The 917,737-nt window shown below is 69.8% G+C and carries 757 protein-coding genes and 94 pseudogenes (1 of these 851 only partly in view); 439 read left to right on the forward strand and 412 right to left on the reverse strand.

All coding sequences use genetic code 11. The features are described 5' to 3' along the window. Positions 1 to 78: 78 nt before the first annotated feature. Positions 79 to 915, reverse strand: coding sequence for a helix-turn-helix transcriptional regulator (locus OG254_RS44795; protein ID WP_405593496.1), 837 nt, complete (start codon positions 913 to 915; stop codon positions 79 to 81). Positions 916 to 1,016: 101 nt separating this feature from the next. Between OG254_RS44795 and OG254_RS44800 the strand changes: the two genes are divergently transcribed. Continuing rightward, positions 1,017 to 1,724 (forward strand): SDR family NAD(P)-dependent oxidoreductase, encoded by a 708-nt coding sequence (locus OG254_RS44800; protein WP_405593497.1) that lies wholly within the window; start codon positions 1,017 to 1,019, stop codon positions 1,722 to 1,724. A 21-nt stretch (positions 1,725 to 1,745) separates the two neighbouring features. Here the strand turns inward: OG254_RS44800 and OG254_RS44805 are convergent, their stop codons facing one another. Beyond that, positions 1,746 to 2,939: a CaiB/BaiF CoA transferase family protein gene (locus tag OG254_RS44805; protein ID WP_405593498.1), complete on the reverse strand. Its 1,194-nt coding sequence runs from the start codon at positions 2,937 to 2,939 to the stop codon at positions 1,746 to 1,748. 213 nt (positions 2,940 to 3,152) lie between these two features. Between OG254_RS44805 and OG254_RS44810 the strand changes: the two genes are divergently transcribed. Beyond that, positions 3,153 to 4,112 carry a hypothetical protein gene (locus tag OG254_RS44810; protein ID WP_405593499.1) on the forward strand — a complete coding sequence of 320 codons (960 nt, stop codon included), beginning with the start codon at positions 3,153 to 3,155 and terminating at the stop codon, positions 4,110 to 4,112. A 28-nt stretch (positions 4,113 to 4,140) separates the two neighbouring features. On the opposite strand, the gene OG254_RS44815 is transcribed toward OG254_RS44810, so the two are convergent. Beyond that, a complete protein-coding gene (locus OG254_RS44815) occupies positions 4,141 to 5,205 on the reverse strand; it encodes an aldo/keto reductase (RefSeq protein WP_405593500.1) in 1,065 nt (354 codons plus the stop codon). A 117-nt stretch (positions 5,206 to 5,322) separates the two neighbouring features. Here OG254_RS44815 and OG254_RS44820 point away from each other — a divergent pair, with 117 nt between their 5' ends. Beyond that, positions 5,323 to 6,156, forward strand: coding sequence for a helix-turn-helix transcriptional regulator (locus OG254_RS44820; RefSeq protein WP_405593501.1), 834 nt, complete (start codon positions 5,323 to 5,325; stop codon positions 6,154 to 6,156). Between the two features lie 47 nt (positions 6,157 to 6,203). Then, positions 6,204 to 6,714 (forward strand): annotated as a pseudogene (locus OG254_RS44825) (transposase); the annotation flags it as partial. A 29-nt stretch (positions 6,715 to 6,743) separates the two neighbouring features. Here the strand turns inward: OG254_RS44825 and OG254_RS44830 are convergent. Next, positions 6,744 to 7,190, reverse strand: a complete 447-nt coding sequence (locus tag OG254_RS44830; protein ID WP_405593502.1) for a VOC family protein — start codon at positions 7,188 to 7,190, stop codon at positions 6,744 to 6,746. Between the two features lie 136 nt (positions 7,191 to 7,326). Beyond that, a complete protein-coding gene (locus tag OG254_RS44835) occupies positions 7,327 to 7,881 on the reverse strand; it encodes a hypothetical protein (protein ID WP_405593503.1) in 555 nt (184 codons plus the stop codon). A 153-nt stretch (positions 7,882 to 8,034) separates the two neighbouring features. Between OG254_RS44835 and OG254_RS44840 the strand changes: the two are divergent. The 4 genes and pseudogenes from OG254_RS44840 to OG254_RS44855 form a co-directional block, all read left to right on the forward strand. After that, positions 8,035 to 8,300 (forward strand): annotated as a pseudogene (locus tag OG254_RS44840) (transposase family protein); the annotation flags it as partial. Positions 8,301 to 8,503: 203 nt separating this feature from the next. Beyond that, positions 8,504 to 9,088, forward strand: a complete 585-nt coding sequence (locus tag OG254_RS44845) for a DinB family protein (RefSeq protein WP_405593504.1) — start codon at positions 8,504 to 8,506, stop codon at positions 9,086 to 9,088. 33 nt (positions 9,089 to 9,121) lie between these two features. Next, the gene (locus OG254_RS44850; RefSeq protein WP_405593505.1) at positions 9,122 to 9,439 is read left to right on the forward strand and encodes a transposase; all 318 of its coding nucleotides are present in this window, start codon (positions 9,122 to 9,124) and stop codon (positions 9,437 to 9,439) included. A 51-nt stretch (positions 9,440 to 9,490) separates the two neighbouring features. Continuing rightward, positions 9,491 to 9,682 (forward strand): transposase, encoded by a 192-nt coding sequence (locus OG254_RS44855; RefSeq protein WP_405595578.1) that lies wholly within the window; start codon positions 9,491 to 9,493, stop codon positions 9,680 to 9,682. Here OG254_RS44855 and OG254_RS44860 read toward each other — a convergent pair. The 5 genes and pseudogenes from OG254_RS44860 to OG254_RS44880 all read right to left on the reverse strand — a co-directional run. Then, positions 9,675 to 9,935, reverse strand: a pseudogene (locus tag OG254_RS44860) (IS5/IS1182 family transposase); the annotation flags it as partial. The gene OG254_RS44855 and the pseudogene OG254_RS44860 sit on opposite strands and share 8 nt — an antisense overlap. A gap of 47 nt (positions 9,936 to 9,982) precedes the next feature. Then, on the reverse strand, positions 9,983 to 11,269 hold the full coding sequence (locus OG254_RS44865; RefSeq protein ID WP_405593506.1) for an MFS transporter: 1,287 nt from the start codon (positions 11,267 to 11,269) through the stop codon (positions 9,983 to 9,985). Next, on the reverse strand, positions 11,266 to 11,805 hold the full coding sequence (locus OG254_RS44870; protein WP_405593508.1) for an ArsR/SmtB family transcription factor: 540 nt from the start codon (positions 11,803 to 11,805) through the stop codon (positions 11,266 to 11,268). The genes OG254_RS44865 and OG254_RS44870 overlap by 4 nt, the downstream gene beginning before the upstream one ends. Positions 11,806 to 12,013: 208 nt before the next feature. Next, positions 12,014 to 12,472: a MarR family winged helix-turn-helix transcriptional regulator gene (locus tag OG254_RS44875; protein ID WP_405593509.1), complete on the reverse strand. Its 459-nt coding sequence runs from the start codon at positions 12,470 to 12,472 to the stop codon at positions 12,014 to 12,016. A 446-nt stretch (positions 12,473 to 12,918) separates the two neighbouring features. After that, positions 12,919 to 13,911, reverse strand: a complete 993-nt coding sequence (locus tag OG254_RS44880) for a helix-turn-helix domain-containing protein (protein WP_405593510.1) — start codon at positions 13,909 to 13,911, stop codon at positions 12,919 to 12,921. A 219-nt stretch (positions 13,912 to 14,130) separates the two neighbouring features. On the opposite strand from OG254_RS44880, the gene OG254_RS44885 reads away from it, so the two are divergent. Further along, on the forward strand, positions 14,131 to 14,913 hold the full coding sequence (locus OG254_RS44885) for a DUF899 domain-containing protein (RefSeq protein ID WP_405593511.1): 783 nt from the start codon (positions 14,131 to 14,133) through the stop codon (positions 14,911 to 14,913). A gap of 217 nt (positions 14,914 to 15,130) precedes the next feature. Here the strand turns inward: OG254_RS44885 and OG254_RS44890 are convergent, their stop codons facing one another. Then, the gene (locus OG254_RS44890) at positions 15,131 to 16,105 is read right to left on the reverse strand and encodes an alpha/beta hydrolase (RefSeq protein WP_405593513.1); all 975 of its coding nucleotides are present in this window, start codon (positions 16,103 to 16,105) and stop codon (positions 15,131 to 15,133) included. 236 nt (positions 16,106 to 16,341) lie between these two features. On the opposite strand from OG254_RS44890, the gene OG254_RS44895 reads away from it, so the two are divergent. Then, a complete protein-coding gene (locus OG254_RS44895; RefSeq protein ID WP_405593514.1) occupies positions 16,342 to 17,310 on the forward strand; it encodes a TerC family protein in 969 nt (322 codons plus the stop codon). On the opposite strand, the gene OG254_RS44900 is transcribed toward OG254_RS44895, so the two are convergent. After that, entirely contained in the window at positions 17,222 to 18,490 is a 1,269-nt protein-coding gene (locus tag OG254_RS44900) for an MFS transporter (RefSeq protein WP_405593515.1), read from the reverse strand. The genes OG254_RS44895 and OG254_RS44900 overlap by 89 nt on opposite strands. Before the next feature lie 56 nt (positions 18,491 to 18,546). On the opposite strand from OG254_RS44900, the gene OG254_RS44905 reads away from it, so the two are divergent. Together OG254_RS44905 and OG254_RS44910 are read left to right on the forward strand one after the other, a co-directional pair. Beyond that, the gene (locus OG254_RS44905; RefSeq protein WP_405593516.1) at positions 18,547 to 19,527 is read left to right on the forward strand and encodes an ArsR/SmtB family transcription factor; all 981 of its coding nucleotides are present in this window, start codon (positions 18,547 to 18,549) and stop codon (positions 19,525 to 19,527) included. A 74-nt stretch (positions 19,528 to 19,601) separates the two neighbouring features. Then, a complete protein-coding gene (locus OG254_RS44910) occupies positions 19,602 to 20,483 on the forward strand; it encodes an LLM class F420-dependent oxidoreductase (protein ID WP_405593517.1) in 882 nt (293 codons plus the stop codon). A gap of 10 nt (positions 20,484 to 20,493) precedes the next feature. Here OG254_RS44910 and OG254_RS44915 read toward each other — a convergent pair whose 3' ends face one another. Then, positions 20,494 to 20,718, reverse strand: coding sequence for a hypothetical protein (locus tag OG254_RS44915; RefSeq protein WP_405593518.1), 225 nt, complete (start codon positions 20,716 to 20,718; stop codon positions 20,494 to 20,496). A 116-nt stretch (positions 20,719 to 20,834) separates the two neighbouring features. On the opposite strand from OG254_RS44915, the gene OG254_RS44920 reads away from it, so the two are divergent. Then, complete coding sequence (locus tag OG254_RS44920) at positions 20,835 to 21,740, forward strand: LysR family transcriptional regulator (RefSeq protein ID WP_405593520.1); 906 nt, start codon at positions 20,835 to 20,837, stop codon at positions 21,738 to 21,740. Between the two features lie 58 nt (positions 21,741 to 21,798). Here OG254_RS44920 and OG254_RS44925 read toward each other — a convergent pair whose 3' ends face one another. Continuing rightward, positions 21,799 to 22,362, reverse strand: coding sequence for an NADPH-dependent FMN reductase (locus tag OG254_RS44925; RefSeq protein WP_405593522.1), 564 nt, complete (start codon positions 22,360 to 22,362; stop codon positions 21,799 to 21,801). Positions 22,363 to 22,462: 100 nt separating this feature from the next. On the opposite strand from OG254_RS44925, the gene OG254_RS44930 reads away from it, so the two are divergent. The 4 genes from OG254_RS44930 to OG254_RS44945 all read left to right on the forward strand — a co-directional run bounded on the left by OG254_RS44930 (position 22,463) and on the right by OG254_RS44945 (position 26,967). Further along, the gene (locus tag OG254_RS44930) at positions 22,463 to 23,137 is read left to right on the forward strand and encodes a TetR/AcrR family transcriptional regulator (protein ID WP_351198535.1); all 675 of its coding nucleotides are present in this window, start codon (positions 22,463 to 22,465) and stop codon (positions 23,135 to 23,137) included. Positions 23,138 to 23,239: 102 nt separating this feature from the next. Next, the gene (locus OG254_RS44935) at positions 23,240 to 24,274 is read left to right on the forward strand and encodes a LacI family DNA-binding transcriptional regulator (RefSeq protein WP_147998517.1); all 1,035 of its coding nucleotides are present in this window, start codon (positions 23,240 to 23,242) and stop codon (positions 24,272 to 24,274) included. A 48-nt stretch (positions 24,275 to 24,322) separates the two neighbouring features. Continuing rightward, positions 24,323 to 25,501 (forward strand): 4-hydroxybenzoate 3-monooxygenase, encoded by a 1,179-nt coding sequence (locus OG254_RS44940; RefSeq protein ID WP_405593523.1) that lies wholly within the window; start codon positions 24,323 to 24,325, stop codon positions 25,499 to 25,501. 29 nt (positions 25,502 to 25,530) lie between these two features. After that, positions 25,531 to 26,967, forward strand: coding sequence for a benzaldehyde dehydrogenase (locus tag OG254_RS44945; protein ID WP_405593524.1), 1,437 nt, complete (start codon positions 25,531 to 25,533; stop codon positions 26,965 to 26,967). A gap of 47 nt (positions 26,968 to 27,014) precedes the next feature. On the opposite strand, the gene trxA is transcribed toward OG254_RS44945, so the two are convergent. Continuing rightward, on the reverse strand, positions 27,015 to 27,401 hold the full coding sequence (gene trxA, locus OG254_RS44950; RefSeq protein ID WP_405593525.1) for a thioredoxin: 387 nt from the start codon (positions 27,399 to 27,401) through the stop codon (positions 27,015 to 27,017). A 121-nt stretch (positions 27,402 to 27,522) separates the two neighbouring features. Here trxA and OG254_RS44955 point away from each other — a divergent pair, with 121 nt between their 5' ends. After that, a complete protein-coding gene (locus tag OG254_RS44955; RefSeq protein WP_405593526.1) occupies positions 27,523 to 28,950 on the forward strand; it encodes a dihydrolipoyl dehydrogenase family protein in 1,428 nt (475 codons plus the stop codon). 21 nt (positions 28,951 to 28,971) lie between these two features. Here OG254_RS44955 and OG254_RS44960 read toward each other — a convergent pair whose 3' ends face one another. Beyond that, positions 28,972 to 29,619: a peptide deformylase gene (locus OG254_RS44960; RefSeq protein ID WP_405593527.1), complete on the reverse strand. Its 648-nt coding sequence runs from the start codon at positions 29,617 to 29,619 to the stop codon at positions 28,972 to 28,974. 144 nt (positions 29,620 to 29,763) lie between these two features. Between OG254_RS44960 and OG254_RS44965 the strand changes: the two genes are divergently transcribed. Next, entirely contained in the window at positions 29,764 to 31,164 is a 1,401-nt protein-coding gene (locus tag OG254_RS44965) for a PepSY-associated TM helix domain-containing protein (protein ID WP_405593529.1), read from the forward strand. A 104-nt stretch (positions 31,165 to 31,268) separates the two neighbouring features. Here OG254_RS44965 and OG254_RS44970 read toward each other — a convergent pair whose 3' ends face one another. The 3 genes from OG254_RS44970 to OG254_RS44980 all read right to left on the reverse strand — a co-directional run bounded on the left by OG254_RS44970 (position 31,269) and on the right by OG254_RS44980 (position 32,622). Continuing rightward, positions 31,269 to 31,616: a tetratricopeptide repeat protein gene (locus OG254_RS44970; protein ID WP_405595580.1), complete on the reverse strand. Its 348-nt coding sequence runs from the start codon at positions 31,614 to 31,616 to the stop codon at positions 31,269 to 31,271. 62 nt (positions 31,617 to 31,678) lie between these two features. Next, complete coding sequence (locus tag OG254_RS44975; RefSeq protein WP_405593531.1) at positions 31,679 to 32,134, reverse strand: MarR family winged helix-turn-helix transcriptional regulator; 456 nt, start codon at positions 32,132 to 32,134, stop codon at positions 31,679 to 31,681. Next, positions 32,131 to 32,622, reverse strand: coding sequence for a MarR family winged helix-turn-helix transcriptional regulator (locus OG254_RS44980; RefSeq protein WP_405593532.1), 492 nt, complete (start codon positions 32,620 to 32,622; stop codon positions 32,131 to 32,133). Before OG254_RS44980 ends, OG254_RS44975 begins: the two co-directional genes overlap by 4 nt. A 113-nt stretch (positions 32,623 to 32,735) precedes the next feature. On the opposite strand from OG254_RS44980, the gene OG254_RS44985 reads away from it, so the two are divergent. Next, positions 32,736 to 33,701, forward strand: coding sequence for a pirin family protein (locus tag OG254_RS44985; RefSeq protein WP_405593533.1), 966 nt, complete (start codon positions 32,736 to 32,738; stop codon positions 33,699 to 33,701). Between the two features lie 945 nt (positions 33,702 to 34,646). Further along, a complete protein-coding gene (locus tag OG254_RS44990; protein ID WP_405580318.1) occupies positions 34,647 to 35,990 on the forward strand; it encodes an IS630 family transposase in 1,344 nt (447 codons plus the stop codon). Positions 35,991 to 36,403: 413 nt separating this feature from the next. Here the strand turns inward: OG254_RS44990 and OG254_RS44995 are convergent, their stop codons facing one another. Continuing rightward, positions 36,404 to 37,369: a restriction endonuclease gene (locus tag OG254_RS44995; RefSeq protein ID WP_405593534.1), complete on the reverse strand. Its 966-nt coding sequence runs from the start codon at positions 37,367 to 37,369 to the stop codon at positions 36,404 to 36,406. Between the two features lie 392 nt (positions 37,370 to 37,761). Here OG254_RS44995 and OG254_RS45000 point away from each other — a divergent pair, with 392 nt between their 5' ends. The 4 genes from OG254_RS45000 to OG254_RS45015 all read left to right on the forward strand — a co-directional run bounded on the left by OG254_RS45000 (position 37,762) and on the right by OG254_RS45015 (position 42,400). Further along, a complete protein-coding gene (locus OG254_RS45000) occupies positions 37,762 to 38,361 on the forward strand; it encodes a toll/interleukin-1 receptor domain-containing protein (protein WP_405593535.1) in 600 nt (199 codons plus the stop codon). A 237-nt stretch (positions 38,362 to 38,598) separates the two neighbouring features. Further along, positions 38,599 to 40,092, forward strand: coding sequence for an NB-ARC domain-containing protein (locus tag OG254_RS45005; protein WP_405593536.1), 1,494 nt, complete (start codon positions 38,599 to 38,601; stop codon positions 40,090 to 40,092). A gap of 12 nt (positions 40,093 to 40,104) precedes the next feature. Next, positions 40,105 to 42,033, forward strand: a complete 1,929-nt coding sequence (locus tag OG254_RS45010) for a tetratricopeptide repeat protein (RefSeq protein ID WP_405593538.1) — start codon at positions 40,105 to 40,107, stop codon at positions 42,031 to 42,033. A 121-nt stretch (positions 42,034 to 42,154) separates the two neighbouring features. Next, on the forward strand, positions 42,155 to 42,400 hold the full coding sequence (locus OG254_RS45015; RefSeq protein ID WP_405593539.1) for a transposase: 246 nt from the start codon (positions 42,155 to 42,157) through the stop codon (positions 42,398 to 42,400). Positions 42,401 to 42,580: 180 nt separating this feature from the next. On the opposite strand, the gene OG254_RS45020 is transcribed toward OG254_RS45015, so the two are convergent. From OG254_RS45020 to OG254_RS45030, 3 genes are all read right to left on the reverse strand, one after another. Continuing rightward, positions 42,581 to 43,582: a hypothetical protein gene (locus tag OG254_RS45020; protein ID WP_405591457.1), complete on the reverse strand. Its 1,002-nt coding sequence runs from the start codon at positions 43,580 to 43,582 to the stop codon at positions 42,581 to 42,583. A 92-nt stretch (positions 43,583 to 43,674) separates the two neighbouring features. After that, positions 43,675 to 43,803, reverse strand: coding sequence for a hypothetical protein (locus OG254_RS45025; protein ID WP_405593540.1), 129 nt, complete (start codon positions 43,801 to 43,803; stop codon positions 43,675 to 43,677). 372 nt (positions 43,804 to 44,175) lie between these two features. Beyond that, positions 44,176 to 45,795, reverse strand: coding sequence for an ISL3 family transposase (locus OG254_RS45030; RefSeq protein ID WP_405593541.1), 1,620 nt, complete (start codon positions 45,793 to 45,795; stop codon positions 44,176 to 44,178). Between the two features lie 371 nt (positions 45,796 to 46,166). Between OG254_RS45030 and OG254_RS45035 the strand changes: the two genes are divergently transcribed. The 3 genes from OG254_RS45035 to OG254_RS45045 all read left to right on the forward strand — a co-directional run bounded on the left by OG254_RS45035 (position 46,167) and on the right by OG254_RS45045 (position 49,320). After that, positions 46,167 to 46,436: a hypothetical protein gene (locus OG254_RS45035; protein ID WP_405595582.1), complete on the forward strand. Its 270-nt coding sequence runs from the start codon at positions 46,167 to 46,169 to the stop codon at positions 46,434 to 46,436. A 290-nt stretch (positions 46,437 to 46,726) separates the two neighbouring features. Then, positions 46,727 to 48,709: a CASTOR/POLLUX-related putative ion channel gene (locus OG254_RS45040; RefSeq protein ID WP_405593542.1), complete on the forward strand. Its 1,983-nt coding sequence runs from the start codon at positions 46,727 to 46,729 to the stop codon at positions 48,707 to 48,709. A gap of 218 nt (positions 48,710 to 48,927) precedes the next feature. Beyond that, complete coding sequence (locus tag OG254_RS45045; RefSeq protein ID WP_405593543.1) at positions 48,928 to 49,320, forward strand: hypothetical protein; 393 nt, start codon at positions 48,928 to 48,930, stop codon at positions 49,318 to 49,320. Here OG254_RS45045 and OG254_RS45050 read toward each other — a convergent pair. From OG254_RS45050 to OG254_RS45080, 7 genes and pseudogenes are all read right to left on the reverse strand, one after another. After that, positions 49,279 to 49,435 (reverse strand): annotated as a pseudogene (locus OG254_RS45050) (nitroreductase family deazaflavin-dependent oxidoreductase); the annotation flags it as partial. The gene OG254_RS45045 and the pseudogene OG254_RS45050 sit on opposite strands and share 42 nt — an antisense overlap. A gap of 3 nt (positions 49,436 to 49,438) precedes the next feature. Continuing rightward, the gene (locus tag OG254_RS45055; protein ID WP_405593544.1) at positions 49,439 to 50,314 is read right to left on the reverse strand and encodes an urease accessory protein UreD; all 876 of its coding nucleotides are present in this window, start codon (positions 50,312 to 50,314) and stop codon (positions 49,439 to 49,441) included. Then, positions 50,311 to 51,000, reverse strand: a complete 690-nt coding sequence (ureG, locus tag OG254_RS45060) for an urease accessory protein UreG (RefSeq protein WP_405593545.1) — start codon at positions 50,998 to 51,000, stop codon at positions 50,311 to 50,313. The genes OG254_RS45055 and ureG overlap by 4 nt, the downstream gene beginning before the upstream one ends. Positions 51,001 to 51,039: 39 nt before the next feature. Continuing rightward, the gene (locus OG254_RS45065; RefSeq protein ID WP_405593546.1) at positions 51,040 to 51,714 is read right to left on the reverse strand and encodes an urease accessory protein UreF; all 675 of its coding nucleotides are present in this window, start codon (positions 51,712 to 51,714) and stop codon (positions 51,040 to 51,042) included. A gap of 115 nt (positions 51,715 to 51,829) precedes the next feature. Next, positions 51,830 to 53,827 (reverse strand): urease subunit alpha, encoded by a 1,998-nt coding sequence (ureC, locus tag OG254_RS45070; protein WP_405593547.1) that lies wholly within the window; start codon positions 53,825 to 53,827, stop codon positions 51,830 to 51,832. After that, complete coding sequence (locus tag OG254_RS45075) at positions 53,824 to 54,327, reverse strand: urease subunit beta (RefSeq protein ID WP_405595588.1); 504 nt, start codon at positions 54,325 to 54,327, stop codon at positions 53,824 to 53,826. The genes ureC and OG254_RS45075 overlap by 4 nt, the downstream gene beginning before the upstream one ends. Continuing rightward, positions 54,304 to 54,600, reverse strand: a pseudogene (locus tag OG254_RS45080) (urease subunit gamma); the annotation flags it as partial. The pseudogene OG254_RS45080 and the gene OG254_RS45075, both read right to left, overlap by 24 nt. Positions 54,601 to 55,080: 480 nt before the next feature. Between OG254_RS45080 and OG254_RS45085 the strand changes: the two are divergent. Together OG254_RS45085 and OG254_RS45090 are read left to right on the forward strand one after the other, a co-directional pair. Further along, the gene (locus OG254_RS45085; protein WP_405593549.1) at positions 55,081 to 56,607 is read left to right on the forward strand and encodes a flavin-containing monooxygenase; all 1,527 of its coding nucleotides are present in this window, start codon (positions 55,081 to 55,083) and stop codon (positions 56,605 to 56,607) included. Continuing rightward, complete coding sequence (locus OG254_RS45090) at positions 56,604 to 57,683, forward strand: Rieske 2Fe-2S domain-containing protein (protein WP_405593550.1); 1,080 nt, start codon at positions 56,604 to 56,606, stop codon at positions 57,681 to 57,683. The genes OG254_RS45085 and OG254_RS45090 overlap by 4 nt, the downstream gene beginning before the upstream one ends. A 463-nt stretch (positions 57,684 to 58,146) precedes the next feature. On the opposite strand, the gene OG254_RS45095 is transcribed toward OG254_RS45090, so the two are convergent. The 3 genes from OG254_RS45095 to OG254_RS45105 all read right to left on the reverse strand — a co-directional run bounded on the left by OG254_RS45095 (position 58,147) and on the right by OG254_RS45105 (position 60,709). Continuing rightward, complete coding sequence (locus OG254_RS45095; protein WP_405593551.1) at positions 58,147 to 59,307, reverse strand: oxygenase MpaB family protein; 1,161 nt, start codon at positions 59,305 to 59,307, stop codon at positions 58,147 to 58,149. Positions 59,308 to 59,385: 78 nt separating this feature from the next. Beyond that, on the reverse strand, positions 59,386 to 60,438 hold the full coding sequence (locus tag OG254_RS45100) for a polyprenyl synthetase family protein (RefSeq protein ID WP_405593552.1): 1,053 nt from the start codon (positions 60,436 to 60,438) through the stop codon (positions 59,386 to 59,388). Next, positions 60,431 to 60,709 carry a polyprenyl synthetase gene (locus OG254_RS45105; RefSeq protein ID WP_405593553.1) on the reverse strand — a complete coding sequence of 93 codons (279 nt, stop codon included), beginning with the start codon at positions 60,707 to 60,709 and terminating at the stop codon, positions 60,431 to 60,433. The genes OG254_RS45100 and OG254_RS45105 overlap by 8 nt, the downstream gene beginning before the upstream one ends. A gap of 539 nt (positions 60,710 to 61,248) precedes the next feature. Here OG254_RS45105 and OG254_RS45110 point away from each other — a divergent pair. Next, a pseudogene (locus OG254_RS45110) lies at positions 61,249 to 61,965 on the forward strand (IS256 family transposase); the annotation flags it as partial. Between the two features lie 211 nt (positions 61,966 to 62,176). Here OG254_RS45110 and OG254_RS45115 read toward each other — a convergent pair. Together OG254_RS45115 and OG254_RS45120 are read right to left on the reverse strand one after the other, a co-directional pair. Then, on the reverse strand, positions 62,177 to 62,473 hold the full coding sequence (locus OG254_RS45115) for a hypothetical protein (RefSeq protein WP_405593554.1): 297 nt from the start codon (positions 62,471 to 62,473) through the stop codon (positions 62,177 to 62,179). A gap of 537 nt (positions 62,474 to 63,010) precedes the next feature. Beyond that, positions 63,011 to 64,138 (reverse strand): tyrosine-type recombinase/integrase, encoded by a 1,128-nt coding sequence (locus tag OG254_RS45120; protein ID WP_405593555.1) that lies wholly within the window; start codon positions 64,136 to 64,138, stop codon positions 63,011 to 63,013. 121 nt (positions 64,139 to 64,259) lie between these two features. On the opposite strand from OG254_RS45120, the pseudogene OG254_RS45125 reads away from it, so the two are divergent. From OG254_RS45125 to OG254_RS45160, 8 genes and pseudogenes are all read left to right on the forward strand, one after another. Beyond that, positions 64,260 to 64,424: pseudogene (locus OG254_RS45125) on the forward strand (pirin family protein); the annotation flags it as partial. 83 nt (positions 64,425 to 64,507) lie between these two features. Further along, the gene (locus OG254_RS45130) at positions 64,508 to 64,984 is read left to right on the forward strand and encodes a hypothetical protein (RefSeq protein ID WP_405593556.1); all 477 of its coding nucleotides are present in this window, start codon (positions 64,508 to 64,510) and stop codon (positions 64,982 to 64,984) included. A 40-nt stretch (positions 64,985 to 65,024) separates the two neighbouring features. Beyond that, positions 65,025 to 65,333, forward strand: a pseudogene (locus OG254_RS45135) (transposase); the annotation flags it as partial. Next, complete coding sequence (locus OG254_RS45140; RefSeq protein ID WP_405593557.1) at positions 65,330 to 65,476, forward strand: hypothetical protein; 147 nt, start codon at positions 65,330 to 65,332, stop codon at positions 65,474 to 65,476. The pseudogene OG254_RS45135 and the gene OG254_RS45140, both read left to right, overlap by 4 nt. 239 nt (positions 65,477 to 65,715) lie before the next feature. Further along, positions 65,716 to 66,084 (forward strand): hypothetical protein, encoded by a 369-nt coding sequence (locus tag OG254_RS45145; RefSeq protein ID WP_405593558.1) that lies wholly within the window; start codon positions 65,716 to 65,718, stop codon positions 66,082 to 66,084. Between the two features lie 126 nt (positions 66,085 to 66,210). Further along, the gene (locus tag OG254_RS45150; protein ID WP_405593559.1) at positions 66,211 to 66,816 is read left to right on the forward strand and encodes a (2Fe-2S)-binding protein; all 606 of its coding nucleotides are present in this window, start codon (positions 66,211 to 66,213) and stop codon (positions 66,814 to 66,816) included. 3 nt (positions 66,817 to 66,819) lie between these two features. After that, a complete protein-coding gene (locus tag OG254_RS45155; protein WP_405593560.1) occupies positions 66,820 to 67,794 on the forward strand; it encodes an FAD binding domain-containing protein in 975 nt (324 codons plus the stop codon). Then, positions 67,794 to 69,935 carry a xanthine dehydrogenase family protein molybdopterin-binding subunit gene (locus OG254_RS45160; protein ID WP_405593561.1) on the forward strand — a complete coding sequence of 714 codons (2,142 nt, stop codon included), beginning with the start codon at positions 67,794 to 67,796 and terminating at the stop codon, positions 69,933 to 69,935. The genes OG254_RS45155 and OG254_RS45160 overlap by 1 nt, the downstream gene beginning before the upstream one ends. A 383-nt stretch (positions 69,936 to 70,318) precedes the next feature. Here OG254_RS45160 and OG254_RS45165 read toward each other — a convergent pair. Beyond that, positions 70,319 to 70,788: pseudogene (locus tag OG254_RS45165) on the reverse strand (hydroxylase); the annotation flags it as partial. Here OG254_RS45165 and OG254_RS45170 point away from each other — a divergent pair. From OG254_RS45170 to OG254_RS45185, 4 genes are read left to right on the forward strand one after another with little or no spacing between them, the layout of a single operon-like run. Next, positions 70,784 to 71,131 (forward strand): hypothetical protein, encoded by a 348-nt coding sequence (locus OG254_RS45170; RefSeq protein ID WP_405595682.1) that lies wholly within the window; start codon positions 70,784 to 70,786, stop codon positions 71,129 to 71,131. The pseudogene OG254_RS45165 and the gene OG254_RS45170 sit on opposite strands and share 5 nt — an antisense overlap. Positions 71,132 to 71,168: 37 nt before the next feature. Then, complete coding sequence (locus OG254_RS45175) at positions 71,169 to 71,531, forward strand: metalloregulator ArsR/SmtB family transcription factor (RefSeq protein ID WP_351198512.1); 363 nt, start codon at positions 71,169 to 71,171, stop codon at positions 71,529 to 71,531. Next, the gene (locus OG254_RS45180) at positions 71,528 to 72,061 is read left to right on the forward strand and encodes an SRPBCC family protein (protein ID WP_405593562.1); all 534 of its coding nucleotides are present in this window, start codon (positions 71,528 to 71,530) and stop codon (positions 72,059 to 72,061) included. The genes OG254_RS45175 and OG254_RS45180 overlap by 4 nt, the downstream gene beginning before the upstream one ends. 2 nt (positions 72,062 to 72,063) lie before the next feature. Then, on the forward strand, positions 72,064 to 72,621 hold the full coding sequence (locus OG254_RS45185) for a TIGR03086 family metal-binding protein (RefSeq protein WP_405593563.1): 558 nt from the start codon (positions 72,064 to 72,066) through the stop codon (positions 72,619 to 72,621). A gap of 391 nt (positions 72,622 to 73,012) precedes the next feature. Here OG254_RS45185 and OG254_RS45190 read toward each other — a convergent pair whose 3' ends face one another. Further along, positions 73,013 to 73,918 carry an endonuclease/exonuclease/phosphatase family protein gene (locus OG254_RS45190; RefSeq protein WP_405593564.1) on the reverse strand — a complete coding sequence of 302 codons (906 nt, stop codon included), beginning with the start codon at positions 73,916 to 73,918 and terminating at the stop codon, positions 73,013 to 73,015. Positions 73,919 to 74,239: 321 nt separating this feature from the next. Between OG254_RS45190 and OG254_RS45195 the strand changes: the two are divergent. Next, a pseudogene (locus OG254_RS45195) lies at positions 74,240 to 74,608 on the forward strand (transposase); the annotation flags it as partial. A 315-nt stretch (positions 74,609 to 74,923) separates the two neighbouring features. Here the strand turns inward: OG254_RS45195 and OG254_RS45200 are convergent. From OG254_RS45200 to OG254_RS45210, 3 genes are all read right to left on the reverse strand, one after another. Continuing rightward, the gene (locus OG254_RS45200) at positions 74,924 to 75,859 is read right to left on the reverse strand and encodes a catalase family peroxidase (protein ID WP_405593565.1); all 936 of its coding nucleotides are present in this window, start codon (positions 75,857 to 75,859) and stop codon (positions 74,924 to 74,926) included. A 56-nt stretch (positions 75,860 to 75,915) separates the two neighbouring features. After that, positions 75,916 to 77,457 (reverse strand): GMC family oxidoreductase, encoded by a 1,542-nt coding sequence (locus OG254_RS45205; RefSeq protein WP_405593567.1) that lies wholly within the window; start codon positions 77,455 to 77,457, stop codon positions 75,916 to 75,918. A gap of 165 nt (positions 77,458 to 77,622) precedes the next feature. Then, on the reverse strand, positions 77,623 to 80,718 hold the full coding sequence (locus OG254_RS45210) for an AfsR/SARP family transcriptional regulator (RefSeq protein ID WP_405593568.1): 3,096 nt from the start codon (positions 80,716 to 80,718) through the stop codon (positions 77,623 to 77,625). A gap of 546 nt (positions 80,719 to 81,264) precedes the next feature. Here OG254_RS45210 and OG254_RS45215 point away from each other — a divergent pair. The 3 genes and pseudogenes from OG254_RS45215 (at position 81,265) to OG254_RS45225 (ending at position 83,513) form a co-directional block, all read left to right on the forward strand. After that, positions 81,265 to 81,801, forward strand: a complete 537-nt coding sequence (locus OG254_RS45215; protein WP_405593569.1) for a sigma-70 family RNA polymerase sigma factor — start codon at positions 81,265 to 81,267, stop codon at positions 81,799 to 81,801. A 39-nt stretch (positions 81,802 to 81,840) separates the two neighbouring features. Next, positions 81,841 to 82,294 (forward strand): annotated as a pseudogene (locus OG254_RS45220) (alpha/beta fold hydrolase); the annotation flags it as partial. Positions 82,295 to 82,649: 355 nt separating this feature from the next. After that, on the forward strand, positions 82,650 to 83,513 hold the full coding sequence (locus tag OG254_RS45225) for an SAM-dependent methyltransferase (RefSeq protein WP_405593570.1): 864 nt from the start codon (positions 82,650 to 82,652) through the stop codon (positions 83,511 to 83,513). 473 nt (positions 83,514 to 83,986) lie between these two features. On the opposite strand, the gene OG254_RS45230 is transcribed toward OG254_RS45225, so the two are convergent. After that, positions 83,987 to 84,721: a dienelactone hydrolase family protein gene (locus OG254_RS45230; protein ID WP_405593571.1), complete on the reverse strand. Its 735-nt coding sequence runs from the start codon at positions 84,719 to 84,721 to the stop codon at positions 83,987 to 83,989. A gap of 420 nt (positions 84,722 to 85,141) precedes the next feature. On the opposite strand from OG254_RS45230, the gene OG254_RS45235 reads away from it, so the two are divergent. Continuing rightward, on the forward strand, positions 85,142 to 85,330 hold the full coding sequence (locus OG254_RS45235) for a hypothetical protein (protein WP_405593572.1): 189 nt from the start codon (positions 85,142 to 85,144) through the stop codon (positions 85,328 to 85,330). A 12-nt stretch (positions 85,331 to 85,342) separates the two neighbouring features. Here OG254_RS45235 and OG254_RS45240 read toward each other — a convergent pair whose 3' ends face one another. Both OG254_RS45240 and OG254_RS45245 read right to left on the reverse strand, forming a co-directional pair. Further along, positions 85,343 to 85,588 (reverse strand): Atu4866 domain-containing protein, encoded by a 246-nt coding sequence (locus tag OG254_RS45240; RefSeq protein WP_405593574.1) that lies wholly within the window; start codon positions 85,586 to 85,588, stop codon positions 85,343 to 85,345. A 303-nt stretch (positions 85,589 to 85,891) separates the two neighbouring features. Beyond that, positions 85,892 to 86,638 carry an SDR family oxidoreductase gene (locus OG254_RS45245; RefSeq protein ID WP_405593575.1) on the reverse strand — a complete coding sequence of 249 codons (747 nt, stop codon included), beginning with the start codon at positions 86,636 to 86,638 and terminating at the stop codon, positions 85,892 to 85,894. Between the two features lie 94 nt (positions 86,639 to 86,732). Here OG254_RS45245 and OG254_RS45250 point away from each other — a divergent pair, with 94 nt between their 5' ends. Then, positions 86,733 to 87,341, forward strand: a complete 609-nt coding sequence (locus OG254_RS45250; RefSeq protein ID WP_405593577.1) for a TetR/AcrR family transcriptional regulator — start codon at positions 86,733 to 86,735, stop codon at positions 87,339 to 87,341. Between the two features lie 108 nt (positions 87,342 to 87,449). Here OG254_RS45250 and OG254_RS45255 read toward each other — a convergent pair whose 3' ends face one another. Together OG254_RS45255 and OG254_RS45260 are read right to left on the reverse strand one after the other, a co-directional pair. Next, positions 87,450 to 89,156: a CocE/NonD family hydrolase gene (locus tag OG254_RS45255; RefSeq protein WP_405593578.1), complete on the reverse strand. Its 1,707-nt coding sequence runs from the start codon at positions 89,154 to 89,156 to the stop codon at positions 87,450 to 87,452. Between the two features lie 99 nt (positions 89,157 to 89,255). Next, the gene (locus OG254_RS45260; protein ID WP_405593579.1) at positions 89,256 to 90,026 is read right to left on the reverse strand and encodes a DUF3159 domain-containing protein; all 771 of its coding nucleotides are present in this window, start codon (positions 90,024 to 90,026) and stop codon (positions 89,256 to 89,258) included. 312 nt (positions 90,027 to 90,338) lie between these two features. Here OG254_RS45260 and OG254_RS45265 point away from each other — a divergent pair, with 312 nt between their 5' ends. Further along, positions 90,339 to 91,118 (forward strand): MerR family transcriptional regulator, encoded by a 780-nt coding sequence (locus OG254_RS45265; RefSeq protein ID WP_405593581.1) that lies wholly within the window; start codon positions 90,339 to 90,341, stop codon positions 91,116 to 91,118. Positions 91,119 to 91,172: 54 nt separating this feature from the next. On the opposite strand, the gene OG254_RS45270 is transcribed toward OG254_RS45265, so the two are convergent. Next, positions 91,173 to 92,162: a helix-turn-helix transcriptional regulator gene (locus tag OG254_RS45270; RefSeq protein ID WP_405593583.1), complete on the reverse strand. Its 990-nt coding sequence runs from the start codon at positions 92,160 to 92,162 to the stop codon at positions 91,173 to 91,175. A 92-nt stretch (positions 92,163 to 92,254) separates the two neighbouring features. Here OG254_RS45270 and OG254_RS45275 point away from each other — a divergent pair, with 92 nt between their 5' ends. The 4 genes from OG254_RS45275 (at position 92,255) to OG254_RS45290 (ending at position 93,741) form a co-directional block, all read left to right on the forward strand. Further along, a complete protein-coding gene (locus OG254_RS45275; RefSeq protein WP_405593584.1) occupies positions 92,255 to 92,653 on the forward strand; it encodes a VOC family protein in 399 nt (132 codons plus the stop codon). A gap of 141 nt (positions 92,654 to 92,794) precedes the next feature. Continuing rightward, positions 92,795 to 93,163 (forward strand): helix-turn-helix domain-containing protein, encoded by a 369-nt coding sequence (locus OG254_RS45280; RefSeq protein WP_405593585.1) that lies wholly within the window; start codon positions 92,795 to 92,797, stop codon positions 93,161 to 93,163. A 148-nt stretch (positions 93,164 to 93,311) separates the two neighbouring features. Then, on the forward strand, positions 93,312 to 93,506 hold the full coding sequence (locus OG254_RS45285) for a DUF5708 family protein (protein ID WP_405593586.1): 195 nt from the start codon (positions 93,312 to 93,314) through the stop codon (positions 93,504 to 93,506). Between the two features lie 85 nt (positions 93,507 to 93,591). Next, positions 93,592 to 93,741, forward strand: coding sequence for a hypothetical protein (locus tag OG254_RS45290; protein ID WP_405593587.1), 150 nt, complete (start codon positions 93,592 to 93,594; stop codon positions 93,739 to 93,741). 146 nt (positions 93,742 to 93,887) lie between these two features. On the opposite strand, the gene OG254_RS45295 is transcribed toward OG254_RS45290, so the two are convergent. Next, the gene (locus tag OG254_RS45295) at positions 93,888 to 94,283 is read right to left on the reverse strand and encodes a DUF3592 domain-containing protein (protein WP_405593588.1); all 396 of its coding nucleotides are present in this window, start codon (positions 94,281 to 94,283) and stop codon (positions 93,888 to 93,890) included. 501 nt (positions 94,284 to 94,784) lie between these two features. On the opposite strand from OG254_RS45295, the gene OG254_RS45300 reads away from it, so the two are divergent. Next, entirely contained in the window at positions 94,785 to 95,651 is an 867-nt protein-coding gene (locus tag OG254_RS45300) for a GNAT family N-acetyltransferase (protein WP_405593589.1), read from the forward strand. 247 nt (positions 95,652 to 95,898) lie between these two features. Here OG254_RS45300 and OG254_RS45305 read toward each other — a convergent pair whose 3' ends face one another. Further along, positions 95,899 to 96,459 carry a TetR family transcriptional regulator gene (locus tag OG254_RS45305; protein WP_405593590.1) on the reverse strand — a complete coding sequence of 187 codons (561 nt, stop codon included), beginning with the start codon at positions 96,457 to 96,459 and terminating at the stop codon, positions 95,899 to 95,901. Positions 96,460 to 96,567: 108 nt separating this feature from the next. Between OG254_RS45305 and OG254_RS45310 the strand changes: the two genes are divergently transcribed. Both OG254_RS45310 and OG254_RS45315 read left to right on the forward strand, forming a co-directional pair. Further along, a complete protein-coding gene (locus OG254_RS45310) occupies positions 96,568 to 97,506 on the forward strand; it encodes an alpha/beta hydrolase (protein WP_405593591.1) in 939 nt (312 codons plus the stop codon). A 98-nt stretch (positions 97,507 to 97,604) separates the two neighbouring features. Continuing rightward, positions 97,605 to 98,954, forward strand: a complete 1,350-nt coding sequence (locus tag OG254_RS45315; RefSeq protein WP_405593592.1) for an oxidoreductase — start codon at positions 97,605 to 97,607, stop codon at positions 98,952 to 98,954. A gap of 22 nt (positions 98,955 to 98,976) precedes the next feature. Here OG254_RS45315 and OG254_RS45320 read toward each other — a convergent pair whose 3' ends face one another. Together OG254_RS45320 and OG254_RS45325 are read right to left on the reverse strand one after the other, a co-directional pair. Continuing rightward, the gene (locus OG254_RS45320; RefSeq protein WP_405593594.1) at positions 98,977 to 100,335 is read right to left on the reverse strand and encodes a glutamate decarboxylase; all 1,359 of its coding nucleotides are present in this window, start codon (positions 100,333 to 100,335) and stop codon (positions 98,977 to 98,979) included. 233 nt (positions 100,336 to 100,568) lie between these two features. Continuing rightward, positions 100,569 to 100,952, reverse strand: coding sequence for a peptidase inhibitor family I36 protein (locus OG254_RS45325; RefSeq protein WP_405593595.1), 384 nt, complete (start codon positions 100,950 to 100,952; stop codon positions 100,569 to 100,571). 167 nt (positions 100,953 to 101,119) lie between these two features. On the opposite strand from OG254_RS45325, the gene OG254_RS45330 reads away from it, so the two are divergent. From OG254_RS45330 to OG254_RS45340, 3 genes are all read left to right on the forward strand, one after another. After that, positions 101,120 to 101,548, forward strand: a complete 429-nt coding sequence (locus OG254_RS45330) for a hypothetical protein (RefSeq protein WP_405593596.1) — start codon at positions 101,120 to 101,122, stop codon at positions 101,546 to 101,548. A 121-nt stretch (positions 101,549 to 101,669) separates the two neighbouring features. Then, complete coding sequence (locus OG254_RS45335; RefSeq protein WP_405593597.1) at positions 101,670 to 102,803, forward strand: PLP-dependent cysteine synthase family protein; 1,134 nt, start codon at positions 101,670 to 101,672, stop codon at positions 102,801 to 102,803. Then, positions 102,800 to 104,056 (forward strand): MFS transporter, encoded by a 1,257-nt coding sequence (locus OG254_RS45340; RefSeq protein ID WP_405593598.1) that lies wholly within the window; start codon positions 102,800 to 102,802, stop codon positions 104,054 to 104,056. The genes OG254_RS45335 and OG254_RS45340 overlap by 4 nt, the downstream gene beginning before the upstream one ends. Positions 104,057 to 104,080: 24 nt before the next feature. On the opposite strand, the gene OG254_RS45345 is transcribed toward OG254_RS45340, so the two are convergent. The 3 genes from OG254_RS45345 to OG254_RS45355 all read right to left on the reverse strand — a co-directional run bounded on the left by OG254_RS45345 (position 104,081) and on the right by OG254_RS45355 (position 107,375). Then, a complete protein-coding gene (locus OG254_RS45345; RefSeq protein ID WP_405593600.1) occupies positions 104,081 to 104,782 on the reverse strand; it encodes a response regulator in 702 nt (233 codons plus the stop codon). Between the two features lie 246 nt (positions 104,783 to 105,028). Beyond that, positions 105,029 to 105,490, reverse strand: coding sequence for a cyclic nucleotide-binding domain-containing protein (locus OG254_RS45350; protein ID WP_405593601.1), 462 nt, complete (start codon positions 105,488 to 105,490; stop codon positions 105,029 to 105,031). 151 nt (positions 105,491 to 105,641) lie between these two features. Beyond that, positions 105,642 to 107,375: a SulP family inorganic anion transporter gene (locus OG254_RS45355; RefSeq protein WP_405593602.1), complete on the reverse strand. Its 1,734-nt coding sequence runs from the start codon at positions 107,373 to 107,375 to the stop codon at positions 105,642 to 105,644. A 250-nt stretch (positions 107,376 to 107,625) separates the two neighbouring features. Here OG254_RS45355 and OG254_RS45360 point away from each other — a divergent pair, with 250 nt between their 5' ends. After that, on the forward strand, positions 107,626 to 108,543 hold the full coding sequence (locus OG254_RS45360; RefSeq protein WP_405593603.1) for a universal stress protein: 918 nt from the start codon (positions 107,626 to 107,628) through the stop codon (positions 108,541 to 108,543). Between the two features lie 258 nt (positions 108,544 to 108,801). After that, positions 108,802 to 109,875, forward strand: coding sequence for a zinc-dependent alcohol dehydrogenase family protein (locus tag OG254_RS45365; RefSeq protein WP_405593604.1), 1,074 nt, complete (start codon positions 108,802 to 108,804; stop codon positions 109,873 to 109,875). Between the two features lie 23 nt (positions 109,876 to 109,898). Here OG254_RS45365 and OG254_RS45370 read toward each other — a convergent pair whose 3' ends face one another. Next, the gene (locus tag OG254_RS45370; protein ID WP_405593605.1) at positions 109,899 to 110,363 is read right to left on the reverse strand and encodes a pyridoxamine 5'-phosphate oxidase family protein; all 465 of its coding nucleotides are present in this window, start codon (positions 110,361 to 110,363) and stop codon (positions 109,899 to 109,901) included. 387 nt (positions 110,364 to 110,750) lie between these two features. On the opposite strand from OG254_RS45370, the gene OG254_RS45375 reads away from it, so the two are divergent. Then, positions 110,751 to 112,478, forward strand: a complete 1,728-nt coding sequence (locus OG254_RS45375; RefSeq protein WP_405593606.1) for a GAF domain-containing protein — start codon at positions 110,751 to 110,753, stop codon at positions 112,476 to 112,478. A gap of 31 nt (positions 112,479 to 112,509) precedes the next feature. Here the strand turns inward: OG254_RS45375 and OG254_RS45380 are convergent, their stop codons facing one another. The 6 genes from OG254_RS45380 to OG254_RS45405 are packed head-to-tail and all read right to left on the reverse strand — an operon-like array spanning position 112,510 to position 118,388. Continuing rightward, complete coding sequence (locus tag OG254_RS45380; protein WP_405593607.1) at positions 112,510 to 113,862, reverse strand: hypothetical protein; 1,353 nt, start codon at positions 113,860 to 113,862, stop codon at positions 112,510 to 112,512. Between the two features lie 52 nt (positions 113,863 to 113,914). After that, entirely contained in the window at positions 113,915 to 114,688 is a 774-nt protein-coding gene (locus tag OG254_RS45385) for a class I SAM-dependent methyltransferase (RefSeq protein ID WP_405593608.1), read from the reverse strand. A gap of 5 nt (positions 114,689 to 114,693) precedes the next feature. After that, complete coding sequence (locus OG254_RS45390; protein ID WP_405593609.1) at positions 114,694 to 115,815, reverse strand: glycosyltransferase family 2 protein; 1,122 nt, start codon at positions 115,813 to 115,815, stop codon at positions 114,694 to 114,696. A gap of 41 nt (positions 115,816 to 115,856) precedes the next feature. Further along, on the reverse strand, positions 115,857 to 116,624 hold the full coding sequence (locus OG254_RS45395; protein ID WP_405593610.1) for a cyclase family protein: 768 nt from the start codon (positions 116,622 to 116,624) through the stop codon (positions 115,857 to 115,859). After that, on the reverse strand, positions 116,615 to 117,583 hold the full coding sequence (locus OG254_RS45400) for an aromatase/cyclase (protein WP_405593611.1): 969 nt from the start codon (positions 117,581 to 117,583) through the stop codon (positions 116,615 to 116,617). The genes OG254_RS45395 and OG254_RS45400 overlap by 10 nt, the downstream gene beginning before the upstream one ends. Before the next feature lie 19 nt (positions 117,584 to 117,602). Beyond that, positions 117,603 to 118,388, reverse strand: a complete 786-nt coding sequence (locus OG254_RS45405) for an SDR family NAD(P)-dependent oxidoreductase (RefSeq protein ID WP_351194700.1) — start codon at positions 118,386 to 118,388, stop codon at positions 117,603 to 117,605. 182 nt (positions 118,389 to 118,570) lie between these two features. On the opposite strand from OG254_RS45405, the gene OG254_RS45410 reads away from it, so the two are divergent. Continuing rightward, positions 118,571 to 119,008 carry a nuclear transport factor 2 family protein gene (locus tag OG254_RS45410; RefSeq protein WP_405593612.1) on the forward strand — a complete coding sequence of 146 codons (438 nt, stop codon included), beginning with the start codon at positions 118,571 to 118,573 and terminating at the stop codon, positions 119,006 to 119,008. 76 nt (positions 119,009 to 119,084) lie between these two features. Beyond that, entirely contained in the window at positions 119,085 to 119,483 is a 399-nt protein-coding gene (locus tag OG254_RS45415; protein ID WP_405593613.1) for a GtrA family protein, read from the forward strand. A 110-nt stretch (positions 119,484 to 119,593) separates the two neighbouring features. On the opposite strand, the gene OG254_RS45420 is transcribed toward OG254_RS45415, so the two are convergent. Then, positions 119,594 to 120,328 (reverse strand): AfsR/SARP family transcriptional regulator, encoded by a 735-nt coding sequence (locus tag OG254_RS45420; RefSeq protein ID WP_351194703.1) that lies wholly within the window; start codon positions 120,326 to 120,328, stop codon positions 119,594 to 119,596. 400 nt (positions 120,329 to 120,728) lie between these two features. Here OG254_RS45420 and OG254_RS45425 point away from each other — a divergent pair, with 400 nt between their 5' ends. The 9 genes from OG254_RS45425 to OG254_RS45465 all read left to right on the forward strand — a co-directional run bounded on the left by OG254_RS45425 (position 120,729) and on the right by OG254_RS45465 (position 129,970). Beyond that, positions 120,729 to 121,997 carry a beta-ketoacyl-[acyl-carrier-protein] synthase family protein gene (locus tag OG254_RS45425; RefSeq protein WP_351194705.1) on the forward strand — a complete coding sequence of 423 codons (1,269 nt, stop codon included), beginning with the start codon at positions 120,729 to 120,731 and terminating at the stop codon, positions 121,995 to 121,997. Continuing rightward, complete coding sequence (locus tag OG254_RS45430; protein ID WP_405593615.1) at positions 121,994 to 123,220, forward strand: ketosynthase chain-length factor; 1,227 nt, start codon at positions 121,994 to 121,996, stop codon at positions 123,218 to 123,220. The genes OG254_RS45425 and OG254_RS45430 overlap by 4 nt, the downstream gene beginning before the upstream one ends. Positions 123,221 to 123,285: 65 nt before the next feature. Next, entirely contained in the window at positions 123,286 to 123,543 is a 258-nt protein-coding gene (locus OG254_RS45435; RefSeq protein ID WP_405593616.1) for an acyl carrier protein, read from the forward strand. Positions 123,544 to 123,612: 69 nt separating this feature from the next. Next, positions 123,613 to 124,761 (forward strand): nucleotide disphospho-sugar-binding domain-containing protein, encoded by a 1,149-nt coding sequence (locus tag OG254_RS45440; protein WP_405593617.1) that lies wholly within the window; start codon positions 123,613 to 123,615, stop codon positions 124,759 to 124,761. A gap of 165 nt (positions 124,762 to 124,926) precedes the next feature. Next, complete coding sequence (locus OG254_RS45445) at positions 124,927 to 125,985, forward strand: glucose-1-phosphate thymidylyltransferase (protein WP_405593618.1); 1,059 nt, start codon at positions 124,927 to 124,929, stop codon at positions 125,983 to 125,985. Continuing rightward, positions 125,982 to 126,914 (forward strand): NAD-dependent epimerase/dehydratase family protein, encoded by a 933-nt coding sequence (locus tag OG254_RS45450; protein ID WP_405593619.1) that lies wholly within the window; start codon positions 125,982 to 125,984, stop codon positions 126,912 to 126,914. The genes OG254_RS45445 and OG254_RS45450 overlap by 4 nt, the downstream gene beginning before the upstream one ends. Before the next feature lie 244 nt (positions 126,915 to 127,158). Next, positions 127,159 to 127,479 (forward strand): antibiotic biosynthesis monooxygenase family protein, encoded by a 321-nt coding sequence (locus OG254_RS45455; protein WP_405593620.1) that lies wholly within the window; start codon positions 127,159 to 127,161, stop codon positions 127,477 to 127,479. Between the two features lies 1 nt (position 127,480). Continuing rightward, the gene (gene rfbB / locus OG254_RS45460) at positions 127,481 to 128,479 is read left to right on the forward strand and encodes a dTDP-glucose 4,6-dehydratase (protein WP_405593621.1); all 999 of its coding nucleotides are present in this window, start codon (positions 127,481 to 127,483) and stop codon (positions 128,477 to 128,479) included. A 348-nt stretch (positions 128,480 to 128,827) separates the two neighbouring features. After that, positions 128,828 to 129,970: a hypothetical protein gene (locus tag OG254_RS45465; protein ID WP_405593622.1), complete on the forward strand. Its 1,143-nt coding sequence runs from the start codon at positions 128,828 to 128,830 to the stop codon at positions 129,968 to 129,970. A 107-nt stretch (positions 129,971 to 130,077) separates the two neighbouring features. Here the strand turns inward: OG254_RS45465 and OG254_RS45470 are convergent, their stop codons facing one another. Then, a complete protein-coding gene (locus OG254_RS45470) occupies positions 130,078 to 130,470 on the reverse strand; it encodes a VOC family protein (protein ID WP_405593623.1) in 393 nt (130 codons plus the stop codon). Between the two features lie 55 nt (positions 130,471 to 130,525). Further along, the gene (locus OG254_RS45475) at positions 130,526 to 130,975 is read right to left on the reverse strand and encodes an ester cyclase (protein ID WP_405593624.1); all 450 of its coding nucleotides are present in this window, start codon (positions 130,973 to 130,975) and stop codon (positions 130,526 to 130,528) included. 129 nt (positions 130,976 to 131,104) lie between these two features. Between OG254_RS45475 and OG254_RS45480 the strand changes: the two genes are divergently transcribed. Next, complete coding sequence (locus OG254_RS45480) at positions 131,105 to 131,938, forward strand: NAD(P)H-binding protein (RefSeq protein WP_405593625.1); 834 nt, start codon at positions 131,105 to 131,107, stop codon at positions 131,936 to 131,938. Positions 131,939 to 131,998: 60 nt separating this feature from the next. Here OG254_RS45480 and OG254_RS45485 read toward each other — a convergent pair whose 3' ends face one another. Both OG254_RS45485 and OG254_RS45490 read right to left on the reverse strand, forming a co-directional pair. Further along, entirely contained in the window at positions 131,999 to 132,442 is a 444-nt protein-coding gene (locus tag OG254_RS45485) for a SnoaL/DnrD family polyketide biosynthesis methyl ester cyclase (RefSeq protein WP_405593626.1), read from the reverse strand. Positions 132,443 to 132,515: 73 nt separating this feature from the next. Further along, on the reverse strand, positions 132,516 to 133,256 hold the full coding sequence (locus tag OG254_RS45490) for an SDR family NAD(P)-dependent oxidoreductase (RefSeq protein ID WP_405593627.1): 741 nt from the start codon (positions 133,254 to 133,256) through the stop codon (positions 132,516 to 132,518). Positions 133,257 to 133,413: 157 nt separating this feature from the next. On the opposite strand from OG254_RS45490, the gene fabG reads away from it, so the two are divergent. Together fabG and OG254_RS45500 are read left to right on the forward strand one after the other, a co-directional pair. After that, positions 133,414 to 134,199, forward strand: a complete 786-nt coding sequence (gene fabG, locus OG254_RS45495; protein ID WP_405593628.1) for a 3-oxoacyl-ACP reductase FabG — start codon at positions 133,414 to 133,416, stop codon at positions 134,197 to 134,199. Between the two features lie 75 nt (positions 134,200 to 134,274). Beyond that, the gene (locus tag OG254_RS45500) at positions 134,275 to 135,462 is read left to right on the forward strand and encodes an FAD-dependent oxidoreductase (RefSeq protein WP_405593630.1); all 1,188 of its coding nucleotides are present in this window, start codon (positions 134,275 to 134,277) and stop codon (positions 135,460 to 135,462) included. Positions 135,463 to 135,542: 80 nt separating this feature from the next. Here OG254_RS45500 and OG254_RS45505 read toward each other — a convergent pair whose 3' ends face one another. Beyond that, positions 135,543 to 136,403 (reverse strand): class I SAM-dependent methyltransferase, encoded by an 861-nt coding sequence (locus tag OG254_RS45505; RefSeq protein WP_405593631.1) that lies wholly within the window; start codon positions 136,401 to 136,403, stop codon positions 135,543 to 135,545. Between the two features lie 204 nt (positions 136,404 to 136,607). Between OG254_RS45505 and OG254_RS45510 the strand changes: the two genes are divergently transcribed. Both OG254_RS45510 and OG254_RS45515 read left to right on the forward strand, forming a co-directional pair. Continuing rightward, complete coding sequence (locus tag OG254_RS45510) at positions 136,608 to 137,024, forward strand: SnoaL/DnrD family polyketide biosynthesis methyl ester cyclase (protein ID WP_405593632.1); 417 nt, start codon at positions 136,608 to 136,610, stop codon at positions 137,022 to 137,024. A gap of 474 nt (positions 137,025 to 137,498) precedes the next feature. Then, positions 137,499 to 139,064 (forward strand): MFS transporter, encoded by a 1,566-nt coding sequence (locus tag OG254_RS45515; RefSeq protein ID WP_405593633.1) that lies wholly within the window; start codon positions 137,499 to 137,501, stop codon positions 139,062 to 139,064. A 63-nt stretch (positions 139,065 to 139,127) separates the two neighbouring features. Here OG254_RS45515 and OG254_RS45520 read toward each other — a convergent pair whose 3' ends face one another. From OG254_RS45520 to OG254_RS45535, 4 genes are all read right to left on the reverse strand, one after another. Then, positions 139,128 to 140,006, reverse strand: coding sequence for a hypothetical protein (locus OG254_RS45520; protein ID WP_405593634.1), 879 nt, complete (start codon positions 140,004 to 140,006; stop codon positions 139,128 to 139,130). A 57-nt stretch (positions 140,007 to 140,063) separates the two neighbouring features. Continuing rightward, the gene (locus OG254_RS45525; RefSeq protein ID WP_405593635.1) at positions 140,064 to 140,660 is read right to left on the reverse strand and encodes a thiamine pyrophosphate-dependent enzyme; all 597 of its coding nucleotides are present in this window, start codon (positions 140,658 to 140,660) and stop codon (positions 140,064 to 140,066) included. Further along, the gene (locus OG254_RS45530) at positions 140,660 to 141,208 is read right to left on the reverse strand and encodes a phosphonopyruvate decarboxylase (protein ID WP_405593636.1); all 549 of its coding nucleotides are present in this window, start codon (positions 141,206 to 141,208) and stop codon (positions 140,660 to 140,662) included. Before OG254_RS45530 ends, OG254_RS45525 begins: the two co-directional genes overlap by 1 nt. Before the next feature lie 75 nt (positions 141,209 to 141,283). Continuing rightward, on the reverse strand, positions 141,284 to 142,261 hold the full coding sequence (locus tag OG254_RS45535; protein ID WP_405593637.1) for a LysR family transcriptional regulator: 978 nt from the start codon (positions 142,259 to 142,261) through the stop codon (positions 141,284 to 141,286). A gap of 113 nt (positions 142,262 to 142,374) precedes the next feature. Here OG254_RS45535 and OG254_RS45540 point away from each other — a divergent pair, with 113 nt between their 5' ends. The 5 genes and pseudogenes from OG254_RS45540 (at position 142,375) to OG254_RS45560 (ending at position 147,352) form a co-directional block, all read left to right on the forward strand. Further along, on the forward strand, positions 142,375 to 143,541 hold the full coding sequence (locus tag OG254_RS45540; RefSeq protein WP_405593638.1) for an acyl-CoA dehydrogenase family protein: 1,167 nt from the start codon (positions 142,375 to 142,377) through the stop codon (positions 143,539 to 143,541). A 148-nt stretch (positions 143,542 to 143,689) separates the two neighbouring features. Continuing rightward, a complete protein-coding gene (locus OG254_RS45545) occupies positions 143,690 to 144,436 on the forward strand; it encodes an SOS response-associated peptidase (RefSeq protein WP_405593640.1) in 747 nt (248 codons plus the stop codon). Between the two features lie 163 nt (positions 144,437 to 144,599). After that, positions 144,600 to 144,863 (forward strand): annotated as a pseudogene (locus OG254_RS45550) (metal ABC transporter solute-binding protein, Zn/Mn family); the annotation flags it as partial. After that, a pseudogene (locus OG254_RS45555) lies at positions 144,863 to 145,339 on the forward strand (metal ABC transporter permease); the annotation flags it as partial. The pseudogenes OG254_RS45550 and OG254_RS45555, both read left to right, overlap by 1 nt. Before the next feature lie 33 nt (positions 145,340 to 145,372). Beyond that, complete coding sequence (locus tag OG254_RS45560; RefSeq protein ID WP_405593641.1) at positions 145,373 to 147,352, forward strand: heavy metal translocating P-type ATPase; 1,980 nt, start codon at positions 145,373 to 145,375, stop codon at positions 147,350 to 147,352. Positions 147,353 to 147,440: 88 nt separating this feature from the next. Here OG254_RS45560 and OG254_RS45565 read toward each other — a convergent pair whose 3' ends face one another. The 3 genes from OG254_RS45565 to OG254_RS45575 all read right to left on the reverse strand — a co-directional run bounded on the left by OG254_RS45565 (position 147,441) and on the right by OG254_RS45575 (position 151,754). Further along, positions 147,441 to 148,508 carry a LacI family DNA-binding transcriptional regulator gene (locus tag OG254_RS45565; protein ID WP_405593642.1) on the reverse strand — a complete coding sequence of 356 codons (1,068 nt, stop codon included), beginning with the start codon at positions 148,506 to 148,508 and terminating at the stop codon, positions 147,441 to 147,443. Positions 148,509 to 148,664: 156 nt separating this feature from the next. Then, positions 148,665 to 150,428, reverse strand: a complete 1,764-nt coding sequence (locus OG254_RS45570) for a beta-galactosidase (RefSeq protein ID WP_405593643.1) — start codon at positions 150,426 to 150,428, stop codon at positions 148,665 to 148,667. Positions 150,429 to 150,581: 153 nt separating this feature from the next. Then, entirely contained in the window at positions 150,582 to 151,754 is a 1,173-nt protein-coding gene (locus OG254_RS45575) for an MFS transporter (protein ID WP_405593645.1), read from the reverse strand. Between the two features lie 193 nt (positions 151,755 to 151,947). On the opposite strand from OG254_RS45575, the gene OG254_RS45580 reads away from it, so the two are divergent. The 3 genes from OG254_RS45580 (at position 151,948) to OG254_RS45590 (ending at position 154,252) form a co-directional block, all read left to right on the forward strand. Next, on the forward strand, positions 151,948 to 152,778 hold the full coding sequence (locus OG254_RS45580; protein WP_405593646.1) for a transcriptional regulator: 831 nt from the start codon (positions 151,948 to 151,950) through the stop codon (positions 152,776 to 152,778). Beyond that, the gene (locus tag OG254_RS45585; RefSeq protein WP_405593648.1) at positions 152,775 to 153,752 is read left to right on the forward strand and encodes a pyridoxal-phosphate dependent enzyme; all 978 of its coding nucleotides are present in this window, start codon (positions 152,775 to 152,777) and stop codon (positions 153,750 to 153,752) included. The genes OG254_RS45580 and OG254_RS45585 overlap by 4 nt, the downstream gene beginning before the upstream one ends. 140 nt (positions 153,753 to 153,892) lie before the next feature. After that, positions 153,893 to 154,252 (forward strand): cupin domain-containing protein, encoded by a 360-nt coding sequence (locus OG254_RS45590; protein ID WP_147998488.1) that lies wholly within the window; start codon positions 153,893 to 153,895, stop codon positions 154,250 to 154,252. 46 nt (positions 154,253 to 154,298) lie between these two features. On the opposite strand, the gene OG254_RS45595 is transcribed toward OG254_RS45590, so the two are convergent. Next, a complete protein-coding gene (locus OG254_RS45595) occupies positions 154,299 to 155,276 on the reverse strand; it encodes an NAD(P)-dependent alcohol dehydrogenase (protein WP_405593650.1) in 978 nt (325 codons plus the stop codon). A gap of 191 nt (positions 155,277 to 155,467) precedes the next feature. Here OG254_RS45595 and OG254_RS45600 point away from each other — a divergent pair, with 191 nt between their 5' ends. Then, entirely contained in the window at positions 155,468 to 156,169 is a 702-nt protein-coding gene (locus tag OG254_RS45600) for an SDR family oxidoreductase (RefSeq protein ID WP_405593652.1), read from the forward strand. Here OG254_RS45600 and OG254_RS45605 read toward each other — a convergent pair whose 3' ends face one another. Together OG254_RS45605 and OG254_RS45610 are read right to left on the reverse strand one after the other, a co-directional pair. Continuing rightward, the gene (locus OG254_RS45605; protein WP_405593653.1) at positions 156,170 to 157,528 is read right to left on the reverse strand and encodes a vWA domain-containing protein; all 1,359 of its coding nucleotides are present in this window, start codon (positions 157,526 to 157,528) and stop codon (positions 156,170 to 156,172) included. It abuts the gene before it with no gap. Further along, positions 157,525 to 158,382, reverse strand: coding sequence for a MoxR family ATPase (locus OG254_RS45610; protein ID WP_351194938.1), 858 nt, complete (start codon positions 158,380 to 158,382; stop codon positions 157,525 to 157,527). Before OG254_RS45610 ends, OG254_RS45605 begins: the two co-directional genes overlap by 4 nt. A 150-nt stretch (positions 158,383 to 158,532) precedes the next feature. Between OG254_RS45610 and OG254_RS45615 the strand changes: the two genes are divergently transcribed. Continuing rightward, on the forward strand, positions 158,533 to 159,102 hold the full coding sequence (locus OG254_RS45615; RefSeq protein WP_405593654.1) for a TetR/AcrR family transcriptional regulator: 570 nt from the start codon (positions 158,533 to 158,535) through the stop codon (positions 159,100 to 159,102). Between the two features lie 42 nt (positions 159,103 to 159,144). On the opposite strand, the gene OG254_RS45620 is transcribed toward OG254_RS45615, so the two are convergent. Both OG254_RS45620 and OG254_RS45625 read right to left on the reverse strand, forming a co-directional pair. Continuing rightward, positions 159,145 to 160,455 (reverse strand): FtsX-like permease family protein, encoded by a 1,311-nt coding sequence (locus tag OG254_RS45620; RefSeq protein WP_405593655.1) that lies wholly within the window; start codon positions 160,453 to 160,455, stop codon positions 159,145 to 159,147. 3 nt (positions 160,456 to 160,458) lie between these two features. After that, positions 160,459 to 161,250: an ABC transporter ATP-binding protein gene (locus OG254_RS45625; RefSeq protein ID WP_405593656.1), complete on the reverse strand. Its 792-nt coding sequence runs from the start codon at positions 161,248 to 161,250 to the stop codon at positions 160,459 to 160,461. Between the two features lie 170 nt (positions 161,251 to 161,420). Between OG254_RS45625 and OG254_RS45630 the strand changes: the two genes are divergently transcribed. The 3 genes and pseudogenes from OG254_RS45630 to OG254_RS45640 all read left to right on the forward strand — a co-directional run. Continuing rightward, positions 161,421 to 162,011 carry a hypothetical protein gene (locus tag OG254_RS45630; RefSeq protein ID WP_405593657.1) on the forward strand — a complete coding sequence of 197 codons (591 nt, stop codon included), beginning with the start codon at positions 161,421 to 161,423 and terminating at the stop codon, positions 162,009 to 162,011. Between the two features lie 95 nt (positions 162,012 to 162,106). Next, positions 162,107 to 163,036, forward strand: coding sequence for a hypothetical protein (locus OG254_RS45635; protein WP_405593658.1), 930 nt, complete (start codon positions 162,107 to 162,109; stop codon positions 163,034 to 163,036). A 177-nt stretch (positions 163,037 to 163,213) separates the two neighbouring features. Then, positions 163,214 to 166,333, forward strand: a pseudogene (locus OG254_RS45640) (family 78 glycoside hydrolase catalytic domain); the annotation flags it as partial. Here the strand turns inward: OG254_RS45640 and OG254_RS45645 are convergent. From OG254_RS45645 to rhaI, 6 genes are all read right to left on the reverse strand, one after another. Then, positions 166,309 to 167,013 (reverse strand): lactate utilization protein C, encoded by a 705-nt coding sequence (locus tag OG254_RS45645; protein ID WP_405595591.1) that lies wholly within the window; start codon positions 167,011 to 167,013, stop codon positions 166,309 to 166,311. The pseudogene OG254_RS45640 and the gene OG254_RS45645 overlap by 25 nt on opposite strands. Beyond that, positions 167,010 to 168,488 carry a LutB/LldF family L-lactate oxidation iron-sulfur protein gene (locus OG254_RS45650; protein ID WP_405593659.1) on the reverse strand — a complete coding sequence of 493 codons (1,479 nt, stop codon included), beginning with the start codon at positions 168,486 to 168,488 and terminating at the stop codon, positions 167,010 to 167,012. The genes OG254_RS45645 and OG254_RS45650 overlap by 4 nt, the downstream gene beginning before the upstream one ends. After that, positions 168,485 to 169,240, reverse strand: a complete 756-nt coding sequence (locus tag OG254_RS45655; RefSeq protein ID WP_405593660.1) for a (Fe-S)-binding protein — start codon at positions 169,238 to 169,240, stop codon at positions 168,485 to 168,487. The genes OG254_RS45650 and OG254_RS45655 overlap by 4 nt, the downstream gene beginning before the upstream one ends. A gap of 86 nt (positions 169,241 to 169,326) precedes the next feature. Continuing rightward, positions 169,327 to 170,763: a rhamnulokinase family protein gene (locus OG254_RS45660; RefSeq protein ID WP_405593661.1), complete on the reverse strand. Its 1,437-nt coding sequence runs from the start codon at positions 170,761 to 170,763 to the stop codon at positions 169,327 to 169,329. An 8-nt stretch (positions 170,764 to 170,771) separates the two neighbouring features. After that, positions 170,772 to 172,811: a bifunctional aldolase/short-chain dehydrogenase gene (locus tag OG254_RS45665; protein ID WP_405593662.1), complete on the reverse strand. Its 2,040-nt coding sequence runs from the start codon at positions 172,809 to 172,811 to the stop codon at positions 170,772 to 170,774. A gap of 180 nt (positions 172,812 to 172,991) precedes the next feature. Continuing rightward, positions 172,992 to 174,152: an L-rhamnose isomerase gene (gene rhaI / locus OG254_RS45670; RefSeq protein ID WP_405593663.1), complete on the reverse strand. Its 1,161-nt coding sequence runs from the start codon at positions 174,150 to 174,152 to the stop codon at positions 172,992 to 172,994. A gap of 285 nt (positions 174,153 to 174,437) precedes the next feature. Between rhaI and OG254_RS45675 the strand changes: the two genes are divergently transcribed. The 10 genes from OG254_RS45675 to sigJ (OG254_RS45720) all read left to right on the forward strand — a co-directional run bounded on the left by OG254_RS45675 (position 174,438) and on the right by sigJ (OG254_RS45720) (position 185,152). Then, a complete protein-coding gene (locus OG254_RS45675; protein WP_405593664.1) occupies positions 174,438 to 175,955 on the forward strand; it encodes a sugar ABC transporter ATP-binding protein in 1,518 nt (505 codons plus the stop codon). After that, entirely contained in the window at positions 175,952 to 176,992 is a 1,041-nt protein-coding gene (locus OG254_RS45680) for an ABC transporter permease (RefSeq protein WP_405593665.1), read from the forward strand. Before OG254_RS45675 ends, OG254_RS45680 begins: the two co-directional genes overlap by 4 nt. Continuing rightward, complete coding sequence (locus OG254_RS45685; protein WP_405593666.1) at positions 176,985 to 177,956, forward strand: ABC transporter permease; 972 nt, start codon at positions 176,985 to 176,987, stop codon at positions 177,954 to 177,956. The genes OG254_RS45680 and OG254_RS45685 overlap by 8 nt, the downstream gene beginning before the upstream one ends. Positions 177,957 to 178,031: 75 nt before the next feature. After that, the gene (gene rhaS, locus OG254_RS45690) at positions 178,032 to 179,111 is read left to right on the forward strand and encodes a rhamnose ABC transporter substrate-binding protein (RefSeq protein ID WP_405593667.1); all 1,080 of its coding nucleotides are present in this window, start codon (positions 178,032 to 178,034) and stop codon (positions 179,109 to 179,111) included. 33 nt (positions 179,112 to 179,144) lie between these two features. Beyond that, positions 179,145 to 179,465, forward strand: coding sequence for an L-rhamnose mutarotase (locus tag OG254_RS45695; protein WP_405593668.1), 321 nt, complete (start codon positions 179,145 to 179,147; stop codon positions 179,463 to 179,465). Between the two features lie 23 nt (positions 179,466 to 179,488). Beyond that, positions 179,489 to 180,919, forward strand: a complete 1,431-nt coding sequence (locus OG254_RS45700; protein ID WP_405593670.1) for a BNR repeat-containing protein — start codon at positions 179,489 to 179,491, stop codon at positions 180,917 to 180,919. Positions 180,920 to 181,003: 84 nt separating this feature from the next. Further along, entirely contained in the window at positions 181,004 to 182,029 is a 1,026-nt protein-coding gene (locus OG254_RS45705) for a LacI family DNA-binding transcriptional regulator (protein WP_405593671.1), read from the forward strand. Between the two features lie 132 nt (positions 182,030 to 182,161). Next, positions 182,162 to 183,463 carry an alpha/beta fold hydrolase gene (locus OG254_RS45710; protein ID WP_405593672.1) on the forward strand — a complete coding sequence of 434 codons (1,302 nt, stop codon included), beginning with the start codon at positions 182,162 to 182,164 and terminating at the stop codon, positions 183,461 to 183,463. Positions 183,464 to 183,491: 28 nt separating this feature from the next. After that, positions 183,492 to 184,235 (forward strand): PIG-L deacetylase family protein, encoded by a 744-nt coding sequence (locus OG254_RS45715; protein ID WP_405593673.1) that lies wholly within the window; start codon positions 183,492 to 183,494, stop codon positions 184,233 to 184,235. A gap of 20 nt (positions 184,236 to 184,255) precedes the next feature. Beyond that, positions 184,256 to 185,152 (forward strand): RNA polymerase sigma factor SigJ, encoded by an 897-nt coding sequence (gene sigJ / locus OG254_RS45720; protein WP_405593674.1) that lies wholly within the window; start codon positions 184,256 to 184,258, stop codon positions 185,150 to 185,152. A gap of 1 nt (position 185,153) precedes the next feature. On the opposite strand, the gene OG254_RS45725 is transcribed toward sigJ (OG254_RS45720), so the two are convergent. Further along, positions 185,154 to 185,354, reverse strand: a complete 201-nt coding sequence (locus OG254_RS45725; protein WP_405593675.1) for a DUF5999 family protein — start codon at positions 185,352 to 185,354, stop codon at positions 185,154 to 185,156. A gap of 158 nt (positions 185,355 to 185,512) precedes the next feature. Here OG254_RS45725 and OG254_RS45730 point away from each other — a divergent pair, with 158 nt between their 5' ends. Then, positions 185,513 to 186,343: a pentapeptide repeat-containing protein gene (locus OG254_RS45730; protein WP_405593676.1), complete on the forward strand. Its 831-nt coding sequence runs from the start codon at positions 185,513 to 185,515 to the stop codon at positions 186,341 to 186,343. On the opposite strand, the pseudogene OG254_RS45735 reads toward OG254_RS45730, so the two are convergent. After that, a pseudogene (locus OG254_RS45735) lies at positions 186,305 to 187,468 on the reverse strand (cytochrome P450); the annotation flags it as partial. The gene OG254_RS45730 and the pseudogene OG254_RS45735 sit on opposite strands and share 39 nt — an antisense overlap. On the opposite strand from OG254_RS45735, the gene OG254_RS45740 reads away from it, so the two are divergent. Together OG254_RS45740 and OG254_RS45745 are read left to right on the forward strand one after the other, a co-directional pair. After that, the gene (locus OG254_RS45740) at positions 187,412 to 187,981 is read left to right on the forward strand and encodes a TetR/AcrR family transcriptional regulator (RefSeq protein WP_405593677.1); all 570 of its coding nucleotides are present in this window, start codon (positions 187,412 to 187,414) and stop codon (positions 187,979 to 187,981) included. The pseudogene OG254_RS45735 and the gene OG254_RS45740 sit on opposite strands and share 57 nt — an antisense overlap. Before the next feature lie 104 nt (positions 187,982 to 188,085). Further along, positions 188,086 to 188,811 (forward strand): DUF2470 domain-containing protein, encoded by a 726-nt coding sequence (locus OG254_RS45745; protein WP_405593678.1) that lies wholly within the window; start codon positions 188,086 to 188,088, stop codon positions 188,809 to 188,811. Here the strand turns inward: OG254_RS45745 and OG254_RS45750 are convergent. The 3 genes from OG254_RS45750 to OG254_RS45760 form a co-directional block, all read right to left on the reverse strand. After that, positions 188,779 to 189,999 carry a lactonase family protein gene (locus OG254_RS45750; protein WP_405593679.1) on the reverse strand — a complete coding sequence of 407 codons (1,221 nt, stop codon included), beginning with the start codon at positions 189,997 to 189,999 and terminating at the stop codon, positions 188,779 to 188,781. The two genes, OG254_RS45745 and OG254_RS45750, sit on opposite strands and share 33 nt — an antisense overlap. A gap of 133 nt (positions 190,000 to 190,132) precedes the next feature. Beyond that, the gene (locus tag OG254_RS45755) at positions 190,133 to 191,185 is read right to left on the reverse strand and encodes a hypothetical protein (protein ID WP_405593681.1); all 1,053 of its coding nucleotides are present in this window, start codon (positions 191,183 to 191,185) and stop codon (positions 190,133 to 190,135) included. A 45-nt stretch (positions 191,186 to 191,230) separates the two neighbouring features. Further along, positions 191,231 to 192,484: an aromatic acid exporter family protein gene (locus OG254_RS45760; protein ID WP_405593682.1), complete on the reverse strand. Its 1,254-nt coding sequence runs from the start codon at positions 192,482 to 192,484 to the stop codon at positions 191,231 to 191,233. Positions 192,485 to 192,742: 258 nt separating this feature from the next. Between OG254_RS45760 and OG254_RS45765 the strand changes: the two genes are divergently transcribed. Further along, on the forward strand, positions 192,743 to 194,080 hold the full coding sequence (locus OG254_RS45765; protein ID WP_405593683.1) for an erythromycin esterase family protein: 1,338 nt from the start codon (positions 192,743 to 192,745) through the stop codon (positions 194,078 to 194,080). 7 nt (positions 194,081 to 194,087) lie between these two features. Here OG254_RS45765 and OG254_RS45770 read toward each other — a convergent pair whose 3' ends face one another. Beyond that, a complete protein-coding gene (locus tag OG254_RS45770) occupies positions 194,088 to 194,582 on the reverse strand; it encodes an FBP domain-containing protein (RefSeq protein ID WP_405593684.1) in 495 nt (164 codons plus the stop codon). A gap of 124 nt (positions 194,583 to 194,706) precedes the next feature. Between OG254_RS45770 and OG254_RS45775 the strand changes: the two are divergent. Then, positions 194,707 to 195,588: pseudogene (locus OG254_RS45775) on the forward strand (DUF3626 domain-containing protein). On the opposite strand, the gene OG254_RS45780 reads toward OG254_RS45775, so the two are convergent. After that, positions 195,519 to 196,166 (reverse strand): PAS domain S-box protein, encoded by a 648-nt coding sequence (locus tag OG254_RS45780; RefSeq protein ID WP_405593685.1) that lies wholly within the window; start codon positions 196,164 to 196,166, stop codon positions 195,519 to 195,521. The pseudogene OG254_RS45775 and the gene OG254_RS45780 overlap by 70 nt on opposite strands. A 141-nt stretch (positions 196,167 to 196,307) precedes the next feature. Here OG254_RS45780 and OG254_RS45785 point away from each other — a divergent pair, with 141 nt between their 5' ends. From OG254_RS45785 to OG254_RS45795, 3 genes are all read left to right on the forward strand, one after another. Continuing rightward, positions 196,308 to 199,466, forward strand: a complete 3,159-nt coding sequence (locus OG254_RS45785) for a cytochrome P450 (RefSeq protein ID WP_405593686.1) — start codon at positions 196,308 to 196,310, stop codon at positions 199,464 to 199,466. A 60-nt stretch (positions 199,467 to 199,526) separates the two neighbouring features. Beyond that, positions 199,527 to 200,804, forward strand: a complete 1,278-nt coding sequence (locus tag OG254_RS45790; RefSeq protein ID WP_405593687.1) for an ROK family protein — start codon at positions 199,527 to 199,529, stop codon at positions 200,802 to 200,804. Positions 200,805 to 200,867: 63 nt separating this feature from the next. Continuing rightward, positions 200,868 to 201,104 (forward strand): hypothetical protein, encoded by a 237-nt coding sequence (locus tag OG254_RS45795; protein WP_405593688.1) that lies wholly within the window; start codon positions 200,868 to 200,870, stop codon positions 201,102 to 201,104. A 25-nt stretch (positions 201,105 to 201,129) separates the two neighbouring features. Here the strand turns inward: OG254_RS45795 and OG254_RS45800 are convergent, their stop codons facing one another. After that, complete coding sequence (locus OG254_RS45800) at positions 201,130 to 202,092, reverse strand: SDR family NAD(P)-dependent oxidoreductase (protein WP_405593689.1); 963 nt, start codon at positions 202,090 to 202,092, stop codon at positions 201,130 to 201,132. 291 nt (positions 202,093 to 202,383) lie between these two features. Then, on the reverse strand, positions 202,384 to 203,409 hold the full coding sequence (locus OG254_RS45805; protein WP_405593690.1) for a PHP domain-containing protein: 1,026 nt from the start codon (positions 203,407 to 203,409) through the stop codon (positions 202,384 to 202,386). Positions 203,410 to 203,544: 135 nt separating this feature from the next. Between OG254_RS45805 and OG254_RS45810 the strand changes: the two genes are divergently transcribed. Beyond that, positions 203,545 to 203,781, forward strand: a complete 237-nt coding sequence (locus OG254_RS45810; protein WP_405593691.1) for a hypothetical protein — start codon at positions 203,545 to 203,547, stop codon at positions 203,779 to 203,781. Positions 203,782 to 203,797: 16 nt separating this feature from the next. Here OG254_RS45810 and OG254_RS45815 read toward each other — a convergent pair whose 3' ends face one another. Further along, the gene (locus OG254_RS45815) at positions 203,798 to 205,027 is read right to left on the reverse strand and encodes a ricin-type beta-trefoil lectin domain protein (protein WP_405593692.1); all 1,230 of its coding nucleotides are present in this window, start codon (positions 205,025 to 205,027) and stop codon (positions 203,798 to 203,800) included. Between the two features lie 253 nt (positions 205,028 to 205,280). Here OG254_RS45815 and OG254_RS45820 point away from each other — a divergent pair, with 253 nt between their 5' ends. Beyond that, the gene (locus tag OG254_RS45820) at positions 205,281 to 206,057 is read left to right on the forward strand and encodes a sulfite exporter TauE/SafE family protein (protein ID WP_405593694.1); all 777 of its coding nucleotides are present in this window, start codon (positions 205,281 to 205,283) and stop codon (positions 206,055 to 206,057) included. Here OG254_RS45820 and OG254_RS45825 read toward each other — a convergent pair. Together OG254_RS45825 and OG254_RS45830 are read right to left on the reverse strand one after the other, a co-directional pair. Beyond that, the gene (locus OG254_RS45825) at positions 206,054 to 206,725 is read right to left on the reverse strand and encodes a VanZ family protein (protein WP_405593695.1); all 672 of its coding nucleotides are present in this window, start codon (positions 206,723 to 206,725) and stop codon (positions 206,054 to 206,056) included. The genes OG254_RS45820 and OG254_RS45825 overlap by 4 nt on opposite strands. 126 nt (positions 206,726 to 206,851) lie before the next feature. Next, positions 206,852 to 207,514 carry a DUF4230 domain-containing protein gene (locus OG254_RS45830; protein WP_405593696.1) on the reverse strand — a complete coding sequence of 221 codons (663 nt, stop codon included), beginning with the start codon at positions 207,512 to 207,514 and terminating at the stop codon, positions 206,852 to 206,854. Positions 207,515 to 207,715: 201 nt separating this feature from the next. Here OG254_RS45830 and OG254_RS45835 point away from each other — a divergent pair, with 201 nt between their 5' ends. Beyond that, on the forward strand, positions 207,716 to 208,669 hold the full coding sequence (locus OG254_RS45835; protein WP_405593697.1) for a ribose-phosphate diphosphokinase: 954 nt from the start codon (positions 207,716 to 207,718) through the stop codon (positions 208,667 to 208,669). A gap of 35 nt (positions 208,670 to 208,704) precedes the next feature. On the opposite strand, the gene OG254_RS45840 is transcribed toward OG254_RS45835, so the two are convergent. Further along, the gene (locus OG254_RS45840; RefSeq protein ID WP_405593698.1) at positions 208,705 to 209,085 is read right to left on the reverse strand and encodes an anti-sigma factor antagonist; all 381 of its coding nucleotides are present in this window, start codon (positions 209,083 to 209,085) and stop codon (positions 208,705 to 208,707) included. A 153-nt stretch (positions 209,086 to 209,238) separates the two neighbouring features. After that, the gene (locus OG254_RS45845) at positions 209,239 to 209,676 is read right to left on the reverse strand and encodes a MarR family winged helix-turn-helix transcriptional regulator (protein ID WP_405593699.1); all 438 of its coding nucleotides are present in this window, start codon (positions 209,674 to 209,676) and stop codon (positions 209,239 to 209,241) included. 103 nt (positions 209,677 to 209,779) lie between these two features. Between OG254_RS45845 and OG254_RS45850 the strand changes: the two genes are divergently transcribed. Beyond that, the gene (locus OG254_RS45850) at positions 209,780 to 211,231 is read left to right on the forward strand and encodes an aldehyde dehydrogenase family protein (RefSeq protein WP_405593701.1); all 1,452 of its coding nucleotides are present in this window, start codon (positions 209,780 to 209,782) and stop codon (positions 211,229 to 211,231) included. 24 nt (positions 211,232 to 211,255) lie between these two features. Continuing rightward, entirely contained in the window at positions 211,256 to 212,356 is a 1,101-nt protein-coding gene (locus OG254_RS45855; protein WP_405593702.1) for an NAD(P)-dependent alcohol dehydrogenase, read from the forward strand. A gap of 1 nt (position 212,357) precedes the next feature. Here OG254_RS45855 and OG254_RS45860 read toward each other — a convergent pair whose 3' ends face one another. Further along, complete coding sequence (locus OG254_RS45860) at positions 212,358 to 213,308, reverse strand: NADP-dependent oxidoreductase (RefSeq protein WP_351194824.1); 951 nt, start codon at positions 213,306 to 213,308, stop codon at positions 212,358 to 212,360. A 71-nt stretch (positions 213,309 to 213,379) separates the two neighbouring features. On the opposite strand from OG254_RS45860, the gene OG254_RS45865 reads away from it, so the two are divergent. The 6 genes from OG254_RS45865 to OG254_RS45890 all read left to right on the forward strand — a co-directional run bounded on the left by OG254_RS45865 (position 213,380) and on the right by OG254_RS45890 (position 218,967). Next, on the forward strand, positions 213,380 to 214,342 hold the full coding sequence (locus OG254_RS45865) for a GlxA family transcriptional regulator (protein ID WP_405593703.1): 963 nt from the start codon (positions 213,380 to 213,382) through the stop codon (positions 214,340 to 214,342). Between the two features lie 266 nt (positions 214,343 to 214,608). Then, entirely contained in the window at positions 214,609 to 216,357 is a 1,749-nt protein-coding gene (locus OG254_RS45870; RefSeq protein ID WP_405593704.1) for an ATP-binding protein, read from the forward strand. 4 nt (positions 216,358 to 216,361) lie between these two features. After that, positions 216,362 to 216,772: a roadblock/LC7 domain-containing protein gene (locus tag OG254_RS45875; protein WP_147998438.1), complete on the forward strand. Its 411-nt coding sequence runs from the start codon at positions 216,362 to 216,364 to the stop codon at positions 216,770 to 216,772. Then, positions 216,769 to 217,140, forward strand: coding sequence for a DUF742 domain-containing protein (locus OG254_RS45880; RefSeq protein ID WP_351194830.1), 372 nt, complete (start codon positions 216,769 to 216,771; stop codon positions 217,138 to 217,140). The genes OG254_RS45875 and OG254_RS45880 overlap by 4 nt, the downstream gene beginning before the upstream one ends. Beyond that, positions 217,121 to 217,726: a GTP-binding protein gene (locus OG254_RS45885; protein WP_405593705.1), complete on the forward strand. Its 606-nt coding sequence runs from the start codon at positions 217,121 to 217,123 to the stop codon at positions 217,724 to 217,726. Before OG254_RS45880 ends, OG254_RS45885 begins: the two co-directional genes overlap by 20 nt. Beyond that, entirely contained in the window at positions 217,723 to 218,967 is a 1,245-nt protein-coding gene (locus OG254_RS45890; protein WP_405593706.1) for a cytochrome P450, read from the forward strand. The genes OG254_RS45885 and OG254_RS45890 overlap by 4 nt, the downstream gene beginning before the upstream one ends. 71 nt (positions 218,968 to 219,038) lie before the next feature. On the opposite strand, the gene OG254_RS45895 is transcribed toward OG254_RS45890, so the two are convergent. From OG254_RS45895 to OG254_RS45905, 3 genes are all read right to left on the reverse strand, one after another. Next, entirely contained in the window at positions 219,039 to 220,769 is a 1,731-nt protein-coding gene (locus tag OG254_RS45895; protein ID WP_405593707.1) for a hypothetical protein, read from the reverse strand. A 289-nt stretch (positions 220,770 to 221,058) separates the two neighbouring features. Further along, positions 221,059 to 222,693, reverse strand: a complete 1,635-nt coding sequence (locus tag OG254_RS45900) for an amidohydrolase (protein WP_405593708.1) — start codon at positions 222,691 to 222,693, stop codon at positions 221,059 to 221,061. A gap of 21 nt (positions 222,694 to 222,714) precedes the next feature. Next, entirely contained in the window at positions 222,715 to 224,223 is a 1,509-nt protein-coding gene (locus OG254_RS45905; protein WP_405593709.1) for an APC family permease, read from the reverse strand. A 126-nt stretch (positions 224,224 to 224,349) separates the two neighbouring features. On the opposite strand from OG254_RS45905, the gene OG254_RS45910 reads away from it, so the two are divergent. The 3 genes from OG254_RS45910 (at position 224,350) to OG254_RS45920 (ending at position 226,061) form a co-directional block, all read left to right on the forward strand. Next, positions 224,350 to 225,108, forward strand: a complete 759-nt coding sequence (locus OG254_RS45910) for a helix-turn-helix domain-containing protein (RefSeq protein WP_405593710.1) — start codon at positions 224,350 to 224,352, stop codon at positions 225,106 to 225,108. Positions 225,109 to 225,123: 15 nt separating this feature from the next. Further along, the gene (locus tag OG254_RS45915; RefSeq protein ID WP_405593711.1) at positions 225,124 to 225,588 is read left to right on the forward strand and encodes a pyridoxamine 5'-phosphate oxidase family protein; all 465 of its coding nucleotides are present in this window, start codon (positions 225,124 to 225,126) and stop codon (positions 225,586 to 225,588) included. Positions 225,589 to 225,668: 80 nt separating this feature from the next. Further along, on the forward strand, positions 225,669 to 226,061 hold the full coding sequence (locus OG254_RS45920) for a VOC family protein (RefSeq protein ID WP_405593712.1): 393 nt from the start codon (positions 225,669 to 225,671) through the stop codon (positions 226,059 to 226,061). A gap of 33 nt (positions 226,062 to 226,094) precedes the next feature. On the opposite strand, the gene OG254_RS45925 is transcribed toward OG254_RS45920, so the two are convergent. Together OG254_RS45925 and OG254_RS45930 are read right to left on the reverse strand one after the other, a co-directional pair. Next, a complete protein-coding gene (locus OG254_RS45925) occupies positions 226,095 to 226,403 on the reverse strand; it encodes a DUF4235 domain-containing protein (protein ID WP_405593713.1) in 309 nt (102 codons plus the stop codon). A gap of 64 nt (positions 226,404 to 226,467) precedes the next feature. Beyond that, positions 226,468 to 226,587: pseudogene (locus OG254_RS45930) on the reverse strand (glutathione S-transferase family protein); the annotation flags it as partial. A 160-nt stretch (positions 226,588 to 226,747) separates the two neighbouring features. On the opposite strand from OG254_RS45930, the pseudogene OG254_RS45935 reads away from it, so the two are divergent. Further along, positions 226,748 to 227,131: pseudogene (locus tag OG254_RS45935) on the forward strand (hypothetical protein); the annotation flags it as partial. A 64-nt stretch (positions 227,132 to 227,195) separates the two neighbouring features. Here OG254_RS45935 and OG254_RS45940 read toward each other — a convergent pair. Both OG254_RS45940 and OG254_RS45945 read right to left on the reverse strand, forming a co-directional pair. After that, on the reverse strand, positions 227,196 to 227,645 hold the full coding sequence (locus tag OG254_RS45940; protein ID WP_405593714.1) for a nitroreductase family deazaflavin-dependent oxidoreductase: 450 nt from the start codon (positions 227,643 to 227,645) through the stop codon (positions 227,196 to 227,198). Between the two features lie 81 nt (positions 227,646 to 227,726). Then, the gene (locus OG254_RS45945; RefSeq protein WP_405593715.1) at positions 227,727 to 228,356 is read right to left on the reverse strand and encodes a LysE family transporter; all 630 of its coding nucleotides are present in this window, start codon (positions 228,354 to 228,356) and stop codon (positions 227,727 to 227,729) included. A gap of 318 nt (positions 228,357 to 228,674) precedes the next feature. Here OG254_RS45945 and OG254_RS45950 point away from each other — a divergent pair, with 318 nt between their 5' ends. Then, positions 228,675 to 229,883, forward strand: coding sequence for a cytochrome P450 (locus OG254_RS45950; protein ID WP_405593716.1), 1,209 nt, complete (start codon positions 228,675 to 228,677; stop codon positions 229,881 to 229,883). Between the two features lie 42 nt (positions 229,884 to 229,925). Then, positions 229,926 to 230,126: a ferredoxin gene (locus tag OG254_RS45955; RefSeq protein ID WP_147998679.1), complete on the forward strand. Its 201-nt coding sequence runs from the start codon at positions 229,926 to 229,928 to the stop codon at positions 230,124 to 230,126. 442 nt (positions 230,127 to 230,568) lie between these two features. On the opposite strand, the gene OG254_RS45960 is transcribed toward OG254_RS45955, so the two are convergent. Next, on the reverse strand, positions 230,569 to 231,120 hold the full coding sequence (locus OG254_RS45960) for a TetR/AcrR family transcriptional regulator (protein WP_405593717.1): 552 nt from the start codon (positions 231,118 to 231,120) through the stop codon (positions 230,569 to 230,571). A gap of 118 nt (positions 231,121 to 231,238) precedes the next feature. On the opposite strand from OG254_RS45960, the gene OG254_RS45965 reads away from it, so the two are divergent. From OG254_RS45965 to OG254_RS45975, 3 genes are all read left to right on the forward strand, one after another. Beyond that, on the forward strand, positions 231,239 to 231,697 hold the full coding sequence (locus tag OG254_RS45965) for a DUF1348 family protein (protein ID WP_405593718.1): 459 nt from the start codon (positions 231,239 to 231,241) through the stop codon (positions 231,695 to 231,697). A 22-nt stretch (positions 231,698 to 231,719) separates the two neighbouring features. Further along, entirely contained in the window at positions 231,720 to 232,268 is a 549-nt protein-coding gene (locus OG254_RS45970) for a flavoprotein (protein ID WP_405593719.1), read from the forward strand. Between the two features lie 97 nt (positions 232,269 to 232,365). After that, positions 232,366 to 233,334 (forward strand): aldo/keto reductase, encoded by a 969-nt coding sequence (locus OG254_RS45975; protein WP_405593720.1) that lies wholly within the window; start codon positions 232,366 to 232,368, stop codon positions 233,332 to 233,334. Between the two features lie 28 nt (positions 233,335 to 233,362). Here OG254_RS45975 and OG254_RS45980 read toward each other — a convergent pair whose 3' ends face one another. Further along, complete coding sequence (locus tag OG254_RS45980) at positions 233,363 to 234,184, reverse strand: phytanoyl-CoA dioxygenase family protein (protein WP_405593721.1); 822 nt, start codon at positions 234,182 to 234,184, stop codon at positions 233,363 to 233,365. A 63-nt stretch (positions 234,185 to 234,247) separates the two neighbouring features. Here OG254_RS45980 and OG254_RS45985 point away from each other — a divergent pair, with 63 nt between their 5' ends. Together OG254_RS45985 and OG254_RS45990 are read left to right on the forward strand one after the other, a co-directional pair. Then, positions 234,248 to 235,189 (forward strand): helix-turn-helix domain-containing protein, encoded by a 942-nt coding sequence (locus OG254_RS45985; protein WP_405593722.1) that lies wholly within the window; start codon positions 234,248 to 234,250, stop codon positions 235,187 to 235,189. Positions 235,190 to 235,517: 328 nt separating this feature from the next. Continuing rightward, complete coding sequence (locus OG254_RS45990) at positions 235,518 to 237,767, forward strand: ricin-type beta-trefoil lectin domain protein (RefSeq protein WP_405593723.1); 2,250 nt, start codon at positions 235,518 to 235,520, stop codon at positions 237,765 to 237,767. A gap of 31 nt (positions 237,768 to 237,798) precedes the next feature. On the opposite strand, the gene OG254_RS45995 is transcribed toward OG254_RS45990, so the two are convergent. Next, positions 237,799 to 238,485 (reverse strand): DUF4232 domain-containing protein, encoded by a 687-nt coding sequence (locus OG254_RS45995; RefSeq protein ID WP_405593725.1) that lies wholly within the window; start codon positions 238,483 to 238,485, stop codon positions 237,799 to 237,801. A 47-nt stretch (positions 238,486 to 238,532) separates the two neighbouring features. Further along, on the reverse strand, positions 238,533 to 240,917 hold the full coding sequence (locus tag OG254_RS46000; RefSeq protein WP_405593726.1) for a SpoIIE family protein phosphatase: 2,385 nt from the start codon (positions 240,915 to 240,917) through the stop codon (positions 238,533 to 238,535). Between the two features lie 202 nt (positions 240,918 to 241,119). Here OG254_RS46000 and OG254_RS46005 point away from each other — a divergent pair, with 202 nt between their 5' ends. Next, positions 241,120 to 243,363 (forward strand): glycoside hydrolase family 9 protein, encoded by a 2,244-nt coding sequence (locus OG254_RS46005; RefSeq protein WP_405593727.1) that lies wholly within the window; start codon positions 241,120 to 241,122, stop codon positions 243,361 to 243,363. Positions 243,364 to 243,424: 61 nt separating this feature from the next. Here OG254_RS46005 and OG254_RS46010 read toward each other — a convergent pair whose 3' ends face one another. From OG254_RS46010 to sigJ (OG254_RS46020), 3 genes are all read right to left on the reverse strand, one after another. Then, entirely contained in the window at positions 243,425 to 244,207 is a 783-nt protein-coding gene (locus tag OG254_RS46010) for an acyl carrier protein (protein ID WP_405593728.1), read from the reverse strand. 162 nt (positions 244,208 to 244,369) lie between these two features. Beyond that, positions 244,370 to 245,836 carry a cytochrome bc complex cytochrome b subunit gene (locus OG254_RS46015; protein WP_405593729.1) on the reverse strand — a complete coding sequence of 489 codons (1,467 nt, stop codon included), beginning with the start codon at positions 245,834 to 245,836 and terminating at the stop codon, positions 244,370 to 244,372. Then, entirely contained in the window at positions 245,833 to 246,762 is a 930-nt protein-coding gene (sigJ, locus tag OG254_RS46020; RefSeq protein ID WP_405593730.1) for an RNA polymerase sigma factor SigJ, read from the reverse strand. The genes OG254_RS46015 and sigJ (OG254_RS46020) overlap by 4 nt, the downstream gene beginning before the upstream one ends. A gap of 210 nt (positions 246,763 to 246,972) precedes the next feature. On the opposite strand from sigJ (OG254_RS46020), the gene OG254_RS46025 reads away from it, so the two are divergent. From OG254_RS46025 to OG254_RS46035, 3 genes are all read left to right on the forward strand, one after another. Further along, positions 246,973 to 247,218: a hypothetical protein gene (locus tag OG254_RS46025; RefSeq protein WP_048578995.1), complete on the forward strand. Its 246-nt coding sequence runs from the start codon at positions 246,973 to 246,975 to the stop codon at positions 247,216 to 247,218. Between the two features lie 3 nt (positions 247,219 to 247,221). After that, entirely contained in the window at positions 247,222 to 247,599 is a 378-nt protein-coding gene (locus OG254_RS46030) for a toxin Doc (protein ID WP_351194866.1), read from the forward strand. Positions 247,600 to 248,086: 487 nt separating this feature from the next. After that, on the forward strand, positions 248,087 to 249,703 hold the full coding sequence (locus OG254_RS46035; RefSeq protein ID WP_405593731.1) for an RICIN domain-containing protein: 1,617 nt from the start codon (positions 248,087 to 248,089) through the stop codon (positions 249,701 to 249,703). Positions 249,704 to 249,836: 133 nt separating this feature from the next. Here OG254_RS46035 and OG254_RS46040 read toward each other — a convergent pair whose 3' ends face one another. Further along, a complete protein-coding gene (locus OG254_RS46040) occupies positions 249,837 to 250,262 on the reverse strand; it encodes a nuclear transport factor 2 family protein (protein ID WP_405593732.1) in 426 nt (141 codons plus the stop codon). 292 nt (positions 250,263 to 250,554) lie between these two features. Here OG254_RS46040 and OG254_RS46045 point away from each other — a divergent pair, with 292 nt between their 5' ends. Then, on the forward strand, positions 250,555 to 251,349 hold the full coding sequence (locus OG254_RS46045) for a hypothetical protein (protein ID WP_405593734.1): 795 nt from the start codon (positions 250,555 to 250,557) through the stop codon (positions 251,347 to 251,349). Between the two features lie 75 nt (positions 251,350 to 251,424). On the opposite strand, the gene OG254_RS46050 is transcribed toward OG254_RS46045, so the two are convergent. Beyond that, complete coding sequence (locus tag OG254_RS46050; protein WP_405593735.1) at positions 251,425 to 251,913, reverse strand: acyl-CoA thioesterase; 489 nt, start codon at positions 251,911 to 251,913, stop codon at positions 251,425 to 251,427. Positions 251,914 to 252,063: 150 nt separating this feature from the next. On the opposite strand from OG254_RS46050, the gene OG254_RS46055 reads away from it, so the two are divergent. After that, on the forward strand, positions 252,064 to 254,970 hold the full coding sequence (locus tag OG254_RS46055) for a helix-turn-helix transcriptional regulator (protein ID WP_405593736.1): 2,907 nt from the start codon (positions 252,064 to 252,066) through the stop codon (positions 254,968 to 254,970). A 17-nt stretch (positions 254,971 to 254,987) separates the two neighbouring features. On the opposite strand, the gene OG254_RS46060 is transcribed toward OG254_RS46055, so the two are convergent. The 5 genes from OG254_RS46060 to OG254_RS46080 all read right to left on the reverse strand — a co-directional run bounded on the left by OG254_RS46060 (position 254,988) and on the right by OG254_RS46080 (position 260,226). Then, a complete protein-coding gene (locus OG254_RS46060) occupies positions 254,988 to 255,971 on the reverse strand; it encodes a 2-hydroxyacid dehydrogenase (RefSeq protein WP_405593737.1) in 984 nt (327 codons plus the stop codon). Then, on the reverse strand, positions 255,968 to 257,137 hold the full coding sequence (locus tag OG254_RS46065; protein WP_405593739.1) for a lactate 2-monooxygenase: 1,170 nt from the start codon (positions 257,135 to 257,137) through the stop codon (positions 255,968 to 255,970). Before OG254_RS46065 ends, OG254_RS46060 begins: the two co-directional genes overlap by 4 nt. 73 nt (positions 257,138 to 257,210) lie before the next feature. Further along, complete coding sequence (locus tag OG254_RS46070) at positions 257,211 to 257,909, reverse strand: alpha/beta fold hydrolase (protein ID WP_405593740.1); 699 nt, start codon at positions 257,907 to 257,909, stop codon at positions 257,211 to 257,213. Continuing rightward, on the reverse strand, positions 257,906 to 259,480 hold the full coding sequence (locus OG254_RS46075; protein ID WP_405593741.1) for a purine-cytosine permease family protein: 1,575 nt from the start codon (positions 259,478 to 259,480) through the stop codon (positions 257,906 to 257,908). Before OG254_RS46075 ends, OG254_RS46070 begins: the two co-directional genes overlap by 4 nt. 194 nt (positions 259,481 to 259,674) lie before the next feature. Continuing rightward, complete coding sequence (locus tag OG254_RS46080) at positions 259,675 to 260,226, reverse strand: hypothetical protein (protein WP_405593742.1); 552 nt, start codon at positions 260,224 to 260,226, stop codon at positions 259,675 to 259,677. Between the two features lie 326 nt (positions 260,227 to 260,552). Here OG254_RS46080 and OG254_RS46085 point away from each other — a divergent pair, with 326 nt between their 5' ends. Then, the gene (locus tag OG254_RS46085) at positions 260,553 to 260,987 is read left to right on the forward strand and encodes a protease inhibitor (protein ID WP_405593744.1); all 435 of its coding nucleotides are present in this window, start codon (positions 260,553 to 260,555) and stop codon (positions 260,985 to 260,987) included. A gap of 148 nt (positions 260,988 to 261,135) precedes the next feature. Here the strand turns inward: OG254_RS46085 and OG254_RS46090 are convergent, their stop codons facing one another. Beyond that, the gene (locus OG254_RS46090; RefSeq protein ID WP_405593746.1) at positions 261,136 to 261,549 is read right to left on the reverse strand and encodes an STAS domain-containing protein; all 414 of its coding nucleotides are present in this window, start codon (positions 261,547 to 261,549) and stop codon (positions 261,136 to 261,138) included. Positions 261,550 to 261,765: 216 nt separating this feature from the next. Here OG254_RS46090 and OG254_RS46095 point away from each other — a divergent pair, with 216 nt between their 5' ends. Both OG254_RS46095 and OG254_RS46100 read left to right on the forward strand, forming a co-directional pair. Further along, positions 261,766 to 262,131 carry an ArsR/SmtB family transcription factor gene (locus tag OG254_RS46095; protein ID WP_405593747.1) on the forward strand — a complete coding sequence of 122 codons (366 nt, stop codon included), beginning with the start codon at positions 261,766 to 261,768 and terminating at the stop codon, positions 262,129 to 262,131. A gap of 6 nt (positions 262,132 to 262,137) precedes the next feature. Next, entirely contained in the window at positions 262,138 to 262,668 is a 531-nt protein-coding gene (locus OG254_RS46100) for an SRPBCC family protein (RefSeq protein ID WP_405593748.1), read from the forward strand. A 3-nt stretch (positions 262,669 to 262,671) separates the two neighbouring features. Here OG254_RS46100 and OG254_RS46105 read toward each other — a convergent pair whose 3' ends face one another. From OG254_RS46105 to OG254_RS46125, 5 genes are all read right to left on the reverse strand, one after another. Then, positions 262,672 to 265,488, reverse strand: coding sequence for an NHLP bacteriocin export ABC transporter permease/ATPase subunit (locus OG254_RS46105; protein WP_405593749.1), 2,817 nt, complete (start codon positions 265,486 to 265,488; stop codon positions 262,672 to 262,674). A 1-nt stretch (position 265,489) separates the two neighbouring features. Beyond that, positions 265,490 to 267,712: an NHLP family bacteriocin export ABC transporter peptidase/permease/ATPase subunit gene (locus OG254_RS46110; RefSeq protein WP_405593750.1), complete on the reverse strand. Its 2,223-nt coding sequence runs from the start codon at positions 267,710 to 267,712 to the stop codon at positions 265,490 to 265,492. Then, entirely contained in the window at positions 267,709 to 268,515 is an 807-nt protein-coding gene (locus tag OG254_RS46115) for an HlyD family efflux transporter periplasmic adaptor subunit (RefSeq protein WP_147998401.1), read from the reverse strand. Before OG254_RS46115 ends, OG254_RS46110 begins: the two co-directional genes overlap by 4 nt. A 145-nt stretch (positions 268,516 to 268,660) precedes the next feature. Beyond that, positions 268,661 to 268,876, reverse strand: coding sequence for a type A2 lantipeptide (locus OG254_RS46120; protein ID WP_405593751.1), 216 nt, complete (start codon positions 268,874 to 268,876; stop codon positions 268,661 to 268,663). A gap of 474 nt (positions 268,877 to 269,350) precedes the next feature. Further along, the gene (locus OG254_RS46125; RefSeq protein ID WP_351194887.1) at positions 269,351 to 269,764 is read right to left on the reverse strand and encodes a PaaI family thioesterase; all 414 of its coding nucleotides are present in this window, start codon (positions 269,762 to 269,764) and stop codon (positions 269,351 to 269,353) included. 189 nt (positions 269,765 to 269,953) lie between these two features. Here OG254_RS46125 and OG254_RS46130 point away from each other — a divergent pair, with 189 nt between their 5' ends. Further along, positions 269,954 to 271,282, forward strand: coding sequence for a S1 family peptidase (locus OG254_RS46130; protein ID WP_405593752.1), 1,329 nt, complete (start codon positions 269,954 to 269,956; stop codon positions 271,280 to 271,282). Positions 271,283 to 271,422: 140 nt separating this feature from the next. Here the strand turns inward: OG254_RS46130 and OG254_RS46135 are convergent, their stop codons facing one another. After that, positions 271,423 to 273,573 (reverse strand): SpoIIE family protein phosphatase, encoded by a 2,151-nt coding sequence (locus OG254_RS46135; RefSeq protein WP_405593753.1) that lies wholly within the window; start codon positions 273,571 to 273,573, stop codon positions 271,423 to 271,425. Positions 273,574 to 273,888: 315 nt separating this feature from the next. Here OG254_RS46135 and OG254_RS46140 point away from each other — a divergent pair. Continuing rightward, positions 273,889 to 274,395 (forward strand): annotated as a pseudogene (locus tag OG254_RS46140) (LuxR C-terminal-related transcriptional regulator); the annotation flags it as partial. Here OG254_RS46140 and OG254_RS46145 read toward each other — a convergent pair. The 4 genes from OG254_RS46145 to lanKC form a co-directional block, all read right to left on the reverse strand. Then, positions 274,318 to 276,408 (reverse strand): ATP-binding cassette domain-containing protein, encoded by a 2,091-nt coding sequence (locus tag OG254_RS46145; RefSeq protein WP_405593754.1) that lies wholly within the window; start codon positions 276,406 to 276,408, stop codon positions 274,318 to 274,320. The pseudogene OG254_RS46140 and the gene OG254_RS46145 sit on opposite strands and share 78 nt — an antisense overlap. Then, positions 276,405 to 278,138: an ABC transporter ATP-binding protein gene (locus OG254_RS46150; RefSeq protein ID WP_405593755.1), complete on the reverse strand. Its 1,734-nt coding sequence runs from the start codon at positions 278,136 to 278,138 to the stop codon at positions 276,405 to 276,407. Before OG254_RS46150 ends, OG254_RS46145 begins: the two co-directional genes overlap by 4 nt. A gap of 156 nt (positions 278,139 to 278,294) precedes the next feature. After that, entirely contained in the window at positions 278,295 to 278,405 is a 111-nt protein-coding gene (locus OG254_RS46155; protein ID WP_351194895.1) for a SapB/AmfS family lanthipeptide, read from the reverse strand. A gap of 43 nt (positions 278,406 to 278,448) precedes the next feature. Continuing rightward, positions 278,449 to 281,082, reverse strand: a complete 2,634-nt coding sequence (gene lanKC / locus OG254_RS46160) for a class III lanthionine synthetase LanKC (RefSeq protein ID WP_405593757.1) — start codon at positions 281,080 to 281,082, stop codon at positions 278,449 to 278,451. 188 nt (positions 281,083 to 281,270) lie between these two features. Between lanKC and OG254_RS46165 the strand changes: the two genes are divergently transcribed. From OG254_RS46165 to OG254_RS46185, 5 genes are all read left to right on the forward strand, one after another. Then, entirely contained in the window at positions 281,271 to 283,727 is a 2,457-nt protein-coding gene (locus tag OG254_RS46165) for a SpoIIE family protein phosphatase (protein WP_405593758.1), read from the forward strand. A gap of 94 nt (positions 283,728 to 283,821) precedes the next feature. Then, positions 283,822 to 284,889, forward strand: coding sequence for a glucose-1-phosphate thymidylyltransferase (locus tag OG254_RS46170; RefSeq protein ID WP_405593759.1), 1,068 nt, complete (start codon positions 283,822 to 283,824; stop codon positions 284,887 to 284,889). Continuing rightward, complete coding sequence (gene rfbB / locus OG254_RS46175; protein WP_405593760.1) at positions 284,886 to 285,875, forward strand: dTDP-glucose 4,6-dehydratase; 990 nt, start codon at positions 284,886 to 284,888, stop codon at positions 285,873 to 285,875. Before OG254_RS46170 ends, rfbB (OG254_RS46175) begins: the two co-directional genes overlap by 4 nt. Continuing rightward, the gene (gene rfbD, locus OG254_RS46180; protein WP_405593761.1) at positions 285,872 to 286,753 is read left to right on the forward strand and encodes a dTDP-4-dehydrorhamnose reductase; all 882 of its coding nucleotides are present in this window, start codon (positions 285,872 to 285,874) and stop codon (positions 286,751 to 286,753) included. The genes rfbB (OG254_RS46175) and rfbD overlap by 4 nt, the downstream gene beginning before the upstream one ends. Continuing rightward, positions 286,740 to 287,543, forward strand: coding sequence for a class I SAM-dependent methyltransferase (locus tag OG254_RS46185; RefSeq protein WP_405593762.1), 804 nt, complete (start codon positions 286,740 to 286,742; stop codon positions 287,541 to 287,543). The genes rfbD and OG254_RS46185 overlap by 14 nt, the downstream gene beginning before the upstream one ends. A gap of 41 nt (positions 287,544 to 287,584) precedes the next feature. Here the strand turns inward: OG254_RS46185 and rfbC (OG254_RS46190) are convergent, their stop codons facing one another. Both rfbC (OG254_RS46190) and OG254_RS46195 read right to left on the reverse strand, forming a co-directional pair. Next, positions 287,585 to 288,181: a dTDP-4-dehydrorhamnose 3,5-epimerase gene (gene rfbC, locus OG254_RS46190; RefSeq protein ID WP_405593763.1), complete on the reverse strand. Its 597-nt coding sequence runs from the start codon at positions 288,179 to 288,181 to the stop codon at positions 287,585 to 287,587. A gap of 4 nt (positions 288,182 to 288,185) precedes the next feature. Then, positions 288,186 to 290,120 carry a glycosyltransferase family 2 protein gene (locus OG254_RS46195; RefSeq protein ID WP_405593765.1) on the reverse strand — a complete coding sequence of 645 codons (1,935 nt, stop codon included), beginning with the start codon at positions 290,118 to 290,120 and terminating at the stop codon, positions 288,186 to 288,188. 145 nt (positions 290,121 to 290,265) lie between these two features. On the opposite strand from OG254_RS46195, the gene OG254_RS46200 reads away from it, so the two are divergent. Further along, positions 290,266 to 290,769 (forward strand): metallophosphoesterase family protein, encoded by a 504-nt coding sequence (locus tag OG254_RS46200; RefSeq protein ID WP_405593767.1) that lies wholly within the window; start codon positions 290,266 to 290,268, stop codon positions 290,767 to 290,769. Positions 290,770 to 290,936: 167 nt separating this feature from the next. On the opposite strand, the gene OG254_RS46205 is transcribed toward OG254_RS46200, so the two are convergent. From OG254_RS46205 to OG254_RS46215, 3 genes and pseudogenes are all read right to left on the reverse strand, one after another. Next, positions 290,937 to 291,545 (reverse strand): SRPBCC family protein, encoded by a 609-nt coding sequence (locus OG254_RS46205; protein WP_405593769.1) that lies wholly within the window; start codon positions 291,543 to 291,545, stop codon positions 290,937 to 290,939. A gap of 19 nt (positions 291,546 to 291,564) precedes the next feature. After that, positions 291,565 to 292,665, reverse strand: coding sequence for an XdhC family protein (locus OG254_RS46210; protein ID WP_405593771.1), 1,101 nt, complete (start codon positions 292,663 to 292,665; stop codon positions 291,565 to 291,567). Then, a pseudogene (locus tag OG254_RS46215) lies at positions 292,658 to 293,661 on the reverse strand (vWA domain-containing protein); the annotation flags it as partial. The pseudogene OG254_RS46215 and the gene OG254_RS46210, both read right to left, overlap by 8 nt. Before the next feature lie 210 nt (positions 293,662 to 293,871). On the opposite strand from OG254_RS46215, the gene OG254_RS46220 reads away from it, so the two are divergent. From OG254_RS46220 to OG254_RS46240, 5 genes are all read left to right on the forward strand, one after another. Further along, positions 293,872 to 295,932 (forward strand): GTP-binding protein, encoded by a 2,061-nt coding sequence (locus OG254_RS46220; protein ID WP_405593773.1) that lies wholly within the window; start codon positions 293,872 to 293,874, stop codon positions 295,930 to 295,932. A 43-nt stretch (positions 295,933 to 295,975) separates the two neighbouring features. Further along, positions 295,976 to 296,635 (forward strand): tetratricopeptide repeat protein, encoded by a 660-nt coding sequence (locus tag OG254_RS46225; RefSeq protein WP_405593775.1) that lies wholly within the window; start codon positions 295,976 to 295,978, stop codon positions 296,633 to 296,635. Positions 296,636 to 296,717: 82 nt separating this feature from the next. Further along, positions 296,718 to 298,577: a cellulase family glycosylhydrolase gene (locus tag OG254_RS46230; RefSeq protein WP_405593777.1), complete on the forward strand. Its 1,860-nt coding sequence runs from the start codon at positions 296,718 to 296,720 to the stop codon at positions 298,575 to 298,577. 64 nt (positions 298,578 to 298,641) lie between these two features. Next, positions 298,642 to 299,376 (forward strand): MerR family transcriptional regulator, encoded by a 735-nt coding sequence (locus tag OG254_RS46235; RefSeq protein ID WP_405593779.1) that lies wholly within the window; start codon positions 298,642 to 298,644, stop codon positions 299,374 to 299,376. A 50-nt stretch (positions 299,377 to 299,426) separates the two neighbouring features. Next, positions 299,427 to 300,626, forward strand: coding sequence for a glycosyltransferase (locus OG254_RS46240; protein WP_405593781.1), 1,200 nt, complete (start codon positions 299,427 to 299,429; stop codon positions 300,624 to 300,626). Here the strand turns inward: OG254_RS46240 and OG254_RS46245 are convergent, their stop codons facing one another. After that, positions 300,627 to 301,877 (reverse strand): YncE family protein, encoded by a 1,251-nt coding sequence (locus OG254_RS46245; protein WP_405593783.1) that lies wholly within the window; start codon positions 301,875 to 301,877, stop codon positions 300,627 to 300,629. It abuts the gene before it with no gap. 187 nt (positions 301,878 to 302,064) lie between these two features. On the opposite strand from OG254_RS46245, the gene OG254_RS46250 reads away from it, so the two are divergent. Continuing rightward, positions 302,065 to 302,727, forward strand: a complete 663-nt coding sequence (locus tag OG254_RS46250; RefSeq protein ID WP_405593785.1) for a TetR/AcrR family transcriptional regulator — start codon at positions 302,065 to 302,067, stop codon at positions 302,725 to 302,727. A gap of 38 nt (positions 302,728 to 302,765) precedes the next feature. Here OG254_RS46250 and OG254_RS46255 read toward each other — a convergent pair whose 3' ends face one another. Both OG254_RS46255 and OG254_RS46260 read right to left on the reverse strand, forming a co-directional pair. Then, positions 302,766 to 303,092: a hypothetical protein gene (locus OG254_RS46255; RefSeq protein WP_405593787.1), complete on the reverse strand. Its 327-nt coding sequence runs from the start codon at positions 303,090 to 303,092 to the stop codon at positions 302,766 to 302,768. A 112-nt stretch (positions 303,093 to 303,204) separates the two neighbouring features. Beyond that, positions 303,205 to 304,416, reverse strand: a complete 1,212-nt coding sequence (locus OG254_RS46260) for a glycosyltransferase (protein WP_405595595.1) — start codon at positions 304,414 to 304,416, stop codon at positions 303,205 to 303,207. Positions 304,417 to 304,631: 215 nt separating this feature from the next. Here OG254_RS46260 and OG254_RS46265 point away from each other — a divergent pair, with 215 nt between their 5' ends. Further along, a complete protein-coding gene (locus OG254_RS46265) occupies positions 304,632 to 306,596 on the forward strand; it encodes a ricin-type beta-trefoil lectin domain protein (protein WP_405593789.1) in 1,965 nt (654 codons plus the stop codon). 7 nt (positions 306,597 to 306,603) lie between these two features. Here the strand turns inward: OG254_RS46265 and OG254_RS46270 are convergent, their stop codons facing one another. Then, on the reverse strand, positions 306,604 to 306,927 hold the full coding sequence (locus tag OG254_RS46270) for a hypothetical protein (protein ID WP_405593791.1): 324 nt from the start codon (positions 306,925 to 306,927) through the stop codon (positions 306,604 to 306,606). Further along, entirely contained in the window at positions 306,924 to 308,543 is a 1,620-nt protein-coding gene (gene ctaD / locus OG254_RS46275; protein WP_405593793.1) for a cytochrome c oxidase subunit I, read from the reverse strand. The genes OG254_RS46270 and ctaD overlap by 4 nt, the downstream gene beginning before the upstream one ends. Positions 308,544 to 308,648: 105 nt before the next feature. Between ctaD and OG254_RS46280 the strand changes: the two genes are divergently transcribed. Then, positions 308,649 to 309,182 (forward strand): RNA polymerase sigma factor, encoded by a 534-nt coding sequence (locus OG254_RS46280; protein ID WP_405593796.1) that lies wholly within the window; start codon positions 308,649 to 308,651, stop codon positions 309,180 to 309,182. Next, the gene (locus OG254_RS46285) at positions 309,175 to 310,164 is read left to right on the forward strand and encodes a CU044_5270 family protein (protein ID WP_405593798.1); all 990 of its coding nucleotides are present in this window, start codon (positions 309,175 to 309,177) and stop codon (positions 310,162 to 310,164) included. The genes OG254_RS46280 and OG254_RS46285 overlap by 8 nt, the downstream gene beginning before the upstream one ends. A gap of 13 nt (positions 310,165 to 310,177) precedes the next feature. On the opposite strand, the gene OG254_RS46290 is transcribed toward OG254_RS46285, so the two are convergent. Next, positions 310,178 to 310,420 carry a hypothetical protein gene (locus OG254_RS46290; RefSeq protein ID WP_405593800.1) on the reverse strand — a complete coding sequence of 81 codons (243 nt, stop codon included), beginning with the start codon at positions 310,418 to 310,420 and terminating at the stop codon, positions 310,178 to 310,180. Next, complete coding sequence (locus OG254_RS46295) at positions 310,408 to 310,773, reverse strand: nuclear transport factor 2 family protein (RefSeq protein WP_147996459.1); 366 nt, start codon at positions 310,771 to 310,773, stop codon at positions 310,408 to 310,410. The genes OG254_RS46290 and OG254_RS46295 overlap by 13 nt, the downstream gene beginning before the upstream one ends. Positions 310,774 to 310,944: 171 nt before the next feature. Between OG254_RS46295 and OG254_RS46300 the strand changes: the two genes are divergently transcribed. Beyond that, complete coding sequence (locus OG254_RS46300) at positions 310,945 to 311,253, forward strand: hypothetical protein (protein WP_147996458.1); 309 nt, start codon at positions 310,945 to 310,947, stop codon at positions 311,251 to 311,253. A 77-nt stretch (positions 311,254 to 311,330) separates the two neighbouring features. Here the strand turns inward: OG254_RS46300 and OG254_RS46305 are convergent, their stop codons facing one another. From OG254_RS46305 to OG254_RS46345, 9 genes are all read right to left on the reverse strand, one after another. Next, a complete protein-coding gene (locus OG254_RS46305) occupies positions 311,331 to 312,530 on the reverse strand; it encodes a type III PLP-dependent enzyme (RefSeq protein WP_405593803.1) in 1,200 nt (399 codons plus the stop codon). Then, complete coding sequence (locus OG254_RS46310; RefSeq protein WP_405593805.1) at positions 312,527 to 314,272, reverse strand: IucA/IucC family protein; 1,746 nt, start codon at positions 314,270 to 314,272, stop codon at positions 312,527 to 312,529. Before OG254_RS46310 ends, OG254_RS46305 begins: the two co-directional genes overlap by 4 nt. Next, complete coding sequence (locus OG254_RS46315; RefSeq protein WP_405593807.1) at positions 314,272 to 315,462, reverse strand: MFS transporter; 1,191 nt, start codon at positions 315,460 to 315,462, stop codon at positions 314,272 to 314,274. The genes OG254_RS46310 and OG254_RS46315 overlap by 1 nt, the downstream gene beginning before the upstream one ends. Next, complete coding sequence (locus OG254_RS46320; protein WP_405593809.1) at positions 315,459 to 317,150, reverse strand: IucA/IucC family protein; 1,692 nt, start codon at positions 317,148 to 317,150, stop codon at positions 315,459 to 315,461. The genes OG254_RS46315 and OG254_RS46320 overlap by 4 nt, the downstream gene beginning before the upstream one ends. Beyond that, positions 317,147 to 318,322, reverse strand: coding sequence for an acetyl-CoA carboxylase biotin carboxylase subunit family protein (locus tag OG254_RS46325; protein ID WP_405593811.1), 1,176 nt, complete (start codon positions 318,320 to 318,322; stop codon positions 317,147 to 317,149). Before OG254_RS46325 ends, OG254_RS46320 begins: the two co-directional genes overlap by 4 nt. A 106-nt stretch (positions 318,323 to 318,428) precedes the next feature. Continuing rightward, entirely contained in the window at positions 318,429 to 319,448 is a 1,020-nt protein-coding gene (locus OG254_RS46330) for an ABC transporter substrate-binding protein (protein ID WP_405593813.1), read from the reverse strand. Between the two features lie 28 nt (positions 319,449 to 319,476). Next, positions 319,477 to 320,292, reverse strand: a complete 816-nt coding sequence (locus OG254_RS46335; protein WP_405593815.1) for an ABC transporter ATP-binding protein — start codon at positions 320,290 to 320,292, stop codon at positions 319,477 to 319,479. Between the two features lie 71 nt (positions 320,293 to 320,363). Continuing rightward, on the reverse strand, positions 320,364 to 321,416 hold the full coding sequence (locus OG254_RS46340; protein ID WP_405593817.1) for a FecCD family ABC transporter permease: 1,053 nt from the start codon (positions 321,414 to 321,416) through the stop codon (positions 320,364 to 320,366). After that, entirely contained in the window at positions 321,413 to 322,405 is a 993-nt protein-coding gene (locus OG254_RS46345; RefSeq protein ID WP_405595597.1) for a FecCD family ABC transporter permease, read from the reverse strand. The genes OG254_RS46340 and OG254_RS46345 overlap by 4 nt, the downstream gene beginning before the upstream one ends. Positions 322,406 to 322,611: 206 nt before the next feature. Here OG254_RS46345 and OG254_RS46350 point away from each other — a divergent pair, with 206 nt between their 5' ends. Further along, positions 322,612 to 323,445, forward strand: a complete 834-nt coding sequence (locus OG254_RS46350; RefSeq protein ID WP_405593819.1) for a (2Fe-2S)-binding protein — start codon at positions 322,612 to 322,614, stop codon at positions 323,443 to 323,445. 147 nt (positions 323,446 to 323,592) lie between these two features. Here the strand turns inward: OG254_RS46350 and OG254_RS46355 are convergent, their stop codons facing one another. Further along, complete coding sequence (locus OG254_RS46355; protein WP_405593822.1) at positions 323,593 to 325,344, reverse strand: ABC transporter ATP-binding protein; 1,752 nt, start codon at positions 325,342 to 325,344, stop codon at positions 323,593 to 323,595. Between the two features lie 102 nt (positions 325,345 to 325,446). Then, complete coding sequence (locus OG254_RS46360) at positions 325,447 to 326,025, reverse strand: rhodanese-like domain-containing protein (protein ID WP_405593824.1); 579 nt, start codon at positions 326,023 to 326,025, stop codon at positions 325,447 to 325,449. Positions 326,026 to 326,088: 63 nt separating this feature from the next. Between OG254_RS46360 and OG254_RS46365 the strand changes: the two genes are divergently transcribed. Further along, positions 326,089 to 326,376 carry a metal-sensitive transcriptional regulator gene (locus OG254_RS46365; protein WP_351200519.1) on the forward strand — a complete coding sequence of 96 codons (288 nt, stop codon included), beginning with the start codon at positions 326,089 to 326,091 and terminating at the stop codon, positions 326,374 to 326,376. A gap of 18 nt (positions 326,377 to 326,394) precedes the next feature. Here OG254_RS46365 and OG254_RS46370 read toward each other — a convergent pair whose 3' ends face one another. Together OG254_RS46370 and OG254_RS46375 are read right to left on the reverse strand one after the other, a co-directional pair. Continuing rightward, entirely contained in the window at positions 326,395 to 327,144 is a 750-nt protein-coding gene (locus OG254_RS46370; protein WP_405593827.1) for a sulfite exporter TauE/SafE family protein, read from the reverse strand. Between the two features lie 51 nt (positions 327,145 to 327,195). Then, entirely contained in the window at positions 327,196 to 328,893 is a 1,698-nt protein-coding gene (locus tag OG254_RS46375; protein WP_405593829.1) for a rhodanese-like domain-containing protein, read from the reverse strand. Positions 328,894 to 329,110: 217 nt separating this feature from the next. On the opposite strand from OG254_RS46375, the gene OG254_RS46380 reads away from it, so the two are divergent. From OG254_RS46380 to OG254_RS46390, 3 genes are all read left to right on the forward strand, one after another. Next, the gene (locus OG254_RS46380) at positions 329,111 to 330,199 is read left to right on the forward strand and encodes an S-(hydroxymethyl)mycothiol dehydrogenase (protein ID WP_405593831.1); all 1,089 of its coding nucleotides are present in this window, start codon (positions 329,111 to 329,113) and stop codon (positions 330,197 to 330,199) included. Beyond that, a complete protein-coding gene (locus OG254_RS46385; RefSeq protein WP_405593834.1) occupies positions 330,199 to 330,828 on the forward strand; it encodes an MBL fold metallo-hydrolase in 630 nt (209 codons plus the stop codon). Before OG254_RS46380 ends, OG254_RS46385 begins: the two co-directional genes overlap by 1 nt. 166 nt (positions 330,829 to 330,994) lie before the next feature. Next, a complete protein-coding gene (locus OG254_RS46390; protein WP_405593836.1) occupies positions 330,995 to 331,909 on the forward strand; it encodes an SDR family oxidoreductase in 915 nt (304 codons plus the stop codon). On the opposite strand, the gene OG254_RS46395 is transcribed toward OG254_RS46390, so the two are convergent. Beyond that, positions 331,900 to 332,448 carry a hypothetical protein gene (locus OG254_RS46395; protein ID WP_405593838.1) on the reverse strand — a complete coding sequence of 183 codons (549 nt, stop codon included), beginning with the start codon at positions 332,446 to 332,448 and terminating at the stop codon, positions 331,900 to 331,902. The genes OG254_RS46390 and OG254_RS46395 overlap by 10 nt on opposite strands. A 50-nt stretch (positions 332,449 to 332,498) precedes the next feature. On the opposite strand from OG254_RS46395, the gene OG254_RS46400 reads away from it, so the two are divergent. Continuing rightward, on the forward strand, positions 332,499 to 333,296 hold the full coding sequence (locus tag OG254_RS46400) for an SDR family NAD(P)-dependent oxidoreductase (RefSeq protein WP_405593840.1): 798 nt from the start codon (positions 332,499 to 332,501) through the stop codon (positions 333,294 to 333,296). A gap of 127 nt (positions 333,297 to 333,423) precedes the next feature. After that, positions 333,424 to 334,125, forward strand: a complete 702-nt coding sequence (locus tag OG254_RS46405; protein WP_351200534.1) for a L,D-transpeptidase — start codon at positions 333,424 to 333,426, stop codon at positions 334,123 to 334,125. A 43-nt stretch (positions 334,126 to 334,168) separates the two neighbouring features. Here the strand turns inward: OG254_RS46405 and OG254_RS46410 are convergent, their stop codons facing one another. The 4 genes from OG254_RS46410 to OG254_RS46425 are packed head-to-tail and all read right to left on the reverse strand — an operon-like array spanning position 334,169 to position 338,661. Then, positions 334,169 to 335,371: a Gfo/Idh/MocA family protein gene (locus tag OG254_RS46410; protein WP_405595599.1), complete on the reverse strand. Its 1,203-nt coding sequence runs from the start codon at positions 335,369 to 335,371 to the stop codon at positions 334,169 to 334,171. A 14-nt stretch (positions 335,372 to 335,385) separates the two neighbouring features. Beyond that, positions 335,386 to 336,735: an ABC transporter substrate-binding protein gene (locus tag OG254_RS46415; protein WP_405593844.1), complete on the reverse strand. Its 1,350-nt coding sequence runs from the start codon at positions 336,733 to 336,735 to the stop codon at positions 335,386 to 335,388. 10 nt (positions 336,736 to 336,745) lie between these two features. Further along, positions 336,746 to 337,678 (reverse strand): carbohydrate ABC transporter permease, encoded by a 933-nt coding sequence (locus tag OG254_RS46420; protein WP_351200538.1) that lies wholly within the window; start codon positions 337,676 to 337,678, stop codon positions 336,746 to 336,748. A gap of 17 nt (positions 337,679 to 337,695) precedes the next feature. Continuing rightward, positions 337,696 to 338,661, reverse strand: coding sequence for a carbohydrate ABC transporter permease (locus tag OG254_RS46425; RefSeq protein ID WP_405593847.1), 966 nt, complete (start codon positions 338,659 to 338,661; stop codon positions 337,696 to 337,698). A 164-nt stretch (positions 338,662 to 338,825) separates the two neighbouring features. On the opposite strand from OG254_RS46425, the gene OG254_RS46430 reads away from it, so the two are divergent. Both OG254_RS46430 and OG254_RS46435 read left to right on the forward strand, forming a co-directional pair. Continuing rightward, positions 338,826 to 339,986 carry an ROK family transcriptional regulator gene (locus OG254_RS46430; RefSeq protein ID WP_351200542.1) on the forward strand — a complete coding sequence of 387 codons (1,161 nt, stop codon included), beginning with the start codon at positions 338,826 to 338,828 and terminating at the stop codon, positions 339,984 to 339,986. A 100-nt stretch (positions 339,987 to 340,086) separates the two neighbouring features. Further along, positions 340,087 to 340,272 (forward strand): hypothetical protein, encoded by a 186-nt coding sequence (locus OG254_RS46435; protein ID WP_147998368.1) that lies wholly within the window; start codon positions 340,087 to 340,089, stop codon positions 340,270 to 340,272. A 162-nt stretch (positions 340,273 to 340,434) separates the two neighbouring features. On the opposite strand, the gene OG254_RS46440 is transcribed toward OG254_RS46435, so the two are convergent. Continuing rightward, the gene (locus OG254_RS46440) at positions 340,435 to 341,802 is read right to left on the reverse strand and encodes a S1 family peptidase (RefSeq protein WP_405593849.1); all 1,368 of its coding nucleotides are present in this window, start codon (positions 341,800 to 341,802) and stop codon (positions 340,435 to 340,437) included. 171 nt (positions 341,803 to 341,973) lie between these two features. Here OG254_RS46440 and OG254_RS46445 point away from each other — a divergent pair, with 171 nt between their 5' ends. Together OG254_RS46445 and OG254_RS46450 are read left to right on the forward strand one after the other, a co-directional pair. Continuing rightward, on the forward strand, positions 341,974 to 343,152 hold the full coding sequence (locus tag OG254_RS46445) for a MalY/PatB family protein (RefSeq protein WP_405593851.1): 1,179 nt from the start codon (positions 341,974 to 341,976) through the stop codon (positions 343,150 to 343,152). 53 nt (positions 343,153 to 343,205) lie between these two features. Beyond that, positions 343,206 to 343,592, forward strand: coding sequence for a PPOX class F420-dependent oxidoreductase (locus OG254_RS46450; RefSeq protein WP_147998365.1), 387 nt, complete (start codon positions 343,206 to 343,208; stop codon positions 343,590 to 343,592). A 28-nt stretch (positions 343,593 to 343,620) separates the two neighbouring features. Here the strand turns inward: OG254_RS46450 and OG254_RS46455 are convergent, their stop codons facing one another. Further along, entirely contained in the window at positions 343,621 to 346,395 is a 2,775-nt protein-coding gene (locus OG254_RS46455; RefSeq protein WP_405593853.1) for a hypothetical protein, read from the reverse strand. Between the two features lie 169 nt (positions 346,396 to 346,564). On the opposite strand from OG254_RS46455, the gene OG254_RS46460 reads away from it, so the two are divergent. Further along, entirely contained in the window at positions 346,565 to 347,959 is a 1,395-nt protein-coding gene (locus OG254_RS46460) for a Gfo/Idh/MocA family protein (protein WP_405593855.1), read from the forward strand. On the opposite strand, the gene OG254_RS46465 is transcribed toward OG254_RS46460, so the two are convergent. Together OG254_RS46465 and OG254_RS46470 are read right to left on the reverse strand one after the other, a co-directional pair. After that, the gene (locus OG254_RS46465) at positions 347,941 to 348,354 is read right to left on the reverse strand and encodes a Zn-ribbon domain-containing OB-fold protein (RefSeq protein WP_147998362.1); all 414 of its coding nucleotides are present in this window, start codon (positions 348,352 to 348,354) and stop codon (positions 347,941 to 347,943) included. The genes OG254_RS46460 and OG254_RS46465 overlap by 19 nt on opposite strands. A 167-nt stretch (positions 348,355 to 348,521) precedes the next feature. Further along, positions 348,522 to 349,196, reverse strand: coding sequence for a TetR family transcriptional regulator (locus OG254_RS46470; protein WP_351200573.1), 675 nt, complete (start codon positions 349,194 to 349,196; stop codon positions 348,522 to 348,524). A 178-nt stretch (positions 349,197 to 349,374) separates the two neighbouring features. Here OG254_RS46470 and OG254_RS46475 point away from each other — a divergent pair, with 178 nt between their 5' ends. Together OG254_RS46475 and OG254_RS46480 are read left to right on the forward strand one after the other, a co-directional pair. Then, positions 349,375 to 350,208 (forward strand): hypothetical protein, encoded by an 834-nt coding sequence (locus OG254_RS46475; RefSeq protein WP_405593858.1) that lies wholly within the window; start codon positions 349,375 to 349,377, stop codon positions 350,206 to 350,208. Between the two features lie 109 nt (positions 350,209 to 350,317). Further along, positions 350,318 to 351,100 carry a cellulose binding domain-containing protein gene (locus OG254_RS46480; protein ID WP_405593860.1) on the forward strand — a complete coding sequence of 261 codons (783 nt, stop codon included), beginning with the start codon at positions 350,318 to 350,320 and terminating at the stop codon, positions 351,098 to 351,100. Between the two features lie 29 nt (positions 351,101 to 351,129). Here OG254_RS46480 and OG254_RS46485 read toward each other — a convergent pair whose 3' ends face one another. The 5 genes from OG254_RS46485 to OG254_RS46505 form a co-directional block, all read right to left on the reverse strand. Further along, complete coding sequence (locus tag OG254_RS46485; protein WP_147995396.1) at positions 351,130 to 351,504, reverse strand: hypothetical protein; 375 nt, start codon at positions 351,502 to 351,504, stop codon at positions 351,130 to 351,132. Positions 351,505 to 351,896: 392 nt separating this feature from the next. Beyond that, complete coding sequence (locus OG254_RS46490) at positions 351,897 to 352,820, reverse strand: MurR/RpiR family transcriptional regulator (protein ID WP_351200561.1); 924 nt, start codon at positions 352,818 to 352,820, stop codon at positions 351,897 to 351,899. Between the two features lie 80 nt (positions 352,821 to 352,900). After that, complete coding sequence (locus OG254_RS46495) at positions 352,901 to 354,565, reverse strand: ArnT family glycosyltransferase (RefSeq protein ID WP_405595602.1); 1,665 nt, start codon at positions 354,563 to 354,565, stop codon at positions 352,901 to 352,903. A gap of 93 nt (positions 354,566 to 354,658) precedes the next feature. After that, positions 354,659 to 356,581, reverse strand: coding sequence for a phosphatase PAP2 family protein (locus tag OG254_RS46500; protein WP_405593863.1), 1,923 nt, complete (start codon positions 356,579 to 356,581; stop codon positions 354,659 to 354,661). Positions 356,582 to 356,914: 333 nt separating this feature from the next. Continuing rightward, on the reverse strand, positions 356,915 to 357,823 hold the full coding sequence (locus OG254_RS46505) for an N-acetylglucosamine kinase (RefSeq protein ID WP_405593865.1): 909 nt from the start codon (positions 357,821 to 357,823) through the stop codon (positions 356,915 to 356,917). 393 nt (positions 357,824 to 358,216) lie between these two features. Between OG254_RS46505 and OG254_RS46510 the strand changes: the two genes are divergently transcribed. The 5 genes from OG254_RS46510 to OG254_RS46530 all read left to right on the forward strand — a co-directional run bounded on the left by OG254_RS46510 (position 358,217) and on the right by OG254_RS46530 (position 364,718). Further along, positions 358,217 to 359,338, forward strand: coding sequence for an ROK family protein (locus tag OG254_RS46510; protein WP_405593868.1), 1,122 nt, complete (start codon positions 358,217 to 358,219; stop codon positions 359,336 to 359,338). Positions 359,339 to 359,607: 269 nt separating this feature from the next. After that, positions 359,608 to 360,939 carry an ABC transporter substrate-binding protein gene (locus OG254_RS46515; RefSeq protein WP_405593870.1) on the forward strand — a complete coding sequence of 444 codons (1,332 nt, stop codon included), beginning with the start codon at positions 359,608 to 359,610 and terminating at the stop codon, positions 360,937 to 360,939. Positions 360,940 to 360,986: 47 nt separating this feature from the next. After that, a complete protein-coding gene (locus tag OG254_RS46520) occupies positions 360,987 to 361,967 on the forward strand; it encodes a carbohydrate ABC transporter permease (protein ID WP_147995402.1) in 981 nt (326 codons plus the stop codon). 24 nt (positions 361,968 to 361,991) lie between these two features. Continuing rightward, positions 361,992 to 362,879 carry a carbohydrate ABC transporter permease gene (locus OG254_RS46525; RefSeq protein WP_351192712.1) on the forward strand — a complete coding sequence of 296 codons (888 nt, stop codon included), beginning with the start codon at positions 361,992 to 361,994 and terminating at the stop codon, positions 362,877 to 362,879. 6 nt (positions 362,880 to 362,885) lie between these two features. Then, positions 362,886 to 364,718 (forward strand): hypothetical protein, encoded by a 1,833-nt coding sequence (locus OG254_RS46530; protein ID WP_405593872.1) that lies wholly within the window; start codon positions 362,886 to 362,888, stop codon positions 364,716 to 364,718. Between the two features lie 6 nt (positions 364,719 to 364,724). On the opposite strand, the gene OG254_RS46535 is transcribed toward OG254_RS46530, so the two are convergent. Beyond that, entirely contained in the window at positions 364,725 to 365,405 is a 681-nt protein-coding gene (locus OG254_RS46535; RefSeq protein ID WP_405593875.1) for a nucleoside/nucleotide kinase family protein, read from the reverse strand. 127 nt (positions 365,406 to 365,532) lie between these two features. On the opposite strand from OG254_RS46535, the gene OG254_RS46540 reads away from it, so the two are divergent. Beyond that, positions 365,533 to 367,029, forward strand: coding sequence for a hypothetical protein (locus OG254_RS46540; RefSeq protein ID WP_405593877.1), 1,497 nt, complete (start codon positions 365,533 to 365,535; stop codon positions 367,027 to 367,029). Positions 367,030 to 367,668: 639 nt separating this feature from the next. After that, the gene (locus OG254_RS46545; RefSeq protein WP_405593879.1) at positions 367,669 to 368,805 is read left to right on the forward strand and encodes a HoxN/HupN/NixA family nickel/cobalt transporter; all 1,137 of its coding nucleotides are present in this window, start codon (positions 367,669 to 367,671) and stop codon (positions 368,803 to 368,805) included. Positions 368,806 to 368,829: 24 nt separating this feature from the next. On the opposite strand, the gene OG254_RS46550 is transcribed toward OG254_RS46545, so the two are convergent. From OG254_RS46550 to sthA, 3 genes are all read right to left on the reverse strand, one after another. After that, positions 368,830 to 369,789 (reverse strand): hypothetical protein, encoded by a 960-nt coding sequence (locus OG254_RS46550; protein ID WP_405593881.1) that lies wholly within the window; start codon positions 369,787 to 369,789, stop codon positions 368,830 to 368,832. A gap of 11 nt (positions 369,790 to 369,800) precedes the next feature. Further along, entirely contained in the window at positions 369,801 to 371,273 is a 1,473-nt protein-coding gene (locus OG254_RS46555) for an APC family permease (RefSeq protein ID WP_351192725.1), read from the reverse strand. A gap of 304 nt (positions 371,274 to 371,577) precedes the next feature. After that, positions 371,578 to 372,981 (reverse strand): Si-specific NAD(P)(+) transhydrogenase, encoded by a 1,404-nt coding sequence (gene sthA / locus OG254_RS46560; RefSeq protein WP_405593883.1) that lies wholly within the window; start codon positions 372,979 to 372,981, stop codon positions 371,578 to 371,580. Between the two features lie 168 nt (positions 372,982 to 373,149). On the opposite strand from sthA, the gene OG254_RS46565 reads away from it, so the two are divergent. Then, positions 373,150 to 374,289, forward strand: coding sequence for a sulfite oxidase (locus OG254_RS46565; RefSeq protein WP_405593885.1), 1,140 nt, complete (start codon positions 373,150 to 373,152; stop codon positions 374,287 to 374,289). A gap of 85 nt (positions 374,290 to 374,374) precedes the next feature. On the opposite strand, the gene OG254_RS46570 is transcribed toward OG254_RS46565, so the two are convergent. Further along, positions 374,375 to 374,581, reverse strand: a complete 207-nt coding sequence (locus OG254_RS46570) for a hypothetical protein (protein WP_147995523.1) — start codon at positions 374,579 to 374,581, stop codon at positions 374,375 to 374,377. 129 nt (positions 374,582 to 374,710) lie between these two features. Next, positions 374,711 to 375,919, reverse strand: coding sequence for a beta-1,3-glucanase family protein (locus OG254_RS46575; protein WP_405593888.1), 1,209 nt, complete (start codon positions 375,917 to 375,919; stop codon positions 374,711 to 374,713). Positions 375,920 to 376,428: 509 nt separating this feature from the next. Between OG254_RS46575 and OG254_RS46580 the strand changes: the two genes are divergently transcribed. Then, entirely contained in the window at positions 376,429 to 377,325 is an 897-nt protein-coding gene (locus tag OG254_RS46580) for a GNAT family N-acetyltransferase (protein ID WP_405593890.1), read from the forward strand. Positions 377,326 to 377,475: 150 nt separating this feature from the next. Beyond that, a complete protein-coding gene (locus tag OG254_RS46585) occupies positions 377,476 to 377,802 on the forward strand; it encodes a hypothetical protein (RefSeq protein ID WP_405593893.1) in 327 nt (108 codons plus the stop codon). 23 nt (positions 377,803 to 377,825) lie between these two features. Here the strand turns inward: OG254_RS46585 and OG254_RS46590 are convergent, their stop codons facing one another. Continuing rightward, positions 377,826 to 378,731 carry an AraC family transcriptional regulator N-terminal domain-containing protein gene (locus tag OG254_RS46590; protein WP_405593895.1) on the reverse strand — a complete coding sequence of 302 codons (906 nt, stop codon included), beginning with the start codon at positions 378,729 to 378,731 and terminating at the stop codon, positions 377,826 to 377,828. 146 nt (positions 378,732 to 378,877) lie between these two features. Between OG254_RS46590 and OG254_RS46595 the strand changes: the two genes are divergently transcribed. Further along, positions 378,878 to 379,639 (forward strand): SDR family NAD(P)-dependent oxidoreductase, encoded by a 762-nt coding sequence (locus tag OG254_RS46595; protein WP_405593897.1) that lies wholly within the window; start codon positions 378,878 to 378,880, stop codon positions 379,637 to 379,639. A 113-nt stretch (positions 379,640 to 379,752) separates the two neighbouring features. On the opposite strand, the gene OG254_RS46600 is transcribed toward OG254_RS46595, so the two are convergent. Then, positions 379,753 to 380,637: a Gfo/Idh/MocA family protein gene (locus tag OG254_RS46600; RefSeq protein ID WP_405593899.1), complete on the reverse strand. Its 885-nt coding sequence runs from the start codon at positions 380,635 to 380,637 to the stop codon at positions 379,753 to 379,755. A gap of 232 nt (positions 380,638 to 380,869) precedes the next feature. Between OG254_RS46600 and OG254_RS46605 the strand changes: the two genes are divergently transcribed. Together OG254_RS46605 and OG254_RS46610 are read left to right on the forward strand one after the other, a co-directional pair. Then, positions 380,870 to 381,727 carry an aldo/keto reductase gene (locus OG254_RS46605; protein WP_405593901.1) on the forward strand — a complete coding sequence of 286 codons (858 nt, stop codon included), beginning with the start codon at positions 380,870 to 380,872 and terminating at the stop codon, positions 381,725 to 381,727. Between the two features lie 94 nt (positions 381,728 to 381,821). Continuing rightward, entirely contained in the window at positions 381,822 to 383,588 is a 1,767-nt protein-coding gene (locus tag OG254_RS46610; protein ID WP_405593903.1) for an ABC transporter ATP-binding protein, read from the forward strand. Positions 383,589 to 383,613: 25 nt separating this feature from the next. On the opposite strand, the gene OG254_RS46615 is transcribed toward OG254_RS46610, so the two are convergent. Continuing rightward, a complete protein-coding gene (locus tag OG254_RS46615; RefSeq protein WP_405593905.1) occupies positions 383,614 to 386,076 on the reverse strand; it encodes a cellulosome protein in 2,463 nt (820 codons plus the stop codon). Between the two features lie 54 nt (positions 386,077 to 386,130). Further along, positions 386,131 to 387,168: a LacI family DNA-binding transcriptional regulator gene (locus OG254_RS46620; protein WP_405593907.1), complete on the reverse strand. Its 1,038-nt coding sequence runs from the start codon at positions 387,166 to 387,168 to the stop codon at positions 386,131 to 386,133. On the opposite strand from OG254_RS46620, the gene OG254_RS46625 reads away from it, so the two are divergent. The 4 genes from OG254_RS46625 to OG254_RS46640 all read left to right on the forward strand — a co-directional run bounded on the left by OG254_RS46625 (position 387,167) and on the right by OG254_RS46640 (position 392,354). Continuing rightward, on the forward strand, positions 387,167 to 389,326 hold the full coding sequence (locus OG254_RS46625; protein WP_405593909.1) for a glycoside hydrolase family 36 protein: 2,160 nt from the start codon (positions 387,167 to 387,169) through the stop codon (positions 389,324 to 389,326). The two genes, OG254_RS46620 and OG254_RS46625, sit on opposite strands and share 2 nt — an antisense overlap. 64 nt (positions 389,327 to 389,390) lie before the next feature. Beyond that, a complete protein-coding gene (locus tag OG254_RS46630; RefSeq protein WP_405593911.1) occupies positions 389,391 to 390,656 on the forward strand; it encodes a glycosyltransferase family 4 protein in 1,266 nt (421 codons plus the stop codon). Next, a complete protein-coding gene (locus tag OG254_RS46635) occupies positions 390,653 to 391,489 on the forward strand; it encodes a transferase (protein WP_405593913.1) in 837 nt (278 codons plus the stop codon). The genes OG254_RS46630 and OG254_RS46635 overlap by 4 nt, the downstream gene beginning before the upstream one ends. A gap of 25 nt (positions 391,490 to 391,514) precedes the next feature. Beyond that, entirely contained in the window at positions 391,515 to 392,354 is an 840-nt protein-coding gene (locus tag OG254_RS46640) for an SDR family oxidoreductase (protein WP_405593915.1), read from the forward strand. A 20-nt stretch (positions 392,355 to 392,374) separates the two neighbouring features. Here the strand turns inward: OG254_RS46640 and OG254_RS46645 are convergent, their stop codons facing one another. Beyond that, positions 392,375 to 393,001, reverse strand: coding sequence for a TetR/AcrR family transcriptional regulator (locus tag OG254_RS46645; RefSeq protein WP_405593918.1), 627 nt, complete (start codon positions 392,999 to 393,001; stop codon positions 392,375 to 392,377). A 129-nt stretch (positions 393,002 to 393,130) separates the two neighbouring features. Next, positions 393,131 to 393,781, reverse strand: coding sequence for a TetR/AcrR family transcriptional regulator (locus tag OG254_RS46650; protein ID WP_405593920.1), 651 nt, complete (start codon positions 393,779 to 393,781; stop codon positions 393,131 to 393,133). Between the two features lie 135 nt (positions 393,782 to 393,916). Here OG254_RS46650 and OG254_RS46655 point away from each other — a divergent pair, with 135 nt between their 5' ends. From OG254_RS46655 to OG254_RS46680, 6 genes are all read left to right on the forward strand, one after another. Next, positions 393,917 to 395,053 (forward strand): VOC family protein, encoded by a 1,137-nt coding sequence (locus tag OG254_RS46655; protein ID WP_405593922.1) that lies wholly within the window; start codon positions 393,917 to 393,919, stop codon positions 395,051 to 395,053. Then, a complete protein-coding gene (locus OG254_RS46660) occupies positions 395,050 to 396,045 on the forward strand; it encodes a fumarylacetoacetate hydrolase family protein (protein ID WP_405593924.1) in 996 nt (331 codons plus the stop codon). Before OG254_RS46655 ends, OG254_RS46660 begins: the two co-directional genes overlap by 4 nt. Continuing rightward, complete coding sequence (locus tag OG254_RS46665) at positions 396,042 to 397,943, forward strand: acyl-CoA synthetase (protein ID WP_405593926.1); 1,902 nt, start codon at positions 396,042 to 396,044, stop codon at positions 397,941 to 397,943. Before OG254_RS46660 ends, OG254_RS46665 begins: the two co-directional genes overlap by 4 nt. Before the next feature lie 347 nt (positions 397,944 to 398,290). Continuing rightward, entirely contained in the window at positions 398,291 to 399,607 is a 1,317-nt protein-coding gene (locus tag OG254_RS46670) for an MFS transporter (RefSeq protein ID WP_405593928.1), read from the forward strand. After that, positions 399,607 to 402,846, forward strand: coding sequence for a type I polyketide synthase (locus OG254_RS46675; protein WP_405593931.1), 3,240 nt, complete (start codon positions 399,607 to 399,609; stop codon positions 402,844 to 402,846). The genes OG254_RS46670 and OG254_RS46675 overlap by 1 nt, the downstream gene beginning before the upstream one ends. Positions 402,847 to 402,893: 47 nt before the next feature. After that, positions 402,894 to 410,135 (forward strand): MupA/Atu3671 family FMN-dependent luciferase-like monooxygenase, encoded by a 7,242-nt coding sequence (locus tag OG254_RS46680; RefSeq protein WP_405595604.1) that lies wholly within the window; start codon positions 402,894 to 402,896, stop codon positions 410,133 to 410,135. Between the two features lie 69 nt (positions 410,136 to 410,204). Here OG254_RS46680 and OG254_RS46685 read toward each other — a convergent pair whose 3' ends face one another. Then, positions 410,205 to 410,555, reverse strand: a complete 351-nt coding sequence (locus OG254_RS46685) for a hypothetical protein (protein WP_351192788.1) — start codon at positions 410,553 to 410,555, stop codon at positions 410,205 to 410,207. Positions 410,556 to 410,629: 74 nt separating this feature from the next. Beyond that, the gene (locus OG254_RS46690) at positions 410,630 to 411,640 is read right to left on the reverse strand and encodes a GlxA family transcriptional regulator (RefSeq protein WP_405593934.1); all 1,011 of its coding nucleotides are present in this window, start codon (positions 411,638 to 411,640) and stop codon (positions 410,630 to 410,632) included. Positions 411,641 to 411,868: 228 nt separating this feature from the next. Here OG254_RS46690 and OG254_RS46695 point away from each other — a divergent pair, with 228 nt between their 5' ends. Beyond that, complete coding sequence (locus OG254_RS46695) at positions 411,869 to 412,330, forward strand: DUF2269 family protein (protein ID WP_405593936.1); 462 nt, start codon at positions 411,869 to 411,871, stop codon at positions 412,328 to 412,330. A 169-nt stretch (positions 412,331 to 412,499) separates the two neighbouring features. After that, positions 412,500 to 412,715 carry a hypothetical protein gene (locus tag OG254_RS46700; RefSeq protein ID WP_351192797.1) on the forward strand — a complete coding sequence of 72 codons (216 nt, stop codon included), beginning with the start codon at positions 412,500 to 412,502 and terminating at the stop codon, positions 412,713 to 412,715. A gap of 6 nt (positions 412,716 to 412,721) precedes the next feature. On the opposite strand, the gene tgmB is transcribed toward OG254_RS46700, so the two are convergent. From tgmB to OG254_RS46750, 10 genes are all read right to left on the reverse strand, one after another. After that, complete coding sequence (gene tgmB, locus OG254_RS46705; protein WP_405593938.1) at positions 412,722 to 413,696, reverse strand: ATP-grasp ribosomal peptide maturase; 975 nt, start codon at positions 413,694 to 413,696, stop codon at positions 412,722 to 412,724. A gap of 16 nt (positions 413,697 to 413,712) precedes the next feature. Next, positions 413,713 to 413,904, reverse strand: coding sequence for a putative ATP-grasp-modified RiPP (tgmA, locus tag OG254_RS46710; protein ID WP_351192802.1), 192 nt, complete (start codon positions 413,902 to 413,904; stop codon positions 413,713 to 413,715). 117 nt (positions 413,905 to 414,021) lie between these two features. Continuing rightward, positions 414,022 to 414,318, reverse strand: coding sequence for a DUF1232 domain-containing protein (locus OG254_RS46715; RefSeq protein WP_405593941.1), 297 nt, complete (start codon positions 414,316 to 414,318; stop codon positions 414,022 to 414,024). A gap of 245 nt (positions 414,319 to 414,563) precedes the next feature. Next, a complete protein-coding gene (locus OG254_RS46720; protein ID WP_405593943.1) occupies positions 414,564 to 415,721 on the reverse strand; it encodes a hypothetical protein in 1,158 nt (385 codons plus the stop codon). Positions 415,722 to 415,939: 218 nt separating this feature from the next. Further along, complete coding sequence (locus OG254_RS46725) at positions 415,940 to 416,434, reverse strand: lamin tail domain-containing protein (RefSeq protein ID WP_405593945.1); 495 nt, start codon at positions 416,432 to 416,434, stop codon at positions 415,940 to 415,942. A 101-nt stretch (positions 416,435 to 416,535) separates the two neighbouring features. After that, the gene (locus tag OG254_RS46730; RefSeq protein ID WP_405593947.1) at positions 416,536 to 417,501 is read right to left on the reverse strand and encodes a DUF1152 domain-containing protein; all 966 of its coding nucleotides are present in this window, start codon (positions 417,499 to 417,501) and stop codon (positions 416,536 to 416,538) included. A gap of 99 nt (positions 417,502 to 417,600) precedes the next feature. Then, the gene (locus OG254_RS46735; RefSeq protein WP_405593949.1) at positions 417,601 to 418,965 is read right to left on the reverse strand and encodes an FAD-dependent oxidoreductase; all 1,365 of its coding nucleotides are present in this window, start codon (positions 418,963 to 418,965) and stop codon (positions 417,601 to 417,603) included. Between the two features lie 175 nt (positions 418,966 to 419,140). After that, a complete protein-coding gene (locus OG254_RS46740; RefSeq protein WP_405593951.1) occupies positions 419,141 to 419,959 on the reverse strand; it encodes a chitosanase in 819 nt (272 codons plus the stop codon). A gap of 133 nt (positions 419,960 to 420,092) precedes the next feature. Beyond that, positions 420,093 to 422,765, reverse strand: coding sequence for a SpoIIE family protein phosphatase (locus tag OG254_RS46745; protein WP_405593953.1), 2,673 nt, complete (start codon positions 422,763 to 422,765; stop codon positions 420,093 to 420,095). A gap of 270 nt (positions 422,766 to 423,035) precedes the next feature. Further along, entirely contained in the window at positions 423,036 to 425,561 is a 2,526-nt protein-coding gene (locus OG254_RS46750; RefSeq protein WP_405593955.1) for a SpoIIE family protein phosphatase, read from the reverse strand. A 353-nt stretch (positions 425,562 to 425,914) separates the two neighbouring features. Here OG254_RS46750 and OG254_RS46755 point away from each other — a divergent pair, with 353 nt between their 5' ends. Next, positions 425,915 to 427,597, forward strand: coding sequence for a tetratricopeptide repeat protein (locus OG254_RS46755; protein WP_405593958.1), 1,683 nt, complete (start codon positions 425,915 to 425,917; stop codon positions 427,595 to 427,597). 13 nt (positions 427,598 to 427,610) lie between these two features. Here the strand turns inward: OG254_RS46755 and OG254_RS46760 are convergent, their stop codons facing one another. From OG254_RS46760 to OG254_RS46770, 3 genes are all read right to left on the reverse strand, one after another. Then, positions 427,611 to 429,464 carry a SpoIIE family protein phosphatase gene (locus OG254_RS46760; RefSeq protein WP_405593960.1) on the reverse strand — a complete coding sequence of 618 codons (1,854 nt, stop codon included), beginning with the start codon at positions 429,462 to 429,464 and terminating at the stop codon, positions 427,611 to 427,613. Between the two features lie 66 nt (positions 429,465 to 429,530). After that, positions 429,531 to 430,211 (reverse strand): class I SAM-dependent DNA methyltransferase, encoded by a 681-nt coding sequence (locus tag OG254_RS46765; RefSeq protein WP_405593962.1) that lies wholly within the window; start codon positions 430,209 to 430,211, stop codon positions 429,531 to 429,533. A 285-nt stretch (positions 430,212 to 430,496) separates the two neighbouring features. Beyond that, positions 430,497 to 432,311 (reverse strand): ABC transporter ATP-binding protein, encoded by a 1,815-nt coding sequence (locus OG254_RS46770; protein WP_405593965.1) that lies wholly within the window; start codon positions 432,309 to 432,311, stop codon positions 430,497 to 430,499. Positions 432,312 to 432,606: 295 nt separating this feature from the next. Here OG254_RS46770 and OG254_RS46775 point away from each other — a divergent pair, with 295 nt between their 5' ends. Further along, the gene (locus OG254_RS46775; protein ID WP_405593968.1) at positions 432,607 to 432,780 is read left to right on the forward strand and encodes a hypothetical protein; all 174 of its coding nucleotides are present in this window, start codon (positions 432,607 to 432,609) and stop codon (positions 432,778 to 432,780) included. 108 nt (positions 432,781 to 432,888) lie between these two features. Further along, positions 432,889 to 433,323 (forward strand): hypothetical protein, encoded by a 435-nt coding sequence (locus tag OG254_RS46780; RefSeq protein ID WP_405595607.1) that lies wholly within the window; start codon positions 432,889 to 432,891, stop codon positions 433,321 to 433,323. A 25-nt stretch (positions 433,324 to 433,348) separates the two neighbouring features. Here the strand turns inward: OG254_RS46780 and OG254_RS46785 are convergent, their stop codons facing one another. The 3 genes from OG254_RS46785 to OG254_RS46795 form a co-directional block, all read right to left on the reverse strand. Beyond that, positions 433,349 to 434,275, reverse strand: a complete 927-nt coding sequence (locus tag OG254_RS46785) for a GNAT family N-acetyltransferase (protein ID WP_405593970.1) — start codon at positions 434,273 to 434,275, stop codon at positions 433,349 to 433,351. A gap of 82 nt (positions 434,276 to 434,357) precedes the next feature. After that, a complete protein-coding gene (locus OG254_RS46790) occupies positions 434,358 to 434,756 on the reverse strand; it encodes a peptidase M23 (protein ID WP_405593972.1) in 399 nt (132 codons plus the stop codon). A 34-nt stretch (positions 434,757 to 434,790) separates the two neighbouring features. Next, the gene (locus OG254_RS46795; RefSeq protein ID WP_405593974.1) at positions 434,791 to 435,165 is read right to left on the reverse strand and encodes an SH3 domain-containing protein; all 375 of its coding nucleotides are present in this window, start codon (positions 435,163 to 435,165) and stop codon (positions 434,791 to 434,793) included. Between the two features lie 212 nt (positions 435,166 to 435,377). Between OG254_RS46795 and OG254_RS46800 the strand changes: the two genes are divergently transcribed. Then, positions 435,378 to 435,827 (forward strand): hypothetical protein, encoded by a 450-nt coding sequence (locus OG254_RS46800; protein WP_405593976.1) that lies wholly within the window; start codon positions 435,378 to 435,380, stop codon positions 435,825 to 435,827. A gap of 66 nt (positions 435,828 to 435,893) precedes the next feature. Here OG254_RS46800 and OG254_RS46805 read toward each other — a convergent pair whose 3' ends face one another. Continuing rightward, positions 435,894 to 436,868, reverse strand: a complete 975-nt coding sequence (locus OG254_RS46805; RefSeq protein ID WP_405593979.1) for a helix-turn-helix transcriptional regulator — start codon at positions 436,866 to 436,868, stop codon at positions 435,894 to 435,896. 136 nt (positions 436,869 to 437,004) lie between these two features. Here OG254_RS46805 and OG254_RS46810 point away from each other — a divergent pair, with 136 nt between their 5' ends. After that, positions 437,005 to 437,400 (forward strand): RidA family protein, encoded by a 396-nt coding sequence (locus OG254_RS46810; RefSeq protein WP_147995526.1) that lies wholly within the window; start codon positions 437,005 to 437,007, stop codon positions 437,398 to 437,400. Between the two features lie 123 nt (positions 437,401 to 437,523). After that, the gene (locus OG254_RS46815) at positions 437,524 to 438,318 is read left to right on the forward strand and encodes a DUF817 domain-containing protein (RefSeq protein WP_405593981.1); all 795 of its coding nucleotides are present in this window, start codon (positions 437,524 to 437,526) and stop codon (positions 438,316 to 438,318) included. 52 nt (positions 438,319 to 438,370) lie between these two features. Here OG254_RS46815 and OG254_RS46820 read toward each other — a convergent pair whose 3' ends face one another. The 4 genes from OG254_RS46820 to OG254_RS46835 form a co-directional block, all read right to left on the reverse strand. Then, positions 438,371 to 438,697 carry an antibiotic biosynthesis monooxygenase family protein gene (locus tag OG254_RS46820; protein ID WP_405593983.1) on the reverse strand — a complete coding sequence of 109 codons (327 nt, stop codon included), beginning with the start codon at positions 438,695 to 438,697 and terminating at the stop codon, positions 438,371 to 438,373. A gap of 125 nt (positions 438,698 to 438,822) precedes the next feature. Further along, positions 438,823 to 439,983: a S1 family peptidase gene (locus OG254_RS46825; RefSeq protein ID WP_405593985.1), complete on the reverse strand. Its 1,161-nt coding sequence runs from the start codon at positions 439,981 to 439,983 to the stop codon at positions 438,823 to 438,825. 227 nt (positions 439,984 to 440,210) lie between these two features. Continuing rightward, entirely contained in the window at positions 440,211 to 441,254 is a 1,044-nt protein-coding gene (mgrA, locus tag OG254_RS46830; RefSeq protein ID WP_405593987.1) for an L-glyceraldehyde 3-phosphate reductase, read from the reverse strand. Between the two features lie 143 nt (positions 441,255 to 441,397). Next, on the reverse strand, positions 441,398 to 445,480 hold the full coding sequence (locus tag OG254_RS46835; RefSeq protein WP_405593989.1) for a discoidin domain-containing protein: 4,083 nt from the start codon (positions 445,478 to 445,480) through the stop codon (positions 441,398 to 441,400). Between the two features lie 284 nt (positions 445,481 to 445,764). Here OG254_RS46835 and OG254_RS46840 point away from each other — a divergent pair, with 284 nt between their 5' ends. The 18 genes and pseudogenes from OG254_RS46840 (at position 445,765) to OG254_RS46925 (ending at position 462,367) form a co-directional block, all read left to right on the forward strand. Then, entirely contained in the window at positions 445,765 to 447,873 is a 2,109-nt protein-coding gene (locus tag OG254_RS46840; protein WP_405593991.1) for a glycoside hydrolase family 27 protein, read from the forward strand. Between the two features lie 76 nt (positions 447,874 to 447,949). Further along, the gene (locus OG254_RS46845) at positions 447,950 to 449,236 is read left to right on the forward strand and encodes an ABC transporter substrate-binding protein (RefSeq protein ID WP_405593993.1); all 1,287 of its coding nucleotides are present in this window, start codon (positions 447,950 to 447,952) and stop codon (positions 449,234 to 449,236) included. 1 nt (position 449,237) lies between these two features. Then, positions 449,238 to 450,173 (forward strand): carbohydrate ABC transporter permease, encoded by a 936-nt coding sequence (locus OG254_RS46850; protein WP_405593995.1) that lies wholly within the window; start codon positions 449,238 to 449,240, stop codon positions 450,171 to 450,173. Beyond that, entirely contained in the window at positions 450,173 to 451,021 is an 849-nt protein-coding gene (locus OG254_RS46855) for a carbohydrate ABC transporter permease (RefSeq protein ID WP_405593997.1), read from the forward strand. The genes OG254_RS46850 and OG254_RS46855 overlap by 1 nt, the downstream gene beginning before the upstream one ends. Continuing rightward, positions 451,018 to 453,087 carry an alpha-galactosidase gene (locus tag OG254_RS46860; RefSeq protein ID WP_405593999.1) on the forward strand — a complete coding sequence of 690 codons (2,070 nt, stop codon included), beginning with the start codon at positions 451,018 to 451,020 and terminating at the stop codon, positions 453,085 to 453,087. The genes OG254_RS46855 and OG254_RS46860 overlap by 4 nt, the downstream gene beginning before the upstream one ends. 76 nt (positions 453,088 to 453,163) lie before the next feature. Next, positions 453,164 to 453,937 carry an SDR family NAD(P)-dependent oxidoreductase gene (locus OG254_RS46865; RefSeq protein WP_405594001.1) on the forward strand — a complete coding sequence of 258 codons (774 nt, stop codon included), beginning with the start codon at positions 453,164 to 453,166 and terminating at the stop codon, positions 453,935 to 453,937. A 43-nt stretch (positions 453,938 to 453,980) separates the two neighbouring features. Further along, a complete protein-coding gene (locus OG254_RS46870) occupies positions 453,981 to 454,736 on the forward strand; it encodes a FadR/GntR family transcriptional regulator (protein WP_405594004.1) in 756 nt (251 codons plus the stop codon). Further along, positions 454,733 to 455,878: a galactonate dehydratase gene (gene dgoD / locus OG254_RS46875; RefSeq protein ID WP_405594006.1), complete on the forward strand. Its 1,146-nt coding sequence runs from the start codon at positions 454,733 to 454,735 to the stop codon at positions 455,876 to 455,878. The genes OG254_RS46870 and dgoD overlap by 4 nt, the downstream gene beginning before the upstream one ends. Before the next feature lie 5 nt (positions 455,879 to 455,883). Continuing rightward, positions 455,884 to 456,729: a hypothetical protein gene (locus tag OG254_RS46880; protein ID WP_405594008.1), complete on the forward strand. Its 846-nt coding sequence runs from the start codon at positions 455,884 to 455,886 to the stop codon at positions 456,727 to 456,729. After that, positions 456,720 to 457,352 (forward strand): bifunctional 4-hydroxy-2-oxoglutarate aldolase/2-dehydro-3-deoxy-phosphogluconate aldolase, encoded by a 633-nt coding sequence (locus OG254_RS46885; RefSeq protein ID WP_405594010.1) that lies wholly within the window; start codon positions 456,720 to 456,722, stop codon positions 457,350 to 457,352. Before OG254_RS46880 ends, OG254_RS46885 begins: the two co-directional genes overlap by 10 nt. Further along, entirely contained in the window at positions 457,349 to 458,242 is an 894-nt protein-coding gene (locus OG254_RS46890) for an SMP-30/gluconolactonase/LRE family protein (RefSeq protein WP_405594012.1), read from the forward strand. Before OG254_RS46885 ends, OG254_RS46890 begins: the two co-directional genes overlap by 4 nt. Further along, positions 458,239 to 458,469: pseudogene (locus tag OG254_RS46895) on the forward strand (PfkB family carbohydrate kinase); the annotation flags it as partial. The gene OG254_RS46890 and the pseudogene OG254_RS46895, both read left to right, overlap by 4 nt. A gap of 38 nt (positions 458,470 to 458,507) precedes the next feature. Further along, positions 458,508 to 458,780, forward strand: coding sequence for a PfkB family carbohydrate kinase (locus OG254_RS46900; protein ID WP_405594014.1), 273 nt, complete (start codon positions 458,508 to 458,510; stop codon positions 458,778 to 458,780). After that, positions 458,777 to 459,772 carry a sugar kinase gene (locus OG254_RS46905; RefSeq protein ID WP_405594016.1) on the forward strand — a complete coding sequence of 332 codons (996 nt, stop codon included), beginning with the start codon at positions 458,777 to 458,779 and terminating at the stop codon, positions 459,770 to 459,772. Before OG254_RS46900 ends, OG254_RS46905 begins: the two co-directional genes overlap by 4 nt. Before the next feature lie 124 nt (positions 459,773 to 459,896). Then, positions 459,897 to 460,187: a hypothetical protein gene (locus OG254_RS46910; RefSeq protein WP_405594018.1), complete on the forward strand. Its 291-nt coding sequence runs from the start codon at positions 459,897 to 459,899 to the stop codon at positions 460,185 to 460,187. Between the two features lie 115 nt (positions 460,188 to 460,302). Next, positions 460,303 to 460,812 carry an SRPBCC family protein gene (locus OG254_RS46915; protein ID WP_405594020.1) on the forward strand — a complete coding sequence of 170 codons (510 nt, stop codon included), beginning with the start codon at positions 460,303 to 460,305 and terminating at the stop codon, positions 460,810 to 460,812. After that, entirely contained in the window at positions 460,809 to 461,867 is a 1,059-nt protein-coding gene (locus OG254_RS46920) for an LLM class flavin-dependent oxidoreductase (protein ID WP_405594022.1), read from the forward strand. Before OG254_RS46915 ends, OG254_RS46920 begins: the two co-directional genes overlap by 4 nt. Next, positions 461,864 to 462,367 carry a winged helix-turn-helix transcriptional regulator gene (locus OG254_RS46925; protein WP_405594024.1) on the forward strand — a complete coding sequence of 168 codons (504 nt, stop codon included), beginning with the start codon at positions 461,864 to 461,866 and terminating at the stop codon, positions 462,365 to 462,367. The genes OG254_RS46920 and OG254_RS46925 overlap by 4 nt, the downstream gene beginning before the upstream one ends. 15 nt (positions 462,368 to 462,382) lie before the next feature. Here OG254_RS46925 and OG254_RS46930 read toward each other — a convergent pair whose 3' ends face one another. After that, positions 462,383 to 463,783: a M1 family metallopeptidase gene (locus tag OG254_RS46930; RefSeq protein WP_405594026.1), complete on the reverse strand. Its 1,401-nt coding sequence runs from the start codon at positions 463,781 to 463,783 to the stop codon at positions 462,383 to 462,385. 49 nt (positions 463,784 to 463,832) lie between these two features. Here OG254_RS46930 and OG254_RS46935 point away from each other — a divergent pair, with 49 nt between their 5' ends. Next, entirely contained in the window at positions 463,833 to 464,387 is a 555-nt protein-coding gene (locus OG254_RS46935) for a YciI family protein (RefSeq protein ID WP_405595610.1), read from the forward strand. A 5-nt stretch (positions 464,388 to 464,392) separates the two neighbouring features. Here the strand turns inward: OG254_RS46935 and OG254_RS46940 are convergent, their stop codons facing one another. The 5 genes from OG254_RS46940 to OG254_RS46960 all read right to left on the reverse strand — a co-directional run bounded on the left by OG254_RS46940 (position 464,393) and on the right by OG254_RS46960 (position 470,153). Next, positions 464,393 to 465,724: a cytochrome P450 gene (locus OG254_RS46940; protein ID WP_405594028.1), complete on the reverse strand. Its 1,332-nt coding sequence runs from the start codon at positions 465,722 to 465,724 to the stop codon at positions 464,393 to 464,395. Between the two features lie 160 nt (positions 465,725 to 465,884). Then, complete coding sequence (locus OG254_RS46945; protein ID WP_405594030.1) at positions 465,885 to 466,847, reverse strand: immunity 49 family protein; 963 nt, start codon at positions 466,845 to 466,847, stop codon at positions 465,885 to 465,887. A 54-nt stretch (positions 466,848 to 466,901) separates the two neighbouring features. Further along, positions 466,902 to 469,061 carry a hypothetical protein gene (locus OG254_RS46950; protein ID WP_405594032.1) on the reverse strand — a complete coding sequence of 720 codons (2,160 nt, stop codon included), beginning with the start codon at positions 469,059 to 469,061 and terminating at the stop codon, positions 466,902 to 466,904. Positions 469,062 to 469,154: 93 nt separating this feature from the next. Then, complete coding sequence (locus OG254_RS46955) at positions 469,155 to 469,373, reverse strand: hypothetical protein (RefSeq protein WP_405594034.1); 219 nt, start codon at positions 469,371 to 469,373, stop codon at positions 469,155 to 469,157. A 183-nt stretch (positions 469,374 to 469,556) separates the two neighbouring features. After that, positions 469,557 to 470,153, reverse strand: a complete 597-nt coding sequence (locus OG254_RS46960) for a TetR/AcrR family transcriptional regulator (protein WP_405594036.1) — start codon at positions 470,151 to 470,153, stop codon at positions 469,557 to 469,559. 148 nt (positions 470,154 to 470,301) lie between these two features. Here OG254_RS46960 and OG254_RS46965 point away from each other — a divergent pair, with 148 nt between their 5' ends. Beyond that, positions 470,302 to 471,219 carry an NAD(P)-dependent oxidoreductase gene (locus tag OG254_RS46965; RefSeq protein WP_405594039.1) on the forward strand — a complete coding sequence of 306 codons (918 nt, stop codon included), beginning with the start codon at positions 470,302 to 470,304 and terminating at the stop codon, positions 471,217 to 471,219. A 3-nt stretch (positions 471,220 to 471,222) separates the two neighbouring features. Continuing rightward, a complete protein-coding gene (locus OG254_RS46970; protein WP_405594041.1) occupies positions 471,223 to 471,828 on the forward strand; it encodes an enoyl-CoA hydratase/isomerase family protein in 606 nt (201 codons plus the stop codon). A gap of 134 nt (positions 471,829 to 471,962) precedes the next feature. Here the strand turns inward: OG254_RS46970 and OG254_RS46975 are convergent, their stop codons facing one another. The 4 genes from OG254_RS46975 to OG254_RS46990 form a co-directional block, all read right to left on the reverse strand. After that, positions 471,963 to 472,139, reverse strand: a complete 177-nt coding sequence (locus OG254_RS46975; RefSeq protein ID WP_405594043.1) for a hypothetical protein — start codon at positions 472,137 to 472,139, stop codon at positions 471,963 to 471,965. A gap of 5 nt (positions 472,140 to 472,144) precedes the next feature. After that, positions 472,145 to 472,636, reverse strand: a complete 492-nt coding sequence (locus OG254_RS46980) for a VOC family protein (RefSeq protein ID WP_405594045.1) — start codon at positions 472,634 to 472,636, stop codon at positions 472,145 to 472,147. Between the two features lie 127 nt (positions 472,637 to 472,763). Continuing rightward, positions 472,764 to 473,405 carry a response regulator transcription factor gene (locus tag OG254_RS46985; protein WP_351192945.1) on the reverse strand — a complete coding sequence of 214 codons (642 nt, stop codon included), beginning with the start codon at positions 473,403 to 473,405 and terminating at the stop codon, positions 472,764 to 472,766. Next, positions 473,402 to 474,607: a sensor histidine kinase gene (locus tag OG254_RS46990; protein ID WP_405594048.1), complete on the reverse strand. Its 1,206-nt coding sequence runs from the start codon at positions 474,605 to 474,607 to the stop codon at positions 473,402 to 473,404. Before OG254_RS46990 ends, OG254_RS46985 begins: the two co-directional genes overlap by 4 nt. Positions 474,608 to 474,840: 233 nt before the next feature. Here OG254_RS46990 and OG254_RS46995 point away from each other — a divergent pair, with 233 nt between their 5' ends. Continuing rightward, positions 474,841 to 475,410, forward strand: coding sequence for a heme-binding protein (locus OG254_RS46995; RefSeq protein ID WP_351192950.1), 570 nt, complete (start codon positions 474,841 to 474,843; stop codon positions 475,408 to 475,410). A gap of 135 nt (positions 475,411 to 475,545) precedes the next feature. After that, entirely contained in the window at positions 475,546 to 477,318 is a 1,773-nt protein-coding gene (locus OG254_RS47000) for a protein kinase domain-containing protein (RefSeq protein ID WP_405594051.1), read from the forward strand. A gap of 4 nt (positions 477,319 to 477,322) precedes the next feature. Here OG254_RS47000 and OG254_RS47005 read toward each other — a convergent pair whose 3' ends face one another. From OG254_RS47005 to OG254_RS47020, 4 genes are all read right to left on the reverse strand, one after another. Beyond that, complete coding sequence (locus OG254_RS47005) at positions 477,323 to 478,387, reverse strand: methyltransferase (RefSeq protein WP_405594053.1); 1,065 nt, start codon at positions 478,385 to 478,387, stop codon at positions 477,323 to 477,325. Between the two features lie 63 nt (positions 478,388 to 478,450). After that, positions 478,451 to 478,909, reverse strand: a complete 459-nt coding sequence (locus tag OG254_RS47010) for a helix-turn-helix domain-containing protein (RefSeq protein ID WP_405594055.1) — start codon at positions 478,907 to 478,909, stop codon at positions 478,451 to 478,453. A gap of 457 nt (positions 478,910 to 479,366) precedes the next feature. Beyond that, positions 479,367 to 481,028, reverse strand: a complete 1,662-nt coding sequence (locus tag OG254_RS47015; RefSeq protein WP_405594057.1) for a purine-cytosine permease family protein — start codon at positions 481,026 to 481,028, stop codon at positions 479,367 to 479,369. Between the two features lie 206 nt (positions 481,029 to 481,234). Continuing rightward, complete coding sequence (locus tag OG254_RS47020; protein ID WP_405594059.1) at positions 481,235 to 482,074, reverse strand: class I SAM-dependent methyltransferase; 840 nt, start codon at positions 482,072 to 482,074, stop codon at positions 481,235 to 481,237. An 87-nt stretch (positions 482,075 to 482,161) separates the two neighbouring features. On the opposite strand from OG254_RS47020, the gene OG254_RS47025 reads away from it, so the two are divergent. Together OG254_RS47025 and OG254_RS47030 are read left to right on the forward strand one after the other, a co-directional pair. After that, complete coding sequence (locus OG254_RS47025) at positions 482,162 to 483,190, forward strand: hypothetical protein (RefSeq protein WP_405594060.1); 1,029 nt, start codon at positions 482,162 to 482,164, stop codon at positions 483,188 to 483,190. 178 nt (positions 483,191 to 483,368) lie between these two features. Beyond that, the gene (locus OG254_RS47030; RefSeq protein WP_147995500.1) at positions 483,369 to 483,806 is read left to right on the forward strand and encodes an ATP-binding protein; all 438 of its coding nucleotides are present in this window, start codon (positions 483,369 to 483,371) and stop codon (positions 483,804 to 483,806) included. 25 nt (positions 483,807 to 483,831) lie between these two features. Here OG254_RS47030 and OG254_RS47035 read toward each other — a convergent pair whose 3' ends face one another. From OG254_RS47035 to OG254_RS47045, 3 genes are all read right to left on the reverse strand, one after another. Further along, positions 483,832 to 484,272: an ATP-binding protein gene (locus OG254_RS47035; protein WP_405594063.1), complete on the reverse strand. Its 441-nt coding sequence runs from the start codon at positions 484,270 to 484,272 to the stop codon at positions 483,832 to 483,834. A gap of 124 nt (positions 484,273 to 484,396) precedes the next feature. Continuing rightward, complete coding sequence (locus OG254_RS47040; RefSeq protein ID WP_351192972.1) at positions 484,397 to 484,768, reverse strand: PRC-barrel domain containing protein; 372 nt, start codon at positions 484,766 to 484,768, stop codon at positions 484,397 to 484,399. Continuing rightward, positions 484,765 to 485,670 (reverse strand): SigB/SigF/SigG family RNA polymerase sigma factor, encoded by a 906-nt coding sequence (locus OG254_RS47045; protein ID WP_405594065.1) that lies wholly within the window; start codon positions 485,668 to 485,670, stop codon positions 484,765 to 484,767. Before OG254_RS47045 ends, OG254_RS47040 begins: the two co-directional genes overlap by 4 nt. Before the next feature lie 371 nt (positions 485,671 to 486,041). Here OG254_RS47045 and OG254_RS47050 point away from each other — a divergent pair, with 371 nt between their 5' ends. After that, positions 486,042 to 486,917 (forward strand): RNA polymerase sigma factor SigF, encoded by an 876-nt coding sequence (locus OG254_RS47050; RefSeq protein ID WP_405594068.1) that lies wholly within the window; start codon positions 486,042 to 486,044, stop codon positions 486,915 to 486,917. Between the two features lie 70 nt (positions 486,918 to 486,987). Here the strand turns inward: OG254_RS47050 and OG254_RS47055 are convergent, their stop codons facing one another. The 3 genes from OG254_RS47055 to OG254_RS47065 form a co-directional block, all read right to left on the reverse strand. After that, positions 486,988 to 487,458 carry an ATP-binding protein gene (locus OG254_RS47055; RefSeq protein WP_405594070.1) on the reverse strand — a complete coding sequence of 157 codons (471 nt, stop codon included), beginning with the start codon at positions 487,456 to 487,458 and terminating at the stop codon, positions 486,988 to 486,990. Positions 487,459 to 487,562: 104 nt separating this feature from the next. Then, positions 487,563 to 488,342 carry an aminotransferase class IV family protein gene (locus tag OG254_RS47060; protein ID WP_405594072.1) on the reverse strand — a complete coding sequence of 260 codons (780 nt, stop codon included), beginning with the start codon at positions 488,340 to 488,342 and terminating at the stop codon, positions 487,563 to 487,565. A 76-nt stretch (positions 488,343 to 488,418) separates the two neighbouring features. Continuing rightward, positions 488,419 to 489,438, reverse strand: coding sequence for a zinc-binding dehydrogenase (locus OG254_RS47065; RefSeq protein WP_405595612.1), 1,020 nt, complete (start codon positions 489,436 to 489,438; stop codon positions 488,419 to 488,421). Between the two features lie 205 nt (positions 489,439 to 489,643). Here OG254_RS47065 and OG254_RS47070 point away from each other — a divergent pair, with 205 nt between their 5' ends. The 3 genes from OG254_RS47070 to OG254_RS47080 all read left to right on the forward strand — a co-directional run bounded on the left by OG254_RS47070 (position 489,644) and on the right by OG254_RS47080 (position 492,504). Then, positions 489,644 to 491,359, forward strand: coding sequence for an IlvD/Edd family dehydratase (locus OG254_RS47070; protein ID WP_405594074.1), 1,716 nt, complete (start codon positions 489,644 to 489,646; stop codon positions 491,357 to 491,359). A gap of 118 nt (positions 491,360 to 491,477) precedes the next feature. Then, positions 491,478 to 491,939 carry a hypothetical protein gene (locus OG254_RS47075; protein WP_405594076.1) on the forward strand — a complete coding sequence of 154 codons (462 nt, stop codon included), beginning with the start codon at positions 491,478 to 491,480 and terminating at the stop codon, positions 491,937 to 491,939. A 94-nt stretch (positions 491,940 to 492,033) separates the two neighbouring features. Next, positions 492,034 to 492,504, forward strand: a complete 471-nt coding sequence (locus OG254_RS47080; protein ID WP_405594078.1) for an NUDIX domain-containing protein — start codon at positions 492,034 to 492,036, stop codon at positions 492,502 to 492,504. Positions 492,505 to 492,542: 38 nt separating this feature from the next. Here the strand turns inward: OG254_RS47080 and OG254_RS47085 are convergent, their stop codons facing one another. The 5 genes from OG254_RS47085 to OG254_RS47105 form a co-directional block, all read right to left on the reverse strand. Next, positions 492,543 to 493,511: a nitrilase-related carbon-nitrogen hydrolase gene (locus OG254_RS47085; protein ID WP_405594081.1), complete on the reverse strand. Its 969-nt coding sequence runs from the start codon at positions 493,509 to 493,511 to the stop codon at positions 492,543 to 492,545. A 44-nt stretch (positions 493,512 to 493,555) separates the two neighbouring features. After that, positions 493,556 to 494,173: an ATP-dependent endonuclease gene (locus tag OG254_RS47090; RefSeq protein WP_351192990.1), complete on the reverse strand. Its 618-nt coding sequence runs from the start codon at positions 494,171 to 494,173 to the stop codon at positions 493,556 to 493,558. A 28-nt stretch (positions 494,174 to 494,201) separates the two neighbouring features. Beyond that, positions 494,202 to 494,918, reverse strand: coding sequence for a DinB family protein (locus OG254_RS47095; protein WP_405594084.1), 717 nt, complete (start codon positions 494,916 to 494,918; stop codon positions 494,202 to 494,204). 151 nt (positions 494,919 to 495,069) lie between these two features. Beyond that, complete coding sequence (locus OG254_RS47100) at positions 495,070 to 496,236, reverse strand: glycoside hydrolase family 64 protein (protein ID WP_405594086.1); 1,167 nt, start codon at positions 496,234 to 496,236, stop codon at positions 495,070 to 495,072. A gap of 324 nt (positions 496,237 to 496,560) precedes the next feature. After that, positions 496,561 to 497,457, reverse strand: coding sequence for a DMT family transporter (locus OG254_RS47105; RefSeq protein WP_405594089.1), 897 nt, complete (start codon positions 497,455 to 497,457; stop codon positions 496,561 to 496,563). 133 nt (positions 497,458 to 497,590) lie between these two features. Between OG254_RS47105 and OG254_RS47110 the strand changes: the two genes are divergently transcribed. Genes OG254_RS47110 through OG254_RS47120 form a run of 3 tightly spaced genes read left to right on the forward strand, consistent with a single transcriptional unit; the run spans position 497,591 to position 501,551 of the window. Continuing rightward, the gene (locus tag OG254_RS47110) at positions 497,591 to 498,307 is read left to right on the forward strand and encodes a FadR/GntR family transcriptional regulator (protein ID WP_405594091.1); all 717 of its coding nucleotides are present in this window, start codon (positions 497,591 to 497,593) and stop codon (positions 498,305 to 498,307) included. After that, a complete protein-coding gene (locus OG254_RS47115; RefSeq protein WP_405594093.1) occupies positions 498,304 to 499,698 on the forward strand; it encodes a hypothetical protein in 1,395 nt (464 codons plus the stop codon). Before OG254_RS47110 ends, OG254_RS47115 begins: the two co-directional genes overlap by 4 nt. Continuing rightward, positions 499,695 to 501,551: a GMC family oxidoreductase N-terminal domain-containing protein gene (locus OG254_RS47120; protein WP_405594095.1), complete on the forward strand. Its 1,857-nt coding sequence runs from the start codon at positions 499,695 to 499,697 to the stop codon at positions 501,549 to 501,551. Before OG254_RS47115 ends, OG254_RS47120 begins: the two co-directional genes overlap by 4 nt. A 150-nt stretch (positions 501,552 to 501,701) precedes the next feature. On the opposite strand, the gene OG254_RS47125 is transcribed toward OG254_RS47120, so the two are convergent. After that, positions 501,702 to 502,256, reverse strand: coding sequence for a PaaI family thioesterase (locus tag OG254_RS47125; RefSeq protein WP_405594098.1), 555 nt, complete (start codon positions 502,254 to 502,256; stop codon positions 501,702 to 501,704). Between the two features lie 105 nt (positions 502,257 to 502,361). Continuing rightward, positions 502,362 to 502,661: a putative quinol monooxygenase gene (locus tag OG254_RS47130; RefSeq protein ID WP_147996128.1), complete on the reverse strand. Its 300-nt coding sequence runs from the start codon at positions 502,659 to 502,661 to the stop codon at positions 502,362 to 502,364. A 138-nt stretch (positions 502,662 to 502,799) separates the two neighbouring features. Between OG254_RS47130 and OG254_RS47135 the strand changes: the two genes are divergently transcribed. Then, on the forward strand, positions 502,800 to 503,759 hold the full coding sequence (locus OG254_RS47135) for a GlxA family transcriptional regulator (protein WP_405594100.1): 960 nt from the start codon (positions 502,800 to 502,802) through the stop codon (positions 503,757 to 503,759). Between the two features lie 28 nt (positions 503,760 to 503,787). Here the strand turns inward: OG254_RS47135 and OG254_RS47140 are convergent, their stop codons facing one another. Continuing rightward, the gene (locus tag OG254_RS47140) at positions 503,788 to 504,696 is read right to left on the reverse strand and encodes an SDR family oxidoreductase (RefSeq protein WP_405594102.1); all 909 of its coding nucleotides are present in this window, start codon (positions 504,694 to 504,696) and stop codon (positions 503,788 to 503,790) included. An 86-nt stretch (positions 504,697 to 504,782) separates the two neighbouring features. Here OG254_RS47140 and OG254_RS47145 point away from each other — a divergent pair, with 86 nt between their 5' ends. Next, entirely contained in the window at positions 504,783 to 505,349 is a 567-nt protein-coding gene (locus OG254_RS47145) for a TetR/AcrR family transcriptional regulator (RefSeq protein WP_405594104.1), read from the forward strand. 27 nt (positions 505,350 to 505,376) lie between these two features. Here OG254_RS47145 and OG254_RS47150 read toward each other — a convergent pair whose 3' ends face one another. Next, positions 505,377 to 506,270, reverse strand: a complete 894-nt coding sequence (locus OG254_RS47150) for a YhjD/YihY/BrkB family envelope integrity protein (protein ID WP_405594106.1) — start codon at positions 506,268 to 506,270, stop codon at positions 505,377 to 505,379. A gap of 251 nt (positions 506,271 to 506,521) precedes the next feature. Further along, the gene (locus tag OG254_RS47155; RefSeq protein WP_405594108.1) at positions 506,522 to 507,838 is read right to left on the reverse strand and encodes a chloride channel protein; all 1,317 of its coding nucleotides are present in this window, start codon (positions 507,836 to 507,838) and stop codon (positions 506,522 to 506,524) included. Positions 507,839 to 508,257: 419 nt separating this feature from the next. Between OG254_RS47155 and OG254_RS47160 the strand changes: the two genes are divergently transcribed. Next, the gene (locus OG254_RS47160; RefSeq protein ID WP_405594110.1) at positions 508,258 to 509,052 is read left to right on the forward strand and encodes an SDR family NAD(P)-dependent oxidoreductase; all 795 of its coding nucleotides are present in this window, start codon (positions 508,258 to 508,260) and stop codon (positions 509,050 to 509,052) included. A 3-nt stretch (positions 509,053 to 509,055) separates the two neighbouring features. Here OG254_RS47160 and OG254_RS47165 read toward each other — a convergent pair whose 3' ends face one another. The 3 genes from OG254_RS47165 to OG254_RS47175 all read right to left on the reverse strand — a co-directional run bounded on the left by OG254_RS47165 (position 509,056) and on the right by OG254_RS47175 (position 513,102). Beyond that, positions 509,056 to 509,865 carry an alpha/beta fold hydrolase gene (locus OG254_RS47165; protein ID WP_405594112.1) on the reverse strand — a complete coding sequence of 270 codons (810 nt, stop codon included), beginning with the start codon at positions 509,863 to 509,865 and terminating at the stop codon, positions 509,056 to 509,058. Positions 509,866 to 509,924: 59 nt separating this feature from the next. Further along, a complete protein-coding gene (locus tag OG254_RS47170; RefSeq protein ID WP_405594114.1) occupies positions 509,925 to 512,036 on the reverse strand; it encodes a SpoIIE family protein phosphatase in 2,112 nt (703 codons plus the stop codon). 178 nt (positions 512,037 to 512,214) lie between these two features. Continuing rightward, positions 512,215 to 513,102 carry an enoyl-CoA hydratase/isomerase family protein gene (locus OG254_RS47175; protein ID WP_405594116.1) on the reverse strand — a complete coding sequence of 296 codons (888 nt, stop codon included), beginning with the start codon at positions 513,100 to 513,102 and terminating at the stop codon, positions 512,215 to 512,217. A gap of 67 nt (positions 513,103 to 513,169) precedes the next feature. Here OG254_RS47175 and OG254_RS47180 point away from each other — a divergent pair, with 67 nt between their 5' ends. Continuing rightward, positions 513,170 to 513,535 carry a MerR family transcriptional regulator gene (locus OG254_RS47180; protein ID WP_147996138.1) on the forward strand — a complete coding sequence of 122 codons (366 nt, stop codon included), beginning with the start codon at positions 513,170 to 513,172 and terminating at the stop codon, positions 513,533 to 513,535. 34 nt (positions 513,536 to 513,569) lie between these two features. Here OG254_RS47180 and OG254_RS47185 read toward each other — a convergent pair whose 3' ends face one another. Further along, the gene (locus tag OG254_RS47185) at positions 513,570 to 514,373 is read right to left on the reverse strand and encodes an SDR family NAD(P)-dependent oxidoreductase (RefSeq protein WP_405594118.1); all 804 of its coding nucleotides are present in this window, start codon (positions 514,371 to 514,373) and stop codon (positions 513,570 to 513,572) included. 84 nt (positions 514,374 to 514,457) lie between these two features. Here OG254_RS47185 and OG254_RS47190 point away from each other — a divergent pair, with 84 nt between their 5' ends. The 3 genes from OG254_RS47190 to OG254_RS47200 all read left to right on the forward strand — a co-directional run bounded on the left by OG254_RS47190 (position 514,458) and on the right by OG254_RS47200 (position 516,620). Next, the gene (locus OG254_RS47190) at positions 514,458 to 515,042 is read left to right on the forward strand and encodes a TetR/AcrR family transcriptional regulator (protein ID WP_405594121.1); all 585 of its coding nucleotides are present in this window, start codon (positions 514,458 to 514,460) and stop codon (positions 515,040 to 515,042) included. Positions 515,043 to 515,280: 238 nt separating this feature from the next. Further along, complete coding sequence (locus OG254_RS47195) at positions 515,281 to 515,844, forward strand: nucleoside deaminase (RefSeq protein ID WP_405594123.1); 564 nt, start codon at positions 515,281 to 515,283, stop codon at positions 515,842 to 515,844. Positions 515,845 to 515,885: 41 nt separating this feature from the next. Then, on the forward strand, positions 515,886 to 516,620 hold the full coding sequence (locus OG254_RS47200; protein ID WP_405594125.1) for a DUF1275 family protein: 735 nt from the start codon (positions 515,886 to 515,888) through the stop codon (positions 516,618 to 516,620). Between the two features lie 120 nt (positions 516,621 to 516,740). Here the strand turns inward: OG254_RS47200 and OG254_RS47205 are convergent, their stop codons facing one another. From OG254_RS47205 to OG254_RS47275, 15 genes are all read right to left on the reverse strand, one after another. Beyond that, positions 516,741 to 517,340: an HD domain-containing protein gene (locus OG254_RS47205; RefSeq protein WP_405594127.1), complete on the reverse strand. Its 600-nt coding sequence runs from the start codon at positions 517,338 to 517,340 to the stop codon at positions 516,741 to 516,743. Further along, entirely contained in the window at positions 517,337 to 518,203 is an 867-nt protein-coding gene (locus OG254_RS47210) for an inositol monophosphatase family protein (RefSeq protein ID WP_405594129.1), read from the reverse strand. Before OG254_RS47210 ends, OG254_RS47205 begins: the two co-directional genes overlap by 4 nt. Further along, entirely contained in the window at positions 518,200 to 519,441 is a 1,242-nt protein-coding gene (locus OG254_RS47215) for an alpha-D-ribose 1-methylphosphonate 5-triphosphate diphosphatase (protein WP_405594131.1), read from the reverse strand. The genes OG254_RS47210 and OG254_RS47215 overlap by 4 nt, the downstream gene beginning before the upstream one ends. Further along, the gene (locus tag OG254_RS47220) at positions 519,438 to 520,199 is read right to left on the reverse strand and encodes a phosphonate C-P lyase system protein PhnL (RefSeq protein ID WP_405594133.1); all 762 of its coding nucleotides are present in this window, start codon (positions 520,197 to 520,199) and stop codon (positions 519,438 to 519,440) included. The genes OG254_RS47215 and OG254_RS47220 overlap by 4 nt, the downstream gene beginning before the upstream one ends. Positions 520,200 to 520,204: 5 nt before the next feature. Continuing rightward, the gene (locus tag OG254_RS47225) at positions 520,205 to 522,073 is read right to left on the reverse strand and encodes an alpha-D-ribose 1-methylphosphonate 5-phosphate C-P-lyase PhnJ (RefSeq protein WP_405594136.1); all 1,869 of its coding nucleotides are present in this window, start codon (positions 522,071 to 522,073) and stop codon (positions 520,205 to 520,207) included. Continuing rightward, complete coding sequence (locus OG254_RS47230; RefSeq protein WP_405594138.1) at positions 522,070 to 523,203, reverse strand: carbon-phosphorus lyase complex subunit PhnI; 1,134 nt, start codon at positions 523,201 to 523,203, stop codon at positions 522,070 to 522,072. The genes OG254_RS47225 and OG254_RS47230 overlap by 4 nt, the downstream gene beginning before the upstream one ends. Then, complete coding sequence (gene phnH, locus OG254_RS47235) at positions 523,203 to 523,871, reverse strand: phosphonate C-P lyase system protein PhnH (protein WP_405594141.1); 669 nt, start codon at positions 523,869 to 523,871, stop codon at positions 523,203 to 523,205. The genes OG254_RS47230 and phnH overlap by 1 nt, the downstream gene beginning before the upstream one ends. Continuing rightward, on the reverse strand, positions 523,868 to 524,302 hold the full coding sequence (locus tag OG254_RS47240) for a phosphonate C-P lyase system protein PhnG (protein ID WP_351193058.1): 435 nt from the start codon (positions 524,300 to 524,302) through the stop codon (positions 523,868 to 523,870). Before OG254_RS47240 ends, phnH begins: the two co-directional genes overlap by 4 nt. A gap of 2 nt (positions 524,303 to 524,304) precedes the next feature. Then, positions 524,305 to 525,093, reverse strand: a complete 789-nt coding sequence (locus tag OG254_RS47245) for a GntR family transcriptional regulator (RefSeq protein WP_405594145.1) — start codon at positions 525,091 to 525,093, stop codon at positions 524,305 to 524,307. Between the two features lie 523 nt (positions 525,094 to 525,616). Beyond that, positions 525,617 to 526,492: a hypothetical protein gene (locus OG254_RS47250; RefSeq protein WP_405594147.1), complete on the reverse strand. Its 876-nt coding sequence runs from the start codon at positions 526,490 to 526,492 to the stop codon at positions 525,617 to 525,619. Positions 526,493 to 526,585: 93 nt separating this feature from the next. Continuing rightward, positions 526,586 to 527,767 (reverse strand): DUF2306 domain-containing protein, encoded by a 1,182-nt coding sequence (locus OG254_RS47255; protein WP_405594149.1) that lies wholly within the window; start codon positions 527,765 to 527,767, stop codon positions 526,586 to 526,588. Between the two features lie 113 nt (positions 527,768 to 527,880). Continuing rightward, entirely contained in the window at positions 527,881 to 528,414 is a 534-nt protein-coding gene (locus OG254_RS47260; RefSeq protein ID WP_405594151.1) for a PadR family transcriptional regulator, read from the reverse strand. Between the two features lie 64 nt (positions 528,415 to 528,478). Continuing rightward, the gene (gene phnE, locus OG254_RS47265) at positions 528,479 to 530,263 is read right to left on the reverse strand and encodes a phosphonate ABC transporter, permease protein PhnE (RefSeq protein ID WP_405594153.1); all 1,785 of its coding nucleotides are present in this window, start codon (positions 530,261 to 530,263) and stop codon (positions 528,479 to 528,481) included. Between the two features lie 4 nt (positions 530,264 to 530,267). Then, positions 530,268 to 531,071: a phosphonate ABC transporter ATP-binding protein gene (gene phnC / locus OG254_RS47270; protein ID WP_405594155.1), complete on the reverse strand. Its 804-nt coding sequence runs from the start codon at positions 531,069 to 531,071 to the stop codon at positions 530,268 to 530,270. A 129-nt stretch (positions 531,072 to 531,200) separates the two neighbouring features. Then, a complete protein-coding gene (locus tag OG254_RS47275) occupies positions 531,201 to 532,160 on the reverse strand; it encodes a phosphate/phosphite/phosphonate ABC transporter substrate-binding protein (RefSeq protein WP_405594157.1) in 960 nt (319 codons plus the stop codon). A 384-nt stretch (positions 532,161 to 532,544) separates the two neighbouring features. Between OG254_RS47275 and OG254_RS47280 the strand changes: the two genes are divergently transcribed. Together OG254_RS47280 and OG254_RS47285 are read left to right on the forward strand one after the other, a co-directional pair. Continuing rightward, positions 532,545 to 532,949, forward strand: a complete 405-nt coding sequence (locus OG254_RS47280) for a VOC family protein (RefSeq protein ID WP_405594159.1) — start codon at positions 532,545 to 532,547, stop codon at positions 532,947 to 532,949. A 151-nt stretch (positions 532,950 to 533,100) separates the two neighbouring features. Beyond that, positions 533,101 to 533,484, forward strand: a complete 384-nt coding sequence (locus OG254_RS47285) for an AQJ64_40280 family protein (RefSeq protein ID WP_405594161.1) — start codon at positions 533,101 to 533,103, stop codon at positions 533,482 to 533,484. An 18-nt stretch (positions 533,485 to 533,502) separates the two neighbouring features. Here OG254_RS47285 and OG254_RS47290 read toward each other — a convergent pair whose 3' ends face one another. From OG254_RS47290 to OG254_RS47300, 3 genes are all read right to left on the reverse strand, one after another. Further along, positions 533,503 to 534,174, reverse strand: a complete 672-nt coding sequence (locus tag OG254_RS47290) for a hypothetical protein (RefSeq protein ID WP_405594163.1) — start codon at positions 534,172 to 534,174, stop codon at positions 533,503 to 533,505. Between the two features lie 177 nt (positions 534,175 to 534,351). Continuing rightward, positions 534,352 to 536,088: an FAD-dependent monooxygenase gene (locus tag OG254_RS47295; RefSeq protein WP_405594165.1), complete on the reverse strand. Its 1,737-nt coding sequence runs from the start codon at positions 536,086 to 536,088 to the stop codon at positions 534,352 to 534,354. Between the two features lie 157 nt (positions 536,089 to 536,245). Next, on the reverse strand, positions 536,246 to 537,139 hold the full coding sequence (locus tag OG254_RS47300) for a PfkB family carbohydrate kinase (protein WP_405594167.1): 894 nt from the start codon (positions 537,137 to 537,139) through the stop codon (positions 536,246 to 536,248). 205 nt (positions 537,140 to 537,344) lie between these two features. Between OG254_RS47300 and OG254_RS47305 the strand changes: the two genes are divergently transcribed. Then, positions 537,345 to 538,004 (forward strand): glyoxalase, encoded by a 660-nt coding sequence (locus OG254_RS47305; protein WP_405594169.1) that lies wholly within the window; start codon positions 537,345 to 537,347, stop codon positions 538,002 to 538,004. A 61-nt stretch (positions 538,005 to 538,065) separates the two neighbouring features. Here the strand turns inward: OG254_RS47305 and OG254_RS47310 are convergent, their stop codons facing one another. After that, positions 538,066 to 538,497, reverse strand: a complete 432-nt coding sequence (locus OG254_RS47310; RefSeq protein WP_405594171.1) for a hypothetical protein — start codon at positions 538,495 to 538,497, stop codon at positions 538,066 to 538,068. 339 nt (positions 538,498 to 538,836) lie between these two features. Continuing rightward, positions 538,837 to 539,559, reverse strand: coding sequence for a dienelactone hydrolase family protein (locus tag OG254_RS47315; protein WP_405594173.1), 723 nt, complete (start codon positions 539,557 to 539,559; stop codon positions 538,837 to 538,839). A 355-nt stretch (positions 539,560 to 539,914) separates the two neighbouring features. On the opposite strand from OG254_RS47315, the gene tap reads away from it, so the two are divergent. Both tap and tpg read left to right on the forward strand, forming a co-directional pair. Then, entirely contained in the window at positions 539,915 to 542,020 is a 2,106-nt protein-coding gene (gene tap / locus OG254_RS47320) for a telomere-associated protein Tap (RefSeq protein ID WP_405594175.1), read from the forward strand. Positions 542,021 to 542,023: 3 nt separating this feature from the next. After that, a complete protein-coding gene (gene tpg, locus OG254_RS47325) occupies positions 542,024 to 542,584 on the forward strand; it encodes a telomere-protecting terminal protein Tpg (RefSeq protein ID WP_405594177.1) in 561 nt (186 codons plus the stop codon). 75 nt (positions 542,585 to 542,659) lie between these two features. Here the strand turns inward: tpg and OG254_RS47330 are convergent, their stop codons facing one another. Next, the gene (locus OG254_RS47330) at positions 542,660 to 543,862 is read right to left on the reverse strand and encodes an erythromycin esterase family protein (RefSeq protein WP_405594179.1); all 1,203 of its coding nucleotides are present in this window, start codon (positions 543,860 to 543,862) and stop codon (positions 542,660 to 542,662) included. Positions 543,863 to 543,920: 58 nt separating this feature from the next. On the opposite strand from OG254_RS47330, the gene OG254_RS47335 reads away from it, so the two are divergent. After that, the gene (locus tag OG254_RS47335) at positions 543,921 to 544,655 is read left to right on the forward strand and encodes a TioE family transcriptional regulator (protein ID WP_405594181.1); all 735 of its coding nucleotides are present in this window, start codon (positions 543,921 to 543,923) and stop codon (positions 544,653 to 544,655) included. A 277-nt stretch (positions 544,656 to 544,932) separates the two neighbouring features. Here the strand turns inward: OG254_RS47335 and OG254_RS47340 are convergent, their stop codons facing one another. Beyond that, positions 544,933 to 545,805, reverse strand: a complete 873-nt coding sequence (locus OG254_RS47340; protein WP_351193102.1) for an aldo/keto reductase family oxidoreductase — start codon at positions 545,803 to 545,805, stop codon at positions 544,933 to 544,935. A gap of 142 nt (positions 545,806 to 545,947) precedes the next feature. Between OG254_RS47340 and OG254_RS47345 the strand changes: the two genes are divergently transcribed. After that, on the forward strand, positions 545,948 to 546,385 hold the full coding sequence (locus OG254_RS47345) for a winged helix-turn-helix transcriptional regulator (protein WP_405595614.1): 438 nt from the start codon (positions 545,948 to 545,950) through the stop codon (positions 546,383 to 546,385). A gap of 175 nt (positions 546,386 to 546,560) precedes the next feature. Here OG254_RS47345 and OG254_RS47350 read toward each other — a convergent pair. Continuing rightward, positions 546,561 to 547,536: pseudogene (locus OG254_RS47350) on the reverse strand (NADP-dependent oxidoreductase). A gap of 26 nt (positions 547,537 to 547,562) precedes the next feature. On the opposite strand from OG254_RS47350, the pseudogene OG254_RS47355 reads away from it, so the two are divergent. After that, positions 547,563 to 547,934, forward strand: a pseudogene (locus OG254_RS47355) (winged helix-turn-helix transcriptional regulator). Between the two features lie 216 nt (positions 547,935 to 548,150). Further along, complete coding sequence (locus OG254_RS47360; protein ID WP_405594183.1) at positions 548,151 to 549,053, forward strand: hypothetical protein; 903 nt, start codon at positions 548,151 to 548,153, stop codon at positions 549,051 to 549,053. 63 nt (positions 549,054 to 549,116) lie between these two features. Here OG254_RS47360 and pgm read toward each other — a convergent pair whose 3' ends face one another. Then, on the reverse strand, positions 549,117 to 550,757 hold the full coding sequence (gene pgm / locus OG254_RS47365; protein ID WP_405594185.1) for a phosphoglucomutase (alpha-D-glucose-1,6-bisphosphate-dependent): 1,641 nt from the start codon (positions 550,755 to 550,757) through the stop codon (positions 549,117 to 549,119). A 114-nt stretch (positions 550,758 to 550,871) separates the two neighbouring features. Here pgm and OG254_RS47370 point away from each other — a divergent pair, with 114 nt between their 5' ends. After that, complete coding sequence (locus OG254_RS47370) at positions 550,872 to 551,537, forward strand: class I SAM-dependent methyltransferase (RefSeq protein ID WP_405594187.1); 666 nt, start codon at positions 550,872 to 550,874, stop codon at positions 551,535 to 551,537. 43 nt (positions 551,538 to 551,580) lie between these two features. Here the strand turns inward: OG254_RS47370 and OG254_RS47375 are convergent, their stop codons facing one another. After that, positions 551,581 to 553,005 (reverse strand): Gfo/Idh/MocA family protein, encoded by a 1,425-nt coding sequence (locus OG254_RS47375; protein WP_405594189.1) that lies wholly within the window; start codon positions 553,003 to 553,005, stop codon positions 551,581 to 551,583. Between the two features lie 431 nt (positions 553,006 to 553,436). On the opposite strand from OG254_RS47375, the pseudogene OG254_RS47380 reads away from it, so the two are divergent. After that, positions 553,437 to 553,975 (forward strand): annotated as a pseudogene (locus OG254_RS47380) (GNAT family N-acetyltransferase). 22 nt (positions 553,976 to 553,997) lie between these two features. Here OG254_RS47380 and OG254_RS47385 read toward each other — a convergent pair. Next, positions 553,998 to 554,396, reverse strand: a pseudogene (locus tag OG254_RS47385) (hypothetical protein); the annotation flags it as partial. A 104-nt stretch (positions 554,397 to 554,500) separates the two neighbouring features. Beyond that, positions 554,501 to 554,674, reverse strand: a pseudogene (locus OG254_RS47390) (transposase); the annotation flags it as partial. A gap of 289 nt (positions 554,675 to 554,963) precedes the next feature. Between OG254_RS47390 and OG254_RS47395 the strand changes: the two are divergent. From OG254_RS47395 to OG254_RS47445, 11 genes are all read left to right on the forward strand, one after another. After that, entirely contained in the window at positions 554,964 to 556,247 is a 1,284-nt protein-coding gene (locus tag OG254_RS47395; protein ID WP_405594191.1) for a cation:proton antiporter, read from the forward strand. Between the two features lie 116 nt (positions 556,248 to 556,363). Then, positions 556,364 to 556,759 carry a formylglycine-generating enzyme family protein gene (locus tag OG254_RS47400; RefSeq protein ID WP_405594193.1) on the forward strand — a complete coding sequence of 132 codons (396 nt, stop codon included), beginning with the start codon at positions 556,364 to 556,366 and terminating at the stop codon, positions 556,757 to 556,759. After that, on the forward strand, positions 556,716 to 557,423 hold the full coding sequence (locus OG254_RS47405) for an SUMF1/EgtB/PvdO family nonheme iron enzyme (RefSeq protein WP_405594195.1): 708 nt from the start codon (positions 556,716 to 556,718) through the stop codon (positions 557,421 to 557,423). The genes OG254_RS47400 and OG254_RS47405 overlap by 44 nt, the downstream gene beginning before the upstream one ends. A gap of 548 nt (positions 557,424 to 557,971) precedes the next feature. Beyond that, complete coding sequence (locus OG254_RS47410) at positions 557,972 to 559,084, forward strand: ABC transporter substrate-binding protein (protein WP_405594197.1); 1,113 nt, start codon at positions 557,972 to 557,974, stop codon at positions 559,082 to 559,084. Positions 559,085 to 559,330: 246 nt separating this feature from the next. Then, entirely contained in the window at positions 559,331 to 560,164 is an 834-nt protein-coding gene (locus tag OG254_RS47415) for a class I SAM-dependent methyltransferase (protein ID WP_405594199.1), read from the forward strand. A gap of 160 nt (positions 560,165 to 560,324) precedes the next feature. After that, the gene (locus OG254_RS47420) at positions 560,325 to 561,923 is read left to right on the forward strand and encodes an amino acid permease (protein WP_405594202.1); all 1,599 of its coding nucleotides are present in this window, start codon (positions 560,325 to 560,327) and stop codon (positions 561,921 to 561,923) included. Positions 561,924 to 561,987: 64 nt separating this feature from the next. After that, positions 561,988 to 562,938 carry an urea amidolyase associated protein UAAP1 gene (locus OG254_RS47425; protein ID WP_405594204.1) on the forward strand — a complete coding sequence of 317 codons (951 nt, stop codon included), beginning with the start codon at positions 561,988 to 561,990 and terminating at the stop codon, positions 562,936 to 562,938. A gap of 1 nt (position 562,939) precedes the next feature. Beyond that, positions 562,940 to 563,806 carry an urea amidolyase associated protein UAAP2 gene (locus OG254_RS47430; protein ID WP_405594206.1) on the forward strand — a complete coding sequence of 289 codons (867 nt, stop codon included), beginning with the start codon at positions 562,940 to 562,942 and terminating at the stop codon, positions 563,804 to 563,806. After that, entirely contained in the window at positions 563,803 to 567,393 is a 3,591-nt protein-coding gene (uca, locus tag OG254_RS47435) for an urea carboxylase (protein ID WP_405594208.1), read from the forward strand. The genes OG254_RS47430 and uca overlap by 4 nt, the downstream gene beginning before the upstream one ends. A 5-nt stretch (positions 567,394 to 567,398) precedes the next feature. Beyond that, positions 567,399 to 569,090 carry an allophanate hydrolase gene (gene atzF, locus OG254_RS47440; protein ID WP_405595616.1) on the forward strand — a complete coding sequence of 564 codons (1,692 nt, stop codon included), beginning with the start codon at positions 567,399 to 567,401 and terminating at the stop codon, positions 569,088 to 569,090. A gap of 73 nt (positions 569,091 to 569,163) precedes the next feature. Further along, positions 569,164 to 569,847 (forward strand): helix-turn-helix domain-containing protein, encoded by a 684-nt coding sequence (locus OG254_RS47445; RefSeq protein ID WP_405594210.1) that lies wholly within the window; start codon positions 569,164 to 569,166, stop codon positions 569,845 to 569,847. Between the two features lie 55 nt (positions 569,848 to 569,902). Here OG254_RS47445 and OG254_RS47450 read toward each other — a convergent pair whose 3' ends face one another. After that, entirely contained in the window at positions 569,903 to 570,418 is a 516-nt protein-coding gene (locus tag OG254_RS47450; RefSeq protein WP_405595618.1) for a DUF4328 domain-containing protein, read from the reverse strand. Positions 570,419 to 570,421: 3 nt separating this feature from the next. Beyond that, complete coding sequence (locus OG254_RS47455; protein ID WP_405594212.1) at positions 570,422 to 570,616, reverse strand: hypothetical protein; 195 nt, start codon at positions 570,614 to 570,616, stop codon at positions 570,422 to 570,424. Positions 570,617 to 570,849: 233 nt separating this feature from the next. Here OG254_RS47455 and OG254_RS47460 point away from each other — a divergent pair, with 233 nt between their 5' ends. Further along, the gene (locus tag OG254_RS47460) at positions 570,850 to 571,260 is read left to right on the forward strand and encodes a cupin domain-containing protein (protein ID WP_405594214.1); all 411 of its coding nucleotides are present in this window, start codon (positions 570,850 to 570,852) and stop codon (positions 571,258 to 571,260) included. A 93-nt stretch (positions 571,261 to 571,353) separates the two neighbouring features. Here the strand turns inward: OG254_RS47460 and OG254_RS47465 are convergent, their stop codons facing one another. Together OG254_RS47465 and OG254_RS47470 are read right to left on the reverse strand one after the other, a co-directional pair. Then, complete coding sequence (locus tag OG254_RS47465; RefSeq protein ID WP_405594216.1) at positions 571,354 to 571,692, reverse strand: hypothetical protein; 339 nt, start codon at positions 571,690 to 571,692, stop codon at positions 571,354 to 571,356. Positions 571,693 to 571,910: 218 nt separating this feature from the next. Further along, complete coding sequence (locus OG254_RS47470; RefSeq protein WP_405594218.1) at positions 571,911 to 572,651, reverse strand: SDR family oxidoreductase; 741 nt, start codon at positions 572,649 to 572,651, stop codon at positions 571,911 to 571,913. A gap of 95 nt (positions 572,652 to 572,746) precedes the next feature. Here OG254_RS47470 and OG254_RS47475 point away from each other — a divergent pair, with 95 nt between their 5' ends. The 6 genes from OG254_RS47475 (at position 572,747) to OG254_RS47500 (ending at position 582,137) form a co-directional block, all read left to right on the forward strand. Continuing rightward, positions 572,747 to 573,307 carry a TetR/AcrR family transcriptional regulator gene (locus OG254_RS47475; protein WP_405594220.1) on the forward strand — a complete coding sequence of 187 codons (561 nt, stop codon included), beginning with the start codon at positions 572,747 to 572,749 and terminating at the stop codon, positions 573,305 to 573,307. A gap of 175 nt (positions 573,308 to 573,482) precedes the next feature. Beyond that, positions 573,483 to 575,444, forward strand: a complete 1,962-nt coding sequence (locus tag OG254_RS47480) for a SpoIIE family protein phosphatase (protein ID WP_405594222.1) — start codon at positions 573,483 to 573,485, stop codon at positions 575,442 to 575,444. Between the two features lie 174 nt (positions 575,445 to 575,618). Beyond that, positions 575,619 to 576,137 (forward strand): hypothetical protein, encoded by a 519-nt coding sequence (locus OG254_RS47485; RefSeq protein WP_405594224.1) that lies wholly within the window; start codon positions 575,619 to 575,621, stop codon positions 576,135 to 576,137. 185 nt (positions 576,138 to 576,322) lie between these two features. Continuing rightward, positions 576,323 to 577,309 (forward strand): hypothetical protein, encoded by a 987-nt coding sequence (locus OG254_RS47490; protein WP_405594227.1) that lies wholly within the window; start codon positions 576,323 to 576,325, stop codon positions 577,307 to 577,309. 65 nt (positions 577,310 to 577,374) lie between these two features. Then, on the forward strand, positions 577,375 to 579,222 hold the full coding sequence (locus OG254_RS47495; protein WP_405594229.1) for an HSP90 family protein: 1,848 nt from the start codon (positions 577,375 to 577,377) through the stop codon (positions 579,220 to 579,222). 2 nt (positions 579,223 to 579,224) lie between these two features. Further along, complete coding sequence (locus tag OG254_RS47500; RefSeq protein WP_405594231.1) at positions 579,225 to 582,137, forward strand: hypothetical protein; 2,913 nt, start codon at positions 579,225 to 579,227, stop codon at positions 582,135 to 582,137. Between the two features lie 35 nt (positions 582,138 to 582,172). Here the strand turns inward: OG254_RS47500 and OG254_RS47505 are convergent, their stop codons facing one another. Beyond that, the gene (locus OG254_RS47505; protein ID WP_405594233.1) at positions 582,173 to 583,057 is read right to left on the reverse strand and encodes a helix-turn-helix transcriptional regulator; all 885 of its coding nucleotides are present in this window, start codon (positions 583,055 to 583,057) and stop codon (positions 582,173 to 582,175) included. 204 nt (positions 583,058 to 583,261) lie between these two features. Between OG254_RS47505 and OG254_RS47510 the strand changes: the two genes are divergently transcribed. Beyond that, positions 583,262 to 584,095, forward strand: a complete 834-nt coding sequence (locus OG254_RS47510; RefSeq protein ID WP_405594235.1) for an SDR family NAD(P)-dependent oxidoreductase — start codon at positions 583,262 to 583,264, stop codon at positions 584,093 to 584,095. Between the two features lie 72 nt (positions 584,096 to 584,167). Here the strand turns inward: OG254_RS47510 and OG254_RS47515 are convergent, their stop codons facing one another. From OG254_RS47515 to OG254_RS47545, 7 genes are all read right to left on the reverse strand, one after another. After that, entirely contained in the window at positions 584,168 to 586,321 is a 2,154-nt protein-coding gene (locus OG254_RS47515; protein WP_405594237.1) for a bifunctional serine/threonine-protein kinase/ABC transporter substrate-binding protein, read from the reverse strand. Positions 586,322 to 586,363: 42 nt separating this feature from the next. Continuing rightward, positions 586,364 to 588,601 carry a bifunctional serine/threonine-protein kinase/ABC transporter substrate-binding protein gene (locus tag OG254_RS47520; RefSeq protein ID WP_405594240.1) on the reverse strand — a complete coding sequence of 746 codons (2,238 nt, stop codon included), beginning with the start codon at positions 588,599 to 588,601 and terminating at the stop codon, positions 586,364 to 586,366. Next, complete coding sequence (locus OG254_RS47525; protein ID WP_405594242.1) at positions 588,598 to 589,470, reverse strand: hypothetical protein; 873 nt, start codon at positions 589,468 to 589,470, stop codon at positions 588,598 to 588,600. Before OG254_RS47525 ends, OG254_RS47520 begins: the two co-directional genes overlap by 4 nt. Positions 589,471 to 589,721: 251 nt before the next feature. Next, positions 589,722 to 591,635 (reverse strand): multicopper oxidase family protein, encoded by a 1,914-nt coding sequence (locus OG254_RS47530; protein WP_405594244.1) that lies wholly within the window; start codon positions 591,633 to 591,635, stop codon positions 589,722 to 589,724. Then, positions 591,635 to 592,075 (reverse strand): SRPBCC family protein, encoded by a 441-nt coding sequence (locus tag OG254_RS47535; protein WP_405594246.1) that lies wholly within the window; start codon positions 592,073 to 592,075, stop codon positions 591,635 to 591,637. The genes OG254_RS47530 and OG254_RS47535 overlap by 1 nt, the downstream gene beginning before the upstream one ends. A gap of 167 nt (positions 592,076 to 592,242) precedes the next feature. Then, on the reverse strand, positions 592,243 to 593,586 hold the full coding sequence (locus OG254_RS47540) for a carotenoid oxygenase family protein (protein ID WP_405594248.1): 1,344 nt from the start codon (positions 593,584 to 593,586) through the stop codon (positions 592,243 to 592,245). Beyond that, the gene (locus tag OG254_RS47545) at positions 593,583 to 594,872 is read right to left on the reverse strand and encodes an MFS transporter (protein WP_405594250.1); all 1,290 of its coding nucleotides are present in this window, start codon (positions 594,870 to 594,872) and stop codon (positions 593,583 to 593,585) included. The genes OG254_RS47540 and OG254_RS47545 overlap by 4 nt, the downstream gene beginning before the upstream one ends. A gap of 262 nt (positions 594,873 to 595,134) precedes the next feature. Between OG254_RS47545 and OG254_RS47550 the strand changes: the two genes are divergently transcribed. Continuing rightward, a complete protein-coding gene (locus OG254_RS47550; protein WP_405594252.1) occupies positions 595,135 to 597,798 on the forward strand; it encodes an ATP-binding protein in 2,664 nt (887 codons plus the stop codon). Here OG254_RS47550 and OG254_RS47555 read toward each other — a convergent pair. Continuing rightward, on the reverse strand, positions 597,760 to 598,134 hold the full coding sequence (locus OG254_RS47555) for a DUF2255 family protein (RefSeq protein WP_405594254.1): 375 nt from the start codon (positions 598,132 to 598,134) through the stop codon (positions 597,760 to 597,762). The genes OG254_RS47550 and OG254_RS47555 overlap by 39 nt on opposite strands. 164 nt (positions 598,135 to 598,298) lie before the next feature. Here OG254_RS47555 and OG254_RS47560 point away from each other — a divergent pair, with 164 nt between their 5' ends. Next, the gene (locus OG254_RS47560; RefSeq protein WP_405594256.1) at positions 598,299 to 599,375 is read left to right on the forward strand and encodes a dihydrodipicolinate reductase; all 1,077 of its coding nucleotides are present in this window, start codon (positions 598,299 to 598,301) and stop codon (positions 599,373 to 599,375) included. Positions 599,376 to 599,377: 2 nt separating this feature from the next. After that, entirely contained in the window at positions 599,378 to 599,866 is a 489-nt protein-coding gene (locus OG254_RS47565; protein WP_351193184.1) for a carboxymuconolactone decarboxylase family protein, read from the forward strand. A gap of 70 nt (positions 599,867 to 599,936) precedes the next feature. Here OG254_RS47565 and OG254_RS47570 read toward each other — a convergent pair whose 3' ends face one another. Together OG254_RS47570 and OG254_RS47575 are read right to left on the reverse strand one after the other, a co-directional pair. Continuing rightward, positions 599,937 to 601,553 carry a GMC oxidoreductase gene (locus OG254_RS47570; RefSeq protein WP_405595620.1) on the reverse strand — a complete coding sequence of 539 codons (1,617 nt, stop codon included), beginning with the start codon at positions 601,551 to 601,553 and terminating at the stop codon, positions 599,937 to 599,939. 227 nt (positions 601,554 to 601,780) lie between these two features. Next, positions 601,781 to 602,158 (reverse strand): MerR family transcriptional regulator, encoded by a 378-nt coding sequence (locus OG254_RS47575; RefSeq protein ID WP_405594259.1) that lies wholly within the window; start codon positions 602,156 to 602,158, stop codon positions 601,781 to 601,783. A 131-nt stretch (positions 602,159 to 602,289) separates the two neighbouring features. On the opposite strand from OG254_RS47575, the gene OG254_RS47580 reads away from it, so the two are divergent. Then, positions 602,290 to 603,363 carry an alkene reductase gene (locus OG254_RS47580; RefSeq protein WP_405594261.1) on the forward strand — a complete coding sequence of 358 codons (1,074 nt, stop codon included), beginning with the start codon at positions 602,290 to 602,292 and terminating at the stop codon, positions 603,361 to 603,363. A gap of 72 nt (positions 603,364 to 603,435) precedes the next feature. Here the strand turns inward: OG254_RS47580 and OG254_RS47585 are convergent, their stop codons facing one another. Next, on the reverse strand, positions 603,436 to 604,332 hold the full coding sequence (locus OG254_RS47585; protein ID WP_405594263.1) for an alpha/beta hydrolase family protein: 897 nt from the start codon (positions 604,330 to 604,332) through the stop codon (positions 603,436 to 603,438). A gap of 189 nt (positions 604,333 to 604,521) precedes the next feature. Next, a complete protein-coding gene (locus tag OG254_RS47590) occupies positions 604,522 to 605,700 on the reverse strand; it encodes a PucR family transcriptional regulator (protein WP_405594265.1) in 1,179 nt (392 codons plus the stop codon). 163 nt (positions 605,701 to 605,863) lie between these two features. Between OG254_RS47590 and OG254_RS47595 the strand changes: the two genes are divergently transcribed. The 3 genes from OG254_RS47595 (at position 605,864) to OG254_RS47605 (ending at position 609,294) form a co-directional block, all read left to right on the forward strand. Beyond that, complete coding sequence (locus tag OG254_RS47595) at positions 605,864 to 607,312, forward strand: carboxylesterase/lipase family protein (RefSeq protein WP_405594267.1); 1,449 nt, start codon at positions 605,864 to 605,866, stop codon at positions 607,310 to 607,312. A gap of 131 nt (positions 607,313 to 607,443) precedes the next feature. After that, a complete protein-coding gene (locus OG254_RS47600) occupies positions 607,444 to 608,319 on the forward strand; it encodes a helix-turn-helix transcriptional regulator (protein ID WP_405594269.1) in 876 nt (291 codons plus the stop codon). A gap of 93 nt (positions 608,320 to 608,412) precedes the next feature. Then, positions 608,413 to 609,294, forward strand: coding sequence for a helix-turn-helix transcriptional regulator (locus OG254_RS47605; protein ID WP_405594271.1), 882 nt, complete (start codon positions 608,413 to 608,415; stop codon positions 609,292 to 609,294). Between the two features lie 72 nt (positions 609,295 to 609,366). Here the strand turns inward: OG254_RS47605 and OG254_RS47610 are convergent, their stop codons facing one another. Further along, entirely contained in the window at positions 609,367 to 609,651 is a 285-nt protein-coding gene (locus OG254_RS47610) for an Atu4866 domain-containing protein (protein WP_405594273.1), read from the reverse strand. A 208-nt stretch (positions 609,652 to 609,859) separates the two neighbouring features. Between OG254_RS47610 and OG254_RS47615 the strand changes: the two genes are divergently transcribed. Continuing rightward, positions 609,860 to 611,296 carry an amidohydrolase family protein gene (locus tag OG254_RS47615; RefSeq protein WP_405594275.1) on the forward strand — a complete coding sequence of 479 codons (1,437 nt, stop codon included), beginning with the start codon at positions 609,860 to 609,862 and terminating at the stop codon, positions 611,294 to 611,296. A 57-nt stretch (positions 611,297 to 611,353) separates the two neighbouring features. Beyond that, positions 611,354 to 612,247 carry a GNAT family N-acetyltransferase gene (locus OG254_RS47620; RefSeq protein WP_405594277.1) on the forward strand — a complete coding sequence of 298 codons (894 nt, stop codon included), beginning with the start codon at positions 611,354 to 611,356 and terminating at the stop codon, positions 612,245 to 612,247. Positions 612,248 to 612,339: 92 nt separating this feature from the next. Here OG254_RS47620 and OG254_RS47625 read toward each other — a convergent pair whose 3' ends face one another. The 5 genes from OG254_RS47625 to OG254_RS47645 form a co-directional block, all read right to left on the reverse strand. Continuing rightward, positions 612,340 to 614,757, reverse strand: a complete 2,418-nt coding sequence (locus OG254_RS47625) for a GH92 family glycosyl hydrolase (RefSeq protein WP_405594279.1) — start codon at positions 614,755 to 614,757, stop codon at positions 612,340 to 612,342. Between the two features lie 199 nt (positions 614,758 to 614,956). Next, positions 614,957 to 615,793 (reverse strand): carbohydrate ABC transporter permease, encoded by an 837-nt coding sequence (locus OG254_RS47630; protein ID WP_405594281.1) that lies wholly within the window; start codon positions 615,791 to 615,793, stop codon positions 614,957 to 614,959. Next, positions 615,790 to 616,770 carry a carbohydrate ABC transporter permease gene (locus OG254_RS47635; RefSeq protein ID WP_405594283.1) on the reverse strand — a complete coding sequence of 327 codons (981 nt, stop codon included), beginning with the start codon at positions 616,768 to 616,770 and terminating at the stop codon, positions 615,790 to 615,792. The genes OG254_RS47630 and OG254_RS47635 overlap by 4 nt, the downstream gene beginning before the upstream one ends. Before the next feature lie 2 nt (positions 616,771 to 616,772). After that, the gene (locus OG254_RS47640) at positions 616,773 to 618,074 is read right to left on the reverse strand and encodes an ABC transporter substrate-binding protein (RefSeq protein WP_405594286.1); all 1,302 of its coding nucleotides are present in this window, start codon (positions 618,072 to 618,074) and stop codon (positions 616,773 to 616,775) included. Continuing rightward, on the reverse strand, positions 618,071 to 619,312 hold the full coding sequence (locus OG254_RS47645; protein WP_405594288.1) for an aminotransferase class V-fold PLP-dependent enzyme: 1,242 nt from the start codon (positions 619,310 to 619,312) through the stop codon (positions 618,071 to 618,073). The genes OG254_RS47640 and OG254_RS47645 overlap by 4 nt, the downstream gene beginning before the upstream one ends. 228 nt (positions 619,313 to 619,540) lie before the next feature. On the opposite strand from OG254_RS47645, the gene OG254_RS47650 reads away from it, so the two are divergent. Then, positions 619,541 to 620,242 (forward strand): FadR/GntR family transcriptional regulator, encoded by a 702-nt coding sequence (locus tag OG254_RS47650; protein WP_405594290.1) that lies wholly within the window; start codon positions 619,541 to 619,543, stop codon positions 620,240 to 620,242. A gap of 137 nt (positions 620,243 to 620,379) precedes the next feature. Next, on the forward strand, positions 620,380 to 620,895 hold the full coding sequence (locus OG254_RS47655) for a hypothetical protein (RefSeq protein ID WP_405594292.1): 516 nt from the start codon (positions 620,380 to 620,382) through the stop codon (positions 620,893 to 620,895). Between the two features lie 72 nt (positions 620,896 to 620,967). On the opposite strand, the gene OG254_RS47660 is transcribed toward OG254_RS47655, so the two are convergent. Next, on the reverse strand, positions 620,968 to 622,818 hold the full coding sequence (locus OG254_RS47660) for a glycoside hydrolase family 76 protein (RefSeq protein WP_405594294.1): 1,851 nt from the start codon (positions 622,816 to 622,818) through the stop codon (positions 620,968 to 620,970). 73 nt (positions 622,819 to 622,891) lie between these two features. After that, on the reverse strand, positions 622,892 to 624,373 hold the full coding sequence (locus OG254_RS47665) for a glycoside hydrolase family 76 protein (RefSeq protein WP_405594296.1): 1,482 nt from the start codon (positions 624,371 to 624,373) through the stop codon (positions 622,892 to 622,894). Between the two features lie 263 nt (positions 624,374 to 624,636). Between OG254_RS47665 and OG254_RS47670 the strand changes: the two genes are divergently transcribed. After that, entirely contained in the window at positions 624,637 to 624,921 is a 285-nt protein-coding gene (locus OG254_RS47670; RefSeq protein WP_405594298.1) for a hypothetical protein, read from the forward strand. A gap of 78 nt (positions 624,922 to 624,999) precedes the next feature. On the opposite strand, the gene OG254_RS47675 is transcribed toward OG254_RS47670, so the two are convergent. After that, positions 625,000 to 625,752 (reverse strand): helix-turn-helix domain-containing protein, encoded by a 753-nt coding sequence (locus OG254_RS47675; RefSeq protein WP_405594300.1) that lies wholly within the window; start codon positions 625,750 to 625,752, stop codon positions 625,000 to 625,002. A 239-nt stretch (positions 625,753 to 625,991) separates the two neighbouring features. Here OG254_RS47675 and OG254_RS47680 point away from each other — a divergent pair, with 239 nt between their 5' ends. Then, entirely contained in the window at positions 625,992 to 626,657 is a 666-nt protein-coding gene (locus tag OG254_RS47680; protein WP_405594302.1) for a DUF4097 family beta strand repeat-containing protein, read from the forward strand. Positions 626,658 to 626,774: 117 nt separating this feature from the next. On the opposite strand, the pseudogene OG254_RS47685 reads toward OG254_RS47680, so the two are convergent. Next, positions 626,775 to 629,782 (reverse strand): annotated as a pseudogene (locus OG254_RS47685) (family 16 glycoside hydrolase). Between the two features lie 299 nt (positions 629,783 to 630,081). Here OG254_RS47685 and OG254_RS47690 point away from each other — a divergent pair. The 4 genes from OG254_RS47690 (at position 630,082) to OG254_RS47705 (ending at position 635,471) form a co-directional block, all read left to right on the forward strand. Next, the gene (locus tag OG254_RS47690; RefSeq protein ID WP_405594304.1) at positions 630,082 to 630,975 is read left to right on the forward strand and encodes a LysR family transcriptional regulator; all 894 of its coding nucleotides are present in this window, start codon (positions 630,082 to 630,084) and stop codon (positions 630,973 to 630,975) included. 208 nt (positions 630,976 to 631,183) lie between these two features. Then, positions 631,184 to 633,553 carry an arylsulfatase gene (locus OG254_RS47695; RefSeq protein WP_405594306.1) on the forward strand — a complete coding sequence of 790 codons (2,370 nt, stop codon included), beginning with the start codon at positions 631,184 to 631,186 and terminating at the stop codon, positions 633,551 to 633,553. A gap of 83 nt (positions 633,554 to 633,636) precedes the next feature. Beyond that, positions 633,637 to 634,440 carry a formylglycine-generating enzyme family protein gene (locus OG254_RS47700; RefSeq protein WP_405595622.1) on the forward strand — a complete coding sequence of 268 codons (804 nt, stop codon included), beginning with the start codon at positions 633,637 to 633,639 and terminating at the stop codon, positions 634,438 to 634,440. A 59-nt stretch (positions 634,441 to 634,499) separates the two neighbouring features. Then, positions 634,500 to 635,471, forward strand: a complete 972-nt coding sequence (locus tag OG254_RS47705; protein ID WP_405594308.1) for an ABC transporter substrate-binding protein — start codon at positions 634,500 to 634,502, stop codon at positions 635,469 to 635,471. Between the two features lie 172 nt (positions 635,472 to 635,643). Here the strand turns inward: OG254_RS47705 and OG254_RS47710 are convergent, their stop codons facing one another. Further along, positions 635,644 to 637,131 carry a long-chain-fatty-acid--CoA ligase gene (locus OG254_RS47710; protein ID WP_405594309.1) on the reverse strand — a complete coding sequence of 496 codons (1,488 nt, stop codon included), beginning with the start codon at positions 637,129 to 637,131 and terminating at the stop codon, positions 635,644 to 635,646. Between the two features lie 149 nt (positions 637,132 to 637,280). Between OG254_RS47710 and OG254_RS47715 the strand changes: the two genes are divergently transcribed. From OG254_RS47715 to OG254_RS47725, 3 genes are all read left to right on the forward strand, one after another. Then, positions 637,281 to 638,465, forward strand: coding sequence for a PucR family transcriptional regulator (locus OG254_RS47715; RefSeq protein ID WP_405594311.1), 1,185 nt, complete (start codon positions 637,281 to 637,283; stop codon positions 638,463 to 638,465). 238 nt (positions 638,466 to 638,703) lie between these two features. Beyond that, positions 638,704 to 639,279, forward strand: coding sequence for a dihydrofolate reductase family protein (locus tag OG254_RS47720; protein WP_405595624.1), 576 nt, complete (start codon positions 638,704 to 638,706; stop codon positions 639,277 to 639,279). A gap of 295 nt (positions 639,280 to 639,574) precedes the next feature. Then, positions 639,575 to 640,057: a MepB family protein gene (locus OG254_RS47725; protein WP_405594314.1), complete on the forward strand. Its 483-nt coding sequence runs from the start codon at positions 639,575 to 639,577 to the stop codon at positions 640,055 to 640,057. Positions 640,058 to 640,190: 133 nt separating this feature from the next. Here OG254_RS47725 and OG254_RS47730 read toward each other — a convergent pair whose 3' ends face one another. Beyond that, the gene (locus OG254_RS47730; RefSeq protein ID WP_405594316.1) at positions 640,191 to 641,264 is read right to left on the reverse strand and encodes an MBL fold metallo-hydrolase; all 1,074 of its coding nucleotides are present in this window, start codon (positions 641,262 to 641,264) and stop codon (positions 640,191 to 640,193) included. Positions 641,265 to 641,513: 249 nt separating this feature from the next. Between OG254_RS47730 and OG254_RS47735 the strand changes: the two genes are divergently transcribed. Then, complete coding sequence (locus OG254_RS47735) at positions 641,514 to 641,918, forward strand: winged helix-turn-helix transcriptional regulator (RefSeq protein ID WP_405594318.1); 405 nt, start codon at positions 641,514 to 641,516, stop codon at positions 641,916 to 641,918. Positions 641,919 to 641,951: 33 nt separating this feature from the next. Here the strand turns inward: OG254_RS47735 and OG254_RS47740 are convergent. Together OG254_RS47740 and OG254_RS47745 are read right to left on the reverse strand one after the other, a co-directional pair. Then, positions 641,952 to 642,314, reverse strand: a pseudogene (locus tag OG254_RS47740) (ATP-binding protein); the annotation flags it as partial. Between the two features lie 32 nt (positions 642,315 to 642,346). Next, positions 642,347 to 643,993 (reverse strand): IclR family transcriptional regulator C-terminal domain-containing protein, encoded by a 1,647-nt coding sequence (locus tag OG254_RS47745; protein ID WP_405594321.1) that lies wholly within the window; start codon positions 643,991 to 643,993, stop codon positions 642,347 to 642,349. A gap of 208 nt (positions 643,994 to 644,201) precedes the next feature. Between OG254_RS47745 and OG254_RS47750 the strand changes: the two genes are divergently transcribed. The 3 genes from OG254_RS47750 (at position 644,202) to OG254_RS47760 (ending at position 646,995) form a co-directional block, all read left to right on the forward strand. After that, the gene (locus tag OG254_RS47750; RefSeq protein WP_405594323.1) at positions 644,202 to 644,924 is read left to right on the forward strand and encodes an aquaporin; all 723 of its coding nucleotides are present in this window, start codon (positions 644,202 to 644,204) and stop codon (positions 644,922 to 644,924) included. Between the two features lie 46 nt (positions 644,925 to 644,970). Next, positions 644,971 to 646,443 carry an aldehyde dehydrogenase gene (locus OG254_RS47755; RefSeq protein WP_405594325.1) on the forward strand — a complete coding sequence of 491 codons (1,473 nt, stop codon included), beginning with the start codon at positions 644,971 to 644,973 and terminating at the stop codon, positions 646,441 to 646,443. Positions 646,444 to 646,521: 78 nt separating this feature from the next. Next, positions 646,522 to 646,995: a hypothetical protein gene (locus OG254_RS47760; protein WP_405594327.1), complete on the forward strand. Its 474-nt coding sequence runs from the start codon at positions 646,522 to 646,524 to the stop codon at positions 646,993 to 646,995. Positions 646,996 to 647,135: 140 nt separating this feature from the next. Here OG254_RS47760 and OG254_RS47765 read toward each other — a convergent pair whose 3' ends face one another. After that, the gene (locus OG254_RS47765) at positions 647,136 to 647,471 is read right to left on the reverse strand and encodes a hypothetical protein (RefSeq protein WP_405594329.1); all 336 of its coding nucleotides are present in this window, start codon (positions 647,469 to 647,471) and stop codon (positions 647,136 to 647,138) included. Further along, positions 647,464 to 647,874 carry a hypothetical protein gene (locus tag OG254_RS47770; RefSeq protein WP_405594331.1) on the reverse strand — a complete coding sequence of 137 codons (411 nt, stop codon included), beginning with the start codon at positions 647,872 to 647,874 and terminating at the stop codon, positions 647,464 to 647,466. Before OG254_RS47770 ends, OG254_RS47765 begins: the two co-directional genes overlap by 8 nt. A 157-nt stretch (positions 647,875 to 648,031) precedes the next feature. On the opposite strand from OG254_RS47770, the gene OG254_RS47775 reads away from it, so the two are divergent. Beyond that, complete coding sequence (locus tag OG254_RS47775; protein WP_405594333.1) at positions 648,032 to 648,274, forward strand: hypothetical protein; 243 nt, start codon at positions 648,032 to 648,034, stop codon at positions 648,272 to 648,274. Here OG254_RS47775 and OG254_RS47780 read toward each other — a convergent pair. Then, a pseudogene (locus tag OG254_RS47780) lies at positions 648,229 to 648,644 on the reverse strand (ATP-binding protein); the annotation flags it as partial. The gene OG254_RS47775 and the pseudogene OG254_RS47780 overlap by 46 nt on opposite strands. Positions 648,645 to 649,224: 580 nt before the next feature. Here OG254_RS47780 and OG254_RS47785 point away from each other — a divergent pair. Together OG254_RS47785 and OG254_RS47790 are read left to right on the forward strand one after the other, a co-directional pair. Next, on the forward strand, positions 649,225 to 650,409 hold the full coding sequence (locus OG254_RS47785; protein WP_405594335.1) for an IS701 family transposase: 1,185 nt from the start codon (positions 649,225 to 649,227) through the stop codon (positions 650,407 to 650,409). Between the two features lie 237 nt (positions 650,410 to 650,646). Then, positions 650,647 to 651,633, forward strand: a complete 987-nt coding sequence (locus OG254_RS47790; protein ID WP_405594337.1) for an IS5 family transposase — start codon at positions 650,647 to 650,649, stop codon at positions 651,631 to 651,633. 67 nt (positions 651,634 to 651,700) lie between these two features. Here OG254_RS47790 and OG254_RS47795 read toward each other — a convergent pair whose 3' ends face one another. Beyond that, positions 651,701 to 653,971 carry an MMPL family transporter gene (locus OG254_RS47795; protein WP_405594339.1) on the reverse strand — a complete coding sequence of 757 codons (2,271 nt, stop codon included), beginning with the start codon at positions 653,969 to 653,971 and terminating at the stop codon, positions 651,701 to 651,703. Between the two features lie 175 nt (positions 653,972 to 654,146). On the opposite strand from OG254_RS47795, the gene OG254_RS47800 reads away from it, so the two are divergent. Both OG254_RS47800 and OG254_RS47805 read left to right on the forward strand, forming a co-directional pair. Beyond that, on the forward strand, positions 654,147 to 655,319 hold the full coding sequence (locus OG254_RS47800; protein WP_405594341.1) for a sensor histidine kinase: 1,173 nt from the start codon (positions 654,147 to 654,149) through the stop codon (positions 655,317 to 655,319). Next, positions 655,294 to 655,956 carry a response regulator gene (locus OG254_RS47805; RefSeq protein ID WP_384523517.1) on the forward strand — a complete coding sequence of 221 codons (663 nt, stop codon included), beginning with the start codon at positions 655,294 to 655,296 and terminating at the stop codon, positions 655,954 to 655,956. Before OG254_RS47800 ends, OG254_RS47805 begins: the two co-directional genes overlap by 26 nt. A gap of 246 nt (positions 655,957 to 656,202) precedes the next feature. Here OG254_RS47805 and OG254_RS47810 read toward each other — a convergent pair whose 3' ends face one another. Then, entirely contained in the window at positions 656,203 to 657,291 is a 1,089-nt protein-coding gene (locus OG254_RS47810; protein WP_405594343.1) for a helix-turn-helix domain-containing protein, read from the reverse strand. On the opposite strand from OG254_RS47810, the gene OG254_RS47815 reads away from it, so the two are divergent. Continuing rightward, on the forward strand, positions 657,255 to 658,361 hold the full coding sequence (locus OG254_RS47815; protein WP_405594345.1) for a hypothetical protein: 1,107 nt from the start codon (positions 657,255 to 657,257) through the stop codon (positions 658,359 to 658,361). The genes OG254_RS47810 and OG254_RS47815 overlap by 37 nt on opposite strands. 82 nt (positions 658,362 to 658,443) lie before the next feature. Here the strand turns inward: OG254_RS47815 and OG254_RS47820 are convergent. The 3 genes and pseudogenes from OG254_RS47820 to OG254_RS47830 all read right to left on the reverse strand — a co-directional run bounded on the left by OG254_RS47820 (position 658,444) and on the right by OG254_RS47830 (position 660,925). Further along, a pseudogene (locus OG254_RS47820) lies at positions 658,444 to 659,213 on the reverse strand (SDR family oxidoreductase). A gap of 123 nt (positions 659,214 to 659,336) precedes the next feature. Continuing rightward, the gene (locus tag OG254_RS47825) at positions 659,337 to 660,191 is read right to left on the reverse strand and encodes an alpha/beta fold hydrolase (RefSeq protein ID WP_405594347.1); all 855 of its coding nucleotides are present in this window, start codon (positions 660,189 to 660,191) and stop codon (positions 659,337 to 659,339) included. Beyond that, a complete protein-coding gene (locus OG254_RS47830) occupies positions 660,188 to 660,925 on the reverse strand; it encodes an alpha/beta fold hydrolase (protein WP_405594349.1) in 738 nt (245 codons plus the stop codon). The genes OG254_RS47825 and OG254_RS47830 overlap by 4 nt, the downstream gene beginning before the upstream one ends. 196 nt (positions 660,926 to 661,121) lie before the next feature. Here OG254_RS47830 and OG254_RS47835 point away from each other — a divergent pair, with 196 nt between their 5' ends. The 16 genes and pseudogenes from OG254_RS47835 to OG254_RS47910 all read left to right on the forward strand — a co-directional run bounded on the left by OG254_RS47835 (position 661,122) and on the right by OG254_RS47910 (position 682,012). After that, positions 661,122 to 661,745, forward strand: a complete 624-nt coding sequence (locus tag OG254_RS47835) for a CGNR zinc finger domain-containing protein (RefSeq protein ID WP_405594351.1) — start codon at positions 661,122 to 661,124, stop codon at positions 661,743 to 661,745. A gap of 169 nt (positions 661,746 to 661,914) precedes the next feature. After that, positions 661,915 to 662,151 carry a hypothetical protein gene (locus tag OG254_RS47840; RefSeq protein WP_405594353.1) on the forward strand — a complete coding sequence of 79 codons (237 nt, stop codon included), beginning with the start codon at positions 661,915 to 661,917 and terminating at the stop codon, positions 662,149 to 662,151. A gap of 224 nt (positions 662,152 to 662,375) precedes the next feature. Then, positions 662,376 to 662,662 (forward strand): annotated as a pseudogene (locus tag OG254_RS47845) (response regulator); the annotation flags it as partial. 9 nt (positions 662,663 to 662,671) lie between these two features. Further along, positions 662,672 to 662,977, forward strand: a complete 306-nt coding sequence (locus tag OG254_RS47850) for a sensor histidine kinase (protein ID WP_405595626.1) — start codon at positions 662,672 to 662,674, stop codon at positions 662,975 to 662,977. A 660-nt stretch (positions 662,978 to 663,637) separates the two neighbouring features. Next, complete coding sequence (locus tag OG254_RS47855; protein ID WP_405594356.1) at positions 663,638 to 665,116, forward strand: sugar transferase; 1,479 nt, start codon at positions 663,638 to 663,640, stop codon at positions 665,114 to 665,116. A 73-nt stretch (positions 665,117 to 665,189) separates the two neighbouring features. Then, complete coding sequence (locus OG254_RS47860; protein WP_405594359.1) at positions 665,190 to 666,506, forward strand: nucleotide sugar dehydrogenase; 1,317 nt, start codon at positions 665,190 to 665,192, stop codon at positions 666,504 to 666,506. Then, positions 666,496 to 667,761, forward strand: a complete 1,266-nt coding sequence (locus OG254_RS47865; RefSeq protein ID WP_405594361.1) for a glycosyltransferase family 4 protein — start codon at positions 666,496 to 666,498, stop codon at positions 667,759 to 667,761. The genes OG254_RS47860 and OG254_RS47865 overlap by 11 nt, the downstream gene beginning before the upstream one ends. Further along, positions 667,758 to 669,110 carry a Wzz/FepE/Etk N-terminal domain-containing protein gene (locus tag OG254_RS47870; RefSeq protein WP_405594363.1) on the forward strand — a complete coding sequence of 451 codons (1,353 nt, stop codon included), beginning with the start codon at positions 667,758 to 667,760 and terminating at the stop codon, positions 669,108 to 669,110. The genes OG254_RS47865 and OG254_RS47870 overlap by 4 nt, the downstream gene beginning before the upstream one ends. After that, a complete protein-coding gene (locus OG254_RS47875) occupies positions 669,107 to 670,633 on the forward strand; it encodes a Wzz/FepE/Etk N-terminal domain-containing protein (protein ID WP_405594365.1) in 1,527 nt (508 codons plus the stop codon). The genes OG254_RS47870 and OG254_RS47875 overlap by 4 nt, the downstream gene beginning before the upstream one ends. A 3-nt stretch (positions 670,634 to 670,636) precedes the next feature. Next, on the forward strand, positions 670,637 to 672,571 hold the full coding sequence (asnB, locus tag OG254_RS47880) for an asparagine synthase (glutamine-hydrolyzing) (protein WP_405594367.1): 1,935 nt from the start codon (positions 670,637 to 670,639) through the stop codon (positions 672,569 to 672,571). A gap of 17 nt (positions 672,572 to 672,588) precedes the next feature. After that, complete coding sequence (locus tag OG254_RS47885; RefSeq protein ID WP_405594370.1) at positions 672,589 to 674,769, forward strand: bi-domain-containing oxidoreductase; 2,181 nt, start codon at positions 672,589 to 672,591, stop codon at positions 674,767 to 674,769. Next, positions 674,766 to 676,715, forward strand: coding sequence for an alginate lyase family protein (locus OG254_RS47890; protein ID WP_405594373.1), 1,950 nt, complete (start codon positions 674,766 to 674,768; stop codon positions 676,713 to 676,715). The genes OG254_RS47885 and OG254_RS47890 overlap by 4 nt, the downstream gene beginning before the upstream one ends. 8 nt (positions 676,716 to 676,723) lie before the next feature. Continuing rightward, positions 676,724 to 678,265, forward strand: a complete 1,542-nt coding sequence (locus OG254_RS47895) for a right-handed parallel beta-helix repeat-containing protein (protein ID WP_405594375.1) — start codon at positions 676,724 to 676,726, stop codon at positions 678,263 to 678,265. A gap of 1 nt (position 678,266) precedes the next feature. Next, a complete protein-coding gene (locus OG254_RS47900; protein WP_405594378.1) occupies positions 678,267 to 679,553 on the forward strand; it encodes an O-antigen ligase domain-containing protein in 1,287 nt (428 codons plus the stop codon). A 2-nt stretch (positions 679,554 to 679,555) separates the two neighbouring features. Beyond that, a complete protein-coding gene (locus OG254_RS47905; protein ID WP_405594380.1) occupies positions 679,556 to 680,776 on the forward strand; it encodes a glycosyltransferase in 1,221 nt (406 codons plus the stop codon). Further along, positions 680,777 to 682,012, forward strand: a complete 1,236-nt coding sequence (locus OG254_RS47910; protein WP_405594382.1) for a class I SAM-dependent methyltransferase — start codon at positions 680,777 to 680,779, stop codon at positions 682,010 to 682,012. Here OG254_RS47910 and OG254_RS47915 read toward each other — a convergent pair. After that, on the reverse strand, positions 682,002 to 683,234 hold the full coding sequence (locus tag OG254_RS47915) for an RNA-guided endonuclease InsQ/TnpB family protein (RefSeq protein ID WP_405594384.1): 1,233 nt from the start codon (positions 683,232 to 683,234) through the stop codon (positions 682,002 to 682,004). The genes OG254_RS47910 and OG254_RS47915 overlap by 11 nt on opposite strands. A gap of 158 nt (positions 683,235 to 683,392) precedes the next feature. Here OG254_RS47915 and OG254_RS47920 point away from each other — a divergent pair, with 158 nt between their 5' ends. The 9 genes from OG254_RS47920 to OG254_RS47960 are packed head-to-tail and all read left to right on the forward strand — an operon-like array spanning position 683,393 to position 692,582. Beyond that, complete coding sequence (locus tag OG254_RS47920; RefSeq protein WP_405594386.1) at positions 683,393 to 684,187, forward strand: glucose-1-phosphate cytidylyltransferase; 795 nt, start codon at positions 683,393 to 683,395, stop codon at positions 684,185 to 684,187. Next, positions 684,184 to 684,831: a PIG-L deacetylase family protein gene (locus tag OG254_RS47925; RefSeq protein ID WP_405594388.1), complete on the forward strand. Its 648-nt coding sequence runs from the start codon at positions 684,184 to 684,186 to the stop codon at positions 684,829 to 684,831. The genes OG254_RS47920 and OG254_RS47925 overlap by 4 nt, the downstream gene beginning before the upstream one ends. Before the next feature lie 3 nt (positions 684,832 to 684,834). Beyond that, entirely contained in the window at positions 684,835 to 685,860 is a 1,026-nt protein-coding gene (locus tag OG254_RS47930; protein ID WP_405594390.1) for an NAD-dependent epimerase/dehydratase family protein, read from the forward strand. A 41-nt stretch (positions 685,861 to 685,901) separates the two neighbouring features. Then, positions 685,902 to 687,155, forward strand: coding sequence for a DUF4910 domain-containing protein (locus OG254_RS47935; protein ID WP_405595628.1), 1,254 nt, complete (start codon positions 685,902 to 685,904; stop codon positions 687,153 to 687,155). Continuing rightward, a complete protein-coding gene (locus tag OG254_RS47940; protein WP_405594392.1) occupies positions 687,152 to 688,447 on the forward strand; it encodes a hypothetical protein in 1,296 nt (431 codons plus the stop codon). The genes OG254_RS47935 and OG254_RS47940 overlap by 4 nt, the downstream gene beginning before the upstream one ends. Beyond that, complete coding sequence (locus OG254_RS47945) at positions 688,444 to 689,445, forward strand: glycosyltransferase family 2 protein (protein ID WP_405594394.1); 1,002 nt, start codon at positions 688,444 to 688,446, stop codon at positions 689,443 to 689,445. Before OG254_RS47940 ends, OG254_RS47945 begins: the two co-directional genes overlap by 4 nt. Further along, positions 689,442 to 690,701: a polysaccharide pyruvyl transferase family protein gene (locus tag OG254_RS47950; RefSeq protein WP_405594397.1), complete on the forward strand. Its 1,260-nt coding sequence runs from the start codon at positions 689,442 to 689,444 to the stop codon at positions 690,699 to 690,701. Before OG254_RS47945 ends, OG254_RS47950 begins: the two co-directional genes overlap by 4 nt. Next, the gene (gene rfbC, locus OG254_RS47955; protein WP_405594400.1) at positions 690,698 to 691,249 is read left to right on the forward strand and encodes a dTDP-4-dehydrorhamnose 3,5-epimerase; all 552 of its coding nucleotides are present in this window, start codon (positions 690,698 to 690,700) and stop codon (positions 691,247 to 691,249) included. Before OG254_RS47950 ends, rfbC (OG254_RS47955) begins: the two co-directional genes overlap by 4 nt. Positions 691,250 to 691,256: 7 nt before the next feature. Then, on the forward strand, positions 691,257 to 692,582 hold the full coding sequence (locus tag OG254_RS47960) for a glutamate-1-semialdehyde 2,1-aminomutase (RefSeq protein ID WP_405594402.1): 1,326 nt from the start codon (positions 691,257 to 691,259) through the stop codon (positions 692,580 to 692,582). Positions 692,583 to 692,589: 7 nt separating this feature from the next. Here the strand turns inward: OG254_RS47960 and OG254_RS47965 are convergent, their stop codons facing one another. Then, complete coding sequence (locus OG254_RS47965; protein WP_405594404.1) at positions 692,590 to 693,273, reverse strand: phosphatase PAP2 family protein; 684 nt, start codon at positions 693,271 to 693,273, stop codon at positions 692,590 to 692,592. Positions 693,274 to 693,379: 106 nt separating this feature from the next. Here OG254_RS47965 and OG254_RS47970 point away from each other — a divergent pair, with 106 nt between their 5' ends. Further along, complete coding sequence (locus OG254_RS47970) at positions 693,380 to 693,517, forward strand: hypothetical protein (RefSeq protein WP_405594406.1); 138 nt, start codon at positions 693,380 to 693,382, stop codon at positions 693,515 to 693,517. 52 nt (positions 693,518 to 693,569) lie between these two features. Here OG254_RS47970 and OG254_RS47975 read toward each other — a convergent pair whose 3' ends face one another. Beyond that, positions 693,570 to 694,388: an SAM-dependent methyltransferase gene (locus tag OG254_RS47975; protein WP_405594409.1), complete on the reverse strand. Its 819-nt coding sequence runs from the start codon at positions 694,386 to 694,388 to the stop codon at positions 693,570 to 693,572. Positions 694,389 to 694,565: 177 nt separating this feature from the next. On the opposite strand from OG254_RS47975, the gene OG254_RS47980 reads away from it, so the two are divergent. Then, on the forward strand, positions 694,566 to 695,045 hold the full coding sequence (locus OG254_RS47980) for a hypothetical protein (protein WP_405594412.1): 480 nt from the start codon (positions 694,566 to 694,568) through the stop codon (positions 695,043 to 695,045). 226 nt (positions 695,046 to 695,271) lie between these two features. Continuing rightward, entirely contained in the window at positions 695,272 to 696,612 is a 1,341-nt protein-coding gene (locus OG254_RS47985) for a ferric reductase-like transmembrane domain-containing protein (RefSeq protein ID WP_405594414.1), read from the forward strand. A 170-nt stretch (positions 696,613 to 696,782) separates the two neighbouring features. On the opposite strand, the gene OG254_RS47990 is transcribed toward OG254_RS47985, so the two are convergent. Together OG254_RS47990 and OG254_RS47995 are read right to left on the reverse strand one after the other, a co-directional pair. After that, positions 696,783 to 697,256, reverse strand: a complete 474-nt coding sequence (locus OG254_RS47990; protein WP_405594417.1) for a hypothetical protein — start codon at positions 697,254 to 697,256, stop codon at positions 696,783 to 696,785. Positions 697,257 to 697,493: 237 nt separating this feature from the next. After that, on the reverse strand, positions 697,494 to 698,387 hold the full coding sequence (locus OG254_RS47995) for a LysR family transcriptional regulator (RefSeq protein ID WP_405594419.1): 894 nt from the start codon (positions 698,385 to 698,387) through the stop codon (positions 697,494 to 697,496). A gap of 272 nt (positions 698,388 to 698,659) precedes the next feature. Here OG254_RS47995 and OG254_RS48000 point away from each other — a divergent pair, with 272 nt between their 5' ends. The 4 genes from OG254_RS48000 (at position 698,660) to OG254_RS48015 (ending at position 701,634) form a co-directional block, all read left to right on the forward strand. Next, complete coding sequence (locus OG254_RS48000; RefSeq protein WP_405594422.1) at positions 698,660 to 699,316, forward strand: CatB-related O-acetyltransferase; 657 nt, start codon at positions 698,660 to 698,662, stop codon at positions 699,314 to 699,316. Then, positions 699,316 to 700,239 carry a virginiamycin B lyase gene (locus OG254_RS48005; RefSeq protein WP_405594424.1) on the forward strand — a complete coding sequence of 308 codons (924 nt, stop codon included), beginning with the start codon at positions 699,316 to 699,318 and terminating at the stop codon, positions 700,237 to 700,239. The genes OG254_RS48000 and OG254_RS48005 overlap by 1 nt, the downstream gene beginning before the upstream one ends. Beyond that, positions 700,236 to 700,583, forward strand: a complete 348-nt coding sequence (locus OG254_RS48010) for a YciI family protein (RefSeq protein ID WP_405594426.1) — start codon at positions 700,236 to 700,238, stop codon at positions 700,581 to 700,583. Before OG254_RS48005 ends, OG254_RS48010 begins: the two co-directional genes overlap by 4 nt. Positions 700,584 to 700,698: 115 nt before the next feature. Next, positions 700,699 to 701,634 carry a GNAT family N-acetyltransferase gene (locus OG254_RS48015; protein ID WP_405595630.1) on the forward strand — a complete coding sequence of 312 codons (936 nt, stop codon included), beginning with the start codon at positions 700,699 to 700,701 and terminating at the stop codon, positions 701,632 to 701,634. Positions 701,635 to 701,835: 201 nt separating this feature from the next. On the opposite strand, the gene OG254_RS48020 is transcribed toward OG254_RS48015, so the two are convergent. Then, a complete protein-coding gene (locus OG254_RS48020) occupies positions 701,836 to 702,009 on the reverse strand; it encodes a DUF6207 family protein (RefSeq protein WP_405594428.1) in 174 nt (57 codons plus the stop codon). A gap of 82 nt (positions 702,010 to 702,091) precedes the next feature. Between OG254_RS48020 and OG254_RS48025 the strand changes: the two genes are divergently transcribed. The 3 genes and pseudogenes from OG254_RS48025 to OG254_RS48035 form a co-directional block, all read left to right on the forward strand. Beyond that, positions 702,092 to 702,940 (forward strand): endonuclease/exonuclease/phosphatase family protein, encoded by an 849-nt coding sequence (locus OG254_RS48025; RefSeq protein WP_405595632.1) that lies wholly within the window; start codon positions 702,092 to 702,094, stop codon positions 702,938 to 702,940. A 678-nt stretch (positions 702,941 to 703,618) separates the two neighbouring features. Beyond that, positions 703,619 to 704,107 (forward strand): carboxymuconolactone decarboxylase family protein, encoded by a 489-nt coding sequence (locus OG254_RS48030; RefSeq protein ID WP_405594430.1) that lies wholly within the window; start codon positions 703,619 to 703,621, stop codon positions 704,105 to 704,107. 311 nt (positions 704,108 to 704,418) lie between these two features. Then, positions 704,419 to 704,640 (forward strand): annotated as a pseudogene (locus OG254_RS48035) (IS5/IS1182 family transposase); the annotation flags it as partial. A gap of 78 nt (positions 704,641 to 704,718) precedes the next feature. On the opposite strand, the gene OG254_RS48040 reads toward OG254_RS48035, so the two are convergent. From OG254_RS48040 to OG254_RS48065, 6 genes are all read right to left on the reverse strand, one after another. Further along, positions 704,719 to 705,291: a hypothetical protein gene (locus tag OG254_RS48040; protein WP_405595634.1), complete on the reverse strand. Its 573-nt coding sequence runs from the start codon at positions 705,289 to 705,291 to the stop codon at positions 704,719 to 704,721. Between the two features lie 5 nt (positions 705,292 to 705,296). Beyond that, the gene (locus OG254_RS48045) at positions 705,297 to 706,634 is read right to left on the reverse strand and encodes a DUF58 domain-containing protein (protein ID WP_405594432.1); all 1,338 of its coding nucleotides are present in this window, start codon (positions 706,632 to 706,634) and stop codon (positions 705,297 to 705,299) included. Next, positions 706,631 to 707,629: an AAA family ATPase gene (locus OG254_RS48050; RefSeq protein ID WP_405594434.1), complete on the reverse strand. Its 999-nt coding sequence runs from the start codon at positions 707,627 to 707,629 to the stop codon at positions 706,631 to 706,633. The genes OG254_RS48045 and OG254_RS48050 overlap by 4 nt, the downstream gene beginning before the upstream one ends. Continuing rightward, entirely contained in the window at positions 707,626 to 708,204 is a 579-nt protein-coding gene (locus OG254_RS48055; protein WP_405594436.1) for a hypothetical protein, read from the reverse strand. The genes OG254_RS48050 and OG254_RS48055 overlap by 4 nt, the downstream gene beginning before the upstream one ends. Then, complete coding sequence (locus OG254_RS48060; protein WP_405594438.1) at positions 708,201 to 709,094, reverse strand: DUF4129 domain-containing protein; 894 nt, start codon at positions 709,092 to 709,094, stop codon at positions 708,201 to 708,203. Before OG254_RS48060 ends, OG254_RS48055 begins: the two co-directional genes overlap by 4 nt. A 377-nt stretch (positions 709,095 to 709,471) precedes the next feature. Then, complete coding sequence (locus OG254_RS48065) at positions 709,472 to 710,218, reverse strand: DUF4394 domain-containing protein (protein WP_405594440.1); 747 nt, start codon at positions 710,216 to 710,218, stop codon at positions 709,472 to 709,474. 279 nt (positions 710,219 to 710,497) lie between these two features. On the opposite strand from OG254_RS48065, the gene OG254_RS48070 reads away from it, so the two are divergent. The 6 genes from OG254_RS48070 to OG254_RS48095 all read left to right on the forward strand — a co-directional run bounded on the left by OG254_RS48070 (position 710,498) and on the right by OG254_RS48095 (position 716,302). Further along, entirely contained in the window at positions 710,498 to 711,703 is a 1,206-nt protein-coding gene (locus OG254_RS48070; protein ID WP_405594441.1) for a PucR family transcriptional regulator, read from the forward strand. A gap of 701 nt (positions 711,704 to 712,404) precedes the next feature. Further along, positions 712,405 to 712,683 carry a hypothetical protein gene (locus OG254_RS48075; RefSeq protein ID WP_405594443.1) on the forward strand — a complete coding sequence of 93 codons (279 nt, stop codon included), beginning with the start codon at positions 712,405 to 712,407 and terminating at the stop codon, positions 712,681 to 712,683. Continuing rightward, positions 712,683 to 713,990 carry a hypothetical protein gene (locus tag OG254_RS48080; protein ID WP_405594445.1) on the forward strand — a complete coding sequence of 436 codons (1,308 nt, stop codon included), beginning with the start codon at positions 712,683 to 712,685 and terminating at the stop codon, positions 713,988 to 713,990. The genes OG254_RS48075 and OG254_RS48080 overlap by 1 nt, the downstream gene beginning before the upstream one ends. Positions 713,991 to 714,031: 41 nt before the next feature. Next, a complete protein-coding gene (locus OG254_RS48085; RefSeq protein WP_405594447.1) occupies positions 714,032 to 714,460 on the forward strand; it encodes a hypothetical protein in 429 nt (142 codons plus the stop codon). A gap of 340 nt (positions 714,461 to 714,800) precedes the next feature. Next, entirely contained in the window at positions 714,801 to 715,739 is a 939-nt protein-coding gene (locus OG254_RS48090; RefSeq protein ID WP_405594449.1) for an oxidoreductase, read from the forward strand. Beyond that, positions 715,739 to 716,302 (forward strand): helix-turn-helix domain-containing protein, encoded by a 564-nt coding sequence (locus OG254_RS48095; RefSeq protein ID WP_351197351.1) that lies wholly within the window; start codon positions 715,739 to 715,741, stop codon positions 716,300 to 716,302. The genes OG254_RS48090 and OG254_RS48095 overlap by 1 nt, the downstream gene beginning before the upstream one ends. 159 nt (positions 716,303 to 716,461) lie before the next feature. Here OG254_RS48095 and OG254_RS48100 read toward each other — a convergent pair. Continuing rightward, positions 716,462 to 717,105: pseudogene (locus OG254_RS48100) on the reverse strand (transposase); the annotation flags it as partial. Positions 717,106 to 717,331: 226 nt separating this feature from the next. Here OG254_RS48100 and OG254_RS48105 point away from each other — a divergent pair. Continuing rightward, positions 717,332 to 718,273: a GNAT family N-acetyltransferase gene (locus OG254_RS48105; RefSeq protein WP_405594451.1), complete on the forward strand. Its 942-nt coding sequence runs from the start codon at positions 717,332 to 717,334 to the stop codon at positions 718,271 to 718,273. 307 nt (positions 718,274 to 718,580) lie between these two features. On the opposite strand, the gene OG254_RS48110 is transcribed toward OG254_RS48105, so the two are convergent. The 3 genes and pseudogenes from OG254_RS48110 to OG254_RS48120 all read right to left on the reverse strand — a co-directional run. Continuing rightward, on the reverse strand, positions 718,581 to 718,715 hold the full coding sequence (locus OG254_RS48110; RefSeq protein WP_405594453.1) for a hypothetical protein: 135 nt from the start codon (positions 718,713 to 718,715) through the stop codon (positions 718,581 to 718,583). Further along, positions 718,712 to 718,948, reverse strand: a complete 237-nt coding sequence (locus tag OG254_RS48115) for a hypothetical protein (protein WP_405594456.1) — start codon at positions 718,946 to 718,948, stop codon at positions 718,712 to 718,714. Before OG254_RS48115 ends, OG254_RS48110 begins: the two co-directional genes overlap by 4 nt. A gap of 421 nt (positions 718,949 to 719,369) precedes the next feature. Continuing rightward, a pseudogene (locus OG254_RS48120) lies at positions 719,370 to 719,708 on the reverse strand (transposase); the annotation flags it as partial. 222 nt (positions 719,709 to 719,930) lie between these two features. Between OG254_RS48120 and OG254_RS48125 the strand changes: the two are divergent. The 9 genes and pseudogenes from OG254_RS48125 (at position 719,931) to OG254_RS48165 (ending at position 731,198) form a co-directional block, all read left to right on the forward strand. Next, positions 719,931 to 720,566, forward strand: coding sequence for a hypothetical protein (locus tag OG254_RS48125; protein WP_405594458.1), 636 nt, complete (start codon positions 719,931 to 719,933; stop codon positions 720,564 to 720,566). A gap of 199 nt (positions 720,567 to 720,765) precedes the next feature. After that, complete coding sequence (locus OG254_RS48130; protein ID WP_405594460.1) at positions 720,766 to 721,722, forward strand: universal stress protein; 957 nt, start codon at positions 720,766 to 720,768, stop codon at positions 721,720 to 721,722. A 25-nt stretch (positions 721,723 to 721,747) separates the two neighbouring features. Next, positions 721,748 to 722,770, forward strand: a complete 1,023-nt coding sequence (locus OG254_RS48135) for a zinc-dependent alcohol dehydrogenase (protein WP_405594462.1) — start codon at positions 721,748 to 721,750, stop codon at positions 722,768 to 722,770. A gap of 5 nt (positions 722,771 to 722,775) precedes the next feature. Continuing rightward, positions 722,776 to 723,651 (forward strand): universal stress protein, encoded by an 876-nt coding sequence (locus OG254_RS48140; RefSeq protein WP_405594464.1) that lies wholly within the window; start codon positions 722,776 to 722,778, stop codon positions 723,649 to 723,651. Between the two features lie 72 nt (positions 723,652 to 723,723). Continuing rightward, positions 723,724 to 726,105, forward strand: a complete 2,382-nt coding sequence (locus OG254_RS48145; RefSeq protein ID WP_405594466.1) for a phosphoketolase — start codon at positions 723,724 to 723,726, stop codon at positions 726,103 to 726,105. 69 nt (positions 726,106 to 726,174) lie between these two features. After that, positions 726,175 to 726,426: pseudogene (locus tag OG254_RS48150) on the forward strand (type I glyceraldehyde-3-phosphate dehydrogenase); the annotation flags it as partial. Positions 726,427 to 726,639: 213 nt separating this feature from the next. Next, a pseudogene (locus tag OG254_RS48155) lies at positions 726,640 to 729,340 on the forward strand (GNAT family N-acetyltransferase). A 12-nt stretch (positions 729,341 to 729,352) separates the two neighbouring features. Next, positions 729,353 to 729,856 (forward strand): annotated as a pseudogene (locus tag OG254_RS48160) (CBS domain-containing protein); the annotation flags it as partial. Between the two features lie 169 nt (positions 729,857 to 730,025). Continuing rightward, on the forward strand, positions 730,026 to 731,198 hold the full coding sequence (locus tag OG254_RS48165; protein WP_405594468.1) for a N(5)-(carboxyethyl)ornithine synthase: 1,173 nt from the start codon (positions 730,026 to 730,028) through the stop codon (positions 731,196 to 731,198). Between the two features lie 204 nt (positions 731,199 to 731,402). Here the strand turns inward: OG254_RS48165 and OG254_RS48170 are convergent, their stop codons facing one another. Continuing rightward, a complete protein-coding gene (locus tag OG254_RS48170; RefSeq protein WP_405594470.1) occupies positions 731,403 to 732,377 on the reverse strand; it encodes a GNAT family N-acetyltransferase in 975 nt (324 codons plus the stop codon). 458 nt (positions 732,378 to 732,835) lie between these two features. Between OG254_RS48170 and OG254_RS48175 the strand changes: the two genes are divergently transcribed. Next, complete coding sequence (locus OG254_RS48175) at positions 732,836 to 733,024, forward strand: BBE domain-containing protein (RefSeq protein ID WP_405594472.1); 189 nt, start codon at positions 732,836 to 732,838, stop codon at positions 733,022 to 733,024. A gap of 134 nt (positions 733,025 to 733,158) precedes the next feature. On the opposite strand, the gene OG254_RS48180 is transcribed toward OG254_RS48175, so the two are convergent. Together OG254_RS48180 and OG254_RS48185 are read right to left on the reverse strand one after the other, a co-directional pair. After that, positions 733,159 to 733,455: a hypothetical protein gene (locus OG254_RS48180; protein WP_405594474.1), complete on the reverse strand. Its 297-nt coding sequence runs from the start codon at positions 733,453 to 733,455 to the stop codon at positions 733,159 to 733,161. Next, entirely contained in the window at positions 733,452 to 733,856 is a 405-nt protein-coding gene (locus OG254_RS48185) for a hypothetical protein (RefSeq protein WP_405594476.1), read from the reverse strand. Before OG254_RS48185 ends, OG254_RS48180 begins: the two co-directional genes overlap by 4 nt. A 218-nt stretch (positions 733,857 to 734,074) precedes the next feature. Here OG254_RS48185 and OG254_RS48190 point away from each other — a divergent pair, with 218 nt between their 5' ends. Beyond that, positions 734,075 to 734,581, forward strand: coding sequence for a hypothetical protein (locus OG254_RS48190; protein ID WP_405594479.1), 507 nt, complete (start codon positions 734,075 to 734,077; stop codon positions 734,579 to 734,581). Positions 734,582 to 734,609: 28 nt separating this feature from the next. On the opposite strand, the gene OG254_RS48195 is transcribed toward OG254_RS48190, so the two are convergent. From OG254_RS48195 to OG254_RS48205, 3 genes are all read right to left on the reverse strand, one after another. Further along, positions 734,610 to 734,984 (reverse strand): hypothetical protein, encoded by a 375-nt coding sequence (locus OG254_RS48195; protein ID WP_405594481.1) that lies wholly within the window; start codon positions 734,982 to 734,984, stop codon positions 734,610 to 734,612. 647 nt (positions 734,985 to 735,631) lie between these two features. After that, the gene (locus tag OG254_RS48200; RefSeq protein ID WP_405594483.1) at positions 735,632 to 737,851 is read right to left on the reverse strand and encodes an RICIN domain-containing protein; all 2,220 of its coding nucleotides are present in this window, start codon (positions 737,849 to 737,851) and stop codon (positions 735,632 to 735,634) included. 126 nt (positions 737,852 to 737,977) lie between these two features. Next, a complete protein-coding gene (locus tag OG254_RS48205; RefSeq protein WP_405594485.1) occupies positions 737,978 to 738,484 on the reverse strand; it encodes a ricin-type beta-trefoil lectin domain protein in 507 nt (168 codons plus the stop codon). 386 nt (positions 738,485 to 738,870) lie between these two features. Between OG254_RS48205 and OG254_RS48210 the strand changes: the two genes are divergently transcribed. Next, the gene (locus OG254_RS48210) at positions 738,871 to 739,374 is read left to right on the forward strand and encodes a hypothetical protein (protein ID WP_405594487.1); all 504 of its coding nucleotides are present in this window, start codon (positions 738,871 to 738,873) and stop codon (positions 739,372 to 739,374) included. A 37-nt stretch (positions 739,375 to 739,411) separates the two neighbouring features. On the opposite strand, the gene OG254_RS48215 is transcribed toward OG254_RS48210, so the two are convergent. Next, positions 739,412 to 739,711 carry an SseB family protein gene (locus OG254_RS48215; RefSeq protein WP_405594489.1) on the reverse strand — a complete coding sequence of 100 codons (300 nt, stop codon included), beginning with the start codon at positions 739,709 to 739,711 and terminating at the stop codon, positions 739,412 to 739,414. Positions 739,712 to 739,829: 118 nt separating this feature from the next. Between OG254_RS48215 and OG254_RS48220 the strand changes: the two are divergent. Both OG254_RS48220 and OG254_RS48225 read left to right on the forward strand, forming a co-directional pair. Continuing rightward, positions 739,830 to 739,981, forward strand: a pseudogene (locus OG254_RS48220) (IS5/IS1182 family transposase); the annotation flags it as partial. A gap of 101 nt (positions 739,982 to 740,082) precedes the next feature. Next, positions 740,083 to 740,991, forward strand: a pseudogene (locus OG254_RS48225) (transposase); the annotation flags it as partial. Between the two features lie 183 nt (positions 740,992 to 741,174). Here OG254_RS48225 and OG254_RS48230 read toward each other — a convergent pair. Then, positions 741,175 to 741,654, reverse strand: a complete 480-nt coding sequence (locus tag OG254_RS48230; RefSeq protein ID WP_405594491.1) for a transposase family protein — start codon at positions 741,652 to 741,654, stop codon at positions 741,175 to 741,177. Between the two features lie 556 nt (positions 741,655 to 742,210). Here OG254_RS48230 and OG254_RS48235 point away from each other — a divergent pair. Further along, entirely contained in the window at positions 742,211 to 743,599 is a 1,389-nt protein-coding gene (locus OG254_RS48235; protein WP_405594493.1) for an alpha/beta fold hydrolase, read from the forward strand. Positions 743,600 to 743,764: 165 nt separating this feature from the next. On the opposite strand, the pseudogene OG254_RS48240 reads toward OG254_RS48235, so the two are convergent. Together OG254_RS48240 and OG254_RS48245 are read right to left on the reverse strand one after the other, a co-directional pair. Continuing rightward, a pseudogene (locus tag OG254_RS48240) lies at positions 743,765 to 744,213 on the reverse strand (FTR1 family protein); the annotation flags it as partial. Positions 744,214 to 744,274: 61 nt separating this feature from the next. Continuing rightward, a complete protein-coding gene (locus OG254_RS48245) occupies positions 744,275 to 744,862 on the reverse strand; it encodes a hypothetical protein (RefSeq protein WP_405594496.1) in 588 nt (195 codons plus the stop codon). 820 nt (positions 744,863 to 745,682) lie between these two features. Here OG254_RS48245 and OG254_RS48250 point away from each other — a divergent pair. Together OG254_RS48250 and OG254_RS48255 are read left to right on the forward strand one after the other, a co-directional pair. Next, positions 745,683 to 746,057 carry a hypothetical protein gene (locus tag OG254_RS48250; protein WP_405594498.1) on the forward strand — a complete coding sequence of 125 codons (375 nt, stop codon included), beginning with the start codon at positions 745,683 to 745,685 and terminating at the stop codon, positions 746,055 to 746,057. Between the two features lie 209 nt (positions 746,058 to 746,266). Next, positions 746,267 to 746,623, forward strand: coding sequence for an ArsR/SmtB family transcription factor (locus tag OG254_RS48255; RefSeq protein WP_405594502.1), 357 nt, complete (start codon positions 746,267 to 746,269; stop codon positions 746,621 to 746,623). 138 nt (positions 746,624 to 746,761) lie between these two features. Here OG254_RS48255 and OG254_RS48260 read toward each other — a convergent pair whose 3' ends face one another. After that, entirely contained in the window at positions 746,762 to 747,325 is a 564-nt protein-coding gene (locus OG254_RS48260) for an SET domain-containing protein-lysine N-methyltransferase (protein WP_405594504.1), read from the reverse strand. A gap of 643 nt (positions 747,326 to 747,968) precedes the next feature. On the opposite strand from OG254_RS48260, the gene OG254_RS48265 reads away from it, so the two are divergent. Then, positions 747,969 to 748,793, forward strand: coding sequence for a lipase family protein (locus OG254_RS48265; RefSeq protein WP_405594506.1), 825 nt, complete (start codon positions 747,969 to 747,971; stop codon positions 748,791 to 748,793). Positions 748,794 to 749,520: 727 nt separating this feature from the next. On the opposite strand, the gene OG254_RS48270 is transcribed toward OG254_RS48265, so the two are convergent. From OG254_RS48270 to OG254_RS48290, 5 genes and pseudogenes are all read right to left on the reverse strand, one after another. Beyond that, positions 749,521 to 749,943 (reverse strand): hypothetical protein, encoded by a 423-nt coding sequence (locus OG254_RS48270; protein WP_405578305.1) that lies wholly within the window; start codon positions 749,941 to 749,943, stop codon positions 749,521 to 749,523. A gap of 442 nt (positions 749,944 to 750,385) precedes the next feature. Then, complete coding sequence (locus tag OG254_RS48275; RefSeq protein WP_405594508.1) at positions 750,386 to 751,003, reverse strand: VOC family protein; 618 nt, start codon at positions 751,001 to 751,003, stop codon at positions 750,386 to 750,388. 321 nt (positions 751,004 to 751,324) lie between these two features. Next, positions 751,325 to 751,504 (reverse strand): hypothetical protein, encoded by a 180-nt coding sequence (locus OG254_RS48280; RefSeq protein ID WP_405594510.1) that lies wholly within the window; start codon positions 751,502 to 751,504, stop codon positions 751,325 to 751,327. A gap of 139 nt (positions 751,505 to 751,643) precedes the next feature. Continuing rightward, positions 751,644 to 751,931, reverse strand: a pseudogene (locus tag OG254_RS48285) (HNH endonuclease); the annotation flags it as partial. Between the two features lie 146 nt (positions 751,932 to 752,077). Then, entirely contained in the window at positions 752,078 to 754,456 is a 2,379-nt protein-coding gene (locus OG254_RS48290) for a transketolase-like TK C-terminal-containing protein (RefSeq protein ID WP_405594512.1), read from the reverse strand. Between the two features lie 125 nt (positions 754,457 to 754,581). Here OG254_RS48290 and OG254_RS48295 point away from each other — a divergent pair, with 125 nt between their 5' ends. The 3 genes and pseudogenes from OG254_RS48295 to OG254_RS48305 all read left to right on the forward strand — a co-directional run bounded on the left by OG254_RS48295 (position 754,582) and on the right by OG254_RS48305 (position 757,738). Continuing rightward, positions 754,582 to 755,061 (forward strand): Lrp/AsnC family transcriptional regulator, encoded by a 480-nt coding sequence (locus tag OG254_RS48295; RefSeq protein WP_405594514.1) that lies wholly within the window; start codon positions 754,582 to 754,584, stop codon positions 755,059 to 755,061. 238 nt (positions 755,062 to 755,299) lie between these two features. Further along, a pseudogene (locus tag OG254_RS48300) lies at positions 755,300 to 756,195 on the forward strand (LysR family transcriptional regulator); the annotation flags it as partial. A 1,009-nt stretch (positions 756,196 to 757,204) separates the two neighbouring features. Continuing rightward, complete coding sequence (locus tag OG254_RS48305) at positions 757,205 to 757,738, forward strand: hypothetical protein (RefSeq protein WP_405594516.1); 534 nt, start codon at positions 757,205 to 757,207, stop codon at positions 757,736 to 757,738. A gap of 401 nt (positions 757,739 to 758,139) precedes the next feature. On the opposite strand, the pseudogene OG254_RS48310 reads toward OG254_RS48305, so the two are convergent. Both OG254_RS48310 and OG254_RS48315 read right to left on the reverse strand, forming a co-directional pair. Beyond that, a pseudogene (locus OG254_RS48310) lies at positions 758,140 to 758,430 on the reverse strand (transposase family protein); the annotation flags it as partial. Between the two features lie 7 nt (positions 758,431 to 758,437). Next, positions 758,438 to 759,094, reverse strand: a complete 657-nt coding sequence (locus OG254_RS48315) for an HAD-IA family hydrolase (RefSeq protein ID WP_405595636.1) — start codon at positions 759,092 to 759,094, stop codon at positions 758,438 to 758,440. A 197-nt stretch (positions 759,095 to 759,291) separates the two neighbouring features. Between OG254_RS48315 and OG254_RS48320 the strand changes: the two genes are divergently transcribed. Further along, entirely contained in the window at positions 759,292 to 759,690 is a 399-nt protein-coding gene (locus OG254_RS48320; protein ID WP_405594518.1) for a hypothetical protein, read from the forward strand. 489 nt (positions 759,691 to 760,179) lie between these two features. Here the strand turns inward: OG254_RS48320 and OG254_RS48325 are convergent, their stop codons facing one another. The 3 genes from OG254_RS48325 to OG254_RS48335 all read right to left on the reverse strand — a co-directional run bounded on the left by OG254_RS48325 (position 760,180) and on the right by OG254_RS48335 (position 763,284). Beyond that, positions 760,180 to 761,448 carry an MFS transporter gene (locus OG254_RS48325; protein ID WP_405594521.1) on the reverse strand — a complete coding sequence of 423 codons (1,269 nt, stop codon included), beginning with the start codon at positions 761,446 to 761,448 and terminating at the stop codon, positions 760,180 to 760,182. 757 nt (positions 761,449 to 762,205) lie between these two features. Then, the gene (locus tag OG254_RS48330) at positions 762,206 to 762,799 is read right to left on the reverse strand and encodes an IS630 family transposase (RefSeq protein WP_405594770.1); all 594 of its coding nucleotides are present in this window, start codon (positions 762,797 to 762,799) and stop codon (positions 762,206 to 762,208) included. Next, complete coding sequence (locus tag OG254_RS48335; protein ID WP_405576380.1) at positions 762,730 to 763,284, reverse strand: helix-turn-helix domain-containing protein; 555 nt, start codon at positions 763,282 to 763,284, stop codon at positions 762,730 to 762,732. The genes OG254_RS48330 and OG254_RS48335 overlap by 70 nt, the downstream gene beginning before the upstream one ends. 180 nt (positions 763,285 to 763,464) lie before the next feature. On the opposite strand from OG254_RS48335, the gene OG254_RS48340 reads away from it, so the two are divergent. The 3 genes from OG254_RS48340 to OG254_RS48350 all read left to right on the forward strand — a co-directional run bounded on the left by OG254_RS48340 (position 763,465) and on the right by OG254_RS48350 (position 766,015). Continuing rightward, positions 763,465 to 764,649: an IS701 family transposase gene (locus OG254_RS48340; protein ID WP_405594523.1), complete on the forward strand. Its 1,185-nt coding sequence runs from the start codon at positions 763,465 to 763,467 to the stop codon at positions 764,647 to 764,649. Positions 764,650 to 764,936: 287 nt separating this feature from the next. Beyond that, positions 764,937 to 765,491, forward strand: coding sequence for a helix-turn-helix domain-containing protein (locus tag OG254_RS48345; protein ID WP_405576380.1), 555 nt, complete (start codon positions 764,937 to 764,939; stop codon positions 765,489 to 765,491). Then, the gene (locus OG254_RS48350; RefSeq protein WP_405594773.1) at positions 765,425 to 766,015 is read left to right on the forward strand and encodes an IS630 family transposase; all 591 of its coding nucleotides are present in this window, start codon (positions 765,425 to 765,427) and stop codon (positions 766,013 to 766,015) included. Before OG254_RS48345 ends, OG254_RS48350 begins: the two co-directional genes overlap by 67 nt. Positions 766,016 to 766,045: 30 nt before the next feature. Here OG254_RS48350 and OG254_RS48355 read toward each other — a convergent pair. From OG254_RS48355 to OG254_RS48365, 3 genes and pseudogenes are all read right to left on the reverse strand, one after another. Further along, positions 766,046 to 766,977: pseudogene (locus tag OG254_RS48355) on the reverse strand (IS5 family transposase). Between the two features lie 330 nt (positions 766,978 to 767,307). Further along, positions 767,308 to 768,660: an ABC transporter ATP-binding protein gene (locus OG254_RS48360; protein ID WP_405594525.1), complete on the reverse strand. Its 1,353-nt coding sequence runs from the start codon at positions 768,658 to 768,660 to the stop codon at positions 767,308 to 767,310. A gap of 178 nt (positions 768,661 to 768,838) precedes the next feature. Then, a pseudogene (locus OG254_RS48365) lies at positions 768,839 to 769,406 on the reverse strand (secretion protein EccC); the annotation flags it as partial. Positions 769,407 to 769,989: 583 nt separating this feature from the next. Here OG254_RS48365 and OG254_RS48370 point away from each other — a divergent pair. Then, a pseudogene (locus OG254_RS48370) lies at positions 769,990 to 770,734 on the forward strand (transposase family protein). Positions 770,735 to 770,846: 112 nt separating this feature from the next. On the opposite strand, the gene OG254_RS48375 reads toward OG254_RS48370, so the two are convergent. The 3 genes from OG254_RS48375 to glsA form a co-directional block, all read right to left on the reverse strand. Next, positions 770,847 to 772,112, reverse strand: a complete 1,266-nt coding sequence (locus OG254_RS48375) for an ammonium transporter (RefSeq protein WP_405594527.1) — start codon at positions 772,110 to 772,112, stop codon at positions 770,847 to 770,849. A gap of 177 nt (positions 772,113 to 772,289) precedes the next feature. After that, entirely contained in the window at positions 772,290 to 773,309 is a 1,020-nt protein-coding gene (gene glnII / locus OG254_RS48380; RefSeq protein ID WP_405594529.1) for a glutamine synthetase, read from the reverse strand. Between the two features lie 52 nt (positions 773,310 to 773,361). Then, complete coding sequence (glsA, locus tag OG254_RS48385) at positions 773,362 to 775,041, reverse strand: glutaminase A (protein ID WP_405594531.1); 1,680 nt, start codon at positions 775,039 to 775,041, stop codon at positions 773,362 to 773,364. 1,173 nt (positions 775,042 to 776,214) lie between these two features. Here glsA and OG254_RS48390 point away from each other — a divergent pair. After that, positions 776,215 to 776,630: pseudogene (locus tag OG254_RS48390) on the forward strand (IS21 family transposase); the annotation flags it as partial. Beyond that, entirely contained in the window at positions 776,607 to 776,999 is a 393-nt protein-coding gene (locus OG254_RS48395) for a transposase (RefSeq protein ID WP_405595638.1), read from the forward strand. The pseudogene OG254_RS48390 and the gene OG254_RS48395, both read left to right, overlap by 24 nt. 46 nt (positions 777,000 to 777,045) lie before the next feature. Here the strand turns inward: OG254_RS48395 and OG254_RS48400 are convergent, their stop codons facing one another. Then, positions 777,046 to 778,071, reverse strand: a complete 1,026-nt coding sequence (locus OG254_RS48400; protein ID WP_405594533.1) for a 6-phosphofructokinase — start codon at positions 778,069 to 778,071, stop codon at positions 777,046 to 777,048. 1,500 nt (positions 778,072 to 779,571) lie between these two features. Between OG254_RS48400 and OG254_RS48405 the strand changes: the two are divergent. Beyond that, a pseudogene (locus OG254_RS48405) lies at positions 779,572 to 779,739 on the forward strand (replication-relaxation family protein); the annotation flags it as partial. Positions 779,740 to 780,096: 357 nt separating this feature from the next. On the opposite strand, the pseudogene OG254_RS48410 reads toward OG254_RS48405, so the two are convergent. Continuing rightward, positions 780,097 to 780,720 (reverse strand): annotated as a pseudogene (locus tag OG254_RS48410) (IS701 family transposase); the annotation flags it as partial. A gap of 2 nt (positions 780,721 to 780,722) precedes the next feature. Between OG254_RS48410 and OG254_RS48415 the strand changes: the two are divergent. Beyond that, positions 780,723 to 781,820 carry an IS630 family transposase gene (locus OG254_RS48415; protein ID WP_405595640.1) on the forward strand — a complete coding sequence of 366 codons (1,098 nt, stop codon included), beginning with the start codon at positions 780,723 to 780,725 and terminating at the stop codon, positions 781,818 to 781,820. Positions 781,821 to 782,472: 652 nt separating this feature from the next. On the opposite strand, the gene OG254_RS48420 is transcribed toward OG254_RS48415, so the two are convergent. The 3 genes and pseudogenes from OG254_RS48420 to OG254_RS48430 form a co-directional block, all read right to left on the reverse strand. After that, on the reverse strand, positions 782,473 to 783,639 hold the full coding sequence (locus OG254_RS48420; RefSeq protein WP_405594535.1) for an alginate lyase family protein: 1,167 nt from the start codon (positions 783,637 to 783,639) through the stop codon (positions 782,473 to 782,475). 158 nt (positions 783,640 to 783,797) lie between these two features. Further along, positions 783,798 to 784,033: pseudogene (locus tag OG254_RS48425) on the reverse strand (DUF3710 domain-containing protein); the annotation flags it as partial. Positions 784,034 to 784,668: 635 nt separating this feature from the next. Then, positions 784,669 to 784,854: pseudogene (locus OG254_RS48430) on the reverse strand (transposase); the annotation flags it as partial. 355 nt (positions 784,855 to 785,209) lie between these two features. Between OG254_RS48430 and OG254_RS48435 the strand changes: the two are divergent. Both OG254_RS48435 and OG254_RS48440 read left to right on the forward strand, forming a co-directional pair. Beyond that, positions 785,210 to 785,854, forward strand: a pseudogene (locus tag OG254_RS48435) (transposase family protein); the annotation flags it as partial. 1,044 nt (positions 785,855 to 786,898) lie between these two features. Continuing rightward, the gene (locus OG254_RS48440; protein ID WP_405594537.1) at positions 786,899 to 787,153 is read left to right on the forward strand and encodes a hypothetical protein; all 255 of its coding nucleotides are present in this window, start codon (positions 786,899 to 786,901) and stop codon (positions 787,151 to 787,153) included. Here the strand turns inward: OG254_RS48440 and OG254_RS48445 are convergent. After that, positions 787,141 to 787,947, reverse strand: coding sequence for a transposase family protein (locus OG254_RS48445; protein WP_405594539.1), 807 nt, complete (start codon positions 787,945 to 787,947; stop codon positions 787,141 to 787,143). The genes OG254_RS48440 and OG254_RS48445 overlap by 13 nt on opposite strands. Before the next feature lie 630 nt (positions 787,948 to 788,577). On the opposite strand from OG254_RS48445, the gene OG254_RS48450 reads away from it, so the two are divergent. Beyond that, positions 788,578 to 788,958 (forward strand): transposase, encoded by a 381-nt coding sequence (locus OG254_RS48450; RefSeq protein ID WP_405594542.1) that lies wholly within the window; start codon positions 788,578 to 788,580, stop codon positions 788,956 to 788,958. 10 nt (positions 788,959 to 788,968) lie between these two features. Here the strand turns inward: OG254_RS48450 and OG254_RS48455 are convergent. Then, positions 788,969 to 789,158, reverse strand: a pseudogene (locus OG254_RS48455) (hypothetical protein); the annotation flags it as partial. Positions 789,159 to 789,232: 74 nt separating this feature from the next. Further along, entirely contained in the window at positions 789,233 to 790,852 is a 1,620-nt protein-coding gene (locus tag OG254_RS48460; protein ID WP_405576420.1) for an ISL3 family transposase, read from the reverse strand. A gap of 101 nt (positions 790,853 to 790,953) precedes the next feature. On the opposite strand from OG254_RS48460, the pseudogene OG254_RS48465 reads away from it, so the two are divergent. Beyond that, a pseudogene (locus OG254_RS48465) lies at positions 790,954 to 791,214 on the forward strand (IS110 family transposase); the annotation flags it as partial. Between the two features lie 1,041 nt (positions 791,215 to 792,255). Next, positions 792,256 to 793,071: an alpha/beta fold hydrolase gene (locus OG254_RS48470; protein ID WP_405594544.1), complete on the forward strand. Its 816-nt coding sequence runs from the start codon at positions 792,256 to 792,258 to the stop codon at positions 793,069 to 793,071. Here the strand turns inward: OG254_RS48470 and OG254_RS48475 are convergent. After that, positions 792,989 to 793,720, reverse strand: coding sequence for an aldehyde dehydrogenase family protein (locus OG254_RS48475; protein WP_405594546.1), 732 nt, complete (start codon positions 793,718 to 793,720; stop codon positions 792,989 to 792,991). The genes OG254_RS48470 and OG254_RS48475 overlap by 83 nt on opposite strands. Before the next feature lie 195 nt (positions 793,721 to 793,915). Next, entirely contained in the window at positions 793,916 to 794,305 is a 390-nt protein-coding gene (locus tag OG254_RS48480; protein ID WP_405594548.1) for an ATP-binding protein, read from the reverse strand. Between the two features lie 646 nt (positions 794,306 to 794,951). On the opposite strand from OG254_RS48480, the pseudogene OG254_RS48485 reads away from it, so the two are divergent. Then, positions 794,952 to 795,213, forward strand: a pseudogene (locus OG254_RS48485) (sigma factor); the annotation flags it as partial. Positions 795,214 to 795,420: 207 nt separating this feature from the next. Here the strand turns inward: OG254_RS48485 and OG254_RS48490 are convergent. From OG254_RS48490 to OG254_RS48505, 4 genes and pseudogenes are all read right to left on the reverse strand, one after another. Next, positions 795,421 to 795,879, reverse strand: a complete 459-nt coding sequence (locus tag OG254_RS48490) for a DDE-type integrase/transposase/recombinase (RefSeq protein ID WP_405595642.1) — start codon at positions 795,877 to 795,879, stop codon at positions 795,421 to 795,423. After that, the gene (locus tag OG254_RS48495; protein WP_405595644.1) at positions 795,854 to 796,207 is read right to left on the reverse strand and encodes an IS3 family transposase; all 354 of its coding nucleotides are present in this window, start codon (positions 796,205 to 796,207) and stop codon (positions 795,854 to 795,856) included. Before OG254_RS48495 ends, OG254_RS48490 begins: the two co-directional genes overlap by 26 nt. A gap of 849 nt (positions 796,208 to 797,056) precedes the next feature. Then, positions 797,057 to 798,041 (reverse strand): annotated as a pseudogene (locus OG254_RS48500) (IS630 family transposase). Positions 798,042 to 798,718: 677 nt separating this feature from the next. Continuing rightward, positions 798,719 to 799,473, reverse strand: a pseudogene (locus tag OG254_RS48505) (transposase family protein). A 251-nt stretch (positions 799,474 to 799,724) separates the two neighbouring features. Here OG254_RS48505 and OG254_RS48510 point away from each other — a divergent pair. After that, positions 799,725 to 800,430: pseudogene (locus OG254_RS48510) on the forward strand (transposase family protein); the annotation flags it as partial. Positions 800,431 to 800,509: 79 nt separating this feature from the next. Here OG254_RS48510 and OG254_RS48515 read toward each other — a convergent pair. The 3 genes and pseudogenes from OG254_RS48515 to OG254_RS48525 all read right to left on the reverse strand — a co-directional run bounded on the left by OG254_RS48515 (position 800,510) and on the right by OG254_RS48525 (position 804,075). Beyond that, positions 800,510 to 801,349, reverse strand: a pseudogene (locus OG254_RS48515) (transposase family protein). Between the two features lie 812 nt (positions 801,350 to 802,161). After that, the gene (locus OG254_RS48520; protein ID WP_405594550.1) at positions 802,162 to 803,886 is read right to left on the reverse strand and encodes an aldehyde dehydrogenase family protein; all 1,725 of its coding nucleotides are present in this window, start codon (positions 803,884 to 803,886) and stop codon (positions 802,162 to 802,164) included. Positions 803,887 to 803,919: 33 nt separating this feature from the next. Continuing rightward, a complete protein-coding gene (locus OG254_RS48525) occupies positions 803,920 to 804,075 on the reverse strand; it encodes an FAD-dependent oxidoreductase (protein ID WP_405594552.1) in 156 nt (51 codons plus the stop codon). Between the two features lie 73 nt (positions 804,076 to 804,148). Here OG254_RS48525 and OG254_RS48530 point away from each other — a divergent pair. The 7 genes and pseudogenes from OG254_RS48530 to OG254_RS48560 all read left to right on the forward strand — a co-directional run. Further along, positions 804,149 to 804,574, forward strand: a pseudogene (locus tag OG254_RS48530) (transposase); the annotation flags it as partial. Positions 804,575 to 804,880: 306 nt separating this feature from the next. Beyond that, positions 804,881 to 806,065 carry a type III polyketide synthase gene (locus OG254_RS48535; RefSeq protein ID WP_405594554.1) on the forward strand — a complete coding sequence of 395 codons (1,185 nt, stop codon included), beginning with the start codon at positions 804,881 to 804,883 and terminating at the stop codon, positions 806,063 to 806,065. Then, positions 806,062 to 806,991: an aldo/keto reductase gene (locus OG254_RS48540; protein WP_405594557.1), complete on the forward strand. Its 930-nt coding sequence runs from the start codon at positions 806,062 to 806,064 to the stop codon at positions 806,989 to 806,991. The genes OG254_RS48535 and OG254_RS48540 overlap by 4 nt, the downstream gene beginning before the upstream one ends. Positions 806,992 to 807,005: 14 nt before the next feature. Continuing rightward, positions 807,006 to 807,575 carry a nuclear transport factor 2 family protein gene (locus tag OG254_RS48545; protein ID WP_405594559.1) on the forward strand — a complete coding sequence of 190 codons (570 nt, stop codon included), beginning with the start codon at positions 807,006 to 807,008 and terminating at the stop codon, positions 807,573 to 807,575. 1,291 nt (positions 807,576 to 808,866) lie between these two features. Next, entirely contained in the window at positions 808,867 to 809,931 is a 1,065-nt protein-coding gene (locus OG254_RS48550; RefSeq protein ID WP_405594561.1) for an NADAR family protein, read from the forward strand. 320 nt (positions 809,932 to 810,251) lie between these two features. Further along, a complete protein-coding gene (locus OG254_RS48555) occupies positions 810,252 to 810,878 on the forward strand; it encodes a hypothetical protein (RefSeq protein ID WP_405594563.1) in 627 nt (208 codons plus the stop codon). A gap of 80 nt (positions 810,879 to 810,958) precedes the next feature. Continuing rightward, positions 810,959 to 811,695 (forward strand): annotated as a pseudogene (locus OG254_RS48560) (transposase family protein); the annotation flags it as partial. A gap of 686 nt (positions 811,696 to 812,381) precedes the next feature. Here OG254_RS48560 and OG254_RS48565 read toward each other — a convergent pair. Then, a complete protein-coding gene (locus OG254_RS48565; protein ID WP_405594565.1) occupies positions 812,382 to 812,645 on the reverse strand; it encodes a helix-turn-helix transcriptional regulator in 264 nt (87 codons plus the stop codon). Between the two features lie 204 nt (positions 812,646 to 812,849). Between OG254_RS48565 and OG254_RS48570 the strand changes: the two genes are divergently transcribed. The 4 genes from OG254_RS48570 to OG254_RS48585 all read left to right on the forward strand — a co-directional run bounded on the left by OG254_RS48570 (position 812,850) and on the right by OG254_RS48585 (position 816,357). Continuing rightward, the gene (locus tag OG254_RS48570; protein ID WP_405594567.1) at positions 812,850 to 813,899 is read left to right on the forward strand and encodes a hypothetical protein; all 1,050 of its coding nucleotides are present in this window, start codon (positions 812,850 to 812,852) and stop codon (positions 813,897 to 813,899) included. 204 nt (positions 813,900 to 814,103) lie between these two features. Further along, a complete protein-coding gene (locus OG254_RS48575) occupies positions 814,104 to 814,730 on the forward strand; it encodes a hypothetical protein (protein WP_405594569.1) in 627 nt (208 codons plus the stop codon). Positions 814,731 to 815,315: 585 nt separating this feature from the next. Further along, a complete protein-coding gene (locus tag OG254_RS48580) occupies positions 815,316 to 815,921 on the forward strand; it encodes a hypothetical protein (protein WP_405594571.1) in 606 nt (201 codons plus the stop codon). A 127-nt stretch (positions 815,922 to 816,048) separates the two neighbouring features. Next, positions 816,049 to 816,357: a NucA/NucB deoxyribonuclease domain-containing protein gene (locus OG254_RS48585; protein WP_405595646.1), complete on the forward strand. Its 309-nt coding sequence runs from the start codon at positions 816,049 to 816,051 to the stop codon at positions 816,355 to 816,357. Positions 816,358 to 816,419: 62 nt separating this feature from the next. Here OG254_RS48585 and OG254_RS48590 read toward each other — a convergent pair whose 3' ends face one another. From OG254_RS48590 to OG254_RS48625, 8 genes are all read right to left on the reverse strand, one after another. Further along, a complete protein-coding gene (locus tag OG254_RS48590) occupies positions 816,420 to 816,887 on the reverse strand; it encodes a hypothetical protein (RefSeq protein ID WP_405594573.1) in 468 nt (155 codons plus the stop codon). 301 nt (positions 816,888 to 817,188) lie between these two features. After that, a complete protein-coding gene (locus OG254_RS48595; RefSeq protein WP_405594575.1) occupies positions 817,189 to 817,968 on the reverse strand; it encodes a hypothetical protein in 780 nt (259 codons plus the stop codon). Between the two features lie 23 nt (positions 817,969 to 817,991). Continuing rightward, positions 817,992 to 818,627 (reverse strand): TetR/AcrR family transcriptional regulator, encoded by a 636-nt coding sequence (locus OG254_RS48600; protein WP_405594577.1) that lies wholly within the window; start codon positions 818,625 to 818,627, stop codon positions 817,992 to 817,994. 25 nt (positions 818,628 to 818,652) lie between these two features. After that, positions 818,653 to 819,990 (reverse strand): phenylacetate--CoA ligase PaaK, encoded by a 1,338-nt coding sequence (paaK, locus tag OG254_RS48605; protein ID WP_405594579.1) that lies wholly within the window; start codon positions 819,988 to 819,990, stop codon positions 818,653 to 818,655. Further along, complete coding sequence (locus tag OG254_RS48610; protein ID WP_405594581.1) at positions 819,990 to 820,193, reverse strand: hypothetical protein; 204 nt, start codon at positions 820,191 to 820,193, stop codon at positions 819,990 to 819,992. The genes paaK and OG254_RS48610 overlap by 1 nt, the downstream gene beginning before the upstream one ends. A 421-nt stretch (positions 820,194 to 820,614) precedes the next feature. Beyond that, the gene (locus tag OG254_RS48615) at positions 820,615 to 821,469 is read right to left on the reverse strand and encodes a prephenate dehydratase (protein WP_405594583.1); all 855 of its coding nucleotides are present in this window, start codon (positions 821,467 to 821,469) and stop codon (positions 820,615 to 820,617) included. Between the two features lie 320 nt (positions 821,470 to 821,789). Next, positions 821,790 to 822,944: a 3-deoxy-7-phosphoheptulonate synthase gene (locus tag OG254_RS48620; protein WP_405594585.1), complete on the reverse strand. Its 1,155-nt coding sequence runs from the start codon at positions 822,942 to 822,944 to the stop codon at positions 821,790 to 821,792. 13 nt (positions 822,945 to 822,957) lie between these two features. Next, positions 822,958 to 824,238 (reverse strand): hypothetical protein, encoded by a 1,281-nt coding sequence (locus OG254_RS48625; protein WP_405594587.1) that lies wholly within the window; start codon positions 824,236 to 824,238, stop codon positions 822,958 to 822,960. Positions 824,239 to 824,500: 262 nt separating this feature from the next. Here OG254_RS48625 and OG254_RS48630 point away from each other — a divergent pair. The 7 genes and pseudogenes from OG254_RS48630 to OG254_RS48660 all read left to right on the forward strand — a co-directional run. Then, positions 824,501 to 824,614: pseudogene (locus OG254_RS48630) on the forward strand (IS5/IS1182 family transposase); the annotation flags it as partial. 490 nt (positions 824,615 to 825,104) lie between these two features. Then, complete coding sequence (locus OG254_RS48635; RefSeq protein WP_405594589.1) at positions 825,105 to 825,617, forward strand: winged helix-turn-helix domain-containing protein; 513 nt, start codon at positions 825,105 to 825,107, stop codon at positions 825,615 to 825,617. A gap of 314 nt (positions 825,618 to 825,931) precedes the next feature. After that, complete coding sequence (locus OG254_RS48640) at positions 825,932 to 826,309, forward strand: ATP-binding protein (RefSeq protein WP_405594591.1); 378 nt, start codon at positions 825,932 to 825,934, stop codon at positions 826,307 to 826,309. Between the two features lie 123 nt (positions 826,310 to 826,432). Then, on the forward strand, positions 826,433 to 826,987 hold the full coding sequence (locus tag OG254_RS48645) for a helix-turn-helix domain-containing protein (RefSeq protein WP_405576380.1): 555 nt from the start codon (positions 826,433 to 826,435) through the stop codon (positions 826,985 to 826,987). Continuing rightward, complete coding sequence (locus OG254_RS48650; protein ID WP_405594773.1) at positions 826,921 to 827,511, forward strand: IS630 family transposase; 591 nt, start codon at positions 826,921 to 826,923, stop codon at positions 827,509 to 827,511. Before OG254_RS48645 ends, OG254_RS48650 begins: the two co-directional genes overlap by 67 nt. 1,001 nt (positions 827,512 to 828,512) lie before the next feature. Then, positions 828,513 to 829,351: pseudogene (locus OG254_RS48655) on the forward strand (transposase family protein). Positions 829,352 to 829,696: 345 nt separating this feature from the next. Continuing rightward, positions 829,697 to 831,832 carry an ATP-binding protein gene (locus tag OG254_RS48660; protein WP_405594594.1) on the forward strand — a complete coding sequence of 712 codons (2,136 nt, stop codon included), beginning with the start codon at positions 829,697 to 829,699 and terminating at the stop codon, positions 831,830 to 831,832. Between the two features lie 563 nt (positions 831,833 to 832,395). Here the strand turns inward: OG254_RS48660 and OG254_RS48665 are convergent. Together OG254_RS48665 and OG254_RS48670 are read right to left on the reverse strand one after the other, a co-directional pair. Continuing rightward, positions 832,396 to 832,863: a DUF6924 domain-containing protein gene (locus OG254_RS48665; RefSeq protein ID WP_405594595.1), complete on the reverse strand. Its 468-nt coding sequence runs from the start codon at positions 832,861 to 832,863 to the stop codon at positions 832,396 to 832,398. 262 nt (positions 832,864 to 833,125) lie between these two features. Then, positions 833,126 to 833,413: a hypothetical protein gene (locus OG254_RS48670; protein ID WP_405594598.1), complete on the reverse strand. Its 288-nt coding sequence runs from the start codon at positions 833,411 to 833,413 to the stop codon at positions 833,126 to 833,128. A 226-nt stretch (positions 833,414 to 833,639) separates the two neighbouring features. Between OG254_RS48670 and OG254_RS48675 the strand changes: the two genes are divergently transcribed. Beyond that, a complete protein-coding gene (locus tag OG254_RS48675; protein WP_405595648.1) occupies positions 833,640 to 834,797 on the forward strand; it encodes an ISL3 family transposase in 1,158 nt (385 codons plus the stop codon). A 472-nt stretch (positions 834,798 to 835,269) separates the two neighbouring features. Here OG254_RS48675 and OG254_RS48680 read toward each other — a convergent pair whose 3' ends face one another. Both OG254_RS48680 and OG254_RS48685 read right to left on the reverse strand, forming a co-directional pair. Further along, positions 835,270 to 835,851 carry a hypothetical protein gene (locus OG254_RS48680; protein WP_405594601.1) on the reverse strand — a complete coding sequence of 194 codons (582 nt, stop codon included), beginning with the start codon at positions 835,849 to 835,851 and terminating at the stop codon, positions 835,270 to 835,272. Between the two features lie 661 nt (positions 835,852 to 836,512). Next, positions 836,513 to 836,734, reverse strand: coding sequence for a hypothetical protein (locus OG254_RS48685; RefSeq protein ID WP_405594603.1), 222 nt, complete (start codon positions 836,732 to 836,734; stop codon positions 836,513 to 836,515). A gap of 2,544 nt (positions 836,735 to 839,278) precedes the next feature. Between OG254_RS48685 and OG254_RS48690 the strand changes: the two genes are divergently transcribed. Further along, complete coding sequence (locus tag OG254_RS48690) at positions 839,279 to 856,210, forward strand: protein-glutamine glutaminase family protein (protein ID WP_405594605.1); 16,932 nt, start codon at positions 839,279 to 839,281, stop codon at positions 856,208 to 856,210. 54 nt (positions 856,211 to 856,264) lie between these two features. On the opposite strand, the gene OG254_RS48695 is transcribed toward OG254_RS48690, so the two are convergent. From OG254_RS48695 to OG254_RS48705, 3 genes and pseudogenes are all read right to left on the reverse strand, one after another. Beyond that, entirely contained in the window at positions 856,265 to 856,858 is a 594-nt protein-coding gene (locus OG254_RS48695) for an IS630 family transposase (RefSeq protein WP_405594770.1), read from the reverse strand. Beyond that, on the reverse strand, positions 856,789 to 857,343 hold the full coding sequence (locus tag OG254_RS48700; protein WP_405576380.1) for a helix-turn-helix domain-containing protein: 555 nt from the start codon (positions 857,341 to 857,343) through the stop codon (positions 856,789 to 856,791). The genes OG254_RS48695 and OG254_RS48700 overlap by 70 nt, the downstream gene beginning before the upstream one ends. 238 nt (positions 857,344 to 857,581) lie before the next feature. Further along, a pseudogene (locus OG254_RS48705) lies at positions 857,582 to 858,784 on the reverse strand (IS701 family transposase). Positions 858,785 to 859,046: 262 nt separating this feature from the next. Between OG254_RS48705 and OG254_RS48710 the strand changes: the two are divergent. Both OG254_RS48710 and OG254_RS48715 read left to right on the forward strand, forming a co-directional pair. After that, a pseudogene (locus tag OG254_RS48710) lies at positions 859,047 to 859,167 on the forward strand (hypothetical protein); the annotation flags it as partial. Continuing rightward, positions 859,165 to 859,479, forward strand: coding sequence for a DUF6283 family protein (locus OG254_RS48715; protein WP_405594607.1), 315 nt, complete (start codon positions 859,165 to 859,167; stop codon positions 859,477 to 859,479). The pseudogene OG254_RS48710 and the gene OG254_RS48715, both read left to right, overlap by 3 nt. A gap of 16 nt (positions 859,480 to 859,495) precedes the next feature. On the opposite strand, the gene OG254_RS48720 is transcribed toward OG254_RS48715, so the two are convergent. The 7 genes and pseudogenes from OG254_RS48720 to OG254_RS48750 all read right to left on the reverse strand — a co-directional run bounded on the left by OG254_RS48720 (position 859,496) and on the right by OG254_RS48750 (position 865,040). After that, a complete protein-coding gene (locus OG254_RS48720) occupies positions 859,496 to 859,609 on the reverse strand; it encodes an ATP-binding protein (RefSeq protein WP_405594610.1) in 114 nt (37 codons plus the stop codon). A gap of 106 nt (positions 859,610 to 859,715) precedes the next feature. Further along, a pseudogene (locus OG254_RS48725) lies at positions 859,716 to 859,841 on the reverse strand (ATP-binding protein); the annotation flags it as partial. After that, complete coding sequence (locus OG254_RS48730) at positions 859,810 to 860,298, reverse strand: ATP-binding protein (RefSeq protein ID WP_405594612.1); 489 nt, start codon at positions 860,296 to 860,298, stop codon at positions 859,810 to 859,812. The pseudogene OG254_RS48725 and the gene OG254_RS48730, both read right to left, overlap by 32 nt. Before the next feature lie 3 nt (positions 860,299 to 860,301). Further along, positions 860,302 to 860,747, reverse strand: a pseudogene (locus tag OG254_RS48735) (Mu transposase domain-containing protein); the annotation flags it as partial. 219 nt (positions 860,748 to 860,966) lie between these two features. Further along, positions 860,967 to 861,539 carry a hypothetical protein gene (locus OG254_RS48740; RefSeq protein ID WP_405594614.1) on the reverse strand — a complete coding sequence of 191 codons (573 nt, stop codon included), beginning with the start codon at positions 861,537 to 861,539 and terminating at the stop codon, positions 860,967 to 860,969. After that, on the reverse strand, positions 861,539 to 864,055 hold the full coding sequence (locus OG254_RS48745; protein WP_405594616.1) for a DnaB-like helicase C-terminal domain-containing protein: 2,517 nt from the start codon (positions 864,053 to 864,055) through the stop codon (positions 861,539 to 861,541). The genes OG254_RS48740 and OG254_RS48745 overlap by 1 nt, the downstream gene beginning before the upstream one ends. Before the next feature lie 117 nt (positions 864,056 to 864,172). Continuing rightward, positions 864,173 to 865,040: pseudogene (locus OG254_RS48750) on the reverse strand (IS5 family transposase). 452 nt (positions 865,041 to 865,492) lie between these two features. On the opposite strand from OG254_RS48750, the pseudogene OG254_RS48755 reads away from it, so the two are divergent. The 5 genes and pseudogenes from OG254_RS48755 to OG254_RS48775 all read left to right on the forward strand — a co-directional run bounded on the left by OG254_RS48755 (position 865,493) and on the right by OG254_RS48775 (position 872,270). Next, a pseudogene (locus tag OG254_RS48755) lies at positions 865,493 to 866,332 on the forward strand (IS5 family transposase). Between the two features lie 265 nt (positions 866,333 to 866,597). Beyond that, positions 866,598 to 866,735, forward strand: a pseudogene (locus OG254_RS48760) (IS5/IS1182 family transposase); the annotation flags it as partial. Between the two features lie 1,017 nt (positions 866,736 to 867,752). Further along, the gene (locus tag OG254_RS48765; RefSeq protein ID WP_405595650.1) at positions 867,753 to 868,385 is read left to right on the forward strand and encodes a type VII secretion system-associated protein; all 633 of its coding nucleotides are present in this window, start codon (positions 867,753 to 867,755) and stop codon (positions 868,383 to 868,385) included. Positions 868,386 to 869,616: 1,231 nt separating this feature from the next. After that, the gene (locus tag OG254_RS48770; RefSeq protein WP_405594618.1) at positions 869,617 to 871,875 is read left to right on the forward strand and encodes a Helicase associated domain protein; all 2,259 of its coding nucleotides are present in this window, start codon (positions 869,617 to 869,619) and stop codon (positions 871,873 to 871,875) included. A 239-nt stretch (positions 871,876 to 872,114) separates the two neighbouring features. Beyond that, on the forward strand, positions 872,115 to 872,270 hold the full coding sequence (locus tag OG254_RS48775; RefSeq protein ID WP_405594620.1) for a hypothetical protein: 156 nt from the start codon (positions 872,115 to 872,117) through the stop codon (positions 872,268 to 872,270). A gap of 124 nt (positions 872,271 to 872,394) precedes the next feature. Here OG254_RS48775 and OG254_RS48780 read toward each other — a convergent pair. Then, a pseudogene (locus OG254_RS48780) lies at positions 872,395 to 872,535 on the reverse strand (ATP-binding protein); the annotation flags it as partial. A 195-nt stretch (positions 872,536 to 872,730) separates the two neighbouring features. On the opposite strand from OG254_RS48780, the gene OG254_RS48785 reads away from it, so the two are divergent. Further along, positions 872,731 to 873,045, forward strand: a complete 315-nt coding sequence (locus OG254_RS48785) for a hypothetical protein (protein WP_405594622.1) — start codon at positions 872,731 to 872,733, stop codon at positions 873,043 to 873,045. 87 nt (positions 873,046 to 873,132) lie between these two features. Here OG254_RS48785 and OG254_RS48790 read toward each other — a convergent pair. Further along, positions 873,133 to 873,993 (reverse strand): annotated as a pseudogene (locus tag OG254_RS48790) (IS701 family transposase); the annotation flags it as partial. Positions 873,994 to 874,133: 140 nt separating this feature from the next. Next, on the reverse strand, positions 874,134 to 874,310 hold the full coding sequence (locus tag OG254_RS48795; RefSeq protein WP_405594624.1) for a hypothetical protein: 177 nt from the start codon (positions 874,308 to 874,310) through the stop codon (positions 874,134 to 874,136). A gap of 312 nt (positions 874,311 to 874,622) precedes the next feature. Here OG254_RS48795 and OG254_RS48800 point away from each other — a divergent pair, with 312 nt between their 5' ends. Then, entirely contained in the window at positions 874,623 to 874,829 is a 207-nt protein-coding gene (locus OG254_RS48800) for a hypothetical protein (protein WP_405594626.1), read from the forward strand. A gap of 455 nt (positions 874,830 to 875,284) precedes the next feature. Here OG254_RS48800 and OG254_RS48805 read toward each other — a convergent pair. Further along, a pseudogene (locus tag OG254_RS48805) lies at positions 875,285 to 876,407 on the reverse strand (ISL3 family transposase); the annotation flags it as partial. A 127-nt stretch (positions 876,408 to 876,534) separates the two neighbouring features. Between OG254_RS48805 and OG254_RS48810 the strand changes: the two are divergent. Beyond that, positions 876,535 to 877,815, forward strand: coding sequence for an ISL3 family transposase (locus tag OG254_RS48810; RefSeq protein ID WP_405594628.1), 1,281 nt, complete (start codon positions 876,535 to 876,537; stop codon positions 877,813 to 877,815). Beyond that, entirely contained in the window at positions 877,787 to 878,098 is a 312-nt protein-coding gene (locus tag OG254_RS48815; RefSeq protein ID WP_405594631.1) for a transposase, read from the forward strand. Before OG254_RS48810 ends, OG254_RS48815 begins: the two co-directional genes overlap by 29 nt. A 106-nt stretch (positions 878,099 to 878,204) precedes the next feature. On the opposite strand, the pseudogene OG254_RS48820 reads toward OG254_RS48815, so the two are convergent. The 5 pseudogenes from OG254_RS48820 to OG254_RS48840 form a co-directional block, all read right to left on the reverse strand. Beyond that, positions 878,205 to 878,585, reverse strand: a pseudogene (locus OG254_RS48820) (transposase family protein); the annotation flags it as partial. A gap of 71 nt (positions 878,586 to 878,656) precedes the next feature. Next, a pseudogene (locus OG254_RS48825) lies at positions 878,657 to 878,951 on the reverse strand (transposase family protein); the annotation flags it as partial. A 125-nt stretch (positions 878,952 to 879,076) separates the two neighbouring features. Further along, positions 879,077 to 879,887 (reverse strand): annotated as a pseudogene (locus tag OG254_RS48830) (IS5 family transposase). 794 nt (positions 879,888 to 880,681) lie between these two features. Then, positions 880,682 to 880,962: pseudogene (locus OG254_RS48835) on the reverse strand (MMPL family transporter); the annotation flags it as partial. A gap of 173 nt (positions 880,963 to 881,135) precedes the next feature. After that, positions 881,136 to 882,574, reverse strand: a pseudogene (locus tag OG254_RS48840) (IS1380 family transposase). 425 nt (positions 882,575 to 882,999) lie between these two features. Between OG254_RS48840 and OG254_RS48845 the strand changes: the two are divergent. Further along, on the forward strand, positions 883,000 to 883,389 hold the full coding sequence (locus tag OG254_RS48845; RefSeq protein ID WP_405594548.1) for an ATP-binding protein: 390 nt from the start codon (positions 883,000 to 883,002) through the stop codon (positions 883,387 to 883,389). Here OG254_RS48845 and OG254_RS48850 read toward each other — a convergent pair. After that, positions 883,319 to 884,218, reverse strand: a complete 900-nt coding sequence (locus OG254_RS48850; protein WP_405595652.1) for a transposase — start codon at positions 884,216 to 884,218, stop codon at positions 883,319 to 883,321. The two genes, OG254_RS48845 and OG254_RS48850, sit on opposite strands and share 71 nt — an antisense overlap. Here OG254_RS48850 and OG254_RS48855 point away from each other — a divergent pair. Continuing rightward, entirely contained in the window at positions 884,147 to 884,410 is a 264-nt protein-coding gene (locus tag OG254_RS48855; protein WP_405595684.1) for a hypothetical protein, read from the forward strand. The genes OG254_RS48850 and OG254_RS48855 overlap by 72 nt on opposite strands. Before the next feature lie 12 nt (positions 884,411 to 884,422). On the opposite strand, the pseudogene OG254_RS48860 reads toward OG254_RS48855, so the two are convergent. From OG254_RS48860 to OG254_RS48870, 3 pseudogenes are all read right to left on the reverse strand, one after another. Then, positions 884,423 to 884,824: pseudogene (locus tag OG254_RS48860) on the reverse strand (hypothetical protein); the annotation flags it as partial. Positions 884,825 to 885,034: 210 nt separating this feature from the next. Next, positions 885,035 to 886,002: pseudogene (locus OG254_RS48865) on the reverse strand (IS481 family transposase). Positions 886,003 to 886,673: 671 nt separating this feature from the next. Continuing rightward, positions 886,674 to 887,437: pseudogene (locus OG254_RS48870) on the reverse strand (transposase family protein). A 1,083-nt stretch (positions 887,438 to 888,520) separates the two neighbouring features. Between OG254_RS48870 and OG254_RS48875 the strand changes: the two are divergent. The 9 genes and pseudogenes from OG254_RS48875 (at position 888,521) to OG254_RS48915 (ending at position 897,551) form a co-directional block, all read left to right on the forward strand. Further along, a complete protein-coding gene (locus OG254_RS48875) occupies positions 888,521 to 889,186 on the forward strand; it encodes a LuxR C-terminal-related transcriptional regulator (RefSeq protein WP_405594633.1) in 666 nt (221 codons plus the stop codon). Between the two features lie 1,325 nt (positions 889,187 to 890,511). After that, entirely contained in the window at positions 890,512 to 890,835 is a 324-nt protein-coding gene (locus tag OG254_RS48880) for a cytochrome P450 (RefSeq protein ID WP_405594635.1), read from the forward strand. A 143-nt stretch (positions 890,836 to 890,978) separates the two neighbouring features. Then, positions 890,979 to 892,916, forward strand: coding sequence for a 1-deoxy-D-xylulose-5-phosphate synthase (locus tag OG254_RS48885; protein WP_405594637.1), 1,938 nt, complete (start codon positions 890,979 to 890,981; stop codon positions 892,914 to 892,916). Further along, entirely contained in the window at positions 892,913 to 894,112 is a 1,200-nt protein-coding gene (ispG, locus tag OG254_RS48890; protein ID WP_405594639.1) for a flavodoxin-dependent (E)-4-hydroxy-3-methylbut-2-enyl-diphosphate synthase, read from the forward strand. Before OG254_RS48885 ends, ispG begins: the two co-directional genes overlap by 4 nt. Before the next feature lie 629 nt (positions 894,113 to 894,741). Then, positions 894,742 to 895,656 carry a transposase family protein gene (locus tag OG254_RS48895; RefSeq protein WP_405595654.1) on the forward strand — a complete coding sequence of 305 codons (915 nt, stop codon included), beginning with the start codon at positions 894,742 to 894,744 and terminating at the stop codon, positions 895,654 to 895,656. A gap of 142 nt (positions 895,657 to 895,798) precedes the next feature. Beyond that, positions 895,799 to 896,086, forward strand: a complete 288-nt coding sequence (locus OG254_RS48900) for a transposase family protein (protein ID WP_405594641.1) — start codon at positions 895,799 to 895,801, stop codon at positions 896,084 to 896,086. A 102-nt stretch (positions 896,087 to 896,188) separates the two neighbouring features. Beyond that, positions 896,189 to 896,377 (forward strand): annotated as a pseudogene (locus OG254_RS48905) (transposase family protein); the annotation flags it as partial. A 34-nt stretch (positions 896,378 to 896,411) separates the two neighbouring features. Then, positions 896,412 to 896,705 (forward strand): transposase family protein, encoded by a 294-nt coding sequence (locus OG254_RS48910; RefSeq protein WP_405594643.1) that lies wholly within the window; start codon positions 896,412 to 896,414, stop codon positions 896,703 to 896,705. 97 nt (positions 896,706 to 896,802) lie between these two features. Then, positions 896,803 to 897,551: pseudogene (locus OG254_RS48915) on the forward strand (transposase family protein). 435 nt (positions 897,552 to 897,986) lie between these two features. Here the strand turns inward: OG254_RS48915 and OG254_RS48920 are convergent. Continuing rightward, positions 897,987 to 898,121, reverse strand: a complete 135-nt coding sequence (locus tag OG254_RS48920; RefSeq protein ID WP_405594645.1) for a hypothetical protein — start codon at positions 898,119 to 898,121, stop codon at positions 897,987 to 897,989. Positions 898,122 to 898,461: 340 nt separating this feature from the next. On the opposite strand from OG254_RS48920, the gene OG254_RS48925 reads away from it, so the two are divergent. Then, the gene (locus OG254_RS48925; RefSeq protein WP_405594648.1) at positions 898,462 to 899,547 is read left to right on the forward strand and encodes a transglycosylase family protein; all 1,086 of its coding nucleotides are present in this window, start codon (positions 898,462 to 898,464) and stop codon (positions 899,545 to 899,547) included. A 217-nt stretch (positions 899,548 to 899,764) separates the two neighbouring features. On the opposite strand, the pseudogene OG254_RS48930 reads toward OG254_RS48925, so the two are convergent. After that, positions 899,765 to 899,917 (reverse strand): annotated as a pseudogene (locus tag OG254_RS48930) (NUDIX hydrolase); the annotation flags it as partial. A gap of 52 nt (positions 899,918 to 899,969) precedes the next feature. Beyond that, positions 899,970 to 900,053: pseudogene (locus tag OG254_RS48935) on the reverse strand (hypothetical protein); the annotation flags it as partial. 144 nt (positions 900,054 to 900,197) lie between these two features. On the opposite strand from OG254_RS48935, the pseudogene OG254_RS48940 reads away from it, so the two are divergent. The 7 genes and pseudogenes from OG254_RS48940 to OG254_RS48970 form a co-directional block, all read left to right on the forward strand. Next, a pseudogene (locus OG254_RS48940) lies at positions 900,198 to 900,887 on the forward strand (ISAzo13 family transposase); the annotation flags it as partial. Positions 900,888 to 900,967: 80 nt separating this feature from the next. Continuing rightward, positions 900,968 to 901,306, forward strand: coding sequence for a hypothetical protein (locus OG254_RS48945; RefSeq protein ID WP_405594650.1), 339 nt, complete (start codon positions 900,968 to 900,970; stop codon positions 901,304 to 901,306). Next, positions 901,303 to 901,845: an NUDIX domain-containing protein gene (locus OG254_RS48950; protein ID WP_405594652.1), complete on the forward strand. Its 543-nt coding sequence runs from the start codon at positions 901,303 to 901,305 to the stop codon at positions 901,843 to 901,845. Before OG254_RS48945 ends, OG254_RS48950 begins: the two co-directional genes overlap by 4 nt. A gap of 139 nt (positions 901,846 to 901,984) precedes the next feature. Next, positions 901,985 to 902,173 carry a hypothetical protein gene (locus OG254_RS48955; RefSeq protein ID WP_405594654.1) on the forward strand — a complete coding sequence of 63 codons (189 nt, stop codon included), beginning with the start codon at positions 901,985 to 901,987 and terminating at the stop codon, positions 902,171 to 902,173. A gap of 77 nt (positions 902,174 to 902,250) precedes the next feature. Then, entirely contained in the window at positions 902,251 to 903,033 is a 783-nt protein-coding gene (gene dapF / locus OG254_RS48960) for a diaminopimelate epimerase (protein WP_405594656.1), read from the forward strand. After that, positions 903,030 to 903,224 (forward strand): hypothetical protein, encoded by a 195-nt coding sequence (locus OG254_RS48965; protein ID WP_405594658.1) that lies wholly within the window; start codon positions 903,030 to 903,032, stop codon positions 903,222 to 903,224. Before dapF ends, OG254_RS48965 begins: the two co-directional genes overlap by 4 nt. Before the next feature lie 50 nt (positions 903,225 to 903,274). Next, positions 903,275 to 903,331 (forward strand): annotated as a pseudogene (locus tag OG254_RS48970) (hypothetical protein); the annotation flags it as partial. A gap of 149 nt (positions 903,332 to 903,480) precedes the next feature. Here the strand turns inward: OG254_RS48970 and OG254_RS48975 are convergent. The 3 genes and pseudogenes from OG254_RS48975 to OG254_RS48985 all read right to left on the reverse strand — a co-directional run. After that, positions 903,481 to 903,702, reverse strand: a pseudogene (locus tag OG254_RS48975) (transposase); the annotation flags it as partial. Beyond that, positions 903,612 to 903,971, reverse strand: coding sequence for an IS3 family transposase (locus OG254_RS48980; RefSeq protein ID WP_405594660.1), 360 nt, complete (start codon positions 903,969 to 903,971; stop codon positions 903,612 to 903,614). The pseudogene OG254_RS48975 and the gene OG254_RS48980, both read right to left, overlap by 91 nt. A 26-nt stretch (positions 903,972 to 903,997) precedes the next feature. Beyond that, positions 903,998 to 904,159: a hypothetical protein gene (locus tag OG254_RS48985; protein ID WP_405594662.1), complete on the reverse strand. Its 162-nt coding sequence runs from the start codon at positions 904,157 to 904,159 to the stop codon at positions 903,998 to 904,000. A gap of 193 nt (positions 904,160 to 904,352) precedes the next feature. Between OG254_RS48985 and OG254_RS48990 the strand changes: the two are divergent. From OG254_RS48990 to OG254_RS49005, 4 genes and pseudogenes are all read left to right on the forward strand, one after another. Next, a pseudogene (locus OG254_RS48990) lies at positions 904,353 to 904,532 on the forward strand (transposase family protein); the annotation flags it as partial. Positions 904,533 to 904,896: 364 nt separating this feature from the next. Next, a complete protein-coding gene (locus OG254_RS48995) occupies positions 904,897 to 905,628 on the forward strand; it encodes a prepilin peptidase (RefSeq protein ID WP_405594664.1) in 732 nt (243 codons plus the stop codon). A 607-nt stretch (positions 905,629 to 906,235) separates the two neighbouring features. Next, a pseudogene (locus tag OG254_RS49000) lies at positions 906,236 to 906,938 on the forward strand (DUF2637 domain-containing protein); the annotation flags it as partial. Positions 906,939 to 908,136: 1,198 nt separating this feature from the next. Beyond that, positions 908,137 to 908,267 (forward strand): annotated as a pseudogene (locus OG254_RS49005) (IS256 family transposase); the annotation flags it as partial. A gap of 56 nt (positions 908,268 to 908,323) precedes the next feature. On the opposite strand, the gene OG254_RS49010 reads toward OG254_RS49005, so the two are convergent. From OG254_RS49010 to OG254_RS49030, 5 genes and pseudogenes are all read right to left on the reverse strand, one after another. Continuing rightward, entirely contained in the window at positions 908,324 to 908,683 is a 360-nt protein-coding gene (locus OG254_RS49010; protein ID WP_405594666.1) for a hypothetical protein, read from the reverse strand. Then, a complete protein-coding gene (locus OG254_RS49015; protein WP_405594668.1) occupies positions 908,680 to 910,281 on the reverse strand; it encodes an ATP-binding cassette domain-containing protein in 1,602 nt (533 codons plus the stop codon). The genes OG254_RS49010 and OG254_RS49015 overlap by 4 nt, the downstream gene beginning before the upstream one ends. Then, complete coding sequence (locus OG254_RS49020; RefSeq protein ID WP_405594670.1) at positions 910,262 to 912,358, reverse strand: ABC transporter permease subunit; 2,097 nt, start codon at positions 912,356 to 912,358, stop codon at positions 910,262 to 910,264. Before OG254_RS49020 ends, OG254_RS49015 begins: the two co-directional genes overlap by 20 nt. Before the next feature lie 109 nt (positions 912,359 to 912,467). Beyond that, positions 912,468 to 913,610, reverse strand: a complete 1,143-nt coding sequence (locus tag OG254_RS49025) for an ABC transporter substrate-binding protein (RefSeq protein ID WP_405594672.1) — start codon at positions 913,608 to 913,610, stop codon at positions 912,468 to 912,470. A gap of 428 nt (positions 913,611 to 914,038) precedes the next feature. Then, positions 914,039 to 915,240 (reverse strand): annotated as a pseudogene (locus OG254_RS49030) (IS110 family transposase). A 205-nt stretch (positions 915,241 to 915,445) separates the two neighbouring features. Between OG254_RS49030 and OG254_RS49035 the strand changes: the two are divergent. From OG254_RS49035 to OG254_RS49045, 3 genes and pseudogenes are all read left to right on the forward strand, one after another. Then, positions 915,446 to 916,137, forward strand: a pseudogene (locus tag OG254_RS49035) (transposase family protein). 93 nt (positions 916,138 to 916,230) lie between these two features. Next, positions 916,231 to 917,033, forward strand: a pseudogene (locus tag OG254_RS49040) (transposase family protein). 213 nt (positions 917,034 to 917,246) lie between these two features. Further along, positions 917,247 to 917,737, forward strand: partial view of an SNF2-related protein gene (locus OG254_RS49045; RefSeq protein ID WP_405594674.1) — the 5' end (the start) only. 631 nt of this gene lie beyond the right edge of the window; the window shows 491 of its 1,122 coding nt (coding positions 1-491); its start codon is at positions 917,247 to 917,249; its stop codon lies beyond the right edge, outside the window.

A 917,737-nucleotide genomic window follows, 5' to 3' on the forward strand; every position in this document is an offset into this window, starting at 1 on the left:
TGGACGGCGACGAGCCGGTCGGGACGGCGTCGGCGCGCCGCCCGACACTGTGACGCACGAAGCACGCGCCGGGTTCGGTCAGACCAGTGACTGCGTGCCGAGCACGGCGAGCAGCGCGAGGCGCTCGGCGTCCTCGGTGCCCGGTGCGGCCGTGTAGACCATCAGGCGCAGGTCGCTGCCCGCGACGGCGAGGATGTCGCAGTCCAGGGTGAGGGGACCGACCTGCGGATGGTCGATGATCTTGTGCCCGGCCTCGTGGCGACCGACCGTGCCCGTCTCCCACAGTTCGGCGAAGCGCGGGCTGTGAGCGCTCAACTCCGCAATCAGGCGGCGCAGTTGAGGGTCCGAGGGATACCGGCTCGCGGTGGCGCGCAGGTCGGCGACGATCCCCGCCTCGAACGCCCGCCGCTCCTGCGGGGTCTGCCGCGCCCGGCTGCGGGGGCCGAGGAAGGCCCGCCACACACCGTTGCGTTCGAAGCCGTGCCATCCGGAGGGGTCGCCCATGAGCGCGCTGTAGTGGGGATTGGCCGTGAGCAGGGTCCAGGCCGCGTCGTAGACCCCGACGGGTGTGCCGTTCAGCCGGTCCAGCAGGCGCTGCACACTCGGGGTGATGTAGGCCGGGACCGTGTCCGGGCCGGGCGGTGCCAGGCCGGCCAGCCGGAACAGGTGCGCCCGCTCGTCCCCCGAGAGCCGCACCGCCCGGGCCAGGGCCTCGACGATCTGCCCGGACGGACTGCTCGCCCGGCCCTGTTCGAGGCGCGTGACGTAGTCGACCGAGATCCCGGCCAGCAGCGCGAGCTCCTCGCGCCGCAGCCCGGCCGCACGCCGATGCCCTCCCGCGGGCAGACCCGCCGACTCGGGTGCGACCCGGTCCCGCCAGCGGCGCAGGGCCTGTCCCAGTTCCGTCGCCGTCATGCCCCCAGTGAACACCGTGGGGCACCTGTGTGCCTGGTACCCGCAGTCCCAGGAAGACGGGACGGCTGGCTGACTCCCGCGCCGCGCAGGACGCTCGAGGCATGACGACCACACTCATCACCGGAGCGAACAAGGGACTCGGCTTCGAGACCGCCCGGCGGCTCACCGAAGCGGGTCACACCGTCTACATCGGCGCCCGGGACGCCGAGCGCGGCCGGCGCGCCGCCGAACAGCTCGGCGCCCGGTTCGTCCAGCTCGACGTCACCGACGATGCCTCCGTCCAGGCAGCCGCGAAGGCCGTCGAGGCCGAGGGCGGGCTCGACGTACTGATCAACAACGCCGGAATCGAGGTGCGGGGCGAGAACAACGGCATCCCGGCCGCCGCGGACACCACGGCCGACGAGATGCGCACGGTCTTCGAGACGAACGTCTTCGGTGTCGTCCGCGTCATCCACGCCTTCCTGCCGCTACTCCAGCGGTCCGAGGCCCCCGTCGTGGTGAACGTCAGCAGTGGCCTTGCCTCGCTGGCCACGCTGTCCGACCCGGACTCGCCGGCCCACTTCTACCAAGCCATCGCGTACCCGACCTCGAAGACCGCGGTCAACATGATCACCGTGCAGTACGCGAAGGCGTTCCCGCAGATGCGGATCAACGCCGTCGAACCCGGCTTCACCGCCACCGACCTCAACGGACGCACGGGCACCCAGACCGTCGCGGAAGGCGCCGAGATCATCGTCCGGATGGCACAGGTCGGCCCCGGCGGCCCGACCGGCGGCTATGTCGACGTGAACGGGGCACTGCCCTGGTGACGCCGATCCCGGAGGGGCCCCTCAGATGACGGCGTCGGCGCGCAGGGCCTCGATCTCCTCGCCGCTGCGGCCGAGTTCGGTGAGGATCGCCTCGGTGTGTTCGCCCACCGCGGGCACCGGGTCCATGCGCGCGGGCACTCCCGCGAGGTTGGCCGGCGGCAGCAGGGCCTGCACCGTCGCGCCACCGGGCACCGCCACGTCGCGCCAGCGGTCACGGCCGGCCAGCACCGGGTGGTCGAGGAACGCGGCGACGTCGTTGACGCCGGCGCAGGCGATGCCGATGGACTCCAGATCCTTGAGGACCTCCTCGGCGTCGGCGCGGGCGCAGCGCTCGGCGACGACCGCGTTGAGCTCGTCGCGATGGGCGACCCGGGCCGAGCCGGTGGCGAAACGCGGATCGTCGGTCAGGTCGGCCCGGCCGAGGAACTGCGCGCACAGCACGGCCCACTCCCGCTCGTTCTGGATGGAGAACAGCACCTCCTTGCCGTCGGCGGCCGTGAAGGCGCCGTACGGAGCGATGGTCGGGTGCTGGGTGCCCAGGCGCGGGGGCTGAACGCCGCCATGGCGGGCGTAGTAGGCGGGCTGGCCCATCCACTCGGCCAGCGCCTCGAACAGGGACACCTCCACCGGGTGGGCCGTGCCCGTGGTGGCCCGCGTGTACAGAGCGGTGAGGATGCCGCTGTAGGCGTACATCCCGGCGGCGATGTCGGCGACGGAGATGCCGACGCGCGCGGTCTCCTCGGGGGTCCCCGTCAGCGACACCAGCCCGGTCTGGCACTGCACCAGCAGGTCGTACGACTTCCGCTCGGCCCACGGCCCGGACGTGCCGTACCCGGAGATCGTGCACGGGATCAGCCGCGGCCACCGCTCACCGAGCGCCTCGACACCCAGGCCGAGACGGTCGGCGGCGCCCGGCGCCAGGTTCTGCACGAACACGTCGGCGGTGTCGAGGAGGCCGTGCAGGATCTCCTGGCCCCGCGGCGCCTTCAGATTCAGCGTGAGGGATTCCTTCGACCGGTTGAGCCAGACGAAATAGCTGGACTGCCCGTGCACGGTCGTGTCGTACCGGCGGGCGAAGTCCCCGTCCCCCGGCCGCTCCACCTTGATCACCCGCGCCCCGAGATCGGCGAGCTGCCTGGTGGCATACGGGGCGGCCACGGCCTGCTCGATGCTGACGACGGTGATGCCGGACAGGGGAAGACGGGACGCGTTCATGGGCCATTCGTACGGCCCGAAGAGAGATCGCGTCAACGGCGCCCAAGGGAAGTGATGGCCGAGCGGCCCGGATGGAACCGGATGGAACCGGATGGAAGAGGCAGAGGTTGATCAGGCGGACACACCGGGGGTGTCCCCGGCAGCACGGGGTTTGCGGTCGGGAACCGTGGCCGGTCGGGTCGCGTCTCTTTCCGGGACCATGGAAGGAGCCCCATGACCATCGACCCGCCCCGCCCGTCCGGGCCACCGCCCGCGACCGGCGGGCCGCGGCCAGCGGGCGACCCGCCGCGGCCGTACGCGCCGCTGTGGCGACGGCTGCGTGAGGACGAATGGCCGCCGCTGGGTGAGGTGTTGCGGGGACGGCGGGAGGGGGTGTCCCCCTGGGTGTTGCTGGTGCTGGTCCTCCCATGCCTGTGGTGGCTGACCGTGCCGCTGATGGTCGGCTACCAACTGGCCCGTACGGCCCGCCGTCTGGCGCGCCGGGTCTTCCCCGTACGCTCGGCAGGGCAGGTCGAGGATCCCGCGGTGTTCCGGGTGCAGCGGGTGCGGGCCTGGACGGCCCTCGTCATGACGGGGGTGCTGCTGGCCGCATACGGAGGCTGGCAGGAATTGCCGTCAGAGCTCATGCAGCAGCTGCTGTTCGCGCCCTGGCTGGCGTTGCTGATCGCGGCGGTGATGGTGGGGCTGCTCTTCTTGGTGGCCAGGAACGGGACGCGGCGGGCCATGCGGACGCAGCTGTGGCCGGCCGGCCGGTCGGCCCTGTTGTACTTCGGCGCGTGGATGCTGGTGCCGGTGCTGTTCATTGCAGGGGGCGAGGGGATGGACCTGCTGCCCAGCGGCGCGAACGGGCTGTTTCTCTGGGCGTCCGTGATGTTCCTGTGCTGGGCGCCGTTCTGGTGGGTGATCTTCTTCCTCTGCTTCGCCTCCGGTCCGGCACTGCGTTACGCCTTCAACCTGTCCGCCCTGCACCCGGCGCTGCCCGCGCTCGTCACCACTGTCCTGGTCTGGGTGCTCGCCTTCGTCAGCCTGTCGTCGGGCGGCATGCCACCGGGCCCGGTGCCGCTCGCCGTCTGCGCGTTCCTCGGCGGCCCGGTGTCGGTGACGGCATTGGCCTGGTGGGAGATCCACCGGCTGCGGCTGCGGCGGCTGCACGGGATGCGGTGGCGGGGTTAGGGCTGTTGCGAGAGGCTGCGATCAACCATCAGCGGCGGGTTTCGATCCTCAGGTCACCTGCGGTCACCTTGCGGATGTGGTCACTGGCGAGCATGTCGTGCGGGAAGCCGAGTTCAATCGCACTGATCTCGTCGAGGTGGGCCAGTTGGGCGGCGGTGAAGTCGACATCCAAGGCGCCCAGATTGTCCTCCAGCTGCGCGGGGGTGCGGGCGCCGATGATCGGTGCCGTCACGCTCGGCTGCCGCAGGGTCCAGGCCAGCCCCACCTGGGCGGGTGTGCGGCCCAGCTCCGTGGCGACCTCCTTCACGACATCGGCAATGGCAAGGTTACGTTCGGTAAGCGTGCCCAAGGCGACGTTGAAGCTCTTGCGGGTGCCGTCGTCGGATGCGACGTCCGGCGCGGTCAGGTCGTCGCGGCTGTACTTGCCGGTGAGCACCCCGCCGGCCAGCGGTGAATACGGGATCACACCCATCCCCATCTCGCGTGCCATGGGGATCAGGTCACGTTCCCCGGAACGCTCGATCAGGTTGTATCCGATCTGCAGCGCGACCAGCGGCGACCAGCCGCGCAGGTCGGCGATCGCCTGCATCCGCGACACCTGCCAGGCCGGGGCGTTGCAGATCGCCACGTACAAGATCTTGCCCTGCCGCACCAGATCGTCCATGCCGCGCAGGATCTCCTCTACCGGTGTCGTGAAATCCCACACGTGCAGGTAGAGCAGATCGATGTAGTCCGTATTGAGCTGTCGCAGACTCGCCTCCACCGAAGCGAACAGGCTCTTGCGGTGACTGCCGCCGGAGTTCGGGTCGCCGGGTCGGCGCAGCGTCGTGTATTTCGTTGCCAGCACCAGGCTTTCGCGGTTGTCGCGGGTGAATTCGCCCAGCAGCCGCTCAGAGCTGCCATTGGTGTAGGTGTTGGCGGTGTCGATGAAGTTGCCGCCTCGCTCGACGTAGAGGTCGAACAGCTTGCGTGCCTCGTCCTGCTCGGCGCCCCAGCCCCAATCGGTGCCGAAGGTCGCCGCGCCCAGCGCCAGTGGTGAGACCCGCAGTCCGGAGCGGCCCAGCAGCCGGTAGGTGTCGAGGGTGAGCGACATCGTTTTCTCCTGTGCTCGTGATCCGTTGTCGAGAACAAGGCTGTGACCGCCGCGAGCCGGGGGTAAGGGAAAGGGGTTCCTGGGAACGCCGGTCCTACCCTGGCTGTTGGAACGGACATGACGACCCACACCGTGGACACAACACAGGAGCTGGCCGCGTTCCTGCGGACCCGGCGCGAACGGCTGGACCCGCGCGATCTCGGTCTGCCGTCGCGTCGGCAGGCCCGGCGCACCCCGGGACTGCGCCGCGAAGAGGTCGCTGAACTGGCCGGGGTGAGCGTCGACTACATCGTGCGGCTGGAACAGGGGCGCGGGCTGCGGCCCTCAGCGGACGTGGTGGAGGCGCTGGCCCGTGCGCTGCGCCTGGCCCCCGTCGAACGCGCCTACCTCTTCAACCTGGCCCAGCAGCGCCCCCGCAATGCCGACAAGCCGGCCACCGCTGCAGCACCGCCGCTGGCCCGGCTGGTCGCCGATCTGTCGCCGCTGCCGGCCATGGTGGTGAACCACCGCTACGACATCCTGGCCTGGAACCGCGAAATGGCGAGGCTGCTTCTGGATTTCGACACCCTTCCTCCGTCACAGCGCAATGCGATGTGGCTGTGCCTGATGCATCCGGAGATGCGCGATTTCTATGTCGACCGGGAACGCGTCGTGCGGGAGGGGATCGCCCACCTGCGCGCTGCGTGGGCGGCGCATCCGGAGGATCGGGCGTTGACCGACCTCATTGCCGAATTCATCACTCGTGACGAGGAATTTGGGCGATTGTGGGCCGAGCGGGACATCAAGGTCAACGGCCGCGGGCACAAGGTAATGCGGCATCCCGAAGTCGGTGTGATCGCAGTGCATTTCGAAGTGCTTGTGCCGCTTCAAGATCCGAATCAGCGGTTGCTGATTTTCCGTGCCGCGGACGATGAGAGTCAGTCGGCATTGGACCGGTTGTGGGCACGATGAAGTCGAACCGTCCATTCGTGGACTGAGCCGAAGTGTGATTCTTGGGTTCGTCCACCCGGCTCTACAGGAAGGCGACCGCGCAGGCGTGGGATCGGCTGCACTCCGCGGCTGACCCGCCGGGCGGCCTGGACCGACTACAAGGGACCGCTGCCCGTCATCGAGGGCACCGTCATCCGCCTGACCGTTGAGAAACTGCCCTCCGGTGGAGTCAACAAGCCGGTCTGGCTGTGGTGGTCGTGGCTGGTGATTGCTGCTCACACCCAACTGCGGCTTGCCTGGCCTCTGGCGGTCGACCTTCGCCAGCCATGGGAGAAGAAGGCCGAGCCGCGCAGACTCACCCCAGCCCGGGTCCGCCGGGGGTTCCGAAACCTCCACGCGAAGAGCCCTTCACCAGCGAGTGCTCCGAAACCCTCCCGGCCAGGCCCGGGACGCCCGGCAGGCTCGTAGAACCGTCACTCAGCGGCACGCCACGACGTTGGACGCGTCCTGGCCACGGGGGAGGCTTACGCACGCCCCTCACACCACAGGCAGGGCACCCAACCACGACGCGCGGGGTGAACAACACAGCGAGGCCGAGGACCCTGCCGTCAACTCTCCTCAATCACGGGCATTGGGCCGCCATCCCCGTGCCAGTTCTGGAGGAAGCTCGGCTGCCGTGTCACATCCACCAGCTCGACGCGGCCGCCAATGCTGTCCAAGTGGTGGTACGCGAAGGGCCGGCCATAGGGGCAGCCAGAGAAGTCAACGGTGAAACCATCGTCCTCCAGCCGCTGAGAACCCTGCTGGACAGAGCTGGTCCAGTAGCCCAGATGGTCGAACCGGGCTCCTTGCGACGAGTCCCAGGGACTCCCTGCCGGCCCCTCGATCAGCTCGATGAACGGTGGCCCGCCGCGGGTGAAGGCGATGCGCAAGTCCCACTCGCCAAGCCGATCAGCTACAGGAGCACCCCACTCAGTTCCCACGGACCTCTCAAGGTCCTGCATAGCCCTCTCGATGTCCGGCACGACGAAGCACACATGGTAGAACGCAGTCATCAGCTCATGATCGACCAGATGCCGAAGCTATGTCTGCTGGTTTTCCGGGGCGGACGTTAAACGACAGGCCTATGAAGGTTGTCCCGCAACGATCGCGGAACCGAGCACGGAGCTGTCTGAAGGACTGGCGACGTGCTCAGCCGGTGGCTCGTGGAGTTTCCAGAGATCGGGCGAAGTCGGCGAGGGTGCGGAAGTCGTCCTCGCGCAGGCCGATTCGCGGGTTGACGTGGTGCAGAAGCCCAGGCCCGCGGTGGTGGGCGGTCACGTATGCCTGGTCCAGATCGCTCTGTTCGTCGTCCACCCAGGCGAAGGGACGGCCGTTGGCGTAGTCCACCAGGGGACTGGTCTTCCAGTGGACCCCGTCGGGGCGTTCATGAAACAAGGCGTCGCCGAAGTCGACGAAGGGGAGTTCGGGAAGGCCGAGTACCGGGGCGATCCACCGGTTGGCTTCGTCCATCCATGTGGTGGCCCAGCACGGCTCGTAGCCGAGTTGGAGCAGGTGCTGCCCGTGCTCTGGGTTGAGCCAGACCCGCAGGGGTCGCCGCCGGGCCGAGAGTCCTCTGCGTTCGTCTGGAGTTCCGCTGTCCTGGGGCACTCTGAGTGTGGTGTAGCCGTCAGGGCGCTTCTCCGGCTTGGCCGCATAGGGGTTGAGTGGCCCGTCCACGTCGAGGAACAGCAGTGGTCGGTTCACGATTCCCCCCGGTCCTGCTCAACACCGATTGCGCTGTGGAAGCGTAGCTGCAGCGATCGTCTCGGCGTCGGGCTGGTCTGATGTGATGCTCCCGGCGTGGTGGGCAAATTGGTCACCACGCTGCGGCGCGACGGAGCATGCGCGATCCGCCCGGGCCGGCCGTGGAGCCTGTCACTGGAAGACCGGGTGGAATCCGTGGCCAAGGCCGCCGTCGGCAACACCACGACGATCGCCGACGGCGTCTATCCGGGCCCCGGCCTGCTATGCCCCACTGGCGCCGTAAAGGCGAAGAACTCTCCGTCTGGAAGCAGGAACACAACAAGTTGCACAAACGGGTCCGTGCCCGCGTCGAGCATGTCTTCGCCCGCATGAAGTCCTGGAAGATCCTGCGCGACTGCCGTCTGCTGGATGAACGAGTGGGGCCGGACACGCCAGACCGTGTCTGCACCGACTCGAAGATCCGTTACGGGAGAAGCCTTAGAGGGTGTCTCACGTGGCAAGTTTCGCGAGCGTCTTGTAGCAGGTCAGGGCGCGACCATGGCCAGGCCTCGGCTCTGCCAGTCGTTGCGGACCACGTACGGGATCTTGAGACCACGAGCAGCCCGTGGCAGGCTCGTGCCGCATGATCGATGAATTCGCGAAGGACAACCTGCACCGGAGACTGCGGCGGGACCGCGAGGCGCTGCTCTGGAAACTCGACGGCTTGTCCGAATACGACGCCCGCCGGCCTCTGACAGCGACCGGGACCAACCTCCTCGGCCTGGTCAAGCACGTGGCCACCGTCGAGGCCAGGTACTTCGGCGAGGTCTTCGACCGCCCTTCCCCGGAACCGCTGTGCCGGTGGCAGGACTACGACGGCAACGACCAGTGGGCGACCGAGGAGGAGACCCGCGATCAGATCATCGGGTTCTACCGGCGCACGTGGGAACACTCGGACGCGACGATCAACGAGCTTCCCCTCGACGCCCCCGGCCACGTGCCGTGGTGGCCGGAGCCTTATCCCAACACGAACCTGTTCGCCGTCATGGTCCATGTCCTCGGCGAGTCCAACCGGCATACCGGGCACGCCGATATCCTGCGCGAGGGCCTCGACGGCCGGACCGGGGTGCGCGCCGAACACGAGCAGCAGATCGACGAGGAAGCCCGTGCGGCCTACTGCGCGAAGATCGAGCAGGCCGCCAGGTCGGCCGCACCCATTAAGGCTTAGAGGGTGTCTCACGTGACTTGATGTTCGTGCGGCATGCTGCCGGTCGTGGGTGCTGATCTATCGAAGCGTCTGGTTCCTGATGAACTCTGGGAGCCGGCCGCCCCGTTGCTGCCGGCGTTCGCTGCTCGTCCGCAAGGTGGTGGGACCGCTCCGTGTGACGAGCGGGCCGTGTTCACGGCAGTGGTGTACGCGCTGACCAGCGGCTGTTCCTGGCGGCATCTGCCCCCGACGTTCGGCACGTCGCCCGCCACCGCGCATCGCCGCTTCACGGTATGGACCGAGGCCGGCCTGTGGCGTCGGCTGCACCTGGCGGTGCTGGACGAACTCGGGGCCCGCGGCGAGGTGGACTGAACCTCGGCGATCGTCGACACGGCCTCCATTCGCGCCAAAAAGGGGGGATCGCTGACCGGGCCGAACTCGGTCGATCGCGGCAAGAAGGGCAGCAAGCTGAACGTGCTGTCCGATGCCCAGGGCATCCCGCTCGCCGTCGACGTGTCCGGCGCGAACATGCACGACAGCCTCGCCCTCAAGCCGCTCGTCCGCGGCATCCCCGCCGTCCGGTCCCGCCGGGGACCACGGCGGTGCCGTCGATGACGACTTGGTGATTGGTGGAGTACCGATAGTTCTTCGACTGCTCCGCGACGGTGTGATCGCGGGTGGGCACCAGGGTGCCGTCCACGATCAGTGCGGTGTCCTTCGCGAACCGCTTGCGGGGCTGGAGGGCGAACATCGGCCCGAGTCCGCCCCCTCTCGCCGTAAACCGTCACCAGCTTCGCGAACTGCCGCGGGCTCAGCCCGTGAACAGGGCTATCCAGTACGGCTCCGAAGTCGTGATCACACCAGCCACGCGAAGATCGCCCCAGGTGCCCACTGGCTCAACGACCTCGTGAAGCCCTAAACGGCACGCTCCTGAACGGGATCCGTGGACTCCGGGTGACCTGGACCGCTGGCCGCGGCAGCGCCACGTAGTGCCGCCTCGACTCGGCGGTTGCTGGTCATCGTCGCCGTGACGGCGGTCATGGTGAGGAGGAGGCCGGCGGCGGCGTAGAGCGGGGTGCGTACGTCGTACGTGGTGGCCAGCCAGCCGCCGAGGAAGGCGCCGAACGGGGCGGCGCACATGGCGAGCATGCGGGAGGTGGAGGCGACCCGGCCCATCAGGTGGGCCGGGACGATCGCCTGGCGCAGGGAGGGCCCGAGCACCATCGTGGCGCCCATGCCCGCCCCGCAAACGGCGAGCGCGAGCCCGGCCACGTACGGATTCGGGGCCGCGGCAAGGCTCAGGATGGCGAGCCCCTCGACCGCGGCCGTGCAGGTCAGCGCGGTGCCGGTGCCGAGTCGTCGGCCGAGGAAGGAGGCGATGCCCGCGCCGAGCAGGCCGCCGGTGGCCTCCGCCGTGAGGAGCAGGCCGTAACCGAAGGTGTCGATGCCGAGACGGTCGTGCGCGAAGAGGGCGAGTACGGTCTCCACGGCGAGGAAGGCGACGTTCCCGACCGCCGGACGGAGCGCGAGCCCGAGCAGCAACCGATCCCGGAAGACGTACGAGGCCCCGGCCCGCGCCTGCCGAAGCAGCGACTCGCGGGCCTCCGGCATGGGCTGGGGCGCGGCGGGCAACGACCGTACGAGCAGTGCGGAGAGCGCGAACGACACCGCGTCGGCGAGCAGCGGAACCGCCCGCCCGAGCGCGAGCAGGGCACTGCCCGCGGGCGGCCCCGCGAAGCCGGACATGGCGGTCTGGGCGCCGCGCAGGCGGGAGTTGGCGCGTTCCAGGAGTGCGGGGTCGCGGCCGAGCAGATCCGGCAGATAGGCCGTAGCGGCCGTGTCGAAGAAGAGTCCGCCGAGGCCGAGCAGGAAGGCGACGGCCGCGAGCAGCGGAATGCTCAGCACGTCGAGCGCGGCCGCTGCCGCCGGTATCGCGAGCAGCACCGCACGCGCCACGTCCGCGACCCACATCGTGCGCCGGCGGTCCCAGCGGTCCACCAGCGCACCGCCGAGCACCCCGAAGAGCAGCCACGGCAGCGTCCCAGCGGCCGTGACGACGGCGAGCGCCATCGGATCCCGTGTCAACGTCAACGCGAGCAGCGGCAGCGCGGCATGCATCACCCCGTCACCGAGCGAGGACACCGTCTGCGCGGTCCACAGCCGGCCGAACCCGGCCGACAACTTCCTTACACCCGAGGTCACTTGGCGTCCCCCTCGGCCTGCTCGCGCGGCGCCGGGTGGAACAGCGCGAAGACGAGCGACGCGTCCGGCAGCGACGGATCGGACAGCTCCCGGTACTCGTCCGCCAGTGCCTGCAGCCGCGCCCCGAGCTCCGCGAACTGCTCGTCGGTGAGCCGAAGATGCGCCATCCGTACGTGCCGCTCGCCATCCACCGGCGCCGCTTCCAGGTCCGCCACCGCATGCCGCATCAGCACATCCGGCCCTCCCGCGCCCGGATCCGGCAGCACGATCGCCCGCGCGGCCATCGCGTAGTACCGCTCGGTGACCCCCCGCACCTTCCGCGTCCGGACCACCTTCACCAGGCCGGCCCGCTCCAGCAGCCGCACGTGGTAGCTGGAACTCCCCTTCGCGAGGCCCACCCGCTCGGCGATCTGCGTAATCGTCGCGGGCTCGAAGCGGAGCACAGCCATGATCCGGTGACGCGTGAGATTGGAGACGGCGCGTAGCTGCTCGTCAGTGGTGACGTGGAACGTCTCGGGAAGATCATCGGTAGGCATGCGCCCAATGGTCAACGTTTCTTGACCATTGGGCAAGGGAGTTTTGCATGGGCTTCCGGAATCGGCTGTTCAGCCCATGAGTTTCTGAAGATCGCCGGGCAGGGGGCAGGGGGCAGGGGGCAGGGGGCAGGGGGCCGGGTGGCACAGGGCCTTCAGGAAACCCTTCAAAAACCTGGGAGGTTCAAGAACTCCGGACAGGTGGGCGGCGTCAGACGGGGACGCGCAGTGTCTCGACGGCCCGGACCAGCGGGGCCAGTTCGGGATTCTCCGCGGCCTCGTCCAGGGCCTCGCGCAGCGCCGACTCATTCGTGGGGCGGGCCTCGGCGAGGAGTTTGAGGCCGGCTTCGGTGACGTCGGTGTAGATGCCGCGGCGGTCGGTGGGGCAGAGGTAGCGCGAGAGCAGGCCGCGGTCCTCCAGCCGCGTCACGAGGCGGGTGGTGGCGCTCTGGCTGAGGACGACGGCGTCCGCGACCTGCTTCATCTGCAGGTGGCCGCCTTCGCCGTTGTGCTGGCGGCTGAGCACGTCGAGCAGGGAGTACTCGCGCACGCTGAGGTCGTGCTTGGCCTGCAGGGCGCGCTCGATGTGCGTCTCGATCCTGCCGTGCAGCAGGGAGAGGGCGCACCAGCCCTGCGCGAGGGCGGTGAGCGCGGGGTCCGTCGCGGTCATGGCGCCGGTGTCCTCCGTCCGATGTGCATGACACTCAGGATAGGGCATCTACGAAATTTCCAGCGATGGCGTGTAGAGCGCGCTTGCAAGGACTTGAAGGACTTGGCGGACTGCGTGGCCGTCGCGTCGGCGGCCATGAGTCGGAGTTCCTGAGCCGGTACCCCGTCCGCCAGGCGGGCGGCGAGACCATGCCCGAACTGTGGGTGCCCGCCGAGGAAGCCGACGAACTCAACCGGCCGACCGTCCCGCCGCTAGGGCGCCTGTCCGGCGGATCATGCCGGCGTTGCGGGGCCTGGCACGCCCTCCCCCAGAGGGGGTACCCCCCAGCCGCGTTGTCGCCACTCGCCGCCGCCCTCCTCCGCCTTGCAGGTGGACGCACCAGGCCCCGCTCAACTGCGCTGATGAGATGCCGTTCCTTGCAGCCGGCCTGATCCGCCGGACAGGCCCTAGCCTCGCGCCAGGTGCCGCATCGCCAGTGCCAGGCCCAGCCTGAACCTTCCCTGTGGCGTGCGCAGCGGCCAGCCCAGGAGGTGCTCGGCCTGCGCCAGCCGCTCCTGGAGGGTGGAGTGGTGCAGGTTGATCTCGGCAGCCGCCGCCCGCAGGCTCACCGTCGAGGAGACCGCGTGCAGCGTGCCGAGCAGCCAGGGAGCGGCCGCCGCGGCCGTCTCCAGGGCCTGTACGTCCGGCGGCTGCTCGGCGCCGGGTACGACGATGTCGGCGAGGAGCGCGATGCCGCCCAGCTCGTCGGCGTGGACGACGCCCGGACCGGGGTCCTGCGCGGTGCCCTCGGCCGTGAAGCGCAGCGCGACGCGGGCCTCGGACCAGGAGCGCGGCAGGTCGAGCACCGGCACGGCGGGCCCCACGCCGACGCGGCCGGCGGGCGGCGCGACGTCCGGGTGTGCCGGAACGACCAGGGGCCGGCCGTCCAGCGGGGCCAGAACGCGGGCCGGCACAGCGGGATCGAGGCCGAGACGCCGGGCCGCGTGCAACCGTGCGGCCTCCGGGGCGGCACCGTCGAGGAGCGTCTCGACCAGCGCCGGGTCATCGGCGGGCGCCCGCCCTCGCGTCCGGTCGAGAACCAGCCGTATGACACCCGCGGCCCGCTCCAGGATCACCGCGTCCACGACACTCGGCTCCGCCTGCTCGGCCCGCTCCAGCCACAGCGCCGTCGCGCCGCCCGGCGTCAGCGCGGCGGACGGCCAGGCGGGGTCGGGCGGCAGATCGCTCTCCCTGCGCGCCCCGTCGGCCTCGACCCGGACATGCACACGCCGCTGCGCGTCAACGAGCCGTGCCGGCACCCCGGCGAGGACGGCGGCCCCGCGCACGAGCGTCTCCAGACCGGCCCGGGACTCGGCGAGCCGATCGAAGTAGGCGATGACCCGGACGGCGGCCCCGGCATCCGGATCGAGCGCGGTCAGACGCCCGGCCAGCTCTTTCATAGGCCCCATGGTGCGGTATGCGGTGGGGAAGTGGGGAGGCCGTGCCACGGCTCCATCGGCATTCAAGGCACCGGTCCCGGCGGCCGACCTCAAGGGATGCGGGATACCGCACGGCGGAGGTGCCTCGCGATGAGTTCCGGTCGGATCACGAGTCTGTACGCGTGACCGGCGTAGAACGCCGTACGACGCCGCCCGGCACGAGACATCTCGGAGGACACCATGACGACCACGCCCAACGACCCGACCACCGCGCGGCCCGGCCGCCCGCCCGTGGTCGACCTGGCCACCTGGCAGGCCGCCCGTGACGAGCTCCTGGTCCGCGAAAAGGCCTACACCCGCGAGGGCGACGCCCTCGCCGCGGCCCGGCGCCGGCTGCCGATGGTGGAGTTCGACGGGACGGTCGAGGTCGTCGGACCTGAAGGCCCGGTCCCGTTCCTGGACCTGTTCCAGGGCCGCGACGAGCTCGTGGTCTACAAGCACATGTGGTACGACGGCGCGCCGCACCAGGGCCAGTGCGAGGGCTGCACCACCACGGCCTGGCATGTGAAGGACGCGGTCTACCTCAACGCCCGCGGTGTCTCGTACGCCGTCCTGACCACGGGCCCTTGGGACGAGGTGGCCGCCTACGTCGAGTTCATGGGCTACACCGAGCCCTGGTACTCGGTGCGCGATGTCGACGCGCCGGTCGGCGGCGAGATGGGCTACCTCACCTGCTTCCTGCGCGACGGCGACCGCGTGTTCCTCACCTACTCCACGACCGGCCGCGGCAACGAGCGGGTCAACGGCTCCCTCGGCCTCCTGGACATGACGCCCTACGGCCGCGGTGAGACATGGGAGGACAACCCCGAGGGCTGGCCCAAGGGGGACAGCCCCTGCTGGTCCTGGCGCTCGGACGCGGCCGGAAACCCCACCTGGGGCCCGACCAGCCGCCCCATCCCCCAGTGGACCCGCCCCGAAGCGACCCCCGTACAAACCCTCGGCCGCCAATCCCACCACCACTGACGCACTTTCCCCGACGGCACCGGCCCAAAAAGCACCACTCCCGGCACCCGACCTCCCGCACGCGGATCGGCCCCAGCTCGGCACGCCGGCCCCGCCCTCCGACCTCCAGGGGCGCGGGGAACTGCGCGACCAGCCACACACAACCCCGCACCCGCACACCCACAGAACCCGGCAGACGAATAGGCGCCCCGCCCCCGCCCCCGCGCCCACCCCACCGTCACCGGCTCAACAGCCGCCTCAACCAAGCCAGATGCGCCGCCCGGCACGCCTGTGACACCACCGCCTGCGGAGCAAAGCCGTCGAAGCCGTGGAAGCCCCCGGGCCACACATGCAGTTCGGCCACGCCGCCCGCCTGCCAGATCCGCGAGGCGTAGTCGACGACCTCGTCGCGGAAGGTCTCCGCCGAGCCCACGTCCAGGAAGGCCGGCGGCAGCCCGGAGAGGTCCTCGGCGCGGGCCGGCGCCGCGTAGGCGGACACGTCGGGGCCACCCCTCCGCTCGCCGAGCAGCGCCGTCCAGCCGGTCTCGTTCGCCGTACGGTCCCAGACACCGAGGCCCGCCATCTGATGGACGGACGGGCTGTCGTTGCGGTCGTCCAGCATCGGGCACATCAGCATCTGACCGATCAACTCCGGACCCTTACGGTCCCGGGCGAGCAGCGCCAGCGCCGCGGACAGCCCGCCACCCGCGCTGGCACCGGCGACGACGACCCGCCGCGGATCACCACCGAACTCCGCCGCGTGCCCCGCCGTCCACTCCAGACCGGCGTACACGTCCTCGATCGGCGCCGGGTGCGGATGCTCGGGCGCCAGCCGGTACTCCACCGACACCACAACCGCGTCCAACTCCTTCGCCCAGGCCAGCGGAGCGTCGACGCCGACACGGTTGGTGCCGATGATCATTCCGCCGCCGTGGACGTGGTAGATCACGGGCCGCGGGCCCGCGTCGGCCGGAGCGGCGGGCCGGCAGATCAGCAGCGAAATCTCCGGCGCACCCTCGGGGCCCGGCACCGCGCGGTCCTCGACCTCGAAGTACCCGTCCAGGGTCAGGTCCAGGTCGGCCAGCATCTGTATCCCCGCACCCTGACGGACCTCGGCTATGTCGTCCATCGTGAGGCCGGGTGAGATCACGTCCTTGATGAGCTCCAGCGCGGCGGCGAGCTCGGGATCGAACGGGGGCGGGACCTGGGTCATGGCAACTCCTCACACAGGGGGCACACATGTGCCTCGCGGCTCTGCGGTCAGCATCCGCGCACCGGCCCCGGACACGGGGCCGCCGGACGGCGGAAGCTGCCCGCCGTCCGGCGGGTGGCACACCCGTGACCTGGACCTTGCCAGGAGATGACCCGCTGTTCACCGGCTCTGGGTGGAAGCAGTCGCCGGGCGGCAACAACGCTGTCAAGGCCCCACCTGCACCAGGAGTAGCACCTGTGAACGTTTCCCCCACCCTCTGGCTGCTGACCGTCGTCGCCCTGTGCGCGCTGGTCGCCGTGGACTTCTTCATCGGTCGCAAACCCCACGACGTTTCCATCCGGGAAGCCGGCACATGGACGATCGTGTGGATCGTACTGGCCTGTCTGTTCGGCCTCGGGCTGTTCGCGTACGGCGGTGCCCGGCCCACCGGCGAGTTCTTCGCCGGGTACATCACCGAGAAGTCGCTCAGCGTCGACAACCTCTTCGTGTTCGTCCTGATCATGGCCAAGTTCGCGGTGCCGTCCCAGTACCAGCAGCGCGTCCTGATAGTCGGCGTGATCGTGGCGCTCGTGCTGCGCGCCGGCTTCATCGCGGCCGGCGCGGCGATCATCTCCGCGTTCTCGTGGGTGTTCTACCTCTTCGGTGCCTTCCTGATCTGGACCGCCTGGAAGCTGATCCAGGACGCCCGCAAGGAGGAGCACGAGGAGGAGTACCGGGAGAACAAGCTGCTGAGGATGGTGGAGAACCGCTTCGGCGTGGCCGACCGCTACCACGGCACCAGGCTGTGGATCGAGCAGAACGGCAAGCGGGTCATGACCCCGATGCTGGTCGTGATGCTCGCGATCGGTTCCACCGACGTCCTGTTCGCGCTCGACTCCATCCCCGCCATCTACGGGCTGACGCAGGACCCGTACATCGTGTTCACGGCCAACGCGTTCGCGCTGATGGGCCTCAGGCAGCTGTACTTCCTCATCGGCGGACTGCTGAAGAAGCTGGTCCACCTCAGCTACGGCCTGTCGATCATCCTCGGCTTCATCGGCGTGAAGCTGGTGCTGCACGCCCTGCACGAGTCCGGCGTCCACGTCCCCGAGATCGGCATCCCCTTCTCGCTCGGCTTCATCGTGCTCGTCCTGGCGGTGACGACGCTGACCAGCCTGCGTGCTTCGAGGCAGCAGCAGGAACGGGCACCTGCCGAATCCGTGTGAGCCGATGCCGATGCCGTAGATGGCGTCCGAGCGCCACCGCGGTCAGCCCCGCGACCAGCGCGCACACGCCGGTCCACCCGTAGCGGCCGTAGGCGCGGGCGCCCAGCCAGGAGCCCACGGTGCCGCCGAGGTAGGCGCACGTCATGTAGGCGGTGTTGAGCCGGCTGCGCGCGTCGGCGCCGAGGCCGTAGATCCGCACCTGGTTGGCCACCATGCCGGACTGCATCCCGACGTCGAGCAGCAGCGTGCCGACGACCAGCGCGGTCAGCCCGGGCACGCCGCCCAGGGCGCCGAAGGCAAGGACCGGTGCCGACGCGCCGACCACGAGAAAGCACACGAGGTTGACGCGGTCCGGGCCACGGCTGTCCACCAGCCGCCCCGCGACCGGCGTGCACAGCATCGTCGCCGCGTTGACCAGGGCCAGCAGCCCGGCCGCCGTCGCGTCCAGGCCGTACACCGGGCCCGTGAGCAGCAGCGCCACGCCGGTCCAAACCGCCGAGAAACCGGCGAACACCGTGGCCTGGTACAGACACGAGCGGCGCAGCTCGGGCTCGGTGCACAGCAGACGCAGGGGCGCGGCGAGCAGCGCCGGGTAGGACGCCGCGGTGGACGCAGGCAGCGCCGGCAGCATGCGGGCCAGCAGGGCGGCGACCGCGAGGGAGAGCGCGGCGGCGGCGACGTACGGCGCCCGCCAGCCCAGCCAGTCGCCGAGCGCGCCGCCGAGCGCGCGGGACACCAGCATGCCGGCGAGGGCGCCGCTCAGCAGGGTGCCGCCGACCACGCCCCGCCGCTCGGCGGGCACCAGGCTGGCCGCCAGCGGGCCGGCGAGCGGGGCGATCACCGTAGCCGTGCCGACGAGGACGCTCGCGGCGACGAGCGGCAACAGCGTCTGGGCGGTGCTCGCGGCGAGCAGGCCCAGGCCGGTCAGGGTGAGCAGGGTGACGAACAGCGGGCGGGGCCGCAGCCGGTCGCCGAGCGGGACGAGCAGGAAGATGCCGGCCGCGTAGCCGAACTGGGTCGCGGTCACCACCGTGGCGGCCGCGTCGGGGGAGACGCCGAGGCCGGAAGCCACCAACGGGCCGATCGCCTGCGGGAAGTAGACATTGCCCACGGCGACTGAGCACGCGAAGGCGAGCAGCGCGATCGCGGAGGTAGTCTGCCGGTGGTTGTGATCCGTCATGTGCCGAAGTCCACGCCGGTGACGGTCGGTTGCCAAAGGATGTAGCCCGGGGCTTAATGATCAGCTTCCTGCTCGACGTCGACGACCTCGCGGACACCCGGTTCGCGATCTCGCCGCTGCGCGAGGTCATGGGCAGCCTGCGGGCCCTGCGCGCCCCCGCTCTCTTCCCCCTGCACTCCTCGTGGCGCCGTGCCGTGCTCGACCGCCTCGAACCCGCAGACGCCCGGCTGCTGCGGGCCCTGGTCGGGCAGACCCTGGTCCTGCCCGACTTCCTCACCCCCCGCCCGACGACCTTCGCGCCCGCGCTGCAGGACCAGCTCGCCGTCGTACGGGCGACGCCACCCGAACTCGTACGCCGCGACCTGCTCGCCACCCACGCCCCGCACCCCCTCCCGGGCGCCCTGCGGCAGATCACCGCACCCGGCGACGGGCCGGTGGCAGAGCTGCTGGAGGAGTTGTCCGAACTGCTGCTGCGTTACTGGGAGTTGGCCATACGGCCGGACTGGGCGCGGATGCGGCTCGTGCTGGAGGCCGACATCACCCACCGCGCCCGGCAGCTGGCCATGGGCGGCGCCCAGCTCCTCTTCGCCGACCTGCACCGCAACGTGCGCTGGCGCGACGGTGTCCTGCGCGTCGAGCAGATGATCGGCCGGCACGAGGTGGACGGATCCGGGCGCGGACTGCGCCTGCTGCCGTCCCTGTTCGCCCACAAACCCGCGCCCCCGGTCAGCGCCGACGAACCCCCGATGCTCGTCTATCCCGGCCGGGGCGCCGCGACCCTGTGGGAACCGCCGCCCGAGCCCGACACCTCCGCGCTCACCGCGCTGCTCGGCGCCCCCCGCACCACGGTCCTTCGGCTGCTCGCCGAGCCGCTGCCCACGGTCGAGTTGGCCCGCCGCCTCGGTGTGACGCCGAGCGCGGTCTCCCAGCACCTGAAGGTGCTGCACGCGACGGGACTGGTCACCCGGACCCGCGACGGACGGCACGTGCTCTACCGGCGCACCGGACTCGGTGACCAGTTGGCCGACCGGGCGTGACTTCGAGAGCGCTCGAAGTTCTAGCGTCGTCAGGGACGGGGCACGGTCAGGGTCAGGGCGAACGGAGGCAGGACATGCGGGTCGGCGTGCACATCAACCGGTTCGACCATCCCGGAGGGGGTCCCGCGCTCGGCGCCGAACTCGCCGCCGTGGGTGCCGCCGCCGAGGCCGCGGGCGTGAGCTGGCTGTCGGTGATGGACCACTACTTCCAGATGGAATTCAACGACCGCGCCGAGGACCCCATGCTGGAGGTCTACACGACCCTCGGCTTCCTCGCGGGTCACACCTCGACGGTCCGCCTCGGCGCCCTGGTGACCGGCGTGACCTATCGCCACCCCGGTCTGCTCGCCAAGGTCGCCACCACGCTCGACGTGCTGTCCGGCGGCCGGGCCACCCTCGGGATCGGCGCCGCCTGGTACGACCGGGAGCACGCGGGGCTCGGCGTGCCGTTCCCGCCGGTCGCCGAGCGCTTCGAGCGGCTGGAGGAGACCTTGCGGATCTGCCTCCAGATGTGGGACCCGGACACGAACGGCCCGTTCGAGGGCACGCACTACCGCCTCGCCGAGACCCTCGGCGTCCCGGCGCCGGTCAGCGCCCCGCACCCCGAGATCATGATCGGCGGAGGCGGCGAGAAGAAGACGCTGCGGCTGGTGGCCCGGTACGGCGACGCGTGCAACCTGTTCATCACCTCGCCGGAGGAGGTCAGGCACAAGCTCGACGTGCTGCGCGGCCACTGCGACACCGAGGGGCGCGACTACGGCGAGATCCGCAAGACCGTCGTCTACTCCGGCGAGGCCGCCAGGACGGGCGACGTCGACGCCTTCACCCGCGAGATCACTGGCTACACCAAACTCGGCATCGACACGGTGATCCTCGGTCCCCGTACGGGGGAGCCGGCGGCGTTCATCGAGAACTTCGCGGCTCCCGCCGTACAGCGGCTGGCCGGGCTCGACTGAGCGCCGGCGGCTATCGGCACGGTGTGCTCGACCGGGTGCCGGTGTCGGCGGGGCGGCTGCGGGAGACGATCCGCATCCCGCGGGCGTCGACGACCCGGACCTGCAACGAACCGCAGCCGCACCGCGTCCACACCGTGCTGCCCGCCCCCGTGGCGTGCCGGGAGACGACTTGGAAGGGCTCGGCGCCGTCGGGCCACCCGCAGTGCGGGCAGACGGTGCCGGTCGTGCTGGTCATGGTGACTCCTCGCTCCTCGTGTGGCTGATCGACCGTCGCGACACCATCAAGGGTGCGATGAGCCTTCGTACACGTCCAGGTTGACTTTGTGGACCTCACCTTGAAGCGTGGGCTTCATGATTGACCTGCGCCGACTGCACGTACTGAGGGCCGTTGCGCACTACGGCACGGTCACCGCGGCCGCCCGCGCCCTGCACTTCACGCCGTCCGCCGCCTCCCAGCAGATCCGGCAACTGGCCCGCGATCTGGGCGTCGACCTGCTGGAGCCGCAGGGCCGCGGGGTACGCCTCACCTCGGCGGCCGAGAGTCTGCTCGCGCACGCGGACGCCATCCAGGCCCGCTGGGAACTGGCCGAGCTCGATCTGCGGGCCGACCAGGGCGCGCCGGCGGGGCTGCTCCGCGCGAGCGGTTTCCCGGTGGCCGTGTCGGTGCTGCTCGCGCCCATGGCGTCCCGGCTGCGCGTGCGGCACCCACGGCTCAGCGTCCGGATCCGCGAAGCGGAGGCGCCGACCGGCTTCGACCTGCTCTTCGAAGGGGAGGTCGATCTGGCCGTCGTCGAGGCGACCATCTACAACCCGCCCCTCAGCGACGACCGCTTCGACCAGCAGCCGCTTCTGGACGACCCGTTCGACCTGGTCGTCCCCGAGGATCATCCGCTCGCCGGGCGGGACCGCGTCGATCTCGCGGAGGCGGCGCGCGAGGACTGGATCGCGCCGGTGCCGGAGAGTCCCTGCCGCCCGCATGTGCTGTCGGCGTGCGGCGCGGCCGGCTTCACCCCGGACATCGTCCATCACGCGAGGGACTGGAACGCCATGGCCCACCTCATCGCCCACGGGCTCGGCGTCGCTCTCATCCCGCGCCTCGCCCAGCTCACCCCCCACCTGCCGATCACCCGGGTCCGCTGCACGGGCAACCCGCACCGCAAGCTCCTGACCTGCACACGGGGCGGCGGCCACGAACGGCCTGCGGTCGCGGCCGCACTGGCGGAACTGCGCGAACTGGCACCCAAGGCGGTGGCCTGAGACGCGAGAAGGGGCCGGAGCACCAGGCTCCGGCCCCTCGGGGTGACCCGTGGTGGGGTCAGGCGGCGACCGCCTCGCCCGCGTGCCCGTGGACGCGCGCGATGACCTCGGTCAGCTGGGCGGCGACCTCGGCGTCGTCGACCGGGTGGGTCTCGGCAAAGCGGGTCACGGACCCGGGGATGGACAGCTTGACGTCCTCCAGCACCTTGCCGCCGGCGATGCCCACGGCCTTGCGGGCCTCGTCCTGCGCCCACACGCCGCCGTACTGGCCGAAGGCGGTGCCGACCACGGCGACCGGCTTGCCGCCGAAGGCGCCGGAGCCGTACGGACGCGACAGCCAGTCGATGGCGTTCTTCAGTACGGCCGGGATCGTGCCGTTGTACTCGGGGGAGAAGAACAGGAACGCGTCGGAGGCCTGCGCGGCCTCACGCAGCGTGGCGGCGGCGGCCGGCACGCTGCCCTCCACGTCGATGTCCTCGTTGTAGAAGGGGATGTCGGCCAGGCCCTCGAAGAGCACGACCTCGGCGCCCTCGGGAGCGAGCTTGACGGCCGCCTCGGCCAGCTGACGGTTGTGCGAACCGGCACGAAGGCTGCCGACGAGCGCGAGGATGCGAACAGACATGCGAACTCCAAGGATGCTGAAACATTGCCGTTACGATCCGGACCGGGGTCCGTTTACGTTTCTAGCACCCTAAGCGGACCGCGGTCCAGTTTCATTCCCGATGCTTTACGCTGTCTTCATGTCCGCCGCCCTGCCGCCGTTTGCGAAGCCTGAGGAGCCCTTCGGCACGCCCGAGTTGCTGGAGGTCGGCTCCGCCCCCGACGAGCCCTGCCTGCGCGCCGACGCGGCCCGCAACCGTGCCCGGCTGCTGGAGGCCGCCTCCGAGCTGATCGCCGAGCACGGCGCGGCCGGGGTCACCATGGAGGCGGTGGCCGCGGCGGCCGGGGTGGGCAAGGGGACGGTCTTCCGGCGCTTCGGCGACCGCACCGGCCTGCTGACGGCGCTCCTGGACCACTCCGCGAGGAAGCTCCAGGCCGACTTCCTGAGCGGGCCGGCGCCGCTGGGCCCCGGGTCGCCCCCGGTCGACCGGCTGCGCGCGTTCGGCGTGGCGGTGCTCTACCGCTCGGCCGAGCAGCTGGACCTGCAGCTGGCGGCCCAGCCGGAGCCGACCCGCCGCTTCAGCCACCCCTCGCTCAAGGCGCTGCACACCCACGTCATGGTGCTGCTGCGGCAGATCCAGCCGGACGCCGACTGCGACCTCCTCGCCCAGACCCTCATGGCGTACCTCGACCCCGCCCTGGTCCACCATCTGACCAGGCAGTGCGGTATGCCCATGGAGCGGCTGGAGGCGGGGTGGATCGACCTGGTGGCCCGGGTGACACGCACACAGGTGTGAACGTTCCGGGGTGCCCCGGAGCACGTTGACCGAGCGGCGGGGGACCGGCTGCGGACCCTAAACGGAAGTCCGCACACAGGTTCTGCAAAGATGCCGTACGTCATGGTGCAGATACCGAAAACGCCCGCGCCCGCTTCCCCCGCACAGCGCTCGGTACCCACGAGCGCCGATGTGGCCCGCCTGGCCGGCGTCTCGCGCGCGACCGTCTCCTACGTCCTCAACAACACCAGTGCCGTCCGTATCAGTGAGCCCACCCGTCGCCGCGTCCACGAGGCCGCGAAGGAACTCGGCTACGTCCCGCACGCCGCTGCCCGCAGCCTGCGCGCCGGGCACAGCCGCATGGTCCTGATGCCCGCGCCCAGCTTCCCCATCGGCTCCCTGTACGGCCGGTTCCTCAGCGAGCTCCAGCTGGCCCTCGGGCGCCTCGACTACACCGTCGTCCAGCACGGCAGCGTCGGCCTGCACAGCGACGAGGCCGCCCGCGCCTGGGCCGAACTGCGCCCCGTCGCCGTGCTGGTGTCGGGCTCCGGCCTCGGCCCGAAGGGCGTGACGGTGCTCAAGCGCTCCGGCGCCCGGGCCGTCGTCACCCTCGGCCCCGAGTCCGTCGACGGAGCGCACGCCCTGCTGATGGACTACGAAGCCGTGGGCCACTGCGCGGGCAGCCACCTGTACGAGCGCGGCAGGCGCCGGATCGGCGTCGTCGTGCCCGAGGAGGACGGCCTGGAGTCCTTCTCGGCGCCCCGCCTGGAAGGCGTACGCCGCGCCCTGCACGGCACGGACGCCACCCTCACCGAGCTGCCCCTCGCCTACGACGAGGAGTCCGCGGCCCGCCTCGCCGCCCGCTGGCGCGACCTCGGCCTCGACGCCGTGTTCGCCTACAACGACGAGTACGCGATGCTGCTGACCCGCGCCCTCAAGGACGAGGGCATCCGCGTCCCCGCCGAAACGTCCGTCATCGGAGCCGACGACCTGATGCTCGGACGGCTGCTGCGGCCTAGGCTGAGCACGGTCCATATCGAGCTGCCGTCCGGCCGGGACCTCGCGGAACTGGTCGACCGCGCGGTGCGCAGCCCGGGCGCCGCGCCCGAGACGCACAAGGTGCTGGGGGCCACGGTGGTCCACCGCGAGTCCAGCTGAGGCCTCGCGAGCCCGGCCGACGTACCGTCGAAGCCAGGGAGGCGTGGAATGCGCACGACGGTCGGCATCATCGGCGGCGGTCCCGCCGGACTGCTCCTCGCCCGGCTGCTGCACCGCGCGGGCGTCGACTGCGTGGTCCTGGAGGCCAGGACGCGGGAGTACGTCGAGCAGCGCCAGCGTGCCGGAATGCTGGAGCAGGGCACGGTCGACGCGCTGCGCGAGGCCGGCGCCGCCGAGCGGCTGGTGGCCGAGGGTCTGGTCCACCAGGGCATCGAGCTGCGCTTCGACCGGGAACGCCACCACATCGACTTCCCGGCCCTCACCGGTGGCCGTACGGTGACGATCTACGCGCAGACCGAGATCGTGAAGGACCTCGTCGCGCTGCAACTCGCCGACGGGCCACCGCTGTTGTTCGAGGCGGCGGCGCTCGCCGTCGAGAACCCGCAGAGCGCCACGCCCGTCGTACGGTTCCGGCACGAGGGCCGCGAGCGGACGCTGACCTGCGACTGGATCGCCGGCTGCGACGGCTTCCACGGCATCTCCCGCGATGTCTTCCCGGCCGGGACCGGCCGCTCGTACGCGCACGAGTACCCGTACTCCTGGCTCGGGATCCTGGCCGAAGTCCCGCCGTCCTGCGACGAGTTGATCTACGCGCGCGGTGAGCGCGGCTTCGCCCTGCACAGCATGCGCTCACCGTCCGTCTCCCGGCTCTACCTCCAGGTCTCCAACGGCACCGACGCCGACGACTGGCCCGACGACCGCATCTGGGACGAACTCGCCGCCCGCTTCGCGATCGACGGCGACTGGACCCTCGAACGCGGCCCCATCTCCGCCAAGTCGGTGACGACGATGCGCAGTTACGTCCATGAACCGATGCGCCACGGCCGCCTGCTGCTCGCCGGGGACGCCGCCCACATCGTCCCGCCGACGGGCGCCAAGGGCCTCAACCTGGCGGTGGCGGACGTCAGGGTGCTGGCCCGCGCCTTCATCGAGCTGCATCGCACAGGGAACACACAACTCCTCGACAGGTACTCGGAGTTGTGCCTGCGGCGGGTGTGGCAGGCCACCCGGTTCTCGGACGACATGACTAGGATGTTGCACGCTCAACCAAACGGGGATGCGTTCGACGACCGGATGCAGCTCGCACGTCTGCGCCGGATCACCGCATCCCGCCACGCCGCCGCCGAACTGGCCGTGAACTACTCGGGACTTCCGCTCCCGCTGTGAGTCCCGCCGGTGACCGAACGGAGAGTCGCATGCCGTTGCTCGACCCCAGCACCTGGCAGTCCCCGTCCCTGTCGGGAGAAGAGCACCTCGTCACCGAGCCCGCCACGGGCGACACGCTCGGCACCGTCACCCTGGCCACCGCCGAGGACATCGGCAGGGCCGCCGAGGCCGCCCACGCCGCCCAGCGCGAGTGGGCCCGCGTCCCGCACTTCGTACGCGCCGCCGTGCTGCGCAAGGCCGGCGACCTGTTCACCGAGCACGCCGACGAACTGCGCGAATGGCTCGTCCGCGAGTCCGGCTCCATCCCGGGCAAGGCCGACTTCGAGCTGCATGTCGCCGCTCAGGAGTGCTACGAGGCCGCCGCCCTCGCCTCCCGCCCGGCCGGCCAGGTCCTGCCCAGCGAGGCGCCCCGGCTGTCGTACACGCGCCGGGTGCCCGTGGGCGTCGTCGGCGTGATCCCGCCCTTCAACGCCCCGCTGATCCTCTCGATCCGCTCGGTGGCCCCGGCCCTCGCGCTCGGCAACGCCGTCGTGCTGAAGCCGGACCCGCGCACGGCGGTCTGCGGCGGCCTGTCCCTCGCCGCCGTCTTCGCCGAGGCCGGTCTGCCCGAGGGGCTGCTGCACGTCCTGCCGGGCGGCGCGGAGGCGGGCCAGGCGCTGGTCGCCGACCCGCGCGTGCCGGTCATCTCCTTCACCGGGTCCACGGCCGCAGGCCGGGCCGTCGGCGAGGCCGCCGGACGCCATCTCAAGCGCGCGCATCTGGAGCTGGGCGGCAACTCCGCCCTGATCGTGCTGGAGGACGCCGACATCGACGCGGTGATCTCCACGGCCGCCTGGGGTTCCTTCTTCCACCAGGGCCAGATCTGCATGACGACCGGCCGCCACCTCGTCCACCAGTCGCTCTACGAGGAGTACGTCGAGCGCCTCGCCGCCAAGGCCGACTCCCTCGCGGTCGGCGACCCGCACCGTGCCGAGGTCCACCTCGGCCCGCTCATCGACGCAGGTCAGCTGGGCAAGGTGCACGCACTGGTGGAGGCGAGCACCTCCCAGGGCGCCAAGCTGGCCGCGGGCGGCACCCACGAGGAGCTCTTCTACCGGCCGACCGTGCTCGCCGGCGTCGACGACGAGACCCCCGCGTACGCCGAGGAGGTCTTCGGACCGGTCGCTCCGGTACGCCCCTTCGCCACGGCCGACGAGGCCGCCGCCCTCGCCGCGGCGAGCTCCTACGGCCTCTCCCTGGGCATCGTCACCAGGGACACCGCCCGCGGGCTCGACCTGGCCGAGCGGATCCCGACCGGGATCGTGCACATCAACGACCAGACCGTGAACGACGAGGCCGTCGCCCCCTTCGGAGGCCTCGCCGCCTCCGGCACCGGAGCCCGGTTCGGCGGCGAGGCCAACCTGGAGGCGTTCACCGAGATCCGCTGGACGACAGTGCGCGGGGATGTGGCGGCGTACCCCTTCTAGACCCCGTTCTAGATCCGGCCTTCGGGGCCGGATCCGGAATCCGGCCCTTACTGGCCGTCCTGCTCGGCCTGCGCCTGCTGGGTCGCCACGGCCTTGCGGACCTCTTCCATGTCGAGCCCCCGGGCCTGCCCGATGACGTCCGTCAGGGCGGCCTCGGGCAGGGCACCCGGCTGGGCGAACACGGCGACGCGGTCACGGACGATCATCAGCGTCGGGATCGACTGGATGCCGAAGGCGGCGGCCAGCTCCGGCTGCGCCTCGGTGTCGACCTTGCCGAACACCAGGTCCGGGTTCTCCTCCGCGGCCTTCTCGTAGACCGGGGCGAACTGACGGCACGGCCCGCACCAGGACGCCCAGAAGTCGATCAGGACGAAGTCGTTGTCCGTGACCGTCTGGTCGAAGTTCTCCTTGGTGAGCTCCACGGTGCTGCTCATGGCGTAATTCCCTCTTCCTGGTGTCGGGGCGAAGCCGTCGGCGACAACACGACCGTACGGTCACGTATTCCGCGCGCGTACCCGTGTGGCCACGCCGCACACCACCCGCAAGACTGACCCCATGACGGAAACGGATTCCATCGCTTACGACGTCGTTGTGCTCGGAGCCGGGCCGGTGGGGGAGAACGTCGCCGACCGCACCCGTGCGGCCGGCCTCTCCACCGCGGTCGTGGAGAGCGAGCTGGTCGGCGGCGAATGCTCGTACTGGGCGTGCATGCCCAGCAAGGCCCTGCTGCGCCCGGTCCTCGCCCAGGCCGACGCCCGCCGGCTGCCCGGCCTCAGCCAGGCGGTCCAGGGCCCCCTGGACACGCCCGCTGTCCTCGCCCGGCGCAACGCTTTCACCTCGAACTGGCAGGACGACGGCCAGATCCAGTGGCTCAACGGCATCGATGTCGACTTCTACCGCGGCCACGGCCGCCTCGCCGGACCCCGCACGGTGGAGGTGACCGGTCCCGACGGCGAACGGAAGGTCCTGACGGCTCGGCACGCCGTCGCCGCGTGCACCGGCACCCGGGCCGTCCTGCCCGATCTGCCCGGACTCGCCGAGGTCAAGCCCTGGACCAGCCGCGAGGCCACCAGCGCGCAGGCCGCGCCCGGCCGGCTGGTCGTGGTCGGCGGGGGAGTGGTCGCCACCGAGATGGCGACGGCCTGGCAGGGCCTCGGCTCGCAGGTCACGCTCCTCGTCCGCGGCAAGGGCCTGCTGAACCGCATGGAGCCGTTCGCCGGGGAAATGATCGCCGAGGCGCTCACCGAAGCCGGCGCCGATGTCCGTACCGGCACCTCGGTCGAGTCGGTGACCAGGGAGAACGGCACGGTCGTGGTCATCACCGACCGAGGCGAGCGGATCGAGGCCGACGAGATCCTCTTCGCCACCGGGCGCGCCCCGCGCACCGACGACATCGGCCTGGACACGGTCGGCCTGGAACCGGGCTCCTGGCTGCCCGTCGAGGACACCCTGCGCGTCACCGGCAGCGAATGGCTGTACGCGGTCGGCGACATCAACCACCGGGCCCTCCTCACTCACCAGGGCAAGTACCAGGCCCGCATCGCGGGCGCGGCGATCGCGGCACGTGCTGCCGGTGAGCCGCTGCTGGACGCCGAGTGGGGTGCCCACGTGGCCACCGCCGACCACGGCGCCGTCCCCCAGGTCGTCTTCGCCGACCCCGAGGCGGCCGCCGTGGGCCTGTCCCTCGCGGAGGCGGAACAGGCCGGCCACCGGGTCCGCGCCGTCGACCACAACCTCGTGGTCGCGGGCTCGTCCCTGTACGGCGACAACTACCGCGGCCGCGCCCGCATGGTCGTCGACCTGGAGCGCGAGATCCTCCTCGGCGTCACCTTCGTCGGCCCCGGCGTCGGCGAGCTCATCCACTCGGCGACGATCGCGGTCGCAGGCCAGGTGCCGATCAGCAGGCTCTGGCACGCGGTGCCGTCGTACCCGACGATCAGCGAGGTGTGGCTGCGGCTGCTGGAGACCTACCGGGACAACTGACGCACGGCGCCGACCGGCCGCTCACTCGGGCAGTGGGAAGCCGAGGGCCCTGGCCGCCCCGTCCGGGGTCGGCTGGGCCCAGTACTCGGCCATCGCCTGGTTGGACGACAGTGAGCGCAGCTCGGCCCGGTCCAGGTAGAGCACGCCGTCGAGGTGGTCCGTCTCGTGCTGCACGATGCGGGCGGGCCACCCCGAGAACACCTCGTCGACGGCCCGCCCGTGCTCGTCCTCCCCGGTCAGCCGCACCTCGGTGTGCCGGGCCACCACCGCCTGGTAGCCCGGGACGCTCAGACAGCCCTCGAAGAACGCGGCACGCCCGCCGCCCACGCCTTCGTACGACGGGTTCACCAGCACCCGGAACGGCTGCGGCACCCGTCCGCGCACCAGCCGGACCTCCTCCGGCACCGGTGCCGGATCCTCGATCACCGCGATCCGCAGCGATACGCCCACCTGCGGCGCGGCGACGCCGACGCCGGGCGCCGCGCGCATGGTGATCCGCAGGGCTTCCACGAAGCGGGCCAGCAGCGCGGGGTCCAGCTGGCCGTCGAAGTGCTCGGTGGGACGCCGTAGCACCGGGTCGCCGGCCGCCACGATGGGCAACGGGCCCTCGGTGGCCAGGAGTTGCTCGACCTGCTCGGCCAGCGGTGCGCGATGGTTCGGAAGTGCCATCGCGCCAGGATGCCACGGTGCCCGCGCGACGTGCGGACTCCCTTGTGGCGTACGTCACTTGAGATGGCGGGAACTCGACGGCTCGCTTCCCCGACTACTGGACCGCCACAGCACGACACGTCCCCACCCCCGGAGAAGCCGCCGATGTCCACCGCTCCCTCAACCACCACGGCGGAGGCGACACCCCCCGACGCCCCGGCGTCGTCGCCCCGCAGATGGGCACCGCTGCGCCCGCTGATCCTGCGTCTGCACTTCTACGCCGGCGTCCTCGTCGCGCCGTTCCTGCTCGTCGCCGCGGCCACCGGCTTCCTGTACGCCGGGGCGTTCCAGGCCGAGAAGATCGTGTACGGGCACGAGATGTACGTCCCGGTCGGTGACGCGAAGCTGCCGATATCCGAGCAGGTCGCCGCCGCGCGCAAGGCCCACCCCGAGGGCACCGTCTCGGCGGTACGGCCCTCCCCTGCCGAAGACGAGTCCACCCGGGTGATGCTGTCGGGGGTCGAGGGTGTCGACGCCGACCACGCGCTGGCCGTGTTCGTCGACCCGTACACCGCCGAGGTGCGCGGCGCCCTCGAACAGTACGGCTCGTCCGGCGCGCTGCCGCTGCGCACCTGGATCGACCAGTTCCACCGCGATCTGCACCTCGGCGAGTCCGGCCGCCTCTACAGCGAACTCGCCGCCAGCTGGCTGTGGGTGATCGCGGCCGGCGGACTGGTGCTGTGGTTCTCCCGCCGCCGTGCGCTGCGCAAGGTGCGGGGCACCAGCGGACGCCGCCGTACGCTCGGCCTGCACGGCACCGTCGGTGCCTGGGCCGCCGTAGGCTTCCTGTTCCTCTCGGCGACGGGCCTGACCTGGTCGACGTACGCCGGAGCCAACATCGACGAACTGCGCACCTCGCTGCGCCAGGCGACCCCGTCCATCTCGGCCTCGACGGGCGGTGAGCACGGTGGCCATGGCGGCGCCGCCGGTGCGGGCGGCAGCGGCGAGCACGGCGTCGGCCTCGACAAGGTCCTGGCCGCGGCGCGCGCGGAGGGCCTCGGTGATCCCGTGGAGATCGTGCCGCCCGCCGACGCGTCCTCCGCGTATGTCGTGAAGCAGGTGCAGCGCAGCTGGCCGACCAAGGGGGACTCGGTCGCGATCGACCCGACGACCGGCGAGGTCACCGACGTGCTGCGGTTCGCCGACTACCCGGTGCTCGCCAAGCTGACCCGCTGGGGCATCGACGCGCACACCGGTGTCCTGTTCGGCCTGGTCAACCAGATCGCCCTGATGGCGCTCACACTCGGCCTGATCCTGCTGATCGTGTGGGGTTACCGCATGTGGTGGCAGCGCGGCCGCGGCTCCGCCTTCGGCCGGCCCATCCCGCGCGGCGCCTGGCAGCAGGTGCCGCCGCAGATCCTGGTCCCGCTGGTGGCGGTGGTCGCCGTGATCGGCTACTTCGTGCCGCTGCTAGGCATCTCGCTGGCGGCCTTCATCGTGGTGGACGTGGTGCTCGGCGAGATGTCCCATCGGCGGGGGAAGCGCACACCGGCCGACGCGAGCTAGGACGAACGCATGCCAAGGGGCCCGGTTCCGGGGGGAATCGGGCCCCTTGGCATTTCCTCTGTCCCTCTGTTCTTCTGTTCCTCAGTTCTCTGATGCTCTGCTGATCAGGGTTGCTCGAAGTCACCCGTCAGCGCGGAGGCGAGGCGGATGTGCGGCTCCGCCTCCGCGTCCCGCCCCTGGCGCTGCAGGGTGCGGCCGAGCATCAGCCGGGCGTACTGCTCGACGGGGTCGCGCTCGACGATGACGCGCAACTCGGTCTCCGCACGACGCAGTTGGGCCGAGTGGTAGTAGGCGCGCGCCAGCAGCAGCCGCGGACCCGTCTGCTCCGGCACCTCCTCGACCAGCTTGCCGAGGACGCGCGCGGCGCCCGCGTAGTCCTTGGCGTCGAAGAACAGCTGCGCGCGCTCCCAGCGCTCGGCCGGTGTTCCGTGGTCGTAGTACATCGTCTCCACCATGACCTCCTTCGTCGCGCTCAACGAAGGCAGGTGGTTCAATATTCCACTACTTGATTCCACTACCTGTTCGTGCTGGTCATGGCCGCGAACTCGGCGTTGGCGCGCTCGGTGATGAGGGTCAGCACCCGTCCGGCGACGGCCAGGTCCTCCTTCGGGATACCGGCGTAGACACGGGCGGTGATGGGGGCGGTCGCGGCGGATGTGCTGCCGTACAGCTCACGTCCGGCGTCCGTGATCCGTACCGCGGACGGCTCCTGAGGGGTCAGCAGCTCCGCCGCGATCAGCTCGTCGACCGTGGAGTGGGCCAGTGCCGGGTCGATCTTCAGTGCGTCGACGACACCGCCGACCAGGGCGTCCCGGTCGACCGGTCCGTCGGCGACGGCGACGAGGCGGAGGGTGACGGACCACTGGAACGTGGCGCCGTGGCGGGCCAGCACGTTCTCCAGCAGCGCGCGGCTCGCGTAGTGGGCCAGGGCTATGACACGGGGGTCGAGCAGGGGAGTGGTGGTGGTCATGACTGCTCCTTCTCGGGCTCACTGTCCATGGCGAACGGGTCAAGAGGTGCGTCGAGCAGGGTTGCCAGGTCGCGCGTGAACTCCCGCGTACGCGCGCTGTCCAGCCCGCCGAGCGGCGCCAGCAGCTGTTGCAGAAGCCCTTGGACGACCTCGATCGCCTGCCGGGTCCGCTCCCGGCCCTGCTCGGTCAGCGCCAGCTGCACCGCGCGCGGGTCGCGGGGATCCCGGGTGCGTTCGAGGAGTCCGGCGGCCTCCAGGGAGCGCGCCAGCTTGGACACGTACAGCGGTTCAAGCCCGGTGTGGTCGGCGAGGCGCCGCTGGCTGGGGCGCTCGCCGCGGCGCTGCATGCCGTACAGCGAGGCCACCAGGGCGTACTGCGCGTGGGTGAGCCCCAATGGAGTGACGGCCCGGTCGACCGCGACCCGCCATTTCGTGGACAGGCGCCACACCAGGAACCCGGGGGAGGCGTTCTCGGAACCCTTGCTCATGCTGCATACAGTACATGGCTACTATATCCATGGCTACTATTTTCTCGAACGCATCGAGCCAGCCCGGGGTTACGGACTGACGAGGCGGCCCCGGCAGGGCTAGGTTGGGCGTCATGAGCAACCTTGATCGCGAGGCGGTGCCCGCCGTCTGCGGCGGCCGCGGCTTCGTCGTGGCGGAGCCCGTACGCGAACTTCTCAGCCCTCGCCGCGTCAAGCTCGGCGAATCCACCGAGGTCCGCCGCCTGCTGCCCAATCTGGGCCGTCGTATGGTCGGCGCTTGGTGCTTCGTCGATCACTACGGTCCCGACGACATCGCCGACGAGTCCGGCATGCAGGTGCCGCCGCACCCGCACATGGGCCTGCAGACGGTGAGCTGGCTGCACGAGGGCGAGGTGCTGCACCGGGACTCGACGGGCAGCCTCCAGACGATCCGCCCGCGCGAGCTGGGCCTGATGACCTCCGGCCGGGCGATCAGCCACTCCGAGGAGAGCCCGAAGCCGCACGCCCGCTTTCTGCACGGCGCACAGCTGTGGGTCGCCCTCCCCGACAGCCACCGCCACACGGACCCGCACTTCGAACACCACGGCGAGCTGCCGATCGTCACGGCACCGGGTGTGCGGGCCACGCTGATCCTGGGCGGCCTCGACGGCGCGACCTCGCCCGGCACGACCTACACCCCGATCGTCGGCGCCGACCTGACCCTGACGCGCGGCGCCGACGTACGCCTCCCGCTGGAACCGGACTTCGAGTACGCCGTCCTGTCCATGTCCGGCGAGGCCCACGTGGACGGTGTGCCGGTGCTGCCCGGCTCCATGCTCTACCTCGGCTGCGGCCGCACCGAACTCCCGCTGCGCGCGGAGTCGGACGCCGGCCTGATGCTCCTCGGCGGCGAGCCGTTCGAGGAGGAGTTGATCATGTTCTGGAACTGGATCGGGCGATCTGAGGAAGAGATCGTACAGGCCCGTCAGGACTGGATGGAAGGCTCCCGGTTCGGGGAGGTGAAGGGGTACGACGGGGCTCCACTGCCCGCACCGGAACTGCCGCCGGTGCCGTTGAAGCCACGGGGGAGAGTGCGCTGACCTGCGGAAACGCGTCAGCGTTGGTGGTCGCAGGGCGGAAGGCGGTCGGTAATTCTCACTGTCTTCCACCTGCTTGCCGGAAGGCGTCCAAGCGGCCGGCTGGCTCAGGCCGGTGCGGTTGGCGATTCCACGGTGTGGCTGTCTGTGGGCGGCTGTGGCAGGACTCTTGCTGACCTAATGCTGACTTTGCTGACGCCTCGTCAGGCTCGGGTGAGCGGCTCTTTTCCCAGCTTCCGGGCTTGCGGAGGCGTTTGCAGGTTCGGTGGTGTCCGGACCGATGCTGACCTGGCTGGCGGTCGAGTCAGGCGTTACGGAGGGACGGCGTCGCTCACACTGCGGTCTTGTTGCGATTCCACAAGATTCCGATGTCACCGCTGTCTGTCGGCAGCGCCGCTTCCGTCCGATCCGAAAGGTGCTGCGCCGGAGAGTGACTTGCAGGTTCTTGGTCTGCTGGTGGTACGCCCCTCGTAGGGCCCTGACCAGAGCGAATGCGAGGTTCGAAGGGAAGCTGGTGGATTCTGGCCCGCCTATGGTCCGGATCTTGGTCGTGAACCGGGCGAGGCCCGGGTCGGGCATGGCTGGCGGGCCACGCTTCGGGAATCCGGAGACGAGGAGATCTTCTTGAAGTTGTCTACGGGGTGGCGCTGACCTGCGTCAATGCGGCCCTCAACGTCTCTGACCAGCACTGATGCTTCTTTCGGGGTCTTTCAGGATGGTATGGCGTTACGCAGTCGATTCTCCCCACGCGCTCCCCAGCAGCCTTCTTACTCCCCAGATTCTCCCCAGAGATGGCCCGTGCTACGGGTCCGCGGCGAGGCGAGGCCAGTCGATTGATGCGTGGCCATAGGCACGCTGAGTGACTGTCGCAGGTAGGACAGAAGCATGCCAGCAGGTTCCTAGTGTGATGCGCCAGAAATCCTGAGGTTAAGTCGCTAGCCTGATTTCATGTCGCCGGGTCCTCCAGCTGTTGAAGTCACTCTGTCCGCTCAGGAGCGGGCGGAGTTGTCCCGTTGGGTAAGTGGGGTGGTGGCGCCGCGTTTTGTGGAGCGGGCGCGCATTGTGCTGGCGTGCGCGGACGGTGCGCCGAATGCTCGTGTGGCGGCAGAGGTCGGCGTGACGGTGGCGACGGTGAGGAAGTGGCGCGGGAAGTTCGCCGCTGAGCGGCTGGCCGGGCTTGAGGATGCCGCTCGTATCGGTCGGCCGAAGGCTGACCTGGTCCTGAGTAGGGCTGAGCGGGATCAGCTCACCCGGTGGGCGAGGCGGGCGAAGACCGCCCAGTATCTGGCGTTGCGCGCAAAGATCGTGCTGCGCTGCGCGGAGGGCGGGACCAACAGGCAGGCCGCGATCGACCTCGGTGTTGACGAGTCGACGGTGGAACGCTGGCGGGCCAGGTTCGTCGCGAAACGCCTCGACGGCTTGTCCGACGAACCCCGGGTGGGAAGGCCGCCCTCGATCCTGCTCGAACAGGTCGAGGACGTCATCGTGGCGACATTGGAGTCCAGTCCGGGCAAGGACACGCACTGGTCGCGGGCCTCGATGGCCGAGCGGACCGGCCTGTCGAAATCGACGATCGGGCGGATCTGGAAGCGGTTTGACCTCAAGCCACACCTTCAGGATTCCTTCAAGCTCTCCACCGATCCGCAGTTCGTCGCCAAGGTCGTCGATGTCGTCGGCCTGTATCACCACCCGCCTGAGAAGGCGGTGGTGTTGTGCGTGGACGAGAAGTCCCAGATTCAGGCTCTGGACCGGTCACAGCTGGTGCTGCCCATAATGCCCGGCATGCCCGAGCGGCGTACCCACGACTACTACCGGCACGGCATCACCAGCCTGTTCGCGGCCTTCAACATCGCCGACGGCACGGTCATATCGGCACTGCACCGCCGCCACCGGGCCATCGAGTTCAAGAAGTTCCTGGTCACGATCGACAAAGCGGTGCCGGCCGAACTCGACGTCCATCTGGTCTGTGACAACTACGCCACCCACAACACCGCCGAGATCAAGACGTGGCTGGGCAAGCACCCCCGCTTCCACGTCCACTTCACCCCGACCGGCTCCTCCTGGATGAACCAAGTCGAGCGGTGGTTCGGCCTGTTGACCGACAAGCTCATCCGACGGGGCGTCCACACATCGGTCAAGGCCCTGGAGGACGACATCACCGCGTGGATCGACACCTGGAACGAGAACCCACGGCCCTTCACCTGGACCAAGACCGCCGACGAAATCCTCCACTCCCTCGCCGACTACCTCACCAAGGTCGGAACCGGCAGCCAGAAAACAGAGCATAACTAACCCTCAGGATTTCTGGCGCATCACACTAGTCTGGTGTGGTACACGCCTGACCTCGCTCCTGACCTGCGACAAAGAGTGGAGACGTCGAGTGCCAGGCTCATTCGGTCCGCGCCTGGTCCGGATCTTGATGAGTGGTACGTGGTGCTAGCGAGTGGGGCGCGGTACCACATGGCACATGTCGTAGAAGCCGTCTCTGGGCGTCCAGCTGGTCCAGGGCGGGCGCGTAAGTCCAGGTCGGAGCCCTGCGACACGCAAGCGTCCATGGGGCTCGTGACACGGACGTGACAGAAGATGCGCAGCGGATCCCCTGTGTGCAGCGACGGTATTGGGGGAGCACCCTTGCCATCGGTAGGGGGCGAACGACTGCCCGGCTGACGCTGTGCCCTTGAGTGTTCTGATGGTGCGTAGGGTGCTCAGAAATCGGAGCCCAGCAGGGCGAGAGGACGACGTTCGAGCTGCGCGAAGCGGACCTTTTCGCGCAGCCAAGCCGCAACATCACCTTGCCGTTCGAGCAGGAGAACGAGTTCCCGGAGTTCGCCCAGGACGATCACTCGCTGGTTCAGTGCGCGTTCGCTCTCTTCGATGGCCGGCCCGGTGAAGCCAGATGCAGAGATGAATAGGGCGCGGACTTCCGAGCGCCCGTACACCCGTACCAGGTGGCGGCTCATCGCGTTGATCTCGACAGGGTCACCCCGCCACTTGATCTCTACGAGGTACGCGGATCCGTCGACTTCGAGGGCGCCGTCGATCTGTTCAACGGGATGCCCCTCCTCGCTGCGCAGCGTGAAGGATTCCCTGATCAGGATGCCTTCGGTCGCGAACAGGTCGTTGAGCACGCCTTCCAGAGCGGTGCCTCGCTTCCTTGGGTCGTCTTCGTTGAACAGATCGTTGAGTCGCTCTCGGAGTGCTTGAAACCTTGCTTTCCGTCGAGCAAGGCGCTCAAGCTCGCTTGTGCGTGCTTTGATGCGAGCTGCTCGCTCTTCATCATGCGCCTGGCTCATCCGCGTGAATGAGTCCTTGACGTTGACGAGTCGTCGCAGGCTCGCTTGTAGCCCCTGGGCCGGGAGACGGTCGTCCGGCCACAGTGTGGAAAAGTCCTCGAATTCGATCGTTCGTTTGAGGATCTCCCTGCGAACGCCCAAACCTGCGTCGCCCTGTTCATTGATCCGGCTGAGCACGGCGCGAACGATCTTGTACTTGCTGACTGCTGACTTGTCCGCGGCGAGCTGGTGTCGATGGGGCGCGAGCATGTCTTCGCTGACGCCGGCGCCCCGCAAGAATCCAAGGACCCCTTCTTTGCTCCGGTTGAGTCGGGGCACCAGTTCGATCAGCAGGTCCAAAAGCTCAGGCGGCCAGTGGTAGGCGTCGTTGTGGGCCACTCGTCATCTACACCTTCCGCGCGGGAGCCGCTCTCCGGGGCGCTTCGATCTGGACGATGTCCGAACGGCGCAACCCTATGAACCTGATTGTGCAGCGGCTGCCGCTGGTTGAGGCCGGGTTTCGCGGGATGCGCGGCATGAGGCTGGTGCGGAGATCTCTGATGGCGCCTCTCGGTGCGCTGGAAGACTTCTTGGCCCCACTGGCAGCTTCAGACTGGCCGAGCGGGGGGCTGGCCCTACTGCAGCGGTTGGCCTTCCGGGTGGTGTCCAGCTCGCGTTCCTTCACGTCCCGGACGGTGAGGTCGACTGCGCGGGCGACGAGCCAGACGCGCGATCTCGTCAGTTTGACGATTTTCCCTATCTGGTGGAGCTCCCGATGGGAGGCTGTGTTCATGCACGCCTTCATCTCTCACAACCACCGCGACAAGCCCCAAGTGACGCCACTTGCCGCCCGCTTGCGGCTGCTCGGCGTGGACGTCTGGCTTGATTCATGGAAGATTCGGCCCGGGGATCGGATCCCCGGCAAGATCAACGAGGCGCTGGGGCTCGTAGACACCGTCATGGTCTTCTGGTCCGCCAACTCTTCGAAGTCCCCTTGGGTGAACACAGAGTGGGAGGCCGCCCTCACACGGCGACTGCGGGATGACTCTGTCCGCGTTATCCCGGTTGTCCTCGACGACACCCCGCTTCCGCCGCTCCTTGAGCCGATCATGTGGGTTTCCATGGTTGACGGTGATGTCGATCGAGCTGCTCGGGAACTCGTAGGTGTGGACTCCCAAGCAGAACTCGTGAAGACGATGCAGCGGACGGTTGAGGAGTCCGGACTGGAGTACAGGTACTTCCATGGGTTCGGCGTCATCGTTGGCTGTCCCCGGTGCGGAGCTCCAAGTTCGAAGTTGGATGGCTGGAGCGCCGTTGATCACGCCCGAGACGACATGTACGCGGGAGTTCGTTGTACTGAATGTGGGTGGGACGAGGGCGGCGAAGTCTGACTACACCGCGCGCACCGCACAGAGTTTCGTCGGGGTCAACGCGCCGTGGCGTTGGCCCTCGTCATAGGGGCAGTGCGATCTCGGCTAGCGCCCGGACAAGTCTCGGCTGATGGGGCGTCGCCCTGGGAACGGTGTGCCTGGGTCGATACGATGAGTGGTGGGGGCGGGTTTTGGGGTTAAAGCCAGCTTGCTGCGGAGTCTGACGAGATATGGCCGTCCGACCGATTCGGGGGAATCGTGGTTGAAGCTCTGGTCACTTTGTTCGCCGGCCGTCTCGCCACCGCCATGCTGGGGCCGCTGGGTTCCCTGCTCAAGAAGCGGGTGCTGGGCACCGCGGATCAGCGCGCTTTGCGGCGTGCCACTAAGGAAGCAACACGTCGGCTGGCCATCTCGCTGCCCGACGATCTCGATCAGAGCACGTACATCGTGGACTGGCTGACCGATCCTGACGTGGCAGCGACCCTGGTCGACGCGGCCTTTGCCGATACGGAGCCTGATCGCGGAGCGCTGGGGGATCGACTGGATGAGCTGGGATACGATGCGGGCACTTCGCCTATCGATCTTGTTGCTGAAGCGGCGAACCTGAGTGAGCTGATCCGCGACCAAATACGCCAGGAGGCGGAGGGCAGTGGCGCGGCGCTGTTCAACCGGTTGGTCCTCAACAAACTCGACCGCCTAGGCGAGGTCGGCGAGCCGCAGACGGTGGATGATTCGAGGCTTCCGCCCCATCCCGAGCTCTTCGTCGGACGCGAGGCGGACATCGTTGAGTTGCGGACACGCTTGTGCCCGGCCGAGCCGGAACGTGAGCAAGGCCGGATGCGGGTGATGGTGGTGCGCGGCTGGCCCGGGGTGGGCAAGTCCACCCTGGCTGCGGCCTTCGCGCACCGAGCGCTGAGTAATGGCTGGTTTTCCGATGGGGTGCTGTGGGCGGCGCTTTCGGAGGCCCGCGATGTCCGCGGGCAGTTGGACCTGTGGTGTCGGCAACTGGGTCTGCCTCCGCTGCGCCCGACTGACAGCGAGGAAGACGTTTCGCGGCTGCTGGCAGGGCGTCTTCGTGACTCCAGCACGCTTCTCGTCATTGATGACGCCTGGCATGCCGAAGACGCAAGTGCCTTCCTCGTCGGCGGTGAACGCTGCTCGGCACTGGTGACCACGCGGGTAACGGAGGTGGCGCAGCACCTTGACCCCCGGCACTATCCGCTTCCGGTCCTCAGCGATGATGCCGCCCTCGAACTCATGGATCGGCTGGCGCCGCATGTAGTGAAAGGGCATCGCGAGGAGATGCTTGTGCTGGTCCGTGAACTCGAGGGGCTTCCTTTGGCTTTGCGCGTGGCAGCCCGACTGCTGGCGAGCGAGCAGCGCAACGGCTGGGGCATCACGGAACTGATCCACGAACTGCGGGAAGGCGCCGCGCTGCTTGCCGCACAGGCTCCTGCGGACCGAGCGGATCTGGCAAATGGCACGACGCCGACCATTGAGGCACTGTTCGCGAGGAGCACGGACCTGTTACCGCCCCCAGCGCGGATGCGCTTCGCCGCTCTGGGTGCATTCGCGCAGCGGCCGGCGACGTTCGACCTGAGTGCCGTCGCGGCGGTCTGGGATGTGCCGGATGCCCGCCCGGACGTGCGGCTGCTCATTTCCCGCGGATTGCTGGAACCGGTCGCGAACCTCCGCTTCCAGCTTCACGGGTTGCTGGCCGTACATGCCCGCACACTCCTGTCGACAGGCTGATCCGTGAGCCCAGTGACCGAGAAAGAGCGGCGCCTGCACAATCACGCCAAACACTTTGCCAAGCGGCTGGCCTACATGAGCGCGGACGACGTCAGCGGGCGGCACGAAGCCGCAATGGCGGCCTTCGACCAGGAGTGGTTACAGCTTCTGCAGGCCCATAACGCCGTTCTTGCGCACAAGTTCGACGATGGGCTTCTGGCCTACGAATTCTTCCTCCTGGGGACCGAACTGCGCCGGCGGCGGCGCCCGGCCAACGAGCAGGACCACGGAGCTGGCGCCGCCCTGCAATACGCCAAGAGACAGGGTGTCATCCCGCACACACACGTTCTCCTGATCCTCGCGGACATCGCTCAGAGCAGCGCACGGCCTTCAAGAGCGGAGGCACACATTCGAGCGGCGGTACGGCTCCTTCAACGCTCCCGTGACAAGCGGATCCAGTCTGAGGTTAACGCAGCGCTGGTTCTGTCCCGCTGCGTGTTGGGCGGCGTGCTGATCGATCTCGGTCAGACAGAGGAGGCCAGTCGTACTTGCCGCGAAGCATTGGCTGGGGCCGAGCGACTGGTCAGTATGCCGCTGCAGCAGCTGGCCCTTTCGAACCTCGGCGTGGCGTTAGTCAAACTGGGGGATCTTGAGGGAGCTCTGGAAACCTACCGGAGCGCGGCCGCAATCGCGCGTGCGCTCGAAGACCGGCTCAACCTTCAACGATGCCTGGCCAACCAAGTTGATGTGCTCCGCCTCCTGAAGCGGTACGACGAGGCACGGGGGGCGGCAACGGAGAGCGCTGCTCTGGCGAAGGAACTGGGAGATCTGTGGGAAGAGGGGCGCCTGCAGGCCAGGATGGCGGTCCTCGCTGCGGACAGCAACGATCCCGAAGTGGCCCTGGAACACCAGGAGGCGGCCTACCACAAGGCACGGCAAGTCGGCGACCTCATCGGCCAGGCAGACGCACTCGACATCCGGGCCACCATCGACGACACGCTGGACCCGACCGAGCACCCTGGCGAGAGCGCCCAACATGCAGCGGACATCCTTGAAACCATCGGGCGTTCAGAAGATGCTGACCGCATCCGGCATGACGCACGAGAGCGCACTGCTGCCAAAGAGAGCCAAGCACGTCTCTACGACACGGTGAGCCGGATCAGCGCCGCTCAGCGCACAGCTCGGCGCAGGAACGTGTCCGACGCCCTGGCCATGATGGACACCCTGGTGGCCGAACTGCGTGAATTGGGCGACACAGCACTGCTGAGCCTTGTGCTGGGTGAGGTCGCCGGCCTCCTGGAGTCCGCCGATCGCTTTGCAGAGGCAGCTCAGCTTTACGACGAGGCCCTCCGTATCGACCAGGTACCACCTGTGTACGGAATGCACCTGCTGGGTCGTGCCCGGGTAGCAGACGCCAGCGGAAACATTGCCGGCGCGCTTATCAGCTACCACGCGGCACTCGATCACTTCCGTCGGGACACAACTGCACGAAAAGAGATGGGAATCGCCTTGGCCTCGCTCGGCGGCATCGCACGACGCATGCGCTCCTACAACAGCGCACGCCTGTGTTTGACCGAGGCCATCGACGTCCTGCGAAGTACTCAAAGCGAGCTGCTGCAGACCGCCATCGCAGACCTTGAGGCTCTCGATGCTGAAGCAAGCGAAGTCGATCACTCCCACCCGCGACCAGACACGGTTCTACCCAATGCCAAGGTCATGGCCATACTCGCGATCATCGCGGACACAACCACCCAACATCCGCAGATGCAGGTCCGCGCGCAGCGGACAGACGGCTCCGTTGTGACCGGACCAGTGGCACAGCTGCTGATTGGAGCGGTGCCTCTCCTCGCGCTCCGCCAGGGAAACGAACAGCTGGTGCTTCCGCTGGAATGGTTGACGGAACTTGCCGTAGTCCTGCCCTCCGGTCGTGGAGATACTGCTCCGGTTCTGTGGGGGCAGTGAGCCTGTAGGGGCCCTCCGTTGCAGCGGCTGCACAAGACGTCGTCAGCGGACAGGTCCAGTCCGAGCGTGTCGGCAACCATGCGGAAGGACGGGCCGACCAGCGTTGTGCGGGGTCAGCCCTGTGGAGCGTTCCTCGGGCAGTCGGCAATACCGGCGTCTCAATCGTGGCGGCGACCGGCAGGCCAACGCGGCCCTGCACCGGATCGTGCAGACTCGCCTGCGCGTCGACCCGCGCACCCAGGACTACTACGAACGCCGCATCAAGGAGGTCAAGACCCGTCGCGAAATCGTCCGATGCGTCAAACGCTACGAGGCCCGGGAGGTTTTCCACCTGGTCGGGCGCACACAGGCACAACCCCCGTCATAGGGGCTGTGTGACTGACATGGACCCCCGTGGGTTGTATCGACGGTGGTCTTCGTTGTGGGGCCGAGATGACGTGAGCCTTAGCGCCAACGATCGACGAGCGGCAGGATCTGGCACGGTTCGACATCCGCCATCACCTGGCACGCGCTGACGTACGTTGCTCAGTCAGCCGTTTGCAGTCGATCACGCCTCATTCTTCCTACGGCACGAGAAGTGCTCGGGCAGTCCTTCTGGTCCTGGAAGGCTTGCGGGTTGGCCACAGCCGAAGCGGCAGAGCGGGATCACTTGACCCATCGCGTCGACCGGAACCCTGACGGCCTCGGATTCCCGGGGGCGGGACTCGAGGACGATCGAGCGGCTGCCACGTCTCTGCTTCGGTTCAGCCCGCGCTTCCGAAGATGGCCGGTCCTCGGTGCACCTGTTGCGACGGTCTCCCTGTCGTATGGATGGCTGGCGCTCCTTGTCGTCCAGGGCAGGTCCGTTCGCCTCGATGTACTGCTGCCACTGCTGTGCAGGGAGCCAACCGTGGTGCCCGCTCCGCTGGAACGGGATCCGCTCACCGGCCGCTGCTTCCACGATGAACCGGGTGAGGGTCAGACCGCCTTCCCCAGTGAAGGCGCTCGACTGATGGGCGGGCACGAGGACGCGATGCCAGCCCCCGCAGTAACCGGTATCGGTGGGGTTCTCCGGGTCGTAGGGCTTCTCAGGACACCGGGTCAGCGCGCCGTTTTGGCTGCACTGGCCTTCCTCCAGGACGAAGTTGCCGTCCTGGACCGCGATGGGGTTCTTCTGCACGCGGATGACGGAGGCCGGCAGGTTGGGTGTGCGGACGTAGGGGACGGTGCCGATGCCGGCGTGGTCAGGGTCGGCGAAATCCCAGACCGATTGAATCCCGGCGCGGCGCCGGAACCCCTCCCGCGCACGCATCCCGCGGGCCGTCTGGATGCTCAGCTGAGGCTCGTAGCCCAGGACGATGCCGTTGGCGCCATCGATGCGTACGTCGAGGCGTGCGTGTCCGTCGGCGGTCTGCGACTCGATATCGGCGTGGAAACCATGATCTTCGGAATCTTTCGCAACGCGTTCCTTGCGCGCGAGGTGCTCGTCGGACTCGTGGCTGATGGGCTTGTCTCCGGGCTTCCGGTAGTGGGAGGCGAGCCATACGCCGTCACGCTGGACGAGGTACATGGGGACACGTCGGCCGCGAATGTCCCGGCAGTCGGGGCAGATGAGTCCGCGCTTTTCGACGGGGACACGTCCCCGCATGCGCAGGAGCACGTTCAGGAGGTCCTCGCCTTGCGGGACACCGAGGTCGGGGCGGTCCAAGTCAAGGTTGCGGCCAGCGGTTCGTAGTAGACGGGGTTGCGGAAGAGGTCTTCGTCGCTGTCGACTTGAAGGTCGTCGTCCATCAGTGCTCCCCGCAGCCGTCACGAGTAGGACTTACAACGCTACGGGGAGGTTCTGACAATCGGGACGGAGCTGAGGAGAGGGCAATGTTGAGAGACGCAAGGGGAGTGGGTCAACAGGAGTTCAGGCTCGCAGGGTGTACGGGCAGCCGACGGAGTGGTCTGCCGAAGGGGTGTCAGCATGGACAGGCGGGCATGCCGGGGTGCGCGCGGGGCGCGTGGAAATGCGCTGCCGCACCCTCTGCGGCGCGTGGTGGTGTGGCGGGGTAGAAGCGTCGGGTCGTCGGGAAGCATGAGGCTGCTGTCGGCGACGGCTGAAAAGTGGTTCTGGATCACTTTCAGTGCCGAAGCAACGGAGGGTCACCACAAGCGCGATCATGAACGGCCTCGCGCCGCGAGAAGGACCCGTTTGCGGAGCAGATCGAAGTTGGCCCGGCCGAACATCTGCCGCTTCAGCATCTTGATCTTGTTGTTGTGGCCCTCGACGGCGCCGGAGCTGTAGCTAAGGCTGAGCCCGGCGACGACGGCGTCGAAGTCCTGGCCCAGGCCGTTGACGAAGCCGTGCAGGGCAGGCAGGCCGTCGGCCTGGACATGCTCGATCCACTGGTCGAGGTGCTGGCCTTGGCGGTTGTTCATCAACTCGGCGAAGGCGCGGACGTGTTCGGCGGCCTGGTTGAGTTCGGGGCAGCGGGCAAGGATCTCCTTGAGCTGCTGGGCCTGATCGTCATTGAGCCGGTCTGGGCGGCGGGTGATCCAGCCGGTGACGTCCCGCACGGACGGCGCTTTGCGGGGCGGATCGTCGTGCGGGAAGGCTTTCCGGAGCCGCTGCACGTACTTCTTCACCACGCTCTCGCCGCCGGGGTAGCCGCGCTCGCGGAGTTCCTCGAACAGACGGCGAGCGACGGTGCAGCCCTCCGCCCACCGCTGATGCAGATAGGGCTTGTAGGGATCGAGGACACTGGGGCGCCCGGTCCACCGCCCGACGAGGAGTTCGTCCGCATTGGTCGCGTGTGCGAGCCGGCGGACGGTGTTGCGGGCCAGCTCGAGCTGACGGGCGATCGCCCGCAGCCCGAGTCCCTCGTCCAGCAAGGCGTGAACGGCCGAGTGGTGCTCGCGCACCCGATCCGACAGGCGGCCGGACTGTCGCGGCTCGGATGGAGACTCCGCCGCAAGTCCGGCGGTCGCCGGCGGGAGGGCCGTGCGGACCGGGGCGATGTCCTCCGGTTTGCGGAGCAAGGCCCGATGCTGGACGACAGTCTTCTCGACCGCCTCGGCGAGGTTTTTCCAGATGTGCCAGCGGTCTGCGACATGGATCGCGTCCGGGGCGCCGAGCCGTCCGGCCTCTGCATAGGCGACGGAACGGTCCCGGCAGATCACTTCGACACCGGGATGGTCGGCCAGCCACCGGGCGACCGTCGCCGTGGTCCGGTCGGGAAGCAGATCGACCGGACGACGCGTGTCGATGTCGACCAGGACGGTGCCGTAGTTGTGGCCCTTGCGCAGCGCGAACTCATCCACCCCGAGCAGCCTGGGGACATGCGTTGCGGGATCCGGCAGACGGCGTATCAGCCGCAGGAGCGTCGACCGGCTGGCCTGGACCGCGAGCGTATGCGCCAGACGGGCGCCAGCACGGCCGGCCAGCATCACCGCCAGCCGCTCAAGCACCGCTTGTAGACCGGCACTTCGCCTACCGTGCCGGAACGTCAGCCCGTCGACCTGCTCGGCGAACGTCGCCTGCGGACAGGCGCCCTGGCAGCAACGGAACCGACGGACCTGTAACTCGATCACCACAGGGCGCCCGCCGACCGCACTGTCGGCGAGGCGGCGTACGTACCGGCTGTGCACCCGGGCCGACACCGTTCCACATGCAGGACAGCCGGCGCGCTCCGCTGACGCGCGTGCCCGCACGACCACCAACTCACCGTCAGGTTCGACGTCTTCGATCAGAACACCTTCGACCTGGTGGAACCACAGGTCCTGGAGAAGCGCATCCACGGCCGTTCATGATCGCGCTTGTGGTGACCCTCCGTTGCTTCGGCACTGAAAGTGATCCAGAACCACGATTCGCGCGTCGCCGACAGAGCATGTCGCGGTTTTCGGCTACATCTCCCCGGCACGCAGCGAGCGGGCACATCGGGTGCACGGCATAACTCTGATCGGCCCGGTCGTCGCCGACAACAACAGCCAGCGCCAGTTCGAGCTTCGACAAGGCAGCCTCCACCATCGACTGGGGCAACGAGCAGGTGGCCTGCCCACGCGGGGCCACGAGTGTGTCCGGGACCGAGCTGAGGATCGACGCACACGCTGCACGTCCTCCGCGACCCGGCTCCGCTCAGTAACGATGCGGCCCCCGGCCGCGCCGTGAGATCCAGACGCGAAACCGGCTCGTCCAGCAGACCAAGGAATGGCAGCGCAGTTGCGCGATCCGCGCTGGCATCGAGGCCGCCATCTCGCAGAACTTCCGGAGCCACGGGCTGCGACTTTCCCGCAGCCTCGCCCTGGCCCGCACCCACGTCCAGCAGGTCCTCACCGCGATGGCCTGCTACGTCGCCCGCGTCGCCGACTGGATCGACACCGTACCCCAAACACGGTGCCGGGCGCCGTACCTCCGCGCTCTGTGCTCAGCCACGCCATGACCTACCCAACATCACCAGCGGAGTCATGCCGTTGAGTTAGGCGTTGGTTCTGGGCGCTTGAGCCGGGATGACCTGCAGTGTTCGGCACCAAACCAGGCCGCACCGGATAAGCGCCAAGACAAGGGGTGGTGGCAGCGGGGAGCCGTTCGGCTCATCCTCTGCTGTGTGCATCTCTGCGCCCCCTCTGTCCCCTGCACCCCCTGTGTCCCCGCGATTAGATGATCGTGTCGTCGGTAGGAATGACGGTGCTCAGCGGAGGGCCACCGGCGGCGGAGGGAAGGTCTTCGGCAGTGTGCGTGAGACTGCGGGAGCGGTTGCGTTACTGGTTCGACGGGACGATGGACCGGGGGACGCAAGCCTTGATCGGCTGGCTGGGCCTGGCCTCCGTCGTGTGGATCGTCCTGGTGACGTCTCTGGTGGTTGCGTTCACCGACGAGGACACCGAGAAGAACGGCGGCTGGCTGGGCGTTGCCTGGATGAGCCTGCTGCGTGCGCTCGATCCCGCCACGATGGGCGGGGATACGGGAGGTCCGCTGTTCCTCGGCCTCATGCTGGCCGCGACCGTCGGCGGGATCTTCATCGTGAGCGCCCTCATCAGTGTGCTGACCGCCGGCCTGGAGGCTCGTATCCACGAACTGCGACCGGGCAAGTCCCGGCTGATCGAGTGCGGGCACACCGTCGTGATCGGCTGGTCGGAACAAGTCTTCACGGTGATCGCGGAGTTGGTCGAAGCCAACCAGAGTGAGCGGCGTTCATGTGTCGTGATCCTCACCGAGCGCGACAAGGCCGAGATGGAGGACGAGATCCGCAGAAGGATCCCGGACACCGGACACACGCGGGTGATCTGCCGCTGCGGCAGCCCACTTCAGCGGGCGGATCTGGAACTGGTGAGCCTGGACGCAGCCAAGTCCATCATGGTGCTGCCGCCCGTCGCGGACGGAGGGGACACCGATGTCATCAAGACTCTGCTGCTCCTGAACAACCGGTCGTGGACGGGCCCGCGCCCGAACATCCTTGCGGCCGTGCGCAGGTCACCCAATCTGGCGGCGGCCCGCCTCGCGGCCGGCGAGGACGCCCTGGTGATCGACGTCGACGACATCGCCGTGCGCCTCATCGTGCAGTCGCACCGGCAGATGGGCCTGTCCACCGTCTTCAACGAAATGCTCAGCTTCGTCGGCAACGAGTTGTATCCCTACCCCGTAACCGGGCTGGCAGGCGCCACATACGGGGAGGCGCTCAACAGATTCGACCTCGGCATCCCGGTCGGCCTGCGAAAGAAGGACGGTGAGTCCCTGGTCAACCCGCCGATGAACACGGTCATCGCCCGCGATGACGAGGTGCTCGTCCTGGCCGAGGACCACCTGCTCATCCGGCCGGCAGCCGCCCGGCCCACGATTGTCGGCTCGGCGATCACCTCCGCCCCTGGCCAGCCTCCGACACCCGACCACACGCTCATGATCGGCTGGAACTCCCGCTCGGCAAAGATCATCACGTTGCTGGACTCCCTGGTCGAGCCCGGATCGCTGATCGACATCGCGGCCACTCAATGCCCCGAGAACGACCTCCAGGAGCACTTGGAGAACCTCACAGTGGGCTACAAACCCTGCGAACCCACCCTCCGGCCATCGCTGGAGTCCCTGGCACTGGACGGCTACCGCAACATCATCGTCCTGACCGATGACGACATCGACCCCGAATCTGCCGATGCTCACACCTTGGTGACGCTGCTTCACCTCCGCGACATCGCCATCCGGTACGGCAGCCCGTACTCGATCGTCACCGAGATGAACAACGACGCCAACCGCGAGATCGCCCAGGTCACCAAGGCGGACGACTTCATTGTCAGCACCAAGATAATCAGCCTCCTGCTGACCCAACTCGTCGAGGACCGCCACCTCCACGCCGTGTTCACCGATCTCTTTGATCCGGTGGGATCGGAGATCTACCTCAAGCCGGCCACCAATTACCTCCTCCCGGAAACGCCGGCGAACTTCGCAACAGTCATCGAGGCGGCCCGGCAACAGGGAGAGACAGCCATCGGCTACCGGATCGCGCGGCACAGCGATGAACCTCCGACCTACGGCATCTTCCTCAATCCCGCCAAGACCGCGCCGCTGTCCCTGAGCGAGGACGATGCCATCGTGGTACTCGCGGAGAACGGCCGCCCGGCCGTCAACGTGCCCGCGGCCCGAGCCGGACACGGCACGGGCGGCGCGGAGGCAGTACCGCCGTTCAGCTCCGGCCGCGGGCCGTCCGTACTGGATCCTTCTTGAACGCACAGGGCATCTCAGGGGGGAAGCCCCCATAGGACCGTCAGCATGGGCAGGATCAAAGCGCGCACCATTGTGGCGCAGGCTACCGATGAGTCGAAATGGGCCTCGAACCAGGCCGTTCACCTGGGCGTTCGCCGGACGCTGGGGCGGCCTACGTCTAATCATGCGCTCTGACCAAGGTGCACCGTTCAAGACGCAGGCGATGGTGCTGTCCCCGGTTGGCGATCACCCGGGAGACGATGACGGACATCCTGTCCGGCGACTGGACGGTCGCGGAGCCCAGGCCCGGGCCGGAGCCGGAGGCCGGCGGACCGGTGGAGGCGTCGGGGCCGGGAGCGGGGGAATCGGGTCCTTCGGGCAGGAGTCGCCGGTTGGGGTTGCGGCTGTTGCCGCCTCGGACGCCCGAGCTGGCCGTGGGGGGGTGGCTGTCACGTTCGTACCGGAACATCCTCGAGGCGCTCGCGGACGCGGTGCATCCGATGCGGGCGCAGCACATCTGTGCCGCGCTGGGCCTGTCGACGGACATGAGCAAGGTGGACGGCTGCCGGTCGAAGCTGAAGCGGCTACTCGCGCAGGTTCTGATACCAGTCGGCCTTCGGCCCGAACCCTGAGGCGACGGTCCAGCTCGCTTCGGCCGGTCGTAGGACACCACTTCGAGCACCACCTGCGGTCGAGGCCGCTCACGCGGCCGATGTGGTGCAGCAGGAGCAGCCGTTTCCCGAACAGCGGTCATGCCGCGGAACATCCACGCTGCTTTCCGAGGGCTTGTGCGTGTGCTTCGTCGAGGAGTTCGCGCAGCACAGAGGAGGTCGGGGCCACGGCTGTGGCGAGCAGTGCCGGCCCACCGGCCAGCGGAGTGAGGACGGCGCACCCGTCTTTGGAACCCTCCTGGAGCAGGACAGGGTCGTGCCGGGCGTCCATCCCTGGACCCACGAGCAGAAGTTGGCCGACGGCCCGGTGCCCGTTCAGGACGGCCGGGCCGTCCCAGCCTGGTTCTGGGGCCCCGTACGCCGTGTGCTGGTCGAGCAGCGTGCGCCCGCCACGGTGGACCAGGATCCGGGTGACGAGGTGGCCGGGTTCCTCGTCGGCCCGGCCCAGGAGTTGCTCTTCTCGCAGTACGAGCCGTGCGGTGGCGGCGAGTTCGACGGTGTAGCTCTGGCGCAGGTTACTGCCGGCGGCGCTGATCAGGGGCTGTGGCAGCCAGCGCAGGCTGGCGTGCTCCGCGACGGTGAGCCGCACGTCGTAGGTGGCCGCGTCGGTGGTGGGGCCGCGTAGGGCGAGTGCGGCGGCGGCTGTGGTGACTTCCAGCTCGGCCCGGTCCTCGGCGGTGATGTCCAGGGTGAGCCGGTCGCCACCGAGCGGGGCGCTCATCGCGCCGATGATCCCCACCCTGGCGGCGTTGCCGTGGGTGCGCATGCGCCGCAGGTGGAAGGGGCCGTCGCTGCGCAGTTGCGGGAGGGTGGTGACGCGTCCGTTGTGCGCGGCGCGGATGCGGGCGGTGGCTCGCACGCCGTCCGAGTGTCCGGCGGGCTCCTGGTCAGCGGCTGGGGGAATGTCGGGGTCGGACGTGGTTCGGGTGGCGGCGAGTGGGGAGGAGGGGCTCATACGGTTGCCTCGGCGCGCCACTGGGTGAGGTGGCCGGTGACCCAGTCGGCGACTTTGCGGATGCCGTCGTCGGAGGTGAGGTTGGTGAAGATGACGGGGAGGTCGCCGCGCTGTCGTTTGGCGTCGATGGCCATGGTGTCCAGGTCGGCGCCGACGTGCGGGGCGAGGTCGGTCTTGTTGACGATGAGGAGGTCGGCGGTGGTGATGCCGGGGCCGCCCTTGCGGGGGATGTCGTCGCCGCTGGCGACGTCGATGACGAAGATCTGCACGTCGACGAGGCCCTTGGAGAAGGTGGCGGTCAGGTTGTCACCACCGGACTCGACGAGCACGAGGTCGAGGGGGTGGAGGGTTGCTTCCAGGTGTTCGACGGCTTCCAGGTTCGCGGAGATGTCGTCGCGGATCGCGGTGTGCGGGCAGGCGCCGGTCTCGACGGCGGTGATGCGCTCGGGCGGCAGGACGGCTTCGCGCAGCAGGTACTCGGCGTCCTCGCGGGTGTAGATGTCGTTGGTGACAGCGGCGATGCACCAGCGGTCGCGCAGCGTGCGGCAGAGCGCGGCGACGGTCGCGGTCTTGCCGGAGCCGACGGGGCCGCCCAGGCCGAGGCGCAGGGCGCGGCGGCTGCCGTCGGGCCGGGTCGCCGCAGCGCTGGACGCGTGCTGGTGAGGCAGAGAGTGGTCGAGGTGCATGGCAACTCCGTTGGAGAATCGGGATGTTCAGAGGACGGGTCAGGAGGAGAAGAGCCGGACTGACCAGGCGGCGTGCTGCTCCCCGGTGATGTCCAGCAGGGGTGAGGAGGCCGACGGCAGGGCATCGAGGCCCTCGGTCATGGCGCGGGTCGCGGCGTCGGCCGCGGTTTGTGCGACGTCGTCGGTCTCGGGGCCGAGACGGGCCAGCAGCCCGGAGGCGTCGAGCGGGTCAAGGCTCAGCAGGCGCACCGCCGCGGTGGCCGGGCCGCTGATGTTCTCGTACGCGGCGGCATAGGCGGCGTCCAGCGGGGTGAGCCCGGCGGCGCGGGCGGCGAGGCCCAGGACGATGGGCTGGTGGGCGCCCTGGGGGCGCGCGGCGGCCAGGTGTTCGAGTTCGGTGGACGGAAAGGTGGCGCGGGCCGCGCGCATCATCTGCCGGCCGAGCCTGCGGGCGACGGCACGTAGTGCGGGGGCGGGGGTGCGCGCGTCGGCAGCGTCGTCGAGCAACAGCGGGTCGTATCCGCCGGCGGCTGCTGCGGCCAGCCCGGCCGTCGTCAGACCGTTGGTGTGCAGGCGCCCGCGGCAGAACGCCTCCAGGCTGTGGGTGTCGTGTACGGCTTTGTGGGCGACGGCGGCCTCGACGCCGCCGGAGTGGGCGTGCCCGCCGGCGGGGAAGCGGCCGTCGGCCAGCAGGAGCAGGGCTGCGCGGCTCATGGGTGAGCGGCTGCCTTTCGCAGGGTCGGAAGTTGCGCCGAGCGCGGGCGGGCATGGGATAACCGCCCGGGGGCCCGGCCGCGTGCTGTTGCTCCAGCGGTCGGGCAGTGGCGGTTCAGAAGAGGAAGTACCGCTGTGCCAGGGGTACTTCGTTGACATAAGAGCGTGGAACGGTCGCACCATTGAGTTCGGTGCGGGCGTCGGCCGTTGTCGCACCGCCGATGGTGACCTCGAAGCTGTTGTGGTCGACTTCGAGGCTTTCAGGCACCGTGTCGTTCAGCTTCATGTCGGCCTTTGTGACGTGTCGGGTGCTTGTGATGTCCACGAAGTCCTTGTCGAGACCGAGACCCGGATTGCTGCTGGTGCCGTCTCCGTTCAGTTTGCCGGCCACGCCTGGAGCCACGAAGTTGACCGAGTTGCGTCCCGGGGAGCGGCCGGTGGAGCCCCAGACCGGGCGCGGCAGGTAGGGCTGCGGCGTTGTGATCGACGCGTTGGCGTCGCCGACCTGGGCGTAGGCGAGCTGGCCGCCCTTGAGGAGCATGTGCGGTTTGACGCCGAAGAACTTCGGCTCCCACAGCACCAGGTCGGCGAGCTTCCCGGTCTGCACGGAGCCGACGTGGCCATCGATGCCGTGTGTGATCGCCGGGTTGACCGTGTACTTGGCGACGTATCGGCGCGCGCGGAAGTTGTCGTTCGGCTGCAGCTGCTGGTCGTTGAAGGAGTGGTTTGTGTCGTTGGTGATCGTGCGGACGTTCGCGGCTTCGAGGTCCTCCTTCAGTGCCCCGTAGCGGCACTTCATGACGTGCGCGGTCTGCCAGGTGCGCATGATCATCTCGCCGATGCGGCCCATTGCCTGGGCGTCGGAGGACATCATGGAGATGGCGCCCATGTCGTGAAGGAGGTCCTCCGCGGCCATGGTGGACGGCCGGATCCGGGAGTCGGCGAAGGCCATGTCTGCCGGAATCTCCGGGTTGAGGTGGTGGCACACGATCATCATGTCGACGTGCTCCTTGACGGTGTTGACCGTCAGGGGACGCGTCGGGTTGGTCGAGGCCGGGAGGACGTTCGGTTCCTTGACCAGCTCGATCATGTCCGGCGCGTGACCGCCGCCGGCACCCTCGACATGGAAGATGTGGAGGGAGCGTGCCTTCTTCTTCGTGAACTTCCCCCCTGCGTCCCTGCCGTCGCCTGTGAAGGCTGCCCGTGTGCTCTCCAGGAACCCCGACTCGTTCAGTGAGTCGGCGTGCAGGGCAAGCTGGACACCACGCTCTTCACAGATGTCCAGAGCCCGGTCGATCACCGCGGGCGTGGCGCCCCAGTCCTCGTGAATCTTGAAGCCACAGACACCGGCGTCCACCTGCGCGTTGAGCTCGTGCTTGTTCATCGTGCTGCCCTTGCCGAGCAGGCCGATGTTGACCGGGAACTCATCCAGCGCCTCGAAGACCCGGGTGATGTGCCACGCGCCCGGGGTCACGGTGGTCGCCGTGCTGCCCTCGGCGGGGCCGGTGCCGCCGCCGATGAGAGTGGTCACGCCCGAGGCCAGGGCCTCGTGGATCTCTTCGGGGCAGATGAAGTGAACGTGGGTGTCCACACCGCCCGCGGTGAGGATCCGGCCGTTGCCGGAGATGACCTCGGTGCTCGGCCCGATCACGAAGTTTGTTGGCGTCACCGGCGGGGCTTCCTTCGTGGGCCCACGATCCGGCATCTCGAAGCTCGAGATCTTGTCCATCGTCTCGGGGTTGTACGCCTTGCCGATGGCATGAACTTTGCCGTCCCTGATGCCGACGTCGGCCTTGACCACACCCCACCAGTCGAGGATCAGCGCCCCCGTGATGACGGTGTCCACAGGGAGGCGAAGCTCGTCGCCGCCCCCGTCCCTCGGGATGTGGGACATGCCCATCGACTCCCGGATCACCTTCCCGCCACCGAAGATCATTTCGTTGCCGCTGTGCTGCGGTCCGCCGCTCCAGTCGGCTTCGATCTCGATGGTGAGATCGGTGTCGGCGAGGCGGACGCGGTCCTTGGTGGTGGGCCCGTACAGAGCGGTGTAGTCCGCCCGCTTCAGCATGTTGCTCGGCCGCTGCGAGCCCGTCTGCCCCGGCTGGCTGCTCATCGGACGATCCCCTCGCGCAGTCCCTGGATCTTGCTGGTGTCGGTCTTGGCGTCGCCCTCGATCTGAACCAGCTCAACGCAGCACACATCTCCTGGTTCGAACCGTACGGATGTGCCCGCGGCGATGTTGAGCCGTCGCCCCTTCGCCTCGGCGCAGTCCATGAGCTGGTCATCGCTCACGGACGTGCCGACGGGGTTCTCGATCACTTTGAGGCCGGGGTTGACCTCGGCGAAGTGGTAGTGGGAGCCGACCTGGATGGGGCGGTCGGAGGCGTTCCTGACCTTGATCGTCTTTTTGTCGCCCTGCAGGTGCTTGTTGAACGCGATCGCCTCGTGCCAGGACGCGGCGTCCTCGCCCGCATCGCAACAGGCGGATGAGCCGGCGTCGTCGCAGTCGACCGGGCACTGCGGCCTGCCCGCCGGCTGAGGGTGTTCGACCTTGCCCGGGTAGACCTCGGGTTCCTCCGTGGCCTCCGGGATGGGGTCGTGGATCGTGACCAGCTTGGTGCCGTCCGGGAAGGTCGCCTCCACCTGGACGTTCTTGATCATCTCTGGGACGCCGTCCATCACGTCGTCACGGGTGAGCACCCGTCGGCCCGAGTCCATGATGTCGCTGACCGTCTTACCGTCGCGCGCCCCCTCGAAGACGTGAACGGTCAGCAGAGCCATCGTCTCGGGATAGTTGAGAAGCAGCCCCCGGTCATGGCGCCTTCGTGCCACGTCGGCCGCGACGTGGATCAGCAAGCGCTCCTGCTCATGCGGAGTCAAATGCACGATGACTCGTCTCTGTTGGTCGGATGGTGCGTGCGGCCGGGCATGCCAACGGCGCAGACACCGTTCCCCCCGGAAGGCGACGGCCGCTCTACGAGCATCAGCGGGGAAGAACGGCGAGACGACCGAACGGCGGTTGATCTACACCATCTGGTGAATCCGCGGAGTACTCCGTTTTCACCCCGCCGGACAGGAGAAGTCCGGTCTCGAAATCGCGGACGAATTCTGTGCGTTGGGCGGCTACCTGGGACTGGCATTTTGAGCGTGTCCTGGGCCGGAGCGTTTCCTTTCCGCCCGCCCTCCGGGGCGCTCACCACTTCGCTCGTGCGCCGGTTTCACGCCCTGACGGCGTCCTTCCGGTTTCCCCCACACTGGGCCTGCCGCCGGTCCCGGGGAGGGCCTCGCGGTTCTCGACACCATGGGGGAACTGTGTCGTTTCTGCCTGAGCCCGCACGTGATGCCCGGCCGCGAGGGGGCGGGGATGTGCAGGTGGTGGTGGTCGGCGCCGGGTTCTCCGGCATCGGTGCCGCGATCCGGCTGCGCCAGGAGGGCTGGCGTGACCTTGTGGTGCTGGAGAAGGCGTCGCAGCTCGGGGGAACCTGGCGGGAGAACACCTACCCGGGGTGCGCCTGCGATGTCCCGTCCTCGCTGTACTCCTACTCCTTCACCCCCGACGCGCGGTGGAGCAGGATCTTCGCCGGGCAGCGGGAGATCCATGACTACCTGCGAACGACCGCGGACCGTTACGGAGTCGGTGAGGTGCTGCGGTGCGGCGTCCGTGTCGTTAAGGCCCGGTGGGACCAGAACACGGGGCGCTGGCTGGTGCAGACCACCGACGGCGAGTACCGCGCCAGGGTTCTGGTCCTGGCCACCGGACCGTGGCATGAACCACGGCGGCTCGACGTGCCGGGGCTGGACGAGTTCCCCGGGCCGGTGTTCCACACCGCTGAATGGGACCACTCCGTAGATCTCACGGGCCGACGCGTGGCCGTCGTCGGCAGTGGCGCCTCCGCTGTCCAGCTCGTCCCGGCCATCGAGGACCGGGCGGCGGCCGTACACCTCTTCCAGCGCACTGCACAGTGGCTGCTGCCCAAGCCCGACCTGGGGGTTCCCGAGGCCGTCAACCGGGGTTTGGACCGCATTCCCGGCGTCCGGCACACCCTGCGGGCCGGCCAGTACGGCCTGCAAGAGGGCCTCGGCTTGGTTCTCCGCCACCCACGGCTGGCAGGCCCTCTCCAGGCCGCGGCCAAGGCTCATCTGCGGCTCACGTTCCGTGACCCGGAGCTGCGCCGGGCGCTGACGCCCGACTACCGCCTGGGCTGCAAGCGTCTGCTGACGTCGAGCACGTTCTACCCTGCCCTGGTCCAGCCCCACGTCCACCTCCACTCCACCGCTGTGTCCTCCGTACGCGGTCGGCACCTCATCGGTGCCGACGGCACCGCGATCGAGGCCGACGTGGTGATCACCGCCACCGGCTTCCGCGTCGGCGAGTTGCCGCTGGCCCGCAGCGTGCACGGCACGGACGGCCGGACGCTGGACGAGACCTGGTCCGGGGATGGTCCTCAGGCATACCTCGGCACCAGCGTCAGCGGGTTCCCCAACCTCTTTCTCCTCCTGGGCCCCAACCTCCTTTCCGGCTCCACCTCCGCCATCAGCGTCCTCGAAGCCCAACTCGCCTACCTGGCTGCCGCACTCAGGCACCTGCGCCGCGAAGGCCACGCCTCCATGGACGTCAGACCAGCCGTCCAGGCCGTCTACAACACCGCGGTCCAGGAAGCACTGCGGACCACCGTGTACAACGCGGGCGGATGCTCCAGCTACTACTTCCACCCCAGCGGCCGGAACACCTTCTGCTGGCCCTGGACCACCGGCCGCCTCATCCGCTCGCTGAATCGCTTCGACGCCGCCGCCTACACCTGCCGCACACCCTCCACCCCTGCTCCCGTGCCCGCACCCAGGGCGGCGGCGGAAGGCAGCTTCCCGGCGGATGAGGAAGGAATCACCGCATGACCAGGCGGCGCCCCAGGCCACAGCCGTACGACCGGGAACTTGACCATCTTCTTCTCTTCGGGGGCGGTGGCGAGCAGGACCCCTGTCCCACGGGCTGGTACTTCGCCCGGTTCAGCCGGCATCTTCGCCCCGGCCAGGTGGTTCCCGTCACCTACATGGCCCGGCGGTACGCGCTGTTCCGCACACGCGGCGGGCAGGTCGGGATGATCGACAGCCAGTGCTGTCACATGGGCGCCGACCTCAGCCGGTGCGGCCGGGTACGCGAGGAGAGGCTGGTTTGCGGCTTCCACGCCTGGGAGTTCGATACGGAGGGAGCGTGCCGGAAGATCCCCGGCGCTGACCGTATCCCCTCCCGGGCCGTGCAGCACAGCGTCCCCGTGACCGAGCAGGGAGGCATCATCTGGTTCTGGCACGGGTCACCGACCCCGGAGCCCATGAGCCAGCTGAGCTTCGCCGAGGACCGCCGTCGCCACCTCTGCCTGGCCGGTGAGGTGCTCGTCTGCCACGCGGATCTCCTCCCGATCGGTGAACACGTGACCGACGTCTCGCACTGGCCCTACACACACAGCCCGGGGCGAAAGATGACCGCCGTCCAACTGCGCGACGAAGGACGCCACTTCTCCTTCCGGATCCAGCCCGCCGAGGAGGACGGCACCCGTATCCACCACTTCCGCCCGTACGTCCTGGTCGAGATGGCGAGCCCGACCACCGCGGTGGCCACTCCGCAGCCGGGCCCGTACCCGGACGACAAGCCACCCCGGATGGCCTTCGTCGCCGCCGTGAGCCCCGTACGTCCCGGCGTCACGATCGCGACATGGAGCCTGATCGTCCGCAAACTCGGACCCGACTGGCTGCTCTGGCCGGCCAACCGCCTCTGGGCGGCCTTCCTATGGCGCCTGGTCAGGCGCAACCACCATGCCGACTTCGAGATCCTGCGCTGGATGCGCCCGGTGGCCAAGGACCTGTGGTCGGTCGCGGACGGGCCCACTCTCCGTGCTTATCGGCGTTTCTACCGGCGCAATCTTCCCCCGGCCACGGAGGGATCCACGGAGGAAGTCACCTCCGGAAACACCTGACGACTGGGCAGCCCACGAGCATCAGCCAGGACCCACCGCCTGGCCCCCGCCCCGCTACTGCTCTCGCGAGCGCATCCGGGCAAGCTGGAGTTTCACCCGGAGGACGTGGAGTTCAACGAGGGCCAGGAGCCTGTGGGCATGCTCGTGAGCACCCCTCGGACCGTCCGGTCCAGACCGGATCGCACCGTCACTTCGCCCTCAAGCCCGTCCTGGTCCCGCCGTACGGACCGACGCCAATCGGCCGGGCGGTGTCACCATCGCCTGATGGCCTGTTCCAGAGCCCTGTTCAAGGGCCCTGTCGCAGTGTTCGGCTGCGGCCGGGTGGGCACCACGCCCGCCCGGCCTTGTCGCCCCCGTTGAATACCACCATGACCGGCGTGGACCTGATGGCGCACCCTTTCACGGCCTCGGGGCAGATGTCGACGTTGGTCGCGGCTGCAGGCGAGTTCCGTGCGATGCCGCGTCAGAGGGTGGTGGGGGCGGGCGGGATCCAGCGGTGGTTTCGGGACACCGTTCGGGAGACGCCGTAGTCCTTCTTGAGTTGCTCGGGGATGGCGTAGTGCATGACGCGGCCACGGGTGAGGGAGGACAGCTCGAAGACGGTGGCGAGGTGGCCGACGCGGTCCAGGGCCCACGCACCGAGTGGAGAGCGGTCCTCGACGGTCTCCAGGACGCCGAGGAGGTGCGGGACGGCCTTGACGACGGTGTCCCAGGAGGTGCGGGGGACCTGGAGCCAGTCGCCACAGGTGTCGCCGATGAGGTAGCGGATGAGAGCGGAGACGATCGGGTCGAAGAACGTGCCGGGCACGACCTCCTCGTACAGGTCGATCAGCTGCCGCATCAGGTGCGCGCCCTCCTCGGAGGGCCCCATGTGCCGGATCATGTACAGGTCCAGGAACTGGCGGGCCTGCTGGAGGTCCTGGGGGACGGCGTCCTGGTCGACGCCCAGCATCGCCCCGACGACCCGCCAGGCGTAGAAGTACGCCTGGGCCCCTTCGGTACTCATGTGGATGCCGAGGCGGTGCAGGGAGTCCAGGACGAGCAGGGAGAAGAACATCTGCCCGCCGATCATGTCCTCCTGGCAGATCGGCACCCCCAGCGCCTCGGTGTCCCAGCGGTTCTCGCGCCCCAGATGGTGGCGGATGGAGGCGTGCAGGAGACGGACCTTCTGCGCGGCGGGGATGAAGCGGCTACCCGCTTCGAAGGCGCCGGGCTGCATGAGATAGACGGTGAACTGCCCGGTCTCCGCCATGCGTTTGGAGGGGTACTTCAGCGAGTGCGTGGCCGACAGGAGTCTGGCCACGTGCGGGACGACGTAGCAGGCGGGCATCGAGGCGAAGGACAGCGCGGTGGAGATGTGCACGTTGTTGTCGATGAAGAACAGCCTCGCCTTCTCCATCTCCCCCCATTCGACCCACGACGGCGGCGCGCTCGTGGCCTCCAGGTACTCCCGCGCCACCTCCGGCAGCCCGTCCGGCAGCGGCGCACCGGCGGTGGAGACATACCGCATCAGGGCGTTGAACTTCCCCACCTCCCCGCGCTCGAACAGCGTGGCCACGGTGGCATCGGCGAGTTCGTCACCCTCCGGCCGCAGCGCGTCCATCGACACCTCGGTGTAGGTCATGTGCGGGGCTCCTAGTCCTTTCGCGGTAAGCGGGAGGGGGCAGGGACGAGGCACTGTGTTGAGGTGCTCTCCGAGGCGTCAGTGACGCCGGGCCGCTGCGGAGTGTGCGAGGTCAGTCAGGGCCGCGGCAGCAGGTGCGGGCAGGTCCAGATCGTCGAGCGCGTCGAGAGCATCCCTGACCCGCACCGTGATCATTTCTTCGATCCGGTCGGGAGCCTTCAGCCGGCGCATCACCTCGCGCACCGCCTCCAGGCCGTCCGTGTCCAGGTCGCGCCGCCCCAGGAGGGCGCGCAGGTGTTTGCGGTCGGTGTCACCGGCCATCCGCCAGGTCTCGGCCAGCAGGGCGGTGGGCCGGTGTGCGCGCAGATCGTCCAGGTTCGCCTTGCCGGTGCGGTCCGGGTCACCGAAGAGGCCCAGCAGGTCATCCCGTAGCTGGAATGCCTCACCAAGCGCCAGCCCGTAGCGGGAGTAACCCTCGCGCAGCCGTTCGCCGGCGCCGGCCAAGGCACCGCCGATCAGCAGGGGCTGCTCGACGGTGTACTTGGCGGTCTTGTACCGGATCACCTGCAAGGAAGCGGAGGTGTCCGGGGTGGCCCCGGTGCGCAGGATCTCCAGGCACTCACCCGCGATCAGTTCCCTGGCCAGTGCCGCCCACAACGGGCGGGCCCGCGCCAAGTAGGCGGCCGGTAGACCACTTGCGGCGAACAGCTGCCCGGCCATTGCCATCAGCAGATCCCCGACCAGCATCGCCAGTGACCGGGCGGCGGTCGCCGCCCGCGGGCGGCGACGCACAGCGCTACGCAGGGCGACGTGCGCGGTGGGACGACCGTGGCGCAGCGGACTGTCATCGATGAGATCGTCATGCACCACCGCCGCGGCGTGCACCAGCTCCATGGAGGCCGCAGCGCGCACCATGGCGTCACTGTCCGGTTGCCCGACCGCCCGCCAGCCCCAGTAGCAGAACGCAGCCCGCAGCCGCTTGCCCCCGGCTACCGCCACCTCGACCTGATCGGCCACCGGCCCCAGATCCGCATCCACCGCGACGAGCTGCTCGGCCTCCTGCGCCACGAAGCCGCGCACCACCTCGTCGATACGCGCTTTGAACGCGGCCGGCTCGTACGGGTCAGGCACCGCCACGGGCCTGCCGCGCCACCACGTGCCGGGCGAGAACCTCAAGACGGGCCGGCGGCACGGCCGCGTACCGGTCCAGCACCAAGCGTCCGCGCGCCATCAGATCCTGCTCCGCATCCGCCGCCAGCTGCGCCGCGTCCGAGCGGCGCAGCAGCCCCCGCACCGTCCCCACGGCCGACCCCACCGTGCTAACCGCCAGATCGGCAAACCCAGCCGCCAGTAACACAGCCTGCTCGTGCGGGCCCCCGCGGCGCCCGCCTTCTCCCGTCATGCCATCTCCCCCACAGGACCTCCGGACGGCTCAGGTCGCCCTCCATCCTGCACAGGCTCGCGCCGCACCGGGCCAGAGAAAGGGGGAACTCACCAACGAGTGATCACACCGCACGCATGTGCGCGTACCTGTGACAGGGGCCATTTCTTCGGACGGCGGACGTCCGGTCCCCTCTTTTCTCATAACCGCGAGGTGCAAGTGAGCACGGACTGCTGCCTGCAGTGAGCGGACGAGCCGTGAATGGCGGAAGGAGAAGCCGAAGCCCTCCTGTCATCCTGAGCTGCGGGCTCTGCATGGCTCGTTGCGCACCCGGCAAGTGGCGCAGAGTCCAGCCGGGGCCGAGGGCCCCGAGGGACTGGGAAGTCAGGTTTGAGCAGGAGCCATTGGGTGTGTGCTGGAAGACGGGGGTTGCGTCCAGGGAAGTGGTGTATGGGTTCGACACGATCCGGGGGTTTGCTCCGGCGTTGGGATGAGGCCCGCATAGATGAACGGCCACCGGCTGATCTTCGAGGTGTCGAAGCTTGAAGGAGATCAGCACGATGACCGCACCAGACAGTGTGCCCCTGCGCGCCCTCGCCGAGGACAACCTCGCCGCGGCGAGTCCCGATCTGCTGCGCGCGATGGTCAAGACGTTCGCCGATGCGCTGAAGTCCGCGGAGGCCGATGGCCTCTGCAACGACGACTACGGCCAGGTCAGCGACGAGCGAGTCAACCACCGCAACGGATACCGTCCGCGCGAGTGGGACACCCGGGCGGGCACCGTCGAGCTCGCCATCCCCAAGCTACGCAGCGGGAGCTACTTTCCACAATGGCTGCTGGAACGCAGGCGGCGTGCCGAGCAGGCCCTCATCAGCGTGGTCGCCACCGCCTACCTGTTGGGTGTCTCCACCCGCCGAGTGGAAAAGCTCGCCGAGTCCCTGGGCGTCACCCAGATGTCGAAGCTCCAGGTCAGCGCGATGGCCAAGCACCTGAACGAGCAGGTCGCCGCGTTTCGTAACCGCCCCTTGGACGCCGGCCCCTACGCATTCGTCTGGGTCGATGCCCGGACCCAGAACGTCCGCGAGAGCGGCCGCATCATCGACGGCCACGTGCTCATCGCGGTCGGCGTCAACGCCGACGGCCACCGCGAGATCCTCGGCCTGGACGTGGCCACCGCCTAGGGCGGCGCCGGCTGGCTGGCCTTCCTGCGCTCCCTGATCGCCCGCGGCCTGTCCGGCGTCCAACTGGTCACCTCCGACGCGTACATGGGCCGGGTCAACGGGCGCCGAGGGCTCGAGGTGGAGCTGTTCGATCGCCTCGATCACGAACCAGGCGAGGTGGTCCTCGGGCAGCCAGTCGCGCAGGTCAGGGGGCTGCAGGGGTGCAGCAGCGCGTGGTCTCGATCGCATGTGAGGATGTTCTGTGGCATGCCCCGATGGTCCAAAACGGCCTGGACAGCAAAGGTTTGTGCGACAGCCTCCTTGAGAATCAGGTGCCAGAGTTGTCGACGAACCCCACGATATCGAGATATTCGATTTTGGGCGGGACGCCATAAATCCCCGTCACCTTGTCGACGAGCTCCTCCGTGAAGAAGGCGCGGCCTTTCTCCTCGTCATCCCACACGTAGAAGTTCCTTGCCTGAACGCCGTCTTCGTCGAGCATGAAGCTCTTGAAGCGAAGGCCGGCCATGCCTTCGAAAGGTCCTCGGAGTTCGCCGGCAATCTTTGCGATAGTTGAACGATCGAACTTGTCGGTCTGCGTGAAAGTCACGAGCACGCCGATCATCGGGCCTCCTATCGATCGAGTGATGCTAGCGGCGGATCCTAGTACACGCGGCCGGAAATTCTGGTCGTCAGGCCGCGAGTCGGAGGTGCGGCTCGCGGTCGGTGATGCGGGCCAGGAGCGCGTCGATCTTGGGCTCGGTCTGCGGAGCGTCCTTGCCCGGCATGTGCTCTTCCATTGGAACCGTAGGGGCTTCAACGCTTGGCAGCAGGCCATCTGGTCACGCGCCGCGCGGGAGGCGGCACTTGGCCGGTGACCGCTTTGAAGGCGTCGGGCGCAAGGCAGCGGGTCCGGCCTCTGGGGGAGGGGGGAGACCGGGCCCGCTGATGGGGGGATGGGCAGCGGTCTGTGGGACGGCGGTCAGGCCGCCGGGGCGTGCTCGGTGTTCTCCTCGATGCCGAGGACGCGACGGAGGTCGGCGGTCGCAACGCGGTAGGTGCGGCCGGTGGTCGGCCTGGGCGTCGCTGTAGTTGAGGCAGCGTCGGTGCCTACGCGCTTGGCGATGTCTGAACCGCTCCTCCTGCTACGCGAAGCGTGCCTTCATGCGGCGAGGCCGAGGTTGAGGATCTTGGCGGCTTTGCTGATGGAGCCGGGCATGAGATGCCGGTAGATCTTGAAGGTGATCTCGATGGTCTTGTGGCCCATCCACTCGGCGACGTCGGTGATGGGAATGCCGTGCGTGAGGCAGTTGGAGGCGAAGAAGTGCCGCATGCCGTAGACGACCACCCCATCAGGGATGTCGACCTGACCGGCCTTCTTGATCCGCTGCCACTGGTTGGCGATGTGGTAGTGCGGGAACGTGCGGGACGGGTCGCTCGGGTGGCGCAGCAGGTAGCCGTCGACGGTGCCGTGCTTGGCGGCGTACCACTCGATGGTCTGCCTCACCCGCGCGGGCAGGGGCACGTCCCGGTACTCGCCCACCTTGCGGTGCTTGAGCCGCTCGTACTGGCAGGTGGTCCGGTTGACCTGCTCGGTGATGCGGTAGACGTCGTCGGCGACGATGTTGTCGAGGTTGACCGCGAACGCCTCACCGTTGCGCATGCCGCACCCGCTCATCAGATCGGCGACCAGCAGGAAGCTGTCGTCGCCCGCGGTGCGTATCTGCCGCAACTGCTCCGGTGAGGGGATCACCACTCGCTTGGGGTCGTACTGCGGCGGCTTCACCCCGGCCACCGGGTTGTCGTCGAACAGCCCGAGCCGGTTCGCGTCCAGCAGGATCGCCTTGAGCTTGTCGAAGGCGTTCGCCTGGGCGGCCAGGCCGATGCCGTTACGTTCCATGGTCTGCAGAAAGCCCTCGACCACCTTGTGGTCGAAGGAGTTCATCCGCCGGCTGCCCAGCAGCGGCAGCAGATGGATGTTCAGCAGCGAATCCAGGTGCACCACAGACGCCGGCCCCAGATCCCGCTGCCCGGCCTTCCACTCGCCGGCGTACTCCTCAAACCGCATCGCGCCGTACCGGGCGATCCGCTCCGCCTTCGCCTGGCCCCGAGGGGCCGCCTTCTTCGCCTTGTAGATTTCCGTCAAACGCTCGATGGCCGCATCCTGGGTCGCGAACCCGGACTCCTCCAACTGCCGCCCCGCCGCCGACCGGTACCGGACCTTGTAAGGGTGAGGGCACTTCGACCACCGCGACCGCGGATGCTCACACTCCTTGAACAACGAACCCATCCCACGAACCAGAACAGCGGAACCCATGGTTGCTGACTCCTCCACGACCGATGCTGGCAGCTTGCTGACCCTCACCGGCTCGGAACAGCGCTGACCTGCACTGATGCGCGCAGGATCCGCTATGTTCTGGAACTGGATCGGACGGTCGCAGGAGGAGATCGTGCAGGCGCGTCAGGACTGGATGGAAGGCTCGCGGTTCGGGGAGGTGAAGGGGTACGACGGGGACCCGCTGCCTGCCCCTGAGCTGCCGGCGGTGGCGTTGAAGCCGCGGGGAAGAGTGCGCTGACCTGGGGGAACGCGCCAGCTTCGGTGGCCGCTGGGCGGAAGGCGGTCGGGTAATTCCTACTGCCTTCCACCTGTCTCGCGGCGATGGAGCACGTCCTGACCCAGACCAAGAGCGCCTGGCGCCGACTAGCGGAAGATCCCGGCCTCGACGACCTCGGCGTCCTGTACCAAGGGATCATCCACCAGGTCATGTTCTCGGCAGCGCACCCCGAGTTGGTGCGCAACATGACCCGCGAGGGAGCCATCGACGGCCCTCGCATGCGTTACATCTTCGAGTACCTCATCGGCCCGCTACGCCTGCCGCTCGAACGCCGCCTGAACCGGCTCATCGCCGACGGCCGAATCCGCCCCGTGCCCTACGCCACCCTCCACTACCTGGTGGTTCAGGGCAGCGGCGCCCTCAACGCCAGCCCCGTCGAATCCGCACTCCTCGGCGCTCCCCAGCCTCCGGGAGCAGAGGACATCCGGCGCCACGCCGAAGCGGTGGCCGCCATCATCGTCGCCGGCCTTTCCACGACCGCGCGCGGCACTGAGCCGACCTGGCCGTTCACCCACGGGTGACGGCGCACCGGAGCCGGCGATCACCGTGGCCCAAGCGGCTGCCGTCAAGAAGATCACCGACGACGAGACCGAGCTGCCGGCGTTCTTCAACTTCCCGGCCGAGCACTGGATCCACGTGCGGACCACGAATCCGATCGAGTCGACGTTCTCCACCGTCCGGCTACGGATCAAGGTCACCCGAGGGGCCAGCTCCCGCGCTGCCGCCCTGGCCATGGTCTTCAAGCTCGTCGAGTCCGCCCAGCAGCGGTGGCGGGCCGTGGATGCGCCGTACCTAGTCGCCCTCGTCCGAGCCGGGGCTCGTTTCGAGCGCGGCGTCCTCATCGAGCGTGCGGGGGCCAGTGCAGCATGACCGATCAGGTAAAAAGCCCGCTGCGGTTCGTCGAAGTCGACGGGCCGCTTTTTCCGTGCGGCCAGGACCCGCAGCGCAAGTTTCTCGCCCACCTGCACGGCCAACTGCGCCAACAGGCCCAGGCGCCATCACCGTGCATCTGATGACATCGAGTGTCATCACTAGGATGAGTGACATGGGTCGATGGATGCCGGACGCAGCGGGCTGACTGTCGCGGGCCGCGCTTGAGCTGTACGAGGAGCGCGGCTTCGAGGACACCACGGTCGCCGAGATCGCCGAGCGGGCCGGTCTGACGAAGCGGACGTTCTTCCGTCACTTCCCCGACAAGCGCGAGGTGCTGTTCCCGCTCTCGGCCCGGATTCACCAGGTGATCGTCGACGCAATGACCGCCGCACCGGCCGACCTCTCGCCGCTCGCCGTCGTCCTGGAGGGGTACGGCGCCGCTGTGGACATGGTGAACACGGCGCATGCGCACGCCCGGCGTCGCCGAGCCGTCATCGTGGCCAACCCGGAGCTCCGGGAACGAGAGCTGACCAAGTTCGCCGCGACCAGTGCGGCCGTGACCGAGGCGTTGTGCGAGCGCGGTGTCGCGCCGCGGACCGCCTTCCTGACCGCCGCGGCGGGTGCCGCCGCATGGAGAGCCGCGCGCGAATGCTGGATCGAGGGTCCGGAGACACAGGACCTGCACGCCCTGCTGCGTGAATCCGTGCAGGAACTCAGGGCCGCGGTCGCGGCCCCGCTCGCGCCGTAAGCCACACGTACGGCCACAGGTACAGCCACAGCCACGCCTCTCCCTGTCGCTCTACGTCGCTCTCGATACCCATGACACCTGGTGTCATCACATGCCGCGTGTTTCGACCGGGAGGGTGCATCACGCATGTCGGAAACGTTCGACGAGGCAACCACGCTCAAACGACGAACCTTCGTCGCGGCGTCGGCAGCGGCGGCCGGTCTACCCCTGCTGACTCCAGATCGCCTGCCCACATCCACATCCACATCCACACCCGCGCCGGCCGACCGGCTCTCCACCGTCCGTCTGACAGTCAACGGCGAGCAGCGCACCGCCCAGGTCGACAACCGCACCTCACTCCTCGACCTCCTCCGCGAGCACCTGGACCTCCCCGGCGCGAAGAAGGGCTGCGACCAGGGCGCCTGCGGAGCCTGCACGGTGCTCGTGGACGACCGGAGGGTGAACGCCTGTCTCACCCTCGCCGTGATGCACCAGGACGCGCGCGTCACCACGATCGAGGGGCTCGCCCGGGGCGAGCAACTGCACCCGCTGCAACAGGCGTTCATCGACCACGACGGCCTTCAGTGCGGCTACTGCACGCCGGGGCAGGTCATGTCGGGCGTCGCCTGTATCGCCGAGGGCCACACCGGCTCCCGAGCCGAGATCCGCGAGTGGATAAGCGGCAACCTCTGCCGGTGCGGGGCGTACACGAACATCGTCTCCGCCATCGAGCAGACGGCCAAGGAGGCATGACGCGTGCATCCCTTCGCCTTCAGCCGAGTCTCCACCGTCACCGCCGCGCTCAACGCCGGTGCGGGCAACGGCCGTTACATCGCCGGCGGGACCACACTGGTCGACCTCATGCGGGAGACCGTCGAGCGCCCCGCGCACCTGGTCGACATCAACGGGCTGCCGTACAAGGACATCACCGTCACCCGACAAGGGCTGCACGTCGGTTCCCTGGTCCGGATGAGCGAGCTCGCCGCGCATCCGGAGGTGCGCGCCACATACCCCCTCCTGTCGCAGGCCCTCGAACTCGGCGCCTCGGCTCAGCTGCGCAACATGGCCTCCATCGGAGGCAACATCATGCAGCGGCCCCGCTGTCCGTACTTCCGGGACGTCCACTCCGCGTGCAACCGCCGTGACCCGGGCTCGGGTTGCGATGCGCGGCACGGTGACAACCGTATGCAGGCGATCCTGGGGACGAGCACCCACTGCGTGGCAACTCACCCCTCCGACCTGGCAGTTGCCCTCGTGGCACTGGACGCCGTGATCCACGTACGGAGCCTGGACGGCACCCGCTCCATCCCGGTCCAGGACTTCTTCCTCCGCCCCCAGGACACGCCCCAGAACGAGCACTCGCTGCGGCCGGGCGAACTCATCACCTCCCTGACCGTCCCCACGGGAGCGCACACGCGCCGCTCGGGTTATCTGAAGGTCCGCGACAGACAGTCGTACGAGTTCGCCCTCGCGTCCGCGGCGGTGGCGCTGGACATCAGGGACGGCGTGGTGCGGGGCGCCAGGGTGGCCGTCGGCGGTGTGGCGACCGTGCCGTGGCGGCTGCCCAAGGTGGAGGAGGCGCTCGTCGGCAAGCGGCCGGGGCGCCGGACGTGGACGGATGCCGCGGCCCTCGCGGCCGAGGGCGCCGTACCGCTGTCCGAGAACGCCTTCAAGGTGCGGCTGGTCGAACGGACCGTGCGCCGCCAGCTCATGACGATCGGAGGACAGTGATGGCGACGACCGTCGTCGGGCAGCCGCTCTCCCGCGTGGACGCCCGCCGCAAGGTGACCGGGACGGCCACCTACTCGGCCGAGCACCGCGTCGAAGGCCTGTTGTACGGCGTGATCGTCAACGGCACGGTGGCCCGCGGCACGGTGAGCCGGATCTCGGTGGACGCGGCGCTCGGCCACCCGGGCGTCCTGCACGTCCTGACCGACTTCGCCAGCCTGCGACTTGCCCACCCCGTCGATCGAATCGCCTTCTACGGCCAGCCCATCGCCGTCGTCGTCGCGCAGACGCTGGAGGCGGCGACCCATGGCGCCTCGCTGGTCGAGGCGACGTACGAACGTCAGGACGCGGTAACCGACTTCGACGCCCCTGACATCCCCTCGCAGACACCCGACGACGAGCCCGACTACAGCCGGGGCGACCCGGCGGGCGCGCTGGCTTCGGCGCAGGTGAAGGTGGACCTGGAACTCACCAGCGCCCGGGAGAACCACAACCCCATCGAACTGCCCTCGACCATCGCCCGGTGGCAGGACAGACGGCTGACGCTCTGGGACAAGTCCCAGTGGTCACAGGGCGCCGCGCGCACGGTGGCCGGCGCGCTCGGCATCGCCGTCGGCGACGTACGCGTGCACAACGAGTTCGTGGGCGGCGGGTTCGGCAGCGGAATCCAGACCTACGACCATGTCGTCCTGGCCGCGTTCGCCGCGCGCGAGGTCGACAGGCCCGTCAAGGTGGTGCTGACCAGGCGGCAGTTCTATTACGGCACCGGGTTCCGGCCGGCCAGCCGGCACCGGATCGCCCTCGGCAGCAGTACGGCCGGGCGCGTCAGCGCGCTCGTCTACGAGGTCCGTATCGAGAACGCGCGCTACCGGACCTACACGGACGGCCTGACCGACCTGCCGAAGTTCCTCTACGGGGTCCCCAACACCAGTACCGCCTACCGGGTCACGCCCGTCGACGTCCACTCTCCGGCCTCCATGCGAGGCCCGGGCGTGGTGCTCGGCAACTTCGCCCTGGAAACCGCGATGGACCAGCTCGCGCATGAACTGGCGGTGGATCCGGTCGAGTTGCGGCTGCGGAACGAGCCGACCCGGGATGATGTCTCCCAACTCCACTTCTCCACACGGAAGTTGCGCGAGTGCTACGAGACCGGGTCGCGCCGCTTCGGCTGGTCGCGTAGGCGTGCCAAGCCGGGCTCGCGCACGGACGGCGATCTGCTCATCGGCATGGGGATGGCCACCGCGAGCTATCACAACAACCGACGCGACTCCAGTGCACGGGCCCGGATCAACGCCGACGGCACCGCCGAAGTCTTCGCGGCCACCGCGGACATGGGCCCCGGCACCACCACCTCGGTCATGCAGGTCGCCGCGGACGCCCTGGGGCTGCCCGCCTCGGCGGTCACCTTCAGGCTGGGCGACTCCAGCTACCCCACCGCGCCGCTGCACGCGGCGGCCTGCACCATGGCGAGCGTGGGCTCGGCTGCGCACACCACGTGCAATGCGCTGAAGGCGGAGTTCATCCGCAGGGCGGTGGCGGACCCCGACTCGCCTCTCCACGGCGTCAATCCGGCGGATGTGCAGGTGCGCGACGGCCGGTTGGAGACATCCGGCGCCCGGGACAGCTACCGGGACATCCTGCGCCGCGCCGGTCTGCCCAGCCTCGAAATCACCGGTAACTGGGGCCCGGGCGACGCAGATTCAAGGATCTCCACCTACGGCTACGGAGCCGTCTTCGCTGAAGTCTCCGTCGATCCCCTGCTGGGCCTCGTCCGCGTACGGCGGATCTTCGCGGCGTACGACGTAGGGCGGGTGATCAGCCCCAAACTCGCCCACAGCCAGGCCATCGGCGGCATGGTCGGCGGCATCGGAATGGCCCTCCTCGAAGGCACCGTCACCGACCACCGCGACGGCCGCATCGTCAACGCGAGCCTCGCCGACTATCTCGTGCCGGTGAACGCGGACGTCCCCGACCTCGACGCCGCCTTCATCAACACCGAGGACCCGCAGGCCGATCCGATCGGCGTGAAGGGACTCGGTGAGATCACCATCGTCGGGGTGGCGCCCGCCATCGGCAATGCGGTGTTCAACGCGACGGGCAAACGCCTGACGGACCTGCCTATCCGTCCTGAGGCACTACTTTGACCTACCACTACTTAGACCTGCATGGATGACCTCGCGACGCTGTGGCGCGAGCGGCACCCGGAAGGGCCGCCCCTCGCGCACAAGTTCCGCAGTGCATAAGCGGATCGTCGGTGCTTTTCCACTGTCTCCCCGAGCCGAAGCGCTACCGGGCGACGAGTACGCGATAGCCCGATGGCATCCGCTGGTGGACGGAGTCCGAACCGAACGACGTCGACCCCGAGTTGGACACCCACACCCGCCTCAACGCCGACCGGCGCCCCTGGCGGCGCGGCTGCGGCGACGAGTTGCTGCGGGCCGTCACCGTCGAGACGATCGTCGAGGTGTTCCTCGCGGTCACGGAACTCCGCCGTAGCCATCATCATCCACGGAATTTGACAATTGCTCCGGCCGGTGAGCCTCTCGACGGTGTCGACGACTGTACGGCCCACCTCCGGGGTGTTCCCGTATGCATCGAGCAGGAAGCCGATCACGTCCTCCGGGTGGCCCGTCGCCCGCCACTGCGCCACAGCCTGCTCCTCAGTGAGCTCGACCACGGCGATCTCCCGGCCACGGGCAGCGGCGATCGTCGCTGCCTTGTCGCCGACGGCCAGCAGCGGCTCGCGGACCTCACCTGAGGGCCACGATCATGTCCGCCCACTCCAGGGCGTTGGCCATGAACTCGACCGGCATGAGCACGGTCCAGTCCACACCCTCGTCGGCACGCACGGCGTCCTCCTGCAGGGACGGTCCGCCGCCGTGAAGCACGATGACCCGGCGTACGCCGGCGCCGCGGGCCAAGCGCCAGGATCCGCGGGCCGGTCTCCAGCGGGGCGAAGTAGGGCCCGCCGAAGGTGCTCAGATGGAGGCCGGTGACAAGAATCTTCTGCGTCTGTGTCATGGGCGCGACCGTCAACGACGGCGTCGAGCATGCCCTCGACCAGGCCCGCGAGCCCGCCGCCGAACGCGACGTCCGCATCGCCGGCGGCGGCGCGACGATCCTGGAGCACCTGGAGGCCTGCCTGGTCGACGAGTTCTCGATCGCGCTGGAGCCGGTCCGTTCGGAGCCGTCGTCGCGGGTGACGTACCTGACCTACGCCGTGCACCCACGGCGAATCAGCGGCCGCCACGGCCAACTGCGAAGCGGGCGCCTCACGCCGCGCGCGGACGGCACGTCGCTATTCAACCGATTGGTTGACAAGCTGGGACTCCGGGCGTAGGGTATTTAACCAATCGGTTGAATATGAGAGGTGCGAGGTGGCCGACGACCGGCTGTCGCTGGTGTTCTCCGCACTGGCCGACCCCACGCGGCGCGACATCGTGGCCCGGCTCGCTGCCGGGGACGCCACGGTCAACGAACTGGCCGAGCCGTACGACGTCACGGTGCAGGCCGTGTCCAAGCACATCAAGGTCCTTCAGGACGCCGGTCTGGTCAGTCGCAGCAGAGACGCCCAGCGGCGGCCCTGCCACCTCGAGGCAGAGGTCTTCGACCTGATGACGAAGTGGATCGAGCGATATCGGCGCGAGGCGGAGGACCGTTTCCGCCGTCTCGATGCCCTCCTTGAACAGATGGGCGAGCAGCCGACGACGGCCACCCCGACGAAAGAGGCGGCATCATGAGCACCACCGACCCGCACCACCGCAACGAGACGCAGATCCTGGCCGACCCCGATCTGCCCACCATTCTGATCATCCGAGAGTTCGACGCTCCGCCGGAGCGCGTGTTCCGGGCGTACACCGACCCCGATCTGGTCGTCCAGTGGCTCGGCCCGCGTCGGCTCACGATGCGGATCGACCGCTACGACGCGCGCAGCGGTGGCTCCTATCGCTATGTGCATCGCGACGACGACGGCACCGAGTACGGCTTCCACGGTGTGTTCCACGAGGTGCGCCCCGACGAGCGCATCGTGCAGACCTTCACCTACGAAGGCTTTCCGGACGGCGTCAGCCTGGAGACGGCCGTCTTCGAGGACCTCGGTGGTCGCACCCGGGTCACCGGCAAGTCGCTCATGGACTCCATCGAAGCCCGCGATTCGATGCTCAAGAGCGGCATGGAGTACGGCGTCCGCGAAGGTTACGAGCGCCTTGACGAGCTGCTCGGCGGCCAACAGGGCGACAGCGCCGACCGGCACACCGAATCGGGATCCTGATCATGGCGAGAACGGCAGCCGATGAGCACCGCATCGTGGCACGCGTATTCACCGACCGCGTGCGCGGTACGGATCCAGAAGCATGGGACAACCCGGCGCCGTGCGAGGGGTGGGTCGCCCGGGACGTCGTCCGTCACCTCGTCGAGTGGTTCCCCGCCTTCCTGAAAGCCGGCGCCGGAGTCGAACTGCCGAAAGGACCCTCGGTGGACGACGACCCGGTGGCCGCCTGGACTGTGCACCGCGACGGGGTGCAGGCACTCCTCGACGATCCGGCCAGCGCACACAAGCTGCTGTCGAACCCACACATCGGAGAGATCCCACTGGACCAGGCGGTCGACCGGTTCTATACCGCCGATGTCTTCATGCACACCTGGGACCTGGCACGGGCCACCGGCCAGGACGAACACCTCGATCCCGCCAAATGCGCCCAGTTGCTCGACGGGATGCTGCCGCTCGACGACGTGCTCCGTGCGAGCGGGCAGTATGGACCGCGGGTCGAGGTGCCGGAGAGCGCCGACGTCCAGACTCGCTTGCTCGCCTTCATCGGCCGCAAGCCCTGACGAGCCGGAAGGCATCCTCCGCGGGGCCGGCGCAGGAGCGCGGTGCAGGTACGCCCTCTCGGCGTAGCTGTCGGTGTGTTTCGCCGCCTCCGTCGTGCGGCCGAGGCGGCGGAGCAGGCCGAACGCGGGCGGCGTGGAAGACGTGGTGGCCGTCTGGTGCTGGATTCCTCTTTGGCAGGGCAGATGCTGTGCGGGGCGTGTTGATTCGGGCTACTCGGGGGCGAGTTGCTGTACCGAGGTTGCTGTCGGCCCGTCCGGCTTCGGGCGCGGCGGAGGAGGTGACCGTCACCAACGTCACCGACATCCTCTAATCGCCTCCCTCCCCGGGCGGGGTGCCGCCCGCGCACGGCAGTTGTCACATGCGCAGGCTTGTTGCCCGGAGAAGATTCCCTCAGCCCAGTGTGATCCACGCGATGACCGGGAGATGGTCGCTGCCGGTGGAGGGCAGGGCACGGATGGGACCGACGGTCGCCGAGCGAGCCATGATCTGGTCGATCCGGGCCAGCGGGAAGGCGGCGGGGAAGCTGAAGGCGAAACCCCGTGCCGGCACATTCATCTGTGAGGTCAACGGGTTCAGCCCACGGTCGTCGGCCGTGCTGTTGAAGTCGCCGAGGAGTATCACTGTCTGCGATTTGTCGGTGGCGATGGCCTTGCCCAGCAGGCCGGCGCTTTCGTCGCGCCAGGACGAGGCGAGGCCGGACGCGTGGACGCGGACTGAGGGCAGGTGCGCGACGTACACCGCGACCTCACGGTGCTGGGTGTGGATGACGGCCCGTAGCCCGCGGCTCCAGGGCTCTGTGACCGCAGCGGGTTTGATGTCCAGCTTCTGGACGTCGGTGAGGGGGTGTTTGGACCAGAGTCCGACGGTGCCCACCACCGCGTGGTACCGGTAGCGCGGGGCGAGGGTTCTTTCGTAGACCGGCAGCGCCGCGGGCACCAGCTCCTCCAGGCCGATGAGGTCGGGCTCGGCATCGGCCAGGGCGCGGACCGTGCCCGCGGGATCGGTGTTCTCGTCGCTGACGTTGTGCTGTACCACCACCAGGTCGTGCGCCCCGGGCTTCGCCCCGGGCAGCAGCAGCCCTCCGAAAAGGTACGTCCAGGCCGCCACCGGCAGGGTGAGGGCCACCAGCGCGAGCGCCGAGCGGCGCATGAGCGCCAGGCCGAGCAGCACTGCGATCATCAGGCCGGACCAGGGCAGGAATGATTCCAGCAGACTGCCCAGATGTCCCGGGGAGTTCGGCACCAGCCGATGGAACGCCAGCAGCAGTGCTGTCAGCGCCGCCAGCGCGGCGAGCACTCGTCCCCGCGTCCAGGGCGACCGGTCCTTCGCGTTCCCGCCCGCGGACCACCACCCTGTCCTGCGGGATGTTGTCGTCCTCACCGCACGCGTCGCACCGCTGCCCCGCTCACCCATGGCTTCCCATCCGCCCACCCTTTGCCCTTGCTCTTGCCCTGCAGGACGAGCCACCTGGTGAATCAGGTTCTGTTTGCGCAGGTGTGACGGCACACATCCGTGAGGCCCGGGAGATCAGAATGGAGCCACAGCTGGTGACACCGTGGTGCTGCCGGAGCCGATGGCGAGCGGGAGACAGGTGCGGCCACCGGTGATCATCGGACACGCCACCCCGACGGCCTGCAGCACCTGCTGGCGCGAGCCAAGTGGGACGCTGACGCAGTCCGTGACGACGCACGCGGATACGTGGTGGAACACCTCGGCGACACCCACGCCGTTCTGGTCGTCGACGAGACCGGCGACCTGAAGAAGGGCACGGCCACGGTGGGCGTGCAACGCCAGTACACCGGCGCCGCGGGCAGGATCGAGAACTCCCAGGTCGCCGTCTATCTCGTCTACGCCACCCTCGCCGGACACGCAGCGATCGACCGGGAGTTGTACGTCCCCCGTTCATGGACCGAAGATGTGGACCGCTGCCGGGCGGCCGGGATACCCGGCGAGGTAACCTTCGCCGCCAAACCCGCCCAGGCCCGACGACACGCGGCCGGTTCGGCCGGGAACCATCGGTGCTGACTGCGTTCACGCCGACGCTCATGGGCGGGACTGTGGGCGCACCTGCGCGGGATTCCAACGCGGCGGAAGCCACGTTCCGGCTGGTCAACGAATTCCGTCGGTTGCCCTGCTGGGCAGCCGCCCGATCGACGAGCACACGATGCTCGCCCGCTTCGACCACGAGGAGCGCGCTACGCCGACCTAGCCGCCAACCTACGGCTTCAGGAGGACGCCACCGTGCGCACCACACCCGCGCTGCACCAAGGTTCTGGGCTCTGCTCCGACACCTGCTCGAACTCAGCCGTGCCGGGAGCGTCGGCGGAAGGACTCGGCGTAGGCGTGGGCCCGGAAGGCGAGAACGGGGTCGTCGGACAGCTCGATCCCTGAGGTGATCCGTGTGGGATCGAAGCGTTGCTCGGACCAGTGGCTCTGGTCCACGACGGGAGCGGTGAGCTCGAGATGTCCGACGGTCAGTTCCTTGCGTGTGTCCGGCCAGGCGACCGTGGGGTCGTGTGTGGGGTCGCCGACCTCGCTCAACTGCACCTGCAGGGCGAACGCGACCGGGCCGTCCTGCAGGCGCTGGTGGAACTCCTGCGTCAGGTAGTCGGGTGCACGGGAGGCAGCGTCCTGGGCGGACAGACTCGCGCGGCCCGCTGCCGGTTCCCAGCGGTAGCGGACCGGCTGACGCCGGCCCGCATCGTTCACCCAGACAAAGGCGTGGATGGCCCAGTAGGCCGCGCGGCCGTAGCCGACCGGTATGGGGGGCTGCTGGGCGACTGCGGAGGCGAGATGGGGATGCTCGGCGACGAAGGCACGCACCTCAGCGGGGTCGGGGTGCCCGGTTCCGGGGTTCGGCCGCAGGGCCTGGGTCAGCGCGAGGAACTCTGGTGGCGTCGAGGCCACGAAGAGGGGCACGGTGATGCCGAGCAGATCCGTCTCGGCGCCGTCCGGGAGGTGGAACCGGACGGCCATGCCTCGGGTGACCGGAGCGCCGTCGGGAACATGCGGGTTGCCGTCGGAATTCGAGAACCGCACGGTCACTGGAACCGGCTGGTGCTGGAGGTGGGCGGCTGTGGTCAGCGGTGCCGCGTCCCCGGTCGGGGTGAACGTACCCGTGCAGCAGAGGCCCCTTGCACTGGAGCGGCGCTGCCCCTCATACGGCCCCGCGCTCATCTGTTCCATGCTGTCGACGACCTTGGTGGCGTCCGGCATTGGCGTCTGTGTGGATGTCATGTCGTTCCTTCGAGAGAGCGCACTGGTGGATGTCGGCAGACCGCCGTCGGGGGCCGTCAACGGTCGGCGAGGATGGATGCGGCGCGTTCGGCGATGGCGAGCACGGTGGCGTTGGTGTTGGCGGCGACGATCGAGGGCATCACGGAGGCGTCGGCGACCCGTAGCCCCGCAAGGCCGTGAACCCGCAGTGTCGGATCCACGACGGCACGATCACCGGTGCCGATCGCACACGTGCCCACCAGGTGGCTCAGGGAGCTCGTGGCCAGCTTGACGTACTCCCGCAGCTCGTCGTCGCCGTTGACCTCCGCGCCGGGGGTCGACTCACTGGTGCGCCAGGGTGCGAGCGCGTCGGCGGCGCCCATCGTCCGGGCCCGGCGCAGGGCGCTCACCATCAGGTCGAGGTCCCGCGGATCGGCGTAGTAGCCGAGATCGATCAACGGGGCGGCTGCGGGATCGGCGCCGGCCAGGGTGAGGCTGCCGCGGCTGTGCGGCCGTTGCAGCGAGAAGAGGACCGAGTAGCCGTCCATCCGCTCCGGCTGCCAGGCCGAACTGCCCCACGGCTCCGCCAAGGCGCCGGACTTGCGATGGGGGAGCGGGAAGTGCACGAACACGAACTGCAGGTCTGGGTCCGCGGCGGGGCTGCTGCGCAGGACCACATGGGGGGTGTCGGGCAGGCCGCCTGCCTCGACCGGCTCCCTCGTCGAGAACGTGACCTGCGCAAACGGATGGTCCTGCAGGTTCTCTCCGACGCCCGGCAGGTCGTGCACCACCGCGATGCCCAGGCGCCGCAGTTGCTCGGCGGGGCCGACGCCCGAGACAAGGAGCAACTGAGGTGAGCCGACCGCGCCCGCTGCGAGCACGACGTCGCGGGCGGCCCGCGCCGACTCCTGCTGTCCGTGGCGGAGGTACTCCACACCGGTGCACCGACGCCCGTCGAAAACCAGACGCTGGACGAGCGCATCGGTGGCGATGGTGAGGTTCGGGCGACGGCGTGCCGGGAGGAGGTAGGCGTCGGCGGCGCTCTGCCGGCTGAAGTCCACCAGGTTCAGTTCGGTGGGTGCGACGCCCTCGACCTGCTCGCCGTTCCCGTCGGAGGTGGCCGGTGCACCGGTCTCCACGGCGGCCTCGTAGCAGGCCCGGTAGAACGACCCGGGTTCGGCCGGCGGAGCCGGGGTGACCAGCATGGGTCCGCCCGTGCCCCGCCACCGGGCGTCCATCCCCGGTGCCTGTTCGGGCCGCTTGAGATACGGCAGCATCGCGTCGAAGTTCCAGCCGACAGCTCCGGCCCGCTCCCACGCGTCATAGCTGGACCGGTGGGCCCGAACATGTGCCATCGAGTTGATCGCACTGCTGCCACCGATCACGCGGCCGCGCGGCACCGGAACCACAACGTCGTCCAGCCCCGCCTGCGGGGTGCTGCGGAACGCCCAGTCGAAGGGGGAGTCCCACATGGCGACGTAGTCCAACGGGTTGTCAGGAACCTCGTCGGCACCGGCCTCCAGCAGCAGGACCCGGACAGTCGGGTCCTCGGAGAGCCGGGCCGCGAGCACGCAGCCCGCGGTTCCGCCACCCACCACGATGAAGTCGTACTCGTCCACTGTTGTTGCTCCCGTCACCGAAGATCCGCTGCAAGGGCAGAGCCCGCTGCTCCGTGCGATGGGGAGCCCGAGGTGCCGAAGGACTCTACGGACGCGGTGTCAGGTCGGATCACCCCGACCGCGAGCGATCACGGTCGCCGTCGGCGGTCGGGGCCACGGCGCCTGTCAGCAGAAGGCGGCGAGCACGGACTGGCCGCCGTGCAGCCAGTCGTCCATCCGGAGCGCGCGACCGCGCATGCCCGGGGCCGGCCTGTGGGCTTCCTGCGTGGCGAGGAGGACGCCCACGGCGCGCCGGGCCTGCGGTTCCAGCAGCCGGTCATGGATCTCGCGCGCCTGGTCGAGATAACTGCAGGACTCGTCCTGACTGCGGGCTCCGTGGGCTGCGTGTTGGACCGCGGCAAGTCCGACACCCGCGACCGCGCGGCGATCGAGCGGCGCGACGGGGTTCGCCCAGGTGCGGACGAACTCGGTCTCCGCCTCGGCGAGCCGCCCGTTCTCGAGCATCAGCACCGCGCGCAGGTTACCCACCGCCGCATGCAGGTCCTCGGCGCTCAGCTCGTCGGCCAGCCGCTGGACGTCGATCAGGCGTTGCTCGGCCGCGGCGTGGCTGCCGTCGGCGAGATCGAGGAACCCGATGCGCAGGACGGCGTAGGCCCAGCGCAACCGTGCGCCCACCGATTCGAAGCCGGTCGCGGCCTCGGTCCAGCGCCGCCGGGCGCTGCCGCGGAGGCCGCCGTACTCCTCCGCGTCGCCGCACAGAGTGAGCGACCACGCCGTGGCGAACGCGTCATCCCCCGCGCGGGCGACCTCGACGGCGGTCAGGGCGTGGTGACGGGCGCCGTCGGCGTCCCCGTTCCGCAGGCTGTACATCGACCATTTGGTCTGCAGTACCACCCGCTCCCAGTGCAGAGCGGTGCCCGCCACGGCCGCGTCCGCCGTCGCGAACCGCTGTTCGAGGTCCTCCCGGCCGTCCAGCATCGCGTGGAGCGGGTCGTAGCAGTGGCCCAGCACCGCAAGGAGCGGATTCCTGGCGCAGCGCCAGACCTCCGCGTGCCGTCGGGCGAGAGCGCCGGCTTCGGCGTGGCGGCCGGACATGTAGTTCAACCAGACCAGCCAGGCGAGGGCGTAGAACAAAGCCCACTCCTCGTCCATCCCAGGCGGCTCCGACAGTTCTGCCCGCGCGGCGTCGTAGGCATCGAGGCTGCGCCGCAGCGGTTCGATGCCCTCCTCCTCCCTGCCGCTGACGAACCAGTAGTAGCCCAGGCGTGCCTCCAACAGGAGCGACTGCTCGGGCCTGGACCTGGCCGACATGAGCTCGGAGGCCGCGCGGAGATTGGGGTACTCCTCGGTGAGCCGAAGGGACCACCACCTCTGATCACCGGCGGCGACGCCCTTGACCGCCTCGCCCGCGAAGTTCGTGGCCCAGGACATGAAGCGCTCCTCTGCCTCCCGTGCGCGGCCCGATTCGCGAAGCCGCATCAGCGCGTACTCGCGAACGGTCTCCAGCATCCGCAGGCGACTGCCCCGGTCTGTGGCGGTGGGCACCAGGAGGGAGTGGTCGACCAGCCGGGTGAGGACGGGGAGCCCAGCCATCTCCTCCGCGAGGTCGAGGGAGCAACCGCCGACGTAGAGGGCCATCTGGGTCAACAGCAGTTGTTCGTCCGGATCCAGGAGCGCAAAGCTCCAGTCCAGCACCGCGCGAAGGGTGCGGTGTCTGTCAGGCGCGGTACGCTCGCCCTTCGCCAGCAGGGCGAAGCGGTCGTCCAAGCGGGCCTCGATCTCGCGTACCGAGAGCAACCGGACGTGGGCGGCAGCCAGTTCCACCGCCAGTGGCAGGCCGTCGAGACGGCGGCAGAGCGAGCGGATGTCGCGCATCGCCCTCTCGTCCGCGGCAAACGCCGGATCGGCCAGGCCGGCGCGTGCGACGAAGAGACGGGCAGCCTCCGTGTCGGCGAGCGGGGGCAGCGGGTAGAGCGCTTCGCCGGACACCCCCAGCGGTGCCCGACTGGTAGCGATGACGGTCAACGAGGGGCAGTTGCCCAGAAGCGTGATGGCGGCCGTCGCCACGGCGTCGAGCAGGTGCTCACAGTTGTCCAGTGCCAGCAGCGTCCGCTTTCCGGCCAGGAACGAGGTGAGCCGGTGCAGGTAGTCGTGGGGCCGCTGGTCGGGACGGACCGAGGTGTCCGACAGTCCGAGCGCACCCGCGATCGCCGCCGGCACGGAGGCGGCGTCCGCCGGGGCCAGATCCACCCACCAGACCGCGTCGTGGTCCCGGGCCAGTTGCAGGCACACCTCGCGTGCCAGCCGGGTCTTTCCCACGCCCCCTGGACCCAGGACGGTCACCAGCCGCTCCCGCCCGGCCATGACACGGACGGCCTCGGCTTCGTCACCGCGCCCGACGAACACCCCGAGCGGCCGGACCAGGTTGCCCTCGGCCTGTCGCGGGTGGCCCGCAGCGGAGGACAGGTCGATCCGACCCGCCTCGGGCCCTGAGCCCGGGCCCACCGGCAGGCGGGCCGGTTCCTCGTCGCGCACGATCGCGGCATGCAGGTCACGCAGTTCCGACGACGGGTCGACGCCCAGTTCCGCACGCAGGAGTCGACGACCGGCTTCGTACACCCCCAGTGCCTCCGCGGGACGCCCGCAGCGGTACAGGACGAGCATGAGCCGCGCCCGGGCGCGCTCGCGCAACGGGGCCTCGGCGACCAGGGCCCGCAGTTCGGTGACCAGTTCGTCGGCGCGCCCGAGCTCCACGGCCGCAAGCGCGAAGTCCTCCAGCGCACTGGCGCGCAGGTCTTCGAGTCGGGTCCGTTCGCGGAGGAAGAACCGGCCCGTCAGGTCCTCCAGTGCCGGACCGCGCCACCGGGACAAGCCCTGTCGGAGCAACTGTGCGACCTGTGGGTACGCGCCGGCGGACAACCTTCTGCGGCTCTCGCGGACGTCGGCCTCGAACCGCGTCATGTCGAAATCGTCGTCCGGGCCCAGAACGAGCTGGTAGCCCCCGTGGCGGAACAGCAGTCGGTTGTCCTCGCCGACGGCTGCGAAGGCAGCGCGGAGCTTGGTGACCTGGACCTGCAGGGCGTTGACCGGATTCTTGGTCTCCCGCCCCTCCCAGACCGCGTCGACCAGGGCGTCACGCTGCACCACGTCACCGGCGGCGAGCAACAGCCGGCCGACGATCGCGCGCGGGACCGCCCCGGAGACGGCCACCGCACCGCTCTCGCCGACCAGTTCGAGGCGGCCGAGGATTCCCAAGCGCATCCAGGCATTCTGCCTTGTGCCCCTCCGGTTCGGGATGCCGAGTGCACGGTCGTGAACCAGTCCGGCAGCGTGCTCGTAACGCCCTCAGCAGGGATGGCATCCAGGCCCGGGAGGCACCGTGACATGTCGGCAGGAACCACCCGAACTCTTGCTCCACATACTGGATACGGCGCAGTCCGCCCGGTCCGCAGCCGTCGCCGACCACCTTCGAGGCTGCCCGGTCTGTACGGGTGAGGCAGCACAGCTCCACAGCCTGTTGGCTCTCCTGCGGTCGGTTCCGCGCGAGGCGATCGTCGGGGACTGGGAAGAACTGCTGCCTGCGCTGCGGGAAGCGGCAGTTCGGGCGGTCGTCGGGCCGCACTGAACCCGGCGTCCTGCGCTTGGACCGCAGTCTCCGCAGCCGCAATAGCAGCCGCGATATTCGCATCGGCTCATCCGGTAAGCGCTCGGAAAGCGCGAGGAAAGCGGCCTCCGCGAGGGTCGTCCCGTTCACATTGGACGAGAGGGCTCCCGCCACGACCGCGTGCGGGCCGAAGGGGTTCCGCCGTGGGACACGACACGATGCATCCGAACGAGGTCCGGGCAGAGGAGTTCGTCCGCGCTGTCTACGACCTGCACGGTGCCTATCTGCTCAGAGTGGCCACCGGCCTGCTCACCGGAGACCGGTATCACGCCCAGGACGTGGTCCAGGAGACGGTTCTTCGGGCCTGGCGGCACGCGGACTCGCTCGACCCGCAGGCCCTGGGCATCCGCTCCTGGCTCGCGCACGTTCTGCGCAATCTGGTCATCGACGGCCAACGGGCCAGGCAATGCCGTCCCGCGGAGACGACCGACGAAGCCCTCGGTGAACTACCGGGCCTGGAGCACACCGAAACCGTCCACACCCGGAAGGCCGTCCGTGAGGCCCTGACGGACCTGTCCCTGCAGCACCGCGAGGTCCTCGTGCACGTGCTGTACCTCGACCAGTCCGTGGCCCAGACGGCGAGCGTGCTCGGTATACCTCCAGGAACCGTAAAATCCCGTACCCGTCTGGCGCTCAAAGCGCTACGGAAGTCGCTGGTCGAACGCGGCCACGTCCCCTGATCCGGAGGTCCGATCCGACTCCTCTTCGAGAGAACAACCGTGGACGTCCTGCTCATCGCCGGCCGGTGGCTCGACGGATCCGCATGGGACGACGTCGTGCCCGAACTCACCTCACTCGGCCACCGTCCCGTGCCGCTCACCCTCCCTGGCCAGGGCGATGGCACTGCGTCCGCGACGCTCGAGGACCAGCCGGCAACCGTGGTCGCCGCCGTTGATGCGGCGTCCGGGAAGCCCCTGGTGGTGGGGCACTCCGCCGCGTCGAGTCCGGCCTGGCCGGCCGCCGACGCACGATCGGACACGATCGGAGAAGGTGGCCAAGGCCGTACTGATCGACGGCTTCCCCGCCGCCGACGGGCAGGCTTACGCCGATCACTTCGCGATTGAGGGCGGCGTCATCCCCTTCCCGGGCTGGGGCCCCTTCGAGGGAGCGGACTCCGCCGACCTGGACCAGGAGACCAGGGACCGCATCGCGTCCGCCGCTGTTCCTGTCCCAGCGGGAGGCTTCCCGGTTCGATGAGCCGCCACTCTCGCACCTCGGGGTGTGTGAGAACTTGTCGGCTCGTCCGGCTTCGGACGCGGAGGAGGAGAGTAAGGTCCGCAGGCTTGCTGGGGTGAGGCATGCGCCGGCCGACTGGATCCCGCGGGCGAGGATCATCGCGCTGAGCTGGGACGGGCTGCACGTTCCGGCGATCGCGCTCCGGCCCGTCCGGCCCCGCCCCCACCGTCATGCGCGGCCGGTCACCGCTCCAGTTGGCTGACTTGTCACTGTTGATCGCCTCCCGTGGCAGCGCCCACGCTTGGGGAGCCACCATTGCGGCGGCAGGGTGAGGAGTGAGGGGACGGCGCGTATGAGCAAGGACAAGACCGCACTGGGCAGCAACGAGGACGCGACCCGCAGCTACTACGAGTCCAGCGACGTGGACGGCTTCTACGACGCCGTGTGGGGCGGCGAGGACATCCACACCGGCATCTACGCCCACGACACGGAGCCGGTCGCCGCCGCCTCCCGCCGCACCGTCGAGCGCCTCGCCGACCGACTCGCGGACACCCTCGGCCCCGACCGCACCGTCCTGGACCTCGGTTCCGGCTACGGCGGCACCGCCCGCTACCTGGCCGAGCGCTTCGGCTGCCGAGTCGTCGCCCTCAACCTCAGCGCCGCCCAGAACGACCGCCACCGCGCGGCCAACGCCAAGCGCGGCCTCGACGGCCTGATCGAGGTCGTCACGGGCTCCTTCCACGAAGTTCCGTACGACGACGGCCACTTCGACGCCGTCTGCTCCCTGGAAGCGTTCTGCCACAGCGGCGACCGGTCCCGCGTCCTGGGCGAGGCCGCGCGCGTCCTCAAGCCCGGCGGCGCGCTCGCCTTCACCGACATCATGGCCGACGAGGACACGCCGCCCGAGGCGCTGCATCAGGTCATCTCCCGCCTCGGCGTGGACGCCCTGGCAACCCCGTCCTTCTACCTCCGCCAGCTCGCCGACCTAGGCCTGAGCCCGGCCAACTTCGACGACCAAAGCGCCCAACTCACCACCCAATACACCCGGTTGACCGCCGAGACCCGCGCCCACGAGGCCGAGCTCCGCGCCACCATCAGCCCCGCCTACGTCGACGGCCTGCTCGCCAACCTCCCCCTCTGGGTCGACGCCACCCGCGCCGGACTCCTGCGCTGGGGCATCTTCAGCGCCCGGCACAACGGGTCCGCAAGGAGATAGGGCAGGTTCCAGAACCCGAGAGACGGCTCCGGGACACCGTAGCCAGGTTGAGGAGGACCGTCGCTGACCAGCGGGCCGTTCCCCGCGGGTGGTCAGCCGCACGGCCAAGCCTGGAGGGGTGGCCAAGCGGGGGCGTCATCTGCGTTGGCGGCGCTGTGCAGTGTGGGCTCAGGTGCGTCTGGAAGAGGCAGCCGGCCGTCACTACCACCCAGGCAGCTCCAGCGTCGCCGCCCGCGACAGGACCTCCGTCAACATGTCGTTATGGGACAGCACCACGCGAAGGGACTCAAGCCGTTGGTCGAGAGGGAGTCGGCTGATCACCAGCCCTGCCTGCCACAGCTCGCCCGTCGGACGAACCAGCTCTGCCTCAAGGACCCCTCGGTGAGGGCGCGCGTCGCCCGCCCTCACCGACTCCGAAACATCGCCAAGACTCCGAAGACGTGTACTTCGGGCTTGATTTCCGGGCCGGAGCCTCAGCTCTTGGTAAGGGTGCGGCCGAGAAGAGGCATCAGGCGGTCCCAGTGAAGCTGCAGTGCGACGGGGTTGAAGGCATCGGTGTCGGACATGGTGAAGCCGTGGATGGTGCCGGGGTAGATCTCGGAGGTGTAGCTGACACCCGCCGCGTCCAGGGCCAGGTTGAGCTCGCCGAGGGCCTCGGGCGTCAAGTCGCTCTCGGCGTGGCCGAAGTGGACCTCGGCGGTGAGCTTGGAGAGGCTGTCGGGCCCGTCGACTCCCACCGGGCCGTGGAATGCGGCGAGGGCAGCTACCTGACCGGGGTGGGCCGCGGCGGTGCGCGTCGCGAGGAGGCCGCCGATGCAGTAGCCGGTCACCGCGACCGGTCCGGCGCTGGCCTCGGGCTGAGCGGTGAGGAACCTGAGATAGGCGTCGGCGTCGCTCAGGACACGTTCTATGGTGTGCGCCTCGATCAAAGGCATCAACTGGGCGAAGACCGTGGGCCGGACCGCTTCTCCGATGTGCTCGGGAAGTTCGATCACCGGTGCCGGGCCGTGCCGGTAGAAGAGGTTGGGGACGAGCACGTAGTACCCGTGCCCGGCCAGTTCGCGGGCCATCTCCCGCAGCACGGGCCGGATCCCGAAGCCGTCCGGGTACATCAGCACCCCTGGGTGCCGCCCACCACCGTCGGGGGAGGCGGCGAACGCGTCGGCCTGTCCGTCCGCGGTGGGAATCTGCAGCATCTTGGTGGGCATGAATTCTCCTGTCGTGGTTGATGTGTCGAGCCTGTGATCAACACGACGGAGGCGGAGCCCGCGCAGCAGCGCAAGATCCTCGATCCAACAGCGGGCCAGCACCGGCCCGTACGGCGCTCAGAAGAGCACCGGGTCACCAATCCGTGTGTGGCGCAATGCCGTCCCGGTAGTCATGGCTGCACAACGTAGCCCACCGGATGAAGCCGATGCCAGACCAACCACCAGGCCACAGTGCTGTTCGCGAGAATGATCTCGGTCGACACCTTGGGATCCTGAACTCGGTGGATGCACTGCAGCACTTCCAGTATCCGACTCCACCGTTAGTCGTCTGCCCCGCGGGGGGCGCAGGGTGCGGCGGCGGGTGATGCCTGCCTGCGCTGCTCCCTCCTCCGCCCAGACTCGGGGCAGCGCGGCCGGCTGGTGGAGATTCGCGACAACCTCCTGGACCGGATCCGCGAGGCCGAACGGGAGGGCCGGCTCGGCGAGATCGAAGGGCTCCGCGTCAGCCTCGCCGGCGCCGAGGCCAAGATCGGTCAGATCGACTCCGCGGCAGCCGGCGGGCCCATCCTGCTGAGGCTGCCCACGACGGGGCCTGTTCGGCAAGGGTGATCGGGGCCTTGGTCACCGTTGAGGTGCCTGCTGGGTGTGCTCGTCGCCCTCGCGGTAGAGCACCGGGTGCTCGTGGAAGAGGACGCCGTCGCGGACGTCGCCGGTGGCGGTGAATCCGGTTTCGTCGACATGGTCGATGTGGTTGCCGGTGACGGTATAGCTGCCGGTGTAGGCGCTCTGGCGGTTGCCGCGGGCTTCGTCGTAACGGCCGTCGGGCAGGAGTTCCTGGCGAATGTGTCCGTCCGCGGTCACCCACATACCGACGTAGGGGGCGGGGCGCGGGGTGTGTTGTTTCTGGTCATGGCCCGCTTTTGGACCGCCGGCGGGAGCGCGGCAAAGTGGGTGCCGGGAGGGCTCGGCCTGGCGGGCGCACGCCGCGGCCTGCCGAGCAGGATGCTGAGCCGTGCTGATCCCGGCCGTGCCGATCACCCGGACTTGTTCGGTGCGCTGACGTGCTGCCCGGCCGAGCCTGACCTCTGGCGACCCGTCGGCCGGCTCGGGGCCCCCTTGGCTCGTTCGCTGGAACCAGCTCGGCCCGGCCGGGCAGCGCCGTCTTCGAGCTCAGATCTGGTTCAGGCCGCCGTCGACGTACAAGCTCGAACCGGTGATGAAGCTGCTCTGCTCGGAGGCGAGGAAGGCCACGGCGGCGGCGATCTCCTCCGGGCGCCCGAGTCGACCCAACGGGACTTGCGCCGCCAGGTGCTGCCGCAGGCCGGCGGCCTGCTCCGAATCGGGAGCGAGTCCCGACAGGCCTGGGGTGTCGGTCGGACCGGGCGTGACGGCGTTGACCCGGATCCCGCGGCCCTTGAGTTCATTGGCCCAGGTCCGGGCGAAGGACCGGGTGGCGGCCTTGGAGGCCGCGTACACGCCGAACGCCTCCGCACCGACGTCCACGTTGGTGGAGCCGTTGAGGATCACCGAGGCGCCGTCGTTGAGTAGAGGCAGCGCCTTCTGGACGGTGAACAGTGTGCCCCGGACGTTGATCCCGAAGAGCGTGTCGAAGTGCTCCTCCGTTATCTGCTCCAACGGGACGAACTCAGCAACGGAGGCGTTCGCGAACAGAACGTCCAGACCCTGCCCACGCTCCCGGACCGCCTCGTAGAGCCGGTCCAGATCGGCCAGGTCCGCGATGTCGCCGATCACAGCGGTCGCGGAACCGATCGTTTCGACGGCCGCGTCGAGTTCCGTCTTGCGCCGGCCGCTGATGAACACATGCGCCCCCTCGGCCGCCAGCCGCACAGCGCTGGCCAGGCCGATACCAGTGCTGCCCCCGGTGACGAGAGCGGTCTTTCCTTCCAACAGTCCCACGGCGATTACCTCCCCAATATTCCGCATCGATCGATGCGGAACTCGAACGTAGCACTTCTGTATCGATCGATGCGGAAGAGGTAGCCTGTGAAGGGTGGGCACCAAACAGAGGCGCTCCGTGGGCCGACCGCGGGGATTCGACACCGACGAAGCACTTGAGCGCGCCATGCTGGCCTTCTGGGAGCACGGCTACGAGGGCGCCAGCCTGGCCACCCTCACAGAAGCGATGGGTATCTCCACCACCAGCATGTACACGGCTTTCGGCAACAAGGAGGAACTCTTCCGCCAAGCCCTGGAGCGCTACACCGAAGGCCCGAGCGCGTACCTGGACCGCGCCCTCAAGGAACCGACCGCCCTGGGTACCGCCACCGCGATCCTGAACGGCACCATCCGGACCACCACGAGCCCGGCCCACCCCCAAGGCTGCATGGGCGTCCAGAGCGCCCTGGTCGCCAGCGACTCCGGGCAGGCGGTCCGTGACCTCCTCGCCGCCTGGCGAAACAACGGCTGCTCCCGCCTACGGCAGCGGTTCGAGCAAGCCGTCGACGACGGCGACCTGCCTCCGCCGGCCGATCCAGCTCTCCTGGCCCGCTACGTCACCACCCTGGCCTTCGGCATCGCCGTGCAAGCCGCGAGCGGCGTCAGCCGCACAGAACTCCAGGCGATGGCTGACGCCGCTCTACGTAACTGGCCGCTCCGCTGAGAGCCGCCAGGCATCGGAGCCGGAACATCTCCAGAGCCATGAACGGCCGTCGTCTGCACTGGCCGTGTAGCAGGCTTGCCCCTCAGGCGGAGCCCCGGCTGCCGAGTCTCACGCGCGAGGCGAAGGCACCGTGAACGACGGGGACTTCGGGGTGAGCTGCTTCGTGTAGGCCGTCAGATAGGTGTCGAGAAATGGCGAGCGCTTGCCCTCGGTCGGCACGTCGTCGGACGGGTCGTCGACGGCGAGGTTCAGCCGGGCGTCCGTCACCCTGATCCGCTCGTGGGCCGGGGTGTCGATCCAGCCGCCGTCCTGGACGGTGCCGATCTCCACGGCCAGCGAGTGCCCGGAGTCCAGCGTCCAGTCTGACGACTTGAGATCCACCGCCACCTGACCGGAGGCGTCCACGAGTGACACCTGCTCGTTGAACATGACGGCCTTGCCGTCGGGCGCCACGTCGTACAGCTTGACCATGACGTTGCCGCGGCCCTCGGTCGTCATCTTGATGCTGGGCGTCGCGGTGATACGGACGTCCTGCTCGACAGGGTGGGACCAGGTGAAGAAGCCGGCCGACGCGCCGGGCTCGCCCTTGTCCACGTAGGAGCCGTCGCGCAGGACGACCTCGGCGGACCGGGCCGGGAGCGGCCAGGTGTCCTGGGAACGCCAGGCCCCGTTGCTGTCCTCGATGGCGTAGGCCGGGTAGTCGGTCCTGGGGTCGATGCCCTTCAGGTACTGGTCGTAGAACGACATGACCTCCTTGAACCAGCCCGCACGCCCCATCGCAAGGCGCCCGTCCGCCGTGCTTTCGTTGCCGCGCACGTGATCCCACGGGCCGAGCCAGCCGCGCTCGGGGCCCTGGTGGTTCGCGAGGTACTCCTGCATCGCCTCGGGCTTGGTGATCGGCTCGGTGAAGCCCTGGGTGAAGAACAGCGGGGTGTCGCTGCCCTTGGCCTGCCCGGCCAGGTCGCGCTCCTGCCAGTACTGCGAATTCGGGTCGGCCTGCAGGTTGTTGCTCGTGTTGTACGCGGTGCACTCGGCGTGCTGCTTCTCGTACCCGGCGTTCTTCCGGTAACGCTTCTGGTCGTCGGGCAGCTGCTCCAGCAGGGCGATCTGGTTGTACGTGTTGGTGGCGAGCGCGCCGCTCAGCATCGGCACCCGGTTGGAGCGGATGGTGCGGTACATGTCCCAGAGGGGTTCTTGGGCGACTACGGCCCCCAGCGCATCCTGGTCCAGGTTGTTGCCGATCAGGGCGGTCGCCGCGTCGTAGGACTTGCCGTACATGCCGACCTTGCCGGTGGACCAGGGCTGCTTCGCCGCCCAGTCGATCGCCGCCTTGACGTCGGCCTGCTCGCCCTTGCCCAGGCTGTCGAGGCAGCCGCTGGATCCGCCGAAGCCGCGCAGGTCCACCTGGACCAGGGCGTAACCCCGGTCCAACAGGTCGCCTTCCTCGACGAGGTCGGTGAAGCGGTCGGACGGGCCGGTGTGCGACCACTTCTCGTCCTTCTGCTCTCCGGAGTGTCCGAAGTAGGCGCCCACGGAGAGGATCACCGGCACGCGCTTGCCCTCGGGCAGCTTCTCGGGCAGCAGGACGTCGGCGTGCAGCTCGGTGTCGGAGCCGTCCGAGGACGGGAAGTAGTGCTGTGTCCACGCCGCGCCCTCGGGGACACGGTCGTTGTCCTTGTGCGTCACCGGGTTCTCGGCGTCGGCCACTGCCGCGGCGTCCGACTGCGTCGCGCCGGCCGAGCCGACGAGCGCACCGGTCAAGGTCAGGGCGGCGACCGCTGCGGTGGCTGCGGCGGTCATGGGGATCTTCTTCATGGGCTCCTCCGGGAGTGGCATACGGCCGGTCCTGCGGACGTGCCGGTCGGCTCAGTAGTCGGTCGGCTCGGCACTCGGTTGTCTCAGTGGTCGGCTGTCTCAGTGGTCGGTCGGCTGGACGAGTCGCTTGGTCGCGCGGCGGAACGCCCAGAAGACGACCAGCAGCGCCAGCGCGAGCAGCGGCGTGCCCATGCCGACCTTGGCGAGGGCCAGCCAGCCCGTGGAGTCGTTCTCGTAGAGCCACTGCTGGACGACGAAACGAGCCCCGAAGAGGGCGGTCAGGGTGGTGGTGGCGATGTCGTGGGCCAGCAGGCTGGGGCGGTCGCTTCGCCATGGGTGGCGGTTGCCGTGCAGCGCGTTCCACACCAGGCCGGTGACCGGCCTGCGGGCCAGCAGCGAGGCCAGGAAGAGCACCGCGCCCGCGAAACTGGCCCAGATTCCGATCAGGAAGAAGCCGCCCGCCGAGCCGGTCCACGCCGCGATGCCGCCGGCGGCCACGACGCCGAAGAGACCGCCGGATGCCGCGATGTACGGTTCCTGCCGCGCCATCCGCCACACGGTGAGCGCCAAGGCCACCGCGAGGGCGATGCCGATCGCGAGGGGCAGTCCGAGGGCGGCGTTGGCCGCGACGAACGCCGTGATCGGGATCGCCGTGTACACCATCCCCTTGGTACCGCCGAGTTGGGCGAACAGCTTGTCGTGCGCCTGGCCGGCGGACGGCTCGGCCTCGTGCGCCCGGCTGGTGAACGGTTTCCCGTCCGCCTGGCTCTGTGCCCCGGGCTCGACCGACGTCTGCTCGGCGCGGTCGTTCTCGGTCATGGTGTCTTCCCGGCTGTCGTGGGTACGGGTGAGATGGTCTGTCGTCGTCATGGCGTCCTCCCAGGTGGCGTACGAGAGTGCGGGGGGCGGCGATTGGCGGTCAGCGGCGGGCGGAACCTGGTCGTAGATCCGTGCCGTCGGTGCGCTGAAGACCATGAGAAACCGTGCCGCCGCGGCACACTCAAGCCGCTGGAATGCGACGCAGGTCGCTGCCCGCCGGGGTGGGCGGGGGGGCGCGCTTGGCGAGAGCCGGTCGCGCTTGACCATGCCGCGACGGCATGGTTTCGGATGACGTGAGTCGGGGCGGCCGGCCGATGCCCGAGCAGTCGCCGACACCCGAGCAGTCGGAACGGAGTGCGGGCCATGGCATGGAGCACGCGTGAGGTCGCCGAGCTGGCGGGCACGAGCCTGCGAGCGGTGCGGCATTACCACGAGGTCGGCCTGCTCGACGAGCCGGTGCGCCGCGCCAACGGCTACAAGCAGTACGGCGTCGCCCATCTCGTCCGGCTGCTGCGCATCAAGCGCCTGGTCGACCTGGGGTTCTCGCTGTCCCAGATCGCCGAGATGGGCGCCGCCGACGAACATCCGGAGGAAGCATTGCGTGCGCTCGACGCCGAACTCGCGGCCACCATCGAACGGTTGCAGCGGGCCAGGATGGAACTCGGCTTCATCCTGAAGAAGTCGGTTCCGACCGACCTGCCGCCGGAGTTCGCCACGGCCGCGGTCGACACACCCATGTCCGAGGCGGAACGCTCGTTCGTCACCGTGATGAGCAGGGTGCTCGGCCCGAAGGGCACCGCGGCCTACGCCGACCTCATGCGAAACCCCGTCGAGGATCCCGCCGGCGACGCCTTCGCACAGCTGCCCGCCGACGCCGACGAGCAGACCCGCGCCGAGGTGGCCGAGGACCTGGTCGCCTACGTGCTGGAGCTGTGGCGGCAGAACCCGGGGCTGAGCACACTGTCCGCCGACGCCCCGCTCGGCGAGAAGTACGCGAAGAAGACCGTCAACAGCGCCTTCCAGGAGATCTACAACGAAGCCCAGGCGGATGTCCTGCGCCGGCTTGGCATCCTCCTGGCCGAAGCGCGACGGACTCCGGCCTCGCGACCGGCGGACCCGAGCGAGAAATCGGCGAGTCGGTAGCTGTGCCGTAGCTGTGCCCTAGCTGCGCCATCTCATGGCATTGGTTCCTCGCTGTCAGGCTTGGCGGGCGTAGGACGCGAGGCGATCGGCGAGCTCGACGACGAGTTCGCGCAGTTCGCCGGGGCGCTCGATGACGAACGGCCGGTCGAGCGAGGCGAGTACCGGAGGCAACCAGTCGAGCCGCTCCGCCCGCAGCTCAACGCGCAGCCAGCGCTCGGTCGTCCGGTCCTCGCATGCCGCGGGCTCGTGCTCCTCCAGGCTCGCGACGCTGGCGGGAAGGTGGGCGCGGATCTGCTCGACGGTCCCGTGGATCCGCAAGGTCACCTCATGCCGGTAATTGGCCGTGGCGAACCCTGACAACACGCGCTGTGCCGGATCGGGACCCGCCGGCGCTTCGAATGAGCCGGGCAGGGTCCGGGCGTCTGCGATGCGGTCGAGCCGGAAGGTTCGGTCCTCGCCGATCTCGGGGTCCGTGCCCGTGACGTACCACCGGCCCGAATGGGTGACGATCCCGTACGCGTGCAGTGTGCGTTCGCTGCGCCGGCCGTCGCGGTCGGTGTAGCGGATCGAGACCGGTCGGCGGTGGCGCACCGCATCGGCGAGGGTGAGCAGGACCTCGGCGCCCGGGGTGTGGAACTCTCCGGGCTGTTCCGTGAAGGCGAGGGATTCCAGGAATGCGTCGAGCCGGCGGGCGATGTGCTTGGGCAGCACCCGCCGGATCTTGGCTGATGCCGTCTCGTTCGCCGTGTGCTGCGTCGTCGTCAGCCCTGCCCGGCGGCCGGCGACCAGGCCGAGCAGCACGGCCAGCGCCTCGTCGTCGCTGAGCATGAGCGGAGGCAAGCGGTACCCGGGGGCGAGCCGGTACCCGCCGTAGCGGCCGCGCACCGATTCCACGGGCACGTCGAGGTCGATCAGCTGGTCCACGTACCGCCGCACGGTGCGCCCTTGGACGCCGAGCCGGTCGGCGAGTTCGGCCACGGTCCGGGTGCCGCCCGACTGCAGCAGCTCCAGGAGTGTCAGCACGCGGCCAGTGGGGCGAGGCATGTTCGCAGCCTAACGCGAATAGAGGACCGATTCTGTCCACTATTCCTCCTAGCCTGCGACGTGCACGCCTTCACACAGCCAAGGAGATTCCCATGGACTTCGTCTCGATCCGCATCATCACCAGCGATGTAGCGCGTCTCGTCGAGTTCTACGAGCGAGCCACAGGAGTGCGGGCGATGTGGGCCACCGAGGACTTCGCCGAACTCAAGACCCCGAGCGCCACCCTCGCGATCGCTGGCACCCGCACCGTCCCCCTGTTCGCCCCAGGCTCTGCCCGCCCGGCGGACAACCACAGCGTGATCACCGAGTTCCTCGTCGACGACGTGGACCGCGTTCACCGGAACCTGACCGGCTTCGTCACCGACTTCGTCAACGAGCCCACCACGATGCCCTGGGGCAACCGATCGCTGCTGTTCCGCGACCCCGACGGCAACCTCGTCAACTTCTTCACCCCCGTCACCCCGGCGGCCATCGAAAAGTTCGCACGCTGACGCCTCGCACAGCCGCTCACAGCCGCTCACACGGGAGCCCTGAGATCCCAGGGGCTCCGGGTGAACGCGGCCGCCGAGTCCAGGAGCGCCACCAGCCGGGGGCAGGGGAACGCACCGCTGCCCTCAGAAGGACGTCTTCGCTTGTGCCTGCGGATCGACGCCGGACGTCCGATCGCCCACGTCGCTGCGGAAGCCGGGATCTCCCGCAGCTGTCCGGCCAAGTGGTACGCCCGCCGGCGAGCACACGGCGAGAACGGACTGCTCGACCACTCCTCCCGCCCGCCACGCACCGGTCCCGGCACCGGCAAGGTCGGATACACGTACCTGCATTCGGCGCTCGACGACCACTCCCGGCTCGCCTGCACCGAGGCCCTGGATGATGAGAAGGCCGTGACCGCGGTCGCCTTCCGGCACCGGGCCGTTGCCTTCTTCGTCCCCACGGGATCACACCGAGTCGGTCGGATCCTTACGGGCCTCCCCACGATTGATCTTGGGGCGGCCGTGACATGACGAAGACCGCGACTTCCGATCCATCGAAGTGTGTAGTGGGCATCTCATCCGGCGGGTCGAGGTTGTGCCCCGCGTGCCCACCTAGAGTTGTGGGCGAGCAACAGCCCTGGGCGCCAGGGACGAAGCGACCTCAAGGAGATCAGCTACCGTGGCTCCCGCCTCAAAGAACATAGTCGAGGGCGCAGTCTGCGCCGTCATCGGAATTGCGCTGGGCTTGTTCACCGAGGATGTCCACATTCCCGTCTTTACGCTCACGAAGGTGGGCGTGGTGCTGATCGCTATCGGTGGCATACAACTGCTTTACGGCGTGTACCAGGCGTTCAGCGCGCGGAGTGTGGAGTAACCGGAAGGCCGGGCAGCGGCATTCCGCTTGGACCGCGCTGCCTTGACGGGTTGCCGCGCGATTGATCTTGGTCACAGGTGGGGACATGGCGAAGGCCGGGCGAGTTGTCTGGGGTGTGATGCTCAGTCAGGCCCGCGCGGCCATGTCCCAGCTGGTCTCCGACCGCGCCGCCCGCAGGGCCACCCGGCACAAGCCAAGCCCCGAACTCCCGCCCGTCCGCCCGGCGGCCTCCTGAATCACGCATCAGCCGAACCGCCAGGCCAATACACCCCAACATCAATCGCGGGGCAGCTCGTTAGGGAGCACTTCAGGGCTAAGGCTCGTTCGAGCCCCCGGATGCGCAACCTGTGCGGCGCGAACGGACTGCTCCTGTGTGTCGGCTCAGCGGCGGACGAGCTCCCAGAGCGCGAGGCCCGCGAACAGACAGCCGAAAGCGAGGCTCGGCACGATTGTCCACAACCTTCTCCAGGGCATGTCGATCCGCGCGGCCCCCGGGGCGCTGGGAAGGTAGATCACCGGGGCCGGACCCCCCACGCGCAGGTCCGAGCGCGCCGTTTCCCGGTCCCGAAACTCGTGCATGTAGCCCTCGTCGTCGACGAATGTGACCACCGCGCGTGTGCTGTGGCCACTTCCTGCGGTGCCGGAACTCGACTCGTAGCGGGCCACCAAGCCCCTGGTGCGGATCCCGTGGCGCCGCAAGCGGTAGAGGAGTACGGCCTCATAGACGCCGTACCCCAAGGCGGCCAGACCGATCACCAGGAACACCACCAAATCCATCAGCGTCTCTCCTTCAGAGCCTCGCCGTGCGCTTCGTCCCGCTCATGCCCAGGAATGAGACGCTCCGCTGATCAGCGGCGGTTCCTGGTGCAAAGGAGCAGGCAGGGTGGCGCACAGGTCCAGAAGCCGGAAAGCCGCAGCGCCAACTCGGGGGCGAACGCGTCGAGATCAACGTCCGACCGCACGGGATGCGTGGTGGTGGACAAGTTCGTGGCGCGGTTCAGCCCGTGGGCGCCGCGACGACCCTGCCGCTCGGTTCCGTCGCGTTTACCGGCTTGCCGAAACAGCCTCGCGAACCTCGCCGGCGCTGCCCTCGACCGACTCGCCGCGCTCGTGCGCAAGCGACTCAACCGATTCAAGGGCCTCCGGTACCGCCCCGACGCCCCCGACGGCTTCCTCGCCGGGACCGGACTCGCCATCGGCCTCCCGCCACCAACACCTTGAAGCGCCTGGTCAGTTAATCGGTTGCCCGCCACCGAGACGGGGTGTCTGATCCCGGCTATGACGATTGTGCTGAGGACGCCGACGGTCGACGGAGTGCGCGAGGCCAGTGCGGCGCTGCGGGAGTGGCAGCACGACGGAACGCCGATGCAGCTGCATCCCGGGGACATCGGCTGGAACTACCGGTTCGGAACGGCCGAGACGGCCGCGGCGGTACGGACCTGGAGCCGGAACGGACGGATCCTCGCCGTCGGGATGCTGGATTCGCCGACGCTCGTGCGGATGACGGTCGCTTCCGACGCTTTCCAGGACGAGGACTTGGCGCGGCGGCTCGTCGAGGACTTCTCGCTGCCCGAGCGCGGCGTGCTGCCGGAAGGACCGGTGTCCATCGAGGCGCCGCAGGGCCTGCTGCTCCACGACCTGTTGACCAAGGAGGGCTGGGGCGTCGACGACCCGTGGACGCCGCTCTTCCGCGACCTCGCCGAAGCGGTGGAGGACCCCGGCGTGCGGATCAAGGAGATCGGCCTGGAGCAGGCGCAGGACTTCGCCGACGTCCTGCGGTCCGCGTTCAACACCACGAAGCCCACGCGCGAGTACCGGCACAAGATGTCCGCGGCACCGTTCTACGCCGACGCCCGCTGCCTGGGTGCTTACGACGACCAGGGCAACGCCGCGGCGGTGGTGACGGTCTGGTCGGCCGGCCCGGGGAGACCAGGACTGGTCGAGCCGATGGGCGTCCACACGGACCACCGCGGCCGCGGCTATGGCCGGGCGATCACCGTCGCGGGGGCGGCCGCACTGCGGGAGATGGGCTCGTCAAGCGTGCGCGTGTGCACGCCGAGCTCCAACGTCGGCGGCGTCGCCACGTACATGGCGGCCGGGTTCGCGGCGAGGCCGGAGATCGCCGACCGGATCCGGAAGGTCTGACGTCGGGTCTGCGGACCTTCTGACCATGCCGCAGCACCTCGTACGGCGGCCATGCGAGCGCCAGAGCCTCGTGCGGCAGCCGCACGAGGCTCTGCGTAAATGACCATCAGTCGGCCGTACAAACCAGCCAACACCTCCAAGCGCCGAAGTCAGTAGTCCCTGGAATCCCCGGAATCCCTGGAATCCCCGGAATCCCCGGAATCCCCGGAATCCCCGGAACCCCTGGAATCCCTGGAATCCCTAGGTGTCACTGGCCGAGCAGGCGGCCCACGGCGTCGGCGACGTGCCGGGCGCGGTCGGCGTCGGCGACCTCCACCGCCGTGGAGAACTCGGGAGTGGCGGTGGCCCACACCGAGGCGACGTGGAGGACGAGGGTCAGCAGGACGCCTGCCGGGTAGTGGTCCGGCAGCACGCCGTCGGCCTGTGCCCGGGCGATCTCGTCGATCTTGTGGCGGACGCTGTCCACCGACATCTTGACCGGTTCGTCGTCCGGGCGCTCCAGGCGCTGCCAGCTCGCCATGCGCATGATGGCCGGGTGTGCGTCGTAGAGCTCGGCGAGGCGGGCCGCGTAGCCGGGCAGGTCGTGGACATCCAGAGGGGTGCTGCTCACCACGGTGGTGACGATGGACTCGAAGGCCGCGTCGAAGAGCTGATCCTTGCTGCCGAAGTAGTGGTAGATCTGCGCCTTGTTCGACCCGGCCGCCGTGGCGATCCGGTCGACCCGCGCCCCGGCGAGGCCGTAGGCGGAGAACTCGGTGAGAGCGGCGTCAAGGAGGCGGGCCCGGGTGGCTTCGGCGTCGTAGCGCATGGGGCGAGCTTAGTTTTCTAACTGGTTGGTTGACAAATCGGGGGAGTCGGATCTACGTTTTCAACTAACCGGTTAGAAAAAATCCGGCCCGATGAGAAGGAGATCCTCATGCTCGGCAGCGACCCGGTGATCGACCTCCGCTCGACCCTTTCGGCCCGTGCCCTTCAGCTCGTGTTCCGGCCGATGTTCCGGTACCAGTCGGCGGGCAGCCGGGTGCAGTTCGCGACGAAGCCCATCGCGAAGCCCGAGCGCATCACCGTCCCGACCCGGCACGGCAACGTCAGGACGCTGCTGTACTCACCCACCGCCGAGTCCGTCGCCGCGTGGCACGCGGCAGGCCGGCGGCCTCCGGTGCATCTGATCGTGCACGGCGGAGGGTTCATCGTCCGGGTGCCGATGCAGGAGGACAACGTCGCCCGCTACCTGGCCTCCGAGGTCGGCGCATACGTCCTCATCCCGGACTACGACACCGCCCCCAAGGTCCGCTTCCCGGTCTCCGAGGAGCAGTCCTACGACGTCTTCCGCTGGATCCAGGCCAATGCGCAGTCCCAGGGCTGGGACGGCGACCGTGTCTCGGTGGGTGGCCCGAGCGCCGGCGGCAAGCACGCCCTGAGCGTCGTCACCATGGCGATCGACGACGGCGGTCGCCTGCCGGTCGCCGTCACTGCCGAGTACGCCGCTGCCGACATGGCGCTCGCGCCCTCCGCGCGCACCTCGGCCAAGCGGAATCCGGTCGTGCCGCCGCAGCTGGTGGATCTGATCCAGCGCACCTACTTCAAGGGCGTCGACCTGACATCGCTGCTGGCGTCCCCCAACCGCTACTCCCGGCTCGCCGAGTTCCCGCCGACGCTGGTCCTGACCGCCGAATACGACACCCTCCGGGACGAGATGAACGCCCTGGCCGCCGATCTGGCCGAGCGGGGCGTGCAGGTGACACACCGTCAATTCGACGGCGTCGATCACGGATTCACCCACTTCCCGCCGGTCGAGGTGGCGCGAGAGGCCATCGCGATGATCGGCGAGCACCTCCGGAAGGCGTACGCCTGACCGGACGACGCCCCGTGTCCGGACCACCCACGCCCACGCCCACCATCACGCCCCCTGTTCCAGGGGCCGACAGCCGTAGCCGGAAGGAAGTACCGAAAATGACCACCGACACGACCGAGGCAATGACCACCGACACGACCGAGACGATGACCACTGACAAGCCCAGGACGTGGCTCGTGACCGGAAGTTCCCGCGGCCTGGGCCGTGAGATCGTCCTCGCGGCGCTGAGGCAGGGCAACCGCGTGGTGGCGACGGCCCGGCGCGCCGAGCAACTCGACGACCTGGCCGCCGACTTTCCCGGCCGACTGCTCGCCGTCCGCCTCGACGTGACCGACTCCGACGCCGCCGTCGCCGCGGTGCAGACCGCGGTGACCGAGTTCGGCAGCCTCGACGTCCTGGTCAACAACGCCGGCTACGCCGACCTGGCCTCGGTGGAGGACAGCACCCTCGACGCCTTCCGCGCGCAGATCGACACGAACCTGTTCGGGGTCGTCAATGTCACCAAGGCCGCGCTGCCGGTCCTGCGTGAGCAGGGCCGCGGACACATCATCACGGTGTCCTCGGTCGGCGGCCGGGTGGCCACTCCCGGCCTGTCCGCCTACCAGTCCGCCAAGTGGGCGGTGAACGGCTTCACCGAGGTCCTCGCCTCCGAGGTCGCACCGCTGGGCATCAAGGTCACCACGATCGAGCCGGGCGGGATGCGGACCGACTGGGCCGGCTCGTCGATGACGGTCCCCGCCACGTCCGAGCCGTACGCCGGAACCGTCGGCCTCGTCGCTGCCGCCATGGCCGGCGCCGGCGAGAACGCTCTTGGTGACCCGGCGAAGGTCGCCCAGGTCGTCACCCGGCTCGTGGACCTGCCCGAGCCGCCGCCGCGGCTGGTGCTCGGCTCCGAGGCGCTGGCCTACGCCCGCGCCGCGGCCAGGACCCTGGCCGACCGCGACGCCGCCTGGGCGGAGCTCAGCCGATCCACCGACCGCGACGACGCCACCGACCAGCAGCGAGACCCCCTGGGACAGTTGGCCAACGACCCCGAGACAGCCGTACGTCGCTTCCTGGACGAGGTCGTCAACGGCGGCGACCTGTCGAAGGTCGACGAGCTGTGGGCCGAGGACCTGCGGTGGCACGGCGGCAGTCTGGGAGACGTCCGCGGTCTCGCCGCGTTCAAGACCATGATGGCGACGTCCGCCGCCGACGCCTTCACCGGTATGCGCCTCGACGTCCAGGACGTCATCACGTCCGGCGACAAGGTCGTCGTCCGGTTCACCAACAGCGGCACCCACACGGGACCGTTCATGGGTACGCCCGCCACCGGACGTCATGCCGAATGGCTCGGCATCGGCATCTACGCCGTCGCCGGCGGCAGGATCGCGGAAGCCTGGTTCGGAGAGGACATCCTCGGCATGCTCCTCCAGCTCGAAGCCGTCACCCTGCCGACGCCCGCGTGAACGAGCGCACCGCGCGCAGGGATCACGTGGTGTGGAGTTGCCTGGTGACCTCGGTCAGGTCGGCGATGAACATGCCGGCGAGCTCGGCGGTGAATCCGGTGCGAACCACCAGCCGCAGCACGGAGACGTCCTGGCAGGGAGCGGGGAAGGCATACGCCGGCAGATGCCAGCCTCGGGCCCGCATCGCCTGGGAGACCTCGAAGACCGTGAAGCCCTGCGTGCCGGGTGCCAGGCGGAAGGCGAAGGCCGGGAGTTCCGAGCCGTCCGTGACCAGCTCGTAGGGGGAGATGGCCTCGATACGGGTGGCGAGTACGCGGGCCGTCGTCCGGTTCTGGGCGGCCAGGTTCCGTAGCCCCTCGAAGCCGTACCTCAGGAAGCTGTAGTACTGAGCGACCACGTGCGCGCCCGGGCGGGAGAAGTTGAGGGTGAAGCTCGGATAGCGGCCGCCGAGGTAGTCGACCTCGAAGACCAGGTCGTCGGGGAGGGCCTCGGAATTGCGCCACAGGGCCCAGCCGAGGCCGGGGAAGACATGCCCGAACTTGTGTCCCGAGGTGTTGATGGAGGCGACGCGTTCGAGCTGGAAGTCCCACATGAGACCCGGGTCGAGGAAAGGGGCCACCATGGCGCCGGACGCACCGTCGACGTGGACGGGGATGTCGGTGCCGGTGGCGGACTGGTACCCGTCCAGGGCCATGCAGATGTCGGCGACGGGTTCGTAGGAGCCGTCGAAGGTGGACCCCAGGACCGTCACGACGCCGACCGTGTTGTCGTCGCAGTGGGCGGTGAGGGTGTCGGGGGTGAGGTGGTAACGGCCCGGTTCCATCGGGACGAACCGGGGCTCCACCTCGAAGTAGTTGGCGAACTTCTTCCAGCAGACCTGGACATTCGCGCCCATGACGATGTTCGGGCGGGCGGTGTCCTTGCCCTGGCTGAGGCGGCGGTCCTGCCAGCGGCGTTTGAGCGCGAGTCCGCCGAGCATGGCCGCCTCGCTCGAACCGGTGGTGGAGCAGCCGAGGACCTGCTCCGGGTACGGGGCGTGCCAGAGCCGGGCCAGCATGCGCACACAGCGCTCCTCCATCGCTGTGATCTGCGGATACTCCGCGCGGTCCGCGAGGTTCTTCTCCGCGGTCTCCGCCATCAACTGCTGGGCCTGTGGCTCCATCCATGTCGTCACGAACGTGGCGAGGTTGAGCCGGGCATTGCCGTCGAGCATCAGCTCGTCCCGCACGCGGCGGCTGACGAGTTCCGGCGACGACGCCGACTCGGGCAGCTCGTCGACCGGCAGCACGGGGGCGTCGGTGGGTTGGAGGTCGGGGCGGGGCGAAGAGGTGAGAAGGTCGGACTCGGTAGCGGGCATGGCGTCGGCTTGCGGGATGGACATGAGTGCGTGGATGCCTTTCTGGCCTGTGTGACCCCGTGCACTCCGACGCTAGATCCACGGGCGGCCCGGCATCCGTGCCGATTACACCGATCCAGTGATCGATTTGCGGACTGATGAACTGGATTTCCCTTGTCCATACTGGCTGTCGCCGCGACGGGTGGGGCGATGCCGATTGCCGATGCCGTGCCTGCGGGGCGGCGTCACTGCCGCCCCGCGGGTGATGTGCCATCAGGTCAGCATTCGCCGCCCCACACGGCGGAGTTCAGGGTCACGTTGCCGTACAGGCTGAACGAGTTGCCGGCGTCCGGCGGGTAGTGCAGGCAGCCGGACGAGGTCTGACCGGTGGACCAGGTGGCCCGCCACCAGATGTGGTCGGCGCCCGGGTACCGTACGCCGTTGTTGAAGATCGACAGGCCGCCTGCCGAGTGCAGGTTGTACAGGTTGCCCGTCGACCTCCAGGTCGGGGGACCGGAGAAGCTGGTGTTGTTCCAGACGCACACGTTCTCTCGGGGGCAGTCGCTCTTGGCGGCGGATGCCGATGGTGCCATGGCCACGCCGGTGGCCGTCATGGCCAGGGTGGCGAAAGCGATGGCCGTGAGCTTTCTGGGCATCTTCATGGCCCGGGATGCTGTCAGTGGAATCCCGGGCTCGGCAGGAAGCTTTGAGTCAGCCGGGGTCCGCAGTGCGGATTCGGACAAGGGTGTGATGGCGTCACGCGACGCGCGGGCATTCTCATCGCCACTGAAGCGAACGTTATGTGCGTGATCGATTACGGTGTGTGTTCATGGCTGTGTCAGCCCCGCGACACCCCCGCTCCGCGTCACGTGCCGGAGCGGTGCTCGTGTTGTTGCTGGTCGCACTCGTGCATGTGCTGGCCTGCGCCCACGGCCCGACACTGACCGGCCAGGGCCGGGCGGACACGCCGCTCGTCGCTTCCGTCGCCTGCGGGCAGACGCCGCACGACCAGCACCGGGCGGACACCGGACCGTCGTCCCCGCCCCACCACGGCGGAGCGCACTGCTGGGGCGGCGACGAGCCGACGGTGCAGCCTCCTCGTGACGTCACTCTGGCCTTCCCCGTGGTCCATGACGTCCTGTCCGTGGGCCATGCCATCGCGCCGGCGCTCTCCACACGACCCGGCACCACGCCTCCTGCGCCCAGCGGCTCCTCCGCCGGGCACGCGCGAGCCCTCTTCGGCGTGTGGCGGACCTGATCGGCCCCGCTGCCCAGCCCCGCCCCTGACATGGGCGAACGGCAGCCGATCAGCCCCCGCCCTCTTCCCCGAACACTCGGCCGACGGCCGTTCACGGCACCGGCCGCAGGAGAAGCACGTCATGAACCAGCCCATCCCCACCTCCCTCGCTCCGGCCCAGGTGCCGGCCGAAGCCAGACGCCCGATGTACACACCCGCCGGACTGGTGGGCGACACCCCCGTGCTGTGGATCGGCGAGCCCTTCACCGCCGCCGGGCGCGGCTTCTGGGTCAAGCTCGAAGGTCACAACCCCGGCGGTATCAAGGACCGCGCCGCCCTGTACATGGTCCGCGCGGCCCGCGAGCGCGGCGGGTTGCTGCCCGGTGCCCGGATCGTGGAGTCCACCTCGGGCACCCTCGGCCTCGGCCTGGCCCTCGCCGGGGCGACCTTCGGCCATCCCGTCACCGTCGTCACCGACCCGGGCATGGAACCGCTGATGACCGGGCTGCTCACCGCCTACGGCGCCGAGGTCGACCTTGTCGACACGCCCCATGCCACCGGCGGCTGGCAAGAGGCCCGACGGCACCGCGTCCAGGAGCTCGTCGCCGTCCACGCCGACTCCTGGTGCCCCGACCAGTACAACAACCCCGACAACGTCGCCGCCTACGCCCCGCTCGCCCACGAGATCGTCGCCCAACTCGGCCGCGTCGACACCCTCGTCGTCTCCGTGGGCACCGGCGGCCACTCCGCCGGCATCGCCTCCGTCCTGCGCGGCCTCTTCCCCCACCTGCGGGTCGTCGGGGTGGACACCACCGGCTCGACGATCTTCGGGCAGCCCGCCGCACCCCGCCTGATGCGCGGACTCGGCTCCAGCATCCACCCCCGCAACGTCGCCTACGACCTCTTCGACGAGGTCCACTGGGTCGCCGCCCCGGAGGCGGTGTGGGCCGCGCGCCGCCTGGCCCGTGACCACTACGCCACCGGCGGCTGGAGCGTCGGCGCCGTCGCGCTCGTCGCCCGCTGGCTGACCCGCACCCTGCCCCCGGAGGACAGGATCGTCGCCGTCTTCCCGGACGGCCCGCAACGGTACGTAGGGACCGTCTTCGACGACGTCTATTGCCGCGGGCACGGGCTCCTCGGACACCTTCCGGCCGACGACCCGGACCGGATCGCTCACCCCGGTGAACGGATCGTCACCCGCTGGACCCGCTGCACCCACGTGACCGACCCCCTCGCGACGGCCCACGCCTACGGGCCGACGGGAGCCGCCCGATGAGGGACCTGTGGCGGCAGACCCGCTCCTTCCCGCCGGCCGTACGGCTGCTGATGGCCAACCAGTTCGCCATCAACCTCGCCTTCTACATGCTCATGCCCTACCTGGCCGCCCACCTGTCCGACGGAGTCGGCCTCGCGGCCTGGGCCGTGGGACTCGTGCTGGGCGTGCGCAACTTCTCCCAGCAGGGCATGTTCCTCATCGGCGGCACCCTCGCCGACCGCCTCGGCCACAAGACCCCGATCCTGGCGGGCTGCCTGCTGCGCACCGTGGGCTTCGCGCTGCTCGGCTGGGTCGACAACCTCCCCGCCCTGATCGTGGCGTCCGCCGCCACCGGATTCGCCGGCGCCCTGTTCAATCCGGCAGTCCGCGCCTACCTCGCCGCCGAGGCCGGCGAACGGCGCGTGGACGCGTTCGCCGCCTTCAACGTCCACTACCAGGCCGGCATGCTCCTCGGGCCGCTCGTCGGGCTTGCCCTGCTCGCCGTCGACTTCCGCCTCGTGTGCACGAGCGCCGCCGTCATCTTCGCCGGACTCACCGCTCTCCAGTGGCGACGCCTTCCGGCCCGTCACGACCACACCGCGCACGCCACCCGGCGGGAGGGTGTGCTGACGCAGTGGCGCACGGTCGCGGCCAACCGGCCCTTCCTGCTCTTCGCCGCCGCGATGATCGGCTCGTACGTGCTGACCTTCCAGGTCTACCTGGCTCTCCCGCTGGCGGCCGCCGACGCCCTCGGCACGAACGCCACGGCGGCCACCAGCGGGCTGTTCGTCGCCTCGGCCGCGGTCGCCGTGCTCGGCCAGTTGCGCCTGACCGGCTGGGCGAGGAAACGCTGGCCACAGGACCTGGCGCTGGTGAGGGGGCTGGCCGCGATGGGGCTGGCCTTCCTGCCGCTCGCCCTCGTCCCGCGCGGCTCCTCAGCGGCGATGCTGGGCTCTCTGATCGCCGCGGTGGTCCTGCTCGCGGCGGGGTCGGCCGTGGTCTACCCGTTCGAGATGGACACCATCGTCGCCCTGTCCGGCAACCGCCTGGTGGCCACGCACTACGGCCTCTACAACACCATCTCCGGCTTGGGCATCACGCTGGGCAACCTCGTCACCGGCGCGCTGTGGGACGTCGCCCACCGGCATCACGCCCTCTGGCTGACCTGGACGGCCCTGACCGCCATCGGACTCGCCTGCGCCGCCTCGGTCGCCGCGCTCGCACACACCGGCCGGCTCACCGCCGCGCGAGCGCGTGAGCCGGCCCCCGCCTGACGGGCAGGGCGGCCCGGCCGCTGCTCACCGCGTGGGGTGGTCCCCGGTGTCCGGCTGCTCCAGGTGGGAGGCCAGTACCGCGGCCTGGACGCGGCGCTGGACGCCGAGCTTGGCCAGCAGCCGGGAGATGTGGTTCTTGACGGTCTTCTCCGAGAGGTAGAGCTTCTTGCCGATCTCGCGGTTGGTGAGACCGTCGCCGATCAGGGCGAGGATGTCCCGCTCACGGGGGGACAGGCTCGCCAGTTCGGGCGCGACGGTCGGTGCCTCGGCGGGGTCGGCGCGCAGTGAGCGCATCAGGCGGGCGGTGGTCGCGGGGTCCAGCATGGACTGGCCCGAGGCGACCGTGCGGACCGCCGAGACCAGGTCGGAGCCCCTGATCTGCTTGAGGACGTAGCCCGAGGCGCCGGCCATGATGGCGTCGAGCAGGGCGTCCTCGTCGTCGAACGAGGTCAGCATCAGGCAGGCCAGCTCGGGCATCTGGCTGCGCAGCTCGCGGCAGACGGTGATGCCGTCGCCGTCGGGGAGGCGTACGTCGAGGACGGCGACGTGCGGGCGCAGCGCCGGGCCGCGGACGAGGGCGTGCTCGACGGTGTCCGCGTCGCCGACCACCGAGATGTCCGGTTCGGAGTCGAGGAGGTCGGTGATGCCTCGTCGTACGACTTCATGGTCGTCCAGCAGGAACACGCGGATGGGATCCTGCTCGCTGAAGGTGCGTGCCTCGGCCATGACGACCCCTTTGTTCCCCGTGTTCCTGTTCCCCGACGGCTCACGGTCCGCGGCCCCGCGGGCCCCGTCCGGCGGACGACGGATCGCAGACCACGAACTGCTTCTGTCTGCTGCTACGGACTGCTTCTGATGACGATCATCGCTCGCCCGGCCCGGACGCACTAGGGCCGACCGGCCCCACTCGGCCGCGAGAGGTACCCTCACCGGCCCCATGACGGACCTCGCGGTGGCAGGCGGCTGGGCGGATCAACGACACCCGGCGCCGTACGGGGCGTACAGGTCCAGCAGTCGGGTCCGGGCGGAGCGCAGGCGATGGGCGAGCACGTCGCCGGCCCATTGGGCCACGGTGTGCCCCATGGCCGGGTCCTCCCGGCACATCGTGCGGACGGCCGTCGCGTCGAACTCGTACGCCCGCACGGGGGTCGTCGCCTCGGCGCCCAGGTGCCAGACGTGCGGGGTGAACAGCCAGGACCAGCCGACGAGTTCGTTGTGCCGGAGGATCTCGATGACGGCAGGCCGGCGGCCCGGCACGCGCATGTCGAGCTCGATGGTGCCTGTGCGGATGATCCAGAACCGGTCGGCGCGGCCGCCCTCCTCGAACAGGCGCGTCCCCTCCGGGAAGGACACCTCCCGGGCCGTGCTCATGAGCCGTTGCCGGTGTTCGGCCGGCAGGGCGCGCAACATGCTGGGCGTGGGTGCGGTGATCATGGCGTGCCTCCCGAAGGGGTACAGGGCTTCCACCGCCAGCGTGTGCCCACCGCCCACGGCGGACCAAGGGCCACCCGGCCCCTCGCGACGGGCCACCCGGCCCCGGCGACCGGGCCGGTGCCGGTTCGGCGCCGGTTCGGCGCCGCCCTGCCTAGTGACTGCTGGACCACTCCCGGTACGCGGCCAGGGCGGTCGGCAGGGTCGGAAAGATCAGGTCGGCTCCCACCGAGTCCGCGAGGCCGTACGCCCGGAGGTCGTTGAGGAGGTCCTGTTTGACGCGGGCGAGGGCGAACACGACGCCGCGCTCGGCGAGTTCGCGGCGCAGCTCGTCGACGGCGTCCAGCGCGGTGATGTCGACCTCCACGTTGGCCTCGGCGTTGAGGACGAACCAGCGGACGGGAGCGGTCTGTTCGTCGACAGCGGCCAGGGCGCGACGGTGGAAGTCCTCGGCGTTGGCGAAGAAGAGCGGGGAGTCGTAGCGGTAGACCAGCAGGCCGGGGATGGTGCGGGCGGTCGGGTAGTCGTCGATGTCGTGCATGCCGGCGATACCGGGCACCAGGCCCTGGACCGCGTCGTGCGGACGGGCGACCCGGGTCAGCAGCTCGGTCACGGACAGACCGACGGCGACGAGGACGCCGTACAGGATGTCCAGGGTGAGCACGCCGACCAGGCAGCCGAGGGCGAGCAGGAGTTCGCGGCGGCGGAAGGACGCCAGTCGGCGGAAGCCCGCGAGGTCGATCATGCGGATCGCGGCGTAGACGACGAGCGCGCCGAGGACGGCGGACGGTGTGCGGCTGAGCAGGGGGCTGAGGAAGAGCAGGACCGCGAGGACCACGAACCCGGCGACCAGCGAGTACGCCTGACTGCGGGCGCCTGCCGAGGAGGCGAGCGCGGTGCGGCTGGCGCTGCTGCTGACGGGGAAGCCGTGCAGGGCTCCGGCGCCGAGGTTGGCCGCGCCCAGCGCCAGGAACTCCTGGTTGGCGTCGAGCCCGGGGCCTTCCTCGCCTTCCTCGTCGTCCGCGTGGCCGGAGAACGCCCGCGCGGTCAGGATGAAGTCCGTGTACGCGACGAGGACTACGCCCAGGGCGGGCAGGACGAGACCCGGCACCTCGGTCCAGTCCGGCCTGGCGAGGCCGGGCAGGCCCGAGGGGATGTCGCCGATCACCTTGATGCCGTACCGGTCGTCGAGGTCGAAGACCACCACGGCGATCGTGCCGAGGACCACGGCGAGCAGCGGACCGGGCACGGCCGGGACGTACTTCGCCATGAGGAGGAGCAGGAGGAGGGCGGCGGCGGAGAGGACGACGGTGGCCGTGTCGGCGTCCGGCACGTTGCCCGCGAACGACCACAGTTGGGGGAAGAACTTGGTCTCCGCCGTCCCGACTCCGGTCAGCTTGGGCAACTGGTCCGCCATCATGATCAACGCCACGCCCGCCAGGTAGCCGATCAGCACCGGGCGGGAGAGCAGGTCCGCGAGGAAGCCGAGCCGTACCGCCCGCGCGACCAGGCACAACATGCCGACCGTGACCGCGAGGGTGACCGCCAAGGTGGCGTACCGGTCGGGGTCGCCGGCGGCGAGCGGGCCGACCACCGTGGCCGTCATCAGCGCGGTCGTGGACTCCGGGCCGACCGAGAGCAGGCGCGAGGACCCGAACAGCGCGTAGAGGGCGAGCGCGGGCAGGATCGCCCAGAGTCCGGCGACCGGCGGCAGCCCGGCCACGCCCGCGTACGCCATGACCTGGGGGACGAGATACGCCGCCACGGTGACGCCGGCCAGGATGTCGCCCCTCAGCCAGGAGCGCCGGTAGCCGAGGAGGGCGACGGCTCCCGGCACCAGGCGACGCCACTGCGGAACGTGAACGTGCCCGCCCTTGCCCTGCTCCATCAGCCACCCTTCTCCGTCGGGCCTCAGGATCCACCGGCGTGCCCACGGCCGCGAGAGGTGAACCGATTCCGCCCGAGCATGCACCCCAACGGGCCCTTCCGGCACGCCGTTCGGCCCACGGTGTCCGTCCGCCGCGCCTTGGGAAAACGGCCCAGGGCCGGTCGGCCCCTGGCAGGGAACTGTGGCCCCTGCCGGGCGCGGCATCCGAAGTACGACGCTCGGATCGGACCTCGTATCAGGAGGTGGAGTCATGACCCGCACTGTCACTCTCAGCGTCACCGCTGGTCTCGACGGCTCGCGCGAGAGCCGTGCGGCGGCCGAGTGGGCGGCCCGCGAAGCCCAGTTGCTCGGGCTGCCGCTGAAGCTGGTCCATGTCCGGGAGCCCGGACCGGCGCCGATGGCCCAGGCACCGCTCCTCGGCGCCGAGACCCGGCAGCACTGGACCGAGCACATTCCGCGTGACGTGGGCGAAGGCATCCGGGCACGTCACCCCGGCCTGGACGTGATCACCGAGCAGCTGTCCGGCTGGCCCGCCGAGACGCTGGTCGACGTGGCGAAGGACGCCGAACTGCTGGTCCTCGGCTCCCGCGGGATGAGCGGCATCGGCGGCCTCCTGGTCGGCTCGGTCGGACTCTCGGTCGTGGGCCGGGTGGAGCGGCCGGTCGTCCTGGTCCGCGCCGACGAACAGGCCGCCGACGAGCACGAGACCGATCCCGTCGGCATCCCGTCCGCCGCGACCGCGTACCGGCCCGTCGTCCTCGGCCTCGACCTCGCGAGCCCGGACCGGGAGCTGATCGAGTTCGCGTTCGCCGCCGCCTCCCGCCGAGACACCTCCCTGCGGGTCGTGCACGGCTGGAACCCGCCCCCGTACTACGCGTACGGCCTGTCCGCAGACCTCGAACTCCATGGATCCCTGGCCCTGCGCGAGGCCACGGCCCTGGCCGAGGTCATGCACCCGTGGCGCAGGAAGTTCCCGGACGTCGAGGTCACCGAGGAGTCCCACTACGGCACCCCCGGCAGCCACCTCGTCGACGCCTCCCGCGAAGCCTCGCTGGTCGTCGTCGGCCGCCGGGTCCGCCACCGCCCGTTCGTCGCCCACATCGGCCCCGTCACGCACGCCGTGCTGCACGACGCCGTGGTGCCGGTCGCGGTCGTACCGCACAACTGACGGGAGAATGGGAGGAGTTGAACCATGCCGGCGGCGGAGCCGCTGGAGGAGTACGCGCAGCGCACCGCTCCGATGAACCCGGATACCTGACCAGTTCTACGAGGCATGCCCCGTCCGGCCCAAGCAGCCCGCACACATCCGCGTCAAGCTGGACTTGCGGGGCAATTCCGCCACAGGGGTCCCGCCGGGCGTGTGCCGATTGTGCGACCTCGCCGTCGGACCCGGGCCCCGCGCACGTCGAGTGGGGTGAGGAGCGTCATGAAGGGCTATGTGTTCCACGGTCCCGGGCAGTCCGCCTGGGAAGAGGTTCCGGATCCGGCCATCAAGGAGCCCACCGACGCCATCGTGCGCGTCGGGGTCGTCACCATTTGCGGCACGGACCTGCACATTCTCAAGGGCGACGTGCCCGAGGTGCAGCCCGGCACCGTGCTGGGGCACGAGGCGGTCGGTGAGGTCGTCGAGGTCGGCAGCGACGTGCGGACCGTGCGGCCGGGGGATCGGGTCCTGGTCTCCTGCATCACCGCGTGCGGGCGCTGCGCCTACTGCCGTCAGGGCACGTACGGCCAGTGCCGGGGCGGGGGCGGCTGGATTCTCGGCCATCTGATCGACGGGACACAGGCCGAGTACGTCCGGGTGCCGTACGCGGACCTGTCCGTGCACCCGCTGCCGGGGGCCATGGACAGCAAGGACGCCGTTCTGCTGGCCGACATTCTGCCGACCTCCTACGAGGTGGGCGTGCTCAACGGGCACGTCCGGCCCGGTGACAGCGTCGTCGTGGTCGGTGCCGGCCCGATCGGACTGGCGGCCATCGCCACCGCCGGGCTCTTCTCGCCCGAACGGATCGTCGCCGTGGACCTGGCTCCCGCCCGACTGGAGGCCGCCCGGCAGCTGGGCGCCGACGCGGTGGCCGACGCCCGCGAGGGGCCGGAGCAACTGGTCGCCGACCTCACCGACGGGCTCGGCGCGGACGTCGTCATCGAGGCAGTGGGCATACCGGAGACCTTCGAACTGTGCACCCGCATGGTCCGGCCCGGCGGGCACGTCGCCAACATCGGCGTGCACGGCGCCCCGGCGACCCTGCACCTCGAAGACCTGTGGATCAAGAACATCACGATCACCACCGGCCTGGTCGACACCTACTCCACGCCGGCTCTTCTGCGCATGACGGCCGCCGGACGGCTGCCCACCTCGCAGCTGGTCACCCATACCTTCCCGCTGGACCTGATGGAGGAGGCGTACGACGTCTTCGGGGGTGCCGCCGACACCGGCGCCCTGAAGGTCGTACTGGGCGAGGAGCGGCACCAGGAGGTCGTCGCCGTGAGCGCGGTCTGACGAGGGGACGCGGCGCACGTGGGTCAGGCCACGCCCGAGCGGTCGTCCCTGGTGAGCAGGATGCCCGTGACCAGGTCCGGCCGAATGCGGACCGCCTGGTCCATCGCCTGGTCCACCCATGGCTGCACCAGCGTCCGGCAGCGGGCGAGGTCGTCGGGGTCGGTCACCAGCCGGGCATAACCGGTGACCACCACACTCCAGCCGAGATGCGTCCGCGGGTCGATGGCATCCGCCTCGTAGGCGACGACGACACCCGGATGGCCTCCCCGCTGAGCGTGTGAGGTCAGGGCGGCGCCCTCGTGGGTGCGGATGACGATGTCCCCGCCGTCCAGGACATGGTTGACCGGGCGCACGGTCGGCAGGGCGTGCCGGGTGAAGACAATCCTCCCGAGGGACACGCTGCCCAGTAGCCGCAGCGCCTCGGCGCCGTCGAGCTCGATGCGGTGGCGCGGTCCTGCGGGGGCCGGCCTGCTGTCGTCGTGGACCATGGCGGGCTTCCGTCGGGGTGCTTGTTCGGTGACCGGGTCTGCAAAGGCACGGAGCGACACCGCGGGGGATCGGTGCCGCTCCTGCCTCCACCATCTCTCGGGTCACCGCCGGGCGGAAGGGCCGATGGTCCCCGATGACGGGCCGGACGGCCCAGCCGTGAGATATCGGCCAGGTTCGCAACCTCGTCGTCCAGCGGCTCGGCCGTGCTGCGCCGGCGTGCGTGAGGCGCCACATCTACAGCGGCAAGCCGCGACCGCCAAGCGCAACCGTCGGACCGTGGCCCCGCCGGGGCCGATTTCCGTACCGTCGCGTGCCGCGGGCCGGTAGCGTGATCAGTGTCCTCAGCGGCCGGTGCCCGGTCGCCCACGGGACCGGAGGAGACGCAGGTGGGAAGCCCCGAGGAACCCCGGGAGGCCCGCAAACGGCTGCCGCAGCTGAGGCTGGACGAACTGCTGGAGGAGCTCCAGGCGCGGCTGGACGCGGCCCGTGGCACACGCGACCGGGTGCACAGCCTGCTGGAGGCGGTGCTCTCCGTCGGCCGGGAGCTGGACCTGGAGCAGGCCCTGCACAGCATCGTCGAGGCCGCCGCGGTGCTGGTCGACGCCGAGTACGCCGCCCTCGGGGTGATCGGACCCGACGGCAGGCGGCTGTCCGGCTTCCACACCGTCGGGGTCGCCGAGGACCAGATCGCCAGGATCGGACACTATCCGGAGGGCCACGGCATCCTCGGCGAGCTCATCCACCACCCCGAGCCGCTGCGCCTGGCCAAGATCTCCGAGCATCCGGCCTCGTACGGCTTCCCGCCGAACCATCCGCCGATGAACACCTTCCTCGGCGTCCCCATCCGGGTGCGCGACCAGGTCTTCGGCAATCTGTACCTCACCGAGAAGCGGGGCGGGGCGCAGTTCGACGAGGAGGACGTCGCGGTGACGTCGACCCTCGCGGTGGCGGCCGGCGTCGCCATCGACAACGCCCGTCTCTACGAGGAGTCCCGGCTGCGGGAGCGCTGGTTGCGGGCGACCGCCGAGATCACCCACAGCCTGATGTCCGGCGCCGAGCGCGGTGAGGTCCTCGGACTGATCGCCGACCGCGCCCGGGAGATCACGGGCGCGGCCCTGGCCATGGTCGCGATGCCGATGGAGGACACCGACTCGCTCGCTGTGGAACTCGCCATCGGGCCGGAGGGGGAATCACTGCGCGGGCTGGTGCTGCCCGTGGACCGCGGCCTGATCGGCGAGGCGTTCTCGACGGCAGCTCCGGTCACCAGCCCGGACGTCTCCCATGTCGACCGGGTGTCAGCAGGACCCCCGCGTTTCACCGGCCTCGGCCCCGCAGTCGCCGTTCCCGTCGGCACGGGCGAGGGCGGCGTACGCGGCGTCGTCCTGCTGGTCCGGGGGGCGGGGGAGACGGTGTTCACCGGCAAGGAGATCGAGCCGCTCCAGGGCTTCGCGGCGCAGGCCGCCGTCGCCATGGAACTCGCGGAGCGTCGCCAGGACGCCGCGGAGGTCGCCGTCCTCAAGGACCGCGACCGCATCGCCCGCGATCTGCACGATCTGGCGATCCAGCGGCTGTTCGCCACCGGGATGACCCTGCAGAGCGCGGGCCGTTTCATCGAGCACCCCGAGGCCTCCGAGCGCGTCGTGCGTGCGGTCGACGACCTCGACGAGACGATCAAGATCATCAGGTCGACGATCTTCGGCCTGCGCTCGCGCGAGGGCGCCACCGGGGCGGGGCTGCGGGCCCGCGTGGTGCGGATCGCCGGTGAGGCGGCGCCGGTGCTGGGGTTCGCGCCCAGCGTGCGGATGGAGGGCCTGGTGGACACGCAGGTGCCGCGCGAGATCGCCGACCACGTGATCGCCGTACTGTCCGAGGCCCTCACCAACATCGCCCGTCACGCCCACGCCGACCGTGCCGACGTCGCCCTCACCGCCGACTCCGGCCAGGTCCGCCTCACCGTCAGCGACAACGGCGTCGGCATCCCGGCCGGCGGTCGTCGCAGCGGGCTGCGCAACATGGCCGAGAGGGCGCGGCACTTGGGCGGCGAACTGGAGCTGAGCAGTCCCGACGGCGGCGGTAGCACCTTGGCGTGGCGGGTGCCGGTGCCGGTCGAGTAGACCTCGTCGGACGGCGTGAACGACTGACGCGTCAGCCGTGTGGCGCATCCTGGCGGACCCGGAACTCCCGGGCGGCCACCGCGATCGTTCCGAGCAACGCGATCAGTACCGCCGTGGCGAGCACCTGATAGCTGATCACGGGTTCGAAGAGCTTGCCCAGCACTTCCCGCGGGCTGGGGCCGAGGCGTAGCGCCGACGCCAGCCAGCCGGGCCCCGGCGCGGGAACGGCGAAGCCGGATCCGTCCACGACATCCGGATTCCCGGTGAGGTCACGGAGCCGGTACGGCAGCAACAGGAACGGGATGTAGGCGAACAGGGAGGCGAACTGGGTCAGGACCGGCGCGAACCAGAGCTTGCGGGGCAGCCAGAACGCGGCGATCACCGTCAGCACGTCGGCGAGGTAGAAGTACCGCTCGTGCATGTTCGGCAGCAGGAACGGCACCAGCAGCGCCGACACCGCGGCCGCCAGGACCAGCTGGAGGTGAGTCAGGTCGGGGCGCCGCACCGCAGCCGCGCCGGCCAGGCCGAGCACCGACACCCCCGTGAGCACGACCCCCAGGGTCTGAAGGCCCTGGCTCGTCGTGGTGAGGTACTGGAAGGCGTTGGGCGCTGTCGCGATGAACTCCCCGTGCAGCAGCGACGCCTGATCGAGGTAGACGGAGAGCAGCGGTCCCGGAGCGGCGCCCAGCAGCAGCGCCGGGACGTCGAGCAGCAGGTACATGCCCGGAACGGCGAGCAGGCAGGGCCAGGCGAGCCGGCCGCGCAGCACCATCAGCAGCAGGACCGGGAACAGGAAGACGGCCTGGAGCTTGAAGGCGAACGCGGCACCGAACAGGGCGCACGCCGTCCACGACCTGCCCCGCATGAGGTGGTACAGCCCGCCGATCGCCAGGGCGGCATAACCGGAGTCGCATTGCCCCCACATCGAGCTGTTCAGCACGACCGTCGGGAGCAGCACGACCACGAGCGCCGCGGCGAGCGGGATCCGGCCCGTGGGGTACCGGAGCCTGGTGATCCGGTACGCGTACCAGCCGAGCAGGACGTCGAAGGCGATCGGAATCAGCTTGACCGCGACCAGCGGCGGGATCTTCAGCCACACGGTCGTCGCGAGCAGATAGAGGTAGGGGACGTTGTAGTTGGAGAACTGGTGCCGGAGTGCGCCGTAGCCGCCGTTGTTCTCGATGAACAGGTACCAGCGCCGGTAGAAGTCCGCGTAGTCCTCGGACTTGTGGTCCAGGAAGGCGAACCGGGCGATCAGGGCGACGACGGCGATCGTGGCGACGGCGAGGATCGAGGACCGGTGTCGCGCCCACCAGCCCGCGACGGACGACGGCGCCTTCACCGCCTCGTCCGTAGGCGTTGCGATTTCCTGACTGGACGTCATGTATTGACTCGATTCGGGGAGGGGACGGCAGGGGCCGGCGCGCCGGGGCCGCTCAGCAGGCGCGGCACAACGCGACGAGCGAGACGCCGAACGGCGGATCGACGTGCGACAGCAGGTGTGCCTCGGAGGAGAAGACACCGAGCAGGAACCGGTTCACCAGCGGTGCGGGGACGGCGAGATGGGGATCGACCTGCTCGGCCACGGGGGGTGCCACACGTCGTCGCCAGCGGCCCGCAGTCCTGGCCGCGAGCGCCGGCAGGAACAGCAGCGAGTTGAAGTGGGCGAGGCGTTCCACCTGGAAGCCGCCGGCCCGGTGCACCAGGTCACTCAGCCGGGCGCGGCTGTAGCGCCTGAAGTGCCCGGCGTAGACATCGTGATGGCTCCACAGCATCTGGTGGGCGGGGACGGTGAGCGCCATCCGGCCACCCGTGGGCAGTACTTGGCGGAACGCGCGCAGCGCCCCGAGGTCGTCTTCGAGGTGCTCGACCACGTCGAAGGCGGTGACCAGATCGAACGTCTCGTCTCGCGGCAGATCCTCGGGGATGCTGCCGTGACGGGCCGAAACGCCCTCGGGCAGCCGCTGTCGCAGGTAGTCGATGGCGTGCGGCGAGCTGTCGAGCGCAGTGACGGTCCCGAACTCGCGGAGCATCTCCACCATTTCGCCCGTCCCCGACCCGACGTCGAGGATGTTCAGGCCACCGGGCCTCGCGGGGCGACGGTCGTCCAGGTGGTCGCGCAGCAGCCCGGCGACGATCCGCCTGCGCCCCTGGAACCACCAGTGCCGGCTCTCCACAGCGGCGAATGCGTGGTACATCGAGGTGTCCATGGCCGTCACCCCAGCCGTTCCATGACGATGTACAAGGGGCGCTTCTTGACCTCGTGGTAGATCCGCGCGATGTAGGCGCCGACCATGCCGATGGTGGTCAGCTGGGCTCCGCCGACCAGGAGGATCACGGAGATGGTGGAGGTCCAGCCCACGGGCAGCGACAGCGCGCTGAGCCGGGCCAGCAGCACCAGGGTCACCATCACCGCTCCGGCCGCGGCGGTGGCGAGGCCCACGGAGGAGACCAGCCGCAGCGGGACGCTGGAGAACCCGAGCAGCCCGTCCGCGGCGAGTTTGGCCAGCCGGCGCAGGGTGTACTGGGACTCGCCGGACGGCCGAGCGGCGCGGTCGTACTCGACGGCAGCCTGCCGGAACCCCGACCAACTGCGCAGGCCGCGCAGGAACCTGCTGCGCTCCGGCATCGAGCGCAGCACGGCCACGACCTTGCGGTCGAGCAGCGCGAAGTCCCCGCTGGCCAGGGGAACTTCGATGTCCGCGAGGTACCGGAAGACCCGGTAGAAGACCGCGTAGGACAGACGCTTGAGGGGACCTTCCTTGCGGGTCCTGCGGACCATGTAGACGACCTCGTGGCCGGCCCGCCAGCGTTCGACGAGGTCGCCGATCAGCTCGGGCGGGTCCTGGAGATCGGCGTCCAGCATGACGACCGCCGTACCGCGGGCGACGTCCAGTCCGGCGCTCAGGGCCGCCTGCTGGCCGAAGTTCCGCGACAGCCGGAGCAGCCGGACCGACGGGTCCTCGCGGTGGAGTTCGCCGATGATGTCGGCCGACCCGTCGCTGCTTCCGTCGTCGACGAACAGGATCTCGAAGGTGCCGATCGGGGTGAGCGCCCCGCGCAGCCGACGGTGGAGCTCGCGCAGGGTGGTGGCGTTGTTGAAGACCGGGACGACCACCGACAGCAGCGGCACCTGCGGTCCGGGTAGGTCGGATGCCTCGTCCGGCGGGACGTCGACGCGTGAGCGCACCAGGCGCAGAATCTCGTCCGCCGGGAAGCCGGTGGCGCGGGCCGCGATGTGCAGGGGGGTCCGGCCCAGCACGTAGTCACCCAGGGCGAGCGCGCGATACAGGTCGGGTGTGTCGTGTGCTTGGTGCGGTTCGGCGTCGGTGCGCATGCCGCTCCTCTCCCGCGCCGTCGTCGAGTACTCGGGCGGGCTCAATCGAGGACCGCGACGGCGCGTGCCCAGCCCGCTCCGGCGCGAGCGACCCGCACCGGGAAACAGACCACCGTGAAGCCGGAGGAGGGCAGGTCGCCGAGGTTCGCCAGGCGCTCGATCTGGCAGTACTCCCGCTCCCGGCCCGCGAAGTGCGCCGGCCACAGCAGACTGCGGTCCCGGGTCTCGGCGTAGCGCTCCATGATGTGCGTGAACGGGGCGTCCAGGCTGAACGCGTCCGTGCCGATGACCCTGACCCCCAGGTCGAGCAGGTAGTGCACGGCCGACCCGTCCAGCCCGGTGAAGTGGGTGAAGTAGCGCTGGGTTCCGCTCCATTCCTCGGCGCCCGTGCGCAGCAGCACGATGTCGTACGGCTGCACTTCGTGGCCGACTCGGTCGAGTTCGCCGGCGATGAAGCCGGCGTCCACGCTGCCCACGCCCGCCGCCGTGAGGTCCAGCACCACGCCCGGACGGTAGAACCACTCCAGCGGGACCTGGTCGATGGTCTTCGGCTGCCCGTACGCCGCCGTCGAGCCGTAGTGGGTCGGGGCGTCGACATGTGTACCGACGTGAGTGGTCAGGGTCAGGGTGTCGTTGTTGAGGAACTCCCCGTCCGGCAGTTCGTCGGGGTCCAGGGACAGTCCGAAGTGCTCCTGCATCTCCGCGACCAGGTGCTGTGCGCCCTGAGCCGGGGTCATGATCGAGTGCTCGATCGGGTCCGGCTCCCACGACGTGGCGTCGACCGGGGAGGAGAGGTCGATCAGGCGCATGAGCCCTCCCCCGTACCGGCTGCGAGAGCCTCGGCGTACGCCTTGGCGTGCTCCAGCGTCACCGTGCTGTTGCGGCCGAGGGCCTTGCGGACGAAGTCCCGCGCGGTGGCGAGGGTGGCGTCCGGGCCGAGCACCTCGCCCACGCGGTCCGGGGCGAGCAGCACGGTGTGGCGGGACGTGGCCAGCGTGCCCTTCCCTCGCGCCGTGACCCGCCAGGAACCGGTGTGGGCGGTCATCAGGGCGGGGGTGACGACCTGCTTGTAGACGATCCGGTCGGGGGGCAGGCAGATCCGCACCGAGGTCGTCGTGTGCACCGAGCCGTCGGCGGTGCGGGTGTCCATGTCCATGTGCTGCACGTCGGCCTGCTCGGTCAGCTCCAGCCGGTCGACGTGCGGGATGCGCCGGGGCCATTCGCCCGCGCTGCGCAGAAAGCCGTAGACCGCGGGTGGCGGCGCGGCGATCTCGACCGAGTCCTCGAAGGAGAGCAGGAGTTCATCGGTAAGGCCGGCCAGTTCGGCGGCTTGCCCGAGCCTGGCGAGTTCCTCGGCGCTGTTGGTGTCGACGGCCCGGTCGATCCACCGCAGAGATTGCGGCTCGTCGTCGACGGCGCCGTATTCGTGCAGGAGCGTCACTCGTGTGGTCTGCGTGTCGAGGGGCGTCATCCGCCATTCGCCGCTCATGAAGGCCACCGGGGGCGCCGAGACCTCCTGACGGAAACGCACGCTCAGCGCGGCGGAGTCGAGGACGCGGTGGGACGTCCAGCACTTCACCTCGCCGTTGGCGGTGGCCCAGATACGGAGGCGTTCCTCGCCGCCGCCGGATTCCAGGATCTCCACATGCAGGGTCGGCGTGAAGTGGTGTGGCCAGTCGGCGGCGTGGGCCACGATGTCGTACACCTGCCGGGCCGGAGCCGCGACGGTGATGGAGTGCTCGGTGGAACGCATGGTCGGTGCCGTCATGGTGTCGTCCCCTTCCGGATCAGTAGTTGCCGAGCCCGCCGCACACATTGACGGCCTGCGCCGTGATGGGCGCGGCGGATTCCGTCACCAGGTATCCGACGATTCCTGCGACCTCGTCCGGTGTCGTGTAGCGGCCCAGGGGAATGCGGCTTTCGAATCGTTCGAGGACCTCCGCCTCCGTGGTTTCCCACGCTGCCGCGTATCCCTGCCGTACGCGCTCGGCCATCGGTGTCTCGACATAACCGGGGCACACCGCGTTCACGGTCACCCCGGTCTTGGCGAGTTCCAGACCCAGGGCCTTCGTGAATCCCACGACGCCGTGTTTGGAGGCGGAATAGGGGGCGCCCAGCACCACGCCCTGCTTTCCGCCGGTGGAGGCGATGCTGATGACGCGGCCCCAGCCCCGTTCCAGCATTCCGCCGTTGACCAGGACCTCGCGGGTCAGCCGGAACACGCTGGTGAGGTTCGTCTCGATCACGTCGGACCACAGCTCGTCACTGATCCGGGCCGTGACCCCGCCGCCACTGCGGCCGGCGTTGTTCACCAGCACGTCGACCCCGCCGAACGCCGCAACGGCCCTGCTCACCAGGGTCTCGATCGCCTCGCGGTCGCGCACGTCGGCCTGGGCGCCGTCGGCCTGCGACCCCAGGTTCCGCAGTTCCTTGACCGTTCGGGCGACGTCGTCGGCGTTCCGGGAGCAGATGAAGACACGCATCCCCTTGGCCGCCAGAGTGCGTGCGACCGACAGTCCGATTCCACTGGTGGCGCCGGTTATCAGCGCGGTACGCGAGGCGTCCTCGGTCATCTGCCATCCTCCTGTGCCCGCGGGCGGGTTGTGTTCGGGTGCGTCGCACTTTTTCAACAGGGCCTTGAGGAAAGGTCGAAACGGGGCGGAGAGGCGTTCCACCCGTCGTCTAGGCGTGTTCAAGGAGGAATGGGAATGCTGCGAGACGAAAGCCAGCCGTCCGCAGACGAGGAGAGGGCCGAATGACCGAGACCGTGGTGCCGGGAACCATCAGCGAACTGCGCGCCCGAGTGGAGCAGTTCTACGCCACGCAGATGCGGCTTCTCGATTCGGGGGAGGCCGATGCATGGGCGGACACGTTCACCGAGGACGCCGTCTTCTCGGCCAACGGCCGCAGTGAGCCCGCGCGAGGGCGTACGGCCATCGCCGGCGCCGCGCGTCGGACGTCCGCCGAGCTGAGCGCGGCCGGCCGTGTCCGTCGGCACTGGATCGGCATGTCCGCGGTGGAGCCGGGAGAGGACGGCACGGTGCTGGTGGCCAGCTACGCGTTGATCATCGAAACGGAGGTCGGCGGCTCGCCGAAGGTGCTCATGTCGACCACCTGCGACGATGTCCTGGTGGACGAAGGTGGCCTGCGCGTGCGGCACCGCGTGGTTGCGCGCGATGACATCGCCGCCTGACGGCGCAGCCGTACAGAGGCCGCCGGCAGGCCGACGGAATACGCTGCTCGTCGGAGAACTCGCCCGTTTCGGAGTGATGGGGATCATCAACTCCACCGTGGCCATTGCCGGCACCAGCGTTCTCCATGTCGGACTGCGGGTGGGGCCGCTCGCCTCGAACGCGATCGCCACCCTGCTCGCGACGACCCTTTCCTTCGCCGGTAACCGCTGGTGGACCTTCAGGCACCGCAGACGGAGCAACCTGGTCCAGGAGTACGCCGTGTTCTTCGTCCTGAACGGCGCCGGCCTGCTGATCCAGCTCCTCGCCATCGGCTTCGCCGTCCATGTGCTGGCCCGGGACGATGCGGTGACGTACCACGTGGCCTTGCTCATCGGCGTCGCCGTGGCCTCGCTGGTCCGGTTCCTCAGCTACAAGAAGTGGGTGTTCCTGCCACGGGATCGGCCCGCCGTCACGGGTGCCCGTAGGCGTGAGTGACGGCGGGCCGCGGCCCGCGCGCCTGCCGGAACCGTGCAGGGCGTTGATGTACTTGCGGGGGCCGGGCGGTCGGGGGATCTCCCGCGAACGCCCGGCCCCCGCAGCGGTGGTCAGGCCGCGTTGTCCAGCCTCGGGTCGGAGGCGAGGACGGACTGGTGCAGACGCTGCAGCCGGGGCGAGGGGTCGATACCGAGCTCGTCCACGAGCGACGAGCGCAGGCGCTGGTAGACGTTGAGCGCCTGGTGCCGCCGGCCGGACCGGTGCAATGCCACCATCAACTTCTCGTGCAGCCCCTCGTGAAAGGGGTGCTGGGCGACCAACGAGGTGAGCTCGCCCAGCAGTTGGTGGTGCCGCCCGAGTCGTAGGTCGGCGGTGATCCGGTCCTCCAGGATGCCGAGCCGGTCCTCCTCCAGACGAATGACCTCCGCCTCCAGCAACGGGCCGATGGGCACGTCGGCCAGCGGGGGACCGCTCCACAGCGCCAGAGCCTCGTCGAAGCAGGCGGCCCCACGTTCGATCTGACCTTCCTCCAGTGCCCGCCGGCCGTCGGCCACCAGCCTGTTGTAGACATGCAGGTCGACGGTCCCCGGCGAGATGCTGAGCATGTAGCCGTTGGTGTGTGTGGTGAGCACGTTCTTGGCTATGTCAGGCAGATCGATTTCCCATAGGGCGCCAAGTGCCTTGCGCAGATGCAGGACATAGGTCTGCAAGGTCGTCGTCGCGCTCTTGGGTGGCGTCTCGCCCCAGAGCTCCGTCATCAGTGAGGCAGTCGATACGATCTTGTTCGCGTTGAGCAACAGCAGAGCCAGAATCTTGCGTGGCTTCGGGGCGAGTCGGGAGCTCACCGTCCCGATCGGTTCGATGGATACGGGGCCGAGTATTCGTATCTCCAAGCTGACTCCAAGTACACGGTGCGGAAAATAGTCTCTCCGCCGGTATTCTTACGCCGCGGTCCGGTGTTTTTAAATACGCGGACCCGGTCAGGATGGTCAACTTCGTCAGGAAGGTGTTCGGCTCCGGTCAGCGGCCTCCTGATCAGTGCAGAGGGCAACTTTCACGCTTGAGTCCTGGTTTCCCCGCGATTCGGCCGATCGGTCAAGGCCCCTTCGAGTCCCTTTCGAGCAGCTGCTGTGCATGCTCGGACCGCATGATTCGAATGATCGGGATGGCGTGCGGCTGAGCTGCGAGTGTGTCGCAGTCCGCCCTTTTTCAATGGGCCGCACTTGTCGGCTCGAGAGGATTTCCATGGACTACTGTGTGGCGATAACCGGAATCGGAGTCCGGGCGCCAGGGGGAATCGGCACCAATGCGTTCTGGGAACTCCTGACGTCCGGTCGTACCGCAACGCGCACCATTTCCTTCTTCGACCCCTCCCCGTTTCGGTCCCGCGTCGCGGCCGAGTGCGATTTCGACCCGCGCGCCGAGGGCTTCACGCCCAAGGAGCTGAGGAGGATGGACCGGGCCGCGCAACTGGGTGTCGCGGCCGCCCGGGAGGCCCTCGCCGACAGCGGGCTGGGCGGCGGCGGGCTCGACCCCGCGGACGTGGCCGTCACGGTGGGCAGCGCCGTCGGCTGCACCATGGGCCTGGAACAGGAGTACTCGACGGTCAGCGACGGCGGCCGCGAGTGGCTGGTCGACCACACCTACGCCGTCCCGCACCTGTACGGCTACTTCGTCCCGAGCTCGCTGGCCGCCGAAGTGGCCTGGGCGGTCGAGGCGGAGGGCCCGGTGTCGGTCGTCTCCACGGGATGCACCTCCGGGCTCGACGCGGTGGGCCATGCGTGCGGGCTGCTCCGGGAGGGAGCCGCGAAGGTCGCCGTGGCCGGCGCCACCGACGCGCCGATCTCCCCGATCACCGTCGCCTGCTTCGACGCCATCAAGGCCACCACAGCCCGCAACGACGACCCGGAACACGCCTCCCGGCCGTTCGACCGCAGCCGCGACGGCTTCGTACTCGGCGAGGGGAGCGCGTTCTTCGTCCTGGAGCCGCTGGAGGCCGCGCTGCGCCGAGGGGCCCATGTGTACGCGACGATCCGTGGCTTCGCGTCGCGGTCGAACGCCTACCACATGACCGGTCTGCGACCGGACGGCAGGGAGATGGCGGAGGCGATCACCGCGGCGCTCGGACAGGCGCGGCTGCGCCCCGACGACATCGACTACGTCAACGCGCACGGCTCCGGCACCCGGCAGAACGACCGCCACGAGACAGCGGCGGTCAAGCGCAGCTTCGGAGCGCACGCCTTCCAAGTCCCCGTCAGCTCCATCAAGTCGATGATCGGCCACTCGCTGGGCGCCATCGGAGCCCTGGAGATCGCCGCGTGCGCGCTGGCCATCAAGCACGACGTCATACCGCCCACGGCCAACCTCGAGGAACCGGATCCGGACTGCGACCTGGACTACGTGCCCAAGACCGCGCGTGAGCAGCGGACCGACGCCGTGCTGACCGTGGGAAGCGGCTTCGGCGGATTCCAGAGCGCGATGGTGCTCGCCGGCCCGGAAGCGGCCGCCCGATGAGCACCTCGGTCGTGGTCACCGGGCTCGGCGTGGCCGCACCCAACGGGCTCGGCACACGCGCCTACTGGGACGCGACGCTGCGCGGCCGCAGCGGGATCGCCCCGCTGATGCGGTTCGAGGCACAGGGCTACCCCGCCCGGCTCGCCGGTGAGGTCCCCGGCTTCGAGGCGGCCGAGCACCTGCCGAGCCGTCTGCTGCCGCAGACGGACCACATGACCAGGATGGCGCTCGTGGCGGCCGACTGGGCGCTGGCGGACGCACAGGCCGAACCGGACCGGCTGGCGGAGTTCTCCATGGGAGTGGTCACGGCCAGCTCCTCCGGAGGCTTCGAGTTCGGACAGCGGGAGCTGGAGAAGCTGTGGAGCAAGGGCAGCAGGTACGTCAGCTCCTACCAGTCCTTCGCCTGGTTCTACGCCGTCAACACCGGCCAGATCTCCATCCGCAACGGCATGCGCGGCCCGAGCGGCGTCCTGGTGAGCGACCAGGCCGGCGGGCTGGACGCCGTCGCCCAGGCGCGCCGGCTGGTGCGCGACGGGCTCGCACTGGTCGTCTCCGGCGGAGTGGACGGCAGCCTGTGCCCCTGGGGCTGGGTCGCGCAGCTCAGCACCGGTCGGCTGAGCACCAGCGACGACCCGCGGTCCGCATATGTGCCCTTCAGCGCAGCGGCGCACGGCTTCGTCCCCGGGGAGGGCGGCGCGATCCTTGTCCTGGAGGAGGCGAGTGCCGCCGCGCGACGCCGCCCGACCGCACCGTACGGCGAGATCGCGGGATACGGCGCGACGTTCGACCCCCGCCCGGGCAGCGGGCGAGCGCCCCGGCTCAGGGACGCCATCGAGATCGCGCTCGCCGACGCCGGGCTCGGCCCGTCCGACGTCGACGTCCTCTTCGCCGACGCCGCCGGACTGCCGGACCTGGACCGGGCGGAGGCCGAGGCGATCAACGCCGTCTTCGGGCCGGGCGGAGTCCCGGTCACCGCCCCCAAGACGATGACCGGACGGCTCTACTCGGGCGGCGCCGCCCTGGACCTGGCCGCCGCGCTGCTGTCGCTGGGCGAGGGCGTCATCCCGCCCACCGTCAACGTGGGGCGGCCAGCCCCCGAGTACACGATCGACCTGGTCGTCGAGCCGAGGCCCGCACCGCTGCGGGTCGCGCTGGTGCTGGCCCGCGGACACGGCGGCTTCAACGCCGCGATGGTCGTCCGGGCTCCCCATGTCCCCGGCTGACCTCGCGGACGGCACCGGCGCACCTTCCGGAACACCCCACAACCGAACCGCGAGGTGATCAACGCATGAGTGAACTGACCCTGGACGAACTCCGGACGATCATGACGGAGTGCGCGGGCGCGGCGGACGGCGTCGAGCCCGACGAGGACATCCGCGACATCGAGTTCGGGCTCCTCGGATACGACTCGATCGCGCTGCTGGAGACCGCCGCCCGGCTGGAGCGCGACTACGGCATCAGCTTCGAGGACGAGGCGATCGGGCAGGCCCGGACGCCCCGGGCGCTGCTGGACATGGTCAACAACGCCCTCGCGGACGCCGCCTGACGAAGCGGGACCAACCCCGGCAGCCGGGCCGGGGCCGGTCGACCGCACCCGACCCCCATGGAGAGACGCATGCGCATCCTGGTCACGACCGCCCCGAGCGCGGGGCATTTCTTCCCGCTCGTCCCCTTCGCCTGGGCGCTGCGTGCCCGAGGGCACCAGGTCCTGGTCACCATGCCCGAGCAGTTCATCGCCGAGGCGGGCCGATCCGGTCTGGCCGCGGTGGCCTCGACCCCGCCCATCGACCTGCGCGCGGCGATGGCCTCCGGGGAGGGGCCGCACCCCTCGCAGCGCGAAGGGGCCCGGGACGCCTCGGCCGAGCACATCGGCCGCGGCTTCGGCCGGCTGGCGGAGCAGACGGTCGAGGGCACCGTAGCCGTCGCCGAACGCTGGGCGCCCGACCTCGTCGTGTCGGAGCCCACCGAGCACTCCGGCGCGGTGGCCGCCGCGCAGCGCGGCGTTCCGCTGCTGCGGCACAACTGGGGGCTCGAACTGCCCCCGGAGACCGAGGAGATCGCCGCGGACCAGCTCGCCCCCACCCTCACCCGCCTCGGTCTGCCCGCGCCCGCCAAGGCCGAACTCCGGATCGACATCTGCCCGCAGAGCCTTCAGTTGCCGCAGGCCCGGTCGGCGCAGCGGATGCGCTTCGTCCCGTACAGCGGAGCCGGCGTCACGCCGCCCTGGCTGCTGGAGGAACCCGAGCGCCCCCGGGTCTGCGTGACGCTCGGCAGCGTCGTACCGATGATCCACGGGGTGACGGTCCTCAAGGAGCTGGGGGAGGAACTCTCCGGCGACGACCTGGAGACCGTCATCGCCGTCCCGGACCGCTTCGTCGACGAACTCGGCGTGCTTCCCCCGGGGGTGCGCGCGGCGGCCTGGCTGCCGCTCAGCCTTCTGCTCACCCGCTGCGCGGCGGTCGTGCACCACGGCGGCATCGGCACCGCGCTGACCGCCCTGACGCACGGACTGCCCCAGGTGGCCCTGCCCCACATGGGCGACCAGCACGCCACCGCGGACCGGCTGGCAGAGGCGGGCGCGGCGGCTGTCGTACGCCGCGAGGACATCAGCCCCTCCGCCGTGGCCGAGGCCCTGCGCAAGGTGCGCACCGAGCCCGCGTACGCCGAGGGGGCCCGCGCGCTACGGACGGAGAACGCCGCCGCGCCCGGGCTCGACGAAGTCGCCGGCATCGCCGAGCAGTTGGCCGAGGGACACCGGAACTGACCCGACCCGACCGTGCCGGGCATTTCCCTGCGAAGGGGAATGCCCGGCACTTCTTCGACCCGTGTCCGAGACAGGTTCAAGTGGCCCCGATGAGTATGAGGTGCGTGAACCGAATAGCACGGAAAACGCATATCACGCTACCCGACAGTCGATAAGGGGCAAGCTGTGAAGGCATTGGTTCTCGCCGGGGGAATGGGAATCCGGCTGCGCCCGTTGAGCCACACCACCGCGAAACAACTGATACCGGTGGCCGGCGAACCCGTGGTCCGCTACAGCCTCGACGTCATTCGCGAGGCCGGGATCACCGAGGTCGGAATCGTGGTGGGAGACCGCGCCGACCAGTTCCGGAGAATTCTGGGTGACGGCCGCGACTTTGGTCTGAGGATCACCTACATCGAACAGGAGCGGCCGGACGGCCTGGCGCACTGTGTGCTGATCGCCCGGGAATTCCTCGGATCCGACGACTTTCTGATGTGCCTGGGTGACAACGTCGTACTGGAAGGTGTCGGGCAACTCGTCTCGGAGTTCCGGTCGAACCGGGCCGACGCGATGCTTCTGCTGGGCAAGGTCGACGACCCGTCGGAGTACGGCGTGGCCGTGGTCGACGACGCCGGGCGCATCCAGCGACTGGTGGAGAAGCCCGAGACATATGTCGGCGATCTCGCTGTCGTCGGCGCGTACGTGTTCTCGCCGGCGATCCATCGCGCGGTGCGGGCGATCGAGCCCAGCGCCCGGGGCGAGTTGGAGATCACCGAAGCCATCCAGTGGCTCGTCGACACCGGCCGGCGTGTCGTCGGGCACGAGTGCCCGGGCTACTGGAAGGACGCCGGGCGCCTCGCCGATCTCCTCGCCTGCAACCGTGTCCTGCTGGAACGGCTGACCACCGACATCACCGGCCATGTGGACGAGGACTCCACCATCCGCGGTCCGGTGGTCGTCGCGGAGAACGCGACCGTCAGCGGATCCGAGCTCGTGGGCCCCGTGTTCGTGGCGGCCGGCGCGGTGGTGCGGGACAGCAAGCTCGGTCCGCACACCGCCGTCGGCCCCGGCTGCCGGATCACGCAGGCCGAGATAGCCGACTCGATCCTGCTGGAGGACGCCACCGTCCACGGCGTGAACGGGCTGTCGGGCTCGGTCGTGGGCCGCGCGGCCAGCGTGCGCGGCGGGGGCACCGGGGCCGAGGTGTTCCTCGGCGACGACAGCAGCGTCGTGATCGGCTCATGAGCGGGCCGCGAAACAGGGCGGCCCGGACCGCTCCCGCACGGCGGCCCGCCCTGGTGGTCGGCGCGGGCGGGCTCATCGGCCGGGCGCTGTGCGAGCGGATGCGGGCCGCGGGGACGGAGTTCGTCGCGGCGACGCGTGACACGCCCCCGCTGGTCCGGCCCGACGGAACGCCCGCCGCGGCACTGAGTGCGGCGGGCGTCGTCCACTACCTCGCGACGAGCGTGACCCCGGGGCTGGCCGAGACCCGCCCCGAGCGCGTGGCGGCCGACCACGAGACGTTCGTACGGATGCTGGACGCGCTCTCGACCGTCGAGAACCCGCCGCTGGTGGTACTGACCAGCACGGGCCTGACGGTCAGCGAGTCCGGGGACGGCCTGCCCTGCACCGAGGACGCGCAGGCCCTGCCCAAGTCGGCCTACGCGAGGGCCAAACTCGCCCTGGAGCGGGAGCTGCTGTCCCGCGCACCGCTGGTGCCGGGGATGGTGCTGCGGATGACCAACGTCTACGGCCCGGGGCACGCGCTGCGCGGCGGGTACGGCGTCGTGGCCCACTGGCTGGCCGCCGCCGCCGAGGGACGCCCGCTCGAACTGTGGGGCGACCCGGACACCACCCGCGACTACCTCTACGTCGACGACGCGGCGGCCGCACTGGCCGGGCTCGGCCCTGAAGCGGCGGACCTGCCGTTCGACGTGGTCAACATCGCGTCCGGCGAGGCCACCACGCTCGGCCGGCTGCTCGGCGTCATCCGCGAGGTGACCGACCGGGAGCTGACCGTCCGGCTGCGCCCCGGCAGGGGGTTCGACCAGCCCGCCAACCTCCTCGACGTCACCCGGGCACACAGGTTTCTCGGCTGGCGGGCACGCACGCCACTCGCCTTGGGCCTGGAACGCACCTGGCGCGCGCTGACCGGAGCGGGGGCGGCCCGATGACCGGCCACCGGCGTCAGGCCGTGGACGGGCCGTGGCCGCAAGCGCCGGAACCGCCGGCGGGCCGCCACGACAGGGCACCCGCGCCGGACCGCCTCGACTTCCCGCCCGCCCCCACGCCCCCCGACGAGCTGACCAGCCTGGCCGGACTCGTGCGCGAGATCCTCACGCGACCGCTGTGCCGCACGCCCGGCGCACGACACACAGGCCGACGAGAACACACCGATCCGACAGAAGGCCATCGACCATGACAGAGAAACCGATGCTCGTCTTCATCAACCGGTTCACCGTCCCCGGCGACCCGCTCGAGTTCGAGCGCGCCTTCGCCGAGACCGCGGACCACCTCGCGCGACAGCCGGGGTTCATCCGCTACCGCCTCGTTCGCTCGACGGACGACCCCCGCTCCTACGCCAACGTGGCCGAATGGGAGACGGCAGAAGCCCTGCGCGACGCCCTGCGCGGGCCGGAGTTCGACGAGCACGCCCGCAGGCTGCGCGAACTGGCGCGCAGCGAGCCGCGGTTCTACGACGTGGTGAGCGAGTGCGACGCGAGCCGATTGCGGAGTTGAGATGACCCGCATGCTCGTGACCGGCGGAGCCGGCTTCATCGGATCGAATTTCGTGCACCACACCGTGACAAGGCGACCCGAGTTCGAGGTCTGCGTGCTGGACGCGCTGACCTACGCCGGCCATCGCGACAACCTCAAGGCGGTGGCCGGCGACATCCGCTTCGTCGAGGGTGACATCTGCGACGCGGCACTCGTCGACCGGCTCGTCGCCGAAGCCGACGTGGTCGTCCACCTGGCCGCCGAATCCCACGTGGACAACTCGCTGCGCGACCCCGAGCCCTTCGTCCGCAGCAACATCACGGGGACCTACGTTCTGCTGGAGGCCGTGCGCCGGCACGAACGGCGGCTCCACCACATCTCCACCGACGAGGTCTTCGGCGACCTCCCGCTCGACACGGACGAGAAGTTCACCGAGGCGAGCCCCTACAACCCCTCCAGCCCCTACTCGGCGACCAAGGCGAGCTCCGACCTGCTCGTGCGGGCGTGGGTGCGGTCCTTCGGAGTGGCGGCGACGCTCTCGAACTGCGCCAACAATTACGGGCCCTATCAGCACGCGGAGAAATTCATCCCGCGTCAGGTCACCAACGTGCTCACCGGCCGGCCGCCGAAGCTGTACGGCACGGGCCGCAACGTCCGGGAATGGACGCATGTAGAGGACCACAATGAGGCGGTCCATCTCATCCTGGAAAAGGGCGGAATCGGCGAGACCTATCTGATCGGGTCCGGTTGCGAGGTGAGCAACAAGGCAATCGTGGAAATGATCCTCGAACTGATGGGGAAACCGGTGGACCGGTATGAGAAGGTCCTGGACAGGCCGGGCCACGACCTTCGTTATGCCAACGACTCGACGAAGCTGCGGACCCGGCTCGGCTGGGAGCCGCGCCATCGCGGTTTCCGCTCCGGACTCGCCGCGACCATCGATTGGTATCGCGAGAACACCTGGTGGTGGGGCCCGCGCAAGGACGGCATCGAGAAGGCGTACGACGCACGGGGCGGGTAACGGTCACTCTCCCTCTTCGGGCCCGGGTCTTTAGCACGTCCTGGACGCGCGGACCCGGCCCGGGGCGGTCGGTCGTTTCGGGTCGAACTGTTCAAGTCAGTGTTCCCGATCATGGGTTGATGCAGAGCGCGGCTGGAAACACTGGCCAGAGATCATTTGTGTCACTAGGGGGAAACGATGACCGTCCATGAGACGTCTTCATTGCTCGCCTCGTGCTTGACCAGACTTCGTTGGTCTCCGGAACAGTTGGCCCTGGAGATCAACAAGAAGTGCGGAGCGGGAACAATCAGCAAAAAGGCCCCTTATAATTGGTTGAAAGGGGCACGACCTCGCCGGCATTTACCGCACGTGGTCGCCGAGATCCTCGCCGACCGACTGGGCGAGCCGATCACCGTCGAGGCACTGTGGCCCGGGGCACCGCCGCCTGGCCCCGTTCTGGGCCGGGCCGCCCGCATCCAGACCGTGTCCTCCGTTCCGAGCCTGCCCGTGGCGATGGCCGACCTGACCAACGTAGCCGTCGCCTGGCTGGTGGAGGACGAGCCGGCGCCTCCCGTCCGGCTGTACGGGGACGAGGTCCCCGAGGTGGCCCTTCAGATGCTGTCCGCGCGCCTTCAGCAACTGCGCAAGGTGGACGAGATCTCCAGCACCAGGCTCGCGATGGAATGGGCCCTGCAGGATCTCCAGCTGGCGCGCAGAATGGCCGCGGACCACGCCTACGACGAGCCGACCGGTGTGCAACTGCACCGTCTCATCGCCGAACTGGCCCAGCTGGCCGGATGGCTCGCCGCCGAGCTGGGGCTGCTGCGGCTCGCCCGGTCCTGCCTGCTGACCGGGCTCGCCTCGGCCCGTGTCGCCCGCGACCGCGCGCTCGCCGCCTACATCCTGTCCGGCATGAGCTACCGGTCGATCTGGGAAGGCGAGCCGGAGGCCGGGCTGCGGCTGATCCGCATCGCACGCAAGGGAACGGACCGGGAGGACCGGGGCATCCACCAGGCGCTGCTGGCGACGCGCGAGGCACGGGTCCGCGCGGCCCTCGGCGACCGAGCGGGCTGCGAACACGCCATCGCCGAGGCGGCCGAGCTGAGCGTCGACGCCGCGCCGGCCTCGACGAAGCCCTGGGTCCAGTGGGTGAACCGGGCCGTCATCCTCGCCGATGCCGGACGGTCCTGGCTGGAACTGGGGTGCTTTCGACGGGCCGAGAGCTATCTGGCGCACGGACTCGCGCTGTTCGGTGACTGCCAGCCGCGCAACCGGATGCTGCACGCCGCCTCGCTCGCCGAGGCCCGGCTCGGCCGCGACGAGATCGACGGAGCCGCCGAGGCCGCCGAGGAGGCGCTCTCGCTGGCCGGGGTGATGGCCTCCCAGCGCGCCCGCGTGCGGCTGTCGGGACTGCGCCGGCAGTTCCTGCGCAACGACCACGCGATCGCGCGGGATACCTCCCGAAGCATTGCCGAGTTCCTGGCGAGGGACCGATTACTCCAGGACGACTGACCGACGCGATGGCGAACGGGGCCGTCACCCGAAGCCTGCCCTCGGGTGACGGCCCCGTGGAATGCGCCGGCGACAACAGCTGCACACGCGCCGCAGGCGGGAGATGCCTAAGCCCCGCCGCTGCCGTACGGCCGGGTCATGATCTCCATGTTGTGGCCGCTCGGATCCTCGAAGTAGACCCCGCGCCCGCCGTCCCGGTCGTTGATCCTTCCGGGTTCGCGGTGGTATTGGTCCGCCCAGTGGTCGATGCCGCGCTCGCGGATCCGGCCGAAGATCTGGTCGAACTCGTCGTCGGTGATGAGGAATGCGCAGTGTCCCGGAACTATGTCGCCCTCGCCCCGGAAGTCCATGAAGTCGATCGACACGTCGTTGGCGAGCTGCAGGACCGCGAACGGGCCCATCTCCTTCGGCTTCGGCAGGCCGAGAAGATCGGCCATGAATGTTGCCGAGGCGTCCTTGTCCTTCACCAGGACGATGGTGTGGTTCAGTTCCACGGCCATGAATTACTTCCCCTCTGTTCGGGAGACTGACGGCGACAGGGCTCGCCGTTCCGGGCTACTGGGACGCTTTCTGCTCGGCCGTCCCCCAACCGCGCACGTCCGATCCGACCATGTTCAACTCCCGCAACATGGGCATGTAGTTGATGACATCCCAGTGTTCGACGACCTTGCCGTCGACGAAGCGGAACTCCTCCGCGGTGTGCCACGTCACCTTCCGATGGGTCGCGGCGATGTCCATGAAAGGGCCCTTGTGCGTGGCGGTGACGCTGATCCACATACTGACCCGATCGCCCTCGGCGATCACACTCCTGACGTCCAGCCGCACATCGGGGAACGCCTTGAGGCCGGACTCCATACGAAGGACCATTTCCTCGTTCGGCACGATCGTGTCCTCGGAGTGATGGACGACGTCCGAGGCCCAGTGCGCCGTCACCGCGCCCAGCTCCCCGCGATTCCAGGCAGCGACCATTTCAAGGCAGCGCTTCTTGTTGTCGGCAGCTGTCAACTCTCGTTTCCTCCTTCGGTTCTGTGGCCGGCTCCAAAGTCTTCCGACCGCTCCTTGAGAACACATCAAGGAGCGGTCGCAATACTCACGCCGAGGACATGGCCCATGGGTGGAAGGAGGTCGGGCGTCATGACGTATCTGGTGACCGGGGCGTCGGGACACGTCGGCAGAGAGGTGACACGGCAGTTGGTGGCGGCGGGGCACGAGGTGCGGGCGATGACCCGGACACCGGGGCGGACCCCCGTCCCGCACGGCGCGCCGGTGGTCGCCGGGGACCTGGACCGTCCCGACAGCCTGGACGACGCGCTGCGCGGGATCGAGCGGATGTTCCTGTTCCCGGTGCCTCGGACCGCGGTCGAGGTGGTCGAGCGGGCGGTGCGGGCCGGCGTGCGGCGCATCGTGGTGCTGTCGTCCAGCTCGGTGCACGACGAGAGCACGCACAGCGGAGCCCACCATCGCACCGTGGAACGCGCGGTCGAGGACAGCGGTGCCGAGTGGACCTTCGTACGTCCCGATGAGTTCGCCAACAACCTGCTGTGGAAGTGGGGGCACTCGATCCGCACCGAACGCGTCGTCCGGGCCCCGTATCCCGAGGCACGGCGCGCGCTGATCCATGAGACCGACGTCGCGGCGGTGGCGGCCACGGCCCTGATGACGGACGGCCACGCCGGCGCCTGCTACGAGCTGACCGGTCCCGAACTGCTGGACCAGCCGGAACAGGTCGCCCGGATCGCCGCGGTCACGGGCACCGACATCCGCTTCGAGGAAGTGACCCCGCGCACCGCACGGGAGGAGATGGTCCGGTTCATGCCCGAGCCGGTGGTGGACATGGTCCTCGACTACCTGGTCGAGTCGGTCACCAACCCACCCGCGCCGCAGCCCACGGTGGAGAAGGTCACCGGACGCCCGGCGACCCCGTTCGACCAGTGGGTGCGCGACCATGTGGCCCAACTCACCGGCTGAGCACACACGTTCGCGGCCCCGGAGCGATCAGCTCCGGGGCCGCGGAACGCGCACGCGCGGTCAGTCCCGCCAGCCCGCCGCGGTCGGCCACGGCTCGTCGAGCTGGCGGTAGGTGCCGAGATAGTCGGGCCAGTCACGATGGTCGCGGATCTTGCCGTCTACCAGCTTGATGAGATGGATCTGTTCCCCGGAGAAGCGGCGGCCTGTCGGCGCCATCCCCACCAGGTCGCCGATGTGGCGGCCGTACAGGGCCAGATAGGCGCGCACCCAGTCACCGCGTTCCTCGTACCGGATCTCCTCCAGGCGCACCTCCTCGGAGAAGGTCGCCCTGAGCCATGACACCGCCATCGCGAACACGGCCGGTCCACGCCAGTTCTTGTCCTCCATGTGCTCCAGCGAGGCCGGATTCAGATAGTCGGGGTGGATGAACTGGTCCACATCGCTGGTGTCGCCGGTGTTGTAGGCGCGCACCATCCTCCTGACGACATCGACATTGCTGTTCACGGCCGTTCCTTTCACAAGAGCGCCTCGGGGCACGGGCGGGGACGGAGGGCGGTCGCGGGGGTGCGCGGCGGTCTCACGTGACCGACAGCGCGCCGTCCACCGGGATCACCGCGCCGTTGAGATAGCCCCCGTCGGCCGAGGCCAGCGTGACGATCCACCAGGCGATGTCCTCGGGAGCCCCGACCCGGCCGAGCGGGATCTCTGCTCGCATCCGCTCCATGAACGCCTCGTACTGTTCCTGGGACACCCCGGCCCGCAGGGCCACACCGGTGTCGGTCACGCCCGGCGCGACGCCGACGACCCGGACGCCGCGCGGGGCCAGCTCGACGGACCAGGTGCGGGTGAGCACGTCGAGGCCGGCCTTCGTGGCGCAGTAGACCGAGTTGTCCGGGATGGTGCGGAGCCCGATCGACCCGGCCGAACTGATGTTGACGACCAGACCGCCCGTCTCCTCCAGTGCTTCCAGGGCCTGCTGGGTGAGCAGGATCGGCGCGATCAGGTTCGTCCTGACCTGGGCTTCGACCGACGCCCGCGCCAAGGAGCCGAGACCGGCGAAGCTCGCGATCCCGGCGTTGTTGACGAGCACGTCGATCCGCCCGAGCTGCCGTCGCGCGGTGTCGACGATGGTGGCGGCCGCGTCCGGCTCGGTCACGTCGAGGGGGAGGGTGTGGATACCGTCCCGCCCCTTCGCGGTCTCGGCGAGCGTGTCCGCCGACCGCCCGACGATCAGGACCGCGTCTCCGGCGTCGGCGAACGCGTGGGCGGTGGCACGGCCGATGCCCGTGCCACCGCCGGTGATGACGATTCCTCGCATGCTGCTGTGTCTCCTCTTTCTCGCGGACGGGGGATCTCAAGGTGCCGCGAGCGCCTAGAAATCGACTTGAAGCAGCCTCATGCCATTGGCTCGCGACTCATTCGCATTTCCATTCCGCTTCGAGTACGCCGCTAGGTGCGGCTGCGAACTTGAGCCCATGACTGACACTATTGAGCGGACGGCCATTGTCACGGGCGCGAGCAACGGAATCGGCCAGGCGATCGCCGCCACCCTGGCGGCAGACGGCGTACGCGTCCATATCTGCGGACGAGACCCCCGAACCGTCGAGAAGACGGTGGCCGAATTGCGCGCGGACGGCGGTGAGGTCAGCGGGCAGGCGTGCGACGTCACCAAGCCCGACCAGGTGACCGAGCTGGTGAGCGACTGCGTCGCCCGGTATGGGCCGGTGGACATCCTGGTGAACAACGCCGGCCAGCCGGGCGGGGGAATCACCGCGAACATCGACACCGAATTGTGGTACGCCACCATCGACACCAATCTCAACGGTGTTTTCCTGATGACCAAGGCCGCACTGAACGAAGGGCGCATGACGGAGCGCCAGAACGGCCGGGTCATCAACATCGCCTCGGTGTGGGGCAAACAGGGAACGGTCGGCGGCGCGCCCTATGCGGCGGCCAAACACGGCGTGGTGGGATTCACCCGCTGCCTCGCGCTGGAACTCGCGAAGACCGGAATCACCGTCAACGCGGTGTGCCCCGGCTATGTGGAGACTCCGATGTCGGTCAACGTACGCGCCTGCCAGGCGGGCATCTGGCAGGTGGACGAGGACGAGGCACTGCGCCGCCTGGCGTCCGACATCCCCATCGGCCGCTACAGCGAGCCGGAGGAGGTCGCCTGGATGGTGTCCTACCTCGCCTCGCCCAAGGCCGCGTCGGTCACCGGCCAGGCGATGAACGTGTGCGGCGGTTTCGGTGTCCACTGATCCGCGCCCACCCGGCACATGCCCCCAGCCCCAGCGCGACGGCCGTGCCGCCGACCGGTGGGAAGGCGGTGGGTGATGGCGAACGTCGCGATAATCGGCGCGGGCACGGGCGGACTCTGCCTGGCCCAGGCCCTGCACGCCGCCGGAATCGAGGTGACCGTCTACGAACGGCACCACACCCCCACCGATCCGCTGCACGGCTACCGGGTCCGTATCAACCCGACCGGGGCCCGAGCGCTGCGCCGCTGCCTGCCGGCCCCGGTGTGGGAGACGTTCCTGTCGCGGGCCGGACGGATCGGGCAGGAATTCGGATTCCTCACCGAGCACCTGCGGGAACTGGCCGTCCTGGACGGCGGACCTGACGCCGAACCGCACTACTCCGCCGAGCGCGGCATGCTGCGGGAGATCCTGCTGACGGGACTGGACGACGTGGTGCGCTTCGGCGCCTGCTTCGAGGAGTACGAACGCACCCCGGACGGCAGGTTCGAGTGCCGCTTCACCGACGGCACCAGCGCCACGGCCGACCTCGTCGTCGGCGCGGACGGGGCCAACTCCCGGGTCCGCGCCCAGTACCTGCCGCACGCGCGCCGCGTCGACATCGGGATGGTCTCGGTCGTCGGCCGCCTCGCCCTGCCCGCCGCCGAGCGGTTGCTCCCCGAGTGCCTGTACTCACGCCCCAACTCGGTCGTCGCGCCGGGAGGCACCGGAATGTTCGTCGCACGACACGAGCCCGGCGCCGACGAGGGCTACCTCATGTGGGCCTACGGCGCCGGCGCGCACCGCTATCCCGCGGACGTCGAGGCCCTGCCCGGCGTACGACTGGCCGAACTGGTCGCCGGGTTGACCCGGTCCTGGCACCCCGCACTGCGCGCGATGGTCCGCGAGACCGACCCGGGCACGGTCAACGCGGTGACCATCCGTACGTCGGTTCCCCCTGCCCCCTGGCCGGCGACGCGCGTGACCCTGCTCGGCGACGCCATCCACAGCATGACGCCACTGCGCGGTGTGGGCGCGAACATGGCGCTCAACGACGCCGCGCTCCTCGCTCGTGAACTCACCGGCAGCGCGGATCCACGGCCGGCCGTGGCCCGGTACGAGGAGGCGATGCGGCGAGAGGGCTTCCAAGCGGTCTCCGAGTCGCTGTGGGCCGCCCGGATGTTCGTGTCCGAAAGCGCGACGCAGCGCCTGATGTTCAAGTCGATACTCCGGACCGCTGCCGCCGTTCCCCCGCTCCGCAAGGTGCTGTTCGCCAGGCTCGGGTGATCGGCGCTCGGAACCCATGCGACAGCGGGCGCGATCATGGCGCCCGCTGTCGAGCTGTGGGGGACTTGCAGCGCGCCCCGTCAGGAGCCGACGCGAGCCGTCACGAAGCGCACCGGAGTCTCGATCACCAACGAGCCGTCGTCGCCGCTCAGTTCGGTCAGTCCGGCGATCAGCGAGCCGCGCAGCTCCTCGGCGACCGGCGCCGGGAGCCGCTCCCACAGCAGCCGCATGCCCTGCGTGTGCGACCAGTCGACCCAGGCGGCGGGCGACTCGGCGGTCATCGGCACGGGCTGGTCCAGCACGGTCACGTCGGTGAACCCGGCCTCGCCGAGCGTCGACCGGAGCAACTCGACGTCGGACAGCCAACCGTTGTAGCGGCGGCGCAGTTCGCCCGGCTGCCAGTCGGCGGGCAGCGCGGCGAGCACCGACGCCGGGATCATCGGGGTGAACACCGGTGGCAGGAACGGGAAGCAGTCCGCTTCGAAGACGGGGCAGGTGAAAGCGAGCCTGCCCTCGGCCGTCATGATGCGCGGGTAACGGGCCAGCGCGGCAGGCGCGTCGGGCAGGAACAGGATGCTGTAGCTGCCGAGCACCAGATCGAAGGAGCGGCGCGCGAACTGCGGTCGCTCGGCGTCCATGACGAACAGATCGACGTTGTCGGCGCCGGTCCGGGCGGCCTCGGCCCGGGCGGCCTCGATCATGGTGTCGGCGATGTCGATGCCGACGGCCCGTCCCGTGGGCCCGACGGCCCGCGCGGCCGGGAACAGCGCGGCGCCCCGGCCGCATCCGACGTCGAGCACCCGCTCACCCGTCTGCGGCGCGGCGAGTTCGACCAGGCGGCGGCCCATGGGCGTGAAGAAGCCGACCCCGCCCCGGTCGTAGGAGTCGGCTGCGTTCTTGAAAGCGTTCGTCACTCCGGACTTGTAGGCGGTCGAATCCATTCTTTCCTCCGTATCGTCGGCTCTTCCAGAGAGATAAGCGGTCGACGGTGGAGCACCGCATGAGCACGGGTCGAGAACTTCTCGAACCCGCTACGGGGAGGTCTTGTGGCGTGTGTGGCGCGGGGCCAGGATGGCCAGGACGAAACGCACGCCACGAAACGCAAAGAGCGAAACTCGAAGCGCGACACAGAAAGGGAGTCGGACATGAGTGATGCGAAAGACCTGGTGCGTCGTATGTTCCACGCATTCGCCACCGGGAAGACGGATGACGCGGCCGAGTACATTCACAAGGAATATCTCAACCCGGCGACACTGGAACGCTCCGACAAGCGCGGCCCGGAAAGCTTCACGGATTCCGTTGACTGGCTGCGCAACGCGTTCTCCGAATTACATTTTGAGGAGATCGAGTACCGGGAGGGCGGCGGATTCGTCACGGCGCACCTCGTGATGAGCGGGCGGCACACCGGCGATCTCGTCGGCCTGCCACCCACCGGTCGCCGGTTCGCGGCCGAGCAACTCCACCTGTGCCAGGTCGTGGACGGCCGCATCCGGCACCACCGCGAATGGCGCGACGACCTGGGCTGCTTCCGGCAACTGGGGCTGCCGGTACTGCCGGACTGACCGCTCCCGCGGCGAGATCGACCTCGTTGCGAGGGCCTCGCTGCCCTTGCTAGAGTCCGATTCGGCTTCTCACCGTTGGGCTCATGCCTCGCCAACCAGCTTCTTCGGGTCCCGATGACCGTGGAGAAGGTGGGAGTCACACCACACAAAGGGTTTCTCCGTATGGGTGGTGGCAGTTCGGCCAACGGGGCCGTTCTTTCGTCGGGGCAGTGGTTCATTGTCCGGCGCCGGTTCTTCGGTGCCGTTTTCCCGACGTGCCTCCGCCACGCAGAGTGCCCTTCGGCCACGGTCTTCGAGCTCCGCGACGCGTGAAATCAGCGCTCCGCTCATGCTCGTCGAGTGCGGACGTCCGGTGCTGAGCCACGTCCTCGAAGCCATGGCCGGTGCTCCGAGTTCATGGAGGTCATCGGAGTGACGGAAGTCAAAACGGCCGAAGCCCCAGTCACGCAACGGCCATGGCTGGTCCTGGCCATTATGTGCATCGGCTTTTTCATGGCGCTGCTGGACGGAAGCATCGTCAACATCGCCATCCCGACGTTGATCCACGGCCTGGACGCCTCGTACGACCAGGTGTTGTGGATCATCGACGGATACATGCTGGTCTTCTCGGTGCTGCTGATCACCACCGGGCGCCTCGGCGACATCTACGGGTACCGGCGGCTGTTCCTGGTCGGCATCACCCTCTTCACCGTGGCCTCGGCCCTGTGCGGGCTCGCCGACACCCCCGACTGGCTGCTCGCCGCGCGCGTGCTCCAAGGACTGGGCGGGGCACTGCTGTTCCCCCAGGTGATCTCGACGATTCTGACGATCTTCCCGCCCCAGCTGCGCGGCCGAGCGTTCGGGCTCTTCGGCGCGATCGTCGGCTTCGCCCCCATCGTCGGCCCGGTCGTCGGCGGTTTCCTCCTCGCCCACCTCAGCTGGCGCTGGATCTTCTTCATCAACGTGCCGATCGGCATCGTCACCGCCCTGCTGGCCGTGCGGTACGTCCCCGTCATGCGGCCCGGCCGCAGCAGCAGCCTCGATCTGACCGGTGTCGCCCTGGCCACCGCCGGCCTCACCGGCATCGTCTTCGGCCTCATCGAGGGCGAGCGCTACGACTGGGGAACCATCAGCGGGCCGATCAGCATCAGCTCGGTCATCATCGCCGGCGTCGTGCTGCTGGTGCTGTTCGTCCTGTGGCAACACCGCCGCAAGACCGACTCCCTGATGCCGCTGGCCCTGTTCAACGCCCGCAACTTCTCCGTCGGCAACGGCGTCGGATTCATCTTCCAGCTCGGGATGATCGCCATCGCCTTCGTCCTCGTGCTGTATCTCCAGACGGCCCGCGGCTACAGCGCGCTGGAAACCGCCGCGGTCATGCTGCCCAACGCCATCCTGACCGCGGTCGGTTCCACCTACGCCGGCCGGCTGTCCGACAAGTTCGGCGGCAAGTACGTCCTCATGGCCGGGCTCGCGCTGCTCACGGTCGGCCTGCTCGTCCTGGTCGCCTCCACCGACGCCGACAGCAATGCCTGGAGCCTGCTTCCTGGTCTGATCATCATCGGCATCGCCAGTGGCGCCACGTTCGCGCCGCTGCAACAGGCCACCATGGACGGCGTGAACCCCCAGTTGGCCGGCGCCGCCTCCGGCGTCTCCAACACGACCCGCCAGATGGGCGGCGTCCTCGGCACCGCCGTACTCGGCGCGCTCTTGTCCGCCCGGATCAACGCCGGTCTCCCGAACGCGGCCCAGGAGCAAGCCACTCAGCTGCCCTCCGAGCTGCGCGACAAGTTCCTGGCCGCCGCCGACAGCGCCGGGAACTTCAGCCCGCCCAGCCCTCCTTCGGGCCTCAGCGTCAGTGAGACCGCCCTCTTCCAGCGCCTGGGCGACGAAGCCTTCGCGACGAGTTTCACCAACGCGATGCACACCACCTTCCTGGTCTCGGCCGGCGTCCTCGTCGCGGCGACCGTCCTGTGCGGCCTGTTCACGACACCGCCCAGGCCGGACGCGGCCCAGGAAGCCAACCCCGAGGAGGAAGCCCGGACTGCTTCAGAGGGCTGACCCGACCCCGTCGGCCGAGCAGAGCGGGCGCATCACGCGCCCGCTCTGCTCGGCCCGGGCCGCTCAGGCGAAGGACACCTCGGCGGTGGCGTGCCGGGCCTCGCGGTGGGTGGCGATGTGGAGCCGGGCGTGGCCGTCGGCGGGCACGCCGTCGGCGAGGAGGTGCTCGCCGAGGAACGCCGGGTGGTGCAGCCGGTAGGTGAGGGAACGGATCGGTCGCTCCGGCGCGCTCCTGCGGACCAGTTCCAGCATGAGCAGGGCCAGCAGCGGGCCGTGGACGACGAGCCCCGGATAGTTCTCCACCTCGCGCACATAGGGGGTGTCGTAGTGGATGCGATGGGCGTTCGCCGTCAGTGCGCTGAATCGGAAGAGCAAGGTCTCGTCCGGCCGGAGGCGCAGCCGCCACGAGCCTTCTGGCCGCGCCACGACCGTGTCGTCGAGCGTGGCAGGGTGCTGGTGCCGCGCGGCGGCGCCGTCGCCCGAGCGGTACACGATGTCCTGCTCCTCGACCAGACAGATACGTCCGCGCTGACGGAACTCCTGCCGCTCGGTGACGAACAGCAGCTCCCCGCTGCGCCCCTGCTTGGGCGTGACCGCGGCCAGACTGCTGACCCGCTCGGCGGGCTCGCCCAGCCGCAGGGGCTCGGAGATCTCGCAGCGGCCGCCGGCGAACATCCGTCGCCGTTCGGGGATCGGCGGCAGGAAGCGGCCGTCGCGCAGATGTCCGTCGGGGCCGAGGGCGCGCTGGGCCGGCCAGTGCAGGAAGTACAGCCACTGCCACAGCGGCGGCAGCGGATCACCGGACTCCCCGGCCGCGGAGGGCAGGTCCAGCAGCGCCGACAGGGCGGCCACCGGACCGGGCGGCAGGGCGTCCTCGTCGGCGACCGGCTGCGGATTCCAGGACTCCACGTAGGAGGCGAGAGGGGCGAGGGGGGCGGACATGGGCTGGCTGCCTCCTGAGTGAGGGAGCGGTCGGGCCGGGGGAGTGCCCGCCGTACGTCAGAACGTGCTCAGGCCGAGTGCGGCGCGGAAGGCGTTCTTGTTCGCGACGCCGTCCCGGGGCGGCAAGGCGCGCGGTGGCTCGTCGGTGGCGATGAGGACTTGGGCGTACGTCGTGCCCGCGCGAGCCGTGATCCGGGCCGCGAGCTCCTCGGTCCGGGCCGGGTCGGTGATCCGGACGGTGTCACGGATGCCGAAGCCCCGGGCGACGGCGACCAGGTCGGTGCCGAGGCCGGTGTGGCTGGGCTGCATCCCGGTCTCGCCGAAGTGGGCGTTGTCGAGCACGACGAGCGTGAGGTTGGGTGGGAGTTGGGCGCCGACCGTGGCCAACGCGCCGATGCCCATGAGGTGTTCGCCGTCGCCGGTGACGGCCACGACGGGGTGCTCCGGCCGGGCGAGGGCGAGACCCAGGGCGATCGGGGCCGCGGCGCCCATCGCGCCCCACAGGTAGAAGTTCGTCGGCCGGTCGCCGGCGGCGAAGACGTCGTAACTGGGCGAACCGAGCCCGGACACGATCAGGGTGTCCTCGGGCAGGTGGCCGATCAGGTCGGCGACGAAGCGGCGCCGGTCCAGTCGTACGTCAGCGGTGGTGGGCATCAGTCGCGCTCCCACTTCTTGCGGCCGATCAGCTTCTGCCCGAGGAGCACGGCGACCCGTTCGCCCGCCCCGAACGCCGAGTCCAGGGCGGCCTCGACGGTCTCCCCGACCTCGTCGGGGCTGTCGGCGCGCAGGACGGTGATGCCCATCAGTTCCAGTGCCTGCCGGGTCGTACGGCCCATGGGCCCCTGCCACGGGTTGAACTCGGCGTACTCGCCCCGCATGGTCACCAGCGTCAGGAACGGGAACCTGCACGCCTCCAGCAGCGAGAACATGTTGACGCAGTTACCGACCCCGCTGCTCTGCATCAGCAGCACCGCCCGCTGCCCGCCGAGCCAGGCCCCGCTGACGACACCCACGCCTTCTTCCTCGGTAGTCAGGACGACGTCCTGGATGTCGGGGTCCCTTTGGGCCTCACGGATCACGTAGGAGTGCCCGGCGTCGGGCACGTAGGCGATCTGCCGGACGTCGCGCTTCTTGAGGGCGACGAGGATGTCCTGCTGCCAGGTGGGTGGTGCGGGTGTGGGTGCTGGGGGTGTGACGGTCATGCCACTCATCATGGGCACTGATGGATGGCGTTGAGAAATAGAAATGCGTGATGCCGGTATGCGCCGCCCGTATGGCTACGCGTCCGGCTGTGGCTGTGGCTGTGGCTGTGGCTGTGGTTGTGGTTGTGGCTGCGGCTCCGCAGAAGGCCATCTGCCCTCACCCACCGCCGTGTTGATCTGCCGTACGAGTTCGCGGGCGACCACCTCCACGGCGGGCGGCGTCCGGCCGGAGCGTGGTGTGGCGAGCACGATCGAGCGCCACACGTCGGGATCGCACAGCGGCGCCGCGCTCAGCGTGCCGTTCACGACGTCCTCGGCGATGCCGATGCCCGGCAGGATCGTCCAGCCGTGCCCGGCCAGGACGAGCTGCTTCTGCACTCGCATGGAGTTGGTCTGCACGACAATGTCCATGGCGGCCCCCGCCCGCGCCGCGGCGGCGTCGATCAGTGCGCGCAGGGCATGGCCCGGCGCCGGCATGACGAGCGGATGAGCCGCCGCCTCGACGAAGGGGACCGGACGATCGGCCCGCAGACCGGCCTCGCCCGGAGCGACCGCCCACAACTGCTCCCGTACCAGCGGACGGGCGTTCAGCGACGGCGTGCTGTCCAGGTTGTACAGCAGCGTCAGATCCAGGTCGCCGTCGTCCAGCCACTGCTGGAGATGCCCGGAGTAGGCGGTCATCAGGCGCAGTTCGATGCCGGGGTGGTTCTGCGCGACGGCCGAGACGAGGGGCGCGGCCAGCAGGTCGACCTTGCTCTCCAGCAGACCGACGGTGACGATGCCGGTGACGGCCCCCGGCGTGGGCTGCACCTCGGCGCGGGCCCGCTCCAGCTCGTTGAGGGCGCGCCTCGCCCGGTCCACCATGATCGTCCCGGCCTCGGTGGGCCGCATGCCTTGCCGGGTGCGTTCGAAGAGCGGGACGCCGAGTTCCTGCTCCAGGGTGCGGATCTGCCGGGTCACGGCCGGCTGTACGAGGTGCAGCAACTCCGCGGCCCGGGTGACGCTGCCGACCTCGGCCACCGTGACGAGCGCCTTGAGTTGTCTGACGTCCATGCCTGTTCCACCGCCATCCGCACCGGGCATGCTGGCATCAGCGTTTGTTATTTCACGCATGATGTCATGAGCGACCATGATGAAGATCCGGCGGGTACACCCCAAGGAGAACCATGAGCACCCTCGACATCCTGTCCGAGGACGAGCAGTTCGTCGTCAGGACGGTGCGCGACTTCGTGGACAAGGACGTCAGGCCCGTCGTCCAGGAGTTGGAGCACGCCAACACCTACCCCGAGGCCCTCATCGAGCGGATGAAGGAACTCGGCGTCTTCGGCCTCGCCGTCCCGCAGGAGTACGGCGGCACGCCCGTCTCCACGCCCTGCTATGTGCTGGTCACCGAGGAGCTGGCCCGGGGCTGGATGAGCCTGGCCGGTGCGATGGGCGGGCACACCGTCGTCGCCAAGCTGCTCCTGCACTTCGGTACCGAGGAGCAGAGGCGGCGCCATCTGCCTCGGATGGCCACCGGCGAGGTCCGGGCGACGTTGGCGCTGACCGAGCCGGGCGGCGGATCCGACCTCCAGGCGATGCGTACCGTCGCGCGTAGGGAAGCCGACGGCTATCTCGTGAACGGTGCGAAGACGTGGATCACCAACTCCCGCCGCTCCCGGCTCATCGCCCTGCTGTGCAAGACCGACCCGGACGCCAGCCCGCCGCACAGCGGCATGTCCGTTCTCCTGGTCGAACACGGGCCGGGCCTGACGGTCTCCCGCGACCTGCCCAAGCTCGGCTACAGGGGCGTGGAGAGCTGCGAGCTGTCCTTCGAGGACCACCGTGCGCCGGCGGACGCACTGCTCGGGGCAGTGGAGGGGCAAGGGTTCGCCCAGATGATGAAGGGTCTGGAGACCGGCCGCCTCCAAGTCGCCGCCCGCGCCCTCGGCGTGGGCCGGGCCGCCCTGGAGGACTCGCTCGCCTACGCCCAGCAACGCGAGTCGTTCGGCAAGCCGATCTGGCAGCACCAGTCCATCGGCAACTACCTGGCCGACATGGCGACTTCCCTCACCGCGGCCCGCCAGCTCACCCTGTACGCGGCCCGTGAGGCGGACGCCGGACGCCGGGTGGACATGGAGGCCGGGATGGCGAAGCTCTTCGCCTCCGAGACGGCCATGCAGATCGCCCTCAACGCCGTCCGCATCCACGGCGGCTACGGCTACTCGACCGAGTTCGACGTCGAGCGCTACTTCCGGGACGCGCCCCTGATGATCGTCGGAGAGGGCACCAATGAGATCCAGCGCAACGTCATCGCGAGCCAGCTGGTGAAGCGCGGAGGGCTCGACGCCTAGGCCGGCCGCGCCGCCGTGTCAGACACCCGGGCCACGGTCACACGCCCACCCCGTCACACGTCCATCCCGTCACACGCCCAGCCCACCCGCCACCCCACCCCGCCCAACTCGTCAGGCCCCCCACCCCACACCGTGGCAAAGTGGCCCTATGTGTGGCCGCTATGCCTCCACCCGCAGCCCCGAGGACCTGACCCAGCTGTTCGAGGTCTCCGAGTGGCACCCCGAGGAGACCCTGGCGCCGAGCTGGAACGTGGCCCCGACCGACAACGTATGGGCGGTCCTGGAGCGCGCCCCGCGCGGCGCCGACGAGGACGCCCCGGCCCGGCGCCGGCTCCGGCCGTTGCGCTGGGGCCTGGTGCCCTCGTGGGCGAAGGACGTGAAGATCGGGGCGAGGCTGATCAACGCGCGCGTGGAGACCGTGCACGAGAAGCCCGCCTTCCGCCGCGCGTTCGTCAAGCGCCGCTGCCTGCTGCCGGCCGACGGCTTCTACGAGTGGGACCAGGTCAAGGACGCCACGTCGGGCAAGGTCCGTAAGCAGCCGTACTTCATCCACCCCGGGGACGGGCAGGTCCTGGCCCTCGCCGGTCTGTACGAGTTCTGGCGCGACCCGGCGGTCAAGGACGGCGACGACCCCGCCGCCTGGCTGCTGACCTGCACCATCATCACGACCGATGCCACGGACGCCGCGGGCCGCATCCACCCCCGCATGCCGCTCGCGCTCACCCCCGACCACTACGACGCCTGGCTCGACCCCCACCACCAGTCGACCGACGATCTGCGCGCCCTGCTCACCATGCCGGCGGACGGCCGCCTCGACGCCCGACCCGTCTCACCCGCCGTCAACAGCGTCAGCAACAACGGGCCCCAGCTCCTGGACGAGGTCCCCGCCCCCTGACCACCGCAAAGGTGAGTGCTCGGTAAGGGTTGGCCCAGAGGTCTGCCGAGGGCGCGTTTTTGACATCCGTTTTCATCTAGCGTGGAGCCGAAGCCGGGACGGATCGAGCTCGGCGGACCATTCGCCCTGCTCGGAGGCACCCATGCCCGCGCCCTCGCCGTGACTGCTCGCACCCCTGATAACCGGCACCTGTCTGTTCCTCCTCGCGGGCTGCGGCGCTTCGTCGGACACCGGCGCGCCGAGCCCCGCCGCGGCCGCCGCCATCCCGGTCGTCGCCTCGACCGACGTCTACGGGGACATGGCCGAGCGCATAGGTGGCGGCAAGGTCCAGGTCACCTCGATCATCAGCGACCCCGACCAGGACCCGCACTCCTACGAGGCCAACACCCGCAATCAGCTGGCCCTGTCCAAGGCGAGGGTCGTCATTTCGGCCTGCTGACCGGGCAGATCGTCGCCGTCGACACCCCACAGATGTCCTGGCTGCTCGGCACGTCGGCCGTGGTGCTGGTCGCGCTCGCGGTCATGTGGCGACCGCTCGTCTTCGCGAGTGCCGACCCGGAGGTGGCCGAGGCGCGGGGCGTGCCGGTGCGGGGACTGTCGTTCGCCTTCATGGTCGTGCTGGGGCTCGCGGTCGCGCTGTCCGTCCAGATCGTCGGCGCGCTGCTGGTCCTCACCCTCGTCGTCACACCCGCGGCGGCCGCGGCCCGGGTCACGGCCTCACCGGTGCTGCTGCCCGTCCTGAGCGTGGTGTTCGCCGTGGCTTCCATCGAGGGCGGCATTCTGCCGGCCCTGGGTAGCAGCATCCCCATCAGCCCGTACGTCACCACGATCTCGTTCGGGATCTACCTCGTGTGCAGACGGGTCGGCGGGTATCGGACCCGCGTCGCTGACATGAAGACATGAACGGGTCTTCATTTGTTCCTCTATGGTGGGGGCATGACTGCCACGTTCACCCCGCCCTCGGCCGACCGCGCCGCGTCCGCGCCCGCCGCAGCCGTGCCCCGGCGGCGCACCCGGTTGCTGTCGCTGCCGGAGGTCCGCTGGGCCGGCGCCGCCACCGCGCTGTTCCTGCTCGCGCTGCCCCTCCAGCTGACCGGAGTGCCCGCCTGGATCTGGGGTCCGCTGTACGCGCTGGCGTACGCCACCGGCGGCTGGGAGCCGGGCTGGGAGGGGCTCAAGGCGCTGAAGGACAGGACCCTCGACGTCGATCTGCTGATGGTCGTCGCCGCGCTCGGCGCCGCCTCCATCGGGCAGGTGATGGACGGCGCCCTGCTGATCGTCATCTTCGCCACCTCGGGTGCCCTGGAGGCGCTCGCCACCGCCCGCACAGCCGACTCGGTGCGCGGCCTGCTCGACCTGGCCCCCGCCACGGCCACCCGCATCGCCCCCGACGGCACCGAACAGCCCCTCTCCGTGGCGGAGTTGGCGGTCGGCGACACCATCCTCGTACGGCCCGGCGAGCGCCTCGGAGCCGACGGGCGGGTGCTGGACGGCGCCAGTGAGGTGGACCAGGCGAGCATCACCGGCGAACCCATGCCTGCGGCGAAGGAGCCGGGCGACGAGGTCTTCGCGGGCACCCTCAACGGCACCGGCGCCCTGCGCGTGCGGGTAGAGCGCGACGCCTCCGACTCCGTGATCGCCCGCATCGTACGCATGGTGGAGGAGGCGTCCGCGACCAAGGCGCCCACGCAGCTGTTCATCGAGAAGGTCGAACAGCGCTACTCGCTGGGCATGGTGGCCGCGACGCTCGCCGTGTTCGGGGTGCCGCTCGCGTTCGGCGCGGAGTTCTCCGATGCGCTGCTGCGCGCCATGACCTTCATGATCGTGGCCTCGCCGTGCGCGGTGGTCCTGGCCACCATGCCGCCGCTGCTGTCGGCCATGGCCAACGCGGGCCGGCACGGCGTGCTGGTGAAGTCGGCGGTGGTGATGGAACGCCTCGGCCAGATCGACACCGTCGCGCTCGACAAGACGGGCACCCTCACCGAGGGCACACCGCGGCTCGTCGACGTACGGCCGCTGCCCGAATGCGCCCTGGGGGAGGACGAGTTGCTGACCCTCGCCGCGGCGGCCGAGCACCCCAGTGAACATCCGCTGGCCCGCGCGGTGGTGGCCGCCGCGAGCGAGCGGCGCCTCGACCTGCCGGCCGCCCGGGACTTCACGTCCGCGCCCGGGGTCGGTGTCCGAGCCGTCGTCCGGGGCCGTACGGTCCAGGTGGGCGCCCCGTCCCGGCTGCTCGCCGACCCCGAGGCCGCGGGCGCGGTGCTGGCCGGGGAACTGGAGGAGTCCGGCCGTACCGCCGTCCTCGTGGTCGTCGACGGCAGTCCCGCCGGAGTGCTCGGCATCGCGGACCGGCTCCGCCCCGACGCGGCCGCCACCGTCTCCGCCCTGACCGTCCTCACCGGCACCGCACCGACCCTCCTCACCGGCGACAACCCCCGGGCCGCCGCCCACTTGGCCGCCGAGGCCGGCATCGAGGGCGTGCGCGCCGGGCTGCTGCCGCAGGACAAGCTGGGCGCTGTGCGGGAGCTGGAGGACTCGGGCCGCAAGGTGATGGTCGTCGGAGACGGCGTCAACGACGCGCCCGCCCTGGCCGCCGCCCACATCGGCGTCGCCATGGGCCGGGCCGGTTCCGACCTCGCCCTGGAGACCGCGGACGCGGTGATCGTCCGCGACGAACTCGCCGCCGTCCCCGCCACCGTCGCCCTCTCCCGCCGCGCCCGGAAGCTCGTCGTGCAGAACCTCGTCATCGCCGGGGTGTGCATCGCCGGCCTCGTCGTCTGGGACCTGGCCGGCACCCTGCCGCTGCCGCTGGGCGTCGCGGGCCACGAGGGCTCCACGGTCCTCGTCGGACTGAACGGCCTGCGCCTGCTGCGGGAGGCGGCCTGGGAACGGGCGGTGGGAGAGGGGAGCGGGTGACGGGGGAGCGGTCGTCGGTCCGCCCGGTGACATGGCGGTCGGGCGATCGCGCCCACAGGTGACGTCCGGCCGTAGTCCGGCGAGTTCGTTACGGGCCGGGCGCCGGGCCGCTGCTGCGGCGGACGACCAGGTCGACCGGGACCAGCGAGTCGGCCCGGGAGGGCTCGTCGGAGCCGTCGAGCCGGTCCAGCAGCAGCCGCAGCGAACGCGTGCCGATCTCGGCGAAGTCCGTGCGCACGGTGGTCAACGGAGGAAGGAAGTGCGCCGCCTCGGGGATGTCGTCGTAGCCCACGACGCTGACGTCGCCGGGGACGGAGCGGCCGGCTTCGTGCAGGGCGTGCAGCAGGCCGAGGGCCATCTGGTCGTTGGAGGCGAACACGGCCGTGACGTCCGGGCGCCGGGCCAGCTGTCGGCCCAGCTCATAGCCCGAGTCGGCGCTCCAGTCGCCGATCAGCGGAGCCGGCACTTCGGCGCCCGCCGCCTCCAGACAGGCCTGCCAGCTGCCCAGCCGCTGATCGGCCGAGGTCCAGCCGGTCGGGCCCGCGAGGTGCCACACCGTACGGTGGCCCTGGCCCAGCAGATGCTCGACGGCCTTGCGGGCCCCGGCCCGGGAGTCGCCGGTGACCTGCTGGGTGTCGGCGTCGAGGCCGTTCTCCAGTACGACCAGCGGGGTGTCGAGCCGGGTGTCCGCCAGGGCCTTGCCCACCCACAGCTGCGGGGCGATGGCGATCACTCCGTCCGCGCCCTCGGCGGACAGCCGGTTCACCGCCTCGACCACCGTGCCGGGCTCGGCCGTGTCCAGCGCGATCGAGCTCAGCAGGTAACCGGCTTTCTGGGCAGCGGTGTTGATCGCGGTCAGGATCGCGGCGGGCCCGTAGCGGGCGGCGTCGAAGGAGATCACGCCGACCATCCGGGTCCGCCCGCTGGCCAGCGAACGGGCGCTGCGGCTCGGCCGGTAGCCCAGCTCCCGCATGGCGCCCAGCACCGTCTCGCGGGTCTCCGCCCGCACCGACGGCTGGTCGTTGAGGACACGGGACACGGTCTGCTTGGAGACCCCCGCCAGCTTGGCCACGTCGTCCATCACGGGGCGCGAGCCCGCGAAGTTCCGTCTGCTGCGCCCCCTGGGAGCGGAGTCGTCGGCGGAGCTTCGGGTCATGATCGCTGTTCCCTCGACATCGTCATCGTCATCGTCACGGCGGCGGCATCCGCCCCGGCAGATCCCCCAGCATAGGCAGGCCGGCGGGGCGGAATCCCTCATCGGCGTCCCCTCAGCCCGCCCTGACGGCCAGGGGCGACCGCGGACCCACGGTCATCAGTCGATCTCCGGGCCGAGGTCGGCGGTGTCGGTGAGCCGGGCGCGGGTGCCGGTGGTGGCGTGCAGTTCCAGGAGGACGAGGTCGTTGGCGCCGGGGCGCAGGATCGGGGCGGGGACGTAGAGGGTGCGTTGTGGCCCGCGGTTCCAGTAGCGGCCCAGGTGGAAGCCGTTGATCCAGGCCTGGCCCTTGGTCCAGCCGGGCAGGGCGAGGAAGGTGTCCGCCGGGGTGCCGACGTCGAACGTGCCGTGGTGGAAGGCGGGCTCGACGGCCGTGGGCTTCTCGGCGGGGGTGAAGGACAACGCGCTCAGGTCGTCCAGGGGCAGAGGGTGGCAGTCCCAGTCGTGCAGGGGGCGGCCGTTGAAGGTGACGGGGCCGAGCAGGCCCTTGGGGGCGCCGATGCGGGGGCCGTAGTTGACGCCGCCCATGTTCTCGACGAGGACCTCCAGTGAAGCGCCGGGGTGCGGGACGCGCACGGGCAGGTTCTCGTCGTGCCGTTCGCGTTCCAGTACGCCGACCGGGGCGCCGTCGACGAAGACCTGGGCGCGGTCGCCGACACCGCCGGCGAAGTGCAGCAGGCCGTCGCCGGCCGTGTCGAAGGTCGTGCGGTAGAGCGCGTAACCGGTGTCCAGGCCCAGTTCGTTCATCGTCGCCGGGTTCTCGGTGCGGACGGGCTCGGCGAGACCCTTCACGTGCGTCAGCAGTGGTGCCCGGCGGTCCAACTCGACCGTGGTGGGCGGGAGTTTGGGTGCGGGTGCCGGTGCGGGCTCGTCGGGGGCGGGGGCGTGGCGGGCGATGACCTCGCGGAAGGCGTGGTACTTGGGGCCGGGGTCGCCGCACTCGGTGAGCGCCGCGTCGTAGTCGTAGGACGTGACGGTGGGCTCATAGGCGTGCTTGTGGTTGGCGCCGTTGGTGAAGGCGAAGTTGGTGCCGCCGTGGAACATGTAGATGTTGACCGAGGCACCGGCCGACAGCAGACGGTCCAGGTCCGCGGCGGCGTCGGCCGCGTCCCGCACATGATGCGGACCGCCCCAGTGGTCGAACCAGCCGATCCAGAACTCCGCGCACATCAGGGGACCTTCGGGCTGGTGCCCGCGTAGCTCCGCGAGGTTCCGCTCGACCCGGATGCCGAAAGTGGCGGTCGCCAGGACGCCGGGGAGGGTTCCGGCGGCCAGGTGCGCTGGGTCGGCCTGGTCGCAGGTGAAGAGCAGCTCCTCAACACCCCGGGCCCGGAAGGCCCCTTCGAGCTGCCTCATGTACGCGGTGTCGTCGCCGTAGGCGCCGTACTCGTTCTCCACCTGCACCGCGATCACCGGGCCGCCCGCCGCGGCCATGTGCGGCAGCAGCGGGGGCAGCAGTGCGTCGAGGTAGCGGTCGAACGCCCCGGTGAAGCGCGGATCGCCCGAGCGTAGCCGGATGTCCGGGTCCGCGATCAGCCACGCGGGCAGACCGCCGTTGTCCCACTCGGCACAGATGAACGGCCCCGGACGCAGCAGGACGTGCAGGCCCTCGGCGTGGGCGAGGCTCAGATAGCGGGGCAGGTCGAGGAAGCCGTCGAGGACGAGGGGGCCCTCGGGATCGGGCTGGTGCAGGTTCCACGGCACATACGTCTCGACCGAGTTGAGCCCCATCAGCCGGGCCTTACGCAGCCGGTCGGCCCACTGGTCGGGGTGGATCCGGAAGTAGTGCATGGCGCCGGAGATGATCCGGAACGGCTCACCGTGGAGCAGGAAACCGTCGGAGGACACTGTCAGAGCGGGCATGCGGAGACTTCCCTTCGGTTCGGAGGAGCGGGGCGCGGGGCGCGGGGCCTGATGATGCGGGTCGGTGGGGCGCCGGTTCAGTGAGTCAGCGGGTCCCCGTCGTGCCGGTCAGCGGGTCAGCGGTCAGCGGGTCAGCGAGTCCGTTGGTCAAGGTCAGCGCGTTCGGGTGGTGCGGATCAGCCAGAGGGTCGAGGCCAGGCAGAGCGCCGAGACCACCGCCAGGAGCAGAGGGACGCTTCGGGTGCCGGACCACTCGATGGCCTTGCCGAGTGCCGGGCCCGCCACCACGCCGCCGACCATGGAGGCGGCGATGACGAGGGCGCCGGACCGGCGGGCCCGCGGGGCGGCGCGCTGCAGCCAGGGCAGTCCGGTGGGGAAGATCGGCGCGATGAACAGGCCGACACCGGCGTAGGCGTACGGGGCCAGCCCCGGCACCGCGGCCAGCAACAGACAGACCGTCATGCCCGCGCACGAGACCGCGATGATGGCCTGCGCCGAGAAACGTAGCGCGATGGGCGCGACCAGGAAGCGGCCCACGGTCATCATCAGCCAGTACACGGACGTGGCGGTGGCGGCGACCCCGGCCGAGTAGCCGACCGTCTGAAGATGGGTCGGCTCCCAGCCGCCGACGCCGGCCTCGATGCCGACGTGCAGGACGTACAGGGCGACGAACACCGCGAGCACGGAGCCGAGACTGCGGGCGAGGACCTGGCCGCCGTGCGACTCGGTGGCCGCCTCGGACGGCTGCGTCGCCCGGCCGCGCACGCCTCGCAGGCACAGCAGCAGCGGCAGGTTGACCAGCGCGAAGCCGAGGAAGACCGCGGGGTAGTGCGTGGCGCCCACGGTTCCGATCAGGGCCGGGCCGAGGATCGCGCCGATGCCGAAATGGGCGTTGAGGATGTTGAGCATGGCCGTGGAGCGGTGGCCGAATCCGACGGCGAAGAGTTGGTTGAGGCCGTAGTCGACACCGCCGAAGCCGAGTCCGGCCAGCAGGGCCATGGCCAGGGCGGCCGGCCAGTTGGGCGCGAGCGCGAAGCCGGCCGCGCCGACGGCCATGAGCAGATAGGTGGCGCCGAGAATCCGCCGGTTGTCGACGCGGCCGTAGAGCCGGTCGAAGAGCAGCACCCCGGCCACTCCGCCGACGAAGTGCGCGCTCAGCCCGAGCCCCGCGGCCGACGGAGACAGGCCGAACTCCTCGCGGAATGCCGGAATCGCAGGGCCGTAGAAGGCCTGGAGGGCGCCGATGAGCACGAACCCCACGCACGAGGCGACCACGGCGGCGGGGCTGAAGACCCGTTGGTGCGAACGTGCCGACGTCAGCGTCATGACGATGAATGTTACCGGTAACATTGCGGCGCCCGTCAAGATTTGTGCCGTGCTCCACCGTGGGCTGCGGGTCGCTCTAGGGCATGGATCGCCGTTGGGCTGAATTGGACTGGTAGTACAGATGCTGGACGAGTAGTCTAGAGAGCGGCTCGGTGAACGTCGTGTCGAGCGCGGACGGGCAGAGGAGTGGGCGATGGCGGCCGATGAGGCCCTGGAGGCGGAGCGGGATGCGATCGTCGCGGCGCTGAGGCCGGTCGCCGACGGGCTCGTGGCGACGTTCGGGCCGATGTGCGAGGTCGTCCTGCATGACTACCGGCGGCCCGAGGAGTCCGTGGTCGCCGTGGCCGGTTCGGTGACCGGGCGTGCCGTGGGCGGGGCGATGAGCGAGATCGGCATGCGGATCGTCGCGCGCGGCGACGGGGCGGGCGACGAGCTGAACTACGTCACCCGGACCCGAGGCGGCAAGCTGGTCAAGGCGTCCACGATGGTGCTGCGGGACTCGACGGACACCGTGTTCGGCGCCCTCTGCGTCAACCTCGACGTCACCGCCGTGAACGACGCCCACGCCCTGCTCGGCGCCCTCGCCGGCCTCGGCGCCACCCCGGCCGACGTGCCGGTCACCACCTTCGGCAATGACATCGACTCCGTCGTCGACGCCATCCTCGACGCCCACCAGCTCCGGCAGAACGGGAGCTGGGCCGGTCTCGACCGCGTCCAGCGCCTGGAGCTGTTCCGTGGCCTCGACGAGCGGGGCGTGTTCGCCGTGCGGCGCGCGATCGAGCAGGTCGCGGCCCGGCTGGGCATCTCCCGCGCCTCCGCCTACAGCTATCTGTCCCAGGCGAGGGCGGAGGTCGCGGGGGCGGGGGCGGATCGAGCCGTAACGGACAAGGCGGCGACGGACCGAGCCGCCTCGGCAAGCACTGCTGTCACGGATCGGTCCGCGACAGACCGATCCACGACAGCAGACGGGTCCGCGACAGACCCTGCCGCCACCGACAAGACATCCCCTGGAGGACACGCGTGACGACCACCACCCCGCCGGTCACCTTCGACGACGTCCGTGATGCCGCGGCGCGGCTCAAGGGCGTCGCCCACCGCACCCCGGTGCTGCGCTCGCGCACGCTCGACGAGCTCGTCGGCGCCGAGGTCTTCCTCAAGTGCGAGAACTTCCAGCGAGTCGGCGCCTTCAAGTTCCGCGGTGCCTACAACGCGGCCTCCCGTCTGTCCCCGGAGCAGCTCGCGCGCGGCATCGCCGCCTACTCGTCCGGCAACCACGCCCAGGCCGTCGCCCTCGCTGCCCGGGAGCTCGGCACCACCGCGGTCATCGTCATGCCCGAGGACGCCCCGCCGTCGAAGCGGGCGGCGACCGAGGGATACGGCGCCGAGATCGTCACGTACGACCGCTACACCGGCGACCGTGTCGCGATCGCCGAGGCGCTGGCCGCCGAGCGGGGCCTCGCCGTGATCCCGCCCTACGAGCACCCGCACGTCATGGCCGGACAGGGCACCGCTGCCCTGGAACTGCTCGAAGAGGTGGGGGAGTTGGGCGCGCTGCTGACGCCGGTCGGCGGTGGCGGGCTCATGGCCGGCAGTGCCACCGTGGCCAAGGGGCTGTACCCGGACATCCGGATGATCGGCGTGGAACCGGAGGCCGGGGACGACACCAAGCGCTCCCTGGAAGCGGGGCGGCGCATCAGCATCCCCGTGCCGCACACCATCGCCGACGGGCAGGCCCTGCACACCCCCGGCGAGCTGACCTTCTCCGTGAACCGGCGGCTTGTCGACGCGATCGCGCTGGTCGGCGACGACGAGATCCGGGACGCGATGCGGTTCGCCTTCGAGCGTCTGAAGATCGTCGTCGAGCCGAGCGGCGCCACCCCGCTCGCCGCGCTGCTCACCGGCCGGGCGGGCGTGCTGCCGGCCCGGGTCGGCGTGATCATCTCCGGCGGCAACATAGATGCCGGGCGCTTCGCCGAGCTCTGTGGGAACCGGGCCTGAGCGGGCGGTCCCCGGTTGGCGGCCCCGGCTGGACAGGCGGACGATTGAGGGGTAGAAGGCCGGCCGCCGACGGCGGTGTCCAGGGCCGCCGGGGAGACCGGCTCCGGCCGTGGTGAGACACGGCCGGAAGGGAGTGCGTCATGTTGGAAGTGAAGACGCTCGACAAGCCCGACGAGCGGCGTGATTTCCCCCGCGGCCACCTCGAAGCGGTCCACATGCCGGAGCTCGACTTCGCCGTGGCGACCTTCGAGCCCGGTTGGCGCTGGTCGGAGTCCGTGGCCCCGCTCGCGGGCACCAAGACCTGCCAGATGCACCACAACGGCTACGTCCTCCAGGGCCACCTCCACATCCGCATGGACGACGGCAATGAGACCGACATCGGCCCCGGCGACGTCTATGTGTGCACGCCAGGTCACGACGCCTGGGTCGTGGGCGACGAGCAGGTCGTGGCCTACGACTTCCAGGGGCAGACGGCGAGGGAGTTCGGCAAGAAGAAGTAGCCGCCGACCCGCAGCGCAACCGACCGCCGGCCCCCGCGTCGGCACGTCACACGGTGACGACGATCTTGGCGCGCGCGTGCTCCACCTCCAGGTACCGGATGGCCTCGGCCGCCTCGCTCAGCGGATACGTCCGCTCGACGACCGGGGTGATCTTCCCGGACTCTGCCAGCTCCCGCAGCGCCGCGAGGTTCGCCCTGCTCTGCCGTGCGGAGATCTCCAGCAGCTGGTGGGGCCGTGCGAACGGCGCCACCAGCCGGCGCTTGAGGAACAGCCCCATCGGTCCGACGACGCTGCCGCCCTCGTACACCCCGCCGCCGGACAGGACGAGCGTCCCGGCGGGGGTCAGCACGCGTCGGAACTCCCCGAGCGAGTGGTTGCCCACCAGGTCCAGCACCACGTCGTACCGCGTGTCGCCGCGGGTGAAGTCCTCCTGGGTGTAGTCGATGACCCGGTCCGCGCCGAGTGACCGCACCATGTCGATGTTCCGTGTGCTGCACACGGCCGTCACCTCGGCGCCGTACGCCTTGCCGAGCTGCACGGCGAACGTGCCCACGCCGCCCGAAGCGCCGTTCACCAGGACCGTCTGCCCCGGCCGCACCCGGGCGACGTCGCGCAGGCCGATGAGGGCGGTGTTGCCCGCCAGAGGTATCGCCGCCGCCTGCTCGAAGGTCAGGTTGGCCGGCTTCGGGCCCACCTCGCTGTCCCGCGCGCACACGTACTCCGCGAACGCGCCGTCGGCCTCCCCGTACACCTCGTCACCGGGCTTGAGGTCGGTGACCGCGGGCCCCACCGCTTCCACCAGCCCGGCGAAGTCCCGGCCCCGCACCGGCGCCTTGGGCCTGCGCCACCCCATCATGGAGCGGCCGATCACCGGGTCGCCGTGCATGAGGTGCCAGTCGTACGCGTTGACCGAGGCCGCCTGCACCCGCACCAGCACCTCGTGGGCGCCCGGCACCGGCCTGTCGATGTCCCTGAACTCGAGCGCGTCCGCCGAGCCGTACCTGTCCTGAATCACTGCCTTCATGGGATCCCCCTCCGCTCCTGCCGAGCGTATGAAAGCCCGCGGGTGCGGACCATCGGGGGCGGACCCTGATTTTTCTCCGGGATCCGGCCCTCCCCTTGCCCTGAGGAAACCGATCGGTTTACGCTTCTGGTGATCGGAAACCGATCGGTTTCCGATCTGGATGATCGCTGAGCATTGCGAGGGAGACCCCCATGACCACCATCGAAGGTTCCGTGGCCCTGGTCACCGGCGGCAGCCGCGGCATCGGCCGCGCCCTGGTCGCGGCCCTGTACGAGCGGGGCGCGAAGAAGGTGTACGCCACCGCCCGCGACCCGCACACCGTCACGCACCCCGACGCCGTGCCGCTCGCGCTGGAGGTGACCGACCCCGCGTCCGTCGCGGCGGCCGCCGAGCAGGCGCAGGACGTCACCCTGCTGATCAACAACGCGGGTGCCGCGGTGAACGCGAACTTCCTCGACTCGCCGGTCGACGACGTCCGCCGCGAATTCGAGACCAACTTCTACGGACCGCTCCTGGTCACCCGGGCCTTCGTCCCCGTCATCGAGCGCAACGGCGGCGGCCACATCCTCAACGTCCACTCCGTGCTGTCGTGGGTCGGCCTCGCCGGCTCCTACAGCGCGTCCAAGGCCGCCTTCTGGTCGCAGACCAACTCGCTGCGCCTCGACCTGAAGCCACGCGGCATCGAGGTCACCGGCCTGCACGTCGGCTACGTCGACACCGACTTGGCGGCCGCCATCGACGCGCCCAAGTCCACGGCCGAGAGCGTCGCGGCGCAGGCCCTCGACGGGATCGCGTCGGGTGCCTACGAGGTCCTGGCCGACGACATCTCGCGGCAGGTGAAGGCGGGCCTGTCGGCCGATCCGGTCGCCCTCTACCCGCAGCTCGCCGCCTGACTAGACCGGCAGCAGCCTCGCCACCAGTGCGCTGAGCTGCCGGGCGGTGCGGCACTCGTGCATCTCGACCAGCTCGGCGTAGGCGGGTGCCGCCGAGTCGCCGGTGCCCCAGCGGGAGCGCTGCTCGGGGTTCAGCCAGTAGACGCGACGCGCCTGTCCGGCGATCCGCCGTACGGCCGGCAGGTTCGGGTCGCTCATGTTGGTACGGGCGTCGCCGAGGACGAACACCGTCGAGCGCGGACCGACCGCGTCCCCGTACCGCTCGGCGAACTCGCCCAGTGCCATGCCGTAGTCGCTGCTGCCGTGATAGCAGGTGAGCTGGGCCTCCGCCTCGATCCGGGTGCTGAGCCCCTCCGGATCGGCGGTGCCGCGCTGCAGCAGCCCGGTCACCTCGTCGATCCGGTTGACGAAGGCGAACACGCGCACCTTGCTGAACTGGTCGTGCAGCGCCTGCACCAACAGCATCGTGAAGTCCGAGAAACCGGACACCGACCCCGACACATCGCACAGCAGCACCAGTTCGGGGCGGGCCGGACGCCGTCTGCGCAAGACCGGCCGCATCGGCACCCCGCCGGTCGACAGCGACCCGCGCAGGGTCCGTCGTAGGTCGATCGTGCCGCGTGCGGCACGGCGGCGGCGTGCCGCGAGCCGGGTCGCCAGCTTGCGGGCGAGCGGCTGGACGGCCCTGCGCAGCTCGGCCAGTTGGGCCTTGCCCGCGAACAGGAAGTCGACCCGGTCGGCGGTCGGGGCCACCGCCCGCCGGGCGATCTCGTCCCGACCGCGCCGCTCGGCCACCCGCCGGCGCGCCTCCGAGGCCACCAGCGTGCGGAAGTTCTCGATCCGCCGCCGGATCTCGTCCTCCAGCAGCCGGTCCGCGAACCCCGAACTCCCGCCCTGCCCACGGACGTTGTCACGCACCCGGGCCAGCAGGGTCTGCGGGCGCAGCCGCTCCAGGGTTTGGTACGACGACCAGCCGTCCGACTCCGGAGAGGAGCCGTAGCCGCCGAAACCGTCGACCGCCTCGGCCGCCAGCCGGCCCATCATCGCCTGATCGTCGGCTGCCAGGGCCGCTGCCAGCCGGTCCCGCAGGTCGTCCCGTCCCGCGGCCTTCTGCTCCGGGCCGCCGACGCCGCGCGGGAAGTACAGGTCGAAGACCGGGTCGAACACCTGCCGCTGCCCGGTGCCGTGCAGCAGCGTCGCCGCCAGCCCCTCGCGCAGCAGCTCCCGGTTGGCGAGGCCGAGCGCCTCCATCGCCTGCGCCGCGTCCACCGTCTCGCCGGTGCCGATCCGGACGCCGTGCGCGCGCAGCGCCCCGACCAGGGAGGTCAGCCGCTCCGCGACGCCCGCGGGCGTGGTCACAGGGCGTCCAGGTCGAGCTTGGCGGTCGCCTTGAGGACGTCGTCCTGATGCTTGAGCAGCACACCGAGGGTGGCCCGTACGACCGTCTCGTCCAGCGAGTCGGCGCCCAGCGCGAGCAGGGTGTGCGCCCAGTCGATGGTCTCGGCGACCGACGGCAGCTTGCGCAGGTCCATCGCCCGCAGTGCGCCCACGACCCGCACGACCGAGCGGGCCAGCGCCTCGTCGAGCCCCGGCACCTTCAGTCGTACGATCCGGCGCTCCAACTCTTCCTCGGGAAACCCGATGTGCAGGAAGAGGCAGCGACGGCGCAGCGCCTCGGACAGCTCCCGGCTCGCGTTGGAGGTGAGGACGACGAAGGGGCGGCGCGTCGCGGAGATGGTGCCCAGCTCGGGGACCGTGACCTGGAAGTCGCTGAGCACCTCCAGCAGCAGGCCCTCCACCTCGACGTCGGCCTTGTCGGTCTCGTCGATCAGCAGCACCTTGGGGTCGTCGCCCCGGATGGCCGTCAGCAGCGGCCGGGTGAGCAGGAACTCCTCGCTGAAGATGTCGGTGCGGGTCTCGTCCCACGTCTCGTCGCGGCCCGCGCTGATGCGCAGCAGCTGCTTGGCGTGGTTCCACTCGTACAGCGCCCGGGACTCGTCGACCCCCTCGTAGCACTGCAGGCGCACCAGCCGCGCCCCCGCCACCTCGGCGACGGCCTTGGCGAGCTCCGTCTTGCCGACCCCGGCCGGGCCCTCCACCAGGAGCGGCTTGCCGAGCCGGTCGGCGAGGAAGACGGTCGTGGCGACCGCGGGCGAGGCGAGATAACCGGTCTCGGCCAGGCGCGCCGAGACGTCGTCGACGGATGTGAACAACGGGGCCTCCAGGTCGGCGGCGACAGTCAGCACAGGACAGGGCACCTATCTAAGCGCTTGTTCAGCGATGATGCCACGGGGATTCAGCGCACCGGAAGGTGGTATACCGATCGGTTTCCTCTTGCCTCTCGGCGAGGTAACCTCGCCGGTATGGCCACAACAGACAAGGCGTCCACCAGGGACCGACTCCTCGACGCGGCGTCCGAGCTGTTCTACCGCGAGGGCGTCTCCATCGGCGTCGAGGCGCTGTGCCGGACGGCCGGTGTCTCGAAGCGGTCCATGTACCAGCTCTTCGCGAGCAAGGACGAGGTCCTCGCGGCCAGCCTGGCCCGACAGCTGCCGGAGTACGAGACCCAGCTGGCGCCGGACTCCCAGGGTGCCGGCACCCCGCGCGAGCGGATCCTGCACGTCTTCGAGCGGCTGGAGAAGGCGTCCTCCGAGCCCGCCTACCAGGGCTGCCCCTATCTCGCCGCGCTGGTCGAGCTCAAGAATCCGCAGCACCCGGCGAGCACGGTCGCCCGCGGGGCGAAGGACTGGATGAAGGGCTACTTCCGTACCCAGGCCGAGGACGGCGGGGCCCGGGACGCGGAGCTGCTCGCCCGTCAGCTGATGCTGATCTTCGACGGGGCCAGCGCACGGTCCGGGGCCCGGGTCGAGACCCTGGACGGGCTGACCGTCGCGACGGTGACCACGCTGCTGGACGCGGCCGGCGTGACATGACGAGGCGGCCGCCGAAGCGGCCGCCCCTCGCACCCACCCGTCTCACGACGCCACCGCGACCGCCCCGACAGCCGCAGTGCGCAGCATCCGCCGGGCCGTGAGGAGGCCGGTCCCCAGTGTCACCGCCGCCGCGACGGCGACCACCGCGAGCCCGATGCCGTAGACCTCACCCGGCAGCATCTCGTCGGAGCGGACCACGGTGAACGGGATGATCCCCGCCAGCGCGGCCAGCGCGCCGAAGAAGACACCGGTGACCGTCAGGATCAGCCCCTCGACGCCCACCGTCCCGAGCACCTGTCCCGGCGTCGCCCCCGCGAGCCGCTGCTGCCCGAACTCCCGGGAGCGGTAACTCGTCGCCGCGTACAGCGAGTTGACCAGCATCACGCAGACGAAGACCACGATGATGCCGACGACCGTGAAGTTCAGCGTCTCCAGGGTCTTGTCGTCGATCGACTTGGTGATGCCCAGGGCCTCGACCGTGTCGCTCTCCACCGCCTGCATGGTGAGCGTGGCCGTCGCCACCGCCGTGAACAGGATCAGCGACATCAGGATCCCGGCCAGATGACCGGCCCGCTCCCGCAGATTCCGTACCGCCAGCCAGCCGCTCGCCCCGCTCAGCGGCAGCCGGTCCAGGACGGCCTCCAGCAGTCGCGGCGCCATCAGCGCGAAGCCCACCGACAGCAGGATCGCCCCGTAGGCGGGCGGCGCCATCAGGGCCGCGTCCGACGCCGAGAACGCGAAGGTGGAGGAGACCGACGCCGCCCCGGCGAGCAGCGCCGCGTAGGCGAGGAACTTCCGCGCCCCGCCCCGCTTCTCGTGCCCGCGCGTCGCCCGCCGTACGGCGAGGAAGGCGGCGCCGGCCGACGCGAGCAGCGTGATGTCGATGCCGGAGAGGAGCGCGATCGGGCCGAAGGAGTGCTCGACGGACCCGGCGACCTGACCGCTGTCCTGGAACAGCTCCAGCAGCGCCCGGCCGCCCAGCATCGCCGGACCGATCGCGAGCGCCGCGCCCACCAGGGCCACGACCACCGCCTCGCCCACGACCATCCGCTTCAGCTGCGCCGGAGTCGCCCCCGAACAGCGCAGCAGCTCCAACTCGGCCGCCCGCTGGCGGACGTTGACCGTCAGGGTCGAGGCGACCGCGAAGAAGACCAGCAGCGTGCCGTAGCCGCCGACGACGCCCGCCGCGGTGGACAGCGTCTCCGCGCTGGTCGGGTCGACGCCGTCCTGCGCCGCCGTGTCGTGCATCGAGTTGAACGTCATGATGATCGCCGCGCCCAGGAACGCGGACAGCAGCGTCGCGAGGAACCGCCCGGGGCGGTGCCGGATCGAGCGCAGGGCCAGCATGAACATCGCTCACACCCCCAGTGCCACGTCGTCGCCCAGGTGCGCGAGGCGCTCGGCCACCGCGTCCGGGGTCGGCGCGTCCATCCGTCCGGCCAGCCGGCCGTCCGCCAGGAACAGCACCGCGTCCGCGTAGGAGGCGGCGACCGGGTCATGGGTCACCATCACGACGGTCCGACCGTGCACCCGCACCGCCTGCTGGAGCAGCCGCAGCACATCGCGTGCGCTGCGCGTGTCCAGCGCCCCCGTCGGCTCGTCCGCGAAGATCACCCGGGGCTCGGTCACCAGCGCGCGGGCGATGGCCACACGCTGCCGCTGACCGCCTGACAGCTGGTCGGGGCGGTGCCCGAGCCGGTCACCGAGTCCGACGGAGGTCAGGATCTCCCTGGCCCGCCCACGGTCGACGCGCTGCCCGGCGAGCTTGAGCGGCAGGACCGTGTTCTGCGCGACCGTCAGCGTCTCCAGCAGGTTGTACTGCTGGAACACGAACCCGATCCGGCCCCGCCGGAACTTCGTCAGCTCCGCCTCTCCGCCCCCGGTCAGCTCGGTGCCGTCCACCCGCACGATGCCGCTGTCGGGCCGGTCGAGCCCGGCCGCGCAGTGCAGCAGCGTGCTCTTGCCGGAACCCGACGGCCCCATCACCGCCGTGAAGGTGCCGCGCCCCAGACCGAGCGTGATCCCGTCCAAGGCCGTCACTGCGTTGTCCTGCGAGCCGTAGGTCTTGGTGACCTTGACCAGCCGCAGCGCCTCGGCGGCGGGTCCCTTGTCGTGCGTGCGCCGCGAACCTGCGCGAAACATCGTCATCACTCTCCGTCCGGCACTCCCTGTGCCCTGCCGACGAAGCTACGGACGCGGCGACCGGACCACATTGGGCGCAGAACCCGTCTTCCCGGGTGTACTCAGCGACACCCCCGACGGGGGGCCGGCACCGGCGAGCGGCCGCGATGTCAGTGGTGGGCGGTACCTTCCGACGCATGGGGATCTATCTGGTGAGCGTGGGCGCACAGGAGTGGTTCGGCGAGGAGGAGGACGGCCGGGGGGACGTCGCCGCGGCGCTGAACGAGGAGTTGGGGCGGCGCGGGCTCGCGCCGTACACGAGCGTGCCCGAGGAGACGGAGTTCGCCCGGGGTTCCGGGACGGCCTTCGAGGAGAAACTCGTCCCGCCCATGGACGGCTTCGTGGCGCTGTGCCGGGCGCACCTGTCGAGGGCGGAGGAGGAGCTCCTCCTGGGCTGGACGGTGCTGGTGCCGGTGTCGCTCGACGAGGAGATCGAGCTGCCCGTCGAGTCCGCCTACGACCTGACGACCACCGTCGCCGGAGCCCCGCAGGTCCTCGCCCTCGCGCAGCGGCTGGCGGCGGCCGTGGAGCTGCCGTCCGACGAGATACCGGCGACGTCCCACAACCTGGAGCTGACCGGCTGGTTCCTGGACGGTCGGGCGAAGGGCACCGCGGCGGCCCGGCCGGGACGGTGGGGCGACGACCTCGACGCCGCCTTCTACGTGGCCGTGTATCTGCGCGCCGCCCAGCACTCGATACGACGCGGCTGCCCGATCGTCTACTCCTGACGGCGGGCGGAGGTCGCGGCTCCGTGAAATCGGTGACAGGACTGGTGCCTTGGGAGACTTCCCCGCAGGGGCCCGATGCCGGTACAGGTGTGACCATGACGGAAAACGGGGGCCGCCGCCAGGCGTGGTGGCGGGGAATGCGGGAGTCGGTCCAGGGGGCGGACACCGAGCTGTGGCCCGAGGGGCTGACGGAGGTCGTGCCGGACGGCCTCGACCGTGAGTACGGGCAGTTCGGCGATCTGTATCCGGAACAGCAGCTCCAGTTACAGCTGCTCTACGGCGCCTCGCAGCGCGCTTTCGAGCGCAGGACGCGCGTCTCGGCACGGATCACCGTGGTGCGGGTGCTCGGCAACGCCCTGAGCGACCAACGGCTGCGTGAGGCCAAGCCGAACGAGCATCTGACCGAGTATCTCGACCAGGAGATCGCCGACTTGCGGGGCCGGCTCGCGCAGGACAGCGCGACCGCCGTCAGCCGGGGTCTCAACTTCGGACTCGCCATGGGCTCGGCCGCCAGTCTGACACTCCTCCTCATGCCGCTGCTCTGGGGCGTCGACCTGCTCGGCGCCCTGGGCGTGACACTGAACTGCACCAACCGCTGGAGCCTGCTCGGCGCCTTCGTGTGCGGCGGCGTCGGCGCGTTCGGGGCCGTGCTCAGTGTGCTCGTACGGCTGCGGGGGAGCGCCGACCAGCTGGCGCGCCGGCAGACCAACGGCCGCGAGGGCATCGTGGTCCCCGGCCAGATGGCCCGCAGCATGCGCCATGAGGGCGTGTACCGGGTGTTCGTCGGCTGGATCCTCGCCCTCGCCGTCTACTTCCTGCTCAGCGGCGGCATCGTGACCGTCTTCGAACCGCCCGCCACCACGACCGAGATCTGCCCGGCGCCGGGTAACCCGGGATCGGCCGCCGCCGGCACCGAGTTCTGGGGCTTCTGGTGTGCCATCGGCTTCGTGGCGGGCTTCAACGAGCGGTGGGCCTTCGGCATCCTGAGTCGCGACTCCACCAGGCGGCCGGGCAAGAACTCCTGATTCCGATTTTGAACGGTTTCAATATCTGGCCCCAGTGGTTGGGGGCTTCTGTTGGAATCTGCACAGTTCTTGTCCTGATCGTGGCATGGACACTGACCACTTCTGCCACTAGCTTCAACCGTCGTTCGAGCTGAATCGTTCCAACTCCGAACCGAACCCAGCCGAAGGGACAACGGCATGAACGACGGAGTCGACAGCACGAAGGGCAAAGGGGTGCGCCGGCGGACCGTGCTCACCACGGCACTCGGCGCCGCGCCGCTCGCGGTGGCGGGCGGCATCATCACCGGCGGCCCCGCAGCGGCCGCCGCACCGACCTCGCCGCGCACCGCAGTCGAGGGCCTGACGGTCGAGCACCGTACGAACCCCCTCGGCGTGGACGCCGAACACCCCAGATTCGGCTGGCGCATGGCGTCCACGGTGCGCGGCCGCCGACAGTCGGCGTACCGGATCCTGGTGGCCACGGCGCCCGACCGCCTGACCCCCTCCCGCGCGGACGTCTGGGACAGCGGCCGTGTCACCTCACCGACTTCGATCGCCGTACGCTACGGCGGCCCCGCCCTGCGCCCGTCCACCCGCTACCACTGGACGGTCACGGTCTGGGACGAGACCGGCCGCGCCGCCCCCGCCGCCCCGACCGCACGCTTCGAGACCGGCCTGCTCGCCGCCGACGGCGTCACCGGCTGGGACGGCGCCCGGTGGATCACCATGGCGGGCAAGCGGCCCCACACCCCCGGCGCCCCGCTCCTGCGCCGACAGGCCCGACTGACGGGACGTCAAGTAAGCGCCGCCAGGCTCTACATCACCGCCCTCGGCCTGTACGAGGCGCACATCAACGGCCATCGGGTCGCCGTACCGCAGGGCGACGGCACCACCCACGAGCTCCTGACCCCTGGCTGGACCAACTACGACAGCACCGTCAACTACTTCACCTACGACGTCACGGACCTGGTCGCGGGCAAGGCGCACCAAGGCCAGGTCACCCTCGCCGCCGTGCTCGGCAACGGCTGGTACAACGGCCGTGTCTCCGAGAACAGCGCCTACTACTCGACCGACGGCAACCCGCTGGCCCTCAAGGCCAAGCTCCTGATCCGGTACACGGACGGATCCGAGCAGAGCATCGTCACCGCGCCCGGCGACGACTGGAAGGCCACCGACACCGGCCCCTACCGTGCCGACGACATCTACGACGGCCAGACCTACGACGCCCGCGAGGAACTCCCGGGCTGGACGGCCAACGGCTTCGACGCCTCCGGCTGGGCGGGCGTGACCGAGCACGACCACGCCACCAGGTTCCCCGACGCGAAGCTGGTCGCCTACCCCGGTGAGAGCGCCCGTCTGATGCCCCCATGGGATCGCCGGCCGCACTCCATCACCTTCTACACGGGCGTGTCCGGCCAGGGCGACAGCCCCAACGGCAAGGGCCGCATCGTCGTCGACCCCGCCCGTACCGTCACCGACCCGGCCACCGCCGCCGGTGCGGCCGTGACCCTGCGTCCCGGCGACACCGCCGTGATCGACCTCGGCCAGAACATGGTCGGCGTGCCCCGCTACACCCTGCGCGGCCCGGCGGGCGCACAAGTCACCCTCAAACCCGGCGAGATGCTCAACGACGACAGCGAGGGCGCCGACGGCCCCGTCGGCTCGGTCTACCGCGCCAACCTCCGCTCCGCCAAGGCGACCAGCACGTACATCCTCAAGGGCGACCCCGACGGCGAGACCCACGAGGACTCGCTGACCTTCTACGGCTTCCGTCATGTCTCCGTCACCGCGACGGACACGGTCACCCTCACCCGCTTCACGGGTCGGGTCGCGACCTCCGCCCTCCGAGAGATCGGCACGATCACGACCGACGACACCGACGTCAACCAGCTGATCAGCAACGTCCGTTGGGGCCAGCGCGGCAACTATCTCTGGGTGCCCACCGACTGCCCCCAGCGCGACGAACGCCTCGGCTGGACCGGCGACACCCAGCTCTTCTCCCACACCGGCCTCTACAACGCCGACGCGGTCAACTTCCTCAGCCACTTCGAGGACATCCTGATCGACTCGCAGCGCACCTACGGCCTGGACGGCGCCCAGTTCACCGCGGTCGCGCCCGGCAACCGCTACAACGCGGCCGCCCCCGCCAGCGGCTGGGCGGACTGCGGGGTCGTCGTCCCGTGGACGGTGTGGCAGATGTCCGGCGACACCACGGTGGTCGACCGCAGCTGGACGGCCATGACGAGGTACATGGACTGGATCCGGGCGCGCACCGGCGACACCTATGCCGGACAGGGCGCGATCTTCGGCGACTGGCTGGCCTTCCAGGACACCAGCACCCAGCTCATCAGCGACATCTACTACGGCTACAGCGCCCGGCTGATGGCCGACATGGCCCGCGCCACCGGCCGCACCGCCGAGACCCGCGCCTACGACGACCTCTTCGCCCACATCAAGCGGGCGTTCATCACCAAGTACCTGACCACCGACTCGGCCGGCCGGGTGACGGTCCGCTCCAGCCTCGGTGACGCACCGCCGACGGGCGGCAGGACGGAGGACAACAGCCAGACCGCCCTGCTGTGGGTCCTCAAACTCGGGTTCCACGACACCGAGGCCCAGCGACGCGGGCTGGTCGCGCTCCTCGCCGACAACATCGGCAACGACGAGGCCTACAAGGAGGCCCACCCCGACAGCACCCGCGTGAAGTACGCCGAGAACACCCTCTCCGTCGGCTTCCTCGGCGTGAACGTCCTCGCGCCGGTGCTCACCGACGAGGGCCGCGTCGACCTGGCGTACCGGCTGCTGCACCAGGACTCCATGCCGTCCTGGCTGTACTCGGTGCGGAACGGCGCCACCACCATCTGGGAGCGCTGGAACTCGTACTCGAAGGAGGACGGCTTCGGCCCGGTCGACATGAACTCGTTCAACCACTACTCCTACGGCGCGATCATGGAGTGGATGTACGAGAGCATGGCCGGCATCGCCAAGGACCCGGCCCACCCGGGCTTCCGGCACTTCTTCCTACGGCCCCATCTCGACCCGACCGGCAAGGTCACACGGGTCACCGGCGCCCACCTCTCGCCCTACGGCGAGATCGTCAGCGAGTGGCACAAGGACGACCGGTCGCTGACCTACCGGGCCGAGGTACCCGCGAACAGCACCGCGACGCTGCGCATCCCCACCACCGACCCGTCCACCGTCCGCGAGGGCCGCACCCCCCTGGCCGAGGCCGACGGCGTCGAGTACCTGGGCTTCGCGGACGGCGTCGCCTCCTACCGGCTGCCGTCCGGCCGCTACGCGCTGACGTCCGCGCTCGCCCGACCCTCGCCCACCAGCACCACCTCCAGGGTGCGCGGACCGTGCACCCCTTCGACCCGGTCCAGCTCGATGTCGCTGGTCGCCGAAGGACCGGAGATCCACGTCATCGGGCGGACCGGGTCGAGGCGTTCGAGGGCCTGCGGGACGGACGACACGACCTGCTCGGGAACCCGTACGACACAGATGTGGTGGTCGGGGACGAGCGTGATGCGGCGCCGGCCCTGGTCGGGGGAGCCGTCCAGGACGATGGTGCCGGTCTCGGCGACGGCCACGGCGCACGCCGTGACCACGCTCTCGACTTTGTCGAGTTCGTGCGGCGTGCTGACGGCGCGATCGTGGACGCGGGTGGGATCGGCGGCCGACATCCACTCCGGCGGGAGCCCCGGGGGCACGAGCACGTATTGGGATCCGCGCGCGGCGAGCAACCGCATGATGAGATACGGCAGTTCCCCGGGGTCGGTACGGTGCACGATCGCCCGATAGTCCGCCAGGTTCTCGGCCAGCAGATCGACGGTCTCGGCGACACTCCGCTCCCCGTGCTCCCGCAGATAGTCGCGCGCAACCGCCTGCTCGTACTGGGGGTCCCTCCCAGGCCTTTCAGGCACTGGGGGAGTGTCGTCCTGGGTCACGTCGGTCAGTGCGCGCCGCACCCGGCCCAGGATCCGTTCCTTGCTGCTCACTTGGCGCCGTCCTTCCCGCCGTTGGTCCGCTGCCACCAGTCCCGGAACGGCTCCGCAGGCACCGCCGGAAGATCCCGCGTCCCGCTCCACGCCTTGCCCGGTCCGGGCAGTGAGCGCGGATGCAGACGGCGGGTGCGCGAGGCGAGCCGCTGGCCCGTCCGCAGGGCGCCCGGGTGGCTGAACGCCCAGCGCGCCGCCCGCATCGCGGCCCGCTCGGCGGCATGCCCCTTGGCCGGCTTCAGCACCACCTTGTTGCCCTTCGCCGTCACCTCACCGCCCTCGACGACCCGCTCCCGCAGATGCACCAGCACCTCGGGGATGTCGATGGCGACCGGACACACCTCGTAGCAGGCGCCGCACAGCGACGACGCATACGGCAGCGAGGCGTCGATCTCGCTTCCCACACCCCGCAGTTGAGGACTGAGGATGGCGCCGATCGGACCCGGATAGACCGAGCCGTAGGCGTGCCCGCCCGCCCGCTCGTACACGGGGCACACATTCAGACACGCCGAGCAGCGGATGCAGCGCAGGGCCTGGCGGCCGACCTCGTCGGCGAGCGTGTCGGTGCGGCCGTTGTCGAGGAGGACCAGATGGAAGTCGCGCGGTCCGTCACCGTCGGTCGTACCGGTCCACATGGTCGTGTACGGGTTCATGCGCTCGGCGGTGGAGGAGCGGGGGAGGGTCTGCAGGAACACCTCCAGGTCCCGCCAGGTCGGCAGGATCTTCTCGATGCCGACGACCGAGATCAGCGTCTCGGGCAGCGTCAGGCACATCCGCCCGTTGCCCTCGGACTCCACGACGACCAGCGTGCCGGTCTCGGCGACCATGAAGTTGGCGCCGGAGATGCCGACCTTGGCGCGCAGGAACTTCTCGCGCAGGTGGAGGCGCGCCGCCTCGGCGAGTTCGGCAGGGGTGTCGGTCAGGCCCTCGGGAGCCGGACGGCCCCACTCGCTCATCTCCTTGCGGAAGATGTCCCGGATCTCACCCCGGTTGCGGTGGATCGCCGGGACGAGGATGTGGGACGGCCGGTCCTTGCCCAACTGCACGATCAGCTCGGCGAGATCGGTCTCGTAGGCACGGATGCCCTCCGCCTCCAGAGCCTCGTTCAGCTCGATCTCCTGCGTGGCCATCGACTTGACCTTGACGACCTCCGACTCACCGGTCGCCTTGACCAGATCGGCCACGATCCGGTTCGCCTCGTCGGCGTCGGCGGCCCAGTGAACCGTGCCGCCCGCCGCCGTCACCGACTCCTCCAACTGCACGAGATACCGGTCGAGATGGCGCAGCGTGTGGTCCTTGATCCGCTTGCCCGCCTCGCGCAGCGCCGCCCAGTCGGAGACCTCCGCGACGGCCTTCGCCCGCTTGGCGCGGATGGTGTGCGTGGCGTGGCGCAGATTGCCGCGCAGGGTCGCGTCGTGCACGGCCTCGTGCGCGGCCTTCGGAAAGGCCGGCATCCCCAGATACGTCCCGCTCATACGGCCGGCTCCTCCTCCGTGCTCGCCAGGATCTCCGCGATGTGCACCGGCCGCATGCCCGTCCGCAGCCGGGCCATGGTCCCGCCGATGTGCATGAGACAGGAGTTGTCGGCCGCGCACAGCACCTGCGCGCCCGTCGACTCGGCGTTGCGCACCTTGTCGGCGCCCATCGCCGCCGAGACATCGGCGTTCTTCAGCGCGAACGTGCCGCCGAAGCCGCAACACTCGTCCGCCCCCGGCAACTCGGCCAGCTCCAGCCCCTTGACGGCCTGAAGAAGCCGCCGGGGCCGGTCGGCCAGCCCCAGCCCGCGCAGCCCGTGACAAGTCGGGTGGTACGTCACCCGGTGCGGGTAGTAGGCGCCCACGTCCGTCACCCCCAGCACGTCCACCAGGAACTCCGTCAGCTCGTACGTCTTCGGCACCACCGGCGCCAGCGTCGCCGCGAGCGTGTCTCCGCGCCCCTCGGCCCGGGCCCGCTCGCCCATCCGCGGATACAGCTCCCGCACCATCGCCCCGCACGACCCGGACGGCGTGACGATCGCCTCGTACTCCCCGAAGACATCGGAGAAATGCCGGGCCAGCGGCTCGGCCTCATGTCGGTATCCGGTGTTGTAGTGCGCCTGCCCGCAGCAGGTCTGCGCCATCGGGAAGTCGACGTCGACGCCCAGCCTGGTCAGCAGTTTCACCACGGCGCGCCCGGTGTCCGGATAGAGCGTGTCGTTGACACAGGTCAGGAACAGGGCGACACGCATCGCGGCTCCTTGTGATCGATCATCCGATGAGTGCAGGGTAATGCGGCAGCGCGGCCTGGGGGAGACCTCTTCACCGTCGGGCGAGTTCACCGTCGGGCGAGCCGGGCCTCCGCCTCGCGCCAGCGCGCCCCGTCCCCGGACGGCTCGTACCGGACCAAGGGCTGCGTACGGGAGAGCAGGCGCCGCCCGTCGGTGAGGTCGCCGACCAGACCGTGGGCCCGCGCCTGGACGAGGACGTTCCCGAGGGCCGCGGCCTCGGCCGGACCGGCCACCACCGGCAGCCCGCAGGCGTCGGCGGTGAGCTGACACAGCAGGGCGTTGCGCGTGCCGCCGCCGACGACGTGCACGACGTCCACGGGGTGGTCGGCGAGCCGCTGCGCCTCGGTGACCGCCCGGCGATGGGCGAGGGCGAGCGAGTCGAGGATGCACCGCGTGATCTCGGCGGGCGAGACGGGCACCGGCTGCCCCGACGCCCGGCACGCCTCGGCGATCCGCTCCGGCATCCGCCCGGGCGACAGGAACGCGGCGTCCCCCGCGTCCACGACCGACCGCAGCGCCGGCACCTTGCCTGCCGCCGGCAGCAGCGCGCCCAACTCCGGCTCGCCCCAGGCCCGTAGGCACTCCTGGAGCAGCCACAGCCCCATGATGTTCCGCAGATACCGGACCGTGCCGTCCAGCCCCAACTCATTGGTGAAGTTGGCGGCCCGGCTCTCCTCGGTGAGCACAGGGGCGCCCAGCTCCAGCCCCGCCAACGACCAGGTGCCCGTGCAGATGTACGCGAACCGCTCGCCCTCGGCCGGAACGGCGGCCACGGCGGAGGCGGTGTCGTGCGACCCGACCGCCGTCACCGGCACCGGCCCGGTGAGCCCGGTCTCCTCCAGCACCTCGTCACGCAACAGCCCCGCAGGATCGCCGGGTTGCCTGAGCGGCGCGAACAGGCCCAGGTCGATACCCAGCCGCGAGGCGATGTCGTACGACCAGTCGCGCGTGCCGGGATCGACGAGCTGGGTGGTGGAGGCGTTGGTGAGCTCGGTGCCCTGCTCGCCGGTGAGCCAGTACGTCAGCAGGTCCGGGATGAGCAAGAGGCGTTTGGCATAGGCCAGTTGGGAGGACTCACGGGCCGCGGCCAACTGGTACAAGGTGTTGAAGGGCGCGTACTGCAACCCGGTCGCGGCATACAGCTCCCGCGCCGGAACACTCGCCCACACCTTCTCCGCGACCCCCTCCGTCCGCGAGTCCCGGTAGTGCACGGGATTGCCCAGCAGCGCCCCGTCCGCGTCCAGCAGCCCGTAGTCCACGGCCCAGCTGTCGATCCCGACGGAGTCGACCTGCCCGGCCGCCCGCAGCCCGTCCAGCACCCCGGCGTAGAGACCGAGGACATCCCAGCGCAGCCCCTCGGGGACCCGCACGGGCCGGTTCGGGAACCGGTGTGCCTCGGCCAGTTCCAGGCTGTTGGGGCCGACGCGGCCGACCATGACACGTCCGCTGGACGCGCCGAGGTCGACCGCGGCATACGACTTCACGCCCGCGCTCACCGCAGGAAGGCGGCCGCGACGCCGGCGTCGACCGGGATGTGCAGCCCGGTGGTGTGCGTCAGGTCCCCGCCGGTCAGGGCGAAGACGGCGTTCGCGACATGCTCGGGCAGCACCTCCCGCTTGAGGATGGTCCGCCGGGCGTAGAACTCGCCGAGCTTCGCCTCCTCGACCCCGTACACGGCGGCGCGCTGGGCACCCCACCCACCGGCGAAGATGCCCGACCCGCGCACGACACCGTCCGGGTTGATCCCGTTGACACGGATGCCGTGCTCGCCCAGCTCGGCGGCCAGCAGCCGTACCTGATGGGCCTGGTCCGCCTTCGTGGCGCCGTACGCGATGTTGTTGGGCCCGGCGAACACGCCGTTCTTGGAGGCGATGTACACGATGTCACCGCCCACCCCCTGAGCGATCATCACCCGCGCCGCCTCCCTCGACACGAGGAAGGAACCGCGCGCCATGATGTCGTGCTGGAGGTCCCAGTCCCGGGCCGAAGTCTCCAGCAGCGGCTTGGAGATGGAGATGCCGGCGTTGTTGACGACGAGATCGACCCCGCCGAAGGCCAGCACGGCGGCCTTGAAAGCGTCGGCGATCTGCTCCTCGGACGTGACGTCCACCGTCACCGCGACGGCCTTGTCGGACCCGCCCAACTCCTCGGCGACGGCCCGGGCGTTCTCGGCGTTGAGGTCCGCGACCACGACGCACGCCCCCTCGACGACGAGCCGCTGCGCGATGGCCTTCCCGATCCCGCTGCCCGCGCCGGTCACCAGCGCGACCCGCGTCGCCAGCGGCCTGGGCAGCGGCATCCGCTGAAGCTTGGCCTCCTCAAGGGCCCAGTACTCGATGCGGAACTTCTCGGACTCCTCGATGGGCGCATAGGTCGATACGGCTTCGGCCCCGCGCATCACATTGATGGCGTTCACATAGAACTCACCGGCCACCCGGGCGGTCTGCTTGTCCTTGCCGAAGCTGAACATGCCGACACCCGGGACGAGCACGATCGCCGGGTCGGCGCCGCGCATCGCGGGGGAGTCGGGCAGGGCGTGCCGCTGGTAGTAGGCGGCGTACTCCTCGCGGTACTCGGCGTGCAGTTCCCCAAGCCGCGCGACGGCCTCCTCCAGCGGAGCGGTCGGCGGAAGATCCAGCACCAGCGGCCGCACCTTGGTCCGCACGAAGTGATCGGGACAGGAGGTACCGAGCGCGGCGAGCCGCGGATGCCCGGCCCGGGCCAGGAACTCCAGCACTACGTCGCAGTCGGTGAAATGTCCCACCTGAGCCTTGTCCTGCGAGGCGACGGCACGCGCATACGGCGCCAGCGCCGCGGCCCGCTCCCGCCGCTCGGCCTCGGGCAGTGCCTCGTACCCCTCGATGACGGGCCCGAAGGGCTCGGCCGTCCCCTTCTCCGCCAGGAACTTCTCGGCGGTCCGGATGATGTGCAGCGAGTTCCGCTCGCACTCCTCGGAGGTGGCGCCCCAGGCGGTGATCCCATGCCCACCGAGCACGCACCCGACGGCCTGCGGGTTGGCCTCCTTGACGGCCGCGATGTCGAGCCCGAGCTGGAACCCGGGCCGCCGCCACGGCACCCACACCACGGTGTCCCCGAAACACTCGGCGGTCAGCTTCTCGCCGTCAGCGGCGCAAGCGAGCGCGATGCCGGAGTCGGGATGCAGATGATCGACATGGGCGGCCTGCACGAGCCCGTGCATGGCGGTGTCGATGGACGGAGCGGCCCCGCCCTTGCCGTGCAGGCAGTAGTCGAAGGCGGCGACCATCTCGTCCTCACGATCGACGCCCGGGTACACATCGACGAGCGCCCGCATCCGATCCAGCCGCAGCACCGCCAGCCCGCCCTCGGTGAGCGTGCCGAGGTCGCCTCCGGACCCCTTGACCCACATCAGCTCGACATCACCGCCGGTGACGGGATCGGTGCCAATGCCCTTGGCGGAGGCGTTGCCCCCGGCGTAGTTGGTGTTCCGAGGATCAGCGCCGAGCCGATGGGACCGGGCGAGGAGGGCGGCGGCTTCGGAATGGGTTGCCATGAACTTCAGTCCTTATTGGATGAGGGTGAGGGCAGCGCCCCGATAGGGGCGCGGGGCTGTATCAATTTGCGGCTCCGCCGCGATGGGGGTCCCCCCTGTTCGAGCGAAGTCGAGAAACTTGGGGGAGCGACGAGCCACAACGGACCCGCAGACCGAGACGAAAGACAACCCGGCAGACGCCTACGCCCCCCACCCGGCCTGCTGCCCACCCACCCGCTCGGCCACGATCCTCTCGGCCCACCCGGAACGGCCATACGCACCCATGGGATCCGCATCGAGCCCCATCTCTTCCCGAACCTCGGCCAGCAACGGCCGCACATCCGTGTTGTAGGCATCCATGAGCACGGCATTGGCGCCCAGCACGTCGCCGCCGGCCTGCGCCGCAGCCAACGCCTCCCGGTCGACCAGCAGCGCTTTCCCCGTGGCCTCCTGCACATTCATCACCGACCGGATGATCGCCGGAATCTTCGCCTCGATGTTGTGGCACTGATCGAGCATGAACGCCACGTCGGACGTGAACCCACCCCCGCGCACGACCTCGTACATGATCCGGAACAGCTGGAAGGGATCGGCGGCCCCCACCATGAGGTCGTCGTCCGCGTAGAACCGCGAGTTGAAGTCGAACCCGCCGAGCTTCCCCTCCCGCAGCAGCGTCGCGACGATGAACTCGATGTTGGTCCCGGGCGCGTGATGCCCGGTGTCGACCACGACCTGCGCCTTGGGTCCGAGCTTCAGACAGTGCGCATACGCCGTGCCCCAGTCCGGCACATCGGTGGTGTAGAAGGCCGGCTCGAAGAACTTGTACTCCAGCAGCATCCGCTGCCCGTCCCCGAGCCGCTCGTACACCTCGGCCAGCCCCTCGGCCAGCCTGTCCTGCCGAGCCCTGATGTCGTCCTGCCCGGGGTAATTGGTCCCGTCCGCGAACCACAGCTTCAGATCGGTGGAGCCGGTCGCGTCCATGATGTCGACGCACTCCAGCAGATGATCAAGAGCCTTCCGCCGCACCACAGCGTCCGGATGGCAGATGCTGCCCAGCTTGTAGTCGTCGTCCTGGAAGGTGTTGGAGTTGATCGCCCCCAGCTTCACGCCACGCTCCTCGGCGTGTTTCGCCAGCGCCCCGTAGTCGTCGACCTTGTCCCACGGGATGTGCAGCGCGACGGTCGGGGCCACGCCGGTGAACGCGTGCACCTGAGCGGCATCGTCCAACTTCTCCCGCGGCGTACGCGGAACACCCTGTTGCGCGAACACCTTGAACCGCGTCCCCGAGTTCCCGTACGCCCACGACGGCGTTTCGACGGCCTGGGTCTTGAGTGCGGCCTTCACCGCGGCGATCTCGGTCACTTCAGGGCTCCTGTGACGTCGGGACGGACGTGTTGGACGGTGGACCTCTGAAACGCTTCACTGTGAAACGATTCAAGACGGGAACGTATGGGCCCCCCGAAGGGGTGTCAAGCCCCGTGACCAAGGCTGTTTCATGTGGCTCGGCCGCGACCTCAGTTCATCGAAACTTTTTCGACACGGACCCATTGACGCGACATGCGCTCCGTGTCTAACGTCCCGGCAACCAAGTTGAAACCTTTCACGACGCCGGGAGGCCCGGCCCGCCGGCGTCGTCGAGGAGCCCTCATGACCCACCCGTCCACCACGGGTCCGGCCCCGGTTCTGGCGCTCAGGGACGTCTCCAAGTCCTTCGGAGCCGTCCGCGCCCTGCGGGACGTCTCCCTGGAGTTGTTCCCCGGGGAGGTGCACGCCCTCGCCGGGGAGAACGGCGCGGGCAAGTCGACCCTCATCAAGGCGCTCGCCGGAGTGCACCGGCCCGACGCGGGCCAGGTGCTGCTCGACGGCGCACCCGTCGTCTTCCACGGCCCCGGCGACGCCCGCGACGCCGGTATCGCCGTGATCTACCAGGAGCCGACCCTCTTCCCCGACCTGTCGATCGCCGAGAACATCTTCATGGGCCGCCGGCCGCGCCGCGCCCTCGGCCGCATCGACCACAAGGCCACGCACACCGCGACCCTGGCCCTGATGACGCGGCTCGGCGTGGAGTTGGACCCCGACCGCCCCGCGCGCGGCCTGTCCATCGCCGACCAGCAGATCGTCGAGATCGCCAAGGCACTCTCCTTCGACGCCCGCGTCCTGATCATGGACGAGCCGACCGCCGCCCTCACCGGCAGCGAGGTCGCCCGCCTCTTCGGCGTCGTGCGCACCCTGCGCGAACAGGGCGCCGCCGTCCTGTTCATCTCCCACCGGCTGGAGGAGATCTTCCAGATCTGCGAGCGGGTGACGACCCTGCGGGACGGCGCGTGGATCGCCAGCGAGCCACTGGACGGGATGACCGAGGACGACCTCGTACGCCGCATGGTCGGCCGCGACCTCGACGACCTGTACCCCAAGCAGGACGTCAAGCCGGGCGAAGTCGCCCTGAGCGTGCGCCGGTTGACCCGCGAGGGCGTCTTCACCGACGTCTCCTTCGACGTGCGGCGCGGAGAGATCGTCGGGCTGGCGGGGCTGGTCGGTGCGGGCCGCACGGAGGTCGCCCGAGCCGTGTTCGGCATCGACCGCTGGGACGCCGGTGAGGTCCGCGTCGACGGCAAGTCCCTGACCAACGGTGCCCCCTCCACCGCCATGGCCTCCGGCCTCGCCCTCGTCCCCGAGGACCGGCGCGCGCAGGGCCTGGTGATGGACATGTCCATCGAGCGCAACATCGGCCTCACCGGACTGCGTACGACCGTCAGGGCGGGGTTCATGGACCGCGCCGCCGAACGCAGCCGCTCCCTCGACTGGGCCGTCAAGCTCCAGGTCAAGTACGCCCGCATCGCCGACACGGTCAACACCCTGTCCGGCGGCAACCAGCAGAAGGTGGTCCTCGCCAAGTGGCTGGCCACCGGCCCCAAGGTGCTGATCGTCGACGAGCCCACCCGGGGCATCGACGTCGGCACCAAGGCCGAAGTGCACCGGCTGCTCAGCGAGTTGGCCGCCGACGGGGTGGCCGTCCTGATGATCTCCTCCGACCTGCCCGAGATCCTCGGCATGGCCGACCGCGTGCTCGTGATGCACGAGGGCCGCCTCACCGCCGAGATCCCGCGCTCCGAAGCCACCGAGGAAACCGTGATGGCCGCAGCCACCGGGAGGGCCGCCGCATGACGGTGATCACTCCCAAAGAGGCTCCCGTGACCGACGTACCCAAGTCCAGCGGCACCCGCCTCGTCGACCGCGTCTTCAAGATGCGCGAACTCGCCATCCTGGCCGTCTTCGTGGTGATGATCGTCGTCACCCAGCTGGGCAACAGCGAGTTCCTCACCGAGCAGGGCATCAAGGACCTGCTGCTGAACGCGACGATCCTCGTCCTGGTCGCCACGGGCCAGTCCCTGGTGGTGATCACGAGGAACGTCGACCTGTCGGTCGGCTCCACGCTCGGCATCAGCGCCTTCGCCGCCGGCACGTTCCTCCAGGGCGGCGGAAACCCGGTCCTGGCCGTGCTCCTGGCGGTCCTGATGGGTATCGGCTTCGGTCTGCTGAACGGCCTGCTCGTCAGCCTCGGCCAGGTGCCGGCGCTCGTCGTCACCCTCGGCACGCTCTACATCATCCGCGGCATCGACTCCATCTGGGTCGGCTCCCGCCAGATCACGGCCGCCGACCTTCCGGACGGCTTCGTCGACTTCGGCTCCAGCGGCATCTCCGCCGTGCCGTGGCTGGCGCTGATCGCCCTCGCCGTGCTGGTCGCCACCGCGTACTACCTGAAGCACTTCGGCAGCGGCCGCGAGCTGTACGCCCTCGGCTCCAACCCGGAGGCCGCCCGCCTCGCCGGCATCCCGGTCCGCAAGCGGATCCTCGCCGCGTACACCTTCTGCGGCGCCCTCGCCGGTCTCGCGGGCGCGCTGTACCTGGCCCGGTTCGGCAACGTCGACTCCGGCACCGGCAACGGCTACGAACTCACCGTCGTCAGCGCGGTCGTGGTCGGCGGCGTCGTCTTCACCGGCGGCTCCGGCAGCGTCTACGGAGCCGCCCTCGGCGCGCTGCTGCTGACCTCCATCAACAGCGTGCTGCCCGCCCTCGGCGTCAGCTCCGTCTGGGTGCTCGCCATCAACGGCATCCTGCTCATCCTCGCCATCGCCGTGGACCGTGTGGTCGCGCTGCGGGTGGGCTCCGCCCTCAAGAAGAGGAACGCCCGTCATGCCTGACTCGCTGATTCGTGCGGTCCGCTGGGACACAGTTGTCGGCGCCCTCCTCATCGTCGTACTGCTGCTGTCCTTCGGCTTCGTCGACGGCTTCGGCAACGCCCTCAATCTGTCCTTCCTGATCGGCAACACGCTGCCCATCGCGCTGATCGCCCTGCCGATGACCCTGCTGGTCGTCTCGGGGGAGATCGACCTGTCGGTCGCGTCCACGGCCGGGCTGTCGGGGGCCGTGATGGGCGCGCTGTGGAACCAGGGGATGACGATCGAGACGATCATTCCGCTGTGCCTGCTGCTCGGGGCTGTGTGCGGGCTCATCAACGGGTTGCTCGTCACGCGGCTGGGGTTGCCGTCCCTCGCCGTCACCATCGGCACGCTTGCCGCGTACCGGGGGATCGCTCAGATCGTGCTCGGGTCGGATGCGGTGACCGACTTTCCGACGCTGTACCTGGACTTCGCGGCCGGGCGGATCGGCGACACGTTCATTCCGTACGCGTTCCTTCCCTTCCTCGTGCTGCTCTCCATCGCGGTGGTCGTCCTGCACGCGATGCCGTTCGGGCGGTCGGTCTTCGCTACCGGGGCGAGCGAGGAGGCCGCGCGGTTTGCCGGGATCCGGGTCAAGCGGCAGAAGTTGATTCTGTTCACGGTGACGGGGCTGATGGCTTCGCTCACCGGGATCTTCTGGGCTCTGCATTACGCGAGCGCTCGCTATGACAACGCCACCGGGCTCGAACTCTCCGTTGTCGCTGCCGTGTTGCTCGGCGGGATCGACTTCGACGGGGGGAAGGGGACGTTGGGTGGCGCGGTTGCGGGTGTCTTCCTGCTCGGTGCGCTGCAGAACGTGATGAGCCTCCAGGACGTTTCTGCCCAGTCGCAGATCGTTGTCACGGGTGTTTTGCTCGTGCTTTCTGTCCTCGGGCCGAGGGTGGCGCGGCAAATCGCCGTTGTGCGGGCTCAATCGTCCGGCTAAAGGCCGTAGGTGGTTGATCGCGCAGTTCCCCGCGCCCCTAACAGCATCCACTCACCTCCGTCAGAAGGAACCGTCATGCGTAAGTCATCCCTCCGGCGTGTCTCTGTGACCCTCGCCGCCGTCACCTCCCTCGCTCTCGCGGCCACCGCCTGCGGCGGTACCACCAAGGAGGACGTCAAGAACGACGACGCCTCCGCCGCCACCGCCGGCAAGGCCGACCCGAACGCCGAGTTGAAGAAGGGCCTGACCGTCGGGTTCCTGCCCAAGCAGGTCAACAACCCCTACTTCACCTCCGCCGACAAGGGCGGCGAGACGGCGCTGAAGGAGCTGGGCTCCAGCTACAAGGAGGTCGGGCCGAGCAGCGCCACCGACACCGCCGGGCAGGTCAGCTACGTCAACACGCTGACTCAGCAGCAGGTCGACGCGATGGCCGTGTCCGCGCAGGACCCGGGCGCCCTGTGCACCGCGCTCAAGCAGGCCATGAAGAACGACATCAAGGTCGTCACCTACGACTCCGACACCACCGCCGACTGCCGCAACGCCTTCGTCTCACAGGCCTCCGCCGAGGACCTCGGCCGCACCGAGGTGCAGCTGCTCGCCGAACAGATCGGCTACAAGGGCGAGATCGCGATCCTGTCCGCCGCGCAGACCGCGACGAACCAGAACACCTGGATCGACTTCATGAAGGACGAGCTCAAGGACCCCAAGTACAAGGGCATGAAGCTCGTCAAGATCGCCTACGGCAACGACGACGCCCAGGCGTCCTTCCAGCAGACCCAGGGCCTGCTCCAGGAGTACCCGAACCTGAAGGGGATCATCTCCCCGACCACCGTCGGCATCAAGGCCGCCGCCCAGTACCTGTCCGGCTCCAAGTACAAGGGCAAGGTCAAGCTGACCGGCCTCGGCACCCCCAACGACATGCGCAAGTACGTCAAGAACGGCACCGTCGAGGCGTTCGAGCTGTGGGACCCGGCGAAGCTCGGTGACCTCGCCGCGCGTACCGCCGTCGCGCTGGTCTCCGGCCAGATCACCGGCAAGGAGGGCGAGACCTTCAAGGCCGGCGAGACCACGTACACCATCGGCAAGGACGGCGTGATCAGCCTCGGCAAGCCGACCGTGTTCGACGCCAAGAACATCGACCAGTTCAACTTCTAGGCCGTTCGACTTCCAGGATCAGGAGGGCTGTTGATGCAGCGGATGTGCTTCCTGCTGAAGGTCAGGGCGGACCGACTGGACGAGTACCGCGAGCGGCACGCGGCCGTGTGGCCGGAGATGCTCGCGGCGCTTTCCGCCACCGGCTGGCACAACTACTCGCTCTTCCTGCGGGAGGACGGCCTCCTGGTCGGCTACCTGGAGACCGAGGACTTCGCCGCCGCCGTGGCCGGGATGGAAGCCACCGATGTCAACGCCCGCTGGCAGGCGGAGATGGCGCCGTTCTTCGAGTCGCTGGACGGCGCCCGCCCCGACGAGGCCATGAAACCGCTCACCGAAGTGTTCCACCTCGCCTGACCACCCCCTCAGGAGCCGCATCGATGAAAAGACGTACGCTGCTGGGCGCCGCCCTCTCCGGAGCCGTCATGACCCCCGCCCTCGCCTCCGGCACGGCCCGCGCCGCAGACCCCGGCCCGTCCCTCACGCTGACCGGCACGACCACCCTCGACACGCAGGCCATCTTCTTCGTGTCGTACGACGGACTGGTCAACAACAACGCCTTCCAGAAGAACGGCCTGCTGACCTACAAGGGCTACCAGTACGCCGCCTGGTACACCGCTGACCGCAGTGCCGTCGTCGGCCGTCGCGCCCTGGGCGCCGGCACCTGGTCCACCGTCAAGGTCGGCCACACCCTGCGCTACGACGACTCCCACAACGTCATCTCCATGGGGGTCTCGAAGGTCGACGGCCGGCTCCACCTCAACATGGACTCGCACAGCGACGGCTTCACCTACGTCAAGTCGGTCGCCGGGCTGATGGACAACCCCGCCGCACTGAGCTGGACCGCGGGCCGCTTCGGTGCACCTCAGTCGACGATGGACGGTCTCGCGCTCACCTCGCAGTTCACGTACCCGCAGTTCATCTCCACCCCCGAGGGCAGGCTCCAGCTCAGCTACCGGGTCGCCGTCTCCGGCAACGGCCGCAACGCCCTCGCGGAGTACGACGGTTCGGCCTGGACCGACCTGGGGGAGTGGAGCAGCTCCACCGGCACCTACACCAGCGAGCACGGCTCCTCGACCGCCCGCAACATGTACCTGCACGGCATCGACTACGACCGGGGCGGGCGGCTGCACTCCTTCTTCACCTGGCGCGAGCAGAACGGCTCCGTGATGTGCTCCGGCGGCGGCATCACCAATCACGACACCGGCTACGTCTACTCCGACGACCGCGGCCGCACCTGGCGCAACAACGCCGGCACCGTCGTCGGCACGACCGGCGGCTCCGACAAGGTCGCCGTCACCGACAGCGGCCTGGTGATCGACGCACTCAACCCGGACCACTCCCTGATGAACCAGGAGAGCCAGTTCACCGACTCCGCCGGCCTGCCGCACGCGATCATCAGCTACGTCCCCGGCCGGTTCGGTCAGTGCACCACGAACTACGTTGCCGACCGCACCGCGAACGGCCGCGCCTTCCACGTCCGCAAGAACTCCTCGGGCACCTGGCAGAAGACCGAGCTCCCGGTCCCGCTGAACTCCAGCCAGCGCACCAAGCTGATCCTGGACAAGTACGACAACGCGTACGCGATCTTCCCCTTCTGCCGTATAGCCGGAGCCTCCAAGGCTTCCGGGTACTCGGACTGGGCGGTCCTCTACGACGGCGTCACGGCCGGGCTGAACGCCTTCGGCGAGGTCGTGATCGACGAGACCCGCGTGGGACAGGACAACTTCCTGTCGATCATGTACCAGGAGAAGTCCAGCGGTACGACGCCCTCGGCGCTGCGTAACCTCAACTTCCGCCTGCCTGCCTGATCGCAGCCGTTGTGGGCGGCTTGACGGTAATGTTCCTTCGCGCCGCTCCCACGCTTCACGAGTCTTTCTGGAGGTCCCTGCCCGATGGCCCAGTCGGTGGGTATCAAGGACGTCGCCCGAGCCGCCGGAGTCTCCGTCGGTACGGTCTCGAACGTCATCAACCGTCCGGACACGGTCGCGACCGAGACCCGGGCGCGGGTGCAGTCCGCGATAGACCGGCTGGGCTATGTCCGCAGCGAGTCCGCGCGCCAGCTGCGCGCGGGCCGCAGCCGGATCATGGGCCTGCTCGTCCTCGACATGGGCAACCCCTTCTTCGTCGACGTGGCCCGCGGCGCCGAGCGGACCGCGCGTGACGCCGGGCTCGGCGTGATGGTCTGCAACAGCGCACAGAGCGCGAGCGAGGAGGCCGACTACCTCTCCCTGTTCGCCGAGCAGCGGGTGCGCGGCGTCCTGCTGACGCCCGCCGACGCCACCGGCCGCAACATCGAGACGTTCCGCCGGCACGGCATCCCCTTCGTCCTCGTCGACCGGGTCGCCGAAGGCACCACCGAGTGCTCGGTCTCCGTCGACGACGTCGCGGGCGGCGCCCTCGCCGTACGCCATCTCGTCGACGCCGGGCACCGCTCCATCGCCTACGTCAGTGGCCCGCCCGGCCTCAACCAGGTCCGCGACCGCCGTACCGGCGCCCTGAACGCGCTGGAGGAGGCCGGCCTCGGCCCCGAGAACCTGCGCGAGCTGCCCACCGAGCGGCTCGACGTCGCCGCCGGCCGGGACGCCGGCGCCCGCCTGCTCGGCCTCGCCGAGCGCCCCACCGCCGTCTTCTGCGCCAACGACCTGCTCGCCCTGGGCGTGCTCCAGGCCATGTATGCCGCAGGCGTCGGCGTCCCCGACGACCTCGCGATCGTCGGCTACGACGACATCGAGTTCGCCGCCGCCGCGGCCGTCCCGCTGACCTCCGTACGGCAGCCCGCCGTCACCATGGGCACCCTCGCGGCCGAGATGCTGCTTGAGGAGACGGAGGCCGAGACCGGGGTGATAGAGCACGAGCACCGGCGTGTCGTCCTCCAGCCGGAGCTGGTGGTGCGGCGCTCGAGCCTCGCGGCGCGCTGAACCGGAGACGGTCCGGACCCGCGCCCGCTGATCGGCCGTTCAGTACGATTTCATGATCCCGGGGCTCGGTCGGCGCAGGAACATGTGCTGAACTGGGACGCGGCCCGAAAACCATTCGTCCCGGGAGCCCTGTTGACCGTCAGTTACCGCCAGCCCGGCGTCGTCCTCACCGACCGCCGCTTCACCGTGCCCCTCGACCACGACGACCCGACGGGGGAGACGATCGAGCTCTACGCCCGTGAGGTGGTCGCCAGCGACAAGGCGCACCAGGAACAGCCGTGGCTGGTCTACCTCCAGGGCGGCCCCGGCTTCGGGGCGAACCGCTTCGTCGGCAAGGGCGCCTGGCTCGGCCGCGCGCTGAAGGAGTTCCGCGTCCTGCTGCTGGACCAGCGCGGCACCGGGCACTCCACGCCCGCCAACCGCCAGACGCTCCCGCTGCGCGGCGGCCCCGCAGAACAGGCCGACTACCTCACGCACTTCCGCGCCGACTCGATCGTCCGCGACTGCGAGGCGATCCGCCGGGACGTGACGGGAGGCGCCCCCTGGACCGTCCTCGGCCAGAGCTTCGGCGGCTTCTGCACGGTCAACTACCTCTCCACCGCGCCCGAGGGCCTGACCGCCGCCCTCATCACCGGCGGCCTGCCCTCCCTCGACGCCCACGCCGACGACGTCTACCGCGCGGCCTACCCCCGCATCGAGCGCAAGGTCGCCGCGCACTACGCCCGCTACCCGCACGACATCGAGCGCGCCCGCCGTATCGCCGACCACCTCCTCGCCGGCGACGTGGTCCTGCCGAACGGCTACCGCCTCACCGCCGAGGCCTTCCAGTCCCTCGGCATCCTCCTGGGCGGCAGCGAGGGCAGCCACCGCCTGCACTACCTGCTGGAACACGCCTTCGTGCGCACGCCGCAGGGCCAGGCACTCTCGGACGTCTTCCAGGAGGAGGTGCAGGGCCTGCTGTCGTACGCGAGCCACCCGCTGTACGCCCTCGTCCACGAGGCGATCTACGGACAGGACGCACGCCCCACCGCCTGGTCCGCCGAGCGCGTGCGCGCCGAGTTCCCGCAGTTCGACGCGGCGAAGACGCTCGCCGGGGACGGCCCGCTGCTGTTCACCGGCGAGACGATCCACCCCTGGATGTTCGACTGCGACCCGGCGCTGCGCCCACTGCGCGAGACCGCCGACCTCCTCGCCGCCCGCACCGACTGGACGCCGCTGTACGACTCGGCGCGCCTGGCCGCCAACGAGGTGCCGGTCGCGGCGGCCGTCTACCACGACGACATGTACGTCGACACCGCCCACTCCCTGGCCACCGCCCGCGCCATCCGTGGGCTGCGGACCTGGGTCACCGACGAGTTCGAGCACGACGGCGTACGGGCCGGCGGCCCCCGCGTCCTGGACCGGCTACTCGCCCTCACTCGTGACGAAGCGTGATGTCGGTGTGACGCGTTAGGGTGCGGGCATGACCGAGCCGACGATCACTCAGCTCCAGCCCATGCCCGACGACTGGCAGCGCGCGCTCGCCGTCGTCGCGCATCCGGACGACCTCGAGTACGGCTGCTCGGCCGCGATCGCCGCCTGGACCGACGCAGGCCGCGAGGTCGCCTATGTCCTGGCGACCCGCGGCGAAGCCGGCATCGACACCCTCGACCCCGAGCGGTGCGGCCCGCTCCGCGAGCGCGAGCAGCGGGCCGGCGCCGCGGTCGTGGGTGTGTCGGCGGTGGAGTTCCTCGACCACAAGGACGGCGTGATCGAATACGGCACCGCCCTGCGCCGGGACATCGCCGCCGCGATCCGCCGCCACCGGCCCGAGCTCGTGATCACGCTCAACCACCGCGACACCTGGGGCGGCGTCGCCTGGAACACGCCGGACCATGTGGCCGTCGGCCGCGCGACGCTGGACGCCGCCGGGGACGCGGGCAACCGCTGGATCTTCCCGGAGCTCATCGAGCAGGGCCTGGAGCCGTGGAGCGGCGTCCGCTGGGTCGCGGTGGCCGGCTCCAGCACGCCCACGCACGCGGTCGACGCGACGCCGGGCCTGGAGCGCGCGGTGCACTCGCTGCTCGAACACCGCACCTACATCGAGGTGTTGACGGACGAGGACCCTGAAAGCTACGTCCGCGGCTTCCTCACGGCGAACGCCGAGACGACGGGGGAGCGGTTCGGCGGGAAGCCGGCCGTGGCGTTCGAGCTGTTCAGTAGGTAGGACGGTAGGGAGACGGGGGAATGGTGAAGGACACGGATCTGCTGGCGGACCGCTTCGAGGAGCACCGAGGCCACCTCAAGGCGGTCGCCTACCGCATGCTCGGCTCGCTGGCCGAGGCGGAGGACGCCGTCCAGGAGGCCTGGCTGAAGCTGAGCCGCACGGACGCGGACGGCATCGACAACCTCGGCGGCTGGCTGACCACCGTGGTCGGCCGGGTCTGCCTGGACATGCTCCGCTCCCGTACGCGCCGCCACGAGGAGCCCCTGGACGACACCTTCGTACCGGACCCCGTGATCCGTCCCCTGACGCAGATCGATCCGGAACAGGAGGTGCTCCAGGCCGACTCGGTGGGCCTGGCCCTCCTGGTGGTGCTGGAGGCGCTGGAGCCGGCGGAGCGGATCGCGTTCGTGCTGCACGACATGTTCGCAGTGCCGTTCGACGACATCGCGCCGATCGTCGAGCGCTCCTCGGCCGCCACCCGGCAGCTCGCCAGCCGCGCCCGGCGCCGGGTGAAGGGCGCCACCCCGTCGAGCGAGCCCGACCTCGGCCGGCAGCGGCAGGTGCTCGATGCCTTCATGGCCGCCGCCCGCGCGGGAGACTTCGACGCGCTGCTCGCTGTCCTCGACCCCGAGGTGGTGCTGCGGGCCGACTCCGGGCCGCTGGTGCGGGGTGCGGCGGCGTCCAAGCTGGTGCGCGGCGCGAAGCCGGTGGCCGAACAGGCGCTGCTGTTCGCCCAGTTCGCACAGTACGCGCAGTTCGTGCTGGTCAATGGAGAGGTCGGGGTCCTGCACGCGCCCGAGGGGCAGCCGCAGTCGGTCATGGGCGTCACCATCGTCGACGGCCGGATCACGCACATGTACATCCTGGCCGACCCCGAGCGGCTCGACGGACTCGATCTGTCGGACCTCGGCGGCTGACTCAGGCGGCCACGGCGAGCGCGCCGACCGTGCGGTGCGGGCCGACCACCCGCCCGTCCGGGAGTACCTCGCCGGTGTCGTCGAAGGCGATGGTGCCGTTGCACAGCAGGTACCAGCCCTGCTCGGGATGGGCCGACACGATCACGGCGGCCTGACGGTCCGGGCTGTCGACGGTGGGGCACGGGGGCTGGTGGCTGCACATGACGTCTCCTCGGTTTCCTCGATGCGGTGCTGCTCCTGCTTTCGTCGGCTCGTACATCCGTGGTACCCGAGCTTGTTTTCCGTTGGATGAGGGGACCCCCACAGCACCGGAAACTCATCGGTGAGTTTTCGCCCCGAGCGGGAGATTAGGCTGGTGACATGCAAGATCACCCCGGCGACCTCATCGACCTGCGCGGAGACTGCGCGAACTGTTTCGGGCTGTGCTGTGTCGCGCTGCCCTTCACGGCCTCGGCGGACTTCGCGCTCGACAAGGCCGCCGGGACGCCCTGCCGCAACCTCCAGGACGACCACCGCTGCGGCATCCACGCCCGGCTCCGGCAGAGCGGCTTCACCGGCTGCACGGTCTACGACTGCTTCGGCGCCGGTCAGAAGGTCTCGCAGGTCACCTTCGCCGGACAGGACTGGCGGGCGGGCTCGCGAGCGGACGCCCGGCGGATGTTCGACGTCTTCCCGGTCGTCCGTCAGCTCCACGAACTGCTCTGGTACCTGACCGAGGCGCTCAGCCTGCCGGCCGCCCGCCCCCTCCAGACCGAGCTGCGTGAACTCCTGGACGCGACGGAGGAGCTCACGCGTCGCCCCTCGGAGGAACTCGCGTCCCTGGACGTGGCTGCGCACCGGCAGAAGGTCAACGTCCTGTTGCTGAGGACCAGCGAGCTGGCGCGGGCGGGTGTGCGCGGCCGCAAGAAGGAGCGCCGCGGCGCGGACCTGATGGGTGCCCGGCTGGTGGGCGCGGACCTGCGGGGCGCGAACCTGCGCGGCGCCTACCTCATAGCCGCCGACCTGACCGGCGCCGACCTGCGCGGGGCGGACCTCATAGGCGCCGACCTGCGCGACACCGACCTCACGGACGCCGATCTGACCGGCGCCTTCTTCCTGACCCAGCCCCAGCTGAACGCGGCCCGGGGCAGCGCGGGCACCCGGCTGCCCGAGTCAGTCGGCCGCCCCGCGCACTGGACAGCGCAGCGCTGAGGGCGTGTCTTCCTCTGCGGGGGACGGGGCGGGTTCCCTCGGCGCGGGGATGGCAGCCCGCCGCTCCAGGTTCAGCCGCAGGCCCTCCGGCATCAGCGTCAGCCGCTCCGTCACCCGCAGCCGGTACGCCGGGTCGTCCCTGAACTCGTAGCGGCGCAGCAGCAGGCCCAGCACCAGTGTGGCCTCGTGCAGCGCGAACTGGCGCCCGATGCAGGCCCGCGCCCCCGTCCCGAACGGCTTGAAGGTGTGCGGCGCCCGCGTCCGTACCGCCTTCGGGGCGAACCGGTCCGGGTCGAACCCTTCGGCGTCCGCGCCCCAGACCTCCGGATCGCGGTGCAGCATCGCCGTGAGCACCAGTGCCCAGGCGCCCCGCCGCATCGGATGGGCCCCGCCTAGCACGGTGTCCTCGCGGGCCTCCCGGGCGAAGGCGGGCGCCGTCGGCCACAGCCGCAGCGCCTCGTCGAGCACCCGGCGCACATAGCGCAGCCGCGCCACCTGGTCGTAGCCGGGCGTCGCCGTGGCGCCCCAGACGCGGTCCACCTCGGCGCGGGCGCGGGCCGCGACGTCGGGGTGCCGGGAGAGGTAGTGCAGGGCGAAGGAGAGCGCGCCCGAAGTCGTCTCGTGGCCGGCCACCAGGAAGGTGATCACCTGTCGGCGGACGTTCTCCGCGGAGAGCCGTTCGCCGGTCTGCGGGTGCGAGGTCTCCAGCATGCGGTCCAGCAGGTCGCCGTCCCCGGGCCCGTTCGCGATGCGGGCGCGCACCAAGTCGTCGACGGTGTCGTTGAGATGGGCGATGTCGGCCTCGTTGCGGCGCGCTGCCCTGCGCAGCAGGAACGGCCACGGCACGGTGTTCAGCCGCTGCGCGTAGGTCAGGGTGCCGACCATCGCGGTCACGAAGGGGTGCGGGCGGGCCCGTTCGAAGGAGCCGAAGTCGTGCCCGAACCCGGTGCGCGCGATGGTCTCCAGGGTCAGCTTGGTCATGTCACCGGGCACGTCCACCGCCCGGCCCGCGGTCAGCGCGCGGTCCCAGTGGTCCATGAGCCGGTCGGCCACGGCCAGCATCATCGGGTGGTAGCCGGCCATCGCCTCCCGGCTGAACCCAGGTGCCAGGACCTGTTCTCGGAGAGTCCGTACGACGAGGTCTGGATCGAGCAGGTCGCCGAGATGGCCGGTGTCTCGCGGGGGCTGCTCTATCACTACTTCCCGACCAAGCGGGACTTCTTCGCGGCCGTCGTGGAGCGCGAGAGCGAGCGCATGCTGCGGATGACGGCCGCCGTGCCGGGGGTTGCTGTGCGCGAGCAGCTTGCCGCGGGCCTCGACACCTTCCTGGAGTACGTCGAGGCCCACGCCCACGGCTACCGCGCCTTCCATCGCGCCGACGCGGCCGGCGACCAAGCCGTGCGCAAGGTGTATCAACGGGCCCTGGCCGCACAGGAGAAGCAGATCCTCGCGGCGATGGCGGCGGACCCTGAGTTCGGCTCGCTCTGCGCGGAGCGGCCTGAGGTCCCGGTCGCGGTGCGGGGTTGGCTGGCGTTCACGACCGCCGTCTGTCTTGAGTGGCTGCGGGGCTCGGACCTCTCCCGGGACCAGGTGCGCGACCTGTGCGCCCGTGCCCTGCTGGGCGTCGTCGCACCCTGAGCACCCCTCGCTCCCGCAAAGAGATCGCACAGGATCGGTGGGGCTGGTTGGCCTGCGGCTCGATCTTCGATAGGTTAGGCAAGGCTTACCTAAGGAGGATTGGGATGGGTGACAGCCAAGCCTGGACGGCGGCTCCTTCCGCGGCGGAACGTGCCCGGTCGGTGCTCGCCGGCGCGTGGTCCTGCGGGGTGACCGCGGAGAGCTGCCGTGAGGAGCTCGTCGGCGCGCACACCGTGACCGAGGACGGTCGTGTCCTGCTGGAGGTGCCGGAGGACAGTGTGCTCGTCACGGCCGCGATCTGCGCGCCCCGCGGAGAGCCGTCGGCCGTCCTGGAGTTCGCCGACGTCGCCCCCGTGCCCGTCCGCAAGCGGATCCGCACCCGGCTCTGGCTCTCCGGCTGGTTCACCCCCGATGAGGGCAAACTCGCGTTCAACGCGACCCGCGTGGTGCTGCGCCTGCCGTCCGGTGCCGTGGTCGTGGACCTCGACGAGTTCGCCGGCGCCGCGCCCGACCCGCTGGCCACCGCCGAGGCCCGGCTGCTCACCCATCTGGCCGACTGCCACCCGGACGCCGTCGAGCGGCTCACCCGCCTCGTCGACTCCGACAGCCTGCATGGCGTCGTCCGCGTCCAGCCCCTCGCCGTAGACCGGCACGGACTCACGCTGCGCATCGAACGCGCCAGTTCCCACGGCGACGTACGGCTGCCGTTCCACCGGCCCGCCGACGACGTAGCGCAGCTCACCGAGCGTATGCACATCCTGCTCTCGCAGGCCAGCGCCGCTTCCTGCCCGCGCGCCCTACAGCGGCAGCGCACAGACGGCGACGGGTGACCCGAACGGCTCGCCCGCGAGCCGCAGTTCACCGCTCGCCTCGTCGACATGGAAGACGCTGACGGTGCTCGACCGCTGGTTCGCCGCGAACAGCAGCGCGCCGTCCGGTGAGAGGGCGATCTGCCGCGGGAAGTCCCCGGACACCGGCACCGTGTCGAGCAGCCGGAGCCGGGCGCCCTTCGCCTCCACCGCATAGCGCGCGAGGCTGTTGTGGCCCCGGTTGGCGAGATAGGCGTATCGGCCGTTCGGCGTCACCACCAGCTGCGCCGGATAGCTCGTGCCCGAGCCGGTGCCCGTGTCCTGCTCCTCGCCGATGGTCAGCCGGCCCGTGCCGGGGTCGTACGCGCAGACGGCGACGTTGTTGTCGACCTCGTTGGCCAGGTAGGCGTACCGGCCGCCCGGGTGGAAGGTGAGATGACGCGGGCCCGCACCCGGCTTGGCCTGCGCTCGCGCCACCTCGCCGAGCGTGCCCGCCTTCTGGTCGAGACGGTAGGTGTACACGGTGTCCGTGCCCAGGTCGACGGCGAGCACATGGCGGCCGTCGGGGCTCGTGACGAACTGGTGGGCGTGCGGGCCGTCCTGGCCGGGGCCGGGTGCCGGACTGGAGTGCGTGACCAGCTCGGTGCGCTCGCCCAGCGCGCCCGAGGCGTCGATCGGGTGCACGGCCACGCTGCCCGTGCCGTAGTTGGCGCTCAGCAGCCAGCGTCCGCTCGGATGCACCGACAGATGGCAGGGCGCCGCCCCGCCGGTGCTCCGGCTCCCCAGAACCTTGCGGTCGGCCAGGCGTACGGCGGTCACGGCGCCGTCCTCGCGCTCGTTCACCGCGTACAGCGTCCGGCCGTCGGGGTGCAGCGCCAGATACGACGGGTCGGCGACGCCGGGAATCGTCCCGGTGCCGGTGACGGCGCCCGTGGCCGGGTCGTACGTGGCGAGGCCGATGCCCTGGCCGCCGCCCTGCACGGAGGTGTAGGTGCCGAGGTAGAGGGGGCGCGGGCCGGACGGCTCGCGGCTCTCGGTCTGGGCGCTCGGGCGCGCTGCGGGACCGGTCGCCTCGGACGTCGCCGCGTCGGCCGTGTCCGCAGGGGCGGGCGCGTCGTCGCACGCCGTGGCCGCCGGGAGTGTCACACCGGCGGCCGATCCCGCGAGGGTCCCGACGAATCGGCGCCTGCTCAGCCCACCACTGCCCATGTCCACACCTCAGGTCGTCGGTCGTCGTGGTCGCGACAGCAACCTTGGCGTGGATCTCCTGTCGAGCGCAAGAAGAGCAACGGCAGTTGCATCCTGTGCAATGACGCGGTGGTGGTGGGCCGCCTCGTACCGTCTACCAGTCGCCGTCCTCCACCGGCTTGCCCTGCGCGTCCTTCAATGGCACCACCTGGCCCGGCGTAGGCGCCTGCCAGGGCTCGTGGTCGTCGCCGAGCCAGTCGCCGACCGGCTGGACCGCGCCCAGCGTGTCGGTGGGGGCGAGATCGCCGGCGTCCTCGTCGTAGTAGTCGAACCAGGGCAGCCCCGCGCGCGTGTACGCCGCCCGGTCGACCGGCGACGGCGGGGGAGCCTCGCCGGTGATCCGGCGCCACTCCGGCGGCGTCACCAGATGGACGAAGACCCGGCCGCCGGGCGTCTCGGCCCAGTCCGACAGCGGGCGGTCGTCCTCGTAGACCTCCTGGCGCATGGAACCGCCGACGCCGAGGCCCATCGCCGCGGCGGCCCGGGGCGCCCCGCCCCCGGGAGTCGGCGCTGAACCCGGGGTTGGCGGTGCGGCCATGGGCATGGCGGCGCCGTAACCGCCGAACTGCGGCATCGGGGGCACCTGCACAGGCCGGCGCAGCTCCGCCTCACGCTCACGCCACGCCGCCAGCTGCGGCTCCTTCAGCGCGAACGACTGAAGCTGGACGCCGCCCCAGACCTCCTCGCCGGTGACCTGGCCCTCGACGGTCGCGCCCAGCCCCAGCGGTACCGCCACGAACTGGCGGACCGTGCCCTTGCCGGAGTTGATGCCGTCCAGCCACGGCTGGCGGGGCAGCACGACGTAGTTCTGCGGCTTGCGGGCGAGCCGGTCGCTCCAGGGCTTCCCCGAGACGGCGCACACCTTGCCCACCCCGACCTGCAGGGCCGCCGGCTCCGCCGTGCCCCCGAAACTCAGCCACATCGCCTCGCGCAGATACACCGGGAGCATCACCCCGCCACGCGCCCGCCATGCCTCGGGAACGGTGTCCGGGAAGTCCGCCACCCGCCGGACCGGGAACTCGCCGAGCCCCGGCGGCAGCGGATGGGTGCCCGACTCGGGCAGCCGCAACGTGCGAACGAACCGCACCGCCACACCGCCCGGCAACCGCAGGGTGTTTCCGTCGACCCGCACAGTGGTGTCCGTCATCGGCCCGCTCCCTCACATCCGGCGCCGGTCCGTCCCGGCGTTCCCCTACCGAGAACGCGTGTCCATCCCGGTCCGGTTCCGCCACAGCTGCTCCTGGACGCCCATGCGTTCGCGCAGCCGGGTCAGCCGCGGCAGCCGTACCCGCTGCTCCTGCGACACGCGGTCCAGCTCCTCCAGCAGCCGACGCGAGCGGTGCTCGGTGTCGAGCTCGTCGATCATGCGGTTCACCTCGGTCAGCACGGCGCCGAGCAGCTGCCAGCGGTCCGTCTCGCGCTCCGCCTCCTCGCGCAGCAGCAGGGCGAGCTTGTCGCGGGTGCCCGCCGCAGTGCGCAACTCCGCCGACAGCCGGGACTCCGCCGCGTCGGCGTTGGTGCTGACGTGCGTGGTGACCAGCACCGAGAAGCTGACCACCGCGTCGGCGATCTCGGAGAGCAACTGCTCCACGACGCTGCCCGTGTCCTTCGCGAACAGCGGCTCGGGCTCGCGTTCCTTCGCGAGGTCGGTGAGGGTGCGCGCGAGGACCCGCAGGACGACCGTGCAGATCTCCAGCGTGTCCAGCCCCGTGCGCAGCACCACGCGGTGCAGCAGGCTGTCACGCACGCGTGGATTGAGCCGCAGGCTGTCCTCGGCCTGTCTGAGCGCGGCGTCCACCTCGACGATGTCGTGGTCGAGCCGGCGCGCCTCGTGCAGCCGGGCCGCGGCCTGCTCGACCGGCAGCCGGCCGGAGGCCTCCTCGCCGATGCGCAGCATCAACTGCCGCAGCCGACGGGCCAGTCCCTCCATGGACTCACCGGCCTCGTCCACCCACACCGGCGGCGCGAGCAGCAGATTGAAGCCGAGCCCGACCACCGCGCCGATCAGCGTCTCCAGGATCCGAGCCCACGCCGTGTCCCCGACGGTCGTGACCCCGAGGACCAGCATCGCGCTGATCGCCACCTCGGGCACGTACTCGTCGACCCGCACCAGATGCCCGACCGCCAGCGAGGCCACGATCAGCAGCGCGAGGCTCCACCAGGTCAGGCCGACCAGGAGGCTGAAGGCGATGGCCACCAGGACGCCCGCCACCACCGAGTTCACCCGGCGGATGCCGTTGGTGAGCGTGGCGTACAGGGTGACCTGGACGACCAGCAGCGCCGTCAGGGGCGCGGTCAGCGGCGCGGCCTCCGGGCTCAGGCGCAGCGCGATGACATACGCGATCGTCGCCGCGGCCGCCGACCGCAGCGTCTGGACGACCACGGGGTCCCGGCGCAGCCTGGCCAGCCGCTCCAGGTACGGCGTCTCCTCACGTGCCACTCGCATCCTCGGGCTGTTCCCTTTCCGCCGATGCATCCCACACACCGCTTGCGGAACGTAACGGTCCGCAAGGAACCCCAGATTGATCGCAATGGGCGCGCTACGGCAAGAGGCGGGGCCGGTGATCGTCGACACCCGCGCGAGCCGGGCGGCCGACCGGGTCCGGAACGGGGGAAATCCCCCGCCGTCCCCCCGGGTTGTCCGCAGTCGAGAACGGAGGACCGCCGGATGGTCCCCCGCCGGCCGGAGCGCAAGCCTTGGATCATGAGACGGCATCGGACCGGATTAGTACTGACCCTGTTCATCATCCTCGCCGCCCTGACGACCGGCATCCCGGCCACGGCGGCGCCGACCCCCACCACCACGGTCGTCGCGGCACTCGATCGCGCGGCACATCCGCTGCGCACCGTCGAACCGGGCGGCGACAGGAGCGATCTGCGCGCCCTGGACCGGATGATCGGCGACGCCCGGGTCGTGGGCCTCGGCGAGGCCACACACAGCTCGCACGACTTCTTCGCCCTCAAGGACCGCGTCTTCCGTCATCTCGTCGGGACGAAGGGCCTGCGCACCTTCGCCCTGGAGACCCCCTGGAGCACCGGACAGCGCCTCAACGACTACGTCCTGTACGGCAAGGGCGATCCCCGGCGCGTCATGCGCGAGGAGTTCCAGCGGGACTACCTGTGGTGGAACAACACCGACTATCTGCGGCTGGTCGAGTGGATGCGCGCCTACAACGTCGGCCACCCCGGCGATCCCGTCCGCTTCATGGGCGACGACATCGCCTGGACGGGACCCGAGTTGTACGACGCCGTCGAGGACTACGCGGCCGGCGCCCACCCCGAGCTGAGCGCCCGGCTCGCCGAGCTCTACCAAGGGCTGCGGCCCACGGTGCAGACCGGCGCGTACATCGAGGGGTATCTCAAGCTGCCGTACGCCGAACGGAAGGAGCGTGCGAACCGCACGGGCGAGGCGCTTCGGCTGCTTCAGCGGCAGGCTCCGGCCGCCGACCGCGACGCGTACGACCGGGCCGTCCAGGACGCGACGGTGATCGACCAGACCGCCCGGCAGTACGCCTTCGACTTCACCGACCCGGCCCAGATCGCCGAAGCCATGCGCTACCGCGACGGGGCGATGGCGGCCAACGTGGTGTGGTGGCAGAAGCACACCGGCACCAAGGTGCTGCTGTCCGCGCACAACAACCACGTCGGCTATGTGCCGGAGAAGCCGGCCGAGAACCCGAAGGTGCAGGGCGCGTTCCTGCGCGAGAGCCTCGGCGCGGGCTATGTCAGCGTCGGCCTGACCTTCGGCCACGGTTCGTTCAACGCCACCGGTCAGGACGACGAGGTCATCCGCCGCTGGACGCTGGGACCGGCGGACCCGGGCAGCAACGAGCGGACCCTGGACCGGGTGCGGTACCGCGACTACCTGCTCGACATGCGGTCCGTCGCGGCGCCGGCCGGCGCCTGGTTGCGGCAGGCGCGGCCGACGCGGAGTATCGGCACGGCCTACCCGGACGGCCCGCACGACATCGCGCTCGCCCGCAGCCATGACGTCCTGATCCATCTCCACCGGGTGGAGGCGGCGCGGCTGCGGGACCGGTAGGGGCCCGTCAGAAGTACACCTTGTCGAGGAAGGAGGACAGATTGCCCGTCGTCCGGGCGATCTGTTCCTCCAGTGTCAGGCTCTCCTCGAAGCGGCCCCCCGACTGCGGGACCTTCTTCCCGCGCAGGTAGAGGGAGCACGCCAGGTCGGTGCACATGTACAGGCCCACCGAATTGCCCTCGCGCCCTGCCGCACCCGCCTTGCGGGCCGTCATCAGCGAGACGCCGCCGCCCGGATGGGTCGTCAGACACAGGGAGCACATGCTGCGATGCAGGAACCCGCGCTGCGAGGACGGAAAGCGCAGGGTGATGCCCACGGGGCTGCCCTCCCGCTCGGTCACCAGATAGCTGCGGTCGGGTGCCCCCGGATCCCGCCAGCCGAGGAAGTCGAGGTCGTCCCAGGGGCGTTCGTCGAGATCGCGGGGCAGGGACACCCGCTTGGCCTCCCCTTTCGAGCAGTTGATAAATGAGTTGCGGATGTCCTGCTCGGCGAGTGGCCTCATGGGGAGCCTCCTGGGAGTCGGTCCGAAACCTAGAGGGTCTAGGTTTACGCCTAGGTTAGGCAGGCTGGACGAAAGGGAGCCAGTGAATTTCAGCGATCCCGGGTCACCTCGGTCCCGGGCGGCCCTGCGGCATGTCGCGGACTCCTCCACGGGGCCGGCCCTCGACCCCGATGTGCGTGTCACCCTCAACTTCCATCCGGACCGGCTCGTACGGACGGTACCGATCCTGCGTGCGCTGGCCGAGGACGGCACGTACCACTCGCAGTTCGTCACCGGTACCAGCAACGGCGGGCTCACTGCCCACCCCGGCGGTGACCGATGGCGCTGGGAGAGTCGCATCTTCGGCGGGGTGTACGACGACGCCAGCGCGCCCGAGCGGCCCGTGTACGGCGCGCTGAACTTCCGGCGGCAAGTCGTCGGCGCCGCCCCGCGGTTCGGCTCGGCGTACTTCCGGCTGACGGGCTCGACACTCGCCCGTGCCACCTTCTGCTACCCCGACAGCGCGGCCGAACCGACCGACTTCGGGGTCGCCGCGGGCATGCACCTGGTCGCCCTCGCCGAGACCGACGACCGGGACGCCCTCGACGACTACATCGAGGCGCAGATCCACGGCGCGGTGGTCCTCGCACGTGACGTGGAGGCCGTCGTCCTGGACGCCTGCTACCGCGGCACCCCGGTCGAGACCGGGGCCCGCCTCCTGCCCTGCCCCGTCGAATAGCACCCCGGCTACCGCCTCACCGTGCCCGAGCTGCGCCGTCACGCGGACTATCGCGGCCAGGAGTACGTCGATCTCGGCGCCCGGATCGCCGAGGACGGCCGTGTCGACCCGCGCGTCATCGGGGACGCCGCGCGCACCGGACGGTACGAGCTCCAGGACCTGAAGAAGGTCTGGCACACCCTCGCCCGCTTCGGTGCCCCCAAGGGCGCGGGCACGGCCTACTCCGACCCGGCCGAGGCGGTGGGCGCCGGCGGCCACACCCCCGGGGCGAGCACGCCCAGCGCATAAGCGCGGGCGACCAGTTCCGTACGGTTGGCCGCGCTCCACCGTGCCGACAGGCGCCGCAGGTGGTAGTTCACGCCGTCCACCGTCAGGTCGGTCTCCCGGGCGGCCCGCGCAGTGGTGGCGCCCCCGGCTAGCAGCGCCAGGATGCGCGCCTCCATCGGCGTGACTCGCGTGGGCGGCGTCCCGGGAGACGGCTCGCGCTCACCCAGGACACGGAGCATCACCAGCAGCGCCGGCGTCTCCTCCACGGTGTCGCTCACCGGGTCGGCCGTGAGCTCCCCGTAGCGCTCCTCACCGTCGGGAGCCCGCCAGCGCACCGACACCTGATAGCGCGACCGGTGTCGCAGCCGCAGCGCCTCGGCGATCCGCTCGACCTGCGTCGCCTCCTGCGGCCGGAACAGCTCCAGCACATCCCGGCCGCGCAGCCGCCCCGGGGTCGTACCGCACTCCGCCGCCATCGCGGGATTGGCCAGCTGGACCGCGCCGTACACATCACAGACCGCGACCGGTACGGCGACGCGGTCGAAGACCATCAGGGCGCGGTTGCGCCACACGACGGCCTCCGGGTGGGTCCAGTCCATCAGCACCTCCGGAGACCCGCTGCAAGAGCGACTCATTGCTGTGCACTACATAATCATGTAGTTGCGGCGCTCCGGCGGGCGGGACCCGTCGACCAACCTGGATCGCAGTACTCCCGTACCGCGAAAGGCAGTTGTCGCGCCATGCCCCCCACCGCGCTCGACCCGCAGACCGCACACCCCCTCCCCGGCGTCCCCGTCGCCGACATCTCCGCCACCGGACCCGGCGGCACACCCGTCCAGCAGGCCATGGAGCTGATGCGCGAGCACGGGCCCGTGTTCGTGCGGCGGCTGTACGGGCGGGACGCTCTGTTCGTGGGCGACCTGGACCTGGTGGCCGAGCTCGCCGACGAGCGGCGGTTCGCCAAGCACATCGGGCCCGGTCTGGAGAACGTCCGCGAGTTCGCCGCGGACGGCCTGTTCACCGCGTACAACGACGAGCCCAACTGGGCCAAGGCGCACGACATCCTCATGCCCGCCTTCGCGCTCGGCTCGATGCGCACCTACCACCCGGTCATGCTGAAGGTGGCCCGCCGGCTCATCGACTCCTGGGACCGTGACGCCCGCGCCGGACGGCCGGTGAACATCCCCGACGACATGACCCGCATGACCCTGGACACCATCGGGCTCGCCGGGTTCGGCTACGACTTCGGCTCCTTCGAGCGCCCCGAGCCGCACCCCTTCGTCGAGTCGATGGTCCGCTGCCTGGAGTGGAGCATGACCCGGCTCGCCCGGGCCCCCGGCCAGGACCACTCCGCGGCCGACGCGGCCTTCCGGGACGACGCCGGCTACCTCGCCCAGGTCGTCGACGACGTCATCGCCGCCCGCACCGGAACCGACCAGAGCGCCGCCGAGGACCTCCTCGGCCTGATGCTCACCGCCGCGCACCCGGCCGACGGCACCACCCTCGACGCCGCCAACATCCGCAACCAGGTCATCACCTTCCTGATCGCCGGCCACGAGACCACTTCCGGCGCGATGTCCTTCGCCCTGTACTACCTCGCCAAGCATCCGACGGCGCTGGAACTCGTACGGCGTGAGGTGGACGCGCTGTGGGGCGACCAGGCCGACCCGGAGCCGGCGTACGACGAGATCGGCCGGCTGACGTACACCCGGCAGGTCCTGAACGAGGCGCTGCGGCTGTGGCCGACGGCCGCCGTGTTCTCCCGGCAGGCCCGCGAGGACACGCTGCTCGGCGGACGCATCCCGCTGCGCGCCGGACAGGCCGCCCTCGTGCTCACCCCGATGCTCCACCGGCAGCCGGTCTGGGGCGACAACCCCGAGCTGTTCGACCCCGCACGCTTCACGCCCGAGGCCGAGGAGGCCCGGCCCGTGCACGCCTTCAAGCCGTTCGGCACCGGTGAACGTGCCTGCATCGGGAGGCAGTTCGCGCTGCACGAGGCCACCATGCTGCTGGCGATGCTCGTCCACCGCTACCGGCTGCGCGACCACGCCGACTACCGCCTCACCGTCAAGGAGACCCTCACCCTCAAGCCCGAGGGCTTCACCCTGACCCTGACTCCGCGCACCACCGCCGAACGCAGCCACGCGCCGCTCCCGGGAAGCGCGCACGCCGAGGCACCGGCGGACACCGAGAGCGCCGCGTTGCCCGCCCGCGTCCGCCCCGGCACCCGTGCGCTCTTCCTGCACGGCAGCAACTACGGCACCTGCCGCGAGTTCGCCGCGTCCCTCGCCGACGAGGCCGCCGCCGTCGGCTGCGAGACCGAGGTCGCGCCGCTGGACGCCTACGCGGGCGGCCTGCCCACCGACCGGCCCGTCGTGATCACCGCCGCCTCCTACAACGGCCGCCCCACCGACGACGCCACCGCCTTCACCGCTCGGCTGGAGGAGCCCGGCGACGCCGCGGACGTCACCTACGCCGTCCTCGGCGTCGGCGACCGCAACTGGGCCGCCACCTACCAGCAGGTGCCCACCCGCATCGACGACCGCCTCGCCGACCTCGGCGCCACCCGCCTCCTCGACCGCGCCGCCGCGGACGCCTCGGGTGACCTGACCGGCGCCGTCCGCGACTTCACGACCCGCCTGCGGACGGCCCTGCTGGAGCGGTACGGCGACCCCGACGCGGCCGCCACCGCCGAGGAACCCACAGCGGCCTACGAGGTCCGTGCCCTGACCGGCGGCCCGCTGGACGCCCTCGCCGAACGGCACGGACTCGTCCCCATGACGGTCACCGAGGCGTACGACCTCACCGCCCCCGACCACCCGCGTCGCAAGCGCTTCGTCCGCCTCGCCCTCCCCGAAGGCGTCACCTACCGCACCGCCGACCACCTCACCGTCCTGCCCGCCAACTCCCCGGCCCTGGTGGAGCGATGCGCCGCCGCGCTCGGCGTCGACCTCGACACCGTCCTGGACATCCGCGCCACCCGCCCCCGGCGCGACGGCCTGGCGGTCGACCGGCCGCTGACCGTACGCCAACTCCTCACCCGCCACGTCGAGTTGCAGGAGCGCCCCAGCACCGCCCAGCTGTCCGCGCTGGCCGCCGCCAACCCCTGCCCGCCGGAGCGCGTCGCGCTGACGGAGCTGCGCGACGATCCGCGCACCCTGGTCGAGCTGATCGAGGACTTCCCCGCCCTGCGCGGCGCCCTGGACTGGCCGACGCTCCTCGACCTGCTCACCCCGCTGCGCCCCCGCCATTACTCGATCTCGTCCTCGCCCGCCGTCGACCCTGGCCACGCGGACCTGATGATCTCCCTGCTTCAGGCCCCCGCGCGCTCGGGCAGGGGCGTCCACCGAGGTACGGGATCCGGCCACCTCACCGACGTCCGGCCCGGCGACACGGTGTACGCCCGCGTCCAGCCGTGCCGGGAGGCCTTCCGGATCGACGCCGGAACGCCGGTCGTCATGGTCGCCGCCGGCACCGGCCTCGCCCCGTTCCGCGGCGCCGTCGCCGACCGTACGGCGGCCCTCGCGGCCGGCGACGAACTCGCCCCGGCCCTGTGCTACTTCGGCTGTGACGCCCCCGACGCCGACTTCCTGCACGCCGAGGAGCTGTACGCCGCCGACTCGGCCGGAGCCGTCTCGCTGCGCCCGGCCTTCAGCACCGCCGGTACATTCGTCCAGCACCGCATCGCGGCCGAGGCCGACGACGTCTGGAAGCTGCTCGGCGCCGGCGCCCGGGTGTATGTCTGCGGCGACGGCTCCCGCATGGCACCGGGCGTGCGGGAGGCCTTCCGTACGCTGTACCGGGAGCGCACGCCGGGCGCCGACGACGCGGCGGCCGAGCGATGGCTGGAGGCGTTGATCGCCGACGGCCGGTACGTGGAGGACGTCTACGCGGCGTAGGTCACAATGGGAGGCGGTCCGAACACGGTGGGGGACCAGGGCTGATCCGGAGGGAGCCGCATGGCGGGGCGTAATGGGCGCACGGTACGGGACCTCAGGCGGGGCAACCGTACCGCCGTACTTCAGCGCCTGTACTTCGACGGCCCCCTGAGCCGCTTCGAGCTCGGCCCGGCGACCGGGCTCAGCTCCGGCTCCGTCAGCAACGTCGTCGCCGAGCTGATCGCCGACGGCCTCGTCGAGGAGGCCGGGAGCGTCGACTCCGACGGCGGCCGGCCCCGCATCCTGCTGCGCGTCGCCCCCGGCAGCGGCCACATGATCGGCGTCGACGTGGGCGAGACCCGGGTGCGGATCGGCCTGTTCGACCTGACCCTCACCGAACTCGCCCGCGCGGAACGGCCGTTGGTGCGAGAGCGGTACGAGGTCGAGGGCATCGTCGGCCATGTGCGCGACGGCATCGCCGAGGTCCTCGCGGAGGCCGGTATCGGGCCCGAGCGACTGCTCGGCGTCGGCATCGGCGTCCCCGGCATCGTCGAGGACACCGGGGAGCTCGGGGCCGTGGTGCACGGGCAGACGATCGGCTGGGACGCCGTACCGCTGGAGAAACTCCTGCGCGACGGCTCCCAGCTCCCGGACGGCGTCCCGTACTTCATCGACAACGGCGCCCGGACCCTCGGCCAGGCCGAGATGTGGTTCGGCGGCGGGCGCGGCGCCCGCAATGCCGTCGTCGTGCTCTTCGGCTCCGGCGTCGGCGCCTGCCTGGTCACCCCCGAGGTGGAGCACGGGCGGGCCGTCGAGTGGGGTCATCTGACGGTACGGGTCAGGGGGCGCCGCTGCCGGTGCGGTGCCCTCGGCTGCCTGGAGGCCTACGCGGGCGCCGAGTCGCTCATCGACCGCTGGCGCGAGCAGGGTGGGAGCGTGCCCAAGGACGCCGACGAGGAGACCGCGCTGACGGCGATGCTGGCCGGCGCGTATCCGGCCGAGGGCCGGGAGGCCGACCCGGTGGCCGTCGGCGTGCTGGAGGAGACCGCCGAGTACGTGGGCGCGGGCCTGTCCGACCTGATCAACCTCTTCCAGCCCGAGCGCATCCTCATCGGCGGCTGGGCCGGACTCCAGCTCGGCGCCCGCTTCCTGCCCGACGTACGCCGGCACGCGGCCTCGTACGCCCTGCGGCATCCCGCCCACAAGGTCACCATCGACCTCGGCAGGCTCGGCCCGGACGCGGTCACCGTCGGCGCCGCGATCCTGCCGCTCGCCGACTTCTTCGCCCACGGCGGCAGGCGCGCCGAGCCCGCGCCGCACCCTCGGCCAAGCGAGCTTGCGGAGCGAGTGCCGACCTGAGGTTTCGCCGCCGGCGGGGACGGTACTCGCGGGGCCCTTGGACGACGCGAGGGAGGTGCAGCCATGGACGACCATCGTCATGAGGCGCCGGGCGGGTCCGCGGATCCGGTACCCAGGGACCCGCCGGACCAGCAGGCGGACGCGGGGGAGGACCCCTGGGAGGTGCCCGTGAAGCGCACGGACGAAGCGGTAGCGGACGACGTCCCGGACACGGACGAGGCGGGCACGGGCCGCCGGGGTGCGCCGCGGTCCGGCACGGTCCACCCTGAACATCCGACGCCTCAGGAGCCGCCTGCCTGAGTCCGCTCGAACGCGCCCTCCCGCACTACCCGGCGAACGCGTCGACGCCCGTCAGCTCCGCGGACAGCTCCCACAGCCGCGCCGCCTGCGCCGGGTCGACCGCCCAGTCCTTGACGCCGCTGCGCGGCCCGCCTTCGACGGCGGGTTCGGCGATGTCGCAGTCCTCCAGGTAGACGCCGCCCATGCCGGCCAGCTGGGGCGACGTCGCCGCCCACACCTGGGTGGCCGCGCCCTGCTCCGGTGTCTTGAAGGCCTCGGGGTGGAGCAGGTTGCCCTGCTCGTCGATCCAGCCGCGCTCGACCATCTCCTCCTTGGGGAGGTGGCGCTGCAGTGGGGTGAGGATGCCGCCCGGGTGGAGGGCGAAGGCCCGTACGCCGCGGTCGGCGGCGAGCTTGTCGAGGTGGACCGCGAACAGGACGTTCGCGGTCTTGGCCTGCCCGTACGCCTCCCACTTGTCGTAGCCGTGCCGCCAGTGGACGTCGTCCCAGCGCATCCCGGACTGGTGGTGGCCCGTCGAGGACACGGACACCACGCGGGCGCCGCCCGGCTCGATCGCCGGCCACAGGCGGTTGACCAGGGCGAAGTGGCCGAGGTGGTTGGTGGCGAACTGCGCCTCCCAGCCGGGCCCGACCCGGGTCTCCGGGCAGGCCATGATCCCGGCGTTGTCGATCACGAAGTCGACCGTGCGGCCGGACGCGAGGAACCGCTCGGCGAAGCCGCGCACACTCTCCAGGTCACCGAGGTCCAGCTCGTCCACCTCGACCCCGTCCAGACCCTGCAGGGCCTCCCGCGCGGTGTCCGGACGACGGGCGGGCACGACGACCCGGGCGCCGGCCTTCGTGAGGGCACGCGTGGTCTCCAGACCCAGCCCCGAGTAGCCGCCGGTGACGATGGCGAGCTTGCCGGACAGGTCGATGCCACTGAGGACGTCGTCGGCGGTGCTGCGGGCGCCGAAGCCCGAACCGATCTTGTGCTGTGCAGTGCTCATGTCCGGAACGCTACGAATTAGAGTGCTCTCGAAGTCAAGCCGACCCGGAGGAAGTGCCTCCGCACAGAGGAAAGCCCCGGCCGGACGGGGGATTCCGGACGGGGCGGTCAGAGGTGGGTGCGGATGGCGGTCGCCTCTCGGCGAAAGGCTCCACAGGGCTTCAGCCGAACGATCTTCCCTGTGGGCGAAAGGTGAGGCCCGGGGACACTGTTCCATCCACACCCACGGCTGGTTCAACGGGAAACTACCGGCGGGTGTTCCTGGGTTTGCCGCTGTGGGCGGTGATCTGTGTCACGCAGTCGGACGCGGTCCCTTCTCGCGCGTCCACGCCAGCAGCTCGTCCGCCGTCCAGGTGGTGAGGACCCGCTCGGCGGGCACCCCGCACTCCTCGGCGCGGGCACAGCCGTAGCGCTGCCAGTCCAGCTGCCCGGGTGCGTGCGCGTCGGTGTCGACGGAGAACAGCACGCCCGCCCCGACGGCCCGGCGCAGCAGCCGCCGCGGCGGGTCCAGTCGCTCGGGCCGGCTGTTGATCTCCACCGCCGTACCGGATGCGGCGCAGGCCGCGAACACCTCGTCCGCGTCGAACTCCGACTCCGGCCGGCCCCGCCCCGTGATCAGCCGTCCGGTGCAGTGGCCGAGGATGTCCGCGTGCGGATCGCGTACGGCGGTGACCATGCGGCGGGTCATCGCGCGGGCGTCCATGCGCAGCTTGGAGTGCACGGACACCACCACGACGTCGAGCCGCTCCAGCAGCTCGGGCTCCTGGTCCAGGGAGCCGTCGTCCAGGATGTCGCACTCGATGCCGGTGAGCAGCCGGAAGGGCGCCCAGGTCGCGTTCAGCCGCGCCACCACGTCCAGCTGCTCGCGCAGCCGGTCGGCCGACAGTCCCCGGGCGACGGTGAGCCGGGGTGAGTGGTCGGTCAGCACCGCCCACTCGTGTCCGAGCTCGGCCGCCGTACGGCCCATTTCCTCGATCGGGCTGCCGCCGTCCGACCAGTCGGAGTGCAGATGGCAGTCCCCGCGCAGCAGCTCCCACAGCCGCCCGCCGTCGGGCGGCTCGGCCGCGGGCCGTTCCTCCAGGTCCGACAGGTACCCCGGCACCTGACCGGCCAGCGCCTCGCGCACCACCTGCGCCGTCTTCGGGCCGACACCCCGCAGCGACTCCAGCGTCCCGGCCTGCGCGCGCGCCCGAACCTCGTCCTCGGGCAGCTCCGCCAGGACCCGCGCCGCCGTACGGAAGGCGCGTACGCGATACGTCGGCTCCAGGGACCGCTCCAGCAGGAAGGCGATCCGGTTCAGCGCCTGCACGGGGTCCATCGCCACCTCCACCTCCAGGGTTCCCCGGCCCCGCCGCGCCCGCACGGCGGCGGGGGCAGGGCTCGGGTCCCCGATTCGAGATGTCCGGATGGTCTGAAGGATCCCTTGACGCGGGTAGCGCTCTACGCTCTATTCATGACCGAAAGCGCGAGCCCGCACATCTCACAGCCGCGGATCTTGGTGCTCGGGGTTCAGCCGGGCACGCCTCCGTTCCGGATCATGGAGATCGACGGTGTGGTCGTCGGCATGCCGAGGACCATCACCGACGTCCTGGAGACTGCCGCCTACCACGGCATCAGGGTCCACGACCTGGACGACCCGGACGTGATCCGCTGGGTCGGCGGCGACAAGTTCACCTGGCGTCACCACTAGGGCCTGTCCGGCCGGGTCACCCGACCGTCCACTTCTGGTTGGCGCCGCCGGAGCAGGTCCAGATCTGCAGCCGGGTTCCGTTGGCCGAGTTGTTGCCGGTGACATCGAGGCACTTGTCGGCCTGCGGATTGACGATGTCGCGTGCCGCTGTGACGGTCCATCTCTGATTGGGGCCGCCCGAGCAGTCCCACAGCTGGACGGTCGTGCCGTCGGCCGTGCCGTTGCCGGTGGCGTCCAGGCACTTTCCGAGCGCGCGGAGCGTGCCGTCCGAGCCGGCGGTCCACTGCTGGGCGCCGCTGCCGTTGCAGTCGTAGAGCTGTACGGGCGTGCCGTTGGCGGAGCTCGCCCCGGCCACGTCGACGCACTTGCCGCCGAGCCCCCTGATCGCGCCGCCGTTTGCGCTGTCACCGGTCGTCACCGAGACGTGGTCCACCACGAGCTGCTGCGGGAACACCGTGGAGCCGTCCGGGTCGCCGGGCCAGTAGCCGCCCACCGCGAGGTTCAGGATCAGGAAGTACGGCTTGTTGAAGACCCACTGCTTTCCGCCCAGGTCGGCGGGCGTGCGCCGCTGGTAGACGTTGCCGTCCACGGACCAGGTGATCGAGTCGGGCGCCCAGTCGATGGCGAAGGTGTGGAAGGCGTCGGCGAAGGCCTGGCCGTTCGGCAGGGAGTAGCCGGCGCCTATGCCGCCCGACCCGGAGTAGCCGGGGCCGTGGATGGTGCCGTGCACGGTCGAGGGCTCGAAGCCGACGTTCTCCATGATGTCGATCTCGCCCGAGTCCGGCCAGTTCACCGGTGTGCCGAGCATCCAGAACGCGGGCCACATGCCCTGTCCCCGCGGGACCTTCATGCGCGCCTCGACGTGCCCGTACTGGGCGGTGAACTTCCCGGAGGTGTTCAGCCGGGCCGAGGTGTACTGGCAAGTGCCGTACCAGCACTGGTAGTTGGCGGGATTCTCGCGCCGGGCCGTGATGACCAGGTGGCCCTGGCCGTCCAGTGCCGCGTTCTTGTTGCCCGACGTGTAGTACTGCCGCTCGTGGTTGTTGACGTTGTCGCCGGTCTCGATCTGCCACTTCGACGAGTCGACGGCGGAGCCCGCGGGCCCGTCGAAGGAGTCGGAGAACGTCACCGCCGCAGCCGAGACGTCCGGTGGTTCGGCCTGCGCGGGGCCGATCGCGGCGGAGGCGACCAGAACGGCCGACAGCGCCGCGAGGAGACACGTGCGGAGCAGGCGTGGGGAGGCCATCGTGCTCCCTTCCGTACGGCGACCCGATGGACGGGATGCGCCGACCGAGGTGGGGGGTGAAGGTGTCGCCACTTGATTTAAGGAGTGAGATAAGAGGGCGTCAATACTTTGGTACGGACCAGTGGTTGAAGAGGCCGGCAAACGTCGCCATCGGGCCGGTCCGCGCGGGCCGTACGGCGTGTGGCCCCACCACAGGTGTGCGGCGTCCACCCTTCGTCCGGCGCCGAACCGTTGAATTCCTAGGCTTCTCGTCATGAACGCCGCACACATCGGTGAGCTGCTCGCTGTCCTGGGCGCCGGCACAGCAGCCGGCGCCGTCAACGCCGTCGTCGGGTCGGGCACGCTGATCACGTTCCCGGTGCTCCTCGCGACCGGCCTGCCGCCCGTCACCGCCACGGTCTCCAACGCGCTCGGCCTGATCCCCGGCTCGATCAGCGGCGCCATCGGGTACCGGCGCGAACTGCGCGGCCAGCGTCGGCGCATTCTGAAGTGGGGCGCCGGCGCCCTGCTCGGCGGGCTCACCGGCGCGACGCTGCTGCTGGCCCTGCCCGCCTCGGCGTTCGAACGGATCGTGCCGGTCCTGGTCGGGCTCGCCCTCGTGCTGGTCGTCCTCCAGCCGCTGATCAGCAGAAGGCTGCGCGACCGCAGGGCCCGCACGGGCAGGTCCGCACGCCCCGACGGCGGCCCGCTGCTGCTGGTCGGACTGACCCTGGCCAGCGTCTACGGCGGCTACTTCGCGGCCGCCCAGGGCATCATCTACGTCGCCCTGATGGGCATGCTCCTCGACGACAGCCTGCAACGGCTCACCGCGGTCAAGAACGTGCTCGTCGCCGTGGTCAACTCCGTCGCCGCGCTGTTCTTCCTGGTCGTCGCCGACTTCGACTGGACGGCCGTGGCCCTTCTCGCGGTCGGGTCCGCGGCCGGCGGCCACTTCGGAGCCACCGTGGGCCGCCGGCTGCGTCCCGCCGTACTGCGCGCGTTCATCGTGGTGGTCGGCACGGTCGCGATCGTCCAGCTGGTGCTGCGTTAGGAGGAGCGGGGCGCGCGGGCGTGCACCACGCGGCTCAGCCGCCGTCCCAGCAGGAGGTAGCCGACCAGGGCTCCGGTCGTGTTGAGGATGACGTCGTCGATGTCGAAGGCGCGCCCCGTCACCAGTGCTCCCTGGGCGAACTCGACGAGCAGCATCACGGTCGCCGTCAGCAGCAGGACCCGCAGGACGCCGCGCGTACTCGGCGCGACGACGGGGACCAGGACGCCGAACGGGATGCCCAGCAGCACATTGCCGCCGATCTGTCGGACGGCGTCACGCAGTTCGGGCTGGTCGAGGTAGGCCCGCAGCGTGCTACCCGGGCGCAGGTTGGTGTGCGTCAGTGCCTCCGACGCAGGCGAGGGTTGCAGGGTGAGCTTCGCCAGTACGACGGCGAAGGCGACCATGAACGTGAAGGCGCACAGCATCGCCAGCAGTCGGGCCACGAAGCGCAGCGGACTCCGTCCGGAACGCGGTGTGCGCCGGGGCTTGGTGGAGCGTTCGGTCTTCTTCGCGGTGCCCTTCGACTTGGCCGAGCCTTTCGGCTTCGCGGAGCCTTTCGACGCGGCGGAACCTTTCGATGGGGAGGCGCCCTTCGACTTGGCGGTGCCGGCGGACTTGGGAGTGCCGGGGTGCAACGCGGCACGCGAACGTGGGGTTCCACGGGCCATGCGATCCTCCAGTCTTCAACTTCCCTGAGTAGTAACGGGGTTACCCCGGTTCCGCGATGCGATGCCGCCGACCCGCCGACCGGCCGGCGGTCATCACCCGCCATGCCGAGTTTGTCGGCATGGACGTCAGGCCCCGTACGTCACCTTCACCTCCTTGAAGCCCAGGGAGTGCAGCAGCCCTTCGAGCATGTCGGACGTGTTGGTCTCGGCACGCGCGGTGAGCGCGCTCTCCTTCGCGGCGTCGCCGATGTGCCGCACCGCCAGCTTCTGCACGGCCTGTTCGCTGTTCGGGTTGTCCGAGAAGAGGTCGCCGAGGCGGTCGAGCAGACCACGCTCCTTGGAGACGGCGTAGGAGCGGTCGGGGTCGAGGGACGGTTCGCCGAGGGCGGCGTGCGGCAGACGGAGCGTGGCGGACGTACGGTCGTCGTTGACCGTGACGTCGTCCTCGCCGACCTTGCCGAGGTCGACATAGGCGTCCACGGTGCCCGCGCCGACGTACAGCGTGCGGGTGCCGCGGATCGCGTCGGGCAGGAACTTGGCGTCCTTCTCCAGATCCACGACGATCTGGAAATTGCCGGAGGCGGCGTCGTAACGGCTCATGTCCTGGATGGACTGGAGCAGCGCCGGACCGGAGCGGTCGTTGGTCTCGGTGCCGAAGAGGTCCTTGAGACCGGGGAGTACGCTCAGCCGGATCCCGGCGAAGAAGACCACGAGCACCAGGACCAGGGCGCTCACCGCCTTCGCCCAGCCGGGCATGCGCTTGTTGACGCGCTTGATGGAAGTCGTCATGTCGACGTTCCTCCTTCCCTATGTTCGGGGTACCCCCAAATCCCTTTCCAGACCTGTCCGTTGGCCGATTGGTGCCCGTGACCGGAGCGGGGCGGCGCCGACCCGGCGTGCCCGCGAAGCGCGCAAAGGCGGGCAGCAACGTTTCTGCTGAGGTAAGTAGCATGAGTCCGCCACCCGGAGTGATCATGCGAGGAGCGGTTCGTGCGAGAGATCGCCGTGTTCAGTGGTAGTGCCCACCCCGAACTGGCGGCGGAGGTCTGCGCGCATCTGGGGGTGCCGCTGAGCCCCACCCGGGTCAGCCGGTTCGCCAACGACTGTCTGGAGGTACAGCTTCAGGCCAACTGCCGGGAGCGGGACGTCTTCCTGATCCAGCCGCTGGTCCGGCCCGTCCAGGAGCATCTCGTCGAGCTGCTGCTGATGTGCGACGCCGCACGCGGGGCGTCCGCACGCCGGATCACCGTGGTCATGCCGCACTACTCCTACGCCCGCTCCGACAAGAAGGACGCGCCCCGCATCTCGCTGGGCGGCCGGCTCGTCGCCGACCTGATGGTGTCGGCCGGCGCGAGCCGTGTCCTCGCCATGACCCTGCACTCGCCCCAGGTGCACGGCTTCTTCACGGTGCCGGTCGACCACCTGCACGCGCTGCGTGAACTCGCCGCACACTTCCGGCGCCACGACCTGACCCGTACGACCGTGGTCTCGCCGGACCTCGGCAACGCCAAGGAGGCCGCCGCGTTCGCGCGGCTGATCGGCGCCCAGGTCGCCGCCGGCGCCAAGCAGCGGTTCGCCGACGACCGGGTCACCATCAGCTCCGTCATAGGCGACGTGACCGGGCGCGACGTCATCATCCTGGACGATGAGATCGCCAAGGGCAGCACCGTCCTGGAACTCCTCGACCGACTGCGGGAGTTGGGCCCGCGCTCGATCCGCGTGGCCTGTACGCACGGCCTGTTCGCGTCCGGCGCGCTGAAGCGGATCGGCGAGCAGCCGGACGTACTGGAGATCGTGTGCACCAACACCGTGCCGATTCTGGAGGAGGAGCGCACCGAGAAGCTGCAGGTCCTGTCGATCGCCCCCGCGCTCGCCGAGGCGGTGCGCCGCATTCACAACGGGGAGTCCGTCAGCGCCCTGTTCGACGCGCCGGTAACCGAATAGAGGGGGAGTCAGCGGAGCGACGCTCTATATCCATCTCATAACGAGCCGGACGTGGCCTCGGGCTGGCCCAGGGCCGCGTCCGGTGTCGGATGCGGGGGCAGCAGGCGGGACAGGCCGGTGATCCTGAGCATGCGCAGGGTCAGCGGGTGGGTGCAGACCAGGTGCACCTGGCCGCCGTGGTCCAGGGCCCGGCTGCGGGCCCGGTACAGCAGACGCAGTCCGGAGCAGTCGAAGAACTCGATGTTCCTGAGGTCGATCACGATGCGTGCGTCGGGGTGTGCTGTCACGCGGTCCAGGTAAGGGGCGATCTCCACGGCGGCCGCGATGTCGATCTCACCGCGGAACTCCAGCACCGTGTGGTCCCGGTGCCGGTGGACACGCAGATGCCGGCTGAACGGCGCAGGATCCTGCTGCATGACGACATCGCCTCCAACCTGGCCCCCTGCGGCGGGCTGCTCAAATCCTGTCCCCGCACTGCAAGTTACCCTCGATTGAGCGAATCTGAGCATGTTCGATTGACATATGTCTTTGAATTGCGACAGATGCTTCGCGTGATGTGCGGGACGTGGCTATGACAGCGCGTGCCAGGCTCTGGAGAGTGCCTGGCGGAACTGCTCGGTCTGATGAGCCGTGAGGTCTCGCACCATCCGCTCCTCCAGTTCCCGCACGGGCCCCTCGTGTCGGGCCAGCAGTTCGCGGGCGGGTTCGGTGAGCAGGATCAGCAGCTCGCGGCGGTTGTGCGGATTGCGCTCCCGGCGGACGAGCCCGCGGGTCTCCAGACTCCGGACCAGGTCGGCGATCGACTGTGCCGTCACGAACGAGTCGCGGGCCAGCTGGGCGGCCGACAGCCCGTCGTGCCGCTGGAGCACGGTGAGCGCCGTGTACTGAAGCGCGGTGATCCCGGACGGTTTGACCAGCTCGTCCAGGTGTGAGCGCACCACGAGCTCCACCTGTTTCACCATGTAGAGCAGCGACGGCGGTGCCTTGGTCTCCTGGGCGTCGAGCATGGGTTCAGCCTAGAGCATTGACAGGAATCCTGTCTGTAAAGAGACTGCGGACAAACAGGAATCCTGTTGGTTGAAATCTTGGCGATGAGGCTGAGGAGTGGCGATGACCACCTTCGAGATCGAACCCGGTCGGCTGTTCATCGGGGGCCGGTGGCACGAGGCCGCCGACGGAGCGCGCACCGAGGTGGTCGACCCGTCCCGCGGCACGGTCGTCACGACCGTCGCGGATGCCGGCGGCGCCGACGTGGACGCGGCCGTGCGCGCCGCGCGGGACGCCTTCGACGACGGCGCCTGGTCCGGGCTGAGCGGCCGTGAACGCGGCCGGGTCCTGCACCGGGTCGCCGAGCTGATCCGGGAGAACGCCGACCGGATAGCCGAGTTGGAGAGCCGTGACGTCGGCAAGCCGATCACGCTCGCCCACGCTGTCGACGTCACCAACGCGGCCAATGACTACGAGCACTTCGCCGCCCTCGCCCACTGCCTGGACGGCTCTGTCCGCGACACCCCCATGAACGCCCTCGCCTACGTCCGGCGCCGGCCGATCGGCGTGGTCGCGGCGATCACGCCGTACAACTTCCCCCTGATCCTGGCAGGTTCGAAGATCGCCCCGGCGCTGGCGGCCGGCAACACGGTGGTGCACAAACCGGCCGAGGAGACGCCGCTGAGCGCCCTGTACATGGCCGAACTCTTCAAGGAGGCCGGTGTCCCCGACGGTGTGGTCAACGTCGTCACCGGCGGACCCGCGGCCGGCGAGGCGCTGCTGCGGCACTCCGGCGTCGACAAGGTCGCCTTCACCGGGTCGACCGCCGTCGGCCGGAAGGTCGCGGCCATCGCCGGCGAGGCGCTCAAGCCGGTCACCATGGAGCTCGGCGGCAACGCGGCCCACGTCGTGTTCGAGGACGCCGACCTGGAGAAGGCCGTCGGCGCGGTCATCAAGGGCTTCGTCTTCAACACCGGGCAGTTCTGCATGGGCGGGCCCCGGCTGCTGGTGGCGCGGCAGGTCTACAGCACGCTGCTCGGCATTCTTGCCGACGCCGTGCCCGGCGTGCCGCTGGGAGACCCGCGGGGGCCCGAGACCGTGATCGGCCCGATGGCGGGGGAGCGGCATCTGCACAAGGTCGAGGAGTACGTCGAACTGGCCCGCAAGGAGGGCGGCAGCATCGTCTGCGGCGGTGAGCGGCTCGACCTCGACGGCGGCTACTACTACAAGCCCACCGTCATCGCCGACCTGCCGAACGACTCCCGGGTGGTCCAGGAGGAGATCTTCGGCCCCGTCCTCACCGTCCAGCCCTTCGACTCCGAGGACGAGGCCGTCGAGCTCGCCAACTCCACGCCGTACGGCCTGGCCTCGGGCGTGCAGACCCGGAACCTGGCCCGCGCCCATCGCGTGGCCGACCGGCTGGCCGCCGGCATCGTCTGGGTCAACGACTGGGCGATGCTCGACCCGGCCGTCCCCTTCGGCGGCGTCAAGGACTCCGGCTTCGGCCGCGAGTACGGGCCCGAGGCGCTGGACGCCTACACCACCACCAAGTCCGTCGTCGTCTCGCTCGACTGAGCGCACCGCCAAGGAGATTCCCGGATGCCCATCCGCACACGCGCCGCCGTCGTCGAGTCCGGCGGAGCCCCCTTCACCCTGTCCGACGTGGAGCTCGACGCACCCGGGCCGCACGAGGCCGTCGTCCGCATGGTGGCGACCGGCCTGTGTCACACCGACCTCGGTGTGGCGAGCGGAGCACTGCCCTTCCCGCTGCCCGGGGTCCTCGGCCACGAGGGTGCGGGCGTCGTCGAGGCCGTCGGCCCGGCCGTCACCGGCGTCGCGCCGGGCGACCATGTCGTGCTGTCCTTCACCTCCTGCGGCGGCTGCCGCAACTGCCGGGGCGGCCACCCGGCGTATTGCGCGACCTGGCTGCCGCTCAACCTCATCGGCGGCCGCCGGGCCGACGGCACCGGCACCATCAGCCGGGGCGGCGAGGAACTGGGCGGCCACTTCTTCGGCCAGTCCTCCTTCGCCGAGCGGGCGTTGGTGGACGAGCGCAGCCTCGTGAAGGTCGACCCGGAGGTGCCGCTCGCGTCGATCGCCCCGCTGGGCTGCGGGGTGCAGACCGGGGTCGGCGCCGTCTGGAACGTACTCAAGCCGGTCACCGGCAGCACGGTCGTCGTCCTCGGCGCCGGAGCGGTCGGCCTGTCCGCCGTCATGGCCGCCGCCCTGACTCCCGCGACCAACATCGTCGCCGTCGACCGGTTCGGCGAACGCCTTTCACTGGCAAGGGAGTTGGGCGCCACCCACACCGTCGACGCGGCCGACCTCGCCGAAGCGCTCGCCGACATCACCGGCGGCCTGGGCGCTGACGGCGTCGTGGAGACCACGGGCAACGTCGGCGTCCTGCGCCAGGGGGTCGACGCGCTCGGCGCCCGCGGCACCCTCGTCGTCGTGGGCGCACCGCCGTTCGGCACCGAAGTCGCCCTGGACGTCAACGGACTGCTCGGCGGCAAGCGGATCGTCGGCCTCACCCTCGGCGACGCCGAGACGCAAGAATTCATCCCGGCGCTGGTCCGGCTGGTGAAGGAAGGCCGGCTCCCGCTGCACCGCCTGATCAGCACCTATCCGTTCACGGACATCGACCAGGCGGTACGGGACATGAGCGCGGGCAAGGCGATCAAGCCCGTGCTCACGTTCTGACTCAGTCGACGGTCAGGACCAGCTTCCCCGTCGTCCGGCCGGTGTCGCCCAGCGCGTGCGCCTCGGCGGCATCGGCCAGCGGGAAGGTCCCGGCGATCTCGGGGCGCAGCTTGCCCTGCTCGACCAGGTCCACGATCGCCCGCATGCCGGCACGGTCGGCGTCCACGAGCATCCGCACGGCCCGCACACCCAGCCGCTCGGCCTCCTCACCGAACTCGTCCGACCCGATCGGCAGGATCGAGACGACGACACCGCCCGGGCGCAGCACGCGCAGCGAACTCACGGACGTCTCACCGCCCAGGGTGTCCAGGACGACATCCACGTCCTTGACGGCCTCGGTGAAGTCCGTCTCCCGGTAGTCGATCAGCTCGTCCGCGCCCAGGCCGCGCAGGAAGTCGTGCTTGCCCGCGCTCGCCGTGCCGATCACATACGCGCCCCGCGCCTTGGCGATCTGCACGGCCACGTGCCCGACCCCGCCGGCCGCGGCGTGGATCAGCACTCGCTGCCCCGGCCGGACGTCGGCGTGCTCGGTCAGGGCCTGCCATGCGGTGAGGGACACCAGCGGGAGCGCCGCCGCCCGGGTGTGGTCGAGCACGGACGGCTTGTGGGTGAGGGCGCGCACCGGCGCGATGACGTACTCGGCGTGCGAGCCGTGGCCGTAGGGGTACGGCAGCATGCCGAAGACCTCGTCGCCGGGCCGGAAGGCGGCGACGCCGATGCCGACCGCCTCGACCGCACCGGAGACGTCCCAGCCCAGGACGAACGGCGGCTCGCCCAGGAAGCCGCCGTTCGCGCGGTGCTTCCAGTCGGTGGGGTTCAGGCCGGCCGCCCGCACCCGGACCAGTACCTCGTTCGGGCCCGGCTCGGGGCGCTCCAGCTCGACTACCTTCAAGGCCTCGGGACCGCCGAGGACGTCCTGGCTGATGGCTCGCATCGTGTTCACAGTGCTCATGGTGAAACAGCCTGCCGGGGTCCGCCGCACCAGAAAATGGCATGATGGCCAACCTTCGATAGAATCGTGCCATGCGTGGTGAACGACAGGTGGAACGGGTCGTGGTGCTGGCCCTGGACGGCGTCTATCCCTTCGAGCTGGGCATCCCCAGCCGGATCTTCGGCGCCGCCGACGGCCGGTACGAGGTCCTGACGTGCAGCGTCGACGGTCGGCCGGTCCGCAGTAACGCCGACTTCACGATCGGCGTCGAGCACGGGCCGGAGATCCTCGCCACCGCCGACACCGTGGTGGTCGCCTCGGTCGGCGTGCCGTACATCCCCGCGGAGCTGTCTCCCGAGGCCGTCGACGCGCTCGCGCGGATCCGCCCGGACGCGCGCATCGTGTCGATCTGCACCGCCGCGTTCGTCCTCGCGGCGGCGGGCCTGCTGGACGGCCGACGCGCCACCACGCACTGGCATGTGACCGACCTGTTCCGGCGCCGCTACCCGCACGTCGACCTGGACCCGGACGTCCTCTTCGTCCAGGACGGCCGCGTCCTCACCTCAGCCGGCGCCGCCTCCGGCATCGATGTGTGCCTGCACATCGTCCGCACCGACCACGGCAGCGAACTGGCCAACTCGGTCGCCCGGCGCTGTGTCGTGCCCCCCTTCCGGGACGGTGGCCAGGCCCAGTACATCGAGCAGCCCGTCCCGGAGAGCGGAGCCGCCAGTACGGCCGCCACCCGCGCCTGGGCCCTGGAGCACCTCGACGAGCCGCTCACCCTGGCCGACCTCGCCGCCCACGCCCGGATGAGCCTGCGCACCTTCGCCCGCCGCTTCAGCGACGAGGTGGGTCTCAGCCCCGGCCGCTGGCTGATCCAGCAGCGCGTCGTCCGCGCCCGCCACCTGCTGGAGTCCAGCGACCTCCCGGTGGACCGGATCGCCGGCGAGGTCGGCTTCGCCACCGGCGCTTCGCTGCGCCAGCATCTGCACGCCGCGATCGGGGTGTCACCGCAGGCGTACCGCCGCACGTTCCAGACGACGGCTGTCCGCTAGCCCCGAAGCCCCCCGCGGAGGCGTTGGCCGATCGGTCAACTTGTGGGTAGGTAAGGGCATTTATCGAATTTCGTTCCCTGGCGGAGAGTGACGGAATCCTCACGTCCGTCAACCGTCGAGGTTGATCCTTTTGTGTCCAAACCCGATAAGCTCCCGTTCAGCACTGCGGGTTGACTCAGTCGTGATCGGTCACTTCGCGGTGCGTACTCATGAGTGCGATCGCCAGCACACCCCCCATTGTTCGATCGTCGCCTCGAAGGATGCAGATGGAACTCGCCACACCGCCGTCGGCGGCGCGGCCCCCTGTCGCCTGGTACAGCTGGTGGCTGATGCCACTGGCTTTGGGAGGAGGGACCGTTGCCGCCACGTTCATGAGCTCGGAGCGAATATCCACCGCCGTCGCCGGCGTCGCGGCGACCACCGCCGGCACCGTGTGCGTACGTCTGTTGCTGCGCACCCGGGCGCAGTTGCGTCGGACGGAGAGCGAGTTCCGCACCTCGCAGGCCGAGCACTCCCAGCAGTGGCAGCAGCACGTGACGGGCCTGGAGCGGAAGTTCAGCGCCGACCGCTCCGCCCTTGAGGGCCGCCTCGCCGAGCAGTCCGGTGCCTACGAGGCCCAACTGGCCGAGCAGGCCCGCGCCTACGAGGGCCGACTGGCCGAGACGAGCGGCTCCTACGAGGAGCGGCTGGCCCACGAGAGCACTTCCTACGAGGAGCGGATCGCCGCCCAGGCCCGGTCCTACGAGGCCCAGCTCGCCGACCAGGCAGAGATCTGGCAGGAGCAGTTGGCCCATCAGCTGTCCGCCGTCGCCCGCCTTGCCGACGAGCAACTGCCCGACGGGCTGCGCCGGTTGCGCGAGGGCGAGGCCATCGACGACGTCCTGCCGTCGGTCAACCAGTGCGCCAAGGTCAGCGCCGAACTTCAGGCCAATCTGCGCAAGGTCCTGCGGACCTCGCTCATCGGCGTCGAGGAGGAGTTCGACCGCTCCACCTCCGCCGAGCAGGCCGTGGTCGGCATCGGTAACCGCATCCACGTCCTGACCAGCAAGCTCCGCGGCCGGCTCCACGAACTCCAGGGTGAGCACGGACGGCTGCCCGCCGTCGCCCGGGGCCTGATGGAGCTCGACCAGGCGATCGGCCCCGCCGACTGTCTCGCCGCCAGCATCGGCGTCCTCGGCGGCTCCGACCGGCCCGGCCGCCAGTGGCAGGAGCCGCAGCGCCTGCTGAGCGTGGTCCGCGGCGGCATCGGCCGGATCAAGGACTTCCAGCGGATCGACGTACGCCACCTGCCCGAACTCGGCGTCGACGGCGGCCTGGTGGACCACCTGACGCTGGTCTTCGCCCACCTCCTGGACAACGCCGCGCGCTACTCACCGCCCACCGAGCCGGTCATCGTCTCCGGCAAGGAGGTCCCGAACGGCGTCGGCATCGAGATCCAGGACTCCGGCAAGGGCCTGAGCGAGGAGAAGAAGCGCGAGGCCGATCACGCCCTGTCGGGCACCGCGCCCGGCGCCGGTCTCGGCGGAGTGTCCGAGGACGCCAACATCGGTCTGCGCGTCGTCGGTATCCTCGCCCGCCGGTACGGCATCCGCGTCACCTTCGCGGACTCACCGTGGCTCGGCACCTCGGTGGTCGTCGTGGTCCCGCACAAGTACTTCAGCCCGCTGCCCGCCTCCGCCTCCCCGGCACCGGCCACCACCCCGGCGGCACCGGCCCGCGAGCCGGCCGTCGTCGCCGAGACGGCAGACCCGGCCGACCTCGCCGAGGCCGAGGCCATGGACACCACGCCCGGCGGCCTGCCCCGGCGCCGCAGCAGGCGCCACGAGGAGCCGCGCCACGAGCCGGCGGTGCGCCCGGAGGGGATGGACCGGACGACCAGTGTCGCCGCCGTTCCGCCCGACGCGTCCTTCGCCGGGCTGGCCGCCTTCGCCACCGCGGGCCGTGAGGTCGGCGAGGAAGGCGCGACGGCCGACGGCCGCGAGTCCACCGAGCACCGCACCGAAGAGAGCGACTAGTCCCATGACGCAGCAGGGAACCGACGTGAGCTGGGCGCTCCGCGACCTGGTGGAGAGCATCCAGGAGATCAACTTCGCCCTGGTGGCCTCCAGCGACGGCAAGGCCATCACCTCCTACGGCGCCGAGGACCCCGACGACGTGGACCGCTTCGCGGCCGTCGTGGCGGGCCTGCAGGCGCTGGCGCAGCCGGTCGCCGAGCAGTTCCCCAAGTACGCGGGACAGCTCAGGCTGGCGATGATCGAGGTCGACGGCGGCCACCTCTTCGTCGTACGGGCCGGTGTGGAGACCTATCTCGGCGTCCTCGCCCGGGAGGGCCTCGACCAGGGCCTGCTCGGCCACCAGATGAGGGACCTGGCGCGCAGGATGGGCGAGTTGCTCGGCACCACCGCGCGCCTGGAGGAGCACTCTGGATGAGTGCTCCCCGCCGGCCCTCGAACCCCTCCGGTCTGGAGCGCTACTACGTCCTCACCCAGGGACGCAGCGGACCGGGCGGTTCGGCGTCGAGTCTCGACGTGGCGACCCTCGTCGTCTCCCGCACCGCCCCCGCAGCGGGGATGCAGCATGAGCACGAGGAGATCCTCCGGCGCTGCCGCGATCCGCTGTCGGTGGCCGAACTCGGCGCCCACCTCGGACTGCCCTTCAACATTCTTGCGGTGCTGCTGACGGATCTGCTGGAGGCAGGCCATGTCGAAGCCCGTGATCCCATCCCGGCGCAATCCGCCGGTCGCGGGCCCGACCTCGCGCTCCTTGAGGAGGTACTCAGTGGACTTCAAAGGCTTTGACGGGCCCGGCGGGCCCGGTGCCGGTGACACCCGCTCGGTGAAGGTGATGATCGCCGGCGGCTTCGGCACCGGGAAGACCACGATGGTCCGCTCGGTGAGCGACATCAAGCCGCTCACCACCGAGGAGACGCTCACCCAGGCCACAGCCGACGTCGACCGTCTCATCGGCGTCGCCGACAAGACGCAGACCACCGTCAGCCTGGACTTCGGCAAGATCAGCCTCAACGACAGCCTGATGCTGTACCTGTTCGGCACCCCCGGGCAGGAACGCTTCTGGTTCCTGTGGAACGGCCTGTTCAAGGGAGCCCTGGGCGCGGTCGTCCTGGTGGACACCCGCCGGCTCGCCTCCAGCTTCCGGGCGATCGAGGAGATGGAGCGCCAGCACGTCCCGTTCGTCGTCGGGCTGAACGTCTTCCCCGACTCCAAGGAGTACCCGGTCGAGGAGATCAGGGACGCCCTCGACATCTCCCCGCACACCCCGGTCGTTGCCTGCGACGCCCGCGACCGGGCCTCCAGCCGTGACGTCCTCGTCGCCCTGATACGTCACTTGAAGGAACGCTCCGCCGTCGCACTGGAGTCCCGATGAACGCCCAGCCCTTAAACGATCCCGATACGCCCCGCGGTTGCCCCTTCGGCCATGGGACCGACCTCACCAGGCTGTTCGGGCCGGAGGCGGCGACCGACCCGGTCGGCATCTACGAGCGGCTGCGCAAGGAGCACGGCTCCGTCGCGCCGGTGCTGCTGGAGGGCGACATCCCCGCCTGGCTGGTACTGGGCTACCGGGACAGCCGGCGAGTGCTCGACAATCCCCTCCAGTTCCCCCGGGACGCGCGGATCTGGCGGGACTGGCGGGAGGGCCGGGTCGCGGAGAACTCTCCGCTGGTTCCGATGCTGGCCTGGCGCCCCGACTGTGTGTCCCAGGACGGCGAGGCTCACCGCCGACTGCGCGGTGCCGTCAGCGACGGGCTGCAGTCCGCCGCCGACCGCGGTGTCCGGCGCCATGCCACGCACTTCGCCAACAAGCTGATCGACGCGTTCGCGGACTCCGGCCGCGCCGATCTGGTGGCGGACTACGCCGACTATCTGCCGATGCTCGTGACCGCCCGCATTCTGGGGCTTGCCGAGGCGGAGGGGCGTCGCCTCGTCGAGTCCTGCGCCCAGGTGATGAAGGGCGGCGAGGACGCCGTCACGCACGACGGCGTGATCAGGGAGATCTTCGGTGAACTCGCCGAGCGCAGGCGGTCCGAACCAGGCTCCGACCTCGCCACCCGCCTGCTGGAGCATCACGCGGCGCTCGACCACGACGAGGTCGTGGCCCACCTGCGTACGGTGCTGATCGCCGCGCATGTCACGACCAACCTGCTGGCCCGTGTGCTGGAGCTGGTCCTGACCGACGCCTCCCGGCTCGCCGGGCTGGTCAGCGGTCAGCTGAACATCTCGGCGGTGGTGGAGGAGGCCATGTGGAACTCTCCGCCGCTGGCCGTCCTGCCGGGGCGCTTCGCCGCCAGCGATGTGGAACTGGGCGGGCACCGCATCGAGGAGGGCGACCTGCTCGTTCTCGGTCTCGCCCCGGGCAACCTCGACCCCGAGGTCCGGCCCGACCCGGGTGTCTCGGTGCAGGGTAACCAGGCGCACCTGGCGTTCGGCGCGGGCCCGCACGAGTGCCCCGGGCAGAACATCGGGATGTCCATCATCGAGATCGCGGTGGACGTCCTTCTGCACCGTCTGCCGGGCCTGCGCCTGGCCGTGCCGCCGGAGGAGCTCACCTCGACCGCGTCCACATGGATGTCCCTGCTGGACAGCCTGGCGGTCGAGTTCGACGTATAGGCCATGAGACGCCCTGAGACGCCGCTGCCCGGCCGGGCAGCGGCGTGGGTTTCTGGAACAGGATTGAGGCGTCAGCCGTCGAGCCAGTCGCCTGCCAGGTCCGTGGGACGGTATCCCGTGGCGTTCCAGAGGAAATGCGGGTGGGCGCAGCCGAACATGTAGGCGAGCAGTGCGGCGTCCTCCCTCCCGGTCTGAGGGTCGTGCAGGGTGTGGAAGAACTCGGATCCGACTGCGCCGGAGTCTTGTTGGACATCACGAGCGCGGGCCGTGGACGGTGTGGCGCTGGATGCCTCCACGGCGGCGATGTACGTGCGGCGCAGGATCTCCCATGTGCTGTCGGTGTTGCCGTGCCAGGGGCCGTGCAGTGCTTCGAAGGCGTGGAGCTCGGCGTCGAAGAGGGGCCATGTCTCGGGGTATTGGGCTCGGCAGCGTGCGGAAAGCTCGGCGGTCCGGGCGCTCAGAGCTGGTGCGGTGGGCCGCGGGGCGATGGTGAGGGTGGTGCCGTGGGTGAGGATGCCGGTGCATGCGTTGGGCTGAAGGTCGCACAGCGGGCAGTCCGGGGCCGGGGGGAGGCCCTCGGTGATGCCGTCGAACCACAAGCCGTGGCGGCCCGTGAGCCCCAACCAGACGATGGTGCTGGGCATCAGCCAGGTGTTCCACATCGGGGGATGCGCCTCGGGCATGCAGCCGTACTTGACGCTGGCGATGGCGCAGGCAGCGTAGAGGGCCTTGGTGTGGGTGGGCATGTCGGCGAGCCAGAAGTTGCTGATCTCGCCGGTGAGGGCGTCGGCCCGTACGTCGACCATGTCGTCGATGACGCGGCACAGCAGCAGGGAGGCGAGGTGTTCTTCCTGCCAGAGTTCGGTGTCGGGTGAGACATGCCAGAACAGGCAGTCCATCATCTGCAGGAGTGAGTAGGTGCTCTGGCTGAGCGGGTTGGTCTGGGGGAGTACGACGCTGCCCGCGTGGTGCTGCTGGAGCCAGGACTCGTCCACGGATCGCTTATGGGCTGCGTAGAGTCCGCAGACCAGGGCCCGTGCGGTGTTGGTGCTGAAACTCTCGGCCAGGCGGCCTTCGATGAGTTGGGTGAGGTGCGTGGTGTCTATGGTGTCGATCACGCGTTTGTATTCATGGAAGAGCAGGATGTCGTCCTCGAAGCGGTGGCGGTAGCCAAGGTCTCGTTCAAGGTCGTTCATCTGCCGGGCCAAGGACCATCCACCGGTCAGGACGCTGTCGAGTTCCCGGTGGTACGGCCAGGTCTTGACGGTGAGGGGACGACCGGCGCTCTGCCGCCAACCGTAGTCGGCCAGCGTGCGTGCGGGAGGCGTGGGCAGCCGACGGCACAGAGAGCAGGCGCAGACGGCTGACTGCTCCTCCTCGCGCGGCGGGCTGAGTGCCCGGCTCCTCCATGCCCCTTCCAGCATCGTGCAAGTCAGTCGGCAGACCTCAATATCAGTGCTGACCTGGGGGAAGGCTGCTTCGATCACGCGCAGGCCGGCGTCGAGTCGCCTCAACCTGGCGTAGCCCTCCTCGTCGGGCGGGACGAACGCGCGCGGCGCCAGATTGAGGGCTCCCTTTACATGCAGCGTGCTGCCGGCGCGGGGGGATCCGAAGGCGTCCAGCCGCTGCTGAGCGGCGTTCTGGCAATCTCGGTACTCGTCCGTGCACCCATTGATGTGTTGCGCCAAGAGGTGGGCCAGGGCGTTCCCCGCCTCCGTCGGCTGGAGCCGGACGCTTGGCTGCGCCGGGAGCACGCTGTCGGTGGATATCTCCGGACCACCGCCTACGACACGAGATTTCACACCGGTATCCCTTCAAGCTGTGGTCCTGGCAGCGGAACGACCGGCCGTGGGTGTTGGCCGGTCGTGTCCGAGAAGCTTCCGTACATGCCGCGACGGCTCGCCGAACAGCGGGACTCACGCGACCGGATCCGGCTCATGCTGCGGGATGAGCACCTGCGGCGGGCGGCGGTACGACCGCCCGCTCATTCGAACTCACCTTCCCGATGCGCAAGTTGAACCGAAAACCGGTACCAGCCTTCCCGGGGTGTAAATGATCTACGCGTAAGCGGACCGTGATCTCCGTTACTGCTCAAGCCTCCTGAGCTGCGTATACTCGCTCGCCCCCGACGTAAGTGACAGCTACACGCGTCTCCGCGATCTCCCCGACGGGCCCGTCGAACGGATCGCGGTCCAGGACCACGAGATCGGCCAGCGCCCCCACCCGCACCTCGCCCGTTTCGTCGAGATGGTTCGCATACGCCGAGCCCGCCGTGTAGGCGGTCAACGCGTCGGCGAGTCCGATCCGCTCGCCGGGCAGGAACACCGGCGCCTCGGCGCTCTCCGGCGCCACCCGGTTCACCGCGACATGGATGCCGTGCAGCGGATCGGGGCTGCTCACCGGCCAGTCGCTGCCCGCCGCGAGCCGGGCACCCGAGCGCAGCAGAGCGCCGAACGGGTACTGCCACGCGGCCCGTTCGGGGCCCAGGAAGGGAATCGTCAGCTCGTCCATCTGCGGTTCGTGCGCGGCCCACAGCGGCTGGATGTTCGCGATCGCCCCGAGCCGGGCGAAGCGCGGCACGTCTGCGGGCTGGACGACCTGGAGATGTGCCAGGTGGGGCCGCGTGTCGCTCGGCCCGTTGGCGGCCCGCGCGGCCTCGATCGCGTCCAGCGCGTCGCGTACGGCCCGGTCGCCCAGGGCGTGGAAGTGGCACTGGAACCCCAGCGCGTCCAACTCGGTGACGTACTTGGGCAGTTGCTCCGGGGCGATGAAGCTGGTGCCGCGGTTGGCGGTGGCGCAGCCGCACCGGTCGAGATAGGGGTCCACCAGGGCCGCGGTGCCGGTCTCGGCGACACCGTCCAGCATCAGCTTGACGCTGGTCGCGCGGAACCTGCCGTGACTCAACGCCTCCCGGCGCTCGACCAGTTCGGGAATCTGCTCGGCGCCGCGCTCACGGTCCCACCACAGCGCGCCGACGACACGCGCGGTGAGCGAGCCGTCCCGCGCGGCCGCCGCATACGCCTGCGCCGGATCGTCCATGCCGAGGAAGTCCCCGACGAGCGCGTCCTGCCAGGCGGTGATGCCGAGCGCGTGCAGCCGGCGCTGGGCATGCAGCAGGGCCGCCACCCGGTCGGCCTGCGTGGCGGGCGGGGTGAGCCGCCCCACCAGCTGCATCGCGCCCTCCTGGAGGGACCCGCTCGGCTCGCCGGAGGGATCCCGGTCGATCCGCCCGTCGGCCGGGTCGGGCGTGTCGCGCGTGATGCCGGCGAGCGCCAGGGCGCGGCTGTTCACCCAGGCGCCATGATGGTCGCGGTTGGGCAGGTATACCGGCCGGTCGGGCACCACCGCGTCCAGCAGCTCCTTCGTCGGCGTACCGCCCTCGAAGGCCTCCATCGACCAGCCTCCGCCGGTGATCCACTCCCGCTCGGGGTGCGCGTCGGCGTAGGCGCGCACCACGGCGAGGGTCTCGTCCGCCGTCCTGGTCGCCGTCAGATCGCACTGGGTGAGTTCCAGGCCGGCCGGCACCGGATGCACATGCGCGTCCTGGAACCCGGGCAGCAGCAGCCGCCCGGCGAGGTCCACCACCTCGGTCCGCGGTCCGGCGAGATCGTGCACCTCCTGACGCCCTACGGCCGTGATGCGGTCGCCGGTGACGGCCACGGCGGTCGCGGTGCGGCCCTCGGGGGTGAGGACGGGGCCGCCGGTGAAGAGGAGATCCGCGTACATGTTCCTTTTCCTGGTAGGGGGTTATCGGGACGTGGCGAGCAGCTGCGGCGCGTCGGCGTCGGTGCCCTTGCCGGTGTGGAAGTACGGCGACCTGCGCACCCACCTGGCCCACGCGGCGGCCACGAAGCCGGACGCGATCATCGCCAGGGGAGTGGACAGCAGGAACCACCCGTTGTCCGCGCTGACTTCGAAGTGGTCGGCGGAGGAGTAGAACGACCAGCCGAGGTAACCGCCGAGGCCCAGCAGCGCGAGCGCGCTCAGCGTCGGCAGGACCACCGCGCGCACCCCCTGCCGCCAGTCCTCACGGAGCAGCGAGCGGAAGCGGACGGCGGCCGCGAGAGCGGTGAGGGCGTACGACAGGGCGACCACGATGCCCACGGCGGTCACTGTCGCCATGATCATGTCGGCGAGCCGCGGGATGACCAGTGCCAGTCCCGCGACCACCGCCGCCAGGGCGCCGATCAGTATCGTGCCGGCGGCCGGAGTCCCGTACCGGGGACTGACCTTGGACCACACCGGCCCGAGCGTACGGTCCCGGCTCATCGCGAACATCCCACGAGCCGTCGGGATCACCCCGGCCTGCAGCGAGGCGACCGCCGAGAACATCAGGGCGACCAGGGGAAGCGCGGCCCACGGCTGGGACGCCAACCGCTCGCCGAAGAACGCGAGCCCCTCGGGGCCGTGGCCGACCAACTCCTCCTCGGACAGCACGCGTTGGAAGGCGACCGAGCCGAGCAGGAACAGCGCCAGCATGGTGAACAGGGTGATGATCCCGGCCCGGGACGCGTCGCGCGGGTCGCGCACCTCCTCGTTGACGGTGAACGCCGACTCGAAACCCCAGTAGCAGAACACCGACAGCAGCATCCCCTGCGCGAGCGCGGTCGCCGACGGGATCGCGAACGGGTCGAACCAGCTCAGGCTGAAGTCGTGCGGGCCGGTGACGATGCCGTATCCGCAAAAGCCCAGCAGGACGACGTACTCGAAGACCAGCAGTCCGGCCTGGAGGCGTGCGGCGGTGCGGACACCGGTGACCGCGGTCAGCGTGACCGCGACCAGGACCAGGATGCCGACCGCCGTCGTCTGCGCGGTCGACCCCGGGTCCAGCGCGAGGCCGCCCACCCGGTGCAGCCCGGCGTCCCCGGCCAGCTGGAGCAGGGCCGAGCCGGTGACGGCCGTGGTGTACGCGAGGAACGCCACCACGGCCACGATGGTCACCCAGCCCACCATGAAGCCGAGCCACGGGGTGAGCGAACGGCCCACCCACACATAGCCGTTGCCCGCGTTCGGCTCGACCTTGTTGAGCCGGGAGTAGGCACCCGCGATGCCGAGGACGGGCAGGAACGCCAGCAGCATGATCGCCGGCAGATGCAGGCCGACCACGCCCGCGGTGACCCCGAGGCCGATACCGATGCTGGTGGTCGCGGCCGTGCTGGACGCGGCGATGGCGATGCCGTCCAGGACGCCGAGGGACTTGCGCAGCTCGGGCCGCGCTGGAGGGTCGACGACGCTGGAGGGCTGCTGATCGGACATGGCCGGATCTCCGCTCGCATCGGGGGCCCGGGCGGCCCCGATGAGCGGACATGAAACTGAACGAGGGCTTAACAGGTCAACGGTGTTGTCGTAAGGTGCGGGGCACCGGCCCGAGGGAGGCAGTCCATGAGCGAGCGCGTCGTCCCGCCCGCCGCGCGCCGGCGCAGGCGGCCCACCAAGCAGGGCGTCGTCCTGTCCGAGGCCCTGATCGTCGAGACGGCCCTGCGGCTGATCGAGGAGCACGGCGCCGACGCCCTGTCGGTGCGCCGCCTCGGCCGCGCCCTCGGCGCCGACCCCAGTTCGCTGTACCGGTACTTCCGGCACACCGACGACCTGATGCTCGCCATCGCCGACGAACTCATCGGCCGTACGCTGCGCACCTGGCGCCCCACCGGCAACTGGTGCGCCGACCTGCGGGACCTGGGCCTGCGCATGCACGCGGGCGCCCTCGCACACCCCCGGGCGGCGGTGCTCAGCTCGTACCGGGTGACCGGGCGGGCGTACGAGATCCAGGCCGTCGAGACCATGCTCGGCGTGCTGCGCCGGGCCGGTTTCCCCGACGCCGAGGCGGTGCGGATCTACCACGCCTTCGTCGACCAGGCCCTCGCCTACGGCGCCCTCGACTCGGCGAGCGTGGCGATGCCGAAGGCCGCGCGGGACGCGGAGGTGGCCGTCTGGCGGGGGACGTACGCGCGGCTGCCCGCCGAGACCCACCCGCACATCGCCGCCACGGCCCGGCATCTCGTGGCGGACATGCCGCGCAGCTCCTACCCGGCGGCTCTCGACCTGCTGCTCAGCGCTGCCGCGGCCCGGCTGACGGAAATCCGTTCCCGGGCCGGACGTCCGACGGCCACACTGGACACGTCCGTCAACGCAGCCCCGTGAGGAGACCGTTCGCCGATGACCCAGCCACCCGCACGTTCCGCCGAGCAGCGCAAGCGGGACACCCTGCACCGTCTGGAGCACGACGAGGACGTGTGGGTCGCCACCGCCGACGCCGATGGGGGAATGCCGTATCTCGTGCCGCTCTCCTTCCTCTGGGACGGCTCGACCCTGCTCCTGGCGACTCCGGCCGCGAGCCCGACGGGCCGCAACCTGAGGGCGACCGGCAGGACGCGCCTCGGTATCGGTCCGACCCGTGACGTCGTGATGATCGAGGGCACGGTCGAGACGATCACGCGGGCCGAGCTGTCCGGGGAGGAAGGCGACCGCTTCGCGGCCAGGACGGGTTTCGACCCGCGTCAACTCCGCACGCCCTACCTGTACTTCCGTGTCCTGCCCAGCCGGGTGCAGGCCTGGCGGGAGGCCGATGAACTGGACGGGCGGGATCTGATGAGGGACGGGAAGTGGCTGGTGGCGGACTGAAACGGCCCGACCGGGAGACCCGTGGGGGAGAGGGCGGCGGGACACGACCGTCCCGCGCCCAGGACCCCTGCGGAGGAAGCATGCCACTGGTGAAAGCGGGCTTCGTGGTGCTCGACTGCGCCGAGCCCGAGAAGCTCGCCGTGTTCTATACCGAACTGCTGCAAGGCGAGCAGACGGACGTGACCGCCAACCGCGTCGAGATCAGGGGCGCCGACGGCACCCGGCTCGCGTTCCGCCGCGACACGAACGCGATCCCGCCGAGCTGGCCACGCCCCGAGAACTCCCTCCAGGCCCACCTGGACTTCGTGGTGGAGGACCTGGACGAGGCGGAGCGCCGGATCGTCGGACTCGGCGGCCGCCCCATCGAGGCGAAGGACGCACGGGGCGCACACGAGGAGCGCGGCTACGCCGACCCGTCCGGCCACTCCTTCACCCTGCGCCGCGTGGCGGCTACGGCACCTAAGCAGCGGTGAGCCAGTAGCCGGTAGGGCGGGTCGGGGTGGGTCTCAGTCCCGCCCGCCGTCGGTGACCGGCCACACTCCCGTCGAGCGTTCGATCGCCTTCGCTCCCGTGCGGTCCGCCACGCTTCGGGCCACCGCGAAGAGGGCGCCCTGGACCGCGGCGGCGAGCAGGATCTCGCCCCAGCCGCGCTCGCGGTCCAGCGCGTCGGGGGCGTCCTCCTCGTGCCGGAGCGCCATCCAGGTTTTGCGGAAGGCGATCCCGGCCAGCGCCCCGCTCGCCCAGCCGAGGGCGAACCCCATGGGCTTGTAGGCGAGGGGGAGTTTCAGCTTCCTCTGCTTGTTCTTCTTCGCCATGCGCGCCTGCGCCTCCTTCGTCCGTCCGGGCCGCCCGCGCGGCGGAGCCCGCTCACCCACCATGGTCGCGGTCGCCGGGGTCCACCGTGAAGCGCCGGCTGCGGTCGTCCTGGAGGGGGTCGGCGATCGCCGGCGACAGGGCGTCCTCCAGCCCGAGCAGCCGCCGGGCCACCAGCGTCCGGTTCCCCGAGTCCCCCGATTTCCGTCGACGGCACCGTGTGAAGCCGATCCATCTGGGGAGTCGGCGAGAGATGAGCAGGACGACCGAGGCACCGAAGACGGACCGCAGGACCCGTGTCACCGTCCTGGGTGGCTCTCGCCGCGAACCTCGTCATCGCCGTGGCGCGGTGATCGGCGTGACCCTCGCCTTCATGGGCATGGCCCTGCATGATCACCGGGCAGGTCGTGTGGGAGGCGTCCGCCTCGCTCGCGATCGGCGCGCTGCTCGGCTACGTCGCCCACCGGCTGGGCCGCGACGCCCGCGACCGGCTGATCGGGGAGGCCGCCGACCCCGAGGCCGACGCCCGGATCCGTGCGCTGCCGGCGGCCCGCGTCGACCTGGTGCCCGGCCTCGACAGCGAACAGGTCGAGGAGGTGGCCGTGCGCATCAAACGGTCGATCGGCCTCGCGGTGGCCGAGGCGGACCAGGTCTTCCTCGACGTGCCGAACGCTCGGCCCACGAGGCGCAGGGAAGCCCCGCCGCGACGGGGGAGCGCGGCGGGGCCTGACGCACGTGTGCCCGGCCGATGCCGGTTCATGCGTACCGGTGGGAAAATTCTTTCGGAGCCCGGATCAGCCCTCGTCGAGGGGTTCCAGCACGAACACCGGGATCATCCGGTCCGTCTTCGTCTGGTAGTCCGCGTACGGCGGATACGCCTCGACGGCCCGCTCCCACCACTCGTCCTTCTCCGCGCCGGTGACCTCGCGGGCCCTCATGTCCCGCAGGTCCGGCCCGTCCCTGAGCTCCACATGGGGATCGGCCTTGACGTTGTGGTACCAGACCGGGTGCTTGGGCGCCCCGCCCAGCGAAGCCACGACGGCGTAGCGGCCCCCGTGCTCCACGCGCATCAAGGGCGTCTTGCGGATCTTGCCGCTCTGGGCACCCCGTGTGGTGAGCAGGATCACGGGCATCCCCGTGTCCATCAGGGTCGTGCCCTGGGTGCCGCCGGAGCTCTCGTACAACTCGACCTGCTTGCGCACCCAATCGGTCGGGCTGGGCTCGTACTCGCCCTCAAGAGGCATGACATCGGTCCCATCGTCGTGTCCTGGTGCTGACTGCAACATTCCTCAACACCGGCCGGTGCGGGATTCATCCTGCCGGTGCTACACCAGCATTCTCACGGCCAGCGCCAGGATCACGCCGCTCGACACCAGCGCCGTCACCAACCGTCCCCGAAACCCCGTCAGCACCCGCCCCAGCAGCGTTCCACCCCCGGCGAGCAGCAGCTGCCAGCTCGCCGACGCGGCGAATGCGGCGAGGACGAACACGCCCTGTTCCAGGGGCGATACGGCTTGCGTGGTGCGGGTGCCGAGGACCAGGGCCGCGAAGTAGATGACGGTGGCCGGGTTGAGGAGGGTGATGCCGAGCAGCGCCAGGTAGGCGCGCGTCGGGCTCGGGGGAGGGGGTGGGGGAGCGGAGCGGGTGGTGAGGCGGTGGCCGCGGTAGTGCCGGACGGCGGTCACAGCGCCCCGTACCGCGAGGACCGTCAGCACCAGGGCGCAGGCCCAGCGCAACGGCCCCAGCACCGGACGCAGCGCCGCGGCCAGGGCGGAGCCGCCGAGGGTGGCCGCGAGGGCGTAGAGCCCGTCGGCCGTCGCGACGCCGAGCGCGGCACAGACCCCGGTCCGCAGGGACGTACGGGCGGTGAGGGAGACGAGATACGTCGCGACCGCGCCTACGGGGACGGCGATGCCGTAGCCCGCGAGCAGCCCCGCGACGAGCGCGGCCGTCATGACGTGGGAAGCGAGGGCCTCCGGGGTCGGCCGGGCTGCTGCTGGAACCGCACCGGACGAGCGGCGACGGTCGGCGGCAGGAAGGCGAGGGTCGTAGGCATGGCCGGATTCTGCGGGTGGCGAGGGCTCCCCGACAAGCGAGTTTCGCGGCAGGGCCGCGGATCACCGGTCGGGCGTCGGCCCCGCCGAAGCTCTGTGCGACGATCCCCGGCCAGATTGCCCGCGCGCCTGATCTGGCCGAACTTGGCGTCGTCAGCTAGATGCCCCAGGCATCTAATGAAGATCGGCACGACGCACTCTTCGGCTGCGAGGTCTTCCATGACGGACATGACGGAACCGCACACCGTCGCCTTCCCCCAGAACCGCACCTGCCCCTACCACCCGCCCACGGCCTACGACCCGCTGCGCGACACGCGCCCACTGACCCGCATCATCCTCTACGACGGACGCCCGGCCTGGCTGGTCACCGGACACGCCCTCGCCCGCACGCTGCTCGCCGACTCGCGGCTGTCCTCCGATCGCATGCGGCCCGGCTTCCCCGCGCCCACGGAGCGGTTCGCGGCGGTCCGCGACCGCAAGTCCGCGCTGCTGGGTGTCGACGACCCCGAACACCGGGTCCAGCGACGGATGATGGTCCCGAGCTTCACGCTCCGGCGCGCCGTCGAGCTGCGCCCGGAGATCCAGCGGATCGTGGACGAACGACTCGACGCGAAGATCGCCCAGGGAGCACCCGCCGACCTGGTGAGCGCCTTCGCGCTGCCTGTGCCCTCGATGGTCATCTGCGCTCTGCTGGGCGTGCCCTACGCCGACCACGACTTCTTCGAGGGGCAGTCACGACGCCTGCTGCGCGGCCCTACGGCCGCCGAGACCAGGGACGCCCGTGACCGGCTGGAGGCGTACTTCGCCGAGCTGATCGAGCGGAAGCAGAAACAGCGGGAGCCCGGTGACGGTGTGCTGGACGAACTCGTCCACCAGCAGCTGCGCGACGGCGACCTGGACCACGAGGAGCTCATCGCCCTCGCGACCATCCTGCTGGTCGCCGGCCACGAGACGACCGCCAACATGATCTCCCTGGGCACCTTCGCGCTGCTCCAACACCCCGAGCGGCTGGCCGAGCTGCGCGCCGACCCCGGGCTGCTGCCCACCGCGGTCGAGGAGCTCATGCGGATGCTGTCGATCGCCGACGGGCTGCTGCGGGTCGCCGCCGAGGACATCGAGGCGGGCGGCGAGACGATTCGGACGGGTGACGGCGTGGTCTTCTCGACGTCGGTCATCAACCGCGACGAGTCCGTCTACCCCGACCCCGATGCCATGGACTGGCACCGCCCGGCCCGCCACCACGTCGCCTTCGGGTTCGGCATCCACCAGTGCCTCGGCCAGAACCTGGCCCGCGCCGAGATGGAGATCGCCCTGCGCACCCTCTTCGACCGCCTGCCGACCCTGCGGCTGGCCGTCCCGGCGGAGGAAATCCCCTTCAAACCCGGCGACACGATCCAGGGGATGCTGGAACTCCCCGTGACCTGGTAAGAGGCTCCGGTCATGCACAACGAAACGCACGAATCAGGCCATATCCACATCGACATCGACCACGACCTCTGTATCGGCGCCGGCCAGTGCGCCCTGGCCGCCCCGTCCGTCTTCACCCAGGACGACGACGGCTTCAGCGCCCTGCTGCCCGGCCGGGAGGACGGCGGCGGCGACCCGATGGTGCGGGAGGCCGCCCGGGCTTGCCCGGTCAGCGCCATCACCGTGTCGGACGAGGGGAGCTGACGGCCACCACCTCGCACGTCACCAGTGGCAGTGAGCGGGCCCGCACCCGATGCGGGCCCGCCACCCGCGGCACGGATACCGCCTGAGGGGCAGATGCCGGCCGTCGCGCAGCCCCGCCCGCGGAGCAGCGACCGCCGTCTCAGCGTGCCGCCAGCAGTGCCCGTGCCGCCTCCCGTGCCTTGGCCGCCGGGCCTTCACCCCTATGCGGGCCCGCTGCCCGCGGTGCAGAGACGGCGCTTGGCGCAGACCCGCCCGTGGAGCAGAGACCGCGCTGTCTCGGCGTGCCGCCAGCCGCACCCGCGCCGTCTCCCGAGCCTCGGCGGCCAGGGCCGCACCTCGTTGCGGGCCCGCCGCCCGTGGCGCCCCCGCAGTGCAGAGACCGCCCGCGGCACAGATGCCGGCCATCGCCCAGGCCCGCCCGCGGAGCAGCACCCGCGCCGTTTCAGCGTGCCGCCAGCAGTGCCCGTGCCGCCTCCCGTGCCTCGGTCGCCGGTCGCGTGTCGCCCGTTATCCCCGCCGTGACCATGGCGCCCTCGGCCAGCAGGTACAGCGGTCCGGTCAGGGCCTCGGGGAGCCCGGCCTCGGTCACCAGCGAGGCGAGGTAGGCGCGGAACGCCCGCTTGTGCGTCCGGACCTGGTCCGCCACCCGCTGCGACCGCGCGCCCAGCTCGCCGTAGGAGTTGATCCAGGCGCAGCCCCGGAAGTCGTCCTCGGCGAACCACTCCTCCAGCCAGTCGAAGACGGCGATGATCCGCTCCTCGGGGTCGCTCCGCCGTTCCACGTATGCGGCGAGCCCACCGCGCCAGCGCACGTCGCGCCGTTCCAGATACGCCTCGACCAGCTGCTCCTTCGCCGGGAAGAGCTGGTAGAGCCGCTTGAGCGAGACCCCGGACGCGCCCCGGATGTCGTCCATGCCGACGGACTGGATACCGCGTCCGTAGAACAGCATCTCCGCGGCGTCCAGTGCCTGCTCCCGGGCGGTTGCGGTGTCCATGGGCGACCTCTCCTTGACGTGAGAACGTGCGTTCTCCTACGGTAGCAGTCATGTGGAGAACGACCGTTCTCCCATCGTTTTCCGACCGCTCTCGCCGCCGATACGCCCGGAGGATCACATGTCCGACCGACCGCCCCTGCCCCCGTTCACCCGAGAGACCGCCGCGCAGAAGGTGCAGGCCGCCGAGGACGCCTGGAACACCCGCGACCCGCACAAGGTGTCGCTCGCCTACTCCGAGGACTCGGTGTGGCGCAACCGCGACACCTTCGTCACCGGGCGCGCCGAGATCGTCGAGCTCCTCACCGCGAAGTGGGCGCGCGAGCGGGAGTACGCGCTGCGCAAGGACCTGTGGGCCTTCGACGGCAACCGCATCGCCGTCCGCTTCCAGTACGAGTGCCAGGACGCCGCCGGCCGGTGGTGGCGGTCGTACGGCAACGAGCTGTGGGACTTCGACGAGCACGGGCTGATGACCCGTCGGGAGGCGAGCATCAACGACGTGCCGATCGAGGAGAAAGACCGCCGCCTCTTCGGTCCGCGACCGGAGAACGAGCGCGGGCTGACCTTCCCGGTGCGCTAGGCCCGTTGAGTAGGGTTCCCGGGTGACCGAACAGGCCCGGAAACCCTTCCTCTACGTCGTCGTCTGCGCCGCCGGGATCGCCGTGGACGTCAGCAAACTGATCGGCGCCGCGCAGGAGCGGGACTGGGAGGTCGGGGTCATCGCGACCCCGGTCGCCATGAACGGCTTCTTCGACACCGCCGCCGTGGAGGCCCTGACGGGCCGCCCGATCCGCTCGGCGTGGCGTACTCCCGCCGATCCCCGGCCCTTCCCGCCGCCGGACGCCGTCGTCGTCGCACCGGCCACCTTCAACACCATCAACAAGTGGGCCGCCGGTATCTCCGACACCCTCGCCCTGGGCACCCTGTGCGAGGCATACGGCCTCGGTGTCCCGATCGCCGTCCTGCCCTGCGTGGCTGACGCCCTCGCCGCCCATCCCGCCTACGGCGCCAGCCTGATACGGCTGCGCGGGATGGGCGTGCGCTTCGGCGAGCCGTACACCGGCGAGGTGGGGGAGGACGGCCGGCGGCCGGAGTTCAGGTGGGACAGGGCGCTGGACCTGCTGGAGCGCGGCCGAGGTCCCGTCGGATGACGAGAACCGGTGCTGCGCCGTGGACGGGACCGGCCCGGAGTGCACACGACCACGTACGCTCCCCAGGAACCCCACCCGGAAGGCAGGAGCAGCAACGATGCAGTACGTGAAGCTCGGTTCGACGGGCCTGGACGTGTCGCGGATCTGTCTGGGTTGCATGACCTACGGGCTCCCCGACCGCGGCGCGCACGAGTGGACCCTCGACGAGGAGGCGTCACGGCCGTTGATCCGGCAGGCGCTGGACGCCGGGATCAACTTCTTCGACACCGCCAACGTGTACTCCGACGGCACCAGCGAGGAGATCGTCGGCAAGGCGCTGCGCGACTTCGCGAGCCGCGACGAGATCGTGCTGGCGACCAAGTTGAACGGCCGGATGCGGCCCGGCCCCAACGGCGCCGGTCTCTCCCGCAAGGCCATCATGACGGAGATCGACCACAGCCTCACCCGCCTCGGCACCGACTACGTCGACCTGTACCAGATCCACCGCTTCGACCCGAACACGCCGGTCGAGGAGACGATGGAGGCCCTGCACGACCTGGTGAAGGCGGGCAAGGTGCGCTACATCGGGGCGAGTTCGATGTACGCGTGGCAGTTCTCCAAGATGCAGTACACGGCCGAGCGGCACGGCTGGACCAAGTTCGTCTCGATGCAGAACCACTACAACCTCGTCTACCGCGAGGAAGAGCGCGAGATGCTGCCGCTGTGCGCGGACCAGGGCGTCGGCGTGCTGCCCTGGAGCCCGCTGGCCCGCGGCCGGCTCACCAGGGACTGGGGCACCGTCACCGAGCGCAGCGCCAACGACAACTTCGGCAGCCGCCTCTACGTCGACAGCGACCGGGTCGTCGTCGAGGCCGTCACCCGCGTCGCGAACGAACGAGGAGTCCCGCGCGCCCAGGTCGCCCTCGCCTGGCTGCTGCAGCAGGCTCCCGTGACGGCCCCGATCATCGGCGCGGCCAAGCCGCAGCACATCGAGGACGCGGCGGCAGCGGTCGAACTGGAGCTGAGCGAGAAGGAGTTGGACGAGCTCCAGCAGCCCTACGCACCGCATCCGGTCATCGGCCACTGAAGCACCCCGAGAACGGGCGCGGGGCGCACTAGTGGGGTCCGTGCGGCGCGAACTCGGTGCCGCACGGACCCGCCCCCTCGCTCTCGGCCAACGGCATACCCTCACCGCTCATCGACACCGTCCGGTAGTACGCGCCGATCCGCTCGGCCGAACGCCCCACGTAGTGACCGATGAACGACCGCCGGAAGCGATCCTCCGTACGGTTCGGCTGCGACCCGTGCACCAGACTTCCGTTGAAGAACAGGACGTCCCCCGGCTCCATGTCGACCGGGACGGCCGCCAGGCCGGCCGGCGGCGCCACGTACTCCCGCGCGAAGGACACCTCTGCGTCCGCCGTTTCCGGACAGAACAGGTCCATGGCATGCGTGCCGGGGACGACTTCGAGACCGCCGTTGTCCCGGTCGATCACCTCGCAGGCGATCCACGCCGCCACACACGTGCCCGGCTCGACCCGCAGATAGAAGTTGTCCTGGTGCAGCGCCTGCCCCCGGGCCCCCGGCGGCTTGAAGTAGAACATGCTCTGCGCCGCCAGCACCTCCTCCCCGAGCAGCACCTCCAGCACACCGCGCAGCCGGGGATCGAGCAGCACCCGCAGCGCCCCTTCGTCGATCTCGTGCGGTTGCATCACCCGCGGATACACGCTCAGCGGATCATTGCCGGCCGGCCGGGGCTCGAAGTGCCCGGGCACCGGCCCGCCCGCGTGCAGCGCCGCGAACCGCTCGCACAACCGGTCGATCTCGTCGTACCCGAACAGGCCGCGTACGACGATGAAACCCTCCTCCCGGAACCGGCGCAGCCCGGCCTCGGGCAGGATGGGGGCGCCTGCGGCGCCGATGTCCGTGGCTGTCATGCGTCCACTCCTCGATGAGGTGTCCTCGGCCTGCCACGCTAGGCCGACACACGCTTCAGGAGGATGACCGTGAGCGCTGACGGATTGCCCGAGACTGCTGCCACGCCCGGTGCTCCCTCCCCGCCGCCCGGCCTGGTGGTGGTCGGGCACTTCGACCAGCCGCCCGGGTACGCGGTCGACCGGCCGCGCGGCGCGGACAGCTGGCTGTTCACCTGGACGACCGGGGGCCGGGGCCGACTGCGGCACGGCCGCGCCGAGGCACGGGCCCGGACGGGGGACCTGGTGGTGCTCGCGCCGGGCGCGGCGCACGGCTACGGCGTCGAACCGGGCGCGCCCCACTGGGAGTTCTGGTGGGCGCACTGCCAGGCCCGCCCGACCTGGCGGTCCTGGCTGCGCCCGTACGACGCCGGTGAGGGTCTGTACGTCGTCACGCCGACGCCGGACACGGTCCGCGGCCGGGTCGAGGCGGCGTTCCGCAGGATGCTCGCCGACGCCCGCTGGACGGGCACGGAGGCGCCGCCCGCCCCCGCGGCGGGGGAGGAGCCGGTCGCCGTCGCCCACGGCGCCGCGGCCCGCGAACTCGCCCTGTGCTCACTGGAGGAGGTCGTCCTGCTCACCGCAGGCACCGCGCGGACGGCGCCGCCCCGCCCCGGAGTCGACGCCCGGGTGCGGCGGGCGCAGGCGCTGATCGACGCCGACCCGGCCGCCCCGCACACGGTCCGCTCACTCGCGGAGCACGTCGCGCTCTCGCCCTCCCGGTTCGCCCACCTCTTCACCGGGCAACTCGGCCAGTCGCCGATGGGCGTGTTGCGCGAGGCACGTCTGCGACACGCCGCCCGGCTGCTGGAGAGCACCGGCCTGTCCGTGGAGCGCGTGGCGGCCGCCTCGGGATTCGCCAGTCCCCCTCACTTCAACCGGGTGTTCCGGGAGCGGTACGGGCGGCCGCCGGGTACGTACCGGTCGGGTGGTCCAATGGTTGGCGCCCGACTTGTGAAGACGCGGTGAAGGCACGCTCGTACGTATGACCAGGCAGGAAAGTTGAAGAGCGGTCGTTCAATGGTTTGCGCGCGGGCCCGGGGGACGGTGGGTGATTACCATTTCCAAATTGCTCCGCCGCGCATTTTGTAATGATCGAGGCACGCTATTGACCACTCGTCAAATAGTGAGCGTCGCGCACGCCGTGCACAAAGACCGGAATCGCTTGTTCTCTGCCCCTGACCTGTGCAAAGGTGTGCCTCGCTCCCTTAAGCCCCACGCTTCACAAGGGCCGTGCCCGGAGCCTATCCCTTGGTATGGACCTTTTATGCCGCATGCCCTCCGGAGGAATGCCGCCGTGCATGACGCAGGCCTGTCGAATTCCCCGACCGACGCCCGCATCTTTGAAGTCACGGACGCTCAGCTGAGCGCCGAACTCAAGAAGTGGACGGGGGTGTCACCGGCGCTGCACCCGGTCGGTGAACTTCTCGACCGGCACTGGGAAGCGGGCTTCGCCTACGCGCGGCTGTGCACCGCGGACGCCCGCTCGGCGGGCATGCTCACCACGGCGGCGTTCACCCGGCTCTTCGGCGAGACTCTGCGGCAGACCGGCCCGACGGCCGCCTGGCGCCCCCAACTCCTCGTCACCGTGCGCCGTATCGCGGCGGAGTGGGACACCGACCGCAGACGGGAGCTGCTCCACCCCGAGCTGCGGTCCGAGGCGCAGGGCGCGGAGCGCGTCGCCGCACGGTTGCTGCCGCCGGCGAACCGCAGGCTGCTGTCCGGGGCCTTCCAGCGGCTTCCCCAGTCGGCGCGCTGCCTGCTGTGGCACACCGAGGTAGAGGCCGAACCGCTGTCCGTGCCCGCCGGACTCCTGGGCCTCGACGAGGAGTCCGGCCGCCTCGAACTCGACCGCGCCTGCGAGCGGTTGCGCGACGAGTGCCTCCAGGTCCACAGCGAGCTCGCCCCCGAGCACGAATGCCGCCAGTACCTGCGGATGCTGGACGTGACCTACCGGCGTGGCGGCGTCGACATCGACCCCGACCTGCGCGGCCACTTGAACCGCTGCGCGCACTGCGGCGACACCGCCGACCAGCTGACCTTCTTCAACGACGGGCTCGGCGTCGCGCTGGCCGAGGCGGTGCTCGGCTGGGGCGCGAGAGAGTACCTGGTGGCGAGAGCGAGCTTGGCCGACGGCACGGCCGACGCCGAGTCGCTGGCACAGCCCGCTCCGAAACCGGCAGCGGCCGCGGCGACGGCGATCGCGGGCGAGTCCTTCTTCGCCGACGTCGCCGCCCCCGCTCCGCCGCGCCACGCCCCTGCTCCGCCGCGCCCCGCCCCCGCGGCCGAGGCCTTCGGTCAGACGGCCGAGAACTTCGGCCAAGCGGGAGAGTCCTTCGCCCGCCCGGCGGAGTCCTTCGCCCCCGGTGCCGAGGTGTTCGCTCCCGTGGGAGAGGCGTCCGCCCCCACGAACCAACCCTTCGCCGCCTTTGCGAGCCAGTCCTTCCCCGCTTCCGCGAGCCGGCCCTTCTCCACCGCCGCGAGCCGGCCTTCCGTCGCCGCCGACACTCCCGCCTCGCCCGCGGAGTCAGGCACCCGAAGGTCACGCCGTGCAGCCCGCCGAACCGAGGCCGGCACACCGACCGGAACGGATACCGGCGCCGCCCGCACCTGCACCGGCCGCGTGGCCCTCAAGGTCGCCCGCCGCGCCGCCCGGCGCCGCAACCTCACCGCCGCCGTCGCGACCGTGAGCGCCCTCGTCGTCCTGCCGCTGGTCATCTGGTCCGTCGGCGGATCCGGCGAGGACTCCGCCCCCACGGCCGGTGACCGCCCCTCCGAGGTGCCCGACGTCGGCACGGGCTCCGCCACCAGGAACCCGTCCTGGGCGGGCGCCGCCGAGGCGGCGAAGGGCGATCTGCGGGGCCAGCTGCACAACATCGACTCGGGGCTGTGCGTCGGCATCGTCGACGGGAAGGCCGTCGAGGGGGCGGAGACCGAGCTCACCAAGTGCGCCTCGGAGCCGGGGCAGCAGTGGGCGTACGAGACCGACGGAATGATCCGCAGCGGCGCCGACCCGGGCCTCTGCCTCGACTCCCACCTCGGCTACTCGGTGCGGCTCGCCCCGTGCACGGGCATCCCCGAGTCCGACACCAACAACATCCGCTACGACTTCACCCTCCAGGGCACCCTGGTGCCGCGCTTCGACCAGGACCTGGCCCTCAGCCCCGCCGCCACCGACGGCTCGGGCGCCCTGGTCCTCAAGACCCGCGAGGACGAGGGCGACGCCCAGCACTGGGTCGTCGACACGTCGACGGCGGAGCTCCAACTCGCGGTGGTCAACTGGGACTCGACGGCCGACACGCCGAAGACGGCCAGGCCGGCCCCGACTCCGACGCCCACTCCGCAGACGTCGAGGAAGCCGACGACCACACCGACGCCGACCGCGACCCCGTCGCCCTCGCAGCCGGCGTCCACCGGCCCGTCCGCGTCCGACGACTGCTACGACAACCCGTACGACTGCTCGTGGGACGGCGACGACGGCTGGTCCGGCGGCGGGTACGGGGGAGGCTACGGCGGTGGTTACGGGCACGGCGGCGGACGTCACTGAGCCGACGACGGGCCGCCGAAGCCCTGCCGCATCAGCCCCCGGTGCCCGGCTGGACCACCGTCAGGAACACCGACGACGCGTTCCCTGCCACGGGCACCTCACCGGCCGTCCACGCCACCTTCAGCGGATCCCGCTCGTCGGGCGGCGTCACGAGCAGGGCCTGCGGCAGGGCCGTACGGGCACCGCTGATCTCGGGGCTGGCGAAGGTCAGCCCCGCCCATGCGCTCCGGCCCGGCGTCAGCGTGACGGTCGTGGGTGTGTCGGGGGAGCGCTTGGGGTCCGGGCCGAGCTGTTTGCCGGAGGCGTCCACGAAGGCGGCACCGGGGTAGCCGCGCACGGTGCAGGTGCGGTCGCCGGCATTGGTCAGCACGATCGGGAAGTTCCGCTGCCCGGCGCCGGGACTGGGACGGCCGATCGACGCGCGCAGCTCGGAGGTGTGGCAGCGCGTGCCGGGATCGCCCGACTGCGTCGCGGGGTCGGTGGTGTCGGCAGAGGGCGGTCCGGTCGTGCCCGGCTTGTCGGAGGCCGGCCCGGTCGGCGGGCTCCCGGTGCCGGTCGTGGCCGGTGCCGACGTACTGGCGCCGGTGCCGGCCGGGGTCTGTGCCGCGCCCGCGGAGTCACCGCCGCTGCCGCACGCCATGAGCAGGCCCAGCAGTGCGACGGCGCTCACGAGGGGAGTCGCTCGGTGTAACGAGGGCAATACCCGTGCACGTCCCATGAATCACGACTCCCCGTTCTGGCGCCGACTACTCGCCCACTGGTCGCCTACTCCTCGTCGAGGAGCCCGATCTCCGCCCAGATGGTCTTGCCGTCCGCCGTGTGCCGGCTGCCCCAGCGCTGCGTCAGCTGGGCCACCAGCAGCAGCCCGCGGCCGCCCTCGTCGAAGGTCTTGGCGCGGCGCAGGTGCGGTGCCGTGTGGCTGGTGTCGGACACCTCGCAGATCAGCGTCGCCGCGTCGTGGATCAGCCGGAGCCGGATGGGTTGGGCGCCGTAGCGGATGGCGTTCGTCACCAGCTCGCTCACCACCAGCTCGGCGGTGAACGACGCCTGGCTCAGGCTCCAGACCGCCAGCTGCTCCACGACCTGCTTGCGGATGGGCGCGACGAGCGCCGGGTCCGCCGGGATGTCCCAGGTCGCCACGCGCGAGGCGGGCAGCCCCTGGGTGCGGGCCAGCAGCAGGGCCACGTCGTCCGCGACGCCGCCCGGCGGGAGCAGGGCGTGCAGGACACCGTCGCAGGTCTCGTCCAGCGAGTCCGACCGGGCCGACAGCGCGTCGCGCAACAGCGCGTGGCCGGCGTCGACGTCGCGGTCCCGGGTCTCGATCAGGCCGTCGGTGTACAGGGCGAGCACGGTGCCCTCGCGCAGTTCGATCTCGGCGGACTCGAACGGCAGCCCGCCCAGGCCCAGCGGCGGCCCGGCCGGCAGCTCGATCTCCCGTGCCTCGCCGCCGGGCGGGACCATGACGGGCGAGGGGTGTCCGGCCCGGGCCAGGGTGCAGCGCCGGGAGACCGGGTCGTACACCGCGTACAGACAGGTGGCGCCGACCTCGCCGGGCCCGGCCTCGATGCCCGCCTCCTCGGACAGCCGCACCACCAGGTCGTCGAGGTGCGTGAGCAGTTCGTCGGGCGCGAGGTCGATGTCGGCCAGCGTGCGCACGGCGGTGCGCAGCCGCCCCATGGTGGCCGACGCCTGGATGCCGTGCCCGACGACGTCCCCGACGACCATCGCCACCCGCATCCCGGACAGCGGGATCACGTCGAACCAGTCGCCGCCCACCCCGGAGCGCGCCGCCGGGAGGTAGCGGGAGGCCGCTTGGAGCGCGGCGGTGCGCGGCAGGGACCGGGGCAGCAGGCTGCGCTGAAGGGCGAGGGCGGTCTCGCGCTCGCGCGAGTAGCGGCGGGCGTTGTCGATACAGACGGCCGCGCGGGCCGTGACCTCCTCGGCCAGCAGCGCGTCGTCGGGCGTGAACGCCCGGCGGTTCCTGAACCGGGTGAGCACGGCGACGCCGAGGGTGGTGCCCCGGGCCTGGATCGGCACGGACATGGTGGTGTGGATGCCGTAGGTGTTGATCCGCTCGGCGCGCTTGGGGTCCCAGGAGAGCCACTGTTCGAGATCGCCGGTCGACGTCGAGGCGACGATGGTGTGGCCCGCCAGCAGCGCGTCGGCCTGGGGCGACGGGACGGGATACATGTCCAGGTGTCCGGGCTTGACCACGGCCTCGGGGCTGCCCGGGTTGACGGAGCTGTGGGCCGCCCGGCGCAGGCCGATCGGCGCGGACAGCGTGCCGGCGGGCGGTTCGCCCCCGTGCTCCGGAGGGTCCAGCAGGTCGACGCTGACGAAGTCGGCCAGGGCGGGGACACAGATGTCCGCCAGTTCCTGCGCCGTGCGGGTGACGTCCAGGGTGGTACCGATGCGGACGCTGGCCTCGTTCACCAGCTGGAGCCGCTCCTGGGCCAGGTACTGCTCGGTGAAGTCGTGCGCGGCGACGGAGACGCCGCGCACCCGCCCCTTGGCGTCGGTGATCGGCGCCATCCGGGCCAGCCAGGCATGGGTTCTGTCCCCGCCGACCGGGACGTACGTCCGTACGTCGGTGCCCCGGCCCGTGGTGAGCACGCGAAGGAGCTGGCGCTCGATGTCCTGGCTCTGGCGCCTGCCGGTCAGCTCGGGCGCCCGCAGCCCGCGCACGTTCTCCTCGGAGAGGCTGAGGACCTCGGCCATGACGGAGTTGATCCTGCACAGCCGGAGCCGCTCGTCGTAGATCGCCATGGCGCACGGGGACGCCAGTAGGCTGACCTCCCCCAGCGGATCGCCGGGCGGACGCGGGCCGTCACCCTCGATCGGCGTGACCACGAGCCAGTGTTCGGGCCCCTCGTCCTGGGGTCGCACGCGGTGGGCGAGCAGCCACACGGACACCGTGCCGCCGTCGCGATGGCGCAGCGTGAGGACGCCGTCCCAGCGGTCGCCGTCCGGGGTGAGGGACCCGCCGTCGGCCTCGCCGACCAGCAGACTGGCGGCCGGGCGGCCCACGACCTCGGCCGCCGGATGCCCCAGCAGCCGCTCGGCGCCGGCGTTCCACTCGACGAGCACGCCGCTGTCGTCGATGACCGCCCGGGCCGTCGCGGCCTCGTCGAACGGGTAATCCGGGCTCATGCTCGCCACTCCAACGCGCACACTCACGGTGAACAAGCGTGACATTTGCGCCCCAGCCTAGTGCTTCGGCGGCGTCCGCGAGCGAAACCCCCCGTCCGGACCGTTGACGGAGTGTCATGTTGCCGACAAGCATGGCTGCGTCCGCATCTGGGAGCGCTCCCATCGCGAGCGTCACCCGCACCTCTCTCCGAGGAGCCCAGACGTGAAACGACGCAGAACCGCCCTGCTGTCCCTGACGGCCCTGCTGGCGGCCGCACTCACCGCGGTCCCGGCCGCACCGGCCGGCGCCGAGGAGGTCGAACAGCTCAAGAACGGCGCCTTCGACACCACTACCGAGCCGTGGTGGACGACCAGCAACGTCACCGCGGGCCTGTCCGGCGGGCAGCTCTGCGCCGATGTGCCCGGCGGCACGGCCAACCGCTGGGACGCCGCCGTCGGCCAGAACGAGATCACGCTGGTGAAGGGGGAGTCGTACCGCTTCTCCTTCACCGCGAACGGCTCGCCCGAGGGGCACGTCGTGCGGGCCATTGTCGGCCTGTCGGCGGCGCCGTACGACACCTACTTCGAGGTGACCCCGGAGCTCAGCGTCTCCGGGAACTCCTACGCGTACACCTTCACCTCGCCCGTCGACACCCCGCAGGGCCAGGTCGCCTTCCAGCTCGGCGGCAGCGCGGACGCGTGGCGCTTCTGCATGGACGACGCCTCTCTGCTGGGCGGCGTCCCGCCGGAGGTCTACGAGCCCGACACCGGGCCGCGGGTGCGGGTGAACCAGGTCGCCTATCTGCCCGCCGGGCCGAAGAACGCCACGCTGGTCACGAACGCCACCGGGAAACTGCCCTGGCAGCTGAAGAACGCCTCCGGGGCCGTGGTCGCCCACGGCTGGACCGTGCCCCGCGGCACCGACGCCTCCTCCGCGCAGAACGTCCACTCCATCGACTTCGGCGCCCACCGCAAGCCGGGCAAGGACTTCACGCTGGTCGCCGACGGGGAGACGAGCCGCCCCTTCGACATCGCAGCGGCCGCCTACGAGCGGCTGCGCCTGGACGCCGTGAAGTACTACTACACGCAGCGCAGCGGCATCGCGATCCGCGACGATCTGCGCCCCGGCTACGCCCGCCCCGCCGGTCACGTCGATGTCGCTCCCAACCAGGGCGACGGCGCGGTGCCCTGTCAGCCGGGCGTGTGCGACTACACGCTCGATGTGACCGGTGGCTGGTACGACGCGGGCGACCATGGCAAGTACGTCGTCAACGGCGGTATTTCCGTGTGGGAGCTGCTGAGCACCTACGAGCGCGAACTGCTCGCCCGTACCGGGGAGTCCGAGAAGCTGCGCGACGGCACGCTCGCCATCCCGGAGAGCGGCAACAAGGTGCCGGACATCCTGGACGAGGTCCGCTGGGAGCTGGAGTTCCTGCTGAAGATGCAGGTGCCCGCCGGGCAGCCGCTGGCCGGCATGGCGCATCACAAGATCCATGACGAGCAGTGGACGGGCCTGCCGCTGCTGCCGAGCGACGACCCGCAAAAGCGTGAACTGCACCCGACGTCCACCGCGGCGACCCTGAACCTGGCGGCGACGGCCGCGCAGGCGGCGCGCCTGTACAAGCCGTACGACAGGCAGTTCGCGGCGAGGACACTGGCCGCCGCCCGCACGGCGTGGTCGGCCGCGCTCGCCCATCCCGACCGGTACGCCTCCGAGAGTGACGGCATCGGCGGCGGCACCTACGCCGACAACAACGTCACCGACGAGTTCTACTGGGCCGCCGCCGAGCTGTATCTCACCACGGGGGAGCGAGAGTTCGCGGATCGCGTCCTCGGCTCGCCCGTGCACACGGCGGACATCTTCGGCTCCCTCGGCTACGACTGGGCGAGGACGGCCGCGGCGGCCCGGCTGGACCTGGCGACCGTGCCGAGCGGGCTGCCCGGCAGGGACCAGGTGCGCCGGTCCGTGGTCGAGGGGGCGGACCGCTACCTGGCCACGCTGAAGTCGCAGCCGTACGGGATGCCGTACGCCCCCGAGGGCAACCTCTACGACTGGGGCTCCAACCACCAGATCCTGCACAACGCCGTCGTCATCGCCACCGCCTACGACATCACCGGGGCCTCGAAGTACCGTGACGGCGCGGTGCAGAGCATGGACTACCTCTTCGGGCGCAACGCGCTCAACCTCTCGTACGTGACCGGCTACGGCGAGGTCAACTCCCATAACCAGCACGCCCGTTGGTACGCCCACCAGCTCGACCCGAACCAGCCGAACCCGCCGGCCGGCACGCTCGCGGGCGGCCCGAACTCGGGCATCCAGGATCCCTACGCACAGAGCAAACTCCGGGGCTGTGTCGGTCAGTTCTGCTACATCGACGACATCCAGTCCTGGTCGACCAACGAGCACACGATCAACTGGAACTCCGCCCTGACCCGGATGGCCTCCTTCGTCGCCGACCAAGGGTGACAGTCGGGAAGCCCGCTGCCGACGGGTGCGGCAGCGGGCTTCCCTCACGACGAGCACCCGGCTAGGGGGTGACGTTCTTGACCGGGAGGTCCTTGCTCGCGCCCGCTATGTAGTAGTCCTTGGGTGCGGAGAAGACCACGAACTCGTTGTCGTAGTCCCGGATCTTCGCGCGGACGGTGAAGTTGCCGCGCGCGTCGGTGGTGGTCTGCGCGTTGTAGGCGCTCTCGAAGTACGTCCGCAGGAACACCCGGGTGCCCGCGATCGGGCCGTGCCCGGCCGGCCAGGCGACCCGGCCCTTCACGACGAGCGTGTCGCCCTCGCGCACCGTGGTCTTGTTGACCCGGTAGCTGATGGCGCTGGTCAGGGGCTTCACCTTGACCGTGGTGTCCGCGAACGCCATGTGGAAGTCGGTGGGGTCGGTGTCGTAGATCGCCCGGAACATCACCTGGTGGCGGGGGAACAGGTAGGGGCTGGGAGTGTTCTCGACACGGTCCGCGGGCACGTCCTCAAAGGTGAAGTGCCCCTCGGCGTCGGTGCGGACGGTGCCCGCACTGCGGGTCTCCCACTCGGTGGGATCGATGGGGTCGCCCCACGGGTTCCAGGTGTCGAACAGAACCGATTCCTCGAGCTGGACCGGTGCGTCGGCGACCGGCGTGCCGTCGGTGCGGGTCAGGGTGCCGGTCAGATCGACCGTGCGGTTCTTGTAGTCCGTCGTGGCGGTGCTGCTGGTGAAAGTCACCCGGTAGTCGTCGCCGTCCGCAGCGTGTACGGGCGGCACGACCACCGCGGTGGCGGCAAGGGCGAGAGCCGCGACGGTGGCCGATCGGGCGGCAGTTGAGCGCATGAACACGTGAACTCCGTTGGTGATGTGAGGGGTTGTCGTACCGGAACACCACAGGTGTCGGTATGGGGTGTGACAGCGGGACATCACCGGGGGTTGTAGGGATCGTCGGGAGCGGACCGTCCTAGTACATTCCGTTTGCCCTTTTGTTGCCTGTCCGTATCCCTACTGTTCGTGTTCCACGAGCTCGCCGGGCCGTTCGTGAGCGGTCAGGGTGTGGAGTTGTGCCTGGTCCAGCGGCTCGTGCACCTCGACGTACTCGCCGTGCGGAAGCCGCTTGATCACACCCGTCTCCCGGCCGTGCAACACCCTTTCCCTGTCCCGTAGTTGGAGACCGAGGCAGATCCGCCGCGTCACGACGAACACGGCCACCGGGACGACCAGCGCCGCGATACGGACCGCCCAGGTCACCGTGTTGATCGACAGATGGAGCCGGGTCGCCACGATGTCGTTGCCGCCGCCCGCCAGCAGGATCAGGTAGAGGCTGATCCAGGCCGCGCCGATCCCGGTGCGGACCGGGCGGCCTCGAGGGCGGTCGAGGAGGTGGTGCTCGCGCCGGTCGCCCGTGACCCGGGCCTCCAGGAACGGGTACACGCCGATGAAGACCAGCAGGAGCGGGAAGACCACGACCGGGATCAGCACCCCGAGGACGAGCGTGTGGCCCCAGAGGGTGATCTCCCAGCCCGGCATGATCCGGACCAGCCCCTCGGCGAAGCCCAGGTACCAGTCGGGCTGGGCGCCGGTGGAGACCTGGTCGGCACGGTAGGGGCCGTAGGACCAGACCGGGTTGATCATCGCGACGGCCGCCATCAGGGCGAGGGCGCCGAAGACCAGGAAGAAGAAGCCGCCCGCCTTCGCCATGTACACCGGCATGAACGGGGCGCCGACGACATTGCGTTCGGTGCGTCCGGGCCCCGCGAACTGCGTGTGCTTGTGGTACACGACCAGCAGGATGTGCGCCACCACCAGCGCCGCCATGATGCCCGGGATCACCAGGATGTGCAGCGAGTAGAAGCGGGCCACGATGTCGTCGCCCGGGTACTCGCCGCCGAACAGGAACATCGACAGATACGTCCCGACGATCGGGACGGACAGCAGCGCCCCGTTCACGAACCGCAGACCCGTCCCCGACAGCAGGTCGTCCGGCAGCGAGTAGCCGAACAGGCCCTCGAACAGGCCGAGGAACAGCAGGGTCCAGCCGAACAGCCAGTTGATCTCGCGCGGCCTGCGGAACGACCCCGTGAAGAAGTGCCGCATCATGTGCGTGAGCATCCCGGCGACGAAGACCAGCGCCGCCCAGTGGTGCACCTGCCGCATCAGCAGACCGCCGCGCACGTCGAAGCTGATGTCCAGCGTGGACGCGTACGCCTCCGACATGCGAACGCCGCCCAGCGGCACATAACTGCCCTGGTACGTCACCTCGTTCATCGACGGATGGAAGAACAAGGTCAGGTACACGCCCGTCAGGATCAGCACCACGAAGCTGTACAGACAGATCTCGCCGAGCAGGAAGGACCAGTGGTCCGGGAAGACCTTGCGCAGGTACTTCCGGCCGAGGGTGTGGATGCCGAGCCGGCCGTCGAACCAGTCCGCGACCCGCTCGCCCCTGCCGGGCGACTCCCGGGTGCTCATGCCTCCCCCCGGTGCACATGCGTGAGCTTCTCGGGATTGCTCACCACGTAGACGCCGCACACCTGCTCGCCGTCCGGCGTGAGGTCCAGGACCAGGACGGCGTACGGCTCCTCGCCTTGGAACAGCACGGCCGCGTCGTCGCCGTTGACCCGGCGGTAACGCAGGTCCAGCAGGCCCGCGCCGCCGCCCCGGCGCGCGTACGAGCCGAGCAGCCGGACCGCCTTGTCCCGGCCGTGCACCGGACGCAGCCCGGCGCCCCGGCGCTTGCCACCGCCGTCCGCCCACACCGTCACGTCCGGCGCGAGGATCTCCAGCAGCGCGGCGATGTCGCCGCCCACCGCGGCCCGCACGAACCGCTCGGTCGCCTCCCGCCGCACCCGAGGATGCGCCTCGTACAGCGGCCGCCGCGCGTGCACGTGCTCGCGGGCCCGATGCGCCAACTGTCGTACGGCAGCCGGTCTGCGGTCGATGATCTCCGCGATCTCCGTGTGCGGGTAGCCGAACACCTCGTGCAGCACGAACACCGCGCGCTCCAGCGGAGTCAGCGACTCCAGGACCACCAGCATCGCGAGCGACACGGACTCGGCGCGCAGCGCCGGGTCCTCGGGCGCCTCGTCCTCGCCCTGCGCGACCAGTGGCTCCGGCAGCCATGGGCCGACGTATGTCTCGCGGCGGCGGCTGATCACGGCCCGTCGCGTCAGGGCATGGTTGACGGCGATCCGCACCAGATACGCCCGCGGGTTCTCGACCCCGTCGAGCGGCGCGCCGCCGCCCCGCGCCGTCCATGACAGCCAGGTCTCCTGAAGGACGTCCTCGGTGTCGGCGACAGTGCCGAGCATGTTGTAGACGACGCCGAACATCAGCTCACGGTGCTCGACGAAGACGGCGGTCGCGTCGTCGGTGACGGTTTCGGGGATGTCGGACATACGTGGGGCCTCCCGGTGCGCGCTCACTACTGCGAGGCCCGGCGCGGGTCGGAATGTGACATCCCACGGCTGAATGTGACCTACGCCTCGGTGGCATCGGCGCGCGGTCGCCGGCCCGCAAGCCCGGTCCGGCGCCCCCTGGTACCGGTGTACATCACACTTGACCTGCTCGTATTTACGCGTGAGTACCCGAGCGGTACCGTGAGGAGCATGCCAGCTCTCAACGTGGAGTTCAGCGACCGCGAGCTAGAGGACCTCCGGCAGATCGCCAAGGAACGCGGTACGTCGATGAAGGCGCTCGTAAGAGAGGCCGCCGCGGCCGACATAGCCCGGCACCGGGCCCTGCAGGAGGGCGCCGAGGCGTTCCGCCGGTTCTTCGCGTCGCACGCCGACGAATTCGCGGCCGCCTTCCCCGACGACGAACCGTCCGCCAAGGGCGAGGGGCGGGCTGCCTGACCGATGGCACCTGTCATCCACATCGACGTGCCCTGGCTGCTCCAGCGGCACGAAGAGGTCCTGCCGGACCAGCCCACGATCAACGACTTCTCCGCGTTGGTCGCCGCCGTCGCCCGCCATCGCGTGGATCCGCCCCGTCTCGGCGTCGACTCCGACCCGGCCTGGCGGGCCGCCGCTCTGCTGCACACCCTCGCTCTGCTCAAGCCGCTGCCCTCGGCCAACGCCCGCTTCGCCTGCTCCGCCGCGGTGGCCTACATGTTCGTCAGCGGCGTCGGCATCGACCCGCCCTACGGCGCCCTGGTCGACCTCGCCCGTGACCTGATCTCCGGCAAGATCGACGTGTACGGCGCGGCCGACCGGCTGCGCGCCTGGCAGATCTGACCCCGCCCGCCCCTGCGGCGATCCCCGTTCCCTCCACCCCGGGGCCGCCGACCGAGGGCGGGAGGAACGGGGTCGGCGGCCCTCATCCTCCACAGGGCCTTCCGAAGGGGCCGCTTCCAGTGGACTACGTGGACGCGTACGCCGGGGAGCGTGCGTGGTGCTCCGGCGCGTGCGTGGGTTTCACACGGGGCGCATGGAATGCCGAAAGGTGGCGAGGGTGCGGCGAGTTGCCGCCGTATCTGACTTTCTTTCAATGGGGCTGATGTTGCCCAAGTGCCTTGTTGGTCATCAGTGTGCTGTGCAAGGGTGAACTACCCGTGGGGGGTTGGAAAAGACCGGAGCACATTCGTTCCGTGGGGAACCGGTGCGGATGGGCGTTGGTGAATTCGCGCTCCCCGCGCTCATGTCGAAGAGGTACACACCAAGCCACCGGTCCTTTTCGGCGATCAGAACTTCTGTGTCTTGCGCGTGGGAAGGAATCCGTTCAGTGCCCACCCCCCACCCCCCTCGCCCGCCTTACCCGCCGCCCGGCGGGGTTCCCGAAGAATCCGACGAAGGCCTCGCCGCCAGACTCCGTGGCCGGCCGGACGGCGAGGCCGCTCCGTCCGTCGCCCTGCTCATGGCGCGGCACTGGCAGCCGGCCCGCGAATACGCGGTGATCTGTCTCGCTTCCCCGGCCGATGTCGTGGACCTGGTCACCGCAGCCGCATTCCATCAGGTCCTCGACCGGCTGGCGCTGGGCGAACCGGCCCTCGCACTGCGCCCCCGGCTCCTCGTCGCCGTCCGGGACACCGTCCGGCAGTGGTCCTCCGACGACCGAATAGCGGGCGTTCTGCCGGAGCTGGGGAAACCCGCCGGCGGTCGCGGTATGCGTACCGCGAAGTCCATGACGCCCGAAAATCGGAAGCTTGCCGATCGGTCATTCCAGGCACTTCCCGGACTTGCCCGATCTCTGCTCTGGCACACCGAGGTCGAAGCCGAGCCGCTAACCGTCCCCGCCGGTCTGCTGGGCATGGATACCGTTACCGCCTCGGCGGCGCTCGAACAAGCGCGTGATAAATTCCGCGAAGGTTGTGTACATGCCCATCGGGAACTCGCGCCGACGAAGGATTGCCGGTTCTACAACCGCCTCCTCGACGTCCCCATTCGCCGCGGTGGGGCCCTGCTGCCGGATGTCCAGCAGCATCTGACTCAGTGCCGCTACTGCCGCAACGCCGCCGAACAACTGAGTCATTTCGAGGGCGGGTTGGGCGTGCTCATCGCCGAGGCGGTGCTCGGCTGGGGCGCACGCCGCTATCTGGACACCCGACCGGGCCGAGTCCAGGGCGGTGCGACCCGAGCCCGCGGCGCTGCCCGGCACGGCGCCGGCCGGCGCGGTCTGCTGGCGCGGATCCCCGCGCAGATCCGCAGACCCGCCGGGGGGCCGCGCTCCTCGCGCGCCCTGCTGACGGGGGTGGGCGTGGCCTCGGCCGGGCTGATCGCGATCATGCTCGCCGCCGGGTTGCTGTCGGACGACGACGGCGTCGACCCGGCCGCCTCGGCCACCGGCGGTGGCACGGCACCCCAGGTGCCGCCCGCCGTGTCCTCCTCGCCGCCCGGCACGGCCCAACTCCCCAACGCACCGCGGCAGACCAGGCTGCGCAACGCCGAGGCCGACCTGTGCCTCGACGTCCGGGGCGCGGCCAAGGCCGGGGCCGGAACCGAGCTGGCCGAGTGCTCGGACGACGACACCCAGCAGTGGTCGTACGAGAAGGACGGGCTGCTGCGCAGCGTGGCGGAGCCCGATCTGTGCCTGGACTCGCACGCGGACGCCGGTGTGGTGATCCTCGGCGCCTGCGTCGACGAAGACTCCGGGCGGGCCGGCGACGTGCGCTACGACCTCACCGTCCAGGGCGAGTTGCTGCCCCGCTGGGACGAGCAGCTCGCCCTGGCGCCCACCACGGCTGCCGCGGACGTTGACATCGTCGTCAAGGTCCGCGACGGCTCCGACGCACAGCGCTGGCTGACCGATCCGGCGACGTCGGCGAGCCCCGGCTCACTGTCCAGCGCGGAGGTGGAGACGCCGGGGGCGCGGGCCGTGCGGGTGGGGGAGGAGAACGCGTAGTCCTCTTCAGGGAGCGGCAGGGTCGGCCCCCCCCGGACCTGCCCGGTCCCGGCGTCGGCGTAGGTGAAGGCGCCCCCTGCGCGCCTTCACCTGTGCCGAGGTGCGGCCCTCGGAACGATGCGAGATCGACGGTTCATCGCATGGCGTCGACCATCGTCCGGGTGTCGGCGACGGTTTCGAAGGCGACCGGGACCCCCTCCTCCAAGCGCCACAGGTGGACGAAGCGGGACTCCATGCTCATGCCCGTTGCACGTCCGCGGCCCCGGTAGTGGCCGAGCGCGATCACCAGGTCCCCCACGGCGATGATCTCCGCCGGGAGCACGGCGAGCTCCTGCCACGCGTCGTTGATCCGGGCGAACGCGTCGGCCACCCCCTCACGACCGCGGTACCTCCCCCCGTACGGCAGTCCGGCCGCGACGACCCAGTCCATCCGGTCGCTCAGCGCGTTCACGAGCGACGCGACGTCACCGCGCCGCAGATCCTCGTACAGCGAGGTCACCACTTGATGGTTCTTCTGCGCCCGGTCGCTCTGCCGACCGATGGTCTCTTCGGTTTGCATCTCTCAGCACTCCCATGTCCTACCGGTTTCGTTGTCCTGCGGATACACAGTCATCGACCGGGGCGTGGCCGGCATCGGTCAACCGACCTATCGCTCACGAGCGCCAAATCCGTGGGGCCTTCGGCTCATGACTCAGGGGTGTGCCAAGCGTCCGCGAACGGTAACAGCGCCGTCGTGGGCCGAAGATCGCTCTTCCGTGCGCATCGTCGCCCCACGCATCGTGATGGGGCATCAGACGACCACGGGGGGCGGATTCCGCCGCGCCCCGGTTCCATGAAACGGGGACACGACCATGGCCGACTCCTGCAACACCAGGACCCTTCTCGCCACCGCCGCGCTCCTGGCCGGGGCCGCGCTCCTGACCGCCTGCAACGGCGACGACGTCACCGGTTCCAGCTCGCCGACCCCCGCGGGCACGTCCGCGGCGGCGGAGGCGAAGACGGCCGGCGCGAAGGGAGTGAGCGGGACCTTCGCCGGCGGCCTGGTGGAATACCTGGCGCCGGGCAAGCACATCGTCAGCGCCGACGGCAAGGAGCAGCAGTTCTTCCTCGCCGACGACACCGAGGTCTACGGCGCGGGTGCCATCTGCGGGGAGTACAACCCCGCCGCCGACACCGCCTGCACGATCGACGACCTGGAGAAGGTGCTCAAGAGCGGCTCGGTGGCCGCGGACGTGGTCATGAAGAACGGTGTGGCCACCACCGTCACCGAGCGGCCGGCACCGGACGAAGGCGCTGCCGTGGACGACAGCGAGCCCGGCACCGGCGCCGAGGAGGGCCAGGGGACCATAGAGGGCATCGACAAGGGCAAGGGCGTCAACGGCACCTGGTTCGGCAACGTCACCTACCTGGCGCCGGGCAAGTACACCGTCTCCGAACCCGGCGGCAAGGAGCAGCAGTTCTTCGTCGCGGAGGACACCGAGATCTGGGGCTACGGCGACATCTGCGGCGACGAGAACACGGGCGAGGGCGGCCAGGGCGGCACCGAGTGCACCGAGGCCGAGCTGGAGGCGGCCGCGAAGGGCGGCTTCAGCGCCGAGGTCGTCGTGGCCAACGGCATCGCCACCACCGTCAGGGACGATCACTGACGGCTCGGGCCCAGTCGGACACAACTGCGCGGCGCGGCCGGTATGGCCGCGCCGCGCACATGGGTACCGGCGAGGCTACGCCGGGCGCGAGGCGGGCGCGGTCCGCGAAGTGTCCGCGGCGGGCGGCCCGAACAACCTGAGCGCCGTCTCCCGGGTCTCGCCCGCCCAGGGCGCCGACCCCAGCGAGGACATGTCCACATTGACCTCGGTGCGGGTGCCCTCGGCGTGGACCGTCCCCCCGTCGTCGGAGACCACGCGGAAGGCATAGACCATGCTGCTCTTGCCGAGCCGCTCCATCCGGAAGGCCACGTTGACACGCCCGACCGTGCGGACCGGGCTGCGATACCGGACGGTCTGCTCGATCACGACGTGCACCACATCGGGGTGGGTCGGCACGCCGTCGACGAACGAGTACCCGGCCCGCGCCCAGATCCGTACCAGCGCACGCTCGACCAGCATCGGATACCGGCCGTTGTGCAGATTCCCCATGAAGTCGAGGTCGTCCAAGCTGACGTCGGCCGGTTCGACGCACTCCACTTCGACTGCTTCTGACGCGTACACCATTGCTCTCCTTCGACCGTCGCGGCATCGCCGCTCGACGTTGACTCGGCCCACCCTCACGAACGGATCGCACGGCGGCATCGGTCAACCGGCCTATCAGCGGGACGGCTCGGTGATCCGACCCCGATATCCTGGGAGCAGGGGGAGACACAGATGAGACCAGACCGCGCACCGGCACCCGCCGCCCGCCCCACCGGCATCCGGGGCCGGGCACGCGAGGCCGAGACGGTCGGACGGCTCGTCGCGGCGGCGCGCGAGGGAGAGGGCGGCGCGCTGGTCGTGTCCGGCGAGGCCGGCATCGGCAAGACCACCCTGCTCGCACACGCGTCGGACACCGCGACCGGCTTCGAGCCGCTGCGGGCGGTCGGCGTCGAGTTCGAGATGGACCTGCCGTTCGCAGCCGTGCACCAGCTCTGCGAGCCGCTGCTGCCCCGGATCGGGCACCTTCCCGGCGCCCAACGGGAGGCACTGGAGACGGCGTTCGGGCTGCGCAGCGACGGGACGGCCGACCCGTTCCGCGTCGGACTCGCCGTTCTCGGCCTGCTCACCGAGGCCGCCGGGGAACGGCCGGCGCTGTGCGTGGTGGACGACGCCCAGTGGCTGGACAGCGCCTCGGCGCGAGTCCTCGCGTTCGTCGCCCGCCGGGTCGGCGCACTGCGTGTCGCCTTCGCCTTCGGGCTGCGCGAGGTTCCGGGCACCGCCGTCGGACCAGGCGGTCAAGGTGCGCAGGCCGCCGAAGTGCTGCGCGGGCTGCCCACGCTCACCCTGTCCGGTCTGCCCGAGGGCGAGGCTCGCGCGCTGCTGACCGCGAAGGTCCTGGCACCTCTCGACGCCGCGGTTCGCGAACGGATCATCGCCGAAGCACGCGGGAATCCCCTCGCCCTGCTGGAACTGGCGCGCGGCGCCGGGCCGGCGGCCATCGCGGGCGGCTTCGCGGTCCCGGACACCGACACCGTCGCCGGACGCATCGAACGCAGCTTCCACAGCCGCGTCGCGGCCCTGCCCGACCCCACCCGCCGCCTGCTGCTGATCGCCGCGGCAGAGCCGGTCGGCGATCCCGCACTGCTGCAGCGCGCATGCACCGCCCTCGGTACGGGACTCGATGCGGCGGCCCCCGCGGAGACGGCCGGGCTGCTGGAGCTCGGCGCCCGGGTCAGGTTCGCCCACCCCCTCGTACGCTCGGCCGTGTACCGGACCGCGCCGGCCGCCGAGCGCCGGGCCGCGCACGCGGTGCTGGCGAGGGCGACCGACCGGGGCACGGAACCCGACCGGCGCGCCTGGCACCGGGCGCTGGCGACCACGGGCGTCGACGAGGACGTCGCGGCCGAGCTGGAGCGGTCCGCGCAGCGGGCACAGGCCAGGGGCGGGATGGCCGCCGCGGCGGCGTTCCTGGAAAAGGCGGCCGTGCTGACGCCGGATCCGCCGCGCCGCAACGCCCGTCTGCTGTCGGCCGCGCAGGCCAAGCACGACGCCGGCGCTCCGGACCAGGCGCTCAGTCTGATCGCGGCGCTGGACACGGGTCTGCTCGACGAACTCCAGCACGCCCGGTCGGTACGGCTGCGCGGCCGGGTCTCGTTCGCGGTGCAGCGGGGCAGCGAGGCTCCACCGCTGCTGCTCGAAGCGGCGCGACTGCTCAGCCCGCTCGACGCGTCACTCGCCCGGGAGACCCTCCTCGAAGTGCTGTGGGCGGCGGCCTGGGCGGGACGCTTCGGGCAGGCCGAAACGGTCGTCCGAGCCGCCGAGGAGGTGCTCGCCCGCACGCCGCGCCCGTCTTCGCCGGCCGCCTCGGACCTGCTGCTGGACGGCCTGGTGAAGCTCTTCACCCAGGGACTTCCGGCTGCCGTACCGGACATCCGGGCAGCCCTCGGCGCCTACCGCGGCTCCGATGACATACGGGCCCTGCCGCTCGCCTGCCGCGCTGCCTGGGCCGTATGGGACGACGAGGCCCTGGAGACGCTCAGCGTGCGGCTGACCGCGACCGCCCGGGACTCGGGGGCGCTGGCCGTGCTGCCGGTCGGGCTGAACTTCGAGGCGTGGCTGCGCCTGCACCAGGGCCGCTTCGAGGAGTCCGCCGCCCTCATCCGGGAGGCCGACGCTGTGGCGGAGGCGACGGGTGCGCCCCGCACGACGTACGGCACCGCATTCCTCGCCGGATGGCGTGGCGACCCGCACCGCGACGGGCAACTCCTGGAGCACGGCGCGCGGGAGGCCGCCACACGGGGCGAGGCAACGGCGGTCACGATCACCGAGCTGGCCGCCGCGGTGCTGCACAACGGCGGCGGGCGGTACGGAGCCGCGCTCACCGCGGCGCTCAAGGCCGCGCGGCAGATCCGTATCTCGGCGTTCGGGGTGATGGCCCTGCCCGAGGTCGTCGAAGCCGCGGTCCGTCTGGGGCGGCGGGAGGAGGCGGCCGCCGCGGTCGACGAACTGGCGGCTCGCACCCTGCCCTGCGGCTCCGACTGGGCGCTCGGCATCACGGCCGCGACGCGGGCCCTGATCGCCGACGACGCTGCGGCGGAGGACCTGCACCGCGAGGCGATCGAGCGCCTCGGCCGGACCCGGATGCGCACCTACCTGGCCCGGGCCCACCTCGTGTACGGCGAGTGGCTGCGCCGGCAGCGGCGCCGGGTCGACGCCCGCGCCCAGCTGCTGACGGCGTATGAGCTGCTGTCCGCGATGGGCGCCGCGGCGTTCGCGGCGCGGGCGGAGAGCGAACTGAGGGCAACGGGCGGATTCCGCGGCCCGGTTGAGCGCCCGTATTCGGGGCACGGTGCGGCGGTGGCGGTCCTGGAACCGCTCACCGCCCGGGAGGCTCAGGCCGTCCGGCCCGCCGTACACCGACCGGAGGAGCCCGCGGAGCCGCCCGCCGGCCTTTCCCAACGTGAGGTGCAGGTGCTGCGCCTGGCGGCCCAGGGACTGAGCAACCGGGAGATCGGCATACAGCTGTCGATCTCGGCCCGGACGGTGGGGCACCATCTCGCCCACATCTACGACAAGACCGGCCGGCGGACCCGGACCGGCGTGACACGGTTCGCGATGGAGCACGGCCTGCTGCCCTGACACCCCGCCCGATCGGGTCAGGCCTGGTTCACGACATCCTGCGGCGCCCCGCCCGCGAGGAAGTCCGTCACGTTCTGCACGGCGGCGAGGGCGATTCGGACCAGGGTCTCGCGGGTGACGCCGCCGACGTGCGGGGAGAGCACCACGTTCGGGGCGCGCAGCAGGCGCAGGGCCGGGGTGGGCGGTTCGGGGTCGAAGACGTCGATGCCCGCCCCGGCCAGGGCGCCCTTCTCCAGTGCGTCGGCGAGGGCGTCCTGGTCGATGAGGGCGCCCCGCGCGGTGTTGATCACGAACGCCGTCGGCTTGAGCAGAGCCAGCCGCTCGGTGTTCAGCAGGTGCCGGGTCTCGTCGGTGAGCGGGGTGTGCAGCGAGACGTAGTCGGCGGTGCTCAGGAGTTCGTCGAGCGGGACGTGACGGGCATCGCCGAACTCGGCCTCCGTCTCCGGTGGCAGGCGGCGGCGGCCCGCGTAGACGACGTTCATGTCGAACGCGACCGCACGCCGGGCGACTTCCCGTCCGATCTGGCCCAGGCCCACGATGCCGAGCGTCTTGCCGCACAGTTCCGTCAGCGAGTTCTGGAGCCGGGGGAGTGCCCAGTCGGCGTCGGCGAGCGCGGTGTGGGCGGGGATCAGCTGCTTGGCGAGCGCGAGCATCAGGGCGAAGGTCTGCTCGGCCACGTTCTGCGCCTCGGCGCCGCTGGAGCCGATGTTGCACACGCTCACCGCACGCTCGCGTGCCGCGTCCACGTCGACGTAGTCGAAGCCGTGGCTCGCGCACTGCACCATCCGCAACTGAGGTGCGCAGGCGAGGTGTTCGGCGGTCACCGGGGAGAGTGCGGTGATGATGACGTGCGCGGAGCCGAGCGCGGCCCGGTCCTCGTCGGCCGCCTCCACGACGGTGACGTTGGCGTCCTCGGGGAAGAGCGTGGCGAGGCCGGCGCCGATGGCACGGCCGCCCACGTGGGGCGAGATGACGGCGAGGACGTTCTTCGGGGCGGTCATGCGGATTCCTCGATGAGGTCGGCGGGGCCGATCGTGGCGGGTCCCGCGTGCCCGGACAGGGCGAGGGTGAGGTCGAGTTCGGCGAGCAGACAGCGGATGACGTGCTCGACGCCCGCCTGTCCGTCGAGGCCGAGCCCGTAGGCGTACGGCCGTCCGACGAGCACCGCCTTCGCGCCGAGGGCGAGCGCCTTGAAGATGTCGTCGCCGGTGCGGATGCCGCTGTCGAACAGCACCGTCAGCCGGTCGCCGACCGCCTCCACGACCCGGGGCAGGGCGTCTGCCGCGCCGACGGAGCCGGCGACCTGGCGGCCGCCGTGGTTGGAGACGACCACACCGTCCATCCCGGCGTCAGCGGCAGCACGCGCGTCGTCCGGGTGCAGGATGCCCTTCAGGACGATCGGGCCGTCCCAGTTCTCCCGCAGGAACGCCAGGTCCGGCCAGGTCTTGGCGGGGTCGGAGAACATGCCGACGAAGTGCATGACGGCCGCGTTCGGATCCTCGTGCACCGGCTTGGCCAGGCCGGCTTGGAAGGCGGGGTCGGAGAAGTAGTTGGCGGTGCCGACGCCGTGCAGGAACGGCAGGTACGCCTGGTCGAGGTCGCGCGGGCGCCAGGCCAGCATCGGCGTGTCCAGCGTGACGACGAGCGCGCTGAACCCGGCCGCCTTCGCCCGGCTCAGGAAGCTCCGGGCCACCTCGGGGTCCTTCGGCCAGTACAGCTGGAACCAGCGCTCGGCGTCCCCCATGGCCTCAGCGACCTGTTCCATGGGGGTGCTGGACGCCGAGGACAGGGTGAACGGCACGCCCTGCGCGGCGGCGGCCCGGGCTGCCGCGCACTCCGCGTCCGGGTGCATGATCGACAGCACGCCTATCGGCGCCAGAGCGATCGGCGCGGGCAGGGCGCGGGCCAGCACCTCGACGGACAGATCCCGCTCGTGCACGTCCCGCAGCATGCGCGGCACGATCCTGCGTCGCCCGAGGGCCGTGCGGTTGGCGCGTGCGGTGCTGCCGTTGCCCGCGCTACCCGCCACATAGCCGACCGGGCCGGGGCCGAGGCGCCGCTCGGTCAGCTCCTCCAGCCGCGTCAGATCGGTGGGCAGCCGGGGTACGGCTCCCGACATCCCGTTCAGATAGATCTCGTACTGGAAGTCCGCCCAGTGCTTGCCCATGCGTACGCCCCGCCTCTCGTCACTGAGAACGCGCTGTACGCAGACCATACCGACCGGTAGGGGTGCGAGAGGATCAGGGGGCGGTCGCCGACTCGTGCAGGATGCGGGCCAGATCGTGCGGCCGGGAGAACATCGGCCAGTGGCCGGTGTCCATGTTCACCAACTCCCAGCGGTCGCTCTTGAGGAGTTCGGCTGCGGCGCCCCAGGGTTCCTCGCCGTCGAGGAGGCACTTGACGTAGGTGCCCGGGACCTCGCTCAACGGGCGGGGCATGACCGCCGGTTCGGTCAGCGTGGCGCCCGGGTGCGGGGTCGAGCCGTCGATGAAACGGGCGATCTGCTCGTCCGTCAGTCCCTGGCCCGCGCAGTCGGCCGCGGTGAGCGGCGGCCACGAGCCGCCGTTCTTCACGATCGCCGCCCGCACCTCGTCGCTCGGCCAGCCCGAGAGGAACGAGTCCCCGTCCACGGCGACATTGGCGTCCACCAGCACGACACGCCGCAGCCGGTCCCCGATCCGGACGGTGGCCTGCCCGACCGGCACACCGGAGTAACTGTGCCCGACCAGGACGACATCCCGCAGATCGAGGCGCTCGACCTCGTCGACGATGTCCTGGACGTGTGTCTGCTGTCCGGGTGCCGGCACTCCCTGCTTTTCGGCGAGGCCGGACAGGGTGAGGGGATGGACGCCGTGTCCGGCAACTCGCAGATCGGCCGCCACCTCGTCCCATGCCCACGCCCCGAGCCAAGCACCTGCCACCAGTACGAAGTTGGTCATGCCCGCAACGTAGCCGACGGCACTGACAATGGCTCCCGCTCGGTGATCGGCGGCACCGGCACCTCGACGGTCCGGGCCAGCCGCGCTCCCTCGGGCCCGTACACGGCCCTCGGCTCGGGGAACGCCCGCAGTAGCCCCAGGAACAGTACGGCCGCGACGACCAGCGACAGCGGCAGGCCGATGTCCACCCCGTTCGCCAGATCGCCCAGCGGGCCGACGAACTGGCCGGGGATGTTGGTGAACAGCACGCCGACCACCGCGGCCACCCACCAGGCGGTCATGCCCCGCCAGTTCCAGCCGTGCGCGAACCAGTAACGGCCGCCGCGCTGGCGTCGGTTGAAGACCTGGAGGGCGTCGGGGTCGTACCAGCCGCGCCGGGTCCAGTAGCCGAGCATCATCACGACCATCCACGGTGTGGTGCAGGTGATGATCATGGTGGCGAACGTCGAGATCGACTGCACCAGGTCGAGCGCGAAGCGCCCGACGAAGATGAACGCGACCGACAGCGCGCCGACCATGAGGGTCGCCTGCACCCGCGTGAGCCGCGGGAAGACCGACGAGAAGTCGAGGCCGGTGCCGTACAGCGCGGTCGTGCCCGTCGCCATGCCGCCGATCAGCGCCAGCAGACACACCGGCAGGAAGTACCAGCCCGGTGAGATCGCCAACAGCCCGCCGACGAAGTCGGGCGCCGCCGGATCGACGTACTCGGGGACCTTCGTGGCGATGATGCTCGCGGTCGCGAGCCCGAAGACGAACGGCAGCAGCGTCGCGATCTGCGACAGGAACGCGGCACCGATCACCTTGCGGCGCGGGGCGGACGCCGGGATGTAGCGCGACCAGTCGCCGAGGAACGCCCCGAACGAGACGGGGTTGGACAGCACGATCAGCGCCGCGCCGATGAACGACGGCCAGAACAGCGACTGCGTCGCCGCGTCCGCGGAGTCCGTGAACACGCCCGCGTACGACGGGTCGAAGTCCCCGGCGAAGGCGATCACGCCGATCAGGAACAGCACGCTCGCCGAGGGCACGGCGACCTTGTTGACGAACAGCATGAAGCGAAAGCCGTACACGCACACCGCGAGGACCAGTCCCGCGAACAGGGCGTACGCGACGACGTACGACAGGTTGCCCCGATCCAGGCCGAACAGCCGGTGCGCGCCGCCGACCAGGGCGTCGCCGGAGCTCCACACCGAGATCGAGAAGAACGCGACGGCCGTCAGCAGCGACAGGAACGAGCCGACGACACGGCCGTGCACGCCGAGGTGCGCGGAGGAGGAGACGGCGTTGTTGGTGCCGTTGACCGGTCCGAACACGGCCATCGGACACAGGATCAGAGCGCCCGCCACGACTCCGAGCAGCGTGGCCGCGAGGCCCTGCCAGAAGGAGAGGCCGAACAGGATCGGGAAGGCCCCGAGGACACAGGTGGAGAAGGTGTTGGCGCCGCCGAAGGCGAGACGGAACAGATCCAGCGGGGTCGCGGTGCGCTCGGCGTCGGGGATGCGGTCGACGCCGTGGGACTCGACCTCCGTCAAGGAGGGAGCGGGGGAGGGCAGTTCGGGCTGAGGGGACACGGGGGCTCCAGCGGGGGCGGGGCGGTGGAGCGCGTTGTGGCGCGGCGGGGGCGAAGGCCGGTGCCTGCCGCTGGGGTGTGCGGGCAGCGCGGATGCCGTCCTCTCGGGGATCAGCAGACGGTAAGGCCGTGTGCAAGATCCGCACCAGAGGACGGTTCATCCATCTTCGGTGCCGTGAGTGGACGAAACCTCCATCACTCGGTGTCCGCGGTACCGTCCTCCGGCTCGGCGTCCGGGCCCTGGGCTCGCACCCGATGGACGTTCTCCAGGGACTCGCGCAGTTCGGTCAGCCAGTCGTCCGTGTGCCGCTGGACCAGCCGTACGCACCAGGCGAGGGCCTCGCTGCGGCTGCGGGCGACGCCGGCGGCGATCAGGGTGTCGAGGACCGCGCGCTCGGGCTGCCGCAGCCGGGTCATCACGGGCGCGGCGACATGGGTGAACAGGGCGCGCTCGTCGCCGCACTCCACACCCCAGGACACCTTCCTGCCGAACCGGCGCTCCGCCTCCCGCGCCACCTCGATCCGGGCTTCGCGCGTTCGCTCCCGGAACTCCTGGATCCGGCCCTCCACGGCCGCCTCCCGCTCCGTGGCCGAGGCGCCCTTGGCCAGCTGGGGTGCGGGGATGCGACCGATCACCGTGATCTCCTCGCGGTCGACCGTGACCTCGATCAGCTCATCGAAGAGGTCGTCGGGCAGGCGGCCGGCGAACCAGCCGCGCAGCTTCTCTCGTTGCTCGGTGGTAATCATGTAATCACCATTACTCCGCCGATTCGCAAACGCAAGGGCGTCGAGGGCGTGTCAGCCGAGGGCAGAACCGGAATGTTTCAGGCCTATTAATCAGCAGGTGAAAACCAGCCATTTGGCCACTTGGAACGATCAAGAGGCGCCAAGTTTCGGCGTTGGAACGTTCGAACTCCGTTACTTCACGCCACTGATTCAATACGCAAGGTTACTGAAACCGGTGGTGTCGATGTGAGTTTCGGAGCAGGACTCGGCAGACTCCCGCTCGTCGCTCCGGCACCGATCGCGCCGGAGCCGACACACCCTCAATTTCGAGCGGAAGGATGCACACAATGCGGAACACCGCGCGCTGGGCAGCGACCCTCGGCCTCACGGCCACCGCCGTCTGCGGACCCCTCACCGGATCCGCCCTCGCCACCCCGGACGCCGCCCCCGCCTCTCTCTACGCCCCCTCGGCCCTGGTGCTCACCGTGGGCTACGGCGACAGCGCCACCCTGTCCTCGCCGGCCCGCGCGGTCACCCTGAGCTGCGCCCCGACGGCCTCGGGCACGCACCCCGCGTCCGGCTCGGCCTGCGCCGAACTGCGCGGGGTGAACGGGGACTTCGACGCCTTGAGAGCCAGAGAGGGCGCGCTGTGTACCAAGCAGTACGACCCGGTGGTCGTCACGGTCGACGGGGTCTGGCAGGGCAAGCGCGTCTCCTATGAGCGCACCTTTGCGAACGAGTGCGTGAAGAGCTCCTACGGGGCGAGCCTCTTCGCGTTCTAGGGACCGGGATCGCATGGTCCCCGTGCAGTTCGGCGCAGGCTCGCGGATGGGGAGTGTGAGCTGTGCCGAGGGGGCCCCTGCGATCTCGTATCGGGGGTCGGCCGGGCGGAGTGGGGCCGCCCGGTCGACACCTCGTGACACTGCCTCGTCACATGTCCTCCCCGGGGATCCCGGGGAGGAGAGGGAAGCGGCCCAGCAGACCCGCGCCGCGCAACAGTCGCAGTATCCGCGGCGCGTCCGAGACGACGCGCAGGCGACCACCGTGTTCCCTGGTCCGAGTCTCGGCCCGGCACAGCACGCGCAGCCCCGAGCAGTCGAAGAAGGCCACCCGCCGCAGGTCGACCAGCACGTCCGCCCCCGGCCCGGTGGCCGCTGCGTTCAGATGCTCGGCGAGGAGCGCCTCCGTCGCCAGATCGATCTCGCCCATGACCTCGACCACCGTGAACGGACCGCATATGCGGGTGCGGGCATGGGGATTCGCCGGGGGCGGCTTGGAGCCCATGGGGTCCACGGCCAGGTCCTCGGTCGGATACGGGGCGCGGTCGTCGGCGTCCGGCGTCATGTCCGCTCCACCTCGGCAGGGGCGCATTCGATCCGGGTTGTTACCCGGGGGCGGGGCTGAGCATCCCTGCGGCGCCCTGCGCAAGATCTAGTTCACTCGACCTGGTGAATTTCGCCCTCCAAGGCTTGACGCCTCGACGCCTCAACGCCTCCCCGGTCAACGCCTCCGACCTCGTATTCCTTGACGAGAATATAACCGTCGAGGCATATTGGACTCATGTCCGACGACGCCTCCCTCTGGAGCGCCCTCTCCGATCCCCACCGACGGGCCATCGTCGCGCTGCTCCTCGAGCGGCCGCGGTCCGTCGGGGAGATCGTGGAGGCATGCGGGCTGAGCCAGCCGAGCACCTCGAAGCATCTGAAAGTGCTGCGGGAGGCCGGCCTGGTGCGGGTGCGGCAGGACGCGCAGCGCCGTGTCTACGCCCTCGATCCCGCCCCGATCGCCGCACTCGACGCATGGCTGGCCCCATACCGAACGCTCTGGAACCGCAGCCTGGACGCCCTGGGCCGCCGTCTCGACGAGACACGGCAGACGCCGGACGACACCTCGTACGACCCCGAGGGACCCACCACGAAGGACTGATCCACCATGACCGCCGACCTCACCGGCACCTATCTGACCCTCGACGACGGCCGCCCGGCCGTCCGTTTCAGCCGCACCTACGACCATCCCGTCGAGCGCGTCTGGCGGTTCGTGACCGACGTCGACGAACTGGCCCACTGGTTCCCGTCGCGCGCCGAGATCGAACTGCGCCCCGGCGGCACGATCACGTTCGGCGGCGACCCGAACATGGAGGACTCCACGGGCCGCGTCATCGCCGTCGACGAGCCCCGCCGCCTGTCCTTCGAGTGGGGCGGCGACGAGCTGCACTTCGACCTGGAGGCGTTGGACGAGGGGCGCACCCGCTTCACGCTCACCAACGTCCTCGTCGCCGAGAACACCGCCGCGCGCAACGGCGCCGGCTGGGAGGTGTGCCTGACCGCCCTCGACGCGTACGCGCGCGGGGAGCGCTTCGAGGTGCCGCACGCCGGAGCCGAGGCGCCCTGGAAGGGGCTCTACGACGGTTATGTCGCCGCCGGATTCCCCTCCGGTGCCGCCATCCCGGGCGTGGACGCGTGACGGTCAGGCCATCTGGCGTCGCACCAGCTCGTGCAGTCGCCCGCTCGTGTCCGCGAGCAGCTGCGCGGGCGGGCCCTGCTGGGCGACCTTGCCGTCCTCCATCACGATGACGCGGTCGGCGTCCAGCACCGTGGACAGGCGGTGCGCGATGACGATGCGGGTGGCGTTGAGGGCCTTCGTGGACTCGATGACCGTGCGCTGCGTCTCGTTGTCGAGGGCGCTGGTCGCCTCGTCGAAGAAGAGGATGCGCGGCCGGCGGATCAGCGCCTGGGCGATCATCAGGCGCTGGCGCTGCCCGCCGGAGATCGCGCCGCTGCCCGACACGATGGTGTGCAACCCCATCGGCATCCGCTTGATGTCCTCGGCGAGCCCCGCCATCTCGGCCGCCGCCATCGCCTCTTCCGGCGTGTACGGCTCGGTGCCGCAGATGACGTCCAGGATGGATCCGGTGAACGGCTGGGCGTGCTGGAGCACCACCCCGCACTGACGGCGCACGGCCGACTGGTCGAGCGCCGCCAGGTCCTGCCCGTCGTAGAGCACACTGCCCGAGACCGGCTTGTCGAAGCCGATCAGCAGCCTCAGCAGCGTCGACTTGCCGCAGCCGCTGGGGCCGACGATCGCCACGAACTCGCCCGGCCGGATGTCGAAGGACACGTCGTCCAGGACCAGGGGACCGTCGTCGGAGTACCGGAAGGACAGGCGGCGCGCCTCGATCGAACCGGTCAGCGGGCCCGGCCGGGTGCTCGCCGTACGCACCTCCGGCGTGGCATCCAGCACCGGCTTGATCTCCTCGAACAGCGGCAGCGCGGCGACCGCCGACACGAACGCGCCGGTCAGCTGGGTGACCGAGGTCAGCAGCATCGTCACCGAGGTGCTGAAGGTGAGGAACGCGGCCGCTGACATCGACCCGCGCGCCGGTCCCGCGAGCAGCATGAACATCAGCAGCGTGCACAGCGGGAGATACACCGCGCCCATCACCGTGGTGAGGTTCTTGATCCGCCCCACCTTCTGCTGGAGCTCACGGCTGTGCGCGAACTGCGACGCCCAGGCCGCGTAGGCGTAGTTCTCGGCGGCCGCGACCCGCAGCTTCGGCAGGCCCCGCAGCGTCTGGAACGCCTGGTTGTTGAGCTTGTTGTTCAGCACCACCAGCCGCCGCTGCCAGCGCACCTGCCACAGCCCCAGGCCCAGGAACACGGCGGCGATCACGACCAGCATGCCGATCGCCGCCAGCGCCATCGGCACGCTGTACCAGAACAGCAGCGCCAGATTCATCCCGCCCACCGTCAGGGACGAGGCGACGACAGGGCCGACTCCGGCCATCAGCCGGCGGATCGCGCTGATGCCCATGGCCTGGCTGGCCAGCTCACCCGTCGAGCGCTGGGTGAAGAATTTCGTGGGCAGCCTGAGCAGCCGGTCCCACAGGGCCGGTTGCAGCGTCGCCTCGATACGGCCCTCCAGGCGCAGGATCGTCAGGTTCTGCAGCAGCATGAACGCCGCGGCCACGACACTGCTGATCATCACGGCCAGACAGAACTGCACGATCAGCCCGGTCTGCGCCTTCGGCACGAACTCGCCGAGCACCTTGCCGGTCGCGATCGGCACCAGAGCACCGATCGCCACCGTCACCAGGCCGCTGATCAGGAGGTTCGTGAGGTCACCGCCCGTGCCCTGCATGCTGAACCGCAGCAACCTCACAGGGCTCAACGAGCGGTCGGGCAGCGGGCGGTAGAACATCACCGCGCGCGGCTCGAACTCCTCCGCGTTGGCTTTCTCGATCGGCGTCTCCCGGCCGGTCGCCGGATGGACGGCGACATAGCCGCCGCGCCGCCACAGCAGCGCCACCGGCGCGCCCGACAGCGCCCGGTGGCCCACCAGCGGTCCCACGTTGTCCCGCCACCACCGTCCGTCCAGCCGTACGGCCCGGGTGCGTACCCGCGAGGCGATGGCGACGCGCTCGACCGGGTCGAGCCGGTCGCTCTCCGTGCCGCTCTGCGCCGGCTCGGACAAGGTGATCCCGGCCGCCTGGGCGACCAGCTTGCAGGCGGCGTAGCTGGCGTCCGCGTCGGCGGCCGTCGTCCGCTTGTCGCTGCGTTTGCCGATGGACGCCAGCAGGGTCCGGTCGGCCTGAGCGCGTACCGCCTCGCCGGCCTTGATGCCCTCCGCGGTGCGCGTCTCGTGGGTGCGCTCCAGCTGCTCGATCCAGCGGTCCAGGGTGGTCAGCAGGCGGTACTGCTGGTCGACCATGGACTGCCAGACCGCCGGGTCCATCAGCAGGTCGGCGGCCGCCTCCGCGCCGTACAGCGAGCCGTACTGCACGCTGCCCGGCGGCACCTGCATCCAGAAGACGTCGTCGTCGGTGACCTCGGCGGCCCGTTCGGTGGCCATGGGTGCCTGGAAGAGGATGGTGAGGCTGCGGCCGACGCCGAGCGCGAGGGCGTACTCCAGCGGGCTCGTCTGCGGTGGGACGTACTGCGGGTTGCCGTACTCGTCGTACGACCAGGTCTGGGTGTTGGCGGGCTGGTACAGCTCGCGCAGCCCGATGCGGTGCACGACGCAGTCCCTGAGCGGGCGGGCCACCAGCGTGTGCTGCGGTCCCGGGACCGGGCCGAGCAGCAGCGAGCCCGCCTCCAGGCGGCCGAGGTGGTGCCAGTGCCCCTGCTGGCCGGCGTCGACCGCGAACAGGTCGACCGCGCCGGACGCGACCAGCCACAGCACCTGGGGGCCTTCGAGGTCGATGCGGTTGAACCCGGCGTAGTCGAGGCGCGTGCCCATCTGGCCGAGCGCGTCGAGGACGAGGTCACCCTCGTGGACGGCAGTCATCTCACCGCTCCTTGACCAGTGCCGCGTACGCGCCGCCGCGCCCCACCAGCTCCTCGTGCCGCCCGCGTTCGACGATCGTGCCGTGCTGGAGTACGACGATCTCGTCGCTGTCGCGCACGGTGCTGAGCCGGTGCGCGATCACCACGCAGGCACAGCCGCGCTTGCGCAGGTTGTCCATCACGACCTGCTCGGTCTCGGCGTCCAGCGCGCTCGTCACCTCGTCCAGGACCAGGATGCTGGGGCGACGCACCAGCGCGCGTGCGATCTCCAGGCGCTGGCGCTGCCCGCCGGAGAAGTTGCGGCCGTCCTGCTCGACCTTGCTGTTGATGCCGCCCGGGCGGCGCATGACCATGTCGTACAGGGCCGCGTCGCGCAGCGCGTCCACCACCGCGTCGTCCGGGATCGAAGGGTCCCACAGCGCCACGTTGTCGCGGACGGTGCCCTCGAAGAGGAACACCTCCTGGTCGACGAAGGAGACGGAGGCCGCGAGCGCGCCGCGCGGGATGTCCTCGATGCGCTGGTCGTCGATGCGGATGACGCCCTCCCACGGGGTGTAAAGGCCCGATATGAGGCGGGAGACCGTGGACTTGCCGCTGCCGGAGCCGCCGACCAGGGCGACCTGTTGGCCCGGGCCGACCGTGAGGTCGAAGCCGGTGAGCAGGGGCTTGTCGAGGGGGCTGTAGCCGAAGGTGATGTTCTGCAGTTCGACGTGGCCCTGCAGCCGGCGCGTCGACTCGCCGGTGCCGGGACGGCCGTACAGCGGGTCCGCCTCGAAGTTCTCCACGTCCTTGAGGCGGGCCACGTCGGCGGCGAAGTCCTGGATGCGGCCCGCGACGCCGTTCAGGCGGGTGATCGGGGCGGTGAAGCGGGTGACCAGGGCCTGGAAGGCGACCAGCAGGCCGACGGATATGCCCCCTTCGACCGCGCGCATGCCGCCGATCCAGAGGATCAGCGCGCTGTTCAGCGAGGCGAGCGTCGGGGCGACCACGCCCAGCCAGGCGCTCGGCACGCCGAGCCGCTGCTGTTCCTCCAGCGTGGTGGCGTGCTGGCCGGCCCACTTGCGGAAGTAGCCGTCCTCACCGCCCGTCGCCTTCATCGTCTCGATCAGTTGAAGGCCGGTGTAGGCGGTGTTGGTGAGCCGGGCGTTGTCCGCGCGCAGCTTCGCGGTGCGCGTCGCGCGCAGGCGGATGACGACGCGCATCGCGACGACGTTCAGCAGGGCGACGCCGATGCCGACGAACGTGAGCTGCGGGTCGTAGGTGTAGAGGAGGAGCGCGTACAGGACGACGACCACCGCGTCCACGCCCGCCGCCGCGAGGTCGCGGGCCAGCGTCTCGGCGACGGCGTCGTTCGACTGGAGGCGCTGCACCAGGTCGGCCGGGCTGCGCTGGGAGAAGAACGTCACCGGCAGCCGCAGCAGATGGCGCAGGAAGCGGGCGCTGGACAGGGTGGAGGAGATGATGCGGCCGCGCAGCAGGTTCGCCTGCTGCAGCCAGGTCAGCACCACGGTGAGCGCGACGCAGGTCCCCATCGACGCGAACAGCACGCCCAGCAGGGAGGTCTGGCCGCCGATGAGGAACATGTCGATGTAGGTGCGGCTCAGCGCGGGCACCGCGGCGCCGACCACCACCAGCAGCAGGCTCGCCAGGACGGCGGCGGGCATTGTGCCGGCGGTGCCGCGCAGGCGGGCGGGCATCGCGCCGAGCACGCCCGGCTTGCGCCCGCCCTTGGCGAAGTCGTCGCCGGGCTCCATGACCAGGACGACGCCGGTGAAGCTGCCGTCGAAGTCCTCCATGGGCACGAAACGGCGGCCCTTGGCGGGGTCGTTGATGTAGACGCCCCGGCGGCCGAAGCGGCGGCCCATGCCGTCGTAGACGACGTAGTGGTTGAACTCCCAGAACAGGACGGCCGGCGTCTTCACCTCGGCGAGGGCCGCCGTGTCCATCTGTATGCCCTTGGCCGTCAGGCCGTAGCTGCGCGCCGCCTTCAGCAGGTTGCTGGCGCGTGAGCCGTCGCGGGAGACACCGCACGCGATGCGCAGCTCCTCCAGCGGGACATGGCGGCCGTAGTGGCCGAGCACCATCGCGAGGGAGGCGGCGCCGCACTCCACGGCCTCCATCTGCAGGACGGTGGGCGTGCGGACGGTCTTCGCCCGGCCCTTGGGCACGGGGCGCTTCGGCGGGGCGGCGCGGCGCCTGCTGCGCGTCTGCTCCGCGGCGCTCACGGCAGCAGCCAATCGACGGGTCGCTCGTCGGCCAGCCGGATCGAGGCGTCGGCCACGGTCATGGAGGTGAGCGAGAACGGCGGTCCGTCCGCGGACGACCACTTGTAGCCGCTCTTGGTGCTCGCCCTGCGGTCCAGCTTCACCAGCACCGCGACCGGCCTGCCGTCCTTGGTGAACTGCTCACCCAGCTGGCTGTCGCCGAGGAACGCCGCGATCTGCTGCGCCGACTGCGCGGAGCGGTCCACCGACTTCACATGGCCGCGCAGCACGCCGTACTCCTGCGTGGGCACGGAGGAGACGGTGAGGTCCACGGCGGCCTTGTCGGGGATGGACGCGGCGTTCTCGGCGGGGACGTACACCGTCGCGTACAGGGGGTCCTTGGTGTGGGCGACCTTCTCCACGGCGGCGACATTCGCGCCGGTGGAGATGATCTGCCCGATGGTGGCGGCGAGCCCGGTGACCCGGCCCGCGGCGACCGTGCGCACGACCGACTCGCCCTCGGCGGTACGGACCTTCAACACGGGGGAGTTGGCCGGCAGCTGCTGGCCCTGCTTGGCCAGGACCGCGGTGACCTGCCCGGCGACCGGGCTCTGCAGGATGTAGCTGCCCTGGCCGTGGGTGAGGATGGCGGGCGCGCCGACCGTGGAGGTCACCGAACCGGTCACCGCCCACACGGACGCGGCGGCCATGACGACCACCGTCACGGAGAGGACCAGCCAGCCCTGGGGGCGGGCGAAGCGCACCGGAAGGTCGAGCTCCTCCGGTGACTGGAGCTTGGCGAGGGCCTGTTGGCGGAACTGCACGGAACTTTCCCTCACCTGATGATGAGCGGAGACCGGCGCACGTGGGCCGGTCGTGGTGCGTGGCGGTGCCTGCTTGTTCTGCGGCACCCGAAGAGCCCCGGAACCGGGGAACGGCTCCGGGACTCAGCGGTTGTAAAAGGTGCGATCAGAGACCGGCGACCAGGCCCGTGACCGGGGCGGTGCTCAGGCCGGTAACACCCTCCACGGTGCCGACGACCGTGTCGACCAGGCCGGAAACCGGGGCGATGCCGTTGACGGCGTCGAGGGCACCGTTCACGGCGTTGACCTGCAGGCCGCCGGAGACGTTGTCGAGCTCGGCGTCGGAGATCTCGACGGTCGCAACCTGGGGGGTGGAGTTCATGATGGAACTTCCCTTCCTAATGGGTATTTCACAAGGGGGAGCGGCCCCTCTGGGGACAGATGACGGCCGCGACCGCTGGCGCCCGGCGCCCGTTTCCGGGAACCGTTCGTGGCTCCTGCGGTGCGATGGATCAAAGCACGCTGCGGGTGCGGCCTTCCAATCAAACGTAGGCCTCACCAGGGCACTTGAGTCCCACAGGCCTCGATCCGTGCAGACGAGGGCACGCCTTGTCGGCGACTTCTTCACATGCGTCACAGCATCGGCTCGGACGGGCTGTTGCCACCGCTTGGAAAGCGCATGCCGATGCGGTGGCGAATCCGACACTCCCGCCGCAAGGGGGTGACCGGCGGTAGCCCCCTTGTGCAGAACCTCGGCGCCCGGTGACTTGGTTGAGTATTGAATGTGCAGATTCCCTGAAGCCAAGATTCCGCTCGGGATTCTCAACCAACCGTTACTGATCGGTGGCAGATCGTGTCAGCCCAGAAGGGCATACACCGTGCTCGCACGGGCCGCGATCTCCCCCGAACTCTCGTCCGTCATCGAGATGTCGGCGAACGCCATCCGGCGGCCCAGCTTGGTGACGACCGCCTCGATCAGGACATCCGAACCGATCACCGCGCGCTGGAACGACGTCGACTGCTGCACCGTCGTCATCGGCCCGTAGGCCCCGCGCGCCGCCGACACGGCGATCACGGTCGCGGTGTCGGCGGCGGCCATCAGCGCCTGCCCCGACAGTGCGCCGCCCTCCCGGGCCAGCCCTTCCGACCAGGGCATTCGCAGGATCGCGCGGTCGTCCTGCACCGTCTCGACCCGCAGCCCGAGCTGGAGTACCCAGGGGGCGAAGTTGGCGGAGAGGATCTTGTCGGCTTCGGCGGTGGTCATCGTCATATGGGGGATTGTTCCCGCCGCCGGCCCCGTGGACGCGTTGCCTGGCCGGATAGGTGGCCCGAGTCGGTTGCCCGCAAACGGAATTGAACGCCCCACCCGGCCCGTGCGTACCCATTGCCAACCAGGCGCCCCGAACAGCTGCCGCGAAGACGGCGGCACAGACCCCGTCCCCCCAGGAGGTCGAGAAGTTTGAGTCACAAGCGAATCCCGAAGCGCAAGGCCGCGATAGCCGCGGGCAGCGTGGTGGCGCTCGGAGCGGCCGCGATCCTGCTGCCGAACGCCAACGCTTCGCAGGACGGCGCGTCGGACGACGCCGCCGCCCCCAAGACCCTGAAGTCCGCGGACGCCTCGGATCTCGCCTCGCAGCTCGCGGGAATGCTCGGCGACGCCTTCGCCGGTTCGTACTACGACGCCGAGAGCCAGCAGCTCGTCGTCAACGTCATCCCCGGCGACAACAACAACGTGGTCGTCCAGGCGAAGAAGGCCGGCGCGAAGGTCCGTGAGGTCGAGAACAGCCTGTCCGAGCTCGCGTCCGGCGCGCAGACCCTGAAGTCCGAGGCGACCATCCCGGGCACGGCCTGGGCGGTCGACCCCAGAACGAACAAGATCCTCGTCACCGCCGACAGCACCGTCACCGGCGACAAGTGGGACACGCTGGAGTCGACCGTCGACAGCCTCGGCTCGGGGATGGCGACCATCAAGAAGTCGGCCGGCACCTTCAAGACGTTCCTCTCCGGCGGCGACGCCATCTTCGCCGGCGGCTCGCGCTGCTCCGCGGGCTTCAACGTCACCGCGGGCGACGGCACCCCCGCCTTCCTGACCGCCGGTCACTGCGGAGTCGCGGCCGAGCAGTGGTCGGACGCCGAGGGCGGCCAGCCGATCGCCACCGTCGACCAGGCCACCTTCCCCGGCGACGGCGACTTCGCCCTCGTGAAGTACGACGACCCGGCGACCGAGGCCCCGAGCGAGGTCAACCTCGGCGACCAGACCGTCGCGATCAGCCAGGCCGCGGATGCCGAGGTCGGTCTCCAGGTGCTCCGGATGGGCAGCACCACCGGGCTGAACGACGGTCAGGTCCTCGGACTCGACGCCACCGTGAACTACCCGGAGGGCACGGTCACCGGGCTCATCCAGACCGACGTCTGCGCCGAGCCCGGCGACAGCGGCGGCTCCCTGTTCACCCAGGACGGGCTGGCGATCGGCCTGACCTCCGGTGGCAGCGGCGACTGCACGGCCGGCGGCGAGACCTTCTTCCAGCCGGTGACCACGGCCCTGGCGGCGGTGGGCGCGACCCTCGGCGGCGACGCCGCGGGCGGCGCGGGCGCCGGTGACGAGGCCGGTGCGGGCGACGAAGCGGGCGCCGGTGAAGAGGCCGGTGCCGGCGAGGAGGCCGGTGCGGGTGAAGAGGCCGGAGCCGGTGAGGAAGCCGGAGCCGGTGAAGAGGTCGGCAACGGGAACGCCGACGGCACGGGCAACGGCCTCGGCGAGATCGTCGGCAACGGCGTCGGCAACAACTGACGCCCTGACACCGACGCACGGATCCACATGATCCGGGCACACTCAGAGTGACGCGGACGAACGTGGTCCGGCCCTCCGGCGGGAGGGCCGGACCGCTTCGTTCTCCGGGGCCGGCCGTCCGGTCACGCCCGCACCGCCCGTCAGCCCCGCGCCCGCAACAACAGCAGCGCCACGTCGTCGGCCCGCTCATGCACCGACTCGCTGTGCCGCACGAGCAGATCGGCCAGCTCGTCCAGCGGACGGTCCCCGGCCTGCGCCAGCACATGGCCGAGCGCGGCGAGTGCGTCCTCGATGTCGACGCCGGGAGACTCGATCAGGCCGTCCGTGTAGAGGACGAGCACACACCCTGGTGTGAGGTCGACCTCCGCCGTCGGATAGACGGGTGAGCCGTCGATGCCCAGCAGCGGGCCACCGGCGAGGTCGAGCACCCGCACCCGCCCGTCCGCCCGCCTCAGCAACGGCGGCGGATGCCCGGCGCGGGCCATCACCGCCCGCCCCCGCTGCGGATCGAGGCGCAGATACAGACAGCTCGCGAACAGGTCGGAGCCGAGGTCGATCAGCAGCCGGTTGGTGCTGCGCATGACCTCCTCGGGAGCCTGCCCCACGGTCGTGTACGCCCGTACGGCGGTGCGGATCTGCCCCATCAGCCCGGCCGCCGTGACGTTGTGGCCCTGCACGTCCCCGATCACCGCCGCCGCCAGACCCTGCTCCGTCGGCACCAGGTCGTAGAAGTCGCCGCCGATCTCCATACCGCGCGTGGCGGGCAGATAGCGCGCCGCCGCCTCGATGCCGGGCAGCGACGGCAGCGAGTGGGGGAGCAGCGCGGCCTGCAGACCGTGTGCCAGCTGGTGCGTCGTGTCGTAGAGCTGGGCCCGCTCCAGCGCCTGCGCGATGAGCCCGCCCAGACTGGTCAGGACCGCGCGCTCGTCCGCGGGGAAGGGGTGCGGTTCGGCGTAGGCGAGCACACAGGTGCCGACCGGCCGGCCGGAGGCGATGAGCGGCAGATACGCCCAGGCCCCGAAGCCGTCGGGGACCGAGTGCTGCGTCGGATACAGCCGCTCCAGGTGGTGCTGGGACTCGAAGAACGCGGGCACGCCGGTACCCAGGGCCTGAGCTCCCGGGGTCGGCTCGGCCAGCGGCAGTCCGTCGAACCGCTCCACGATCTGCGGATCCGGATAACCCCGGTGACCGAGCACGTGCAGCCGCCCCGCCCGTGACCCGAGGACGACCAGAGCCCGGCTGCCGACGGCCGGCGCGATCTCGTCCGCGACCAGCTGCACCACGTCCTGCACGCTCGCCGCCTCGGTCAGCGCGCCGGCCAGGCTCAGCACCTGGGAGATGGTCACCAGCCGGGACGGGGCGTCCCCGGGTTGCGGCCCACTGCGGGCCATCTCCGCCACCGCCCGTGCCCGGCTGATGCGCACGCTCAGACCGGTCGTGCTCGGATACATCCGGAAGGACAGCCAGTCGCCGGGCGGGCGCAGCGCCAGGAACGACGTGGTCTGCTGGCTGAGCAGCGCGGCCCGGTAGCGGTCCTCGTAGACGGGGTCATTGAGCCACGGCACGGCCGCCCACAGCTGGTTGCCGAGCAGCCGGCTTATGGGGACGCCGATCAGCTCGGCCGCCGCCGGGTTGGCGAAGCCGATCCGGCCGTGCAGATCGAGAGAGCACAGCCCGTACGGGAGCCGCGACGCCATGCGCGCCGCCTCCACCGTGCCGAACCGGCCGGGCGCGCCGGCGAGCGGCGACCCGGCGACCAGATCGGGTTCTGGCAGGGGCGGGCGGCTCGCCTCGATGGCACGCTCCAGCCGCACCGCGAGCCGCCGGCAGCCGGCCGTCAGATGGTCCCGGTCGCGCTCCGACAGCTCCGGGGGATGCGAACCGGGCCAGGTCACGAAGATCGCGCCGTAGGCACGGGTCTCGGTGGCCACGGGCAGCGCGGCCAGCGCGAACGGATACGGCAGCACGACCGCGATCCGCGGAAAGCGGGCCGCCATGTCCTCCTCGCCCGGGACCCACACGAGCCGCCGCTCGCGCACCGCCTCGGCGACCGGGATCGGCGCGCTCAGCCCGACCCGCTCCCACGGCGCCGCGAACGCCCTGGGCAGCCCGGCCATCACCGCCATCTCCAGTACGGGTTCGTCGGCCGACAACAGATACACGGCGCCGGAGTGCCCGTGCACCTCGTCCATCATCGAGGCCAGCGCGAGGGACAGCAGCGGCCGGCCGACCCGCGTCCTCGCGGCCGCCGGCGCCTGAGTGGACGTCTGCCCGTCGGACACGCCGACCACCTCCTCCGCGGAGCCGCGCGACGGGTCCCAGGGCTCAAATCTCCCCCCTGACGGCGCGCCGCGCACGGCGAGCGGCATCCCGCGCCCCCCTCGGGAGACCCGCGCGTACCCCTTGCCCGTGCGCCCATGCCCCCACAGTCGATGCGCGGCACGGCGTGCGGGCGCCGTACGTGCGCCCCCGCGCACCCTGATGGCCGGTTCTTCGCGCCCGCAGACGGTCGCAAACGCCAACAATGGGGCACGCGCTCAACACCATGAAGCGACGAATGCGGCGAACGGCGAGCTGGAGGGGCGGCAGTGATCCGGGTCCTTGTGGTGCACGACGCGTGTCTGGTGCGATCGGTGCTGGCCGAGTGGCTGCGCGGAGAACCTGGCCTGGGGGTCTACGACGCCCCCTGGCGCAGCGCCTTGGCACGTGTGCGATCGGTGCGCCCGGACGTGTGCGCGGCGGACCTGGAGTACTCGGACACGTACGGCATCCCGCCACTCGGTGAGCTGCGCGCACGGGAACCCGGCCGGACACCACCGCACCTTCTCGTGCTCGCCAGTGCGAAGCGGCCGGGGCTGCTCAGGCGCGCGCTGGAGGCGGGGGCGATCGGCTACGTCGACAAGGAGGGCTCGCCGGACAACCTGGTGCGCGCCATACGCCGGGTCGCCGAGGGGGAACGTTTCGTCGACGACTCGCTCGGCTTCGGGTTCCTCAAGGCCGCCGAGATGCCGCTGACCCGACGGGAGCTCAGCGTGTTATCCCTCGCCGCCGAGGGCGCGTCCGTCGCGGAGATCGCGGGGAGCCTGCACCTGTCCAACGGGACCGTGCGCAACTACATGGCGGCCATCACCCGCAAGACCGGGGCCCGCAACCGCATCGACGCCATCCGGATCTCGCAGGGCGAGGGATGGCTCTGACCGCTCGCGCGGTACGGGGGTCCAGGCGCCGACGAGCTCGCGGTAGCGCGCCGAGCACCGGACGAGCTCGTCATGCGTGCCGTACGCCGTCTCGCGGCCGTCCATCATCAGGACCCGGTCGGCCCGGCTCGCCGAGGTGATGCGGTGGGCGACGACGACCAGGGCGGCGCCGGGGCGGGCCGCGAAGGCGCGTTCCGCGCGTTCCTCGGCCGCCGGATCGAGATGACAGGTCGCCTCGTCGAGCAGCGCCAGCCGGGCGTGCGACAAGTAGGCCCGGGTCAGCGCGATCAACTGCCGCTGGCCGGCGGACAGGGCCGCGGGATCCACGTGGCCCTCGGGGCCGCCCAGCGCGTCGAGCAGCTCCAGGAGGCCGACCGCCTCGGCTGCCGCGAGCAGCTCCGCCTGTGGGACGGGGTCCGGCCGAAGGTGGGTGAGGTTCTCCGAGAGGCTGCCGGTGAACACGTACGCCTCCTGCGGAATGAGCACCCGCCGCGCCACCGAGCCCGGCCCCACCGCGGCGCGTCCACCCACCCGGATCGTCCCGCACCGCGGCTCCAGCAGCCCGGCGACCAACGCGGTCAGCGTCGACTTCCCGATGCCGCTCGGCCCGACGACGGCCAGGTGGGAGCCGGGCGGGAGAGTCAGGTCGAGATCGTCGATCACGGGGACCGCGGTGGGGCTGTAGGCGAAGGTGACGCGGGAGAGGGCGAGGGCTGGGGGTGCGGTGGCGCGCGGGCGATGCGTGGGTGGCCCCGGCGAGTGGGGGTGCTGGGGCAGTGGTTCGGGGGCCCCGGCCGCCAACGGGTCGGCGCCGCGGTCGCAGGGCGGGTCGGATCGGGGTCGGCTCCGGTCGCCGACCGGACCGGGCGCCTGCTGTGGGTCCGGGGCGTACCGTCCCCGCCCCTGGCGGTCGTGTTGCGTGGCTCCCGCGCGCGGCCGGCGTCGCCGGGGCGTCATGCCGGACACGCGGCGCCCGCCACGACGCCCCGCCACACTGTCGGCGACGCCCTCCGGCGCCAGCCGCCGCAGCACCACCGCCAGGCGTGAGCCGCTCGTGCCCAGGCCGTGGACCAGGTTGTGCAGGGCCGGGAGGAGGGACTGGGTGACGTACGAGAGGGCGCCGACCAGGGCGCCCGTCGTCACGCCCCGGTGGAGGAGCCAGGGGGCGGCGGCGAGCAGCAGCACGATCGGGAGCTGTCCGCCGAGGGCGAGGGCGGCCACCCGTACGACGCCGAACCGGGCGAGGGAGCGGGCGGCACGCCGCTCGGCCTCCACCAGGAGCCCCACGTCCACAGCGGTCCGTTCCTCCGCACCGGAGGCCCTGATGTCCCGCAGCCCCGGGCAGACGGCGCCGAGGCGGTCCGCCAGGGCCTCGTCGGCGGCGAGGAACGTCTCCTGCCGGCGGGACAGCGGGCGCAGCGTCGCCGCGAACAGGCCGACCCCCGCGGCGAGCGGCGGCAGGACGACGAGCAGCAGCAACGGGGCGAGCGAGAACAGGCCCGCAAGCGCGCCGACGGCACTGAACACGAACGACCGCGAGACCATCACCAGCCCCGCGAAGGTGTCCCGCGCGATCTCCACCTGCTGGGTGAGCCCGGACAGCGCTCCCCGGTCCGCCTCACGCACCCCGCGCTCCACGACCCGCCGCACGAGCCGGTCCCTGAGCGGCTCGACCAGCGCCGCGACGGCCGCGTACACCCGAGCCGTCCCGTACGCGCCGACCACGACCCCGACCCCGGCGACCCCGAGCCACCCGAGCCCGGCCGCAGTGCGCCCCTGGAGGAACCCGTCGTCCAGGGCGCGGGCCGGGGCGTACCCGATGAGGAAGCTCTGCCCCGTCTCCAGGACCGACCACAGCCCGAGCCGCACGAGAACCCGCCACCGGGCCCGCAGATGGCGCAGCCCACGGGAGAAGAGCCGGCCGGTCATCGGTGCGCCTCATCCGCCGCCGCGGAGGCATCCCCCGGCGTTCCCGCCAGCGTCTCCCGGTACGCCGCGTTCCCCCACAGCTCCTCGTGCCGCCCCACCGCTCGCACCCGTCCGCCGTCCAACCACGCCACCGTGTCGGCTCGGGCGGCCGTGGCCGCCCGGTGGGCGATCAGGAGGCGGGTGGCGGGCGAGCCGCCGTCGGCCAGGGCTTCGGTGATGCGGGCCTCCGTCACCGTGTCCAGGCTGGACAGCGCGTCGTCGAGGATCAGCAGACGGCCACCGTGGGCGAACGCCCGCGCGAGACCGAGGCGTTGGGACTCGCCGCCGGAGCGGGGGGCGTCGGCCAGGGCGGTGGCGTATCCGTGTGGCAGGCGGCTGACGAAGTCGTCCGCGTGGGCGGTGTGGGCGGCCTGCCGGATGCGCGCGGGAGAGGGGGCCGTGAGGGAGAGGCCGATCGCGTCCTCGACGGTGCCGCCCAGCAGGACGGGGCGTTCGAAGGCGTAGGCGACGGCGCCCCGCAGTTCGTCGTGGGTCAGCTCGCTCAGGGGCACGCCGTCGAGCAGGATCTCGCCGCCGTCCGGATCGGCCAGTCGCCCGGCGAGAGCGGCGAGCACCGACTTGCCCGCACCTGAGCGGCCGACCACGGCGAGGGTGGTCCCGCCGGGGACGACCAGGTCGACGCCGTTCAGCACGGCGGTGCCGCCGCGCCGGGCGATCACCCCGCGCAGCTCCAGCCGACCGGGCCCGGGAGGCAGTCGGCGCCTGCCGTGGGCGGAAGCGGGCTCGGCGACGACCTCGCCGAGGCGAACGGCCGCCGCCCGGGCCCGGGCCACGCCCGCGAGCTGTGCGACCAGCATGCCGACGCCGGTCGCCAGGACCGCGTAGCGGGAGGCGGCGAGCACCTCGCCGACGGACAGCCGGTGGCGGGCGAGGAGTACGCCGGCGACGGCGACGACGCCGAGTTGCAGCAGCGGGGCGACGGTGACCGCCTGCGCGGCGGCCCGTCCCTGTACCTGCCACATGCGGTGCCCCGCACGGGAGAGTTCGGGCAGCGGACGCAGGATCCGAGCCGTCTCCCGGTCCGCCGTGCCCGCGGCCGCGATGGTGCGGTGACCGTCGACGGCCTCGGCGAGCGCGGCCGCGATCCTGCCCTGTTCGCGCTGGTACCGGGCCACGCACCGGGAGGTGTCACGGGCGAAGGTGCGCAGCAGTACGGCCAGTACCGGTGCCCCGGCGAGGAACGCTGCGGCGAGCCAGGGGTCGATCAGGGCGAGGGCGACGATGCCCCCGACCGGGCCGGTGAGCGCGGCGAGCAGCACGGCACGGGCGGCCGGAGCGGTGCCGGCCTGCGCGGCGTTGCCGACGAGCCGCGCGACCAGGTCGCCGGCTCCGAAGCGGTCGGTGGCCCGCGGGCCCACGGCCAGGACGTGCCCGGTCAGCCGGCCCCGCAGCCAGGCCGTGGTGCGGGCGTCCACGGTGCCGACGAGAAGGCTCTGGCAGGCGTCGAGCAGGGCGAGCGTCAGCACGAGTGCGGCGCAGCACAGCACCCAGCCCGTGGCCGGGGCCCCCGCGAGCAGCAGGTCCAGTGCACGGCCGAGTGCTGCGGGGAGGAGCAGCCCGGCTCCGGTCGCGGCGGTGCTCACCAGGCACAGGGCCGCGATGCGGGCACTGCTGTGCCGGGTGGCCGAGCGCGGCAGCGCCCGGCACGGGTCATCGGCAGCGGTCGTCATACGGCTGCGGCCTCGCTCCCTGCTCCGGGAAATGAGCCCCTGGCCCCGGGAAATGAGCCCCTGGCCCCGGAAATGAGCGCTGGGCTCCGGAAAATGAGCCCCGGGCGGCCCCTCCACGCAGGAGGGGAACCGCCCGGAGCCGCGACTGCACGAGGGTCAGAGACAGAGGCTGATGCTGGCCTGGCTGGCGCACAGCAACAGGCTGAGCATGCTGCCGCCGCCGGTGTGCTCCTCGGTCTCCATCGTCTGCAGGTCGAGCAGTGCCATGTCGTTCTCCTTCTCATGGGGACGGGGTTGTGCCACGGCTCCGTCAGTTCGCGGAGCCGCGTTCCGGGTGCCGCGGTGGCGGCGGGAGGAAGGGCAGGTGGGCCGGGGCCGCGCCCGCCGCGTCGCTGCCGAGGGCGGCACGCAGGGCGAGCAGACAGCCGGCCGTTCCGGTGCCCAGATCCATGGAGAGCCGCATCATCTGGTGCCCCGGGAAGGCCAGTTGGCCCTGGTAGGACATCGCGTACCAGCCGAGCCCGGCGATCTGCGCGGCCAGCCGGTCGGCGCCTGCTCCCGGTGTGGTCGTACGGCTGAGGTGGAGGATCATCCCGGCACGTCCCTGGAACAGGCCGGGCTGTGCGTAGAAGCGTGAGGTGGCGGCGGTGAGGATGCCCGCGCGGGCGCGCTCGAAGGTGCCGGTGTCGTCGTCGGCGTGGGTGAGGTAGTCGTCGAGGACCATCCCCACGCCCACGCTGCCGTCGCCCAGATACGGCATGGTCCGCCAGCCTTCGTCGACCTCCAGGGAGCCGCCCTTCTGCTCGACGCAGGCCGCCAGGTCCCGGCGCAGTGCCTCGCCTGCCGCGTCCAGCAGCCGGCGCTCACCGGTCCGCTCGTACCGCCGCAGCAGGAACAGCGCGGGACCGCTGGCCCCCCGCAGCAGTCCGGCGCGAGGCCGGTGCCCCTCCGGGGACGGTTCGGCGAGACGTCGTACGAGGATGTCCGCGGCCTCGGCCGCCCGCGCGCCCAGTTCCGGCTCGCCGGTGGTGTGCGCCAGCTCGTCGAGGACCAGGCCCAGGCCGGCCAGCCCGCCGCGCAGGTCCGAGGAGAGGCGCTGCCACCGCTCGCGCAGGATCGTGTCGATCAGGTCCAGGGCCCGCTGCCGGTGGCCGAGCAGGTCGAGGACGTGGGTCACGCCCGCGAGGCCGTCGTACAGGCCCAGCGGCGTGCCGGTCGGCGGCGGGTCCGTGTGGTCCAGGAGCCAGCGCTCGCCCTCGTCGTAGCGCTCGGCGCCCGACGCGGCCAGGGCGTACAGCACACCGGCCGCGCCATGGGCCAGGCCGAGTCCGCCGCCGTCGGAGAACTGGCCGATGTCGCCGGGAAAGAGCCGGTCGTCGCGTTCCGGGGTGGCCGACGCGAGCAGCGCCTTGACCATCGAGTCGCGGCTGTAGGGCCAGTCGCCGGGCTCCACGAACGACACGGGGACCGAGCCCGACCGAGGCGGCTGCGGCGCCCCGGCCACGTCCCGGGTGATCTCGGCGACCGCTTCGTCCAGGAACCGCCCCGGCACGTCCGGGAACCGGTCCGCGATCACCTCCGCCAGGTGCGCGGCCTTGTCGCGGTCCACCACGAACAGCGTGGTGACGGGCAGGAACAGTGCCAGCCGCAGGCAGGCCAGCGCATAGCGGTCGACGTCCACGCCCCTGCGGTCCGGCGGGGCCAGGAAGCCGGGGTGGGCGACGACCTGGCGGCCGTTCTCGCCGACCGGCGCGGCCGCCTCGAAGTCGAGCAGGGACACCGACTCCTCGTCGGGGGCGACCATGATGTTGAAGACGTGCAGGTCGTTGAAGACGATCCCGCGCGCGTGCACCGCCTCCACCGCCCGCTCGACCGCCCGGTGGATCCGCAGCCCCCAGGCCGTGTAGTCGGCCACGGCACGCGGATCGGGATCCGGGCCGATCAGCGGGTGGCGCTCGGCGAAGAAGGAGTTGAGGGTGCGCCCCTCGACGAAGTCCATGACCAGGAAGCGGTGGTCGCCGAGCAGGAACCAGTCCCGTACCTCGGGCACCACCCCGGTGCCCGCCAACTGCTCCAGGGCGTACTTCTCCCGCTCCAGCCGGGCCACGGCGTCCGCACCGTCGGCGGCGAGGCCCGCGTGCGGCCGGCCCTCCTTCAGTACGACCTTGCGTCCGTCGCGCGTGTCCGTGCCCACGTACACCCCGCCGCCGTTGGAGAAGTGCAGCGCCTTCTCGATGCGGTACGGCAGTTCGCCCACCGTCGTGGTGTTGCGGGCCGCCAGATGCGGCTCCAGGAACGCGGGCAGCGTCACCCACTGCGGCACCTGGAAGGACGGCGCCCGCCGGTCGGGCACCAGCGTGCCCGCGCCGTCCCGCACCGCCGGCACCAGCGCACCATGCTCGTCGACGACGAACAGACGCGCGAAGGCGCCGTACCGGACGTACAGCGGACCCTCGCCCCAGCGCAGGTCGGTCAGGATGTACGGCCCCTCGAAGCCCTCCAGCAGCCGGCCCAGCTCGCACAGCACCGTGTGCAGCTGCTCCTCGTCGGCCGGGTAGACGGTGACGAACTTGCCGCTGGAGTCCCGGCCCGCGTACTTGGCGTTGCGCAGGTGCAGCAGGTGCGGGCCCGGCACGAACTTGAACGGCACGGCCCGCGGCACGCAGTAGTCCCGGACGATCCGCGCGATCCGCTCGGCGTTCGCGAGGGTCGCCGAGACATGGATCTTCCAGCCCTGGGCCCGGTCCGGGAGCGGGCTGCCGTCCGCACCGAGCGGCGCCAGCGTCAGCCAGTCGCCGATCCGCGCCGACGTCCACCCCTCGGGGACCTCGCGCCGCGCCGTCTCGTACAGCGGCGCGGTTCGCTGCCCATCGGTGGACAGCCGGTCCGGCGTCTCGTAGAAGTGCCTGTCCGCCAGCGCGTACACCTCGTAGCGCTTGTCCATACGTCCCCCTCCGCAGGCCCGGCACCGAGCCTTCCAGCGGGCCGGCGGCCACGGACAGTCACGCCTGTCACGAGAACACCGTGCGGAACGCATGCGTAAAGACATGTTCGGCGCCTTTCGAGCGCCGCGGCGTTCAACGGGTCCAAGAACGTTCACAAGGGCTGCGCAGGGGGCTCATAAGCGCTGTAATGGCGGACGTGGTCACTGAGGGCACCGCGGGACGCAGGACCAGGAGTCTGCGCGCCGAGCGGGCCCTGAAGGCGCTTACTGTCGATCAGGACTCGCCCGAGCGGCTGCGGCGGGTCCTGGAGCAGGCGCTCGTCTTCGCCGGAGCGGCCTTCGTCGCCGTGTACACACCGAGTGAGGACGGCGAGCTGCTCTGCCTCGTCGAGTCCGTCGGCGTGCCCCGCACCCTGTACGGACTGCGCGACGGGTACGCGCTCGCCGGGCGCTCCCCGCTCGCCGACGCCCGGCGCACCGGCCGTGCCCTGTGGCTCGGCCCCGAGCAGCTCGCCCACCGCGCGGAGTCACGGCGGACGCCGTCCGGTGACTTCTCGCTGGCCGTCCTGCCCGCCGAGGGCGACGAGGGCGGCGGATGCCTCCTCGCCGTGAGCGAGAGACCGGGAGGCTTCGACGCCGAGGACCGCGGGTGCCTGGAGCTGATCGCCGGGGCCGTCGCCTACCCCGCCGCGCCCGCCGCCGCCGAAGCGGGTGAGCTGCCGGTCAACGCCTTCAGCCTCGCCATGGACACCGGCCGCGTCGAGGTCGGCGACGACATCCTGCGGCTGTTCGGCCTCGGCCCGCAGGCCTTCGACGGCAAGGTCGAGACCCTGCTGGGCCTGACCGTCCCCGAGGACCTGCCGTCGCTGATGTCGGTCGTCGAGGCCGACCACATGTCCATCGGCGAGCGCGAGCTGGAGTTCCGCGTCCTGCAGCCCACCGGCCCGCCCAAGTGGCTCAGGCTGCGCGGCCGCCTGGTGCCGGGCGGCGAGGGCAACCCCGCCCGCCTCGTCGGCACCGTCGCCGACGCCTCCACCCTGCGCGCCGAGGTCACCGACGTGGCCCGCGTCCAGCGCCTCGCCGCCGCCCTCGCCACCGCCGGCACCGTCCGCGACGTCAGCCACGCCGTGGTCACCGCGCTGCGCAAGCCGCTGCGCGCCGACCGCATCGCGCTCGCCGAGCTGGAGCACGACCGCCTCGTCGTCACCGTCCTCGACCCGCCCGAACCCGAGTCCTGGCCCGCGCTGTGGCGCCTGGAGTGGCGTACCGAATGGCCGGACGCGCCCGTGCGCGCCATGCCCACCCTCGCCGCCGCCCTGCGCGAGGGCCGCGCCCGGATCTGGCCCGCAGGCAGCCCGCTGGAGCCCGCCCTGGCCGAGGTCGGACCCGGTGGGCTGGCCGTCCTGCCGCTGCCCGCCGGGGGCCGGATGGCCGGTGCCTGCCTCATCGGCTGGGACACCCCGCACGAGTTCGGCCCCGACGAGCGCGCCCTGCTCACCGCCTCCGCGGGCCTCGCCGGGCAGGCCCTGATGCGCGCCCACGCCTTCGACGCCGAGCACGAGCTCGTCGGCATGCTCCAGCGCCAGCTGCTGCCGCGCCGCCTGCCCCGGCTGCCCGGCGCCGTGGCCGTCGCCCGCTATCTGCCGACCACGGCCGGGCTGGAGGTCGGCGGCGACTGGTACGACGTGATCCCGCTGTCCGACAACCACGTCGCCCTGGTCATCGGAGACGTCCAGGGCCACAGCGCTGCCGCCGCCACCCTCATGGGGCAGATGCGCACCGCGCTGCGCGCCTACGCCGCCGAAGGACACCCCCCGGACGTCGTCGTCCACCATGCCAACCGCCTCCTGATGGACCTGGAGACCGACCTCTTCGCCACCTGCTGCTATGTCGACGTCGACCTGGAGGAGGGCTCCGCCTGGTGCGTGCGCGCCGGACACCTCCCGCCGGTCCTGCGCCGGCCGGACGGCGGGACGGAGATCGCCGAGGCGGAGGGCGGCCCGCCGCTCGGCGTGATGCGGCAGGCCGACTTCCCGATGAGCCCGCTCCGGCTGGCGCCCGGCACCGTCATCGCCCTGACCACCGACGGCCTCGTCGAGTCCGCCGAGGACGACATCGACATCGGCATGGACCGTCTCGCCCGTGAGCTCGCCCGCGCCGACCCCGCCCACCTCGGCCTCGTCGCCGACGCCCTGCTGATCGGCGCGCGCCGCAACGACGACATCGCCCTGCTCCTGATGCGCTACGACGGCATGGCCGTACGCCCCCTGCGCGAGAGCTGGACGGTCTGGCGCGTCCCGCAGGCCGTCGGGCACGCCCGCCGCTTCACCCGCCGCACCCTGCGCGAATGGGGCGTGCCGCCGCCGGACAGGGACGCCGTACTGCTCGTGGTCTCCGAGCTCGTCACCAACGCCCTCGTGCACACGGACGGCCGTGTCCGCCTCGATCTGACCCTCGTCAACCACCGGCTGCGCGTCGCGGTCGCCGACGCCTCGCCGCGCTCACCCGTCAAACCGACGAGCTTGAGCTGGGAGGCCACCGGCGGCCGCGGGATCCTCCTGGTCGAGGCCATGTCGGTGACGTGGGGAACGGTGCCGGTCAGTGGCGGAAAACAGGTGTGGAGCGAGATCGCCCTGAGCAACTGAAGCCCGGATTCCGGTGAACAACCGACAGCTCGGGGGTGACGTGCAAGCCAACCGAGACCGTCAAAATGGCGGAATCGGGGCTAAGGTGAAGCAGATGAAGGCTCTCGTGCTGTCCGGTGGCGCCGGTACGCGCCTGAGGCCGATCACGCACACTTCGGCCAAACAGCTCGTGCCGGTGGCGAACAAGCCCGTGCTCTTCTACGGGCTGGAATCCATCGCCGCGGCCGGCATCACCGACGTCGGAGTGATCGTCGGTGACACCGCCGCGGAGATCCAGGACGCCGTGGGTGACGGGTCGAAGTTCGGCCTGGAGATCACCTACATCCCCCAGGAACGCCCGCTGGGGCTGGCGCACGCCGTGCTCATCGCCCGGGACTACCTCGGTGACGACGACTTCGTGATGTACCTCGGCGACAACTTCATCGTCGGCGGAATCGCCGACCTCGTCGAGGAGTTCCGCGGCAACCGCCCCGACGCCCAGATCCTGCTGACCCAGGTGCAGGACCCGCGCTCCTTCGGCGTGGCCGAACTCGACGACGCCGGCCAGGTCGTCGGCCTGGAGGAGAAACCCGAACGGCCCAAGAGCGACCTCGCGCTGGTCGGCGTCTATCTGTTCACGCCGGTCATCCATGACGCGGTCCGCTCCATCACCCCGTCCTGGCGCGGCGAGCTGGAGATCACCCACGCCATCCAGCACCTGATCGACTCCCGCGCCGACGTGCGCTGCACCGTCATCAAGGGCTACTGGAAGGACACCGGGAACGTCGCCGACATGCTGGAGGTGAACCGCACCGTCCTGGAGGGCCTCACCCGCCGCATCGACGGCGAGATCGACGAGGCGTCGGAGGCCGTCGGACGCGTCGTCGTCGAGGAGGGGGCGCGCATCGTCAACTCGCGCATCGTCGGCCCCGCCGTGGTCGGCGCCGGCACCGTCGTCGAGGACGCCTACATCGGCCCCTTCACCTCCGTCGCGGAGAACTGCCGTGTCACCGACAGCGAGCTGGAATTCTCCATCGTGCTGCGGGACTCCACGATCCACGGGGTGGGCCGCATCGAGTCCTCGCTGATCGGCCGGCACGCGGAGGTCACCCCCGCGCCGAGCCTGCCCAGCGCCCACCACCTCGTCCTCGGCGACCACAGCAAGGTGCAGATCCACTCATGAACCTTCTCGTCACCGGCGCCGCCGGCTTCATCGGCTCGACCTACGTCCGCACCCTGCTCGCCCACGACGCACCGGACGCGCCCGACGCGCCACGGATCACCGTGCTGGACAAGCTCACCTACGCCGGCACCCTCGACAACCTCGAACTCGGCCACCCCCGGCTGGAGTTCGTGCGCGGGGACATCCGGGACGCCGAACTGGTCGACAAGCTGATGGCCGAGGCCGACCAGGTGGTGCACTTCGCCGCGGAATCCCATGTGGACCGTTCGATCGCGGGCGCCGGCGACTTCGTCCTCACCAACGTCGTCGGCACCCAGACCCTGCTGGACGCGGCCCTGCGCTACCGCGTCGAACCCTTCGTGCACATCTCCACGGACGAGGTCTACGGCTCCGTCGAGACGGGCTCGTCCACCGAGGAGGACATCCTGCGGCCCAGCTCGCCGTACTCCGCCTCCAAGGCCTCCTCCGACCTGCTCGCGCTCTCCTACCACCGCACCCACGGCCTCGACGTGCGGGTCACCCGCTGCTCCAACAACTACGGCCCGCACCAGTTCCCCGAGAAGGTCGTCCCGCTGTTCATCACCAACCTCCTCGACGGCGAGCGCGTCCCCCTCTACGGCGAGGGCCTCAACGTCCGCGACTGGCTGCACGTCGACGACCACTGCCACGGCGTCGAACTCGTGCGCACCAAGGGCCGCCCCGGCGAGATCTACAACATCGGCGGCGGCACCGAACTGAGCAACAAGGACCTCACCGCCCTGCTGCTGCAGGCCTGCGGCTCAGACTGGGACCGAGTGCGGCACGTCGAGGACCGCAAGGGCCACGACCTGCGCTACTCCGTCGACTGGACCAAGGCCCGCACCGAACTCGGCTACCGGCCCCGCCACGACTTCGCCGCGGGCCTCGCCGCCACCGTCGCCTGGTACCGCGACCACCGCGCCTGGTGGGAGCCCCTCAAGCGGCGCGCCGGTGAGGAGCACGGATGAGGTGGCTGGTCACCGGCGCGGGCGGCATGCTCGGCCACGACCTGGTCGGCGAACTGCGCGCCCGCGGCGAGCAGGTGACCGCCCTCGACCATGCCGCCCTCGACATCACCGCCCCCGCATCCATCGAGCGCGCCTTCGCCGCCCACCACCCCGACCTGCTCGTCAACTGCGCCGCCTACACGGCCGTCGACGACGCCGAACAGGACGAGGCACGCGCACTGCGCGTCAACGGCGACGGCCCACGCCGCCTCGCCAGGGCCTGCGCCGCCCACGGGGCCCGCCTCATCCACCTCTCCACCGACTACGTCTTCGCCGGGGACGCCCGCACCCCTTACGCCGAGGACGCGCCACCAGCCCCCCGCACCGCCTACGGCCGTACCAAACTGGCGGGGGAGCGCGGTGTGCTGGAGGAACTCCCGGCCGCCGGCGCGGTGGTGCGCACGGCCTGGCTGTACGGCGTCCACGGCCACAGCTTCGTCCGCACGATGATCGAGCTGGAGGGCCGCCTCGACACCGTCGACGTCGTGAACGACCAGCGCGGGCAGCCCACTTGGAGCGCGGACGTCGCCGCGTTCCTCGCCGAACTCGGCCCCCGCGTCGGCCGCGACGCGACCGGCGTCCTGCACGCCGTCAACTCCGGCGAGGCCACCTGGTACGACCTGGCCCGCGAGGTGTTCCGGCTCCTCGACGCCGACCCGGACCGAGTGCGCCCCGTCACCGGTGCGGCCTTCCCCCGGCCCGCGCCACGCCCCGCGTACAGCGTCCTCGGGCACGGTCGCAGGCGGCGGCTCGGCCTGGCTCCGGCCCGTGACTGGCGCACCGCCCTGCACGAAGCACTGCCCCGGATCCGCAAGGAGACCCTTCGTGAAACGCCATGAGTTCCTGAGGGAACTGCACAAGGTCAGCGGCAACCGCAACTACTTGGAGATCGGTGTCAACGACGGCCGCAGCCTCCGGCTCTCCCGCGTCCCCACCATCGCCGTCGACCCCGCCTTCAAGGTCGTCACGGAGATCCGCTGCGACGTCCACCTGGTCAAGGCCACCAGCGACGACTTCTTCGCCCGCGACAAACCGCTCATCCACCTCAAGGGCGGCCGCCATCCGCTGCGCAACCTGCGCCGGGGGCGCGGCCCGTTCGCGTACTGGCGCCGTACCGTCGTCGACCTGTCCTTCATCGACGGGATGCACCTGTTCGAGTACGCGCTGCGGGACTTCATGAACATCGAGCGGCACTCGGACTGGACGAGTGTGATCGTCTTCGACGACATGCTGCCGCGCAACGTCGACGAGGCGGCCCGGGACCGGCACACCGGTGCGTGGACCGGTGACGTGTACAAGATCGCCGAGATTCTCGGCCGTCATCGCCCTGATCTGGTCACCGTGCTCGTCGACACGCAGCCCACCGGGCAGCTCGTCGTCTTCGGGGCCGATCGTCGCAATACGGTGCTGCGTGACCGGTACGACGAGATCGTCGCCGAGTACGACGTGCCCGATCCGCAGAAGGTGCCCGAGACGATCCTCGACCGGGCGGGGGCGGTGGCGCCGGAGGCGTTGCTAGGGGCGAAGTTCTGGAAGCCGCTTGCGAGGGCGCGATCTCTGAGGGTGGGGCGCTCACGCGGCTGGGAGCCCTTGCGCACGGCGGTCGAGCGGGTCGCCGACGGCAGCTGAGCGCTCTGGTGGTGCCGCGTTGTGTCGTCGTGCCCCGCCCCCTAAGGGGCGCGCAGCCGGTCGTAGTGCGCCGTGCAGGTCTCGTACGTCGGCAACAGCCCCGCCCGCTCCGCCTGCGCCAGCGACGGTGCCTGCGCGTCCTTCTGTGAGAGCACCGGTGCGATGTGCTCCGGCCAGGCGATGCCCAGCTCGGGGTCCAGCGGGTCCACCCCGTGTTCGTGCTCCGGGGCGTACCCGGTCGAGCACAGGTAGACCACTGTGGCGTCGTCCGTCAGGGCCATGAAGGCGTGGCCGAGCCCCTCCGCGAGGAACAGGGCGTGGTGGCCGTCGTCGTCGAGGCGCAGCGCCTCCCAGCGGCCGAAGGTGGGTGAGCCGACGCGGAGGTCGACCGCCACGTCGAGGACGGCGCCGCGCAGACAGGTCACGTACTTGGCCTGTCCCGGCGGCACGTCGGAGAAGTGCACACCGCGCAGGACGCCCCGGCGGGAGACCGAGCAGTTGGCCTGGGCCAGGGCCAGGTCGTAGCCGGTGGCCTCGCGGAACTCCGTGCTCCGGTACCACTCGTGGAAGCTGCCCCGCTCGTCCGGGAACACCTTGGGCTCCAGAGCCCATGCGCCTTCGATGCCGAGAGAGCGCATGCCGTCACCTCCTGCCGGCCCGGGCCCGCAGCCGGGTCGCCGTCCGGCCCACCACCGTGCCGAGCCCGCGACGGGCCCTGCGGACCAGTCGCCGTAGCGCACTGGGGCCGGGGGCCCGCACGGCATGCACCCCACCGACGCCGGCGCGCAGCGCGAACGGCAGTGCGAGGAAGCGCGGACCCGGCACGCCGAGCGCCACCCGCCAGGTCGCCCCTCTGAGGTCACCGAGCGGCAGCTCCGCCTCCAGCAGCGCGCCGGACACCTGTGGGGTGAGCCCGGCAGGCACCTCGTGGGTGCCGTGGGAGGAGGTGAGGCGCAGGGAGACCTCGGTGCCGTCGCGGGGGACGTGGAGCGGGAGCGGCAACCGGAGCCGGCCGCCTGCCGTCGTCACGTCGTCCGGGGTGAGGGTGCCCAGTCCGAGGCGGCCGGTCGTACGGTCGACGTCCAGGGCGAGATGCGCGTGCGGTGAGGTCCAGTACGGCAGGACGACGTGATCGCCGGCCAGGGCGGCGGACGGGTGGGGGCGGGCACTTCGCGGGGCCGGGCCGAGCCGGCACTCCTTGGTCCAGCCGCCCAGCCTGACGCGGACGAGCGCGTCCCACACGCCGGCGCGGGTGAGGGTGGCGGGGTCGACGGCGGCGGTCGCGCGCAGCACCAGCCGGACCCGGCCGTCGTCCCCGGCCGGCACCTCCTGGCGGGTGAACTCCACCGGCTGGAAGTACTGGGCGGCACTGGCCCGCTCGCGCACCAGCAGATCCGCGGTGGCCCGGTCGAACCGGGCGGCGGTGTCGGCGCCCACCCAGGCGATGGCGGCGGCCAGGTCCTCGGGCGGGCCGTCGAGCGGCGCGGGCGCCGCGCCGGCGGCGAAGGTCATCGGCTCGGCGGCGGACGTGTACTCCGCGCTGAAGGCGACCCGCAGCGTGCCGTTCTCCCAGGCCACACCCTCGGGTACGGCCGTGAGGGCGATACCGGCCTCCCACTCGGCGAACGCCTCGACATCGTCGTACCAGCCGGCGGCGATCAGCGCGGCGACGACCTGCTGCGTCGGCTGCAGCCCGGCCGCGACACCGGGCCCGAAACGCTCCACGACGACCTGGTGCATCTCCTCGAACAGCTCCCGGCGATAGTCCGCCGGAAGCGCGAGCAGCCGCCGCGCGCGCATCCGCTCGACCATCTCCACCCGCAGCCAGCGCCGGAAGAGCCGGTCACGCAGGGGCCCCGGCTCGGTGTACCGCTCGACGACGTCCAGGGCCTCCCGGAGGTTCTTGAAGTAGCCGCCCGGGTCGAAGCGCTGGAATCCGGCGTTCGAGGCGTCGTCGCGCCGGACGTGGTAGTAGCAGACGTAGTCGCCGAGCACCGAGACATTGGCGGCGCGCAGATACGCCTCCGTGACGAAGACGTGGTCCTCCAGGCGCCGCCGGCCCTCGGGGAAGCGCAGCCCGATGTCGTCGAGGAAGGCGCGCCGGAACATCTTGTGCGGGGTGAGGCTGTCGATCAGTGGCGCGTTCTCGACGGTGGCCCGCGGGTGGTTGCGCCGGAACAGCTCCACCGGAACCCCGCGGCCCTTGCCGGCCATCTTGCCGACCACGACATCGGCGCCGTTGGCCACGCCGTAGTCGTACATCCGCTTCAGGGCCTCGTCGCCGAGGTAGTCGTCGTTGTCGACGAACATCACGTACTCGCCCCGGGCGGCGGCGATACCGACGTTGCGCGGCCTGCCCGACCAGCCCGAGTTCTCCTGGTGCACCACGGTCACCCGGGGCTCCGCGGCGGCGACCGCGTCGAGCCGGGCCGGCGTGTCGTCGGTGGAGCCGTCGTCGACGAAGATCACTTCGTAGGCGTCGGGCGGCAGCGACTGTGCGAGCAGCGAGGTGATGCAGTCCTCGATGTAGACCCCCGGGTTGTACACGGGGACGACGACGCTGACCTTGACCGGCATCCGGGTCCGAGCCCCCTAGGGGTCGCTGTGCGTTTACGTCAGATTACGGTGCTCGTGGCCAGATCCTAACTGTGTCACCGGTTTTGTCCACCGCTCAACCACGGCGGTCCCGCACGGTGATCTTGTCCCTGGGTAGCCTGACGGGGTGCGCCTGCTGCTGATGTCCGACACCCACCTGCCCAAGCGCGCCAAGGCCCTCCCCGAGGCGCTGCTCGCCGAACTCCCGCGCGCCGACGTCGTGTTCCACGCGGGGGACTGGGTCGACACGGCCACACTCGACCTGCTGGAGAGCCGCTGCGCCCGCCTCGTCGGGGTCTACGGCAACAACGACGGCCCGGCCCTGCGCGCCCGGCTCCCCGAGGTGGCGTACGCCGAACTCGGCGGCCTGCTTTTCGGCGTCGTCCATGAGACCGGGTCCGCCCAGGGGCGCGAGACGCGCTGCGCGGCCCGCTTTCCCGACCTGGACGTCCTGGTCTTCGGGCACAGCCACATCCCCTGGGACACGACCGCCCCGTCAGGTCTGCGCCTGCTCAATCCCGGCTCCCCGACGGACCGCCGCCGACAGCCCCACTGCACGTACATGACCGCGACCGTGGAGGAGGGCTCGCTGGGGGAGGTGGCGCTGCACCGGCTGCCTCAGCGGCACTGAGGGCGGCGCACAAGACCGGGCCGCTCCGCGCGTGGGAAGCGGCCCGGGCGCTGCTTATGCGCTGTCATGGACCTCCTTCCCGCTCAGAGGCTATTTCCCGGAGACAAGTAAGTCTCCGTTGTGGCGCGACTACCCGCTCTCGCCCGTTCTACACACTCTGATGGCGGTCACTTCCGTCCGGCCCGCCACCGCCGCAGCCGTGCCACCACCAGCACCCCCAGCACCACCGCCACCAGGGCCCCCGCACGCTTCACCACCGGCACTCCGGCCGTGCGGAGCAGGTCGAGCGGCTCCTGCGGCTCGTCCTCACCCACCGCCGCCGCACCGACCGCGGGCTCGGCCAGCCGCTCCGACAGGCACGCGGCGAACTGCCCGACCAGCCGGTCGCCCACCTCGGCCATCACCCCGCGCCCGAACTGCGCCGGACGTCCGGTCACCGTCAGATCGGTGCGCACCGACACGGCCGTACCGTCGTCGTGCTCGCTGAGCGTGCCGGTCATCGTGGCCCGTGCGGTGCCCTGGCCGTGCGTCTCCCGGCCACTCGCGACGAGCACCATGCGGTGCGCCGTCTCGTCCTGGTCCTCGAAGACGGCGGTGCCCTTGTACGTCACGGTGATCGGACCCACCTTGACCTTCACCGCACCGGTGACGGTCTTGCCGTCGTACTCCTCGACGCTCGCCCCGGGCATGCAGGGCGCGACACGCTCGATGTCGAGGAGCGTGCGCCAGGCCTCGTCGACCGGGACGGGGACGGTGAACTCGTGGTGCGGCTCCATGACTTCCTCCAACCGGCTGCTACGACGATGGATGGATGGCGCCCGCCGTGGCCGTGAGCGGCGCGCCGGTGCCGCCCCACCGCAGGGCGACGATCTCGGCGGCGACGGACACGGCGACCTCCTCGGGCGTACGGGCCCCGAGATCGAGCCCGACCGGGGAGCGCAGCCGGGCCAACTCGCCCTCGTCGAGCCCGGCTTCGGCCAGCCGCTTCATCCGGTCGTCGTGCGTACGGCGGCTGCCCATCGCCCCGATGTACGCCGCCGGACGCCGCAGCGCCTCCTCCAGCAGGGGGACGTCGAACTTCGGGTCGTGGGTGAGCACGCAGATCACCGTGCGCTCGTCGGTGTCCGTGCCGCTCAGATAGCGGTGCGGCCAGTCCACGATCACCTCGACGCCCGCCGGGAAGCGCTTCGGCGTGGCGAAGACCGGGCGGGCGTCGCACACCGTGACCCGGTAGCCGAGGAAGTCGCCGATGCGGGCGACCGAGGCCGCGTAGTCGATCGCGCCGAAGACCAGCATGCGCGGCGGCGGTGCGAAGGAGTGCAGGAAGACGCTGACCGCGTCCTCGCGGCGCTCCCCGTGCGGTCCGTAGTGCCGGAGCCCCGTGGCGCCCAGGGCGAGTTCGCCGCGTGCGTCGGCGGTGACCGCCACGTCCAGGCCGGGCGTGCCGAGCGTGCCGGCGACCCGGTCCTGCCACACCGCCAGCGTCGCTCCGCGCGGCGCCGGTCCGTCGGTCACCGTCGCCACGGTCACCGGGCGGCCCGCCGCGACCGACTCGGCGACCTCGCCGAAGGACGGATCCGAGGCGGGCGTCACGGGACGTACCAGCAAGGTGATCTCACCGCCGCAGGTGAGCCCCACCGCGAACGCGTCCTCGTCGCTGTACCCGAAGGTCTCCAGCCGCGCCTCACCGCTCGCCACGACCTCCTGCGCGAGCTCGAAGACGGCTCCCTCGACACAGCCGCCGGACACACTGCCCACGACCTCGTCGTCCGGGCCCACCGCCATCGCGGCCCCGGGGTCGCGCGGGGCGCTGCGGCTGGTGGCGACCACGGTGGCGAGTCCGAACGGCACCCGGGCCGCGTACCAGGGGCTGATCACCGGGAGAATCTCACGCATCGTCCGCTCCTCTCACCACCGCCGCCAGCCGCTCCAGGGCGGCCAGGCTGTGCCCTTCGACGAAGGCGTCCACGCTCGGCAGGGCCGCCGCCATCCCGGCCGCCAGGGGCGCGTAGCCCGGGCGGGCCTTGCGCGGATTGGCCCAGATCACCCGTGCGCCAGCCGGTGCAGGCGGCGCATCTGGTCCGCGAGCAGTTCCGGATCACCACGCTCCCAGCCGTCGGACAGCAAGACCACGATCGCACCGCGCGCCATGCCGCGCTGCCCCCAGCGGTCCAGGAACGCCCGCAGCAGCTCCCCCAGCCGGGTACCCCCGCGCCAGTCGGGCACCGCCGCCGCGACCGCGGCCATCGCCAGGTCCGGGTCCCGGTGCCCCAGCTCACGGGTCACCCGGGTCAGCCGGGTGCCGATCGTGAACACCTCCGTACGGCTGCCTCGGGCGGCCGCGTGCGCGAAGCGCAGGAGCGCCTCCGAGTACGGCGACATGGAGCCGCTCACATCCACGAGCAGCACGACCCGGCGGGGCCGCTCGGACCGTGCGTGCCGGCGCAGGCGCGCGGGCTCCCCGCCGCGCCGCAGCAGCTCCCGCACCGTCCGGCGCGGATCGACCTCGCCGCGCCCGGCCGGAGTCCGGCGCGCGGAGCGCCGTGCCTGGCCGCGCAGCGCGAACGCCGCCAGCAGCCGGCGCACCTGCTCCCGCTCGGCGGCGTCCAGGCCGGCGACATCACGGTGGCGCAGGACCTCCGCAGCGCCGGCGAGGGAGGCCACCGGCGGCGCCTTCTGCTCGCGCTCGGCACGGGTGGCGGAGCCGGCGCCGCCGCTGACGACCAGCCGCAGCCGAGGCGGGGGAGGAGCGGACACCGGCCGACCGGGGCGCGAACCGTCACCGAAGTACGCGGCGAACACCCGCTCGTAGCGCTCCAGGTCGTCCCGGTCCCCGCACAGCGTCAGGCGCCCCGCCCAGTACACGTCCGCCCGTATCCCCGGCCGCAGGACGTCCACCGCCGACAGGATCACCCAGGCCTGCCGCAGTGAGGCGGCGAGTCATACGGCAGCGTTCGTTGAGCATTAATCCATTGCCTGCGCGGGGCGGGCCCTGCTGCACTGCACGGGTCCCTTCGTCACGCTCAGAGGAGCCCCGATGCGCACTGCGTTCATGTCCCCCCCAGGAAGGAATCACCCCCTCATCGAAGGACATGACGCTTCGTGCATTTGCTCAACCTCGGGATCCTCGCCCATGTCGACGCCGGTAAGACCAGCCTGACCGAGCGCCTGCTGCACTCGGCCGGTGTGATCGACGAGATCGGCAGCGTCGACGCCGGGAACACCCAGACCGACTCGCTCGCGCTGGAGCGCCGGCGCGGCATCACCATCAAGTCCGCCGTCGTCTCCTTCGCGCTGGACGACGTGACGGTCAACCTCATCGACACTCCCGGCCACCCGGACTTCATCGCCGAGGTGGAGCGGGTGCTCGGCGTCCTCGACGGCGCCGTGCTGGTCGTCTCGGCCGTCGAGGGCGTCCAGCCGCAGACGCGGGTGCTGATGCGCACGCTGCAACGGCTGCGCATCCCGACCCTCGTCTTCGTCAACAAGATCGACCGACGCGGGGCGCGCTACGACGCCGTCCTGCGAGCCGTGTCCGAACGGCTGACGGCGGCAGTCGTGCCGATGGGCACGGCCGACGCCCTCGGCACCCGCGACGCCCGCTTCGTCCCCGGCCTCGCACCGTCGGCACTCGACGTCCTCGCCGACCACGACGACGAGCTGCTGACGGCGTACATCGAGGACACGGTCTCCCGCGGCGCCCTGCGCGCCGCCCTGGCCGACCAGTCGCGGCAGGCGCTGGTCCACCCCGTGTACTTCGGCTCCGCCGTCACCGGCGCGGGCGTCGAGGCGCTGATCGACGGCATCAAGGAACTGCTGCCCGCCGCGGACGGCGACGCCGAGGAGCCGGTGTCGGGGACCGTCTTCAAGGTGGAGCGGGGCCCGGCGGGGGAGAAGGTCGCCTACGCGCGGATGTTCTCGGGGACGCTGCGCACCCGCGACCGGATCCGCTTCGGCGCCGCCGGGGAGATGGGCGGCGCCGGCGAGCTCGGCGACTCCCGCGCCCAGGGCGAGTTCGGGGACTCCCGTGCCCAGGGCGATCCCGGGGACTCCCGCGCCGAGGGCCGTATCACCGCGATCAGCGTCTTCGAGCAGGGGACGGATATGCGGGGCGATGCCGTCGCCGCCGGCCGCATCGCCAAGTTGTGGGGCCTGGCCGACATCAGGATCGGCGACACGATCGGCGAACCCCGCAAGTCGTACGGGCACTTCTTCGCCCCGCCGACCCTGGAGACGATCGTCGCCCCGTCCGACGGCGTGGACCGCAGGGCCCTGCACCGCGCCCTCACCCGCCTGGCCGAGCAGGACCCGCTGATCGACCTGCGCCACGACGAGGTACGCCAGGAGACCTTCGTGTCCCTCTACGGCGAGGTGCAGAAGGAGGTCATCCAGGCCACCCTCGCCGACGACTTCGGCCTCGACGTCACCTTCCGCGAGACGACACCGCTGTGCATCGAGCGGCCGGTCGGCTCGGGCGGGGCGGTCGAGTTCAACAAGAAGGACGGCAACCCGTTCCTCGCGACGGTCGGACTGCGCGTCGAGCCGGCGCCGGCCGGGTCCGGCGTGGAGTTCCGCCTGGAGGTGGAGCTGGGCTCCATGCCGTACGCCTTCTTCAAGGCCGTCGAGGACACCGTTCGCGAGACCCTCGGCCAGGGCCTGCACGGCTGGCAGGTCCCCGACTGCAGGGTCACCATGACCCACTCCGGCTACTCGCCCCGCCAGAGCCATGCCCACCAGGGCTTCGACAAGAGCATGTCCAGCACCGGCTACGACTTCCGGGGCGTGACCCCGCTGGTCCTGATCGAGGCGCTGCGCCGGGCGGGCACGCAGGTGTACGAGCCCCTGCACCGCTTCCGCATCGAGGCCCCGACCGACACCCTGGCGGCCCTGCTGCCGGTGTTCGCCAGGCTGCGCGCGGTGCCGCAGACCACGGAGACACGCGGCGCCTCCTGCGTTCTGGAGGGATCGGTGCCCGCGGCTCACGTGCACGAGCTGGAGCAGCAGCTGCCCGGCCTGACCCGCGGCGAGGGCGAGCTGGAGGGCGCCTTCGACCACTACGCACCCGCCCCGCGCGGCACGCGCCCGCAACGCCGGCGCACCGACCTCAACCCGCTGAACCGGAAGGAGTACCTGTTGAACCTGACCCGCAGGGTCGGCGCCTGAAAAGTCGGTGGGACGGCGCGGGCGAGGTTCGTACGATCGCCGCATGACTGCGGACACACGGATCGAGCAGGCCCAACTCCTCTACGAACGCGCGGTGTTCGGCGGTGACAGTGACGCACTGGCGACGGCCGACCGAGAGCTGGACACGCTCGAGGCGGATCTCGCCCTGGCCCGAGGCAGGATCGTCCACGCCCGGTTCCTGGTGGAGCGGGCCGAGGACGCGCGGGAGCTGGAGCTCTTCGAGCGGGCCGCGCGGCTGTACGGGGAACTCGGTGACGTGCGCGGTGAGGGAGAGGCGCTGTTCTGGGTCGGCGCCTTCCATCAGGTGGTCCGCGACGACACCGAGAGCGCCCTGCCCGCCTTCGCCCGCTCCCTCGACCTCGCCACCCGCGCCGACGACCGGCTGACCATGTCCTACGCCCTTCGCCACCTCGGCATCGCGGACCACATGGCCGGACGGCTCGACGCGGCACGCGACCGACTGGAGGAGTCCACCCGGCTGCGCCGCGAGCTCGGTTTCCTGCCCGGGGTGGCCGCCAATCTCATCGGGCTCGCCCATCTCGCGGCCCAGACGGACCGACGCGAGGAGGCCGCGGAACTGCTCCGGGAGGCGGCGGACGCGGCCGGGAAGGCCGGTGCGGAAGGCGTCCTGCGGTGGGTGGCCGAGGCGCGTGAGCACCTGGGGCTGTCCGACGGCGGATGAGACCGGGGTGCAGGCCGAGTCTCAACTTACTCCAGGGTCAGGAGTATTGACGGTGTCCTGATATCGCCGGACTGTAGTGGACATGCCGAACATACGAGCGCGTCTGCTGGTTGTTCTGGTCGTCCTCTTAGGATCCCTCGCGGTGGCGGGCCCCTCTCCCGCCACCGCCGCCACCCTTCCCGACTCCCTCTGGTTCGACGAAACGCCCTTGACCGTGCAGAACGGCCGCTTCACCGACGGCCACGGCCGCGAGGTCGTCCTGCGCGGCTACAACGTCTCCGGCGAGACCAAGCTGGCGGAGAACGGCGGTCTGCCCTTCGCCTCGGTCGCCGACGCGAAGAAGTCCGCGACCGCGCTGCGCGCCCTCGGCGGCGGCAACTCGATCCGCTTCCTTCTCTCCTGGGCCTCCGCGGAGCCCGTGCGCGGACAGCTGGACACCACGTATCTGGCCGCCGCCACCGCCCAGATGCGCGCGTTCCTCGACGCCGGCATCCGCGTCTACCCCGACTTCCACCAGGACCTCTACTCCCGGTACCTGTTCGACCCCGACAGCTGGTACTCGGGTGACGGCGCCCCCAAGTGGGCCGTGGACGCGGGGGACTACCCGGACGAGTCCTGTGGGATCTGCCTCTTCTGGGGCCAGAACATCACCCAGAACGAGGCCGTGAAGCAGGCGTCGCACGACTTCTGGCACAACGAGTACGGCCTTCAGGACGCGTTCCTGACGACCGCCCAGAAGACGATGGCGTACGTCAGACAGAACGTCTCCGCCGCCGAGTTCGTGGGCGTCGTCGGCTTCGACCCGTACAACGAGCCGCACGCCGGCAGCTACGACTCCGGCCAGACCAGCCGCACCTGGGAACGGGACGTCCTGTGGCCGTTCTACGAGAAGTTCCGCTCCCGCATGGACGCGGCCGGCTGGCAGGACAAGCCCCTCTTCGCCGAGCCGAACCTCTTCTGGAACGCCAACCTCGACTTCCAGAAGCAGGAGGGCGGCCTGCTCGACGCGGGCACGCTCGGCCCGCGCTACGTCTTCAACACCCACTTCTACGACCAGAAGGCCATCTCCGGCATCTTCATGTGGGGCAAGGCGGCCGACGGCCAGTACGCCGGCGACTTCGGCACGGTCCGCGACCGTGCCTCGGCCACCGGGACGCCCGCGATCGTCAGCGAGTTCGGGCACCCGCTGTCGGGCTCGGTCTCCGACAAGGCGCCGACCGTGCTCAAGGCGATGTACCAGGCCCTCGACTCCCGCGTCCCGGGCGCGAGTTGGTGGTCGAACCCGACCGGATCCGGCCCGGTGCTGTCCGGTACGCAGTGGCAGTGGGACATCTACAACGGACGCCACCACGAGCTGATGAACGACAACCCCGACAAGGTCCTCACCACCGGGGACGCCTGGAACGACGAGGATCTGTCGGCCGTACGGCTCGACGACTCGGGCAAGGCGGTGCTGCGGCAGGACGCCAGGCTGCTCGACCGGATCTACCCCGGCGCCACCTCCGGGACGACACTCGCCTTCACCTACGAGGACCGCTCCCGCGACGGCGACACCACGCTGACCTGGAACCCGGTACCGAGCTCCATGCCGAACGTGGCGCAGCTCGTCGGATCGGGACAGTACGGGCTGCAGCTCTGGCGCTCGAACAGCGGCACGGCACCGACCGAACTGCACCTCCCGGCGTCCTTCCCGACCGGGTCCACCACGGTGGTCTCCGACCTGGGCACGGCCTACGCCCCGCCGTCGTACACCTCGGCCACCCCGGTCGGCGTGGCCGCGGAACCGGGCGGCACGGGCAGCCGCCGTCTGCTGCTCACCGACACCGACTCCGGGGTCCTGCACTACGCGCTCGTGACGAACGGGGCGAGCGCCCCCTCGGCCGCGCTGCTGAACGCCGCACGGTCCGAACTCTCCGCCTGGGCCGCGCGGAACGCCGGATAGGAACCGCCGTTTGACCCTGCCCTTACGTCAGGCTGCACGCTGTACCCGACGAAAGGGCGGGTGAATGAGCTACTCCGTGGGGCAGGTCTCGGCCTTCGCCGGGGTGACCGTGCGCACGCTGCACCACTACGACCGGGCGGGACTCCTCTCGCCCAGTGGCCGTAGCGGCGCCGGTTACCGGCTGTACGACGACACCGACCTGGCCAGGCTCCAGCAGATCCTCTTCTACCGCGAACTCGGCTTCTCCCTCGACGAGATCGCCGAGATCCTCAAGGACCCGCAGGCCAACGCCCGGGAGTATCTCCGGGCCCGGGTACGGCAGTTGACCGAGGAGATCGGCAGGCTCCGGCGACTGGCCGAGGTGGCCGAGCAGGCGATCGAGGTCCAGCAGACGGGCGTGCAACTGGATCCGGCCGAGCGCTTCGAGGTCTTCGGAGAGATCGACTTCGACCTCAGCTACGCCACCCAGGCACAGCTCAAGTGGCAGGACTCGCCGGGGCAGAAGGAGTCGATGGCACGCGCTGCCTCCCACACCAAGGAGGACTGGCGTCAGCTTATGGGTGAGGCCGCCGTCTGGCGTGGGGAGTTGCTGGCCGCCTTCGACGACGGGGAGCCCGCCGACGGCGAACGGGTCATGGACCTCGCCGAGGAGCACCGGCTGCACATCGCCCGCTGGTTCACCACCTGCCCGCCCGACATGCACCGGCGTATCGCGGACGACTTCGCCGCCGATCCGCGCGCCTTCGCGCTCGTCGTACCGCCGTCGCAGCAGCGGCCGGGCCTCGCCACCTATCTGTGAAAGGCCGTCCACGCGAACGCGTCCCGCCGGGCGGACCATGAGGAGGACGGATGAGGATCCTGATCGCCGCCGCCGGATCACGCGGCGACGTCGCACCGTACACCGGGCTCGGGGCGGGCCTGCGCGAGGCCGGACACGACGTCACCCTCGCCACGACCGACGCCTTCGCGCCGCTGGTCCGGGAGGCCGGCCTGGAGTTCCGGAGCCTGCCCAGCCGCCCGCAGGCTCGCCACGAGGCCGACGGGCGACGCGCGCTGATGCGCACCGCCACCGCGTTCGTCACCGAGCTCGGGCAGGGCTTCGCCGACGCGGTGGACGCACGCACGGACCTGCTCCTGCTGTCGACCACCACGGCACCGCTCGGCCGGCAGGTGGCCGAGGCCATGGGCATCCCGGCGATCGGCGCCCACCTCCAACCCACCGCCCCGACCGGCGACTTCCCGCCGGTGGTCATGGGAACCCGCTCGCTGGGCCGCCTCGGCAACCGCGCCGCCGGCCGCTTCGCCCTGCGCATGGCCGACCGCGTCTACGCGGATGCCGTCACCGCGCTGCGCCGACGCCTCGACCTGCCGCCGCTGTCACCCTCCGAGCTGCGCCGACGCCACGAGCGGGCGCACCAGCCCGTCCTGCACGGCTTCAGTACGGCGCTGGTGCCGCGTCCGTCCGACTGGCGTACGGGACTCGACGTCGTCGGCACCTGGTGGCCGTACGTCGCCCCGGAACGCCGGCTCCCCGCCGAGGTGGAGGACTTCCTCGCGGCCGCAGCGCGCCCGGTGTTCGTCGGGTTCGGCAGCATGGCGGCCGGTCACGGCGAGCGGCTGAGCGAGCTCACCGCCCAGGCGCTGCGGCGTGCCGGGCTGCGGGGCATCGTCCAGGCGGGCAGCGCCGGACTCGCGGTCGCCGGCGACGACGTCCTCACCATCGGCGACGTACCGCATGCCCTGCTGTTCCCCAGGGTGGCCGCGGTGGTGCAGCACGCCGGGGCGGGTACCGCGGCGGCCGCGCTGCGCGCCGGAGTGCCCACGGTCGCGGTGCCGGTGACGGCGGACCAGCCGTTCTGGGCGGGGCGGCTCGCCGCGATCGGCGCCGCCACCGACCCGATCCCCTTCGCCTCGCTCACCGCCGAACGGCTCGCGGACGCACTGGGCCGGGCCGTGCGGCAGCAGGCGTACACCCGCGCCGCCTCGGTCGCCGCGCGGCACATGGCGACCGAGGACGGTGTGGGCGCGGTGCTCAAGGCCCTGGGCTGATCAGCCTCCCGTGGGGCTCGCCCAGCCGGGCTGCACATGGCCAAGGCGGACGCGCTGCGGATGGTCGCCGACCGGGACGGACAGCTGCTTCCGGCCGGTGGCGAAGTCGATGGCCGTGACCTGGTCGGTGCCGCTCTCGGAGACCACGCAGGACTTGCCGTCGCCGCTGACCGTGGCCCAGTAGGGCTTGGAGGCGGTGACGAGCGGGCCCTCCTGCAACGTGGTGCGGTTCACGACGGTCGCGTAGTCGTCCATCGTGCCCGCGACGCAGAGCTTGCTGCCGTCGGGGCTCATCGAGATGCCGTGGTGGCGTGAGTCGTTGACGAAGGTGGTGCGGTCGTCGCTGGTCGCCGGGTTCTTCGGCAGGGTCTTGGTGCGGGCGATCCGGTCGGTGGCCAGGTCGTACTCGAAGAAGCCGTTGAAGAACGACACCTGGAAGTACAGCTTCGACTCGTCCGGCGAGAACACCGCGGGCCGCACCGCGTCGGAGTAGTCCGTCAGGCCGATCGCGTCCAGCTTCGGGCGCATGTCGATGACCTTGACCTGCTGGTACGTGCTCGCGTCGACGACCGTGATGCGCCGGTCGCCCTTCGTCCAGTCCAGCCAGGGGGCGTCGGTCTGCGTGTTCACGTCGCCGATCGCCATGTTGTAGATGTACTTGCCGTCCTGCGTGAAGATGTTCTCGTGCGGTTTGTCGCCGGTGGCGAACTTGCCCAGTTCCCTGCCGCTCTCGATGTCCAGCACGTGCACGGTGTTCGAGGTCGAGGCCGACACGGCCACCCGCTTGCCGTCGGGGGAGACCGCCATGTGGTCGGCGCGGTAACCGGACACGGGGAAGCGCCAGTTGACCGCACCCGTGGCCAGGTCGAGGGAGACCACGTCGGCGAAGCTCGGGCGCGAGACGACCACGGAATTCCCGTCCGGCGTCGAGTACATGTCGTCGACGAACTGGTCGTGGCCCTCACCGACGCTGTTGCGGATCGCCATGAAGTAGATCCACTTGATCGGGTTCGCGTTGATCTCCGCCATCCGCTCGTCCTTGTCGGGGATGACGTTGACACGGCCGATCTTCGCGAAGTCACCGGAGGACTTGATGACATCGGCGGTGCCGTCCCAGTTGTTGCCGACGAACAGCACCTCGCGCAGGGCGGCGGAGGAGTCGGCCGCGCTCGCGGCGGTCGCGGAGGCGGAGACGGTCAGGGCGAGGGCGGCGGCTACGGAGCACAGGTGCCTGGGTCTGATGGCAGGCATGACTGCTCTCTCTTCCTCTGAAGGGGGTGGGCGTCATGAGTGGGGCATGCCAAAGCGGGGCGCCGAATCTGAACACCGGTGCTTTCAGAGTCAACTTACTGAAAAGTAAGGAGGGGGTGCCCTTCTCCACAAGACTGCGTACACGACAAAATTGATCGTCGGGTCGGCGAGGCGGCGGGAGGACAGTGTGGCGGGCAGGCTCAAGGCGCCCACCGGTCGCTACGGCGGCAGGTCGGCAGAGGAGCGACAGGCCGAGCGGCGGCGGCGCTTCCTCGACGCGGCGCTGCGGTTGTTCGGAGACGGCCCCGGATTCCGGGGGACGACCGTCGCGGCCCTCAGCGAGGCCGCCGGGCTGTCGACGCGTCAGTTCTACGAGGAGTTCCGCACCCTGGAGGACGTGCTGGCCGCGCTCCACCTCCAGGTCAACGGGTGGGCGCAGGAGGCCGTCCTGGCCGCGGCGGCCGAGGCCGAGGGCCTGCCGCTGGCCGAACGCGCCACCGTGATCTTCCGCGCGTACGCCGGGAACGTCACCGCGGATCCGCGCCGCATCCGCATCACCTTCGTCGAGATCATCGGCGTCAGCCCGCGCCTGGAGGAGCAGCGCCTCGCACGTCGCGCCCGCTGGATCGACCTCGTCTGTGCCGAGGTGGCGGGCGCCGTCGCGCGCGGGGAGGCGGCGCCGCGCGACTACCGCCTCGCCGTGACGGCGTTCATCGGCAGCGTCAACGGGCTGCTGCACGACTGGAGCGCGGGGTGGGTGGACGCGACCCTCGACGAGGTCGTCGACGAGCTCGTCCGCATCCTCCTCGGCATCCTCCAGCCGGTGGGACCTCGGCTCGCCGGGCCCTGACGCAGATGCCGTGACGTCAGGGCCCGGCGCGGCCGGGGTCAGTCCTTGTCGTTCGTCTCGTTCTCGCTGTCCGCCACCGTGCTGAGGACCTTGAAGTCCTTGTCGAGATGGACGTCGGTCCGCTTGCCGTCGTCGAGGGTGACCTCGACCTCGTAGTAGCCCTCCTCGTCGCCGACCTCGGTGTCCGTGACCTTGCCGCCACCGGTGTGCGCCACCGCGGCGGCGCTCGCCCTGTCGAACGCGCTGCCCGTGATGGGCTTCTCGGAGTCGTCCCCGCCGGCGGTGGCCAGGGCGATGCCGGTGCCGCCGCCGATGAGGGCGGCCGAGGCCACGCCTGCGACGATCCACTTGCCCTTGCGCTTCATGTCCGCTCCCTGTGCCGCGCGGTGCCGTGCCCGCCGTGTCGTGCGGCCCGACCCGCGGTACCAGCATGCGACGAGGTCGCTGAACAGCCGCTGAACGGAGCTGAAGGGGGATTCAGCCGCCGAGCCGGTTCACCGCGTCCAGCACGGGAGCCATGCCGTCCTCGGCGCGCAGCCCGTCGGCCAGGTCGCGGGCGCGTCGGCCGTAGGACGGGTCGCCGGTCGCCTGCCGCAGGGCTGCTGCCAGGGCGTCGGCCGTGAACCTGCGGAGCGGTACGGCGCGGGGCGCGACGCCGAGGGAGACCAGGCGGGCAGCCCAGAAGCCCTCGTCGAACTGGACCGGCACCGGCACCGCCGGCACCCCGGCACGCAGCCCTGCGGCGGTCGTGCCCGCACCGCAGTGATGGACGACGGCGGCCATCCGCGGGAACAGCGCGGAGTGCGGCACCTCGCCGACGGTCAGCACGTCGTCCCCCTCGGCCTCCAGCCCGCCCCAGCCCCGCTGGATCACCGCCCGCAGCCCGGCCCCGCGCACGGCACGCACGACCTCGGAGCTCAGCCGCGCCGGATCGGGGACGGTCGCGCTGCCCAGGCCCACGAAGACCGGAGGCGCGCCCGCGTCGAGGAAGTCCTGGAGCTCGGGCGGGAGTTGAGGTTCACCGTCGTACGGCCACCAGTACCCCGTCACGCTCAGGTGCGGGCCCCAGTCGTGCGGCCGGGGCACCACCAGCGGGCTGAAGCCGCACAGCACGGTGCCGGTCGGCTCGCCGCGGGTCTTGTTGCGGGGCAGGCCGAGTCTTGCGCGGGCGTCGGGGACGGCCGCTGAGAAGACCCGCTCGATGGCCAGGTTCACTCCATGTCCGGCGACCCGGTTGCCGAGGCCGCCCCAGGAGCCGCTGCCGAGCATCGGGGGTGCGAACTCGCGGGTGGGGGCGAGCGGTTGGAGCGGGAGTTCGATGCTGGGCAGGGACAGGCCCTCGGCGATGGCGTGCCCCAGTGGTGCGGTGGAGGCCGCCAGGAGCAGGACGTCGCTCGACCGGGCGGCGGCCAGCATGTCGTCCGTCATGGTCCCGGCCAGGCTCCGCGCCATCCCCATGACGCGCACGAGCTTGCCCACGCCGGACCCGCTGCGGTGCAGAGCGCGCCCGCGCGCGGACTCCAGCTCGGCCCGCGGATCCAGCGGCAGGGGGTGGAACCGTACGCCCGACTCCGCGACCAGCCGCTCGAAGCAGCCGTGCGTCACCAGGGTCACCTCGTGTCCCGCCCGGGACAGGGCGTGCCCCAGTCCGGTGTAGGGGGCCACATCGCCCCGCGAGCCCGCCGTCATGATCGCTACGCGCACCCCGCCAGTATGGCGGCGCCGCCCGAATCGAGCGCCAGCCATCCGCGCCAACCATCCGCGCCGAGGGGCTACTTCAGGTCTGTCCCATCCGTTGACTTCCCCCTCTCCTGGCTCTACTTTCGGCGCCACGCGTTCGGTTATACGAATTACATTCGAAATCTCGAACATCCTGAGCCGCGTTCCCCGCATGAAGGAGCCGCATGAACCCCCCGCCTCGCGTCAGCCTCGTCCGCCGCTGCAGAACCCTCGTCACCCGCGCCCTCGTCCTGGTACTCGCAGCGACGGCCGCCCTGCTGTTCGCGGCACCCGCACCGGCCCAGGCGGCGACGACCGCCCGGCAGATACCGGTTCCCGCCGCCCCCATGGGCTGGGCCTCCTGGAACGCGTTCGCCGCGAAGGTCGACTTCAACGTCATCAAGAAGCAGGTCGACGCGTTCGTGGCGGCGGGCATGCCGGAGGCCGGCTACGAGTACATCAACATCGACGAGGGCTGGTGGCAGGGCACCCGTGACAGCGCGGGCAACATCACCGTCGACGAGGCGGAGTGGCCCGGCGGCATGAAGGCCATCGCCGACTACATCCACAGCAAGGGCCTCAAGGCAGGCATCTACACCGACGCGGGCAAGGACGGCTGCGGCTACTACTTCCCGACCGGCCGCCCGGCCGCGCCCGGCTCGGGCAGCGAGGGACACTACGAGCAGGACATGCTCCAGTTCTCGCGCTGGGGCTTCGACTTCGTGAAGGTCGACTGGTGCGGCGGCGACGCCGAGGGCCTCGACCCCGAGGCGACCTACCAGTCGATCAGCGACGCTGTGGCCACGGCGACCGCCACCACTGGCCGCCCGCTCGCCCTGTCCCTGTGCAACTGGGGCTACGACAACCCCTGGAACTGGGCCCCGGGCATGGGCCCGATGTGGCGGACCAACACGGACATCTTCTTCCACGGCGGCACCCCGTCGTACAGCAACGTCCTGACCGCCTTCGACCGCAACATCCACCCCACCGCCCAGCACACCGGCTCCTACAACGACCCCGACATGATGGTCGTCGGCATGACGGGCCTCACCGCCGCCCAGAACCGCTCCCACATGAACCTCTGGGCGATCTCCGGCGCCCCGATGCTCGCCGGCCTCGACCTCACCACTCTCACCAGCGAGACGACGAGCATCCTCACCAACCCCGAGGTCATCGCCGTCGACCAGGACCCGCGCGGCCTCCAGGGCGTCGAGGTCGCCGAGGACACCACCGGTCTCCAGGTGTACGGCAAGGTCCTGACCGGCAGCGGCAACCGTGCCGTCGTCCTGCTCAACCGCACGTCGACCACGCAGAACATGACCGTCCGCTGGTCCGACCTCGGCCTGACGAACGCCTCCGCGACCGTCCGCGACCTGTGGGCCCGGCAGAACGTCGCCACCACCGGCACGAGCTACACCGCCGGCGTCCCCGCGGGCGGTTCCGTGATGCTCACCGTCACCGGCGGCACCGAGCAGTCCGCGAGCACCTACAACGGCACGGCGAGCTTCTCCGGCGTGGTCGCCGGGAGCGCCGGCCTGAAGACGGTCGAGGTCTCCTACACCAACACCGCGTCCACGGCCCGCACGGCCACGCTCACCGTCAACGGGCAGACCCCGACGAAGGTCTCCTTCCCGCCGACCGGATCCGGCGCCGGCAACATCTCCGTCAACGTCTCCCTCGCCAAGGGCAACGCCAACACGATCGCCTTCTCCGGCGCCCCGACCCTCGAAGGCATCGTCGTGCGGCCGCTGCCCGGCAGGAACGGCACCCTGATCACCGGCACCGGTTCCGGCCGCTGTGCGGACATCGACGACAACACCATCGCGAACGGCACCGACGCCCAGCTGTGGGACTGCAACGGCGGCCAGAACCAGGTGTGGCAGTACCACAGCACCCGCAAGGAGCTGGTGGTCTACGGCAACAAGTGCCTCGACGCCTACAACCTCGGCACCACCAACGGCACCCGTGTCGTCATCTGGGACTGCAACGGCCAGAACAACCAGAAGTGGAACCTGGGCAGCGACGGCACCCTCACCAACGTCAACGCCGGGCTCTGCCTGGACGCGTACGGCGCGGCCACGGCCGGCGGCACGAAGCTGGTGCTCTGGACCTGCAACGGCCAGGACAACCAGAAGTGGACGGTGAGCTAGCGCGGGCCTAGACGAGGCACACGACCAGGACCCCGAAAGCCAGGGCGCAGGTCAGCAGCCAGCCGGCCAGCAGCCGGCGCCGCAGATCGCGGTAGGTCGCCTCGTACTCGTCCCGCAGTCTCCCGGCACGCTCCGCCGTGTGCCGCCAGGAGACCCGGGCGAGTGCGAGGTACTCCGCCTCGAACCGCCGCTCCACCTCGCCCCGCTGGGCATCCGTCAGCCAGTGCAGCGGCGCGCTGAAACGAGCGGCGGCCGTACGCCCTTCCTCGCGGGTCGCGGCCAGCAGCAGATGCCCCTCGATGTCGTTGAGGAATTCGTCGGTGACGCTCACAGAGTGGTCAACTCCTTCTCCCGCGCCGGCGCGTGATGCAGATCGAACGCGGGGGATTCGGAACGGATCCGCGGCAGAGTGAGGAAGTTGTGGCGCGGCGGCGGGCAGGAAGTCGCCCACTCCAGCGAGCGGCCGTAGCCCCACGGGTCGTCGGACTCCACCTTCTTTCCGTATTTCGCGGTCTTCCAGATGTTGTAGAAGAACGGCAGGAGCGACGCGCCGAGCACGAACGAGAAGACGGTCGACAGGCTGTTCAGCACCGTCAGCCCTTCCACTGCCAGATAGTCGGGAATGCGGCGCTGCATTCCGTTCACGCCCAGCCAGTGCTGGACCAGGAAGGTGCCGTGGAAGCCGATGAACAGCGTCCAGAAGGTCATCTTGCCGAGCCGCTCGTCGAGCATCTTGCCGGTGAACTTCGGCCACCAGAAGTGGAAGCCGGCGAACATCGCGAAGACGACGGTGCCGAACACGACGTAGTGGAAGTGCGCCACCACGAAGTACGAGTCGGACACGTGGAAGTCCATCGGCGGCGAAGCCAGGATGACGCCCGTCAGACCACCGAAGACGAAGGTGATCAGGAACCCGACCGCCCAGAGCATCGGTGTCTCGAAGGACAACGAGCCCTTCCACATCGTTCCGATCCAGTTGAAGAACTTCACGCCCGTGGGGACGGCGATGAGGAACGTCATAAAGGCGAAGAACGGCAGCAGCACACCGCCGGTGACGTACATGTGGTGCGCCCACACCGTCACGGACAGACCCGCGATGGCGATGGTCGCCGCGATCAGACCCATGTAGCCGAACATCGGCTTGCGGGAGAAGACCGGGATGACCTCACTGATGATGCCGAAGAACGGCAGGGCGATGATGTACACCTCTGGATGCCCGAAGAACCAGAACAAGTGCTGCCACAGCAACGCTCCACCGTTCGCCGCGTCGAAGATGTGCGAGCCGAACTTGCGGTCCGCCTCCAGCGCGAACAGCGCCGCCGCGAGGACGGGGAAGGCGAGCAGGACCAGGACGGCCGTCAGCAGCACGTTCCACACGAAGATCGGCATGCGGAACATGGTCATGCCGGGGGCGCGCATGCAGATGATCGTGGTGATGAAGTTGACCGAGCCGAGGATGGTGCCGAAGCCGGAGAAGGCCAGACCCATGATCCACATGTCGGCGCCGATGCCCGGGCTGCGGACCGCGTCCGACAGCGGGCTGTACGCGAACCAGCCGAAGTCGGCCGCGCCGTCCGGGGTGAGGAAGCCGCCCACCGCGATGAGCGAGCCGAACAGGTACAGCCAGTAGGCGAACATGTTCAGCCGCGGGAACGCCACGTCCGGCGCGCCGATCTGCAGCGGCATGATCCAGTTCGCGAAACCGGCGAACAGCGGCGTCGCGAACATCAGCAGCATGATCGTGCCGTGCATCGTGAACGCCTGATTGAACTGCTCGTTCGACATGATCTGCAGACCCGGACGAGCCAGCTCGGCGCGCATCAACAGCGCCATCAGACCGCCGATGCAGAAAAACGCGAACGACGTGACCAAGTAGAGCGTGCCGATGGTCTTGTGATCCGTGGTGGTCAGCCACTGGACGGCCTTGAAGTCTCTGATCCTCTTCACGCCCCGCCTGTGTCCGCACCCCACCCGCACGTCACACTCGACGGACGCGACGAGCATCACGGAAGAGGGTGTGACGATCCGGCCGGTGCCGGACACGAACGGAACATGAGCAACGACGAGATCTTCGCCGCTGCCTATCGCGAGCACTACTGGGCGGTCAGCCGCTATGTCGCGCGGCGACTGGACGGGCGTACGAGTGAGGTCGAGGAAGTGGTGGCGGAGGTGTTCACCGTGGCGTGGCGCCGCCGGACCGACCTCCCGGCGACGCCACTGCCCTGGCTGTACGGCGTGGCACGCAACTGCCTGGCGAACGCGGTACGCGGCTACGGGCGCCGGCGGCGGTTGGTGGACCGGATGGGCAACGACGACGCCGCGCACGGCCGGCACATCGTGGACAGCCCCGACGCGGAAACGCCCGGCGCCTGGGTGCACGAGGCGCTGGCCCGGCTGTCCCCGGCCGACCAGGAGGTGCTGCGCCTGAGGGCGTGGGAGGAGCTGGGCGTCGAGGAACTCGCCGTGGCCCTCGGCTGCGGCACTCGGGCCGCGTCGATGCGGCTGCACCGCGCCCGCCGCCGGCTCAGAGCCGAGATCGACCGTACGTGCCCAGCGACCGAGTCCAAGGAACGAAGCCATGGCTGACGAACTCGAACTGCTGCGCCGAGCCAACCCGGTACCGGTCGACGGCCCGCACTACGGCGACGGCCCGCTGGACCACACCGCCGAACGCCACCTCGACCGGCTGCTGCACGAACGGCCCGCCGCGCCGCGCCGCCGCACCCGGCTGGCATGGGGCCTCGCGGCCACGGCCGTGGTGACCGCGCTGGTGTCGGCACTGCTGCTCACCGGCCAGACCACCGCCCCCGCGGTCGCCGCACCCCGCCCGCTGGTGGTGCAGGCCGACTCCACGCCCGTGCCCATGGCGCGGCTGGCCGAGCGCGCCGAGCAGGCTTCGCCGGCAGGCTCGCCGGCGCTGCGCAAAGGTACGCACGTGCAGTCGTGGAGCCTGGCCATGAGCGACCAGGACCCGCCGATCACGCTCCCGCAGGAGACGATCGTGCGCTGGAACGACGACGACAGCCACACGGAGCTCGTCGTGGCGACCGACCCGCGCCACCCCGGCCGCCCGGTCCTCACCGACGAGGGCGCCGAGCCACGCCTGGTCGACGACGGCCACGTCCTCAGCAGGCGGACCTACCCTCCGAGTTGGAGCGACGCCCCGCCCGAGTCCCCGCCGCCGCACGACGCCCGGGGGCTGCACGACTACCTGGAGGAAGCTGAGCGCGCCTTCCTGGCGGACCACTCGCAGCCGCTTTCCACCGCCGAACTCCTCGACGCCACCAGGACCCTGCTCGACCACTGGACCCTCGGCCCCCGCGAGTCAGCCGCGCTGGCCCGTCTGCTGGCCGATGCCGAGGGACTGCGGCCCGTCGGTCAGATCACGGACCGGCTGGGCCGGCGCGGTCAGGCGTACCTGTATGACGGTGAGGACAGCCGGCGCATGCTGATCATGGACCCCGCCGACGGTGCCGTCCTGGGGCTGGAGCAGACCTTCACGCGGGACGACCCCCGGTTCGGCGTGAAGGCCGGAGACGTGATGATGTACAGCGCCTGGATGCGCTGACCGGCCCGGGGGCTCACCTGTGCCGGGCGCGTCGGACGTGCAGCGCGCGGTGTGCCGGAGGCAGCCGGCGAGGCGGCCGTGCCCGCAGCGCCCTGCGCGCGAGCACGGCCGACACCAGCCGGCCCGCCGCGGCGACCGGCAGCGACCTGCGAGGCCGGACCGGATGCGTCCGGCCCGCCGTCGCGCCTGCCCGGAAGGTCCAGGTCAGCCTGGCCGAGACCTGGACCTTCGGCCACGTCCTGCCTACTCGTCCCATGCTTCGATGATGATCTGCTGGGAGATCTTTCCGTCGCGCAGCGTGATCATCGACTCGGACATCACGCGGACACCGTCCGCGTACTCGCAGGACTCGCTGTAGGCCGCGCGGTCGCCCTGGATCACACATCCCTCGAGCTTGTGCGTCATGTCGCGGCTGTACACGTCGGTGAGCATGGCTTCGATCTGATTGCGGCCGCTGAGCACCTGCGGGTGGCTCGGCTGCGCGTTGCGGTTCACGACGCGGATCTCCGCGTCGTCGGTGTAGAGCGAAAGAAGCGTGGCAGGGCTCTGTCCTTCCACGGCCTGGCGCAGTGTGTCGGTGTCGAACGCGGGGGTTGCGGCGGTGCCCATGGTGAACCTCCTCCGAGACCCGCGGCATGACGAGGGGCGGCCGCGAGGGCCTCACCTCTGAGAGTCCTCCGCACCGCCGGGCTCGGCAAGCGCTGCCGGTGCGCTGGGCCTGACGGGTGAGGGGCGCGGTCCGGCCGTGTCCGGGAGTGGGCCGTCGGCGTTGCGCTGGGCATGATCTCAACACGACGCATCGCCACCGCCGTTGGTCTCGCAGCCGGCCTCACCGGCCTCGCCGCTCCGCTGGCGAACGCGGCGCCGGTGGACCCCCCGAAAGCCGGCATGCTCAACCCCGTGACCACGCTCGACTCCCTCGCCGCGACCGGCGTGCCCGCGGACAAGAGGGCGAAGATGCCCCGGCCCTCCGAGCAGCTGGCCCGGCTCGACCAGCTCAAGGAGCTGAGCCGGGCGCAGCGGCCGCAGCAGGCCAAGGCTCTCGACACCCCGGTCACCAGGATGCTCCCCGGCGCCCTCGAGGTCTGAGGCCCCGCCCGCCCGCACACACAAGGGCCGCCCGCTGTCCGGGCGGCCCTTGGCATGTGCCGAGAGTGACACGCCCTCTACCCAGCGCTGTCCAGGAAGTGGAAGCCGGGCCTCGGGTGCATCAGGAAATCGTGGTGGGAGATGTTCCACGCATACGCCCCCGCCAGCGCGAACGCCACCCGGTCCCCGGCCCGCAGCCCGGCCGCCGGCACCGCGCGCGCCAGCACGTCCTTCGGAGTGCACAGCTGTCCCGCCAGGGTGACCCGCTCACTCTCGGCGGCCGGGCGTGGCCACGGGTGCGCCCAGGTGTCGACGGGCAGGACGGAACACGGCTGGTCGTGCCCCTTGGTCGCCGGGGTCCGCAGATGGTGCGTGCCGCCGCGGACGACGGCGAACTCCTCGCCGTGGCTCGGCTTCACGTCCAGCACCTCGGTGGCGTACCAGCCGCAGTACGCCGTGAGCGCGCGGCCCGGCTCGATGCGCAGGGTCAGCTCCGGGTGCGGCTCGGTCAGCCGGGCGAGCCCGTTGCCGTAGGCAGCCCAGTCGAAGCGCCGCTCCGGGTCGCCGTAGTCGACGTGCATGCCGCCGCCGACGTTCACCTCGCCGAGCGGGACCCCGAGCCCGGTCGCCCACGAGACGACGGACTCGGCCACCGCGAGCTGGTCCGCGGCCTCCAGCCCGCTCGCCAGGTGGGCGTGGACGCCCCGCAGTTCGAGCTGCGGGTAGGTGCCGTAGGCCAGCTGCCGGATCACCGGCTCGGCCCGCGCGGGGTCCATGCCGAACGGGGTCGGCCGGCCGCCCATCGCGAGCGAGCTGCCCGCCAGCGACCCGTCGGCCACCGGCAGGTTGACGCGCGGCAGGACCGCCACCCGCCGCCCCGGCGCCACCCGCCGCGCCAGCTCGGCCAGCATCCGCAGCTCGTACTCGCTCTCCACGTGAAAGCGCTCGACCCCTTCCTCCAGCGCCGCGATCAGCTCGTCCGGTGTCTTGCCCGGACCGCCCAAGGCGAGCGGACGTCCCGGTACGGCCCTGGCGACATGGGCGAGTTCGCCGCCCGAGGACACCTCGTAGCCGTCCACGCACGGGCCGAGCGCGGTGAGGATCTCCGGCTCCGGGTTGGCCTTGGCGGCGTAGTACAGCTCGACCCGCTCGGGGAGGGCGCCGCGCACGGTGGCGGCGTGGTCGCGCAGGGCGCCCAAGTCGTAGACATAGGCGGGGAGTTCGGCCGAGGGAAGCGACTGGATGCGGTCGTGGACCGCGGGCGTGGGGTGTGTCATCGGGTGCCGCTCCCGGTCGTGTCGCGCAGGATGTCCTCGGCCAGTGGGGACGGGAGCCGGACGTAGCCCGCCTCCCGGTCGGCCTTGCGTTCCCAGCGGGTGAGGAGGTTGGCCTTGGCGGGCAGCGGCACCCCGGCGAGCAGGGCGGCCAGCCGGGGCGGGCAGCCGTGGTCGCCGGCGTACACCCGGAGCGTGTCGCGAACCCGGGCCCACAGTGCCCCTTCAGCCTGCGGGTGCAGGTCGGCCAGGGCGGCGAGCAGCTCGGCGACGTGGTTGACCAGCAGGCAGTAGACGACGCGGTCCCAGCCGCGCTGGGCGTCGTACGTCATGGGCCCCGCCACCTCCGGCGGCAGCGCGCCGAGGGTGTCCTCGTGGTGGTCCGGGACCAGCTTGGTGCCCTCCAGGTCGCGGAAGAGGACCTGGGCGGGCCGGCCGTCGCCGTCGACGCAGATCAGCACGTTCTGCAGGTGCGGCTCCAGGACCAGGCCGTGGTCGAAGTAGGCGGACAGGACCGGCGGGAGGAGGAGGCCGAGGTACGTCGACCACCAGTCGAGGGCCGTGCGCTCGTCCGCTCCGGCGAGGAGACGGGAGATGTGCGCGGCACCCGTCGGGTACTCGTCGGCGACGGCGGCCGCGAGCAGGGCGGTCGTGCCCGGGGCGAGCCGGTTCGCCAAGCCCTCGCGCACGATCACGCCGAAGCCCTCCAGCAGCGCGCGGTCCGGTGTGCCGTCGGGGCCGGGCAGGGCCAGCGTGCGGTAGGCGGGCTCGCGGAGCATGTCGCTGCCGGGGAAGCGCTCGGCCAGGTCGGCGAACGACGGGGCCAGGGCGCGGGTGAGCGCGACCGCGCCGGACAGCTCGTAACTGCTGTTCTTGCGCAGGCAGTTGGTGATCCGCACGTTCAGGCTGAACTTCAGGAACGTCTCCCCGTCGTACAGCGTGCGCACGGACGCGGTGGCGGCGAACGGCCGTCCGCCGGGGCCCAGGTCGAGGACGTCGCCGCGCTCCAGGGCGGCGCGCAGCAACGGGTGCTCGCGGAGCGTCTCGAACTGCCAGGGGTGGGCGGGCAGCAGCCGGTAGCCGTCCGGGACGTCCGCGCGCTGTGCGTCGAGCGGGGCGACGGCCGACGGTTCGCACGTCTCCTCGGCGATCAGACGCGTGCGCACGGCGAGGTGCCGCAGCGGGAAGGAAGCACCGACCTCGGGGGCGTAGGCGGACCAGGCCCGCGGGTCGCCGGTGCGGGCCTTCGGGGTGGGGTGGAAGCGGTGGCCGAAGAGGAGGGACTGTTCGGAGGCGAGGTAGGCGCGGGGTCCGTCGTCCGTGACGGGGGCCGGGCGCGGGTCGGCGAGTGCCGATTCGACGGCCCGGTGGCTGGAGACGATCTGTTCCAGGAACTCCTCGTTGCGCACACCCGTCCGCAACCACAGCTCGTCATGGGTGTACTCGGCCAGGCGGCGCCAGTCCACCTCGGTCCATGCGCCGTCCTGCTGCTCGCTCACCGGGCCGCTGAACCGGTGCGCGCCGAGCAGCGACGTACGGCGCAGGGCGACGCGCAGCAGGACGCCCCGGCGGGGCAGCCGCAGCAGCAGACGGCCGTCGGTCACGACGCTCTGGCGCTCGGGGCCGGAGACCTCGCGCAGCAGGCAGTTGAGAAGGGTGTGGGCCACGACCACGTCGGCGGCGGGCAGGCCGGCGGCGACGGGGGCAGCGCCCTGCCCGGGGAGCGTGTCGGTCAGGGAGGGCATCAGCGGCTCCAGCGGGTGCGCAGGTGCAGAGTGGGGAGGAGAACGGCCGTGACGGAGGCGGCGGCGCCGCCGATCAGCACGGGTGCGGCCGGTCCGAAGCGGGCACTGCCCGCCGCCGCGGCCACGCCGGCGGCGACCGCGCCGGCCTTGGAGAAGAACTCCAGCGAACCGAACAGTCCGCCGGGCGCCCTGCCCCTGGCGCAGTCGGCGGCCAGCACCGACAGACACACCAGCCCGAGCGTGAGCCCCGCACCCAGCAGCAGCCGTACGGCGATCAGCGCGGCCAGGGAGCCGGCGACGCCGTGTCCGGCGAGCCCGAGCGCGACGCAGCCGAAGCCGAGCGCGAGCCCGCTCCTCGGGCGGTGCCGGAACACGGAGTGCACGGGCAGCGCCGCGATCAGGTAGCACAGGTGGGGCAGGGCGAACAGGACGCCGGACAGCGCCGGGGAGGTCCCCGGGAGCCGGTCGTCGACGAGGGCGATCAGATAGGGAAAGGAGATGACGGTGGAGAACACGAAGGCGAACTCCAGGACGTAGAGAGTCTTCAGGGAGACGATCGGGGGCGCGGCGTCGACCGCCTCGGGTATTCGCGCAGGCTCCTGGACGTGCTCCGGTTCGGGCAGCGCCGCCAGCAGCAGCGCCGCCGTCAGCGGCAGCACGGCGAGCAGGGCGTACTGCCGGTGCGGGGACAGCCAGCCCGACAGCGAGCCGACCACGATCGGCGCGGCGACCAGCGCGGCCCGCGCGCTGCCCTGCATCAACGTGAGCGCCTTCGACAGGGCCGCACCCTGAAGGGCCGCGCCCAGATAGCCGTTGGACGCGGCGAAGGTGCCGCCCAGGATGCCCTGGAGGACCAGGGCCACCGTGAAGGTCGCCAGCGAGTCCGCCCAGCCCGCGAGCAGGAAGGACACCGCGAGCCCCAACTGGGCGCGCAGCAGCAGCCGTTTGCGGCCGAAGCGGTCGGCGAGCCGGCCCCACAGCGGGGCGCCGAGCGCGCCGAACACCGTCGGCACGACATAGAGCACGCCTGCCCAGCGGGCGCCGCGGTCGCCCAGCTCCGGCAGGATCTCGGTGAAGTACGGCGGCAGCCCCAGCGCGGCGAACGACGCCACGAAGTAGCAGCCGGCCACCGCCTGCAGCTGCCCCCGCCCGAACGCCGGCCGCGGCATCCGCAGGGCTCCGGCGCTCATGCCGAACCCCCGGACGGCAGAAGGTAGTTGGGCCCGCTGGTGTAGTGCTTGTTGATGTCCGCCGCGCCCGAGCGCTCCTTCGACAGCAGGGTCCCGGCCGTCACCATGGCCTTCACGGGAAGTTCCGGCGCGCCCAGGACCCGAGCGCGCAGGACGTCGGCCGCGTCGCCGCCGAGCCGGTCGACGGCTTCCGTGAGCCGGTCCCGTACGAGACCGAGCAGCGCACGGCGATGCCGGGGCAGGCCGAACGCGTAAGCTCCCGCGCACAGATGCACGGTGATCGTGGTGAACAGGTCGGCGACCGGCCCGTCGTCCGTACCGAGGATCCGCGGGTCGTCGAAGTCCCACGGCCCCGGCAGTACGCCGTCCAGGCGCGTGGTGTTGATGCGCGGGCCGTCGTTGTCCTTGAACAGCAGTCGCAGACTGCCCCGCCGCAGCACCAGGGAGACGTTCTGCTGGTGCGACTCCAGGGCGATGCCGTGGCCGAACAGCGCGGTCTGCCAGTCGAACAGCAGGGTGAGGGCCGCGTCCAGGAGGGCCAGTGGGTCGCCGCCGTAGAAGCGGTCGGCGAGCCCGTCGATCACCAGCCGTCCGTCGGGGGCCCGCGCGAGGAGCGCCGCCATCGGCACCACCACTGCATCGTCCAGGCCGGCCGGGTAGCGGCGGCACAGCACGGCGAGCAACTCGTGCCCGGCGTGGGCGTAGGTCGTCTCGTCGGCGTGCAGGATCACGTCCCGGAAGCGTGGCGCGCGGTCGATCACCGCCTCCACCAGCCGCTGCCCGACCGCACCGTCGACGAGCGTGCCCGGCTTGACGGTCCGCTTGTTGCGCAGGCCCAACGTGGCGGTGGCGAGGGGGAGTTTGAGATGCACCGACGGATCGCCGACCGTCGCCACGGTCCGCATGGACAGCGTCGGCACGACGTCCAGGTGAGCGCGCTCGGCGAGCACGGCGCCGTCCGGGAGATCGGCGGCGCGCAGGGCGTCGACGGTCAGCGGATGCACGGGCAGCATCACCAGGGTGCCGTGCGGGTCCGGCACCCCGAGACTCCCGGGCGTCGGCCAGAACTCCGGCAACGTGCCCGACGAGGTGACGGCGTCCTGGGGTACGGCGATCCAGCGCAGGGCGAAGCGCGGCTGGAACTCCGGGGCGAAGGCCCGCAGTTGCTCCTCGCCGAGTCCCGAGCGGCCGCGTGCCGTCGGATAGACGGGATGGTCGAGCCGGGCGGCGAGCGTGTCGTACGCCAGGCCGCCGCCGAGGCCCGTCCCGGTGCGCAGCCGCTCCATGACCTCGGCCCGCGTAGCGGCGTGCAGTCGCATCGTCGCCAGCGTCTGACGGCACTCCTCGGCGAAGGCGTCGAAGCCGCCCCGGTCCTCGGGCTCGGCGAGCGCACGCAGCGCGGCGAGCACGGAGTCGCACGACGACAGTTCGGCACCGTCCGACTCGCGCACGAGAAGCGGCAGGCGGGCGGCGTACGCGCACTGGTAGCCGTCCTCGGTGACGGGCAGCAGCAGGGCGTCGTCCCGCGCGGGGAGCCGCAGCCAGCGCCCGCCGCGCCGTTCCACCGGCGTGCTGAGGCTGCGGAGCCCGACCACGTCCTCGCGCAGGAGAGCGCTGAGCACGCGCGCGAGCAGCTCCGCCTCGCAGGTGTCCGTCGAGGTGATGGCCGCGTTGGTCGTCGCGGTCACGGCTGGATCTCCCAGCGACGCCCGGCCAGGAAGTCCGCCACCGCCCGGTCCACCGCCGGCTGGTCGGTGCCGGTGGCGCGCAGCACGCCGAGATAGTCGCGGTTGGTGCGGTACAGCTCGTGCCGCTCGCCGATCGTGCGCAGCGGACGGTACGTCAGATGCGCGCCGTAGACGTCCAGTTCGGTGGCGGCGGGCGCTTCGACGAGGGTGCCCGCGCGGTCGGCGCACGGGTATTCCAGGCGGGCGGCGCCGTCCCGGCGGGCGCCGAGGTCGGCCGGCAGAGGCTCGCCGAGGTGGGTGCGCAGGATGTGCTCGAAGAGCGGGATCCTCAGCAGCCCGGCCAGCAGCAGGTCGCACTGGTCGCCGATGGCACGGTAGTTGACCTCGATGATCCGCGCCCGCCCCGCGTGCACCACGAACTCGGTGTGGCAGGCTCCGAACCCGACGCCCAGCGCGTCCAGTTGCTCCAGGACCTGTGCGACGACCGGCTCGGGGTGGGCGGGCACGAAGGTGAGGCGTTCCTCGATGAAGTACGGCGGCGTCGACAGCTCGGTGTGGAAGCCGCCCAGGACATGACGGACGTGCCCGTCGCCGAGGGTCTCCAGGGTGAACAGGTCGCCGGGAAGGTACTCCTCGACGACCAGGACCGCGCCCGGACGGCGGTCCAGGATCTCCTTCGCGTGCGCCTGAAGTTCCTCCGGGCCGTCGACGAGGACGACGTCCTCGCTGGCCACGCCCTCGCGGGGCTTGAGCACACACGGGTACGGCGCGTCGCCGGGCGCGACCGGTTCGGTCAGCTCGGCCGACCAGACGGTGTCCACGCCGGCCGCGGCGAGCCGGCGGCGCATCTCGGCCTTGTCCTTGCAGCGCAGGGTGGCCCGCCAGTCCTTGCCGGGAAGGCCGAAGTAGGCGGCGGCCAGGGCGGCCTGAGTCTGGAGGTGGTCGCTGTTGGTGGAGACGGAGGCAGGCTCCTGATGGGTCGAGATACGGGTGATCACGGCCCGGAAATCACGGACGTCGCAGTCCAGGACCTCGATGTCCGGGTAGGTGCGGCGGTGTGCGTCGGGCTGGTCGGTGAGGACGGTGACGTCCAGGCCGAGCTGGGCCGCGGCGGGCAGGAAGCCCTCGGTGACGGCGTCGGTCGGGTTGAGGGCGAGCAGATACAGGCGCATGGCGAGGAACGACTTCCGCTAGCAGGTGGGGGGTTGGGGGCGGGCCGGGCAATGAGCCGGCTGCCGGGCCGGTAAGGCACGGCCCGCCCCGAAAGGTCAGCGGCGGTTACTTCGCGGGGAGCTTCACGCCGGTGGCCTTGGCCACGTCCTTGAGCATCTCCTCGGCGGCCTGGACGCCGATGCCGGACATCCACGTCTCGTCCGGGACTTCGAAGACATGGCCGTCCTTCACGGCCGGGAGGTCCTTCCAGACGGGGTTGGACACGACCTGCTGCTTCTGGGTCTTGTCCTCGGCGTCGGCCGCGGTGACGAAGATCAGGTCGGCGTCGGCCTGGTCGATCTGCTCCGGGCTGACGTCCTTCATCGTGACCTCCGGGTCGCTGGAGATCTGCGACTTCGGGCGCTGGAGGCCGATGTCGTTCAGGACGACACCGCTGTAGGAGTTGGACTGGTAGAGGCGGGTCGGACCTGCGATGAAGCGGACCACGGACACGGTCGGCAGAGTGCCGCCATCCTTCTTCCCGATGGCCGCCCCGAGCGCCTCGGCCTGCGTCTCGTACTCCTTGAGCTTGGCCGTGGCCTCCTTCTCCAGGCCCAGCGCCTCGGCGTGGACCTTGAGGTTCTCCTTCCAGACACCGCCGGTGGTCTCGGTGAACACGGTCGGGGCGATCGCGCTGAGCTTGTCGTAGACCTTCTCGTGCCGGACCTTGGAGGACAGGATCAGATCGGGCTTCAGGGACGCGATCTTCTCCAGGTTCGGCTCCAGGAGCGGGCCGACGTCGACGGTGTCCTTCAATTCGCCGTCCAGGTAGGCCGGGAAGCCTCCGGAGGTCTTGAAGTGCGGGGCGACCGCGCCGACCGGGTCGATGCCGAGCAGGGTGACGTCGTCCAGCTCACCGGTGTCGAGCACGACGACCCGCTCCGGCCGCGAGGGGATCTTGACGTCGCCCATCACAGTCTTCAGGGTGCGGGGGAAGGCGGAGCTGTCGCCGGCGGCCTTCGCCGTGTCGGTCTCCTTGGCGGAGTCCTCGTTGCCGCAGGCGGCCAGCACGGCCGTACCGAGTACGACGGCGAGCGGCACGGCGATCAGCCGGCCGATTCCGCGCAGGGGGGATCGCTTGAACATGGGGGGTCCTTCTGTGAGTGGGGAGTGCTCAGGCGGTCGCGGCCGGATGCCGCACCGCGCTGCCTTTGGGGACGACCAGCGGGGTGCCGGTCTCCGGGTCGGGGATCACCCGGCAGTCCACGTCGAACACGGACTTGACGAGCTCCGCGTCGAGTACGTCGGCCGGGGCGCCGGCCGCGGCCAGGCGCCCTTCCTTGAGGACCACCATGTGGTCCGCGTAGCGGGCGGCCTGTCCGAGGTCGTGCAGCACCATCACCACGGTGCGGCCCGCCTCGGCGTGCAGGGCGGCCACCAGGTCGAGGACGTCGAGCTGGTGCCGCAGATCGAGGAAGGTGGTGGGCTCGTCGAGCAGGAGCAGCTCGGTGTCCTGGGCCAACGCCAGCGCGATCCAGGCGCGTTGCCGCTGACCGCCGGACAGCTGGTCGACCGGGTGGTCGCGCAGCGATGCGGTGCCGGTGCGCTCCAGGGCCTCGTCCACCGCCTTCTGGTCGGCGGCCGACCAGGGGCTCAGCAGCCGCTGGTGCGGATACCGGCCGAGCCGCACCAGGGCCTCGACGGTGATCGCCTCCGGAGTGACCGGCTGTTGCGGCAGCAGACCCATGCGCAGGGCCAGTGCCCGCGCGGACATGCGGTGGATGTCGGCGCCGTCGAGCGTGACCGTCCCGGCGGCCGGGGCGAGCAGTCGGCTCAGGCCCCGCAACAGGGTCGACTTGCCGCAGGCGTTGGGGCCGACGATCGCGGTGACCGCGCCGCCGGGCAGCGTCAGATCGAGACCGCCGACCACGGTCCGGTCGCCGTAGCGCAGGTCGAGGCCCTGGGTGGAGAGCTGGTTGGCGGTGGTCATGTGCGACTCCTGCGGACCGGTGGGGGGTTCGGTGGGTGCGCCGGAAATCCGGGGTTGCTCGCGTACGCCGGTCATCCGCGGCTCCTCTGCACAGGCGAGCTCTGACGGAGCATCAGCACCAGCAGCCAGGGCGCGCCGAGCGTGGCCGTGACCGCGCCGACGGGCAGTCCCTCGATCGGCAGCAGGTGCTGTACCACCAGGTCGGAGGCGAGCAGCAGCACCGCCCCCGTGAGCCCGGCCAGCGCCAGGGAGGCGGCGGTCGGCGGTCCGGTCACGAACCGGACGATGTGCGGCACGGCGAGTGCCACGAACGTCACGGGCCCGGCGAGAGCCGCCGCCAGGGAGGCCAATGCGACGGCGACCACGAGCAGTTGAAGTCGTGCCGAGGAGGTCCGCAGGCCGAGTGCGCCCGCCGAGTCGTCGCCCAGGTCGAGCACGGCCAGCCGCCGGTGCATGACCAGTGCGGCGGCGAGGGCGAGCAGCATGGCTCCGCCCGCTCCCCACACCTCGGTCCACGTCCGCCCGTACACCGAGCCGGTGGTCCACTGGAGCGCCGATCCGGCGAGCTCGGCCGGGAAGCGCACGATCATCAGGTTCACGGCGGCGGCGAGGCCCGCCTGCACGGCGAGCCCGGTGAGCACCAGCCGGGTGACCGCGAGCCCGGAGCCCCAGGCGAACACGCCCAGCAGCAGGGCCGCGAGCAGCCCGCCGCCCAGCGCCCCGAGGGGGATCAGCGTCTGCGAGGCCCCGGCCGCGATCAGGGCGACCGCGCCCAGCGAGGCCCCGCCGGTCACGCCCATGACGTCGGGGGACGCCAGCGGATTGCGGAACAGCCGCTGCAGGACACAGCCCGCCGCGCCGAGCCCCGCACCGGCGACGATCGCCGCGACCGACCGCGGCGCCCGGAACTGCTGCACCACCAGCACATCCCCCGGATCGCCGAGCCCGACCAGCGCCCGCAGCGCCGTGCCGGCGGGCATCGGCATCTCACCCGTCGTCAGGGACACGGTGAGCAGCATGAAGAGCGCAGCCGCACCGGTCGTGGCGAACAGCAGGACGCGGCGCCGGACCCGGGCACGGGACGCGGACTTCGTCCGCACGTCGGAGACGACCGCGGCGCTCATCGGGCCACCCTCCGCGCGAGCAGCGCCAGCAGGGGTGCGCCCAGGAACGCGGTCACGATGCCGACCTCCAGCTCCGAGGGGCGGATCACCAACCGGCCGAGCACATCGGCCGCGAGCAGCAGCAAGGGGCCGGCGATCAGACAGCCGGGGACCAGCAGCCGGTGGTCGCCGCCGAGCAGGGGCCGTACGAGATGGGGTGCGGCGAGCCCGATGAAGGCGATCGGGCCGGCCACCGCGACCGCCGACCCGGCGAGCAGGACGACCGCGATGCCGCCCGCGAGCCTGATCCGGGCCACCGGAACACCGAGCGCCTGGGCCGAATCGTCGCCCAGGGCAAGGGCGTTGAGGGCGGGGGAGACGGCCAGCGCGACGACCAGGCCGAGCAGCAGGGTCGGCAGGACCGGCCACAGGACGTCGAGGGTGCGTCCGGAGAGGGAACCCGCGAGCCAGAAGCGGGCCTCGTCCAGGGTGCGCTGGTTCATCAGCATCACGGCCGACGTCCAGGACAGCAGCACGAGTTGGAGCACGGTGCCGCCAAGTGCCAGCCGTACGGCGTCGATGTCCCCGGCGCGGCGGGCCAGTGTCTGGGCGAAGAGGGCGGCGCCGGCAGCGCCGGCGAACGCGAACCACACGTACTGGGCGGGGCTGTTGAGCCCCAGCGCGAAGATGGCGACGACGACCGCGAAACCCGCGCCCGCGTTGATGCCGAGCGTCGTCGGCGAGGCGAGCGGATTGCGGGTGATGCCCTGGGCGACGGCCCCGGCGACCCCGAGTGCGGCGCCGACGGCGAGCCCGATGACGGTTCTCGGCAGGCGCAGCCCGGTCACCACCAGGGCTTCGCGTCCGTGAGCGTTGCCGAACAGCGCGTCGGCCACCGTGCCCAGCGGCACGGAGCGGGCTCCGAGTGCGAGGCTCAGCGCGGCGCACAGGGCGAGGGCGGCGAGGCCGGTGAGGAAGAGCGGAATGTGCCTGAGGGCACGGAAGGGCACACCGATGGGTGCGCCCCGTTGGGTCGCGGTCACAAGCCGTGAGCTTAGGTTAGGCTTGCTTTAGTTTTCAACTGCTGTGTGATCACTGTGATCTGCGTGACGGTCACTCACCCGCACCTGCCCCACCTGGCGTTCCCTGCTTGATCGCAAGTGTAAGGTAAGCCTTACCTATCCGGCTTTCGTTTGAAACTCGCAGGGGAGCAACGATGTCCGTGGCCCCGACGACACCGTCGACCGGCGCCGTCGCGCACACGCTCGGTGACGTCTACACGCGGCTCACCGGCCTGTGTGAGGTGCTGTCCGTGCGGGTCGCCGAGGATGCGCGGGCGGGGGTGTCCGCGGCGGAACTGGTGAAGGACGAGGCCGTCCTCGACGCCTTCGTGGCCGCGGAGGCGGCTCGAATTCACGATCGCTACGGGGTCGTTCCGCGTCACCACGTCGCCGCCTCGCGTGTCCTGCACGACTACGCCTGGTCGGTCTCGCTGCTGATGAGCGGGCCCTGGTACCTCGAACGCCGGGTGCCGCGGATCCGGCCCGAGGACCTGCGACTGGACCTGGCCACGGCCGAGTTCACGGTGATGCCCGGAAGCGACCTGGCGTGCTTGGCCGACGACCCGGCCGCCACCCTGCCCGGCGTGCTGACGGTCCCTCATGAAGAGGCGCTGCGTGCGGAGTTGCGTACCGCGGTTGCCGATCACATGGGTCCACTGCTGGACGCGATCGGGCCCGTCGCGCGGCGCGGCTCACGCGCTCTGTGGGGCATGGTCGCCGACGACCTGGTCTCCGGCATCTGGTACCTCGGCCGCATGCTGGGCCGGGAGGAGGACGCCGTGGAGGCGGCCGGTGCACTGCTGCCGAAGAGCCTGACCCCCTACCCGGGCGGCGCCGATTTCCGGTACCTGACGACCGACGACGGGCACCGGCATCCGACACGCACCCGCAGGGGCTGCTGCATGTACTACACGATCCGCCCCGACGAGGCATGCGCCACCTGCCCCCGCACCTGCGACGCGGAACGACTTCGCCGCCTTCAGAGTTGAAGGCGACCCATCGGCAGCGCCCCGCCAGGGGCGCGGGGCGTTATCCATGTCCGGCTGCCCCCGCGTGGGCGTGACCACGACCTGGCCGCAGACGACTGACGACCCGTCTGCGGCACTTCCCTGGTCGCGGCCCAACCGGCGGAGCGCTCAGGCCGTCGCCAGGAACTGCGTCGCCGCCAGCTCCGCGTACAGCGGATCGCCCGCCACGAGTTCGCGATGCGTACCCACCGCCCGCACCCGCCCCGCGTCCATCACCACGATCCGGTCCGCCATCGTCACCGTCGACAGCCGATGCGCGACGACCAGCACCGTCGTCGTGCGGGCGACATCGGCGACGGTGTCCCGCAGCGCCGCCTCGTTCACCGCGTCCAGCTGCGACGTGGCCTCGTCGAGGAGCAGCAGCCGCGGACGGCGCAGCAGGGCGCGGGCGATGGCGACACGCTGGCGCTCACCGCCGGACAGCTTGGTGCCGCGATGCCCGACGAGCGTCTCCAGACCGTCGGGCAGCTTCGCGACCAGGCCGTCGAGCCGGGTCGTCTTCAGCACGCGCGTCAGGGCGTCCTCGTCCGCGTCCGGGTTGCCGAGCAGCAGGTTGGTGCGCAGGGAGCCCGACAGCACCGGGGCGTCCTGCTCCACGTACCCGATCGCGGAACGCAGGTGCACCAGCTCCCAGTCCGCCACGTCCCGCCCGTCGAGCGTGATGGTCCCCGCCTCGGGGTCGTAGAACCGCTCGATGAGCGAGAACACCGTGGTCTTGCCCGCGCCCGACGGGCCCACGAAGGCCGTCATGCCCTGCGCGGGCACGGCGAAGGTCACCCCGTGGTGGACGTACGGCAGATCCTCGGCGTACCGGAAGCGCACGTCCTCGAAGGCCAGCGTGGCGGGCTCCGCCCCGGTGGCCGGCAACGGCGCGGGCAGGGCGGCCGGTTCGGCGGGCAGCCGCAGCGCCTCCTGGATCCTCGCGAGCGCCGCGGAACCCGTCTGGTACTGGGTGATCGCGCCGACGACCTCCTGGATCGGCGACATCAGATAGAAGACGTACAGCAGGAACGCGACCAGCGTGCCGATGTCGATGGCCCCGGTGGCCACCCGTGCCCCGCCGACCGCGAGCACCGTGATGAAGGCGATCTGCATCGCGAGCCCGGCCGTGTTGCCCGCCGCCGCCGACCACTTGGCGGCCCGTACGCTCTGCCGCCAGGACTCCTCGGCGGCCTCGTGCAGCGTCTGCTCCTCCCGGTGCTCGGCGCCGGACGCCTTCACCGTGCGCAGCGCGCCGAGGATCCGCTCCAGGGAGGCCCCCATCACGCCGACCGCATCCTGCGCCTGCCGGCTGGCCTTGTTGATGCGCGGCACGATCACGCCGAGGATCGTGCCGGCGCCCAGGATCACCGCGAGCGTGACCGCGAGGAGCACCGGATCCACCAGGCCCATCATCACCACCGTCGCCACGAGGGTGAGCCCGCCCGTGCCGAAACCCACGAGCGAGTCGGTCGTCACCTCGCGCAGCAGCGTGGTGTCCGAGGTGACACGGGCCATGAGATCGCCCGGCTCGCTGCGGTCCACGGCGGTGATGCGCAGCCGCAGCAGATACGACGACAGGGCGCGCCGCGCGCCGAGCACCACCGACTCCGCCGTGCGCCGCAGCACGTACGAACCGAGCGCGCCCAGCGCCGCGTTGGCCACGACCAGCGCCGACATGATCAGCAGTGCGCCGGTTATGGCGCGGTCGTGGGACAGGTCGTCGATCAGCTCCCGTGCGACGAGCGGCAGGAGCAGCCCCGTCGCGCCCGTGACCAGGGAGAGCACGGCGCCCGCGAGCAGGGCCCACCGATGCGGGCGTACATAGCCCAGGAGCAGCCGCCAAGTGGGCGGGGTGGCTTGGGTCTCGGCGATGCTCACGGGGCTCCTCCGGATTCGTACGGAGCCTTCAGGCTACGTCGGCTCCCTCCCGCCGGGCCTGCCGGTTTCCCGCTACGGCACGCCTCGCCACGGCATGTGCGCCTACGCGTGCCGAGCCAGGGCGGCCAGGGTCGCGTCGAGGTCGGCGGGGCGCGGACGGTTGTGCGGCAGCTTCGAGAGCACCGCGGCCATGCCGCAGGTGTTGGTCAGCGCCGAGAAGACCAGGCCGCCCGCGATGCCGGCGGAGAGCAACTGCCAGGCCGGATGCAGCAGTCCGAGTGCCAGGCCGACCAGGACGATCGAGCCCGCCGTGAACCGCACCTGGCGCTCCATGGACCAGGTGCGGCGCGCACCGGACGCGGGACGGTCGAGTTCGTGCCCGCGCTCCGCCCAGCCCTGCGTGCCGCCGGTCAGGGTCGAGGCCGGGATGCCGTGCTCGGCGAGGCGCCGGCAGGCGTTCTCGGAGCGGGCCCCGGAGGCGCAGACGACCAGCAGCTCGCCGGAGCGCCGGGCGAGCGTGGGCAGGGCTCGGCCGAGCTGGTCCAGGGGGATGTTGAGGGCGCCGGGCAGATGTCCGGCGGCGTACTCACCGGGGGTGCGGACGTCGATGACCGTCAGGCCGGGCAGGCGGGTGCGGGCCTCGTCGATGCCGAGGGTGCGCGGGTCGAGGGGCGAGGTCATGCGGAATGAGATCCTTTCGGGGGAGGGGGTAAAATACCCCCAAGGGTATGTAGAGGAGTGATCGTGGAGCTTCAGTTCGAGGGCGATGACCTCAAGTCGGTGCTCAACCGGCTGCGCCGGGCGCAGGGGCAGATCTCCGGCGTGATCAGGATGATCGAGGAAGGCCGCGACTGCGAGGACGTGGTCACCCAGCTCGCCGCGGCCTCGCGCGCCCTGGACCGGGCCGGCTTCGCGATCATCGCTACCGGACTGCAGCAGTGCCTCACCGATGCCGAGGCGGGGCGCGCCAATGGCGAGACGACGGAGCAGATGAAGGCCCGGCTGGAGAAGCTCTTCCTGTCGCTGGCGTAGCCGGCGGCCGTGCGTGGGTCACAGGACGGCGTCCACCAGCATGAGCGCGGCCACCGCCAGCAGGGCGCAGGCGAAGATCTGCCGCAGCCTGTCGCCGGAGACCTTTGCGGCGAGGCGCTTGCCGTCCCACGCGCCGAGCACGGCGGCCGCCGCGAACGGGGCCACGGCGGTCCAGTCGATCCCTGCCTCCGTGCCGGTCCTCGCCACCAGGGCGACAGTCGAGTTGACGGTGATGACCAGCAGGCTGGTCCCCACGGCGGCCCGCATGCGCAGCCCGACGACGTTCACCAGCGCCGGTACGGCGAGAAAGCCTCCGCCCACCCCCAACACGCCGGTCACCGCGCCGAGTCCGGCGCCTGCCCGGACCACCTGCCAGGACCGCACGGGCACGTCCTCGTCCCGAACGGTCGCCGACGGCCGCAGCATGCGCAGGGCGGCCAGCGCGGCGATCACCGCGAACGCCCCGGTGAGCAGCCCGGGTGGCAGCCACCCGGACACGACGCCGCCTGCCGCCGCCGGCACCAGCCCCGCCACCGCGAACAGCGCCCCGCCCCGCCAGCTGACGGTGCCCGCTCGGGCGTGCGCACCGAGCGCGGTGGCGGACGTGACACCGACCACGACCAGGCTCGCGGTGGCCGCGGCGGCCGGGCTGAAACCGAGCAGATAGATCAGCGCCGGCACCGCCAGCACACTGCCGCCCCCACCCAACGCCCCGAGCGCGACCCCGGTGGCGCCACCGGCGAGGAGACCGAGGACCAGGGTGGTCACGAGGGGGCTCCGGTGGTGGGGGAGGGGGTGTGTGATCCTTCGATCGGGACGTCACTCCTCACCGGACGCCCCCGACTCCGTCACCGCAGGGAGCCCCGACTCGGTCACCACCGCAAACCCCGCCTCCGCCCAGGCCCGCATCCCCCCGACCACGTCCACGACCTCGGCGCCGCGTGCCGAGAGCAGGGTCGCCGCCTCGCGGGACCGCTTGCCGGAGCGGCAGATGGCGATGACCGGGCGGGACCGCGCGGACTCGGGGAGGGGCTCGCCGGCGGACAGGGCGGAGAGAGGGGCGAGGACGGCGCCGGGGGCGTGGCCCTCGGCCCACTCCTGTGCCTCGCGGACGTCCACGAGGACCGCGCCCGCGCCCGCCCGCTCCCGCGCCTCGGCCGGCGTGACGCGGGCCATCGGCAGCCCTGCCGCGCGGGCCGAGTCGAAGGAGTCGTCGACGGCGACGACATCGCGTCCCGCCGCGTCGAGAAGCGAGGCGGCGATGGCGGCGCGCATGCCTCCGGCGCAGTGCACCCACACGGTGCCGTCGGGTATCTCGGAGAGCTGGCCGCGCAGTTCGTGCAGCGGGATGTGCACCGCCCCCTTGATGTGTCCGGCGTGGCGCTCGGAGTCGCGCCGTACGTCCAGGGTGACCACGTCGTCCTGTGCGGCGAGGTCGGTGAAGGTGGCCCGGGGGAAGGAGCGCGGGCGCTCGCCCGGTCGTACCCAGTCCGCCGGGGAACCGGTGGCCGCCGCGGCCGGCCGGTCGATGCCGACGCGGACCAGTTCCCGCTGGGCGTCGGCGAGTTGGGCGGGCGTCTCGGCGAGCAGGGTCACCGGCTTGCCCCAGGGCAGCAGCCAGGCCAGGTAGGTGGCCGGCTGCCCGTCCGCCTCGAAGTTGACCGCCCCGGCGACATGGCCCTCGGCGAACGCCACCCGATGGCGCAGGTCCACCACCCACTCCCCGGCGGCCAGCCGCGCCGCGATCTCCTCGGCGTCGGCCCGGCGGGGCGGCGTCAGGTCCACCGGAGCGGGGCCCCGCGCGTTCGCGGGCCCCATGTGCGCGTAGTACGCGGGCACGTCGTCCAGCCCGGCGAGCAGCTCCGCGACGAAGGTGTCGACGTCCTTGACGAGGGCGTCGTTGACCTGCCGCTCATGCCCGATGGTGGTCGCCGCCCCAGCGTCCGCGTGACCGGCCGAACAGAAACTGCCGAAGCCGTGCGTGGGCAGCACCCGCGTCTCGTCCGGCAGCTCGTCCGCCAGCCGGTGCGCCGAGTCGTACTGCGCCCGCGCCAGCCCCCCGGTGAGCCCGGGCTCGACCAGGTCGGGCCGGCCCACGGTGCCGATCAGCAGGGAGCCGCCGGTGAAGACGGCAACCGCGCGTCCCGCCTCCTCCAGCACGTACGACGTGTGGTGCGGGGTGTGCCCGGGAGTGGCCAGGGCGCGCAGCACCAGGTCGTCCTCGATCCGCGTACGGTCCCCGTCGGCGACCGGCACCCGGTCGTAGGCGACCCGCGCCGCGGCCGGCACGAGATAGGCGGCGCCGGTGAGCCTGGCCAGCTCCAGGCCGCCGGTCACGTAGTCGTTGTGGATGTGGGTCTCCACCACATGGGTGATGCGCACACCCAGCCGCGCGGCGGCCGTGATCACCCGGTCGATGTCCCGCGGCGGATCGACCACCACGGCGCTGTGCGCACCGCCCGCCAGATAGCCGCGGTTGCCCAGTCCCGGTACGTCGATGGTGTCGACGAAGTACACGGCAGCACTCCTCTCGTGTCCTGGTGAAGCCCGTGTTCGCCCCGGTGATCGTAATTACCCCCGGGGGTATATGGACCACCGTAGCAAAGTACCCCCGGGGGTATTCGAGGGGAGTGGCCGGAAGGGGATGTGAAGGCCTCCACTCCGTGCCTTTACCGATCAGTCGCGTCTAGGGTCGGGACTGGACGAAGATCCGCCGAGGGAAGGGCTGAGCACCATGGCGCAGGAAGTGCGGGGCGTGATCGCACCGGGCAAGGACGAGGCCGTGCGCGTGGAGACGATCGTCGTGCCGGATCCGGGGCCGGGAGAAGCCGTCGTACGGGTCCAGGCCTGCGGCGTCTGCCACACCGACCTGCACTACAAGCAGGGCGGCATCAGCGACGACTTCCCGTTCCTGCTCGGTCATGAGGCGGCCGGAGTGGTGGAGTCCGTCGGCGACGGTGTCACGGACGTCGAACCCGGCGACTTCGTGATCCTCAACTGGCGTGCCGTGTGCGGGAACTGCCGGGCCTGTCTGCGCGGCCGGCCCTGGTACTGCTTCGCCACCCACAACGCAGGCCAGAAGATGACCCTCGCGGCCACCGGCCAGGAGCTCTCCCCGGCGCTCGGCATCGGCGCCTTCGCGGAGAAGACGCTGGTGGCGGCCGGGCAGTGCACCAAGGTCGACCCGGCCGTGTCCCCGGCCGTCGCCGGGCTGCTGGGCTGCGGGGTGATGGCCGGCATCGGCGCGGCGATCAACACGGGCAACGTGGGCCGCGGCGACAGCGTGGCGGTCATCGGCTGCGGCGGGGTCGGCGACGCGGCCATCGCGGGTTCGAACCTGGCCGGGGCCGCGAAGATCATCGCCGTGGACATCGACGACCGTAAACTGGAGAAGGCCCGCTCGATGGGCGCCACGCACACGATCAACTCCCGCGAGACCGATCCGGTCGAGGCGATCCGTGAGCTGACCGGCGGTTTCGGCGCCGACGTCGTCATCGAGGCGGTCGGCCGCCCGGAGACGTACAAGCAGGCCTTCTACGCCCGCGACCTCGCCGGCACCGTCGTCCTGGTCGGTGTGCCGACCCCGGAGATGAAGCTGGAGCTGCCGCTCCTGGACGTCTTCGGCCGCGGCGGGGCGCTGAAGTCCTCCTGGTACGGCGACTGCCTGCCCTCCCGGGACTTCCCGATGCTGATCGACCTGCATCTGCAAGGCCGACTGGACCTGGGCGCGTTCGTCACCGAGACGATCGCGCTGGACGAGGTGGAGAAGGCGTTCGAGCGGATGCACCAGGGCGACGTCCTGCGCTCGGTGGTGGTGTTCTGATGGCCGCCCGCATCGAACGCCTCGTCACCTCCGGGCAGTTCAGCCTCGACGGCGGCAGCTGGGACGTCGAAAACAACGTGTGGATCGTCGGCGACGACCACGAGGTCATCGTCATCGACGCCGCCCACGACGCCGACGCCATCGCCGAGGCCGTCGGCGACCGGCACCTGACGGCGATCGTGTGCACCCACGCCCACAACGACCACATCGACGCCGCGCCCGCCCTGGCCGACCGCACCGGCGCCACGATCTGGCTGCACCCCGACGACCTGCCGCTGTGGAAGCTGACCCACCCGGACCGCGCCCCCGACGCGCATCTCCTGGACGGCCAGGTCATCGAGGCCGCGGGCGCCGACCTGACCGTCCTGCATACCCCGGGGCACGCGCCGGGCGCGGTGTGCCTGCACGACCCGGGTCTCGGCGTCGTCTTCACCGGCGACACCCTGTTCCAGGGCGGCCCCGGCGCCACCGGCCGCTCCTACTCCCACTTCCCGACGATCGTCGGCTCCATCCGCGACCGGCTGCTCACCCTCCCGCCCGAGACCAAGGTCCTCACCGGCCACGGTGACGCGACCACCATCGGCGCGGAGGCGCCACACCTCCAGGAATGGATCGACCGGGGTCACTGAGGTCGGAACCGGCCGGACCGGTAGGCGACTTGGACGCGCGCCTGCGCCCGGCCGGGTGACCCTCGTGCAAAAGGCCGCGCCCTCCCCGTAAAAGACGACAGAAGATGTCCGGCTTACCCGGCACCCTCGATGGCGACACCACACATCAGGGCACGGGAGGCCGGACATGTCACAGCCGCTCAAGGACAAGGTCGCACTGGTCGCCGGGGCGACACGAGGCGCCGGACGCGGCATCGCCGTGGAGCTCGGGGCGGCCGGCGCCACCGTCTACGTCACCGGACGCAGCACGCGCGCCCGGCGCTCGGAGTACGACCGCCCGGAGACGATCGAGGACACCGCCGACCTGGTCACCGAGGCGGGTGGCCAGGGCATCGCCGTACCCACCGACCACCTCGACCCCGCGCAGGTCCGCACCCTCGTGGACCGGATCGCCGACGAACAGGGCCGCCTCGACGTCCTCGTCAACGACGTATGGGGCGGCGAGAAGCTCTTCGCCTGGGACAGCCCCGTCTGGGAGCACGATCTCGACAACGGCCTCAGGCTGCTACGGCTCGGGGTCGAGACGCACGCGATCACCAGCCACCATGCCCTGCCGCTGCTCCTGCGGAACCCGGGCGGACTGGTGGTCGAGATGACCGACGGCACGGCGGACTACAACAGCGTCAACTACCGCGTCTCCTTCTTCTACGACCTCGTCAAGACGTCCGTGGTGCGCATGGCCTTCTCCCTCGGCCACGAGCTCGGGTCACGCGGCGCCACCGCCGTCGCGCTGACCCCGGGCTGGCTGCGCTCGGAGATGATGCTGGACGCCTTCGAGGTGCGCGAGGACAACTGGCGCGACGCTCTCGCACGCGTCCCGCACTTCGCGATCTCCGAGACACCGCGCTACGTCGGCCGGGCCGTCGCCGCCCTTGCCGCCGACCCCGACGTGTCCCGTTGGAACGGCGAGTCCCTCTCCAGCGGGCAGCTCGCCCAGGCTTACGGCTTCACCGACCTCGACGGCAGCCGGCCCGACGCCTGGCGGTACATGGTCGAGGTGCAGGACGTGGGGAAGGCGGCGGACACGACGGGTTACCGCTGAGGCGGGACCGGGTCGGCCGCCCTGATGGCCCAGCGTGCCGAGTGGCCCGGCGGGAGGCCGAGGTCCTCCCGCACCGCCCGGTAGTAGCCCTCGCGCCCGGTGCGTTGCTGCTCCAGCAGCGCCTTCCACGCCTGCGGATCCTGCCTGCCCTCGCGAACGAACCGCTCCATCTCCAACGCCGTCATGACCCACGTCCGTGCCCTGTCCACCACGGTGGGGCTGCCCAGCATGATCAGCGCCTCACCCGAGGGATCCCTGCGGGTGGTGGCGTCGGCCAGCAGCGGCTTCGCCTCGCCGAGGGGCAGGGGATCCGGGTGCGGGTCGATGCCGAGCGCGGCGGCGACCCGGTAGCTCACGGTGACCGTCTTCTTCACCGACTGCGCGTAGTCGGCGTACACCGCGAGGCGTCGCTCCTCCCACCGCGCCGCCTGCTCCCGCCGAAACCTCGCCTGATCGCCCCGCACGACCACGACATACGAACCGAGAGCGCCGACCACGACGCCCAGCAGCGCGGGGAGTTGCTGAATGAACACCGACATGGACGCACGCTATCTGTCCGGATGATCGTCCCGGCACTACGGTTCGCTCCATGACGGACACGACGCGCTTCGCAGGCCACGGAGTCCTGGTCACCGGCGCCGCCCGCGGCATCGGCGCCGCTGCCGCACGGCGGTTCGCCGAGGAGGGCGCGAGTGTCCTGCTGACCGACCGGGACGGGCCCGAGGCCGAGAGGACGGCGGCGGCGCTGCGCGGACGCGGGCTCGCGGCCGAGGCGCTGGCGTGCGACGTCGCCGACCGCGCGTCCGTCGAGGCGGCCGTCGCCCGCGCCGTCGGGGCCTTCGGCTCGCTCGACGTCCTGGTCAACAGTGCGGCCTCCTGCACCCCCGACACCGAGCTCTTCGAGGACGGCCCGGACGACGCGTGGGCCCTCGACCTCGACGTCACCCTGACCGGCACCTACCGCTGCTGCCGCGCCGCCCTCCCGCACCTGGCCGCCACCGGTCGCGGCGCCATCGTCAGCATCGGCTCCGTCAACGCCCTCCAGGACTTCGGCAACCACGCCTACAGCGCCGCCAAGGCCGGCCTCGGCTCCCTCACCCGTACCCTCGCCGGCCACGCCGCCGCGCGCGGCGTCCGCGTCAACCTGGTGACGCCGGGCACGGTGCGCACCTCGGCCTGGGAGGGGCGGGAGGCGGAACTCGACGCGATCCGCCCGCTGTATCCCCTGGGCCGGGTCGGCGAGCCCGAGGACATCGCCGCCGCGGTCGCCTTCCTCGCGTCCCGCGACGCGGCCTGGATCACCGGCACCACGCTCACCGTCGACGGCGGCCTGACCGCGGTCAACAGCGGATTCCTGGCGGCCGTCCAGCGCCGGGCCGAGGCCTGAGCCAGGCCCTGCAGGTTGGCGAAATTTCACCGTTCGGTCACAGCCCGGCCGGGAGCACAACCGAACCCCCCGCACACCGGTCTACCTGGCAGAAGTCCACACGAACGCATAAGGGAAGGGCTCGGCCATGGGGGACATACGCAGACGGCGCGCCGTCGCACTCGGCATCACCGGCGGACTGGTCGCACCGCTCACGCTCACGCTCGCCGCCAGTCCGGCACAGGCCGCGCCGAGCTGCACGACCCAGGCCGGCCCGTATCAGAAGCAGGTGGAGAAGTTCCTCGGCCGCCCGGTCGACGGCAGGCAGTCCAGCGCCGACTGCAGGGCCACCCAGGCCTTCCAGACCAAGCACGGCATCACCCCCAACATCGGGTACGCGGGACCCGTCACCTGGGGCGTGATGAACCTGATGAACAAGCAGAAGGCCGTCGGGAACAACCCCAACAGGGACGGCAAGTGCCCCGTCAACAAGGGCCGCATCGCCTGCGTGAACCTCACGCTCCAGCTGAGCTGGATCCAGGACGGCAGCAGGCTCGTGTACGGCCCGGTCCCGGTCCGCACCGGTCGCAACGGCTACGAGACCCGCACCGGCCTCAAGAAGATCTACTGGCGCAATATCGACCACGTGTCGACCATCTACAACGTGCCCATGCCCTACGCCCAGTTCTTCGACGGCGGCCAGGCCTTCCACTCGGTCGGCGTCAGCATGTGGAACCCGCCCGGCTCGCACGGCTGCGTCAACATGACCAAGACCACCGCGAAGAAGTACTGGTCGCTGCTGAAGAACGGCGACGACGTCTTCGTGTACGGCCGCAAGCCGGGCACCTGAGTCAGGACAGGCACCCGGCTCGCGGGTCGATGCCGGGGAAACGTCACGCCACGGGCGCGTCCCCGAAGTCCGGGATCTCCAGCCTGGCCCCGCCCTGCCGCGCGGATTCGTGCGCGACGATGCCCGGCAGGGTGTAGCGGGCAGCGACCCACGCGTTCACGGACGGCAGGGTCCGGGTGTTGACGGCGGTCACGAAGTCGTCCACCAGGAAGTGGTGGCTGCCCTCGTGCCCGTTGTGCAGGTTGTCGAACGCCCGCGGCAGCCGCGCGCGGTCGTGCACCGGCGCCGACCCGGAGGTGAAGGCTGCCCGCAGCTCCGGCGCGATGTGCTGGAGTGAGGGGTCGTCGGGGGACATGGTGGGCTTGGGCTCCAGCAACTCGCTGATGTCCTTGACGCCCTTCTTGTCCTGCCAGAAGGCCACCGTGGCGAGCTGCTCCATGCTCGCCTCGGTGCCGAAGAACCGGAACCGTGACTCCCTGATGTGCGAGGGATAGCCGACCCGACGGAACTCGTTCGTACGGAACGAGCCACCGCCCGCGACCTCGAACAGCGCGGTCGCGTTCGACACGTCGTTGCCGAACTGGCTGACCCCCTTGTCGAAGACACCGTCGCCGCGGTCGTCCACGACGCCGATCGCCGAGACGCTGACGGCGTGCGTCTGCCAGGCGCCCAGCACGCCGCCCACCGCATGCGTCGGGTACAGCAGCGGCGGATAGGAGGCGGTCGACTTCCAGTTCTCGCCGCCGCTGTACTGGTACGCCTCGTAGAACCCCAGATCCATGTCGTGGACGTAGTCGCCCTCGGCGTAGAAGAGCCGCCCGAAGGCGCCCTCGGCGATCTGGTTGCGGGCGTGTACGGTCGCCGGGTTGTACTGGCTGGTCTCGCCCATCATGTACGTCAGGCCGGTCGCCCTGACCGCGTCGATGATCGCCGCGATCTCCTCCGTGGTGATCGCCATGGGGACCGCGGAGTAGACGTGCTTGCCGGCGTTCAGGCCCTGGAGCACCAGCGGGCCGTGGGTCCAGCGCTGGGTGAAGATGGCGACCGCGTCGACGGCCTTCGACTCCAGCATGGCCTCGTACGTCGGGAACGTACCGGCCAGTCCCTGTGCGTCGGCGAGCTGCCCGGCCCGCTCGGGCAGCAGATCGGTGACGTACACGTCGCTGACACCGGGGTGGGCCTGGAACAGCGTGGCGAACTGGCCGGAGAACTGGCCGGCGCCGACGATGCCGAGGGAGAACGTCATGAAGTGTGTGCCTTTCACTGGCCGAGGATGAGGTTGATCTGGTCGTTGGTCCTGGTCAGACCGCTCACCGGGGCGTCGTTGGCGTAGACGTCCTGCATCGCGGGGCGTATCAGTGAGTACACGTCCGCCGCGTAGTCGGTGATCGGGAAGGAGAAGGTCGTGGAGGTCTTCTTGTCGGTGACCGGTTCGGTGAACGCGGACACGTCGATGCCCTTCTTCTCGTACGCGGCCACCGCCGCGTCCGTGCCGTCAGGGGTGGCGGGGAAGACGATGCCGTAGCCGCCGACGGTCTTCTGGCACTCGTCGGAGGCCAGGTACCGCACCCATTTCTTCGCGCCCTCCTTGTTGCGGGCGTTCTTGGTGACGGAGTCGGCGAGGCCGTTCATCATGGTGGCCCGCTTTCCGGTCGGGCCGACCGGCGTCGGGGCGGTGCCCACTTCGAGGCCCTTGGTGCCGTAGTACGTGGAGATCATCCAGGCGCCGTCGAAGGAGGTGGCCGCCTTGCCGGAGGCGACCTGCGCGTTGGCCGGGTTGGCGCCGTCGGTGTAGTCGGTGAAGGGCGCCAGGTAGCCCTTCTTCGCCAGGCCGAAGTACCAGTCGACGACCGAGTGGAAGGTCTCGCTGTCGTACTGGTACTTGGTGCCCCAGCGCGCCTTGTCCGTGTAGTGCCAGCCCGCCGAGGCGGCCAACGGGCTCCAGGTGGTCTGGCCGTCGGCGTCGCCCGCGCCGCCCGTCGCCATCCCGTACACCTTGACGTTGTTCTTGTCGAAGCCCTCCTCGTCACCGCGCTTGCCGTTGTTGTCCACGGTCAGATGCGCGATGGCCTTCTCGAAGGTGCCGCCGTCCTTCGTGTTCCAGGAGAGGGTGTCGAGCTCCTCCGCCGTCAGCCCGGCCTCCTTGACCATCTTCTGGTTGTAGAAGAGGGCCACGGTGTCCCAGTCCTTGGGCGCGCCGTAGCGATGGCCGTCCTGGCCCTTCCAGTTGGCGGCCAGCCCCGCCTGGTAGGCGGAGTCGTCGATGCCGAGGTCGTCGAGCGGTTCGAGCACGTTCAGGTCGGCGAACTGCCCGAACTTCTGGATGTGGTCGGTGAAGACATCCGGCTCGGTGCCCGCGATGAAGCTCGCGGTGAGCTTGGTCCAGTAGTCGGCCCAGCCCAACTGGGTGATCTTCACCTTCAACCCCGGGTTCTGCTTCTCGAACCCCTTCGCACAGGCCTGGTAGGCGGGCAGCTGGTTGGCGTCCCACAGCCAGTACGTCACCGTGTTCCCGCCCGACCCGGCCGCGCCGCCCTGGGCGCAGCCGGTGGCCAGGGACAGCGCCAGCGCTCCGGTCAGCGCCAGGATCGTCCTGCTTCGAACTCGCATCCCTGTCCCCTTACTTGATCCCGGTGAAGCTGATGGAGCTCACGATGCGGCGGGCGAAGAAGCCGAACAGCACGAGCATCGGAAGGGCGGCGATGAGCGTGGCCGCCATCAGGCCGGACCAGTCGTAGCCGCTCTGCGGGGTCTGTGCCCGGAAGATGGCCAGGGCCACGGTGAGCACGCGCGAACTGTCGGTGTAGGACACCATCAACGGCCAGAAGTAGTCGTTCCAGGCGGTGATGTACGTCAGCAGTCCCAGCGTGAGGATCGGAGTGGAGGCCATCGGCAGCATGACCCGGAAGAAGATCCGGATCTTGCCGGCCCCGTCCAGCAGGGCCGCCTCCTCCACCTCCCGCGGCACGTTCATGAAGAACTGCCGCAGGAAGAACACCGCGAACGGCGTCATGAACATCGTCGGCAGCGCCACGCCCAACAGGGAGTCCACCAGGCCGAGTTGCTTGATGAGTACGAAGTTCGGCAGCAGGGTGAAGATCGCCGGCACCATCAGTCCGGCGAGGAACAGCCCGAACACCTTGTCCCGCCCGCGCCAGCGCAGCCGGGCGAAGGCGTACGCGGCCATGGCGGAGAAGAAGATCTGGCAGACGGTGATCAGTGTCGAGACGACCACCGAGTTGATCAGATAGCGCCAGAACTTGAGCCCGCCGCCCGAGCCGCCCTGGGCGATCGCCTCCTCGGTCGACTGCAGGCCGAGAGCCCGCTCGAAGCCCCCGGTCGTCGCATCGACCGGCAGCACGTCGCCGGGGTGGGCGGCGAGCGCCGTGTTCGAGGACAGCGCGGTGCGCAGGATCCAGTAGAACGGCAGCAGGGTGATGAGCACGATGGCGGCCATCACCGTCCAGGCCACGATCCGGCCGGGGGAGAGCCTGGGGCGCTGCGTGCGCCGTACGTTCGCCACCTTCGTCGGTGCAGCTGTCACGGCAGCCATGTCGGTCGCTCCCTTCCTCAGCCGAGGTCGCTGTGGCCGGCCCGGGTGAGCCGGTACTGCAGGACGGTGATCGCGCTCAGGACGACGAGCAGCGCGACGGACATCGCCGAGGCGTAGCCGAACTGGAAGCGGCCGAACGCTGCGCCGTAGATGTAGTACTGCAGGACGTTCGTGGCGTTCGCCGGTCCGCCCGCGGTCGTCACCGCGACCGTGTCGAACACCTGGAACGAACCGATCACCGTCATGATCAGCACGACCGCCAGGACGGGCCTGAGCAGCGGCATGGTGATCCGCCAGAACATCCGCCACTCGCTCGCGCCGTCCACCTTCGCGGCCTCGTACATGTCGTTCGGGATCGCCATGAGGCCCGCGAACAGCAGCAGCGCGGTGTAGCCGACGTGCCGCCACACGTTGATCAGGGCGATCGTCGGTATCGCCCAGGTCTCGTCCGCGAGGAAGGGGATGCGGTCGGCGCCGAGCCCGGCGATGATCTCGTTGCCGATGCCGAGCTGGGTGTCGAGGATCCAGAGCCAGACGATGCCGGCGACGACGTTGGACATCAGATACGGCGTGAGCACGATCCCGCGCAGCACCGCCGACTGCGTCAGCCGTTGCAGCAGGACGGCGATGGCGAGCGCCGAGACGGTCTGCACGCCGATGTTGATGGCCACGTACTCGACGGTCACCACCATCGAGTCCCAGAAGATCGGGTCGTGGACCATCCGGACGTAGTTGTCCAGGCCCACCCACTCGGGCGGCGTGAGCAGGTTGAAGCGGGTGAAGCTGAGATAGATGCCCCGCAGCGTGGGCCACAGCAGGAAGGCGGCGAAGCCCAGCAGCGCCGGCGCGATGAACACCGCGGCGAGCCGCCCGTCCCCCTGGTTCTCGCGGGTCCGCGCCCGCCGTGTCCGTTGCTTCGTCCCTGCCCCCTCGGCGCCGCCCAGCGGCAGACGCGACGGAGGGCTGCTGGAGGCGATGGTCATCGGGAGACTCCCTCGTCTGCGGCTCGTCCTCGGTCACTTACTTTTGTGGCGGAAGAATCCAGCCGTCAAGAGGCGTGCGGACATCTTCTTCAGGCCGCATGGATGGCTCTAGACTGGCCTTGTTGGTTTTGGGGAGAAAAAAATCATGTGGGAGCCTGACGACCATGACCGCAGTAGCCGCCAGCTGGCTTCCTCTCAGCCCCGGTGAACGCTCGGTGGCGATCGAGGTGCTCCTCGCCGGCCCCCTGTCGCGCACCGAACTCGCCCGGCGCCTCGACCTGTCCGCGGGCAGCCTCACCCGGCTCACCAAGCCGCTGATCGAGTCGGGCCTCCTCATCGAGGTCCCCGAAGCGGGCGGTCCGGTGGAGGTGCGTCAGGGGCGCCCGTCCCAGCCGCTGGACGTCGTGGCCGAATCAAGGTCCTTCGTCGGCTACAAGATCACCGAGGACATGGTCTACGGCGTCGTGACCACCCTCAGGAGCGAGATCGTCGCCCGCCACGACCGCCCGCTGACCACCCATGAACCGGCCGGAGTCGTGGCCCTGCTGGGGGAGATGACCGCCGAGCTCGCCGCGAGCCACCCCCGTCTCGCCGGCATCGGCATCGGAGTCGGCGGCCTCGTCGAGGACCGTGCCGTGGTCGGGGAGTCCCCGTTCCTGCAGTGGCGTGACGTGCCGCTCGCCGAGCTGGTCGAGGAGCGCACGGGACTGCCGGTGGTCGTGGAGAACGACGTCGCCGCGCTCGTCGAGGCCGAGACCTGGTTCGGTGCCGGACGCGGCCTCGACCGGTTCGTCGTCCTCACCATCGGCGCCGGCATCGGCTACGGGCTGGTCCTGGGCGGCAAGCGGGTGCCCTACGCCGAGGAGGACCGCGGTTTCGGCCGGCACTGGATCCTCAATCCCAACGGCCCGCTGACCCCCGAGGGGGCGCGGGGCAGTGCCGTCTCCCTCCTGACCATCCCCAACATCCGCTACCAGGTGCGGGCCGCCACCGGCCGTGACCGGAGCTACGAGGAGATCCTGGAGCTCGCCGCGGCCGGGGAGCCGATGCCCGCCCGCGTCATCGAGGAGGCGGCCGCCGCACTGGGTGTCCTGGTCGCGCAGATCGCCAATTTCGTGCTGCCGCAGAAGATCCTTCTCGCCGGCGAGGGGGTGGGGCTGATGGATGTCGCCGGTGCGACTGTGGCGGACACCATGCGCGCCCACCGGCACCCGCTCGCCGCGCCGATCGACGTGGAGACCAAGGTGTCCGACTTTCACGACTGGGCCCGTGGCGCCGCCGTCCTCGCCATCCAGGTGCTCGTTCTGGGGGCGATGGACGCCTGAACTCGACGGCGGTTGTTGAGAGATGGACGTGATCAGCAACACGGTCCGATATGTCCGCATTGAGTGTGCTTACTCACAGCGCCTTCACGCCACGAGCCGTATGCTTCACAGCATGTCCACCACTGTTGAAATCGCCTCCGATCGATCGGCTGACGAGGTCAACGAGGAGATCCGGGCGCTGTGGCGCCGGTCGGGCGGGACACTGAGCGTCGAGCAGCGCGAGGAATACCAGCGCCTCGTCCTGGAGTGGGCCGCAGCGGCCCCGCAGACGGCGAAGGCGGCCTGACCGCTCGCCTCGGCGAAGGCCCGGGACTCTCTCCTCGACCCGCCTCGCCCCTCCCCGGAACACCCTCCCGAGGCGCCCCTGACCAAGGGGTGCCTCTCTCACACTGACCTTGACCCTTGACCAGGGCCGACCCCCGTCGGCCCCGCCACGGGACGGGACCCGTCACCCCCACGTCGCCGAGTAGTACCGCCGGTATGCCTTGCGGTCCTGTTCCGCGCGGATGAAGCGGGTCGCCACCAGGGCGACCAGGCTGCCCGCGATGACCAGCAGACCGGGGCCCACGTTCTTCGGGTCCGCGAGCCGGGACAGCAGCGTCTCGACCGCCTCGCCGGCTACCGGGGCCGACGAACCGGGAGAGGCGTCACCGGGTGCGATGGCACTCTGCGTCGCCGACGGCGCCGGCGCGGCGCCCTGCTGCCCCGAGCCGTTCGGCGCCGCCACGATCAGCTTCATGTTCAGCGCGGCCAGCGCCTTGGTCACCGGCTGGAAGAACGTCGTGCCACCCGAGGCACAGTCACCGCTGCCGCCCGACGTCACACCCAGCGCGATCCCCTCGGAGAACATCGGGCCACCACTGTCCCCGGGTTCGGCGCACACATTCGTCTCGATGAGCCCGGTCACCGTCCCCTCGGGGTAGTTGACGGTGGCGTTGAGCGCCGTCACCTCACCGTCGCGCAGCCCGCTCGTACTTCCGCTGCGGAACACCCGCTGCCCGACCGCCGGATCGGCCGCGCCGGTGATCCGCACGCCCTTGCCGGCACCGATGGACACCACCTCGGACCCGGCGCCCGCCTCTCCGCTCGCGTACTGCACCAGCGAGAAGTCACCGCCGGGGAAGCTCTGCTGGACGGTCTGCCCGATCTGCTGGGTGCCCCGGTTGTCGGCGAACCACACCGAACCCTCGGGCCCGCAGTGCCCGGCCGTGAGAATGAAGTCGCGCTGCCCGTCGGTGACGTTGAAACCGGCCGAACAGCGCCCGGCCGTCGACAGCAGCGGCAGCGCGCCGTTCAGCCGTGTCGTGAACGTGCCCTCGGCGCGCTCCATACGGACGAAGCCGCCCATGCCGTCCGCGAGCTGCGTCATCCGCGACCAGTCGGCGGCCGAGACGGTGCTGTCGCCCTTCACGACGATCTCGTTGGACCGGTAGTCCATCACCCACGCCGTACCGGCCACCCGGGGCGCGGAACGCAAGCTCGACGCCGCCGACTTCAGGTCGTCCATGCTGTGGTCGACCATCTTCGCCTCGGCGCCGGCCTTACGGACCTCGGCGGCCGCCTCCTCATCGGTGACGGCGACGACCGGCTTCCCGGCGGCGCTGATCCAGCTGCCCGCCGTACGGGACGTGCCCAGCCTGGAGGCCAGGTCGCTGCCGGTGTCGGCGGCGGAGGCGGCGTAGGTGCGCGGGACGGCGGCGGGGTCGCCGGGTTCGCTCGCCACGGCGCGTGTGACCATCGTTCCCCCGAGGAGGATTCCGCCGACGGCCGCCAGCCGTGTCACCCGCCGGACGAGACGTCGTCGTGCGTGCCTCATGCATGGCTCCCGAACCAAGTACAGCGCGGCAGCAACGCCGCGGGGCCCTCCCGGAGTTGAGCACCCTCACTCCATACGGACCCCGGCCCGCCCGCGTTCACCGCACAGGTGATCTTTCTCGCGCGTCCCCGCCCGTTCCGGCCGCCGTACGGCCCGCCTATCTTGTGCCCCATGACGAGGATCCCGCACGAAACGTCCGGTGAACCGAATCCCTTGCACGCCCTCACCCTCGACCGTCTCCGATGTCGCACGAGCATGAAGTGGCGCGCCTACCCGGACGACGTCCTGCCGCTGTGGGTGGCCGAGATGGACGTCATGCCGGCCGAACCCGTCGTCCGCGCCCTCACCGAGGCCCTCGCGCTCGGCGACACCGGCTACCCCGCGGGCACCGGCTACGCCGAGGCGCTCGCCGGTTTCGCGGAGAAGCGGTGGGGCTGGGACGGACTGGCCGTGGAGCGGACGGCGATCGTGCCCGACGTGATGCTGGGCGTGGTCGAGATGCTCAAACTGGTCACCGGACCGGGCGATCCGGTCGTGGTGAACTCACCCGTCTATCCGCCGTTCTACCAGTTCGTCGGACACATGGACCGGCAGGTGATCGAGGCCCCGCTCGGCGCCGACCTGCGCATCGACCTCGACACGCTGGAGGAGACCTTCCGGCGGGTCACGGAGGGCAATCGCCGCGCCGCCTTCCTGCTGTGCAGCCCCCACAACCCGACCGGCACCGTGCACACCGCCGACGAACTGGCCGCCGTCGCCGCCCTCGCCGAGCGTTACGGCATACGCGTGGTCGTCGACGAGATACACGCACCGCTCACCGCGGGCGGGGTCGCGTTCGTCCCCTATCTCAGCGTCAGGGGCGGCGGATACGGACTGTCGCTGATGTCGGCGTCGAAGGCCTGGAACCTGGCCGGTCTCAAGGCGGCCCTCGCCATCGCCGGCCCCGAGTCCGCGGCCGACCTGGCCCGGATGCCCGAAGAGGTCAGCCACGGGCCGAGCCACCTCGGGATCATCGCCCACAGCGCCGCCCTGCGCGACGGCACCGACTGGCTCGACGCCCTGCTGGCCGGCCTCGACGACAACCGGCGTCTGCTCGCCGGCCTCCTCGCCGAGCACCTGCCGGCCATCGCCCACCGCCCCGCCGAGGCCACCTACCTCGCCTGGCTCGACTGCCGCGCGCTCGGCCTCGGCGACGACCCGGCGGAGATCTTCCTGCACCGCGGCCGGGTCGCCCTCAACTCCGGGATCCGCTTCGGGACGGGCGGTGCGGGGCACGTACGGCTGAACCTGGCGACGTCGCCCGAGCTGATCACGGAGGGCGTCCGGCGGATGGCGGCGGCGCTCGACTGAGACGGCCGGGGGGCGAGGTTTGGTGTCCCACACCGCGGCCTACACTTCCCGCCATGGACGACACGTCGCTGGACCAGCTCGGCGCAGGCAAGTACCTGCTCGTCACCAGTTACCGCAAGAACGGCACGGGCGTCCCCACCCCGGTCTGGGTGGTCCGGGACGGGGACGCGCTGGGCGTGTGGACGGTCGCCGACTCCTGGAAGGTCAAGCGCATCCGGGCCCGCGGCGACGTCCTCGTCGGTCCTTGTGACCTGCGCGGCAATCCGACGGGGGACCAGGTCCCGGCGACCGCCGAGATCTGCGACGAGGCGACCAGCGCCCGCTACCGCGGGCTCATCGCCCGCAAGTACGGGATCACCGGCCGCCTCACGCTGTTCGGCAGCCGACTGCGCCGCGGAGCGAACGGCACAGTCGGCGTACGGATCACACTGACGCCCTGACCGAGGTCACGGGCGTCAGTGCGAGGGGTCACGAGGCGTCGAGCACCGTGCCCGTGATCACCGGGGCCCCGGGCTGCGGCTCACCGGAGTCGTCGATCGCCTGGAAGCGCACCGACTCGGCCGGCTCGGCCACCTGGTCCTTGACCGTCGGCACCCGGATCTCCGCGGTCGTCCGCCCGGGCTCGAAGTCCACCCACAGGTAGATGCCGTTCTTGGACAACGGCCGTTCCGGATCCGGGGACGCGCCGCTCATCTCCTCGTACCAGCGGGGGTCGACGTCCTTCGTCGACAGTTCCCGGCCGTCGGTGACCGGCAGCAGGGCGTACGAGGCACTCACGTTCGCGTCGGCCACCGCGGACAGCGACACCCGCCACTTCAGCGGCTTCCCCTCGGTGACACGGTCGGCGACCGGTGTCAGGGAGAGTGTCGGCATCGGGTCGTCGTTCTGGGCGGTCACCCCGCCCAGGTGGGCGCCGACCACCGCGGTGCGGACCGCCTTCACGAACACGTCCCGGCCGGTGTCATAGCCGTAGCGCGTGTTGCCCTCGACCTTCACCGATACGTCGATGGTGTTCGTGCCGGGCCGGACCGTCACCAGCCGGTTGGTGACGGTGTTCGTGGCCGGGTCCGTGGCGAACACCCGTACCTGCCCGCTGCCCTGCCCGGAGACGTTGACCGGCACGCGGTAGGTCCGTACGCCCGAATCCCCTTCCTTGACGGTCAGTCGGCCGATGTCGACGCGGGGCAGCGGGGCCTCCCGTACCTCGGGCGTGCCCGGCTGCCAGGCCCAGGCGTCCATGAGCCAGGCCCGCCCCGAGCGGGTGCGCGGGGTCAGCTCCAGGGACTTGACGTGCCGCAGGTCCAGCGCGGCCGCGTCGTCCGCCCCGATCGGCACGCGTACCTCGCGCGCCCAGTACGAGGCGGTCCGGTCCGAGCCCGGCAGACCGTCGACCTTGACGCGGCCGAGGGTGCGGTGCCGTCCGGCGGTGTCGGTGACGGAGACGTCCAGCTGCGTTCCGCTGGTGTTCGGCGGGACGATGACGCGCAGCGCCAGCGCCTTCGAACCGGAGAGGGACAGCGGCCGGTCGGGGCTGATCCGCGCGGCGGACCCGGCCGCGGACCAGCGCAGCGCGACCGCGCGGCGGCCGGGCTCACGGTCGGTCTCCCACTGCGCGAAGTGCGGTGAGGCACCCGCTGTCTCCGCCGACAGACAGGCCTTGGCCGCGGAGGGGTCCACCGCCGAGCACAGCTTGGCTCCGTTCACGGTGACCTTGCCGTCCGGCAGGAAGCCGGCGCCGCGGCGCGCGCCCACCGCGTGGGTGAGGACGGTCGCCGGATCGGCCGAGGGCGCGCGGCGGGCCGAGCCGTCGAGCAGCGGACGCACGCGGTCGTCCTTGGCGACGAACAGCCGTGCCGCCGCCGCGATGTAGGTCGCGCCGGCCTTGTGCTGCTGGTCGGCGGTCAGCCGGGTCCTGGTGCCGGGCGAGCAGACCGGGTCGCGCCGCTCCTCGTCGTTCCAGAAGTCGTCGTCGGCGGGCGCCTCGGCCTGCCCCGGCGTCCACTCGCTGTTGAAGAAGTTGTGGTTGGCGCCCACCACGTACACCGCGCTGTGCAGGGCGGCACCGCGGCTGACCTGGCGGGTGCCGTCGACGTACACCTCGCCCTGGAGGTCGGAGACGTCGCCGTCACAGCCCGGCAGGATCGTCATCGACGGCACGTCCGCGACCGGGTTCTGGCCGAAGATCGTCGGGCCGATGAGCACGGTGCCGCGGATGCGCCAGCGCACCGGGCCGGGAGCGCCGTCCTGCGCCGGCGGCGGCGCGTAAAGGCTGTCCATCGCCGCCCGGTTGACGCCCTCGCCGCCGCGCGAGTGCCCCACGAGCAGCACCTTGGACAGATCGGCCCGGGGCCCCTGCCGTACGGCCGCCGGGGCCGTGTCCGGGTGGGCGGACCAGTCGGCCCAGCGGGCCAGATGCCGGCGCACCAGCGACGAGCGGGCCTGCGCGCCGCCGTCCTCGGCCTGCCAGTCCTGGCCGTTGATGCCGTTGGCGGAGATCGACACCGTCACATAGCCCTGGGAGGCCAGCAGGCGCTGGTCGCGCAGATAGCCGCGGTGGCTCGGCACCGGCTTGGCTCCGGCGGCGCAGGGCCAGTCGCCGGTGATGTCGCCCTGCGGGGTGTAGCAGGTGGAGTGGCGCCCGTGCAGGAACAGGGCGAGCGGACGGCGGCCCTCGGCACCCTTGGGCGTCACGACCACGGCCCGCATCTCCACCGGCTCGGGGAATCCGGGCAGCCGCACCGGGTCGAGGTCGTACTCGCCCGTGACGGTCCGGTACGTGCCCGGCCTGCCGGGGTCGACCGCGTTAGCCGGCGGCCGGGGCGGGACGGTCACGCCCGCGCGCGGGCCGGAGGAAGAGCCGGGGGCGGCGTCGGGCGCGTCCAACCGGCGTCCCGCGGCCCGCACTTGCAGGTCCTGCACGGAGTCCAGCCGGACCCCGTCGAGGCCGAGGCGGAACGTCCGCCCGTCCTTGGCCGGCGCCGGATGGCCGAGCAGCCGGTCACCGGCGTAGAACTCGACTCGGGCGTCCCCCATGGGCACCCGTGCGTCCGACCGCCAGACCAGTTTGCGCGCCGATCCCTCACCGGTGACGCTCCAGTCCGGCGGCAGCCCCTCGCCGCTGTCGGCCGACTCCGCGGGCGGTCTTGTCCCGGTCGCCGGTTGAGCCTGGGCCCATCCTGGCGACGACCCCACGATCGCGAGCACCGCCGCGGCGGTGACCCATATTCGCCGGGCACGATTCACGTGCCCCTCCTTCCGTTCGCTCCGGGACGGACGGTCCCGGGCTCTCACTTCGGGAGGACGGAAGGAGTTGGTCGTGCGTTGCCTGTGAAGAGAGAGAAAGGCGACCGGCGACCGGCCCACCGGCACGCGGACAGGACTGGGCGGGCGCCCGACGGGAAAGGCCACCCCAATGAGCCCAACTCCCCGACGCCGCACCGCCGTTGTCGGCACCGGCCACCGCGCCCAGACCTTCACCCGGGCCCTGGCGGCACGTCCCCGCCATCTCCTTGCCGCCCTGTGCGACCCGAGCCCCACCCGCATGGCCTTCCACAACCGGCTGCTGGCCGACGCGGGCGAGCCCACCGCCACCCAGTGGGAACCCGACCGCTTCGCCGACATGCTCGCCAAGGAGGACATCGACGAGGTGGTCGTCACCACCGTCGACGCCGAGCACGACCGCTACATCGTCCCCGCCCTCAAGGCGGGCTGCCGCGTGGTCACCGAGAAACCGATGACCGTCGACGCGGACCGCTGCGCCCGCATCCTCGACACCGTCCGGGAAACCGGCAACTCCCTCACCGTCGCCTTCAACTACCGCTTCAACCCCGTGCACGAGAAGGTCCGCGAGCTGCTCGCCGAGGGTGCGATCGGCGAGATCCTCTCCGTCCACTTCGAGTGGCTGCTCGACGTACGCCACGGCGCTGACTACTTCCGCCGCTGGCACCGGGAGAAGGACCGCAGCGGCGGCCTGATGGTGCACAAGTCCGGTCACCACTTCGACCTGGTCAACTGGTGGCTGGCGGACGAACCCAGGGACGTCTTCGGCTACGGTCGGCTCGGCTTCTACGGCCCTGCGGCGGGCGAACGGCACGGGCTGCGCCGGGACTACGACCGCGCCCACGGCGCCGACCAGGCAGCCGACGATCCCTTCGCCCTGGACCTGGCGGCCAACGACACCCTGCGCGCGCTCTACCTCGACGCCGAGCGCGACGACGGGTACGTACGCGACCGCAACGTCTTCGGCGGGCCCGTCACCATCGAGGACGACATGGCCGTCCTGGTGCGCTACGCCGGGGGCGCCACGATGACGTACCACCTCACCGCGTACTCCCCGTGGGAGGGCTACCGCGTGATGTTCAACGGCAGCGCCGGCCGGCTGGAACTGGAGGTGGAGGAGAGCCGCTGGCAGCCGCCCACGGCCCGGATCGGCTCCGACAGCGGCGCGCTGCACGGCGACACGGCCGCCGAGCACGCGGGCGGGGCACGGCTCACGCTGCGTCCGCTGTGGCGGGCCCCGGTGGACATCCCCCTCGTGACCGCCCACGAGGCGCACGGCGGGGGAGACCCACGGATGCTCGACGCCCTGTTCGGCCCCGTCGATCCCGGGGGGTCGGCGCACGCGCGTAGGGTGCCGGGCGCGGTGGCGCATCCCACGGCCACCGAACGTGACGGCGCGCTGGCCCTGGCCGTCGGGCTCGCCGCGAACCAGTGCTTCGAGACGGGACAGCCCGTCGCCGTACGGGAGTTGGTGCCCGGACTCCGGGTGGACTCAGACGGGCAGCGGGATCAGGTCCAGGCCCGGTAGGGCTCGTCGACCAGCTGGAACACCGGCTCGCCGCGGACCGGGTCCTTCGCCGTGGACAGCCGGACCCGGTCCCCGCTGTGAATGCCGATGACCGGGCCCATGACCCGGCCGCGCACGACGAACCCCTCGGCCATCTCGATGAGCGACACATTGCGGGCGGCGGGGGTGTTGCGATGGACCACCGTGGAGTGCCGGACCGTCCCCACGCCCTCGCTGCGCTCCGTGCGCAGCTCGCTGCCCTGGCAGACCGGGCACAGCAGGCGGTGGTACATGGAGGTGCCGCACCAGGTACAGCGCTGGAAGACGATGGTCTCCGTGTCGGGCGCCGCACGGTCGAGTACACCCGCCGCGAAGCCGACGGTCTGACTGGCAACGCTTCCTGAGTGGTGGTACACGCTGGTCAACTCCCTGCGCTCGGCCGGAATCCCACGTGCGCGGGTCGCCCGTGCACGCACGTGCCCGGTTCACCGTGCCACCGTGCACGCCTGCAGCGTATGGCACTCAGTGCCACACGTAAAGGCACTCCGTTCCCCTAATCTGGCGAGGTGCGACCGGGTGCCGATCAGCCGCGTTCGAGCGTGGCCTCGATCTCCTGGACCACCCGCCACAGCGGGGCGCCGCGCCGGGACACGACCACCACCACGTCCTCCGGCGTCTCGGCACGGAAGGGCGGCGGGGGAGGGGCCGCGCCGAAGGCGGACTGCACATATCCGAGGGCGTGGTCCACCGCGGCGCCCGAGTCGTCCTGGCCGTCCGAGCGCAGCCAGGAGCGCAGCGCGTTGTTGTGCGCCGCGACCACGGCGGCGGCGATCACGTCGGCCTGCAGCGTGCCGTCGCGCCGGCCCGCGAAGCGCTCGCGCAGATACTCGGCCAGGGCCCGCTCGTAGCGCCAGACGACCGACAGCTCGTACGCGCGCAGCCCGGGCACCTGCTTGGTGAGCCGGTAGCGCTGCACCGAGAAGGTCGGGTTCTCCGCGTACATGCGCAGCACCAGCCGGGCCGCGTCGCACACCCGGCGCACCGGCTCGTGTTCCGCGCCGCTCGCGGCGAGGAACGCCGTCATGTCGGCCAGGCAGCGCTCGTGGTCCGGGAAGACCACGTCCTCCTTGGACGGAAAGTAGCGGAAGAAGGACCGCCGTCCGACGCCGGCCAGCGCCACGATGTCGTCGACGGTGGTCTGCTCGTAGCCCCGCTCCAGGAACAGCCGGAAGGCCGCCGCGACCAGGGCGTCCCGCATGGGGGGCTTCGTGCTGCTGGAGCTCATGGACGGAACGTAGCACCCGGAACTGCATCAATGGCACTCAGTGCAGTCACGGGAGGGAACTGAGTGCTTCAGTCCTCCGGCCGGTCCGACGTTTGTTCGGCGGCCCTCCGTCTGCCTACGATCGCCTGCCGCCGCAGCCGAGGAGCCCCGCATGCCGCCCGCCCGCCCCCGCCTTCTGTACGTCACCGACCTGGCCTACCCGGCCCGCGGGCGCCGCTACTGCGACGAGGACATCTTCCTCACCTCCCGCCTGCGCGACGACTTCGACCTCGCCCTGTGCCACCCCCGGGACGCGGCCGCCCTCATGGGCGCCTTCGACGCGGTGGTCGTCCGCAACAGCGGTCCCGTCCTGACCTACCAGGACGCGTACGACGCCTTCCGCCGGCGCGCGAGCGCCGACGGGACGCGGGTCTACAACCCGCTCTCCGGCAAGGCGGACATGGCCGGCAAGCAGTACCTGCTCGACCTGACCACCGCCGGGTACCCGGTCATCCCCACCGTCGACCGCGCCGAGGACCTGCACCGGCTGCCCGAGGCCGACCGCTATGTCGTCAAGCCCAAGCTCGGCGCCGACTCGATGGGGCTGCGGATCGTGCCGGCGCAGGAGGTGCGCGAGTCGGCCGCCGGGGACGTCCTCGTCCAGCCCTGCGTCGACTTCGCCTACGAGGTCTCCTTCTACTTCGTCGACCACGACTTCCAGTACGCCCTGTACGCGCCCCACACCGACCGGCGCTGGCAGCTGGAGCCGTACGAACCCACCGACGGCGACCTGGAGTTCGCCCGGCGCTTCATCGAGTGGAACGGGCTCGGCCACGGCATTCAGCGGGTGGACGCCTGCCGTGGGCCGGGCGGGGAGCTCCTGCTGGTCGAGTTGGAGGACCTCAACCCCTACCTGTCCCTCGACGCCCTGGACGACGCACGCCGGGACGCCTTCGTCGCGGCGATGAAGACGTCCCTGCACCGCTTCCTCACCGCGCCCGCCTGACCGCGGCCACGCGCTCACCGCTGCGGGCTGAACCGGCGGGACGCGGGCCCCGTATCAATCCCCGGGGATTGGCGGAGCCCCGTGCAGACGGGGACGGAAGGAGAGCGGTGTGTCCACACGGCCCGACCCCGCGGAGCCGGACGAGAGCTCGGTCCTGGAACCGATACGCGTCCTGCGCCCACGCCGCACCGACGCCCTCGCGGAACTGTTCCGGGAGTGGGAGGAGGACCAGGCCGGCTACGAGACCGTGGCCGTGCCCGCGTCCCTGCCCGGCGCCGAGGACGCGACACAGGAACTGCCCGCCGTCGCCGGGGACATCGGGAGCGCACGGCGCCGCGGCGCTCGCTCCCGTCCGGCCGCGTCGGGCCCCGGATTTCGCCGCACCGCCATCGCGGTCGCCGTGACGGCGGCGGCGGTCGTCGGCTTCGGCGGCGCTCTCCTGCTCCCGGCCATGAAGAACGACACGCAGGCCCGCGATCCGGCTCCGGACACCACCGCGACGGCCGAGCCGGCGCCGTCCGACCCCACCGCGTCAGGCGCACCCGGCGCCGGTGAGCCGGGTGCAACTCCCGCCTGCAAGGCGTCCTTCCGCACCGTCAACAGCTGGCAGGGCGGCTTCCAGGGCGAGGTGACGGTGACCAACGCGCCCGCGTCCGCGGCCTCCGGCTGGACCACGACGCTCGTACCGCCCGACGGCGCGCGCGTCACCCAGGTCTGGGACGGCACCCTCGCCACGGGCCCCCACGGCAGGACGACGGTCTCCAACGCGTCATGGAACGGCTCCCTGGCACCCGGCGCGAGCGTCACCTTCGGGTTCCTCGCCGCGACCTCGGGCTCGGCCGGACAGCCGTCGGCGACGGTCACCTGTGCGGCGAGCGCCGACGCCTCCTGACGGCGAGGTGAGCGGGTGCGGGCGACGGATCAGCGCCCGTGGTCGACCAGCGCCTGGGACACCGCGCGCACGCTGCGGGCGATGTGCTGCAACTGCATGACCTCCGCCGCATACAGCTTGATGGTGTGCTCGATGACCGACTCGGGCATCCCCAGCGCCGGCAGGTCGGCCCGTGCGGTCTGCAGTGCCGTGCGCGCGACACGGATCTCGTTCTGGACCTGGATCTGCGCGTGCCGGGCGAGCAGGACGGGGTGACGGATCAGCGCCGGGTAGCTGGCGTAGCGGGCCGGGACCAGCTCGCGGAGCCACTTGGCGGCGGAGCGTTCCCAGTCGTAGGAACCGGGGTTCTTGACCTGGCACGGCCAGTCAGGGGTGATGCGCGTGGTCGTCAGTGGCATGGTCATCGCTTCCGGGTGTGCGGTGTCGTCCGGGGTATCCGACGGGTCGGCGCGGCCCCGGTCTAGGGGATGACCGGGGCCGCCGCCACGGGCGCTCGCGCAGGCGAGGCCCGACCGAACAGCCCGAACGCCGACGCGGGTAGGAGACGGCGGCCACGGCTGTTCGCTTTGGAGCCCGGAAGGCAGACGGCTGTCGCACGACGGATGGGGTGACGTGCGCATGAGCGGACCGGCTGCTTTCGGCGGGCGGATGGTGCGGTGTGCAGTATTTATATATGCCGTCTGGTTTGCAAGACGTATGAAAACATTCATGCGTGATTTGATGCGGATGATTCCCCTGTGAACCGGTATCCACCGGAGTGAGTGGGGGTGCCCGTGCGGACGGGCCATGCGAAGGGTCAGTCGCGCAGGAAGAACTGGTGCTGGTCGGAGATGTGCTCGTAGTCCTCGAGCCGCGCCTGCGTCCGCTCCGGGTCGGCGTCGGTCATGGCCTGCAGCAGCGCGGCGGCCATCACGCCCGGCGCGGCGTAGGAGTCGAAGACCAGCCGCGATCCGGTTCCGGTGGCGAACACGACGTCGGCCGTGTCGGCGATCGGCCCGAGTGCCAGGTCGGTGATCAGGGCGACCTTCAGCCCCGCGCTGCGCGCGACCCGCACCGCGGTGAGCGTCTCCTGTGCGTGCCGCGGCATGGAGAACGCCAGCACCCAGGTGCCGCCCGCCTCGCGCGACTGGAGCAGCGCGTCGTAGGCGACGCTTCCGCCCCGCGTCACCAGGCGGACGTCGGGGTGGATACGGCGTGCGGCGTAGGCGAAATACTCGGCGAGGGAAGCCGAGATGCGCAGCCCGAGGAGGGTCAGCGGGGTCGACTCCGACAGCTTGCGGCCGATGTCGATCACCTGGTCGGGGTCGGCGAAGTCGCGCCGCAGGTTCTCCAGGTTCTCGATCTCGGCGTCCACGGCCGACTGGAGTTCGTTGGCGCCGTTCTCCTCGGCCGCCACCGGGCCGCCGGCGAGGGCCCCCAGGGCGATCGACTGGAGCTTCTCCCGTAGCGCCGGGTAACCACTGAAACCCACCGCGCCCGCGAACCGGGTCACGGACGGCTGGCTGACACCGACCCGCTCGGCGAGATCGGTGATCGAAAGGAACGCGGCCTCGGTGATGTGCTCGATCAGGTACTGGGCGATGCGCCGCTGCCCGGGGGAGAGCCGAGGCTGGTCGAAGAGCGCCCTGAGCTGGGACGTCGGGGACACCCCGGCCTCCGGGACCGACTTTCCAGAGGTGATGGCGGATGCCTGTGCGCGTGCCTGCTGGGGCGATGGCACCGGTGCGCCTCTTTTGTCTCCCACAGTGCCTCAACATAGCTCACACACCGTGTCGATCCGGGCTGCTCATGCGCCCGTACTCAGCGGCGATAGATCGTGATCGAATGACCGACCGTGTCGATCGGCCGACTGCCGTCGATCAGTTCGGCCAGCCGCCCGGTCGCCTTGGCCACCGACGAGTCCGACACCACCAGCAGTCCGCGCACCTCACGGGCGGGCACCTTGCGGGGATCGGCGGCGCGGATGCCGTAGTACGACGGCACCCCGCTGCCCTTGTACACCAGCCAGATCCGCTCGCCCCGGTACCGCTCCCGCAGCCGGTCGGCCAGCCGGCCCAGGTCCTGGCCCCAGTCGACGTTCGAGTCGTGCAGCCGCAGATGGGTCTTCGCCGGACCGCCGAACGCCTCGTTGGAGTACGGCAGATAGTAGGGGAACGTCCGCAGCGAGCTGACCGCGACGAACAGCACCAACGTGCCGACCGCGACCGGCATCCACCGCCGTCGCACCGCGAGCACACAACCCGCCGCCACCGCCAGGAACATCGGCACGAAGACGGCGTACCGCGTGCCGAAGTCCCGCGACCCGAGCATGGCCGCGCCGAGCAGCACGGCGGTCGGCGCCAGCAGATACGGCGCCACCGGCCGCAGCCGTCGTACGGCCACCAGGGTGACGGCGCCGGCCGCCCACAGGGCGAGCATGCCCAGCGGCGTCTTCACCAGCAGCGCGGCCGGCAGGTAGTACCAGAGCGAGCCCGTGTAGAGCCTGCCGAAGAGGAAGCCCTGCCACGGGTAGTCCTCGAAGTCGAACTGCACGCGCATGCCGTCCCGGTACGCCTCCGGGAACGGCAACAGGTCCACGACCAGCCCCCGCAGGCCCCGCACCGCGGGCACGGGCTGCTCCGGCGCCCAGCGCAGCCGCGGATCGACCACCAGATACGACGCCCATACGACCGCGATCGCGACCAGCGCCAGGACACCGGCGCCCACGGCAGCCCGCCCGAGCGTCCGTCGGCGGGACTGCGAAGGCGTCCGCGCGCACCACACCGACAGCGCCGCGAGCGCCATCAGCACCGGGACCGCCGCGAGCATGCTCATCTTCGTCGCCAGGGCCGCCCCGAGCGCCACTCCGGCAAGCGGCACATGGAGCCGGGGCCGGCGCCGGGCCCGCCACAGCAGCCAGACCGACGTCAGCACGAACCCGGCCGCCGGCACGTCCAGCGTGGCGAGCGAGCCGTGAGCGATGAGGTCGGGGGAGAAGGCGTACAGGCCGAGCGCCGTCAAACCGCCCGCCGCACCGGCGAGTTCACGGGCGAAGGCGAACACGACCAGCCCGAACGCGAGCGTCAGGGCGATCACCGGCAGCCTGGCGAACAGCATCAGACGCCACGGGTCGTTCCCGGACTCGTACAGCAGATGCCGCCCCAGCCGGCCCTGATCGCCGGTGAAGGAGGGATCGACCCGCGGATCGGCGAGCGCCACCCCGACGCCGATGACCAGCTTGCCGAGCGGCGGATGCTCCGGGTTGTGGACCACGCGGTGCTCGTGCAGATACTCGGCCGCCGTGCCCACGTACACGGGCTCGTCGATCGTCGGCGTCTGCCGCACGGCCGTCGTCACCATCGCGACGGCCATCTGGCCCAGCAGCAGGACCACGAGGAGCGGGACGAGCAGGCGCCTGACGGGCCGCGCGTCGGAGGGCGTCTCCGGGACGGTGGCCGGGGCGGTTTGCTGTTCGAGCGCCATCATCCGCTCCGCGGCACCGTCGACCCCGCGGTGGCGGAAGCTGATTCGGAGGCGGCTCATGGGCCTACTCTGCATCAGCTCCCGCCGGGGACGCCGTCACCGCCTCTGGAGTCGTACCGACAGACCTTCCGTCGTGTAGACGGGTACGGCTCGCAGCGTGTCCGAGTTCAGCTCCACCCGGTCGAACCGGCCGCGCAGGCGCTGCGCCTCGATGACGGCCAGCGTGGTCCCCGCGGCCGGCGGGCGCTCGGCGTCCAGGCGCAGCGACAGCACACCGCCCCGGCTCAGCACGACGCGGCCGGACACCTCCAGCGCCGGACCGTGGTTCTTGCGCAGCAGCAGCTCCAGGCGCGTGTCACCCTCCTGGACGTACGAACCGCGCACCCGCAGTACCTTGTCGGCGCGCAGCGTGCCGCCCGTCACCCGCACGTCGCCCTGCCCGAGCGCATGGGCGGACCCGGCGACCAGCACGCCGGCCTCGACGACCGTGCCGCCGTGGTACCGGTTGTGCCCCGTCAGGGTGAGCGTGCCGGTGCCGCGCTTGGTCAGACCGCCCTCGCCGCGGATGTCACCCCGCCAGCTGTCCGCCGCGCCGAAGCCGCCGGCCGCCGCGTCGAGCGTGACGGTCACGTCGGAGTCGAAGGCACCGTAACCGTCCGCCGCGGTGAACAGGTCGAGCCGTCCCCACTGCTCGAAGCCGTCCAGCAGGACGTACCCGGCGGGCAGCGCGGTCGTGCGCAGCACCTCACGGCGCTGGGCCGCGGTCAGATACGGCTGGCGCGTCTCCAGCAGCACCTCGGCGCCCTTCGGCACGGTCAGCGGCACGTCGCGGCCCTGCCGGGTCAGGACGTACGTCAGCTTGGGCCCGACCGTACGGGCGTTGGCCTCCCGGTCGGCGTACGGGTCGGTGTCGGTGCCGGCGGAGTGGGCGTAGGAGTACAGCGTGTCGGCCGTGGTGCCGGTGCGCTCCTCGAAGTACGCCAGGGCCTGGGCGCGGGCGGCCGCCTTCAGTTCGGCGTTGGCCGGGTCGGTGAGGGCGGCGGCGGCCAGGGCCGTGGCCATCACGCGGCCACCGAGGACGTCGACCGGGGAGTGCATGCCCGCCACGATGCGGGTGTGGCTGAGCTCGAAGGCCCGGGTCACCAGCTCCTGGAAGCGCTCGGGCACGGCGTAGGCGTACGCCAGGGCCGCCAGGTGCAGGGCGTTGGTGTGCCCGCTGGGGAAGCCGCCGTCCTCGGCCGGGGTCTCGCCGCGCTGGCGCAGCAGCTGCGGGGCGACGACCACCTCGGACTCGTAGACGGGGAAGCCGAAGGCGTCCTTCCTGCCGGTGTCGACGACCTCGCTGTCCTCGTTCATCCGCCACGGACGCGGGTACTGGAAGGCGAACTTGGCCGGGTTGCCGGAGGCGAACGGGCCGCGCACGGTGTCGACCAGCCTGGCCACCTTGCCGAGGTCCGAGTCGTAGGACCCCGCGCCGATCGCGGAACCTGCCGGGGCGTCGGCGGGCAGCGCGTCGCTGATCTTCCCGGCGGGGGTGCCGTCGGGAGCGCTGGTGATCGACGTGACCGCCTTGGCGCCCGACCTGTACAGCCCGGCCAGCGGACCGAGCCCGGCGATCACCGAGTAGCTCTGGTGCTGGCGGTCGATGATGAACGATTCCTTCGCCTGGGCGTCCGTGCGCGCGGCGGTGATCCGGGCGCAGTAGCGCATGTTGGCCCGCAGCACCTCGGGCCTGAGCGGCGCGCCCGTGTTCCAGGCGCCGCCGGTCTTCCACACCTGCGCGAAGCCGCCGAGGATCCGGACCACCGCGTTGGTCTCGGGCGTCTGGTTCGCGACGACGTTGGTCTTGTAGTCGTCGACGAACGCGGCCGCCCGCACGGCGGTCTTGGCGTCCGCTGTGGGAAGCCAGCCGGCGAAGGCGGGCACGGCCACCAGCGCCGCACCGCCTCCGACGGAGGTCAGCAGAAAGCGCCTTCTGCTCAGGGAAGGGGTGGCGGGGCCCCCGGAGGGTGACGGCATGAGTGCCTCTCTCGGATTCTTCGGCCGTACGGCCGCGAAGAGATCGAAACGATCGGCTCGACCGGCAGGCACGCAACAGACACGCGTGCGGCGCACGAGGCGCCGGGGATCGAGTCCTACGAGCGAAGATCTACGGGCGAGTTGTGTCGGACTCGGGATGGCCCGGCGTCCGGCGGATGTCACACGAGTGAACGCGCGAGTGCTATGGCGCCCTGGGCCGGGGGCACTTCCAGTGCCTGTGGCCGGGCCGGGTGCGCTGTCTGCGAGCGCGGTGGTGAGGGCGTCGTAGGGGGCGGCCTGGTCGGGGGCGCGGTGGCCGGCGTCCGGCGGATGTCACACGAGTGAACGCGCGAGTGCCACGGCGCCCTCGACCGGCGGCACTTCCAGCGGCCGAGGCCGGGCCCCCGGCACGCAGTCGCAGAGCGCGGCGGCGAAGGACTCGTACAGCACGGGCTGGGCGAGAATCGTGCTGCCGGCGACCACCACGTCGTCCACGGGCACTCCGCGCGCGGCGAGTCGCTCGACCAGCGCGGCCAGCGACCGGCCGCCCTCGTCGATCACCGCCCGGGCGAGCGGCGAACCGGCTTCGGCGGCGGCGAACACCACCGGCGCGTGCCGGCCCCAGTCCGCCGAGGGGTTCCTGGCGCTCTCCAACGCCGCGCCGAGCGCGGGCACTTCGGCGATCCCGAGTGCGTCGACGAGCCCGCGCGCCAGTGCGTCGGGCTCGTCACCGAGATCGTGCGCCGCCCACACGGCCCGTGCGGCCTCGCGGACGAGACCGGCCGAGCCGCCCTCGTCGCCGAGGACCGCGCCCCAGCCGCCGACCTGGACCGGACTGCCGTCGGCGAGCCGGCCGACCGCGACGGAACCGGTGCCGGCGACCAGGCCGACGCCCTTGTCCAACCCGGCGGCGGGGACGATCAGTTCGGCGTCGCCGACCACCGACGCGGGCGCGTCGAAGTGGAGTTGGAGCGCGGTGCGCAGCTGGGCGCACTGGCGGGGCGTCTCACAGGCGTGCCCGCCCACCGCGAGGGCGGACGGACGCACCCCCCTCGGCAGGCAGTCGGCGACCAGTGAGGCCAGCCATCCTGCGGCGGCCACCGGGTCGTGCGGCCGCCAGCCGCTGCTCGTGCGGACGTGATCGGCGACCAGGGCGTCCCCCGCGTGGGCGCGAAGGTGCGTCTTGGTGCCGCCCACGTCGATGCCGACCACGAGGGGGGACGAGTGGGGGGTGTCCTGCACGGATCCTCTTTCGTCGGTACGCCGAGACTGCGACGGCGGGCGAACCGTGCGGGGCGCTTCGCGGGATGTGCCGCGATGTGCCGCGATGTGCCGTTGGTCATCCGCGAGTCCGTTGTGGCTGGTCGCTCCCCCAAGCTCTCGGCTCGCTCGAGCAGGGGGGACCCCCATCGCGGCGGAGCCGCATATCGATACAGCCCCGCGCCCCTTTGGGCGCGAGGCCGACGTCGTCGGGAAGCCCCGGGACGGGCTTCGGGATGGGTGCGGTAGGCGAGCACCGCCTTAGTTCGTTAGGAAGTTAACTAACGAAGTAGGGTGCGTCAAGAGGCTCGGAATTCCCGCTGCCGATCGATCATTGCGGCGCGTATCGTCGCCGCAGCACGACCTGGGGAGACCATGGACCTGAGCGAGAGCGCGCGTGCCGTGTTCGCGGTGCTGGCCGCGGCGGGCACCGCCACCCGCCCCCAGCTGGCGGCCGGTGCGGGCCTGTCCAAGCCGACCGTCTCCGCCGCCGTGGCCGAGCTGGAGACCGCCGCCCTCGCCGCCCACTCCGGCACCGCCTCCGGCGCCACCGGACGGTCCGCCGCCGTCTACCGGCTCGGTCCCGCCTCCGGCGCCGTACTCGCCGTCGATCTCGGCCCCGCCCAGACGCAGGTGCGCGGCTGCTCCCTGGACGGCACGCTGCTCGCCGCGGGCACCGGCACCCGCGCCGAGGCCGCCGACACCGTGCGCAAGGTGCTCGACGCGCTGCCGGTGAACGCCCCGCTGCGCGCCGTCGTCGTGGCGGTCGGTGACGTCACCACCCGGGACCGGGACGGCTCCGGGATGCGGCCCGCGACCGCCAAGGCGGGCCCGGTCTTCGACGCCATGGCCGTCGCCCTGCCGCCGGGCGTCCCCGTCCACCTGGAGAACAACGTCAACTGCGCCGCCCTCGCCGAGCTGCACGAGGGCGCGGCCCGCGGCCGTCAGACATTCGGCTATCTGCGGATCGGCGTGGGCATCGGCCTCGGCATCGTCGTCGGCGGCCAGGTGCTGCGCGGGGCGAACGGCGCGGCCGGTGAGGTGGCCCGGCTGCCGTATCCGTGGGACGAGAACCGCGAACCGCGCCACGAGGCCCTGGAGGAGCACATCGGCGTACGTTCCCTGCTGCACCGGACGGCCGAGGTGTGGCAGGACGCCGACGGGCCGTGCCCCGACACCGCCGAGCGGCTCTTCGCACTCGCCGGACAGGGCCATGCCGCGGCCGGTGCCCTGGTCGGCCGGCACGCCGCCGACATCGGCCGGCTGGCCGCGGCGGTGGCCGCCGTGCTGGATCCCGGACTGATCGTGCTGGGCGGCGCCGTCGGCTCGAACCCGCAGCTCGTGCCCGGAGTCCGGGCCGAACTCGCCCGGCTGAGCTGGCCCACCGAGGTGGTCAGCGCCGCGCTCGCCGACAGCGGCACCGTCGTGGGAGCGGCCCGGCTGGCCGTGGCCCGTGGAATCCAAACCGTGACCGGTGCTCTCCAAGCGAAGCATTGACGGACTCCATCCGCTTCTGCCAATGTCCGGACAAGCGCTTTCTGAGCCGGCGGGACCCGGCTCGGGACGAGGTACTCCGCCGTACGACGCGTACGGCGAGCCGTGCGAGGGCGTGCTCGCACGGTCACGGCCCGGACGACGGCCGTGGACCCCCGTCCGACACGGCGGTGCGACCGGGCGAGGTCGCGGGCCGGGAAACGCCATCCACACAAGGATCCGAGTCGCCGCAGAGGCCGGGCGATTCGTCACGCACATCCAGGGAGGACCCGGTGGGTCACCAGATCTCGCGCAGAACCCTCTTCCGCACCGCGAGCGGACTGGCCGTCGCCGGCGCGCTCGGCAGCTCGCTCAGCGCCTGCGCCGGCGGCACCGGCGCCGGCAGCACCAGCAGCGACCTGACCATGACCTGGTGGGGCAGCGACGACCGGCACAACGCCTACAAGAAGTCGCTGACGTACTTCCAGGAGAAGAACCCGAAGACAAAGATCCGCGAGACCTACCAGGGCTACGACGGGTACTTCGACAAGTTCAACACCAACATCGCCGGAGGCAGCGCCCCCGACCTGCTCCAGATGGACACCGCGCTGGTTGCGCAGTACGCGCGCAAGGGCGTCCTCGCCCCGATCGACTCCTACGTCGGCAAGACCCTGGACCTCACCGGCTTCTCCAAGACGCTCCTCGCCGCCGGCACCGTCGACGGCAAGCTTTACGGCGTGCCGTCCGGCATCGGCGTCAACCAGCTCACCGTCAACCGCAGCGGCCTGGAGAAGCTCGGCCTGAAGCTGCCGGACCGCGAGTGGACCTGGGCCGACCTGAAGAAGATCGCCCAGGACGTCTACAAGAAGAGCGGCGGCAAGACCTACGGCGTCGACGACGGCGGCGGCTCCACCCTCCAGTGCTTCGAGATCTTCGCCCGCGAGAAGGGCCAGCAGTTCTTCTCCGACGACGGCAAGAAGCTCGGCTTCACCTCCGACACCCTCCAGGAGTGGTGGGAGTACTGGGCCGAGATGCGTAAGACGAACGCCTCCCCGCCGCCGGCCGTCACCTCCGCCGCGCACAACGACCTCACCAAGAACGCGGTTGTCATCGGCAAGGCGCTGTTCACCTTCGACTCCGGCGTCTACGGCGCGGGCGGCTCCATCACCGACGCGCAGCTGGACTTCCTGCCGACCCCGCAGGGCGACTTCTCCGGGGCCCGCGAGGGCAACTTCGTCAACGGCGGTGTGCTGCTGTGCGCCACCAAGGCCAGCAAGAAGGTCGCCGACTCGGTGAAGATCATGAACTTCTTCGCCCAGGACGACACCGCGATCAAGGACATGCAGCTGTTCCGTGGCATCCCGCCGACCGAGAAGGCCCGCAACCTGATCGCCTCGGGGCTGACCGAGACGGACAAGCTGAACATGGCGAACGCGGACTACATCTCACAGCGGGTCTCCAAGGCGACCAATGCGCTGCCGGCGCCGGTGCCGCCGCCGCAGGGCGCCGACCAGATCTGGGATCTGCTGTTCGAGTCGAACCTTGCGGTGGCCTTCGGCAAGAAGTCGATCAAGGCGCAGCTGGGTGAGTTCTTCGACCAGGCGGCGGGGATCCTCGGCGGCTAGCCACGCTGACGTCGTCGAAACACCGGGAGAGGGCCAGGAAGATGAGTATGACCACCGCGCAGACCGACGCGGTCGTGAAGGAGGCGTCGGCCTCCGCGACCCCGTCCGATCAGCGGGAGCGCGACCGGATGCGGCGCCGCCTCGCCAGACGGCGGGGCGGGGGCTGGTGGCCGTATCTCTTCCTGGCTCCCTGGTTCGTCGGCCTGTTCGGGCTGACGATCTACCCGATGCTCGACTCGCTGTATCTGTCCTTCACCAACTTCGACCTGCTGACGCCCGCGCAGTGGGTCGGCATGGACAACTACGACCGGATGTTCACCGACGACCCGGTCTTCTGGGACTCGGTGCACGCCACCCTCGTGTACGTCGTGGTCTCCGTGCCCCTGAAGCTGGCCCTGGCCCTCGCCGTGGCGATGCTGCTCAACCGGGATCTGAAGGGCATCGGCCTGTACCGGGCCGCCTTCTATCTGCCGTCGCTGCTCGGCGGTGCGGTGGCCATCGCCATCGTGTGGCGGCAGGTCTTCGGCGGGGACGGCCTGTTCAACGACTTCCTCGGCTGGTTCGGCCTCAACACGGGACAGGACTGGATCTCCAGCCCCGACACCGCGCTCTACACGCTCGTCCTGCTGGCCGTCTGGCAGTTCGGCACCCCGATGGTCATCTTCCTCGCCGGTCTCAAGCAGCTGCCGAAGGACGTGTTCGAGGCGGCCGCGATCGACGGCGCCGGACCCGTCACCCGCTTCTTCAAGATCACGCTGCCGCTGCTCACACCGATCGTCTTCTTCAACGTGGTGCTGCAGATCATCGACGCGTTCAAGACCTTCACCCCCGCGTTCGTGATCAGCAACGGCTCCGGCGGGCCGCTCAACTCGACCATGCTGTACTCCCTGTACCTGTACAAGAAGGGCTTCACGGACCTTCAGATGGGGTACGCCTCGGCGCTGGCCTGGGTGCTGTTCCTGGTCATCGCGCTGTTCACGGCGGTCAACTTCATCGCCAGCCGCTACTGGGTCCACTACGACGACTGACGTCCGAGCGAGGAGTCCTTCACCATGTCCGCCATCACCTCGGCCCAGCCGTCGAAGTCACCGCTGCACAAGCTCCGCTCGCTGACCGGCCCGCGCCGCATCTTCGCGCACACGCTGCTCATCGGCGTCGCCGTCGTCATGCTCTATCCGCTGATGTGGATGCTGAGCAGCTCCTTCAAGCCCGACACCGAGATCTTCACCCAACCCGGGCTCATCCCGAACCAGGTGCGCCCCGAGAACTACTCCGAGGGCTGGAGTGGCTCCGGCAACTCCTTCTCCCTGTACATCACCAACTCGCTGATCGTCACGATCGGCGCGGTGATCGGCAACGTCATCTCCTGCTCGCTGGCCGCCTACGCCTTCGCGCGCTTCGAGTTCCGCGGCAAGAAGATCTGGTTCGGCCTGATGCTCGGCACGCTGATGCTGCCCACGCAGGCGGTGCTGATCCCGCAGTACACGATCTTCTACAACCTGACCTGGATCAACACGTTCCTGCCGCTGATCGTGCCGAAGTTCCTCGCGGTGGACGCCTTCTTCATCTTCCTGATGGTCCAGTTCATCCGCTCCATCCCGCGCGAGCTGGACCAGGCGGCCATGGTGGACGGCGCCAACCCGTGGAAGATCTACTGGAAGATCATCCTTCCGCTGATGAAGCCGGCGCTCATCACCACCACGATCTTCACCTTCATCTGGACCTACGACGACTTCCTCCACCAGCTCGTCTACCTTCAGCAGAACGACAAGTTCACCGTCCCGCTCGGCCTCACCCTGTTCCTCGACCAGACCAGCGGCTCCTCCTACGGCGCGATGTTCGCCATGTCGACGCTCGCGCTCCTGCCCACGCTCATCTGCTTCCTGATCTTCCAGAAGAGGCTGGTGGAAGGCATGGCCACCTCCGGCATGAAGGGCTGACCACCCGTGCATCTCCCTCGCCAGCTCGGCGCCCTGCACGACCTCCCCGACACCCCGGAGGCACACGACGCCGTCCTCGCCGGTGTCGTCGAACAGGCCCTGGCCCGGCTCACGCCGGAGGGCAACCTGGAACACCCGGACGGCGGCAACGACATCGGCGACACCTCGCTCGGCGTCACCTCGCTCCTCGCCCTCGCCTGGCAGCGCGGCAAGGACCCACGGCTGCCGGAGGCGGTGCGCCGCAGCCTCGCGTTCCATCTGCGCGAGCGGGTGTACACCGAGGACAACCCCGGATACCCGAACCTGAAGGTGCGCGACCGCGGTCTGCCGTACGCCCGCTACACCCTGGCTGCGGGCGCGCACCCCATCGGGGACTGGCCCAGCACGGTGTGGGCGCTGCTCCAGGCCGTCAACCTGCTGGATCTGGCGGACGGACTCGTCGAGGACGAGCGGCGCGCCGAACTCGTCCAGGTGGCGCACGGCTACTGGCGCTGGCTGACCGAGGCGACCTTCTTCAACCCGCAGGAGGCGGGCAACCAGGCCATCGGCTGCGTGGTCGGCGGCCTGATGCTGGCCCGCCACCTTTCCGCCCCGGACGGCCGCGCCGTGCGCGAGCGCGCCCTGCGCCTGTACGAGGAGGAGATCCGCGCCCACCGGGTGCGTGACCGGGGCGCTCTGCTGCCGCCCGAGCACGGCGGCGCGTACGACAACAACTACGGCCCGATCTCCCTGTCCTTCCTCGCCCAGGCCCACCGGATCAGCGGCGCGGAGATCTTCGCCGAGGACGGCGACGCGCTCGCCCGCTACCTCGACGCCCGGCTGCCCGGCGGCGGCTTCGACAACGGCGGCCCGCGCTACAGCGAGCAGCACAGCGGCTTCGAGTCGGTCCTGGGCCTGCGCTACTTCAGCGCCCGGATCGGCTCCGACCTCGGCCGCTACCGGGGCGACACCCGCTGGGGCCGGCACGCGGTCAAGCCGGACGGCGGCATCGACGGGCACTTCGCCTGGATGCTGGTCTGGCAGATCCAGGACACCACGCCCTGGCACCGCACCCCGTCCACCACCCCGGCCCGCCACCAACTCCGCGCGGGCACCGTCTCGGTGGCCTTCGACGACCGTATGACCCCGTCGCTGGTCGAGGCGGCCGGCACTTACTACCTCCCCGCCGCGGTGAACCGGCAGCACGGCTTCGGCCCGGTGACGGACGGCTTCCTGTACTGCCGCCCGATGGGCGAGGTCCGCGTCCGGGACGTCGACGCCGACGGCCTCACGGCCAAGCTGGTCACCAAGCCGGTCGTCGGCCGCGAGCACGTCCTGCGGCATGTGCGGTCCCTGTACGTCACCGACGGCGCAAGCCTGTGGATGACGGTCGCGGTGGAACGGCTCCCCGGCACGCCGTACCTGCTGGCCGGCCTGCCGTACGCCACCGACGACGGCGACCGGGTGCGCCGTACCGCGGACGGCGAGGTCACGGCGGCCGGGGAACTGCGGCTGACCCACCCGGAGTCGAACGGCGTGGACCATTTCGACGCCCGTGCGGAGCGGACCCAGGAGGAGGCCGCCTTCGCCCTGGCCGCCGATCCGCGTGGCTACGGCAACCCCGACCTGGGCTGGAGCCATCTGGTCGGCTCGACGGCCCTGGAGGCCGAACCGGCGCCCGGCGCCCCGGACGACCTGCACGTCTTCGCCGTGCGCTACGGGCCTGCGGGTCCGTTCGCGCCCGCCTTCGCAGCCGACGGTGCAGAGCTGACGGTCCGTACCGAGGTCTTCACCGCGGTGATCGGCGAGCCTGCGGGCGACGCACACGGAGACCCGGAGCTGACGCTGAGGGCTGTTTAGACCCGGTCACGTCACCGCACGGGCCGTCGGCGGCTCGTGCGGGGTGGGCAGGGCCGTGACCGGCACGACCAGGTCGGCCCGGTCCCGGGTCGTGGCGACCAGCTCCGCGTTGCGCTGGTCCGAACGCTGCACCCAGGCCACCGCCTCGTCGTGCGGCTTGCCGAACTCCTCGTGCCGGGCGATGAGCCGCCGGAGCCGCTCCGGCTCATCCAGCTCGCAGAACCACACCTCGTCCAGCTGCGCCCGGACCCGGCCCCATGCGCCCGTGCCCAGCAGCAGGTAGTTGCCCTCGGTCACGACCAGCCGGGCCGTCGGCTCCACCGGAACGGCCCCCGCGATCGGCTGCTCCAGCACCCGTTCGAAGCCGGGCGCGTACACGGTCTCGCCGTCGGTGTCCTCGTGCAGGCGACGCAGCAGCGCCGCGTACCCCGCCGCGTCGAACGTGTCGGGCGCGCCCTTGCGGTCCCGGCGCCCGAGCCGCTCCAACTCGACATCGGCGAGATGGAAGCCGTCCATGGGCACATGCGCGACCCATGGCTCCGCGGCGCCGTTCAGCTCCCGCACCAGGCGTTCGGCGAGCGTCGTCTTGCCCGAGCCGGGGCTGCCCGCGATGCCGAGGACGGCGCGTCGGCCGCCCCGGGGGAGTGACCGGGCGCGGGCGAGGAGGTCGTCGAAGGTCAGGGCCACACAGCTGAGTGTGGCACCTCCGTGTCATTCGCCTGGCGGAATCGCGCGCTACACGCCCTTGCCCGGCGGGGTAGTTAGTCCGTGTTTTGGCCGTTATCGGTGTTCTCGTATGGGTGAGGGGTGGACGATGGCTCAGGGCACGAAGCAGATGCCCGTCGGTGCGGGGCGGCGCGACGAGGCGCTCGTGTCCGGCAGGCCCTGGCGGTCCCGAGGCCACGGCCTGCTCGCTGCGGTGGCCGTCGCCTTCACCCTCGCCCAACTCCTCCTCGTGCGGCCCTCGATGGGCCTCGGCTGGGACGAAGTGGTGTACGTCAGCCAGGTCGCCGGCGACGCGCCGGCCGCGTTCTTCAGCGCACCCCGCGCCCGTGGCGTCCCGCTGCTGGTGTGGCCCATCGCCTCCTGGTCGTCCTCCACGACCCTGCTGCGTGTCTACCTCGCCGTCCTGTCCGGACTCGCCCTGTACCTGGCCCTGCGCGCCTGGCGTCACCTGTGCCCGGCCCGCGTCCTGGCCGGCGCCGGCGCCTTCTTCGCCACCCTGTGGGTGACCCTCTTCTACGGCCCCCAGGCGATGCCCAACCTCTGGGTCGCGTTCGGCGCCCTGCTCTGCGTCGGCTGCTTCCTGCGGGCCCGCGCCGACCGTCTCGACGAGTGGGCCCTGCGGGGCGTCCTGGTCGGCGCCGTGCTGATGGCGTGGATGCGGCCCACCGACGCCGTCTGGGTCACGCTGCCGCTGCTCGTCCTCGCGGCGGTGGCACGGCACTGGCGGCTCGGGGCCGCCCTCGCGGCCGGGCTCGTGGCAGGCGGCGTCCAGTGGGTGATCGAGGCGTACATCAGCTACGGCGGCCTGCGCGAGCGGCTCAACGAGGCCTCCCGCATCCAGGGCGACCTCGGCTGGAACCTCGCCGTCGACGACCAGCTGCGCAGCCTGGTCGGCATCGCCCTGTGCCGGCCCTGCGACGTGGCGACGCCTCACCCGGCCGTGTTCGCCTGGTGGTTCGTGCTCCCGCTGCTCGCCGCCTACGCAGCGGCGGTCGCGGTCCGCGCCGGACGCACCACCCGCACCCTGGTCCCGCTGGCCTGCGCCACGACGGCCGCCTTCCCGTACCTGTTCCTGATCGGGTACGCGGCGCCCCGCTTCCTCCTGCCCGCCTACGCACTTCTCGCCATCCCGGTCGCGGACGCGCTGTGGAACCTGGTCACCGCGCCGGACGGTCGGTGGCGCCCGGCGGTCGCGACCGTGGTCGGGCTCGGACTGGCCGGACATCTGGCCGTGCAGTACGTCGTCCTGGACCGCACCGTCGAGCGCACGACCGCCTCCCGCCTCGCCTGGGCCCGCTCCGCCGCCGAACTGCACACCCTCGGCATGCGCCCGCCCTGCCTGCTCACCGGGCACGAGGCCATCCCCGTCGCCTACTACGCCGGCTGCGGCTCCGGCGCGATGCACGGCCACAACGTCAACACCACCAGGGCCGAACTCCTGCGGACCGCCCGCCGTCTCCCGGTCGGCGCCCTCACCGTGCCCGGCCGCAAACCGCCCCGCCACGCCCGTGACTGGGAGCTTCACCGCCTCGACGGCCTGGACGTCCGCATCGCCCCGGCGCCGGTCGCCGACGGCCCGCCATGACGCCGCAGGAGACCCTCCCCACTGCCCGGCGCACCCGGGTCCCCTGACACACGGCGCTCGCGCTCGCCGTCCTGGTGGCCGAGGCCTGCCGGCCCGGCGCCACCAGGCCGGTGTTGGAGACGGGCGAGGTCCGGCTCGCCCTCGCCGGCCAAGGCTGGCTGCTGGTGCCGCCGTAGTCACCCTGCTGACCTGGCCGCGCTCGGCGCGGGCGCGGTGAACCTACGCTTCCTCATACGCTGCGGCATACTCATCGGCGACGCCGCGGGATCGTGCGGGGCGCCCTGATCGCCGTACTCTTCGCGGCCCCCTCGGGTGTGCCGCACCTCCCGCACGTCAACGGCGGGCTCATGGCCGTCGCAGCCGCGCTCGCGGTCCTGATGCCGGTACTGGCCGGGCCTCTGCGGTCCCGGTGCCGGTGGGCCCTGGTGGCGGTGCGGGCGTACCTCGCGGCCGTCCATGCGCGACCGGTGCGAGCGGTGACCCTCGGCAGCGCCGTGCTTTTGGTGCGCATGGTCAGAAGCTGTGGCTTCCATGGCGAAGAACTGCCACGGGCTTTACTGCACATGGTTTGCAAGTGCTGGAGGATGGCCGCAGGCTGTACAACGCAGCCGCCGCCACAAGAAAGACACTCCCTCCCCGATGACGGCTGCCCCTGACTCCACTCCGACCCTCCCCGCCACCGCCACCGCGTGGCACCGCGTCCGCACCTCCATGACGCGGCAGGAGTGGAGCAGGGTCGGCGGCATGGCCGCGTTCGTGCTGGCTCTGCACCTCGCCGGCTGGGGCACCCTCGTCGCGGTCGTCGCCCCCGAGCACTACAGCGTCGGCACGCAGTCCTTCGGGATCGGTATCGGCGTCACCGCGTACACGCTCGGGATGCGCCACGCCTTCGACGCCGACCACATCGCGGCGATCGACAACACCACCCGCAAGCTGATGGGGGAGGGGCAGCGGCCGCTGTCGGTCGGCTTCTGGTTCTCGCTCGGCCACTCCAGCGTCGTGTTCGCGCTGGCACTGCTGCTCTCCTTCGGCGTGAAGACGCTGGCCGGACCGGTCCGCGACGACGGCTCCCGCCTGCACGACATCACCGGCTTGATCGGTACGACGGTCTCCGGTGCCTTCCTCTACCTGATCGCGGCGATCAACCTGGTCGTCCTCGCAGGCATCTGGAAGGTGTTCCGCCGGATGCGCTCGGGCCACTACGACGAGGCGGCCCTCGAACAGCAGCTGAACAACCGCGGCTTCATGAACCGCATCCTCGGCCGCGCCACGAGGTCGATCACCAAGCCCTGGCACATGTACCCGCTCGGCCTGCTCTTCGGCCTCGGCTTCGACACCGCGACCGAGGTCGCCCTGCTCGTCCTGGCCGGCTCCGGCGCCGCCTCCGGGCTGCCCTGGTACGCGATCCTGTGCCTGCCCGTCCTCTTCGCCGCAGGCATGTCCCTGCTGGACACCATCGACGGTACGTTCATGAACTTCGCCTACGGCTGGGCCTTCTCGCAGCCGGTCCGCAAGGTCTACTACAACCTCACCGTCACCGGCCTGTCCGTGGCGGTCGCCCTCCTGATCGGCACCATCGAACTCCTCACCCTCCTCGCCGACCGCCTGTCCCTGCACGGCCCCTTCTGGAACTGGATCACCGGCCTCGACCTCAACACCGCGGGCTTCGCTGTGGTGGGCCTGTTCGCCGTGACCTGGGCCGTGGCTCTCGCGGTGTGGAGGATCGGTCGGATCGAGGAGAGGTGGACGACGGACCCGCGGTCCGAGGAGCGCTGAGACCGAGCCGCCCCGGGGCCGGGGTCAGGTCTGCACCCCCACCTCCCTGTGCCACTTGACGAGCTGCTTCTCGGGGTCGCCGGTGTACGCCCACGGTGCGCGGGTCGCCCGGTGGCCCAGCATGCGGAACAGGGCCGCGGCGATGTCATGGACGCCCGCTTGACAGGCCGCGTGCGCCAGATAGTTGACGTCGCGCAGCTCGCCGGGGGCCACCTCCTGGTCGACGCGGCCCATGATCCAGCGCTCCCAGGTCCGGCGTACGTCGCTGACGGCGCCGTCGTTGTTCCAGTGCTGGCCGAGCCCCATGGAGGCGTGCTGTCCCTTGGCCGCGTCCAGCGCGTAGCGGAACTCCTCGACCCGGGCGTACTGCACGAGCACCGGCAGCGGGCAGCCGGACGGAGCCACGCCGGCGGCGTCGCGGGCGAAGTCGTACATCAGGCCGTGGGTGCCGTGCCAGCGCGAGGAGTAGTAGTGCAGCACCTGCAGATGCCCCTCCACGCTGTACGGGTCGCGCCCGTGCAACTCGTCCCACCAGCGCCCCAGTTCCTGGCGCCGTACACCCTTCGGATACAGCCGTGCCACGGAGATCAGCGAGATCCAGGGCGTCGGATCGTCCGGGTAGGAGTCGGCGGCCCTGAGGCACGACAGCACCGCGGTGTCGACGCGCCGTGTGTCGATCGGCACGCCCCGGCCCGCGGCGATGGCCAGGTTGAACGCCCGGGCCGTCTCCGTGGCCGCCCGCAGCACCAGCGCGTTGCCGCTGTGCGGCTCGGCTGCCAGCCACGACTCCGCCGTGGAACTGCTCGCGCAGGCCTGGGCGAGCAGCCGCACCCGGTGGCCCCGCACCAGCCAGTTCGGGCCGGTGGCGCGCAGCAGTTCCCGCAACCCCTGCCAGCGGCCGATGACGATGTCCTGGCGGGCAGACGTCAGGGCCGCGTCCCCGCAGTCGGGGTCGAAGTCCGAAGTGAAGTTGCCTCGCGCCATCGGGGTCTCCCTCAGAAGTCGGTCGGAAGACCCTCGTGGACGAGGGAGTCGTTACCGTCGCCGCCGGCGGGCACATACTCCGCCTCGACGGTCCTCGTGGCGTCCAGTTTCGCCGGCCGGTAGTAGTCGCTGCCCTGCCGCCAGTACCAGAGCATCGGGACCAGACCGGCCGCGATACCGCCGAGGCCGATCACGATCGCCGAACCGCTCAGCTCGCCCAGCGACTCGAAGAAGATCCAGAACATGAACAGGGCGCCGAACAGCGGCCACAGACCGCCGAGCACGAAGTCGCCCACCGACGTCAGCAGCATCTTGCGGTAGGCGACGACCGCCGCGAGACCCGCCAGCCCGTAGTACACGGCGATCTGCAACCCGATCGCCGAGATCGCGTCGGAGAGGATGTCGCCCACCGTGCCCAGGGAGTTGGCGGCGACGAACATCGCCAGCGCCACCACGCCGACCACCGCGACCGCCACCCACGGCGTGTTCCAGCGGCGGTGCACACGCCCCAGTGCGGACGGCATCGTATGGTCCCGGCCCATGGCGAACAGCGAGCGCGTGACCTGGATGAGCGTGGTCTCCAGGGTGGCGATGGTGGACAGCATCACCGCCACGATCAGCAACTTGCCGCCCCAGCCCGGCCACACCTCCTCGCCGAGCACCGCCAGCACGTTGGCGTCGTTCTCCTGGATCTGCCGCGAGGAGAGGATGACGTTCACCGCGATCGTGAAGACCTCGAACAGCAGGAAGACGACACCCACTCCGATGAGTCCCGCGAGCCCTGTCGTACGGCGGCTGTTGCGGGTCTCCTCACTGAGGTTGCTGGTCACGTCCCAGCCCCAGTAGTAGAACGCGGCGATCAGCGCCCCCGACGCGAATCCCGCCGCGCCGTCGAAGTGCCCGAAGCCGAGCCAGGACCAGTCGAACGCGCGGGCACCTCCGGAGTGGAAGAGGGCGAGTACCGCGAAGAGGGCCAGTATCGCCAACTCGACGCCGGACATCACGATCTGCGCCCGGACGGTGAGCCGTGCCCCGCCCAGCACCACCAGCAGCATGACCAGGAACCAGCAGGCCCCGACCAGCGTCGACAGCGCGGTGTTCTCCGCGAGTTCCTCGTCGAACAGGGCCAGGGTCATCGAGCCGGCGGGCAGCGAACCCGCCACCATGAAGATGGTCGTCGAGACCACCAACGCCCATCCGCTCAGGAAGCCGAGAAAGGGGTGCAGTGTCCGCCCGACCCAGGAGTAACTGGCGCCCGCGTTCACATCGATCCGGCCGAGACGGCTGAAGGCCAGTGCGATGCCCAGCATCGGTATCGCGCAGTACAGCAGCGCGGCCGGGCTGGCCAGACCCACCGCGCCGACGAGAACCGCCGTGGTCGCGGCAATCGAGTACGCAGGGGCGCTGCCCGCGACCGCCATCACGACCGTGTCGAACGTACCGAGGGCATTGGCTTGCAGCCCTCTGCCCCTGTTGTTGCTCATGCGCGCTGCTTTCCGTCTTGCACACCACCGAGCCGAACCGGCCCCGACGGCGTAGAGGGGGGTGTGATGGAACAACGCCACGAACCGGTGAGGGATGACCTCGGGTCAGGGGCGGCAAAAATGGGGTGGCGGAAACTGTACGCCGTTGCGTCGCGACGCAGTCACGCCGTGTGTGCGAGTGATGATAGCCACACTCTTTGAGGCTTCAAGAGCCAAGAGATCTCCCGTCGATACGTCCGTCGAACAGCACGACGACGGGACCCCCGGGCGAACGGCTCGCCCGGGGGTCCCTGATCTCGGTGGCTCAGTCTCCGATGTGGTCGATCTGGCGGAGCCGGTTCGTGGCGTCCAGGGCGGCGACCTTGTAGGACTCCGCGAGGGTGGGGTAGTTGAAGACCGCGTCGACGAGATAGTCGACCGTTCCGCCGCAGCCCATCACCGACTGCCCGATGTGGATGAGCTCCGTCGCCCCCGTACCGAAGCAGTGCACACCGAGCAGCGTGCGGTCCTCGGGGGAGACCAGCAGCTTCAGCATGCCGTGCGAGTCGCCGATGATCTGCCCGCGGGCCAGCTCGCGGTAGCGGGAGATGCCCACCTCGAACGGCACCCGGTCCTCGGTGAGCTGGTCCTCGGTCCGGCCCACGAAACTGATCTCCGGGATGGTGTAGATCCCGATCGGCTGGAGGTTGTGCATCCGGCCGACGGGCTCCCCACAGGCGTGGTACGCCGCCGAACGCCCCTGCTCCATCGACGTCGCGGCCAGCGCCGGGAAACCGATGACATCGCCGACGGCGTATATGTGCGGCACCTCGGTGCGGTAGTGCTCGTCGACGGTGATCCGGCCGCGCGGGTCCGCGCTCAGCCCGGCCTTGTCCAGGTCCAGCTCGTCGGTGAGCCCCTGCCGGCCCGCCGAGTACATCACCGCGTCGGCGGGGATCTTCTTGCCGCTCTCCAGGATGGTCAACGTCCCGCGGGCATGCCGCTCGACCGCGGCGACCGTCTCCCCGAAGCGGAACGTCACGGCGAGGTCCCGCAGGTGGTACTTGAGCGACTCGAGCACCTCGACGTCGCACATGTCGAGCATCCCGGCACGCTTCTCCACCACGGTGATCTTGCTGCCGAGCGCGGCGAACATCGAGGCGTACTCCATGCCGATCACCCCGGCGCCCACGATCACCATGGAGCGCGGCACCCGCTCCAGTGCGAGGACGTTGTCCGAGTCCATGATCGTCCGGCCGTCGAACTCGACGCTGCCCGGCCGCGCGGGCCGGGTGCCGGTCGCGATGACGATGTGCTCGGCGGTCAGCAGCCGCTCCTGGCCGGTGACCTCGCGCAGGGCGATGGTGTGCGGGTCGACGAAGCGCCCGGTCCCGGCGTACAGGGCGACATGGTTGCGGGACAGCTGGCTGCGGATGACGTCCACCTCACGGCCGACCACGTGCTGGGTGCGCGCGGTGAGGTCGGAGACGGTGATGTCGTCCTTGAGCCGGTAGCTCTGGCCGTACAGATCGCGCTGGGTGAGACCGGTCAGATACAGCACCGCCTCGCGCAGGGTCTTGGAAGGGATGGTCCCGGTGTGGATGGAGACACCGCCGACCATGTCGGGGCGGTCGACCACGGCGACGCGGCGACCCAGCTTGGCCGCGGCGATGGCGGCCTTCTGGCCACCGGGGCCGGATCCGATGACGAGCATGTCGAAGTCGGGCACCCTCCGGAGTCTGTCAGCCGCGAGACCCCTTTCGAAAGGGTGAGCCGTGAACCATTGCCCGGGTGAAGTGCCGGGCACGGAACGGAGGTTGCGTCCGCGCCCCGCACGCGGCCCGGGCCAGCCCGCTTCACCGGCGCGATGACGCGCGTGCGGGTCGATAATGCGGGTATGGGTCACCGACTCGCCGACGTGAGCACGCCGGCCCGGCTGGCCGCCCCGCAGGAGGGCATCGGCCGGGACGAACTGGCGCTCGCGACCCGCAACCACGGCCTGCCCCTCGAAGCCCTGCGCTACGACATCTCCCCGCCGGGCCTGCACTACGTCCTGACCCACTACGACATCCCGTACGTCCCCGACGGCACCCCCTGGCCCCTGACCCTGGACGGCCGCGTCCGCCGCCCCCTGCGCCTCGACCTGACCGACCTGCGGAGGTTCCCACAGGTCACCACCCGCGTCACGCTGGAGTGCGCCGGGAACGGCCGCGCCCTGCTGACCCCGCGGCCGGTGAGCCAGCCCTGGCTCGTCGAGGCGGTCGGCACCGCCGACTGGACCGGCGTACCGCTGCGTCTGCTGCTCGCCGAGGCCGGGGTCCGCCCGGACGCGGTCGACGTGGTCTTCACCGGCGCCGACCACGGCGTCGAACGGGGCGTCGAACAGGACTACCGGCGTGCCCTGACCGTCGAGGTGGCCACGGGCAGCGATCCCGAGGTGCTGGTGGCGTACGCGATGAACGGCGCACCGCTGCCGCCGCAGCACGGCCGCCCGCTGCGGCTGATCGTGCCCGGCTGGTACGGCATGGCGCACGTGAAGTGGCTGTGCGGGATCACCGTCGTCGACGAGCCGTTCACGGGGTTCCAGCAGGCCGTGGCCTACCGGCTGCGCCGGGACCCCGGTGACGTGGGGGAGCCGGTCACGCGTATCGCCCCGCGCGCCCTGCTCGTCCCACCCGGCTTCCCGGACTTCATGTCCCGGGCTCGCGTGGTCCGGCCCGGTCCGGTGGCGCTGGAGGGGCGGGCCTGGTCCGGGCGTGCGCCGGTGACGCGCGTCGAGGTCAGCACGGACGCGGGACGCACCTGGCAGGACGCCGAGGCGGCGCCGGACGACGGGCAGCGGTGGGCATGGCGGGGCTGGCGGCACACCTGGACGGCCACCCCGGGGGAGCATGTGCTGAGCGCACGGGCCACCGACGCCGAGGGCCACAGCCAGCCCCTGGACCAGCCCTGGAACCGCGGGGGCTTCGCCAACAACCTCGTCCAGCGGGTGCCGGTGCTGTGTCTGGACGAGGGCGAGAAGGCGGACGAGGGCTAGACCGGCGTCGTGGTGGGCACGCGAGGCCGCCCCGGGGTGCCGACCCGCACCCCGGGGCGACCCGCGCGCATCGTGGCGGGTACGGCTACGGCAGCAGCTTGTCGAGGGCGGACGGCCCCTCGGCCGCCAGCTTGCGCTTGGCCCATTCCAGGTTGCGGGGGGTGATGTCCTTGCCTGAGGCAAGGACAATGTCCTCGGGGGACACTTCGGTGCCGGTGCGGGCGTGGAGCAGGTCGTCCGGGGTGACGCGCTCCCCGGACGGCCCGGACGCTTCGGGCTGGGACGTCGGCATCATCTCTGCTCCTCGGATCCGGGTGACTTCTTCGGGCCCGGTGCGGTCATCGGGTCTGTTAACACCATTCAACGCCCGAGCAAACCCTGCATCCGGAGCCGCCGGCAGCCCGCCGCGCCCGGGCCCGCGTCAGCCCTCGAAGGGCGTGAGCGTCAGCGTGATCCCCGTCGGTGCCGTGTCCTGGATGTACGAGGCGAAGTCGGCCACGTCGTCGAAGGCGAAGCCGTACGCCTTGCCGTCCTCGGCCGCGGCGTGCATCGCCCCGGCGTAGTGGTTCGTGAGGTCGGTGCGGTAGAAGGTGGCGGGGTCGGTCGTCGGCTGCGCGGGGTGGCTGAGCAGCGTCGAGCGGTTGAAGCCGGCGCCGAGGACGGCGGCGACCGGGCCGGTAGTGCCGTCGTTGGGGGCGGCGAGGTTGCCGTCGCAGAACAGCACGTCCCGGGTCGACGGCTTGCCGAAGGACACCTGGGCGGGCCCGTCGAAGGTGAACCGGTCACCGCGTACCCGCCCGGTGAACGTCCCCGCGTTGGTGGTGACGGTCAGGTCCTGTCCGGTGTACGTGCTCCACACCTCGTCGATGTACGGGGCGAAGTAGTCCTTGGCGAACAGCCCGGCGTCCAAACCGTGGCCCGGGGCGATGACACGGGTGTCGTCCACGACCAGCCGCGCGAACGCCTCGGCCTCGCGCACCGCGGCGAACGCCGCCGCACGCCCGCCGGCGCGCAGCCTGCCCGCGGTCTGGTCCTTGGCGCCGGTCAGCCGGATGCTCATCGGCACGCTGAACATGTCGACCATGGTGGTGTTGCAGAACATCCCCGACGCGTTGTACGTGAACTCGGCGCAGTCGTGCAGCACCGGGTAGTTGGGGTCCGACGTGACCCAGCCGGCCGGGTACTGGAGCGCGGCGTTGCCGTTGCCGTCCGCGACGGCCTTGAACTTGAGCTTCTCGCCGAGCGACACATAGATACGGCCGGACATGTAGGGGAGGGAGAGCCGGGTCTCGCCGCCGCCGGCCAGGGGGATGGCGTAGTCGGTGAAGCCGTCGGGGCCGTTGTCCGACAGCGCGATCGGCGCGAGGGTGCCGTCGGGCGTGACCCGGACCTGCCTGCCGTCCTGGTTGCCGACGATGTAGAGGTGGACGCTCGCGTTGCCGAAGGAACCGCTGTCATTGGCGATCGTCAACGGCAGCGGGCCCGCGGCGGCAGGCGCGTCACCGCCCGCGGGCGTGTCCGCGAGTGCGTACGGGGCCACGGTGGCGGCGACGGGGACGGCCACCGCCGCGCCGCCGAGGGCGAACAGGAGCCTGCGACGACCGAGGGGGCGCTGATGACGGGAAGTCATGTGGGGGATCTCCCGGGGTGCTTGTGGGGGTACGTGAGCCGTGGCGGCGAACCGTCGAGACCGGTTGAGAGCGCTCTCGAAACGCGCCCGGACCAACCCTGCCCGCCACCGATGAGCCCCGATGCTACGCATGACCCCCGCCTCGGCCAATGGGTCCGCAGCCCGTCCAAATGCCTCTGAACTGCGGAAACTTGAAAGGCCACGGAATGACCACAACCGCTTAATCCTCACCTAAGGCCGCCTTAAGTCTCGAGGAGCCTTTGAGAGCGCTCCCGGACCGCGACGGAGGTCTGCTCCAAGAACGGAGGTCTGCTCCAAGAGGCGGGAGAAAACCCATGGACGGCCCTGCCGAAGATCACGTACTGTGTGGCTCCACGCCCTGAGACGGACGGAAGGAGGCGAGTGCCGTGCAGTTCACATCTTCCCAGCGCTCCCTTTTCCGCTGCCCCGGCGTGCGTGTCGCGATCTGACCGGGAGCGCTCCAAGCAGCCTTATCCCGGAGGAATTCCGTGACCGATCTGGTCATTCGTACGCTCTCCACGAGCGACGCCCATCTTTTCGACGCACACCCCGACCCCCTGGGTGCCCGTGAGGGGCACCTGCGCACCACCTTCCGCCCCGAGTGGAAGCGGGTGGCTCTGCGCGACGGCACGGTCGTCGCCCGTGGCGCATGGTGGGGCGGCCCCGACGACTCGGAGCCCATCAACATCAACTGGTTCGACGTGGCCGAGGGCGAGGAGGAGGCCGGCGCCGAACTCTTGCGCTCCGCCCCCTGGCAGGTCGAGCTCGAAATCAACCTGCCCGGCGGCTGGCGGGACGATCCCGCCCTGAAGGCCGCGGCCGAAGCCCGCTTCAACGCCGCGCGTGCGGCCGGTCACGAGCTTCTCGTGGAGCGCTTCCTGTACCGCTGGACGCCGGAGCTCGGCCTGCCCGAGCGGCCCGGACGGCTGCGGTTCAGCGCCGAGCCCGATGACGCGGTCTTCTTCGACGCGCTGCGGCGCATCCATTCCGTCACCCTGGACGCGCACGCCCTGCGGGACATCGAGGAGGGCGGGATCGACAAGGCCGCCCAGGCGGAGCTCGACTTCTTCCACTGGTGCCCGTCCCCACGGGAGTGGTGGCAGGTCGCGCACACGCCGGAGGGCGACCTGGCCGGCATCCACATCCCGGCCCACAACCCGTCCGGTCCGACCATCGGCTTCATCGGGGTCGTCCCGGAACAGCGGGGCCACGGCTACGCCTACGACCTCCTCACGGAGTGCACCCACGTCCTCGTCGAGCAGGGCGCGGAGTTCGTCACCGGCGCGACGGACCAGGGCAACTTCCCCATGGCCGCGAACTTCGCCAAGGCGGGCTACCCGGTCGTCAAGGAGCGGATCAACTTCGCAGCGAAAGCCTCGGCATAGCGGGTCAAGGGGCCGGCACAGCTGAGGAGTAGCGCCAAGGCCCGATAGAGGGCGGACGGCCCGGACCCCGACCGCGGGTCCGGGCCGTCTGTCAGTGCCGGGTGGCATGCTGGCCGACGGTGTGATCGACGGCGGGCGACGGAGGCGGGCATGGGCTTCGACGGCGGGGTGTGGCGGGTGAGCGGTGGCGACGAGCCGGTGGGGGAGATCCAGATCGACGAGGCCGACTTCCCCTGGCTGTCGGGCCGTTTCACGCCCGGCCCGGGGTACGACGCGGTACGCGACCTGTTCGCCCGTGAACTCGCCCTGGTGGAGCGGGACGACGACGAGGCCCTCGCGGTGTGGGAGGCGGCCTACGAGGAGATCCGAAGCCGTGTCTCGCTGTCCTCGCCGGACGGCCCCGTCGCCGAGTTCCTGCTGCACATCGAGGGGGACAGGGCGTGGTTCCGATGGAGCGAGGAGCCCTTCGACGAGTAGCCCGCAGCCGCGCCCGGGCCCGCTCAGGTCAGGACACCCGCAGGGCTGCGCGCGGCGTCCCGCAGGCGGGCGGCGTCCTTGCTGGGAGGCGCGCCGAACTGGCGGCGGTACTCCCGGCTGAACTGTGACGGGTTGTCATAGCCCACGCGTTGGCCCACTCCCGTGACGTCGCCCGGGTGGGTGGCGAGCAGCAGACGCGCCTCCTGGAGCCGGATCTGCTTCTGGAACTGGATGGGGCTCATCGCGGTCACCGCCTGGAAGTTGCGGTAGAAGGCGGAGACACTCATGCCGGACATCCGGGCGACGTCCTCGACCCGGAAGGGATCCGCGTAGTTCTCGCGGATCCAGCGCACGGCCCGGGACACATGGCTGAGACCGCTGTCGGCCAGGCCGAGCTGACGTACCGTCGCCCCCTGCTCCCCGGTGATCACCCGCCACAGGATCTCCCGCTTGACCAGCGGCGCGAGCACGGCCCGGTCGCGGGGCTCGTCGATCAGGCGCAGCAGCCGCACCACGGCGTCGAGCAACGCGTCCGGGGCGTCGCTCACGGCGATCCCCGACGGCGGGCCGCCGCCGACGCGGGGAGTGACCCCCGGGCCGGCCTGGAGCAGCAGCTCGGCCACGGCGGCCGGGTCCAGCGTGAGCCCGAAGCCCAGGGCGGGGTGCTCGGGATCGGCCCCGGTGAACTGGCCGGTGACCGGCAGATCGACCGAAGCCACCAGATACTGCCCGGCGCCGTACTCGAAGACTCGGTCGCCCAGCGCGAGGCGTTTGGCGCCCTGGGCGATGACCGCCAGAACAGTGCCGGACATCGAGGGCGCAGGCGGATCCGACCGGTCGACCTTTGAGATGAGGACACCGTCGATGGGGGTGGTCCAGTCGGGACGCGCGTGCCGGGCCAGCAGCACGCGGAGCTCTTCCAGAGGCATACGGCCATTGCAGCACGGTTGCGCCGGACGGCTCTCGAACGCGAGAGGATCGTGCAAGTGCGGGCGAGCATCGTTCTAACGTTTCCGCAGGTCAGAAGGGTTGAATGGAATCAGTTCACCGGTTCCGTCCACTCAGAGGAGAGACCATGAAGATCGCCATCGTCACCGGCGCCAGCTCCGGCATCGGGCAGAGTGCCGCCATCGAGATCGCCAAGCGCGGGGTCGGGGTGATCCTGACCTACGGCAAAAATGCGCGCGGCGGTAGGGAGACGGTCGCTGCCATCGAGGAGGCGGGCGGCACCGCCGTGGCGTTGCCGCTGGACGTCGGTGCGAGCGACACCTTCGACGCCTTCCGCGACACGGTGGCCGGCGTGCTCAAGGAGACGTGGGGGCGCGACACGTTCGACCACCTGGTCAACAACGCGGGGATCGCGCAGACGGCGTTGATCGAGGACATGACGGAGGACATGTTCGATCGGCTCACGCGGGTCCTGCTCAAGGGGCCGTACTTCCTGACGCAGAAGCTGCTGCCGCTGATGGCGGACGGCGGCGCCGTCGTCAACACCAGCAGCAACTCGGCGGGCACCACCACCGGCCTGGAGCCCGGCTACTCGGCCTACGCCACGATGAAGGGCGGCCTGGACGTACTGACCCGCTACATGGCCAAGGAGTTCAGTGGCCGCGGCATCCGGGTCAACGCCGTCTCGCCGGGGGCGACCCGCACCCGCCTCGGCGACGACGCCTTCACCCGGTTCCCCGAGGTGGTCCCGGCCATCGCCGCGAAGTCCGCCTTCGGCCGGGTCGGCGAACCCGACGACATCGGCGCGATGATCGCCACGCTGGTCTCCGAAGAGAGCCGCTGGGTCACCGCCCAGAACATCGAGGTCTCCGGCGGCTACAACCTCTAGGGCCTGTCCGGCGGACCAGGTCGGCTTCAAGTAACGGCGTCTCATCAGCGCAGATGGGCGTGCCAGGCCCCGCGACGCCGGAATGATCCGCCGGACAGGCCCTATAGGGCCGGTCAGCCGCCGTTCAGCAGTGCCTCGGCCTCGGCCAGAATCTCGCTGACCCGCAGCCCGAACCCCGCGTCGCACGCGTGCGCCTGCCCGGTGCGGGCCGCGGTCAGCAGGGCGTCCCCGGCACGGCCGAAGGCGGACACCGCGTTCTCGGAGCTCTCCGGCAGCAGTGTCACCCCGGCCGTGCCCCGCAGTTCCACAGCGGCCCCCGCGGCGGCCGGCGGAGCCGTGAGGCTCAGGGCCAGTGTGCTGGACGCGTCACTGACGTGGTCGAGGACGAGGTGGACGGTGTCGCCGGGGCCGGGCGCGGCCGCGGTCACCCGCCTCGCGTCGCCCAGGACGGGCAGCAGCACGGACAGCGCGTGCGGGCCCACGTCCCACAGTGCGCCCTTCTCGCGCCGCCACGGCGAGTCCGCGAACGGGCTGTCGTCACCGCTGAACACCGCCCCGAGCCACTGCGCCCGCCCGGTGAACCAGCCTTCCACAGCGGCCTGTTCGGTGACCCACGCCTCGGTCTCCGGCTGGAAACGGGTGGTGAAGAAGACGACCGAGGCCACACCGGCCGCCTCGACGGCCTCGACGACCGCCTGCGCCTGCTTCACCGTCGGCGCGAGCGGCTTGTCGAGCAGTAGATGGCAGCCCGCCCGCGCGGCCCGTACCGCGAGGTCCGCCTGGATCGCCGGGGGCAGGGCGACGGCCACCGCGTCCACGTCGGCGAGCAGCGCGTCGACCTCGTCATAGGCCCGCACGCCGTGGCTGTCGGCCAGTTCCTTCGTGGGTGCCGTACGCCGGCCCCACACCCCCACGAAGTCCAGTTCCCCGTGCCCGCTGAGTGCGGGGGCATGGGCCATCCGGGCCCACGGGCCGGTGCCGAGCAGTCCTATGCGCATGCCGCCGCCTCTCAACTGTGCCGAAATCGGCTCGTCAATCGAGGGTGAGCGTGTCACAACGACCGGGAGACCTCGCAAGGGGAGGGGGGGACCGGGCGGCCGATCCCGGCGCCAAGGATTCAGTGGCGTCGTCGCTGAATGCGTTCTCTTTCTTCTATTGGACCTCTCGCGTCCGGACGTCCACGCTGGACGACAACGTTGCCGAGCGACAGCCGAAAGAGGTCACGAGCCCATGCACACCCGCCGCATCGGGGATGTCCAGGTCAGCGCGATCGGCCTGGGCGGGATGCCCATGTCCATCGAGGGCCGCCCGGACGAGGCGCGTTCCTTCGCCACGATCCACGCCGCGCTCGACGCCGGCGTGACCCTCATCGACACCGCCGACTCCTATCACCGCGACGCCCACGAGGTCGGTCACAACGAGACCCTGATCGCCAAGGCCCTCGCCTCCCACGACCTCGGCAAGGACGTCCTCGTCGCCACGAAGGGCGGCCATCTGCGCCCCGGCGACGGAAGCTGGACGCTCGACGGCAGCCCCCGCCACCTCAAGGAGGCGTGCGAGGCGTCCCTGCGCCGGCTCGGCGTGGAGGCCATCGGGCTCTACCAGTTCCACCGCCCCGACCCGAGGGTGCCGTACGCCGAGTCGGTCGGCGCGATCCGCGACCTGCTCGACGAGGGCAAGATCCGCATGGCCGGCATCTCCAACGCGAACCCCGAACGCATCAGGCAGGCGAACGACATCCTCGGCGGCCGGCTGGTCTCCGTACAGAACCAGTTCTCCCCGGCGTTCCGCTCCAGCGAGCCCGAGTTGCGTCTGTGCGACGAGCTCGGCATCGCGTTCCTGCCGTGGAGCCCGCTCGGCGGTATCTCGCGGGCCGGTGAACTGGGCTCCGCCTACGCCCCGTTCGCGCGGGTCGCCGAGGCGCACGGGGTGAGCCCGCAGCGGGTGTGCCTGGCCTGGATGCTGGCCCAGTCACCGGTCGTCGTCCCGATCCCGGGGTCGAGCCGGCCGGAGACGATCCTGGACTCGCTCGGCGCGAGCGACCTCGTGCTCACCGCCGAGGAGATCGCGGAGTTGGACGCCGTCTGAGGAATCGCGTGTACATCCTGCCGGTACGGGATGGGTAAGCGCTTGCTGTCCACTGGCTCGCTCTTCATCCGGCACCTTGGGGAGGACAACGCCGATGGCGTCGTCACACGAGAGACCGCTCGACCACCGCTACCGGGACGAACACCCGGTCCGCACGCTCGCCTATCTGTTCCGCGCCGACCGTCACCGCCTCGCGGCGGCGGTCGGCGTCTTCACGGTCAAGCACAGTCCGGTCTGGCTGCTGCCGCTGATCACCGCGTCCATCATCGACACCGTCGTCCAGCACCAGTCGATCAGCAGGCTCTGGCTGAGCACCGGCGTGATCATGTTCATCCTGCTGGTCAACTACCCCCTGCACGTGCTCTACGTACGCCTGCTCTACGGCAGCGTGCGCCGTATGGGCACCAGCCTGCGCTCCGCGCTGTGCACCCGCATGCAGCAACTCTCCATCGGCTACCACTCGCGGGTCAGCGCCGGTGTGCTCCAGGCCAAGGTCGTGCGGGACGTCGAGGCCGTCGAGCAGATGGTGCAGCAGACCGCGGAGACGGGACTCGGCGCGATCACCGTCCTCATCGGCGGCCTGGCCATCATCGCCGTACGCACACCGGAGTTCGTGCCGGTCTTCCTCGTCGTCGTGCCCGCCGCCGCACTGGTCGTCGCCCGCCTCCGCGCGCGGCTGCGCACCCACAACGAGAGCTTCCGCCACGAGGTCGAGACCCTGTCGTCCCGCGTCACGGAGATGACCCGCCTCATACCGGTCACCCGCGCCCACGGGCTGGAGGGCAAGGCACTGCGGCGCATGGACGGCACCCTGCACCGGCTGCTGACCTCCGGCATGCGCCTCGACCTCGTCAACGGCCGCTTCGGCTCGCTCGCCTGGGTCGTGCTGAACGTGGTCGGCGTACTGGTCCTCGCCGGAGCGGCGCTGATCTCCTACTACGGCGTGTGGGGCGTCACCGCCGGCGACGTCGTCATGCTGAGCGCGTTCCTGACGACCCTCACCAACTCCACGACCACGCTGGCCGGTCTGGCCCCGGTCATCACCAAGGGCCTGGAGTCCGTCCGTTCCGTGGGCGAGGTGCTCCAGGCCCCCGAGCTGGAGGACAACGAGGGCAAGGCCGAACTCGCCGCGCTGCGCGGCGCCGTGACCTTCGAGGGGGTCGGCTACGCCTATGACAGCGGTCGCCCCGCGGTGCGTGACTTCACCCTCTCCGTGTCGCCGGGGGAGACGGTCGCCCTCGTCGGCGCGTCCGGTGCGGGCAAGTCCACCGTGCTGAATCTCGTCATCGGCTTCATCCGCCCGACCTCCGGCCGACTGCTGCTCGACGGCACGGACATGAACACCCTCGACCTGCGCACGTACCGCCGCTTCCTGTCGGTCGTGCCGCAGGAGTCGATCCTGTTCGACGGCACGATCCGGGAGAACGTCGCCTACGGCATGGACGACGCCGACGAGGAGACGGTGCGCGCCGCGCTGCGCGACGCCAACGCGCTGGAGTTCGTCGACCGGCTGCCGCAGGGGCCGGACACCCTGGTCGGCGAGCGCGGGGCGCGGCTGTCCGGCGGGCAGCGACAGCGCCTGGCCATCGCCCGGGCTCTGATCCGGGACCCCAGAGTGCTGGTCCTGGACGAGGCGACCTCGGCCCTGGACACCCGGTCGGAGGCGCTCGTCCAGCAGGCCCTGGCCCGGCTCCTGCGCGGCCGTACCACCTTCGTGGTGGCCCACCGCCTGTCCACGGTGCGCGGCGCGGACCGGATCGTGGTGCTGGGGGACGGCCGCATCGAGGAGATCGGCACCCATGAGGAACTCCTGCGCCGGGGCGGGGCGTACGCGGCACTGCACAGCGGTCAGGTCGCCTGACGCGTGTGCGACTGCCGGGCGGCGACTACGGCCGGTCGACGACTCGGCCCAGCTCGATCCGATCGATGTCCGGCGCCCACGCGGTCGCGTTGGCGAACGTCACCTTGTTGGGGCCCTGACTCAGCTCGACCGGGACGCTCACCGTCCAGTAGTCGTCCCGGCTCCAGGTGTTCTTGAAGGTGACCCGCACCGGCGCGGCGTCGCCCACTGTGATGTCCGCCGTTCGGGAGGTGATGTCCGTGTTGTAGGCGTGGCCGTTGTCGCGCCGGTCGTTGTGCGCGTAGTGGACGACCAGCAGATGGCGGCCGGAGCTGGGCGCCTCGACCGTGAACTCGGCCGTGCTGGAAGGGCTGTTGCCGAGCCGGCCGATGCGGGAGCCGGTGGAGGCGAACGCCGAGTCGACGAGTTCGGCCCCGCCCGCGAGGACGGCCGAGGCAGCCTCGTGGCAGAGCGTGCCGGCGGTCGAGCCGTCGCCCGAGACGTCGAGGGAACGGAGCGCGCAGTGCTGCGCGGTGACCGTGACGCGGTTGTTGCCCGCCGCCAGGTAGAGGCGCAGCGGAGCTCCGGGCGCCGCCGTGACCGTTTCTCCGTGCAGGGCGAGCTCCACCGTCGCCGAAGCCCGCGGCACGACCGTGTAATAGGCGTCGCGCGGGGCGTAGACGTCGAAGACGGCCCTGTCGCCCGGCCCCAGGACCAGCGCGCCCGTGCCGACTCCGCCTGACGAGGAGTAGTCGTACGACGGGCTGCCGTCGATGTCCGCCAGGGTGGCCTCGTACGAGGCGGAGGGTTCGCCGGTGCGGGCGGTCAGGTCGATGCGGTCGAGGGTGACCTCGGCGGAGCCCTTGGCGAGCGTCAGTAGGTGGCTGCCGGCCGACAGGTGGATCGGAAGCTCCTTCCTGGCGCGGTAGGTCCAGTTCTCGGTGGACGGGTAGGTGACGGTGACCGGGTCGCCACCGTCCACCGAGAGCCGCTGGGTGGCGGGGCCGCCGGACTGGTTGCCGTAGAGGACCGCCAGGTCGTACGTCCCGACGCGCGGCACCGTCACCGTGAAGTCGACCTTGCTGGTGGGCCGGTCGAGGGCGCCGACATCCTGAGTCCCGGAGGCGGCGTAGCCGCCTGCGTTCTCGACCGTGCCCTGGGTACGGACCTCGCCGTCGGTGACGGCCGCCGCCTCCGCCTCGTACGACGCCGTCCAGGGCACCGACGGCGTGGACGGGGTGCCGCGGCCGCCCGGGATGAGGACGATCCGGTAGGCGGACATCCTGTGCATGCCGCGCAGCGGCACGGTCACCGAACCGTCCTCGGCCACCGGCACCTTCGTCCGCGCCAGGACAAGGGGCGACGCGTGCTGGCCTTCGTAGCCGGACCAGGCCGCCTCGGCGACGGTCACGCCGACCGTACGGCCGAAGACGGACCCGGGGACGTCGCGGACCACGACGTCGCAGTCGCCCTCGCCCCCGCCGAGCAGCACCTGGGCCTGGCGGCGGGTGGTGTCGAGGGAGGCGAGGCCCTGGAGGGTGTCGACGGCGTCGGCCTGCGGCGGGCTCACCTTGACGGTGTCGCCGGTCAGCCCCGCGTACCAGCGGAAGAACCACCAACCGCCGTTGGGGATGCCGGTGCGGACCACATGGCCGTTGAGGCTGCCCGCCGCGTCCCAGTAGGCCGTGTTGGCGTAGACCTTGTTCCTCTCGAACATCGAGACCCACTGCACGAGTTGCCCGGGCACGGACAGGTCCCGCCGGTTGCCGTACTCGTCGATGTTGATCCTCAGCGGCGCAATTCCCGCCTCGCACTCCAGCGAGCGGTAGTCGTCGTGGTGCGCCTGGAAGTCCCGCAGCGAGTCGGAGCTCAGCTCGTGCCAGGTGATGACCTGGGGCAGGACGTTCTCGCGTCGGGCGAAGGCGAGGAAGTCCCGCATCAGGCGGGGGTGGTAGCCGGCCTCGTTGGGGCCTGCGATCCGCGCGTCCGGGTCGATCGCGCGGATGCGTCGGTACACCGTCCTCCAGTCCCGGAGGAACCGGTCGCGGTTGGCCTCGTACTGTGCCTGGTCGGCGACTTCGAGCTGATACCAGATCTGGTCGGGCTCGTTGAACGGGATGTAGACGAAGCGGTCACTGTCGGGGTGCGCCGCCACCTCCTTGACGACCTTGTCGACCTTGGTGAGGTAGTCGTCGATGCCGAGGTCCTCGTACGGCCACTCGGCGTGGACGTCCTGCATCATCACCAGGATCTCGCCGCCGCCGTTGCGGAAGAACGACCTGGAGACGGTCAGCGCGTCGCCGCCCGGATGCTGGGCCCCGCCCTCGGGCTTCTGCGTGACGCTGGTGATCTTCAGCGGCTCCAGCACGGCGTCGCCGGGCACCCCGTCGTCACTGAGCCCGTACAGCGCCCCGTTGGCACCGAGCAGCACCGGGCCCTCGGAGGCGGCGAGATCGACGGTGAGGCGCTGCGGGGTGGGCGCCGGGACAGCGAGAGCTCTCGTCTTCATCACGTGCCTTTCGAGAACGGGTGGTTCAGGAAGCGGGACTCGGAACAGCGGCGCTCAAACGGCGACCGGCGGCGGCCCCGAACTCTCCCGGACCACCAGCTCCGGCACCGAGACCGGATGCGGCGCGATCTGCGCGGCCTCCTCCAGAACCCCGTGCAGCAGCGCGAACGCGGCCCTTCCCAGCCCGGTGAAGTCCAGACGTACGGTGGTCAGCGACGGGGTCAGATAGGCGGAGTGCGGGGCGTCGTCGAACCCGGCCACGCTGACCTCGCCGGGGACGCGGCGACCGCACTCGTGCAGCGCGCGCAGCACGCCGAGCGCGAGGTCGTCGTTGCCGCACAGGATCGCGGTGACGGCGGGGTCCCGGGCCAGCTCCAGGCCTGCCGCGTGACCGCCCGCGGGGCCCCAACTGCCCTGTACGGGGCGGGGTTCGGGTGCGCCCGCCTCCTTCAGCGCCCGTCGCCATCCGCTGGTGCGGGCGCTCGTGCGGCGGGTGCCGGACGGGATGGTGACGTAGTGCACCGTCTCGTGGCCCAGGGCGAGCAGATGGCGGGTCGCCTCGTAGGCGGCCTCGCGGTCGTCGGTCCACACCCAGGGGCGGTCGCCGCGCGGCGGGCTCGCCGGGGTCTCGACCACGCCGACGACCGGGAGTTCGGCGGGGACGGCACCGAGGGCCCGCACTCCCGCAGGGTCGTAGGCGATCACGACGATCCCGCCGCCCGCGTCCGCCGCCCGCTGCACCTGGGCGGCGACGGCCGCCTCCTGCGCCGATTCCAGAACGCCGATCCCGACCGCGTACGACGCCGCGCGGGCCGCCTCCTCGACGCCCTGGAGGATGGAGGCGTAGCCGTGGTGGGTGGTGTTCGCGGTGAGCACGGTCACGGCCCTGTTGCGGCCGCTGGCCAGGGCGAGCGCGGTGGCGTTGCGGCGGAAGCCCAGCTCGTCGATGGCGGCGAGCACGCGGTCCCGGGTGGCGGGCTTGACGCTGGGGTGGCTGTTGATCACCCGGGAGACGGTCTGGTACGAGACGCCGGCGGCGGTCGCGACGTCCCGGATGCTCGCAGGGCGCCTTGTGTGACCGGTCACATTCATGCCAGGATTGTTACCGGTCACATGGGGGTCGTCAAGAGGGGGCACCTTGTCCGGTACGGGTATCAGTGCGTGTGACAGGTTCAGTTGGGGCCATGCGGCATTGCGGGCCGAGTTCGCCGTCGCCGCTGACGGAACTCCGCGACTCGTGGGTCTCGACCGTCCGGGCGGACCGCGTCCCGTCGAGCCCGAATCCGCCCTCCCGCTCGTCGAGTTGACCGCACTCGGGCACGGCAGCGGCTGGTCCGGCCCGCGCTTCACCGGTACGGCCCTCGGGGCGCGGCTGAGGTACCGGGACCACCGCACCGGCAGGCGCGGCGACTGGAGGTGGCTGCATGTCGAACTCCACGACCCGGCCACAGGGCTGACCGCGTTCGCCGAGCTGACGTCCCCCGACGGACTCCCGGTGCTCCGCTCCCGTGTCCGGCTCCGCAACGACGGCGCGGAGCCCCTCGTCGTCCAGTCCGTCAGCAGCCTGCTGTTCGGCGGGCTGCCCGCACCGGACGCCCTCGACGTGCTGCGGGCCCGCAACGACTGGCTCGCGGAGTGCCGTTGGTACACCGAGCCACTGCGCGACACCGTCGTCGACATCGACCTCGACGTCCATCAGCACGACAGCCGCGCCGCCCTCGTCCTGGCCGGGCGCGGCAGCTGGCCCACCGACGGTCATCTGCCCATGGGGGCGCTGACCGAGCGGAGGAGCGGGCGGACCTGGCTGTGGCAGGTCGAGTCCCCGGCCGGCTGGCGCTGGGACCTGGGCGAGAGCGCGCGCGGCACGTACCTCGCGCTGAACGGGCCCACCGACGCGGAGCACCAGTGGCGTATCCGGCTCGACGCGGGCGAGGAGTTCACCACGGTGCCGGGTGTACTGGCGCTCGGCTCCGGGCTCGACGAGGCCATGGGCGCGCTCACCTCGTACCGCCGGGCCGTGCGCCGCCCGCACCCCGACCACTCCGCGCTCCCCGTCGTCTTCAACGACTACATGAACACGCTCATGGGCGACCCCACCACCGAGAAGCTGCTGCCCCTGATCGACGCGGCGGCGCACGCGGGCGCGGAGTACTTCTGCATCGACGCCGGCTGGTACGACGACACCGCGGACGGCGGCTGGTGGGACGGCGTCGGCGAGTGGCTGCCCTCGAAGCGCCGCTTCCCCGACGGCGGGATCCGACCGGTCCTGGACCGGATCCGTGAGCGCGGCATGGTGCCCGGGCTGTGGCTGGAGCCCGAGGCCGTCGGCGTACGCAGCCCGCTCGCCGCCGCCCTGCCGCCGGACGCCTTCTTCCAGCGTGACGGGATACGCCTCACCGAACAGGGCCGCCACCAGCTCGACCTGCGCCATCCCGCCGCCCGTGCGCACCTCGACGGCACGATCGACCGGATCGTCGGCGAGTGTGGCGTGGGCTATCTCAAGCTGGACTACAACATCGTGATCGACCCCGGAACCGTCGCCCCCGGGGACCTCGCGCCCGGCGCCGGACTGCTCGGTCACGCCCGCGCCTACCTGGACTGGCTCTCCGAAGTGCTGGACCGGTATCCGCAGCTGGTGATCGAGAACTGTGCCTCGGGCGGCATGCGCATGGACGGAGCCACGCTGACCGTCACCCAACTCCAGTCCACCAGCGACCAGCAGAACCCGCTGCGCTACCCGCCGATCGCCGCCGGCGCACCGAGCGCCGTACCGCCCGAACAGGGCGCCGTCTGGGCCTACCCGCAGCCCGACTTCGACGACGGCCTGATCGCCTTCACCCTGGGCGGAGCCCTGCTGGGCCGGATCCACCTCTCGGGACACCTGGACCGTATGACACCACGTCAACTCGGCCTCGTACGCGACGCGCTGACGACGTACCGGACGATCCGCCGGGACCTGGCCCGTGCCGTGCCGTTCTGGCCGCTGGGACTGCCCGGGTGGACGGACGAGTGGCTGGCGCTCGGCATGCGGTCGCCGGACGACCGGACGACGTACGTGTCGGTCTGGCGCCGGGGCGGCACGCCCGAACTGCGGCTGCCCATCGACCACTTGGCGCACCTGGACGTCCGCACGGAGATCCTCCACCCTGCCTCCGCGTCGGCCGGTTCGGCGCTCTGGGACGGCGACGCACTGCGGGTGACGCTGCCTCGCACGCCCGGTGTGCTGCTGGTCCGTCTGTCGAGTGCATGACCTGCAAGGCAACGGAGGGGTAACAGGAGGCAACTCAAAGAGGTCCAGCGGGGTCTAGTCCGCCATGAAGATCTCTTTCCTGCTGCACAACGCCTACGGGATCGGAGGCACGATCACCACCACGTTCAACCTGGCCCAGGCATTCGCCGAGCGGCACGAGGTGGAGATCGTCTCCGCCCTTCGGCACCGGGAACACCCGAACTTCGCCCTGGACCCGAGAGTCTCCCTGAGGCCACTGGTGGACCTGCGGCACGAGAAGGAACATCCCCTGCATCTCAGACCGGCGCGGGTGTTTCCCGCCGCCGAGTACCGCTACGGGCAGTACAGCGAACTGACCGACCGGCGGATCGGCGAGTGCCTGGCGGCGACCGACGCCGACGTCGTCATCGGCACCCGGCCGGGCCTCAACGTGCACCTCGCGCGCCAGGCCCCGCAGCGCGTCGTCCGCATCGGGCAGGAGCATCTCACCCTCGACAACCACTCGCCCCGGCTGCGCACCGCACTGCGCCGGGCCTACCGCCGGCTCGACGCGCTCACCACCGTCACGGAGGCGGACGCCGCCGTCTACCGGCGCAAGATGCGACTGCCCGGGGTCCGGGTGGCGGCCCTCCCGAACAGCGTCCCCGATCCGATGCTGCCCGCGGCGGACGGCACCGCGAAGGTGGTGGTCGCGGCCGGCCGACTGGTCCCGGTGAAGCGCTACGACCTCCTCATCGAGGCCTTCGCCCCGGTCGCCGCCGCCCACCCGGACTGGCAACTGCGCATCTACGGCAAGGGCGAGGAACACGCGCGGCTACGGCAGCTCATCCACGACCTCGGCCTGAGCGACCACGCCTTCCTGATGGGTGCGGCCGCCCCGATGGAGGCGGAGTGGGTCAAGGGCTCGATCGGCGCGACCGCGGCCAACTTCGAGCCGTTCGGCATGACCATCGTGGAGGCGATGCGCTGCGGACTGCCGGTCGTCAGCACCGACTGCCCGTACGGGCCCGGTGAGATCATCGACGACGGCACCGACGGCCGGCTCGTGCCCGTCGGCGACCGCGAGGCGATGAGCGCCGCCCTGCTGGAACTCGTCCGCGACGACGAACGGCGCCGGCGGATGGGACGCACGGCCTTGGAGAACGCGCGACGCTTCGCCCCCGTCCCTGTCGTGGAACAGGCCGAGCACCTGATCGACGAGGTGCTGGCCGCGCGCAGGACCGGGCGACGGACCGCCGCAGAACCCGGACGAATACAACGCGCCCTGGTCAGCCAGGGCTTCGCCGCCCGCGACGCCGCGCACACCGTGGCCTCCGGCGCGCTGCGCACGGTACGGAGGGGACACCGATGACCACCGATCCCGCCGCCGCGAGCGCGGCCGACCTGCGCACCGACTGCACGGCCGACGCGGACGGCCGTATCACCTTCGCCCTCCGGGCGCCGTCGGCAACGGGGCGTCTGCTCCTGCGACTTCGCCCCAAGAAGGGGCAGCCCGAGAAGATCCTCCACGTGCTCGATCCGGAACAGGGCGAGGACGGCCGTCCCTGTGCCGTCCTCGCGCCCCAGCCCCTACTCGCCGAGGGCCGGTGGGACGTCTACCTTCTCCCCGAACCGGACGCACCACGCCGGCGCCTGCGCCCCGGCCTGCGCGACCTTCGGGCCCTCCTCGGCGGGCACCTGCGTGACTGGCAGTCGCCGGTCGCCGTGCGGGTCCCGTATGTCACCAAAGACGGTTACCTCGCGGTGCGGGCGTGGCTGCGCACGGCCCATGCGGAGGTCGACGGCATCGATGTCACGGACCGGTCGATGACGGTCGGAGCGCGGCTCCACGGCGCCACGCTCGCCGGGGGAGCCGCGGTCCGGCTGCGCCTGCGGGGCGGTGGCGGCACCGAACGGACCGTCGTGCCGCGGGCGAAGGACGACGGGCGGGGCTTCTCCTTCACCGTGGACTACGGCGAACTGGTCGGCGCCGACGACACCGGGGACCGTGTGTGGGACCTGTTCGTCCGGGCCGTACCCGCAGCGACCGGGGAGGAGACGTCCATCCGGATCGGCCGTCTCTTCGACGACATCGCGGACCGCAAGGAGATCTTCGTCCTTCCGGCGGCCGTGATCGGCGGCGCGGTCGTGCGCCCCTACTACACGGTCGACAACGACCTCTCGGTACTTGCGGACAGAACCTGACCGCAAGTCTTTCTACGGTGGTTCCATGACGCAGACGCAGAAGATTCTTGTCACCGGGGCCACCGGAACCGTCGGCCGCCAGGTCGTCGCCGAACTGCTCGCCCGCGGTCACGCGGTCCGCGCACTCACCCGGGACGCGGCCAAGGCCGACCTCCCGGCCGGGGTCGAGGTGGTCCAGGGCGACCTGACCGACCCGGACAGCCTGATCCCGGCCCTGGAGGGCGTCACCGGCGTCCACCTGATCACCTTCGGCGGGGCCTACTTCGCCCCGCTGGAGACCGGCCCGCGCATCCTGGAACTGGCCCGGGCGTCCGGCGTGCGCCGGGTCACCGTGCTGCACGGTGGTGAGGCGACGCCGCTGGAGGAGGCGGTGCGGGCGGACGACGGTGTCGACTGGACGGTGCTCATGCCGGTCGAGTTCATGGGCAACGCCCTGGAGTGGGCGGACGGCATCGTGGCCTCGGGTGAGGTGCGCGAGCCGTTCGTCTCCCGGCTGAGTGCCATGGTCCACGAGGGCGACATCGGCGCGGTCGCGGCGGTCGCTCTCACCGAGGAGGGGCACGGAGGCCAGGAGTACGTGATCACCGGACCCGAACTGCTCACCGTGGGCGACAAGGTGGCGCACGTCGCCGCCGCCCGCGGCCGGGAGATCGACCTGGTCGAGCTGACCGAGGAGCAAGCCGTCGCGCAGTGGCGGGCGGCCGGTCACTCGCAGGACGTGATCGGCTTCCTGCTGGAGGCGTACGGCAATACGCCGGAGGTCGGCCGTACGGTGCTCGACACCGTCGAGAAGGTCACCGGGCAGCCGGCCCGCACCTTCGGCCAGTGGGCCACGGAGCACGCGGACGCCTTCAGGGCGGGCTGACCCGGTCGCCGTGGATACCTCTACCGCTCCTGCGCCAACCGTGTCGCCGCGTCGTGGACGACCCGTGCGTGCAGCTCGAACAGCGCCACCAGGTCGACGGCATCGCCCTTGACCTCGCGCTGTACGAACAGGCCGTCGGCGCCGGCGATGGCGTAGGTGGTGAGGGTGTCCACGGCCGCCTCGTCCAGGTCCGGGAACAGGGCGGCGGCCACCTCGGCGATCTTGTGGTGGGTGATGCCGCGGACCTGCAGGAACACCGTGCGGCCCCGGGGTTCGGTGGGCCGCCGCTCCAGGGCGAGCATGAGACCCAGGCGCAGGAAGTCGGGGGCGTCGACGAGCGACTTCGCCACGTTCGCGGCCATGACGGTGACCCGCTCCAGGGGCGTACCGGTCTCCTCGCCGGGCAGCTCGACGGCCGTGAGCCAGGCCTCGAAGCTGCGCTCGATGACCGCGGCGATCAGGTCGTCCTTGTCCTTGAAGTGCCAGTAGATGGAGCTGGCGGGCAGCCCGCACTTGGCGCTGACGGCCGCGATCGAGGTGCCGTCGTAGCCGCGCTCACCGGCGATCTCCACGGTGGCGTCGAGGATGCGCTGGCGTGACTCCACCCCGTTCGCGCGCTTCTTGCGCGTGGTCTGCGCACTGGTCATGGGGTGCCTCCCCGGCCGGCAGGGTCGTCGTACCGGGCCGTCGATCTCTGGTGAACGATCACAGTCTGAAGCGTCCACTCTAATTGGAGCACCCCCTACAGCAGGGGCGGCGTACCGCCCTGACGGCGCTCAGCCGACGAGGGTGTCGACCAGGTCGAGGTCCGGCAGGTCGAGCGAGCAGATCCGCGCGGCCTCGTCGGCCGGGAGGCCGAACTGCCGCAGCAGACTGCGGGCGACCAGGTCCGCGGACTGTGCGTCGTCACGGTCGGGCTGGGCGTGCAACAGCGAGCCCAGCGCCAGCACGGCCGCCGCCGTCATCACGAGGGCGAGGTCCAGGTCCTCCACCTCGAACCGCCCCGCGTCCACCGCCGTGCGGATGTCATGGAACGCCCGGGGCGCCAGGCCGCTTTCGGAGCGGGTCAGTTCCAGGCCCTGGCCGAGCAGGACGCGGCTCAGCTCGGGGTGGCGGCGGTGCAGCCGGCCGGTCATGCGGAAGCTCTGCGCGAAGGCGACCGCCGGGTCGTCGATGTCGGCGGTGAGGCGGTCCATCAGCGAGCCCCACCACTCCAGCGCTTCCTCCACCGCGACGCGGAAGAGCTCTTCCTTGCTGTCGAAGTGGTTGTAGAACGAGCCGACGCCGATGTCGGCGCGCTCGGTGATCTCCAGGATGGGTACGTCCGTCCGCCCCTCGGCCAGCAGGCGCTGGGCCGCGTCCACCAGGGCGGTGCGCGTGCGCGCCTTTCGCCGGTCGACTCGCCCGGGTGCGGTCCGCTCGGCCATCACGCAATCCTCCATCCCGCCCGTACGGGCTCCACCCGGCACTTTAGCTGCCTCGACGTGTTTCCTGAAGATTTCTTCAGTTCTCTTGACTGACGTCGGATTCGGAAGTGAATATTTCTTCAGGAGGTGGTGACCGTGGGTGGCACGCACAATGACCTGCACTCCGAGCAGGGCTCACTCCCCGGAGAGCATCCGGGCCGGGCGGCGAACCCGGTGATCAAGGTCCACGACATCGCGTGGCTGGAATTCTGCAAGCCCGATCTGGACCGGGCCGAGGCCTTCGCCCAGGCCTTCGGCTTCGTCACGTCGTACCGCGACAGCAGCGAGCTGCACCTGCGGGGAACGCGGGCCGGCGCGCCGTGCGTGATCATCCGCAAGGGGCGGAGGTCGCGGTTCCTGGGCCCCGCCTTCCGCGCCGGGGACACCCGCGACCTGCTCCGGCTGGCCGAGGCCGCCGACACCCGGGTGCATCCGCTGCCGCGGCACCTGGGCGGGTCGGTGGTGGAGCTGCTCGACCCGAGCGGACTTCGGGTGCGCGTCGTCGCCGAGACCGACGAGCTGCCCGCACTGGCCGCGCAGGGCGCGCAGGGCGCGCAGACGTTCAACTTCGGAGGCGGTCTGGCCCGGGCCAACGCCACCCAACGGCCGCCACGGGAACCGGCGGGGGTGCGGCGCCTCGGGCATGTCGTCCTCCAGACGACCACCTACCTGCGCACGTTGAACTGGTATCTGGAGCAACTCGGCCTGATCGTCAGCGACTTCCTCTACTACGAGGGCCAGCGCGAGCGAGGCCCCACGATGTGCTTCATCCGCTGCGACCGAGGCGGGTCCCTCACCGACCACCACACCCTGGCCCTGACCCTCGGCCCCTCCAACCGGTATGTGCACTCGGCGTACGAGGTCACCGACCTCGACGCGCTGGCCGCCGGCGGCCAGCACCTGCTTCAGGAGGGCTACCGGCGGTCCTGGGGGATCGGCCGGCACATCCAGGGCAGCCAGATCTTCGACTACTGGCGCGACCCCGACGGCTTCCTGGTCGAGCACTTCACCGACAGCGACATGTTCGACTCCACCCTGGAACCCGGCTGGGCGCCGATGACGGCCTCCGGCCTGGCGCAGTGGGGCCCGCCGGCCACCAAGGACTTCCTGGGCATCGCCCCCGGACGCGAGTCGCTGGCCGAGCTGCGCTCGATCATCACGGCCCTTCGATCCGACGACAACGAGTTCGACCTGGAACGCCTGCGCGGCCTGCTGAAAGTGGCTACCTCATGACCCTCTCCGTCCTCCGTACCTCCGACGCATGGTGGGTCGCGCTCGACGAGCTCCCCCACTCTCGGCTTCGCTCGAGCGGGGGGACCCCCATGGCCGTGCCGGTCGATACGTCGGCCACGACGACCGCCGAGCTTCTCGACGACGTCGTCACGGTCCACATGGCCCTGGCCGAGGCCCGCGCGGGCACCTCTTCGGCGCAGCCCCGCCGCATCGCCGAACTCCCGCTCGTCTCCCCGGTCACCGCGCCGTGCCGGGTGGTCGCGCAGATGACCAACTACGTCTCCCACGTGCGCGACTCGGGCATGAACCCCGAGACCGTCCCGCTGACGTTCTTCCGCAAGACCTCGGGCTCCATCGGCGGCCCCTTCGACGAGATAGTGAAGCCGCCCCACGTCCGCTTCCTCGACTACGAGATCGAACTCGGCCTGGTCGTCGGGCGCCCGCTCGACGTCGGCACCGCGGTGACCGCCGCCAACTGGAGGGACCACATCGCCGGCCTGGTCGTCACCAACGACGTCTCGGCACGGGACGTACAGCTACCGAAGACACAGTTCTACGAGGCCAAGTCCTACCCGACCTTCACTCCCGTCGGCCCCGCCCTGGTCCTGCTGGACGCCGACGAGCTGGACCGCCTTTCCGAACTCAGGCTCGTCCTCAAGGTCAACGGCGAGATCCGCCAGAACAGCGACCTCACCGACATGATCTACAGCCCGCTCCAGGCCCTCCAGGAACTCTCCCGCTTCCAGGCCCTCGCACCCGGCGACCTGATCCTCACCGGCACGCCCGGCGGTACGGCCCTCAAGGCGCCGCCCAAACCGGTGGAGATCATCGGCGCGCTCCTGCCGCCGTCCCTGAAGTGGAAGGCGTTCTTCAACTCCCAGGCGAAGAACGACAAGTACCTCCATGACGGCGATGTGCTGGAGCTGTCCATCCGCACCCCCGACGGCGCCATCGACCTCGGCACCCAGCAGAACAAGGTGAGGTACGCGTGACCACCGAGACCCCCATGGCGTGGCCGCGCTACGACCACCCCGACGACCTGGCCGCCATCGAGGCCACCCCGCTCGCCGCACGCGGACTGCCCGGCACCTCGTACGACCTGTTGCGCCGGGCGGCAGCTCAATGGCCCGAGCGGACCGCGCTCACCGTCCTGCCCGATGCCGCCTCGTGGCGCACGCCCAGGAACCGCACCCACGCCGATCTCCTCGCCGACGTCCACCGCGCGGCCAACGCCCTGCACCGCCTCGGCGTCCGCCGCCACGACAGCGTCGCCCTGCTCTCCCCGAACTGCGACGAACTCATCACCGCACTCCTCGCCGCCCAGCTCGCCGGCATCGTCACCCCCGTCAACCCGGCGCTCGCCCGTGACCATGTCGCCGAGCTGGTCCGCCGCGCGGGCGCCCGCGTGATCATCACCGCCTCCCCGGAACTGGACCCCGAGGCGTTCGCCACCGGCGCCGAACTGGCCCGGCAGGGCCTGGTCGACCACGTGCTCGTGCTGAGCCCCACCACCGGCGGGACCACGACCTTGCCATCGGTCCCGAACGCCACCGTCGCCCACCTCGCCGACGCGGCCGCCGACTGCCCGCACGACCGCTTCCTCGGCGAGCCGCCCACGAGCGGCGACCTCGCCGCGTTCTTCCACACGGGCGGCACGACCGGAGCCCCGAAACTCGCCGCCCACACGCACGCCAACGAGATCTCCGACGCGTGGATGATCGCGGCCAACTCCGTACTCGACGACGACTCGGTCGTGTTCGCCGCGCTGCCGCTGTTCCACGTGAACGCGCTCGTCGTGACACTGCTCGCACCGCTGTTCCGAGGCCAACGCGTCGTGTGGGCGGGGCCGTTGGGCTACCGAGACGGGGTGCTGTACGCGGAGTTCTGGCGCATCGTCGAGCACTACCGGATCGCCGCGATGAGCGCCGTCCCCACGGTGTACGCCGTCCTGGCCGCGTGTCCGGTCGACGGGAGGGACATCGGCTCGATGCGGTGCGCGATGGTCGGCGCCTCCGCGCTGCCCGACGGGGTGCGCACCACTTTCGAGACGGCGACCGGGATTCCGCTCCTGGAGGGGTACGGCCTGACCGAGGCGACCTGTGCCAGCGTCCGCGGCTTCCTGGACGTCCGCCGACCAGGATCGGTGGGGCAGCGGCTGCCGTACCAGAACATCAGGATCGTCGACGCGGACACCGGCGCCGAGCGGCCGGCAGGGCAGGCCGGCACCATCCTCATCAGCGGTCCGACCGTCTTCCCCGGCTACGTCCAGGGCCCCGCCGCGGACGGCCATCTGATCAGCGCTCAGGGCAAGGTGACCGACGGCTGGCTGGACACCGGCGACCTCGGCTACCTCGACGGCGACGGCTTCCTCCACCTCACCGGACGCGCGAAGGACCTCATCATCCGCGGCGGCCACAACATCGACCCCCGGACCATCGAGGACGCCCTGCTCTCGCACCCCGCGGTCACCGGGGCCCAGGCCGTCGGGCAGCCGGACGAGCGGGCGGGCGAGGTGCCGGTGGCGTACGTGACGCTCGCCGACGGCACGGTCGGCGAGGACGACCTGCGGGCCTGGGCCGCCGCGCACGTCAGCGAGGCGGCCGCCGCACCGAAGGCCGTCCGCGTCCTCGACGCACTCCCCGTCACCGCGGTCGGCAAGCCGTACAAGCTCGCACTGCGCGCCGACGCCGCCCGCCGTGTCCTGAGTGACGTCCTCGGCGACATCGACCACGTGCAGGGGATCTCCGCCGACGCCGACTCCGGGTCGGTGACGGTGACCGTGACACTGGGAGCCTTGGCGCCGGCCGCTGCGAGGGGCGAAGTGGAGCGCCGGGTCGGCAACTTCGCCGTGGCGTGCCGCGTCGTCGCACCGCACCGAGGAGATGACTGAGGTACTCCCACAGCAAGCATCGGTGCCGGTGACCGGCACAGGTCCGTGGAGCGTGCCGAAAATCGCCAAATCCGGACCGGAAGTCGTCTAGACCTCCCTGGAGTCTTGAACCCGCCTGTCCGGGTCTGCTTGTGTGATGGATCAATGGCCACCGTCCGGTGGCGCATAGGGGGAATGGTTTCTGTGCTGGGCCGGCAAGGGGGACACGAACACGCCGTGCGACAGCGGTGGGCGACGCCGTATCGGCGCCTGCCGTCCGCCTGGACTCCGACTCGCGACTGAGCGGGCGGGCACGGCATTCCGGCCACACATCATTCACACCCTTCATGCAGACCAGGGGAAGGTGCATGAGGTACTTCCGTCTGCTCGTCCTGGGCAACGGCATCTCGGCGTACGGCAGTTACCTGAACATGGTGGCGCTGAACGTCTTCGTCTACGACGCCACCGGCAGCGCGCTGGCCGCCGGACTCTTCATGGCCGTCCGCCTGGCGACGAGCGTCGTGTCGGGCTGGGTGAGCGGCCGGCTCGTGACGGCCCACGACCGCAAGCGGCTGATGGTCGGCGCCGACCTGTGCCAGGCCGTGGCGCTGCTGACGCTGCTGTTCGCCCCGGACGGCACGCGCGTGGGACTGCTCTACGCCCTCGCCGTGGTCACCGGCGGCTGCTCGACGCTGTCCCAGGTCGCCCTGCGCAGCAGCATCCCTGAGATCGTCGGGGCCGAGCACCGGGTGCGGGCCAACGGGCTGCTGGTGACGGGGCGCTCGCTCGCCATGATCGCCGGGTTCGCCTCGTCGGGCCTGGTCGTGGCGGAATTCGGGTACTCCGCCGCCTTCGCCCTGGACGCCGCGACCTTCCTGGTCTCCGCGACGGTGCTGTACCTGCTGCCCGTGCGGACCAAGGCACCCGCGGCCGGCGCCGGCTCCGCGGAGTCCTCGGACGCCGCGCGCTGGACCGCCCGCATGCTCCTCGGTACGGCGCCGGTGCTGATGGCGATGATCGCCATCCGGGCGGTGGACGGGCTCGGCTCCTCGTCCCACAACGTCGCCCTGCCCATCTACTCCAGCGCTCTGGATCCCGACCATCCGGCCACGTTCATCAGCCAGTTCTGGGCCACCTGGGCGATCGGCAACATCGTCGCCCAGCAGGTCATCGGCCGGGTCACGAAGAAGAGCGGGCGGACACCGGGGGAGCGGGCCTTCGCGCTCGGCGCCTGTGTGATGTCGGCCGGGTTCATCGTGGTGTTCTGCGGCCTGCCGACCGTGCCCGCCGTCATCGCCGCGCTCGTCGCGGGGGCCGCCGACGGATTCACCGAGATCGTCTACGTGTCGAGGCTCCAGACCGCCCCCGACGAGCAGCGCGGCCGCCTCTTCGGGCTCTCCGCCTCGGCCGAGAACACCGGCTTCGGCCTCGGCATGCTCGTGAGCGGCGCGCTGCTGGAGAGGTTCTCGCCGCTGCAGGTGGTGGCCGCTTTCCAGGGCCTCGCGATCGCGCTGTGCGTGGCACTGCTGCTGGTGCTCGTCAGACGGGGCGGCGAGCGCGATCCCGGCGACGAGGGGAAGACGTCCGCCGATGACACGGGCGACCGTGACGCGGGCGACCGTGACGCTGTTGCCGACGACAAGGGCGGCCGTGACGCGTCGACCGTGACGGAGGGACGCGGCTGATGGCGACGGACGATCCCGACCCCCGGATGGCCGTCATCGGCATGGCCTTCCGGCTGCCCGGCGCCGACACGCCCGACGAACTCTGGCGCGTCGTCCACGACGGCACGGACCGCATCACCCGGTTCACGGAAGGGGAACTGGCCGCCGCCGGTGTCCCCGAAGAGGAGTACCGGGCACCGGACTTCGTCGGCGCCTCCGGCGTGCTGGACGACATCGCCGGCTTCGACGCCCAGCACTTCGGGATGAGCGCCCGCGAGGCCCGGATCACCGACCCCCAGCACCGCATGTTCCTGGAGTGCGCCCAGCACGCCCTGGAGGACGCCGGGTACCCGGACGAACGCGACGGCACCCGCGTCGGCGTGTACGCCAGCACCGGCTACCACCTGTACACGCTCCAGAACTACCTCCTCAACAACGTCCTGCCCAGCGAGTCCGCCACCGACTGGATGGCGGGCATGCAGATCACGGTCGGCAACTACGCCGACTTCACGGCCACCCGCGTCGCCTACCGGCTGGGCCTGACCGGGCCGGCCGTCAACGTCCAGACCGGCTGCTCCAGTTCGCTGGTCGGCGTGCAGTGCGCCGCCCAGTCCCTGCTCTTGGGCGACTGCGACATCGCCCTCGTCGGCGCCACCGCCGTCCATGTGCCGCGGGTCCTCGGCTACCGGTACGTCAAGGGCTCGATCCTCTCCAAGTCGGGCCGCCTGAGGGCGTTCGACGCGGGCGCCGACGGCACCGTCGGAGGGACCGGCGTCCTGGCCGTCGTACTGAAGCGGCTGGCCCGGGCCGTCGACGACGGCGACACGATCCACGGCGTCATCCGCGGCTGGGGCATCAGCAACGACGGCGCCGGCAAGACGGCGTTCACCGCCCCCAGCGCACAGGGACAGCGCCTCGCCATCCGGCAGGCCCTGCGGCGGGCCGGCGTCGGCGCGGACAGCATCGGCTACCTGGAGACCCACGGCACCGGCACCCTCAAGGGCGACCCGATCGAGTTCGACGGGGCCGCCGGCGCCTATCGTGAGGACACCGACCGCACCGGCTACTGCGCCCTCGGCTCGACCAAGGCCAACATCGGCCATCTCGACGCGGCCTCGGGCCTGGCCGGGCTCGTCAAGACCCTGCTGGTGCTGAAGCACGGCGTCATCCCGCCGATGGCGAACTTCGACGAGCCCAACCCCGCCATCGACCTCGACCGCAGCCCCTTCTACATCCCCCGCACCGCCCGGCCCTGGCCCAGCAGCGACGTGCCCCGCCGCGCGGGCCTCACCTCACTGGGCGTCGGCGGCACCAACGTCCACCTGATCCTGGAACAGGCCCCGCAGCCCACGCCCCGGACCGACGCCGCCGAACCCCCGGACGTCCTCCTGGTCTCCGCGAGCTGCGAGGACGCCCTCGCGGACAACGCCCGCGCCCTGAGCGAGCGGTTACGGCAGCCGCCCGCACCGCAGTTGGCGGACCTCGTCACCACCTCCGCACTCGGCCGCGCCCACGGCCGCCACCGGCTCGCGGTCCGCGGCGCCACGCCGGCCGCGCTCGCCGACGCCCTCGACGGCTGGCTCGCCGGGAACGCGGGAGCGGCGGTGCACACGGGGAGGGCGCCGCACGAAGGGCACGCGCGCGTGGCCTTCCAGTTCACCGGGCAGGGCAGCCGGTACCCGGGGATGGCCCGCGCCCTCCACGAGCGCTTCCCCGTCGTACGCGAAGTGCTCGACGCCTGCGAGGACCACCACCGCGACCTCACCGGGGACCCACTGCTCACCGACGAGGCAGCGGGGGAGGAGACACTCCAGGACACCGACACCGCGCAACCCGCGCTGTTCGCCCTGCAGTGCGCCCTCGTCCGGCTGTGGCGCGCCACCGGCATCGCACCGCACTCCGTCACCGGCCACAGCGTCGGCGAGTACGCCGCCCTGTACGCGGCCGGAGCCCTCTCCCTCGACGACGGTCTGCGCCTCACCGTCGAGCGCGGCCGGCTGATGCAGCAGCGCTGCGACCCCGGCGCGATGGTGGCCGCGCCGCTCGACCGGGAGGCCGCCCTCGCGCTGGCCGCCGAGGTGCCCGGACTGGAAGTGGCCGTGACCAACGGGGACCGCGCCCAGGTGCTCGCGGGGACGGTGGCGGCCGTGGACCGGGCGTGCGCCCTGCTGGAGCGTCGCGGCACACCGGGGCAACGGCTTCCGGTGACCCGCGCCTTCCACACGGCCCTGATGGAACCGATGCTGGAGGAGTTCCGGAAGGTCCTCGCCGACGTGGCCCTGCGACCGGTGGACATCCCGTTCGTCAGCGCGCTGGACGGGGTGACCCACCCGCCCGGCTGGATCCCGGACGCCGACCATCTCGTCCGGCACACGCGTGAGCCCGTCCGCTTCGACCTGGCGTTGCGCGGCATCGGGGCACAACAGCCCGACGTACTGCTGGAGATCGGACCGCACACCACCCTCAGCGGACTGGCCCGCAGAGCACTGCCCGCCGTTGCGTCCGTGCCGTCCCTGCGCCGCGGTACAGGGCTCGGCGCCCTCTGGGGTGCGGCCGCGGGGCTGCACTGCGCGGGCGCGGACGTCGACTGGCGGGTGCTCCTGGCCGGCAGCGGGGGCCGACGCGTCCCCCTGCCCGGATACCGGTTCCAGCACAAAGACCACTGGACGGGGCCGAGGTTGACGGCCCTGAGCACGAGAACAACAGCGAGACAGGGAGCCGAAGTGGTTCAGCAAGACGCAGCGGTCGCGCGCGTACTCCAGAGCATCGTCCGGACGACCGCGCGGCACCTCGGCGAAGAGCCGTCGGCGATCGTCGGTGACGCGTCCTTCTTCGACCTCGGCGCCGACTCGCTCCAGATGATCAGCGTGCTGCGGGAACTGGAGCAGGAACACCGGGTCAAGGTGACGATGCGGCAGCTGTTCGAGGAGACGGGCTCGCCGCGGCGGCTCGCGGAGTTCATGGTCGCGCGGATGCCGGCGCCGGCGCCTCAGGAGCGACCTGAGCCACCGGCCGCAGCCGAGCCGGCGCCTGTTTCGGTGCCCGCGCCCGCGCCCGTACCCGTACTCCCTCCCGAGCCCACCCGCGCCGTTTCCGCGCCCACTCCCGAGTACGCCACCCGCGAGGAACTGGAGGACCTCGCCCACAAGATCCAGCAGATGTCGCAGATACAGCTCCAGATGATGTCCCAGCTCTCCCAACTGCTGGCTCTCCAGACCGCCTCCGTGTCCGACCGGCTCAACGGCACGGTGGCCAAGTGACCGGGCTGAACGGCATATCCGCCGCACTCGACCGCGATCTGGCGGCGATGACGGAACTCTCACAGCGCATCGCCCAGCAGATGGGCGCAGCCCCCGCCGCACCGGAGCAGACGTCCCCCGAGCCGCCGCGCGCGCACGGCCCCCGGGTCACCGTCGCACGGAGCGCCGGCATGGTGCGGGACACCTCCCCGCAGACCCAGCAGGAGCACCTCGCCGACCTCGTACGCCGCTACACGGCGAGGACCCCGACCTCCAAGGCGATCGCCCAGCGCCATCGCCGCGTCCTGGCCGACAGCCGCGCGGTGGTCGGATTCCGCAGTGGCACGAAGGAGATGCTGTACCCCATCGCGGGCCGCCGGGCGAGCAGGGCACGGCTGGAGGATGTCGACGGCAACGAGTACGTCGACATCACGATGGGCTTCGGCGTCCTCCTCTTCGGCCATGAGCCGCACTTCGTGACGGAGGCTGTCCGCGAGCACCTGTCCCGCGGCATCCAGCTCGGCCCGCGGGGCGTCGAGACCGGCGAGGCCGCGGAACTCCTCGCCGAACTGACCGGCCTGGAGCGCGTCGCCTTCGCCAACTCCGGTACGGAGGCCAACTCGGCGGCCATCCGGCTGGCCCGCGCCGCCACCGGCCGCGACAAGATCGTCACCTTCCTGGGCGCGTACCACGGCCACGCCGACAACGTCCTCGGCCGCCCCTCCGGCAGCGGCACCGACCAGCTCACCGTGCCGGTCTCCCGGGGCATCCCGCAGTCCGCCGTCGCCGATCTGCTGGTCCTCGCCTACGGCAGCGACACCGCCCTGGAGACCATCGAACGGCACGCCGGCGACATCGCCGCGGTCGTCGTCGAGCCGGTGCAGAGCAGACACCCCGCGCTCCAGCCCGTCGAGTTCGTGCGCAGGCTGCGGGAGGTGACCCGCCGACACGGCATCGTCCTGCTCTTCGACGAGATGCTGACGGGCTTCCGCCCGGCCGCGCGCGGCGCACAGGAGCTGTACGGCGTCACACCGGACCTCGCCACCTACGGCAAGCTGCTCGGCGGCGGCTTCCCCATCGGCGCGATTGCCGGCCGCGCGGACATCATGGACGGCGTCGACGGCGGCCACTGGTCCTACGGCGACGACAGCTACCCGCCCGCCGACACCACCTTCTTCGGCGGTACGTACATCCAGCACCCGGTCTCCATGGTCGCCGCGCGCGCCGTGCTCACCCACCTCAAGGAGCACAGCCCGAGCCTCCAGGAGCGGCTCAACGCGCGCACCGCCGAACTGGCCGCGACGCTCAACGGCTTCTTCGAGGCCGAGGAGTACCCGCTGCGCATGACCCACTTCGGCTCCCAGTTCCGCTTCGAGCACCGAGCCGACCTGGAACTCCTCTACCACCACCTGATGCTGCGCGGCGTGCACGTCTGGGAGTGGCGCAACTTCTTCCTGTCCACCGCCCACTCCGACGGCGACATCGAGTTCGTGGCGGACGCCGTACGGGATTCGCTGCGCGAGCTGCGGTCGGCGGGATTCTTCCCGGGCGGTCCGCTCGTGGCGCCGAAGGTCACGCCGCCACCGGCTCCGGTAGCGCTCGCGCCCGCCCCGGTGGCCTCCATGGCCTGGAACACCGCGGCCGTCACCGGATCCCGATCCCGTACGACACCCGTGACAGAAGAGGCCTCCCGCACCGCCGACTTCAGCGTCTATTTCTTCGGCGACTACCCGCAGGACGCCTCCGAACCCCGGCACGGCCAGTACGAACTCCTCATGGACGTGGCCCGGTTCGCCGACCGGCACGACTTCCACGCGCTGTGGATGCCCGAGCGCCACTTCCACTCCTTCGGCGGCCTCTTCCCCAACCCGGCCGTGCTCGCCGCCGCGCTGTCCCGCGAGACCGAGCGGATCCGGCTCAACGCGGGCTCCGTCGTCCTGCCGCTCCACGACCCCATCCGGGTCGCCGAGGAGTGGTCGATGGTCGACAACCTCTCCGGCGGGCGCGTCGGCATCGGTGTCGCCAGCGGCTGGAGCGCCAACGACTTCGTCTTCTTCCCCGACCGCTTCGGCCGGCACAAGGAGCAGATGTACGAACAGCTCGAAGAGGTACGGAAGTTCTGGCGCGGCGACGCCCTGCGCCGCACCGGCGGGGACGGCGAGGTCGAGGTCCGGCTCTTCCCACGGCCGGTGCAGGACACCCCGCCCCTGTACACCGCGGTGGTCGGCAACCCCGCCTCGTTCGAACTCGCCGCCCGCCACGACCTGGGCGTCGTCACCAACCTGATGACGCAGAGCGTGGAGCAGCTGCGCGAGAACATCGCCCTCTACCGGCGCACTCGCGCCCGGCACGGCCTGGACCCGGACGCGGGTCGCGTGGCCGTGCTGCTGCACACCTACCTCGGAGACGACCACGACACCGCGAGGACCGAGGCGTACGAACCGCTGTCCCGCTACATGCGCGCGTCCCTGTCCGTCTTCAGCGGCGTCACCAACAGCCTCGGTCACAGCATCGACCTGGCCGAACTGAGCGAGGACGACCTGGACGCGGTGTTCCGCCGCGCCTACGGCCGCTACTGCGACCAGCGGGCCTTGATCGGCACGGTGGACAGCGTCCGGCCGGTCGTGGACGCGGTGACCTCGGCGGGCGCCGACGAGATCGTGGCCCTCGTCGACTTCGGAGTCGTACAGGACGCGCTGCGCGGGGGCCTGCCGCACCTGGACGCCCTGCGGCGCCACTACCGCGGACCGGACGCGGCCGACCCGCCACCGGCCGCCGTCGCCGAGCCCGCCGCCGTCGCCGAACAAGCTGCCGTCGTCGCCGAAGTCGCCCCCGCCGAAGCGCCCTTGTCACCCGGTCAGGAACGGATCTGGTTCCTGGAGCGCCTGCTCCCGGGCCGTACCGCCTACAACGAGATCAAAGCGATCCGCCTCGACGGCCCGCTCGACGTACCCGCCCTGCACGCTGCACTGCGCGGCCTCGTCGCCCGCCACGAGGGCCTGCGCACCGTCTTCCGGGAGATCGGAGGTGAGCCGCGCCAGGTCGTACGGCCGTCCGCCGACCCGGACTTCGAGGTCGTCGGCGGGACCGCAAGCACCACGGTCCAGGACGTTCTCGCGGCCGAGAGCGCCCGCCGCTTCGACCTGGCCGACGGCCCGCTGTTCGTCACCCGGCTGGTCAGGCTCGCCGCGGCCGAGCACGTCCTCGTGCTGTCCCTGCACCACATCGTGGTCGACGCGGCCTCCGCCACCGTCCTCGCCCGCGACCTCTCGGCCCTCTACCGAGCCGCACGCGACGCGGCCGCCCCCGATCTCCCCACGCTGAACTGGTCCTACGCCGACCACGCCAGGGAACTGGCCGCCTCCGCGCACGGCTCCGAGGCCGACGAGGACCTGGCCTACTGGCGCCACACCCTCGGCGGAGAGCTGCCCGTCCTCGCCCTGCCCGCCGACCGGCCGCGCCCGGCGACGATGACGTCCAACGGCCGTGCCGTCTTCCACACCCTCGACCCCGAACTCTCCCGACAGCTGCGCGAGTTGAGCCGCACCCGCCGGGGCACCCTGTTCATGACCCTGCTCGCCGGTTACGCGGCGATGCTGCACCGGGTCACCGGGCAGACGGACCTCGTCGTGGGCACCCCGATCTCGGACCGGCCCGAGCGGGCCGAGCATGTGCTGGGGTTCTTCGTGAACACCCTGGCGCTGCGCCTCGACCTGTCCGGCGACCCCTCGTTCGGCACCCTGCTCGACCGTGTGCGGACGGTCGCGCTCGACGCGTACGACCACGCCCGCGTCCCCTTCGAAAGGGTGGTGCGCGAGCTCGCCCCGCCCAGGGCGGTCGACCGGACGCCGGTGTTCCAGGCGTTCGCCGAGTTCCAGCGTGCCGAACCGTTCCGCTTCGAACTGCCCGGCATCGACGCCACACCCCTGGACGCCGGACCGGACAAGTCCCTGACGGATCTGACGGTCTACTTCACCGACCAGCCGCAGGGCGTTCGCTGCCATCTGGAGTACAACACCGACCTGTTCGACGCGGACACCGTCGACCGGTTCTTCGGCACCTTCCGCGACCTCCTCGCGGCCGCGGTCGAGAACCCCGAGACGCCGCTGTCCCGGCTCGCAACGGCAGCCGTCGACGGCGCCCCCGTGCCGCTCGCCTGGCAGCGCGGCCCGTCCCGACCGGTCCCGGACACGACCGTCCACGCACTCGTCGCCCGGCAGGCGGCCGAGACGCCGAGCGCCACGGCCGTGATCAGCGGCGACACGCGACTGACGTATCGTCAACTCGACGAGCGGGCGGAGCAGCTGGCGGGCGCCCTGCAGGAACGGCACCCCGACGGCGGCGCCGAGGTCGCCCTGTGGCTGCCACGCTGCGCCGACCTCGTCGTCGCCATGCTCGCCGTGCTCAAGGCGGGCTGCGCCTACGTGCCGCTCGACCCGTCCCTCGGGCGGGCGCGTGCCCAGCAGGTCATCGCCGAGTGCGGGGCCCGCGTCGTGGTGTCGACGCGTGAGCAGGCCGCCGCCCTCGAACTGCCGGCGGGCGTGAGCGTCGTAGCGCCCGACGCGACCGCGCAACACCCGCCACGCGCCACGTCCGCCCATGACGACCAGGTGTCGTGCTGTGTCCTCTACACCTCGGGCAGCACCGGCACCCCCAAGGGTGTCGTCGTGGCCCACCGCGGCGTCGTCGACCTGTGCCGGTGGCAGCACCGGCGCTTCGCCTTCACCTCGGCCGACCGCAGCGCGGTTGTGTGCAGCCAGAGTTTCGACGCCACGCTCCTGGAGATCTGGCCGGCGCTGACCGCGGGAGCATCGGTCACGATCGCCGACGACGAGGTTCGCAGGGACCCGCTCGCCCTGGCCCGGTGGTACGCCGAACAGGGCGTCACCTTCTCCATCCTGCCCACCGCACTGGGCGAGCAGCTGCTGAGGCTGCCCGCGCGCGACCAGCCGCCGCTGCGTCATCTGCTGCTGGGCGGCGACGTACTGCGCACCCGGCCGCGCCCCGAGGCGCCGTACGAGGCCGTCAACGTGTACGGGCCCACCGAGACCACCGTCCTGTGCACCGTGGAGACCGTCGCCCCGCACAGCCAGGACTCCGCCGCACCGATCGCGATCGGGCGTCCCGTCGACAACGTCCGGCTGAGCGTGCTGGACGAGTCGGGCAGCCCGGCCCCCGTGGGCACGGTGGGGGAGTTGTACGTCGGCGGCCCCGGCGTGGCCGCCGGCTATCTGCACCGACCCGAGCTGGGCGCGCAGCGGTTCCTGCCGGACCCGGAAGCCGGTGAGCACGCCCGCAGATACCGCACCGGCGATCTGGTCCGCTGGACCGGCGACGGGAAACTGGAGTTCTGCGGCCGGGCCGACGACCAGGTCAAGGTCCGGGGCTTCCGGGTCGAACCGGAGGAGGTCTCCCGCGTACTCAACGCCCTCGCCGGCGTGCGCGAGGCGGCGGTACTGGCCCGGCGCAACGACCGCGGCGAGGCGTACCTCGCCGCCTATGCCGTCCCCGCCGACCCGATCGGCGCGTCGGCCGACGACCGGCAGGCCCGCGCCGACGTCCTGACCGAGGAGTTGGCGGTCCGGCTGCCGGAGTACCTCGTGCCGCGCGCCTGGCGCATCCTGCCCGCCCTGCCCGTGTCGGGCACCGGCAAACTCGACCGGACCGCGCTGCCGGCACCCGACCTCGTCTCCACGGCACCCAGCCGCAGGCCGAGCGGCGGCGGAGCGGAGGCCGGTCACCGGACCGGCATCGAGCGACGGGTCCGGGAGCTGTGGGCGGAGGAGTTCGGCGTCGACGCCGACGGCATCGCGGGGGACGCCTCGTTCTTCGACCTGGGAGGGCACTCGATCACCGCGATGCGGCTGGTGAACCGGGTCCGTGAGGAGTTCGGCACCGAGTACCCGATGCTGACCTTCTATCAGGACCCCACGCCGAGGGCCATGACGGCCCAGCTGGCGGGCGGTGCCGAGCCGAATCGGCCGACCGAGGCCGATGACGGACCGGGCAGCGTGGAACGCCGCGCGCCCGCCACCGCACAGCAGTCCCGCTTCGCCACGGTCCACGCCGACCACCTCCTGCCGCAGGTCTTCAACGTCGCCCTGCGGATCACCCTCTCCGGTGACCTGGACGTGGCGGCACTGCGGGCCGCCCTGACCCGGCTGGTCGAACGGCACGAGGGCCTGCGGACCCGCCTGGCCCGCAGCGGCGACGGCTGGGAGCAGCAGGTACTGCGGCCCGGCGCGGTGCGGCTGCCGGTCGAGGACCTCACCGCGCGGCCCGAGGAGGAGCGGCACGCCGCCGTGGAACGGGTCAGCGCCGAGGTCGCCGAGACGCCCCTCGATCCCACCGAGGGCACGCCGATGGCGCTGCGCCTCCTGCGGACCGGCGAGAGCACCTGGGTCCTGCTCCTCGTCCTGCACCACTCCGCGTGCGACGGCTGGTCCGTCAGCCTCCTGCTGAAGGAACTGGCCGCGCTCTACGGGTCCGCCGCGCAGGGCGAACCCGACACGCTCCCGCCGGTGGGGTGCCAGCCCGTGGCCTACGCCCGGTGGCAGCTGGAGCAGGCCGACGAGGCCGCCGACGAGCGGAAGCTGGAGTTCTGGCTGCGCGAACTCGACGGGGTCCCGTTCACCGTCGGCCTGCCGCTGGACCGGCCCCGGCCCGAGAGTCCGAGCGGACGCGGCGGGGCCGTGGTGTTCGGCGTGCCGGCTGAAGTGAGGTCCGGCATCGAGCGGTTGGCGAGACAGCGGGCGACGACGCCCTTCGTGGTCACGGCCGCGGCCCTCGGCCGGATGCTCGCGCAGAAGTCCGGACAGCCCGACGTGGTGTTCAACGTCTCCTACGCCAACCGGGAACGACGCGCGTTCGAGTCCTTGCTGGCCTGCACGATCACCGGCTTCGCGCTGCCGGTGCGGGGCAGCGCCACCGGTTCCTTCGCCGCTCTGACCGACCAGGTCGCCCGGACCGCGGTGGAGTGCATGGAACGGGTCATGCCGGTGCGCCGGATCGCGCCGGCGCTGCGGGAGCGCAGCGGCGTCGACGTACCGGACCGGCTGGACGTCGGCTTCGCCTACCAGAGTTCGCTGGAGGCCGAGGTCGAACTGCCGGGGCTGACCACGGCCATCGAGGACCTGGCGCCCGCCGCTGCCCGGGCCGAGCTCACCTTCGGACTGATCCCGGCCGGGGACGAACTGCGGGGCTTCGTGGAGTACTCGTCCGACCTGTGGGACCAGGCCACGATCGAGGGCTGGACCCGCGACTACGTCGCCGTGCTGCGTGAGGAGGTCGAACGGGCGTCGCGGAGTTGAACCCCGTCCGCGACGCCGCCTTGAGGCGCGCCGATGCCGGCGCGTCGCGCGGGACGGCGTCGCGGACGCTCACGCCGCGCTGCTGCTGCGCGGCATCCAGTGTCGGCACGTCAGCTCGTGCTCGGTGCCGAGGCTCGTCCACCAGCGCTCGCAGCAGGCGGAGTCGAGCTCCGCCCGCACGATCGCGTCGGCGGCGTCGCCGCTGCCGCGTGAGGCCCGTGCGATCAAGTCCAGCAGAATCTGCCGCTGTTCGCCGATCACCGTCTCCCGTACGACGGCGATGACCGGCACGAGACTGGCGGCCGCGAACAGACAGGCGGCCCAGACCGGGCCGTAGCGGACTTCGAGGATCGAGGTCCAGGCGAGCCCCGCGCTCGTGGCGACGTAGAGGACACACAGCAGGCGGCTGGAGCAGTTCATGGGCGTACACCGTCCTTTGGGGCGGATCGAATCGCCCTGTCCAACTACTCACCGCCCTCGGGGATTCGGGTGAATTATCCCACCGTGACTGACTGGAGGCGGTCCGCCGCCGACGAAGGGGCGGCGTCGGCCTTGGCCTTCCCCTGGAACGCGGACCGATAGGAGTGCGGCGTCGTGCCCACCACCCGGCGGAAGCGCTCACGGAACGCCGTCGGCGAACCGAACCCCGACTGGCGTGCGATGCGCTCGATCGGATGGTCGCTGTTCTCCAGCAGATACTGGGCTCGTCGCACCCTTGCCCGCAGCAGCCACTGCAACGGAGTCGTGCCGGTCTGCTCACGGAACCGGCGGCTGAAGGTCCGCTCACTCATCCCGGACCGCTCCGCCATCGCCCCCAGGGTGACCTCGCCGGCGAGGTTGTCCTCGATCCACTCCAGCAGGGGTTCCAGCGCCGAGCCGCGTGGCACGGGCGGGTGCTCGTGCACGATGAACTGCGCCTGCCCGCCCTCCCGTTCCAGCGGTACGACCGACACGCGGGCGGTGTGCGCTGCCACGGCCGAGCCGAGGTCGCGCCGGATCATGTGCAGGCACATGTCCAGTCCCGCGGCGGCTCCGGCGGAGGTGAGGATCTGCCCGTTGTCGACGTACAGCACGTCCGGCTCCACGTGGACGTCGGGGAAGCGCCGGGCCAGTTCGTCGGCCGCCATCCAGTGGGTGGTGGCGCGCAGCCCGTCCAGTAGTCCGGCCTCGGCCAGGACGAACGCGCCGACGCACACGGACGCGATCCGTGTGCCGGACTGTGCGGCCTCACGCAGGGCCGTCGCCACGCGGGCGGAGGGCGGTCCGGTCTCGTCGCAGCCCGGCACGATGATCGTGTCCGCGTCCGCCAGCCCGTCGAGCCCCCGGTCGATGCGCAGGGCGAAGCCCTCCGTGCGCACCTCGGGAGTCTCGGCGCACAGCCGGACCCGGTAGGGCCGGCGGCCGTCCGGCAGCCGCGTCCACCCGAACATCTGGAAGGGCGTCGCCATGTCGAACGGCACCACGTTGTCGAGAACCAGGATCGCCACGGTGTGCATGAGTGCCACCTTAGGCGGGTTCCCGCCATCATCAGAAGCCCAGGTCGTGGGAGTGGGCCTTGGCATGGGGCCGGACAGGGACGGTGGCGGGAATCCGTTGGATCCTGTCGTTTCAGCCCCTGTGCGATCGGCCGGAAGATCCCTAACGTGGGCGGAGCCGCCGCCCCGCACGAGCCGCCCCGCACGAGCCGGGCCGCGGCCCCGATGCCACGCCGACCCGGAGACCGACACCCCCCGATGACCAAGATCCTGCTCATCCTTCACGTCCTTGCCGCCATCGTCGCCGTCGGCCCCGTCACCGTCGCGGCCAGCATGTTCCCGCCGGCCGCGCGCCGCGTCCCGGCGACGGACGGCGCCGTCGCCGTGGGCACCGTCCGGCTTCTGCACCGCATCTGCCGCCTCTACGCGGCCATCGGGGTGTCGGTCCCCGTACTCGGTCTGGCCACCGCCCTGGCGATGGGGGTCCTGGGCAGCGGATGGCTCATCACGTCCATCGCCCTGACCGCCGCGGCCGCCGGCATGCTGATCGCGTTCGTCCTGCCCCGCCAGGAGGAACTCCTGGAGCAACTGAGCGCCGAACAGCCCGTGGAGCGCGCCGCCACCGTGCAACTCGCCATGGCCACCGGCATCTTCAACCTGCTGTGGGCGACCGTCACCATCCTGATGATCGTCCGGCCCGGTTCGACGACCGGAGCCTGAAGGCGGGCAGGTCGGCGGCCCGCGACCACCCTTCGGGGCCGTCATAGCACCCGTTCGTCGCCCGCGAAGCGCTCTGGCAGAATTCGTACTTCAGTGTGCGTCGGCGCCTAGACTCGACAGCCGTGCCCATATGCACACAGGGGCCACGACATGAAAGGCGCGTTGACGGGTGTTTCAGGATTCCCCCATTTACGACCGGCTGATCGCGGAACGCGGCGACATCCCCACTCAAGTGCGCAGGGAGGCCGAACGCGTCAGCCGGGACCTGGAGTTCGTGATGCAGCCGGGGCCGCCCCTCGGCCACGCACCGGCTCCGGTACGTCCGACGCCTCCCGCTCCGACCTGGCAGCGCAGCGCTCTGCCGCCCGGTCCGCACGCCGGCTGAGCACGGTCAGACCACCCTCGCGCTCGCGCCGTTGACGTGGGACTCCAGCCCGGCGACGGGCTGGGCCAGCCATTCGGCGATGGTGCGGGCTATCGGCTGGCCCGTGTCCACCTCGACGAAGCCGAACTGGCCCGACTGGTTGCACTCCAGGAACCACCACGTGCCGTCGGCGTCCTCGACGAAGTCGAAGGCGCCGTAGGACAGTTCGGCGTCCCGCAGGTACGCGCGGACGGCCTCTGCGACGCGGGGCGCGACGTCGACGGGCTCCCACAGCGCGTCGGACGTCGCGAAGCGGACGTCCACCTCGACCTCCGTACCGGTCGCCTTGCGAGCGGCCAGCAACCGGTCGCCGACCGCGGTGAGACGGATGTCGGCCCGCTTGGCGACGCGCCGTTGCAACAGGGTGGGTCCGTACGCGACGGCGGAGAAGTCCGTGTCCGGGGCGACCCTGCTGGTCGGCACCGCGCGCGGCGGGTCCTGGGGATGCGCGCCGGACACCGGTTTGACCACCAGATCCGGGTAGCGCTCGGCGAACTCGCGGGCGGCCTGCGGGAAAGTCGTGATCAACGTGGCCGGGACGGGCAGTCCGCAGCGCTGGGCCAGCCGCAGCTGCCAGGGCTTGTGCCGGGCCCGGCGGGCGGCGTCGGGGTGGTTCATCCAGCGGGCCTCGCTGCCGCGCAGCATGCCGTACAGCGCCTGCCCGGCCTCTTCCGTCAACCAGGTGGAGGGGCTGGCCGCCCGCTCGGCCGCGGTTCCCGGCCTGCGCAGCCAGACCGAGCGCAGCCCGGCGATGCTCACCAGGCGTCCCGCGGACGACAGATGGCCGCGGAACGCTCCGTGCACATATTCGCCCGACAGGGACACCCCGTCGGTCAGGTCGGCGGGGTCGAGTCGGAACACCGGAACGCCGGACGCGTTCAGGTGCACCACCACCATGTCCGCCGTCACGTCTTCTTCGCTCGTCAGAATCAAGACGGTCATTGTCGGCCGCCTGCGTTCAGTCGTCGAAGTGAGTCTTGGAGCCCGCTGTGGACGTCGTGGTGCCCAACTCCCGCATCAACGCGTGATCACAGGCGGCTATGCGGCCGTCACGGAGCACGTTCAACTGCATACCGGAGTCGTAGATGTACGGAGCGGTGAACTCCAACTCCGCTGCCGGCCGTGCATAGTTGAGCGCGAACGGTTGCATCGTCTCTCCCTTACAGGTGCAGCTCCGATCGAGCCTGGCAACCCGGCGGCGGCCCTCGGTCACCGACGCCCTTTGGTTTCCACTTACTTAAACGAATCGAACGAGTGATTGGTTTCGTTACTTTCCGTAATCAACGGCGTCCGGCGGTCCCGCCTCGGGAGAGCGGCGCAGGGTACGCAGTGCCAGCAAGAGCACGCCGATGTCGTCCAGATACACCGGATCGGGCAGCAGATCGGTCGGCAGCACGAAGTACAGGACGGCACCCCAGAACACCCATCGCGGCCCCGTCGGCAGCCCGGAGCGGCGCAGCAGCCGCCGTGTCCGCACGAGGCGCACCAGCACGCCGACGGCCACGGCGAGCACGACGGCCGCGAGGGCCACGACGGCGATGATCACGGTGGTGGTGGACTCCACTGACCCTCCTCCTGCCGGTGTCGCGTGACACACGCACTGTTAGTCGGATGCCCGCTCCGGTCGTGCATGTTGCATGACGACGGTCACCCGGCGGCATCACATCACCCGTCAGGACGGAAGACGCACAAACGGCCCGGTCACCTGCTCGCCCCGGCCTACCGGCGCGCCGAACGGCACCCGCCCGACGCAGTAGTCCGCCCCCACGAAACCACCGCATCCGCAGTACGCGCCCCGCCGCGCCGGCGCTACCGGTCCGACGTCTCCCGCCGGGCCTCCACAGCCTCGGGCGGCTGCTCGTCACCGGTGTCGGGCGAGGCCTTACGGGGCCGGCTCTTCAGGCGTTCGAAGGTGCGGGTCAGGTGTTGGAGGGGGGACGGCGGCGCGGTGGTGGCCGGCTGGGGCTGCCGCTCGGGTTCGGCGCCGGCGGACTCCCGGTAGGCGGCCAGGGCCGCGTGTGCCTGTTCGGCGGCCTCGCGGTACAGGTCGCGGGACTTGGTCATCGCCTCCAGGGCGTCCGCGTACATCGCCACGAGCTTGCGCTCGCGTGCGAGCTCCTCCCCCAGGGTCAGCAGCCGCCAGTCCTCCCGCAGGGCGGTCAGTGCCTCCCCGCCGCCCTCCGGCACCGGCCGCGGCAGAGCGGCGAAGCGCGTCACGGCGTGGATGAGTTCGGCCGGCTCCGAGCCGTCGAGAAAGACACTGCGTACGGCGAAGCCGTCGGCGTCGTAGTCGGCCGGCGCCGGAGCGCCGGGCAGCACCACGGCGCCGCCGCGCGGCACCTGCACGCCGACGTCCCGCAGGGCCCAGTTCACGACGCGCAGTTGGCTGGGCGCGGCGCGATGCTCGACGACCCGGTGCCGCAGGCTCGGCGGCAGCATCCCGGCGAGCGGGACGCGCCCGCGCTGGTCGGTGGTCATGGCCTCGTGGACGACGACATGGATGCTCCAGCCGTCCCGTGCGGAGTCCCGCAGCACGCGCCGTACGGCCTTGTCGTCCGAGGGGAGGGGGTTGATGTCCCGCAGTCGCAGCCCTGTGACCGCGTCATGGTCCCAGGTCGACTCCGGCTCCTGCGGCCAGAACATCGCGGCAGGCGACGGCCACCGGGGATCCCACGGAGCCTCCGCCTCCGCGACCAGCACCCACTCCTGGCCGCTGTCGGAGCCGCGCTCGACGGTCAGCCGGGCGCGTACGGTCACCGACCCGGCGACCCGCCAGCGGGCCTCGAAGATCCACTCCTGGGCGGCCTCGTCCTCGGGCACTTCCAGGAAGTCGTCGATGGTCAGGCTGTCCTTGAGCCGTCGCAGGCCGGTCCGGACCGCGTCCTGCGCAGCCGGACCTGGGTGGCGGCCGCGGGCCGACCACACTGTCGGAGGAGTGGTGGGGCGAGTGCTGGAGGAGCTGGGCATGGGTCCATCTGTGGGCGGGGGCACGTGCTCGTACAAGTATCGTCGCCGCACATGGATGCCCACGGACCGGGGTCCGCACACGGGGTGTGCTCGATCCGCACCGGACGATGGCCCCTCACCCGTGGCCCGCGCCCTGTCGCGTCATGACAATGACTCGGTGAGCAGGACCCGTCCACCATCCGCATTGGGGCGGGTCCTGCTCACCACGGGGCGTCCGCTCAGTTGTGGTACCCGATGTAGCCGTTGCCGTCCCGGTCGTTCTGGGTCTTGGTGTAGGCGTGCGAGTCCGCCCCCGCGCCCGAGGGCTTGTAGAAGTAGATCGTGTCCTTGTCGTTGTTCCACATGAAGTTGCAGTTGTCGCGGTAGACGACGTTGCCCCGGTCGGAGTCGGTGCCGTTGCCGCCGCGCAGCTTCACGTAGTCGCCGGGCTCGAGGTTGTGGTTGGCGGTGAAGGTGAACCGGTTGCCGGCCTTGTCCTTCACGACGTAGCCCTTGAGGTTGACCGTCGTACCGGACGAGTAGTTCTTGATCGTCAGGTATTCCTCGTCGGTGTTGCCGGTGCGGCAGTTGTTGGAGTCGCGGCCCGGCGCGTCGTACTGGATGCCGCGGATCTTCAGCGCGGACGAGTACTCGGTGGCCTGGGCGGGCGCGGCGGCGAGCGCGCCGAGCGTGCCGGCCGCGACGGTGATTGTGGCGAGAATGCGTATGCGCATGGAGAAACATCCCCCTGTGTGGTGCTTCTGTGAAGATCAGGAGTGTATCCGTGCGGAACGGCCGCTGTGCCGACTTCACCGAAATGCGAGACGTGGGTGCGTCAGTGCGGGTAGGCCCGAGGTGGGCGTCGACGGGTGAGCTCTTCGCGGAAGTCCGAGATGACCGAGCTGATCTGACGCATGAGGGCGGTGTTCTCGAGCCGTTCGAGATAGAGGTTGTGCCGGGCGAGGGCGGGTGCGTCGACGCAGAAGTAGAGCGCCATGAGCGGGTTGACGAACAGTTCACCGCCCTTGGTCCGCTCGGTGAACCTGACGTCGCCGAAGTCGCCGCGCACGGCGGCGGCGACGGAACCCTGCACGATGCTCGGACGGTCCGGCGTGCAGGACTGCGCGTGCGCCACCGCGTCGAGATAGAGGCGTCCCTCGCGGCTGTCGCGCGGCAGCGAGAACGCGCCCAGGTAGCCGCCCTCGCGATCGAGTGCGGCGAGATTCTCCAGCACCAGGGAGTGGTTGACGCCGTGATACGCGTCCACCCCGAACCCGAGGCACGCCACCAGTCGCACGGCGACCTCGTCCAGCCCGGCCACGGCGCCCAGGCTGGCCATGTCCTCCTCCGGCGTGCCCAGCCCGTCCTCGTCCCCGCGCATCAGGATGTCGGTCCCGCCGTCCACCAGCACGACCGCGTCCACGCCGCCCAGATGCGTCAGGAGCGCACGGTAGGCGGCCCTGAGCGGCTGCACGCCCGTGCGGGCGAACGCGTACACCGTGTCGGGCAGGTCCTGCTCGGCGAGCCACCGCGCGAGGGTGCGCTCGGGGAAGTAGTCACCGCGCGCCGCGGTGTCCGGGCGTATCGCCGCTATGTCGTGGTCCACCCACACGTCGAGGTCCAGCCCGTACAGGTCCGAGAACGACAGGTTCGCCAGGTGGACCTCCTTTCCGGCCGCCCGCAGCGCGAGCGCGAGCGGTAGTCCGGCGTACACGTCGAAACCGCCGCCCGCGCCGGCGACGAGGACCCGCCGCGCGTCGCGCAGCCGGGTGAGGAAAGGGGGCTCAAGGAGTGAGAACACCGGGGGACGCTAACAGGCCGCGATCACCGGGGAGAGCGAATAAACCCGGAGGGCCGGGGAATGAACCCCCGGCCCTCCAGGTCGGCGTCGGTCGGCGGGTTACGCGCCGCTCTCGCGGAGCATGTCCTCGCGCTCGACGATCTTCACGCGCTCACGGCCCTGCGGCTCGCCCAGCGCCTTCTCGGCGGCGTCGAGCTTGTACCAGCCGTCCCACGTGGTGAACCGGACGCCCCGCTCGGCGAGGAAGTCGTCCACGGCCTCCGGCTCGGGCGAGGCAGGCGTCTGCAGACGGTCGTTCGCGAAGTCGTCCAGCAGGTTCGCCACCGTCTCGTTGGCGTCGCCCTTGGTGTGGCCGATCAGACCCACCGGACCACGCCGGATCCAGCCGGTGACGTACGTCGACTGGAGGTGCTCGCCGGACTCCTGGACGACCCGGCCGCCCTCGTCCGGGACCGTGCCCGAGTCGATGTCCCAGGGCAGCTTGGGGAGTTTGTCGGACAGGTAGCCGACGGCGCGGTAGATCGCGGTGACGTCCCAGTCCTTGAACTCGCCGGTGCCCTCGACGTTGCCGGTGCCGTCGAGGGCGGTGCGCTCGGTGCGCAGGCCGACGACCTTGCCGTCCTCGCCGAGAACCTCGGCGGGCGACTCGAAGAAGTGCAGGAACAGCTTGTGCGGCCGGTCGCCGACGTCGCGGATCGCCCAGTTCTCCAGGGTCTTGGCGACCATGTCGGCCTGCTTGTTGCCGCGCCGGGTCTCGATCGAGCCCTCGTCGTAGTCGATGTCCTCGGGGTCGACGATGACCTCGATGTTGGGGGAGTGGTCCAGCTCCCGCAGCTCCATCGGGGAGAACTTCGCCTGCGCCGGGCCACGGCGGCCGAACACGTGTATCTCCAGCGCCTTGTTGGCCTTCAGGCCCTCGTGGACGTTCGGCGGGATCTCCGTCGGCAGCAGCTCGTCCGCCGTCTTGGCCAGGATGCGGGCCACGTCCAGCGCGACATTGCCGACACCGAGCACGGCGACCTTCTCCGCCTCCAGCGGCCAGGTGCGCGGCACGTCCGGGTGGCCGTCGTACCAGGAGACGAAGTCCGCCGCGCCGTACGACCCGTCGAGGTCGATGCCCGGGATCGACAGCGCACGGTCGGCCGTCGCGCCCGTCGAGAAGATCACGGCGTCGTAGAACGCGCGCAGGTCGTCCAGGCTGAGGTCGGACGGGTAGTCGACGTTCCCGAAGAGACGGATCTGCGGCTTGTCGAGCACCTGGTGGAGGGCGGTGATGATGCCCTTGATGCGGGGGTGGTCGGGGGCGACGCCGTAACGGATCAGCCCGAAGGGCGCGGGCATGCGCTCGAACAGGTCGATGGACACGCCGGGCTCGGCGGCCACCTTGGACTTGAGCAACGCGTCGGCGGCGTAGATCCCGGCGGGGCCGGCTCCGACGATGGCTACCCGCAGGGGGCGGGGCATGATCAGGTTCCCTTCGAGAGGCGATAGATCGACTCGAACGGGAAGCCTAAACTAAGGCAAGCCTAAGTCGGTACGCGGGTCCAACCTATGAGCTCATAAATCAATTCTATGGGCTGGAGGAGGGAATCGAGGCCGCCGTCCCGCGCGGGCGCGAGGCGGCGACCCCGGTTCTGTGTCAGTCGATGTGGAAGCTGTCCCCGTACACCTTCCAGTCGAGCGGCGTGTTCAGGTCGAGGTTGCCGTTGCGCAGGAACACCCGCTGGGCCGTGTCGACCCGGCTGGTGTCGCTGTGGGCCTCCTCCTGCTTCATGGCCCACACCCGCGCGTCCAGGAAGGCGTCGAGGTACGTGACCTCGTCACCGCCCTGCGCCGGCGGCCGGGCCCGGTCCAGGGCGCGCCCCCGGATGTTGCGGAAGCTGGTGGGGTCCGAGCCGTCGCCGTGCATGACGATGGCGTCGTAGTAGGCGAACTGGCCGAGGACGCGCAGCCCGTCGGTCTTGCCCTGTTGCACGGCCGGGTTGAAGTACACCCGGTCGCGCTCGTCGTTCTGCGCCTGCTTGAACGCCTGGTCCTGTGCGGCCCGGGCCCAGTCGCCGGGGTAGTTCGGGTCGAGTCCGTCGTGCGAGTCGGTGCCGTCCACCCGGCGCAGCGCCGGCAGGTACGGGGCGAGGACGTTGCCGGGGCTGCGGTCGGCGTACAGCTCGACCAGGTCGAGCATGTCGCCCGTGCCGGAGCAGAAGCCGATGATGCCGGCGGTGTAGCCGCGGCCGTCGCCGATGTCCTCGATGTACTTGTACTGGGCCTTCCAGTCGAGCGAGGAGTTCTCCGCGCTCGACACCAGCTTCATGGCGATCTCCTTCTTCGCCGGGTCGTCGAGCCCCAACGCGGCGCAGAGTGCGGCGGCGTGCGGGGAGTTGAGGAGGGGGGCCGATACCACCGACGCGCCGATCAGGGCGAGAAGGGTGCGGCGTGAGGTGTGCGAGGGGTGCTTCACGGCGGCTCCAAGTGGAGGTGGGGGGTGGGGAGTTGGCCGTACGCGACACTGATAGGAAGGTTTCCTATCAGATGCTGCGTATGAGAGGCACCCGTCGCGTCAAAGGTTCGTACCTACCTACAAGCCGCCGCGGCTACGGCAGCGGCTGCTCCGCCCAGATCACCTTGCCCGCCGGGAGATACCGCGTGCCCCAGCGCTCGGCCAGCTGCGCGACCAGGAACAGACCGCGCCCGCCCTCGTCCGTCATGGCGGCGTAGCGCAGATGCGGCGAGGTGCTGCTGGCGTCGAAGACCTCGCAGATCAGACTCCGGTCGCGCAGCATGCGCACGCGGATCGGGTCACCGCCGTACCGGATGGCGTTGGTGACCAGCTCGCTCAGTATCAGCTCCGTGGCGAACGACAGCTCGTCCAGCCCCCATGACTCGAGTGTCCGCGTCACCGCGGAACGCACCTCGGCCACGGCGGCCGGGTCGGACGGCACATCCCATTCGGCCACGTGATCGGCATCGAGCGCCCGCGTCCGCGCCACGAGCAGCGCGATGTCGTCGCTCGGCCGGGCCGGCAGCCGTGCCTCGAGGACGGCCTGGCAGGTCTCCTCCGGCGAGCGGTCCGCCCCGGTCAGCGCCTCGCGCAGCTGCTCCAGGCCCTCGTCGATGTCGTGGTCCCGGTCCTCCACCAGCCCGTCCGTGTACAGCACGAGCCGGCTGTCCTGCGCGAGCTCCAGCTCGGCCGTCTCGAACGGCAGCCCGCCCAGGCCCAGCGGGGGACCGGCGGGCACGTCGGGAAACTCGACGGTGCCGTCCGGCCGGACCAGGGCCGGCGGCGGATGGCCGGCGCGGGAGACCGTGCACAGCCGGGAGACCGGGTCGTAGACCGCGTACAGACAGGTCGCGCCGGTCACCGGGGCGCTGTCGCCCTCCTGGGCCTCGTCCTGGTCGATCCGGGCCACCAGCTCGTCCAGCAGCCCGAGCAGCTCGTCGGGCGGCAGGTCCAGGGCGGAGAAGTTGTGCACGGCCGTACGCAGCCGCCCCATCGTGGCCGCCGCGTGCAGCCCGTGGCCCACGACGTCCCCCACCACCAGCGCGACCCGGGCACCGGACAGCGGCAGCACGTCGAACCAGTCACCGCCCACCCCTGCCTGCGCCGGCAGATACCGGTAGGCGATGTCGAGGGCGTTCTGCTCGGGGAGGCTGCGCGGCAGCAGGCTGCGCTGGAGCGTGACCGCCATGCTGTGCTCGCGCGTGTACCGGCGGGCGTTGTCGATGGACACCGCCGCCCGGGCGACCAGCTCCTCGGCGAGCGCCACCTCGTCGGCGTCGAACGGCACGCCCTTCTGCGACCGCCAGAAACTCACCACGCCCAGCAGCAGCGACCCCGCCCTCAGCGGCACCGCGATCAGCGAGTGGATGCCGAAGTCCACCACCTGCGCCGAGCGCTCCCGATCCTGCGCCCGCCAGCCCGGCGCCTCCTGGAGCCGCGGCTCGATGACGGCATGCCCGTCGCTCAGCGCCCGGCCCTGCGGCGAGGAGTCGACGAACCGGATGTGCTCGCCCACCGGATACAGCGGCGCGTCCTTGCGTATCCCGCTGAACGCCGTACGCCGCAGCCGGGTCGCCGCCTCCGGCTGCCCGCCGCCCAGCACGGCGTCGAAGAGGTCGACGGTGGCGAAGTCCGCGAAGCGGGGCACCGCCAGCTCCGCCAGTTCCTCGGCGGTGCGGGTGACGTCCAGGCTGGTGCCGATGCCCACCCCGGCGTCGTACAGCATGTTGAGGCGCTCGCGGGCCTCCTCGGCGCGGCCGGACAGGGCCCGCAGCTCGGTCGAGTCGCGCAGGGTGGCGACGCTGCCGGAGGGGCGGCCCCTGAGATGCGTGGGGCGCTGGTTGACGGCGAGGAGCCGGTCCTTGACCAGGTGCACCTCGTCGGTGGCCATCCGGCCGGAGTCCAGCAGCTCGGCGGTGTCGGCGGCGAGGCCGAGCTGGAGCACCTTGCGTCCCTCGGCGTCCTCCGGCAGGTCGAGCAGGCGGTGTGCCTCGTCGTTGGCGAGGAGCAGCCTGCCCTCGTCGCCGACGATGATGACGCCCTCCCGCACGGCGTGCAGGACGGCGTCGTGGTGCTCGTACATCCTGGTCATCTCGTCCGGCCCGAGGCCGTGCGTCTGGCGCAGCAGCCGTCTGCTGACCAGTGCGGTGCCGCCCGTGGACAGGGCGAGCGCGACGGCGGCGGCGGTCAGGACGAGCGGCAGCTGCCGGTCCGCGGTGCCGCCCACGGTGTCCGTCGTGATCCCGGCCGACACCAGGCCGACGACCTTCCCGTCCGGATCCTCGATCGGGACGACGGCCTGCACGAGCGGGCCGATGGTTCCCGTGATCTGCTCGGTCACCACCTTGCCCTCGAGCGCGGGCTCCAGGTTCCCGACGAAGTGCTTGCCGATGCGGTCGGGCTTGGGGTGGGTGTAGCGGATGCCGTCGGTGTTCATGATGACGATGAAGTCCACGCCGGTGGCCTCGCGCGCCGCCTCGGCCCGCGGCTGGAGCACAGCGGTCGGATCCGGGCTCTTGAGCGCCTCCCGGGTGCCCGGCGCGTTCGCGAACGACTCGGCCACCGCGACCGAGCGGTTGCGCGCCTCCTGCGTGCTGTCGTACCGCACCTGAAGCACCAGCGCGACCACCGCGGCGACGACCAGCAGCAGCACGATCACGACCTGGAGCAGGAACACCTGACCGGCGACGCTGCGCCCGCCGACGGTCGCCCGCAGCCAGCCGATCGGCCCCTTGCGCGACCCCTCGTCGCCAGGATCGAACGGCATTCCCCGCTCGGGCACCACGGTGCCGCGGTCGGGCGCACGCCAGGTGCGCGGACCGCTGGGACGACGTGCCGACCGGGCCCCGGATCGACCCGATAGTCGGACCATGTGCCCATGTCTACACTGCTGCGCCGCCGGAGGCGAGGGACGTCACGGACCGTGACAGGAGCTGTTTCCTGATCCGCACGACGATCACGCCGTGATCCACCGAAACTGGGCAACTCCCGTCCCCGCCACGGCAGTACGACACCGAAGGCGCCGGGCGCCGGCCCCTCACTTCCGGCGCAGCGGTGTGGCGCGCAGGGTGGCGAGCAGCAGCGCGATGTCGTCGGGACGGTCCGCCATGTGCCGGGCCGTCGCGGTCAGCCGGTCCGCGAGGCTCGCCAGCGAGCGGCCGCCCGGGCGGGCACCGGGTCCACCGGCCCTCGCGAGCGCCACCCGCAGCGCGCTGATGCCGTCGTCGATGTCCACACCGGGCCGCTCGACCAGCCCGTCCGTGTACAGCGCCAGCACGGCACCGGGCTCCATCCGCAGCTCCTCCACCGGGTACTGCGCCTGCGGGTCCACTCCGAGCACCACCCCGCCCGGCAGGTCCACGAGTTGCGTACGGCCGTCCGGGCGGCGCAGCAGCGGGCGCGGGTGCCCGGCCACGACCGCCTGCGCGACGCCGGTCGCGGGGTCCAGCCGGATGTAGCAGCAGCTCGCGAACAGACCGGGGTCAAGGTCGATGAGCAGGTGGTTGGTGCCGCTCATGACCTCGTCCGGCGGCCGGTCGCCGAGGGCGAAGGCACGGACGGCGCTGCGCAGCTGGCCCATGGTGGCCGCCGCCTGCACGCCGTGCCCCTGCACATCGCCGATGACCAGCGCGAGAGCGTCCCCGGCGGGCACGACGTCGTACCAGTCGCCGCCCACCTCCATGCCCTGGGTGCCCGGCAGGTAGCGCCCCGCGGTCTCCAGCAGTGGGTGCTCCGACAGCCGCCGGGGGAGCAGCGCCTGCTGGAGCCCGCGGGCGAGCGCGGCCTCGCTCTCGTAGCGCTGCGCCTTCTCCAGGGCGTGTGCGATCAGTCCGGCCATGGCGGTGAGCACCGCGCGTTCCTCGCCGCTGAAGCTGCGCGGCCGGTCGAAGCCGAGGATGCAGGAACCGACGGGGCGGCCGGAGGCGATCAGCGGCAGGAAGGCGCGGGCGCCCTCCGTCGCGTCCAGCGCGATGCCCGGGTAGGCGTCGGCGAGCTGCTGCATCGAGTCGAAGAACAGCGGGCGCCCGGTGGTGAGCGTCTCCACGCCCGGCAGCCCCTCGTCGAGTCCCACACCGTCGAACGGGGCGAGGAACCCCTTGGGGAAGCCCGTCTCCCAGGCCAGGAACAAATGCCGCTCCTGGAGCAGATAGATGGCCAGCCGGCGGCCGCCGAACACCGGCAGCAGCTCCCGCATCACCACGGCGGACACCTGCCGGGGCGTGACCGCCTCCGTCAGCGCGATGGCGAGGACTATGGGGCGGTACAGGGGAGCGAGCGACTGCGCTCCGCCGGGCTCCGGCGTGCCAGGCGCCTCCGGGAGATCGGCGGGGGTGTCAGTCACCCCGTGCCCCGGGCGGATCGTGATGGTGAGCAGGTCGGGGCCGGGATACGCGGACAGGGAGAGCAACTCGTCCCCGAACGTGCGGGTGGCGGATTCGTGCTGGTCGTCGGAGGGTCTGCGGACGTGGAAGTGCACCGGCTCCGGGGACAGCAGGGCCACCCGCAGATGGTCCTCGACGGAGGGCTGGTTCAGCCAGGGCACGCTCTCCCACAGGGTCCGGCCCAGCAGCTCGCCGCGCGGCACGCGCAGCAGCTGCGCCGCGTGCGGATTCGCGTAGACGACCGCCCCCAGCCGGTCCAGGCAGAACACCCCGTCCGGCAGCAGGTCCGCCGCGACCTCCGCCACCGCGCCCGCCCCCGGGTCGAGCACGACACCGCGTACGGGCGCCGCACCGAAGGGAGCAGAGTCGTCGTACCGCCCCCAGACCTCGACCAGTCGCGGCGCGCCGTTGGCCGCGCGCACATACAGCGGCAGGGCCGGTGGCCGCCCGCCGGCCGCCTCCCGCAGCGCGGCCAGAATCCGGTCCGTGTCACCCGGGGCGACGGCCCGCACGAACTCGTCCACGGTGGCGTGAGCCTCGCCGGGGACGGCACCCAGGACGACGTTCAGCCGCTCCTCGGCGGTCACGACGTTCGTCGCCGGGTCCCAGGCGAACCGGCCCAGGTAGCCGGAGGGGCGACGCCTGGCCGGCGGCCGTACGCACAGCGGCCCGCCGTCCCAGGTCACCGCCGATGCGCCCTCGTCCTCCAGGGGCCGCAGCGCCGACCCCAGTTCCTTCGCCAGCTGGGCCATCCGCTCGCGCACGGGCAGCAGTTCCGTGGCGTCCTGCGCCGACGGCCGCAGCACGGTCAGCACACCGAAGATCGACGATCCGCCGGTCACGGGGACGTACAGGGATCCGAACTGGAACGGCAGACCGGCGGCGAACTGCGGGTAGCGGCGCATCGTGTCCGTCGCGTTCGGCAGCACCACCTCGACGCCCAGCCGGTAGGCGTCCGCGACGGGGAACGGCCGGTCCACATGCAACCGCCACCACGGCCGGAACAACGGCCCGGGCAGCCCCTCCAGCACCGCCAGACGGAGCAGTCCGGGCGTGCTGGAGCGCAGGTAGACCCCTCCCGCGTGGCCGCCGGCTGCGCTGATCGCCTCTGCCGAGGCATCGATCAGCAGCGCCGCCAGCCTGCCGGGCGTCCGCTCTGCGCCCTCGGCGCTCCCAGTCATCGGCCCTACCTCGTCCGTACGCCGTCACGCGCGCGACACAGCAAGAATGCGCCACGACGCACCTCGCCCGCACCTGGGCGGCGAAAGTCCGACGGCGCGCAGGGTGCCTCCGAGCCGCCGGAGCCCGCTAATCACGGGGGAGAAGCCCGGTGGATCCCGGGCATCCCCCCACTGCGGCCCGGCATGCAGCACAGGCGAAAACCGGACGTCGTGGCCATGGCGAACCGCGTTCGCCGTTCCACCAAGCCTCGTCCCCCCGCGAGTACCCGCAACCGGCCCGTCCCCTCCCCGTTGTCCCTGCGGAACACTCGGAAGCAACCCGGCCCGTCCGGCACAGGCAGGAGAGCAGTCGCATGGAGTACTACGACCTCGGCACCCACACCCGCTCCGTCACCACATCCTGCGCACAGGCCCAGCTCTGGTTCGACCGTGGCCTGGTGTGGACGTACGCCTTCCACCACGAGGAGGCCGTCGCCTGCTTCGAGGCCGCCGCCGCGGCCGATCCCGACTGCGCCATGGCCCACTGGGGCGTCGCCTACGCGCTCGGGCCGAACTACAACAAACCCTGGGAGTTCTTCGACGACCAGGACCTCGCCCGCACCGTCGACCGCACCCACGCCGCCGTGGAGCTGGCGCACGAGAAGGCGGCGCACGCCACGCCCGTCGAGCAGGCCCTGATCGCCGCACTGCGCGCCCGCTACCCGCAGGCCAAGGCGGTGGAGGACTGCTCGGTCTGGAACGCCCCGTACGCCGAAGGAATGCGCGCGGTCTACGAGCTCGCCCCCGACGACCTCGACGTCGCCACCCTGTACGCGGACGCCCTGATGAACCTCACGCCCTGGCAGCTGTGGGACCTCAGGACCGGCGAACCGGCCGAGGGCGCCCGCACCCTGGAGGCCAAGGCCGTCCTCGACCGGGCCCTCGCCCGCCGCGCCGGGCGCGACCACCCGGGGGTGGTCCACCTGTACATCCACCTGATGGAGATGTCCCCGACGCCGGAGGCGGCCCTGTCCGTCGCCGACCGGCTGCGCGGACTGGTGCCGGACGCCGGGCACCTCAACCACATGCCCTCGCACCTGGAGGTGCTGTGCGGCGACTACCGGCGGGTGGTGTCCGACAACACGGCGGCGATCGTGGCCGACGAGAAGTACCACGCCCGGGCCGGGGCGATGAACTTCTACACCCTGTACCGCTCGCACAACTACCACTTCAGGATCTACGGCGCGATGTTCCTCGGCCGCTCCGACGTCGCCCTGGAGACCGCGGCGCAGCTGGAGGCGTCCATCCCCGAGGACCTGCTGCGTGTGCCGAGCCCGCCCATGGCCGACTGGCTGGAGGGCTTCCTCGCCATGCGCGTCCACGTGCTGATCCGCTTCGGCCGCTGGGACGACATCCTGGACCTGCCGCTGCCCGCCGACCCGGAGCTGTACTGCGTGACGACGGCGATGCTGCACTACGCCCGCGGCGTCGTCCTCTCCGCGACCCACCGCGTCCCGGAGGCGGAGGCGGAACGCCGGCTCTTCCGCGCGGCCGTCGCCCGGGTCCCCGAGACCCGCATGCTCTTCAACAACACCTGCGCCGACATCCTCGCCATCGCCTCGGCGATGCTCGACGGCGAACTGGAGTACCGCAAGGGCGACCACACCGCCGCCTTCGCCGCACTGGAACGCTCCATCGACCTGGACGACAACCTTCCCTACGACGAACCGTGGGGCTGGATGCAGCCCACCCGGCACGCCTACGGAGCCCTCCTCCTCGAACAGGGGTGCGTCGAGGAGGCCGAGGCCGTCTACCGCGCCGACCTCGGCCTGGACGGCAGCCTCCCGCGCGCCCTGCAGCACCCCGGAAACGTCTGGTCCCTGCACGGCCTCCATGAGTGCCTGATGCGTCTGGGCCGGACCGGGGAGGCGCAGATGGTGGCCCAGCAGCTGCGTCTCGCCGCCGCGCTGGCGGACGTACCGATCGAGGCCTCGTGCTTCTGCCGGCTCGACACGACCGCCCAGGGGGCCGCTGAGGGCGGCTGCTGCGCCGAGTGAGCGGTGCGTCCGGTCAGCGGTCGCCGGGTGTGCCGGGCAGGGGCTGCTCGAACCAGACCACCTTGCCCGTGCTCACCCTCGTCGCGCCCCAGCGCTCAGCGAGCTGGTCGACCAGGAACAGTCCTCGGCCGCCCTCGTCGCTCAGCTGGGCGTGCCGCATCCTCGGGACCACCGGCGAGTCGTCGCCCACCTCGCAGCGCAGCACGTCCGTGTGGAGCAGCCGCAGGGTGATCGGCCGGGAGGCGAAGCGCACCGCATTCGCCACGACCTCACTGACCAGCAGCTCGGTGGTCTCCACCAGGGCGTCGAGCCCCCACTCGCCGAGGGTCCTGCGGGTCAGCCGACGGGCCTGTCCCGCGGTCTGCGGACGCGGCGCCATGTACCAGTACGCGACGGTCTCCGGAAGGATGCCCTCGAACCGGGCGGCCAGCAGCGCGATGTCGTCGTCGCGCCCACCCGACCCCAGTGTGCCGAGGGCCGCGTCGCACAGTTCCTCCAGCGACGGGGGAGCGGATCCGCGGGCGGCCGCACGCAGCCGTGCGCACAGCCGCTCCACCCCGTCCAGGACGTCCGAGTCGCGGGACTCGACCAGGCCGTCGGTGTACAGCAGCAGCGTCGCCCCGGCGGGCGCGTGCGTCTCGACGGACTCGAAGCCGCCGTTGCCGACACCGATCGGCGCTCCGGGCGGGACGTCGAGGACCTCCACGCCGCCGTCCGGACGCAGCAGCACCGGCGGCAGATGGCCGGCGTTGGACACCAGCAGCCGGTGCAGCACGGGGTCGTACATGGCGTACAGGCAGGTCGCCGTGTGCTCACTGCCCAGCCGGCCCGCCTGGTCGTCGAGGTGGTGCAGCACCTCGTCCGGAGGCAGATCGAGCCCGGCGAGGGTCTGCACGCTGGTGCGCAGCTGGCCCATGATCGCGGCCGAGGTCATGGAGTGGCCCATGACGTCGCCGATGACCAGGGCGACACGGTTGCCGGGCAGCGGGATCGCGTCGTACCAGTCGCCGCCGACCTGTGCGGTGCGCGAGGACGGCAGATAGCGGCTGGCCATCCGGACGCCGGGCGTCTCCGGGAGCGACGGCGGGAGCATCGTGCGTTGCAGGGCGTCCGCGATGGAGGCCTCACGCTCGTACAGACTCGCCTTCTCCAGCCCGAGCGCGGTGTGGGTGGCGAGCTGGGAGGCCACGATCAGGTCGTCGGCGGTGAAGTCCGCCCGGCCTGGTTCACGGACGACCACGACGCTGCCCAGGACGTGGCGGCGACCGTGCAGCGGGGCGATGATCAGCCGCCGCCCGGGACGCTGCTGCGGCGTCCCGAGCAGCTCGGCCGCGGCGGCGGCGACGCGCCGGGTGTCGCCGAGCACCGGCCGCCCCTCCTGGAGCAGAGCGGCGAGCGGGCTGCCGGGGGCCGGGCGCAGGACCTCCGCGGCCGCGGCGGGCGCGTCCGTCGAGGGCGGTTCGGTGGCCGGGGCGGCACCGGGGGCCCGACGTACGGAGCGGTCCGAGCAGTGCAGCCGCAGGACACCCGGGTCGGCGACGGTCTCGTCGCCGACCGGCAGCGGGGCGTAGAGGTGGACGAACGCCCGGTCGGCGAACGCCGGGACGGCCGCTCGGCACAGTTCCCACAGGGTCTCGTCGAGGTTCATGCCGCGGGCGATGCGGCGGGTCGCGGCGTCGAGGTAGCGGAGCCGGTCGGTGAGCGGCTCGGCGAGGTCCGGTCCGTCGCCGGGCGGGGCCGCGGGAGGAGCCGGTGCGGACGGGGGAGACGGGTCGGGGTGCTGCCGGCGTTGCGCCAGGGCAGCACGCTCACGCATGCCGGGTGTCTGCTCCCGGATGCCGTCACCACCTCCGAGCTGTTCGGCCATGCCCGTCCTTGTGCCTGCCTTTCCGGCTGTGCGGCCCGCGTCGGAGCGCGCGGATCTTCAAGTCGCTCAGGTCCGCCGTCCGCACCGCAGGAAGATCTGCACCTCGGGCTGGATGTCGGCGGCCGCCGGCGCGTAGGTGTACGAGGACTCCCCGACGATCTCGAAGCCCGCTTTGTCGACGACCTCGCGCAGCTCGTCCCCCAGATAGCCGGAGACGCGGATGGTCCTTCCGATGAACGGGATCGCGAAGTCGTCCACATCTGCCTCCACCATCGACAGCGCGAACAGGCCCCCAGGAACCAGCAGGTGGCGGACGGTCCGCAGGGCGAGGGGGATCTCGGCGCGCGGCAGCATGAGCAGTGAGAAGAAGGCGGTCACCGCGTCGAAGCGGCCGAGGTCCAGGGGGCCCGCGGGTCGCAGATCCGCGATGTCCGCCTGATGGAACACCGCGCCCGGCACATGGCCGCGGGCCAGCTCGATCATGCGGTCCGACAGATCCACACCGACGACCTCGAAGCCCGCCCGGGCCAGCTGGCGCGCGGTCGGCAGCCCGGTGCCGCAGCCCAGGTCCATGACCCGGGCTCCGGCCGGCAGGGATCCGATGAGCCACTCGGCGGCCGCGACCTGGCCCTCCTTGTGCGGGAAGGCCTCGTCGTAGCGGTCGCCGATCGCGTCGAAGGCCGCGGCCTGACCTGTGCGGTCGAGCCGTAGGGCTCCGTAGTCGAGCTCGTCGGCGGGGTTGCTCACAAGGATTCTCCTCGGAGGCATTATGGTCTATTTCTTGGAATTCCTATAGACGTGACCCTGTCCATACGGACATGACCATAATGCCGGACCTTGCCCCCGGTCCGCCGCCGGGATCCCATGGATCCCGGCGGGACCGTCGCCTACGGGGCCACGTCCTCCAACTGCCGTCCGGTCGTCTCCTCCGCGGCCACCGCCGCCGTGACCGCCCCGAGCAGGGCGACCGCGGCGAGGGTCACGAAGACCGTGCCGAGCGCGCCGCGCGGTCCTCCCAGGGTCGTGCCGAGTTCAGGGCAGCTCGGCCCGGGCCGGGCTGTCGTCGAGGAAGCCGCCCGACTGGTGCTGCCACAGCTTCGCGTAGGCGCCGTCCGACGCCAGGAGCTCGTCGTGGCTACCCTGCTCGACGATGTGGCCGCGGTCGAGCACGACGAGCCGGTCCATGGTGGCGACCGTGCTCAGCCGGTGCGCCACCACGAGCGCCGTCCGCCCCTCCATGAGCCGCCACAGCGCTTCCTGGACGAGGATCTCGCTCTCCGAGTCCAGGGCGCTGGTCGCCTCGTCGAGCAGCAGGATCGGCGCGTCGCGCAGGATCGCCCGGGCGAGGGCGACCCGCTGGCGCTGACCGCCGGACAGTTTGATGCCGCGCTCGCCCACCATGGTGTCGAAGCCGAGCGGCAGCGCGTCGGCGAACTCCGTGACATGCGCCGCCTCGGCCGCGCGGCGGACCTCGGCGTCGTCCGCGTCCGGTCGGCCGAACGCGATGTTGTCCCGCAGCGAGCGGTGGAACATCGCCGGGTCCTGCGGCACGTAGGCCATCAAGCCGCGCAGGTCGACCTGGCGCAGCCGGCTGATGTCCTGACCGCCGATCAGGATCCGTCCGGCGTCGATGTCGGTCATCCGCAGCAGCAGCCGGGTGAGCGTGGTCTTGCCGCCGCCGGACCGGCCCACCAGGCCGATCCTCGCCCCGGCGGGCACCTCCAGGTCGAGCCCGTCGAACAGGGGCCGGCCACCGGCGTGGGCGAAGGTCACCTTCTCGAAGCGGACGTCGCGGGCCCCGGGCAGCAGCGGTTCCGGTGACGGCGGGTCGAGCACGGTCGGCGGGTTCAGCAGCAGCTCGGTGAACTGCGCGGCCTCCGTCATCGAGCTCTCCAGCCGACGGTAGATCTGGTTGAACTCGAACAGGATCCGCGTCGCGTTGCTGTAGTAGGTGAAGGCGACCACTATCGCCTCCACACCGAGCTTGCCGCCGCCGAGCGTGACCGCGAGCAGCAGGCCCATCGCGTTGGTCAGCACCGACATCGGTGCGACCAGGGTGTCGATGCGCAGATTGCCGTAGTCCCACGACCGCAGCGTGAGCCGCCGGGACGTGGCGACACGGGAACGGTGCTCGGCGGCCTCGCGCCCCTCGGCGGCGAACGCCCGCACCGTGTCCATGTTCATCAGGCTGTCGGCGACATGCCCCGACACCCGGGCGATCGCCTCCTCGCGCTGGTCGACCAGCGCCTGCCGGCGCCGGATGAGCGGCACCACGCACACCGCCGTCACCGTGATCATCGCCAGGAGCCCGACGACCAGCAGCGGTTCGTAGCGCCACAGCACCACCGCTCCGAAGGCCAGCGGCACGAACATGCCCACGATCTGGAACGTCAGCGTGTCCACGAACTGCTCGAAGCGGGCGGCGAAGCTGAGGACGCGTTTGGTGAGCGACCCGGCGAAGTTGTCGTGGAAGAACGAGGCGTCCTTGGCGAACAACTCGTCCATTCCGACCACGTACAGATGCTCGATGCCCAGCGCGTCCAGGCGGTTCAGGCAGTGCAGCGCGACGCGCCACAGTGCCTCCGACAGCAGGAGCACTCCGACGAAACCGAGGACGTACGGCAGCGCCGAGGTGACGGTGACGCCCGAGTCGTCGGCGATGTCGCCGACGAGCTTGGCGACGATCAGCGGCGCGACGTAGTTGATTCCGATGTTGCCCATGGCCGACAGCAGCATCGCCGGCACCGCCAGCCGGCGCAGACGGGCCAACTCCCGTCCGTAGTGGCGAAGTGCGAGAAGCACCGACCGTTTGCCCGGCAGAACCCTGCGTGCTTCTGGCGTTCCCATCCCACCCCTGTGATGTTCTGCGGCTGCCCGCTACGCGCTCCTGCGGGCAGGGGGCAACGCCGCAATGATTACGTGGAGTCTCGATTCGGATACGCAGTGTCCCGCGAGGGCGGCGGCGCAGTCCAAGCGTTTTCCGGGCCGATGGGAGCGCATGGGGGGCGTACTGCTCACCCGGAGCCGCGACTTCCCTGTACCACAAGTAACATGATCCACTTTTCTCTCAGGTGCACTTCCCGGTCACCTCGGCGCCCGCTCAGCCGCGCCCTCTTCTTGCCGACCACTTTCGAGGACTTCCATGTCGTCTCAAGGCGATGCCCTTCAGCAGGCACACACCGACTACGAACAGCACATGCGGACCTGCCGGCAGTGCCATGCCGACAACGCGCACTGCCCGGTCGCGAAGCACCTGCTGCGCCTGTACAACAACGCCCGAAGAAGCGGCGCCCGACAAGGCGTCCGTGACCGCTGACGGTCGGCTCACGGCCATGCCCCGGTGCGCCGCGCACCGGGGCCGCACGGTATGCAGGGGGTACCCGAGACTCAACTCCCCTGGCCCGTGGAGGACTTCGTGCCACTCATGCCCCGCTCACCGTCCGGCTGGACCATGGCCGTCTTCGGCGTCCTCGCCGCCGGACTGGGCGTGGTGGGGCTCATCGCCCCGGACGCCCTGCTCACGCTCATGGGCTTCACGCCCGTCACGGACTCCCGGCGTGCCGAGGGGGATTACACGACGGTGTTTGTGACGGCGTCTTCCATGGCGGCGCTCAACATGGGCGTCTACTACGTGCTGGCCGCGCTCTCCGACTGGAAGGCCTTCTTCCGCTGGACGGTCCCCTTCCGCCTGCTCACCTGCGCGGTCTTCACGCTCGCGGTGATCGGCGGCCGGGCCCCGTCCGGCTTCCTCGGCGTGGGACTGTGGGAGGGCCTCGGCGCGTTCGTCACGGGAGCCGCGCTCCGCCACGAGCAACGGGGCGCACGCGCCCAGGGCGCGGAGGCGGACCCGGTCACCTAGGGCCCGGGGACCGGGGACCGGCCCGTCACTTCAGGACCGTCTCCCAGGTGTCCACGGCAAAGTGCACGGACATCCCGTGCCGGGCGTACAGCGCGGGCGCCCCCGTGGCGTTGGAGGTGTCCACGCCGAGCCCCACCGTGTCCCGCCCGCGCCCGGCGAAGGCGGCGAACGCGTGCCTCAGCAGCAGGCCGCCGAGACCGGAGCCCCGGGCTTCACGCAGCACGCCTATGCTCCGGATCCACCCCATGGCCTCACGGTCGTCGCGCGACATGAGGAACCCGGCGTCGCCCAGGTCGTCGGTGCCGGCGATCCACACCATGGACCAGTCGAGGGCGTCCCCGTCGACGTCGTGCAGCCACTGGTCGTACGTGCGCGGCTGGAAGTCGAAGTGCTCGGCGAAACTCGACTGGTACAACGCGTGGACGCGAGCTCGGTCCTCCTCGTCGGCGCATGCCCGCAGCCGTACGCCGGAGGGAAGTTGCGGCACGAGGTCCTCGGCGGCGTCCAGTGGCCGTTGCAGCACGTGATAGCGCCGTACGGCAGACCAGCCGCGGCCCGTGATCAGGTCCGTGTCGAGGGTCGGCTCCGTGTTGAGGTGCAGATGCACCACCGCCCTGGCGGCACCGTTCTCACGGGCCTTCTCCAGGGCTCGGGCCTCCATCGTGTCCAGGATCAGCTCACCGGCGCGCTGGTGGTCGGGGAGCACATAGTGGTCGACGTCGACGCGCTCGCCCCCCGAGTCGTCCCACAACAGGCCGTACGCCACCAGCTGTTCGCCGTCGAAGGCCAGCCACGAGTCGCGTTCCAGGGCGATGTCGGGCCGCTTCAGATCGGCCTCGACGGTGTGCAGGTCGGTCTCGGGCCGGCCGATCTCGATCCGGTCGACTTCGTTGAGGAGTTCGGTGACGGCGGCCGCGTCGGCGAGGCCGGCCGGACGAAGGGCGTAAGGCATGGCCACAGGGTCCGGGGGAGTGCGCGGCGGCCGCAACGGATTTTCGACGGCAGCCCCGCCCTCCCCCCGGACCTTCCTGCCGTCAGCAGTCGGGCACGCCCTCGACCTTCTCGCCGCCCCGGATGTAGAGGTTGTTCACCCACGCGATGTCGCTGCCGGCGAACTCCTGCACGGCCGTCCACCAGCTGTTGCCGCCGACGGCGGGGTCGTACACGTACTGCCCCTGTGTCTGGCACACGGCGTCCAGCCAGTACTGCGAACGGACCGCGAGCCGCGGCGAGTCCTTGGACGGCTGACTGCGCAGATTGACGTCGGTCGCCCAGATGTAGACGTCGGTCAGGGTCGGGTCGCCGTTGTTCGCGGCCGCGACGGCGGAGGTGTCGGCCCCGGGCGCGGCCTCGGCGGCCGTGGCGGCGAGGGTGCCGACGGAGAGTGCGGCCACCGCCAGGACGGTGGCGCAGCGACGCAGCTGTGTCTTCATGTGTGTCCCCCGTGCTCGTGAAAGGTGATGGTGGTCAGCAGGTCGCGGAAGCGGGCAGGTCGCCGTACTTGTTGCCCTTGAGGTAGACGGCGCTCACATAGCCCTCGACGAGCTTGACCCACACGTCGTTGGTGTAGCCGTGGTCCCTGATGGTCTCGCCGTGCACCCAGCAGTACGCGCCGCGCGGCTGGTTCGCCGCGACGCTGCCGACCTTGTCGAAGGAGCGCGCCGGGCCGGAGCGGACGTTGACCGTCTCGTACGGCACGACCGCGTACGGCGCGGCCATGATGCGGGCGCCGCCCTGGTCCGCGCCGGAGGCGGCGACGGCGGTCGCCGCGGTGAGCGGACCGAGCAGCGCGAGCGCGCCGGCGCCGACGAGCGCGGCCCGGGCGAAAGTGCGAGTGGGCATGAGCTTCCCCCTGTTGTGAACGGGTCACTTGTGCGGCACGGGGCCGACACTCGCAACCCTAGGGAGGCGCCAGGTCAAAGGGACCCTGACTCTTCACAGGTACCGCAGGCCCGCGGCGGCCCGTACGGTCCTGGCGACAAGTGCTGCCGAACCGGATGACGGCAGGCAGCACAGCTCGACGGGGACACCACCGAACCACGAAAGAGGACCACATGCGCCGCCGATCGCTCCAGACCCTGCTGGCCACATCGGGCGCCGCCGTGATGCTGGCGCTCACCCCGGTCACCGCCGACGCCGAGCCGTTCTCGGGCGGCAACTACGGGGCCTACGGATTCGAGGGCCAGTATCCGACCGTCGGCGGCTGCACCGGCAGCTTCAGGCAGGTCGGGCCGACCAAGACCGCCTCGGGCATGTCCCTGAAGTACTTCTACTCCGACAGGTGCGGTTCCTACGCCCGCATCGACAACTCCCGCACCAACTGCGCCGCCGTCATCGAGCGCTCGAACTCCGGGGCGGGGCGCGCCGACGGCTGGGTCTCGGAGACCGTCGACGCGGGCATCAACTACGCCTACACGAAGATCGGCAACAACCTCAGCGGCCGCGTCTCACGCGCCCTGCTGACCTGCGACGGCCACGTCCTGACGAACACGAACTGGTACTGACCGCCAGGCCCTGCCGCGGCCGGGCACCCGCGCCCCGACCGGCCCGCGCCGGGACGCCCTCCACGGTCAGGACGCGTCCCCGTAGCGGGCGGCGATCGCGGCGGCGCGGTTGCGCAGGGAGGTGCGCAGCGACTGCGGGGCCAGGGCTTCCGCGTCCATGCCGATCTGCCAGAGCGCCCATTCAGCGTGTCGTGAATCCTGGAAGGTCACCTCCAGCCGCAGCCAGCCGTCCGCGTCGGGTTCCTCCGCGCGGACGGCCAGCGCGGTGTCCAGCAGTTCCTCCCGCCGCACCGGGTTCACCCGTACCAGCACGGCGATGTGGTCGCCGCCGGAGAGGAACTGCGCGGAGCGCTCCTGCCAGATCCGGTCCAGGTCGACCCGGTCCGGCCGCTGTGCCGGTTCGGGGAGTTCCTCGGCGGCCAGCACCCGCGACAGCCGGTAGGTGCGGTCCGAGCCGGATCTCGTGGCCAGCAAGTAGCCCCGGTCGCGCACCGTGACCAGGCCGATCGGGTCCACCGTGCGCCACTGCGCCGTCTGGCCCGTGGCCGCGTAGTGGATGCGCAGCTTGTGTCCGGCGAGCACCGCACGCCGGACCTCGATCATGGTGGTGTCGGGCACCTCATCGGCGACCAGCCGGCGTGAGAGCAGGTCGGTCTGCGGGTCGACGAGGAATCGCTGGGCCGCGTCGCTCGCGGTGGCCCGGTGGCCTTCGGGCAGCGCGTCGACGACCTTCCGCATGGCCGAGGCGAGCGCCGAGCCGAGACCGAACACCTGCTCCCCGCGCCCCGATCCGGCGGTCAGCAGGGCGAGGGCCTCGTCGTGGTTCAGGCCGGTGAGCTCGGTCCGGAAACCGGGCAGCAACGCGAAACCGCCGTGCCGGCCGCGCTCGGCGTAGACCGGCACGCCGGCCGCCGCCAGCGCCTCGATGTCGCGCAGCACGGTGCGGGTGGACACCTCCAGCTCGCGGGCGAGCGTGTCCGCGGTCAGCCGACCGCGCTGGCGCAGCAGGAGCACCAGCGAGACCAACCGGTCGGCGCGCATGCAAGAACTCTAACGAAATACATGACTAAGGATGTCGTGATTCTTTGGAAGGCTCACTGACACGACGTCGACGTCGGCGGCTGGCGAGCCGACGGACGTACGTACTCCCAATGAATCGAATGGAGTAGGCGTGGCAGTGGAACGAACGGCGGTCAACCCGGTGCCGTGGTCGGTCGAGATGGGGTTCAACCAGGGTGAGGTCGTCTCCGGACACACCCGGACCCTGTACATCTCGGGGCAGACCGCGATGAACGCGGACGGCAAGCCCCAGCACGAGGAGGACATGGCGGGGCAGTTGACGCTGAGCATCGACAACCTGGAGGCCGTGCTCAGCGAGGGCGGCATGTCGCTCGCGAACCTCGTCCGGCTCAACGTCTACACGACCGACGTCGACCTTCTCTTCCAGCACTACGGCGTGCTGGCGGCGCGGTTGGGTGCCGCCGGAGTGTCGCCGACCACCACGATGCTCGGGGTGACGCGCCTGGCGATCCCCGGCCAGATGGTCGAGCTCGAGGGAACCGCCGTCGCGTAAGGCGGCTTGGCCGCCCCTGCTGCTCGTGCCGGTTCGACCGGCACGAGCAGCAGGGTGTGTGTGATTTCCGCCCGGGATGATCTGTGCCTGAACTGCTCACGCCCGGAGCTCGTCCTAAGAGTCATGTTCACCGCAAGCAACACCGGCCCCTTGGGCGCGTCGCTGCGCCAGCTCTTCGAGTTCGCGTGGATACAGACCCGGTCCTGCGCCTTCGCCATCGCCCTGATGTCCGGCGTGGCAGCGTCCACGCTGGTCCCCGGCCTGCCCGTGGCCCGTTACGACCTGCTGGTCGTCTACGGGGTGCTGCTGACGCTGCTGTTCTGGCTGCGCGGCTGGGAGCACGGGCGGGACGTCGCCGTGATCGCCGTCTGCCATGTGATCGGCCTGGCGTTCGAGCTGGTGAAGGTGTCCCTGGGCTCGTGGAGCTATCCCGAGCCGGCCGTGCTGAAGTTCGCGGGCGTCCCGCTGTACGGAGGATTCCTGTACGCCGCTGTCGGCAGCTACGTCTGCCGTGCCTGGCAGCTGTTCGACCTGGAGCTGGTGCGCTACCGCCCCCGTTCGACGGCCCTGGTCGCCGCGGCCATCTACGTGAACTTCTTCAGCCACCACTGGCTGCCCGACGCCCGCTGGCTCCTGGCCGCGACTCTGGTGGCCGTCACCGCCGGCACCTCCGTGCGCTACACCGTGCGCGGCGTACGACGCCGGATGCCGCTCGCGCTGTCGTTCGTCCTGATCGGCTTCTTCCTGTGGGTCGCGGAGAACCTCGCCACCTACGTCGGCGCCTGGCGCTACCCCTACCAGCTCGACGGCTGGCAGCCCGTGGGAGTGGAGAAGATCGGCGCCTGGTCCCTGCTGATCAGCGTCACCTTCGTACTGGCCGCCGTCGCCCGGTCGCGCCGGGCGCCCGGGAAGGAGTGACGGCGGGGGCAGGGCCCGGCCGGACCCTGCCCCCACCGCCGATCGCTCTGTGCTACTCGCTCTTCGGTCCCGCCGACTGCACGACCTCGAAGGACCACAGCGTGGACCCGCTCGCCGCCGGCTTGGGCCGCTCGCTCTCCTTGGCGCCGCCCTGGTGGGCCGCCTTCATGGGCCCCTCCATCCAGGCCTGGAAGGACTCCTCGTCCCGCCAGCGCGTGTACACGAGGTAGGTGTCGGTGCCCTCGACCGGCCGCAGGAGTTCGAACCACTCGAACCCGTCGGAGTTCTCCACGGCGTGGGCACGGGAGGCGAAGCGCTTCTCCAGCGTCTCGCGCTGCTCGTCCGGGACGGTCAGTACGTTGATCTTGACTACGCTCATGGTGCTCATCCTGCCGCACGGCCGTCGGCCGACGCGCGGCGGCTCGTGCGGCACGGCACCGGTCACCCGGCAGGGAGGAACGGTCGGGCCGGGGATCGCCGCGAACCGCCCCTCCCCGCTGCGGATCAGGCCGTGTGCAGGGTCAGGCCGTAGCGGCCGAGGATCTCGTTGACGGGCTGGAACCAGGTCTCCCCGCCGCCGGAGCAGTTGCCCCAGCCGCCCGAGGTGACCCCTTGCGCCTGGTCGCCGCTGATGAAGGAGCCGCCGGAGTCACCGGGCTCGGCGCAGACGCTGGTCTTCGTCATCTGGTGCACCGCGCCCTGGCTGTAGTTGACGGTCTCGTTCCTGGCCAGGACGGCGCCGCAGTGCCAGTGCGTCGTGGAGCCGGACCGGCAGATGGACGTGCCGACGGGGGCCTCCGCCGAGCCCCGCACGAGCCGGTCCGGGATCGTGCCCCAGCCCAGCACGACCGGTACGGTCCACCAGCCGCTGCCGACGTTCACCCAGGCGTAGTCGTTGTCCGGGAACGAGGAGCCCTGGAAGTTCCCTATGTAGCTGCCGTCCCAGCCCCGGACGCCGGCGCCCGCCTGCCCGCAATGCCCCGCGGTGATGAAGCCGCCGTGCACCGAGAAGCCTATGGAGCAGCGGACGTTGCCGGTGTAGTAGGGGTCGCCGCCGACCGTGCCCGCGGCGAAGGTGCGCGGGGCGGCGGGGACCGTCTCGACGGTGACGGGGCCGGTCGCGCGAGCACGGGAGACGAAGCCACGGACATCGTTGTCAGCACGCTTGCCGTCAACGATGTTCACGACGACGGTGTTCGCGACCGGGTCGACATGCCAGCCGCTGACACCCGAAGGCGCGGAGAGACGGTCGATGCGTGCCTTGGCCGCGTCGAGTTCCCGCGCGCTGTGTGTGACGGTGCGCACGGTCGCTCCGGTGGCCCGGACGTCCCGTACGGTCGCGGCGGGGGCGTCCGACGTCACGGCCACCGTGAGCCGCTCGCTCTTCGCGTCGAACCACGAGCCGCCGTAGGCGGATCCGGCCGCCTTGCGTGCCCTCGGCGTGAGGTCCATGGCGGTGCGCTCCGCCGCGAGGCGTGTCTCGGCCTGCTCCTTCGACAGGCCGAAGTCGCGCTGCATGGCCTGGAGCAGTCCGGCGGAGGCCGGTGCGGCGTCGGCCGCCGTGGGGGAGTCGTCCGCCGCGGCCTGCCCGGTGCCGCCCGCGGTCAAGCCGCCGAACAGCAGGAGCGCGGCCAGGCCGGCGTACTTGAGTCTGCTGCGTCTCAAGGGAGTTGCCCTTCGTCGTTCCAACAAGGTGGGGTGGAACAACCGCAAGCTGAGAGCGCTCTCAATCGGGGTCGGCCAGAGCATAGCCAGGGTCGCGTGTCAGGTCCATACCAAAATTCCGTCGGATATTCCCGCGGACATTTCGGCCGAACGGCCCGCCGAGGCGCAGCGCACCCCGGATGCCGTCGGGCGTCCGGGGTGCGCGAAGGAACTGTGCCGCTCGGGCCTCAGCCGAGCTGGCCCGTCCGGGCCTCCCGCCACAGGTCGACGCCGCCGTCGGTGGCGTACTTGTCGATCTCGGCGAGTTCCTCGTCGCTGAAGTCGGCGTTCTCCAGAGCGGCCACGTTCTGTTCGAGCTGCTCGGTGCGGGAGGCGCCCATCACCAGCGAGGTCACCCGCCGGTCGCGCAGGGCCCAGGCCAGCGCCATCTGGGCGAGGCTCTGCCCGCGCCGGGCCGCGATGTCGTTGAGCGCGCGCAGCCTGCCCAGCATGTCGTCCGTCAGCCAGGTCTCGTCGAACGACTTGCCCTGCGTGGCCCGGGAACCGGCCGGCACCCCGTCGAGGTAGCGCCCGGTCAGCAGCCCCTGGGCGAGCGCGGTGAACCCGATGACCCCGAAGCCCTCCTGCTCGGCGACGTCCAGCAGACCGTCGGTCTCGATCCAGCGGTTGAGCATGCTGTACGACGGCTGGTGGATGAGCAGCGGCGTCCCCAGCTCGCGCAGGATGGCGGCCGCCTGCCGGGAGCGCTCGGCGTCGTAGGAGGAGATGCCGACGTACAGGGCCTTGCCCTGGCGGACGGCCGTGTCGAGCGCACCCATCGTCTCCTCCAGCGGGGTGCTCGCGTCGAGCCGGTGGGAGTAGAAGATGTCGACGTAGTCCAGCCCCGTCCGGCGCAGTGACTGGTCGAGCGAGGCGAGCACGTACTTGCGGGAGCCGCCGCCCTGGCCGTAGGGGCCGGGCCACATGTCCCAGCCGGCCTTGGTGGAGACCACCAGCTCGTCCCGGTAGGGCGCGAGGTCCTGCTTCATGAGGCGGCCGAAGTTGATCTCGGCGGCGCCGTAGGGCGGGCCATAGTTGTTGGCCAGGTCGTGGTGGGTGATGCCGAGGTCGAAGGCGCGCAGGGCGATCTCGCGCTGGGACTCGAAGGGCTTGTCGTCACCGAAGTTGTGCCAGTACCCCAGGGACAGCACGGGCAGGTCGAGTCCTGAGCGACCGGTGCGCCGGTACCGCATGGTGCCGTTGTAGCGCTCGGGATCAGCGACGTGGTTCATCGAGTGTTCTCCGCAAGGTGCAGTCGGGGTGGTTCGGTCCGGGTGAGGACCTGCTCACTGTGCTCCGGCCTGATTCTGACGTCCAACGCATCCTTTTCATCGGATTCAGCGACGCCGTTTCTGAATGCCGGTGCCGCTCCTCCTCAGGACCGGCCGACCGTCGCGGTGGGCACGTTGTGGCCCTCCACCCGCAGGGCCGGCCTGCCGGACGCGAGGGAAGCGGCAGGCCAGGACAGCGTGAGGGTCCGTGACTCGCCGGGCAGCAGCCACAGGTAGTTGTCGCTGTACAGCGTGGGCAGCACCCGGTGACCCTTCTCACCGTCCAGGAGCGAGACGCGCACCATGGCCGCGACGGTCGTGCCACGGTTGCGCAGCCGCGCCGTGAGTCCATGGCGGGCACCCGAGCGGTCCGTGTCGGTGATCTCCACCGACACCCTGGTCCGCGCGGCCTCGTTCAGGGCACGCATGTGGCCGGCCTCCCGGTACCGCCAGTAGGTGTTCTCGGTCAGCAGCTCGCCGCGCGCGTCCACCAGCCGCAGTCGCAACAGATGGAAGTCGGGCAGATCGTCCGTCCAGCCCGCGGTGAAGGCCGGCGTGGTCGACGACGCGGCGATGTCCACCCGCGCGCGCTGCCCGGATCCGAGCCGGCGCCCGGAGAGGTCGTAACGGTGCGCGGTGAGCGTGGCGCCCAAGACGCGCCGGGGCGTGTGGTTGACCGCGATGACCTGCCCGCTCACGGGATCGGCCTGCACATGGACGGGCTCGCTCGCCTTGCGGGAGCCGTAGTAGGCGCCGTTGACGTCGAAGTCGTAGTCGTACGTCTGCCACACGGTGCTGTACCAGGCGGGGTGGGACATCCACAGCAGCAGCCCGCTCGCGTCGTCCCACAGACGGGCGTTCCACGCCTCGAACATGGCCCGGAAGTTCTCGTAGTTGACGAACTGCGCCTTGCGGCAGAAGTCGTCGAGGTCCTTCGCCTCGCCGAGCCTCGCCTCGATCGCCGCCCGGTAGTTCTGCGGTGCCTGGTTCCCGCGCGTGCTCCAGTCGTGGTAGTACCAGGCGCCCTTGACGGGCCACTCGGGCTCGTCGCCGACGAGCCGGCGCATGGTCTGCGCCGTCGGCAGCACCGGCATGCCGATCTCGGTGTGGAAGCCGAAGCTGCCGCTGCCGTAGGTGCTCGCGGAGGAGTAGCGCTGCGGTTCGATCCAGCCGTACGGGCCGCCGCCGGAGACGATGCCGCCCGCGGAGTTGTTCTGGTACAGCAGATCGGGCGCCTGAGCCCGGACCGCCGCGCGCATGCCGTCGTCGACCGGGCCGGGAGGGTTGCCCTCGTTGGCGCCGCACCACACGACGATGCTGGGGTGGCTGCGGTAGCGGCGCACGGTGTCCTCGGCCAGGCTCAGGAACGCCTCGTGGTTCGGCGGGTCCATGGCCCACGCGTTGGGGAAGTCGTTCCAGACCAGCAGCCCGTGCTCGTCACAACTGGCGTAGAACTCCTCGCGGTTGCTGCTCCCCAGCCAGTTCCGGATCATGGTGAAGTTCATGTCGCGGTGCATCCGCACGGCCGCGTCCAGCCGCTCGGCGGGCATGCGCCGCAGCAGTTCGTCCCAGCCCCAGTTCCCGCCCCGGCAGAACACGCGGACACCGTTGACGCTGATCTTCAGCGGCACGGTGGAGTTGTCGACGGACTTCACGTCCGTCCACTCCTCGCCGTCGTCGGAGACCTGGATGGTGTACGTCTTCGCGTACGCCTGTTCCCACAGGATGACCACGCGGTCGAACGTCACCCGGTCGCCCAGGTCGACCTCGATCGACTGCTCGTCCTCGTACGCCGAGGACCAGCGGGTGCCCGGATCACCGTCCACGGCGCCCGCGGCCTTGCTCCCCGAGCCCTCCTCCGAGGACGCGGTGGCCGTCCTGCGCAGGGCCAGATCGGTGCCGGGGGAGGAGCTGTCCACGACCGACAGGCTCCACATCGACGCACCCCAGCTCGTCGCACGGCTGTGGCAGAGCACCCGGAGGTGGCGCGCCGTACGCGCCTCGAACTCCACGTTCTGAAGAGCCGCCGCACCCGAGGTACGGAAGGGCAGCGGAGCCGCCGAGTTGTCGACCGAGGCGGCCTCACGCCAGTCGGTGCCGTCGTCGGAGACCTGGATGGCGTACGTCGTCGCGTACGCCTGCTCCCAGGTGACCACCACACGGTCGAAGGACACCTCGGCGCCGAGGTCGACCTGGATCCACTGCTCGTCCTCGAACGCCGAGGACCAGCGGGTCTTCAGATCGCCGTCCGTGGCGTTGCCGGGCCGGTGGGCGGGGTCGTCGACGGACGACGACGTGGCGTCCCTGCCCAGCGCCAGGTCGGTGCCGGCCGAGGAGCTCTCGACCACCGACAGACCCCACATCGAAGAGCCCCATTCCGTGGCCCGGGTGCGGCACAGGACCCGTATGTGACGGGCCTTCTGCCGGGCGAAGCCGACGGTCTGCGCGTAGGCGTCGCTGCCCGACTGGAAGGTGAGCGGGACGTCGTACTCGTAGCCGAACTGACGGATGCCGAACCGGGTCGTGCGCCGGTCGCTCTCCTCGCCCGCGACCGAAGCGGTGAGCGTCAGCCGGTGCAGCGCGGGGTCTCCGTAGCCGTTCGGCCACCACAACTTCGGGTTGCGGAGCCGCAGTTGCGGATGATCGGCCGGGGTGAAGGTGACGTCGGCCGTCTCGCCACCGGGCACTGTGACCGTCCGGGTCAGCCGTACGCCGTCGAAGGCGGCGGAGACGGTGACGCTTCGGCTCACGGAGTCGGCGTTGCGCACCGGGACTACGACGGTCAGCTCGGCCGTGCCGGTGTCGGGCAGGTCGGGCAGCCGGGTGTCCACGCGGGGATCGCCGAGGACGGCCGCGCCCGTGGAGCGGAGCCGGACGTGGTTCCAGATGCCGGCCGCCCGGTCGCGCACCGCCGGCATCCAGTCCCAGCCCGAAGCGGCCAGATACGTCGGCGAGTTGCGGTTCATCATGTTCGCCCCGGCATCCACGAACGCCAGGCCGGCCGGGCCCTTGTCGCCGGGGCTGCCCGGGTACGGCATCGGGGTGATCCGCACCGCAAGGGCCTGATCGCCCGCGCCGGAAAGGAGCTTCGTCACGTCGAAGGCGGCACGGGCGAAGGGGAAGGTGAGCGTGCCGACCCGGCTGCCGTTGAGCCAGACCTCCGCCTCATGGTTGACGCCGTCGAACTCCAGCCAGACGCGGCGCCCGGCCCCGGTGCGCAGGCCCTTGGGCACACTGAACCGGCGTCTGTACCACCAGGAGTGGCGGGAGAGGGCCTCCGGCACGTGCAGGTTGTTGAAGCCGGCGACCGGGTCGGGCAGGTGCCCCTGGTCCACCAGGGAGGTGAGCACGGTGCCGGGCACGGTGGCCGGGAGCCAGCGGCTGGTGTCCAGCGACGGCTCGGACAGCTCGGCACCCTCCCCGCCGGCCCAGTCGTCCATCGTCAGGTCCCAGCCGGACTCCAGCGGCACGGTGCCGTCCGCGGCGACCTTCAGCGCCGGGGGAGTGCGGTGCCGCACGCCCCAGTCCGTCCAGCCGGTGACGGCCGGGCGGCCGGCGGCACAAGTGCCGTACACCTGAAGGCCGTTGATGCCCAGCGGGTTGGCGTTGGAACGCTTGTGGACGCTCATGCGGACCCAGCGCGCCGTGACGGGCCGCGGCAGCGCGATCTCGACCACCCCGCCCCGGCCGGAGTCCGTGCGGTACACGGACGTCCATGACTTCCGGTCGCGGGAGGTCTCGATCACGAAGCCGACCGCGCAACTGGACAGAATCTCCTGCCCCGTGGTGTTGTCCCGCGGATTGCCGCCGGGAGCGTCGACGTAGGGCGGGTCGTCCACGGTCGCCTCGAAGGTGAGCCGCAGCGACTCCACCTCGCACAGCGCCTGCAGGTCGACGCTGATCCACTGCGGGTCGCCGGCGGCGGCACGCCAGCCCGTCCCGCGTACGCCCACGGTGTCGAGGCCGTCCACCGCGAACTCGGCCGGTGTCGGGGCGTAGTCGGTGGAGGAGACGGTGACCGGCCGGTAGGCGGCGAGTTCGCCACGGGTGGGAGCCTGGCGCGGGTGGCCGATTCCGGCCGCGGCGGCGCCGGGCGGCAGGCTCATGCCGATCCCGAAGCCCGCGAGGAGAGTGGACCCGGCGGCGAGTACGGTGCGGCGGGACGGCACAGAAGGCTGATCCGGCATGGGACAACGGCTCCGATCAGGGATGTCCGGTGAACGAGGCGACCTGGGACCAACAGCTGACAACGTTGCCGAGCATGGCCTCTGACAACGTTGCCAAACCCTGCATCGCCGGCGTGAGCCCGTCAAGACCTCCGGCATCCCCGGCCTCTTGTTTCTGTAAATTAGTAATTAATATTGACAGGGTTCCGGCCGCGCGCCACAGTCTTCGCCGTGACGCCGAAGGCCCCGGCCCCGCGCGGCCCGCGTCACACCTCCTCCTGCTTCCCAACCTCCGGGAGAGGCACGTGACTTCACTCGCCCTCACGACCGCGATCTCCGTCGTCCTGACCGCGTCCGCCGTACCCGCCGCCCAGGCGGACACCGCCGTGGACCAGGGCGCGCCCGCCTACTACGACAGCGGTCTCGCGCCGACGCCGTACATGGGCTGGAACACCTACTACGGGCTCGGCGCGCCCACCGAGAAGGAGGTCCGCGCGGTCGCCGACAAGCTCGTCAGCAGCGGCCTGCGCGACAGCGGCTACGACATCGTGTGGCTGGACGGCGGCTGGCAGGCCGACAACCCCCGTGACGCGCAGGGGCGACTGGCGGCCCACCCCGACCGCTTCCCCTCCGGCATCCCGGACCTGGTCTCCTACCTGCACCGACGCGGACTGAAGGCCGGCATCTACACCGACGCCGGCGCCTACGACGGCGGCAAGACCTGCGGGCTCGGCAGCCGCGGCCACTACACCGAGGACGCCCGGCAGTTCGCCGACTGGAAGGTCGACGCCATCAAGGTCGACTTCCTGTGCGGCATCGGCGCGAAGCTCGATCCGGGGCCCGCGTTCAAGGAGTTCAGCGACGCCGTGGCCAAGTCCGGGCGCAGGATGCTGCTCAACCTCTGCAACCCGCTCACCGACGACTGGGGCCTGCCGCACACGCCCGAACAGGACGCGCACAACACGTACGCCTACGCCCCCACGATCGCCGACTCCTGGCGCACCGGGACCGACATCGCCTGGGGCACGCCGAGCCCCGGCCAGTGGCCCAACGTGCTGCGCAACATGGACGCCAACGCCTGGCACCCCGAGGCGCAGGGGCCCGGCCACTACAACGACCCGGACTACCTCATCCCCACGCGTCGCATGGCCGACGGCTCTTTGGAGCTGACCGAGGAGGAGTCCACCACGCAGTTCGTGATGTGGGCCGAGATGGCCTCGCCGCTGGTCCTCGGCTCCGATCCCCGTACCTTGTCCGCGTCCATGATCAAGGTGCTGCGCAACCCGGAGATCATCGCCGTGAACCAGGACCCGCTCGCCGTCCAGGGCGTCCGGGTGGCCAACGACTCCGTCGGTGACGTCTACAGCAAGGTCCTAGAAGGGCACGGGCGGCGCGCGGTCGTCCTGCTCAACCGCTCCGACAAGCCGGACCGGCGCACGGTGAACTTCGCCGACGCCGCGCTCGGCGGGGCCGTCAAGGTGCGCGACTTGCGGGCCCGCGCCGACCGCGGCACGCACACCGGGTCGTACACGGTCGAGGTCCCCGCCCACGGCACCGCCTTGCTGAAGCTCACCGGCGAGGACGCCCTGCCTGGCGCGAGCCTGGGCGAGAAGGCCACCGCGAGCCCGGCCGTGGTGCGCGACGGCGACTCGCTCAGCACGTTCTTCCGCGGGCCGCGCGGGAACCTCGTCCAGCACACGGCGGCCCCGGAGGGCGACGGCACGCCGCGTACGAGGGACCTCGGAGGGCCGGCGGGCGGCAGGATCCTCGGCCAGCCGGCCGCCTACGCCTCCTCCGGCGGCCGGATCGACGTCTTCGTGCGCGGCACCGACTCCCGTGTGTACCGCCGGGTGTTCGCCGGTGGCCGCTGGGGTGCCTGGGAGAACCTGGGCGGGCGGGTCACCGATGCACCGTCGGTGGCGTTCACCGACCCGGCGCACTGGACCCTCGTCGCGCGCGGAGCGGACGGTTCGGTCGTGCAGCGCGGCCCGGAGTCCGACTGGTCGTCGCTGGGCGCGCCGGGAGACCGGCCGGTCTACGGCAGGCCGTCCGCCGTCGTCGATGCGCAGGGGCGTGTCCATGTCGCCGTGCGCACCTCGGCCGACGACGTGTGGACGCGGTCACGGGACGCCTCGGGGGAGTGGTCGGGGTGGACCTCGCTCGGCGGGACCGTGAGCGGCAGCCCGACCCTCGTGACCGTGGGGGACGCGGTGGTGCTGTACGCGCGAGCCGGTGACTACACGCTCTGGCAGCAGCGCTACGAAGGCGGCGCCTGGCAGGGCTGGACGAAGCGGCAGGAGTTCCCCAGTGCCGCCTTCGACGGTGCGCTCGGGGCGGTCGCGGGGCCGGGCGGCGTGGTCGACGCCGTGTTCCGCGGGGTCGACGGGGCCGTCCACCGGACCCAGTTCAAATAAATTAGTAATTAATCTTGACGTGGTGGAAGCGCCACGCGAACCTGGATCCGCCGCGCGGATCCACAGGGAGCCCTCCATGACGAACCCTCACCCAAGCCGTCGGCGCTTCCTCGCCGGAGCCGGCGCCGCCGGGACGGCCGCGCTGCTCAGCGGCTGCGTCACCTCGACCTCGTCCGCGAAGTCCTCCTCCGAAGGCGCGGTCACCCTCCAGTCCAACCTGTCCGCGCCGCAGGCCAAGGCGGCGATGGAGGACCTGGTCGCCGCCTACGGCAAGAAGGACGCCGGCGACGTCAGCCTCAACACGGTCGCCGCGGAGACGTTCCGCACCCAGCTGCCGACGTACCTGACCTCCGCCAACCCGCCGGACGTCTACACCTGGTACCCCGGCTCGGTGGCGGACGCCTACGCCAAGAAGGACCTGCTGCTCGGCCTCGACGACCTCTGGGGCTCCGCCGACCTCAAGCGCTACTCCAAGGCGCTGAACTTGCTGTGCACGTCGAGCTCCGGCAAGAAGGTCTTCGTCCCGGCCACCTACTACTGGTGGGGCATGTTCTACCGGAAGTCCAACTTCGCCAAGTGGGGCGTGAGGGAGCCGAAGAGCTGGGACGACTTCCTCGACCTGTGCGACAAGCTCAAGAGCAAGGGCGTCGCCCCGATCGGCCTGGGCGCCGGCGGCAACACCGCCTGGGTGGCGTCGGCCTGGTTCGACTACCTCGACATCCGCATCAACGGCGCCGGGTACCACCGTGAACTGCTGGCCGGCAAGCACCGCTTCGACGACCCCGAGGTGCGCAAGGTCTTCGACCGGTGGCAGGAAGTGCTGCCGTACTTCGACCCGAACGGCACCGCGGGCGCCTTCCAGGACGCCACGACCGCGCTGCTCAACGGCCGCAGCGGCACGATGCTGATCGGGACGTTCTTCGCCGACGCGGCCCCCAAGGACGCCCTCGACGACATCGACTTCTTCCGCTTCCCGGTCATCGACCCGAAGGTCCCGCTCGCCGAAGAGGCCCCCACCGACGGCTACTTCGCCAGCGCCCGCACCGGACGCAAGGAAGGAGTGCTCGACCTTCTCGGCTACCTCGCCACCGCCGAGGCCCAGGAGATCTACATCAAGGGCTCCTCCGGCACCGTCCTGCCCTGCCACCCCGACGCCAAGGACGCCGGCACCCCGCTGGTGAAGAAGGGCCGCGCGCACATCGAGGAGGCGGCCGAGATCACCCAGTTCTTCAACCGCGACTCCAGCGACGCCCTCCAGCCCACCGCCGACACCGCCCTGACCAAGTTCCTCGCCAGGCCCAAGGAGATCGGCAGCATACTCACCGACTGGCAGCGCGAGGCCGAGAAGATCTGGAAGGCCTGACATGGCCGTCCTGACCGCCCCTCACCGCAAGGTCCCGGTCCCGGCGCCGTCCCGTGGCGGCCGGGGCCGGGGACCCCGGCGCACACCGCCGCTGGTGCTCGCCTTCGTCCTCGTCCCGCTGCTCGTCGAGGCCGTGTGGGTGTTCTGGCCGGCGCTCCAGGGCTTCTACCTCGCCCTGACCAGCTGGGACGGGGTGTCGGCGCCGAAGTTCGTCGGCCTGGACAACTTCCGCGAGATGGCGGGCGACGACACCTTCCGCGGCGCCGTCGGCCACACCGTCCTGTGGCTGGTCCTGTTCGGCGGCCTGTCCGCCCTGCTCGGCCTCGCCGCGGCACTGCTGCTCCAGCAGGAGCGGCGCGGCGTAGGCCTCTACCGTGCCGCCCTCTTCCTGCCCGTCGTGTTCTCGCTGGTCGCCACCGCCCTGGTCTGGCAGGCCATCTACCAGCCGGACGGCGTCCTCAACCAGCTCCTGGAGTCCGTCGGCCTCGGCAGCCTGCGGCACGCCTGGCTGGCCGACCAGGACACCGCGCTTTACGCGGTCATCGTGCCCGCGCTGTGGCGGCAGATCGGCTATGTGATGGTCCTGTACCTCGCCGGCCTCAAGGGCATCGACCCGGCCCTGTACGAGGCGGCGAAGGTCGACGGCGCGAGCGCCTGGCAGCGCCTGCGCCACATCACCCTGCCCCAACTGCGCAGCGTCAACGCGGTCGTTGTGTCCGTCATCATCATCGACTCGCTGCGCTCCTTCGACGTCGTGTGGTCGCTGACCCGCGGCGGCCCCTACCACTCGTCCGAACTGCTGAGCACCTACATGTACTCGACCGCCTTCCAGTCCCTGCGGCTCGGCTACGGCTCCGCCCTGGCCGTCGTCATCTTCCTGCTGGCGTTCGGCGTCATCGCCTCCTACCTGGCGCGCGCCTTCCGGGAGGCCGACTGATGTTCGCCAACTCCACGGCGGTGCGCCGGGGGCGGGCCGCGACCGCCGGATTCCATCTGAGCGCCGGCGCTCTGGCCGTCCTGTGGCTGCTGCCCATCGCCCTGGTCATCGTCACCAGCCTGCGCTCCTTCGACGACATCGCCGCGAACGGGCTGGGCAGCCTGCCGCACTCCTTCACCCTGGACAACTTCCGGCAGGCATGGGTCGACGGCGGCCAGCAGCGCGCCCTGATCAACAGCCTGATCGTCACCGTCCCCAGCGTCCTGGTGACCCTGGCCCTCGCGGCCATGGCCGCCTTCGCCCTCAGCCGCTACGAACTGCCCCTGCGCCGCTCCCTGTTGCTGCTCATGCTCGGCGGCAACCTGCTCCCGCCGCAGATCCTGCTCATCCCCGTCTCCAAGCTGAGCGAGCTGATGGGCGTCTACGACACCCTGCCCGCGCTGATCGGCGTGCAGATCGGCTTCGGCGTCGGGTTCTACGTCTTCGTCCTGCACGGGTTCATGCGGGCCATCCCCGCCGAGATCCAGCAGGCGGCCGTCGTCGACGGCGCCGGACCCTGGCAGATCTTCTGGCGGATCATCCTGCCGCTGACCCGGCCCGCCCTCGCCGCGCTCAGCGCCCTGTCGTTCACCTGGATCTTCAACGACCTGCTGTGGGCGATCACCGTGCTGCGCAGCGACACCAAGATGCCGATCACCGCGGCCCTCATCGGCCTCCAGGGCCAGTACGTGTCCATGTGGAACGTGATCGCCGCCGGCTCCGTCATCGCCGCCGCCCCCACCGTGGCCGTCTTCCTGCGCTTCCAGCGCCACTTCGTGGCCGGACTGAACCTCGGAGCAGTCAAGTGACGCCGTACCAGCGCTGGACCCTGCGCACCGAGCACACCAGCTACACCGTCCGCCTGTCCCCGGACGGAGCATGGGCCGAACTGGACGCCTGGGGACCGCACGGCGTCGAGACCGGACCGTCGGCGCTCGACCGGTCCCACCGCACCCACTTCATCACGCCCGCCGACGCCGCCCCCGCCGAGTATCTGCCGTACGGGCTGCGGCCGTTCACCGGCGCCGAACTCGTGGCCGCGCGTCCGGGCGGCGAGCGGGGCGTGTGGTGGGACTTCGAGGGGGCCGAGGCGGCCGAGGGCAGTCTGCGGCTCGCGTTCACGGACGACGTCCTGGGCCTGCGTACGGTCCTGTGCTACGAGACCGTGCCGGGCACCGATGTGATCCTGCGCTGGACCGAGCACACCGCGTCGCGGGAACTGCGCCTGGAACGCCTTGACTCGGCGGCCGTGAACGTGCCCGTCACCAACGAGGCCCGTCTGACCTACCTCACCGGCCAGTGGTCCCAGGAGTTCCAGCGTACCCAACTCGACCTGACCAGAGGCACGTTCACCATGGGCAGCACCCAGGGCGTGCCCGGCCACGCCTACGCGCCCTGGCTCGCGGTGCAGGACGCGACGACGGACGACGCCCCCGCCTACGGTGTGGCCCTGGAGTGGCCCGGCAACTGGCACATCACCGCCGAGGCAGAGCCCGGCGGCGCGATCCGGGTGCGGGCCGGACGGGTCCCGCACGAGGGAGCCGTGGCCCTGGCCCCCGGTGCCACCCTGACCACGCCCCGCCTCGCCTGCGCGTTCAGCCCCGACGGACTCGACGGCCTGTCCCGCGTCTGGCACCGCTACGACCGCCACCTCACCGGCGAGCGCCTCCGCCGCACCCGCAAGGTCCTCTACAACTCCTGGGAGGCCACCGGCTTCGACGTCGACGCCGCCGGCCAGCTCGAACTGGCCAAGGCGGCCGCGGACATCGGCGCCGAGCTGTTCGTCGTGGACGACGGCTGGTTCACCGGCCGCGAGGACGACACCGGGGGACTCGGCGACTGGTATCCGGACCCGGCGGCCTTCCCGCAGGGCTTCGACCGGTTCGTCGACGAAGTGCGCGGCCTCGGCCTCGACTTCGGCCTGTGGGTCGAGCCCGAGGCCGTCAGCCCCGGCAGCCGACTCCACGCCGAACACCCCGACTGGGTCTACCGTATCGACGACCGGCCCGCCCGGCTGGTGCGCAACCAGCTCCTGCTCGACCTCGGCCGCACCGACGTCCAGGACTTCGTGATCGGGACCCTGGACCGGCTCCTGGGCACCTACGACATCGGCTACCTCAAGTGGGACATGAACCGGCCGCCCACCGAGCGCGGCCGCCCCGGCGCCGGGCACGCCGACCTGGACGCCGAGCACGTCGCCGGGTACCTGCGCGTCCTGGACCACCTGCGCTCCGCCCACCCCGACGTCACCGTCGAGGGCTGCGCGGGCGGCGGCGCTCGCATCGACCATGCGACGCTGGCCCGCACCGACGTCGTCTGGCCCAGCGACAACACCGCCCCGCTGGACCGGCTCAGGGTCCAGTACGGCTTCCTGCACGCCCACGCGCCGCACGTCATGAGCTCCTGGGTCACCGACGCGCCCGGCGTCTTCGACCCACGCCCGCGCACCCTCGCGTTCCGCTTTGTCAACGCCATGTGCGGAGTGCTGGGAATCGGCGCCGACCTGCGCGCCTGGAGCGCGGAGCAGCGGACCGAGGCCGCGCGGTGGATCGCCCGCTACAAAGACGTGCGAGAGGTCCTGCACCACGGGGACGTCCGGCTGCTGGGCTCCCCGGCGGACAGCACCTGCGGTGTGCAGTTCGACTTCGGCGACCGCACGGTCGTCGCCGCGCTGAGCACCGGACGCCTCGACGGTGCCCCGCTCGTGCCCGGACGCCCCGACCGGCTGCGGCTGCGGGCACTGGAGCCGGCGGCGCACTATCGGGACACGGCGACCGGGACGACGTACGGCGGAGCCCATCTGCTGCACTACGGGCTGCCTTTCACCTGGAGCCGCGATCACGACGCCGACCTGGTGGTACTGACACGCCAGTGAGCCGCATAGGTTTCCCGGACGGCCCGACCCGCTCACCCAGCGCACGACGGACGCTCACGAAGGAGTCGACCCCACGATGGACCAGTCCCCACGCCGGCCCGGTGACCGCTTCACCGGCCGCACGGCCGTGGTCACCGGCGCGGCCTCCGGCATCGGCGCCGCCACCGCCGTCCGCCTGGCCGAGGAGGGCGCCGCGGTGGTGCTCGCCGACGTGGCGCAGGAGCGCGGCACGGCGCTCGCCGAGCGGATCGCCAAGGACGGTGGCCGGGCCCGGTTCGTGCGGGCCGACGTGGCGGCCGAGGACGACTGGCGCCGGATCGTGGCCGCCGCCCACGACTTCGGGCCCGTGGACGTCCTCGTCAGCAACGCCTACACCGTCGACGTGGCCCCCGTCCACGAGTTGACCCTGGAGTCGTGGCAGCGGCAGCTCTCCGTCAACCTCACCGCGAGCTTTCTCGGCTTCCGGGCGGTCCTGCCCGACCTGCGGGAGCGGCGCGGCGCGACCGTGCTGACCTCGTCCGTCCACGCCCGCGTCGGCATCCCCGGACACCCCGCCTACGCCGCCTCCAAGGGCGCCCTGCTGTCCCTGTGCGGCCAGCTCGCCGCCGAGTACGGGCCCGAGGTCCGCGTCAACGCCGTGCTGCCCGGGCCGATCCTGACCGCCGCCTGGGACCGGGTGCCGCCCGAGGAGCGGGAGCGCAGCGTCGCCGAGACGGCGGCCCGCCGCTTCGGCACCCCCGAGGAGGTGGCCGCGGCCATCGCCTTCCTGAGCGCCGACGAAGCCTCCTTCATCACCGGCACGAGCCTCGTCGTGGACGGAGGCTGGAGCGTCGTGAAGGCCTCGGCATGACCAGCACCCCCGTCCGCACCCTTCAGCAGAAAGGCTGTACGACATGACGCCCTACGCCCGCCGCGGCGTGCACGGCCAGACCGTGGAGGCCCTCGCCCGCCGCATCCTGGGCGGTCGGATCCCCGAGGGAGCCACGCTCGACCTGGTGGCGCTGCAGAGCGAGTTGGACGTCAGTCTCACCGCCCTGCGCGAGTCCCTGAAGGTGCTCGCCGCCAAGGGCATGGTCGACGCCCGACAGAAACGCGGCACGTTCGTCCGGGCCCGCGCCGACTGGAACCTCCTCGATGCCGACGTGCTGCGCTGGCAGTTCGAGGGCGCCGACGAGGCCACCGACGCCGACCGGACACTGCTGCGCAACCTCGCCGAGGTGCGCGCCATCGTCGAACCGGCCGCCGTGCGCCTGGCCGCCGAACGCCGCACCGACGCCGACCTCGCGGCCCTGGAAGGGGCGCTGGAGGCGATGGGGACGCAGGGCACCGACCCCGGGCAGGCCGTGGACGCCGACCTCGCCTTCCACCGCGCCCTGCTGACCGCCACGCACAACGAACTTCTGCAGCGCATGGAGATGGTCATCGAGCCGGGTCTCGCCCACCGCGACCGCATCGTGCACAGCCACCCCCACAGCGAGGACCCCGTACCGGCCCACCGTGCCGTCCTGGACGCCGTACGCGACCAGGACGCGCAGGCCGCCGAGACGGCGATGCGGGCCCTGCTCGCCCAGGCCGGACGCGACCTGGACCGGATCGACGGCCCCGACGACGGGGGCCCCGACGACACGAAAGGCACCGGCGGCAAGTGAAGATCACGCGCATAGAAACCTTCCTGGTCCCGCCGCGGTGGCTGTTCTGCCGCATCGAGACCGACGACGGCGTGGTCGGCTGGGGCGAACCCGTCGTCGAGGGCAGGGCCGAAGTCGTCCGCGCAGCCGTGGACGTCCTCGCCGAGTACCTCGTCGGCCAGGATCCGCTGCGTATCCAGGACCACTGGCAGGTGCTCAGCAAGGGCGGCTTCTACCGCGGCGGCCCCGTCCTCTCCAGCGCCGTCGCCGGCCTCGACCAGGCCCTGTGGGACATCGCGGGCAAGACCTACGGCGCCCCCGTGCACGCCCTGCTGGGCGGACCCGTGCGCGAACGTGTCCGCGTCTACGCCTGGGTCGGCGGCGACGAACCCGCCGAGCTCACCGACCAGATATCCGCCCAGGTCGAGGCCGGTTTCACCGCGGTCAAGATGAACGCGGCCGGCGCGACCTCGCCGATCACCACCCCGGCCGAGACGGCCGCGGTCGTCGCCCGCGTCGCCGCCGCCCGCGACGTCCTCGGCCCGGACCGCGATGTCGCCGTCGACTTCCACGGCCGCTTCACCGCCGCGAGCGCCCGCCGCGTACTGGCCGAACTCGCCCCGCTGCACCCGCTGTTCGTCGAGGAACCCGTCGTCCCCGAACACGGCCACCTGCTGCCCGGCCTGGTCGCCTCGACGTCGATCCCCCTCGCCACCGGCGAACGCCTCTACTCGCGCGGTGAGTTCCTGCCCGCCCTCACCGCCGGCATCGCCGTCGCCCAGCCCGACCTGTCCCACGCCGGCGGCATCTCCGAGGTCCACCGCATCGCCTCCCTCGCGGACACCTACGGCGCCCAGCTCGCCCCGCACTGTCCGCTCGGCCCGATCGCGCTGGCCGCCAGCCTCCAAGTGGCGTTCGCGACCCCGAACTTCCTGATCCAGGAGCAGAGCCGCGGCATCCACTACAACAAGGACGCCGACCTGCTGTCCTACCTCGCCGACCCCGCCCCCTTCCGGTTCGTGGACGGCCACGCGCCCCGCAACGACGCCCCCGGCCTGGGCATCACCATCGACGACGCGGCCGTACGCGCGGCCGACCGCGCCGGACACGCCTGGCGCAATCCGGTCTGGCGGCACTCCGACGACTCGTTCGCCGAGTGGTGACGTAGGTGCTGACGATCACCACTGACGCCGAGCACGGCGGGCGCTGGACGTCCCTGCGCTCACCCTCGCGCGAATGGCTCTGGCACCGCCCGGCACCGGAACGGGACAAGGCCGCACCCGGCGACGTGTTCGTGGACGCGGGCGGGCTGGAGGAGTGCATCCCCACCGTCCGCGGCCTCCCCGACCACGGAGATGCCTGGTCGCGCCCCTGGACCCGGACCGGCGACACCGAACGGGTACAGGGGGACTCCTTCACCCTCGCCCGGACCATCCGCCCCACCGCCGACGGCGTCCGGGCCGACTACGTCCTCACCGCTCAGCCCGGCTTCCGCTTCGTCTGGGCGGCCCACGCCCTGCTGGACCTGTCCGGGAACGCGATCGCGCACATGCCCGACGGCGCCACCACCCGCCTGTTCCCCGAGGCCGCCCCACTCCTCGTTGAGCCCTGGCCCACCGGAGCACCCTGGATCACCGGTCGCTGGCCCGCACCCCACGGGCTGCCGCTCCATCGACTCGGCCCCGACGACGGCACCGCGGTCGGGGCCGTCGTCGACACGCCGCTGTGCTGCGTCCACGACGACCACGACCGGCTCGCCCTGGAAGTACAGGCGGACGGACAGCCCGTGTCGATCGCCCTGTGGCGCAACCTCGCCGGCTACCCCCAGCCGCACCCCTACCGGAGCATCGGCGTGGAGCCCATGCTCGGCCGCGTCTTCGACCTCGCCGACGCCGGCCCCGACGACGCCGCGTGCGTCCCGCCGTCGGGCGAGGTCCGCTGGCGACTCACGATCACCGGGGCCTGCCGCTGCCCCGCGACCCCCGCACCGAAGGAGCACCGTCCGTGGACCTGACAGCCGCGCTGGCCACCCACCGCCTGGTCGCGATCGTGCGCGGCGACGACGCCGACGCCGCGCTGCGCACCGTGCGGGCCCTGGCCGAGGAGGGCGTCGAACTGATCGAGGTCTCGCTGTCCGGCAAGGACGCCCTCACCGTCATCGAACGCGCCCGCCACGCCCTCGGCCCGGAGCGCCCCCTCGGCGCCGGCACCGTCCTGACCGCCGAGGACGCCCGCGCCGCCCACCGCGCCGGAGCCGACTTCGCGGTCACCCCGGGACTGGGCGACGGCGTCGTCACGGCACAGGAGTTGGGCATGCCGGTCCTCGCCGGTGTGCTGACCCCGACCGAGATCATCGCCGCCCGCGCCCTGCGCGTGGCCGCGCTGAAGATCTTCCCCGCAGCCCAGTCCGGGGGAGCGGCCTATCTCAAGGCCCTGCGCGGCCCGTTCCCCGACACGCCGTTCGTCCCCGTCGGCGGCATCGACGAGGCGGCCGCCCGCGCCTGCCTCGCGGCCGGTGCCCTCGCGGTCGGGGTCGGCTCACCCCTGGTCGGCGACGCCGCCGACGGCGGCAGCATCACCGCCCTCAGGGAGCGCGCCCGCCTGTTCCGCACGATCGTGGCGGAGGCGACGCCATGACGGCGGACCTGCGCGCCGCGCGCCCCGACCGCCTCGAACTGGGCGAGGGCATCCGCTGGACCGGCACGGACGTCGTCCTCGTCGACATCCTCGCCGGGCGGCTGCTGTCCGCTCCGCACGAGCCGACGGCACCCCTGCGCACACTGGCCCAACTCCCCGTCCCCTTGGGCGCCGTGGCCCCGGTCGCCGGACACTCCGGCACCTGGATCGCCGCCGCCGGCACCGGCATCTGCCTGCTGCACGCAGACGGCACCCTCGACTGGCTGGCCCGGCCGGAGGACGACGCCCCGACCCGCATGCGCATGAACGACGCCGTCGCCGACCCGTTCGGCCGGTTCTGGGCCGGCAGCATGGCCTACGACGCCGACGAGGGCGCCGGTTCGCTGTACCGCCTCGACCGGGACGGCACGGTCGTGCGGGTCCTGGACGGCGTCACCGTGCCCAACGGGCCCGCGTTCACGCCCGACGGCGGCCTCATGTACCTGGCCGACAGCGCCCGGGGCGTGGTCCGGCGCCACGCGGTGGACCCGGTGACGGGCGACCTGGGCGCACCCGAGGAGTTCGTGACGATCCGCGACGGCAGCCCCGACGGCATGGCGGTCGACGTCGAAGGCGCCGTGTGGATCGCCGTATGGGGCACCGGCACCGTACGCCGCCACCTGCCGGACGGCACGCTCGACCGCACACTGCGGCTGCCCGCACGGCAACCGGCCGGCGTGTGCCTCGCCCACGACGTCCTGCACATCACGACCGCCCGCGTGGGCCTGGGCGTACCCGGCGACGAGGACGGTGCCCTGTTCACCGCACGCGTGGACGTGCCCGGCACACCGACGCCCGCCTGCCGGCTCGACAGCGTCCGCCACCCCTCGGCCCTCGGGGATCCGGCATGACCGCTCCCTGGCGCCCCGCTTCCGGCCCGGTCGTCTGCGTCGGTGAGACGATGGCGGCCCTGGCTCCCGACCCGCCTGGCCCCCTGCTGACCGCGCCCCGGCTGCGGCTGTCGGTGGCGGGAGCCGAGTCGAACGTCGCCATGTACCTGGCCGACCACGGCATCCCGGTCGCCTGGCTGTCGGCCCTCGGCGACGACCCCTTGGGCCAGCGCGTCCGCGCCACGGTCGACAGCCTCCGCAACCCCTCGGCCCTCCGGGATCCGGCATGACCGCTCCCTGGCGCCCCGCTTCCGGCCCGGTCGTCTGCGTCGGTGAGACGATGGCGGCCCTGGCTCCCGACCCGCCTGGCCCCCTGCTGACTGCGCCCCGGCTGCGGCTGTCGGTGGCGGGAGCCGAGTCGAACGTCGCCATGTACCTGGCCGACCACGGCATCCCGGTCGCCTGGCTGTCGGCCCTCGGCGACGACCCCTTGGGCCAGCGCGTCCGCGCCACGGTCGACAGCCTCCGGCACCCCTCGGCCCTCCGGGATCCGGCATGACCGCTCCCTGGCGCCCCGCTCCCGGCCCGGTCGTCTGCGTCGGTGAGACGATGGCGGCCCTGGCTCCCGACCCGCCTGGCCCCCTGCTGACTGCGCCCCGGCTGCGGCTGTCGGTGGCGGGAGCCGAGTCGAACGTCGCCATGTACCTGGCCGACCACGGCATCCCGGTCGCCTGGCTGTCGGCCCTCGGCGACGACCCCTTGGGCCAGCGCGTCCGCGCCACGGTCGCCGCGCCCGGCGTCGACGTCTCGTACGTGCGCACCGACCCCCACCGCCCGACCGGCCTGCTGGTCAAGGACCCCGGCCCCGCCGGGACGCGCGTGCACTACTACCGCCGCGGCTCGGCCGCCTCCGCACTCGGCCCCGATCTGCTGGACAGCCCGCCCGTGCGTGAGGCAGCGCTGCTGCACCTGACCGGCATCACTCCGGCGCTGTCCGCGTCCTGCCGGGACCTGGTGGCCCGGGCGCTGACCGACGAGCCCGGCACCCGCCCGTACGCGGTGAGCTTCGACGTCAACCACCGTGCCGCCCTCTGGCCGGACGGCGTGGCTCCGGCGGTGCTGCGCGACCTGGCCGACCGGGCCGACATCGCCTTCGTCGGCCTGGACGAGGCGCAGGCGCTGTGGGGCGAGCACCTGACCGCGCGGGCCGTACGGGAGCGGCTCCCGCATCCGCGCGTCCTCGTCGTCAAGGACGGGGCGAACGCCGCGACCGCGTTCACCGGCGAGGGCGCCGTCACCGTGCCGACGCCGCGCACGACGGTGGTGGAGGCCGTGGGCGCCGGCGACGCCTTCGCGGCCGGTTTCCTCACGGGCCTTCTGCGGGGCGCGACCATGACCGACGCCCTGCGACTGGGCCACATCACCGCCGCTTCCGCCCTCCAAGTGACGGGAGACCACGGCCCGTTGCCCGGCCCGCGGGAGACGCAGGCACTGCTCGCCCTGTCGACGCGGGAGTGGGCGCGGCGGGCGGTCGTGCAGCCGTCGGCCTGAGCCTCACCGGTGCTCGACCTGTCGACGCGGGAGTGGGCGCGGCGGGCGGTCGTGCAGCCGTCGGCCTGAGCCTCACCGGCGCTCGACGCGCGGCAGAGTATTTGCCCGCCTATGCTCCATTTGTGTGACGACTCTCTTCCAAGAACTGGTGGCGAAGGAGCGCGCGGCCGAGCAGGCACACGGCCGCGTGGAGAAGCTGCGCGGCATGTACGGACCGCCGACGCAGCACGGCGGCTGGAGCCCGCGGCAGACCGAGACGTACAACACCGCCCTGCGGGCCTGGCGGGACCTGGCCCGGGAGGTGCAGTTCGCGCTGGCCGAGTACGCCAGGTCACGGGGCGAGACGCGCAGCGACGTCGAGGAACAGGTGCGCAAGGCCGTCTGGCCCACGGAGGGCGGCGGTACCGGGGCATAGCGGCACCGGGGCATGGGACAGTCGGCCCCCGGTGTCGGCGTTTCTCTTGACGCGTCGGTCTCGTTACGCAACTCTGAAGGTCAATGGCCTTCATCGCGGAAGGGGTTGGTGCGGGGTGGAGTGGACGGGCGCACGCTACGCGGACACACCCACGGTCGAGGTGAGGGCGTGGATCGACGCTCCTCCGGACCGGGTGTGGCAGATCGTCTCCGACGTGACGCTGATGCCGGGCATGAGCGACGAGCTCCAGTCGGTCCACTGGCTCGACGGCGCGTCCCGCCCCGCCGTGGGCGCGCGCTTCGTCGGCCGGAGCAGGCACGAGGCCCTCGGGGAGTGGGAGACCACCTCGCACGTCATCGAGTGCGCGTCCCCGCGCGTCCTCGCCTGGGCCGTAGACGACCCGTCCCGGCCCTCCGCCGTCTGGCGCTTCCGGCTCGACGGCAGGGACGGCGGAACCGAGCTGTCGGAGTGGATGCAGATGGGACCCGGCCGGTCCGGTCTGTCCTTCGCCATCGACGAGATGCCGGACAAGGAGCAGAAGATCGTGTTCGTGCGGATGCGTGAGTTCGAACGCAACATGACCGTCACCCTCGGGCACATCAAGAAGCTGGCGGAGGAGCGATGAGGACCGCGACGACGATCGAGGCGTCCGGTCTCGGTACCTGGCGCAAGCAGGCGGACTTCGTCGTCGAGGCGGAGAAGCTCGGCCTGGACATCTGCTGGGTGGCCGAGGCCTGGGGCTCCGACGCGCCCTCCGCGCTCGGCTACTACGCCGCCCGCACCGACCGCATGCTGCTGGGGTCCGGCGTCATGCAGGTCGGCACACGCACGCCGGTGGCGCTCGCGCAGACGGCGATCACCCTCTCCAACCTGTCCCAAGGGCGCTTCCTGCTGGGCCTCGGCCCCTCGGGCCCCCAGGTGATGGAGGGGCTGCACGGCGTCCCGTTCGCCCGCCCCCTGGCGCGCGTCCGCGAGACGGTGGAGATCGTGCGACAGGCCATCGGCGGCGACAAGATCGACTACTCCGGCGACGAGTACCGCATCCCGCTGCCCGGCGGGGACGCCGTCCCCATGAGGCTGTCGATGCGGGCCGAACACCCCGTGCCGATCTACCTGGCCGCCCTGTCACCGGCCATGCTCCGACTGACCGGCGAGGTCGCCGACGGCTGGCTCGGCACCAGCTTCGTGCCCGAGGGAGCGGCCGACGCCTACTTCGCCCCGATCGACGAGGGCCTGGCGCGCGGCGGACGCGCCCGCACCGACCTGGACATCTGCCAGGGCGCGGAGGTCGCCTTCGCCCCCGACGAGGAAGCGCTGGGCGCCATGGTGGCCGACCGCAAGAAGGAACTCGCCTTCAGCCTCGGCGGCATGGGCTCGGCGTCCACCAACTTCTACAACCGCGCCTACAGCCGGCAGGGCTGGGCCGAGGTCGCCGCGGAGGTACGGCAGCGCTGGCAGGCCGGGGACCGGGACGGAGCCGCCGCGCTGGTCAGCGACGAGATGGTGCTCGCGACGACGCTGATCGGCACCGAGAGCATGGTCCGGGCACGGCTGGGCGTCTGGCGCGACGCCGGCGTGGACACCGTCCGCCTGTATCCGGCGGGTGCGGACCTGGCCGCCCGCCTCGACACCCTGGGCCGCGCGATCGAGTTGGTCCACGAGGTCGGAGGACGGGCGTGAGCGCGCGTACGTCCTTCGCGAACTGGCCGTGCTCCATCGCGCGGACCCTGGACATCGTCGGCGACGCCTGGACCCCCCTGGTCCTCAGAGAGGCGTTCTACGGCAGCCGCCGCTTCGACGAGTTCCAGGGCGAGTTGAGGATCGCGCGCAACACCCTCACCGACCGGCTGCGACGCCTGGTCGAGGCGGGACTGCTGGAGAGACGGCTCTACGAGAGCGAGCCGCCGCGCCACGAGTATCTGCTGACGGAGCAGGGCAGGGACCTCTTCCCGGTCCTGGCCGCGATGGCCCACTGGGGCGACCGGTGGCTCGCCGGCCCCGAGGGACCGCCGATCACCCTGCACCACGAGGCATGCGGCCACGACGGACACGCCGAGGTGGTCTGCTCCGCATGCGGCGAACCGCTGCACGCCGACGACACGGTCGCCCGGATGGGCCCCGGCTATCCGGAACGGCTCAAGTCCCGGCCCGACGTGCGGCGCCGCTTCTCGCCGGAGTGAGGCAGCGGCCCGCGTTCACCGGATGCGGTGCCGCTTCCAGAAGGCGCCGAGGTCCTTGGTCGTCACGGACTGCGCGGCCTTCTTGAAGTCGGCGGTGGTCGAGACGCCGTACCAGTGGTCGTGGGCGTACCGCTTGAGGAGGCGGGCCATGGTGCCGGCGCCGAGCGTGCGCTCCAGGTCCGCAAGCGCGCAGGAGCCGGCCGTGTAGATCAGGTGGTACTCGCCCCGGTGCGCGGCCCAGTACGCCATCGAGTTGGTCAGCGCCGTACGCTCCCTCGGCCAGTCGACCTCCGACCAGCAGTCGCGGGTGTCCCAGCCGTAGAAGCGCGCGTTGGCATACTGGGCGAAGCTCTCGTCCAGCCAGGGCGCGCCGTACTCGTCGTTGCCGACGATGCCGTACCACCACTGGTGGGCCACCTCGTGGACGACGGCACTGCCCTCGTCGGTGGTGCCGAGGAGGACCAGTCCCGGGTACTCCATGCCGCCACCGAACTCGCTGGTCATCACCAGGTCGATCTCGCCGTACGGGTAGCGGCCGAACTCCTTGCCGAACCGGTCCACGGCGGCGGCGCCGTCCGCACGCGTGAGGCGCACCCCCGTCGCGGACGTCTGCGGCGCCCAGTACGACTTCACCCGCACGCCCCCGGGCGTGGTCGCGACGGCGGAACGGAACGGGCCCGCGGCCCAGGCGAAGTCCCGGACCCGCTGCGCGACGCTGACGGTGACGCTGCGACCGGGCGCGCCGGGGAGGGTCCGAGTGCGGCCGGTCGCGGGGATCTTGAGGTTCGAGGGGTGGTCGAGCGCCACGCGGAAGTCGCTCGCCAGGGTGTAGAAGCTCTCACCCGTCGACACATACGGATCGAGGTGCCAGCCCTTCGCGTCGTGCACGGCGAGCACGGGCAGCGCGTTGCCGAGGAAGCGGAAGGCGCCCTCGCGGCCGAATCGGTCGTTGCGTTCGGGGACGGTGATGGACACGTCGAAGGAGACCGCGGCGCGGTCGCCGCGCGCGAGCGGCCTCGGCAGGGCGATCCGCAGTGCCGTGCAGTTCACGCTGGGCCGAGCCGCGGTGCCGCCGCGCACCTTGGACACTTCGACGGCGGGCGGTGTGTCGGTGGTGCCGCACTTGTCGACGCCGTTGCCCCACAGGCGGACGTACACCTCGCTCAGCGGACGAGCGGAGGAGTTGCGGAAGGACACCCGCTGCCGGCCGGTCCAGCGGGAGCCGTCCGCGTTGCCGCGCAGCGTCACGTCGTAGCGAGGCCGATCGGGGGTCGCCGCCTCGGTGTCGGCGACGGTCCGGGGCCTGGGCGCCGGGAGGGCCGCGGACCCGGCGCCGCCCTGCGCCACGAGCAGCGCGAGCAGGACAACGAGCAGACGGGCAACGGTCCTTGGCGTCCAGCCGGTAGACGAGGGCATGACAGCGGATCATGCCACAGAGCGTGAGGTAATGGCCCAGAATGGGGGAATGGAGTTCTTCTGCTACCACCGTGACCGGCCCGGCTCCCTGGCACTGCGCGAGCAGTTGCAGGAGGAGCACTGGTCGTACATGGACCTGTTCGCCGAGCAGTTGATCGCGCGCGGCCCGACGTTCGCGGCGGACGGCGAGACGCCGACCGGCAGCGTGCACATCGTCGACCTGCCCGACCCCGCCGCCGCCCGCGCGTTCGCCTTCGACGAGCCCAACTACCAGGCCGGCGCCTACCGGGACGTGCTGCTGCGCCGGTGGCGCAACATGCTGGGACGCACCATGTGGGACTTCCCCGGAGGTGCTGACGAGGGCAACCGGTACATGGTGCTCGGCCTCGGCCTCGGCCCAGACCGGACCGCCGCCCCGGCCGAGCCGCCCGAGAACGACGAACTCATCGCATACGGACCGCTGCTGTCCGACGACGGCACAGCCTGGCTGGGTACGGCCGCACTGGTGCGGGCGCCGGACGCGGCGACGGCGCGCACCGTGCTGGAGTCCGCCGTGTACGCCGACGTCGAGGTCCACGACTGGGAGTTCGGCGGGCGGCGCTGAGGGCTTCAGACCGCCGGCGGTAGCAGCGTCGCGGGCGTGGGGCCGTCAGGGCGGACCGTGAAGCCGTACTTCGCCTTCGCGGGGGTGGCGGAGAACGCCACGACGTGGGCCGGCATCAGATGTTCGAGCAGGACGGTCGACTCGCGGAGCGCGAACTGAATGCCCAGGCAGGCACGGGGGCCGATGCCGAAGGGGAAGTAGGCGCCGGTGTCCGTGGGGCGGCCGCCGGGGGAGAGGAAGCGCCGAGGGTCGAAGTGCTCCGGATCCGGCCACAGTTCGGGATCGCGGTGGGTGAGATACGGGCAGACCAGGAGATCGGTGCCCGCCTCGACCCGGTAGCCGTCGAGGGTGTCGTCCTCGGCGGCGTGGCGGGGCATGAGCCACGCGGACGGGTACAGGCGGAGCGTCTCGTGGACCAGTGCCTGGATGGCCTGGCGGCGTTCCTCTGAGTTTTCGTCCCCGGCGGCGAGCGCTTGCTCGCGAGCGGCGGGGTGCTGATCGAGAAGCAGATACAGCCAGGTCAGGGTGCTGGCCGTGGTCTCGTGCCCCGCGGCGAGCAGCGTCACCAGCTCGTCGCGGATCAGCCGGTCGGTGTACTCGGGCCGCTCGGCGCCGGCTTCCGTGAGTACGTGAAGCAGTCCCGGCCCGTCGGGGCCGACCTCTCCGGCGCGGGCGGCCTCGATCGCGTGCCGGGCCACCGCGTCGATCCGGGCGAGATCGGCGGCGACGGCCGCCCGGGCGTCCTTCGTGTCGGCGGGCAGCGTCGGCAGAGTTGCCCCCACGGCCTCGATGGCCTCCAGCTCGCGCTGGGTCTCGTCGTCGAGAGGGTGGCCGGTGAGGGAGCGCCAGATGGCGTCCAGGGCGAAGCGATGCATCTCCCGCCCTACATCCAAGGTCTTGCCGGTACGGGCGTACTCGGCCCAGCGCTCGGCGGTCGTCCGGGCCGCCTCGGTGATCCGCCGGTCGTAGCGGCGCATCCCGGTTCCGGTGAACTGGGACTGGAGCAGACGGCGTTGCCGTTTCCACGCCTCGCCCTCGGCGGACAGGACACCGTCGCCGACCAGCAGCCGGGCGCGGTGGGAGCGCTTGACGTACTGCTCCGGGTGGCGGGCGAGCACGTGCTGGACGGCCCGCGGCTCCGTGACGAGAACGGTGCGGGCGGGCCCGATGCGGAACGCCGCGACACCGCCGACGCGCTCGCGCACCTGAGCCAGCAGCTCGACCAGTTCGCCGCTCTGCGAACGCCACCGCTCCACGAGCTCCGGTTCGGCTTCGGGCACCGGCCGTGCCGTGCCGGGCGGGTGCGGGAGGGAGCCGGGGCCGGCTTCGGTGTCCATGTTCCATCTCCTGGGTGAGCCGCTGGAGTCGGCCGCGACGGCGCGTGCCGACGCCACGGACTGTACGGGAGCGGACACACTTGGTGGAGGTACGTCCGGGGGCGGTCGGGAGCGCGGGTAACGCCCCCGCACCACCACCCGGAACGCCAGAACGATCCGCCTACTTGGCGCCCCAGAGACCCAGATTGTTCCCTTCGCCCGCAGCCGCCCGCCGCAACGCGTCCGGGGAACCCAGCAGGCCGAGCGGCAGATAGCCGGACCGTACGGCCGGCTCCCACCCGTGCACCTGGACCGCGAGGGCGGCAAGAGCCAGGGCGTCGAGCGGCAGCAGGGTCCTGGGAGCGGGATCGGGTTCCGCCGACGACACGCTCTGCCGGTGCTCGACCAGCCGGGCGGCGAGGGCCTGTTCGAAGGCCGACGGATCGTCGTCGAGGAGGACGCGGAGGAGCCGTTGGTCCGGTGACAGCGAACCGACCGCGTCCAGTCGCCGCGCCGCCTCGGCCCGCTCGCCTGCGTCCGGCTTTCGCAGGGTCACGGTCGGCCAGTCGCGGGGCAGGTGCCCGCGCTCCTCGGTCAGATAGCCGCACAGCGCATCCATGGCGGCCAGGTCCGCCGGTGCCGAGGCGGAGGTCAGCTTCGAGTACGGCACCCCGTCGCGGATGGCGGGCGCGTAGTCCCCGCGCAGCAGCAGACCGATCACCCGCTTCCACTCCCACACCGCGCCGCTGACCACGCACAGCGCGAAAGCGTCGAGCCAAGTCCGAGCCGTGGGAGCCTCCTCCACGGCGTCCGCGAACGACACTTCGTCGGTGCTCAGCGTCTCGCCGATGAGCGGGAAGGGGATCTCCTGATCGCCGTCGGGAAAGCACCCGGCGCTCAACACCCCCAGGGAACACTCCGCTGCCGTTCGCAGTACGGCTTGTGACGACTCGTCGAGCGCGGGGTCCTCGCCGGCACGGGCGGCGACATGGTCGAGGAGTTCGTCGCGCATCCTTCGCAACTGCCCCAGGGACGGGCCGTCGTAGCGCATCGAGTGCCAACGCCCTCTGGCCCGCCCTCCGATGCCGTCCAGGGCCTGAGCCGTCCGCTCTTCGCCGACCTCGTGGCACGCCACTTCCCGCACGCTGCCGTCCTCTCGTGATCTTCACACTCGGACTCGGCATGGTATGCGGCCCCGTCAGCCGCCACTCGCCGGTGCACCTTGCGCAGGCTCCTCCGGGGGAGGCCAGCGGATGTCGCCCTCGATCATGCGGCGGGCGAAGTCCCTGGCCTCGTCGATCAACTCGGCGTGACGCGTGGCTCGTCCGGTGCGGAAGTCGTGATCGGCGAGGTCGCGGTCCTCGTCCATGCCGCCGTCGTCCTCGTCGTCCTCGAAGGCCTCGGTGTCGAGGTGGGTGAGAAAGGCGACCAGCTCAGGCCGTGTGCCGGGCGCTGACGCGATCTCCTCGCGGACGCGGGCCGGGAAGCCGCAGGAGTAGCGACTGCCGTGGTACTCGTCGACCATGCCGAGGAAGATCGCGTCGAGGCTGGGGAACGACGCCGGGGCGACGACCTCGGCCGGCAGTGGCGTTCTGTCGTCCCGGCCCTTGTGGTTCCAGCAGTCCTGTTCCAGGTCGAGTTCGAGCAGGCGTCGAGCCGCACGGGACGCGGCCAGGTCGGTGAGGCCGCCGTCCCCGATGATGTTGTCGTGCAGGTCCAGTTCCCACAGCTGCGGCAGCACGGCCCAGGCCGCGAGGGCCCGCGCGCCTTGCGATCCGACGCTGTTGTAGGCCAGCGAGACGCTGTGGAGGCGGGGAGCCGAGGCGGTCGAGGCGAGGGCTTGGACGTCGGCGTCGCCGAGTCCGCAGTCCGCGAGCTTCAGGGAACGCAAGGTGCGCCAGACGGGGGCGTCCTGGAGTGCCGTCGGCCAACTGCCCACGGGATTGCACGACACGTCGAGGGTGCCGAGCACCGGCAGCCCCTCGGACCTCATCAGCGCACCGAGCCCGTCCGAGGAGAGTCCGGTGGCCGCCATGCCCAGATGCGTCAGATTGGTGGCGTTGTCCGAGGAGGCCCATGCCTCGGCGGCGGCGTCGCCGACGGGTTGGATGTCGGGGCGGGCGTAATAGGGCGAGCCGCTCTCGCGACCGCTGAGGTCGAGGTGCTCGAGCGCGGGCAGACGGACCCCGGCCGCCAACTGCCGTGCCCCCTCGGCACCGAGGCGATTGCGGCTCAGATCCAGGTGGCGAAGGCGCGGGAAGGTGCCGGTGGCGGCGAGTGCCGTGGCCGTCCTGTCCGTGGCGACGAGGTCCGTGAGCGTCAGCTTCTCGATGCGCTCGGGGTCGACGCTTGCGAGTACGCGCGCGATGGCAGCGTCGCCGACCGGCAGCAGTTCGAGGGTCAGCTCGGTCAGCTGGTGCAGCACGCCACCGGCGACGATGGCGTCGACACCGCGCTCACCGAGCCCTTCCCGGCCGAGACCCATCGGCGTGCCGCGCACCACGAGCGTGCGCAGCCCCGTGAGGTCCGCCCGCGCGAAGAACGCCTCGGACGCGTCGTCGTCCTCGTCGATGACATTGCCGAAGTACGGCTTCCACAGCGGCTGACGACCGTTCTTGCCGCAGCGGAACCCGATCGCGAGGCGGTCGAGCCGGGCGAGTTCCGGGCGGGCGGCGAGGTCGAGTGCTTCCTGCGCGCTGCACACGAGAACGTCGACGGAGCGCAGGTTCGGCACATGGCCCGAGCGCAGGAGGTGCACGAGGTCGGGGGCCCGAAGACCCACGTGGCGCAGCTGCCAGGTCCGGCCCTCCGGCGGGCTGAACGACGGCTTCTTGAAGTGCCACATGTCTTCGTCGACGCCCACGAGACCGAGCGATTCCAACCGGGTGAGGGCATCGTGCCCGGCGATCCGCGCGAGCAACTCGCCGTCCGAATCGGTGAGACCGGCGATCCGGACCGAGCGCAGGTTCTCCCAGTGGTCCAGCGTCGCGGCCAGTGCCTCAAGTTGCTCGCTCGCGTACCAGCCGAGGTCGAGACGGGTCACCCCGCGCACTTCCGCGCAGGAGCGAGGGTCCGGCAGGGTGGGGTCGACCGTGCCGTTGCGCGCGGACTGGGGGGCCAGGGACCGCACGAGCCGCCAGGTGGGCTTCGAGTGACCGGCCTTCAGCGCGGCGAGCCAGGACCACGGCGCCGCACGCACCTCATCGGGCCAGGAAGCGAGCCGCTCCTCGCAGCGCGACACGAGATGCTCGGGACAGCCGGCACGCAGGAGAGCGGCAGACAGTGCACGAAACGCGAGTCTGTTCGGTGGGCCGTCCAGGATCTGCTCGATCTCTGCATCAAAATCAAAGTCGATCACGGGCGTAACTTACTGCCAAGCCTTGCCCAGCGCTCCAGCCGCTCCAGCGCTCCAGGACGAGAACTTCTCAGCCCCCGCAGTCTTCACACCCGGCTAGGCATCCGCCTCATGCGACCCGGGGATTCGACCTGAAGCCGTTCGCTGATCCGAGCGTTTCGCGTACGTCCCCTCCGGCTCCGTCGCCTCCTTCGGCGTCACCGCGTGCCCACCCGGATGGCGAATCGCGCACAGGAATCCGACGCCGAGGGCGATGGCCATACCGTAGAACACCCACTGGTTGGCCTCGGCGAAGTCCATGCGGATCGCGTTCATCGCGTTGCGCGTCGCCGTGGCGGCGGGCCCCGTCCCCGTGTTCGCATCACCAGCGGTGCGCGGACGTCGCGGCGACGAGTGGCGCCCGTCCGCCGTACGCCGGTGGTGACGCGGCGCGGACAGACGTACCGTCACTTCCGTGCGGTGGGCCCTCCATTGGCGGCGTGCCGCCGCCGAAGGTCGTCAATCCGCCCTGGTCACTGCCGCGTCGAGCATGGGGCCGAGTTCCCGGGCCACGGTCGTCAACGCCCGTACGTTCCGCTCCGCCCGTGCCATCAGGATCGCGCCCTCCAGCGCGCTGATCATCAGCGTGGCGAGCCCCCCGGCCCGCTCCCGCGGCACCCCCATGTCCACGAGGGCGCGGGTCACCGGCCCGGTCCAGGCGGCGAACGCGTCGGACGCCGCCTCCCGCGTGGACTGCGTGGACTGCGCGCAGTCCACCGTGGCCGCCGCGACCGGGCAGCCGCCCGCGAACCCGACGGCCTCGTACTCGTCGGTCCACTGGCGCACCATCTGCGCGAACAGCCCACCAGGCGTCGGCTCGTCCAGCGCGGCGAGGAACCGGGCCACCCGGTTGCCGGCGTACCGGCCCGCCCAGCCCACCGCCTCGTTGACCAACTGCTCCTTGCCGCCGGGGAAGTAGTGCTGGAGCGAGCCGCGCGGCGCCGACGCGTGCGCGGCGACCTCGCGCATCCCCGTGGCGGCGACCCCGTCCCGCCGGATGAGCTGGGCCGCGCTGAAGACCATCCGCTCGCGCGGCCCTCGTTCGGACACCGCCATCCCAACCTCCATCCCCGTTCCCGCAAGCCGTGCAGCCCCATCCTATGACCGCCGTCATAGAGTGCGGGTACTATGACCGCTGTCATAGCGGCCGGCGGCGACGGCCCGATCCTGGCGCGCGAGCGTGGATGAGAAGCGGCGGTGCATCGTGTACGTGGGTTTCATCGGCCTCGGCGTCATGGGACAGCCCATGGCGCTCAACCTGGCTCGCGCGGGAACGCCCCTCGTCGTGTGGAACCGCAGCCGCGACCGCAGTGAACCCCTGCGCGCCGCCGGAGCCGAGATCGCCCGGAGCCCCGCCGAAGTCTTCGAGCGGGCGCGGACCGTGATCCTCATGCTGGCCGACGAGGCCGCCCTCGACACGGTCCTCGGGCGCGGCACCCCGGACTTCGCCGCGCACGTCGCGGGCCGCACCCTCGTCCACATGGGCACGACCGCGCCGGAGTACTCGGCCGCGCTCCAGGACGCCGTACGGGCAGTGGGCGGTCGCTACGTCGAGGCCCCGGTCTCCGGCTCCCGCGTCCCCGCCGAACAGGGCGAACTCGTGGCGATGCTCGCGGGCGACGACGATGCCGTCGCGGCCGTACGCCCACTCCTGGCCCCCATGTGCCGCGAGACGTTCGACTGCGGTGACGTACCGGGCGCCCTGCTGATGAAGTTCTCGGTCAACCTGTTCCTGATCACCCTGGTCACCGGACTGACCGAGGCGTTCCACTTCGCCGGCCGCCACGGCCTCGACCAGCGTCTGCTCCGGGACGTCCTCGACGCCGGCCCCATGGCCAGCGCGGTCTCCCGGGGGAAGGCGCCCAAACTGCTGGGCCGGGACTTCGCCGTGCAGGCGGCGGCCGCCGACGTCCTGAAGAACAACCGGCTGATCGCCGAAGCAGCCCGCAAGGCCGACCTGGCGTCCCCGCTGCTCGACGTCTGTCACGCGCTGTTCGGCGAGACCGTCGACCAGGGACACGGCGGCGAGGACATGGTGGCCGTACTCCATGCTCTGGAGGCCCGGACAGCGGGCCACGTGCCACTAACCGTCCCGAACTCCCCGGAAATCAGCGGAGGTTGAGGAATGAGGTGGACGATCGAGCGACGCGGCCGGGTCGCCGTGGTGACCATGACGACCAATCCGGTGAACGCGCAGGGGCGGGCGTTCTTCGCCGACCTGCATGACGCGTTCGACCGGCTGGAGCGCGACCACGCCGAGTCGCCCGTGGTGCTGACCGGCACGGGCGGCCGGTTCTCCGCGGGCCTGGACCTGGGCGAGCACTTCCCACTCTTGGCGGGTGACCAGGCAGCCGTGGGGGAGTGGTTCGCGGACTACCGGGCCACCAACGTGCGGCTGTTCACGTACCCGCGTCCGACCGTGGCGGCGGTGAACGGGCACGCGTTCGCCGGGGGCCTGATCACGGCGGCGGTGTGCGACCACCGGGTCGCGGTGGCGGAAGGGGCCAGGTTCGGGCTGAACGAGGTGCCGATCGGGATTCCGATGCCGGCGGTGTACGTGCGCATGCTCGCGTACGCGTGGGGTGAGCCGGTGGCTGCCCGCACCTGCCTGCGCGGCGAGATCTTCGGCCCGGAGCAGGCGCATGCGCTGGGGATGGTGCACGAACTGGCGTCGGCCGAGGAGGTGGTGAACCGTGCCGTCGAGGTCGCCGGGGCCACGCCGGAGGACTGAATCGAGCAGTACGCCTTCACCAAGCGGGCCTGCCAGGCCGCGGTGCTGCGCGACATCGCCGAACTGGCCGATCCGCTCGACGGGGAACTGCCCGCCGGGATGACGAGCGACCGGGCCCGGCATGCCCATCGACGCTACTGGCAGCAGCTCAAGGGCAGCCCCGCCCCCTGGTGAGCCATCGGCGGCCAGGAGGCCGCGCGTTCCTGGAGCAGGGTGCGTTCGGCCGGGTCGGTCGTCAGGTCGAGTGCCGGCCGGTCCGCGGTACGGGCCTCGTCTGGGCGGTCCAGGGCGCGCAGCAGAAACAGCGGCACGTACGTCAGGCGTCGCCTCCCTGCCCCAGCACGGCGGCCATCCGTCGCTCCAGCTCCTCGGGTGCCACGTCCTCCACATGCGTGGCCACGGTCCACCAGTGCCCGTACGGGTCCACGACGGACCCGTCCCGGTCCCCGTACAGCTGGTCCTGCGGTGCCCGCTTGAGCGTCGCGCCCAGCTCCACGGCACGGGCGACGACCGCGTCCACGTCCTCGACGTAGACGAACAGGAACGTCGGACTGCCGGGCAGACCGCCGGCGGGCGGCGCCTCGGTGCCCATCAGGCGCGTGGCGTCCTCGACGATCACGACCGAGTCCCCGATCTCGATCTCGGAGTGCAGGATGGTCCCTCCCGGACCCGGGACCCGCGTCCGCTCGGTGGCTGCGAACACCTCGCGGTAGAACTCGAGCGCCTCGGCAGCGCCCTGGACGACCAGGCACGGGGTGACCCGGCGGTAGGTGTCGGGAATCGGATTCGGCGTGGCTGTCGGTGACATGGGTTCGCCTCCTTGTGCGGCTCCTGCGCGGAGCGGAATGCCCTGTCACCAAGGAGACGATCGGCGGCCCGGCGGCTACGACAGGCGCACCGACGTATTTCGGGGCCCCGCCGACGGGAGCCGTCCGTCAGGGCAACAGCCGCCGTTCCTTCGCGACGGCCACCGCGCCCGCGCGGGTGTCGACACCGAGTTTGTCGTAGATGCGGCGCAGATGTGTCTTCACCGTGGCCTCGCTGATGAACAGGGCGCGGGCGATGTCGCGGTTGCCGATGCCTCGGGCGAGCTGGGCGAGGATGTCGCGTTCGCGGTCCGTGAGCGTGGGGCGGGGCCGGCGCAGGCTCGCCATGACGCGGCCCGCGACCGGGGCGGACAGGGCGGTCCGACCCTGGGCGGCGGCGTGGATCGCGGCGAACAGCTCGTCGGGGCGCTCGGCCTTGAGCAGATAGCCCGTCGCCCCCGCCTCGATGGCACGGGTGATGTCGGCGTCCGTGTCGTAGGTGGTCAGCACCAGGACGTGGGAGCGGGCGCCGGGGGAGGACGTGAGACGGCGGGTCGTCTCCACGCCGTCGATGCCCTCGCCCAGCTGCAGGTCCATCAGCACCACGTCCGGGGCGAGCTTCGCGGCCAGCGCGAGCGCCTCCTCACCGGTGCCGGCCTCACCGACGACGTCGATGTCCGGGGCGCTGTCGAGCAGGGCGAGCAGCCCGGCCCGTACGACGGCATGGTCGTCGCAGACCAGGATGCGCACGGGAGCGCGGTCAGGGGTCATCGGGGCGCCTCCAGGGGGACGGCCGCGGACAGGACTGTGCCCTCGCCGGGCGTGGACTCGACGGTCAGCGTGCCGCCGAGCGCGCGCAGCCGGGCCCGCATGGCGGGCAGTCCGTGGCCGCGTCCGTTGCCGGGGGAGTCGGGCTGGGCGGCGGGGTCGAAGCCGTGGCCGTCGTCGGAGACGTCCAGGACGGCCGTGTCGTCGAGGACGGTGAGGGTGAGGGCGGCGTTGCCGGCGGCGGCGTGCTCGCGGACGTTGGCCAGGGCGCCCTGGGCGATCCGCAGCAGGGCCGACCGGACCCGGTCGGGCAGCTCGGGGAGACGGCCGTCGTCGTCGATGTGGACCCGTACGGTGAACTGCGCGCCGGACTCCCGGGCGGCCAGGGCACGCAGCGCCTCGTCGAGGCCCTCTCCGCGGGCGAGGTCGGCGGGCGCCAGGTCGTGCACGAAGCGCCGGGCCTCGGCGAGGTTGTGCTCGGCGACGGACGCGGCGGTGCGCACATGGGCGCGGGCCTTGTCCGGTTCGGTGTCCCACACCCGGTCCGCCGCCTGGAGCAGCATCCGCTGGCTGGACAGGCCCTGGGCGAGCGTGTCGTGGATCTCCATGGAGAGCCGCTGGCGTTCGGCGAGGGTACCCTCGCGGCGTTCCGAGGCGGCGAGCTCGTGGCGGGTGCGGATCAGGTCGTCGATCAGGACGCGCTGGCGTGCGGTGTGCCGTTCCATCTGGAGGAAGACGGCGGTGGCGAGAGCGGCGACGGCCGGCGGCGCGAGGACCAGGTTCGGGTCGAACCGGCCCGAGAGCTCCACCTGCGCGGCGACCACGAACACGGTCAGGACCGCCACGAGAGCGAGGGCCGCACGCGGTGGCAGCGTGCGCAGGCCCGTGTAGAACAGCGGCACGGCGCACCACGCGAAGCTGGGCGCGAGCACGACCAGGACCATCCACACCACGACGGTCAGCGCCAGCCACACCGCGTGCCGCCGGGTGGGCCGCGGACCCGCGTCGCCGGCCTTGGGACCCAGCAGGTGCAGCACCGTCAGCACGACGCACAGCGCGATGATCCACGGTGTACGCGGTTCGCCGGGATGACGCAGCAGGAAACGGGCGAGCGCCCCGCCGAGCAGCAGGAAGAACGCCGCGTGCATCACGGCGCCGAGCCACCTGGTGTCCACGGTGCTCGGTTCGTACGACCGGTTCCCCATCCGGGGCCGCCTCCTTCCCTGCCTGTGGGCGCTGAACTGGGCAAACACCTCCATTGTGGCCCGGTGTGGCCACGGGTGGGTCAACCGATCGGATGACCCCCGTGTCGTCCGTCCCGTGGCCCCGGGGCAGCCGGAACGTCGACGGTCCGGGGCCGTTCGCGGGCCCAGGGTGGAGAGCGGATGAAGCGGGGCGGCAACCGGGCCGCCCGCCCACCGAAGGAGTCGACCGACCCATGAACCCCGTGCACAAGAAGTTCTCCCGCCGTGCCCGCGTCGCCACCGGCGGTGCCGTGCTCGCCGTCGTCGCCCTGGCGGGCTTCGGCGCGGTGTCCGCGAACGCCTCGTCGCCCGCCACGACGCCTTCGGCCGCCACCTCGGCCACGGCCCCGGCCCGGGCCACCACGACCTCCACCCACCTGACGATCGATGCCGCCACCGAGGCCGCGCAGGCCGCGCTCGACGCCGCCGAGAAGGAGAACCAGCGCGTCACGGTCGCCGTCGTCGACCGCAACGGCAACACCGTCGTCACCCTGCGCGGCGATGGCGCCGGCCCGCAGTCCTACGAGTCCGCCGAGCGCAAGGCGTTCACCGCGGTCTCCTGGAACGCCCCCACGTCCCAGCTGACCGAGCGCCTCCAGCAGACCCCGAACCTGAAGGACATCCCCGGCACCCTGTTCCTCGCGGGCGGCGTCCCCGTCACCGCCGGCAACGCCCCGATCGCCGGCATCGGCGTCGCGGGCGCCCCGTCCGGCGCGCTGGACGAGAAGTTCGCGCAGGCGGGCGTGACGGCCCTGGGCCGCTGACCTCCGGGCTCGGTCACCTCCCGACCAGTGCGCGGGGGCGGAACACCGCCCGGTGCCCGCCCCCGTCACCCCGCGCCAAGTGCCCCGGTCCGGGGCCGGTGAACGGTGTCGGTGGCGGCAACTAAGCTCCCGCCCATGAGTGAGGCAGACAGAGGTCCCGGCAGACGCGTGGTCGACGGGCGCTTCGAGTTGGAGACCCGTCTCGGCGGCGGCGGGATGGGGACGGTCTGGCGGGCCAGGGACCTGGTGCTGCACAGGCTGGTGGCGGTCAAAGAGGTCCGTCCGCCCGACCGGGACCTGGCCGAATACGACCCCGAGGGCGCGCGGATGCTGCGCGAGCGTGTCCTGCGCGAGGCCAGGGCGCTGGCCCGGATCGACCATCCGAACGTCGTCACCATCCACCACATAGTCGACGGCGGCGACGGCACCTACCCATGGATCGTCATGGAGTTGGTCAGCGGTGGCTCGCTGGCCGACCGGCTGGCGCAGGGGCCGATGCCGCCCGCCGAGGCCGCGCGGATCGGCCGGGGGGTGCTGGCCGCGCTGGCCGCCGCGCACGACACCGGTATCCAGCACCGGGACGTCAAACCCGCCAACGTCCTGCTGCGACCCGACGGCCGTCCCGTCCTCACCGACTTCGGCATCGCCGCTATCCGCGAGACGACGACCAACCTCACCGCCACCGGCTCCATCATCGGTACGCCCGACTTCATGGCCCCCGAGCGCATCTCGGGGCACGAGGGCGGCGCCGCCTCCGACCTGTGGTCGCTGGCGATGATGCTGTACACCGCGGTGGAGGGGAACCATCCGCTGCGCCGGGGCAGCACCCTGGCCACCCTCGCCGCGGTCCTCAGCGATCCCGTGCCGCCACCGGTACGGGCCGGCGCCCTGGGCGATGCCCTGATGAGCGTGCTCGTGCGGGACCCGGCGGCCCGGCCGCCCGCCGCCGAACTGGACCGCCGGCTGGCCGACATCGAGTCGGGGCCGACCGGTCCGGTGGGCGCGTGGGCGGAGCCCACGTCCTATCCGCTGAACCCGCCGCCCCTCTCCTCCACCACCATCTCGCCCTCCTACCCGGGGACTTCCGCCTCGTCGACCACGTCCGTCCCCTTCGGCACCCCCGCGCCGGCGGCCGCCCCGACCGGATTCGGGCCGCCGGTCCACCCCAGCGCCCTGTACGGCACGCCCCAGCCGGTCACCTCGCCGGTGCGCCCGGCACGCCGTCGTACCCCCAACCTGCCCGTCCTGCTGAGCGTCACGGGGACCTCCCTGGCCGGCGCGCTCGTGCTGGTGTGGTGGCTGGTGCCCTACGGAGGCGGCTCGGGCGATTCGGGCGGGCGCACCCCGTCGACTACCTCGGCCCCGGACTCGACCCGGTCGTCCACCGCTTCGTCGGGCCCGTCGTCGACAGCCGAGGCCCCGGCCGCGCAGCGCTCTCCCGACGCGCAGACCGCCGGCCTGCTCACCCCGGACGGCATCCGTACCGCCATCAAGGCCCTGGAGGAGGAGACCGGCCGGGACAGGTTCGGCGACTTCACCGTCTACGAGGACTACGTGTCGGCCGACGTGATGGTCGACGGCAGCGACACCAAGTACGACTCCTACACCTACCGCCCCGGACGAGGCGTGGAGCAGGGCATCATCAAGAGCTCCCTGGCCGGCGGCGATCGGCCCGTCACCCTCGACGGCTTCAACTGGGACGCCGTCCCCGCGCTGCTCGCCGAGGCGGACAAGAAGCTCAACGTCGAGAACCCGGACGCCCGTTACCTCATGGTGAGACAGCCCAACGACACCTTCGACACCCCGGCCGGCCTCGCCGTCTACCTCACGGACGAGTACGGGCAGGCCGGCTACCTGGAGGCGGACACCAAGGGCAAGGTGAAGGACGTGCGGCCCGCAGGGGACTGACCCGTCAGGCCGCCTCGGTCTCGATGACGGAGAACGGCGCGGCCTCGGCGAGCGGGGTCACGGAGCGGACGGACAGGCCGGCGCGGCGGCACACGTCCTCGAAGTCCTGCCGGGTGCGCTCCCGGCCTCCCACGTTGACCAGCATGTTGAGGTCACTGAGGTAGGTGATCCCGCCGTCGCTGACAGCGGCCCGGGCGCTCGTGTCGACGACTTCGGGAAGCACCGGTTCCACGATCAGCACGATGCCGCCGGGCGGCAGCACCTCGCGGCAGTGGGTCAGGATCGTGACCGCCTGCTCGTCCGTCCAGTCGTGCAGGACGCTCTTCATCAGGTACAGGTCCGAACCCCCGGGCACGGAGCGGAAGAAGTCCCCGGCGAGCAGGGAACAACGCTCGCCGAGCCCGTGCTGTTCGAGCGTCTTCGGTGCCTCGGCCAGGCCCTGTGCCGTGTCGAAGACGGCGCCGGTGAGCTCCGGATGCGCGTCGAGCACGGCGGCCAGGAGCGTTCCGTCGCCGCCACCGACGTCGGTGACCCGGGTGAACCGCCCGAAGTCGTAGGCGTACGGCAGCACGGCGGCGGTCTCGGCGACGGCCTGGCTCATCGCCGCGTTGAACGCCGCCGACAACTCGGGGTGGTTAGCGAGGTGGCTGAAGAAGTCCGTGCCGAAGACGGTGTCGAACGCGATCTCGCCGGTACGGACACTGCCGTCCAGGTGCTCCCAGGCGCGCACGATCGCCGGCTCGGTGAACATCCGCACGAACGAGGTGAGGGAGTCCGGGTGGCCGGAGTCCAGGAGCGCGCCGGCGGGCGTCACCGAGAAGGAACCGGGTGCGTGCTCCTTGAGCAGCCCGAGGCCGGTCAGGGCGCGCAACAGCCGTGTCATGGGCTGGGGTTCGGTCCCGGCGTCCGCGGCCACGGCGGTGGCCGTGCGCGGGGTGTAGCCGACCAGCTCCACCACCCTCAGCCGGACCGCCGCGCGCAGGGTCTGCGCGGCCATGCTCCCGAACGCGAGCCGGACGATGAGATCGCGGTCGGCCATGGCCGTCGCTCGGACATCGGTGTTCGTCACAGGTGCTGTCCTTCCTGCGTAGGGAGGCAATTCCAGGGCGACACGCCACGCTCCGGGCGTGGGTCAGCCGGCGGACGTGGCCACCTCGGCCAGGGCGCCCGGCGTGAACCCGGCGAGCGCCAGTGCGTCGCGATGAAGATGGGACTGGTCGGCGTATCCGCACGCCAGGGCCACGTCGCCGACGCTCTGACCCGCGCACAGCGCCCGGGCAGCGTGATCGAACCGCACCAGCATGGTGGCCCGCTTGGGCGTGAGGCCGATCTGCGCACCGAACCGCGACCACAGCCGCTTGCGGCTCCATCCGCAGGACCTTGCGAGGTCGGTGACCCGCACCCGCCCGCGACGGGCCACGATGGTGTCCCAGGCGACGGCGACCTCGGGCGACATGGCCGGTGCCGCGGCCGCCCGCCCGGCGAGGAACTCGTCGGTCAGAGCGAGGCGTTCGGACCAGGTCCCGGCGTCGGTCAGCTGTTCGCCGAGGCGTCGCGCCTGCGGCCCCCAGAGGTCGTCGAGGCTCGTCACGGCCCCGTGCGTCGTGCGGGGCCACGCCCAGTACCGCGTGCGCGGCCCGGGGTGACAGGCGGACCTCGACGCACTCGACCCGTTCGCCACGGATGCGGGCCGGACCGGGCAGCATCGAGGCGACGAGGCCGGTCAGGGGCCGGTGCCCGGCGGGAGCGTCCACCTCCAGCGAGGTGCCCCCGAGCCCGATGACGACGATCACGGCAGGCTGGGGGAGCACCCGCATGTCCAGCCCGGCGGCCATGCGGTCCCGGAAGCCCGCCATCCGGACGCCTTCGAGGGCCGTGCCGCCGACGGGGTGGGCGACCTCCCAGCCGTTGTCGGCATCGCGACCCGTGCGGGCCGGGCCCACTTGGTGTGTGCGCATGCCTCAACGGTCGCCGACTTCGGGCGTCCTGTCTTGGACGAAAGTTCCGGCGGCCCGCCCGAGGGAGGGGGCCGCCGGAGGAACCGGGCGTCAGGCCGTGGCGGCCGGCAGCACGTGATCGCCCACCTTGTCCGTGCTCAGGCACAGCGAACAGACCACAGCGTCATGAGTGGCGCAGGCGGCGAGGTCGGGGCGCTCGTACGTCTGGTGGCAGACGTGGCAGTCCAGGGTGAGCGCGCTGGGGTTGCCGTCGGCGTCCAGGAGGGGCTCGGCGATGCCGTCGTCGGCGCGGCGGAGGTAGTACCTGCCCTTGGTCACGACGGCGATGAGCGGCGTGAGGACGAAGGCGATCACCGCGGCGGCGACGGGGGAGTAGGGCTGGAGCGAGTCGCCGAGAAGGTGGAAGTACATCGCGATGGACAGGCCGGAGGCGGCGGCGAACGACACGACGCCGACCGGGTTGACGGCGTGGAGCATGCCGCGGCGGAACTCCGGCTGGAGCGGGGACAGCTTCAGCACGTACTTGTTGACCCCGATGTCGGTGGCGACGGTGACGACCCAGGCGATGGCGCAGTTCGAGTAGAAGCCGAGGATGCTGTTGAGGAAGCTGAACATGTCGGCTTCCATCAGGACCAGTGCGAAAGCCAGGTTGACCAGGACGAAGATCATGCGGCCGGGGTAGTGCCCGGTGACGCGGGTGAAGGAGTTCGTCCACGCCAGCGAACCGGAGTACGCGTTCGTCACGTTGATCTTGATCTGGCTGATGACCACCAGGGCCACCGCGAGCGGGACGACCATCCAGGACGGCATCATCGCGTCGAAGGCGCTGCGGAACTGCTGGATCGGCTCGGGCGCGGCGGCCGGTCCGACCTCGGCGAGGATGTAGACGGCGAGGAAGACGCCGATGGCCTGCTTCAGCGCCCCGAGCACAACCCAGCCGGGCCCGGCCATCACGACGGCCGTCCACCAACTGCGCTTGTTCTGCTCGGTCTTGGGCGGCATGAAGCGCAGGTAGTCGATCTGCTCGCCGATCTGCGCGATGAGGGAGAGACACACGCCCGCGCCGAGGAGCACGGACGCCGTGTTGACGCCGCCTTCGCCGTCGGTACCGGCGTAGGAGAGGAAGCGGTCGACGGTGCCGGGGTCGTTGGCGATCAGGTAGACCAGCGGGGCGACCATCAGGATCAGCCAGACCGGCGTGGTCCACACCTGGAGCTTGCTGAGCGCCTTCATGCCGTAGATGACCAGCGGGATGACCATGAGCGTGGAGACCAGATAGCCCAGCCACAGCGGGAGCCCGAGGCCGATCTTGAGGCCCTGGGCCATGATCGAGCCTTCGAGAGCGAAGAAGATGAAGGTGAAGCTGGCGAAGATGACGCTGGTCAGGACGGAGCCGTAGTAGCCGAAGCCGGAGCCGCGGGTGATCAGGTCGAGGTCGATGTTGTAGCGGGCGCCGTAGTAGGCCAGCGGGAAGCCGGTGACGAAGATGACGACGGCGGCGACGGCGATCGCGACGAGCGCGTTGCCGGTGCCGTGTGCCAGGCCGATGCCGGCGCCGATGGAGAAGTCGGCCATGTAGGCGATCCCGCCGAGGGCGGTGGTGGCCACGACCATGGGGCTCCAGCGGCGGTAACTGCGGGGCGCGAAACGGAGGGTGTAGTCCTCCAGCGTCTCCTTGACCGCCTGGTCGGCCGCGGTCTTCGCCGGGTCGGCCGGTTCTGACGTCGTCAGTCGTGACTCGGTCGTGCTCATCACGCCTCCCGGTGGGGCTGGGTGCGGGTGCTGCGGTGAAGTGGGCGGCCCCGCATGGCGTCATCGGCAGGACGGGGGAGTCGACGGACCGTCATGTGGGGGTACGGCGGCCTGTATACGACGGTGATCCCACAGCCGGTCACGTTAGAAAGGTGTTGTTACCACCGAGTTTCCCTTGTCGTGAACACGATATTTCGGGGGCACCGTCACCGCCGACGGGACACCGCCGGCTCGATCAGGTAGCGCTTGGTGATCCGCCCGCCGTACCTCCCGTCGATCAGCCCCGCGACGCACCCCAGCAGCCCGGCCCTGGCCTCGTCCGCAAGCGCCCGATGGCCGGAGTACGTCCGCAGCACCTCCAGGTACTCGGACGTCGTGTACGTGAGATCCCGCTCGTGGCGGCGGAAGACCGTAGGACCGAACCGTCCGCTGCGCGCCACCTCCTCCGCATGGTCCGAGCCGACGATGTCGACGGCCGCGGGAAGCCGCAGTCCGGGTGTGGTCGCCGGATCGAACCGCTCGTAGCAGCGTTGCACCTCGACGAAGAACTCCTCGGTGCCGCCGTGCACATGCTGGGTACGCACCACGGCGAGTGCCCCACCGGGACGCAGCGCGTCGGCGGCCTTCACCATCCGCACGGCCGGGTCGATCCAGTGGAACGCCGTCGCCGACACGACCGCGTCGTACGGCTCCCGCGGCAGCGGCCAGTCCTCGAACCGGGCCGTCACCACGTCCGCCGCCGGGTACCCGGCCAGATTGCGGCGGGCGACCGCGGCCATCCGCGCCCCCGCCTCGACGGCCGTGATGCGACAGCCCCGCCCGGCCAGGGGCACCGTCGCCTGGCCGGTCCCGCAGCCCACCTCCAGCACGCGACTGCCGGGGCCGACGCCGGCGAGTTCCGCGAGGTCGTCGTACAGCTCGGGCGGATATCCGGGCCTGGCCCGGTCGTACAGCTCCGCGTCCTCGTCGAACGTCCGGCTCAGTCGCGCCCGCCGGGCCTCCTCGGGCCGGTCGTCGCGCTGTGCGGGCGGTGGGGTGTCGGGCATGTGGAGCAGGTTAGCGAGGTGCGGTGCATGTGGAGCGGGGGCCGAGGACATGCTTGGGGAAGGGAATCGTGCAGGGGAGGACACGGCATGAATGCGACAGCCCGCCTCGTGACCAGGCATTCCAGGCCGCCCGGAATCGACACCCTGAGATACACCCCGCGCAGCGGCGTTGAGGTCATCCCGGACCCGCTCCACCGGGGAATGGTCGCAACAGTCCTGGAGTCCGGTTCGGTCGACAAATTGATCGCCTTCACGGAATCCTTCGATCCGCCTGTCGACCTCGCCCAGGCCCGCAGGGACGCCGATCTGCTCACGGCGGAGTTCGCGGCATTCGGCGTCCCGGTTCCCGCCGCCACCACCCGCCACATCACGCTGATGAGGGCCCTGATGGCGCCGATCGACGACGACGCACTCGCTCTCGCACTCGATCGCGTCTGGGTGTTCACGACGTACACCGACGACGTGTGCTGCCACGACAGTGCCGAGGCCGAAGCGATCCTCCGGTCCGGCCTGCGCACCTCCCCGTCCGGATCAAGTCCGCACACCCGGTACATCGAGTTCATGTTCCAGGAGATCGCGCGGTTCAGTGATCCGACATTCCTCGCCGTCTTCAAGAACTTCTTCCACGATGCGATCACAGGCGTTCTCATGGAGGCGGAATTCACGCCGGAGGCATCGGACGGGATCGACAGCGACTACGTCCGCGGTTTCAACGGCTTCTCCCAATTCTGGTTCACCTCACTTCAGTTCAGCGACTCCTCTCTGAGCGCACGCTCGCACCGGGCTTTCTGGTCGGCGGTGCTGAGCTCGTGCGTCGCATTCCTGAACGACATGAATGACGTGCTCTCCTTCTACAAGGAGGCGGTGCACGGCGGAGATTTCGTCGCCGGCCGCATCTATCGCCGCTCGGTCCAGGCCGGCCTGCCCTACCTCACCGTCTACCGCGAGATCCTCGACAGCGGCATGGCGTCCTACCGCCGCATTCTCGACCTGGCCACCGAGGAACAGCGCCCGCATCTCGACCGCTACATGACCGCCTTCATCCACTGGCACTTCCGCAGCAGCCGCTACCGCTGGCAGCGCATCTACCCGGACCTCGCACCGATCGACATCTGAGCCGGGACAACACCCCCGGCACGCGGTCACGCCGGCACCGGTCGCCCCACTCTTCCGTCTCGTCCCGCCGGATCGCATCGGTTCCGGACGCGTAGGTGTGCTCTGCCTGGGAACCAGCAGCGGTGGGGGAAGCAACGAGTCACCGCGGCCGGAGCGCAGACAGGCCGAAGAGGGTGTGATGGCGACCGAATCGCGTGGCGGCGGCGAACCGTCGCCCGAGGAGACGCAGAACTGGCAGGTCACGTTCGACGGGGGAGTCGGCGACGTGACGAGAGCCCGCCTGAGCGCGGAGCGGTTCCTGACAGGGCTGGAACGGTCCTCACCACCGGCCACACCCGAGTACCGGGACGACATCGTGCTCGTCGTCACCGAGCTCGCCGCCAACGCCGTCCAGTACGCCCCGGGGCCGATCGGACTGACCCTGCGCCGGGCGTTCGACGGAGTCCACGTAACGCTCAGCGACACGAGTACGACCGCACCGGCGCCGCGCCCCTTCCACTCCGGCACCGGCCGTGGCGGCGGCATCGGCTGGTACCTCGTCCAGACGCTGTGCGACGAGGTCAGCGTAGTGGTGCGTGCGGACGGCAAGGACGTGCACGCGTTCCTGCCCTGGTGAGCCGACGGCCCGACGAACGGACCGCTCACATGAGCGGCACGAACACGGTGACGGTCTTGCCGCCCTCCCGGCGGCGCTCGATGTGGATCTCACGGGACAGGCGGATGATCAGCGGCCACCCGTATCCGCTGCCCTCGTGCGTGGGCGGAAGGGTCCCGGGGCCGTAGGCGGCCGAGGGGACGGCGTCGCTGTAGTCGTGCACGCTCAGCCGCACCCCCTCGGAAAGGAGGGTCACCTCGAAGCCCGCCAGGCCGCCGCCGTGCCGGATCGCGTTGGCGACCAGCTCCGACACGACCAGCAGGAGATCCATGACGGCCGTCTCCCCGGCCCGGTTCGTCGCAGGGCGCCACGCCTCGCCGACGACCGACCGTACGTAACTGCGCGCTGCCGCCGCGCTGGTGATCGGGACGGACCGGGTGCCCGCCGTACCGGTGTCCCGGTGCGGACGGCGCTCCGCCGGCTTCACGGCCGCTCGTGCGCCGCCCGCGGGACGCCCGTGAGCTGCCGGGCATCGCGGGCGCGCACCAGGTTGACTGCGGTTCCCGTCACTTCACCTCTCCTCGCTCTGCATGGCTGCCCTCGGGGCTCGGTTACCCGGGCGCGTCCGAATCATGGGGCAGCGTGGCGTAATAGGCACCAACGGCGGACAGGTACTCGGGATCGCGGGTCTCGCGGTCGGTGCCGAAACGGGGAGCCTCCTTGGCCTCCGCGCGGGTGCAGCGCACGGTGACCACCCGGGCCTCTGTGTCGATGCCGGTGACCAGGCCGGCCGGGATCAGCAGACTCCTGCCGAACACCCATGCGCCCGTGTCCACGATCAGGTGTTGCAGGGGGGTGTCGTCGGCCTGGCGGTCCACATGGCCGATGGTCCCGTCGGCCGCCTCGACGGTGTACCCCGTGAGCGTCCGACCCTCCTGATGACCGCTGGCGGGACGGTACGACCAGATTCTGTCCGTGCTCACATCGCCTCCTTCTCGGTGTCGTTGCTACTTCCCGCTGTGCCGGGCCGGTCGGGCCACTCCTCCTGGAACTGATCGTCGTTCCTGCCGCCGAGCGCGTCGTCGCGCACCTGCGCGCAGCACCGGCTGATGAGGCGGGAGACATGCATCTGGGAGATGCCGAGGTGGTCGGCGATGCGACTTTGCGTCATGTCCTCGAAGAACCGCAGGTACAGGATCGTGCGCTCGCGCTCGGGCAGGCGCCGCAGCCCCTCCTTCGCCGCCTCGCGGTCGACGACGACGTCGTACGCCTCGTCGCACGCGCCGATGGTGTCGGCGAGGCTGAAGCCGTCGTCGCCCGACGGCATCTCGGCGTCCAGGGACAGCGTGCTGAAGCTGTCCAGCGCCTCCAGCCCGGTGTTGACCTCGTCCTCGGTGAGCCCAGCGTGGGCGGCGATCCGAGCGACCGACGCAGGGGAGCCGCCCGCGGCGTCGCCCAGGTCGCGGCGTGCGACACGGACCTTGTTGCGCAGGTCCTGGACGCGGCGGGGGACCCTGAGGGCCCACATCCGGTCGCGGAAGTGCCGTTTGATCTCACCCGTGATGGTGGGCACGGCGTAGCTTTCGAAGGCCCCTCGTCCGGGCTCGTAGCGGTCTATCGCCTTGACCAGTCCCAGGGCCGCGACCTGGCGCAGGTCCTCCAGGGACTCGCCGCGGTTGCGGAAGCGGCCGGCGATGCGGTGGGCCATGGGCAGCCAGGCCTCGGCCAGTTGGTCGCGCAGCGCCTCTCGCTCGGGCCCGTGGGGCACAGCGGCCAGGCGGGCGAAGTCGGAACCGGTGTCGGGGGCGTCGTCGTGGACGCGTTCGCCCGACACGCGGGGGCGGGCGGGGAGGTCGGAACCATGTGCGGACGTCTCAACCAACATGAGGGAACAGCTCCTGAAATGACGGTCTCAGGGAATCTCCGTGGGAAACGGTGCACGGGGCGCGAGGCCCCGGAGCTTTCACAGCTGTCGGGCCGGTGCGCCTCCGGTCCGATGCACGAACTCCCGCATGCCCCGCGACCGACGACGCAAACAGGGTGCGGCGGACGACCACGCTGACTGTGAGGCGTCAAGGGACCCGGCCTCCGCGGAGGGGCATTCGCATGCGATGTGTCCGGATCGACCGTGCCGATGAGCGATTTCAGGCCAGAACTCATGACCGTTTCGTGATCCCGGCCACGAAAGGGGAGTGAGCCGCGCGAGCCCGGGCACGCGGGCAATTGACAACTGGTTCCGGCTCTCGGGAGGACGGCATGGCAGCCGTGACGGTGGCGCAGGCAACGGCCACGGCACACGCGACGGTCACGACGGGCGAGGCGGCACTGCCGCTGATCGAGGATCCGTCGACGGTGAGCCCCAAGGACGCACGCGAGCTGTCGCGTCGGTTCTTCGACCGACTGGTCATACTGGAAGAGGGCACGCATGACTTCCAGTACGTGCGCAACACCCTCATCGAGATGAACCTGTCACTCGTGCGGTACGCGGCCTCGCGGTTCCACACCCGCGGGGACTCGCTGGAGGACGTCGTCCAGGTGGGGACCATCGGCCTCATCAAAGCCATCGACCGCTTCGAGGTGTCCAGGGAGGTCGAGTTCACCACCTTCGCGGTCCCGTACATCGTCGGTGAGATCAAGCGGTTCTTCCGCGACACCAGTTGGGCGGTCCATGTGCCGCGCCGGTTGCAGGAGGCGCGCTCGGAGCTGGCCAGGGCGACGGAGGAACTGAGCTCCCGCCTCGGCCGTACGCCGACCACCCGCGAGCTTTCGCAGCTGATGTCGCTGACGGAGGAAGAGGTCATCGAGGCCCGCAAGGCATCCAACTGCTACCAGTCCGCCTCCCTCGACGCGGCCGTCACCGCCGACGCCGAGAACGGCGAGTCCGCCCTGGCCGACCTGCTCGGCGAGGAGGACCCGTCCCTGGAACTCGTCGAGGACTTCCACTCGTTGGCCCCGCTGATCGCCGGACTGGACGAGCGTGAGCGCCGGATCATCCATCTGCGCTTCGTCGAGGAGCTCACTCAGGCGCAGATCGCCGAGCGGATCGGCGTCTCCCAGATGCATGTCTCACGGCTCATCAGCCGCATCCTCAAGCAACTGCGCGCCGGCCTGCTGGAGCCGGGAGTCGCCTGAGCCCCAGCCTTCGCGGCGTCGTTGCGAGGTGGGCCACGGCCGAGTGCCGTCGGCCCACCGGCCGTTCGGGTCAGACGCTGTCCCCGTCGCCCTGCTGCCGGCACCGCCCCGCCAGGGGGATCACCGCGGTGACGCGTTTGCCGCCGGTCGGCAGATCCGACACGAGCACGGTGCGGGACAACCGGCACACGATCGGCCAGCCGCGGCCTCCGCACCGGTGCCGCCCCTGCCGGTCGACCGGGTCCAAGGCCACCGGGCGTCGCTGTTCGCGGTCACTCACGGACAGATACAGGTTCTCGCCGACGACCTCGACGTCGAAGCCGGTGATACCGCCGCCGTGCAGCATCGCGTTGGTCGTCAGTTCCGACGCCACCAGCAACGCGTCCGTGAGGGTGTCGGCCGGGGTGCCCAACCGCTCGGACAGGACCCGTCGTACGACTCCGCGCGCCTCGGCCGGAGTGGCGGGACGCTGCGGGTGATGACGCCCACGGCCCGCGTCCTTCGACCTCTTGATGAAGCCGGTCCGGTACTTCTCACTCATCTCTTCGCTCCCTGCAAAAGACGGGGAGACTCTCTCTTTCCGCGTGACCAGTTCGCGAGCCGCCAAACCGCCCCGAGCGCCCTGGTAGTGCGACGGTCGGTGCCCTACGGCCTCTCGCCGGGGACGGACAGGTAGATCTCGCGCAGCCGGTCCAGCACGGGGTGCTCGGTGGGCAGTTCGGTGTCGTCGATCGCGGCGACGGCCCGCACGCCGATGCCTGCGTTCGTCGCGAACGCGGCTGCCATGCCCTTGGCCTGTTCCAGCGTGACAGGGGCGATCCGGTGTTCGGCGCGCTGCTGGAGCAGCGCCATGGTGACTCCGGGCAGGACCGGAGCCTGTGGCCACACGACCGTGCCGTTCCGGTCGACGAACCCGACGTTCCAGGTGCTGCCTTCGCTGACGAACCCCTCGCGTCCGATGAACAGGACGTCGTCGAATCCGGCCAGCTGGGCGCTGCGCCGGGTGTGCAGGGCCCCGAAGAGGCCGACGTGCTTGACCTCGGGCAGGTCTCGCTCGTACGGCATGCTCCTGGCACGCAGCGGAGCGGGGGGCATCGCGCCGGCACCGCGCACGGTGACCAGGACCTGCGGTTCCGCGGCGTCCGCGAGGTGTCCCATGTCGACCTCGGGGTCGTAGACGGTCACGCGGACGACGCACGGCTGCGTGTGTCCGTCCAGGGCCTGGCGGACGAAGTCGCGAACCCGTTCGGTGTCCAGGTCGGCACCCCACACGGCTTTGCAGTCCTTCGTGAGGCGTTCCATGTGCAGCGGCAGGCCGCGAATGCCGCCGTCATCCACCCGCATGGTCGTGAAGTGGCCGACGTTGACCAGGGCCAGGGGCAGCAGTTCATCGGGGGAGACGGGCCTTCCGTTGAGTGTCGCCATGCCGCCCAGGATGTCAGGACTGCCGTTGCCGATGGCGCCGGAATGTTGGTTACGGGTGTCGGTGCGCGGGATCGGGTCAGCGGTCGGGACGGGGGTCCACGTGGATCTTGGGTCCCGGCCCGGCGCCCTCGGGTCGCCCGCCCGCAAGGACTTGGCCCACCTCGTCGAGGCTCACGGTGGCCGCGACGAGCGGCCGGGGATCGACCGCTCCGGATGCGTAGGCCCTGATGGTGGCGTCCAGGCCGGGGGAGGCTGACAGGACGCCCACCGCGGTCACGTCCTTGAGCACGAGTGTGCGGGTGTCGATCCGGCTCGGGTCGCTGGCCAGCCCGATGTAGACGACACGGCCGCCCGGCTCGACCAACTCCAGTGCCCGCTCCGGCAGATGAGCGGCGTTCGAGGCGTCCACGACCGCGTCGAAGGGCAGGTCCGGCAGGGAGCGCTCGTCCCATACGTGCTCGAAGCCCAAGGCATGGGCGAATGCGGGGGAGTTGCCGGCACGGTCCAGCAGGTGCACCTGCGCGCCCGCCGCCCGCAGGAACATCGCCGTCAGCAGGCCGATCGTCCCCGGTCCCAGGACGAGAACACGGTCCCCGGCGTGGGCCGCCGTCGCCTGCGCGGCGCGCAGGGCGTTGCCGCCCGGCTCCACGAGCGTGCCGAGGACGGCATCGACCGAGTCGGGAAGGACGTGCAACGAGGACGCCGGTACGGCGAGTCGCTCCGCCAGTGCACCGTCCCGCGCTCCGCGAATACCCACCTCCTGGCGCTTCTCGCACACATGCTGACGGCCCCGGAGACAGCGACGGCAGCTGCCGCAGCCGAGCATCGTGTCCCCCATGACGCGTCGGCCTACCCACCCCTGTTCGACACCGTCGCCGACCGCCGCCACGCGCCCGGCCCACTCGTGCCCCGGCCGCATCGGATAGCCGGAGTACCCCTGGTGGAGGTAGGCCATGGCCCCGGTGAAGAACTCGACGTCGGTCCCGCACACCCCGACCCGCTCGACGTCGACGACGACCTCACCGGGCGCGGCCACCGGTGCCGGGAGGTCCTGGACCTCGTACGCGCCCGGGCCGGTCAGGACGAACGCGCGCATCAGGTGGGCCAAGGTGCTCTCCGGGAGGGGCGGATGCGGGGCCGAGGGCGTCGGGGTGTGTGGTCCACTTCCGAGCCCTCAAGACGGTTGCCGTCGGCGGCAGTTGGTCCGGCCTCGCCGAGGCCTGTCGGTCCGTCGTACGTCTGCGTATGCTCCATGGCGTTCCGGACTGTAGACCTCCGTACCGACTGCCGGAAGAGGTCCCATGGCGAGGCTGCGCAGCGCACAGTGGTACGAGGGGCAGGACCGCAACGCCTACATCCACCGGGCGTGGATGCGCAGGGGCGTGCCCGGTGACGCCTTCGCCGGCCGGCCGCAGATCGCCATCGCCAACACGGCCTCGGATCTGACGCCTTGCAACGCGCATCTCGACGAGGTCGCGTCCTCGGTGCGCGACGGCGTGTACGAGGCGGGCGGCATCCCGCTGGACCTGCCCGTGGTGTCCCTCGGCGAGACGAACGTGCGCCCCACCGCCATGCTCTGGCGCAACATGGCGGCGATGGCCACGGAGGAGATGCTGCGGGCCAACCCCATCGACGGCGTCGTCCTGCTCGGCGGCTGCGACAAGACCATCCCTTCGCTGCTCATGGCAGCCGCCTCGGTGGACCTGCCCGCCGTCGTCGTGCCCGGCGGGCCGATGCTGACCGGGACGTTCCGCGGGACGCCGCTCGGCTGCGGCACCGATGTGTGGCGCCTGTCGGAGGAGGTCCGCGCGGGCACGCTGTCGCAGGAGCAGTTCACCCGCTCGGAGTCGGCGATGATCCGCAGCCGCGGCCACTGCAACACCATGGGAACCGCCTCGACGATGGCCCTGGTCGCCGAGGCCCTGGGCACGGTCGTCCCCGGTGTGGCCGGAACGCCCGCCCCCGACAGCCGGCTTCTGGAGGCCGCGCACCACACCGGCCGGCTCGCGGTGGACATGGTGGCCGCCGACCGGAGGCCGGGCACGATCCTCACCAAGGCCTCCTTCCACAACGCCATCGTCGCGCTCGCCGCCATCGGCGGCTCCACCAACGCGGTCGTCCACCTCCTCGCCATCGCGGGCCGCCTCGGCGTCGACCTCACCCTGGACGACTTCGACCGCGTCGGCTCCCATGTCCCGGTCCTGGTGGACCTCCAGCCCGCGGGCCGCTTCCTCATGGAGGACTTCCACCGCGCCGGAGGCCTGCTCGCCGTCCTGCGCGAGGTGCGCGACCTGCTTGCCCCCGACGCCCTCACCGTGACCGGCAAGCCGCTGGTCGACGCGCTCGACGACGCCCCGATCCGGGACGGCGAGGTCATCCGCACCCGCGCCGAACCCCTGGTCGCCGAGGGCGGCATCGCCGTCCTGCGCGGCAACCTCGCACCCGACGGCGCCGTCATCAAACCGGCGGCAGCCTCCCCGCACCTCCTGCGCCACCGCGGCCGGGCCGTCGTCTTCGACTCCATCGAGGACTTCCACGCCCGCGTCGACGACCCCGAACTCGACGTCGACGCGGACTCGGTGCTCGTGCTGCGCGGTTGCGGCCCCAAGGGCTACCCGGGCATGCCCGAGGTGTCGAACATGCCACTGCCGAAGAAGCTCCTGGCAGTGGGCGTGCGCGACATGGTGCGCGTCTGCGACGGCCGGATGAGCGGCACGGCGTACGGCACGGTCGTCCTGCACGTAGCCCCCGAGGCCGCGGCGGGCGGCCCCCTCGCCCTCGTGCGGACCGGCGACTTCATCAGCCTCGACGTCGAGGCCCGCCGCATCGACATCGACGTACCAGCCGACGAGCTCGCCCGCAGAACCCCGAGCGAGCCCACCGTCAACGCCTACGCCAATCCACGGCGCGGCTGGGAACGGCTCTACGTCGACCACGTCCTCCAGGCCGACACGGGCGCCGATCTCGACTTCCTCGTGGGGTCCAGCGGTTCGGACGTGACCCGCGAATCGCACTGACGACGCCGCACTCCATGTCGGCGTACAACCCTGAAGCCGGGTGACTGGTCTCTACCACCGTACGAACCAATCAGACCCAATCAGACCTTCGGTACAACTCGGTTCAACGGGGGAACACATGAGTCTGTCCAGCACGTTCCGGCGCAACCGCACCGCCCGCGCCGCCACGGCCGCCGTCACGCTCCTCATGGCGGGCCTGCTCGGGGCCGCGGGGGCCGGTACGTCCAACGCCGGTACAGCGGCCCCGCAGACACGGCAGATCGCGTCGTCCGTCCTCGGGAGCGACTACAAGATCACGCTGACCGCACTGCGCTCGCCCGAGGACGAGTTCGCCGCCTCCGTGCGGCTGCAGGTCTTCACCCAGAGCGGTGGCGCCTGGAAGGAGTCCGACCGCGTCACCGTCGGCGACGTCGACGGCTGGTTCTGGTACCCGCTCACGGGCAAGGGTGCCGTCTGCGACTTCGCGACCGCGAGCACGGAGCCCGCACCGCTGACCGTGAGCCTGCTGGTCACGCCCTCCATCGGCTGCTCCGACCCGGTGCACTTCCTGGTGAAGGAAGGCCGGGTGTACGCCGGCTGACCGACGGACACACCGTGGTGCCCGTACCGCCCTCGCGCCGGCCGTGCGGGCACCATTGCCTCGACACAGCCCGACCGGTGGAGGGCCGACTGCCTTGGCGCGTACGGACTCCTACGACGATCCCGCGGCCCCGGAGCCGAACGCCCTGGTCGTTGCGGCCTCCGCGGTCGTCGTCGACGACCGGGGGCGCATCCTTCTCCAGCGGCGCTCCGACAGCGGGTTGTGGTCTCTCCCCGGCGGTGGGATGGAGATGACCGACAGCCTGCCCGGATGTGCGGTGCGGGAGGTCAAGGAGGAGACCGGCTACGACGTTCGGATCACGGGACTGGTCGGGACGTACACGGACCCGAGGCACGTGATCGCCTACAGCGACGGCGAGGTGCGACGGCAGTTCAACATCTGCTTTCGGGCTCGGGTCGTCGGAGGCGAATTGGCCGTCTCCGACGAGTCGACCGACGTGCGGTTCGTCCACCCGTCCGAGCTGGACGCCCTGCCCATGCACCACACCCAGCGGCTCAGGCTGCGACACGCTTTGGAGCACCGGGACGCACCGTACCTGGGATGAGACCTGGGATGAGCGATCCGTGCCCGGGCCGCCTCCGGTCAGTTGCCGGTGACCGTGGTGCGCGCGGACTCGTCGATGTGGAGGGTGAAGACGTCGGGGCGCGCGTAGTGGCCGGTCGGGTCGAAGTCGAAGCGGGCGCGTGCGAGGTCGTCGAGGTCGAGCTCGGCGGTCAGGATGCCCTCGCCGTCGCGCAGCGGGCCGGCGAGGACCTCGCCGAGCGGGGAGACGATGACGGAGCCGCCGCCGATGAGGACGGTGTCGGGCACGTCGCCCTGGACGGGGTGGAGGTCGGCGGGGACGGCGTCACGCCGCAGGTACTGACTGGCGCTGAGGACGAAGCAGCGGCCCTCCAGGGCGATGTGCCGCATCGTGGCCTGCCAGGCGTCGCGGTCGTCCACGGTCGGCGCACACCACAGGTCGACGCCCTTGGCGTACATCGCCGTACGGAACAACGGCATGTAGTTCTCCCAGCAGATGCCCGCCCCGAGACGGGCGGTGCCGGTGTCGACGACCTGGAGGGTGGAGCCGTCGCCCTGGCCCCACAGGAAGCGTTCGGCGGCGGTCGGCATGAGCTTGCGGTGCAGGCCCAGGTAGCCGTCGGGGCCGAGGAAGAGCGCCACGCAGTACAGGGTGCCGCCCTGCCGCTCGACCGCGCCGACGACGGCGTGACAGCCCAGCTCCCGGGTGAGCGCGGCCAGCGTCTCGACCTCGGGGCCGGGGACCTCGATGGCGGCGGCGTGATAGCGGCGGAACAGCTCGCGGCCGGCCGGGGTGCGGCTCCCGACGGTGATGCCGAAGTCCAACCCCTTCGGGTATCCGCCGAGGAAGGCTTCCGGCAGAACGACGACGTCCGCTCCGCGTGCGCTGACGGCCTCCCGGATGAGCTCCTCGGCGCGGCTGAGCGCGGCCTGAGTGTCGAACAGCGGGGCTGCCGCCTGCACGACGGCAGCGGTCACGACGGGCCGGGATGCGCCGACGGCGGCGGGGGTGGGGTTCGGGGCGGTCATGGCATCGAACCTAGCCTCGATCTTTCCACGGTTGCGACCGGTGCTCAGAGGCTCGCCAGCAGGCCGTCGAGCGGCGCCGGAACGCGGTCCGGATCGAGGGCCTCGACGAGGACACGGCCGTAGTGAATCTTGCGTCCCTTCTTCGTGCCGAGGAAGCGCCGCAACTGCTGCTGTGCCGTACGACCCTGCTGCGCGGGCTGGGACAGGAAGGTCCGCAGGGCCCGCAGATCGCCCTGCGCCCGCACGAGCTCCTCCACCCGGCCCACCCCCAGCGCGCGGATGAGTTCGTCCTCCAGGTCCGCCGCGCAGACGAAGAAGGTCGGCCGTGTGGCACCGGCCCCCTCCAGGCCACGGATGTAGTAGGGACGCTCTCGCTCGTCGCACAGCCCCGTGAGGCGAAGACCCAGGCCGGTCGGACCGAGGAGACGGGCGTAGCGGCCGATGCTCATCGCGCCGCCCATCGCCAGGACGCAGATTCCCTCGGCCTCAAGGTCCCGGCCGCGTCTTTCGGCCAGGGCATTGACCGCCGCCACGTCGCTCGGCCCTTCGAGCAGGACGGCCGCCCGCACCGGCAGCCGCGTGGCCAGTTCGCGTGCGGGGCCGTCTGGGCCACCCGCCGCCCACGCTGTGACCGCCTCCCGGAACGCCCCCATGTCAGCCATGAGACGAGTCTCCGCCCCTTTCCGACCCTCACGCCAGGGGATTTCGTGCCCGCCACAGGTCGCGCAGGAGGGCGATCTCCGCCATGTGGTGGATGAACTCGAGGTTCGCCCCCCACAGCACGTCGTGGTAGGGCTCGCCGGCGTCGGAGCCGTACGGGTACTGGGAGAATCCGACGGTGTCGAGCTGCTCGTCGGTCACCGTGCCGACGCTCTCGCGCCAGCGGTCGATCAGCGCCCAGAACCGGTCGAGCGCCAGGGCCGCGCCGGGGGTGAAGTCGACCAGCAGTTTCGGCTCCTGCCGCCGTTCACCGAAGGTCCACTCCCATTCGCCCGCGAAGCAGTAGTGCAGGTGTCCCAGCCGCCACGCGATCGTCGTGACCGGCGTGATCTCGGGCTCCGGCGGGCCGGTGTGATGGAGGATCTCCTCGACCCGCTCGACGCTCACGCTCCAGTCCTCGGCGATCTTGGCCACGGACATGCCGTCGGCCGCCTGCCGCGCGACCTCGGCGTACTCGCCGGCCGGGATGTACGGGGCGCCCTGGTCGAGCACCCAGTCACCCGGTCCGAACGCCCTGGGGGTCACCGCCTCGTCCCGCCGCCGGATCGACCAGCAATCAGTCACCGGCTCCCACAGGTACTCCTCGTCGCTGAGCCCCGTCAGCCGCACCTGGGCTCTCTCCCTGGCGCAGTCGAACTGCTCCAGCAGCAGACCCAGACGGCCGGTCCGCACACGCTCGGTCCCCATGCCCGGCTCCCCTCGCGGTCACCCACATCGCCCCGCTCAGCCGGAGGCTAGCGGTCAACTCCCGCCGGGCACCACAGATTTAGGCGGGGGACGGCCCCCACGCGGCCCCACGCGGCACGCCTGCGAACCGCCCCCGCCTGCCCTTGAGCCCTCAGTTGAGGGGATCCAGCGTCAGATACGCCTGCTGCGGATTGCCGTCGTGGACGAGTGACTCGTGGTTGCCCACGTCGTCGAAGGCGAAGGCGTAAGCCTTGCCGTCCTGCATCTGCGCGTGGATCAGGCGCGCGTAGTGGTTGGTCACCGCGTCCTTGTAGAAGTTCGCCGCGGAGGTGTCGGGCTGGTTGGCGTTCGCCAGCAGGGTCGAACGGTTCAGGCCCGCGCACAGCGTGCGGGAAATCGGGCCGCGGACCGCGTCGTTGGGGGCGTCGAGCAGCTTGTGACAACCGAAGATGCTGTCCGCGTCGGGCTTCTGGAAGCTTGTGACGACCGCGCCGGCGCTGTTGGTGAAGTTCATGACGCCGCCCGAGACCCGGCCGAAGTACTTGGTGTTCGGCTGGTCGGCGAACGGCGTGACCGTCAGGGGCGTGGTGGCGTACTTCTGCCAGACCCTGTTGACGTAGTCGTCCATCACGGAGGCGGGCAGGGCGCCCGTCTCCAGTCCATGACCGGGGGACAGGGCCCGCAGCACGGTGCCGTCGGACCGCGTCTGGATCAGACCGGCCCACCCGCCCGGCTGGGCCCGCAGCGCGTTGAGGACCGCGTTGTAGCCACCGGCCTTCAGGTGACCGGTGTTGACGGTGCTGCCGTCGGCGCGCTGCACGCCGACCGCGTACGGCGCCGAGAACATGTCGACCTGGGTGCTGTTGAGCCACAGCCCGGCGTCGTTGAGCGTGTACTCGGACCAGTTGAAGAGGATGTCGCGGTTGGGGTCGCTCGGGTTCTGCACGGCCGGTTGCACCAGACCGCCGGTCGTGAGGCGGAAGTCGAGCTTGCGGCCGTAGGAGAAGTAGATCCGCCCCGAGAACTTCGGAATCCGGATCGTCGACGACTGCCCGGCGGCCGGTCCCGCAATCGACGCGTCCGGCGCGGGAGTCGGCGGGTTGCCGCCGGCCGGCCAGGCGTGGAAGGTGCCGCTCGCGTCGGCCCAGCCCTGCCGGCCGGTCGAGAGCTGGGTGCCGAGGTTGTAGACGTAGACCGGCTCATTGCGGCCGGAACTGTTCGTGATCTTCAGCGGGATGGTGTCGGGCACGGCTGCCCGAGCCGGAGTGGGCGCGGCGAGATTGAGCAGCCCGCCCATCAGAGCGGATGCCGCGGCCATTGCGACGAGGGGCTTCTTGAGTCTCCGTAACACTCTGACCTCCGTGTCAGTGGGGGGACGGAGCTTGGCTTGCGGTGTCTTGAGAGCGCTCTCAGAGTCGCGCCGCGTCCGGGACATGTCAATGAAGCGGGAGGGGTTGGATGAAATGCGTACGGTCGGATGGGGGCGTATGGCGGTTGGGGCGGGCGTCCTGCCTGGGGCGGGCGTCGTCCGCTCGGACTGCGGTGGCGCCCCGACGCCGGGTCGTCGTACCTCGGACGGCCCCGAGAGTGACCGGCGGCTGCCGCCCGGGTACCGTCAGTCCCCCCGCACCGCTGAGCCCCGTCACGGCGTCCGGTTCTCCTCCTCCGGCGCCACCAGTGACCGGGTGAGCGGAATCCGCGACAAGGCGAAGACGCCCGTGGCGATCAGTGCGACGCCGACGAGTTGGGGGAGCAGCCACCAGCCGGAGCGGATCTCCTCCTCGTACAGCGTGATGCCGAGGGCGAGGCTCACCAGCGCGTCGCCAAGGGTGAGCGCGGGCTGCGAGGCGACCAGGGGGCCGGCCTGCATCGCGTGCTCCAGCAGGAACAGGGCACATACGCCGGTCACGGCGAATCCGTACGTCTGCCAGGCGGCGAAGAAGCCCACGAGCCCTTCCTCGTCGAGGGTGTGCATGGACGTCTTCATCAGTGCCGCGGTCACCGCGTAACTGATCGCCGTCGCGGCACCCAGACACGCCGCCCGGGCGCGGCCCTCCGGACGCCGGAAAGCGGCGAGGGCGAGGGCGACGACGATCCCCGCGCACACGGCGAGCGCGGGGATCCAGCGGTCCAGCGCCACATGGGTGCGATTGCCGGTGGGGGAGGCGGCGGCGAGCGCGACCCCGAGCCCCGCCACCACCACCGTCACGGCCAGCCAGCCGCTGCCCGCCAGATGCCGGTGCATCAGCAGCGAGGCGACGATGAGGGTGAGCGGCAACTCCAGGACGAACAGCGGCTGCACGATCGTCAGCGGTCCGGTCACCAGAGCCAGTGCCTGGCAGACCGCGGCGGCGATCACCGCGAGGATGCCGGCCAGCCAGACGGGCCGCCGCAACAGATCGAGCATCAGGCCGGCCCGGAACCCTTGGGAGCGCGGCACGGTGAGCGCCGCCTTGCGCTGCAGCACCGTCGCGACGGCGTTGCCGAACGCCGCGCAGAGCGCGAACACGACGGAGAGCGTGGTGTTCAGCGTGGTCACCTCTGGGATCGGCGGACGTGTGACACCGGCCGAGCATGCCGCGAACGTCTGGCGAGGCCCGGCTTATTGACGCGATGTCACTCCAGTGGTTCAGTGGCTCAGTCACTGAACCACTCACAGGCCGGGGGCCGGGATGGAAGCACTGCCGCGCGAGACGACCGTCGATGTCCTGGAGAAGCGGCTGCGCGAGGACATTCTCGCCGGGCGTCATCCGGCCGGGAGCATGCTGCCACCCGAACGTGAACTGGCCGACAGGTTCGGGGTCAACCGCACCACCCTGAAGCACGCCTTCGGCCGGCTGGTGCACTCCGGACTGCTGGAGACGCGACACGGGGTGGGAACCCGCGTACGGGACTTCCTGCGGCTGGGCGGGGCCGATCTGCTGCCGATGCTGGTGCGGCACAGCCCCGACTGGATCGGCGAGATCTTCGAAGTGCGTCGCAGCATCGGCGCGTTGATCGCGGAACGCGCCGCCGCCCGCGCCACGCCGGACCAGATCGCCGAACTGCGTGCGCTGATGGCGGCCGTCGGGGATGCGGACGCCGGTGAGGACGTGCAGCTCGCGGACGCAGAAGTACACCGGGCGCTCGCCCGCGCCACGGGCAACCGGGTCTACGTCCTGCTGACCAACACCCTGTTCAACGCCTACCTGCCGGTGCGCGCGGCGCTGGTCGAACCCTTCGTCGACGCCGGGGCCGCACACGACCGCCTGGCACCGGTCGTCGAGGCCGTCGCCGCAGGCGACGAGGAAGCGGCACGCGTCGCCGCGGGCGCCTACCTGTCGGCGACGGAACGCATCATGCTCGAAGGACTGGCAGCCTCCCGCGACCGCCGGGACGGTGCCCAGTGACCTCCCGCGGGACGGTGTTCCAGGAGACGATGCTGGGCCGCGCGCGGCTGAGCGACGAGGAGCGCGAGCGCGCCGTACGCCTGGACCTCGTGGTCCGCGCCGACGCCGTGCTGCTGCCGCACCGCACGACGCAGGCGCGCCTGACGGGCCGGGTGCGGATAGCCGGGCGGGCGGACGACGCCGAAGCCGTGGGGGAGATGGAGATCTCGCCCCTGGCCCGCCGCAGGATCCGGTACCGCATCACCTTCGCCATGGAGGGCCGGCGACTGGTGCTGGACGGCTGGAAGTCCATCTCGCCCGCGCGACCGCTCGCTTCGATGACCATACTGCCGTACACCCTGTACGAGGACGGAGAACGCGTGGGCGAGGGCACCCTGCGCTTCCCCCTTGCCACCGGCCTGTTGCCCTTCCTCGCGAGCTTCCGCTTCCCACGCGCTGCCGAGTCCACCGCCGATCGGCACCTCGCGCCGCGCTGGGACGGGAACCCCGGGCGCACCGAGGTCTGGTACACCACCCTGACCGACCCCGCGACCGGCAGCGGAGTCTGGCTGCACCACGAAGTCGTCGCCCCCACCGACGGTTCCGACGCCTACGCACACGGCTGGGTCGCCGTCTTCCCCAAGGACGGCCCCGCCGAGCACGCACGCTTCGGCCCCGTACCGTGGACGCAGGATCCACAGGGGTACGCCACCGAAGGCGTCCACGCCCGGCCCGGCCGGCTCGCCGGCTCCGCGGGACCGTTCACCTGGTCGCTCACCGAGACGCCCCGAAGCGGCACCGTCCACACCTTCCCCCGCTGGTCCTGGCGCCGCCCCTGGCTCCCGGCCAGCCATATGCTGCCCGCCGCCCGCTGCGACTACAGCGGCACCGTCCGGTACGGCGACGACGAACTGCGGCTGGACGGCGCTGTCGGCGCCAGCGCCCGCATCTACGGCCACGGCAACGCCCGACGCTGGGCCTGGCTCCACGCCGACCTGGGCGGCGGTGACGTCCTGGAGATCGTGGCCGCCGTGTCCATGCGACGCGGACTGGACCGACTGCCACCCCTGGTGTTCCTGCGACTGCTGCGGGGCGGTCGCACCTGGCCGCGCCGCGCGGAGCGCACCGCCGTGGGCTGGGCGGGACTCGGCCGGTTCCGGGCGGACATCGGCCTGCCCGAGTGGCGCGTGACCGGCCGCGCGGGCAGGCGCCGCATACGCGTGACGGTGACGCAGCCGCCAGAGCGGACGCTGGCACTCGGCTACACCGACCCCGACGGCTCACCCGCGGTCTGCCGCAACAGCGAGACCGCGGACGCCGAGGTCAGCCTGGAGCGCTGGTGGGGCACCTGGCGCCAGGAGGCCGCGTGGCGGCTGTCCGGCACTGCCCACGCGGAGGTCGGCGACCGATGAGCCCCTCGACTTCCCCCGGCCTTACGGCACTTGCCGCGGCGCTCCTCGCGGACGACGGTTCGGCCGAGTGGACCCGGACCGTGCCACGGCGGGTCGAGACACTGCTGGACGCCATGCCGGCCCACACACGCACGGCGATCCGCGGCGCGACCGCGGCGATCAACGTCTATGCCGTGGCCCGCACCGGCCGGCGACTGCCCGCGCTCGGCGCCGCGGAACGGGAGCACGTCATGGCGTCGCTCGCCTCCCACCGTGCCCTGCTGCCCCTCCTGGACGCGGTCAAGGTACCGGTGCTGCTGGCGGCCGGCACCGCACGCACCGCGCAGACCGGCCCCGCGAACCCGGCACCCGCCCCCGACGATCCACCGCTCGACTGCACCCCCTCCCGCGACTGGCCCACGCGCTCCACCGCCGACGCGGTCGTCGTCGGATCGGGCGCGGGGGGCGCCATGGCCGCCCGGACACTCGCCCGGGCCGGGATGCGTGTCCTCGTGCTGGAGGAGGGAGAGCACCACACGACCGCGTCGTTCGCGCGCAGGGCCCCGTTGGACCGCTTCTCCGACCTCTACCGGGACGGCGGAGCCACGATCGCCCTCGGCAACCCTCCGCTGGTCCTGCCCGTCGGCCGCGCGGTCGGCGGCACCACAGTCGTCAACTCCGGAACCTGCTACCGCACCCCGGACCACGTCGTCACCCGCTGGCTGGACCGCCACGGATTCGACGTCGCCGACGGCTTCGACACCCACCTCGACGAGGTGGAACGCACCCTGCGCGTGGCACGGCAGCCGATGGACGTCCTCGGCAACAACGGCCTCCTCGCACTGACCGGTGCGAAGGAACTCGGCTGGGCCGCCGCGCCCCTGCGCCGCAACGCCCCGGGCTGCAAGGGCTCCTGCCAGTGTGTCGTCGGCTGCCCCACCGGCGCCAAACAGAGCGTCCAGCTGTCCGTGCTCCCCGAAGCCTGCGCGTCCGGCGCGACGATCGTGACGGGAGCGCGCGTCCGGCGCATCCTGACCGACCGCGACCGGCCGGGCGGTCCACGGGCCGCCGGGGTCGTGGTGAGCCGCCCCGACGGCAGCGAACTGGAGATCCTCAGCCCGCTGGTCGTCGTCGCCGCCGGCGCCCTGCAGACCCCGCAGTTGCTGCGCCGTTCGGGCCTCGGTGGACACCCCGGGATCGGCCGGAACCTCAGCGTGCACCCCGCCATCAGCGTCGCGGGCCGCTTCAGCCGTCCCGTCACCGGCTGGAAAGGGGTCCTGCAGAGCGTCGGAGTGGAGGAACTGCACGCCGACGGCATCCTGATCGAAGCCACCTCGGCGCCCCCGGGGATGAGTTCGTTCGTCCTGCCCGGCGTAGGCCGCGAACTGCGCCGCGAAGTCGACGGGACGGACCACCTGGCCACCCTCGGCGCGATGGTCGCCGACCTGCCCTCGGGCCGGGTCCTCGGCCGCGACCGCACCCTGCTCCGCTACGACCTGGCGCCACGCGATGCCGGCCGCCTGCTGCGAGCCCAACGAGCCATGGGCCGCCTGTTGTTCGCGGCCGGCGCCGAGGAGGTGCTGACCGGAGTCCCGCAGGCCCCGCGTGCCCGATCCGAGGGCGAACTGGAGGCCCTGCTCGACACGGTGACGATCCGTCAGCTGCACGTGTCTGCGTTTCACCCCACGGGCACGGCAGCCGCGGGCGCCGACCCCGAGCACGCGCCGGCCGACTCGGCGGGACGCCTGCGCGGTGTCCACGGCGTGCTGATCGCCGACGGGTCCGTACTGCCGAGCTGCCCGGAGGTGAATCCGCAGCTGAGCATCATGGCCGCCGCACTGGGGGTGGCTCAGCGCTGCGTGGCGGACGCGTGAGGGACGGCGCACGGACCGAACCCGCTCCCGGCCTTCCCGCTACGGCGTGAGGGAGTCGGCCAGTTCGGGACGGCTCAGCAGATGGGCGCGGTACTTTCGAGCACCGCCGCCCGGGTGCCGTCCCGGCGGTTCACGCCGTTCAGGGTGCCCTCAGCCCGCGCCGGGCAGAGCGAGCACCGCGCAGGTGGCCGTTCCGTGCGCGTACAGCCTGCCGTCCACCGCTCCGACGAGCCGGGCCTCAGCCGTCGCGGTCGTGCGGCCGACGTGCACGGCCTTGCCCTCGCAGCGCAGCGTGGGCGTGGTGTCGAGCACCGGACGGACCAGGTGCACACCGAGCTGGACGGTGGTGTAGGCGCGGCCGGCCGGCAGGGCGGTGAGTACGGCCGTGCCGAGCGCGGAGTCGAGAAGGGTCGCCATGTAACCCCCGTGGACCGTGCCCATGGGGTTGTAGAGGTGTTCCCCCGGCTCGCCCTCGAAGACGGCCTGCCCCTCCTCGGCCGACACCAGGCGGAAGCCGAGGGTCCCGCAGATCGGAGCTTCGGGCAGACGTCCGTCCAGACCCATGCGGACCAGCTCGATGCCCGTATGGGCACCGGCGTCCGCGTAGCTCGTCGGAGGCTGCCAGGTGTGGGTACGTGAGCGGGATCCGGCGGGGTGTGTCTCGTCGCCGGTCGCGCGGCGGTCCTGTGTTGCGGGCTGTGTCATGGTCTGTCTTTCTTTCTTCGGCAGGCCCGTGCGGGGCCGTGGTCGAAGGGGGGAGGGGCGCCGGGCGGCAGCGCAGGTCACCCGCGCTGCCGCCCGGCGGTCGGATCAGGGAAGCTTGACCGCCAGGAGGTCGACCGGCCGGATGTCCGGTGCCTCACTGAGCATGGTCTCGGCGGCCTCCATCAGCGCCGCCGCGATCCTGCCCTGGAGGTGGCCCTGACGCCCCTGCTCGTCCTCGAAGGTGTCGAAGACCCCGAAGGTGGTGTCGCCCTGTCGGAACGCGAACCAGGTGACGGTGTGGTCCTCCTGCCGCGCCAGTTGCACGGCGTCCCGCAGCAGGGCCTCCACCTTCTCCGCGTACTCCGGCTTGGCCTCGATCCGGGCCAGCAGTCCCAGCTTCGTCATGGCGCACTCCTTGCTGTGGTCATCGGTGAACGTGCGGTGCCGGCCTTGCACCGGTTGGCGTTCGGACACCTCAGAACCTAGGTCGCCCCACCGACCTCGCCCAGTGTCGGAAACGACGCGTCTGATATCGTTTCCGTCATGCATGTGGCCGTACTGGCATACGACGGTGTCTTCGACTCCGGGCTCTCCGCCCTGCTCGACGTGCTCGAGGGGGCGAACGCCATGCGCGAGGAACTCCCCCAGCCCCCGCCCGCCTGGCAGGTGTCCACGATCGGCTTCCGCCGGCGGGTCCGTACGGGAGCGGGGCATGTGGTCGAGACCCTCCCCGTCGGCACGGCGAAGGACGCGGACCTGCTGCTGGTGCCCGCGCTGGCCGAACGGCGGCCCGACGCCCTCATCGCGCATGTCTCGGGCCCGGACGCCGCACCCGTACGGCGCCTGGTGGCCGCGACACGCGATCGCCGCACCCCCGTCGCGTCCGCCTGCACCGGCACGTTCCTGCTCGCCGAGTCGGGAGTCCTCGACGGGCGCCGGGCCACCACGAGTTGGTGGCTCGCACCGTACTTCCGCAAGCGCTACCCGGCGGTCACGGTCGACGAGAGCCGCATGGTCACCAGCTCCGAGGGCGTGACCACGGCCGGAGCGGCGTTCGGGCATGTCGACCTCGCGCTCGCGATCGTACGGATGAGCAGCCCGGCCCTCGCGGACCTGGTCGCGCGCTACCTCGTCGTCGACGAGCGCCCGTCGCAGGCGGCGTACACGATCTCCTCGGCCCTCGCGCAGAGCGACCCCACCCTGGCGGCCTTCGAGCGCTGGGCCCGGGTGCATCTGGACCAGTCGATCTCGATCGCCGACGCGGCACGGGCCATCGGCGTCAGCGAGCGCACCCTCCAGCGCGCCGTGCGCCGCACGCTCGGCACCTCACCCGTGCGCTTCGTCCAGGACCTGCGCGTCGAGCAGGCCTCCCACCTGCTGCGGACCACGGACCTGCCGGTGGAGGTCATCGCCCGCAAGGTCGGCTACGAGCACGCCAACACCCTCCGCGTCCTGCTCCGCGAGCGCACCGGTGAGACGGTGAGTTCGCTGCGGGGGCGATGACCTCGTCCGCCACGTCATCGGCGGCGGCCTAGCCGTTGAAGTAGTGCCCCTTTGCCAGGTCTTCGAGCAGGCCGGGCCGGGTCGGCCGCCAGTCCAGCATCTCCCGTGTCAGGGCGCTCGACGCCGGCGCGTCGACTCCGAGGAACGTGCTCAGCCAGGTGAAGTGCCCGGCAGCGGCCTCCTGGGACACGGAGGTCACCGGTACATCGAGGTGACGGCCGATCACTTCGGCGACGTCGTGGAGCGCGATGCCTTCCTCATCGACGCCGTGCAGCACGGATCCCGCGGGCGCCTTCTCGACCGCCAGGCGGAACAGCAGTGCGGCGTCGAGGCGGTGGACGGCCGCCCAGCGGTTGGTGCCGTCGCCGAGATAGCCCGAGACCCCCTGGGCCCGGGCGATGCCGACCAGGGTCGCCATGAACCCGATGTCCCCTTCGCCGTGGCAGGTCGGAGCCAGTCGCACCACCGACGAGCGCACGCCACGTGAGGCGAGCGCCAGAGCCGCCGCGGCGGTGGCCGCGCGGACGGACGTCGGTGACCCGTCGATCGTGGGCAGGTCCCGCTCGGTCGACACCTGCCCCGGCTTCAGCCCGACCAGGCCGGAGGCGAGGACGAAGGGGCGGTCCGTGCCGGCCAGCGCGTCGCCGAAGGTGTCGACGGCACGGCGGTCGGCCTCCGCGGCGCCCTGGTAGTCGCCGGTGAAGGCGAGGTCGTGCTTGAAGGCGAGGTGCACCACCCCGTCCGAAGCGGCGGCGGTCGCGCCGAGGACGTCGAGGTCGTCCACGGTGCCGCGGACCACCTCGGCCCCGGCGGCGTTGAGGGCATCGGCGGAGGCGGCCGAGCGGGCCAGCCCCACCACCTGGTGCCCCGCGTCGATGAGTTCGGGCACGAGGGCGGAGCCGATCCAGCCGGACGCGCCGGTCACGAAGATACGCATGGGAGAGTCCCCCAACTGTTGATGTCAGTGACTGTCATCGACGCTAACACCTGATGGCAGTCACTGTCATCACGTAGGATCTGCGCATGGGTAGATGGGAGCCGAACGCACGCGAACGCCTGGCGACAGCGGCGTTGGAGCTCTACAGCGAGCGGGGCTACGAACAGACCACCGTGGCGGAGATCGCCAAGCGGGCGGGTCTCACCGAGCGCACCTACTTCCGGCACTACGCCGACAAGCGCGAAGTGCTGTTCGACGGCACCGGCGGGCTCCAGGACCTGTTCGTGAACGCCGTCGCCGAGGCTCCCGCGTCCGCGGCGCCGATCGACGCGGTGGCGGCCGGGCTCGACGCCGTGGCCACGGTGTTCGTCGACCGCGGCGAACACTCCCGAAAGCGCCAGGCCGTCATCGTGGCGAACGCGGAACTCCAGGAGCGCGAACTCATCAAGCTCGCCTCACTGTCGGCCGCGCTCGCCGACGCCCTGCGCCGGCGCGGCGTGCAGGAGCCGGCCGCGAGCCTGACCGCCGAAGCCGGGATCGCCGTCTTCAAGATCGGCTTCGAGCGATGGGTCGCGGCGACCGGGGAAGGCACCCTGGCGGAGGCGATGCGGGAATCCCTGAAGCAGCTCAAAGCCCTGACGGCGGGCGGCTAGCCGGCGGCCGGCCGGACGACGGCACGGTCAGGACTCGACGTGATCGGCGTCGCCGGGAGGTGACGTCGCGGTGCCGAGGCGGTGCCTGAGGAACGGCTCCTGGGACAGTACGGCGCCCATGCTGAGGCCGACGGTGACGGCGACGCACACCACGATCAGCCAGGACAGCAGGACGAACACCGAACCGGCGGAACCGTAGTCGCCCAGTGCCCGGTTGAGCGCGCGCGGCATGTAGAAGTGCGCGGTCACGGACAGGGCGCTGACCGCGAACGCCGTGATGACGGCGCCCGGCAGAAGGGGCGACCAGCGGATGACGCCGCCCAGCAGCAGATGCTGGGTCCACCACCACATGGCCACCTGGATGACGAAGATGACCGGAGTGCCGAACTCCGTTCCCCATCCGAACCCGTTGTGCAGCAGTCCTTGCAGGACCAGCGCGCCGAGCCACAGGATGATCCACGCCAGCCAGCGCCACGGGGCGACCTTCGCCTCCGTCCGGGGCACCTGCCAGGCCCGTTTGCACAGCCGCTGCACCGCGCGGCTCACCGCGGTGGCCGACAGCAGCACCATCAGCGCGCCCACCAGGCCGGTCGCCTGGCGCAGATCGTCGGTCGGCGGCTGAAACGCGTGCTCCAACTGGGCCTTCGACTCCCCCGTCAGCCCGAAAACGGTGGTGACCGAGGTGATGACCTGGTCCTGCACCGCCTCCGGTGCGTACGCGCCGAGCACGAACAGCAGGGGAACGGCGGTCAGGAAGCACTGCGCCGCGATGCGGGTGGCGGAGTCGAAGACGTTCACGGACACCAGTCGGTCGACGAGTCCCGTGATCACCGGAAAGCGGGTCTCCAGGCGGGCGTGGAGGGCATGCAGCCACGCCGTCAGTCGCTGGGTACGGTCACGCCACCACGACGCGCGCAGCACGGACCGGATCCGTGGACGGGTGTGGGCTTCGCGTGCAGCTCGGTCGGGTCTGCCCGACGGCGCACCTGAGCCGGACTCCTCGCCCGCACCCCCGCGGTTCATCAGAGGCGGGTGCGCGCGGCCCCGGGGCAGAGTGCCGGGACCCCCGCCGCCGACGGCACCCCTGCCGAACTCTCCATCGAGCCGCTCCTTCCCACCTCAAGAGTGCGCGAGGAACCCGACCATGGCACTCCCGGCCGGGAGGGGAGGGGTCAGGCGTGCTCGGAGTCCCGGTCGGGCGGCGGCTGGGCCGGCTTGCCCGGCACGGGTACGGCACGGCCGGGCGGCAGCAGCTGGACCGTCACGAAAGCCACCACGGCCGACAGGATCACCACGGGAGTCATCGCGGCGCTCCCCATGACCAGGACGACCAGCAACGCACTGCTCACGGGCAGCCGCAGCGCGGCGGCTGCAGCGGCCGCCATGCCCGCCGCCATGCCGGGCACGACCCCCAACCCGGGCAACGGCGCGAGCAGCACGCCCGCCGCGGCCCCGAGGAAGAGCGAGGGGAAGATGGGGCCACCGCGCAGACTGCCCAGACACAGCGCGTACGCCGTCGCCTTGAACAGCAGTACGGCGATCAGCGCACCGACGCCCCAGGAGTGGGGGTTCTGGGCCAACTGGCCCAGCGTGGCCTGCCCGGACGACGCCACGTCCGCCGGCGACCGGTCGGTGACCAGCGTGTACACCGCCGCGCACGCCCCGGCGGCCAGCGCGCAGGCCGTCGTACGCGCGATCGTCCGCTTCGAGACGAACAGCGCGGTCAGGCGCCCGGTGTTCATGATCACGTGCAGCGCGAACCCGATCGCGACGGCCATCAGAACGGACCAGAGCACGTCCCCGGCGTCCAGCCGGGGCGTCGGCACACCCAACTTCACCGACAGACTGCCCGTCGAGAGGCCGGTCCAGCGGCCGAACCCGGTGAACACGAGCGAGCCGATCCCGCTGGCCAGCAGCGCCGGCAGCATGACGGCGAACAACTGCGGGCCGCCCACTCCGGCCACCTCGATGAGGATCACCGCTCCGACCAGCGGATTGCCGAAGATCACGGGAAGCGCCGAAGCGGCACCGGCCGCCGCGAGGAGCGGGGTGCTCCGCGGCGTCACCGGGGCGCGCACCAGATGGGCGAAGAGCAGGGCCAGGCCGCTGCCGAGCGCGATCAACGGGGCTTCGGGGCCGAGCGTGGCCCCGAGCGGCAGACTGGCGAAGGCCGCGAGAAGGACACCCGGCAGGGCGGACGCGCCCTGCCCCGGAGCGTGCAGACCAACGGCCGGAATATGGCCGCCGGCTCCCGGCAGGTGCTTGACCACGAGAGCGACGGCGATGCCGGCGACCGCCAGCAGCGGCAGCGGCCACCACCAGGGAGGGGTGTCCCACCCCAGCTCCGAGGGCAGGTCGGACCACAGGGCGTGCTCGAGTTCGTGGATCGCGGCCAGGAACCAGAACGCGAGCAGGGCGACCGGGACACCGATCAGCGCGGAGAATAGGAGCGCCTTCTGGTAGGCCGGGGTGCGGAGCAGTTCACGCAACCGGTCGGCCTCTTCCGGCTGCGTATGGGTAGCCGGCGCAGCCGCAGACCCCGCATCAGGCACGAGCCCGTTCCTCCCGTGTCCGTCGCCGTCCCGAGGAGGCTCTCCATGGGCCCCACGCCCCCGTCTCCTGGTGCATGGCCACTCCTCAAGGGCGGTGTCGGGCCCGGTCGTTTACCTGGCCGGGCGTCGATCGCCCGTGGCGCTGCCGGAGGCACAGCGTCCTCGGACATTGCAGCACTGGGCCCGGCCCCTTGCATGTTCGCGAAGTGCGTTCGGACCCGGACAGCAGCGCTCGCCAGTTGAGCGCGTGCGGTTGATTACGGCGTCTGCATGTAGCACGCGTATGCATCTGGTCTCCCGGGTACCCAAGAAGCACATCCACCCGCGCCATCAGCACGCGAAAGGGGCTGCGAGGCATGCAGATCGACCTGAAGGGGCGCACCGCGCTGGTCACCGGATCCACCCAGGGCATCGGCGCGGCGATCGCCGTCGGCCTTGCCCGCGCGGGTGCCCGCGTGGGGGTGAACGGCCGGAGTCCCGAGCGTGTGGAGCAGAGTGTCGCGGCACTGGCCAAGGAGGTGCCGGGCGTCGAGTGGGTGCCCGTGGCGGCGGACGTGACCACACAGGAAGGCGCGGACCAGGTAGCCGAGATGCTCCCAAACGTGGACATCCTCGTTAACAACCTCGGCATCTTCGGCGCCGCCGACCCCTTGGAGATCAGCGACGAGGAGTGGCGCCGCTACTTCGAGGTGAACGTGCTGTCGGCCGTACGGCTGACGCGGCTGTTCCTTCCGGGCATGACCGAGCGGGGCTGGGGCCGGGTGCAGTACATCGCGAGCGACTCGGCGATCGTCACCCCGGCCGAGATGATCCATTACGGCATGTCCAAGACGGCGATCCTGGCGGTCAGCCGGGGCTTCGCCAAGCAGGCCGCCGGCACGGGCGTCACGGTGAACTCGGTCATCGCCGGGCCCACCCACACGGGCGGGGTGGAGGACTTCGTCTACGAACTGGTGGACCGCAGCCTGCCCTGGGACGAGGCCCAGCGCGCCTTCATGCGTCGGCACCGGCCGCAGAGCCTGCTGCAACGGCTGATCGAACCGGAGGAGATCGCGCACATGGTGGTCTACCTCAGCTCCGACCAGGCCTCCGCCACCACCGGCGGAGCGCTGCGCGTCGACGGCGGATACGTCGACTCGATCCTGCCGTGACGGTCAGGCCGGGGTGCCGCTCTCGGGGGCCGCACCCTGGTAGCGCCGTATGGGAAACATCGTGGGGATCGGTTCATTGGCGAGGAAGTCGAGGATGATCCGGTTGACGTCCGCGGGCTTCTCCATCAGCAGCGCGTGAGACGTTCCGGGTACGACGGCCAGCTCGGATCCGGGGATCGCGCGGTACAGGGCAATCGTGTGCTCGAGCGTGATCAGGTCGTCGTCCCCGACCAGGACCAGCGTCGGCGTGCTGATGCGGCCCAGATCCTCCAACGGGATGACCGGCTCGGTGCGGAACATCTCGACCATCTTGCCCACGACGACCGGCCAGTGGGCCGCACCGTCGGGTGACACCGCTTCGTACATCTCCCGGAACACAGCCATGTCGGGAGCGTCCGGCGTCAGCTGTTCGAGCATCTCGGGCGCCGCACCGCTCTGCGGGTTCGGGAGGAAGTTGGCGCCCATGGCCACGACCTTCCTGACCAGGTCGGGACGGGCGACGGCGACGAGCAGGGCGACGACACCGCCGTCGCTCCATCCGACGAGATGAGCGGGACCGTCCACGACCGACTCGATGAAGGCGACGGTGTCGTCGGCCATGTCCCGGTACGACAGCGGTCCGTCGACGTCGGGCGTACGCCCGTGCCCGCGACGCTCGGGAAGCAGCACACGCAAGCGCGCCGCGAACTCGGCGCGTTGAGCCCCCCACGTCTCGTTCGTGCAGAAGCCGCCGTGGAGGAGCAGCAACGGGTCACCGGCACCGTCCGTCTCGTACCACGTCCTGACGCCGGGGAGCTCCACGTAGTCACCCATCGTTCCCGACCTTTCAGAGGGGCCGCCCTCCGGTACCGGTCTCCGCCCTCGGCGCTCGCTCAGGGCTCGGCGAGACGGTTGGGCTGGAGCAGGAGCAGGGCGATGTCGTCGGTGTGCTGGTTGGTGCGCCGGCTGTGGTGCACGAGGCTGTCCGCGAGTTGGTGCAGGGGCAGGTCGCCCGACTCGCCGAGGTGGTGTGCGAGGTCGGCGATGGTCCGGGTGATGTCGGTGCCGGGGTCCTCGACGAGTCCGTCGGTGTAGAGGGCGAGGAGCGTCTCCGGCGGCAGGGGCAGGGTCGTGAGGGGATAGGAGGGAGTGCCGAAGCCTAGGCCGAGTGGCGGGCCCGGATGGATGTCGACGGTATGGGCGCGGTTGTCGGGGTGCCTCAGAAGTGGGGGCGGGTGCCCGGCGCTGGCCAGGGACACCTGGTGGCGGGCGAGGTCGAGGTGGGCGTAGAGGCAGGAGACGAAACGGCCGGCGTTCAGGTCGGCGAGGTCACGGTCGGTACGCGCGAGGACCTGGTCGGGAGTTGCTCCGGCCGTGGCGTGGGAGTGCACGGCCATACGGACCTGACCCATGAGGGCGGCCGCCACCATGTCGTGGCCCTGCACGTCTCCGATGACCGCTGCGGCAGTGGTGCTGTCGAGGCGGATCAGGTCGTAGAAGTCGCCGCCGATGTTCATGCCCTGGCCGGCCGGGAGGTAGCGGGCGGCGACCTCGAGTCCGGTGACGGTGGGCAGAGCGTGCGGCAGGAGGGTCTGCTGGAGGGCGAGCGCGAGGCCGTGTTTGGCGTCATAGAGACGTGCCCGGTCCAGCGCCTGGGCGATGAGACCGGCCAGGGGCGTGAGGATGGAGCGCTCGGCGACCGTGAACGTGTGGGGGTGGTTGTAGGCGAGCAGGAGACAGCCGATGGGGCGTCCGGAGCTGAGCAGCGGCAGGAACGCCCACGCCTGCTTGTCGCTGAGCTGCGGCGCCCGGGGGTAAAGGCGGGCCAGTTCGCTGCGGTCGGCGAAGAACGAGGACGTGCCGTTGGCCAGGACGCGGCCCGCCGGCGTCAGGTCGGCGTCCGCGGACAGGCCGTCGAACTGGTCGATGATGGCGGGCTCGTAGCCGCGGTACCCGATGATCCGGATACGGCCCGCGTCGGCGGTGGACATGATCATGCCGTGGGCGCCGAAGACGGGCAGGATCTGGTCGGCGACCAGATCGACGACGTCCTGGACACCGACGGTTTCGGTCAGTGCGGCGGCCAGACCCATCAGGAGATGGATACGGCTGTCCGGCGGAGCGCCGGTGGAGGCCGACGGCATACCGATGGGCTTGGCCGAGTGGTCCGGGGTGACGAGGATGCTGGTCCCGCTGTCGTCCGTGTGGATACGCAGGTCGAGCCACTGGTCCGGTGGGCGCAGCACGGTCAGCGCGAGAGGCTCACGGCTGCTCATCGCGACGCGGTACGCGTCCATGTACGCGATGTTGTCCAGCCAGGGCAGCGACTGCCACGGCTGGGTTCCCAGCAGTTTCTCCAGGGGGCTGCCCAGCAGACTCGCGGCGGCGGTGTTGACGTAGGTGATACGCCCCGCGAGATCGAGGGCGAGGGTGCCGACGGGCAGGCGTTCCACCAGTTTGGCCGCCGAGTCCGCGGACTGTGGGCTCGGCTGCGTGTGGCGGGGCGCGACGAAGCGGGGACGTTCCGGAATGACGGGAGGGAAGGCCGCGGCGTTGAGCACTCGGGTGATCCGCCGGGCGCTGGAGGCCATGCGTCCGCGTTCACGCGTGCTGAGGCGGGGGGAGCGGTCGGGGGCCCACAGCAGCAGGAGCGTGCCCCGGCAGTGGCGGACCCCTCTGAGCGGGACGAGTGCGAACGCGAGTTCATAGGGGATGCTCGCCGCGACGCGCGGGTAGTTGCGGGACAGCTCTTCCAGGGAGCTCACCCAGACGATGCGGCCGCCCCGCACCGAGTCCTGCGCGGGACCGTGGGCCGCATAGGCGGTTCGCCACCATGGTGCGAAGACGTCGATCGGTATCCCGCACAGCGCGACCAGACCCAGGACCGCTTCGGTCGGGTCCAGTACGTAGACGCCCCCGTACCTGGCACCGGTGCGGTGCACCGCCGCAGCCAACGCCTCACTGAGCGGATCAGCTGCGCCTGGCGTCTCACCGGCCCCGGTCATGTGGCGCAACACCTAACGCCCATATCAAGAACGCTAAGCCCGAGCGGGGGCGAAAGCATGTGGATCAGGCGCCGCGCGGGTCTTCCGGCGGGAGCGTCTCCGCCCGGCGCGACGGGGCGCGACCGACCCGGCCGCATCCTTGCTTGAGCGGCCGGGTGCTGGTGCTGGGCGGCAGGGCTCAGGCCAGGCGGTCCAGTGACACCTCCAGGTCGAGTTCGCCCTCGCGGGTTTGGGCGCCGGCCGCCACCGCGGCCCGCATGCGCTCGATGACGGCATCCGGCGCCGGGTAGACCCCGCCGAGGGCCTTGCTCTCCTCGCCGAGCCCCTCCAGCAGGCCCCCGCCGACGACCGCGGCCCCGACCGCCGCCTTCGCCGCGGCGATCTGTTCCGGACGCAGCGCCGCGATGCGCAGGGCGAGGGCGTCGACGAAGGCGTCGAGCTCCTCCGCCGGGAGGGCGCGGTTGATCCAGCCGTAGCGCTCGGCTGTCTCGGCGTCGAAGAGGTTTCCGCCGAGGATCACCTCCAGCGCCCTGGCACGGCCCACCAGCGGGGGCAGCAGCTGGGTGCCGCCGCCTCCGGGGATGATGCCCATCCGGGTCTCGGGCTGGGCGAGCCAGGTCCGCCCCCTGGCCCCGAAACGCATGTCCAGTGCCATCGCCAGCTCGTTGCCGCCGCCCCGAAGGCGCCCCGCGAGCTTGGCGATCGTGACCTGCGGCAGCGCGCGCAGGCGCAGCATCAGCTTCTGCATCGGGTTGATCAGGGACTCGTCGCCGCCGGTCCCGGCGTCCGGGTTGGCCAGGTCCGCGAAGGTCTCGGGCTGGAGCATGAAGCCCAGATCGACATGGGCGACGAAGAAGTCCGGGTCGGCGCTCTGCACCACGATCACCCGCACGCCCTCGTCGTCGCGGACGGCCCCGACGAAGTCGTGGAGCTCGTTGATGAGCGTCGTGTCGAGCATGTTGACCGGCGGATTGTCGAGCGTCACATGAGCCACGCCCGCGTCGACTGCCACCCGCAGTGCCTTGTAGTCGGCGTACGGCATTTCGTCCTTCTCTCGATGAAGCATCTGGCCACAGGCCTGTTCATCCGTCACGCTAAAAGCTGACGTTGACGTGAGAGGCAAGGGAAATGTGATGCGCATCGGTGAGCTCGCCGTCAGGACGGGTGTGAGCGTGCGAGCGCTGCGCTACTACGAGGAGCAGCACCTGCTCGCCTCCGAACGCAGCGCCGGCGGGCAGCGCCACTACGCGGTCGGCGCGGTCGACCGCGTCCTGCTGATCCAGCAGTTGTACGCGGCGGGACTGCCGAGCAGGTCGATCGTGGAACTGCTGCCGTGCGTCGTGACCGGCGAGGTGACGCCGGAACTCCTCGAACGGCTGTCGGCGGAGCGGGACCGTATCAACGACCGGATCGGCTCCCTGGTGGACACCCGGGACAGGCTGGACACCCTCATCACGACGGCCACCAAGACGTTCAGTACGGGCCGGCCCTGCCCCTGACGAGCGTGCGATCACGCCGCCGTTCCCGCGCACCTCACGCCCCCTCGGCGGTGAGCCGGCCGATGGCCCGGATGACCTGCCGTCGGGTGGCCAGCCGACGGGCGAGGAACGCCATGATCCGGTTCAGACGTCCCGCGATGACGCTGGGCGGCGGGTTCCTGCGGTCCAGGGCGGCCAGCGCGGTGCGGACGACGTCGACGGGTGAGGCGAGCTTGGTCCCTCCGGCGGCCTGCGTGGTGCCCGCGACGTCGAAGAACTCGGTCCGGGTGGCGCCGGGGGAGAGGGCCAGCACCCGCAGACCGGAGCCGCGCGACTCCTCCCACAGTGCCTCGGTGAGGCTGAGCACGAACGCCTTGGTCGCCCCGTAGAGAGCCATGCGCGGGTTGGGCTGGTACGCGGCCATGCTCGCCACGTTGACCAGCACCCCGCGCCCCGCCGCGCGCAGTTGCTCGATGAAGGCGCGGCTGATGTCGGCCACCGCGGTCACGTCGACGGCGATCTCTCGGCGCAGCCGTTCCGGATCGGCCTGGTGGAAGGAGCCGAAGGTGGCGAATCCGGCATTGTTGATCACGCTCGTGACGTGCAGTCCGAGCCCTGCCACCCGCGCGGCCAGCGCCTGCCCGGGGTTGTCCGTGGCCAGGTCCATCTCCACCACGTGGACCTCGATCTTGTGGTGGTCGCGCAGTTCGGCGGCCAGTTCCTCCAGGCGGTCCCTGCGGCGGGCGACCAGCACGAGGTCGGAACCGCGGGTGGCGAGCTGGCGCGCGAACTCGGCGCCGAGGCCGGCGCTGGCGCCGGTGATGAGAGTGGTCTGACCGTGGTAGTCGACGGCTGACATGGCATGCCCTTCTTTCAGTCGATGCCTAGCTGGCAGTTAATGCCAAGTAGGCGGTCGCTGTCCAGTGGGGGTAGCCTGACGCCCATGACGACGTTGTGGGACCGCTCGCGGCAGGTGGCGGTCGAGGCGATCCTGGACACCGCGGTCCGCCTGTTCACCGAGCAGGGCTACGAGCGGACGACGATCGCGCAGATCGCGCGCGAGGCGGGGATCTCGCAGCGCTCCCTGTTCCGCTACTTCGGCACCAAGGAGGACCTGGTCTGTGGCGACCAGGAGGCGCTGGGCGAGCTGCTGAGGCGGACCGTCGAACAGCAGCCGGCCGAGGTCTCCGCCTGGGACGCCCTGCGCGCGGGATTCGAGGTCGCCCTGACGGCCAGTCACACCCCCGAGCGGGTCCTGGAGCTGTCCCGCCTCATTTTCGACACCCCCTCGCTGCGCGCCCGCTACATCGAGAAGCGACTGCGCTGGCAGGCCGAACTCGTCCCGGTCGTCCAGGCCCGGCTGGATCCCGGCCATGGCGACGCCTCCGACCCGCGGGCCAGGGCGATCGTCGCGACGGTCTTCGCCTGCGTCGACACGGCGACCGAGCTCTGGGCCCGCCATGACGGACAACTCGACCTGGCGGACCTCTACGACCAGTGCCTCGCGGCGGTGCGGGGCACCGACTGAGGCGCGCACCGCCAAGCAGGCCCTCGGAACCGTCCGTCGCGCATTCCCTGGCCATGGGGTGCATTGGCGGGAAGCTCACTGGACACCATCAGTGATGATCCGGCTACCTTACGGAGCCGCGGTGTCAGTTTCGGTGTCAGGTGAGGAGAAACGCATGGACTCGGGCAGGCGTCAGTTCCTTGGCAGGTGCGGAGCGGTGCTGACGGGAGTCGCGGCGCCACTCGCACTCCCTCAGGACTTGCTCCAGGAGAGTCACGCCCGCCCGGACCTCGCCGCCGAGGCGAGCGCCGCGACGGACCCGGGGACGGGCGCTTCGCACGAGCGGTTCATGTGGCTGGCCATCGAGCAGGCCCGCAGGAACCCCGAGTGGCCGTTCGGCGCGGTGATCGTCGACACCCGCACCGGCGAGGTCCTGGGGAGCGGGGTCAACACCGGGGATGACAGCCCGCTGCTGCACGGCGAGGTGGTCGCCATGAACGACTACGTACGTCGACAGGGCAACCAGGGCTGGGCCGACACCACCCTCTATACGACCGGTGAGCCCTGCTCGATGTGCATGAGCGCCATGGCGTGGGCGAATCTGCGGCGCGTCGTCTGGGCCAGCTCGATCGACGACATCCGCCGCACCGGGGTCATCCAGATCGACCTGACCGCGCGTCAGGTGGCCGCCTCCGCACGGTCCTTCTACACGCCGGTGCTGCTCCTCGGCGGAGTGCTGGCGGACCACACGAACCACCTCTTCCGAGAGGCCCAACGACTGCGCGAGAGTCTCCCGGACGCGTCCGGCGTCCAGTACAGGTAGACGCAACCGGCGCCCCACACGGAAAGTTATGCTCGGGCACTGTGAGTGATCAGCTGGGCGGACAAGCCAGAGAGCACCCGGTGCCACCGCCCACGGAACCGGTGACGGCCCTGCATCTCGCCGTCGTCCTCCTGGTGGCGGCGTCCGGAGCCGTGGAAACCATCTCCTTCATCGCGTTGGACCATGTCTTCGCCGGAGTCATGACCAGCAACCTGGCCCTGCTCGGGATGGCGATCGGCCGGGGGCAGGCAACGGGCGTGACGGCCACGGTGCTGGCGTTGACCGGCTTCGCTCTGGGCGCGGCCGTGACCGCCCGGCTCACCCGTCGGCGCGAGGACATGCTCACACGCTGGGCGCCGCCGGTGATGTTCTGCCTGGCCGGAGAGGCCGTCGTGCTGGCCGTGGGCGCCGGGACCTGGGCCGCCATGGGCGGAGCGCCGGGGCGAACGGCGCGGGACGCCCTGCAGTTCGGTGCCGCGGCGGCGATGGGCATCCAGTCGGCGGCCATGGTGGCGGCAGGCCGGGCGGCGTCACCGACCACCTATCTGACCGGCACGCTGGCCACGTACATCGTGAAGGGTGTGGGAGGGGGCCGCCGGGATCGCTGGGTGCCTGTTCAGCTGGCGGCCCTGATGGCGGGAGCGGGGGCGTCCATGGCGGTGCTGCGGGCGGCCCCGCGCTGGACAGGCGTGCTTCCGGTGGTGCTGGTGGTGTGCGCCATCCTGGCCGCCGGCATGCCGGTGATCCGGATGCGGCGCAGCTCGGCAGGCCGTTGACGGCCGGCCGCGCCAGCCGAGGGGGCATGCTGCGGTGGACCTTGTGCACGGGCACGCGGCATTGCGCCCGATGATCGCGGAGCGGGCCGGCCGAGTGTCCGGCCCGCTCCGCGCCACCCGTCAGACCTCCCGCGCGGCGAAGCAGCGGGCGTGGGCCGCGAGCAGTGCCGGCATCGGCAGCTGCGGACCGTCCGGGTCCTTCGCGGCGTCGTCCCAGCGGCGCAGCGCCACCGCGTCCGAGGCCAGCGGATGGGCCGCGAACTCGGCCACCTCCCGCTCGTCCATCGGACCGCCCTGGACCTTCAGCGACGCGATGGACACCCGGCTGAGCAGGGCGTGGTAGGCCGGGTCGGTCGCCACGAGATAGCGCTTGGCCGGTACGTGCTGGGCGATGACCCACGCGGCCCGTTCGCTCAGCCGACGCCGGGCGAACTCCGCGCCCGCCAACTCGTGCGGCAGACCCGGGTGTTCGGCCCGCACCGGCCGGGCGCGGCCGATGTCGTGCAGCGCCGCGGCGACGACCAGCTCGTCGTCCGCACCGGCCTGAGTCGCCAGCCACGCCGTCTGCAGCGCGTGCGTCCGCTGGTCGACGGCCTCGCCGTCGTACGGCAGACCCGCGAGGCCGTCGACCAGCGCGGCCAGTTCCTCGCCGGTGAGCTGGTCTTGAGCGGCGCCCTGGTCGCGAGGGCCGCGAGAGTCGTCAGGGATGCGGGATGTCACTGTTCCTCCGTTCCGCGGATGGTCTCCGCGAGTTCCTCGGCGAGCTGTGGCGTCGCCGCGACCACGCCCGACCAGCGCCGGGTGAGGTCGGGATCGATCTCCAGCGGGCGGCCGTGCACATCGATCACCGCGCCGCCCGCCGCGGGTACGGTCACCATCGCGGCCGCCAGGTCCACGATCCGGTGCGTGTCGGAACCGGCGTCGGCGAACGCGTCCGTCGACCCCTCGGCCACCAGCACCGCTTCCAGGCAACTCGTCGACAGGATGCGGATCCTGGCGGCCCGCGTCGCCACCCGCCACCACGCGTCGGCGATGTGCTGCTGCGGCCGCAGCAGACTGACCGCCGCACCGTCCAGTTCCGTACGGCCGTTCGTGCGGTACGGCGACGGCTGCCCCGCCACCGTGTGCCAGCAGCGACCCGTGTCCAGCCAACACGTCAGCGCCTCCGTCGGCACCCCGTCCACCGCGATGACGCCCGCGAAGGCCGACAGCGGCACACCGGACGCGGCGTTCGCCGTACCGTCCACCGGGTCGGTGACGAGCGTGACGGCGGAACCGTTGTCGATGTGCCCCAGTTCCTCGCTGAGCAGGTTGATCCGATGGGCGTTCACCACCACGGCGATCGCGGTGTCCACCAGGATGTCCAGCCGCATCGTCGGTGTGCCGTCCGCGCCCTCCTGGACCTTCTCGGCGAGCTGGGCCCGGTTGTAGGTCTCACGCGCGGCACGGAAGGCGGTCACGGCGGCCCGGGTCGCCGCGGCCAGCGCCGGGTGGACACCGGAGGGCAGGTGCGGCTCCGGCACGGGCCACGCGATCCGGCCGCTCGGGGAGGCCGGGTCGTTCATCGGGATCGAGCCGCTCACGCCGCCCCACCCCCCGATGCCGCGCGCAGCACCGCCGCCACGACGGGCCACGGGCGTCCCGGCTCGGCCAGCACCAGGTCGGCCCGCAGACCCTCCTCCAGCCGGCCACGGTCCCGGAGGCCGGCGACGTCCGCGGCACCGCCGGTGACCAGGCCGACCGTCTCGGGCAGCGGCGCCAACCCCTCCTCGGCGAGCAGCAGCGCGGCCCCGAGAAGCCCCGACGGCAGGTAGTCCGAGGCGAGCGCGGTGACCAGCCCGCGGGCGACCAGCTCGCGGCCGGAGGCGTTGCCGTTGTGCGAGTGCCCGCGCAGGACGTTGGGTGCGCCCATCACGACCGGCATACCGTGCTCGCGGGCGGCCTTCGCGGCCTCTGCCGTGGTGGGGAACTCCGCGACCGCGCCGCCGCGTTCGCACAGTTCCTCGATCTCCCGCGCCGAGCTGGGGTCGTGGCCGAGCAGCCGGACCCGGCCCGCGCGAGCCTGCTCGCCGAGCCAGTCCAGCGCCTCCTCGCGGACGTCCAGTCGGCCGTCGCGGTCCACGATCAGCCGGTCGACGTAGGCACGGGCCTCGTCCTGGGTGACCCCACGGGTGCCGACGAGGTAGCGCTCGTAGTAGGCGCGGTCCGCGTACTGGCCCTGGCCCGGGGTGTGGTCCTCGTGCGACACAAGGACCGGTCCGCCGTCCCCGTCCCCGATCTCCGCCAGCCGCTGCCGCAGTCCGGCCAGACCCTCCGGGCAGCGAACGTCCAGGCGGTGCAGGATCCGGTGGTCCACCAGTCCTTCGCCGCCCCGGCCCGCCACCGCCGCGCAGATCCGACGCGCGTTCTCCAGGGTCCGGCGCATCCCGCGCCCGCCGCTCTCCTCGAAGGCCGCGCCGTGGAACGCCGTCGTGACTCCGGCCGCGCGCAGCTTGCCTTCGAAGGACAACAGCGCGAACTCCAGGGGCAGTTCGGCGCCCGGCCGGGGCAGCTGCTCCTTCTCCAGGCCGTCGCTGTGCACGTCCACCAGGCCGGGCAGACAGAGCATGCCCTGGCCGTCGACGTCGGCCTCAAGCCCGGCCTGGTGCGGTTCGACGGCGGCGATCCTGCCGTCGCGCACGGCGACAAGGGCGTCGTCCAGTACCCGGTCGGGCAGCACCGCCCGGACGTGCCCGAGCACGTAGTCCGCGGGCGGGCCGCCCAGCGTCCAGCCCTGGGCCGGCGCCTCGGCCGGCCCTCTGCTCACCAGTCCGGTGCTCATGCCGCCTCCTGAAGCATCTGCGCCGGCGCGCCCTGCCGCGCGATCCGGCCGTCCCTGACGAACACCACCCGCGACGCCAACTGCCGTATGGCGTCCATGTCGTGGAAGACGGCGAGGACCGCGACGCCCTGCCCCGCCAGTGAGTCGATCAGCTCCAGCGCGGCCTCCCGGTTGGCCGGATCCAGCGCGGAGACCGGCTCGTCGAGGAGCAGCAGCCGGGGCGGCTGCACCGTGCCCGCGGCGAGGTTCACGCGCTGGCGCTCACCGCCGGACAGGACACTGCAGTCGACGTCCCAGAGCGTCTCGTCGAGGTTCAGCCGGCGCAGCGCGTCCGCCGCGGCCTCCCGCGCCTCGCCCCGGTCGAGCCCGCGCCGCCGGGCGATCGCGGCGACCACCTCCAGCGGGCCGGTGCGCGGCGGGGCCGCGAGGAACTGCGAGACGTAGCCGAACTCCCGGCCGCGCAGCCGGGCCATCTCCCGGTCGCCCAGCGTGGTCAGCTCGATGGGCCCGGCCGCCGTCCGCAGCCGTACGGAACCGGAGTCCGGCAGGTACGTGCGGTACACGCAGCGCAGCAGTGAGGACTTGCCGGCGCCGCTGGGGCCCGCGAGGGCGACGTGCTCGCCGGTGTTCACGTCGAGGTCGACGCCGTGCAGCGAGGGCACGGTCCGGCCGTCGATGCTGTGGAGGGTGAAGGACTTGTACAGCGCGCGGACCGTGAGTACGGGGTCCTCTGCGGATTCGGTGTCGGTGGTGTTCACCGGGCTCACCTCCGGGCGGCGGCGACGAGCCGCTGGGTGTAGGGGTGGTGGGGGTCGTGGAAGAGCTGGTCGGTCAGGCCCTGTTCGACGACCCGGCCCGTCTGCATGACCAGCGTGCGGTCGGTCAGAGCCTCGATCACGGAGAAGTCGTGGCTGACGACCACCGCGGCCACGTCCCGCTCCGAGAGCAGGCTGCGCAGCAGGTCGAGCACCCCGGCGGCGACGGAGGCGTCGAGGCCGGTGGTGGGCTCGTCGAGCAGCAGCACGGGCGGTTCGGTGGCCAGCGCCTTGGCGATCTGCACGCGCTGGCGCATGCCGCCGGAGAAGGTGTGCACGGGGTCGTCCATGCGGGACAGCGGCACCTCGACCCGGTCCAGCAGCTCGGCCGCGCGGCGCCGGATGGCGTGGTAGCCGCGCCAGCCCGCCGCGGTCAGCCGCTCGGCGATGTTGCCGCCGGCGGAGACGCGCAGGTCGAGTCCGGCGGCCGGGTCCTGGTAGACCACGGCCATCGAGTCGATCCGCAGCCGCCGCCGTACGGCCGGGGGCAGCGCGAGCACCTCGGACGCGCCGCCGTCGACCGTGGCGAGGTGGACCCGGCCGGCGGTGGCGGGCTCGTCGCCGACGACGCAGCGCAGCACGGTGGACTTGCCGGAGCCCGACTCGCCGATGAGACCCAGGGCTTCACCCGGCGCCACGTCGAAGGAGACGTCCCAGGCGGCCACCACGGCGCCGGTGGACGGGCTGATCGCGGTGCCGTGCTCGGGACCCGTGCCGGGCACGGCCGATGCGCCGCCCGCGCCGTGCACCTTGCCGATGCCGTCGACGCGCAGAGCCCATTCGGGGCCGTCGGACGACGCCCTGCGCACGGGCGCCGGCACGTCCTGCACAGTCTCCGTACCGGTCACGGGCGCACTACGACGTCCCGCGCGGGCCCGCGGATCGGGCAGCAGGGCCAGCGGTGCGCGTTCCCGGTGGGCGGCGGTGTCGGCGTCCCCCGCCTGGACCCGGGCGCACCACTCGGTGTCGCTGCACGCGAAGGCACCCTCGGTACCGGCGTTGACGAGGTAGACGTCGTCGCTGCCGCAGAACTTGCAGCGCCCGCCCGGCTCGTGCTCGACCTCGAACGGCACGTCGTCGAAGGTCAGGGGCCGGACCTCGGTGTGCGGCGGCACCGCGTAGATCCGCTTCTCGCGGCCGGCGCCGAAGAGGTTCAGGTGCTCGGCCTCGTGCAGGCGCGGCACGTCCCAGCGCGGGATAGGGCTGGTCGCCATCACATAGCGGCCGCCGACCAGCACGGGGTAGCCGGTGCTCGCGGTGATCATGCCGTTGCGGACGATGTCCTCGTACAGGCTGACCCACATCGCGGAGTAGTCGCCCTCGGCGTGCATCCGCGCGCACTCGGCCATCGACTTCTGCACACCGCGCAGCGGTTCGGGCACCGGCACCTGGTAGACCACCACGTGCCGCTCGCCCAATGCCTCCTCCGGGATCCGGTGCCGGGTCTGCACGACCGTGGCCTCGCGTGTGTCGGCCGACTCCTCGCACCCGGTGGTCTGCGCGATCATCCTGCGCAGGTTGGTGGCGTTGACGCCGGCGTCGTCGCCCTGGTCGATCACCTTCACCGTGTCGTCGGCGCCGATCACCCCCAGGGTGACCTGGAGTCCGCCCGAGCCCCAGCCGCGGGCGACCGGCATCTCCCGGGATCCGAAGGGGACTTGGTAGCCGGGCACGCAGACCGCGGCGAGTGAGGCGCGGCGGATCTCCCGCTTCGCGTCCTCGTCGAGGATCCCGGCGGGCGGGCTGCCGGCGTCCGCCTCGGCGACCAGCGCGCCGATCCGGGACGACTGCACGGTGTCGTACGGCGTCGTGGTCATCGGCATTCCTTTCCTGCGGGCTCGGCGGCCCTGGCCGGCAGGTCCTCGCCCGCCTCGGCGGCGGCCTGCATGGCTTGCTTGCGCTCGACCATCGAGCGGAAGGTGACGTAGTGGGGGAGCTTCAGGTGCTCCAGGAACCCGCCCGAGTCGAGGCCGTCGAGGGTGAGCAGCAGCAACTGCTCCAGCGGCCCGCTGCGCCCGAACCGGCGGCCCGCGATGTCCAGGTTGGCCATGGCGATCGCCTTGCGCTCGTTGTGGCCGAAGCACAGGCCGTAGCCGATGTCGAAGCGGGTACGGTCCTCGTCCGCACCGTCCAGGTCCTCGATGGCCTCGGCCTCGGTGACCCGGAACTCGCCGACGGCCACGGGGTTTCCGGTGTGCGGGTGGCGCACCCGCAGCGGCAGCCGGCCGTGCCGCAGCTCACCCAGGGTGATCTCGTGCACATCGCCGTCCGGCCCCAGGACGGAGCGGTACCAGAGGGCGATCAGCGCCCCGGACTCGGCGCGGGCCATGGCGGCCAGCACGGCGGACCGGTCGGCGGGCGGCCGGGCCGGCTTGCGGGTGATGTCGTGCGGCTCTGGGTCGTCACCGGTACGGCCCTCGGCGACCAGCTCCCACTTGCGCAGCAGGTCGAGGAACCGGCGCGGGCTGCGCTGCTCGTCGGTGCGCTCGGAGATGTCGACGGTGCCCCGGCCCTCGGGCTGCCCGGGCTGCTCGGGCTCCGGCCGGGCCGCGGGCCGCTCCAGCAGCCGGCCCGTGTAGTCGGAGGTACGGCCGAGGAGTTGCGGCCCGTCGGGCTCGCGGAACGCCGGCACGATACGGCGCAGTACGGTCATCTCGCCCGGGTCGACCGGTTCGCTGACCGCGAGGCGCGGCAGGGTGGACCGCTGGGCGCGCAGCAGGTGCGAGGCCTCCAGGGAGTCGCCCTCGGCCTGCCGGAAGGCGTCGGCCGCGGTCGGCTCGTCGTACAGCCCGGCTTCACCCATCACCCGGTCCACGGCCAGCCGGAAACGGGCGGTGATCTGCTCGGTCGACGCCCACGGGGCGGGCGCGTGGTCGCGCTTGCGGCGGACGAGGTCCTCGGCGGCGAGGATCGCCTCCAGTCCTCCGCGTGCTCCCGAGTACCCCATCAGCTCTCCTCCTCGGACACGGCATCGGTCATGGCGGTCATGGCGGTGACGGTGGTGCTGCGCGGCAGGCCCATCAGGCGGCCGTCGGGTGCGGCCAGCAGTAGGTCGACCCCGGCGGGGAAGCCGCCGACGGCCTCCGCGCGCGCCTCGAAGAACCCGTCCGGCAGGCCTTGCGGAGCCACGTCCCGCTCACCCGGAACACCGGGTCCGGACAGCCGCCAGACGCGCGACGCGCCCTCCAGCGCGGTCACGGGCAGGCACAGCACGGCGCCGTCCTCCGGCGCGTCGGCCGCGCCCCGGGTCAGCCGCAGAATCTCCTCCGGGGTCACGGTCCTCACGGCCGCGACGAGCCGGGCCTTCTCCAGTGGCACCGCAGGGGCGTTGGTGGCCACGCTCACCACGTCCGACCAGCGCCGGGCACCGTCCTCCTCCAGGACACAGATGCCGGTGCCGAGGTCGGCGAGGGCGAGGACCGGCAGCAGCGCGGGCGGCACCTCGGCCGCCACGTCCGCGGGGAAGCGGGTCACCGTGCCCGGCCGCGCGAGGGCGTCCAGCACGGCCCGGAAGACGCCCTGGGCCTGGGCGGGGCGCAGCTTGGCCGCGCTCACCAGCTCCGCGGTCCCCGTGGCGTCGGCGGCGGGCCTCGGCATGGTCTCGACGGCGGTCACGTCAGCTCCTCGAACTCGACGACGGTCGGGGCGAGTTCCGCCCACTCCTGGCTCTCGCGCCGCTCCCGGCGGCTCGCGACCCGCTCGCAGAGCAGGTCGATGTCGGCGGCCCCGGGGCGGCCGGCCTCGACCTCGGCGTCGAGCACCGCGGCGGCCAGCACGGCCGCGCGATCGTCACCGAGGCGCATGGCCCAGCCGCGATGCCCGGCGACCTCGACCTCAGCCCGGCAGGCCAGGACGTCACCGAGCAGGAACCGCTGCTCCAGGACCGGTTCGCGCACCTGCGCGGTCACACAGCCGACCTCGGGGGCCACCAGGACCCGCACCTGAGCGCCGTCGGCGATGCATGCGTCGGCCAGCTCGATCAGTTCGGCCCTGTCGGCCTCGGCCAGCAGGGCACAGCGCTGCTCCCTGCTCAACTCTTGAGTCACCACTACTCCCAGTTCATTGCGGTGATCGCTTTCTGTGGCGCCGGAGCGCTCCGCGGTGCGACGCCCTCGTCGCCGACCGCCCGTTCGTCGAGCTCGACCACCACGCGGACGGCGTCCGCGCGGGTCCAGGTGCGGCTGCACATCAGGACGTTGCCGGCCGCCTCGTCGCGGCTGACGCTCTCCACCAGCCACGCGGGCAGGCTGCTCTCCACGCGCAGGGCGCGCAGGACCTCCGCCGGCGGGACGTCGATACTGACCCGGCACCAGGCCCGCGTCGGCCGCACCCGCACCATCTGGCGCAGGACCATGTCGACGGAGTCGACGGCGTGCAGTGCCAGGTCCAGGTCGGGAACCTCCTCCACCGGGATCCACTCATGGACCCAGGAGGCGAGAAGGTCGTCGATGTAGAACTCGCGCTCCACCTCGTGCACGGCCGTGCCGGCGGGCCGCTCGAACCGGTCCGCCAGGTCGGCGGGCAGGGGGATCCTGCGCACCGACTTGACCAGGGCACGAGGTGTGGCGCCGGCGGCCGAGATCGTTGTGGACCACGACGGCGGGACGCTGCGCGAGATGACGTAGTCGATGCGCCGGTTGACGTACGTGCCCGACCCCTGGGTCCGGCGGACGACGAACCGGCGTTCCAACTCCTGCACGGCCGCCCGCGCGGCGGCCCGGCCCACGCCGAACCGCCGGGCGATCTCTGCCTCACTGGCGACCCGGGTGCCCCTCGGGCACTCGGCCAGCTCGGCGGACAACTGCTCCGCGATGTCCAGATACCTGGTCGCACTCACATGAGGAACGATCGTCGGCCAAGTCGTCCGGACAACTTGCTTCCGACCAACGCGTCCGACCGGGAGTGTGAACAGCCGTGTCAGTTGTTTTTCGGTTCGAAACGGCCTTCTGCCTTGGATTCCATGGCGGAGGGCGCGTTTCCGGGGCGGTCGAGGCCCGCGCGGTCCTGTCGGGCGCGGACGCGGGTGCCGTCGACGCCGAGGCGATCCCCGCGGTCGTCGCCACCGCAGCGGTCGCCGCGAGGAGGGTGACGGCACGGTGGGGCAGCTTGAAACCGGACGTGCTGGGCATTGTCGGCATCGTGGGCATGGTGAACTCCCCATCGGGTCGTGGAACCGAAGCCGCGGAGTGAAGGCACCTCCGCTTCGCCACGACCGATCCTGCTCAACACCCGCCCCGCACACGTCAGTCACCAGTCGTGACCCCTTCCGCCGTGCGGATGAGCCCGTCGACGAAGCGATACCACTCACGATGTACGCCACGACGAACCGCGGCGACGTCGAGTCCTCTCGCCGCGCCGAGTCAGCTGCGGGAAGCAGCGGACCGCGTCAGCAGGACGTGTCCGCTCGCACCCGCGCACAGCAGGCCCGCCACCATGCAGACAAGGCTGAGGGCAGGGCCGGAGCTCCACTCGATGTGTGCGGCGCGGGCGGCCAGGACGACGGCCATGGCGGCCGCGGTGCCGGGCAGGGCGATCAGGGCCGGGCGGGTGCGGGTCAGGTCGTCCTCAGCGAGGGCACCCAGGACGCCGACTCCGAGAGCGAGAGCCCATACGCCGAGCGCCTGTGCGTCGAGGCGGTTGGTGTGCCAAGGGACGAAGTCGGCCCAGAAACCGGGCCGGATCAGCAGGCCGGTGCCGATGCCCAACCATGCCGAGCCCAGTACGGCCAAGGCCGGTTTGGACCAGCCCGGCAGCGGGGCGGCGGGCGTGCCGCCCGGCCGGTCGGGGACGCGGTGTTGCAGGGCCAGTGCGATCACGGCCCACACGCACAGCAGGCCCAGGACGAATATCCAGCCCAGGCTGAACAGTACGGACAGGACGGGGCCGCCCTCGGCGATGTAGAGCCGGTCGGCATTGAGCAGGGTCACCGTGCACAGGCCGACCAGGACGACGGCCAACGGGTGGAGCAGGGAGCGCGCTTCCTCCCAGTGCTGTGCCCGGCTCACGGCGAACAGGCCCGGCGCGGTGCCCAGCATGGCGGCGCCGATCAGGCCCGGGTTCAGAGACTCGGGAGAGGGCCAGGCGCCGAAGACCTGGCCGGTGAGACTGACGGCCGCCAGGAGTCCGCCGACGAGAAGGCTGGTCACCGCCACCGCGGTGGCCAGCATGGCCACTCCAGCGGTCAGCGGGCGTCCGCCGGAGGCTGCGCGGGCGGGGGTGTCGGATGCCTGTGTCATGAGGTTTCCGTTTCCGGGCAGGGGGCCTGGCGGGCGTGCGGCGGACCGGCGACGACCGTGTAGCGCGGCGGACGGCCACCGGACAGCTGTCGGCTATAGGACCGGGGAGGAGACGCGGGAGACCGACGCGGCAGCCGGGGTCGCGGTCGATCGCTTGAGCAGCTCGCGGGCGTACATCACACGCAGGCTCACCACCGCCGTCGCCGCGGTCGCGAGGACGCCGCAGCCGATGGAGAGGCCGGCGGCCAGTGCCGTGTGGTGGTCGAGACCCAGAGTGCGCTCGAAGACCGGGGTCGCACCGGCCGACAGCACGGGGGCCAGACACAACGCCGTCAGGTGCAGCCGCCACTCCTCCCGGGCCCAGGCGCGCCCCTGCCGCGCGGCGCGCCGGGCGCCGACGGCCATGACGGCGTAGGTGACGGCGTACGGCAGCAGGTAGCCCGCCAGCAGGCGGTGACCCGCCGCTCCGAAGTCCAGGTAGGAGTACACGATCCAGGCCAGAGCGGCGGCGCCGGCCACGTGGGCCGCGGCCAGCACCGGCAGCGGGGCCCACGACCCGGACACCCCGGCGACGGACTTGCGCCGGTCGAGCGAGCGCGAGGCGAGGAGCGCGCCGAACGCGACCACCGACCCCAGATGCATGATGGCCACCTGATTGATCTCAGCCATCGACAGGCCCGGCAACAGCAACGGCAGACCGCCCCACTCCAGGCGCAGCAGCGGAGCGGTCAGCAGAAAGCCGTAGCAGAGCAGCATCCAGCGCTGGTGCAGATCCGGGAAACCGCCGACGGCGGCCAGGATGCCGAAGGTCACGCTCATCACGGTGCCCACCAGGAGGGTGGCGAGCACGATCCAGAACGCCGCCCCGCTGAAGGCGTCCTCGGGAGCGGTGCGCGCCAGGTACAGTCCGGCGCCCGCCATCGAGGCGTACACCGTCACCGCGAACACGACGCCGAGCACGCGGTGCAGACGCATACGCCGCCGGGCCGCCGTCAGGAGCTGCGCGGGCCCCAGGAGCATGAGCAGGCCGCCGAGCACCGAGTGCACGATCAACGGCACCAGGCTGTGCCGGTACGGCTCGATGCGCGTCGCCAGCGCATCCGCGACGTAGCTCGGGGAGACGAGGCGGGACATCAGCCACTCGCCGAACGCGGGCGCGCCGGGGCTTGCGTACGGCCACAGTTCGGTCATCGCGACCGGCGCATAAGCGACACACATGACGGTCACCGCGATCGTGGCGCCGCGGCGCCAGGTGCTGCTGGTCGGACGGTCCACGGCGACCTCCTGCTCATGGCCGCTGCACGGCCGAACCGATAGTCCAAATTGGACTATCGAGAAGGTAGAGGGGACCAATGCCGAGGTCAACGGTCCGTGGCGGTCGGGAATCGTCAGGAATCCGTGGACGTGCGGTCCTCCCGCTGCCGCACCCACGTCCAGAAGTCGACCATCATCCGCTCGTAACGGATCCCGAACTCCAGCGCCTCGCGCTGACCGGGGGTCAGCAACTCCCCGACCTCGTCCGCGAGTTCCTCGTACGACCCCAGGGTGCGCCGGTGCTCGTCCACCTGCACCGGGGCAAGCAGGTCCGGCTGTCCCCCGAACCACAGCTTGAGGATGCCGCGCTCCCGCGCCTCCACGGGCACGAACTCCGGATCCCCGAGCCACTCCTGAAGCGCGGCGCGCCCCCGGTCCGTCAGCGCCAGCACCCTGCGGCCCCGTCCGCTCTCCTGCCGCACCTGCGACAACAGCCCCGCCTCCAGCAGTCGGTCGCACTGCGCGTACACCTGCGCGTGCGGCACCGACCAGAAGGGCGCCACCGTCCGGGCCGCCTCCCCCTTCACGTCGTATGCACTCGCCTCGCCCAGCTTGTCGATGATCCCGAGCACCAGGTAGGAGGGGGTCGTCAACCGCACGTCAGCCATGAGGTGACCGTATCGCCACAGGCGGCGGCAGAAGGGCACACCTTCTGCCGGCCCCTCGTATCCGTCAGCGCACGACCCGGCGCAGCCACACCGCCAGCAGTTCCACGGCGAGCACGGTGGCGAACACCAGCAGCAGTACGGTCGTGACGACCCCGAAGTCCAGCACCCGCGCGGCGTTGAGCAGGTCGAAGCCGATGCCGCCCGCGCCGACGATGCCCAGCAGGGTGGCCGAGCGGATGTTGACGTCGAGCTGGTAGAGGACGTGTCCGACGAACGCGGGCGCGGCCTGCGGAAGTGTCGCCGAGCAGAAGACCTGCCAGCGCCCGGCACCCGTGGCACGTACCGCGGCCTCCACCCCTGGGTCCACCTCTTCCAGGGAGTCGGCCACGAGCTTGCCGAGCAGCCCCACCGCGCCGACGCCCAGGGCCAGCGCGCCGGCCACCGCGCCCAGGCCGGTGATCACCACGAAGACGATGGCGAGGACGAGCTCCGGAACTCCGCGGACCAGCACCACCACGACCCGGAACACGGCAGCCGTGGCGGGGGCTGGCGCGACATTGCGGGCGGCCAGTGTGCCGATGGGCAGGGCCAGCACCACCCCGATCAGCGTCGCGGCGAAGGCGATCTTGATCGTGTCGAAGAGGTCGGACAGCAGGTCCGGCAGGATGCCGCCGGTCTCCGGCGGCCAGAACAGCCCGAGCGTCTGGCCGATGTTGCCGAGCGCCCCGAAGAACTGGTCCGGTGCCAGATCCGCGCCCCACAGGGAGGCGGCCAGCGCGAGGACGGTGACGGCCGCGTAGGCGGTGCGGCGGATGCGGCGGGCGGTCCACGGCGGGCTGATGCGGGGTGCCGCGGAGGGCCGGACCGGCTGCGTCGGGGTGCGCGTATCGGGCAGGGCCTTCGCGTCCACCGGCGGCACCGCGGTGAGAACGGGCCCGCGGGCGGCGGCAGTCCGGGGCGCGGCGCCCTTGCCCCGCGTCCGCCCGCCCCTGTCGGCGCTCCGCAGCAGCGCCCGGCGAATGGCGCCGGACAGCAGCTCCACCAGGATGCACAGCACCAGCACCACCAGCGCGAGCGCCATGCCCCGCCGGTAGTCCAGGGCGTTCAGGGCCTCGGCGATCTCGAAGCCGAGGCCGTTCACGCCGACGAAGCCGAGGACCACGGAGATCCGGAGGTTGATGTCCAGCCGGTGCAGGGCGTTGGCCACCAGGGAGGGCAGAACCTGCGGCAGCACACCGGAGACGAGCTGTTGGAGGCGCCCTGCGCCGGAGGCGCGTACGGCGGTGCGCGGTCCCTCGTCGATCTGCTCGATCGCGTCGGCATACATCTTGCCGACCATGCCGACGGAGTGCAGGCCCATGGCCAGCACGCCGGTCAGTGCGCCGAGTCCGAAGACCCGGAAGAAGATGATCGCCAGCACCACGTCCGGCACGGCCCTGGCCAGCACGATGACACCGCGCGCGGCGAACCGGGCGCTCGGGTGAGGGGTGGTGTTGCCGGCGGCCAGCACCGCCACCGGGACGCTGAGCAGCACCGACAGCAGCGTCGCGCACACCACGACGGCCATCGTCTGCCCGCACAGCCGCAGCAGTTCGGCGGCGGGCGGGAAGTCGAGCGGGACCATCCGTCCGGCGAAGTCCGCCGCGTTCGAGGCACTGTCCACGAGCGTGGCGGCGTTGATCCGCAGATCGGCGAAGGCCCAGCAGGCGAAGCCGGCCAGCGCGGTCATGACGAGCAGCGCGGCGATGCCACCGGCGCGGGGCCCGGGCACCGTCCGGGGCGCGTCGGCGGGCGGCTTCGGCGAGGTGGGGGAGGGCGGGGTCGGGGCGGTCGCGGTCGAAACGGTCACGGGCTCAGCCCGCCGTCGCCGCGAGAACCGCCGGGGTCGCGACACCCAGACGCGCGTACACGGACATCACTTCGTCCCGCGTCAGCCCGGACACCGGGCTGTCCATCAGGACCCGGCCGCCACGCAGGCCGATGATCCGGTGGGCCCAGGAGAGCGCCAGGTCGACCTGGTGCAGGCTGCACAGCACCGTGAGTCGCTCCTCCTCGCCGATCTCCTTGATGAGCCGCATGATCTGCGCCGAGGACTCCGGGTCGAGGGAGGCCACGGGCTCGTCGGCGAGCAGGATCTCGGGCCGCTGCATCAGGGCCCGGGCGACGGCGACGCGCTGCTGCTGGCCGCCCGAGAGGGTGTCGGCCCGCTGGAAGGCCTGCTCCAGCAGGCCCACGCGCTCAAGGTGCCGCAGTGCCTCGCGCCGCACGGCCCGCGGGTAGGTAAGGAGCCCGAGACGCGGGCCGCGCAGCCTGCCGAGCGCGCCGGTGCACACGTTCTCCAGCACCGTCAGGCTGCCCACGAGGTGGAACTGCTGGAAGACGAAGCCGATACGACGGCGTAGCCGGCGCAGTTCCGCCGCGCCGGCGCGCCCCACATCGGTGCCGAGCACGCTCACCGTGCCGCTGGTCGCCTGCTGGAGCCCGTCGACATGGCGCAGCAGCGTCGACTTGCCGGATCCGGACAGCCCGAGCAGCACGACCATCTCCCCGGCCCGTACGCTCAGCGACACGTCGTCGAGTGCGCGCACATCCGAATCGAATTGTTTGCTGACGCCCTCGAATCGCACGACGGGCTCGGGGAGATGGTCCGTGGTCATGGGTGGCTCCGACTCTCTCGGTGAACTGAACTGCCATAGGGAAAACCGGGATTGCGGAGCCGAGTGACCACCGCAATCCCGGTTTATCTCGTTATGCGTGATCCGATTCGCGGGAACCGGAACCGCGGATCAGGACTCCACGCACTGCTTGTCCTTGGTGACCTCGCAGACCTTGCGGACACCGTCGTAGGTGGCGTCGTCCACCGTCGCGTAACCCCAGTCGCCGGCGTCGTCGACCTCGCACTTGGCGCTGCCGCCGCAGTAGCCGTGGGCCTTGAGATAGTCGACGTTGGCCATGGTCCTGAAAGCGTTCGTGATCTTCTGCTTCAGGTCGGCGTCGAGATCGTCACTGATCGCCACCGGGGAGCCGGGAATGAGGTCGGACTTCCACACCGTGGTGATCTCGTCCTTCTTGAGCTGACCCTTCTCGATCAGCTGCTTGTCGACCATGGTGTCGTAGGCGAACCCGGCCTCGCACTGGCCGCTCTTGACGGCGAGCACGGACGCGTCGTGCCCCCCGGACATCACCGCGGTGATGCCCTTCTCCACATCCACTCCGGCGTCCAGCAGCCCGGAGCGCGGGTAGAGGTAGCCGGAGGTCGAGTTGGGGTCGACGAAGCAGACCTTCTTGCCCGCGAAACCCTTGAGATCCTTGATCGCAGAGCCGGTCTTGACGATGCCGTAGGACCGGTATCCGGGCTTGTCGCCCTTCTTCTCCACACCGGCGGCGATCGGCGTGGCCTTCACACCGGAACTCTTCGCCTGCACATAGGAGAAGGGGCCGTACGCGGCAATCTGGATCTTTCCTGAACGCTGCCCCTCGATGACGGCGGCGTAGTTCGTGGCCTTCTGGAATTCGATCTTCCGGCCGGTCTCCTTCTCCAGCATCTTGATCACGGTCGCGTAGGACGCCTTGAGGTCGGTGGAGTTCTCGGCCGGGACGGCGGCCATCACCAGGGTGTCGCCGCCCTTTGCGCCCGACGACGTGTCGGATTCGGACACCGCGCTCTCACCGCAGCCGGCCAGGACGAGAACGGAGCTGGCACCGAGGGCGAGTACGCCGAGATTGCGCCGGATCACAGGAAACATCGTTCGACTTCTCCTCAAACGGCCGCAATGGTGCCGCCGGAACGGGTTTTGAACGGGACCCAGGCTGAATCCAGGCCATGCCGTGGCAGAGAAGCGATGGTTACGACCGGTCGAACGGGGCCGGTCTCTTGTGGCCGGCGGACCGGACGACTCGGGCCGCGGGTGGGGTGTCTGCGGGGGCCTCGGGCACCCGGATCAGTGCCCTGACCTGCACCGCACCGGCGAATGAGCCGCTGAGCGCGAGGAGCGCTCGATCATCGCTTCGTGCGGGTGAACGGCGACCGACCATCCGGACGCCCCTCGCGTGGCGGGCGTCGGGCCGTGGCGCGATTGTTGCCCTGAGACGTCAGGACGGCTCACCCACCCGTGAAGGAGACACACGGCATGCTCGGACAGTCACAGGCCTTCAGTGGCTTCGCGGTCGGCGACCTCGACGAGGCCCGTCGGTTCTACGGCGAGACCCTCGGCCTCCAGGTCGAGGAGACCGGTCAGGGGGACATGCGCATGCTGACCCTACGGCTCGCCGGTGGCACGCAGGTCTTCGTCTACCCCAAGGAGGCGCACACCCCGGCGACGTTCACGATTCTCAACTTCCCGGTGGACGACATCGAGGCCGCCGTCGACGAATTGCAGCGGCGCGGCGTGACTCTGGAGCGCTACCCCGGATTCGACCACGACGAGAAGGGCATCGTCCGCGTCGGCGAAGGCGAGGGCGACGACGCCCCAGCGGCGATCGCCTGGTTCACCGACCCCGCCGGGAACGTCCTCGCCATCCTCCAGGAACACTGACCGGCCGGACCGGGCGCCGACGCCGCCGCGGTCATGACCGACCCGAGAGCCCGGTCCGCGGCGAACCCTCGAGCAACCCTCGCGCGCGCCGTGCGGTCTTGCCGGATGCGACTTGCCGAGCGCCTGAGCGAGGGTGGGACCGAGGGTGGAGATGACGAATCTGAACACTGTGGTGACGTGGGTCGACGCACGCGAGAGGCTGCCCCGGAGCGGAATGCCGGTGGCAGCGGCGATCACGGGCCGGTATCCGGCCGACACCTCCGCCGAGCCCGACAAGGGGTCGGGGGAGGAATTCTGGCTGGTGAGGCCGATGGTCTTCACGACCCTGCACTGGAGCGAGGACGGGACGGAGCACCGGGACTGCTTCGTCGACTCCGACGGGGTCGTCCGCCTGCCCCACGGCCTTGGCAGCGACGAGACCGTGACGCACTGGGCCGAGCTCCCCACCCTGCCCGGCGGCACGACGTACGTCGTGCTCGGGGAAGAGGTGCAGTCCGCTCTCCAGAACGCGTGGGGCGCTCCTCCCCGCACCTGACGCACGGGCGCGCTTGTCCTAGCGATCCGCCGGCTGCGGAACCCCGGCTGCCGCCGTACGACGGACGCCGCTTCGGTAGGTCGAGATGCCCAGGGCGAGCAGCCAGTAGCTGAGGATCGCGCCCATCAGCGCGGTGGTGCCCCAGCCGTTCGCCGCGTAGAAGTCCGCGGGATTGTTGCCGAAGAACAGGGACGGCACGAAGAGCAGATTGACACCGGCCAGGACATAGGCGGAGCGGCCGGTCCAGCGCGGCAGCAGGTTCGTACGGGAGATGGCGTACCCCACCGCGGCCAGGAACAGGGCCAGTAGCAGTCGGCCGATCGACCCGTAGAGGATGTAGGTGCCGCTGACCGTGATCGTCGGATCGATGGAACGGTCCGCGGCGATGACCGCACCGGCTTCCAGCCCGCTGGAGACCAGGGTGACCGCCGCGTAGACCAGCCCGGTGGCGAAGGCCATCGTGCCCACCCACTCGTAGGCCGGGTTCACCCGCTTGACCAGCTCACGGAAGGCCGTCACGAACACGATCAGGAACGCCAGCGCGACGATCGCGATCAGCAGCCTGGCCAGGACGTTCGAGTCCGGCGGCGGACCGGAGTAGATGAAGTACAGCGGTACCTCGATGATCAGGGCGGCCGCGGTGGCGATGCCGGCAAGGCCCGTCAGACGCCTGGCGAAGGTCTCGTTCATGGGGGTCCCCCGAAGTGGATGGTGGATTCATTTCGTCGGTTCGATTCCGACGACTTGAATCCTGCCGCCCCCGACCGGGCCAGTCCCTGGGCCTGGACACCCGATGCATGGGTGGCGCTACCGACACCCCCCACCACCCAGCTGATCCCGGGAAGCAACCCTCAAGCGGCCGCCCCACTACCCCAGTTGGAAGACCCGCCCCAGAGCCTCGGACAACGCGGACGCCGTCCCCGGAGCGGTCAGCGGTGACAGCCGGGCGCCCAGATATCCGTCCGGGCGGATGAGAAAGGCCGTCGGGCCCTCGGCGTCGTACAACCGCTCGAACTCCCCGGCGCCGTCCCGGAATACGGGCAGGTGTCGGCCGTCCGCGTCGGTCTGCCCGGACACGGTTTCCGCAGCGGCCTGGTGCCGGCTGACGACGAACGCGGTCACCTTGCCGCCGATCAGGCGATGGACGGTGGCGGCGGTCTCCCGGCACGCGCTGAGCGCGGCGGCCGAGTCGGCGTACAGCACCAGGACATGCCCGCGGTCGCGCAGCAGGTCGTACAGGCGCAGAGGCGTCGCGGCCACGCCGGCGGTGAGACCGGGACAGTCGGGAGCACGCTCACCGGGCTGCGGGGCGGGTGACCCCGAGTCGCCGCTGCCGGGCCCTGCGCCGGCGGCTGCCACCAAGGGACTGCTCGGGTAGGCGACGAGCAGTTGGGCCTCGCGCAGCATCACGGTCGTCATGTCGTCCGGAGCCGCCCGGATGCCCTCGGTGGCGTGCTTGACCGTGCGTCCCACCACCTCCTCGCCGACGGGGCGCCGCTCGGCGTCGTAGCTGTCGAGCAGCCGGGGATGGGCACCGCCCTCCAACGTGAGGGCCAGCTTCCAGGCGAGGTTGTAGGCGTCCTGGATGCCGGTGTTCATGCCCTGGGCACCGGTCGGCGGATGGATGTGCGCGGCGTCCCCGGCGACGAAGACCCGGCCGACGGAGTACCGGTCGACGAGGCGATGGCTGATGCGGAAGACCGACGACCAGCGCATGACGGACGCGGTAGTGGGCTGCGGGGAGAGCCGGTCGAGGACCGCCTGGATGTGCTCGACCCGGGGCGCGCGCCCGCCCTCCAGCCCGTGGGCGACCGAGTCCCGCGCATCCCGTGCGGGTTCCTCGCCGTTCGTGGAGAGCTCGGGGGGCACCAGCATCGACATGCGGTACCGGCGATCCCCGGGCAACGGGATGCAGACCAGGAGATCGTCGACACGGCCGTCCCCGTCATGGTGCGTGGCCCGCACGCCGTAGCCCTGGGGGAGGCTCCAGTCCACCTGCACATCGGCGAGCATGTACTCCTCCGGAAACGCACCCCCCTCGAAGGACAGCCCGAGCCCCTTGCGGACGGTGCTGTGCGCCCCGTCGCAGCCGACCAGGAAACGCGACCGCAGCTCCTGCTGGGCACCCGATGCCGTGACGATCCGGCTGACGACCCCGTCCTCGTACTGCGTGAACCCGACCAGCTCGGTGCCCCGCTCGATCCCGGTGCCGAAACGGGCGAGATGCTCCTCGATGATCCGCTCCGTCTCGTACTGGGGCAGGGCAGCGAAGACGTACGGGACCTCCGGCGGCAGCCGTAGCTCGAAACGCCCCTGCTCGACCCCGTCGACGTACATCACCTGCCCACGCATCGGCACGGCGACCTCCAGCGCGGCCCGCACCATGCCCATCCGGTCCCAGATCTCCAGCGTCCGCGGCTGGACACCGACGGCCTTGGCGTACGGCAACCGCGCCGGAAGCCTGTCGATGACGCGGCAGGCGACCGACTGCCGCCGCAGCTCGGCCGCCGCGGTCAACCCGACCGGCCCCGCACCCACGATCAGTACGTCCGTGTCCACCACCGGCGTCTCCCGCCAGAAGCCCCCCTTCTGGCCTGCCTCCATCGTCCATCGCGGGGCATGGGACAGCGACCCAACGGGTGGGGTCCCTGGTCAGGGGGGGCGACAGGGGTGTCCCGGGCAAGGGGGCGACGGGGGGTGCTCCCTGGTCAGGGAGCGGAAGCGGGCGGTACGGCGCGCAGGGTGCCGGCCGGTTCTGTCGTCAGCGCATCCAGGCTCGGGTGCCGAACGAGGCGCACGCCCGCGAGGCCACCAGCGCGGCAGCGTGCAGCGCCTGGACGAAGCCCTGCGCGGTCAGCTGCCGCTGGGCGGCAAGGTGATGGGTGAGGGCCCCGTGCAGGATGTCCCCGGCGCCGAGTGTGTCCGCCACCACCGGCACGGTGGGCACCTCGACCGTCCCGCCGCTGTCGGGACCTGCCCACACGATGGGCCGCTCTCCCCGGGTGACCGCCGTCCAGGCGACCCCGTGCTGCTGGAGAAAGCGCAGGGTGTCGGTGGGGGAGCGGGTGCCGGGCGGGCGGAAGTCGGCGGAGCAGACCGCTACGTCGATCCATGGCAGCAGGTTCTGTGTGCCGGGCTTCCAGCTTCCGGCGTCCAGGACGGTGTGTCGGCCGGCCGCACGCGCGGCCCGGGCGGTTGCGGTGGCCAGTTCCATGTGGTGTCCGTCGAGTTGGACGATGTCGCAGGCCGCCACCAGCGCGTCGAGATTGCGGGGCGGGGCGAGCCGATGTCCTGTGGCGTTGGTCGAGGCGACGGCGCGCTGCCCGCTGGACGCGGTGACCATGATGGAGGAGACGGCGGGCGGGTCGGTCGAACGGGACGCCAGGTCCGAGACGGTCACCCCCGCTCGATCCAGGTCGGCCGTGATCGCGAGTGCCAGCGGGTGGGCGCCGATGGCGGTGAGCAGTCCGGCGGCGCCGCCCAGGTGGGCGAAGGTCACGGCCGCGTTCGCCGCCGGGCCACCGGCGGCCACGGTCTGTTCGCGAGCAGTGAGCTTCTCGTCAGGGGCCGGTACGTGCTCGACGAGCTGGATGACATCCAGGGTGCACAGCCCCACGAACAGCCCTTCGGGCTGTCTGCTCGTACCCGCCTCCACCAGCCGAACCTCCTCCAGACCCGACGCCCGGGGATGGCGGCGCCGATGTGCCGGCCCGCCCCGAGACCACCGTGACCGGTCCCTTCACCCGTGCCCCGGGCCGCCGTGGATCACTCACCGGGGAGCGTGGGTGTGCCCGTCGACGCGGGCGCCGGACAACGGTCAGGAATCGAGAAGCCCCGCCCCCCGGGCAGCCCATAGCGTGATGGCCATGGAAACCACAGCATCCACCAGGTCCCTTGCTTCCGTCACCCTCGAGGTCGCCGACCCCGAGGCCGCCCACCGCTTCTACACCTCTTTCGGGGTGGAAGCGCACATCCGCCTGCGGGCGTCCGAAGCACACTCCACCGGATTCCGCGGGTTCGCCATGGCGCTCACGGTGTCCGGGCCGGCCACCGTCGACAGCTTCCTGGGTTCCGCCGTGGACGCCGGCGCCACGGTGGTGAAGCCGGCCGCCAAGTCTCTCTGGGGCTACGGCGGCGTCGTCCAGGCACCGGACGGGACGATCTGGAAGGTCGCCACCTCGGCGAAGAAGGACACCGGTCCGGCCACCCGGAAGATCGACGAGGTCGTTCTGCTGCTGGGCGTCGAGGACGTGAAGGCCACCAAGCAGTTCTACGTCGGCCAGGGCATGACCGTGGGCAGGAGCTTCGGCGGCAAGTACGTCGAGTTCGCCTCCACCGAGGCCGGCTCCGTCAAGCTGGCGCTGTACAAGCACCGCGGCCTGGCCAAGGACCTCGGCGTCCCCACCGACGGCACCGGTTCGCACAGCATCGTCCTGGGCAGCACCGGCGGCGAATTCACGGACCCGGACGGGTTCGCCTGGGAGGCCGGCACGTCGCACACTGAGGCACCGTCCAGCTAGTCGGCACTGCCCTGAGGTCGTCCTTCTCGCTGCAGCTACCAGCTACCCATGCCGCTGCCGCTCAGAAGTCCGTGGGCAGCCCACTCACCTCCGCGATGCCGCGCAGCTCTTCCGTCTGCTGGTGCCGCTCCCTGATGTAGTCGGCGATCTCGCCGAGGCGGACCGGGTCGGAGGCAGTGGTCGCGTCCGTGACGATCCTGACCGGGCCGGTTTCGTCGACGTCGATCTCGACCACCTCGTTGTCCAGACGGCCGGTGACAGCGGTGGCGATGACAAGCGCGGCCTCGTCCCTGACCTGCGGGGGCAAGTCGTCGCCGGACGAGTCGAGCGCGAAGTCGAGGCTGGAGAGGCGCTCCTCCTCGAGGGCCTTGAGGACCGGTTCCACCACGCGCAGCAACAGGCGGTAGTCCTCCGTGTCCATCCGGATGCGCAGGAGATCGAGGTACACCTTCACGGGCTGACCGTCGCCTTGCGGAATCTCGGAATCGCTCATCTTCTTCGTGTTCCCCGCAGGACGCGAATCAGACGTGATTTGGAACATCCGTGAAACCACGCGGTTGAATTGATAGCCGCAAGCGTCGGCCGCACAATACTCGTCCCACAGCAAGAGCCACATCTTCAATGAACCACCAGAATTCCGGGAACATATCCCGGAAAACTGTCGTCGTTGGTGCGGCGCCCGCCCCGTGCGGTGGACGTCGACCACAAGCTCCGACGCCGCAAGCCGACCCCGGGCGGGGAACCCGGGGTCGGCCGCCTAGAACAGGACGGCTCGATGGGCGGCACCTCGCCGGCACCGCCTACTGCCTGCTGCCGGCCTGACGGCCCGGCGTCACTTCAGGTGTCGGCCGAGGAAGCGGCCCCCGTCCTCGAGCTCGAACCACGGGGTGCCGGTGTGTCCGCCCAGGTTGGCGTGCAGTGTCTTCTCCTTGGTGCCGAAGGCGTCGAACAGGTCCAGGGCGCGCTGCCGGGGGTTCCCTTCGTCGTCCCACTGCAGCAGGAACAGCAGTGGAATGGTGACCTGCCGGGCCTCCTCGCGCTGGGCGCGGGGTACGTAACCTCCGGCGAAGAAGCCGGCGGCCGCGATGCGTGGCTCGGCCACCGCCAGCCGAATGCCGAGGGCGGTCCACCCCGAGTAACCGACCGGACCGTCGATCTCGGGCAGCGCAAGGAGGGCGTCCAGGGTGGTCCGCCATTCGGGGGCCGCCTTTTCGACCAGCGGGCCGATGAAGGACTCGAAGATCTCGTCGACCGGCTCGCCGGCCTGCATCGCCCGCCGGAGGTCGGCACGGGCCTGCTCATCGGCGGCGGAACGGGGACGGGCACCGCACCCGGCGGCGTCGATGGTGGCCACCGCGTAGCCGCGCGCCGCGGTGTACCGGGCCCGCGCCACCAGCCGGGAGTCCGCCTTGGGCAGGCCGTTGTTGTGGGCCATCAGGACCAGCGGGGTCGGTGCGGCGGATTCAGGCGTCCACAGGGTGCCGGGGATCTCGCCGAGGGTGAATTCGCGCTCGAAGACGCCGTCGTCGAGGCGCAGTTCGGAAGTGAATTGCATGGTCGTGCCTTTCGGGAGTGCTCAGAGACGGCGCTCCCGGACGACCTAACGCCCGACCGTGACCCCGGAGGGGAGCACCCATGTCGATACTGCGTTCACGGGTACCACCTCCTCGTTCTCTCGCACGGCCTCCGGAAAAGTAGCAGCGGTCGCCATGGTCCGCAAAGGGGTTTTGGCTGTACCTAGGTACCCAGGTTCCTCACGGCCGTACCTGGCTCAAAGTTCGGTGGCGTCGGCCAAATGACATCAGCCTCCCCTCGACCGCCGCCCACCCGGCACAACATCCGTTCGGGTTAAAGGGGTGGGTTAAATGGCGGGCTAAGGCTTGCTAGGTTTGGGGCGGAGGTGGAGCCGCATGGCATCTGAGGAAGAGCTGTTCGCGAGTGTGGACGCTCTGTTGGAGGAGGAGCCGCAGCTTCCGCCCCCGGCGGAGCGTGCTCGGCTTCGTGAGGCAGCCGGTGTCACCCAGGCCCGCCTGGCGCAGGTCCTGAAGACCACGACACAGTCCGTGAAGAACTGGGAGAACGGGCGCAGCGAGCCCAAGTCGCCGCGCCTGGAGGCGTATCAGCGGCTGCTGAAGGGCTGGGCCGCGAAGTACCGTGCGCCCGACCTCGAACCGGCCGCAGCTTTGCCGACCGGGCCCCAGGACACCGTCCACCCCGACGACTTCGCCGCCGCGCCCACAGGTCCAGCCGCGCTCGCAGCGCCTCCCGCGCCTGCCACCCCCGCACCCCGAAGGCCCGCACCCAGTCAGCCATCGTCCCCGCCCCGCCCGGTCGCACGGCAGACCAACGAACCCGCCGCCGACCCGCGCTTCCCTCACGGCCCCCTCGCCGTCCTGGACGGTCACGGCAGCGCGTACGGCGTGGACGGCATCGTGCTGGACTGCCCGGCGACCACGATCCCGGGGCTGGTGGAGTGGACCCTGACCGAGTCCGGGCTCGGTGGGCAGCGTCTGCACCGCTACGGCAAGGACAGCGACCCGCTGATCGTGCTCACTGCGGCTGCCGCCGTGAAGTTCGGGCTGCCCGAGCGTCTGGAAGACCGCCGCGGGCTTCGTCTGAGCGCCGACCACCCGGTCGTCGCGCAGGTCACGAAGGCGAAGTGGCAGCTCACGCAGCGCGGGTTCGGCCCATGGGCCAGGATCTACCGCAAGGCGCAAGGCACTCAACGCCAGTGCGTGCAGCTCGCGATCCTGCCCTGGGAGGCCCTGGACGAGCGGTCCTGGCCCGGCGTCGCGGACATGGAGCCGGCCGACATCGCCCGTGTCCTCGGCGTGTACGCCCAGCGGGTCATCACCCCGCGCGGCAGCACCGCGGTGTCGGGCCTGGAGTTGATGACGGCGCTGCGCCCGGCGACGAAGGCGGTGCGGGACCCGGCGACGGGGAACTGGGTGTCCGGCCACAACGCCGGCAGCCTCGGGTCGCAGCCGATGGATCCGGCGCCGCCGGAGGCCACGCAGGAGCACCCCGTGGTCGTCAACTCCGGCTGGAAGGGCGGTTTCCTGAACGAGGAGGCGTACCAATGGGTCCGCCCGGTGGACCTCCTCACCGCCGAGGAGTGCACGCTGCCGTACGCGGTCGGCCTCGACCTGAACACGGCGTTCCTCGCCGCGGCGGCCCGCCTCGTCGTGGGTCTGTCCGCCCCGGACCACTTCCACGCCCCGGCGTTCAACCCGAAGATCCCCGGCTCCTGGCTGGTCGACCTCTCCCACGTGGACCTGGACCCGCGCCTGCCGAGCCCGTTCACGCCGACGGGGGAGCGGCCGTCGGGCCCGGCCTGGTACCAGACGCACACCGTCGCCTACGCGCAGGAACTCGGCTACAACGTCACCCCCGTCGAGGCATACCTGCGGCGCGAGACCGGCGCGTACCTGGACCCGTGGCACGACCGCCTCAAGAACGCCTACGTCGACACCCTGGCCGACCTCGGCGTCACGCGGGAGCTGGACGACGCCGAATTCCTGGCCGCGATGGAGCAGCACAAGCAGGTCGACCTGGCCATGGCCGCCGTGCTGGCCGCCATCAAGGCCACGGTCAAGGGCGGCGTGGGCAAGCTGCGCGAGCGCCCGCAAGGCCGCCAGTACAAGGAAGGGGATCGGTGGCCGGCCCTGGAGCGCCCGACCTGGCGCCCCGACATCCGGGCCGCCGTCATCAGCAAGGCCCGGGTCAACATGCATCGCAAGCTGCTCAACATGGCCCGGATGACGGGCCTGTACCCGCTGGCCGTGCTGTCCGACTGCGTCGTCTACCCGAGCCCCGGCGAGAGCCCGCTGGCCTTCCTGCCCTACAGTGCCTCCGGCAAGCCCCAGCCCGGCGGATTCCGCCTCGGGTCGACGCCGGGCCTGGCCAAACTGGAGGGCGTCCAGTCGATGGCCTGGGCCGTCGACCTGATGGAGCAGGGCTACAACCCGGCCCGCCACATCAAGGGCGGCGACGCCGTCCTGGACGAAGGGGAGTAGGCCGTGGCGGGAGAGATCGACGACGCCATCGAACGGGCCGACCGGGAGGCGTTCACGCGGGAACCGCCGAAGACGCTGAAGGGCCGGATCGGCTTCCTGATGAAGCAGCTCAAGACGACCCGGGCCGTCGCGGTGGAACTCGGCGTCAGCCAGCGGTCGGTCGAGCGCTACCGCAAGGGAGAGCGCAAGCACCCGCCCGAGGACATCCAGCAGAGGATCGACGCGGCCGTACGGTCCCGGTGGCAGCCGAGGGTCCGGGGCCGCCGCCGGAAGCAGGCCGCGGCCACGGGCGGAGTCACGGTGGAGACCCGTGCCCGGTTCGGATACACCGCCCCGGTCGGCAGCACCGACGACGGCCGCTTCCGCCGCCTCACCGTGCACCTTCCTCCGGCGTACGCACAACGCCTGTTCGCCGCCCGCGAGGCGGGCGCCGGCGACCAGGAGATGCGGCAGATCGTCGCCGACGGGCTCAGAGAGATCTACTTCCAGGACGGCGGCGCCCGCGCTCTCGGCCTCTCGGACGTCGCCATCAACGACATCGACTACATCGACCTGGACTTCTGAAAAGGGCACCGACCGCACCTGACTCGGGCCACGTCCATCACGCGCGCTCGCAGTTCGGCACCCACGCTCCCGGCGCTAGCTCTGCGGCACGTCCTTCACGAACACGACCCCGTCGCAGTCCGCCACGTGGGTCGGGTCGAGCGGGGCGTAGCCGAACCAAGGGGATTCGCGGCGTGCGTGCGGAGTGTCTCCGAGTGCCTCGGCCAGCCGTGTTGCGTCGATGAGGCAGGGGTCCTCCGGGAGCGCGTACAGGAGTCCTTCGACGGTGTCCGGTGGCGGTGTGTCCACTCCGTGGTGCCGGATCGTGCCGAGGGCCGTGGCCACGAAGGCGTACTCCTCGCCGAGTTGGGCGCTCACCAGGGCACCTGCGCCCCACCACTCCACGGACCCCTCCCACATCCGCATCGTGCTCTGCCTGCGCTGGAGATGGGAGTTGTGGGCGTGGATGAGTGCCGGGCCCCGAGCGGCGAGGGCAAGGAGGTTGTGGGCCATCATCCGGTCCCGCGCGCTCACCAGCCGGGTCATGCGGGCCGGTGATGTGTCGGCCATCCAGTGGTGGTAGCGGAGCAGGCCGGTGGCGGTACGTCCGTACAGGCGGGCCCGGTCCACATCGTCCCGCGAGGTCTCCGCCGACAGGTGCGGCGCCTGCTCGTCGAGTAGCGCCACCAACTCATCGGCCAGCAGCCGCAGTTCCATAGCCTCGGCCGACCGTCCCACGGATTGGGCCGGGTCCATCATCGCTGCTGGGTTGGTCCACCGGTCGTCCGTGCCGAGCAGGCGGTCGAGTGTGTCCGTGGTGCAGGGGAGCAGGGCCGCGTCCACGTGGGCCGAGAGGTAGCCGTGGAGTGCGGTGAGGGCCTGTCGGGGGCTCGCGGCGCCGGTGATCTCCAGCGGACCGTCGAAACCGGCGAAGCGGAGCCGCTCGGACGCGGGCCGGCCGGCGTTGTGGGCGCGCATCCAGCGCACCAGTTCGCGGTTGCCTGCGAAGGCTCCCCACTCGTGGCTGAATCCGTGCTCCATGACCTCGTCGAGGGTGCCCGTGCCCGAGGTGATGTGGTCGTCCACGACCAGGCCCATCAGGCAGTCGCTCTCGATCGCGATCGTCCGGTAGTCCTCCTGCTCGACCAACTGCCGGAAGAGCTCGTTGCGCAGCTCCAGCAGAGCTTCCTCGCCATGGGTGGGCTCGCCCAGGCCGAGCAGGCGGGGCCTGGTCGGGAGCAGCCTCATGAGGGAGGCGGCGTCGACGGCATGGGTGGATTCCTTGATGTCGGTAGCCATGCCTTCAACGGTATCGTTGAACCTTCGATTGAAACTTTTTCGCGATATCGTCAGTCTCATGGGGCGAAACCTTCAAACCGGGGAGCGGCTCAGGCCGGTTGATCTGGCGCGCGGGCATGGCTTGTCGACGCAGGCGGTCAGGAACTACGAGGAGGCCGGCATCCTTCCGGCCGCCGACCGCACACCCCACGGCTACCGCACCTATACCGCGCTGCACGCGGCGGCCCTGCGTGCGTTTCTCGCCCTGGTCCCCGGCCACGGCCACAGCACGGCGACCTCGATCATGCGGGCTGTGAACCAGGGCTCGGTCGACGAGGCGTTCCACCTCATCGACGAGAGCCACGCCCAGCTCCTCGACGACCGCCGAACCCTCCAGGCCGTGGAGAGCGCCCTCCGCGACCTGGAGCGCAGCGGTGTGGGCTCGGAGGCGTCCGTAGTGTCCGGGCCCGGCGACACCTTCATCGGGCCGCTGGCAGAACAGCTCGGGATCCGGCCCGCGACACTGCGCAAATGGGAGCGCGCCGGACTGGTGAGTCCACGCCGCGACCTGCAGACCGGTTACCGCGTCTACGACGAGGCGGACGTACGCGACGCCCGGCTCGCCCACCAACTCAGGCGGGGCGGCTACCTGTTGGAGCAGATTGCCCCGCTCATCGCCCAGGTGCGGGCAGCCGGCGGACTGGAGCCGCTGGAGGCGGCACTGCGCGACTGGCACGGTCGCCTGTCCACCCGCGGACGGGCGATGCTGACCGGTGCCGCGGAGCTGGAGGCGTACCTGCGCGAGCGCGGATGAGATGCAGGTAGTCGCACCGGCGCGCCAAAGTCCTCCGCCGCACCGGTCAACATGTACCGGGACAGGGATGGCGCAAGCCCTGCTGACTGTCAGGTCCATCGACGCGGGGTGAGCTGCCACCGCCGGTGTGACACAGGTTCCTGACGGTTGATGATCTGAAGTCATCCAAGTGAGGGCGAATCACCCTGCCTTGGCCCCGGTCGCGCGAAGGTGACCGGGGCCGGAACTTGAACGGGGGCTTCGGTCGTGGCTCGTGAGCCGTTCAGCTCTGGGGCGTTCAGCGGCCGATGTCGTCCAGCTCGGTCAAGTCCTCACGAGACAGGGAGAGTCCCGCGCCGGCGATGTTCTCGCGCAGGTGTGCCGTCGATGACGTGCCGGGGATGAGCAGGATGTTCGGTGATCGCTGCAGCAGCCAGGCCAGTGCGACGGACATCGGTGTCGCGTCCAATCCAGCGGCGACCGCCGAGAGCGCCGAGGACTGAAGCGGGGTGAAGCCCCCGAGGGGGAAGAAGGGCACGTACGCGACGCCGTCGGGGGCGAGCCGGTCGATGAGCTTGTCGTCGTGGCGGTGGGCGAGGTTGTACATGTTCTGCACGCACACGATCGGCGCGATGCTCTGCGCCTCGGTGACCTGCTCCTCGGTGGCGTTACTGACCCCGAGGTGGCGGATCAGGCCCTGCTGCTGGAGTTCGACGAGCGTCTCGAACGCCTCGGCGAGCGAGCCGGGCTGGGGACCTTCGGCGTTGCCGAGTCGGAGGTTGACCAGGTCGAGTACGTCGAGCCGGAGGGACTTGAGGTTGCCGTGGACCTGACGGCGCAGATCTTCGGGTCGCCGGGCCGTAGGCCAGCCACCCTGTTCGTCGCGGGTCGCGCCCACCTTGGTCACGATGTGCAGCGACTCGGGATAGGGGTGCAGCGCCTCGCGGATCAACTCGTTGGTGACGCGCGGCCCGTAGGCGTCGCTGGTGTCGATGTGGGTGATACCGACGTCGACCGCTTCACGCAGAACGGCCAGGGCACCCTCGCGATCGGCGGGCGGCCCCATGACCCATGGGCCGGCCAGCTGCATGGCGCCGTAGCCGAACCGGCTGACGGTCAGGTCACCCAGAGTCCAGGTGCCGCCGGGAAGAGAGAGGGAGGGTGTGCTCATCTTGTTGCCTTTCGTCGTGCACTTGGGGGGGTGGCGCGTGCTGCCTCCCTGCATCAGCATTGGAGAGAAACTTCCTGTCGGGAAGTAGGCACTCTGGAGTGCGTAACCCACCCGTTGGCGAGAGGCGCGATCAGTGACGACGATGAAGGCGGCCCAGAAGAGGGCTCAGGCCAAGGTGGAGTACAACGCGTTCCTGGCAGGGTGCCCCAGCCGGCAGATGCTCGACCGAATCTCGGACAAGTGGGTCGTCCTGATCCTGTGTGCGCTGGGCGGCGACAACAGCGCCGGCCAGCCCGGTGCAGCACACGCAGACGCCCCGAAGGCGATGCGTTACTCCGAGATCTCTCGTCTTCTGGCCGGGGTCAGCCAGAAGATGCTGACCCAGACGCTGCGATCGCTGGAGCACGATGGTCTGCTCACCCGTACCGTGACGCCAACCGTCCCTGTCACCGTCTCATACGAGCTGACCGACCTCGGCCTCTCACTCCACCACATGACGCGCGGGCTCAGAAACTGGGCGCAGACGCACATGGCCGAGGTCCTCGCAAACCGCGAGAACTACGACTCTCGCAACTCCTGAGGACTCACATCCAGGTCGTTTGAGAAGGCGGAGGCCCTGGGTTCTCGAACGACCTGGCATGCGCGGAAGTCGCGTTCGCGATGGCGGCAGATGTACCCCTTGCCGGGTCGTCACAGGCGCGAGTTGCCGGCCGTTCACCAGTGGGGCCTCGTTAACGCGAGGCCCCACGACGGGATCAGACGGTGAGCACGAGCTTGCCCTGGAGGTGACCGCCGTCGAGTAGCCGGTGCGCGTCGGCGACGCGTTCGAACGGGAACGCTTCCTGCACGTGGACCCGGAGCCTGCTCTGTTCGACGAGTTCGACGAGACCTCGCAGGGCGACCGGATCGGGGTCGACCGCGATGCCGCTGAAGCGCATGCCGGCCGCCTCGTACTTGGCGGCGAGCTCCGCATCCTCCTCGGCGACCGCCGTCACCAGGTGACCGCCTGGGCGGAGCACTTCGAGCGACCGCACGACGGTGTCGCCGCCGATCGTGTCGAGCACGACGTCGATGTCGCGGGCCGCCTCGGTGAAGTCGACCGCCGTGTAGTCGATCACCTCGTCGGCGCCGAACCCCTCGACGAACTTCCGCTTGCCCCCGCCGGCGGTCGCGACCACGTGCGCGCCGAGCGCTTTCGCGATCTGGATCGCGACGTGACCGACCCCGCCGCCTCCGCCGTGGACCAGGACGCGGTCGCCCTCGGTCACGCCGCCGAGGTCGACGAGGCCCTGCCACGCCGTCAGCCCGACGACCGGCAGCGCTGACGCCTCGACGTGCGAGAGCGGCGCCGGCTTGCGTGCCAGGTGCAACGCCGGCGCCGACACGACCTCGGCGTACGCGCTCGCCGCCCGGGGGAACAGCGGCATCCCGAACACCTCGTCGCCGGGCCTGAACCGCCACGTCCCCGGCGCTTCCTCGACCACGCCGCTGATGTCCCGGCCGAGGATGAACGGCGGCCGGCCGATCAGCGGGAACTCGCCGGCGCAGGCGCGCCTCCAGCGGGTTCAGCCCGATCGCCTTGACGCGGACGAGAACCTCGGTCGGGAGGGGCTGGGGCTCGGGCGCGTCCACGATGGTGAGCACCTCGGGACCGCCGAGCGTCTGCTGGGTGATGATTCGCCATGACTCTCCTGGCTTGGGAGGGGAGAGAACCCAGGCTAGGTTTCCGATAGGAACCAGCAGGTACCGTTGGCGCCATGAGCGGTTTCGGTCGCGGTGATTCCTTTCTCGCCGACTGTCCGGCGCGACTGACGGTCGAGCTGATCGCCGACAAGTGGACGGCGGTCGTGCTCTACGGCCTCAGCAAGGGCCCGGTGCGCCATGGCGAGCTGATCGGCGGCATCTCCCGCAAGATGCTCACCCACACGCTCTCACGGCTCGAGGCGCACGGACTCATCCGCCGCCACGCCTAAGCCGAGGTGCCGCCCCGCGTCGAGTACGAGCTCACCCCGCTCGGGGCGACGCTGATCGATCCGATCCACATGCTGACCGAGTGGGCGAGGGCGAACGGCGACGCAGTGCTCGATACGCTCGACGCCGATCCCGAGCCGGTCACCCCTAGCGACTGAGGCCCCCGCCAGGGCACTGAGCATCCTGCGGTGCACGAGGTCAAGCGCGTGTTCCACGACGCCCTCAACTGCGAAGAGCGCCTTTGCCGCGGTACCGTAGTCCTGTGCATTGCGGTGATCCGTGCGCGCACAATGCGTCGCGGGCGTGCTTCAAAAGGGCCCAGTCCTCGAATTCATGAGGTTCTCGTACGATGCCGACCCGATCGAGATGTCGCCGTGACTGACACGGCTGCTCGCGCACAGCGGCGGGTGGAGCTTGTGCGGGACAACACGGCTGAACGCCTCGCGCTGGCGCAGGATTTCTATCACGCCGACCCTGGTCGCTTCCGTCGATACGGTCATGCCGAGTTGAGCTTCATGCGCTGGTCGGCCGCTCGCGGAGTGCTCGAACCGGAGTCCTCTGATCCGGTCGGCAGCGCATGGTGGCGCAGCGTCAATGAGATGCTGCTGAGGGACAAGGTGGAGGCCGGTCTCCTGGCCACTGACACATCGGGGAATGCCAGCAACCGCAATGTGCAGTACTGGCTGGAGTTCATTCGGCAGCCGTCGCCGACCCGTTGGTACCGGGCGCACAACGCCAGCATTGTCGCGGGATATCTGACGTACGAAGGTCTGGCCGCTCAGGAAATCAAAGTAGAGCGCTTCATGATGAACGTCGCGCTGATTCGAGTGCTCTATACCCATGCGATGCTGGCGAATCCGCGACTCGCGCTGGGGCCACTGGCCTTCCTCGGCCCCCGACTGGTGGACCCGCGCCACCGAAGCGTCAAGTCGTTCCTCGACCTCGGCCGGTCCTTTCCGAGGGAGTACCCGGTGCCAGGTCCCGTCGAGGAAGTCGTCCTCGCCGAGCATGCCCTCGCCCGCATGCTCGACTACGGCCTGATCGCCCCGCGTCTTCCCCTGCTGTACGAGTTCGCGGCCACGGCACTCGAAGAGCCGCGGCTGACATCCCTCCTCGATGCCGGCGTTCCGGCCTACGTATGGCGACACGCGGACCGCGCGGTGTGGTTCGTCGGAAACACAGGACCACACCTGCGCGCGATCGCCCGGATGACCGGGGTACGTCTGCTCTGGGAGCCCTCTCCGTTCCGACGGCCCTACCCGAAGGCGCGAGGGTAGGGCTCTGCATCTTCCGGCCACCGCTCCGACAGGCTGAGCGCCGACACCCCGGTCTCGTCCGTGTCAGCTGCCCAGTGCCGTGAGCACCACTGCCCTGGCCTCCTCCTGGACCCGGCGCAGATGGTCCGCGCCGAGGAAGGACTCCCCGTAGATCTTGTACACGTCCTCGGTGCCCGAAGGACGTGCCGCGAACCAGGCGTTGTCGGTCGCGACCTTGATGCCGCCGAGGGCGGCGCCGTTGCCGGGAGCCTCGGTGAGCACCGTGGTGACCGGCTCGCCCGCGAGAGTGTCGGCGGTGACCTGGCGCGGGGACAACTTGGCGAGCAGCGCCTTCTCCTCGCGGGACGCGGGGGCGTCGACGCGCGCGTAAGCGGGGGCACCGAAGCGGTCGGTGAGCTGCGCGTAGTGCTGCGACGGGGTCTTGCCCGTGACCGCCGTGATCTCGGAGGCGAGCAGGGCCAGGATGATGCCGTCCTTGTCGGTGGTCCACACCGAGCCGTCACGGCGCAGGAAGGACGCGCCCGCAGACTCCTCGCCCCCGAAGCCGAGTGATCCGTCGGACAGACCGTCCACGAACCACTTGAATCCGACGGGGACCTCGACCAGCGGCCGGCCCACGTCCGCCGCCACCCGGTCGATCATGCTGGAGGACACCAGCGTCTTGCCGATCCCGGCGCCCGCGGGCCACTGCTCCCGGTGCGCGAAGAGGTACGAAATCGCCACGGCCAGATAGTGGTTGGGGTTCATCAGGCCACCGTCCGGCGTGACGATGCCGTGCCGGTCGGCGTCGGCGTCGTTGCCGGTGGCGATGTCGAACCGGTCGCGCTGCTCGATGAGCGAGGCCATGGCGTAGGGGGAGGAGCAGTCCATGCGGATCTTGCCGTCCCAGTCCAGCGTCATGAAGCGCCAGGTCGGGTCGGTGAGCGGATTGACCACGGTCAGGTCGAGCCCGTGCTGTTCGCCGATACGGCCCCAGTACGCGACCGAGGCGCCGCCCAGCGGATCGGCGCCGATGCGCACGCCGGCGGTGCGGATCGCGTCCAGGTCCAGGACGTTCGGGAGGTCGGCGACGTAGGTGCTGAGGAAGTCATAGCGGCCGGTGCCGGGGGCGGCCAGCGCGCGGGTATAGGGGATGCGCCGTACGTCCTTCAGGCCGCCGGTGATGATCTCGTTGGCGCGGTCCTGGATCCACGACGTCGCTTCGGAGCCGGCGGGGCCGCCGCTCGGCGGGTTGTACTTGAAGCCGCCGTCGGCGGGCGGGTTGTGCGAGGGGGTGACCACCACGCCGTCGGCGAGGCCGGACGTGCGGTTCCGGTTGCGGGTGAGGATGGCGTGCGAGACCGCCGGGGTGGGCGTGTAGCCGTCGGCCTGGTCGATGAGGACGGTCACGTCGTTGGCGGCGAACACCTCCAGCGCCGTGACGCGGGCGGGCTCGGACAGGGCGTGGGTGTCGGCGCCGAGGAAGAGGGGGCCGTCGGTGCCCCGGGCGGCGCGGTACTCGCAGATGGCCTGGCTGGTGGCCGCGATGTGGTCCTCGTTGAACGCCGTCTTGAAGGCGGAACCGCGGTGTCCCGAGGTGCCGAACGCCACCTGCTGCCCCGGCTCGGCCGGATCGGGGTGCAACGCGTAGTACGCCGTGACCAGGCGGGCCACATCGATGAGGTCCTCGGGCCCGGCGACCTGCCCCGCTCGCGCGTCCTGCATCTCCCGGCTCCTCCACAAGCTTCGACGGTCGGTTACGGTCCTCATTCTCCCCTGCTCGACCCACGGGGACGCGCACTGGGACGACGTTGTGGCACGTGTCCGCCGGGTGCGACGATGCGAGCCGACGAGCGAAGGGACACCGCCGTGCCGCCCGAGGACCAACTCCCGCCCGCCGCCCTGCTGTTCGACGCGCTGGGCGCCGACTACGAGAAGGCGTTCGCCCACGCCCCCGCGCATCTGGCCGCACTGGAGTGGCTGCTGGAGCGGCTGCCGCCCGCCGCCCGGACGCTGGACGTGGGCAGCGGCACCGGGCGGCCCACCGCGGCCGCGCTCACCGCGGCGGGACACTCCGTGCTGGGCGTCGACGTGTCGCCCGTCATGGTGGAACTCGCCGCCCGCCAGGTCCCCGAGGCCGAGTTCCGCCACGCCGACATCCGCGAACTCCCGCTGGAGGAAGGTGTGTTGGACGGCGTGTGCGTGTTCTTCTCGCTGCTGCAGATGACCCGCGCGGAGCAGTCCGCGTTGCTGCGGCGGCTGACCCGGGCCCTGAAACCCGGTGGCCACCTGGTGCTGGCCACCGTGCCCGCGGACGTGGAGGACGTCGAGGTGGTCTTCATGGGCCGACCGGTGCGCGCCACGAGCTTCGGCGAGGAGGACCTCACCGGCGTGCTGGAGACGGCGGGGCTCACGGTGCTGTCCAGCAACAGCACCCTCTTCACCCCGGACCACCCCGGCGCCGGGCCCGAGCCCCACCTCTTCCTGCACTGCCGCCGCCGTTGAGCCGGCCGCTGCCGCGCCGACCGAAGGCTTCGGTCGGGGCGGATCAGCCGATGGGCGGCATGTCCGTGGGACTGGAGTCGAGGCCGGGCCGTTTGCCGGCCCAGTCGCCGCGGGTGAAGTCCGGGATCTCGACCGGGCGGCCGTTGCTCGCCAGGGACGCGGCGCTCAGCGGGACCGCCGAGCACCAGGCAGCCGAGTCGTACACGTCGATGTCGGGCACCAGCCCCGCGCGCATCAGCTGGACGGTGCGCCACTGCAGGACGTAGTCCATGCCGCCGTGACCGCCGTTGTTCGCGGCGTCGTCACCGACCTTCTGCCACAGCCAGTGGTCGAACTCCTTGCGGTAGTCCGCGAAGTCACGCCAGGTGTGGCCGCCGTGGTCCGGTTCGAGATAGACACGCGCGCCGGTCGGGCCGGGCCCGGCGTAGTCCTCGACGATCCCGCGGCTGCCGGCGAGGGTGTTGATCCTGCTGTACGGCCGCGGTGAACTGACGTCGTGCTCGGCCCGGATGATCCTGCCCTTGTCGGTCTCGATGAGGCAGGTGACCAGGTCACCGTTGATGTACGTCTCTCTCCAGGACGGGTGGTCCCGGGGGATGAAGCGCTCGCGGTAGTCGGCCAGTCCCTTGGGGGCCGTCGCCGTGGCGGTGAGGGTGGCCATCCGGTCGCCGCGGTTGATGTCCATGGCCGCCGCGATCGGGGCCAGCCCGTGCATGGGGTAGAGGGACGCGGTGCTGCGGGTGTGCCACAGCCGCCGCCAGGAGTCGGTGTAGTACGTGTCGGAGAAGAGGAGTTCACGCAGGTCGTGGAGGTAGCCGCCATGGCCGTTCGTGACGTCGCCGAACAGGCCGGCGTGCGCCATCCTCAACATCGCCAGTTCGTTACGGCCGTAGCTGCAGTTCTCGGCGAGGAGCAGGTGCTTGCGGGTCCGCTCGGAGGTGTCGACCAGGTCCCACAGCTGGCGCAGCTCCGTCGCGACAGGGAGCTCCACCACGGCGTGCCTGCCGCTCAGCAGCGAGGCTCTGCCGTGCTCGTAGTGGAACTCCCACGGCGTGGCGACGTACACCAGGTCGATGTCGTCGCGCCGGAGCATCTGGGCGTAGGAGTCGGCTGATCCGCCGTACTCGGCGGGGCGGGGCTCGCCCTTGCTCACCAGCCGGTCGGCGGTGCGGCGCGCGCGGTCGGCGCGGATGTCGCAGACGGCGGTCACGGTGCAGCCGGGTACGGCCGCCCAGCTCATGACCATGCCGCCGCCGCGGTTGCCCAGGCCGATGACACCGACGCGGACGGTTCCGTGGACCTCGAACGGCACGCCGATCATCGACTTCTGTCCGGGACGGCGGCGGGGCGCTGGTCCGGTCGCGGCGGAGGCGGCCGGGGCCGCACCGCCCATCCCGGCCGCGAGCGCGCCGGTGGCGACGGCTCCGCCCAGGAGGAGCCGGCGTGAGACAGCGGGCATTTCGGACATGACGGCAACACTCCTCGGTGGGGTGGCTTGCATCACTGCCGGGGGCACTGTCGGAACTTTCGAGGCATGACTCTGCGGGCTTCGACGGTTGCATGTCAATACGTGCTCGATAGGGAGCAGTTCCGAGCAGGATCAAGCATCGGTGGATGGCTGACAGGTCATCAGCCCAGTCGGTAGAGGTGGCTGCAGGGCCGGCGCCGGTAGCGAGGAGTGCGGTCAACGGCGGGTCGACGAGGGCGGGTTCGAGCGCAACACAGAGAGGAACCGAGCGACCTGGCCCCTCAGCTGAACGTCAACGTCTTCGATGCCCCGGAGAAGCCGATGGTGGGAGAGCGGACCGGGCCCTTCGGCGCACCGTCGATCGACCCAGTGCTCTGACCGGGAAGGTAAATGGATTGCCCTGGGGGCGGCGCTCTCGTTGGCTGGGCAGCATGGCTGAACTGCATACCGATCGCCTCGTGCTCCGTCGATGGCAAGATTCCGACCTTGAACCGTGGGCGGCGATGAATGCTGATCCCGAGGTCCGGGAGCACTTGGGCGACTTGCTCACCCGTGAACAGAGCGATGCCTCCGTGGCGCAGTTCCAGGCCGAGTTCGACCAGCGAGGCTACGGATGGTGGGCAGTTCAATTGCAGGCCACGGGCGAGTTCATCGGCTTCGCGGGCTTGGACCAGGTGGATGACGGCATGCCGTTCACGGGGGTGGAGATCGGTTGGAGGCTCGCTCGTTCGGCCTGGGGCCAGGGCTAGGCCACCGAGGCTGCCCTGGCTGGCCTTGCCTTCGGCTTCGAAAAGCTTGAACTCCCCGAGATCCTTGCAGTGACGACTGCTACCAACCTCCGTTCCCAAGCAGTGATGTGCCGGATCGGCATGACCCGAGACACGGCTGACGATTTCGACGACCCACCGCGCCGGAAGGGCCACTGCGTCCGAACGTGCTGTACCGAATCGCGCGTGGAGTGAGGGTCTGACGCTCTCGGCTCGGTCGCTTGGTCAGATCGCGGCGGGGAGCGGGGCGCGTTCGCGACGCTGCGCCGCGAGGACGTCGGGGCGGCGGGCGTTGGCGTTGCGCCGGCGCAGGTAGGCGTACAGGGCTCGGGTCTGCGCGCTGTGGTTTCGGTGGTTGGAGTTGGCGATCGTGAACTGCCGCAGTGGCCCGAAATGGGCTTCGATCGGGTCGGCCCAGGAGACGTGGGTCGGGGTGAAGCACCGCTCGACGCGGTTCTTCTTCGCCGTGGAGCACCGCACCCCGTGGGTGCGGTGGTAGGCCGCGGGATGACGCTCGGGGTGACCGGCCGGAGCCCAGCCAGCTCCGGCGGTGGGGCGGATGCCGAGCGCCCTGTCGGCTCGCACAGGTCCGGCCTCTTGCGCGGCCTGCCAAGCCCGATCCGGGGAACCCGGATCGCCTCCAGTGCCGCTTCGAACAGCTGGGTGAGGATCCCCGCCCAGGTTCCGTCCCGCTGCCGGCGTCGGAGCAGGTCGTAGACCCGGTCCCAGGGCCCATATCGTTCGGGCACATCACGCCAAGGGGCGCCGGTCCGGGTCCGCCACCGTATGCCGTCTGTCAGCTGCCGCCGAGTCCACACCTGCGGACGGCCCGGCTCGATGCCCCGCGGCAGCTGCGGCTCAAGCCGGGCCCGCCGGCCGTTCGTCAGATCACCACGTCCCACGAGCGGTAGGGCGGCGAGGGCTGCTCTACAGCCCAGGGCCCGTCAAATCCCCCCGGTCCCCGTGGGTCCCCGCTCGACCCGGCACGGATATGTCATGGCCTTTGGCTGTTCAGTCGTTTGTCAGATCCCCGGGGTCTGCCCGACCGGCTCGGTCCGGCCTTCCACGTGGCACTGTCCGGCGTGTCCTTGTCGACATCGCCAGACCTGGGGTGCGTCGACCTGTAGAAGGGGCGCGGGCGATCATCCGGAGGTCTGGAACATGAGCAGTGGTGCTTGGACAGGCGCCGCGGTGGCTACTGTCACCGCCGCGTACGCGCTGGGCTCGCGTCGGCTGTCCACGACCCCGATCTCGTCGGCGATGGTGTTCGTCGGCGCCGGCATCCTCATCGGGCCTGCGGTGCTGGACATCGTCGACCTGGCGCACGACACCGCGCCGATCGTCGCCCTCCTCGAAGTCACCCTGGCGCTAGTGCTCTTCAGCGACGCCATGACGGTGCGCAGACAAGATCTCCGGACCGGCGGCTTTCTCCCAGAGCGTCTGCTCGGCATCGGGCTTCCGCTGAGCATCGGGGCCGGCTGGCTGCTCGCCTGGCCCCTGCTGCCGGGGCTGACGATGTGGGAGCTCGCTCTCGTCGGCGCCATCCTCGCCCCGACCGACGCCGCCCTCGGAAAGACCGCCATCACCCATCCCCGGGTCCCGGCGCTCGTACGGCACGGGCTGAATGTCGAAAGCGGCCTGAATGACGGCATGGTGCTGCCCTGCTTCCTTCTGTTCCTGGCAGCCATCCCGGGCACCCACTACGCGGAGGAGGGCGTGGTCGGGATCTTCTGGCGGGCCCTGGTGCTGAGCACCGCACTGGGCCTGCTGGTCGGGTGGATCGGTGGCCGGCTTCTACAGTGGTCCCGGGCCAAGGGGTGGATCACGCCAGAGTGGCGGCACGTCTACCTGCCGGCCGTCGCGGCCGGGGCCTACGAACTCGCCGTCGTGACGGAAGGCAGCGGTTTCATCGCCGCATGGGTCGCCGGGTTCGCCTGCGGTTTCGCCCTGCGCCGTCACAGGATCGGCAGCGAGAAGGGACAGCCGGACCACACGTCCGAGTTCACCGAGAACCTCGGGGGACTCCTCGCTGCGATCAGCCTTCTTATCTTCGGTGCGGTACTGCTCGGCCCCGCGCTGGAGCACGTGAGCTGGCGGATCATCCTGTACGCCATCCTCAGCCTCACCGTGGTCAGGATGCTGCCCGTGGCCCTCTCGCTCGCCGGGAGCGGGCTGCGGCTGCCCACAGTGGCGTACATCGGCTGGTTCGGGCCGCGCGGTCTCGCCTCCGTCGTCCTGGCGCTGCTCGTGGTGGAGGAACACGTCCCGGGGGTGGAACTGCTCGGGCAGGTGGTCGCGATCACCGTCGGTCTCAGCGTCCTCCTGCACGGCGTCTCGGCCGTATCCCTCGCCGAGCGGTACGGCCGCTGGCACGAGAAGGCCTCGGCCACCTCCCGCGATCTACGCGAGGGCACCCCCGTACCCCACACCCCCGCACGCGGCAGGCTCGGCGGGTCGGACCGGACGGAGACGTGAGACGTGAGACGTGAGACGTGAGACAGCGTCATCCGCCTGTCACCGGGCGCCACGCGCTCTGACTTTCACGGCGAAGGGGCGGGCCGGTGTCACCATGGGAAAGGAGGTGGCAGCCCATGGCCCGGTCCGATCGCTCATCCCCGGCTGCGCGGGAGACGATCCCCGAGGCAAAGGGGCACCGGGGAGCGTCTGGGCGGTCGCCCAAGAACATGGTGTGGATCCCGGCCGGCCACTTCCTGATGGGCAGCGAGGACTTCTACCCCGAGGAGGGCCCTGTCCATCGCCGCGCCGTCCAAGGCCTGTGGGTGGACCACCACCCGGTCACCAACGCCGAGTTCCGCCGCTTCGTCAAGGACACCGGCCACGTCACCACGGCCGAGACGGCGCCGGACGCCGCCGAGTACCCCGGCGCCTCGGACGACCAGCTGGTGCCCGGCTCGCTGGTGTTCACCCCCGCCCAATGGTCCGGTGCCGCTGCACGACTACCGGCTGTGGTGGTCGTGGGTCCCTAGCGCCCAGTGGCGCCACCCGGAAGGACCCGGCTCCACCGTGCACGGCCGGGACCGGCACCCCGTGGTCCACGTCACTCACGCCGACGCCGCGGCGTACGCGGCATGGGCCGGCAAGGACCTGCCGACCGAGGCGGAGTGGGAGTACGCCGCCCGCGGCGGCCTCGACGGCGCCACCTATGCCTGGGGGGACTCGGTCACGGTCCGAGGGCGGATCATGGCCAACACGTGGCACGGCAGGTTCCCGTACGAGAACCTGCGCCCCGACGGGCAGAGGCGCACCTCACCGGTCGGGGTGTTCCCTCCCAACGGGCACGGTCTGGTCGACGTGTGCGGCAACGTCTGGGAGTGGACCACCAGCGGCTTCACCCCCGATCACAGCCCGGGGAGGCGGTCCGCCCGGGAGCCGGCCCGAAAGCCGTGCTGCGGCCCGTCAGTCGCCGCACGGCCCTCAGAGGTGCGGCTGGTGATCAAGGGAGGCTCGCACCTGTGCGCCCCGAACTACTGCCTGCGCTACCGACCCGCCGCCCGGCAGGCGCAGACCTCGGACTCCTCCACCAGCCATCTTGGGTTCCGCTGCGTCCTGCGCGGCGGCCGGCTAGACCACCTTGACCGTGACCCGCCGAAGGATGCCGGTGAAGGCGAACGGCGGCTTCTAGGTCGGTGATACCGGTGTGCCCCAGTCTTCGCCCACGTCGAAGGTGTCGTCGGAGGAGAAGTAGACCGGCACCGTTCTGTCGATCCGGCCCTCTCCGACTGCCTTGCCGTTGATCGTGAGAGTGCCGGTGCCGCCCTTGCCCGGGCCGCCTCCGTCGTGGACGAAGTGATCATGGGGAGCTGCACGTCGTGACGGTGTCATCCCGGTTGGGCGGCCCGTTGCGCAGCCGAGCCCCGATGGGAGACGTGGCCCCGTCGTCCGGCCTCCAGCACCCACCGCAACCCACCGCTCGCCCCCACTTCCATCCCGTGCCGCCGACCCACACCCCGTGGAGCGGGCCCGGTGCCGCGTCTGCTCGGCTTGTCCTGGGTCGATGGCAGACGGGATAGGGGATCATCAACGAACAAGATCCACTTTCGGTCTGTCCTGATCAGCCAGGCCGCGTCGAAGGTTTCTTGAAGCCTCGCAGTGCAGGGAACGAGTAATCGGTTGCCTGTTGGCGCTAGTGCTGGATGCAATGTCCGGCAACCGACTCGTCACAGGGGAGACGTCCACGCATGAGTACGCCACAATCGCCGCCCGGAGCGAAGCGGGCTGAGGGATCATCCGTCCGGATCGGCGCACTCGTTCCGCTGACTCGGCCTGGCTGGGTCGAGGCAGGCCGGCACCTGCTGGCCGGCCTGGAGCTGGCCGTTGGCGAAGTCAATGACGCGGGCGGTATCGGCGGAAGACCACTTGAGCTGGTCGTCCGGGACACTGCGGCTGATCCCGAGAGGGCCGCTGCGGCCGTGGATGAGTTGGCGCGCCTGGGTGTGGCCGCCCTGGCGGGGGAGTACCACAGCGTCGTCGCTCGCGCCGCGGCCGCCAGGGCCGACGCCCTCGGTCTGCCGTTCCTCTGCTCGTCAGCGGTCATCGACGCGCTCACCGGACAGCCGACGGATTGGGTCGCGCGTCTCGCCCCGGCGCAGTCCCACGGCTGGCAGATCTACGCGGACTTCCTCCTCGGCGCGGGCCACAACCGAATCGCCGTAGCAGCCCAGCCGAGTGTCTACTGGGCATCGGGGACCCGCATTCTCCGGGACTACCTCGCTCCACTCGGCGGCACCGTCATCGAACTCGACATGAGCGCGCTCACCCCCACGGACCTGTGCGACGAACTCGTCGACCATCGCGCGACAGCCCTCCTCCTGCTGGTCGGCCACCCCGAACCGGCCGTGCCGATCGTCAAGTCCGTCCGCAGCGACCAGCGCCTCGCCGAGATCATGATCGGTGCTCCGGCCGGGCAACCGGAGTTCGCCGAATGGGCGACGTCGCTCGGCGACGACGGCGCCGCGATCCCGTTCTTGCGCTACCTTCCGCAGCGCCTGAGTCCACTCGGCGCACGAGTCGAGAAAGCCCTCCGTGCGGGGCTTGGCGAAGCGCCCTCCTTCGTCGCCTTCGAGGGCTACGACACGGTCGCCGTCCTCGCCGATGTGCTGCGTTCCAGCGGCGCGGACCGGATGGGCATCGCAGAAGCCTGGGCGCGCGTTGCAGTCGAAGGCACTCGCGGGCAGATCCAGTTCTCGCGTACGCCGGGCATCAGCGTGTGGCAATGGGCTTGGACGCCGGTCCAGGTCGTTGATCGAGATCCGGCGGAACCCGATCGTTTTCGGATCCTTCACGCGGGCTGAGCGGACCGACGTCCACCAAGGCCGTCGCAGATCAAGCCACCCTCGGGGCCGATTGGCTCAGCGTCGGCGCGCCTCGGTCGTGCGGACGGTCGCCGATGCAGGATCGGTGGGGCGGCTGCCACGGGACGGAGCCGCCCGGCACCGCCCCACGGCGTGAAGAGGTCCGGCCATGAAACTCCTCGACGACCCGCTGCATCAGTTCCCAGGGCTCGACGACACCCTCGGCGTCACGCCGGCAGCCACGTGATGGCCGTATCGCCTGGCGACGCGCCGGGCGACGGCCGCTACGGCGAGGCCGTCTTCCGTCCCGAACAGGCAGGCGAGGGCGAGAGGATCGACTACGGCGCCCTTGCCTACGACGACATGACCATCGCGAGGTTGCGGGCGCTCGGCGTCGGCCCGGGGTGGCGTTGCCTCGATGTGGGCGCCGGCACGGGAGCGGTCTCCCGCCGGCTGCTGGACGAGGCAGGGGTGGAGAGCGTCCTCGCCGTGGACCGCGACGTACGTTTCCTCACCGGGCGGCCCGGGCTCGACGTGCTGGAGGCCGACATCACCGCCCCGGACTTCGTCCGCGGCCGGTTCCGGCTCGTCCACGCGCGCTTCGTGCTGATGCACCTGCCCGAGCGGGACCGCCTGATCGCGGCGCTGGCCGAACTCGTCGCGCCCGGCGGTGTGCTGGTGCTAAGCGACGCCGTCGATCTGACCAGCGACAGGACGCCCGGCACGCCGTACACCACGGTCATGCGGGCGATGTGGCAGGGGCTGCGGGACACCATCGGCACCGATGTCACCTGGGTGCCGTCCTACCCACACCTGTTGCGCGGGGTGGGGCTCGTGTCCGTCGCCGCCGAGATTCATGTGCCGCCGCTGCTGCCGGGCAGTCCCATCAGCCGCTTCTGGGCGGACACATGGGAACGGAGCCGAGCGGCGATGATCGCCACCGGCCTGGTCGACGGCGCGGCTGTCGATGCGGCGATCCGCTACCTGAACTCCGACGAGTGCGCCGCACTGTCCGCCGGCATGCTCACCGCCTGGGGCTGGAAACCCCACGCGGAAACCGACACGGAAGCCCCGCGCTGACTCCGTCCTGAGGCAGCAGTCCCGAGTCCCGCATGAGAAGTCCCGCATGAGCGGCACCAGTTACACGACATTAACGCCCGTGACCCAGCCGTGAGACCCTTCGACCGCACCATCGCAATACCTGTCAGCTGACAGGTAACCCCCGCTCGGAGGTGCGGTGATGAACCCATCAGAGCTCACCCCTGCGTCACGTCCCGCTGACGGCGTCACGACCAGCCCCGCTCCCGTCGGTTACCACCAGGAACTGCGCCGCGGAATGGGCAACTTCGCGTCATTTGCCGCGGGATTCTCCTTCGTATCGATCCTCACCACCGTCTTCCAGCTCTTCGGCCTCGGTTTCGGCCTCGGCGGGGCGGCCTTCTTCTGGACCTGGCCGTTGGTCTTCGTGGGCCAGCTGCTCGTCGCGCTCTGCTTCGCCGAACTGGCGGCGCGCTGGCCCATCTCCGGGGCGATCTACCAGTGGTCCAGCCGGCTGGCCGGCACCACCGTCGGCTGGTTCACCGGCTGGATCATGATCATCGGGCAGATCCTCACCGTCGCGGCAGCGGCGATCGCCGCGCAGGCGGTGCTGCCGGGCATCTGGACCGGCTTCCAGATCGTCGGCGGACCCGACGCCGATCCGACGGTCGCCTCCTCGACGGGTGCCCAGAACGCGGTCCTCCTGGGCTGCGTCCTGCTGGTGATTACCACGGTGGTGAACATCCTCGGCATCCGCCAGATGGCCGCCGCCACCAGCGTCGGCGTCATGATCGAGATCGTCGGTGTGATCGTGCTGGTGCTGCTGCTCTTCTTCCTGCCCGAGCGCGGCCCGCAGGTGGTGGTCCACAACACCGGCTGGGCCGGCGACGGCGGCTACTTGGGGGCCTTCCTCGCGTCTTCGCTGATGGCGGCGTACGTCATGGTCGGCTTCGACTCGGCGGGCGAGCTGGCGGAGGAGACGCACAGCCCACGCCGGACCACTCCCCGGACCATCCTGCGCGCGCTGATCATCTCCGGCGTCGGTGGCGCACTGCTGATCCTCTCGGGGTTGTTGGCCGCGAGAAGCCTGACCGACGGCAAACTGGCCGCCGGCGGTCTGTCCTGGGTGCTGACCGACCGGCTCGGAGACACTCTGGGGCGGCTGCTGCTGTGCTGCGTCGCGGTCGCCGTGTTCGCCTGCACCCTCGCCGTGCAGACATCCGGCGCGCGAATGATCTACTCCATGGCGCGTGAGGGCGCCCTGCCATTCCACCGGCACCTCGCGAGGGTCTCGGCCCGCACCGGTACGCCGATCATCACGTCGATCGTGGTGGGCGTGGGCGCCGCGATCGCGCTGCTGGTGAACGTTCGTCAGTCGGCGATCTTCACCGCGCTCTCCAGCCTCTGCATCGCCATGCTCTATCTGGCCTACCTGGGCGTGACGCTGCCGTTGCTGGTCGCCCGGATCCGGCACCGGGGCACAGACCGGCTCCCGGAGGGCGTCGACGAGACGGGCCGGCCCCTGTTCTCGCTGGGTCGTTGGGGAATCGTCGTCAACACGCTCGCCGTGCTCTTCCAGGTCGGCATGACGGTCAACCTGCTCTGGCCCCGCGCGGAGATCTACGACCTCACCGAGGGCACCTGGTGGCTGCAGTGGAGCGCTCTGCTCTTCGTCGGGGTCAGCCTCGCCATCGGCACCGGCTACTTCGTCGCCCGCCGACTGCACCGCCTGATCGAGCTGAGGCACGTACCCCACACGCACATCGAGCCGCCCGCCGAGGCGGTTGCCGAGCCCGCCTGACGGCCCCGGCCACGCATGACCCGACGCCTTGAGGGACGCATGACGAAGGGACGACGGCACACCCATGACCACGACCGAAGGTCCGACGGCCGGCACGCCGCACGGCCGGCACCCCGACGCAACGACCGGCGAACAGCAGCCCACGGCACAGTCCACCCGACAGAGCCCCGCCTGCGTCCGTGATCTGCACCTGACCGACAGCGTCCGCAGCGCCCAGGACGACGCCCGCGCCCAGGGCGGACAGGCAGGCGCATGGATGCCGTACCTTCCGGCGTCCAGCAGCCCGCACTGCCCGCCGGGAGTCGACACGACCGCCTTGCTGTGGGCGGAGACGGTCGCGCCCGGCGGTTACACCCACAAGGCCCTCGCGCGCGGCACCCGGCTGCGTTTCGACGATCCGACCGGTGACGCCTGCGCCCACCTGTTGCTCTTCAACGCCCTGGAGCCGGTCGAGCGGCTCAACGTCGCCGACACCCAGAAGATCCCCTGGCAGGCCTACCTGGGCGTGAACCACCCGCTGTTGTCCGGCGAGGGCCGGGTCATGGCCGTCGTCACGGGCGACTCCTCCGGTCGGCACGACGCCTTCTGCGGCACCACCACGGACGCCTGGAACGAACGCAAGTACGGTGACGCCCGACCCGAAGGGCCGTCCCCGTCAGGCCGCGGGCTCTTCGTCAAAGCGGCCGCCAAGCACGGTCTGAGCCGGCGTGACCTACCGCCCAGCGTGTCCTTCTTCCAGGGCGTCCGCGTCGAGCCGGACGGCGCCCTCGACTGGCGGGGCAGCGCCGGGCCGGGAGCGCATGTCGAACTCGTCGCGGAAATGCCCCTCTTGGTGCTGGTCGCCAACGTCGCCCATCCACTGGACCCGCGCCCCGACTACGCCGTCGGGCCGCTGCGCGTGCACGCCTGGCGCGGCACCCCGACCGGTCCCGACGAGCCGCGGTTCACCGCAACGCCGGAGCTGCACCGGGCGTACCTCAACACCGTCGACTACTGCGAAGCGCGAGGGCTGTGACATGGCGACCAGAGGGACCGAGAGCTCCGTGACCGCCGACAACACAGCCAACGCCGAGACCGCCCTGACCAGCTACCCCACCGTGTCGGGCGGCACCGTCCTCTCCACCGTCCCCGTCGGCGCCGTGTATGCCCAGGGCTCCGCCCTGGACTGGGGAGCGAGCCTGGTCGGGGGCGCGGTCGTCCTGGACGAGAACGTGGCACCCAACGCGCCCTGGTCGGCGGTGGTGACCAAGGGGCACGTCCTGACGATCGTCGACGTCGGCGGCAACCAGTCGGCCGACTGCCTGCTCTACAACGCCGACGACCCCGAGGAGCGCTACAGCGTCCCCGACACCCTGGCCTGGCAGGGCAACGCCTATGTCCGCACCGGCACAGTCCTGCACAGCAACGAGGGGCGCCCGCTGATGACCGTCGTCGCGAACGAGATCGACCGCCAGGACACCATCGGCGGCGCCTGCGGCAAGGAGTCCAACACCCTGCGCTACGGCCACCATGTGATGTTCCATCACGGCTGCCGCGAGAACTTCCTCGCCGAGGCCTCGCGGCGCGGCCTGGGGGTGCGGGACCTCGTCTCCAACCTCAACTGGTTCATGAACGTGCCCGTCGAGGCGGACGGCGCGCTGGGCATCGTGGACGGCATGTCGGCGCCCGGCCGCCGGGTCGCTGTGCGCGCCGAGACGGACGTCCTGGTGATGGTGTCCAACTGCCCGCAGATGAACAACCCGTGCAACGACTTCAATCCGACCCCGCTGCGAATGATCGTCGTGGACCCACGCAGCCAGGCGAGCCCCGCGGACTCCGAGCGCCCCGACGACGCGAGCCCGCGGTCCGGGCAGGACACGGGCACCTCGGAGGACGCCGCGTGACCCGCCCCGCCACGGTTCTCGTCGCCAACCGCGGTGAGATAGCACGCCGTGTCATCCGCACGGCCCACCGGATGGGCCTGGTCACCGTCGCCGTCTTCTCCGACGCCGACCGGGCCGCCCCGCACGTCCGCGAGGCCGACCACGCGGTCCGCCTCGGTCCGGCGCCCGCCCGCGACTCGTACCTGCGCGGCGAGGCCATCATCGAGGCCGCGCTCGCCCACGGCGCCGAGATCATCCACCCGGGCTACGGATTCCTCTCCGAGAACGCCGCCTTCGCCCGCGCCGTCGAGGAGGCCGGCCTGAGTTTCGCCGGCCCGACCGCCGACCAGATCACCGCCTTCGGCGAGAAGCACACCGCCCGCGCCCTGGCGAAGGCAGCCGGGGTACCGCTGCTGGCCGGGACGGAACTGCTCGCGAGCGCCGAGGAAGCAGTCACCGCGGCCGCCTCGATCGGGCTGCCCGTGATGGTCAAGGCCACCGGCGGTGGCGGCGGCATCGGCATGCAGGCATGCGCCACCGCCGACGAGGTCCGCGAGGCCTTCACGCGCGTGGCCGCGCTCGCCGAGTCCCACTTCGGGTCGGCCGGAGTGTTCCTGGAGCGCCTGGTCCGCCCGGCCCGTCATGTCGAGGTTCAGGTCTTCGGCGACGGCACCGGCCGGATCGCCGTCATCGGCGACCGCGACTGCTCGCTTCAGCGCCGCAACCAGAAGGTGATCGAGGAGGCCCCGGCCCCGGCACTGCCCGACCGTGTCCGCGCAACTCTGCACGACTCCTCGCGCCGGCTGCTCGCATCGGTCGGCTACCGCGGGGCCGGGACCGTGGAGTTCGTATACGACCCGGTGCGCGAGGAGGCCGCTTTTCTGGAGGTCAACACCAGGCTCCAGGTCGAGCACCCGGTGACCGAGGAGGCGTACGGCGTCGACCTCGTCGAGCTCATGCTCGCCCTGGCCCTCGACGGCCGGGTCGACGACGCGGTGTTCGCGCGGGAGTGGACGCCCACCGGACATGCCGTGCAGGCCCGGGTGTACGCCGAGGACCCCGGCAAGGACTCGGTACCGTCCTCGGGCCTCATCACCCGGGCGGTGTTTCCCGGCCAGGGCACCGGCGAGATGCACGGTGTCCGGATCGACGGTTTCGCCGAGACCGGCCAGGAGATCTCGCCGTACTACGACCCCATGCTTGCCAAGGTGATCGCGCATGGGGCCACCCGCGACACGGCCTTCGACCTGCTCGGCGAGGCCCTGGCCGCGAGCCGGGTCGACGGCATCGTCACCAACCTGAGTCTGCTGCGCTCGCTGACCGTGCGGGGCGAGGTGCGCGACGCCGCGCACAGCACCAGCACCCTCGCCACGACCACCGACCCCGAGCCGCGCATCGACGTCCTGGTGCCGGGAGCGATGACCACCGTCCAGGACCTGCCCGGCCGGCTCGGCTACTGGCATGTGGGCGTGCCGCCGAGCGGCCCCTTCGACCCCGTCTCCTTCGCCGAGGCGAACCTGGCCGTCGGCAACCAGGCCGAGGCGCCCGCACTGGAGGTCACCATGGGCGGCCTGACCCTGCGCTTCTCCGCCGCGGCCGTGGTCGCCGTCACCGGTGCCCCCGTCCCGGTCACCGTGGACGGCAGGGCGGCGGACCTGTGGGAGCCCGTACCGGTCCCGGCCGGCGCCACCCTGGTCCTCGGCGCCGCACCGGGGCCCGGCCTGCGCAGCTACGTGGCCGTGCGCGGCGGCATCGACGTGCCCGAATACCTGGGCAGCGCCTCGACGTTCACCCTGGGAGGCTTCGGCGGGCACGGCGGCCGGGCGCTGCTTGCCGGAGATGTGCTGCGGCTCGCGGCCTCCCATGCCACGACCGGTGGGCCGACCTCGCCCGAGCGCCGTCCCGCGATCACCTCGCACTGGCGGATCGGCGTCACCGAAGGGCCGCACGCGGCGCCGGAGTTCTTCACCCGTGAGGACATCGACACCCTCTACGCCACCGACTACAAGGTGCACCACAACTCGGCCCGCACCGGCATCCGCCTCATCGGCCCCAAGCCGCGCTGGGCCCGACAGGACGGCGGCGAGGCCGGACTGCACCCCTCCAACATCCACGACACGCCGTACGCGGTGGGCGCCCTGGACTTCACCGGGGACACCCCGATCATCCTGGGCCCCGACGGGCCGTCCCTCGGCGGGTTCGTGTGTCCCGCGGTGGTCGCCAGCGGCGACCTGTGGAAGCTCGGCCAGCTCCGCCCCGGCGACACCGTACGGTTCGTGCCGGTCAAGGAGGCCGAGGCGGCCGCCCTCGACGCCCGCCGCGCCTCACCCGCGCTCATCAGCACCGGCGGAGACGGCGACGACGGCGTACTGGGCCGCCTGGAGGCCACCGGGGAGCGCCCCGGCGTCACCTACCGTCGGGACGGCGACGACAACGTCCTTGTCGAGTACGGCCCCATGGCGCTCGACCTCGGCCTGCGGATGCGGGTGCACGCCCTGCAGGAGACCCTGGCCGCGCACGCGCCCGACGGCATCGTCGACGTTACCCCGGGCATCCGGTCACTGCAGATCCACACCGACGCCCGCCGGCTGAAGGCCCGTGACCTCACCACCTTGCTGCGCGAACTGGAGGACGAGGTCCCGCCCACCAACGAACTGGTGGTTCCGTCCCGCACGGTGCGGCTGCCGCTCAGCTGGGACGATCCGGCGACCCGCCTCGCCATCGAGCGGTACATGGCCGGGGTGCGCGACGACGCCCCGTGGTGCCCGTGGAACATCGAGTTCATTCGCCGCGTCAACGGCCTGGAGACCGCGGACGACGTCTACCGCACGGTGTTCGACGCCTCCTACCTCGTACTCGGCCTCGGTGACGTCTACCTCGGTGCCCCCGTGGCCACCCCGCTCGACCCGCGGCACCGCCTGGTGACCACCAAGTACAACCCCGCCCGCACCTGGACCGCGGAGAACTCCGTCGGCATCGGCGGTGCCTACCTGTGCATCTACGGCATGGAAGGCCCCGGCGGCTACCAGTTCGTCGGCCGTACCGTGCAGATCTGGAACCGTTTCCGCAGGGGCGGCCTGTTCCAGGACTCCCCGTGGGCCCTGCGCTTCTTCGACCGCATCGAGTGGTACCCCGTCACTGCCGAGGAACTCCTGGAACTGCGCGCCGAGACCGACGCCGGCCGAGGCCCCTTCGACACTCAGGAGGGCACCTTCTCGATCGCCGAGTACAACGCCTTCCTGACCGCCGACGCCGACTCGATCGCCGCCTTCCGCAAGCAGCAGAGCGCCGCGTTCGAGGCCGAGAAGGAACGCTGGCGGGCCGCCGGCGAGTTCGACCGGGACGACGACCCCGAACCCCCGGCCGCCGACGCCGTCACCGTCCCGGACGGCGCGGTCCCGGTCACCGCGCCGTTCACCGCCACCGTCTGGCAGACCGTGGCGCAGCCCGGTACCACTGTCGCCGAGGGCGACCCGATCCTCTCGCTGGAGGCGATGAAAATGGAGTCCAAAGTGAGCGCCCCCGTCGCCGGGACACTTCTGGAGATCTACGTCCAGCCCGGTGAACAGGTCGCCCCCGGCCAGGTCCTCGCGGCGGTGCGGGCATGAGCGCCATGACACCGGCCGAGCGCGTCGAGGCCGCCTACGACCGTATCGAGTCCGCCGATCGGACCGAGATCTGGATCCATCTCAGGCCCCGCCACGAGGTGCTCGCCGAGGCGGCCGGGATCGATCCGAAGCTGCCGCTGGCCGGCCTGGTCGCAGCCGTCAAGGACAACATCGACGTGGCCGGCCTGCCCACGACCGCCGGCGCGCCGTCCTACGCCTACCGGCCGGACGCCGACGCACCCGCGGTGGCACGGCTGCGCGCGGCCGGCGCGGTGGTGCTCGGGAAGACCAACCTGGACCAGTTCGCCACGGGCCTGGTCGGCACCCGCAGCCCCTACGGTGCGGTCCGCAACGCCTGGGCCCCGACCCGCATTTCCGGCGGGTCGTCCGCCGGCTCCGCCGTCGCGGTCGCGCTGGGCATCGCCGACATCGCGCTGGGCACCGACACGGCCGGCTCCGGGCGGGTGCCCGCCGCCCTCAACGGCATCGTCGGCGTCAAGCCCACCAAGGGCCTGGTGCCCGTGACCGGGGTGGTCCCCGCCTGCTACACCCTCGACTGCGTGACCGTCTTCGCCCGCGACCTGCGGCTCGCCCGCACAGCCGCGGAGATCGTCGAGGGCCCCGACCCGTCCGACCCGCTCTCCCGCACCGGCACCCAGCTCCCGCCGCCGGCCGCGCGTCCCAGGGTCGCCGTCCCCACCGACGAGAACCTGGAGGGCATGGCCGACGGCTGGCGTACGGCCTTCGGCGCCGCGGTCGCCCGCCTGGCGAGCACCGGGGTGGAGATCGTCGAGGCCGACGTCACCCCGCTGCTGGAGGCCGCGCAACTGCTGTACGGCGGCGCGTTCGTGGCCGAGCGGTACACCGCCGTGGGCGAGCACATCGAGAAGCACCGCGACCTGATCGGCACGGACCTCGACCCCACCGTCGCGTCCATCGTGCTGGCCGGCCGGACCAAGACGGCCGCCGACTGGGCCGCCGACACCGCCCGGCTCGCCGTCCTCGGCGCCGCCGCGCGCACGGCCCTCGAAGGTTGCGAGGCGCTCCTCACCCCGACCACCACCTGGCACCCCACTCTCGACGAGGTGGCGGCAGACCCGGTCGGTGCCAACGCCCGGATGGGCCGCTTCACCAACTTCGCCAACCTCCTGGACTACGCCTCGCTCGCCGTTCCCGCCGGCTTCGTGGACGGCCTGCCCTTCGGCGTGATGCTCACCGGCCCCGCCTTCTCCGACCGCGCCTTGGCCGCCTTGGCCGAGCGCTTCAGCAATCATGGGCTCGACCTGTTCGTGGTCGGCGCCCACCTCACCGGACAGCCGCTCAACGCGCAACTGGTCCAGGCGGGCGGCACGTTGGTGGGCCCGGCGCGCACCGCCGCCCGCTACCGGCTGCATGCGTTGGCCACCGAGCCGCCCAAGCCGGGCTTGGTCCGGGATGCCGGGGATGGCACGGGAGTGGGCACACGTGGTGGCGCGGGGGCAGAGGGCCGCTCGGGCATCGAGGGCGAGATCTGGCGACTGCCGGCCGCGGGGTTCGGGGCGCTGATCGCCGCCGTTCCCGCGCCGATGACCATCGGCACCGTCGAACTGGCCGACGGACGGCAGATCAGCGGCTTCCTGGTGGAGCCGTACGCCGTCGAGGACGCGCCCGACATCACGCGGTTCGGCGGCTGGCGGGCCTATCTGGCGTCCGCGTGACCGGGGCGGCATCGGCGGGCAGCCGGTGCCGGCCACGGCCGGGAGCCCGCCGCCGAACCGGCAGGATGGGAGCATGACGACGACGCGGCCCCGCCAAGGCAGACCCCGCCACACGGCGGCCTCCGATCCCCACACCTCTGCCCGCGATCAGATCCTCGACGCCGCCGGGGCGCTCTTCGTGGAACACGGGATCGCCGCCACCAGCACCCGCATGATCGCCGAGCGGGTGGGCATCAGGCAGGCCTCGCTGTACTACCACTTCACCACCAAGGACGAGATTCTCGCCGAGCTGCTGGCCACCTCGGTCCGGCCGAGCCTGGAGATGGTGGAGCGGATCCAGGCATGGGTGCCCGAGCGCGTGAGTGCGGCCGCGGCACTGTACGCGGTGGCCGCGACCGACGTCCGCACCCTGTCCCGCACCCCCTACAACATCGGCACGCTCTACCTCCTGCCGGAAGTACTGGCCGAGCGATTCGACGCCTTCCGCGCCGACCGAGCCCAACTGCAGGAGAGCTACGGGTCTCTCGGCGCTGCGGCGGCGACCGAGGGCGTCGCCCGCAGCCTGCCGCCCGAGCGCATCGGGGAACTGCTGATCCAGCTGGTGGAGGTCGTCATCCAGATACGGCGTTCCCGTGAGCCGGAAGCGGCCGACACGGATGCCATCGCGTCGTCGTGCCTACGGCTGTGCGGGCTCGACGAGCCGGTGGTGACCGCCGCCAGGGACGAGGCACGGATCCTGCTGAGCCGCCTGGCATGACCGACGGCTCGGCAGGGGTGCGGTCTTCAGCGTCGTTGCCGTGGCAGGTGTGCGGTCATGCCGGAGCTGTTGTCCGATAGGGCCCCCAGGACGCTTTGAGCCGCTGCATGGCCGTCAGGCGGAAGGCGAAGTAGATCGCGGCGGCTGCGGCAACGGCGCTCAGGAGGTCGGCCGCCAGGTACTGCACGACGGCACTGCGGATCTGCGCGAGCGTTTCGGCGTTGTCGTAACGCGAGGCGGCGTATCGGCCGAACAGGTTGCTGGAGACGAACAGCGCCCACCACAGGTTCACCGGCCAGATCGACGTCCGCGACGGCACACCGTCATCCGGCAGTGGTGTGCTCGCCGTCCACATGTCGACGGCGATGCGGTACGGCATCCAGAGGTTCGCCAGCGGGATCAACCAGGCCCCGATGGCCCAGCCGGGCCTGTTGCGGAACCGGTCGGGTGCGAGCAGCCCTGTGGTGCGACGCATCTGGAAGAACCAGACGACGAAGAGGACGGCGCAGGCCAGGTACGTCGTGACCTGGAGGGTCCCGGCCTTTTCGTACAGCGAGTAGGCCCCGGCCAGTTCCTACTGGGGTGCGGCGGCAAGGGCGTCGTCCGAGCCGGTCAGCATGTGGATGCGGACTCCGGCGAACACGGCGAACAGATCGCTCAGGGCGACGGTGGCGAGCAGCGCTGAAACGGCGGCCACAAGGCCGCGCGAGGCGAGTGGCACCCTGCCGGGCAGGGAGGGTCTCGGGCGAAGATCACTGGATGCGGACATGACGGTGGCCCCCCACGGGCGGAGAAACGGGAAACGGCCCGCGGAAGAACGCGTGCTGAGGCACCGTAAGCCAAGCCCGGTCGTCCCGTCCATGACATTCCGCCGGCAGGTCCAGAGGCTGACCTGCAGGAAGTGGCCGACGAGGACTCCCACCACGAAGTCCACCGCAGCGCTGTCACAAACGGGCCGGTCGTCTGGTCCTTGCTGTGGACAGTCCCTGTTTGGAGGAAACGATGAGCGCTGAGCACGCACACCTGCCCCCGGGCGTCGAGGTGATCACGACCCTGTCGGACGCGGTGGCCCGGATCCCGGCCGGCGCCGAGGCCAGGACCATCCGGGTCACCCTGGCACCCGGTGACCCCGGCGCGCCGCCGCACCGGCATCCCGGGCCGCTCTTCGGCTATGTGACCCAGGGCGAGATCCTCTTCGAACTCGAGGGGCAACTGCCCAGGGTGCTCAAGGCAGGTGACGCCCTGTTCGAGCCCGGCGGTGACGTGATCCACTACCAGGGAGCCAACAACCTCCCGGACGCGCAGTCACAGCTGGTGGTGACCATGTTCGCGCCACCCGGTACCCCGGTTCTGACCGTGGTCGGCGCGCAGGAGCTGGCCGAACGGCGACACCTGCGCGCCACTCAGCCGTGACGGCAACCAGGATTCCGGATCACTCGGGTCCTGATTTCTAGGTGTGCCTGCCCGGTGCGGGGTCCTCGACAACGGTCCCCGCTGCCGGGGTGTCTAGCCGAACGTCACGCTGTGGGGGAGCGGTTCGAAGTAGCCGCGGGCGTCCCCGGGGAAGAGCGTGTCGGCGGGTTCCTCGCAGCCACGGTCGTAGTACACCGTTGCCACGGCGTCGGTGCGGTTCTCGACACTGTCTGCGCCCTGGAGCAGGAGGTAGCACTCCCCGTTGTCCGGATCGCCGATCTCCAGGTCCCCGGACTCGGCCGAGTGGTAGAAGAATGTGCCGGAGGCGGCGGACGCGCTGCCGGCGGGCAGCGCGGTGAAGACGGCGAGGGCGGCAGCGGCCGCCAGGGCGGTACGACCCAGGCGCGACGAAGCAATGCGTGTGGTTGCCATGGGGCAACGCTGCCCGGGACGCGGCGGCTTCCACCGGGAATAGCCCCTGGAACAGGGGGACTTGGAGCAGACAGGCAGCCCGCGCGCCCCCGGTTCGCGTCGGGCTCAGCTCACGCGCGCGGGCGCTCCGGCGACGACAGTGGCGAAGCCGGAGCGAGCACCGCGCCCAGCACCAACCAGCTGATGGCCCCCCCCGCGACAGTGGCTGGCGGCCATGGTCACGCCTGGACGGTGGGGCGGACGTTGATCTCGCCGATCTCGACGTCGTCGGGCTGTTCGATCGCGAAGGCCACGGCGCGGGCGACCGCCGCCGGATCGATACCCACCGCGTCCATGTTCTCGCGGATCCGCTGACGGATGTGCGGGTCCGGCATCGAGTCGGCGAGGTCGGTGCGGACGTATCCCGGCGAGATGGCCGTCGTGCGCACCACCCCGTCGGTGGACTCCGTGCGCAGCCCCTCGTGGACCGTGCGGACCGCGTTCTTGGTCGCGGCGTAGACGGCCATCGAGGGGGAGACGGACAGCCCGGCCACGGAGACGATGCTCACCAGGTGGCCGGACCCCTGCTCGCGGAAGACGGGCAGCGTGGCGGCGACGCCGTTGAGCATGCCGCGAAGGTTGACGTCGATCATGGCCGACCAACCTGCGGTGTCGAGGTCGGACAGCGGGCTGATCGGGGCGATGCCGGCGTTGTTCACCAGTACGTCGACACGGCCGTACTGCTCGATCGTGGTGGAGACCAGGCGCCGCAGGTCCTCTGCCTTGGTGACGTCGACGACGCACGTGGCAGCACGGCCTCCCTCCTTCTGGATGTCCTGCGCTATGGCGTCGATGCGTTCGCTGCGGCGCGCCGCGAGGACGACGGCCGCGCCGCGCCGAGCGAGCAGACGGGCCGTGGCTTCGCCGATGCCGCCACTCGCTCCGGTGATGGCGACGATCTTGCCGTGAAGAGAGAGCATGGCTGCCTCCAAGTAAAGTGGACACGTGTCCGCGTACTCGTTCCAGCTTACCGGACACGTGTCCACTTGTCGGGGCGGAACATCAGGAGAGGCCTATGAGCACGTCGGCACGCCGTCAGGACGCGAGGGAGAACCGGACCCGCATCGTGGAGGCCGCCCGGGCAGCCCTGGCCGAGTCCCACCACGTCCATCTCAACGAGATCGCCAAGCGCGCGGGTGTAGGCCAGGGCACGCTGTACCGGAACTTCCCGGGCCGCGAAGCGCTCCTCGCCGAGGTGTACCGGCGCGACGTCGACGAACTCGTGACCGCCGCCTCCACACTGCTCGCGGAACACGAGCCCGTGGCAGCCCTGCGTCACTGGCTCGACCGGCTGATCGACTACGCCGAGATCAAGCGCGGCGTCCTGGCGGCGCTGGAGCCCGCGGCATGGCAGGACCTTGTCGCCCACAGCCACAACCCCATCGAAGGCGCTCTCGGTGAGTTGCTGGACGCCGGGCAGGCGGATGGTTCCCTCCGCACGGACGTGGACGCCCATGGGGTCCTCATGCTCGTCGCGTACCTCAGCCGCCTGGACCGGGACGAGTGGCAGTCAACGGCCCGGCCTTTGATGAACGTCATTCTCGACGGCCTCCACCGACAGGAAGCGGACCGGTGAGAGCGGGGGACCGGGTCACTCCTCCGAGTGGCGCTCGTGGCCTCTCCCGGAAGAATCGGAGGTGGGACCCCTAGCTTGACGGGGGTGCCCGGACGGGCCAGGGGAGCGGGACTTCGGCGCGTGAGGGGAGCATGCCGTGCCGGGAGGACGGCGGCACACGGTAGGTGATGACGGCTTGGCCGTCGCGCTCGTCGACCCGGCGGGCCGTATCGGACTGTGGAGTTCCGAAGCGCAAACGCTGACCGGGCACCCGGCCTCCGAGGTCGTCGGTCGCGACCTGTCCGTACTTGCCGACCGCCCCACCAGCCATGGACGGGCGCTCGTCGCCGAGTTGGTCCGGGCCGGCGGTGGAGTCCGCACGGACTGGCTGCGCTGCTTCGACGGCAGCAGCCGCAGCATCCGGTGGCGTGTCGTACCCGTACCGCTCGCAGCCGGTACAGGTCTGCTCGCCGTGGCCGGCCGCGGCGACCAGCAGATCGACTGGTGCGATCCCGCGGCGGCCGACCTTCTCCTGCATTCCTCGCCGATCGGCCTGGCCGTCCTGGACAAGGACCTGCGTTACCGCTTCATCAACGACGCCCTCGCGCGTCTCAACGGCCTGCCCGTCGCCGCACACCTGGGCCGCCGCATCCTGGACGTCCTCGACCTCCCCGACCCGCGGGCGTACGAAGCGATGCTGCGACGTGTCACCGACGGTGGCGAGACGATCGACAATCTGCACGTGGCCGCGATCAGGCCCGATGGCACACCGTACGCGGCGGTGGGAACCCTTTTCCCCCTGCGGGATGCCGATGGCCGCATCGTGGGGCAGGCCGGCGTCGTGCACGACCTGGGTGGCACGAGGGCGGAGTTGCTGGACACCGCGCGCAACCAGCGGCGGCTGGAGCTGCTCACCCGGATCAGTGCCGGCCTCAGCCAGGGGCTGGACGTGGCGAGCGTGGCGTCGAGGCTCTCAGCGGTCTGTACCCCGGCGTTCGCCTCGACCGTCACCGTCGACCTCCTGGAAGGCGCAGTGCAGAGCACTGCGGCGGGGGTGCGCGGCACCGGCTGTCCTGACGGGTCTCCCAGAGCGCGGGTCTACCCGCTGAGCGCCGCCGTGGGCAGCGGCCCTGCTGCTCCGGAAGGGGATTTGCCGCAGGCCCGTGAGGCGTCGATCCCGGTCAGCGAGTGCATCCGCTCGGCCGACGTGGTGGCCTTCCTCGTGGACGAAGCGCGCGAGCAGCATCACGGCATTGCTCTGCCGTTGCTTGCCGGCGGACAAGTTCTGGGAGCGATCACCTTCTCCCGACCCGGCGGCTTCGATGCCGACGACGTGCTCACCACGCGCGACATCGCCGCTCGCGCCGCCATGGCGATCGACAACGCCCTGCTCTACCGGCGGGAAAGACTGGCCACACTGGCCCTCCAGCGCCATCTGCTGCCCGCACGCCTGCCGGACATCCCCTGGGCCAAGTCGGCATACCGCTACCTCCCCGCCCAGGACGGGACCCTGGCCGGCGGTGACTGGTACGACGTCGTGCGCCTGCCCGGCGGGCGTATCGGACTGACCGTCGGTGACGTCATGGGGCACGGACTGGGCGCGGCTGCGGCCATGGGCCGATACCGCTCTTCCGCTCGCGCCCTGCTGGCCGTGGGTCTGGAACCCGGTCAGCTCCTCACCCGCCTGGACGGGTTGAAGGACGACGCCGACAACGATCTGCCGGCCACCTGCGTCTGTGTCGTCTATGACGGGGCCGGCGGAGACCTCCGGGTCGCGCTTGCCGGCCACCCACCGCCCCTGCTGGTCCGGCCGGACGGGTCGGCGGACATACTGGCGGCCGACCCCGGGCCGCCCGTGGGCATGGGGCTTGATCACGTGTACGAGAGCGCCCACTGCGTCGTCCCGTCGGGCAGCTTGCTCGTCCTCTACACCGACGGGATGATCGAGGACCGCAGCACGTTTCTGGACCTCGACCAGGGGATCGCCATGCTCCGCCGCGCGGTTCACCACACCGAGACACCCCTGGACGAGGTCTGCGACGCCCTCGTCGCCGTACGCCCCGCCAACTCGGCGGACGACGCCACCGTGGTCGTCACCCGGCTGACCCGCCTCCAGCCCATGCCGGTGGCCGACCACGATGCTCAAATCACCGGCTAGCGTGCGAAGTCACAGGGGACGCCGGCCTGGAAACGCGGGGTGACCTCGACTGCCGTGGCTTGATCCACATGCCGGGACGGTCCCTGCGGCGTTACTTTGGAAGCAGGCCCCTCGCAGACACTCCCGCACCGGATCGCGAGCTCAGTGGAGCGCCGCGAAGAGTCAGAGGGGTGAATGATGCCCACACGTTTCGGCTGGACCGGGTGCCACAACTGTCTCTCGCTGTTCTACAGCGGCTGGCCGCCCACGAACAATCCGCCTCCGTACGACCCGGTACCCAACGGGTCCTGCACCGCCGACCCCATCCCGGGGACGCCACCCGAGTTCATCGGCCGTCACATCCCGAACAGCGACTGGGCGTTCGAGATGACCGAGGATCCCTCGACCAGGGGCGACGGCGCCGTTGTCAGCGGCTGGACGGAAGGCTTCAACCACTGCACCAAGTGCGAGGTCATGTTCACCGCGGACGCCGGCGGCAACCACTGCATGGCTTCCGGTCAGCATGCCGCCGGTACCGCGTACCAACTGCCCACCAGCTGGGGCCCGTTCGAGCACTTCAGGGCCGGCTGGAAGGTCTGCGGCAAGTGCGGCGTCCTGTTCTTCGCCGGAGAGGGCGAGTTCGACGGCGACTGTCCGGCAGACACCACCCACCACGCGGTCAGCGTGGAGTTCGGGGTCGAGTTCTGGCTGTAGGTCGGGCGTGCGCGGTGGTCGGGCGTGCGCGCTGGTTCGGGCCGGTGTGCCCGGTGAGGGGGGGGAGAGAGAGCGGGACAGGGGCCGGGCTCGTGAAGCGCTGGTGAAAACCCTGTGGAAGCGGTGTCGGTGGGGCCGTTTATGCTGCCCTCGATGATCACGCGGGACCCAGGGGAGGGCGCGGCATGTTGGGCAGGCTGTTCGGCAGGGGTGGGGAGAGACCGGCGGAGGATCCGAACGTCCTTCCCGTCCCGCGCAGGCAGAGGAACGGGACGTACACGCTGCGCGCGCTCGGAGACGCGCGCGTGCTCGCGCTGGTGGAGGCGGCCGACGCGGGTGACTGGGAGGCGGTCAAGGCGGCGCTGGCCCCCTTCGATCTCGGCCACGACCACGCGGTCCTGGCCGAGCTGGCCGATCTGGATGGCGTGCAGGACTGGATCGGCCGGGCCGTCGAGGAGGACAAGGAGCACAGGGCCACCGCCCTGCTGATATCCGGGACGCGCCACGTCAGCTGGGGCTGGGAGGCCCGCACCGCCGAGCGTGCCGTGAACGTCACCCAGGAGCAGTGGCGGGTCTTCCACGAGCGGCTCCACATCGCCGAGGAGCAGCTGCTCGAAGCCGCCGAGTTGCAGCCCGAATGGGTCACGCCGTGGCGCCGCCTCCTCACCTCCGGCCGCGGCATGTCGCTGGGCGCCGCCGTGAACGAGACCCGGCTCGACGCTGCCCTGCGCCGCGACCCGCTCGACCTGGAGACCCACGTCGAGTGGGTGTCGCAGTTGCAGCCCCGCTGGGGCGGCGAGCCCGGCCAGGCCATGGCGTTCGCCCGCGACGCGCTCTCCCGCACCCCGCAGGGGCACCGCCTCGGCTGCGTGATCGCCATGGCGCACATCGAGGACTGGGTCGAGTCGGACCGCGCTGACTGCCTCGAAACACCCGCGATCCAGGCCGAGTTGAGGGCCGCTGCCGACCACAGCATCCTCCACCCCGCCTACGCGTGGCGCCCGGGCTGGCAGCAGGACTTCAACATGTTCGCGATGGCCCTGTCGCTGGCCGGCGAGCGCCACACGGTCCGACGCGTCTTCCAGACACTCGACGGCGCCTACACCAAGTGGCCCTGGGCCTACTTCGCCGAACCCGAGAAGCAGTTCGCCCGCCACCACCGCCGCGCCTGAGCCCCCCCCTGCGGCCCAGTGCCGTCCGCCCGCCATCCGTCACCCCTCCCACCCCGGACTGCCCGATGACTCTGCCCGACACTGCCGTCAACCCGCCCGGCGCCGACCGCACCTTCCAGGTGGACCTGCGCGGCCTCGTCGACCTCCTCTCCCATCACCTCTACTCCAGCCCCCGCGTCTACCTGCGCGAGCTGATGCAGAACGCGGTGGACGCGCTGACCGCCCGGCGCGGCCACGAACCGGCCGCACCCGCCGACGCCTTCGGCATCCGCCTGTACGCCGACGGTTCGGTCGTACGCGTCGAGGACGACGGCGTCGGTCTCACCGAGGCCGACGTGCACACCTTCCTCGCCACGATCGGCCGTAGCAGCAAACGGGCAGAGCGGATCGCCGAGCAACGCGGCGACTTCATCGGCCAGTTCGGCATCGGTCTGCTCTCCTGCTTCCTGGTCGCCGACGAGATCCACGTCCTGAGCCGCTCCGCCCGCACGCCCGATGCCCCAGCCGTCGAGTGGCGGGGACGCGGCGACGGCAGCTACACCGTCCGCACCCTGCCCGCCTCCGCCCGCCCCCGGCCCGGCACCACCGTCACGCTGACGCCGCGCGCCGACGCGGGCGAGTGGACCCGCCCGGAGCAGGTGCACGCACTGGCCCGGCACTTCGGCTCCCTGCTGCGCCACCCGGTGACGTTCGACGACGGCTCGGGCGGGCCGGGCGCGTCCGTCAACCCCGAACCCGCGCCCTGGGCGCGCACCCACCCCACGCCGGGAGCCCGGTCCCGTGCGCTGGCCGCGTACGGCGAAGAAGTCCTCGGATTCACGCCGCTGGACACCATCGAGCTGGACCTGCCGGCCGTGGGCCTGAAGGGCATCGCGTGCGTGCTGCCCGAGGCCGTGCCCGCCGGACGCCGTCACGGCCACCGCGTGCACGTCAAGGGCATGCTGCTGTCCGAGCAGGCCGAGGAGATCCTGCCCGAGTGGGCGTTCTTCGTCCGCTGTGTCGTCGACGCCGAGAGCCTGCGCCCGACGGCGTCCCGCGAGTCCCTGTACGAGGACGACACCCTCGCCGCCGTCCGCGACGCCCTCGCCGAGCGGCTGCGCGCCTGGATCGCCCGGGCCGCCGCGAGCGACCCGGACCTGCTCGCCCGCTTCCTCCAGGCCCACCACCTGGCCGTGAAGTCGCTGGCGGTGCACGACGACGAGATCCTGCGGATGCTGCTGCCCTGGCTGCCGTTCGAGACCACCGACGGGCACAGCACCCTCGACGAGTTCGCGCGCACCCACCGCACCGTGCTCGTGACGTCCAGCGTGGAGGAGTTCCGGCAGGTCGCCGCGATCGCCTCGGCCGCCGGGCTCGGCGTCGTCAACGGCGGCTACACCTACGACCGTGAGCTGGTCCACCGACTGCCCGAGATCAGGCCCGAGGTCAGCGTCGCCGACCTCGACCCGGCGACCCTCACCGCCCACCTCGACCCCGTCGACCGGGAGACGGAACTGGCCGCCGCGGCCTACCTCGCCCAGGCCCGCGACGCCCTCGCCGTCTTCGACTGCGACGTAGCGCTGCGCACCTTCCAGCCCGCCTCCGCCCCCGCTCTCCTCGTCGACAGCCGGGAGGCCCGGCACGAGCGCACCCGCTCCCAGCTCGCCCGTGAGCAGGAGGGCGGCCTGTGGGGCGACATCCTCGGCGCCCTGCGGCAGGAGGCACCACGCGCCCAGCTGATCCTCAACCAGCTCAACCCGCTGGTCCGCACCGCCGTCGCCATCGACGAGCCCGAGCTGGCCCGCACCAGCGCCGAAGCCCTCTACGGGCAGGCCGCGATGCTGTCCCGGCGCCCGCTCAGGCCATCCGAGTCGAGCCTGATCAACCGCTCCTTCCTCGACCTTCTCGCCCACGCCCTTCGCAAGGACAGCTGACGATGCCGACCGCACCCCAGACAACCGACGAGCTGTACCAGGCGCTCCAGGAGAACGACGCTCGCCCCTACGGCCGCACCCGCACCGTCACCGCCGAGGAACTCGTCGACGCCGCCGAACAGTTCGCGGAGCCGCTCCCGCTCGTCCACGCGCTCCTCGAACTGCAGGAGGCGTACACCTACGGCTCCGAACCACGGAAGTCGCCTGTCGTCTTCGCCCGCCTGCTCACCCTCTTCGACGAGCAGCCCGACGTCTTCGACGACCGCCTGCGCCACCTGCTGTTCTGGCGTTTCAAGTGGGTGGGCCACGCCCTGCGCCAGCTGCCCGAGATACCGCTGGCCAGCCTGCGGCAATGGCTGACGGAGATGCGTGACCGGTACGAGAAGGCCGACCTCGGCCTCCAGCCCTACTACGGACAGGCGTACCAGCTCGCCGCCCACGTCGGGCAGGACACCACCCCCGCCTACGAGCTGTGGGCGGGCCGTACCCGCACCCGGCTCAGCGACTGCGAGGCCTGCGAGATCTGCGAGCGGGCCCTGTACCACCTCGCGGCGGGCGACGACGAGCGGGCACTGGGCACGTGGGAGCCCGTCCTGGCCGGGAAGGAGTCCTGCCAGGAGGAGCCGGCCCGCTCCGTCTCGTACGCGCTGCTGCCCCTGCTGCGCACCGGCCGCACCGACCGGGCCCGCGAACTGCACCTCGCCGGCTACCGCAGCTGCCGCCGCAACCCCTCGATGTCCCAGGAGGTCGCCCGGCACCTGGAGTTCTGCGCGCTGACCGGCAACGAGGCACGCGGCCTGGAACTGCTCGCCGAGAACCGGATCCTGTTCGACGAGGTCGACTCGCCGCTGGACCAGCTCGGCTTCCTCACCGGAGTGGAGGTCCTCCTCCAGCGCGTCGAGTCCCTCGGCCACGGCGAACTGCCCGCCGCCGGGTACGCCGGCCGCACCTGGACGGTGGCCGGCCTGCGCGCTGAGGTGCGCGGCCGCGCCGACGACCTCGCCGCCCGCTTCGACGCCCGCAACGGAACCACGGCCCACACCGACCGCCGCCGGGCCCGCCTGGAGCGTGCCCCGCTCCTGGACGCACTGGAACTGACCCTGCGCACCCGCGCCCTCGACGACGTGGCCCCGGTTGCCGCACCCGTCGCCCGCACGGCCGACGCCGCCCCCGAGTCGCTGCCCGAACTCATCGTCCACGCAAGGAACCTGGACGAGCAGGGGCACCCGGACGCACAGGCCTGCTGGGCGCGGCTGCGCACGCTGGTCACCGCCCGCGACTACACCCACCCCGACGACCCGGCCGTGGGCCCGCTCGTACGGCTGCGCGCGGACCTGCTGGCCGACGAGGCGAGCCGGGCGGGCGAGAAGGACGAGTTCGCCGTCGCCGCCGAACTTCACGAGGAGGCCGCGGGCCTGTACGACGACGCCGGCGAGCCGGGTCACGCGGCGCTCTCCCGCGCCTGCGCACTGCTGGCCGGCGCGGAGGGTGCCGACGGAGCCGAGGCGAAGGCCGCCGCGCTGACCGCCGCCCACACGTCCATGGTCGGCCTGCACGAGGGGACGCCCGACCTCGCCCCGTTCCAGGAGGCCCGCCTGCTGCGGCTGCGGGCGACGGTGCTCGGCCTGCGGCTGCAGGCGTCGAGAAGCGACGAGCACGTCGCGCCGGTCTTCGCCGAGGTGGACCAGCTGCTCGCGTTCACCACGCGGCACGACCTCGCCGGGCAGATCTCCGGCGCCCTGCTGCTGCGGACCAGCACGTACGCCCTCTCCGGCGACCTGCCCGCCGCGGTCACCGAGATCGACGCCCTCCTCGACCGGCTCAAGGCCCAGGGCCCCGCCTGGCACCTGCCCCGCACGCTCGGACTGCGCGGCCGGCTCCAGCTCGTCGGCCAGGACGCGCAGGCCGCTCACGCGGACCTGACCGAGGCGCTGCGACTGGCCGCCGACTGGCCCGCCGACGCGGTCGACACCGCCCGCCTGCACGGTGACCTGGCCGAGGCCTGCATGCACCTGGGCCGCCCCGACGAGGCCCTGCGGCACCTGACCCGCTCCGCGGAACTGGAGCTTCGCCGCGGCAGCCGGACGGACGCCTTCTGCACCTACAGCAACGCGGCCAACCTCACCCTCGACCTGGGCCGCGTCGAGGACTGCATCGCCCTGCTCGACTCCCTGCTGGCCGAACCGGACGTCGCCGCCGGAGAGTTGGACGACCGGCTCCTCGCTCAGCTGCGCCTGACCCGCGCCCGCGCGCTGCACACGGGGGAGGACCTCAAGGCGGCAACGGCCGAGTTCGTCGCCCTCGCCGCCGAGTCGGCCGGCTGGGACGACGACCCGGGAAGCCACGTCATGATCGCTGCGGAGACGGCCGTACTCCTCGGTGAGTCCGGCGAGTTCGGCCGGGCGCGCGAGGCCGCGGGCCAGGCACTCGCTGCCCACGCGCGAGCCCCGCGTTACGAGCAGCTCAGCAACTGCCTGCGTGAACTGGCCCGCCTCCAGGCCCAGCAGCAAGGCCAGGACGGGCTGGCCGACGCCCTCTCCTTCCTCGCCGACGCCGGCCGGATCGCCGACGAGGCCCGCGCCGCCGACTACGAGACCCACGGCCGTTCCCTGGACAGCGCCCTGGCCTACGAGCACGGACGCGTCAACGCCTACGCCGGCGAGTACGAGGACGCGCTGGCCGCCCTGGAGAAGGCCCTCACTCTGCTCGGCGAGCCGGCAGGCGACGACGACCACGCCGGCGAGTGGGCCGAGTGCGTCCGCCTCGCGGGTGCCGTGGAGGGCCTCTACCTCGAACGCCCCGCCCCCGCCCTCACCCGCCTCGACGCGGCGGTCTCCCGCCTGACCGCCCTCGGCCACACCGAGGAGATCGAGCCGCTCGCCTCCTTGGCGGCCCGGCTGCGCGACGAGGAGTGACGCGACGGCGCCCCTGGCCCCCGCCGGAGGTCGCTTCACTGGTGCGGGTCGGCCGGGGTGATTTTCGAGCGGGTGGATCGCAGGTGCTGGGCGGCCGACGTGGACAGCATGGTCAGCGCCTCGTCGGTGGGTGATCCAGGGTCGGCGAGGAAGGCGTACAGGGTCTGGTCCGGGTCGCCGGGGAAGGTCAGCGCTTCGGTGTGCAGCGTGAGGTCGCCGACGATCGGATGGTGCAGGGCCTTCGTGCCGTGGCCGTGGACGACGACTTTCTGCGCGGCCCACCAGCGGCGGAAATGCTCGCTCTTCATGGACAGCTCGCCGATGAGCTCGGCGGTGGCCGCGTCGTCGGGATGGCGGGCCGCGTCCATGCGCAGGGTGCCCACGAACTCGGAGGCGATGCGCTGCCAGCCGTCTGCGAAGAGTGAGCGCGCGGCCTCGTCGAGTATCAGCCAGCGGGTGGCGTTGCGGTCTCGGACGGGCATCGCGTCGAAGTCGGTGAGCAGTGCGCGGGCCATGCGGTTGCTTGCCAGGATCTGGGTGCGGCGTCCCAGGACGAAGGCCGGCGTGTCCCCGAGGCGGGCCAGCAGTGTGTGCACGCCGGGACGCACCTTCTGCACGGCACGGGGTGTGCGGCGGCCCCCGCCCGGCTGACGGGCCACCGCGTGCAGGTAGCTGCGTTCGGCCGGGTCCAGCTGAAGAGCGTTCGCCAGGGCGTCGAGGACGGACTGCGAGGGAGTGATGGGCCTGCCCTGTTCCAGGCGTGTGTAGTAGTCGACGCTGACGCCGGCCAGCGCGGCCAGTTCCTCCCTGCGCAGTCCCGGGACGCGGCGGGGTGCGGGGTCGTGGATGCCGAGGTGGTGCGGGTCCATCGCTGCGCGCCGGGCGCGCAGGAAGTCGCCGAGCTCTTCGTTGCGCTCCATGGGTCCATGGTCGCGCGCACGGGTCCGTGGCGCCGTGCTGAAGGTGGTCCTGCGGATCCCAGGAACGGGCGGGCCGGTTGCGCTGCTGTCGCGGACTTACCCCCGGTGTTCGCTTGAGAGCGCAGACACCGCCCAGGTGTTTCGCTCTCACCGATGTCGCCGTGCGCCGTGGCGTGCGGCCCGTCCTTCCGGGGAGTTCTTGACATGTCTTCCATTTGGCTTGTGACCGGCGCGACCTCCGGCTTCGGCCGTCTCGTGGCCGAGCGTGCGCTGACCGCCGGTGCCCATGTGATCGCCGTGGGCCGACGTGGCGACCGGCTCGCCGAGCTGGCAGAGCGGGCCGGGCGCGGGCAGGTCACCGCCGTACCGCTGGACATCACCGCGCCGGACGCGGAGGAGGTCCTGGCCGCCACGGTGCGATCCGTCGGACGGCTCGATGTGCTGGTGAACAACGCGGGCTACGGACTGTTCGGATCGGTCGAGCAGGTAGGGGCCGCCGAGGCCCGAGCGATCTTCGACACCAATGTGCTGGCCAACCTCGCCGTCCTGCGCGCCGCTCTGCCGGCGCTGCGGGCCGCGCGCGGCAGGATCGTGCAACTGTCCTCGCTCATCGGCCAGTTCGCCTGGCCCTCTTCGGGTCTGTACTCGGCGTCCAAGGGCGCCGTGGAGCTGTTCAGCGAGGCCCTCGCCCACGAACTGGCCCCCACGGGCGCCAAGGTCACCATCATCGAGCCCGGCACCTTTGCGACCGAATTCGCCGCCAGCCTCCACGTGGTCGCCCCCAGTGACGTCTACGCGCCGACCGTGGGGAAGTTCCTTGCCGACTTCGCGGCACTGCCGCCCGAGGCATTCGGCGATCCCGAGACCGTCGCGGACGCGATCATGACGGTGACGGCGATGGAGGAGCCGCCCCTGCGCCTTGCAGTCGGCGCCGATGCGGTCGAGGGCATCCGGGCCTCCCTGCGCTCGCGCCTGGCCGAACTCGACCGCTGGGAGGCCTTCGCGCGCGTGCGGGTCGACGAGGGTGCGCACCCCTGAGCACCGCATGACCCGGGCCATCTCGCCCGGCGTGCCCCGGCGGCGGCCGGCCTGGCCGCATCGGCCGGTCAGTCACTTCGCCGGCCTGCCGATGTCGTCAGCCCGGCCCACGAAGCGCAAGGTCCGGTCCGTCACCCGGTAGAGGAACGCGCCCGAGTCCTCCAGAGCGTGGAAGAACTCGGAGTCGGCGTCGTAGCTGACCCTGCGGGTGATGCCCTGCCAGGGACTCCGCAGGAGTTCGGAGCGCAGGACGGAGCGAGGGGCGTCGCCGGTCGCGGTAAGGCCGTGGGCGGCGAAGCGGACGGTGTCGTAGGCCTCGGCCGCCCAAGGTGCGGGCGCGGTGCCGAACCGGGCGCGGTGGGCCGCGGTGAACGCCTTGGTACGAGGGTCGGCGGCGGCGTCCGTGTACCCCGTGCCGATCAGCCAGCCGTTCGCCTCGGCGAGGAAACGGGCGCCGAGCACGTGCTCGTCCGCCACACACGGGCCGCCGTACCCCGCTTCGCGCACGGCGCGGGCGAAGGAGGCGGCCCGGTCGGGGTGGACGTCCGCGAAGAGGACGGCGTCGTCGCCGCGGGCGGCGATCCGCCGGGCCGCGGCGCCGAAGTCGCGGCCCGCGGCGACCTCCTCGACTGTGGCGTCGCCGTCGAGCTTCTTGTGCACGGTGATCGTGCGGACGGTCTGGAGGCTGTCGGCCGCGTCGGTGAGGTCGTGGACGACCGTGGTGTGCGCGGGCTTCACCACCCGGTTCAGATGGCGCAGGATCGCCGGCGGTCCCGCGGTTGTCGTCGGACGCATCAGCAGCGTGGTGGTGCGGACGACGCCGTCGAGTTCGTTCGTGTCGGCCCGCGTGACCAGTTGAGCCACCCGGGCCCGGGCGCAGACCTCCACCGCTGCCGGTGCCGTGGAGTTGGTGCCGGTGCCGATCACGAGGGAGACCTCCGGGTCGGCGGCGAGCCGGGCGGCCGCCGCGGCGGTCCCTTTCACCATGCCGCCGTCGTCCGCGGTGCGCAGAACGAGATCGAAGGCGCGTCCCGCGGTGCCGTTGTGCTCGCTCACGGCCAGCTGGGCACCGCGCTCGTGAGCGGTGAACACGGCGTCGGACCGGTCGCCGAGGAGCCCGATCACCCGCCGAGGCAAGACCCCGGCCCCGGTCCCGGTCCCGCCGGTCGAACCCGAGCGGCCCCAACGCCACCAACTGCCCACACCGACCCCGCCCACCCCCAGGACCGCTCCGCCGGCGGCCAGGACCCGGCGCCGGGACGCGGGTGCTCCCACCGCCTGCTCGGCGGTCTGCGTCACCACGTCCGCCGTCCCGTCCACCGGCGATCCGTCGGTGACCGTGCCCTGCGGTACCGGAAGCTCCAGCACCCGCGCCGCGCGGGCCGCCACCAGAGCGGGCAGCCCCTCCGGCAGCCAGCCCTGCTCGTCGAACCGGCCGAAAAGGTCGCGGAGTTCGCCGACCGTCGGTCGCTCTTCCGGATCCTTGGCCAGACATCGCCGTACGATCCCGGCGAGCGCGTCGGGTACCGCGTCCAGGTCGGGTTCCTCGTGCACGGTCCGGTACAGCACACCCGCCGCGCCGCCGACCCCGAACACGGGGCGGCCCGTGGCCGTGTAGGCGAGGACGCAGCCCAGCGAGAAGACATCGGTCGGCGGACCCACCGTGCGGCCCCGAGCCTGCTCGGGCGAGAGATAGCCGGGGGAGCCGACGACCGACCCGTCGGCGGTGAGCGCGGTCACCCCGAGCGCCCGGGCGATGCCGAAGTCGATCAGGCGCGGCCCGTCGGCAGCGAGCAGGATGTTGGCGGGCTTCACGTCCCGGTGGACGAGCCCGCACGCGTGGACTCCTTCCAGCGCCTCGGACAGCGCGGCCCCCAGACACAGCGACTGCGCCGTCGGCCAGGGGCCGTGCCCGGCGACGGCATCGGCGAGGGAGAGGCCCGGCACATAGGCGGTGGCCAGCCACGGGGAGCGGGCCTCGGCGTCGGCCGCGAGGACGGGCACGGTCCAGCGGGCCCTGAGCCGGGTCGCCAGTTCCGTCTCGCGCCGGAAGCGGGCGCGAAACCCGGCATCGTCGGCGTGCTCGGAGCGGATCGACTTCAGGGCGCACCAAGTGCCGTGCGGGGAGCGTGCCAGGTAGACCACGCCCATCCCGCCCGCGCCGAGCCGCGCCGCCAACCGGTAGCCGCCGATCACCGACGGGTCGGACGGCAGCAGCCGATCCATGGCACGGACCCCCCTTCCGTCAACCACGCGGCGACGCGCCCCTCAGCTCTGGGCATTCCCCGCACCCTGAAGATCCGCGAGAGACCCCAGCTGGCGGAACCGCCCGTCGCGCACCTCGTGCACATACGTACTGCGCATCCACCCCTGCCCGCTGCTGTCGAACTGGTGATAGTCGCCGAAGGCGTACGTCCGGTCCATGCCCTGGTACTTGGCCTTCGCCAGCCGCTCACCGAGTGCGGCCCGCTCCGGCCGGGCGCCGGTCCGCGCGGGCACTGTCCGGGCGAACTCGCCGAGCAGCATGCGCACCGAGTCGTACGCCTCCGCGGCGTACGGTTCCGGAGCGGCTCCGTAGCGCCCCCGCCACGCGGCGGTGAAGTCCCGCGCCGCCTTGGTGGTCAGGGCGGACGGATCGGCCGCGGAGTCGACCACGTACCAGCCCTGGCCCGCGGCTCCGGCGCGGCGCGGGAAGTCCGTGCCGTACAGCAGATGCTGCATCCAGCGCGGGCCGTCGAAACCGGCCGAGGCCAGCTGGCCGGCGGCGGCGACCGTGGCGTCCAGCGGGCCGAGGTAGGCGAAGGCGGTCACCCCGGTGGCGAGCAGCGCACGTACCGCCTCCGGGCCGTCGCCGGTCTCCTCGGCCACGACCTGCGGCACCACCTGGGCACCGAGCACGTCCCGCCACTGCTGCACCAGCAGGCTTGCCTGGTCCTGGATGGTCGTGCCGCCGGAGCGGTCCAGGACCACGCCGATGCGTCCCAGCCGGTTGGTGACCATGGCATGCAGGGCGATCCAGCCACCGAGCGCGGTGTGCGCCATCCCGGTCTGGAACGACGTACTGGGCGAGGTCACGAAGTAGTCCTGCTGGCCGGTGGTGCTCGACACATGGGTCAGTCCGGCCTGGCCGTAGACCTTCGCGGCCGACCGCATCGGGGTTTCGGTGACCGGCCCGAGAACGGCGACCACGTCCCGGTCCGCGGTGAAGCGGCCGGCCACGTCCTGGGCGCCGGCCGCGTCGCCCCGGTCCCGCAGGACCTTGACCGTCAGGTCGTACGCGCGGTCCGGGGCGGCGTTGTGCTGGGCGACGGCGAGCCGGGCGGCGCGTTCGCTGACCCGGCTGATGAGCGCCGCCGACTCCGTGGCATGGACGCCCAGCACATAGACGGGACGGGTCTTGCCGGGCGGCGCTTTGTCGTCGTCGCGGTTCGCGAGCAGCGCGGCGGCGCTCGCACCTCCCGCGGCGAGCAGCAGCGCCCCGCCGGCGAGCAGGAGTCGCCGCCGGGTCGGGCGCCGATCCGCCGTGTCCTGGGGTTCGCCCTCGGCGGGGGCGGGTGCCGCGGCGGACTCGTCCAGCTCGGTCGGCTCGATCTCGGGCAGCGCGAGGCCCTCGGCGGAGCGGGCGGCGATCATGCGTGCGACCGCGTCGGGGAGGTGAGTGGTGCCATCCGGCTGAGGGAGTCGAGCGGCGCCGTCCGGGTCGTCGTCCTCGGTGAGAAGTCGGCGCAGTTCCTCGGCGGTGGGCCGGTCTCCCGGCTCCTTGGAGAGGCACCGGGCCACGAGGGCCCGGGAGTCGTCCTCGATTCCGTCGAGCGTGGGTTCGTCGTGGACGGTGCGGTACAGCAGGGCTTCCGGTGCGCCGCTGCCGAAGGGCGGGCGGCCGGTCAGCGCGTAGGCCAGGACGCCGCCGAGCGAGAAGACGTCGCTCGCCGCGGTGGCCGGTTCGCCGCGGGCCTGTTCGGGGGAGAGGAATCCGGGGCTGCCGACGACCATGCCGGAGGCCGTCAGCGCCGTGTCGTCGTCGGCCCGTGCCACACCGAAGTCGATCAGCCGGGGGCCGTCCAGGGCGAGGAGCACGTTGCCGGGCTTGACGTCCCGGTGGACGAGTCCGGCCGCGTGCACGTCCGCGAGGGCGTCGGCCAGCAGCCGGCCGAGAGAGCGTGCGGTGGCGGTGGGGAGCGGGCCGTGCGCGGCGACGGCCTCGACGAGCGAGGGACCGGGAACGAACACGGTCGCCAGCCATGGCTCGGCCGCCTGCGCGTCCGCGCCGAGCACGGGCACCACCCAACGGCTCGTCACCCGCCGGGCCAGCTCGACCTCGCGGGCGAACCGCGCCCGGAACGCGGGGTCGTCGGCGCTCTCGCCCCGGATCACCTTGACCGCCGCGAGGGTGCCGTCGTCCTCGCGACCCAGGTAGACCACGCCCATGCCGCCCGCGCCGAGCCGCCGCAGCAGCCGGAAGCCGGCGATGCGGGAGGGGTCCGTGGGCCTCAGAGGTTCACTCATCGCGAGCCCTCCGCATCGTCGTCGCCATCGGCAGTGCCCTTGCCCTCCGCGTCGGCGTCGTCCCGTGCCGCGTTGCCTCCGAGGCTGTCGATCTCGGCGGCCGTGTAGGCCACGCCCTGCGCCACCTGCGAGGCGATCCGCGTCGCCTCCTTGTCGTCATGGCCCGCTCCGATACGGTCCGTCGCGGCCACCGTGACCGGACCGAGCCGGTACTTGAACCAGTCGAAGGGCAGCGCGCCCTTCGTGCCGTCCACGACGTACTCCCCGCTCTCGATGAGGTCGTCGTCGGTGATCCCGTTACGCGCCTCGGAGAACGGATCGGCCCGTGAGTAGAGTCCGCGCACCCGCTCGGTGGCGTTCAACCGCTGGTTCGGACAGCGCAACGCCTCCTCCAGGGACACGGCCATGTCCCGGCGCGCGGCCGTGATGTCCTTGTGGACGGAGACCGTCAAGGACACGTGCACCGCGCCCTTGCCGCCGCCGGCCGGGAGCACGAATCTGCGGGTGAGACTGGCCAGTGTCTTGCTGGGCAGCGGCCTTCGCTGCCACACACAGTCCTCATCGAGTACGGCCCACTCGCTCGGATCACTCTCGTACGGTTGCGCCTTACGGAAACCGGGACCGAAGTTGTCGGCCCGCGGGGCGAGCCCTCGCACGAACGCGACCGCTTCGGACCTGGTCTGCGGTGCCCGCTCTTCGGACATGGTGTACGGCTCGTCCTCGGCCACGGGGGTCGCCGAGGCCGACGGGCCGGCGGCGTCCGCCCCGCTCGTGCTCCGCGCCGCATCGGCCGTGCCTTCGGTTGCGGAATCCCCGTCCGTCCCACTGGTACACCCGGCCAGCAGCAGTGTCCCCGCCACTGCTGCCATCACCGGTCTCCACTCGGACATCCCCAGCCCCCCACCCGTATGGATGTGCTACCGCCTCCGCGGCGGTACGTATGGAAGGCAGTGTGGCGCACGGTGGCTTTCTCGAACACCAACTCCTCTTGTCCGAGCCGGACTTGACGCATGAACACGGTTCGGTTGTGGGGATGTCGCCAAGCGGTGACGGACAGGTGCCGACGGGGCGCGACACCTGGACAGCCGGTCGGGTCAGGGCCTTCTACCCCGCGTCTCTCTCAGTGCGCCGGGCCGTGGTACGGAGTGGTGACATCGTCGTAGGCCAGGTGCATGATCATGCCGCTTTCGGCGTGTTCGAAGTTGTGGCAGTGGTCCATCCACACCCCGGGGTTGTCGGCGGTGAAGTCGATCTCATAGCTCTCACCGGGGGCCACATTGAGGGTGTCGGTCCACCAGGTGCTGCCGGTGACCGCCTCGCCGTTGCGTGAGATCACCCGGATCCGGTGGCCGTGCAGGTGCATGGGGTGGTCGATGATCCCCCGCGCGGTGATGCGCATCCGCACCCGGTCGCCCTCGCGGACCATCAGGGTCGGTACGGCCGGGGAGAGGCGGCCGTTGATCGTGTCCGTGAAGGTGAACGAACCTCCGCTGAAGCCGAAGCCGTTGTCCAGCACGAGGTCGAAGTCGCGGTCGTATCCCTGGCCGCCTTCCGGCTTCGGACCGGTTCGCTCGCCGTACGACAGGCGGTCGAAGAGATCGCCCCGCTTCAGCGCGGCGGGTTCGGCGCGCCCGTCGGGGCTGAAGGCGAGGCCTGCTCTGTTGGGGATCTCGGAGGTGTCCAGCCGTAGCGTCACCACGTCGTCCGGCATGGTGAAGGCCACGTCGTAGCGGCCGCCTGCGGCGAGGAACAGGTCCGTGCCGGGCTTGAGTTCGCCCGGTTCGTCGATCGGGTTGCCGTCGTGGGCGGTGACCCGGAACGGGGTGCCGCCGAGCAGGATCCGGTGCGGCTCCTTGGAGCTGTTGATCAGCCGTAGCACCACCGGTCGGCCGGCCTGGACCGCGCGGCGTTCGGCGCTGTCGGCTGTGCCGAACGCCCCGATCTGGTCGTCCGCGCCCGGCCACAGGTGGGTGAACACGTTCTGCTGCACGCCTTGTTGGCCGTCCTCCACGATCAGCGCACCGAACAGACCGCGCTCCACGGACCGTTCGGAGTCCCGGTGCGTGTGATACCAGTACGTGCCGGTGCGGTCGGGTACGAAGCGGTAGACGTGCCTGTCGCCGGGGCGGACCGGGTTCTGGGTGACGCCCGGAACCCCGTCCTCCGCGTTGGGCACGTCCACGCCGTGCCAGTGCAGGGTGACGCCCTCGGTCACGTCCTTGTTGAGCAGAGTTACCTCGACCAACTGGCCTGTTTCGACGCGCAGTTCGGGGCCCGGGCTGGTTCCGTTGAAGGTGAGTGCGTCGATCCTCCTGCCCGAGGACAGCCGTACGGTGCCGTGCGCGGCGGTCAGGGTGTAGCGGGCGTCGGGGATGCCGTCGCGCGGGCCGGTCAGCTCGTCCACGGAGCGCATGGGCGGGTCCCCGGCGTCGTGACCGTGGCCCATGGCGTGCACGGAGTGCCCGGCGCGCTCCGGGCCGCCGCCCCAGTCTGTCGTCGCGGACTCGCTGACCAGGAACAGGCTTCCCAGAGCCGTGGCGGTGACCGCCGCGGCGATCCCGGCGAGCCAGGGCAGCCGGGCCACGCGGCCGCCGCGGGAGCGCCGGTCGCCGAGCAGCAGGGAGGCCCCGGTCGTCGTGGCCAGAAGGAACGCGGACGCTCCGGCCGCGACCGGCAGATCCTGCGGACCGGGCGGGACGTACAGGAGATAGAAGGACAGCCAGGCACCCATCGCCGTGGTGTGCGCGGCGACGGCACTGGGCCGCACCAGCGCCCACACCAGCGGCAGCACCACGACCGGCAGACCGAGCAGGAGGCGATGGGTGACCAACGGCCAACCGCTGGTCGCCAGGAGCAGTACCGCGACCGCCAGCCGGGCGGCGACGATCACGGCGGTGACGTACAGGACGAGCGGACGTCGCCGTATCTCGCCCTGCTGTGCCTGGCGGCGGCCGGCCCGGCGGCCCAGCAGGCCGCCGGTGATCGCCAGCAGGAACGCCAGCACCAGATCGGTGAGGAAGAGAGGCTCGGCCACTACTCCGCCGCCTTCTTGAGGGCGTCGAGCCAGGTGATGAGCGAGTCGTCCAGCGCGGCGGCGAGATTGTCCCGGTCGGCGTCGACCGGTGCGCCCGCCCAGGACTCCCGGGTGCGGACCACGACGCTGTCGCCGTCCTCGGTGAAGGTCCACTCGTGCACGCCGGTGATGCCGTGCGCGGGACCGCCCCACAGGATGCGGTGCGGGGCGTCGACCGCGTAGATGGTGGAGTCTATGGACAGGCCCGCGGTCAGCCAGTGGAAGGTGGTGCCGGGGGCGACGGGGCCGTCGAGCCGTGCCTCGGTGATGGCGCCCTGCCAGCTGGGCCAGGAGTCGATCCGGGTGTGCAGCTGCCAGACCTGTTCGAGGGGAGCGGCGATCCGGAGGGTGTGGTCGGCGATGACGGGGGCGTTCTCGTCGATGGTCGTGGGGTGGGGCATGGCGGTTCCTCGGTGTCCGGGCCCGGGCCGCCGTGGGGGAGTGGCGGCGGCCCGGGCGGCTTGGGAAGGTCGGGCGGGCAGATCGGAGTCGGAGTCGGGATTCAGTGGCCTTGGACGCCCGACGGGTTCGGGGCGGGCCGCATCGGCGAGGCAGCGGCCGGGGCGGGTCAGGCGGGCAGTTCGGAGTCGGGGATCCAGTGGCCGTGGATGCCGGCGGGCACCCGGCGGGGGAGTTCGACGGCCGCCACGGTGCTCAGGTCGCTCGCGTCCAGGACGAGCAGTTCCGAGGCGTCGGCGGTGAGGTCGCTGACGATGGTGAGCAGGTAGCCGTCGTCCTCGGCGGTGGCGCCCTCGGCGGGTGCGAAGACGGCCTCGCCGGGCATCCGGCCCTCGCCGTGCGCGAGCAGCTTCTCCTGGCCGGTCAGGGTGTCGAACTTGACGGTGTGGTAGCCCGACAGGCCCGCGCCGGGGAACGCGATGGCGTAGCTGTAGCGGTTGGCCGAACCGGTGCGGTCGTCGTTGATCGACGGGAACTCGGTGGCCAGGTCGTTGAGGGGCTGGGTGGTGACCTTGCCCGTGGCCGGGTCGATGATCCACCGGTGGAAGGTCGAGCCGGCGTCGGGGCTCGTGCCGTAGCCGGGGGCGCCGACCCACCACTTCCACGAGTTCTCCCAGGCGGAACGGTCGAAGCGCGGCGCTTCGAGGACGATCCGGCCCTGCGCGTCGGTGTAGGCGTTGGCGACGTGCAACAGCGCCGCCTGGTCGGCGACCTCGAACCAGGTCGCCTTGCCCCCGGCGCGCGGCATCACGCCGATGCGCAGCGGGACGTCGTCGTGCCAGCGGTAGGGGATGCCGGAGTGCTCGGCGTGGTCGAAGACCACCGGCGAGTTGATGAAGACGACGTGCTCGCGGGTGATGGCGAAGTCGTGCATGAGCGACGGGCCACAGCCGTCGACGACCTGGGAGGTGACGATGTCGCCGGAGGCGTCGGCCACGTAGTAGGTCAGATACGGCGGGAAGGGGCTGTAGCTGAAGAAGTGCAGCTCGCCGGTCCCGGGGTCCTCCTTGGGGTGGGCGGTCATCGCGCTGGTGAGCTTGCCGCCGAAGTCGTGGACGCCGATCGTGTCGAGGTCGGCGCTGACCTCCCAGGGCAGGTTGGCCTCCTGCAGGGCCAGGTAGCGGCCCCCGTGGAAGATGATGTTGGTGGCGGCGGCGCTGACCTCGAGCTCGGTTCCGGTGAACGGCACGCCGTCCAGGAACGGGGTGCGCACCCAGCGATTGCGGTACCACTCGGCCCGGCCGCCCGTGAGGCGGACGCCGTGGATCATGCCCTCGCCGCGGAACCAGTGGGTGGGGGTGACGCCCGGCTTGGGGTTGTGACCGTTGCGGAAGTAGCGGCCGTTCAGCTCGGGCGGGAGGGTGCCGCGCACCTTCAGCTCGTGGCCGGTGATCTCGTCGGTGACGGGGGTGAAGTGGCCGCTGATGTACGGCTTGTCGAGGGTCATGATCATGCCTTTCGCGTCGAGAGCGTGGCGAGAGCCGAGATGAGCAGGGTCAGGACGGCGCAGGCCACGAAGGCCGCGCCGAAGGAGGGGAGCGGGGTCATCAAGGACAGGCCGATGGCTCCGCCGATCTGCCGGGTGGCGTTGACCAGCCCGCCTGCCAGGCCGTTGTCGGCGGCCGCAACGCCCGTGGAGGACATCGCGGTGAGCCGGACGAAGGCCACCCCCAGCCCGCTGCCGATGAGGAGCGTCGGGCCGAGCAGGTCCACAAGGAACGTGCCGTCGGCCGGAGTTCGGGACAGCCAGGCCAGTCCTGCCGTGAGGACCAGCAGACCGACGGGGAGCACATGGCGGCCGGAGACCTTGCCGGTGACCCACGAGGAGAGGGTGACCGTGAGGGCGAGGGGAAGTTGGGTCAGCCCGGCTTCCAACGGCGAGTAGCCGAGGGTGCGTTGCTGGTAGAGGGGCAGGAAGTAGAACAGGCCGAGCCAGACCGCGCCCAGCAGGGCCATCAGCACGTTGGGCACCGCCACCACGCTCATGCGCGCCGGCAACAGCGGTTCGGCGGCGCGGCGCTGGAGCACCACGAACACACCGAGCAGCGCCAGACCGATCACGGCGAGCGGCCAGGGACCCGACACGCCGTAGGTGAGCGCGACCAACCCCGCCGTCACCGTCACCGCGCCCGGCGCGTCCAGGCTTCCGCCGCGCGGCCGATCTGCCCCGACCCGCACCCAGGTGGCCACCAGGACGGCCAGGGCCAGGGGCACCATCACCACGAACACCGCACGCCAGCCGTACAGGTCGGTGAGTAGCCCGCTCAGCAGCACACCCGCCGCCCCGCCGGCACCGGAGACCGCGCCCCAGACTCCAAGCGCGGTGCCACGCCGCTTACCGTCGGGATACAGCGTCAGCACGAGGGCCAGCGCGGTGGGCGCCAGCAGCGCGGCGCCGACGCCCTGCACTGCCCTGCAGACGATCAGCACGATCGCCGTGGGCGCCAGCGCCGCGCCGAGGGAGGAGAAGGCGAACACGCCGATGCCGAGCAGGAACACGCGACGAAGGCCGTACACGTCGCCCGCGCGCCCGCCCGGCAGCAGCAGCGCGCCGAAGACCAGCACGTAGGCGTTGACCGTCCAGGCCTGGCTCGTGTCCGACAGTTCGAGCCCGGCCCGGATCTGGGGCAGGGCGACGTTCACGATCGACGTGCTCAGCACGACCAGGAACTGGGCCGTGGCCAAAACCGCCAGTGGTATCCAGCCGGTGGTGGTCCGTTGCGGTGCGGTGCGGGTCATGGCTCGACACTCGCAGCGGGCGTCCGCCGCTCGCGTCGGTAGTCATCGCCTATACGACTCCCTGCGCATACTGCTCAGCGAGGGGGAGCGCCTGTATGACTCGCAGCGCAGACTCCTCGGCGAGGGGGGCGCCCGTGCGACTCGCAGCGCAGACTCCTCGGCGAGGGGGGGGAGCGCCCGTACGACTCGCAGCGCGAGACCAGGGGCGACTGGGGGAATTCCCTGATTCTTCTGCGGCGCACGACCGCATAGGTTGTCGGTCATGCCCGAGACATACGCGGATGTGCTGATCGGTCGGCAGGACGAGATACGCCGGCTGGACACCCTGCTCCAGGCGGCACGGAAGGGCCGGGGCGGTGCCCTGGTCCTGCGTGGTGAGCCGGGCATCGGCAAGAGCGCGCTGCTGCGTTACGTGGACGAGGCCGCGACCGGATTCCTCGTCATGCGGGCGTCCGGCGCGGAGTTCGAGATGGAGCTGCCGTTCGCCACGCTGCACCAGTTGCTCGCGCCCGTCACCGGCCGGCTGACGGCGCTGCCCGCGCCGCACCGCACGGCGCTGGAGATCGCTTTCGGCCTCGACACCGGCACACCGGATCCGTTCCTGGTCGGCGTCGCGTCGCTGGGCCTGCTGGTGGAAACCGTGCAAGAACGCCCGCTGCTGTGCGTCGTCGACGATGCACAGTGGCTGGACCAGGCGTCGGCCAAGGCGCTTGCTTTCCTGGCCCGCCGGATCTCGGCCGAGTCGATCGCCCTGGTGTTCGCGGCGCGCGAGCCGAGCCGCCTTCCCGAACTGGACGAGCTGCCCGGTCATTCGCTTCGGTGTCTTGGCGAATCGGATGCCCGCGCGCTGCTGACCGCGGCGATCCGTGCCCCGTTGGACGAGCGGGTGCGTGACCGCATCCTGGCCGAGGCGCGCGGCAACCCCCTCGCGCTGGTGGAGCTTCCCCGGACCGCCGGACTCGCCGGGATGGCAGGCGGATTCGCCCAGCCCGACTCGGTACCCGGCGTGATCGAGCAGAGCTTCCGGTCCCGGCTGGAGCTCCTGCCGCCGGCCGCCCGGCTGCTGGTGACCGTCGCCGCCGCCGACCCGATCGGCGACCCCGGCCTGCTGTGGCATGCGGCCGAACTCCTGGGCATCGATGCGGCCGCCGCCGCACACTCCGTCCCGCTGGTCGAGTTCGGCACCCGGATCCGGTTCAGCCACCCCCTCGCCCGCTCGGCCGCCTACCGTGCAGCGGCGCCCGAGGAGCGGCGCAGGGCGCACGAGGCGCTGGCCGCCGTGACCGACCCGGTCGCCGACCCCGACCGGCGGGCCTGGCATCGCGCCCAGGCCTGTGCCGGCCCGGACGAGCAGGTCGCCGCCGAACTCGAGGCCTCCGCCACCCGTGCCCAGGAACGCGGCGGCCTCGCCGCGGCGGCAGCCTTCCTCGAACGCTCGGCCGCGCTCACCACGAGCCCGGTCCAACGCGCCGAACGGGTTCTCGCCGCGGTCCAGGCCAAGCTCTCCGTGGGCGACTTCGACACGGCGGCCGACCTGCTCACCGCCGTCCCCACCGACGATCCGCGCCAAGCCGCCAGGGCCGACCTGCTCCGCGGAAGGCTCTCCTTCGTCCGCCGTCGAGGGGACGAGGGCCCCACGGCCTACCTCCTGCGTGCCGCCGCCCGGCTGGCGGCCACCGACCCCGCCTGGTCACGGGAGTGCTATCTGGACGCCATCGAGATGGGCCTCCTGCTCGGCGGTCTCGACGACGTGGTGGAAGCCGCCAGGAAGGCCCCGCCGTCGGGCGAGCCGGCATCCGGCGCGACGGCGGTCCTGACCGGCCTCATCAGCCTGGTCGGCGACGGGCATCCGGCGGCGGGGGAGATCCTCAGGCCGATCGTCGGCGACGCCGACGACGAGGTGTGGTCCACGCGACCGTCACTGGGCTTCATGCTGGCCTGCGAGCTGTGGAACTTCGACGCCCTGCATGGTATCGCCACCCGCGCCGTCACGGCCGGCCGCGAGTCCGGCTCCTTCCACGCGCTGCCCATCGCACTGGCCATGCAGGCCACCGCGACCGTGCACGCGGGCGACTTCGGTGCCGCGATGGAGCTGATCTCCGAGGAGGAGGCGATCGCGGATGCCACCGGCGCGGCTCCGCTCGTCTACCCGCGCCTTCACCTGGCCGCGCTGCGCGGGCGGCGCAGGGAGGCCGTGGAACTGTTCGCGTCGGTGGATCACCGCATGAGCCTCAGCGTGCAGTGGGCGACGGCCGTGCTCAGCAACGGCCTGGCGGACTATCCGGCCGCGCTGAAAGCGGCGCAGCAGGCGGTCGAGTACGGCGCCGTCGGCACCGCGGGCCTTGCCCTGCCCGAGCTCGTCGAGGCCGCCATGCGATGCGGCGAGAGCAAGGTCGCCGCCGCGGCCCTCACGTCCCTTCAGGAGCGTACGCAGGCGGGCCGGCACGCGTGGGGTCTCGGCGTCGAGGCGTATGCGCGGGCTCTGGTGACCGAGGACGAGTCCTCCTACCAGGAGGCGATCGGCCTGCTCGACGACAGCAGACTGGTCGTCTACCGCGCCCGGGCGCATCTGCTGTACGGGGAGTGGCTGCGCCGTCAGGGCCGACGGCGTGATGCCCGGTCCGTGCTGCGATCGGCTCACGAGTCGCTGTCCGACCTCGGGTTGGAGGGGTTCGCCGAGCGCGCCGCCGGGGAGTTGCGGGCGACGGGGGAGCAGGCCCGCAGCCGTACGTCGAAGGCGTCGGACCAGCTGACGATGCAGGAGGTGCACATCGCACGCCTGGTCGCCGACGGCGCCACCTCCAAGGAGGTGGCGGCGAAGCTGTTCCTCAGCCCGCGGACGGTCGACGCGCACCTGCGCAACATCTTCCGCAAGCTCCAACTCACCTCACGCAGGCAGCTGCGGGACCTGCCCGACATTCGTTAGCCGCATGGTGGTGGCGGCGGCCTCGTGCCCGCTCAACGACTCCACGGGACCGGGCCACCGCAGTCCGTACTTGGCCCGGTAGGCGCCGGAGACGCGCCTGACGAGCTCGGGGTCGTCCACCGGCTGGAGAGTGACGGGCACCCGGACTCCGGCCACCTCCACCTGCGTGTGCGCGTGCCGCAGGACCCGGCGATACCACGCACTGCGCCGTCCGAAAGCCGAGCGGACGTAGGCCTCCCCATCGAGCACCACCACCCAGACCGTCCTGGCCGACCACCGGCCGTCCGCATGCCGTACCCAAAGAACGATCTCCGCGCGATCCATCACAGTGTTCATGGGCCAACCTTCACCGTGGCTCCACTACATACGCGTCGGTGGTCATCACCTAGACAGGGCGGGCTTCGCCGACGCGAGGCCGGGTGCCGGCTTCCTCCGGCCCGGGGTTCGATTCCTCATGCACGGCTATGGGAAGTTTTGGGGGGCATCGTTACCCTCCGCCCATGATTCCCACGGTGGTTTGGGGCACAGGCAACGTCGGGCGCGCGGCCATCAGAGCTGTTGCGGCGCACCCGATGCTCAGCCTTGTGGCCGTGCTGGTGTCGAGTCCCGCCAAGGTCGGCAAGGACGCGGGCGAACTCAGCGGACTCGGCCGGCGCCTCGGGGTGGCGGCGACGGACGATGTGGACGGCGTTCTCTCCGGCGGCCCCCGCGCGGTCGTGTACGCGGCGTCCGGCGACGTTCGCATGGACGGCGCGATCGAGGACATCAGTCGCGCGCTGCGTGCCGGCGCGGTGGTCGTCACACCGTCCGTGTACGGCATGTACGACTGCACGAACGCGCCGGACGAGATCCGCGACGTGCTGCGCGAGGCCGTCGAGGCCGGCGGCGGCTCCCTCTTCGTGTCGGGTGTGGACCCGGGTTGGGCCAACGACGTGCTCCCGCTGCTGGTCAGCGGACTGGGGTCCGACATCGACGTCGTCCGCTGCCAGGAGATCTTCGACTACTCGACGTACGACCAGGAGGAAGCGGTTCGCCACCTGATCGGCATGGGACATCGCCTGGACTATCAGCCGTTGATGCTCGCCGAGGGCATTCCGACGATGATCTGGGGCGGCCAGCTGCGGATGATGGCACGAGCCTTGGGCGTCGAACTCGACGGTATCGAGGAGACCTTGGAGCGTCGCCCACTCGAAACGTCCGTCGTCACCGACACGATGGGGGAGTTCCCGGCCGGTACCCAGGGAGCGGTGCGCCTTGAGGTACAGGGCGTGGTGGAGGGCGAGCCACGCATCGTCGTCGAGCACGTCACCCGCATTCACGCCACCTGTGCCCCGGACTGGCCGGCAGCGCCGGACGGCGGAGCGGGCGCACACCGCGTGATCATCGAAGGCCGCCCCCGCATAGAGGTCACGGTCGAGGCCACGGACGAGGGGGAGAACAGAGCAGCCGGCGGCAACGCGACGGCGGCCGGCCGTCTGGTGAACGCCATCGACTGGCTCGCCGAGTCCGAACCCGGTCTCTACGACGCACTCGACGTCCCGCTGCGCCCCGCGGTGGGCAGACTGGGAAAGAAGTGATCATGCAGATCGACATCCCCGAGGGCGCCGAGCCCATCCCGTACGTCTGGGGCGAACTGGTGCCCAAGATCGGTCAGGCAGCCAGCACCTTCTCCCTGTCCGTCTATGAGTACACGACCCTCGGACTGCGCGAGTTCGAGGCCGCCCGGCTGCGCATCGCGCAGATCAACGGATGCCTGTTCTGCCTGGACTGGCGGACCGAACGCGACGGCGAGAAGGTCGAGGAGGGGTTCCTCGACGCGGTCACGCAGTGGCGTACGACGGACACCTTCGACGAACGGACCCGGCTCGCCGCCGAGTACGCGGAGCGCTACGCAGTCGACCACCACAACCTGGACGGTGAGTTCTGGGACCGGATGAAGGCGCACTACAGCCAGGCGGAGATCGTGGAGTTGAGCATGAGCATCGGCTCATGGCTGGCGTTCGGCCGTCTCAACCATGTGCTGGGACTCGACAGCGTCTGTGTGCTGCAGTCGGACAAGGGGTCCTGAAGCACTTCGGGGTGTGGGCCGGGGCGCACCGGCCACGGCCCACAACTGTCCGGCAGAGGTCGTCTGTCCGTCAGAAGTCCTCGGCGATGATCTTCTCGATGTTGCGCTCGGCGAGCGCGGTGATGGTGACGAAGGGATTGACGCTGACGTTGCCGGGAATCAGCGCCCCGTCCATCACATACAGGCCCGGATGGCCGTGCAGGCGACCGTAGTTGTCAGTGGCCTTGTTGAGGACGGCTCCACCGAGCGGGTGGTACGTGAGATGGTCGCCCCAGATCTTGTAGACGCCGAAGAGGTCCGTGCGGTAGATGGTCCCCTCGGTGGCGTTGATCTTGTCGAAGATCGTCTTCGCCATGTCGATCGACGGCTGCTTCCACGCGGTCTGCCAGTTCAGCTCCACCTTCCCCGTCGACGCGTTCCAGGTGAACCGGCCGCGGTGCGGATTCTTGGTGATCGACAGATAGAAGGACGCCCAGGTCTCGATGCCGGTCGGCAGCGGCGCCACCTCGGCGAACGCGCCGCCCGCGGCCCAGTTGTCGATGCCCGCCGTCGGGATCGACGACTGGAGCGCTCCGGTCGGGTCCCACAGGTGGTTGGCCCGGCCGCACATGACGTTGCCGTTCTCTCCCCACCCGTTGCCGATCTCGTTGTTGAGGCCGGGCAGCGCGCCCGTCGCCTTCAGACGGACCAACAGCTTGCTGGTGCCGACGCTGCCCGCGGCGAAGAACACCCGCCCAGCCCGTACGGTCTTGGTGGTGGTGACGGCTCCGCTCGTGTCGAGTTGCTCCATGGTCACGGAGTAGCCGCCGGTGGTGGGCGTCACCCCGGTGACCCTGTGCAGGGGTGAGATGGCGACCCGGCCGGTCGCGCGAGCCTGCGCGAGATAGGTCTTCGGCAGGGACTTCTTGCCGTGGTTGTTGCCGTACAGGATCTCGGCTGCCAGGGCCGACTTGGTGGCCGCCCCCGCGGCCTCCTGCTTCATGTAGTCCCAGTCGTAGACGTTGGGGACGAACATGAACCGGAATCCGGACCGCCCGGCGTGTTTGCGGCCTACGCGCGCGTACTGGTAGCACTCCGTCGAGTCGAACCAGGCCGGGTCGATCGTGTTGACGCCGAGCGTGCTGTTCGCCCGCGGGTAGTACACGTCGTACATCTCGTCGGCGTCGACCGACGGAAGCACTCCGGGGAAGCGGCTCCGCTCCGGGGTCACCGCCATACCGCCGTTGACGAGGGAGCCGCCTCCGACTCCCCGTCCCTGGTACACGACGATGCCGCCCATTTCCTCGGCGTCCAGGATGCCCGTGTAACGCGGCACGTCCTTGTCGAGCGGGAAGCCGAGGAAGTTGCTGATGGGCTGCTTGGTCCGTGTGCGCAGCCAGTAGGACCGGTAGTCGGGGGTGGTGGTGTTGGCGAAGATCTTGCCGTCCGTTCCCGGGGTGTCCCAGGCCATGCCCATTTCCACCATGTGGACGTCCACGCCGGCCTGAGCGAGACGGAGCGCGGTGACGGACCCGCCGTACCCGGTGCCTATCACGAGTGCGGCGACCTCTGCGCCGGGTTCGATCAGCTCGACCTCTCGGGGGAGTGCCGCGGCGGTCGGCAGATCGAATGCACCCAGAGCGGCGGCACCTAAAATAGAACCTGTTCTACCAAGGAAGCGACGGCGGGAATGGCCTCTTCCTTCCAGTGCAACGCGTGTGCTTGAGTCCACGTAGATCCCCTTTCTCTCGCATAATAGAAACGGGTTCTACTAAGAAGTGTGAAACAAGTCACGAGAAACCTACGGGTAACTTGACTACTGTTCTCGTTTTCCCGCATCAGGAATTAACCGATATCGCACGTGCCTCTCTGGCATCGATTCAAACCCCCGAATCATGCCCTACGGAACTGATGGAACTGATCCCTTTCCGAGGCTCAGCCTGTCGCGGTCCACTTCAATCGCGCGCGGTGTGCCCGGTTCGTGGCCATCAGCGCGTCGAGCGCCTCCCGTGTGCGGATGAGGTCCTCGATGTGCTCGGAGAGTCGATCCCGCTCCTCTGCCATCCGCTCCAGCGCGGCGTCCGACGTGGCCTCGCTGGGCGAGTCGACGCACGGCAGCAGTTCGGTGATGGTCCGGCTGGACAGGCCCGCGGCGTACATCCGCTGGAGGAATGTGACCCGCTCGATGTGGACGTCCGTGTAGTGCCGCTGCCCGCTCGCACTGCGCGTGCTGGTGAGCAGGCCCTGTTCCTCGTAGTAGCGCAGGGACCGGACGCTGACTCCGGCCCGTGCCGCGAGCTCGCCGATACGCATGCCGCCCTCCCCTTCGTGATCCGATCCTTTGTGATCCGGAGCACAAACCTTGCCTCTGACGTCAGTGTCAGGTTTTAGCGTAACCGTCGTGCCCGGGTCCCGGGCACGACGGATCACGAAGGAGACATGACGTGACGACCCTCTTCTCCGGCTACCGGCTCGGCGAACTGGCGCTGCCCAACCGCGTGGTGATGGCGCCGATGACGCGCGTACGGGCCGCCGCGGGCGGTCTGGCGACGCCGTCGATGGCGCGCTACTACGCCCAGCGGGCCACGGCCGGCCTGATCGTCACCGAGGGCGTGCAGCCGAGTCTGATCGGCCAGTCCAACCCCGGCACTCCGGGGCTGTACACCGACGAGCAGGTGGCCGCATGGCGCCCGGTGACCGATGCGGTGCACACCAACGGCGGCCGGATCTTCGCCCAGATCATGCACGGCGGACGCGTCTCGCACCCCGACACCACGGGGCTGCAGCCCGTCGGTCCCTCGGCCGTCCCGGCCGTCGGCGAGGTGTTCACCCCCAACGGCCCGCAGCCCGCGCCGACTCCGCGCGCCCTGGACACCGCCGAAGTGCCCGAGCACGCCCAGTCCTACGCGGACGCCGCGCGCCGGGCCGTGGACGCCGGGTTCGACGGGGTGGAACTGCACGGCGCCAACGGCTACCTGATCTCGCAGTTCCTCTCCTCCAACGCCAACCTGCGCACGGACGGCTACGGAGGCTCGGTGACCAACCGGATCCGCTTCGCCGTCGAAGCGGCCACCGCGACCGCCGAGGCCATCGGGGCTGAGCGGACCGGGATCCGGCTCTCTCCTGGTGGCCCCTTCTGGGGCATCGAGGAAACCGACGTGGCCGAGCTCTACACCGCGCTCCTGACCGAACTGTCCCGGCTCGGCCTGGCCTACGTCCACCTGGAGGCCACCACCGACGAAGAGACGCTCCTGGGTCTACGCCGGACCTGGCCCGGCACGCTCGTCATGAACCCGGTGCTGCCGATGGGCCCCAAGCAGACCGGCCCCGCCGACGCGGACCACTGGCTCGGCCTGGGCGCCGACCTCATCAGCTTCGGCCGCGCCTTCATCGCCAACCCCGACCTGGTGGAGCGTCTGCGCACCGGTCTCCCGATCGCTCCGGTCGACGACAGCGTGTACTTCGAGGGCGGCGACAAGGGCTATCTCACGTACTCGGCGTACCAGTACTCGGCGTGACGCCGTGGAGCGGCGCCGGGCCGGCTGCCGTGCGTGGCCCGGCGCTGCCGGTGGTTCGTCGCGAGGGGCAGGTCAGCCGACGGGCCCCGGCACCTGCTCGGCCCTGGCATTGCGCTTCCAGTCCGACCACAGGGACCTGTTGACGCAGTAGCCGCAGCCGGGACCGAAGAACAGGCCGCGGGCGTTCTCGTCGCCCATCAGCCAGTAGCGGAGCCACGCGGTGACGGGGGCGCGGAACGCCCCGCCGTCGGCGATGGAACTGAGGTGTCCGGCGCCGCGAACCTCACCGTAGACGGCGGGGACATGGTCGGAGTCGTTGTAGAACGCCTTGACCAGGATCGGCCAGACGATCAGGTCGTCCTCGCCCGCGAGGTAGAAGACGGGCTCGTCCATGTTGTCGGCGTCGGCGAGCGGTCCGGGCTGGATGGGGACCGCGGTGTCCACCCGAGGATCGGTGGCGGCGTTGAGGGCCGCTGCGCCGCCTTGGGAGTGCCCCGCGGAACCTATGTGCTCCAGATCGACCTTCTGGTGGAAGACGCTGCGGCTGTCGGCGTTGCGCCGCTCCAGGACGTCGATTCCGGCGCGCATGCTGATCGCGAAGTTGGACGTGGGGGTGTTGGCCGCGGCAACTATGAAGCCGTGGCCGGCGAGGTGGCGCAGCAGACCGCTGTAGATGCCGGGCACGGCACCCGTTCCGTTCCCCCAGATGATCACCGGGTGCCGTTCGCCCGACTGCCCCATGTTCCTGGGGTAGTAGAAGGTGTGCACGACCTCGATGTCGACGGTGACGTCGTACGGGCCGCTCGCGCCGAAGTCCGTACCGACGGAGGGAAGGGAACCGGCCGTCTGCGCGGCGGCGATCGCCGGTGCGGCGCCGGCCGGAGCGGTGGGGGCGGCGAGCGCTGTCAGGCCGGTGAGAAGCCCCGTGACCACGAGGCCCCGGAGCGTGCGGCGGGTTCTGCCGGGCATCGAATCTCCTTGTGTCCCCGTCACGTTGCGGCTCGTTCTGAACGTGACTGAGCGCCCATGGTGAGGTGCCGCGCTCGCACTGTCTGCTGGCAGGTGCCCAGGCTTGAGCGCGCCCGCTTGGGCGCTCGCACACCGGCACCAGGTGGGAAACCCGCGGTGTGGTCGGCCGATCGGCCGCCTGGCACGGCGCTAGCGAGGCACCTGTGCGGCGCGCAGTGCCAAGGCCCACCCGAGGCGTGCCTCGCCTGATTCCACCGGCCAGCCGGTGAGTTGGGCGATCCGGGCCATGCGGTTCAAGATCGTGTTGCGATGGCAGTACATCTGCTGGGCCGTGTCGGCTGCCGAACAGCCGCTCTCCAGCCAGATACGCAGTGTCTCCAGGAGGACCGGGCCGTCGGATCCGCTGTCCGCCATGCCGTTCAGGTAGCGGGTGACCAGGCGGTCGGCGATCTCCGGGTCGCTGCTGAGCACCGCCTCCACCAGCCGGTCGTCCAGTTCCGCCACGCCTTTGCTGCCCGGCGGCAGCGTGCGCAGCGAGCGCTCTGCCAGGCGCAGTGCGGTGTTCGCGTCCGCGAGTTCCGAGAAGGGCGGCGATATGCCGGCGGTTCCGACCCGCCCGTTGCGCAACACCGCTGCCAGCTCTGCCGGTTCGGTCGCTGCCAGGCGTACGATCCCGGCGTTGCGCTCGCCACGGGGACGCCAGAAGGACCACATTCCCGCCGCCTGCAGGGCGGGCTCGGGGTCGGTGGGTGCGAGCGGATCCTGGTCGACCGCGACCACCGCATAGCGGTCCCGCAGGGGGATACCCAGAGCGGCGGCAGCCGCCGCGGCCACGGTGGGGTCGCTGCCGCGGCCATCCAGAAGGGCCTCGAACAGTGCGCCGCGCCGGGAGCCCTGCCGGTGGTGCAGTTCCAGCTGGGTCAGGCGGTAGGCGTCCGCCATCAGGGTCGAGAAGCGGTCGATGGTCTCCCACAGCGCACCGGCGACCTCCAGGACCAGGTCTTGCTCGGGTGCCTGCCGACCGCGCAATGGCGTCGTCATCGCCTGCCACAGCACTCGGCCTCCACGGCGGTAGGCCATCAGTACGGTGTCCAGCGGCATCCCCTGCTTGGCCCGCCGCCGGCCCGTCTCGAGGGCGGCGGCGGCGAAGTCGTCTCCGCTCGCGGGCAGCCCACCGAAGTCCTCCAGGGCGAGAACCAAGTTGTTCCGGCAGATCGCGCGCAGGTCGGAAAGGGCGACCGGACGCCCGGAAGCGTAGGCGGGGCTGTGCGCGCAGATGTCCGCCACGACCCGTCCAGTGATCGCGTCGATGTCGCTCAGCAGCGTCTGCGCCAGGTGGCGCTGCAGCTCCTTCTCGCCTTCGGCCATGCCGCGCAGACTAGGCGCCTGCACTGAATGGGGCCAGCTCCTGGATGGCTCCTGCCCACGTCGCGGCAGCGGACGCTGGGCAACTGCACATGGCCCGGGGCGGTCGGATGCTGGAAGCTGAGGCGGCCCCGATCCTCGAGCGTGAACTCCAAGAGGTGTGCGCGTGACCCTCATAAGCACCACGCACGGCACGCTGCGCGGCACCACCGAGGCCGGTGTGGCCATCTTCCGCGGCATCCCCTACGCCGCCGCACCGACAGGCCCGCTCCGCTTCCGCCCGCCGGCACCCGTCACCCCCTGGGACGGCGTCCGCGACGCCACCGCCTTCGGACCCACCGCACCGAAGAACCCGTACCCCGCGCCCCTGGACGAGCTGCTGCCCGACCCGGACATCCCGGGGGAGGCCTGCCTCAACCTCAACATCTGGACCCCCGCACCCGCACCAGGCAGAACACGGCTCCCCGTCATGGTGTGGATCCACGGCGGATCCCTGCGCAACGGCTCATCCGCCCTGCCCACCTACGACGGGACCAACTTCGCCCGCGACGGCGTCGTCCTCGTCTCGATCAACTACCGCCTCGGTGTGGAGGGATTCGGCGTCTTTCCCGACGCCCCGGCCAACCTGGGGCTGCGCGACCAACTGGCCGCACTTCATTGGGTGCGGGAGAACATGGACGCCTTCGGCGGCGACCCGGAGAACGTCACCGTCTTCGGCGAATCCGCCGGTGCCATCAGCATCGCCGCGCTGCTGGCGAGTCCCTGTGCCGAGGGCCTCTTCCACCGAGCCGTACTGCAAAGCGGTGCGCCGACAGCGATCCCGGCGGCGCGGGCACGAGCCACCACCGAAGCAATGGCCCGCCACCTCGGAATCGCGCCCACAGCCGAGGCCTTTGCGCGGCTGGACCGGGCCGAACTCCTTGCGGCTCAGGCGGTCGTCACCCGCGGCGGCAACCCGCTCACCGGCGGGACGGGCTTCCACATCGTCATCGACGGCGACGTGGTGCCCGAAGATCCGGCCACCGCGCCGGCCCAGGGCGCCGGAGACGGGATCGACCTGATGGTGGGCACCAACACCGACGAATACCGACTGTGGTTCGTCCCCGGCGGACTCATGGACCGCATCAGCCGTGTGACGCTGCGGGCAGCCGTGCTGAAGCACCGAGCACCGTGGCGGTCCCCACGGGTCTACCGAGCCGCACGCCCCGCCGCCTCACCGGGGGAGATTCTGGGGGCCATCGCCACCGACAAGCTGCTGCGCATCCCGCTCAACCGCCTCACCGACGCGCGCGTCGGCCGGCCCGGCCGCACCTTCTTCTACGAATTCGCCTGGCCGTCCCCGGTACGTGAACTCGGCGCCTGCCACGCCCTGGAGATCGGATTCGTCTTCGACACCCTCGACTCACCCGACACCCGCGCCCTCACGGGGGACGCGGCTCCACGCGCCCTGGCCGGCACCATGCACGCCGCGTGGATCTCCTTTGCGGCCAAGGGAGACCCCGGATGGGACGAATGGAACGAGGAGCGACCGGTGATGACCTTCGGCACGGACGGCTCAGGAGGCTCGGAACTGGTGCGGGCCCCCCGGGACGAGGAACGCCGCCTATGGGGGTGAGCGGCTCCCGGCAGAGTCGGCCGTAGTGAACGGCGTCCTCGGCGGGCGACACCCGGGGTGCGCATTTCCTGGGTGCAGCGCGCCCCCTCTCGCCGCCACACCAACGCGCAGCGGCGTCCTAGCCTCGACACATGGACACGGACGAGGGACTGGCCCCCGAGAACGCGCTGGGAGATTTCCTGCGCGCTCGGCGCTCCCAGCTGCGCCCCGAGGACACGGGTCTGCCCGCCTCCGGCCGGCGCAGGGTGCCCGGACTGCGCCGCGAAGAGGTCGCCACGCTCGCAGGTGTGAGCACCGACTACTACACGCGCCTGGAACAGGGCCGCGAACGGCGCCCCTCCCAGCAGATACTCGAAGCCGTCGCACGAGCTCTGCACCTGGACGACGAAGCGGTGGCCCACCTGTTCTGCGTGGCCACCCCGTCCACCCGCCGGACGCGCCGCGCGCCCCGCCGCGAACGCGTCTCCCCGCACCTGCGGCGACTCCTCCAGACCTGGAGCGACACGCCCGCTTTCGTCCTGGGCCATGCCCTGGACGTCCTGGCCCACAACCGGCTCGCAGGCGCCCTGTACGCGGACTTCGCCCACTGCGACAACCTGCTGCGCATGACGTTCCTGGATCCGGCCGCGCACGGCTTCCACCGCGACTGGGACAGGGCTGCCGCATCGTGCGTGGCCGCACTGCGGCAGTCAGCCGGCATCGACCCCGATGACCCGCGACTGCGGGAAATCGTCGGCGAACTGTCCTTGAAGAGCGCCGACTTCCGCGTCCTTTGGGCCCGCCACGACGTGCGCGGCAAGACGCGCGAGGCCAAGCTCTTCCACCACGCCCAGGTCGGCGACCTGGAACTGCACTACGAGGCCTTCACCGTCAACAGCGCCCCCACGCAGCAACTCGTCGTCTACCAGGCCCAGCCCACCAGCACTTCCGCCGACGCCCTCGCCCTCCTCGGCTCGCTCAGCGCCGGCCCCGTGCCCGCACCGGACCCCGCGATGGACACCGAGTGACGGTGCGACGCCGAGGAGCGTCGGCGGCGCACCGTCGCGCTGCTGGTGCCCCGCCCGCAGGCCGCCCGGACACTCCTCTACTAGGTTGGGGGCATGAGCGACAGCACTCCCTTGGGAGAGTTCCTCAGGGCCCGGCGTGAATCCCTCAAGCCGCAGGATGTGGGCCTGCCGGAGCACGGCCGCAGGCGGGTGCCGGGGCTGCGCCGCGAGGAGGTCGCCATGCTCGCGGGCGTGAGCTCCGACTACTACATGCGCCTGGAACAGGGCCGCGAGAGCAGCCCGTCGCCCCAGATGATCGACGCGGTCGCCGCCGCCCTCCAGCTCGACGCCGAGGCACTCGACCACCTGCGCAGACTGACCCGGGCATCTCATGAGCGCCGCAGCATTCCCGCAGCCGCAGGTCACGACCGGATCAGCCGCCAGCTCCTCCAGCTGCTCGACAGCTGGCCCGACACCCCCGCCTTCGTCCTGGGACCTGCCCTGGACGTCCTGGCGCACAACGCGGTCGCCGCGGCCCTGCACAGCGGATTCCAGCGGTTCGACAATCTGGCCCGCATGGTCTTCCTCGACCCGGCCGGACGCCACTTCTACCGGGACTGGGAGAAGGCCGCGAGCTCCTGTGTCGCCGAACTCCGTTCCGCCTACGGATACGACCCCGGCTCCCCGCGCCTCACCGAGGTCGTCGACACGCTCGGTGCGAAGAGCCCGGAATTCGCCGAGCTGTGGGCGCGGCACGAGGTGAAGGGCAAGACTCAGCAGGCGAAGAACCTTCAGCACCCTGAGGTCGGCGCTCTGGAGATCCAGTTCTCTGCCTTCACGGTCAACGATGCCCCGCATCAGCAGCTGGTCGTCTACCAGGCCGAGCCGGCCGGCGCCACCGCGGCGGCCTTCGTGGAACTTCGTTCCCGGGCCGATCGCGGTACATCCGAGCGGACGGACCAGGGCGAGCCCGGACGCGCTGTCAGCGACACCTGACTTCTGCCGGACACGCCGTCGATGCAGTGACGGTCATAAGCAGGCAGGCACAGCAAGCAGGCATGGACATGGTCAGGATCCCTCCCGGGCACGCTCGTCCCCCTCGCGGTAGAGCACCAGATGCTCGTGGAAGAGAACGCCGTCGTGGATGTCGCCAGTGGCCGTGAAGCCGGTGTCGTCGACGTAGTCGAGGTGGTCGCCGGTGACGGTGTAGCGGCCGGTGTAAGCGCTCCGGCGGTCGCCGCGGGCCTCGTCGTAGCGGCCGTTCGGCAGCAGTTCCTGGCGGATGTAGCCGTCCGCGGTCACCCACATCCCGATGTAGGGGTGCGGGTCGCGGGGCGTGTCGTTGCTGGTCATGGCTCCAGAGTCGGCTCGGCCGCCGACAGCAACCAGGCCGCCGTCTCCCCAGGTGAGCGTTTCCTGGGTGCCACGCACCTGGGGAGACGGCGGCCTGGTTCCGAACCGGGCGCACAGCAAACCTGGAGTGCAGGCACTGGATCGACGGCGACCGCATCGGCTTCTGGACCGACGAAGCCTCTGTCCGCCGTACCAAAGGAAGGCCAGCATGAACATCAACGACACCGCCGACACAGCCGGCACCGCCGACACAGCCGGCACCGCCGACACAGCCGGCACCGCCGTGCTCGACCAACTCCGCCGCCGCCCCGCCGGCGAACGGCGCATCCTGTTCACCGGCGCGACCATCGTCACCATGGACCCCGGACTCGGCGTCATCGACCGCGGCGACCTCCTCGTCGAGGGAGACACGATCACCGCCGTCGGGCCCGGCCTCAGTCCCGGCGACGCCGTGGTCGTCGACGCCACCGGCACGATCCTCACCCCCGGCTTCGTCGACACCCACCGGCACGCATGGCAGGCCCAGCTGCGCCGGATCATGCCGGACGTCGACGACCTCGGCGGCTACGTCATGGCCACCCTGGCCGGCCACGCCACGGTCTACCGGCCCGAGGACATGTACATCGGCACCAGGCTGGCCGCCCTGACAGCGATCGACAGCGGCATCACGACGATGCTCGATTTCTCCCACAACTCCCGCACCCCGGAGCACTCCGACGCCGCCGTCGAAGCCCTCCGCGACACCGGCATCCGCGGCGTGCACGCCTCCATGGGCCCGCACTTCGGTGACTGGGACCAGCAGTGGCCCGGCGACCTGGCCCGCATCAAGGACCGGTACTTCAGCAGCGACGACCAGCCGCTCACCCTGCGCCTCGCGACCCTGGCCACCGACCAGATCGCCGGACCGGCGCTCGCCTACGGTCCTGAACTCGCCCGTGTGGCAGCCGACTTGGGCATCGGCGTCAGCGTGGACGCCGTCTTCGGCACCTCCTCCTCCGAGGCCGTGCTGCGCTGGGCCAAGGACGGCATTCTCGGCCCCGACGTCACCCTCATCCACTCCACCGGACTGACCTCCGAGGCATGGAAGGCCATGGGGGAGACCGGCACCACCGTGGCGCTCGCCCCCACCTCCGAGGCACAGATCGGCCTGGAGACCGCGATCCCCGCCGTCGACGAGGCGCTGTCCGTCGGTATCCGTCCCGGACTGAGCATCGACGTCGAAGTCGCCCTGGCCAGCGACATGTTCACGCAGATGCGGGCCCTGCACGCCATCCAGCGGATGCGCGCGGTCAACGCCGCGTACGGCGCCGATCAGCAGCCCTCCCGCATCACCACCCAGGACGTCCTGGACTTCGCCACCCTTCAAGGCGCCCGCACCAACGCCTTGGCCGCCGTCACCGGCTCCCTCACCCCGGGCAAGAAGGCCGACCTGTTGGTCATCCAGGCCGAGGACCTCAACAACATGCCCCTCAACGACCCGATCGGGACGGTCGTGCTGGGCTCTGACGCCCGCAACATCAGCGCCGTCCTCATCAACGGCGAGCCCCGCAAGTGGAACGGCCACGTCCTCGACGTCGACCTGTCCGCCCTGCGCACCGCGGTCCAGGCTTCACGCGACCACGTACTCACCGCCTCGGCCGCGTGAGAATTGCCTCTCTGAGCAAGTCGGCCCCCGAGTCGCGTCCATCCGGGATCATGAAGCATGCTCCCGGATGACTGGCAACTCACCGAAGACGTCGACGACTTCCTCGCCCGAGCCGGAGACTTCCTGCGTTCGCGCCCCGCCCTGCACAACACGCCGCTGACGGACATCGAGAAGCTGCGAGCACGCGGAGCAGACGTACCCGGTGCCGAAGCCACCGTCTTCGGCCGACTGGAGTCAGGAGGCGAGGTCCGCGCCCTCTTCTATCGCACACCGCACGGCCGCCTGGGCCTCACCCCCCTCTCCGCCGAGCATGCCGGCAGCCTCGCCGCCCGCCTGGCCGGCTTCGGCCGCTCCCCGTCCAACGTCATCGCGGACCACGACACCGCCACCGCTTTCGCCGAGGCATGGCAGCGGCGCACGGGCGCGGCGCCGGTACCGTTCTGGCGGACTCACCTTTACCGTCTCGGCACGCTCACCCCGCCGCAGCCGCACCCACAGGGCCGGGGCCGCCTCGCGGGCGAGAAGGACGATGAGCAAGTCGTGCGCTGGTGCCGTGAGTTCTGCGTCGATGTCGCGGAGACCGTTTCCATGGACGCCATTGACGCCGGCTCCTGGGCCGACACGCGTTTTGCGGACAAGCACTTCACCTTCTGGGAGACCCCGGACGGCATTCCCGTCTCCATGGCGGGCTCGACGCCGATGGTCGGCGGCATGGTCCGGGTGGACCCCGTCTACACCCCGGCCCACGTCCGGGGGCGCGGCTACGCGGGCGCCGTGACGGTCGAGGTGAGCAGGGCGGCGCTGACCGCGGGCGCGACGGACGTGGTCCTGTTCGCGGACCCGGCCAACCCCACCAGCAACGCCCTTTACCAGCGCATCGGTTACGTCCACGTCGCCGACTTCACCGGGTACAGGTTCTCCTACGTGGCACCGGAAGCAGGCAAGGAATAGGACCTCGCGATCACGGCCCGGAATCCGGTGTGGGATCGGTGGCCGAGGTCCAGGGGCGTGGGGCCCGGCCTGCCGGGCCCCACACCCCCGTGTCACTTCGGCAGACCGGCCGAATCGGTTGCCCACTGGGTGTTGGGCTGTGCGGCGAGGCGGAAGGTGAGGGACCCGCCCGTTCGGAGGAGACCGGCACCGACCCAGGACTTCTGATGGGGCCGTCCGTTGAGACGTACGGCGTCCACGTAGACGTGGGTGGCGTCGGCGTCGGCGGCGTTGATCGTGATGTCCCGGTGGCCGGGTCGGTCCAGCACCGCGGTGGGGAAGACAGGTGTGCCCAGGAGGAGAGACCCGCTGCCCGGCGTCTGCGGATACAGGCCCAGGGCGGAGAAGACGTACCAGGCGGACATGGTGCCCAGGTCGTCGTTGCCCGGCAGGCCGGCCGGGCCGGTGCCGTACACCGTGTCGACGATCTGACGCACTGTTGCCTGAGTCTTCCAGGGCTGTCCCAGGGCGTTGAAGAGCCAAGGGGCATGGATGCCCGGCTCGTTGGTGGGGTCGTAGCGCAGCGGGTCGCCCCCGCGGACCGACCAGGAGCCGTCCGGCTTGTGGAAGAAGCCGTCCAGGCGGGCAGCGGCCACCTCCCGGCCGCCCATCGCCTCCGCGAGACCCTGCACGTCCTGCGGCACCATCCAGGTGTAGGTGGCGCTGGTGCCCTGCGCGAAGCCGAGGTCGCTCGCCGGGGTGAAGGGAGTCACCCAGGAACCGTCCGACCTGCGGGCCTGGATGTAGCCGGTGTCGGGGTTGAAGACGTTGCGCCAGTACGCGCCGCGCTCGGTGAAGACCTCGGCCTCGGTGTCCCGGCCCAGCAGTTTCGCCCACTTGGCGAGCGCGGAGTCGGCGACGGCGTCCTCCAGGGTCTCGGCGGCACCGCCCCAGCAGTGGCACACGTCCTGAGCGGCGTAGTGCGAACGCAAGTACTGGGCCAGGTTGGGGCGTTGACCCACGCACTGGCCCGGGCAGCCGGCATCCGACTGCCCGTCGGGGTGGGGCACCGTGGCCTGGCGGACGAGCGAGTCGAAGGCGCCCTCGTAGTCGAAGTTGCGCACCCCCATGGCGTAGAACGTGGCCAGCGTTGCCGCGGACGGGTCGCCGGTCATGACGTGGGTGGCGCCGCTGATGTGCACCCAGCGGTCCCACACGCCGCCGTTCTGCTCGGCGAAGTTGTAGAGGGACTGCGCGAAGTCACCGGCCACGGCGGGCTTCAGCAACGCCAGCAGCTGGATCTGCGCCCGGTACTGGTCCCAGCCGGAGAAGTTGCTGTACTGCGCCCGCTGTCCGCGCGCCAGTCGGTGCACGGCTTGGTCCATGCCCCAGTAGCGGCCGTCGGTGTCGCTGATCAGGTTCGGCTGCATGAGGGAGTGGTAGAGCGCGGTGTAGAAGGTCCGGCGGCGCGCTTCACTGCCGCCCTCGATCCGGACGGTGCTCAGCTCCCGGTCCCAGGCCCGCGCTCCGGCCGCGGCCACGTCGGCCACCCGCGCGTGCGGCGCTATCTCCTCGCGGAGGTTGGCCTCGGCGCCGTCGAGGCTGACGTACGAGATGCCGAGCCGCATCCGGACATCGTTGTCGGAGCTCGTGTCGAAGCCGACCCAGCCGCCGGAGCCGCGACCCGCGCGGTCCGCTCCCGTCGCATATCCCTCACCGCCGGAAGCGGTTGTCGAGCCGGGAGAGAGGGTGCCGTCCTTCCAGGTGCCGACCGACGAGAAGGCGCGGTCGAAGGAGGCGCTGAAGTAGAGCTTGTAGTAGCTCTTGCGGTTGTTGACCCCGCCGTTGGCACGACGGCCGCAGAACGCGCCGGTGAGCACCCATCCGGTCACCTTGCGGTGGGCGGCATCGATGTCGACGTGTGAATCCGCGCTGCCGTTGAGGGAGTTGGAGACGCGGAAGAGGAGGTTGGCCGCCCGGTCGCTCGGGAACGTGAAGTCGGCGATGCCCGCACGCTCACTGACAGCGAGGTCGGCCTTGGCGCCGGTCTTCAGACCGAGGGTGTACCGGCCGGGGGTGGCCCGCTCGTCGGCGTGGCTGAAGTCGGCGGCGTAGACGGCGTCCTTGGTGTCCGCCGAGGGGGAGGAGGTGACGTCCCCGACGAACGGCATGATCGGTACGTCACCGGCCGCACCGGGGTTGCAGCCGGCGCCGTTGACGTGCGTCAGGCTCAGGCCGCGGATGCGGGTCGCGTCGTACTGGTAGCCGTTGGCCGCCCCGGTGCTGGTCTGGTCGCCCGTCGTGCTCGTCGGGGACCAGGCGATCATCCCGTACGGGAGGGTGGCACCGGGATAGGTGTTGCCGCCGTTCGCGGAGCCGATCAGCGGGTCCACCAGAGCGGAGGGGTGCTCGGCGGGCAGGTCTGCCGCCGAGGCCGGGAAGGGTGCGGCCACGGCGAGTGCGGTGGCCAGCAGAGCGGTCACGGTTCTGGTGCCGAAGCGTCTTGCCGTGCACGGCCGTTGAGGACGCATGGGAGCAGTCGCCTTTCGCAGAGGGGCACATGAAGGACAGGAGAACGGGGCCTGCCGTGAACATCCGGCACAGCACGACTACTGACCGCGCCCAACGCTAGGAGAAGGCCCGGAGGGAGGAGAGTGGCTCGTGCGTTGTGGCGGTGAAGGCGGGGTGAACGGTGCGGATGCTTTGCCGTACACATCAAGCGCCCGTCCCTCAGCCCTTCACCGCCCCCGAAGTGAGGCCTTGGACGATGTGGCGGCTGGCGAAGGCGAACAGGAGCATGGTGGGCGCGATGGTGAGCACGGCCGCCGCGGACATCGAGCCCCAGTCGATGTTGAAGCTGGAGATGAAGCCGTTCAGGGCCGTGGGGACGGTCTTGTTGCTGTCGCTGTTCATGAGCGTCACCGACAGGAAGAGCTCGTTCCAGCAGTTGACGAAGTTGAAGATGAACGCGGCGACGATGCCGGGGCGCATCACCGGCAACAGGACCCGGAACAGCGCCGCGAACCGCGACAGGCCGTCGATCATGGCGGCCTCCTCCAGCGCGTCCGGGATGTTCTCGAAGAAGCCGCGCAGCATCACCGTGCAGAACGGGATGCACACCGCGATGTAGACGAGGATCAGGCCGAGCCGGTTGTCGACCAGTTGCAGGTCGGTCATCAGCAGGTACAGCGGTCCCAGCGCGATGAACGACGGGATCATCTGGGTGACCAGCGCGGCCATCAGCAGAGCGGACTTGGTGCGGAACTCGAAGCGGGCCAGCACGTACGCCGAGAGCATCGAGATCGCCGTGGCCGTCGCACCGGCGACGGTGGAGACGATGAGGCTGTTGGTGAGATAGGTCCCGAAGTCGGCCGTGCCGAACAGGCCGCTGTAGTTCTCCAGGGAGAACCGCTCGGGCCAGTAGGCGAGCGGGAAGTGGAAGATGTCGCCCGGTGCCTTGAGCGAGGTGACGGTGATCCAGTAGAGGGGGAAGACGGTGAACAGCAGCCACACGCCGAGGAAGGTGAACTTGACGGCCCGGCCGGCCCTGGACTCCTTGCTGATCACGGCCTCACTCCCTTCTTCTCGCGCGTGGCCATGAGGAAGAACACCGCGAACACCAGCAGCGCGGCCACCACGAGGAGGCCGAGCGCGGAGGCTCTGCCGTAGTCGCCCTGCTGAGTGATCTTGATCATCCAGGTGGTCACGATGTGCGTCTCGTTGTTCGGCCCGCCGCCGGTCATGCCGAAGATCAGGTCGGGGAAGTTGAAGATCCAGATCACCCGCAGCAGCACGGTCAGTGCCAGCGTGGTGCGGATGTACGGGATGGTGATCTGGAAGAGCGTGCGTGCCTTGCCGGCGCCGTCCAGTGCCGCCGCCTCGTAGAGCTCGTCGGGGATCGACTGGAGCGCGGCCAGGATCATGATCGTGAAGAAGGTGACGCCGTACCAGATGTTGGCGATGAGCACCGCCACCATCGCCGTCTTCGGGTCCGCCAGCCAGGCGATCGGCTCGTCGATCAGACCGGCCTTCTGCAGCAGGTCGTTGACGACGCCGAACTCGCTGTTGAACAGCCAGCGGAAGAGGATGCCGATGAGGAATCCGGAGATCGCCCAGGGGAAGAAGATCAGCGCCTGGTAGAGGCCGCGGAAGCGGAAGCGGCGGCGCAGCCACAGGGCGAGGGCGAAACCGATCACCAGCTGAGGGACGATCGAACCGACCACCCAGACAGCGGTGTTGCCCAGTACGGTGCCCCAGGCGGGGTCGGCGAAGACGTCGCTGAAGTTCTTCAACCCGACCCAGGAGGTGTCGGTCAGGTCGGTCAACTTCCAGTTACGGAAGGCCATTTGGCCGCCCGCGATCATGGGGTAGTAGGTGAACACCGCCACGAAGACCGCGGCCGGCGCCATGAAGGCGGCGATCTGCAGACCGCGGCGGGTGGTGAACTCCCGTCGGCGGCCCCCGTGGGGGAGACCTCGCTTGCCGGAGGCCTCCCCACTGCCCGGTGCCGTCGTCTTCGTCGCCGTTGTGGACGTGACGGACATGTCTACTGCTCCTGCTGCCACTTCTCGGTCCAGTACGCGTCCCAGCCCGCGACCAGCTTCTTGGGCGTCGTCTTGCCGAGGATCAGCTTCTGCACGTCGGCGTCGGCCTTCTGCTGCCACTCGGCCCACCAGGTGACACCGCGCGGCTGGGTGACGACCAGGTACTTGTCCGGTTGCTCGGTCATGGTGACGTAGCTCGCCCAGGGCCCGGACTTGTAGAAGGGGTCGCTGGTCGCCGACTTGAGGATGGGCACCAGGCTGTTCTTCTTGGTGAACGTCGTCGACGCCTCGCCCTGGGAGAGGAACTCGACCAGCTTGACGGCCTCGGCCTTCTGCTTGCTGCCCTGGGCGACACCCCACCCGGCGGTGGCCAGCGGCTGCACGGTCTTGCCGCCGGGCCCGGCCACGAGCGGCGCGGTGCCCCACTGGCCCTTCGAGATGGACTTCGACTCCGAGACGGTGGCGATCACTTCGGGGTCCTGGAGCAGGAACGCCGTGGAGCCGTTCGAGAACGCCTCGACCATCTCCGGGTAGCCCCAGGCGACGGACGACTTGGGGGACGCCTGCTTGAAGAGCTTGAGGTAGTTCTCCATGGCGTCCACTGCCTCGGGGGCGGAGAAGATCGTACGGCCGCTCTTGAGCTTGAAGCCGTTCGCCGGATCGACCTGGTCGGCGAGGTAGGCCTCGATCGCGGCGGTGGCGTTGCTGTTGGAGTTGGCGCCGCCGCGGAAGGCGTAGCCGTAGCGGCGTTGGGACGGGTCGTGGATGGCGGCGGCCTGCTCCAGCAGCTCCTGCCACGTGGCCGGCGGCTTGCTGAAGCCCGCCTTCTTGATCAGGTCGGTGCGGTAGAAGAGGCTCAGGCCGTAGAAGCCGTACGGGACGAAGTACGTCCTGCCCTTGGCGTCCTGCGAGGCCTTGACGGCGTTCTCCGTCATCGCCTCCCAGCCCTTCCAGCCGCCCAGGTCCTTCTTCATGTCGTAGAGCCAGCCGTTGTTCGACCAGGGCCCGACGGTGATGTCGCGGACCTCCAGGACGTCCACCCCGCTGCCGGACTGAAGCATCTGCTGGAGCTTCTGGTCGGCCTGCTCGGTGGGCGGGGAGACCAGGTTGACCTTGATCTTGGGGTTCTGCTGCTCGAAGTCGGCTATGAGGTCCTTGAGCAGGTCGGTGCGGGTCGGGTTCGTCAGGCTCTCGACCATGTTGAGGGTGACTGTTCCGCTCGCGCCGGGGCTCATGGTGGAACAGCCGGTCAGGACCATCGCGGCGGCGGTGCCGAGCGCGAGAGCTGCCGTCCTTCTTCTCATTGTGCTGACCTCTTCCCTGAGTTTTCTCGGGCCCAGTTGCCGAGGACGGGGACGCATTCCTCGGCGAAGTACTCGTAGTCGGCGGCGGTGTTGTAGACGTGGGCGGACAGACGCAGGTAGCCGATGCCGTCGAAGCTGGTGAAGGCCGCCTCCACGCCCAGTTCGAGGGCCACCCGGTCGCGCAGTGCGTCCGCCTCGATGCGGTCGGCGGCGAGTCCGTCCGGGAGGCGCACCAGGCGCATGCCGGGAACGGGCATGCCGACGTCGACCGCGCTGTCCGCGCCGGTCGGTTCGGCGAGTGCGGTGCCGATGACATGGGCGCCGTAGTCGGCGAGCTCGTCCATGTAGCGGCGGGCGGCGGGCCAGCCCCAGGTGCGCTCGATGAAGGCGAGGGACGTCGGCGCGGCGAGGTAGGCCGTGGCGTCGACGGTGCCCTGCTGGTCGAAGCGGTCGGGGTAGGGATCGGCAGCGGCCCAGGAGTCGATGAGGGGGTGGAGCCGGTCGCGCAGCGGGCCGCGGGCGACCAGGGCAGCCGTGCCGCGCGGGGCGCAGCCCCACTTGTGCAGGTTGCCGGTCCACAAGTCGTAGGTCGCGTCGGCGAGCGGCGCGTCGAGCAGGCCGGGCGCGTGCGCGCCGTCGACGAGGACGGGGATGCCGCGCCTACGGGCCTCCGCCCCGATGCGCTCCACCGGCAGCCGTCGCGCCGTCGCCGAGGTGATCTGGTCGACGACGACGAGTTCGGTGGCGTCGCCGAGTTCAGCGGCCACGGCTTCGTACGCCTGGTCCTCGTCCGCGTCCAGCGGCACCCGGGCGGTACGGACCCGGCCGCCCCAGCGTCGTGCCAGCCGCTCGGCACCCATCGTCACGGCTCCGTAGCCGTGGTCGGTGACGACGATCTCGCCGCCGGGACGCAGGGTGAGCGCGGCGTAGACGACACTCGCGCCGGCGCTGGCGTTCGGAACCAGGGCGAGGTCGCCGGGACTGACGCGCAGGAAGTCGGCGAGTTCGACACGGGTGGCGGCGAGCCGCTGGGGGAGCGCCGGGAACCACACCACGGGTGAGCGTTCCATCTCCACGCGCAGCAGTTCCTGCCGTTCCTGCGCCACCAGCGGAACCGCCCCGAAGGAGCCGTGGTTCAGGTGCTTGAGGGCGGGATCCAGCGACCACGCCCGGTCGGCGGGCCGGCCGTCGGCCAGCAGCAGGGAGCGCGGCGCGGTGGTCACCTCGGTCTCGCTCACAGGACTCCACATCTGGGCAGGGCGGGGCCACGGAAGATCAGACTCCGCCGGACACATCTGATGAGTCGGCATCCTGCACCACCTTTCTTGGCGGAAACAAGGGTCGTACAGTGAAAGTCATCAGATGACTTTCGTATGACGCGCATCCGACACATCTGAGACTCGCTACAGTGCTCCGAGGGGACGGCGGCATGATCGCCGGCCCGTCAGGGGAGGAAGAGGGGACGGATGTCCGCAGTCGAGAAGGCGTTCCACGGCCTACGGCACATGATCGGGACGGGGCGCCTCGGTCCGGGCGAGCGCATTCCGCCCGAGGGCGACCTGTGCGAGGAACTGGGCGTCTCACGGGGCTCGCTGCGCGAGGCCGTACGGATGCTCGCCGCCCTGGGCGTCATCGAGCCGCGACACGGCTCGGGCACCTACGTCTCACAGCTGAGGCCGGAGGACGTGATCGGCAGCCTCTCCCTGACGCTCGAACTCCTCCCGCTGTCGGGCCTGTTGGAGGTCTACGAGATCCGGCGCGTCCTGGAGGCCCACGTGGCCGCCCAAGCGGCGGCGCGCTGCACACCGGAGAGCGTGCGCACGCTCTTCTCCCTCATCGAGGACATGGAAGCCACGAGCGACCCCACCAAAGCCTCCGAACTCGACCACCGCTTCCATGCGGAGATCGCCCGCGTAGGCGGCAACCCCACCCTCGCCTCCCTCCTGGCGGTCTTCCGCGCCCGCTCCCGCAAGTACCAGATGTTCACCCTGCCCGAGGGCCCTGACCTGCGTAGGAAGAGCGATGACGACCATCGCGTCCTGGCCACCGCCATCGCCGACCGCGACCCCGTCGCCGCGGCCGGCGCGGCGCAGGCGCATGTCGCGCAGACCGAGCGCTGGCTGCGCGCGTTCATGCCGCCGGTGGAGGAGACCGACAACACGGACTGACTGTCGGGGATGGACGGCCGGCCCATGTGTTCCGTTTCGTCCTCTGGCCAACGCGCGTAGATCGCGGGCACCATTCTTCCCGCACCACCTGCACAGCCGCCTTCACGAAGCATGGCCCATCGCAGGAAGGTCCCCAGATGAAGGTCCCCCAGGCCTTGAGGCTCCGCTCGGTCCTGACCGCCCTCACCCTCGTCATCGCCCCCGGCGCCGCCGTCATCGGCACCGCCGGCGAGGCCTTCGCCGTCACCAAGATCAGTCACGCAACCGCGACCTCCATGTTCCAGCAGGTCGGCATCACCTGGTCGTCGTCCGGGAACTGCTCCAACCGCAACAACCCCACGTGCACGTCCTTCGACCAGCTCAACCTGGCCACCGCCCAAGGCGCACAGACCCTCAAGCGCGCCAGCGGCTGCGCCCTGAACATCACCGGCGGCACCGAGACCGGGCACGCGTCCGGCACGTACTCGCACTGGAACGGCTACAAGCTCGACTTCAGCAAGTACACCTGCGTCGGGAACTACATCAAGAACAACTTCACCTACATAGGCCCGCGCGGCGACGGCGCACCGCAGTGGCGTTCCGGCTCGGGCAACATCTACGCGGACGAGGGCAACCACTGGGACGTCCTCTACTACAACTGCGGTGGCTGCTGAAGCCTGCACCGCACACTGCATGGCTGCCGCCGTGGGGTTCCTCGGCGGCAGCCTCCGCAGGAGGCATGACGGTCAGGGGCGCTCCGCAGCAGTCAACGCCTCCAACGCGCCCGCCTGGGTGCGCCAGTCCGACGGGTTGGGAGCGGCGCCGGACCAGCGCTGGCCCAGGCGGTTCAGGGAGTCGCGGTCGTTGACCCAGATCGAATCGGCCTGCCTCTCGGCGTACGCCCTGTAGGCGGCTGATCCGGTGGCGTCCGCCAGGTCCGCCAGGTGGCGCATGAAGATTCCCTTGAACTGCTTCTGGTTGTCGTCGCAGGAGTTCGTCGCGATGTCACATGACTCGGTCAGAATGCCGTCGCGGGTGAGCGCCGGCGAGGAGATCGCGGTGTCGGCCAGGCGGGTGGCCGTGTCCAGGTAGCGGCCGTTCCCGGTGGATCGCCACAGTTGAGTGAAGGCGCCGATGGCCAGGCCCTGGTTGTAACTCCACACCGTCTGGCCGTTGTTGGCGCAGCCCGTGGTCAGCCCGTCGTTGATCAGACCCGCGGAGTTGATCATCCCGCTGGCGAGGTACCAGTCCGCCGCCGTGACCGCCCGGTCGCCCCACAAGGTGTCGCCACCCATGCGCTGGTGCAGTGACGTGGTGAGCCACAGGTACAGTCCGTTGGTCACCGCGTTCTTGTACGTGCGCTCCCGGTCCCACCACACACCGCCACCACAGGTGCTCGGGTCCCAGAACTCGTGGACGTAGTCGGTGATGGTGACCGCCTCGTCCAGATACCGGCGCTCGCCGGTGTAGTCGTACGCCGCGATCCAGGCCACCGCCCACCAAGCCGCGTCATCGACGGCGCGGCTGATGAAGTGGCCCTCGATCGCATCCGAACTGCGCACGCCCGCCGGGAAGACGCCACGGTTCTGCTCGAAGGTGCGAGCGATCACCCAGTCGTAGTCGTGCCGCCCGGTCCGCTCGGCGAAGTCGATGACCGAGGTGAGCGCGACGGCCGAGTTCCACCAACTGCTGTGCCACCAGCCTTCGTTGGTGTGGTACGACGCCATCAGTGCGTCCGCTGCCGCGCGCGCCCGGGTCGGCGCGGGCCTCGCCCATGCCGTGCAGCTGCCCTCCTGGTGCGAGGCCTCACGGCCGCACGCGCGGACCGCCCCGCCGTACAACAGGCCACGCGGGTCCCGGGTCGCGAACATGGCGGTCCGGGCCGAGGACGCCCCGGACGGCACGCCCTTACGGCCGAGGGAGGAGCCCTCGGGCCAGCTCGCGCCGGCGTCCCAGGAACGGTCGAGCCAGATCTCGTCGCCCGCGCCCCCGCTCTCGATCACGCCCCAGGCCATGCCGCCCCGCTGGTCGAGGTGGAGGCTGATGGTGCGGCCGAAGAGGGTGGTCGAGGGGACCGGGGTGTCGTCGCCGGACGCGGTGGCGGGATCGGCGCCGTCGCAGGAAGTGCCGTCGCAGACCTGCGGGTACACCCAGTCGGTGCAGTCGACCGCGCCGGCGTCGCCGCAGGCACGGATCCAGCCGCGCCGGTGACCGGCCGGGTCGGAGACGTTGTACATCAGCGTGCGGGTGCCGGTCCATGTGTCGGGGATGCTCGCCTTGCCGAGCAGTGGCTCCCAGGTGGTGCCACGGTCCCAGGACCGGTCGAGCCATACCGAGTCACCGCGCACACCAAGGTCGATGCTTGCCCAAGCCATGTTGTCGGGGTCGGAGACGTGCAGTCGCAGCACGCGACCGTTGATGTTCTTGTCCGGCACAGGGAACGTGTCCTGATGCGCCTTCGCCGGGTCCAGGGTGTCGCATGCCAACGCGCAGACGGCCGGCGCCGCGTGGGAGGGCGTGGGCAGGGCGACCAGTCCGGCGAGGGCGAGTGCCAGGACCAGGAGCCCGGTCCATGTGCGATGTCTCCGTGCTGGCATGACGAGGTACCCGCCCTTTCTCCGTCAGGGGCGTGCAGGGGGTGTGACCTTCCGTGCGCCGCGAACGCGTCTGCTACGGCGCCGTGTTGAGCAGATCGAGGGCGCTCTGCTGCCGTGCCGCGTCCACCTTGTCGAGCGGGCCCGACCAGCGCAGTCCGTACTGATCGAGGGCGTTGCGGTCGCTCGTGTGGGCGCGGTCCGCCTGGCGTTGCAGATAGGTGGTGTAGGGGTGGTCCGACAGGGCGGCGTTGAGTCTGCCCAGTCCGCGCACATGCGCGCCCTTGAAGGACGGCCCGTCGGCGCCGCAGTCGCCACCCTCGCAGGGGTCGCGCAGGATGCCGTCGGCCGTGTGGAGGGAGGACGTTGTGGTGGCGGCGTTGGCGATCTGCCGTGCGCGGGTGAGCAGTGCGCCGTCCCCCGTGGCCCGGTGCAGCTCGGTGAGGGCGCCGAGCAGGACCCCTTGGTTGTAGGACCAGACCGGCTGCCCGTTGTTGCGGCAAGTGGCCAGGTCGATACCGTCGTTGACGAGATTCGAGCCGTTGATCATGCCGGTGCCCTGGAACCAGGACCAACCGGCACGGGCCCGCTCCCGATACGTCGTGTCGTCCGGGATCCGGTTGTGCAGGGCCGCGTTGAGCTGGATGTAGAGGGAGTTGGCGATGGCGTTCTTGTAGGTCTTCGCCGTGCTCCACCACACTCCGCCGCCGCAGGTGCTGTCCCAGTACGCAGCCATGTGGTCGGCGTCGGTGCGAGCGGTGTCGAGGTAGCGGCGGTCGCCGGTCAGGTCATACGCGGCGACCCACGCAAGCCCCCACCATCCGGTGTCGTCGATGTAGTCGTTGCGGAACTGCCCGTCCTGCGCGTTCACATTCAGGTCGTAGGTGCGGGAGATCGCGTACGAGTAACTGCCCATCCCCGACACACGGATGTTGTCGATCACCGAGGTCAGGGCATTGGCGAAGTTCCACCACCCGGTGGTGTCGAACAGGCCGGTCGAGTAATTGTAGAAGGTCATCAGGCCGGTGGCCGCCGCGGTGCGTCGATCGCCCGCGTTCCAGGTGGTGCGGGCCCACGAGGTACAGGCGATCTCGGTGCGATCGCCTGCTTTGCCGCAGGCACGCAGGGCACCGATGCCGTGGTTGTTCCAGTCGTCCACGTTGTACATGAGCGTGCGCCAGCCCCGTTGACCCGAGGGAACGGTGGTGTCGCCGAGCTTGCTGCCGGAGCTCCAGGTACGGCCGCCGTCGAAGGAGCGGTCGAGCCACACCTCGTCGCCCGGGCTGCCGTTGCCGAGGGACGCCCAGCCCATCGCGTCGGCGTCGTCGAAGTGAAGGAGGATCGACCGCCCGTGGACGGTAGCCGTCACCGGCGTGCGGTCGTCGGGGGAGAGGGCGGGGTCACGGGCATCGCAGTACTTGTTGCAGATGGCTGCGGTCGGGGTCACACCGACGGCGGACGTTGTGTGAAGGGTGAGGCCCACGAGGAGCGCCAGGGCGAACCCCGCGGCCGACCGTCGGACGGAAAAAGACCTGTGGTTCCTTCGTACGGGAGTCATGGGGCCTCCCTGCCAGGCAACGCCTGCTGAAGGTTGAATGTGAGAGCGCTCTCAGAAGGTAATGGCGGGGAGTGGGAGCGTCAATGGGCCTGGTGCGTAAGGGAGTTGCCGGGTTCGCTCCTCCGTTCGGACCACGGGTGGGGCCCTTTCCGGTGAACTGCGGCGGGCTGGCGCACGCTGTGGGTGCTGCGTGGGGTACCCCGTATGCGCGGATTTTCGGCAGCGCGTTCCTTTCGGCCTCTCGTTCCTTGAGGAGATCAGTCATGTACGCAGTGGTTCGGCGGTACGAAGGGGTGACGGATCCCGCTGAGGCGGGACGCGTGGTGAACGAGGAGTTCGTGCCGCTCCTTGGCCAGGTCGAGGGCTTCGTGGCCTACTACTGGGTCGATGCCGGCGGCGGGGTCATGTTGTCGACGAGCGTCTTCCAGGACCGGGCCGGCGCCGAGCAGTCGACCGCCAGGGCGAGCGACTTCGTACGGGACCGCCTGGCCACTCTGCTTCCTAATCCGCCCCAGGTCACGGCTGGTGAGGTCGTGGCACATGCGTAGCGGACTGGGGCGGGTGCCGGGCGATTCAGCCGGGTCACCGACGACGGAGGACTGAACAGGCGGCGGGACGGCTGCCTGTCAGCGGTCCGGGGTTGGCTGGGTGGTGTCGTCCGGGGCTGTTCGGGGTTTGGTGTGGAGGACTTCGCGGGCTTGCTCGGCGGCGCGGGTGATGCTTTCGCTGATGAAGTCGAGGAAGCGGGCGATGTTCTCCAGGCGGGCGGCGGCGGGGGTGTCGGGGCCGAGGACGGTGACGCCCTGGCGGGCGGTTTCGACGAGCTGGTCGTTGGCCCGGGCGCTGGCGATGGTGGCTTGGTAGAAGAGTTCGTCGTCGACGATGTAGCGGTCGCGGCGGCGTTCGTCGCGCTCACGGCGGACGAGGCTCTGGCTCTCCAGGAAAGCGATGGCTTTGGAGATGGAGGCGGGGCTGACCTGGAGGTGCTGGGCGAGCTGGGATGCGGTGAGGCTGCCGGCGTCGCTGGTGAACAGGCAGGTCAGCACCCGGGCCGTCATCTTGGGCAGGCCCGAGGCCATGAGGACGGTGGTGAGCGTCTCCTCGTACGCGGTCACGGCCTCGGCATCACGCCCGTGCGGCGCGGGTGCTGACTGCGGCCCGCGGGGGGCGGCGGGCCTGCGCCGGCGGGCGCGGTGCTCGGTGGCGCGGTGGGCGAGGTCGGCGCGGTAGGCGGTGGGGCCGCCGTTGCGCATCACCTCACGCGTGATGGTCGAGGTCGGACGCTCCAGACGCCGGGCGATCTCGGCGTAGGGGAGGTTGTCGGCCAGCCCCAGCGCGATCTGGCGGCGTTCGGACTGGGTGAGCCTGCCTCCCGGCATCGCGATCTCCTCGGTTCTCCTGCGTGGTGGTCCCTGACTCCTCCCACCATAGCGTTCACCTCCAATCCATTGCAATGATTGCAGTGGCTGTCGTTGCGTTACTTTCGGGTTCGTTGCAATGAAATGGACTGCCTGACCTGCGTGTATCTTGCTTCCTTGCAACGAATCAGTTGTCGCCGTATGGAAAGCAACGTAGCGTTTCCTGCATCAGAAACGACCAGCGAGTGCAGGAGAACACGATGCAGAAGTTCGACACCCCCGCCCCGATCTCCGCCGTCCTGAACATCCCCGCCGGACGTATCCAGATCATCGCCGCCGACCGCAACGACACCACCGTCGAGGTCCTGCCCGCCAACCCCGCCAAGAGCCGCGACGTCAAGACCGCCGAACAGGCCACCGTCGCCTACACCGATGGCATCCTGCGGATCCACACCCCCGAGCCCGACAACCAGCTTTTCGGCCCCTCCGGATCCGTGGAGATCACGCTCCAACTCCCCACCGGCTCCCGCATCGAGGCCCGGACCGCCAGCGCCGAACTGCGCGGCGTCGGCCGCCTCGGCGACATCGCCTTCGAGGGCGCCTACCGCCAGATCAAGATCGACGAGGCCGCGGGCGTCCGTCTCACCGCGACCGACGGCGACGTCGAGATCGGCCGCCTCACCGGCTCCTCGCAGATCAGCACCGCACGCGGTGACATCCGGATCACCGAAGCCGTACGCGGCACGCTCGAACTGAGCACCCAGTCCGGTGACATCACTGTCGGCGCCGCCGCCGGCGTCTCGGCCACCCTGGACGCCGGCACCGGCTACGGCCGTGTCAGCAACGCCCTGAAGAACGACGGCACCGCGGAACTCGACATCCGCGCCACGACCGCTCACGGCGACATCACCGCCCGCAGCCTCTGACAGCTCAGCGCAGCGCCAGCCAGAAAGCCGCTTTCCGGATCCGGAGCAGAGTGAAGGCGCGCCTACAGCGTTGTAGGCGCGCCTCAGCTCTCCCCGTACTTCGCGGTTCTGGTGAATTCAGTTCAGCGGTTCCACCCAGATGTTGCGGTAGCGCACCTTGTTGCCGTGGTCCTGGAGGCGGATGGCCCCGGCTGACGGTCCCTCCGGGCGGCCGCCGCCGGTCGGGCCGTCGATCGCGATGTCGTCGTGGATCTTCTCGCCGTTCCAGACGACGGTGACCCGCGCGTCGGCCGTCTTGGTGCCGTCGGCGTCGAAGCGGGCCGCTCGGAAGCTGACGTCGTAGCTCTGCCAGGTCTCGGGTGCTGTGGCCGCGTTGATGTCCGGAGCCTTCTTCAGGTAGATCGCTCCGGCTTCGTTCGTGTCGAGCGTCGTGTCACCGAACGAGTCGAGGATCTGAAGCTCGTAGCGGTCCTGGAAGTAGACGCCGCTGTTGCCACGGTCCTGACCGGTCACGTCGTCCGGCAGGAGCGGGACGCGGAACTCCACGTGCAGCTTGAAGTCCTGGTAGGCGTCCTTGGTGCGGATGTCGCCGCAGCACACCTCCATCGACTGCTCGTCGGTCAGCGGCCATTCCACGGTGCGTCCGTCCGTGTGCTGCCACTGACTGAGGGATGTCGCGGTGCCGTCGAAGAGAGTGACCCGGGCGCCGTGCGGGCGGACGGTGATCAGGTCCAGGTTGACGTGACCGGAGTCGCCGGAGTCGAAGCGGTAGGCGATGGTGTTTCGGCCTTCGCGGAGAGCAACGCGTTCGGTCTGCGTCGACCAGGTGTCCCAGTTGCCGGTCGAGGCGAGCTTGGCCTGTCGCAGCTTCTGCCCGTTGGCGTACAAGGAGAGGGACTTGGTGCCCTGGAAGGGGTTGGGCCCGTTGGAGTAGCGCAGGTTCACGTCGTAGTCGCCGGCCTCGGGGACGGTCACGTCGAAGGTGGTGGCGGCCTTGCCCTCGGTGCCGTAGCGATCGACGAAGCCGCTGCCCGAGTAGCCGGTGTGGTCGGTGTTGATGCCGGCCGTCCCGGTCAGCCGCGCCTCCTCGGCCTCGTACGACGTCGCGGGTGGCGGCTCCTTGCCCGGCACGGCGTTGAGCGTGTACCAGGCCTCCGTGCTCCACAGCGCCTCACCGGACGCGGACGCGAAGGGGCGTGGTGAACGGACGTGCACGACGCGGCCCGGCTTGAGCCCGTCAAGGCGTAGGGAGACCGTGCGCCCGTCATCGGCGAGCGTCGCCGAGCGGACGTTCAGCCGCTCCTCGGCGATCTTCGGACCTCCGTAGTCCGTTGTGGGGGTGTAGCGCCACTGTTCGGCCTGGTAGCTGGAGGCCAGCTTCTCCGCGGTGGCCGGGGACAGCGGCTGGGTGTACTCCAGGTCGAAGCCACCGGGGACGGCGCGCATCTCCTTGATGTCGAAGGTGTTGCCGCCGTTGGGTGTCAGTTTCTGGAGGCCGAACTTCAGCTTTCCTTCCTGGCCCCAGTTGCCGTCGGCGCCGAGCCCGCCCGCGTAGACGGCTCCGTCGGGGCCCATGGTGATGCGGTTGACGCCGGCTTCGAGTCCCTGCGTATAGCGGAACACGGCGCCCTGGTACTGGCCCTTCACCTTCTCCAGATAGGCACGCTGGAGCCCGCCGTAGGTGACGTCACCGAGGAGCATCTGCCCGGCGAACCGGCCCTTGGTCAAGTACAGCGGTGTGCTGGGGGAGTTGGCGATCTCGTTCTGTGGCAGCCACAGCACGGGTTCGGTCACCGACCGGTCGTCGAAGGGGCCCGAGGGCTCGGTGTAGTGGTTGAAGAAGCGGTCCTGCTTGATGTGGACCAGCTTGGACGCGGGCAGCCAGCCGCCTTGGTTGTCGGTCGTGAAGATGTCGCCGCCGGGGCCCCAGCCGATGCCGTTGGGGGTACGCAGGCCGCCTGCGATCGGCTGGATCTTCCCAGTCTTCTTGCTGATCTTGTACGTGGTTCCGCGGCCGGGTGCCGGCTGCGGAGTCGTGGTCGCGCCGCCGTAGTTGATGGCGACGGACAGGTTCACGTAGAAGTAGCCGTCGCGGTAGAGCAGTCCGAAGGCGAACTCGTGGAAGTTGCCGCCGTAGGGCCATGTGGCGACGGTGCGGTACTCGTCGGCGACGAAGTCCCGGTCGCTGTCGACCAGTTGGGTCAGCTCGTGCTTCTGCGACACGTACAGCGAGCCGTCGACGTACTTGATGCCCATGGGCTCGCGCAGCCCGCTCGCCACCTTCTTCACGGTCACCTTGTCGCGACTCGTGGTGCCGGTGACGTTGTCGAGGAGGTACACCTCGCCCGTGTGGTCTGCGAGCCGCCCCAGGTGGTGATGGCCAGGCGGCCGTCGGGAAGCCAGTCCATGCCGGTGACCTGGGGCTCGAAGCCGTCCGGGCGGAGGTCGGTGAGGGTGAGGTCGGGGCGTACGTCGGTCAGCGGCAGACCGTCGCCCGGACTGTCCGCTCCCGACTCGCACTCCTTGCGTCCGGGGGCGGTGACCCGTACTACTCCGGCGTCGGTGCTCAGTGCCTCGCTCGGCACGGTGGTGAAGTCGTCCGCGGCCGGTGGCTTCCACGCCAGCGCGAGGCGCTGCTCACCGCCCCGCTCGAAGTAGTCGATGCGGAACGGATGGGATCCGGCCGCGAGTTGGACGGATCCGTCCTTCGGCTCGGCGGCGTGCAGTCCGTCGTGGTCGATGACAGTCCGGTCGTCGATGGTCAGCCGCGAGCCGTCGTCGCTGGTCAGGCGGAAGGTGTAGGACCCGTCGTCGGGAACGACGAGGTAGCCGGACGCTTCGGCGGTGAAGTTGTCGGCGAAGCCGCCGAAGTCGGCGGTCGTGGACCAGTCCACGGTCGGCATCAGCTTGTCGTGGTTGGGGGTCTGGCCCGGCTTGAGCGTGCACAGTTTGCTGAGCGGAACCTGGGTGTCGAACACCCGCAGAGTCACTCCCGGTTCCTGGGGTGGGATGTCATCGGGGGCGGCGACGGACGGGGGTGCCGCTAACACGCCCCCGGCAAGGAAGCCTCCGAGAAGCAGGGGGGTGAGTCGTCTTCGGGCGCGGCGGAACAACCGTGAATGCATCGGTCCTCCAGAACGGACCGGAGGCCGCCGGATCGCACTCCGGTCGAGATACCACTGCGCGGGGAGCGCGCAGAGGTGGTACTCGTGCGGTTGCGCCGATACCGTAGGGGACTTTTGCCGAGCGCGTCCATACTTTGTCATCAGTCGGTTCAAAGTCCGATGCGTGAGCCGGTTCCGCACCGGACGGCCGGTCGATGCAGACTGTGTCTGCCGTCCGCCTGCCGTCCGCCCGCCGGCGCGTGCGGTGGGCGGTAGGCGCGTTGGCGCCCTTGGACGTGCGGAGAATCGACGGAGATCCGATGGAACGACGTCAGCTGGAGTACTTCATCGCGGTCGTCGAGCACGGCGGTTTCACGGCCGCGGCCAACGCACTCCACGTAGCGCAGCCTTCGCTGTCGCATGCCATCCGCACTCTGGAGCGCGAATGCGGCGGGAAGCTCTTTCACCGGCTCGCGCAGGGTGTCTCTCTCACCCCGGCCGGTGAGGCGCTGGTGCGGCCGGCCCGGCAGGTCCTGCGTGACTTGTTCACGGCGGGTTCACTGGTGCGGGAGGTCCTCGGGCTCAGCGGCGGGAGGCTCGACATCGTTTCGCAGACGACCCTTTCCGTCGACCCTCTGGCCGACATGCTGGGCCGCTTCCATCGCGCGTATCCCAAGGTCAGCGTGCGCGTGGTCGATCCGGAGCGGGGGCCTGCCGTGGCGCAGATGGTCGTGGCCGGGCAGTGCGAACTCGGTCTGGTGGACGCCTCGGTGCCCACGGCGGACCTCAGCGGGATCGACCTGCCGGAGCAGGAGATGCATGTGGTGCTGCCCGCCGACCACCCGCATCCGGCGGGCGCCACCATCACCTCACGTCAACTGACGGCCCTGGACCTGATCGTGACACCGCCGGGCACCGAGACCCGGGCGGCGGTCGACGACGTGTGCACCGCACTGGGTGTCGCACCACGCATCGCGGTGGAGACCGCACACCGCGCGATGATCGTGCCGCTCGTCCTCTCCGGCGTCGGCGCCGCCGTACTGCCCGCTTCCATGGCCCGGGACGCCGCACTGCGCGGGGCGCGGATGCTGTCCCATCGTCCGCGGCTGCTGCGCCAAGGCCGGCTGGTCTGGCGGTCGGGTCAACTGTCCCCAGCCGCCCAGGCGTTCGTGGACCTGGCGTCCTCATCCGCCCGGGACGGGCATATCCAGTAGGTATAGAGAATCTCTACCGCCTTCATTCAGAACCGGTTCACGTGAATCCGAGCGACCTCGTTGACCGGCTCCGGCAGTGACTGACACCTTGACTGCATCGCAGGTCGGGGCATTTCAGAGGACCCCATTAATGCCCTGCAACGCCGGTACTCAGGCTGCGAAAAAGAGGGTGTCTTTTCCCCGCCGGGCCACCGAATCGGAGAATTGAATGACTGAGTTCGACGCGGGACGGCACATACTTCCGCGGCCGGATACCCGCCGGCCGCTGACGGCCGCGATGGACGTACACGACCAGGACACCGCCTTCACCCCCATCGGCCCGGTCCCTGCGCCCGAGGGCGCCCCGAACGTGGTGATCGTGCTCGTCGACGACCTCGGCTTCGGCACCTCCAGCGCGTTCGGTGGACCGTGCGAGATGCCGGCCGCGGACCGACTCGCGGACAACGGCCTGCGCTACACGCGCTTCCATGTGACGGCCCTCTGCTCGCCCACCCGCCAGGCCCTGCTGACCGGACGCAACCACCACTCGGTCGGCATGGGCGGCACCACCGAGATGACCACCGCGGCCCCCGGATACAACGGATTCCGGCCGCGCAGCGCGGCGACCATGGCCCAGATCCTGCAGGGCAACGGCTACAGCACGGCCGCCTTCGGCAAGTGGCACCAGACCCCGCCACGCGAGATCAGTCCCGTCGGCCCGTTCGACCGCTGGCCGACGGGGGAGGGGTTCGACACCTTCTACGGCTTCATGGGCGCCGAAATGAACCACTGGTACCCGCTGCTGTACCAGGGCACCACTCCCGTCGAGCCGGATCGCCGCCCCGAGGACGGCTACCACCTCTCGGAGGACCTCGTCGACCACGCCATCGACTGGGTGCGCACCCAGCGCACGCTGACTCCGGACCGGCCGTTCTTCACCTACCTCGCACTGGGCGCCGCGCACGCGCCGCTGCACGTCGGACGGGCATGGCAGGAGAAGTACCGTGGCCGCTTCGACCAAGGCTGGGACCGGCAGCGGGAGATGACCCTCGGGCGGCAGAAGGAACTCGGCGTCGTACCCCCTCAGACGGAGCTCGCGCCCTGGCCGGACGGCGTTCCCCACTGGGACGAACTCAGCGACAACCAGCGGCGGTTGTCGGCCCGCTTCATGGAGACGTTCGCCGGATTCACCGAGCACGCCGATGTCCAGGTGGGCAGGTTCCTCGACGCACTGGAGGAGCTCGGCGAGCTGGACAACACCATCGTCCTCTACATCCTGGGCGACAACGGTGCCTCGGGCGAGGGCGGCATCGAGGGGACGATCGTCGAGCACCGGCTCGGGCACGGCGTGGTCGACGACCCGGACGAGATGATCGACCACCTGGACGAGATCGGAGGACCCCTCAGCTACCCGATCGCACCGGCGGGATGGGCGCTGGCCCTGAACACCCCTTACCAGTGGACCAAGCAGGTGGCCTCGCATTTCGGCGGCACCCGCGACGGCATGGTCCTGCACTGGCCGCGAGGGGTCCCCGAGCGTGGCGGGCTGCGTCACCAGTTCTCGCACGTGATCGACATCCTGCCGACGATTCTGGACTGCGCGGGAATCCCGGCGCCGTTCAGTGTGGACGGGGTGCCCCAGCAGCCCATCGAGGGCACGACCATGCAGCGCACGCTCACCGACCCCGCCGCGACCGAGCATCGCCGGACCCAGTATTTCGAGATGTGCGGCAACCGGGGCATCTATCACAACGGCTGGATGGCGGTCACCCGGCACGGCATCCCCTGGGAGATGGTGCCGGACAACAACCGGCGCTTCACCGACGACGTCTGGGAGCTCTACGACGTCGACCACGACTGGAGCCAGGCGCGCGACCTCGCCGCCCAACGCCCCGAGAAGCTACGGCAGTTGCAGGACCTGTTCCTGATCGAGGCGGCGAAGTACCAGGTCTTCCCCCTCGACGACCGGGTCACGGAACGGGAGAACCCCGCGGTGGCGGGCCGTATCGATCTGCTCGGCGAGCGGACGTCCATCACCTACCGCGCGGGGATGCGGCGGTTCACCGAGGAGACCACCCTCAACGTCAAGAACCGCTCGCACAGCATCACCGCGGACGTCGACCTGCCGGACACGGACGCCGACGGCGTGATCATCTCGCAGGGCGGCCGATTCGGCGGCTGGAGCCTGTACGTCACCGACGGCAGGCCGGCCTACGCCTACAACTACTTCGGCATGAACCTGTACACCGTGCGCGGCGAAGAGCCCCTGGCGCCCGGACGGCACGAGATCCGGCTCGAATTCGGCTACGACGGCGGAGGGCTCGGCAAGGGCGGAACCGCTGTGCTCCTGGTGGACGGCGAGAAGCACGCGAGCGGACGGGTCGCGCGGACCATCCCGTACTACTTCTCCTTCGACGAGACACTCGACGTCGGAGTCGACCTGAGCACCCCGGTGACCGACGACTATCCCGCCCTCGACAACGAGTTCACCGGCACGATTCACACCGTGCGCATCGACCTGGACGACCTGGACGACCGGGGCGGCGCGTCGTCCGAGTTCGACGGGGGACTGCACCGGCGTGTGATGGGGGCGCAGTGAGCTGCTGCACGCCGTCCGGCGACCGGGCTGCGGACAGGGCGCAGCCCCCGCCGTTCTCCGCCCGGCAGGCCACGCCCGAGGGCATGGTGGCGGTCCCGGCCGGCCCGTTCCTCATGGGCAGCCAGGACGGACTCGCCTATCCGGCCGACGGCGAAGGCCCGGTGCGCACGGTGTATGTCGACGCCTTCTGGATCGACGCCTGCACGGTGTCCAACGCACAGTTCGCGCAGTTCGCCGCCGAAACCGGATACCGCACCTCCGCCGAGCGCATCGGCTGGTCGTTCGTCTTCGCCGGGCTGCTCCCGGACGACTTCCCGCCCACTCGGGCGGTGGCGGCCGCCCCCTGGTGGCGCCAGGTCGAGGGCGCCGACTGGCGCTGTCCCGACGGACCGCACTCCGCCTGGGAGACCCGGCCGGATCATCCCGTCATCCACGTCGACTGGGACGACGCCCGCGCCTACTGCGCCTGGGCCGGCAAACGCCTGCCCACCGAGGCGGAGTGGGAACGCGCCGCCCGAGGGGGCCTGCACGCGAAGGTGTTCCCCTGGGGCGACGACTTCGAGCCCGGCGGTCGCCCCCGGATGAACGTGTGGCAGGGCGACTTCCCGAACCGGCACCCCACCGCCGACGGCTGGTACGGCACCTGCCCCGTCCGCGCCTTCGAGCCCAACGGCTTCGGCCTGTACAACGCCACCGGCAACGTCTGGGAGTGGTGCGAGGACCCGTTCTCCCCCTCCCGCGGCGGAGACCGACGCGTCACCAAGGGCGGCTCCTACCTCTGCCACGCCTCCTACTGCCGCCGCTACCGGGTCGCCGCGAGACAGGGCCTCTTTCCGGACTCGGCGACCGGCAACGTCGGGTTCCGGTGTGCCCTGGACATGAACTGACCCCTCCTCACCCCACCATCCGCACGGCGCGAGGCGCCCGGCGCACAAGGAGCAGGACCATGGCACAACGAGCAAGAAGGTGGCGCTCCGGCGCCGCGGCGACGGCCGTACTCGGTCTCACCCTGAGTGCGTGCAGCGGGGCGAAGGTCGGCGAGGGCACCTCCGCGGCGGGCGGTGGTCCGGGCGAGTGCGGCACCCTCAACCTCGCGGTCAGCCCGTGGGTGGGCTATGAGGCGAACGCGGCGGTCATCGCCCACGTCGCGGAGAAGGAACTCGGCTGCAACGTCGTCCAGAAGGATCTGAAGGCGGAAATCGGCTGGCAGGGCTTCGAGACGGGCGAGGTCGACGCCATCGTGGAGAACTGGGGCCACGACGACCTGAAGAAGAAGTACATCACCGAGCAGAAGACAGCCGTCAACCTCGGCCCGACCGGCAACAAGGGAATCATCGGCTGGTACATCCCCCCGTGGATCGCGAAAAAGTACCCGGACATCACCGACTGGCAGAACCTCGACAAGTACGCCGCGAAGTTCAAGACCTCCGAGTCCGGCAGCAAGGGCCAACTCCTTGACGGTGACCCGTCGTACCAGACCAACGACGAAGCCCTGGTGAAGAACCTGAAACTGGACTTCAAGGTGGTGTACGCGGGCAGTGAGACCGCCCTGATCCAGGCCTTCCGGGACGCCGAGAAGAACAAGAGGTGGGTGATCGGCTATTTCTACGAGCCACAGTGGCTCTTCTCGGAGGTGCCGCTGGTCCACATCGATCTGCCCCAGCACACGGCGGGCTGCGACACCGATCCCGCGAAGGTCGCCTGCGACTACCCCGTGTTCGACCTCGACAAGATCGTCAGCACCCGTTTCGCGAAATCCGGCAGCCCGGCCTACGACCTGGTGAAGAACTTCACCTGGACCAACGACGACCAGAACACCGTCGCCAAGTACATCGCGCTCGACAAGATGACACCGCAGGCGGCGGCGAAGAAGTGGGTCGCGGCACACCCCGACGAGGTGAAGGCGTGGCTCGGGTAGCGCCAGCCTGTGATCAGCAACTCCGGGGGCGGGGGGGGGGCACGGAGGGCTGGTTGTCCGCTGCGGTGTCTCAGCTGTCTCAGCGTCCGGTCGGTGCTGCGGTGGCGGCGGACCTGGAACATGAGCGGGACGCCGGGCCCCGCGTCCCGCGGGGGCCGGCGTCGCTGCCGGCTCACCCCGCCGGCGCGGTGATCTCCCTCTTGAGGATCTTGCCGCTGGGGCCGGTCGGCAGGGCGTCCACGAGCCATACCTCGCGCGGGTACTTGTACGCCGCCACCCGCTCCTTCACGAACTGCCGGAGCTCGTCCGGCGTGGCCTGCGCTTTCGGGCGCAGCACCACCGCGGCCGCGATCTCCTCGCCCAGATGTGCGTCGGCCACGCCCACCACCGCGGCCAGCGCGACGGCCGGGTGCTCGTGGAGCACCTCCTCGATCTCGCGCGGGTAGACGTTGTAGCCGCCGCGGATGATCATGTCCTTCTTGCGGTCGACGATGTACAGGTAGCCGTCCTCGTCCTGGCGCGCGAGGTCGCCGCTGCGCAGCCAGCCGTCCGGGATGGTGGCCGCCGTCTCCTCCGGGCGCTTCCAGTACCCCTTCATCACGTTCGGCCCGCGGACGGCCAGTTCGCCTATCTCGCCGGGGGCCACGTCCTGGCCCTTGTCGTCGAGGAGCCGTACCTCCACGTCCTTGATCGGAGTGCCGATGGACCCGGCCTTGCGGGGCCGGTCGGGGTGGTTGAAGGTGACCACCGGACTCGTCTCGGACATGCCGAACCCCTCCAGCACCACGCAGCCGAAGCGCCGCTCGAAGCCGTGCAGGATCTCCACCGGCAGCGAGGCCCCGCCGGAGACGCACATCCGCAGCGTGGAGACGTCGGCCTGAGACGGGTGCTGGAGCAGAGCCGCATACATGGTCGGTACGCCCTCGAAGATCGTCGCCCGGTCGCGGGCGATGGCGTCCAGCACGGTCTGCGGGTCGAAGCGGGGGATCAGGGTGAGAGTGGCACCGGTGCGGACGGTCACGCTCATCGTGCAGATCTGGCCGAAGATGTGGAACAGCGGCAGACAGCCCACGACCACGTCGTCCGCTGTCATCCGCTGCACTTCGACCGCGTTGACCTCGGTGTTGTGCCGTAGCCCGGTGTGGGTGAGCGTGGCACCCTTGGGGCGGCCGGTGGTGCCTGAGGTGTACAGCAGGACGGCCACGTCCTCGCCGTCCGGCTCGCTCACCTCGGGCAGCGGTTCATGACTGGCCAGCAGGCCCGCGAAGGCGGCAGGCTCGACGGCCATGTGCCGCACTCCGGCGCCGGCCGCGCCCTGCGCGCCCTCGCCCGGACCCTGGTGCCACTCGAAGAGCATCTTGGCGCCCGAGTCGCGCAGGTGGTACTCGGTCTCGCGGGTCTTCAGCAGCGGGTTCATCGGCACGACGACCGCTCCGGCGCGTAGCACGCCGTAGTACAGGACGACGAACTCGGGAACGTTGGGCAGCATCAGGGCGACCCGGTCGCCGGGCTGCACCCCCTCGGCCCGCAACAGTGCGGCGGCGCGGGCACTGCGCTCGTCCAGCTCCGCGTAGCTGGTGACCTGGCCCCCCAGCCGCAGCGCGGGGCGGTCCGGCTGCCGCCGTGCCGTCTCCACCAGGAACTGAGCCAGATTGGCCATGACCGCCTCCACGAACGTCGCCGTCGAAATCCGCTGTTCACACTGACGACATCGTGCAGATGTCCCCGGCGGCGGCCTATGTGCCGTCTGACATCATCTGCCCTCCCGGATTGTTCCCGAGAACAAAACAGGGGCGTTACGCTGCGGGAATGGACCTCTCAGGGGTGGTTTCGGCGCTGCACGCAAGGCTGCCGGAACTGGGCGAGCGGATGGCGCAGCGTATTCGCTCGGACGTCGATGCCTACAAGGACGAGTCGCTGATCCCCTTCGACTCGCTGCGCCGCTCCTGCACCGCCAACGCGGACCTGCTCCTGAACCAGCTCGGCCGCGGGGGCAGGCAGGACCCGAGCCCGGCCCGGGAGACCGGGCGCCTGCGCGCCGAGCAGGGCGTGCCGCTGGCGGACACCCTGCACGCGTACCGGATCGGCTTCGAACTCCTGTGGACGGAGGTCCTCGCCGAGGCACGCACCCATCCCGAGGTCACCGACACCCAACTTGTGTCCCAGTCCGCGGAGATCTGGGCCCTGTTCGGCCGCTACGCGGAGGCGGTGGCGGCCGCCTACCGGGAGACCAGCGCCGAGCTGACCTCGCGGCGTCAGGCCCGCCGCTCGGCACTGGTGGAGGCGCTGTTCACCGGCGTCATCGCCGACCGCACCCTGTGGGAGGCCGCCCGCGAGCTGGGGCTGCCCGACCGTGGGCCCTACGTGGTCGCCGCTGCGGCCACCGACGCTCCCGGCGAGGAGCCGCTGGCGGGGACGGAAGCGGCGCTGCGCCAGGCCCAGATCCACTTCGCCTGGCGGCTGCTGCCCGACCAGCAGATCGGTCTGGCCGCCCTGCCCACGACGACCGCGGAGAGCACCTGCCTGCGCATCCTGCGCCGCGCGGACGCCCGCGTAGGCATCAGCCCCTGCTTTCACTCACTGCGGGACACCCCCCAGGCCCTGCGCTTCGCCCGTCTGGCCCTGGACGGCCTCCCAGGCACCGGCCCCGGCGTCGCACGGTTCGACGACGACCCGCTGGCCATGGTCGTCGCCGCCGCCCCGGCCGAGGCGGCGCACCTGGTGGAGGTGGTTCTCCAGCCCCTGCTCGACCTCCCGGCCGCGGAGCGTGCCCGCCTCCTGGAGACCCTGGAGCACTGGTACGCCGCCGCCGGCTCCGCCACGGACGCGGCGCGCACCCTCTTCGTCCACCCCAACACCGTCCGCTACCGGCTGCGCCGGGTCGAGGATCTGACGGACCGCTCCCTGTCCGATCCGCGAGCGGCGGCGGACATCCGCGTGGCGCTCCTGGCGGTCCGCCGGGCGGGCACGTCATTCGGTGACGTCATTCGGTGACGCCATTCAGTGAGCCTTAGGTGACTTCCCCATGGGGAAGCTCCCGTCGGCGCGCGCATTTGTCTCCTGCGATTGGTCGTTCGGCCGTGGCATTCGGGTGGCCAGGGCCACTTGTGGTTGGCGTGGCGATGATTTCGGATGCGTTCTGGGGTCAATGGGTGTGACGGCCGCTGAAGCCCATCCGGAGAAGATCGCCACTCTCCGCCCACACCGGTCAACCCCACTCAAGGAGAACGCCATGTCCGTCAGTTACACCTTCGACGTCTTTTCCAGCCTCGACGGCTTTGGCGCCGCCGGCGGCGACTGGACCGGCTACTGGGGCAAGCAGGGCCCCGAGTTGCTTGAGCACCGCCTTGCCTTGTACGACGCGGAGCAGCGGATGGTCTTCGGGGCCAACACGTATCGGGCATTCGCACGGATGCTGGCAGCCAGCACCGAGGAATCCGAAGTGCGTGACCCTTGGGTCACTCGCATGAGGAGCCTGCCGGCAACGGTGGTGTCGACGACGCTGGAAGGCCCCCTCGACTGGCCGGACGCGACCGTCGTGAGCGGTGACGCCGTCGACGTCGTCGCCCGACTCAAGGAGGAGTCCGAGGTCCCGTTGCGCTCGCACGGCAGCCTGTCGATGAACCGGGCGCTGATGGCCGCCGGCCTGGTCGACCGCTTGCAGGTGACGCTCTTCCCTGTCATCACCGGTGAGACCGGGCTGGACCCGATCTTCCGGGGCGCGGCCGACTTCGACCTGGAGCTGGTCGAGAACCGGACGCTCGACGGTCACATTCAGCAGCTCATCTACCGGCCTACCGTCCATTGACCTCGCGGCACCCCGGCCCACTACGAGGAGACCACCAAGAGGCGGGAAGGCAGACGGATCTGGGTAGTTCACTCGGCCTGGTGACGGATGATCGAGTTGCTGGAGTGGGACGGGAGGGCGACTCTTGGGGCACTCTGTGCGCGTTCTCGGACGCACCGTCGGCATGTGCTGAGTCAACGCCCGTACAAGCCCATGTGACAGGGTGGGCGAATGATGGCGAACCACGAGCACTCATCCGTTCCGCAGTCCATGGGACTCGAATCGTGGTCGGACAGCACGCCGACGCACAGCGATAATGGCGGCGAAAGAACTCGTCTACGATCCGTGCGGATTCAGTTGCTCGCAGCCGGTTCCTGAATCCGAGAGTGCCGAGTACGCCGCCCACGCATTCACCCTTGACGGCCGCTCCGTCCGGTTCCGTGCAGCGAAGACGACCCCCACCAAGGTCGGCCAGTTCGTCACCGTGTGGAAGAGGTCACCGGGTGGGCCCATTCAGCCCTTCGACGTGTCGGATCCCGTCGACCTCTTCGTCATCAGCAGCCGCGACGGTGATCACTTCGGCCAGTTCGTCTTTCCCGTGGACGTGCTCCGCCGACGCGGTGTCGTGTCAGTGGACGGTGCCGGTGGGAAACGTGCCTTCCGCGTTTACCCGCCCTGGGTGACCACCGCCAGCCGTCAGGCGGGCAGTACTCAGGCGTGGCAACTGGAGCACTTCCTGCACCTGGACCAGGGCGGGCCCGTGGACTCCGCTCGCGCCCAGGAGCTCTACCACCCGTAGGACGGCGCGGCCGACATGCCTGTGGGAGCTGGGCTCATCCACTGTGCCGGCTGAACCTGGACGCCCCCAGACGGAGCATTGTCTGGGGGCGTCCAGGTTCAGCCTCACGGGATGTGGGCGCTGCGGTGGGGGACTACGGGAAGTTGATGGTCGCGTCGGTGGAAATGGAGACGACGACCGAGCCTGCGGTGTCGGCGGTGAACGTGTCGACCGCGGCGATCTCTGTGCCCCATCGTTCGACGAGTTCCGATTGCGTGGCCTTGGCGACGCGGTCGATCCAGACCTTCTGGGCAGCCCATGCGTTCTCGGGCTCGACCTGGGCGGCAGCATCGCTGAAGGGGATGCTGCCCATGTTCTTCTTGGTGGTGTTCCAGAAGTCGACGAAGAAGGCCCGCGACTGCTTGACGTCGGCTCGCGTGCCGGTGCGGTAGACGTGTCCGCCGACGTAGGTGTCGAAGTCGAGCTCGAGGATGGCGTCGTGGGCGCTGAGGATGCCGGGGAGGTAGTCGGCGTTGCCCCAGCCTCGGTAGGGAGCCCAGCCGGGCATGACGACATCGGTCATGACCGCAAGCCGCTGCTTGGGGAAGTAGGTGAGTACGTTCCCGGCCTCATGGTTGGCGCCGGGATAGATGATGTGGATCTCCTCACCGCCTATGTGCAGGGTGCTGTACTTGCCATGGAGGACCTTCTGGGGCATCGGCCGCGCCGGGTCCTTGTGTAGGGCGAGAATGGTGGCGCAGTCGGCGTGGGCGATGCGGACGGCGTCGGGGAAGTCGTTCACTGCGCCCACGTGGTCCAGGTGGGAGTGGCTGTAGATGAAGTGCGTCACGGGCTTGTCCGTGACAGAGGCGATCGCCTCCTTGAGCTTTCCGCGGGACGCGGGGGGCGCATCGACCAGCACGACGCCGCTTCGAGTCACGACGAAGACGGACTGGACGAAGCCGACGATGACGACGTAGGCGTTCTTGCCCGCACGCTGAATCCGATACCCCTTGCCGTTGTCCGGCAGCGGCTTCACGCTCGCCGGGAGTGGCAGGAATGCCGGGACCTTGGCGGCGGGAGTGGCGTCCGCCCCGGCGGAATTGGGCGACTGGCTCCCGTCGCTGGCGGGAGTGCCCTGCGCCACGCCCGCGGTGAATGCGAGCGCCCCTGCGCCGGCAACGGCCGCGGCACTGCCGCCTCGGATCATGGTGCGACGGTTGATCATGACGTCCTCTGTTTCGGCTAAGGATGCAATCGGCTTTGGCGAGATCAACATTAGGAGGTGTTTGAAGTTTCATCAAGTAATTCGAGTTGATATCCTTGGTGTTACCAAGTCACTTCCGTGTGACCTAGTCAGCGTTGATTGACTGTCAGGAAATGGCTTACGCGACCGCCATTCCGAGCTCGCATTCGTGCGCGGTAATAAAGGGGATATCCCGACATCCCTGAAACCGGCGCACTGTAGGCTGTCCGGATGACCAAAGCGCCTCGGCGGGTGACCGAGATCTACGGCACAGGTACTCCGACGCGGGAGGCGCTTGAGCGGCTGGCGAGCCGGTGGACCGTGCTCATCACCAGTCACCTCGAGGATGGACCCGCTCGGTTCAATGACCTCAAGGGCCGCCTGGGGGTGACCGCACAGGCGTTGTCCAGAGCCCTCCGCGGCCTGGAACGGGACGGACTCGTCCTCCGCCGGGTCTACGCCGAAGTTCCGGTTCGCGTGGAGTACGAACTCACCGCCCTGGGCGGCACCATGTGCCCGGTCGTACAAGAAATACGGAGATGGGCAGAGGAGATGGCCCCCGTCATAGGCGAAGCGCAAGCCGCCTACGACCAGGTGCAGTCACCGGAACAACCCGTGGACGCGCGCCTGCGGTGACTGGAGTCTGCGGGGTCTCGTTGGCTCACTGGCTCAACCGCCCTCTGAATTTCCCGTGCTGGGCAGGGGCTGTTCTGCCCGTATGGTCTTGCCGCGGTCGTGATAGCGCGTGCCCCACAGCTGGGCCAGTTGCGCCACCATGAAAAGACCCCGTCCCCCCTCATCGGTCTCCAGCGCCCGCCGTACGTGCGGAGAGGTGCTGCTGCCGTCCGAGACTTCGCAGATCAGGCTCCGGTCGCGGATCAACCGCAGCCGGACAGGTGGGGTTGCGTGCCGGATCGCGTTGGTCACCAGTTCGCTGACCAGCAGCTGTGAGTGCCTCCGGGCCGTACCGGTCACCGGAACAACGCGAGCGCCGTGGCCGGCAGCGGCTGCCCGAAGAACCGTGACGGCGGCCCCGCCGAGCTGTTCCGCTCTGCGCTCTGCGCTCAGAGCACAGGCTCGGCACAGGCGAAGGCGAGAGCCACGTCCGCCTCGATACGGCGTGCCGCCATGCGCAGCACCGGCAGCAGTTCGTCCCGTTCGGCGTCGGCGGATGAACTGCCCGCGTGCAGGGTCAGGTTGAGGGCTGCGAGGGTTCGTCCTGCCGAGTCGTGGATGGGGACGGCCAGCGAGCGGATCCCTTCGTGGAACTCCTGGTCGACCAGGGCGTATCCATCCCTGGAGACGGTGTCCACGGCTTCGGCGATGGCGCCTTGCGAAGTAAGGGTGGCGGACGTGTAGGCCTGCGGGGTGAAGCGCCTCAGGCGCTCGGCGCGCTCGCTGGGTGGCAGGCCTGCGAGAAGGACCCGTCCCAGGGCGGTGGGCGGTGCGGGCAGGCGAGTGCCGGGATTGAGGTCGATGCGAAGGACACGAGGCGCGGCCGCCTTGGCGATGGAGCGGATGTCGTCACCGTCGAGGACGGCGAGAGAGGCTGATTGACCGCTGGCGTGGGCGAGTTCACGCAGATGTGGAGTGGCGAGGTCGGCGAGGGTCAACGGTGACAGTCGCTCGAAGCCCAGGTCCATCACCGCCGGCTGGAGCTGGAAGGTGTCGCCGACCAGGCGCGCGTAGCCAAGCGCTGTGAGGGTGAGCAGGTTGCGGCGGGCGGTGGCGCGGGACAGGCCGGTCGCCTCGGCGGCAGCGGTGATGGTCAGGCCGCCCAACGTGCCCTGGAAGGCTTCGATGACGGCAAGGCCGCGGGCCAGCCCCTCCAGGAATCCCATGCCCAAGTCCTGTTTGCGTAGGCGCAGTTCGGACGCCTGGGCCGGGTGAACTCGGGGTTGCCCCGGCGTGGGGGGTGAGGCGGTGAGCGCGGCCGTCATCTCGGTGGTGGCCGCGCGCAGGGGCGGCACCACTTCGCTGATGAAGCTCTCCGGCGTGTGGCGGCTGGTGTGGGTGAGCACGCTGATCGCGCCGGCAACCGTGCCGTCGGGTGCGTGCACCGGGGCGCCCAGGGCCAGGAGGCCGGGCTCCACCCATTCGTCGTCCAGGGCCCATCCGTCAGTACGTGCCTGCCTGATCCATGTGGTGAAGTCACGCTCCAGCGCGTCCTCGTCGGGTGGACAGGCGCGCGTGGGTACGGCGTTGAACGATGCGTCCAGCGGGTCCATGGCGCGTTGCTTACGCCAGGTGGAGAAGTCCTCATCGCTCCAGTCGCAGGCCAGGACGACTCCGGCGGCGGTGCGCTCGGCGGGCAACAGCCCGCCGATGTGGAAGGCGAGATACATGGTGCGCCGCCGGACTGCCTGGTCGATCAGGCGGGCCGCGGTCCGGTCCGGGACGGCGAGCGAGACCGACTCATCGAGCTGGTTGGCAAGCTGTGCCACGTGGCCGGTGAGAGCGGCTCGCAGAGGGCTGGAGGCCAGATAGGCGTTGCCCGGGGCCATTGCTCCGGGGGCGAGGAGGGCGTCGCGCCCCTCTTCACGGACGTAGCCGAGCTGGATCAAGGTCTCAAGGACGCGGTCGACGGGGGAACGAGGGATTCCCGTGATCTTCGTCAGGTCGCTGCGGCGCAGTCGTGGCTCGGGTGAGTCCGCCAGGGCTCGCAGCACCGTGAGCCCCCGCTCCAGTGGCCCCTGCCCCTGCTCCGTCACACCTGCCGCCCTTCGATTGCGCGTGCCGCCGTCACCTGACGTGCGGCGAGCGCCCCTGGCGAAAAGATACCCGGCCTCCCATTGACACCCGCATGGGCCAAGTAGAGACTCTCCCGGCATCTGAACGAATAATATTTCGCTCAGCGAACATGATGTTGGTGGCAGTGCGGGACTCGCGCCACCACCCACCCGTGGAGGAAGCCACCCCATGAGCCGCACCCCCAACCCACCCATCGCACGCCACGCCGCATACGAGTTCGTGCTCACCACCGCCCTGTTCTTCTCCGTACTCACCGTCATCCGATGGCTCGCCCACCCCGGCTCGCCGATTGCCATCAGCGATCCCGACCTTCTGTTCCCCACCGTCGGCACACTGGTTGCCCTGCTGATCGGCGGGCTCATGGTCACTCCGCCCGGCCGCGCATCCGGCGGCCACATGCACCCTGGCGTCAGCGTCTTCGTCTGGCTGACCGGCGGTATGCCAGGTCGCGCCGTACTGCCCTTCGTCGCCGCTCAGTTGGCTGGTTCCCTGGCAGCGACGGGCCTGGCCCGGCTGGTCTGGGGCGATGCGCTCACACAGATCGGATACGCCGCCGTGCACCCGGCCGCGTCCTGGGGTGACGGCCTGCTCTTCCTCGTCGAGGGCGGCTGTCTGGTGCCGATTTTCCTCGGCGTCGCCCTGGTTGCCTCGCGGCCGACAACTGCCAAGTACATCCCGGTGGTCATCGCCGTCGGTGTCGGCCTGGTCGTAGCAACTCTGGTGCCGTACAGCGGCGCCAGCATCAACCCCGCCCGCGCCCTGGGCCCCGCCATCTTTGCCGGGCACCACGACCACCTGTGGGTGTACCTCACCGCCTCCGTCCTCAGCCCCCTCCTCGTTGCTCTCACTCTGCGCGCCCTCGCCCGTCGCGCTCAGCCCACCTCCGCCTGATTTTCAATCCGCTTTTCAATCCGCACCAACATCTCGGAGTACGACCATGACCCTCACCCGCGGACTGCTCATCGCCGGCCAGGAGGTTCCTGCTTCCTCCGGCCGCACCACCGCCGACATCGACCCGTGGACCGGCCGGCCCTACGCCCGCGTGGCCGCGGCCACCCCCGCAGACGTGACCGCTGCCATCACCGCCGCCGAGGCAGCCTTCGAGCAGTGGTCCGACCTCGCTCCCTCCCAGCGCCGCCGGATCCTCTTGCGGGCCGCGGACCTGCTCGACCAGCGCACCCCCCAAGTTGTCGAACTCATGTCCCACGAGGTCGGTGGGGCGGCGCCCTGGGCCGCCTTCAACGCGCACTTGGCCGCCGAGATCCTCCGCGAGGCCGCCGCCGGCATCACCCAGCCCACCGGAGCGGTCCTTACCACCGACCTACCCGGCGCCTACTCCTTGCAGGCCCGTGTCCCCGTCGGTGTGGTCGCCGCCATTGCCCCGTGGAATGCCCCGCTGATCCTCGGCACCCGTTCCGTCGCCATGGCGCTGGCCATGGGCAACACCGTGGTGATGAAGCCGTCCGAGGACGCCCCGCTGGCCTGCGGTCTCTTCCTCGCCGATGTTCTCCAAGAAGCCGGCCTCCCGGACGGCGTGCTCAACGTCGTGACCAACGACCCCGCCGACGCTCCCGAGATTGTCGAAACACTCATCAGCGATCCCCGTGTGCGTATGGTCAACTTCACCGGGTCCACCGCTGTGGGCCGCCGCATCGGCGTCCTGGCTGCCGAACACCTCAAGCCTGCGATCCTGGAACTCGGCGGCAAGAACGCCTTGATCGTCCTCGATGACGCCGACCTGAACTATGCGGTTGACGCGGCCGCTTTCGGCTCCTTCATGAACTCCGGCCAGATCTGTATGTCGGTCGACCGCGTCATCGTCCACCGCGGCGTCGCCGAGGAATTCACCACCCGGTTCGCCCGCAAGATCGACTCCCTGCCGTACGGCGACCCGTGCGACCCGCACACAGTGGTCGGTCCCGTCGTCAACACCCGCGCCGCTCAGCGCGTCACCGCCCTGATCCACGACGCCCTCGGCAAGGGCGCCCACCTCGCCAGCGGAACCGGCAAGGTGGAGGGCGCCGCCGGCACCCTGCTCCGGCCCATGGTCCTCACCGACGTCACCCGTGACATGGATGTCTTCCACGGCGAGATCTTCGGCCCGGCCACCGTGATCCACACCGTCGACAACGACGATGAGGCCGTCGCCCTCGCCAATGACACCCCCTACGGCCTGTCCGGTGGCGTCATCACACAGGACACCGCGCGAGGCCTTGCCATGGCCCGCCGGATACACACCGGCATCTTCCACATCAACGATCAAACCGTGGCCGACGAACCGCAGGCCCCCTTCGGCGGGGTGAAGGACTCCGGCTACGGCCGCTTCGGTGGCCGTGATGGAGCCGACGCCTTCACCCAGACCCGTTGGATCACCGTCCAGGCCCACGGACGCGCCCAGTACCCCTTCTGAAATCTGGTGCGCCGTCGTCGACGCGGCGGAGGAGGTGTGGGTCTGGCGTGTCGGAGGCGGCCAGTAGCCTCGGGCGCCATGGGTATTGAGATCGATGTAGTGGTGGGTTACCCGATCAACGATGAGATGGAGAGGGTGCTCGGATTGGCCGAGGCGGTCCGCGAGCCCGTCACGGTCACCTTCATGTGGGAGGGGCGTGAAGAGGCGGACCGCGCGGTGCTGGTGCCAGCGGCCACGCTGGCGCTCTGGGAGCATTGGGCCCCCACTGCCTACCCGACGAGTTCCGCTCGGGACGAGAACCGGGATGTGGAGAAGGAGCAGGAACTGGCCCACCCAGCGGAATTCGGCGCGTTCACGCTTTTTCGTCGGCGTCTAGGAGGGCGCACGGCGGTTGCTCGCGAAGGCGTGGTGGTCGCCGAGCTCCTGGACCCCGACGAGGCGCACTGGCTCCAGGAGAAGGCCCGCAATGTCCGCCAGGGGTTCATGGACCCGAAGCAGAAGGCCGCGTTCGAGGAGTTCCTTGCCCGGCAGGCATCCCTCGACGAGCAGTGACGCGTCGACGCGTCGACTCATGCCTGGCTGGCTGTGTCTGCTTCTTCGGGGATCAGGCACAGATTTCGTGAGGACGATCAACGGGGGTCGAACCTCGGTGACACAACGTCATCTGGGCTGTGGTCGATGTCCAGAAGGGGTTATCGGAGCGGTCCTTGTTCGTCGATGAACACGGTTGGTGTGGACAGGAACACATCGGCGTTCACGGGGCCGTAGGCGATGTTGAACGTGTCCAGCCAGTACGACCAGTCCCGGATCCCCAGTGCACTGCTGAAGCGGTAGTTGAGCTGCCAGCGCACCCACTGGCCAGGGATGAGCCGGACACCTGGGGGTCGCCGCTGCCGAGGCGGCAGGGCGAACAAGGGCTGCACTCGTGGAAGCACGCGGAGTCGACCATCTGCTTCATGGAGCTGGACATCGACCTTGCTCAGGTCTTCCCGGCTGTCATACGGCTCGAAGGCGTCACGCTCACGCATGCGCGAAGGAGGCTGCATCATGCGGGAGAGCGAAGCCGACCGGGGCAGCGTTCCTGCGCGAGGCAGCCTCTCCTCCCCGGGACTCCTTCGTCCAGGACGTCCGTATCCACTGGACGGTGATCTCCATGGCGTACCCCCGCCGAGGCGTTGAGGGACTCACTCTATGTCCCTCAATCACCGGACCTGTCCGGCGGTTCCTGACGGTGCCGGCCGGCGGGCGGGTGGCGGTGAGGAGGACGCGCTTGCGGAGGAGGGGGAGTTTGGCCCGGCCGAACATCTGGCGCTTGATCATCTTGATGTGGTTGACCCGGCCTTCCACCGGACCGGAGTTCCAGCAGGTGGTCAGGCCCTGAACGACCGCGTCCCAGTCCTTCTCCAGGCCGGTGGTGCGCTCGGGACGCACCGCGACGGAGTACTTCGACGATACCGCTTAGGCGGCGTCCCCTGTCGTCACGGCACTGGGCCGACACACCGGTCTGCCCTGTGCGTTCGTCCGCAAGCAAGCCAAGCCGTACGGCACCTGCCGTCTGGCCGAAGGCTCGGAAGTGGCAGGGCGTCGAGTGCTGGTGGTCGAAGACGTCGTCACCAGCGGCGGGCAGATCGTGCTGTCGACGGCTGAGCTGCGTGCTCTCGGCGCGGACATCAACTCGGCTCTGTCTGTGATCGACCGCGAGCAGGGCGGTGCCGAAGCTCTGGCGGCGGAGGGGATTGAGCTCATTTCCCTGCTGACCGCCACGGACCTGCTGCCGCAGATTTGTCAGCTTGCCTGCTCCGCCTTGGTTTTGGTGTGGGCGAGGCGATAGGACTCCGTCTCGGTCTGGATGATGGCGCCGCTGAAGGTGCCGGTCGACGATGGCCGGGCAAAGCCGCGGGTCTGTGAAGGTCTTCGTTCAGGCGCCGAACGACTCGTTGGAGGCGATCGCGACGCTGTTCTTCTCCTCTCGTTCGGTCAGAACCTGGAACAACAGCTCGGCCCCGCGCCGGTCCAGCTCCATGTAGCCGAGCTCGTCGGTGCATAAGAGATCGACGCGTCCGTAGCGGACGATGGTCTTCGACAGCTGCTTCTCGTCGGAGGCCTCGGCCAGTTCGTTTACGAGCTTGGTCGCCAAGGGTGTAGCGCACCCGGAAGCCCTTCATCGCTGCCTCGGTGCCCAGCGAGATCAGCAGGTGGGACGAAGATCCGCAGCGACTTCTCGCGCGGGCTGGGCGGCCGTGTTGCGGCGCTCAGACCGGCGCCGTGCGCCTCCGGGCGCATCGCAGCCCTCTCACGGGAGCGCGTCACCGGCACGGTCGCCACCATCCTCGAACAGGACATCGCGGACGGCACGCTCCGCGCGGACGCCGATCCCGACGACGTCACCACGATGCTCATCGGAGTGTTCCTCGCCATCACATCCGGCGCCCCCCAGGAGCAGACGGATCGCCTGCTCGACCTCCTCACCGACGCGGTCCGCCCGCGCACGAGTGCCGGTACGGACTCGTGATCAGCGGGGCTCGGCAGTAACTGATCGTTTCAGAATGCGATGCGCAGTCAGTCGTCTCAAGCAGATGATGGAGCAGGCGAGTTCGAGCAGTGCCAAGTCGAGGTCGGCGCGTATCTCGTAGCAGGTCCCCAGGTGTTTGAAATGCTGGAGCCAGGCGAAGCTCCGGGCCTCTCGGCTGCCTGGTCGTTCGCCAGGGCGAGTGAGGCCGCGTACTAGTACTGCAACGGTGCTTGCCGTGACTGCTGGCCAGCTCGTTCGTTGGTGTGGTTATGGGTGGGGACCTTGCTGAAGTCAGGCTGTGGGCCGGAGAGCTGGACGTACTGCATGAGCGGTTCGTGCACCGGTTCAGCCGGGAGGAGCCGCGTCAGTCGGCGCTTGCTTATATGCGGGGGCTGGTTGCGCCGCTGCAGCGCAAGAACGGCTGGACGCTGGCGGAGGAGGCCGGGCATGCCGGACCCGATCGCATCCACCGGCTGCTGAACCGGATCGAGTGGGACGCCGACGAGGTCCTGGACGACGTCCGCGACTACGTCGTCGAACACCTCGGAGACCGGGACGCCGTCCTGATCGTCGATGACACCGGGTTTCTGAAGAAGGGCATCCGTTCGGCCGGCGTGCAAAGGCAGTACTCCGGGACCGCCGGCCGCACCGAGAACAGCCAGATCGGGGTGTTCCTCGCCTACGCCACAGATCGCGGACGCACGCTCATCGACCGGCGGTTGTATCTGCCCACGTCCTGGACGGACGACCGGGAACGGTGCCGGCGGGCGGGCATCGACGACACGGTCGGCTTCGAGACGAAGGTGGCCATGGCCAAGGCGATGATCCGCAGGGCCATCGCCGACCGGGTGCCGTTCGGATGGGTGACGGCGGACGCCGCCTACGGCTTCAGCAAGGGCTGGCGGTTCGAGCTGGAGCAGGCGGACGTCTTCCACGTCATGGCCACCACGCGGCACGACACGGTCGTCACCCGCTGGTCCATCGACCACCCCGTCCACGACCTGTTTCCCGGCCTGCCGCGGCAGAAATGGAAGCGCCGTTCCTGCGGCGCGGGAGCTCACGGCCGGCGGATCTATGACTGGGCCCGCGTCGAGGTGAGGCCCTGGCACCGCGAGGACCGCCGACACTGGGTTCTCGCCCGCCGCAGCGTGAGCAGGCCCGAGGAGATCTCCTACTACATCGCCTACTGCCCGGCCCAGACCACGCTGGACGAGCTGATCCGCATCGCGGGCAGCCGATGGGCGGTGGAGGAGTGTTTCCAGACGGCGAAGCAGGAGTGCGGTCTCGACGACTACCAGGTCCGCCGCTACCCCGGCTGGCATCGCCACATGACCCTCGCTATGGCCGCGCATGCCTGCCTGACAGTCCTGCGGGCCCGCGAGCTGGATGCGGAGAAAGCAGAAACGGATCCTCCCAGCTCATCCACTACAGCCTCGCCGAGATCAGAAGATTGATCACCCGCCTCACCAACCGCCGTCCCACCCCGGCCGACCACATCCTTCACTGGTCGACATGGCGTCGTCGACGCCAGCACCAAGCCCGCATCAGCCACTACAAACGACGCGGACACAGCCCCTGAACTGGTCAGCAATCAGCTCAAGCACCGTTGCAGTACTAGGGCGCGTATCGAGTCGTGATCAATTTGCGGGATGTGCCTTCGTGGCACGGTCCGGTCCGATAGACGGTCTTACGTGACGCGAGTGCAACTGACCGATCCGGATTGGGAGTTCATCGAGCCGTACCTGCCGATCGGCGAGTACGGCCCGCACCCCGAGCGACTGCGGCAGCAGTTCGAGGGCGTGATCTGGCGGTTCAAGACGGGCCGGCAGTGGCGGGAGATGCCGACGGAGTTCGGCGCCTGGTCGACCGTCCACAACCGCTTCCGGCAGTGGCGTGACGCCGGCGTCTTCGAGGCCCTGCTGGAGGGCCTGATCACGGAAGCCGCGAAGCGGGGTGAGGTGGACCTGTCCCTGGTCAGCATCGACTCCACCACCGCCCGAGCCCACCACGACGCGGCCGGGATGCACCTCGACGAGGACGTCGTCATCGCCCTGGAGAAAGCCGCAGCCGAGGAGGAGAAGGCCAAGGTCAAAGGGGGCGGCCTCGAAGAGCAAAACGGGCAAGAGACCGAAAGTGATCCCGCGCTGGAAGAACGACGACGCATCCGGCGTCGGCGGAAACTCCGGCTGAAGGTCGCCCTCCTCGGACGTTGCAGAGGCGGGCAGACCAGCAAGGTCCACCTCGCCGCCGACAGCAAGTGCCGCCCGCCGGCGTTCATCCTGACCACAGGCCAGGCAGCGGACAGCCCGCAGTTCATCCCCGTCCTGAAGAAGGTACGGGTACGCGGGCCCGTCGGCCGACCCCGCATCCGGCCGGACGCGGTCGCCGGGGACAAGGCGTACTCGTCCCGCGGAAACCGCGCCCACCTGCGCGGTCATCCCGGAGAAGAAGGACCAGGCCGCCAACCGGAAGAAGAAGGGCTCCAGAGGGGCCGACCCGTCAGCCACGACGCCGATCTCTACAAGGAGCGGAACACCGTCGAACGCCTGATCATCAAGCTCAAAGCATGGCGAGGCATCGCCACCCGATACGACAAGACTCCCGACAGCTACCTCGCCGGTCTCCACCTGCGCGCCTCGATGATCTGGATCAAGGACCTCACCAGGACCACCCGATGATCACGACTCGATATGCCCCTGGGTGACGCGCTGAGGTGCCGGACGCCAAGGGCCGGCGGGAGTTGAGTCAACGGTCAACCAGCCGTGGACGCGGGGCCTCACCCGTGGATTCCGCGTCGGTGTCGTCGGTGCCGACCGGGCCGCGGGGAAGCATCCGGTCCAGCCACTTCGGCAGCCACCAGTTGGTCCGGCCGAGGAGTGTCATGGTCGCCGGTACCAGCACCATGCGTACGACCGTGGCGTCGATGAAGATCGCGGTGGCCAGGCCGAGCCCGAACATTTTGGTGGAGGGGTCCTCGGCGACGGCGAAGGACAGGAAGACCGCCACCATGATGAGGGCGGCCGAGGTGATGATCCGGGCGGTGCCCGAGACGCCCTCAACGATCGCCGTGCCGTTGTCGCCGGTGCGCAGGTACTCCTCGCGTACGCGGGAGAGGAGGAACACCTCGTAGTCCATCGACAGGCCGAACAGGATGGCGAAGAGGAACGTCGGGATGAACGACACGATCGGAACAGTCGCTTCCAGCCCGATGAGTGCGCCTCCCCAGCCCCACTGGAAGACCGCGACCATGATGCCGTAGGCCGCGCCGATGCTCAGCAGATTCAGCAGTACCGCCTTCAGCGGTACGAGTATCGAGCGGAAGACCAGCATCAGCAGCAGGAACGACATCGCCAGCACGGCGGCGACGATCACCGGCAGGCGTTGGCTGGTGCGTTGGCCCACATCGGACAGGCTCGCGGCGGCGCCGCCGACGTGGGCCCTGGCCGGGCCGTGCCCGATCGCCGTGGGCAGCACGTCGGTGCGCAGCCGGGCGATGGTGTCGGCCGTGGCCTTGTCCTGAGGGCTGGTGGTCGGGAACACCACGAGGGTCGCGATGCCGGTGGCCCGATCGATGTGCGTCGGCGCGACGGATGCGATGCCCGGATCCGCCGCGACCGCCCCGACGAGTCGGTCCAGCACTCCCGGATCACCGGTGGGGTCCGCGGCGATGACGAGGGGACCGTTGGTGCCCGGGCCGAATCCCTCGGCGACGAGGTCGTAGGCCCGGCGCTCGGTACGGCTGTGGGGCAGTGAGCCGTCGTCGGGCAGGCCGACGCGCAGGCCGAGCACGGGCAGCGTCGCCGTCAGCAGCAGCGCCGCGGCGCCGACCGCGTACGGCACCGGGTGCCGGCTGACGTGCCCGATCCAGCGACGCCACCCGGCGGCGTGGGCGGCGCCTGCCGCCGGGTCCCGCCGCCGTGCGAGTCGGCCCAGCTTCCTGGTCTGCAGAGCCCGGCCGATCCGGCCGGCCCGGGCCAGGCGCGGGCCCGCCGCGCCGAGGAAGGCCGGCAGCAGCGTCACCGACGCGAGCACCATCGTCAGGACGACGATCGAGACGGCAACCCCGCCCACCGTCATGAACGGCACGTTCGCGACCGCCAGGCCGAGGATCGACACGACGACGGTGCCGCCGGCGAAGACCACCGGCCGCCCCGCCGTTGCCACCGCTCGTCCGGCCGCCGCCTGCGGATCGAGCCCGCACGCGAGGTACTCCCGGTGCCTGGCGAGCACGAACAGCGCGTAGTCGATGCCCACTCCGAGCCCGACCATGCTGCCCAGGACCGGTGCGAAGGTGGGGACCTCTGTCACCCCCGCCAGTACCGTCATCGTGGCGACCCCGACGGTCAGCCCGAAGACCGCCATGCCGATCGGCAGCGCGGCGGCGACGAGCGAACCGAACGCCAGGAACAGGATCGCGGCCGCGGCAAGGAGGCCGATCAGCTCGCTCGCGCCGCCGTCGGGGTCGGAGAAGGCGTAGAAGAGGTTCCCGCCCATCTCGATGCGCAGCGGCAGCTCGGCGCGCAGCCGGTCGCCGAGATCGACGAGGGCGTCGAGGTCTTCGGCCGACAGCCGGCTCTGGTCGGGGTACTGCACCCGGACGACCGCGATCCGCCCGTCGGCCGAAACGAGGCCGCCGCGCACGGCGGTGTCCCCGCCCGCGTCGAGCGCCCCCGCCGGGTCGCTCGTGCCGAGCACGTGCGGCAGCCGCTTCACCTCGGCCCGCAGCCGCGTGAGAGCGGTGCGCGCGCCGTCGTCGTCGAAGAACGTCGCACCGTCGTCGAGGGGGGTGACGACCACTTGGGCGGTCATCCCCTCCTGGCCGGTGCCCGTCCGCTCGATCAGTTCCGCGGCCCGTCGGGAGTCCAGTCCCGGAGCGGTCATCGAGTCCGCGGTCCGCCCGCCGAAGGCGACGGCGGCGAGGACGGCGAGCGTGGCGGCGATCAGCCATGCCGCGATCACCCGCCAGGGATGGCGGGCGGCGCTTGCGCCCAGGCGCAACAGGGCTTTCGAGAGCATCGGGTCCTCCAACCACCTCGTCGGCCGTCCTTGTACGGCCGCCGATGCCGAGGCTCGTCGCCACGGCGCTCCGCGGCATCGGCCCGCGGGCCGCGGATCCGTCGGCCCCGGGGCGGAGTGACGCCCCATCCTTTCGGCCGATGCGCGGCACGCCGCGGTCCCTAGGCTGAGAACCGTGCTCCGAGACGACCTGCGAACCCTGTGGACCGAACCCCGGCCGCCCGACGCGCCCGCCCGGGTGCGGCGGGACTGGGCGCTGCTCGCCGCGGGCCTTGCCGGTGTGGCGCTGGAGGCCACCCTGCGCGAGAACGTCGTGTGGCGGCCGGTGGCGGTGGTGTTCGCCGTATGGCTGTGCCTGCTGCCCCTGTGGCGCCGGACCCGCCCGCTGGCGATGGTGACGCTGGCGTTCGGCTCGGTGATCCTGCTTCAGGTGGCCTCGCTCGTCGCCGCACCGCGCGAGCCCGTCGGCCTGTACACCGGCGCGGTCGTGCTCGTGCTGGTGTACACGCTGCCCCGGTGGGGATCGGGACGCGAGATCGTGCTGGGCGGCGCGGTGATCCTCGCGGCCGGCGCGCTGTGTTCCGTCACGGACGAGACCCCGGTCGTCGAAAATGTCGTGGGCTTCGTCTTCCTGCTGCTGCCCGGCGTGGTCGGGGCTGCCGTGCGGTTCCGGGTGACCGCTCGCGAGCGGCAGTTGGAACAGGTGCGCTCCCGCGAGCGCGAGCAGCTCGCCCGGGAACTGCACGACACGGTGGCCCACCACGTGTCGGCCATGGTGATCATCGCCCAGGCGGGCCGGGTGCTCGCGGGCACCGACCCGTCCGCGACCGTCGAGGCGCTGGAGGGGGTCGAGGAGGAAGGGGCGCGCACGCTGGAGGAAATGCGCGCCATGGTCGCCGCGCTGCGCGACCGCGGGGTCGGCGCCGAGCTGGCGCCCCCTGCCGGAGTCGCGGATCTGGAGCGCCTGGTGCGCACCCCGGGTGGTCGCCTCAGGGTCGACCTGGGGCTCGACGGCGAACTGGACGCGCTGCCCCCGGCCGTGGACGCGGCCGTCTACCGGATCGTGCAGGAGTCGGTGACCAACGCGCTGCGCCATGCGGTCGACGCGACCGAGCTCGTCGTTCGGGTCGCCGCGGAACGGCACACGGTACGGGTGAGCGTGCGCGACAACGGCCGGCGCACCGGCCGGGGTCGCGACGGATACGGACTTACCGGACTGCGCGAGCGCGCGACCCTGCTCGGCGGCACACTACGAGCCGGCCCGGGTACCGACCGGGGCTGGCAAGTCGAAGCCGAACTGCCGAGAGCGAGGAGCGAGAGCGGTGTCCATTCGCGTCCTCGTCGCTGACGACCAGACGATCATCCGCACCGGGTTGCGGATCATGCTGAACGCCCAGCCCGGCATCGAGGTGGTCGGCGAGGCCGCCGACGGACAGGAAGCGGTACGTCTGGCCCGCGAACTGCGCCCCGACGTCTGCCTGTTCGACATCCGCATGCCCGTACTCGACGGGCTCGAGGCCACCCGGCTGGTCGCCGGCCCGGGCGTCGCCGACCCGCTGGCCGTGGTCGTCATCACCACGTTCGACCTCGACGAGTACGTCTACGGCTCACTGCGTGCCGGCGCCCGCGGATTCCTCCTCAAGGACACGGGACCAGACCTTCTGGCCCAGGCCGTACGGTCGGCGTCCGACGGTGAGGCGCTCATCGCGCCCAGCGTCACCGTCCGTCTGCTCCAGGCATTCGCGGACCTGCCCGCCGGCCGGCCCGTGGCCCAGCCGGTCTCCCCCGTCACCGCCCGCGAGGAGCAGGTGCTCCTCGCCGTCGCTCGCGGGCTGACCAACACCGAGATCGCCGATGCACTGCACATCAGCCTCAGCACGGTGAAGACGCATCTGGCCAGCCTGATGGCCAAACTCGGCGCCCGCAACCGGGTCGAGATCGCGATGTGGGCCTACGAAACGCGCCGTATCCTCCCCGGAACCTGAGCCGGGTGCCGGGCCATGTCCCATGAGTCCCCGCCTGGACATCAGTGCACCGGTCGGCTCACGTCGGCTCCACGTGCCTCACCCGCCCCAGAGCGTGACGTACCAGGAGGCCGGAACTGGGACGGTGAGACACCCGATACGACAAGACTCCCGACAGCTACCTCGCCAGTCTCCACCTGCACGCCTCGATGATCTGGATCAAAGACCTCACCAGGACCACCCGATGATCACGACTCGATACGCGCCCTAGTCCGCGTGGCTCGTCAGCGTGTAGTCGTCGCCCCGGTCGCCAGCCATGTCACGCCAGTGCTTTTCAGCGGAGCGCATGAGGTCGTCGCCGAGGCGTTCGAAGAATCGGCCTGCCAGGGCGAGCCGGGATCCGGTGGCGGTCTCGGCTCCGAAGAGTTCGGCGCCGCGCAGCGCGGTGGCGGCGAACCGCTGGTTGGCGGCGACGCTGGCCGCGACGGTCCGCAAGCCCGCCTTGTCGTCGAGGAAATACCGGTGGCGGCGGCCACGCTCATCGCGGCCGCGCCGGATCAGATCCTGCCGTTCCAGCAGGCGGACCGTGTGCGAGATGGTTGCCGCGCTGACTTGCAGCTGCTGCGCCATCTCGATGGCGGTGCGACTGCCGGTTTCGGAGGCGAAGAGGCAGGCCATCACGCGGGCGGCGGTGCGTGGGAGGCCGGTTTCGACAAGTGCTGTGGTGAGGTCGGTGACGAACGCGGCCGTTGCATCGGGGTCGGGGCCCAGATGCTCGATGGTCCGCTGTGCCGGGGCGGAGGGCTGCGGCCGGCGCTGGGCTCGGTGGGTGGTCGCGAGCTGTGCCAGTTCCGCGCGGTACCGGCCAGGTCCTCCGTTGCGCGCGACCTCGCGGCTCACCGTCGAGGCGGGACGGTTCAGGCGTCTGGCGATGTCGGCGTAGCTCAGGTGCTGCGCCAACCCCGCGGCGATCTGTTGCCGGTCGGCTCGGGTCAGCCTGCGTCCTGGCATCGGGGTCGGTTCCTCTGATTCGGTCGTCTCGGCACACAGTGTGTGCACTGGTCGCCGATCGTTGCAACACCCTCTCTTTCGCCGTGCATTGACCATCACTGTCATTGCAATCGTCAGTTGCGTAGCTGACCAGCGCAAATAGTTCGGTCCCGAGGAGATCGCCGTTGACTGGCATTTCGGCTCGTACCTAATGTTCGGCTCCGATCGCCGAACACGGGTGTCAGGTGGTCCCGGGTCGTCTCCCAGGAAAAGGCGAGGTGGCAGTGCGGCCAAGGTCGCCGTCGAGCTGATCTCCAGACGCACCCCGAGTGGTCCATGCGATCCGTCCGCCGGACCGATTCCCATCGACGCCCGGCCAGACGCAGCAACAGATGTCGATCAACTGTCAGGAGCATCCCATGCGAGCCAAAGGCATCACCTACGACACTGGCTTCACTCCGGGCGGAAAGAGTTCGCGGCCCGTCTTCGACGCCGACGCGGTGCGACGCGAGATCCGCGTCATCGCGGACGACCTGCACTGCGATGCCGTGCGGATCACCGGCGGCGACCCTGGGCGACTGGCCCTTGCGGCCCGGCACGCCGCCGATGCCGGGCTTGAGGTCTGGTTCTCACCATTCCCTTGCGAATTATCCGCCGAAGAGCTGCTGCCCTACTTCGCCACCTGTGCCGACCGCGCCAAGGAGGTGGGAGCCGACGTCTTCGTCACCGGCTGCGAGCTGAGCCTGTTTGCCGCCGACATTCTCCCCGGAGACGACTGCTTCGCCAGAATCGAAGCCCTGAGCAGCGGTGCCCCCGAGGCATTGGCCGGGCTCGCCGAGGTTCCGGCCCGGCTGAACTCCTTGCTGGCCAACATCGTAGAGACGGTGCGCTCACGGTTCCGCGGAAAGATCACCTACGCTTCCGGAACGTGGGAACAGGTCGATTGGGCGCCCTTCGACATCGTCAGTGCGGACGCTTACGGCGATGCCAGTGACGCCTTCCGTCAGGGCCTGCGCGGGTATTTCCAGCACGGCAAGCCGCTCGCAGCCACCGAGTTCGGCTGCTGCACCTACCGGGGCGCAGCCGAGCGCGGCGGCATGGGCTGGGTAGACGTTGTCGATCACGATGCCGATCCGCCCCGCATCAACGGCAATTACGTCCGCGACGAGGAAGAACAGGCCGAATACCTGCGGGAGATGCTCGCCGTCTTCGACGAGGAAGGTGTGGACACTGCCTTCTGGTTCACCTTCGCCGGCTACGAGTACCCGCACCACGCCGACCCGCGCTTCGACCTCGACATGGCCTCCTACGGGGTATGCAAGCTGATGCCCGACGGCAGCCTCGCACCGAAACGCTCATTCCACGTCATGGCTGAGGCATACCAATCAGCAACGTCAGCGTTGCCTGTCCAGGGTGAGGACGGCCTTAGCCAGTGACGACATGCGACCCACGCCAGCCGTAGCGGCAGCAGGGCAACCCAGCCGCGCGATCTGTGGGCCACGCCTTACCTCGACGGGCTCAGACAGACTTGACCTCGCCGCCGTCCATGCGGAGGGCCGAGCCGGTCATCCAGCGTGCTGCCGGTGAGACGAGGAAGGCCATGAGGTCGGCGATCTCGTCTGGTTCGCCGTAGCGTGCGATGCCCGCCTCCTGGGGGAACTTCGCGGTGGCCTCCTCAACGGTCATGTCGTGCAGTGGTGCCCAGCTCTCCAGCTGGGAGCGGCGGCGGCCGGTCATCACCGGTCCGGGCAGGACGCTGTTGACCTGAACGCCATCGGCGATGCCGCGATCGGCGAATGCCTTGGCGAGTGCGACGATCGCGGCGTTGATCGTGCCCACCGCGGCGTAGGGGGCTTTGGGGAGGACCGCCGTGTTGCCGGAGATCAGGACAACGGATCCCTTGGCCTCCTTCAGGGCCGGCCACGCGGCGACGGTGAGGCGGCGAGCACCGTGGAGCTTGAGCGCGAGCCCGTGGTCCCACTGCTCGTCACTCATGTCGAACAGGTCGACCTGTGCGACGGCACCCGCGATGTTCAGCAGGGCGTCGATGCGGCCGAAGGTGGTGAGGGTTGTGTCGACGACGGTGCGTGCTGCGGCGGGATCGGCAAGTCCACGTCGATGACCAGGGATTCAGCGCCTGCCGCGTTGACGGCGGTTGCCGTCCTCTCGAGGTTGGCACGGTTGCGGGCGACGAGCGCGACCGAGTCGAAGTCGCGCGCCAGCCGGACCGCGGTGGACTGGCCGATGCCCTGGCTGGCACCGGTGACGATGGCTACTGACTGGGACATTGTGCTTCCTGTTCACAAGGCGGCCCTTGTGGCCGGTGACAGTGCTGTCGGGGTGGCCTGGACCGGTGGCCATGCTCGTGTTCCTGCTCCTGTTCCTGTAGCCACCGGCCCGGGCTGCGAGGGTCAGTTCGTGAGGAATCCGCGCATGGCGGCGGCGATCTCACTCGCGTGTGTCTCGAGCGCGAAGTGGCCTGTGTCCAGCAACTGGACTTGGGCGTGAGGGATGTCCTGCTTGAATGCTTCGGCGCCGGCGGGCAGGAAGAAGGGGTCGTTGCGCCCCCAGATGGCCAGGAGCGGCGGCCGGTGGGTTCGGAAGTACTCCTGGAACGCGGGGTAGAGCTCGACGTTGCTCGCGTAGTCGAGGAAGAGGTCCAACTGGATCTCGTGCGCGCCAGGCCGGGCGAGGTAGTGGTTGTCGAGCGTGTAACCGTCGGGTGAGACCGAAGACTGGTCGGTGACTCCGTGGGTGTACTGCCACACCGTCGTCTCGGGTTCGAGCAGGGTACGGATCGCGTCGCGGTTGGCCTGCGTGGGTTCCTTCCAGTACGCGCGAATGGGGTTCCAGCCGTCGCTGAGCCCGTCCTCGTAGGCGTTTCCGTTCTGCGTGACGATCGCGGTGATCTGTTGCGGCCGCCGCAGGGCCAGGCGGAATCCGGTGGGGGCGCCGTAGTCGAAGACGTAGAGCGCGTGCCGGTCGAAGCCCACCGCGTCGGTGAAGCCTTCGATGATGTCCGTCAGGGCTTCGAAGGTGTACGTGAAGCTGTCACGGCTCGGCATGTCGGACTGCCCGAAACCGGGCAGGTCGGGTGCGATGACGTGGTAGCGATCGGCCAGCTGCGGGATGAGGTCGCGGAACATGTGGCCGGCGCTGGGGAAACCGTGCAGCAGGAGCAGCTTCGGGGCGTCGGAGGGGCCTGCTTCGCGGTAGAAGACCTTGAGGCCGTTCACATCGGTGGTTCGGTAGGCGATCGCGGTCATGATGCTTCTCCTTCGGGGCGGTTCGAGACGGGCTGCTGCTGGGGTGCCGCCACGTCGCGCACGGCGTCGAGGACGATGTCCACGACCTCGCCGGGTGCGGTGACCTGCGGCGTGTGGTCGACCGGGCGGGTCCGGGCGCGGGCGCCCATCCGCTCGGCCATGAAGCGCTGGGTGTCCGGGGCGATCATGCGGTCCTCCTCGGCGATGAGGGGCCAGCTCGGGCGGTCCTTCCACAGAGGCCGCTCCACCAGGGCGCCGATACAGGCCACGGCGATGGGGCGCTGCGCGGCCGCCAGGACGGCCTGCTCCTCGTAAGTGGCGTTCTGCGCGAAGGCGTTGGTGAAGTCCTTCTCGGGCAGCCAGACCAGCCCGTGGGAGTCGGGCTCGAGCTGCGGCCTGTTCGGATGCGGCTCACCGCGGTGGAAGACGTCGCCGGCGGACTCCCCTTCGTCGGGCGCCAGCGCTGCGACGTAGACCAGCGAGGCGACCTTCGCGGCGCGGGTCGACGCGATGACTACGCCGCCGTAGGCGTGGCCGACCAGGACGACCGGGCCCTCGAGTCGCTCCAGAACACGATCGAGCGCCGCGACGTCGTCGGCCAGCGAGGTGAGCGGCAAGGGCGCGGCGACGACGTTGATGCCGTCGTCCCTGAGCGGGCCGATCACCTTCCTCCAGCTCGATCCGTCGGCCCAGGCGCCGTGCACGAGTACGACGTCGATGCGTTTGGCGGACATGCTTCGTTCCTCATCTGCCGGACGTGGTCCAGCCGCCTCCTATGGCTCTGTCCACCACGTCGACCTAATGGATACAGAAAGGCTATACACGTTAGTTCTGTAATGGCAACCGCTGGCTAACATCCATTAGATCCAGTGCCTTCGGGGTCTCTGTCCAGCAGTGAGGCGGGGCAAGCTAATGGGTAACATGGTGTGCATGCAGGAGTGGGTCCGTCTTGAAGACATGCAGCGCGCCGGTTTCCCGATGGGCGGTGAACCCCTGGTCGCCCTCGACCTTGCGGACACCCAGATGCTCGCCGCCGAGCCACCGGTCGATCTGATCGACTCCCCGGCGGCCGGCGCGACCTGGTGGGCGCTGCAGGCATCGCGGCTCCCCGAAGGCCCCGCCCCCAGCCTCCAGGCCACCCGGACGCTTCGGGCTGCGATCCGCGACGTGTTCGACGCCCACTTGGCCGGTCGGCCCCCTCAGGACACCTCCCTCGAGGACATCAACGCGGCTGCCGCAGCTGTGCCCACGAGCCCGCGCATCGTGAGGTCCCAGGCCGGCACCATCACGCAGACCCGCTGGCACACGGAGCAGGGCGGCAACGCGGCCCTCGCCGCCGTCGCCCACGAGACCATCGGACTGTTCGCCTCACCCGAGCGACTCGCCGCCCTGCGTCGCTGCGCGAATCCGTCCTGCTCGATGCTGTTCCTCGCCGCGACCAAGCGGCGGACATGGTGCGCCGCCAACGTGTGCGGCAACCGGGTCAGGGTCGCCCGCCACTACGAGCGCACACGCGACGAGGCCCACAACAACCCGCGGACGAGCGCCGGCTAGAGCCGCTCGCAGCGCTGAGTGGGCGCGGGTGGGGTCCTCGCGGCGGCCATGGACCTGGCACGAAACGTTGGCCATATACCGCGCCTGGTTTGGTTCTTCTGCCGCCGGTCGTTCCCGGCGGACCGCCGGTCGCCCGACCGGCGGAAGCGAACCAGCACAGGAGAGAACAGTGAAGCGGACTCGTAAGGTACGGTTGGCGGTCGCCGCCGCGATGGTCGTCACCGGGTGCCTCGGAGGCGCCGGCTTGGCGGTCGCGGCGGATTCCGATCCCGCTCCCGCTCCCGTTCTGACGGAGGTGCCGGGTGCGGAGCCCCACGATGTCGAGCCGGGAGAGGTCATCCAGGACGGTGTGCCCGTCGGCACCCCGGAGGGCGACGACACCGCAACCACCACCGTGTCCCGATAACACGGTTGCCTCAGGCGCGTCGGCAGAAGCCGAGTCTGGCGGGCTACCCGTTGCCCAGGCGAATCCCTCCGCAACGTCGGTGACCTGCGGAAGTTAGCGTTGTTCCCGTGGTGTCTGCCGGATGCGAGGGCCCCGTATCCGGCAGCGTTCGAGAGCTGTGCATGTGATCGAGAACGACGTCCGGCTGCGCCACGGCGGGCCGGCGGGAGAACGGAGGCGGCCCGGTGCGGGTGCTGGTGATCGAGGACGAGGTCATGCTGGCCGAAGCGCTGCAGAGCGGTCTGCGCAGCGCGGCGATGGCGGTCGACATCGTCCACGACGGTGAAACGGCACTCGAGCACCTGGCGGTGACCGAGTACGACGCCGCCGTCCTGGATCGGGATCTGCCGGGTGTCCAGGCGATCAGCTGTGCAGACTGATCGTCGAGAACCACCCTGCCTGCCGCATCCTGATGCTCACGGCGGCGCGCCGCCTGGGCGACAAGGTCGCCGGGCTGGAACTCGGCGCGGACGTCAACCTGCTGCAGAACGCCGTCCGCCACAACATGCACGGTGGAACCGTCACGGTCGACACGACCGTGCACGCCGCGTCGGTCGCGGTCCGCGTCAGCAATACCGGCCCCCAGGTGACCGAGGAGGTTCTGCCACTGCTCACCGAACCCTTCTACCGGAGTGCGGGACGTACGGCCGTCAGCAGCACCCCGCGCGGCCGCGGTCTGGGACTCGCACTCGCCGCGGCCATCGCCACGGCACACGGAACGGACCTGACGCTGACCGCCAATCCGGGCGGCGGCCTGACCGCTGGTATCACCCTGCCCCTGGCGTAGCAGCGGCACAGCCCACGGGTTCGGCAGAGTGCTGCGGCTCACTGATGTCCGAGGCCCGCCTTGGCGGCTGCCTGCGTGAGCAGCGCGGTGAAGATCCGTTCCCACGTGCCGTCGATCGCCCACACCCGCATCCATCGCCCCGTCCTCACCGGCAATATCCAGCCGAAGAAGGCCGAGCGCGGCCCGGCCAACAGTCCCAGGACGCCTCGGAGTTCGCGGTGTCGGCGGCCCGTCGAACTCCTGTCATCACAGGTCACAAGGCGCGGCACCGTGATCGGGCACCCACAGACGGTCACCGGTCCGTGGATCCGGCTTCAAATCTTGAGCACAATTTCCACACACCCCTCTCTTCAGGCGGGCCCCGATGGTCTAGATTGACCGTGCTTCGCATGCTGGGACACGAGGCGACAAATGGTGATCTATCGGTCAGGTGTCGCGGACGGCCAGTAGTGCGTCTCTTGGTGCCCACGAGGTTCAACTAGCGGCTGAAGCAGCCGCGTTGTCATGCGCGAGGGGCGGGGGCCTCCCGGGGGAGGAACAGCGTGACGCGGGGGGCGGGGGCCTCCCGAGGGCAAGAACAGTGCGAGGGCGGGGGCCTTCTGGGGGAGGGGCAGTGTTGCGCGACGACGACGTCGAACGACTGGGGACCGGGGGGGTTCTGTGCGGCAGGGGGGATTAGTAGGCCCTTTTCCGTCGACGCGTGGGCGTCTGACGAACGGGGCACTGAGACAGCCGGCCAACGATTGGGAGCAGCGGTACCGCCGTACCGTGATCGCCAGCGATACCGTGGCGACCGCCTTGGTGGTGGCGGCGATAGGCAACTTCTTCGGGTCCCGGGACGCGGCCAACTGGCACGAGAAGTGGGGAATTCTCGCATTCGGCACCGAGCTGCTGGTGCTGGGAGCGCTTGCGGTGAGCCGGTCGTGGGCTCCGGCCGTGCTCGGCCAGGGCGCCGAGGAATTCCGCCGGCTCGGACGCTCACTGTTCACGGCGACCGTCGTACTGGCGCTCGGCGGGATCGCCCTCACCTCACGCAACATCAAGCTCTGGATCTTCGTAGCGATCCCCGCGATCGCGCTCATCACCATGACCGAGCGGTATCTGCTCCGCCTTTCGCTGCACAAACAGCGAAAGGAAGGACAGTGCCTGAGACCGGTGCTCGCTGCCGGAAGCCCGGCCACCGTGCGCGACCTGATCAACCGAACCCGCAAGTTCCCGCACCTCGGCTGGCGGGTGGATGCGGTGTGCACGACGGACGGTCGCGGGCTCGACGGCGACCAACTGGACGGAGTGCCGGTCATCGGCCTACTGGAGGACGTCGCCAAGCATGTCCGCCACGACGGCTACCGCGTCGTCGCGGTCACACCGGACCCGCACTGGTCACCGGACCGGCTGCAGCGGCTGGCTTGGAACCTCGAAGGCAGTGATGCCGAGATGGTCGTGGCCCCCGTGCTGATGGAGGTGGCCGGCCCGCGGCTGCACGTCGACGCGGTGCTCGGGATCCCGCTGCTGCGGGTCAGCATGCCGACCTTCACCGGGGGCCGTCGGGCGGTCAAAGAGGTCGTCGACCGCATGGGCGCGGCGATCCTGCTGATCCTGTTCTCGCCGCTGATGGTGCTCGTCGGGCTGCTCGTGGTGGTGAACAGCCCGGGCGGGGCGTTCTACCGCCAGCGCAGAGTCGGCAAGGACGGCCGCGAGTTCACCCTCTTCAAGTTCCGCACCATGGTCTCCGGGGCGCACGGGGCCCGGGCCGCGCTGGCCGACCTCAACGAGGGCGCCGGCCTGCTGTTCAAGCTCCGCCGGGATCCGCGGGTCACCCGGGTGGGAGCAGTGCTGCGCCGCTACTCGATCGACGAACTCCCGCAGCTTTTCAACGTGCTCACCGGATCGATGTCGCTCGTCGGTCCGAGGCCTCCGCTGCCGGAGGAGTCCGCCGCGTACGGCCCGGACATCCGGCGGCGGTTGCTGGTCAAGCCCGGGCTCACCGGCCTGTGGCAGATCAGCGGACGCAGCGACCTGCCGTGGGACGAGGCGGTCCGGCTCGACCTGCGCTACGTGGAGGACTGGTCGCTCGCCCTCGACACAGTGATCTTGTGGAAGACGCTGCGTGCGGTGCTCCAGGGACAGGGGGCCTACTGATGCGCGGGGGGCGCAGAACGGCTGGCGAACGGAAGGCAGGCCGCAAGGGCATGCCTGGGGGGAGGGACGGGATATGAGAGTCAGCGTCTTAGGGCTCGGCTACGTGGGCTGCGTGTCGGCCGCGTGCCTGGCCAGCCTGGGGCACGAAGTCATCGGCGTGGACGTCAACCAGGTGAAGGTCGACCTGGTCAACGACGGCAAGGCGCCGGTGGTCGAGGAGCGGATCGGCGAGCTCATCGCCGAGGTCGTGCGGACCGGAGCGTTGCGCGCCACCGCCGACGTCCGCGAGGCGATCATGGGCAGCGAGGTGTCGCTGGTCTGCGTGGGCACGCCGTCGGAGCCCAACGGGAGCCTGTGCACTACGTACTTGGAGCGGGTCTCCGAGCAGATCGGTGCCGCGGTGGCCGAGCGGGGTGGCCGGCACACCGTCGTGTTCCGCAGCACCATGCTCCCGGGCACCTGCCTGAACCTCCTGGTACCGATCCTGGAGAAGTTCGTCGGCGGCACGGCCGGGGTGGACATCGGGGTCGCGGTCAACCCGGAGTTCCTGCGCGAGGGCACGAGCGTGCGGGACTTCTTCGACCCGCCCAAGACCGTCATCGGTGAACTCGACGCGGCAAGCGGCGACATGGTGGCCGCACTGTACGACGGACTGCCCGGCGAGGTGTTCCGGGTGCCGATCCCGACGGCCGAGGCGATCAAGTACGCCGACAACGCGTTCCACGGACTCAAGATCGGCTTCGCGAACGAACTGGGCGCGATATGCCAGGCACTCGGGGTGGACTCGCACCAGGTGATCGACGTGTTCCTGGCCGACCGCAAGCTGAACATCAGCCCCGCCTACCTGCGGCCCGGCTTCGCCTTCGGTGGCTCCTGCCTGCCCAAGGACCTGCGCAGCCTGGTCCACGCGGCCCAGCGGGCCGACGTCTCGGTGCCCATCCTCTCCCACGTGCTGCCCTCCAACTCCGCGCATCTGCAGCGCGCGGTGGAGCTGGTCGAGCGCACCGGCAAGCGCCGGGTGGGCCTGTTCGGGCTGTCCTTCAAACCCGGCACCGACGACCTCCGTGAGAGCCCGCTCGTCGAACTGGCGGAGAGGCTCTTCGGCAAGGGTTACGACCTGCGGATCTACGACCCCAACGTGAACCTGTCCCGGCTGCTCGGCGCGAACCGCGAGTACATCGAGACCCGGTTGCCGCACCTCGCGCAGCTGCTCGCGGGCTCCCTCGACGAGGTGCTCGAACATGCCGAGGTGTACCTGGTCGGGACCAGGGAGCCGGCCGTCCTATCGGCGCTGCCTCATGGCGACGGCTCGGTGATCGTCGACCTCATCCGCCTACCCGACGCCGAAGCGCGCCGGGCCGAACCGGGATACGTGGGCCTTGCTTGGTGACATAGCCGGGGGCGACCGGCCGGACCGGCGGGCGCTGATCCTGGTGGAGAACCTGTCGGTGCCGTTCGACCGGCGGGTGTGGCAGGAGTGCACGACGCTGCGCGACGCGGGCTGGGAGGTCCACGTCATCTGTCCCCAGGGGGAGAAGCGGGACACGGAGCCGGAGGCGGAGATCGACGGGGTGCGGATCCACCGCTACCCGTTGCGCGCGGCCACCGGAGGTCCGGCCGGCTACCTGCGGGAGTACGGATCGGCGTTGTGGCATACGTTCCGGCTGGCCCGCAAGGTCGGCCCGGTCGACGTGGTCCACGCCTGCAACCCACCCGACCTGCTCTTCCTGCCGGCACTGTGGATGAAGCGGCGCGGCGCGCGGTTCGTCTTCGACCAGCACGACCTGGTGCCGGAGCTGTACCTCTCCCGGTTCGACCGCGGCAAGGACCTGCTCTACCGCGCCGTGTGCGCGCTGGAACGGCGGACCTACCGGGCCGCGGACATCGTGCTCGCCACGAACGAGAGTTACCGGGACGTCGCGGTGCGCCGTGGCGGCCGACGCCCGGAGGACGTCTTCGTGGTGCGCAGCGCGCCCGACACCGACCGGTTCCAACCGGTGGCGCCCGAGCCGGAGTTGAAGCGCGGCAAGCCTCATCTCCTGTGCTACCTCGGCGTCATGGGACCGCAGGACGGCGTGGACTACGCCTTGCGGGCCCTCGCGAAGCTGCGTGACGAACTCGGGCGGACCGACTGGCATGCGGTGTTCGTCGGCGCCGGCGACGCCTTCGACGCGATGGTGGACCTGTCCCGGCAGCTCGGGCTCTCGGAGCAGGTGCAGTTCACCGGGCGCATTCCGGACGCCGACCTGGTGCGCTACCTGTCCACCGCGGACGTGTGCCTTTCCCCCGACCCGCGCAATCCGCTCAACGACGTGTCGACCATGAACAAGGTTCTGGAGTACATGGTGATGGGCCGGCCGATCGTCTCGTTCGACCTCCGGGAGGCAAGAGTCTCCGCCGGTGACGCCGCCGTCTACGCGCCCGCCAACGACGAGGCCGAGTTCGCGGGGCTCATCACGCTGCTCCTCGACGATCCGGAGCAGCGAGCCCGGATGGGCAAGATCGGCCAGGAGCGGATCAACGGGCCGCTCTCCTGGCGGAACTCGCAAGCGTCGCTGCTCGCCGCCTACGCCGCTGCGTGCCGAGACCACAGTCCGGTGTCGGCGGGCGACCCGAACCGGGCACGGGGGAGGCAGCGCCCTTGAACGATGACACGATCCGCCTGGTCACGATCGGACGGATTCTCCGTCGGCGCTGGCGGCTTCTCGCCGTCCTCACCGTGGTGGGCGCGCTCGTCGGCTACGGCGCCTCGGTGGTGCTGTTCCCGCCGCGCTACACGACGTCGACGTCCGTACTGCTGCCGGGACAGTGGGAAGAGCGCGAACTGCTGACCCAGGTGGACATCGCGACCAGTTCGTCGGTGGTCGACCCCGTGGCCGACAAGCTCGGCTGGAGTGGCGTCAGCGCCGCCGAGCTGCGGGACCGAGTGAGCGCCAAGGCCGCCGACGGGAACATCATCAAGATCTCGGGAACGGCCGACACTCCGGAGCGCGCACAACAGTTCTCCGACCGCGTGGCCCAGGAGTTCGTCACCTTCGCCGCGCGGATCGCAGGCGGCAGCACCGACGCGGCCACGGCGCCCGAAGCACTGCGGGAGCAGGTCGTGGAGACCAACCGTCGTATCACCGACCTGGCCAACGCGGCCGATCCGGGCAGGACCGTGGAGAGCGTGCAGGCCCGCACCGCTCTCGAGAAACTGCGCACCTCGCTGGAAGAGGCCATGACGAAGCTCGACGAGGCCGACCCGGCGACCAACAAGGCCGGCATGGTCGTCATGGGGCCGGCGGCCCGACCGACCGGCGAGGCACCGCCGACGAGGATGCAACTCATCGTCGGCGGGGCCCTGCTGTTCTTCCTGCTCGCCGTCATCGGCCATCTCACCGCGGCACGGGTGAACCGCCGACTGCGCACCGAACCGGAGATCGCCGCGGCGCTGGGCTCGACGCTGCTGGGTACCGTCGACGTGCCTGGCGAACGGCCCCGAGGCCGTGGCCCGCGAGCCCGGATCAGCCGACTGCTCGGCGTCGACACCCGGTGGGACATACCGACCCCGCAGAGATCCGGCGACGAGGCCGGCAGACGGATCCGCTATCGACGGGTGTGCGCCCGACTCCGAGACCGGCTGCCGGCCCCCCGGCGGCTCCTCGTTGTCGTACCCGAGGGCGACGAGATCGCCCGCCGGGCCGCCGGGCAGCTCGTGTCCGAGGCCAAGACCGATCTGCTGCTCCGGGTGGTGGAAGTTCCGGTGGAGCGGCCGATGGTGCCGGACCGCGGCACCGAGTCCGGCGCCCTGGTCGTGCTCAGCGCGGGCAGCTGGACCGCAGGGGAACTCGCCGGCATCGCCGAGGCGTGTGCGGACGGCGGACACGAAGTCGTCGGCATCGTCGTCGCCGACCCGGTCCAGGCCCTGCCGACGCGGTCTGTTGACCAGCCTCCGGACGACGCCACTTTGGCGCTCTCGGTTCCCGGCCACGCGACGGGAGGTTCCGCATGACGACGAGCACGACTTCGGAGTCGTCGGCGGTCACTCACCTACTGGACCTGCAGGCACTGGTGGTGTCGGTGCGCAGGCGCCGCCGCCTCTGGTGCTCCCTGGCGCTGCTCGGCCTGCTGCTCGGCGCCGCGCTCGCGGTCCTGCGGCCGCCGGCGCCCGCCGCGGTGACCAAGGTGCTGGTCGCGCACAAGGAGGACCAGCCGAACGACACCGGAACGCTGATCCGCACCGACGTGGAACTGCTGGGGACCACACGGATCGCCGCCGAGGCAATGCAGTCCCTCAAGTCCGCGGAACCGCCGGAAGACTTCATGAAGGACTACCGGGGCACCGGCTTGACCAACAACCTGCTGCAGATCGACGTGACAGGTGACACCGACGCGGAAGCGGTGGCCCGGGCCAAGGCGCTGGCGGATGCGTTCGTCGCCGACCATGTGCGGCGGATGCGGGCAGCCTCGGCGGCCGAGACCAAGGCACTGAGCGACCAGGCCGACCGTATGCGGGACGAACTCGCCCAGGTCAACGAGGCGATCGGGGACAGATCGCCGGAGAGCGAACCGACGGCGTCGGCGAGCATCGAGTCGCTCTTCGCCCGCCGGGCGGAGCTCAACTCGCGGATCGCCGACTTCGACCAGCGCGCCGAGGAGGCGCGCATGGGCACGCCCCGGATCGTCGCCGGTACGCAGATCGTGGACGCCGCCCGCGCGGTGAAGCACTCCCTGCCCAAGGCCGCCGCCACCAACGGCGCGATCGGTCTCGTCCTCGGACTCGTCCTCGGGCTCGCGGTGGCCGCGGTCGGCACCGTGGTGGCGGACCGCCCCGCGCTGCGCCGGGAGATCGCAGGCAACCTGGGCGCCTCGGTCATCGCGGAGCTGCCCCGCACGCCCCGCTGGTCGGCCAGGCTGTGGCAGCGCCGACGGATCCGGGCGGCACGCACGCGACTCACCGCGTCCCTGGCCCGCACCGTACGCGGCTCCGCGGAACCGGTGTCGCTGCTGGAACTGGGCTGTGCGCGCAGCACGAGCGTGATCGCCCTGGACCTCGCCAGGGCACTGGCGGCGGACGGACCGGTGGTCGTCATCGATGATCTGCCGGGCCTGCGGCGCGCCCACCGCCGCCAGAAGCCAGGAGGCCCGGACGTGGTCGGCGTCGAGCGTGCCGCGGCCGTGCCGCATGAGGTGCGCCGGCTCGGCGTCGGCTCGGTCGCGCCCGGCACGGCGTGGACCGGCCTCCCGGAACTCGGTACCCAGACCGTGCTCGTCGTGCGTGCCGGGCACGCCAGTGCCGCATGGCTGCACACCGTGGCGCGGCAGCTCGCCGACCTGCTCATTCCGGTGATCGGTGTGGTGCTGATCGACCCCGATCCGCGGGACCGGACCGACGGCACCCTGTGGGACGGGCTGCACACCGCGCTGCGCGGCCACAACGAGCGGCTCGCCCGGGAGAACGTGACGGGTCGGCTGCGGACGGAGCGGCCGTCATGGGCAGTACGAGTCCCGGACAGCGACCAGGAGGCGCGCTAGCACATGTGTGGCATCGCAGGCACCTATCGATGGCCGGACGGCAAGATCGTGGCCGACCGGCTCACCGAGACCCTCGCCCACCGCGGTCCGGACGGGGCGGGCCGCTACAGCCACCCCGTCGCTGACGGCGAAGTGCACCTCGGGCACCGCCGGTTGAGCATCATCGACCTGACCGAGACCGGCGCCCAGCCGATGGTCTCGGACGGCCTCGTCCTGACGTACAACGGCGAGCTGTACAACGCGCCGCAGTTGCGTGCCGAACTGGCAGCCGCCGGGGTCCGCTTTCGCGGAACCTCCGACACCGAGGTGCTCCTCGAGGCCTGGCGGCGCTGGGGCACCGACTGCCTGCCCCGGCTGCGCGGCATGTTCGCGTTCGGGATCTTCGACGAACGCACCGGTGAACTGGTCCTCGCCCGCGACCAGTTGGGCATCAAGCCGCTGTTCCTGCTCCGCCGCGGCGAGGGCCTGGTGTTCGCCTCCGAGCTCAAGGCGCTCGCCGCGGTGACCGGTGGATCGCTGGAGGTCGACCATGCGGCGCTGGTGGCCTCGCTGCTCTACTACTGGGTGCCGGACTCGCGCTGCGCGTTCCGCGAGGCGGAGAAGCTGCCGCCCGGGAGCTGGCTGCGGTGCCGGCCCGACGGCCGGGTGGAGCGCGGCCGGTACTGGAACCTCAAGGACGTCGCCGCCGAGGGCCGGGAGCGGGCCCGCAGCGGTGAGCAGCCGGACCTCGCGGCCATCGTCGAGGAGTCGACCCGGCAGCACCTGCTCTCCGACGTACCCGTGGCGACCTTCCTCTCCGGCGGTCTCGACTCCAGCTACCTGACCGCGCTCGCGGCCCGCGACCAACCCGGGATCTCCGCCTACACGATCGGATTCCGCGCCGAGGACGCCAAGTTCGAGGCGATGCCGGACGACCTGCGCTATGCCCGGCAGGTGGCCGAGCGGTTCGGCGTCGACCTGCACGAGATCGAGATCGCCCCGAACGTGCTCGACCTGCTGCCGCAGATGACGTACCACCTGGACGAGCCGATCGGCGACCCCGCCGCGATCAATACCTTCCTGATCTGCTCGGCCGCCCGCGAGGCCGGGGTCAAGGTGATGCTCTCGGGGATGGGCGCCGACGAGCTGTTCGCCGGGTACCGCAAGCACCTGGCCAACCTGCTCGCGCTGCGCTACCAGCGCATCCCGCGGCCCCTGCGGCGCGGGATGTCCAGGGCCGTGGACCGGCTGCCGGTCGCGACGAGCCGCCGCGGGTACCGGTCCGTGCGCTTCGCGAAGCGGTTCCTCTCCTTCGCCGACCTGCCGGAGGAGACCGCGTTCCGGCGCAGCTACACCATGTACGACCAGGAGGAGCTGCTCGCCCTGGTCGATCCGGAACTCGCCGGGACGGTCGACGACGTACTGACCGAGCACGCGGACATCTACGAGGACAACGAACTCGACGACTTCGTCAACCGCATGTGCCTGGGCGACGCCCGGATGTTCCTGCCGGGCCTGAACCTCGCGTACACGGACCGCGCCAGCATGGCCGCGTCGACCGAGGTGCGGGTGCCGTACGTGGACGTCGAGGTGGTCAAGGCGGCGTTCGCCGTGCCCGGCGATCGCAAGATCGCCGGACGGCAGGGCAAGGCCGTCCTCAAGGAGGCGGCCACCTCGATCCTGCCCAGGGAGATCGTCTACCGGCCCAAGGGTCTGTTCAGCGCTCCGCTGCGGGCCTGGATGAGCAGGGATCTGGCACCGCTGGTGCGCGAGGTCGTGAACGACGGCGTGCTCGTCAAGTCCGGGTTCCTGCGCCGCGACGCACTGGCCCGCATGGTCGCCGAGGACGCCGCCGGGCAGCGGGACTTCTCCAAGCATCTGTGGCATGTGCTGACCCTCGAGTACTGGTATCGCGACGCGACCTCTGGGTCCGGCGAGAGCGCTCGGTTAACGGCTTAGGAATCAGAGGAGTTCGGGTGAAGCAGGTTGTACAGAACTACAAGAGCGGCGAGTTGGCGGTGCTCGACGTTCCGGTACCGGGGTGCAAGCCGGGTGGGGTGCTGGTCCGCAGCGCCTACTCGCTGATATCCACCGGGACCGAGCTCATGAAGGTGTCCGAGGCCGGCATGTCGATGCTGGGCAAGGCCCGCTCCCGTCCGGACCAGGTGGCCAAGGTCATGCAGAGCGTGGCCACCAACGGGGTGCCCGCCACGTACCGCAAGGTGATGGGCAAGCTGGACTCCTACACACCGCTGGGCTACTCGCTGTGCGGGGTGGTCGAGCAGGTCGGCCCCGGGATCGACGATGTGAAGGTCGGCGACCTCGTGGCCTGCGCCGGCAACGAGCACGCGCTGCACGCCGAGCTGAACTGGGTGCCGAAGAATCTCTACGCCCCGGTGCCGGACGGCCTCGCGCCTCGGCACGCTGCCTTCGGCACGGTCGGGTCGATCGCGATGCAGGGCGTCCGCCAGGGCGAGCCGCAGCTCGGCGAAGTGGCGCTGGTCATCGGCCTCGGGCTGATCGGGCAGCTGGTGGTGCAGCTCCTCACCGCCTCGGGCGTACGCGTCGTCGGAGTCGACCCCGACCCGTCGCGCTGCGAGCTCGCCGAGCGCCTGGGCGCCGCGGCCTGCGGCGATCCCGCGTCCGCGGCCGTGGAAGCCGCCGTCGCCGAACTCACCGACGGCCACGGCGTGGACCAGGTGTACCTGGCCGCCGGCGGCGGCAGCAACCAGCCCGTCGAGCTGGCCGCCCGGCTCTGCCGGGACCGCGGCCGGGTCGTCGACATCGGCAAGTGCCGCCTGGACCTGCCGTGGAACGCGTACTACGAGAAGGAGCTCGACGTCCGGTTCTCCCGCTCGTACGGTCCCGGGCGCTACGACCCGGAGTACGAGCTCGAGGGGCGCGACTACCCGATCGGCTACGTGCGCTGGACCGAGCGCCGCAACCTGGCGTGCTTCCTCGATCTCCTCGCCCGCGGCAGCGTCGACGTGGAGCCACTGGTCTCCCACATCGCCGACTTCGACGACGCCGTCGAGACGTACCAGCGCCTGAAGGACGGCGACTTGAAGGCCGTGGCCGTGCTGTTCCGGTACCCCGAACACAAGGGGGAGGCGCAGACTCCCGAGGTGGCGGTGCCCGCGGTGCGACGCGGCGGCCAGGCGTCCGCCCCTGCCCGGTCGGCCAATTCGCCGGTGCGGCTGGCGTTCGTCGGCGCGGGAAACTACGCGACGTCGATGCTGCTGCCGCATCTGGCACCGCGCGACGGCGTCGTGCTGTCCACGGTCGTCACCACGACGGCGCTGTCAGCGGCCAACGCGCAGCGCAAATTCGGTTTCGCCGAGGCGACGACCGATCTCGACGCCGTGCTCGGCGACAAGTCCATCGACGCGGTGTTCGTGGTCACCCGGCACAGCTCGCACGCCGAGCTGACCCGAAAGGCCCTCCTCGCCGGCAAGACGGTCTTCGTGGAGAAGCCCCTGGCCCTCACCGAGGACGAGCTGGCCGGCGTGCTCGCCGCGGTCGAGGAGTCCGGCAACGACCGGCTGCAGGTGGGCTTCAACCGCCGGTTCTCGCCGCTGTTGCAGGAGGCCAGGAAGCGCTTCGGCGCCCGGACCGGTCCGGCGAGCCTGCGCTACCTGGTCAACGCGGGCCGACTGCAGCACGGCAGCTGGTACCTCCAACAGGGCACCGAGGGCTCGCGGTTCGCCGGCGAGGGCGGACACTTCATCGACACCGCGAGCTGGCTGCTCGACGCCGACCCGGTCTCGGTGTACGCGGTCGCCACGTCCGGCAACGAGGACCTGCAGGTCGTGCTGCGCTACCCGGACGGCTCCACCGCCACCATCAGCTACGTCACCACCGGCGCGGCCGGCTTCCCCAAGGAGACGCTGGACCTCGTCGCGGACGGCAAGGTGCTGCGGCTCGACGACTTCGTGCGTGCCTCGGTGTACGGGCCCAAGAAGTGGGTCAGTTCGCGGCTGCCCAAGGCCCGGGACAAGGGCCAGAACGCCGAGCTGGCCGCGTTCATCAAGGCCGTGCGGACCGGCGGGCCGATGCCGGTGCCGCTGGAGTCGCTGGTCGCCACCACGGCGGCCACCCTCGCGGTACAGGCCGGCCTGGCCGGCGGCGCGCCGGTGATGCTGGCGGACGCTCGATGACCATGAGCGCGGGCTGGTACCTGCGTCGGCTGTCCCGGATGGGACCGCGGGAGGTCGGCGGCCGGGCGGGCGACGCGGTGCGCAGACGACGGTGGCGGTCGGCGCCGCCGGACTGCCCGCGCGTGACCGGCGCCCGGTTCACCGCGGTCCTGCCCGCCGGGACGATCGCCGCGGTGCCACCGGACGCCGCGAAACGTCTCATCGCCGAGGCGGACCGGCTGATGGCCGGGCACGCCGAGTTCTTCGGGGTGGACCGCGACGACCTGGTCGACCCGGACTGGTCGTACGACCCGAAGACCGGGCGCCGGGCACCGTGGGGGTACGCCTTCGACGTGCCGTACCGCAACGAGGACATGGTCGGGGACATCAAGCAGATCTGGGAGCCCTCCCGGCACCAGTACCTCACCGTGCTCGCCGCCGCCTACGCGATCACCGGGAACGAGCGGTACGCCGAGCGCGTGGCCGAGCACCTGCGGTCGTGGTGGGCGGCCAACGCGCCGCTGCACGGAGTGCACTGGATCAGCGGCATCGAGTTGGGGATGCGACTGCTGTCCTGGGTGTGGATCCGCCGGCTGCTCGACGGCTGGCCGGGCGCGGCCGGGCTGTTCGAGGACAACCCGGTGGCGCGGAACCAGATCTGGCACCACCAGCGCTGGCTGGCCGCCTTCCCCAGCCGGGGGTCCTCGGCGAACAACCACATCATCGCCGAGGCCGCCGGGCAGCTCGCCGGGGCCTGCGCGTTCGGATGGTTCCCCGGCTCGGAGCGTTGGCGAGCCGACGCGCTGCGGTCGCTGGAGCGGCATCTGCGGAGCAACACCTTCGAATCCGGCCTCAACCGCGAGTTGGCCACCGAGTACCACGGACTCGTCCTTGAGCTCGGCCTGGCCGCGGTGGCCGAGGCGGATGCCGCAGGCGTGCCGGTCCCCGCGTCGATCCGGCTGGTGCTGCTGCGGATGACCGACGCGCTCGCGGCCGTCGTGGACAACCGGCTACGGCCGCCGCGCCAGGGGGACGCGGACGACGGGCACGGTCTGATTGTGGACGGCGCGGGCACCGACCGCTGGGCCTCGCTCCTGGCCACCGGGGACGCCGTGTTCGGCCGGCTCGACTGGTGGCCGACGGTGATCGGCACCGATGTGCGCACCCCGCTGCTCGCCGCGCTCATCCGGCCGTACGCGAAAGACGGCGCCGTCACGCGCCCGGCAAACCGACCGGCCCACTTCGCCGACGCGGGGCTTACCATCCTGCGCGGGCCGGAGGAGATCTGGTGCCGCTGCGACGGTGGTCCGCACGGCTTCCTGTCCATCGCCGCGCATGCTCACGCGGACGCGCTGTCCGTGGAGGTCCGGCACGACGGCGTCGATCTGCTCGCCGACCCGGGGACGTTCTGCTACCACGGGCAGCCTGAATGGCGGCAGTACTTCCGGTCGACCCTCGGCCACAACACCCTTGAACTGGACGGCGAAGACCAGTCCGTCTCCGGCGGCCCGTTCCTGTGGACCCGGCATGCCCGCAGCCGCGTACTGGCGACGGAGACCTCCGGCGAGGGTGTGGCGCGCTGGTGCGGCGAGCACGACGGTTACCAGGGCTCCGTGCACAGGCGCCGGGTGGAGCTGACCGCCGCGAGCCAGGAGTTGACGGTGGTCGACGAGGTGAGCGGCCCGCGCCGGGCCGTGCGCCTGGCGTTCCACCTCGGCCCGGAGATCGCCGCGGACCTGGTGGGGGACCGGGCCATGCTCACCTGGAGCCGGGACGGCGAGGACCGCTCCGCGGTGCTCGACCTGCCCGGGCAGCTGTCCTGGCGGGCGCATCGCGGCGAGAGCGACCCGCCGCTGGGCTGGTACTCCGCCGGCTTCGGGCGCAAGGAACCCACCACCACGCTGGTCGGCAACGGCTTCGCCGACGGCGCGCAGGGGTTCACCACCGTGCTCAGGTTCCGGGGCTAGGGGGGCGCGTGGGGATCAAGGGGCGGCACTGGGCGCTGGCGGCGGCACCGCTGGCGCTGGCCCTGCTGGCGGCGACCGGCTGTGACAGCACGCCGGGCGGCGGGGCGGACACGCCGGACGCGCGGGCCATGCCGACCGACGCGCCGTCCACGCCCGTGGCCCGAGTGTGCGCCAAGCCCGCGGCCGGGCCCGCGAAGGCGCCGGCGGGCGCGGTGACGGTCGACCCCGGGGTGGTCGGTGACCTGGCAGCCAAGACCAAGAGCCACCCCGCGAACACCACGTTCTGGCTTCGACCGGGCAAGCACAGGCTCGAACCGGACCGCTACGCCCAGGTCATCCCCAAGGAGGGGGACCGCTACATCGGTGCGCCGGGTGCGGTGCTCGACGGCGGGAAGAAGAACCAGTACGCGTTCGGCGGCACCGCCCGCGACGTCACCATCCGCCACCTGACCGTGCAACGTTTCGTGGCGCCGCCGGACGAGGGCGTGGTCAACCACGACTCGGCCGACGGCTGGGTGATCGAGCACGCGACCATCCAGCACAACTCGGGCGCCGGCCTGATGGCCGGAGCCCGCCAGCAGGTCCGCGCCAACTGCCTGCGTGAGAACGGCCAGTACGGAATGAACGCGTACAAGTCCGGCGGCCTCATCAGGAACTTGGTGGTCGAGGGCAATGAGATCGTGGGCAACAACACCGGCGACTGGGAGCGGCGGCGGGAGGGCTGCGGCTGCACCGGAGGCATCAAGTTCTGGGCCGTCAACGGCGCCGACGTACGCGGCAACTGGGTGCACGACAACCGCGGAACCGGGTTGTGGGCGGACACCAACAACAACGACTTCCGCATCGAGAACAACGTGCTCGAAGCCAACGACGGTGCCGCGCTGATCTACGAGACCAGCTACAACGCGGTCATCCGGAAGAACACCATCCGGCGGAACAACTGGGTCGAGGGCCGCAGGGAAGCCGACCGCGGCGACAACTTCCCGTTCGCGACCGTCTACCTGTCCGAGTCCGGCGGCGAACCAAGGATCCCAGCCCGCACCAACAAGATCGAGATCTACCGGAACGTGCTGGAGAACAACTGGTCCGGGATCACCCTGTGGGAAAACGCCGACCGGTTCTGCAACAGTCCGGCCAACACCTCCTCCGGTGACTGCACGTTGCTGGTGAAGAGCACCGACCGCTGCGCACAGCCGGCGATCGCCACCGCACCGCTCTACGCCGACTGCCGGTGGAAGACCCAGCGGGTCGACATCCACCACAACCGCTTCGTGCTGGACACGTCCGTCGTCAAGTGCACGGTGAAGTGCGGCCGAATGGCGGTGCTGGCCAACTACGGCACCTATCCGGACTGGTCGCCGTACCAGGGCGAACGGGTGGCCGAGGCGATCACCCGCAAACAGCACAACCGCTGGCACGACAACGACTACCTCGGGCCGTGGAGCTTCATCGCCCACGACCCGAGCCGAGAGCTCGACTCCGGGCAGTGGCAGGGCATGCCGTACCAGCAGGACGCGGGCAGCACCTTCCGCGCACAGGACGGTGGTTGAGATGGCCGCGGACCACACGTCGAAGATCGTCGGGACGGCCTGGGGGCTGCTGATCCTCAACACGCTCGGCTCCGCCGGAGCGAAGACCATCATCCCGCTGCCCCGGTCCCTCATCCAGATGGCCACCATGGGCGCGCTGGTCGCCGCGTTCGCGCTGGCGTTAGCAGTCAATCTCCGGCTGCGCATTCGGGCCGGCGCCTTCCTGTTCCTGCTCACCCTGTTGCTGGTGCCGAGCGTGATCTCCAGCGTGAACCTGGAGTCCGGGTTCGGCGCGCTGTTCCGCTGCGCCCGGCTGACTCTGTTCATCGCCACGCTGTGGCTGCTCAGCCGCTGGTGGGACGGCAGCCCGACGTTCGTCCGGCACCACATCCGGATGTATTTCGCGGTGCTCGGGTCGGTGGCCGCCGGCCTGCTCATCTCACCGGGCGCGGCCCTGCCCGATCTCTACGGCGGACGCCTCGTCGGCGCGTTGTGGCCGCTCACCCCACCGCAGATCGGACAGTACGCCGCGGTCATCATCGGGCTCACCGTGCTGCTCCTGCTGGGCCGCCGGACCGACAGGACCAGCGCAGCCGTGGTCATCGTGCCGTCACTCATCCTGCTCGCCCTGACCCACACCCGGACGGCCACGCTCGGCCTGCTCATCGGGCTGGTGCTGGCGATCGGCTCGCTCATCCTCACCAGCGCCGCCGCCCGCCGGTTCTTCGCCTGGGCGGTGCTGTGCGCCACGGTGGCCGCGGTGGCGTTCAGCTCCGCCCTCCAGGCATGGTTCCTGCGCGGACAGAGCCAGGAGAACTTCTCCAACCTCACCGGTCGGGCCAAGGTCTGGGACGCCCTGCTGGCAGCGGCCCGGACGACCTCGGAGCAGCTGTTCGGCATGGGCCTCGGCGACAAGTCGTTCGGCGGGCTGCCGATCGACAACAGCTGGCTGGCCGTCTACGAGGAGCAGGGCCTGACCGGCGTCGCCATCGTGGCAGCGATCATCCTCGTGCTGGGCGGCGTCGCGCTGCTGCGCCCACCGTCGCTGGCAAGGGCCTGCGCGATCTTCCTGATCAGCTACTGCGCCATCGCGTCCTACACCGAGGCCGGCCTCGGCGACGCCTCGCCGTATCTACTGCACCTGGCCGTGGCCGCCTCACTGCTTGCGGCACCGGCACCGGCACCGGCACCGGCACCGGCACCGGCACCGGCACCGGCACCGGCACCGGCCGCGGCCACGCCTCTCCCCACACCCGCAGCCCCTCGACGCCATGTCCCGCGATGGGCCCGGAAATCGGAGGTGACCTGAGCATGCACGTCCTCGTGGTGCACAACCGCTACGCCTCGGCGCAGCCGAGCGGGGAGAACAAGGTCGTCGACCAGGAGGTGGAGCTGCTGCGCGCGGCCGGCCACCGGGTCGGGATGTTCGAGCGGCGCAGCGACACCATCGCCACCCGGTCCCTGATGGGCAAGGTCGCGGTGCCGCTCCTCGTGCCGTGGAACCCGGCGGTCCGCGCGGAACTCGCCGCCCGGCTTCGCACCGAGCGGCCGGACGTGGTGCACGTCCACAACGTCTTCCCGCTTCTGTCGCCTGCTGTGCTGGCCGCCTGCGCCGACGCCGGCGTGCCCGCTGTCGCCACGCTGCACAACTACACCCAGGTCTGCCCGCCGGGCACGCTTCAGCGGGACGGCCGGCCGTGCACCGAGTGCGTCGGGTCCACGCCGCTGCCCGCCGTCCGGCACGGCTGCTACCGGAACTCCCGGCTGGCGACGGTGCCGCTCGCGCTCAGCCTGTCGGTCAACCGGCGGCGGTGGTGGTCCGGCGTGGAGCGGTTCTTCTGCATCTCCGCCGCGCAGCGCGAGGTCCTGGTGCGGGCCGGCATGCCGGCCGAGCTGCTGGCGGTGAAGCACAACTTCGTGCCCGACCCGGACGCCCGCCGCGAGGGCGCCGGCGAGCACGTGCTCTACCTGGGCCGCCTCGCGGAGGCCAAGGGCGTGCGGCTGCTCATGGCCGCCTGGGACGAACTCGCCGCGAGCGGCGGTGTGGGCGTGCCGCTCGTGATCGCCGGCACGGGGCCACTGGAGCGAGACGTGACCGCGTGGGCGGCGGGCAGGGACGACGTGCGCTACGTCGGCCTGTACGACACGGCGGAGTGCCAGAAGGCCATCGCACGGTCGGTCGCCGTGGTGGCTCCCTCGACATGGCTGGAGGCGTTCGGCCTGGTCGTCGTGGAGGCGATGGCAGCGGGGGTCCCGACCGTCGCCGCAGGTCACGGCGCTTTCGTCGAACTCGTCGAGGACGGGGTGACCGGGCTGCTGCACCGGCCGGGCGAGGTTGCCTCGCTCGCGGATTGCATCCGCCGGATCACGGCCGAGCCGGCCCGCAACCAAGAGATGGGCCAGGCGGCCCGGCGCCGATACGAGCAGGGTTTCAGCCCGGCCGTAGGCCTTGAGCGCCTGGTGGAGGGGTACCGCACCGCGATCGCGGGTCGGACGGAATCAATGGGGGACCGAATCAATGGGGGGCAGTAAATGACACGATGCAGACTGTGCGGCTCGACGGCGCTGGCGAGCGTCGTCGATCTCGGGGCGACACCACCCTGCGAGAGTTTTCTCGCCGCGGACCAACTGGACCAGCCGGAGGCGGCGTACCCGCTGCACCTACGGGTCTGCACCGACTGCTGGCTGGCGCAGATCCCGCCGCTGATCACACCGGAGGAGACGTTCAAGGAGTACGCGTACTTCTCCTCGTACTCGACTTCCTGGGTGGAACACGCGCGCACCTTCGTCGCCGACACTGTGCAGCGCGTGGGTCTCGGCCCCGACGCCTTCGTGGTCGAAGTGGCGAGCAACGACGGGTACCTGCTGAAGCACGTGGTGGACCGGGGGATCCGCTGCCTCGGCATCGAGCCGTCGGTCAACGTCGGCGCCGCGGCGCGCGATGCGGGCGTGCCCACGCTCACGGAGTTCCTCTCCCCGGACACCGGCTCGGCCGTCCGCGCCGAGCACGGCCCGGCGGACCTGGTCGTGGCCAACAACGTGTACGCGCACATCCCCGACGTGGTCGGGTTCACCGAGGGACTGCGCGCCCTGGTCGCCGACGACGGTTGGGTCTCCATCGAGGTGCAGCACCTGCTGACCCTGATCGAGGAGAACCAGTACGACACGATCTACCACGAGCACTTCCAGTACTACACGGTCGCGTCCGCGATCCGGGCGCTCGCGAGCGGCGGACTCGCGCTCGTGGACGTCGAGTTGCTGCCCACGCACGGCGGCTCCATCCGGCTGTGGGCCCGGCCGGCCGAAGTGGCCGGCGAGCCCTCCCAGCGGGTGGCCGACGTGCTCGACCGGGAGAAGGCCGCCGGGCTGCAGGAGCTGTCCGGGTACACCGAGTTCTCCGCCCGCGTCGCCAAGGTGCGCAGGGACCTCCTGAAGTTCCTCATCGACGCGGCCGAGCGCGGCGAGACGGTCGTCGGCTACGGCGCCCCCGGCAAGGGCAACACCCTGCTCAACCACTGCGGCATCCGGCCCGACCTGCTCGCGTACACGGTCGACCGCAACCCCTACAAGCACGGCAGGTTCACCCCGGGCACCCGTATCCCGATCCTGCCGCCCGAGCAGATCGCCGCGGACAAGCCCGACTACGTGCTCGTCCTCCCGTGGAACCTGCGGGACGAGCTGATCGAGCAGCTGTCCTTCATCCACGCATGGGGCGGCCGTCTTGTCTTCCCCATCCCGGAACTGAGCATTGTCGAGGTCAAGCCTTGACTTCCTCCCCCGCCTTTAGGCGGGGGATTCCAGCGGTCACCCGCTGGGGTTCCTGCTTCACCGACGACCGCCCCGTCCGGGAGGACTCCCGTTGAGGTCTTACACCGTCTCCACAGGCAGCAGCCGCCAGCCCGGCGGCCAGGATGTTGCGTGCCGCGTTCACGTCGCGGTCATGCACGGTGCCGCAGTCGCACGTCCACTCGCGGACGTTCAGCGGCAGCTTCTCGCGGACCGTGCCGCAGGCTCCGCACAGCTTCGAGCTGGGGAACCAGCGGTCGATCACCACGAGTTCGCGCCCGTACCAGGCGCACTTGTACTCCAGCATGGAGCGCAGTTCCGTCCACGACGCGTCCGAGATCGCGCGGGCCAGCTTGTGGTTCTTCAGCAGGTTGCGGACGGTCAGGTCCTCGATCACGACCGTTTGATTCTCACGGACGAGCCGAGTGGTGAGTTTGTGCAGGAAGTCCCGGCGGCGGTCAGTGATCCGCGCATGCACGCGGGCCACCCTCCGGCGGGCCTTCTCCCGGTTGTTCGAGCCCTTGGCCTTGCGGGACAGTTCGCGCTGAGCCTTCGCGAGCCGGGTCCGGTCGCGGCACTCGTGCTGGGGGTTGGTGATCTTCTCGCCGGTGGACAGGGTCACCAGCGACGTGATCCCGGCATCGATACCGACCGTAGCGTCCGTGGCCGGGGCAGGGGCGATGGTGTCCTCGCACAACAGGGACACGAACCAACGCCCCGCGCTGTCGCGGGAGACGGTCACCGTCGTCGGCTCCGCCCCCTCCGGCAGCGGGCGCGACCAGCGAATGTCCAACGGCGCCGTCATCTTCGCCAACGTCAGGCGTCCGTCACACCACTTGAAGGCGGAGCGGGTGTACTCCGCGCCCGCGCGGGACTTTTTCCGGCTCTTGAAACGGGGATATTTGGCCCGCTTGGCGAAGAAGTTCCCGAACGCTGTCTGAAGGTGGCGCAGTGCCTGCTGGAGCGGAACGGAAGACACCTCGGTGAGGAAGGCGAGTTCCTCGGTCTTCTTCCACTCGGTCAGCGCAGCAGAGGACTGGGCGTAGGAAACGCGGCGCTGCTCGCCGTACCAGGCGCGGGTGCGCTCCTCCAGCGCCCGGTTGTAGACGAGGCGGACGCAGCCGAACGTGCGCGACAGCTCCGCTGCCTGCTCGTCCGTCGGGTAGAAGCGGGACTTGAACCCCCGCTTCACCTGCTGCGCCATGCCTCACATTCTATCAACTCCTGTGTGAGCGGCGGGTGTCGTCCGGTGGCCGGCAAACGCCGAATCGCCCTGACGGCGACTCGGCGTTCCCTGCCCTGCTCCGCAGGAATTCGTTTCCTCCCCAGCCTCAAGGCCGGGGTATCCACGGAGGAATCCCGATGAAGGTCGTACTGTTCTGCGGCGGTTACGGGCTGCGTATGCGCAGCGGAACCTCCGACGACGTGCCCAAACCGATGGCGATGGTCGGCCCCCGCCCGCTGATCTGGCACGTCATGCGCTACTACGCGCACTACGGGCACAAGGAGTTCATCCTGTGCCTCGGGTACGGGGCGCACCACATCAAGGACTTCTTCCTCAACTACGAGGAGACGACGTCCAACGACTTCGTGCTGCGGGGCGGTCGGACCGAGCTGCTGTCCACCGACATAGCCGACTGGACGATCACGTTCGCGCAGACCGGCATCGAGTCCCCGATCGGGGAGCGGCTGCGCCGGGTGCGCCGCCACCTGGACGGCGACGAGATGTTCCTCGCCAACTACGCCGACGTCCTCACCGACGCCCCGCTGCCGGAGATGATCGACCGGTTCGCCCGGCGTGACGCCGGTGCGTCGATGATGGTGGTGCCGCCGCAGTCGTCGTTCCACTGCGTGGATCTGGGCGAGGACGGCCTGGTGGGGGGCATCACCGCGGTGAGCGACATGCCACTGTGGGAGAACGGCGGCTACTTCGTGCTCCGCCAGGAGGTCTTCGACCACATCCCGGAGAACGGGGACCTGGTCGCCGACGGCTGTGCCCAACTGGCCAAGCGCGGCCGGCTGGTGGCGCACCAGCACCGAGGCTTCTGGAAGCCGACCGACACGGTGAAGGAGCGGGCCGCGCTCGACGCCGCCTACACCCAGGGCGACCGCCCGTGGGCCGTGTGGGAACGGGACAGCGCGGGGGCGACCGCGTGATCCGGCTCGACGCCGGGCGCCTGGACCGGATCGCCGTGGTAGGGGCGCACTGCGACGACATCGCCATCGGCGCCGGCGGCACGCTGCTGACGATGTGCCTCGCGCGGCCGGGCCTCCGCATCGACGCATTGGTGCTCTCCGGCGGTGGCAGCGACCGGGAGCAGGAGGAGCGGGCCGCGCTGGCCGCCTTCTGCCCCGGCGCCGACCTCCGGCTCACCGTGCACAAGCTGCCGGACGGCCGGATGCCCGCGCACTGGGAGGAGGCCAAGTCCGCGGTCGAGGAACTGCGCGGACAGACCGAGCCGGATCTGGTCCTGGCCCCGCGCACCGACGACGCGCACCAGGACCACCGCGGCCTGGCGCAGCTGATACCCACCGCGTTCCGTGACCACCTCGTGCTCGGCTACGAGATCGTCAAGTGGGACGGCGACCTCGGCCGTCCGTCGGCGTACCAGCCGCTGTCGCCGGAGATCGCCGAACAGAAGGTGCGGCTGCTGCAGGAGCACTATCCCTCGCAGCGGCACCGGCCCTGGTACGACCGGGAGGCCTTCCTCGGGCTTGCCCGCATCCGCGGCATCGAATGCCACGCGCGCTACGCCGAGGCGTTCGCCGTCACCAAACTCACGCTCGATCTGGGGGACTGAAACTTGCGCGTACTGCTCACCGGACACCAGGGCTACCTGGGCACCGTGATGGCCCCGGTGCTCACGGCCGCCGGTCACGAGGTCGTCGGCCTCGACGCCGGCCTGTTCGCGGACTGCGTCCTCGGCCCGCTTCCCGCGGACCCGCCTGGGCCCCGCGTGGACCTGCGCGACGTCACGGCCGATCACGTGGCGGGAGTGGACGCCGTGATCCACCTGGCCGCGCTCTCCAACGACCCGCTGGGATCGCTGGCGCCGGAGCTCACCTACGACATCAACCACCACGCCTCCGTACGGCTGGCCCGCCTCGCCCGCGACGCCGGAGTGCGGCGCTTCCTGTACGCGTCCACCTGCTCGGTCTACGGCGCCGCCGGCGGCGACGACCTGGTGAGCGAGGACGCCCCGCTGCGTCCTGTGACGCCGTACGCGGAGTCCAAGGTGCGGGTGGAGGACGACCTGCACGCGCTCGCCGACGGCGACTTCAGCCCGGTGTTCATGCGCAACGCCACCGCCTTCGGCTTCTCGCCCCGGCTGCGCGCCGACATCGTGCTGAACAACCTGGTGGGCCACGCGCTCCTGTCCGGCGAAGTCCTGGTGATGTCCGACGGCACCCCGTGGCGCCCGCTCGTGCACGCCGCCGACATCGCACGGGCCTTCACGGCAGCGCTGACCGCGCCCCGCGACGCGGTGCACGACCGGGCGTTCAACATCGGCAGCGAGATCAACAACGTCACGGTCGCCGAGATCGCCGAGCAGGTCGCCGAGGCGGTGTCCGGCTCGAAGGTGGTGATCACGGGGGAGACGGGCGCCGATCCGCGGTCGTACCGGGTGGACTTCTCCCGGTTCCGTGCGGCGATTCCCGGCTTCGACTGCGAGTGGACGGTGAAGCAGGGCGCGCTCGAACTCGCCGACGCCTACCGGAAGTTCGACCTGACCCGGGAGGACTTCGAGCGACGCTTCACGCGTCTTGCCGTGCTGCGCGCGGCGTCCGAGGCCGGCGCCGTCGACGACACCCTGCGGTGGCGCCGGTGACCCCGGCCGGCGAACAGCCGACGACCTCGACCGGCGAGCAGATGCACGCGCTGGTCGAGCGGCTGTACCCGCTGTGCCGGAGCATCACCGGCGACGGTGTGCGCGCCACCCTGGACATCGTCGGCGAGTACATCCCGCTCCAGACGCACGAGGTGCCGACCGGGACCCAGGTACTCGACTGGACGGTGCCGCAGGAGTGGAACATCCGGGACGCGTACATCGCCGACGCCGCCGGCAACCGGGTCGTCGACTTCGCCGCGTCCAGCCTGCACGTGCTCGGCTACAGCGTGCCGGTGTCGGCGACCATGCCGCTGACCGAGCTGCGCGCGCACCTGCACACCCTTCCCGACCACCCGACCTGGGTGCCGTACCGCACCAGCTACTACAAGCCGGAATGGGGGTTCTGCCTCGCCCAGGAGACCCTGGACGCGCTGCCCGACGGCGAGTACGAGGTGCGTATCGACTCCACCCTCGCCGACGGCCACCTCACCTACGCCGAGTACGTCGTCCCCGGGCAGGTCCCCGACGAGGTGATCGTCTCCTGCCATGTCTGCCACCCGTCGCTGGCCAACGACAACCTGGCCGGCATCGCGGTGGCCACGTTCCTGGCCCGGGAGCTGGCGCAGGAGACGCCGTGGTACACCTACCGGTTCCTGTTCGCGCCCGGCACCATCGGGGCGATCACCTGGCTGGCCCGCAACGCGGAGCGAGTGGAACGGGTCAAGCACGGCCTGGTGCTGGCCTGCGCCGGTGACCCGGGCCAACTGACGTACAAGCAGAGCAGGCGCGGCGACGCGGAGATCGACCGGGTGATGGGGCACGTACTGGCCGCCTCCGAACGCCCGCACCGCGTCAACGAGTTCACTCCGTACGGCTACGACGAGCGGCAGTTCTGCTCACCCGGGTTCAACCTCGGCGTGGGCTCGCTCAGCCGGACCCCGTACGCCGGCTACCCCGAGTACCACACCTCGGCGGACAACCCCGACTTCGTCGTCCCGGAGGCGATGGCGGACACCCTCGCCGTCTGCCGCGAGGCATTCACCGTCCTCGACCGCAACCGGAGCTGCGTCAACCTCAGCCCCTACGGCGAACCACAGCTGGGCCGGCGCGGGTTGTACGACGCGCTCGGCGGCCGCAGCGACACCAAGCAGGCCCAGATGGCCATGCTCTGGGTGCTCAGCCTCTCCGACGGCGAGCACAGTCTGCTGGACGTCACTGAGCGCTCCGGGCTGCCGTTCGACACCGTCGCCACCGCGGCCGACGCCCTGCACGGCGCCGGTCTGATCAAGGCATGACGCGGATGACCACCGAGGAGAAGGCGACGGCACCGGCGGGATCCGCCCGGCGGGCCTTCGCCGGCCGGCTGTCCTGGGGACTGGCCGACCAGGCGGCCTCCAGCATCAGCAACTTCGCGGTGGGGATCTGCGTGGCGCGCTCGCTGGGCGTGACCGCGTTCGGCGTGTTCAGCCTCGCCTGGGTGACCTACGGCGTGGTGCTCAACGTCTCCCGCGGCCTGGCCACCGACCCGCTGGTGGTGCGCTTCAGCGGCGTGTCGGACGCGTCCTGGCGCGGGGCGGTGGCCCGGTCGTCGGGTACCGCGCTCGGCGTCGGTGCGTCCATCGGTGCGGCGTGCCTGGTGGTCGGCCTCGCGCTCGGCGGCAGCGTGGGACCCGCGTTCGCCTGCCTCGGCGTCATGCTGCCGGGGCTGCTGCTCCAAGACGCCTGGCGGTACTCGTTCTTCGCCGCGGGCGTCGGACGGAAGGCGTTCGTCAACGACCTCGTGTGGGGCGTCGCGCTCGTCCCGGCCATGGTCGTGGCGGCCCGCGTGGGCAGCGTGGCCGCTTTCGTGCTCGCCTGGGGCGCGTCCGCCACGGTGGCCGCCGGGTACGGCTACGTCCAGTCCGGCATCCTGCCCCGCACGGCCCAGGCACGCGCGTGGCTCCGCGAGCAACGCGACCTCGGCTACCGGTACCTGGTCGAGAACGTCAGCCTCAGCGGCGCGAGCCAGCTGCGGGCGTACGGGCTCGGCGCGATCGTCGGGGTCGGCGCGGTGGGTGCGGTCCGCGGCGCCGAGCTCCTGCTCGGCCCGTTCCTCGCCGTGCTGATGGGTCTCTCGCTGGTCACCGTCGCGGAGGCGGCACGGGTGCTGCGCCAGGCCCCGCACCGCCTCGGCAAGTTCTGCCTGCTGCTGGGAGGCGGGCAGGCCGTCGCCGCGCTGCTCTGGGGCGGGGCGCTGCTCCTGATCCCGGACCGGGCAGGCGAACTCGTGCTCGGCGACGTCTGGCACTCCGCCGCACAGCTCATCGTGCCGGTCACCCTCGGCGTCGCGGGCGCCGGCCTCGGCACCGGCGCGGCGGCCGGGCTGCGCGCCCTGGCCGCCGCCCGGCGCAGCCTTCGCTGCCAGCTGTTCGCCTCCGCCTGCTACGTGACAGGCGGGCTCGGCGGGGCGGCCCTGGCCGGCACGGTCGGCTCGGCCTGGGGCGTCGCCGCCGCGACGCTCGCCGCCTCCGCCGTGTGGTGGCTCCAGCTGCGCTCCGCCCTGCGCGAGCACCACCAGCACTCCATCCCCGAAGTGAGGACGCCATGACCGCCCGACCCAGGCTGAGCATCGGCCTGCCCGTGTACAACGGCGACGAGTACCTCGCCGAATCGCTCGACGCCCTGCTCGGCCAGACCTACGAGGACTTCGAGCTGGTCATCTCCGACAACGCCTCGACCGACGGGACCGAGGAGATCTGCCGCAAGTACGCCGCGCAGGACTCGCGCATCCGGTACATCCGGCTGCTGCGGAACATCGGCGCCGCGCCGAACCACAACTACGTGTTCACCGAGTGCCGCGGCGAGCTGTTCAAGTGGGCCTCGCACGACGACCTTTACGCGCGCGACCTGCTGCGACGCTGCGTATCGGCGCTGGACGAGCGGCCGGACGTGATCCTCGCGCACTCCGACCAGGCGGTCATCGACGGCGAAGGACAGGTGAAGGTCCCCTACGAGTACGGGCTCGCCACCGACTCGCCGCACGCGCCGGAGCGCTTCCGCAGTTTCCTGTTCGAGCCGGGTGGCGACGACTTCTACGGTGTGATGCGTGCCGACATGCTGCGCCGGGTGAGGCCGCACAACAGCTACCACCACGCGGACCGCACGTTCGTCGCCGAGATCGTTCTGAACGGGCCCTTCCACCAGGTGCCGGAGCTGCTGTACTTCCGCCGCGACCACCCCACCCGCGCCGAGCGGGCGAACCCTTCCAAGCGCTCCCGCTGCGTCAACCTGGACCCGCGCCGGGCAGGCCCGCTGCACCCGACGCCCCGGCTGCTCGCCGAGTACGTCTGTGGCTTCGTCGCGGCGATCCGGCGGGCACCGTTGTCCCCGGCCGACCGGCGCGCGTGCTTCCGCCACCTGGCCGCGTGGATGACCAGCCGGGTCCGGCCCGGCGCCGGCGAGCGGGTCGAGGACCGCGCCCCGGTCGACCAGGACCGGCTCACCGTCTCCGTCGACGCCGTCGTCGCCGGCCGCGAAGGACGTGCAGATCGTGCAGGTCGTGCAGGTCGTGCATCTCGCGAAGGTCGTGAAGGGAGTCAGGCGTGACGCCTGTGCGCGTCGGGGTGTTCGGCCTGCTCGGCTCCGGCAACATCGGCAACGACGGGTCGCTCGAAGCCGTGCTCGGCTACCTCCGCGCCGAGCACCCCGACGCGGTCGTGGACGCGCTGTGCGGCGGACCCGAGGTCGTCGCGGCCCGATACCGGATCCCGGCGTCGCGGCTGCACTGGTACCGCGGGGAGTACCGGACCGCGTCGCGTGCGCGCGCGATCGCGGCGAAGGGTCTGGGCAAACTCGTCGACGCCTTCCGCACCGCTGCCTGGGTGCGCCGGCACGACGTGGTGATCGTGCCGGGCATGGGCGTCCTGGAGGCCACACTTCCGCTGCGGCCGTGGGGCTTCCCGTACTCGCTGTTCCTGCTGTGCGCGTCCGGCCGGCTGCTGCGCACCCGGGTCGCGCTGGTCGGCGTCGGCGCCGCCCCGATCGGCAACCGGCCGACCCGGGCCCTGGTGCGCTGGTCGGCGCGGCTGGCCGCGTACCGCTCGTACCGGGACACCCAATCCCGCGACGCGATGCGGGCGATGGGCGTGAACACCGCGCGCGACGAGGTCTACCCGGACCTCGCCTTCGCCCTGCCGACGCTGCCGGAATGGGGTATCCCCTGCTCGGAGCTTGTCGGAGAGCTTGGGGAGGTGCCCTCGGACCCGCCGGACGGCCCGGTCTGCGTCGGCGTCATGGACTTCCACGGCAGTGACGACGACCGCGCCCGGGCCGAGGAGATCCACCGGCGCTACCTCGAAGGGACGACCCGGTTCGTCCGCGCTCTGGTCGAGGACGGCAGGCCGGTCCGGCTGCTCACCGGCGACGAGTGCGACGCGCCAGTGGTCGCCGCGATCCTCGACGCGGTGGACTCACCGCTGGTCACCGCTGCCGAAGCGGCCTCACTGGCCGACCTGATGAAGGAGATGGCGGCGGCCGACGCCGTGGTGGCGACCCGGTACCACAACCTGGTCTGCGCGCTGAAGGTCGGCGTGCCGACCCTCGCGCTCAGCTATGCGGCGAAGAGCGACGCGCTCATGGCCCGGATGGGTCTGGGCGCATACTGCCACCCGGCACGCGAGGTCGACGCCGACCGGCTGCTCGAACAATTCCGCGAGCTGGAGCAGCGATCGGCGGAGCTACGGCGGACCCTCACCGAGCGGAACCTGGTCGCCGTTCGGCAACTTGAGGACCAGTTCACCGCCTTGACCGCGGTCCTGTTCCCGACAACCATCCACGCCCACGCCCTACGGGAGGCCAAATGAAAGCGACCCAGGTCCCCGAGATCGCGGGCGCGTACCTCTTCGAACCAACTCCGTACGCCGACGAACGCGGCTTCTTCTGCCGCACTTTCGACGCCGACGTCGTCCGCTCGGTGGGCCTCGACCCGAACGCCTTCATCCAGGACAGCGTGTCCCGCTCGGCCCGGGGCGTGCTGCGCGGCCTGCACCTGCGCTCCGGCGCCGGTGAGGCCAAGCTGGTGCGGTGCTCGTACGGGAGGATCTTCGACGTCGTCGTGGACCTGAGGGCGGACTCGCCGACCTACCGCAACGTCGCCACCTTCCCACTGTCCGGTGACACGCAGACGACCCTCTACATCCCGGCGGGGTGCGCGCACGGCTTCCAGGCGCTGACCGAAACCGCCGACACCTCGTACCGGATCGACCGTCCGCACGATCCGGCCGAGGACGTGACGATCGCCTTCGACGACCCGGAGCTCGCCATCCCCTGGCCGTTGCCGGCCACATCGATGTCCCAGCGGGACCGGGAGGCGCCGAGCCTCGCCGAGGTCCTGAAGCACAGAGAGAGTTGAGGTCGGCGTGGACACCGAAGAGTTCCAACTGCCCCGGTCGCGAAGGGCGAACGAGCGGCTGCACGCCATGATCCCCGGGGGCGCGCACACCTACGCCAAGGGCGACGACCAGTACCCCGAGAACCTGGCCCCGGTCATCAGCCACGGCCAAGGTGCCCACGTGTGGGACGTCGACGGCAACCGCTACATCGAGTACGGCTCCGGTCTGCGGTCGGTCAGCCTCGGCCACGCGCACCCCCGCGTGATCGAGGCGGTGCGGCGGGAACTCGACCGCGGCAGCAACTTCGTGCGGCCGTCCATCGTGGAGGTCGAAGCCGCGGAACGCTTCCTGGCCACGGTGCCGACCGCCGAGATGGTGAAGTTCGCGAAGAACGGCTCCGACGCCACCACCGCCGCGGTGCGCCTGGCCCGCGCCGCCACCGGGCGGCCACGGGTGGCCCTCTGCGCGGACCATCCGTTCTTCTCCGTCGACGACTGGTTCATCGGTACGACGCCGATGTCCGCCGGCATTCCGGCGGCGACCAACGACCTCACGGTGGCGTTCCCCTACGGGGACCTGGCCGCGACGGAGGAACTGCTCACCCGCTATCGGGACGAGGTCGCCTGCCTGATCCTCGAACCCGCCACCCACACCGAGCCACCGCCCGGTTACCTGACCGGCCTGCGCGAGCTGGCCGACCGGCACGGCTGCGTACTGATCTTCGACGAGATGATCACCGGCTTGCGCTGGTCCGAGGCGGGCGCCCAGGGCCTGTACGGCGTCACCCCCGACCTCTCCACGTTCGGCAAGGCGCTGGGCAACGGATTCGCCGTCTCCGCGCTGGCCGGGCGCCGCGATCTGATGGAGCGGGGCGGCCTTCGCCATTCCGGCGACCGGGTGTTCCTGCTGTCGACCACGCACGGTGCGGAAACGCACTCGCTGGCCGCCGCGATGGCCGTGCAAACCACGTACGTCGAGGAGGGCATCAGCGCGCGGCTGCACGCCCTCGGCGAGCGGTTGGCCGCCGGCGTTCGCGAGGCCGCGGCCGGCATGGGCGTCGGCGACCACATCGTCGTCCGGGGCCGGGCCAGCAACTTGGTCTTCGCCACCCTGGACGAGAAGGGGCAGCCGTCGCAGGAGTACCGCACCCTGTTCCTGCGCCGGCTCCTCGCGGGCGGAGTGCTGGCCCCGTCGTTCGTGGTGAGCAGCGCGCTCGACGACGCCGACATCGATCACACCGTCGACGTGGTGGCTCAGGCATGTGCGGTGTACCGGAAGGCGCTGGATGCCGGTGATCCCACCCCCTGGCTGGCCGGGCGGCCGGTGAAACCGGTGTTCCGCCGCTTGGCGTGACGGGACGTCAGCGGCGTTCCCGCCGACCGGCGTCGGCCGTCCGATCGCCGAGCCGGTCGGCGGTCCGGTCGACCATCCACGCGGTCGCCGGTATCACCGCCAGCGCGGTGCACCAGCCGCCGAGGACGTCGGTCGCGTAGTGCGCGCCCAGGGCGACCTGCGCCCAGCCCATGGCGGCGCCGGCGGCCAGCGCCGCCGCGAGCACGAGGGAGGTGCCGGCCGTCCTGCCGAGGCCGAACCGCCCGGTCACGAGCAGCGCCACTGCGAAGGCGAGCGCGGTGAGGAAAGCGGTGTGCCCGCTCGGGTAGGACAGGTTGTCGTCGCCGTGGATGGTGCGTCCCACCAGGTGCTTGAGCAGCGTCGCAATCACCACACTGCTCCCGACGCCGGCAACGATGAGCACCGCTGCGCGAGGTCGCCGAAGCATCAGGCAGCCCGTCACGGTGGCCACGACCAGCGTCGCCGCTCCGACGGGCTCACCCAAGAAGTCCGTGGCCAGCGCGACGCGCCGCCCCAGCGGCCCCACACCCTCCACAGCCGCCCAGATCCGCGAGTCCAGCCGTCCCGGCTGACCGGCATCGGCATACAGGACCCCGAGCACGACGACCACCAGCGCGGCGAGGGCCGCGATCAGTCCGAGCCACACGCGCATCGACGCGGGCAGCACCCCGGGCGCCGACCGTCCGCTCACACGCCCACCGCGTCCGGTCGACCTGCGGTGCTGACCTTCTTCCACTCCCGAGCCGGCCAGGCGATCCAACGCGAGCCCCCCGTCGTGTCCGACCCACGCTCCAGCGATGACAACTGCCCCGCGGAAACCCGCTCCTGGCTTGTACGGCTCCGCGGAAGCCGTAAGTCTGCTCGGCCCCGAACTTGCCGACCCGGCCATCGCCCTGGTCAAGGGCATCGGGATCAGCGTCTACTTGTCACCCTAACCAACAACCCGTTCGCGGCAAACCGTCGTCGGCCTGAGCTGCGGGAGTGCGATCAGGCCTTGCGTCCCACGCCGCCGAACATGGCTACTTCGGCGGGCAGACCGCTCTCGCCGTCGTCCGGTCGCCAGCGGTTGCAGGACACGATGCCCGGTTCGAGGAGCTCCAGGCCGTTGAAGAATCCAGCGATGTCGGCTGGTGTGCGCTGGGTCAGCTTCGGTGTGCCGTGTTCGTTCCAGAACGCCACCGCGGCGTCGACGTCGGGCATGTCCGGCCGTGTGATCGTATGCGAGAGGGCGAGGTGGCTTCCTGCGGGCAGCCGGTCCATCAGACGGCGTACGATCCCGGACGCCTCATCGTCGTCCTCGATGAAGATGACGACGCCGAGCAGCATCAGCGCCACGGGCTCACTGAAGTCCAGGGTTCGTTCGGCCTGCTCCAGGATGGTGTCGACGTTGCGCAGATCTTCGTCGAGGTAGTCGGTGCGGCCTTCTGGCGTGCTGGTCAGCAGGGCTTCGGCGTGGGCCAGCACGATGGGGTCGTTGTCGACGTAGACGATGCGGGACTCCGGCGCGATGCGCTGAGCGACCTCGTGCGTGTTGTCGGCCGTGGGCAGGCCGGTGCCGATGTCGAGGAACTGCCGTATCCCGCGTTCGCCGGCGAGGTACTGAACAGCGCGCCCGAGGAACTGCCGATCGGCGAGGGCGTAGTCGCCGATGCCCGGGTGCAACGTGCGGATCTGGTCTCCGGCAGCCTGGTCGACTTCGTAATTGTCCTTGCCGCCCAGCCAGTAGTTCCAGATTCGGGCCGTGTGCGGCTGGTCGGTCTTGATCCGCTTGAGCGCCTCGGTCGCGGCGGCGGGAATCTCGGTCACGCGGTCTCCTCCAGATCAGCCCGATTCAGGGGGCAAGAAGCAACCTAGCGGCAGGAGTTGGGGGAGAGCGACTTTCCCGGGGCGGGTTCCTGTGGGCCCGATCATTGTCGCCGAGGACCGATGATCAGTATGTTCATCTCGCCCAAGGTCGGGACGGCGGAGCCTGAGGGGGGTCTGATGCTGGACACGCTGGTGACAACGGCCGCTGGTGCGCTTTCCGCCACAGCCGGCGTGCTGGTCGGCGGTATCGTCACGCGCCGCGCTCAAGATCGTCAGTGGACACGTGACCAGCAGCTTGCCGCCTACCAAGAGTTGTTCAGTCACTACGCCAGGTTCACGATGGAACTGAGGCGAGCACATGGTGACCGGCGCGGCTGGGATTACGACTGGGGTGAATGGAGCGCAGCCTTGATGCGCGTAAGCCTGGTCGCTCCCACGGAAGTTGCAGCCGAAATCGACAACTTCGGCCGTGCCATCAACTCCTTCCTGGACCAGGTGGAGCGGGGTGATCGCACACCGCTGCGTAACCCACTGAGTCCGGAGGAGTTCGAACAGGCCAGGCAGGCATCCGCCCAAGCGCAGGTGAAGCTGGTGAACGTCATACGACGTTCACTGAGCAACGATCACAAAGGGCTGCCCTTCGGCCTGGGCGGGTAAGGCAACACCCCCAAGCACGGCGGGCCACTGCGGCACAGCCAGACCCCAACGCGTCGAATAGCCCCCAGATTGGGTGGTTCCACGCATGAACGGACAGGGGCTGCGGGCCGTATTCTTACCCGATCGAGGTGTGTATGGGGTGGGTATCCGGCCGGATTCCTCGGTCTCAATGGGGTTTGTGCACACGGGCCGCGAGTAATGCGGCGGCGGGGGATGAGGGGCAATCATGGCGACGGCGAGTAACACGGTGCGGACAGGCGCCGTACTACCGGTGGACGCGGCGCGCTGGGCGATGTGGGCATTTGTCATTGTCAATGTGGTGATCGTGGAGGCGCTGTTCATCAGTGCCGGGTCGGGCAAGAACGGGGTGCTCACGGTCGCCAAGTTCTTCGGGCTGCACGCAGCCTTGCTGCTCTTGTTCCAACTCCTGCTGGTGGCCCGGCTGCCGTGGCTGGACGGCCGTATCGGAATGGACCGGCTCACGGTGTGGCACCGCTGGGTCGGCTTCTCCCTCCTGTGGACGGTCCTCACCCACGCCACGCTGGTGGTGCTCGGCTACGCCACACTCGACGACACCTCCATGGGGAAGACCTTCGTCGCTCTGAGCGGGGTGCCGGCCTCCCTGCTGGGCATGCTTGCCGCGGCCGTCCTGGTCGTGATCGCTACGATCTCCACCCGGCCGCTGCGGCGTCGGCTGCCCTACGAGGTGTGGCACGGTCTGCACCTGCTGCTCTACGTGGCTCTGGGCCTGTCGTTCGTCCACCAGTTGCAGGAGACGACGACGTTCACGTCCTCGGCGTTCGCCACGGCCTACTGGTGGATGCTGTGGCTGTTCGCCTTCGGCGCGCTGCTCACGGGTCGGGTCGTCATGCCGGTGTGGCGCAACGCCTACCACCGGTTCCGCGTCGCGGCCGTGGTGCCGGAATCGGACAACGTGGTGTCCGTGTACGTCACCGGCCGCCACCTCGACAAACTCCCTGCCCGGGCAGGTCAGTTCTGTATCTGGCGGTTCCCCGGGCACCACCACTGGTGGCTGGCCAATCCCTTCTCGCTGTCGGCGGCGCCGGGTGGGCAGGGGCTGCGCCTGACGGCGAAAGCGGTGGGCAGTGGCAGCGCCGGCCTGCGCCATGTCCCGGTGGGCAGCCGTGCCTTCGTCGAGGGGCCGTACGGGGCGTTCACATCGTTGCACCGGAGCCGGCCCGGCGTCCTGCTGATCGCCGGCGGTGTGGGGATCACGCCCGTTCGGGCCATGCTGGAGGAGCAGTCGGCCGGCGACGTTGTGGTGCTGTACCGGGTTCGCAGCGAGGCCGAGGCCGTGCTGCTGGACGAGGTGCGCCACTTGGTGGCGCTTCGGGGCGGACGGTTGCACTTGCTCACCGGCAGGACCGGCGAGGGCGGCGCCCCACCGTTCGGCGCGGGCAGCCTGCACCAGTTGGTCCCCGACATCACCGAACGCGACGTGTACGTCTGCGGTCCGCCTGCCATGACCGGGGCCGTGCTTTCCGGACTGCGGGAGTTGCAGGTCCCCGCGCGGCAAGTGCATGCCGAGAGGTTCGGTCTGGCCTGACCTGGCAAGGGGCCGCGCGTCGATACGGCCGTGATGCCCGACGCCGCCTGACCTACCAATCGACCCCGAGGAAGAGAAACAAAAGCAGCCAGCCGCCCCGACGGGCGGCTGGCCCTCCTGCGTTCTTCTCCACGGCACTTTTGCCTAACGCGTACGCCCGAAGTCGTGCCTCAGCACGGCGTGTAGGCGGGCCTTCCGTAGGCTCGTTCGGTGACCCCGCCGATCGTCATCTCGACGTAAGCAGCGTCCACACGCTGGCACTTGCCAACCGGAACCGTCGGCGCGTAGCAACCGCGGGTGAGGCCCGACTCCAGGTTGGATGCGGCGCACCAGATGTCGCCCCCCAGCTGCGACTCGAACACCACACGGCCCTTCTGCATGTACCAGAGATGGAGCTCGTTCGCGTTCTGTGCGACCAGAACGGCCTGCGCGCCGCCACTGGAGTTCACAACCGTGCAGGCCTTGAAATTGAGGCCAAACATCCCGATCTCGTAGGACTCTGAGTGCTTGACATAGGCTCCGCAGTACCAGTTGGAGTTCGTACTGACGGTCTTCCAGCCCACTGTGTCACTGGCCACGGCCGACTGAGCACCGAACAGGACCAGACTTGCCGCGACAGTTGCGGCCTTGAGCCAACGGCGCACGCCGTACCCCCCAATGACATGCCGACTGCCTCAAGCGGCGCCGGCGAATGGCCTTGATCATACATATCTGCAGATCACAGGGTTAGCGCCGTTGGGCGCGACTTGTCCGATGACTGCAGCCACTTTCGACCCACTGCTACAGGACTTCCAGCGGGTCGTTGCCGGAGCGGCCTCGTGGGCGGGCTCGGATGGTGGCCAGGGGGCACGGACACCGATGCCAGCACGTCTCTCACGTCTCTAACGCGTGGTTGAGTCCCCGTAGTCCGTCGCTGCCTGGGTGAGTGCGCGTACCAGCGGGGTCGCGCGGTCCGTGCGCCAGATCAGGGCCCACTGGACGGGCGGGGCATCGTGGAGGGGGAGGTAGACGACGTCGGTCTGCGCGTTGTAACGCCGTCCCTCGTCGGGGACGGTGCAGACTGCGTCGCCTGCCGCGACGAGTGCCAGGAACTCGTAGAAGGTGCTGACGGCCGGGCCGCGGCGGACGGGGCGTCCGGCGGGAGTGCGGGCCGGCAGGACGGCGGCCTCCCAGTAGGCGGGTATGGGGCCGTTCAGGCGCGGCACGATGTGATCGCCCAGCACCTCCATGCTCACCGACTCCTGCCGGGCGAGCGGATGATCCGTGCACACCATCAGGTGGAGAGGCTCCTCGCGCAGCACCACTCCGACGGTCAGGTCCGGCTCGCGAACCGGCAACCACGTGGTCAACGCGTCGACCTCGCCGGCCCGCAAGGCTCCGAACGGATCGCTGAAGAACACTTCCCGGAAACGGAGTTCGACGGACGGGTGCCGGGCCCGGAAGCGGGTCAGAAGCGGGGCCATGTCGTGCATCTGGGCGCCCATGACCCCCAGTGTCAGCGTGCCGGCCGCGTCGCGGTCGACGGTGGTCACCTCCGCTATGGCGTCCTGGATGGCTTCATATGCCAGCTTGAGCCGCTGGAGCAACACCTCTCCGATGGGGGTCATCCGCACATGGCGGCTGGTGCGCTCGAAGAGTTGGGCGCCGATGGCGCGTTCCTGTTTCTTGATCGCCTGGCTGACACGGGCCGGGGAGACATGCAGGCGTTCGGCGCTGCGGCCGAAGTGGAGCTCTTCCGCGAGCGTCAGGAAGATCTCTATGTCCCGCAGTTCCATTCCGTCACCCGATTCGGCTCTGGTTCCCCGAGTCGTGAACCTCTGGGTTAACGACCATAACAAGATCGGCTGTTGCTCCTGCGCTGCTCCGGTATGCATGCTGGGGACCAGGCCGGGAGGCCTCCCGCCGGTGACATGAGCCGGCGCGAGGTGGCAGGACCGGCCCGCTCAAGTCGGCCGACGGTCTGGGAGGCGCGTACCGCATCGGGTGTGAGACCTCGCCGCCCTGCGCTCCGTCTCCCGAGTACCAACCCCTACGGAGAGATTGCCGCGTGACACCTGACCCGACCACCGTCCATCCCCTGCCCGCCCACGAGCGGGTCGCCTTCCTCAAGCCACTGGTTGCCGGAACGAACGTCGTGGTGGGTGACTTCACCTACTACGACGACCCCGACGGGGCGACCGACTTCGCGCAGCGAAATGTGCTGTACGCCTACGGTCCGGAACGGCTGATCATCGGCAAGTACTGCGCGATCGCGACGGGCACCCGGTTTCTGATGGCGGGTGCGGACCACCCGTCGATGGGGGTGTCCACCTTCCCCTTCGCCATGTTCGGCGGGGAGTGGGCCGAGCAGACCCTCGACCTTGTGACCGGCATGCCCAGCCGCGGGGACACGGTGGTCGGCAACGACGTGTGGTTCGGATACGGAGCCACCGTGATGCCGGGGCTGCGGATCGGCGACGGCGCGGTGATCGCGGCCGGAGCGGTGGTCACCGCCGATGTGCCGCCGTACACCATCGTGGGCGGAAACCCGGCCCGGACGATCAGACAGCGCTTCGGTGACAGCGACATCGAACGGCTCGCGCGCAGCGCCTGGTGGGACTGGCCCGTTGAACTGGTGACCGCGCACGCCCGGACCATCATGGCCGGCTCCCCGCAGGACATCGAGCGCATCGCCGTCGCCGAAGGTCTGGGGCAGCAGCGGTGATGCCCCCGGCCATCGAGGAGTACGCGGTGTCCGGTCCCGACAGCGGCCCGTATGCGATCACCACCGGCCCGGACGGTGCGCTGTGGTTCACCATGGTGCACAGCGGCAGGATCGGTCGGTTGGTCCCGGGACAGGAGCCGACGAGTCATCAATTCGCCCCGGACAGCGGCCCGACGGTCATCAGCAACGGGCCGGACGGCGCCCTGTGGTTCACGGAGTACCGGGCGCACCGGATCGGGCGGATCACGCCGGCCGGCCGGGTGTCCGGGTTCGCTCTGCCGACGGCGGAGTGCGGGCCTTTCGGTATCGCCGCAGGGCCGGACGGCGCGCTGTGGTTCACCGAGACCGCCGCCGACCGCATCGGCCGCCTCACCACCGACGGAGCGGTCACGGAGTACCCGCTGCCACGCACCGGAGCGTTCCCCTCCGCGATCGCCGCGGCCGAGGACGCGATGTGGTTCACGATGAACCAGGCCAACGCCATCGGCCGTATCGGCATGGACGGCCGCATCACGGTGCACGAGCTGCCCACCGAGGCGGCCGGGCCGGTGGGTATCGCCGTGGGCCCGGACGGAAGTGTCTGGTTCACCGAGATCGCGGCCGGTCAGATCGGCCGGATGGCACCCGGCGGACGGATCACCGAGTATCCGCTGCCCGACCGTTCCGCCCGGCCGCACGCCGTCACCACCGACGCCGACGGCACGGCGTGGTTCACCGAGTGGGGCGGCAACCGCGTCGGCTCGGTCACCTCGGACGGCACGGTCGCCGTCCATGACCTGCCCACCCCGGCCTCCGAGCCGCACGGGATCACAGTGGGCCCGGACGGCGCCCTGTGGACGGCCCTGGAGGTGGGCGCGCTGGCCCGCATCGAACCGGACACCACCAGAACCACCAAGAACACCGAACAGAGGAACGCCTCATGAAATACGCCCTCGTGATCTTCGAGACGCATGCGTCACGCGCCCGGATCCAGGCCGACCGCGACGGCTACCGGAAGGCTTACCAGACCTGGATCGGCGAACTGGCGGCAGCGGGCAAACTGGTGGGGGGAGACGCCCTCGACACCGAGCACCGGAGCCCCGTCACGGTGCGCAAGACAGCGGACGGGTCCGCGGCGGTGACCGAGGGGCCCGTGCACAGCGGCGAGGAGACCCTCGGCGGCTGGTTCGTACTGGAAGTTGCCGACCACGCCGAAGCCATCGAGCTGGCCCGCGGCTTCCCCACCCCGGAGGCGCTCGAAATCCGCCCGATACTCGAATCGGCCTGAGTGCCATGCGGCTCGGGGCGCCCTCTGCCCGGACACTCGGCGTTCCTGACCGCCACGACCCACCGGGCCCAAACCGCTGTCTCCCTTCACAGGAGTTGACTTGACACTGACATCGGTGGTCTACCGACCTCTGACCGGCCCCGAGGAGATCGATCTCTTCTGCCGGCTCTCCTACGTCCTCGACCACGAACTGCCCGAGGACTTCGCATCCGGCCGCCGCCGTCCCGAATGGTCATGGGTGGCCCTGGACGGCGACCGTCTCCTCGCCCGGCTCGCCTGGTGGACGTCTCCGGGCGGTGACGTCCCGCTGCAGTTCGACTTCTTCGACATCGACGACACGCTGCCCCGGGCCGACCGTGACGAGATCGGCCTGCAGCTGTTCGAGACGGCGACGGCGACTGTCTTCCCGGCGGGGGCGAAGCTGCCGGAGTACTGCCGCTTCGTCCCGCCCGACTGGCACGAGGACCCCGCGGCGCGCGAGGTGGTCGATTCCCGCACGCGCGTGCTGGAGAGCACCGGCGCACGGCTGCTGGTCGAGCGGCTGCGGCTGCAGTGGACCCCGTCGTCCCGGCTCCCGGAGCCCAGGGGGCGTCTCGTCTTCCGCCCGGTAGCCCACCGTGAGGACCTCATCACCCTGATGACCCCGGTCATGGAGGGCACCCTCGACGCCCACGGCCGGGCGGACCTGTCATCCGGACTGAGCCCGCGCGAAGCGGCGGAACGGCAATACGACGGAGAGTTTGCCGGGTTCAAGAGCCCGCACGAGTGGTGGCGCATCGCCGAACTCCCCGGCTGGCGCGCTCCGGTGGGCTTCGTGGTCCCGGCCCGCAACAGCTACCACCCGATCATCGCGTACATCGGTGTCCTGCCCGAACATCGCGGCAACGGCTACATCGACGAGATCCTCGCCGAGGGCACCCGCATCCTGGCCGCGGAGGGTGTCGACCGGATCAGGGCATCGACGGACCTCGGCAACGTCCCCATGGCGAAGTCCTTCGCCCGCGCCGGATACGTCAATTTCGAACGCTCCCTCAACCTGGTCTGGGACTGACCCTGCCGCAAGTCGGACACGCGATGCGGATCCGCCCCCTGTCCGAAGGCCATCACAGACTGACCGAGCGACCGTGGTCTCCCGCTCGAGGAGGGACAGCTTCTCGGGATTGCGTACGGGGTGGGCCCGGTGATGGGGCTGTCGTGGGTAGGGGCGGGCCGGCCGCGACTTCTACCGCGGCTGGTGGCGGACCACGCCTTTCTAGGTGGCCGCCGGTGGGGCGGCCCCGTCGAGGACCTGCCGCAGATCGGTGTACATGCGCAGCCGCACACCGGGCTGGCCCGCATTCCGGGCGGTGGCCGGGGACGCGTCGGGGTACGGCCGGGGGCTATCGCCCCTCCCGGGGCAGCGGCAGGGATCCTGGTTGAGGGTCACAACGTGGGGTGTCGGCGCCCGGGTCGCATAACCTCGTGTTTACAGATGTCGGATGCTGTGCGATATCGACTTCGGGAGGGTGATGGTGCCGGCAAGGGGCACGCGGTTGTTCGCGGGTGCCGTGGTGGTGGCCTGCATGGCGCTCCTCGGCCCCAGCGCGCCAGGCGATGCTCTCTTCCCCGGGCCGCTGCCCGCCGGTGCGGTCCGGGAAGTGGTACCGAACCGGGTCATGACCTGGAATATCTGCAACCCCTGCGAGACAAGCAACGTCGACCGGGCAGCGCAGATCGCCTCGTTCGCGCCCCAGGTGATCGGCCTGCAGGAAGCGTGCGGGCGGGACGTCGAGCAGATCCGCGACTATCTGGAGCACCTCCACGGACTGGCCTACCACGTCGAGTACGGGCAGGTTCTGCGCAGTTGGGGCCGGTGCGGGGGAGTGCCGTGGAGTCCGGGCGGCTTCGGTCAGGCGGTCTTGTCGGCGGCACCGATGACGGACCGTGTGAGCGTGGAGTACCCCGACGGCGGATCCGAGGACCGCGGGTACATGGCCGTCACCACCCTGGTGGGCGGCCGGTCGGTGCGGGTCTTCAACACTCACCTCGCCCATCGGCGTCAAGAGGCGGTCCGGGCGGATCAGACGGGCGTTCTGGCCGCAGAGGTCGCCCGGTACGACCGTGCGATCGTGCTCGGCGACTTCAACGCCGTGCCGGACGCCGGCGAACTCGCCCCGATGTGGGCACTGGCCGCGGACGCGGACCCCCGCTGCCGTCCCTCGCAGGCCGGCACCTGCACGCCGACCACCGACTGGCACACCAGGTTCGACTACATCTTCCTGCGGGGCATCACCCCGCTCAGACACCGCGTGCAGCCCACCCCGTACTCGGACCACCACCTGCTGCACAGCGACCTGGCCCCGACCCAACGGGCGTGACAGTGCCGCGCCTGGGGCGAGCGACCTGCTTGATCCTGGGAGAGACAGGGACGGTCAGGGCAGCATCGGGCGTCACGACTGCTCGTCGTGCCCGCCGTCCGGAAGCGCTCTTCGGCCCGGCCGGACGCGGCCTTGTGCGGCCTCAGGTGAGGGCGCCAAACGATCGGAGTTGGCTGGGGCACGCCGGTTTCGGCTGCTGCCGCAGCCACTCCCGCATCCGCTCGGGATTCCGGCTCACCTGGTCACCACCGCCGAAGGCATGCCCGTCACCTGGTGTGTGGCCAACCCGAATCGAGGCGAGTGAGAGGTGATGGCTGCGTTGTTTCATCGCCGGCCGGCATGGGAGGGTCTCCCGTGCCCGCCAGTGGATGGAGGCTGTCATCGACTCACGGCGTCAGAGGCTGGCCGGGGTCGTGGTCCGCACCGGTCAACGACTCCTCGCCGTGGCCGCCGGCATCTGGCACAACTTGGAGCAGCGGCGCCAAGGTCAATCGATCTCTGATCGTCTATGACCACGGAAGATATCGGGCTCGCACGTCTCGGCCGGCCCGGGAAGACGGGGTTGCCACCAGGTCAGGGGCACGCCAGAGATCTTTCCCGGATTCCTGTCACATCTGCGTGCGCCGGTCCGTCAGTGCTGCGAAGACGCCAACCAGGCCGAAGCGAAGGAGAGCAGCCATGACGAACACCTCCATCTCCCGGATGCCCAACCCGGCCGAGTTCGTGCCCGAGCTGAACGACATCAGCGCCGCCCTCTTCCGGGCCACGGGCAACCGTTCGGTGCCGCGCGCCACGATGAGTCTCGTCCACCTGCGTGCCGGGCAAATTGTCGGCAACACCTACCTGACGATCCTGAACACCGGCTTCCTGCGTAAGGCCGGGGAGTCCGAGGAGCGCATCACCGCCGTCTCCTCCTGGCAGGACGCCCCGTACTTCACCGACGCCGAGCGCGCCGCCCTCGCCTTGGTGGAGGCCACACTTCAGCCCGCCCCGCACGGCAGGGAGCGTGTCTCCGACGAGCTGTACGCCGAGGTGGCGAAGCACTACGAGGAGAAGGCGCTGGCCACCCTGACCATCGCGATCGGCCAGATCAACTTCTTCATCGCCCTGGCCGTCATCGGCAAGCCGCAGCCGGTCAGCTCCCTCGCGGACGAGCAGTGGGACTGACCTGTCCGTCAGAGGGGTCGCCCGATCCGGCGACGTGGTGCCACAGGGGCGTCGGTCAACACATACGGTGCCGCCAGAAGGGCGTTGAGGCTGGCAGTCACACACGAGCCAACGGATGCCCTTTGTGGCTGCGGCCGGCGCAGACAACGGAGTGAGCTGTCGCTGACGCAGGCAGCCGCGTCAACGTGGCCTTGAATTCCGGCCTGCACCCTCATTTGCCGAGCTGAACGCGATGCAAGCACAACCCCGCCGTACGTTGCACGCCTGCGGTGGACAGTGCGGCATCCCTCGTTCGGGATCGGGTTCCTGTCGTCCTGGCCGACGCGGATGCACAGGGCAGCATCGACCGGTCGATGGTGTCGGTGGACTCCACCACCGCCGAGCCCACCAGCACGCGGCCGGAGCACGCAAGAGGCCCCCGCAAATCGGGAAGAGGCGCGCGCCCCGGCAACACCGTCCCGACGACGGCCGACGAGGGGCTCGGACGCTCCCGGGGCGGCCTCACCCGCAAGATCCATCTGGCAGGGGAAGGCAGATCGCCCATCGGCAACGCCGGGGACGGGGCGGCGGACGACCGTCGGCGACGCCTGCCACGTCTACCTCCCGGCCCGCTACCCGTCCTCACCCCTCCACCGAGCACTCAACACTCCACCACCGATCACCACCATCCCCACCACCACACAAGCGGCGATCACACGTCCCAGCCCAAACCCCGCCTCGGGCACCGGCACCACCGCAGCGGCCACCACCCCGGCGCCCACACACGCCAAAGCCGCTTCTCCCCATACCCGCGCGGCCCCGCGCCCCCACCTCCACGGCCATGTCTCACTCGTCACCAGATACGCGGCCAACAGCACCACCGTCCCGGCCGCCTCCCACCACGCCGGATCCCCGAACGCCGCGATCACCACAACGCCGCCCGCCAGCACAGTCGTCCGGTGCCGCAGCAAAACGTAGGACCAGCGCGCCGAATCCAGCGACGGCCGCCGGTCCACCGCCGGCGCCGCCCACACGGCGAAGACGACCGCGCATCCGAGCAGCAACGCCTCCCGCGCCCCACCCACCGTCACCCACGGCCGCCACGCCACCACAACGGCTCCCACCGCAAGCACCCGTACGGCCACGGTCACGGCCCAATACCGCGCGTACTCCCGAAAGCCCGCGCGCGCATCGAGCACCTTCATCGCGCTCACCCCCGCCCCCCGACCCGCCCCGACAGCAACGGCGCCAACGCCAGATCCAACGACTCACCCACGACATACCGCAGCACCGGAACGCCGCTGTCCCGCAGGGCGAACCGCATCGCGTCCCGGTCGGCATGCCACAACCGCAACCCCAACTCGCCCGCCGCATCGCCGGGTTCGACCTGCGGGTCCCCGCTCGGGATCTCCACGACGACCGGCCGGCGCCCCCGCCCCTGAAGGTCCCGCAGCACCTTCAGCACCCGTGCGTCGCTCAACGGGGTGAACACGTACACCAGAGCCCCCTGCGGCAGCGCGGGCGGTGGTACCCGCTCGAGCCCGGGCCCGTCGAAACGCCGGTCCTTGCGGACGTCGAGGACGCTTTCGACGATGCGGTAGAACGCCGCGTCTCCGGTCCCCGGTGCCAGCCACCGCGTGGCGCCCCCGATCGAGACAACGCCCACCCGGTCGTGAGTGCGCAGATAGGCTCGGGCCAACCCGGCGGCGGCCCGCACCGTCTCGTCCAGGGACGACACCCCGGTCACCGGGTCGATCACGTCCCCGAACGCGTCGAGCAGCATCACCGTGTCGGCGGCCTGCTCGGCCGCGAAGCGGTGCAGTTGCACGGACCCGCGCCGGCTCGTTGACGGCCAGTGGATACGCCGCTGCCGTTCCCCGGGCACCCACGGCCCGACCCCGATGACCTCGACGCCCTCTCCTGCCTGTCGGGAGGCGTGCTCCCCGAGCCGCTGCGGCAGCCGCACCGGGATCGGTGTGAACCTGGCCGACACGGCCTGTGGGAACACCGACACCTCGGCCGCTTCGACCCGCACGGTGCGGCGCACGGTACCGCCGGCGTCGTACACGTCGAGGTCCACCGGGCCGAGCGACCAGCGCCCCCAGCGCAACGCGGTGTGGCGCAGCGTCACCGAGGACGGGCCGACGACGACTTCGTCGAGGCGCAGGCCCGGGCCGAGCGTGACGCCGGGGTCGAGGCGGACGGCGCCGCCATCATGGGCCACCGCGATGCGGAGAGTGACGATGTCGCCTTCGAAGCAGCGTCCGGGTTCGACGGTTGCCGACGTCTCGATGCGGCGGACGTAGGCGCGCGGCAGTGCGAGCGCGAGCAGCACCAGCGGCGCCGCCGCGAGCGCGAGCAGCCACGCCCGGCCGGTGAGCAGGGCGGCGGACAGTGCCATGACGGCGATGGTCAGCAGGCGCAGCGTCCGCTCGCCCGGGCGTGGCCCGCCGGGCGGCCGGGGCGGCGGCTGCGCGGGGGAGGTGCGCCCCTCAAGGGCGCGGATCACCGCGGCGCTCGGCCGCGGCGCGGGTGCCGGCGCGGTCACGGCAGCAGGGCGGCCGTACGCCGCGTGGACGGCGTGTCGACGCTGTCGACGATCTCGCGGAGCACGTCGTCCGTGGACATGTCGCGCACCCACAACTCCGGCCGCAGCGACACCCGGTGAGCCAGGGCGGGCACCGCAAGGCTCTTGACGTCCTCCGGAACGACGTAGTCACGTCCGTCCAACACCGCGCGGGCGCGCGCGAGCTGCACCAGGGCGAGTCCGCCGCGCGGCGAGGCGCCGATGCTGATCTGGGGGTGGTCCCGGGTCGCGCCGACGAGTGCGACGGCGTACTCGAGCAGATCGTCGTCGATCTCCACGCGCTCCACGACGGCCCGCCACGCCACGACGTCGGCCGGTCCCGCGAGCGTGTCGAGTACGGCCTCGGGCGCGGCCCGGTCGATCCGGGCCCGCAGCATCGCCAGCTCCTCCCGGGCGTCCAGATATCCCATCCGTACGCGGAGTTGGAACCGGTCGAGCTGGGCCTCGGGAAGGGAGTAGGTGCCTTCGTACTCCACGGGGTTGGCGGTCGCGATCACCAGGAACGGGTCGGCGAGCGGTCGCGTCTCGCCGTCCGTGGTCACCTGGGACTCGGCCATCGCCTCGAGCAGCGCGGCCTGCGTCTTGGGCGGGGTCCGGTTGATCTCGTCGGCGAGCAGGAGGTGCGTGAAGATCGGGCCGGGGTGGAACACCGTCTCGCCGGTGCGCTGGTCGTACAGCGGCGTCCCGGTGACGTCCGACGGCAGCAGGTCGGGCGTGAACTGGATCCGGCGGAAGTCCAGGCCGAGCGTGGTGGCGAAGGACCGTGCGAGGAGCGTCTTGCCGAGCCCCGGCAGGTCCTCGATGAGGACGTGACCGCCGGCCAGCACGGCCAGCATCACGAGTTCGAGGGCGTCCGACTTGCCGACGACGGCACGGCCGATCTCGCGCAGTACGGCACCGGCCTGCTCGCCGACCTGCCCGGCGGTGCGGGGCTGAGGCGTGGAGGGACTCGTCACGTGGCTTCTTCCTTACGAGTGCGGGGGGTACGAGTGCGGGGTGTGCCGAGTTCCTCGAGCCGGTCGACGAGGCGGCGCAGCACGTCGAGGGGAATGTCGCCGTCGGGCCCTGTCCGGGGCGGTTCGGGCCCCAGCCACGGCCACAACTCGGGCCCGACCAACTCGGCGGCACGCTGGGGCTGGTGGTCGAGCGAGACATGGTGGTGCTCAGCGAGCGCGGCGCCGTACAGGTGGCGCAGTTCGGGCTGGAGTACGGCGCGGTAGTACAGGGCGCCGTCGGGCCCCGTGGCGGTCCGTACGTTGCGGCGCCACTCGCCCATGCCCGGTGCCCGCGTCTGCAGCAGCCGTACTTCGTCCCGTCCTCCGTAGTCGAAGGCGGCCGCCCCGGCGACGTAGCGGGCGACGACTAGCGCCGCGACGACGAGCACGGTCACGAGGGCGGCGGCCGCCCGGGGTCCGTCGAGGAGCAGTACGAGCAGGACACCGGAGCCGGCGACCGCGCCGCCGAGCAGCCCGAGCCGCCGCCGTAGCGTGAGCATGCCCGGCATCTGACTCTTGCCCGCCTGCCCGGTCACCGTGCGGACTCCCGGTCCTGGAGCAGCGAGGCGATCGTTTCCAGGGCCTCTGCCGCGGCCTCGCGGTGCGTGGCGTCCATGGGGTGCGAGGAGTAACGGGCCTCGCGGAACAGCGCGGTGAGACGGGGCGCGGCCGCAGTCGGGGCGAGGCCCGCGTCGACGGCGCGGGTGAGGAGGTCGGCGGGGCTGTCGGAGGCGCGCCGCTGCACGCCGGACGCCGCGAGAGCGTCCTCCATCGCGGCGTAACAGGCGATGACGGCCGCTCGGGCGTCGCCGGCGTCCACCAGAGCGCGGCGGCCCGAGTGTACGGCGGACAGCAACAGATGGGCGTCCTCGTCCTCGGTCTCCGCCGGGGCGCCCGCGGGGTCGAGGTGCGGCGGCACCCTCAGCCCGTGCCGCCGCAGCCGCGGCACGACGGCCACCGCGATGATCACGACCACCACCGCGGCCAGCAGACCGAGCAGGAGGTACGGCGGCAGGGCCCATTCGTGCCCTGAACTCCCGCCGGACGTCTCTTTGTTGGGGACAGACGGCTGGGAGGATGGCAGTGGCCCCTCGGGTGGGGCGGGTGGAGTGCTGCGGTGATCGAACCGGTGCAGGACCAGGGCCAGGACGCCGATGACGCCCGGTCCGGCGACCAGCAACGGCACGGCTGCCTGCCGCAGCCGTTCCTCGCCCGGTGGCAGCGCGGTGCGGTCGGCGCCGATTCGGTGACGAAGGCGCCGGGTGACGAAGATGGCCCCCACCGTCCAGGCGACCGACAGCCCGATCGCGACGATGCCCCACTGGCCGAGCGGCCCCTTACCGGAATGGAGCAACCCCTCTGCGGGCCGCAGCACGATGGCGGCGACCGCCAACGTCCCTACGACCCCGGCGGCGACGCCTGCCACGGGCAACGCCCGGCGCCTGTCCCGCTTCCCTGCTGCCACTCCGTCCCCCGCTGAACGCGTTCCCCCGAACGTCAGTTCACTGCATCTTGGCACATGCCGGGCGGCCGGATCACGGCGTGGGGCGCGAGTGCTGCGGTCCGCACTGAGTAGACACTTGCTGGGCGCCCCGTATCGGCTCGGTGTTCACGCGGCGTCGCAAGGGCGCGTGGAGGAGGGGTAGGCGTAGGGCAGGGCGGTTAGGTTCTTGATCTGACGTCTTCGCAGGTAGCGACGGTTTCGGCGTGGGCTGTACGCCTTGTCGCCGCTGAGGTGGTCGCGCCGAGTGCGCGGGTGTCCGCCCTGGGGGCGAGGGACGCGGATGCGGCTGAGGACCTCGATCATCTGTGGAGCGCCGATGTCGTCTTGCCGTTGGCCAGGTAGCTGAAGATGTCCAGGCCCGCGTTGGGCTGCGCGTCGAAGCCGAGGGAGCCGACCGTTGTCAGGGTGCCGTTGTTGGCCGGCGCCTGGAGGACGAGGTTGTTCGTCGTGGTGTCGATGCCGTACAGGAGCGTCCCGGTGGCTGCGGCCAGGTCGTTGTTCGTGTAGCCGGAGGCGGTGACGCCCCGAGTCGGCCCGGTGAGCGGCGGGGTGGTGAGGGTGGTGTCCTCGATGGTGGTGTGGTCATTGAGGTTGTGCCGTAGGTTCTGGCCGTTGTCGCTGACCACTCGGAGTCGGTCGGCCGCCGGGTTGAAGTCGAAGCCGAAGTTGGTGCCGTACAGCGCGACTTGGAGCTGGGAGACCTTGGTGACCACCACGTCGGAGGTCTGCGGCGGAGTCTTGATCGTGTAGATGCCGCCCTTCTCGCCGAGGCCGTACATCAGGCCGTCCTGGACCCGGTGGTCGATGGCGAGCAGCCTGGTGTCGCCGCTGAGGCCGGTGATGACCCGGACCCAGTCGAGGACGTTGGGTCGGTCGGTGGTGAAGGTGGCCATCAGGGTGCCGTCGCCGGTGATCCCGAAGGCTCGCAGGCTGGGCGTGACGGTGCCGGCGGCCGAACCGGTGCCGGGCGCGCTCACCAGCAGGGCCGCGGAAACGGACAGGACAGCGGCCGCTGCCGCGAGTCTCTTTCTGATTCCTGCTTTCATCAGTGTTCCCCTCCCGTTCGATCGAATGCCATCGAGGGAATTGCACACGCGATGCGGATCTCTGCGAATGCGAATTCCGGCATGTTGACGACTTCTATTTAGTCGCCTTCACCGCAGCTCCACAACCGGATCGAGGCGCAACGCTGCCTTGATCCGGGAACTTTGCGCACCATGACAAATGCCCGGGCGGTGCAAGGGCCGTCGATTCACGCGAAGTGACAAATCGCGTCCGGATTTCGTCTTCCGACCCGTTCACCTGCGATGGCAGGCTCCCGCCCCATGGGGAGCCTCTTCGCCGAACTGGCCCGGCAGGCGCCGACCAACGCCTACCGGGAGGTCGAGGCGTATCTGCGTGAGATTCCGGAGTTCCGTTCGTGGGAAACCAAGCCCAGGGCGAGGGCCGAGACGATGGAATACTCGGTGTGGCTGCGGCGCCGCACGATCGAACTGTCTCCGGACAACAGCGAGCTGACTGACGATGACCTTCGCTACATCGCGGCCATCGGCGAGGTACGGGCCGATGCCGGAATGTCCTCGGATTCGCGGCAGCAGGTACTGCAGCTGCACACCCGGCTCATGCTGCGCGACATCCAGGAGGCGGCCGAGAGCCTGCGCGGCGGCGAAGTCGAGGAACTCATGCAGGTGATGACCTGGTTCGCCCCGCAGGGCGACCGCGGCATCGTCGCCTACCGGCAGGGTTTCGTGACGGTGCTGCGCCGCCGTCTGCCGTACGTCGAACAGGTCGCCCTGCTGGCCAGGTCACTGCTGACCGGCGACCCCATGGCCGCGGACCTCGCCGCCGCCCTCGACTGGGAACTTCCCGAATTCTGCGCCGTCACGGTGATCCGCGTTCCGGACCGCCCCTTGGGCGGCCATGATCTGGACATCGAGATCGAAACGCTCGTGAAGACACACCGGGTGCCTGCCGTCTGGTGCCCGGAGCGCGGCACGAGGGGCGGTGAGCTGATCGCCGTCGTTCCATGTGCCGACGAGGCGATACGGCTACCCTCCGCACCCGACGCCGTAGCGGACCTCGTCGGGGACTTCGCCGAGGCACTCGGCCGCCCTTGCGCCGCCGGCACCGCCACCGCACCGCTCGACGAACTCCCCGCCAGCCTCGAACGAGCCCGCCGGATCAGCAAGTCGGCCCCGCTGGGGAAGCCCACCCGCCGAGTACGGCCGTACACCATGGCGGATGTCTTCGTCGAACTCGCGGTCGCGGACGTGCCGGTCATCGACGCCTGGCTCCACGCGGTGGCCCGGAGCCTCGAACCGGGCCCGGACCTCGTGACCACCCTCGATGCCTACTACTGCCACGACATGAACCGTGGCGCGGCGGCAGCGTCCCTCAACGTCCACCCGCGCACCCTGGACTACCGCCTGCGCCGGGTCGCTGAACTCACCGGTATCGACCCGGGCTCGGCGCACGGCATACGCACGCTCAGCACCGTGGTGACGCGGCGGCTGTCGGGGGCGTGGACCTGACACTGCTCCGAGTGACACCGTTCTCTTCCTACCGACAGCGCATCAGGGCCGTTGTGGGCGGAGCAGAAATCGGTAGCACGTGATCGTCCGGCAGGGGTGTCTTCCGCGGTTCCCGGGTGTAGGCCTCGGGCCTACCGCGCAGCTTCGGCCGCAGGAGGGACGAGAACCCCACCGATACGGCAGGCCAGCACCGTTGACCAGCAGGAAACAGGATGACGGCGCCTCTTTGGTCGGCGTGACTCCGAGCGGCTAGGGTCCCACCACGAGTGATCGCATAGTCGTTGAAGCGTGCTGACCCGCAGCGAGCACGCGTCGACACAGGGGGAAGTTGTGAGTACAGAGCCTGATTCGGTGGTGCCCACATCCGCGCCGAACACCAGCCCGGATCCCCGGACCAGCTACGGCCTGGGCATGCCCGCACCCGACGCGGGCCCGGGCGTCCGCACCGGCCCTGACTCCCGCAACTCTCAACCGGCGGACCAGCCACACCAGATGCCCGCCGCGGACGGCCCCACCGACGTCCGCGACTGGAACCCCGCACCCGGGACGAACCCTGACCCCGGCTTCAACGGCAACGGCATCCAGACCCTGTCGGCCGGCACCGGCCCGGGAGGCGCGCCCGGCCCGAGCAGCGCCCCTGCTACCCAGACCAGCGGCGCCGACGACAACGGCTACGGCGTGAGCAACGCCGAACTCGCAAGATGGCAGATGAGTTGGACCTGGCCGCACAGATCCTCGAAAAGGCGGACAAGGGCTTGGCGGAGTCCGACACCACAGCGCGTATCCACAACATGCTCACCAGCGGACGCATGCTCAAATCGACTACGGGCGACTGGGACGACGAAATCACCCGCCTCGCCAAGCAGTGCCGCTCACTGGCCGACAAGATGCGCCAGACGCACACGAATTACACGACTCAAGAACACCGTACGGCGCAGGAATTCCAGGCGATCCTTGCCTCGCTTGAGGGGGATGCGTAATGGCATCGCTCACTGACCGGCCGGAGGGCGAGGACCACGAGCATGCCGATGCCGTGGAGCGCCAGCACATCACGGTTGGGGAACTGGAAGACGTACGTCCGGAGTCCTGGTCGCGGGCGGCCGCCGAGTGGGGCGACCTGGCCGCGGCGGCCACCGAGGCCCGGGACCACGTCCAGAACGTCCTGCTCAAGCTGCCCTGCGTCTGGGCGGGCCCGGCCGCCATGATGGCCCGCATTCAACTGTCCGTACTCCATGATGAATTGACCATCGCACACCGCGAGTCAAAGGCTGCCGTGGCCACCCTCGAAGCGGCGAAGAGCGGATTCGAACTCGCCCGCACGTGGCTCGACGAGGCTCAGGAGTTGGCCCGGTCGAAGGACCTGACCCTGCACGACAGCGGAGGCGTCACCATTCCAGAGCGGGACTACCCACCAAACGATCCGGACAGCGCGGGGGCGGCCCGGCAGGATCAGGAGAACGCGGACAGCCTCCTCACGCGCGCGACCGCCGCCCTCAGCTATGCCGCCGACGTCAACGAGCACACCGGTTACGAACGCGAACGCATCAAGAAGGCGGTGGCGTACACCGTCCTGGACGATCAGACCGAGTCCGCTGTGAAGGCCGACACCGAGGGCGCCAAGAATCTGAACCGCGTCTTCTCCGGTGCCGGGGGAGTGCTGCTCCCGCCGCCCGCACCCGACGAGGGTTCTGGCGATTACAACACCCGTGAGGCCACTGACGAGGACCGTGCCGTCAAGAACAAGATGGGCTTCTTCGCCATGGGTTCCCCCGCGGTGCTCGGCGGCCGTCAGTCGGCCAAGCACATGCTGCACTACCTCTCCAACACCTGGGAACCGCTGGACATCGACGTGGACGCATTGATGGGCGACCTCCCGGACATGAATCGCTACGTAGAAGCCCAGCTCGCGGAGAACGCCCCCAACTGGGAGGCGCAGGCCCTCGCTGAATACGAGCGCACCGGGAAGCCCGTGAAGTACGTCCAGCAGACCGGCTGGCAGGGCTGGACCGCGGAGACGGACCCCGACTGGTGTCACGCGGTCGGCTCCTTCCACTACAACACGGTCGCCCAGGTCGAGGTCGTCCCGGGCCCGGACGGCGAGCCCAGGACCACGATCCGTTACGAGACCCACGTGTACGACCGCTACAACTGGGACGCGAACAAGGCGACTCCGGTACCCGCGATGGGTAACGTGTCGGACGCCCAAATGGCCAGACTGCACCAGTCGGGTCAGGCCAAGGAGTACGACATGGGCGGGCAGAGCGAAGTGCGCACATGGAACGGGTGAGTACGCGTACGGGCCCCACGAGGTCGGGCCGGCACAGGTGGATGGTGTGGTTCCTGGCCCTGTGCGTGGTGTGGACGCTCGGCGCGATCGCTTGGGCGGCCGTCACGCTGCTCACGCCGGCCGGTGACGGTCCGGAAGAGGCAGCGGAGCGCATGGCGGGGATGCACCACGATCAGCATCAACCCGCAGGGCTCTACTACATACCGACGTACGCCAAGGTGGAGAAGGACGGCACCGTCGTGCTCCGGTACGAGGTGGGCAACAGCCAGGACTCGAGCATCAAGGACTTCCTTCGTACGTACGACATCACCGCCGAGCCGAATCGCACCAGCCCGTCCACGGTGACGTACTCCGACCACTTCGGCGACGTACGGCGAACGTTCACGATCACCTACAACCCGGCCCCTGAGTCTGGAGGGTACGACTACGCGCGGATCACCGTCAGAGCCAGGGGCACGGGGGCAAGCTGAAGGGCCCCTCCTCGTCAGGCGGCCTGTCAGCCGGTCGTTGGCCTGCTGCTTGCCGCCGCTGATTGCGCCGTGTACCGGTTGCCCGACAGGGTCACCGTGCCGCTCGCGGTGATCGCTCTGGTCGGGGCTCGGTGGTGCCGCGCAGCTGCCCGGCGCCGGCGGCAGCTGGACGACCGCGCTACTGGGCTCCCGCACGGCCATCACATGCACACCCGGCGCACCCCACCGCCCTGCGCCGCCCCCCGGGACGCTGACCGGTCAGCTGCCGCTCTCCAATGCCCGGCTTGTGGGGCGGGACCATGCGTCGTAGGCTGAATGAACATTCAGTCGGAGGTGTGAGATGAGCTGGACCGCAACGGACATCCCTGCCCAGCACGGCCGCACGGCCGTCGTCACTGGCGCCAACGGCGGGCTCGGACTGGTGACCGCCAGGAACCTGGCGGCGAAGGGCGCGCACGTCGTGATGGCCGTGCGCAACCAGAAGAAGGCCGTCGGCGCGGTCGAGGAGATCCGGGCAACCGTCCCGGACGCCTCACTGGAGCTGGTCGCGCTCGACCTGTCCTCGCAGGCGTCCGTGAAAGAGGCCGCGGGGCAGATCCTGGCCGCCCACGACAGCCTCGACCTTCTGGTCAACAACGCAGGCGTGATGGGAATCGCCGAGTCGCGGACAGTCGACGGCTTCGAGATGCAGTTCGGCGTCGACCACCTGGGCCACTGGACACTGACCGCGCTCCTGCTCCCCGCGCTGCTGCGCACCCCCCGATCCCGCATCGTGACCGTGACCAGCACCGCCCACCACATGGGCCGCGCCGTCAACGTGGCCAACCCCCACCTGAAGGGCCGCTACGGGCCCTGGCGTGCCTACGGCCAGGCAAAGCTCGCCAACTTCCACTTCGGGCTCGGACTGCACCGCGAACTGCAGCGGGCGGGCGCGCACACCGTCAGTCTGATCGCGCACCCCGGCCTGTCCGACACGGACCTGCAGACGGTCAGCGTGGAGGGATCGGGCGGCGGCGCCTCCCAGCGGTTCTTCCATGCCTTGGCCCGGCACACCGGCATGTCCGCCGAAGACGGCGCGCTGCCGCAGCTTCGCGCCGCCACGGACCCGGCGGCCAAGGGCGGAGAGTTCTACGGTCCGCTGTTCGTGAACAACGGCGCTCCGGTCCGCAAGCCGATCCTGCGCAGGTTGGGGATGGACCGGGCCGTCGCGAAGCTCTGGGAGGTGTCCGAGCGTGAAACCGGTGTCGCGCTCGACCTGCACACTCCGGCCGGCGCGTGATGGCGGTACCGACCGACCGGGCGGCCGCCGTCCGCGCAGCCTTGCGCAGCCTGGTGGCACAAAACGGCTTCCACGGCACTTCCATGAGCGCGGTCGCCCGCGAGGCCGGTGTGGCAACCGGCACCGCCTACACCCACTACGCCTCCAAGGACGAACTGGTGCTGGCCGCGTACTGCGAGACGAAAGCCGAGCTCGGCCTCGCCGCCACGGCGGACCTGGGCCCGGAGCTCTCCGCCGAGAAGCGGTTCCACGTCCTGTGGCTGGCCTGCTACCGGTATTTGAAGGCGAACCCGAACCACGCACGGTTCCTCCTGCAGGTGGAGCACTCCCCGTACCGCGGCCCCGCCCACGCCTCCGCCCTCGCCAACGAGAACGACCCGCTCCTGACTCAGGTGGCCCTGCCCGATATCGCCGCGCGACTGTATCCGTTCCCCATCGACGTGCTCTACGAGCTCTCCCTCAGTCCGGCCGTCCGCCTCGCCGCCGGCGGCATCGAGCTGACTCAGGCCCAGCTCGATGAGATCGCTGACGCCTGCTGGCGGGCCATCAGCCGCCCCGAGTGACCACCGCATTGACTTCCTCCGCCTCCTGAAGGAGGGGATTCCCTGGGCGGAGCTGCGCGCAGCGGTGGGGGGTTCCGCCGGTCGCCCGGCTTACGGGTTCCTGCCTCACGGACCGGTTGGTGCCGAGGCCTCCACAAGGCTGACACGGCACTGCAGGTCGCGGGCATGGACCTTGCAGTGGGAGTCATTGTGCTCCTCCTTCCAGGCCGGGAGTTCGGCGTGGATGGTTCGCGGCGGTGTGGAATGATCAAGCGGGTGCCTCGGTAGCCGCCGTCGGCGATCACCGTGGTCTTGCCCACGGTGGCGCGAGCCCCAGAGAGCTCCCAGGCCTTGCAGTCGTTGCGGTTGCCAGGAACTGGCTGACCAACGGAGACGACGAGTCGTGTGCCGGCGTCGATGACGACCTGGTGGTTGGTCGAGTACCTGTAGTTCTTGGACTGCTCGGTGACCGCGTGGTCACGGGTGAGGACCAGCCTGCCGTCCACGACCAGCGCGCTGTTCTTATGGGACCGCTGGCGAGGCTGCAGGGCAGGTGACGGGGCGACATGGTCGATGATGCGGCCGGCGGCCGACGTTGAGATTCCGAAGTGCGGGGCGAGTTGCTGCAGCGTCAGGTTCGTCCGCCGTTGGCGGCAAACCAGCAGGACCCGGTCCTCCAGCGACAGTCTCCACGGTCGGCCCCTGCGAACGTGGTCTGCACCCTCGCGGCGCAATGCAGAGACCAGCTTGCCGAACTGACGTGGGTTCAGTCCGCTGAAGGGGGCTATCCAGGAAGGCTCCGACGCCGTGATTACTCCGGCCATGACTGGTGATCATCGCATCTGGCAGAGCCCATAAATCGCATGCGGTCGAGATGTTGATCGTCTATACCTCAACGGCAGGGTCCCGCGCCGTCTCGCGTGTTGATCCCGCTGGTCAAGTAGCGGCGAGTCCAGTCAGCGGCCTGGTTGCCGAGCAGGCAGGACGGGGGAAGGGACGGCGTCGTGCGCCTGGTACATGCACTCAGCCTCGCTGCCTCTGGAGCATTACGTGACAAGTGACCTGATCTTCCGCCCCATCACCGGTCTCGAGGAGATCAAACTCTTCAATGCTCTGCCTGGCCCCTACAACGACCGTCTCGCAGAAGATCTCCAGAACGGACATTGCAGCGCCGACTGGATGTGGGTGGCCCTACGAGACGGCCGACCGGTGGCACGGGTCGGCTGGTGGTCCCGCAGCGGAATCAGGCCCGAAGTCATGGAAACCCTCGACATCGACGACGCCCACGGCGACCCGCTCCGGACAGACATCGGCGCGCATCTTCTACGCACCGCCCTCACCGCGCTCTTCCCTGCGGGCACCCTGCCGCCCCCGTACATTCTCCAGCCCCTCCCGACGAATTGGAGAGACGACGCCATCACTGAACGTCGCATCAGAGCCCGGATAGAGGTGGTGGAGCGCACCGGCGGCAAGATTTTCGTTGAGCGGCTCCGCTATCGCTGGGCGTCCAGCACACCAGTGCCTTCACACCGTGGCAGCCTGACCTTCCGCTCGGTCAGCAGCGATGAGGAAGCGATCGATCTTCTTACCCGCATCCTTCCGGGCACGCTGGATGCCTACAGCCAGGCCGACGTCGCCCGTTCCTCGGCCAGCGACTACGCACGCGTGCAGTACCACGACGAACTGCTGAGCTATCCCAGTCCGCGCGCATGGTGGCGGATCGGGGTCCGCCGGGACGGCGAACCGATCGGTTTGGTTGTTCCGGCGCAAAGCCCGAACGGCTTCGTGATCGCCTACCTCGGCGTGATCGACGGCCACCGGGGCCATGGCTTCGTCAACGACCTGCTCGCCGAAGGGACCCACCTGCTGGCTGCCCAGGGCGCCGAACGCGTCACCGCAGACACCGATCTGGGAAACCAGCCGATGGCCCGGGCATTCGAGCGGGCCGGGTATGACAACTTCGCTGGGCGCATCGATATGCGCTGGGACTGATCGGCCACCTCCCAACCTTCACCCTCGCCCAACCCTCTCGCCCCCTGGCCTTCGATTTGCGGGACATCCGTTGCGAGCTCGTGCATGGTTGGCCGTGGCACGTCGGGGTCTGCGGTGCTGACGGTCTCCACGCTTGAAGGCCGCGGTAGAGAGTGGCGGTCTGCTGGTGTGAGAGCAGCCCGGCCACGGCTTGGACGATGTCACTCATGTGCTCGCGAAGGCCGAGGTGGCGGGCAAGAGCCCGCCAGTTCTTCAGGTGTGCGATGCCGTGCCCGACGCGGATGCGCCTTGATGGGTGCGCCTTCCGCTACTGCTCGTGCCGCTCCTCATACCAGGCTGGAGCGTTCTTCAAGAACTTGCGATGGGGCAGTGTCACCACCCGTCCGCCGGTCTGCGCGCCCATCCCCTGATAGCCGGCATGAGTGAGGACCATGGCCTTCACGGCGTTCTGCTTGGTCTTGCCGGAGACGAATCTGTACGGTCTTTGCGGCCTGTGGCCGGGCGTCGCACGCGGATCTCCGTGCCGTCGATGATCCCGGTACGACCGTCGGCGCCCTGGTGCTCAACGACCTCGGCGAGAGTGCCTAGGCGGATGCCCGGCGCGACGGTGCAGCCCCGCTGCGCGAGCAGGGGCCGCACCTCGCCGATGGCGCGGGTGATGGTGGAGCGGTCCACGCCGAACCAGCAGCCGGCACATCATGAGTGGTGCCATGGCGCAGACTCACCAGGGTGGCCGGCAGCCGGTCGACGAAGACGAGCTTGTACTTCGCCCGGCTCCCACAGCCCGCCGCCGCGACCGAGCCGTCAGGCCATCCTGATGCTGCTCGTGCCACAACAGCCTCACCTCAGCGACGAGTTCAGCGATCACATCCGGCGACAGCCCAGTGACCCGGTACTCCGCCACGATCAACTCACGCGCCCCAGCCCCAATCATGGCCAGTTCAACGAGCCACCTGAGCGCCGAGCCACGCCTAACCGTGCGCGAGGTCGTAAAGCGTGTTGCACAGTGCCGTGATCAGGCAGCCTGAGCTGGCTTGTTGGGGTGTCTGGTCACGCGGCCAAGGCGAGGTTGTGCATTGTCTTCTTCCTCGCCCTACAGCAGCGGCCGCCCCGGCCGCTTGCGGTGCGGGACGACGAGCCCGGTGCTGATGTAGGCGCCGTCGCCGAGCACCGTGACGCCCTGGCACTGCCGGGCCAGGCCCGAGTCCCGCCAGGCCTTCGCATCCGCCGTCGTACCGGGCACCGGGCGGGCCACGGCCACCACCAGACGCGTATCCGCGTCCACGACGACCTGCACATTCGCCGAGAAACGGTAGTTACGCGAGGACGTGCCTACCCTGCGGTCACGGACCGGAATGAGCGTGTCGTCCACGATCCATAACCGCTCTACTGCGTCCTGCGGAGCCCGGACCGGTTCGAGCGCGAGCAGCGGACCAAAGACCTTTCTCCGTCCGAGCTCAGGATCCACCGGCGCACTCAGGACCGCGAGAGGTGAAGCGCGCTGGGCCGGGCATGCACCCCAACGGCCCTTGAGGACAGGGCCGTTCGGCCCAACGGCCATAGACCTTCGGCATACGGCGGCCGTCGCCCGGCGCCGCGAGAGTGACAACGGCGGACACCGACCGGACCGTCCGATCTCCCCGAAGGGATCACCACCATGGCCGTGCACGAGCATCCTCACCGGAGTTCGGGCCTGCGCCTGCCGTCCATCCGCAGGAACCGAACCGTCCCCGCCTCCGCACCTGAGCCCATCGTGTCGGCACACGGCGACGCGCACACCGTGCGGGCCTACGTGTTCGCGTCCCTGCGCCTGCTCACCGGATTCGTCTTCCTGTGGGCGTTCCTCGACAAGACCTTCGGCCTTGGCTACGCCACCCAGTCCGGCAAGGGCTGGATCGACGGCGGCTCGCCGACCAAGGGCTTCCTCAGCCAGGTGGCAGCCGGGCCGATGGAGCCCACCTTCCACTCCTGGGCCGGGGAGGCCTGGGCGGACTGGCTGTTCATGCTGGGTCTGTTCGGGATCGGCCTCGCGCTCATCGCCGGTGTGGCGCTGCGGGTCGCGGCCGTCGCGGGCGCCGTGATGATGGCGCTGATGTGGGTCGCCGAGTGGCCGCCCGCCCAGACCCTCTCGGACGGTACGCCGACCATGTCGACGAACCCGTTCGCGGAGTACCACCTCATCTACGCCGTCGTCCTGATCGCCTTGGCCACCGTTTCCGCAGGCGACTCCCTCGGCCTCGGCCGGCTCTGGGCCAAGCTCCCGCTCATCCGCCGCAGCCCCTGGCTGCGCTGACCGGGGGAGGTGAGGTGTGGGTGGGCCTCACCGGGGGCCCACCCGCACCGAGTAGGACCGGCCAGGGCCGGTCGGCCCCTTGTAGGGACCTGCGGCCCCTGCCGAGTGCCTCATCCGAAGACGAAGCTCGAATCGGGACCACCGATTCAGATCGGGACCACCGATCCAGATCGGGACCACCGATTCAGGAGGTGGAATCATGATCCGCACCGTCACCCTCAGCGTCACCGTCGGCCTCGACGGCTCACATGAGAGCCGCGCGGCGGCCGAGTGGGCGGCCCGCGAAGCCCAGTTGCTCGGGTTGCCGTTGAAGCTGGTCCATGTCTGGGAGCCGGCACCGGCGCCCATGGCGCAGGCGCCGCTCCTCGGCACCGAGACCCAGCAGCACTGGACCGAGCCAAGCGAGATGGGGGCACCCCCGGCCGAAGGCTGGGAGAGGGTCCCACGCGAGGCGGCCGAGGGCCTCCGTGCACGCCACCCACGCCTCGACGTCATCACCGAGCAGCTCTCCGGCCGGCCCGCCGAAGTGCTGGCCGACGCGGCGAAGGATGCCGAACTGCTGGTCCTCGGCTCCCGTGGACTCAGCGGGATCGGTGGCTTCGTGGTCGGCTCGGTCGGACTCTCGGTCGTGGCCCACACCGAGCGGCCGGTCGTTCTGGTCCGCGCCGGCGAGCAGGCCGCCGACGAGCACGAGATGGACCCCGCCGGCATTCCTTCCGCCGCGACTGCCTACCGGCCTGTCGTCCTCGGCCTCGACATCGAGAGTCCGGATGAGGAGCTGATCGAGTTCGCGTTCGCCGCGGCCGCCCGCCGCGGTACCTCCCTGCGGGTGGTGCACGGCTGGAACGTGCCCCCGTACTACGCGTACGGCTTGTCCGTGGACCTCGAACTCCACGGATCCCTGGCACAGGCCGAGACCAGTGCCCTCACCGAGCTCCTGCGTCCGTGGCGCAAGAAGTTCCCGGACGTCGAGGTCACCGCAGACTCCCACTACGGAATCCCCGCCAACCACCTCGTCGATGCCTCCCGCGAGGCATCCCTGGTCGTCGTCGGCAAGCGCATCCGCCGTAACCCGATCGGCGCGCACATCGGGCCCGTCACCCACGCCGTCCTGCATCACTCCACCGCCCCCGTCGCTGTCGTTCCGCACCACTGACGAGAGAACCCGAGGAGTAGAAACCATGAAGGCAGCGGTCGTACGAGCCTTCGGCGAGCCCCTGGTCATCGAGGACCGCCCCGCCCCTCAGCCCGGCCCCGGCCAGGTCCGCATCCGGGTCGAGGCCTCCGGGCTGTGCCACACCGACATCCACGCCGCCCACGGCGACTGGCCCGTCAAGCCCAACCCGCCCTTCGTGCCCGGCCACGAAGGAGTCGGCCTCGTCGACAAGCTCGGCGACGGCGTCACCCACCTCGCGGTAGGCCAGCGGGTAGCCGTGCCCTGGCTCGGCAAGGCCTGCGGCCGGTGCGAGCACTGCCTCTCCGGCTGGGAGACGTTGTGCGAACTGCAGATCAACACCGGCTACGGCTGCGACGGCGGGTACGCCGAGAAGATGCTGGCCTGGGCCGACTTCGCCCAGCCGGTGCCGAAGGGCGTCACCGCCGTCGACGCCGCCCCGCTGACCTGCGCCGGCGTGACCACGTACAAGGCGCTCAAAGTCGCCGACGTCCGGCCCTCTCAGCTCGTCGCGATCTCCGGGATCGGCGGACTCGGTCACCTGGCCGTGCAGTACGCGAAGATCGCCGGGGCCACGGTCGCGGCCATCGACGTCACCGACGAAAAGCTGGAACTCGCCGCCGAACTGGGTGCCGACGTCGTCATCGACGCCCGCAAGCACGACGTGGGCGAGGTGCTGAAGCGGTACGGAGGCGCACACGCGGCGATCGCGCTCGCGGTGAACGAAGCCGCCTTCGCAGCCGTCAATTCCGGGCTGCGGCGCGGCGGCAAGCTCGTCATGGTCGCCCTGCCCGCGCACGGCACGATCCAGGTCCCGATCTTCGACACCGTCTTGAACGGGACGAGCGTGATCGGCTCGATCGTCGGCACCCGGCAGGACCTCGCCGAGGTGTTCCAACTGCACGCGGCCGGCCGCACCGAGGTCATCTGCGAGACCCGCCCGCTGAGCTCGGTCAACGAGTCCATCGACGAAGTGCTGCGAGGTCAGGTAAAGGCCCGGATCGTCTTCGACCTCGGCACGGGACGGTGACGGCGATGGACCTCCTTCCGATCGTCGTCGGCGTCGACGGCTCCGAAGCCGCCCTGCGAGCCGTCAACTGGGCAGCCGACGAGGCAACCCTGCGCGAGGCGCCGCTGCGACTGGTGTACGCCTCGCTGTGGGAGCGCTACGAGGGCGCCGCCCTGGCCCACGACCTGGGCAAGCCGTCCGAGCAGGTGCGAGCCCAGGACATCGTGGAAACCGCCGCCCGGCGTGCTCACCGCCGTCAGGCCGACCTGAAGATCTCCACCGAGGTTCTGCCCGAGGAACCCGAGTACACCCTGGTGCGGGAGAGTCGCAGCGCCTCCCTGCTGGTCACCGGCACCCGGGGCCGCGGCGGCATCACCGAGGCGCTGCTGGGGTCGGTGAGCCTGACCGTCGCCGGGCACGCGCACTGCCCGATGGTCGTCGTGCGCGCCAGCCATGACAACGAGGTCCGGCCAGTGCCGCACGGCCGCATTGTCGTAGGCGTCGGTGAGAAGCCGACGACCCCGGCAGCGGTGCGCTTCGCCTCCGACGAGGCGCGCCGGCGGGGCGCGGTCCTGGACGCCGTACGGGCCTGGCGGTGCCCCGCACACGAGACCACGGACCATCCACTTCTGGCCGGGGAACCCTCCCGCATGCATCAGCAGCAGGCGGTGGAGGTACTGGAGAAGGCGCTGCACGACGTCTCCGCCGACGTCGAAACCCGCCGCCGTGCGGTCGAGGGCAACACCCGGAACGTCCTCACGGACGCCTCACGCGCTGCCGACCTCCTGGTCATCGGCGCCGAGCGCCACCACCGGCACTTCGGGCTTCAGCTGGGCCGGGTGGCCCATGGGGTGCTGCACCACTCGGCCTGCCCGGTCGCCATCGTGCCGGAACGGGATTGAGATCGAGCAAGACGCTCCGCGCGGCAGGGTCACCGCCCTGCGACCCGAATCCATGACTTCCGGAGTCTTCCTATGTCCAAGGTGGAACACCAAAGCGCCACAGCACCGACCGACGACGAACTGCGCACGCTCGACGCCCACTGGCGGGCTGCCAACTACCTGGCCGCGGGACAGATCTACCTGTTGGCGAACCCGCTGCTCACCGAGCCCCTCAAGCCCGAACACATCAAACCGCGGCTGCTCGGCCACTGGGGCACCTCACCAGGACTGAACCTCGTGTACACCCACCTCAACCGCGTCATCAAGGCGCGTGGACTCGACGCGCTGTGCGTCTGGGGCCCTGGGCACGGCGGTCCGTCCGTGCTCGCGGGCTCCTGGCTGGACGGCAGCTACAGCCAGACCTACCCGGACGTGTCGCGCGACGTGCAGGGCATGGAGCGGCTGTTCCGGCAGTTCTCCTTCCCCGGCGGTGTGCCCAGTCATGTCGCGCCGGAGGTCCCGGGCTCCATCCACGAAGGCGGCGAGCTCGGATACTCGCTCGCCCACGCCTACGGCGCCGCCTTCGACAACCCGCACCTGCTCGTCACCTGCGTCATCGGCGACGGAGAGGCGGAGACCGGACCGCTGGCCGCCTCCTGGCACTCCAACAAGTTCCTCGACCCGGTGCACGACGGTGCCGTCCTGCCGATCCTGCATCTCAACGGCTACAAGATCGCCAATCCGTCCGTGCTGTCCCGCCTGCCCGAGGCCGAACTGGACGCGCTGCTCAGGGGCTACGGCCACGAGCCGATCCACGTCACCGGCGACGACCCCCTCGCTGTCCACCGTGCGACGGCGCGTGCCTTCGACGAGGCACTGGACCGTATCGCCCAGGTGCAGCGGTCGGCCCGCGAGGGCGGCGCCGGCGAGCGCGTGCACTGGCCGGTGATCGTGCTGCGGACGCCGAAGGGCTGGACCGGTCCCGCCGAGGTCGATGGTCTGCCGGTGGAGGGAACCTGGCGCGCACACCAGGTCCCGCTCTCCGGCGTACGGGAAAACCCGGAGCATTTGAAGCAGTTGGAGGCATGGCTGCGCTCCTACCGCCCCGAGGAGCTGTTCCACCCGGACGGCCGCCCCGTCCCCGACGTCCTCGCCTGCGTACCCGAAGGCACCCGTCGCCTGGGTGCCACCCCGCACGCCAACGGCGGGCTCCTCGTTCGCGACCTGCCCATCCGGCCTCTGGACTCCTTCGCCGTACCGGTCGACAAGCCGGGAACGACCCTGCACGAGCCCACCCGCATCCTCGGCGGCCTCATCGAACAGGTCATGAAGGACACCTCGGCCCGCCGCGACTTCCGCGTCGTCGGCCCCGACGAGACCGCCTCCAACCGGCTCCAGGCCGTCTTCGACGCCAGTGGCAAGGCCTGGCAGGCCGCAACACTGCCGGTCGACGAGCACCTCGACCGTCACGGCCGTGTCCTGGAGATCCTCTCCGAGCACACATGCCAGGGCTGGCTGGAGGGCTACCTCCTCACCGGCCGGCACGGGCTGTTCTCCTGCTACGAAGCGTTCGTGCACATCGTCGACTCGATGGTCAACCAGCACATCAAGTGGCTGAAGACGTCCGGGGACCTGCCGTGGCGCAGGCCGATCGCCTCCCTCAACTACCTGCTGACCTCGCACGTCTGGCGGCAGGACCACAACGGCTTCTCCCACCAGGACCCCGGCTTCGTCGACCACGTCCTCAACAAGAGCCCGGAGGTCGTACGGGTCTATCTGCCGCCGGACGCCAACACCCTCCTCTCCGTCGCGGACCACGCCCTGCGCAGCCGCGACTACGTCAACGTGATCGTGGCCGGCAAACAGCCCTGCTTCGACTGGCTGTCGATGGACGCCGCCCGCGCCCACTGCGCGCGCGGAGCCGGCGTCTGGGACTGGGCCGGCACGGAGAACGGCGGCGAGCCGGACGTGGTGCTCGCCTGCGCCGGCGACGTGCCCACCCAAGAGGTACTGGCCGCGGCCCAGCTGCTCCGCCAGCACCTCCCACAGCTCGCCGTCCGCGTGGTCAACGTCGTCGACATGACCCGGCTGATGCCGCGCGAGGAACACCCGCACGGCATGACCGACTTCGAGTACGACGGCCTGTTCACCCAGGACAAGCCGGTGATCTTCGCGTACCACGGCTACCCGTGGCTGATCCACCGCCTCGCCTACCGCCGTACCGGCCACCCGAACCTGCACGTGCGCGGCTACAAGGAGTCCGGGACCACGACCACGCCGTTCGACATGGTCGTCCGCAACGACCTGGACCGCTACCGCCTGGTCATGGACGTCATCGACCGCGTCCCGGGCCTCGCCGTCCGTGCCGCCGCCGTACGCCAGCACATGGCCGACGTCCGCACCCGCCACCACGCCTGGATCCGCGAGCACGGCACCGACCTGCCCGAAGTCGCCGACTGGACCTGGAACTCCTGAACGCCCCTGCCCCCGGAAGGAGCTCGTCATCATGACCGTACGCGTCGGCATCAACGGCTCCGGCCGCCTCTCCAGGATGGCCCGCACAAGGACCTGCGCCGGGCCCGCCCGGCGGCGCTGAGTATCAGCCCGGCCAGCACGGGTGCGGCCCGCGCCGCGGGCTTCGTCGTGCCGGCACTGTCGGGCGCGCTGGACGGGATCGCCGTCCGGGTCCCCGTCGAGGACGGCTCACTCACCGACCTCGCCGTGGTCCTGAACCGTGAGGCGAGCATGGAGGAGATCAACGAGGCGTTCGCCGCGGCAGCCGAGGGGCCCCTCAACAAACCGGCGCCTCGACCTCACGGCCCTCGTCGCCGACGCCTGACACCCACCCCGGAGGGGACCGGTGCCGCCGATCACCGGTCCCCTCCGCATGCCTGGACAACCAGCGCCCAAGGTTGGGCCGACCGGCCCCCGGTGCACCCCGGACAGCCCATGGGCCTCCTCGCCGATCCGCTGGACGCTCGAAGTGCGAAGAGGCTTGGAGGAACCACGATGACCACGACGAACGACCACGAGTTCGACGGACCCGCGGTCCACGCGCTGCTCGCGGACGGCACCACCGTGTGCATCCGCCCCGTCGTGCCGGGCGACCACGATCAGCTGGAGGGGCTCTACGAGGAGATGTCCCCGGAGAACCTTCGGCTCAGGTTCTTCGCCGCAAGTCGGCGCTCGGCCGCCATGGCTGCCGACCGGGCCTGCGCGCCGGCCCGCCCCGGCTACCGCGCGCTCCTCGCGCAGACGCAGGGCCGCGTGATCGGCCTCGCCGAGCACGAGGCGGTGGACGAGGCGGACTGTGCCGAGATCTCCATCGCGGTGGCCGACGGACTCACACCGTGGCGTGGGCACCCTGCTCGTCGAGCACCTGGTCTCCGCAGCGCGCGCCGAAGGCGTCACCACCTTCACCGCCGACGCGCTCAGCGAGAACCACGAAGTACTTCGCCTCTTCGCCGACCTCGGCCTGCGCACCGCCCGCCGCTTCGACGGCCCTGAGGTGCGCTGCACCGTCGCGCTCGACGAGGACGACACCTATCTCCCGGCCGTGGAGACCCGCGGGCGCCACGCAAACGTGGCCAGCCTCCAGTCCCTGCTGAGGCCGGACGTGGTCGCGGTCGTCGGTGCCGGACGCAAGCCCGGCTCGGTCGGCCGCACGATTCTCCACCATCTGCACTCCGGCCGATTCACCCGACGCCTCTTCGCGGTGAACCCCAGAGCCCGCTCCATCCTCGGCATCCCCTGCCACCCATCGGTCACCGCTCTGCCCAAGACCCCCGACCTCGTGGTCGTCGCCGTGCCCGCCGCGGCCGTCCCCGCCACCGCCGAGGAGTGCGGCAAGGCCGGCGTGCGGGCGCTGCTCGTGGTGACCGCAGGCCTCGACAGCGACCAGGCGCAGGCACTGCTGACGGCCTGCCGTTCCCACGGCATGCGCCTCGTCGGGCCGAACTGCCTGGGCATCGCCAACACCGAGCCGGAACTGCGGCTGGACGCCACCTTCGCCGCCGGCCACCCGCGCCCCGGCACGGCGGGCATCGCGGTGCAGTCCGGCGGGGTCGGAATCGCCCTGCTCGCCGGACTGTCCCGCCTGGGCATCGGCGTCTCCTCCTTCGTCTCCCTCGGCGACAAGTACGACGTCAGCGGCAACGACATGCTCCAGTGGTGGGAGAGCGATGGCCGCACCGACCTCGCCCTGCTGCATCTGGAGTCCTTCGGCAACCCGCGCGCGTTCTCCCGTACGGCCCGCCGGGTGACCCGCCGCATGCCAGTACTCACCGTCGACGCCGGGCGCACCGACGCCGGCCGCCGCGCCGCCGCCTCGCACACGGCGGCCGCAGCCACCCGCACCATGACGCGCCAGTCCCTGTTCACCCAGGCCGGCATCACCGCGACCCACTCGGTCGGCGAACTCCTCGAAGCCGCCGCCCTGTTGCACTCCCAGCCGCTCCCAAAGGCCTCACGGATTGCGATCGTCACCAACGCGGGCGGCGCCGGCGTCCTGGCGGCCGACGCCTGCGCAGAGGCCGGGCTCGTCCTGCCGACGTTCAACCCCTCCACGGTCGACGACCTGCTCGCCGTACTGCCCGAAGGGGCCGTGATCGGCAACCCTGTCGACGCCACCGCCGCAGTCACGGAGGACCAGCTCGGCGACTGCGTGGACCGACTCATGCGGTGCGCCGGCATCGACGCCGTACTCGTGGCCCTCGTCCCCACCGCGCTCGCCGAGGCGACCGGTGACGACCTGGTACGAGCACTCACGCGGGCATCCGGACGCCGGGCCCTGCCCGTCGCCGTCGTACGCCTGGAACAGCCCCGGCCCGTCGAACTGCTGCCCGCCGCCGACGGCGGCACGATCCCCTCGTACGCCGAACCGCACGCGGCGGCACGCGCACTCGCCCACGCCGCCCACCGCGCGGACTGGCTGGCCCGCCCCGCCGGGACCGTTCCGGACCTCCAGGACATCGATACGCGGCGCGCGCAGGCGATCGCCGAGGAGTATCTCCTCGCACATCCGGAAGGCGGCCGGCTCGACCCGCGTACCTGCGCCAACCTCCTGTCCTGCTACGGCATCCGTCAGATCCCGTGGGACTGGGCCGCGACCGAGGACGAAGCCGTCCTCGCCGCCGACCGGCTGCGCGGCTTCGACGGACGCGTGGTCATGAAGGCTCACTGGCCAGGACTGGTGCACAAGAGCGAGCAGCACGCCGTCCACCTCGACCTACGAGGAGACAGCGAAGTGCGTGCCGCATTCAGGGACCTGGACACCCGATTCGCCGGCCTGATGACCGGAGCCGTCGTGCAGTCCCTCGCCCCGCGTGGCATCGAACTGTTCGCGGGCGCCGTCCAGGACGAGGTCTTCGGGCCGCTCGTCCTGTTCGGCCTCGGCGGTACTGCCACCGAGGTGCTCGCCGACCACGCGGCACGGCTCGCCCCGCTCACCGACCACGACGTGCACGACCTGGTCACGTCCCCGCGCTGCGCCCCACTCCTGTTCGGTGCGCACGGCAACGCACCCGTCGACCTCGAGGGCCTGGAAGATCTGCTGCTGCGGCTCTCCCGCCTGGCCGCGGACCTGCCGCAGCTCGCCGAAGCCGACTTCAACCCGGTGCTCGCGACACCCGGGCAGGTCACCGTGCTCGACGCCCGGATCCGCCTGCTGTCGCGCCGCCCCCACGACCCCCATCTTCGCCGACTGCGCTGAGGAGGACCCGCCATGAAGCACAACAAGATCGGCTCCGTGATGACCAGTGACGTCGTGAGGGCCGCGTACGACACCCCGTTCAAGGGGGTGGCGCGGCTGCTGGCCGACCACCGGATCAGCGGCCTGCCGGTGGTCGACGAGGACGACAAGGTCCTCGGGGTCGTTTCCGAGACGGACCTGGTGATGCGCCAGGCGGTGACTCCCGAGCCGTACGGCGCGAAGCCCCGCTTCCGGCCGGCCGGCCTGACACGCGGCGCCCGGCGACAGGCTGCGAAGGCCAAGGCCCGCACCGCCGGTCAGCTGATGACCGCACCGCCCGTCACCGTGCACGCCGACGACACCATCGCCGAGGCCGCCCGGACCATGGCCCAGCGGCGAGTGGAGCGGCTGCCCGTCCTCGACGAGGAGGACCGGCTGGTCGGCATCGTCACCCGGCGCGACCTGCTCCAGGTGTTCCTGCGGCCCGACCAGGAGATCCACGACGAGGTCGTCCAGGAGGTGCTGGGGCGCAGCCTGGACCTGTGGATCCTTCGAGCTCAAACGAGCGGCGGGCGCTGAGCGGCAGGCACCGGAGTACGGTGACGGTACCGAGCGCACCTCGCACGCCGTCATCCATTTCGGCGTCGCCCTCGGGGAACGGCAAGGCCGGAGCACATCGCGTCCGGTCGGAAATGAGCCGCCCCACATGAGCCTGATGAGCCTCGCAGTACTCGCCGCCTCCCACAAGGAGAACGAGTTCCGACTGCCCCTGCACCCCAGCCACCTCGACCGGATCGCCCCGGACATACGCGAGAGGATCTTCCTCGAACAGGGCTACGGCCGACGCTTCGGCGTCGCCGACGACGCGCTGCGCCCCCTCGTGGCTGGCCTGCACTCGCGCGAGCGACTCCTCGCCGAGTGCGACGTCGTGCTGCTGCCCAAACCGATGCACGACGACATCGCCGCGCTGCACGAAGGCCAGGTGCTGTGGGGATGGCCGCACTGCGTGCAGGACGAGAAGATGACCCAGATCGGCATCGACCGACGGCTGACCGTGATCGCCTGGGAAGCCATGAACCACTGGACCTCCACGGGTGCCTTCAGCGTCCATGTGTTCCACAAGAACAACGAGCTCGCCGGCTACTGCTCGGTGCTGCACGCCCTGCAACTCGGCGGGCTGACCGGTAGCTACGGGCGCCGCCTGCGTGCGGTGATCATCAGCTTCGGCGCCACGGCGCGTGGAGCGGTCACGGGCCTGGGCGCCATGGGGGTCACCGACGTCACCGTGCTCACCCAACGCGCCGCGGCAGCGGTGGCGTCCCCGATGCCCTCGGTGGTGATGGGCCACTTCGAGGAGCAGGAGGACGATCCCTCGCGCCTGCGGGCAATCACCGCGGCCGGTTCCGAGCCGCTGGCGGAGTACCTGGCCGGGTTCGACATCATCGTCAACTGCGTCCTGCAGGACACCGACGCGCCGCTCATGTTCGTCACCGACGAGGAACTCGCCCTCTTCCGGCCGGGAACCTTCTTCATCGACGTCGCCTGCGACGAGGGCATGGGCTTCGCATGGGCCCACCCGACCACCTTCGGCGAGCCCATGCCCTCGGTGGGATCGGGCTGCCACTACTACGCGGTGGATCACAGCCCGTCCCACCTGTGGAACTCCGCCACCTGGGAAATCAGCGAGGCGCTCCTTCCCTACCTGCGCAAGGTCATGAACGGCCCCGCGGCATGGGACACCGACGTCACGATCAGAGAGGCCATCGAGATCCGCGACGGCGTCGTCCAGAACCCGAAGATCCTTTCCTTCCAGCACCGGTCAGCCGCCTACCCCCACGCTCCCGAAGTCCCGGCGACTGCGCTGAAGTCAGGGGTCTAGTACGCCAGCGCGTTGAGGATCTCCCGCCGGGTGTGTTTCGCCGGTCGTCCACCGGCCTTCACCGCCGGAACGACTGCACTATGCCGACGTGGTCAGTAGGAACCGTGACGGGCGGTCAGCGACAGGACGTTGAGCGTGGAATCCCGGTGTCGGTCGTCTCCTGACGGCATCGGGTCTTCCCCGAAGCCCAGTATGGCGGGGGACTCAGCGCCAGTCGTCGATCACGTAGGCGTCTTGGTGGCTGTAGCCGGGCTCGTTGGGCTTGTGCATGGTCACGCCTTGCAGCCAGGTACGGAAACCGCGGTCGACCATGCGCCGGTAGGCATCCTGGCGGGCCAGGCTCATTCCGGCGTCCAGTTGCCCCAGTCCCTTCTCGGTGGCCATCTGCTCGCACGCATTCAGCAGTCGCTCGAATCGGTCCGCGGCGTCCGGGCCAGGGCGTACGGCGCCGAATTTGACGAAGCACACGTCCTCACCGGCCTCCGACCCCGCTCCGCAGTGGCAGACAGCCAGACCGTCGAGGTCGGAGTCGGCGCCCTCGAGGAGGATCGTGTCACCGAGCCCCTGCGTTTGTGTGGCCATGATCTCGCGCTCCAGGCTCAGGCCCTCGTACACGGCCCCCGTCAGTGCCCGACTGAGGCTCAGTGCGGCGGGCCGCTCAGCGGCGGTCAGCTCGCCGTACAGCACTCGGCCGGGGACTGCGGCACTGACGGCGACCTGTTTCTTCATGATGGCTGTCAGGAATCGGGGCCAGAAACCGTACCGGCGGTAGAGCTCGAGGTGCTTGGGACTGTGCGAGAAGGTGAACAGGCCGAGGTGGCGGTTCTCCCAGGTGTCGAAGCAGGCCATGACCGGTTCCATGAGGCGCCTGCCGACGCCCTGGTCCCACAGATCTGGACGTACGGTCAGCGGGCCGAAGAACCCCACGCTGCCCCAGTTGGCGGCGAAGTTCGATCCGACGACCTCGCCTTCGACGGTCGCTGCGAAGGCCGCGTGTGGATCTGCCGCCCAGCGGGTGCGGACATAGTCGGCCGTCCCGAAGAACGTCTCCGGCTCAGGGGCCCCGAGGAAGGTTCCGAAGGCGACCCTGAAGATCGCGTCGGCCCGATCCAGGTCCGGCTCAATCAGCGGCCGGACCGACACCAGGGCAGCGGCACTCGTTCGCTTCGCTGCGGGCATGATCGCTCTCCTTTCCGCCCCCAGTTCCATCGCACCACGGACGTGCGCCCCGGGCGAAGCGACAGGTCCTGCGGTACTTCAAGGGTCGAGCGGCCGCGTTCCCCGACGACCGAGCGGCCGTCTTCCTGCCGATCGACGACCCGCTGGGCCCCGGTTCGCCGGGGGCCTCTGAGGAGCCGGAGGAGCGCCGACTGTGCTTGCTTCCACAGCCTCGCCCAGCAATGGTCATCACCGCCGTCGACAAGTTCGCCCGGCGAACTATTGGAGCCCGCCATGGCCACTTGCCCTTGAATGCGTGATGTCGTCATGGCGGCTGGTGTCGGAGGCCGGTACTGGTGAGGCAGCCGTGGAGGAGGTCGTGGCGGTACTGGAGCTGGCGGTGCCGCGTCGGACGGCAGCGATCGCACCCTCTACCGGACCACGGCGCACGGCGCCGTGGACAGCGAGGCCAACATCGCGTGGGTGCGCGACTACTACGAAGCGACGGCCCGCACTCGGAGGAAGGCGGATACATCAACTTCATGGCCGCCGACGACCAGAACCGGATCAGGGCCAACTACAAGACCAACTACGACCCCCTCGTTGAGGTCAAGCGGAAGTACGACCCAGAAAACCTGTTCCACCTGAACCAGAACATCAAGCCCTAGCCGTTCCGATGGTGAGGCTCCGGACGGGGGTCCGAGTGACGCAGGAGCAGCTCGGTGACACCATCGCGTCGATCGGGCGCCGGGCCTGATCGGAAGCGGGCCCTCGGCGGGCTGTCTCTGCCCCGCGTCTCCCGCTACTGGAACAGCTCCACAGGCGTGCGCCGGCCGGCCCGGAACTCGATCAGGGCGGCACTGATGTCGAGCGCCGAGCCGAAGAAGAGCACCGACCGGTCGGCCGCCACGAGGATCGTCCCACCGCCCCGCACGCGGTGCACGACAGCCACCGCACCGTCCTCGGGCAGCAGCACGTGACCGATGTCGGCGTCCGCAGCGATGCGGCGGTACAGCGCCTTGCCGAACTCGATGAGGCGCCACTGATCCGGCGTGGGCGGCACGGCGTCCGCGGCCTGCCCCGTGCTCTCCTCCTTCATTCCGCTGCCCCGTCCCCGTCGTGGACCGCCGCGAGCTCCGCGATCAGGTCCGCGTCGCGCATCCCGGGCAGGGCGTACCCCTCGGCCTCGTCCCACGGGACGTCGAGGTCGTCCATGTGCACGCGCCACTCGGCATCCGGCATGGCCCGGCGCAACTCCGTCACAGAATCCAGCACATGGGCGATCACCGGCATCAGACGACCGGGATCGAGCGGCATTTTGGTGGACCCGGCGACGATCTCCTCCGGCCCGGCCGCACGTCGGTCGTACACGTACAGGCTTTCCTCGTCGTCGTACGGAAACGACGTGATGTGCGCGGCGACGACGCGCGCGACGGAGGCCGACTCGGCCCCGGTCAGCGGTGTCGTGCGGTGCGCGCTGTAGTAGAGAGAGACGCTCATGGCGGAAGCGTATGACGGGGCGGCGTGACAGCGCGGGCCGAGTGCCGGCCCGGCCCCCGCCCGGGACCGAGGGCGACCGAGCTCGGAACAGCCCTTCCCTGCCCGTGACCACGGCGTCGGCGTGGCGCGTTCAAGACGGGCCGCCGTACGAGCCAAGGCTCGGAACACCAGGCCCCTGCTGGAACACCCTCTCCGAGCGCTCTGACACCATCGTGGGTATGGAGCACTACCGGTACCCGCCGGTCGAGGCGGACCGCATCGACCCGTTCGACAGCGAGCAGGCCGGGCCGCAGTACGTGATCTTCGGCGGCCCTCGATCCACCTATGCGTTCGCCGACCCGGCGAAGAAGTACGACGGGCATCTGACGGAATGGATCCCGATGGGCTACATGATCCTTCGGCATGCCCAGAAGGTGGCTGTCTTCAGCCACGGTGAGGTAGCGCGCGAATGGCCGGGGCTCCACCGCGCCCCCCGCGTCGATCCGCCGGAGACGCCGACGCGCGCGGCGTCGCCCCACGCCGCAACGCTTCGCGAGCTGGCGTCGTCGCACGCCACGTGGCTGCGCAGCGTATGCGGATATCTGGTCAAGACCCCATCTGGTCCGGCGACGAGCTCTGAGGATGCCTACGATCGCGCTGCCGCGTTCGAGCTGGCGGCCGAGGCCTCCCGGAACGAAGGACGGGCGGCACTCTGGTTCGTCCACACGGCCGAGAACTGGCACTGACCCGGCCGGCGGGGACGGCGACCGGTGGTCAGGACGGTGGGGTTGCCGGGTGAGCAGGGGTATCGACGCCGGCGGCTGCGAACGGCTCGATCAGCACGCGGTAGTGCGCCTCGGCACACTTTGCGCGTGCGCGGATCGCCCTTGCCGCGATGCAGCACACAGCTTTGGCGTCCGAGTGCAGCCCGGTGCGGAAGGCATCGAGCTGATCCGCGCGCGGAAGCAGCGTCGAACGGACCGCGTGATCGATCTCGGAGAACTCCGATGCGGACAGCCGGAGCGCGCGGCTCGCCTCACGGCCGCCGCTGCGGTGCAGCCGCAGTGCGTGATCGAACACTGCGACGAGCGTGTCGGGCGGCAGCTTCCCGACAGCCTCGATGAACTGCGTGGTAGCGGAATCCAGCACGAACGTCTCCTCAAGCGGCCCGAGGAAGCAGCGCATCCGCGGGGTTGGACGACAGGGGCGCGACTACTCCTGCGCTTCCGGCCGCGAAGTCCACGGCTGGTACTCCAGCCGGACTTTGATGTCCTGCCTGGTCAGCCGCCGGGTGGTGGGGAGTGTACTGAGATGGTGCCGAGTGCGGGGCGGGGGGCGCCCCGCCCGTCCGCGAACGAGTGCCCGCGCGGCGTGGATCGTGATCAGTCGTCCATGGTCAGGCCGGTTTCGTCAAGTTCATTAGCGCCGGTCCTCCGGACGGAGGTAATCCGCCGGCGACCGTCGGACTCATGGACGACTGTGTATCCCTCGCCGGGGACAGCGCCGCCCACCCACCGGTGGCTGTGTCTTCCGACCTGCCGCGGCACATGCGGTCGAGCCGGCGGCCGGTCAGCCCGCGAGCGTTCGGCGGGCGCCGGCTCGGGTGGGCTCAACGCCTCCCTCGCCGGCTCTCGGCCGCACACTGCGAGCCGCACGAACGGGGCCGACGACTTCGACGGCTGGGTCGTCGGCCCCGTCCTCAACCTTGTGAGCCCTCTCTTCTGCGAGGCCCGGTATCTGCTCGCGGAAGAACCCGACATGCGAGACCCCGCCCTCTATCGTCCGTGCAAGGAGGGTCAGACGATCGACCAGTGCTGGAGGGAGGAGTTCGTGTTCGTCTCCTGCGTCACCGGGGATTTGTTCGACGACGAGGCGGTGGTGAGGAGCAGCCCCCCCTTCGCCGAGGCGACGGTGTAGGCGCCGCTTGGCATCCTGGTGACGACCCAGCGCTGGTTGGCGCGTCCGTTGCAGGTCCACTGGATGACCTTCGCGCCGGCCTCGGTGGAGGCGCCGCTGACGTCGGCGCACAGTCCCGATGTGACGTTGACGAGCTGATAGGTGCCGTCGGGCTGCAGGGTGAACCGCCACTTCTGGTTGGCTCCGCCGTTGCTGGTGTAGGTGACGAGCTGGGTGCCCGGCTCTTTGCTGTAGTCCGGGACGTCCAGCGCCTTGCCCCTGGTGATGAGGGTGTGCGTGCCGTTGAGGCCGCCGGGGGTCGAGCCGACCGCGGTCATCGTCAGTACTTGCTCGGCGGCGGTACGTGAGCCGCCGACCGGGTTGCCCGTGGTGTTGGTCCAGTGGCGGGCGGGTGTGGTCTCGGCGAGACGGTCGGCGTCGGCGGACATGCCGATCATCAGGCCGCTGTAGCGGTTGACGAGCCGGTACGTCCCGTCCTGCCCGCCCCTGGCGGACGTGTCGGGGATGATGAACCACTGTTGCCCCACGGTGGGACCGTCGGTTCCGACCGCGGTCACGGTCGGTTTGGTTCCCCAGGCTCGGGTCGTGGTGGAGGTGTTGGCGACGCCCAGGAGCTGTCCCGTGGCGGCGTTGGTGATCCGGTACGAGCCGTCGCCGTTGCCCGCGAAGGACCAGGCTTCCAGGTCAGATCCGGTGGCGGACGCCAGCGAGGTGGTGGCCGAGTTGCCGGACACCTGAGCCAGCAGCCGGCCGTTCCCGCCGGCGATGCGGTAGGTCCGGGCCGGGTCGAGGGGGGCCTTGGCGGGCTCGCTGGAGTCGATGGTGACGTTGGCGTACTCGCCGCCGGAGGTGGCGCAGGAGATGGCGCAGTACGACCGGAAGGTCTTGCCGACGATGGTGGAGTTCGTCTTGTTGGCGCCGTCGAGGAACCAGCGGTACCAGGAGCTGGACGTGTAGCTGCCGGAGTCACCGGCCAGGTGCCACTTCTGGGTCGCCAGATTGTCCGTCACGTAGTACTGCTGCGGCCCGGGCTGCTTCACGACCTCGGGCGTGCCGATGTACAGGCCGAGGTAGGCGTCGTAGGCGATGTTCATGACGAACAGCGGAGACGTCGGGGGGAGTTCACCGGCCTCGATCTGCTCTGCCGCGGTGCCGGGGTTGGCGGGGTCGTAATCGCGGTCGACCGGGGTGTAACCAGTCGGGTTCGACGACGTCACCGGCTCCATGTTGCTCTCCAAGCCGCCTACCCCCGGCTGTGACCAGGAGCCGTTGTGCCACTTCCGCCAGGAACCCGGGGCCATCTTCGCCGACATCGGCGCGCGGGCGACGTGCGCCTGGAACGCCTTCCAGGTGCCGCCCTTCTCCACGACCCGCGAGCCGTAGTAGACGTAGAAGTAGCCCGAGGCGGTGTCGACGAACAGCCGCTGGTCACCATCGCCGTAGTAGTACGTCTGGTGCGGGAACTGCTGGTTGTCGCCTCGCTTGGTGCTGTACGGGGAGGTGATGGCGTGGCCTTTGATGCTCCACGTCCTGCCCTGGTCCTTCGATACCGCGTAGTCGATGCCGTCGTAGTGGATGCCGTCGCCGAAGGGCTGCGGGGTGAACTCGTTGTGCACAAGGCCGTACCAGTCCCCGGTGTCCGGATCGACCCACACACCGGACAGGTCGCAGTAGTTGCGCTGCGAGTAGCGCGAGCCGGCGGGCGCGTTTGTGGCCTCCACGCCGGTGGGGCTGTTGTTGCACCGCCAGGTCGTGTCGTTGTTCTTGTCGTTGGGATTGGCAGGGTTCACCGCGTCGCTGATCGCGGACGAGCGCTTGGCGTCCTCGAAGTTCGTGCCGGTGAAGAAGTCCCAGTAGCGGGGCTCCGAGGTGCCGTACAGCGCGGCGGACTGCTGGAAGTAGAACGTGCCGTCCTTGTCGATGTAGGTGCTCGCCGGGGTGTCCGTCGGGTGCGCGTACGTGCCCTTCGCCCCGATGGAGATCGTGTATGTGGCCTCGGACGGGGACGCCGATGCGGTCGTCGTTGTGACTAAGGTGCCGCCGATGAGCGCCAGAATCATCGCGATGACGGCAGCGGCGAATCTGCGGGGAGCCAACATGGTTACTCCGTCTTCGTGTCAGGAGGGTGCCGCCGGTCGGCCCTGGAAGGGGCGAGGATCCAGGGCCGGAACACCGGCCTTCTTGATGACCCAGGGCAGAGTCCAGCGCTGGTTGGCCCAGCCGGTTCAGTCCCAGATCACCAGTTGCGTGCCGTTGGTCGTGTTGAGGCCGGAGGCATCGAGGCAGCGCCCGGACTGAACGCCTTTGAGCCCGCCATTGGTCTGCGGCGTCCATTGCTGATTCGGCCCGCCGTTGCAGTCCCACCGGTGGACCGGCGTGCCGTCTCCGGTGCCCTCTTTCTCGACGTCCACGCACTTGCCGTTCGGGCCACCGAGGCGCAGCGTGTCGTTGCCCCACCACCAGTTCTTTGCGGCCGTACGAGCCTTGGCCTGCTCGGCGATCCACCACTGGTAGCCCTGGCCGCAGTCCACGGTGTCGCGTGTGCGCATGTGGCTGGGCTCGGCGCCATGTGTGGAGTTGGTGTCGCCGCCGACCTCCAGCTTGAGGGTCTGCAATGCCGCGTCGTAGCCGGTCTTGAAGAGGTGGTCGAGGAGCTGGGTGCGCTGCGGCTCGGGGCGGTCGGCGAGCAGGCGGAGGCGAGGAGGTGGTCGCGGTCTGAGCAAGGAGGTCATGTCGACTCCATGGGGGGTTGGGACGACCGGGGAGGGGGCTGAAGCGACCGCGGGCGACCGTCAAGGGGGTGGTGGGAGGTCGTGGCGCGTCCGGAATCGCATCGCTGCTTGGAAGGTGTCATGCGCAGGGCCCCATCGAGCCCACGATCGGCCCCCACGAATCATGAAAGCTTCAACGAGGTCAAACAGATTCACTCACCTCGCTGTGAGATGGTGAGTGGGATTCAGAGTGCATGTCAACGGCAGCGCGCAAATGTCCAAGTGGATGGGCCAGAAGTCCTAGCGATTCAAAGGGAAGGTGAACAACGCTCGGCTCTAGAGGGCCGCCCGAACGCTTCAGTGCAAGCCCGAAAAGTGACGCGCAAACCCATACGAAAAACGATGACTTGAGGGAAATCGCTATCTCTGAGCGCCCGAGCCCGGGTTCTCCTCGACCGGTTCGACGGCGACTCACAGATATCGTCACCGGCAAGGGGCGACTCAGCGCCGACGAGGCGTTTCGGGGAGCGGCCGACTGGCTTGACGCCTACGTCAACTCCCTCTATCGATCCGTCAAGAACGCCCGCGACGGCCGTCTTCTCGCCGCCCGTCTCGATACGGCTGACAGTATCCGCGCCCTGCTTGAGTTCCTTTTCGCCCTCAATCGCCGTCCGCGCCCGTATGACAAGTACCTGCAGTGGGAACCGGAGAGGTTCCTGCTACCGAAGTACGACACGGGAGCATTGCTCGACCCAATCGGGCGGATCATGGAGGCAGGAGACACAAGTGTCGGCAAGCGCAAGATGTCCAACTACCGGCCAAAACAGGCTGAACACCATGCCTGGCCCCAGGCAACCCGCACCGGCACTGAGGCCATCCTCATCACACGACCTCAGCCTGCAAACCCATAACGCAAAGGCATTGCCCTTAGGCGCGCCGCTCCGATACTCACCCTCTGGGGCGGGTCAGCAGCCGCCGTGCCTGCTGCGGATAGAGAAGCAATGAATCCGGGGGGCCGGCATCGACCATCAACGCGACGCCACCCAAGGGCCAGTGAGCGATCAACTCACTCAGTATCACGGGTCGGTAGCGGTGCATTTCCCGAAGTGCCTGCGCCATGCGCGCCTCCGAGGTGAACACGAGTGCCACGGAGTCATGCCCCCGGCGCTCCGCCACGGGCAGCAGAAGGTGGACGAACTGGGGATGGCCGTGCACATAGTGCAGCCCTCCGACGACCGGAATGAGCACGCGGCATGTATACGCGATGTGTATACGCCGGGTGCTCAGGTCGTGGCGGGGTGTACGACAGTGCAGGTGAGGGAGCCGGGAGTTCCGATCGTCACGGTTCGGAAACAGGCGCCCAGCAGTGGTCACGGCGCCGGAGCCGTCTTGGTCAGCCTCGTTCACGGGGCTGAGTCCACGTCAGTTCGGCAATCCGATCACGGTGTTGTGGCGCGGGGTGCGGATCCGGTGCACAGGGGCCGGCCGTGGAGCCTGCTCTTGGAGGGCTGGGTGCTCTCCGGATCAATGCATCTAGTGCCGCATCAACCAACGTTCGCCCTGTCGTGACGCCGTTCGGAGTACGAGCCCGGGCGGCGAGTGTCCGCCATGCTGTCTTCGTGGCTGAGCGTGTACGGGTGCGTGAGATCGATGGCGAGGAGGGGCAGCAGCTGCTGCGGATCGTGCGCCGGGGCACCGGTTCGGTGGTGACCTGGCGGCGGGCCCAGATGGTGCTGCTGTCCGCGCAAAGTATGGACGTGAACAAGATCGCTGAGGTGACGCTCACCAGCCCGGACCGGGTCCGCGATGTGATCCACAACTTCAACGCCGACGGCTTCGAGGCGCCTCTACCTCAAGTACAAGGGCGGGCGCCCGAAGACCTTCACCCTGCCGGAACGGCGGGAGATCAAGAAGATCGCAAAGTCGAAGCCGGCTGAGCACGGCCCGCCGTTCTCGACCTGGAGCCTGGTCAAGCCGGCCGACTTCCTGGTCGCTGAGGGAGTGGTCGACGACATCGGCCACGAGGGCCTGCGCACCCTGCTCGGGCGAGGAAGGCCTGGGTCGAGCACCTCTACGCCATCGCCGACGGCGAGGTCTTACGCGAGGGCGGCGAGCCCGAAGTCATCTTCTGCATGGACGAGTTCGGCCCGCTCAACCTCCAACCCCACCCCGGACGCCAGTGGGCCGAACGCGGAGGCAAAAGGAAGGATCCCGAGCGTGAGCCCAGGCCGCGCCGCCGGGCCACCTACACCCGCCCGCACGGCGTGCGGCACCTGTTCGCCGCCTACGACCTGGGTAGAGACCAGCTCTACGGCCACATCAAGAAGGCCAAGACCCGGTCGAAGTTTCCAGAGTTCTGCCGCTACCTGCGCTCCCTACACCCGGTCGAGAAGCGCATTGCGATCGTCTGTGACAACTACTCGCCCCACTTGACCACCAAACGGTGCAGCCGGGTCGCGGACTGGTACGACGCGAACAACGTCGAGATCGCCTACACCCCGACGAACAGCTCCTGGCTGAACCGGATTGGCTGTGTCACGTTGGGGCTCTGGTCCACTTCTTGTGGTCACGTACGCAGCGTCACTGTTGATCTTCGTGTGACGGCAGTCAAGGTCGCCCAAGAACCGTTCAGCTGGAAAGACACCTCGTGCAGCTAAGGAGTCGAGCCGCCCAGGTTCTGGGCGTCCGACAAGACTCTCTCCTGCCCACCGTCAGCAACGACGGGCGCAGAGCCGTCGTCGGGGAAGAACGTGTCGGCGATCCGGGCGAGCTCGGCGCCGCTCAGCTGAGGCGGTTTCCAGCCGCGGCCACGTGCGTGGTCGACGAAGCGGGCGTCCAGGGGAACGTGGTAGTGCTCGGCGGGTGAGCCCGGACACCTGCTCGGCGAAGGTCTTGCGCGGACAGGACTGCTCCGCGCAGACGAACCGACGCACCCGTAACGACACCACGACGAACTTGCCGACCGCTGGCAGATCACGGGGAAATCGCAGGTAGGAACCGTGTATTCGGCCCGACCAGCACCCGCATCCCGGGCAGGCCGCCCGCCCCACGGTCGTCCGAGCCTCGACCCGGACGACCGAGTCGGTCACCTCGACCGACTCCACGGACACGCCATCCACCGAGGAGAACATCAACTCATCCAGCTGCGGCCGTACTTCGTTCACGGCGCAGCACTGTCGACCACACCGCATTCCGGCCGGGCGATTTTCGGGCGACCTCAGCCGCCGTCACACGAAGATCAACAGTGACGCTGCGTACGTGATCACAAGAAGTGGACCAGAGCCCGCACTCTGAGATACAAAGCCAGCTGGTGAGCTTGCTAATCGACTGTTGTGTATTCCTTGGTGATTGAGGGGCCGTGTGACCGTGTGTGGTCGCAGGGAGCGTGGTGGCTCAGGCGCCTCCGGCCTGCAAGTTCTATGACCGCGTAGGGACATGGGCGGCTGGCGCCGCCGCCGCGCGCCGATGTGCCACCTGTGCACCCGTGCGCGGGGCGCTCTCTACGTGCCTGCTGGGCACGCTAATGAGAGTCGGCTTCACCTGCGTCCAGCGGCAGGAGGTTTGGGCATGGCAGCACCGCGCATGACTCGGCGACACAGAGGGATCCTCCGGAGAATAGGCGTACTGGCGGCTTCGGTGGGGCGCGGGCGACGGGCGTGGACCGGGGTACGGTCCGGGGTCCGGACGAGGTGGCTCCTGCTGTGCGTCTGCCTGATCACGAGTGCCTTCGGCTCCAGCACAACATCGATGGCCGCTGCCACCAAGCCGTCGGCCCAGCAATGCGACGACGTGCCGACCGGCGTCGCCGCCCACGATCACTGGCTGAGGTTCAGGGTGCCACCCGGGCTCATGCCGGACCCTCAGTTCGACGGGCGCCCGGCGAGGATCCAGGTGCATCGCGTCCAGCCGGTGTACGCGAACGGCAAATGCCCAGGAGTGCCCAACAGGGCCGCAGTGCTGATCCACGGCCGCAGCGTCACCGCCTCGCCCTCCTTCGATCTGCGCCACCCGGCCCCGGAGGGTGCCTCGCTCAGCGTGCAGGACGGACTCGCGCGGGCGGGAATCGACACCTTCGCCCCGAGCCTGCTCGGCTACGGCCGCTCGACGCGCTTCGACGAGGGCCTGAACGATCCCGGCAACGCGAGCCTCAGGCCTTACCTCGCGGACGGCACCTGTCCGCACCCTGAGGGGTGCGACCGCACCCACAACCCGATCTTCCCGCTCGATCAGCAGAGGACGCTGCTCTTCACCAATCCGCTGGGCGGGGAGAGGCGCGCACACTCAAGCAACCACCGCTTCGCGAGCACCGACGTCTGGGTACGCGATATCCGCCAGGTCATCGACGACGCCATCACGCGCGCGCAGCCGACGGACGGCAAGGTCACCCTGCTCGGCTATTCGCTCGGCGGGCCGCGCGTCGGGCGGACGCTGTACGCAGCCAACCCCAACCCGCTCCTCCCCGGAAGCGCCGACGTCATCGCGAAGGTCAATCGTGCCGTGTTCATGTCGTCGCTCTTCGGTGGACCGACCGAGGAGACGACGCCCCCGACGGGCTTCGTCACGTTCCCGCTGACGCTTGACCGCCGCCCGGGGGCACCGGTGCTGCCACCGAATCGCGAGGCTCTGTGCACCGGGCGGGTCGTCCCCGGCAGCCAGGATCAGTTCTGGGAGCAGATCATGGAGCAGGACACCGAGGGGCGGAACTGGGGAGGGGACGATCCCGGCAACCCGACCGGTCTCAACCGCTCGCCGACGTTCTCCAGCTACGGCTGGAACACCGCCGTCGCGGGGCAGCTGACCCCGCCCACGCTGGTCATCCACGGTCTCGACGATGCCACCGCGCCGCCGGCCAACGCGCCCGCCATCTACAACGCGCTCCCGGCGTCGATGACGAACAAGGTGCTCGTGCAGGTCGAGTGCGCAAGCCACCAGATGCAGATGGAGGGCTGCACCGGCCCGCGCTGCACACCGGAGTCCGGAACGCCCTACGGCGGACGCCCCGGCGAACCGTGGGCCGGCCCGCATGCCACGGTCAAGGCGGCGCTGATCGAGTGGATCAGGAGCGGGACCTTCGACGGCGCCGCGAACGGACAGTTCACCGTCGACGAAAGCGGTGTGGCCAGCGCCAGCCCATAGAGAACAGAAGCACCCCCCCTGCGGGCCACCTACGACGCTCATCCCGGCCAACTCGACCGCTCACGGGCCAGATCTGGAACCTCAGCCACACGTGTTGTGACGAGCGTCCTAGTGGCCACTGAGCGTCGTAGTTGGTCGGCTGAGCGTTCGGCTTCCGTCCAGACATAGCGGGCGGGTTTCGTTGTCCGGGGCCTGGACTGCAGACCAGACGAACAGTGCGGTCTCCAGGCCTTCGCGGCCGACGGCGAGGAAGGCGGTCGCCACCAGCGCGCCGCTGCCGATGGCCAGGGCTTGGTTCGAGCTTTCCGTGCAGCTCGGCCCTCAGATGCCGGGCGGTACGGCGCATCCAGAAAACCATCCAGGTCACCAGGGCCACGGCGATGATGGACAGACCGCCGCCGAACATCTCCTGAGCCTCGAAGGTCAGTTGGGTGGAGCCGAACTGCCGCACCGCACCCACACTCCGGCTGAGGGCGACCGCGATGCCCACGCCGAGCCAGATCGGTGGCAGCTTGCTCCGGTTGCCGGACTTGACCAGGTAGGCGACCAGGATGCAGACGACGAGGCTGGCTTCAAGGCCCTCCACGCAGACCGATGGGGTAGTTGGCGAACACACGGTCTCCTTGCGGGACGGGCTCAGGACTGGCCGTTGATGAAGCCGATCAGGCTGGCTCCTCACCAGCCGAACTGGCTGACGGTGGCGGCGACACCCGATTGGACGAGGAGGCTGCGTGGCACCCGCTGGTCCCGGTACCGGTCGAGGTGCGGGCCGAGTCGGTGGGCGTACAGGCCGTTGAGGGTGATGGCCAGGACGAGTCCGCCTGTGACCTGGGTCAGCGTGGAGGTCAGGTCTGGGTTGAGGAACAAGCCGGTGGTCACCAGCCCGGCCAGTCCGAGCCAGATCGGGACCTGGAGGGTGCAGGCAGTGTTCAGGATGTCGGCCAGGCGGTGGCGTCCCTGCAGCCACAGGACGGCGAACCAGCCCACGGCGAGTACGGCGCCCAGTCCGACGACGAGTGCCGCGACATGCAGAAAGCGGGCGACGGTCTGCAGCGTCGGATCGGCGTGGACGCGACCGGACATCCAGCAGACGGCGGCCAGGGCGGCGCAGCTCAACAGCCCCGCGGCGGCCAGAACCGAAAGCGGCGTGTGCGCGGCCTCGGTGTGCTCCCGGGCTTGGTCGCCGACGGCCGCCGACTGCTCCGTCTCCCAGGCATGCGTAGAGATCGCAGCGGCCATGGGTCTGTCGGAGATCACGGTCACGGTCAGCTCTTGGCTTCACCTCGACGCCTGCGAACGTGGCGGTGACCGTCTCGCTCGGCGCGGGCTTCTCGCCGCTGGCGCCGTGCCGCAGGAAGGTCGGCGGCTGCAGCGTGGCGCGCAGGGTGTACTTACCGGCCGTGGTGATGGAGAAGCTATTCGCGTAGGGGAAGAACCAGGCGTGGTAGAGGTTCAGGTCCTGGGCCTGAACGACCTTGCCCTTGGCGTCGACGATCTCGAGCTTGATCGGAACGTTCGGCACGATACGGCCGGTTTCGGCCGCCATCGGAATGATCTCAATGTGGTGCGTCTCGTTCTTCGCCGGGTCACGGTTGACGAGCCTCCCGTGGGTGCCATGCTCGCCCTGGAACCACGGCTCGGCAGCCTCCACGGAAGCGGGCACCGACAGAATTCTCCTCCCCGGTGCCCGGGTTCGCGTGACAGGGGCCTCTGGCATCGGGCCGGGACCTGACCTGTTGGTCAAGCTGCCGCGAGTTGCCGAACGTCTCTTCCTCACATGCATAGGGGCGTCCACGCACCCTTTCCAAGGCGCTGGTGCTTGAGCCAGGTCTAAGCAGAGACTCTGCCGGCCGGCTTTGCCTGAGGCACCGTCGGTCGCGAGTTGAGGTTCCTGTGTCAACTTCGCTTCCTGCCACGGCACTTGCGGGCCGCCGAACGGTCGGATCGCGTCGTTGTCCGGTCGTCAGAGGTCAGTCCCGAAGAGTGCCTTCTCACGTGAAGGCGGCGCGCCTACGGTCCGGACACCGAGGCGGGTCGGCCGGCACCGGCCCGCGCAGTCGAAGTCAGGCAATTGGGAGGCGTTGTGGCGAGTGTGGAAGTGTCGTTGAAGGAGATGATGGCCGGGGTCGAGGGAGCCCTGGGAGCTGCCGTTGTCGACTACACCAGTGGAATGGCGCTGGGCACGCTCGGTGGGGGCAAGGATCTGGACCTGACCGTTGCCGCGGCCGGCAACACGGATGTCATCCGGGCCAAGGTCCGCACCATGGAGCAGTTGGGTCTCAAGGGTCAGATCGAGGACATCCTGATCACGCTGGAGCGCCAGTACCACGTGATCCGCCTGGTAACCGGTCGTACCGGCAACGGGCTGTTCCTGTACCTCGTCCTCGACAGGGCCAATTCGAATCTGGCGATGGCCCGCCATCAACTCAAGCGTGTGGAGGAGGCGATCGAGATCTAGCCCGCCCGAGAACGCTGGGGGCCACGCCTGCCCATCATGTGAAGACTTCTTCAAGTCACCACATCAGTATGGTGTCAAGGTGCGTTCCTGCTGAGTCCGAGACGTGAAGGATCGGGCATCCGAAGGCGGTCTGTGACGCAGCGGTGTCCTTCGATGCTGCCGCATCGCCGTGACCGCAGTCCCACCCACCCGAGCAGGAGCGAGCATCCATGCAGGCCCCCCTCTACCAGGTCAAGGCGGAGTTCTTCCGCATGCTCGGCCACCCCGTACGCATCAGGGTGCTGGAACTCCTCCAGCACGGGCCGGTGTCCGTACGGGACCTGCTGGCAGACATCGAGATAGAGCCGTCCAGCCTGTCGCAGCAGCTGGCCGTACTGCGGCGCTCCGGCATCGTGGTGTCCATGCGGGAGGGCTCCACCGTCCGCTACGCGCTCGCCGGAGGAGACGTCGCCGAACTCCTGCGTGCCGCCCGCCGGATCCTCACCGAACTCCTCGCCGGCCAGCACCAGCTCCTCACTGAGCTCCAGCAGGCCGAAGCCCCGGCCACCCTGCACACCACCAGTTGACTCCGGCACCGCATCGGACTGACAGAACCTGACTCGGCCTTTGGGGTCCGCCACCGTGTGCGGTGGAGCCGTCACCTGGTGGTGTGCAAGATCCGCCCACGGGCTTGCCTCGGCGCTGCAGTTCTCGGGCTGGTGCGTTTACCCACCACTCGATGGTGGTGCCGATGAGGCTTGCGGCGACGATGCGACGGAGGTTCGCGGGTATCGCTCGACCAGCGCGACCTGTCCGGCCTGCTCGGTAGCGGGCTGGTTGTCGATGTCGGTGAGATAGGGGGCGGCGAAGCCGTGGTAGTCCGCTTTACGCTCGGCTGGTAGATCCTTCCAGCCGGTGATGCGGTCACGGCAGCGCGGTGAGCCGCACTGGCAGTGGGCGGCGAAGTGATCGACGGAGTAATTCCGCATGGCATAGTCGAAAGTGATCTCCTGGCCTGCTGTGATGGGCCGGCGGGCGATGAGGTCGTGGGCGCCGCTGGCGTTGAGGCGGATTCCGCAGTTCGGTTCGCAGGAGTGGTTCACCTTGGGGATGAGCCCGCCGTGCAGCACGAATCGTCTCTCGCCGACCTGGGAGGCATGGGAGTGGTTGTGGTCCAGCTCGCGGTCGATGACACCGACCATCACTGTGTTGCCGACCTGGAAGGAACGGGTGGCGAACACGCCTTCCCCCGTTGCGTCGGTTCGCTGGAGTTCGTAGCCGTCGTTCACGCTGCCTGCTCTCTCAAGGATCAGCTCTACCCGCTAGCCGATCACGGATGAAGCGGGCGTTCCCCACGCCGGGGACCATCCGCAAGGCATCGCACGAATGATCGATTCCGATTGATCGTCTGCAAGATACCCAACTGGCGCGACACCTCACGACGCCACTTTGCGCCTGATGTGCCGCCCATCGGCAAAGGCCGAATCGAGACGGCCAGACGCATCAGCGGCTGGTCGGACTACGCAGTCGGCCCGGGCGTTCAACGCGGGTCCACTCAGCGGGGACGCACCGCAGCCATCCGTCACCGTGTCCTCTGCTTGTTGCATCGGCTGGGCCCGATGTGACTCGAGCTTGGTCGCTCGCCCAGCGTGAGGCTTTCGCGACACTGTCACGCTTCCGGTCGGAGTGCGACGAGTGTCTGAGTGAACGCGGGAATGTCCTGTTCGCGTCGTGTGGCGAGCCGCTGTGGCGGACGGACATGTCGACTTCCTGATCGTTCATCGGGCCGAGAGCATAGGGGTGTTCATCCGGCGGCGACTCGTCCGGCTGATCTTTGCATCGATTACATCCCATAAGCTCCGTTTGCGGCTATGACGATCAAGGCCCCATTCCGTGGCCTCATCTCTGACCCGTCGACATCGGGAGAGCGCGATGCCCATCCCCGCAATCGATCACCAGACGAAGACCTACAATCTGCAGCACGCCTACTGGATGTGCCGGGCTTCCGAGCTCGCCTACAAGGACGAGGCCGCCATCGAGGCCCAGGCCGAGCACTGGGGTTTCGATCGGGTCCATCACCACCACTCGGCGTTCACGCCGCCCTTCCCCCTCCAGGACACGCAGGCGTACACCATGGCGAGCGAGAACATGATCGTCCTCGCCTTCCGGGGGACCGAGCCGACGAACATCAAGGACTGGCTCTCGGACATCACCACGCCGCCGTGGCCCGGCCCGGCGAACAAAGGGTTCGTTCACTACGGCTTCGGTGAGGCCCTGGACTCGGTCTTTCCGCAGGTCAAGAAAGTGCTGGAGGCGTCGCGGACCAACGGTCAGACGGTGTGGATCACCGGGCACAGCCTTGGGGGCGCTCTCGCCATGCTGGCCGGCGCGCGGCTGCACTTCGAGGAGCCGAGTCTGCTGGCCGACGGCATCATCACCTTCGGTCAGCCTCGCGTGTGCGACCGGGTGCTTGCCGCCGCCTGTGACAAGGCGTTCGCCAAGCGCACGCACCGCTTCGTGAACAACAACGACGTCGTGCCCCACCTGCCGCCCGAGCCCGCCTACACGCACACCCAACTGCTGCGCTACATCGACTCCGCCGGCAAGCTTCGCGAATCCATGCCTCTGCTGAGTGGGCTGACCGACCGGGCCAAGGGCCTGACGGCCGACCTCCTCGCCCCGGGAAGCGACGGCATCAGGGACCACTTCATCTTCAACTACATCGACGTCATGGAGAAGAATCTGGCCCGGAGTTGAGCTGGCCAGCGGCTGCTGTCGAGTGCCGAGGCGCCACGCTTCTACAACACGGCCCTGCGCCACCCTCCCCGCGAGCACCAGGCCGCCCGGGCCTGAGCCGCCCGTGGCGGCCAGGTAGCCACAGGACGGCGTGGTTCATCACGCAGACCAGCTCCGGTGCCTGCGCGGCGACGGGATGGAAGGGGCTTCGGCGCCGAGTGCTTCCGGGGAGACCCGCTTCCCGGAAGCACTCGTCTTCGGCCACATCTTGCTCGCGGCGGCCGGTTTGGTCGTCTGGACCGTCTACCTCGTCGCCGACCGGGACGGCCTGGCATGGACGTCCCTCGGAATCCTCGTCGCCGTGGCCCTGCCCGGCCGCCCTGGATCCACCGGCGAACAACGGGTACAGGCCACCCGAGACCGCCGCGCCGCTGACCGAACCGTCACCGCCCGGGCCCGAGCCAACGCCGCCACCCTGCGCCAGCTCGTCGGCCAGATCACCGCACTCACGACCTCCCCACCGCTGCCCGGACCGCACTCGGCGAGCTCACCGTCGCCATCGCTGAAAACGACCCGACTGCCCTCTTCGCCCCTCTGGAGGGCACGCACCTCTACTCGCATCCGGCCACCCCGTCCGGCTGTGCGATGGGGGTTCGGCAGGCAAGCGTCGCCTGGCGGTCACCTCCTCCCGCAGTCGGACGCGGCACCTGCGGTTTCATGCTGGCGCAGTCGTTTATGAGAGGCGCGATTACGTGGTGTGCAGGGGTTCCTTGAAGGACTTGCGGAACACCGGCCCGGCGAAGGGAATGATCGAGGACATCATCTTTGACTTGAACGAGGTGGGGTGCCGTTCGAGTCTGACGTCGACGCGGGTTCCGTTATCTGTGGGAGTCATCTGAAACTGCCAGCCCCCCGAGCCGAAGGGCACCGAGTCGCGAGTGGTGACGGTGACCGTGTTCGTCGGGGGGTCCCATTCGTAGCGTGCGCGCTCCCAGGACTTGTCGTTGCCCTCGGTCACCTCTGCCCAGGTATCGCCCCGCTCGTGAACCTGGAAGTGCTCGGCGTCGATGGAGGGCCACTCCTCGATGCGGGAGGGGCTGAAGTTTGTCAGTACGCCCATCACCTCGTCCGGGCTCATCGAGGAGTTCACGTGGAAGTGTAGGGATGGCATGACCCACTCCCTGGTTCGAGATGACTGTTGTCTGTCAGCGGCCTTGGTACGCATCCAGCGGGGTGCCTGGCTCGCTTCGCCGATGCTGGTTCGCACACCCGGCCCTGCGGAGGTGCAGTGCCTTGGCCTCGTAGGGCCTACTTGGCAGGCTCAGTGACCGAAACGCTCCATCTTTCAGAATGCACCTCTGCCCGGCACTGCGCATCGGCAGGTTCCTGGGGCCCGCACCTGTGTGATCGTGTCCGGGACCAGGGGCGTTCCCGCGGAGTGAAGAAAGGTGCGCGTCGCGGCAAGCGAACTGATTATCCGCGACTGGCCGCGAAGCCGGGTGGGGATCGTGGAAATGCAGACTTTGGGCATGCCGGAGAGCATTCGTTCGCGCGCCTCGGCCTCTTGTGCTGTAGGAGCACCTCGGTAAGTCACCTGGCGAAGGGCGATGCGGTCACGACGGCAGTTCGGTCCCGGCCCGCTTACGCACCATGTACTGGGCGTACCAGTCCGGCCAGTTCGGGTCCTCCGCACCGATGCGTGCCTCGTGCGCCCCGTGCGCGGTCGCGGCGCGGCGCAGCGTGCTCGCCAGGTCCTCTGTGGAGGCGAACGTCGTGTTCGCGGGATCGAGGCGTCCCGGGAGTCGCGTGGTGACCTCCTGTAGGAGCCAGCCATTGCCGTCAGGGTCGCCGAAGGACAGGAACGAGCCATAGCTCGTGCGCTGTGGATCCGGCCCTGGAGCCCGGCCGTCTGTACCGGCGTGGTGGAAGACGCCGCCGACGTCGTGGAACACCTCGCTGGGCTCGGCGCCGAGCCGTTTCAGCTCATCGTATGCGGCGTTGATGTCGTCCACGATCAGCTGCAGGCCCTGAGCCGAGCCCGGCGTCTGGGACGTGACGGAGGTGCCGAAGATGACCGACGCCGGCGAGCCCGGCGGCGTCATCTGCACCACCCGGAAGTTCTCGTCCGGGGCGATGTCCGCGTCCAGCCTCCAGCCCAACTGCGTGTAAAAGCCCTTGGCCCGGTCGACGTCGGACACCGGCAGCACCACGACTTCGAGTTTCATGTCCATGACTGACGCCTCCTGCGCTCGTGCAAGATGCCGACATGACGAGACTCGCACGGCCGGACGCGAGCCGCGCCCGGGAATCCGGTTGCGGCGGCCCGGACCACGCCGGGGCAGCTGTCGGAGGGAGTCGACGGCCAGGGGGCTTGGGCGGCGATGCGGGCCACGCGCTCGGCGGGCCGGCCTGGCCGAACACCTCCGGAGCTCCGCGCCGACTGACGTGATCGTGGGCTCACGAGCCTGGTCGCCGGTCCAGAAGCAACCCCACACCCATCAGCAGGGAGCCGTGGCGGGCAGGGCATCGGCCGTGGCGGGCAGACAGGCAGCTTACGGTCTCTGGCCGACGGCCCCGATGCCGAGTCGGCTGAGCAGCCAGAAGGTCATTGCGGTGCCGGTGCCGTAGGCGACGTGCGCGCCGAAATCCCAGGCCACGATCTTGGGGTCGTACTGCCAGATCGGCTTGTAGAGCCCTGCGATCGGCAAGGTGACGTAGTCGCTTGCGAACACTGCGGCACCGAAAGGCACGCCGTACACGGGAGAGGGCCTGGGCAGTGATCCGGCCACGATGGCGTAGACCGCGCCCGCCGCTGACCCGTAGGCCCAGTGAGCTACGGTGCTCGTGAGCCCGTCGTGGTGTCGATGTTCTTGCTTCGGCGAGGGGCACCATGTGGTCGATGTCGAGACTGCCCGCCGACGTCACGACGGTAGCGCCATAGCACGAGAACCAGCTCCCGCCGGTCAGACGGCAGCCAGGCCCGACCGCGGGCGGGTCGACCGCCTCATGGATGAGGACCTCAGAGCGTGCACTGCAGCCGTCGACCGGGTTGTCGCCTGCGTTCCAGTGGCGGAATTTGTTCCGGTCGTAGCCGTCGCGAGACTCGGTGGCCACGGGCAGGCTGGCGACGGCTTCGCTTAAGGGCAAGGTCTCGGCGGCCTAGGGGCGTGCTTGAGGATGTCCGAGCCGCCGGACGCGCAGGTCGGTCGCCTGAGCCTCTCGTGAGACGGCTACGCCGAGGGCGGACCTGCGCTCGGGGGCCCTGGTGTTCTCCGGCAGGCCAAGTCCGCTCGCATCCAGGATTTTCAGTCGACGAGATCCAGTGCAGCGGCGACGATGCTGTCGGCGTCGATGCCGTGGTAGCGGTGAACGTCCTCGACTGCGCCGGACTGGCCGAACTGTGTCACGCCGAGAGTCGTGACGGGCACGTTCTGGACCGTGCCCAGGAAGGCCAGGGTATGGGGGTGGCCGTCGAGGACGGTGACCAGGGGCGTGGCCCGTTCGGCGGGGAGGACTTGATCGAGGATCCAGCTCTGGTCCTTCGCCAGGCCACGCCGGGCCTGAAGGGCGCGGAAGAGCAGGTCCGGACTGGTCACACACACCACGTCGACGCCGTAGCCGAGGGCGGTGAGCCGGTCGGCGGCGGCCAGGGACTCCGGGACCAGGGCACCCATCGCTGCCAGGGTCACCGCCGGCTTCTCGTGCTGGCGCAGCCGGTACGCGCCGGCCGCCACGTGCCGTCGGCGGCGCTCACGCGCGACCGGATCACTCGGCACAGCGGCCAGGGACTGGTCGACGGGCCGGGTGGACAACCGCAGATATGCCGAGCTCCCGTCCGGATGGCCGAGATTGCCGAGTGCGGCCAGCAGACACCATTCGGTGTCGAGGGCGAACGCGGGCTCGTAGGTGACGCAGCCGGGCTGCTCGATACCCAGGGACGGTGTGGTGATGGACTGGTGCGCGCCGCCCTCCGGGGCGAGGGTGACACCGGACGGGGTGCCGACCAGGATCGACTGTCCGCCGGCGTAGATGCCGAACGACCAGGGCTCCAGTGCCCTGGTGACGAAGGGGTCGTAGACCACGCCGATTGGCAGCAGCGGCTGGCCCCACCGGCTCCAGGTGGCGCCGAGCTCGCCGAGCACGCCGACCAGGTTGGTCTCGGCGATGCCGAGTTCCACATGCTGGCCTGTCGGCTGCTCACGCCAGTGCAGGATCGTCTCGGCGTCATCGGCGAACCAGTTGGGGCGCTCGCTCGGCGACCACACGCCCACCTTGTTGAGCCAGCCGCCGAGGTTGGTGGAGGAGCTGACGTCCGGACTGACGGTGACGATCCGGCCCGCTGCCTCCGGAGCCTGGCGGGTGAGGTCCAGCAGGACGCGCCCGAGGGCCTGCTGGGTGTTGCCTGTGCCGGCCGGTGGGGTGCGGCCGAGATCTGCGGGGACCGCGGGAGCCTGCTGCAGCGCGTGTCCAGGGCGGCGCAGCCGCTGGGCGGCCGACCTGCACAGGGCCGCTTCTGCCGAGCCGGCGGCGAAAACGGCCCACGGATGGTTCGAATCCGTTCCCAGGCTGTCGGCGAGGGCCCGCATCTGATCGGCGGTCAGCAGCGAGGAGTGGTTTTGCGGGTGGCCCTCGGTGGGCAGCCTGTAGCCCTTGACGGTGTAGGCGAAGATCACAGTCGGACGGGTGTCGTCCACGGCGTCGAAGGCGTCCGTCAGAGCGGCGATGTCGTGGCCTCCCAGGTTGCGCAGCGCAGCCAGCAGGGAGGCATCGTCCAGGGACGCGATGAGTTCGGCTATGGGCTCCGCCGTGGAACTGGTGCCGGGCAGACGTTCGCGCAGCTGGTCGGCAGAACAGCGCAAAAGCCGCTGGTACTCGGGGTTGCCCATGCTGTCGATACGGGCCCGCAGGGCCTCGCCACCAGGCCTGGCGAACAGCTCCAGCAGCAGATGCCCGTACTTGACGGTGAGCACCTGCCAGCCGGCCGCGGCGAGCATGCCCTGCAGTCTCTCCGCCGCGATGCCCGGCACCACCCGGTCCAGGGACTGCCGGTTCAGGTCGACGACCCACACCACCTCGCCCAGGCCCGGCACCATCGGGTCCTGGATCGCCTCCCAGATCGCGCCCTCGTCCAGCTCCGCGTCGCCGAGCAGGGAGTACTGCCGCCCGGTACCGACGCCACCGAAGCGCCCTTGCACGTACCGCCGGGCGAGCGCGCCCCACAAGGGAGCGGTGGCGCCGATGCCGACCGAACCGGTGGAATAGTCGACCGGGTCAGGGTCCTTGGACCGGCTGGGATAGCTCTGCAGGCCGCCGTACGCGCGCAGGGTGGTCAGGTAGGACGCGTCCAGCTCGCCCAGCAGGTAGTTGATGGCGTGCAGCACCGGTGAGGCATGAGGCTTGACCGACACCCGGTCCTGCGAGGTCAGCGCATGGAACCACAGCGCCGTCATGATCGAGGTCATCGAGGCGCTCGACGCCTGGTGACCGCCGACTTTCATCCCCGAGGGGTTCGGCCGCACCCGGTTGGCATGGTCGACAATCGCGGTCGCCAGCCACAGCACCCGCTGCTCAACCGCTTCCAGCACGGCGATCTCCTTCTCCCATTCAAGGGCCGAGCCGTTGCTGTCAGTTGTCCTCAGTCTCGAGTCCGAGACCACCACAGACCACCTCCGAGAGCCCGCCATGCCTGAGAGAATTGACTTTCTGCTCCATCAGTAGACGAACGATCCACAGTGAGCGCAAGATAGTTCCTTGCGATTGAGCAGTATGCTCAAAGTTGAGCGAGGATGGGACACGGAGATTGAGCACCATGAACAGTGCGCGAGCCCTGGACGCCACCGACGCGCGGATCCTGCTTGCCCTGGCCGCTGATCCGCGAGCCACCGTCGTCGCCCTGGCCGAGCAACTGGGACTGTCCCGCAACACCGTCCAGGCCCGGGTGGCCAAGCTGGAGCAGAGCGGCGCTCTGAGATCTTTCGAGTGTCGGATCACCCCGAAGGCATTGGGCTATCCGCTGACCGCGTTCGTCACCGCGCAGGTCGACCAGCGCCGGCTCGCTGACGTGTCCCAGGCGCTGGCGGAAATCGCCGAGGTCGTTGAGGTCTTCGGCCTGAGTGGTGAGACCGACCTGCTCGTCCGGGTGGTCGCCGCGGAGGCGGAGGACCTGTATCGGATCGCCGGGCAGATCCTTGCCATTCCCGGTATCGAACGCACCATCACTGCGCTGGCCATGCGTGAACTGGTGCCGCACCGTCTCACCGGGCTGCTGCACCGGGCCACCGTTCGGTAGAGAGCGTCAGCGGCGGGCGGCCAGCCGTGCCCGGCTCCACCGTGCTCAGGGCGCGTGCGGTGTCCGTCCTTGATGGGCCGGCCCTCTCGAATGCGATCCGTCCTGTCGAGCGGCAGCGCGGTCTCCGGGACTTCGGCGGCGCCGCGTCGCCGCCCGGAGACGACCCGCCGCTATGTGTTCACCGTAACCGCGGTGGACGCCAAGACACTCAGGTCAGCTCCGACGCGACACCCGCGCAAAGGGCAATGTCGCGGGCGCGGCAGCCCGCCTCCACGTCACCGCACCGGCGATGAGCCGCTCCCTGGGCCGCATCCGCAAGGCCACCGGTGACCAGATCCTGGTCCGCACCGGCCGCAGCATGGTCCCCACCACCCGCGCGCTGGCCATGCGCGCCCAGGTCCACGCCCTCGTGCAGCAGGCCCACCAACTTCTCTCCGCGCAGCAGGAACTCGAACTGGCGGGTCTGGACCGGGTGTTCACCGTGCGCTGGCACGACGCCCTGACCACCGCTTGCGGCACCGCCTTGACCATGGCCGTCCACCATCAGGCCCCGGCGTCCGGCTGCGCCTGTCCGCCGAACCCGGGACGGACGACGCCGAGCATCGCCGGGGTGAGGTCGACCTCGAGTCAAGCTCCAGCGCTCCGACGCTCCCCGACATCCGCCACCGCCTCGTCGGCAGGGACCGGCTGATCGTTGCCGTCCGTCCAGGCCACCCGCTCACCGAGGGCCCGCTGAGCCTCGAGCGCTACGCAGCCGCCGAACACCTCACCGTCTCGCGGCGCGGAAGCCTGCGCGACCCGATCGATGACGCCCTGACCACACGCGGCCTCGAACGACGCGTCGTCGCCGCCGGGCCCACCGCCGCCTTCGCCCTGCAACTCGCCCTCGACACCGCCCTGGTCGTCACCCTCCCGGACGCGGTCACCCGCACGGCTCGGAAACAACTCGGCCTGGCCACACTGCCGCTGCCACTCCCGCTGCCCGACGTCCCCCTGTACCTGCTGTGGCACCAGCGCTACGACAGCGACGGCGCCCACACCTGGCTGCGAGACCTGGCCACCGAAACCGTCCAGGCACTATTCGCACCACCGACCGCCTCTCAACAGCCCCTCACCAACCGGACCGGGCAGTGACGGATACGCCCGGGGAAAGGCCTGCGGCAGCTGAATCCCGTTCTCGTGAACGAACTGCTGTGCACAGTCGGGCGGTTGGGCCGTGATGCGCATCGTGGCGGTGGGCGGGCGTGGATGGTTACGCGGGTCGTGATCGGGGTGGAGACGACGGACTGGCTCAAGGTGGTCGGTCCGGCCGGGATGGCGTTCTACAGCACCTCTCGCGTGGCAGGCGGACGCGGCGGTGTGTCGCCTCAGGCCGGGTGCCCGCCGCCATCGCAGCAGCATCCCGTTTCTCTGCAGCCTGCTGGCCATGTCGGGGCGTGGTCAAAGTGTCCGGTCGGAATGGGTGTTGTCGGCCGTGAGGTGACACGTCGCCCCGACCGGACCGTCGACCAGGAGCCCCCGACCACGGTCACGATGGGGCCACAAGAGGCGTGGTCGGGTCTGGTCGGCCGGAGCGGGGACTCGACCACGGGGGTGCGCCGGCAGTTGGGAGCGTGCCACGGCCGAAGGTTCACTGGAGGGGTGGGGCGCGATGCGGCGGCCCGCGGGTGCGTCGCTTGTCCAGCCGGGTGCTGCGCATGGGGGTGGTTGAGAGGGTGCGCGCAGGGCGGTGAGTCGGGCGTCGAGGCTGCCTGGCCGCCCTCGCGGCTGCGGTCCGGCGCGAGTAGTGGAGGAAGGCCGGCGCCGCCTGCCCGCAGCCGGCGCGCCCTGGTGTCAGCGCCGGGTTGTCCTCTGCTGGTTGCTTTCCGTGTCGTCCTGACAGATGTCAGGACGACACGACGGGGCAGGCCGAGTACGTTCTCCCGCATGCCATAGAGCATCGGTGTGCGAGCCCACTGCTTACCGGAGGGCTCGCACACCGGGTCACCGGTGTGCACCGTGTCCGTTGTGCAAGTGCGGATTGTGACCGCGTTGCCCGGCGGCCGGCCCGGCGTCCGGACCAGTTCCTCGTTGCCTCTTGCTTCGTCAGGAAAGGAATGGCATGTCCCTATTGAAGCGCTACGCATCCCTCGCAGCTGCAGCCGTGGCTGTGTTGTCCGTGGGCTTGGCGGCACCGGCATCCGCGGAGACGACGCACACCCCGGCGGCCTTCGGTGAACAGGCCCGCGCCGCCGGCCTCAGCCGAGAGGACACCGAGGCCCTCCAGGCGAAGGTGGACCGCTACCTTGCCCGCCACGACGGACGGCAGGTCGCGGCGAATGAGATTGCCCTGGCCGACGGTGCCAAGCTGACCGTCACCGTTCCCGGCGAGAAGTACGTGCGTGAGCTGAGCACGTCGGCCGGAATCCGTGCCGCAGCGCAGTGGGAGTGCGACAACGAGTACTTCTGCATGTACCGCCAGCAATTGGGGATGGGTGACCGACTTGCCTTGTACTACTGCCAGGACTATGCGCTGCAGGACTGGACCGGCGAGGGCTCCTACTACAACCTCCAGACCCGTGGCACCCAGGCACTGTTCAAGAACCAGAACCGCAACGTCATCCACACCACGCCTGGCGCTCCCTATGGCAACCCGAGCTATGACTGGACCCCCGTCTGGTACGTCAGGCCCTGCTGATGTCTGTAGATGCCAGCCCGGCCCTCCAGGGTGCATTTGAGGTGTCTCGAGTTCCGTAGCCGCCGCTCTCGTGCGGTTCAGGCTTCGGCCGAGTACGTGGCACCCGATCATCCGCGAGGCGCTGCAGGGTCGCACCGGACCCACGGAACGAGGGCACCGAGACACTTCGCTGGGGCAGTGAAGCGGCCGGAGGCATTTTCGGGATGAGCGGCCACGGGCGCGCTCGTGCTCGGGGCAGGACTCGTGGCCGGGTCTTCCGGTGCGGCTCAGGCGGCGGCGTCGGACAGCACGGGAGGCAGGGCCGGTCACACCGACATCCCCGGCAGGCTCAGCGGCCAGGGTGTGGCGGGGCGGGAGCGCTGGTAACTCCTCCTCCAGCCAGGCGCGCACCTGCGCTTGCTGCGGCGCCGAGGCTGAAGCGCCAGGAGCGGACCGAGATGGTCAATGACGCGGTCGGCAGCGGACCTGGAGACGCCGAACAGCGGGGCGAGCTGACGCGCCGTCAAGTTCGTGCGGCAGTACGCCGTGACCAGCAGTGTCCTGTCTGTTGGCGGCAGGCTCCACGTCCTGCCCGGCGGGTGGCGTCGCCCCCCTCGCGACGCAGCGCCATCACCCGTCATGAACTGGCGCGGGCTCAGCCCGGAGAACGGGACTATCCAGAACGGCTCTGACGCCGTGATCACACCAGCCACCTCGAGATCATTCCACCGCGGCTGATCCCTCCCGCCCGTGAGGGCAGGGTCCGGACACGAAGGCAAGGACGTCGCGGACCGCTTCGCGCAGGCTGCCGAAGTGACGATGCACGCCGTCCACCGCCGTAGGGGCGTTGACACCCCATACCGTCATCCCGGCACGCAGCCCGGACTCCACCCCGGAAGGGGCGTCCTCGATGACCAGACAGTCCTCTGGTTCGGCACCAAGTCGCGCGGCTGCCTGCAGATACGGCACGGGCGACGGCTTGCCTTCCTCCACGGCGGCCGCATCCACGAGGACCTCCGGGACCGGCAAGCCCGTCCGTGCGAAGCGTCCACGCACCCGGTGCTCATAGTTCGAAGTCACCAGTGCCCAGGACCCGGGCTGCAGAGCACTCAGCAGCTCCGAGGCGCCACCGAAGGCCGTATAGGCGCCGGAGCGGACGTCCTCGTCCTCCAGCTCGTGCAGTGCAGCAAGGCACTCCCCGGGGTCCTGGTCCGGAGCAACCCGCGCGAAGGTCTCCATCGGCCTCGTCCGCAGCGCCACTCGGTAGACCTCATCGGGGTCCAGTCGGTATCGCTCCGCCCACGTTCGCCAAACCAGGCGCTGATTGTCCACGGCGTCGATCAACGTGCCATCAACATCGAACAGGACATACCTCATTGCACCGGACTGGCTGAGTTCACTGGTCACGCTTCGATCATGCCATCAGGCCCTGAGCAGGCAGTTTGCGGGACAAGTCTTACAACAGCCAACACAAAGCTGCCAGAGCGTGAGCGGCGCTTCCGGTACCCGGGCCGCAAGCCGCGGCCGGACCTCATACTCCGGCCGCCCGATCTCGGATGCCAGACAATCCCGACATGCCGTCATGGACCAGTGACATCTTCCTCGCCGCCGTCACCACTCTCTTCATCGGCTTGTTCGTCAATCCCTGCATTGAGGCAGGAAAGCCGCGAATTGAAGCCAAGAACAATCGAAAACGCCTCGCACACGAGGCTCGCGCCGAGTTCAGCAAACGAGTCCTGACCATCCTGTCGGCATGCGGACGACTCCAGAGCTCAGAGGTACCAGCCCGCGAACCGATTCCCCACGCCACTCCCCCCGGCTACGTTTCCGCACCGGTTCCATTCCCGGCCGGTCTTGCCTCCGACGGTGGCGGGAACAAGGACTTCAGTTATCCTCATTCTCGCTGGTCAGAGGTACTTTCCGCTTTCGTGATCACCAGTCGGTGCGCTCACCTCGTGAAAGCGCGAGGTTAGGGAACCGGTGTCGGCACCCTGGAGTGGGCGGCCGGTGGCGGGACGGTGCGCGGGGAGATCCCGCTCGGTGACCTCCTCGACCAACTCGTGGTTGAGCGCGGCGGCACAGGTCGCTCCCATCCGGGCCGCCGTGATCGCCTGGGCCCGGTGGATCAACCACGTTCCCGATGGCCCAGAGGCCGGGCGGCTGATGCGGCCGACGGGGCTGGTGCGCAGGAAGCCGTGCTCGTCCCTCTCGCAGCAAAGCCCTTCCAGGACACCACCGTTCGGGATCCTCCTCGGGAGGAGGAACACCCCTGCTGCCTGAAGTGTCCGTCCCTCGGCGAGTTCTACCCAGGAGTGCACCGCCGTCGGCGAGCAGTCCGGGCACCGGCCCTTCCATCACTTCGACTCCGCGGGCCCCGAGACAGCTCCGTCGCCGCTGGGAGCGACATGTCAACGAGCAACGCCCCCACCATCGGGCAGGGGCGTTGCTCGAGATGGTCTGATTCAGGGTGCCTTTTGGTCGGCGGGCTTCTCGATCTCGGTGGTCACCCGTGCCCCTCGGAAGAGCACCGGGAGCCACAGGAGACATGCCAGCAGGGGGACCGCGGCGTAGGTGGCCATGCCCACACTGGAGCCCAACCCGTCCATGAGCGCGCCGAGGATGAGATAGCCGATGCCGATGAGCGCCGACTCCACGAATGCGATCATCGACAGCAGGCTCGCCCGGTGGCGCGACGGCACGGCCTCGTTGAACACGTTGTCCACGATCACGGCGGTGATCTCCGGAATCCCGACCAGGACCAGGAACGCGGCGATGGTGACCCAGACAAGGCCGAGGCCGCTGAGGCCGAGCGCCGCAGCGAGCGTCAGGAGAGACACCGGGACTATGACCCGATACCCGATGCGCCGGTCCGCGCGGTCCGACAGCAGCGGAGTGAGCCCGCCAGCGAAGAATCCCGCCGATATGACCACGCTGACCAATGCGGTGCTCGCTCCCTGATCGGAGAGGGTCTTCTGCGCAAAGATGATGTACGGCGTCAATGTCGCATGCATCAATCCGGACACCACGACAAGCGTCACGAGTGCCGGCGTGGCGACCCGAAGCATCGCCCGCCATGCTGTGGCGTCGCCGTGCTCCTCGGCTCCGTCCTGTTCGTCCACTGCGTCCGCGCCGCGGATCTCGGGCACCCGTGACATCAGCACCACCACGGCCAGGACGAGGCACGCCGCCGAACCGACGTAGACGACTCCCCAGGAAAACTGCTGCAGTTGGCCGCCGAGGACGATGGCGACTCCCGAGGTGACCGTCCCGAGCATGGTGAACCGGGACTTGTTCTTGACGTAGCCGGCCGTTGCACCACGACGTACGAGCAGGTCGTACAGCAGGGCGGTGTCGGAACCTGACACACATGCCATGCCCACGCCCTGCCCCATGAACAGCGCCAGGAACACCCAGTAGTTGGAGAACGCCACCTGACCGAGCAGACATCCAGCTATCAGCAGCTGGCCGATCACGATGCTGGCACGCCTGCCGATTCGGTCGGCGATGACTCCCGTCGGCAACTCCGCAAGTCCGCTGACCAGGTAGAGCAGTGTCTGCAGCAGGGCCACTTGCGCGGCGGACAAGCCTCGCTGATAAAGGAAGAGGACGAATACGCCCCGCTGGAACAGCGAGTTGCTGAGCACGGCGTATACGTAGAACAGGCGCGTGATACTTCGTGCTGCATCGTCGACTGCAGCCGACCCGCCAAGGGCCTCCGTGGCGCCGGTCATGCTGCGGGCTCCCCCTGGTGACTCCGGTGATCATTGGTGTTGGGCCTCCGCCGTCGACCGGAACCTCCAGTCCGTACTTCGCGCAGGACATTGGGCTGACCCTCCGGGAACCGTTGCCGACGCCGCGGGCATCCTCGGTGGAGGTGCCAAGTGCTGGAACCGGTAGCGTGCATCTCCTGGAAACGGTTGCGCACAGCTTGGAGCCGGCGTGGGCGTGAGGTCAGGGAGATCCCGGATCTCGTCACTTGATTCCCGGGAGGACGGCCGTCGGCAGCGACTGCGTCCTGTGAGGGCACCGGAGCCTGGTCGGCTCGCACGCGAGTTCTGTGACTGCCTGGAATCAGGATTCCGCCGTCCTGGAGCGAACGAAGCGCTCAGAGCGTGTTTGAGATCGGGCTTCGTCCGCCCGAAGGGCGGGCCGAGCGGGACCTGGTGCGTGCGAGCGCAGGGCGGAAGGCCTCGTTCGTAAGGGAAGTACTGGCGCGGCGTTCCAACGTAGCGGGGGCGCGTGCCAGGCCCCGTTCGGCAGGAGGCAGATCTCGAACACGCTCTCGGACACACCAGATCCCCTGGCGTACGGGAAGGCCCACACAGGAGTCACCGGAAGAGAAGGCCAAGCCGTCCAGTGTGGGGCTGTGAATGCCGGCCCGCTCCATGGTCGTGATCTCGCGTCCCCAGTCGACGGCCTCGATCACGTTCGCCTCGGGTGTGGAGCGGTCGATGACGATGCGTCGGTGGGGACCTAGTGCTGGGTTCCTCAAACGGCGTACGCATATCGGCGCCGTAGTCGGCGGGTTGGCGGTGCGGGCCTGCCCCAGACCCAGGGCTGGGCTCGGGTGTTGAGCTGGGCTGTTGCGAGACGGGTGGCTTGCTCGATCTCGGGTGGTCCTGCGAAGGACTGCCCGGCGAGGGCGGCCTTGCGGAAGATGCGCCACCAGCCTTCCTGAAGGTTGAGCCAGCAGGCGCCGACGGGGATGAAGACGTGCCGGATTCTGGGGTGGTCCACCAGCCAAGTCCGGGTGGACAGGCTGTTGTGTGAGGACAGGTTGTCGGTAACGACGTAGATGTCCCCAGCGGGATTGGCTGCCTCGACCTTCTGAAGAAACTGCTGGTAGAAGGCACTGTTGCGAGAGGAAGCGGTCATGGTGATTTCCTGTCCGTCCCGCACTCGCAGCGCACCGTAGACCCAGGTCTTCTCCGGTCCGCGGCTGTAGTCGACTTCGGACTTGATGCGGTGGCCGTCCGGCGACCAGCCCGGCGCCGGCGGGAACGTGCGGGGGATCACCGGTCCGAGCTCGTCGGCGCAGACGACCGTCGCGCCGCCGGGCGGGCGGGTGTAGAGCTCGATGATCCTTGTCCTTTTCCCTCGAAGTCTGCGTCCCTCGAGCGGGTCCAGGACCGGGTGCGGCGCCAGCGCACCCTCTCGGCCAGCAGGATCCGACGGACCTGGCTGCGGCCGATCTCGATGCCCCGCCGCTGGGCCTCCGCGGCCAGTGCGTCAAGGGTCCACTCCGGCGGCCCGGACTCGTCCTCTGCGGCCAGTTCGCCGCCTGCCTGCACGGTCAGCCGGCCCGGCGCCGGCTGTCTGACCAAGCCGATGATCATCGAGCGTTCCGCCTCGGTGATCCGCCGTTTGCGGCCCTGACCGCCCATATCCTCCAGTCCGTCCAGGCCAGAGCGGTTGAAGCGGTGCAACCAGCGGCGGACCGTCTTGGGGTTGCACCTCAACTCTTCCGCGATGGCCGGCACCCGCTGTCCGGACCAGCTCAGCTCGACCATGCGCGCCCGCACCACCAGATCGCGCGGCGCTTTGCGGGCTCGCGACAGTCGAAGCACGAGCCGTTGCTCGTTCTCGTCACGGCTCGGCCGTGCCCGTAACACCACCGTCCAGCACCCGCTCCCGAGCAACCGAACAGCCCCGCCACCAGGACATATACCCAGCAAAAGAGGAACCCAGCACTAGTACTGTAACGGTGCTTGCCGTGACTGCTGGCCAGTTCGCTCGTTGGTGTGGTTATGGGTGGGGACCGTGCTGGTGTCAGGTTGTGGGCGGGTGAACTGGACGCTCTGCATGAGCGGTTCGTGCACCGGTTTAACCGGGAGGAGCCGCGTCAGTCGGCGCTGGCTTACATGCGGGGCCTGGTTGCGCCGCTACAGCGCAAGAACGGATGGACGCTGGCTGAGGAAGCCGGGCACGCGGGTCCCGATCGCATCCACCGGCTGCTGAACAGGATCGAGTGGGACGCCGACGAGGTCCTGGACGACGTGCGCGACTACGTCGTCGAACACCTCGGAGACCGCGAGGCCGTCCTGATCGTCGATGACACCGGCTTCCTCAAGAAGGGCATCCGCTCGGCCGGCGTGCAAAGGCAGTACTCCGGCACCGCCGGCCGCACCGAGAACAGCCAGATCGGGGTGTTCCTCGCCTACGCCACAGATCGCGGACGCACGCTCATCGACCGGCGGTTGTATCTGCCCACGTCCTGGACGGACGACCGGGAACGCTGCCGACGGGCGGGCATCGACGACACGGTCGGCTTCGAGACGAAGGTGGCCATGGCCAAGGCGATGATCCGCAGGGCCATCGCCAACCGGGTGCCGTTCGGATGGGTGACGGCGGACGCCGCCTACGGCTTCAGCAAGGGCTGGCGGTTCGAGCTGGAGCAGGCGGACGTCTTCCACGTCATGGCCACCACCCGGCATGACACGGTCGTTACCCGCTGGTCCATTGATCACCCCGTGCACGAGCTGTTTCCCGGCCTGCCGCGGCAGAAGTGGAAGCGCCGTTCCTGCGGCGCGGGAGCTCATGGCCGGCGGATCTTCGACTGGGCCCGCGTCGAGGTACGGCCCTGGCACCGCGAGGACCGACGGCACTGGGTTCTCGCCCGCCGCAGCGTGAGCAGGCCCGAGGAGATCTCCTACTACATCGCCTACTGCCCGGCCCAGACCACGCTGGACGAGCTGATCCGCATCGCGGGCAGCCGATGGGCGGTGGAGGAGTGTTTCCAGACGGCGAAGCAGGAGTGCGGTCTCGACGACTACCAGGTCCGCCGCTACCCCGGCTGGCATCGCCACATGACCCTCGCCATGGCCGCGCATGCCTGCCTGACAGTCCTGCGGGCCCGCGAGCTGGATGCGGAGAAAGCAGAAACGGATCCTCCCAGCTCATCCACTACAGCCTCGCCGAGATCAGAAGATTGATCACCCGCCTCACCAACCGCCGTCCCACCCCGGCCGACCACATCCTTCACTGGTCGACATGGCGTCGTCGACGCCAGCACCAAGCCCGCATCAGCCACTACAAACGACGCGGACACAGCCCCTGAACTGGTCAGCAATCAGCTCAAGCACCGTTGCAGTACTAGTGCTGGGTTCCTCTTTTGCTGGGTATATGTCCTGGTGGCGGGGCTGTTCGGTTGCTCGGGAGCGGGTGCTGGACGGTGGTGTTACGGGCACGGCCGAGCCGTGACGAGAACGAGCAACGGCTCGTGCTTCGACTGTCGCGAGCCCGCAAAGCGCCGCGCGATCTGGTGGTGCGGGCGCGCATGGTCGAGCTGAGCTGGTCCGGACAGCGGGTGCCGGCCATCGCGGAAGAGTTGAGGTGCAACCCCAAGACGGTCCGCCGCTGGTTGCACCGCTTCAACCGCTCTGGCCTGGACGGACTGGAGGATATGGGCGGTCAGGGCCGCAAACGGCGGATCACCGAGGCGGAACGCTCGATGATCATCGGCTTGGTCAGACAGCCGGCGCCGGGCCGGCTGACCGTGCAGGCAGGCGGCGAACTGGCCGCAGAGGACGAGTCCGGGCCGCCGGAGTGGACCCTTGACGCACTGGCCGCGGAGGCCCAGCGGCGGGGCATCGAGATCGGCCGCAGCCAGGTCCGTCGGATCCTGCTGGCCGAGAGGGTGCGCTGGCGCCGCACCCGGTCCTGGACCCGCTCGAGGGACGCAGACTTCGAGGGAAAAGGACAAGGATCATCGAGCTCTACACCCGCCCGCCCGGCGGCGCGACGGTCGTCTGCGCCGACGAGCTCGGACCGGTGATCCCCCGCACGTTCCCGCCGGCGCCGGGCTGGTCGCCGGACGGCCACCGCATCAAGTCCGAAGTCGACTACAGCCGCGGACCGGAGAAGACCTGGGTCTACGGTGCGCTGCGAGTGCGGGACGGACAGGAAATCACCATGACCGCTTCCTCTCGCAACAGTGCCTTCTACCAGCAGTTTCTTCAGAAGGTCGAGGCAGCCAATCCCGCTGGGGACATCTACGTCGTTACCGACAACCTGTCCTCACACAACAGCCTGTCCACCCGGACTTGGCTGGTGGACCACCCCAGAATCCGGCACGTCTTCATCCCCGTCGGCGCCTGCTGGCTCAACCTTCAGGAAGGCTGGTGGCGCATCTTCCGCAAGGCCGCCCTCGCCGGGCAGTCCTTCGCAGGACCACCCGAGATCGAGCAAGCCACCCGTCTCGCAACAGCCCAGCTCAACACCCGAGCCCAGCCCTGGGTCTGGGGCAGGCCCGCACCGCCAACCCGCCGACTACGGCGCCGATATGCGTACGCCGTTTGAGGAACCCAGCACTAGGGGCTGTTTCTCGGATCATGTGCGGAGCCAGATGATGAGTGCTGCGAGGGTGACGGTGCCGAGGTAGGTGTAGGCCCGTTTCTCGTAGCGTGTGGCGACAGCGCGGAAGCCTTTCAGGCGGTTGATGGCACGTTCGACGGTGTTGCGTTTCTTGTAGTGTTCGCGGTCGAACCCAGTGGGCCGGCAACCTTGGGAACCGCGGTTGCGTCGGTGTCTGCGTTGGTCGAGCCGTTCGGGGATGGTGTGCGATATGCCGCGTCGTCGCAGGTAACGGCGGTTTTCACGGGACGTGTAGGCCTTGTCGGCCAGGACATGGTCGGGGCGGCTGCGGGGCCGGCCGACGCCGATGCGGGGCACCGACACCCGCTGCAGGACGGGCTCGAGTTGGGGGCCGTCACCGAAGTGTCCGGGTGTCAGGAGAAGGGCGAGTGGCCGGCATCGTCCGTCGGCTGCGAGGTGGATCTTGGTGGTGAAGCCGCCGCGGGAGCGTCCCAGACACTCGCCGATCTGACCACCTCCTCCAGCCGGACGGTCAGTTTCCGAAGCACCGGATCGACCTGGTTCGTCCGCGGGCGGACCCCCCTTTGAGGAACCGCGGCAGGCGCCGTCTTCCTTGCCCCGGCGGCGTGCTGGTGGGCACGCACCGCCGTGGAGTCCACGGACACGTCCCAGTCGATCCGGCCCCCAGCGTCCTCCGCGGCCTGCACCTTCGACAGAAGCATCTGCCAGGTCCCGTCCGCCGACCAGCGACGATGGCGCTTGTAGACCGTCTCCCACGGCCCGAACCGCTCCGGAAGATCCCGCCACTGCACCCCCGTACGGACCCGGTACAGCACCCCGTTGATCACCCGACGGTGATCACTCCACCGGCCCCCACGTACACCGCCACGAGGTAAGAACGACTCCAGCCGAACCCACTCCGCATTCGTCAGGTCTCCACGTCCCATGCAGTCAGCCTGCCCCCAACACCCCAAGCACGAAGGGAGATCCGAGAAACAGCGCCTAGGTCGATATCTGCCTGATTGGCGCAGGACTCGTTGCATTGCAGGGGGTGGGACAGGGCGCGAAGCCAGCTGCGGGAACTTGGTGCGCGGCCTGCAGGCTTCGACGGAACGGACCAATCGCTGGCAGCCGGCCGAGCGTGAGCAGGTCCGCCTTCGCCGGGCGGGGAGGCGCGCTGGCGTTCAGTGTGGTTGCCACCGAGGACTCGAAGGACTCCGGCTACTCACGCGCGTCGCTTGATCACATTCCGGGGCGGAGAGTCGGACGGCAGGCCGCTACTCGAGCCTGGGAGCCTCCGCGGGAGCCGGGCAGACGCGACGGCCATCTCGGTCGAAGACAAAAAGCTGCGCGAGATCTACAAGGAGCGGCACCATCTGGCCTGGGTGCAGTGGTATCTCGGGGGCGGCGCGGACCACCAGATCCACCGTCAAGTCCTTGGCGGGGCTTCTGTCCTCTGCCAGGACGGGGAGCACGGAACCGGTGGGAGCCGATCGCATGCCGGGGAGCCATCCGGAGGCCTTGTGCATCAGCTTCACGAACTCATGAGGGCGGCGAACTCCCCGGTGGGACACCGCCGGAGTACGCGACGCAGTCGGACGTGGTGTCTCCAGCTCAGGGACAACGACCCGTCGAGCCCTCGTGTTCAGATGCACCAGCGACTCGTGGCCCTGATAATCTACATGCTCCACCATACCGGTGAGTTGCGCCTCGCCTGGCCGGGCCCGCGTGGATGAGGCGATCCGTACCGCTTCCGACCGAAGGCCGACAATGATCGGTCGGCCTTGCTGGATCCGCAGCATCTGGTGGTCCGAGCTGAGTGGCTCTGGCAGTTTCAGGCGCTGTTGGCCAAAGTCGATCCACATCCCTCCTGTGACGGGTGCCGCGACACTGGCCTGCCAGAGGTTGATCCGAGGTGTGCCGATGAAGGTCGCTACGAATACGTTCTCCGGCAAGTGGTACGCCTCGCGCGGAGATCCCACTTGCTGTAGCACCCCGCCGCGCATGATCGCCACCCGGTCACCCAATGACATGGCCTCGGCCTGATCATGCGTCACATATACGGTGGTGACTCCCATGCCTCGAGTGAGCTGGGCGATTTCCGTGCGCAGTCGTCCGCGCAGATTGGCATCCAGATTCGACAGTGGCTCGTCCATCAGGAACACCGAAGGACGGCGGGCGATTGCACGGCCCATCGCAACACGCTGGCGCTCCCCTCCGGACAACTGCTCCGGATAGCGGTCGAGAAGCTCCTTGATGCCGAGCTTCCGGACCGTCGCCTCGATCCGCGCCGTGGGGTCCTGATCGGGTGCCTCGTACCGCAGCGGGAACCCGATGTTTTCGCGGTTGGTCATGTTCGGGTACAGGGCGAGACTTTGGAAGATCATGGCCATGTCGCGTGCTGCCGGCCCAAGGTCATTTGCGTATTCACCGTCCAGCAGCAGTTCACCGGAGGTGATTTTTTCCAGCCCGGCGATCATCCGCAGCAGCGTCGATTTGCCGCACCCGGACGGACCGAAAAGCACAAGGAACTCACCTGGCGCCACATCCAGCGTGATGTCGCTGACGGCGGGAATCGGTTGCTTGGGGTAGGTCTTGGAGATGGCGTTGAGGGAAATGGAGCGAGTCATGGAGGGGCCACCGAGTGTGATGTTGTAGGGGTGAGGTGATACATGCGGGAATGCGGGCGTCGGCCTTGGTTACACCCTGGAATCGAGCTCACCCGCGGTTGCTTCGTCCAGCAGGGCTGTCTGCATCCCTGTGGCCTTCCGGCGCACCATGTACTGTGCACGACCCGGCGGCAGGTTCCGGGCTTGACGGTGCCGAAGAGAGGCCTTTGTGCGCCCGCATGAACCGGCGCAGAGCATGTCTGCACAACGGCTCCAGGTCCTCTACCGGCTTCGTCGACAGCGGTGTCAGCCACAGTGCGCGTTACTGATCGCCGACAGCCATCCACACCTTGAGGAAGTCGTCGTCCGTCGGGCGCCGTTCCCACAGCACTTGTAGTGCGCGCCATCGTCGACAAGGTCGCCGGTGAGGGGTGATTCCAGGCCAACGCCAGCTGCCGCACTACGTTCGTGTCATGCGCTTTTCGTCTAATCTGCGACAGATGGCGCAGGTAATCACGGCGTTGACCACGCAGTCGCTGCTTACGGTAGCCACCCCGGCGTGTCAGCTGACCGATGATCACCATGGCCGCCGCCAGCACCATCACGCCCGCTGTCACGCAGGCGAAAGCGTCTGACCCGGTAGGCCGAAGGAACATGAGGATCATCGAGATCGACATCATGGCCGTCGGCAAGTACGTCCACAGGGCGGACGAGTCTGGCACCGTCTCCGGGAGCGTGTCCTGGATGGTCAGCTCCCCTTCGGGCATGGCCGGACCACGCCGGCCAGCTGGGCGGCGGAAGAGAATCACGCTCAACGCACTGGCTCCTTACGTAGGAATGCTTAACCGTATGGTCAGGGAGGCGCGCCGCCTGTGAATTTTGAACGAGTGCGGGTACTTTCGGACAGTTCCGCGAGTAATTCCAGGAAGAATGAGGCGCGGTGTTGTAAAGCACAGGAGGCCGCGTACGTCCCAAACACCTGCAATAGCTGCCGGGGTCCAGTACTCTGCCTCGCGACAACAAGCTCAGTATCCGGACGGCACCAGAAACACCGTCAATCCGGAGTGGTTTGGTCTCATCACGGATCCGAACGGCAGCATCTCCACATCCCACCTCGATCAGAACCCCAGCCTTGACGCTTCGACGGGGGCTTCGACCCATGGGGCCGGCGCCTATTCCGAACTGCCGACGCCGAGTTCCCTCGCCAGTGAGCCTCTTTCAACCTGTCACTGGGGGGTGCAAGGGCAGGCCGAGTGGGTTGTTGGTGACATGGCAGAGCCCCTTGTCGTTGGCGGTGTTGATCTCACTCGACACCGGCGCCAAGGGGCTCTGTTGGTTCCGTATCCTTCCATGCTCGACGTCCCGTACGAGCTGGTTGAGCATGTCTCCTGGCTCATCTACATGCGAAGGTGTGAATGTGGTTCGCGGTGGCGGAAGTTGAGCTGCTTCAAGCAGGCTCTGCTCGTGCTCGCCCATCTGCGTAAGAACGAGACGTATCGGCAGGTCGGGGCAGGGTTCGGGGTGTCAGGGCCACGGCCTGGCGGTATGTCGACGAGACGCTCGAGATCCTCGCCTCCTGGGCACCCGGCCTGCACGAGGCCCTGGTCGGCCTCGGTGAGGGCGACTTCGTCATCGTCGACGGGACGCTGATTCCCACCGACCGCATCAAGGCCGACGAGCCCTACTACTCACAGAAGCACAGGAAGCACGGGATGAACGTGCAGGTCATCGCCACGCCGGACGGCACCCCGCTCTGGTTCTCGCGCGCGACACCAGGGCGGACTCACGACCTGACCGCGGCTCGCGCCCACGGCATCGTCCAGGCGTGCCTGACCGGCAGATCCTTGTGCTCGCGGACCGGGCCTATCAGGGCGCCGGCGCCACCGTCCGCACCCCCTACTACCACCACCGCGAACAGCCCGAGCACTACCAGCAGTTCAATCGTGATCACGCCCAGTTGAGGGCTCCGGGTGAACGCGCCTTCGCGCAACTCAAGCAGTGGCGGGTCCTGCGGCGGGCACGGTGTTCCACCCGCCGTATCGGCACCATCGTACAAGCCGTCCACACCCTCCTGACCTGCGCCTATTCAGGATGAAAGAGGCTCACTGACGACGACGCCAGCACCAAGCCCGCATCAGCCACTACAAACGACGCGGACACAGCCCCTCAAAAACTGCCCAACAGTCACGTCAAACACCGTTGCAGTACTAAGACTTTCGGGCGCCCGGCAGCGATGGGGCGCCCGACGCACGTTCGCTCACCGCAGAGAAATCATAGGCAGTCTCGGCATGGACAACCAGGTCGATTCCAACGACTTCGTCTTGGTGAGAAACCCGGAAGCCGATGCTGACATCGATTACCTTGGCCAGAAGCCAAGTCAGCACCAAGGAGTAGCTGGCGACTGCGAAGGCGCCGATTGCCTGCTTCCCCAACTGCCCGAAGCCAGCACCGGCAACGAGGCCAGCAGTGGTGTCGAAGACGCCAATGAGGAGCGTTCCGACGAAGCCGCCGACAGCGTGAACACCGACAACATTGAGGGCGTCGTCGTATCCAAACCGCTCCTTTAGGCCGACGGCCCAAGCGCACACGAAACCGGCGACGCTGCCGATGGCGATGGCCCCCCATGTGTCCACCGCGGCGCAAGCCGGAGTGATAGCCACCAACCCTGCCACCGCTCCTGACGCGGCACCGAGTGAGGTGAAACTACCGCTCCTGAGCCGTTCCCAGATCAGCCAGCCCATCATCGCCGCGCCTGTGGCTACCTGAGTGTTGAGGAAAGCGATGCTTGCCGTGCCGTTGGCGGCAAGGGCCGAGCCGGCATTGAAGCCGAACCATCCGAACCATAGCAAGCCTGATCCGAGCATCACTAGAGGCAGACTGTGCGGGCGCATCGTCTCCTTCTTGAATCCGACACGCTTGCCCAGCACGAAAAGCGCGCCCAGGGCAGCCATTCCAGCATTGATGTGCACTGCGGTGCCGCCGGCGAAGTCCTTGACACCAAGCCTGAAGATCCAGCCATCGGATTGCCACACCCAGTGGGCCACCGGGAAGTAGACCAGAGTTACCCAAAGGGCGATGAACAGGATCCACGCACCGAACTTGGCGCGGTCCGCGATCGCACCACTGATCAGCGCAGGCGTGATGATGGCGAACATCAACTGGAAGACGACGAAGGCGAATACGGGGATGGTGCCCGTCAGGGTGACGCCCGTGATTCCTTTCAATCCGGCGTAGCTCAGGTCACCCAGGAGTCCAGCACCAAGATCGTCGCCGAAGGCGAGGGAATAGCCGTAGGCTACCCACAGCACGCTGACTATCCCGAGGCTGATGAAGCTCATCAGCAGCATATTGAGCACACTTTTGACCCGGACCATGCCACCGTAGAAGAAGGCCAGTCCGGGTGTCATCAGCATGACGAGTGCCGCGCTGATCAGGACGAACGAGGTATCGCCCGCATCGAATTGCTCCGGCATCGATGTCTCCATTTCGTTGAGAGCCGCTGAGGCACAGGGGGTTGATCGAGTGTGAATCGTGGTGCGGGACGAGAGCAGTGGGCACCAGCAGACAGCCACCCACTCCCGCGGCCGTCGAGCGTGAACACCGCCAGCGTGCAGACCGCCACGTGGCGCGGCCAACCGTGCACGGGGTCGTTAGACGAGGTCGGCCTTCTCCAGGGCGGTGCAGCATGTGTCGATGATGAGGCGGGTCACCACGTAAGGGTCGACGTTCGCGTTCGGACGGCGGTCCTCGATGTAGCCCTTACGGTCGACCTCGACCTGCCACGGGATGCGGACCGAAGCACCGCGGTTGGACACGCCGTAGCTGAACTCGCTCCACGGGGCGGTCTCGTGCGCGCCGGTGAGTCGGGACTCGACGCCGATGCCGTAGTTCTTGATGTGTCGTAGCGGCTTGTCGTCGCGGCCGAGGGCCTCGCAGGCCTCAATGATGGCGTCGTAGCTTTCGCGCATGGCCTTGGTGGAGAAGTTGGTGTGCGCGCCGGCGCCGTTCCAGTCACCCTTGGCGGGTTTGGGGTCGAGAGTTGCGGAGACGCCGAAGTCCTCGGCGGTGCGGTAGAGCAGCCAGCGAGCGACCCACAGCTGGTCGGCGACCTCCAGCGGGGACAGCGGGCCGACCTGGAACTCCCACTGGCCGGGCATGACTTCGGCGTTGATGCCCGAGACTCCGAGACCAGCTTTGAGGCAGTTGTCGAGGTGCTGATCGACGATCTCGCGGCCGAAAATCTCGTCGGCGCCGACGCCGCAGTAGTAGTGGCCTTGAGGCGGCGGAAAGCCAGACTCGGGGAAGCCAAGCGGGCGGCTGTTTTTGAAGAACGTGTACTCCTGCTCGATTCCGAAGATCGGCTCCTGTGCGTAGAACTTTTCGGCCACCTCACGCAGCGCGACGCGGGAGTTGGAGGCGTGCGGCGTCATATCCGTATTGAGAACTTCGCACAGCACGAGCACGTCATCACCGCCTCGGATCGGGTCGGTGCACGAGAAGACAGGCTTGAGCACGCAATCCGAGGCGTGGCCCTCGGCCTGGTTAGTGCTGGACCCGTCGAACCCCCAGATCGGCAGCTCGGCCCCGTCGGCGAGGATTTTCGTCTTCGAACGGAGCTTGGCGGTCGGCTGGGTACCGTCCATCCAGATGTACTCGGCTCGGTAACTCATCGCATTTCTCCAGGATTGATGGTTGTGTGTGGCTTCTGCTCGGAAGGTCTGGTCAGGCAGTCTCTGATGTGAGAGAAACTGGGGGCGGCTCGCCGGTGGGGGCACCGTGCCGGAGCAGTTTGACGATGGCTCCGTGGCCGCCGTTCTCCGCGTCGGTCAGCGCCGTCCCTCCCCAGCGGTCGACGGCCTGTGCTTCTGCTCCGCGCTCCAGCAGGTGAGTCGCGACTTCAACGTGTCCTTCTGCCGCAGCAAGGTGAAGCGCCGTGCGACCGTCGTAGTCGCACGCATTCGCCGATACGCCGGATGCCAGGGCGGCGCGAACGCCCTCCAGGTCTCCGGCGCTCGCCGACCACAGAAGACGGATCGTTGTGTCCATTACCGACTGGTTCCTCTTTAGGCGGGGATCCTGCTTTCCGCAATTTTCAGCGGTGAGTGAATCGTAGATATGGAAGGTGTATCTCCCCACGAGCTTCCGGCAGAATTCGATGCCTCGAACCGAATTGCCCAGTGAATCCAGAGGGGGTGCCCAGATGGCGATTCCCATGACCTGCGGGATTACCAGCATCAAGGCGCCGGAAACTCCGCTCTTCGCCGGAAGGCCGATGTGGAAGGCGAACTCGCCGGAGTAGTCATACATGCCGCACGAAGACATCAAAGACAGACATTTCTTCACGGAGTCAGAAGCGAAGACTCGGTCGTTCGAGAGCGGCACTACTCCGCCGTTGGCGAATGTGGAGGCGACGGACGCCAATCCCCTGGCATCCAGTTCGATTGAACAGCACTGGAAGTAGAACTCCAGGGTTTCTACCAGATCAGTCCCGTCCGGAAAGGCGCCACTCTCGCGCATGAAGTAGCCGAGTGCGAAATTCCGGTCGGCGGTCTGCCGTTCCGAGAGATAGACTGAGTTGTTGAAACCCACCGGCCCGCCGGCGGCGAGCCGCCGCCATGTATCTGCGACGAAGTCGAATCGGTCAGCCATGTCGAATGATCGCTTGATCAACGAACAGCTCATGATGGCGCCCGAATTGATCATCGGGTTGTGCGGGAGACCGTCACCATTCACGGACAATTCGTTGAATTTGCGACCGCTCGGCTCACGGCCAACGTGACGATGTACTATATCGGCACTATGCTCGTCAAGTGTCAGCGAATAGTTGACCGGCTTACAGACCGACTGAACACAGAATTCCACACCTGCATCGCCGATGCTGAACCGCTGCCCATCGACTGTACAGACAGCGATCCCAAAGCGATCGGGTGACACGCGCTTCAGTTGCGGTATGTAGTCGGCAACGGCGCCGCGCTTTTCTCCTAGAAGGTCGGTATAGATCTCAGTAATGGAATTTGTGAAGGACACGAAGTCAGGGATCACGAGAGCGCCAGTGATCGATCGCTCCAGTAACCCTCCGCTCTGCTGGCACAACTTGGCGAATCGGTCAAGGTTCAGATTTGGCCCGTCAGGGGAAGATTCGGCTACCGCCTTCAGCGCGTGATCGACGCGCGGATCGTCGGGCAGGATACCGGCCCGCTCGAGTCGTGAAAGGACTTCCATGCGGGAGACATTGCCTTCCGCATCCTTCTTGAACGAGTCGAATAGCTGCCGTATGGCCGGTCTATCAACTTCTTGGGGGGCGCTACTCATGTTACGTGTCTTTTTAGTTTCGGCCTGCCTTATCGACAGCGAACTGGCGGTGTTCTTTGTCATGTCTTCCACTTCATAGCTCGAACCCATCTAGGTAGAAAATGCGGTTCGGCGTCGGTCTTGCCACAGCTCACGCACACAAGCAGATTGCTTCTGCACCAGCTGGGCCATGTATCGGGTCTCTGGTTGAACCACTTCCGGTGTGACAAGCGTCCGTCGAGAGACGGCGCGGGGCAGCGAAGGCGCAAGGATGGAAAGTCGAATGCTTGGTCACGGCCCTTGGGACTAGCACGAGTTGGCTGTCGGCCGCCAACTTCCGGGCAACGGCAACAATGACACCGCGTTGAGCGAATCCGGAATGGACACGGCCTACAGCAAGGCGGCCATACGCGTCGACGGTGGCTATCAGGGCACAGGGGCTCTCATCCTTCACCGCCGTTAGGCAAGTCGCAATGGGCTCAAGGGCTGGAAAGACGAACACAACAACCTCCCATCGGTGGGTGCGAGACCGAGTCCGTCACGCCGTCGCACGGATGAAGAATCTGGTGCATCATGAGGAACGTCGATCGCCGCGGCGACAGCCAGTATTGGCACGCCAAACAGCATCGCCGCTTGCACAATGTCGCACGTGCCCAGTCGCCAGCAGTGCTGCGGCAAAGTCAACCCAACACCCCACCCTCAACCACCGAGCCAAGCAGTTACGAGAGAGTCTTAGAGCATCGAAAGGACTTCAGAATTCGCAGTTTTCGCCGTGCTGGCAGTCTACTTAACATACAGGTGTCAGGCATCCTTATCAGCCTCACGATTGCCTATTCGAACTTTGACATGAGGTAGAAGCGGGAACTCTCACCGATCCCATCCCCTTCTTGTGTGGAAGGCCGGGGGGTCGTGCGGAGTATCACTCGCCCGACTCCGTCCGGTATTTGCACCTACGTGCCCTTTGAGGTGATGAGCACTCAGACAAGCGGGAGGAGGATGGCCCGTTGGGCAGGAGTTTTCGCCACGAGAGGTTGGTGGATTCCAAGGCGGTGGCGCTCCATCGGATGGTGCGACGGTCCAGGCCTCATAGTTCCGACCGCGCGACTCCGCTGCACTCGAGCAGGCCGTTACTCCGCCAAGAAGCGGTGCGCTCCTCGCTTTCCGAAGTGCATGCCGGACACTGAACCTCTTTCATCCTGGGTCGGGAGGGTGAAATGGCCAGGTCGGGCGGGGTGGTGACGAGGCCGGGCCCCTGGTCGTTGGCGTGGTGATTCCACTCATCACACGGGGAGCTACCGCGCCGCGGCCGAGCTGGCCGGGTGCGACCACCACACGGTGGCCCGTTTTGTGAAGATGCGGGCCGCTGGCCAGAACCCTGACCAGCACCGTCACCGGGCTCGCGCGATCGACGACTACCTGCCGAAGATCGAGGAACTGGTGGTCCGTTCGCAGGGCAAGGTCCGCGCGGACGTGGTCCACAAGCGGATCACAGCGATGGGCTTCATGGGCGGGGAACGCATCACCCGCCGCACCGTCGCCGAGGCGAAAGCCCAGTTCAGGGCCGGTCGGCGCCGGATCTATCGGCCGTGGTGACCGAGCCGAGGCTCTGGCTTCAGTACGATTTCGGCGACGGTCCGGTGATCAAGGGCCGCAAGACCACGCTGTTCTGCGCATGGCTGGCCTGGTCCCGTTTCCGCGTCCGCACCGAGCAACAGACACCCGAGTGCAAGACCCGCTACGCGGTCCGCTCCGGAGTCGAGGGCACCATCAACGAGGTCGCCCACGGATACGGCATGCGGCGCTGCCGCTACCGCGGACAGGGAAAGGCCCACATCCAGCACGTCCTGACGACCATCGCCGTCAACATCGAACGCCTCATCGGACTGCCACCAACCGAGGAGGCCCTCACACCCCGCCGACCGACTGCCTTCCAGAACTACCTCCTGGCGAACCCTGGGCAACTGACCTCGGCGGCTCCAAGATCCCCGACAGAGTCGAGCTCAGAGAGTGGACTGGGACCGGTCACCCGCGCCTGTTGCCCGATGGCGGTCGTACCGAACGCGGACTGAGGCGGACCGGCGGGCATGACTGCGATCTGGCGGGCGCCTGGGCTTTTCAGCCGAAGAACACCTCGAACTCGCTGTACAGCGACGGATCGACCAGTTTGGTCTGTGCTGTGGCCTCGGCGAGGGGAAGACGAATGATCTGGGTGCCGCGCAAGGCCACCATTGTGCCGAAGTCACCGTCCTTGACCGCGTCGACGGCATGCAGCCCGAAGCGGGTGGCCAGCCACCGGTCAAAGGCGCTCGGGGTGCCGCCGCGCTGGATGTGACCAAGGACCGTGGTGCGGGCATCCGTGCCCGTGCGTTCCGAGATCTCCTGGGCGAGCCACTCGCCGATGCCGGACAGTCGCACATGGCCGAACTCGTCCTGCGTCTGGTCCTTGAGGATCATCTGCCCTTCTTTGGGGACGGCCCCTTCAGCCACCACGATGATCGGCGCATAGTTGATCTTGAATCGGCTCTGTACCCATGCGCAGACTTGATCGATGTCGAAGGGACGCTCCGGGATGAGGATCACGTTGGCACCGCCCGCGATGCCGGCGTGCAGGGCGATCCATCCGGAGTGCCGCCCCATCACCTCCACGACAAGGGTGCGCATGTGCGACTCGGCCGTGGTGTGGAGACGGTCGATGGCCTCGGTCGCGACGCCGACGGCGGTATCGAAGCCGAAGGTGTAGTCGGTGCCGATCACGTCGTTGTCGATGGTCTTCGGCACGCCGACCAGATTGATCCCTTGATGGCTCAGCTCGGCTGCCACACCGAGCGTGTCCTCGCCGCCGATCACGACGAGCGCGTCCACGTCGTGCGCGGCAAGGGTGTCCTCCACGCGTCGCAGCCCGTCCTCGTGCTTGAGCGGGTTGGTGCGGGAGGAGCCAAGGATGGTTCCGCCGCGGGGGAGGATGCCCCGCACGCTGGGGATGTCGAGTGGCACGACTTTGCCCTGAAGCGCTCCGAGCCAGCCGTCTCGCAGTCCGACGAAGTCAAAGGTGTAGTCCTGGACACCTTTGCGGACGACGCTGCGGATCACGGCATTCAGGCCGGGACAGTCCCCGCCGCCGGTCAGCACTCCGACCTTCATGGTTGCCCTCCCTTGCGCTGGGTCACCCCACCTGGTCGCAACCTCTCGGAGATCGGAACCGACGTGGGGACATGGATCATCTCTCTCCAGCCTCCCTCCATCCGATCCGCAGTGACCACTCCGCGGACTCCTGGTGCGATCCAGGCTCGTTCGGATTGTGCGGTCGGCATCGATGGCGATGGAGGGTGCTGCACGCCCGGCCCCGGACGAGGCGGACTTCAAGACCGCCTCGGGCCCGTCACGGCCAGTGGCCGGCGGCTGGCTACGGCCTGCCCTCGGTGAGCTGGCTGGCGGTGTTCTCGATCCAGAGCAGCGCCCACTCGACTCCGGCCTGCCACCCGGGATCGGCGTCGGCGTACCGACCTTCTGCGGTCGGCCCGGATGTTGGCAGCGAGGGCGCGCAGGTCCCTCTGCAAGCCCTTCCGCAGGGTCGTGTCCATGGCCTGGCGCATCTCGTCAGCGATCTCAACGGGGTACTTGTCGCTCACTGCCTCACCTTGAACTACCGCCACCAGCGCTGCATACCCTCGACCGCAAGGGGCGGACGGCTTGACCGACCGCTTGTCCAGGCTTGCCCGCGCGCATGTCCTGGGCAAGCCTGCCTTAGGGAAGGGGAGCCGCCGTCGGGAAAGACGCTGCAACCGGTGCGCAGCAGGGAACAGGTGCGCACCGAAACGCAAGCACCGTTGCTTGCCCTACACTCGCCCCTACAATGATCATGTGTTCGTGATGCAGCATTCGTGCAGCTCAGCGGACGGATCCGGGCCTGACCAGCGCTTCGACATCCCCTCCTACTCCCACCTGTTGTCAGTGAGGGGTGGTGGAGTTGGTCGTCTCGGGGTCGCTGGGGGCCCAGGTGCCCGCCCCGGCCCCGGGGCGGCTCCGGCGCTGCGCGCGCCCGGCGGGCGCGCCACGGGTCGTGGGACACGCGGCGAGGGCGAAGGAGCGGAGGGGATCGAGTGGGCGGGACGCGGCGGTGGCCGTACGGATCCACGGCGCGGGTGCGCGCTCTGATGCTGTTGGCGCTGGGGGTGGTGAAGGTTGGCACGGCCTCGCAGCTGCGCCAGCTGGTGCTGCCCGGGACGGCGGATGCGCAGACGGTGCGCAACGCGTGCAAGTACCTCAGGGGCGCGGGGCTGGTGGAGTCGGTCGGGTCGACCAGCCGCCTGGGCAAGTCGGGGCAGCCGGTGACGGAGCAGCTGTGGAATCTCACCACGGCTGAGCTTGCGGCGGCCGCGACCGAACTGGACCGCCCGCTGCGAGAGATGGGCGGCTCCGCGAGGGACGCGGCGAAGGCCGGCGCCGCGCACGCGCTGAAGGTGACCGACACGATCGACGCGTTCCGCCAGTCCGAACCGCTGCCCACCAAGCCGGGTCGGCCGCGCGCATCAGCCCGACGGCGCGGCCGCCGTTCCCGCTCAGCCGGTGGCGACGTCTGTGACACGCCCGCCGGGACTGGGCAAGCTGCGCGGCTGGACCACCGAGGTCGCCCTGCCCGTGGTGGGCACGTTCACCGCGCCCGGCCGGGGCACGCTGCGCGCGGACGCCGTCCTGACCGCGCCCGAGGACGGCGTGCCGGTGCTGTTCGTGGAAGTCGACAACCAGACCGAGCCGCCCGCACAGGTCGCCGACAAAGTCGCCAGCTACCGCCGTTTCTTCCTGCGTACTGCGAAGGACCACCGCGGCGGGGACGTGCCGCTGTGGTCGACGCTGCGGGAGGACTCCGGCCGGGGCGGCTTCCTGCCCGTCGCGCTCGTGTTCACCAAGCCGGTCGGCCCGCGCATCATGCAGGAGGTTGGCCGCCTGTCCCAGGAGCACTGGCAGTGCGGCTGGCACACCGACTACAGCGGCAGCGGGGGTGAGCTGGACGGCTACCGCGACTACGACGGCACGGTGCCGGTGCTGGCCACCACGCTGGCGCTGCTGGCCGACAGGGGCCCGCGCGGGCCCTGTGGTGGCGCTACGGCCGCGACGCGGTCGAGACGCTGGACCAGGCGCTCGACAACCTCGACGACCACGGCGCCTCCGGGTCATGCGTTGGAGGGTGCAGAAGGCATGCGCGACGGAGACGAGGGTGACGTGGTGGTGCCAGCCCCGCCAGGTTCGGCCCTCGAAGTGGGCCAGGCCCGGGGCCTGCTTCATCTCGCGGTAGTCGTGTTCGACGCGCCAGCGCAGTTTCGCGGTGCGCACGAGGGTGGCCAGCGGGGTGTCGGCGGGCAGGTTGGACAGCCAGAACTGGACGGGTTCGGGCTCGGTGGCGGGCCATTCGGCCAGCAGCCAGCGCACGGGCAGCTCCGGGCCGCCGGCAGCTTTGCGGATCTCGCGTCCGGCGGGACGGATCCGCAGGGCCACGAACCGTGAGTACATGCGCTTGACGCCGCTGCGGCCGCTGCCCGGGCGGGAGCCTTCCCGCCACTGCACCGGCCGGGCCGCCTGCTTCCCTGCGGCGATGACCAGCTTCTTCACGGTCTGTGCCGGCTCAGGGTAGACGGGCTGCGGCCGGGGACCGCGGCCGCCGTAGGGCGGGAGGTGCGGCCGTGCTTCTTCCGGCTGGGCGGTCGTGGTGGTCGAGATGCCCACCACATAGGTGAGCCTGCGTTCTTCCAGGCCGAGCCGGAAGGCTGCCGTATCGCCGTAACCGCCGTCGGCGAATCGGTCGGCCGAAGGCTGACCTGGTCCTGAGTGAGGCTGAGCGGGATCAGCTCATCCGATGGGCGAGGCGGGCGAAGACGGCCCAGTATCTGGTGCTTCGGGCAAAGATCGTGCTGCGCTGTGCGGAGGGTGGGACGAACCGGCAGGCACCGGCCGACCTTGGTGTTGATGAGTCGACCGTGGAACGCTGGCGGGCCCGGTTCATCGTCAAACGCCTCGCCGGCTTGTCCGAGGAGCCCCGGGTGGGCCGGCCGCCCTCGATCCTGCTTGATCAGGTCGAGGACGTCATCGTGGCGGCTTTGGAGTCCAGTCCGGCCAAGGACACGCGCTGGTCGCGGGCCTCGATGGCCGAGCGTACCGGCCTGTCGAAATCGACGATCGGGCGGATCTGGAAGCGGTTTGACGTCAAGCCGCACCTTGAGGACTCCTTCAAACTCTCCACCGATCCACAGTTCGTCGCCAAGGTCGTCGACGTCGTCGGCCTGTACCACCACCCGCCCGAGAAGACGGTGGCGTTGTGCGTGGACGAGAAGTCGCAAATCCAGGCGCTGGACCGCTCGCAGCTGGTGCTGCCGATAATGCCCGGCATGCCCGAGCGGCGTACCCACGACTACTACTGGCACAGCATCACCAGCCTGTTCACGGCCTTCAACATCGCCGACGGCACCGTCATATCGGCACTGCACCGCCGCCACCGGGCCATCGAGTTCAAGAAGTTCCTGGTCACGATCGACAAGGCAGTGCCGGCCGACCTCGACGTCCACCTGGCCTGTGACAACTACGCCACCCACAACACCGCCGAGATCAAGACGTGGCTGCGCAAGCACACCCGATTCCACGTCCACTTCACCCCGACCGGCTCCTCCTGGATGAACCAAGTCGAACGGTGGTCCGGCCTGTTGACTGACAAGCTCATCCGTCGGGGCGTCCACACGTCGGTGAAGGCCATGGAGGACGACATCACCGCGTGGATCGACACCTGGAACGAGAACCCACGGCCCTTCACCTGGACCAAGACCGCCGACGAAATCCTCAACTCCCTCGCCGACTACCTCACCAAGGTCGGAACCAGCAGCCAGAAAACAGAGCAGAACTAACCCTCAGTACTTCTGGCCCATCACACTAGCTCTATCTCGCACCACTCGGGCTCCCGTGCCTGCTACCCCGTAGCGGGTCCATGGAGGAGTTCCGCTCATCAGCGCTTGTCCTCATGTCGTTCCCGAATCGACGCAGCACATGCCCGCCATCAGCCACGAAATGACCGAATGATCATGGCCGAAATCCATTCCGCTCGCCTCGAAGGGGGCCCGGCGACTCAACGAGGACTCCCGTGCGCCGATCCCACAGACCCCGTCAGATCGGCAACCGGCGTCAGATCGGCGTCCTACGGCAGGGGCTGCGCCTGGCCCGCGACTTCAACCTCGACCAGGTGGGCCGACTCATCGATGCGGCCTTCTCCTACGTCGGCGACTTGGTGTGGGAGCCACTCGCCCCGCCCGCCCACGGCAGCCCGCCGAGCTGCAGGAGATGGCGGTCTACCACCGGGCCAAGGCACTGCGCGACATCGGACGCCACGAGGAATCTCGCCGCGGGTATCAGCAGGTGGCCGACGGCGACGGCCGCCTGGCCCCAACGGCCCGCCGCGGACTCGCGCAGGCCGCCCCTCTCGCCGGCGAATTCCCGACCGCTCTCGCCGCTCCAGGAGGGCCGCCACCAGCACGTCCCTGGCGACCTGTACGGGATTCAGGGTCAGCTGGGGTTGTCGCCGTGGGTGAGGGTCTCCCAGGCCACGAAGAGGTTGTTGCTGCCGGCCGGGCGGCCTCGCTCGGTCAGCGTCTGGGTGTTGGCCATCGCGATGCCGAGGCGGTTGTGCAGCGCGTTGTAGCCGACCTCGGTGACCGGGCCGAGGCCGAGCTTCAGCGAGCCGCCGCACAGCCAGCTCGGGGCGGCCGTACCCAGCTGGTACTTGGCCTGGAACCCGAGCGCCTGCCGCAGCCGCTCGCCGACGTCCGTGCCGTACAGGTCCTGGCCCTGGATCCGGCTGGTCTCCGCGACGTGTGAGATCGCGGAGATGCCGTATCCGGTGTGGGTGAAGTCGCGGCAGGTCTCCTGGGTGAGGCCGGTGACGAAGGTGGACTGCTTCTGCCAGTAGTTGACGATCTTCTCGCGGGTGTTGAGGTTCTGGCTGGGCACGGTCTTGGGCAGGTCGCCGTCGGAGGACAGATAGACGTAGGCGGCGGTGCGGGTGCGGAACTTCGCCATGGCCTTGTCGTACGACGCCTTGTCCTCCAGGAAGACGGAGATGCCGACGGCGGCCTCCATCATCGACAGCTCCCAGTTGCCGTTGGAGTTCGAGCCGTTGATGATCTTGGGCAGGTACACGTCGCGGAGCATGGTGGCGAACCGTCCGGAGTTCGCCCAGCTCCCGGTGTACGTGTACTTGATGATCTCGGCGGCCTTCGGCCAGGAGGAGCCGGCCCAGCCCGTCTGCAGGGGCGCGTTGCTGTTGGTGTGGTCCTTGATCACCCCGGACCAGGCGTCCATCAGCTCGATGGCTTTGCGCGCGTAGCGCTCGTCGCGGGTGATGTACCAGGCGAGGGCGTCGGTGTAGGCGGCTATCGCGTCCTCGCGCTCGTCGGTGCAGCCGTAGTTCGGGTTCGAGTACGAGCCGCACTCGACGACGGCACGCGGCTTGGGGGCGCGGTTCAGATCGGCGTACTTGCTCGCCGTCATCTGGTCGAACGCGCCCTTCCACGGCTGGGCGCCGGCGTTGACCTTGGTGCGCACGAAGTCCAGCTGGGACTTGGAGACCGTGACTCCAGGATGGGCGAAGGTGCTGGGAGCGGCACCGGCGAGCCAGGCGAGAACACCAGCGACGAGGGCGGCCGCGGCCGCGAAGAGTGCGGTTCTGCGCATGCGTGAGGGGCCTTCCGTTCTTGCATATGAACGCGAAGCCCCCATGAACAGACGCGTTGACCGGAGACGGTAAGTACAGACCAAATGCGCAGTCAAGAGTTCACGCACGAGAAAGGGCCGCACCCCTGAGGGGGTACAGCCCTGGTGTCCCTACGATGTCAGCGAACCTTGGTGATCTCCGGTCCGCGCTGGAGCTGGCCCATGCCGCCGGAGAAGCGCGAACCGGCCTCCGCCTGCTGGACGCCCTCGGGAACCATCTGAGCGTCGTTCGGCAGCTTCAGGACGATCGGATCGCGGGGCGCCATCGGGCCCTCGCCGCGGACCACGACCGTGTCCCGAAGATCTGCTCAAGCACGCCGGCCGCCTGCGGCTGCACCGCGCCCGCCCGGCCGGACCCCGGCCGCCGGACCGTGGGGCGGGCGGCACCGAGCCCCCGGCCACATGCTCCGCCCACCGCCGATGAGCTTGCCCGCGTCGGCGGCCGGGGTCCGCACACCTGCTCCCATACGAAGGGCGTCCCTTCGGGACGGCTCAGGCTGGCCCGGCTCGCAGCCTGCCGGAACGTCGGGGCCGCGGAGGGCCCTCCCACCCCGCCCGGACGCCGGGCCGAAGGGCGTGCCCTCAAGGGCACGACGGCACTGTCCATCGCGCTCCCGCGCGGCCACGGGCGGCAACCCCACGACGGGGGCACGGCACGCCCCCGACCTGCACCGCCGAGACACCCACGAGGAACAACCCATGCCTGAGAACGCGTGCGTCGCCCACCCGGCCGGTCCGTCAGGAGAGCCGTTCCCGCAGTTTTGCCTCCAAGTCGCCAGGCAAGTCGCCATCCTCGCCGTCACCGCAGCCGACGCGATGACCGTCGTGTGCCGCAGCCGATCCGGCGCCACCGTTCGCCTGGAGTCGGTCATGCACGCGGCCCGCAAAGAAGCTGTCGAGGCCAAGCAGTCCGCCGACCGCGCGGAGGGCCGATGCATAGGGGCAGTCCGTTCGCATCTGACAGGACGTGCATCCTGGAACCGGACTTACCCCAGTCCGGGGCTCCACCGCCCACAGGGCGTCCTCACACAGCGCGAGTACGTCTGCGATCAGCTCCAGCAGGACCGGTTCGTCGTTGAAGACTCGGCGTGAGAGGAGGCGTTCGCCGCGCTCGTCGACCACCACGCGGTGGTGGTGTTCCTTGCCGATGTCCACTCCGGCCCAGATCTGGGGCACGGTCACCTCCGCCAGCTCGTCGTCACATTGATCCCGCAGACGACCTCGCCGACGTTGTCCTACACAGCGATCGAGTCGCGTATCCCAATTAGCGGTCGAGTCGTCGCGGGGCTCCGGGCGGCCCAACTCTTTGAGCCATCCAACGGCGACAAGCTCACAGCCATACCCAGAACCCCTGGGCCCGCCGTTCTTACGAATGACCAGCTCAGACCCTCGCTTGGAAGGTAGGACAAGCTTAGGTTTAGCGCGTGCGATCCCCTAACTTCAGCGAGTGAGCCTCTTTCATCCTGCCTCTGAAGGGCTATGAAGGCTGGTCAGTGGGGTGGTGAGGTGACGAAGCCCCCCGTCGTTGGTTGTGGTGATCTCACTCAACACGACCACCGGCCGGGGGGCTTCGTTGGTTCCGTATCCTTCCATGCTCGACGTCCCGCACGAGCTCGTTGAGCACGTTGGGTGGCTCATCTACGCCCGAAGGCGTGAACTGAACTCACCGTGGCGGAAGCTGGGTTGCTTCAAGCAGGCCCTGCTCGTCCTGGCTCACCTGCGGAGGAACGAGACGTTCGCCCAGGTGGGAGCCGGGTTTGGCGTCTCGGAAGCGACCGCGTGGCGGTACGTCGACGAGACACTCGAGGTCCTCGCCGCGTGGGCGCCCGGCTTGCGCGAGGTACTGCTAGGCCTGGGGGAGGGCGACTTCGTCATCCTCGACGGCACGTTGATCGGCACGGACCGCGTCGCCGCGGACGAACCGTACTACTCGATGAAGCACCGCAAGCACGGCGTGAACGTGCAGGTCATCGCCACCCCGGACGGCACACCTCTCTGGCTCTCCCGCGCGCTGCCGGGCCGCACCCACGACCTGACCGCCGCCCGGGCACACGGCATCGTCCAAGCGTGCCTGACCCGCCAGATCCTCATCCTGGCCGACCGCGCCTACCAGGGCCCCGGCGCCACCGTCCGCACCCCCTACTACCCCGCTCATCGAACCAGATGGGAGACTTTTCCCTGAACGCTGTTTCGCACTACTCTGAAGGCAAAGGCGTTCATCATGAAAGCTCAGCAGTATGAAACATCGAGTCTCTCTCACCAGCCACCAGAAGCGAGTTCGCATTCACCCCTTCAAGGGCACAGATCGGTCACAAGGCATACCCGGCCAGCAGGGCTGAAAACACCAGCCACTACCCTAAAATCCTTGCTGACACCATTCATGGCGCTTCAAGGAGACCTTTTCCTATCGACTTCCCTTAGGGCTTCCTCCACCAGCGCAACCTGTCCCTGTAGCGCTTCCGCTCGCTGGCACTCTCGAAGACATATGTCTGCAACTTGTCGTGCCGGGCCAGATCCATTCTCTTTGTCGAGATTACCCACCCTGCGCCTATATTTCACCATGGCGAGAATTTGAGCCTTGAGGTGTTCCATCACCAACACCGCCAATTCGGCGGGATGGCGATGCAAGGCCTCTTCGTATCGCCAGCAAGCCGGGGACAAATCGAAGAGCCACATCTTGGCGGACCGTTGAAAATCTGCACTTCCTGGGAGGGATACGGTGCCCGGCCAATGGTAAGTCGAAAATCCATTTCGGCGATCATCGGGTGATGGCGGCCGCATAGCCATAGACTTCTCCTTAATTCCTTCGCAGGCCGAAGTGAATCTACGCGCCTTCGATGCCGGGTGCCGTGCATGCCACTCCCAATCCGTTGCCGTCACCTTGCGTGGCATCGCTCGCACGTCGACTCCCCTGGCCTCTCTCTAAGGGATCTACTGGAGATCAGAGAAAGACGATCGGAGTTCCGATGGCGTTACGCATCATACCCAGCGCCCACCCCTTGGTGTCGACAAATATTGAGCTATCGCGACGATTAAGGCATCGACGGGCACCAGTCGTGCCCGAAAGGGAATCCTGAGCCTGCTTGTATTAGAGTGGCTGGCCGGGAAACAAGTCGTGTGTGGCTTCCCGGTACGGATCACGGTTGCGTCCAGGGACGTGGTGTACGGGTCGACCTGGTCCCGGGGCCCGCTCCAGCGTTGCCGCCGGCTGATCTTGGAGGTGTCGACGCTCGAACGAGATCATCACGATGACCGCACCAGACAGCGTGCCCCTGCACCACACTCGCCGAGGACCAACCTCACCGCGGCGAGTCCTGCCTTTCTGCACGCGATGGTCAAGACGTTCACCGACGCACTGCTGTCCGCCAAGGCCGATGCTTTGTGCAATGCCGAATATGACCAGGTCAGCGAGGAGAAGGTCAAGCACTGCAAACGGATATCGCCTGCGCGAGTGAACCTCGTTCATCCTGAGTAGTCGCAGGTCAGCAGGGTGTGGATGGCTTGGACGGTGCGGCTGAGGCGGTTCGTGGAGCAGCGTGCTCGACGGAGGATCCGCCAGGACTTCAGCTGGGCGAAGGCTCGTTCGCCGGGTGCCCGGAGTCGTGCGTGGTCACGGTTGAACTGCTGGTAGTGGAGCGGCTGGATGCTGTGGTGGTAGTAGGGGGTGCGGACGGTGGCGCCGGGGCCCTGGTAGGCGCGGTCGGCCAGGATGAGGATCTGGCGGGTCAGGCACGCTTGGACGATGCCGTGTGCCCGGGCGGCGGTCAGGTCGTGGGTGCGGCCCGGCAGCGCGCGGGAGAGCCAGAGAGGTGTGCCGTCCGGGGTGGCGATGACCTGCACGTTCACGCCGTGCTTGCGGTGCTTCATCGAGTAGTACGGTTCGTCCGCGGCGACGCGGTCCGTGCCGATCAACGTGCCGTCGAGGATGACGAAGTCGCCCTCCCCCAGGCCTAGCAGTACCTCGCGCAAGCCGGGCGCCCACGCGGCGAGGACCTCGAGTGTCTCGTCGACGTACCGCCACGCGGTCGCTTCCGAGACGCCAAACCCGGCTCCCACCTGGGCGAACGTCTCGTTCCTCCGCAGGTGAGCCAGGACGAGCAGGGCCTGCTTGAAGCAACCCAGCTTCCGCCACGGTGAGTTCAGTTCACGCCTTCGGGCGTAGATGAGCCACCCAACGTGCTCAACGAGCTCGTGCGGGACGTCGAGCATGGAAGGATACGGAACCAACGAAGCCCCCCGGCCGGTGGTCGTGTTGAGTGAGATCACCACAACCAACGACGGGGGGCTTCGTCACCTCACCACCCCACTGACCAGCCTTCATAGCCCTTCAGAGGCAGGATGAAAGAGGCTCAGTGGGACACTAGGTCCTGAATCGAAAGTGGATCTTGTGACATGAATAATCGTCCTTCATGACACGGGGAGATCTCACTAATGAACAGTGGGCGGTGTGGAGCCGTTGTTGCCCATGGGGACAAAGGGAGAGCTGCCTGGTTGGCCCCGCGGCAACTGATCGACGGCATACGGTTCCAGGTCTGTGCCGGTGTTCCGGGCAGGACGTGCCCGTCGGGTTCGGGCCGTGGAGCCGGATCTACGACCCTGTTCCGCCGATGACACCGTGACGGCACCTGGCACCAGGTCCTCACCCGGCTCCAGTCCCTGGCGGACGCGAAGGGCGCGATCACCTGGGACCGGAGCGTCGACTCCACGGTGTGCCGCGCTCATGAGCATGCGGCCGGGACCCGGAGGCAGGGTGACCTACAGAAGGAACCGCCGGGCGGTGTCTTCATTGAGCCCTCCCTTGATCGGACTGGGGCGCCCGCGCGGCGGGTTCACCACCAAGCCGCGCCTGGCCGTCGAGCAGGGCCAGAAGCCCATGGCTATCGTGGTGACGGCCGGGCAGTGCGGCGACTCGCTGCAGTTCGAGCCCGTGCTGGAGAAGGTCCGCGTGCCCCGCATCGGGTCGGGCCGGCCACGCGTCGGCCCCGTCGAGTACGCGCTGACAAGTTGTACGCCTCTCGCAAGAACCGCGCCTACCTGCGTCGCCGCGGGATCCGATGCACCATCCCAGCCAAGGTCGACCAGGCACGTAACCGAAGGGAACTCGGGTCCCGCGGCGGCCGACCACTGCGCTTCGACCTGGCCGGCTACCGTGAGCGGCACGCGGTCGAGTGCGGGATCAACCGTCTCAAGAGGCACCACGCCGTCGCCACGCGTTACCACATGCTAGCGGTCCGCTACGAGGCGAGCATCCTCATCGCAGCCATCAACGAGTGGCGATGACCCAAAGCCGTCACGCAGCGGGATCCACCTTCCACGCCTCAGGCAGATCGCTGCCGCAGAAGACGCAGACGAAGTCGTCATCGCGCAACGATGTTGTGCTCTTGGCAGCCAGGGCACCTCCGGAACACAACCTCATGGGTGCAGCCGGACGGCCGCCCGAGTGCTACATCGTCCAGAGCACCAGCGACTGCCGAACAGGAGTGTCGGCGTCAGCTGAAAAGTGGTTCTGGATCACTTTCAGTGCCGAAGCAACGGAGGGTCACCACAAGCGCGATCATGAACGGCCTCGCGCCGCGAGAAGGACCCGTTTGCGGAGCAGATCGAAGTTGGCCCGGCCGAACATCTGCCGCTTCAGCATCTTGATCTTGTTGTTGTGGCCCTCGACGGCGCCGGAGCTGTAGCTAAGGCTGAGCCCGGCGACGACGGCGTCGAAGTCCTGGCCCAGGCCGTTGACGAAGCCGTGCAGGGCAGGCAGGTCGTCGGCCTGGGCATGCTCGATCCACTGGTCGAGGTGCTGGCCTTGGCGGTTGTTCATCAACTCGGCGAAGGCGCGGACGTGTTCGGCGGCCTGGTTGAGTTCGGGGCAGCGGGCAAGGATCTCCTTGAGCTGCTGGGCCTGATCGTCATTGAGCCGGTCTGGGCGGCGGGTGATCCAGCCGGTGACGTCCCGCACGGACGGCGCTTTGCGGGGCGGATCGTCGTGCGGGAAGGCTTTCCGGAGCCGCTGCACGTACTTCTTCACCACGCTCTCGCCGCCGGGGTAGCCGCGCTCGCGGAGTTCCTCGAACAGGCGGCGAGCGACGGTGCAGCCCTCCGCCCACCGCTGATGCAGATAGGGCTTGTAGGGATCGAGGACACTGGGGCGCCCGGTCCACCGCCCGACGAGGAGTTCGTCCGCATTGGTCGCGTGTGCGAGCCGGCGGACGGTGTTGCGGGCCAGCCCGAGCTGACGGGCGATCGCCCGCAGCCCGAGTCCCTCGTCCAGCAAGGCGTGAACGGCCGAGTGGTGCTCGCGCACCCGATCCGACAGGCGGCCGGACTGTCGCGGCTCGGATGGAGACTCCGCCGCAAGTCCGGCGGTCGCCGGCGGGAGGGCCGTGCGGACCGGGGCGATGTCCTCCGGTTTGCGGAGCAAGGCCCGATGCTGGACGACAGTCTTCTCGACCGCCTCGGCGAGGTTTTTCCAGATGTGCCAGCGGTCTGCGACATGGATCGCGTCCGGGGCGCCGAGCCGTCCGGCCTCTGCATAGGCGACGGAACGGTCCCGGCAGATCACTTCGACACCGGGATGGTCGGCCAGCCACCGGGCGACCGTCGCCGTGGTCCGGTCGGGAAGCAGATCGACCGGACGACGCGTGTCGATGTCGACCAGGACGGTGCCGTAGTTGTGGCCCTTGCGCAGCGCGAACTCATCCACCCCGAGCACCCTGGGGACATGCGTTGCGGGATCCGGCAGACGGCGTATCAGCCGCAGGAGCGTCGACCGGCTGGCCTGGACCGCGAGCGTATGCGCCAGACGGGCGCCAGCACGGCCGGCCAGCATCACCGCCAGCCGCTCAAGCACCGCTTGTAGACCGGCACTTCGCCTACCGTGCCGGAACGTCAGCCCGTCGACCTGCTCGGCGAACGTCGCCTGCGGACAGGCGCCCTGGCAGCAACGGAACCGACGGACCTGTAACTCGATCACCACAGGGCGCCCGCCGACCGCACTGTCGGCGAGGCGGCGTACGTACCGGCTGTGCACCCGGGCCGACACCGTTCCACATGCAGGACAGCCGGCGCGCTCCGCTGACGCGCGTGCCCGCACGACCACCAACTCACCGTCAGGTTCGACGTCTTCGATCAGAACACCTTCGACCTGGTGGAACCACAGGTCCTGGAGAAGCGCATCCACGGCCGTTCATGATCGCGCTTGTGGTGACCCTCCGTTGCTTCGGCACTGAAAGTGATCCAGAACCTGAAAAGTGGACCAGTGGCGACGCTTGAAAGTTGACCGACTCCGGCAACATGAACGGCAACCTGCATCGGCCCCACCGCTACCACCATGGTCTCCAGCGCGTCTTCTACCGCTCCGCGATGATCAGCATCCGCAGCTGCTCGGAGTCCCGGATCTTCTACGACCGCAAGAGAGCCTAGAAGAAGACGCACAACCACGCTGTTCTCGCGCTCGCCCGCCGCCGCGTCAACGTCCTGTTCGCCATGATCCGTGACCGGCAGTGCTATCAACCCCCAACTCCCGTCGCCCCTGCGGCTTGACAACAACATGAGGAGGTGTCACCGGGCCCGGAGGGCGCCGGTAGATCGCTCATAGGGGCAGGAGCGCCGGAACTTCTGGCAACGCTCTTGGTCACGTGGTTGCCGGATGTCGGCGCCATGCCTTGGCCGGGAAGACAGACCCTCATCTTGTCTTTTATCTACATGGTCTGCCAGGTACACCGACGGCCTTGAGGGTCTCGGGGCGTCTGATGGTCTTGCCGACGTCGTAGCCGGCGACGAGCCGCCGGCTCTTTGAGCCGAGGGGGCATCCAGGACCGGTTCCGGTCGATTGAGGAACACGGGCCGGGCAGAGCTGGCACTGAGCCGGCGGAGCGTGTCCCGGATTGGGGGCCCTAAATCTCTCGATTCCCACAGCCCCCTTCACCCAAGGTCTGACGAGCTTCCAGTGCGAAGGGCCCAGGTAGCGCCGCCCCGTGTGGCCTTCCCCAGGCCGTCCCAGGCCCGCATCCGGCGGCGTCGGAGTCCCTTTTCCCTCTACATGGCCGCCACATCAGGTTGTGGGTTGACCTCTTCCCTGCGAGGTCTGGCAGGAACGATCCACCGCGCAGTGCAGTCGCCAGAACCGGTTCTGCGCTCGGATTCGTTTGCGGCCTCGTCTGATGCGCCGGATTGAAGCTGAAGACGTACCTCCCGCTCTCGCTTGCGCGTTGCTACCACTCGCTGCGGGCCAAACGGGCACCACTTTTCGGGCAGGCGATTTTCGGCCAAGTTCCGTTGGTAGCGTCCGACCTCGGGGTGCTGGGCTGGCAGTCGTAGAAGCAGAAGGCCGCAGCCCAGGAGGCCGCCCCTTCAGGGACGCGGCTAGACACCCCACCACCCTGGACCACAGCGTGACGAAGCACTCACGGCATGCAAGCATCCCCGTAGGACTGTCGATGATCATGGAAGAGCTCCCATTCCAGCCTGCCGTACCTGCTGGGTCACCCCTGACTTGGCATTGTCATTCGCGAAGTAGGGACAGGCGCACTGTCCCAAGGATTGCCCCTGGGACTTGCGCTCGATTCTCCCTGGAGGCCCTCCGTGCCCCAGCTTGAGGTAGTGGGCGGGGCGATCGAGTATGTAGTCATCAACGGCCGTAACGACAGGGCACCATTGGTGTTCCTGCACCATGGTCTGGGGTCCATCGCGGGCTGGTTCCGGATTTACGCCCCCATAGCTGCCGCGACCGATAGAAAAGCACTGATCTACTCTCGGCATGGGTATGGCCACTCGGCACCTGCGACAATTCCCCGTTTGGTGAGCTATCTGGACCACGAGTCGACAGTCGTACTACCCGAAGTTCTGAAGCGAATGGGCTTCGAGGAGCCGGTTCTCGTCGGTCATGGTGATGGGGCGGCCATCGCCCTTCTGTACGCTGCACGCTCTCCCAAGAAGTTGCCCGGACTAGCGCTTATGGCTCCACTTGTCTCCGTTGAGGAGCATACATTGAAGGGGATTCGCGCCGCCGAGGCCGAGTTTATCAATGGCGATCTGCGGGCAAAGCTGGCACTTATTCATGACAATCCCAACGCGGCGTTCTACGGCTGGCACGACGTCTGGCTGTCTCACGAGTTCCGTAACTGGGACATCGCCCACCAATTTGATCCGGTCACGTCGCCGACGCTCGTTATCAGCGGATGCCGGGATGAGTTCGCCAGCAGCTTTCAAGCCGACGCTTTGGTACCTCTGTCGGGCAGCCTTACGTCCAGGGTGGAAATTGCGGAGGCGCCGCATGAGATACACCTCACGCATCCCGAAGTAGTCACTAGGACGATCATTGAGTTCCTCGCCGCAACAAGCCCTGAAGGCCCGAATGTCCCTGCAGTCCAGACCCTTGCGCAACGGGGGACGTCATGAGCGGTCGCCTGGATGCCCTCCTCTCCATGGCCGCTACGCGGCAGCCGGACCGGCCTGCACTCGCTAACCCTGCCGACATCCTCATCCGCAAAGGACTCCACACCGTCAGTTGGGCGAAAAGGTCCCCGACGAGGGCCGGCGCGATCTTCCACACGGCGAGCAGAATCGGAAAGTTACAGGGCACGATCGCGCCCACGACGCCGACCGGCGTGCAGCGGGAGACGACCCGCCGTTCCGGCGTGTCGACCAGCGTCTCTTCGGGGAGCGACTGCCTGGCGATCTCGTGAAACCAGGCGACGGATCCGAGGACCTCCCATTCGGCCCCCGCACGGGGCTTGCCCTGCTCCCGGGTGAGGAGAGCCATGAATTCCTCGGCGTGCTCGGCGAGCCGGTCACCGATGGCCGACACGATGGCCTGGCGTTCCTGGAGCGGTGTCGCCGCCCAGCCACGGAAGGCCCGCCGCGCCGCAGCAACCCCCTCGTCGAGCTGGGCGCGAGTCGTGACCGGGACGGAGGCGATCACCTGCCCGGTTGCCGGGTTGTACACCGGCGCCGTCATCGGGGACGTCGCCGCCCTTCCCTCGATGGTCGATACGTAGTCCCTGTCGAAGCTGATGCGGGCTGCTTCGGATTCCGCGGGGCGCGCCATCGCGTTACCTCTCTCGGCCGGTGCCTCTGCTCCGCACCTTTGCGGAGCAGCTCCACACTGCTGACCAAGCAGCAGGCCGGAGTGTTCCGATCTCGGACGCTCCGAGCCGAGCCGGAGAAGACACAGTGGTACTCAGCCGGGGATTCCCAGCCATGGTATCCGCAGGTTTGGGGATGACGAGAGCGGGAGTGCTTCTCAGGCGGTGGTCGGAAGGGCGGCCCAGTGGGTGGTGCCTTGGGGGTGGGGACGGGTCCCGTGGGCAGTAGTGACGGCGTCGATGATCGCCATGCCGCGTCCGTGTTCGTCGGCCTCGCAGGAGGCCGTCCACGCGCCTTCGCCGACGGCTGGGCCGCCGTCGGCGACTTCGACCCGGAACTGCAGATGGTCAGGCTCGCGGATCAGGTGCAGGGCGAGCGGGGGCCGTGCGTGTTCGACGGCATTGGTGACCAGCTCGGAGACCACCAGCAGCGCCGCCTCGCTCGCCTCCTCGTCCACATGCCAGTCAGCAAGGACCGCGGCGATGACCTCACGCGCAGCACCAGCCGCTTGCGGACGGTGCGGAAGCGACCACGCAGCGTCATCCACTGAGCACAGAGGAGCCAGCCTGATCGCCGACCCCGGCATCGGCGTTCCCCGTCCGTCCGGAGCACCAACGGCAACAACGCTGGACTGGTACCCAGCGGCGGCGCCACCGGTCTGTGCAGGGAGCCTGTCAGCTGTCCTTGCGTACATGAAGACCACTTCCTAGCGGATTCACCTCCTTCAGCCTGTTCCTCCACCAACCCCCGCACACCGAGGAAACTACCGATATGCCTACGTATTCCGCTCGACGAGACCGCCAACATCTGGAACCAAACCCTCGTCCCCAATGGCGTGGCGGGGCCACCGCCATCCGAGTAGTGGGCCGGGACGGGCACGCCTTCACTGAAACAGTGCGCTCCGGCTGGTGGCCGATTACGACCACGACCGGGCCGTCGCACTACGGGTAGGCATTCATGAGCCACCCGACGGACACCAAGATCACTAGCTGCGATGCCGCTGCGCCGACCGAGGCTTTACGCGGAGGTGCAAACTTCGTGCAGACGTGGGCGGCAGTCAGGCCATGAGTGACGGCTCTCATGTCGCAGCCCACTGACGCGCGGATGATATTGCCGTCCCCGCCGCATTCGGCTCAGCAACAGGGAATCGGGATCCGGAGTCCGGCCCTAGCGAGGTACCGGATGAGGAGCTCATGCGGGTGCTGTACCGCGAGCACGCGAGTCCTCCGTTCGCCTACGTCCTGCGGCTGGTGTCGGGAGACCGCCACCGCGCCGAGGACGTCGTCCAGGAGACCCTGGTACGTGCCTGACGCGACGCCGAGCTGAACCGGACCACAGGTTCCGACTGGCCCTGGCTCATGACGGTGGCCGCATCGTCATCGACGGCCACCGCAGCCGCCAGGCGCGCCCGCAGGAGGTCGATCCCTCCCCCTGGAACTCACGCCTGCGGAGGACGTGCTGATGGCTGTGGTCCGGCCTGGCAGCGGTGGACGCCGGATCAGCTCGGCGGCTGACTTCGGCAGCGGGGTCGCTGAGCGATCGGCAGCGGAACTGGCCGAACCGTTCACCTTCATGGTCGGCACGGACAATGTGCTTCGACTAGCGTCTCGGCGAAGCGAGCACGTGGCGTGAAGCTTCCCCGTGAACTTGGACACGCGATCTTTATGCCACGAGGTCGTGTTGGTGTCGTTGCCGTGCCTCGGCTGGGGTGAGGTAGCCGAAGACCCTGTGCTTGCGCAGGCGGCGGTTGTAGATCGTTTCGATGAAGTCGAAGACCTCGGCGCGGGCGGTGGCCCGGTCGGGTCGGGTGCGAGTGCCGGTCTCTTTGCCGATGGCCCAACTTGTGTATTTCGGCTTGGAATTGGCTGCTGGTGTATTCGCTGCCGCGATCCGAATGCGCTGTGCAGCCGGGCCGGAGCGGCCGTTGCCGGCAGCCATCTGCAGCGCGTCGACGACGAGAGTGGCGACATGGTGGTCGGCCATCGAGCAGCCGACGACCTCGCGGGTGGCCAGGTCCAGCCAGCAGGTGAGGTAGAGCCACCCCTCACCGGTGGGCAGGGCGGTGATGTCGCTGACCAACTTCGTTCCCGGCTGATCAGCGTAGAAGTCGCGGCCGATCAGGTCCGGAGCCGAACCGTGCCTTCTTGTCCGCCCGCGTCAGCGAACGACGCTTGCGGCGGGTGACACCCTGGATGCAGTACTCGCGCGCGATGCGGGCGATACGTTTGCGGTTCACCAGCCGGCCCAGGCGCCCTAATTCGGCGTGGCCGCGCGGGACGCCGTAGGTCTGACACGAGCCGACATGGATGACGGTGACCTCGTGGGGGAAAGCTTCTCGTGTCCAGTAGAAGACCGGTGCTGGTGACGACCGCAGCCATGTGGACGTCTTTGTGCGTGTCGACTCCGAGCAGGACCTGTTCGTGCTGATCAGCTGTGTCGTGACGTGGATGGCTGCGCTGAGTCATGCTGGGCATGGTCGCGTGTCTCCTGCTCGCCTCGGGAACACCGGTAGCCGACGCCGGAACGGTGTGGCGGTCAGGACTGTGACGGTGCCTCTCGCGAAGGCCCGAGATGTCCATCGGGACACGTCCACCGTTTCGGTGGCAGCACGCACCGCCTCAGACAGCAGTCGGCAGATCAAACGCAAGGCACCAAGGCCAGTCGTATCGCGGGCCAGACGACCACCCAAGGCGGCACACCAGCATCCTCACAGTCGTAACGGGTCGCGACGGCGTGGTGCCTCTTGAGACAGTTGATCCCGCACTCGACCGCGTGCCGCTCACGGTAGCCGGCCAGGTCGAAGCGCAGTGGTCGGCCGCCGCGGAACCCGAGTTCCCTTCGGTTACGTGCCTGCTCGACCTTGGCTGGGATGGCATCGGATCCCGCGGCGGCGCAGGTAGGCGCGGTTCTTGCGAGAGGCGTACACCTTGCCAGCGCGTACTCGACGGGGCGGACGCGCAGCTGACCCAACCGGATGTGGGCAAGCGGGCTTCTCCAGCACCGGCTCGAACTGCAGCGAGTCGCCGCACTGCCCGGCCGTCACCACGAGTTGCGCTGCGGGACCTACGCGCCGTACGCCACCGCTGTACGTGAAGGAACCAGATCATGGCCTCCAGGGCAAAGTCCTCGCAAGTGGCTCCCCGTCGGTGCCAGCACTCATAGGGTCATGGCTACGCGACACCCCATGCTGTGGTTGGTCGTGGACAGAACCTCCGGTGAACCCGAGGCGGGGGCCAAGTGTTCTGCTGTGGGTGAACAATACGAAGTGAGCATCTATTGATCCGAAACTCAATCGGTTCTATTCGAGGATGTAGCGGACGTGCGGGCCGCCGAAGTAGCCGCGGACGAAGGGTGGCTGACGTTGACGCCGGTGGAAGAACCTGCGTGTCTCGGCGGCGAGCTGGGTCTGGCCGCGGGCCCGACTGTGCATCGGAAGGCTCCATTTGAGGTCGGCGTTGACCAGCTCGTCGGGGTTCGGCTCCGGCGAGTACGGCGGCAGGAAGTGCAGTTCGATCCGGTCGGGGTGATCGGCCAGCCAGGCGCGGACCTTGCGGGAGCGGTGCGCGGAGTGGCCGTCCAGGACGAGGTGGACCTTGTGGTTGAAGTGGCCTGCGAGCCGGTACAGGAAGCGGCACATCACGTCGGCGTCGAAGGTCTCGGTGAAGACCATGAAGTGCATCCGGCCCTTCGTGCTGATCGCGGACATCGCGTTGACCGAGAACCGGTTGCCGCTGCGGCGCACGACCCGGTGCACCCCTTGGCGCCCCAGGTGCGGCCGGTGACCTGATCGGAACGGATGCCGCCCTGGTCGGCGAAGAGCACCTCACCACCCTCAGCCTTCGCCCTCGCGCGGATCGCTCGCCGGCCAGGTCTCCTCCCGCCAGACACGGACCGCTTCCGCGTCCTGCTCGACGGCCCGCTTGTCCGGACGCTGGAAGGACAGGCCCCATCGGCGCAAGTACTTGGCCACCCCTGCTCGGTCAGCCGCACCCGGTACAGCTTCGCGATCAGATCCCCCACCCCGGCCCGCGTCCACAACTGCCCGGCCAACCCCAGTCACACGGACGGTGATCCAGAACGGCCTGCCGGATCGCCTGCCGTTCGGCCTCGCCAAGAAGCTGGTGTTCACCGACCCGACGCCCACGCGGCCGGGCCACCAGCGCCTCACGACCGCCTGCCAGCCACTTCGTCCACCAGTTGTCCACGGCCTTGAGCAAGACCTTGAACAGCGCTGCGACATCCTCACGGTCCCGGCCTGCCACCAGCGCGGCCACCGCCCGCAGTCGAAGAGCCTCCTGCGCCGACGGCGACAACTGCTGTGCGTCCCCCACCAGTTCACTCACACAGAGACCAACGACCCAGAGCACCTACCGTTTCGGATCACTATGCATAAGGAATCCGTGACGGCGCCAATAGTAAGAGCAGCATGCGTCACAGATTTAGTCTGCCCGCACCGCCACATAACCACCGATGGGCGACAGACTCTCACCAGAATGTTGTTACAAAGGCAGAGACCTTCATGCGTCCTAGGAGCAGGAAATCATCCACATAGTTGATGACCGGTGCGCATCGCGCGAAGGTCTACTTGTGCAGTAGAAGAAGATGAGTACTAGAAAGGCCTGGGGCTATTCAAGCCTCAGCGCGCCTCCAAGCGGGCAAACCTATGACTGCACATAACTGCAGAGCTGACTTCCATGGAAGTGCATGGCAGTGAGCTTGGCACGTAAGGTATCGGGTCCAGGCAGCGATCATAGCAACGCCGGAGGGCCATTCAAGCCGCGGTCCGCACCCCGGTCGGCGAGGGTGCGGGCCGCTTTCCTGTGACGAGTGTCGCATGGAGCGGAACGCTGCATAAGCGGCGCCCTCGACGGCCGGCGGAGCCACGAGCCGCAGGCGCTCAAGAGCGGCGTGAACTCCCGAGGATCGGAACGCCTCTCGAACCACGGAGCGTTTTCCAACCTCACGTTGCTGCGTGGTGAAGGACGACGACGGCCTTCACCACGTCGGTGATTCGGTTGGTGCTCAGTGGAGTTTCCGCAGGAGGCGCCAGCCCTTGAGGGTGGCCATGGCCCGCTCGCCGAGGCAGCGGATCTTGGCGTGGGTGGTGTTGTGGCGGCGCTTCCATCGCCTGAGGCTGCAGCCCCGAAGCGGTACCCGGACGGGTCCGCCGGCGCCTTGATACGCCTTGTCCGCCCAGCACTTGAGCCCCACATCGGCGAGGGCTTCGATGATCCGGTGCTGCCGCGCGGCGATCAGGTCGTGAGTCGTGCCGGGCAGAGCCGGCGAGGCCCAGAGCAGCCGTCCGAACGGATCGGTGAGGACCTGGACGTTCATGCCGTGACGTTTGTGTTTCCCGGAGCAGTACGGGTGTCGGCGGCGATGCGGTCGCTGGGCAGCAGGGTGCCGTCGAGGATCACGAAGCCTTCCTCCGGATTGTCTTCATCGCCTCGGCCAGGGACGGGGCGAGGGCGGACAGGGCCTCGACGGCTTCACGTATGTAGCGGTAGACGGTCGCGATCCCGATGCCGAATCCGGCAGCGAGCTGGGCGTAGGTGTCACCGCACCGCAAGTGGGCCAGGGCGAGCAGGGCCTGACGCGCGGCGGAAAGGCGCCGCCACCGCGTCCCGATCTCCTACCGCTTGGCAGTCAGTTGTCCGGGGTCAGGAACCGCAAGGTGCGGCTGGACAGATCGATCGAGGACGGGTGGACAAGCACGCGACGCTCCTGGCGGACACGGGTGATCTTGGTCGAGAACCCGTCTACCAGGAGCTTCGTCGTTGCACAGGAGTGTCCAACTCGCGGTCAGCACCGCCAGCTTGGAAAGTCCTCAATGACCGCCGCGAGATAGAGAAACCCGGCCCAGGTGTGGATATAGGTGATGTCACTGAACCTCTTTCATCCTGTCTCGCGAGGGTGAAAAGGCCTGGTCAGGGGCGGTGGCAGAGCAGAGCCCCCGGTCGTAGGGAGTGTTGATTCCACTCGACACAGCCGACACTCCGGGGGCTCTGTTGGTTCCGTATCCTTCCATGCTCGACGTGCCGTATGAGCTGGTCGAGCATGTCTCCTGGCACATCTACGTCCGAAGGCGTGAACTACGCTCGCCCTGGCGGAAGTTGAGTTGCTTCAAGCAGGCCCTGCTCACGCTGGCCCACCTACGGAAGAACGAGACGTCCGCCCAGCTCGGAGCCGGGTTCGGCGTCTCAGAGACGACCCCGTGGCGGCACGTCGACGAAACCCTCGAGGTGCTGGCCGAGCGGGCGCCGGGGCCTCGTGAGGCGCTCGTCGGCCTGGGCGAAGGGGACTTCGCCATCCCGGACGGCACCCTCATCCCCACCGACCGCAGCAAGGCCGACGAGCCGTACTACTCGCAGAAACACAAGCAGCACGCCATGAACGTCCAGGCTATCGCCCGCCAGGACGGCACACCGCTCTGGTTCCCACGAGCCACGCCTGGCCGAACCCATGACCTGACCGCGGCCCGCGCCCACGGCATCATCCAAGCCTGCCTCACCCGGCAGATCCTGATCCTGGCGCACCGCGCCTACCAGGGCGCCGGCGCCACGGTGCGCACCCCCGTACTACCACCACCGCGAACAACCCGCCCACTACCAGCAGTACAACCGCGACCACGTCCGGCTCCGTGCCCCCTGTGAGCGGTGCGTCGTGAAGTTGCTGGTCACGGGTCTGGTGTGCGTGGGGTTCGGGGTGCTCGTGGTGGTCGTGGGCGGAAGACTTCGGCGAAGATCGTCGGTCATCGGGAGACTTCGCGGTTCGTGAGGACCAGCAGGGCTCTGACCAGGGCGGTCGCCCATGTCGGGTCGGTGCGGACCTTGCTGAGGATTCGTCAGTACTTCAGGTGGGCGAAGCCGTGCTCGATCGGCGCCCTCACGGCCGCCAGCGCCTTGTCGGTCAGCTTCTGACCTCGCGTCAGGGGCCGGTTCCGGGCGGCCTTGCAGCCGGTGATCACCGCCGGGTCGGCGTCGGGATCACTGTCGTCGAGGCCGACGAATCCCAGGTCTGCGATGGCCCCGAGTCCGGCCGCCCGCAGCTTGGCGGTGAGCTGGTCGTGGCGGCAGGCAGTGATCTCCGAGGTGCGTCCGGGCCGGGCCGCCGAGACCCAGAGCAGTCGGCCCCGGTCGTCGGTGAGCGCGATCACGAGCAGGCCATGGCACGTGTGCTTGCCGGAGTAGTTCTTCCGGTTCTCCTTTCCGGTCCTGCGCCGGGTGCGGATCACTGTGCCGTCCAGCAGTACGACTCCGCCGCCCTTTCGGGTGGTCTTCTTCAGGGCGTGGTCCAGGCGTGGGGCGCGGGTGGCCGGCAGGCCGACGACTTCCCTCACTCACCGAGTCACGGTGGTGCGGTGTATCTGGTTGCCGCCGGCCAGGTCACCGGGCCGCTGGTCACAGCGCAGCACCGCCGGCACGATGCCCGCGATCTTTCCCGCGGGCAGCGCCCGCCACCGCGAGCCGATCTTCTTCAAGTGGCCGCGCATCAGATCGGCGAGATAGTTCAAGGTGGCGCTCGACAGTGGCAGTCGGGCGGTGTAGACAAGGCCGTCAGGGCCCTCGATGGTGCTGTTGTTCTTCTTCACACCAAACTCAACTGCCCTCGGGGCCCGCCGGTTACGTCTGTGCAGCCAGCCGCGGTCGGGGAGCTTGGTCATCTTCGCGCGCAGCGGTTCCAGCCGCGCTGACCTGGACGGGGCCGTCGGCGGCCCGCACGATCGCCAGGATCTTGCGGTAGTCAGCGGGCAGCGCGGCCTCGTCGGGATTCTCGCTGCGGTGCGGGATCCGCAGGACCGCCCGCCCCGCCACCCGGGCGGGAGTCGGGGCGGGCGGTCGCGCACGTTTCTGCCTCGGCCCGGTCCTGGTCGGTCAGCTGGTTCAAGCACCCGCTCGGCGATCACCAGTTCCTCCCGCTCGGCCTGGACCTCATGCAGCTGCTTGGCCAACTCCTCGGCCCGGCACGCCCAGTTCAATCCGGCGAGCCGTGATCCGCTCCGGCTCCTCCACGCCCACGCCCTCCCCGCGACATCCCTGCGCCCCCCTGTGCCGACCCGGTGACGGATGGTAAGAGCGGGACGGTCGCCGGCGCAGCAGAACCCGACAACGGCTCCGGCCGGCACGGCAGGCAATCTTCACCGTGGACACCCGCCGACGACCAGCATGAGTATCCCGCCCACCCCTCACACCAGACCCGGACCTGCGAACTTCACGTTGCACGGACCTCACTGGGGGGGCGTCGACTGGCAGTCCCAGGAAGAGTCAGTACGGCGACTGCGGCAGAGAGTCTTCACGGCATCGCAGGCAGGGGGACCTCAAAAGGGGTCCGCACCTTGCAGAAACTGATGCTCCACTCCGGACGAGCCTTTCAAGTGAGAGTGAGCTGCGACGAGCCGTTGCCTCAACCCCGTAGACCGGAGGCGAAGATAGCGACCAGTTTCCGCCACTGTGGGCGCGCGGCGAATGCGGTGAGGAGCCGGCCGGTGCGGGCGGCGGTCTTGTTGGTGACGAACCACGGAGGCTTCGGGGAGATGGACATCTCACCGTTCAGCACCGATCGCGGCGTCGGCCGGAAGGGCCCGGTGACGACGGTGCGCTCGGTGTCGTCCAGCAGCAGGGCGTTGTGGACGACACCTATCCCGCTCTGCACATCTGCGAGGGTGTGCCCGGGGAAGGCTCCCCACGTGGCGCGAGGGATGAGGTAGCCGAGGGCTGTCCAGGCATTGACCCCGATGGTGCCGTACCGCAGATCGGCGACCGCCGCGCGGAGCCGGTCGCCGAGTGCTCGGATCGTCTTCGGGTGGACGATGACGTTGGCACCTAGGGTTCCGTGGAGCCGGTCGTTGGCGGCCGCGACCGCGGCGTCGAGGAAATCGGCCCCGGTGCCGGGCAGCTCCGCGACTCCGAGGACCGGCCCGAAGTACTCGGTCGAGAAGGCCGACTCGTTCGCGTCGGTGAGGTCTAGGCCGGTGAGCAGTGTGCGCTCTGGCGTGCCGCCGACTCTCTCGGCGGCGGGGTGCAGGGCGTGGGCGGAGCTGACCCGGGCCTCGTGGCCGGGGTACCAGGCTGGCCGGGCGGGCGAGTTGGCCAGCGCCTGCCGGAGCTGATCGAGGAAGGCGTCCTTCTGAGGCCATTCGGAGCTGAGGATGACGATCTGCCCAGCGATGCAGTTGCAGCCGCTGTTGTGCAGGCGCTGGGTGGCCACGTGCTCGGCCTGGAAGCGCAGGTCTGCCGCCGTCCACGTGCCGGGCACGACGATGATCGGGGCGACGCCGCCGAGTTCGCTGGTCATCGGCTTGTCCAGCTTCGGCGTGCCGGATGCCTTGGTGGCCGCCGCCTGGTCACCCGTCCCCCAGACCACGGTGTCGTGCGTGGCTGCGCTGCCGGTCATATGGACGGCCGCGACCCCGGGATGGTCCGCAAGAGCCGCGCCGACGTCCGGCCCACCGGTGACGATCTCGACCAGATTGCGGTCGATCATCGGCTTGAAGACCGTCCGGAAGACATCGGCAAGTGGATCGGTGGTGGGGTTGAGCTTGAGTACGGCGGTGCGGTTCTCCGCGTAGAGCTGGTACAGCACATCCAGGGGCGGGATGGAGAAGATGTTCCCCGCGCCGAGGACCAGAGCCACGCCGTTGTTGCGCTCAGGGGCCCGCTGTCCGAGGCCGGCCTTGGACCGTAGCTCACGTTTGGTGATGCCGGGTGTCGTCCAGACCTCGGCGTGGAAGCCGTTCAGGAGCAGTTTGTCGAAGGTGTTGTACGGGAGCACCTGGATGGCGAGCCGACCGCCCGGGGCCGGGCTGATACGGCTGTCGGCCAGGATGTCGGATCCCTCGTCCAGGCGCCGCAGGGTATCCTGGAGCGCGTGGGCGTATGTAATGACGGCGTAGGGTCCGCTGATCCACTCCTCCCCGACCAACGAGGCCCGGGAATCCAATTGCTTGATCCCGGCTGCGGTAAGCACCCAGTCGTCTGCCACGGTCGAGACTGCGGCGGCCACGTCGAGGAGCAAGCTCCGCCGCTCGGACATGGGTGTCCGGACCCAGGCACGCGCGCCGGAGGCAAGTCCGGCAACGAGGGCGTCGATGTCCGGGCTGGGATTGCCGACGGTAGGGTGGATCGTCATGGCACGGCCTCGCTCACGGGTCGGGGTATGACGTCAGGCAAGCTCGGCGAAGACTCCGGCCGCAGCGCGGCGGGAGTCTTGAAGGGCACCGTCCACGTAGCCGTTCCATGTCCCGGCAGTCTTGGCGCCCGCCCAGTGGACACGGCCTCGCTCACCGGTCAGAAGAGAGCCGTGCGGTACTGCGTCCAAGCACCTACACCGACCCTATCAGCGTAACATCCGCGGGCGAACTCCTCGGCCGTCCAGTCCTGCCCCACGACATCGAACGGTGGGTCGCCTTCGGCCCGATGTGCTTGACGGCCTGCAGCTGACCGTGCTCGTCACTGCCACCAGCGTCTCCGACACCGCAGCCGGCGTGACCCTGCTGTCCCGCATCGCCGCCGCCCACCCGCACAGCACGAAGGCCTGGGTGGACGCTGGCTACCGCACCACCGCCATCGACCACGGGGCCCGCCTCGGCATCGACGTCCATCCCGTCCAACGCCCGCCCGGCGCCAGCGGGTTCACGATCATCCCGAGACGCTGGACCATCGAACGCAGCATCGGCTGGCTCATGCACCACCGCCGCCTCGCCCGGGACTACGAAACCCACCCGCACCGCTCCGAAGCCATGATCCACCTCGCGATGATCGACCTCATGGCCCGCAGACTCACCGGCGAAGCCACCCCGAACTGGCGCGGAACCTGACCCGGGACCAAACACGAATCACCGGACCAAACGCTCAGTAAGTAGTCGGACAACTGAAACGGTCCAGCCGGAGAAACAACGGAGCGTCACGAAAGGTTGAGGCTAAAAGGGCACGCATTGTGCCCGTTCTACCCATCGTCGGCGGATGTCTGTTTCCATTCTTCAGCGGTCAGTTTTTAAATGGCTGTGGCTTTTCGTTTGGCCTTCCTCGGCGGCTAAGTACATTCCAGTCGAGACGAGGGGCCTGAGCGGCCATCGACACTGCCCGCTCCTGAATCCGACTGAACCGAGAGAGCAGGGTTTTCCTTGGCTACTTTGTGTCGGCCTTCTGTTTGGGTCCCGGAGTACACCGTTTCGATGGATGAGACGCTGAATTTGTGTCGTCAGCTGCATGCCGGTCATGAGAGGCTGTCGCTGGCCTTGCGCATGATTGAGAATACGGGTGTCCAAAAGAGACATCTGATCCGGCCGCTCGAGGAAACGTTGGAGCATCCAGGGTTTGAGGCGCGTAACCGGATCTATATGAGTGAGGCGCGGGCTCGTGTTCCCTCGGTGGTGGCACAGGCTCTGGTGTCGGCGGGCGTGGCGGTAGAGGATATCGATGCGATAGTTTTCGTGTCGTGCACGGGTTTTGGTATGCCTCCGTTCACCGCGTCGATAATCAACTCTATGGGTTTCCGGAACGATACGCGGCAGATCCCCATCGCCCAGCTCGGCTGCGCGGCCGGCGGTGCGGCGATCAACCGGGCGCATGATTTCTGCATGGCTTACCCGGATGCGAATGTATTGATCATCGCCTGCGAGTTCTGCTCGCTGTGCTATCAACCCACGGACATTGGTATCGGCTCGCTGCTATCCAACGGGCTGTTCGGTGATGCCATTGCTGCCGCGGTAATGCGCGGCACGGGCGGCACGGGGATGCGGCTGGAGCGCAATTCCTCCTATCTCGTCCCGCAAACCGAAGATTGGATCTGCTGCGACGTCAAGCCCACCGGGTTCCATTTTGAGCTGGACGGGCGTGTTCCGGGAACCATGTCCATGCTGGCGCCCTGCCTGCACACCCTGGCGGACGCCCAAGGCTGGGATGCTTCCCGGCTCGATTTTTATGTCATTCACGCCGGACGGCCCCGCATTCTGGATGCCCTAAGCCGCTTCCTGACGGTGGAGCCGGAGGCCTTCCGCCACAGCTGGGCCACGCTGACCGAGTACGGCAACATCGCCTCGGCGGTAGTGCTCGTTGCCCTGCGCCGCCTGTTCGACGCGGGCCCCTCCGAGGGGGCCCGCGGCCTGCTCGCCGGGTTCGGCCCCGGCATCACAGCCGAAGCGTCCCTGGGCACATGGACCACCGACAGTCTCCCGCCAACTTCCTTGCAAGCCGCACTAAAGCATCCGGCGGCTCCCGGCGCCAGTGCGCTGCCGACGGCCAAGCCCGCGCCGCTGGTCAGCCATGGCATCCCGAGACCCCGTCAGGAAATGAGGAATTGCCTGTGACTGTTATACCGAAAACCCTGTCCCTCGGCGGTGACCTGACCGTCAACCGCCTGGGTTACGGCGCCATGCATCTGACCGGCCCGGGCATTTGGGGGCCGCCCAAGGACCCGGACCAGGCTGTTCGTGTGCTCCGGCGCGCTGTGGAGCTCGGCGTCAACTTCATCGACACCGCCGACTCCTACGGCCCGGACTACAACGAGCAGATCATCCGCAAGGCGTTGCATCCCTATCCCGAGGACCTGGTCATCGCCACCAAGGGCGGGATGCTGCGCACCGGCCCCAGGGACTGGGTCCGTGAGGAGGGCAGGGCGCCGTACATTGTCGCCCTCGGCCGCCCCGAGTACCTGCGCCAGCAGGTCGAGCTGAGCCTGCACAAGCTCGCAGTGGAACGTATCGACCTCTACCAGCTCCACCGTATCGATCCTGTTGTGCCCCTGGCCGACCAGCTCGGCGAACTCGTGCGCCTCCAAGAAGAGGGCAAGATCCGCCACATTGGCCTGTCCGGGCAGCCCGAAGTCACCACGGAGCAGCTCGCCGAGGCTCGCACGTATGCGGACATCGTCGCCGTGGAGAACCTTTACAACATTGCGGACCGGTCCGGCGAAGCAGCCGTGCGCTACGCCGAGGAACACGACATCGCCTTCATCCCGTGGTTCCCGCTCGGCCACGGCGACCTGGTCAAGCCCTCGGGTGCGCTGACCGAGGTGGCGAAAAAGGTCGGAGCCACCCCGGCCCAAGTTGGGCTCGCCTGGCTGCTGCACCACTCACCGAACACGCTGCTCATCCCGGGCACCACATCGGTCAGCCACCTCGAAGAGAACATCAAGGCAGCCGACCTCGTCCTCGACGCCGACCAGTGGGCCGATATAGCGGAGCGCTGCTCCCAGGAGACACCCTGGCGCCCGACCGCCCACGCATCGGCCTGAAAGGCAGCACAGCCGTGACCACCACCCCCCAGAGCTCAGCCCGCGTCCACCCCCACACGGAGATCCTGCGGACTATCTACACAGAACTCACCCGCATGAAGGACCACATCAGCGACGAGGTCGTCCTGCACCGCGCCGCCCGCACCTCGCAGGACCCGCGCCCCTGCGTCGGCAAGGACGCGGTCATGGCCCACGAGCACGCCCTGCTGGGTGCCGCCGGCGGCACCCTCGTTATGGAGGTCCAGCACATCGTGGCCAAGGACCACTTCGGCGCCGTCCTGGCTGTCCTGCGGATCCGCCACCCGCAAAAGGCCGCCATGCCGTTCTGCGGCCTGTGGCTCTTCAAGGACGGCCGCATCGTCGAATCACTGGGAAAACGCCTACGACGCACCGGCCATGACAGCCGTCCTAACACCCCCCAACAACACCTGACCCCCACGCCCGCCCGGGGCGGACGGAAGACCCGTTCCGTCCTGGGATGCGTAGCGGCCGCTGGCCGCCGGGCACTGTCGTACGAGTTCTTGAGGGCGACGTCCCGACCCGAAGGCCTGGCCGGAAAGCGCCGGCAGTGTGTGTCGATGTGACCCCAACGTTGTGTCTGCCGCCGCATTCGCTCCGCTGGACGAAGGCCCTCCGAAAAACCGCAATGAGGACAGGAGCCGCGATGACGATGGACAGCACGAGCCGCTCAGCGTCCGCACTGCCGGTCATCGGCCACGCCCTGCGGCTGCGGCGTACCCCAGTGGGATTCCTAGAGTCCTTCGCGCACAACAGCCTGGTCCGCTACCAAGTCGGCCGCAAGTGCCTGGTTAGAGTCTGCGACACGGACCTGACACGACAGATGCTGAGCGATGACCGGACCTTCGACAAGGGTGGGCCGATCAACGCCCTGGTCCAAACCCTGGTCGGCGACGGCCTTGCCACCTGCCCAAGCAGCTGGCACAGGCAATCCCGCCGCGCGATCCAGCCCACAGCCGCCGGGACCGCCACCACCGGTTGGCGACGGACAGGTCCTCGACGTGCCCGTCGAAATGCGCAGGCTGGGCATCCACGCAGCGGTGCAGACCTGATTCTGCGGGGCACTGCCGCCCGGCGAAGTCGACCGGACCGCAGACGACTTCACCACCGTTCTCGTAGGACTCGCCCAAGGCGTCGGCAGACACCTACTCAACCAGCTCCCCACCCCACAGCAACCGCCGCCACACCCAGGCCCTCGCCCACATCCGGCAAAACCCTCGCCGATCCCATCACCCACCGGCGGGCCACGCCACCGGCCAGGACGACCTGCTCAGCGCCCTGTTCACAGGAAGGGGCCTCATCGCGATTCCCGCGGGGTTCCTGCTCGGTTGGCTCGGTTCGATCCTTGACCGGAGCCAACCGCGTGGCGCGGAATTCGAGAACACCGACATCCGGATGTTCATGAGCGAGCCAGCGGCAGCGGCTGAGTCATGTGAGATCGGACTGCCGTGATGGACGGACCCAGTGAGCGGCACTCACATGCGTGGAGGCCAGAGAGCGGCCCGCAGATGAGCGGTACCACTCAAGCGAGGTGCTGTGCCAAGCAGTCGCCGTCGCGGCACTTCACATGCCAGGTTCACGACGGTTGGGCGCGATATCAGGCGCTCTTGACCACAGGCCCCTGTTTCCACACGGCGAAACACAGCGGCGCGTTCCGCTTCGCGGCCACATCCCACCCGGCTCGGATGCGGCCATGCATGCCGCGTGCGACGAGGAACCGTAGTGGAGTAAGACGAACGGTGCCCGGGCGGCCGCCAGGCTGAGCCAGAGGCTTGCAGGAATCCTTCTCCGCGTCCCTCCGCGCAGCCCGCACGCGTACATACCAGTCCCACGACGAGCTCAGGAAGGCCCTCCCAGATGACGCGCCGCCCCCCCACCTACCGTTTTGTGGATGACGAACGTATCGCCGGAGTCACGAGGCACGCGTTCGTCCGTTACGGGGATCGCTACCACCTGACGGACCTTCGGATCTTCGCGGACGGGATGATCGACTGCGGGGGCCTGGTCACCCTGGAGGAGTTCGGTGCGAGGTTGCGCAGCGGATGGGTTGCCACGGAAATCGAGGAGGGCACCACAGGGGAGGCATCCGGTCTCTTCACCTGGAAATTCGCCCGCACACACACCCACACCAAGCCCAAATGGCTGCTCGCGGAGGTACGCGATGAGATCGAACGCCTGAATGGCCGACCAACGTCGCCCGATCGCTTCCTCAGGGCTGTGAAGGATTTCCTGAAGAGTCAGAGTGAGAATGACAGGGCGCTCGCGCGTGATGCCTATCTGGAAGTCCCACCCTCCCAACACCACACCATAGTGGGGATTGAGGAACTGATCGGCGGGTTGCGTGACAGGTCGGCGTCTGAATATGACCGTACCTGGGCGCTGAACCACTACAAGGAGCGATTCGCGGCCGTCGATTCCTTGTTCGGAACCTCAACGGGGGAGAAAAGACACAGGGATCCAGCCATCGTGATACACCCCCTTTCGGAATGGCCGGATGATCCCGGCCCGCTGGTCCTCTCCAATGAATATCCTGTATCCCTGCGCATTGATGACGTGCGGTATCCGACGGTCACGCATGCCTTCTGGAGTCTGTCCACCAACGATCCGAAAGCGCAGGACGCCATCCGCAGAGCCGGAAACGTATACGAGGCGCGCAAGTTGGCGACCAAAGCGCCCACGCGGGCCAACTGGGTCGAATGCCGTCTGGCCGTCATGCTCAAGCTATTGCAGGCCAAGTACCACCAACACCCCACTCTGGCCGATGAGCTACTGGCCACCGGGGATGCCCCCTTGTACTACACCGACATTAGTCATAGCCACTACTGGGGTGAGAACCGCGGCGACGGGCGCAACTGGATCGGAAGACTTCTGGAACTTGTGCGCTCCGAATTCCATGCGGAGCGCTCCATCCTTGCGCTGTGAGGGCTGAGGGCTACTGTCTTTCCGGGGTTACCAGGGACACTCGAGAGAACAACAACACCTAAACTCTGGGCTCTGACCGAGAGAGGAATCGGTATTCATCGGGATGAAACCGCTCCCTGAACCGCTCCGGGATCGGTGGAGGCTCTATGTCAGCTAGACCTGTAGTGATTCGCCTTGGGGCTACCCGCATCTGGGAATACCGGGCAAGAATTCTTTAGGAAGCTGAAGCTACGCCTCAGAATATCTCGCATATTGTTAGGAGTCCCGTGATTATTAGGTCGCCCAATTCGGTTCAATTGGCTCTGGCGGTAGGTCACTACATGGCTGCCGTATCGGAAGAGCTTTCGTCGCGAGACATAGCAGTGAACCTGATACGCAGCATCGGGCCATACCAAGATGGCGACTACCGATTCATTGATACCGAGGGAGATATTTCCTTCTCGGTAGGCAATTTAGGGCAGCCCAATCAGGTACTGCATTGGTCTGGGATCTCGGGATGGTGCACCGAACTGGAAGCGGTTGAGCCATTCCGGGAGCGGACACGCTGGATGTGCGCTGGCCTGCTACCGCATCCCATCGATGTGGCAACCTACTGCGAAGCAGTCATGAGCAACCGGCTCGGTGTGGGCCGTGAGCAGACGCCGGTCTACCGGAACGCTGGCGAGAACTTCCCCGAACTTCTGGAACTACTGAGCAACTACATACCAGAAGGAGGTTTCCCAATTTCCCCGAGCGATCGCCTCATAGAAGCCCGGCAGGAAATGTACCTCCGCCGGATAACGGAGTTGACGCGGCCCTCAAAACTGGACGATCGTCTGATCAGTGTTGCACTGCGAAAGCATGATCTCCAAGTAACAGTCGAACTCCTAGAATATGCCAAGATCAGTTCATCTCAAGTGGAACTGGCCAACCTCATTCAGGAAGTCATTGACCTTTTTCGTGAGTGAGCCTCTTTCATCCTGGGGCGGGAGGGTGAAATGGGCAGGTCGGGCGGGGTGGTGACGAGGCAGGGCCCCTGGTCGTTGGCGTGGTGATCTCACTCATCACACCGGCGACCGAGGGGCCCTGTTGGTTCCGTATCCTTCCATGCTCGACGTCCCGTACGAGCTTGTCGAGCATGTCTCCTGGCTCATCTACGCCCGAAGGCGTGAACTGCGCTCACCCTGGCGGACGTTGAGTTGCTTCCGGCAGGCCCTGCCCGCCCTGGCCCATCTACGCAAGAACGAGACGTATCGGCAGGTCGGCGCCGGATTCGGGGTGTCCGAGGCAACCGCCTGGCACTACGTCGACGAGACCATCGACATACTCGCCTCCTGGGCGCCCGGCCTGCACGAAGCCCTCGCCGGCTTGGGCGAAGGCGACTTCGTCATCGTCGACGGCACCCTCATTCCCACTGACCGCATCAAGACCGATGAGCCGTACTACTCCCAGAAGCACAGGAAACACGGCATGAACGTCCAGGTCATCGCACGGCCGGACGGAACTCCGCTCTGGTTCTCGCGTGCGACACCAGGACGCACCCACGACCTGACCGCAGCACGAGCCCACGACATCATCCAGGCGTGCCTGACCCGGCAGATCCCCGTGCTCACGGATCGCGCCTACCAGGGCGCCGGCGCCACCGTCCGCACCCCCTACAACCACCACAGCATCCAGCCGCTCCACTACCAGCAGTTCAACCGCGACCACGCACGACTCCGGGCTCCCGGCGAACACGCCTTCGCCCAGCCGAAGTCCCGGCGTGCTCGCCGTAGCAGCCGCCAGGACTTCAGCTGGGCGAAGGCACGTTCACAGTGGTCCGTGCAACGTGAAGTTCGCAGGTCCGGGTCTGGTGTGAGGGGTGGGCGGGATACTCATGCTGGTCGTCGGCGGGTGTCCACGGTGAAGATTGCCTGCCGTGCCGGCCGGAGCCGTTGTCGGGTTCTGCTGCGCCGGCGACCGTCCCGCTCTTACCATCCGTCACCGGGTCGGCACAGGGGGGCGCAGGGATGTCGCGGGGAGGGCGTGGGCGTGGAGGAGCCGGAGCGGATCACGGCTCGCCGGATTGAACTGGGCGTGCCGGGCCGAGGAGTTGGCCAAGCAGCTGCATGAGGTCCAGGCCGAGCGGGAGGAACTGGTGATCGCCGAGCGGGTGCTTGAACCAGCTGACCGACCAGGACCGGGCCGAGGCAGAAACGTGCGCGACCGCCCGCCCCGACTCCCGCCCGGGTGGCGGGGGCGTCGGGTGTTGCGGGGGCTGCCGTCCCAGTAGCGGCCGACGGGGGTGGCCGTGGAGCACATGGCCCGGACCGTGCCAGGCGACACACGGCGATGCGCAACGCGGTGGGACTCGTGTCCCCTGATCAGCCCAATGCCATCGAACAGGTGATCTCGTTGACGGCATTATGTTCGACGTCTACTCGCCGGATCGGGTGACCTGCCCGATATCCCGGGGCGGGAGTGCCGAGGCGTCACGAGCCGTGTGTGCCGGCTGGGGTGTGGTCGTCGCAGAGGGTGCCGAGGAGGCGCTCGATGGGCACGTCGAAGGCGTGGGCGAGAGCGCGCCAGGTCGTGACGGTGCCGGTGGTGCGGCCGTGTTCGAGGTCGATGAGGGTGCGCCGGGCCAGGCCGCTGCGGCTGGCGAGTTCGTCGAAGGTCCAGCCGCGTTCGGCCCTCAGGCGCGCGAGGTTGACGCGCAGCGCGGTGAGGTCGGGGTCGGGCGGCAAGATCGCCACTCCACCATCCGACGGTGCAGAGACCTGCCCTGTCAGTGCAGACCTCTGCACTATTTGACTGGGAGTAAGAACGCCCGATCAAGGTGCAGGGCGCTGCACTACCGTGCGTCTCCCCGGCCCTCTGGCGCCGCGGGACCGACCACCTCGGGCACGGACAGACGGGAGAACGACCAGCCCATGAGGCTCGCCGGCACGCACGCAGCAGTGCGACGCATCTGGACAGTGGAACTGCGTCCGCGACCGGGCGGCCCCGCACTCGTCTGCCCCGCCTGCACCGCCCACACGTCTTCGCTCACGGGATCCTCCGCACGGTCGGCGGTCCTGGCTCATCTGGCCTGCCACGCCCGCGCCGACGCGTTGCCCGCCCATCTGCGCAGCTGCCAGTGCCAAGCGCGGGGCTGCCGGTGGCATCCGCGTCACCGCGGCTGCGCGGGGCCGGTACTGCTCGCCCTCACCCGCGACCGCAGCGGCCGCGCCTGGCGGCTGGCTGACACCTGCGCGGCCTGCGCTGCGGCGACCACGGCCGTAGTGCCTGACACCCTGCCCGGCTCCTCCCGGCCGCCTGCCTCCCCCTGCCTGTCCACGCCGACACGCCGGTCCTACACCCGACTCCAGGAGCGTGTGCGGGTGCAGGTGCGGGTGCGGGTGCGGGTGCGGGTGCGGGTGCGGGTGCGGGAGATGCTCACCTACCTAGGCGCAGCACTGCCACGGTTCACCTCCCCCGCCGCCCGGCTGCTGGCTCTGCAGTGCGCGCTGCGTACTGACACCCGCGGTCATGTCCAGCTGCCGACGGGTCTGTTGCGGGGCATGCGCCTGCGCGGGAACCGCGAGTTGTGGCTGGAGCTGGCCCATGCCGACTGGCTTACGCTGCCGGACTTCCGTGCATTGCCTGTGCAGGTGTGGCTGCTCGATGCCGCAATGCTTGACCAGGCGCCCGGCCGCCGCGCCCGGTGCCGCGCCGCCGACTGGGCGCTGCGACCTGTTCCCCTGGTCCTGCCGACCGCAGCGCCCGCGCTGCGGCTGACCGCTCTCCTGCTGGCAGCCCGTGCCGAACACACCACCGACATGGACACCCTCAGCCGCCTTTGCGGGCACTCCCCTCAGCAGACCGGCGACCTGCTTGACCGGCTGGTGACCACATGCACCCTGCAGGCATGGAAGCACAACCGGGAGACCGACGAGGTGTTCTGGCAACTGTCCCAGCCGCAGACCCAGCCACGTTCCGTCGCACTGCCTCGCGGACACCAGGCATGAGAATTGTGAGACTGTCTCAAGAGTAAGAAGACAGCACCTGGCACGAACAACCAGTGCTGTTTGTCCGTACCATCTGTACGCCGAGGCATCTAGCGGCACTTGCGGCACTCCCGTCGGGCCGCCGATACCTCGCCCAAGAGGGCCGTTCACTTCCATGTGGCACAGCCCCGCAGGACGTTCATTCACCGAGGAAGGGTCAGCCCCATGCCCGAGACAACGACTCCCGCCACTGAACTGACATCGCAGTACGTCGCCCAGGTGACCAACGACCTCGAACGCAATGCGAAAGAGCAGGAACGTATCACTGCGGAGATCGCGTCCCTGCAAGAGCAACTTGCCGCCGTGCAGCACGACCACACGGTCCTGGTGAACGTGCAGCAGGCGCTCGGCGTCACCCAGGCGCCGGCCCAGCCCGCAGCAGAGGCCGAGAGCGCCGCGGTGCCCTCGCCCCGACAGAAGACCGGCGCCGCGCGCGGCGGGAAGCAAAAGGCCCAAAAGTCCACCGCCGCACCTCAGAAGACAGCACCCAAGAAGCCCGTGGCCAAGCCGGCAGATGCCGCAAAGGCGGCCCAGCCCACCCTGGTCGAACTCATTCGCCGCCACCTCCTCGAACTGAAGGAACCGCGCTCGGCTGCGGAGATCTCCGCCGCGCTCGGCCAGGCCCACCCCGAGCGCCAATTCGCGGACAAGGTCGTGCGGGTCACGCTCGAAGGGCTCGTGGCCAAGAGCCAGGCAGAGCGCACCAAGCAAGGAAGGTCCGTGTTCTACACCGCCCCCAAGTCGGCGGATGCACCTGAGGCCGAGGCACCGGCCGCGGAGGCTGACCGCTGACAGCAATGCATGGAGGGGCGGTTGCCTGCCCCAGGTTCGGTCAGCGGGGGCGCTGCGTCGGCCGCAGTGTTGATCTCGGTCAGAGTGGGGCTGCGATCACGCCATGACAGGCGGGTCGCCGGATAATCGACAACTCGTTCGATAGGACTTTCCCCGACCCGGTGTCAGACATCAGGTCTGACACCGCATGAGCTCGAGGGTTCGATCGTATGGTTACGACGTGGTTCAGACGCCGCGCGGCGCAGGCCGTGGCCGTGATACTGCTGGCAGCCCTGCTGACGGTGGCGCCGTCGGCAGCGACTGCGGCAGATGCCGGCGAGCTATGGGTGGAGACGTATGTGCTGCCCCTCGGGTCGGCGATGCCGTCGCTTGAGGAGTTGCAGAACGGGGACGGCGCGGCTGCGGTAGCTGGCCGCCGCTGCGGAGCCGCAGGCGCAGCTGGCGCAGGAGACGGTCGGTCCTGCCGCTTCCTACGCTTCGCTGTCGACACGAGCGTCCGGCTCGCCTTTGGCCTCGCAGGGAGAGCAGGGGGAGGCATCTGCGGCTGCGGGGCCCCGGGCAACTGCTCCGGATCCGGCGAGGAAGATGACCTTGGATGAGTGCGCGAAGGGTCTGGGCGCCGAGAAGAAGTTCTTCGTCAAGTCACGGTTCGCGGTGTGCAACGGGGCATCCTTCGTCCAGACCTGGTTTCGGAACAACCGCCCCGTGGGCGAGAGCATGTTCAACGTTCGCGTGATCGGCACCGTCGCGCTCAATAGCCGCACGATCAACTACGCGTACCACTTCAGCGACTTCTTCAAGGGCGGCAGAAACGCCGCCGACGGACTGTCGATCACCACCAAAGGGAACACCCCACAGAACTGGCCCTCTGGCGTGCGCTACAACCGTGGTGGCGACCTGCCGGCAGGGGCGAGAACGTTCGCTCAGTTGAGGGCGAAGGGCACCTTCAACCAGACGGTTCTTGCCAAGCCGGGTCAGGGCACGGGATCGGCTGACCTCGTCTTCGCCGTCTACGAGCCGTCTGTGAGGTACACCGCCCCGGCGCCCTGGACTCTCAACGGCAACGGCGGCAACCTGTTCATGCTCGCCCCTCGCTGGGATGCGGCCTCGTACCTGGCCAACTCCACCGGAGGCGGGACCCCGGACAGGAAGGGCGCTGCGACGTTCAGCTACATAACCCGCTCACCCTGAGCGCCAAACAGGGCGCGGAGGAACGGGCAGAAGCCCAGCACATCCGACAGGCATTCCTGGTCCCGCAGGACACCAAGCCGTACATGTCCGCGAAGAAGGTGCCCCCGGCCAGACGGCCAAGGAACCGCTGCACCGGACGGTCAGCAGCTCCCGCAACGAGAAGAACAGGGCGGCGGCGGTCAAGCAGTGCAAGCGCTACTGGGGAGCGAACTACACCAGCGGCGGGAAGGAATGCGATGAGTACCCGTTCGCCAGCACCTACGAAGGAGCCGCGGAGGTGGAGTACGACCCGGAGGCCAAGGAGTTCAACTTCTCCGCGAAGCCAATACCAGGGGATGACAACCAGGCCGGCGGTCTGATCCTGAAGAGCTACTACGCCAAGAACCGCATCATCGACGGATTGAACGACGGCTTCATCGTCAAGATCGTCACCTGACCGGATGCGCATCCCGGCGGGGGCGGCTCCAAGGACCGCTCCCGCCCTCCCGGTTCCGCGTTCTACGCGTCGGCCGGCCAGAACTGCACGAGGTAGCGCTCCACACCGGCACCCGTGCCTTCGCCCTCCGAAAGGGCCGCAGCCGCGGCCCGGCCAACGCAGGTGACGCGCACGCGCCAGGAGCCACCGGCGTCAGCCAGCGTGATGACCTCGTCCATCCGGCCCGTGTGCATGGACCACACCGCGACCTGCCCGCTCGTAGACTCAAAATCGGCTTCGGCCTGCTCGTCCCAGTCGCCCGGATTGTTCGGGGGCGGCGCCCCGTCCCACACCTCGACGTCGACCGTGGCGGTGTGGGTGTGCCCACCACTGGTGATGTCCAGACGCCCTGGATGGGTGCCGAGGAAAGAGTGGCGATGAAAGTCGTCGGGGAAGGGGACGGGCAGTTCCGCGTCGTCTGACTCCTGCAGACCAAACGCGTGGTACCCCACGAACGCGCTCACGCGCTGCCGCCGGACAAGCTGCGCCACAAGGACCCCTTCAACTAAGAACACTGCTCTCGCTGACCAGCCGCCGCCTGGACCGGGTGTTCGACCGCACTCAGCAGATAACCGGCTTCGTGCTCAACTGCTGGAGATCTTCCCCGCGTTGGAGCGGTCGCTCGACCTGGCTCGCAAGGGGCACGTCGTGTTGCTGACCACCCACCAGGCCCCGGCCGCGATCCGCCACGGGCACCCGATGGATCGAGGTTGAACCTAGCCAACCTCGCCGGCCGAACTCCGCAGCCGGCGATGATCACGGACACGCTAGGCAAGCGCCAGGTCGGCCAGGTCACGCCGGATCCGTTCCAGCCAGCGGCTGCGGATCCAGGACTCGAGTGTCACCCCCGCGCTGTTGCGGAACTTGCTGCTGATAGAGCACCGAGACATGATGGGCCGTCGCCACCGACTCCGGCGAGAGCTGGGGGCGGATAGCCGGCCGAGGCAGTAGGTGAAAATGCGCTCGGCGAAGTTGTCCGTGGGGCGGAGGGCTACAGGCTGCTCTGCCAGGCCGATAGCACGACCGTGGCCAGAACGTCGGCCATGTGCGGGCCTCCACTGCCGCTGCACGCCTCCAGATCGCTCGCCGCCTCCTGCAGCAGTGCCGCCGCCAGCTACCTGCCGCCGCCGGACCGGCGACGCCGTACGGGCTGCGAGTGAGTTCGGTGTGCGGGCCAAGCAGCGCCCTGGGCATATCGAGGACGACGACACCGAAAGGCACCCAGAGGTGCAGCTCGTATGGCCGGGTGGTCTCATACACAACGAGGTCGCCGGGGCCCGGCAGGCACTGGCGGCCGTCCTGCTCGACCCCGGCGCACCCGCGGCCGCAGAGGGCGACCTTCACCAGATCCCGGTCGTCTGAACCGATCAGGGAGCGGTCGCGCAGCACCGTACATGGGCTACCAGTGATTTTGGTGACCAGTACCTCGCCCGGCTTCGTGCGGCGCAGGGTGCTGTCCGCACCAGGAACGCGGGTCGTTTCGCCAAGGAGGATGCGCAGCGGGGCGAACGCGGCGGAGGCAAGCTGCTTCAGCCGCTCTGCCTGCTCAGGAGCGTCGAGGGTGGCGGCCATGCGATGCCTCCTTCGCCGTCATCTCATTGCGCCTGGCCACGCAGTCCGTTGAAAAGAATCGCGGTGACGGAATCCGCCAGAGTCGGGGCCGGCACCCCGCGTTCTGGCCGGTACCATTCGATGAGCGAGTTGACAGTGCCGAACAGCAGACGAGAGGCGAGGTGCGGATCGATGTCACCACGCACTCCTCCCTCAGCCGCGGCGCGGGCCACCAGCTCGGCCACACGGTGGTCGAACTCATGGCGCCGCTCCAGCGCACGTTGCTCCACGGCGCTGTTTCCGCGCACCCTCAGCAGCAGGGTGACGTACGGCAGCTCGTCGGCGAGCACCTCGACGCTGCGGTGCACGACATGCTTGAGCCAGGCCGTCGCGGTGGTTATTGGCACCCCGGATGCATCCTGGGGGGAATCCTCGTCGAGGACGGCAAAGAGGGCGTCCAGCGCGCGCCCGACGCCGAGCTCAAGGAGTTCCCCTTTACCGGAGACGTGGTGATAAATGCTGGACTTGCTCAGGCCCAGGCGCCTGGCCAGCTCTTCCATGCCCGTGCCGTCGTAACCGCGCTCGTTGAAGACCGCGACGGCGACCTCCAGGATGGAGCCGCGGTCGTAGACGGGACGGTCGCGACGGTCTGCAGGGCTATGTGCTGACGTTCTGCTCACCTGGCTATCCTTGCTAGAAGAGCGGTCACGCCCGGCGGAGATCCTTGACCCGGCGGAGCTTGCCCACGGACCGCTCCAGGGTCTCGGGATCGACGATCTCCACTTCGACGGTGACACCCACGCCGTTTTTGACCCCCTGGGCGATCATCTTGGCCGCGGCGGCGCGCTGGTCAGCACCGGCGCCCGAGCGGGCCTCGACACGGACGATCATATGGTCCATGCGCCCGCGCTCGGTGAGCTGGATTTGGAAGTGCGGGGCGACCGCGGGCGTACGCAGGACGATCTCCTCGATCTGGCTGGGAAAGACGTTCACCCCGCGCAGGATGATCATGTCGTCGCATCGATCGGTGACCTTCTCGATCCGGCGGAACGCGGGCCGGGCGGTGCCGGGCAGGAGCCGGGTCAGGTCGCGAGTGCGGTAGCGGATGATCGGGAGGGCCTCCTTGGTGAGCGAGGTGAAGACGACCTCGCCCTCCTCACCCTCAGCCAGGACGGCGCCCGTGATCGGATCGACAACCTCGGGGTAGAAGTGGTCCTCCCACACGTGCAGGCCGTCCTTGGTCTCCACGCACTCCTGAGCGACGCCTGGGCCGATCACTTCGGACAGGCCGTAGATGTCGACGGCGTGGATGCCCATGCGCTCCTCGATCTCGCGCCGCATCTCCTCCGTCCACGGCTCGGCGCCGAAGATGCCGACCTTCAGGGAGCTGGTGCGCGGGTCGATGCCCTGCTTCTCGAACTCATCGAGCAGGGTGAGCAAGTAGGACGGGGTGACCATGATGATCTCGGGTTTGAAGTCCTGGATTATCTGCACCTGGCGGGCGGTCATACCGCCGGAGGCCGGGATGACTGTGCACCCGGCGCGTTCGGCGCCGTAGTGCGCGCCGAGGCCCCCAGTGAACAGGCCATATCCGAAGGAGATGTGAATCTTGTGACCGGGGCGGCCGCCGGCTGCCCGAATCGAGCGGGCCATCACATCAGCCCACATGGAGATGTCATTGTCCGTGTAGCCCACGACCGTCGGCCGACCCGTGGTGCCGCTGGAGGCGTGTATGCGCCGGACGTGCTCCATCGGGACGGCGAACATGCCGAAGGGGTAAGTGTCCCGCAGATCGGCCTTGGTGGTGAAGGGGAACCCGGACAGGTCTTCCAGGGAGCGACAGTCGTCGGGCCGCACCCCTGCCTCGTCGAACTTCTTCCGGTACAGCTCCACGTTCTCGTAGGCGTGCCGCAGTGTAGCGCGCAGGCGGTGGAGCTGGAACTCCCTCAGTTGCTCGCAGGTCAGGCGCTCGCCCTCGTCCAGCAGGTCATAGGGAAGGGCTTCCCCCCGGTGAGAGGCCGGGGCCATCGGATCGCTGCTCATCACGACTCCTTCGTGGTCCTGCTCGGTGCCCTGGTCGCCGCTGTGTCATTGTTCATCGTGCGGACGGTGCGCCTACGTCCGCGGAACTCCGCGATCACCCAGGCGCCGCGCCGGACGCTGACGTCGTAGATGCCGCTGAGGCTGAATCGAGTGCGTTCTTCGGCACTCGCCACGAGTACGTCGCCCTCGTTCGCGGGGGCCACGAAGGCGATGCTGGCGCCGGCTCCAACGGTCACAAGCCCGTAGCTGCGGCATGCCCAGGCGAAGGCGGGTTGGCGACCAGGAGCACATAGCCGTCGTGGGCGATCCTGTGTCCGCTCGCCATTGCCGGAGTTCACCGTCATCCGGAGGTCTGCGGCCCCCTCGCCGTGCTCGAGCAGCTCGATGCCGAGCCTTCGGGAGGCTTCGTCCGCGGCGGGCATAGCTTTCGCAGGAGTGACTGCACTGGTCTTTGTCACTATTTCTACCACCTTGTCTACCGGCTGACGGACGGCCGAGTGCCACCAGCACCAAGCCGCCTTGGCCCACCACCGTTGGGACAACATCACTGCCGCCGCGACGGCCTGACACCGATGTGAAGATCACGAACTACAAACTGCCGTGACTGAGCACTCAACACCAGGATCAGCCGTCAAGTTGACGTACCCGACGCTGACGGTGAGGGTGGGCCGGGTACACTCCGAGGACGCGTACTTCGGATGAGAAGAAGCGCAGTTCCTCTAGGGCTAGGGCGATGTGAGGCTCGTCGATGTGCCCTTCGATCTCTACATAGAAGCGACTGGCCTTGAGGCCCGCGCCCATCTGGTAGCTCTCAATCTTGGTGAGATTCACGGCGCTGCTAGCGAATCCACCGAGCGCCTTGTACAGCGCGCTGGGAATGTTACGTACAGAGAAATAAAGACTGGTCATTGTCGGTTGCCCCGTGCTCGGGCAGTATGCGGCGTCACGGGACAGCACGACGAACCGAGTGGTGTTGTCCGGGTCGTCCTCCACCCCTGATCGCAGAACCTCCAGGCCGTAGCGCTGCGCCGCGGCGGGCGGGGCAAACGCTGTGTGCCGGCAATCACCCAGTTCCGCCACCTCGCGGGCAGCCCCCGCGGTGTCGTCGGTGACCAGCGTGCGCCAGCCACCTTCGCGTAGGATTTTCCGGCACTGTCTTAGGGCATGCGCGTGGCTGCGGACACACTCCACTTGGTCGAGCGAGCTGCCGGCAACGCCCATGAGGTCGAAGCGGATGGCGAGGAAATGTTCGGCGACGACGAACAGACCCGAATCCGGCAGAAAATGGTGCACGTCCCCGACCCGTCCGGCTGTGGAGTTGTCTATTGGGATCACTGCGAGGCCGACATCACCAAACTTCGCAGCGTCCAGGGCCTGTTCGAAGCTCGTGCAGGGCAGCATGCTGCTTCCAGGATACAATTCGTGGGCGAGGGTCGCTGAATTGGATCCGGGTTCCCCTTGATACGCAATGGTTGTCACTGTTTTACCTTTCCGTCGTGTCGACTGGCGGCCGTGGTCGCGACCTCAATCCCGTGTTGCAGGGCTGGGGGGCGTACTTCCGCTGGGGTAATTCGGCCGGGAAGTTCTTCACGATCGACAGCTAGGTCCACGAGGTCGCGATCTTCGACAATCGCAAGCGCGGCATCTGTGGCCGCCGGTGGGGCAAGCACCATGACGGAGCATGGTTCAACTGGATCGAGGTGTTCCGCCTGCCCTAGAACGTACGCAGGGTGGCAGCGCATGCCAGCCGGTGAACGAAGTCGGTAAGCCGCGTGCGCAAAAAGGCAATGGGTAGTTCGTTAAACCCGGCAGTCTTTGACATGGGTTGTGGTCTTGAAGGACGCCCGCGCCTGCGCCGGCCGACCCCGGTTGACTGTGTGCCCTCGTCGATCTTTCACGGCAGAGGCCAGCTCAGTGAGCACCTCAGCTGTCGTCGGCCACCCCAGGCACTCATCAGTGATGCTCTTGCCGCGGACGAGCGGGTGCCCAGGCACTGGTTCCTGACGACCTTCCGTAAGGAAACACTCAAGCATGATGCCCCTGATCAACCAGCCGCCGGCGCGGACCTGTTCTGCGATGGCCCGCGCAGTGGCGGCCTGACGCTCCTGGTCCTTGGCGCTATTACCGTGGCTGGCATCCACGACCAAGCGTCCGAGCAGCCCGGCTGTGGTGGGGAGCCGTTGTGCGGCCTCGATGGCTGCAAGGTACCAGTTGGGCCCCTCCGTCCCTCCGCGCAACACGAGATGACAGTCGCTGTTGCCTGCACTCCTGAGGAAGCCAGTAGCACCGCTCGGGCAGACACCCAGGAAGCCATGCGGATGTGCAGCGGACCGGATGGCGTCCACTGCGGGTTGTACGGCTCCGTCGGTCCGGTTCTTCATCCCGATGGGCATCGGCAGTGAACTGGCTCGGTGCCGGTGGATTTGGCTCTCAACCGTCCGCGCCCCGATACATCCCCATGCCACCAGGTCTGCCAGGTATGCGGGAGCCACTGTGGTCAGCCACTCGGCTGCAATGGGGAGCCCGAGTCCGGCGATCTCCGCCATCAGTGCCCTGGCCAGGCGCAGGCCGCGTTCCGGGTCCGGCGGTTTGTCGAGATCCGGCGCAACAGCCAGGCCAGGCCAGCCTACAACTGTTCGAGGTTTCTCGACGTACGTACGCATCACGATGAGCAGCTCATCGGAAAGCGAGTCGGCAATTTCCTTGAGCCGGCTGGCATATTCGATGACCGTCTCAGGGTCGTGTACCGAACAGGGACCTGCGATCACCAATAGCCGATCGTCAGTTCCAGTCAGGATCTGCCTAACTGCAGTTCGGCCTCGTTCCACGGCAACTGCGGCTGCTGATGTCCGAGGGATGCGCTGCATCAGTTCGCCTGGTCTGGTCAGTGGTTCCCACGCGGGCGTCCCGGCTGACTCAGTTGCCGTTGGGGTGATCATTGATTGAATAGCCATGGTGCCCTCTCGTTCAGGAGTCCCAAAGCGGCCCACAGGTTGGGATGCCGCGGCTCTCAAGGCCGTAGACCACGTCCCAAGTGACCTTCTGGTTTGCTACACAGATGACGCCGTCGGCTCGGAAGTCGCACGCCACGCGATAGGTGAGCTCGACGACATCGGGCTTACCGTTGATTTTGGTATCCACAATGATCGCGTTCGGCACTAGGCCCAGGATCTCGTCAACCAGTTCGTCGCCAAACAGCTGGCGTGGGCTCCGAGCGACCCATATGAGTGACATAGGCCGATCCTTGGGCCGACTCATGAGATTCGCCAGCATCGGGCCGATTCCGCTACCGGTCGCGACGAAGACCACGCGATTGAACAAACTCTCCACATGCGCCATGCCGCGAGTCGCTCCACCCTTGACCCAGACTGAGGTCGGTGGAGCGTCAATGAATTTAGAAGTCCAGTCGCCGGCCCGAGACACGGCAATGCGATAGCCGTTGCCTTCGGGAGGGTCGAACGTAGCAAAGGCATGCCACTCCTTCAGAGGCGAGTGGCTGATGACCGCGACCGAGCCAGGGAACGGCGCCCAACCGAAGTTGAAGCGCAGCAAGGCGACGTGCGATGACGGACGTGACACTGACACGGGGACCTTGCGCAACCTCGTCCAAGGGGAGATCACGCTGGCGGTCACCACCAGGAGGACCCACAGCTGCGGCACGCTGAGCAAGTCCCGCCAGTCGAGAGTGCGTCCATGTTCCTCCCATTCAGCCACTACCGTCTGCAGCCAAAAAAGCATCAGGCTAAGCCAGCCCAGGAAACGGTGGCTGCGCTCGAAGAGGTTGTGTCGCCGTCTCCGTACAGGCGGGATGGCAAGCACACATGTCACGAGCAGGAGCGCAGCCAGAACGTAGGACAGTGTAAGAACGGTGAGCGGAGCTGCGACAGGATTACGTGACCTCTCAGCGGTGAGTTCGCCTGTGAACACCGCGAACCACATCACGGCGGAAACAGCGGGACCCACGTGAAGTCCGCCGTAATGATATACTTTTGCTGCGGACCTCCGTGCCCACAGCGGCCAACTGTGAGGCATCTTTCTGGCAACTGCGAACAAGAGGTTCACCACGTGCCGTTGGCGAATCAGCACCGCCAAAGTCAGGTTGGCAAGCGTGGCGTCGGCGGCAAGCGCGGTGTCATGCGAGTTGGCCAAGACCGCGAGGTTGAGCGCGAGCACAAGGGCAATCAGTCGGTTGTAATGGAAGAGTAGTGGGTGCTTCGCGATCCTCTGCCAGAGGGTGGGATCTGGCATGAGGGAGAGTGGAGGGCTAGCGCTCGCGGACGGGCGTGCTTTATTCGTCATGCGCCGGTGTGCACCCCTCCGCCGCTGGCGTCGATGGCGACCGTGTGGCACGTATTCCCACTTGAGCATGGATGCCATAGATCTCTTCCTATCGACGCTTGCGCCAGCAACCTCTGCCGGGTTGAACCAGCGCTGCATGAGCAATCTGTTCGAGTTTGATTTCGGGCACATCCCGCGATTCGTCGTGGCTCGGTGTGCGGCAATTACTCGCCAGCGCGGCGTCGCACGGCTGAAGTCCTGGCGGATCTTCCGCAGGTCCCGATACAGCCCGAATCGAATGTCGTCAATCGTCGCCGCCGTCCTCACCCTGGAGCGGCAACGCTGAAAGAGCTCACTGAAGGGCCTGGGTCTGACTTCTTTGCTGTGAATCACGGAGGTCTCGTAGTGAAGTTTTGATGAACGTTGCATGATGGAGCTGCATGGTTCAGCATCCTGTCCCTCTGTGTGCCAAATCCGCGTAATGCGCGGCGCGTCGACCCGGCTGCCGGGCGCAACACACAGGCGACAGCAGCCCGGTGGCGCCAGCACGACAGGCATTCGAATTCGCGTTTCAATTGCGGGTTGCTTCAACCCACTCAACGTTGGGCGGAACACCGGGATACCGTCTCCAGAATCTCCTGGGAGCGCAATTGTGCTGGAGGAAGCGGAGTTTGAACGGACACTCCCTTCTTCCTGTTTGTACAAACGCAGGTGTACGCGGGAATGCATGGCCCATCTGGATGCCTAGTGCTGGTACTACTGATCTTTGATGTCGGGTTTGATGATCTGGATGTGTTCGGTATGCCGGGTGTATGGGGACTCGAACTCGCCAGCTTTTGAGCCGAGTTGAGCTGGAGCGGCGGCGTAAGCAGGCGGCGGATCTGTTCGAACAGGGCATGCGGCAGAGCAGGGTCGCGGAGGTGCTCGGGGTGACGCCGCAGGCGGTCAGCCTGTGGCGTCGTGCTTGGGCGGAGAGCGGCCGGGAGGCGCTGTTGTCCAAGGGGCCCGGCGGCAACTCGTATCTGACTGCCGGGCAGGAGCGGGAGCTGGATGATCTGCTGCGGGCGGGGCCGACGGCGTATGGCTGGGAGGGCCAGAGGTGGACGCTGGCCCGGGTCGGGGTGCTGATCGAGGAGCGGTTCTCGGTCGTGTACGAGATCTCCGGGGTCTGGTGTCTGCTGGACCGCCTCGGCTGGTCGTGGCAGGTGCCGAAGGTGCGGGCCGTGGAGCGTGATGAGGAGGCGATTGCCGCATGGCGTACGGAGACGTGGCCGGCGGCTTCTCATCCGCGCAGGTCACAGCCACTGGCGGATGGGTCTGTTTCGAGGACGAGGCCGGGGCCTGGCTGAACCGCGGATGATCTATGCGGTCAAGCCGTCGGGCGGCTACACGAGGAAGGACTTCCCGCGCTTCCTGGCCCTGCTGCACCGCCGCCTGGGCGGCCCCATCCGCCCATTCTCCCGAGCCCAGGAGAGGCCAAAAAGACAAAGTCACCTAAATATTTCTTCCTTACACTGTCATACACATAGCGAACACTAGCGAGGAATTCATGAATGGATGTGGCAATCTTCTGAAATTATCCCTCGAACATTGGAGAGGGACGGTCAGAAATGACAAGGAGTCAATCGTATCGCGGCGTGACGTCCCTGCGCCACGCTGGGCGATGGAACTCGAATGCCAACTCCCGTCAGTTCCTCGTGCACGAAGCATAATTCGCCAGGTCCTCAAATCCTGGGGATATCCCGAGGCAGTCATTGAGGATGCCGGAATCGTGACCTCCGAACTTGCAACCAATGCATGCCTACACGGTAGGTCTGACGGCTGCGAGCAGTTCGGTATCGGTCTGGCAGCCGTCGAGGACTGCCTGACCATTCTTGTGAGCGACAGCAGCTCCGATATGCCGAGCCGCGAGACTGTCGAAATCAGCGAAGAAAGCGGGCGAGAACTGATGATCGTAGAGGCGCTGGGAGCCTGCTGGGGATCTGTACGACGCCCGGGATCGGGGAAGGTGGTCTGGCGACCAGTCTCGCTCTGCTCCTAGTGCTGGGTTCCTCTTTTGCTGGGTATATGTCCTGGTGGCGGGGCTGTTCGGTTGCTCGGGAGCGGGTGCTGGACGGTGGTGTTACGGGCACGGCCGAGCCGTGACGAGAACGAGCAACGGCTCGTGCTTCGACTGTCGCGAGCCCGCAAAGCGCCGCGCGATCTGGTGGTGCGGGCGCGCATGGTCGAGCTGAGCTGGTCCGGACAGCGGGTGCCGGCCATCGCGGAAGAGTTGAGGTGCAACCCCAAGACGGTCCGCCGCTGGTTGCACCGCTTCAACCGCTCTGGCCTGGACGGACTGGAGGATATGGGCGGTCAGGGCCGCAAACGGCGGATCACCGAGGCGGAACGCTCGATGATCATCGGCTTGGTCAGACAGCCGGCGCCGGGCCGGCTGACCGTGCAGGCAGGCGGCGAACTGGCCGCAGAGGACGAGTCCGGGCCGCCGGAGTGGACCCTTGACGCACTGGCCGCGGAGGCCCAGCGGCGGGGCATCGAGATCGGCCGCAGCCAGGTCCGTCGGATCCTGCTGGCCGAGAGGGTGCGCTGGCGCCGCACCCGGTCCTGGACCCGCTCGAGGGACGCAGACTTCGAGGGAAAAGGACAAGGATCATCGAGCTCTACACCCGCCCGCCCGGCGGCGCGACGGTCGTCTGCGCCGACGAGCTCGGACCGGTGATCCCCCGCACGTTCCCGCCGGCGCCGGGCTGGTCGCCGGACGGCCACCGCATCAAGTCCGAAGTCGACTACAGCCGCGGACCGGAGAAGACCTGGGTCTACGGTGCGCTGCGAGTGCGGGACGGACAGGAAATCACCATGACCGCTTCCTCTCGCAACAGTGCCTTCTACCAGCAGTTTCTTCAGAAGGTCGAGGCAGCCAATCCCGCTGGGGACATCTACGTCGTTACCGACAACCTGTCCTCACACAACAGCCTGTCCACCCGGACTTGGCTGGTGGACCACCCCAGAATCCGGCACGTCTTCATCCCCGTCGGCGCCTGCTGGCTCAACCTTCAGGAAGGCTGGTGGCGCATCTTCCGCAAGGCCGCCCTCGCCGGGCAGTCCTTCGCAGGACCACCCGAGATCGAGCAAGCCACCCGTCTCGCAACAGCCCAGCTCAACACCCGAGCCCAGCCCTGGGTCTGGGGCAGGCCCGCACCGCCAACCCGCCGACTACGGCGCCGATATGCGTACGCCGTTTGAGGAACCCAGCACTAGTATCAGGCTTGGTCATGGTGGCGGAACGGGACGAGGACTCGTCGGTCACGTGATGGTCTCTCCTATGAGGCAAATCCGAGCCCGCTCCAAGTCCTCGGTCACTCTGGGAGACACGGCAGCGTCGTGTTCCGTTACGTCAACTCCCGGGCGCGGCAGGCTGCTGCGGGCCGTCCTCGTCCGGTGAGCACCAACTCGTTACACACGACGACATCGAAGACTTGGCCGACACCCCCGTCGTGCCCGCCAACATCGACAAGTGGAATCTTCGACCGGCTCCTCGCCTCACCCACCGCCAGGACGGTCACTGGCGGCGTCAGGTCGCCCGCGCCTGCGAGAACCTCGCCGCCGACCTCACCCAGGGCCGCTGCCCCAAGCCGACCTGCACCGCCGAGGAGCTCATCCTCCACCTCGCCACCAAGACGCCCCGGGCCGCCTCGAATCCGCCGAGGAAAACAACGACGACCGGCACCTCGTCCGGCCCGAGCACCGCGACGACTACGACTGAGGCGGCTGCTCCGACCTGCCCTTCCAGGACTTTTCCAACTACTCTCAGCGCGTCCGTGTCACTCGTTTGGGCCCTTCGCGGGGTCATGCCGTTCCCGTTAACCAACTACCTCCGTTGCCTACAGCACGTAGACGGCGACGGCTGGGGAGGCCGGGGTGGCACGGAGCCGAGTGGTTCTCGACGACCTACGCGTACAGGTGCTCAGGCGGGCGGGCGGCGGGGTGTCGTACACGATCGTCTGGCCGGACTGCTCGGTCGACGAGGAGGCGGACGGCTACCTGCGGCCGTTCGAGGGATCGGGGACGCAGAAGACGTACGCCTATGCCTTGGTTGATCACTTTCGGTGGGGAGTCCGTGAGGGGCTGACCAGCGAACAAGCGAGGCGACGGGCGGTTCACCACACGCTGCGGGGGAGCGCCGACCATGCCTCGGCTGGCTGCACAGACGTAACCGGCGGGCCCCGAGGGCAGTTGAGTTTGGTGTGAAGAAGAACAACAGCACCATCGAGGGCCCTGACGGCCTTGTCTACACCGCCCGACTGCCACTGTCGAGCGCCACCTTGAACTATCTCGCCGATCTGATGCGCGGCCACTTGAAGAAGATCGGCTCGCGGTGGCGGGCGCTGCCCGCGGGAAAGATCGCGGGCATCGTGCTGGCGGTGCTGCGCTGTGACCAGCGGCCCGGTGACCTGGCCGGCGGCAACCAGATACACCGCACCACCGTGACTCGGTGAGTGAGGGAAGTCGTCGGCCTGCCGGCCACCCGCGCCCCACGCCTGGACCACGTCCTGAAGAAGATCACCCGAAAGGGCGGCGGAGTCGTACTGCTGGACGGCACGGCGATCCGCACCCGGCGCAGGACCGGAAAGGAGAACCGGAAGAACTACTCCGGCAAGCACACGTGCCATGGCCTGCTCGTGATCGCGCTCACCGACGACCGGGGCCGACTGCTCTGGGTCTCGGCGGCCCGGCCCGGACGCACCTCGGAGATCACTGCCTGCCGCCACGACCAGTTCACCGCCAAGCTGCGGGCGGCCGGACTCGGGGCCATCGCAGACCTGGGATTCGTCGGCCTCGACGACAGTGATCCCGACGCCGACCCGGCGGTGATCACCGGCTGCAAGGCCGCCCGGAACCGGCCCCTGACGCGAGGTCAGAAGCTGACCGACAAGGCGCTGGCGGCCGTGAGGGCGCCGATGAGCACGGCTTCGCCCACCTGAAGTACTGACGAATCCTCAGCAAGGTCCGCACCGACCCGACATGGGCGACCGCCCTGGTCAGAGCCCTGCTGGTCCTCACGAACCGCGAAATCTCCCGATGACCGACGATCTTCGCCGAAGTCATCCGCCCACGACCACCACGAGCACCCCGAACCCCACGCACACCAGACCCGTGACCAGCAACTTCACGACGCACCGCTCAGTCGGTGTGGGAGTTCGGGGCCGAATGACGGAGGTAGGGATGCATCGAGTCTGAGTCGGAGACACCACCGAAGCTCCCTATAGTTTGAACATCCACCCCCTGGACGAACATGACCTCAGGTTCCGTACCTTCCACCCACGGCTTATGCCATCCGCGGGGCCGATAGCGGGTGGCCTGCTCGAGCGGCTACAACGAGGCTTCAGCACCCGCCCCGAGGAGCACATCTCTGGCGTATTCTGCCGGTATGGGAGATCTCACGCAGAGCGCCGGGGTATCGCCGACCGAGGCGACCAGCTTCGTGGGTCGGCGCCGTGAGGTGTCCCAGGCCCGTCGGCTCCTGTCGAGAGGGCGGTTGGTGACGCTGACCGGCACAGGCGGGATCGGCAAGACGCGGCTCGCCCTACGTATCGGGGCCAGTATGCGCCGCTCTTTCCGGGACGGGGTATGGACCGTGGACCTGGCCCAGCTCGGCGACGGCAGCCTGATCGCGGAGACGATCGTGGAGACCCTGAGGATCCAGGATGCCTCATCCCGACCTGCACTGGAAGTCCTGCAGGACCACCTGTCCCGGATGCGGCTTCTGCTGATCCTGGACAACTGCGAGCACCTCCTTCAGCACTGTGCGGAGCTGGTCGGACACCTACTGCGGGCGGCACCGGGTCTGCGGATCCTCGCCACCAGCCGGCAGTCGCTGGGCGTAATCGGCGAGACACCATTTGAAGTGTCTGGGCTGCCGGTACCCGAACCGGACAGTTCCCTGACACCGAAGGCGCTCGCGCAGGCCGAGGCAGTGAGCCTGTTCACCGATCGGGCAGCAGCCGCTCTGGCCAGCTTCCAGCTCACCGCGGACACGGCCCGGCCGGTCGCCCGGATCTGCCGCCACTTGGAGGGGATACCGCTGGCGATCGAGCTGGCGGCGACCCGTATGCGGACGCTGACCGCGGAAGAGCTCCTAGAGCGGCTCGAGGACCGCTTTGCCCTGCTTGTGGGCGGCTCGGACACTGGCCTGCCCCGGCACCGGACCCTGCGCGCCACGATCGACTGGAGCCACGACCTGTGCTCGCCTCAGGAACAACTGCTATGGTCCCGCCTGTCCGTGTTCTCCGGTAGCTTCGACTTGGAGGCGGCGGAGGAGGTCTGTTCCTCACCGGGCATTCTCCGGTCGGAGGTCCTCGAACTGATCGCCGGCCTGGTAGACAAGTCCATCCTGCTATCCCTGGGCGAAGGCGGCCCGACCAGGCGCTACCGGCTGCTGGAGACGCTGCGCCAGTACGGGCAGGAGCGACTGGCCGCCAGCGGTACCGAGGACACGCTGCGTGAGCAGCACTGTGACTGGTACCGAAGGCTGGCCGAGCACACCGAAGCCGAGTCCAATGGGCCGGACCAGCAGGGCTGGCTGATGCACATGCACGCCGACCTGGCGAACTGTCGTGCCGCGTTGGAACACAGCCTGAGTCGACCGGGCCAGGCACGGAACGCCCTGGCCATCGCAGCCGACCTGTGGACGTTCTGGCTGGCGGCGGGCGCCTTCACCGAGGCCCGGCACTGGCTCGACCAAGCGCTTGCCCGCGAGACGCAGGACAGCCCGCAGCGTGCAAAAGCACTCTGGGTGCTGGGCTGGTTCATGGCCGAGCAGGGCGACACCGAACAGGCACTCCAGGTGCTGGCACAGGCCCGGAAGTCGGCCGATCGCGCCGGAGACCGCCTGGCGCAAGCGTGGGCGACCACGTGCACCGCCCAGGCCGTGCTGTTCCACGGCGACGTCGCAGGCGCGGTCGGACTGCACTATGACGGCCTTGAGAAGCACCAGGCTCTGAGCGATCCCTTGGGTACCGCGGTCGCGCTCATCGGGCTGACGTACGCCGCGTCCCTTCACGGCGATCCTCGCGCCACCGGGTTCGCAGAACAGCTCTTCGCCCACTCTGAGGAGATCGGCAACCCCTGGGTTCGCTCGTATGCACTCTGGATCACGGGCGAAGAGCTGCGCAGACAGGGCCGTATGTCACAGGCCCTCGGGTTGTTCCGGGAAAGCCTTCGCTTCCAACACAAGTTCGGTGACAGACTGGCCACCGCCTACTGCGTCGAGACCTTGGCATGGGGCGCAGGTAACGAAGGCAACCACGAACGAGCCGCCCAACTGCTCGGTATGGCCCAAAGCCTCTGGCGTTCGGTGGGAGCATCGGTCTCCCGCTACGGGCATCTCCTCCCCCTGCACGAGTGCTGTGCTGCTCAAGCACGCCAAGCACTCGGGGAAGCCGCATACCATGCTGCCTTCGCGCAAGGCGAGGCACTCCCGCTGGAGGCGGCCTACGCCCTCGGCGAGCAGGACGGGTCACCGTCCGAAGACTCTCGCGACCCCCTATCGATCGGCCTGTGGTGAGGATTCATCGCAGCCGACAAAGGGTTGAGGTGCAGAGTGTCTTCTGCTGAGAGCTGGGGTAGTCACCAGGGCGTGGCAGGAGCGGACCGGGCCATAGCTTGTAGCTTGACCACGAGGAGGCGGCACTCGGCAATGGCATCATGAGGCCCGCCCAGAGGCATTGACCCATATGGCACCTTCGCTTTGATATGGACAAGCAGCTTGACCTCCTACTGTCCGTCACCGTGCCCGACGGCGCCGGGCGGCCGACGATGCAGCCCGCACGGCGGGCATCATGAGGGCTATGGACGAGCCCCGCGAACTGACCCAAGAGGTGAGCGACCTCCTCAGCGACGACGATCGCGACGTCATAGGGTACGACGAGTACGAATGGGTCGCGGTGACCGCGCCAGGCACCCGCGAGGGGCGTCATCCCATGCGCTCGTGTGGCTCGTCGCCAGCGAAGTCTTCGAAGTCCATGTTGCGGAGAGCGAGTTTGTGCTGATCTCCACGGCCACGTTGGGCAGCACGCGGAACTGCGTGACGAATTCCTCCTCGTCCTCCTGGAACGGCTCACCGTCCCACTACACGGCCAGCAGCGGATGTCCCGTCCCGTGCATGGTGGTGCTGTCGGCGATGAAGACCGCCCCCGGCAGGCTCGGACCGGCCAGGGCTGCGCGGACGTCTTGGAGCCCCCGCTCGGTAGGGGCGTCGGCGTACCTGGGATCGGAGTTCAGGTGAGGGTCCACCGGATCGTCGTCCACCAACGGTGCCCGCAGTTCCTCGACGATCCGGTCCCAGGCGTCCTCGTCGGTGAAGTCGGTGCGGATCACAAGCGGGTTCTCGTCGTCGTACCCCTCGACCGCCAGAGGCGGCTCTGCCGACTCGGCCGCGGGCGTTGCGGATGATGACTGCGCCGGTGTCAGGACACCGCCGAGCAACGGGCCGCCGAGCTCGGCGGCGCTGGGAACCACCGCGGACGTGCGGAACACCAGCTCGTGACGGCCAAACCCAAACGGGATGTCGTCCAGTGCGGCGGCGATCTCCGCCACTTTACCCCCTTGCGACGGAGCGGGTCGTCCCGCAGTTCGGTCACGAGCCTGCCGTTCTGATGGAGGCTGAACGTCCCCTCGAAGCCGTTTCCCCCCCGCACAGTTGGTGCAGGGCCGCCACCGAAGTCGAGGGCGCCGGTGCCGCCACCGGTAGGGCGGGGTGGTCACTGGCGACGAGAACGTCCGGCCCCACGGCGATCGCCGCCACCACATTCCCCTCATCCGGATGTGCGGCGGCGTCCCGGGCCCGTTGGAGCTGGCGCTACCTGCTCCGTACCATCGAGTCCCGCGTGACACCGGCTCGCTGGAGTACCTCCCGCGGGGTGCTCTCCTTCACCACCGCCACGCAGTAGCCGCGGCCCTCCCCGGCCAGGGCGCGGAACCAAGCGGCCAGGTCGTCGTTCTGCGGCATTGCCGACTCACACACCGGGGCCAGTCGCGTCGAGCGGCCGGCGGACGCCCATACGACGGCCCACTCATCGTCACGGAGCTCCGCCGCGCCGCGCACGGCGACGAGCTTGGCGCCCGGCCCGGCGATCTGTTCCACCACTGCACCGGTCCAGGCCCCGCGAGCGCAGGAACCCGTCGTCGTCGAGCACCAGGATGGTCTCCTGATCGTAGAACCTGTCCCAGCGGGAGGGCCCTCCCCCCCCAGGAAGATCCGCACCACGCGACCGTCGTGGAACAGCACGGTCGACCCGTCGCCGCTGGTCATCGAGGACGTGACGGACGAGGGCGAGCGCATTTTGGTGCGGGCGCGGACGCCTGAGGATCCGGTGCCGTGTCCGGGTTGCGGGGCACCGGCCGGGCGGGTGCACGGCTTTCATCTGCGGACGGTGGCCGATGTGTCGGTGGACGGGCGGCGGGTGGTGGTCCGTGTGCGGGTGCGGCGTCTGGTGTGTCCCACCCGTGGCTGCCGGCACACTTTCCGAGAGCAGGTGCCCGGGGTGCTGGAGCGATGCCAGCGCCGCACTGCACGCCTGACCCGGCAAGTCAAGGCCGTGGTCAAGGAGTTAGCGGGCAGGGCGGGGTCACGTTTGCTGGCGATACTCGCGATGGGACTGTCGCGTCACACTGCCCTGCGCACCCTGTTGCGCATCCCTCTGCCCACCGGGCGGGTGCCCCGCGTGATCGGGGTCGACGACTTCGCCCTGCACCGGCGGCACCGCTATGCCACCGTGGATCGACGCCGAAACCCACAAGCGGATCGACGTACTTGCGACCGCACGGCCGACACCCTGGAGGCGTGGCTGCGCGAGCATCCGGGCGTCGAGATCGTGTGCCGGGACGGCTCCGCAACCTACGCCGAGGCCATCCGCCGTGCGCTGCCCGGTGCGGTGCAGGTTGGTGATCGCTGGTATTTGTGGAAAAACCTGTGCGAAGGGGCGCTGTTCACGCACTTCATCCCTGCGCAGGGTGTGGGAGACCGTCTACATCATCGAGGGCCTGCGCAGATGCACGTGCAGGATCGCGTTCAAGATCTCACGCATGCCCTGGTCGAAGTCCAAGGCCCGGCGGCGGCGCTCGAGCCGCAGGCGCCAAGTGCACACTGTGACGATAAGGCTCGAAACGAGACATATCGTTTCCAACGTTGGCCGAATGCACCCAAAGCGAAGGTAACAACGGCCACGTTCCGCCTCCGCCCAGAGGCCTTGTGGCACGTCGGATACATCCTTGACCCAAATCGGAAACGTACTGGACCCAAACAATGGGGGACGGAGCCATGGCGGGCGTCGTTGGGCGGGGTGGGGTTGCTGAGACTCGGGGTTGGCCTGGGGAGGGTGACAGTTTCGCGGGGGAGAACGGGCCTCGGGTGGAGCGGGAGGACAGGACGTCGGTGGATACCCTCGAGGCGATTGCGGAAGCGATCTCCGCTGCGGGGAGGGCCACGAAGAGTGATGTGGAGAGCATTCTGCGCAATCAGGGTGATGTGATGGATGCTGTCGCGCAGGAGCGGCGGCGGGGCGGACGAAGGGCCTGAGTGTAGGTGGCACTTCAATTCTCGGGGGAAATGGAGAACCTTCTGGTCGTTCTCATTGGGGAGAAGCCCCTGAGGGCGAATGAGGATCTTGGCTACCAGAGTCACGATCCGTATATCACGCTGGCCAGGCAGGTGCGTGGTCTGGCTGACGCCATCGAGGGGTCGGTGGTGTCGATTGGGCATGCTCTTCCCGGGGGTGCGGGTGAGAGTTATGTCCGTGCGATGAAGATGCTGGTCGATGATGGTGGCAAGAATGCGCTGGCGGATTTCGCCGGTCAGTTGGAGGAGATTTCCCGGGGCCGTGTTGAGACTTCGATGCATATCACGGAGTCTAAGTCGCAGATCATGGCTGAGCTTTTCCGGCTGCTTGCGGAATTGGCTGTTCTGGCGGCGATGGCATTTTTCACGGGGGGGTTGTCGTCGGGTCAGTCGGCGTTGGCGATGCTCCGTAGCAGGGTGTTCTTGCTGACGGTGCTCGATACGCTGCTCAGTCGTACGCGTTTGATGCCTTCGTTGTCGGAGGCGTTCGAGGAGGCGTTCCAGACGTTCGCGGTGCGTCTGGCGATGATCGTGGCTGGGCCGAAGGGGCGCCGTCCGGGTGGCTTCGATGTGGGCGACATCTTGAAGTCCGGTGTGATGGGGGGCTTTGCGGGTGCTTTCCATGGTGTTTTCGACGAGGCCTTGAATAATGCCGGCAAGGCGTTGGCCAACTCGTTGGGCGGCGGGTTGAAGAAGGATCTGGCCGGCGATGTCCTGGGCAAAGTGAATCCGGGGACGCGGATCACGGCGAAGGATTTTGTGAATGGGGCCGGTGTGGCTTCGCGCGGCTTCGTCGCTGAAGGTGGTGCGGAGTTTCTTGCTGTCCCGGTGACCAGCGTCCTCTTCGGTGACCGGGTGAAGTTCGATGCGGCGACATTTCTCGGTGCGGGGTTGAGTAATACGAGTGAACTGGGGCTCGAGGCGGGCGTCGTCGCCGCCGGGTCCTCGCTGCGCGACATGGTCTTCACCGGGCCCCCGCTCGATGGCGGGCGGGACGGTGCCGGGTTCTCGCCCGGGGGCGGGGCGGGGCGTCAGCCGGATGGGCTGGTGGTGAGCAGCGGGGATGACACACCTGTCTCGGATAGGCCGGGGTCTGCGCCGGCTGTGGGGGCGGGCGGGGCCCGGTCGTCGGTGGCGGACTCCTTGGCTGAGAGCGCGGGCGGGGATGCGTTGCCTGGCGGGGCCGGGCAGGCGGTGACGGGGGCGGGGACTGCGCGTACCGGCTCCGCAGGGCCGGATGCCGTGGACCAGCAGGCGGGCACGCTGGCGCCGCAGGCGGGCGGCGGGCCAAGCGGGCCCGGTTCGGTGCCGGGTGTCCCAGGCCCGCCCGCGGCGGAGCCGCACGCGCAGACGGACACCGGGGCGGCGGGGGGGCAGGGGCAGCCGGACGCGGTCAGCCGGCCCCCGCTCCCGGATGGGTTCCAGACGGTGGGTGCATCGCATCTGCCGCCCCAGGCGAGCAGCGGGATGGGCGCCGGCCCAGATGCCGAGGACCCCACCTCCTCTGGGCAGGACCGCGATTCCACCGCACCGACTCAGGAGACGGGCGCCGTCTCCCTCACCGGGCGGGACGAACACGCGCCTGCCCCGGCTGCCGCGCCCGCGCAGCAGCCGGGACCCGGCGAGGTGTCAGCTCGGCCGGGCGCGCTCCCGCCGATCGATACGGTGCCACGGCAGGACACGGTGAGCTCCCAGCCCCAGCCCCAGCCCCAGCCCCAGCCCCAGCCCGGGCCCCAGGCCCAGCCCCAGGCCGGGCCCCAGGCCCAGCCCCAGGCCCAGCCCCAGGCCGGGCCCCAGGCCCAGCCCCAGGCCGGGCCCCAGCCCCAGGCCGGGCCCCAGGCCCAGCCTCAACCCCAGGTCCAGGCCCAACCCCAGGCCGGGCCGGTGACGTCGGGCTCGTTGCAAGCCCCTGCGCAGCGGCACCAGGTGCTGGAGTCTTCCGGGCGTTTCACCCCACCAGTTCCTGCACCCGAAGGTTCTAAAGGCTCCACGGGCTCCACGGGCTCCAAGGGCTCTGAGGGTGTGGTCTCGGGGAATATGCCTGGTTCGGTGGACGGGGTGATGGCACGGCTCACCGGCCAGGCCTCCTCTGCCCCGGCCGCCGTTGCCGGGACCGGTCACCTCGAGGTCACCGACTCCGTCACTGACTCGGTCACCGGTGCTGCCATCCCGTCGGTGGCATCCCCGCGCCCGGTCACCGAGTCCGGCGCGGATGCCGGTCTCGGCTCGGCTGCCGGGCGGTTGCCTGACTCCGGGCCCGCCGTCCGCGACCACCCTGTGCACGACCCGCGCGGCGTGGACCCCGATGCCGCACCGTCCGTTCCCGCTCCCCTGCGGATCACGAGTGAGGCCCTCGAGGACTCGCCGCCGGAGCCGGATTCGGAATCCCGGAGCGTGAGAGAGGCGCCCTTCCCCGCCGAGGCATTCGAACGGCGCTGGGGCAAGCTCTCCGACAGTGATCGCCTTGCCTGGTCCGTGGACGAGGCCGAAGACCTCGTCGAACACCAGATCCAAGAGCTGCGCGTCCACGTCCCGATCAGTCTGGACGGGCCCAACAAGCAGAAAGACCTGATCGTCCGTCGTGTCGCCTACCACCTGTACAAGAGCAGCCTTCACGAACCTGGCCCGGAAACCGAAGCCTTCGCAAGGGATCTCCTGCAGGAAGCCTTCAGCGCCCGACCCACTGGCCTGGCGGGCGGAGGCAAGGGGCGAGTATCCGATTGGGATTACGATAGATCTTGGAGACGCGCCCATATAGTGGGTGCCAAGACGTGGGGGGGCTTCGATTGGTCAAACGAAACAGATGAGCGGCTCGTAGCCGCCTACAACGAATTTCGGAGCTACCGGGAATACCGAGAGGGAAACTTCCGCGCTTACGCCAATGTGCCGTTCAAGGAATTGCCGAATCGTCAGGATCAGATCGCGCGGCGGATAGTCTGGCAGCTCCGCTTGTATCCAAACACTCCGCGAGACGTCATAGAAAAACTGTTGAACGGGTGGCAATTCCGGGCAGAAGTGCATGAGTGGGGAGTCCCGATCCCCACAGAAGGCGTTAAGTGGTGGTCTGGGCTGGAGGCCCTGCCTCCTGCCCCCCCGCCGCCCGACCGCCGTGTCCACGGGTTCCCTGAGGCTCCGGGGTCGGTTGCTGGGGGTGGGTCTCCGGGCATCGGTGCCACGCGTAGCCCGCATACCCCGGTCCCCTCGGGGGTGTTCCCGGTGCCAGTCAGTGGTCTTCCTGCGGTGGTCGGCTACGGCTCTCCGAGTGGTGGTCATTACGGCGGGGGCAGTGGTTCTGGACCTCGGGCTCTTGCCGGACCCTCGTTCTCCGGGCGGCTTGATGACGGGGAGGGTTCGCGGCGTTTGAGTAGTGACGGTGTGCGCCCGGCGTCCGTGCGGAGTTGGGTAAACAGCACGGGCCCCTCCTGGGCCCCGCCGGTGGGCGTTGCGCCGAGCACGACAGCGTACGTTTCCCCCTTCGACGCCGGTCGGGGCGCGCGGGGTGACAGCCAATTCCCCAGGTCTTCGAGGCCGTCCCTCGCAGGAACACCTCCCGTTCTTCCCCGTGCGAGCACGCCTTCTCATCCCGCGTCTGCTTTCGGACCGTTCTCGCAGCGGCCTGACGGCACCATGGAGACTGGGCGGCGCGCGAGTCCGGGTGAGTCAAGTGGCGGAAATGTCCGACGCGTGCCGCCCGTGCGGCCTGGAACGCATAGCACGACAGCGGCACGGGCACAGGCCGACCCGGCCCTTGTCCCAAACGTAGAGGAGAGCCCGAACCCATATGAGATAAAGCACCACTCCACTATCGACTTTGTGTGGATGAATACCCCACTGCATTATCGTCAGGATGCAATTCGCGAAGCTTGGACAGTCGCCGTCGAGCCTCCCTCGACTTCTTGGGTGCCATTCTCCCCCCATCTGAACACTCCGTACAATCAGCTCTCAGCCGTTGACAAGGCTCTCCGCCAACTGGCGTTCCATATCGATAGGAACCGGTATAGGGGGGTGACGGATCCGCTGGGGATTCAGGGTTTTGCGATCTCCTTGCTCGGACGTCTGGGTAGGCCGGTGCTCCCGGGATCTCGTGACTGCCCGTGGGGTGGCGTGCCGGGAGGGAGTCCCTTCTTTGATGCGAGTGGTGGGCAGGCTGGGCGGTTCCCGGGGCCTGACGATCTTCGGCGTCCGTCGTCGACAACTGGTGTTCGTGACGATGAGAGGGGGGTTGGTTCCACCGGGTGGCGGTCCCGGAGGCCGTCGATCGTGGATGCCTTGGGCCCAAGGTTCTATGACCCGGACTTCAGGATGCCGCGGGGGCCGGGTGGGAGTCGCCTTCACGGTGCTCCTCCCGCAAGGCGGGTGGGTGTTCCGCCTGAGGTGGCGCCGGATGGGCTGGGGGTGGACTGGTATGTGCCGTTGCCTGCCTCTCCCGTCACGGGCCTTGCCCAGTCCCTGATCGATGTTCCGGAGCAGGTGGGTCGTCCGGTGGCTGCCCGGATGGAGTTGACCCGTCGGCTGGTGGGTGTACTGGCGGATCCGGAGACGGCGGTACGGGTGCGGGGCAGTGGTGTGCGGGTCGTGGTCGTTCCGCGCACCGTCACGGTCAGCGAGGTGCCGGGCCTGACGGATGCCGCCCACGCCGGGCTGCTGCGGACCCAGGACGGGCGGCCGGTGCGCGGGGTGCGTGGGGTGACCGACCCGGATGCCCGGCTCGTTCTGGTCGCGGAGGAGAATCTGCTCGGCGAGAGGGCAAAGGTCGACGTCGACGGGGAGTCTGCGTTCTACCCGGACGGCTACTCCAGCGTGACGCACGAGCTGGCTCACCTGGTCTGGTACTTCGGGCTGAGCGAGCAGGACCGCGAGCTCGTGCGCGAGAAGTTCGAGGACAAGCTGGCGGCGGGTCCGGACACCGGATGGGCGGATGGGCCCCGCCGGGGCACCGAGGGAGCAGAGACCGGCAACTACTCCTCGCTCAGCGCCGAGGAGTTCTTCGCGCAGACCAGCACCGCGTACCTGGGCGCGAACCACGGCCACGACCCGTACACCGGCAGGGCACGGAACAACGGGGCCGGCTGGGTCCGCACCCACGAAGATCCCCGGATGGTCCGGCTGCTGGAGCGCCTCTACGGCGCGGATCCCGACCCTGCACCGGGGCTCAACCCGGTCGCGAGGACACGTGCTGAGAAGGACCTGTGGCAGGGCTTCCGGGACTTCACCGCATCCAGCGATGCCCATGCATCCATCGGGGCATCGCCCGATCCTGGAACAGACACCCCCGCCGACACCAGCGCAGACACCACCCGGCAGGCCGAGAACCCCGGCAGCACGCCACGGCAGAACAGCGCGAACACCTCTGACAAGTCGGCGCCCGCTGAGGTGTCGTCGGTGGAGCCGGGGGATGCGGGGCCGTCCGAGGCGGGCTCCTCTGAGAGCGGGGCTGCTGGGGCGGCAGACCGGTTCTACGAGGTCGCGCAATCCGAGGCGCCTCTGCGGTGGGGTGAGGTCGAGTTGCTGGTTGGGAGCGGGGCTCGCGTGGTCATCACCCGTGGCGGTGAGCCGATGATGGCTGTGGTGCCGGTGTCGGATCTGGGGTCCGGCCCGGTGACGGAGATCGGCACGAGCGAACTTCAGGGTGGGCTCGCCGCGGTGGGGGATCGGGTTGCTGGTGGGGAGCGGTTTGCCGTCAGGTTCCGCTCCGCCCGGGTGATGGGCGTGGTTCCGGTCGGGGGGTTGGAGGCCGCGTATCCGTCTGCCCGGGAGCGGACCGCACTTCCCAATGCCGAGGCGGGCAGGTGGCCCGACAGCTACCGGGCGGTAGAGGTTCTGGGCAGCGCCGAGGTACACATCGAACCGCCTCGAGTGATGACGCGTGTCGGCCCCAACAAAATCCGCGGTGGTAGTGGGTATCACGTGGAGCGCGTGCTGATCGTGGCGGACGGTGACGGCGCTGGCCTCAAGTTGGACGTGGTCCGGGAGGTGACGGTCAGGGTCTACCTGGATGTGGCTGACGGTATCTCTTCGGAGGAGCTGGCGGAGCGGCAGGACAGTGCGCGCACGGCCGTGGACCGATTGTGGAACCGCGGGTACCGGCTGCTTGGCGGGGATCTGCTGCGGGTACGGATGGAGTTCATCTCCGACCCGGCCAAGAAGGCCCTGGCGCACACGGTCATCCAACTAGACCGGCACGTAGATCGGGAAAGTAGCCGCCGCTGGGGTTTGAACACCCTCCCGGACGCCATAGCGCATGAGTTCGGTCACAACCCCCTCGACCTGAGGGACGAATACCGGGAGGCGCTCTTCCAGGGCTTCCGGCCCGTCTACGGCGACAACAACCTGATGTCGGGGGTGTATCGGTCCACCTACGAGGGTCTGCAGCTGCACGACACCGACTTCAACCGCATGTCCGAGCTCGAGGAGAGTCATCCGGCGCTGAGTGTCAAGCCGCGTCATCTGCTGCGTATTGCCGCGCAGAGTGCCCGCGCGCTTGGCCGGGCGGGATACGACACGGTGCTGCCGCGGCCGGTCACCGAGTCCGCCGTCCCCTCCACGGCCGCCGTCGGCCCAGGGCAGGGGACCCCGCCCCTGACCGCGACCGTGCCCTTGCACGTGCGCGAGCAGGTCCTGGGCGTGCACCCTCGCACCCCCCGTCTGATCCACCACATCGTGCCCGGACTCACCCCCGGCACCGTGCAGACCGACCCTGTGGTCTTCCTACCCAACGGCACCTACCGCGCCACCCTCGAGGTCCGCGACACGGACGGCACCTGGAGCCCCGCCCCGCCCCTGGAGTCCGGGTCAGCCGCGAGGGTCTTCCCGCCCCTGGCAGGTGACCTTGCCCTGCCCCATGCCCCTCCCACTACCACCCGGATGATGTTCCCGCGGCACTGGAGCAGCGAAGAGCTCTTCTACGCCGCCGCACGCGCCTACGAACACGCCGTCCGTGTCTCAGCGCCCTCCACCGCCTCGGCCGGCCGGGGCCTGGGTGTCTACCCGCTGCCCCACCGTCCCGGGTGGCTGTGGCGCGGCGAGTACGACGGGGTCCGCATCGAGGGCGAGGTCACCCCGGACGGCACCCTGACCGCCCTGCGCCCGAGCACCGACCAGGACCACATCACCGCGCCGACCCTCACCCCGGCCGTCCCCATGACCCCCAGGGAAGAGAAGCGACTTAAGCGTCGGCTGCCCCAGGTGTCCCACACGCTGCTGGACCGGATCTCTCTCGGCCACTGGACCACCGGCCGGCGCGGCTTCGTCGGCTTCTCCCACCAAGAGCCCGGCAAGACCCCTCCGAGGATCGACACCATCGGCGACCCATATGGCCACCTTCCGAATGGAACCCACTTCCAGCCTGCGGCCTTCATCCCCCTGCCCTCCGCCGATGCCCCACATCCCGCACCCGTGCCCCGCGTCGCCGAGCACCGCATGTTCCCCGAGGACTGGGACCTGCAGGACCGGCTCGAAGCCATCGACAAGGCGTACCGCGACTCCCGTAGAAGAGGCACCCTCACCCGCGACCCGGACAACCCCGACGTCTATCTCTTCGATGGCATCGTCGGCACCTTCCATCCCGACGGTACTTCCGCCCCCGTCCGCATCCAAGGTGCCGTCAGCATCCAAGGTGCTGTCCGGGATGACGGAGCTAGACGACCGGTCTATCTCGACGCCTACCCCGCGGCAGACCAACCCGACCCGGAGCCCGACAGCCCAGGATCAGTTGCGGGCAATAGGCCGTTCGACACCGGCACAAGGGAGTCCGCGAGTTGGTCTCACGGCCAGCTCTGGGCTGACGCCTTCCACCATCTTGCCGCCGGTGAGAGCCAGGGACAGGACCAGGCGGAGCCGTATCCGGTCGATGAGTCGGCACCGCCTACCGGGGGAGCGTCGTTCAACCGCGTTGAGGTCCGGACCCGCCCTGTTCTCGACGCCGCCGGCCGGCAGTTCGGGCTCTCGTTCTCGGACGCCGCCGAGCTCACCGAGCTGGACTTGGCGCATGAGGCCGAATCGGGGGGATTGGGGGGATCGTCGCTGGTGGAGTCGGGGGTTGGCGGGCGGTGGCATCTGAGTAGTGAGCACCAGGTGTCGTCGCAGAGGGCGCTTGCGAGGTTGGAGAAGCTGACTCCGAAGCGGTTTGAGGAGGTGGTGTGGTGGGCTAGGGGGCGGATCAGTGCGGATCATCAGGCGCCGGTGTGGATCGAGTCGGTTGGTGGGGAGGCGGCGGGGAACTCGTTGTTGAATGCGCTCAAGGTGCTGGTGGCGCATGCGTATCTGACTCAGGGTGCCGAGGTGGCGGCCGGCTTGTCGCGGAACCTGGCCACGCAGTATGGGACGCAGCGCACGCGGGGACTGGTCGCCGGAGTCCGGCCCGTTGGTGGCGTGGCGGCGGATGTTGCGCCTGGTGGGGGGCCGGCTGCCTGGCAGCGGACCGAGCGGCCGGTACCGGGGGTGTACGACGCCCGGCCGGGCCTGGCCGAGTCCGCGACTGGGGCCAAAGACTATGCCGCCACGCACCAGAGCATCCCGCAAACCTCCAGCAAGGAAGAGCTGACACGGCAGACCGCGCTCAACCTGAAGCAGCCGTCCACCGCCGTGACCCCGGCGGCCCCCTTGGCAAGCGACGACGGCACCGGCGCAACCGTCGTGCCCAGTTCGGAGACCTCCGGTACGCCCCTGGGTGATGAGGCCTTCCCGTTCCCGCCCGGGGCCTCTTGGTCCCTCGGCAAATCCGTCGACGCCCATCCTGCCATCCGCTCGATAGGGATACCCAAGGCGGAGCTGCCGTATAAGTCGCAGCTGATCGGCAGTCTCCGCTCACAGGTTGAGGCCGCCGGCCACATCGTCAGTGACCAGGTTTGGGAGGCGCTGTCGCAGCGGCTGCTCAGCAACTACCGCTATCTCGTGGGTGATCCGCAAGCCCCCTCCGGTACGTGGGGTATGCAGGTCCCCCTCGGGCCGGTGGAGGCGCTGGTCAGCCTCAACCCCGCCGGCCCCCGTCAGGTCCGCAACCCGTCCGCCGCGATCGCCGGCGACCAGGCAGCGTCGTCGCTCCCTGGGGACGACAAGTTCCACGCCAACCAGGGCATCAACGCCGTCTATGCCATCGGGGCGCACGCCCAGACGCATTCCGGGCAGACCGGCGCGATGCGCGGTGGGCTGTCCGCGACCGTCGGCGTCGGCCTGCCCTCCACCGTGGCCCAGGTCGTCAAGGTGGGCGGGGGAATCTCGGGAACAGCCAACCAGAGCAACCGGACCACCACCCGCATCGTGGACGTGGAGGCCGGGCACGTCGAGGATGACCGGATCGACTCGACACTGCTGAGCTATGAGCCGAACTGGTCGTTCCGCATCCGCAGCAAACGCGACCAGCACTGGGCGCAGACCGCTGAGCACCGGCTGGAGGACCCGGGCACCGAGCGGCTACTGCTGTGGGTACCCGAGCACTACCTCGGGAAGAGGCGGCCGGAGCAGGTCACCGCCGACGACGTCGGTGACCTGGCGAAGCGGCTGCCGGACACCTACTTCGCCTCCGGTTTCACCGGCCTGCCGAAGCTGTTCGACACCATCGTCACCAAGCTTCAGAGCGAAGGACTGGATCTGCCGATCGGCAGCACCATCAGGGACGAGCTGCAGCAGAAGCTGTGGAATCTCGACGCGCACCTGGACGAGGCGGTCAACGACGCTGCCCGGGGCTACACGTTCTCGCTGCACAACCGCCATGGCCGTCCGGTGGCGGCTGTCGCGCTGCACACCCAGCGCCTGGATGCCGCCGAACGGGTCGGGGAGACCAGCGACAAGGCACATGTGGAGAACGTGCGGACCGCGATCGACGGTTTCTCGGGCGGCCACACCATCACCAACTCCACCACGCTCACCCCGCTGTTGGCCTCAGCCGACATCGATCTGGTCCCCGGCAGTGAGCTGGGTGTGGCGCCCACCGTCCACGCGTCCGCCACCTGGACGAACCACGACGGCCTCAGTGCGGGCCGCAATGCGCTGAACGTCATCGTCCCCCGCTATACCGGCTTCACGGGGGGGTACCAGATCGGCTTCGAACACCGGGCCAAGGTCAGCGTCCGGGGACGGGATGCCGCGGTCGACACCGCGCCTGTGCCGGACCGGGCGCTGGTCCGGCTGCCCGAGCCGGATGCGTTTGGGCACGGCTTCCCCGTCGACCGGGACGCCCTCAAGACCGACCCGGGCCCGCTCGACCGCGTCCCGTTCACCCATAACGCCGTCCGTGGCACGGGTCGCGGGCCGGAGGACCCCGACAGCAAGCCGGTGCCCGCCCACATCGCCAAGGGCAAGGGGATCGGCATGGGCCTGGTGAAGGTGGAGCAGCAGACCGTGGACGACATCCTCGGCTGGCTGCGCGAGAACCTCACCGCCCGCGGCTTCCTACCCCCGGACACCGAGCATCCCTTCGGCAGCCGGGCGTGGTGGCAGCACGGCAACGCACTCGACAGCCAACTCGACAATGATGCGCTGCTGAGGAAGGAGGTCTCCCGCCGAGGTCTGGAGTCGAACTACGACGGGACCCACCAGGACGGGTTGGCCTTCACCCTGCACCACCGCAGGGGCTTCGCCGGGGTGGATCTGGATGTGGACTCCGCCCGGATCACCATCACCGCACGCAAGAGCGAGGCGGCCCCGTCCCGCTTTGTGCGCAGTACGGACGAGTACCATACGGTGAACCTGGCCATGGGCATGGCCATCGCCGGCATGTCCACCGGAGGAGGCAAGAAGCTGGCGGTGGGGTTCAAGTTCCGGGCGCTGTTCGAGGCGTTCCGGGGCGGTACAACCGGCATCGAACTGCACCGTGGTATCAGCGCCTCCCAGTTCGTCACCTTCCTCAACAACCGCCCGGAGCTGCTGGAGTACCCGGGCAGGGTGGACGAGGTCCAGCTGACCAGCGACTACCAGGTGAAGATCGAGTACCAGCGCTCCGGAATGCAGGGCCGGATCCGCCCCGGGGTGCGCGACCCGGAACCGTTCACCCTTGAGGCGCAGGGCGCGCAGGCCTTTGTGCTGCCGCTCGGCAGCGAGGACGGCCCGGTCTCCGAGAAACCGACCCCGCGGGAGGTACTCGACCAGGCGGCCGTGTACTACCTGGACACCACCGGTGCCCGGAAGACGGCGACCGCTACGCTGAGAGACTTCACCGGCCCGGCGGGCGCGGCCGACCAGGAGCTGAACACCTTCGCCGGCACCATCGCGATGCGCGCGCACCTCAAGGAGATCCTGTACGGCGCCTACACCAGCGACCAGCCGTTCAGGTCCCGCATGTTCCGGGACACCTTCGGCGCGGCGGACATCCGCGGCAAGATGGGGCCGTCGCAGTACGTCGGGGCCACAGACGACAAGTTCGTGCTCGGTGTCATCAAGCTGTGGCTGGCGCAGGCGGGCACCACGCACACCTCGTCCTCCGGTTTCGCCTGGACCCAAGTGGACGCGCTGCTCGGTAGGGAAGCCGGCCCGGCCACACTCGCGGGAGGCGTCAGCGCCTCCCGTGGCTGGGGATGGAGTACCACCGACAGCCGCGTCACCACCGGCGGCAAGGAACTGATCCAGCTCGACTTCAACCGGGTCTACGCCTACCGAACCGAGGTCGACCTCACCTTCACCAGCCGTGTAGAGAAGCACGGAAAACTGGTGCCGGCCAGCATGCATGGTGAGCGCAAGTCCCTGGACGGCCGGGACATGATCTACCTGCTGCCCGAGCCGGAAGCGCTGCACCACTACGCCCAGGGCACCCTGCCGGTCCCGGACCACAAGCTCGCGGACGCGCTTGCCCGCTGGCAGGCTGCCGAGCTGCAGCTGCCCGGGACCATCGTGGCCGGGGTACTCGCCCGCTGGACACGCGAGGCGCGGAGCCTGCCCGAGACGGTGGCCCGGCATGCGCTGGCGCGCACCCTGCACAAACTGCACGACATCGGCGCTCTGCCAGTGCTGGACAGCGAGGCGCGTACCAAGTTCACCGAGGTGTTCGGCCGGCAGCTCGACGACCCGGCGCAGCGCCGCGACGAGCTCCCCCTGCCCGAGTACCTCACCCGCAAGGACCCCAGCGGTGTGCTGCTGGGCCACAGTGGGGTGCACTCCCTCACCTACAACAGCGGCAAGTCCACCTTCGACATCGTCCGCGAGCAGATCGACAAGGCCGCCCCGGGCCTGCTGGCCTCAGAACCCGAGCTGTGGATCGGGGACGGGGGACCCAAGCGCCAGATCGGCCGGCTGCAAGGCGGCGTCAACGCTCTGCAGGCCCTGCTGGCGCCGGGCCGCGACCAGGCCATGCTCGAAGACCTGATCTCCTTGAACGGGCACTCGTTCTACCTGGTCAACCCGGTCGGCTGGCTGCTGGCGGACATTGTGGAAGCCCGCCTGACCATCAAGGTCGAACCGACGCCGACGGTGCGCGACTTCTACGCGAACACCGGGTTGGAGAACTACGGCCACGCCTATGTCAGCCGCAGTACGGGCAACAGCCGGGACGGCTCGCAGTCAGTCGGAGTCACCGGCACCGCCGCAGGCAGCCACCCCGCCGGAAACGGCGCCTTGAGCGCCGCTGAGGGACATCACCGGGGCACCACCCGCTCCGACGTCGGCACCGCCGAGCAGACGGTCTACGACTGGAGCGGCCACTACCGCGCGTCCTTCCCCATCACCACTTCGTTCGACGTCAAGCTCCTCAAAATGGCCGGCCGCTCGCTGAACAACCTGCTGGACGACCGGCGCCTGCAGTGGTCGGGCCATGCCGCCGAGCACACGGTGACCGAGCCCGGCGCCCTGGTGCTCCAGGTGCCGCGCGGACTCGCCGAGTCCCGGTCGTATCAGGGCCCCGCCCTGCCCCGCGCCTTCACCGCGCTACCGCAACTGCCCGGCGACAGCTACATCACCGGTGTGCTCCTCGACGATGCCCTCCCGGCCGCACGGCGGCTGCTCGCCGACATGGTCGGCCCCCAGGCGAACAGCCCCACCGTGCGCTCCAGCCTCGTCTCTCCGACGCTGCTCTCCCGCTCGTATCTGACCAACCACCTCTTCGAGGCGACCGCGCCCCAGGGCCACCGGCTGGCCGACGGCGTCTTCCTCCCCGGCCATTCCTCGGATCGGGCCACCCTGTGGTGGCGTGCTGAACTGTTCGACATGGAGGTGCTCTCACCGGTCGAGTGGACCGGCACCGGCCGCTATGCCAAGCAGCAAAGCGGAACGACCGCCACCTCGACCAGCGACCGGAAGATGACGGCGGGCGTGACACCCTCCGGCAACGGCCAGCTCCACACCGACCCCGCGACCACCATGGACGGCAACAACCCCGCCAACCGGCTGACCTCCGCAGCACAGGCGTCCGCGGGCACCGAGAACTCCCGCGACGAGCAGCACATCAAGCAGCAGGGCCAGGTGTACCTGGTCCGCATACGCGTCCGCTCCCGCCTGGAGGCGGAGCTCTTCCACCACCACCTGTTGCGCGACCCGGAGCCGCGCGGAACCTTCCGGAGCGACCCGATCACCGGCGATGTGTACGCCGAACTGTTCGCCGGAGAGGTCGAGGATTTGCGCGCCCGGCTCGAGGCGGCGCGCGCCCAGCTGGACGAGGCCCCCGCGAAGGCGCGTGCGGCGGCGGATATGTGGCCACCGTTCGACGGAGCACCCAGCTTCGACCTCGGTCCGCTGCTGGCCGACGCGGTAAAGGACAACTGGGATGCCTTCAAGACGTACCAGGGCTTGGTACGGCACATCCGCGCGCAGGCCGGCGGCGACCGGCCGGTGGTGCTCACAATCGACCAGGCAGCCCTGGCCCAGAAGACCTACCGGTCGGTGCTGGAATGGGCGGTGCGCACCATGCGGGCGGATCTGGCGGCGGCTCGCACGTTCGATCCGGCCGTCAAGAACCCACGCAGCCTGCTCCACTACGAGTGGTACCGCGAGATGGATCCCACGATCCTCCCCCGCACTCTGGCCGGCACGCCGGAGGAAGCCATCACCTCGATCATCAACGAGGTCAACCGGATCCACGCGCTCAACCCGGACAACCCGACCGGCGCCCCCGCACCGCTTCCACAGGGTGTGCCGGTGTTGGGGTTGGACCCGGTACACCTGGCCCGCGACATCGCGCACGAGCTGAACGCACACCTGCGACTGGACGTCACCCGGCAGGATGGCACCGTGGACCGGCGCTTGGTCGAGCCGGACGGGCAGGTGAGGTCCGGCGCTACACACCTGACCCTCGATGATTTCAAGATCGGTGACCCGAAGTCCGAATTCAGCGCCGGCCGGATACGGGCTGCCGGCTCCACCGAAGCGGCCGCGCAGCGCCGTGCAGAGGTGGCGGTGGTGTACCCGAAGCCCTCGCCGCCGGAAAACGCAACCCGGCCAACAGACCTGAACGAGCGTGAAGCCCGCGGACTCCGGCTTGCCGACTCGGTGGAACTGCACGCAGTCGAAGGAACGGGCGCCGGAAAGGACAGCCTCTTCGGCGACGTGCGGTCGCTGCTGGACCTGTCTCTGACGGCGCCCTTGGCGCCGGGGGAACAGACCGTGCAGGCGGCCCTGTCGGATCACGGTCTGCTGCGCGACCTTGCGCGTGCTCTGCCCAGCGGCGGTTGGGTGGCCTCACCGGAGCTGCAGAGCGCGGACGGCAGCGTGCGCGGGAGCTACCGGATGCGCGCCGGCTATCTCTCACTTGCTCCAGTCCGCACAGCCGCGGACCGGACCCTCTACCAGGCGCGGTTGCGAGTGGAGGTCGAGGGAGCGAGTTCCCGCAACGTGCTGGTGCGGTCCGGGCGCCGAACGAAGGCCGAAAGAGAGCTGACGGTTTGGCTCAGCCTGCATTCAACGGAGGCGGCGGAGCTCGGACTTGGGCTACCGGATGGCGCACCTCAGCCCAAGCCGGGCGTACAGCATGCGGGTCTTGAGCGACGGCTGCCATCGGGTGCCGGGACAAACGGCGCCAAGCTGTCCGGCGTGGACACCGCTGTGATCACCGAGAAGATCGAATCGGAGTTCGCCAGGAATCCGCGGTTGGCGGGCTTCCTTCCACGCTTCGGTGCAGGGAACGAAACACGGAGCGTTGTCTGGGGCACAGCGGAGAGAGCCCGGCAACGAGACAACTATCGGAAGATCACCGCGGCCTTGTCCCCGGACAACCTGCAGTCCCGCAAAGACGAGTTGCTCAACGAAGGCATCCTGGTCGCGTTGAAGCGAAAGGACTGGACTGCCACGGAGACCGTGGTGGTCCGCATCAAGGGAGTTGTGCCCGGCCAAGCCGTCACCTATCGGGGCGATACCGCCCCGGAGCCTGAGTCGGCAATAGCCCGGGATGATGGCTCCAGCGGCTCTGCCGAGGTCGGCGCTCACAGCGTCTTCGACGCGACAATAGCCATAGAGGCGGACATCACTTCGTTGATGCGGTCGCGGGTCAGAATTCCTCGCCGCTCTTCACAGCCCACGCGAGTACAGCACATCAGGACGCTGTCGGCGGACCCGTCCCGAGTGCGTCTGACGGTACCGATTCGGTCGGCGACCCCGACGCCGCCGGAACCGCCCGATGGTGACCGGTTCCCGGGTGCGGTTGCGGGTGCCTTCGACCGGGTGAAGGAGTTGGATGGGAGGGTTGTTGAGGCGTGGAAGGCGTATAGGTCGGCCGTGGAATCGGTTGAGGGTGACTACGAGGATTTCTATCCCGCTCTCCGTGAGCCGGATGCGCAGCGGCGGAGGGAGGGTTATGAGGTCGTTGCGCGGCGGTTCGTGGAGCATGAGGTGGAGCGGGCTCGTCTGCGGGATGTGCACGCCCGGCTCGTAGGGAAGTTCCAGGAGGCCAAGCTTCGTGCCCAGGAGTGGCTTGAGTGGTATCAGCGGGATCCTGCTGACCGTGATGGTGTGGGCAAGCCGCTTCCCTTGGAACCCGACGATGGGACCGGGTCGGAGTCGGGGTACCCGCTGGCGGACCTCGGTGTTGCTGGCACGGGCGAGGGCGTGCCCGGCGGTCTTGCGCCGTATGACGATGAAGGCATACGGCGGTTGGCCGCCGAGGCGGAGTCGCCCGGCGGTATCTGGCCGGGCGAGGTCCCGGCGCAGCACCTGGCTCTGCGTGAGGCGGTGAAGGTGCATGCGCTTGGGGAGGCGCTGCGTGCCAAGCAGCGTGAGGTGGACGAGGCCCGGGGTGCGGGGAAGCAGGATCTGGCCCGGCTCCTTGGGGCCGAGGCGGCGTACCTCGCGCAGGCTCGGGCCGGCGCTGTCGAGGCGTGGGAGGGTATGCGGGCGGCGATCCGAGAGGGCGTGTCCGTGCTCGAGGGCGATGCGGCCGAGCATCTGGAACGGGGCAAAGTCGTTGATGTGCGTCCCGGTGAAGTGGAGGCCCTGCGCCGGGAGTTGGAGCAACAGCGGCTGGCTGCCGATAGTGAGATCGAGGCCTTGCAGCGGGAGCAGCCCGTTCGTCCCGCCTACATTCTGCTGCCGTCACGTGCGGCTTACGCGGCGTATGCCAAGAGGGCCATGCGCTTCGAGGCCGCACGGCGAGAGCGTGCGCAACGGGTGGCGTGGATCGGCGAGTTGGAGGATCGGCTGGCCCGGGCTGTGGTTAAGCAGGCTGTGGCTGATTTCGAGGGCGAGCGCGAGCACCTGCTGCAACCGTCGGTGTTCCCCCCGACGGCGTTGGCCAAGGACCTGCCGGAGGCCGAGCGCCGTGCCCTGGAGGAACGGGAACTGCTAGGGAAACCCGTGGTGCTCGAGGCGGGGCCGTGGCAGGTGCCCGAACAGGACGCCGACCGGCAACGGTTCGACGTCATGGAGGACCACCGCACCCTCACCGGGCCCGATGGGCGGACATACGAACTGATCGAGCCCGAGGGCGACGGCAACCGCTTCTACGCAGCCGTCGCGGCTGCACGTACGAGAACCGCGGCCCTGGCACGCCGGCCGTACAGCGAGGCTGGACGGCGCGTTCCGGGCGGCAACGAGCAGGCTGACGTGCCTTTGAACGCGTCCGAAGCCAGCCGCACGGCCGACCGCGTGTACGCGGCGCCGCTGCCCCCAACGGCCCGCCTCGACCCACAAGCGGTCTTCCGCTGGGAAGAGCTTGAGCAACTCCCCCTCAAACTCGACGGGAACGCGCGACGCGAGCTGCGGAAGGAGATCCGGCGCACCGGCGGGCGGATACCCCAGTCGGTGCGGCGGGACCGCGCATGCGAGGAAGCACTTCTCCGCGTGCAGTTGCGCGCCGCCCGTCGTTGGGACCCCGCCACCGCCTCCCTTGCCGCGGAACTGACCGCCCAAGTGCTGGGGATCACGCTTACGTTGGTGAACGAGAACGGCACCTACCATACGTTCGGCGACGCCACGGCTGCTCCCGAGGACACCGTGACGCTGTACGAGCGGGGAGAGGAATTTCTCGCCGCCCGCCCACACCCGGTCGAGGCCCCGGCCGAAACGGACGCGGCGTCCGAGGAGCCCGCGCCGCGCGGCGACTACCAGCGCTCTGGGGCTGACACCGCCGAACTCGACGGCACCGCCTTCACGCTGCACGAGTCGCTGGGCGGGGAGGACCGGCTCGTCGGTACCCTGCTGTCCGCCATACGGCACGCTGCCCCCGGAGCACTGGCGGACGCCGGGATCAACACATCCGACGACTTCAGGGACTGGCTGGACCGGCACGTCACCGACGACGACCTGCCCGAAGACACGACGCCCCCGCCGGCGGCCGACCGCGCGATCCCGCTGAGCCTGCTGGAGGCGATCGGCCTGAAGCCGACCGCCTCACAACGTGCGCAGAGCGCCCTGCTCGGCGGTATGCTCCCAGCCGCGGACGTGGACCTGAGCCCTGTCCAGCGATTGCGTCTGCTGCTCCGGGATCCCGTTTCCGGCCACGCGGGCGACGGCTGGTTCGACGTGCTGCCGAAGGTGGCAGCACGTGAACTCGGCGTCGAGGTCGCCGTGGTGGGCCCGGACGGTCGAATGACCCTCCACCGGTGTCCCGTCGACGCCCGAACCACACCGCCCGCGCCCCGCGCCCTCCTCATCCACGACGCCGACCGCCTTCTCGTCGGATCGGTCTCGCCGCGCCCCGACGGCCCGACCACTCAGGACGTACCGAACACCGAGGGCGAAGCGCCTCCACCCCTCACGGTCGACGCATTCCGCATCGGAGCTTCGTCTCGGGCGCCGAGGGTTGGCTTCAACCGGCCACAAGGGCCGACCGACGAGCAGGCGGACCAGTTGGCCGCCGCTATGGGGCTGACCGGGGGCAGCGCGGAGGAGAAGCGCCGTCAGGTCATCGACACGGTACGGAGCGCATGGGCGCTGTTCGGTTCCGAACTGCCCGTCCCCGACGACGCCGCCCTGGCCCGGCTGGCCGGGGTTTGGGCACTGAGCGGGCCGGCTCGGGAGCGGTTCCCGCACCTCACCGCCCCTCTGGCGATCAACAGCTACGTCCGGGAGGTGTTCGGGCTCGGCTCGGAGGCGGAGGTGAGCGGCGTTCAAATCACCGCGGTGACCGACGCCGCCGCCTACGCGGTCGCCCAGGGGCAGCCGCTGGACGTGGACGTGCTGCGCTCTCGTGCTGTCCCGCCACCGGCGTACGGGGCCGCCGGAGCGGCGGCCATGGCGTCCGATCCGATGAAATCCATCTCGCACGGCGCGGCGTCTGCATGGGACATGCTGGCCTACAAACCCCAGGACGACGGCACCAACTCTCTGGTGTTCCTGGTCTCGGAGCTGACCGAAGGCCGCCAGGTGGGCAAGGCCGACGAGCTGAGCAAGGCGCTGCTGCCCGCTGTGGCGGGGGAGCCGATCGGCGGGACCCGGATCGTGCTGCGGGCCGCCGCACGGTCGTTCCGGGGCGATCCGGTCGCCACGGTCGCGAAGGTGGCCGAGAGCCTGGCAGCCCCGATCGACCTCTTGCTGCTGGCCGATGCCGACGGCGGCGTACGGCTGCTGCGGTTCGACGACCGCGGCCGCCTCGAGGACCTCGGACTAGTGCCGCGTGCGGACGGCTCTGCGCACGGCTCCGCCTCGGACGCAAGCTGGTCAGGCGCACGGAAGCTGGTGGGGCTGGACCGTCGGCCACGTTTCGTCGTGCACTCGTCCTTCGAAGTCCGCCGTTTTGTCTTCCGAGGCGAGCCGTACGCCGATCTGACCGTGAAAATCGCCTTCAACGGCGACGGTTCCGAGCGGGCAGAGGCAGAGGCCAAGACCGTATTGAGGAATTTGGCGCAGGGCGCGGACGAACGCTACAATTTCGCCCTGGCCCCGTCAGGCGAGACAATGCCTCGCCACCGCTTGCCCAACGGGGACTGGCTGCACGTCACCGTGGAGCACGTCCCGGTGGGGCCCGACGCTGATCTGGCAGTCACCCTGGTCGGGCACGACAAGCCGATGAGCCAGCGTGCCTGGTGGCCGGACGCTACCCCGGATGAACTGGCTCACGAACTCGGCCACCAGCTCTTTCTGCGTGACGAGAATCGCGACAACACCAACCCCCTTCGTACGCATGCCCCTGGCAGCCTGCTCGGTGATTTCCGTCAGGACCCGCCCGATGATCTCCCCAAGGCCGGCCTGCGGGACCGCCACCTCCAGCTTCTCGGGGCCGTCATCGACGATGTCGACCAGTACGTCGGGCCGGAAAATAGCGACGAGGACGCATCCGACTGGGATGCAGCTCGCGCGGCCGCACCGGCGGTCACCCTCCGACAGACGTGGGTCGACCCCGTCTCGTTGCCATCCGCAGAGGAGAAGCCTGGGGGCCCGGAGGGGGTCGACCCGCAGTTGCCCCCCACGCAGGTGCGGCGCTATTTGACCCCCGCGCAGGAGCGGCAAATAGAGCTTGACTCAGCGCGCCGGTTCGCCACTCTCATGGCCTCCGATCCTGTCGATGCCAGGCAGTTGATTGCGCTGTTCGCTTGGCGTGCAGACTGGGTCGGTGCTGAGGCAACCCCCCTGTTCGAGGCGGAGGTGGAGCTGTTTACTGGCGTCAAGGCTGCCCGATTCCTCTACTCGGCCATTAGCGAACGACGCCTATCTGTCGACGACCACGTTCAGGAGTCGCTGCGCCGTCTCGGGTACGCACGTACGTTCTTCTTCGACGCCCACCAGAACACCAACGTCGCGACACCGGGTGATGCGCCCCTGCACCGTCGGGACGAGGTGCAGAGGATCACCAACCGTCTCCGACATGACCTCGACAGGGGGAACGTCGAAGGTGCCCTCGCGTTGCTCGCCCGTCTCGACCGTGGCCTGCCCAGCCTCTGGGCCGTCAGTGACGCGTGGGCCGAAAACTACCACAGTGACCTGCGCGCCGTTCTGCTGTCGATGGCGCCGGGCCAGGAGTGGCGTGTCGCCCATATTCTCGGCGACCCTCACGACGAGCCGGTCTCAACGGAGCAGGCTGCCCTCTGGTACGAGGAGATGGAGCGCTTGCGCTACCACCATTACCGCTTGGGCACGTTGAGGGTGCCGCATGACCACCCTGAAGAGGGCTGCTATCTGCGTGCGCACGTCATGGCATTGAAGCTGCAACAGTGGGGGGCGCCCATCGGGAAGATCTCGGCTGCTGGGGGGGCCCGTTCTCTCCGCATCAGTACGCACCACGCCCTGTTGGCCACGAACGATTGCCCCGAGCCAGTTACCTGGAATTACCACATCGCTCCGACCGTCAAAGTACGCCTACCGGACGGCTCCATCGCAGTGCGGGTGATCGATCCAGCCCTGGGCCTGGGACCGCTGACGGAACAGGAGTGGCTGGAGGCCATCGGCATTCGGACGGACCTGCCGTACGAACGCCACTCCAGGGCGCTGAAGGACGTCCTCCTGCTCTTCCAGCTGGATCAGATGATGCGCCCGGACAGGTGGGACAACGACACGGGGTACCCCACTGGCAACCCCATAGTGGTCCTCTCCGAGGCCCACACCAGCGAATTTCCGCTGCCCACACTCCTCTTTCCTCAGACCCTCCGCGCGACGCACGAGCAATTTCACCTTGGACTCGACGAGCTTGCCGCGTACGCGCGGGAAGCCGCTAGCCGTGCCGCCATCAGAAGAATTTGGGACATCGTGCGCGATCCATCGGCATTGACCAATCCTGACGACCGCAGCCTCTGGGCTTCGGTCGCATACGGTTGGATGCTTCGAGAAGACAACGTGAGCACATACCCGGTTCTCGCCGAGGTTCTCCGCCGGGCCCTCCCGCGGCAGGGCCCGGTTCTTCCGTCCGCTCCGGCCTCAGCGCTCGAGACTCTCGACCTCGGTCTGCCCAGCCTTGACACCTTGCTGCCCCCGGGCTTCGCCCCGGGGGCAGCATCAGGTCATTCCCGCGGACCTCAACACCGTCGACATGGCCCGGTTGCTTGAAACCTTCGACGACTTATCGCTCTGGGCGCAGGACGCCCGCTAGTGCTGGGTTCCTCAAACGGCGTACGCATATCGGCGCCGTAGTCGGCGGGTTGGCGGTGCGGGCCTGCCCCAGACCCAGGGCTGGGCTCGGGTGTTGAGCTGGGCTGTTGCGAGACGGGTGGCTTGCTCGATCTCGGGTGGTCCTGCGAAGGACTGCCCGGCGAGGGCGGCCTTGCGGAAGATGCGCCACCAGCCTTCCTGAAGGTTGAGCCAGCAGGCGCCGACGGGGATGAAGACGTGCCGGATTCTGGGGTGGTCCACCAGCCAAGTCCGGGTGGACAGGCTGTTGTGTGAGGACAGGTTGTCGGTAACGACGTAGATGTCCCCAGCGGGATTGGCTGCCTCGACCTTCTGAAGAAACTGCTGGTAGAAGGCACTGTTGCGAGAGGAAGCGGTCATGGTGATTTCCTGTCCGTCCCGCACTCGCAGCGCACCGTAGACCCAGGTCTTCTCCGGTCCGCGGCTGTAGTCGACTTCGGACTTGATGCGGTGGCCGTCCGGCGACCAGCCCGGCGCCGGCGGGAACGTGCGGGGGATCACCGGTCCGAGCTCGTCGGCGCAGACGACCGTCGCGCCGCCGGGCGGGCGGGTGTAGAGCTCGATGATCCTTGTCCTTTTCCCTCGAAGTCTGCGTCCCTCGAGCGGGTCCAGGACCGGGTGCGGCGCCAGCGCACCCTCTCGGCCAGCAGGATCCGACGGACCTGGCTGCGGCCGATCTCGATGCCCCGCCGCTGGGCCTCCGCGGCCAGTGCGTCAAGGGTCCACTCCGGCGGCCCGGACTCGTCCTCTGCGGCCAGTTCGCCGCCTGCCTGCACGGTCAGCCGGCCCGGCGCCGGCTGTCTGACCAAGCCGATGATCATCGAGCGTTCCGCCTCGGTGATCCGCCGTTTGCGGCCCTGACCGCCCATATCCTCCAGTCCGTCCAGGCCAGAGCGGTTGAAGCGGTGCAACCAGCGGCGGACCGTCTTGGGGTTGCACCTCAACTCTTCCGCGATGGCCGGCACCCGCTGTCCGGACCAGCTCAGCTCGACCATGCGCGCCCGCACCACCAGATCGCGCGGCGCTTTGCGGGCTCGCGACAGTCGAAGCACGAGCCGTTGCTCGTTCTCGTCACGGCTCGGCCGTGCCCGTAACACCACCGTCCAGCACCCGCTCCCGAGCAACCGAACAGCCCCGCCACCAGGACATATACCCAGCAAAAGAGGAACCCAGCACTAGTAGGGCTTGGTCAGGTTGGTATGGGCTCTGGCGTGTTGCGGTGACAGGTGGGGCAGGCGCCGGTCCAGAGTGCGAGGAGTAACTGCAGTTCGAGGGCGACCCGGTAGAGGCTCAGGCCGGGGCCGTCTCTTTTGGGGACCGGGTGATGCGTTGGAAGGTGCAGAAGGCGTGCGCGACGGAGACGAGGGTGACGTGGTGGTGCCAGCCTCTGAAGGTGCGGCCTTCGAAGTGGGCCAGGCCCGGGGCCTGCTTCATCTCGCGGTAGTCGTGTTCGACGCGCCAGCGCAGTTTCGCGGTGCGCACGAGGGTGGCCAGCGGGGTGTCGGCGGGCAGGTTGGACAGCCAGAACTGGACGGGTTCGGGCTCGGTGGCGGGCCATTCGGCCAGCAGCCAGCGCACGGGCAGCTCCGGGCCGCCGGCAGCTTTGCGGATCTCGCGTCCGGCGGGACGGATCCGCACGAACCGTGAGTACATGCGCTTGACGCCGCTGCGGCCGCTGCCCGGGCGGGAGCCTTCCCGCCACTGCACCGGCTTCGCGGCCCGCTTGCCTGCCTCGATGACCAGCTTCTTCACCGTCTGGGCCGGCTCGGGGTAGGCGGGCTGGGCTCGTGGGCCGCGACCGCGATATGGCGGGGTGCGCGGCTCTGCCGCTTCCGGCTGGGCGGTGGTCGTGGTGGAGATACCGACCGCGTAGCTCAGCCCGCGTTCTTCCAGGCCGAGGCGGAAGGCTGCCGCATCGGCCGTAGCCGCCGTCGGCGACGACGAGCGGGACATCGATACCCCACGACCTCGTATCGTCGATCATGTCCAGGGCCAGCTGCCACTTCTCGACATGGCCGATGTCCTCGGGGATGCCGCACTTCACGCGGCGGGCCGTGTTGGCCGGGCCGGCCTTCGGCGAGGCGGGATCCCAGCTCTCGGGCACGAATAGCCGCCAGTCGACGGCGGCCGAGGCGCTGTCGGAGGCCAGGTGCAGCGAGACGCCGGCCTGGCAGTGGTGACCTTGCCGGCGGTGCCGGTGTACTGCCGGGCCACGCAGGCCGAGGCGTTCCCGTCCTTGAGGAAGCCGGTGTCGTCGACGATCAGCGCGGTCGGTTTGATCACCTGCTGCATCCGCCAGGCGAGGCGGGCTCGCACGTGTGCCGCCTCCCACGGGCTGGTGGTGATGAAGTGGGCCAGGGCCTGCCGGTTGCCGTCCTCGCCCAGTCGGGCGGCCATCGGTTCCACCGATTTGCGCCGCCCGTCCAGCAGCAGGCCCCGCAGATAGACCTCGCCCCATCGGCGTTGATCCGCCCGCGCGAACGGCTCGAACATCTCCGCCGCGAAGTCCTCCAGATCACACCGGACCGTGGCCAACTCCCCACCCAGCACACCCGGTCAACGACACACCCGATCAAACGGACACGCCACCGGCGAGGAACCTGACCAAGCACTACTAGGGCCGGCTCGTCCGATGTTGCAAGAACAGCTGCAGGTTCTGTGCAACGCTCTGGTCGGGCCGGCCTCGGCACAGGCGGGCGCAGGCCGGGCCGCCGCAGACCGCTCACAGCCGACGGACCGTTCGCCAGTACAGGGGATGCCGGGCTTTCGGGTAGGATACACTCAGCCGGTGTCTTCACCAATACGTCCGCCCACGCCACGCCCGTGCGACAGCTGCCCATGCCGCCGTGATGTGCCGTCGGGGGTGTGGGCACATGAGGAGTACGAGAAACTCCGCAGATACCACGCTCCCACCCCTGAACAGCCCTCAAGTCTGTTCCACTGCCACCAGACCGACGCAGACAGCGCCGCGCGCCGGATCTGCGCGGGGGTGGGCCGGCTGCCACGGCAAGCACCTGTTGAGCCTGCGGGTAGCGCTGTTCAAGGGCTGGATCGGCGGGGCGGCCTTCGAAGCGGCGGCCGAGTATCAGTCGCCGGTCGCGCTGTTCGACTCGGGCAGCGAAGCCGCCGACCATGGCCAGTGCCAACGCTCTCGCAGAATTGAGCACGTAGCAGTCCCGCAGAATTGACCCTCTTGGGCTCCGGTCAGTCGCGGTGTGTGCGGTTCTCCTTGGCGAGGAGTTCGCGTCGTTGGCGGGTGCGGTAGGAGTCGCCGGTCAGGGTGAGGACTTCGGCGTGATGGACCAGGCGGTCGATCATGGCCGCGGCGACGACGTCGTCGGAGAAGGTCTCTCCCCAGCGTCCGAAGGGCAGGGTTCGAGGTCACCATGACCGAGCCCTGTTCGTAACGGGACGCGATCAGCTGGAAGAAGAGGTTGGCTGCGTCCTGGTCGAAGGGGATGTAGGCGACTTCGTCGATGATGATCAGTCTGTAGCGGCGGATCTTCTTCAGCTCGGCCTCAAGCCGGCCGGCTTGGTGGGCGGTGGCCAGGCGGGGTGATCCAGTTGCTGGCGGTGTCGAACAGGACGGAGTGGCCGGCGTGGGCGGCCTTGACGCCGAGGCTGATGGCCAGGTGTGTCTTTCCGATGCCGGGCGGGCCGAGGGGGATCACGTTCTCCGCTTTCGCGACGAAGGTACCGGTCGCGAGGTGGGCCAGGACGTCGCGGCGGAGTGAGGGCAGGTGGTCGAGGTTGAAGTCCTCAAGGGTTTTGACCTGCGGGAAGTGGGCGGTGCGGATCCGCATCACGGTGCCCTTGGACTCACGGTCGGCGACCTGCCGTTGCAGCAGTGCTGTCAGATACTCCCCGTGGGACCAATTCTCGTCCCGGGCCTGGGCAGCGAGGTCCTCCCAGCAGGCGCCGTTGGTCGGGGTCTTCAGGACCCGGGTCAGGTAGGCGATCATGGACGGCAGGCCGTCCTTCGGGGCCGCCGTGGTGGTCATGGTCATGCATCACTTCGCCTTCGTTGACGGTGGATCGAAGTCGACGCCGAACAGGGCGTCGTAGTCGGGCAGGGCCCGCAGGGCGACGACGTGCCCGTCGGTGTGCTGACGGCTTGCTGCCTGGCGCGGCTGGCGGTCCTCGGCCAGTTCCTGGCGCATTCGCTGGGCGGTGGCGGCGTGGACGGGGTTGGTGACCACGGCCTGTTTGGCCCAGGACCGCTCGTGCCGGGCGACGATCTGGCCGTTGCAGAACACCACCACGTCCTCCAGGGTCGCGGTGACGTCGACGAATCGGCCGATGATCTGCGGATCGACGGAGTAGTCGGCCGTGTCGACGCGGACGTAGTAGTCCCTGGCGGGCCTGATCCTCGAGCTCAGGCCGATCGGCGGCTCGACCGGTGGCAGGGGGGGACCATCGCCAGGTAGTCCTGTTCCTGCAGGTCCACCGGACGGCCGTGCGGCCAGGCAAAGATCAAACCTGCGCGTCGAAGCGCTGCGATCCACCCTGGCGGCGAATCGCAGCTCCCTGCCTGCTCCGCAGGAGTCCGTTTCCTCCCCAGCCTGAAGGCGGGGGTATTCACGGAGGAATCAGATGACGCTCGCCCATTGACAAACTGACGGCAGGGCATGCCATATGGCAGGCGGTTGGACGGGCTTCAGCATCTTGCGTGCTGCTATCTGGCCTCAACGGAGTACAAGGCGCCGGGAAACTCCCATCCGTCGGTGCCTTCGCCGATGTCCGAGACGATGACGTCGTCGATGAAGTGGTCCTCAAAGTCCTCGTCGGTCAGCTCGCCGCCCACCCAGAGTTCCTCGATGGCGTCCCAGTAGCCGCGGCTGCCGTCGATGCGCAGGGGCGCCGCGCGGCGTGTGCCGCGTTCGCGTTCGTCGTCGCCTGTCTTGACGGTGCCGCTGATCTCGAACTGGCCGTTCTTGACGTGGTCGGGGATCGGGTCGGCGGGGACGATGGCTGCGTTCTCGTAAGCGGTGTGGATGATGTCGATGTAGCTGCGGCGGATGTTGTACTCAGGGTCGGACAGCCAGTTGATCAGGGTCTTGGTGGTGACGTTGAGACCAGCGTCCTCAAGAGCCTGGTGTCCCCGCTGGCTCGCGGTGAGATGACTGAGCTGGGCGTGCCAGTGCTGGGCGGTGTACGAGGACAGGCGGTGGCGAGGGGTGACCTGGGAGCACAAGAGGTCGTTGAGGGCGGCGCCCAGGGATCCGCCGCGGCCAGTCGGGCCAGCCATCAGTCGTCACCCTCCGGGATGATCTCGCCGGGCTGGATGAACTTGGCCTTCACTTCACCGAAGCCGGTTCCGATCCGGTACGTGGCCGGTGGTGTGCCGTCAGGTGTCCAGAAGACGGCCGCGTCGACGTTGCGCAGTGCGAGGAGGGTGTGGCCTTCCTGGACGGCCCTGAAGGCCACGCTCCAGTGTCGGACGGATGCCTCGGCCACCATGCTCATGCGCCAGTCCGGCCGCCAGAACGGGGATTTCTGTTCTGCGCGCTTGGGCCACAGCAGGCGCAAGGCGATGGACAGGCGGGTCTTGTACGTCCTGTAGGGGTCGCCGCCGATCTGGACGAGCTCGGTGCGTGCCTTGCGTGTGGCCTCGTAGAAGGGCTTGAAGAGGGACTCGTTGGCCTTTCCGGTCCATGAGTCATGAATGGCCGGCATGGCGGCGAGGTGCCCGTCACGGACGAGCTTGTCCAGTTGCTTGATGTGGGGGGTGGTGACCCACACCCGGCCCTGGGCGTCGGGCCGGTCGATGATCCGCCCCAGGGGGTGCGGCATGTCGGTGCGGTTCCACTGCGGGATGTCGATGAGGTAGATACCGGCCTGCGTCTTGTCGAACGCGTCGAGCGGGCCGGTGTGCAGGAGTCTGTTCGGGGCGAGGGGAACAGCCGAACAAGCAGATGGGAAGCTGCCGTTGCGGTCGATCAGGCACAACATGCCGTCGCCGAGGGAGGCGGGCACTCCGAGCTGGTCACGCCGCACGCGCTTTCCGTTCGCCTTGATGTGGGGAACGCGAGTAAGGGTGACATCGGGGCGGACCCAGCGGGGCTCTCCATCCATGTCCTCGCTGACCAGTGGCCACGGGCCACTATCGCGCTCCGCCGTGCGAATGACCTTGATCGGACGCATCTTCGAACGGTCGACCGCGTCCTTGAGGATCCTCAGGGCTGGGAAGACATGGTCCTTGGGCTCGTCCACCTCGTCCCCTGGCACCAGATCGTCCTGGCCGTTGTCCTCGTCCTGCACCACGTCGCCCTGCACCTGCCCGGCGTCGGCCAGGGCACGAGTCTCGGCACTGGCAGGAGTTGCCTGGTCGGTACTTCCGGCGGTGTCAGCGGACAGGGCCGGAGTGAAGGCGCGCAGCGCGGCGGCGAGGCGGCGTCCCTCGTGAGTGTCCGGCAACTCCGATACCGCCGCAGCTACTTGGAGCAGCGACGGCAGGATCGTGCTCAGGGCCTGCTGGTCACCGCTGGCGACGGCGGTACGCCAGGCCGCCAGCTCGTGGGTGAGGGCGGCGGGGATCCCCTGGTGCCCGCCGGACGTGTAAGGGAGGGCGGCCTCGGCCAGTTCCAGAGCCGCCGTTCCGTTGTTGACCGGCGAGGACGCCGACGTGGCCGGGCTATGCGTACGGTCGCTGGTCCCGGAGCCCGCGTCGAGGAAGCGGGCGTGGAGCAGGTCGGGCTGTAGGTAGGCCGAGCCGATGGTGCCGAGGTCGCGTTCAGTAATGGTGACTTGGACCTGAACGAGGTTCGTGGTCGGAGCGAGCGTCAGAAGGACATCGGCGTCCAGGAGGCTCAGGAGCGTGGGGTCGTCACTGTCTACGACGGCCAAGACGGGGACGTGCAGAGAGCGGGCGAGAGTGGCCAGGACCTGGGAGGCATCCGGCAGGCGGTCGCCGGACAGGGGCAGCCGGGCGCTGTGGGCGGCCTGGAGCCGGTCCACGACCACGAGGGCCAAGTCGTCGACGTGCGGAGCCGTGTCCGCGATCGCCTCGGCGGTCAGGCCGCTGCCGTCGTCGATCAGCAGCGGGGCCTGGCTCAGTTGCTGTGCGACCTCCTGCTCATGGGGTGTCAGCCGGCCCTGCTTCAGGCGGGGATAGTCGCCGCTGGTTTCCGCGGAGAGGATCCGGCGGAAAATGTCATCCCGGTTCGGGCCGGACGCGGCGTACAGCACCCGATGGCCGTCTACGAGCGCGGTCCGCCGGGCGGCGGCCAGCCCCAGCAGGCTCCCGCCGACGTTCGGGGGTGCTGCCACGATTGTCAGCCTGCCTGCCTGCAAACGTCCGGCAGCGATGTCCAGTCCGGGCAGTCCGAACGCGGGGCCTGCAGCAGGACCAGTAGTGAGCATCGCGCCGATCGCGTCGCCGAGCGTGGCGAGCCTGCGGTGCACGTTACTACGTTCCCGTTTGCCGGTCACGGCACCTCCTGCGTTCGCCGCGAGCGCGGCCGTGTCGGGTGAGGGGGTTCCAGCGGCAGGGTCGATGGGCAGCAGGACCGCGACCGGCGTGGTGCCGCGCCGCAACAACTGCGGCTCGCCCTTAGCCGCCTTGGTGATGAGCTCGCCGAACTTGCTCTGTGCTGCGCTCAGGGTGTGGGACTGAAGGGCCTCGGCCTGCCGGGCTGCCGGAAGCCGGTCGAGGGGTGCTAGCAGAGCGCGGTCCTGCCGCTTGTGGATGAGCGTCGTGCGTCCGTCTACCTCGACACGCTTGACCAGGGCGTAGAGATCACTCCGTGCCTCGGTCGCGCTCATCGCGGGCTCACCGTGTCCCGACCAGCTCACTCACCCTCCCGCACTCACCAATGCACCCCGAGATTATCGAAGTTCCACTCACCTCAAGAGTCTAAGAGGTCGTTTGTTCCTGTTGTTTCATCCTGGAATCTGCTGCTTGGTCTGCGGTGTCGGGTCGCGCCAGGAGATGGTGTTCTCGCTCGTGAGGCGGTTGGCCATGAGGCCGGTCATGGCGAGGTGGATCATGGCTTCCGAGCGGACGGACAGGGTCTCGTAGTCGCGGGCCAGTCGGCGGTGGAGCGTGAGCCAGCCGTGGGTCCGCTCGGCTGCCCAGCGTTTCGGGAGCGGGGTGAATCCCCTGGTCCCGGGCTTGCGTTGAGTGATTTCCATGTCAATGCCGAGGGTGGCCGCGTGCTCGACGAGGTGCTGGCGGTAACCGCCGTCGACCCACACCTTGCGGATGCCGGGGTGTTCGGCCGCGACCTGGTCCAGGAGTCTGGTGTGGGCGACGGAGTCCTGCACGCTCGCCGCTGTGACCCGCACGGCAAGCAGGAGCCCGATGGTGTCGGTGACGATGTTCCGCTTCCTGCCCACGATCTTCTTCCCGGCGTCGATGCCCTGGCCGGCGGCGGGGACGCTGGTGGAGTTCTTGGCGCTCTGGGCGTCAATCACACACGCCGACGGCTCGGCATCCCGCCCCTCCTTCTCCCGCAGGAGCTGCCGGAGGAAGCCGTTGAGCTGCGCGAACACGCCCTCGTCCGCCCACTTGGCGAAGTAGCCGTAGACCGTGTTCCAGTGTGGGATCGTGCGGGAGGTGGCGCCACTGAACGCCGGTCCGGTCCACGTACAAGATTGCGTCCATGACGTCGCGCAGGTCGTGCTCGGGCGGCCGGCCGAAGTCCAGGGCCCGGCCGCGGCGCTCGAAGCGCCAGGCCGCCAGCACGGGCTCGATCAACTCCCAGCGGGCATCGGACAGATCACTCGGATACGGACGCCGCTTCGCCATGCCCGTGATGTATCGCCGCGGACCGAGTGCGCCCAGGCGCACCGCGATGACGACGGAAGCACGCAGCCCTGAAAACCGGACATCCTGGAATGAGACAGGAACGAGCAGCACCCCGCCCCACCCGTCCCCCCTCCAGACCCACCAACCCCATCCACACCTGCTGCCTCTTCCGCACCACCACTCCACCCTCCCGGAATCAATCCATAAACTGCCAAAGCAGATGAAAACGACCTCTGAAAGAGCGTTTTGTCCTGGCGGGTGTGTTTGGTGGCGGTTCGGGGAGTCATCTGATGCGAGAGTGCCGGGGCTGACGTGGCCGATGAGGCCTGTGGGGCAGATGTCATCAGACAGAGGCCCGGTTGGGGCTGATCGCTTCTGTCTGATCCCAAGGCGCCCCCGCTTGACGCCTTTTGCGCCCCGGGAGGCGCCGTCCTCGACGGTACTCCTCAAACATGACGCGACACCGCCCGTATCCCAGCGACTTGTCCAACGCCCGCTGGGAATTGATCGAGCCCACACTCGCCGCCTGGCGCCACGAACGCCGCGGCCGGGGTCTGGACATTGGCCGCCCACCCGAGCACGACCTACGCCGGATCATGGACGCCATTCTGTATGTCGACCGGACCGGAATTGCGTGGCGTTACCTGCCGCACGACTTCGCCCCCTGGGAAACCGTCTATGGCTATTTCGCCGCATGGCAAAAAGAGGGCATCTTCGGGGAACTCAACGGCCTGCTGCGTCGCCTGGTCCGGGAGACAGAAGGCCGCGATGCCGAGCCGAGCGCTTGCCTACTGGACGCGCAGAGCGTCAAGACCTCCGCCAACGTGCCCGCGGTCGGCCAGGGCATCGACGCCGGAAAGAAAATCGCAGGTCGCAAGCGCCACCTTGGCGTCGACACCCTCGGCCTCCTGCTGGCCGTCTGGGTCACGGCGGCCAGCGTCTCCGACAACGTCGGCGGCATGCATCTGCTTTCACAGATCGCCACCGACCATCCCCGCGTCAGCAAGGCATGGGCTGACACCGGCTACCGCACGAAAGCCATCGACCACGGCGCCCGCCTCGGAATCGACGTCGAAGTCGTCCAACGCGACCCCGGCGTCAAAGGCTTCAAGGTGATTCCCCGACGCTGGGTGGTCGAGCGAACCTTCGGCTGGCTGATGCACCATCGCCGGCTCGCCCGCGACTACGAAACCCACCCTCACCGCTCCGAAGCCATAGTCTAGATTGCAATGATCGACCTGATAAGCCGCCGCCTCACCCGCGAATCCACCCTCAACAGGCGCGACACCTGAACTTCGAACCAAACACACCCGCCAGGACAAAACGCTCTTTGAGCGGTCGTTTATGCAGGTCCGGCCCTATATGCACCTGTCACCCCTGGCTGGCTTTAAGCGCTTTCGTCCTGTAGGTGGCGAATGACCTTCTCCGGGGCGGAAGCTCGACCATCCGTCTAGTCCGCTTCTGCAACCAGAAGTACGTCTGGTTTGAAGATGCCACGGGATCGCCTGATGGGCAGCGGAACCGAGCCGTCCGGCAAGCCCGCTATGACGCTACGCCGTGAGCGAGCGCAAGCCGTACCCCAGCGACCTGTCCGACGCCCGATGTGCTCTGAATGAGCCGACGTTGACGGCCTGGAGAAAGGCCCGGCTCGACCGCAGACCAATCGGGCAGCCGGCTAAGATCGATTTACGCGACCGGGGGAGGGCAGGCCGAGGGCACAGGGGACGGCGCTACGGACCTCGTCGGCGCCGACCATGCACACCGCCCGCAAGATCCTCCGCGCCTTCCTCGTGCCCCACCTCGACGTCCACGCCCACGGCGTTCCTCCTCAGTCCCCGCACCTCGGCGCCTTACCGGCTGCGCACCCCCCGCTGTCGACAGCACGGTGCTCCAGCAGTACTCGACCTCGCACTGGGGGTGAGGAGCAGCACATATGGACTGCACAAGCAGGCCCTCTTCGCTGCGGTCACCGACTTCGGTCAGCAGCTGCCGGACCTCCGGGCTGACTCTTGCGGGGATCGGTAGCGCCCTCGTCCTGCACTTCCTGGACCGCTGGGAGGAGGACGAGGTGTTCACGGCCTTACTCTGCGTCGGTGTACCAATCCCGCGGGTACGGAGCGGCAGGTCGAACCGCTCGCAAAGGCGGGTCTGTCCGGACCCGGTGGGCGCCCGCCCGGCGCGCGGCGCTCACGGCCTCGCAGATCCTCGGCGCGGCCAGGCGCCGGAGGGCACTTCGGTTTTGGCGCCGAGATGACGAGGACGAGCACTTCCCGCCTTTACCCTCATGTCGGGGCTAGAAAGGCATTGCGGGGAACGACGAAGACCACGCGGCTCAGGACTTGGGTAGGTTCACCTCGGGAAATTTGGCGGAGTTGGTTGCGCCCTAAGGACGCAACATGACATCCCCAATTGTCTACGAGTCAAGATGAGGACCTGATGAACGAGAGCCCACCGCCGTCCGCAGAGCCGGACAGTACTCAAGCAGTCGAGAGCACCGGTCCCGCAGAAGTGGGGTCAGAGCGCGAGCAAGACACGGTGGGGTTTGTCAGTGAGGACCCGAACGACACCCTTGAGAGGGGTGAGGACGCACATGGTGGAGCGGGAGCTGGGCCGATCCAATCGGCGCCCCAGCACAGCATGTTCAGGCCGCCGCCGGAACCGCCGGCGGACATGCATGAGGCGGCTCGGCTCGCACCCGACCACTGGATCGGCATGGTCGATCCAGCCTGGAGGGGAAACGGAGCGCCGCCGAAGTGGGCCCTGGTCGGTTGGTGGCGATCCGGGAGTACCGGGGAAATCGAGCAGTGGCAGGAGAACAAGGATTACCGGCCGTCGCCCCAAGCACTCGGTTGGCCCGAGCCTACTGACCCGGTTGATGCGGCAGTCCAGTTGGCGAGCACCAGATATGGTCCCGCAGAGGACGTCCCCCGTAGATTGGCCGTTGCCGAAGTGGCCTTCCTGGTTGAGTCCGATGGTACCCCCGTCTGCGGAACGGCACCGGACCACACCCCGGTGCTGCCCGTGTACACGGCACCGGACCACATCAAGGCCGTTGGAAGACTGTTGTTCGAGGTACGGCCAGTCGCTGATCTCGTGGAACTGCTTCCGCTCGGACACCAGCTCTACGTCAACCCAACTGGTGCCGTAAGCATGTTGGTGGAGACAGAGTCTCTTCTGAGCGAGTTGGACAGCCGCGATGGTGTGGATAACGAAGAGGGCTCGTCTCAGGCGGAGGCGTCGGCTGAGTCCGTTGCGGCGGCGCCTGGCGTTGGGAGCACGTCGGAGCAGGCCGACGATGCCCCAGCTGCGCTGCCCGAAGAGCCGACGCCCGGAGTCCGGATGTAAGACCGTCCCAGGGGCCGCACCGCCGCCGGGCGATCGTGTTCAAGAAGTTCCTGGTCGTGATCGAGAAGACAAAGCCCGCCAGCCTGGACGTCCACCTGGTCTGTGACAACTACGCCCGCCACCCACAACACCGTCGAGACCAAGACGTGGCTGGGCAAACACTCCCGCTGCCACGTCCACTTCACCCCACCGGCTCCTCCTGGATGATCCAGGCTGCGCGATGGTGCCTGTTGAGGGACAAGCTCATCCGCCGCGGCCCCTGGAGACGACATCAAGGTGTTTCGCCACCTGGAAGCCAGAACCCGTGGCCCTTCACCCAGACCAAGACGCCGACGAGATCCTCAAGTCCCGCGCCGACTACCTCGCCGTCATCAACCCGACCGGCGCCAAGAACAGCTAGTTGACAAATTGCGAAATTTCTGACAGCCACACTAATTCTGTGCGACGCGGCGACACGCCACCGATATCACGCCGGGATCACAATGATTCTCTCTTGTTTGAAAACCCAGATCAGCCAGATTCTCCGAAGGTGACACCTGTCTGTGGCAGGTTTGAGCGTGCATGCGTCTCGGCAAATCCGTGCTGCACCAGAACACGCGAATCGAAGAGCTCTGCGCTCTCAAAGCAGGCCGGCGGGTACTGAATATGAGGAGTCAACATACGTCGTATGAGCGGGGTCATCTCCGAGGGAACTGCTGTAGTAGGCCTGTCCGTTGCCTTGCCGATGGCGCCTCGTGCACCATCAGCGCCACAGCCCTGCGGTGACACGACCGACATCGTCAGGCTGTGCAAGTGAGGAATAACCAGCCTAGTCGCGCTTTTGACGGAAGAGAGCTGGCGATGCAAGCCCACTTATCGGCGAAGTCAGCAAGGGTGACGGTCCACGACCAGGGCCCTTTGCACAGGAGGGCTATGTCAGCGCGGCCTAGGATCAAGTGGTTGACTTGGCCAGAGTTCCAGCCAGCCCCCATGTCGACACATTGAAGGCACACTGCAGGGCCGGTAGCGAAACTGCTGACAAGACCGAAGTTCGATTCCTCAACAATACACTCGGCAGACGGTGCCGATAATTCTCCTGAGCATCGTTGCGGCTGAACGGTGCAAGGCCGCACTCTAATTCAAAAGCTGTCACCTTGGGCTCGACCTCTGCGGAGCCACGCTTGCCTGCTAACGGTGGCTTCTCCAATTTGGCCTTCTCGCCGGTCTCTTCACACCTCACGGGAGCACACTGATGGTCGACGCTGTCCCCTTGCGTCCTTATCAGCGGCAGATCATCGACTCGGTGGTGGCCGGCCTGCGGAGTGGCGGCCCAGGGCAGATCCACATGGCCTGCGGGAGCGGTAAGACATTGGTGGGCCAGCGTGCGGCTGAGGAACTGCTGCCACACGGCGGCACAGTAGCCGTACTAGTGCCATCCCTGGCGCTCGTCGCACAGACTCTCAACGCGTGGCGTCGCCGGAGCGCACTGCCACTTGATGTGCTCGCCGTGTGCTCGGACGACAGCGTCGCTGACAGTCTTGTCCATGTGGCGGACCTTCCCGTGCCGGTGAGCACCCATCCGGGGCAGATCACCCAGTGGCTGAGCGGGCCGTCGGAGGACGGCTGCTTGCGACTAGTGCTGTGCACCTACGTGTCTGGGCCACGGCTGGCTGAGGCCGTCCGGGCGACCCGCCCCCTGGACCTGGTCATCGCGGACGAGGCTCACCACCTTGCCGGCCGCGCCGACTCGCCCACTCGACAGATCCGCAACCCGCAGGTTTTGCCAGCCAGTCGTCGTCTCTACATGACAGCAACCCCGAAGGTGGACATCCGCACCGACGTCGTCGACGCGCCCGGCATGGACGACACCGGCCTGTTCGGGCCTGTACTGGACGCTTACCCGTTTGCCCGTGGTATCGCGGAGGGATACCTGGAGGACTACCGCATCGCTGTCATCGGCGTCCCTGACCGGGAGGCCCGTGAACTGTTGGCCAATCAGGACACGGAGTATCTCGAGGAGGCGGGCGCCCCGTCCCTGCAGACCGTCGTGTCACAGGCGGCTCTAGCCCGGGCGCGGCAGCAGTTCGGGGTACGCAGAATGCTGACCTTCCACCCGCGCATCGAGGCCGCAGCCGAGTTCACGCGGACTTTGAATCGCAGCGTGCAGCGCATCGCCCCTGGCGAAGACCAGCACCTGGCCGCCGCGTACGTCCACGGCGGGATGGACCACGCGACCCGGGACTCGATCGTGCGCAAGCTCGAACAGCCTGGGGACGGCTGGGTGGTCGTCTCCAACGCCCGCTGTCTCGGCGAGGGCGTCGACCTGCCCTCCGTGGATGCGATCCTGTTCGCCCACCCAAAGCGTTCCGCCGTCGACATCTCACAAGCCGTCGGCCGAGCCCTGCGTCGCGACCCTGACGCACCGGGACCCGCCACGATCATCGTGCCTCTCATCGTCCCCGACGATGACCGCGAGATCGGCGACCTGGACCCAGGCGATTTCAAAACCCTGTGGCAAGTCGTGCGCGCCCTGCGCGCCCACGACGAAACTCTTGGCGCAGCTCTTGACGCCACCCGTCAGACCGCCTCATCTCACAATCTGTCGCTCCCCAGCAAGATAACGATGATGCTCCCGCCCGGGCTGAACGCAGATGCCCTCCTCGCCCAAATGCGGCTCCTTTTGGTCCGGCAGACCACCAGCCCATGGTGGGACGGCTACCAGGGAGCCGTCCGGTATCGTGAGGAACACGGCCACCTGCACGTTCCTGCCAACTATCAATCCGCAAACGGCCACCGGCTCGGTGCCTGGATCGCCCGCCGCCGTTGGGAGCGTCGCCGCGGCTTCCTCTCCGCGGAGCGCGTCGGCCAGCTCACCGAACTCGGGATCGATTGGAACCCCGGCTCAACCGCCTTCGCCGCCCGGCTCGACGCGCTCACCCAATTCCACAACCAACACAGGCACGTACGCGTTTCCCCGAAGCAGGATCGCAATCTGCACCAATGGCTCGTTAAGCTGCGCGGCATGCGGGACAAGCTCGACGCGAACCGCATTGTCGCCCTCGATGCACTCGGCATGGTGTGGTATACCGACCTGCCCGACGAGCGGTGGACGGCAGGCATCGCCGCAGCAGGCCGCTACTACGCCGCCCGTGGCAATCTGGCCGCCCCCCGCTCATACCGGGACGGCGAATTCCGGCTCGGCGACTGGCTCAACACCCAGCGCTACCAGTATCGCAAGGGTGAACTGCTGCCACAGCGAGTGGTACAGCTTGAGGCCCTCGGTATGGTCTGGGAACCGGAAGAGACAAGGTGGCGACAGATGCTCACTGTCGCGGAGGTGTTCTACAATACCCACGGGCACTTGCGTGTGCCGCGCAGCTATACCACCCCTGATGGTGCCAGACTCGGCTCCTGGCTCTTGCATCAACGCCGACTCCGCAGTGGCATGAAAAAGGGCGGCATCTCCGAAGAACGGATCGCTGCCCTGGACGTTCTCGGCATGGTTTGGTAGACCGGCTCGACTGCAGTAGAGCGTTTACAGAATGCCGTTCGGGGTCTTCGCCCAGTGCGTCAGCTCGGCACGCTCGGCGTGAGAGCACCAATTCCGGCTGGATCCGACCCGGCAGCGGCTCGTCCACCAGGCCCGCCATCCGCCGGGCCACGAACCGCGTGCGCCACTTGCGCCGCCGTTCGCTCGCACAATGAAGCTTCCCCGTGATCTTGGACACTCGATGTCTACGCCGCGAGGGCGTGTTCCTGATCGAGGCGATGCCGGGTGGCTTTGTCGATGACAAGGAACAGCGCATGCCGGTGAGTTTTGACAGCGGTTCCTGCTCCGTGGGCCCGAGAATGTCGGTGAGTTTTGACATCGCCTCGGAGTGCTGGGGTCCTTCCCCGGTGCCGTGATGGTGGCCGTCCTCCGGCCCGCGTCAAGGTCGTTCGTCCTCGGCTGCGCCTGCGGGCGCTCCACCCTGCCCCGGTCCTGCGGCCGGCGAATCGGCACCTGTGGAGGAAGGGCCCACTTTGATCGTCAGTCAGCGGCCTCGGCCCTGGCCCGGGTCTGAGCAAGGCGATAGGAATCGGTGCCGGTCTCGATGATGTTCCCGCCGAAGGTGAGACGGTCGACGATGACCGCGCAAAGCCGCCGGTCCGTAAACGTTTTCGTCCACCCATCTGGGGCTGGCACATGTTTCAATTCGTGGATCGCTGCTGCGACCGGCACGTATCCATCTCCTGCGGTCCTCGTTGGTTTTCACGGCGGCACTCGGATTCTCCAGGTGCTGCCTTGATCGGTCAGGTGCGAGGAAGGTGTGCCGGTGACATCCCAGTTCAGGGTGATCGAGGGTTGTGCCGTCCTGCTGGAGCCGTGACCGCCGATCCGTGGGAATTCCAGGAGGAGTGCGTCGAGGCGTTCGTCGCCTCGTGGCGGGCTCGCGGGTTCAGCCCGGTGACAGTCGAGAACGACATTGGCCTGCTGGAACGAACGCTCACTGCGCTGGGCCGACCCGCATGGGACGTCACCCCGGAGGACATCGACCGCGTCGTCGGCGACCTGGCCCTCGCCGGGCGGGCGGCATCGACCCGGCGCGAGTATGTGCAGATCTTTAGTACTGCAACGGTGTTTGACGTGACTGTTGGGCAGTTTTTGAGGGGCTGTGTCCGCGTCGTTTGTAGTGGCTGATGCGGGTTTGGTGCTGGCGTCGTCGTCAGTGTGGCCAGTGCAGAACGTCGTCGACCGGGGTCGGGCGGCGGTCCGTGAGGCGGGTGATCAGGCGTCGGATCTCGGCGGGGCTGTAGTGGATGAGCTGGGGGGATCCGTTTCTGCTTTGTCCGTGTCCAGCTCCCGTGCCCGCAGGACGGTCAGGCAGGCGTGGGAGGCCATGGCCAGGGTCATGTGGCGGTGCCAGCCGGGATAGCGGCGGACCTGGTAGTCGTCCAGGCCGCATTCCTGCTTCGCAGTCTGGAAGCATTCCTCGACAGCCCATCGGCTGCCCGCGATGCGGATCAGCTCGTCCAGGGTGGTGTCGGCGGGGCAGTAGGCGATGTAGTAGGAGATCTCTTCGGGCCGGCTGACGCTGCGGCGGGCGAGGACCCAGTGCCGTCGGTCCTCTCGGTGCCATGGTCGGACTTCGACGCGGGCCCAGTCGAAGGTCCGCCGGCCGTGAGCTCCCGCGCCGCAGGACCGGCGTTTCCACTTCTGCCGCGGCAGGCCGGGAAACAGGTCGTGGACGGGGTGGTCGATGGACCAGCGGGTGACGACCGTGTCGTGCCGGGTGGTGGCCATGACGTGGAAGACGTCGGCTTGCTCCAGCTCGAACCGCCAGCCCTTGCTTTAGCCGTAGGCGGCGTCCGCCGTCACCCAGCCGAACGGGACCCGGTTGGCGATGGCCCTGCGGATCATCGCCTTGGCCATGGCCACCTTCGTCTCGAAGCCGACCGTGTCGTCGATGCCCGCCCGCCGGCAGCGTTCCCGGTCGTCCGTCCAGGACGTTGGCAGATACAGGCGGCGGTCGATGAGCGTGCGTCCGCGATCTGTGGCGTAGGCGAGGAACACCCCGATCTGGCTGTTCTCGGTGCGGCCGGCGGTGCCGGAGTACTGCCTTTGCACGCCGGCCGAGCGGATGCCCTTCGTTCATATAGGCGAGCGCCAACTGACGCGGCTCCTCGGACCGTTCCCCGCCCGGGGACTGGTCGAGCAGTGGCTCAAGGCGGGAGCGCTCGACCGCGGTGTTCTCGCCCCGACTGAGGAGGGGGTTCCGCAAGGCGGGATCATCTCCCCGGCAGGCGCGGGCTGAGCGAGGGCTTGTTCCTGCGTCGCCGCGAGCCCCAGTACTCGGTCAGCGCCGGGTCGTCCACGGACGCCCCCTTGATGACCAACTGATCTCTGACGATCCGGGTCCAGGCGAATTTGGTGAGATAGCGTCCGCTCTCGCGGTCACCGAACACCCACCGGTCCTGCCGGGACTCGTTGAACCGGCCGAAGTACCGGGACGTGCCGAACCTGCGCGGCGAGCACTACGACGAAGCCGAACGCGATGACGATCGCGCGGGGTCTTGCCCGGGTACTCGCCGCAGTCGACTGGATCGAGAGTGCCGTCACCCGCGGCGAGGAACGACCTGGACGATCAGCTCCAGAACCTGCTGAAGGGCTCGGGTGAGTAGGCGATGGGGCGGGGAGCCCTCGCTCACGTCCCTGCCGAAGCGATCCTTGACGCCCTTCAGGAGTCCCGCCCCGCCGGACTGACTATCACACAGGACATGGCCTCCACCGAACGCACCCGCGCGCACATCCACACCGGGCTCGCGCACCTACGCCAGGTCGCGGCCGCACGCGGCCTTCCGCCCGTGACCTGGGACCGTAAGTGGGGATACGCAAAGCTGGACTGCGGTCTCGGCGGCAACATCCGCCCCGGATTGGGGAGGTCTCAAGAAAGTCCGGCCGTGATCGTGCGTACGAACTCGTAGGGTCTTTCCACGTGTTGATTTCGGATGCCTCGGACAAACCACGCTCTCCGGTACCAGCGGGGGGAGAGCGGTTCCGGAGAGCGCGGAGTTGTCCTGGCCTCCCGCCGGGGAGGGGGAAGTGGGACGAGAGACCAGGGGCGCCAGGCATCACCTTCGTAAGGCGACGCAGGGATACAGCGGACCATCACGGAGGGCAGGGCCAGGAACAGGCGAGTTCTCCATCGGGCTGAGCGGAGTTTTTCGGCAGCCTTACTGATTTCGGTGAGAGTCTCACCCTATGTGGCTGACATATTTCACTCGATTCGTTCAGGTCCGCCAACTTGCGGTGCAGGGTTAGTACGGTTGACGGTCCCCAGTGCGTAGGAGTAGTTATACAATGACTTCCGACAGTAGTACTACGCATCGCCACAATCGATGCACGGAAGTCCCTCTGGTTGGTAACAATGGGCAGCGCATCCGAGGAGGATGCGGTGGCGGAGGAGGGTGAAGCCTGCTCTGCCGTGCATCTGGCGTGCGATCCGCTTGGTCTTGGTGTTGACGCCCTCGGTGGGGCCGTTGCTGTGCGGAAGCGTAAGCGCGGCGATCACGGCGTCGAGGTCGCGCTCCAGCTCCCGGGCGAAGGCGTGCAGGTGGGGCAGATCGGCTGCGCGGACCTGGGTGATCCAGAGCTCGAGCGCGTCGGCATTCCCTGGCTGAGGCTTCAGGAGCTGGGCGAAGGATCGGATGTAGACCGCCAGTTGGGTCATCTCGGGGCAGGCCGCGGTGAGCCGGGCCAGCAAGTGCTGTTGTTCGGCCTTGAGGTTGTCGGGTCTGGTGAGCAGCATCGGGGTGAGCCGGCGGGCGGAGATGTGGCTGCGGTCGGCGTCCGCGCGTCCTTGGTTGATGTACTTGTGCAGCAGGTTGAGACAGCCGGTGAACCCTCGGGCTTTGATCTCTTCGAAGAGGTGCAGGACGGGGGCAGGGTCCTCGGCGCGGCGTTTGCACAGGTGTTCTCGGTAGGTATCGACCAGGCTGGCACGGTACTTAGGGACACGGAGTATCCGCTCGGGCTGATCGGCGCGGGCGTAGCGTTTGACGGTGTTCAAGGCCAGTTGCAGACGGCGGGCACATTCGAGCAGCCCCACGCCCTGATCGAGCAAGTCGTGGACCTGGTGCCAGCGTTCCAGGGTGGTCTGTGCGCGGGGCCTGTGGTAGAGGGGTGCGTCCAGCACGGCGGCCCAGCAGCTGCTGGGCGCTTTCACTTCGCTCAGCGCGGCTTCGCACAGGTTTTTCCAGAAATACCAGCGATCACCAACCTGCACCGCACCGGGCAGTGCACGGCGGATGGCCTCGGCGTAGGTTGCGGAGCCGTCCCGGCACACGATCTCGACGCCCGGATGCTCGCGCAGCCACGCCTTCAGGGTGTCGGCCGTGCGGTCGGCAAGTACGTCGATCCGCTTGTGGGTTTCGGCGTCGATCCACGGTGGCATAGCGGTGCCGCCGGTGCAGGGCGAAGTCGTCGACCCCGATCACGCGGGGCACCCGCCCGGTGGGCAGAGGGATGCGCAACAGGGTGCGCAAGGCAGTGTGACGCGACAGTTGTCGGCGTACGGACTTCTCTGGCTCCGGCAAGATTTTCGTGACGTGGGTGTGTGCCACCGTGCGCCGGTGACGCTCCGTCACTCGTGGCGGCACCGTCGGCAAGTGTGATGACCTCGTACGGATCGTGTCCCCGCACCTGGATGCGGTGCGGGTGGAGCGGGTGGCGGTGGAGAACGGTGTGGTCTGTATTTCCGCCTGTACCCGCGAGTTGCCGGTTGGCTGCCCGGATTGCGCAGGAGTCTCTGCACGGGTGCACAGTCGCTATGTCCGCACGCTGGCCGACCTCGCCGTCGGCGGCCGCCCGGTGTCGATCGGGTTGTCGGTGCGGCGGCTGTTCTGCGACGGCCCGCACTGCGGCCGTCGGACGTTCGCCGAGCAGGTCGACGAGCTGACGGTCCGCTACCAGCGCCGCACTCCACTCCTGCAGCATCTGGTGGAGATGGCCGCGGTGTTGCTCGCCGGCCGAGGCGGCGCCCGGCTACTGCAGATCTTGAACGCGCCGATGTCTCGCACCAGCGTGCTGTTTCACCTGATGCGTATGCCGTTGCCACCAGCAGCCACGCCCCGTGTCCTGGGCGTGGACGACTTCGCGCTGTATGCCGAGGTCTACGGCACCCTGCTGGTCGATGCCGACACTCGGCTCCCGCTCACACTCTGGGCGGGACGGGACGCCGAGCAACTGGCCGCCTGGCTTCGAGAACATCCCGGAGTCGAGACCGTCTGCCGCGACGGCTCGCTTCAATACCGGCAGGGCATCAGCGACGGTGCGCCCAACGCCACCCAGGTCAGCGACCGCTTTCACTTGTGGCAAGGACTTTCCAAGCGTGTCGCAGACATCGCCGCCGCGCACCGCGGCTGTCTGTCGGCCGCAGTGCCCGAGCCCGCCACGCCGGCATCGCCGTCCGACCTGATCGACACGCCAGCCCGCCGCCACGCGAAGCGACTGTTCGAGGCGGTGCACGCGGTGACTGACACCGGGTGCTCGATCAACGCGGCAGCCCGTGAACTCGGCCTGGACTGGCGCACGGTGCGCAAGTACGCCCGGGCCGCCACCTGGCAAGACTGCGTCCGCCGGCCGCGACCGCGTCAGCCCACAGCTTTGGATCCGTACATGGACTACCTGCGGCAACGCTGGGAGGAGGGCGAGCACACCGCGAAGTTGCTGCACCAGGAGCTGCTCGCCAAGGGTTATCGCGGCCACTATCAGCGGGTCAAGATGGCCGTCGCGCCACTGCGTCGCGGCCTGCCGATCGACATGCCGCGCGAGCGGCCGCCTTCACCCCGTCAGGTCGCCCGTTGGATCACCACCACGCCGCCGAGGCGCGGCCTGCACACCATCGGAGCGGCTGAACCGACTGCTCACGCACTGCTCGGAGTTGAACGCGGCACACGACCTGGTCCGTGACTTCGCCGCCATGCTCGATGCCCAAGACGCCGCACCGCTGCCGGACTGGCTGGAGAGGCTCACGACGTCGCGACTTGCTCCCTTGGCCAGTCTGGCCAAGGCCATCCGCGAGGACCAACCGGCAGTCGAGCAGGGCATCACCACCCCGTTCAACTCCGGCGTCAATGAAGGCTGCATCACCGACCTCAAGCTCCAGAAGCGAATCATGGCCGGCCGCGCTAGCGTCCCCCTTCTCCGCCACCGCGTGGTCCTCATGGCCCACCTCCGACGCCGCCACGAGTGACGGAGCGTCACCGGCGCGCAGTGGCACATACCCACGTCACGAAAATCTTGCCGGAGCCACGTTCAGGTGTACGCCGACAACAGTCCCATCGCGAGTATCGCCTGCAACGTGACCCCGCCCGGCCCGCTAACTCCTTGACCACGGCCTTGACTTGCCTGGTCAGGCGTGCGGTGCGGCGCTGGTATCGCTCCAGCACCCCGGGCACCTGCTCTCGGAAGGTGTGCCGGCAGCCACGGGTGGGACACACCAGACGCCGCACCCGCACACGGACCACCACCCGCCGCCCGTCCACCGACACATCGGCCACCGTCCGCAGCTGAAAGCCGTGCACCCGCCCGGACGGTGCCCCGCAACCCGGACACGGCATCGGATCCTCAGGCGTCCGCGCCCGCACCAAAATGCGCTCGCCCTCGTCCGTCACGTCCTCGATGACCAGCGGCGACAACCTCGAAAACACCACATCTACAAGCTCGTTGACATTCCGCACGTCAACGATGAACCAGCACCCTCCGTCACCACCGAAAGTGAGACAGGGGCGCTCGTTTGACAGACTCGTTCCCGGTTGCACTCAGCGATCGTGTCCTCGATCCGGAGGTAGTCGAAGCGGTTGACGCAGTGCCCGCGTCAGAGACGGGGCACGGGCCGTCAGCAGTTCGGTGATGCTGCGCGTGATCCCGAACCCTGCGGCGAGCTGGGCGAGCATGGTGTGCTCGCGCAGGTAGACCAGCGTTACCAATGCCCGCTGCGACGGCGGGAGTTTGCAGCGGCGGTCACCCTCACGGATGACGATCAGCATCGTGGCCCAATCCGCGAGCGCGTGCGGCAGGTCGAGTGCGCAAGGATTGACAACCAACGAGGCCCCCAGGTAACCGAGTTGAGACGTCGTATCTCTCGCTCAACTGCCCGAGAGCCTCGTCCACTACGCGCCCCTGACAGTCACCCAATCAGCGACCACGCTGAAGATCCTTAGACCGTGTCTTACATGGTTGGTTTGAGGAGCCGCTTGTAGCAGCAGAGGGCGGATGCCAGTCTGAGAAAGGCCAGGTAGTTGCCTGGTTTCCGCTCGTAGCGGTGGTTGAGGCGGCGGTAGCCGGTCAGCCAGGACATGGTGCGCTCGATGACCCACCGGCGACGGCCGAGCCGTTCGCTGGAGTCGATGCACTTACGGGCGATCCGGACGCCAACGCGCTTGCCCCATAGCCATCGCCGAAGGTGAGGGACGTCGTACGCCTGGTCGGCGTGCAGGCGCCGGGGTTTGGAGCCGACCACGTGGCATCCGTGTCCCATGTGGAAATGGGACAGCATCGGCTTCAGAGCGAGACTGTCGTGGGTGTTGGCCGCGGAGAGCCCGATGGGGGCAGTCCGTTCGCATCTGACAGGACCTGCATCCTGGAACCGGGCTTACCCCGGTCCACGGGGCGCGGACCTGCAAGTTCGCCCCCCTTTCAGCGCGGACATGAGCTGATTCGAGGACTGCACGGGACAGGTCGACCAGGTCCTGCTCGTCCAGGAGTTGGAGAACCTTCTGGTGCAGTCGGCCCCAGACCCCGGCCCGGGACCAGATGGCGAAGCGGCGGTGCACAGTCGACTCCGGTGCCCCGAAGCACGGCGGCAACGCCCGCCATGCACAGCCGCCGACCAGGACGTAAATGATCGCGGCAAACACCGCCCCATCCACGATGCTCGCGACCCCACCGCCCTGCGGACGAACCCGCGCCAGCGGCAGCAACGGCCTCGCCAACTCCCACAAGCCAGCCGGAACGTTCCATCCCCACCGACCACTCCCCATGCCCAACACAACCGCCAACTGACCATATAGGACACGGTCTTAGAGGGTGCGTGGAGCGGCATCGACAATGCTGGATAGGTAGCCGAATACGTAGTTCTTCCGATGCTCCGCCGAAGCTCCCATTGCATAGTGACTCTGCTTCTACAGCCGCTGGACCGAGAGGTGTGGCATGAGTCCAGGCAAGCCAGTTGGCTATTGCACGAGCGCGTTAAGTGGGGGTTCCGCCTAACCGAGCGTGCTTCTCGGGGGACCTGAAAGCACGGTAGCCCTCGGCCTTTCATCAGTAGGTGGTGGCCTGCAGCACGGTGTGATCAACAAACCGCGAACGCTGGCGTCACAGCGCTCCGATATCGACGCGCGGGGGAGGGCATGGATCCGAGCTCATATGGCACAGATGTACGAAGCTGCGAGCCTGGGAGGAATACTGGCTGCGCCCCGAGGAACAAGGCCCACGACGGCAACCGGATCAGCGGTGCCGGATTGGCTCGCAGCATTGACCCTGTTCCTGCTCAGCACCGTGTCTCACAGCTCCAGCGTAAGGGAAACTGCGTAGGGCAGAGCGAGGCAACGGCATGAACCCAAAGACTGCCGCCCTGGCCGAGGTATTGACCGACCTGCCCGACGCACCCTCGCAGGTTCGCCTACGGCTGGGTGCTGAACTCCTCTACTCCCTCGGCCTCCTTGCTCGCCCCGGCCTTGAGGAGAATGAGCCAACGGCGATCTCAGTGCACGGCGTGGATGACGTTGACGCCATTGACCGCACGAGGGTGAGCGATCTTGAGCCCCGCTTCTTGGACGAAGACATCGAAGAGGACCGCGGCCGCGAGGCCGAAGACGGTGGTCTTGATCATGTGGTCACTCGGCCCCAATGCATGCGGCGAAAACCGAGTTCATGATCACGGCTGCCGCCGTGACGACCTGCGCGCTGCGCTCGAACCCGTTGATGACCGCGTTCCGTGGTGACTGCCCGTGGACGTACGCCTCGTGCATCCGGGTCACTAGGGAGACCTCGTCGTCCATGGCCCGCCCGATCACCCCCATCCATGAAGATCGTCATCATCGAGATCCCCGGGCCGGGGCCTCGACCTCGAATACCGAACCTAGCCTCCCTGTTTGAGTTGGGTCGGCTGGGCTGGGCTGACTGGCGTGGGCCGTGGCTGTCGGCGGGCGGGTATGCCTGTGGCCCGGCGCTCGGGTCGGGTGCTCCGGGTTCTTCGGGTTGTGGGTGGGCAGAGGCAGCGCCGTTGGTCAGGTGGCTGGTCTCGCCATGGCCGCGAGGCAGGCGAAGGCGTTCGCCTGCCTCGCGGCCATGGCCAGGTGGCGGAGATCGTCAGGCGGAGGCGGTGGCCTCCACGGGTGATGCGGGCGGCGGCGTGCAGCAGCCGGTAGCGGAGCTTCTTCGGCTCGGCGGTGGCCAGTTCGCCATCCAGCAGCAGGGTGCGGGTTCAGGCGAGCAGGTCGATGGCGGTCAGGGACAGCTCCAGCCAGGCGGCGTTGACCTGGAGGAGCCGGGAGGGAAAACGGTCGAAGCCGGTGGCTTTGCCGCTGCGGATGCGGTCCTCGACGCGGGCGTGTGGGCGGTGGCGGACCTCGAGGTGTTGGAGGGATCCGCCGCCGCCCGCGAAGGGAGTGTCGGTGAGGAAAGCCTGGTGGCGTGTGCCCTCGTCGAGGTCGAACAGGGAGAGCTGGGCGCTGGGATGAGGGCGCTCACGTCGCACGATGATGCGGGTGCCGTCGGGATATCCGGCCAGGTCGATCATGCCGGTCAGCTCGGCGACCTCGGCTGAGCCGCGCAGGGATCCGTCCTGTTCCTGGGCCGGGTGCCAGATTCGGTCGGGCAGGGCCCGGATCGCGCGCCGGACCGGTTCGGTGACGGGGTGTCCGACGGAGAAGAGGGTCTGGATGCCCCGAGCCCGCAGATTTCGCAGGTGGGTCAGGAACGCTTTGGAGTCCGGCGCTGTCGGTGCGGATGAGGATGTCGGTGCCGTGGCGATGGGCATCGGGTATCTGGGCGAGGGCGGTGTCCAGGACGGTGATGTGGTCGTTCGCGGTGTTCGCGCCGGCGTTGCCCGGCCGCAGCAGGCCGGCCAGAGCCTCGCCGGTGTTGTCCAGGAAGCACAGCAGCGGATGGAAGCCGAAGCCGTGTTTGTAGGTGGCGGCTGCCTGTTCCTTCTCGGAGTGGCAGGTGACAAGGGTGGCGTCGAGGTCCAGGACCAGGCCGGGCAGGTCGCGTCCGCCCGCGCGGGAGACCGGTATCCCGCGCGGGGTCTCGGCGGTCTGCAGCCAGGCGGTCTCCCGGGCAGCAGCGCGGGCCGTGCGCAGTGCCGCGAGTGTGGTGGATGTCGATGTCGGCCAGGACGCGCCTAGCGGTGGGCGTGGAGGCGACCGGAGCGAATACCTCGCGCTGGTCGCGCAGCAGGGTCAGGTCGGCTGTTGCCTCGCCGCCGTCGGCGAGCATCACCGCCAGGTCGACCGCCACCCGGCCGGGATCGTGGCCGGTGCCGCGCGGCTGCAACCGGCGCAGCCGCGTTGGCGAAGGAGCCGGTCAGGCCCGTGGCGTCGGCGAGATCGGCCAGCAGGCGGGATCCTGCGTGGCTGACCACTCCGCGACCGTCGGCCGAGACGACGAGCTTGGGACGCGACCGGGTAGTGTGCACGCAGAAAGTGCCTTCCTGCTGTGGTGACAGAAGCCCTAGACAAGCCTCATCATCCCAGCTCAGAAGGCACTTTCGTGTAACCGGACACGGTCCGGACACGGCAGCAAGTGAAACGCGCAGGCTAGGTAAGAGTCACTGCACGCGCTGCTTCGGTCAGGCGTCGATTTTCGCGCGGCGACGAGGGTTTGGTTCCAGATGTTGGCGGTCTCGTCGAGCGGAATACGTAGGCATATCGGTAGTTTCCTCGGTGTGCGGGGGTTGGTGGAGGAACAGGCTGAAGGAGGTGAATCCGCTAGGAAGTGGTCTTCATGTACGCAAGGACAGCTGACAGGCTCCCTGCACAGACCGGTGGCGCCGCCGCTGGGTACCAGTCCAGCGTTGTTGCCGTTGGTGCTCCGGACGGACGGGGAACGCCGATGCCGGGGTCGGCGATCAGGCTGGCTCCTCTGTGCTCAGTGGATGACGCTGCGTGGTCGCTTCCGCACCGTCCGCAAGCGGCTGGTGCTGCGCGTGAGGTCATCGCCGCGGTCCTTGCTGACTGGCATGTGGACGAGGAGGCGAGCGAGGCGGCGCTGCTGGTGGTCTCCGAGCTGGTCACCAATGCCGTCGAACACGCACGGCCCCCGCTCGCCCTGCACCTGATCCGCGAGCCTGACCATCTGCAGTTCCGGGTCGAAGTCGCCGACGGCGGCCCAGCCGTCGGCGAAGGCGCGTGGACGGCCTCCTGCGAGGCCGACGAACACGGACGCGGCATGGCGATCATCGACGCCGTCACTACTGCCCACGGGACCCGTCCCCACCCCCAAGGCACCACCCACTGGGCCGCCCTTCCGACCACCGCCTGAGACCCCAACCTGCGGCAGCGCGGTACTCCCCGACGCGGATCCTGGAACGGCGACAGCGAGCTGAACGGGATTTGATCTCGGTGGCGGCCGACCGCCTGCCTGGCGTCAGGACGCGCAGGACCGAGAACCTCGGGGTGCACCGGCTGTCGACGCAGATTCTGCCAGGTAGTTGCTTGGGGTGGCTCAAGGTCGCTCCTATATCTGTTTGGAGGGGCTGGGTCAAGTCCGGATGGGCAGGGTGATGGACAGTGTGGTGCGTGGCCGGCCCCGCCTTATCTCGGTGCGCAGACACCTGGGGCGTTGGTCTGGCGACATGCTGATCCAAGGGGTCGGGCTCGCGGGGTGGGGCCCCTCGGTCTTTTGAGGCCGTCAGGCGGCACGAGGCCGCAGGGGGCCTGCGGGAGACGTCAGGCCGGGGCGAATGCCTTCCTCCTCCAGTGCGCGCAGGGGGCCCGGCGCACGAGTTTGCGGGCCACCGACAACGCGGCCCGGTTGCCGCCGCACCGAGTCTTGACCTGCTGGTAGTAGGCGTAGTCGGGGGCGCTGGTCCGGGCCGCGCATTTGGCCGCTTCGAACAGCGCCCAGCGCAGCAGTGGTGGACCCTGCCGGGCGAGGCGGCCGGGGCTCGCTTGTTGTCGGAGGAGTAGACGGTCACTTCCAGTCCTGCGTGCCGGACGGCCTGGCGGGAGGATGAGAAACGCCGTGCGTCGCCCAGCTCGGCCCAGATGGCCACTGCGGTGACGGTGCCGATGCCGTAGTGCTGCAGGAGCGCCGCGCAGCCGGGCTGCCTGCGGGCGAATGTGCCCAACTGGCGGCGCAGTGGGGTCATTTCGCCGTCCAATGCGTCGAGTGTGCGCAGTGCCGTCCGCGCGGCCTGGTGGGCAGCGGGCGACAGGCCGTCTCCGGCAACCGGCCGGGCCCGCTGGTCATCGCCGAGCAGGTTTCCGGCTGGTGCCGGGACGCCGTGGTAGAAGAGGGTGCCATGGATGCGCTGCACCCAGGCGGTGTGCTCATCGCGTAGATCTTTGTAGAGCCGCAGCAGGGTGCGCATCTCCAGCACCTGCTGTGGTGGGATCCAGGACTGGGGCAGCCGGCCGTCGGCGAGCAGTTCGCGGATCTTGCGGGCGTCGGTGCGGTCGGTCTTGGCCCGGTGCTTGGGGCCGTCGGCGGACGCGGTGTCGGCCGGCTCCGCCAGCTGCACGTCCACGCCGGCCGCCCGGCACTCCTCGATGATGAACCGCCAGCCGGTGCAGCCCTCCACCGCCAGCACCGCCAGCACCGCCAGTTGCTCAAGCCACGACCGGAACGTCTGCCTTGTTGCGGGGGCGATCCGCCCCTGCGGACCTGCCCGGTGGCACTGGCGAGACAGCCGAAGGTGACCTGCCTGCGATGTACGTATAACCCTCCTACGATGGCCATGACGGGGTCTCCTCACGTTCCCGAAGACAGTGGCTCACCAAGCATCGTGCTCCGCACCGGAGCATCAGCCCATGAGTTGAGGAGGCCCCTCCTGCATGTGCCCACCCACAACCCGAGGAACCCGGAGCACCCGACCCGAGCGCCGGGCCACAGGCATACCCGCCCGCCGACAGCCACGGCCCACGCCAGTCAGCCCAGCCCAGCCGACCCAACTGAAACGGGGAGGCTAGCTGTATTGACCCGCAGGGTTGTTGATGCGGGTGATGGGTGGGTGGCCGCCGAGTGCGGTGTGGCAGCGGTGGTGGTTGTAGGTGTGCAGGAAGTCTGTCAGGGCGTCGGTGCGTTCGGTGTTGCTGGTGTAGGGCCGTAGGTAGGCCCATTCGTCGAGCAGGGTGCGGTTGAAGCGTTCGACCTTGCCGTTGGTCTGCGGCCGGTAGGCGCGGTGAGTTTGCCGACCGCACCGAGGTCGGCGAGCGCCTGCTGCCAGGCGAAGCTTTTGCGGTAGGGCCAGGCGTTGTCGGTCAGGACGCGCTCGATGCGGTCGATGCCCGCGGCCTGGAAGAAGGCTGCGGCCCGGCGGAGGAAGTCCGCGCAGGTGTCGGCCTTCTCGTCTGCGTGGATTTCGCTGTAGGCGATGCGGGAGTGGTCGTCGACGGCGGAGTGGATGTAGTCGAAGCCCATGCTGCTGCGTCGGATGCGGCCGGCCTGGCGGCCGGCCTGGCGGCCGAGGACCTTGTGGCCGCCGCCGTCGGGGATGCGGCCGAGCTTCTTGACGTCGACGTGGATGAGTTCGCCGGGCCGGTCGCGTTCGTAGCGGCGGATCGGCTGTCCGCTCACGCGGTCCAGGTGGGCGAGGCGGTTCAGTCCGTGCCGGGTGAGGATGCGGTGCACGGTCGATGGGGGCAGGCCCAGGATGGGGCCGAGGCGGGCGGGGCCGAGCTTGCGGGTCTGTCGCAGCCGGCACACGTGGGCTTCCACCGTGGCCGGGGTGCGGTGGGGTGTCGTGTGTGGCCTGCTGGGGCGGTCGATGAGTCCTGCCTCGCCGCTTGTGCGCCAACGGCGCAGCCACTTGTGGGCCGTGGCTCGTGAGATGCCCATCTCGGCAGCTACGTGGGCGGCGGGGCGTCCGGAACACACGCGTTCGACGAGCAGCCGCCTGCCGTGAACGGTCAACCGGGCATTACGGTGGGACACGAAGGCCTCCGTGCGGTGAAGATTCGACACCTCCACCACACACGGAGGCCTTCGCCACGATCAAGACCCGTGACCGTCAACAACGCTCGTGATCAATACAGCTAGCGCCCGGACGCGGGCAGAGTTAATGACAACGCGTGACAGGTCCGCCAAGTCCTGTCCGTCGAGGAGTTCCAGGACTTTCAGGACCAGTCCTGGCCGACCGGCGCGGCCAGCGCCGCAGCCGGGCCCTGTGCATCGACGATCTCCGACAGCGCCGGTGGCCCCGAACTGTTGTTCCGCGTCGCTGCCGCCCACCCCCGGGTCAGAAAGGCCTGGGTGGACGCCGACTTCCGCACCAAGGCCATCGACCACGGCGCCCGCCTGGGCATCGACGTCCACGTCGTCCAACGTGCCCCCGGAACCAAAGGCTTCAAGGTGGTCCCCAAACGGTGGACCATCGAGCTCACCTTCGGCTGGCTCTTGCACCGCAGCCGCCTCGCCCGCGACCCGGGACCAAACACGAGTCAACGGACCCAATGCTCAGCAAGAGCTGAACGAGACGAGGGCTCTGCCGGCTGTCGGCGACTCCTGTGGCCGTGACCAGGTCCTTGCTCTATCCGGGCGCACTCACAGGCGTCGGGCAGTTCCTATGCGCCACCGGGGCTAGCTGCGCACCCGGTGAGCCGTTTTCATCCTGAATAGCCGCAGGTCAGCAGTGTGTGGAGGGCTTGGACCGTGCGGCTGATGCGGCGGGTGGAGCAGCGTGCTCGCCGTAGCAGCCGCCAGGACTTCAGCTGGGTGAAGGCGCGTTCGCCGGGGGTGCGGAGTCGGGCGTGGTCGCGGTTGAACTGCTGGTAGTGGGCGGGCTGTTCGCGGTGGTGATGGTACGGGGTGCGCATGGTGGCGCCGGCGCCTTGGTAGGCGCGGTCGGCCAGCACCAGGATCTGTCGGGTGAGGCGGGCTTGGACGATTCGGTGTGCGCGCGCTGCGGTCAGGTCGTGGGTGCGGCCTGGCATTGCACGGGAGAACCACAGCGGGGTGCCGTCCGGGCGTGGGATGACCTGCACGTTCATGCCGTGCTTCTTGTGTTTCTGGGAGTAGTACGGCTCGTCCGCGGCGATGCGGTCGATGGGGATGAGCGTGCCGTCGACGATGGCGAAGTCTCCTTTGCCCAACCGGACGAGGGCCTTGTGCAGGCCGGGCGTCCAGGAGGCCAGGACCTCAAGAGTTTCGTGTACGTACCGCCATGCGGTTGAGGTGCAGACACAGAACCCCGCCGCGAGGTGGGGCAGGGTCTCGTTCCTGCGCAGGTGTACCAGTGCCGGCAGGGCTTGCTTGAAGCAGCCCAACTTGATCCATCGCGAGCGGAGTTCACACTTCGGGCATAGATGAGCGACGAGACGTGCTCGACCAGCTCATACGGCACGTCGGCCGTGGCACGATACGGGACCAGGCGAGGCTCCTCGGGCGATGCGTGGTACGTAGAGAACACCACCGCAACGACCAGGAGCCTTGCCTCGTCACACCACCCCGCTGACCTGCACCTTCACCCCCATCGGACAGGATGAAAACGGTTCAGTGACCACTATCTACGAGCGCGCGATAGGTAGTCCCTTCGGTAGTCCCACGGATGTGTCCAGGGCCACGCTGCAGCAACCTGAAGTCATGAGATCCGCTAGTACCGGAGACTGGAGTGGATGCAAGGGACGAGGGCGGCGGCCAGCCCGTAACATCCGACTGAGCATCCCGTCTGCTGATGAATCCGACGTTCATGGGCTCCGCCTTCAGTCGAAGGTGACCCTGAGTAATTGGTTCGATACTGATACGGCGGACACCACTGCACTTCCCTTAGCAGCGAGCTGCTGAGTAACGCAGTCAGACACGCTCACGCAGCGGGACGAGACCAGCCCTGGGTGCGCTGACCCATGGAACTCAAAGGCTGGCAAGCGCGTGAGGTGTCTATCCCGACGGCGAAGGCAAAACCATGTGGTTCACCCTCACCGCACAGCCAATGCTCGCGGAGCACGACGACCCGCAGGAGGCGACGGCATGCGACGCGGCGGCTTAATCCGGAGTTCTGGAGAACCATGGCCATCTTCATCGCACCGCAATCCCGCGGCAAGTCCCGAAAAGTCCGCTGCCCAACAGAGTGGAGGCGGGAATCTTGATCCGGGATCGCGACCAGCTCGTGCGGCATGGGCAAATCTGAAGACGACGAGCATTCGGCTTGTCTGGAGGCTGCTGAGGATTGCCTGAGCCTGCAATGAGCCACAGCGGAGACAGGCGCCCACGCGTGCAGACGCGGACGTGGAACACGGAGGCGGCCTGGGTCTGATGCCGGTGGAGGACATTGGCTCGCGATGGGGTGCGGAATTGCGCCCAGGCGCCGGCAAGGCCCTACGGCTGCAATGCCCATTCGCCTTTCACCGCTAACGGCCCAGCACACGTTGCCCTGGAAGGGTCTGCGCCCAGCTAAATATCGTGATCAAAACCCCGCCATCAGTCGAGGCCTGCACTATCTACCCAGGGAGAGGTTGTGAAGAAAGCGATGACCGTTCCTACCCCGGCCGCCCCAGCCGCACGGGCGATTGCCGTGCGGATACACGCCGCCGATATGGTCACCCACGCTGGCCTCAGCCACTGCTTGGAGCAACACCCTGAGCTGACCGAGGCCAGTCATGACGCAGCGGAAGAGGCAGATGTATTCGTAGTCGCCGTGGAGAACGCCGACGCCTCCATGCTGAAGCTACTCAAAAGCCTCTCGCCACACAGCGCCGCCCGTTTTATGCTCGTTTTGGACAAGCAATGGGATGCTGACGTATCCACCGCCGTAGAACACGGAGTACGAGCCGTGCTCTTGCGTATGAACCTCTCGCCTGCCACGTTCGGCCGGGCCATCGTGGCGGTGATGCAGGGGGAAGGTATCTTCCCCCCAAAGCTCCAAGGCGCCCTCATGCAGCAAGTGCAGCAAGTGCAGCGCGACGTACTCGCGCCACAGGGGCTGACCTCCTCAGGCTTCTCCGAACGAGAGATCGACGTCTTCCGCCTCCTATCCGAGGGGCTCGATCTCGAAGAGGTCGCACAGAAGTTGTGCTACTCCGAACGCACCGTGAAAAACATTCTCTACAACGCAATGAAACGTCACAAGCTACGCAACCGCACACACGCCGTATCACACGCCATCCGGTCCGGACTCATCTAACCTCGATCGTTCATGAGGGTCCGTCAGTTTGCTGACGGACCCTCATGAACGATCGAGGCTAAGCGGCCGGAAATGTACTGGAAGAAGGCGTCACAGCCTGATGAAGTGTCAACTTGTCCATCTCTGCCCTGCGCTTCCTCGCCGCCCGCCTCAGGGCACACCGCCCGCTCCCGGAACGCGCTGGCGGCGGCAGAGCGCGAAAACGAGATCACCGAGTGGCCGTCGATACACCATTCCAGCGGACGTGACCTGCGTTGGAGACCGGCATCAAGGCTTCCGTGCCGCTGCGGGCGCCACCCGTCGAACACGTCAGCCAATACCGCTTGGAATGTACTTTCGGGCACTATCTGCTGTCCAGAACACCAGATTCAATGCATTGGCCCCACTATCAAGCACCGCCAGCGGATGTCGCATAATATGAGCGATCCAATCGGGATCCCCTCACCATCACCGTTGGTGAGCGGGTTATGTGATGATCTCTCACTGTTGCTCGGCAGCCGAAGCCGCTGCGTGACAGGAGGGATACACGCGGTCATGGGCCTCGCTGGCCTTCGACTGAGTAAGAGAGAAGTCCATGGCCGAGTCTTCAGATTCACGACCACTTGTTCCCGCTCAAACAGGAGGCGGGCGACGACGAAAAAGGCCGAGCTGCAGGGTACGCTGCGAACCCTTTCTGGTCCGGCGCCGTAGCATCTCCCAAAAGGGCCGATTTTGAACAGTCGGCAAAGGCACGGCTGTTCGACTTGGCGCCGGTGTCACCGGCAAGCCCGCCGGTGCGGATCTCCCGCGGCGCAAGAAGTCGCTCCCCTTCGTGTTCGCGCTCTCCTCAGGGAACGGAGGCGGGGCGGGAGCTGACCGAACTGTACGCGCCCGACCGCTCGCTCACGCCTCTTGAGGTACAGCAGACAGCGCGCGCCGTCCGCTCGGCGACTGGGCGGAACCGGAAGTGGAGCGGTATGCCGGCCATGCGCTGAGTGAGCTCCGGAAGGGCGGCCTGTGGCCGGGGCCGTCGCGAACCTGGAGTACCTGGCCCACCTCATGACCCACCGTGATCGTTAGGAGGGGAAGTGACGAGCGACCCCTACTTCCGCATCGTGCACGCCGCCCTCGACGACATGCTCGGGGCCGACCGCCCGCTGGCGGGATCCGACCGGAGGACCTGGGCAGAGTGGCGGCGATGGCCCGGGACCAGGTTCCCTACGTCATCACGTGGGCGCGGCGGTACCCGATGGCGAAGCTCGGGTACACGGGGAACGTCCTCAACGAGGTGCTGCGCTTCGACATGCCCGGCGAGCTCATCATGCGGCGAGCCAGCGAGGAAGGTCATGTTGGGTGGCACTCAGTTCCCGGCGAATTCCCAGTTCCTCGGCAGCATTCCCGCGCTGCACCTGGACGCGGGCATGTTCTCCGAGCCGCACCGGTTCGATCCGGACCGCTGGGTGCGTAAACCGGTCCGGGATCTGCCGCGCGGCGCCTATCTGCCGTTCGGCGCGGGAAACCGGATGTGCATTGCCAACAATCTGGCGTGGACGGAAAACGATGACCTTCGGGGCCACCATGTTGGCGCATTGGGTCTCAAGCAGCGGCCCCGGATGCCGCGGTCAAGCGCGTGCACCGGATCACCATGCACTACGAGACGCTTCCCCTGATCGTAACCGCCCGCTGAACCACACAGGACAGAGCCGAACCGAGCAGAAAAGAACCGGACCATGGACAAACCACTTTCCGGCCGCGTCGCCGTCACTGGAGCCACCCGGAGCACCGGCAGGGGCATCACACTGGAGACGTTGCCATGGTGACCGTTCCCAAGTTCCCGGCTTCTCCTGCGGTGCCCTCGGGCGCGCTGCTGGCACAACTGACATGCCCGCAGGATGTACAGCGTCTGCCGGCAGAGCAACTGCCTTCCTTGGCGGGGGAGATCCGCGACTTCCTGCTCGAGACAGTTTGTGCGGCAGGCGGTCATCTGGGACCGAATCTGGGGGTGGTGGAGCTGACCCTGGCGTTGCACAGGGTCTTCGACTCGCCGCGTGATCGCATTGTGTTCGATACGGGACATCAGGCGTATGTCCACAAGCTCCTGACGGGCCGCTGGCCGGAGTTTGAGCGGCTTCGCCAGCTCGATGGCCTGTCCGGCTACCCGTCTCGGACCGAGTCGGCGCATGACTGGGTGGAGAACTCGCATGCCTCCACCGCCCTGTCGTACGCGGATGGCCTGGCCAAGGCCTGCCAGCTAGCCGGTGAATGGGACAAGGCGGTGGTCGCGGTGATCGGCGATGGCGCGTTGACCGGGGGCATGGCTTGGGAGGCGCTGAACAACCTGGGCGCTGCCCGAGGCCGCCCGGTGATCGTGGTGGTGAACGACAACGGCCGCTCCTACGCCCCCACCACTGGGGCTCTTGCCGACCACCTCAATCAGATCAAGATTGGCGGGGGGCTGGAAGCGCGCCAGAACTTCTTCACCGACCTGGGTTTCTCGTATTTCGGCCCCGTCGACGGACACAACACGCTTGAGGTGGAGAAGGCGCTGCGCCAGGCGCGGGCGGTGGGCTGCCCGGTGGTGGTGCATGTGATGACGGTCAAGGGCAAGGGCTATCCCCCGGCCGAGCAGGATGAGGCGGACTGTCTGCACACGGTGGGTGTGGTGGATCCAGCCACCGGTCGCCCCCTCCCTCCCGTGCCGGGGGCCGGTAATCCACATGCTCAACCACGCCCGTCGTGGACGAGCGTCTTCTCCAAGAGCCTCCTGGAACTGGCTGTCGAGCGTAAAGACATCGTCGCGGTCACGGCGTCGATGTTGCGCCCCACCGGCCTTCAGGCGATGCAACAGCGCTTCCCGACCCGGGTGTTTGATGTGGGGATCGCTGAGCAGCACGCTGTTACGAGTGCGGCCGGGTTGGCGATGGGCGGTCTGCATCCGGTGGTCGCGATCTACGCCACCTTCCTGAGTCGGGCTTTCGACCAGGTCCTCATGGACGTGGCCCTGCACCATCTCCCGGTCACCTTCGTTCTGGACCGGGCCGGGGTAACGGGCCCGGACGGGCCCAGCCACCACGGCATGTGGGACCTGAGCGTGTTTGCGAGTGTGCCCGGGCTGCGGATCGCAGCCCCACGAGACGAGGCCCGCCTCACCGAACTCCTCGAGGAAGCGACGGCGGTGGACCAGGGGCCGACCCTGCTGCGCTTCCCCAAAGGAAACGTCGCGGGTGACCTGCCGACTGTGGAACGTCTCGACCGAGCGGACGTACTGTACCGCAGCGCGGCCGGGTGCAGAGATGTGTTGTTGGTAGCGGTCGGCCCAATGGGCCATGAAGCATGCGCGGCTGCACGGGAGTTGGAGGAATTCGGGATCGGGGCGACAGTGGTGGATCCACGCTGGGTGCTGCCAGTTCACCCCGAGTTGGTCGATCTGGCTGCTGGTCACCGGCTGGTGGTCACCATCGAGGACAACTTGCGCCAGGGCGGAGTGGGCACCGCACTGTTGCAGGCTCTCAATGATCGAGCAGCCACTGTCCCGGTGGTGACGCTGGGCCTGCCGCAGGCGTTCATCGGCCACGGCCCCCGGGAGGCGCTGCTGGAGCGGGCCGGGCTAAGCGCGGAGGCGGTTACCAACGCCGTTCTCGTGGCCCGCTCCAACCGCGACCTTGTCCCCGCCGCCGCTGGCCCTGCCGCGCCCGCACAGCGGCGCACTCCGACATCTGCTCCCGCTGGAGCCCTGAGGAGGGCGCGATGACCACCATCGACCTTGGCCTGCCCACTCCTACCTCCGCCTCCCCGCCCCAGGATGGGACTCAGCCTCCAGTGCGTCGCCGTCTGACCCGACAGCTGTGGGTGGGTCCGGTGCCCGTCGGTGGGGGCGCACCGATCTCCGTGCAGACGATGACCACGACGAACACCGCGGACGTGGACGCGACGCTGCAACAGATCGCTGAGGTCACTGCCGCCGGCTGCGACATCGTCCGGGTCGCCGTACCCTCAGCTGACGACGCTGCAGCCCTCCCGGCCATTGTGACGAAGTCGCCGATTCCGGTGATCGCCGACATTCATTTCCAGCCCCGCTACGTCTTCGCTGCGATCGACGCTGGCTGCGCCGCGGTCCGTGTCAACCCCGGCAACATCAAGAAGTTCGATGACCGTGTCGGTGAGATCGCGAAGGCTGCTGCGGCGGCTGGGGTGCCCATCCGACTGGGGGTGAACGGGGGCTCGCTGGATCCGCGTCTGCTGGCCAAACACGGCGCGGCCACGTCCGAGGCGTTGGTGGAGTCGGCGTTGTTGGAGTGCTCGCTGTTTGAGGAGCACGGCTTCACCGCCATCAAGATCGCGGTGAAGCACCACGATCCGCTCACTATGATCGCCGCGAACCGGCTCCTCGCCGAACATTGCAGTTACCCTCTGCACCTGGGCGTCACCGAGGCAGGACCGGCATTCCAGGGGTCGATAAAGTCCGCCGTCGCCTTCGGTATCCTGCTCGGCGAAGGGATCGGCGACACGATCCGGGTGTCGCTGTCCGCGCCGCCTGTAGAGCAAGTCAAGGCAGGCTGCCACATCCTGCAATCACTAGGGCTGCGACCACGCAAGCTAGAGATCGTCTCCTGCCCCGGCTGCGGCCGCCTTCAAGTCGATATCCACAAACTCGCCGCCCAGGTGGAGGCAGCGTTCGACGGCTTCCCTCACCCCTTGCGAGTTGCGGTGATGGGCTGCGTAGTCAACGGCCCCGGCGAAGCCCGTGAGGCCGACCTCGGTGTGTCGTGCGGCAACGGCAAAGGGCAGATCTTCCGCCAGGGCCAAGTCCTGCGCACCGTCGCCGAATCGAAGATCGTCGACGCGCTGGTGGAGGAGGCACTGCGCCTGACCGAGCCCACCGAGCCCTATGCCGCCGAAACTGTGCCGGTCGGCCACAACGCTACGAAAACGGGGGAGGGGTCATGACGACATCCTCATCACTGGCGGCCGCAGGGCAGAGCCAGGGTTGCCGGGAACCGTCGGGCTGAACCCGCCACAGGTAGGCCATGAGAGATCTGCGGTCCTGGACGCCTTCATCGAAGACAAAACAACAGCGGCGCGCCGACAGCGGTTTCGTGCCGATCTGACGCAGGTAGTGGGCCAGTTCCCGGCAGCAGGGGCAAGCGAACTCGCCCGCGGCTGTGCGTAGTGGGCCGGCACGCCGCCACAGCGGCGGTCCTGACGCCACGGCTGTCCGGGTGGGACCGCGGTCCCGTACGGCCAGTACCTGGATGTCGTCTCGAGCGGGCAGCCCGCCAGCGACATCGCCACCGCGCATTATCCGCTACAGACCGTCAAGTACACCATCGAACAGCCTCTGCACGTCGGTGCTGCCCTCGCCGGCGCCGACGATGAACTCCTCGACAAGCCCACCGAGTTCGCACTGCCCCTGGGCGAGGCTTCTAACTGCGTGACGACCTCTTCGGCGTCTTCGGCAAACCACAACAGACCGGGAACGGTAGGAGCAAGCCCTTTCCGCTCTCAATCACGAGTTGGTGCGTGATATCGGGTGAGGTGTGGTTGCTGGTGGGTGGCATGATCCCGGTGTGGCGATCATGGTCAATCGGGTGGTTCTCGCGCATCGGCTGTTCACGGGGATCTCTCGGCGTCATCTGGCGTGCCTGGTCGAGGAGTTGGCCGCGCCGTGGCAGGCCGGCGTGGAAGGCCGCCGCCATGCTGCGCGAGGCGGGGGCAGAAAGCGGGCTGCAGGTGCCGGCGCCCGCCACCAGCTCGTCTTCGTCGACCGGATGACGGCCACGCTCATTCACTTGCGGCATGACCTCCCACACGCCGTCCTCGGGCTGCTGTTCGGCGTCGACCGCTCCACCATCACCAGAGCAGTCCAAGAGATACGCACGCTCCTGGCCGAGCGGGGATTCGCGGTCCCCATTCGCCCTGAACTGCGGTTACGGACGTTGGCGGATGTGTTCGCCTACGCTCAGGCCGAAGGTATCGAGCTCCGTCTCGACGCCACCGAGATCCAGGTCCGACGCCCCCTCGCCAGCAGCGGCGGACAGCGCGCGTTCGTCTCCGGTAAGAAGAAGCAGAACACCATGAAGGCCACCCTCATCGCCGACTGGCGTGGCCGCACGTTATGGACCGATGCTCTTCGACCTGGCCGCATGCATGACGCCACGGCCGCCCGCAGCGAAGGCATCGCTGTCTGCTTCCAGCACTTCCCCGACGTGGAAGTCCTCCTGGACGACGGCTACCTCGGCCTGAGACGTGATCACCCCGGCCAGGCCGTCACACCACCGAGGAAACCGCGGCCCGGGGCACTGCCCGGGAGAGTCGAGCAGTGGGAACGTGACCGTCACGGGCACTCCTCCGACCGCATCATCGTCGAACACGCCCTCGCCGATCACAAACGCTGGAAGCAACTGATCCGCTTCACCCACCGACGAGACCGCCTGCCCGACACCTACCGGGCCATCGCAGGCCTCGTCTCCGACCGCACCGCCAAAGCCTGAACCGCAACCCCCGAGGAGCCAACACACCTCACCCGCTATCACGCACCAACTCGTAACGACCTCGTGCACGGTTGGCCGTGGCTCGACAGCCGGGTGGCTCGTTGGACTGGGCATGGTGGGGGCTGGGGCGCGTGAGTTGATCGTGGCGGAGTACCGGGTTACTGGGCTGTCGCCGGATGTGATCGGGGAACTCATCGCGGAGGTGGGGCCGTTGTGGCATGAGCAGCATCAGGCTCGGTTGACGGTTCGGCCGCGGCGGCGGGCTGTGGGAGCCGGGGCGAAGCACAAGTTCGTCTTCGTCGACAGGCTGCTGGCCACGCTGGTGAGTCTGCGTCATGGCACGACTCATGACGTGCTGGCCTGCTGGTTCGGTGTGGACCGCTCCACCATCACCCGCGCCATCGGCGAGGTGCGTCCCCTGCTGGCGTAGCGGGGCTGCACGGTCGCGCCGGGGATCCGGCTGTGCACTCACGCCGAGGTCATCGAGCACCTGGGTGCCGGCGGTTGGACCGGGATCATCGACGGCACGGAGATCCGTGTCCGGCGCCCGGCCGCAGGCCGCAAGGACCGGGACAAATTCGTCTCCGGCAAGACCAAGCAGAATGCCGTGAAAACGATGGTCCTCACGGATGCCGAGGGGCGGGTGCTGTTCTGCAGCCCGGTCCGGCCGGGCAGTTGCGCCGACATCACCCAGGCCCGACAGCTCGCACTGGTCCAGCTCCTGTCCGACAGCCCGTTCATGGAGATCCTCGCGGATGCCCGGCTATCAGGGCATGGGCGTGCAGACCGGCGGACGCGTCGTGACACCGCCCCATCGCAAGTTCAAGAAGAACGCTCCCGCCTGGTACGAGGAGCGGCACGAGCAACAGCGCAAGGCGCACTCCTCACGGCGCATCCGCGTCGAGCACGGCATCGCACACCTGAAGAACTGGCGAGCTCTCGCCCGCCACCACGGCCGCCGCGAGCACATGAGCGACATCGTCCAAGCCGTCGCCGGACTGCTCTCACACCAACAGACCGCCACCCTCACCCGCAGCCTACGAGCGTGAAACCCGTCAGCACCGCACACTTCGACGAGCCACGGCCAACCGTGCACGAGGTCGTAAAGCGTGTTGCAGAAGGCCGTGAGCAGGGCATCTCCGTTGAATGGCTGAGGTGTTGAGGGCCGAGCGGGTGTGGGCGGAAGCGTTCACGGGTCTGCGGGTCGAGCAGTTCGGGCGACTGCTGATGGCGGTGCGGGAACACGGTGGTGACGGCTGCGGAAGGGGACGGCCGTGGCGGTTGCCGTTGCCCGATCGGGTGCTGCTGGTGGCGGTCTATTACCGCACCAACCTGACCATGCGGCAGCTCGGGCCGCTGTTCGGTGTCTCGCCGGCAACCGTGTGCCGGGTGATCCAGCGACTTGGGCCGCTGCTCGCACTCGAACCGGTCCGGGCACCGCAGGACGCCATCGAGCGGTTATGGATCGTGGACGGCACCCTCATTCCGGTCCGTGACCGCAGCGTGGGCACGTCCTCGCGCAACTACCGGTTCTCGGCGAATGTGCAGGTCATCGTGGACGCGGATACGCGCCTGGTGGTGGCCGCGGCCCGCCCGGTGCCCGGTACGACGGCGGATGCGAAGGCGTGGCGGGACTCGGGCCTGGCCCAGTACTGCCAGGGCGCCACGGTGCTCGGCGACGGCGCCTACATCAATACCGGGCTCGTCGTCCCGCACCGCAAACGGCCGGGACTGCCGCTGCTGAAGGGCTCGGAAGAAGCCGCGCTCGCGTCGAGCATGTGATCGGCCGGCTGAAGAACTACAAGATCCTCCGTGAGTGCCGGCAGCACGGCGACGGTCTCCACCACGCGGTCCAGGCCGTCGCCCGCATGCACAACCTCGCCCTGGCCGCGTGACCAGACAGCCCAACAAGCCAGCTCAGGCTGCCTGCTCACGGCCTTCTGCAACACGCTAAGGGGCTGTCGGCATGTCAGTTTCAGTCGGTAGCCTGGGAGTTACTCTCGGTGGCGTGCCGGTGGGCGTCGGTGCGCGTCGGTCGGACAGGGATCTGGCCATAGCGGTCTACCGCGGAGTGAACATCCGTCCGGTCTCGAATGGCTCTTCGGGCAGAGATCTCAGCAGTGGCTGTTCGAGCACGAAGCGCTCTGCGACGGTCTTGCTTGGTCCTGGACCCGATGCGGCGGGCGTCGTCCTGCCGATCTCATTTGGCATTTGCGGTGCTTTCAGAAAGGCTCCCTGTTCACATACTTACAAGCTTTCAATGCGTGCACGTTATTGGTGCTGACTACGGGTTACGTCAGCCAAGGTTCGTCAGGTTCAGTAAAGGATCTTCAGTGGTGACCCATAAGGGTGAGGACTGCTTTGGCGGTGACGTGAAGCGGTTGGGGCTGCTGCGGGGCCTTGCGGAAGACCCGCCACTGGGCCGGATGGACGCGGCCCTGGTCCTGCGCACCATCTTCCAGCACGCGGGCCGCACCTGGCTCCAGACCGGCGGGCATCGTAAGCCAGTCGCTCCCCGAGCGCGAACACGAGGAGACCTGCGAAAAGCTCCGCAGCGTCGCCCAGTACTCGTCCCCGCGGGCGAACCTGCCCAACAGTCGCTCCTCGGCCACCGCCGGACCCCAGCGCGCCACCACCTGACGACCTGTATCCGGCCAGACCGGAACAGTCACAAACAGGCACGTTAAGCAGCGGACACATACGAATGGACTGGCATCCGGTCCGGGCGCCCCGGTGACCGGTTCTCACGCGCGAACGATCAGTGGGTCAGTCGCCACCGTCGCACGAAAAGCGAAAGGCTTACGCATGCTCCTGAAGACTGGCCGTCATCGCCGTCCCCGCCAAGCTCCGCCCTTCGTCGTCGCGGCAGGCGTGACCAGCTCTGCCATCGCCATCCCACTCCTCGGCGCCAGCGCCGCGAATGCCGTCGGCACCCCGTGGGACAAGGTGGCCGAGTGCGAGAGCGGGGGCGCCTGGAGCGCCAACTTGCATGACGGCTACTACGGCGGCCTTCGCATATCCCAGAAGGACTGGGAGAAGTACGACGGTCTCGCCTACGCATCGCGGGCCGACGAGGCTAGCCGCTCTCAGCAAATAGCCGTCGCCGAGAGAATTCTGGCCAGCGAGGGCACCGCTCCTTGGGCCACCTGCGCACCGTCCTCGGGACTGACCAAGCATTCCGAATCAGTCCCTGTCGACACCGGGATTGCGAACGACTCTTCCTCGACCAGGGCCTCCGACCGAAGCAGCGGCTCCGGTTTGGGACTGTACGGCCAAGGCCTGTCCAACTCCAGCCTGTCCCACCCTGGTTTGTCCGACTCGGCTGCCGGTCCGTCTTCTTCGGTCCCATCCGGCCCCTCCACAGGCCCGGCCGACGCAGCGGCTGCATCACCGAGTTCATCCGGTTCGCCCGACTCGTATACCAGCGTCTCGACGACCGTCCCCTCACCGTCTCCGCCGACCACACATGAGGGTGCTGTCGCATCGGACGAGCCCACCAGTCCCGGTTCGAACAACTCGAAGACGGTCAGCGGTACGCCCACCGGACCACCCGAAGCTGACGCATCAGACTCCGGGCAGGGCGTCGGGTCTTGGAGTTTGGTCGACACCGGCACCGATCTCAACGGCGGGGGTACCGGGACTGGTCGCCACCGCGGCAGCAGTGCAGAGGAGGTGCCTACGGACACGCCAGCCTCCTCTGGCCGCCACGCCTCGCGCACCGACGAGTCCAAAACCGGTAAATCCCACACCGTACGCGCCGGTGACACCCTCACGTCCATCGCCCGCTCCCTGGACGTCAGCGGCGGATGGCCCGCTCTGTACGCCGAGAACGAGACCGTGATCGGTCCAAACCCGGACCATATCGTCCCTGGCCAGAGCCTGAAGCCGTGACCTGGAAGATGGCGCTGCGGCACCGGCCTTTGCCGGCCTTCTGCACGCTGGGCACGAACCCGGTACTACAGCTGGAGATCTTGTGGGTCGGTGATCGGCGGGATCGGTCGGTGGTGTTCCCAGGGCCGCAGGCCCGGATGCACGGGTGTCGACGAACTCCTCGCCACAGTCATGGACGGGATGGCCGTGAAAATGGGGTCGGAGATCAGGGCGATACTCAACGGCTGTTTCCTGGGCTGTGGGCGAAGGGCGTGAAGTGCGCGAGGGGGTGGTCGATGGGTAGGTCGGGCCGCCAGGCGGTGAGGATCTGCGCGCTGCACTCGAACAACTCGCCGGGGAGATCGTCGAGCGGCCACCAGTTCCAGTCGCCGAATGGGGTTCAACTCCGGTGCGTAGGTGGGCATCTGGGTGATCGTGAGCCAGTCCTGCCGCTGCGCGTACTGCTTCAAGTGTTTGCTGATGTGGCGGGAGTAGTTGTCCCAGACGACGGTGACCGGCCCCTCCAAGCCGCGGTGGAGCAGGGTCAGGATGCGCGGGAAGTCCTTCTTCGTGTAGCCGCCGGACTACTTGATCGTGTCATCCCCTCGTTGCGTGGAGATCTTCTTATGGCGTGCAGATGTTTAACTCGTGGCTTTCTGTTCGGTGGTTCGTTGGTCTGGCGTGGGCGGGCTGGAGGGCAACGGGTCGTGCTGGCAGCCAAGTTGAGGGCGAATCTGCCGCACCTCGACGAGCGGCAGCGTCGTCTGTTGATAGGGGCGGAGGTCCAGTCTCTCGGCCACGGCGGGATCAGAGCAGTCGCCCGTGCCGCCGGTGTCCGTGAGGACACTGTGTCTGCCGGAGTACGCGAACTCGACGTCGCGGAAGCCCTGTTGGGGCGCACTAGTCGACCCGGCGGTGGCCGCAAGCGTGTCGTTGACCGTAACCCGGCCGTTCGGGAGGCGCTCCTCGCACTGGTCGAGCCCGATGTCCGCGGATGTCCCATGTCGCCGCTGCGCTGGACCACCAAATCCACCCGCAAGCTCGCCGAGCAGCTGACCCGCCAGGGCCACAAGATCTCCGCGGATACGGTGGGCGACCTCCTGCGCGAGGAGGGCTTCAGCCTGCAGAGCAACGCCAAGACCCGGGAAGGCAAGCAACACCCCGACCGGGACGCACAGTTCCACTACCTCAACGAACAGGCCCGCGACCACCAGGACAGCAGGGTTCCGGTGATCAGCGTGGACACGAAGAAGATGGAACTGGTCGGCCCCTTCAAGAACAACGGCCGTGAATGGGAGCCAAGAGGCGAGCCGGTGAGCGTCGACACCAGCGACTTTCCCGACCGCGAGCTGGGCAGTTCCGGCACACTCGTGGAGCCCCACTCCAACTCCCTTCCTAGCTTTATAGGCACAGCTGAAAGCGTGCTCCGGAGGGGCCAGAGATGACTGTGGCAAGTACGGGCAAGACATTCGAGACGGCCGAGGACACCGAGGGCGACGACACCCCCATCGACGTAGAGGCGATCTCCTCGCGAACGAACGCCGTCCTCGGCATGCCAATGGACACCACGACCCGCGCGGAGATGGACAAACAGTTGCCAGCGACCGCTGGTCAACTGAACCGACTGCTCCGCGAGGGGACCAAACTGGTCGACCTCACAAACCGACCGACCGCCGAGACGCCCACCTTCGGGACGTACCTCTACCTCCGCGATGTCGCCCTTCTGACGCAGCGACTGCTGTGGATCTACGCCGAGCGGAACGGGCTGGATGCCCCGTGAGCGTCAGGGACGACCAGATCATCCGGGAACTCTCCCACTACATCCACGAGCACCCCACCGACAGGATGGCGCTCCTGCCGGTCTACGACGCGGCCCGCGACCACTCGCAGCGCCCAGCCTGCACCCACGGCCAGCGCTGTCCCCTGGTGGTCACGGGAGCCGTCGTCGTAGACGAGCGCAACCGCGTCCTGTGCCTGAGGCACAGGGACGGCTATGCACTCGCGGAGGCGGAGCCGGAGGACGCGGACGACTCCCTCAGCGAGGCGGCTCTACGCCTGCTGGCCGAGGAGGTCGGCATCCGGGACGTATGGACGCAGCCCGAGGCCGAGGGCCCCTTCCTGGTCGACGTGACCCGGCCGGGGCAGCATAGGTACGGCCCCCGCCTCCGGGTCGGCATCCGTTACCTCTTCCGGGCACATTCGGGCGCGGTTCTCCCTTCGATGATCGAGACGGGCGCCGCGGCCTGGGTGCCCCTCACCGCGATAGGCATCCCCTCAGTCCGCAATCGCGTGGAGCAGCACCTGATCGGAACCCGATGAGTCCCCGAAACCAACAACTCGCCTACGTAGTAAGCCTCATCACTATCGGAGGCTCCCTCCTGCCCGGAATCTGGAGGAGCTGATGTACGAGCGCAGGACCAAGGAGGCGCCCTCCATACCGCCTCCGCCTCGCGGAACCATGGGAAGCACCCGGCCGCCGAGCGATGTCCGCATAGGCGACTTCGTCTACCTCGACGGCGTGTACCGGCGAGTCCGGGACATGCGGTCGGCTGGCACCGCAGCCCACCGCGTACTGATCTTTGCGGGGCGGGAGCCCTGGATCATGCGAGAAGCCCGGATCACATACCGGCCCATCGGCTTCCGCTGACTTGCCCTGTTCGGGCACCGCATCGTCACCCTCACCTCACCATGCGAGGAGCTTTGCCATGCGCTTTCGCAAGATCCATGGCGCCGGGAACGACGTCGTCCTGCTCTCCGACCTCGGCCCGGACGGCGACAACGAGTGGCCCAAGGCGGCGGAACGTCTGTGGTGCCAGGCGCACCGGCGTAGGCGCGGACGGCCTCGTCATCAGCACGCTGGTCAGCGACCGCCCTGCCGTCCTCGAAGTCACCTGCTTCAACGCCGACGGCTCGATCGCCACCATGTGCGGCAATGCCCTGCGGTGCTCCGCCTGGGCCGCGCACCGCGATCACGGCTTCCAGCAGATGAGTCTTCACATGGCTGGCGTGGTGCATGAGGCGGTCGTGTCCGACGACTCTGGCTGGGTCACGGCCGAGGTAGGCGAAGTCCTCCCCCGACGCTTACAGGTCGTCATCAACGGCAGGCCGACCTGGTTCGACAGCGCCCACACCGGCACCGAACACGTCGTAGCCATCGTGGACGACGTAGACGCCATCGACGCGGTCGTGGTCGGGCGCCTCGTCCGCCACCATGCCGGCCTTGCCGCACTGGGGACGAACGTCAACTTCGTCCAGTCCGCCGGCGACCAGACGCTGAAGATCCGCACCTACGAACGCAGCGTCGAGGCGGAAACCCTGTCGTGCGGAAGCGGGGCAGTCGCAGCCGCCGCCGTCGCCACCATGCGCGGACTCGTGGCCCGGCGTGCCGTCACCGTCCACAACCGCGCCGGCGAGCCACTCACGGTCCGGCCGCACGGCGCCCGGCCGAACCGAACTCACTGGGTCGGTGGCCCGGTCACCAACACCTTCGAAGGGGCACTCGCATGACTCTCTTCCTCAACCCCAGCTCGGGCCCGGTGGTTCAGAAGGCCGCTGAGGAGCTCCGTAAATGGGGCCAGAGCCGCCACGGCCTCGGCGTCGCCCTCATCTACGGACCCATCTCCGCCGAAGGCAGGCTCTACCACTCGAAGTGCCCCATCGAACAGCGCTCTGTCACCGCCCTGGCCGAGGCACTGTAAGAGATCGGCGCCCGCTGGAAGGTGCTGAACCCTGCGAGCCCGACTTCATCATGGAATTGGTGAGGTACGACGTGGCCCTCTCCAACCTGCAAGGCCCGTACGGAGAGGACGGCCGACTGCAGGGGCTACTTGACTACCTGCGCGTGCCCTACTGCGGCAGCGGCGTCGGAGCGTCCGCGGTGGCTGCCGACCACATCACCGCCACCCAACTGGCCCTGACCCAGCTCCCTAACGAGCTGGTGCGTGATAGTGGATGGGCGTGTTCGACCGTGATGCGGTCGGATGAGTGCCCGTGCCGGTCGCGTTCCCACTGTTCGACTCGACCGGGCAGTGCTCCGGGACGCGGCTTTCTCGGCGGGGTGATCGCTTGGCCTGGGTGGTCACGGCTCAGGCCGAGGTAGCCGTCGTCCAGGAGAACCTCCACTTCAGGGAACTGCTGGAAGCAGGCGGCGATGCCTTCGGCCGTGGCTGGCAGGGCACCAGGCTCAGTTCTCGCATGAGGCGGCGAACCAGCTCCATGCCCGCGGCGACGCCCCAGCGGTCCAGCTGGGGCTGGATGCGCCGGTGTCCGTAGGCGCTGTCGGAAATGTCGAAGGCTTTCTTGATGAGCAGTTTTAGTTCGTCGCGTCGCTGGGCCGTCGCGGATTCCGGGCGGGATCGCCAGTCGTAGTAGCCGGATCTGGAGACGCCGAGTCGGCCGCACATGAACTCGACGCTGTATGCGTACTCCTCAGTGTCGAGCCGCATCTCGTCGATGAACTCGTACTTGCTTGTTACCGGGGATCCTTCGCGAAGTACGCTGCGGCTTTTTTCAGGAAGGTAACTTCCATCTCCAGCTCGCGGTTGCGTCGTTCGAGTTCCTTCAGGCGCGCCCGCTCGTTCACCGTCAGTTCCGCATCGGGAGCCGGTTCCTGCTGCTTCTGGTGCTCCTTCACCCAGCCGCGTGCGTCTCCGAGTTCAGCTCAAGCTCCCGGGCGACTTCAGAGATCGTCTTGCTGGACCTCTACGCGATCTGGACGGCTTCATCGCGGAACTCCGGCGAGTATTTACAGGGTGGCGCCACTACTTCCTCGTTTCCTTGTTGAGGACAACCCTATTGGGTGCCTGTCCGGAAACTTCGTGGCCCCTCAGCCCGCCCACTACCAGCAGTTCAACCGCGACCACGCACGGCTCCGCACCCCCGGCGAGCGCGCCTTCGCCCAGCTCAAAACCTGGCGGCTGCTACGGCGAGCACGGTGCTCCACCCGCCGCATCAACACAGCAGTCCAAGCCGTCCACACCCTTATGACCTGCACGTATTCAGGATGAAAACGGTTCAGTGACTGTGGAGGCTTGCCGTCAATTCGCTGGGTCCAGTGGCGGCGACGCGGAGAAGCAGCCGGCGCGGGGCGTGGATTGCAGATGGTGTGTGAGAGCACATCTGCCCCGGCATCGGACCCAGCGGTGCAGCCTGCGCCTCTGGCCGGTCGGCGCCTTTCCTCGTCCTGACCTTCGCCACCGCGCTCCTCGTGGCCGCCACGGTGTTCGACACCACACCGTCATCCAGTTCATACGCGACCTCCTCCGTGTGAAACCGCGGACAGCGGTGGCCGATGCGGTGAAGAATTGGGGTTGATCAGCCAAGACGGCCCAGAGAAGTGGCCCTTGGACGCCTGAGCCTAAGCTTCCGCAGGTGGAGACCATCCTGATCATCACGGCCGCTGTGCTGTGGGGCTGTGGCACGGGTGTGCTTCTACCCCGTCCTGCGTACCGGTTCTCTGTACCGCCCGAGGAACCATGGCGGTCGGCATGCCCGGCCGGCCATCCCCTCAACGGTGTCGGCGGCGGCTGGCTGGGGCGTGCACGCTGCGCCGCCGGTGACACCTACGGACCGAGCACTCTCTCCGCCGCCTCCGTGACGGCCGTTGTCTGCGCCCTCCTCGCGGCCGCCATCGGGTCCAGCCCCGAGCTGGTGGTCTGGCTGCTGCTCGCCCCGGCCGCCGTGCTGCTCGCCACCGTCGACCTCGCGGCGCACCGGCTACCCGACGTGCTCACCCTGACGCTCGCCGCAGCCACGCTCTTGCTGCTCGGTGGTGCCGAGGTGCTGCCCGGCTCCGGCGGCAGCTGGACGTCCGCGCTGCTCGGCTCCTTCATCCTGGGCGCCTTCCACGTCGTCCTCTTCCTCCTCAGCAAGGGCTTCGGGTTCGGTGACGTGAAACTCGTCCTCTTCCTGGGGGCTGTCCTGGGCTGGTACGGCTGGGTCATCGTCCTGGTCGGAACCTTTGCCGGGTACCTGTTCGGCGCGCTGTGCGGCATTGGCCTCATGCTCGCGGGCCGAGCCGACCGTACGAGCAGGATCCCGTTCGGCCCGTTCCTGCTCGCCGGGACGCTGGCCGGCGTGCTCCTGGGCTCCCACGCTTCGTGAAACCGGGGTCCCCGGAGCCGATGGGACGCTGGCTCGGGTGCCCGGTGCCGATAGCGCACGGGACGGCCGCGTGCTGACCGGCTGCGGATCGCGCCGCCGCGGGCGGCTGCAAGGCGAGAGCAGGTCGATCCCCGGCCAGGCAGCCACGTCCCCAGCCGAGGCGGACCCCAGCACCTTGAGGTTGAAGTTCCGGCATGTCGCCGGCCTGTCGACCCCGCCACGGCGGGCGTCCAGACCTGGCAGATCTCCGTCCTCGCCGACGACGCTCCAAACTATCGTCGGCCGGGCTGCATGCGGCCAGCAGCAAAAGCGGTTCCGTACCAGGGGTGGAGCGGAGGCGGCACGCCACCTGATTCACAAGATGCTGGCCGACGAGTTCAGCCAGCTGCTGGATCTGCTCATCAAGCACAAGGAAAGCCAGAACGTACCAGGCACGCGATCTTGGAACTACTGGGCCTCCTGCGGGCGTGAGTCCGCGGACCCCAAGAGGGCCGGGTCTTCGTTCATGTGGATCTGTACCTAGCACCATCCGATCCAGTCACATCCTGGCCTGGACATGAAAGTGTGAGAGGTGGTCAGTTATGCAACAGGGACGGGGGAGTGGAACGTGGCAGCGGGGAACAGCGAGGCACCTCGGCTGACCAGGGCACATCGGATACTCATCAGCGTCGTCGTGGCAGGCGCGGTGATCATCGCCGGGATCGGGTTCGCCGGTTCCTACGCCGCGGTCCGCGAACTGGCGGTCAAGAAGGGCTTCGGTGACTTCTCCTACGTCTTTCCGATCGGCATCGACGCCGGCATCTGCGTTCTGCTGGCCTTGGACCTTCTGCTGACGTGGATCCGTATCCCGTTCTCGCTGCTACGTCAGACGGCCTGGCTGCTGACGGCCGCGACGATCGCCTTCAACGGTGCCGCCGCCTGGCCCGACCCGCTGGGTGTCGGCATGCACGCCGTGATCCCCGTCCTGTTCGTGGTTGCGGTCGAGGCCGCACGCCACGCGATCGGACGCATCGCCGACATCACGGCTGACAAGCACATGGAGGGCGTCCGCCTCACCCGCTGGGTGCTCTCACCGCTGCCCACGTTCCTCCTGTGGCGCCGGATGAAACTGTGGGAGCTCCGCTCCTACGAACAGGTCATCACGCTGGAGCAGGAACGCCTCGTCTACCAGGCGAGGCTTAGGTCCCGGTTCGGCCGCGGCTGGCGCCGCAAGGCCCCGGTGGAGTCGCTGATGCCTCTTCGCCTCGCCCGCTACGGAGTCCCCCTGTCCGAGACCGCGCCGGCCGGTCTGGCCGCCGCTGGCATCGACGAGCCGCCCATCCAGTTCGCGGGTGTGCGGGCTCCACTGCCGGCGCAACGCCGAAGCCCTGAACTGGAAGCAGCCGTCGAGCCCGAGGTTGAACCAGCGCAGGTCGGTGTCGCTGAGGCGAAGCCCATGGATTCGGTGCGATCCGCGCAGACCGACCGCCAGGACGGCCCGGTTCGGCAGACCGGGCAGGACGACCGGCGCCTCGCTGATGCCTACCAGGCCTGGATCGACGCTTTCGGATCCGAGCCCACCAGGGCACAGTTCGCACGCTGGCTCCAGGACCGGTACGGCATCGCCACCGCGGCCGGTGGGCCGCTTTCCGACGAGCAGTTGGTGCCCTTTCTGCAGGTCATCAGGCAACGCCACTTTCAGGGCGCGGACGTGGGTGCGGAGGGCGAGCCTGAGAGTGCGGATGAGGGGTGGGGCGACTACTTCTATAACGCCTGGCTCATGTACGCCCAGCAGCACGGGACCTACCCTGGCGCCGATGCTCTCGCCACCCACGTCTATGAGTGTGATCAGATCACCAGCGCCGATGGCCGGCCCCTCACCGGGGGAGACCTTGAGGCCTTCGTCCGGTACTTTCAGCAGCGCGAGTTCGATGAAGCGGAGCCGCCCGCAGGCCCCTCTGTCGTGCCGACTGGTCAGCAACCAGTCCAGGAGGCTTTGCCCATCGAGGGCGACGATGCGGCGCAGGCGGCTGTCGCTGGCGCGCAAGCATCCACGGACACACGCAGGCCCCGGGTGAAGGCCACCATCAACGACGCGCAGCAGGACGAGGTCCCTGCATCAGCGGACACAGCCGCGCTCACCACAGTGGACCGGTACTACCTGGCCTGGACGGACTTCCACACCGAGTATGGAGAAGAGCCCAAGGCGGAGCAGCTTTCCGCCTACCTCGCAGGGAAGGACATGAAGGGCCGCGGCGGAAAGCCGGTGAGCCCCTCCACCCTGCGCCGCTACCTCCTGCCGTTCCGCGTCTACACCCTCTGGGCGCAGCAGCGCCTGCACACCGCAAATCCGCCTCTCGATGTCATTGCGCAGGAGTGCGCATCCCGCGGGATCACTGCGCAGCACAACAGGCCCCTCACGACCGACTACATCGCGGACCAGGTCGACGATTTCGAGCGGCGCTGGCACGCGCTGACCCACCACCACACCGAGGCGCAGCAGTAGCAGCCCCACTTGCTGGCGCGCAGGCTGCCCTGAAGTTCGTCTACATGGCGATCACGTCGCTCGATCCCACCGGGAAGGGCCAGGCCCGCCGGACCATGCGCTGAACGCCCTCGACATCACCTTCGACGGCCGCCTATTGGCGGCCCGCCAGTAACCCCAACTACCGCGGCTACACCACTCGTTTGACCGTCCCGGCGTAGGGATCCGGGCTCAGGTTTGATCGTCCGGCGGAGTGCCGAGGATGCGGTCCGTGTTCTGTCGGTCTTCGTAGATCAGCCGGATCAGCCAGAACCGCAGGTAGCGGGTAAGGGAGTAGCGCAGCCAAAGGGCTGCTCCCGCCACAGTTACCCCCAGTCCGAGCGGCGCGAGCGCGAGATTGTCCACCTGCTGTTGGATCGTGACTGCCTCCCGTGTTCCGACGAAGGCGACGATGAGCAGCGTCAGGCCGGTCACTACGAGCAGGGCGGCGGCAAGTGCCAAACGGCGTTCGGGTTCGGCAGCCTGTCTCTTGAGATGCAGGCGGGACAGTTCCGCCTCGAAGTCGACGATACGGCTGTTGGACTCGCTCACGACTGTTCACCCCTTCCTTTTCCTTCGGCAGGCCCGGCGCCCTCCGGGGGGTGCGGGCCCTGCGGGCCACCGCCCTGGAGCTGCTCCTCCTGGCTATCGGCCGGAGATCGCGGCGTTGCCGTCCGCTCATCGGAGAGATCGCCGAGGTACGCGGAGAGCAGTTGCTGTTCGATCGCCTCAGGCGCGCCGAAGCCGCGGATACGGCCGTTGATCAGCAAGGCGGCGGTATCGGCGATGGCGAGGACTGTTTGTGCGTACTGTTCCACCAGCAGCACCGCGACTCCCTGCTCGGAGATGCGTAGGACGTTCTCGTAGAGCTCTGTGAGCAGGCGTGGACTCAACCCTGCGGAGAGCTCATCGAGGAGCAGCACAGCGGTGTCGGGAGTCAGGACACGAGTCACCGCGAGCATGCGCTGTTCTCCGCCCGAAAGTGTGCCGGCCAGCTGGCGACGGCGTTGTGCGAGGCGAGGGAACAGGGTAAAGGCCTGCTCCTGTACCGCGGGCAAGGAGCGATGACGGAAGGTTGCCATCTGCAGGTTTTCGTCCACAGTGAGGTTGGGGAAGACCGCTTGGCCGTCCGGGACCAGGCACACCCCTGCTCGTGCCAGGGCATCGGGCGCGGCGCCCGAGATGTCATGGCCGAAGACCCTGATGGCCCCTCGGGAGGCGGGCAACTGGCCTGCGATCACTCTCAGGATGGTCGATTTGCCAGCGCCATTGGGACCCAGCAGAGCCAGGATCTGGCCGGCGTGCACGGTGAGGTCCAGGCCGCTGAGAACACCGATGTTCCCGTAGGACACCCACACGTCCTGCAACTCCAAGGCCGGGTCCCGGATGACAGCCGGCTCGCTGCGACGCCGGCGGGTGGATGGGCTGGCACCACCAGCCCCCAAATAGGCGACGTGAACGGCGGGATCGGCACGGATCTGAGCCGGCGGCGCGGAGGCGATCAGCCGCCCGAAGTCCAAAACGTTCACCACGTGGCTCACAGCCATGACCAGCGTCATGTCGTGCTCCGCAAGGATGATCGCGAGGCCTTCGTCTGCCAGTTGCTGCAACAGGCGCCCCATGGCTTGGGTCTCCGTGTCGTTCAGGCCGGCGGCAGGCTCATCCAGGAGGAGCAGGCGAGGCTCCGCAGCAAGAGTTCGGGCTAGTTCCAGTAGCCGGGCGGAGCCCGTGGGTAGCTGGTCAGTCGGCTGGTCTGCCAGGTTCGCCAACCCCACGCGTTGCAATGCGTGCTGGGCGGCTTGTTCCGCACCACGGCGCCGGGAACGGTGAGAGCTCATTTCGGCGGCGGCGAGAACATTTTGCCCGACGGTCAGAGTTTCAAAGAGTTCGAGACGCTGGAACGTCCGGCAGATCCCCAGCCGGGAGCGCACGTGTGCCGGCGTTGAGGTCACGTCCCTGCCATTCAGGACGATGCGGCCCTCATCGGGCCGAATGAGGCCGCTGATGGCGTTGAATAAGGTGGTCTTTCCACTGCCGTTCGGTCCGATCAGACCGGTGATCCGGCCTGCCGGAGCCTCGATGCTGACTCCGTCCAGCGCTGTCACACCGCCGAAACTGACACGGATGCCCTCAGCGTCCAGAAGGGCCATGGCGGTACTCCTGCGGAAGACGGAGTTCGTCCTCGACCACTGACATTGCCTTTACCGTGAACGGCCGTGTGAGGCCGAGCTCGCCGGAGTCGTCGGGCGGCATGCGCCGGGAGCCACCCAGCCATGATGGACGCAGGGGCTCGAGGGCCGCGCCGATCGCAGGGGCTGCACCGTTCGACGAGTGACCGATGGCGATAGCGGCCAGACCAGGACCGAGGAGAGTCAGTGTCTGGACGGCAGACAGCTGCCAGGCTGATTGCGCCACAAGGAGGCTGGTGAAGGCAAGGCCACCGAACAATGCGCCACTGATCGTGGTGATGCCGCCCACGACAACGAGCAGAACGACAGGCAGGCCTGCAAGCATGGTGAAGTCGCTCGTACCCACCTGACCGCGGTGCAGAGCGAACATCACGCCGCCAAGGCCGGCGATGGCTGATGACAGGGCGTAGACGGACAGTTTGGTGCGGAAGACGTTGACACCGAGGGTGGCACAGGCGGCCGGGCTGTCCCGCAGTGCGATCATGCGTCGCCCGTATGCACCGGCACGCAGAGCAAGCAGAACCAGGCTTGCGACCGCGAAGGTGACGACGGTCGCAGCGAGCAGCGCGCGGGGCGAGGTGAGGTGCCAACTTCCGACGGTCAGCGGGGCGACGCTCACGGTGCCTGCTGAGGAGACACCGAACACTTCGGGTTGGGGAAAGACCAACAACTCCACCATGCGGGCGAAGGCCAGCGAAGCCAGCGCCATGTACAGACCTCGTAGCCGAACAGCGGGTGCTGCCATGGCCAGGCCGGCGAGGACCGCGACCGCTGCGGCGAGGAGCAGTCCGAGCGGCGTGGTCGAGCCGTCCGAGACCTTGACTGCGGTGATGGCGCCGATGCCGGCGAGAGTCATCGGCGCGAGAGAGACCTCACCTGCCCAACCGGTCAGGGGGACCAGGGACAGCATGATTAGAGCCATACTGACGGCCAGGGTCAGCCGGTTGATCTGGTCGAGCGGCAAGACAGTCGCGAGTACCACGGTTACTCCTACCAATGCGACCGCTCCCACCACACCTTCAACGCGGGAGGGAGCCCGTGGGCTTGGCGGAACTGCGGGTCGCCAGACGGGTGCAATGCGACCTTGAGGTAGCGACAACAGGACAAAAAAGAGAAACACCATGGGGATGGCTGCCGGTGCGCTACTCCATCGGCCTTCCAGGTCGAGAAAGATCACTGCGTAGGAATTGAGCAGCCCGAGCAGGAGAGCGCCGACGAAGGTGAGGAGAAGGCTGCTCAGACGTCCCATGATCGCTGCGGCGAACGCGTCGATGATCAGCAGGGTCAGGGGCGCCACCGAGAAGGGGATCTCGGGAGCAAGCAAAATACCGGCCAGGGCCGCCATGATCGATCCCAGGGACCATGCGCTCATGGAAGCGAGGTTGGGTCGGGCGCCGTGCAAGGCGGCCAGGTCCCGATCGTCCACGCAGGCCCGCATGGCGACCCCGAGACGCGTACGGAACAACAGAAGACGCAGCGAGATTGCCACGAGCGCTGCCACGCAGATGGCAATCGTGCGATGCCAGGTGACCACGATCGGCCCCAGACGGAATCCCTCGTTGCCGAAGAACGGCGACAAACTGCGGCTGACTGTCGTGGATGGCCACACTGCCCCAGCGATCCCCATCAGTGCCAGCATCAGGGCAACAGACACCATGATCTGATGCACCAAGGGCGCGCTGCGAACCCGCCGCATGATGACGAACTCGCAGGCGGCACCGAGGACAGGTGCCGCCACACCCAGAACCAGCACCAGACACAAAGGCGTCGGCAGGTGACGGCTTTCGCGCAGCTCCCAGTAGACGAATGCCAGCAACATGCCGATGGCACCTTGCGCGAAGTTAAAGACCCCCGAGGTTACGTAGGTCACGACGAGGCCGCCTGCAGCCACGGCAAAGATCGCACCGGCGGCCAGGCCGGAAATGCTGGCACCGAGAATCGCGGCAGCCGTGAGGCTTCCCCCAGCCCATGCTTGCGAGGTCACGATCGCCGCGAGTGCGAGGCCGCCGAAGACGGTCACCAGCCGGCGTACTTTCATCGTTGAGCTCCCGCAATGGCGCAGCCGCCACGAGTGGCTTGCTCCGGGACGCACAGGTGCAGGGGCGGCAGTTGGCCAGGGCCGCCGTACGACGTGCCCGCCGTACCCCTCAGGGCTTCACCGTTACCACATTGGCCGGGTTGCAATCCAGCCCCTTGTCCGGATAGACGCGCACGAACTTGCCCTTACGTACCTGCATAACCATGAAGCATGAGATCGTCGCCTTGTTGCCAATGTCGATCGGTCCGGTCATACCGTCGGCAGTGAAGTCGCGAGTCTCGCGCAGCGCTGTCAAAAGGTTGGCTCGGGTGAGCCCGTTGGGCCCCTTCGCCGCCACCACCTTCTCCACGGCTTGCCCGAACATCAGACCGCTGATCCAAGATCCCTGACTCAACCCATTGATCGGGGAGCGTGGGGCGTACTTCTTCATGGCGTCGACGTACTTCTTCAGTCCTGGATATTTGTTGACCTCCTCGAAGGGTTCGAAGAAATTGTAGACATACTGCCCTTCAACGTCAGCGCCGCCCGTTCGGATAAAGTCTGGATTGTAGCACTGAAGTGAGCAGTCCCAGACTTTCACGGAGTCAACGCCCTGAACCTTCGCTGCACGACGTAGCGCGATCGTCTGGTTGTAGTCGCTGCCCACTCGAACATAGGTGGCGTCACTGTTTTTGATCGCCAAGGCGAAGGGCGTGAAATCCGTCGCCAGGGCGGATACAGTGAAAGAGCGTGCCTCGGTGAACCCGATCTGCAGTTGCCCTCGGGCGAAGTTCTCGGCCTGCGAGAGGGCCGTCGGTGTATCGGCGGGGTGGAGCCAAACGCCGTGGCAGCACCCCTCACTCTTGAACCTGTCGAGGTACCACTTCTCGGGTCCCAGCACTTCACGCTGAGGTTGACGAATGAGGACCGAAAACGTGTTCGGTGCCGCACCGTGGCGGTCGCTCGGCGTGAGTTGCGCAAGGTCCGGGATCCCGCAGTCGACCATTTCGGTCACGTCACTGTCAATAACGGCAGTCGTACCCACCATGGCGAAGTCATTTTTACAGGCCTGAAGAACGCTGTTGCGCCACTGATCCGCGTTGAGTTGGGAATCGTAGAATTTCACGACGACCTTGCGGCCTGCCAGCCCGCCATTTGCGTTGACACGTGACGCCCAGGCGCGTACACCATCTACGGCGGACTGAAAAAGGCCAGGCCGGACCGCAGTGTTGACATCAGCGATAACGGCAAGACGCAACTCCGTCGCAGTCACCCCCGTGTCTGTGGCCTTCAGGTCTACCGATGGGGATGCGGTGCCCGAAGTGTCACTGCGATCTGAGCATGCAGTGAGCAGAAGGCCAAGTGCAAGCATCCACGAGGCTGAGCGTCTAATACGCATGAGCACCTCATTCGTGAGGGACATCTGGGAACCATGTAGTCATCCCCAACCACCTAAAGCGCCCTTCACCCCTTCAGAAAGATGACCCAGATGGCGCTCGGCCGGGGGCCTGCCGCATCAGTGAGCCTCTTCGAGCTGGCCTCCGATCAGGTGACGGGCCGCGAAGCGCAGCGAGCGAGGCCCCCGGGCTGTTGATCGAGATGTCTGACGTCTCAACCACGCTGCTCGGGGCCCTGTTGGTCATCTATCCTGCCGCACTCGATCTGCCCCATGCCCTCGTGGAGTGAGTCTCAATGATGGTGTCAAGCCGATTGGGGGGCCGGTGGGGCGGAGGTGAAGGGCCTCTTGTCACGAAGCATGGCCCATAAGACGTCGACTCGGCGGCGTGCGAGGGCGAGCAGTGCCTGCACATGGATCAGTCCTTCGGCGCGTTTCTTGAGGTAGTAATCCCGGGAGGGCCCCGGGCGCATCATGGCGGTTTGAGCAGCCATGTAGAAGACGTGTCGGAGGCGGCGGTGGTAGCGCTTGGGCCGGTGGTGGTTACCGGTCCGGCGGCCGGAGTCGCGCGACACCGGGGCCAGTCCGGCGTGGGCGGCCAGGCGGCTGGCGTCTGCGTAGTTGGACAGGTCTCCGACGATGGCGAGGAACTCGGCCCCGAGGGTGGGGCCCATACCTGGCAGGGATTCGATGATTTCGGCGCGCTCGTCGAGGTGGAGGACTCGCGGATCTCCCGGTCGGTGTCTTTGATCCACTCGTCGAGAGCGAGAAGCTGATGGGCGAGGTCGCACACGAGTTTGGCGGCCCGCTTTTCGCCCGGCAGGGCAGTCACCTGGGAGTGGGCTGCCTCGAGCGCGCGGGCGGCGACCTCGGCTGCCTTGCGGACCGCGCGCCGTGCCAGCCAGTCCTCGAGCTGCTTGGCGCCGGTCCGTCGCAGGGCGGCCGGGGTCTGGTACTCGGTCAGCAGGACGACCGGTCCCTTGGCTGCTGAGTAGTCGAAGGCCCGCTCCAGAGCAGGGCAGATGCCCACCAGGGCATCGCGCAGGCGGTTGATCAGTCGTACCCGGTCGGCGATCAGGTCGGCTCGGTGGGCGGTGAGCAGCTGGAGATTGGCCGCGGTCTCGTCCGGGAGGCTCAGGGGTGTGAAGTCCCGGCGCATACGCGCGGTGTCGGCGATGACCAGGGCGTCCTTCGCGTCGGTCTTCCCTTCGCCGCGGTAGGCCCCGGACATTCGGTTGACCGTGCGTCCAGGCACATAGACCACGCTTTGGCCGTTGGCGATCAGCAGTGCAAGCAGCAGGGTCGAGGCCCGGCCGCAGATGTCCACCGCCCACCGCACCTCGTCGGCCATCTCGCACGCTGCCACCATCAGGGCCAGGATCTCGTCCTCACCGTTGACGACCTTCCTCGAGAACACCTTCTCTCCGCTGGCGTTGACTCCGACCGCCCAGTGATGGGCCTTGCCGGCGTCGATGCCGACCCAGACCTGCTCGTGACCTTCCGCCACCGTCGCTCCGTTCCTCGGGCACCAGCACTCTCTGGGTCCGGGAACACTCCGTCGCCAAGCCCCTAACCAGCGATGACCGCAGTTCTCAATCAGCAGCCGGAGCGTCCCGGAGGACCGGGCGGCCACTCACTCAGAGCCATCAATGGCAGGTCACCATCAGCCACACCCAGTCCTCCCGGACCACCAGCATTCTTAAGGGCTCACCATGCTCATCGTCACCCGTGAGGGGGACAGGCGCTGCAAACTCCGTCCGTCTCAGCGCGCGATGGTGGCACTGGTGTACCTGCGCGAACACACCACCCTGCGAAGATCGCTGCCGGGTTCGGGATCAGCGAGTCCATCGCCCACGCCTACACCAGCACGGTCATCCATCTGCTCGCCGAACGTGCGCCGGGTCTGCTGAAGGTCCTGCGCGAGGCCGACGCGGACTTCGTCCTGCTGGACGGCACGCTCGCCGAGTGCGACCGGGTCGGCGACGGACGGGCTGACTACTCCCACAAGCACCGCCGGCACGGGGTGAACGTGCAGGTGGTCACCGATCCGGGCGGCCGGCTGCTGTGGCTCTCACCCGCGCTGCCCGGCCGAGCGCACGACCTGACCGCTGCTCGCACCCACCGGATCATCCACATCTGCGAGCGCCAGGGCGTCCCCATCCTGGCCGATCTCGCCTACCAAAGCGGCGGCCCCTGGGCGAGTACCGGCATCAAACGCAAGCGTCTGCAGGAACTCGTCCTCACCGAGAAGACCGTCAACCGGGCCCTGGCCGTGGCACGCGCACCGGTCGAGCGCGGCGTCGCACGCCTGAAGTCCTGGCAGATCTTCCGCAGATCCCGATGCAGCCCGAACCGCATGACGTCAATCGCCAAAGCCGTTCTCACCCTGGAGCGGCAACGCTGAAGAAGCTCAGTGAGCGTCTTGCATCCTGGGGCGGGAGGGTGAAATGGGCAGGTCGGGCGGGGTGGTGACGAGGCCGGGCCCCTGGTCGTTGGCGTGGTGATCTCACTCATCACACCGGCGACCGGGGGGCCCTGTTGGTTCCGTATCCTTCCATGCTCGACGTCCCGTACGAGCTTGTCGAGCATGTCTCCTGGCTCATCTACGCCCGAAGGCGTGAACTGCGCTCACCCTGGCGGAAGTTGAGTTGCTTCAGGCAGGCCCTGCCCGCCCTGGCCCATCTACGCAAGAACGAGACGTATCGGCAGGTCGGCGCCGGATTCGGGGTGTCCGAGGCAACCGCCTGGCACTACGTCGACGAGACCATCGACATACTCGCCTCCTGGGCGCCCGGCCTGCACGAAGCCCTCGCCGGCTTGGGCGAAGGCGACTTCGTCATCGTCGACGGCACCCTCATTCCCACTGACCGCATCAAGACCGATGAGCCGTACTACTCCCAGAAGCACAGGAAACACGGCATGAACGTCCAGGTCATCGCACGGCCGGACGGAACTCCGCTCTGGTTCTCGCGTGCGACACCGGGACGCACCCACGACCTGACCGCAGCACGAGCCCACGGCATCATCCAGGCGTGCCTGACCCGGCAGATCCCCGTGCTCACGGATCGCGCCTACCAGGGCGCCGGCGCCACCGTCCGCACCCCCTACCACCACAGCATCCAGCCGCTCCACTACCAGCAGTTCAACCGCGACCACGCACGACTGCGAACTCCCGACGAACACGCCTTCGCCCAGCCGAAGTCCCGGCGACAGCTACGGCGAGCCAGGTGCTCCACCCGCCGCATCAGCACCATCCTCCAAGCCATCCACACACTGTTAACCTGCGCCTATTCAGGATGAAAGAAGTTCACTTACACCTCCCTCTTCGTGTTCCTCGTGTTGGAAGTAGCAAGTGGTTACAGTAATTTGACTCTCCGTTAGCCAGTCTGAGGTTGGGGGACCGCGGCTGGCCGAGGGGAGGGATTGGGACATGGCTTGTCCACATCCAGCGGGTTGGCTTCTGGCCAGTCTCAACGACTGGATTCCGGAGAGCCTTGCGGCTGACGCATAAGCATGCAGCATCAAGGCACGTTTGAGCGCGGCCAGAGAGTAAGGGTCCAGGCTGCTGGCGTACCAGAGTTCGCCACAGTCAGATTCGCCCTGGCCGGAGACCAGTCGGGGGCATGGGATCTCATCCTGGTCGACGACGAAGACCGTCGTCATGAAGTGAATCTGGCAGCCGGAGACACCGAGACCGTGCGACCTCTCGTCAGCGACGGGCAGGCTGACTCGGCTCGTGTGCTGGCCGCGATGTGGACCCAGTGGATGAATGCCGCGGCGACCAACGCCGAGTCCAGCGCTATGGCCGCCACGCCACTGAAGCCGTACGCGCACCAGACCACGGCCGTCTACGGAGCGATGCTCCCTCAGCCCCTGTTGCGTTTCCTCCTCTGTGACGAGCCAGGTACCGGCAAAACGATCATGGCTGGCTTATACCTGCGTGAGATGCAGAGGCTCGGCCTGATCAAGCGGGCGATTATCGTGTGCCCGGCGAACCTGGCCAC

This window comes from Streptomyces sp. NBC_01092 (assembly GCF_045039535.1).
Taxonomy (GTDB): domain Bacteria; phylum Actinomycetota; class Actinomycetes; order Streptomycetales; family Streptomycetaceae; genus Streptomyces.

What these genes read in the sequence shown, in the direction of transcription:
- OG254_RS45725 (WP_405593675.1), bottom strand. Translation starts at nt 185,354, where the DNA reads ATGTGCAGCCACCAGCCCCCGTGCCCCACCGTCGACAGCCCGGACCGT.
- OG254_RS46385 (WP_405593834.1), top strand. Translation starts at nt 330,199, where the DNA reads ATGGCCGCCCGCATCGAACGCCTCGTCACCTCCGGGCAGTTCAGCCTC.
- OG254_RS48235 (WP_405594493.1), top strand. Translation starts at nt 742,211, where the DNA reads ATGGCCGCTGCCACCAAGCCGTCGGCCCAGCAATGCGACGACGTGCCG.
- OG254_RS45975 (WP_405593720.1), top strand. Translation starts at nt 232,366, where the DNA reads ATGCAGTACGTGAAGCTCGGTTCGACGGGCCTGGACGTGTCGCGGATC.
- OG254_RS45340 (WP_405593598.1), top strand. Translation starts at nt 102,800, where the DNA reads ATGAGGGACCTGTGGCGGCAGACCCGCTCCTTCCCGCCGGCCGTACGG.
- OG254_RS45620 (WP_405593655.1), bottom strand. Translation starts at nt 160,455, where the DNA reads ATGTTCATGCTGGCCCTGCGCTCGATCCGGCACCGCCCCGGGCGGTTC.
- OG254_RS47415 (WP_405594199.1), top strand. Translation starts at nt 559,331, where the DNA reads ATGGCCGTATCGCCTGGCGACGCGCCGGGCGACGGCCGCTACGGCGAG.
- OG254_RS48205 (WP_405594485.1), bottom strand. Translation starts at nt 738,484, where the DNA reads ATGACCTCCTTGCTCAGACCGCGACCACCTCCTCGCCTCCGCCTGCTC.
- OG254_RS46870 (WP_405594004.1), top strand. Translation starts at nt 453,981, where the DNA reads ATGACGCCCTACGCCCGCCGCGGCGTGCACGGCCAGACCGTGGAGGCC.
- OG254_RS46640 (WP_405593915.1), top strand. Translation starts at nt 391,515, where the DNA reads ATGACGCAGACGCAGAAGATTCTTGTCACCGGGGCCACCGGAACCGTC.
- OG254_RS46295 (WP_147996459.1), bottom strand. Translation starts at nt 310,773, where the DNA reads ATGGGCACCGCCGCAACCCCCGCGTTCGACACCGACACACTGCGCCAG.
- OG254_RS48850 (WP_405595652.1), bottom strand. Translation starts at nt 884,218, where the DNA reads ATGACCCCACTGCGCCGCCAGTTGGGCACATTCGCCCGCAGGCAGCCC.
- OG254_RS44875 (WP_405593509.1), bottom strand. Translation starts at nt 12,472, where the DNA reads ATGACCGCGACGGACCCCGCGCTCACCGCCCTCGCGCAGGGCTGGTGC.
- OG254_RS45115 (WP_405593554.1), bottom strand. Translation starts at nt 62,473, where the DNA reads ATGATCGGCGTGCTCGTGACTTTCACGCAGACCGACAAGTTCGATCGT.
- OG254_RS46735 (WP_405593949.1), bottom strand. Translation starts at nt 418,965, where the DNA reads ATGCCCCGCCCCCTGCGGGTAGCCATCGTCGGAGCCGGCCCCGCCGGG.
- atzF (WP_405595616.1), top strand. Translation starts at nt 567,399, where the DNA reads ATGACACCGGCCGAGCGCGTCGAGGCCGCCTACGACCGTATCGAGTCC.
- OG254_RS46685 (WP_351192788.1), bottom strand. Translation starts at nt 410,555, where the DNA reads ATGAACTGCTCCAGCCGCCTGCTGTGTGTCCTCTACGTCGCCACGAGC.
- OG254_RS46500 (WP_405593863.1), bottom strand. Translation starts at nt 356,581, where the DNA reads ATGCCGTCACCCTCCGGGGGCCCCGCCACCCCTTCCCTGAGCAGAAGG.
- OG254_RS48715 (WP_405594607.1), top strand. Translation starts at nt 859,165, where the DNA reads ATGAGGAGTACGAGAAACTCCGCAGATACCACGCTCCCACCCCTGAAC.
- OG254_RS46450 (WP_147998365.1), top strand. Translation starts at nt 343,206, where the DNA reads ATGGACGACACGTCGCTGGACCAGCTCGGCGCAGGCAAGTACCTGCTC.
- OG254_RS47725 (WP_405594314.1), top strand. Translation starts at nt 639,575, where the DNA reads ATGGCGGCGAAAGAACTCGTCTACGATCCGTGCGGATTCAGTTGCTCG.
- OG254_RS46195 (WP_405593765.1), bottom strand. Translation starts at nt 290,120, where the DNA reads ATGCCGGTCAAGGTCAGCGTCGTCGTCCCCGTGTACAACCCGGGGGTC.
- OG254_RS45665 (WP_405593662.1), bottom strand. Translation starts at nt 172,811, where the DNA reads ATGGCAACCCATTCCGAAGCCGCCGCCCTCCTCGCCCGGTCCCATCGG.
- OG254_RS45680 (WP_405593665.1), top strand. Translation starts at nt 175,952, where the DNA reads ATGACGGTGATCACTCCCAAAGAGGCTCCCGTGACCGACGTACCCAAG.
- rfbB (WP_405593621.1), top strand. Translation starts at nt 127,481, where the DNA reads ATGACCCGCATGCTCGTGACCGGCGGAGCCGGCTTCATCGGATCGAAT.
- OG254_RS45325 (WP_405593595.1), bottom strand. Translation starts at nt 100,952, where the DNA reads ATGAAGATGCCCAGAAAGCTCACGGCCATCGCTTTCGCCACCCTGGCC.
- OG254_RS46960 (WP_405594036.1), bottom strand. Translation starts at nt 470,153, where the DNA reads ATGGCGGTGTCCGAACGAGGGCCGCGCGAGCGGATGGTCTTCAGCGCG.
- OG254_RS46105 (WP_405593749.1), bottom strand. Translation starts at nt 265,488, where the DNA reads ATGACTGCCGTCCACGAGGGTGACCTCGTCCTCGACGCGCTCGGCCAG.
- OG254_RS47020 (WP_405594059.1), bottom strand. Translation starts at nt 482,074, where the DNA reads ATGCCCGACACCCCACCGCCCGCACAGCGCGACGACCGGCCCGAGGAG.
- OG254_RS47460 (WP_405594214.1), top strand. Translation starts at nt 570,850, where the DNA reads ATGAGCGCTGAGCACGCACACCTGCCCCCGGGCGTCGAGGTGATCACG.
- OG254_RS45505 (WP_405593631.1), bottom strand. Translation starts at nt 136,403, where the DNA reads ATGGATTCGACCGCCTACAAGTCCGGAGTGACGAACGCTTTCAAGAAC.
- OG254_RS45635 (WP_405593658.1), top strand. Translation starts at nt 162,107, where the DNA reads ATGACGGAAAACGGGGGCCGCCGCCAGGCGTGGTGGCGGGGAATGCGG.
- OG254_RS48955 (WP_405594654.1), top strand. Translation starts at nt 901,985, where the DNA reads ATGGGAAGCACCCGGCCGCCGAGCGATGTCCGCATAGGCGACTTCGTC.
- OG254_RS49020 (WP_405594670.1), bottom strand. Translation starts at nt 912,358, where the DNA reads ATGAAAGTACGCCGGCTGGTGACCGTCTTCGGCGGCCTCGCACTCGCG.
- OG254_RS48360 (WP_405594525.1), bottom strand. Translation starts at nt 768,660, where the DNA reads ATGACTCGCTCCATTTCCCTCAACGCCATCTCCAAGACCTACCCCAAG.
- OG254_RS47160 (WP_405594110.1), top strand. Translation starts at nt 508,258, where the DNA reads ATGCAGATCGACCTGAAGGGGCGCACCGCGCTGGTCACCGGATCCACC.
- OG254_RS47550 (WP_405594252.1), top strand. Translation starts at nt 595,135, where the DNA reads ATGCCCGAGACATACGCGGATGTGCTGATCGGTCGGCAGGACGAGATA.
- OG254_RS45120 (WP_405593555.1), bottom strand. Translation starts at nt 64,138, where the DNA reads ATGGGTTCGTTGTTCAAGGAGTGTGAGCATCCGCGGTCGCGGTGGTCG.
- OG254_RS44880 (WP_405593510.1), bottom strand. Translation starts at nt 13,911, where the DNA reads ATGAAAGAGCTGGCCGGGCGTCTGACCGCGCTCGATCCGGATGCCGGG.
- OG254_RS45180 (WP_405593562.1), top strand. Translation starts at nt 71,528, where the DNA reads ATGAGCACCACCGACCCGCACCACCGCAACGAGACGCAGATCCTGGCC.
- OG254_RS46225 (WP_405593775.1), top strand. Translation starts at nt 295,976, where the DNA reads ATGACTGCGGACACACGGATCGAGCAGGCCCAACTCCTCTACGAACGC.
- OG254_RS45830 (WP_405593696.1), bottom strand. Translation starts at nt 207,514, where the DNA reads ATGACGACTTCCATCAAGCGCGTCAACAAGCGCATGCCCGGCTGGGCG.
- OG254_RS46645 (WP_405593918.1), bottom strand. Translation starts at nt 393,001, where the DNA reads ATGACCAGTGCGCAGACCACGCGCAAGAAGCGCGCGAACGGGGTGGAG.
- OG254_RS48025 (WP_405595632.1), top strand. Translation starts at nt 702,092, where the DNA reads ATGGTGCCGGCAAGGGGCACGCGGTTGTTCGCGGGTGCCGTGGTGGTG.
- OG254_RS47120 (WP_405594095.1), top strand. Translation starts at nt 499,695, where the DNA reads ATGAGCCCCTCGACTTCCCCCGGCCTTACGGCACTTGCCGCGGCGCTC.
- OG254_RS48255 (WP_405594502.1), top strand. Translation starts at nt 746,267, where the DNA reads ATGCAGGCCCCCCTCTACCAGGTCAAGGCGGAGTTCTTCCGCATGCTC.
- OG254_RS47490 (WP_405594227.1), top strand. Translation starts at nt 576,323, where the DNA reads ATGTTGGGCAGGCTGTTCGGCAGGGGTGGGGAGAGACCGGCGGAGGAT.
- OG254_RS48800 (WP_405594626.1), top strand. Translation starts at nt 874,623, where the DNA reads ATGGCCTCCACCGAACGCACCCGCGCGCACATCCACACCGGGCTCGCG.
- OG254_RS47050 (WP_405594068.1), top strand. Translation starts at nt 486,042, where the DNA reads ATGGCAGCCGTGACGGTGGCGCAGGCAACGGCCACGGCACACGCGACG.
- OG254_RS46935 (WP_405595610.1), top strand. Translation starts at nt 463,833, where the DNA reads ATGGAGTTCTTCTGCTACCACCGTGACCGGCCCGGCTCCCTGGCACTG.
- mgrA (WP_405593987.1), bottom strand. Translation starts at nt 441,254, where the DNA reads ATGAACCACGTCGCTGATCCCGAGCGCTACAACGGCACCATGCGGTAC.
- OG254_RS46055 (WP_405593736.1), top strand. Translation starts at nt 252,064, where the DNA reads ATGAGACCAGACCGCGCACCGGCACCCGCCGCCCGCCCCACCGGCATC.
- OG254_RS45940 (WP_405593714.1), bottom strand. Translation starts at nt 227,645, where the DNA reads ATGCCTCTTGAGGGCGAGTACGAGCCCAGCCCGACCGATTGGGTGCGC.
- OG254_RS47140 (WP_405594102.1), bottom strand. Translation starts at nt 504,696, where the DNA reads ATGCGTATCTTCGTGACCGGCGCGTCCGGCTGGATCGGCTCCGCCCTC.
- OG254_RS45515 (WP_405593633.1), top strand. Translation starts at nt 137,499, where the DNA reads ATGTGCATCGGCTTTTTCATGGCGCTGCTGGACGGAAGCATCGTCAAC.
- OG254_RS46155 (WP_351194895.1), bottom strand. Translation starts at nt 278,405, where the DNA reads ATGGCACTGCTCGACCTGCAGACGATGGAGACCGAGGAGCACACCGGC.
- OG254_RS45095 (WP_405593551.1), bottom strand. Translation starts at nt 59,307, where the DNA reads ATGACCTACACCGAGGTGTCGATGGACGCGCTGCGGCCGGAGGGTGAC.
- OG254_RS48320 (WP_405594518.1), top strand. Translation starts at nt 759,292, where the DNA reads ATGCCGTCATGGACCAGTGACATCTTCCTCGCCGCCGTCACCACTCTC.
- OG254_RS46460 (WP_405593855.1), top strand. Translation starts at nt 346,565, where the DNA reads ATGAGCCCAACTCCCCGACGCCGCACCGCCGTTGTCGGCACCGGCCAC.
- OG254_RS47635 (WP_405594283.1), bottom strand. Translation starts at nt 616,770, where the DNA reads ATGTCCGTCACGTCCACAACGGCGACGAAGACGACGGCACCGGGCAGT.
- OG254_RS46680 (WP_405595604.1), top strand. Translation starts at nt 402,894, where the DNA reads ATGACGGAACTCTCACAGCGCATCGCCCAGCAGATGGGCGCAGCCCCC.
- OG254_RS46090 (WP_405593746.1), bottom strand. Translation starts at nt 261,549, where the DNA reads ATGACGCCGGACGCCGACGACCGCGCCCCGTATCCGACCGAGGACCTG.
- OG254_RS44870 (WP_405593508.1), bottom strand. Translation starts at nt 11,805, where the DNA reads ATGCCTACCGATGATCTTCCCGAGACGTTCCACGTCACCACTGACGAG.
- OG254_RS45905 (WP_405593709.1), bottom strand. Translation starts at nt 224,223, where the DNA reads ATGTCCGATCAGCAGCCCTCCAGCGTCGTCGACCCTCCAGCGCGGCCC.
- OG254_RS45790 (WP_405593687.1), top strand. Translation starts at nt 199,527, where the DNA reads ATGGCGGGGCGTAATGGGCGCACGGTACGGGACCTCAGGCGGGGCAAC.
- OG254_RS46550 (WP_405593881.1), bottom strand. Translation starts at nt 369,789, where the DNA reads ATGGCGCGAGGCAACTTCACTTCGGACTTCGACCCCGACTGCGGGGAC.
- OG254_RS45260 (WP_405593579.1), bottom strand. Translation starts at nt 90,026, where the DNA reads ATGACGACGACAGACCATCTCACCCGTACCCACGACAGCCGGGAAGAC.
- OG254_RS45565 (WP_405593642.1), bottom strand. Translation starts at nt 148,508, where the DNA reads ATGACCCGAAGCTCCGCCGACGACTCCGCTCCCAGGGGGCGCAGCAGA.
- OG254_RS44910 (WP_405593517.1), top strand. Translation starts at nt 19,602, where the DNA reads ATGCGGGTCGGCGTGCACATCAACCGGTTCGACCATCCCGGAGGGGGT.
- ureG (WP_405593545.1), bottom strand. Translation starts at nt 51,000, where the DNA reads ATGCACCTCGACCACTCTCTGCCTCACCAGCACGCGTCCAGCGCTGCG.
- OG254_RS46425 (WP_405593847.1), bottom strand. Translation starts at nt 338,661, where the DNA reads ATGACCATCGCCTCCAGCAGCCCTCCGTCGCGTCTGCCGCTGGGCGGC.
- OG254_RS45150 (WP_405593559.1), top strand. Translation starts at nt 66,211, where the DNA reads ATGTCGGAAACGTTCGACGAGGCAACCACGCTCAAACGACGAACCTTC.
- OG254_RS47920 (WP_405594386.1), top strand. Translation starts at nt 683,393, where the DNA reads ATGAAGGTCGTACTGTTCTGCGGCGGTTACGGGCTGCGTATGCGCAGC.
- OG254_RS45430 (WP_405593615.1), top strand. Translation starts at nt 121,994, where the DNA reads ATGAGCACCTCGGTCGTGGTCACCGGGCTCGGCGTGGCCGCACCCAAC.
- OG254_RS45980 (WP_405593721.1), bottom strand. Translation starts at nt 234,184, where the DNA reads ATGACAGCCACGGACATCGGCGCCGCAGGCGCCCCCATCCTGCCCGAG.
- OG254_RS44945 (WP_405593524.1), top strand. Translation starts at nt 25,531, where the DNA reads ATGCCGTTGCTCGACCCCAGCACCTGGCAGTCCCCGTCCCTGTCGGGA.
- OG254_RS47065 (WP_405595612.1), bottom strand. Translation starts at nt 489,438, where the DNA reads ATGCGCGCGTTCGTCCTGACCGGCCCGGGCGCGTACGAGGTCCAGGAC.
- OG254_RS46145 (WP_405593754.1), bottom strand. Translation starts at nt 276,408, where the DNA reads ATGACCGGCCGGCTCTTCTCCCGTGGGCTGCGCCATCTGCGGGCCCGG.
- OG254_RS45225 (WP_405593570.1), top strand. Translation starts at nt 82,650, where the DNA reads ATGAGCAAGGACAAGACCGCACTGGGCAGCAACGAGGACGCGACCCGC.
- OG254_RS48190 (WP_405594479.1), top strand. Translation starts at nt 734,075, where the DNA reads ATGGAGCACTACCGGTACCCGCCGGTCGAGGCGGACCGCATCGACCCG.
- rfbB (WP_405593760.1), top strand. Translation starts at nt 284,886, where the DNA reads ATGAACCTTCTCGTCACCGGCGCCGCCGGCTTCATCGGCTCGACCTAC.
- OG254_RS47900 (WP_405594378.1), top strand. Translation starts at nt 678,267, where the DNA reads ATGGCCGCGGACCACACGTCGAAGATCGTCGGGACGGCCTGGGGGCTG.
- OG254_RS48620 (WP_405594585.1), bottom strand. Translation starts at nt 822,944, where the DNA reads ATGGCTATTCAATCAATGATCACCCCAACGGCAACTGAGTCAGCCGGG.
- OG254_RS46285 (WP_405593798.1), top strand. Translation starts at nt 309,175, where the DNA reads ATGGCTGACGAACTCGAACTGCTGCGCCGAGCCAACCCGGTACCGGTC.
- OG254_RS45020 (WP_405591457.1), bottom strand. Translation starts at nt 43,582, where the DNA reads ATGTACCTCGTCCAGCGTGACGGCGTATGGCTCGCCTCCCACTACCGG.
- OG254_RS47030 (WP_147995500.1), top strand. Translation starts at nt 483,369, where the DNA reads ATGGCGACCGAATCGCGTGGCGGCGGCGAACCGTCGCCCGAGGAGACG.
- OG254_RS47585 (WP_405594263.1), bottom strand. Translation starts at nt 604,332, where the DNA reads ATGCCCGGCAGAACCCGCCGCACGCTCCGGGGCCTCGTGGTCACGGGG.
- OG254_RS46635 (WP_405593913.1), top strand. Translation starts at nt 390,653, where the DNA reads ATGACCACCGATCCCGCCGCCGCGAGCGCGGCCGACCTGCGCACCGAC.
- OG254_RS46775 (WP_405593968.1), top strand. Translation starts at nt 432,607, where the DNA reads ATGTCGTCTCAAGGCGATGCCCTTCAGCAGGCACACACCGACTACGAA.
- OG254_RS47735 (WP_405594318.1), top strand. Translation starts at nt 641,514, where the DNA reads ATGACCAAAGCGCCTCGGCGGGTGACCGAGATCTACGGCACAGGTACT.
- OG254_RS46865 (WP_405594001.1), top strand. Translation starts at nt 453,164, where the DNA reads ATGGACCAGTCCCCACGCCGGCCCGGTGACCGCTTCACCGGCCGCACG.
- OG254_RS47170 (WP_405594114.1), bottom strand. Translation starts at nt 512,036, where the DNA reads ATGACCGGGGCCGGTGAGACGCCAGGCGCAGCTGATCCGCTCAGTGAG.
- OG254_RS45145 (WP_405593558.1), top strand. Translation starts at nt 65,716, where the DNA reads ATGACCGCCGCACCGGCCGACCTCTCGCCGCTCGCCGTCGTCCTGGAG.
- OG254_RS47180 (WP_147996138.1), top strand. Translation starts at nt 513,170, where the DNA reads ATGCGCATCGGTGAGCTCGCCGTCAGGACGGGTGTGAGCGTGCGAGCG.
- OG254_RS47945 (WP_405594394.1), top strand. Translation starts at nt 688,444, where the DNA reads ATGACCGCCCGACCCAGGCTGAGCATCGGCCTGCCCGTGTACAACGGC.
- OG254_RS47275 (WP_405594157.1), bottom strand. Translation starts at nt 532,160, where the DNA reads ATGTTTCCTGTGATCCGGCGCAATCTCGGCGTACTCGCCCTCGGTGCC.
- OG254_RS48075 (WP_405594443.1), top strand. Translation starts at nt 712,405, where the DNA reads ATGGCAGATGAGTTGGACCTGGCCGCACAGATCCTCGAAAAGGCGGAC.
- OG254_RS46595 (WP_405593897.1), top strand. Translation starts at nt 378,878, where the DNA reads ATGAAGATCGCCATCGTCACCGGCGCCAGCTCCGGCATCGGGCAGAGT.
- OG254_RS47090 (WP_351192990.1), bottom strand. Translation starts at nt 494,173, where the DNA reads ATGGCTGACATGGGGGCGTTCCGGGAGGCGGTCACAGCGTGGGCGGCG.
- OG254_RS46475 (WP_405593858.1), top strand. Translation starts at nt 349,375, where the DNA reads ATGCCGCCCGCCCGCCCCCGCCTTCTGTACGTCACCGACCTGGCCTAC.
- OG254_RS47785 (WP_405594335.1), top strand. Translation starts at nt 649,225, where the DNA reads ATGGGTGGGGACCTTGCTGAAGTCAGGCTGTGGGCCGGAGAGCTGGAC.
- OG254_RS46795 (WP_405593974.1), bottom strand. Translation starts at nt 435,165, where the DNA reads ATGCCCACTCGCACTTTCGCCCGGGCCGCGCTCGTCGGCGCCGGCGCG.
- OG254_RS45815 (WP_405593692.1), bottom strand. Translation starts at nt 205,027, where the DNA reads ATGGCCTCCCCACGCCTGCTCCGCACGTGTCTCCTCGCGGCGCTGTCG.
- OG254_RS45850 (WP_405593701.1), top strand. Translation starts at nt 209,780, where the DNA reads ATGACCACCTTCGAGATCGAACCCGGTCGGCTGTTCATCGGGGGCCGG.
- OG254_RS46000 (WP_405593726.1), bottom strand. Translation starts at nt 240,917, where the DNA reads ATGAGCCCGGATTACCCGTTCGACGAGGCCGCGACGGCCCGGGCGGTC.
- OG254_RS45530 (WP_405593636.1), bottom strand. Translation starts at nt 141,208, where the DNA reads ATGACCGTCACACCCCCAGCACCCACACCCGCACCACCCACCTGGCAG.
- OG254_RS45650 (WP_405593659.1), bottom strand. Translation starts at nt 168,488, where the DNA reads ATGAGCGGGACGTATCTGGGGATGCCGGCCTTTCCGAAGGCCGCGCAC.
- rhaS (WP_405593667.1), top strand. Translation starts at nt 178,032, where the DNA reads ATGCGTAAGTCATCCCTCCGGCGTGTCTCTGTGACCCTCGCCGCCGTC.
- OG254_RS45875 (WP_147998438.1), top strand. Translation starts at nt 216,362, where the DNA reads ATGACGCAGCAGGGAACCGACGTGAGCTGGGCGCTCCGCGACCTGGTG.
- OG254_RS47475 (WP_405594220.1), top strand. Translation starts at nt 572,747, where the DNA reads ATGAGCACGTCGGCACGCCGTCAGGACGCGAGGGAGAACCGGACCCGC.
- OG254_RS46415 (WP_405593844.1), bottom strand. Translation starts at nt 336,735, where the DNA reads ATGCGAGTTCGAAGCAGGACGATCCTGGCGCTGACCGGAGCGCTGGCG.
- OG254_RS46470 (WP_351200573.1), bottom strand. Translation starts at nt 349,196, where the DNA reads ATGCGGGACGCCCTGGTCGCGGCGGCCTTCCGGCTGTTCCTGGAGCGG.
- OG254_RS45130 (WP_405593556.1), top strand. Translation starts at nt 64,508, where the DNA reads ATGGAGCACGTCCTGACCCAGACCAAGAGCGCCTGGCGCCGACTAGCG.
- OG254_RS44850 (WP_405593505.1), top strand. Translation starts at nt 9,122, where the DNA reads ATGCTGCCGGTCGTGGGTGCTGATCTATCGAAGCGTCTGGTTCCTGAT.
- OG254_RS45780 (WP_405593685.1), bottom strand. Translation starts at nt 196,166, where the DNA reads ATGGACTGGACCCACCCGGAGGCCGTCGTGTGGCGCAACCGCGCCCTG.
- OG254_RS47060 (WP_405594072.1), bottom strand. Translation starts at nt 488,342, where the DNA reads ATGGCGACACTCAACGGAAGGCCCGTCTCCCCCGATGAACTGCTGCCC.
- OG254_RS46380 (WP_405593831.1), top strand. Translation starts at nt 329,111, where the DNA reads ATGGCGCAGGAAGTGCGGGGCGTGATCGCACCGGGCAAGGACGAGGCC.
- rfbC (WP_405594400.1), top strand. Translation starts at nt 690,698, where the DNA reads ATGAAAGCGACCCAGGTCCCCGAGATCGCGGGCGCGTACCTCTTCGAA.
- OG254_RS48550 (WP_405594561.1), top strand. Translation starts at nt 808,867, where the DNA reads ATGACGCGCCGCCCCCCCACCTACCGTTTTGTGGATGACGAACGTATC.
- OG254_RS46845 (WP_405593993.1), top strand. Translation starts at nt 447,950, where the DNA reads ATGACGAACCCTCACCCAAGCCGTCGGCGCTTCCTCGCCGGAGCCGGC.
- OG254_RS45960 (WP_405593717.1), bottom strand. Translation starts at nt 231,120, where the DNA reads ATGGACACCGCAACCGCCCGGGAGCAGGCACTGGACGCCGCGGAGATG.
- OG254_RS48420 (WP_405594535.1), bottom strand. Translation starts at nt 783,639, where the DNA reads ATGCGCAGAACCGCACTCTTCGCGGCCGCGGCCGCCCTCGTCGCTGGT.
- OG254_RS44820 (WP_405593501.1), top strand. Translation starts at nt 5,323, where the DNA reads ATGACGACCCACACCGTGGACACAACACAGGAGCTGGCCGCGTTCCTG.
- OG254_RS47250 (WP_405594147.1), bottom strand. Translation starts at nt 526,492, where the DNA reads ATGACACAGGCATCCGACACCCCCGCCCGCGCAGCCTCCGGCGGACGC.
- OG254_RS46660 (WP_405593924.1), top strand. Translation starts at nt 395,050, where the DNA reads ATGACCCTCTCCGTCCTCCGTACCTCCGACGCATGGTGGGTCGCGCTC.
- OG254_RS45410 (WP_405593612.1), top strand. Translation starts at nt 118,571, where the DNA reads ATGACCGAGACCGTGGTGCCGGGAACCATCAGCGAACTGCGCGCCCGA.
- OG254_RS46255 (WP_405593787.1), bottom strand. Translation starts at nt 303,092, where the DNA reads ATGAAGCGCAAGGGCAAGTGGATCGTCGCAGGCGTGGCCTCGGCCGCC.
- OG254_RS45590 (WP_147998488.1), top strand. Translation starts at nt 153,893, where the DNA reads ATGTTGGAAGTGAAGACGCTCGACAAGCCCGACGAGCGGCGTGATTTC.
- OG254_RS48005 (WP_405594424.1), top strand. Translation starts at nt 699,316, where the DNA reads ATGCCCCCGGCCATCGAGGAGTACGCGGTGTCCGGTCCCGACAGCGGC.
- OG254_RS46525 (WP_351192712.1), top strand. Translation starts at nt 361,992, where the DNA reads ATGTCCGCCATCACCTCGGCCCAGCCGTCGAAGTCACCGCTGCACAAG.
- OG254_RS47425 (WP_405594204.1), top strand. Translation starts at nt 561,988, where the DNA reads ATGACCACGACCGAAGGTCCGACGGCCGGCACGCCGCACGGCCGGCAC.
- OG254_RS47615 (WP_405594275.1), top strand. Translation starts at nt 609,860, where the DNA reads ATGAACATCAACGACACCGCCGACACAGCCGGCACCGCCGACACAGCC.
- OG254_RS44930 (WP_351198535.1), top strand. Translation starts at nt 22,463, where the DNA reads ATGCTTTACGCTGTCTTCATGTCCGCCGCCCTGCCGCCGTTTGCGAAG.
- OG254_RS46605 (WP_405593901.1), top strand. Translation starts at nt 380,870, where the DNA reads ATGCACACCCGCCGCATCGGGGATGTCCAGGTCAGCGCGATCGGCCTG.
- OG254_RS47545 (WP_405594250.1), bottom strand. Translation starts at nt 594,872, where the DNA reads ATGACCCGCACCGCACCGCAACGGACCACCACCGGCTGGATACCACTG.
- OG254_RS47940 (WP_405594392.1), top strand. Translation starts at nt 687,152, where the DNA reads ATGACGCGGATGACCACCGAGGAGAAGGCGACGGCACCGGCGGGATCC.
- OG254_RS45950 (WP_405593716.1), top strand. Translation starts at nt 228,675, where the DNA reads ATGACGGACATGACGGAACCGCACACCGTCGCCTTCCCCCAGAACCGC.
- OG254_RS45540 (WP_405593638.1), top strand. Translation starts at nt 142,375, where the DNA reads ATGAGCACCCTCGACATCCTGTCCGAGGACGAGCAGTTCGTCGTCAGG.
- OG254_RS48555 (WP_405594563.1), top strand. Translation starts at nt 810,252, where the DNA reads ATGGCTGCCGTATCGGAAGAGCTTTCGTCGCGAGACATAGCAGTGAAC.
- OG254_RS45755 (WP_405593681.1), bottom strand. Translation starts at nt 191,185, where the DNA reads ATGACGGACACCACTGTGCGGGTCGACGGAAACACCCTGCGGTTGCCG.
- OG254_RS46125 (WP_351194887.1), bottom strand. Translation starts at nt 269,764, where the DNA reads ATGACGATGACCACCGCCGAAGCCGACAAGATCCTCTCCGCCAACTTC.
- OG254_RS46510 (WP_405593868.1), top strand. Translation starts at nt 358,217, where the DNA reads ATGGACCTGAGCGAGAGCGCGCGTGCCGTGTTCGCGGTGCTGGCCGCG.
- OG254_RS47540 (WP_405594248.1), bottom strand. Translation starts at nt 593,586, where the DNA reads ATGATCATGACCCTCGACAAGCCGTACATCAGCGGCCACTTCACCCCC.
- OG254_RS46770 (WP_405593965.1), bottom strand. Translation starts at nt 432,311, where the DNA reads ATGGGAACGCCAGAAGCACGCAGGGTTCTGCCGGGCAAACGGTCGGTG.
- OG254_RS47535 (WP_405594246.1), bottom strand. Translation starts at nt 592,075, where the DNA reads ATGCCCCACCCCACGACCATCGACGAGAACGCCCCCGTCATCGCCGAC.
- OG254_RS47715 (WP_405594311.1), top strand. Translation starts at nt 637,281, where the DNA reads ATGGACCTCTCAGGGGTGGTTTCGGCGCTGCACGCAAGGCTGCCGGAA.
- OG254_RS45055 (WP_405593544.1), bottom strand. Translation starts at nt 50,314, where the DNA reads ATGAGCCCCTCCTCCCCACTCGCCGCCACCCGAACCACGTCCGACCCC.
- ureC (WP_405593547.1), bottom strand. Translation starts at nt 53,827, where the DNA reads ATGAGCAGCCAGCCGGGGCAGACGGGCTCGCAGCGGCCGAGCAACATG.
- OG254_RS45795 (WP_405593688.1), top strand. Translation starts at nt 200,868, where the DNA reads ATGGACGACCATCGTCATGAGGCGCCGGGCGGGTCCGCGGATCCGGTA.
- paaK (WP_405594579.1), bottom strand. Translation starts at nt 819,990, where the DNA reads ATGAGCAGCGATCCGATGGCCCCGGCCTCTCACCGGGGGGAAGCCCTT.
- OG254_RS48180 (WP_405594474.1), bottom strand. Translation starts at nt 733,455, where the DNA reads ATGAAGGAGGAGAGCACGGGGCAGGCCGCGGACGCCGTGCCGCCCACG.
- OG254_RS48895 (WP_405595654.1), top strand. Translation starts at nt 894,742, where the DNA reads ATGGTCAATCGGGTGGTTCTCGCGCATCGGCTGTTCACGGGGATCTCT.
- OG254_RS47610 (WP_405594273.1), bottom strand. Translation starts at nt 609,651, where the DNA reads ATGACCAGCAACGACACGCCCCGCGACCCGCACCCCTACATCGGGATG.
- OG254_RS48340 (WP_405594523.1), top strand. Translation starts at nt 763,465, where the DNA reads ATGGGTGGGGACCGTGCTGGTGTCAGGTTGTGGGCGGGTGAACTGGAC.
- OG254_RS44955 (WP_405593526.1), top strand. Translation starts at nt 27,523, where the DNA reads ATGACGGAAACGGATTCCATCGCTTACGACGTCGTTGTGCTCGGAGCC.
- OG254_RS46120 (WP_405593751.1), bottom strand. Translation starts at nt 268,876, where the DNA reads ATGAACTCCACCCCCCAGGTTGCGACCGTCGAGATCTCCGACGCCGAG.
- OG254_RS46785 (WP_405593970.1), bottom strand. Translation starts at nt 434,275, where the DNA reads ATGCCTTACGCCCTTCGTCCGGCCGGCCTCGCCGACGCGGCCGCCGTC.
- OG254_RS46755 (WP_405593958.1), top strand. Translation starts at nt 425,915, where the DNA reads ATGGAGTACTACGACCTCGGCACCCACACCCGCTCCGTCACCACATCC.
- OG254_RS46315 (WP_405593807.1), bottom strand. Translation starts at nt 315,462, where the DNA reads ATGAGCGCCGGAGCCCTGCGGATGCCGCGGCCGGCGTTCGGGCGGGGG.
- OG254_RS47455 (WP_405594212.1), bottom strand. Translation starts at nt 570,616, where the DNA reads ATGTCCGCATCCAGTGATCTTCGCCCGAGACCCTCCCTGCCCGGCAGG.
- OG254_RS45965 (WP_405593718.1), top strand. Translation starts at nt 231,239, where the DNA reads ATGTCCGACCGACCGCCCCTGCCCCCGTTCACCCGAGAGACCGCCGCG.
- OG254_RS45805 (WP_405593690.1), bottom strand. Translation starts at nt 203,409, where the DNA reads ATGGACCCCGTGCAGGCGCTGAACCGGATCGCCTTCCTGCTGGAGCGG.
- OG254_RS47620 (WP_405594277.1), top strand. Translation starts at nt 611,354, where the DNA reads ATGCTCCCGGATGACTGGCAACTCACCGAAGACGTCGACGACTTCCTC.
- OG254_RS48270 (WP_405578305.1), bottom strand. Translation starts at nt 749,943, where the DNA reads ATGCCATCCCTACACTTCCACGTGAACTCCTCGATGAGCCCGGACGAG.
- OG254_RS48475 (WP_405594546.1), bottom strand. Translation starts at nt 793,720, where the DNA reads ATGGCGCGCCCCGCGGAATCCGAAGCAGCCCGCATCAGCTTCGACAGG.
- OG254_RS45230 (WP_405593571.1), bottom strand. Translation starts at nt 84,721, where the DNA reads ATGCCCACCAAGATGCTGCAGATTCCCACCGCGGACGGACAGGCCGAC.
- OG254_RS47860 (WP_405594359.1), top strand. Translation starts at nt 665,190, where the DNA reads ATGAGAGTCAGCGTCTTAGGGCTCGGCTACGTGGGCTGCGTGTCGGCC.
- OG254_RS48080 (WP_405594445.1), top strand. Translation starts at nt 712,683, where the DNA reads ATGGCATCGCTCACTGACCGGCCGGAGGGCGAGGACCACGAGCATGCC.
- OG254_RS47135 (WP_405594100.1), top strand. Translation starts at nt 502,800, where the DNA reads ATGCATGTGGCCGTACTGGCATACGACGGTGTCTTCGACTCCGGGCTC.
- OG254_RS47305 (WP_405594169.1), top strand. Translation starts at nt 537,345, where the DNA reads ATGGCCATGGAAACCACAGCATCCACCAGGTCCCTTGCTTCCGTCACC.
- OG254_RS45380 (WP_405593607.1), bottom strand. Translation starts at nt 113,862, where the DNA reads ATGACGTCCAGTCAGGAAATCGCAACGCCTACGGACGAGGCGGTGAAG.
- OG254_RS45440 (WP_405593617.1), top strand. Translation starts at nt 123,613, where the DNA reads ATGCGCATCCTGGTCACGACCGCCCCGAGCGCGGGGCATTTCTTCCCG.
- OG254_RS45345 (WP_405593600.1), bottom strand. Translation starts at nt 104,782, where the DNA reads ATGGCCGAGGCACGCACCTTCAGCGAGCAGGATCCCATCCGCGTGTTC.
- OG254_RS46170 (WP_405593759.1), top strand. Translation starts at nt 283,822, where the DNA reads ATGAAGGCTCTCGTGCTGTCCGGTGGCGCCGGTACGCGCCTGAGGCCG.
- OG254_RS44885 (WP_405593511.1), top strand. Translation starts at nt 14,131, where the DNA reads ATGACGACCACGCCCAACGACCCGACCACCGCGCGGCCCGGCCGCCCG.
- OG254_RS45455 (WP_405593620.1), top strand. Translation starts at nt 127,159, where the DNA reads ATGACAGAGAAACCGATGCTCGTCTTCATCAACCGGTTCACCGTCCCC.
- OG254_RS47330 (WP_405594179.1), bottom strand. Translation starts at nt 543,862, where the DNA reads ATGGCTACCGACATCAAGGAATCCACCCATGCCGTCGACGCCGCCTCC.
- OG254_RS46900 (WP_405594014.1), top strand. Translation starts at nt 458,508, where the DNA reads ATGACCGCTCCCTGGCGCCCCGCTTCCGGCCCGGTCGTCTGCGTCGGT.
- pgm (WP_405594185.1), bottom strand. Translation starts at nt 550,757, where the DNA reads ATGCAGGACGCGCGAGCGGGGCAGGTCGCCGGGCCCGAGGACCTCATC.
- OG254_RS44980 (WP_405593532.1), bottom strand. Translation starts at nt 32,622, where the DNA reads ATGAGCAAGGGTTCCGAGAACGCCTCCCCCGGGTTCCTGGTGTGGCGC.
- OG254_RS46555 (WP_351192725.1), bottom strand. Translation starts at nt 371,273, where the DNA reads ATGAGCAACAACAGGGGCAGAGGGCTGCAAGCCAATGCCCTCGGTACG.
- OG254_RS47600 (WP_405594269.1), top strand. Translation starts at nt 607,444, where the DNA reads ATGGACACGGACGAGGGACTGGCCCCCGAGAACGCGCTGGGAGATTTC.
- OG254_RS46025 (WP_048578995.1), top strand. Translation starts at nt 246,973, where the DNA reads ATGCCAGCTCTCAACGTGGAGTTCAGCGACCGCGAGCTAGAGGACCTC.
- OG254_RS47125 (WP_405594098.1), bottom strand. Translation starts at nt 502,256, where the DNA reads ATGACACAGCCCGCAACACAGGACCGCCGCGCGACCGGCGACGAGACA.
- OG254_RS47070 (WP_405594074.1), top strand. Translation starts at nt 489,644, where the DNA reads ATGGCGAGGCTGCGCAGCGCACAGTGGTACGAGGGGCAGGACCGCAAC.
- OG254_RS46085 (WP_405593744.1), top strand. Translation starts at nt 260,553, where the DNA reads ATGCGGAACACCGCGCGCTGGGCAGCGACCCTCGGCCTCACGGCCACC.
- OG254_RS44925 (WP_405593522.1), bottom strand. Translation starts at nt 22,362, where the DNA reads ATGTCTGTTCGCATCCTCGCGCTCGTCGGCAGCCTTCGTGCCGGTTCG.
- OG254_RS47515 (WP_405594237.1), bottom strand. Translation starts at nt 586,321, where the DNA reads ATGGATCGGCTGCTGCCGTCCGACCCGTCGGTGATCGGCGGCTACCGG.
- OG254_RS48720 (WP_405594610.1), bottom strand. Translation starts at nt 859,609, where the DNA reads ATGATCGACCGCCTGGTCCATCACGCCGAAGTCCTCACCCTGACCGGC.
- OG254_RS47410 (WP_405594197.1), top strand. Translation starts at nt 557,972, where the DNA reads ATGAGTACGCCACAATCGCCGCCCGGAGCGAAGCGGGCTGAGGGATCA.
- OG254_RS46720 (WP_405593943.1), bottom strand. Translation starts at nt 415,721, where the DNA reads ATGCCCAGCTCCTCCAGCACTCGCCCCACCACTCCTCCGACAGTGTGG.
- OG254_RS47760 (WP_405594327.1), top strand. Translation starts at nt 646,522, where the DNA reads ATGGGTATTGAGATCGATGTAGTGGTGGGTTACCCGATCAACGATGAG.
- OG254_RS46545 (WP_405593879.1), top strand. Translation starts at nt 367,669, where the DNA reads ATGACGGCTGCCCCTGACTCCACTCCGACCCTCCCCGCCACCGCCACC.
- OG254_RS45925 (WP_405593713.1), bottom strand. Translation starts at nt 226,403, where the DNA reads ATGGCGAAGAAGAACAAGCAGAGGAAGCTGAAACTCCCCCTCGCCTAC.
- OG254_RS48265 (WP_405594506.1), top strand. Translation starts at nt 747,969, where the DNA reads ATGCCCATCCCCGCAATCGATCACCAGACGAAGACCTACAATCTGCAG.
- OG254_RS45210 (WP_405593568.1), bottom strand. Translation starts at nt 80,718, where the DNA reads ATGCGCTTGGGAATCCTCGGCCGCCTCGAACTGGTCGGCGAGAGCGGT.
- OG254_RS45335 (WP_405593597.1), top strand. Translation starts at nt 101,670, where the DNA reads ATGAACCAGCCCATCCCCACCTCCCTCGCTCCGGCCCAGGTGCCGGCC.
- OG254_RS46920 (WP_405594022.1), top strand. Translation starts at nt 460,809, where the DNA reads ATGAGGACCGCGACGACGATCGAGGCGTCCGGTCTCGGTACCTGGCGC.
- OG254_RS48580 (WP_405594571.1), top strand. Translation starts at nt 815,316, where the DNA reads ATGACCTTGGATGAGTGCGCGAAGGGTCTGGGCGCCGAGAAGAAGTTC.
- OG254_RS46305 (WP_405593803.1), bottom strand. Translation starts at nt 312,530, where the DNA reads ATGACACACCCCACGCCCGCGGTCCACGACCGCATCCAGTCGCTTCCC.
- OG254_RS46575 (WP_405593888.1), bottom strand. Translation starts at nt 375,919, where the DNA reads ATGACTTCCCGTCATCAGCGCCCCCTCGGTCGTCGCAGGCTCCTGTTC.
- OG254_RS45600 (WP_405593652.1), top strand. Translation starts at nt 155,468, where the DNA reads ATGACCACCATCGAAGGTTCCGTGGCCCTGGTCACCGGCGGCAGCCGC.
- OG254_RS46990 (WP_405594048.1), bottom strand. Translation starts at nt 474,607, where the DNA reads ATGGGGAACCGGTCGTACGAACCGAGCACCGTGGACACCAGGTGGCTC.
- OG254_RS48295 (WP_405594514.1), top strand. Translation starts at nt 754,582, where the DNA reads ATGAACAGTGCGCGAGCCCTGGACGCCACCGACGCGCGGATCCTGCTT.
- OG254_RS46280 (WP_405593796.1), top strand. Translation starts at nt 308,649, where the DNA reads ATGAGCAACGACGAGATCTTCGCCGCTGCCTATCGCGAGCACTACTGG.
- OG254_RS48085 (WP_405594447.1), top strand. Translation starts at nt 714,032, where the DNA reads ATGGTGTGGTTCCTGGCCCTGTGCGTGGTGTGGACGCTCGGCGCGATC.
- OG254_RS46165 (WP_405593758.1), top strand. Translation starts at nt 281,271, where the DNA reads ATGGCGGACGTGGTCACTGAGGGCACCGCGGGACGCAGGACCAGGAGT.
- OG254_RS48010 (WP_405594426.1), top strand. Translation starts at nt 700,236, where the DNA reads ATGAAATACGCCCTCGTGATCTTCGAGACGCATGCGTCACGCGCCCGG.
- OG254_RS47370 (WP_405594187.1), top strand. Translation starts at nt 550,872, where the DNA reads ATGCGAGCCGACGAGCGAAGGGACACCGCCGTGCCGCCCGAGGACCAA.
- OG254_RS47705 (WP_405594308.1), top strand. Translation starts at nt 634,500, where the DNA reads ATGGCACAACGAGCAAGAAGGTGGCGCTCCGGCGCCGCGGCGACGGCC.
- OG254_RS44830 (WP_405593502.1), bottom strand. Translation starts at nt 7,190, where the DNA reads ATGACTGCGTTCTACCATGTGTGCTTCGTCGTGCCGGACATCGAGAGG.
- OG254_RS45545 (WP_405593640.1), top strand. Translation starts at nt 143,690, where the DNA reads ATGTGTGGCCGCTATGCCTCCACCCGCAGCCCCGAGGACCTGACCCAG.
- OG254_RS46095 (WP_405593747.1), top strand. Translation starts at nt 261,766, where the DNA reads ATGTCCGACGACGCCTCCCTCTGGAGCGCCCTCTCCGATCCCCACCGA.
- glsA (WP_405594531.1), bottom strand. Translation starts at nt 775,041, where the DNA reads ATGGGTTCGAGCTATGAAGTGGAAGACATGACAAAGAACACCGCCAGT.
- OG254_RS48170 (WP_405594470.1), bottom strand. Translation starts at nt 732,377, where the DNA reads ATGCCCGCAGCGAAGCGAACGAGTGCCGCTGCCCTGGTGTCGGTCCGG.
- OG254_RS47190 (WP_405594121.1), top strand. Translation starts at nt 514,458, where the DNA reads ATGACGACGTTGTGGGACCGCTCGCGGCAGGTGGCGGTCGAGGCGATC.
- OG254_RS48965 (WP_405594658.1), top strand. Translation starts at nt 903,030, where the DNA reads ATGACTCTCTTCCTCAACCCCAGCTCGGGCCCGGTGGTTCAGAAGGCC.
- OG254_RS45385 (WP_405593608.1), bottom strand. Translation starts at nt 114,688, where the DNA reads ATGGACACCTCGATGTACCACGCATTCGCCGCTGTGGAGAGCCGGCAC.
- lanKC (WP_405593757.1), bottom strand. Translation starts at nt 281,082, where the DNA reads ATGGACAAGCGCTACGAGGTGTACGCGCTGGCGGACAGGCACTTCTAC.
- OG254_RS45560 (WP_405593641.1), top strand. Translation starts at nt 145,373, where the DNA reads ATGACTGCCACGTTCACCCCGCCCTCGGCCGACCGCGCCGCGTCCGCG.
- OG254_RS45415 (WP_405593613.1), top strand. Translation starts at nt 119,085, where the DNA reads ATGGGGATCATCAACTCCACCGTGGCCATTGCCGGCACCAGCGTTCTC.
- OG254_RS48740 (WP_405594614.1), bottom strand. Translation starts at nt 861,539, where the DNA reads ATGGCTGGCCCGACTGGCCGCGGCGGATCCCTGGGCGCCGCCCTCAAC.
- OG254_RS45675 (WP_405593664.1), top strand. Translation starts at nt 174,438, where the DNA reads ATGACCCACCCGTCCACCACGGGTCCGGCCCCGGTTCTGGCGCTCAGG.
- OG254_RS45715 (WP_405593673.1), top strand. Translation starts at nt 183,492, where the DNA reads ATGACCGAGCCGACGATCACTCAGCTCCAGCCCATGCCCGACGACTGG.
- OG254_RS46590 (WP_405593895.1), bottom strand. Translation starts at nt 378,731, where the DNA reads ATGCCTCTGGAAGAGCTCCGCGTGCTGCTGGCCCGGCACGCGCGTCCC.
- OG254_RS46045 (WP_405593734.1), top strand. Translation starts at nt 250,555, where the DNA reads ATGGCCGACTCCTGCAACACCAGGACCCTTCTCGCCACCGCCGCGCTC.
- OG254_RS47420 (WP_405594202.1), top strand. Translation starts at nt 560,325, where the DNA reads ATGAACCCATCAGAGCTCACCCCTGCGTCACGTCCCGCTGACGGCGTC.
- OG254_RS44990 (WP_405580318.1), top strand. Translation starts at nt 34,647, where the DNA reads ATGTCGCCGGGTCCTCCAGCTGTTGAAGTCACTCTGTCCGCTCAGGAG.
- OG254_RS47505 (WP_405594233.1), bottom strand. Translation starts at nt 583,057, where the DNA reads ATGGAGCGCAACGAAGAGCTCGGCGACTTCCTGCGCGCCCGGCGCGCA.
- OG254_RS49015 (WP_405594668.1), bottom strand. Translation starts at nt 910,281, where the DNA reads ATGGCCCTTCTGGACGCTGAGGGCATCCGTGTCAGTTTCGGCGGTGTG.
- OG254_RS45450 (WP_405593619.1), top strand. Translation starts at nt 125,982, where the DNA reads ATGAGCGGGCCGCGAAACAGGGCGGCCCGGACCGCTCCCGCACGGCGG.
- OG254_RS46065 (WP_405593739.1), bottom strand. Translation starts at nt 257,137, where the DNA reads ATGGGCAAGCACTGGGCGGACTTCCAGTACGAGATCTATCTGAACGGG.
- OG254_RS48275 (WP_405594508.1), bottom strand. Translation starts at nt 751,003, where the DNA reads ATGGACATGAAACTCGAAGTCGTGGTGCTGCCGGTGTCCGACGTCGAC.
- OG254_RS46395 (WP_405593838.1), bottom strand. Translation starts at nt 332,448, where the DNA reads ATGTCGGTGTTCATTCAGCAACTCCCCGCGCTGCTGGGCGTCGTGGTC.
- OG254_RS46410 (WP_405595599.1), bottom strand. Translation starts at nt 335,371, where the DNA reads ATGACGTTCTCCCTCGGCATCGTCGGCGCCGGCCAGTTCTCCGGCCAG.
- OG254_RS47510 (WP_405594235.1), top strand. Translation starts at nt 583,262, where the DNA reads ATGTCTTCCATTTGGCTTGTGACCGGCGCGACCTCCGGCTTCGGCCGT.
- OG254_RS46725 (WP_405593945.1), bottom strand. Translation starts at nt 416,434, where the DNA reads ATGCGCATACGCATTCTCGCCACAATCACCGTCGCGGCCGGCACGCTC.
- fabG (WP_405593628.1), top strand. Translation starts at nt 133,414, where the DNA reads ATGACTGACACTATTGAGCGGACGGCCATTGTCACGGGCGCGAGCAAC.
- OG254_RS47985 (WP_405594414.1), top strand. Translation starts at nt 695,272, where the DNA reads ATGGCGACGGCGAGTAACACGGTGCGGACAGGCGCCGTACTACCGGTG.
- OG254_RS46100 (WP_405593748.1), top strand. Translation starts at nt 262,138, where the DNA reads ATGACCGCCGACCTCACCGGCACCTATCTGACCCTCGACGACGGCCGC.
- tap (WP_405594175.1), top strand. Translation starts at nt 539,915, where the DNA reads ATGGCATCTGAGGAAGAGCTGTTCGCGAGTGTGGACGCTCTGTTGGAG.
- OG254_RS48095 (WP_351197351.1), top strand. Translation starts at nt 715,739, where the DNA reads ATGGCGGTACCGACCGACCGGGCGGCCGCCGTCCGCGCAGCCTTGCGC.
- OG254_RS45265 (WP_405593581.1), top strand. Translation starts at nt 90,339, where the DNA reads ATGGCATGGAGCACGCGTGAGGTCGCCGAGCTGGCGGGCACGAGCCTG.
- OG254_RS46850 (WP_405593995.1), top strand. Translation starts at nt 449,238, where the DNA reads ATGGCCGTCCTGACCGCCCCTCACCGCAAGGTCCCGGTCCCGGCGCCG.
- OG254_RS45270 (WP_405593583.1), bottom strand. Translation starts at nt 92,162, where the DNA reads ATGCCTCGCCCCACTGGCCGCGTGCTGACACTCCTGGAGCTGCTGCAG.
- OG254_RS45480 (WP_405593625.1), top strand. Translation starts at nt 131,105, where the DNA reads ATGACGTATCTGGTGACCGGGGCGTCGGGACACGTCGGCAGAGAGGTG.
- OG254_RS46495 (WP_405595602.1), bottom strand. Translation starts at nt 354,565, where the DNA reads ATGATGGCGCTCGAACAGCAAACCGCCCCGGCCACCGTCCCGGAGACG.
- OG254_RS45870 (WP_405593704.1), top strand. Translation starts at nt 214,609, where the DNA reads ATGGAACTCGCCACACCGCCGTCGGCGGCGCGGCCCCCTGTCGCCTGG.
- OG254_RS48145 (WP_405594466.1), top strand. Translation starts at nt 723,724, where the DNA reads ATGTCCAAGGTGGAACACCAAAGCGCCACAGCACCGACCGACGACGAA.
- OG254_RS48945 (WP_405594650.1), top strand. Translation starts at nt 900,968, where the DNA reads ATGACTGTGGCAAGTACGGGCAAGACATTCGAGACGGCCGAGGACACC.
- OG254_RS46940 (WP_405594028.1), bottom strand. Translation starts at nt 465,724, where the DNA reads ATGGACACCGAAGCCGGCCCCGGCTCCCTCCCGCACCCGCCCGGCACG.
- OG254_RS45730 (WP_405593676.1), top strand. Translation starts at nt 185,513, where the DNA reads ATGCAAGATCACCCCGGCGACCTCATCGACCTGCGCGGAGACTGCGCG.
- OG254_RS45025 (WP_405593540.1), bottom strand. Translation starts at nt 43,803, where the DNA reads ATGGACGACGACCTTCAAGTCGACAGCGACGAAGACCTCTTCCGCAAC.
- OG254_RS48185 (WP_405594476.1), bottom strand. Translation starts at nt 733,856, where the DNA reads ATGAGCGTCTCTCTCTACTACAGCGCGCACCGCACGACACCGCTGACC.
- OG254_RS45825 (WP_405593695.1), bottom strand. Translation starts at nt 206,725, where the DNA reads ATGGCCCGTGGAACCCCACGTTCGCGTGCCGCGTTGCACCCCGGCACT.
- OG254_RS45630 (WP_405593657.1), top strand. Translation starts at nt 161,421, where the DNA reads ATGGGGATCTATCTGGTGAGCGTGGGCGCACAGGAGTGGTTCGGCGAG.
- OG254_RS48925 (WP_405594648.1), top strand. Translation starts at nt 898,462, where the DNA reads ATGCTCCTGAAGACTGGCCGTCATCGCCGTCCCCGCCAAGCTCCGCCC.
- OG254_RS48325 (WP_405594521.1), bottom strand. Translation starts at nt 761,448, where the DNA reads ATGACCGGCGCCACGGAGGCCCTTGGCGGGTCGGCTGCAGTCGACGAT.
- OG254_RS45435 (WP_405593616.1), top strand. Translation starts at nt 123,286, where the DNA reads ATGAGTGAACTGACCCTGGACGAACTCCGGACGATCATGACGGAGTGC.
- OG254_RS48315 (WP_405595636.1), bottom strand. Translation starts at nt 759,094, where the DNA reads ATGAGGTATGTCCTGTTCGATGTTGATGGCACGTTGATCGACGCCGTG.
- OG254_RS47130 (WP_147996128.1), bottom strand. Translation starts at nt 502,661, where the DNA reads ATGACGAAGCTGGGACTGCTGGCCCGGATCGAGGCCAAGCCGGAGTAC.
- OG254_RS48770 (WP_405594618.1), top strand. Translation starts at nt 869,617, where the DNA reads ATGGTCGACGCTGTCCCCTTGCGTCCTTATCAGCGGCAGATCATCGAC.
- OG254_RS46440 (WP_405593849.1), bottom strand. Translation starts at nt 341,802, where the DNA reads ATGAGGCACGCACGACGACGTCTCGTCCGGCGGGTGACACGGCTGGCG.
- OG254_RS45330 (WP_405593596.1), top strand. Translation starts at nt 101,120, where the DNA reads ATGGCTGTGTCAGCCCCGCGACACCCCCGCTCCGCGTCACGTGCCGGA.
- OG254_RS47280 (WP_405594159.1), top strand. Translation starts at nt 532,545, where the DNA reads ATGCTCGGACAGTCACAGGCCTTCAGTGGCTTCGCGGTCGGCGACCTC.
- OG254_RS45655 (WP_405593660.1), bottom strand. Translation starts at nt 169,240, where the DNA reads ATGCGTGTCGCCCTGTTCCTGACCTGTGTCAACGACACGCTCTATCCG.
- OG254_RS45510 (WP_405593632.1), top strand. Translation starts at nt 136,608, where the DNA reads ATGAGTGATGCGAAAGACCTGGTGCGTCGTATGTTCCACGCATTCGCC.
- OG254_RS47565 (WP_351193184.1), top strand. Translation starts at nt 599,378, where the DNA reads ATGCAGATCGACATCCCCGAGGGCGCCGAGCCCATCCCGTACGTCTGG.
- OG254_RS47810 (WP_405594343.1), bottom strand. Translation starts at nt 657,291, where the DNA reads ATGGGAATCGGTCCGGCGGACGGATCGCATGGACCACTCGGGGTGCGT.
- OG254_RS46780 (WP_405595607.1), top strand. Translation starts at nt 432,889, where the DNA reads ATGCCCCGCTCACCGTCCGGCTGGACCATGGCCGTCTTCGGCGTCCTC.
- OG254_RS45810 (WP_405593691.1), top strand. Translation starts at nt 203,545, where the DNA reads ATGACCGAAAGCGCGAGCCCGCACATCTCACAGCCGCGGATCTTGGTG.
- OG254_RS47055 (WP_405594070.1), bottom strand. Translation starts at nt 487,458, where the DNA reads ATGAGTGAGAAGTACCGGACCGGCTTCATCAAGAGGTCGAAGGACGCG.
- OG254_RS46955 (WP_405594034.1), bottom strand. Translation starts at nt 469,373, where the DNA reads ATGAACGCGATCCGCATGGACTTCGCCGAGGCCAACCAGTGGGTGTTC.
- OG254_RS47605 (WP_405594271.1), top strand. Translation starts at nt 608,413, where the DNA reads ATGAGCGACAGCACTCCCTTGGGAGAGTTCCTCAGGGCCCGGCGTGAA.
- OG254_RS45985 (WP_405593722.1), top strand. Translation starts at nt 234,248, where the DNA reads ATGACCGTGAGCGCTGACGGATTGCCCGAGACTGCTGCCACGCCCGGT.
- OG254_RS46430 (WP_351200542.1), top strand. Translation starts at nt 338,826, where the DNA reads ATGACCGCAGTAGCCGCCAGCTGGCTTCCTCTCAGCCCCGGTGAACGC.
- OG254_RS46070 (WP_405593740.1), bottom strand. Translation starts at nt 257,909, where the DNA reads ATGACCAACTTCGTACTGGTGGCAGGTGCTTGGCTCGGGGCGTGGGCA.
- OG254_RS44800 (WP_405593497.1), top strand. Translation starts at nt 1,017, where the DNA reads ATGACGACCACACTCATCACCGGAGCGAACAAGGGACTCGGCTTCGAG.
- OG254_RS46600 (WP_405593899.1), bottom strand. Translation starts at nt 380,637, where the DNA reads ATGCGCATAGGACTGCTCGGCACCGGCCCGTGGGCCCGGATGGCCCAT.
- OG254_RS46435 (WP_147998368.1), top strand. Translation starts at nt 340,087, where the DNA reads ATGCTTCACAGCATGTCCACCACTGTTGAAATCGCCTCCGATCGATCG.
- OG254_RS47095 (WP_405594084.1), bottom strand. Translation starts at nt 494,918, where the DNA reads ATGGGGACCGAGCGTGTGCGGACCGGCCGTCTGGGTCTGCTGCTGGAG.
- OG254_RS47720 (WP_405595624.1), top strand. Translation starts at nt 638,704, where the DNA reads ATGTCCGTCAGTTACACCTTCGACGTCTTTTCCAGCCTCGACGGCTTT.
- OG254_RS45910 (WP_405593710.1), top strand. Translation starts at nt 224,350, where the DNA reads ATGAGCGAGCGCGTCGTCCCGCCCGCCGCGCGCCGGCGCAGGCGGCCC.
- OG254_RS45105 (WP_405593553.1), bottom strand. Translation starts at nt 60,709, where the DNA reads ATGACGGGAGAAGGCGGGCGCCGCGGGGGCCCGCACGAGCAGGCTGTG.
- OG254_RS47915 (WP_405594384.1), bottom strand. Translation starts at nt 683,234, where the DNA reads ATGGCGCAGCAGGTGAAGCGGGGGTTCAAGTCCCGCTTCTACCCGACG.
- OG254_RS46790 (WP_405593972.1), bottom strand. Translation starts at nt 434,756, where the DNA reads ATGAAGACACAGCTGCGTCGCTGCGCCACCGTCCTGGCGGTGGCCGCA.
- OG254_RS48980 (WP_405594660.1), bottom strand. Translation starts at nt 903,971, where the DNA reads ATGCGGCTCGACACTGAGGAGTACGCATACAGCGTCGAGTTCATGTGC.
- OG254_RS46760 (WP_405593960.1), bottom strand. Translation starts at nt 429,464, where the DNA reads ATGGCCGAACAGCTCGGAGGTGGTGACGGCATCCGGGAGCAGACACCC.
- OG254_RS47260 (WP_405594151.1), bottom strand. Translation starts at nt 528,414, where the DNA reads ATGGCTGACGTGCGGTTGACGACCCCCTCCTACCTGGTGCTCGGGATC.
- OG254_RS45915 (WP_405593711.1), top strand. Translation starts at nt 225,124, where the DNA reads ATGACCCAGCCACCCGCACGTTCCGCCGAGCAGCGCAAGCGGGACACC.
- OG254_RS45860 (WP_351194824.1), bottom strand. Translation starts at nt 213,308, where the DNA reads ATGAGCACTGTGAACACGATGCGAGCCATCAGCCAGGACGTCCTCGGC.
- OG254_RS46570 (WP_147995523.1), bottom strand. Translation starts at nt 374,581, where the DNA reads ATGCCGACGTCCCAGCCCGAAGCGTCCGGGCCGTCCGGGGAGCGCGTC.
- OG254_RS47555 (WP_405594254.1), bottom strand. Translation starts at nt 598,134, where the DNA reads ATGAACACTGTGATGGATCGCGCGGAGATCGTTCTTTGGGTACGGCAT.
- OG254_RS45760 (WP_405593682.1), bottom strand. Translation starts at nt 192,484, where the DNA reads ATGCGAGTGGCACGTGAGGAGACGCCGTACCTGGAGCGGCTGGCCAGG.
- OG254_RS44890 (WP_405593513.1), bottom strand. Translation starts at nt 16,105, where the DNA reads ATGACCCAGGTCCCGCCCCCGTTCGATCCCGAGCTCGCCGCCGCGCTG.
- OG254_RS46050 (WP_405593735.1), bottom strand. Translation starts at nt 251,913, where the DNA reads ATGGTGTACGCGTCAGAAGCAGTCGAAGTGGAGTGCGTCGAACCGGCC.
- OG254_RS46970 (WP_405594041.1), top strand. Translation starts at nt 471,223, where the DNA reads ATGAGGTGGACGATCGAGCGACGCGGCCGGGTCGCCGTGGTGACCATG.
- OG254_RS45880 (WP_351194830.1), top strand. Translation starts at nt 216,769, where the DNA reads ATGAGTGCTCCCCGCCGGCCCTCGAACCCCTCCGGTCTGGAGCGCTAC.
- OG254_RS44960 (WP_405593527.1), bottom strand. Translation starts at nt 29,619, where the DNA reads ATGGCACTTCCGAACCATCGCGCACCGCTGGCCGAGCAGGTCGAGCAA.
- OG254_RS47285 (WP_405594161.1), top strand. Translation starts at nt 533,101, where the DNA reads ATGACGAATCTGAACACTGTGGTGACGTGGGTCGACGCACGCGAGAGG.
- OG254_RS48400 (WP_405594533.1), bottom strand. Translation starts at nt 778,071, where the DNA reads ATGAAGGTCGGAGTGCTGACCGGCGGCGGGGACTGTCCCGGCCTGAAT.
- OG254_RS45390 (WP_405593609.1), bottom strand. Translation starts at nt 115,815, where the DNA reads ATGCGCACCGACGCCGAACCGCACCAAGCACACGACACACCCGACCTG.
- OG254_RS47110 (WP_405594091.1), top strand. Translation starts at nt 497,591, where the DNA reads ATGGAAGCACTGCCGCGCGAGACGACCGTCGATGTCCTGGAGAAGCGG.
- OG254_RS47315 (WP_405594173.1), bottom strand. Translation starts at nt 539,559, where the DNA reads ATGCAATTCACTTCCGAACTGCGCCTCGACGACGGCGTCTTCGAGCGC.
- OG254_RS47290 (WP_405594163.1), bottom strand. Translation starts at nt 534,174, where the DNA reads ATGAACGAGACCTTCGCCAGGCGTCTGACGGGCCTTGCCGGCATCGCC.
- OG254_RS46630 (WP_405593911.1), top strand. Translation starts at nt 389,391, where the DNA reads ATGAAGATCTCTTTCCTGCTGCACAACGCCTACGGGATCGGAGGCACG.
- OG254_RS47935 (WP_405595628.1), top strand. Translation starts at nt 685,902, where the DNA reads ATGCACGCGCTGGTCGAGCGGCTGTACCCGCTGTGCCGGAGCATCACC.
- OG254_RS47470 (WP_405594218.1), bottom strand. Translation starts at nt 572,651, where the DNA reads ATGCTCTCTCTTCACGGCAAGATCGTCGCCATCACCGGAGCGAGTGGC.
- dapF (WP_405594656.1), top strand. Translation starts at nt 902,251, where the DNA reads ATGGCGCCGGGAACGACGTCGTCCTGCTCTCCGACCTCGGCCCGGACG.
- OG254_RS45315 (WP_405593592.1), top strand. Translation starts at nt 97,605, where the DNA reads ATGACCACCGACACGACCGAGGCAATGACCACCGACACGACCGAGACG.
- OG254_RS46995 (WP_351192950.1), top strand. Translation starts at nt 474,841, where the DNA reads ATGAACCCCGTGCACAAGAAGTTCTCCCGCCGTGCCCGCGTCGCCACC.
- OG254_RS47525 (WP_405594242.1), bottom strand. Translation starts at nt 589,470, where the DNA reads ATGGCAGCAGTGGCGGGGACACTGCTGCTGGCCGGGTGTACCAGTGGG.
- OG254_RS47910 (WP_405594382.1), top strand. Translation starts at nt 680,777, where the DNA reads ATGACACGATGCAGACTGTGCGGCTCGACGGCGCTGGCGAGCGTCGTC.
- OG254_RS46815 (WP_405593981.1), top strand. Translation starts at nt 437,524, where the DNA reads ATGTTCACCGCAAGCAACACCGGCCCCTTGGGCGCGTCGCTGCGCCAG.
- OG254_RS48125 (WP_405594458.1), top strand. Translation starts at nt 719,931, where the DNA reads ATGGCCGTGCACGAGCATCCTCACCGGAGTTCGGGCCTGCGCCTGCCG.
- OG254_RS44795 (WP_405593496.1), bottom strand. Translation starts at nt 915, where the DNA reads ATGACGGCGACGGAACTGGGACAGGCCCTGCGCCGCTGGCGGGACCGG.
- OG254_RS44985 (WP_405593533.1), top strand. Translation starts at nt 32,736, where the DNA reads ATGAGCAACCTTGATCGCGAGGCGGTGCCCGCCGTCTGCGGCGGCCGC.
- OG254_RS46335 (WP_405593815.1), bottom strand. Translation starts at nt 320,292, where the DNA reads ATGACCACCGCCAACCAGCTCTCCACCCAGGGCCTCGACCTGCGCTAC.
- OG254_RS47185 (WP_405594118.1), bottom strand. Translation starts at nt 514,373, where the DNA reads ATGTCAGCCGTCGACTACCACGGTCAGACCACTCTCATCACCGGCGCC.
- OG254_RS45745 (WP_405593678.1), top strand. Translation starts at nt 188,086, where the DNA reads ATGGGTGACAGCCAAGCCTGGACGGCGGCTCCTTCCGCGGCGGAACGT.
- OG254_RS48520 (WP_405594550.1), bottom strand. Translation starts at nt 803,886, where the DNA reads ATGACGATCCACCCTACCGTCGGCAATCCCAGCCCGGACATCGACGCC.
- OG254_RS46890 (WP_405594012.1), top strand. Translation starts at nt 457,349, where the DNA reads ATGACGGCGGACCTGCGCGCCGCGCGCCCCGACCGCCTCGAACTGGGC.
- tgmA (WP_351192802.1), bottom strand. Translation starts at nt 413,904, where the DNA reads ATGCAACCGTTCGCGCTCAACTATGCACGGCCGGCAGCGGAGTTGGAG.
- OG254_RS45595 (WP_405593650.1), bottom strand. Translation starts at nt 155,276, where the DNA reads ATGAAGGCAGTGATTCAGGACAGGTACGGCTCGGCGGACGCGCTCGAG.
- OG254_RS47670 (WP_405594298.1), top strand. Translation starts at nt 624,637, where the DNA reads ATGTACGCAGTGGTTCGGCGGTACGAAGGGGTGACGGATCCCGCTGAG.
- OG254_RS48575 (WP_405594569.1), top strand. Translation starts at nt 814,104, where the DNA reads ATGCCCGAGACAACGACTCCCGCCACTGAACTGACATCGCAGTACGTC.
- OG254_RS48730 (WP_405594612.1), bottom strand. Translation starts at nt 860,298, where the DNA reads ATGACCATGACCACCACGGCGGCCCCGAAGGACGGCCTGCCGTCCATG.
- OG254_RS48745 (WP_405594616.1), bottom strand. Translation starts at nt 864,055, where the DNA reads ATGAGCGCGACCGAGGCACGGAGTGATCTCTACGCCCTGGTCAAGCGT.
- OG254_RS47560 (WP_405594256.1), top strand. Translation starts at nt 598,299, where the DNA reads ATGATTCCCACGGTGGTTTGGGGCACAGGCAACGTCGGGCGCGCGGCC.
- OG254_RS48200 (WP_405594483.1), bottom strand. Translation starts at nt 737,851, where the DNA reads ATGTTGGCTCCCCGCAGATTCGCCGCTGCCGTCATCGCGATGATTCTG.
- OG254_RS47430 (WP_405594206.1), top strand. Translation starts at nt 562,940, where the DNA reads ATGGCGACCAGAGGGACCGAGAGCTCCGTGACCGCCGACAACACAGCC.
- glnII (WP_405594529.1), bottom strand. Translation starts at nt 773,309, where the DNA reads ATGAGTTACCGAGCCGAGTACATCTGGATGGACGGTACCCAGCCGACC.
- OG254_RS48765 (WP_405595650.1), top strand. Translation starts at nt 867,753, where the DNA reads ATGGTCGATCCAGCCTGGAGGGGAAACGGAGCGCCGCCGAAGTGGGCC.
- OG254_RS47665 (WP_405594296.1), bottom strand. Translation starts at nt 624,373, where the DNA reads ATGACTCCCGTACGAAGGAACCACAGGTCTTTTTCCGTCCGACGGTCG.
- OG254_RS45695 (WP_405593668.1), top strand. Translation starts at nt 179,145, where the DNA reads ATGCAGCGGATGTGCTTCCTGCTGAAGGTCAGGGCGGACCGACTGGAC.
- OG254_RS48290 (WP_405594512.1), bottom strand. Translation starts at nt 754,456, where the DNA reads ATGGCGGGCTCTCGGAGGTGGTCTGTGGTGGTCTCGGACTCGAGACTG.
- OG254_RS44845 (WP_405593504.1), top strand. Translation starts at nt 8,504, where the DNA reads ATGATCGATGAATTCGCGAAGGACAACCTGCACCGGAGACTGCGGCGG.
- OG254_RS47485 (WP_405594224.1), top strand. Translation starts at nt 575,619, where the DNA reads ATGATGCCCACACGTTTCGGCTGGACCGGGTGCCACAACTGTCTCTCG.
- sigJ (WP_405593730.1), bottom strand. Translation starts at nt 246,762, where the DNA reads ATGTCCGACATCCCCGAAACCGTCACCGACGACGCGACCGCCGTCTTC.
- OG254_RS46855 (WP_405593997.1), top strand. Translation starts at nt 450,173, where the DNA reads ATGTTCGCCAACTCCACGGCGGTGCGCCGGGGGCGGGCCGCGACCGCC.
- OG254_RS46360 (WP_405593824.1), bottom strand. Translation starts at nt 326,025, where the DNA reads ATGACCTCGCCCCTCGACCCGCGCACCCTCGGCATCGACGAGGCCCGC.
- OG254_RS47655 (WP_405594292.1), top strand. Translation starts at nt 620,380, where the DNA reads ATGAAGGTCCCCCAGGCCTTGAGGCTCCGCTCGGTCCTGACCGCCCTC.
- OG254_RS45090 (WP_405593550.1), top strand. Translation starts at nt 56,604, where the DNA reads ATGACCAGGCGGCGCCCCAGGCCACAGCCGTACGACCGGGAACTTGAC.
- OG254_RS46985 (WP_351192945.1), bottom strand. Translation starts at nt 473,405, where the DNA reads ATGACCCCTGACCGCGCTCCCGTGCGCATCCTGGTCTGCGACGACCAT.
- OG254_RS45765 (WP_405593683.1), top strand. Translation starts at nt 192,743, where the DNA reads ATGAGACGGCATCGGACCGGATTAGTACTGACCCTGTTCATCATCCTC.
- OG254_RS47215 (WP_405594131.1), bottom strand. Translation starts at nt 519,441, where the DNA reads ATGAGCACCGGACTGGTGAGCAGAGGGCCGGCCGAGGCGCCGGCCCAG.
- OG254_RS46060 (WP_405593737.1), bottom strand. Translation starts at nt 255,971, where the DNA reads ATGACCGCCCCGAAGAACGTCCTCGCCGTCATCTCGCCCCACGTGGGC.
- OG254_RS47875 (WP_405594365.1), top strand. Translation starts at nt 669,107, where the DNA reads ATGACGACGAGCACGACTTCGGAGTCGTCGGCGGTCACTCACCTACTG.
- OG254_RS47700 (WP_405595622.1), top strand. Translation starts at nt 633,637, where the DNA reads ATGGTGGCGGTCCCGGCCGGCCCGTTCCTCATGGGCAGCCAGGACGGA.
- OG254_RS46520 (WP_147995402.1), top strand. Translation starts at nt 360,987, where the DNA reads ATGACCACCGCGCAGACCGACGCGGTCGTGAAGGAGGCGTCGGCCTCC.
- OG254_RS46080 (WP_405593742.1), bottom strand. Translation starts at nt 260,226, where the DNA reads ATGATTACCACCGAGCAACGAGAGAAGCTGCGCGGCTGGTTCGCCGGC.
- OG254_RS47045 (WP_405594065.1), bottom strand. Translation starts at nt 485,670, where the DNA reads ATGTTGGTTGAGACGTCCGCACATGGTTCCGACCTCCCCGCCCGCCCC.
- phnC (WP_405594155.1), bottom strand. Translation starts at nt 531,071, where the DNA reads ATGACCACGGACCATCTCCCCGAGCCCGTCGTGCGATTCGAGGGCGTC.
- OG254_RS45425 (WP_351194705.1), top strand. Translation starts at nt 120,729, where the DNA reads ATGGACTACTGTGTGGCGATAACCGGAATCGGAGTCCGGGCGCCAGGG.
- OG254_RS46235 (WP_405593779.1), top strand. Translation starts at nt 298,642, where the DNA reads ATGAGCTACTCCGTGGGGCAGGTCTCGGCCTTCGCCGGGGTGACCGTG.
- OG254_RS48230 (WP_405594491.1), bottom strand. Translation starts at nt 741,654, where the DNA reads ATGCGGTGTGGTCGACAGTGCTGCGCCGTGAACGAAGTACGGCCGCAG.
- OG254_RS46650 (WP_405593920.1), bottom strand. Translation starts at nt 393,781, where the DNA reads ATGGCCGAGCGGACCGCACCCGGGCGAGTCGACCGGCGAAAGGCGCGC.
- OG254_RS45140 (WP_405593557.1), top strand. Translation starts at nt 65,330, where the DNA reads ATGACCGATCAGGTAAAAAGCCCGCTGCGGTTCGTCGAAGTCGACGGG.
- OG254_RS48140 (WP_405594464.1), top strand. Translation starts at nt 722,776, where the DNA reads ATGGACCTCCTTCCGATCGTCGTCGGCGTCGACGGCTCCGAAGCCGCC.
- OG254_RS47755 (WP_405594325.1), top strand. Translation starts at nt 644,971, where the DNA reads ATGACCCTCACCCGCGGACTGCTCATCGCCGGCCAGGAGGTTCCTGCT.
- OG254_RS48640 (WP_405594591.1), top strand. Translation starts at nt 825,932, where the DNA reads ATGGAACTCGAATGCCAACTCCCGTCAGTTCCTCGTGCACGAAGCATA.
- OG254_RS48070 (WP_405594441.1), top strand. Translation starts at nt 710,498, where the DNA reads ATGGGGAGCCTCTTCGCCGAACTGGCCCGGCAGGCGCCGACCAACGCC.
- OG254_RS45365 (WP_405593604.1), top strand. Translation starts at nt 108,802, where the DNA reads ATGAAGGGCTATGTGTTCCACGGTCCCGGGCAGTCCGCCTGGGAAGAG.
- OG254_RS48375 (WP_405594527.1), bottom strand. Translation starts at nt 772,112, where the DNA reads ATGCCGGAGCAATTCGATGCGGGCGATACCTCGTTCGTCCTGATCAGC.
- OG254_RS45995 (WP_405593725.1), bottom strand. Translation starts at nt 238,485, where the DNA reads ATGGGACGTGCACGGGTATTGCCCTCGTTACACCGAGCGACTCCCCTC.
- OG254_RS47500 (WP_405594231.1), top strand. Translation starts at nt 579,225, where the DNA reads ATGCCGACCGCACCCCAGACAACCGACGAGCTGTACCAGGCGCTCCAG.
- OG254_RS45290 (WP_405593587.1), top strand. Translation starts at nt 93,592, where the DNA reads ATGGCGAAGGCCGGGCGAGTTGTCTGGGGTGTGATGCTCAGTCAGGCC.
- OG254_RS46565 (WP_405593885.1), top strand. Translation starts at nt 373,150, where the DNA reads ATGGGTCACCGACTCGCCGACGTGAGCACGCCGGCCCGGCTGGCCGCC.
- OG254_RS48130 (WP_405594460.1), top strand. Translation starts at nt 720,766, where the DNA reads ATGATCCGCACCGTCACCCTCAGCGTCACCGTCGGCCTCGACGGCTCA.
- OG254_RS47345 (WP_405595614.1), top strand. Translation starts at nt 545,948, where the DNA reads ATGAAGGCGGCCCAGAAGAGGGCTCAGGCCAAGGTGGAGTACAACGCG.
- OG254_RS47295 (WP_405594165.1), bottom strand. Translation starts at nt 536,088, where the DNA reads ATGGAGGCAGGCCAGAAGGGGGGCTTCTGGCGGGAGACGCCGGTGGTG.
- OG254_RS47995 (WP_405594419.1), bottom strand. Translation starts at nt 698,387, where the DNA reads ATGGAACTGCGGGACATAGAGATCTTCCTGACGCTCGCGGAAGAGCTC.
- OG254_RS47400 (WP_405594193.1), top strand. Translation starts at nt 556,364, where the DNA reads ATGGCCCGGTCCGATCGCTCATCCCCGGCTGCGCGGGAGACGATCCCC.
- OG254_RS47100 (WP_405594086.1), bottom strand. Translation starts at nt 496,236, where the DNA reads ATGGCCGCGGCATCCGCTCTGATGGGCGGGCTGCTCAATCTCGCCGCG.
- OG254_RS47905 (WP_405594380.1), top strand. Translation starts at nt 679,556, where the DNA reads ATGCACGTCCTCGTGGTGCACAACCGCTACGCCTCGGCGCAGCCGAGC.
- OG254_RS45500 (WP_405593630.1), top strand. Translation starts at nt 134,275, where the DNA reads ATGGCGAACGTCGCGATAATCGGCGCGGGCACGGGCGGACTCTGCCTG.
- OG254_RS45000 (WP_405593535.1), top strand. Translation starts at nt 37,762, where the DNA reads ATGCACGCCTTCATCTCTCACAACCACCGCGACAAGCCCCAAGTGACG.
- sigJ (WP_405593674.1), top strand. Translation starts at nt 184,256, where the DNA reads ATGGTGAAGGACACGGATCTGCTGGCGGACCGCTTCGAGGAGCACCGA.
- OG254_RS45945 (WP_405593715.1), bottom strand. Translation starts at nt 228,356, where the DNA reads ATGACGGCCGCGCTCGTCGCGGGGCTGCTCGCGGGCTACGGCATCGCC.
- rfbD (WP_405593761.1), top strand. Translation starts at nt 285,872, where the DNA reads ATGAGGTGGCTGGTCACCGGCGCGGGCGGCATGCTCGGCCACGACCTG.
- OG254_RS45065 (WP_405593546.1), bottom strand. Translation starts at nt 51,714, where the DNA reads ATGAGCCGCGCAGCCCTGCTCCTGCTGGCCGACGGCCGCTTCCCCGCC.
- OG254_RS46750 (WP_405593955.1), bottom strand. Translation starts at nt 425,561, where the DNA reads ATGACTGGGAGCGCCGAGGGCGCAGAGCGGACGCCCGGCAGGCTGGCG.
- OG254_RS46205 (WP_405593769.1), bottom strand. Translation starts at nt 291,545, where the DNA reads ATGGAGCCGCACCACGAGTTCACCGTCCCCGTCCCGGTCGACGAGGCC.
- OG254_RS45685 (WP_405593666.1), top strand. Translation starts at nt 176,985, where the DNA reads ATGCCTGACTCGCTGATTCGTGCGGTCCGCTGGGACACAGTTGTCGGC.
- OG254_RS47835 (WP_405594351.1), top strand. Translation starts at nt 661,122, where the DNA reads ATGCAGGAGTGGGTCCGTCTTGAAGACATGCAGCGCGCCGGTTTCCCG.
- OG254_RS46540 (WP_405593877.1), top strand. Translation starts at nt 365,533, where the DNA reads ATGGCTCAGGGCACGAAGCAGATGCCCGTCGGTGCGGGGCGGCGCGAC.
- OG254_RS45310 (WP_405593591.1), top strand. Translation starts at nt 96,568, where the DNA reads ATGCTCGGCAGCGACCCGGTGATCGACCTCCGCTCGACCCTTTCGGCC.
- OG254_RS45800 (WP_405593689.1), bottom strand. Translation starts at nt 202,092, where the DNA reads ATGAGCACTGCACAGCACAAGATCGGTTCGGGCTTCGGCGCCCGCAGC.
- OG254_RS44965 (WP_405593529.1), top strand. Translation starts at nt 29,764, where the DNA reads ATGTCCACCGCTCCCTCAACCACCACGGCGGAGGCGACACCCCCCGAC.
- OG254_RS46585 (WP_405593893.1), top strand. Translation starts at nt 377,476, where the DNA reads ATGGGCTTCGACGGCGGGGTGTGGCGGGTGAGCGGTGGCGACGAGCCG.
- OG254_RS45470 (WP_405593623.1), bottom strand. Translation starts at nt 130,470, where the DNA reads ATGGCCGTGGAACTGAACCACACCATCGTCCTGGTGAAGGACAAGGAC.
- OG254_RS46405 (WP_351200534.1), top strand. Translation starts at nt 333,424, where the DNA reads ATGGGGGACATACGCAGACGGCGCGCCGTCGCACTCGGCATCACCGGC.
- OG254_RS45525 (WP_405593635.1), bottom strand. Translation starts at nt 140,660, where the DNA reads ATGCCCACCACCGCTGACGTACGACTGGACCGGCGCCGCTTCGTCGCC.
- trxA (WP_405593525.1), bottom strand. Translation starts at nt 27,401, where the DNA reads ATGAGCAGCACCGTGGAGCTCACCAAGGAGAACTTCGACCAGACGGTC.
- OG254_RS46310 (WP_405593805.1), bottom strand. Translation starts at nt 314,272, where the DNA reads ATGCCCTCCCTGACCGACACGCTCCCCGGGCAGGGCGCTGCCCCCGTC.
- OG254_RS46675 (WP_405593931.1), top strand. Translation starts at nt 399,607, where the DNA reads ATGGCGACGGACGATCCCGACCCCCGGATGGCCGTCATCGGCATGGCC.
- OG254_RS48030 (WP_405594430.1), top strand. Translation starts at nt 703,619, where the DNA reads ATGACGAACACCTCCATCTCCCGGATGCCCAACCCGGCCGAGTTCGTG.
- OG254_RS45920 (WP_405593712.1), top strand. Translation starts at nt 225,669, where the DNA reads ATGCCACTGGTGAAAGCGGGCTTCGTGGTGCTCGACTGCGCCGAGCCC.
- OG254_RS46210 (WP_405593771.1), bottom strand. Translation starts at nt 292,665, where the DNA reads ATGCGTGAGATTCTCCCGGTGATCAGCCCCTGGTACGCGGCCCGGGTG.
- OG254_RS46015 (WP_405593729.1), bottom strand. Translation starts at nt 245,836, where the DNA reads ATGAGCACCCGGGAGTCGCCCGGCAGGGGCGAGCGGGTCGCGGACTGG.
- OG254_RS47830 (WP_405594349.1), bottom strand. Translation starts at nt 660,925, where the DNA reads ATGTCCGCCAAACGCATCGACGTCGTACTCGTGCACGGCGCCTGGGCC.
- OG254_RS47165 (WP_405594112.1), bottom strand. Translation starts at nt 509,865, where the DNA reads ATGGGTGACTACGTGGAGCTCCCCGGCGTCAGGACGTGGTACGAGACG.
- OG254_RS46350 (WP_405593819.1), top strand. Translation starts at nt 322,612, where the DNA reads ATGTCCGTGGCCCCGACGACACCGTCGACCGGCGCCGTCGCGCACACG.
- OG254_RS47310 (WP_405594171.1), bottom strand. Translation starts at nt 538,497, where the DNA reads ATGAGCGATTCCGAGATTCCGCAAGGCGACGGTCAGCCCGTGAAGGTG.
- OG254_RS46330 (WP_405593813.1), bottom strand. Translation starts at nt 319,448, where the DNA reads ATGTTCAAGCGATCCCCCCTGCGCGGAATCGGCCGGCTGATCGCCGTG.
- OG254_RS45200 (WP_405593565.1), bottom strand. Translation starts at nt 75,859, where the DNA reads ATGACATCCACACAGACGCCAATGCCGGACGCCACCAAGGTCGTCGAC.
- OG254_RS44805 (WP_405593498.1), bottom strand. Translation starts at nt 2,939, where the DNA reads ATGAACGCGTCCCGTCTTCCCCTGTCCGGCATCACCGTCGTCAGCATC.
- OG254_RS44915 (WP_405593518.1), bottom strand. Translation starts at nt 20,718, where the DNA reads ATGACCAGCACGACCGGCACCGTCTGCCCGCACTGCGGGTGGCCCGAC.
- OG254_RS46610 (WP_405593903.1), top strand. Translation starts at nt 381,822, where the DNA reads ATGGCGTCGTCACACGAGAGACCGCTCGACCACCGCTACCGGGACGAA.
- OG254_RS46260 (WP_405595595.1), bottom strand. Translation starts at nt 304,416, where the DNA reads ATGACGGCGGGCTCGCGGGGCGATGTGGCCCCCTACACCGGACTGGGG.
- OG254_RS45625 (WP_405593656.1), bottom strand. Translation starts at nt 161,250, where the DNA reads ATGACGATGTTTCGCGCAGGTTCGCGGCGCACGCACGACAAGGGACCC.
- OG254_RS47765 (WP_405594329.1), bottom strand. Translation starts at nt 647,471, where the DNA reads ATGCGTGAGCGTGACGCCTTCGAGCCGTATGACAGCCGGGAAGACCTG.
- OG254_RS47230 (WP_405594138.1), bottom strand. Translation starts at nt 523,203, where the DNA reads ATGGGGTACTCGGGAGCACGCGGAGGACTGGAGGCGATCCTCGCCGCC.
- OG254_RS47825 (WP_405594347.1), bottom strand. Translation starts at nt 660,191, where the DNA reads ATGACCGCGATCGCCTACCGAACCACCGATGTGAACGGCCTCAAGGTC.
- OG254_RS48910 (WP_405594643.1), top strand. Translation starts at nt 896,412, where the DNA reads ATGCCCGGCTATCAGGGCATGGGCGTGCAGACCGGCGGACGCGTCGTG.
- OG254_RS48090 (WP_405594449.1), top strand. Translation starts at nt 714,801, where the DNA reads ATGAGCTGGACCGCAACGGACATCCCTGCCCAGCACGGCCGCACGGCC.
- OG254_RS45705 (WP_405593671.1), top strand. Translation starts at nt 181,004, where the DNA reads ATGGCCCAGTCGGTGGGTATCAAGGACGTCGCCCGAGCCGCCGGAGTC.
- OG254_RS45840 (WP_405593698.1), bottom strand. Translation starts at nt 209,085, where the DNA reads ATGCAGCAGGATCCTGCGCCGTTCAGCCGGCATCTGCGTGTCCACCGG.
- OG254_RS47750 (WP_405594323.1), top strand. Translation starts at nt 644,202, where the DNA reads ATGAGCCGCACCCCCAACCCACCCATCGCACGCCACGCCGCATACGAG.
- OG254_RS45300 (WP_405593589.1), top strand. Translation starts at nt 94,785, where the DNA reads ATGACGATTGTGCTGAGGACGCCGACGGTCGACGGAGTGCGCGAGGCC.
- OG254_RS46805 (WP_405593979.1), bottom strand. Translation starts at nt 436,868, where the DNA reads ATGCGCGCCGACCGGTTGGTCTCGCTGGTGCTCCTGCTGCGCCAGCGC.
- OG254_RS47795 (WP_405594339.1), bottom strand. Translation starts at nt 653,971, where the DNA reads ATGCTCTCGAAAGCCCTGTTGCGCCTGGGCGCAAGCGCCGCCCGCCAT.
- OG254_RS44935 (WP_147998517.1), top strand. Translation starts at nt 23,240, where the DNA reads ATGGTGCAGATACCGAAAACGCCCGCGCCCGCTTCCCCCGCACAGCGC.
- OG254_RS45355 (WP_405593602.1), bottom strand. Translation starts at nt 107,375, where the DNA reads ATGGAGCAGGGCAAGGGCGGGCACGTTCACGTTCCGCAGTGGCGTCGC.
- OG254_RS47980 (WP_405594412.1), top strand. Translation starts at nt 694,566, where the DNA reads ATGCTGGACACGCTGGTGACAACGGCCGCTGGTGCGCTTTCCGCCACA.
- OG254_RS44975 (WP_405593531.1), bottom strand. Translation starts at nt 32,134, where the DNA reads ATGACCACCACCACTCCCCTGCTCGACCCCCGTGTCATAGCCCTGGCC.
- OG254_RS46615 (WP_405593905.1), bottom strand. Translation starts at nt 386,076, where the DNA reads ATGAAGACGAGAGCTCTCGCTGTCCCGGCGCCCACCCCGCAGCGCCTC.
- OG254_RS47495 (WP_405594229.1), top strand. Translation starts at nt 577,375, where the DNA reads ATGACTCTGCCCGACACTGCCGTCAACCCGCCCGGCGCCGACCGCACC.
- OG254_RS45405 (WP_351194700.1), bottom strand. Translation starts at nt 118,388, where the DNA reads ATGACCGAGGACGCCTCGCGTACCGCGCTGATAACCGGCGCCACCAGT.
- OG254_RS46010 (WP_405593728.1), bottom strand. Translation starts at nt 244,207, where the DNA reads ATGCGCTCAACTGCCGCCCGATCGGCCACCGTCGCGGCTCTCGCCCTT.
- OG254_RS46390 (WP_405593836.1), top strand. Translation starts at nt 330,995, where the DNA reads ATGTCACAGCCGCTCAAGGACAAGGTCGCACTGGTCGCCGGGGCGACA.
- OG254_RS46835 (WP_405593989.1), bottom strand. Translation starts at nt 445,480, where the DNA reads ATGCCGGATCAGCCTTCTGTGCCGTCCCGCCGCACCGTACTCGCCGCC.
- OG254_RS47970 (WP_405594406.1), top strand. Translation starts at nt 693,380, where the DNA reads ATGACAACTGCCCCGCGGAAACCCGCTCCTGGCTTGTACGGCTCCGCG.
- OG254_RS47575 (WP_405594259.1), bottom strand. Translation starts at nt 602,158, where the DNA reads ATGCGTATCGGCGAGCTCGCGGCACGGGCCGGAGTCAGCGTCCGGTCC.
- OG254_RS45255 (WP_405593578.1), bottom strand. Translation starts at nt 89,156, where the DNA reads ATGAAGAAGATCCCCATGACCGCCGCAGCCACCGCAGCGGTCGCCGCC.
- OG254_RS46905 (WP_405594016.1), top strand. Translation starts at nt 458,777, where the DNA reads ATGACCGCTCCCTGGCGCCCCGCTCCCGGCCCGGTCGTCTGCGTCGGT.
- OG254_RS48885 (WP_405594637.1), top strand. Translation starts at nt 890,979, where the DNA reads ATGGTGACCGTTCCCAAGTTCCCGGCTTCTCCTGCGGTGCCCTCGGGC.
- OG254_RS47650 (WP_405594290.1), top strand. Translation starts at nt 619,541, where the DNA reads ATGTCCGCAGTCGAGAAGGCGTTCCACGGCCTACGGCACATGATCGGG.
- OG254_RS46745 (WP_405593953.1), bottom strand. Translation starts at nt 422,765, where the DNA reads ATGCCGTTCGATCCTGGCGACGAGGGGTCGCGCAAGGGGCCGATCGGC.
- tgmB (WP_405593938.1), bottom strand. Translation starts at nt 413,696, where the DNA reads ATGACCGTCTTGATTCTGACGAGCGAAGAAGACGTGACGGCGGACATG.
- OG254_RS45350 (WP_405593601.1), bottom strand. Translation starts at nt 105,490, where the DNA reads ATGATCACCGCACCCACGCCCAGCATGTTGCGCGCCCTGCCGGCCGAA.
- OG254_RS47520 (WP_405594240.1), bottom strand. Translation starts at nt 588,601, where the DNA reads ATGAGTGAACCTCTGAGGCCCACGGACCCCTCCCGCATCGCCGGCTTC.
- OG254_RS45580 (WP_405593646.1), top strand. Translation starts at nt 151,948, where the DNA reads ATGGCGGCCGATGAGGCCCTGGAGGCGGAGCGGGATGCGATCGTCGCG.
- OG254_RS45700 (WP_405593670.1), top strand. Translation starts at nt 179,489, where the DNA reads ATGAAAAGACGTACGCTGCTGGGCGCCGCCCTCTCCGGAGCCGTCATG.
- OG254_RS45400 (WP_405593611.1), bottom strand. Translation starts at nt 117,583, where the DNA reads ATGACGGCACCGACCATGCGTTCCACCGAGCACTCCATCACCGTCGCG.
- OG254_RS45370 (WP_405593605.1), bottom strand. Translation starts at nt 110,363, where the DNA reads ATGGTCCACGACGACAGCAGGCCGGCCCCCGCAGGACCGCGCCACCGC.
- OG254_RS45520 (WP_405593634.1), bottom strand. Translation starts at nt 140,006, where the DNA reads ATGTCCGCCCCCCTCGCCCCTCTCGCCTCCTACGTGGAGTCCTGGAAT.
- OG254_RS47375 (WP_405594189.1), bottom strand. Translation starts at nt 553,005, where the DNA reads ATGTCCGAAATGCCCGCTGTCTCACGCCGGCTCCTCCTGGGCGGAGCC.
- OG254_RS47445 (WP_405594210.1), top strand. Translation starts at nt 569,164, where the DNA reads ATGACGACGACGCGGCCCCGCCAAGGCAGACCCCGCCACACGGCGGCC.
- OG254_RS47085 (WP_405594081.1), bottom strand. Translation starts at nt 493,511, where the DNA reads ATGACCGCCCCGAACCCCACCCCCGCCGCCGTCGGCGCATCCCGGCCC.
- OG254_RS45240 (WP_405593574.1), bottom strand. Translation starts at nt 85,588, where the DNA reads ATGTGGGTGACCGCGGACGGACACATTCGCCAGGAACTCCTGCCCGAC.
- OG254_RS47890 (WP_405594373.1), top strand. Translation starts at nt 674,766, where the DNA reads ATGACCATGAGCGCGGGCTGGTACCTGCGTCGGCTGTCCCGGATGGGA.
- OG254_RS47675 (WP_405594300.1), bottom strand. Translation starts at nt 625,752, where the DNA reads ATGCCGGGAGGCAGGCTCACCCAGTCCGAACGCCGCCAGATCGCGCTG.
- OG254_RS44810 (WP_405593499.1), top strand. Translation starts at nt 3,153, where the DNA reads ATGACCATCGACCCGCCCCGCCCGTCCGGGCCACCGCCCGCGACCGGC.
- rfbC (WP_405593763.1), bottom strand. Translation starts at nt 288,181, where the DNA reads ATGCGCTCTCTCGGCATCGAAGGCGCATGGGCTCTGGAGCCCAAGGTG.
- OG254_RS48040 (WP_405595634.1), bottom strand. Translation starts at nt 705,291, where the DNA reads ATGAAGGTGCTCGATGCGCGCGCGGGCTTTCGGGAGTACGCGCGGTAT.
- OG254_RS46625 (WP_405593909.1), top strand. Translation starts at nt 387,167, where the DNA reads ATGCCAGGATTGTTACCGGTCACATGGGGGTCGTCAAGAGGGGGCACC.
- OG254_RS45770 (WP_405593684.1), bottom strand. Translation starts at nt 194,582, where the DNA reads ATGAGGCCACTCGCCGAGCAGGACATCCGCAACTCATTTATCAACTGC.
- OG254_RS47340 (WP_351193102.1), bottom strand. Translation starts at nt 545,805, where the DNA reads ATGAGCACACCCTCCCTCTCTCTTCCCGGCGGCACCTGGACTCTGGGT.
- OG254_RS46485 (WP_147995396.1), bottom strand. Translation starts at nt 351,504, where the DNA reads ATGACCATGCCACTGACGACCACGCGCATCACCCCTGACTGGCCGTGC.
- OG254_RS46150 (WP_405593755.1), bottom strand. Translation starts at nt 278,138, where the DNA reads ATGACGACCGCTGCCGATGACCCGTGCCGGGCGCTGCCGCGCTCGGCC.
- OG254_RS46400 (WP_405593840.1), top strand. Translation starts at nt 332,499, where the DNA reads ATGACGGACACGACGCGCTTCGCAGGCCACGGAGTCCTGGTCACCGGC.
- OG254_RS45295 (WP_405593588.1), bottom strand. Translation starts at nt 94,283, where the DNA reads ATGGATTTGGTGGTGTTCCTGGTGATCGGTCTGGCCGCCTTGGGGTAC.
- OG254_RS46620 (WP_405593907.1), bottom strand. Translation starts at nt 387,168, where the DNA reads ATGAATGTGACCGGTCACACAAGGCGCCCTGCGAGCATCCGGGACGTC.
- OG254_RS47660 (WP_405594294.1), bottom strand. Translation starts at nt 622,818, where the DNA reads ATGCCAGCACGGAGACATCGCACATGGACCGGGCTCCTGGTCCTGGCA.
- OG254_RS45845 (WP_405593699.1), bottom strand. Translation starts at nt 209,676, where the DNA reads ATGCTCGACGCCCAGGAGACCAAGGCACCGCCGTCGCTGCTCTACATG.
- OG254_RS48660 (WP_405594594.1), top strand. Translation starts at nt 829,697, where the DNA reads ATGGGAGATCTCACGCAGAGCGCCGGGGTATCGCCGACCGAGGCGACC.
- OG254_RS46300 (WP_147996458.1), top strand. Translation starts at nt 310,945, where the DNA reads ATGATCTCAACACGACGCATCGCCACCGCCGTTGGTCTCGCAGCCGGC.
- OG254_RS46230 (WP_405593777.1), top strand. Translation starts at nt 296,718, where the DNA reads ATGCCGAACATACGAGCGCGTCTGCTGGTTGTTCTGGTCGTCCTCTTA.
- OG254_RS47175 (WP_405594116.1), bottom strand. Translation starts at nt 513,102, where the DNA reads ATGCTTCATCGAGAGAAGGACGAAATGCCGTACGCCGACTACAAGGCA.
- OG254_RS46980 (WP_405594045.1), bottom strand. Translation starts at nt 472,636, where the DNA reads ATGTCACCGACAGCCACGCCGAATCCGATTCCCGACACCTACCGCCGG.
- OG254_RS44920 (WP_405593520.1), top strand. Translation starts at nt 20,835, where the DNA reads ATGATTGACCTGCGCCGACTGCACGTACTGAGGGCCGTTGCGCACTAC.
- ispG (WP_405594639.1), top strand. Translation starts at nt 892,913, where the DNA reads ATGACCACCATCGACCTTGGCCTGCCCACTCCTACCTCCGCCTCCCCG.
- OG254_RS45535 (WP_405593637.1), bottom strand. Translation starts at nt 142,261, where the DNA reads ATGGACGTCAGACAACTCAAGGCGCTCGTCACGGTGGCCGAGGTCGGC.
- OG254_RS45900 (WP_405593708.1), bottom strand. Translation starts at nt 222,693, where the DNA reads ATGTACGCGGATCTCCTCTTCACCGGCGGCCCCGTCCTCACCCCCGAG.
- OG254_RS47465 (WP_405594216.1), bottom strand. Translation starts at nt 571,692, where the DNA reads ATGGCAACCACACGCATTGCTTCGTCGCGCCTGGGTCGTACCGCCCTG.
- OG254_RS47625 (WP_405594279.1), bottom strand. Translation starts at nt 614,757, where the DNA reads ATGCGTCCTCAACGGCCGTGCACGGCAAGACGCTTCGGCACCAGAACC.
- OG254_RS46670 (WP_405593928.1), top strand. Translation starts at nt 398,291, where the DNA reads ATGAGGTACTTCCGTCTGCTCGTCCTGGGCAACGGCATCTCGGCGTAC.
- OG254_RS44940 (WP_405593523.1), top strand. Translation starts at nt 24,323, where the DNA reads ATGCGCACGACGGTCGGCATCATCGGCGGCGGTCCCGCCGGACTGCTC.
- OG254_RS47000 (WP_405594051.1), top strand. Translation starts at nt 475,546, where the DNA reads ATGAGTGAGGCAGACAGAGGTCCCGGCAGACGCGTGGTCGACGGGCGC.
- OG254_RS47640 (WP_405594286.1), bottom strand. Translation starts at nt 618,074, where the DNA reads ATGAGAAGAAGGACGGCAGCTCTCGCGCTCGGCACCGCCGCCGCGATG.
- OG254_RS46325 (WP_405593811.1), bottom strand. Translation starts at nt 318,322, where the DNA reads ATGCGCCTGTATCTGCTCGCCCTCAACCCGACCGACGCCGTCACCGAG.
- OG254_RS48165 (WP_405594468.1), top strand. Translation starts at nt 730,026, where the DNA reads ATGAGCCTGATGAGCCTCGCAGTACTCGCCGCCTCCCACAAGGAGAAC.
- OG254_RS48065 (WP_405594440.1), bottom strand. Translation starts at nt 710,218, where the DNA reads ATGAAAGCAGGAATCAGAAAGAGACTCGCGGCAGCGGCCGCTGTCCTG.
- OG254_RS45855 (WP_405593702.1), top strand. Translation starts at nt 211,256, where the DNA reads ATGCCCATCCGCACACGCGCCGCCGTCGTCGAGTCCGGCGGAGCCCCC.
- OG254_RS47695 (WP_405594306.1), top strand. Translation starts at nt 631,184, where the DNA reads ATGACTGAGTTCGACGCGGGACGGCACATACTTCCGCGGCCGGATACC.
- OG254_RS46420 (WP_351200538.1), bottom strand. Translation starts at nt 337,678, where the DNA reads ATGGCTGCCGTGACAGCTGCACCGACGAAGGTGGCGAACGTACGGCGC.
- OG254_RS48595 (WP_405594575.1), bottom strand. Translation starts at nt 817,968, where the DNA reads ATGGCCGCCACCCTCGACGCTCCTGAGCAGGCAGAGCGGCTGAAGCAG.
- OG254_RS45160 (WP_405593561.1), top strand. Translation starts at nt 67,794, where the DNA reads ATGGCGACGACCGTCGTCGGGCAGCCGCTCTCCCGCGTGGACGCCCGC.
- OG254_RS45360 (WP_405593603.1), top strand. Translation starts at nt 107,626, where the DNA reads ATGACCCGCACTGTCACTCTCAGCGTCACCGCTGGTCTCGACGGCTCG.
- OG254_RS48135 (WP_405594462.1), top strand. Translation starts at nt 721,748, where the DNA reads ATGAAGGCAGCGGTCGTACGAGCCTTCGGCGAGCCCCTGGTCATCGAG.
- OG254_RS45890 (WP_405593706.1), top strand. Translation starts at nt 217,723, where the DNA reads ATGAACGCCCAGCCCTTAAACGATCCCGATACGCCCCGCGGTTGCCCC.
- OG254_RS44900 (WP_405593515.1), bottom strand. Translation starts at nt 18,490, where the DNA reads ATGACGGATCACAACCACCGGCAGACTACCTCCGCGATCGCGCTGCTC.
- OG254_RS46695 (WP_405593936.1), top strand. Translation starts at nt 411,869, where the DNA reads ATGACCAAGATCCTGCTCATCCTTCACGTCCTTGCCGCCATCGTCGCC.
- OG254_RS45305 (WP_405593590.1), bottom strand. Translation starts at nt 96,459, where the DNA reads ATGCGCTACGACGCCGAAGCCACCCGGGCCCGCCTCCTTGACGCCGCT.
- OG254_RS45395 (WP_405593610.1), bottom strand. Translation starts at nt 116,624, where the DNA reads ATGCGCCTGATCGACCTCTCCTCCCCGGTCGACGCCACGTCGTGGGAG.
- OG254_RS45320 (WP_405593594.1), bottom strand. Translation starts at nt 100,335, where the DNA reads ATGTCCATCCCGCAAGCCGACGCCATGCCCGCTACCGAGTCCGACCTT.
- OG254_RS46290 (WP_405593800.1), bottom strand. Translation starts at nt 310,420, where the DNA reads ATGGGACGAGTAGGCAGGACGTGGCCGAAGGTCCAGGTCTCGGCCAGG.
- asnB (WP_405594367.1), top strand. Translation starts at nt 670,637, where the DNA reads ATGTGTGGCATCGCAGGCACCTATCGATGGCCGGACGGCAAGATCGTG.
- OG254_RS47145 (WP_405594104.1), top strand. Translation starts at nt 504,783, where the DNA reads ATGGGTAGATGGGAGCCGAACGCACGCGAACGCCTGGCGACAGCGGCG.
- OG254_RS45820 (WP_405593694.1), top strand. Translation starts at nt 205,281, where the DNA reads ATGAACGCCGCACACATCGGTGAGCTGCTCGCTGTCCTGGGCGCCGGC.
- OG254_RS47680 (WP_405594302.1), top strand. Translation starts at nt 625,992, where the DNA reads ATGCAGAAGTTCGACACCCCCGCCCCGATCTCCGCCGTCCTGAACATC.
- OG254_RS46240 (WP_405593781.1), top strand. Translation starts at nt 299,427, where the DNA reads ATGAGGATCCTGATCGCCGCCGCCGGATCACGCGGCGACGTCGCACCG.
- OG254_RS46340 (WP_405593817.1), bottom strand. Translation starts at nt 321,416, where the DNA reads ATGAGCGCCGCGGTCGTCTCCGACGTGCGGACGAAGTCCGCGTCCCGT.
- OG254_RS47690 (WP_405594304.1), top strand. Translation starts at nt 630,082, where the DNA reads ATGGAACGACGTCAGCTGGAGTACTTCATCGCGGTCGTCGAGCACGGC.
- OG254_RS45275 (WP_405593584.1), top strand. Translation starts at nt 92,255, where the DNA reads ATGGACTTCGTCTCGATCCGCATCATCACCAGCGATGTAGCGCGTCTC.
- OG254_RS45575 (WP_405593645.1), bottom strand. Translation starts at nt 151,754, where the DNA reads ATGACGCTGACGTCGGCACGTTCGCACCAACGGGTCTTCAGCCCCGCC.
- OG254_RS45615 (WP_405593654.1), top strand. Translation starts at nt 158,533, where the DNA reads ATGGCCACAACAGACAAGGCGTCCACCAGGGACCGACTCCTCGACGCG.
- OG254_RS46800 (WP_405593976.1), top strand. Translation starts at nt 435,378, where the DNA reads ATGCGCCGCCGATCGCTCCAGACCCTGCTGGCCACATCGGGCGCCGCC.
- OG254_RS46040 (WP_405593732.1), bottom strand. Translation starts at nt 250,262, where the DNA reads ATGCAAACCGAAGAGACCATCGGTCGGCAGAGCGACCGGGCGCAGAAG.
- OG254_RS47025 (WP_405594060.1), top strand. Translation starts at nt 482,162, where the DNA reads ATGAATGCGACAGCCCGCCTCGTGACCAGGCATTCCAGGCCGCCCGGA.
- OG254_RS47015 (WP_405594057.1), bottom strand. Translation starts at nt 481,028, where the DNA reads ATGAGCACGACCGAGTCACGACTGACGACGTCAGAACCGGCCGACCCG.
- OG254_RS45785 (WP_405593686.1), top strand. Translation starts at nt 196,308, where the DNA reads ATGCCCCCCACCGCGCTCGACCCGCAGACCGCACACCCCCTCCCCGGC.
- OG254_RS47335 (WP_405594181.1), top strand. Translation starts at nt 543,921, where the DNA reads ATGGGGCGAAACCTTCAAACCGGGGAGCGGCTCAGGCCGGTTGATCTG.
- OG254_RS47710 (WP_405594309.1), bottom strand. Translation starts at nt 637,131, where the DNA reads ATGGCCAATCTGGCTCAGTTCCTGGTGGAGACGGCACGGCGGCAGCCG.
- OG254_RS45490 (WP_405593627.1), bottom strand. Translation starts at nt 133,256, where the DNA reads ATGCGAGGAATCGTCATCACCGGCGGTGGCACGGGCATCGGCCGTGCC.
- OG254_RS47225 (WP_405594136.1), bottom strand. Translation starts at nt 522,073, where the DNA reads ATGACCACGACGCCGTACGACACCGTGCAGTCGTCCCGGATCGGCGCG.
- OG254_RS46265 (WP_405593789.1), top strand. Translation starts at nt 304,632, where the DNA reads ATGAACCCCCCGCCTCGCGTCAGCCTCGTCCGCCGCTGCAGAACCCTC.
- OG254_RS46930 (WP_405594026.1), bottom strand. Translation starts at nt 463,783, where the DNA reads ATGCCCTCGTCTACCGGCTGGACGCCAAGGACCGTTGCCCGTCTGCTC.
- OG254_RS45865 (WP_405593703.1), top strand. Translation starts at nt 213,380, where the DNA reads ATGCGTGGTGAACGACAGGTGGAACGGGTCGTGGTGCTGGCCCTGGAC.
- OG254_RS44905 (WP_405593516.1), top strand. Translation starts at nt 18,547, where the DNA reads ATGATCAGCTTCCTGCTCGACGTCGACGACCTCGCGGACACCCGGTTC.
- OG254_RS48625 (WP_405594587.1), bottom strand. Translation starts at nt 824,238, where the DNA reads ATGCCAGATCCCACCCTCTGGCAGAGGATCGCGAAGCACCCACTACTC.
- OG254_RS45570 (WP_405593643.1), bottom strand. Translation starts at nt 150,428, where the DNA reads ATGCCCGCTCTGACAGTGTCCTCCGACGGTTTCCTGCTCCACGGTGAG.
- OG254_RS47730 (WP_405594316.1), bottom strand. Translation starts at nt 641,264, where the DNA reads ATGATCAACCGTCGCACCATGATCCGAGGCGGCAGTGCCGCGGCCGTT.
- OG254_RS46820 (WP_405593983.1), bottom strand. Translation starts at nt 438,697, where the DNA reads ATGAGCGTAGTCAAGATCAACGTACTGACCGTCCCGGACGAGCAGCGC.
- OG254_RS44815 (WP_405593500.1), bottom strand. Translation starts at nt 5,205, where the DNA reads ATGTCGCTCACCCTCGACACCTACCGGCTGCTGGGCCGCTCCGGACTG.
- OG254_RS45750 (WP_405593679.1), bottom strand. Translation starts at nt 189,999, where the DNA reads ATGGGCAGTGGTGGGCTGAGCAGGCGCCGATTCGTCGGGACCCTCGCG.
- OG254_RS47590 (WP_405594265.1), bottom strand. Translation starts at nt 605,700, where the DNA reads ATGGCCGAAGGCGAGAAGGAGCTGCAGCGCCACCTGGCGCAGACGCTG.
- OG254_RS48880 (WP_405594635.1), top strand. Translation starts at nt 890,512, where the DNA reads ATGTTGGGTGGCACTCAGTTCCCGGCGAATTCCCAGTTCCTCGGCAGC.
- OG254_RS47075 (WP_405594076.1), top strand. Translation starts at nt 491,478, where the DNA reads ATGAGTCTGTCCAGCACGTTCCGGCGCAACCGCACCGCCCGCGCCGCC.
- OG254_RS46445 (WP_405593851.1), top strand. Translation starts at nt 341,974, where the DNA reads ATGACGAGGATCCCGCACGAAACGTCCGGTGAACCGAATCCCTTGCAC.
- OG254_RS46030 (WP_351194866.1), top strand. Translation starts at nt 247,222, where the DNA reads ATGGCACCTGTCATCCACATCGACGTGCCCTGGCTGCTCCAGCGGCAC.
- OG254_RS45185 (WP_405593563.1), top strand. Translation starts at nt 72,064, where the DNA reads ATGGCGAGAACGGCAGCCGATGAGCACCGCATCGTGGCACGCGTATTC.
- OG254_RS46245 (WP_405593783.1), bottom strand. Translation starts at nt 301,877, where the DNA reads ATGCCTGCCATCAGACCCAGGCACCTGTGCTCCGTAGCCGCCGCCCTC.